The organism is Bacillus sp. FSL R5-0576 (assembly GCF_038004765.1).
Taxonomy (GTDB): Bacteria; Bacillota; Bacilli; order Bacillales; family Bacillaceae; genus Bacillus; species Bacillus subtilis.
Genome location: NZ_JBBORU010000001.1, coordinates 2,895,599 through 3,818,344 on the forward strand (window position 1 = coordinate 2,895,599; position 922,746 = coordinate 3,818,344).

Annotated in this window: 895 protein-coding genes, 24 tRNA genes, 3 rRNA genes, 1 other RNA gene, 17 pseudogenes, 9 riboswitches and 5 other annotated features (2 of these 954 only partly in view); of the genes and pseudogenes, 260 read left to right on the forward strand and 680 right to left on the reverse strand. The window is 44.5% G+C overall.

The genetic code is table 11. The features are described 5' to 3' along the window. The 26 genes from glgB to NX903_RS14985 all read right to left on the reverse strand — a co-directional run. Positions 1 to 303, reverse strand: partial view of a 1,4-alpha-glucan branching enzyme gene (gene glgB / locus NX903_RS14860; protein WP_086344241.1) — the 5' portion only. Its footprint begins 1,581 nt before the window's first position; the window shows 303 of its 1,884 coding nt (coding positions 1–303); it begins with the start codon at positions 301 to 303; the stop codon falls past the left edge of the window. A 231-nt stretch (positions 304 to 534) separates the two neighbouring features. Further along, a tRNA-Glu gene (locus NX903_RS14865) sits at positions 535 to 606 on the reverse strand. A gap of 25 nt (positions 607 to 631) precedes the next feature. Next, a tRNA-Ser gene (locus tag NX903_RS14870) sits at positions 632 to 722 on the reverse strand. 3 nt (positions 723 to 725) lie between these two features. After that, positions 726 to 800: transfer RNA gene (locus NX903_RS14875), tRNA-Asn, on the reverse strand. Positions 801 to 810: 10 nt separating this feature from the next. After that, a tRNA-Ile gene (locus tag NX903_RS14880) sits at positions 811 to 887 on the reverse strand. A gap of 15 nt (positions 888 to 902) precedes the next feature. Next, a tRNA-Gly gene (locus NX903_RS14885) sits at positions 903 to 976 on the reverse strand. Positions 977 to 986: 10 nt separating this feature from the next. Then, positions 987 to 1,060, reverse strand: a tRNA-Gly gene (locus tag NX903_RS14890). Between the two features lie 10 nt (positions 1,061 to 1,070). After that, positions 1,071 to 1,146, reverse strand: a tRNA-His gene (locus tag NX903_RS14895). A gap of 17 nt (positions 1,147 to 1,163) precedes the next feature. Next, a tRNA-Phe gene (locus tag NX903_RS14900) sits at positions 1,164 to 1,239 on the reverse strand. A gap of 12 nt (positions 1,240 to 1,251) precedes the next feature. Next, positions 1,252 to 1,328 (reverse strand) — tRNA-Asp (locus tag NX903_RS14905). 11 nt (positions 1,329 to 1,339) lie between these two features. Beyond that, a tRNA-Met gene (locus NX903_RS14910) sits at positions 1,340 to 1,416 on the reverse strand. Positions 1,417 to 1,433: 17 nt separating this feature from the next. Beyond that, positions 1,434 to 1,526 (reverse strand) — tRNA-Ser (locus NX903_RS14915). Between the two features lie 6 nt (positions 1,527 to 1,532). Continuing rightward, positions 1,533 to 1,609 (reverse strand) — tRNA-Ile (locus tag NX903_RS14920). Positions 1,610 to 1,611: 2 nt separating this feature from the next. Next, a tRNA-Met gene (locus NX903_RS14925) sits at positions 1,612 to 1,688 on the reverse strand. 20 nt (positions 1,689 to 1,708) lie between these two features. Then, positions 1,709 to 1,781, reverse strand: a tRNA-Ala gene (locus tag NX903_RS14930). Between the two features lie 5 nt (positions 1,782 to 1,786). Next, a tRNA-Pro gene (locus tag NX903_RS14935) sits at positions 1,787 to 1,863 on the reverse strand. Positions 1,864 to 1,878: 15 nt separating this feature from the next. Then, positions 1,879 to 1,955: transfer RNA gene (locus tag NX903_RS14940), tRNA-Arg, on the reverse strand. A 9-nt stretch (positions 1,956 to 1,964) separates the two neighbouring features. Continuing rightward, positions 1,965 to 2,050: transfer RNA gene (locus NX903_RS14945), tRNA-Leu, on the reverse strand. Between the two features lie 14 nt (positions 2,051 to 2,064). Further along, positions 2,065 to 2,139: transfer RNA gene (locus tag NX903_RS14950), tRNA-Gly, on the reverse strand. Between the two features lie 5 nt (positions 2,140 to 2,144). Further along, positions 2,145 to 2,231, reverse strand: a tRNA-Leu gene (locus NX903_RS14955). A 10-nt stretch (positions 2,232 to 2,241) separates the two neighbouring features. Beyond that, positions 2,242 to 2,317, reverse strand: a tRNA-Lys gene (locus tag NX903_RS14960). 37 nt (positions 2,318 to 2,354) lie between these two features. Then, positions 2,355 to 2,430, reverse strand: a tRNA-Thr gene (locus NX903_RS14965). Positions 2,431 to 2,462: 32 nt separating this feature from the next. Further along, positions 2,463 to 2,538: transfer RNA gene (locus NX903_RS14970), tRNA-Val, on the reverse strand. A gap of 22 nt (positions 2,539 to 2,560) precedes the next feature. Next, a 5S ribosomal RNA gene (gene rrf / locus NX903_RS14975) occupies positions 2,561 to 2,676 on the reverse strand. Positions 2,677 to 2,730: 54 nt separating this feature from the next. After that, positions 2,731 to 5,658, reverse strand: a 23S ribosomal RNA gene (locus tag NX903_RS14980). A 170-nt stretch (positions 5,659 to 5,828) separates the two neighbouring features. After that, positions 5,829 to 7,378, reverse strand: a 16S ribosomal RNA gene (locus NX903_RS14985). Together the 16S, 23S and 5S rRNA genes with 22 tRNA genes alongside form the textbook arrangement of a ribosomal RNA operon. A gap of 465 nt (positions 7,379 to 7,843) precedes the next feature. Then, positions 7,844 to 7,945, forward strand: a riboswitch (TPP riboswitch). A 99-nt stretch (positions 7,946 to 8,044) separates the two neighbouring features. On the opposite strand from NX903_RS14985, the gene thiT reads away from it, so the two are divergent. Next, positions 8,045 to 8,623, forward strand: a complete 579-nt coding sequence (gene thiT, locus NX903_RS14990) for an energy-coupled thiamine transporter ThiT (RefSeq protein WP_015714590.1) — start codon at positions 8,045 to 8,047, stop codon at positions 8,621 to 8,623. A 41-nt stretch (positions 8,624 to 8,664) separates the two neighbouring features. Here thiT and NX903_RS14995 read toward each other — a convergent pair whose 3' ends face one another. From NX903_RS14995 to NX903_RS15005, 3 genes are read right to left on the reverse strand one after another with little or no spacing between them, the layout of a single operon-like run. Further along, positions 8,665 to 9,186 carry a GNAT family N-acetyltransferase gene (locus NX903_RS14995; protein WP_015714591.1) on the reverse strand — a complete coding sequence of 174 codons (522 nt, stop codon included), beginning with the start codon at positions 9,184 to 9,186 and terminating at the stop codon, positions 8,665 to 8,667. A gap of 17 nt (positions 9,187 to 9,203) precedes the next feature. Next, positions 9,204 to 10,733 carry a flotillin lipid rafts scaffold protein FloT gene (gene floT, locus NX903_RS15000; RefSeq protein ID WP_014477772.1) on the reverse strand — a complete coding sequence of 510 codons (1,530 nt, stop codon included), beginning with the start codon at positions 10,731 to 10,733 and terminating at the stop codon, positions 9,204 to 9,206. A gap of 20 nt (positions 10,734 to 10,753) precedes the next feature. Beyond that, entirely contained in the window at positions 10,754 to 11,278 is a 525-nt protein-coding gene (locus NX903_RS15005) for an NfeD family protein (protein ID WP_026113746.1), read from the reverse strand. Between the two features lie 167 nt (positions 11,279 to 11,445). Between NX903_RS15005 and NX903_RS15010 the strand changes: the two genes are divergently transcribed. Then, complete coding sequence (locus NX903_RS15010) at positions 11,446 to 11,934, forward strand: DinB family protein (protein ID WP_003242867.1); 489 nt, start codon at positions 11,446 to 11,448, stop codon at positions 11,932 to 11,934. 5 nt (positions 11,935 to 11,939) lie between these two features. On the opposite strand, the gene NX903_RS15015 is transcribed toward NX903_RS15010, so the two are convergent. The 3 genes from NX903_RS15015 to betB form a co-directional block, all read right to left on the reverse strand. Continuing rightward, the gene (locus tag NX903_RS15015; protein WP_017697649.1) at positions 11,940 to 12,518 is read right to left on the reverse strand and encodes an MOSC domain-containing protein; all 579 of its coding nucleotides are present in this window, start codon (positions 12,516 to 12,518) and stop codon (positions 11,940 to 11,942) included. 87 nt (positions 12,519 to 12,605) lie between these two features. Further along, positions 12,606 to 13,814 (reverse strand): choline dehydrogenase, encoded by a 1,209-nt coding sequence (gene gbsB, locus NX903_RS15020; protein ID WP_003243227.1) that lies wholly within the window; start codon positions 13,812 to 13,814, stop codon positions 12,606 to 12,608. Between the two features lie 16 nt (positions 13,815 to 13,830). Beyond that, positions 13,831 to 15,303 carry a betaine-aldehyde dehydrogenase gene (gene betB, locus NX903_RS15025; protein ID WP_024571874.1) on the reverse strand — a complete coding sequence of 491 codons (1,473 nt, stop codon included), beginning with the start codon at positions 15,301 to 15,303 and terminating at the stop codon, positions 13,831 to 13,833. Between the two features lie 198 nt (positions 15,304 to 15,501). Here betB and gbsR point away from each other — a divergent pair, with 198 nt between their 5' ends. The 4 genes from gbsR (at position 15,502) to ktrB (ending at position 19,164) form a co-directional block, all read left to right on the forward strand. Continuing rightward, on the forward strand, positions 15,502 to 16,044 hold the full coding sequence (gene gbsR, locus NX903_RS15030) for a transcriptional regulator GbsR (protein WP_086344242.1): 543 nt from the start codon (positions 15,502 to 15,504) through the stop codon (positions 16,042 to 16,044). Between the two features lie 196 nt (positions 16,045 to 16,240). Beyond that, a complete protein-coding gene (gene bslA / locus NX903_RS15035; RefSeq protein ID WP_003243556.1) occupies positions 16,241 to 16,786 on the forward strand; it encodes a biofilm surface layer hydrophobin BslA in 546 nt (181 codons plus the stop codon). Positions 16,787 to 16,930: 144 nt separating this feature from the next. Beyond that, positions 16,931 to 17,079, forward strand: a riboswitch (cyclic di-AMP (ydaO/yuaA leader). Between the two features lie 72 nt (positions 17,080 to 17,151). Next, a complete protein-coding gene (gene ktrA, locus NX903_RS15040; protein ID WP_003228942.1) occupies positions 17,152 to 17,820 on the forward strand; it encodes a potassium uptake protein KtrA in 669 nt (222 codons plus the stop codon). Positions 17,821 to 17,826: 6 nt separating this feature from the next. Further along, complete coding sequence (ktrB, locus tag NX903_RS15045) at positions 17,827 to 19,164, forward strand: Ktr system potassium transporter KtrB (protein WP_086344243.1); 1,338 nt, start codon at positions 17,827 to 17,829, stop codon at positions 19,162 to 19,164. A 36-nt stretch (positions 19,165 to 19,200) separates the two neighbouring features. On the opposite strand, the gene NX903_RS15050 is transcribed toward ktrB, so the two are convergent. The 3 genes from NX903_RS15050 to NX903_RS15060 form a co-directional block, all read right to left on the reverse strand. Then, positions 19,201 to 19,464 carry a YiaA/YiaB family inner membrane protein gene (locus tag NX903_RS15050; protein WP_003222348.1) on the reverse strand — a complete coding sequence of 88 codons (264 nt, stop codon included), beginning with the start codon at positions 19,462 to 19,464 and terminating at the stop codon, positions 19,201 to 19,203. 108 nt (positions 19,465 to 19,572) lie between these two features. Further along, a complete protein-coding gene (lytG, locus tag NX903_RS15055) occupies positions 19,573 to 20,421 on the reverse strand; it encodes an exo-glucosaminidase LytG (protein ID WP_031315317.1) in 849 nt (282 codons plus the stop codon). A gap of 160 nt (positions 20,422 to 20,581) precedes the next feature. Next, positions 20,582 to 22,117 carry an MFS transporter gene (locus tag NX903_RS15060; protein WP_061891028.1) on the reverse strand — a complete coding sequence of 512 codons (1,536 nt, stop codon included), beginning with the start codon at positions 22,115 to 22,117 and terminating at the stop codon, positions 20,582 to 20,584. A gap of 518 nt (positions 22,118 to 22,635) precedes the next feature. On the opposite strand from NX903_RS15060, the gene cdoA reads away from it, so the two are divergent. Continuing rightward, positions 22,636 to 23,121 carry a cysteine dioxygenase gene (gene cdoA, locus NX903_RS15065; protein ID WP_024571879.1) on the forward strand — a complete coding sequence of 162 codons (486 nt, stop codon included), beginning with the start codon at positions 22,636 to 22,638 and terminating at the stop codon, positions 23,119 to 23,121. Positions 23,122 to 23,227: 106 nt separating this feature from the next. On the opposite strand, the gene NX903_RS15070 is transcribed toward cdoA, so the two are convergent. The 3 genes from NX903_RS15070 to NX903_RS15080 form a co-directional block, all read right to left on the reverse strand. Further along, positions 23,228 to 23,300, reverse strand: a tRNA-Ala gene (locus NX903_RS15070). 107 nt (positions 23,301 to 23,407) lie between these two features. Next, the gene (locus NX903_RS15075; RefSeq protein ID WP_014477785.1) at positions 23,408 to 24,238 is read right to left on the reverse strand and encodes an undecaprenyl-diphosphate phosphatase; all 831 of its coding nucleotides are present in this window, start codon (positions 24,236 to 24,238) and stop codon (positions 23,408 to 23,410) included. 92 nt (positions 24,239 to 24,330) lie between these two features. Next, a complete protein-coding gene (locus tag NX903_RS15080; RefSeq protein ID WP_024571881.1) occupies positions 24,331 to 25,497 on the reverse strand; it encodes an AI-2E family transporter in 1,167 nt (388 codons plus the stop codon). 181 nt (positions 25,498 to 25,678) lie between these two features. Between NX903_RS15080 and iolU the strand changes: the two genes are divergently transcribed. Next, positions 25,679 to 26,665 carry a scyllo-inositol 2-dehydrogenase gene (iolU, locus tag NX903_RS15085; RefSeq protein ID WP_086344244.1) on the forward strand — a complete coding sequence of 329 codons (987 nt, stop codon included), beginning with the start codon at positions 25,679 to 25,681 and terminating at the stop codon, positions 26,663 to 26,665. A 40-nt stretch (positions 26,666 to 26,705) separates the two neighbouring features. Here the strand turns inward: iolU and rhaA are convergent, their stop codons facing one another. The 9 genes from rhaA to mcpB form a co-directional block, all read right to left on the reverse strand. Beyond that, on the reverse strand, positions 26,706 to 27,980 hold the full coding sequence (rhaA, locus tag NX903_RS15090; protein ID WP_086344245.1) for an L-rhamnose isomerase: 1,275 nt from the start codon (positions 27,978 to 27,980) through the stop codon (positions 26,706 to 26,708). Positions 27,981 to 28,005: 25 nt separating this feature from the next. Next, a complete protein-coding gene (gene rhaM, locus NX903_RS15095) occupies positions 28,006 to 28,320 on the reverse strand; it encodes an L-rhamnose mutarotase (protein WP_014480666.1) in 315 nt (104 codons plus the stop codon). A gap of 17 nt (positions 28,321 to 28,337) precedes the next feature. Beyond that, complete coding sequence (rhaB, locus tag NX903_RS15100) at positions 28,338 to 29,795, reverse strand: rhamnulokinase (protein ID WP_086344246.1); 1,458 nt, start codon at positions 29,793 to 29,795, stop codon at positions 28,338 to 28,340. 4 nt (positions 29,796 to 29,799) lie between these two features. Beyond that, positions 29,800 to 30,576, reverse strand: coding sequence for a rhamnose catabolism operon transcriptional regulator RhaR (gene rhaR, locus NX903_RS15105; RefSeq protein WP_009968057.1), 777 nt, complete (start codon positions 30,574 to 30,576; stop codon positions 29,800 to 29,802). Between the two features lie 57 nt (positions 30,577 to 30,633). Beyond that, positions 30,634 to 32,703 carry a bifunctional rhamnulose-1-phosphate aldolase/short-chain dehydrogenase gene (locus tag NX903_RS15110; protein WP_042974479.1) on the reverse strand — a complete coding sequence of 690 codons (2,070 nt, stop codon included), beginning with the start codon at positions 32,701 to 32,703 and terminating at the stop codon, positions 30,634 to 30,636. Between the two features lie 135 nt (positions 32,704 to 32,838). Beyond that, a complete protein-coding gene (gene tlpB, locus NX903_RS15115) occupies positions 32,839 to 34,827 on the reverse strand; it encodes a methyl-accepting chemotaxis protein TlpB (RefSeq protein ID WP_015251357.1) in 1,989 nt (662 codons plus the stop codon). A 113-nt stretch (positions 34,828 to 34,940) separates the two neighbouring features. After that, positions 34,941 to 36,929 carry a methyl-accepting chemotaxis protein gene (mcpA, locus tag NX903_RS15120; RefSeq protein ID WP_440582977.1) on the reverse strand — a complete coding sequence of 663 codons (1,989 nt, stop codon included), beginning with the start codon at positions 36,927 to 36,929 and terminating at the stop codon, positions 34,941 to 34,943. A gap of 122 nt (positions 36,930 to 37,051) precedes the next feature. Beyond that, positions 37,052 to 39,040, reverse strand: coding sequence for a methyl-accepting chemotaxis protein TlpA (gene tlpA / locus NX903_RS15125; protein WP_086344247.1), 1,989 nt, complete (start codon positions 39,038 to 39,040; stop codon positions 37,052 to 37,054). Positions 39,041 to 39,215: 175 nt separating this feature from the next. Next, positions 39,216 to 41,204, reverse strand: coding sequence for a methyl-accepting chemotaxis protein McpB (gene mcpB, locus NX903_RS15130; RefSeq protein WP_086344248.1), 1,989 nt, complete (start codon positions 41,202 to 41,204; stop codon positions 39,216 to 39,218). Between the two features lie 157 nt (positions 41,205 to 41,361). Here mcpB and NX903_RS15135 point away from each other — a divergent pair, with 157 nt between their 5' ends. After that, a complete protein-coding gene (locus tag NX903_RS15135; RefSeq protein WP_086344249.1) occupies positions 41,362 to 42,099 on the forward strand; it encodes a protein-glutamine gamma-glutamyltransferase in 738 nt (245 codons plus the stop codon). A 13-nt stretch (positions 42,100 to 42,112) separates the two neighbouring features. Here NX903_RS15135 and NX903_RS15140 read toward each other — a convergent pair whose 3' ends face one another. The 7 genes and pseudogenes from NX903_RS15140 to NX903_RS15170 form a co-directional block, all read right to left on the reverse strand. Next, the gene (locus NX903_RS15140; RefSeq protein WP_003244393.1) at positions 42,113 to 42,367 is read right to left on the reverse strand and encodes a hypothetical protein; all 255 of its coding nucleotides are present in this window, start codon (positions 42,365 to 42,367) and stop codon (positions 42,113 to 42,115) included. Between the two features lie 256 nt (positions 42,368 to 42,623). Then, positions 42,624 to 43,022, reverse strand: a complete 399-nt coding sequence (locus NX903_RS15145; RefSeq protein WP_086344250.1) for a secondary thiamine-phosphate synthase enzyme YjbQ — start codon at positions 43,020 to 43,022, stop codon at positions 42,624 to 42,626. After that, a pseudogene (locus NX903_RS15150) lies at positions 42,982 to 43,115 on the reverse strand (hypothetical protein). Before NX903_RS15150 ends, NX903_RS15145 begins: the two are co-directional and overlap by 41 nt. Positions 43,116 to 43,140: 25 nt before the next feature. Beyond that, a complete protein-coding gene (locus NX903_RS15155) occupies positions 43,141 to 44,805 on the reverse strand; it encodes a glycoside hydrolase family 13 protein (protein ID WP_086344251.1) in 1,665 nt (554 codons plus the stop codon). A gap of 126 nt (positions 44,806 to 44,931) precedes the next feature. Next, positions 44,932 to 46,221 (reverse strand): hemolysin family protein, encoded by a 1,290-nt coding sequence (locus tag NX903_RS15160; protein ID WP_024571512.1) that lies wholly within the window; start codon positions 46,219 to 46,221, stop codon positions 44,932 to 44,934. Positions 46,222 to 46,264: 43 nt separating this feature from the next. Next, complete coding sequence (locus NX903_RS15165; RefSeq protein WP_003228889.1) at positions 46,265 to 46,942, reverse strand: zinc metallopeptidase; 678 nt, start codon at positions 46,940 to 46,942, stop codon at positions 46,265 to 46,267. Positions 46,943 to 46,983: 41 nt separating this feature from the next. Continuing rightward, positions 46,984 to 47,247, reverse strand: a complete 264-nt coding sequence (locus NX903_RS15170) for a membrane protein (protein ID WP_015483620.1) — start codon at positions 47,245 to 47,247, stop codon at positions 46,984 to 46,986. A gap of 46 nt (positions 47,248 to 47,293) precedes the next feature. On the opposite strand from NX903_RS15170, the gene mstX reads away from it, so the two are divergent. Continuing rightward, complete coding sequence (gene mstX, locus NX903_RS15175) at positions 47,294 to 47,626, forward strand: biofilm formation protein MstX (RefSeq protein WP_003228886.1); 333 nt, start codon at positions 47,294 to 47,296, stop codon at positions 47,624 to 47,626. Then, on the forward strand, positions 47,623 to 48,609 hold the full coding sequence (gene kbfO, locus NX903_RS15180; RefSeq protein ID WP_015384493.1) for a potassium channel protein KbfO: 987 nt from the start codon (positions 47,623 to 47,625) through the stop codon (positions 48,607 to 48,609). Before mstX ends, kbfO begins: the two co-directional genes overlap by 4 nt. Here kbfO and NX903_RS15185 read toward each other — a convergent pair. The 5 genes from NX903_RS15185 to NX903_RS15205 all read right to left on the reverse strand — a co-directional run bounded on the left by NX903_RS15185 (position 48,606) and on the right by NX903_RS15205 (position 53,402). Beyond that, a complete protein-coding gene (locus NX903_RS15185) occupies positions 48,606 to 49,010 on the reverse strand; it encodes a YugN-like family protein (RefSeq protein ID WP_003228878.1) in 405 nt (134 codons plus the stop codon). The two genes, kbfO and NX903_RS15185, sit on opposite strands and share 4 nt — an antisense overlap. A gap of 59 nt (positions 49,011 to 49,069) precedes the next feature. Continuing rightward, positions 49,070 to 49,441 carry a hypothetical protein gene (locus tag NX903_RS15190; protein WP_074794719.1) on the reverse strand — a complete coding sequence of 124 codons (372 nt, stop codon included), beginning with the start codon at positions 49,439 to 49,441 and terminating at the stop codon, positions 49,070 to 49,072. A gap of 58 nt (positions 49,442 to 49,499) precedes the next feature. Next, the gene (locus NX903_RS15195; RefSeq protein WP_003243401.1) at positions 49,500 to 50,852 is read right to left on the reverse strand and encodes a glucose-6-phosphate isomerase; all 1,353 of its coding nucleotides are present in this window, start codon (positions 50,850 to 50,852) and stop codon (positions 49,500 to 49,502) included. A 111-nt stretch (positions 50,853 to 50,963) separates the two neighbouring features. After that, positions 50,964 to 52,136, reverse strand: coding sequence for an iron-containing alcohol dehydrogenase (locus NX903_RS15200; protein WP_024571515.1), 1,173 nt, complete (start codon positions 52,134 to 52,136; stop codon positions 50,964 to 50,966). A gap of 102 nt (positions 52,137 to 52,238) precedes the next feature. Continuing rightward, positions 52,239 to 53,402, reverse strand: coding sequence for an iron-containing alcohol dehydrogenase (locus NX903_RS15205; RefSeq protein ID WP_003228869.1), 1,164 nt, complete (start codon positions 53,400 to 53,402; stop codon positions 52,239 to 52,241). Positions 53,403 to 53,631: 229 nt separating this feature from the next. Between NX903_RS15205 and NX903_RS15210 the strand changes: the two genes are divergently transcribed. After that, a complete protein-coding gene (locus NX903_RS15210) occupies positions 53,632 to 53,868 on the forward strand; it encodes a DUF378 domain-containing protein (protein ID WP_003220771.1) in 237 nt (78 codons plus the stop codon). Positions 53,869 to 53,946: 78 nt separating this feature from the next. On the opposite strand, the gene yugI is transcribed toward NX903_RS15210, so the two are convergent. The 3 genes from yugI to NX903_RS15225 all read right to left on the reverse strand — a co-directional run bounded on the left by yugI (position 53,947) and on the right by NX903_RS15225 (position 56,201). Then, entirely contained in the window at positions 53,947 to 54,339 is a 393-nt protein-coding gene (gene yugI / locus NX903_RS15215) for a S1 domain-containing post-transcriptional regulator GSP13 (RefSeq protein ID WP_003228864.1), read from the reverse strand. 200 nt (positions 54,340 to 54,539) lie between these two features. Next, complete coding sequence (locus NX903_RS15220) at positions 54,540 to 55,700, reverse strand: aminotransferase (protein ID WP_003228862.1); 1,161 nt, start codon at positions 55,698 to 55,700, stop codon at positions 54,540 to 54,542. After that, positions 55,701 to 56,201 carry an Lrp/AsnC family transcriptional regulator gene (locus tag NX903_RS15225; RefSeq protein ID WP_009968070.1) on the reverse strand — a complete coding sequence of 167 codons (501 nt, stop codon included), beginning with the start codon at positions 56,199 to 56,201 and terminating at the stop codon, positions 55,701 to 55,703. A gap of 148 nt (positions 56,202 to 56,349) precedes the next feature. On the opposite strand from NX903_RS15225, the gene NX903_RS15230 reads away from it, so the two are divergent. Next, positions 56,350 to 57,171, forward strand: coding sequence for an alpha/beta fold hydrolase (locus tag NX903_RS15230; RefSeq protein WP_086344252.1), 822 nt, complete (start codon positions 56,350 to 56,352; stop codon positions 57,169 to 57,171). Between the two features lie 27 nt (positions 57,172 to 57,198). On the opposite strand, the gene NX903_RS15235 is transcribed toward NX903_RS15230, so the two are convergent. Next, a complete protein-coding gene (locus NX903_RS15235; protein ID WP_032726785.1) occupies positions 57,199 to 57,459 on the reverse strand; it encodes a YugE family protein in 261 nt (86 codons plus the stop codon). Between the two features lie 86 nt (positions 57,460 to 57,545). Between NX903_RS15235 and patB the strand changes: the two genes are divergently transcribed. From patB to kapB, 3 genes are all read left to right on the forward strand, one after another. Further along, positions 57,546 to 58,709 carry a cystathionine beta-lyase PatB gene (patB, locus tag NX903_RS15240; RefSeq protein WP_086344253.1) on the forward strand — a complete coding sequence of 388 codons (1,164 nt, stop codon included), beginning with the start codon at positions 57,546 to 57,548 and terminating at the stop codon, positions 58,707 to 58,709. 125 nt (positions 58,710 to 58,834) lie between these two features. Continuing rightward, the gene (gene kinB / locus NX903_RS15245) at positions 58,835 to 60,121 is read left to right on the forward strand and encodes a sporulation sensor histidine kinase KinB (RefSeq protein ID WP_086344254.1); all 1,287 of its coding nucleotides are present in this window, start codon (positions 58,835 to 58,837) and stop codon (positions 60,119 to 60,121) included. A 45-nt stretch (positions 60,122 to 60,166) separates the two neighbouring features. Next, the gene (gene kapB / locus NX903_RS15250) at positions 60,167 to 60,553 is read left to right on the forward strand and encodes a kinase-associated lipoprotein KapB (protein ID WP_015714614.1); all 387 of its coding nucleotides are present in this window, start codon (positions 60,167 to 60,169) and stop codon (positions 60,551 to 60,553) included. A 27-nt stretch (positions 60,554 to 60,580) separates the two neighbouring features. On the opposite strand, the gene kapD is transcribed toward kapB, so the two are convergent. Together kapD and NX903_RS15260 are read right to left on the reverse strand one after the other, a co-directional pair. Beyond that, positions 60,581 to 61,198 carry a 3'-5' exonuclease KapD gene (gene kapD, locus NX903_RS15255; protein WP_003241081.1) on the reverse strand — a complete coding sequence of 206 codons (618 nt, stop codon included), beginning with the start codon at positions 61,196 to 61,198 and terminating at the stop codon, positions 60,581 to 60,583. 75 nt (positions 61,199 to 61,273) lie between these two features. Then, positions 61,274 to 61,477 (reverse strand): hypothetical protein, encoded by a 204-nt coding sequence (locus tag NX903_RS15260; protein WP_003243502.1) that lies wholly within the window; start codon positions 61,475 to 61,477, stop codon positions 61,274 to 61,276. Between NX903_RS15260 and NX903_RS15265 the strand changes: the two genes are divergently transcribed. The 3 genes from NX903_RS15265 (at position 61,380) to NX903_RS15275 (ending at position 64,989) form a co-directional block, all read left to right on the forward strand. Continuing rightward, complete coding sequence (locus NX903_RS15265; RefSeq protein ID WP_220396896.1) at positions 61,380 to 62,588, forward strand: multidrug efflux MFS transporter; 1,209 nt, start codon at positions 61,380 to 61,382, stop codon at positions 62,586 to 62,588. The genes NX903_RS15260 and NX903_RS15265 overlap by 98 nt on opposite strands. Before the next feature lie 92 nt (positions 62,589 to 62,680). After that, positions 62,681 to 64,555 (forward strand): transglycosylase domain-containing protein, encoded by a 1,875-nt coding sequence (locus tag NX903_RS15270; protein ID WP_080262700.1) that lies wholly within the window; start codon positions 62,681 to 62,683, stop codon positions 64,553 to 64,555. Positions 64,556 to 64,575: 20 nt separating this feature from the next. Further along, entirely contained in the window at positions 64,576 to 64,989 is a 414-nt protein-coding gene (locus tag NX903_RS15275) for a thiol-disulfide oxidoreductase DCC family protein (RefSeq protein WP_043858567.1), read from the forward strand. Between the two features lie 202 nt (positions 64,990 to 65,191). Here NX903_RS15275 and NX903_RS15280 read toward each other — a convergent pair whose 3' ends face one another. Further along, positions 65,192 to 65,749: a YufK family protein gene (locus NX903_RS15280; protein ID WP_003228837.1), complete on the reverse strand. Its 558-nt coding sequence runs from the start codon at positions 65,747 to 65,749 to the stop codon at positions 65,192 to 65,194. A 177-nt stretch (positions 65,750 to 65,926) separates the two neighbouring features. Here NX903_RS15280 and maeL point away from each other — a divergent pair, with 177 nt between their 5' ends. The 7 genes from maeL (at position 65,927) to maeN (ending at position 74,889) form a co-directional block, all read left to right on the forward strand. Continuing rightward, on the forward strand, positions 65,927 to 67,528 hold the full coding sequence (gene maeL / locus NX903_RS15285; RefSeq protein WP_024573643.1) for a two-component system sensor histidine kinase MaeL: 1,602 nt from the start codon (positions 65,927 to 65,929) through the stop codon (positions 67,526 to 67,528). Continuing rightward, complete coding sequence (gene maeM, locus NX903_RS15290) at positions 67,521 to 68,228, forward strand: two-component system response regulator MaeM (protein WP_014477821.1); 708 nt, start codon at positions 67,521 to 67,523, stop codon at positions 68,226 to 68,228. The genes maeL and maeM overlap by 8 nt, the downstream gene beginning before the upstream one ends. Before the next feature lie 473 nt (positions 68,229 to 68,701). Next, positions 68,702 to 69,781, forward strand: a complete 1,080-nt coding sequence (gene nupN / locus NX903_RS15295) for a guanosine ABC transporter substrate-binding protein NupN (protein ID WP_086344255.1) — start codon at positions 68,702 to 68,704, stop codon at positions 69,779 to 69,781. Positions 69,782 to 69,856: 75 nt separating this feature from the next. After that, positions 69,857 to 71,389, forward strand: coding sequence for a guanosine ABC transporter ATP-binding protein NupO (nupO, locus tag NX903_RS15300; RefSeq protein WP_029725864.1), 1,533 nt, complete (start codon positions 69,857 to 69,859; stop codon positions 71,387 to 71,389). Next, positions 71,382 to 72,428 carry a guanosine ABC transporter permease NupP gene (gene nupP / locus NX903_RS15305; protein WP_086344256.1) on the forward strand — a complete coding sequence of 349 codons (1,047 nt, stop codon included), beginning with the start codon at positions 71,382 to 71,384 and terminating at the stop codon, positions 72,426 to 72,428. The genes nupO and nupP overlap by 8 nt, the downstream gene beginning before the upstream one ends. After that, positions 72,429 to 73,388: a guanosine ABC transporter permease NupQ gene (gene nupQ, locus NX903_RS15310; protein ID WP_014480697.1), complete on the forward strand. Its 960-nt coding sequence runs from the start codon at positions 72,429 to 72,431 to the stop codon at positions 73,386 to 73,388. A gap of 154 nt (positions 73,389 to 73,542) precedes the next feature. After that, positions 73,543 to 74,889 carry a sodium/malate symporter MaeN gene (maeN, locus tag NX903_RS15315; RefSeq protein ID WP_086344257.1) on the forward strand — a complete coding sequence of 449 codons (1,347 nt, stop codon included), beginning with the start codon at positions 73,543 to 73,545 and terminating at the stop codon, positions 74,887 to 74,889. A 35-nt stretch (positions 74,890 to 74,924) separates the two neighbouring features. Here the strand turns inward: maeN and NX903_RS15320 are convergent, their stop codons facing one another. Continuing rightward, entirely contained in the window at positions 74,925 to 75,140 is a 216-nt protein-coding gene (locus NX903_RS15320) for a hypothetical protein (protein ID WP_015483630.1), read from the reverse strand. A gap of 230 nt (positions 75,141 to 75,370) precedes the next feature. Between NX903_RS15320 and NX903_RS15325 the strand changes: the two genes are divergently transcribed. The 7 genes from NX903_RS15325 to mnhG are packed head-to-tail and all read left to right on the forward strand — an operon-like array spanning position 75,371 to position 81,139. After that, positions 75,371 to 77,776: a Na+/H+ antiporter subunit A gene (locus NX903_RS15325; RefSeq protein ID WP_046381298.1), complete on the forward strand. Its 2,406-nt coding sequence runs from the start codon at positions 75,371 to 75,373 to the stop codon at positions 77,774 to 77,776. Further along, a complete protein-coding gene (locus NX903_RS15330; RefSeq protein WP_003228819.1) occupies positions 77,769 to 78,200 on the forward strand; it encodes a Na(+)/H(+) antiporter subunit B in 432 nt (143 codons plus the stop codon). Before NX903_RS15325 ends, NX903_RS15330 begins: the two co-directional genes overlap by 8 nt. Continuing rightward, positions 78,200 to 78,541 (forward strand): Na(+)/H(+) antiporter subunit C, encoded by a 342-nt coding sequence (locus NX903_RS15335; RefSeq protein WP_003220730.1) that lies wholly within the window; start codon positions 78,200 to 78,202, stop codon positions 78,539 to 78,541. Before NX903_RS15330 ends, NX903_RS15335 begins: the two co-directional genes overlap by 1 nt. Beyond that, positions 78,534 to 80,015, forward strand: coding sequence for a Na+/H+ antiporter subunit D (locus NX903_RS15340; RefSeq protein WP_032726793.1), 1,482 nt, complete (start codon positions 78,534 to 78,536; stop codon positions 80,013 to 80,015). Before NX903_RS15335 ends, NX903_RS15340 begins: the two co-directional genes overlap by 8 nt. Before the next feature lie 5 nt (positions 80,016 to 80,020). Next, complete coding sequence (locus tag NX903_RS15345; RefSeq protein WP_003228815.1) at positions 80,021 to 80,497, forward strand: Na+/H+ antiporter subunit E; 477 nt, start codon at positions 80,021 to 80,023, stop codon at positions 80,495 to 80,497. After that, entirely contained in the window at positions 80,497 to 80,781 is a 285-nt protein-coding gene (locus NX903_RS15350; protein ID WP_003228814.1) for a Na(+)/H(+) antiporter subunit F1, read from the forward strand. The genes NX903_RS15345 and NX903_RS15350 overlap by 1 nt, the downstream gene beginning before the upstream one ends. Beyond that, positions 80,765 to 81,139, forward strand: coding sequence for a monovalent cation/H(+) antiporter subunit G (gene mnhG / locus NX903_RS15355; RefSeq protein WP_015714623.1), 375 nt, complete (start codon positions 80,765 to 80,767; stop codon positions 81,137 to 81,139). The genes NX903_RS15350 and mnhG overlap by 17 nt, the downstream gene beginning before the upstream one ends. 38 nt (positions 81,140 to 81,177) lie before the next feature. Here mnhG and NX903_RS15360 read toward each other — a convergent pair whose 3' ends face one another. The 6 genes from NX903_RS15360 to degQ form a co-directional block, all read right to left on the reverse strand. Further along, entirely contained in the window at positions 81,178 to 81,558 is a 381-nt protein-coding gene (locus NX903_RS15360; RefSeq protein WP_014477831.1) for a hotdog fold thioesterase, read from the reverse strand. An 18-nt stretch (positions 81,559 to 81,576) separates the two neighbouring features. Then, positions 81,577 to 82,221 (reverse strand): two-component system response regulator ComA, encoded by a 645-nt coding sequence (comA, locus tag NX903_RS15365; RefSeq protein WP_003220716.1) that lies wholly within the window; start codon positions 82,219 to 82,221, stop codon positions 81,577 to 81,579. 80 nt (positions 82,222 to 82,301) lie between these two features. Next, positions 82,302 to 84,611: a two-component system sensor histidine kinase ComP gene (gene comP, locus NX903_RS15370; RefSeq protein WP_038828679.1), complete on the reverse strand. Its 2,310-nt coding sequence runs from the start codon at positions 84,609 to 84,611 to the stop codon at positions 82,302 to 82,304. A 14-nt stretch (positions 84,612 to 84,625) separates the two neighbouring features. Further along, positions 84,626 to 84,793 carry a competence pheromone ComX gene (gene comX / locus NX903_RS15375; RefSeq protein WP_038828676.1) on the reverse strand — a complete coding sequence of 56 codons (168 nt, stop codon included), beginning with the start codon at positions 84,791 to 84,793 and terminating at the stop codon, positions 84,626 to 84,628. Further along, on the reverse strand, positions 84,781 to 85,680 hold the full coding sequence (locus NX903_RS15380) for a polyprenyl synthetase family protein (RefSeq protein WP_086344259.1): 900 nt from the start codon (positions 85,678 to 85,680) through the stop codon (positions 84,781 to 84,783). The genes comX and NX903_RS15380 overlap by 13 nt, the downstream gene beginning before the upstream one ends. Positions 85,681 to 85,864: 184 nt before the next feature. Then, a complete protein-coding gene (degQ, locus tag NX903_RS15385; RefSeq protein WP_003220708.1) occupies positions 85,865 to 86,005 on the reverse strand; it encodes a degradation enzyme regulation protein DegQ in 141 nt (46 codons plus the stop codon). 221 nt (positions 86,006 to 86,226) lie between these two features. Here degQ and NX903_RS15390 point away from each other — a divergent pair, with 221 nt between their 5' ends. Together NX903_RS15390 and NX903_RS15395 are read left to right on the forward strand one after the other, a co-directional pair. Further along, complete coding sequence (locus NX903_RS15390) at positions 86,227 to 86,352, forward strand: hypothetical protein (RefSeq protein WP_003228793.1); 126 nt, start codon at positions 86,227 to 86,229, stop codon at positions 86,350 to 86,352. Between the two features lie 114 nt (positions 86,353 to 86,466). Beyond that, positions 86,467 to 86,835 (forward strand): hypothetical protein, encoded by a 369-nt coding sequence (locus NX903_RS15395; protein WP_017695529.1) that lies wholly within the window; start codon positions 86,467 to 86,469, stop codon positions 86,833 to 86,835. On the opposite strand, the gene pdeH is transcribed toward NX903_RS15395, so the two are convergent. From pdeH to NX903_RS15430, 7 genes are all read right to left on the reverse strand, one after another. Further along, on the reverse strand, positions 86,811 to 88,040 hold the full coding sequence (gene pdeH, locus NX903_RS15400) for a cyclic di-GMP phosphodiesterase (protein WP_049140563.1): 1,230 nt from the start codon (positions 88,038 to 88,040) through the stop codon (positions 86,811 to 86,813). The two genes, NX903_RS15395 and pdeH, sit on opposite strands and share 25 nt — an antisense overlap. Before the next feature lie 136 nt (positions 88,041 to 88,176). After that, the gene (locus NX903_RS15405) at positions 88,177 to 89,649 is read right to left on the reverse strand and encodes a nicotinate phosphoribosyltransferase (RefSeq protein ID WP_003228788.1); all 1,473 of its coding nucleotides are present in this window, start codon (positions 89,647 to 89,649) and stop codon (positions 88,177 to 88,179) included. A 15-nt stretch (positions 89,650 to 89,664) separates the two neighbouring features. Then, complete coding sequence (locus tag NX903_RS15410) at positions 89,665 to 90,216, reverse strand: cysteine hydrolase family protein (protein WP_086344260.1); 552 nt, start codon at positions 90,214 to 90,216, stop codon at positions 89,665 to 89,667. Positions 90,217 to 90,312: 96 nt separating this feature from the next. Beyond that, complete coding sequence (locus NX903_RS15415; protein ID WP_032726794.1) at positions 90,313 to 90,711, reverse strand: YueI family protein; 399 nt, start codon at positions 90,709 to 90,711, stop codon at positions 90,313 to 90,315. 71 nt (positions 90,712 to 90,782) lie between these two features. Continuing rightward, positions 90,783 to 91,031, reverse strand: coding sequence for a YueH family protein (locus NX903_RS15420; protein WP_086344261.1), 249 nt, complete (start codon positions 91,029 to 91,031; stop codon positions 90,783 to 90,785). A gap of 72 nt (positions 91,032 to 91,103) precedes the next feature. Next, positions 91,104 to 91,325, reverse strand: coding sequence for a spore germination protein (locus NX903_RS15425; protein ID WP_015384524.1), 222 nt, complete (start codon positions 91,323 to 91,325; stop codon positions 91,104 to 91,106). Positions 91,326 to 91,384: 59 nt separating this feature from the next. Further along, a complete protein-coding gene (locus NX903_RS15430; protein ID WP_014480712.1) occupies positions 91,385 to 92,494 on the reverse strand; it encodes an AI-2E family transporter in 1,110 nt (369 codons plus the stop codon). 114 nt (positions 92,495 to 92,608) lie between these two features. Between NX903_RS15430 and NX903_RS15435 the strand changes: the two genes are divergently transcribed. After that, positions 92,609 to 92,998: a DUF2283 domain-containing protein gene (locus NX903_RS15435; RefSeq protein ID WP_086344262.1), complete on the forward strand. Its 390-nt coding sequence runs from the start codon at positions 92,609 to 92,611 to the stop codon at positions 92,996 to 92,998. Between the two features lie 40 nt (positions 92,999 to 93,038). Here NX903_RS15435 and NX903_RS15440 read toward each other — a convergent pair whose 3' ends face one another. The 9 genes from NX903_RS15440 to NX903_RS15480 form a co-directional block, all read right to left on the reverse strand. Beyond that, the gene (locus NX903_RS15440) at positions 93,039 to 93,275 is read right to left on the reverse strand and encodes a YuzF family protein (RefSeq protein WP_003220677.1); all 237 of its coding nucleotides are present in this window, start codon (positions 93,273 to 93,275) and stop codon (positions 93,039 to 93,041) included. A 177-nt stretch (positions 93,276 to 93,452) separates the two neighbouring features. Then, complete coding sequence (locus tag NX903_RS15445) at positions 93,453 to 93,983, reverse strand: HD domain-containing protein (protein ID WP_003244444.1); 531 nt, start codon at positions 93,981 to 93,983, stop codon at positions 93,453 to 93,455. 197 nt (positions 93,984 to 94,180) lie between these two features. Next, on the reverse strand, positions 94,181 to 94,912 hold the full coding sequence (locus tag NX903_RS15450) for a (S)-benzoin forming benzil reductase (protein WP_086344263.1): 732 nt from the start codon (positions 94,910 to 94,912) through the stop codon (positions 94,181 to 94,183). 62 nt (positions 94,913 to 94,974) lie between these two features. Then, on the reverse strand, positions 94,975 to 95,430 hold the full coding sequence (gene essA / locus NX903_RS15455; protein ID WP_015251327.1) for a type VII secretion protein EssA: 456 nt from the start codon (positions 95,428 to 95,430) through the stop codon (positions 94,975 to 94,977). Between the two features lie 31 nt (positions 95,431 to 95,461). After that, complete coding sequence (gene esaA / locus NX903_RS15460) at positions 95,462 to 98,716, reverse strand: type VII secretion protein EsaA (RefSeq protein WP_144486766.1); 3,255 nt, start codon at positions 98,714 to 98,716, stop codon at positions 95,462 to 95,464. After that, a complete protein-coding gene (essC, locus tag NX903_RS15465) occupies positions 98,713 to 103,200 on the reverse strand; it encodes a type VII secretion protein EssC (protein WP_086344264.1) in 4,488 nt (1,495 codons plus the stop codon). Before essC ends, esaA begins: the two co-directional genes overlap by 4 nt. A 60-nt stretch (positions 103,201 to 103,260) precedes the next feature. Continuing rightward, positions 103,261 to 104,616, reverse strand: coding sequence for a type VII secretion protein EssB (gene essB / locus NX903_RS15470; RefSeq protein WP_024573120.1), 1,356 nt, complete (start codon positions 104,614 to 104,616; stop codon positions 103,261 to 103,263). A 14-nt stretch (positions 104,617 to 104,630) separates the two neighbouring features. Continuing rightward, the gene (gene yukD, locus NX903_RS15475) at positions 104,631 to 104,870 is read right to left on the reverse strand and encodes an ESX secretion system protein YukD (protein WP_003228763.1); all 240 of its coding nucleotides are present in this window, start codon (positions 104,868 to 104,870) and stop codon (positions 104,631 to 104,633) included. 69 nt (positions 104,871 to 104,939) lie between these two features. Next, positions 104,940 to 105,233, reverse strand: a complete 294-nt coding sequence (locus tag NX903_RS15480) for a WXG100 family type VII secretion target (protein WP_003220661.1) — start codon at positions 105,231 to 105,233, stop codon at positions 104,940 to 104,942. Between the two features lie 521 nt (positions 105,234 to 105,754). On the opposite strand from NX903_RS15480, the gene adeR reads away from it, so the two are divergent. The 3 genes from adeR (at position 105,755) to NX903_RS15495 (ending at position 109,050) form a co-directional block, all read left to right on the forward strand. Continuing rightward, positions 105,755 to 107,023 (forward strand): sporulation transcriptional activator AdeR, encoded by a 1,269-nt coding sequence (gene adeR / locus NX903_RS15485; protein WP_086344265.1) that lies wholly within the window; start codon positions 105,755 to 105,757, stop codon positions 107,021 to 107,023. 101 nt (positions 107,024 to 107,124) lie between these two features. Beyond that, on the forward strand, positions 107,125 to 108,261 hold the full coding sequence (gene ald / locus NX903_RS15490) for an alanine dehydrogenase (protein ID WP_014480718.1): 1,137 nt from the start codon (positions 107,125 to 107,127) through the stop codon (positions 108,259 to 108,261). 111 nt (positions 108,262 to 108,372) lie between these two features. Then, on the forward strand, positions 108,373 to 109,050 hold the full coding sequence (locus NX903_RS15495) for a YukJ family protein (protein WP_003228755.1): 678 nt from the start codon (positions 108,373 to 108,375) through the stop codon (positions 109,048 to 109,050). Between the two features lie 249 nt (positions 109,051 to 109,299). On the opposite strand, the gene NX903_RS15500 is transcribed toward NX903_RS15495, so the two are convergent. The 8 genes from NX903_RS15500 to NX903_RS15535 form a co-directional block, all read right to left on the reverse strand. Next, complete coding sequence (locus NX903_RS15500) at positions 109,300 to 109,509, reverse strand: MbtH family protein (protein WP_086344266.1); 210 nt, start codon at positions 109,507 to 109,509, stop codon at positions 109,300 to 109,302. A gap of 15 nt (positions 109,510 to 109,524) precedes the next feature. Further along, the gene (gene dhbF, locus NX903_RS15505; protein ID WP_086344267.1) at positions 109,525 to 116,661 is read right to left on the reverse strand and encodes a non-ribosomal peptide synthetase DhbF; all 7,137 of its coding nucleotides are present in this window, start codon (positions 116,659 to 116,661) and stop codon (positions 109,525 to 109,527) included. Between the two features lie 19 nt (positions 116,662 to 116,680). Then, on the reverse strand, positions 116,681 to 117,619 hold the full coding sequence (locus NX903_RS15510; RefSeq protein ID WP_086344268.1) for an isochorismatase: 939 nt from the start codon (positions 117,617 to 117,619) through the stop codon (positions 116,681 to 116,683). 27 nt (positions 117,620 to 117,646) lie between these two features. Further along, entirely contained in the window at positions 117,647 to 119,266 is a 1,620-nt protein-coding gene (locus NX903_RS15515) for a (2,3-dihydroxybenzoyl)adenylate synthase (RefSeq protein ID WP_029946202.1), read from the reverse strand. Between the two features lie 28 nt (positions 119,267 to 119,294). Then, positions 119,295 to 120,491: an isochorismate synthase DhbC gene (gene dhbC / locus NX903_RS15520; RefSeq protein ID WP_086344269.1), complete on the reverse strand. Its 1,197-nt coding sequence runs from the start codon at positions 120,489 to 120,491 to the stop codon at positions 119,295 to 119,297. 25 nt (positions 120,492 to 120,516) lie between these two features. Beyond that, complete coding sequence (locus tag NX903_RS15525; protein WP_086344270.1) at positions 120,517 to 121,302, reverse strand: 2,3-dihydro-2,3-dihydroxybenzoate dehydrogenase; 786 nt, start codon at positions 121,300 to 121,302, stop codon at positions 120,517 to 120,519. A 193-nt stretch (positions 121,303 to 121,495) separates the two neighbouring features. Beyond that, positions 121,496 to 122,365, reverse strand: coding sequence for a ferri-bacillibactin esterase BesA (besA, locus tag NX903_RS15530; RefSeq protein ID WP_015714637.1), 870 nt, complete (start codon positions 122,363 to 122,365; stop codon positions 121,496 to 121,498). 213 nt (positions 122,366 to 122,578) lie between these two features. Then, entirely contained in the window at positions 122,579 to 123,175 is a 597-nt protein-coding gene (locus NX903_RS15535) for a sulfite oxidase-like oxidoreductase (protein WP_086344271.1), read from the reverse strand. 100 nt (positions 123,176 to 123,275) lie between these two features. On the opposite strand from NX903_RS15535, the gene NX903_RS15540 reads away from it, so the two are divergent. Next, positions 123,276 to 123,878: a biotin transporter BioY gene (locus NX903_RS15540; RefSeq protein ID WP_003228737.1), complete on the forward strand. Its 603-nt coding sequence runs from the start codon at positions 123,276 to 123,278 to the stop codon at positions 123,876 to 123,878. Positions 123,879 to 123,947: 69 nt separating this feature from the next. On the opposite strand, the gene NX903_RS15545 is transcribed toward NX903_RS15540, so the two are convergent. Both NX903_RS15545 and NX903_RS15550 read right to left on the reverse strand, forming a co-directional pair. After that, positions 123,948 to 125,276 carry a Na+/H+ antiporter family protein gene (locus tag NX903_RS15545; protein ID WP_003228736.1) on the reverse strand — a complete coding sequence of 443 codons (1,329 nt, stop codon included), beginning with the start codon at positions 125,274 to 125,276 and terminating at the stop codon, positions 123,948 to 123,950. Positions 125,277 to 125,423: 147 nt separating this feature from the next. Further along, positions 125,424 to 126,926 (reverse strand): leucyl aminopeptidase, encoded by a 1,503-nt coding sequence (locus tag NX903_RS15550; RefSeq protein ID WP_015251314.1) that lies wholly within the window; start codon positions 126,924 to 126,926, stop codon positions 125,424 to 125,426. 157 nt (positions 126,927 to 127,083) lie between these two features. On the opposite strand from NX903_RS15550, the gene NX903_RS15555 reads away from it, so the two are divergent. Continuing rightward, positions 127,084 to 127,560, forward strand: coding sequence for a divergent PAP2 family protein (locus NX903_RS15555; RefSeq protein WP_003228732.1), 477 nt, complete (start codon positions 127,084 to 127,086; stop codon positions 127,558 to 127,560). 29 nt (positions 127,561 to 127,589) lie between these two features. On the opposite strand, the gene spsC is transcribed toward NX903_RS15555, so the two are convergent. The 4 genes from spsC to NX903_RS15575 all read right to left on the reverse strand — a co-directional run bounded on the left by spsC (position 127,590) and on the right by NX903_RS15575 (position 130,260). Beyond that, positions 127,590 to 128,246 (reverse strand): stationary phase survival protein SpsC, encoded by a 657-nt coding sequence (spsC, locus tag NX903_RS15560; protein ID WP_072175151.1) that lies wholly within the window; start codon positions 128,244 to 128,246, stop codon positions 127,590 to 127,592. Between the two features lie 103 nt (positions 128,247 to 128,349). Next, positions 128,350 to 128,670: a YuiB family protein gene (locus NX903_RS15565; protein WP_003243877.1), complete on the reverse strand. Its 321-nt coding sequence runs from the start codon at positions 128,668 to 128,670 to the stop codon at positions 128,350 to 128,352. 53 nt (positions 128,671 to 128,723) lie between these two features. After that, a complete protein-coding gene (locus NX903_RS15570) occupies positions 128,724 to 128,867 on the reverse strand; it encodes a YuiA family protein (RefSeq protein WP_003243733.1) in 144 nt (47 codons plus the stop codon). 172 nt (positions 128,868 to 129,039) lie between these two features. Beyond that, positions 129,040 to 130,260, reverse strand: coding sequence for an NAD(P)/FAD-dependent oxidoreductase (locus NX903_RS15575; RefSeq protein WP_010886605.1), 1,221 nt, complete (start codon positions 130,258 to 130,260; stop codon positions 129,040 to 129,042). Positions 130,261 to 130,591: 331 nt separating this feature from the next. Between NX903_RS15575 and yumC the strand changes: the two genes are divergently transcribed. Continuing rightward, a complete protein-coding gene (gene yumC, locus NX903_RS15580; RefSeq protein ID WP_003220618.1) occupies positions 130,592 to 131,590 on the forward strand; it encodes a ferredoxin--NADP reductase 2 in 999 nt (332 codons plus the stop codon). A 38-nt stretch (positions 131,591 to 131,628) separates the two neighbouring features. On the opposite strand, the gene NX903_RS15585 is transcribed toward yumC, so the two are convergent. Beyond that, the gene (locus tag NX903_RS15585; protein WP_003228723.1) at positions 131,629 to 131,769 is read right to left on the reverse strand and encodes a hypothetical protein; all 141 of its coding nucleotides are present in this window, start codon (positions 131,767 to 131,769) and stop codon (positions 131,629 to 131,631) included. 277 nt (positions 131,770 to 132,046) lie between these two features. Between NX903_RS15585 and guaC the strand changes: the two genes are divergently transcribed. Beyond that, a complete protein-coding gene (gene guaC, locus NX903_RS15590; protein ID WP_086344272.1) occupies positions 132,047 to 133,027 on the forward strand; it encodes a GMP reductase in 981 nt (326 codons plus the stop codon). A gap of 73 nt (positions 133,028 to 133,100) precedes the next feature. On the opposite strand, the gene paiB is transcribed toward guaC, so the two are convergent. The 6 genes from paiB to NX903_RS15620 all read right to left on the reverse strand — a co-directional run bounded on the left by paiB (position 133,101) and on the right by NX903_RS15620 (position 137,608). Continuing rightward, entirely contained in the window at positions 133,101 to 133,724 is a 624-nt protein-coding gene (gene paiB, locus NX903_RS15595) for a protease synthase/sporulation negative transcriptional regulator PaiB (RefSeq protein ID WP_086344273.1), read from the reverse strand. Positions 133,725 to 133,747: 23 nt separating this feature from the next. Continuing rightward, complete coding sequence (paiA, locus tag NX903_RS15600; RefSeq protein WP_014477872.1) at positions 133,748 to 134,266, reverse strand: spermidine/spermine N(1)-acetyltransferase; 519 nt, start codon at positions 134,264 to 134,266, stop codon at positions 133,748 to 133,750. A gap of 336 nt (positions 134,267 to 134,602) precedes the next feature. Continuing rightward, on the reverse strand, positions 134,603 to 134,965 hold the full coding sequence (locus tag NX903_RS15605; RefSeq protein ID WP_003244166.1) for a HesB/IscA family protein: 363 nt from the start codon (positions 134,963 to 134,965) through the stop codon (positions 134,603 to 134,605). A gap of 78 nt (positions 134,966 to 135,043) precedes the next feature. Further along, complete coding sequence (gene dapF / locus NX903_RS15610; protein ID WP_069322869.1) at positions 135,044 to 135,898, reverse strand: diaminopimelate epimerase; 855 nt, start codon at positions 135,896 to 135,898, stop codon at positions 135,044 to 135,046. A 122-nt stretch (positions 135,899 to 136,020) separates the two neighbouring features. Then, positions 136,021 to 137,235: a NupC/NupG family nucleoside CNT transporter gene (locus NX903_RS15615; protein ID WP_086344274.1), complete on the reverse strand. Its 1,215-nt coding sequence runs from the start codon at positions 137,233 to 137,235 to the stop codon at positions 136,021 to 136,023. Positions 137,236 to 137,371: 136 nt separating this feature from the next. Then, positions 137,372 to 137,608, reverse strand: coding sequence for a YuzB family protein (locus NX903_RS15620; RefSeq protein ID WP_003222913.1), 237 nt, complete (start codon positions 137,606 to 137,608; stop codon positions 137,372 to 137,374). A 262-nt stretch (positions 137,609 to 137,870) separates the two neighbouring features. On the opposite strand from NX903_RS15620, the gene NX903_RS15625 reads away from it, so the two are divergent. Further along, positions 137,871 to 138,938, forward strand: a complete 1,068-nt coding sequence (locus NX903_RS15625; protein WP_003228707.1) for an NAD(P)/FAD-dependent oxidoreductase — start codon at positions 137,871 to 137,873, stop codon at positions 138,936 to 138,938. A 25-nt stretch (positions 138,939 to 138,963) separates the two neighbouring features. On the opposite strand, the gene NX903_RS15630 is transcribed toward NX903_RS15625, so the two are convergent. Further along, positions 138,964 to 139,290: a YuzD family protein gene (locus tag NX903_RS15630; RefSeq protein ID WP_014477874.1), complete on the reverse strand. Its 327-nt coding sequence runs from the start codon at positions 139,288 to 139,290 to the stop codon at positions 138,964 to 138,966. 107 nt (positions 139,291 to 139,397) lie between these two features. Here NX903_RS15630 and NX903_RS15635 point away from each other — a divergent pair, with 107 nt between their 5' ends. Further along, positions 139,398 to 139,733, forward strand: coding sequence for a NifU family protein (locus NX903_RS15635; RefSeq protein WP_010886606.1), 336 nt, complete (start codon positions 139,398 to 139,400; stop codon positions 139,731 to 139,733). A 42-nt stretch (positions 139,734 to 139,775) separates the two neighbouring features. Here the strand turns inward: NX903_RS15635 and NX903_RS15640 are convergent, their stop codons facing one another. The 5 genes from NX903_RS15640 to cotNH all read right to left on the reverse strand — a co-directional run bounded on the left by NX903_RS15640 (position 139,776) and on the right by cotNH (position 146,361). Continuing rightward, positions 139,776 to 141,749: a S9 family peptidase gene (locus tag NX903_RS15640; RefSeq protein ID WP_086344275.1), complete on the reverse strand. Its 1,974-nt coding sequence runs from the start codon at positions 141,747 to 141,749 to the stop codon at positions 139,776 to 139,778. A 106-nt stretch (positions 141,750 to 141,855) separates the two neighbouring features. Further along, on the reverse strand, positions 141,856 to 142,785 hold the full coding sequence (thrB, locus tag NX903_RS15645; RefSeq protein WP_032730335.1) for a homoserine kinase: 930 nt from the start codon (positions 142,783 to 142,785) through the stop codon (positions 141,856 to 141,858). Next, entirely contained in the window at positions 142,782 to 143,840 is a 1,059-nt protein-coding gene (gene thrC, locus NX903_RS15650; protein ID WP_003228697.1) for a threonine synthase, read from the reverse strand. The genes thrB and thrC overlap by 4 nt, the downstream gene beginning before the upstream one ends. Beyond that, complete coding sequence (locus tag NX903_RS15655) at positions 143,840 to 145,141, reverse strand: homoserine dehydrogenase (protein ID WP_014477878.1); 1,302 nt, start codon at positions 145,139 to 145,141, stop codon at positions 143,840 to 143,842. The genes thrC and NX903_RS15655 overlap by 1 nt, the downstream gene beginning before the upstream one ends. Positions 145,142 to 145,341: 200 nt before the next feature. Then, positions 145,342 to 146,361 (reverse strand): spore coat-associated protein CotNH, encoded by a 1,020-nt coding sequence (gene cotNH / locus NX903_RS15660; RefSeq protein WP_029318468.1) that lies wholly within the window; start codon positions 146,359 to 146,361, stop codon positions 145,342 to 145,344. Between the two features lie 152 nt (positions 146,362 to 146,513). On the opposite strand from cotNH, the gene NX903_RS15665 reads away from it, so the two are divergent. After that, positions 146,514 to 147,014, forward strand: coding sequence for a phosphatidylglycerophosphatase A family protein (locus NX903_RS15665; protein ID WP_003243814.1), 501 nt, complete (start codon positions 146,514 to 146,516; stop codon positions 147,012 to 147,014). Between the two features lie 26 nt (positions 147,015 to 147,040). On the opposite strand, the gene nucF is transcribed toward NX903_RS15665, so the two are convergent. The 3 genes from nucF to NX903_RS15680 are packed head-to-tail and all read right to left on the reverse strand — an operon-like array spanning position 147,041 to position 148,573. Continuing rightward, positions 147,041 to 147,811: a 5' nucleotidase NucF gene (gene nucF, locus NX903_RS15670; RefSeq protein ID WP_024573449.1), complete on the reverse strand. Its 771-nt coding sequence runs from the start codon at positions 147,809 to 147,811 to the stop codon at positions 147,041 to 147,043. A 28-nt stretch (positions 147,812 to 147,839) separates the two neighbouring features. Continuing rightward, positions 147,840 to 148,274 carry a DUF86 domain-containing protein gene (locus NX903_RS15675; RefSeq protein ID WP_086344276.1) on the reverse strand — a complete coding sequence of 145 codons (435 nt, stop codon included), beginning with the start codon at positions 148,272 to 148,274 and terminating at the stop codon, positions 147,840 to 147,842. A 23-nt stretch (positions 148,275 to 148,297) separates the two neighbouring features. Next, on the reverse strand, positions 148,298 to 148,573 hold the full coding sequence (locus tag NX903_RS15680) for a YutD family protein (protein WP_003228682.1): 276 nt from the start codon (positions 148,571 to 148,573) through the stop codon (positions 148,298 to 148,300). Between the two features lie 113 nt (positions 148,574 to 148,686). Between NX903_RS15680 and NX903_RS15685 the strand changes: the two genes are divergently transcribed. Continuing rightward, entirely contained in the window at positions 148,687 to 149,319 is a 633-nt protein-coding gene (locus tag NX903_RS15685; protein WP_021480537.1) for a YhcN/YlaJ family sporulation lipoprotein, read from the forward strand. Positions 149,320 to 149,334: 15 nt separating this feature from the next. Here NX903_RS15685 and lipA read toward each other — a convergent pair whose 3' ends face one another. After that, positions 149,335 to 150,231 (reverse strand): lipoyl synthase, encoded by an 897-nt coding sequence (gene lipA, locus NX903_RS15690; protein ID WP_003222888.1) that lies wholly within the window; start codon positions 150,229 to 150,231, stop codon positions 149,335 to 149,337. A gap of 234 nt (positions 150,232 to 150,465) precedes the next feature. On the opposite strand from lipA, the gene lytH reads away from it, so the two are divergent. Continuing rightward, a complete protein-coding gene (lytH, locus tag NX903_RS15695; RefSeq protein WP_015714649.1) occupies positions 150,466 to 151,446 on the forward strand; it encodes an L-Ala--D-Glu endopeptidase in 981 nt (326 codons plus the stop codon). Between the two features lie 27 nt (positions 151,447 to 151,473). Here the strand turns inward: lytH and yunB are convergent, their stop codons facing one another. The 7 genes from yunB to NX903_RS15730 form a co-directional block, all read right to left on the reverse strand. Further along, entirely contained in the window at positions 151,474 to 152,238 is a 765-nt protein-coding gene (gene yunB / locus NX903_RS15700) for a sporulation protein YunB (protein WP_024573524.1), read from the reverse strand. A gap of 72 nt (positions 152,239 to 152,310) precedes the next feature. Beyond that, entirely contained in the window at positions 152,311 to 152,616 is a 306-nt protein-coding gene (locus tag NX903_RS15705) for a YunC family protein (protein ID WP_014665249.1), read from the reverse strand. A gap of 64 nt (positions 152,617 to 152,680) precedes the next feature. Continuing rightward, positions 152,681 to 154,069 carry a bifunctional metallophosphatase/5'-nucleotidase gene (locus tag NX903_RS15710; protein ID WP_086344277.1) on the reverse strand — a complete coding sequence of 463 codons (1,389 nt, stop codon included), beginning with the start codon at positions 154,067 to 154,069 and terminating at the stop codon, positions 152,681 to 152,683. A 19-nt stretch (positions 154,070 to 154,088) separates the two neighbouring features. Beyond that, entirely contained in the window at positions 154,089 to 154,910 is an 822-nt protein-coding gene (locus NX903_RS15715; RefSeq protein ID WP_086344278.1) for a sulfite exporter TauE/SafE family protein, read from the reverse strand. Positions 154,911 to 154,927: 17 nt separating this feature from the next. Continuing rightward, positions 154,928 to 155,776 carry a DUF72 domain-containing protein gene (locus NX903_RS15720; protein WP_086344620.1) on the reverse strand — a complete coding sequence of 283 codons (849 nt, stop codon included), beginning with the start codon at positions 155,774 to 155,776 and terminating at the stop codon, positions 154,928 to 154,930. A gap of 37 nt (positions 155,777 to 155,813) precedes the next feature. Beyond that, complete coding sequence (locus tag NX903_RS15725; protein ID WP_024572477.1) at positions 155,814 to 156,161, reverse strand: YunG family protein; 348 nt, start codon at positions 156,159 to 156,161, stop codon at positions 155,814 to 155,816. 96 nt (positions 156,162 to 156,257) lie between these two features. Next, on the reverse strand, positions 156,258 to 157,598 hold the full coding sequence (locus tag NX903_RS15730; RefSeq protein ID WP_086344279.1) for an allantoinase: 1,341 nt from the start codon (positions 157,596 to 157,598) through the stop codon (positions 156,258 to 156,260). A gap of 174 nt (positions 157,599 to 157,772) precedes the next feature. Here NX903_RS15730 and pucR point away from each other — a divergent pair, with 174 nt between their 5' ends. The 5 genes from pucR to uraH all read left to right on the forward strand — a co-directional run bounded on the left by pucR (position 157,773) and on the right by uraH (position 164,001). Further along, positions 157,773 to 159,368, forward strand: coding sequence for a purine catabolism transcriptional regulator PucR (pucR, locus tag NX903_RS15735; protein ID WP_014477890.1), 1,596 nt, complete (start codon positions 157,773 to 157,775; stop codon positions 159,366 to 159,368). Positions 159,369 to 159,512: 144 nt separating this feature from the next. Next, complete coding sequence (gene pucJ / locus NX903_RS15740) at positions 159,513 to 160,862, forward strand: uric acid permease PucJ (RefSeq protein WP_086344280.1); 1,350 nt, start codon at positions 159,513 to 159,515, stop codon at positions 160,860 to 160,862. Between the two features lie 5 nt (positions 160,863 to 160,867). After that, the gene (gene pucK / locus NX903_RS15745; RefSeq protein ID WP_086344281.1) at positions 160,868 to 162,160 is read left to right on the forward strand and encodes a uric acid permease PucK; all 1,293 of its coding nucleotides are present in this window, start codon (positions 160,868 to 160,870) and stop codon (positions 162,158 to 162,160) included. Positions 162,161 to 162,172: 12 nt separating this feature from the next. Further along, a complete protein-coding gene (gene pucL, locus NX903_RS15750) occupies positions 162,173 to 163,657 on the forward strand; it encodes a factor-independent urate hydroxylase (RefSeq protein ID WP_086344282.1) in 1,485 nt (494 codons plus the stop codon). Next, positions 163,657 to 164,001, forward strand: a complete 345-nt coding sequence (uraH, locus tag NX903_RS15755) for a hydroxyisourate hydrolase (protein ID WP_086344621.1) — start codon at positions 163,657 to 163,659, stop codon at positions 163,999 to 164,001. Before pucL ends, uraH begins: the two co-directional genes overlap by 1 nt. A 185-nt stretch (positions 164,002 to 164,186) precedes the next feature. On the opposite strand, the gene NX903_RS15760 is transcribed toward uraH, so the two are convergent. Beyond that, positions 164,187 to 164,390, reverse strand: coding sequence for a hypothetical protein (locus tag NX903_RS15760; RefSeq protein ID WP_086344283.1), 204 nt, complete (start codon positions 164,388 to 164,390; stop codon positions 164,187 to 164,189). 34 nt (positions 164,391 to 164,424) lie between these two features. Here NX903_RS15760 and yuzJ point away from each other — a divergent pair, with 34 nt between their 5' ends. Continuing rightward, positions 164,425 to 164,556, forward strand: a complete 132-nt coding sequence (gene yuzJ / locus NX903_RS15765) for a YhzE/YjcZ family sporulation protein YuzJ (protein ID WP_009968115.1) — start codon at positions 164,425 to 164,427, stop codon at positions 164,554 to 164,556. A 205-nt stretch (positions 164,557 to 164,761) separates the two neighbouring features. On the opposite strand, the gene pucE is transcribed toward yuzJ, so the two are convergent. The 7 genes from pucE to allC all read right to left on the reverse strand — a co-directional run bounded on the left by pucE (position 164,762) and on the right by allC (position 172,682). Beyond that, on the reverse strand, positions 164,762 to 165,283 hold the full coding sequence (gene pucE / locus NX903_RS15770; protein WP_032722466.1) for a xanthine dehydrogenase subunit E: 522 nt from the start codon (positions 165,281 to 165,283) through the stop codon (positions 164,762 to 164,764). Next, positions 165,274 to 167,511, reverse strand: coding sequence for a xanthine dehydrogenase subunit D (gene pucD, locus NX903_RS15775; RefSeq protein ID WP_086344284.1), 2,238 nt, complete (start codon positions 167,509 to 167,511; stop codon positions 165,274 to 165,276). Before pucD ends, pucE begins: the two co-directional genes overlap by 10 nt. After that, a complete protein-coding gene (gene pucC, locus NX903_RS15780; protein ID WP_086344285.1) occupies positions 167,512 to 168,345 on the reverse strand; it encodes a xanthine dehydrogenase subunit C in 834 nt (277 codons plus the stop codon). Further along, entirely contained in the window at positions 168,342 to 168,959 is a 618-nt protein-coding gene (gene pucB, locus NX903_RS15785) for a xanthine dehydrogenase accessory protein PucB (protein WP_086344286.1), read from the reverse strand. The genes pucC and pucB overlap by 4 nt, the downstream gene beginning before the upstream one ends. Then, on the reverse strand, positions 168,956 to 169,948 hold the full coding sequence (locus NX903_RS15790) for an XdhC family protein (RefSeq protein ID WP_144486768.1): 993 nt from the start codon (positions 169,946 to 169,948) through the stop codon (positions 168,956 to 168,958). The genes pucB and NX903_RS15790 overlap by 4 nt, the downstream gene beginning before the upstream one ends. 228 nt (positions 169,949 to 170,176) lie before the next feature. Further along, positions 170,177 to 171,427 carry a (S)-ureidoglycine--glyoxylate transaminase gene (gene pucG, locus NX903_RS15795; protein ID WP_086344288.1) on the reverse strand — a complete coding sequence of 417 codons (1,251 nt, stop codon included), beginning with the start codon at positions 171,425 to 171,427 and terminating at the stop codon, positions 170,177 to 170,179. A 16-nt stretch (positions 171,428 to 171,443) separates the two neighbouring features. Next, entirely contained in the window at positions 171,444 to 172,682 is a 1,239-nt protein-coding gene (allC, locus tag NX903_RS15800; RefSeq protein ID WP_086344289.1) for an allantoate deiminase, read from the reverse strand. 244 nt (positions 172,683 to 172,926) lie between these two features. On the opposite strand from allC, the pseudogene NX903_RS15805 reads away from it, so the two are divergent. Both NX903_RS15805 and NX903_RS15810 read left to right on the forward strand, forming a co-directional pair. Beyond that, a pseudogene (locus tag NX903_RS15805) lies at positions 172,927 to 173,046 on the forward strand (hypothetical protein); the annotation flags it as partial. Between the two features lie 81 nt (positions 173,047 to 173,127). Continuing rightward, positions 173,128 to 173,994, forward strand: coding sequence for an endonuclease I family protein (locus NX903_RS15810; protein WP_014480775.1), 867 nt, complete (start codon positions 173,128 to 173,130; stop codon positions 173,992 to 173,994). Positions 173,995 to 174,027: 33 nt separating this feature from the next. Here the strand turns inward: NX903_RS15810 and NX903_RS15815 are convergent, their stop codons facing one another. Next, positions 174,028 to 175,131 carry an ABC transporter ATP-binding protein gene (locus tag NX903_RS15815; protein ID WP_070547731.1) on the reverse strand — a complete coding sequence of 368 codons (1,104 nt, stop codon included), beginning with the start codon at positions 175,129 to 175,131 and terminating at the stop codon, positions 174,028 to 174,030. Positions 175,132 to 175,312: 181 nt separating this feature from the next. Between NX903_RS15815 and frlR the strand changes: the two genes are divergently transcribed. After that, positions 175,313 to 176,041, forward strand: a complete 729-nt coding sequence (gene frlR, locus NX903_RS15820; protein WP_024572487.1) for a transcriptional regulator FrlR — start codon at positions 175,313 to 175,315, stop codon at positions 176,039 to 176,041. Positions 176,042 to 176,065: 24 nt separating this feature from the next. On the opposite strand, the gene frlD is transcribed toward frlR, so the two are convergent. The 7 genes from frlD to NX903_RS15855 form a co-directional block, all read right to left on the reverse strand. Continuing rightward, positions 176,066 to 176,920 carry a fructosamine kinase FrlD gene (gene frlD / locus NX903_RS15825; protein ID WP_024572488.1) on the reverse strand — a complete coding sequence of 285 codons (855 nt, stop codon included), beginning with the start codon at positions 176,918 to 176,920 and terminating at the stop codon, positions 176,066 to 176,068. A 13-nt stretch (positions 176,921 to 176,933) separates the two neighbouring features. Further along, the gene (locus tag NX903_RS15830) at positions 176,934 to 177,836 is read right to left on the reverse strand and encodes a carbohydrate ABC transporter permease (RefSeq protein WP_014477909.1); all 903 of its coding nucleotides are present in this window, start codon (positions 177,834 to 177,836) and stop codon (positions 176,934 to 176,936) included. A 3-nt stretch (positions 177,837 to 177,839) separates the two neighbouring features. Then, complete coding sequence (locus tag NX903_RS15835) at positions 177,840 to 178,718, reverse strand: carbohydrate ABC transporter permease (RefSeq protein WP_014477910.1); 879 nt, start codon at positions 178,716 to 178,718, stop codon at positions 177,840 to 177,842. 57 nt (positions 178,719 to 178,775) lie between these two features. Next, positions 178,776 to 180,044 (reverse strand): ABC transporter substrate-binding protein, encoded by a 1,269-nt coding sequence (locus tag NX903_RS15840; protein WP_024572490.1) that lies wholly within the window; start codon positions 180,042 to 180,044, stop codon positions 178,776 to 178,778. Positions 180,045 to 180,124: 80 nt separating this feature from the next. Continuing rightward, complete coding sequence (frlB, locus tag NX903_RS15845; protein WP_015251278.1) at positions 180,125 to 181,111, reverse strand: fructosamine deglycase FrlB; 987 nt, start codon at positions 181,109 to 181,111, stop codon at positions 180,125 to 180,127. A 214-nt stretch (positions 181,112 to 181,325) separates the two neighbouring features. Next, a complete protein-coding gene (locus NX903_RS15850; RefSeq protein ID WP_003228617.1) occupies positions 181,326 to 181,700 on the reverse strand; it encodes a nucleotide excision repair endonuclease in 375 nt (124 codons plus the stop codon). A 102-nt stretch (positions 181,701 to 181,802) separates the two neighbouring features. Further along, positions 181,803 to 182,921, reverse strand: coding sequence for an NAD(P)/FAD-dependent oxidoreductase (locus NX903_RS15855; protein ID WP_086344290.1), 1,119 nt, complete (start codon positions 182,919 to 182,921; stop codon positions 181,803 to 181,805). Positions 182,922 to 183,079: 158 nt separating this feature from the next. Here NX903_RS15855 and sspG point away from each other — a divergent pair, with 158 nt between their 5' ends. Together sspG and NX903_RS15865 are read left to right on the forward strand one after the other, a co-directional pair. Beyond that, complete coding sequence (gene sspG, locus NX903_RS15860) at positions 183,080 to 183,226, forward strand: acid-soluble spore protein SspG (protein WP_015384584.1); 147 nt, start codon at positions 183,080 to 183,082, stop codon at positions 183,224 to 183,226. Next, a complete protein-coding gene (locus NX903_RS15865) occupies positions 183,226 to 183,501 on the forward strand; it encodes a hypothetical protein (RefSeq protein ID WP_003243521.1) in 276 nt (91 codons plus the stop codon). The genes sspG and NX903_RS15865 overlap by 1 nt, the downstream gene beginning before the upstream one ends. 64 nt (positions 183,502 to 183,565) lie before the next feature. Here the strand turns inward: NX903_RS15865 and glxB are convergent, their stop codons facing one another. The 21 genes from glxB to NX903_RS15970 form a co-directional block, all read right to left on the reverse strand. After that, positions 183,566 to 183,949, reverse strand: a complete 384-nt coding sequence (glxB, locus tag NX903_RS15870; protein ID WP_086344291.1) for a methylglyoxalase — start codon at positions 183,947 to 183,949, stop codon at positions 183,566 to 183,568. A 109-nt stretch (positions 183,950 to 184,058) separates the two neighbouring features. Then, a complete protein-coding gene (locus NX903_RS15875; RefSeq protein WP_015251274.1) occupies positions 184,059 to 184,337 on the reverse strand; it encodes an ArsR/SmtB family transcription factor in 279 nt (92 codons plus the stop codon). A 263-nt stretch (positions 184,338 to 184,600) separates the two neighbouring features. Beyond that, positions 184,601 to 185,998 (reverse strand): Fe-S cluster assembly protein SufB, encoded by a 1,398-nt coding sequence (sufB, locus tag NX903_RS15880; RefSeq protein WP_003228608.1) that lies wholly within the window; start codon positions 185,996 to 185,998, stop codon positions 184,601 to 184,603. Between the two features lie 20 nt (positions 185,999 to 186,018). Continuing rightward, the gene (sufU, locus tag NX903_RS15885) at positions 186,019 to 186,462 is read right to left on the reverse strand and encodes a Fe-S cluster assembly sulfur transfer protein SufU (protein WP_003222809.1); all 444 of its coding nucleotides are present in this window, start codon (positions 186,460 to 186,462) and stop codon (positions 186,019 to 186,021) included. After that, positions 186,452 to 187,672, reverse strand: coding sequence for a cysteine desulfurase SufS (gene sufS, locus NX903_RS15890; protein ID WP_003228604.1), 1,221 nt, complete (start codon positions 187,670 to 187,672; stop codon positions 186,452 to 186,454). The genes sufU and sufS overlap by 11 nt, the downstream gene beginning before the upstream one ends. Next, positions 187,672 to 188,985 (reverse strand): Fe-S cluster assembly protein SufD, encoded by a 1,314-nt coding sequence (gene sufD, locus NX903_RS15895; RefSeq protein WP_014477917.1) that lies wholly within the window; start codon positions 188,983 to 188,985, stop codon positions 187,672 to 187,674. Before sufD ends, sufS begins: the two co-directional genes overlap by 1 nt. Positions 188,986 to 189,002: 17 nt before the next feature. Then, the gene (sufC, locus tag NX903_RS15900) at positions 189,003 to 189,788 is read right to left on the reverse strand and encodes a Fe-S cluster assembly ATPase SufC (RefSeq protein ID WP_003151872.1); all 786 of its coding nucleotides are present in this window, start codon (positions 189,786 to 189,788) and stop codon (positions 189,003 to 189,005) included. A 193-nt stretch (positions 189,789 to 189,981) separates the two neighbouring features. Further along, a complete protein-coding gene (locus tag NX903_RS15905; RefSeq protein ID WP_003228600.1) occupies positions 189,982 to 190,119 on the reverse strand; it encodes a hypothetical protein in 138 nt (45 codons plus the stop codon). A 193-nt stretch (positions 190,120 to 190,312) separates the two neighbouring features. Next, positions 190,313 to 190,690 (reverse strand): carboxymuconolactone decarboxylase family protein, encoded by a 378-nt coding sequence (locus NX903_RS15910; protein ID WP_014477920.1) that lies wholly within the window; start codon positions 190,688 to 190,690, stop codon positions 190,313 to 190,315. Positions 190,691 to 190,774: 84 nt separating this feature from the next. Next, entirely contained in the window at positions 190,775 to 191,599 is an 825-nt protein-coding gene (metQ, locus tag NX903_RS15915; protein ID WP_032722486.1) for a methionine ABC transporter substrate-binding lipoprotein MetQ, read from the reverse strand. Positions 191,600 to 191,612: 13 nt separating this feature from the next. Then, complete coding sequence (metP, locus tag NX903_RS15920) at positions 191,613 to 192,281, reverse strand: methionine ABC transporter permease MetP (RefSeq protein ID WP_003228593.1); 669 nt, start codon at positions 192,279 to 192,281, stop codon at positions 191,613 to 191,615. Then, positions 192,274 to 193,299, reverse strand: coding sequence for a methionine ABC transporter ATP-binding protein MetN (gene metN / locus NX903_RS15925; RefSeq protein WP_003242531.1), 1,026 nt, complete (start codon positions 193,297 to 193,299; stop codon positions 192,274 to 192,276). The genes metP and metN overlap by 8 nt, the downstream gene beginning before the upstream one ends. Positions 193,300 to 193,404: 105 nt before the next feature. Continuing rightward, positions 193,405 to 193,511, reverse strand: a riboswitch (SAM riboswitch). Positions 193,512 to 193,625: 114 nt separating this feature from the next. Beyond that, the gene (locus NX903_RS15930; protein ID WP_077671101.1) at positions 193,626 to 193,970 is read right to left on the reverse strand and encodes an SCP2 sterol-binding domain-containing protein; all 345 of its coding nucleotides are present in this window, start codon (positions 193,968 to 193,970) and stop codon (positions 193,626 to 193,628) included. 106 nt (positions 193,971 to 194,076) lie between these two features. Next, positions 194,077 to 194,397, reverse strand: a complete 321-nt coding sequence (locus NX903_RS15935; RefSeq protein ID WP_014480792.1) for a thioredoxin family protein — start codon at positions 194,395 to 194,397, stop codon at positions 194,077 to 194,079. 1 nt (position 194,398) lies between these two features. Continuing rightward, a complete protein-coding gene (locus NX903_RS15940; protein WP_024571871.1) occupies positions 194,399 to 194,761 on the reverse strand; it encodes a toprim domain-containing protein in 363 nt (120 codons plus the stop codon). 77 nt (positions 194,762 to 194,838) lie between these two features. Beyond that, positions 194,839 to 195,075, reverse strand: a complete 237-nt coding sequence (locus tag NX903_RS15945; RefSeq protein WP_003228581.1) for a YusG family protein — start codon at positions 195,073 to 195,075, stop codon at positions 194,839 to 194,841. A 55-nt stretch (positions 195,076 to 195,130) separates the two neighbouring features. Further along, positions 195,131 to 195,514: a glycine cleavage system protein GcvH gene (gene gcvH / locus NX903_RS15950; RefSeq protein ID WP_003222781.1), complete on the reverse strand. Its 384-nt coding sequence runs from the start codon at positions 195,512 to 195,514 to the stop codon at positions 195,131 to 195,133. A gap of 66 nt (positions 195,515 to 195,580) precedes the next feature. Continuing rightward, positions 195,581 to 195,937 carry an arsenate reductase family protein gene (locus NX903_RS15955; protein ID WP_003222779.1) on the reverse strand — a complete coding sequence of 119 codons (357 nt, stop codon included), beginning with the start codon at positions 195,935 to 195,937 and terminating at the stop codon, positions 195,581 to 195,583. A 110-nt stretch (positions 195,938 to 196,047) separates the two neighbouring features. Then, entirely contained in the window at positions 196,048 to 197,832 is a 1,785-nt protein-coding gene (fadE, locus tag NX903_RS15960) for an acyl-CoA dehydrogenase FadE (protein ID WP_077671100.1), read from the reverse strand. 14 nt (positions 197,833 to 197,846) lie between these two features. Further along, on the reverse strand, positions 197,847 to 199,022 hold the full coding sequence (locus NX903_RS15965) for an acetyl-CoA C-acetyltransferase (protein ID WP_069964303.1): 1,176 nt from the start codon (positions 199,020 to 199,022) through the stop codon (positions 197,847 to 197,849). 10 nt (positions 199,023 to 199,032) lie between these two features. Further along, on the reverse strand, positions 199,033 to 201,402 hold the full coding sequence (locus NX903_RS15970) for a 3-hydroxyacyl-CoA dehydrogenase/enoyl-CoA hydratase family protein (protein ID WP_069964469.1): 2,370 nt from the start codon (positions 201,400 to 201,402) through the stop codon (positions 199,033 to 199,035). A gap of 174 nt (positions 201,403 to 201,576) precedes the next feature. Here NX903_RS15970 and NX903_RS15975 point away from each other — a divergent pair, with 174 nt between their 5' ends. Beyond that, positions 201,577 to 201,723, forward strand: a complete 147-nt coding sequence (locus NX903_RS15975) for a YuzL family protein (RefSeq protein WP_003240817.1) — start codon at positions 201,577 to 201,579, stop codon at positions 201,721 to 201,723. Between the two features lie 24 nt (positions 201,724 to 201,747). Here the strand turns inward: NX903_RS15975 and NX903_RS15980 are convergent, their stop codons facing one another. Beyond that, positions 201,748 to 202,656 carry a proline dehydrogenase family protein gene (locus tag NX903_RS15980; protein ID WP_015251264.1) on the reverse strand — a complete coding sequence of 303 codons (909 nt, stop codon included), beginning with the start codon at positions 202,654 to 202,656 and terminating at the stop codon, positions 201,748 to 201,750. A 94-nt stretch (positions 202,657 to 202,750) separates the two neighbouring features. On the opposite strand from NX903_RS15980, the gene NX903_RS15985 reads away from it, so the two are divergent. The 4 genes from NX903_RS15985 (at position 202,751) to mdtP (ending at position 205,589) form a co-directional block, all read left to right on the forward strand. Then, a complete protein-coding gene (locus NX903_RS15985; RefSeq protein ID WP_003228567.1) occupies positions 202,751 to 202,996 on the forward strand; it encodes a hypothetical protein in 246 nt (81 codons plus the stop codon). Between the two features lie 12 nt (positions 202,997 to 203,008). After that, on the forward strand, positions 203,009 to 203,341 hold the full coding sequence (locus NX903_RS15990; protein ID WP_003222766.1) for a spore coat protein: 333 nt from the start codon (positions 203,009 to 203,011) through the stop codon (positions 203,339 to 203,341). 158 nt (positions 203,342 to 203,499) lie between these two features. After that, positions 203,500 to 203,967: a MarR family transcriptional regulator MdtR gene (mdtR, locus tag NX903_RS15995; protein ID WP_014480800.1), complete on the forward strand. Its 468-nt coding sequence runs from the start codon at positions 203,500 to 203,502 to the stop codon at positions 203,965 to 203,967. Beyond that, a complete protein-coding gene (gene mdtP / locus NX903_RS16000; RefSeq protein ID WP_086344292.1) occupies positions 203,964 to 205,589 on the forward strand; it encodes a multidrug efflux MFS transporter MdtP in 1,626 nt (541 codons plus the stop codon). The genes mdtR and mdtP overlap by 4 nt, the downstream gene beginning before the upstream one ends. A 35-nt stretch (positions 205,590 to 205,624) precedes the next feature. Here mdtP and NX903_RS16005 read toward each other — a convergent pair whose 3' ends face one another. Both NX903_RS16005 and NX903_RS16010 read right to left on the reverse strand, forming a co-directional pair. Further along, on the reverse strand, positions 205,625 to 206,008 hold the full coding sequence (locus tag NX903_RS16005; protein ID WP_015483672.1) for a tautomerase family protein: 384 nt from the start codon (positions 206,006 to 206,008) through the stop codon (positions 205,625 to 205,627). Between the two features lie 18 nt (positions 206,009 to 206,026). Continuing rightward, the gene (locus NX903_RS16010; RefSeq protein WP_086344293.1) at positions 206,027 to 206,767 is read right to left on the reverse strand and encodes an SDR family NAD(P)-dependent oxidoreductase; all 741 of its coding nucleotides are present in this window, start codon (positions 206,765 to 206,767) and stop codon (positions 206,027 to 206,029) included. Between the two features lie 133 nt (positions 206,768 to 206,900). Between NX903_RS16010 and NX903_RS16015 the strand changes: the two genes are divergently transcribed. Then, entirely contained in the window at positions 206,901 to 207,788 is an 888-nt protein-coding gene (locus NX903_RS16015) for a LysR family transcriptional regulator (RefSeq protein ID WP_086344294.1), read from the forward strand. A gap of 19 nt (positions 207,789 to 207,807) precedes the next feature. Here the strand turns inward: NX903_RS16015 and NX903_RS16020 are convergent, their stop codons facing one another. The 4 genes from NX903_RS16020 to NX903_RS16035 form a co-directional block, all read right to left on the reverse strand. Next, positions 207,808 to 208,095: a YusU family protein gene (locus tag NX903_RS16020; protein WP_086344295.1), complete on the reverse strand. Its 288-nt coding sequence runs from the start codon at positions 208,093 to 208,095 to the stop codon at positions 207,808 to 207,810. Between the two features lie 24 nt (positions 208,096 to 208,119). Beyond that, entirely contained in the window at positions 208,120 to 208,947 is an 828-nt protein-coding gene (locus NX903_RS16025; protein ID WP_010886609.1) for an ABC transporter ATP-binding protein, read from the reverse strand. Positions 208,948 to 209,163: 216 nt separating this feature from the next. Continuing rightward, positions 209,164 to 209,601 carry a YusW family protein gene (locus tag NX903_RS16030; protein ID WP_017696422.1) on the reverse strand — a complete coding sequence of 146 codons (438 nt, stop codon included), beginning with the start codon at positions 209,599 to 209,601 and terminating at the stop codon, positions 209,164 to 209,166. Between the two features lie 109 nt (positions 209,602 to 209,710). Continuing rightward, entirely contained in the window at positions 209,711 to 211,507 is a 1,797-nt protein-coding gene (locus NX903_RS16035) for a M3 family oligoendopeptidase (protein ID WP_072175788.1), read from the reverse strand. 134 nt (positions 211,508 to 211,641) lie between these two features. On the opposite strand from NX903_RS16035, the gene NX903_RS16040 reads away from it, so the two are divergent. Together NX903_RS16040 and mrgA are read left to right on the forward strand one after the other, a co-directional pair. After that, complete coding sequence (locus tag NX903_RS16040; protein ID WP_021480570.1) at positions 211,642 to 212,484, forward strand: oxidoreductase; 843 nt, start codon at positions 211,642 to 211,644, stop codon at positions 212,482 to 212,484. An 89-nt stretch (positions 212,485 to 212,573) separates the two neighbouring features. Next, positions 212,574 to 213,035, forward strand: a complete 462-nt coding sequence (mrgA, locus tag NX903_RS16045) for a metalloregulation DNA-binding stress protein MgrA (RefSeq protein ID WP_014477938.1) — start codon at positions 212,574 to 212,576, stop codon at positions 213,033 to 213,035. Positions 213,036 to 213,077: 42 nt separating this feature from the next. Here mrgA and htrB read toward each other — a convergent pair whose 3' ends face one another. Next, a complete protein-coding gene (gene htrB / locus NX903_RS16050; RefSeq protein WP_021480571.1) occupies positions 213,078 to 214,454 on the reverse strand; it encodes a serine protease Do-like protein HtrB in 1,377 nt (458 codons plus the stop codon). A 277-nt stretch (positions 214,455 to 214,731) separates the two neighbouring features. Between htrB and cssR the strand changes: the two genes are divergently transcribed. Together cssR and cssS are read left to right on the forward strand one after the other, a co-directional pair. After that, the gene (gene cssR, locus NX903_RS16055) at positions 214,732 to 215,409 is read left to right on the forward strand and encodes a secretion stress-responsive two-component system response regulator CssR (protein ID WP_003228529.1); all 678 of its coding nucleotides are present in this window, start codon (positions 214,732 to 214,734) and stop codon (positions 215,407 to 215,409) included. After that, positions 215,406 to 216,761, forward strand: coding sequence for a secretion stress-responsive two-component system sensor histidine kinase CssS (gene cssS / locus NX903_RS16060; protein WP_003228527.1), 1,356 nt, complete (start codon positions 215,406 to 215,408; stop codon positions 216,759 to 216,761). The genes cssR and cssS overlap by 4 nt, the downstream gene beginning before the upstream one ends. A gap of 27 nt (positions 216,762 to 216,788) precedes the next feature. On the opposite strand, the gene spxO is transcribed toward cssS, so the two are convergent. Beyond that, positions 216,789 to 216,953: an anti-adapter protein SpxO gene (gene spxO / locus NX903_RS16065; protein ID WP_003221681.1), complete on the reverse strand. Its 165-nt coding sequence runs from the start codon at positions 216,951 to 216,953 to the stop codon at positions 216,789 to 216,791. Between the two features lie 167 nt (positions 216,954 to 217,120). Between spxO and NX903_RS16070 the strand changes: the two genes are divergently transcribed. Then, on the forward strand, positions 217,121 to 217,996 hold the full coding sequence (locus NX903_RS16070) for a TetR/AcrR family transcriptional regulator (protein WP_064671601.1): 876 nt from the start codon (positions 217,121 to 217,123) through the stop codon (positions 217,994 to 217,996). Between the two features lie 39 nt (positions 217,997 to 218,035). Here the strand turns inward: NX903_RS16070 and fumC are convergent, their stop codons facing one another. After that, on the reverse strand, positions 218,036 to 219,424 hold the full coding sequence (gene fumC, locus NX903_RS16075) for a class II fumarate hydratase (RefSeq protein WP_003228523.1): 1,389 nt from the start codon (positions 219,422 to 219,424) through the stop codon (positions 218,036 to 218,038). A gap of 66 nt (positions 219,425 to 219,490) precedes the next feature. Next, positions 219,491 to 219,676 carry a YvzF family protein gene (locus NX903_RS16080; protein WP_003221676.1) on the reverse strand — a complete coding sequence of 62 codons (186 nt, stop codon included), beginning with the start codon at positions 219,674 to 219,676 and terminating at the stop codon, positions 219,491 to 219,493. 117 nt (positions 219,677 to 219,793) lie between these two features. Between NX903_RS16080 and gerAA the strand changes: the two genes are divergently transcribed. Genes gerAA through gerAC form a run of 3 tightly spaced genes read left to right on the forward strand, consistent with a single transcriptional unit; the run spans position 219,794 to position 223,426 of the window. Continuing rightward, the gene (gene gerAA / locus NX903_RS16085; RefSeq protein ID WP_086344296.1) at positions 219,794 to 221,242 is read left to right on the forward strand and encodes a spore germination receptor protein GerAA; all 1,449 of its coding nucleotides are present in this window, start codon (positions 219,794 to 219,796) and stop codon (positions 221,240 to 221,242) included. Beyond that, positions 221,211 to 222,308 (forward strand): spore germination receptor protein GerAB, encoded by a 1,098-nt coding sequence (gene gerAB, locus NX903_RS16090; protein WP_086344297.1) that lies wholly within the window; start codon positions 221,211 to 221,213, stop codon positions 222,306 to 222,308. The genes gerAA and gerAB overlap by 32 nt, the downstream gene beginning before the upstream one ends. Continuing rightward, positions 222,305 to 223,426 (forward strand): spore germination receptor protein GerAC, encoded by a 1,122-nt coding sequence (gerAC, locus tag NX903_RS16095; protein ID WP_086344298.1) that lies wholly within the window; start codon positions 222,305 to 222,307, stop codon positions 223,424 to 223,426. Before gerAB ends, gerAC begins: the two co-directional genes overlap by 4 nt. 7 nt (positions 223,427 to 223,433) lie before the next feature. Here the strand turns inward: gerAC and liaR are convergent, their stop codons facing one another. The 11 genes from liaR to NX903_RS16150 all read right to left on the reverse strand — a co-directional run bounded on the left by liaR (position 223,434) and on the right by NX903_RS16150 (position 233,450). Then, positions 223,434 to 224,069 (reverse strand): two-component system response regulator LiaR, encoded by a 636-nt coding sequence (liaR, locus tag NX903_RS16100; RefSeq protein WP_021480575.1) that lies wholly within the window; start codon positions 224,067 to 224,069, stop codon positions 223,434 to 223,436. Beyond that, on the reverse strand, positions 224,047 to 225,129 hold the full coding sequence (gene liaS, locus NX903_RS16105; protein ID WP_063334640.1) for a two-component system sensor histidine kinase LiaS: 1,083 nt from the start codon (positions 225,127 to 225,129) through the stop codon (positions 224,047 to 224,049). The genes liaR and liaS overlap by 23 nt, the downstream gene beginning before the upstream one ends. Further along, entirely contained in the window at positions 225,126 to 225,851 is a 726-nt protein-coding gene (gene liaF / locus NX903_RS16110; protein WP_076457597.1) for a LiaRS two-component regulatory system accessory protein LiaF, read from the reverse strand. Before liaF ends, liaS begins: the two co-directional genes overlap by 4 nt. Positions 225,852 to 225,884: 33 nt before the next feature. Further along, positions 225,885 to 226,757: a LiaG family protein gene (gene liaG / locus NX903_RS16115; protein ID WP_086344299.1), complete on the reverse strand. Its 873-nt coding sequence runs from the start codon at positions 226,755 to 226,757 to the stop codon at positions 225,885 to 225,887. 100 nt (positions 226,758 to 226,857) lie between these two features. Further along, a complete protein-coding gene (liaH, locus tag NX903_RS16120; protein WP_003243047.1) occupies positions 226,858 to 227,535 on the reverse strand; it encodes a stress responsive protein LiaH in 678 nt (225 codons plus the stop codon). Positions 227,536 to 227,561: 26 nt separating this feature from the next. After that, positions 227,562 to 227,942 carry a cell envelope stress-induced membrane anchor protein LiaI gene (gene liaI, locus NX903_RS16125; RefSeq protein WP_042974723.1) on the reverse strand — a complete coding sequence of 127 codons (381 nt, stop codon included), beginning with the start codon at positions 227,940 to 227,942 and terminating at the stop codon, positions 227,562 to 227,564. Between the two features lie 161 nt (positions 227,943 to 228,103). Beyond that, entirely contained in the window at positions 228,104 to 229,372 is a 1,269-nt protein-coding gene (locus NX903_RS16130; RefSeq protein ID WP_003244338.1) for an MFS transporter, read from the reverse strand. Between the two features lie 177 nt (positions 229,373 to 229,549). After that, a complete protein-coding gene (locus NX903_RS16135) occupies positions 229,550 to 230,131 on the reverse strand; it encodes a cob(I)yrinic acid a,c-diamide adenosyltransferase (RefSeq protein ID WP_086344300.1) in 582 nt (193 codons plus the stop codon). A gap of 22 nt (positions 230,132 to 230,153) precedes the next feature. Further along, positions 230,154 to 231,482, reverse strand: a complete 1,329-nt coding sequence (locus NX903_RS16140) for an ABC transporter ATP-binding protein (protein ID WP_086344622.1) — start codon at positions 231,480 to 231,482, stop codon at positions 230,154 to 230,156. Further along, on the reverse strand, positions 231,482 to 232,543 hold the full coding sequence (locus NX903_RS16145) for a FecCD family ABC transporter permease (protein WP_086344301.1): 1,062 nt from the start codon (positions 232,541 to 232,543) through the stop codon (positions 231,482 to 231,484). The genes NX903_RS16140 and NX903_RS16145 overlap by 1 nt, the downstream gene beginning before the upstream one ends. Continuing rightward, complete coding sequence (locus NX903_RS16150) at positions 232,506 to 233,450, reverse strand: ABC transporter substrate-binding protein (RefSeq protein ID WP_086344302.1); 945 nt, start codon at positions 233,448 to 233,450, stop codon at positions 232,506 to 232,508. The genes NX903_RS16145 and NX903_RS16150 overlap by 38 nt, the downstream gene beginning before the upstream one ends. Positions 233,451 to 233,555: 105 nt before the next feature. Next, positions 233,556 to 233,694: riboswitch (cobalamin riboswitch) on the reverse strand. 153 nt (positions 233,695 to 233,847) lie between these two features. Between NX903_RS16150 and NX903_RS16155 the strand changes: the two genes are divergently transcribed. After that, positions 233,848 to 234,639, forward strand: coding sequence for an SDR family NAD(P)-dependent oxidoreductase (locus NX903_RS16155; protein ID WP_069322894.1), 792 nt, complete (start codon positions 233,848 to 233,850; stop codon positions 234,637 to 234,639). Positions 234,640 to 234,676: 37 nt separating this feature from the next. Here NX903_RS16155 and NX903_RS16160 read toward each other — a convergent pair whose 3' ends face one another. From NX903_RS16160 to sigO, 5 genes are all read right to left on the reverse strand, one after another. Then, complete coding sequence (locus NX903_RS16160; protein WP_003228493.1) at positions 234,677 to 235,555, reverse strand: SMP-30/gluconolactonase/LRE family protein; 879 nt, start codon at positions 235,553 to 235,555, stop codon at positions 234,677 to 234,679. A 71-nt stretch (positions 235,556 to 235,626) separates the two neighbouring features. Beyond that, positions 235,627 to 237,369, reverse strand: coding sequence for a two-component system sensor histidine kinase YvrG (gene yvrG, locus NX903_RS16165; RefSeq protein ID WP_015714690.1), 1,743 nt, complete (start codon positions 237,367 to 237,369; stop codon positions 235,627 to 235,629). Next, entirely contained in the window at positions 237,366 to 238,079 is a 714-nt protein-coding gene (gene yvrH, locus NX903_RS16170) for a two-component system response regulator YvrH (protein WP_003243545.1), read from the reverse strand. The genes yvrG and yvrH overlap by 4 nt, the downstream gene beginning before the upstream one ends. Before the next feature lie 150 nt (positions 238,080 to 238,229). Next, the gene (gene rsoA, locus NX903_RS16175) at positions 238,230 to 238,469 is read right to left on the reverse strand and encodes a sigma-O factor regulator RsoA (protein ID WP_021480583.1); all 240 of its coding nucleotides are present in this window, start codon (positions 238,467 to 238,469) and stop codon (positions 238,230 to 238,232) included. Positions 238,470 to 238,472: 3 nt separating this feature from the next. Continuing rightward, positions 238,473 to 239,003: an RNA polymerase sigma factor SigO gene (gene sigO, locus NX903_RS16180; RefSeq protein WP_014477957.1), complete on the reverse strand. Its 531-nt coding sequence runs from the start codon at positions 239,001 to 239,003 to the stop codon at positions 238,473 to 238,475. Positions 239,004 to 239,204: 201 nt separating this feature from the next. On the opposite strand from sigO, the gene NX903_RS16185 reads away from it, so the two are divergent. The 3 genes from NX903_RS16185 (at position 239,205) to rsiO (ending at position 241,105) form a co-directional block, all read left to right on the forward strand. Then, the gene (locus NX903_RS16185) at positions 239,205 to 239,357 is read left to right on the forward strand and encodes a YvrJ family protein (protein WP_003244090.1); all 153 of its coding nucleotides are present in this window, start codon (positions 239,205 to 239,207) and stop codon (positions 239,355 to 239,357) included. Positions 239,358 to 239,476: 119 nt separating this feature from the next. Beyond that, positions 239,477 to 240,634, forward strand: coding sequence for an oxalate decarboxylase (gene oxdC, locus NX903_RS16190; protein ID WP_086344303.1), 1,158 nt, complete (start codon positions 239,477 to 239,479; stop codon positions 240,632 to 240,634). Between the two features lie 60 nt (positions 240,635 to 240,694). Beyond that, positions 240,695 to 241,105, forward strand: coding sequence for an acid stress-sensitive anti sigma factor RsiO (gene rsiO, locus NX903_RS16195; protein ID WP_003243579.1), 411 nt, complete (start codon positions 240,695 to 240,697; stop codon positions 241,103 to 241,105). A 33-nt stretch (positions 241,106 to 241,138) separates the two neighbouring features. On the opposite strand, the gene NX903_RS16200 is transcribed toward rsiO, so the two are convergent. The 6 genes from NX903_RS16200 to NX903_RS16225 form a co-directional block, all read right to left on the reverse strand. After that, positions 241,139 to 242,368 (reverse strand): ABC transporter permease, encoded by a 1,230-nt coding sequence (locus tag NX903_RS16200; protein ID WP_086344304.1) that lies wholly within the window; start codon positions 242,366 to 242,368, stop codon positions 241,139 to 241,141. Further along, entirely contained in the window at positions 242,361 to 243,050 is a 690-nt protein-coding gene (locus NX903_RS16205; RefSeq protein ID WP_041333113.1) for an ABC transporter ATP-binding protein, read from the reverse strand. The genes NX903_RS16200 and NX903_RS16205 overlap by 8 nt, the downstream gene beginning before the upstream one ends. Next, entirely contained in the window at positions 243,034 to 244,227 is a 1,194-nt protein-coding gene (locus tag NX903_RS16210) for an efflux RND transporter periplasmic adaptor subunit (RefSeq protein WP_042974746.1), read from the reverse strand. The genes NX903_RS16205 and NX903_RS16210 overlap by 17 nt, the downstream gene beginning before the upstream one ends. A gap of 171 nt (positions 244,228 to 244,398) precedes the next feature. After that, positions 244,399 to 245,208, reverse strand: a complete 810-nt coding sequence (locus NX903_RS16215; protein ID WP_086344305.1) for an ABC transporter ATP-binding protein — start codon at positions 245,206 to 245,208, stop codon at positions 244,399 to 244,401. Positions 245,209 to 245,223: 15 nt separating this feature from the next. After that, a complete protein-coding gene (locus NX903_RS16220; RefSeq protein WP_086344306.1) occupies positions 245,224 to 246,234 on the reverse strand; it encodes a FecCD family ABC transporter permease in 1,011 nt (336 codons plus the stop codon). Beyond that, positions 246,234 to 247,280: a FecCD family ABC transporter permease gene (locus tag NX903_RS16225; RefSeq protein WP_169072850.1), complete on the reverse strand. Its 1,047-nt coding sequence runs from the start codon at positions 247,278 to 247,280 to the stop codon at positions 246,234 to 246,236. The genes NX903_RS16220 and NX903_RS16225 overlap by 1 nt, the downstream gene beginning before the upstream one ends. 206 nt (positions 247,281 to 247,486) lie before the next feature. Here NX903_RS16225 and NX903_RS16230 point away from each other — a divergent pair, with 206 nt between their 5' ends. Then, positions 247,487 to 248,434, forward strand: a complete 948-nt coding sequence (locus NX903_RS16230; protein WP_086344307.1) for an iron-hydroxamate ABC transporter substrate-binding protein — start codon at positions 247,487 to 247,489, stop codon at positions 248,432 to 248,434. A 286-nt stretch (positions 248,435 to 248,720) separates the two neighbouring features. Here the strand turns inward: NX903_RS16230 and NX903_RS16235 are convergent, their stop codons facing one another. Both NX903_RS16235 and sspJ read right to left on the reverse strand, forming a co-directional pair. Next, positions 248,721 to 250,130 carry an amino acid permease gene (locus tag NX903_RS16235; RefSeq protein WP_021480593.1) on the reverse strand — a complete coding sequence of 470 codons (1,410 nt, stop codon included), beginning with the start codon at positions 250,128 to 250,130 and terminating at the stop codon, positions 248,721 to 248,723. Between the two features lie 103 nt (positions 250,131 to 250,233). Continuing rightward, positions 250,234 to 250,413: riboswitch (Lysine riboswitch) on the reverse strand. Positions 250,414 to 250,529: 116 nt separating this feature from the next. After that, the gene (gene sspJ / locus NX903_RS16240; protein ID WP_003221612.1) at positions 250,530 to 250,670 is read right to left on the reverse strand and encodes a small acid-soluble spore protein SspJ; all 141 of its coding nucleotides are present in this window, start codon (positions 250,668 to 250,670) and stop codon (positions 250,530 to 250,532) included. Positions 250,671 to 250,836: 166 nt separating this feature from the next. Here sspJ and NX903_RS16245 point away from each other — a divergent pair, with 166 nt between their 5' ends. Then, positions 250,837 to 251,319 (forward strand): metal-dependent hydrolase, encoded by a 483-nt coding sequence (locus NX903_RS16245; RefSeq protein WP_003228444.1) that lies wholly within the window; start codon positions 250,837 to 250,839, stop codon positions 251,317 to 251,319. Between the two features lie 99 nt (positions 251,320 to 251,418). Beyond that, positions 251,419 to 253,272, forward strand: a complete 1,854-nt coding sequence (locus tag NX903_RS16250; RefSeq protein WP_086344308.1) for an LTA synthase family protein — start codon at positions 251,419 to 251,421, stop codon at positions 253,270 to 253,272. 28 nt (positions 253,273 to 253,300) lie between these two features. Here the strand turns inward: NX903_RS16250 and NX903_RS16255 are convergent, their stop codons facing one another. Continuing rightward, entirely contained in the window at positions 253,301 to 254,227 is a 927-nt protein-coding gene (locus NX903_RS16255) for a substrate-binding domain-containing protein (protein WP_086344623.1), read from the reverse strand. 110 nt (positions 254,228 to 254,337) lie between these two features. Here NX903_RS16255 and modA point away from each other — a divergent pair, with 110 nt between their 5' ends. Then, positions 254,338 to 255,117 (forward strand): molybdate ABC transporter substrate-binding protein, encoded by a 780-nt coding sequence (gene modA, locus NX903_RS16260; RefSeq protein WP_041850544.1) that lies wholly within the window; start codon positions 254,338 to 254,340, stop codon positions 255,115 to 255,117. Then, complete coding sequence (modB, locus tag NX903_RS16265; RefSeq protein WP_121517036.1) at positions 255,092 to 255,784, forward strand: molybdate ABC transporter permease subunit; 693 nt, start codon at positions 255,092 to 255,094, stop codon at positions 255,782 to 255,784. The genes modA and modB overlap by 26 nt, the downstream gene beginning before the upstream one ends. Before the next feature lie 30 nt (positions 255,785 to 255,814). On the opposite strand, the gene pgoN is transcribed toward modB, so the two are convergent. After that, the gene (gene pgoN / locus NX903_RS16270; protein ID WP_041850543.1) at positions 255,815 to 256,645 is read right to left on the reverse strand and encodes a glyoxal/methylglyoxal reductase; all 831 of its coding nucleotides are present in this window, start codon (positions 256,643 to 256,645) and stop codon (positions 255,815 to 255,817) included. 222 nt (positions 256,646 to 256,867) lie between these two features. On the opposite strand from pgoN, the gene yvgO reads away from it, so the two are divergent. Continuing rightward, positions 256,868 to 257,353, forward strand: a complete 486-nt coding sequence (gene yvgO / locus NX903_RS16275; RefSeq protein ID WP_003243913.1) for a stress response protein YvgO — start codon at positions 256,868 to 256,870, stop codon at positions 257,351 to 257,353. A gap of 42 nt (positions 257,354 to 257,395) precedes the next feature. On the opposite strand, the gene NX903_RS16280 is transcribed toward yvgO, so the two are convergent. The 4 genes from NX903_RS16280 to helD all read right to left on the reverse strand — a co-directional run bounded on the left by NX903_RS16280 (position 257,396) and on the right by helD (position 265,717). Further along, positions 257,396 to 259,408, reverse strand: a complete 2,013-nt coding sequence (locus tag NX903_RS16280; protein ID WP_086344309.1) for a Na+/H+ antiporter — start codon at positions 259,406 to 259,408, stop codon at positions 257,396 to 257,398. 255 nt (positions 259,409 to 259,663) lie between these two features. Next, positions 259,664 to 261,379 (reverse strand): assimilatory sulfite reductase (NADPH) hemoprotein subunit, encoded by a 1,716-nt coding sequence (cysI, locus tag NX903_RS16285; RefSeq protein ID WP_086344310.1) that lies wholly within the window; start codon positions 261,377 to 261,379, stop codon positions 259,664 to 259,666. 25 nt (positions 261,380 to 261,404) lie between these two features. Further along, complete coding sequence (locus tag NX903_RS16290; RefSeq protein ID WP_086344311.1) at positions 261,405 to 263,222, reverse strand: assimilatory sulfite reductase (NADPH) flavoprotein subunit; 1,818 nt, start codon at positions 263,220 to 263,222, stop codon at positions 261,405 to 261,407. A 170-nt stretch (positions 263,223 to 263,392) separates the two neighbouring features. Beyond that, positions 263,393 to 265,717 (reverse strand): DNA helicase IV, encoded by a 2,325-nt coding sequence (helD, locus tag NX903_RS16295; RefSeq protein ID WP_086344312.1) that lies wholly within the window; start codon positions 265,715 to 265,717, stop codon positions 263,393 to 263,395. A gap of 578 nt (positions 265,718 to 266,295) precedes the next feature. On the opposite strand from helD, the gene NX903_RS16300 reads away from it, so the two are divergent. Beyond that, positions 266,296 to 266,730, forward strand: coding sequence for a hypothetical protein (locus tag NX903_RS16300; protein WP_108029096.1), 435 nt, complete (start codon positions 266,296 to 266,298; stop codon positions 266,728 to 266,730). 104 nt (positions 266,731 to 266,834) lie between these two features. Here NX903_RS16300 and NX903_RS16305 read toward each other — a convergent pair whose 3' ends face one another. The 7 genes from NX903_RS16305 to csoR all read right to left on the reverse strand — a co-directional run bounded on the left by NX903_RS16305 (position 266,835) and on the right by csoR (position 274,195). After that, positions 266,835 to 267,446, reverse strand: coding sequence for a trimeric intracellular cation channel family protein (locus NX903_RS16305; RefSeq protein WP_003228419.1), 612 nt, complete (start codon positions 267,444 to 267,446; stop codon positions 266,835 to 266,837). A 186-nt stretch (positions 267,447 to 267,632) separates the two neighbouring features. Then, entirely contained in the window at positions 267,633 to 268,049 is a 417-nt protein-coding gene (locus NX903_RS16310; RefSeq protein WP_003228417.1) for a disulfide oxidoreductase, read from the reverse strand. A 4-nt stretch (positions 268,050 to 268,053) separates the two neighbouring features. Further along, positions 268,054 to 268,722: a disulfide bond formation protein BdbD gene (gene bdbD / locus NX903_RS16315; RefSeq protein ID WP_086344314.1), complete on the reverse strand. Its 669-nt coding sequence runs from the start codon at positions 268,720 to 268,722 to the stop codon at positions 268,054 to 268,056. Between the two features lie 119 nt (positions 268,723 to 268,841). Continuing rightward, entirely contained in the window at positions 268,842 to 270,950 is a 2,109-nt protein-coding gene (locus tag NX903_RS16320; protein ID WP_144486772.1) for a heavy metal translocating P-type ATPase, read from the reverse strand. Between the two features lie 160 nt (positions 270,951 to 271,110). Next, entirely contained in the window at positions 271,111 to 273,522 is a 2,412-nt protein-coding gene (gene copA, locus NX903_RS16325; RefSeq protein WP_086344316.1) for a copper-exporting P-type ATPase CopA, read from the reverse strand. 83 nt (positions 273,523 to 273,605) lie between these two features. After that, a complete protein-coding gene (copZ, locus tag NX903_RS16330; protein WP_003244260.1) occupies positions 273,606 to 273,815 on the reverse strand; it encodes a copper chaperone CopZ in 210 nt (69 codons plus the stop codon). A 74-nt stretch (positions 273,816 to 273,889) separates the two neighbouring features. Continuing rightward, the gene (gene csoR, locus NX903_RS16335; protein WP_003228404.1) at positions 273,890 to 274,195 is read right to left on the reverse strand and encodes a copper-sensing transcriptional repressor CsoR; all 306 of its coding nucleotides are present in this window, start codon (positions 274,193 to 274,195) and stop codon (positions 273,890 to 273,892) included. A gap of 127 nt (positions 274,196 to 274,322) precedes the next feature. On the opposite strand from csoR, the gene iolW reads away from it, so the two are divergent. Then, the gene (gene iolW / locus NX903_RS16340; RefSeq protein WP_086344317.1) at positions 274,323 to 275,399 is read left to right on the forward strand and encodes a scyllo-inositol 2-dehydrogenase; all 1,077 of its coding nucleotides are present in this window, start codon (positions 274,323 to 274,325) and stop codon (positions 275,397 to 275,399) included. 36 nt (positions 275,400 to 275,435) lie between these two features. Here the strand turns inward: iolW and azoRB are convergent, their stop codons facing one another. The 11 genes from azoRB to secG all read right to left on the reverse strand — a co-directional run bounded on the left by azoRB (position 275,436) and on the right by secG (position 285,317). Beyond that, on the reverse strand, positions 275,436 to 276,071 hold the full coding sequence (azoRB, locus tag NX903_RS16345; protein ID WP_003235159.1) for an FMN-dependent NADH-azoreductase AzoRB: 636 nt from the start codon (positions 276,069 to 276,071) through the stop codon (positions 275,436 to 275,438). Positions 276,072 to 276,230: 159 nt separating this feature from the next. Then, positions 276,231 to 278,126 carry an FUSC family protein gene (locus tag NX903_RS16350; protein ID WP_086344319.1) on the reverse strand — a complete coding sequence of 632 codons (1,896 nt, stop codon included), beginning with the start codon at positions 278,124 to 278,126 and terminating at the stop codon, positions 276,231 to 276,233. A gap of 162 nt (positions 278,127 to 278,288) precedes the next feature. Further along, positions 278,289 to 278,690 carry a YvaD family protein gene (locus NX903_RS16355; protein WP_017695155.1) on the reverse strand — a complete coding sequence of 134 codons (402 nt, stop codon included), beginning with the start codon at positions 278,688 to 278,690 and terminating at the stop codon, positions 278,289 to 278,291. Continuing rightward, positions 278,687 to 279,046 carry a DMT family transporter gene (locus NX903_RS16360; RefSeq protein WP_038427910.1) on the reverse strand — a complete coding sequence of 120 codons (360 nt, stop codon included), beginning with the start codon at positions 279,044 to 279,046 and terminating at the stop codon, positions 278,687 to 278,689. Before NX903_RS16360 ends, NX903_RS16355 begins: the two co-directional genes overlap by 4 nt. Continuing rightward, complete coding sequence (locus tag NX903_RS16365; protein WP_086344320.1) at positions 279,043 to 279,615, reverse strand: TetR/AcrR family transcriptional regulator; 573 nt, start codon at positions 279,613 to 279,615, stop codon at positions 279,043 to 279,045. Before NX903_RS16365 ends, NX903_RS16360 begins: the two co-directional genes overlap by 4 nt. A 110-nt stretch (positions 279,616 to 279,725) precedes the next feature. Continuing rightward, positions 279,726 to 280,520: an SDR family NAD(P)-dependent oxidoreductase gene (locus tag NX903_RS16370; RefSeq protein ID WP_003228388.1), complete on the reverse strand. Its 795-nt coding sequence runs from the start codon at positions 280,518 to 280,520 to the stop codon at positions 279,726 to 279,728. A gap of 182 nt (positions 280,521 to 280,702) precedes the next feature. Continuing rightward, positions 280,703 to 281,065: a transfer-messenger RNA gene (gene ssrA / locus NX903_RS16375) on the reverse strand. A gap of 176 nt (positions 281,066 to 281,241) precedes the next feature. Then, positions 281,242 to 281,712 carry an SsrA-binding protein gene (smpB, locus tag NX903_RS16380; protein ID WP_003220025.1) on the reverse strand — a complete coding sequence of 157 codons (471 nt, stop codon included), beginning with the start codon at positions 281,710 to 281,712 and terminating at the stop codon, positions 281,242 to 281,244. A 144-nt stretch (positions 281,713 to 281,856) separates the two neighbouring features. After that, positions 281,857 to 284,196 carry a ribonuclease R gene (rnr, locus tag NX903_RS16385; RefSeq protein WP_086344321.1) on the reverse strand — a complete coding sequence of 780 codons (2,340 nt, stop codon included), beginning with the start codon at positions 284,194 to 284,196 and terminating at the stop codon, positions 281,857 to 281,859. An 18-nt stretch (positions 284,197 to 284,214) separates the two neighbouring features. Further along, a complete protein-coding gene (locus NX903_RS16390; protein WP_003242610.1) occupies positions 284,215 to 284,955 on the reverse strand; it encodes an alpha/beta hydrolase in 741 nt (246 codons plus the stop codon). A 131-nt stretch (positions 284,956 to 285,086) separates the two neighbouring features. Next, positions 285,087 to 285,317: a preprotein translocase subunit SecG gene (gene secG / locus NX903_RS16395; protein ID WP_003220028.1), complete on the reverse strand. Its 231-nt coding sequence runs from the start codon at positions 285,315 to 285,317 to the stop codon at positions 285,087 to 285,089. Positions 285,318 to 285,466: 149 nt separating this feature from the next. Here secG and NX903_RS16400 point away from each other — a divergent pair, with 149 nt between their 5' ends. Beyond that, a complete protein-coding gene (locus NX903_RS16400) occupies positions 285,467 to 286,237 on the forward strand; it encodes an alpha/beta fold hydrolase (protein ID WP_086344322.1) in 771 nt (256 codons plus the stop codon). 39 nt (positions 286,238 to 286,276) lie between these two features. On the opposite strand, the gene NX903_RS16405 is transcribed toward NX903_RS16400, so the two are convergent. Further along, entirely contained in the window at positions 286,277 to 286,510 is a 234-nt protein-coding gene (locus NX903_RS16405; RefSeq protein WP_009968172.1) for a helix-turn-helix domain-containing protein, read from the reverse strand. Between the two features lie 151 nt (positions 286,511 to 286,661). Here NX903_RS16405 and rghR point away from each other — a divergent pair, with 151 nt between their 5' ends. From rghR to NX903_RS16425, 4 genes and pseudogenes are all read left to right on the forward strand, one after another. Next, complete coding sequence (gene rghR / locus NX903_RS16410; RefSeq protein WP_003220034.1) at positions 286,662 to 287,069, forward strand: transcriptional repressor RghR; 408 nt, start codon at positions 286,662 to 286,664, stop codon at positions 287,067 to 287,069. A gap of 29 nt (positions 287,070 to 287,098) precedes the next feature. Beyond that, a complete protein-coding gene (locus tag NX903_RS16415; protein ID WP_014480905.1) occupies positions 287,099 to 287,518 on the forward strand; it encodes a helix-turn-helix domain-containing protein in 420 nt (139 codons plus the stop codon). Between the two features lie 91 nt (positions 287,519 to 287,609). After that, a complete protein-coding gene (catR, locus tag NX903_RS16420; protein ID WP_024572576.1) occupies positions 287,610 to 287,936 on the forward strand; it encodes a catDE operon transcriptional regulator CatR in 327 nt (108 codons plus the stop codon). Between the two features lie 120 nt (positions 287,937 to 288,056). After that, positions 288,057 to 288,359 (forward strand): annotated as a pseudogene (locus NX903_RS16425) (methyl-accepting transducer); the annotation flags it as partial. Positions 288,360 to 288,408: 49 nt separating this feature from the next. Here NX903_RS16425 and NX903_RS16430 read toward each other — a convergent pair. Both NX903_RS16430 and NX903_RS16435 read right to left on the reverse strand, forming a co-directional pair. Continuing rightward, positions 288,409 to 288,822, reverse strand: a complete 414-nt coding sequence (locus NX903_RS16430; RefSeq protein WP_084993402.1) for a DUF2283 domain-containing protein — start codon at positions 288,820 to 288,822, stop codon at positions 288,409 to 288,411. 11 nt (positions 288,823 to 288,833) lie between these two features. After that, positions 288,834 to 289,544, reverse strand: coding sequence for a hypothetical protein (locus NX903_RS16435; protein ID WP_015483697.1), 711 nt, complete (start codon positions 289,542 to 289,544; stop codon positions 288,834 to 288,836). A gap of 100 nt (positions 289,545 to 289,644) precedes the next feature. Between NX903_RS16435 and NX903_RS16440 the strand changes: the two genes are divergently transcribed. Further along, entirely contained in the window at positions 289,645 to 290,649 is a 1,005-nt protein-coding gene (locus tag NX903_RS16440) for a S8 family serine peptidase (protein WP_124059120.1), read from the forward strand. Between the two features lie 38 nt (positions 290,650 to 290,687). On the opposite strand, the gene opuBD is transcribed toward NX903_RS16440, so the two are convergent. Genes opuBD through opuBA form a run of 4 tightly spaced genes read right to left on the reverse strand, consistent with a single transcriptional unit; the run spans position 290,688 to position 294,090 of the window. After that, positions 290,688 to 291,326, reverse strand: coding sequence for a choline ABC transporter permease OpuBD (gene opuBD / locus NX903_RS16445; RefSeq protein WP_086344323.1), 639 nt, complete (start codon positions 291,324 to 291,326; stop codon positions 290,688 to 290,690). A 16-nt stretch (positions 291,327 to 291,342) separates the two neighbouring features. Then, positions 291,343 to 292,263: a choline ABC transporter substrate-binding lipoprotein OpuBC gene (gene opuBC, locus NX903_RS16450; protein WP_017695163.1), complete on the reverse strand. Its 921-nt coding sequence runs from the start codon at positions 292,261 to 292,263 to the stop codon at positions 291,343 to 291,345. An 11-nt stretch (positions 292,264 to 292,274) separates the two neighbouring features. Next, entirely contained in the window at positions 292,275 to 292,928 is a 654-nt protein-coding gene (gene opuBB, locus NX903_RS16455) for a choline ABC transporter permease OpuBB (RefSeq protein WP_086344324.1), read from the reverse strand. Positions 292,929 to 292,944: 16 nt separating this feature from the next. Then, the gene (gene opuBA, locus NX903_RS16460) at positions 292,945 to 294,090 is read right to left on the reverse strand and encodes a choline ABC transporter ATP-binding protein OpuBA (protein WP_086344325.1); all 1,146 of its coding nucleotides are present in this window, start codon (positions 294,088 to 294,090) and stop codon (positions 292,945 to 292,947) included. Positions 294,091 to 294,373: 283 nt separating this feature from the next. Here opuBA and NX903_RS16465 point away from each other — a divergent pair, with 283 nt between their 5' ends. Then, on the forward strand, positions 294,374 to 294,907 hold the full coding sequence (locus tag NX903_RS16465) for a GbsR/MarR family transcriptional regulator (RefSeq protein WP_024571735.1): 534 nt from the start codon (positions 294,374 to 294,376) through the stop codon (positions 294,905 to 294,907). 31 nt (positions 294,908 to 294,938) lie between these two features. On the opposite strand, the gene opuCD is transcribed toward NX903_RS16465, so the two are convergent. From opuCD to opuCA, 4 genes are all read right to left on the reverse strand, one after another. Next, positions 294,939 to 295,613: a glycine betaine/carnitine/choline/choline sulfate ABC transporter permease OpuCD gene (gene opuCD, locus NX903_RS16470; RefSeq protein ID WP_014478003.1), complete on the reverse strand. Its 675-nt coding sequence runs from the start codon at positions 295,611 to 295,613 to the stop codon at positions 294,939 to 294,941. 17 nt (positions 295,614 to 295,630) lie between these two features. After that, positions 295,631 to 296,497 (reverse strand): osmoprotectant ABC transporter substrate-binding lipoprotein OpuCC, encoded by an 867-nt coding sequence (gene opuCC, locus NX903_RS16475; RefSeq protein ID WP_082201019.1) that lies wholly within the window; start codon positions 296,495 to 296,497, stop codon positions 295,631 to 295,633. Between the two features lie 64 nt (positions 296,498 to 296,561). After that, positions 296,562 to 297,215 carry a glycine betaine/carnitine/choline/choline sulfate ABC transporter permease OpuCB gene (gene opuCB / locus NX903_RS16480; RefSeq protein ID WP_003228349.1) on the reverse strand — a complete coding sequence of 218 codons (654 nt, stop codon included), beginning with the start codon at positions 297,213 to 297,215 and terminating at the stop codon, positions 296,562 to 296,564. A 22-nt stretch (positions 297,216 to 297,237) separates the two neighbouring features. Continuing rightward, complete coding sequence (opuCA, locus tag NX903_RS16485; protein ID WP_003243370.1) at positions 297,238 to 298,380, reverse strand: osmoprotectant ABC transporter ATP-binding protein OpuCA; 1,143 nt, start codon at positions 298,378 to 298,380, stop codon at positions 297,238 to 297,240. A 263-nt stretch (positions 298,381 to 298,643) separates the two neighbouring features. On the opposite strand from opuCA, the gene opcR reads away from it, so the two are divergent. Continuing rightward, entirely contained in the window at positions 298,644 to 299,201 is a 558-nt protein-coding gene (opcR, locus tag NX903_RS16490) for an opuC operon transcriptional regulator OpcR (RefSeq protein WP_003228345.1), read from the forward strand. Between the two features lie 17 nt (positions 299,202 to 299,218). Here the strand turns inward: opcR and NX903_RS16495 are convergent, their stop codons facing one another. Further along, on the reverse strand, positions 299,219 to 299,854 hold the full coding sequence (locus NX903_RS16495) for an NAAT family transporter (RefSeq protein WP_086344326.1): 636 nt from the start codon (positions 299,852 to 299,854) through the stop codon (positions 299,219 to 299,221). A 149-nt stretch (positions 299,855 to 300,003) separates the two neighbouring features. Here NX903_RS16495 and NX903_RS16500 point away from each other — a divergent pair, with 149 nt between their 5' ends. Together NX903_RS16500 and NX903_RS16505 are read left to right on the forward strand one after the other, a co-directional pair. Then, positions 300,004 to 300,618, forward strand: coding sequence for a PH domain-containing protein (locus NX903_RS16500; protein ID WP_003243118.1), 615 nt, complete (start codon positions 300,004 to 300,006; stop codon positions 300,616 to 300,618). Positions 300,619 to 300,750: 132 nt separating this feature from the next. Continuing rightward, positions 300,751 to 301,449 carry a zinc ribbon domain-containing protein gene (locus tag NX903_RS16505; RefSeq protein ID WP_086344327.1) on the forward strand — a complete coding sequence of 233 codons (699 nt, stop codon included), beginning with the start codon at positions 300,751 to 300,753 and terminating at the stop codon, positions 301,447 to 301,449. A gap of 35 nt (positions 301,450 to 301,484) precedes the next feature. Here the strand turns inward: NX903_RS16505 and NX903_RS16510 are convergent, their stop codons facing one another. Then, positions 301,485 to 303,299: a zinc ribbon domain-containing protein gene (locus tag NX903_RS16510; RefSeq protein ID WP_086344328.1), complete on the reverse strand. Its 1,815-nt coding sequence runs from the start codon at positions 303,297 to 303,299 to the stop codon at positions 301,485 to 301,487. Between the two features lie 127 nt (positions 303,300 to 303,426). Between NX903_RS16510 and NX903_RS16515 the strand changes: the two genes are divergently transcribed. Then, a complete protein-coding gene (locus NX903_RS16515; RefSeq protein WP_076457576.1) occupies positions 303,427 to 303,894 on the forward strand; it encodes a GNAT family N-acetyltransferase in 468 nt (155 codons plus the stop codon). Positions 303,895 to 303,937: 43 nt separating this feature from the next. On the opposite strand, the gene eno is transcribed toward NX903_RS16515, so the two are convergent. From eno to araE, 7 genes are all read right to left on the reverse strand, one after another. After that, complete coding sequence (gene eno, locus NX903_RS16520; protein WP_086344329.1) at positions 303,938 to 305,230, reverse strand: phosphopyruvate hydratase; 1,293 nt, start codon at positions 305,228 to 305,230, stop codon at positions 303,938 to 303,940. A gap of 29 nt (positions 305,231 to 305,259) precedes the next feature. Next, on the reverse strand, positions 305,260 to 306,795 hold the full coding sequence (gene gpmI, locus NX903_RS16525; RefSeq protein ID WP_086344330.1) for a 2,3-bisphosphoglycerate-independent phosphoglycerate mutase: 1,536 nt from the start codon (positions 306,793 to 306,795) through the stop codon (positions 305,260 to 305,262). Then, positions 306,788 to 307,549 carry a triose-phosphate isomerase gene (gene tpiA / locus NX903_RS16530; protein ID WP_003243394.1) on the reverse strand — a complete coding sequence of 254 codons (762 nt, stop codon included), beginning with the start codon at positions 307,547 to 307,549 and terminating at the stop codon, positions 306,788 to 306,790. The genes gpmI and tpiA overlap by 8 nt, the downstream gene beginning before the upstream one ends. 30 nt (positions 307,550 to 307,579) lie before the next feature. Continuing rightward, entirely contained in the window at positions 307,580 to 308,764 is a 1,185-nt protein-coding gene (locus tag NX903_RS16535) for a phosphoglycerate kinase (protein WP_086344331.1), read from the reverse strand. A gap of 316 nt (positions 308,765 to 309,080) precedes the next feature. Continuing rightward, entirely contained in the window at positions 309,081 to 310,088 is a 1,008-nt protein-coding gene (gene gap / locus NX903_RS16540; protein WP_003219957.1) for a type I glyceraldehyde-3-phosphate dehydrogenase, read from the reverse strand. 46 nt (positions 310,089 to 310,134) lie between these two features. Continuing rightward, positions 310,135 to 311,157 carry a gapA transcriptional regulator CggR gene (gene cggR, locus NX903_RS16545; RefSeq protein WP_009968188.1) on the reverse strand — a complete coding sequence of 341 codons (1,023 nt, stop codon included), beginning with the start codon at positions 311,155 to 311,157 and terminating at the stop codon, positions 310,135 to 310,137. Between the two features lie 297 nt (positions 311,158 to 311,454). Next, positions 311,455 to 312,849, reverse strand: a complete 1,395-nt coding sequence (gene araE / locus NX903_RS16550) for an arabinose-proton symporter AraE (RefSeq protein ID WP_003243899.1) — start codon at positions 312,847 to 312,849, stop codon at positions 311,455 to 311,457. Positions 312,850 to 313,052: 203 nt separating this feature from the next. Here araE and araR point away from each other — a divergent pair, with 203 nt between their 5' ends. Further along, complete coding sequence (gene araR, locus NX903_RS16555; protein WP_003243070.1) at positions 313,053 to 314,141, forward strand: arabinose utilization transcriptional regulator AraR; 1,089 nt, start codon at positions 313,053 to 313,055, stop codon at positions 314,139 to 314,141. A gap of 48 nt (positions 314,142 to 314,189) precedes the next feature. Here the strand turns inward: araR and NX903_RS16560 are convergent, their stop codons facing one another. Then, positions 314,190 to 315,200 carry an LLM class flavin-dependent oxidoreductase gene (locus NX903_RS16560; protein WP_003228318.1) on the reverse strand — a complete coding sequence of 337 codons (1,011 nt, stop codon included), beginning with the start codon at positions 315,198 to 315,200 and terminating at the stop codon, positions 314,190 to 314,192. Between the two features lie 156 nt (positions 315,201 to 315,356). Further along, positions 315,357 to 316,235: a LysR family transcriptional regulator gene (locus tag NX903_RS16565; RefSeq protein WP_003243271.1), complete on the reverse strand. Its 879-nt coding sequence runs from the start codon at positions 316,233 to 316,235 to the stop codon at positions 315,357 to 315,359. A 99-nt stretch (positions 316,236 to 316,334) separates the two neighbouring features. Between NX903_RS16565 and NX903_RS16570 the strand changes: the two genes are divergently transcribed. Further along, positions 316,335 to 317,252, forward strand: a complete 918-nt coding sequence (locus tag NX903_RS16570) for a DMT family transporter (RefSeq protein WP_029946021.1) — start codon at positions 316,335 to 316,337, stop codon at positions 317,250 to 317,252. Positions 317,253 to 317,292: 40 nt separating this feature from the next. Here NX903_RS16570 and NX903_RS16575 read toward each other — a convergent pair whose 3' ends face one another. From NX903_RS16575 to NX903_RS16615, 9 genes and pseudogenes are all read right to left on the reverse strand, one after another. After that, on the reverse strand, positions 317,293 to 318,636 hold the full coding sequence (locus NX903_RS16575) for an amino acid permease (RefSeq protein ID WP_003228313.1): 1,344 nt from the start codon (positions 318,634 to 318,636) through the stop codon (positions 317,293 to 317,295). Between the two features lie 68 nt (positions 318,637 to 318,704). Then, positions 318,705 to 318,940, reverse strand: a binding site (T-box leader). 97 nt (positions 318,941 to 319,037) lie between these two features. Beyond that, entirely contained in the window at positions 319,038 to 320,075 is a 1,038-nt protein-coding gene (locus tag NX903_RS16580; RefSeq protein WP_086344332.1) for a glycosyl hydrolase family 18 protein, read from the reverse strand. 107 nt (positions 320,076 to 320,182) lie between these two features. Then, the gene (lutC, locus tag NX903_RS16585) at positions 320,183 to 320,905 is read right to left on the reverse strand and encodes a lactate utilization protein LutC (protein ID WP_086344333.1); all 723 of its coding nucleotides are present in this window, start codon (positions 320,903 to 320,905) and stop codon (positions 320,183 to 320,185) included. After that, entirely contained in the window at positions 320,905 to 322,344 is a 1,440-nt protein-coding gene (lutB, locus tag NX903_RS16590; protein ID WP_086344334.1) for a lactate utilization iron-sulfur protein LutB, read from the reverse strand. The genes lutC and lutB overlap by 1 nt, the downstream gene beginning before the upstream one ends. Positions 322,345 to 322,370: 26 nt before the next feature. Next, entirely contained in the window at positions 322,371 to 323,087 is a 717-nt protein-coding gene (gene lutA / locus NX903_RS16595; protein WP_024573483.1) for a lactate utilization iron-sulfur protein LutA, read from the reverse strand. 173 nt (positions 323,088 to 323,260) lie between these two features. Further along, positions 323,261 to 323,863 (reverse strand): two-component system response regulator YvfU, encoded by a 603-nt coding sequence (gene yvfU, locus NX903_RS16600; protein ID WP_015251201.1) that lies wholly within the window; start codon positions 323,861 to 323,863, stop codon positions 323,261 to 323,263. Positions 323,864 to 323,879: 16 nt separating this feature from the next. After that, on the reverse strand, positions 323,880 to 324,995 hold the full coding sequence (yvfT, locus tag NX903_RS16605; RefSeq protein WP_029318384.1) for a two-component system sensor histidine kinase YvfT: 1,116 nt from the start codon (positions 324,993 to 324,995) through the stop codon (positions 323,880 to 323,882). A gap of 3 nt (positions 324,996 to 324,998) precedes the next feature. After that, positions 324,999 to 325,737, reverse strand: a pseudogene (locus NX903_RS16610) (ABC transporter permease). Continuing rightward, the gene (locus NX903_RS16615; RefSeq protein WP_086344335.1) at positions 325,738 to 326,643 is read right to left on the reverse strand and encodes an ABC transporter ATP-binding protein; all 906 of its coding nucleotides are present in this window, start codon (positions 326,641 to 326,643) and stop codon (positions 325,738 to 325,740) included. A 284-nt stretch (positions 326,644 to 326,927) separates the two neighbouring features. Between NX903_RS16615 and rsbQ the strand changes: the two genes are divergently transcribed. Then, positions 326,928 to 327,737, forward strand: coding sequence for a sigma factor SigB/phosphatase RsbP regulator RsbQ (rsbQ, locus tag NX903_RS16620; RefSeq protein ID WP_086344336.1), 810 nt, complete (start codon positions 326,928 to 326,930; stop codon positions 327,735 to 327,737). Between the two features lie 35 nt (positions 327,738 to 327,772). Then, positions 327,773 to 328,984, forward strand: a complete 1,212-nt coding sequence (gene rsbP / locus NX903_RS16625; RefSeq protein WP_086344337.1) for a phosphoserine phosphatase RsbP — start codon at positions 327,773 to 327,775, stop codon at positions 328,982 to 328,984. A gap of 53 nt (positions 328,985 to 329,037) precedes the next feature. Here rsbP and ganB read toward each other — a convergent pair whose 3' ends face one another. From ganB to lutR, 7 genes are all read right to left on the reverse strand, one after another. Further along, entirely contained in the window at positions 329,038 to 330,327 is a 1,290-nt protein-coding gene (gene ganB, locus NX903_RS16630; RefSeq protein ID WP_086344338.1) for an arabinogalactan endo-beta-1,4-galactanase, read from the reverse strand. A gap of 79 nt (positions 330,328 to 330,406) precedes the next feature. Further along, positions 330,407 to 332,470 carry a beta-galactosidase GanA gene (gene ganA, locus NX903_RS16635; RefSeq protein WP_086344339.1) on the reverse strand — a complete coding sequence of 688 codons (2,064 nt, stop codon included), beginning with the start codon at positions 332,468 to 332,470 and terminating at the stop codon, positions 330,407 to 330,409. Positions 332,471 to 332,488: 18 nt separating this feature from the next. Beyond that, complete coding sequence (ganQ, locus tag NX903_RS16640) at positions 332,489 to 333,340, reverse strand: arabinogalactan oligomer ABC transporter permease GanQ (protein WP_014478026.1); 852 nt, start codon at positions 333,338 to 333,340, stop codon at positions 332,489 to 332,491. A gap of 3 nt (positions 333,341 to 333,343) precedes the next feature. Next, on the reverse strand, positions 333,344 to 334,600 hold the full coding sequence (gene ganP / locus NX903_RS16645; RefSeq protein WP_029946017.1) for an arabinogalactan oligomer ABC transporter permease GanP: 1,257 nt from the start codon (positions 334,598 to 334,600) through the stop codon (positions 333,344 to 333,346). 39 nt (positions 334,601 to 334,639) lie between these two features. Further along, positions 334,640 to 335,905 carry an arabinogalactan oligomer ABC transporter substrate-binding protein GanS gene (gene ganS / locus NX903_RS16650; protein WP_086344340.1) on the reverse strand — a complete coding sequence of 422 codons (1,266 nt, stop codon included), beginning with the start codon at positions 335,903 to 335,905 and terminating at the stop codon, positions 334,640 to 334,642. A gap of 140 nt (positions 335,906 to 336,045) precedes the next feature. Beyond that, complete coding sequence (gene ganR / locus NX903_RS16655; RefSeq protein ID WP_003244199.1) at positions 336,046 to 337,038, reverse strand: galactan degradation operon transcriptional regulator GanR; 993 nt, start codon at positions 337,036 to 337,038, stop codon at positions 336,046 to 336,048. 181 nt (positions 337,039 to 337,219) lie between these two features. Continuing rightward, complete coding sequence (gene lutR, locus NX903_RS16660) at positions 337,220 to 337,942, reverse strand: L-lactate utilization/bacilysin biosynthesis transcriptional regulator LutR (protein ID WP_003228277.1); 723 nt, start codon at positions 337,940 to 337,942, stop codon at positions 337,220 to 337,222. Between the two features lie 227 nt (positions 337,943 to 338,169). On the opposite strand from lutR, the gene lutP reads away from it, so the two are divergent. Then, complete coding sequence (lutP, locus tag NX903_RS16665) at positions 338,170 to 339,861, forward strand: L-lactate permease LutP (RefSeq protein WP_015714740.1); 1,692 nt, start codon at positions 338,170 to 338,172, stop codon at positions 339,859 to 339,861. A 26-nt stretch (positions 339,862 to 339,887) separates the two neighbouring features. On the opposite strand, the gene rpoN is transcribed toward lutP, so the two are convergent. Further along, on the reverse strand, positions 339,888 to 341,198 hold the full coding sequence (gene rpoN / locus NX903_RS16670) for an RNA polymerase factor sigma-54 (RefSeq protein WP_024573107.1): 1,311 nt from the start codon (positions 341,196 to 341,198) through the stop codon (positions 339,888 to 339,890). Between the two features lie 78 nt (positions 341,199 to 341,276). Between rpoN and yvfG the strand changes: the two genes are divergently transcribed. Next, positions 341,277 to 341,495 (forward strand): protein YvfG, encoded by a 219-nt coding sequence (gene yvfG, locus NX903_RS16675; protein ID WP_003219905.1) that lies wholly within the window; start codon positions 341,277 to 341,279, stop codon positions 341,493 to 341,495. A gap of 9 nt (positions 341,496 to 341,504) precedes the next feature. Here yvfG and NX903_RS16680 read toward each other — a convergent pair whose 3' ends face one another. The 15 genes from NX903_RS16680 to NX903_RS16750 all read right to left on the reverse strand — a co-directional run bounded on the left by NX903_RS16680 (position 341,505) and on the right by NX903_RS16750 (position 357,245). After that, positions 341,505 to 342,473, reverse strand: a complete 969-nt coding sequence (locus tag NX903_RS16680) for a polysaccharide pyruvyl transferase family protein (protein WP_038429669.1) — start codon at positions 342,471 to 342,473, stop codon at positions 341,505 to 341,507. Continuing rightward, a complete protein-coding gene (locus NX903_RS16685) occupies positions 342,452 to 343,618 on the reverse strand; it encodes a DegT/DnrJ/EryC1/StrS family aminotransferase (protein WP_086344341.1) in 1,167 nt (388 codons plus the stop codon). Before NX903_RS16685 ends, NX903_RS16680 begins: the two co-directional genes overlap by 22 nt. 4 nt (positions 343,619 to 343,622) lie before the next feature. Further along, on the reverse strand, positions 343,623 to 344,273 hold the full coding sequence (locus NX903_RS16690) for an acetyltransferase (protein ID WP_086344342.1): 651 nt from the start codon (positions 344,271 to 344,273) through the stop codon (positions 343,623 to 343,625). Next, positions 344,270 to 344,878, reverse strand: a complete 609-nt coding sequence (locus NX903_RS16695; RefSeq protein ID WP_014480945.1) for a sugar transferase — start codon at positions 344,876 to 344,878, stop codon at positions 344,270 to 344,272. The genes NX903_RS16690 and NX903_RS16695 overlap by 4 nt, the downstream gene beginning before the upstream one ends. Continuing rightward, the gene (locus tag NX903_RS16700; RefSeq protein ID WP_086344343.1) at positions 344,875 to 346,392 is read right to left on the reverse strand and encodes an MATE family efflux transporter; all 1,518 of its coding nucleotides are present in this window, start codon (positions 346,390 to 346,392) and stop codon (positions 344,875 to 344,877) included. The genes NX903_RS16695 and NX903_RS16700 overlap by 4 nt, the downstream gene beginning before the upstream one ends. Further along, entirely contained in the window at positions 346,389 to 347,423 is a 1,035-nt protein-coding gene (locus NX903_RS16705) for a glycosyltransferase (RefSeq protein ID WP_086344344.1), read from the reverse strand. Before NX903_RS16705 ends, NX903_RS16700 begins: the two co-directional genes overlap by 4 nt. Then, on the reverse strand, positions 347,420 to 348,496 hold the full coding sequence (locus NX903_RS16710) for a polysaccharide pyruvyl transferase family protein (protein ID WP_042975316.1): 1,077 nt from the start codon (positions 348,494 to 348,496) through the stop codon (positions 347,420 to 347,422). The genes NX903_RS16705 and NX903_RS16710 overlap by 4 nt, the downstream gene beginning before the upstream one ends. Before the next feature lie 4 nt (positions 348,497 to 348,500). Then, positions 348,501 to 349,535 (reverse strand): glycosyltransferase family 2 protein, encoded by a 1,035-nt coding sequence (locus tag NX903_RS16715; protein WP_086344345.1) that lies wholly within the window; start codon positions 349,533 to 349,535, stop codon positions 348,501 to 348,503. A gap of 24 nt (positions 349,536 to 349,559) precedes the next feature. Next, complete coding sequence (epsG, locus tag NX903_RS16720; protein WP_015714749.1) at positions 349,560 to 350,663, reverse strand: biofilm exopolysaccharide biosynthesis protein EpsG; 1,104 nt, start codon at positions 350,661 to 350,663, stop codon at positions 349,560 to 349,562. Beyond that, a complete protein-coding gene (locus tag NX903_RS16725) occupies positions 350,660 to 351,814 on the reverse strand; it encodes a glycosyltransferase family 1 protein (protein ID WP_024573440.1) in 1,155 nt (384 codons plus the stop codon). Before NX903_RS16725 ends, epsG begins: the two co-directional genes overlap by 4 nt. After that, a complete protein-coding gene (gene epsE, locus NX903_RS16730) occupies positions 351,807 to 352,643 on the reverse strand; it encodes a glycosyltransferase EpsE (protein WP_024573441.1) in 837 nt (278 codons plus the stop codon). Before epsE ends, NX903_RS16725 begins: the two co-directional genes overlap by 8 nt. Continuing rightward, positions 352,640 to 353,785: a glycosyltransferase family 4 protein gene (locus NX903_RS16735; protein WP_086344346.1), complete on the reverse strand. Its 1,146-nt coding sequence runs from the start codon at positions 353,783 to 353,785 to the stop codon at positions 352,640 to 352,642. The genes epsE and NX903_RS16735 overlap by 4 nt, the downstream gene beginning before the upstream one ends. A gap of 11 nt (positions 353,786 to 353,796) precedes the next feature. Then, on the reverse strand, positions 353,797 to 355,617 hold the full coding sequence (locus tag NX903_RS16740) for a polysaccharide biosynthesis protein (protein WP_172401337.1): 1,821 nt from the start codon (positions 355,615 to 355,617) through the stop codon (positions 353,797 to 353,799). A 234-nt stretch (positions 355,618 to 355,851) separates the two neighbouring features. After that, complete coding sequence (gene epsB / locus NX903_RS16745) at positions 355,852 to 356,535, reverse strand: protein tyrosine kinase EpsB (protein WP_077671047.1); 684 nt, start codon at positions 356,533 to 356,535, stop codon at positions 355,852 to 355,854. Between the two features lie 5 nt (positions 356,536 to 356,540). After that, positions 356,541 to 357,245 (reverse strand): YveK family protein, encoded by a 705-nt coding sequence (locus tag NX903_RS16750; protein WP_003228247.1) that lies wholly within the window; start codon positions 357,243 to 357,245, stop codon positions 356,541 to 356,543. Between the two features lie 245 nt (positions 357,246 to 357,490). On the opposite strand from NX903_RS16750, the gene slrR reads away from it, so the two are divergent. The 3 genes from slrR to NX903_RS16765 all read left to right on the forward strand — a co-directional run bounded on the left by slrR (position 357,491) and on the right by NX903_RS16765 (position 359,687). Continuing rightward, complete coding sequence (slrR, locus tag NX903_RS16755; RefSeq protein WP_003228245.1) at positions 357,491 to 357,949, forward strand: HTH-type transcriptional regulator SlrR; 459 nt, start codon at positions 357,491 to 357,493, stop codon at positions 357,947 to 357,949. A gap of 74 nt (positions 357,950 to 358,023) precedes the next feature. Continuing rightward, entirely contained in the window at positions 358,024 to 359,493 is a 1,470-nt protein-coding gene (gene pnbA / locus NX903_RS16760; RefSeq protein WP_086344347.1) for a para-nitrobenzyl esterase, read from the forward strand. Then, positions 359,490 to 359,687: a hypothetical protein gene (locus NX903_RS16765; protein WP_086344348.1), complete on the forward strand. Its 198-nt coding sequence runs from the start codon at positions 359,490 to 359,492 to the stop codon at positions 359,685 to 359,687. Before pnbA ends, NX903_RS16765 begins: the two co-directional genes overlap by 4 nt. A gap of 26 nt (positions 359,688 to 359,713) precedes the next feature. On the opposite strand, the gene padC is transcribed toward NX903_RS16765, so the two are convergent. The 5 genes from padC to NX903_RS16790 all read right to left on the reverse strand — a co-directional run bounded on the left by padC (position 359,714) and on the right by NX903_RS16790 (position 363,562). Then, a complete protein-coding gene (gene padC, locus NX903_RS16770) occupies positions 359,714 to 360,199 on the reverse strand; it encodes a phenolic acid decarboxylase (protein WP_003228238.1) in 486 nt (161 codons plus the stop codon). Between the two features lie 22 nt (positions 360,200 to 360,221). Then, on the reverse strand, positions 360,222 to 360,677 hold the full coding sequence (locus tag NX903_RS16775; RefSeq protein ID WP_033883464.1) for a DUF3237 domain-containing protein: 456 nt from the start codon (positions 360,675 to 360,677) through the stop codon (positions 360,222 to 360,224). 130 nt (positions 360,678 to 360,807) lie between these two features. Beyond that, the gene (gene racX, locus NX903_RS16780) at positions 360,808 to 361,491 is read right to left on the reverse strand and encodes a broad specificity amino-acid racemase RacX (RefSeq protein WP_086344349.1); all 684 of its coding nucleotides are present in this window, start codon (positions 361,489 to 361,491) and stop codon (positions 360,808 to 360,810) included. Between the two features lie 15 nt (positions 361,492 to 361,506). Then, a complete protein-coding gene (locus NX903_RS16785; RefSeq protein ID WP_086344350.1) occupies positions 361,507 to 362,862 on the reverse strand; it encodes a serine hydrolase in 1,356 nt (451 codons plus the stop codon). Positions 362,863 to 363,010: 148 nt separating this feature from the next. Continuing rightward, entirely contained in the window at positions 363,011 to 363,562 is a 552-nt protein-coding gene (locus tag NX903_RS16790; RefSeq protein ID WP_029946010.1) for a C1q-like domain-containing protein, read from the reverse strand. Between the two features lie 679 nt (positions 363,563 to 364,241). On the opposite strand from NX903_RS16790, the gene sacB reads away from it, so the two are divergent. The 6 genes from sacB to NX903_RS16820 all read left to right on the forward strand — a co-directional run bounded on the left by sacB (position 364,242) and on the right by NX903_RS16820 (position 370,373). Then, on the forward strand, positions 364,242 to 365,663 hold the full coding sequence (gene sacB, locus NX903_RS16795) for a levansucrase (protein WP_086344351.1): 1,422 nt from the start codon (positions 364,242 to 364,244) through the stop codon (positions 365,661 to 365,663). Between the two features lie 73 nt (positions 365,664 to 365,736). Beyond that, the gene (gene levB, locus NX903_RS16800) at positions 365,737 to 367,287 is read left to right on the forward strand and encodes a 2,6-beta-fructan 6-levanbiohydrolase (RefSeq protein ID WP_086344352.1); all 1,551 of its coding nucleotides are present in this window, start codon (positions 365,737 to 365,739) and stop codon (positions 367,285 to 367,287) included. 107 nt (positions 367,288 to 367,394) lie between these two features. After that, positions 367,395 to 368,957, forward strand: coding sequence for an aspartate/proton symporter AspP (aspP, locus tag NX903_RS16805; RefSeq protein WP_033883468.1), 1,563 nt, complete (start codon positions 367,395 to 367,397; stop codon positions 368,955 to 368,957). A gap of 94 nt (positions 368,958 to 369,051) precedes the next feature. Next, positions 369,052 to 369,636, forward strand: coding sequence for a TetR family transcriptional regulator (locus tag NX903_RS16810; protein ID WP_003228226.1), 585 nt, complete (start codon positions 369,052 to 369,054; stop codon positions 369,634 to 369,636). A gap of 81 nt (positions 369,637 to 369,717) precedes the next feature. Continuing rightward, complete coding sequence (locus tag NX903_RS16815; RefSeq protein ID WP_086344353.1) at positions 369,718 to 370,053, forward strand: SMR family transporter; 336 nt, start codon at positions 369,718 to 369,720, stop codon at positions 370,051 to 370,053. Next, complete coding sequence (locus NX903_RS16820; protein WP_003228222.1) at positions 370,053 to 370,373, forward strand: QacE family quaternary ammonium compound efflux SMR transporter; 321 nt, start codon at positions 370,053 to 370,055, stop codon at positions 370,371 to 370,373. The genes NX903_RS16815 and NX903_RS16820 overlap by 1 nt, the downstream gene beginning before the upstream one ends. Before the next feature lie 35 nt (positions 370,374 to 370,408). Here NX903_RS16820 and NX903_RS16825 read toward each other — a convergent pair whose 3' ends face one another. Together NX903_RS16825 and NX903_RS20995 are read right to left on the reverse strand one after the other, a co-directional pair. Further along, positions 370,409 to 370,921 carry a DUF3231 family protein gene (locus NX903_RS16825; protein WP_014478056.1) on the reverse strand — a complete coding sequence of 171 codons (513 nt, stop codon included), beginning with the start codon at positions 370,919 to 370,921 and terminating at the stop codon, positions 370,409 to 370,411. A 147-nt stretch (positions 370,922 to 371,068) separates the two neighbouring features. Next, a pseudogene (locus NX903_RS20995) lies at positions 371,069 to 371,203 on the reverse strand (poly-gamma-glutamate hydrolase family protein); the annotation flags it as partial. 189 nt (positions 371,204 to 371,392) lie between these two features. Between NX903_RS20995 and cotR the strand changes: the two are divergent. Beyond that, positions 371,393 to 372,355, forward strand: a complete 963-nt coding sequence (cotR, locus tag NX903_RS16830; protein WP_024573362.1) for a sporulation hydrolase CotR — start codon at positions 371,393 to 371,395, stop codon at positions 372,353 to 372,355. A 358-nt stretch (positions 372,356 to 372,713) separates the two neighbouring features. Here the strand turns inward: cotR and NX903_RS16835 are convergent. Beyond that, a tRNA-Arg gene (locus tag NX903_RS16835) sits at positions 372,714 to 372,789 on the reverse strand. A 269-nt stretch (positions 372,790 to 373,058) separates the two neighbouring features. On the opposite strand from NX903_RS16835, the gene clpP reads away from it, so the two are divergent. Further along, positions 373,059 to 373,652 (forward strand): ATP-dependent Clp endopeptidase proteolytic subunit ClpP, encoded by a 594-nt coding sequence (clpP, locus tag NX903_RS16840; protein ID WP_003228214.1) that lies wholly within the window; start codon positions 373,059 to 373,061, stop codon positions 373,650 to 373,652. A 62-nt stretch (positions 373,653 to 373,714) separates the two neighbouring features. Here the strand turns inward: clpP and pgmB are convergent, their stop codons facing one another. The 10 genes from pgmB to NX903_RS16890 all read right to left on the reverse strand — a co-directional run bounded on the left by pgmB (position 373,715) and on the right by NX903_RS16890 (position 386,342). Continuing rightward, positions 373,715 to 374,389: a beta-phosphoglucomutase gene (pgmB, locus tag NX903_RS16845; protein WP_137201037.1), complete on the reverse strand. Its 675-nt coding sequence runs from the start codon at positions 374,387 to 374,389 to the stop codon at positions 373,715 to 373,717. Then, a complete protein-coding gene (malL, locus tag NX903_RS16850; protein WP_086344354.1) occupies positions 374,386 to 376,071 on the reverse strand; it encodes an oligo-1,6-glucosidase in 1,686 nt (561 codons plus the stop codon). Before malL ends, pgmB begins: the two co-directional genes overlap by 4 nt. After that, positions 376,064 to 378,337 carry a maltose phosphorylase gene (gene mdxK, locus NX903_RS16855; protein WP_086344355.1) on the reverse strand — a complete coding sequence of 758 codons (2,274 nt, stop codon included), beginning with the start codon at positions 378,335 to 378,337 and terminating at the stop codon, positions 376,064 to 376,066. The genes malL and mdxK overlap by 8 nt, the downstream gene beginning before the upstream one ends. Next, a complete protein-coding gene (locus NX903_RS16860) occupies positions 378,315 to 379,199 on the reverse strand; it encodes a DUF1189 domain-containing protein (RefSeq protein ID WP_086344356.1) in 885 nt (294 codons plus the stop codon). Before NX903_RS16860 ends, mdxK begins: the two co-directional genes overlap by 23 nt. A 4-nt stretch (positions 379,200 to 379,203) precedes the next feature. Then, on the reverse strand, positions 379,204 to 380,040 hold the full coding sequence (mdxG, locus tag NX903_RS16865) for a maltodextrin ABC transporter permease MdxG (protein WP_086344357.1): 837 nt from the start codon (positions 380,038 to 380,040) through the stop codon (positions 379,204 to 379,206). Further along, positions 380,041 to 381,348, reverse strand: a complete 1,308-nt coding sequence (gene mdxF, locus NX903_RS16870; RefSeq protein ID WP_014478063.1) for a maltodextrin ABC transporter permease MdxF — start codon at positions 381,346 to 381,348, stop codon at positions 380,041 to 380,043. A gap of 40 nt (positions 381,349 to 381,388) precedes the next feature. Continuing rightward, positions 381,389 to 382,642, reverse strand: coding sequence for a maltodextrin ABC transporter substrate-binding protein MdxE (mdxE, locus tag NX903_RS16875; protein WP_086344358.1), 1,254 nt, complete (start codon positions 382,640 to 382,642; stop codon positions 381,389 to 381,391). A gap of 95 nt (positions 382,643 to 382,737) precedes the next feature. After that, positions 382,738 to 384,507: a maltogenic alpha-amylase gene (mdxD, locus tag NX903_RS16880; protein WP_086344359.1), complete on the reverse strand. Its 1,770-nt coding sequence runs from the start codon at positions 384,505 to 384,507 to the stop codon at positions 382,738 to 382,740. A gap of 112 nt (positions 384,508 to 384,619) precedes the next feature. Then, the gene (locus NX903_RS16885; protein WP_003242739.1) at positions 384,620 to 385,570 is read right to left on the reverse strand and encodes a substrate-binding domain-containing protein; all 951 of its coding nucleotides are present in this window, start codon (positions 385,568 to 385,570) and stop codon (positions 384,620 to 384,622) included. Positions 385,571 to 385,766: 196 nt separating this feature from the next. After that, positions 385,767 to 386,342: an LOG family protein gene (locus NX903_RS16890; protein WP_033883475.1), complete on the reverse strand. Its 576-nt coding sequence runs from the start codon at positions 386,340 to 386,342 to the stop codon at positions 385,767 to 385,769. Between the two features lie 116 nt (positions 386,343 to 386,458). Between NX903_RS16890 and NX903_RS16895 the strand changes: the two genes are divergently transcribed. Next, positions 386,459 to 386,779, forward strand: a complete 321-nt coding sequence (locus NX903_RS16895; RefSeq protein WP_015251156.1) for a MazG nucleotide pyrophosphohydrolase domain-containing protein — start codon at positions 386,459 to 386,461, stop codon at positions 386,777 to 386,779. Between the two features lie 26 nt (positions 386,780 to 386,805). Here the strand turns inward: NX903_RS16895 and NX903_RS16900 are convergent, their stop codons facing one another. Both NX903_RS16900 and NX903_RS16905 read right to left on the reverse strand, forming a co-directional pair. After that, complete coding sequence (locus NX903_RS16900) at positions 386,806 to 388,398, reverse strand: SulP family inorganic anion transporter (protein WP_003228175.1); 1,593 nt, start codon at positions 388,396 to 388,398, stop codon at positions 386,806 to 386,808. 18 nt (positions 388,399 to 388,416) lie between these two features. Next, positions 388,417 to 389,010, reverse strand: coding sequence for a beta-class carbonic anhydrase (locus tag NX903_RS16905; protein WP_010886620.1), 594 nt, complete (start codon positions 389,008 to 389,010; stop codon positions 388,417 to 388,419). Between the two features lie 382 nt (positions 389,011 to 389,392). Here NX903_RS16905 and NX903_RS16910 point away from each other — a divergent pair, with 382 nt between their 5' ends. Continuing rightward, positions 389,393 to 390,370, forward strand: a complete 978-nt coding sequence (locus NX903_RS16910; protein WP_015251153.1) for a 2-hydroxyacid dehydrogenase — start codon at positions 389,393 to 389,395, stop codon at positions 390,368 to 390,370. Between the two features lie 37 nt (positions 390,371 to 390,407). Here the strand turns inward: NX903_RS16910 and psdB are convergent, their stop codons facing one another. The 4 genes from psdB to psdR all read right to left on the reverse strand — a co-directional run bounded on the left by psdB (position 390,408) and on the right by psdR (position 394,962). Further along, positions 390,408 to 392,348, reverse strand: coding sequence for a lantibiotic ABC transporter permease PsdB (gene psdB / locus NX903_RS16915; protein ID WP_024571588.1), 1,941 nt, complete (start codon positions 392,346 to 392,348; stop codon positions 390,408 to 390,410). Next, complete coding sequence (gene psdA / locus NX903_RS16920) at positions 392,323 to 393,102, reverse strand: lantibiotic ABC transporter ATP-binding protein PsdA (protein ID WP_003228167.1); 780 nt, start codon at positions 393,100 to 393,102, stop codon at positions 392,323 to 392,325. The genes psdB and psdA overlap by 26 nt, the downstream gene beginning before the upstream one ends. An 82-nt stretch (positions 393,103 to 393,184) precedes the next feature. After that, positions 393,185 to 394,255 (reverse strand): two-component sensor histidine kinase PsdS, encoded by a 1,071-nt coding sequence (gene psdS, locus NX903_RS16925; RefSeq protein WP_086344360.1) that lies wholly within the window; start codon positions 394,253 to 394,255, stop codon positions 393,185 to 393,187. Then, positions 394,249 to 394,962, reverse strand: a complete 714-nt coding sequence (gene psdR, locus NX903_RS16930) for a two-component system response regulator PsdR (RefSeq protein ID WP_015384738.1) — start codon at positions 394,960 to 394,962, stop codon at positions 394,249 to 394,251. The genes psdS and psdR overlap by 7 nt, the downstream gene beginning before the upstream one ends. 146 nt (positions 394,963 to 395,108) lie before the next feature. Here psdR and NX903_RS16935 point away from each other — a divergent pair, with 146 nt between their 5' ends. After that, positions 395,109 to 395,318, forward strand: a complete 210-nt coding sequence (locus NX903_RS16935; protein WP_029318346.1) for a hypothetical protein — start codon at positions 395,109 to 395,111, stop codon at positions 395,316 to 395,318. 33 nt (positions 395,319 to 395,351) lie between these two features. On the opposite strand, the gene NX903_RS16940 is transcribed toward NX903_RS16935, so the two are convergent. The 21 genes and pseudogenes from NX903_RS16940 to NX903_RS17040 form a co-directional block, all read right to left on the reverse strand. Beyond that, positions 395,352 to 396,116 (reverse strand): arylamine N-acetyltransferase family protein, encoded by a 765-nt coding sequence (locus tag NX903_RS16940; protein ID WP_086344361.1) that lies wholly within the window; start codon positions 396,114 to 396,116, stop codon positions 395,352 to 395,354. Next, positions 396,117 to 396,374 (reverse strand): HPr family phosphocarrier protein, encoded by a 258-nt coding sequence (locus NX903_RS16945; RefSeq protein WP_003219835.1) that lies wholly within the window; start codon positions 396,372 to 396,374, stop codon positions 396,117 to 396,119. Between the two features lie 23 nt (positions 396,375 to 396,397). Continuing rightward, the gene (gene whiA, locus NX903_RS16950; protein WP_003243775.1) at positions 396,398 to 397,348 is read right to left on the reverse strand and encodes a DNA-binding protein WhiA; all 951 of its coding nucleotides are present in this window, start codon (positions 397,346 to 397,348) and stop codon (positions 396,398 to 396,400) included. Positions 397,349 to 397,370: 22 nt separating this feature from the next. Further along, entirely contained in the window at positions 397,371 to 398,324 is a 954-nt protein-coding gene (gene mgfK, locus NX903_RS16955; RefSeq protein ID WP_003244450.1) for a gluconeogenesis morphogenetic factor, read from the reverse strand. 1 nt (position 398,325) lies between these two features. Continuing rightward, complete coding sequence (gene rapZ / locus NX903_RS16960) at positions 398,326 to 399,213, reverse strand: RNase adapter RapZ (protein ID WP_003243903.1); 888 nt, start codon at positions 399,211 to 399,213, stop codon at positions 398,326 to 398,328. Positions 399,214 to 399,237: 24 nt separating this feature from the next. Beyond that, positions 399,238 to 399,714 carry an 8-oxo-dGTP diphosphatase gene (locus NX903_RS16965; RefSeq protein ID WP_010886622.1) on the reverse strand — a complete coding sequence of 159 codons (477 nt, stop codon included), beginning with the start codon at positions 399,712 to 399,714 and terminating at the stop codon, positions 399,238 to 399,240. Positions 399,715 to 400,032: 318 nt separating this feature from the next. Next, positions 400,033 to 400,983, reverse strand: coding sequence for a thioredoxin-disulfide reductase (trxB, locus tag NX903_RS16970; protein ID WP_003228139.1), 951 nt, complete (start codon positions 400,981 to 400,983; stop codon positions 400,033 to 400,035). A gap of 218 nt (positions 400,984 to 401,201) precedes the next feature. Further along, complete coding sequence (gene cwlO, locus NX903_RS16975; RefSeq protein ID WP_024572238.1) at positions 401,202 to 402,611, reverse strand: peptidoglycan DL-endopeptidase CwlO; 1,410 nt, start codon at positions 402,609 to 402,611, stop codon at positions 401,202 to 401,204. Between the two features lie 380 nt (positions 402,612 to 402,991). Next, positions 402,992 to 404,446 carry a tetratricopeptide repeat protein gene (locus NX903_RS16980; protein WP_086344363.1) on the reverse strand — a complete coding sequence of 485 codons (1,455 nt, stop codon included), beginning with the start codon at positions 404,444 to 404,446 and terminating at the stop codon, positions 402,992 to 402,994. A gap of 125 nt (positions 404,447 to 404,571) precedes the next feature. Continuing rightward, on the reverse strand, positions 404,572 to 406,341 hold the full coding sequence (bmrA, locus tag NX903_RS16985; RefSeq protein WP_086344364.1) for a multidrug resistance ABC transporter ATP-binding protein/permease BmrA: 1,770 nt from the start codon (positions 406,339 to 406,341) through the stop codon (positions 404,572 to 404,574). Positions 406,342 to 406,505: 164 nt separating this feature from the next. After that, a pseudogene (locus tag NX903_RS16990) lies at positions 406,506 to 406,864 on the reverse strand (hypothetical protein). A 14-nt stretch (positions 406,865 to 406,878) separates the two neighbouring features. Then, on the reverse strand, positions 406,879 to 408,786 hold the full coding sequence (locus NX903_RS16995) for a DUF6792 domain-containing protein (protein ID WP_137201047.1): 1,908 nt from the start codon (positions 408,784 to 408,786) through the stop codon (positions 406,879 to 406,881). A gap of 5 nt (positions 408,787 to 408,791) precedes the next feature. Then, entirely contained in the window at positions 408,792 to 409,514 is a 723-nt protein-coding gene (locus tag NX903_RS17000) for a lipoprotein YvcA (protein WP_134983074.1), read from the reverse strand. A 245-nt stretch (positions 409,515 to 409,759) separates the two neighbouring features. Then, entirely contained in the window at positions 409,760 to 410,389 is a 630-nt protein-coding gene (gene hisIE, locus NX903_RS17005; RefSeq protein ID WP_086344367.1) for a bifunctional phosphoribosyl-AMP cyclohydrolase/phosphoribosyl-ATP diphosphatase HisIE, read from the reverse strand. After that, positions 410,386 to 411,144 (reverse strand): imidazole glycerol phosphate synthase subunit HisF, encoded by a 759-nt coding sequence (gene hisF, locus NX903_RS17010; RefSeq protein WP_003244585.1) that lies wholly within the window; start codon positions 411,142 to 411,144, stop codon positions 410,386 to 410,388. The genes hisIE and hisF overlap by 4 nt, the downstream gene beginning before the upstream one ends. Further along, positions 411,141 to 411,878, reverse strand: coding sequence for a 1-(5-phosphoribosyl)-5-[(5-phosphoribosylamino)methylideneamino]imidazole-4-carboxamide isomerase (hisA, locus tag NX903_RS17015; RefSeq protein ID WP_086344368.1), 738 nt, complete (start codon positions 411,876 to 411,878; stop codon positions 411,141 to 411,143). The genes hisF and hisA overlap by 4 nt, the downstream gene beginning before the upstream one ends. Further along, the gene (gene hisH, locus NX903_RS17020) at positions 411,875 to 412,513 is read right to left on the reverse strand and encodes an imidazole glycerol phosphate synthase subunit HisH (protein WP_086344369.1); all 639 of its coding nucleotides are present in this window, start codon (positions 412,511 to 412,513) and stop codon (positions 411,875 to 411,877) included. The genes hisA and hisH overlap by 4 nt, the downstream gene beginning before the upstream one ends. Further along, the gene (gene hisB, locus NX903_RS17025; protein WP_003243389.1) at positions 412,514 to 413,098 is read right to left on the reverse strand and encodes an imidazoleglycerol-phosphate dehydratase HisB; all 585 of its coding nucleotides are present in this window, start codon (positions 413,096 to 413,098) and stop codon (positions 412,514 to 412,516) included. It abuts the gene before it with no gap. Next, entirely contained in the window at positions 413,095 to 414,378 is a 1,284-nt protein-coding gene (gene hisD, locus NX903_RS17030) for a histidinol dehydrogenase (RefSeq protein WP_086344370.1), read from the reverse strand. Before hisD ends, hisB begins: the two co-directional genes overlap by 4 nt. Then, complete coding sequence (hisG, locus tag NX903_RS17035; protein WP_015251138.1) at positions 414,375 to 415,016, reverse strand: ATP phosphoribosyltransferase; 642 nt, start codon at positions 415,014 to 415,016, stop codon at positions 414,375 to 414,377. The genes hisD and hisG overlap by 4 nt, the downstream gene beginning before the upstream one ends. Continuing rightward, positions 415,009 to 416,184, reverse strand: a complete 1,176-nt coding sequence (locus NX903_RS17040) for an ATP phosphoribosyltransferase regulatory subunit (RefSeq protein ID WP_086344624.1) — start codon at positions 416,182 to 416,184, stop codon at positions 415,009 to 415,011. The genes hisG and NX903_RS17040 overlap by 8 nt, the downstream gene beginning before the upstream one ends. 250 nt (positions 416,185 to 416,434) lie before the next feature. Here NX903_RS17040 and NX903_RS17045 point away from each other — a divergent pair, with 250 nt between their 5' ends. Together NX903_RS17045 and pelC are read left to right on the forward strand one after the other, a co-directional pair. Continuing rightward, positions 416,435 to 417,187 (forward strand): C39 family peptidase, encoded by a 753-nt coding sequence (locus tag NX903_RS17045; protein WP_003243552.1) that lies wholly within the window; start codon positions 416,435 to 416,437, stop codon positions 417,185 to 417,187. A 239-nt stretch (positions 417,188 to 417,426) separates the two neighbouring features. Further along, a complete protein-coding gene (gene pelC, locus NX903_RS17050) occupies positions 417,427 to 418,092 on the forward strand; it encodes a pectate/pectin lyase PelC (RefSeq protein WP_003242578.1) in 666 nt (221 codons plus the stop codon). 19 nt (positions 418,093 to 418,111) lie between these two features. On the opposite strand, the gene hprF is transcribed toward pelC, so the two are convergent. The 5 genes from hprF to hprK are packed head-to-tail and all read right to left on the reverse strand — an operon-like array spanning position 418,112 to position 421,998. After that, positions 418,112 to 418,630: a heptaprenylglyceryl phosphate O-acetyltransferase gene (gene hprF, locus NX903_RS17055; protein WP_086344371.1), complete on the reverse strand. Its 519-nt coding sequence runs from the start codon at positions 418,628 to 418,630 to the stop codon at positions 418,112 to 418,114. A 3-nt stretch (positions 418,631 to 418,633) separates the two neighbouring features. Continuing rightward, entirely contained in the window at positions 418,634 to 419,284 is a 651-nt protein-coding gene (ppaX, locus tag NX903_RS17060) for a pyrophosphatase PpaX (protein ID WP_041055175.1), read from the reverse strand. Then, complete coding sequence (locus NX903_RS17065; RefSeq protein WP_086344372.1) at positions 419,281 to 420,219, reverse strand: nucleoside recognition domain-containing protein; 939 nt, start codon at positions 420,217 to 420,219, stop codon at positions 419,281 to 419,283. The genes ppaX and NX903_RS17065 overlap by 4 nt, the downstream gene beginning before the upstream one ends. A gap of 23 nt (positions 420,220 to 420,242) precedes the next feature. Next, complete coding sequence (gene lgt, locus NX903_RS17070) at positions 420,243 to 421,052, reverse strand: prolipoprotein diacylglyceryl transferase (RefSeq protein WP_003242661.1); 810 nt, start codon at positions 421,050 to 421,052, stop codon at positions 420,243 to 420,245. Between the two features lie 13 nt (positions 421,053 to 421,065). Continuing rightward, positions 421,066 to 421,998, reverse strand: coding sequence for an HPr(Ser) kinase/phosphatase (hprK, locus tag NX903_RS17075; protein WP_024571931.1), 933 nt, complete (start codon positions 421,996 to 421,998; stop codon positions 421,066 to 421,068). Positions 421,999 to 422,179: 181 nt separating this feature from the next. Between hprK and nagA the strand changes: the two genes are divergently transcribed. The 3 genes from nagA to nagR are packed head-to-tail and all read left to right on the forward strand — an operon-like array spanning position 422,180 to position 424,844. Further along, positions 422,180 to 423,370 (forward strand): N-acetylglucosamine-6-phosphate deacetylase, encoded by a 1,191-nt coding sequence (gene nagA / locus NX903_RS17080; protein ID WP_014481023.1) that lies wholly within the window; start codon positions 422,180 to 422,182, stop codon positions 423,368 to 423,370. Further along, complete coding sequence (gene nagB, locus NX903_RS17085; RefSeq protein WP_086344373.1) at positions 423,367 to 424,095, forward strand: glucosamine-6-phosphate deaminase; 729 nt, start codon at positions 423,367 to 423,369, stop codon at positions 424,093 to 424,095. Before nagA ends, nagB begins: the two co-directional genes overlap by 4 nt. A gap of 17 nt (positions 424,096 to 424,112) precedes the next feature. Then, entirely contained in the window at positions 424,113 to 424,844 is a 732-nt protein-coding gene (gene nagR / locus NX903_RS17090; RefSeq protein ID WP_015251129.1) for an N-acetylglucosamine utilization transcriptional regulator NagR, read from the forward strand. A gap of 21 nt (positions 424,845 to 424,865) precedes the next feature. On the opposite strand, the gene NX903_RS17095 is transcribed toward nagR, so the two are convergent. The 5 genes from NX903_RS17095 to yvlA all read right to left on the reverse strand — a co-directional run bounded on the left by NX903_RS17095 (position 424,866) and on the right by yvlA (position 430,947). After that, positions 424,866 to 428,735: a metallophosphoesterase gene (locus NX903_RS17095; RefSeq protein WP_086344374.1), complete on the reverse strand. Its 3,870-nt coding sequence runs from the start codon at positions 428,733 to 428,735 to the stop codon at positions 424,866 to 424,868. 200 nt (positions 428,736 to 428,935) lie between these two features. Then, positions 428,936 to 429,295: a phage holin family protein gene (locus NX903_RS17100; protein WP_003228066.1), complete on the reverse strand. Its 360-nt coding sequence runs from the start codon at positions 429,293 to 429,295 to the stop codon at positions 428,936 to 428,938. Between the two features lies 1 nt (position 429,296). Beyond that, positions 429,297 to 429,494: a PspC domain-containing protein gene (locus NX903_RS17105; protein WP_003228065.1), complete on the reverse strand. Its 198-nt coding sequence runs from the start codon at positions 429,492 to 429,494 to the stop codon at positions 429,297 to 429,299. Between the two features lie 4 nt (positions 429,495 to 429,498). Beyond that, a complete protein-coding gene (locus tag NX903_RS17110) occupies positions 429,499 to 430,596 on the reverse strand; it encodes a DUF4097 family beta strand repeat-containing protein (protein ID WP_014481027.1) in 1,098 nt (365 codons plus the stop codon). A gap of 24 nt (positions 430,597 to 430,620) precedes the next feature. After that, positions 430,621 to 430,947 (reverse strand): protein YvlA, encoded by a 327-nt coding sequence (gene yvlA, locus NX903_RS17115; RefSeq protein WP_003244375.1) that lies wholly within the window; start codon positions 430,945 to 430,947, stop codon positions 430,621 to 430,623. Positions 430,948 to 431,164: 217 nt separating this feature from the next. On the opposite strand from yvlA, the gene NX903_RS17120 reads away from it, so the two are divergent. Continuing rightward, positions 431,165 to 431,395, forward strand: coding sequence for a hypothetical protein (locus NX903_RS17120; RefSeq protein ID WP_003235419.1), 231 nt, complete (start codon positions 431,165 to 431,167; stop codon positions 431,393 to 431,395). A gap of 198 nt (positions 431,396 to 431,593) precedes the next feature. Here NX903_RS17120 and NX903_RS17125 read toward each other — a convergent pair. From NX903_RS17125 to NX903_RS17140, 4 genes and pseudogenes are all read right to left on the reverse strand, one after another. After that, positions 431,594 to 432,145, reverse strand: a pseudogene (locus NX903_RS17125) (flagellin); the annotation flags it as partial. A gap of 92 nt (positions 432,146 to 432,237) precedes the next feature. Further along, complete coding sequence (gene uvrA / locus NX903_RS17130; protein ID WP_086344375.1) at positions 432,238 to 435,111, reverse strand: excinuclease ABC subunit UvrA; 2,874 nt, start codon at positions 435,109 to 435,111, stop codon at positions 432,238 to 432,240. Positions 435,112 to 435,118: 7 nt separating this feature from the next. Beyond that, positions 435,119 to 437,104, reverse strand: a complete 1,986-nt coding sequence (gene uvrB / locus NX903_RS17135) for an excinuclease ABC subunit UvrB (RefSeq protein ID WP_024573253.1) — start codon at positions 437,102 to 437,104, stop codon at positions 435,119 to 435,121. Positions 437,105 to 437,289: 185 nt separating this feature from the next. Beyond that, a complete protein-coding gene (locus NX903_RS17140) occupies positions 437,290 to 437,520 on the reverse strand; it encodes a CsbA family protein (protein ID WP_003228053.1) in 231 nt (76 codons plus the stop codon). A gap of 446 nt (positions 437,521 to 437,966) precedes the next feature. On the opposite strand from NX903_RS17140, the gene NX903_RS17145 reads away from it, so the two are divergent. From NX903_RS17145 to NX903_RS17155, 3 genes are all read left to right on the forward strand, one after another. Next, entirely contained in the window at positions 437,967 to 440,462 is a 2,496-nt protein-coding gene (locus NX903_RS17145) for a PEP/pyruvate-binding domain-containing protein (RefSeq protein WP_086344376.1), read from the forward strand. A gap of 75 nt (positions 440,463 to 440,537) precedes the next feature. After that, complete coding sequence (locus NX903_RS17150; RefSeq protein WP_017695297.1) at positions 440,538 to 441,107, forward strand: TetR/AcrR family transcriptional regulator; 570 nt, start codon at positions 440,538 to 440,540, stop codon at positions 441,105 to 441,107. Positions 441,108 to 441,137: 30 nt separating this feature from the next. Beyond that, on the forward strand, positions 441,138 to 442,472 hold the full coding sequence (locus NX903_RS17155; protein WP_029725985.1) for an MFS transporter: 1,335 nt from the start codon (positions 441,138 to 441,140) through the stop codon (positions 442,470 to 442,472). Between the two features lie 47 nt (positions 442,473 to 442,519). On the opposite strand, the gene minJ is transcribed toward NX903_RS17155, so the two are convergent. From minJ to degS, 30 genes are all read right to left on the reverse strand, one after another. After that, positions 442,520 to 443,713 (reverse strand): cell division topological determinant MinJ, encoded by a 1,194-nt coding sequence (gene minJ, locus NX903_RS17160; protein ID WP_003228042.1) that lies wholly within the window; start codon positions 443,711 to 443,713, stop codon positions 442,520 to 442,522. A 78-nt stretch (positions 443,714 to 443,791) separates the two neighbouring features. Further along, the gene (swrA, locus tag NX903_RS17165) at positions 443,792 to 444,145 is read right to left on the reverse strand and encodes a swarming motility protein SwrAA (protein WP_015251121.1); all 354 of its coding nucleotides are present in this window, start codon (positions 444,143 to 444,145) and stop codon (positions 443,792 to 443,794) included. Positions 444,146 to 444,528: 383 nt separating this feature from the next. Next, positions 444,529 to 445,971 carry a carboxy-terminal processing protease CtpB gene (gene ctpB, locus NX903_RS17170; RefSeq protein ID WP_086344377.1) on the reverse strand — a complete coding sequence of 481 codons (1,443 nt, stop codon included), beginning with the start codon at positions 445,969 to 445,971 and terminating at the stop codon, positions 444,529 to 444,531. A gap of 139 nt (positions 445,972 to 446,110) precedes the next feature. Then, the gene (gene ftsX / locus NX903_RS17175; RefSeq protein ID WP_077671158.1) at positions 446,111 to 447,001 is read right to left on the reverse strand and encodes a permease-like cell division protein FtsX; all 891 of its coding nucleotides are present in this window, start codon (positions 446,999 to 447,001) and stop codon (positions 446,111 to 446,113) included. Next, a complete protein-coding gene (gene ftsE, locus NX903_RS17180) occupies positions 446,994 to 447,680 on the reverse strand; it encodes a cell division ATP-binding protein FtsE (RefSeq protein WP_014481035.1) in 687 nt (228 codons plus the stop codon). The genes ftsX and ftsE overlap by 8 nt, the downstream gene beginning before the upstream one ends. Positions 447,681 to 447,913: 233 nt before the next feature. Beyond that, positions 447,914 to 448,252 carry a cytochrome c551 gene (gene cccB, locus NX903_RS17185; RefSeq protein WP_003242725.1) on the reverse strand — a complete coding sequence of 113 codons (339 nt, stop codon included), beginning with the start codon at positions 448,250 to 448,252 and terminating at the stop codon, positions 447,914 to 447,916. A 48-nt stretch (positions 448,253 to 448,300) separates the two neighbouring features. Further along, complete coding sequence (locus tag NX903_RS17190) at positions 448,301 to 449,146, reverse strand: YitT family protein (RefSeq protein WP_086344378.1); 846 nt, start codon at positions 449,144 to 449,146, stop codon at positions 448,301 to 448,303. A 165-nt stretch (positions 449,147 to 449,311) separates the two neighbouring features. Next, positions 449,312 to 450,413, reverse strand: a protein-coding gene (gene prfB, locus NX903_RS17195; protein WP_010886623.1) for a peptide chain release factor 2 whose coding sequence is annotated in 2 segments (ribosomal slippage) — positions 449,312 to 450,340 and positions 450,342 to 450,413 — 1,101 coding nt in all. Because the reading frame shifts where the segments join, the coding sequence is not laid out codon by codon here. Positions 450,414 to 450,482: 69 nt separating this feature from the next. Next, positions 450,483 to 453,008: a preprotein translocase subunit SecA gene (gene secA, locus NX903_RS17200; protein ID WP_024571530.1), complete on the reverse strand. Its 2,526-nt coding sequence runs from the start codon at positions 453,006 to 453,008 to the stop codon at positions 450,483 to 450,485. Between the two features lie 167 nt (positions 453,009 to 453,175). Continuing rightward, positions 453,176 to 453,745, reverse strand: a complete 570-nt coding sequence (gene hpf / locus NX903_RS17205; RefSeq protein WP_003228031.1) for a ribosome hibernation promotion factor — start codon at positions 453,743 to 453,745, stop codon at positions 453,176 to 453,178. A gap of 190 nt (positions 453,746 to 453,935) precedes the next feature. Beyond that, positions 453,936 to 454,313 (reverse strand): hypothetical protein, encoded by a 378-nt coding sequence (locus NX903_RS17210; RefSeq protein WP_003244377.1) that lies wholly within the window; start codon positions 454,311 to 454,313, stop codon positions 453,936 to 453,938. A gap of 9 nt (positions 454,314 to 454,322) precedes the next feature. Then, positions 454,323 to 454,664, reverse strand: coding sequence for a flagella biosynthesis regulatory protein FliT (gene fliT, locus NX903_RS17215; RefSeq protein ID WP_086344379.1), 342 nt, complete (start codon positions 454,662 to 454,664; stop codon positions 454,323 to 454,325). Beyond that, a complete protein-coding gene (fliS, locus tag NX903_RS17220) occupies positions 454,661 to 455,062 on the reverse strand; it encodes a flagellar export chaperone FliS (protein WP_014481041.1) in 402 nt (133 codons plus the stop codon). Before fliS ends, fliT begins: the two co-directional genes overlap by 4 nt. Before the next feature lie 21 nt (positions 455,063 to 455,083). Next, a complete protein-coding gene (locus NX903_RS17225) occupies positions 455,084 to 456,580 on the reverse strand; it encodes a flagellar hook-associated protein 2 (protein WP_015714793.1) in 1,497 nt (498 codons plus the stop codon). A gap of 17 nt (positions 456,581 to 456,597) precedes the next feature. Beyond that, positions 456,598 to 456,927, reverse strand: a complete 330-nt coding sequence (gene flaG / locus NX903_RS17230; protein ID WP_015714794.1) for a flagellar protein FlaG — start codon at positions 456,925 to 456,927, stop codon at positions 456,598 to 456,600. Positions 456,928 to 457,159: 232 nt separating this feature from the next. Beyond that, positions 457,160 to 458,014, reverse strand: coding sequence for a flagellin Hag (gene hag, locus NX903_RS17235; RefSeq protein ID WP_015714795.1), 855 nt, complete (start codon positions 458,012 to 458,014; stop codon positions 457,160 to 457,162). Positions 458,015 to 458,158: 144 nt separating this feature from the next. Further along, positions 458,159 to 458,383, reverse strand: coding sequence for a carbon storage regulator CsrA (csrA, locus tag NX903_RS17240; protein WP_003219727.1), 225 nt, complete (start codon positions 458,381 to 458,383; stop codon positions 458,159 to 458,161). Beyond that, entirely contained in the window at positions 458,377 to 458,808 is a 432-nt protein-coding gene (gene fliW / locus NX903_RS17245; protein WP_003228007.1) for a flagellar assembly protein FliW, read from the reverse strand. Before fliW ends, csrA begins: the two co-directional genes overlap by 7 nt. A 20-nt stretch (positions 458,809 to 458,828) precedes the next feature. Beyond that, on the reverse strand, positions 458,829 to 459,404 hold the full coding sequence (locus tag NX903_RS17250; protein WP_086344382.1) for a DUF6470 family protein: 576 nt from the start codon (positions 459,402 to 459,404) through the stop codon (positions 458,829 to 458,831). 46 nt (positions 459,405 to 459,450) lie between these two features. After that, a complete protein-coding gene (gene flgL, locus NX903_RS17255; protein ID WP_015714797.1) occupies positions 459,451 to 460,347 on the reverse strand; it encodes a flagellar hook-associated protein FlgL in 897 nt (298 codons plus the stop codon). A 10-nt stretch (positions 460,348 to 460,357) separates the two neighbouring features. Next, on the reverse strand, positions 460,358 to 461,881 hold the full coding sequence (gene flgK / locus NX903_RS17260) for a flagellar hook-associated protein FlgK (protein ID WP_003228001.1): 1,524 nt from the start codon (positions 461,879 to 461,881) through the stop codon (positions 460,358 to 460,360). Between the two features lie 18 nt (positions 461,882 to 461,899). Continuing rightward, the gene (gene flgN, locus NX903_RS17265) at positions 461,900 to 462,382 is read right to left on the reverse strand and encodes a flagellar protein FlgN (RefSeq protein WP_014481048.1); all 483 of its coding nucleotides are present in this window, start codon (positions 462,380 to 462,382) and stop codon (positions 461,900 to 461,902) included. A gap of 15 nt (positions 462,383 to 462,397) precedes the next feature. Then, positions 462,398 to 462,664: a flagellar biosynthesis anti-sigma factor FlgM gene (gene flgM / locus NX903_RS17270; protein WP_015384783.1), complete on the reverse strand. Its 267-nt coding sequence runs from the start codon at positions 462,662 to 462,664 to the stop codon at positions 462,398 to 462,400. A gap of 80 nt (positions 462,665 to 462,744) precedes the next feature. Then, on the reverse strand, positions 462,745 to 463,164 hold the full coding sequence (locus NX903_RS17275) for a TIGR03826 family flagellar region protein (protein WP_003227995.1): 420 nt from the start codon (positions 463,162 to 463,164) through the stop codon (positions 462,745 to 462,747). A gap of 73 nt (positions 463,165 to 463,237) precedes the next feature. Continuing rightward, on the reverse strand, positions 463,238 to 463,960 hold the full coding sequence (gene comFC / locus NX903_RS17280) for a comF operon protein ComFC (protein WP_130572909.1): 723 nt from the start codon (positions 463,958 to 463,960) through the stop codon (positions 463,238 to 463,240). Further along, the gene (comFB, locus tag NX903_RS17285; RefSeq protein ID WP_015483764.1) at positions 463,924 to 464,220 is read right to left on the reverse strand and encodes a late competence protein ComFB; all 297 of its coding nucleotides are present in this window, start codon (positions 464,218 to 464,220) and stop codon (positions 463,924 to 463,926) included. The genes comFC and comFB overlap by 37 nt, the downstream gene beginning before the upstream one ends. 59 nt (positions 464,221 to 464,279) lie before the next feature. Further along, a complete protein-coding gene (gene comFA / locus NX903_RS17290) occupies positions 464,280 to 465,671 on the reverse strand; it encodes an ATP-dependent helicase ComFA (RefSeq protein WP_086344383.1) in 1,392 nt (463 codons plus the stop codon). 105 nt (positions 465,672 to 465,776) lie between these two features. Next, positions 465,777 to 466,622 carry a DegV family protein gene (locus tag NX903_RS17295; RefSeq protein ID WP_086344384.1) on the reverse strand — a complete coding sequence of 282 codons (846 nt, stop codon included), beginning with the start codon at positions 466,620 to 466,622 and terminating at the stop codon, positions 465,777 to 465,779. 97 nt (positions 466,623 to 466,719) lie between these two features. Then, complete coding sequence (gene degU / locus NX903_RS17300; RefSeq protein WP_003219701.1) at positions 466,720 to 467,409, reverse strand: two-component system response regulator DegU; 690 nt, start codon at positions 467,407 to 467,409, stop codon at positions 466,720 to 466,722. Positions 467,410 to 467,491: 82 nt separating this feature from the next. Next, positions 467,492 to 468,649, reverse strand: coding sequence for a two-component sensor histidine kinase DegS (gene degS, locus NX903_RS17305; RefSeq protein ID WP_003227983.1), 1,158 nt, complete (start codon positions 468,647 to 468,649; stop codon positions 467,492 to 467,494). A 216-nt stretch (positions 468,650 to 468,865) separates the two neighbouring features. Between degS and NX903_RS17310 the strand changes: the two genes are divergently transcribed. Both NX903_RS17310 and tagV read left to right on the forward strand, forming a co-directional pair. Further along, the gene (locus tag NX903_RS17310) at positions 468,866 to 469,519 is read left to right on the forward strand and encodes a YigZ family protein (RefSeq protein WP_003227979.1); all 654 of its coding nucleotides are present in this window, start codon (positions 468,866 to 468,868) and stop codon (positions 469,517 to 469,519) included. Beyond that, entirely contained in the window at positions 469,519 to 470,703 is a 1,185-nt protein-coding gene (tagV, locus tag NX903_RS17315; RefSeq protein ID WP_144486774.1) for a polyisoprenyl-teichoic acid--peptidoglycan teichoic acid transferase TagV, read from the forward strand. Before NX903_RS17310 ends, tagV begins: the two co-directional genes overlap by 1 nt. 72 nt (positions 470,704 to 470,775) lie before the next feature. Here the strand turns inward: tagV and NX903_RS17320 are convergent, their stop codons facing one another. From NX903_RS17320 to NX903_RS17380, 13 genes are all read right to left on the reverse strand, one after another. Next, positions 470,776 to 471,852, reverse strand: coding sequence for an MraY family glycosyltransferase (locus tag NX903_RS17320; RefSeq protein WP_003227975.1), 1,077 nt, complete (start codon positions 471,850 to 471,852; stop codon positions 470,776 to 470,778). Positions 471,853 to 471,996: 144 nt separating this feature from the next. Further along, the gene (gene tuaH / locus NX903_RS17325; RefSeq protein WP_086344626.1) at positions 471,997 to 473,190 is read right to left on the reverse strand and encodes a teichuronic acid biosynthesis protein TuaH; all 1,194 of its coding nucleotides are present in this window, start codon (positions 473,188 to 473,190) and stop codon (positions 471,997 to 471,999) included. A 28-nt stretch (positions 473,191 to 473,218) separates the two neighbouring features. Continuing rightward, positions 473,219 to 473,977 carry a teichuronic acid biosynthesis protein TuaG gene (gene tuaG, locus NX903_RS17330; protein ID WP_003242619.1) on the reverse strand — a complete coding sequence of 253 codons (759 nt, stop codon included), beginning with the start codon at positions 473,975 to 473,977 and terminating at the stop codon, positions 473,219 to 473,221. Positions 473,978 to 474,000: 23 nt separating this feature from the next. Then, the gene (gene tuaF / locus NX903_RS17335; protein ID WP_015714805.1) at positions 474,001 to 474,681 is read right to left on the reverse strand and encodes a teichuronic acid biosynthesis protein TuaF; all 681 of its coding nucleotides are present in this window, start codon (positions 474,679 to 474,681) and stop codon (positions 474,001 to 474,003) included. A gap of 28 nt (positions 474,682 to 474,709) precedes the next feature. Continuing rightward, on the reverse strand, positions 474,710 to 476,176 hold the full coding sequence (gene tuaE / locus NX903_RS17340) for a teichuronic acid biosynthesis protein TuaE (RefSeq protein ID WP_086344386.1): 1,467 nt from the start codon (positions 476,174 to 476,176) through the stop codon (positions 474,710 to 474,712). Between the two features lie 84 nt (positions 476,177 to 476,260). Next, positions 476,261 to 477,646 (reverse strand): UDP-glucose 6-dehydrogenase TuaD, encoded by a 1,386-nt coding sequence (tuaD, locus tag NX903_RS17345; RefSeq protein ID WP_033880429.1) that lies wholly within the window; start codon positions 477,644 to 477,646, stop codon positions 476,261 to 476,263. Between the two features lie 61 nt (positions 477,647 to 477,707). Further along, positions 477,708 to 478,877 (reverse strand): teichuronic acid biosynthesis protein TuaC, encoded by a 1,170-nt coding sequence (tuaC, locus tag NX903_RS17350; RefSeq protein WP_077671013.1) that lies wholly within the window; start codon positions 478,875 to 478,877, stop codon positions 477,708 to 477,710. Beyond that, entirely contained in the window at positions 478,874 to 480,325 is a 1,452-nt protein-coding gene (tuaB, locus tag NX903_RS17355; RefSeq protein ID WP_029725996.1) for a teichuronic acid biosynthesis protein TuaB, read from the reverse strand. The genes tuaC and tuaB overlap by 4 nt, the downstream gene beginning before the upstream one ends. A gap of 55 nt (positions 480,326 to 480,380) precedes the next feature. Continuing rightward, positions 480,381 to 481,040, reverse strand: a complete 660-nt coding sequence (locus NX903_RS17360; RefSeq protein WP_003242561.1) for a sugar transferase — start codon at positions 481,038 to 481,040, stop codon at positions 480,381 to 480,383. A gap of 234 nt (positions 481,041 to 481,274) precedes the next feature. Then, positions 481,275 to 483,179, reverse strand: a complete 1,905-nt coding sequence (gene tarQ, locus NX903_RS17365; RefSeq protein ID WP_144486776.1) for a (poly)ribitol-phosphate teichoic acid beta-D-glucosyltransferase TarQ — start codon at positions 483,177 to 483,179, stop codon at positions 481,275 to 481,277. A 219-nt stretch (positions 483,180 to 483,398) separates the two neighbouring features. Next, positions 483,399 to 484,886: an N-acetylmuramoyl-L-alanine amidase gene (locus NX903_RS17370; RefSeq protein ID WP_122894792.1), complete on the reverse strand. Its 1,488-nt coding sequence runs from the start codon at positions 484,884 to 484,886 to the stop codon at positions 483,399 to 483,401. An 87-nt stretch (positions 484,887 to 484,973) separates the two neighbouring features. Then, positions 484,974 to 487,127: a SpoIID/LytB domain-containing protein gene (locus NX903_RS17375; RefSeq protein ID WP_038427951.1), complete on the reverse strand. Its 2,154-nt coding sequence runs from the start codon at positions 487,125 to 487,127 to the stop codon at positions 484,974 to 484,976. A 27-nt stretch (positions 487,128 to 487,154) separates the two neighbouring features. Next, on the reverse strand, positions 487,155 to 487,478 hold the full coding sequence (locus NX903_RS17380) for a hypothetical protein (RefSeq protein ID WP_015384797.1): 324 nt from the start codon (positions 487,476 to 487,478) through the stop codon (positions 487,155 to 487,157). Positions 487,479 to 487,690: 212 nt separating this feature from the next. Between NX903_RS17380 and tagU the strand changes: the two genes are divergently transcribed. Beyond that, positions 487,691 to 488,611: a polyisoprenyl-teichoic acid--peptidoglycan teichoic acid transferase TagU gene (gene tagU / locus NX903_RS17385; protein ID WP_015251104.1), complete on the forward strand. Its 921-nt coding sequence runs from the start codon at positions 487,691 to 487,693 to the stop codon at positions 488,609 to 488,611. Positions 488,612 to 488,651: 40 nt separating this feature from the next. Here the strand turns inward: tagU and wecB are convergent, their stop codons facing one another. The 4 genes from wecB to NX903_RS17405 form a co-directional block, all read right to left on the reverse strand. After that, the gene (gene wecB, locus NX903_RS17390; protein ID WP_077671010.1) at positions 488,652 to 489,794 is read right to left on the reverse strand and encodes a non-hydrolyzing UDP-N-acetylglucosamine 2-epimerase; all 1,143 of its coding nucleotides are present in this window, start codon (positions 489,792 to 489,794) and stop codon (positions 488,652 to 488,654) included. A 22-nt stretch (positions 489,795 to 489,816) separates the two neighbouring features. Then, positions 489,817 to 491,727, reverse strand: coding sequence for a glycosyltransferase (locus NX903_RS17395; protein ID WP_029318775.1), 1,911 nt, complete (start codon positions 491,725 to 491,727; stop codon positions 489,817 to 489,819). Between the two features lie 75 nt (positions 491,728 to 491,802). After that, on the reverse strand, positions 491,803 to 493,323 hold the full coding sequence (locus tag NX903_RS17400; RefSeq protein WP_069703632.1) for a glycosyltransferase: 1,521 nt from the start codon (positions 493,321 to 493,323) through the stop codon (positions 491,803 to 491,805). Between the two features lie 34 nt (positions 493,324 to 493,357). After that, positions 493,358 to 494,725, reverse strand: a complete 1,368-nt coding sequence (locus NX903_RS17405) for an alpha-glucosyltransferase N-terminal domain-containing protein (protein WP_041850463.1) — start codon at positions 494,723 to 494,725, stop codon at positions 493,358 to 493,360. A 340-nt stretch (positions 494,726 to 495,065) separates the two neighbouring features. Between NX903_RS17405 and galU the strand changes: the two genes are divergently transcribed. Then, entirely contained in the window at positions 495,066 to 495,944 is an 879-nt protein-coding gene (galU, locus tag NX903_RS17410) for a UTP--glucose-1-phosphate uridylyltransferase GalU (protein WP_003227944.1), read from the forward strand. Between the two features lie 38 nt (positions 495,945 to 495,982). Here the strand turns inward: galU and tagH are convergent, their stop codons facing one another. From tagH to tagD, 8 genes are all read right to left on the reverse strand, one after another. Continuing rightward, positions 495,983 to 497,566 carry a teichoic acids export ABC transporter ATP-binding subunit TagH gene (tagH, locus tag NX903_RS17415; protein WP_086344387.1) on the reverse strand — a complete coding sequence of 528 codons (1,584 nt, stop codon included), beginning with the start codon at positions 497,564 to 497,566 and terminating at the stop codon, positions 495,983 to 495,985. A 19-nt stretch (positions 497,567 to 497,585) separates the two neighbouring features. Continuing rightward, positions 497,586 to 498,413 (reverse strand): teichoic acids export ABC transporter permease subunit TagG, encoded by an 828-nt coding sequence (gene tagG, locus NX903_RS17420; protein WP_014665585.1) that lies wholly within the window; start codon positions 498,411 to 498,413, stop codon positions 497,586 to 497,588. A 217-nt stretch (positions 498,414 to 498,630) separates the two neighbouring features. Then, on the reverse strand, positions 498,631 to 500,661 hold the full coding sequence (locus NX903_RS17425) for a DUF6270 domain-containing protein (RefSeq protein WP_095843990.1): 2,031 nt from the start codon (positions 500,659 to 500,661) through the stop codon (positions 498,631 to 498,633). A gap of 21 nt (positions 500,662 to 500,682) precedes the next feature. Further along, entirely contained in the window at positions 500,683 to 501,462 is a 780-nt protein-coding gene (locus NX903_RS17430; RefSeq protein ID WP_042975194.1) for a DUF6270 domain-containing protein, read from the reverse strand. Beyond that, positions 501,459 to 504,143 (reverse strand): bifunctional glycosyltransferase/CDP-glycerol:glycerophosphate glycerophosphotransferase, encoded by a 2,685-nt coding sequence (locus NX903_RS17435; protein WP_052728189.1) that lies wholly within the window; start codon positions 504,141 to 504,143, stop codon positions 501,459 to 501,461. The genes NX903_RS17430 and NX903_RS17435 overlap by 4 nt, the downstream gene beginning before the upstream one ends. A gap of 40 nt (positions 504,144 to 504,183) precedes the next feature. Continuing rightward, entirely contained in the window at positions 504,184 to 505,527 is a 1,344-nt protein-coding gene (locus NX903_RS17440) for a glycosyltransferase family 2 protein (protein ID WP_042975193.1), read from the reverse strand. A gap of 29 nt (positions 505,528 to 505,556) precedes the next feature. Further along, a complete protein-coding gene (locus tag NX903_RS17445) occupies positions 505,557 to 506,741 on the reverse strand; it encodes a CDP-glycerol glycerophosphotransferase family protein (RefSeq protein WP_042975192.1) in 1,185 nt (394 codons plus the stop codon). Positions 506,742 to 506,839: 98 nt separating this feature from the next. Beyond that, positions 506,840 to 507,229 carry a glycerol-3-phosphate cytidylyltransferase gene (gene tagD / locus NX903_RS17450; RefSeq protein WP_024571912.1) on the reverse strand — a complete coding sequence of 130 codons (390 nt, stop codon included), beginning with the start codon at positions 507,227 to 507,229 and terminating at the stop codon, positions 506,840 to 506,842. Positions 507,230 to 507,736: 507 nt separating this feature from the next. Here tagD and NX903_RS17455 point away from each other — a divergent pair. The 6 genes from NX903_RS17455 (at position 507,737) to NX903_RS17480 (ending at position 514,632) form a co-directional block, all read left to right on the forward strand. Beyond that, on the forward strand, positions 507,737 to 508,510 hold the full coding sequence (locus NX903_RS17455; RefSeq protein WP_015251089.1) for a WecB/TagA/CpsF family glycosyltransferase: 774 nt from the start codon (positions 507,737 to 507,739) through the stop codon (positions 508,508 to 508,510). 95 nt (positions 508,511 to 508,605) lie between these two features. Beyond that, positions 508,606 to 509,757: a CDP-glycerol glycerophosphotransferase family protein gene (locus NX903_RS17460; protein ID WP_134982498.1), complete on the forward strand. Its 1,152-nt coding sequence runs from the start codon at positions 508,606 to 508,608 to the stop codon at positions 509,755 to 509,757. Between the two features lie 88 nt (positions 509,758 to 509,845). Further along, positions 509,846 to 510,559: an IspD/TarI family cytidylyltransferase gene (locus NX903_RS17465; RefSeq protein WP_003235520.1), complete on the forward strand. Its 714-nt coding sequence runs from the start codon at positions 509,846 to 509,848 to the stop codon at positions 510,557 to 510,559. Continuing rightward, positions 510,556 to 511,581 carry a ribitol-5-phosphate dehydrogenase gene (locus NX903_RS17470; RefSeq protein WP_003235523.1) on the forward strand — a complete coding sequence of 342 codons (1,026 nt, stop codon included), beginning with the start codon at positions 510,556 to 510,558 and terminating at the stop codon, positions 511,579 to 511,581. Before NX903_RS17465 ends, NX903_RS17470 begins: the two co-directional genes overlap by 4 nt. 3 nt (positions 511,582 to 511,584) lie before the next feature. Continuing rightward, complete coding sequence (locus NX903_RS17475; protein ID WP_024571914.1) at positions 511,585 to 512,754, forward strand: CDP-glycerol glycerophosphotransferase family protein; 1,170 nt, start codon at positions 511,585 to 511,587, stop codon at positions 512,752 to 512,754. A gap of 18 nt (positions 512,755 to 512,772) precedes the next feature. Continuing rightward, positions 512,773 to 514,632, forward strand: coding sequence for a CDP-glycerol glycerophosphotransferase family protein (locus NX903_RS17480; RefSeq protein WP_015384814.1), 1,860 nt, complete (start codon positions 512,773 to 512,775; stop codon positions 514,630 to 514,632). Positions 514,633 to 514,669: 37 nt separating this feature from the next. Here the strand turns inward: NX903_RS17480 and lytD are convergent, their stop codons facing one another. Together lytD and manA are read right to left on the reverse strand one after the other, a co-directional pair. After that, positions 514,670 to 517,312 carry a beta-N-acetylglucosaminidase LytD gene (gene lytD, locus NX903_RS17485; RefSeq protein ID WP_086344388.1) on the reverse strand — a complete coding sequence of 881 codons (2,643 nt, stop codon included), beginning with the start codon at positions 517,310 to 517,312 and terminating at the stop codon, positions 514,670 to 514,672. Between the two features lie 129 nt (positions 517,313 to 517,441). Then, complete coding sequence (manA, locus tag NX903_RS17490; RefSeq protein WP_086344389.1) at positions 517,442 to 518,392, reverse strand: mannose-6-phosphate isomerase, class I; 951 nt, start codon at positions 518,390 to 518,392, stop codon at positions 517,442 to 517,444. 264 nt (positions 518,393 to 518,656) lie between these two features. Between manA and gerBA the strand changes: the two genes are divergently transcribed. The 3 genes from gerBA to gerBC are packed head-to-tail and all read left to right on the forward strand — an operon-like array spanning position 518,657 to position 522,341. After that, a complete protein-coding gene (gene gerBA, locus NX903_RS17495; protein ID WP_086344390.1) occupies positions 518,657 to 520,108 on the forward strand; it encodes a spore germination protein GerBA in 1,452 nt (483 codons plus the stop codon). A gap of 5 nt (positions 520,109 to 520,113) precedes the next feature. Beyond that, on the forward strand, positions 520,114 to 521,220 hold the full coding sequence (gene gerBB / locus NX903_RS17500) for a spore germination protein GerBB (protein ID WP_024571918.1): 1,107 nt from the start codon (positions 520,114 to 520,116) through the stop codon (positions 521,218 to 521,220). Beyond that, a complete protein-coding gene (gene gerBC / locus NX903_RS17505; RefSeq protein ID WP_024571919.1) occupies positions 521,217 to 522,341 on the forward strand; it encodes a spore germination protein GerBC in 1,125 nt (374 codons plus the stop codon). Before gerBB ends, gerBC begins: the two co-directional genes overlap by 4 nt. A gap of 36 nt (positions 522,342 to 522,377) precedes the next feature. On the opposite strand, the gene NX903_RS17510 is transcribed toward gerBC, so the two are convergent. Further along, positions 522,378 to 523,751 carry a sugar porter family MFS transporter gene (locus NX903_RS17510; RefSeq protein ID WP_024571920.1) on the reverse strand — a complete coding sequence of 458 codons (1,374 nt, stop codon included), beginning with the start codon at positions 523,749 to 523,751 and terminating at the stop codon, positions 522,378 to 522,380. Positions 523,752 to 524,083: 332 nt separating this feature from the next. On the opposite strand from NX903_RS17510, the gene tagT reads away from it, so the two are divergent. Together tagT and ywtE are read left to right on the forward strand one after the other, a co-directional pair. Further along, positions 524,084 to 525,052, forward strand: a complete 969-nt coding sequence (gene tagT / locus NX903_RS17515; protein WP_014478157.1) for a polyisoprenyl-teichoic acid--peptidoglycan teichoic acid transferase TagT — start codon at positions 524,084 to 524,086, stop codon at positions 525,050 to 525,052. Between the two features lie 155 nt (positions 525,053 to 525,207). Beyond that, positions 525,208 to 526,068, forward strand: coding sequence for a 5-amino-6-(5-phospho-D-ribitylamino)uracil phosphatase YwtE (gene ywtE / locus NX903_RS17520; protein ID WP_003244395.1), 861 nt, complete (start codon positions 525,208 to 525,210; stop codon positions 526,066 to 526,068). Between the two features lie 33 nt (positions 526,069 to 526,101). Here the strand turns inward: ywtE and pgdS are convergent, their stop codons facing one another. The 5 genes from pgdS to pgsB all read right to left on the reverse strand — a co-directional run bounded on the left by pgdS (position 526,102) and on the right by pgsB (position 530,473). Next, positions 526,102 to 527,343 carry a gamma-DL-glutamyl hydrolase gene (gene pgdS, locus NX903_RS17525; protein ID WP_003242751.1) on the reverse strand — a complete coding sequence of 414 codons (1,242 nt, stop codon included), beginning with the start codon at positions 527,341 to 527,343 and terminating at the stop codon, positions 526,102 to 526,104. A 141-nt stretch (positions 527,344 to 527,484) separates the two neighbouring features. Beyond that, entirely contained in the window at positions 527,485 to 527,652 is a 168-nt protein-coding gene (gene edmS, locus NX903_RS17530; RefSeq protein ID WP_003227896.1) for an extrachromosomal elements maintenance protein EdmS, read from the reverse strand. A gap of 14 nt (positions 527,653 to 527,666) precedes the next feature. After that, the gene (gene pgsA, locus NX903_RS17535) at positions 527,667 to 528,809 is read right to left on the reverse strand and encodes a capsular polyglutamate synthetase PgsA (RefSeq protein ID WP_003243306.1); all 1,143 of its coding nucleotides are present in this window, start codon (positions 528,807 to 528,809) and stop codon (positions 527,667 to 527,669) included. Positions 528,810 to 528,827: 18 nt separating this feature from the next. Beyond that, positions 528,828 to 529,277, reverse strand: a complete 450-nt coding sequence (pgsC, locus tag NX903_RS17540) for a poly-gamma-glutamate biosynthesis protein PgsC (protein ID WP_003227889.1) — start codon at positions 529,275 to 529,277, stop codon at positions 528,828 to 528,830. Between the two features lie 14 nt (positions 529,278 to 529,291). Then, a complete protein-coding gene (gene pgsB, locus NX903_RS17545) occupies positions 529,292 to 530,473 on the reverse strand; it encodes a poly-gamma-glutamate synthase PgsB (RefSeq protein WP_003227883.1) in 1,182 nt (393 codons plus the stop codon). Between the two features lie 783 nt (positions 530,474 to 531,256). Between pgsB and NX903_RS17550 the strand changes: the two genes are divergently transcribed. The 8 genes from NX903_RS17550 to NX903_RS17585 all read left to right on the forward strand — a co-directional run bounded on the left by NX903_RS17550 (position 531,257) and on the right by NX903_RS17585 (position 537,979). Continuing rightward, the gene (locus tag NX903_RS17550) at positions 531,257 to 532,237 is read left to right on the forward strand and encodes a LacI family DNA-binding transcriptional regulator (RefSeq protein WP_032722637.1); all 981 of its coding nucleotides are present in this window, start codon (positions 531,257 to 531,259) and stop codon (positions 532,235 to 532,237) included. Position 532,238: 1 nt separating this feature from the next. After that, positions 532,239 to 533,120, forward strand: coding sequence for a ribokinase (rbsK, locus tag NX903_RS17555; RefSeq protein WP_086344392.1), 882 nt, complete (start codon positions 532,239 to 532,241; stop codon positions 533,118 to 533,120). Continuing rightward, a complete protein-coding gene (gene rbsD / locus NX903_RS17560; RefSeq protein WP_003227877.1) occupies positions 533,117 to 533,512 on the forward strand; it encodes a D-ribose pyranase in 396 nt (131 codons plus the stop codon). Before rbsK ends, rbsD begins: the two co-directional genes overlap by 4 nt. 15 nt (positions 533,513 to 533,527) lie before the next feature. Next, positions 533,528 to 535,009: a ribose ABC transporter ATP-binding protein RbsA gene (gene rbsA, locus NX903_RS17565; protein WP_015714823.1), complete on the forward strand. Its 1,482-nt coding sequence runs from the start codon at positions 533,528 to 533,530 to the stop codon at positions 535,007 to 535,009. A gap of 1 nt (position 535,010) precedes the next feature. Next, positions 535,011 to 535,979, forward strand: a complete 969-nt coding sequence (gene rbsC, locus NX903_RS17570; RefSeq protein ID WP_003227873.1) for a ribose ABC transporter permease RbsC — start codon at positions 535,011 to 535,013, stop codon at positions 535,977 to 535,979. Positions 535,980 to 535,991: 12 nt separating this feature from the next. Continuing rightward, entirely contained in the window at positions 535,992 to 536,909 is a 918-nt protein-coding gene (gene rbsB / locus NX903_RS17575) for a ribose ABC transporter substrate-binding protein RbsB (protein WP_086344393.1), read from the forward strand. Positions 536,910 to 536,990: 81 nt separating this feature from the next. Next, the gene (locus NX903_RS17580; RefSeq protein WP_086344394.1) at positions 536,991 to 537,527 is read left to right on the forward strand and encodes an SH3 domain-containing protein; all 537 of its coding nucleotides are present in this window, start codon (positions 536,991 to 536,993) and stop codon (positions 537,525 to 537,527) included. A 155-nt stretch (positions 537,528 to 537,682) separates the two neighbouring features. Further along, positions 537,683 to 537,979, forward strand: a complete 297-nt coding sequence (locus tag NX903_RS17585; protein ID WP_003227867.1) for a DUF3892 domain-containing protein — start codon at positions 537,683 to 537,685, stop codon at positions 537,977 to 537,979. A 39-nt stretch (positions 537,980 to 538,018) separates the two neighbouring features. On the opposite strand, the gene NX903_RS17590 is transcribed toward NX903_RS17585, so the two are convergent. The 3 genes from NX903_RS17590 to alsS form a co-directional block, all read right to left on the reverse strand. Continuing rightward, complete coding sequence (locus tag NX903_RS17590; protein ID WP_086344395.1) at positions 538,019 to 538,546, reverse strand: NAD(P)H-dependent oxidoreductase; 528 nt, start codon at positions 538,544 to 538,546, stop codon at positions 538,019 to 538,021. Positions 538,547 to 538,645: 99 nt separating this feature from the next. After that, positions 538,646 to 539,413, reverse strand: coding sequence for an acetolactate decarboxylase (gene budA / locus NX903_RS17595; protein WP_086344396.1), 768 nt, complete (start codon positions 539,411 to 539,413; stop codon positions 538,646 to 538,648). A gap of 61 nt (positions 539,414 to 539,474) precedes the next feature. Continuing rightward, a complete protein-coding gene (gene alsS / locus NX903_RS17600) occupies positions 539,475 to 541,187 on the reverse strand; it encodes an acetolactate synthase AlsS (protein WP_024572688.1) in 1,713 nt (570 codons plus the stop codon). 157 nt (positions 541,188 to 541,344) lie between these two features. Between alsS and alsR the strand changes: the two genes are divergently transcribed. Continuing rightward, a complete protein-coding gene (gene alsR / locus NX903_RS17605) occupies positions 541,345 to 542,253 on the forward strand; it encodes an acetoin biosynthesis transcriptional regulator AlsR (protein ID WP_003227859.1) in 909 nt (302 codons plus the stop codon). Between the two features lie 210 nt (positions 542,254 to 542,463). Further along, the gene (locus NX903_RS17610; protein ID WP_014481115.1) at positions 542,464 to 543,792 is read left to right on the forward strand and encodes an arsenic transporter; all 1,329 of its coding nucleotides are present in this window, start codon (positions 542,464 to 542,466) and stop codon (positions 543,790 to 543,792) included. A 56-nt stretch (positions 543,793 to 543,848) separates the two neighbouring features. Here the strand turns inward: NX903_RS17610 and NX903_RS17615 are convergent, their stop codons facing one another. The 3 genes from NX903_RS17615 to cotH all read right to left on the reverse strand — a co-directional run bounded on the left by NX903_RS17615 (position 543,849) and on the right by cotH (position 547,011). Next, a complete protein-coding gene (locus NX903_RS17615) occupies positions 543,849 to 544,526 on the reverse strand; it encodes a DUF2642 domain-containing protein (protein ID WP_014481116.1) in 678 nt (225 codons plus the stop codon). A 59-nt stretch (positions 544,527 to 544,585) separates the two neighbouring features. Then, positions 544,586 to 545,794, reverse strand: a complete 1,209-nt coding sequence (locus NX903_RS17620) for a spore coat protein CotH (protein WP_137201068.1) — start codon at positions 545,792 to 545,794, stop codon at positions 544,586 to 544,588. Positions 545,795 to 545,922: 128 nt separating this feature from the next. Next, a complete protein-coding gene (cotH, locus tag NX903_RS17625) occupies positions 545,923 to 547,011 on the reverse strand; it encodes a spore coat protein CotH (RefSeq protein ID WP_014478176.1) in 1,089 nt (362 codons plus the stop codon). A 141-nt stretch (positions 547,012 to 547,152) separates the two neighbouring features. Between cotH and cotG the strand changes: the two genes are divergently transcribed. From cotG to NX903_RS17640, 3 genes are all read left to right on the forward strand, one after another. Then, positions 547,153 to 547,740, forward strand: a complete 588-nt coding sequence (gene cotG / locus NX903_RS17630) for a spore coat protein CotG (protein ID WP_080009846.1) — start codon at positions 547,153 to 547,155, stop codon at positions 547,738 to 547,740. Between the two features lie 173 nt (positions 547,741 to 547,913). Beyond that, complete coding sequence (locus NX903_RS17635; protein ID WP_086344397.1) at positions 547,914 to 548,531, forward strand: flavin reductase family protein; 618 nt, start codon at positions 547,914 to 547,916, stop codon at positions 548,529 to 548,531. A gap of 178 nt (positions 548,532 to 548,709) precedes the next feature. Then, a complete protein-coding gene (locus tag NX903_RS17640) occupies positions 548,710 to 549,045 on the forward strand; it encodes a DUF4181 domain-containing protein (protein ID WP_046160935.1) in 336 nt (111 codons plus the stop codon). 4 nt (positions 549,046 to 549,049) lie between these two features. On the opposite strand, the gene ggt is transcribed toward NX903_RS17640, so the two are convergent. Beyond that, on the reverse strand, positions 549,050 to 550,627 hold the full coding sequence (gene ggt, locus NX903_RS17645) for a gamma-glutamyltransferase (RefSeq protein WP_024572832.1): 1,578 nt from the start codon (positions 550,625 to 550,627) through the stop codon (positions 549,050 to 549,052). A gap of 213 nt (positions 550,628 to 550,840) precedes the next feature. Between ggt and chrS the strand changes: the two genes are divergently transcribed. The 3 genes from chrS to chrA are packed head-to-tail and all read left to right on the forward strand — an operon-like array spanning position 550,841 to position 552,457. Next, on the forward strand, positions 550,841 to 551,317 hold the full coding sequence (gene chrS / locus NX903_RS17650; RefSeq protein ID WP_014478181.1) for a chromate efflux transcriptional regulator ChrS: 477 nt from the start codon (positions 550,841 to 550,843) through the stop codon (positions 551,315 to 551,317). Positions 551,318 to 551,330: 13 nt separating this feature from the next. After that, on the forward strand, positions 551,331 to 551,924 hold the full coding sequence (gene chrB / locus NX903_RS17655; protein WP_086344398.1) for a chromate efflux transporter subunit ChrB: 594 nt from the start codon (positions 551,331 to 551,333) through the stop codon (positions 551,922 to 551,924). Beyond that, entirely contained in the window at positions 551,921 to 552,457 is a 537-nt protein-coding gene (chrA, locus tag NX903_RS17660; protein WP_021480764.1) for a chromate resistance efflux protein ChrA, read from the forward strand. Before chrB ends, chrA begins: the two co-directional genes overlap by 4 nt. A gap of 26 nt (positions 552,458 to 552,483) precedes the next feature. Here chrA and NX903_RS17665 read toward each other — a convergent pair whose 3' ends face one another. Together NX903_RS17665 and NX903_RS17670 are read right to left on the reverse strand one after the other, a co-directional pair. Next, entirely contained in the window at positions 552,484 to 552,705 is a 222-nt protein-coding gene (locus tag NX903_RS17665; protein WP_086344399.1) for a hypothetical protein, read from the reverse strand. Further along, entirely contained in the window at positions 552,702 to 553,247 is a 546-nt protein-coding gene (locus NX903_RS17670) for a flavodoxin family protein (protein ID WP_086344400.1), read from the reverse strand. The genes NX903_RS17665 and NX903_RS17670 overlap by 4 nt, the downstream gene beginning before the upstream one ends. A gap of 122 nt (positions 553,248 to 553,369) precedes the next feature. Here NX903_RS17670 and NX903_RS17675 point away from each other — a divergent pair, with 122 nt between their 5' ends. Continuing rightward, complete coding sequence (locus NX903_RS17675; RefSeq protein WP_086344401.1) at positions 553,370 to 554,251, forward strand: LysR family transcriptional regulator; 882 nt, start codon at positions 553,370 to 553,372, stop codon at positions 554,249 to 554,251. 85 nt (positions 554,252 to 554,336) lie between these two features. Here the strand turns inward: NX903_RS17675 and NX903_RS17680 are convergent, their stop codons facing one another. The 13 genes and pseudogenes from NX903_RS17680 to NX903_RS17740 form a co-directional block, all read right to left on the reverse strand. Beyond that, positions 554,337 to 555,053, reverse strand: a complete 717-nt coding sequence (locus NX903_RS17680) for an endonuclease V (RefSeq protein ID WP_144486778.1) — start codon at positions 555,051 to 555,053, stop codon at positions 554,337 to 554,339. 106 nt (positions 555,054 to 555,159) lie between these two features. Next, complete coding sequence (locus tag NX903_RS17685) at positions 555,160 to 555,813, reverse strand: hypothetical protein (protein ID WP_134982507.1); 654 nt, start codon at positions 555,811 to 555,813, stop codon at positions 555,160 to 555,162. A 185-nt stretch (positions 555,814 to 555,998) separates the two neighbouring features. Next, positions 555,999 to 556,484 carry a hypothetical protein gene (locus NX903_RS17690; protein ID WP_063334784.1) on the reverse strand — a complete coding sequence of 162 codons (486 nt, stop codon included), beginning with the start codon at positions 556,482 to 556,484 and terminating at the stop codon, positions 555,999 to 556,001. After that, entirely contained in the window at positions 556,484 to 558,490 is a 2,007-nt protein-coding gene (locus NX903_RS17695; protein WP_341109704.1) for a T7SS effector LXG polymorphic toxin, read from the reverse strand. Before NX903_RS17695 ends, NX903_RS17690 begins: the two co-directional genes overlap by 1 nt. A gap of 18 nt (positions 558,491 to 558,508) precedes the next feature. Next, positions 558,509 to 558,769 (reverse strand): YwqI/YxiC family protein, encoded by a 261-nt coding sequence (locus NX903_RS17700; RefSeq protein WP_003227825.1) that lies wholly within the window; start codon positions 558,767 to 558,769, stop codon positions 558,509 to 558,511. A gap of 8 nt (positions 558,770 to 558,777) precedes the next feature. Then, positions 558,778 to 559,200 (reverse strand): YwqH-like family protein, encoded by a 423-nt coding sequence (locus tag NX903_RS17705; protein ID WP_076457487.1) that lies wholly within the window; start codon positions 559,198 to 559,200, stop codon positions 558,778 to 558,780. 219 nt (positions 559,201 to 559,419) lie between these two features. Next, positions 559,420 to 559,500: pseudogene (locus NX903_RS17710) on the reverse strand (hypothetical protein); the annotation flags it as partial. 75 nt (positions 559,501 to 559,575) lie between these two features. After that, entirely contained in the window at positions 559,576 to 560,361 is a 786-nt protein-coding gene (locus tag NX903_RS17715) for a YwqG family protein (protein ID WP_144486780.1), read from the reverse strand. A gap of 200 nt (positions 560,362 to 560,561) precedes the next feature. Next, positions 560,562 to 561,884: a UDP-glucose 6-dehydrogenase UglF gene (gene uglF, locus NX903_RS17720; protein WP_029946178.1), complete on the reverse strand. Its 1,323-nt coding sequence runs from the start codon at positions 561,882 to 561,884 to the stop codon at positions 560,562 to 560,564. A 194-nt stretch (positions 561,885 to 562,078) separates the two neighbouring features. After that, positions 562,079 to 562,843, reverse strand: coding sequence for a tyrosine-protein phosphatase (locus tag NX903_RS17725; RefSeq protein ID WP_086344404.1), 765 nt, complete (start codon positions 562,841 to 562,843; stop codon positions 562,079 to 562,081). A gap of 52 nt (positions 562,844 to 562,895) precedes the next feature. Continuing rightward, positions 562,896 to 563,609 carry a tyrosine-protein kinase PtkA gene (ptkA, locus tag NX903_RS17730; RefSeq protein WP_086344405.1) on the reverse strand — a complete coding sequence of 238 codons (714 nt, stop codon included), beginning with the start codon at positions 563,607 to 563,609 and terminating at the stop codon, positions 562,896 to 562,898. Continuing rightward, positions 563,599 to 564,345 carry a protein-tyrosine kinase activator TkmA gene (tkmA, locus tag NX903_RS17735; RefSeq protein ID WP_003227811.1) on the reverse strand — a complete coding sequence of 249 codons (747 nt, stop codon included), beginning with the start codon at positions 564,343 to 564,345 and terminating at the stop codon, positions 563,599 to 563,601. The genes ptkA and tkmA overlap by 11 nt, the downstream gene beginning before the upstream one ends. A gap of 233 nt (positions 564,346 to 564,578) precedes the next feature. After that, positions 564,579 to 564,722 carry a hypothetical protein gene (locus NX903_RS17740; RefSeq protein ID WP_003242876.1) on the reverse strand — a complete coding sequence of 48 codons (144 nt, stop codon included), beginning with the start codon at positions 564,720 to 564,722 and terminating at the stop codon, positions 564,579 to 564,581. A gap of 203 nt (positions 564,723 to 564,925) precedes the next feature. Here NX903_RS17740 and NX903_RS17745 point away from each other — a divergent pair, with 203 nt between their 5' ends. Both NX903_RS17745 and NX903_RS17750 read left to right on the forward strand, forming a co-directional pair. Then, positions 564,926 to 566,536 (forward strand): SWIM zinc finger family protein, encoded by a 1,611-nt coding sequence (locus tag NX903_RS17745; RefSeq protein WP_086344406.1) that lies wholly within the window; start codon positions 564,926 to 564,928, stop codon positions 566,534 to 566,536. Further along, entirely contained in the window at positions 566,523 to 569,291 is a 2,769-nt protein-coding gene (locus NX903_RS17750; RefSeq protein WP_033885048.1) for a DEAD/DEAH box helicase, read from the forward strand. The genes NX903_RS17745 and NX903_RS17750 overlap by 14 nt, the downstream gene beginning before the upstream one ends. Positions 569,292 to 569,415: 124 nt before the next feature. On the opposite strand, the gene ywpJ is transcribed toward NX903_RS17750, so the two are convergent. From ywpJ to ywpG, 4 genes are all read right to left on the reverse strand, one after another. Then, a complete protein-coding gene (ywpJ, locus tag NX903_RS17755; RefSeq protein WP_086344407.1) occupies positions 569,416 to 570,273 on the reverse strand; it encodes a phosphatase YwpJ in 858 nt (285 codons plus the stop codon). A gap of 5 nt (positions 570,274 to 570,278) precedes the next feature. After that, positions 570,279 to 571,055: a transcriptional regulator GlcR gene (gene glcR / locus NX903_RS17760; RefSeq protein ID WP_003244075.1), complete on the reverse strand. Its 777-nt coding sequence runs from the start codon at positions 571,053 to 571,055 to the stop codon at positions 570,279 to 570,281. A gap of 224 nt (positions 571,056 to 571,279) precedes the next feature. Next, positions 571,280 to 571,621: a single-stranded DNA-binding protein SsbB gene (ssbB, locus tag NX903_RS17765; RefSeq protein WP_014478203.1), complete on the reverse strand. Its 342-nt coding sequence runs from the start codon at positions 571,619 to 571,621 to the stop codon at positions 571,280 to 571,282. 76 nt (positions 571,622 to 571,697) lie between these two features. Further along, on the reverse strand, positions 571,698 to 572,081 hold the full coding sequence (gene ywpG, locus NX903_RS17770; RefSeq protein WP_014478204.1) for a DynA interaction protein YwpG: 384 nt from the start codon (positions 572,079 to 572,081) through the stop codon (positions 571,698 to 571,700). A 174-nt stretch (positions 572,082 to 572,255) separates the two neighbouring features. Between ywpG and NX903_RS17775 the strand changes: the two genes are divergently transcribed. Next, positions 572,256 to 572,666, forward strand: coding sequence for a YwpF-like family protein (locus NX903_RS17775; RefSeq protein WP_003227794.1), 411 nt, complete (start codon positions 572,256 to 572,258; stop codon positions 572,664 to 572,666). A 139-nt stretch (positions 572,667 to 572,805) separates the two neighbouring features. Here NX903_RS17775 and NX903_RS17780 read toward each other — a convergent pair whose 3' ends face one another. The 3 genes from NX903_RS17780 to NX903_RS17790 all read right to left on the reverse strand — a co-directional run bounded on the left by NX903_RS17780 (position 572,806) and on the right by NX903_RS17790 (position 580,895). Next, positions 572,806 to 573,444, reverse strand: coding sequence for a class A sortase (locus tag NX903_RS17780; protein WP_186436842.1), 639 nt, complete (start codon positions 573,442 to 573,444; stop codon positions 572,806 to 572,808). A 94-nt stretch (positions 573,445 to 573,538) separates the two neighbouring features. Beyond that, positions 573,539 to 579,502 carry a SpaA isopeptide-forming pilin-related protein gene (locus tag NX903_RS17785; protein WP_144486782.1) on the reverse strand — a complete coding sequence of 1,988 codons (5,964 nt, stop codon included), beginning with the start codon at positions 579,500 to 579,502 and terminating at the stop codon, positions 573,539 to 573,541. Positions 579,503 to 579,818: 316 nt separating this feature from the next. Further along, entirely contained in the window at positions 579,819 to 580,895 is a 1,077-nt protein-coding gene (locus NX903_RS17790; RefSeq protein ID WP_134154647.1) for a response regulator, read from the reverse strand. 807 nt (positions 580,896 to 581,702) lie between these two features. Between NX903_RS17790 and NX903_RS17795 the strand changes: the two are divergent. Then, positions 581,703 to 583,016 (forward strand): annotated as a pseudogene (locus tag NX903_RS17795) (sensor histidine kinase); the annotation flags it as partial. 177 nt (positions 583,017 to 583,193) lie between these two features. Continuing rightward, positions 583,194 to 584,165 carry a histidine kinase gene (locus tag NX903_RS17800; RefSeq protein WP_250635006.1) on the forward strand — a complete coding sequence of 324 codons (972 nt, stop codon included), beginning with the start codon at positions 583,194 to 583,196 and terminating at the stop codon, positions 584,163 to 584,165. Positions 584,166 to 584,211: 46 nt separating this feature from the next. Here NX903_RS17800 and mscL read toward each other — a convergent pair whose 3' ends face one another. Continuing rightward, positions 584,212 to 584,607: a large conductance mechanosensitive channel protein MscL gene (gene mscL / locus NX903_RS17805; RefSeq protein WP_021445844.1), complete on the reverse strand. Its 396-nt coding sequence runs from the start codon at positions 584,605 to 584,607 to the stop codon at positions 584,212 to 584,214. Between the two features lie 72 nt (positions 584,608 to 584,679). Then, entirely contained in the window at positions 584,680 to 585,105 is a 426-nt protein-coding gene (gene fabZ / locus NX903_RS17810; protein ID WP_003221796.1) for a 3-hydroxyacyl-ACP dehydratase FabZ, read from the reverse strand. Positions 585,106 to 585,296: 191 nt separating this feature from the next. Here fabZ and rapD point away from each other — a divergent pair, with 191 nt between their 5' ends. Continuing rightward, a complete protein-coding gene (gene rapD, locus NX903_RS17815) occupies positions 585,297 to 586,361 on the forward strand; it encodes an aspartate phosphatase RapD (RefSeq protein WP_086344408.1) in 1,065 nt (354 codons plus the stop codon). Positions 586,362 to 586,383: 22 nt separating this feature from the next. Here the strand turns inward: rapD and flhP are convergent, their stop codons facing one another. From flhP to NX903_RS17840, 5 genes are all read right to left on the reverse strand, one after another. Then, positions 586,384 to 587,193 carry a flagellar hook-basal body complex protein FlhP gene (flhP, locus tag NX903_RS17820; protein ID WP_015251037.1) on the reverse strand — a complete coding sequence of 270 codons (810 nt, stop codon included), beginning with the start codon at positions 587,191 to 587,193 and terminating at the stop codon, positions 586,384 to 586,386. A gap of 32 nt (positions 587,194 to 587,225) precedes the next feature. Then, positions 587,226 to 588,038 (reverse strand): flagellar hook-basal body complex protein FlhO, encoded by an 813-nt coding sequence (gene flhO / locus NX903_RS17825; protein ID WP_046160940.1) that lies wholly within the window; start codon positions 588,036 to 588,038, stop codon positions 587,226 to 587,228. Positions 588,039 to 588,201: 163 nt separating this feature from the next. Beyond that, positions 588,202 to 589,203 (reverse strand): cell shape-determining protein Mbl, encoded by a 1,002-nt coding sequence (gene mbl, locus NX903_RS17830; protein WP_003227776.1) that lies wholly within the window; start codon positions 589,201 to 589,203, stop codon positions 588,202 to 588,204. 165 nt (positions 589,204 to 589,368) lie between these two features. Further along, positions 589,369 to 589,650: a sporulation transcriptional regulator SpoIIID gene (gene spoIIID, locus NX903_RS17835; protein WP_003221804.1), complete on the reverse strand. Its 282-nt coding sequence runs from the start codon at positions 589,648 to 589,650 to the stop codon at positions 589,369 to 589,371. Between the two features lie 14 nt (positions 589,651 to 589,664). Further along, entirely contained in the window at positions 589,665 to 589,775 is a 111-nt protein-coding gene (locus NX903_RS17840) for a protein usd (RefSeq protein WP_010886628.1), read from the reverse strand. A gap of 224 nt (positions 589,776 to 589,999) precedes the next feature. Between NX903_RS17840 and NX903_RS17845 the strand changes: the two genes are divergently transcribed. From NX903_RS17845 to NX903_RS17855, 3 genes are all read left to right on the forward strand, one after another. Continuing rightward, positions 590,000 to 590,413 (forward strand): MarR family winged helix-turn-helix transcriptional regulator, encoded by a 414-nt coding sequence (locus NX903_RS17845; RefSeq protein WP_003227771.1) that lies wholly within the window; start codon positions 590,000 to 590,002, stop codon positions 590,411 to 590,413. A 21-nt stretch (positions 590,414 to 590,434) separates the two neighbouring features. Beyond that, positions 590,435 to 591,625, forward strand: a complete 1,191-nt coding sequence (locus NX903_RS17850; RefSeq protein WP_086344409.1) for an MFS transporter — start codon at positions 590,435 to 590,437, stop codon at positions 591,623 to 591,625. 409 nt (positions 591,626 to 592,034) lie between these two features. Further along, entirely contained in the window at positions 592,035 to 592,319 is a 285-nt protein-coding gene (locus NX903_RS17855; protein ID WP_024571989.1) for an LCI fold-containing protein, read from the forward strand. 250 nt (positions 592,320 to 592,569) lie between these two features. Here the strand turns inward: NX903_RS17855 and NX903_RS17860 are convergent, their stop codons facing one another. From NX903_RS17860 to NX903_RS17880, 5 genes are all read right to left on the reverse strand, one after another. Next, positions 592,570 to 593,976 carry a right-handed parallel beta-helix repeat-containing protein gene (locus NX903_RS17860; protein ID WP_024571988.1) on the reverse strand — a complete coding sequence of 469 codons (1,407 nt, stop codon included), beginning with the start codon at positions 593,974 to 593,976 and terminating at the stop codon, positions 592,570 to 592,572. 104 nt (positions 593,977 to 594,080) lie between these two features. After that, positions 594,081 to 595,553, reverse strand: a complete 1,473-nt coding sequence (pucI, locus tag NX903_RS17865; RefSeq protein WP_086344410.1) for an allantoin permease — start codon at positions 595,551 to 595,553, stop codon at positions 594,081 to 594,083. Positions 595,554 to 595,731: 178 nt separating this feature from the next. Then, positions 595,732 to 597,090, reverse strand: coding sequence for an MFS transporter (locus NX903_RS17870; RefSeq protein ID WP_086344630.1), 1,359 nt, complete (start codon positions 597,088 to 597,090; stop codon positions 595,732 to 595,734). Next, a complete protein-coding gene (locus NX903_RS17875) occupies positions 597,090 to 597,659 on the reverse strand; it encodes a hydrolase (RefSeq protein WP_015251033.1) in 570 nt (189 codons plus the stop codon). Before NX903_RS17875 ends, NX903_RS17870 begins: the two co-directional genes overlap by 1 nt. 183 nt (positions 597,660 to 597,842) lie before the next feature. Beyond that, entirely contained in the window at positions 597,843 to 598,307 is a 465-nt protein-coding gene (locus tag NX903_RS17880; RefSeq protein WP_003244424.1) for a hypothetical protein, read from the reverse strand. Positions 598,308 to 598,588: 281 nt separating this feature from the next. Between NX903_RS17880 and amtB the strand changes: the two genes are divergently transcribed. The 3 genes from amtB (at position 598,589) to bcrC (ending at position 600,927) form a co-directional block, all read left to right on the forward strand. Continuing rightward, positions 598,589 to 599,803, forward strand: a complete 1,215-nt coding sequence (amtB, locus tag NX903_RS17885) for an ammonium transporter AmtB (RefSeq protein ID WP_046160943.1) — start codon at positions 598,589 to 598,591, stop codon at positions 599,801 to 599,803. 11 nt (positions 599,804 to 599,814) lie between these two features. Continuing rightward, positions 599,815 to 600,165, forward strand: coding sequence for a P-II family nitrogen regulator (locus tag NX903_RS17890; protein WP_003221829.1), 351 nt, complete (start codon positions 599,815 to 599,817; stop codon positions 600,163 to 600,165). Positions 600,166 to 600,345: 180 nt separating this feature from the next. Beyond that, complete coding sequence (gene bcrC / locus NX903_RS17895; protein WP_024573494.1) at positions 600,346 to 600,927, forward strand: undecaprenyl-diphosphate phosphatase BcrC; 582 nt, start codon at positions 600,346 to 600,348, stop codon at positions 600,925 to 600,927. A 40-nt stretch (positions 600,928 to 600,967) separates the two neighbouring features. On the opposite strand, the gene NX903_RS17900 is transcribed toward bcrC, so the two are convergent. After that, entirely contained in the window at positions 600,968 to 601,390 is a 423-nt protein-coding gene (locus tag NX903_RS17900; protein WP_086344411.1) for a VanZ family protein, read from the reverse strand. 110 nt (positions 601,391 to 601,500) lie between these two features. Continuing rightward, a complete protein-coding gene (spoIIQ, locus tag NX903_RS17905; RefSeq protein ID WP_014481160.1) occupies positions 601,501 to 602,373 on the reverse strand; it encodes a stage II sporulation protein spoIIQ in 873 nt (290 codons plus the stop codon). A 140-nt stretch (positions 602,374 to 602,513) separates the two neighbouring features. Here spoIIQ and NX903_RS17910 point away from each other — a divergent pair, with 140 nt between their 5' ends. The 3 genes from NX903_RS17910 (at position 602,514) to NX903_RS17920 (ending at position 603,810) form a co-directional block, all read left to right on the forward strand. Then, entirely contained in the window at positions 602,514 to 603,005 is a 492-nt protein-coding gene (locus tag NX903_RS17910; RefSeq protein ID WP_072181891.1) for a GNAT family N-acetyltransferase, read from the forward strand. Continuing rightward, entirely contained in the window at positions 603,002 to 603,520 is a 519-nt protein-coding gene (locus tag NX903_RS17915; RefSeq protein ID WP_086344413.1) for a DUF5362 family protein, read from the forward strand. The genes NX903_RS17910 and NX903_RS17915 overlap by 4 nt, the downstream gene beginning before the upstream one ends. Positions 603,521 to 603,678: 158 nt before the next feature. Continuing rightward, positions 603,679 to 603,810, forward strand: a complete 132-nt coding sequence (locus tag NX903_RS17920) for a hypothetical protein (protein ID WP_144486807.1) — start codon at positions 603,679 to 603,681, stop codon at positions 603,808 to 603,810. Here NX903_RS17920 and NX903_RS17925 read toward each other — a convergent pair. Further along, on the reverse strand, positions 603,807 to 604,241 hold the full coding sequence (locus NX903_RS17925; protein WP_015251026.1) for a YwnF family protein: 435 nt from the start codon (positions 604,239 to 604,241) through the stop codon (positions 603,807 to 603,809). The genes NX903_RS17920 and NX903_RS17925 overlap by 4 nt on opposite strands. A 241-nt stretch (positions 604,242 to 604,482) precedes the next feature. Here NX903_RS17925 and cls (NX903_RS17930) point away from each other — a divergent pair, with 241 nt between their 5' ends. Continuing rightward, complete coding sequence (cls, locus tag NX903_RS17930) at positions 604,483 to 605,931, forward strand: cardiolipin synthase (protein WP_003243311.1); 1,449 nt, start codon at positions 604,483 to 604,485, stop codon at positions 605,929 to 605,931. A gap of 20 nt (positions 605,932 to 605,951) precedes the next feature. Here cls (NX903_RS17930) and mta read toward each other — a convergent pair whose 3' ends face one another. Then, positions 605,952 to 606,725: a transcriptional activator Mta gene (gene mta / locus NX903_RS17935; protein ID WP_086344414.1), complete on the reverse strand. Its 774-nt coding sequence runs from the start codon at positions 606,723 to 606,725 to the stop codon at positions 605,952 to 605,954. 144 nt (positions 606,726 to 606,869) lie between these two features. Here mta and NX903_RS17940 point away from each other — a divergent pair, with 144 nt between their 5' ends. Further along, on the forward strand, positions 606,870 to 607,253 hold the full coding sequence (locus tag NX903_RS17940) for a DUF5362 family protein (protein ID WP_014478231.1): 384 nt from the start codon (positions 606,870 to 606,872) through the stop codon (positions 607,251 to 607,253). 34 nt (positions 607,254 to 607,287) lie between these two features. Here the strand turns inward: NX903_RS17940 and NX903_RS17945 are convergent, their stop codons facing one another. From NX903_RS17945 to NX903_RS18045, 20 genes and pseudogenes are all read right to left on the reverse strand, one after another. Continuing rightward, the gene (locus tag NX903_RS17945; RefSeq protein WP_015714860.1) at positions 607,288 to 607,929 is read right to left on the reverse strand and encodes an NAD(P)-dependent oxidoreductase; all 642 of its coding nucleotides are present in this window, start codon (positions 607,927 to 607,929) and stop codon (positions 607,288 to 607,290) included. A gap of 67 nt (positions 607,930 to 607,996) precedes the next feature. Beyond that, positions 607,997 to 608,398: an Rrf2 family transcriptional regulator gene (locus tag NX903_RS17950; RefSeq protein WP_003227734.1), complete on the reverse strand. Its 402-nt coding sequence runs from the start codon at positions 608,396 to 608,398 to the stop codon at positions 607,997 to 607,999. 134 nt (positions 608,399 to 608,532) lie between these two features. Then, positions 608,533 to 610,242 (reverse strand): urease subunit alpha, encoded by a 1,710-nt coding sequence (ureC, locus tag NX903_RS17955; RefSeq protein ID WP_086344415.1) that lies wholly within the window; start codon positions 610,240 to 610,242, stop codon positions 608,533 to 608,535. Continuing rightward, a complete protein-coding gene (gene ureB, locus NX903_RS17960) occupies positions 610,239 to 610,613 on the reverse strand; it encodes an urease subunit beta (RefSeq protein WP_015251023.1) in 375 nt (124 codons plus the stop codon). Before ureB ends, ureC begins: the two co-directional genes overlap by 4 nt. After that, entirely contained in the window at positions 610,610 to 610,927 is a 318-nt protein-coding gene (gene ureA / locus NX903_RS17965) for an urease subunit gamma (protein ID WP_003227724.1), read from the reverse strand. The genes ureB and ureA overlap by 4 nt, the downstream gene beginning before the upstream one ends. A gap of 194 nt (positions 610,928 to 611,121) precedes the next feature. Continuing rightward, the gene (locus tag NX903_RS17970; protein ID WP_124059325.1) at positions 611,122 to 611,280 is read right to left on the reverse strand and encodes a hypothetical protein; all 159 of its coding nucleotides are present in this window, start codon (positions 611,278 to 611,280) and stop codon (positions 611,122 to 611,124) included. Positions 611,281 to 611,545: 265 nt separating this feature from the next. Then, positions 611,546 to 611,758 (reverse strand): annotated as a pseudogene (locus NX903_RS17980) (urea ABC transporter substrate-binding protein); the annotation flags it as partial. A 212-nt stretch (positions 611,759 to 611,970) separates the two neighbouring features. Continuing rightward, the gene (csbD, locus tag NX903_RS17985) at positions 611,971 to 612,159 is read right to left on the reverse strand and encodes a stress response protein CsbD (protein ID WP_003227718.1); all 189 of its coding nucleotides are present in this window, start codon (positions 612,157 to 612,159) and stop codon (positions 611,971 to 611,973) included. A 72-nt stretch (positions 612,160 to 612,231) separates the two neighbouring features. Next, positions 612,232 to 612,711, reverse strand: coding sequence for a hypothetical protein (locus NX903_RS17990; RefSeq protein ID WP_003244390.1), 480 nt, complete (start codon positions 612,709 to 612,711; stop codon positions 612,232 to 612,234). Positions 612,712 to 612,866: 155 nt separating this feature from the next. Then, on the reverse strand, positions 612,867 to 614,000 hold the full coding sequence (rapB, locus tag NX903_RS17995; RefSeq protein ID WP_086344416.1) for a response regulator aspartate phosphatase RapB: 1,134 nt from the start codon (positions 613,998 to 614,000) through the stop codon (positions 612,867 to 612,869). 191 nt (positions 614,001 to 614,191) lie between these two features. After that, on the reverse strand, positions 614,192 to 615,217 hold the full coding sequence (moaA, locus tag NX903_RS18000; protein ID WP_086344417.1) for a GTP 3',8-cyclase MoaA: 1,026 nt from the start codon (positions 615,215 to 615,217) through the stop codon (positions 614,192 to 614,194). Between the two features lie 15 nt (positions 615,218 to 615,232). Continuing rightward, complete coding sequence (gene fdhD, locus NX903_RS18005; protein WP_014481178.1) at positions 615,233 to 616,021, reverse strand: formate dehydrogenase accessory sulfurtransferase FdhD; 789 nt, start codon at positions 616,019 to 616,021, stop codon at positions 615,233 to 615,235. 232 nt (positions 616,022 to 616,253) lie between these two features. Beyond that, positions 616,254 to 616,415, reverse strand: coding sequence for a hypothetical protein (locus NX903_RS18010; RefSeq protein WP_014478245.1), 162 nt, complete (start codon positions 616,413 to 616,415; stop codon positions 616,254 to 616,256). 94 nt (positions 616,416 to 616,509) lie between these two features. Beyond that, positions 616,510 to 617,184, reverse strand: coding sequence for a vWA domain-containing protein (locus NX903_RS18015; RefSeq protein ID WP_003243553.1), 675 nt, complete (start codon positions 617,182 to 617,184; stop codon positions 616,510 to 616,512). Positions 617,185 to 617,236: 52 nt separating this feature from the next. Beyond that, entirely contained in the window at positions 617,237 to 617,377 is a 141-nt protein-coding gene (locus NX903_RS18020) for a hypothetical protein (RefSeq protein ID WP_144486784.1), read from the reverse strand. A 130-nt stretch (positions 617,378 to 617,507) separates the two neighbouring features. After that, complete coding sequence (locus NX903_RS18025) at positions 617,508 to 618,191, reverse strand: vWA domain-containing protein (RefSeq protein WP_024571497.1); 684 nt, start codon at positions 618,189 to 618,191, stop codon at positions 617,508 to 617,510. A gap of 385 nt (positions 618,192 to 618,576) precedes the next feature. Beyond that, a complete protein-coding gene (gene spoIID, locus NX903_RS18030; protein ID WP_086344418.1) occupies positions 618,577 to 619,608 on the reverse strand; it encodes a stage II sporulation protein D in 1,032 nt (343 codons plus the stop codon). Between the two features lie 195 nt (positions 619,609 to 619,803). After that, positions 619,804 to 621,114 (reverse strand): UDP-N-acetylglucosamine 1-carboxyvinyltransferase, encoded by a 1,311-nt coding sequence (gene murA, locus NX903_RS18035; RefSeq protein ID WP_086344419.1) that lies wholly within the window; start codon positions 621,112 to 621,114, stop codon positions 619,804 to 619,806. A gap of 33 nt (positions 621,115 to 621,147) precedes the next feature. Beyond that, complete coding sequence (locus tag NX903_RS18040; protein ID WP_015483817.1) at positions 621,148 to 621,888, reverse strand: YwmB family TATA-box binding protein; 741 nt, start codon at positions 621,886 to 621,888, stop codon at positions 621,148 to 621,150. Between the two features lie 134 nt (positions 621,889 to 622,022). Then, a complete protein-coding gene (locus tag NX903_RS18045; protein WP_086344420.1) occupies positions 622,023 to 622,253 on the reverse strand; it encodes a DUF1146 family protein in 231 nt (76 codons plus the stop codon). Between the two features lie 169 nt (positions 622,254 to 622,422). Here NX903_RS18045 and NX903_RS18050 point away from each other — a divergent pair, with 169 nt between their 5' ends. Beyond that, entirely contained in the window at positions 622,423 to 622,896 is a 474-nt protein-coding gene (locus NX903_RS18050; protein WP_086344421.1) for a hypothetical protein, read from the forward strand. Between the two features lie 33 nt (positions 622,897 to 622,929). Here the strand turns inward: NX903_RS18050 and NX903_RS18055 are convergent, their stop codons facing one another. The 18 genes from NX903_RS18055 to spoIIR form a co-directional block, all read right to left on the reverse strand. After that, a complete protein-coding gene (locus NX903_RS18055) occupies positions 622,930 to 623,328 on the reverse strand; it encodes a F0F1 ATP synthase subunit epsilon (protein ID WP_021480810.1) in 399 nt (132 codons plus the stop codon). Between the two features lie 23 nt (positions 623,329 to 623,351). Beyond that, positions 623,352 to 624,773 (reverse strand): F0F1 ATP synthase subunit beta, encoded by a 1,422-nt coding sequence (gene atpD, locus NX903_RS18060; protein WP_003227686.1) that lies wholly within the window; start codon positions 624,771 to 624,773, stop codon positions 623,352 to 623,354. Between the two features lie 25 nt (positions 624,774 to 624,798). Next, complete coding sequence (atpG, locus tag NX903_RS18065; protein WP_003244388.1) at positions 624,799 to 625,662, reverse strand: ATP synthase F1 subunit gamma; 864 nt, start codon at positions 625,660 to 625,662, stop codon at positions 624,799 to 624,801. A gap of 76 nt (positions 625,663 to 625,738) precedes the next feature. Then, positions 625,739 to 627,247, reverse strand: a complete 1,509-nt coding sequence (gene atpA, locus NX903_RS18070) for a F0F1 ATP synthase subunit alpha (protein ID WP_014478256.1) — start codon at positions 627,245 to 627,247, stop codon at positions 625,739 to 625,741. A 16-nt stretch (positions 627,248 to 627,263) separates the two neighbouring features. Continuing rightward, positions 627,264 to 627,809, reverse strand: coding sequence for a F0F1 ATP synthase subunit delta (locus NX903_RS18075; RefSeq protein WP_003227679.1), 546 nt, complete (start codon positions 627,807 to 627,809; stop codon positions 627,264 to 627,266). Continuing rightward, positions 627,806 to 628,318, reverse strand: a complete 513-nt coding sequence (gene atpF, locus NX903_RS18080; protein ID WP_003244051.1) for a F0F1 ATP synthase subunit B — start codon at positions 628,316 to 628,318, stop codon at positions 627,806 to 627,808. Before atpF ends, NX903_RS18075 begins: the two co-directional genes overlap by 4 nt. 162 nt (positions 628,319 to 628,480) lie before the next feature. Then, complete coding sequence (atpE, locus tag NX903_RS18085) at positions 628,481 to 628,693, reverse strand: F0F1 ATP synthase subunit C (protein WP_003151167.1); 213 nt, start codon at positions 628,691 to 628,693, stop codon at positions 628,481 to 628,483. Positions 628,694 to 628,738: 45 nt separating this feature from the next. Further along, positions 628,739 to 629,473: a F0F1 ATP synthase subunit A gene (atpB, locus tag NX903_RS18090; protein ID WP_003242621.1), complete on the reverse strand. Its 735-nt coding sequence runs from the start codon at positions 629,471 to 629,473 to the stop codon at positions 628,739 to 628,741. A gap of 7 nt (positions 629,474 to 629,480) precedes the next feature. After that, a complete protein-coding gene (gene atpI, locus NX903_RS18095) occupies positions 629,481 to 629,864 on the reverse strand; it encodes an ATP synthase subunit I (RefSeq protein WP_086344422.1) in 384 nt (127 codons plus the stop codon). Between the two features lie 422 nt (positions 629,865 to 630,286). Next, a complete protein-coding gene (gene upp / locus NX903_RS18100) occupies positions 630,287 to 630,916 on the reverse strand; it encodes a uracil phosphoribosyltransferase (RefSeq protein ID WP_003227670.1) in 630 nt (209 codons plus the stop codon). A 134-nt stretch (positions 630,917 to 631,050) separates the two neighbouring features. Continuing rightward, positions 631,051 to 632,298 carry a serine hydroxymethyltransferase gene (glyA, locus tag NX903_RS18105; protein WP_003227669.1) on the reverse strand — a complete coding sequence of 416 codons (1,248 nt, stop codon included), beginning with the start codon at positions 632,296 to 632,298 and terminating at the stop codon, positions 631,051 to 631,053. Positions 632,299 to 632,504: 206 nt separating this feature from the next. Beyond that, positions 632,505 to 633,047 carry a TIGR01440 family protein gene (locus NX903_RS18110; RefSeq protein WP_003227667.1) on the reverse strand — a complete coding sequence of 181 codons (543 nt, stop codon included), beginning with the start codon at positions 633,045 to 633,047 and terminating at the stop codon, positions 632,505 to 632,507. Positions 633,048 to 633,059: 12 nt separating this feature from the next. Further along, complete coding sequence (gene rpiB, locus NX903_RS18115; protein ID WP_003221910.1) at positions 633,060 to 633,509, reverse strand: ribose 5-phosphate isomerase B; 450 nt, start codon at positions 633,507 to 633,509, stop codon at positions 633,060 to 633,062. A gap of 156 nt (positions 633,510 to 633,665) precedes the next feature. Continuing rightward, positions 633,666 to 634,118, reverse strand: coding sequence for a protein arginine phosphatase PrpB (gene prpB / locus NX903_RS18120; protein WP_086344423.1), 453 nt, complete (start codon positions 634,116 to 634,118; stop codon positions 633,666 to 633,668). Positions 634,119 to 634,193: 75 nt separating this feature from the next. Then, positions 634,194 to 634,751 carry a manganese efflux pump MntP gene (locus tag NX903_RS18125; protein WP_003227661.1) on the reverse strand — a complete coding sequence of 186 codons (558 nt, stop codon included), beginning with the start codon at positions 634,749 to 634,751 and terminating at the stop codon, positions 634,194 to 634,196. A gap of 78 nt (positions 634,752 to 634,829) precedes the next feature. After that, the gene (locus NX903_RS18130) at positions 634,830 to 635,870 is read right to left on the reverse strand and encodes an L-threonylcarbamoyladenylate synthase (protein ID WP_086344424.1); all 1,041 of its coding nucleotides are present in this window, start codon (positions 635,868 to 635,870) and stop codon (positions 634,830 to 634,832) included. Positions 635,871 to 636,026: 156 nt separating this feature from the next. Continuing rightward, the gene (locus tag NX903_RS18135; RefSeq protein WP_015714871.1) at positions 636,027 to 636,470 is read right to left on the reverse strand and encodes a GNAT family N-acetyltransferase; all 444 of its coding nucleotides are present in this window, start codon (positions 636,468 to 636,470) and stop codon (positions 636,027 to 636,029) included. Positions 636,471 to 636,536: 66 nt separating this feature from the next. Then, positions 636,537 to 637,211 carry a stage II sporulation protein R gene (gene spoIIR, locus NX903_RS18140; protein WP_003227654.1) on the reverse strand — a complete coding sequence of 225 codons (675 nt, stop codon included), beginning with the start codon at positions 637,209 to 637,211 and terminating at the stop codon, positions 636,537 to 636,539. A gap of 140 nt (positions 637,212 to 637,351) precedes the next feature. On the opposite strand from spoIIR, the gene NX903_RS18145 reads away from it, so the two are divergent. Then, a complete protein-coding gene (locus NX903_RS18145) occupies positions 637,352 to 637,714 on the forward strand; it encodes a UPF0715 family protein (RefSeq protein WP_086344425.1) in 363 nt (120 codons plus the stop codon). 16 nt (positions 637,715 to 637,730) lie between these two features. Here the strand turns inward: NX903_RS18145 and NX903_RS18150 are convergent, their stop codons facing one another. The 3 genes from NX903_RS18150 to prfA are packed head-to-tail and all read right to left on the reverse strand — an operon-like array spanning position 637,731 to position 640,016. Next, the gene (locus tag NX903_RS18150; protein ID WP_086344426.1) at positions 637,731 to 638,018 is read right to left on the reverse strand and encodes a DUF5316 family protein; all 288 of its coding nucleotides are present in this window, start codon (positions 638,016 to 638,018) and stop codon (positions 637,731 to 637,733) included. Positions 638,019 to 638,077: 59 nt separating this feature from the next. After that, positions 638,078 to 638,944, reverse strand: coding sequence for a peptide chain release factor N(5)-glutamine methyltransferase (gene prmC / locus NX903_RS18155; protein WP_021480814.1), 867 nt, complete (start codon positions 638,942 to 638,944; stop codon positions 638,078 to 638,080). Between the two features lies 1 nt (position 638,945). Further along, complete coding sequence (gene prfA / locus NX903_RS18160; protein WP_003227645.1) at positions 638,946 to 640,016, reverse strand: peptide chain release factor 1; 1,071 nt, start codon at positions 640,014 to 640,016, stop codon at positions 638,946 to 638,948. A 125-nt stretch (positions 640,017 to 640,141) separates the two neighbouring features. Between prfA and gloA2 the strand changes: the two genes are divergently transcribed. Then, positions 640,142 to 640,528 carry an SMU1112c/YaeR family gloxylase I-like metalloprotein gene (gloA2, locus tag NX903_RS18165; RefSeq protein ID WP_015251008.1) on the forward strand — a complete coding sequence of 129 codons (387 nt, stop codon included), beginning with the start codon at positions 640,142 to 640,144 and terminating at the stop codon, positions 640,526 to 640,528. A 121-nt stretch (positions 640,529 to 640,649) separates the two neighbouring features. Further along, a complete protein-coding gene (gene racA / locus NX903_RS18170; protein WP_015251007.1) occupies positions 640,650 to 641,204 on the forward strand; it encodes a chromosome-anchoring protein RacA in 555 nt (184 codons plus the stop codon). Positions 641,205 to 641,237: 33 nt separating this feature from the next. Here racA and NX903_RS18175 read toward each other — a convergent pair whose 3' ends face one another. The 11 genes from NX903_RS18175 to spo0F all read right to left on the reverse strand — a co-directional run bounded on the left by NX903_RS18175 (position 641,238) and on the right by spo0F (position 651,785). Beyond that, positions 641,238 to 642,197, reverse strand: coding sequence for an AEC family transporter (locus tag NX903_RS18175; protein WP_003242497.1), 960 nt, complete (start codon positions 642,195 to 642,197; stop codon positions 641,238 to 641,240). Positions 642,198 to 642,278: 81 nt separating this feature from the next. Then, positions 642,279 to 643,976 (reverse strand): oxaloacetate-decarboxylating malate dehydrogenase, encoded by a 1,698-nt coding sequence (gene malS, locus NX903_RS18180; protein ID WP_003244309.1) that lies wholly within the window; start codon positions 643,974 to 643,976, stop codon positions 642,279 to 642,281. A gap of 289 nt (positions 643,977 to 644,265) precedes the next feature. Continuing rightward, on the reverse strand, positions 644,266 to 644,853 hold the full coding sequence (locus NX903_RS18185) for a thymidine kinase (RefSeq protein ID WP_086344427.1): 588 nt from the start codon (positions 644,851 to 644,853) through the stop codon (positions 644,266 to 644,268). Positions 644,854 to 644,941: 88 nt separating this feature from the next. Next, positions 644,942 to 645,142: a 50S ribosomal protein L31 gene (gene rpmE, locus NX903_RS18190; RefSeq protein WP_003151132.1), complete on the reverse strand. Its 201-nt coding sequence runs from the start codon at positions 645,140 to 645,142 to the stop codon at positions 644,942 to 644,944. Positions 645,143 to 645,260: 118 nt separating this feature from the next. Then, the gene (gene rho, locus NX903_RS18195; RefSeq protein WP_003221939.1) at positions 645,261 to 646,544 is read right to left on the reverse strand and encodes a transcription termination factor Rho; all 1,284 of its coding nucleotides are present in this window, start codon (positions 646,542 to 646,544) and stop codon (positions 645,261 to 645,263) included. A gap of 30 nt (positions 646,545 to 646,574) precedes the next feature. After that, positions 646,575 to 646,736, reverse strand: a complete 162-nt coding sequence (locus tag NX903_RS18200; protein ID WP_003227632.1) for a hypothetical protein — start codon at positions 646,734 to 646,736, stop codon at positions 646,575 to 646,577. A 214-nt stretch (positions 646,737 to 646,950) separates the two neighbouring features. Beyond that, entirely contained in the window at positions 646,951 to 647,916 is a 966-nt protein-coding gene (glpX, locus tag NX903_RS18205) for a class II fructose-bisphosphatase (RefSeq protein ID WP_003242962.1), read from the reverse strand. A 30-nt stretch (positions 647,917 to 647,946) separates the two neighbouring features. After that, on the reverse strand, positions 647,947 to 649,236 hold the full coding sequence (locus NX903_RS18210; protein ID WP_003227628.1) for a UDP-N-acetylglucosamine 1-carboxyvinyltransferase: 1,290 nt from the start codon (positions 649,234 to 649,236) through the stop codon (positions 647,947 to 647,949). Between the two features lie 378 nt (positions 649,237 to 649,614). Continuing rightward, positions 649,615 to 650,253, reverse strand: coding sequence for a fructose-6-phosphate aldolase (fsa, locus tag NX903_RS18215; RefSeq protein ID WP_003227626.1), 639 nt, complete (start codon positions 650,251 to 650,253; stop codon positions 649,615 to 649,617). 119 nt (positions 650,254 to 650,372) lie between these two features. Continuing rightward, the gene (locus NX903_RS18220) at positions 650,373 to 651,230 is read right to left on the reverse strand and encodes a class II fructose-bisphosphate aldolase (protein ID WP_003243339.1); all 858 of its coding nucleotides are present in this window, start codon (positions 651,228 to 651,230) and stop codon (positions 650,373 to 650,375) included. 180 nt (positions 651,231 to 651,410) lie between these two features. Continuing rightward, a complete protein-coding gene (spo0F, locus tag NX903_RS18225) occupies positions 651,411 to 651,785 on the reverse strand; it encodes a sporulation initiation phosphotransferase Spo0F (RefSeq protein WP_003227621.1) in 375 nt (124 codons plus the stop codon). A gap of 165 nt (positions 651,786 to 651,950) precedes the next feature. Between spo0F and NX903_RS18230 the strand changes: the two genes are divergently transcribed. Continuing rightward, positions 651,951 to 652,472: a DUF2529 domain-containing protein gene (locus NX903_RS18230; protein ID WP_014481199.1), complete on the forward strand. Its 522-nt coding sequence runs from the start codon at positions 651,951 to 651,953 to the stop codon at positions 652,470 to 652,472. An 81-nt stretch (positions 652,473 to 652,553) separates the two neighbouring features. Here NX903_RS18230 and pyrG read toward each other — a convergent pair whose 3' ends face one another. The 4 genes from pyrG to NX903_RS18250 form a co-directional block, all read right to left on the reverse strand. Beyond that, entirely contained in the window at positions 652,554 to 654,161 is a 1,608-nt protein-coding gene (gene pyrG, locus NX903_RS18235; protein WP_003227612.1) for a glutamine hydrolyzing CTP synthase, read from the reverse strand. Between the two features lie 241 nt (positions 654,162 to 654,402). Continuing rightward, on the reverse strand, positions 654,403 to 654,927 hold the full coding sequence (gene rpoE, locus NX903_RS18240) for a DNA-directed RNA polymerase subunit delta (protein WP_086344428.1): 525 nt from the start codon (positions 654,925 to 654,927) through the stop codon (positions 654,403 to 654,405). Positions 654,928 to 655,109: 182 nt separating this feature from the next. After that, entirely contained in the window at positions 655,110 to 656,249 is a 1,140-nt protein-coding gene (acdA, locus tag NX903_RS18245; RefSeq protein ID WP_086344429.1) for an acyl-CoA dehydrogenase AcdA, read from the reverse strand. After that, the gene (locus tag NX903_RS18250; protein WP_086344430.1) at positions 656,246 to 658,363 is read right to left on the reverse strand and encodes a heterodisulfide reductase-related iron-sulfur binding cluster; all 2,118 of its coding nucleotides are present in this window, start codon (positions 658,361 to 658,363) and stop codon (positions 656,246 to 656,248) included. Before NX903_RS18250 ends, acdA begins: the two co-directional genes overlap by 4 nt. Positions 658,364 to 658,517: 154 nt before the next feature. On the opposite strand from NX903_RS18250, the gene cls (NX903_RS18255) reads away from it, so the two are divergent. From cls (NX903_RS18255) to NX903_RS18265, 3 genes are all read left to right on the forward strand, one after another. Then, positions 658,518 to 659,714, forward strand: coding sequence for a cardiolipin synthase (cls, locus tag NX903_RS18255; RefSeq protein ID WP_086344431.1), 1,197 nt, complete (start codon positions 658,518 to 658,520; stop codon positions 659,712 to 659,714). Positions 659,715 to 659,726: 12 nt separating this feature from the next. Then, positions 659,727 to 660,689: a UV DNA damage repair endonuclease UvsE gene (gene uvsE / locus NX903_RS18260; RefSeq protein ID WP_086344432.1), complete on the forward strand. Its 963-nt coding sequence runs from the start codon at positions 659,727 to 659,729 to the stop codon at positions 660,687 to 660,689. A gap of 80 nt (positions 660,690 to 660,769) precedes the next feature. Then, complete coding sequence (locus NX903_RS18265; RefSeq protein ID WP_086344433.1) at positions 660,770 to 661,042, forward strand: hypothetical protein; 273 nt, start codon at positions 660,770 to 660,772, stop codon at positions 661,040 to 661,042. A gap of 42 nt (positions 661,043 to 661,084) precedes the next feature. Here NX903_RS18265 and NX903_RS18270 read toward each other — a convergent pair whose 3' ends face one another. From NX903_RS18270 to arfM, 9 genes and pseudogenes are all read right to left on the reverse strand, one after another. Beyond that, positions 661,085 to 661,609, reverse strand: a complete 525-nt coding sequence (locus NX903_RS18270) for a dihydrofolate reductase family protein (RefSeq protein WP_077670964.1) — start codon at positions 661,607 to 661,609, stop codon at positions 661,085 to 661,087. A 9-nt stretch (positions 661,610 to 661,618) separates the two neighbouring features. Further along, a complete protein-coding gene (locus tag NX903_RS18275) occupies positions 661,619 to 663,346 on the reverse strand; it encodes an ABC transporter ATP-binding protein (protein WP_086344434.1) in 1,728 nt (575 codons plus the stop codon). Positions 663,347 to 663,434: 88 nt separating this feature from the next. After that, a complete protein-coding gene (cls, locus tag NX903_RS18280) occupies positions 663,435 to 664,937 on the reverse strand; it encodes a cardiolipin synthase (protein ID WP_086344435.1) in 1,503 nt (500 codons plus the stop codon). 130 nt (positions 664,938 to 665,067) lie between these two features. Next, a pseudogene (locus tag NX903_RS18285) lies at positions 665,068 to 665,264 on the reverse strand (YitT family protein); the annotation flags it as partial. Positions 665,265 to 665,415: 151 nt separating this feature from the next. After that, positions 665,416 to 666,087: a respiratory nitrate reductase subunit gamma gene (gene narI, locus NX903_RS18290; protein WP_003227587.1), complete on the reverse strand. Its 672-nt coding sequence runs from the start codon at positions 666,085 to 666,087 to the stop codon at positions 665,416 to 665,418. Further along, the gene (narJ, locus tag NX903_RS18295) at positions 666,084 to 666,638 is read right to left on the reverse strand and encodes a nitrate reductase molybdenum cofactor assembly chaperone (RefSeq protein WP_014481211.1); all 555 of its coding nucleotides are present in this window, start codon (positions 666,636 to 666,638) and stop codon (positions 666,084 to 666,086) included. The genes narI and narJ overlap by 4 nt, the downstream gene beginning before the upstream one ends. A 25-nt stretch (positions 666,639 to 666,663) precedes the next feature. Then, the gene (gene narH / locus NX903_RS18300) at positions 666,664 to 668,127 is read right to left on the reverse strand and encodes a nitrate reductase subunit beta (RefSeq protein ID WP_014481212.1); all 1,464 of its coding nucleotides are present in this window, start codon (positions 668,125 to 668,127) and stop codon (positions 666,664 to 666,666) included. After that, positions 668,117 to 671,803 carry a nitrate reductase subunit alpha gene (locus tag NX903_RS18305; RefSeq protein ID WP_086344436.1) on the reverse strand — a complete coding sequence of 1,229 codons (3,687 nt, stop codon included), beginning with the start codon at positions 671,801 to 671,803 and terminating at the stop codon, positions 668,117 to 668,119. The genes narH and NX903_RS18305 overlap by 11 nt, the downstream gene beginning before the upstream one ends. Positions 671,804 to 672,021: 218 nt before the next feature. Further along, on the reverse strand, positions 672,022 to 672,498 hold the full coding sequence (gene arfM / locus NX903_RS18310; RefSeq protein ID WP_003243032.1) for a Crp/Fnr family transcriptional regulator ArfM: 477 nt from the start codon (positions 672,496 to 672,498) through the stop codon (positions 672,022 to 672,024). 143 nt (positions 672,499 to 672,641) lie between these two features. Between arfM and NX903_RS18315 the strand changes: the two genes are divergently transcribed. Then, the gene (locus NX903_RS18315; protein ID WP_014481214.1) at positions 672,642 to 673,361 is read left to right on the forward strand and encodes a YwiC-like family protein; all 720 of its coding nucleotides are present in this window, start codon (positions 672,642 to 672,644) and stop codon (positions 673,359 to 673,361) included. A gap of 31 nt (positions 673,362 to 673,392) precedes the next feature. Here NX903_RS18315 and fnr read toward each other — a convergent pair whose 3' ends face one another. From fnr to NX903_RS18335, 4 genes are all read right to left on the reverse strand, one after another. Continuing rightward, positions 673,393 to 674,109: a fumarate/nitrate reduction transcriptional regulator Fnr gene (gene fnr / locus NX903_RS18320; protein ID WP_086344437.1), complete on the reverse strand. Its 717-nt coding sequence runs from the start codon at positions 674,107 to 674,109 to the stop codon at positions 673,393 to 673,395. Positions 674,110 to 674,207: 98 nt separating this feature from the next. Continuing rightward, complete coding sequence (gene narK, locus NX903_RS18325; RefSeq protein WP_046381397.1) at positions 674,208 to 675,395, reverse strand: nitrate transporter NarK; 1,188 nt, start codon at positions 675,393 to 675,395, stop codon at positions 674,208 to 674,210. Positions 675,396 to 675,530: 135 nt separating this feature from the next. Further along, positions 675,531 to 677,201: an arginine--tRNA ligase gene (gene argS / locus NX903_RS18330; protein WP_003227570.1), complete on the reverse strand. Its 1,671-nt coding sequence runs from the start codon at positions 677,199 to 677,201 to the stop codon at positions 675,531 to 675,533. Continuing rightward, a complete protein-coding gene (locus tag NX903_RS18335) occupies positions 677,198 to 677,626 on the reverse strand; it encodes a DUF1934 domain-containing protein (protein ID WP_003243604.1) in 429 nt (142 codons plus the stop codon). Before NX903_RS18335 ends, argS begins: the two co-directional genes overlap by 4 nt. Before the next feature lie 312 nt (positions 677,627 to 677,938). On the opposite strand from NX903_RS18335, the gene sboA reads away from it, so the two are divergent. Genes sboA through albG form a run of 9 tightly spaced genes read left to right on the forward strand, consistent with a single transcriptional unit; the run spans position 677,939 to position 684,876 of the window. Continuing rightward, a complete protein-coding gene (sboA, locus tag NX903_RS18340) occupies positions 677,939 to 678,070 on the forward strand; it encodes a subtilosin A (RefSeq protein ID WP_003222002.1) in 132 nt (43 codons plus the stop codon). Beyond that, on the forward strand, positions 678,027 to 678,179 hold the full coding sequence (gene sboX / locus NX903_RS18345) for a bacteriocin-like protein SboX (RefSeq protein WP_010886632.1): 153 nt from the start codon (positions 678,027 to 678,029) through the stop codon (positions 678,177 to 678,179). The genes sboA and sboX overlap by 44 nt, the downstream gene beginning before the upstream one ends. 24 nt (positions 678,180 to 678,203) lie before the next feature. Beyond that, a complete protein-coding gene (albA, locus tag NX903_RS18350) occupies positions 678,204 to 679,550 on the forward strand; it encodes a subtilosin maturase AlbA (RefSeq protein WP_038829820.1) in 1,347 nt (448 codons plus the stop codon). A 12-nt stretch (positions 679,551 to 679,562) separates the two neighbouring features. After that, positions 679,563 to 679,724: an antilisterial bacteriocin subtilosin biosynthesis protein AlbB gene (gene albB, locus NX903_RS18355; protein WP_003222006.1), complete on the forward strand. Its 162-nt coding sequence runs from the start codon at positions 679,563 to 679,565 to the stop codon at positions 679,722 to 679,724. Continuing rightward, complete coding sequence (locus NX903_RS18360) at positions 679,721 to 680,440, forward strand: ABC transporter ATP-binding protein (protein WP_003227564.1); 720 nt, start codon at positions 679,721 to 679,723, stop codon at positions 680,438 to 680,440. Before albB ends, NX903_RS18360 begins: the two co-directional genes overlap by 4 nt. Further along, the gene (gene albD / locus NX903_RS18365) at positions 680,433 to 681,743 is read left to right on the forward strand and encodes an antilisterial bacteriocin subtilosin biosynthesis protein AlbD (RefSeq protein ID WP_046381398.1); all 1,311 of its coding nucleotides are present in this window, start codon (positions 680,433 to 680,435) and stop codon (positions 681,741 to 681,743) included. Before NX903_RS18360 ends, albD begins: the two co-directional genes overlap by 8 nt. Further along, positions 681,733 to 682,893: an antilisterial bacteriocin subtilosin biosynthesis protein AlbE gene (gene albE, locus NX903_RS18370; RefSeq protein ID WP_086344631.1), complete on the forward strand. Its 1,161-nt coding sequence runs from the start codon at positions 681,733 to 681,735 to the stop codon at positions 682,891 to 682,893. The genes albD and albE overlap by 11 nt, the downstream gene beginning before the upstream one ends. 4 nt (positions 682,894 to 682,897) lie before the next feature. Then, complete coding sequence (locus NX903_RS18375; protein ID WP_086344438.1) at positions 682,898 to 684,178, forward strand: M16 family metallopeptidase; 1,281 nt, start codon at positions 682,898 to 682,900, stop codon at positions 684,176 to 684,178. After that, positions 684,175 to 684,876 carry an antilisterial bacteriocin subtilosin biosynthesis protein AlbG gene (gene albG, locus NX903_RS18380; RefSeq protein ID WP_003243391.1) on the forward strand — a complete coding sequence of 234 codons (702 nt, stop codon included), beginning with the start codon at positions 684,175 to 684,177 and terminating at the stop codon, positions 684,874 to 684,876. Before NX903_RS18375 ends, albG begins: the two co-directional genes overlap by 4 nt. A 5-nt stretch (positions 684,877 to 684,881) precedes the next feature. Here albG and NX903_RS18385 read toward each other — a convergent pair whose 3' ends face one another. From NX903_RS18385 to NX903_RS18395, 3 genes are read right to left on the reverse strand one after another with little or no spacing between them, the layout of a single operon-like run. Further along, positions 684,882 to 686,258, reverse strand: a complete 1,377-nt coding sequence (locus tag NX903_RS18385) for a YncE family protein (RefSeq protein ID WP_086344439.1) — start codon at positions 686,256 to 686,258, stop codon at positions 684,882 to 684,884. 39 nt (positions 686,259 to 686,297) lie between these two features. Next, the gene (locus NX903_RS18390) at positions 686,298 to 687,653 is read right to left on the reverse strand and encodes a YncE family protein (protein ID WP_086344440.1); all 1,356 of its coding nucleotides are present in this window, start codon (positions 687,651 to 687,653) and stop codon (positions 686,298 to 686,300) included. Then, on the reverse strand, positions 687,650 to 687,880 hold the full coding sequence (locus tag NX903_RS18395) for a hypothetical protein (RefSeq protein ID WP_024572000.1): 231 nt from the start codon (positions 687,878 to 687,880) through the stop codon (positions 687,650 to 687,652). The genes NX903_RS18390 and NX903_RS18395 overlap by 4 nt, the downstream gene beginning before the upstream one ends. A gap of 2 nt (positions 687,881 to 687,882) precedes the next feature. Between NX903_RS18395 and rapF the strand changes: the two genes are divergently transcribed. The 3 genes and pseudogenes from rapF (at position 687,883) to NX903_RS18410 (ending at position 689,691) form a co-directional block, all read left to right on the forward strand. Next, a complete protein-coding gene (gene rapF / locus NX903_RS18400; protein WP_086344441.1) occupies positions 687,883 to 689,028 on the forward strand; it encodes a response regulator aspartate phosphatase RapF in 1,146 nt (381 codons plus the stop codon). Further along, complete coding sequence (phrF, locus tag NX903_RS18405) at positions 689,012 to 689,131, forward strand: phosphatase RapF inhibitor PhrF (protein WP_041334633.1); 120 nt, start codon at positions 689,012 to 689,014, stop codon at positions 689,129 to 689,131. The genes rapF and phrF overlap by 17 nt, the downstream gene beginning before the upstream one ends. A gap of 97 nt (positions 689,132 to 689,228) precedes the next feature. Further along, positions 689,229 to 689,691, forward strand: a pseudogene (locus NX903_RS18410) (YbaK/EbsC family protein). A gap of 31 nt (positions 689,692 to 689,722) precedes the next feature. Here NX903_RS18410 and speB read toward each other — a convergent pair. After that, positions 689,723 to 690,595 carry an agmatinase gene (gene speB / locus NX903_RS18415; protein ID WP_003227545.1) on the reverse strand — a complete coding sequence of 291 codons (873 nt, stop codon included), beginning with the start codon at positions 690,593 to 690,595 and terminating at the stop codon, positions 689,723 to 689,725. A 60-nt stretch (positions 690,596 to 690,655) separates the two neighbouring features. Then, positions 690,656 to 691,486, reverse strand: a complete 831-nt coding sequence (gene speE, locus NX903_RS18420; RefSeq protein WP_003227543.1) for a spermidine synthase — start codon at positions 691,484 to 691,486, stop codon at positions 690,656 to 690,658. A 201-nt stretch (positions 691,487 to 691,687) separates the two neighbouring features. Between speE and NX903_RS18425 the strand changes: the two genes are divergently transcribed. Next, positions 691,688 to 693,763 (forward strand): transglycosylase domain-containing protein, encoded by a 2,076-nt coding sequence (locus tag NX903_RS18425; protein WP_015384942.1) that lies wholly within the window; start codon positions 691,688 to 691,690, stop codon positions 693,761 to 693,763. A 292-nt stretch (positions 693,764 to 694,055) separates the two neighbouring features. On the opposite strand, the gene NX903_RS18430 is transcribed toward NX903_RS18425, so the two are convergent. Together NX903_RS18430 and NX903_RS18435 are read right to left on the reverse strand one after the other, a co-directional pair. Further along, on the reverse strand, positions 694,056 to 694,574 hold the full coding sequence (locus tag NX903_RS18430) for a YwhD family protein (protein ID WP_015250981.1): 519 nt from the start codon (positions 694,572 to 694,574) through the stop codon (positions 694,056 to 694,058). Positions 694,575 to 694,587: 13 nt separating this feature from the next. Then, positions 694,588 to 695,247 (reverse strand): site-2 protease family protein, encoded by a 660-nt coding sequence (locus NX903_RS18435; RefSeq protein ID WP_003243167.1) that lies wholly within the window; start codon positions 695,245 to 695,247, stop codon positions 694,588 to 694,590. Between the two features lie 108 nt (positions 695,248 to 695,355). On the opposite strand from NX903_RS18435, the gene NX903_RS18440 reads away from it, so the two are divergent. Then, positions 695,356 to 695,544, forward strand: coding sequence for a 2-hydroxymuconate tautomerase (locus NX903_RS18440; RefSeq protein ID WP_003222038.1), 189 nt, complete (start codon positions 695,356 to 695,358; stop codon positions 695,542 to 695,544). Between the two features lie 42 nt (positions 695,545 to 695,586). Here the strand turns inward: NX903_RS18440 and NX903_RS18445 are convergent, their stop codons facing one another. The 7 genes from NX903_RS18445 to NX903_RS18475 all read right to left on the reverse strand — a co-directional run bounded on the left by NX903_RS18445 (position 695,587) and on the right by NX903_RS18475 (position 703,088). Further along, positions 695,587 to 696,006: a MarR family transcriptional regulator gene (locus tag NX903_RS18445; protein WP_003242889.1), complete on the reverse strand. Its 420-nt coding sequence runs from the start codon at positions 696,004 to 696,006 to the stop codon at positions 695,587 to 695,589. A 119-nt stretch (positions 696,007 to 696,125) separates the two neighbouring features. Continuing rightward, entirely contained in the window at positions 696,126 to 698,042 is a 1,917-nt protein-coding gene (gene thrS / locus NX903_RS18450; protein ID WP_137201083.1) for a threonine--tRNA ligase, read from the reverse strand. Between the two features lie 53 nt (positions 698,043 to 698,095). Next, positions 698,096 to 698,317: a binding site (T-box leader), on the reverse strand. Between the two features lie 31 nt (positions 698,318 to 698,348). Further along, positions 698,349 to 698,570: a binding site (T-box leader), on the reverse strand. Between the two features lie 34 nt (positions 698,571 to 698,604). Continuing rightward, positions 698,605 to 698,827 (reverse strand) — a binding site (T-box leader). A 46-nt stretch (positions 698,828 to 698,873) separates the two neighbouring features. Further along, positions 698,874 to 700,283, reverse strand: coding sequence for an MFS transporter (locus NX903_RS18455; protein WP_086344443.1), 1,410 nt, complete (start codon positions 700,281 to 700,283; stop codon positions 698,874 to 698,876). Further along, the gene (locus tag NX903_RS18460; RefSeq protein ID WP_017696247.1) at positions 700,283 to 700,753 is read right to left on the reverse strand and encodes an Rrf2 family transcriptional regulator; all 471 of its coding nucleotides are present in this window, start codon (positions 700,751 to 700,753) and stop codon (positions 700,283 to 700,285) included. Before NX903_RS18460 ends, NX903_RS18455 begins: the two co-directional genes overlap by 1 nt. Positions 700,754 to 700,864: 111 nt before the next feature. Then, a complete protein-coding gene (locus NX903_RS18465) occupies positions 700,865 to 701,365 on the reverse strand; it encodes a YwgA family protein (protein WP_003227524.1) in 501 nt (166 codons plus the stop codon). A gap of 35 nt (positions 701,366 to 701,400) precedes the next feature. Then, complete coding sequence (locus NX903_RS18470) at positions 701,401 to 702,702, reverse strand: HD domain-containing protein (RefSeq protein WP_024571616.1); 1,302 nt, start codon at positions 702,700 to 702,702, stop codon at positions 701,401 to 701,403. A gap of 161 nt (positions 702,703 to 702,863) precedes the next feature. After that, positions 702,864 to 703,088 carry a DUF1450 domain-containing protein gene (locus NX903_RS18475; RefSeq protein WP_003222050.1) on the reverse strand — a complete coding sequence of 75 codons (225 nt, stop codon included), beginning with the start codon at positions 703,086 to 703,088 and terminating at the stop codon, positions 702,864 to 702,866. Between the two features lie 215 nt (positions 703,089 to 703,303). Here NX903_RS18475 and rsfA point away from each other — a divergent pair, with 215 nt between their 5' ends. Further along, on the forward strand, positions 703,304 to 704,080 hold the full coding sequence (gene rsfA / locus NX903_RS18480) for a prespore-specific transcription regulator RsfA (RefSeq protein ID WP_019712820.1): 777 nt from the start codon (positions 703,304 to 703,306) through the stop codon (positions 704,078 to 704,080). Between the two features lie 143 nt (positions 704,081 to 704,223). On the opposite strand, the gene NX903_RS18485 is transcribed toward rsfA, so the two are convergent. From NX903_RS18485 to pta, 4 genes are all read right to left on the reverse strand, one after another. Then, entirely contained in the window at positions 704,224 to 705,114 is an 891-nt protein-coding gene (locus NX903_RS18485) for a carboxylate/amino acid/amine transporter (protein ID WP_064671821.1), read from the reverse strand. A gap of 167 nt (positions 705,115 to 705,281) precedes the next feature. After that, positions 705,282 to 706,127, reverse strand: a complete 846-nt coding sequence (ywfL, locus tag NX903_RS18490; protein WP_024571618.1) for an octanoyl-[GcvH]:protein N-octanoyltransferase — start codon at positions 706,125 to 706,127, stop codon at positions 705,282 to 705,284. A 48-nt stretch (positions 706,128 to 706,175) separates the two neighbouring features. After that, on the reverse strand, positions 706,176 to 707,075 hold the full coding sequence (gene cysL / locus NX903_RS18495; RefSeq protein WP_014481233.1) for a cysJI operon transcriptional regulator CysL: 900 nt from the start codon (positions 707,073 to 707,075) through the stop codon (positions 706,176 to 706,178). Positions 707,076 to 707,221: 146 nt separating this feature from the next. Continuing rightward, positions 707,222 to 708,193 (reverse strand): phosphate acetyltransferase, encoded by a 972-nt coding sequence (gene pta / locus NX903_RS18500; protein ID WP_003235941.1) that lies wholly within the window; start codon positions 708,191 to 708,193, stop codon positions 707,222 to 707,224. Positions 708,194 to 708,462: 269 nt separating this feature from the next. Between pta and hemQ the strand changes: the two genes are divergently transcribed. Both hemQ and bacG read left to right on the forward strand, forming a co-directional pair. Next, the gene (gene hemQ / locus NX903_RS18505; protein WP_003227507.1) at positions 708,463 to 709,227 is read left to right on the forward strand and encodes a hydrogen peroxide-dependent heme synthase; all 765 of its coding nucleotides are present in this window, start codon (positions 708,463 to 708,465) and stop codon (positions 709,225 to 709,227) included. Between the two features lie 132 nt (positions 709,228 to 709,359). Beyond that, positions 709,360 to 710,139 (forward strand): NADPH-dependent reductase BacG, encoded by a 780-nt coding sequence (bacG, locus tag NX903_RS18510; RefSeq protein ID WP_029726228.1) that lies wholly within the window; start codon positions 709,360 to 709,362, stop codon positions 710,137 to 710,139. A 14-nt stretch (positions 710,140 to 710,153) separates the two neighbouring features. On the opposite strand, the gene bacF is transcribed toward bacG, so the two are convergent. The 23 genes from bacF to spsA all read right to left on the reverse strand — a co-directional run bounded on the left by bacF (position 710,154) and on the right by spsA (position 734,990). Next, positions 710,154 to 711,353, reverse strand: coding sequence for a transaminase BacF (gene bacF, locus NX903_RS18515; protein ID WP_080529926.1), 1,200 nt, complete (start codon positions 711,351 to 711,353; stop codon positions 710,154 to 710,156). Beyond that, positions 711,354 to 712,538 carry a bacilysin exporter BacE gene (gene bacE, locus NX903_RS18520; RefSeq protein ID WP_014481236.1) on the reverse strand — a complete coding sequence of 395 codons (1,185 nt, stop codon included), beginning with the start codon at positions 712,536 to 712,538 and terminating at the stop codon, positions 711,354 to 711,356. Next, a complete protein-coding gene (gene bacD, locus NX903_RS18525; RefSeq protein ID WP_024571622.1) occupies positions 712,535 to 713,953 on the reverse strand; it encodes an alanine--anticapsin ligase in 1,419 nt (472 codons plus the stop codon). Before bacD ends, bacE begins: the two co-directional genes overlap by 4 nt. An 18-nt stretch (positions 713,954 to 713,971) precedes the next feature. Next, a complete protein-coding gene (bacC, locus tag NX903_RS18530; RefSeq protein ID WP_024571623.1) occupies positions 713,972 to 714,733 on the reverse strand; it encodes a dihydroanticapsin 7-dehydrogenase in 762 nt (253 codons plus the stop codon). Between the two features lie 2 nt (positions 714,734 to 714,735). Next, a complete protein-coding gene (gene bacB / locus NX903_RS18535) occupies positions 714,736 to 715,443 on the reverse strand; it encodes a 3-((4R)-4-hydroxycyclohexa-1,5-dien-1-yl)-2-oxopropanoate isomerase (protein ID WP_003244300.1) in 708 nt (235 codons plus the stop codon). Further along, positions 715,433 to 716,047 (reverse strand): prephenate decarboxylase, encoded by a 615-nt coding sequence (gene bacA / locus NX903_RS18540; protein ID WP_086344444.1) that lies wholly within the window; start codon positions 716,045 to 716,047, stop codon positions 715,433 to 715,435. Before bacA ends, bacB begins: the two co-directional genes overlap by 11 nt. A 151-nt stretch (positions 716,048 to 716,198) precedes the next feature. Continuing rightward, entirely contained in the window at positions 716,199 to 717,437 is a 1,239-nt protein-coding gene (locus NX903_RS18545) for an MFS transporter (RefSeq protein ID WP_086344445.1), read from the reverse strand. 209 nt (positions 717,438 to 717,646) lie between these two features. Then, positions 717,647 to 719,059, reverse strand: coding sequence for an amino acid permease (locus NX903_RS18550; RefSeq protein ID WP_029318679.1), 1,413 nt, complete (start codon positions 719,057 to 719,059; stop codon positions 717,647 to 717,649). Continuing rightward, positions 719,059 to 720,759, reverse strand: coding sequence for a M20 family metallopeptidase (locus NX903_RS18555; RefSeq protein ID WP_086344446.1), 1,701 nt, complete (start codon positions 720,757 to 720,759; stop codon positions 719,059 to 719,061). Before NX903_RS18555 ends, NX903_RS18550 begins: the two co-directional genes overlap by 1 nt. A 73-nt stretch (positions 720,760 to 720,832) precedes the next feature. Further along, positions 720,833 to 722,380, reverse strand: coding sequence for an L-glutamate gamma-semialdehyde dehydrogenase (gene pruA, locus NX903_RS18560; RefSeq protein ID WP_086344447.1), 1,548 nt, complete (start codon positions 722,378 to 722,380; stop codon positions 720,833 to 720,835). A 226-nt stretch (positions 722,381 to 722,606) separates the two neighbouring features. Next, on the reverse strand, positions 722,607 to 723,881 hold the full coding sequence (gene rocG / locus NX903_RS18565) for a glutamate dehydrogenase (RefSeq protein WP_015250966.1): 1,275 nt from the start codon (positions 723,879 to 723,881) through the stop codon (positions 722,607 to 722,609). 178 nt (positions 723,882 to 724,059) lie between these two features. After that, on the reverse strand, positions 724,060 to 724,524 hold the full coding sequence (gene bslB, locus NX903_RS18570) for a biofilm surface layer hydrophobin BslB (RefSeq protein ID WP_003227472.1): 465 nt from the start codon (positions 724,522 to 724,524) through the stop codon (positions 724,060 to 724,062). A gap of 323 nt (positions 724,525 to 724,847) precedes the next feature. Beyond that, positions 724,848 to 725,303, reverse strand: a complete 456-nt coding sequence (locus NX903_RS18575; RefSeq protein ID WP_014481242.1) for a dTDP-4-dehydrorhamnose 3,5-epimerase family protein — start codon at positions 725,301 to 725,303, stop codon at positions 724,848 to 724,850. Next, positions 725,296 to 726,147: a dTDP-4-dehydrorhamnose reductase gene (rfbD, locus tag NX903_RS18580; RefSeq protein WP_015250965.1), complete on the reverse strand. Its 852-nt coding sequence runs from the start codon at positions 726,145 to 726,147 to the stop codon at positions 725,296 to 725,298. The genes NX903_RS18575 and rfbD overlap by 8 nt, the downstream gene beginning before the upstream one ends. 13 nt (positions 726,148 to 726,160) lie before the next feature. Then, positions 726,161 to 727,108, reverse strand: a complete 948-nt coding sequence (gene rfbB / locus NX903_RS18585) for a dTDP-glucose 4,6-dehydratase (protein WP_086344448.1) — start codon at positions 727,106 to 727,108, stop codon at positions 726,161 to 726,163. Then, positions 727,108 to 727,848 (reverse strand): sugar phosphate nucleotidyltransferase, encoded by a 741-nt coding sequence (locus tag NX903_RS18590; RefSeq protein WP_014478328.1) that lies wholly within the window; start codon positions 727,846 to 727,848, stop codon positions 727,108 to 727,110. Before NX903_RS18590 ends, rfbB begins: the two co-directional genes overlap by 1 nt. A gap of 24 nt (positions 727,849 to 727,872) precedes the next feature. Continuing rightward, positions 727,873 to 728,892 (reverse strand): PseG/SpsG family protein, encoded by a 1,020-nt coding sequence (locus NX903_RS18595; protein ID WP_086344449.1) that lies wholly within the window; start codon positions 728,890 to 728,892, stop codon positions 727,873 to 727,875. A gap of 2 nt (positions 728,893 to 728,894) precedes the next feature. Next, positions 728,895 to 729,617 (reverse strand): spore coat polysaccharide biosynthesis protein SpsF, encoded by a 723-nt coding sequence (locus tag NX903_RS18600; RefSeq protein WP_003243421.1) that lies wholly within the window; start codon positions 729,615 to 729,617, stop codon positions 728,895 to 728,897. Further along, a complete protein-coding gene (locus NX903_RS18605; RefSeq protein ID WP_015384970.1) occupies positions 729,610 to 730,731 on the reverse strand; it encodes an N-acetylneuraminate synthase family protein in 1,122 nt (373 codons plus the stop codon). The genes NX903_RS18600 and NX903_RS18605 overlap by 8 nt, the downstream gene beginning before the upstream one ends. Continuing rightward, positions 730,731 to 731,600, reverse strand: coding sequence for a GNAT family N-acetyltransferase (locus NX903_RS18610; RefSeq protein ID WP_086344450.1), 870 nt, complete (start codon positions 731,598 to 731,600; stop codon positions 730,731 to 730,733). Before NX903_RS18610 ends, NX903_RS18605 begins: the two co-directional genes overlap by 1 nt. Further along, entirely contained in the window at positions 731,601 to 732,770 is a 1,170-nt protein-coding gene (locus NX903_RS18615) for a DegT/DnrJ/EryC1/StrS family aminotransferase (protein ID WP_086344451.1), read from the reverse strand. 20 nt (positions 732,771 to 732,790) lie between these two features. Continuing rightward, a complete protein-coding gene (locus NX903_RS18620; RefSeq protein WP_086344452.1) occupies positions 732,791 to 734,215 on the reverse strand; it encodes a CDP-glycerol glycerophosphotransferase family protein in 1,425 nt (474 codons plus the stop codon). Between the two features lie 4 nt (positions 734,216 to 734,219). Further along, positions 734,220 to 734,990 (reverse strand): spore coat dTDP-glycosyltransferase SpsA, encoded by a 771-nt coding sequence (gene spsA / locus NX903_RS18625; RefSeq protein WP_086344453.1) that lies wholly within the window; start codon positions 734,988 to 734,990, stop codon positions 734,220 to 734,222. A 319-nt stretch (positions 734,991 to 735,309) separates the two neighbouring features. On the opposite strand from spsA, the gene gerQ reads away from it, so the two are divergent. Continuing rightward, positions 735,310 to 735,855 carry a spore coat protein GerQ gene (gerQ, locus tag NX903_RS18630; RefSeq protein WP_003227448.1) on the forward strand — a complete coding sequence of 182 codons (546 nt, stop codon included), beginning with the start codon at positions 735,310 to 735,312 and terminating at the stop codon, positions 735,853 to 735,855. Positions 735,856 to 735,898: 43 nt separating this feature from the next. Here gerQ and NX903_RS18635 read toward each other — a convergent pair whose 3' ends face one another. The 3 genes from NX903_RS18635 to NX903_RS18645 form a co-directional block, all read right to left on the reverse strand. Beyond that, complete coding sequence (locus NX903_RS18635; protein WP_003227446.1) at positions 735,899 to 736,270, reverse strand: DUF423 domain-containing protein; 372 nt, start codon at positions 736,268 to 736,270, stop codon at positions 735,899 to 735,901. Positions 736,271 to 736,331: 61 nt separating this feature from the next. Beyond that, complete coding sequence (locus tag NX903_RS18640; RefSeq protein WP_015384975.1) at positions 736,332 to 737,654, reverse strand: purine/pyrimidine permease; 1,323 nt, start codon at positions 737,652 to 737,654, stop codon at positions 736,332 to 736,334. Positions 737,655 to 737,673: 19 nt separating this feature from the next. Next, positions 737,674 to 737,991: a YwdI family protein gene (locus NX903_RS18645; RefSeq protein WP_124059380.1), complete on the reverse strand. Its 318-nt coding sequence runs from the start codon at positions 737,989 to 737,991 to the stop codon at positions 737,674 to 737,676. A gap of 167 nt (positions 737,992 to 738,158) precedes the next feature. On the opposite strand from NX903_RS18645, the gene NX903_RS18650 reads away from it, so the two are divergent. Next, a complete protein-coding gene (locus tag NX903_RS18650) occupies positions 738,159 to 739,529 on the forward strand; it encodes an aldehyde dehydrogenase (protein WP_086344455.1) in 1,371 nt (456 codons plus the stop codon). Positions 739,530 to 739,553: 24 nt separating this feature from the next. Here the strand turns inward: NX903_RS18650 and NX903_RS18655 are convergent, their stop codons facing one another. After that, positions 739,554 to 740,231 (reverse strand): uracil-DNA glycosylase, encoded by a 678-nt coding sequence (locus NX903_RS18655; RefSeq protein WP_003242965.1) that lies wholly within the window; start codon positions 740,229 to 740,231, stop codon positions 739,554 to 739,556. Positions 740,232 to 740,244: 13 nt separating this feature from the next. Then, on the reverse strand, positions 740,245 to 741,051 hold the full coding sequence (locus NX903_RS18660; RefSeq protein ID WP_017696218.1) for a glycosyltransferase family 2 protein: 807 nt from the start codon (positions 741,049 to 741,051) through the stop codon (positions 740,245 to 740,247). Between the two features lie 190 nt (positions 741,052 to 741,241). Here NX903_RS18660 and NX903_RS18665 point away from each other — a divergent pair, with 190 nt between their 5' ends. After that, the gene (locus NX903_RS18665) at positions 741,242 to 742,057 is read left to right on the forward strand and encodes a bifunctional hydroxymethylpyrimidine kinase/phosphomethylpyrimidine kinase (RefSeq protein ID WP_014665830.1); all 816 of its coding nucleotides are present in this window, start codon (positions 741,242 to 741,244) and stop codon (positions 742,055 to 742,057) included. A gap of 90 nt (positions 742,058 to 742,147) precedes the next feature. On the opposite strand, the gene NX903_RS18670 is transcribed toward NX903_RS18665, so the two are convergent. The 3 genes from NX903_RS18670 to scrA form a co-directional block, all read right to left on the reverse strand. After that, the gene (locus NX903_RS18670) at positions 742,148 to 742,396 is read right to left on the reverse strand and encodes a hypothetical protein (RefSeq protein WP_003243437.1); all 249 of its coding nucleotides are present in this window, start codon (positions 742,394 to 742,396) and stop codon (positions 742,148 to 742,150) included. 93 nt (positions 742,397 to 742,489) lie between these two features. After that, positions 742,490 to 743,929, reverse strand: coding sequence for a sucrose-6-phosphate hydrolase (sacA, locus tag NX903_RS18675; protein WP_086344456.1), 1,440 nt, complete (start codon positions 743,927 to 743,929; stop codon positions 742,490 to 742,492). Next, positions 743,926 to 745,311 carry a PTS system sucrose transporter subunit IIBC gene (gene scrA / locus NX903_RS18680; RefSeq protein WP_003227426.1) on the reverse strand — a complete coding sequence of 462 codons (1,386 nt, stop codon included), beginning with the start codon at positions 745,309 to 745,311 and terminating at the stop codon, positions 743,926 to 743,928. The genes sacA and scrA overlap by 4 nt, the downstream gene beginning before the upstream one ends. A gap of 301 nt (positions 745,312 to 745,612) precedes the next feature. On the opposite strand from scrA, the gene NX903_RS18685 reads away from it, so the two are divergent. Further along, on the forward strand, positions 745,613 to 746,383 hold the full coding sequence (locus NX903_RS18685) for a formate/nitrite transporter family protein (protein ID WP_014481261.1): 771 nt from the start codon (positions 745,613 to 745,615) through the stop codon (positions 746,381 to 746,383). Between the two features lie 38 nt (positions 746,384 to 746,421). On the opposite strand, the gene sacT is transcribed toward NX903_RS18685, so the two are convergent. Both sacT and NX903_RS18695 read right to left on the reverse strand, forming a co-directional pair. Beyond that, positions 746,422 to 747,252 carry a sac operon transcriptional antiterminator SacT gene (sacT, locus tag NX903_RS18690; protein WP_086344457.1) on the reverse strand — a complete coding sequence of 277 codons (831 nt, stop codon included), beginning with the start codon at positions 747,250 to 747,252 and terminating at the stop codon, positions 746,422 to 746,424. 39 nt (positions 747,253 to 747,291) lie between these two features. Further along, entirely contained in the window at positions 747,292 to 747,594 is a 303-nt protein-coding gene (locus tag NX903_RS18695) for a hypothetical protein (RefSeq protein ID WP_003222155.1), read from the reverse strand. 529 nt (positions 747,595 to 748,123) lie between these two features. On the opposite strand from NX903_RS18695, the gene vpr reads away from it, so the two are divergent. Beyond that, a complete protein-coding gene (vpr, locus tag NX903_RS18700) occupies positions 748,124 to 750,544 on the forward strand; it encodes a serine protease Vpr (protein WP_086344458.1) in 2,421 nt (806 codons plus the stop codon). Between the two features lie 37 nt (positions 750,545 to 750,581). Here the strand turns inward: vpr and NX903_RS18705 are convergent, their stop codons facing one another. The 3 genes from NX903_RS18705 to rodA all read right to left on the reverse strand — a co-directional run bounded on the left by NX903_RS18705 (position 750,582) and on the right by rodA (position 753,794). Next, the gene (locus NX903_RS18705; RefSeq protein WP_086344459.1) at positions 750,582 to 751,583 is read right to left on the reverse strand and encodes an LLM class flavin-dependent oxidoreductase; all 1,002 of its coding nucleotides are present in this window, start codon (positions 751,581 to 751,583) and stop codon (positions 750,582 to 750,584) included. A 173-nt stretch (positions 751,584 to 751,756) separates the two neighbouring features. After that, positions 751,757 to 752,506 carry an oxygen-insensitive NADPH nitroreductase gene (gene nfsA, locus NX903_RS18710; protein ID WP_014478349.1) on the reverse strand — a complete coding sequence of 250 codons (750 nt, stop codon included), beginning with the start codon at positions 752,504 to 752,506 and terminating at the stop codon, positions 751,757 to 751,759. A 106-nt stretch (positions 752,507 to 752,612) separates the two neighbouring features. Further along, positions 752,613 to 753,794 (reverse strand): cell shape-determining peptidoglycan glycosyltransferase RodA, encoded by a 1,182-nt coding sequence (gene rodA, locus NX903_RS18715; RefSeq protein WP_015250943.1) that lies wholly within the window; start codon positions 753,792 to 753,794, stop codon positions 752,613 to 752,615. Positions 753,795 to 754,290: 496 nt separating this feature from the next. On the opposite strand from rodA, the gene ywcE reads away from it, so the two are divergent. Continuing rightward, positions 754,291 to 754,554 carry a spore morphogenesis/germination protein YwcE gene (ywcE, locus tag NX903_RS18720; RefSeq protein WP_003227411.1) on the forward strand — a complete coding sequence of 88 codons (264 nt, stop codon included), beginning with the start codon at positions 754,291 to 754,293 and terminating at the stop codon, positions 754,552 to 754,554. Positions 754,555 to 754,595: 41 nt separating this feature from the next. Here ywcE and qoxD read toward each other — a convergent pair whose 3' ends face one another. The 4 genes from qoxD to qoxA are packed head-to-tail and all read right to left on the reverse strand — an operon-like array spanning position 754,596 to position 758,542. After that, positions 754,596 to 754,970, reverse strand: coding sequence for a cytochrome aa3 quinol oxidase subunit IV (qoxD, locus tag NX903_RS18725; RefSeq protein WP_015384989.1), 375 nt, complete (start codon positions 754,968 to 754,970; stop codon positions 754,596 to 754,598). 1 nt (position 754,971) lies between these two features. Beyond that, complete coding sequence (qoxC, locus tag NX903_RS18730) at positions 754,972 to 755,586, reverse strand: cytochrome aa3 quinol oxidase subunit III (RefSeq protein WP_003227409.1); 615 nt, start codon at positions 755,584 to 755,586, stop codon at positions 754,972 to 754,974. A 13-nt stretch (positions 755,587 to 755,599) separates the two neighbouring features. Further along, positions 755,600 to 757,549, reverse strand: coding sequence for a cytochrome aa3 quinol oxidase subunit I (gene qoxB / locus NX903_RS18735; protein WP_003227407.1), 1,950 nt, complete (start codon positions 757,547 to 757,549; stop codon positions 755,600 to 755,602). 27 nt (positions 757,550 to 757,576) lie between these two features. Continuing rightward, a complete protein-coding gene (gene qoxA / locus NX903_RS18740) occupies positions 757,577 to 758,542 on the reverse strand; it encodes a cytochrome aa3 quinol oxidase subunit II (protein ID WP_010886637.1) in 966 nt (321 codons plus the stop codon). 515 nt (positions 758,543 to 759,057) lie between these two features. Here qoxA and NX903_RS18745 point away from each other — a divergent pair. Then, positions 759,058 to 759,303, forward strand: a complete 246-nt coding sequence (locus NX903_RS18745) for a GlsB/YeaQ/YmgE family stress response membrane protein (protein WP_009968363.1) — start codon at positions 759,058 to 759,060, stop codon at positions 759,301 to 759,303. Between the two features lie 70 nt (positions 759,304 to 759,373). Here the strand turns inward: NX903_RS18745 and galT are convergent, their stop codons facing one another. From galT to slrC, 4 genes are all read right to left on the reverse strand, one after another. Continuing rightward, positions 759,374 to 760,915, reverse strand: coding sequence for a UDP-glucose--hexose-1-phosphate uridylyltransferase (gene galT / locus NX903_RS18750; RefSeq protein ID WP_086344460.1), 1,542 nt, complete (start codon positions 760,913 to 760,915; stop codon positions 759,374 to 759,376). A gap of 3 nt (positions 760,916 to 760,918) precedes the next feature. Beyond that, on the reverse strand, positions 760,919 to 762,091 hold the full coding sequence (locus NX903_RS18755; protein WP_086344461.1) for a galactokinase: 1,173 nt from the start codon (positions 762,089 to 762,091) through the stop codon (positions 760,919 to 760,921). 80 nt (positions 762,092 to 762,171) lie between these two features. After that, a complete protein-coding gene (locus NX903_RS18760; RefSeq protein WP_003227398.1) occupies positions 762,172 to 762,555 on the reverse strand; it encodes a GtrA family protein in 384 nt (127 codons plus the stop codon). A 17-nt stretch (positions 762,556 to 762,572) separates the two neighbouring features. Beyond that, complete coding sequence (gene slrC, locus NX903_RS18765) at positions 762,573 to 763,244, reverse strand: transcriptional regulator SlrC (protein WP_014478350.1); 672 nt, start codon at positions 763,242 to 763,244, stop codon at positions 762,573 to 762,575. 354 nt (positions 763,245 to 763,598) lie between these two features. Here slrC and slrA point away from each other — a divergent pair, with 354 nt between their 5' ends. The 3 genes from slrA (at position 763,599) to NX903_RS18780 (ending at position 766,046) form a co-directional block, all read left to right on the forward strand. Further along, positions 763,599 to 763,757 carry a transcriptional regulator SlrA gene (gene slrA / locus NX903_RS18770; protein WP_003243648.1) on the forward strand — a complete coding sequence of 53 codons (159 nt, stop codon included), beginning with the start codon at positions 763,599 to 763,601 and terminating at the stop codon, positions 763,755 to 763,757. 442 nt (positions 763,758 to 764,199) lie between these two features. Next, positions 764,200 to 764,508, forward strand: coding sequence for a DUF485 domain-containing protein (locus tag NX903_RS18775; RefSeq protein ID WP_086344462.1), 309 nt, complete (start codon positions 764,200 to 764,202; stop codon positions 764,506 to 764,508). Continuing rightward, on the forward strand, positions 764,505 to 766,046 hold the full coding sequence (locus tag NX903_RS18780) for a solute symporter family protein (protein ID WP_086344463.1): 1,542 nt from the start codon (positions 764,505 to 764,507) through the stop codon (positions 766,044 to 766,046). Before NX903_RS18775 ends, NX903_RS18780 begins: the two co-directional genes overlap by 4 nt. An 11-nt stretch (positions 766,047 to 766,057) precedes the next feature. On the opposite strand, the gene NX903_RS18785 is transcribed toward NX903_RS18780, so the two are convergent. The 7 genes from NX903_RS18785 to cidR all read right to left on the reverse strand — a co-directional run bounded on the left by NX903_RS18785 (position 766,058) and on the right by cidR (position 773,189). After that, positions 766,058 to 766,678 (reverse strand): DsbA family oxidoreductase, encoded by a 621-nt coding sequence (locus NX903_RS18785; protein WP_086344464.1) that lies wholly within the window; start codon positions 766,676 to 766,678, stop codon positions 766,058 to 766,060. A gap of 89 nt (positions 766,679 to 766,767) precedes the next feature. Further along, the gene (gene efeB, locus NX903_RS18790) at positions 766,768 to 768,018 is read right to left on the reverse strand and encodes an iron uptake transporter deferrochelatase/peroxidase subunit (RefSeq protein ID WP_017697028.1); all 1,251 of its coding nucleotides are present in this window, start codon (positions 768,016 to 768,018) and stop codon (positions 766,768 to 766,770) included. An 18-nt stretch (positions 768,019 to 768,036) separates the two neighbouring features. After that, positions 768,037 to 769,194 carry an iron uptake system lipoprotein EfeM gene (gene efeM, locus NX903_RS18795; protein ID WP_086344465.1) on the reverse strand — a complete coding sequence of 386 codons (1,158 nt, stop codon included), beginning with the start codon at positions 769,192 to 769,194 and terminating at the stop codon, positions 768,037 to 768,039. Further along, positions 769,191 to 770,636, reverse strand: a complete 1,446-nt coding sequence (gene efeU, locus NX903_RS18800; protein WP_086344466.1) for a ferrous ion permease EfeU — start codon at positions 770,634 to 770,636, stop codon at positions 769,191 to 769,193. Before efeU ends, efeM begins: the two co-directional genes overlap by 4 nt. 156 nt (positions 770,637 to 770,792) lie before the next feature. Further along, the gene (gene thiE / locus NX903_RS18805; protein ID WP_086344467.1) at positions 770,793 to 771,461 is read right to left on the reverse strand and encodes a thiamine phosphate synthase; all 669 of its coding nucleotides are present in this window, start codon (positions 771,459 to 771,461) and stop codon (positions 770,793 to 770,795) included. Next, entirely contained in the window at positions 771,458 to 772,276 is an 819-nt protein-coding gene (gene thiM / locus NX903_RS18810; protein WP_086344468.1) for a hydroxyethylthiazole kinase, read from the reverse strand. Before thiM ends, thiE begins: the two co-directional genes overlap by 4 nt. A 7-nt stretch (positions 772,277 to 772,283) precedes the next feature. Continuing rightward, positions 772,284 to 773,189 (reverse strand): cidABC operon transcriptional activator CidR, encoded by a 906-nt coding sequence (gene cidR, locus NX903_RS18815; RefSeq protein ID WP_015250931.1) that lies wholly within the window; start codon positions 773,187 to 773,189, stop codon positions 772,284 to 772,286. Between the two features lie 105 nt (positions 773,190 to 773,294). Between cidR and NX903_RS18820 the strand changes: the two genes are divergently transcribed. From NX903_RS18820 to NX903_RS18835, 4 genes are all read left to right on the forward strand, one after another. After that, a complete protein-coding gene (locus NX903_RS18820) occupies positions 773,295 to 773,681 on the forward strand; it encodes a CidA/LrgA family holin-like protein (protein WP_003227375.1) in 387 nt (128 codons plus the stop codon). Next, a complete protein-coding gene (locus NX903_RS18825) occupies positions 773,663 to 774,340 on the forward strand; it encodes a CidB/LrgB family autolysis modulator (RefSeq protein ID WP_003227371.1) in 678 nt (225 codons plus the stop codon). Before NX903_RS18820 ends, NX903_RS18825 begins: the two co-directional genes overlap by 19 nt. Before the next feature lie 103 nt (positions 774,341 to 774,443). After that, positions 774,444 to 775,646: an MFS transporter gene (locus NX903_RS18830; protein ID WP_019712834.1), complete on the forward strand. Its 1,203-nt coding sequence runs from the start codon at positions 774,444 to 774,446 to the stop codon at positions 775,644 to 775,646. A gap of 33 nt (positions 775,647 to 775,679) precedes the next feature. Further along, entirely contained in the window at positions 775,680 to 775,877 is a 198-nt protein-coding gene (locus tag NX903_RS18835; RefSeq protein WP_003227367.1) for a YwbE family protein, read from the forward strand. Between the two features lie 33 nt (positions 775,878 to 775,910). Here the strand turns inward: NX903_RS18835 and NX903_RS18840 are convergent, their stop codons facing one another. Beyond that, a complete protein-coding gene (locus NX903_RS18840; RefSeq protein ID WP_015385005.1) occupies positions 775,911 to 777,098 on the reverse strand; it encodes a class I SAM-dependent rRNA methyltransferase in 1,188 nt (395 codons plus the stop codon). Positions 777,099 to 777,218: 120 nt separating this feature from the next. Between NX903_RS18840 and glxA the strand changes: the two genes are divergently transcribed. Next, the gene (glxA, locus tag NX903_RS18845; protein WP_003227362.1) at positions 777,219 to 777,599 is read left to right on the forward strand and encodes a glyoxalase GlxA; all 381 of its coding nucleotides are present in this window, start codon (positions 777,219 to 777,221) and stop codon (positions 777,597 to 777,599) included. Positions 777,600 to 777,637: 38 nt separating this feature from the next. On the opposite strand, the gene NX903_RS18850 is transcribed toward glxA, so the two are convergent. After that, a complete protein-coding gene (locus tag NX903_RS18850) occupies positions 777,638 to 778,315 on the reverse strand; it encodes a DUF2711 domain-containing protein (protein WP_086344469.1) in 678 nt (225 codons plus the stop codon). Between the two features lie 76 nt (positions 778,316 to 778,391). Further along, positions 778,392 to 779,712, reverse strand: a pseudogene (gene celB, locus NX903_RS18855) (PTS cellobiose transporter subunit IIC). Positions 779,713 to 779,938: 226 nt separating this feature from the next. On the opposite strand from celB, the gene epr reads away from it, so the two are divergent. The 3 genes from epr to sacY all read left to right on the forward strand — a co-directional run bounded on the left by epr (position 779,939) and on the right by sacY (position 784,578). Continuing rightward, on the forward strand, positions 779,939 to 781,876 hold the full coding sequence (gene epr, locus NX903_RS18860; RefSeq protein WP_086344470.1) for a minor protease Epr: 1,938 nt from the start codon (positions 779,939 to 779,941) through the stop codon (positions 781,874 to 781,876). A 426-nt stretch (positions 781,877 to 782,302) separates the two neighbouring features. Continuing rightward, positions 782,303 to 783,682, forward strand: a complete 1,380-nt coding sequence (gene sacX, locus NX903_RS18865) for a SacY negative regulator SacX (protein WP_024572918.1) — start codon at positions 782,303 to 782,305, stop codon at positions 783,680 to 783,682. Between the two features lie 53 nt (positions 783,683 to 783,735). Then, a complete protein-coding gene (gene sacY, locus NX903_RS18870; RefSeq protein ID WP_086344471.1) occupies positions 783,736 to 784,578 on the forward strand; it encodes a transcription antiterminator SacY in 843 nt (280 codons plus the stop codon). 52 nt (positions 784,579 to 784,630) lie between these two features. Here sacY and NX903_RS18875 read toward each other — a convergent pair whose 3' ends face one another. Then, the gene (locus NX903_RS18875; RefSeq protein WP_015714932.1) at positions 784,631 to 785,491 is read right to left on the reverse strand and encodes a glycosyltransferase family 8 protein; all 861 of its coding nucleotides are present in this window, start codon (positions 785,489 to 785,491) and stop codon (positions 784,631 to 784,633) included. Between the two features lie 109 nt (positions 785,492 to 785,600). Next, complete coding sequence (locus tag NX903_RS18880; RefSeq protein ID WP_086344472.1) at positions 785,601 to 786,314, reverse strand: YwaF family protein; 714 nt, start codon at positions 786,312 to 786,314, stop codon at positions 785,601 to 785,603. 149 nt (positions 786,315 to 786,463) lie between these two features. Between NX903_RS18880 and ywaE the strand changes: the two genes are divergently transcribed. From ywaE to ywaD, 3 genes are all read left to right on the forward strand, one after another. Beyond that, positions 786,464 to 786,979: a tyrZ transcriptional regulator YwaE gene (ywaE, locus tag NX903_RS18885; RefSeq protein ID WP_019712840.1), complete on the forward strand. Its 516-nt coding sequence runs from the start codon at positions 786,464 to 786,466 to the stop codon at positions 786,977 to 786,979. Beyond that, positions 786,974 to 787,188 (forward strand) — a binding site (T-box leader). (Overlaps the previous gene by 6 nt.) Positions 787,189 to 787,229: 41 nt before the next feature. Continuing rightward, positions 787,230 to 788,471 carry a tyrosine--tRNA ligase gene (tyrS, locus tag NX903_RS18890; RefSeq protein ID WP_086344473.1) on the forward strand — a complete coding sequence of 414 codons (1,242 nt, stop codon included), beginning with the start codon at positions 787,230 to 787,232 and terminating at the stop codon, positions 788,469 to 788,471. Positions 788,472 to 788,625: 154 nt separating this feature from the next. Then, positions 788,626 to 789,993 carry an aminopeptidase YwaD gene (gene ywaD, locus NX903_RS18895; protein WP_086344474.1) on the forward strand — a complete coding sequence of 456 codons (1,368 nt, stop codon included), beginning with the start codon at positions 788,626 to 788,628 and terminating at the stop codon, positions 789,991 to 789,993. A 48-nt stretch (positions 789,994 to 790,041) separates the two neighbouring features. Here the strand turns inward: ywaD and NX903_RS18900 are convergent, their stop codons facing one another. The 6 genes from NX903_RS18900 to NX903_RS18925 all read right to left on the reverse strand — a co-directional run bounded on the left by NX903_RS18900 (position 790,042) and on the right by NX903_RS18925 (position 794,667). Beyond that, complete coding sequence (locus NX903_RS18900) at positions 790,042 to 790,881, reverse strand: helix-turn-helix transcriptional regulator (protein ID WP_128738378.1); 840 nt, start codon at positions 790,879 to 790,881, stop codon at positions 790,042 to 790,044. A gap of 67 nt (positions 790,882 to 790,948) precedes the next feature. Next, a complete protein-coding gene (locus NX903_RS18905; RefSeq protein ID WP_019712843.1) occupies positions 790,949 to 791,332 on the reverse strand; it encodes a carboxymuconolactone decarboxylase family protein in 384 nt (127 codons plus the stop codon). Positions 791,333 to 791,338: 6 nt separating this feature from the next. After that, positions 791,339 to 792,532: an MFS transporter gene (locus NX903_RS18910; protein ID WP_076457420.1), complete on the reverse strand. Its 1,194-nt coding sequence runs from the start codon at positions 792,530 to 792,532 to the stop codon at positions 791,339 to 791,341. Between the two features lie 128 nt (positions 792,533 to 792,660). Continuing rightward, the gene (gene ywaC, locus NX903_RS18915) at positions 792,661 to 793,293 is read right to left on the reverse strand and encodes a GTP pyrophosphokinase YwaC (protein WP_003244564.1); all 633 of its coding nucleotides are present in this window, start codon (positions 793,291 to 793,293) and stop codon (positions 792,661 to 792,663) included. A 142-nt stretch (positions 793,294 to 793,435) separates the two neighbouring features. Further along, positions 793,436 to 794,371 carry a 1,4-dihydroxy-2-naphthoate polyprenyltransferase gene (locus NX903_RS18920; RefSeq protein ID WP_086344475.1) on the reverse strand — a complete coding sequence of 312 codons (936 nt, stop codon included), beginning with the start codon at positions 794,369 to 794,371 and terminating at the stop codon, positions 793,436 to 793,438. A 161-nt stretch (positions 794,372 to 794,532) separates the two neighbouring features. Beyond that, entirely contained in the window at positions 794,533 to 794,667 is a 135-nt protein-coding gene (locus NX903_RS18925) for a hypothetical protein (RefSeq protein WP_003227332.1), read from the reverse strand. 149 nt (positions 794,668 to 794,816) lie between these two features. Between NX903_RS18925 and NX903_RS18930 the strand changes: the two genes are divergently transcribed. The 7 genes from NX903_RS18930 (at position 794,817) to NX903_RS18960 (ending at position 801,190) form a co-directional block, all read left to right on the forward strand. Then, on the forward strand, positions 794,817 to 794,966 hold the full coding sequence (locus NX903_RS18930) for a teichoic acid D-Ala incorporation-associated protein DltX (protein ID WP_003227330.1): 150 nt from the start codon (positions 794,817 to 794,819) through the stop codon (positions 794,964 to 794,966). A 17-nt stretch (positions 794,967 to 794,983) separates the two neighbouring features. Further along, positions 794,984 to 796,495 (forward strand): D-alanine--poly(phosphoribitol) ligase subunit DltA, encoded by a 1,512-nt coding sequence (dltA, locus tag NX903_RS18935; protein ID WP_086344476.1) that lies wholly within the window; start codon positions 794,984 to 794,986, stop codon positions 796,493 to 796,495. Continuing rightward, entirely contained in the window at positions 796,492 to 797,679 is a 1,188-nt protein-coding gene (gene dltB, locus NX903_RS18940; protein WP_003227327.1) for a D-alanyl-lipoteichoic acid biosynthesis protein DltB, read from the forward strand. The genes dltA and dltB overlap by 4 nt, the downstream gene beginning before the upstream one ends. 16 nt (positions 797,680 to 797,695) lie before the next feature. After that, entirely contained in the window at positions 797,696 to 797,932 is a 237-nt protein-coding gene (gene dltC, locus NX903_RS18945; RefSeq protein WP_003227325.1) for a D-alanine--poly(phosphoribitol) ligase subunit DltC, read from the forward strand. Then, the gene (gene dltD, locus NX903_RS18950) at positions 797,932 to 799,110 is read left to right on the forward strand and encodes a D-alanyl-lipoteichoic acid biosynthesis protein DltD (RefSeq protein ID WP_003227323.1); all 1,179 of its coding nucleotides are present in this window, start codon (positions 797,932 to 797,934) and stop codon (positions 799,108 to 799,110) included. The genes dltC and dltD overlap by 1 nt, the downstream gene beginning before the upstream one ends. Before the next feature lie 89 nt (positions 799,111 to 799,199). Further along, the gene (locus NX903_RS18955) at positions 799,200 to 799,958 is read left to right on the forward strand and encodes an SDR family oxidoreductase (RefSeq protein WP_086344477.1); all 759 of its coding nucleotides are present in this window, start codon (positions 799,200 to 799,202) and stop codon (positions 799,956 to 799,958) included. A gap of 140 nt (positions 799,959 to 800,098) precedes the next feature. Next, positions 800,099 to 801,190: a branched-chain amino acid aminotransferase gene (locus tag NX903_RS18960; protein WP_063334871.1), complete on the forward strand. Its 1,092-nt coding sequence runs from the start codon at positions 800,099 to 800,101 to the stop codon at positions 801,188 to 801,190. 33 nt (positions 801,191 to 801,223) lie between these two features. On the opposite strand, the gene licH is transcribed toward NX903_RS18960, so the two are convergent. The 7 genes from licH to NX903_RS18995 form a co-directional block, all read right to left on the reverse strand. Continuing rightward, on the reverse strand, positions 801,224 to 802,552 hold the full coding sequence (gene licH / locus NX903_RS18965; protein WP_003244285.1) for a 6-phospho-beta-glucosidase LicH: 1,329 nt from the start codon (positions 802,550 to 802,552) through the stop codon (positions 801,224 to 801,226). Continuing rightward, a complete protein-coding gene (gene licA / locus NX903_RS18970) occupies positions 802,549 to 802,881 on the reverse strand; it encodes a PTS lichenan transporter subunit IIA (protein ID WP_003227313.1) in 333 nt (110 codons plus the stop codon). Before licA ends, licH begins: the two co-directional genes overlap by 4 nt. An 18-nt stretch (positions 802,882 to 802,899) precedes the next feature. Continuing rightward, complete coding sequence (gene licC, locus NX903_RS18975) at positions 802,900 to 804,258, reverse strand: PTS lichenan transporter subunit IIC (protein WP_014481302.1); 1,359 nt, start codon at positions 804,256 to 804,258, stop codon at positions 802,900 to 802,902. Positions 804,259 to 804,273: 15 nt separating this feature from the next. Further along, entirely contained in the window at positions 804,274 to 804,582 is a 309-nt protein-coding gene (gene licB / locus NX903_RS18980; RefSeq protein ID WP_003218755.1) for a PTS lichenan transporter subunit IIB, read from the reverse strand. Positions 804,583 to 804,710: 128 nt separating this feature from the next. Continuing rightward, positions 804,711 to 806,636, reverse strand: a complete 1,926-nt coding sequence (licR, locus tag NX903_RS18985; protein ID WP_086344478.1) for a transcriptional regulator LicR — start codon at positions 806,634 to 806,636, stop codon at positions 804,711 to 804,713. 162 nt (positions 806,637 to 806,798) lie between these two features. Beyond that, the gene (locus NX903_RS18990) at positions 806,799 to 806,957 is read right to left on the reverse strand and encodes a hypothetical protein (RefSeq protein WP_009968374.1); all 159 of its coding nucleotides are present in this window, start codon (positions 806,955 to 806,957) and stop codon (positions 806,799 to 806,801) included. A 28-nt stretch (positions 806,958 to 806,985) separates the two neighbouring features. Continuing rightward, positions 806,986 to 807,576 carry a DNA-3-methyladenine glycosylase gene (locus NX903_RS18995; protein WP_086344479.1) on the reverse strand — a complete coding sequence of 197 codons (591 nt, stop codon included), beginning with the start codon at positions 807,574 to 807,576 and terminating at the stop codon, positions 806,986 to 806,988. A gap of 128 nt (positions 807,577 to 807,704) precedes the next feature. Here NX903_RS18995 and katX point away from each other — a divergent pair, with 128 nt between their 5' ends. After that, positions 807,705 to 809,348 (forward strand): catalase KatX, encoded by a 1,644-nt coding sequence (gene katX / locus NX903_RS19000; protein ID WP_003243042.1) that lies wholly within the window; start codon positions 807,705 to 807,707, stop codon positions 809,346 to 809,348. 103 nt (positions 809,349 to 809,451) lie between these two features. Then, positions 809,452 to 810,651 (forward strand): MFS transporter, encoded by a 1,200-nt coding sequence (locus NX903_RS19005; RefSeq protein ID WP_086344480.1) that lies wholly within the window; start codon positions 809,452 to 809,454, stop codon positions 810,649 to 810,651. Here the strand turns inward: NX903_RS19005 and NX903_RS19010 are convergent. Genes NX903_RS19010 through sigY form a run of 6 tightly spaced genes read right to left on the reverse strand, consistent with a single transcriptional unit; the run spans position 810,648 to position 813,552 of the window. Next, on the reverse strand, positions 810,648 to 811,424 hold the full coding sequence (locus NX903_RS19010; protein WP_086344481.1) for an ABC transporter permease: 777 nt from the start codon (positions 811,422 to 811,424) through the stop codon (positions 810,648 to 810,650). The two genes, NX903_RS19005 and NX903_RS19010, sit on opposite strands and share 4 nt — an antisense overlap. Then, positions 811,421 to 812,308 carry an ABC transporter ATP-binding protein gene (locus NX903_RS19015; RefSeq protein WP_024573403.1) on the reverse strand — a complete coding sequence of 296 codons (888 nt, stop codon included), beginning with the start codon at positions 812,306 to 812,308 and terminating at the stop codon, positions 811,421 to 811,423. Before NX903_RS19015 ends, NX903_RS19010 begins: the two co-directional genes overlap by 4 nt. A 6-nt stretch (positions 812,309 to 812,314) precedes the next feature. Beyond that, on the reverse strand, positions 812,315 to 812,503 hold the full coding sequence (yxlE, locus tag NX903_RS19020) for a sigma Y negative regulator YxlE (protein WP_003227293.1): 189 nt from the start codon (positions 812,501 to 812,503) through the stop codon (positions 812,315 to 812,317). Continuing rightward, a complete protein-coding gene (gene yxlD / locus NX903_RS19025; RefSeq protein WP_003227291.1) occupies positions 812,500 to 812,706 on the reverse strand; it encodes a sigma Y negative regulator YxlD in 207 nt (68 codons plus the stop codon). Before yxlD ends, yxlE begins: the two co-directional genes overlap by 4 nt. After that, complete coding sequence (locus tag NX903_RS19030) at positions 812,703 to 813,023, reverse strand: YxlC family protein (protein ID WP_003227289.1); 321 nt, start codon at positions 813,021 to 813,023, stop codon at positions 812,703 to 812,705. Before NX903_RS19030 ends, yxlD begins: the two co-directional genes overlap by 4 nt. Continuing rightward, positions 813,016 to 813,552, reverse strand: coding sequence for an RNA polymerase sigma factor SigY (sigY, locus tag NX903_RS19035; RefSeq protein ID WP_015250905.1), 537 nt, complete (start codon positions 813,550 to 813,552; stop codon positions 813,016 to 813,018). Before sigY ends, NX903_RS19030 begins: the two co-directional genes overlap by 8 nt. A gap of 210 nt (positions 813,553 to 813,762) precedes the next feature. On the opposite strand from sigY, the gene NX903_RS19040 reads away from it, so the two are divergent. Beyond that, the gene (locus tag NX903_RS19040) at positions 813,763 to 815,136 is read left to right on the forward strand and encodes a cytosine permease (protein ID WP_086344483.1); all 1,374 of its coding nucleotides are present in this window, start codon (positions 813,763 to 813,765) and stop codon (positions 815,134 to 815,136) included. A gap of 14 nt (positions 815,137 to 815,150) precedes the next feature. Here the strand turns inward: NX903_RS19040 and NX903_RS19045 are convergent, their stop codons facing one another. From NX903_RS19045 to cydA, 5 genes are all read right to left on the reverse strand, one after another. Further along, the gene (locus NX903_RS19045; protein WP_086344484.1) at positions 815,151 to 815,981 is read right to left on the reverse strand and encodes an NAD(P)H-hydrate dehydratase; all 831 of its coding nucleotides are present in this window, start codon (positions 815,979 to 815,981) and stop codon (positions 815,151 to 815,153) included. Between the two features lie 85 nt (positions 815,982 to 816,066). Then, positions 816,067 to 817,794, reverse strand: a complete 1,728-nt coding sequence (gene cydC / locus NX903_RS19050) for a thiol reductant ABC exporter subunit CydC (RefSeq protein ID WP_015714948.1) — start codon at positions 817,792 to 817,794, stop codon at positions 816,067 to 816,069. Continuing rightward, positions 817,791 to 819,494 carry a thiol reductant ABC exporter subunit CydD gene (gene cydD, locus NX903_RS19055; RefSeq protein ID WP_086344485.1) on the reverse strand — a complete coding sequence of 568 codons (1,704 nt, stop codon included), beginning with the start codon at positions 819,492 to 819,494 and terminating at the stop codon, positions 817,791 to 817,793. Before cydD ends, cydC begins: the two co-directional genes overlap by 4 nt. Beyond that, positions 819,494 to 820,510, reverse strand: a complete 1,017-nt coding sequence (cydB, locus tag NX903_RS19060; RefSeq protein WP_046381444.1) for a cytochrome d ubiquinol oxidase subunit II — start codon at positions 820,508 to 820,510, stop codon at positions 819,494 to 819,496. Before cydB ends, cydD begins: the two co-directional genes overlap by 1 nt. Next, on the reverse strand, positions 820,494 to 821,900 hold the full coding sequence (cydA, locus tag NX903_RS19065; protein ID WP_086344486.1) for a cytochrome ubiquinol oxidase subunit I: 1,407 nt from the start codon (positions 821,898 to 821,900) through the stop codon (positions 820,494 to 820,496). The genes cydB and cydA overlap by 17 nt, the downstream gene beginning before the upstream one ends. 554 nt (positions 821,901 to 822,454) lie before the next feature. Here cydA and cimH point away from each other — a divergent pair. The 3 genes from cimH (at position 822,455) to NX903_RS19080 (ending at position 825,877) form a co-directional block, all read left to right on the forward strand. Beyond that, complete coding sequence (gene cimH / locus NX903_RS19070) at positions 822,455 to 823,807, forward strand: citrate/malate transporter CimH (RefSeq protein ID WP_003227271.1); 1,353 nt, start codon at positions 822,455 to 822,457, stop codon at positions 823,805 to 823,807. A gap of 123 nt (positions 823,808 to 823,930) precedes the next feature. Further along, positions 823,931 to 825,619, forward strand: coding sequence for a M56 family metallopeptidase (locus NX903_RS19075; RefSeq protein ID WP_080262575.1), 1,689 nt, complete (start codon positions 823,931 to 823,933; stop codon positions 825,617 to 825,619). 57 nt (positions 825,620 to 825,676) lie between these two features. Further along, positions 825,677 to 825,877 (forward strand): hypothetical protein, encoded by a 201-nt coding sequence (locus NX903_RS19080; protein ID WP_024571471.1) that lies wholly within the window; start codon positions 825,677 to 825,679, stop codon positions 825,875 to 825,877. 13 nt (positions 825,878 to 825,890) lie between these two features. Here NX903_RS19080 and NX903_RS19085 read toward each other — a convergent pair whose 3' ends face one another. The 3 genes from NX903_RS19085 to NX903_RS19095 form a co-directional block, all read right to left on the reverse strand. Further along, the gene (locus NX903_RS19085) at positions 825,891 to 826,730 is read right to left on the reverse strand and encodes a polysaccharide deacetylase family protein (protein ID WP_086344487.1); all 840 of its coding nucleotides are present in this window, start codon (positions 826,728 to 826,730) and stop codon (positions 825,891 to 825,893) included. 106 nt (positions 826,731 to 826,836) lie between these two features. Next, complete coding sequence (gene msmX, locus NX903_RS19090) at positions 826,837 to 827,934, reverse strand: maltodextrin ABC transporter ATP-binding protein MsmX (RefSeq protein WP_003242648.1); 1,098 nt, start codon at positions 827,932 to 827,934, stop codon at positions 826,837 to 826,839. A gap of 120 nt (positions 827,935 to 828,054) precedes the next feature. Beyond that, the gene (locus NX903_RS19095; protein WP_086344488.1) at positions 828,055 to 828,948 is read right to left on the reverse strand and encodes a PucR family transcriptional regulator; all 894 of its coding nucleotides are present in this window, start codon (positions 828,946 to 828,948) and stop codon (positions 828,055 to 828,057) included. Between the two features lie 183 nt (positions 828,949 to 829,131). On the opposite strand from NX903_RS19095, the gene NX903_RS19100 reads away from it, so the two are divergent. Further along, positions 829,132 to 830,589 (forward strand): aldehyde dehydrogenase family protein, encoded by a 1,458-nt coding sequence (locus tag NX903_RS19100; RefSeq protein ID WP_086344489.1) that lies wholly within the window; start codon positions 829,132 to 829,134, stop codon positions 830,587 to 830,589. Between the two features lie 41 nt (positions 830,590 to 830,630). On the opposite strand, the gene NX903_RS19105 is transcribed toward NX903_RS19100, so the two are convergent. Continuing rightward, positions 830,631 to 831,467, reverse strand: a complete 837-nt coding sequence (locus NX903_RS19105; RefSeq protein ID WP_003242615.1) for a YitT family protein — start codon at positions 831,465 to 831,467, stop codon at positions 830,631 to 830,633. A 76-nt stretch (positions 831,468 to 831,543) separates the two neighbouring features. Next, a riboswitch (guanidine-I (ykkC/yxkD leader) is annotated at positions 831,544 to 831,646 on the reverse strand. 389 nt (positions 831,647 to 832,035) lie between these two features. Here NX903_RS19105 and NX903_RS19110 point away from each other — a divergent pair. Then, entirely contained in the window at positions 832,036 to 832,578 is a 543-nt protein-coding gene (locus NX903_RS19110) for a DUF4352 domain-containing protein (protein WP_003227255.1), read from the forward strand. A 71-nt stretch (positions 832,579 to 832,649) separates the two neighbouring features. Here the strand turns inward: NX903_RS19110 and galE are convergent, their stop codons facing one another. After that, positions 832,650 to 833,669: a UDP-glucose 4-epimerase GalE gene (gene galE, locus NX903_RS19115; RefSeq protein WP_086344490.1), complete on the reverse strand. Its 1,020-nt coding sequence runs from the start codon at positions 833,667 to 833,669 to the stop codon at positions 832,650 to 832,652. Between the two features lie 226 nt (positions 833,670 to 833,895). On the opposite strand from galE, the gene NX903_RS19120 reads away from it, so the two are divergent. From NX903_RS19120 to NX903_RS19160, 9 genes are all read left to right on the forward strand, one after another. Continuing rightward, complete coding sequence (locus NX903_RS19120) at positions 833,896 to 834,369, forward strand: DUF1453 family protein (RefSeq protein ID WP_017697230.1); 474 nt, start codon at positions 833,896 to 833,898, stop codon at positions 834,367 to 834,369. A gap of 17 nt (positions 834,370 to 834,386) precedes the next feature. Next, positions 834,387 to 835,607, forward strand: coding sequence for a two-component system sensor histidine kinase YxjM (yxjM, locus tag NX903_RS19125; protein ID WP_086344491.1), 1,221 nt, complete (start codon positions 834,387 to 834,389; stop codon positions 835,605 to 835,607). Further along, positions 835,594 to 836,250, forward strand: coding sequence for a two-component system response regulator YxJL (gene yxjL / locus NX903_RS19130; protein WP_086344492.1), 657 nt, complete (start codon positions 835,594 to 835,596; stop codon positions 836,248 to 836,250). The genes yxjM and yxjL overlap by 14 nt, the downstream gene beginning before the upstream one ends. Positions 836,251 to 836,299: 49 nt before the next feature. After that, the gene (pepT, locus tag NX903_RS19135) at positions 836,300 to 837,532 is read left to right on the forward strand and encodes a peptidase T (RefSeq protein WP_024571478.1); all 1,233 of its coding nucleotides are present in this window, start codon (positions 836,300 to 836,302) and stop codon (positions 837,530 to 837,532) included. A gap of 104 nt (positions 837,533 to 837,636) precedes the next feature. Continuing rightward, positions 837,637 to 837,765, forward strand: a complete 129-nt coding sequence (locus tag NX903_RS19140) for a hypothetical protein (protein WP_003227241.1) — start codon at positions 837,637 to 837,639, stop codon at positions 837,763 to 837,765. Between the two features lie 289 nt (positions 837,766 to 838,054). Further along, positions 838,055 to 838,318, forward strand: coding sequence for a hypothetical protein (locus NX903_RS19145; protein ID WP_010886640.1), 264 nt, complete (start codon positions 838,055 to 838,057; stop codon positions 838,316 to 838,318). Between the two features lie 128 nt (positions 838,319 to 838,446). Continuing rightward, on the forward strand, positions 838,447 to 838,935 hold the full coding sequence (locus tag NX903_RS19150) for an LURP-one-related/scramblase family protein (protein ID WP_042976786.1): 489 nt from the start codon (positions 838,447 to 838,449) through the stop codon (positions 838,933 to 838,935). 65 nt (positions 838,936 to 839,000) lie between these two features. Then, positions 839,001 to 839,107, forward strand: a riboswitch (SAM riboswitch). A gap of 81 nt (positions 839,108 to 839,188) precedes the next feature. Further along, entirely contained in the window at positions 839,189 to 840,322 is a 1,134-nt protein-coding gene (locus tag NX903_RS19155; protein ID WP_086344632.1) for a 5-methyltetrahydropteroyltriglutamate--homocysteine S-methyltransferase, read from the forward strand. A gap of 68 nt (positions 840,323 to 840,390) precedes the next feature. Continuing rightward, positions 840,391 to 840,497, forward strand: a riboswitch (SAM riboswitch). A gap of 77 nt (positions 840,498 to 840,574) precedes the next feature. Beyond that, on the forward strand, positions 840,575 to 841,711 hold the full coding sequence (locus tag NX903_RS19160) for a 5-methyltetrahydropteroyltriglutamate--homocysteine S-methyltransferase (RefSeq protein ID WP_046664015.1): 1,137 nt from the start codon (positions 840,575 to 840,577) through the stop codon (positions 841,709 to 841,711). Positions 841,712 to 841,762: 51 nt separating this feature from the next. Here NX903_RS19160 and NX903_RS19165 read toward each other — a convergent pair whose 3' ends face one another. From NX903_RS19165 to NX903_RS19185, 5 genes are all read right to left on the reverse strand, one after another. After that, entirely contained in the window at positions 841,763 to 842,536 is a 774-nt protein-coding gene (locus NX903_RS19165) for a 3-hydroxybutyrate dehydrogenase (protein ID WP_014481333.1), read from the reverse strand. A gap of 16 nt (positions 842,537 to 842,552) precedes the next feature. Beyond that, positions 842,553 to 843,203 carry a CoA transferase subunit B gene (locus NX903_RS19170; protein ID WP_017697224.1) on the reverse strand — a complete coding sequence of 217 codons (651 nt, stop codon included), beginning with the start codon at positions 843,201 to 843,203 and terminating at the stop codon, positions 842,553 to 842,555. Then, positions 843,200 to 843,916, reverse strand: a complete 717-nt coding sequence (locus tag NX903_RS19175) for a succinyl-CoA--3-ketoacid CoA transferase subunit A (RefSeq protein WP_014481335.1) — start codon at positions 843,914 to 843,916, stop codon at positions 843,200 to 843,202. The genes NX903_RS19170 and NX903_RS19175 overlap by 4 nt, the downstream gene beginning before the upstream one ends. 23 nt (positions 843,917 to 843,939) lie before the next feature. Further along, positions 843,940 to 845,358: a GntP family permease gene (locus tag NX903_RS19180; RefSeq protein ID WP_086344493.1), complete on the reverse strand. Its 1,419-nt coding sequence runs from the start codon at positions 845,356 to 845,358 to the stop codon at positions 843,940 to 843,942. A gap of 153 nt (positions 845,359 to 845,511) precedes the next feature. Continuing rightward, the gene (locus NX903_RS19185) at positions 845,512 to 846,360 is read right to left on the reverse strand and encodes a methyltransferase domain-containing protein (protein WP_032676955.1); all 849 of its coding nucleotides are present in this window, start codon (positions 846,358 to 846,360) and stop codon (positions 845,512 to 845,514) included. Between the two features lie 386 nt (positions 846,361 to 846,746). After that, positions 846,747 to 846,848, forward strand: a riboswitch (purine riboswitch). A 127-nt stretch (positions 846,849 to 846,975) separates the two neighbouring features. Between NX903_RS19185 and NX903_RS19190 the strand changes: the two genes are divergently transcribed. Continuing rightward, a complete protein-coding gene (locus NX903_RS19190) occupies positions 846,976 to 848,169 on the forward strand; it encodes a NupC/NupG family nucleoside CNT transporter (protein ID WP_077670885.1) in 1,194 nt (397 codons plus the stop codon). 41 nt (positions 848,170 to 848,210) lie between these two features. On the opposite strand, the gene NX903_RS19195 is transcribed toward NX903_RS19190, so the two are convergent. The 3 genes from NX903_RS19195 to NX903_RS19205 form a co-directional block, all read right to left on the reverse strand. After that, the gene (locus tag NX903_RS19195) at positions 848,211 to 848,882 is read right to left on the reverse strand and encodes a DUF3298 and DUF4163 domain-containing protein (RefSeq protein WP_024572398.1); all 672 of its coding nucleotides are present in this window, start codon (positions 848,880 to 848,882) and stop codon (positions 848,211 to 848,213) included. A 144-nt stretch (positions 848,883 to 849,026) separates the two neighbouring features. Next, on the reverse strand, positions 849,027 to 849,317 hold the full coding sequence (locus NX903_RS19200) for a hypothetical protein (protein ID WP_014478421.1): 291 nt from the start codon (positions 849,315 to 849,317) through the stop codon (positions 849,027 to 849,029). Positions 849,318 to 849,366: 49 nt separating this feature from the next. Further along, positions 849,367 to 851,427: a catalase gene (locus NX903_RS19205; protein WP_086344494.1), complete on the reverse strand. Its 2,061-nt coding sequence runs from the start codon at positions 851,425 to 851,427 to the stop codon at positions 849,367 to 849,369. 200 nt (positions 851,428 to 851,627) lie between these two features. Between NX903_RS19205 and citH the strand changes: the two genes are divergently transcribed. Further along, the gene (gene citH, locus NX903_RS19210) at positions 851,628 to 852,908 is read left to right on the forward strand and encodes a citrate transporter CitH (protein WP_003227205.1); all 1,281 of its coding nucleotides are present in this window, start codon (positions 851,628 to 851,630) and stop codon (positions 852,906 to 852,908) included. Between the two features lie 144 nt (positions 852,909 to 853,052). Here the strand turns inward: citH and bglS are convergent, their stop codons facing one another. The 3 genes from bglS to NX903_RS19225 form a co-directional block, all read right to left on the reverse strand. Next, the gene (gene bglS, locus NX903_RS19215; RefSeq protein ID WP_024571825.1) at positions 853,053 to 853,781 is read right to left on the reverse strand and encodes a beta-glucanase; all 729 of its coding nucleotides are present in this window, start codon (positions 853,779 to 853,781) and stop codon (positions 853,053 to 853,055) included. A 296-nt stretch (positions 853,782 to 854,077) separates the two neighbouring features. Continuing rightward, positions 854,078 to 854,911, reverse strand: a complete 834-nt coding sequence (gene licT, locus NX903_RS19220; protein WP_003242598.1) for a transcriptional antiterminator LicT — start codon at positions 854,909 to 854,911, stop codon at positions 854,078 to 854,080. 94 nt (positions 854,912 to 855,005) lie between these two features. Beyond that, positions 855,006 to 855,686: a hypothetical protein gene (locus tag NX903_RS19225; protein WP_086344495.1), complete on the reverse strand. Its 681-nt coding sequence runs from the start codon at positions 855,684 to 855,686 to the stop codon at positions 855,006 to 855,008. A 206-nt stretch (positions 855,687 to 855,892) separates the two neighbouring features. On the opposite strand from NX903_RS19225, the gene NX903_RS19230 reads away from it, so the two are divergent. After that, complete coding sequence (locus NX903_RS19230; RefSeq protein ID WP_086344496.1) at positions 855,893 to 857,179, forward strand: MFS transporter; 1,287 nt, start codon at positions 855,893 to 855,895, stop codon at positions 857,177 to 857,179. An 18-nt stretch (positions 857,180 to 857,197) separates the two neighbouring features. Here NX903_RS19230 and dbpA read toward each other — a convergent pair whose 3' ends face one another. Further along, a complete protein-coding gene (gene dbpA / locus NX903_RS19235) occupies positions 857,198 to 858,637 on the reverse strand; it encodes an ATP-dependent RNA helicase DbpA (protein ID WP_086344497.1) in 1,440 nt (479 codons plus the stop codon). An 81-nt stretch (positions 858,638 to 858,718) separates the two neighbouring features. Continuing rightward, on the reverse strand, positions 858,719 to 859,867 hold the full coding sequence (locus NX903_RS19240; protein WP_086344498.1) for a rhamnogalacturonan acetylesterase: 1,149 nt from the start codon (positions 859,865 to 859,867) through the stop codon (positions 858,719 to 858,721). A gap of 164 nt (positions 859,868 to 860,031) precedes the next feature. Here NX903_RS19240 and NX903_RS19245 point away from each other — a divergent pair, with 164 nt between their 5' ends. Both NX903_RS19245 and NX903_RS19250 read left to right on the forward strand, forming a co-directional pair. Further along, a complete protein-coding gene (locus NX903_RS19245; RefSeq protein ID WP_046161026.1) occupies positions 860,032 to 860,373 on the forward strand; it encodes a PadR family transcriptional regulator in 342 nt (113 codons plus the stop codon). After that, positions 860,370 to 860,891, forward strand: a complete 522-nt coding sequence (locus tag NX903_RS19250) for a DUF2812 domain-containing protein (RefSeq protein WP_046161027.1) — start codon at positions 860,370 to 860,372, stop codon at positions 860,889 to 860,891. Before NX903_RS19245 ends, NX903_RS19250 begins: the two co-directional genes overlap by 4 nt. A gap of 213 nt (positions 860,892 to 861,104) precedes the next feature. On the opposite strand, the pseudogene NX903_RS19255 reads toward NX903_RS19250, so the two are convergent. From NX903_RS19255 to NX903_RS19345, 19 genes and pseudogenes are all read right to left on the reverse strand, one after another. Continuing rightward, positions 861,105 to 861,232 (reverse strand): annotated as a pseudogene (locus NX903_RS19255) (hypothetical protein); the annotation flags it as partial. A gap of 17 nt (positions 861,233 to 861,249) precedes the next feature. Further along, complete coding sequence (locus tag NX903_RS19260; RefSeq protein ID WP_086344499.1) at positions 861,250 to 861,702, reverse strand: hypothetical protein; 453 nt, start codon at positions 861,700 to 861,702, stop codon at positions 861,250 to 861,252. A 15-nt stretch (positions 861,703 to 861,717) separates the two neighbouring features. Further along, positions 861,718 to 862,014, reverse strand: coding sequence for a YxiJ family protein (locus NX903_RS19265; protein WP_086344500.1), 297 nt, complete (start codon positions 862,012 to 862,014; stop codon positions 861,718 to 861,720). 26 nt (positions 862,015 to 862,040) lie between these two features. After that, entirely contained in the window at positions 862,041 to 862,529 is a 489-nt protein-coding gene (locus tag NX903_RS19270) for a DUF2716 domain-containing protein (protein WP_086344501.1), read from the reverse strand. Positions 862,530 to 862,546: 17 nt separating this feature from the next. Beyond that, on the reverse strand, positions 862,547 to 862,999 hold the full coding sequence (locus tag NX903_RS19275) for a hypothetical protein (protein ID WP_086344633.1): 453 nt from the start codon (positions 862,997 to 862,999) through the stop codon (positions 862,547 to 862,549). A 72-nt stretch (positions 863,000 to 863,071) separates the two neighbouring features. Then, positions 863,072 to 863,398: pseudogene (locus tag NX903_RS19280) on the reverse strand (DNA-binding protein); the annotation flags it as partial. Positions 863,399 to 863,517: 119 nt separating this feature from the next. Continuing rightward, complete coding sequence (locus NX903_RS19285; protein ID WP_015714980.1) at positions 863,518 to 863,934, reverse strand: YxiG family protein; 417 nt, start codon at positions 863,932 to 863,934, stop codon at positions 863,518 to 863,520. Positions 863,935 to 863,980: 46 nt separating this feature from the next. Continuing rightward, positions 863,981 to 864,349, reverse strand: a complete 369-nt coding sequence (locus tag NX903_RS19290) for a hypothetical protein (protein ID WP_015714981.1) — start codon at positions 864,347 to 864,349, stop codon at positions 863,981 to 863,983. Further along, positions 864,343 to 864,813, reverse strand: coding sequence for a YxiF family protein (locus NX903_RS19295; protein ID WP_086344634.1), 471 nt, complete (start codon positions 864,811 to 864,813; stop codon positions 864,343 to 864,345). The genes NX903_RS19290 and NX903_RS19295 overlap by 7 nt, the downstream gene beginning before the upstream one ends. 325 nt (positions 864,814 to 865,138) lie before the next feature. Further along, positions 865,139 to 865,567: an immunity protein WapI gene (gene wapI, locus NX903_RS19300; protein WP_003227169.1), complete on the reverse strand. Its 429-nt coding sequence runs from the start codon at positions 865,565 to 865,567 to the stop codon at positions 865,139 to 865,141. A gap of 61 nt (positions 865,568 to 865,628) precedes the next feature. Next, the gene (gene wapA, locus NX903_RS19305; protein WP_086344502.1) at positions 865,629 to 872,633 is read right to left on the reverse strand and encodes a tRNA nuclease WapA; all 7,005 of its coding nucleotides are present in this window, start codon (positions 872,631 to 872,633) and stop codon (positions 865,629 to 865,631) included. A gap of 164 nt (positions 872,634 to 872,797) precedes the next feature. Further along, positions 872,798 to 873,733 (reverse strand): DMT family transporter, encoded by a 936-nt coding sequence (locus NX903_RS19310; protein ID WP_086344635.1) that lies wholly within the window; start codon positions 873,731 to 873,733, stop codon positions 872,798 to 872,800. Positions 873,734 to 873,884: 151 nt separating this feature from the next. After that, on the reverse strand, positions 873,885 to 874,331 hold the full coding sequence (locus NX903_RS19315) for a universal stress protein (RefSeq protein ID WP_015714985.1): 447 nt from the start codon (positions 874,329 to 874,331) through the stop codon (positions 873,885 to 873,887). A gap of 102 nt (positions 874,332 to 874,433) precedes the next feature. Then, on the reverse strand, positions 874,434 to 875,843 hold the full coding sequence (gene bglH, locus NX903_RS19320) for an aryl-phospho-beta-d-glucosidase (RefSeq protein WP_086344636.1): 1,410 nt from the start codon (positions 875,841 to 875,843) through the stop codon (positions 874,434 to 874,436). Positions 875,844 to 875,865: 22 nt separating this feature from the next. Next, positions 875,866 to 877,683 (reverse strand): PTS beta-glucoside transporter subunit IIABC, encoded by a 1,818-nt coding sequence (bglP, locus tag NX903_RS19325; protein WP_144499887.1) that lies wholly within the window; start codon positions 877,681 to 877,683, stop codon positions 875,866 to 875,868. A gap of 422 nt (positions 877,684 to 878,105) precedes the next feature. Next, on the reverse strand, positions 878,106 to 878,444 hold the full coding sequence (locus NX903_RS19330) for a hypothetical protein (protein ID WP_015250873.1): 339 nt from the start codon (positions 878,442 to 878,444) through the stop codon (positions 878,106 to 878,108). Between the two features lie 16 nt (positions 878,445 to 878,460). Further along, entirely contained in the window at positions 878,461 to 880,080 is a 1,620-nt protein-coding gene (locus tag NX903_RS19335) for a T7SS effector LXG polymorphic toxin (protein ID WP_144486792.1), read from the reverse strand. An 18-nt stretch (positions 880,081 to 880,098) separates the two neighbouring features. Further along, positions 880,099 to 880,368: a YwqI/YxiC family protein gene (locus NX903_RS19340; protein ID WP_003218942.1), complete on the reverse strand. Its 270-nt coding sequence runs from the start codon at positions 880,366 to 880,368 to the stop codon at positions 880,099 to 880,101. 11 nt (positions 880,369 to 880,379) lie between these two features. Next, the gene (locus NX903_RS19345) at positions 880,380 to 880,745 is read right to left on the reverse strand and encodes a YwqH-like family protein (RefSeq protein WP_086344504.1); all 366 of its coding nucleotides are present in this window, start codon (positions 880,743 to 880,745) and stop codon (positions 880,380 to 880,382) included. A 308-nt stretch (positions 880,746 to 881,053) separates the two neighbouring features. On the opposite strand from NX903_RS19345, the gene NX903_RS19350 reads away from it, so the two are divergent. Continuing rightward, positions 881,054 to 884,188 (forward strand): DUF3427 domain-containing protein, encoded by a 3,135-nt coding sequence (locus tag NX903_RS19350; protein ID WP_144486795.1) that lies wholly within the window; start codon positions 881,054 to 881,056, stop codon positions 884,186 to 884,188. 27 nt (positions 884,189 to 884,215) lie between these two features. On the opposite strand, the gene NX903_RS19355 is transcribed toward NX903_RS19350, so the two are convergent. From NX903_RS19355 to NX903_RS19370, 4 genes and pseudogenes are all read right to left on the reverse strand, one after another. Continuing rightward, the gene (locus tag NX903_RS19355; protein ID WP_250540182.1) at positions 884,216 to 885,067 is read right to left on the reverse strand and encodes a hypothetical protein; all 852 of its coding nucleotides are present in this window, start codon (positions 885,065 to 885,067) and stop codon (positions 884,216 to 884,218) included. 6 nt (positions 885,068 to 885,073) lie between these two features. Beyond that, positions 885,074 to 885,481 carry an 8-oxo-dGTP diphosphatase MutT gene (gene mutT, locus NX903_RS19360; protein WP_014478449.1) on the reverse strand — a complete coding sequence of 136 codons (408 nt, stop codon included), beginning with the start codon at positions 885,479 to 885,481 and terminating at the stop codon, positions 885,074 to 885,076. Between the two features lie 109 nt (positions 885,482 to 885,590). Then, complete coding sequence (gene abnB / locus NX903_RS19365) at positions 885,591 to 887,000, reverse strand: arabinan endo-1,5-alpha-L-arabinosidase AbnB (RefSeq protein ID WP_042976825.1); 1,410 nt, start codon at positions 886,998 to 887,000, stop codon at positions 885,591 to 885,593. 135 nt (positions 887,001 to 887,135) lie between these two features. Then, a pseudogene (locus tag NX903_RS19370) lies at positions 887,136 to 887,299 on the reverse strand (hypothetical protein). 317 nt (positions 887,300 to 887,616) lie between these two features. On the opposite strand from NX903_RS19370, the gene hutP reads away from it, so the two are divergent. The 6 genes from hutP to NX903_RS19400 all read left to right on the forward strand — a co-directional run bounded on the left by hutP (position 887,617) and on the right by NX903_RS19400 (position 895,090). Beyond that, a complete protein-coding gene (gene hutP, locus NX903_RS19375) occupies positions 887,617 to 888,063 on the forward strand; it encodes a hut operon transcriptional regulator HutP (protein ID WP_003243875.1) in 447 nt (148 codons plus the stop codon). 112 nt (positions 888,064 to 888,175) lie between these two features. Then, complete coding sequence (gene hutH, locus NX903_RS19380; protein ID WP_015385086.1) at positions 888,176 to 889,702, forward strand: histidine ammonia-lyase; 1,527 nt, start codon at positions 888,176 to 888,178, stop codon at positions 889,700 to 889,702. After that, complete coding sequence (hutU, locus tag NX903_RS19385) at positions 889,699 to 891,357, forward strand: urocanate hydratase (protein WP_048655063.1); 1,659 nt, start codon at positions 889,699 to 889,701, stop codon at positions 891,355 to 891,357. The genes hutH and hutU overlap by 4 nt, the downstream gene beginning before the upstream one ends. A 12-nt stretch (positions 891,358 to 891,369) precedes the next feature. Further along, positions 891,370 to 892,635: an imidazolonepropionase gene (hutI, locus tag NX903_RS19390; RefSeq protein ID WP_086344505.1), complete on the forward strand. Its 1,266-nt coding sequence runs from the start codon at positions 891,370 to 891,372 to the stop codon at positions 892,633 to 892,635. Continuing rightward, on the forward strand, positions 892,628 to 893,587 hold the full coding sequence (gene hutG, locus NX903_RS19395; protein ID WP_003243908.1) for a formimidoylglutamase: 960 nt from the start codon (positions 892,628 to 892,630) through the stop codon (positions 893,585 to 893,587). The genes hutI and hutG overlap by 8 nt, the downstream gene beginning before the upstream one ends. 75 nt (positions 893,588 to 893,662) lie before the next feature. Next, entirely contained in the window at positions 893,663 to 895,090 is a 1,428-nt protein-coding gene (locus tag NX903_RS19400; RefSeq protein WP_086344506.1) for an amino acid permease, read from the forward strand. Positions 895,091 to 895,132: 42 nt separating this feature from the next. Here the strand turns inward: NX903_RS19400 and NX903_RS19405 are convergent, their stop codons facing one another. The 18 genes and pseudogenes from NX903_RS19405 to NX903_RS19490 form a co-directional block, all read right to left on the reverse strand. Further along, positions 895,133 to 896,434, reverse strand: coding sequence for a pyrimidine-nucleoside phosphorylase (locus NX903_RS19405; protein ID WP_086344507.1), 1,302 nt, complete (start codon positions 896,432 to 896,434; stop codon positions 895,133 to 895,135). Between the two features lie 29 nt (positions 896,435 to 896,463). Further along, entirely contained in the window at positions 896,464 to 897,645 is a 1,182-nt protein-coding gene (nupC, locus tag NX903_RS19410; protein ID WP_003244143.1) for a nucleoside permease NupC, read from the reverse strand. An 80-nt stretch (positions 897,646 to 897,725) separates the two neighbouring features. Beyond that, positions 897,726 to 898,397 (reverse strand): deoxyribose-phosphate aldolase, encoded by a 672-nt coding sequence (gene deoC, locus NX903_RS19415; protein ID WP_015385091.1) that lies wholly within the window; start codon positions 898,395 to 898,397, stop codon positions 897,726 to 897,728. A gap of 105 nt (positions 898,398 to 898,502) precedes the next feature. After that, positions 898,503 to 899,444 (reverse strand): DNA-binding transcriptional repressor DeoR, encoded by a 942-nt coding sequence (gene deoR / locus NX903_RS19420; protein ID WP_014478458.1) that lies wholly within the window; start codon positions 899,442 to 899,444, stop codon positions 898,503 to 898,505. A gap of 133 nt (positions 899,445 to 899,577) precedes the next feature. Further along, complete coding sequence (locus NX903_RS19425) at positions 899,578 to 900,405, reverse strand: DUF1206 domain-containing protein (RefSeq protein ID WP_015385093.1); 828 nt, start codon at positions 900,403 to 900,405, stop codon at positions 899,578 to 899,580. Between the two features lie 71 nt (positions 900,406 to 900,476). Continuing rightward, on the reverse strand, positions 900,477 to 901,589 hold the full coding sequence (eutH, locus tag NX903_RS19430; protein ID WP_086344508.1) for an ethanolamine utilization protein EutH: 1,113 nt from the start codon (positions 901,587 to 901,589) through the stop codon (positions 900,477 to 900,479). 69 nt (positions 901,590 to 901,658) lie between these two features. Further along, entirely contained in the window at positions 901,659 to 902,996 is a 1,338-nt protein-coding gene (locus NX903_RS19435; protein WP_086344509.1) for an MmgE/PrpD family protein, read from the reverse strand. Beyond that, a complete protein-coding gene (sndB, locus tag NX903_RS19440; protein WP_024572312.1) occupies positions 902,993 to 904,135 on the reverse strand; it encodes an N-acetyl-sulfur-metabolite deacetylase SndB in 1,143 nt (380 codons plus the stop codon). The genes NX903_RS19435 and sndB overlap by 4 nt, the downstream gene beginning before the upstream one ends. A 16-nt stretch (positions 904,136 to 904,151) precedes the next feature. Next, positions 904,152 to 904,901 (reverse strand): amino acid ABC transporter ATP-binding protein, encoded by a 750-nt coding sequence (locus tag NX903_RS19445; protein ID WP_014481395.1) that lies wholly within the window; start codon positions 904,899 to 904,901, stop codon positions 904,152 to 904,154. Between the two features lie 12 nt (positions 904,902 to 904,913). Continuing rightward, entirely contained in the window at positions 904,914 to 905,588 is a 675-nt protein-coding gene (locus NX903_RS19450) for an amino acid ABC transporter permease (protein WP_024572311.1), read from the reverse strand. A gap of 22 nt (positions 905,589 to 905,610) precedes the next feature. Then, complete coding sequence (locus NX903_RS19455; protein WP_003227109.1) at positions 905,611 to 906,405, reverse strand: amino acid ABC transporter substrate-binding protein; 795 nt, start codon at positions 906,403 to 906,405, stop codon at positions 905,611 to 905,613. Between the two features lie 24 nt (positions 906,406 to 906,429). Then, the gene (gene snaB / locus NX903_RS19460; RefSeq protein WP_003227107.1) at positions 906,430 to 906,927 is read right to left on the reverse strand and encodes a sulfur-containing aminoacid acetyltransferase SnaB; all 498 of its coding nucleotides are present in this window, start codon (positions 906,925 to 906,927) and stop codon (positions 906,430 to 906,432) included. Between the two features lie 13 nt (positions 906,928 to 906,940). Then, positions 906,941 to 908,266: an LLM class flavin-dependent oxidoreductase gene (locus tag NX903_RS19465; RefSeq protein WP_015385100.1), complete on the reverse strand. Its 1,326-nt coding sequence runs from the start codon at positions 908,264 to 908,266 to the stop codon at positions 906,941 to 906,943. Positions 908,267 to 908,451: 185 nt separating this feature from the next. Then, positions 908,452 to 908,679 (reverse strand): annotated as a pseudogene (locus NX903_RS19470) (hypothetical protein). Beyond that, positions 908,666 to 909,652, reverse strand: a complete 987-nt coding sequence (yxeI, locus tag NX903_RS19475; RefSeq protein WP_024572308.1) for a penicillin V amidase — start codon at positions 909,650 to 909,652, stop codon at positions 908,666 to 908,668. The pseudogene NX903_RS19470 and the gene yxeI overlap by 14 nt, the downstream one beginning before the upstream one ends. A gap of 154 nt (positions 909,653 to 909,806) precedes the next feature. Next, positions 909,807 to 910,619 carry a sugar-phosphatase gene (gene yidA, locus NX903_RS19480; protein WP_042976846.1) on the reverse strand — a complete coding sequence of 271 codons (813 nt, stop codon included), beginning with the start codon at positions 910,617 to 910,619 and terminating at the stop codon, positions 909,807 to 909,809. 39 nt (positions 910,620 to 910,658) lie between these two features. Then, the gene (locus NX903_RS19485) at positions 910,659 to 911,216 is read right to left on the reverse strand and encodes a hypothetical protein (RefSeq protein WP_086344510.1); all 558 of its coding nucleotides are present in this window, start codon (positions 911,214 to 911,216) and stop codon (positions 910,659 to 910,661) included. Beyond that, entirely contained in the window at positions 911,197 to 911,631 is a 435-nt protein-coding gene (locus NX903_RS19490; RefSeq protein WP_086344511.1) for a lipocalin family protein, read from the reverse strand. The genes NX903_RS19485 and NX903_RS19490 overlap by 20 nt, the downstream gene beginning before the upstream one ends. 88 nt (positions 911,632 to 911,719) lie before the next feature. Between NX903_RS19490 and cotNE the strand changes: the two genes are divergently transcribed. Then, positions 911,720 to 912,085, forward strand: a complete 366-nt coding sequence (cotNE, locus tag NX903_RS19495) for an inner spore coat protein CotNE (RefSeq protein WP_003236354.1) — start codon at positions 911,720 to 911,722, stop codon at positions 912,083 to 912,085. A 246-nt stretch (positions 912,086 to 912,331) separates the two neighbouring features. Continuing rightward, complete coding sequence (locus NX903_RS19500) at positions 912,332 to 912,685, forward strand: hypothetical protein (protein WP_003236356.1); 354 nt, start codon at positions 912,332 to 912,334, stop codon at positions 912,683 to 912,685. A gap of 43 nt (positions 912,686 to 912,728) precedes the next feature. On the opposite strand, the gene NX903_RS19505 is transcribed toward NX903_RS19500, so the two are convergent. Then, positions 912,729 to 913,127: a hypothetical protein gene (locus NX903_RS19505; RefSeq protein ID WP_003243293.1), complete on the reverse strand. Its 399-nt coding sequence runs from the start codon at positions 913,125 to 913,127 to the stop codon at positions 912,729 to 912,731. Positions 913,128 to 913,304: 177 nt separating this feature from the next. On the opposite strand from NX903_RS19505, the gene NX903_RS19510 reads away from it, so the two are divergent. Continuing rightward, complete coding sequence (locus tag NX903_RS19510) at positions 913,305 to 914,270, forward strand: iron-hydroxamate ABC transporter substrate-binding protein (RefSeq protein WP_015385106.1); 966 nt, start codon at positions 913,305 to 913,307, stop codon at positions 914,268 to 914,270. A gap of 40 nt (positions 914,271 to 914,310) precedes the next feature. Here NX903_RS19510 and NX903_RS19515 read toward each other — a convergent pair whose 3' ends face one another. From NX903_RS19515 to iolG, 9 genes are all read right to left on the reverse strand, one after another. Further along, a complete protein-coding gene (locus tag NX903_RS19515; RefSeq protein WP_024572303.1) occupies positions 914,311 to 914,658 on the reverse strand; it encodes a YxeA family protein in 348 nt (115 codons plus the stop codon). Between the two features lie 13 nt (positions 914,659 to 914,671). Further along, a complete protein-coding gene (gene yxdM, locus NX903_RS19520) occupies positions 914,672 to 916,540 on the reverse strand; it encodes an ABC transporter permease YxdM (protein ID WP_086344512.1) in 1,869 nt (622 codons plus the stop codon). Beyond that, positions 916,515 to 917,288 (reverse strand): ABC transporter ATP-binding protein YxdL, encoded by a 774-nt coding sequence (yxdL, locus tag NX903_RS19525; protein ID WP_024572301.1) that lies wholly within the window; start codon positions 917,286 to 917,288, stop codon positions 916,515 to 916,517. Before yxdL ends, yxdM begins: the two co-directional genes overlap by 26 nt. A gap of 143 nt (positions 917,289 to 917,431) precedes the next feature. After that, positions 917,432 to 918,409 (reverse strand): two-component system sensor histidine kinase YxdK, encoded by a 978-nt coding sequence (gene yxdK, locus NX903_RS19530; protein ID WP_086344513.1) that lies wholly within the window; start codon positions 918,407 to 918,409, stop codon positions 917,432 to 917,434. Further along, entirely contained in the window at positions 918,406 to 919,095 is a 690-nt protein-coding gene (gene yxdJ, locus NX903_RS19535) for a two-component system response regulator YxdJ (protein ID WP_003243527.1), read from the reverse strand. The genes yxdK and yxdJ overlap by 4 nt, the downstream gene beginning before the upstream one ends. Positions 919,096 to 919,202: 107 nt before the next feature. After that, a complete protein-coding gene (gene iolJ, locus NX903_RS19540) occupies positions 919,203 to 920,075 on the reverse strand; it encodes a 6-phospho-5-dehydro-2-deoxy-D-gluconate aldolase (protein WP_015250854.1) in 873 nt (290 codons plus the stop codon). 20 nt (positions 920,076 to 920,095) lie between these two features. Beyond that, a complete protein-coding gene (gene iolI / locus NX903_RS19545) occupies positions 920,096 to 920,932 on the reverse strand; it encodes a 2-keto-myo-inositol isomerase (RefSeq protein WP_015715014.1) in 837 nt (278 codons plus the stop codon). Positions 920,933 to 921,017: 85 nt separating this feature from the next. Next, positions 921,018 to 921,887, reverse strand: a complete 870-nt coding sequence (locus tag NX903_RS19550) for a sugar phosphate isomerase/epimerase family protein (RefSeq protein ID WP_086344514.1) — start codon at positions 921,885 to 921,887, stop codon at positions 921,018 to 921,020. A 19-nt stretch (positions 921,888 to 921,906) separates the two neighbouring features. Beyond that, positions 921,907 to 922,746 carry the 3' portion of a bifunctional inositol 2-dehydrogenase/D-chiro-inositol 1-dehydrogenase gene (gene iolG, locus NX903_RS19555; RefSeq protein ID WP_014481414.1) on the reverse strand. It continues 195 nt past the right edge of the window, so only the last 840 of its 1,035 coding nucleotides appear in the window; its start codon lies off the right edge, out of view; its stop codon occupies positions 921,907 to 921,909.

A 922,746-nucleotide genomic window follows, 5' to 3' on the forward strand; every position in this document is an offset into this window, starting at 1 on the left:
CCTGATCTCACCGTTATTCGTCACGATTTCATATTTATATCGTTCCTTTTCTCCTATACCTGGAATAAATAACGTCCAAATGCCATTATCATTCACTCTGTGCATCACATGCTCTTCTCCAGACCAGCTGTTAAAATCTCCAGCCACTCGTACTTCCGACGCATGAGGCGCCCACACACAGAATTCATATCCGCTTTTGCCATTCAGCTCGCGGTAATGCGAGCCAAACAGCTGATAGCTTTTAAACAGACTGCCTTCGTGAAAAAGATAAACATCATGTGCTGTCGGGCTGGCAGCGGCCATGTAATCATCCTTTCTGACATCATAGTTTTCATTTATAGTATTTATTCGAAGAAATAAAAAAAAGCCCTTTCCTGAAAGCGCTTATACTTATAGACAATTAACTTCATTTTCTGAAGAAAAACGAAATATATGGAGATTTTTGTAGTCTGTTTTTAAAATAAAGAACAAAATCTAAGACATATCATGATTTAGAAAACAAAAAAACCTTGCAGGATATGCAAGGCTTCTGGATGACCCGTACGGGATTCGAACCCGTGTTACCGCCGTGAAAGGGCGGTGTCTTAACCGCTTGACCAACGGGCCGATAATTATGATATCTGTAATCATATGGCGGAGAAGGAGGGATTTGAACCCTCGCGCCGCTTACACGACCTACACCCTTAGCAGGGGCGCCTCTTCAGCCACTTGAGTACTTCTCCATTTGGCTCCACAGGCAGGATTCGAACCTGCGACCGATCGGTTAACAGCCGATAGCTCTACCACTGAGCTACTGTGGAACAAAAGTCATGGTGGGCCTGAATGGACTCGAACCATCGACCTCACGCTTATCAGGCGTGCGCTCTAACCAGCTGAGCTACAGGCCCATGACGATATAGAAATGGAGCGGGTGATGGGAATCGAACCCACGACATCAGCTTGGAAGGCTGAGGTTTTACCACTAAACTACACCCGCAATTTTTATTTGGGGCGATTGATGGGAATCGAACCCACGACATCAGCTTGGAAGGCTGAGGTTTTACCACTAAACTACACCCGCAATTTTTATTTGGGGCGATTGATGGGAATCGAACCCACGAATGCCAGAGCCACAATCTGGTGCGTTAACCACTTCGCCACAACCGCCAAAATATATTGATAAATGGTGGCTCGGGACGGAATCGAACCGCCGACACACGGATTTTCAGTCCGTTGCTCTACCAACTGAGCTACCGAGCCTAAGTATTTAAATGGCGGTCCGGACGGGACTCGAACCCGCGACCTCCTGCGTGACAGGCAGGCATTCTAACCAACTGAACTACCGGACCATTTTAAAATTTGGTTGCGGGGGCAGGATTTGAACCTGCGACCTTCGGGTTATGAGCCCGACGAGCTACCGAACTGCTCCACCCCGCGATGATTAGGAATATGTATGGCGGAGGAAGAGGGATTCGAACCCCCGCGGGCTTTGACACCCCTGTCGGTTTTCAAGACCGATCCCTTCAGCCAGACTTGGGTATTCCTCCGTATAGTGGTGGACCTTGTAGGACTCGAACCTACGACCGGACGGTTATGAGCCGTCTGCTCTAACCAACTGAGCTAAAGGTCCATTGGTAGCGGCGGAGGGGATCGAACCCCCGACCTCACGGGTATGAACCGTACGCTCTAGCCAGCTGAGCTACACCGCCAAATATTTTTTGAAATCAAGTGGAGCCTAGCGGGATCGAACCGCTGACCTCCTGCGTGCAAAGCAGGCGCTCTCCCAGCTGAGCTAAGGCCCCAAGAATGGTCGGGAAGACAGGATTCGAACCTGCGACCCCATGGTCCCAAACCATGTGCTCTACCAAGCTGAGCTACTTCCCGATTTCATATAGATCATGGCGCGCCCGAGAGGAGTCGAACCCCTAACCTTTTGATCCGTAGTCAAACGCTCTATCCAATTGAGCTACGGGCGCAAAACTTAATGCCGAGGGCCGGACTTGAACCGGCACGGTAGTCACCTACCGCAGGATTTTAAGTCCTGTGTGTCTGCCAATTCCACCACCCCGGCGTGGATGGTATAGTTGGAGCGGAAGACGGGATTCGAACCCGCGACCCCCACCTTGGCAAGGTGGTGTTCTACCACTGAACTACTTCCGCAGAAATGGTGCGGATGAAGGGACTTGAACCCCCACGTCTGTAAAGACACTAGAGCCTGATTCTAGCGCGTCTGCCAATTCCGCCACATCCGCAACATGTAAATGGTGAGCCATGAAGGACTCGAACCTTCGACCCTCTGATTAAAAGTCAGATGCTCTACCAACTGAGCTAATGGCTCTTCTTACAAGAGACTTGAATATTATATCATATAAAAGTGGTGCCGGCAAGAGGACTTGAACCCCCAACCTACTGATTACAAGTCAGTTGCTCTACCAATTGAGCTACACCGGCATATATGTAAAACCGATATGTATAATGAAAAATGGTGGAGGATGACGGGCTCGAACCGCCGACCCTCTGCTTGTAAGGCAGATGCTCTCCCAGCTGAGCTAATCCTCCATACTTGCACTAACGTGCAATTGCTTGGCGGCGTCCTACTCTCACAGGGGGAAACCCCCGACTACCATCGGCGCTGAAGAGCTTAACTTCCGTGTTCGGTATGGGAACGGGTGTGACCTCTTCGCTATCGCCACCAAACAAATTGAGAGTGTTCTCTCAAAACTAGATAACAGGTGTGACATCATTCAAAATGTGGTTAAGTCCTCGATCGATTAGTATCTGTCAGCTCCATGTGTCGCCACACTTCCACCTCAGACCTATCAACCTGATCATCTTTCAGGGATCTTACTTCCTTGCGGAATGGGAAATCTCATCTTGAGGGGGGCTTCATGCTTAGATGCTTTCAGCACTTATCCCGTCCGCACATAGCTACCCAGCGATGCCCTTGGCAGAACAACTGGTACACCAGCGGTGCGTCCATCCCGGTCCTCTCGTACTAAGGACAGCTCCTCTCAAATTTCCTGCGCCCGCGACGGATAGGGACCGAACTGTCTCACGACGTTCTGAACCCAGCTCGCGTACCGCTTTAATGGGCGAACAGCCCAACCCTTGGGACCGACTACAGCCCCAGGATGCGATGAGCCGACATCGAGGTGCCAAACCTCCCCGTCGATGTGGACTCTTGGGGGAGATAAGCCTGTTATCCCCGGGGTAGCTTTTATCCGTTGAGCGATGGCCCTTCCATGCGGAACCACCGGATCACTAAGCCCGACTTTCGTCCCTGCTCGACTTGTAGGTCTCGCAGTCAAGCTCCCTTGTGCCTTTACACTCTGCGAATGATTTCCAACCATTCTGAGGGAACCTTTGGGCGCCTCCGTTACCTTTTAGGAGGCGACCGCCCCAGTCAAACTGCCCACCTGACACTGTCTCCCCGCCCGATAAGGGCGGCGGGTTAGAAGGTCAATACAGCCAGGGTAGTATCCCACCGATGCCTCCACCGAAGCTAGCGCTCCGGTTTCCAAGGCTCCTACCTATCCTGTACAAGCTGTACCAACATTCAATATCAGGCTGCAGTAAAGCTCCACGGGGTCTTTCCGTCCTGTCGCGGGTAACCTGCATCTTCACAGGTACTATAATTTCACCGAGTCTCTCGTTGAGACAGTGCCCAGATCGTTGCGCCTTTCGTGCGGGTCGGAACTTACCCGACAAGGAATTTCGCTACCTTAGGACCGTTATAGTTACGGCCGCCGTTTACTGGGGCTTCAATTCGCACCTTCGCTTACGCTAAGCGCTCCTCTTAACCTTCCAGCACCGGGCAGGCGTCAGCCCCTATACTTCGCCTTACGGCTTCGCAGAGACCTGTGTTTTTGCTAAACAGTCGCCTGGGCCTATTCACTGCGGCTCTCTCGGGCTTGCACCCTAACAGAGCACCCCTTCTCCCGAAGTTACGGGGTCATTTTGCCGAGTTCCTTAACGAGAGTTCTCTCGATCACCTTAGGATTCTCTCCTCGCCTACCTGTGTCGGTTTGCGGTACGGGCACCTCTCACCTCGCTAGAGGCTTTTCTTGGCAGTGTGGAATCAGGAACTTCGCTACTATATTTCGCTCGCCATCACAGCTCAGCCTTATGGGAAACGGATTTGCCTATTTCCCAGCCTAACTGCTTGGACGCGGATATCCAATACCGCGCTTACCCTATCCTCCTGCGTCCCCCCATTGCTCAAATGGTGAGGAGGTGGTACAGGAATATCAACCTGTTGTCCATCGCCTACGCCTTTCGGCCTCGGCTTAGGTCCCGACTAACCCTGAGCGGACGAGCCTTCCTCAGGAAACCTTAGGCATTCGGTGGAGGGGATTCTCACCCCTCTTTCGCTACTCATACCGGCATTCTCACTTCTAAGCGCTCCACCAGTCCTTCCGGTCTGGCTTCACAGCCCTTAGAACGCTCTCCTACCACTGTTCGAAGAACAGTCCGCAGCTTCGGTGATACGTTTAGCCCCGGTACATTTTCGGCGCAGAGTCACTCGACCAGTGAGCTATTACGCACTCTTTAAATGGTGGCTGCTTCTAAGCCAACATCCTGGTTGTCTAAGCAACTCCACATCCTTTTCCACTTAACGTATACTTTGGGACCTTAGCTGGCGGTCTGGGCTGTTTCCCTTTCGACTACGGATCTTATCACTCGCAGTCTGACTCCCAAGGATAAGTCATTGGCATTCGGAGTTTGACTGAATTCGGTAACCCGGTAGGGGCCCCTAGTCCAATCAGTGCTCTACCTCCAAGACTCTTACCTTGAGGCTAGCCCTAAAGCTATTTCGGAGAGAACCAGCTATCTCCAGGTTCGATTGGCATTTCACCCCTACCCACACCTCATCCCCGCACTTTTCAACGTGCGTGGGTTCGGGCCTCCATTCAGTGTTACCTGAACTTCACCCTGGACATGGGTAGATCACCTGGTTTCGGGTCTACGACCACGTACTCATGCGCCCTATTCAGACTCGCTTTCGCTGCGGCTCCGCATCTTCTGCTTAACCTTGCACGGGATCGTAACTCGCCGGTTCATTCTACAAAAGGCACGCCATCACCCGTTAACGGGCTCTGACTACTTGTAGGCACACGGTTTCAGGATCTCTTTCACTCCCCTTCCGGGGTGCTTTTCACCTTTCCCTCACGGTACTGGTTCACTATCGGTCACTAGGGAGTATTTAGCCTTGGGAGATGGTCCTCCCGGATTCCGACGGAATTTCACGTGTTCCGCCGTACTCAGGATCCACTCAGGAGAGAACGAAGTTTTGACTACAGGGCTGTTACCTCCTATGGCGGGCCTTTCCAGACCTCTTCATCTACCTCGTTCCTTTGTAACTCCGTAAAGAGTGTCCTACAACCCCAAGAGGCAAGCCTCTTGGTTTGGGCTAATCCCGTTTCGCTCGCCGCTACTCAGGGAATCGCATTTGCTTTCTCTTCCTCCGGGTACTTAGATGTTTCAGTTCCCCGGGTCTGCCTTCTCATATCCTATGAATTCAGATATGGATACCACTCCATTACGAGTGGTGGGTTTCCCCATTCGGAAATCTCCGGATCAAAGCTTGCTTACAGCTCCCCGAAGCATATCGGTGTTCGTCCCGTCCTTCATCGGCTCCTAGTGCCAAGGCATCCACCGTGCGCCCTTTCTAACTTAACCGTTAAAAAGAATCACTATGTGATATCTTGTATTACTAATTGAATGTGATGTCTACTGTTATCTAGTTTTCAAAGAACACGTTTCGAAGGAATGATCCTTCAAAACTAAACAAGACAGGGAACGTTCTGTTTATAAGACCCAAGGTCTTATATTCCGTATAATATCCTTAGAAAGGAGGTGATCCAGCCGCACCTTCCGATACGGCTACCTTGTTACGACTTCACCCCAATCATCTGTCCCACCTTCGGCGGCTGGCTCCTAAAAGGTTACCTCACCGACTTCGGGTGTTACAAACTCTCGTGGTGTGACGGGCGGTGTGTACAAGGCCCGGGAACGTATTCACCGCGGCATGCTGATCCGCGATTACTAGCGATTCCAGCTTCACGCAGTCGAGTTGCAGACTGCGATCCGAACTGAGAACAGATTTGTGGGATTGGCTTAACCTCGCGGTTTCGCTGCCCTTTGTTCTGTCCATTGTAGCACGTGTGTAGCCCAGGTCATAAGGGGCATGATGATTTGACGTCATCCCCACCTTCCTCCGGTTTGTCACCGGCAGTCACCTTAGAGTGCCCAACTGAATGCTGGCAACTAAGATCAAGGGTTGCGCTCGTTGCGGGACTTAACCCAACATCTCACGACACGAGCTGACGACAACCATGCACCACCTGTCACTCTGCCCCCGAAGGGGACGTCCTATCTCTAGGATTGTCAGAGGATGTCAAGACCTGGTAAGGTTCTTCGCGTTGCTTCGAATTAAACCACATGCTCCACCGCTTGTGCGGGCCCCCGTCAATTCCTTTGAGTTTCAGTCTTGCGACCGTACTCCCCAGGCGGAGTGCTTAATGCGTTAGCTGCAGCACTAAGGGGCGGAAACCCCCTAACACTTAGCACTCATCGTTTACGGCGTGGACTACCAGGGTATCTAATCCTGTTCGCTCCCCACGCTTTCGCTCCTCAGCGTCAGTTACAGACCAGAGAGTCGCCTTCGCCACTGGTGTTCCTCCACATCTCTACGCATTTCACCGCTACACGTGGAATTCCACTCTCCTCTTCTGCACTCAAGTTCCCCAGTTTCCAATGACCCTCCCCGGTTGAGCCGGGGGCTTTCACATCAGACTTAAGAAACCGCCTGCGAGCCCTTTACGCCCAATAATTCCGGACAACGCTTGCCACCTACGTATTACCGCGGCTGCTGGCACGTAGTTAGCCGTGGCTTTCTGGTTAGGTACCGTCAAGGTACCGCCCTATTCGAACGGTACTTGTTCTTCCCTAACAACAGAGCTTTACGATCCGAAAACCTTCATCACTCACGCGGCGTTGCTCCGTCAGACTTTCGTCCATTGCGGAAGATTCCCTACTGCTGCCTCCCGTAGGAGTCTGGGCCGTGTCTCAGTCCCAGTGTGGCCGATCACCCTCTCAGGTCGGCTACGCATCGTTGCCTTGGTGAGCCGTTACCTCACCAACTAGCTAATGCGCCGCGGGTCCATCTGTAAGTGGTAGCCGAAGCCACCTTTTATGTTTGAACCATGCGGTTCAAACAACCATCCGGTATTAGCCCCGGTTTCCCGGAGTTATCCCAGTCTTACAGGCAGGTTACCCACGTGTTACTCACCCGTCCGCCGCTAACATCAGGGAGCAAGCTCCCATCTGTCCGCTCGACTTGCATGTATTAGGCACGCCGCCAGCGTTCGTCCTGAGCCAGGATCAAACTCTCCGATAAATGGATCACAGGTTAAGTTCACCGCATCCTGCGGCGACACCTGTGTGACCTGCGTCGTGCAGGCCCTAGTTTGACTGACTACGCACATCGCTGTGCGATTTTTTAAAACTGAATTAACAGGTACGTTTTGTCTTGTTTAGTTTTCAAAGATCATTTCGTTACTTCTCAATGAAGCAGCTTTACTAATATAACATTCAGCTTCTTTTTTGTCAATAACTTTTTCAAGTTGTTTTGAAGCATCTAGTTTGTGTCCGCTGTGCATCAGCGACGTTTAATAATATAACACCTGTATTTATTTATTGCAATAGTTTTTTTAAAAAAATCTATAAAACAAATAAACTATAATCCTCGCCATGATTTCTAAAGCGTGTGTATCATATAACTTTCTTAAAAGAACATATACATCAGTCATGTGATCTTGTTGTTTTTTTCGTTTTCTTGTATAGTAGAAACGAACTAAATACTGATGACCACAAGGGGAGCATTAAAGCTGAGAGTGAGCGGTTTCGTTCTGACCCTTTGAACCTGTTAGTTAACGCTGGCGTAGGGATGTGGCAAAGTCAAATGAATTGCAGATCGTAAAGCAGTGCGTGGAACTTTTCTCATCCTTCCGCGTGCTGCTTTTTTGTTGTCCTTTTGGTTGTCTGTCAATGGAAGGAGATAGATATGAATCAATCTAAGCAACTGGTTCGCCTTATTGAAATTGCCATTATGACAGCGGCAGCCGTTATTTTAGACATTGTCTCAGGAATGTTTCTTAGCATGCCTCAAGGAGGCTCGGTCTCCATCATGATGATTCCGATCTTTTTAATTTCGTTTCGCTGGGGTGTCAAAGCAGGTCTTACTACAGGTTTGTTGACAGGTCTAGTACAAATAGCAATCGGAAACTTGTTTGCTCAACATCCTGTACAGCTATTGTTAGATTACATTGTCGCTTTCGCAGCAATCGGCATAAGCGGCTGTTTCGCTTCTTCTGTCCGTAATGCTGCTGTATCAAAAACAAAAGGGAAATTGATTGTTTCAGTGGTAAGCGCAGTTTTTATCGGCAGTTTGCTGCGCTATGCCGCGCATGTCATTTCAGGAGCTGTGTTTTTCGGCAGCTTTGCTCCAAAAGGAACACCGGTATGGATTTATTCTTTAACTTATAATGCGACTTACATGGTTCCTTCATTCATTATTTGTGCAATTGTCCTATGTTTATTATTTATGACAGCACCCCGTTTGCTTAAAAGTGACAAAGCGTAAAAATAACAATCCCCCAGCGAATTCCGCTGGGGGATTTTTCGTTATCTGTTAAGAAGTGTTTTTAAAGCTGAAAGATCCGGCCAGCCAAGACCTACTTCTTTCAGCCTTACTCCGGCAATTTCAAAGTTGTCCTCCGCTACTCTTTCAGGTGAATAGGCCTGATAAAATATAATCGAGGGATTCTGCTCAATAACCCAAACAAACATACTTGAAAAACCATGTTGAAGCAAAAACTCCGCTCCTTTTGCTAAGAGCGCCCTGCCTGCACCTTGCCGCTGGCGCTCTTCCAGAAGATAAATAGCGTATAACTCGCCGTCATAGCCTTCTTGTTCAGAGCGAATAGGTCCAAATGAAGCAAAGCCGAATACTGAACCCATTTCGTCCTGAGCAACAAATACTCCCTTTAACGAGCGACTTTTCCATTTGTCTTCAAATTCCTTATAGTTCAGGCTGTTTAAATAATCAATCGGGATAGTTTCGTGGTATGTTGTCCTCCAGCTGTCTACATGCACTTTTGCAATGCCCTTTATATCCTCTAACTTCGCTTCACGTACAGTTACCATACGGTTCTGTCCTTTCCTTACTCTGATTTTTGGACCGTTTTGGCTTCTTTGATTTCATTTGTTAATTCATTGATGCTTTGTTTTACGTTTCCTTTTCCTGAAAAGTTCTCAAGCATTTCTTTTACATCGATTCCCGAGGATGCTTTTAAACTTTCTTGCAGACTTGACATTAAGTTCGTCGCATAGCTGGTTACTTTGTTTGCTCCGCTTGATTCACCGCTTCCTCCTGTATCGACAACAGTGATTTTATCAATATTTGAAAGAGGTGCCGCTGCTTGTTTCGCGTATTCCGGAAGCATTTTGACAATCATATCGAAAATCGCCGCCTGCCCGTACTGTTCAAAGGCAGCCGCAATTTTCTCTTTTGCTTCCGCTTCTGCAAGACCTTTCAGGCGGATAACCTCTGCCTCTGTCTCTCCTTTCGCTTTTTCTGCTTCTGCTTTTGCTAGCCCGTCAATTCTTACTTTTTCCGCCTCAGCCTTTGCCATTGCTTCAATACTGTACTTCTTGGCATCGGCTTCCGCGAGCTGTTTGGCTTTCTCAGCTGCTGCGGACTGCTCAACAGAATAACGGTCTGCATCGGCTTTTTTCTTTACCTCTGAGTCGTATTGACGTTCACGGCGAAGAATTTCTTTTTCTTCTAGCTCTATTTGTTTTTGGCGTTCGATAATTTTAACCTGCATTTCCTGCTCTGTGACTTGCTGGCGCGCTCTGGCAGTCTCTAAATCATATGCCTGATCGGCATTCGCTTTTGCCGTATCTTGTTCTCTGCGGAATTCAGCCATCTTGAGCTGATTGATTTTTTCAGCTTCAGCGATTTCCGTCGCCCGTTCAAGTTCTGATTTTTTTGCGTCTTTATCGGCTTCTGCCCGCTTAATTCGGGTTTCTTTATCAGCCTCTGCTGTTGCGATATCAGCATCGCGTTTTACTTGGGCAATTCTCGGTTTCCCTAATGATTCAAGATAACCGTTTTTATCACGAACATCTTTAATGGTAAACGAGACGATTACAAGCCCCATTTTCGCGAGATCCTGTGAAGCGACACGCTGCACCTCTTGAGAGAATTTTTCTCTGTTTTTATAGATTTCTTCTACTGTCATTGAGCCGAGAATGGAACGAAGGTGGCCTTCTAAAACCTCCCGCGCTTCCTGCTCACGGTCGTCTTTTGATTTCCCTAAAAATTGTTCGGCCGCTGTAGCGATTTCTCCTATAGAACCGCCGATTTTAATAATCGCAGTTCCATCGGCCATTACTGGCACTCCTTGTTCTGTATAGACTTCAGGTGTCGAAACATCGAGTTTGCTTGATAATAAGCTTAGCGGCTCTGCCTGCTGGAAGACGGGAAGGACAAAGGTTCCTCCGCCGCGGACGATTTTAATACGGTTGCCGCCTTCATCGACATGAACATTTTTATTGCCCAGATAGCTCCCTGTTACAATTAACGCTTCATCAGGCCCTGCTGTACGATACTTCGTAATAAACACAGCTATTAGTGCAATTAATAAAAAGAATACAACTCCGATGATCATTATAATCGGCATTGTCATATCAAATTCCTCCTTTTATGTTAAATGGGTTCATGCGGAGTAACCGAAAGAACTCCGTTGTTAATATCTACGACTAACACCGTTGTCCCGTAACTGATCTGCTGATTATCAAAACTGACCGCTGACTTTGAAATGGTGCCGCCTATCCCTTCTATGACCACTTCACCAAACCCGTCAACCGGAACAGCTGTAATCACTTTACCGAGTCTTCCTCTGAGATCATCTTCTCTATATGCCAATGATTCTTCTGCAGATGATAATGGTACCAGTACAAAGATGTGAAGCAATACCACCAGCATGATTGAAAGGATGCAAGATAAAAGCGCAATCAGCAAGCTCGACAGAGGCAATACGAGTTCACCTATATATCCGCCCGCTGAAAAACATGTGAAAAATGAGAGCACTAATGTCGGATTAAGAAACGGAATGCCTTCTGGCAGCCCTGCAAATACATCTCCGAAAAACAGGAATAACAGCGTAAGGCTGCCCGCAATAATAAGCGTATAAAGATACATTGTTTGTATAGGTACTCCAAATAACTCCAACTTCCTCATCCTTTCTTCATCAATGCATTGATGAACGGCTGCCGTTATCATTTATACGAGACACCACAGGAAAAGTTTCAAAATTTTAAGACAAATAACCCATTTGAAGTGCTTTATAAATGATAATTGCTTATATATATGGTAATGTCATTTTAGGAGGAGATATGATGAGTATCTTTAATGAAGCCAGATTAGAAACGTGGAACGAATTGAAAGGACTTTCTGACGAAAAGCTGAACCAAAAGCCTTCTGCTGAAGAATGGAGCATACGGGAAGTTCTTGACCATTTGAAAAAAATCGATATGACCGCACAAAAAATGTTGAAGGAACGTGTAAAGGACGCTCCGATTAAAGAAATTGAAGAAAAACCGCTTGAGGTAGCACAGGACAGAAATAATAAACGGAAAGCCCCGAGTCATCTTGAGCCTGCGCATGATTTTATTTCAGGCAGCCAAATGAAACGTGAGCTTGATGTGGTAAGAGAGCAGCTGACTGCTGCGATTGCCTCTCTGAAAGAAGAAGATTTTGAAAGAGTGCTTCCGCATCCTGTGTTTCAAGAGCTGACTGTCAGACAGTGGATCGATTTTATCGGCCATCATGAAAAACGGCACCTCAGCCAAATGAAAGAAATTAAAGAAAAGATAGAAAGGGCCTGATTTGATCAGACCCTTTCTGCTTTTCGTTTAACTTTTCGCTGATAGGAATGAACTTCTATTTCATCACCTGTGTAAACAGCACCTGGTCTCTCCACAATACAGACAATCCCTCTAATGCCCAGTGCGTGGCGGACGAAAGCCGGCGCCAGCTTCGGTTGGTCCGGATAATAAGACTGAATGACTTCTCCCGGCTGGATACACGGATCATTTTCGCCCTCACACAGCAGAGCCGCTCCGCTCGGAAAAATAATCCGGCTTCCTTCTTTTAATGAAGTAAGATTTGGCATACCACTGACTGCCACATTCGCCCCGAGCCATTCCGGCAAAATCCTTGGCACTCCCATTTTTAAAGCGATTTCGTTGCATTCCTCTATTGAAACAATTGAAATTTGTCTGCGGTTGAAAATTTCAGTCCCTCTTGAAAACATTGGTTCTCTGGCTCCCGCTTTTTTGGTCAGGCCAAAATGCAAGTCGCCGGGGATGCCGCCATAATCAAAATCAAGCTTGTCCATTTGCTTTGTTACGAAGCTATCTGTATCTGCGATATATAAGCCTTCCGCTTTTGCAGTCATACGCTTCCACATCAGCTGGCACCTTCCTTCTTATCTAAAATTTCCACCTATGCTTCATTATCCCAAAAAATCCCGCTCTGTAAAGGAGCGGGATTTTGATTATACCGTTTTAGGCGTAAGGTTAAAGCAGCGCTTGTAGATCCAGTTGTATGCTTTTTCATTTAAATCTCTAGGGTTTCCGAAGGTTTGCGGATCTTTCATTGCTTCTTTAGACAAGCGTTCGATCATATCAGGTGATACTCCCTGCTCTTCTAAAGTCGGCACTTCTAAATCTTCGACCAGATCATACATCCAATTGACAGATGCTTTCGCAGCTTCTTCTGTTGTCATCTTGCTTGTATCAATACCGAACGCTTTCGCAATACGCGCAAACTTCTCAGGATAGCCCTTCCAGTTGTATTCCATTACAGGGCCCATCATCGCCGCTACACATTGGCCGTGAGCGACTGGGATAATACCGCCAAGCGTTTGGCTCATCGCATGAGCCGCGCCCGCTGATTCACTTCCGTAAGAAAGGCCGGCAAGCATCGCAGCCTGCGCCATTCCGTACCTTGCTTCCAGATCCTCTCCATCAGCAAATGCCCTCTTGATGTAATGAGCGGCATACTCAATCGCCATTAAGGCAACCGCATCCGTGATTGGCTGTGCAAATTTCATTGTATAGCATTCAATGGCATGGGCGAGCGCATCAATTCCCGTCATAGCTGTTACATGCGGAGGCATTGAAACATGAAGCTCAGGATCAATGATTGTCAAGTGCGCTGCAATCAGCGGACCGCCCGTGTTGAATTTGAATTCTCTTTCTTCATCTGTGATAACCGCCCATTGGGTTACTTCTGATCCTGTTCCAGCTGTAGTGGGAATTGTCGTCAGCGGAGGAATGCGGTTTTCCAGCGGTTTTTTCCCATCTGCCGCTTCATAATCAAGCACGCTTCCTTCGTGAGTCGCTTCTACTCCGATTGCTTTTGCCGTATCCATGGAGCTTCCGCCTCCGACTGCCACCAAACCATTACAGTTCTCTTTTTTGTAAAGCTCAGATCCTTCATTCACCAGACGGACAGGCGGGTTTGGCTCAACTTTATTAAAGAGCACCACTTCAATGCCTGCTTCTTTAAGTGATTCGATTACAGGATCAGCAACACCGGCTTTATAAATCCCTGGGTCTGTGACAAGGAGCGCTTTTGAAACGCCCAGTGCAGCTACTTCCTCACCCGTATGCTTGATGGCTCCGATTCCATGCTTAATCACAGTCGGAATTTCAAATGTGTGGAATTTCTGCATGCTTTCTACCTTCATATTTAATGTCATCATCAATCTCCCCCTCTTATGAATTGAACCAGTTAACCGCTGCCGGTTTTGTATTACGGTATACATGTTTGACTTCTGTGTATTCTTCAAGGCCTATTTTTCCAAGCTCGCGTCCGAACCCGGATTGCTTATATCCGCCCCATGGCGCTTGTGCAAAGTACGGATGAAAATCGTTGATCCAAACGGTTCCCATTCTCAAGCGGGCTGCTACCCGTTCGCACTTTTCAATATCTTTTGACCATACCGCTCCAGCCAAGCCATAGATGGTATCATTCGCAAGCTCGATTACCTCTTCTTCAGAGCTGAAGGTTTCGACTGTCAATACAGGACCGAAAACCTCTTCCTGAACGATTCTCATGTCAGAATTACAGTTTGAGAAAATAGTAGGTTCATAGAAAAAGCCGTTTTGAAGCGCAGGATCTTCCGGGCGTTTGCCTCCTGTCTCCAGCTTCGCGCCTTCCTCTATTCCGATCTCTACATATTTTTCTACCTTTGCCCTGTGCTCCGCCGAAATAAGCGGACCGCTTTCTGTCTCAGCATGAAAACCGTTTCCGAGTTTTATGCGTTTTGCCCGTTTGACCAGCTCCGCCAAAAATTGATCATGAATGGCGTCCTCAACAAGCAAGCGGGAACCTGCAGAGCATACTTGGCCGGCGTGGAAAAATACAGCGTTTAAGGCCTGATCAACCGCAACTTCTAAATCCGCGTCCTTGAAAACAATATTTGGGTTTTTCCCGCCAAGTTCAAGGGCGATTTTTTTGACGTTTCCGCTTGCCGCCCGCATGATTTTTTTGCCTGTTTCAATTCCGCCCGTAAATGAAATCAAATCGACGTCTCTGTTTACTGCAAGCTCGTCGCCCACTGTGGCTCCCGGTCCAAGAACAAGATTTGCGACACCTTTTGGAACACCGGCTTCTTCCATCAGCTTAAAGACTTTGATTGTCGTCAGCGGCGTAATCTCACTCGGCTTCATGACGATTGTGTTTCCTGCAGCCAGTGCAGGGGCGATTTTCCAGCTCGCTTGAAGGAGCGGATAATTCCATGGAGTGATCTGGCCGCAAACCCCGATTGGCTCTCTAATAATTTTGCTTTCTGAATCAGGAATCGGAGATGAAATGATCTCTCCGCCATCTTTGTCTGCCAAGCCGGCGTAATATTGAAAAACATTGGCGATATCGTCCATATCGGCCTTGCTTTCTTCGAGTGTTTTTCCTGTATCAAGAGATTCAAGCTCAGCCAGCTCCTCAAGATCGCGTCTGATTAATTCCGCAATTTTCAGAACAATTTTTCCGCGTTCAAGCCCGGATAGCGAAGACCATTCTCCTTTGTCAAATGCTCTGCGTGCGGCTGCGATTGCTTTGATGGCGTCCTCTCGCCCTCCCTCGCTTACAGTTGCAATTTCTTCTTGATTAAATGGGTTGATAATACTGCGGATCTGTTCTTTTTCGGCACTGATCCATTCTCCGTCAATGAATAATGTTTGACTCATATAAGCCTCCTTGACGTAAATAAAGTTTGTTAAATAAAAATTTAATGTTTTTAACAACCCTAATCTAACATATGGTTTTTAAACTGTCAAAGTCCCATTTCGATTTTTCTTTTTGACTTTTCCTCATGTTTCGTTAAGATAAAGAACATAAAGAAATAACTTAACGAATTTAATTTTCTAAAGGAAAAGAGGGTCAGTATGGATGAAAATCCAGAATTTACAGCTATAGAACAGGCTCGGGATCTTGTTATTGACTCCATTGCTGAAACGATGGATCTTTACGGAATTACCCGCAGTGTCGGGATTTTATATGGGACGATGTATATGAGGGATGAGATGACGCTTGACGAAATGCGTGAGGAGTTGCAAATGAGCAAACCAAGCATGAGCACAGGCGTCAAAAAGCTTCAAGACTTAAATGTAGTGAAAAAAACATTTCACCGGGGCATCCGTAAGCATACATTTGTGGCTGAGAAGGATTTCTTTAAATTTTTCACAAATTTCTTTCCACCTAAATGGGAGCGGGAGGTTCAAGTGAATGTAGCAGCGATCGAGGAAGCTCAAGCTGATTTACAAAAGGTTTTAAGCAAGGAAGATCTCAATGATGATATCAAAAATGAAGCACTGCAGTTATATGATCAGCTGGAAAGCTCTAAAGCTTACTATGACTGGCTGAAACGGCTTGCTGAATCGGTGCAGACCGGAGAAATTTTTAAATTTATACCGATTGAAACAAAGTAAAGCAGAAAACGCCTGGGAAACCAGGCGTTTTTTGATATAACTACTACAAATTTGAAAAATACGGGAAAAACACCCCATTTACTTCCAAAATATTTGATGGTAATTTTATGTAGGTAAAATTTGTATTTGGCCTTTCAGAGGAGGTGAAAAGCGGGCAGGCCTGTTTAATTTATCATTTTTTAGGGGGAATTTTGTTATGAAACGCAAATTATTATCTTCTTTGGCAATTAGTGCATTAAGTCTCGGGTTACTCGTTTCTGCACCTACAGCTTCTTTCGCGGCTGAATCTACATCAACTAAAGCTCATACTGAATCTACTATGAGAACACAGTCTACAGCTTCATTGTTCGCAACAATCACTGGCGCCAGCAAAACGGAATGGTCTTTCTCAGATATCGAATTGACTTACCGTCCAAACACGCTTCTCAGCCTTGGCGTTATGGAGTTTACATTGCCAAGCGGATTTACTGCAAACACGAAAGACACATTGAACGGAAATGCCTTGCGTACAACACAGATCCTCAATAACGGGAAAACAGTAAGAGTTCCTTTGGCACTTGATTTGTTAGGAGCTGGCGAATTCAAATTAAAACTGAATAACAAAACACTTCCTGCCGCTGGTACATATACTTTCCGTGCAGAGAATAAATCATTAAGCATCGGAAATAAATTTTACGCAGAAGCCAGCATTGACGTGGCTAAGCGCAGCACTCCTCCGACTCAGCCTTGCGGTTGCAACTAATGTAAAAGACCGGTTAACGCCGGTCTTTTTTGCGTTTTACCCTCCCCTTTTTCTCTAATCCCCGTTATCTTTTTTCTGGTTTAAAATTTAAATTGACAAACACTAGAAACAGGAGTAAATTCTTGAGTGTTCAATTTCATACAGTCTCTTTTACCGCTTAATCAAACACGAACGGGGGAACCAACGATTGGCTGTTTTATTAACAGCCTTGGGGTGAATCTTACTAAGTAAGAGGGGGTACTCTGAATCCCTAATCCGACAGCTAACCTCGTAGGCGTATACAGAGAGGAGGTCTATTATCGGCCATTCTTTGCAATGGTCTTTTTTGCTTCAAAAACGTTAATTCACTAAGGGAGATATGAACATTGGGAAGAATTAAAAATAAGCAATTTGCCGTGATCGGGCTGGGCCGGTTTGGCGGCAGCATTTGTAAAGAACTTCATAGAATGGGGCATGAGGTCCTTGCGGTTGATATCAACGAAGAAAAGGTCAATGCATATGCTTCTTACGCCACTCATGCGGTAATTGCCAACGCCACCGAAGAAAACGAATTGCTTTCATTAGGAATACGCAATTTTGAATATGTGATTGTTGCCATCGGAGCAAATATTCAAGCGAGTACGCTGACCACCCTATTATTAAAGGAGCTTGATATTCCAAATATTTGGGTGAAGGCTCAAAACTATTATCATCACAAGGTGCTTGAAAAAATCGGCGCTGACCGCATTATTCATCCTGAAAAAGATATGGGGGTTAAAATCGCACAAAGCCTTTCAGACGAAAATGTTTTAAATTACATTGATCTATCTGATGAATACAGTATTGTCGAGCTGCTGGCTACGCGCAAGCTTGATTCAAAATCGATTATTGACCTGAATGTAAGAGCAAAGTACGGCTGCACGATCCTGGCCATTAAACATCATGGAGATATCTGTCTTTCCCCCGCGCCTGAAGACATCATTCACGAGCAAGATTGCCTGGTGATCATGGGCCACAAAAAGGATATTAAACGTTTTGAAAACGAAGGGATGTAGACAAAAGTGACACTTCAAAAGGATAAAGTGATCAAATGGGTTCGGTTTACACCGCCTCAAGTGCTTGCCATTGGTTTTTTCCTTACCATTATCCTCGGGGCTGTCCTATTAATGCTTCCGATTTCCACTACGAAGCCATTGTCATGGATAGATGCCCTTTTTACTGCGGCTTCCGCTACAACTGTTACAGGGCTTGCTGTTGTCGATACCGGTACTCAATTTACGGTATTCGGGCAAACAGTTATTATGGGGCTGATTCAGATTGGCGGGCTTGGATTTATGACATTTGCGGTCTTGATCGTCATGATATTAGGAAAAAAAATCGGCTTAAAAGAACGAATGCTCGTCCAGGAAGCCTTAAACCAGCCGACAATCGGCGGTGTCATTGGCCTTGTCAAAGTCCTGTTTCTGTTTTCAATCAGTATTGAATTGATAGCAGCACTCATTTTATCCATCCGGCTTGTACCTCAGTACGGCTGGTCATCCGGCTTGTTTGCAAGTTTGTTTCACGCAATATCTGCTTTTAACAATGCCGGGTTTTCGTTGTGGCCTGATAATTTGATGAGCTACGTTGGCGATCCTACAGTAAACCTCGTGATTACTTTCTTATTTATTACAGGAGGGATCGGATTTACGGTTCTGTTTGATGTGATGAAAAATCGGCGTTTTAAAGCTTTTTCTTTACATACAAAGCTCATGCTTACAGGAACGCTGATGTTGAATGCGATTGCTATGCTTGCGATCTTTATTTTAGAATACAGCAACCCTGGCACGCTCGGCCACCTGCATATAGTGGATAAACTGTGGGCGTCCTATTTTCAGGCAGTGACGCCGAGAACCGCAGGCTTCAATTCTCTAGATTTTGGAAGCATGAGAGAAGGAACAATTGTATTTACTTTATTATTGATGTTTATCGGAGCAGGAAGCGCATCAACGGCGAGCGGCATTAAGCTGACTACGTTCATCGTGATTTTAACATCTGTTATTGCTTACTTGAGAGGTAAAAAAGAAACGGTTATTTTCCGCCGTTCCATCAAATATCCGATTATCATTAAAGCTTTAGCTGTGAGCGTCACCAGTTTGTTCATCGTGTTTTTAGGGATTTTTGCCCTGACGATCACAGAACAAGCGCCATTTCTTCAAATTGTGTTTGAAACCTTTTCCGCATTCGGAACTGTCGGCCTTACGATGGGGCTTACTCCTGAACTGACAACAGCTGGCAAGTGTATCATTATTGTCATCATGTTTATCGGAAGAATTGGTCCTTTAACGTTCGTGTTTTCATTCGCAAAAACAGAGCAATCAAATATCCGTTATCCTGATGGCGAAGTGTTTACAGGGTGATATCAAAAAAATCCGGCGTGCAGTCGCCGGATTTTTTTATGATTCGATATGAGATTGATTTTGTCTTTTTTCCTGTTCCGCGATGATTTCATTATCCTCCGCGTTATCACGGGTTACTTTTTGTGTAAGAATCGCACCAACTGCTACAAGTATCATAACAGCGATGTAATAACCTTTTTCATTGAGTTCCAGGTTATCAGCATTATAGAGTCCGATACTAAACAAAAATACTCCCGCAAAAAAAGTAAAATAAGCTAATACTGTAAAGGCAACCGTGTTTCTGCGTCTATATTTCTGCACCTTTGTTCCCTCCCGAAAGCATAGTTAAAAAGTGATAACTTCCGTGGAATATTATACCTCAAATTCCCCGTAATGGAACAGAGAATTAAAAATACCAGTAAAAAGGGCTTAGGTTGCCTCCTTTATTTCAACAGCTGAATCATCAATCCAGCCGATAAGTTTATCATTGATTTGGAATTGGTACCATACAGACTGGCCTTTCTGTTTTCTAGACACAACCTTTATGTCTTTGCCGACGTAAGATTGGGCAGAGGTAAGCCTTATGGACCGATCATCAGTAGAGGGCTTGGACCATACGTCTTGAACGGCACTGTCTTTAATAGAGGCGTTTAAATCCACAGATTTGAGGGATGGATTTACCTCATCGTACTCATCTAAATCGTATTTTTCCACAATAGCGCTGATTTTGTCAGCATAGTCAGGATCTGTAGCATATCCTGATGTTTGCAGGGCGGTTGCCGCTTCCTTATAATTCCCTGCCTCAAGCACCGGTTTATACTTCTTTTTATTCCACGATGTGCCACGGACGAACAATTGGGCGTGATCATCCATAGATTCAAAAAACGTGCTGTATTTTCGAAACTTCGCGCGAATGGTTTTTCTTTTCCCTTTTTCAACTTCGTCCGTTTCCATCGTGACATGATGGCCTTTATAATTCCCTTTTACGCCAAAAAGGTTGTTGGCCTTAGCAGCCAGTTCACTGTTCCCCCAGTCCGATTCGAGAATGGCCTGAGCAATTGTGATGCTGGGGAGAACATGGTATTTTTCATACAAAATTTGGGCATGTCCGGACAGACTGTCTATAAATACTTGCTGTTCATCGATTTCTTCAGTTTCTTTGGATGTTTCAATCGGTTTTGATAAAGTTGTCGCTAAAACAAACAGAGCTAGCGGAATCGATACAATGAAAAATAGTGAAATCAAGAGTTTACGTTTTTTAAGTTTTTTACGGGCCATGAAAACCTTCCTTCGAATTAAAAGATTACGAATGTAAAAGAATCTACCTTTTAGAATTTTACTTGCACTTCTAATATTTTTCAATTCTTTAGGGATAAAGTTGGGAAAAGATTGCAAAATAAAAACCTTTTCGCTCAATGAAAAGGTTTTTACCATGTTTCTATTTTTGTAAATTTCTGAGTGCATTACGATATTCCGTATCATTTATTACTTTATATGATTTGACAGTTGCCTTCGACAAACCTTCTGCTGAAACGGCCGGTTTTTCCGGAGCTGTTTTCGCTTTATCATGTGGTTTATGTGCCAGCTTGTGCCCCATTCCAGTGGCATTCATACAAAATGACAGGCAGACGAGCAGCACGCTAAGGATAAAAGAAATGAAGAAGAGATCATGATAAGCAGTCATCATAGAATCCTGTACCGAACCGCTTTGTCTGGCAGCATCTTTTTTCGTGAAAAAGCCGATGAGAATAGGAACTCCCATATAGACAAACAATCTTAAAAACTGAACAGCTGTCATTCTCTTGACCAAATCAGGCAGCGGGCCTCCCATGGCAGCTCCCATCAGCCCTGCGGCGACTGTCAGGCCTGTTCCCGCTGCAAGCATGATAAACAGTGCCGCGAACATATAAAGAGATGATCGATCCTGCATATGCAGCCATTGAAAATTCACAAAGACGAGAATGAGTCCGCCGATAATACCGAGCATCCCTGGTCCGACTTTATCATAAAACAGAGCGCTCAAAATGGCCGCGATCGCCACTCCGATTAAAAGAGTCAAGTTTAAAAGAATGAGATGCTCCTGAGAAATATCATACATTTGACGGAGCAAGCCTTGAAAAGCAGACAGGCTGACAGCTACCGTTATCGTCCCTGCAGCTATGATCAATAAGCCAAGCACCGGTTTTGGCAGCAGCATCAGTTTAATAGATATGAATGGGTTTTTCACTTTATATTCCACAATCAATAGACCAATGAGCAAACATAACGTCACCCCGAAACCAATCCATACATAACCCGATGACAGCCCCCATTTTTGCAGAAAAATGAATGAAACCGCTGAGGCTGCGGCAAGGAAAACAGATAAAAGAATTCCCGCACGATCAAGCGGCTGTTCTTGATCCGCCGCTCCGTGATGCTCGTCATGGAGAAAGAAATAGCTCACCGCGACACCGATCAGGGACAAGGTGCCAAAGATGAAAAACAGCCATCTCCAATGCCCGCAGCTTGTTGCAATGGTTCCGAGGATTGTGCCGATGATAACAGAACCATAGAATCCCCCGATCAGCACAAGCAGTGCATAGTTCCTGCGTTCAATCGGGAATGACAGTACAAGCATTGGAATCATAATCATCAGCATGACGCCTGTTGCCGCCCCCTGTAAAAAGCGCCCTGCCGCCATCCATGCAATATCGCCTGAACATGCGATGAGCAGTGAGCCTAGTATAAAGACAGGTAATGAAGCCAGATAGACGGGACGAGCACCGAATTTTTTCCTCAGCAGCGGTCCTGCCGGAACTAACAAGGCAAAGGCCATATTGCCGATCAATATCGGATTTACTGATGTGAAGACACTTGTTCCAACCGCTTTCTGAACAAGGCCTTGAACTGACGACAATGCCGTGTTAGACATCAATCCCGGCCCGACCGCTAAGACGGCGAGCAAAGAAATCACCCAATAGTGTTTTGTCTTCATGTTGTCATTCCTTCCTATATGAATACATGCGAAACACATCATTTTTTGAAAACAAAAGAAGCTAATAGATTTTGCATACCATTAGCTTTCATTCTAATATTATCCCTTTCAGGGGAAATGATATTATTTTATTATAATTATGTGAATGAATGAGCATATACTCAAATATTATTTCAAATCGATTGTGTTTTGTCAATGGAGTAAATTTCAAGCACAACATAGAAAGCTTGAAAGCTTTTCCCCGATATTGTGTTTTGGAGCCAAGGGGCCTAGAACTGCACTTATGGAGCCCTGCTCGTTCCCTCAAGCGAATTAAATCAGGCCGTTTTAATCCTTTCAATCCACTATTCCAACTAATAAACTCGAATAAGTTGGTGATAAGACAACATTTTGGCCGCACATTTTTTTGTGTTCACTGGGCGTTTGCCGCCTCTAAATTGTATATGGGTAAATACCATGAATTAACCTATGAAATACCAATGTAAGGAAATTCTAAATATTCCGGGAGGCAAAAACGAATGGAACTGTATGAGTGTATCCAAGACATTTTTAGCGGCTTGAAAAATCCATCGGTTAAAGATTTAGCAACGTCTTTAAAACAAATTCCAAACGCAGCAAAATTGAGTCAACCGTATATTAAGGAACCAGACCAGTACGCTTACGGCCGAAATGCCATCTATCGAAATAATGAATTAGAAATTATCGTGATTAACATTCCGCCAAACAAGGAGACAACAGTACACGATCATGGTCAATCCATTGGTTGTGCAATGGTGTTAGAAGGAAAGCTTCTTAATTCTATTTATCGTTCAACCGGCGAACACGCAGAACTCTCCAATTCATACTTTGTCCACGAAGGAGAATGCCTTATTTCAACCAAAGGTTTAATTCACAAAATGTCCAATCCAACATCCGAACGAATGGTGTCTCTTCATGTCTACTCCCCTCCTTTGGAAGACATGACGGTCTTTGAGGAACAAAAGGAGGTATTGGAAAATTCATGATTGACAGATAAACTGCTCACTTTGACTTCGCTCAACTGGAGGATTCAGAGAATGAAACCTTTTCCTCAAAACAAAAAAACCCTTATAGAATAAGGGTTTAAAGGTATGGAGCCAAGGGGGCTCGAACCCCTGACCTCTACGCTGCCAGCGTAGCGCTCTCCCAGCTGAGCTATGGCCCCGTATGTAACGTCATGTTTATTATAGATGATTTTTTTTTGAAAAACAAGCTGTTTCCTCTTGAATTGACAGAAAAAATAAGGCTCGGAAAAGAGCCTTATTTTTCGACTTACATCATGATCAAAAGTAAAATCACACCGAGAATAATTCGATAGATTGCAAATGGGACAAGTTTGATTTTGTTAATCAGCCTTAAGAAGAAACGGACGACAAACAGTGCGACCACAAAGGCACAGATAAAGCCGACGATGAAAAATGGCATCAGATCCGAGCTTAAGCTGTCCCAATGCTTCACGAGGCTTAGAAAGCTGGCTCCCATCATGATCGGCATCGCCATAATAAACGTAAAGTCGGCTGCAGCTCGGTGGTTTAATCCGAGAATAACACCGCCGGAAATGGTTGAACCAGAACGTGAGAAACCCGGCCAAAGGGCAAGACATTGGAATAAGCCGACTGCTATCGCCTGTTTATAGGAAATGCGGTCGAGTGTGTCTGTCGCTGTTTTCCGCTTATTGACCCAGTCAGCAAAAAGCATCAGGATTGCCCCGGCAATTAAACCGATGGCCACAGTTTTAACGGAAAATAAATATTCATCAATGTAATCTTCAAACAAAAAGCCGAGAACAGCTGCAGGCACGAGTCCGACGGCGATTTGGGCAATGCTTAATTTATGTCCCTGCTCCTGGTCGCTTGTAATATTTTTTTTCAAACCGAGTAAATTTAAAATTCGGTCTTTAAACACGATAGCTACTGCTAAAATGGAGCCTAGCTGAATAACCACCTTGAATGAGTTAGCAGCTTCTTCTGACATCAGATTACTTGATTTAAGCCAGATGTCGTCTACTATGATCATATGTCCTGTCGAAGAAACCGGCGCGTACTCTGTTAATCCTTCTACGATTCCTAAAATGGCGGCTACAAACAATTCCCATAGAGTCATGATTTTGATTCTCCCCATTAGACATTTATTTTTTTACATAACGGGAGCTTTCCATAAATGGAAAGCCCGTCTTATATAACTATAAACGAAAATCACACTTTATGACCCGGCGTATTTTCATTTTTTTCTTCGTCGTATAAATGTGACCGCATTTTAAACCAGTCAAATAAATGTGTCGTAATGACTTTAGCAACTGCATAGCCCGGAATGGCAAGAATGATTCCAACAACGCCAAACAGTTTGCCAGCTGTTAACAGCAGAAAAATAATTGTGATAGGGTGGATGTGAAGGTTTTTTCCCATAATTTGCGGAGAGATCAGCTTCCCTTCAATCAGCTGAACAATGGTCCAAACGATCACCAATTTAAGCAGCATAAGCGGCGATGTCACTATGGCAATGATAATCGCAGGCGTAATGGCAATCGTTGGCCCTAAATATGGAACGATGCTAGTACAAGCCGCAATGACGGCTAGCAATGAAGCATAATCCAGCCCGATAATCAAATAACCGATAAACAGCAAAAACCCGATACAGAAGCTGACAATGATCTGGCCTCTGATATAAGAGCTTAACCGATGATTCATTTCGCTTAAGACTGTGTATGTCTGTTCTTTCAATTGCGTCGGAACAAACTTCAGTATGTAGACCGGCAATTTTTTTCCGTCCTTTAACAAATAGAAAAGGATAAACGGAACCGTAACGATTGAAATGATAATCTCAGTCAGGGCGCCGATAAAATTCCCAACGCCGGTAAAGGTACTGTTCACAATTGTCGCTGCCTGATCTGAAACCTTTGTTGCGAGATCAGATATATTGATGTTCGTCGTTTGCTGGGCCTGATTGACGAAGTTGCTGCCGATCAGCTGTTTCGTCTGATTTTCAACGATATCCACATATCTTGGGATGTTGTCGATTAAACTCATAATTTGTTCTTTTAAGAAGGGAATGATCGACACGATTGTGATCGTGATCAGCCCGATAATCAATAGATACAACAGTAAAATAGAATAGATTCTTCTTATTCTTCTTCTCTCAAGGAAATCGACGACCGGGTTTAACAGATAAAAAACAATGCCTGTCAAAATAATCGGAAGTGATATCGTTTTGAGCAAAACAATAATCGGGGTGAAAATAAATGATGTTTTTGTAAATACTAGAATATTTAAACCAATCAGCAGCAGCACAAGCAAAAATAAAACAAACTTATTGTCCAAGAAGAATCGCTTGAATCTGCCGCTCCATGTTTGCAACGTCTCCACTATCGTTCCTCCGTCATACATAGTTTAATTAAATTGTACACTATCGTCCCTATAATGAAAAATAAAAACCGTTAATTGCTGGAAAAGCTTTCACGGTTTTAACATTCTATTTATATCTATCATGTGATTTTGTTCTTTTTAAGCTATAATTTAGCTATATCATACAAAAGGAGCGATACGAGTGATACGTTTTGCAATAATAGGAACCAACTGGATTACAGACCGCTTTCTTGAGTCAGCAGCGGATATCGAAGATTTTCAGCTGACTGCTGTTTATTCAAGATCGGCTGAACGCGCTGGCGAGTTTGCTGCTAAACACAACGCTGCGCATGCCTTCTCAGACCTTCAGGAAATGGCGGCGAGCAATTGCTTTGATGCCGTATACATAGCCAGCCCGAACGCTCTTCACAAGGAACAAGCCGTTCTCTTTATGAACCATGGCAAGCATGTCCTTTGTGAGAAACCGTTTGCTTCGAATACAAAAGAAACAGAAGAGATGATCTCAGCGGCTAAGGCAAACGGCGTTGTTCTCATGGAAGCAATGAAGACCACTTTCCTGCCGAATTTCAAAGAGCTGAAAAAACACCTGCATAAAATTGGCACTGTCCGCAGATTTACCGCAAGCTACTGCCAGTATTCCTCACGGTATGACGCGTTCAGAAGCGGAACTGTTTTGAATGCGTTTCAGCCTGAGCTTTCCAATGGGTCATTAATGGATATTGGCGTCTATTGTATTTATCCGGCTGTTGTGTTGTTTGGCGCGCCGAAGGATGTAAAAGCAAACGGATATGTTTTATCTTCCGGAGTGGATGGAGAGGGAACTGTCATTCTGTCTTACGACGGGTTCGAAGCTGTTCTGATGCATTCCAAAATCTCTACTTCCTATGCCCCGGCGGAAATCCAGGGTGAAGACGGGACGATTGTAATCGATACGATTCACCGGCCTGAACGTGTTGAAATCCGCTACCGGGACGGCCGCCTTGAAAACATTGCGATTCCTGATCCTAAACCGGCGATGTTCTATGAAGCAGAAGAATTTGTCACGCTCATAAAAGAGAATAAGCTGGAATCTGAAGAAAATACATTTGAACGGTCTTTGACCACTGCAAAAATTATGGAGGAAGCAAGAAAGCAAATGGGAATTATATACCCTGCTGATCAAGCTTAAAAAAATCCGCACGCGTGCAAATGCCGCGGCGGATTTTTTATTAGACAATCGGAGAAGATGCCTTCCTTTTTAAAAGCACCTGTTGCTCATATTCTTTGATGTCATGAAGCCATGCCTCTTTTACCGGAACGCCCATTTGCTCACAGTAGGAATCCCAGATGGCTCCGAAAGGATATGTTTTGAATTCCTCCATCAGGGCCAGCCTTTCTGTATAGCGGCCCTCTTCCTGCAATTGTTTTAAATAGCCGTTCGGGAGAAGCAAGGCATACAATAAAGCTTTGATCATATTTCTCGTTCCGATGGTCCAGGCGGCTACACGGTTAATGCTGGCATCGAAAAAATCCAGACCGATGGCGACCTTCTCAAGAGCCTGATTTCGTACAATTTCAAGAGCGATTTCTCTCAATTCATCATCCAAAACCACTACATGGTCGCTATCCCAACGAACAGGCCGAGATACGTGCAAGGCAAGCTTGTCTGTGTAAAGCAGCATGGACGAGATCTTGTTTGATACCGTCTCAGTCGGATGGAAATGGCCTGTATCAAGTAAACAAAGCTTATGATTCGTCAAAGCATAAGCTAAATAAAATTCATGAGATCCGACAACATATGATTCGGAGCCAAGCCCGAACAGCTTGCTCTCGATTGAATCAAGATTGTGTTGTTCACTGATCTCCTCTGCGAAGATCCGATCCAGTGATTCTTTTAGTCTTTTACGCGGTGTCAGCCTATCACTCGGGATATCCTTATAGCCGTCGGGAATCCAAATATTCGTCAAGCAAGGTGTTCCTAATTCTTTCCCGAAGTATTCCCCGATACGGCGGCAAGCGATGCAATGCCTGATCCAAAATTCTCTGATGTCCGGATCAGGGTGTGAAAGGGTGAGTCCGTCAGCCGCTTTCTCATGCGAAAACAAGGTCGGATTAAAATCTAAACCGAGACCAAGGTTTTTTGCCCATTTCACCCAGTTTTCAAAATGCTGCGGCTTCAATTCGTCACGTTCTACCGCTTCCCTGTTTGTTTCTGCGTATATCGCATGCAGGTTTACGCGGTGCTTTCCAGGAATGAGAGAAAGAGCCTTCTCCAAATCTTTTCTTAATTCTTCAGGAGTTTGCGCTTTTCCGGGATAATTGCCGGTCACGTCAATTCCGCCTGAAAGCTCGCCCTTATTTACTTCAAAGCCTCCAATGTCGTCACCCTGCCAGCAGTGGATCGAAATGGGCACTTGCTCTAATTGCCGAAGCGCCTCTTCAACATCAATTCCCCATTTTTCATATGCCTGTTTTGCACTGTCATAATTGGCTTTTATGGTCATACGGCTCTCTCCCTTTATCAGTTTTTTAATCCAAATAAAAAACTTCCTTTAGATCTATCGAAACAGGACTGAAATCCGAATTTGTTTTCATTAATGGCGCCATCGATTTCCACCATCTTCGGCAAACTTCCGTGTCCGCCATCTTTCTCCATTTCTCTTCATCCTCTATTTCTAAATATGCAAAAAGCCTGCCTGTTTCCTCGTCTAGAAAAATGGAATAATGGTGTGCTCCATGAGCTTTGAGTGCTTCTGCCATCTCAGGCCAAATGTCATCATGCCGCTGTTTGTATTCTTCATACTTGTCTTGATGGACAAACATGATACTGGCTTTTCTTTTCAAACTTTTTCACCTCTTCATCATTTAGATAGCGCTTTCAAAACAGTTTGCTGAAATGACTGAATGATCGTGCTTCTGTCAATGTCTTTAGGTGTAAACACTTTGATCGGAAAGGAATTTCTGACGACTTGCCGGGCTTCTTTTATGTCTTTGACTTCTTTGGCAGCAATCATTTGCATCAAAAGATTTCCGGTGGCAGTTGCCTCTATCGGCCCTGCATATACCGCTTTTCCACTCATGTCTGCCGTTAATTGATTTAAGAAATCATTCCGGGCTCCGCCGCCGATGATATGAAATTGCTCGATCGGTTTTTCTGTGATTGTTTCGAGCTCTTTGATGGCTATCGCATAGATGATGGCTAAATTGCTGTAGATGCAGCAGGCAAGTTCGCCTGCAGTACGGGGAATCTTTTGGCGGGTTTGTCTGCAATAATGTTGTATTTCCTTTATCATGTTTTCTGGATTCAGGAATCGTTTATCATTTAAGTTTATAAATTGCTGGAATGGTTCTGTTTTTTCGGCTTCTTCTGCAAGCTGCTGGAAAGAGTAATCTGCTTGTAACTGCTGTCTGACTTCTTGTATCACCCACATGCCGATAATGTTTTTGAGAAAGCGAATGGTGTTGTTTGCGCCGCGTTCATTTGTATAGTTGTTTTCTAAAGCAAGATCAGTTATTATCGGTGTTTTGTTTTCAATCCCGATTAACGACCATGTTCCGCTGCTGATATACGCCCAGCCATCATTTACGCCTGGCGCCGCAATGACGGCCGAGGCCGTATCATGTGTTGCGACTGTCATCACCTTGCACGCCGGGAGATCATAATCCGGGAACCACTCATTTCTTAGCTTCCCGAGCTCACACCCCGGTTCAGTCAGCGGCGCAAATTGCTGTTCCTGAACGGACACGGCTTCAAGCAATTCAGGATCAAGATTTCCCGTTGAGGCGTTTAAAAGCTGTGTTGTGGACGCGTTTGTGATTTCCGTTACTGCTTTTCCGGTTAAACAATAGCCTAAATAATCAGGAACCATCATAATTTTGTCTGTCTTTTTCAGCAGCTCACGGTCTTCTTCATACAATTGATAGATCGTGTTGAAAGGCTGAAATTGTATTCCTGTTTTTTGATAAATTGCGGCTTTTGAGAGGGTATGTTCCAGTTTGTCTATTGTGTGATCTGTTCTTCTATCACGGTAGGAGATTGCTTCCCGCAACCGATCGCCTTTTTCGTCCAGTAAGACATAATCAACTGCCCATGTATCAATGCCTACGGTGCAGTGTTCATACCCAAGCGTCTTTACTTTTTGCAGTCCTTGCAGGATTTGTTTTAGCAAATGATCAATATCCCAAAAGCAATGCCCGTCTCTTTGACTGAAACCGTTAGCGAACCTGTGAATCTCTTGTATGTCAAGCTTCCCTTCATTCAGTTCACCTACCATGATTCTCCCGCTTGATGCGCCTATATCAATGGCAGTATAAATCATCCTTTCACCCTCTCTTCGAAAGAGGAACAGCTGTCACCTTCACCTTTTTGTCCTCAAGAGCTTTTACCGATGCCGGATCAAGTCCAGAATCCGTAATTAGGCGGCTGACATCTTGCAGCGAGGCTATATGTGAAAACTCGCGGTTCCCCCATTTGCTTGAATCGGCCATCAAAATGGTCTGGTCCGATCTTTCAATCATCCGTTTTTTGAGCAGCGCCTGCCACTCATTTGAATCACTCATCCCGTTGTGTACGTCAAATCCCTTACATGACAGAAAGGTTTTATTGACATGATAGGTCTCAAGTGAACGCTCTGCTAACGGGCCGGCAAACGATAATGATTTTTCCAGCAAAATGCCGCCTGTTGAAATGACTGATATGTTTTCTTTATTGCTGAGTTCAATAGCTGCTTTCATTGAGTTTGTAATCACGGTGAGCTCAATGTCAGGGAGTATTTTCGCCATGTACCAGGCAGTTGTGCTTGCATCGAGAATAATTCGGTCTCCGCTTTTTACATATTTGGCCGCTTCGTGAGCGATGGCTTTTTTTTCGATGACATTCGTGATTTCCCGTTCAGAAAAATGAATTTCTGATTCCTTCTGCTGAATACTGACCGCTCCTCCGTGGCTCCGGCTCAGTTTATGTTCTTTTTCAAGCTTTTCAAGATCACGTCGAATGGTTTCCTCTGTGACTGAAAATATGTCACTTAATTCGGAAACGCGGATGCTTGAACGCATATTTACTATTTCCACTATTTTTTGCTGCCGTTCTGCTACTAGCATCGGTAACGCCCTTCCTCATATCGTAGTCCGTCTTATATTTTTTATCATAGCATATTTCTAACGCGTAAAAGCAGCAGGGACGCCTCCGTCTACCGTGATCATGCAGCCCGTTGTTTTTTCGGCTTTGGAAGAAGCGAAGAATGCAATGGCTTCGGCAATATCCTCCGGGTAAATATTGACGAGCAATGCTGTCCGTTTCCGGTAATGTTCCTCCAGCTGATCGGGTTCAATCCCGTACGCCGCGGCTCGTTCCTCCCGCCAGCTTGAACCCCAGATTGCCGATCCTTGAAGAACCGCATCAGGCAAAACGGAGTTGACCCTAATGCCGAATTCTCCGCCTTCTGCAGCAATGCATCTTGCTAAATGGGTTTCAAGCGCCTTAACCGAGCTGTAGGCAGAGGCGTTTTTGCCCGCATAAACCGAATTTTTCGATCCGACAAATACCATGCTTCCGCCTCTATTTTGGTGTTTCATCTGTTTAAACGCTTCACGGGCTACAAGGAAATAGCCTGTTCCTAAAACATTCATATTAAGATTCCATTCTTTTAGACTTGTTTCGTCAAATGGGCTTGATGTGGCCAGCCCGGCATTATTGACGACGATATCAATGCCGCCATAAGCAAGCGCCGCTCGTTCAAAAGCTGATTGTACGTCTTCCTCCTTTGTCACATCCATTTTGACAGCCATTGCCCGTCCTTCTCCGTATGCATCGTTTATTTCCCCGGCAATTTTCTGTGCACCTTCTATATTCAGATCAGCTACGATCACGTGCCCTCCCTCAGCTGCAAATCGGCGGCATGCTGCACTGCCGATTCCGCCGGCTCCCCCAGTTATCAACGCTACTTTTCGGGAAAATTCTGCTTCCGGCGGGGCCAGCGTGAGTTTATATAGTTCGAGCGGCCAATATTCGACATGGTAGGATTCATTTTCATGTAAAGAAACAAATTGCCCCAGAGCGGTTGCTCCTTTCATCACGGCGATGGCCCTCCGATATAAAGCCCCGCTTACTTTAGACATGGCATAACTTTTTCCTGTATTCACCATTCCGATTCCAGGAATCAATATCACCCGCGGGGCGGATTCAAAGATTTGATCCCCATCCTGCTGATTGCGTGTAAAGTATGCCTGATACTCTGATGTAAAGGTCTCGACTCCTGACTTGATCAGATCTGCAAGCTTGTGCACATCTTGAGTTTCCGGATTCCAATCAATGTACAGCGGAACCCGTTTTGTGTGAACAAGGTGATCCGGGCATGCCGCACCGATTTGCGAAAGTGCTGGCGCTTGGACACTGTTTACAAATTCCAAGACATCGTCATGATCATCATAGGAAAGGATCATTTTCTTTTCTTCACTTACTGCTCCTCTGATCACAGGCATGATGCCTGCCAAGATTTGTTTTCTTTTATCCTCCGGTAGCGGCTGATACCTTTTGCCTCCGAATACCTCATGCTGATTGATACGATCGTTAACATACTGCTCGGCTTCTTGAATGATGGATATCGTTTTTTGATAACATGTTTCAGACGTCTCTCCCCAAGTGACTAAGCCGTGTTTCTCCATTAATACAAGCTCGGCGTGGGGATTGTTTGCTACGCCTTCAGCGATCATTTTAGACAAAGTAAATCCAGGACGGACGTATGGCACCCATACAAACCGATTTCCGTAAATGTCTTCAGCGATTTGTTTTCCATTATCTGCACAGCATATGCTGATAATCGCATCTGGATGGGTATGGTCAACATGTTTGTATGGCAGAAAAGCGTGTAATAGCGTTTCAATTGAAGGGCGGGGATGTTTGCTGTCTATCATACAATGAGACAGGTAGTCTACCATTTCTTCATCTGGCATTTGGTCCCTTTTAATCAGCGGGCGGATATCATCTAATTTCAAACCGGTAAAGTTATGCGTTTTCATTGTTGCCAAATCCGAACCGCTTCCTTTTACCCACATGACTTCTATTTCACGGCCTCTAAAATCCTTTTCCGTTGTTTTCATAGATGTATTCCCCCCGCCCCAGTTGCAGACAGTGCGGTCTGACCCGATCAGATTGGACCTGTACACCAATTCCTCTACACCTTTAGGCAGCTGTGCAGCTCGCTCTGAATCCCATATATGTTTCACCATATTTGATATTCCTCCATCCCCTTTTATTTGTATCCGTTTTCATTATATATGATTTCCGTTTGTTTTTGAATTGTTTTTGTTTATTTTTGTTTTTAATAAAAAAGAAAGCAGCAGATATGCCGCTTTCTCGTTTCATTATGATTCAATTTTAAATTTCTTCGTAATGTCCTGAAGTTCTTCCGCCATGTTTGCCAACGTTTCCGCTGAAGAGCTGATTTCTTCCATAGACGCAAGCTGTTCTTCCGCCGAAGCTGCGATATCCTGAATGCCTGCTGAGCTTTCTTTCGCCACTGCAGAAATATCTTCAACAGCACTTGACACTTCCTGTGAGCCGGCTGACAGTTGTTCAACCGTCGCGTTCAAGTTTTGCAATTCGCCGGAAATTTGGGTTGTCATCTCATAGATTTGTTTAAAGCTTTCCGCTGTTTGATCCGTAATCTGCAAGCCTTCTTTCACTTCATGATTCACGGATTGGAACATTGAAAGTGAGGTGCTGATTTCCCTGACAATCTCTTGAATTAATCCTTCAATTTCCTTGGCGGAGTCTGCTGATTGTACAGCAAGTTTTCTAACCTCTTCCGCAACTACTGAGAAACCTCTTCCGTATTCTCCCGCTCTTGCCGCCTCAATCGCAGCATTTAATGCAAGCAGGTTGGTTTGATCAGCAATGCCATTAATCACATTCAAGATGCTTGTGATGTCTTGCGATTTTGTTTCAAGGCCCTTCACAACCGCTTCCGCTTTTTGAACGGATTGGTCAATTGTTTTCATCTGGCCGACTGTATGCTCCACCAGCTTTTCTCCGCTGCCCGCTGCCTCAGAGGACTGAATCGATGATTTCGTAATGGTTGAAGAGGCCTGAGCCACTTTTGAAATCCCCTCGTTCATTTGAGAAAGATGATTTGAGCTTGTTTCCAGTTTCTCGCTTTGTGCCTCGTTGCCATCTGAGAACTGTTCGATGGCAAGTGTAATATGCTCAGTTGCCTTGCTCGTTTGGGCTGCGCTTGCCGTCAGCTCCTCAGAAGATGAAGCAACGTTTTCTACAGACGTTTGAATAACGCCGATTACAGAACGCAATGATGCAGACATTTCATTAAAGCTTTCGCCAAGCTGGCCAAACTCGTTTTTCGAGTGAATGTCAATGACTTCTGTGAGATCTCCGCTGCTGATTTTTGCAGACGTTGAGACAAGTTTTCTTAACGGCTTGGTGATGGCACGGATAATATAGAGAATGAGTATGCCGCCGATTACAATTGACACGCATAGAATGATAACCGCAGTGTTCAGCACCGGGCTTGAAGCATCTTGCAATTCACTGACAAAATATGTGCCTGCGATTTTCCAGCCAGTCAATTTATTTGTCGTAAAGGCCATTTTCTTTTCTTTGCCTTCGAATGTATATTCAAATGAGCCTTCTTTTTTGGAATATACTTGGTTTGTCCAATCGCCGGAACCGGTTGTCCCCGGCTTAATGGTCGGATGGGCGATATATTTTTTGTTGCCTGTCGTAATAAATGCAAAGCCTTCTTTACCGATTTTGATTCTCTGTGATGCAGTAAGCACTTCATCCAAGTTTAAATCAAGCGCTATAACCCCTGAACCGTCTTTTAATTGTTTTGAAATTGTGACAACGATATCTCCTGTTGCTTCATCAGTATACGGTTCTGAGAAAACAGCTTGTCCTTTTTCCGCAACCGCCTGTTTGTACCAGTCACGTCCTGTCGGATCGAAACCTTTCGGAACACCGCTATCCGGATATTTATAAAGCTTCTTATCTTCTGAAGCAGCATAGATTGCGCCTACATCGTCGTTAAGTGTCGTGTACTGCTTAAATTTCTCTTTCAGTAATGTTTTGTTTTTGCCTAGCAATATGTCTTTATCGACTGTCTCACTATAATAATCTATTGCTTTTACTTTATCTTCTAATTTATTTTGCAGCGTACTGTTTAGTTCTTCAACATTTCCCTTCGCACTGTTTATGAGCTCTCTGTCTAACGCGTTCCAAGCTGATTGATAACTGAAATATGCTAAAACCCCAACCGGCAAAATAAGCACTGCCAGAAACGCAGCGATTAGCGGTTTGCTGATCGATGGCTGTTTGATCCAATGTATGAATTTTCCCATTCTTGTTGACTCCTCCTTTAAGATAAATCTAATATCGTCAAACTAGGATAAAAGGTTTAATAAAAAAACTAAAAAAAACACCCAAGCGCAACAAGCTTGGGTGTTAAGGCTTATTATTCGATTTTGAATCGTTTGGTCATATCGCGAAGCTCTTCCGCCATAGACGAAAGGGTCTCTGCAGACGAGCTGATTTCTTCCATGGAAGCAAGCTGCTCTTCGGCTGACGCCGCGATATCTTGTATATGCGCTGAGCTTTCTTTTGAAATCGATGCAATGTGCTCAGACGCTCCCGAAACTTCTTCGGAGCTGGCAGAAAGCTGCTGAACCGTCGCACTCATATTTTGCAGTTCGCCGGCGATTTGGTTTGTCATTTCAGAAATGCGTTTGAAGCTCATTTCTGTTTTATCTGTGATGTCAAGGCCTGTCTGCACCTCTTGATTGACAGATTGGAACATGCCGAGAGATGTATTGATTTCCTTCACAATTTCGATGATTAATCCTTCAATCTCTTTTGCTGAATCTGCTGACTGTACTGCCAGTTTTCTTACTTCTTCCGCTACAACGGAGAAGCCGCGGCCGTACTCGCCTGCGCGCGCTGCTTCAATTGCTGCGTTTAAGGCAAGCAGGTTCGTCTGGTCTGCGATGCCGTTGATCACACGCAAAATGTTTGTAATATCTTTCGATTTCGTTTCCAATCCGCGTACGACTTGCTCCGCTTCTTTAACGGACTTGTCAATGACATTCATTTGGCCGACGGTTTGATGAACAAGCTTGCCGCCTTCACTTGCAATTTCTGTCGATTGAACAGATGAATCAGTGATCACTTCAGAAGCTTGAGCCATATTCGTCAACCCGTCATTCATTTGATAAATGTGCTCTGCTGCCGTTTCAATGTTTTCGTTTTGTTTTTCATTGCCGTTAGAAAATTGTTCAATCGCCAGTGTAATGTGCTCTGTTGCCTTGCTCGTTTGCGCAGCTGATGCAGTGAGCTCCTCAGAGGAAGCGGCAACATTATCTACCGAATCCTGGATGGCGTGTATGAGAGAACGAAGTGACGACGCCATATTGTTAAAGCTTTTGCCGAGCTCGCCCAATTCATCTTTTGAACGGATATCAATGGTTTCCGTCAAATCTCCCTCGCTGATCCGCTTAGAGGAACCGACAAGCTGTTTCAGCGGTGTTGTAATCGACCGAATGATCAAAGTCATGACGATAATCCCTATGATAATAGCTGCGGCCAAGACAATTAAAGCAAGGTGAAGGACAGGCTGGGCTGCCTCATGGATTTCATCCAAATACATAGTGCCGCCGATCTTCCATCCCGTCAACTTGTTTGTGTCAAAGGCCATTTTTTTCTTATCGCCGTCCATGGTGTATTGAAAATCGCCTTTATCAGCGTTCAGCATCTTATCGAGCCAGTCGCCTTTTAATTCAGTTCCTGATTTTTCATTAGGATGAGCGACAACTTTTTTGTCCTTCGTCATGATAAATGCGTAGCCTTGTGTGCCGATGTTGACTTTTTTGGTTGTTTTCAACAGATTTTCAATCGTCATGTTGATTGCGATAACGCCTGAACCATCTTTTGTCTGCTGGGCGATTGTCACAACCATCGTATTTGTCGACGCGGTTTTATAAGGATCTGTCACAACGACTTTTCCTTTATTCGCAACCGCTTTTTTGTACCAGTCGCGTTCAACCGGATTATAGCCGCTTGGCATCGGAAGATCCGGATAGCGGGTAAAGTGTCCTTTTGTGTCGCTTGTATAAATGGATTCTACATCCTTGTTAATGCTGATATATTGTGAGAATTTCTCTGCAATGCTTGCATTGCTTTTTGCATTGTATTTCTCTTTTGTCAGCCATTCGCTGAAATAATCAGCACTGTTTTCTTTTTCGCCGATGCTGGTGTTAATGATTTCGTTTAATTGCTGTACATTTTCCAATGCGCTCCCCATCATCTGTCTGTCGAGTGAGCTGCTAGCCGATTGATACGCAAAGATCGCCAATATGACAACCGGTATGATGAGGATCGACAGAAAGGAAACGAGAAGCTTCCGTGTAATTGATCTTTGTTTTATGAGTTGGAGTATTTTTTTCATCATTCATTTCTCCTTTTTTATGCTACCCTTCATATCGGCTGGAAATGGGTAAATATATACAGCAAAAAAGAAGAAATTTAACAAAAGTAACTAATTTCCCATAAATAAATAGTATTTTAGACCTATTATTTATCTACTTTAAATTGTTTTGTCAGATCACGGAGTTCTTCAGACATTCTTTCAAGCGTCAGTGCAGATGAACTAATCTCCTCCATGGATGCCAGCTGTTCCTCAGCTGAAGCGGCGATATCTTGGATGCCATCCGAGCTTTCCTTAGAAATGGCTGTGATATCATTTGAAGCTGCGGAAATTTCTTGAGCTCCCGCTGACAGCTCCTCAACCGTCGCATTCATGTTTTGCAGCTCGGAAGCAATTTGATTGGTCATTTGAGATATATGTTTGAAGCTCTGTTTAGTTTCATCCGTCATGACAAGCCCTGTTTCAACTTCTTTGTTTACGGACTGAAGCACGTTCAGTGATGTGTGAATTTCCTTTACGATTTCACTGATCAGCGATTCAATTTCTTTTGCCGAGTCAGCCGACTGTACCGCGAGCTTTCTCACTTCCTCAGCGACGACTGAAAAGCCCCGGCCGTATTCACCCGCTCTGGCCGCTTCAATGGCGGCATTTAAAGCCAAAAGATTGGTTTGATCCGCAATACCGTTGATGACACGCAAAATATTTGTGATATCCTTTGATTTGATCTCCAGCCCTTTCACCACTTGTTCCGCTGCTTTTACGGAATGGTCAATTGTGTTCATTTGGCCGGCTGTTTTCTGGACGAGTGTCTCCCCTTTACTTGACACTTCTGTTGAATCTGCGGATGTTTCTGTAATCACTGCTGCTGCCCGCGCCAGCTCTGCCAATCCGTCATTCATTTCATTAATTTGTTCGGTTGTCGTTTCTATTTTCTCGCTTTGGCTTTCACTGCCGTTTGAAAATTGCTCGATAGCCATCGTAATGTGCTCAGTGGCTCTGCTTGTCTGGTCTGCCGATGCAGTCAGCTCTTCAGACGATGAGGCAACGTGTTCTACTGAGTCTTTGATCCCGTGAATGAGCGAGCGAAGCGAGTGTGCCATATGATTGAAGCTCTCGCTCAGAACGCCGAGTTCATCTTTTGAATTGATTTCAATCGTTTCTGTTAGATCGCCTTCACTAATTTTTTCAGCTGATGCGACAATGCGTCTCAATGGCTTTGTGATGGATCGAATCACAAAATAAATCGCCGTCATTCCAGCTGCGATGGCAATCGCCAGAACGATTGAAGCCATGATCAGAACCCTGCTTGCAGCATCGTGAATCTCGTTTGCATACATCGTGCCGCTAATTTTCCAGCCTGTTGTTTCGCTTGTTGCAAATGCCATTTTTTTCTTTTTGCCTTTGTACGTATATTCAAAGTCCCCGCTTTTATCCTTGTAGAGCTTATCAACCCAGTCCCCTTTTAGCTCTGTTCCCGCTTTTTCTCCGGAGTAGGCGATGACTTTCTTGTTTTGGCTCAAGATAAAAGCATAGCCTTCTTTTCCGATATTGATTCCTTTCGCGGTAGTGACTAAGTCATCAATTTTCATATCAATGGCGACAACGCCTGATCCATCCACCGTTTGACGGGCGATGGTGACGACCATTTTTCCTGATGAAATCGATTCATAAGGCTCAGTGACAATTGTTTTGCCTTTATTGGCCATTGCTTCTTTGTACCAATCTCGTTCCAAAGCATTAAAGTCACTTGGCATGTCAGCGTACGGATAACGTGTGAATTCCCCGTCTTTGCCGCTTGAAAATACCGCAGCGACATTATCATTCATTTGGATAAATTGTTTAAATTCCTGTTTCAGCTCTGTTTTCTTTTTATCCTGAAATTTTTCTGCTGTAGCCCAATCGCTGAAATACGCGAGGCTTTTTTCAGTCGTACTGATTTTATCATCAATGATGTGATCTAATATCTGAACATTTTCCTTTGCGCTTTGCGTCATCTGTACATCAAGTGAGGCAACTGCTGATTGATAAGCGCTAACCGAAAGGGCGGTTATCGGAACAATTAAGATCAGCAGGAAAGAAATAATAAGTCTCCTTGCAATTGATGATCTGCGAATAGTGGTGAGTGTTTTTTTCATTTCCTTTTGAACCTTCTTTCAATAATTTACAAATTATATCGGCGGATCTTCCTTTAAATTACATTGAAAATGAAGGTAAAAATAAAAAATAGTTCTAAATTCACCGGTTAAACTAGGACTTTATTATTGTTTACCATATAAAAAACAGCGCTTTGATAGCGCTGTTTTTCGGTTTTTACTCGATTTTAAATTGTTTCGTCAGATCACGAAGCTCTTCTGCCATCTGCGCAAGAGTCGTCGCTGAGGAACTGATTTCTTCCATGGAAGCAAGCTGTTCTTCAGCTGATGCGGCAATGTCCTGGATGCTAGCCGAGCTTTCTTTCGACACGTCTGCAATGCCGCTGACTGCTGCTGAAACATGCTGTGAACGGTCTGACAGCTGCTCGACGGTGGAATTCATCGTCTGCAGCTTGCCCGCGATTTCGTTTGTCATGCTGAAAATGCTCTGGAAGCTTTCTTTTGTATTGTCTGTGACAACAAGTCCGGACTGTACTTCCTGATTGACCTCTTTAAACATGTGAAGAGAGGTTTCGATTTCTGCGACGATTTCTTGGATCAGCTTTTCGATTTCTTTTGCTGAATCGGCTGATTGGACAGCCAGCTTGCGCACTTCCTCCGCTACGACAGAGAAGCCGCGTCCTGACTCTCCGGCACGCGCCGCTTCAATGGCTGCGTTTAGTGCAAGCAGATTTGTTTGGTCAGCGATTCCGTTGATGACTCTCAAAATGCTTGTGATGTCTTTTGATTTTCCTTCTAAGCCTTTGACAACAGCTTCAGCCTGCTGAACAGATTGATTAATCGAGTTCATTTGTCCGACTGTCTGCTGCACAAACTTCTCACCCGTTCCGGCGATTTCCGTTGATTGGATAGATGCCTTTGTAATATCTGACGATGTTTGTGAGACTTGCTGGAGTCCTTCATTCATTAAGTTCAGCTGATGAGAGCTGGATTCAACCTTTTCGCTTTGCTCCTCGTTTCCGTTTGAGAACTGCTCAATCGCCATCGTAATATGCTCGGTGGCTTTACTCGTCTGCCCGGCAGATGCCGTAAGCTGTTCGGAAGATGCGGCCACATTGTTCACCGAGTCCTGAATAGCGCTGATCAGAGAGCGGAGAGATTGTCCCATTTCATTGAAGCTTTCCCCAAGCTCCCCAAGCTCATCCTTTGAATGGATTTCGATCGTTTCGGTCAGATCCCCCCTGCTGATCGTTTTCGATGATTGAACAAGACGTTTTAACGGTTTTGTAATCGAACGAACGATAAACAGAATTAAAATTCCGCCTGCCACAATGGAAGCAATCAGCACGATCATTCCTGTTGTCAGCACAGACTTTGAGGCATCCTTAATTTCATCCATATACATTGTGCCGGCTATTTTCCAACCAGTCAGTTCGTTTGTAGTATAGGTCATCTTTTTATCTTCGTTATTAAGAGTATACTGGAGTTCACCGCTGTCATTCGCATACATTTTGGCTACCCAGTCGCCTGAAAGCTTTTCTCCAGCCTTATGGTTCTTGTGGGCGACATAGGTTTTGTTTTTTGTTGCAATGAAAGCATAACCTTCTTTTCCGACCTTGATTTGTTTCATTTGTTCTAACAATTTATCAATGGTAATATCCATGGCGACAACGCCAGATCCGTCCTTCAGCTCCTGTGCAATGGTAATGACCATGCTTCCGTCACTCGCAGCCACGTAAGGATCTGTCACGACAATTTCACCGCCGGCCTTCATCGCATCCTGGTACCAAGGGCGTTGTCTCGGGTCGTATCCGTCCGGCAATTTCTCTTTTGGCGCTTGTACGTAAATGCCGTTATCTGCACCCCCATAAATTCTGGCTACTCCTTGATTAATAGATACATATTGTGAAAATTTAGCTTTGATCTCTTCTTGATTTGATTTCCCTTTGAATGCGGATCTTTTAAGAGATTCACTGAAAAAGGTGACTGCTTTCGCTTTTTCTCCCAGATTATTTGTAACAGTTGTATTAAATGTATCGACACTGTTTTTCGCATTTCCCATAATTTCCTGATCCAGCTTTCCGCTGGCGCTTCGGTAAGAGCTAAATTCTAATATAAGAATAGGGATAATGAGAATCGCGATAAATGAGACGATTAATTTCTTTGAAATAGACGGTTTCTTCAGCCAATTGATAAAAGTCTTCATGTCACTTGCTCCTTCAGGTTTGATACAGTATATATCGGCTGCTTAAAAAAGTTTTAAAATAAAAAATGGAAGAAGTTCTTTTTGGCTGTCTTCTGTCTTTTTAACTTTCATTGCCCAAGCCCTTTGCATATCTTATAAAAAACAAGGGGGGCTAAACATGATTATTGTATCAGGACAATTGCTCCGTCCCCAGGATATTGAAAATTGGCAGATTGATCAAAATCTGAATCCGCTGTTAAAAGAGATGATTGAGACACCTGTTCAGTTTGATTATCATTCAATTGCTGAACTGATGTTTGAGCTTAAACTGCGGATGAATATAATAGTAGCGGCAAAGACGCTGCACAAAAGCGGGGCGAAGTTTGCCACTTTTTTAAAAACATACGGGAATACAACGTATTGGAGAGTTTCACCGGAGGGCGCCTTGGAGCTGAAATACAGAATGCCGCCTTCAAAAGCGATTCGGGACATTGCTGAGAACGGCCCGTTTTATGCGTTTGAATGCGCAACCGCAATCGTTATCATTTATTACTTGGCCTTAATCGATACAATCGGAGAAGATAAATTCAATGCCAGCTTTGACAGAATTATTTTATATGACTGGCATTATGAGAAATTGCCGATATATACGGAAACAGGACACCACTTTTTCCTTGGAGATTGTTTGTATTTTAAGAATCCTGAATTTGATCCGCAAAAGGCGCAATGGAGAGGCGAAAATGTGATACTACTGGGGGAAGATAAATATTTTGCCCATGGTCTTGGAATCTTAAACGGAAAGCAAATTATTGATAAGCTGAATTCTTTTAGGAAAAAAGGAGCCTTACAGTCAGCCTACCTTCTGTCTCAGGCGACCAGACTGGATGTTCCGTCTCTTTTCCGCATCGTCCGCTAAAAAGCCCCATCGCCTATTTTCCGGACGATGGGGTTTCAAATGCCTTTCGTTTTCGATAGAAGGGGGCTGTGCCGAAATATTGGTTCGCAGCCCACTCCATTTTTTCAAGGTCATTTCTTGTCACGATTGGATCCTGGCTGCTCCATTTGATAAAGCGGACAAAATAGTAGCCTTTGATAGGAACCATTGTAACTTTTGAGTGAGGCCAGCCTTCAAATACAAACTCAATTTTCCCTCTTTTTTTATAAGAATATTGAAGAATGTTCATATCTGTCACCTCAGTTTATCAAGTTACGTTCGGCAAAGCTCGGTACGTTTACATCCATTGATTGACTATCCCTCATGCAGGCTTTCCTGAAAACAAAGGGTGAGGCGCGTGTCTCTTTCCCTCGCTTTTTATTTCGCATATGGACGAATGCCAAGCGCGCCTTCATTCGATAAAGCGGCAGCCGGGGCGGGTGTGACAAGCCCTCCGGCTATCGGCGTTTGTTCAGCGATCATGCTTTTGTCAAAAAAACAGCCTATTATCCCATCATTTTGATATAGCATGTCCGGGTGCGAGGTCCGTCAAATTCGCAGAAATAAATGCCCTGCCACGTTCCAAGAATGAGCCGGCCGTTTTCCACTATGACATGCTGTGAAGCTCCGACTGTACTCGACTTCATGTGTGCAGCTGTATTGCCCTCCATATGGCGGTCCAGCTTATGTTCCCACGGATATACCTCATCAAACCTTCTGAGCATATCTTTTTTGACGTCCGGATCGGCATTTTCATTAATTGTAATACCCGCAGTCGTATGCGGACAGTAAATTAGCGCTGCGCCGCTCGTTATACCTGTTTCTTGAAGAAACGTTTCCACCTCACGGGTGATATCAATCATTTCATCTCGTTTGGTCGTTTTGATTTGCAGTGTTTTCAGCATTTGTTTCTCCTTTCGTTTGTCCGCTCTCATTGCTTAATTCTTTCTGTGTTCTTTTTTTCCTGTTAAACCGCTCTCATAAACCTGATACAACAAAAAAACTCCAGTCTAAGGCTGGAGATTAGCGCCATAGATATATTCTTGCTTCATACGGCTTTAAGAGTGCTGATGTCATATGCTTGTGCGGCTCTGCTTCAATATTTGACAAGACGAGTGCATCTGATGACAATGGCAATCCAGAGTGCTTGAACAACGCCGGTGTTCCTGTCAGATTGGCCGCAATCAGTGCAGTATGGCTCTCGTTTTTCCGAAGATATGCAAAGATTTGCTGATCTTCCGGTAAAATGAGCTCGTATGTCCCGTTAATAAAAACATCATATGTTTGGCGCAGCTTGATCAAGCTTTTATAAAAATGGTAAACGGATGTTTTATCATTTTTTTGCGCCTCGGCATTCAGCCATTTGTAATTCTCATTGATTCCGATCCACGGTTTGGCCTCAGAAAATCCGGCGTATGGACCTGCATTCCATTGCATCGGCGTTCTTGAATTGTCTCTTCCCTTTTTCCAGACAATCTTCATCACATCCTCGTGTGATGTGCCTTTCGCCGTTTTTGTTTCATACAGGCGTTTCATTGCGACATCATCATAGTCATCAATAGATGGAAAAGCCACGTTCGTCATCCCGAGTTCCTGTCCCTGATAAATAAACGGTGTGCCTTTCATGAGAAAATAAACAGCGGAAAGCGCTTTTGCACTTTCTTTCAGGTACACTCCGTCGTCTCCCCACACAGAAACTGAACGGGGCTGGTCGTGATTCTCCATAAACAAAGCATTCCAGCCGATCCCTTCCAGATTGTCCTGCCAGTCAGTTAAAATTCGTTTAAATGCAACGATATCAATACTTTCATTGATCTCTACATCCCACAGGCCGAGATGCTCAAATTGAAAAATCATGCTGAATATGCCGTTTTTTTCTCCAGCCCAATCAGCTGCTTCTTTTGCAGCGACGCCGTTTGCTTCACCAACTGTCATAATCGGATAGCGGGAAAATGTGTTTTCCTTCAGTTCTGTTAACAAATCCATAATGCCGTCAGCATTCATATGATAAGGAAAGGAAGGGACATAGTCCAATCCCTTTGGATTCGGCATGTCGGGAAGCCCTTCTTTTTTCTTAATATGCGTAATGGCATCCACCCGAAATCCGTCAATTCCTTTAGCAAGCCACCAATTGATCATGTCATAAACGGCATTCCTCACCTTTTCATTTTCCCAATTCAAATCAGGCTGTTTTTTATCAAAAAGGTGCAGATAATACTGGCTTGTCTTTTGATCATACTCCCAAGCCGGCCCGCCGAAAATGCTTTCCCAATTGTTGGGCGTTTTTCCGTTTTTGCCGTCTTTCCAAATATACCAGTCGCGCTTTTTCGAGTGTATGGATGAACGGGATTCTATGAACCATGGATGTTCGTCGCTTGTGTGGTTCACAACGAGATCCATGATCAGCTTCATATCCAGATCATGAATGTCACCAAGCAGCTCGTCAAAATCTTCCATCGTGCCAAACTCGCTTAATATGTTTTGATAATCCCTGATATCATAGCCATTATCAGCATTCGGTGAATCATACAGCGGGCAAATCCATATGACGTCAGCGCCCAGCTCTTTTATGTAAGAAAGCTTGGATCTGATTCCTTGAATATCCCCGATTCCGTCGCCATTTGAATCTTTAAAACTGCGGGGGTAAATTTGGTAAACTACGGCTTCCTTCCACCAAGCCTTTTTCATACAGCCACTCCTTCCCAGTGTACCGTTCTTATATATCCTATGTAGAAAAAGGTCTTTACAGCATTGCTTTTTAAGAAATGACTTGATGACACAAAAAACAGCCGTTTGTTCCCCGGCTGTTTTTTATCAAAAATCAGTTTTTTTTATTTCTACAAAACGGATGTGATGATCTTCGGCGTCGAGGATTTTAAATTCACAGCCCTCCGCGTGTATCACATCCCCTGCTTTCAGCTCCATTTTTTGCGTTAGAAGCCAGCCTGCAATCGTATCAATTTCTTCATTTTCAATCGCAATGTCGAGAAGGTCATTCACTTCGTCTATTAGCGCTTTTCCATCCATCACATAATGGTGCTCGCCCTTTTTCAGGATGTGCGGTGTTTCATCCTGATCATACTCATCGCGGATTTCCCCGACGATTTCCTCGATAATATCCTCTACAGTGACAAGCCCCGCCGTTCCCCCGTATTCATCTACGAGAATCGCCATGTGAATCCGCTCCTTCTGCATGCGGATTAAAAGCTGCTGAACAGGAATGCTTTCAATGACCCTGATAACGGGCCTCATGATTTGCTCCAGCTTTATCGGCTGGCCGAGAAAATAAGCTTTAAACATATCTTTGCTGTTGATGATCCCTAAAATATGATCCTTGTCATCTTTGATGACAGGGTAGCGTGTATACCGTTCATTAATGATGTGATGAATTGCCTCTTCAAGCGACTGCTCCAGAGAGATAACTGCAATTTCTGTCCGCGGAATCATAATCTCTCTCGCTACCCGGTTGTCAAATTCAAAAATCTTATTTACATAACGGAATTCAGACTGATTGATTTCTCCCTTTTCATAGCTTTCTGAAAGGATCAGTCTTAGTTCCTCCTCGCTGATGACAACCTGATGCTCCTTTACTGAATGAAAGCCAAACAATTTCACAAGAAAACTTGCAGAGCCGTTTAATGCTTTAATAAACGGGTACGTGATTTTATAAAACCAGATCAGCGGCTTTGCAATCCATAAGCTTACAGCTTCAGCTTTTTGAATAGAAACCGTTTTCGGAGCAAGCTCCCCCATCACCACATGCAAAAAAGTGACGATGATAAATGCAACTACAAATGTGACAATGTGGTTAAACGGTTCCGGCATGCCTGTCATTGTAAATAAGGGATGAAGAAAACGTTCAAATGTAGGTTCACCAAGCCATCCAAGGCCGAGGGCAGTAATCGTAATCCCGAGCTGGCAGGCTGATAAATACTCGTCAAGATTGGAGATGATTTTATGTGCGGCTAGCGCTCGGCTGTCACCGCTTTCGATGAGCTGATTGATTTTTGAACCTCTGATTTTGACGATCGCAAATTCCGCTGCAACGAAAACAGCCGTAATGCCAATCAAAACAAAAATGGCGATCAATTGTAAAATAAGCAAAAAAAGCCCTTACCATAAATGGTAAGGGGCCACCTCCTTAACGTTAATTCTCATCACGACCGTTTAAGAAAATCATCACAAAACGAAGTAGTTCAAACAGGGAAACCAGGGCGGCGGCCACATACGTTAAGGCAGCAGCGCTCAGCACTTTATTTACCCCATTTTCTTCATTGTTTCGGATGAATCCTTCTGACACAATAATCTGCTTGGCGCGTGAACTTGCATTGAATTCGACAGGCAATGTAATCAGCTGGAAAAAGACTGCCGCTGAAAACAGTATGATGCCAAGCCCGATCAAATTCAGGCTGCCGAGAAGCATGCCTCCTAAGAAAAGCAAAGGAGCTACACCGGATGCAAAATTCACGACTGGGAAGATTTTATGTCTCAGCACAAGCGCACCATATGACTCCTGATGCTGCAAGGCATGTCCGACTTCATGGGAAGCTACGGATATGGCGGAAATTGAGCGGCCGTAATAGACCGGCTCAGATAAACGCACCACCCGTCTTGTCGGGTCGTAATGGTCTGTTAAAGTGCCTCTTACCGGTTCGACCGGCACGTCGTAAAGACCGTTTATATCTAAAATCCGTCTTGCCGTTTCTGCCCCTGTACGTCCGCTTGAGGCTTCCACTTTTGAATATTTTTCAAAGTTGCTCTTTACTTTAAATTGTGCCCAAAACGACAATCCCAATGCGGCTATTGTTAAAAATATAAACAGCATTTTTTCATCATCCTTTTTACATGATCATTTCTCTATTACGATTATTTTAATGAGTTTTCTTTCCCGTGTACAGAAATGCGCTTTTTCTTCCGGCTTGGAGCACACAATCCAATCAGCAAAAAGAACAGGCCTGCTGAAAACAAATAAAAGGCGAAACTGCCGGCCAGTTCTTTCAGAAAATGAAGCCAGGAGAAGCTGCCGGAGAAGTGATTATATGAATTCAAATCGAAAATAAACAAAATCACCGCGGATGCCGCCAGCTGCGTACCGATCAAAACCACGATCGTTCTTTGAAAGATCGTCATCTTTTTCATCCTTTTTGTTTTAGTTTATGGAGAAATCCGGTTTTATATGTTTTGTACATTTTTTGAAAAACATCACCGGAAGTGGGACATACTGTTAGAAAAAAGCACGGGTGTGATGGAAGCTATGAAAGTGACGAGTGAGGAAAAGGAACAGCTGAGCACAGCAATCGACCGAATGAATGAAGGACTGGACGCGTTTATCCAGCTTTATAATGAATCGGAAATTGATGAACCGCTTATTCAGCTTGATGATGATACAGCCGAGTTAATGAAGCAGGCCCGAGATATGTACGGCCAGGAAAAGCTAAATGAAAAACTAAATACAATTATTAAACAGATTTTATCCATCTCAGTATCTGAAGAAGGAGAAAAAGAATGAAATCAAATCGGATATTTATTTCATGGCTCAGGTGGCCGTTATTTATCCGAATCGGGGTTATTATTTTATGTCTGATTCTTTTGTTCGGCCAAATCATTTATATACTTGAGCCTAAGCAGTTCACTTCGGTATTCGAAGGCATTTGGTGGGCTGTCGTTACGGTTTCGACAGTCGGTTATGGAGACTATGTGCCGCACACGCCGCTGGGACAGGCAGCCGGAATACTGCTGATTTTGAGCGGAGCAAGCTTTGTCACAGCATATTTCGCTACGTTATCAGCGGCCGCATTCAGCAGACAGCATCGCTACATCGAAGGAAAAGTTGCTTACAAAGGCCGGGACCACATCATTCTGATCGGGTGGAATGAAAAAACAAATCGGCTTCTGAAGGACCTTCAGCTTGCCGCCCCTTCCAAAACGGTCGTACTAATCGATGAATCCTTAACAGAAGGCCCGCTTATTGAAAACGTTCATTTCATACGCGGGCACGCTGCCGATGATGGGACACTGAAACGGGCCAATATTACTGAAGCGGAATCAGTGATGATTACTGCCGATCAGTATAAAAGTGAAACTGATGCTGATATGCTGTCAGTGCTTACTCTTTTATCTGTTAAAGGGCTTAATCCCCTTGCTTACTGCATCGTCGAGATTTTGACTGACCGTTTTGTCACCAATGCGGAGCGGGCAGGTGCAAACCAAATCATCGGAACTTCAGAATTTATCAGCCGGGCGATGCTGCAGCATTACCAAGTCAAGTTACGGCCGTCTAAACAGCAGAACGGAATCAAGCTGACACTTGATCAGCATGTGGAGCTTCTTGCTGTTCCTGACGAACTAAAGGGAGCGGCTTACAAAACCTGTGTTCTCTATTTCCTTGATCACAACACAACAATTATAGGCGTACAAAAAGAGGAGGGGCCGATGATTTCCCCTCCTCTTACATACAAGGTGCTCGAAACAGATCAATTCCTTGCCATCTAGTGTAACAGAACATCCTCCAATTCTTTCACGAGAGAGGCGCCGATATCCAAAAATGCCGGATCAATTTCCGCGTCCCGCCTTTCCGGTTCGGAAAATTGATTAAACAGTGATTGGAAAGGCCCTCCCTCGGCGTGATCGTCAACATCCGCCTGAAACACCTGTCTCAGCATAAACGGCGTTCCGATCCGGACGGCCGCCCCTCGTTCATCGAGACTGCCCTGTACCGCATTGACGGGAATTCTTAAAAATAAATAGCCGTCTCTATCATCAATTTTATAATCAAAGTAGCCATGATCGTATTCCCAGCCGCCGTTTATCACATAACCGAGCGGCTTCATCACTTGTTCCAGTTCTTGAAGCAGAAAAGACTGCCCATCTATCGCGGAAGGTATTGGTATCATCAGAATGCCCCTTTTTTCACTTATCCTGTCCCGCCGAACAAGACTTCATTCAGAGGCGCCTACATGGAAATCGTTGTTTCTTTCGCGCGGCCAACAGAAAAGAAAGCGCATTCAATTAAGAAGTAAACAGTCATTGCCGCTGCAAGCCATACAGCTGAATCCCAAGACACATAAACAACCGTTGCATAGAGTCCTAATTTAGTGAAAAGAGTATGGGTTCGTTTTAAATGCAAAATCCGATGTACCGCATCGGTAAAAAGGGCAAGCGGCAAACCAATGAGAAGAAAGGCGTGGATGAAAAAATGTGACAGCGTGCCGCCAAAGCTTGAAGAAAACTCTGTATACACGGCATCAAAGGAGATAAGGAAACTTAAAATAGCTGCAGAAAAACCGGCAATGATGAGATGTTTAACCAATTGTTTCATGAACATCAGCACCTTTCTGATTTTATAAAAAGCCGACCGGCAAATGCCAGTCAGCTTTCTCACATTAATCTTCCAGACGTTTTTCAAGCTCTGCTTTTTTCTCTTCAAAGCCAGGTTTGCCGAGTAACGCAAACATATTGACTTTATACGCTTCTACACCAGGCTGGTCAAACGGATTGACGCCAAGGAGGTAACCGCTCATCGCGCAGGCTTTTTCGAAGAAATATACAAGGTATCCAAAAGTATATGCATTCAGCTCAGGAATGTTAACGATTAAGTTCGGAACATTTCCGTCTGTATGGGCAAGCATCGTGCCTTGGAATGCTTTTTTGTTAACGAAATCAACAGTTTTACCGGCTAAATAGTTCAAGCCGTCAAGATCGTTATCCGCTTCCTCAATTGTCAGTTCATGTTTAGGTTTCTCTACGTTCAGGACCGTTTCGAATAAATCTCTGCGGCCTTCTTGTACATACTGGCCTAAAGAATGAAGGTCTGTTGAATAGTTCGCTGAAGAAGGATAAATGCCCTTCTCATCTTTCCCTTCGCTTTCTCCGAACAGCTGCTTCCACCATTCCGCAAAGTATTGAAGCGCCGGTTCGTAGTTGATGAGCATTTCAATTGTTTTGCCCTTATTATAAAGGACATTGCGAACAACCGCATATTGGTATGCTGGGTTATCTTCCAGTTCAGATGTTGCAAAATCTTTGCTCGCATCCAGGGCGCCTTTCATCATGTCATCAATGTTGACGCCGCTGACAGCAATCGGCAAGAGACCTACAGCTGTTAAAACTGAATAACGGCCGCCGACATCGTCAGGAATAACAAATGATTCGAAGCCTTCTTCGTTAGAAAGCGTTTTTAATGCGCCGCGCTCTTTATCAGTTGTTGCATAAATCCGCGCTTTCGCTTCTTCTTTACCGTATTTCTCTTCAAGAAGCTTGCGGAAAATACGGAAAGCGATTGCAGGTTCAGTTGTCGTACCTGATTTAGAAATCACATTAATAGAGAAGTCAACATCTTCAAGAAGATCCATGACGTCTCTCATATAAGATGAACTGATGTTGTTCCCGATAAAAATGACTTGCGGATTACCGCGTTTTGCTTTTGGCAAAGTGTTATAAAACGCGTGATTCAGCGCTTCAATCGCTGCCCGCGCTCCAAGATAAGAACCGCCAATGCCGACAACAAGCAAGACATCAGAGTCAGATTTGATTTTTTCCGCGCTTTTTTTGATGCGCGCGAATTCTTCTTTATCATAATGTTCAGGGAGGTCCACCCAGCCTAGAAAATCGCTGCCCGCGCCTGTTTTTTCATGGATATTATGGTGTGCTGTTTTTACAAAGTCCCGCAGATATGTAAGTTCATGTTCGTTGAAGAAAGTCAACGCTTTTGAGTAGTCAAAGCGTACATGCGTCATTGCTTGTCCCTCCATAACGGTATAATGTTTTCATCTTTCACTTTATATGAACTTATCTGTGAAATCAAGTCAAGAAGAAAGGGCGGAATGACTGGATTCCGCCCTTTGAGTTTATAGAGACGCGCGAAGGATGGCAAGCACGTCATCTTTGTTCAGTTTTTGGAAGTTGCCGAAGCCGCCGTGTTCCATTTCCTTGGCTGCGATATCAGCAATCAGCTCAAGCTTTTCTTCTCCAATATTGTAATCAGCAAGACGAGAAGGCGCACCGAGGCTTGTCCAGAACGCAGACAGTTTATCGATTCCTTCAAGCGCAATTTCTTTATCTGTTTTGCCTTCAGTATCAATGTCAAACATGTTGAGCATGAGGTTTTTGAAGCGGCCTACATTTGTATCAAGCGTATATCTCATCCAGTTCGGGAACAGTATCGCCAAACCGCCCGCATGCGGAATATCATACACAGCTGAAACGGCGTGTTCCATTGTATGAGAAGCCCAGTCACCAAAGTAGCCCATTTGGAGCGTGCCGTTTAAAGCGATTGTACCAGCATACAAAATCGTTTCACGAAGCTCGTAGTTTTCCAGATCTTCAAGAAGCTTAGGAGCTGTTTCGATGACCGTCTGCAAAACAGCAAAGCACATTCTATCCTGAAGCGGCGTGTTTTCAACATTGTGGAAGTATTGTTCGAATACGTGGCTCATCATGTCAACCATGCCGTATACTGTTTGATTTTCCGGAACCGTGAACGTATTTTCAGGGTCTAAAATAGAGAAACGCGGATGAGTGACATTGCTGCCCCATACAAATTTCTCGTTTGTTTCCCAGTTTGTAATCACGGAATCAGGGTTCATTTCAGACCCTGTCGCAGCAAGCGTTAAAACAGTTCCAAACGGCAGCGCATCCTCCGCTGTTACTTTTTTGCTGAAAATATCCCAAGCGTCGCCATCGTATTTGACGCCAGCTGCGATTGCCTTTGTACAGTCAATCACACTGCCTCCGCCGACAGCAAGCAGAAAATCAATGTTATGCTCTCTGCAAAGGTCTATGCCTTTTTCCACTGTCGCAAGACGCGGGTTCGGCTCTACACCTGACAGCTCATGAACAACAGCGCCCTCTTCTTTTAAAATGCCTGTGACTTGATCATAAAGGCCGTTGCGTTTAATGCTGCCGCCCCCGTAAACAAGCAGTACATTCTTGCCGTATCGTTTGAATTCTTTTCTTAATTGTTCAAGCTGACCTTTTCCAAAAATCAGCTTTGTCGGATTATAATAAGTGAAATTTTCCATAGTAAAACCTCCAAATGATGCTGGTGAAAAACAGATTTTCCATTGTAACATAAGTTGACAAAAAGAAAAAGGGAAGCAGCCAAACGGCTATTTCCCCTTTTTTTATAGAGATGCTTTCAAAATTGACAGCACATCTTCTTTGTTGAGTGATTTAAATTGGCCGAATGTACCGTTAGCCATTGCCTTGTCAGCAATTGTGTCAAGCTGCTCATCATTAATATCATAATCAGCAAGACGGTTCGGAGCGCCAAGGCTTGTCCAGAATGCGGACAGCTTATCGATACCTTCAAGGGCAATTTCTTCATCCGTTTTACCTGCTTCTTCAACATCAAACACGCGAACTGCAAGCTGTTTCATGCGGGCAGGGTTTTCAGACAATGTGTGTCTCATCCAGTTCGGGAACAAAATTGCCAGTCCGCCGGCATGCGGAATATCATAAACGGCTGATACTGCATGTTCAATATTATGAGTAGCCCAATCCCCTCTTGCCCCCATAGAAAGCATGCCGTTTAATGCGATTGTTCCTGTGTACAGGATCGTCTCACGCAATTCGTAATTTTCGAGATCATTAATCAGCTTAGGTGCTGTTTCAATGACTGTACGCAGAAGTGATTCACACATGCGATCCTGATACGGCGTGTTTGATACATGATGGAAGTATTGTTCGAATACGTGGCTCATCATGTCAACCATCCCGTAGATCGTGTGGTTTTTAGGTACGGTGAATGTATTCACCGGATCAAGAATCGAGAATTTAGGGAATACGAGCGGGCTGCCCCAGCCGTATTTTTCTTTTGTTTCCCAGTTTGTAATAACAGATCCTGAGTTCATTTCTGAACCAGTCGCAGCGAGAGTCAATACCGTTCCGAATGGCAAAGCATCTTTTGGCTGATGCTTTTTCGTAACGATATCCCACGCATCACCATCATACTTCGCTCCTGCGGCAATCGCTTTTGTACAGTCGATTACGCTTCCGCCTCCGACAGCCAGCAAGAAATCAATGTTTTGTTCTTTACAGATGGCAACACCTTTATTAACAGTTGACACACGAGGATTCGGTTCCACACCTGCTAATTCATGCACGGTCGCTCCGGCTTTATTCAGCTGTTCAATCACTTGATCATACAGGCCGCTGCGTTTAATGCTGCCGCCTCCGTACACAAGCAATACGTTTTTTCCGTAAGGTTTGAGTTCCTCCGGAAGTCTTTCCACTTCGCCGCGCCCGAAAATTAATTTGGTCGGATTCCAGTATGTAAAGTTTTGCATGACATCTCCTCCTTAGATTTTTTATTATGCAGAATGTCCTCACCACATGTAAAGCAATCAGCTCTCACCGGTCAGCATACCAGATGGTTTTATTTTGCATGTCGCTGGGAAAGAAGCTGATATAAGCGAGGGCAGGCCAGCTTCCCTCATATGGAGAATGCATGTATAGATTCTCCAATATGTCACAATCTATAACTGTTTTAATAATTCATGGAGGAGGTTGCAAAACATGAGTACCATTCAAAGAATTTGTCTTGTATTAACCATCATTGGCGCCATTAACTGGGGACTGATCGGATTTTTCCAATTTGACTTAGTAGCGGCTATCTTCGGCGGCCAAGGGTCAGCTCTTTCCCGAATCATTTACGGACTTGTCGGAATCGCCGGCTTAATCAACCTCGGTCTGCTATTTAAGCCAAACGAGGAAAGATCACGTGAAGAAGCAGCAAATCCTGAAATGCGATAGGATATCAATCACGCTGAAATAGGATTTTGTATTAAATCAAAAGCACCGAACATTCCTGTCCGGTGCTTTTTTTCATGCTTATTTTTTGATAAGGTCTTTGCGGTTGGACATTTCGATCCACTCTTCAAGCTTATCTTTTAATGTGTTGAAACCTTGTGGTGTAGAAGCTTCTTCGCTTACTTGAGCAGCTTTAGGTTTTCTTGGTTTGCTTTCTTTTTTCTCAGGCGCAGCTTGTGTCGCACGAATTGAAAGGCTGATTTTGCCTTTTTCTTCATCAACAGCAAGTACTTTTACTTGTACTTCGTCGCCAACTGAAAGGTGCTCGTTGATATCTTTTACGAAACCGTGAGTCACTTCAGAAATGTGTACTAAACCTTGAGTTTCTTCATCTAATGCAACAAACGCACCATACGCTTGTAATCCTGTAACTTTACCAGTGTAAACACTGCCCACTTCAAATTTTGCTGCCATTCATAACAACTCCTAAGTTAAATTAAATATCTGTTTATACGCAATTTAAAATTATATCACACATGTCTTATTTCCGCAAAGAAAACTTTTTATAAAAAATCAGGTTTATGCACAGCAAAAAGGGGGTAAACTGAAAATACCAAAGGCTTTCTAGTATTCCCCCCTTTTATTGGATGCGAACAAAAGGTTCGTATCTTTTTTTATGTTGTTTTGTGCAGGAAGCGTTTCATTCTGACTAACGCTTCTTGAAGCTGTTCAATCGAGGTTGCGTATGAACAACGGATATATCCCTCACCGCTCGGACCAAACACACTTCCAGGAACAACTGCCACTTTTTCCTGCGTCAGAAGCTCCTCGGCAAACTGTTCTGAACTCATTCCCGTGCTTTTAATAGATGGAAAAGCATAGAAAGCGCCGCCCGGATGATGACAGCTGAGGCCGATTTCATTGAGCGATTCTACAAACAGATTCCGTCTTCTTCGATAGCTTTTTTTCATTTTTTCTACGTCTTCCATGCCGTTCTTCAGGCCTTCAAGGGCGGCAAACTGCGCCATTGCGGGCGCGCACATCATCGCATACTGATGAATTTTAAGCATGGCATCCCGAAGCAAGGATGGTGCCGCGGCAAAACCGAGCCTCCAGCCCGTCATTGCAAATGCTTTTGAAAAGCCTGAGATGACTACCGTCCGTTCCTTCATTCCCGGTAATGCCGCTATACTTGTAAATTCCTCATCATATGTCAGCTCCGCGTAGATCTCGTCGGCTAAAACGATGACATCATGTTTTTTGGCAAACTCAGCAATCTCATTCAGCTCTTCCTTCGAATAAACCGAACCTGTCGGATTCGATGGTGAGCAGATGAGAATGGCCTTTGTTTTTTCAGTGACTGCCGCTTCAAAATCAGCAGCCGTTGCTTTAAATCCTTTGTCTGCCGTTGTATGAACGTGAACCGGGATACCGCCTGCCAAAGAAACAAGCGCATCGTACGCCACAAAACACGGCTCAGGAATGATGACTTCCTCACCTGGATTCACAATGGCGCGGATCGCGATATCCAAAGCCTGACTTGCCCCCACTGTCACAATCAGCTCATTATCTGGCGAGTAGCTAAGGTCAAACCTGTTGCTCAAATAACGGCTGATTTCCTCCCGCAATGAGTATAAACCCGCATTTGCCGTGTATGACGTATATCCTTGTTCAAGAGAGAGAATGCTTGCTTCGCGGACATTCCACGCGGTGACAAAATCAGGCTCGCCGACGCCTAAAGAAATGACGCCTTCCATCGTTGCCGCCAAATCAAAGAATTTGCGGATGCCGGATGGTTTTATTTGTTGTACATAGTCTGATAAATACGAAGTCATTTACGGTGACACCACGATTCTTTTGTCGTCGTCTCCTGTTTCAAACACTTTGCCGTCATGCTTGTATTTTTTCAGGATAAAATGGGTTGTCGTAGATACAACTGAATCAAGCGTTGACAGTTTATCCGAAACAAAACGCGCTACGTCAGACATCGAATTGCCGCGAATCACGACAGACAAATCGTACACGCCTGACATCAGGTAAACTGATTCAACCTCTTGGAATCGGTAAATCCGTTCCGCCACTTCATCAAAACCGACGCCCCGTTTCGGCGTTACTTTGACGTCGATCATGGCCGTAACGCCCTCATGTCCGTCTACTTTTCGCCAATCAATCATAGCGGAATAATCGATAATAACCTTTTCTTTCTCCAGTTTGTCAATAATTGTTTTTACTTCATTTACAGGGATGCCCGCCATCTTTGCGATTGTTTCTAAATCGGCGCGGCTGTTTTCGTCTAAAATTTCTAATATTTCTGTTTCTTTTTCTGTCAATTTCATTTGATTCACACCTTTGCTATGTCAAGAAATCTCATGACATTATATCACGTTTTTTGACGAATGCTAAGAAAAAAACGAGGAGAAACTTCCGCTGGAATTGACAATTTCAGGGCATAATACAACCATCAAAAAAAAGGAGTGACACAGAATGGAGGCGGTTTCACCAATAAGGCGGTTTACGGTCGATGGAGTCAATGTATACTACGAACATTATCAAAATCCCGGCAGGCAAACGCTGGTTTGCGTACACGGTTTTTTATCATCTGCATTCAGCTTCAGAAAAGTAATTCCTCTCCTTCGGGACAAGTACGACATCATCGCGCTTGATTTGCCTCCTTTCGGCCAATCTGAAAAATCAAGAACGTTTATCTATACCTATCAAAACCTTGCTAAGCTTGTCATTGGGATTTTGGAGCACTTGCAAGTGAAACAGGCTGTGCTTGTCGGGCATTCTATGGGCGGGCAGATATCGCTGTCTGCTGCTCTCCAAAAACCTGAGCTTTTTTCAAAGGTTGTGCTGCTTTGCAGTTCAGGGTATTTAAAACGTTCACACCCGACGATTATTTTCGGGACCCATATCCCGTATTTTCATCTTTACATCAAACGCTGGCTCTCGAAAGAAGGCGTGATGAAAAATTTATTAAATGTGGTGCATGACAAATCGCTGATTGATGAGGAGATGATTGACGGCTATGGCAGACCGTTTCAGGACGAGCAGATTTTCAAAGCCATGACAAGGTTTATCCGCCACAGAGAAGGAGATTTAGAACCCGAGCAATTGAAGAATATGAACAAGCCTGCTCTATTGATTTGGGGCGAGGAGGATCGAATTGTCCCAATGGAGATCGGTAAACGGCTGCACGCAGATTTGCCTAATTCCGTGCTGTACTCACTTGGCCAGACCGGACATCTGGTGCCTGAAGAACGGCCTGAACTTATTTCTGAACACATTGCTGATTTTATCAAATAACAAAAAAACCGGTGCTGAACCGGTTTTTTAAGGCGTGCAGGAGCTGCTGTTTTTAATGAATAAAAGCTGGCCTGCCACTTCCCGGCAGCTGGCGATCGGCAGCGTTTGTTCAAAAGAAGTTTCAAATATTTGCTGAATGCTTTTCGCCAGCAAGTCGGGATCGTTTTCATCATAGACTGCCTGCACGACATCAACAGCCTCCGTTTCGTAAAACTCTTCTCCATATTTAAACGGGTCCCATTTGGCAATGATCTTAATCATTTCCCTGACCGCTTGACTTTCTTCCATATTCATCACCGCTTATAATAAAATTTGCAGTTCTATCTTATCATAGTGAAGCTTAGAAGAATAAACATACATGAGGGGGTAACAGAATGAACTTTGATAAACGAGAAGAACGCCTTGGCACCCAATCGGTCAAATGGGATAAAACAGGCGAATTATTTGGCGTGACAGACGCCCTCCCGATGTGGGTGGCAGATATGGATTTTCGCGCCCCGGAAGCGATAACTGAAGCGTTAAAAGAGCGTCTTGACCACGGTATTTTTGGTTATACAACTCCAGATCAAAAAACGAAGGATGCTGTGTGCGGATGGTTGCAAAACAGGCACGGCTGGAAGGTAAATCCGGAAAGCATCACATTCAGCCCCGGCGTTGTAACAGCTTTGAGCATGGCGGTACAAGCTTTTACGGAGCCGGGCGATCAAGTAGTTGTTCAGCCTCCAGTTTATACGCCTTTTTACCATATGGTGGAGAAAAACGGCCGGCACATTTTACATAATCCGCTGCTAGAAAAAGATGGCGCTTATGCAATGGATTTTGAAGATTTGGAGACGAAGCTTAGTGACCCAAGCGTTACATTGTTTATTTTATGCAATCCTCATAACCCTTCTGGGCGTTCATGGGGCCGGGAAGATTTACTGAAGCTAGGCGAATTGTGCCTTGAGCATGGCGTCACAGTTGTATCGGATGAAATCCATTCCGATTTAATGCTGTACGGACATAAACACACGCCGTTCGCTTCGCTCTCTGACGATTTCGCTGATATTTCCGTGACATGTGCTGCTCCAAGCAAAACATTTAATATCGCCGGATTGCAGGCTTCAGCGATCATTATTCCGGATCGCCTGAAGCGCGCCAAGTTTTCCGCAAGCCTTCAGCGAAATGGTTTAGGCGGACTGAACGCGTTTGCCGTCACTGCAATCGAAGCCGCGTATTCAAAAGGCGGACCGTGGCTTGATGAATTGATCTCTTACATTGAGAAAAACATGAACGAAGCGGAAGCCTTTTTGAGCACCGAGCTGCCAAAGGTCAAAATGATGAAGCCGGATGCATCATACTTGATTTGGCTCGACTTCAGCGCTTACGGCTTATCCGATGCAGAGCTTCAGCAAAGAATGCTAAAAAAAGGAAAAGTTATTTTAGAGCCCGGGACGAAATACGGGCCTGGCGGAGAAGGATTTATGCGCCTGAACGCGGGATGCTCTCTTGCAACCCTGCAGGACGGTCTGCGCCGCATCAAAGCCGCATTATCGTAAATATAGCTGTAAACGCCTTTACGTCTTCATTTGTAAAGGCGTTCTTAATAAAGGAATTTTATATTTTACTTCTAATATTTAGTGTTATAATAGATTCATATTTTATACGAAAGGATTTCACACGAATGGAAATTCTAAAAGACTATCTTCTGCACATCTGCTTTATTTTGTTTCCTATTCTTCTTTACCAAGTGTTTTGGCTTGGAAAACCTGCGATTCTTGTGCCAAAAATAAACAGCGGTTTGGTCACGCTCTTCGCCTGCGGCGCCTCCGTTTTATGCATTACTTTCCCGATTCATGAAATGGACTACATACAATACGGCCTTCAGATGATTCCCGTTATCATTTGTTTATTTTACATTAGTACCGCTTCCGGACTTACAGTCGCCGCATCTGTCCTATGTTTTGAACTGCTTTTTTACGAACCTTCCGCAATGTTTGTTTTCACTTTGCTGCCTTTTCTTATCATTATCCCAATCTTATTTCAGAAAAAATGGCCATTCATGTCCAAAGCGAAAAAACTGCTGCTGTCTTTATTGATCAGCTGCGTGGAGATTTTCCTATTTTTCGCCTCAAGCTGGATTCTTTCCGCCTTGAATATTTTAAATTTTCAAAAATCAGGAATTTTCGTTTACGAGGCGGCAGTCTCAGGGCTTTTCCGCTCCAGTGTTCTTCTATTAAGCATCTATATTATCGAAAGCATCGCCGAAAATATCGCCCTGCGCTCACAGCTTATCCATTCTGAAAAAATGACGATTGTGAGTGAACTGGCAGCGAGTGTCGCCCATGAGGTCAGGAATCCGCTGACAGTTGTCCGCGGGTTTGTCCAGCTGCTTTTTAATGATGAAACCCTACAAAACAAGTCGAGTGCAGATTACAAAAAGCTTGTACTGTCAGAGCTTGACCGGGCGCAAGGCATTATTACAAACTATCTCGATATGGCCAAACAGCAATTATACGAAAAAGAGGTTTTTGACCTATCAGCCCTTATCAAAGAGACAAGCTCCCTTATGGTGTCGTACGCCAATTACAAGTCAGTAACCGTCGAGGCTGAAACAGAACCGGACCTTTTGATATACGGAGACGCAACAAAGCTGAAGCAGGCTGTCATCAACCTGATGAAAAACAGTATTGAAGCGGTTCCTCACGGGAAGGGTGTGATCCACATATCAGCCAAAAGAAACGGCCATACGATCATGATTAACATCACAGACAATGGGGTCGGGATGACAGACCATCAAATGCAAAAACTCGGCGAACCTTATTATTCCTTAAAAACGAACGGAACGGGACTCGGCCTCACCGTAACCTTTTCCATTATTGAACATCATCACGGGACCATTTCATTTAACAGCAGCTTCCAAAAAGGCACTACGGTGACCATTAAGCTTCCCGCTGATCTTCCTCACTAGCAAATCGATTGGAACTTTAATAGAATGAATGCGAGGTGATGACAGATGAGCACGTTTGAGACAGGCTCTATCGTTAAAGGATTTTACAAAACAGGTGTATACATAGGAGAAATCACGGCTTGCAGGCCGCAGCACTATTTAGTGAAAGTGAAAGCGGTTCTTACCCATCCCTCTCAAGGAGACCTTCATCATCCAAAACAGGCGGATGTGCCATTTTTTCATGAGAGAAAAGCGCTCGCATATGGTGAACAGACCAATATCCCCCACCATATGGTGAAGCCTTATGACGGTGAAGTGCCGGATTATACCGAATCTCTGCGGGAGGCGACAGCACAGCTGAGAGCCAAATTGAATGAGGATGGTTCGGAGTGGGCAAAGCGCTCCCTTCATAATCTGGACATTTTAGAAAAAGAATATTTTAACCGGCCATAACCCAGTCTGACAAAAGATTGGGTTTTTTTAAGTTGCGCGTTTAAACAGTTCGGATAAATCGATTCTTTCGCCGATTGTCGGCGGTTTTGGCTTTTCGAGATACTGCTTATCCTGCTCAACAAGCTTAAAAAGCTTATATGCTGTGAGGGCGTCATCAAGCGCTTTATGATGGGTGCCGGTTCCGGTATCTCCATACTCCTCGGCAGCTTTCCATAAACCCGTCAGTGTCCGGTCTCCAAAAAAGTTTTTGTATTCAAGCGATAAATCTCTCATTTCTCCCTTAAACGGGAAAGGAATATGGTTAAACATACAGTTTTGCTTCAGCACTTTCATGTCCATGTTTCCCCACGTAATAATCGTGCTGTTCTTCTCAGGATCAAGCTCGTTTAGTTTGCGGATGAAATCCTCGAACCTCATCCCCTCGTCTACCTGCTTTTGGGTTATTTTTAAAAACGATTTGCAGCGTTTTGTCAGCTTCGGGAATTTTTTCGGTCTGATATAGCTCGAAAACGTCTCAACTACTTCATCATCAACCGACTTTACAATTCCGGCTTCAATGATTTCTGGGAAGAAATTTTGCGGGCTGTACTTTCCATCAGGCATTGTAAATTCGAAATCAATAATGAGTAAGCTGTTTGTCGTCACCTTTTTACACCTGCCTTTCCTCCGATCAGAAAATGCTATCTTTATAGTATATCAATTCCCCTTCTCGACATTTCTTCATTTTCTAAAAATAATGAATTTTCCCAGCCGCTTCGTTTCTTTTAAATTGTGAATCGTTTCTTTATAATTAGTAAGGAACCCGAAATAATAAGAAGGTGATGTTATTTCTATCCGTAAGAAAAACTTTGTCATTGTGTGGCTGGCGAACTTTTTTGTCTCCGCTAGCACAACGATGATCGTTCCCTTTCTCTCCTTATACATTGAGACGCTCAGCTCTTTTTCAAACGGCTTTGTGCAAAGGTGGAGCGGCTATGTGTTCGGCATTACATTTCTCATGGCGTTTTTGGTATCCCCGTTTTGGGGACGGTTCGGAGACAAACGCGGATACAAGAAAATCCTTATGGCAACCGGAACGGGCATTGCCCTTAGCATTTTCTTCATGGGCTTTGTTACATCGGTGTACCAATTGTTTTTTCTGCGTATGGCAATGGGTCTTGTAACCGGATTCATCCCGACATCTCTTGCGATGATTTCGGCACAGACTCCGAAGAGCTCAGCCGGCAAAACGCTTGGCACGCTGCAAATGGGGCAAGTGTCCGGAAGCTTGTTCGGCCCGCTTTTGGGAGGCATGCTTGCTGATCATTTCGGCTTTACGTATACCTTTTTTATCACATCCTTTGTGATTTTCTCGTCTGTTCTTCTCGTGTTATTTGGTGTCAAAGAAAAGCCTCTTGCAGAGAAAACAGCCAAACGTACGTCTTACTCGAGAAAAGAAGTGCTCTCCTATATTTTTCACCATCCGGCGCTGTGGGTCATGATGCTGTTAACCATGCTGATTCAAACAGGCAATTTCAGTATCCAGCCCCTGCTCGCTTTATATGTAAATGAGCTGCACGGACCTGTCAATCTTGCCTTTTTCTCCGGCATGGCATTTTCAGCAACGGGGCTCGGAAGTTTGCTGCTGGCTAGAAAATGGGGTGATCTGGGCGACCGCTACGGCCACCGCCGCATTTTAATCGGACTTTTGCTCGCCGCCTCTTTCTTTTTTATTCCGCAGGCGCTCGCGTCCTCACTCAGCGTGCTCCTTGTTTTCAGATTTTTATTCGGAATGGCGATGGGCGGTTTGCTGCCATGCATTACGGCAGCGATCCGCGTTCAGGCCCCCGGCAGCATTCAAGGTGAAGTTCTCGGCTACAATGTCAGCTTTCGCTTTTTAGGAAACGTGCTCGGGCCTCTGCTCGGCGGAATCATATCGAGCCATTTTACCATTTCGGCCACCTTTTACGTCACGGCGTTTCTCTTTTTCGCCGGCGCCTGCATGCTTTGGATCATGCAGAAACTTCGGAAAGATTCTTATGCCAAAGCAAGCTGATTCCGAGAAAAAACTGAGGAATCTTCTAAATTTAACCTTCTCGTAATCTCAAAAGAATGGTACGATATGGCTAGAATTTAGGAGAAAAGAGAGTGACCATGTTACGAAAAATAATCGGATGGATTTTGCTCCTTTGCATAATCCCATTGTTTGCATTTACAGTTATCGCTTCCGGAAAAGAAGTAAAACAAATGAAGTCCCTGGATCAGGTGCTTGATAAAAATATTAATCTGAAAGATATCAGCCTTGTTCAGAACAGCTACATGTATGACAGGGACGGCTCCCTTGTCTCGGAAATCGTCAGCGACCACGAAAACCGTGTGCTCGTTCCATTTAACAAGATTCCCGAGGAAGTCAAACAGATTTTCTTAACATCTGAGGACCGCCATTTTTACGAGCATAAAGGCTTTGACTTTATGGGAATGGTGCGGGCTACTGCTTCTAACGTAAAAGACAAGAAAATTGACCAGGGTGCCAGCACCATCACACAGCAGCTTTCAAGAAACTTGTATTTGAGCCACGAACGCTCCTTCAGCCGCAAGCTGACAGAGCTCGCGTATTCCTATCAGCTCGAGAAAAAATATACGAAAAATGAAATTCTTGAAGCTTACTTAAATACCATTTATTTTAACAATGGTGTTTATGGCGTCGGTTCAGCGGCTGAATTCTATTTCAGCAAACCGCTGAAATCTCTCACAGTGGGAGAAATGGCTTTTATCTGTGCTATACCTAATAACCCTACATTATATGATCCTCTCAAGCATTTTGACTACACGAAAAGCCGTCAAGAACGTTTGCTTAAAGGGCTAAAAGATGCCGGGGTCATTACGGACAAAGAGCTGAAAAAAGCCGTAAAACAAAAAATCAAACTGGATGTTGAAAAAAGAGAAGACAAATATCCTGACTACGTTTCCTACGTCAATGATGAATTCACTCAGCTGGTGTCTGAATCAGAAGGCTTTGATAAACGCCTTCAAAAAGCATCAGGAAAACAAAAAGAAAAGATCGAAAACGAGCTGTCCGCAAGAGTCAGCACGCTGATGAAAGACGGCGTGAAAATTTATACTGCACTTGATCCGTACATGCAAAATCAAGTTGTGGCACAAATGAATTCCAAGCTCCCGTATGCGGACGTACAGGGCGGAGCGGCTGTGATTAATCACCAGACGCATCAAATCATCGCTCTATCCGGCGGGAAAAACTATCAAAAATATGACTTTAACCGCGCCTACCAGGCGTACAGGCAGCCGGGTTCATCCATTAAGCCGCTTCTTGATTACGGCCCTTATATTGAACAGACCGGCGCGACAGGAAGCAGCACCATTGATGCCAGCAAGTTTTGCAGCAAAGACTACTGTCCGCAAAACTACAATAACCGCACTTACGGCACAGTGACGCTTGATACGGCGTTTAAAAATTCATATAATACACCGGCTATTAGAATGCTCGACCGCGTCGGCATCCAAAAGGCATTCAGTTATATTGAGCCGTATCATTTTGCCAAACTGGTCGACAGTGACTATCTTCTTCCGGCGGCGCTTGGCGGATTTACAAACGGCATGACGCCTCTTGAGATGACAAAGGCTTATACGACATTCGGCAACAGCGGAAGCTATACGCCGAGCCATGCGATTACAAAGGTGACAGACCTTAAAGGAAAAACACTTTATAAATGGAATGATAAAGCGACTCAAATATTCAGCGTCCGCACGAACATGCAGCTGAAAAAACTGATGTCTTCCGTTGTGAAAAGCGGAACAGGGAAAAAAGCATATTTCAATGCGCCTTACATCGGCGGTAAAACCGGAACATCAAATGATTATCACGATATGTGGTTTGTCGGCCTGACTGATACGTATACAATGGGTGTCTGGGTCGGAAAGGATACACCGACCAGCGTTGAATATCTTCACAGCATCAGCCCTCAGCTTTCCATCTGGAAAGGAACGCTGCAAGCTGCTTATTAAAGGATCGGAGGGGATATGGAGTGACTTCAGAACAAATTCCAAATCGCGTTTTGCTGTTTGACGGTGTCTGCAATTTATGCAATGGCGCCGTGCAATTTATCATTAAACGTGATCCGGACGGATTGATTTCTTTCACATCGCTGCAGTCGGAAACAGGACAGAGCCTGCTGAAAAAAAGCGGGCTTCCGACTGATCGGTTTGACAGCTTTGTCTTTATTGAAGACGGCCAAGTGCACACAAAGTCAACTGCAGCCATTAAGGTTTTCAGGCATCTGCGAGGCCCATGGCGGCTCTTCGTCCTGTTTTTCGCAGTACCGAAGCCTGTCAGAGATATGGTCTATTCTTTCATTGCCAACAACCGCTATAAGTGGTTTGGCAAAAAAAATGAATGTATGCTCCCCTCCCCTTCTATTAAAAAAAGATTTTTACCGTAAATAAAAAATGGCTAGGAAGCTAGCCATCACAGATTGTTGACAAAATCCTAAAACGGCTTCGTTTTAGGATTTTGTCATCTATTCAGCGTGATTGAAAACTTTTGAAGTTGTGAAACGGCGGAAACCTGAGAATCTAGCCGCCGTTTCATTGCGTACAGAGCACGAAGCGCAAATCTGACCACCAAACGCTGAAATGGCTAGCTTACACAGGTAAGCTAGCCATTATGCTATTATAAAGCTTGATAAATATGAACAGAATACCGATAACAAAGGTAAACCAAAACAGCAGTTCCAATAGAATGAATCCAACTAATGACATGAGAGAAAGCGTCGAATAAATCCGGTATACGGTAAACACAAAGTAAGCGAGCGTGACGACCGCAAACCAGATCACAATCCAAATGACATTTTGCAAGAGCACAAAGGATAAAATCCCGCCGCCCAAATAAATCATGGAACCCATTCTGAGTTTTTTCAGGTTGTTCCCTTCCGGATCATTAGCAAAAAACAGCAATGACAGCTCGGTCACGGTATTTGCAATTAATTTCAGAGCGGACAGAACCATAAAATATAAAAGTGCAAAGGCAGCAAATAACGCAAGCCTGATTCCTTTCTCTGAAAAATAATCGAGCATTCCATCATACATTCCAAATGAAGACAGCATCTTCAACGCATAAAGTGAAGTTGAGATGGATAAGGACGAACTAAAAAGCAGGATCGCAATCAGCGGAAAATATCCTGTCAAATAAGTATTTTTCATATAAAAAAGTCCCTTTCTATAATCTACCTCATTTATTATGGAGGACTTAAAACACATTGACAAGATAAATTATTCCATTTTTTCTCCTTTTTACGAATTACGGTCCCAAATCTTCACAAAGCAGCATTTTGAGAGTAAAGTAGTACGCAGGAATCATAAAACGTAAGGAAGTTTTATATGAAAAAAACATTAAAACTGCAAACCAGACTCACCATATTTGTTTGTATCGTTGTATTAATCGCATTGCTCATTACGTTTTTTACAGTCGGTGCCCAAACCACCAAACGGATTAGAGATCAGGAAAAGGCCACTGCGCTGCAGACTGCTGAAATGGTAGCTGAGGCGCCGATGACAGCCGCTGCTTTAGAAAACGGGAAAAAACAAAAGGAACTGCAGAGCTACACAAAGCGGGTTCAGAAAATCACCGGCACGGAATTTGTTGTCGTCATGGATATGAGCGGTATCCGCAAAACTCATCCTGACCCGAGCAAAATCGGAAAAAAATTCAGAGGCGGTGATGAGTCCGAGGTATTAAAAGGGCATGTCCATATCAGCACAGCCTCTGGCACGCTCGGGAAATCGCAGAGAGCGTTCGTCCCTGTCTACGCGGAGAATGGAAAACAAGTCGGTGCAGTCGCGGTCGGCATCACCGTAAATGAAATTGATGAAGTGATCAGCCATAGCTTACGGCCGCTTTACTTTATTATTTGCGTCAGCATCTTCGTCGGTGTGATCGGAGCCGTTATCGTCGCCCGTACAGTGAAAAATATCATGTACGGACTTGAACCTTATGAAATTGCGACTCTGCTTGAAGAACGGAGCGCGATGCTGGAATCGACGAAGGAAGGAATACTCGCTGTCGATGAACATGGCAAAATTAAACTTGCCAACGCGGAAGCAAAACGCCTATTCGTCAAAATGGGCATCAACACAAATCCCATTGATCAGGATGTAGATGACATCTTGCCGAAAAGCCGCTTGAAAAAGGTCATTGAGACAAAAAAACCTCTTCAAGACAGAGACGTCCGCATTAACGGGCTGGAGCTTGTGTTTAATGAAGTTCCTATCCAGCTGAAAGGACAAACTGTCGGAGCGATTGCAACATTCCGCGACAAGACCGAGGTAAAACATTTAGCTGAACAGCTTTCCGGTGTTAAAATGTATGCAAACGCACTGAGAGCGCAGTCTCATGAATTTATGAACAAACTGCATGTGATATTAGGGCTCGTCCAGCTGAAAGAGTATGACGATCTTGGAGATTATATTAAAGATATTGCCATTCAGCAAAAATCAGAAACAAGTGAAATTATAAATGATGTCAAAAGCTCCGTACTGGCCGGTTTTCTGCTCGGAAAGCAAAGCTTCATACGTGAGCAGGGCGCAAATCTTGATATTGAATGCAACGGTGTCATCCCGAACGCGGCAGACCCTTCTGTCATCCATGAACTTATTACAATCATCGGAAATCTCATCAACAATGGCTTAGACGCCGTTGCCGATATGCCGAAAAAACAAATCACCATGTCCATGCGCTTCCATAACAGCATACTTGATATTGAAATTACCGATACTGGAGCAGGCATGTCTGAAGAAGACCAAGCCAAAGTATTTGAACAAGGCTATTCAACAAAGGGCAAAAACCGGGGATTCGGCCTTTATTTCACACAGCAAAGCATCGAAAATTTAAAAGGCCAAATGATCCTCACAAGCGAAAAGAATGAAGGAACGACATTCAGTATTCGCATCCCGTACGAACCGAAGGAGGAAAATCATGATTAATGTACTAATAGTTGAAGATGACCCCATGGTGGGTGAATTAAATAAACGATACTTAAGCCAAATAGATGGCTTTCAGCTGAAAGGCATCGCTTCTTCCTTTCAAAGCGCTCTGCATATTTTAGGCGAGCACCATATCGACCTCATTTTGCTTGATATTTATATGCCGGGAAAAAACGGGCTGGAACTGCTGACGGAATTGAGAGCACAAAATGAAGCGGTTGACGTGATTGTCATCTCAGCGGCCAGCGAGCTTGACGTGATCAAGAAAACACTTCGGTACGGAGCTGTTGATTATTTAATCAAACCGTTTGAATTTGAACGTTTCCAAACGGCTCTGTCTGATTACAGACGAAAACAAAAGGTGTATTCAACCCATCGCAACATGAGCCAAAAAGAACTGGACGCCGAGCTTTTTCAAAAGAAAGAAGCAACAGAAAAAGTGCAGCTTCCTAAAGGCCTGACAAAAAGCACGCTGAAGCTGATCTGGTCCAGTATCCAGTCATTTGAAAATGAATCTTTTACGACAGAAGACTTGGCAAAGCACACAGAAATCTCTCAAGTATCCATACGAAAATACTTAAAGTTTCTTGAAGATATACAGGTTCTGAATGTAGAAATGGCGTACGGAACGATCGGAAGACCTGTGTTTCAGTACAACGTCAACAACAGTAACCTTAACGGAATAAAGCAATATCTATAAGAAAACGCACTGCTCGCTTTGAGCAGTGCGTTTTTCCTGTCATATCTCTTGCCAAGATGCTTGATTCTATTGTTGATAAGTTATACAAGAATAACAAAGGGCCTTTCACATTTTTAAGCAAACAATTCTAAAAATAGATACTTTTTAAAAAATTATGCGAAATTCTATTTATTTCTTATTAGTTAAATGATAAATTATGATTGGTTAGTTGATCCCGAAAAACTAAGTCATAAGTCTTACTTCAGAAAACGATGTCACGGTTTTCCGCCCGGAACGCCTTCCGCATCCTTCTCTTCCCCGCCTTTCGAAGGAAATACTCACACCACGCTTATTCAGGGAAGAATAGAACTGTCTCAGCGCATTCCATTTGTTATTATCAGAAAATTTTATCGATTCTAAGAAATTGTTCAGGACAGCCCATCACATGACTGGCCGGATCAGCTTTGAACCAAATTTTTCTGGGGGGTTATATCTTGAATAAACGAAAAATCGGATTGGCGATGTCACTTGTGATCGCAGCAGGCACCATTTTAGGAGCATGCGGAAACAGCGAAAAAAGCAGCGGCTCAGGCGAAGGCAAAAACAAATTCAGTGTGGCGATGGTTACTGACGTAGGCGGAGTGGATGACAAATCCTTCAACCAATCAGCCTGGGAAGGCATCCAAGCCTTTGGGAAAGAGAATGGGCTGAAAAAAGGCAAAAACGGTTACGACTATCTTCAATCCAAATCAGATGCAGACTATACAACGAACTTAAATAAATTGGCGCGTGAGAATTTTGACTTAATTTACGGCGTCGGCTACTTAATGGAGGATTCAATCAGCGAAATTGCTGATCAGCGCAAAAATACAAACTTTGCGATTATAGATGCTGTTGTCGATAAAGACAACGTCGCAAGTATTACGTTTAAAGAGCAGGAAGGCTCATTTCTCGTCGGAGTGGCCGCAGCCCTATCAAGCAAATCAGGAAAAATCGGCTTTGTAGGCGGCATGGAATCAGAGTTAATCAAAAAATTCGAGGTCGGCTTCCGTGCCGGCGTGCAAGCAGTTATCCCTAAAGCCGTTGTAGAAGTGAAATACGCAGGGGGGTTCGATAAAGCCGATGTCGGCAAAGCAACCGCCGAAAGCATGTATAAATCAGGCGTAGATGTTATTTATCACTCTGCGGGCGCCACTGGCACAGGCGTCTTTACTGAAGCGAAAAACCTGAAGAAAGAAGATCCAAAACGCGATGTCTGGGTCATCGGTGTCGATAAAGACCAATACGCAGAAGGCCAGGTAGAAGGAACAGATGATAACGTCACCCTCACTTCCATGGTGAAAAAAGTAGATACAGTCGTTGAAGATGTAACGAAAAAAGCGAGTGACGGAAAGTTCCCGGGCGGCGAAACACTTACCTACGGGCTTGATCAAGACGGAGTCGGCATTTCTCCATCTAAACAAAATCTATCGGATGATGTGATCAAAGCGGTCGATAAATGGAAGAAAAAAATCATCGACGGATTGGAAGTCCCGGCAACTGAGAAAGAGCTGAAAACCTTCAAAGCTGAATAAGAATCGCAGGGATAAGGAGGTCGAGCCCTTATCCCTTGTTTTTCTTTTATTTTGAAATAAAGGAGCGGTCAATCAATGGAATATGTCATTGAAATGCTCAATATCCGCAAGGCGTTTCCAGGTATCGTCGCCAATGACAATATCAATCTTCAAGTCAAAAAAGGCGAAATACACGCGTTGCTCGGTGAAAACGGAGCGGGGAAATCAACATTGATGAATGTCCTTTTCGGGCTGTATCAGCCGGAGCGGGGTGAAATTCGGGTGCGCGGCGAGAAGGTGCACATCAACAGCCCGAACAAAGCGAATGACCTTGGAATTGGAATGGTGCACCAGCACTTTATGCTTGTTGACACCTTTACAGTTGCTGAAAATATTATTCTCGGGAAGGAGCCAAAGAAGTTTGGCAGAATTGACCGGAAGCGTGCTGGCCAAGAGGTGCAGGACATTTCCGATCGATACGGCCTGCAGATCCATCCTGAAGCAAAAGCAGCTGACATATCAGTCGGTATGCAGCAGCGCGCAGAAATATTAAAAACCCTCTACCGCGGTGCCGACATTCTGATTTTTGATGAACCGACGGCTGTTTTGACGCCTCATGAAATTAAGGAACTGATGCAAATTATGAAGAACCTGGTCAAAGAAGGGAAGTCCATCATCTTAATCACCCATAAGCTGAAAGAGATTATGGAGATTTGTGACCGCGTTACGGTTATCCGTAAAGGAAAAGGCATCAAAACCCTTGATGTCCGTGATACAAACCAAGACGAACTCGCCAGTCTAATGGTCGGCCGTGAGGTATCGTTCAAAACCGAAAAGAGAGCTGCTCAGCCGGGAGCGGAAGTGCTTGCGATTGACGGCATAACTGTAAAGGATACCCGCGGAATAGAGACAGTCAGAGATTTGTCTCTTTCTGTCAAAGCGGGAGAAATAGTCGGCATAGCAGGCGTCGACGGAAACGGGCAATCTGAGCTGATCGAAGCGGTGACAGGACTCCGCAAAACAGATTCAGGAACAATCACCTTAAACGGAAAACAGATCCAAAACCTGACGCCAAGAAAAATCACTGAATCCGGGATCGGGCATATTCCTCAGGATCGCCATAAACACGGTCTCGTCCTTGATTTTCCAATCGGAGAGAATATCCTGCTGCAAAGCTATTACAAAAAGCCGTATTCAGCATTGGGCGTTTTACATAAAGGCGAAATGTACAAAAAAGCACGCAGCCTGATCAGCGAGTACGACGTCAGAACGCCGGATGAATATACACACGCTCGGGCATTGTCAGGCGGAAACCAGCAAAAAGCGATTATCGGGCGGGAAGTAGACAGAAATCCTGATTTATTAATTGCCGCCCAGCCGACTCGCGGCCTTGATGTCGGAGCGATTGAATTTGTCCATAAAAAGCTCATTGAGCAGCGTGATGCCGGGAAAGCCGTTCTTCTCCTCTCGTTTGAGCTTGAAGAAATTATGAATCTCAGTGACAGAATCGCCGTTATTTTTGAAGGACGCATTATCGCCAGCGTTAATCCGCAGGAAACCACTGAACAGGAGCTTGGTCTCTTGATGGCAGGAAGCACGCAAAAGGAAGCGGGGAAAGCAAATGGTTAAACGACTCTCTCATTTACTCGTGCCGCTCATCGCAATCATACTTGGTCTTGCGGCCGGCGCGTTGATTATGCTTGTGAGCGGCTACAGTGTGGCCAGCGGATATTCGGCTTTGTGGAATGGGATATTCGGAGAGATCTATTATGTCGGAGAAACAATCCGGCAAATTACGCCTTATATTTTATCCGGATTGGCTGTCGCGTTTGCATTCCGAACGGGACTCTTTAATATCGGCGTCGAGGGACAGCTGCTCGTCGGCTGGACAGCAGCGGTTTGGGTCGGTACGGCGTTTGACGGACCGGCATATATTCACTTGCCGCTCGCATTGGTTACAGCGGCAGCTGCAGGAGGATTATGGGGGTTTATTCCCGGCATTTTGAAAGCGCGATTTTACGTTCATGAAGTCATTGTCACCATTATGATGAATTATATCGCGCTGCACATGACCAATTACATCATTTCAAACGTCTTGACAGATCATCAGGACAAGACGGGGAAAATTCACGAATCCGCCTCCCTCCGCTCTCCTTTTCTTGAACAGATCACCGATTACTCACGGCTGCATTTGGGAATCATCGTTGCCCTTCTCGCAGCAGTTATCATGTGGTTTATCATCAACAAAACTACAAAAGGATTTGAGCTCCGGGCGGTCGGGTTTAACCAGCACGCTTCCCAGTATGCCGGCATGAGCGTGCGGAAGAATATCATGACCTCCATGCTTATCTCCGGCGCTTTTGCAGGCCTTGCCGGAGCCATGGAGGGGCTAGGAACATTCGAATACGCAGCAGTGAAAGGCGCATTTACCGGCGTAGGCTTTGACGGTATCGCTGTCGCTCTTCTCGGGGGAAACACAGCCATCGGGGTTATACTGGCAGCATGCCTGCTTGGCGGGCTGAAAATCGGCGCATTAAATATGCCGATTGAATCAGGCGTTCCATCAGAGGTCGTTGATATTGTGATTGCTATTATTATTCTGTTTGTGGCTTCAAGCTATGCGATTCGTTTCGTCATGGGCAAATTGAAGAAAAAGGGGGCGAACTAAGTGGACATTGTGCAGATTTTATCTATCATTGTCCCTGCAACACTCGTCTATGCGGCCCCGCTTATTTTAACTGCTCTCGGCGGCGTGTTTTCCGAGAGATCAGGTGTGGTGAATATCGGCCTAGAAGGCCTCATGATTATCGGGGCGTTCACCAGCGTGTTATTTAATTTATTTTTTGGTCCGGAATTAGGTGCCGCCGCACCTTGGCTTTCGCTCCTTGCCGCCATGGCAGCAGGCGCCCTGTTTTCACTGATTCACGCGGCAGCGGCGATTTCGTTTCGCGCCGACCAGACAGTCAGCGGTGTCGCCATTAACATGCTGGCGCTTGGGGCAACTTTATTTATCGTCAAACTGATCTACGGCAAAGCGCAGACAGACAAAATCCCAGAGCCTTTTTATAAGACGAAAATCCCCGGTTTGGGCGATATTCCCGTCTTGGGAAAGATCTTCTTTTCGGATGTCTATTATACGTCTATTCTTGCAATAGCACTTGCCTTTATTTCCTGGTTTATCTTGTTCAAAACGCCGTTCGGCCTTCGTATCCGTTCTGTCGGAGAGCATCCGATGGCGGCCGATACGATGGGAATCAACGTATATAAAATGCGCTACATCGGTGTGATGATCAGCGGATTGTTCGGCGGTCTCGGCGGCGGCGTATATGCCTCCACAATTGCGCTTGATTTCACGCACTCTACCATCTCCGGGCAAGGCTTTATCGCCCTGGCAGCGCTTGTATTCGGAAAATGGCATCCGATCGGAGCACTGGGGGCCGCCCTGTTTTTCGGATTCGCCCAAAGCTTAAGCATCATTGGATCGCTGCTCCCTCTTTTTAAAGACATACCAAATGTGTATATGCTGATGGCTCCTTATGTCTTAACGATTCTCGCTTTAACCGGCTTTATCGGGCGGGCAGATGCGCCAAAAGCCAATGGCGTGCCTTATATTAAAGGAAAAAGATAAAACATTCTCCCCTGGGAAGATGATTCTCAGGGATTTTTTTCTAATCCAAAAGACCCCCTTAATTTAATTGTTTATTAGTTTTTTAACTTAAAAAAATATGAAGTGTTAACGCTTTCTTGTAGACTGTAACAAACAATACATGGGGGTGTATGACATGGGAGCAATTCCAAAAACGGGGACAATTTCACCTGAGCAAAAAGACTCACAGGGGAAAAACCTGTTTCAAAAAATCTGGTCTTGGGAAATCGGTGTGATTCCTCTGCCTTTATACACAGTATTAGCTGTTATTATTATTCTTGCAGCCTATTACAATGAGCTGCCGGCAAATATGCTTGGCGGGTTTGCCATTATTATGATTCTTGGTGTGTTTCTCGGAGACATAGGCCAACGCATACCGATATTGAAGGATATTGGAGGCCCTGCTATTTTATCTTTGTTTGTTCCTTCATTTTTAGTCTTTTACAATGTACTGAATTCAACATCTTTAGACGCTGTAACCAACTTGATGAAAACGTCTAACTTCCTTTATTTCTATATCGCTTGCCTTGTTGTGGGAAGTATCCTCGGTATGAACAGAATTGTTTTAATACAGGGGTTTATCAGAATGTTCGTTCCACTGGTTGCAGGAACGATCGCGGCCATTGCAGCCGGCATCCTTGTCGGATTTATTTTTGGCTATAGTGCCTATGATTCCTTTTTCTTTGTTGTTGTCCCGATTATTGCCGGGGGAATAGGCGAAGGAATTTTGCCGCTTTCAATCGCCTACTCACAAATACTGGGCTCATCTGCTGATGTATTTGTGTCTCAGCTGGTTCCAGCCGCAATTATAGGAAACGTTTTTGCTATCATATGTGCAGCCTTAATGAAAAAGCTTGGCGATAAGCGTCCAGATCTAAATGGGAACGGACGTCTCGTAAAATCTAAAAAAGCAAATGAGATTTTTAATCAAAAAGAAGCCGAAGCAAAAATTGATTTCAAATTAATGGGAGCAGGAGTTCTGCTCGCGTGTACATTCTTTATTTTTGGCGGGTTATTGGAGAAATTCATCTTCATCCCGGGCGCGATCTTAATGATTATTTCAGCTGCGGCTGTCAAGTATGCAAATATTCTTCCGAAAAAAATGGAAGAAGGCGCTTACCAGCTTTATAAGTTTATTTCTTCAAGCTTTACATGGCCGCTGATGGTCGGTCTCGGCATCCTCTTTATTCCGTTGGATGACGTAGCGTCTGTGATTTCTATTCCGTTTGTCATCATTTGTATTTCAGTTGTTATCGCGATGATTGGTTCTGGATATTTTGTAGGCAAGCTGATGAACATGTATCCGGTTGAATCCGCAATCGTTACTTGCTGCCACAGCGGCCTCGGCGGAACGGGTGATGTTGCCATTTTATCAGCATCAGGAAGAATGGGCCTTATGCCGTTTGCCCAAATTTCAACCCGTCTCGGCGGTGCAGGCACAGTTATTTGCGCGACAGTTTTGCTTCGTTTTTTCACTTCATAAACAGAAAGAGTTCCGTTTTATGCGGAACTCTTTTTTTATTTATTCACAATCCGAATATACTCTCGGGGACCAAACGGCAGATCCTTTGATTCCGTCTCACTCATTCTGGCTGACAGGTGGTGCTCCAGTAAATACAGCTCCCACTCATCACTAGCCGCCACACCGCTGCGCCCGTCATATTGATTCAACATGAATGCCCCTGCAAATACTGAGCAGAATAAACCTGAGCACATCACGACTTTTCTTTTCACATGACCAGCTCCTTACCTTCAGCTTGATCAGGATTGATTTTAAATATACAAATAACCTCTTTTTTGTTAGACTTATTTTGAGGTCAAAAGAACTCATAAAAACCCATTACAGCAGTTCGAAGCGTGGCAGCTTGCAGAAAAGTGCGATATAATTTGGACTAGGTCGTTTGACCGTATATTTCATACATAGCGCATTTTTCAATTGAGAACGAGAAAAGGAGGTCTTATCTTTGCAGCTCTTACATCTTGCTATTTTATCGCCTTTTTTATTTGCTTTTATCATTCCCTTCTTGGCAAAATACGCAAAAAGAGTGCATACGGGCTGGTTTGTGTTGATCCTGCCCGTCTTGCTGTTTATATACTTTCTCCCAATGATCAGGATGACACAATCTGGAGAAACACTTCGATCGGTATTAGAGTGGATTCCGTCACTCGGCATTAACTTTACCGTTTATATAGACGGCCTCGGGTTATTATTCGCTTTACTGATCACAGGCATTGGCTCTTTGGTCACTCTTTACAGCATTTTTTATTTATCGAAAGAAAAAGAACAGCTTGGGCCCTTTTATGTCTACTTATTGATGTTCATGGGCGCCATGCTCGGCGTCGTTCTAGTAGACAATGTCATGGTTCTCTACATGTTCTGGGAGCTTACAAGCCTTTCATCCTTTTTGCTGATCGGCTATTGGTATAAGCGGGAAAAGTCGCGCTATGGCGCAGCCAAATCACTTTTGATTACGGTCAGCGGCGGGCTGTGCATGCTCGGCGGATTTATTCTCCTTTATTTGATAACGGATTCCTTCAGTATTCGAGAGATGGTTCACCAGGTTCAATTAATTGCCGGCCACGAATTGTTTATCCCGGCTATGATTCTCATTTTATTAGGGGCTTTTACGAAATCAGCGCAATTTCCTTTTTACATCTGGCTCCCTGACGCGATGGAAGCTCCGACGCCTGTCAGCGCTTATCTCCATTCAGCTACTATGGTAAAAGCCGGCATTTATGTGATTGCGAGATTCAGTCCTATTTTCGCCTTTTCAGCTCAGTGGTTTTGGATCGTGTCCCTCGTTGGCCTCTTTACGATGGTTTGGGGTTCATTCCATGCCGTGAAACAAACTGATTTAAAATCGATTTTGGCGTTTTCAACCGTCAGCCAGCTCGGCATGATCATCTCCATGCTCGGAGTCAGTGCTGCGGCCCTTCATTACGGACATACAGAATATTATACAGTTGCCGCTATGGCTGCCATTTTCCATTTGATCAACCACGCAACCTTTAAAGGAAGCTTGTTTATGGCAGTCGGGATTATCGATCACGAAACAGGCACACGGGATATCCGGAAGCTAGGCGGCCTGATGGCGATTATGCCGATTACTTTTACCATTTCCTTAATCGGGACATTTTCAATGGCCGGCCTACCGCCGTTTAACGGATTTTTGAGTAAAGAAATGTTTTTCACAAGCATGCTTCGCGTGACACATTTCGACCTGTTCAACGTGCAGACATGGGGCGTTCTGTTCCCTCTTTTCGCCTGGATCGGAAGTGTATTTACGTTTATCTACAGCATGAAATTGCTGTTTAAAACATTCAGAGGAAATTACCAGCCTGAACAGCTTGAAAAACAGGCTCACGAAGCGCCTGTCGGCATGCTCGTACCACCGGTCATTCTTGTCGCTTTGGCTGTCAGTCTCTTCTTTTTCCCGAATATATTGTCGTACAGCTTGATAGAGCCTGCGATGAACTCAATCTATCCGACATTGCTTGCCGGCCATGAGAAATTCCACGTTCACATTTCACAGTGGCATGGGGTTACAACGGAATTGCTCATGACTGCGGGTATTGTTGTGATCGGAACAATTGGTTATTTGTCGCTGAATAAGTGGAAAGGAATCTATAAACTGTTTCCTTCGAAACTCACACTCAACCGGTTATACGATAAGCTTTTGACTCTGATGGAGAAAGGCTCTTACCGGGTCACAAAACAATATATGACCGGGTTTTTAAGAGATTATTTGCTGTATATCTTCGCTGGTTTCATCATTCTGATAGGCGGAGCTTTTGCCATTAAAGGCGGATTTTCATTTAAAACGGAAGGCATGGCTAAAATCGGTGTATACGAAATCATTTTGACGCTTGTCATGATCAGTGCCACAGTGGCGACTGTTTTTGCTAGGTCAAGACTGACGGCGATCATTGCACTCGGTGTTGTCGGTTATACGCTTGCATTGTTTTTTGTCATTTTCAGAGCGCCGGACTTGGCATTGACTCAGCTCGTCATTGAAACGATTTCTGTGGCACTGTTTCTGCTTTGCTTCTACCATTTGCCGAAACTGAGGCTGAAAACAAAAACGAGAACGTTCCGGATGACGAATTTTATCATTTCTTTAGGCGTCGGTGTTATCGTTACTCTGCTCGGCATCGCATCCTCAAGCCAGCGGACAAAAGACAGCATTGCGTCCTTCTTTGTCAAACACAGCCACGATCTCGGCGGAGGGGATAATGTCGTCAATGTCATTCTTGTTGATTTCAGGGGATTTGATACAATGTTTGAAATTACGGTATTAACGATAGCCGCTCTCGGCATTTACAGCATGATTAAAACAAAAGTAAAAGAGGAGGGGAAAAGCGGTGAATGAACAAAAAACAAATGACTTGATTCTTCAAACCGCGACAAAGCTTGTATCCTTTATCATTTTGCTTTTCTCTTTCTATTTATTTTTATCAGGGCATAACGCGCCCGGAGGAGGCTTTGTGGGCGGACTGATCACGTCCTCTTCCATCGTTCTCTTGCTCTTGGCGTATGATTTAAAAACCGTGCGTTCCCTTTTGCCGGTCAATTTCATTTATGTCGCGGGAGCCGGCCTTCTGCTCGCTGTATTAACAGGCGTTGGCTCCTTTGTCTTCGGGGCTCCTTTTTTAACCCACACATTCGGATACTTTCAGCTGCCGATCCTTGGGAAAACGGAGCTCGCCACAGCGACGATATTTGATTTAGGCGTTTATCTTGTTGTCGTAGGCATAACGATGACCATTATTCAAACGATTGGAGAGGAAGAATAATGGAAATCTTAATGGCTGTATTAGCCGGTATTATTTTTATGGCTGCCACGTATTTGCTGCTGTCTAAAAGCCTGCTTCGCGTCATTATCGGAACAGCACTGTTAAGCCATGGCGTTCATTTAATGCTTTTGACTATGGGAGGATTAAAGAAAGGCGCCGCTCCGATTTTGAGCGAGCATGCCAAATCATTTGTCGATCCGCTTCCGCAAGCCCTGATTTTGACCGCAATTGTCATTTCTTTTGGCGTTACGTCATTCATCCTCGTCATGGCCTTTCGCGCTTATCAGGAATTGAAATCGGACGATATGGATCAAATGAGGGGAAATGATCAACATGAATAATTTTGTTATTTTGCCAATCCTGATCCCGCTTTTGTCGGCTATTCTTCTGATTTTCATGACGAAGAATCTTATGCTCATGAGAATCTTCAGCACGGCGGCATCGGCCATCGGGATTGTGATTAGCGGCATACTTGTACAGACTGTCTTCACAAAAGGCATCCAGACACTCAGCCTAGGCGGATGGAAAGCGCCGTACGGCATTGTGCTTGCCGCAGACCAATTCGCCAGCCTGCTCGTTCTCACAACAGCGGTCATCGGTTTATTGGTTGGGCTTTATTCCTTCCGTTCTATCGGTGAAAAACGGGAGCGCTCCTTTTACTACTCCGGCGTACAGTTCTTGCTTGCCGGCGTCAGCGGAGCGTTTTTAACAGGCGATTTATTTAATATGTACGTATTTTTTGAGCTTCTGCTTATTGCTTCCTATATGCTGATTGTATTAGGCGGCACAAAAATTCAGCTGCGCGAATCCCTTAAATATATTGTGTTTAATATCGTGTCGTCTGCCCTGTTTGTCATAGGGGTCGGCTTTTTATACGCTGTAACCGGCACGTTAAACATGGCGGATCTTAGCGTGAAAATCAGCGAAACAGGACAAACCGGGCTGATCACTGTGATTGGTGTCCTGCTGCTTTTGGTATTTGGCATGAAGGGCGGAATTTTCCCCCTCTACTTTTGGCTTCCAGGCTCTTATTACGCGCCACCGGCAGCAATCTCCGCGTTGTTCGGCGCTTTGCTGACAAAAGTCGGGTTATATGCGATTGCGAGGGTTTTCACATTGATTTTTATTCACGATACAGCCTTTACCCATCAGCTGATGATTTGGCTGGCGGCGCTGACTGTGATTTTTGGTGTCATCGGTTCACTCGCTTATTCGAATGTCATGAAAATTGTGATCTATAACATTATTACCGCTGTCGGCGTGATTTTGTTCGGTGTGGCAGTACACACCCCCGCATCTATTCAGGGCGCGATCTACTATCTGATTCACGATATGCTGATTAAGGGCGCTTTGTTTATGCTGGCAGGTACGCTGATCGCATTGACTGGAACCGCGAGCCTGCATAAAATGGGCGGGCTGATCAAACGCTATCCTGTTCTTGGATGGATGTTTTTCATTTCCGCTATTTCTCTTGCAGGCATTCCGCCACTGAGCGGATTTGTCGGCAAATTTAAAATTGCGGAGGGCGGCTTCGCAGAAGGTGAATTTACGATATCCATGCTGATTCTGCTTTCAAGTCTGCTCGTACTGTACTCTGTGCTGAGGATCTTTATACATGCGTTTTGGGGCGAAGAAAAAGAAACGCCAAAACCAAATCATCGAACAGCTAAAGGACTTCTTTATCCGGCAGCTATTTTTCTCTTGCTGTCTCTTCTCTTCGGGTTGGGTACAGAATGGGTGTCGCCTTACGTTGATCAAGCGGCCGAGACGCTGCTGAATCCGGAAAAATATATCGAAGCTGTTCTGAAGGAGTAGATCGCATGGCATTTCAAATTTTATTAAATGTGTTTCTCGCTTTTTGCTGGATGTTCTTAAGCAACAGTCCAAGCGCCGCAGGATTCATTACAGGCTATATTCTGGGAATGCTCTCTCTCTTTTTCTTCCGGCGCTTTTTCACTCGCCAGTTTTATCTATGGAAATTGATTTCTATCATCAAGCTCTGTTTCATTTTTATAAAGGAACTGTACCTTGCCAATGTCAGTGTGATGAAATCAGTCTTATCTCCAAAACTGAATATCAGACCGGGTATTTTTGCTTTTAAAACTGAACTGACGAAGGACTGGGAAATCACCCTGCTTTCTCTGCTCATTACATTAACGCCGGGAACCTTGGTGATGGATATTTCAGATGACAGAACAATACTTTATATTCATGCAATGGATATCGAGGATGCGGAAAAAGCGATTTTTGATATTCGGGAGTCATTTGAAAAAGCCATACAGGAGGTGAGCCGGTGATGTTTACGCTGATCCTGCAAATCGCGCTCGGCATTATGGCAGTGTCTACCTTTTTGTATGTCATTCGTGTCATTAAAGGGCCGACTGTGCCTGACCGGGTCGTGGCTCTGGATGCAATCGGCATCAATCTGATCGCAATCACGGCGCTTGTCTCCATTTTGCTGAAAACAAGTGCGTTTTTGGATATTATTTTGCTGCTGGGGATTTTATCGTTTATCGGAACGATCGCATTTTCCAAGTTCCTGGAGAAAGGAGAGATTATCGAAAATGATCGAAATCGCTAAGGTTGTTGTGGCTGTATTCATTTTGCTGGGTGCTCTTATATGCCTCATTGCGTCATTTGGCGTACTTCGCCTTCCCGATGTGTTTACACGCGCTCATGCTGCTTCTAAAGGCTCAACATTAGGTGTCAATATGATTCTGCTCGGTGTCTTCTTCTATTTGTGGTTTGTGACGGGGGAGCTCTCCGCTAAAATCCTGCTTGGGATTCTCTTTATCTTTATTACGTCGCCTATCGGCGGGCACTTGATCTGCCGTGCTGCGTATAACTCCGGCGTCAAGCTTGATGAGAGAAGCGTACAGGATGACTATAACGGAATCAGAAACTTTGTGATTAAACGAAAAGAGGATTCTTATTTATAAAAATAAGCAGCCGGACAGGCAGAGTTCCGGCTGTTTTTTTATTTCTTGATGACAGCCAGCGTGCATCTGGATATACAGATCAGCCTCTCTTGCTCGTCATATATGTGAATATGATAGACAATCGTCGTTCTGCCGATATGAACGGGCTCGGCTACCGCCTTTACCGTTCCTTCCTTTACAGATTTTAAATGGTTGGCGTTAATCTCCAAACCGACACAAGCCTGTGTTGAATGATCAATCAGGTTCTGTGCACCTGCGCTCGCCGCTGTTTCCGCCAGGGCCACTGAAGCGCCCCCATGCAAATATCCGAACGGCTGCACCGTCCGATGATCCACAGGCATGACCGCAACGCAACGTTCCGCTGTGTTTTCAACAATCTCTATACCAAGCGCTTCAAGCAATGTGTGCTTCGTATCCATCATCTACACCCCCAATATTTAAAGTACACCGTCTGATTTCGCAATCAAAACCGCTTCCGTCCGGGAACCGACATTCAGCTTATTAAAAATCGATGTCAAGCTGTATTCAATGGACCGCTTGCTTAAATGAAGGGCATCTGCGATTTCTTGGTTTGTAAATCCCTTTTCAACTTCTTGAAGAATCAGGCATTCTCTAGGTGTGAGCACATCTTGTTCTTTTTGAGAGGAAGGAGCCGGCTTTGTTTTTTGCTGAGTCATCAGCTGTTTAAAGTAAGCAAAATCGACTAAAATTTCTCCATTGAGTACGTGGTATATGTATTGGGTGATCTTTTCTTTAGATTCCGTTTTGCTGATGGCACCGTGCAGACCCGCACGAATCGCTTCCTCGAAATAATCCTCGACCTCATAACCGGTATACACGATAATTTTACAATGAGGATTCTCTTGTAAAATCTGTTTAGAAAGCTCCATCCCATTGACCTCGCCGCCTAAATTCAGATCCATTAAAATGAGATCATATGACGAGAAATCATGCTGCTTGATAAACTGTTCGCTCGGTTCAGGACTGAGACAATCAACAGACAAATTCGAATCCGTTTCCAAAATTGTCTTGGTGCCTTCCATGACAGCCGGATGGTCATCAATCACTAGTATCTTTTTCATGTTTTCCTCCCTTTTACTCACTCTTTTCCATTTTATAAAAAAGACTTGGCCTGTGCCAAGTCGTTTCCGTTATAAATCCATTACAATTCGATTTCAATATCAGCCTTAAAGCCCTTTCCTTCACTTGTTTCAATCCGAAGGCGCCCATCTAAAGCCCTGACTCTCTCCTTAATGCCAGAAAGCCCCATGCTCATGGAATGCTCAGTATTCTTTTCCTGATCAAACCCAACGCCATCGTCCTCATAATGAAGAACGATTTTGTTTTGAATACTGATGAGCATAATCAGCACATCCGTCGCCTGAGAGTGCTTGACCGCATTAGACAGAAACTCTTGAATGATCCGGTACAAATTCAGCTGCGAATCCAGATCAAGGGAAGCCGTAAATCTTCCGGTATTTAAACGAATGTGAAACGGAACCCGCTCCTGCTGCTGCGCCACCAGCTTCGACAGCGCCTTGACCAGCCCAAGATCATACAGAAGCTGCGGCCGCAGCTCATGACACGTCTCCCTCGTCATCGAAATCACATCAGACATCTGCTCATTCATCTGTACAAGCTTGTCCTGCACCTCTTCACGGCACGGATTATCATCCTTCTTGAAATCACCCAAAAACAGCTCACACTGGCGTTTTAAGGAAATCAAATCCTGAAGAACCGAATCGTGGAGATCACGGGCGAGTCCTGAACGCTGTTTTTCTTCGATTGCAAACATTAGCTTTTTCAGCCATATCGGGTTGGTTCCCTCTTGCTTTAAGTCCTTCAAATGTTCCATGAGCTCCTCAATATGCAGAACATTTTCCATGGACACACTTGTATAAAAAGACAGTGTTTTCAGCCACGATATTTCATCACGTGTTAGCCGGGGAGTGTTAATATTAGATAAACAAAGCAGAACATAAGAACTTCCACCTCGTTCACCAACTTTCATAAGAAAGCCTTGATTGACTTCTATAATTTTCCCGATTTCTGATGTTACGTTTTCAAACTCCTCTTTATAAAGATGCCATTCCGGTTCGATTTCATGCTTATCTAAAAATATCACTTTGTGATCAGGAGTTACCTCAAAGGTATAAGCTTTGCTTACATGTAAAACATCCAAAATAGTTTTTTTCAGTTCTTTAAAGACTTGTTGAAGAGAAGTTACACCTCTCATTAGCTGAGTATATTTAAAGATACTGTCCTGATAGTTGAATTTTTCAGAGAAACGTTTTAACCGAAATTTAAAATCTATGACCTCTTTAAAATAAAAGACAGCGAACATGACAACGAAAAAAAATACCGTTTGGCGTAAAGGATTCATCTGTATTTCCATTACATCAAACAGAACTAATGCACCAACTATAAGAAGAGTTGGTATCATGGCAAGTAGAGCATAGTATCTCATTCTTCCTAAGATAAACTCTATATCAAACATCTTATTGGCTACAAATTGGTATACTAACCCGAACGGAATTAGTACTAGTAATGACGCCGAAGCTAATGCCGGGAAAATATAATTACCTGTAAATATTATTGGAAGAACAAAAAATATCAAAAAAGGCGCAAATGATAAAGTGTTTGTTAAAATTAGTAATTTAAGAATAAACGAATGCTCAGCATATTTATATTTATTAAGATGAAAATATATCGCTGAAAAAGAAAATAGAGTCAAAATTGCAAAAGAAACCAAGTTAACAGTCGCTAAAAAATCAATATCTACTTGTAAATAGTCTTGAAAAAACTCAATTCCAAGATTAAATATTGGTATGATATAAAGAAAGGAGATTCTATTCAAAAAAGTTTTTCCTATTTCTCCAAGGTATGTTTGTATAAATTGAAGATAAAGAATAGGAGAAGATATAAAAGTAAACAAGTTAATATACCGATTGATTATATGTCCTCTAAATGGTCCACCTGCACTTATATATGCTATCGAAATGTCTAATAACAATAGAATAAGAATATAGGCAGCAAATGATCTCCTTTTTTTATTTACCTTAAATATATAAAAAATGCATATTATGCTTAAAAAGTAAAAAACCAAAGGAAGTACGAACAGAAAAAAACTATAAGATCTATTTAGAGTAACTAAATCAAAATCTTTGAGATGAATCTTTTTTCCACTTCTTAAAATATCCAAACTGTTAATATGACTCAAATATCCCCATTTCAAATGTTTGTCTGAAGGTTTTTCTTCATTGATTTTTAATATGATATCTCCCTGTCTCAGACCAACAAATTGTCCATATGAAGATTTTGATATTTCTTCTATTACAAATTGACTTTTATCATTTTTTTGAACCTTAGTCCCAATAATAATCCCATTCATACTAATATAAGTTGTATAGCTTATATAGAGGATACTCAAAACAATTACAGCTATTGTGAATTTTTTTATCAAGTTCTTCAATGCAAATCCACCTATTAATCACCCCATTGACGGGTTATTGGATCAGCCCGATAATAATCATTATAAGCTTTAATTATTGTTTCAGTTTCTTGCACATCAAAACCAATAAGGCAGGCTTCTTTATTTTTCAATTTTTTTAAAGCCTCAGGATAATTTAAAAAGTAGTTAATTAGGTCTTGCACCTTGTATCCCCCTTTTTATAACTTAGTAAGCTTTCCTTTATTAACTCTTTTTTTTCTTTATCTAAATTTAATTGTTCTATAGTAGAAAAACATTTTTGTTTGTATATCTCCAATAATACCGAAATGTATTGAGTAACTCCTGCCTGAATTAATTTTTCTTCGAATTTCTCCCTATCTAATAATGCTTTATAATATAAGTCTTTATGTGAAAATAAATATAATAATTCTTCCGAAGCATTATTAAACAATCGCTTAAGATATAAGTAAATCAGTGTTTGTTTGTTTTTTTCAATATCACTGCGATTCCCAGATAAAAGAACATGATAATCTCCAGAAATTTGAGCTACAATCCCTTTATAATAGGAATATCTTTCAACTGTTTCATTATATTCTCCTGTAGCCAATAAAACACCTGCTACATTTGCTAGTGCAATCAAACTTCCACATTTTAATCTAATTACTTCTAAACTTTCATCTTCTGTTTTAGATTTATTAGTGATATCGTCATGTTGACCTTGCATGGCTTCGTTTACGTATCTTAAAACATATTTAAAAATTAAAGGATTGGTATTTAATGAATAAATACTCGTTAATCCTACTGTATACAAGGAAAGAGCTGCATTTAAAGACTCTGAGCGATTAATTTTCATCCATAAAGCATGGTGATTATCTTCATCTTCAAGATCATCCATAATATCTGATGAAAGAATAAGTATTTCTATTCCCGCACCAAGCCATGTTGCAACATCTAAATTCTCTCCTCCAAAAACAACATAATGTAAGATTGCAGATTCAGCAAAGGAGAATGTTTCTTTAGAATCAATAAATGAGCAAAGAAGTTGTGACAAATCTTTGTTAGATATGTTTTGCTTCACAATCTCCTTCATTTTCTCCTTGATCCGGACAGAATCTAAACATATCTGCTCAATAACGACTTCCCCCCTCCCATTCCATTTTACTAAATGGGACATTTAAAGGACAGCAGGTTTTTCGTTTTTTAACAATCATATAATACTTTATCCATTTATTGTATCGGTAGAACGAAAAAAAAGACTTGTTTCCAAGTCTTTTTCACGAAATTTTCATTGCATAATTGTATTTATCGAGTTGATCAATGCTTTTGTTAATGTTTCGTAATGAATCTGTCGTTTCTTTAATATCAAGTTCGAGTCGGAATAACAATTGTTTTACTTCTTCAAGTTTCTTTTCCATCGTTTCCACACTCCTTTTTTTGAAAGATCAATGAATTGTGTATGGTGAACGAGTCCTAGGTATTTGATCTGTTACTAATAGTGTATCTGCTTTCGGCTCATTTTTCACCGAAAAGTATGCAAAAAGATCCTGCGTGACACCGCAAATATCAATAGGCCCTTATACTCAAAGGAATCACAACAAGAACGGGACTATCTTTCTATGCGAAAGAGCGTTTATATGTGCTGAAATTGAGAAAGATTCTTAATCTCCTTGATTTTAACGGGTTTCGCATTTTTACTAAGCAAGACTATAGTCCTTCATACCGTATTTTCAAAATTGAATATGCGATTCTTGGCGTTTCCTGACCGACAAACACCGAAAAAGACCGCAACGCTAAAGTTGTGGCCTTTTCGCTTTGTCATATTCGGCAATTAGGGATCTATACATATAGAAACATCCTTTTTTTGTGAGGTGCTCCCATGAGATATCGTTATCCCTGGTTTTACGTGTATCCGTATGAGGTACGCCGTCCGCCCGCTCCTGCCAACAATATTGATACCTTTATCCGTTCAGCGAAGCAGGCCGCAGGGATATTTGCGGATGCCCAGCTCGTTCTCGGCCGCATTGCGGGCTCGCGGGAGCTCTCGCGCCGCATTCTGACCGCAGCCGAGCAGTCCGATAAACAAACCATAAAGCGCCTGATCAAACAAATGGGCGTCCGGCATGAAGTGGATACGGTCTTTAATCCCGACGGCATCTATATCAGCCTTATCGGAACGCAAAGCCGAATGATTCTTGCTTTGCGGTGGTCAGAGGACCGCAATCATTTTGCGTCCATAAGATTATGACACCATTCCAGAGCCTCAAGATAACATTCATACGCTTCTTCTTTGTCGAGTTGATTGCCTAATTCCGAGCAAGTGTCCCAGTTGTTGCTTTCAATTAATTTCACAAGCTCAAGCATTTGGTAGTAGTCGTTTTGATGGCCTAATAATGCTTGCCCGACTTCATCTTTTAAAGGCAATTCTTGAACAATTTCCTCTATTTCTCTATGCAGGAGGGTGTCTATGAGAGAAAACATTCCGATCAGCATATAAGAAGCAGGCTGCGGCCGGGATGTCTTTCTCGCCAGCAGTTCGCAAAGCTTTGCTCTTATCAAAGAAATCTTAATGATTTCGTGCTTGCTGGAATGGCCTTTCCTGCTTAAATCCTTAAAGGAAAGGATATATATCCACCGTTTGATTTCATTAAATCCCAGCAGCATAATGGCCTGTTGAATGCTTTCAATTTTCTGGCTCAAACGGCTATGGGATGAGTTTAAAAATTTTAAAATTTGATAGGACAGTGATAAATCCCGCTCTATGTACTCTGTCACACACTTTATGTTAGGCTGCTCTTTGCTCAGTTCGTTAAGCAGTTCATAGTAAGAATAGAAATGAGTCGATAGGTCATGCCCGCTGATGATGCGCGGCTCGCTGAAAAAGTAGCCTTGGAATAATTGAAAGCCGTCTTGGACCGCCTGTTTATATTCTTTTCGGGTCTCTACTTTTTCCGCTAAAAAAATCAGGCCGCGGCAGCCGTAGGTTTGCAAAATTTTTCTGCGTTCCATTCGTGTTGTTTTGAGAAAATCAATTTTCAATATATCAATATAACTCATGAGTTTTTCCAGTAAGTCCTCATCTTGCGGGTTTATTGCATAAAAATCATCAAGCGCCAGCATATACCCCATTTTTTTCAATTCTTTGCATCTAGAAATGAGGGCCGGCGTGATCGGTATATCTTCAAGGATTTCAATGACAAGCTGTTTCGGATTGAAGGAGGTGGGAAGATTCGAAAACATCAGGCTTTCCGTAAAATTAACAAAACAGCGTTTCCCTTCCGTCAGCTTCTCAATTCCGATGTTTAAAAAGCTGTTGATCACCAAATCTGTTGTTGCCTGATCGCCGTCTTTAGCGCTATACACGTTCTCTTCGCTTTCTCTATACAGCAGTTCATAAGCAACAACCTGTTCTTTTCTATTAAAAATAGGCTGTCTTGCAACAAACACCCTCATTGATTTATCCCCCTTACAATACGCGCGGCTTTCACCCCTAAGTATATCAAATAATTTGACGAAAATTGTCTAAACATGAAAAATAATATATACATAAAGAAAACTGGCCCTTCGCGAACGAAAGGCCAGTTTTTCTTTATTCTTCCTCAAGCTCTTCTTCAATTCTGCTTTTCACTTCGTGGATCCGCTGCATTTTATTGCTCCAGCAGTCCTCGCTTAAATCAACCGGGTATTCCTCCGGCTTGCTGATTCTCTTATATTCCTCCCAAAGCAGGCTGAGGTTATCCTGCACATACTGCTGTATGTCTGAAATCTCAGGGTTTTGGTAGCAAAGAATACCTTTCTCAAAAATCAGCTCATGAAGATCCTTCGCATAAAAATTCGTGACAAATTTGCTGATGAATGTATGAACCGGGTGGAACATTCTGAGCCGCTTCTGATCATTCACCTGCTCATCATAAAGCGCAATATAGTCGCCTTCAGAATGATGATTGGACTGATTAATAATGCGGTAGACTTTCTTTCTGCCCGGTGTCGTCACTTTTTCAGGATTGGACGAAATTTTGATCGTGTCAACCATTTTCCCGTCTTCTTCAATGGCAACGAGTTTATAAACTGCGCCGAGAGCCGGCTGGTCATAGGCAGTGATCAGCTTCGTACCGACACCCCAGACATCAATGCGCGCTCCCTGAGCCTTTAAATTCATAATGGTGTGCTCATCCAAATCGCTTGAAGCAATCACCTTCGCATCTGTAAATCCTGCTTCATCAAGCATTTTCCGGGCTTTTTTTGACAGGTACGCCAAATCGCCGCTGTCCAGACGGATGCCAATGAAATTAATGCGGTCGCCGAATTCCTTGGCAACCCTAATCGCGTTCGGCATGCCTGAACGAAGCGTGTCATACGTGTCAACTAAGAAGACGCAATCCTTATGTGTTTCCGCGTATTTTTTGAAAGCTGTATATTCATCGCGGTAAGCCTGCACAAGCGCATGCGCATGTGTGCCGGAAACCGGGATATTAAAGCGCTTTCCGGCTCTTACATTGCTTGTCGCGCTAAAGCCGCCGATTAAGGCTGCTCTCGCTCCCCACATGGCCGCATCCATTTCGTGCGCCCGTCTTGTTCCGAATTCAAGCGCAACTTCATCACCAATGACGCCTTTAATCCGGGCAGCCTTTGTTGCGATTAATGTTTGATAGTTCACAATGTTGAGCAAAGCTGTTTCAATCAGCTGCGCTTCTACCAGGGGTGCCTCCACCCTCATAATCGGCTCATTGTTAAAAACGAGCTCTCCTTCTTTCATGGAGTAAAGTGAACCTGTAAAAGATAAGCCGCGCAAATATTCAATAAAATCTTCATGATACCCGAGTTCATCCTGTAAATAACTCAAATCGCTATCCGTAAACTTGAAATTTTCCAAGTATTCAATGGCTTTTTCCAAGCCCGCAAATACGGCATAGCCATTTTCAAACGGAAGCCTTCTGAAAAACAGCTCAAAAATCGCTTTCTTTTCATGAATGCCGTCTCTCCAGTACGTTTCCGCCATATTGATCTGATAAAGGTCTGTATGTAATGACAGGCTGTCATCTTTAAATCCGTACTCTAACACTGTTTTTCCCCTTCCTTACTCTGCCACTTGCGCTCCGATGCTGTTTGCAAAATGGGAAAGAGCCCATGCGTGCCCCTCCTGATTAAAGCTGGCAACAGCTTGTTTATGCACAACAATCCGAAAACCTTTGTTGTATGCGTCAACAGCTGTATGCAACACACAAATATCTGTGCAGACACCGGCAAGGTGCAGTTCGCCAATCTGCCGCTCTCTGAGTTTGAGCTCTAAATCAGTTCCCGCAAAAGCAGAATATCTCGTTTTTTCCATGTAGTAAACATTAGGTTCATGTTCATGTTTCTGATATAGAGGCAAAAGCTTTCCGTACAGATCTTTTCCTTCCGTGCCTTTTATATTATGCGGAGGAAAAAGACTGGTTTCAGGGTGATATTGATCCCCTTCATCATGAGAATCTACTGCTAATACGACGTAATCACCGTTTGTGATGAATTCTTCAGTTAAATTGACAATCGCCTCTTCAATCATTCTGCCGGGCTCCCCGCAGGTCAATTTTCCGTCACTCGCCACAAAATCATTCGTATAATCAATACAAATAAGTGCTTTTTTCATAGCCGGCCTCCCCGCCATCAGTATGAGAACATTATATCTTATCTCCAGTTGTAAGTGAATTGCCATGAACAAAAAGACAAACGGTCCGTTTGTCTCTTAAGATTTCAGCACTGACCGATTATAAATGTCGTCCTGAATATATATCAATTCACGATTCACAGCGATGTCAGCCGCAATAACGAGGCCTAAAGGCGTATGAAACTGAAGATCAGATACAATCTTGAAGGGCACTCCGTACCGGTTCGCCATTTGGATATAAGGAGAGTAAGACTGATACTGAAGCTCTCCATTAACCAAAAGGGTGACGTCATGGCTGTTTTTCAGCTCGTGCTCCGCCTCTTTATACGGTTTACTTCTAAGCACCTGTCCTTTCGTCAGTGCCAAAACGACTCTTTCTCTTAAAGAGCCTAAAAACAAATGGCGCTCGTCAGGCTTTGTCTCCAAAGGCCCATACATTCCTTGCTGCAAATAGAGATCCATTTTATCTTCACTCAAAAGCCTGTCCTCCCGTCTTGTTTGTCTTCATTATCACCTGATCAGGCAGGAGCTAAACTTTCAAGCGCCGCTTACATTTCTGTTACCCAATGAATGATTTTTTTGGCCAGCTCACCAGCAGGGGTTTCCTCTGTATGCCGGCGCAACGACGCTTCCAGCCGTTCAGGCAGAGTTGCTTTATCTTCTTCATAGGAAATGATCGTGCTCCACTCCAGCTGCGGTACCGCTACAAGCGTGCGCAGTTCTTTTCTGTTATCATGCAGATACACGTCCGTGATCATTCCGGTTTGCGTATTGATATTTGCTTTTCTGATTTTCATAACATGACCTCTCTATTTAAAGACTACCCATATTATACAATAAAAAAGCAACAGCCTCTTGTGAAAAGGCTGTTACCCGTTAAACGAAACTGTTTCATCAGTGATATCGGCATCTTTGAAGAGAGTTTTACTCGTTTGGTTGTTAATCTTCACAAAATCACCAAGCTGAAATGCGCCTGACCCCGCCCCTGAATGAGCGACGCTTTTTGGCGAAATCGCAAATACGTCTCCAAAGCTTGCCGCGGCATTACCCGTAACTGACATGATATAAATCGGCCCCACAATTGCAGGCATTTCCCCACCTCCGCATTGATTTACAGCATCATATGCAAAGAGCCGCTAATGGTGCCCGCCTATTCAGCTGGCTTTGCGTTTTCCTCGAGTCGTGACCGCTGGCGCAGCTTGATCAAGCGGACAATATTCAGGAAGAACGCCTTCACTACCGCATAAACCGGCACCGCTAAAATCATGCCGAGAATTCCGCCGAAGCTTCCCGCTCCGATTAACAGCAAAATAATCGTAAGCGGATGGGTATTCAGACGCTTTCCGATCACAAGAGGAGACAGCAGGTTTCCGTCCAGCTGCTGAACGATGACGACCACAATAATCGCAAACAGCGCTTTGGCCGGCGAGTCCATAAAACCGACAATGACAGCCGGCGCGGCACCGAGAAAAGGCCCGACATAGGGAATGATATTGGTAATCGCCATGACAATCCCAAGAATCAGGGCATACGGCAGTCCGGCAATTAAATAGCCGATAAAACACGCTGTTCCGACAAAAAGACAGATTAACAGCTGCCCCTGGAAATATGCCGCAAGCGTATCGGATAAATCTTTAAAAATCTTTAAGCCTTCTGTCCGATAAGAAGCCGGTAGAATTTTTACTGCCAAATGCGGAAAGCGATGTCCGTCTTTCAGCATGTAAAAAAGGATAAATGGAACAGTAATAATAACAAGCGTGATGTTTGTCACGACGCCAAACACCGCAGATAAACTGGACGTGATATTTTGCGGCAGGTTTTGGAGAAAACTTGTCAATGACTGTTCAATTTTTGATATCGATACATAATCCTGGTTCATCATCCAGGTAAACCATTGAGAATGGGACAAATCCTTTGTCAGCGCCTGAATCTGTTTTATATAATCAGGAAGGTTGTTAAACAGCCCTGTCACCTGTGAGGTGATGATAGGTCCGACTGACGCTGAAATAAAGGCAAGCAAACCGATAAACAGTAAATAGATCAATAGAATGGATAATGTCCGCGGAATTTTTTTCTCAAGCAGGCGGACCACCGGATTAAATATGAAATACAAAATTCCCGCAATCAGCATCGGGAAAAACAATGTCGAGATAAAAACAATAAACGGCTGAAATACAAATGAAACTTTTGTTGCTACAAAAATAATCAGCAAAACAAATAAAATCTGCAATGTCCAAAAATGGACTTTTGATTTCAACAAGCTTTGTTCCTCCTAGTTTTTCTTTGTCTGTCAGATAAAAGAACTTATACCCCATCATTGTAACAAAAATGAACTCATATCAGAACTCTTAATATAATGAAAGGAGTGTTGGTGATGAAGGCCGTGACATACGATACAGATTCAGAACTGTCTTATATCTATGTTCTTCCTCCGAAAAAGAACAGGAATGTACGGACTGAGGAGCTCAGAGTCAATGATTGTCTCCTGCTGGATATCAGCCAAGACGGCAAAATCGCCGGATTCGAATGTTTTGGTGAGGCAGCACACCTCTGTGCCCCATTTGCCGGGAAATCCCGGCTATATGTAAAAGATTCAGACGGTTATCATTTTCGGGTCTGCCAGCATGCTTCAGTCCGTTCCTGCTATACGGTGTACGGTGTCACTTTCTGTTTTTCAGATGGTGACTATCAGGAATTTGCCGGCTTTGACCTTGACGGAACAATGTATCATAGTGCGTTTTTACAGCGCTTAACTGAAAAATAGGACGTCCTAGTGTACGCCTATTTTTCATGCGCAAGCACTGTTAGACCCGCTCACTGTAATCTGGGGTGACGGAAATCATGTGCTGGATTCTGATCAAACAAACAGAATTTCGGGCTCCTTCAATTGTGATATGGTCAGGTTTTACATCGATCAGTCTGCCTCTGACCGTATCTCGTACTGTCTGTATAACGAACCTTGAGCCGATGAGCTTTTTAATGGTCTGATAGACATAAGGATCGACTAAAGAGACCAGTTGCGGACTACCTTGGTTGACCATACTTTTATCCCCTTTGTGTGTTTTATCTCAGCTTATGCCGCGCTTATGGATAATGACACAGGCTTACCTGATTAAACAAAGGGGTGCGGAGATTTTAGGAGAATACGTTTGGAAGCGGGTGTAAAGGAAGTATCGATGAAGCGGAGACAGCGAAGAAAGCTGGGCGCTGTTCCGTACTTATACAGGCTTTATCACGGATGCCTGGGCTTGGTCGATTAATTGGTCCAGCTTTTCTATTTTTTTTCGTGCGGTTGAAGGATCAATTTGGCGGTAATGATGGTGGCCGCCCGGCTCTTCATCCAGTTCGTCCGCTTTTTTGACAATCTGCTGCAGCGTGTTTTTATCTAATTCGCCTTCAGGCAAATAGGAATCTGTATGAAGCAAAATGGCTAGTGCAATCTCTTTTGCCGCTTTCGGTTCCTCGCCAAGCCGAATCAGAAGCTTATGCGCGCGTTCCGCCCCTTTAATGGCATGAATGTCATTTCTTTTGTATTTCTCATAATCCCACTTTCCGTCTGTATACCATTCATAATGGCCGATGTCATGAAGCAGTGCCGCTTTTGCTGCTAAATCAGGATTAATGTCAGCCTTCACAGACAGCCTGTATGCATGATAAGCGCAGGCAATCGCATGTGCCACGCCGGAACGCTGAAGATATTTTTGTGCAATTGGATGGGTGAAAACATCCATTAATGTAACCTTTCTCATGGAAACCCCTCCTTTAGATATTTTTAGAATCCTAACATAATTTGCAGAGAAACTCAATTCTTATGTCACATCATTTTGATCTTCTTATCATCATTGTTATACCCTAAAAGCAGCGTTTCAGTCAGTATATGCGGCTGTTCAATAAAATGCGCTGGCTGCAGCCTTTTGTATAAAAAAAAGAGCAGAAAATATCTGCTCTACAAAAACTCTTTAATATCATAAATGCGGCCGTTTTCCGTCCCTTTTTCTAGTAAAGAAAGCAGCGTGCCGGCAATAAAGTCCGGACTGCGAAGGCTTCCTGTTTCATTTAATTTCCGGAATCGTTCAATGTGGTGGAAATCCTTTTTCGATGAAGAACGGATGACGGCCTGCATCTCAGTGTCCATCACTCCAGGTGAGAACGAAATCATGTTCACCGGCAGCTCTTCATCCTCCTGTTCAAATCCGAATGTCCTCGTAAACATGTCGAGCCCGGCTTTTGAACTGCAATACGCGCTCCATCCCTTATATGGATTTTTGGCGGCTCCTGAAGTAATGTTGACAACCGTCTTTTTGCCGCTGTATGAAGCAAACCGTTTTGTAAACAGCTGACTCAAAAGCACGGGCGCAGTCAGGTTCAGCTGATAATGGCGCTGAAGCTCGTCAAGAGACGCTTCGCCGGCACGTTTGATCGGCGTTACCATTCCGGCGTTATTGACCAGGGTAATACCAGAATAACGATCTGGATCGATGGATGAGAGCAATGTTTCAAATTGCTGTTCAGCTTCTTTGAGATTGATGAGGTCTATTTGATGCTGCGTTAGTTTTTCATGAGAGACATCCGTTTTCGTTCTGGATAAGGCATGGACTTCATGCCCCTTTTCTAAAGCCTGTAATGCAACGGCTTGACCCAGCCCTTTTGACGCTCCGGTGATGATATAAAGTTCCATTGGAAACCTCCTTTTCCGTTATTATTGTACGGCACTGCTTTTACACAACACAAGCACGCGGCCTACGCCTTCTTGTTTTCCTGCGCTGTGACTTTTGGGATGAGGAACACGATGCCTGCAATTCCGAGCAGGATCAGTACGACATAGATCATCGGCAGCAGCAATGATGATGTTTCTTGTTCATCTTCTGTTTCCGTTGATGATGTCTTTGTTATTGGTTTTTCAGCAAATGTAATTCCAAGCTGTTTCGACTGGGCCGCAATCGTGTTGGAATCCTCGGCATTTGTTGATGTAAACAAATCTTTTATCAGCTCGGCGTCCTTGTCCTTCGGTTTATCAAAAGTAATATCCTTCTGTTCCTCAGGCAGTTCTGTTTTTTCTTCATAGTAGGTATCTTCATGCAAATAATTCGTATCGATTTCGATGTCTTTTTTCTCATACTGGTTTGGCGCGACATCTGTATTTTCTTCAGTTTGGGCAGCCGCGGCAGAGGGTATGAAAAGGGAAAAGGAGAGCATACAAATCATGATCCCCTTTTCCATGCTGCGATTACGCTTCATACGTTTCATCGCTTTCTGCTGTGTGTTCAGCCATCAGCCGGATAATCAGCGGCAGAGCCGCGGCAATCACCGTAATGATCAGCAGAACTGTTATTCCCATTGTAAACAAGTGCCCAGTACCGTACTGGATGTCGATATATACTTTCGAAACCGGATCTTCAAATGTAAAGTTCGGCATGATCAAATCAATAAGCGGTGCGACATAGAATAGAATCATAGCTGCTGAAGCAACCCATCCAGGGATTGATCCGAATCTGAATGCCGTCCGGATGAAGGCAGAGCTTGCGACCAGCAATAGAATCGTGAACACCGACCACTTAATCGTCTGATCGTCTGGCAGTGAATAAATATTCAAACCGAACAAGCTGATCATAAGTCCGACAAGGATATTCAGAATTCCGAATAACGCTCCTTTGACGAGAAGCGGTGCGTTTTGGTAATACGAGCTGAAATAGCCGATTAACAGACTGCTGATCAACACAATGACAAGGATGACAACCGGCGGTACCGTCTGAATTTTTTCTTCCGGAACCTCTCCGCTGATTTTAAGCGGATTCGCTAAGTAATCATATACATAGCCATTGTTTTGCCCGTCTACTAATGTGTTTCCGAGTATGCCGTATACGTCATTGCGCACGAGTTTCGTGGAGGCGACATTTTTCCCCCAGTTGTTGTTTAAGGTGTCGGCTTTCGCCTGAACATCATTGACGCTTTGCTGCATGTTGGTTGTGTAATCAATGATGCCTGACTGGCGATCAGACAATGACCCCATCATGTCTGACATTTGCAGCACTTCCTGGCCGACCGTATCTTGGACACTCAGTGCCATGGTGCCAGACAGCCCATCGTTGCTGAACGTCGCAGATTCCTGTGTTGCGCCCGTTACAAGCTGTTCTGACGCTTTTGCGGCACTTTCAGAGATTTTCGTCAGTTCGTCGAGAACACCTGCTTGAGAGTCACGAATAAAGCCGCTGTAGTCATCCGCAAATTTAGTCATTCCGTCGATGAAGGTGTTAATGTCTTCATCAGTTTGCATCGTGTTGTTTTTGAGAGCTTCCCAGCTGGCTGATTCTTCAGGTGAGAGAGCCAGGACTGATTTGACGTTGCCCTGCTGGCCGTCAATAGCGCCGGCTTTTGCAGCACTGTCAATCGTACCGGATAATACAGAATCATAAACAGACAAATATTTATAGTATTTCATTGCTGTATCTATATTTTCTTTACTTATATAGATTGCTTTGGTAAATGTGAGCTGATCTTTATTTTCAAGTTCTTGAATGGCGTTATACATATCACTATAAATACCTTCAAGTTCTCGCTTCCGTTTCGCTTCAAGATTTTCAAGTTTATCTTCGAGCGTTTTCACTTGGTCTTTCAGGTCTTCAATTTCATCATTAAGACCTTCCATTTGTTCTTTTAGTTCCTCTAACTTCTTTTTCAGCTCTTCATTATGGGCAGTTTCTTTTTCTTTGAGCTCTTCCTCAATTTGCTTGATTCGCTCAGACGCTTTGCTGAGCTGTTCTTTTGCTCTGGCGATATCAGAAATGTCACCGTTTCCTGGTTGATCTTGGTCCCCAGGCTCCGTCGTATCTCCGCCGCTACCGGTATCACCTGAATCTCCGGTTCCGCCTTCATTTGCCAGCTTGATAAATTGAAGGGCTGAATCAGAAGATGCAGTCTGTTCGGCAGATGTGCCCGTTTCGGTTTGTCCGCTGTCGGACGCACCATCAGAGGCATCACCGTTCTGCTCCTGACCGTCTGTTCCCTTCTGCTGGTCTTGATCCTGAGTACTGCCGTCCGTTTGTCCGTCATTACCGGTATCACTGCTGTTATTGTCGTTCCCTGTGTCGCCCTGTGTATCATCGGGCTTTGTACTGCCCCCGTCATCAGGTTTTTCTGGATTATCAGTGGACGGATCGTCTGGTTCAGTACCCGGGTCCTCCGGTGTTGGATCCTCTTTTTCAGGCTCCTTCAGATTGTCTGAAATATCCTGAATATCAGCAGCGATATTTTTCAGTTCTTCACGCTGTTTTTCAAGATCGATTTTCAGTTCTTCAGGATTTTCTTCTTTCGGGTCTTTATCTTTATCATTGTTGTCAGAGCCATCGTCTATGACTGGGTCGTCCCCTTTCGCAACTGTCAATGCCTGACGTGCCGGGACAAGCAATTCATACACCTGATTTAGTGCAGCCTGTCTTGATGCGGCCTGATATTGATCGATTAAATTACTTTGGATTTTTGCCATGCCAAGTTCCTGCTGGGACACTTGCCCTTCCCTAATTTGCTGGGCGTTTGCCAGCACATTACTGGTTTGTCCGAGCTGTGTCTTCGCTTGGCTGATCCCAGTTGCCAATCCGCTCATGCGTTCGCTGAACTGATTCGCCTTTTGCTGTGCCTGGATGGCATCCAGACCTGTCCGGATTTGCTGCTGTGTTGAATCCTGGGCTGCCAAAAGCAGCTTTTTCTGATTTTCTTGATATTCCTTGTATCTTTCAACTGTTTCAATGAATTCTTTCAACGTGTTTTTAGCTTCCTCCGCTGTAGAAGCTTTTTCTTTTGTCGTGCCTTGCGCTTCATTCATTGATTTCTTCAGCTCATCGATTAAGTCTTTTTGCTGTTTGATTTCACCTGCTAAATCATTAGAGCTTGGTTTGTAAAAGTTGTACATGACATTCTGGAATTCAGATTCTTTATTGACGATCTTGTCAAATTCTCCTCTGACGTTGTCCACTTTTTGTGAAACAAAATTCCAGTATAAGGCCGACATTTTTTTGTTCATTGTCTTTTGGGCATCCTCAAGCTCCCGCTGAACTTTTTCTTTGTTAACCGCATTCAGGTTATCTTGAATGCTGAATTCGAGCGTTGCTTTTTGAGGATGGTCTTTGTCATAGCTCAAAATGTTTTTTGAGAAGTCTGAGGGAATGTAGACGATCGCATCATATTTCTTTGAAGCGAGACCGGTCTCGGCCGCGCTTCGGTTTACGACCGTCCACGAATAATCAGGACGTTCACCCAGAACGGCCGCTACTTCCTTGCCGAACTGGGCGGATTTGTCCTCTTCATCAGACTTTACCTCATCACTCAATACGCCTGTGTCTTCATTCACCACCGCGATTTGCCGGGTGGAATTGACTGCTTTTTTCGTCGGATCGTCTCCGATAAATCGGAAAAACAAAACCGGGAGCAGCAAAATGATGATGACGGCGGATATTAACTTGATCAAGCTTTTTCGTTGTTCTGTCATCTAGCACTCTCCCTTTCAGCAGAACATAAAGGAATTTGAACTTTTTGCTCCTTCCCGTTTTCCACAACATATCCGAAGCCCGGCTGAATCTCAGGCTCCTGTCTTTGGTACGGGAGAGGAATGACATTTTGCTCAGATTTTTTCATCAGCAGAATCGCGTGGCGGATTTGCTTCATCTCAGTCGTCAAGGAGTCATAGCCTTTTGAGAATTCGCTGTGATTTCCGCCCGGGATAAAGCTGAACCCAAGATGAGCGTATGATTTCATGAAGTTAGCGAGACGATCTTGTATTCTCGTATCAATCGTCTGCTGGAATCTCGTTATCCCGTCAATCATCAGCACCACTTGTGAGAATCGCAGATTTTGCGCGTCTCCTTGGCGGACGGCTTCCACATACATGGCCTCTCTAGTTTTGAAAATGTCTTCTGCTGTTTCAATCCACTGCTCAATATCTTCTTTCGTTTCCAAATATGAAACAGCTGATTCCTTCGCATAATGAGATAAGCCGCGGTCAATCGAGTCAAACAGGCCGATCATTTCAGTTTCATCATCAATCAGATGTTCGAGCATTACTTTTAAGACGTTTGTTTTCCCGCGCTGAGTCTGGCCTAAAATCAGGCAGTGCTTATGCTTGCCTAAATCAAAATAGACTGGGCTGACTGTTTCTTCATGAAGCCCGATCGGTACAGATAAAGGCTTGCGTTCCAGCTTGAAGCGGAGAGAAAATTCTCTCGTAGACAAGCTCTCAGGCAGCATCGGAATCGGTGCCGGCTGCTCCATTGAAGCAAATCGCCCTTGAAGTTTCTGTACGTCTGATTTCAGCTCGTTGAACATGCCGATATCATCATCGGCGTCAACAGGCAGGAACATTTGCGCGAAATAAAGCTCTTCCTTTTGAATGATGACGCGTCCCGGAATCGGCTCAAGATTGAATTTCGGACGGCCGTAAATGGAATATCCTTCCGATTGATCCATGAGATAATGGACAACCTTTGTTTTCAAGTTATTTAACAATGACTGGCGGACAGCATTCACCCGCGTTGCTGTCAGCATAAAGTAGATACCCAAGCTTTGTCCGTCTCTGGAAAGCTGGACAAATTCCGATTCAAGCTCATGCATCTCATCCTTGACAATGTCAAAGTTGTCAATTGTGATGAAAATGAACGGAAGCTCTTCTTCGCTCAGCGCATTGTACATTTTGATGTGGCTGATTTCTTTTTCCCGGAACAAACGTTTACGGCGGTCAATTTCTTCTTTGATGCGAATCATGAACTTTTCAATTTTTCTTGACTGGTCCATCAGGAAGTAATCCGCGGTATGCGGGAGCTTCGCTAATGGCAGCAGCGTTCCGTTTCCGAAATCAAAGATATAGACATGAAGCTCTTCAGGTGTGTATACGTCCGCAAAGCTCATCAGGAACGTTGCGGCTGCAATCGATTTTCCGTAGCCCGAAGAGCCGAAGATGCCGATATTTCCATCTTCCATCATCTTATAAGCAATTGGCGCCTGTCTTTGCAGATCAGGTTCATCTACATACGCAAAGTGGAAATGGTCTTTTTCGTTTGAAGGGAAAAGAGTGCGCGGAATACGTTCCGCAAGCGGCGGCAGCCAAGGGCTTGGCAGCTTCTCGATTCCCATTTCATCTTGGATGCGTTCAATTTCGTCAACTACAGCTTCGATTTCGGTTTGAACGTCTTTTTTCGCGTTATCTTCGGTATCAACCTCAGAAAGCGGGATCAGACCCGTATCTGTAACGATCGCGATTTCATCCTCGGTACCGTAGACTTCCTCTAAGTAAGGCGCCCCGCTCCATGCAGATTGGAACAGCTCATACACTTCATTGTTTCCGACCTGCAAATAGCCGCGGCCTGTTACGGTAATGTTTGCGGCATCGCTGTTTTTCAAAATTTCTTTACTGTCGGTGGCATCCTGGACCTTGAGCGCTACTTTAAAGCGCGAGTTACTCCAGATCTGGTCGTCGATGATGCCGCCTGGCTTCTGTGTCGCCAAAATCAAATGAACGCCGAGGCTTCGTCCGATACGCGCGGCACTGACAAGCTCCCTGATAAAATCAGGCTCCTCGCTTTTCAGCTCGGCAAACTCATCAGAAATTAAGAACAAGTGAGGCATCGCCACTTCTGCTTTCCCTTGCTTGTATAGCTTTGTATAGTCATTGATGTGATTGACTTGATACTGGTCAAACAGGCGCTGCCTTTTTTTCAGCTCGCTTTTAATGGAAGCAAGCGCACGCATACTGAAGTTTTTGCTTCCTTCAATATTTGTGATCGTGCCGAGGAGGTGGGGAATGTTGCGGAACGGCTGCGCCATTCCTCCGCCTTTATAGTCAATTAGTAAGAAAGCCGCTTCATGCGGATGAAAATGCACTGCAAGTGACAAGATGTAGGTCTGGAGAAATTCACTTTTCCCTGATCCCGTTGTCCCCGCAAGCAAGCCGTGCGGACCGTGTGCTTTTTCGTGAAGGTTCAGATACACAATGTCATCTTTCCCTTTATAGCCGATCGGCACTGACAGCGACTTCGACGATTCACTTGTCAGCCATCTTTGCTGAATGCCGATTTCTTTTACTTCCTTCGCATGAAAAAGCTCCAGGAACGATACCGTTTCGGGAATGGAATTCGTAATGCCGACCTGGTGGTTCAGCGTCCGCAGTGTGCGTGAAAACCGTTCGTTGTCCTCACGCTGATGATGATCGAGACGGAACGGAATTCTTACCGCTTTTTTCTTTTGTATTAAAATGTCGCCTTCATGCTCATTGATGTAGCGGACAAGAGTTGTAATGTTTTCCGACAAGCTTTCCTTTGTTTCCGCAGCGACAATTGTCGAGATGCCCAGATGCTCATGCTGTCCTTCTAAATATTCGAGAATGACATGCTCGGAGATCAGCTGCTGATTCGTGATGACAAATACAAAATGCGGTTTGAACTGCAGTTTTTCTTTGTCATCTTCGAGATCACGCTCTCTGATCAATTCGTAAAGTGAAGACAGGAGCTGATCTCGCGTTTGCTCATTATAAATAAATCCCTTTGCATAAATATGGGGCATTTGAAATTGCGGAAGCCACTTCATCCACTCCCAGTCTTTATACTCATCTTCATGAAAAATAAATACAAAACGCAAATCGTGATAGCTGTTAAAGAACGACAGCTGTCCGATCAGCTGGTGAATCTCATTTTTCACAATTTGTGATTTACCGACAAGCCCCATCGGACCTTCTGCCAAATCGACCGTCACCGGCGCATTGCGGATATCTTTATAGACGCGCTGCATGTGCTGCGATTTCTCCATGAGATCATCGATATCACGATTCGCCAAGTCTCCGCCGCTCATATTGATTTCATAGCTTGACGGAACTGTTCCCGTCCCAAGCCGCAGCTGGAGATAATCCTTGCTTTCAAGGGATTTTTCCCAGATCCGGTCACTGATTTCACTTGTTAAGTATTTCATTTGTTCAAATGAAGGAAAGTGAAATTCAAGAACCTGCTTTTGTTTTTCAGCAAGTGCCTGAAGCTCTTTCCGCTTATTGTCTAAGTAAAGCTTATATACACGCTCCCGTTTTTCCTCGCGTTTTTTCCGCTGGTTTTTATCCCGGAAATATTGCACTGTCGAGGTAATGAGAGTCATCATAAACATCGCCAAAGAAACGAGTATAAATATGCCGCGCGGCTGGATGATGGCAACTACGCCCATCACGATCAGCATCACAAGCGGAGGCAGGATGACGAGCCACAGCCCTCTGTTGGTTTGATCGCTCTCCTGAGAGGGAAAACTGAAAGAAACGCGGTCATCCGGCAGATCGTATACCATCCGCGGCGTTCTTCTGTACTGCGGATATTTTTTCTGCATCTCTGTACTCGGTTTGACCGTTTCTGTTAACGCTGTTTCAAACTGGGCATAATGAACAATTTCTAAAAGGTCTTGTTCCGTCACCCTCATTTGCGTGAAGTTCCAGAATATTTCATCCCCCGGCTTAAGCGGCGTATTGGCGTTGATTTTCTCTCCGTTCAAGAAGATAGACCCGTTTTCAGGGCGGACCGACCAGCTGCCGCCTGAACGAAGCAAAGAAAACGTGCTTTGTTCTGCAAATGCAAAGTCTTGCGGATTCAGATAAATATCTGCATTCGTTTTTTCTGAGGAACATACAATTTCATCCCGATTTCCCGTAAAATAAACGGATTTCTCAGGTTCACTGCCCGTCAATATCAAGCGTATATCCTGCTGATCCGTTTGGAGAGTAAATGATATATCCGTCTCAATCGTGCCGAGACAATCATTTCCCAGGAAAACTTCGTATTTGCCGCCGGATTCCTTTCTTTTAAGAGAAATCACTCCGCTATTAAATGGAATGGAGCTGATCGTAACAGAATCCTTCACATCAGGCCCTATGGTCACCGGATGAGACGACGGGAGGTTAGACAGATTTAATTTTTGAACGTTATTTTGGTAAAAAACCCATAATAGACTCAAATGGCGAACCCCCTTACGGCCGAATGGCAGCATGCGATGACCTGTGCTTCATGTCTCACGTTATTTGTCATCTTTTTTCTCATCTTTCTTTTCTGTTTCTTTTTTCTCGTCTTCTTTTTTCTTCTGTTCTTCTTTTTTCGCTTTTTCCTCGGCTGCGGCTTTTTCTTCTGCCGCTTTCTCTTCTGCTTGTTTTTCTTCGTCTGTTTGTGTCTGTTCTTCGCTTGTATCGACTAACGATGTTTCAGAATTAGACTGTTTATTTTCTTGACGTTCTTTTTGGGCTTTTTCAAGCTCACTATTTACTGAGTCAAGTTCTTTTTGTATGTCTTCATCATTTGTATCCTCAGATAAAAGCTGCTGTTTATATTTAGCTAGGGCAAAGTAAATATAATCATTGTATTCAAGCTTACGGCCGATACTGATCGCTTCTTTGTATTCTCCTCGACCATAATCAATCCAATACAAGAAATGCTGAGGGTCTGATTGAAGGGTGACTAAGTTATTTTCTATATTTTTGGTTTTTGCACTCCCCAGGTTTTCGACCTCAACATAGGACGTCGCCAGCTGATACTGCACCGATTCAGGCAGGCTTTCCGCATCGTACTTGGACAGTGTGCTGATGACTTCACTGTACTGCTTGTTTAAGAACGCACGGTTGCTGTCCACTATCGCCTGGTGCTTTGGCTGCGCGAAAAATAAGGCGTACATCGAATAAATAAGTGCCGGTACAAGCAAAACAATGAGCCCCAGGCCGATATATCGCTGGATGTTCCACTTCTTTCTCGGGATATGTATGTATGTTTTTGCTTTGGCTTCGAGCTCATCAATATGGGTTTGAATCAGCTCGAGCAAATCATCATAGGATTCAGCATCTAATATCGCCTTTGCCTCTGCGGAGAACGTCAGCGTTTCATTGAATTTCAGGTAGTCTTCAAACGCAAAAGCGCCGTCAACTGCCAAAGCCGCTGCCGCTTTCAGCTCCTGCCATACTCTTTCCTCATCACGCTCATAAGGAGGAATGCTTTCTTTTACTCCATAATGGAGAAAATAAGGCGTAAGCCCTTTATCGAATACAATGTTTTCAGGAGCGACAATCAAATTCAGCCTCGACAGATTGTGCTGCTGTACGGCTTGAACAAGCTGATAGGCAAACTGCCATTTACTTTTTTTATCCTTAGCTTTCATGAAGCGGAATGCTTTATAGGAGGAGGGAGGTTGGATTGTGATGATTACTTCATCATCCGTCACATCGATTTCTTTATGAAAAAATGGATTTATATCTTTGATCACGTTAGCTTCAAGACCGTCGAGAAGCTTTATTTTTTCCCGTTGAAAGGTAAATGTATAGCCGGCATCTGTTTTCTCGGCAACAGCTTCTAATTGGTTTTCTAAATATGATTTTTGTTTACCTGACATTCAACCAGATCCTTTCATAATATTTCAAGCCGGTCTCCGTTTGTAATGCCGCAATCAGACAGCTTGCATTCTCCGGAAAACACCTTATCCTTGTTCACCACTCTGATCCAGTGCCCTTCGCGCGGGGGCATAGATACGCTTTGGGCCTGCCAAGCAATATCAATTACTTTTTTCACCGGGTGGTAATCTGACAATCTGAGATCAAAGACACTGCCGTTATAATGTTTCAAATCTATTGTAATATCAATATACATTTAGGATCACCCTTACATAGAAAGAGCGCCGTCTTCTTTTGAATCAGGCGCTCCTTCCCTTTCATACTGTTATCCGCGGATTTGATTTGCGATGTCTTGGTCAGTAGACTCAAGTGTATTTGCTGTTTGATCAAGCTGCTGATTCACATCTTGAAGCAAATCTGACATTTTGATAAATGAAGGTTTGAGCTGCTCGTATTGATCTGCGAACGCTTCGCTTGAAGCACCTTCCCACATGCTTTTCAAATCAGAGATCATTCGGTTTAAACGATCAACCTGATTTAATACTTCTTGGCTTTCAACGCCGTATTGCTTCGCCATCGCTCTTAGCTCTTCGGGTGTGACACGAATTAATCCTGCCATATTCCTCATTACCTCCTGTGCCATCAGCCTAAATATGGGCTAATTCACTTATTTTTAGAACGTCATTATTATAAAAACAGTTTTTCGGCATAGTCAAACAAATATGTTTTAATTTTACAAAATGAGTCCAATGGTTTACCCCGAATCACTTAAAAATGACATATAATGTAAAGTAAATAGGTTTATTTTCTTAATCTTCTCTTCATTCTCCGAATAATCCAAAAGACCCAAATAACTCCCCAACTCCCAAAAAAAACCTTTCAGAAAATTTGATGCTACAGCACCATTTCTGAAAGGTTCAGTTTTTTCTTTCCTTAATTAGTCTCGCCTCCGATGACTTTCTTAGAAGATTAATAGGATAAGCTGTCGTATTATATGAGGCATACAACTGTCCTGCAAAAAGGCGATTACACCGCCAAATGTATATAGAACGTTTCTCTCATGAAATTGTTTTTTTGCTTCTGTTCTTTGTTGTTGATTTTCACAAACAACAACAATCATAATAAAAGGAAGGGGATGAGATGTCAAAGAGAAATCAAGCACGAAAAGTAGGGAGATTTATGACCATGCCGAATGATCCGTTTAAATATAGTTTTGACAGACTTGAAGATGTGGCTGATCATATCAGCGACGTTCTGCGGTGCCCGATCACCATAGAGGATGTTAACCACAAGCTGCTTGCCTACAGTACACACAGCGACTGCACAGACCCTGCCCGGACGTCTACCATTATTGGCAGAAGGGTACCGGAGAAGGTGATTAACAAGTTGTGGAAAGATGGGACAATTCCAGCTCTCTTAAAAACGGACCAGCCGATCAGAGTCAAGCAAATTGATGAAGTCGGGCTGAGCAATCGCGTCGCTATTTCGATTTGGAAAAACAAGCAAGTACTTGGCTTCATATGGGCGCTTGAGATCCAAAAAACATTGTCCGATGAAGATCTGCTGACATTGCAAATGGCAGCAAAAGCAGTGAAAAACAAGCTTCTCAAACTTCAAATCAGAAAAACGAAAAATGAAGAACGCAGCCAAGAGTTTTTCTGGAAAATGCTGACCGGACACATCCATCAGGAGGATGATATGGCGGATGGGTTCCATAAGCTTGGAATGGCCGCTCCTTCAGAGTTTTCCGTTATGATCATCCGCATAAATGGCGAGCTGACTGAAAAAATCGAACAGCAGCTGCAATATTTACAGGAAACGACCCAGCAGGTTTACGTGCTGCTGGCGACCGTAGATTCCAATGAACTTATTATATTAACCTCACCCAAAACAGATCATCCTTTTCAAGATTTAAAACAGTTTGCTTTAAGTACGCAAAAACAGCTGAAGGAGCGGTATAAAATAGAAGACGTTTCTATCGCTTTTGGCGGAATATACAACTCTATTTCTTTTGTCTCCCGCTCCTATCAGGAAGCATTGTCCGTCTTAAAAACGAAGGAACGGTTCACTGAAGAGACCAAACATTTTTTCAGCTTTTCTGAGTTAGGTATTTATCAATACTTAGATGTCTTAAATGAAAAACGGAAACAGGCGGGCCATTATAATTACTCGCTTTCCAAACTGGAACAATATGACCGGAATCACCAGTCAAATCTGGTAGAGACGCTAGAGCGCTTTATTGAAGCAGACAGCAACGTGAATACCGCTTCTAAGCTGTTAAATATACACGTTAATACGTTGAATTACCGCCTTAAGCGGATCAGCCAGATCGCTGAAATTGATTTGAAAAATGTGAATCAAAAATTCACCATCTATTTAGATATCAAACTTCGGCACATGGATTTGTGAAATTTCACAAATTCATGTTTTTTTATTTTCTTAATCAAACAAAGAATTTTCCAAAATATCAAGCTACACTAAAAATATCACAGATACAGGAGGAGACAGATATGATCATAGGGGTTCCTAAAGAGATAAAAAACAATGAAAACCGTGTCGCATTAACACCCGGGGGCGTTTCTCAGCTCATTTCAAACGGTCACCGGGTGCTGGTTGAAACAGGCGCGGGCCTTGGAAGCGGATTTGAAAATGAAGCCTATGAGTCAGCAGGAGCGGAAATCATTGCTGATCCGAAACAGGTCTGGGACGCCGAAATGGTCATGAAGGTAAAAGAACCGCTGCCGGAAGAATATGTTTATTTCCGCAAAGGACTTGTGCTGTTTACGTACCTTCATTTAGCAGCTGAGCCTGAGCTTGCACAGGCCTTGAAGGATAAAGGAGTAACTGCCATCGCATATGAAACGGTCAGTGAAGGCCGGACATTGCCTCTTCTCACGCCAATGTCAGAGGTTGCGGGCAGAATGGCAGCGCAAATCGGCGCTCAATTCTTAGAAAAGCCTAAAGGCGGAAAAGGCATTCTGCTTGCCGGGGTGCCGGGCGTTTCTCGCGGAAAAGTAACGATTATCGGAGGAGGCGTTGTCGGGACAAACGCGGCGAAAATGGCTGTCGGCCTCGGTGCAGATGTGACGATCATTGACTTAAACGCAGACCGCTTGCGCCAGCTTGATGACATCTTCGGCCATCAGATTAAAACGTTAATTTCTAATCCGGTCAATATTGCTGATGCTGTGGCGGAAGCGGATCTCCTCATTTGCGCGGTATTAATTCCGGGTGCTAAAGCTCCGACTCTTGTCACTGAGGAAATGGTAAAACAAATGAAACCTGGTTCGGTCATTGTTGATGTAGCGATCGACCAAGGCGGCATCGTCGAAACTGTCGACCATATCACAACACATGATCAGCCAACATATGAAAAACACGGGGTTGTGCATTATGCTGTAGCGAACATGCCGGGCGCAGTCCCTCGTACGTCAACAATCGCCCTGACTAACGTTACTGTTCCATACGCGCTGCAAATCGCGAACAAAGGGGCAGTAAAAGCGCTCGCAGACAATGCGGCACTGAGAGCGGGTTTAAACACCGCAAACGGACACGTGACCTATGAAGCTGTAGCAAGAGATCTAGGCTATGAGTATGTTCCTGCCGAGAAAGCTTTACAGGATGAATCATCTGTGGCGGGTGCTTAATTCACAATGAGCTTGCAGAAAGATTTCTGCAGGCTTTTTTATTTTTTAAAAGGAAAAAAGAGACCATTTCACGAATTATGACTATGAAGTTGATCATAAAGGAGGATTCATATGGCTGTTCAGCAATATGGCGTGTTAAAAGGCATAGTCTTAGACATGAAGCGGGAAACAGATGATGACAGTCCTCATTTCCAAGTCAAAATGCTCGGTGAAGAGAATACGTATTACAGGTGCGCCATCAATGTGATGTCCAGTTCTGAGGAATCTGAAGTATTGTATTTGGCTGACGATCAGTTTGATTCAGGCTCAATTACCATCCTTCCGAACATGCCGTATGGATATACAAGGATCAATGAAGCAAACCGTGAAGTGGCACTGGATTATGTGCGGGGCAATTTGTTTGACCCGCGGGAAATGAAGCCTTTGCCTCATGAAATCACAGGACCTGATAATGATTTAAATGATTTTATTGAAACCTATATGAAGAAAGCACAAGATGAGAAAGCGCCGGTTTATATATTCGGTTCAAAATTCGGACCTGAACAGGCTGCAGATAAAATATTCGGCTTTACCCCGACCAACGGAATGCACAATATCCATATGAATCAAGGGAATGCAATGGATACCCGCTGGAAAAAAGACAACGGCTCTTGGCATGACGGGGGTATTCTGATTCAGTTTGCAGATCAGTGGGCCGCTGTGTTTTTAGCGTTTTTATCCCAATCTTGGTGTACCGATGAAAACGGAAACCCGGTCAGGGATTGTGATCATACCCAAACGTCTGCGTAAGATAGAAAAAGAGACTGCGGCTAGCAGTCTCTTCGGAAGTTTGTTGACAAAATCCTAAAGCGTTTTAAAAGCTTTAGGATTTTGTCATGTTTTCAGCGTGATTGAAAACCCTTGAACTCTAGGAAAGATGAGCATTGGAGCGGAGCGAATGTTCTAATTCGTGAGCACCAACGCGCAGACTTGACAACGAATGCGAGGGTTTATCGACACGCTGAAGAGACTACGGCGAGCAGTCTCTTTTTGATACGATTACACATTTTCAACAGTCTTTAGGCTGTTTGGCCTCATATCGCTCCAATGCGATTGGATATAGTCCAAACAAGCTTCACGCCCTTTTTGCTCATGAACGACTGTCCAGCCGTTCGGCACATCTATAAAACCGGGCCATAGGGAATATTGGCCTTCTTCATTGATCAGCACCAAATACGTGCCATCCGCATTTTCAAAAGGATTTGCCATTCTATTTCTCCTCCCTTATTTATTCAACTCTTCCAATTTGACAGCGAGAACCTTGCCGATTTGAGCCAGAGGTTCCGGCTGACATAAATCTTTATGACGGCAGTCGATGTCGATTTGTTCAATCTGTCCGTTAATATAAGGCTTCCACGAGTCAGGTTCAATCGGGTCAAACCATTCAGGAATGATTGTTGATCTGAAAAACAAAACATTTCCACGGAAGGTTTTCGGCTTATAGGAACCTAAAATGCCGACAGAATTGACATACGTATTCTTCAAATTTAAAATGACCGTTTCATCCAGGCTCGCAAGCGCACTGCCGTCACGGCGAAGAATCTCAATCGCCGCTTCAAAATCTAGCGGTTTTTCCCCTAAGCTGTCTGGATCGTACCCGCCTAATGCCAGAAGGGCAATAAGCGCTTCCTCATCATCCGGTGCCTCTTTTATAGGAAGGAAGTGGTTCGGATAGGCGTCCAGCATCACCAACAGGGATACTTCTTCTCCTTGATTTTGCAGCTGGGTAGCCATCGCTTGAACGACATTCCCGCCCAGGGACCAGCCCAGCAGATGGTATGGGCCTTTTGGCTGGACCGTTCGGATTTGTTTAATGTAATCGGCAGCCATGTCATCAAGTGTTTTCGGAAGCTCCTCGCGCTGCCCGATTCCCCGTGCCTGCAAGCCGTAGATCGGATAATCTGTTCCTATATTGGTCATCAAACCGGCATAACACCAGCTGAGCCCCCCTGCCGGATGAACACAGAATAAAGGAGGCTTGTCTCCACTTGTTCGGAGCGGCAGCAGAACGTCAAGAGCGCTTTGGCTTGATCCCATTTCAAGTCTTTCAGCGAGCCCGGCTACAGTAGGTGCTTCGAACAAGTTGCCGATGCTGAGTTCAACGCCGAGCGCTTCACGAATGCGGCTCATGAGCTGTACAGCAAGCAAGGAATGTCCTCCTAAATCAAAGAAACGGTCATCAATGCCGACACGCGGCAAGTGAAGCACCTCCATAAAGAGGTCACAGAGAATTTCTTCCTGCGGCGTTCTCGGTCCTCGTCCTGTCACTGCCGCTGCGAAATCCGGAGCGGGCAGCGCTTTACGATCAAGCTTTCCATTCGGTGTCAGCGGCAATTCTTTCATCGTCACAAAGGCAGCAGGCACCATGTAATCCGGCAGTCTCTCCGCAGCATATCTGCGCAGTTCCGCCGTATCAAATGTTTCTTCCGAAGGGATGACATAAGCTGCCAACCGTTTATCTCCCGGCTGATCCTCACGAACGATCACTGCCGCATCTTCAAGCTGCGGATGCTGAACAAGCGCGGCTTCAATTTCTCCCAATTCAATCCGGAATCCCCGAATTTTCACTTGATGGTCTGCACGGCCTACATAGTCGAGAGAACCGTCAGCGCGGAGACGGGCCACATCCCCAGTGCGGTACATCCGAGTGCCTGGAGGACCGAACGGATCAGCTATGAAGCGTTCAGATGTTAAACCAGGCCGACCTAGATAACCTCGTGCTAACCCCGCTCCTGATACATACAGCTCTCCGGCAACACCCGGCGGGACCGGCTGCAGGCGTTCATCCAGCACGTATACACCAAGATCGGGAATGCCGCAGCCGATCAAGCTGTTTGCCCGTAAAGCTGCCATGCTTCGGTCTAATTCGATATAGCTCACATGCACCGTCGTTTCTGTAATCCCATACATATTGATAAGCTGCGGTCTATTTTCAGGGTGGCGGTTATACCAATCCTCTAAACGGCTGAGTTCAAGCGCTTCTCCGCCAAAAATGACATAGCGCAGACTAAGTGCCTGTCCGAGATCCGGCTGTTCCCGTTCCGCCTGCATAAACTGATAGAAAGCAGACGGTGTCTGGTTCAGAACAGTCACACCCTCTTTGACAAGCAGGCGCAGAAACGCTTCTGGCGATCTGCTGACGTGGTGAGGCACGATCACAAGACGTCCGCCATGCAGCAGAGGACCCCAGATCTCCCACACCGAAAAATCAAACGCATAGGAATGGAACATGGTCCAGATATCGTCTGAGCTGAAACGGAACCAGTGCTCGGTCGCTGCAAATAAACGTGTTACATTTTGGTGAGGAATCATCACACCTTTTGGAACACCTGTTGAGCCGGATGTATAAATGACATACGCCGTATTCAAAGGCGAAAGCGGCTGAGTCCTATCCTTATTTTTTGGATTCTCTACAGGGTACGTGTTTAGTTTCTCTGCCAGCTCGGGATCATCCAGCACGATTTTCGGCACGTTTTCAACTGGCGGAATGTGATTTGCAGCTTTAGTGTTCGTCATGATAAACGCAGGCTGGGCATCTTTTAGCATAAAAGCAATTCGATCAGCCGGATAATCCGGATCAAGAGGGAGATAAGCTGCCCCGGCTTTTAGCACCGCCAATAGGCCGACAGCCATTTCCAACGATCGGGGCAGTGCCAATGCCACAAATTGCTCCGGCCCGACACCTTCACTAATTAGGAATCGGGCAAGCCGATTTGCTCTTTCATTCAGCTCTGCATAGCTCAGTGCCTGATCTTCATATACAACGGCAATAGCATCAGGACGTAAAGCAGCCTGCTTCTCAAACTGCTCTGGCAAACTTGCGTGCGGAATCTTTTCAGATACACTTTGCCAATCTGGCACCATGCTGCTGCGTTCCTCTGGCGCAAGAATATCCAGATTTCCGATTTGCTCGTCAGGATCAGACTCGGCAGCCTCCAACAGCCGCATCAAACGGTCAGCAAGAGCCTGAGCAGTTTCCCGCTTGAAAAGATCAGTACTGTATTCAAGCAGTCCTTCCATTCCGTTTGGTGTCCCGTCAGCAAGGCGATCTTCACTGATTTCCAGCGTCAAATCAAACTTGGCAGAACCGACACTGTTGATTCGCAGGCTGCTCTCCATATCAGGAAGATGCAGTTCAGCGTCCGGTGTGTTTTGGAACGCAAGCATGATTTGGAATAAAGGATGCGTCGCACGCGAACGAGCCGGATTGAGCACCTCTACAAGTCTCTCAAACGGCAGATCCTGATTGTCATAGGCGGCCAGATTCACTTCCCGTACTCTGTCTAGAAGCTCACGAAAGCTTGGGTCACCGGACGTATCAGTTCTGAGCACCAATGTATTAATGAACAGCCCTACAAGATCGCCCAGCGCATCATCATTCCGTCCCGCGATCGGACTGCCGATCGGAATGTCGGTGCCCGCCCCGAGCCTTGTCAATAAAGCGGCGAGACCGGATTGAAGCACCATAAACATGCTCACCCTATTTGCGCGAGCCAGCTCCTGCAATCGCTTATGAAGTTCGGGCTCAATACGAAAATGAATCGTATCTCCATCATGACTCGGCTCAGCCGGACGTGAATAATCGGTTGGCAGTTCAAGCTGATCAGGCAGGTTTTTCAAGGTTTCTTTCCAAAAAGCAAGCTGTCCGGCAATCAAGCTATTTGGATCATCCTCGTTTCCAAGCAGTTCTTGCTGCCAAAGCGCATAGTCTGCATACTGCACAGCAAGAGGCGCCCATTCGGGAGCTCGTCCGTGGCAGCGAGCCGCATAAGCCGTCCCAAGGTCTCGGGTCAGCGGTGTTAAGGACCAGCCGTCCCCGACAATATGATGTACGAGAAGAAGCAGCACGTACTCGTCAGGACCTATCACAAAAAGCTCGGCACGAAAAGCAGGTTCAGCTGCAAGATCAAAGCTGTAGCGTACAGCTTCGGCAAGCCGATCAGAAAGCTCCTTCTCAGCAATTTCAGTAACATGTAACTCAGGATGGGCTTGACCGGCATCTAAAATATGCTGATAGGATGTCCCCTGTGATTCAGGGAAGATCGTCCGAAGGCTTTCATGACGGCAGACGAGGTCATAAAGTGCCGCTTTCAGCAATCCTTGATCCAGCTCACCCGACAAACGGACAGCAACCGGAATATTATAAGTAGGACTCGGTCCTTCCAGACAATGCAGGAACCATAGCCGGCGCTGGGCAAATGAGAGCGGGATCTTTTCAGGCCGCTCAGCTCTCTGCAAAGCGGGACGTGCACTCTGCGCCAAATCAAGATGGGCAGCGAGTCCGGCTACTGTCGGTTCGTCAAAGAGCTTGGCGATACCAAGTTCGGCTCCCATTACCTCGCGAACGCGGCCCATCAGACGGGCTGCAAGAAGAGAATGGCCCCCAAGCTCGAAGAAACTGTCATCGATACCGACGCGTGCCAAACCGAGAACCTCTGCAAACAAGTCACACAATATCTCTTCCTGAGGAGTCCGCGGGGCCCGATCACTGACAGATGTGCTGAAGTCTGGTGCCGGCAGTGCTTTCCGGTCAAGCTTGCCATTAGGTGTTAACGGCAGCTCGTCCATCTCCACAAACGCCGCCGGTACCATATAATCAGGAAGACTAGCCTCCATATAACGACGAAGCTCTGCAGTATCAATAGCAGCATCAGCGACTACATAAGCCGCCAATCGTTTGTCTCCCGGCTGATCTTCCCGTACAACAACCGCGGCCTGTTCAATGTGCGGATGATTGGCAAGCACGGCATCAATTTCTCCAAGTTCAATTCGGAATCCGCGAATTTTGATTTGATGATCCGCCCGCCCGATATAATCCAAAGACCCATCGGCGCGCCAGCGGACCTGGTCTCCGGTCCGATACATCCGAGTTCCCGGCGGTCCGTATGGATCTGCAACGAAGCGCTCCGCCGTTAAAGCAGGGCGATGGAAATAACCTCTGGCCAAGCCGGTGCCTGCAATATAAAGCTCTCCGACAACGCCCGGCGGCACCGGCTGCAATCCATTATCAAGCACATACACCTGCGTGTTCCAAATCGGTTTCCCAATCGGAGGAACGCCCTTCAGCCCTTCTTCAAGAAAAGCTGTTGCAGACCAAATCGTTGTTTCAGTGGGACCGTATAAGTTCGTGACTGAACAATGAAGGTCTTGAAGCGCCTGCAAAAGACCGCTCGGCAGCGCCTCGCCTCCTACAAGCACTCTAAGCCCCCGAAGTTTCTCAGGTTCACTCGTTACCAAAGCGTGCCACAGTGTCGGTGTCGCCTGCATAATGTTAATATCGAAATTTTCAATCATTTGAGCTAATGCCTGCGGCTCACGGATCGTTTCTTTCTTTGCGATCACGATTTGCGCTCCGCTAATCAGCGGAAGATATAACTCTAATGCTGAAATATCAAAAGCGACAGTCGTCACAGCCAACAGCCTGTCTTCTTCTCCTAGAGAAAACGCCTCCTGCATGGACAACAGAAAATTGCTTAAGCTTTTCTGTGTCACAACGACTCCCTTCGGTCTTCCTGTTGATCCTGAGGTATAGATGATATACGCAGGATGGTCAAGAGAAACCGATACATCCGGATTTTCCGGCGAATAGCGTTTTATAATCTCCTGTGTAACAGCCTGATCAAGCACAAGCTCCGGTACAGCCAGGTCATCAGGCAGACTGGCTGCTATTTCCTCAGTCGTTATGATGCATGAAGGTTTCGCATCCTCCAGCATGTAAGAAATGCGGTCGGCTGGAAACTCCGGATCAAGGGGGAGATACGCCGCACCAGTCTTGAGCACACCAAGCATTGAGGCCACCATCTCAGGGGAACGCGGCAGCGCCAAAGCGACAAATTGCTCCGGACCAATCCCTTTTTCGATCAACAGACGCGCGAGGCGGTTTGCCTCTTCATTGAGCTTTCGATAGTTGACTTGAATGTCATCACACATGAGAGCGATACGTTCTGGCGTAAGAACTGCCTGCTTTTCGAACATGTCCTGAAGGCTGACCAGCTTCTCGGATTTTGCCGTCTCATTCCATTTAGAAATGACTTTTTCTTTCTCCTCTGGCAACAGAAGCTCCATTTGCCCAATCAGCATGTCCTCTCCGGCAGAAGCCGTTTGCAGCAGCTGCAAAATACGCCGCTGATGAAGCTTAATATCAGACTCACTGTATACCTCAGGATTCGCATCAACATCAATTCGCAGCCCGCTGCCGTCTGTTCTGTCATATACATTGATTGATAGATCATCAACAGGACCGGCTGAAAGATTATGCGTTGTGCCCCGGGCGCCGGCAAAGTCGAGACCGTAATCAAACGGCATAAGATTGATTTGAGGGCCAAATAATCTATGATTTTCTCCTATCAATTTCAGATCGCGCCGAAGCTCTTCATGGCGATACTTATGATGTCGCCGAATGCTGCGGATTTCCCGGGAAATTTGCTGAATCAGTTCAGAAAAGCTCATCGAAGAGCTTACCGTCAGCCGGAGCGGGAGAAGGTTCATCACCATAGCCGGTACATTCAGTGACGCGGACCCTATCCGACCCATCATGGGCAGGCCGAGCACAACATCCTCAGAGCCGGTCATACGGTGCATATAAACAGCTGACACCGCAATCATGACTTCATGCCAGCTTCCTGAGAAATAGCGCGCCGCTTCTTTTAACGCGTTTACATCAGACGGAGGCAGATATGCCATATGACGAAGAAAACTGTTAGATGTTCTTGGCGCCCGATCAGCCAAGCTCACAACTTCAGGTGCATCTGCAAAACGGTCCAGCCAGAATTGACGATCCTTCTCATACTGCTCTGATCCGCGATAATCTTTATCCTCCTCCAAAATGGCCTGGAGAGACCCAAAGGAACGGCTTTTAGCTGTTTGTCCTTTTATAAGCGCAGTATATGTACTTGCCACACGCTGGGCTATCAGGGAAAAACCGAAGCCGTCGATCGCTATATGGTGAATGCGCTGATACCAAAAGAAACGATCAGGCCCGGCAATAAACAGAGCTTCATTGAACAAAGGGTCATACCCTAAATCAACCGGCTTTGCTAAATCAGCTTTCATCCAGTTTAATGCTGTTTTTTCCGGATCAGGCTCAGAGCTGACGTCAATGACGTGCAGCTGTACATCCGGAGACGGGTTTATCATCTGCCAAGGCCCGTCCATATTTTCACCGAAGCGGACATGCAGCGATTCCGCTTCCTTGATCACGTGCCGCAAAGCTTCTTCAAAAAGAGCAATATTGACTGGTCCATTGATTTCTATATATTCCGCTGTATTGTAGATTGGATTGTCCGGATCAAGCTGCTGAGCAAACCATATGCCAGTTTGCGCCCCGGTCAAAGAATATTGAAGATCTTTTGTATCAGGCATCCGTTTGTTTACCCTCCTTTTATAAATAATCCACGTTTGGCAGCACTTGCTGGCTGCGGGTTGTGAGCAATTTCTGCCATTCTTCGATCGTTGGGCGTTCAGCCAATTCCACGAAAGTCACCTCTGCCCCTTCACGGCGCCATTGTTCCACCAATGTCATGATCCTTACCGAATCAAGACCACGATCGAGCAAATCCTCTTGATCTGTGATGTCTTCCGATGTTTCTTGCAGAAGCTCAGCAATTTGTTTACGGATATTCTCACATGTAAACACGTTCTTTTTGCCAGTGTTTGCTGACGTTTTTTGAACGTCTGCCGGCGCATTCTGCAGCTGATCAAGAAGACTGTCAGTCATCACGGTAAACGCACAGCGTCCAGCCGCATAGTCCAGCGCCATTTGATGTTTTTCTAATGAAAAATCAGCAACTGCATCTCCCACAAAAAAGGCTTTAATATCTTCCATAAATGCTTCGCATGCTGTAACAAGACAGCCGATATGGGCGTAAATTCCTGTAATGATCAGCTGATCGCGTCCCTCTTTGCGCATCATTTCAAGCAGATTCGTTCTCTTAAACGCGCTGTATCTCCATTTTGTCAGCACAAGATCATCATCCTCCGGTGCCAGCTCGGTTATAATTTTCTCCTCATAAGGACCGCTGTTTAATCCCGGGCCCCAAAAGTCTGTCAGCAGCGCACGGTCATCCGGATTTTGGCTTCCCGGCTGTGCGGTATAGACAACAGGAATCCCAAGCTGAACACATTGATTCTTCAGCTTTCGTATATTCGCTGAAAGCTCTATTACCGGAGATGCTTCCGCTGTGAAAGCATCGACAAAATAGTTTTGCATATCGTGTATTAATAGGACCGCCCGATTTGGATCAGGCACCCATGAGACTTTGTTTTGCGGCATATCAGATGCTGTCGGCATTTGATACGGCTGAATGGCAGGTATAGCCATATGAACACTTCCTCTCAAATTGTTGATTTATTTTTTTGACCCTGCAAGAAGTTTCTCGGAAATAGCTTCACGAAGAGCCTTTTTGCTTACCTTTCCTACCCCTGTCTGCGGAAAGGATTCGACAAATTCAACTCGATCAGGGATTTTATATGCCGCCAGTCCGCGCTCTCTCAAAAATGCTTTAAGCTCTGCGGCTTTTGGGGCTTCATCCCGGGGAATAATGAACACACAAGATCTTTCGCCAAGAAATTGATCAGGCATGGAGACCATTGCTGCATCATGGACAGCCGGATGCGCCAGCAGATGATTTTCTACCTCTTCAGCCGCAACCTTTTCTCCTCCACGGTTAATTTGATCCTTCGCCCGGCCTTCAACGACAATATAGCCGTCTCGTGTCAGCCTGACGATATCACCCGTACGGTAAAAACCGTCCTCAGTAAATGAAGCGGCGTTATGCTCTTCTGCCTTATAGTAACCGCGAATTGTATACGGTCCCCGCGTCAGCAGATGGCCTGTTTCACCAGGTTTTACGTCGCGATCCTGATCATCCCAAACACGCACTTCATCATATGGGGACATCGGTTTTCCTTGGGTGTTGACAATGATCTCCTCAGGATCATCCAATCTCGTATAATTGACGAGACCCTCTGCCATTCCGAACACCTGCTGCAGCGTGCAGCCGAAAACAGCTTTTACCCTGCGCGCGGCTTCAGCACTAAACTTGGCACCGCCGACCTGCAGCACTTGGAGGCTGGATAAATCATCACGGCGTGAGGATGCCGCATCCATCCATACCATCGCAAGAGGCGGAACAAGAGCAGTTATCGTGACCTTTTCCCGTTCAATCAAAGGAAATGCGTCATCTGGACTTGGAGAAGGAGATAATACCACTCTTCCTCCAGCGTATAATACGCCGAGAACCCCGGGTGAGCTCAGCGGATAATTGTGTGCCATCGGCAGCGCGGCCAAGTACACCGTGCTGTGGTCGAGCCAGCAGACCTCCACACTCCGCTTCAGGCTGTATATGTAGTCATCGTGGGTCCTCGGAATCAGTTTCGATAGCCCGGTGCTCCCGCCAGAAAGCTGGAGGAACGCCACATCCGATGATTTGACTTCAGGCAGTTTTACAGGTTCTGCATGCAAATCCTCCAGCGGTAAAAATTCCTCTGCCTCACCTGCGACAATGATGTTTTTCAAAGTCGGCAGCTTGCTTTGAACCTGTCTGGCAAGCGAACGGTAGTCAAAACCGGAATAAGCGTCGGGAATGATATATGCAGCCGCTTCAGCAAACTCGCAAAAATATGTAATTTCACTGCTTCGATGAGAAGGCAGTGCGAAGACTGGAAGCGCCCCCAGACGGAAAAGCGCGAAAATGACTTCAAAAAACTCTTTGATATTTGGCAACTGCACCACAACACGATCCATCTGTTGAATGCCGAGCTTTTGAAATCCGGCAGCCAGGCGATCAGCCCTTGTGTCAAGCTCTCGATAGCTCCAATGGGTGTTTCCGCATGTAATGGCAATGCGATCACCATATTTGGCTGCCCGGTCCCTTAACAAATCTCCAAACGTCTCACCGGCCCAGCAGCCGTTCTTTCGATAGGTCTCAGCTAACTCATCAGGCCAAGGCGTAAATCCTTTCAGCATGTTGTATCCCTCCAGCAATTCATTCTGTTCATATGTGATCCACGCCCATTGCCCGCAGCATTGTCCGAAACTTTGCGGACGTCTCCTGAAGCTCGTCCTCAGGCTTTGAACCGGCCACAACACCAGCTCCAGCATACAGGCGGAGTGAGCGTTCTTCTGCTTCTGCACAACGGATGGTCACGATCCATTCTCCGTCACCGGCATCGTCACACCATCCGACCATGCCGGTAAAGAAACCGCGGTCAAATGGTTCAATGCTGAGAATCGCTTCTCTTGCAAGATCAGTCGGTGTTCCGCAGACGGCTGGCGTCGGGTGGAGCGCCGCCGCCAATTCAAGTGCGGTTACAGACGGATCGGAAAGCTCTCCCTTAATCACGCTGGACAGGTGCCACATCGTTTCCGTTTTGATCAGTGAAGGCTTCTCCGGAACCTCCAGCGTCCGGCAGAAAGGTCTCAGCGCTGCCGCAACCGCGTCAGCGACAACCGCGTGCTCATGAAGATCCTTTGCGGAAGAAAGCAATTCAGCTGCCCGGCGCTGGTCTTCAACAGGATCATTACTGCGCGGCCTTGAGCCGGCTAATGGGTTGGAAACGACCTGTGTTCCCATCCTTGAAACGAGAAGCTCCGGACTTGCTCCGAGCAATGTTCGGCGGGGAGACGTTTCCTCCTGACTGGACACGTCTGCGGCAAACGTGTAGCCATGCGTGTTATGCTGAGCCAGATGGCGAAGCAATTCATCCGTCTGAATCGGTTCAGGCGATGTCAAATGCAGCGACCTGGACAGAACGATTTTGCTGAGTGTTCCATCGGCAATGCGTGCCAGCCCTTGTTCAACACCATTTTTATAATCCTCAGGTTCAGGAACAGGCTTTATGTGGTATGTATGCCCAGCCTGCTGTTCCTCTTCCTCATGATCAAATTGAAGCGGTCCTGACCAGCGCACTTCTTCAGGTACAACGAGCCGCGCTGCTTTTACTTGATCAAAAGGAACGGCCCCGACAACAAGCGGCCGGCTTTGCCCTGATTGTTTTGCCTGACGCAGCGTCTCTGCAATTCGGCCAGAAAGGGTTTCCATTTGGTTTTGCCCGTCTGCCTCCGGTACGATTTCACATATGCCTTTCGCTAACAGTACACGATGAGGAGACGCTAAGAAAAAGGCGCCCGGCTGATATTCATGAAGCAAATGCTCCGCTTTTGTTTCTGTTATAACGTTTTGATCCAACATTCTCATGAACCTCCTTTAAATTCAGTTACACGCCTAAGGTCGCGCCGCCATCTACGCATAAATTATGCATCGTAATATGCCCTGCCTGGCCAGAAACCAAAAAGAGCACAGCATCCGCAATATCCGAAGGCTTGGCTAGTTTTTTGAGCGGGATCCCTGTTTTAAATGTCTCAAGTGATCCTTTTATGACTTGCTCCGCTCCATTCTCGTCGGCCCATAATGACCACTGCATGTCTGTTTCCGTTGATCCGGGAGATACAATGTTGCAGCGAATATTGTATTCTGCAAGCTCAAGGCCAAGGCATTTCGTAAACATCACAGCCGCAGCCTTTGAAGACGCATATGCCGCCATAGATGTTCTTGGTACACCGGCAGCATTCGATCCGACTGTTACAATCGAACCCGATCTTCGGTCCATCATATATTTGCTGACTGAACGCGAGGCGTTAAATACGCCAGTCGAATTCACTGCGAACGTCGCCTCCCATTCCTCATCGCTAAGCGAATGGATCAGTCCCGGGCGAAGGACACCCGCTACATTCACTAAAATATCAATCGGCCCCATTTCACGTTCGATGCGCGCCGTGATCTCATCAATCGCCGCGCTGTCTCTCACATCCGCAGGAAAAGCTTCTGCATGGCGGCCTTCTGCTTTGAGGCTGCTCACAACCTTTTCCAGCTTTTCAGGATTATAATCAACTGCCGCAATATGTGCGCCTTGACTGGCAAGCGTCCGCGCAACAGCTTCGCCTATTCCTTGGGCAGCCCCTGTTATAAAAGCAATTTTTCCCTCTATACTCTTTGCATTCATATCATCAATTCCTTTCTTCGCTCTAAATGCCGAACAGACATCCAGCGAAAAAGACTGCTGCGCCTTGAAAAACGCAATCTATTGATAATGATTATCATTATCAATTATAAAAATAATCATATCCAAATGTCATGTGACAGTCAAATATAATTTCAGTGACAAATATTTTTTTAAAGGCAAGGCTGAGTATGTCTCAGCCCATTGAAAGATGCGGTCCGTCAGGGTGAAGCGCAAAACGCAGCGCCCGGCTGACCAAAACAGGAAGAACTGAAATATGTCCTTCTCCTGAAAACTCGCAAAATTCTGCCCGTATGCCTTGTTCAGATAAAACGGCCAGCCGCTCATAAAGCTCCCTCGCATTGTCGTTCATCCGGCTTTTATGATGCTGCTCCAATTCTCCTGCGGCAAGCAGGATATTGATAGGCTGATTGTTTTTCTTGGTGAGAGAGACGAAATGGTCCGTTTTCTCGAGAATAAACGGTTTATTCCAATGAATGGACGGACTTCCCGCGATATACGTTTGAAACGCATCGGGCTTTGTTAGCAGCACCTGCAGCACGAAAAGCCCTCCGAGCGAATGGCCAAAGATTGTTTGTCTTTTTTTATCAATCTGGTAATCTCGTTCTATCTCCGGTTTTAAATCCTCTTCAATAAATCTGAAAAAGCCCTCCGCTCCGCCATGCTCCGGCCATTCTCTGCCGTCGGGCCTTTCCGGCAGCTTCGATTGGGCTGTTGGCATTGTAAAATCCCGGTGGCGTGCTGAGGAGAACGGCTCCGCTGTCTCATAGCCAATGCCGACGATCACTGCAGGGATCACCCCGGTTTTTTCGGGTCGGCGTCCCTGTATTCGAACGGCTTCCGTCATCGTTCCGAAGACAGAATTGGCATCCAGCAGATAAATCACAGGATAACCAGCGGGTGGCGGCGGCGTACTAGGTTTCGAGATAAAAATGTGATAGGTACGGTTTTCATTGCGTGAAGACATCATACGCACTTCCGTACCAGGAATCGTAAATGCGTTCGATGTCCCGCCATTTGTCCGGTCTGTTGTTTGCTCTTTCATGCAGTACGACATTCCTCTCCTTAAACTAAACCGCAATGTATGATAATGATTTTCACTATCAACTAGACACCTCAAATAATAGGTTTTCTTCCAAAGAAAGTCAACTTTTTCCCGAATAAAAAAGGCACCTTGATCAAATAAGGTACCTGCAGACTATCAATATGGAAGTAAAAACCTAATAAAGATGCGTATTGTCCTATTTGAAATAGAACCTTAATCCCATGTAAACCTTTGATTTTGCCAAGGGTCGCCTCTCATGTGATAGCCATTCCGCTCCCAAAAGCCAGGGTGATTTTCTTTCGTAAATTGGATTCCGCGCAGCCACTTGGCGCTTTTCCAAAAATACAGATGCGGAAATACACCCCGCAGCGGAAAGCCGTGTTCAGGGGTTAAAGGTTCGCCATTATGCGAATAAGCCAGAAGGGAAGTTTCCGCTAAGAAATCATCAAGCGGCAGATTGGTCGTCCAGCCCTCTTCAGCATGTAAAATGACGTAGCCCGCTTCTTCTTTTACACCCGCTTTTTCCGCTATATCACAAGCCCGCACGCCTTGCCACACATTATCAAGCCTTGACCATCCCGTGACGCAATGAATGTCGTTTTTCGATTCATACCGTGGAAAGGCTTTGACATCTTCAAAGCTTAGCAGCATCGGATGGTCAACCAAACCGTATACTTGAAGATTCCATTTCGTCATATCTTCGTAATATGGGACATCTCCGGTATGAAGCACAGGAAATGAAGTGGTGACGTTTTGATTTGGCGGCACTCTTCCAGATTGATCGGACTGTCTTGTTTTTCCGAAATACATATGGTCCTCCTTTTTGTTAACCTAATTCAAAATCATGTTGACAATCTTTTTGTTCTTTATTACTCTATGATTGTGTATGTCAACCTAAGGGGGAACAACGATGAAACAACGTAAACTTCGTGCGGGAGATATGGCGCTGATTGGCATGTTCGCCGCACTTATGGCTGTCGGGGCAAACATTACATCAGTAGCACCCTTTTTACAAGTAGCCGGCATTCCGCTTTCGATGCAGCCGTTTTTCTGTCTCTTGGCAGCTTTGCTTCTTGGCAGCAAACGGGCAGCGATTGCCATGATTGTATATGCACTTGTCGGATTGGCCGGAGCGCCTGTGTTTGCTCAATTTTCAGCAGGCTTCGCACCGTTTGCAGGGAAAAGCGGCGGGTTTATTATCTCATACATTCCGGCAGCATTTGCAGCGGGATGGTTTTTAGAACGAAACATTCAGCCAAGTAAAATTCGATTTCTCATTGCTTCACTTATCGGAACGGCGATCATGTATCTCATCGGCACTACCTATATGTATCTTGCACTGAAGCTGTGGATTCATACGCCAGTGAGCTACGGCACGGCTTGGGGCTTTATGATTTGGTTTATGGTAAAAGATACAGCGCTGGCTGTGATACTGTCGTTTATCGCACCAGCAATTTACCGCTCTATTCATAAAGCAACCGGCTTTAACAGAAATCACATATCATCTACGTAAAAACCGTTCTATTGGACGGTTTTTTTATCATAACGAGAAAAGGCTCCCCAGTAAAGGGGAGCCTTTTTCCTATAAAACAAGCGCTGCAATCCAGCCAAAGATGACAAGCGGAATATTATAAAATATAAATGTCGGCACACAAGTATCCCAAATGTGGTGATGCTGGCCGTCCGCACTCAAACCTGAAGTCGGCCCAAGCGTACTGTCACTGGCAGGTGAACCGGCATCGCCAAGCGCAGCAGCAGCCCCGATAATCGCAATCGTTGCCATCGGGCTGAATCCAAGCTGCATGCATAGAGGCACGAAAATGGTTGTGATAACAGGAATGGTCGCAAAAGAAGATCCGATCCCCATTGTAATTAATAAGCCGACAATGAGCATCAGCAATGCGCCCAAGGACTGACTGTGTCCGATAAAACCAGCTGACGTTTTGACCAGTGACTCGACATCTCCGGTTTTCGTCAATACGTTTGAAAACCCGGCTGCAACAAGCATGACAAAGCCGATAAAGGCCATTAAAACCATTCCATCAGTAATCAGTGAGTCCGCTTCATCACGCTTCATCACACCGCTGACAAACAGAACAATCAGACCAGCGAGCGCCCCCATAATCATTCCTTCTACTCCCAAAGTCTGAGATAAGTAAAGCTGGACGCCGAGTGACACAACAATGGCTAGAACCGCAATACCAATACTTTTTCTCGTATATGGCGATGCTTCTGCACCTGAAATGTCTTTTGTTTCATATTGTTTCGGTTTACGGTATACGATCACTGATAAAATAAGGCCGACAACCATACCTGCAACTGGAATAATCAGTGCGTACGGAATATCAGCAAGCGGAACGTTTAACCCGGCATCCGCCATATTGTCCTTCAGCATGCCTTGGAAGATTTGGCCGAAACCGACCGGAAGCAAAATATAAGGAGCCGTTAAGCCAAATGTAATTACACACGCGATCAGACGGCGGTCCATTTCAAGTTCATTAAAGATTTTCAAAAGCGGCGGAATCAGCACCGGGATAAACGCGATGTGAACCGGAACGACGTTTTGCGAAAAACAAGATACAATTAAAATAATCAGCACAATCAGCACCTTAGACAGTGCTTTTTTTCGAGAATCTTCTTTATTTCCGATTAATTTAACGGAGGCTTCCACCATTGCGTCCGGAAGACCCGTTTTCGTCAAAGCGGCGGCAAACGCGCCAAGCATGGCATAGCTGACTGCAACGGTGGCATTTCCGCCGAGACCGTCTGTGAAAGCTTTAACCGTTTCGCCAAGACCGAGCCCGCCTGTTAACCCGCCGGCCAAGGCGCCTATAATTAATGCGATAACAATATTGACACGCAGCAGGCTTAATACAAGCATAAGCAGGACTGCGATGACGACTGCATTCATGATGATACCCCTCCAAAAATCCTTTAGTTTGCTAATGTAGTAGATAAATAAAGTACGAACGTATCGTATCATAACCGATCCACTTTAGTCAACTAAAGATTTCGGAAGAAAAAAATCCCTGCCGCATCATACAGCAGGGATTTTTCATTACTCGTTTTTATCTTCTTCCAATGTAAATCGCTCCGCAAGTGTAGCCAGTGTTCTTGCCATAACGCCAGTAGCCCCGGCCGGCCCGAAGCAGGTTGCTTTATTGGCAGTCGCTGTTCCTGCAATATCAAGGTGAACCCAAGGTGTTGACTCAGCGAATTCACCAAGAAACGTTCCTGCCATAATCGCATGTCCCTCGCGTCCCGGTGAATTGTTGAGATCCGCCATTTGGCTGCTTTTCACGCGTTTTTTATCCTTCTCTGTTATCGGCAGCTGCCAGATTGCCTCGCCGCACTCTTGTGCAGCATCAGCTACCTGCTGGTAAAAGCTTTGATCATTTGTCATTGCACCGGTTGTTTCAGTTCCTAATGCCACAACGACGCCGCCGGTAAGCGTAGCTACATCGACAAGAACTGACGCGCCATGCTGTTTCGCGTATGTAATGCCATCTGCAAGCACTAGCCTTCCTTCAGCATCCGTATTAAGGATTTCTATTGTTTTTCCGCTTAAAGATACGATCACGTCATCCGGCTTCATGGCCCCGCCGGAGATCATATTATCGGTTGATGGAATAACGCACAGCACGTTTTGCTCAGGACGAAGCTCTCCGATCGTTTCCATAGCACCGAGAACCGCAGCAGCTCCTCCCATATCTGATTTCATGCCGACAATTCCAGATTTCGTTTTAATGGAGTAGCCGCCTGTGTCAAAGGTAATTCCTTTCCCGACTAGTCCGACGACGTCTTCCCATTCCTTTTTGCCCTGATATTTCAACACAATCATTTTCGGCGGTTCGGTGGAGCCTTGGTTTACCGCAAGTATTCCGCCCATACCGAGCTCTTCCATCTCTGATTTCTCCAATATCTCACACTCAAAATCATATTTCGCCGCAAGCTCTTCAGCATACGAAGCGAGGTCAGTCGCTGTCAGCATGTTTCCCGGCATATTCACAAGCGTTCTAGCCGAATTTGTCCCTTGTCCGTATGCCTGGCCGACGCGAAGCCCTGCCTGCACTTCCTGTGTATCTTCATCTGTTACAACATACACGGCTTCAATTTGTTTGTCAGGCTCATTTGATTTGTGCTTATAATCCTGCACCTCATAGGAAGCAAGCAGGCAGCTCTCAGCTAAAGCATGAGCGGCATCGGCTGGAGGCACGTCTTCCGAAATAAACGTATCAAGCAGAACAGCAGTTTCTTGTTTTCGATCTTTATGAATGGCTTGAAAAACATGAGCAAAACGTTCCTTCGCCTGTTCAAACGAATAATTTGCTTCTCTCCCCAGACCAACGAAATAAATCCGTTTCATACCCGCAGAAGATGGAGGGAATACTTTTGATACTTGATTCGGTTTCGCAGAGACATCACCCTCTTTTAAAAGCTGTGTCAGATGGCCTTCGAGCATTTCATCAATTTCCAACGCTTTTCCTGTCAGCTGGCTTTTTTGAAAAAGCCCGACAACAAGGGTTTCTGTATGCTCTGATTGTTGAACCGCATAAAACATGAGGCTTACACTCCTAACGTAATGGGTATTTGTAATGAACAATGGTATAATAGGAAAAACATTCTTTCCACTATACTTATTTTAACAAACAACAGTCTAAGACTTGCTTTTTTCTTTTGAAACACGAAGGATTTTTCAAATAGAAAGGATGTCGCCGATGGAACTTTTAACGAATTTTCCTTTATTATCAAGCCTGGCCGCAATTATTTTTGCTCAGGTCATCAAAGTGCCCATACAGTTTATCGTGTCCAGAAAACTGGACTGGTCGCTGGTCACAAGCACAGGCGGCATGCCCAGCTCTCACTCCGCAGCGGTCACTGCACTTTCAACAGGCGTAGCCTTGGAGCATGGATTAGACTCCTCACTCTTTGCGGTTTCTGCCATTTTCGCCGTCATAACCATGTTTGACGCCACTGGCGTCAGACGTCACGCCGGTGAGCAGGCAACAGTCATTAATAAGCTTGTTATTGATTTTAACCGTTTCGTAAATGAAGCGAAGGACTTCCCTAAGGCTGCAGAGAAAGAAAAGCAAAAAAAGCTGAAAGAGCTTCTCGGACATCAGCCGATCGAAGTCTTTTTCGGAGGATTAACAGGTATTTTACTGACATTGGCACTCGCTTACTTTTTCATGTAAAAAAACGCTCCTGCTTTCGCTGGAGCGTTTTATTCTTTCACAGTTTTATATTGATTTCTGAACACTTGCAAGGATTTTGTTTCATTGAGCTTCTCAAGCTCATCCTCGGTAATCTTTCCCGTTCCCTTTTTAATCACATATACATCAAGGGTTTTTTTGCCCCATTCATTGTATACATCTTTGACTGTCTCAAAGTACAGATCAAGGCGGTTTCCCTTAATAGCTGATCCTGTGTCGGCCACAACTCCGAGACCGTAGTTCGGAATGAATAAAATTGTTCCGATCGGGAAAACGGACGGGTCAGCAGCAACCGTGGAATATAAATCCCGTTTCACTTTCACACCTGAATATGTAAGCCCGTATAATGGATCACCGGGATTTTTGCCCGTCGACTCAGCTCCTGCTGTGTAGCCTGTTGCTGTTACTCTTTGGACTGGATATTCATCCCAATCAAATGCCTCTTCTAACGGTTTTGTTTTATCCTCAGCCGCGGACGTGGTTTGTGTTTGTTTCTGCTGCAATGCTTTTAATGTCAGTCCTGCATGCTTCAAGTGCTTTTCCTGATGTTCCTGCACCCATTTTGACAAGTCCTTCGCTTCAATTCCTGACACTGATAAAAATGTCGTGCCAAATGCAAGCAGAAATAAACAGGTCATCAGCAAACGTCTGATCATATTCAACATCATTCACCTCTCCTCCGAATCATTGTTCCCAAGTGGAGAGAGCATTATTCAAAATGGTGAATGAGCTGAACGCATAAAAAAAGCTTTCTTTAGAAGAAAGCGGCATTTAAAACATTTGATATCCTCTTTTTCTGAGCATGTTGATCGCTATACCGGACACGATGGCGCCGGCCAAACCGCTGACTAAAATCAGCACATCAGCAGCCGCTAATGATAAGACACGATGAAACAGGCTGGCAAAGGATTCTCCCGGCGACTGGACATAGCTGATCAGCTTTTCTTTGCTGATAATGAAAAGGCATACAATCGGATAAATCACAGCCATAATCCAAGACATTCTCAGCAGCATGTTTAATAAGAAACCGATTCCAAAAAACAAGACAAAAAACAAAACAATTGAGATGATTACGACTGGCAGACTAATCAACCTATTCCACCCCCCTGCGTTGTTTTTAGTGTAACGCGGGGGCTGAAATAAAGTCAACGGCTGGAAAAAGAATGACTGTCTTTTCCTGTCCCCTGGCAAGACGGACAAGTCTCTGAACCGCCGAGAATCAATTGAAAATATCCTTTCCCTGAACAAAATGGGCATGCATGTGAAGCGGTTGTCGTTGCAGTTTTCATCTAATCATCACCCTTTTTCTTAATTTTCTGATAATATACCATATCAAGCTGTCAACAATAAAGTCAGATCATGTGACAAATCTTTTGATGTAAGCGGAAACATACTTGTTTTCCTCTCGTTCTCTTTTTATTTTGGCGTTTTTTAATAAAGAAAACCCGCTTCCGCGGGTTTTTAGAAAAACTTGAACTTGCCTTTTTTCAATGTCAGTCCGAGTCCGCCAATCATAAACAGTGAGCGGTTATCAATGACTTTTTTCATAAACGAAGCGGGCGTGCCTTTCAGCTTTCTGCCATAAACAACCCCAACCGCGTTATGCTCGCCAAGAGAAGCCACTGTTCCCTTAATGTCCGGCTTGAATTCCTCAAGCTCTCCGCCTTTAATAAGCCTGCCAAGGTTTTTAGCGACCGTTATGCCCTGCTGCATTGCAATTTGCGCAGTCGGCGGATACGGGCGCTCTGTATCTTCATTCATAAACAGCGAGCTGTCGCCGAGAATAAAGACATTGTCATGTCCCGGGGCGCGGAGATCAGGGTTGACTTTGACTCGGCCGCGCATATTCTCAAAACCGGCTTCCTCCACAATCGGATGGCCGCGGACACCTGCCGCCCATACAACGGTTTGCGATTTGATCTGCTCTGGTTCTTCATCTTTTTTGCCGACTCTGACTCCTTCTGGTGTACATTCTTGTACAGCCGTTCCGATCTTGAACTCAACTCCGTTTTCCTCAAGATAATGTACGGCGTAATCAACAAGTTCCGGATCAAAGCCCGGCAAAACGGTCGGCGCTGCTTCCACACAAATAATGCGGACAAGACTTCTGTCAACGTCATACTCCTTACAGAGCTCCGGCACGCGAGCAGCCAGCTCGCCAAGAAATTCAATTCCCGTAAATCCGGCACCGCCAACAACGATCGTTAACCTGTCCGGCCGTTTTTCCGCTTCCGTATTGTAAGTCGCAAACTGCAGCTCAATATGTTCCCGCAGCAGGCGCGACGTGTTGATGTTGGCAATCGGAAACGCATATTCTTTTAAGCCTTTAATGCCGAACGTTTCAGGCACGGCGCCGAGCCCGATGACTAAATAATCGTACTGCAATTCTCCATTCGCAAGCACAACTTTTTTCTCATCAATTTTGATTGCCTTTACGGTATCCTGTACAAAATTAACCCGTGACTGGTTGATTACATCTTTTATCTGATAACGGCAGCGGTCATGATGGAGCGTACCCGCGCTCGCTTCATGCATCCATGTCGTTTCATAATGATAATTGTGTTTATTTACAAGCGTAATGTCAGCATCATTCGGCCCGACATACTTCGTCAGCCTTGTCACCGTCATCAATCCGCCATATCCTGCACCTAAAATCACGATTTTGGGCTTATTCAATGCCATCACATCCACCTTCTCTTTTTTTGCTTTTGTTAGACCCATAATAAAATCATCATTTGTGTTAGCTTCAGCTTATTGGCGGGATTTTATGAAATATATTGAAAAGTTTTTTGTGAAGTCCTTACCCGTAGCACTATTATCATGTTTATCCGGCTGGCCCAAGAAACATTCAGAAAAAGATCATTTCATTTGGTTATTATCGTAGCGGCCTGCGGAAATATTTTCAAGAACGGATGGGCACGTTAGATCCTTACGATTTTTTCTGCTGACTCGTCAATTTGAACGGCAATATGGTATAATTAATAACAATTTTCATTTAGGAGGCAATTTTCGTATGCGAGAGGATACAAAGGTTTATGATATTACAATTATAGGCGGGGGACCGGTCGGCTTATTCACCGCTTTTTACGGCGGGATGAGACAGGCAAGCGTCAAAATTATCGAAAGCCTGCCTCAGCTCGGCGGACAGCTTAGCGCCCTATACCCTGAGAAGTATATATATGATGTAGCGGGATTCCCGAAAATCCGCGCGCAAGAGCTTATCAATAACCTAAAAGAGCAAATGGCGAAATTCGACCAAACCATTTGTCTGGAGCAAGCGGTTGAATCTGTTGAGAAACAAGCAGACGGCGTGTTTAAGCTTGTAACAAATGAAGAAACCCACTACTCTAAAACGGTCATCATAACTGCAGGAAACGGCGCATTCAAACCGAGAAAGCTGGAACTTGAAAATGCCGAGCAGTATGAAGGCAAAAACCTCCATTACTTCGTTGATGATCTGCAAAAATTTGCCGGCAGACGCGTTGCGATCCTTGGCGGTGGAGATTCCGCGGTTGACTGGGCGCTTATGCTTGAGCCAATCGCAAAAGAAGTATCGATCATTCACCGCCGCGACAAGTTCCGTGCGCACGAGCACAGTGTGGAAAACCTTCATGCGTCGAAGGTTAATGTCCTGACACCATTCGTCCCTGCGGAGCTGATCGGCGAAGACAAAATCGAACAGCTAGTGCTTGAAGAAGTGAAAGGCGACCGCAAAGAGATTTTAGAAATTGATGACTTAATCGTCAACTACGGTTTCGTTTCATCTCTTGGACCGATCAAAAACTGGGGCCTGGACATCGAGAAAAATTCCATTGTCGTGAAATCAACAATGGAAACAAATATCGAAGGCTTCTTTGCAGCAGGTGACATTTGTACATACGAAGGAAAAGTCAACCTGATTGCCAGCGGCTTCGGTGAGGCACCGACAGCAGTGAACAACGCCAAGGCTTACATGGACCCGAAAGCCCGCGTACAGCCTCTTCACTCAACAAGTCTTTTTGAAAATAAATAATAAAAAAAGGAGCTTGTGTCTGCGACACAGCTCCTTTTTTATTTGAAGATATTTATATAATTCAATGCAGTTCCTACAACCAGCGCAATCACAAGGGCTGCGACTACCCAGATCATTGCCATAATAATGCGGTCCTGAATCTTTTGGGACTTCGGTGTTTTTTCTTCGTTTTGGGCCATCTTATTCGCTCCTTTCCCATGTCCATGCCATAAAGAAAGCCTGGTGCTGAACGACCATGCTTTGCTGAACGTATATCATTCGCGTTTTGATCCGCTCTCTAAGACCATTCGTTAAAACTATGATACCTAAACTCACCCTGCATGACAAGCTTCGGCACTTGACCACACCTGCCAGCAAATCATAATGTTTGACATCCTAAATAAAACAGAGTACATTATAGAAGGCGAACATTTCATATATTATACTTTTAAATATTCGTTTTTAGGAGTGAAAACCATGGAAAACGTATTTGATTACGAAGATATTCAGCTAATTCCTGCAAAATGCATTGTAAATAGCCGTTCAGAATGTGATACATCCGTACGCTTAGGCGGACGTACATTTAAATTACCCGTCGTTCCTGCCAATATGCAGACGATTATAGATGAGAAGCTAGCGATTCAATTAGCCGAAAATGGCTACTTTTATGTCATGCACCGATTTGAGCCTGAGACACGAATTGATTTTATTAAAGATATGAACGCACGCGGCTTATTCTCTTCTATCAGTGTGGGCGTCAAAGCGGAGGAGTATGAATTTGTCCGCCAGCTGGCAGAAGAAAATCTGACTCCTGAATACGTGACAATTGACATTGCTCACGGTCACTCAAATGCTGTCATTGAAATGATCCAGCACCTTAAAAAACATTTGCCGGACAGCTTTGTTATTGCTGGCAACGTCGGAACGCCAGAAGCAGTCAGAGAGCTTGAAAATGCGGGAGCGGATGCCACTAAAGTCGGCATCGGACCGGGAAAAGTATGTATTACGAAAATCAAAACCGGCTTTGGTACAGGCGGCTGGCAATTAGCGGCGCTGCGCTGGTGTGCCAAGGCAGCCAGCAAACCGATTATCGCGGATGGCGGCATCCGCACCCATGGCGACATCGCAAAATCAATCCGATTCGGCGCAACGATGGTCATGATCGGTTCACTATTTGCCGGACACGAAGAATCGCCAGGCCAAACGATCGAAAAAGACGGAAAGCTTTACAAGGAGTACTTCGGCTCAGCCTCTGAATTCCAAAAAGGCGAAAAGAAAAATGTCGAAGGCAAAAAAATGCACGTGGCGCATAAAGGCTCAATCAAGGATACACTGATTGAAATGGAGCAGGATCTTCAATCTTCTATTTCTTATGCAGGCGGAACAAAGCTTGACGCCATCCGCAATGTGGATTATGTGATTGTAAAGAATTCCATTTTTAATGGGGATAAATATTAATCATAAAAAAACGCCAAGTCAGCGATTCTCCGCTTGAGTTGGCGTTTTCTGCTACTGCTTCAGCAAAGTAAGCTTATATTTGCTTTTTGAATTTATTTTCCATCAGTTCTGCCATTTGTTTTGCATTTGGATTTTCTTCATTTTGCAAATGTTCAATGACGTTCATATAATCCGTTTCATTTCGGTTCTGGCTTAATTTATATGCCGCTTGAATATCTTCCACCTTAATCTTAAATCCAACGATACCTTTCAATTCACGTTCTAAGAGTTTTGGAGAAAGCTTATCCCATAAAACAGGATTGTCACGATGTTTTTCGTATTTCTCCAGCATGATTGTTAATTCTTCTGCTAATTCATCTTTCTCTAACATACTTGCTTTTCCATACATGTGGACAGCCTGATAATTCCACGTCGGAACATTTTCGCGTGAATACCAGGAAGAAGAAATATAAGCGTGCGGTCCCTGAAACATCACAAGCACATCTTCACAGACTTCAAACGTTCTCCACTGAGGATTTCCATAAGCGAAATGCCCCGTAATATAGTAATGATCGTCTTTTTTATTGAATCCTAAAGGCAAATGTGTGGCAATTGGTTTTCCTTGTTCTGTTGTGACAATCGTACCAAAGGAGTTTTCTTGTACAAAATTCCAAATTTCTTCAGCATTTGTGACTTTAAAATACTTTGGAATATACATCATCATCCACCCTTCGAAAAATATTATATGAGTGTTTTAGCCATGATTAAATCCGTTTGCTCTTCATCACCCATATAAAAAGAGTGGGCGCCGGTCTGAACAAACCCCATTTTCTTATAAAAGGCAATGGCATTTTCATTTTTTTCCCATACACCTAGCCAAATGTTCTTTTTATTACGTTCCAGCGCAATTTCTATAGCTTTATTCAGCAGATGTTTGCCAAGCCCATGTTTTTGAAAGCTGTTCTTTATATAAATTCTCTCGATTTCAAGTGATTCAGCACCCATTTCTTCAGACTGAGCATCATCGATATTGACCTTTACATATCCAGCGATTTCATGATCAAAGTAAACAAAAAAGAATTGCGAAGACATATTGGATAACTCTTTTTCCAGCTGCTCAGTGTTAAATGCGCTTTCTAAATAGGCTTTCATATTTTCAGGTGAGTTCTGTTCTTTAAAAGTGTCATTGAATGTTTCAATACTCAATTGTTGAAGTGTTTGTAAATCTTCCCGGCTGCATTTTTTCATTTTTACACTCATTGTTCGGATTCAGCCCCTTTATTTTAAATTCAATTGTCTAGTGTCCCTTTTATATATTTAAACACGGAACAGATACTGACCTTGTTACCATTCCAAAAATCTTCTTCATCACCAACTCCCTATCGTGATTTTGTTGTAAATGCAATAAAATATACTCCGCATTAAATATAGCGTAACTTTGCTGTATTTACAACAAAAATCAAACAACAAAGCAGCGTTTCTCTTGCCTAAGTCCCCGTACTCTCTGCATCATTTCCCCATAATAAAAACGCCTCCCTTAACGATGATTTATCGCTAAGAAAAGCGTCAGTAATAGTTGCTATCCGTTTTTAGTGCTTAGCACTCTTCAGGCTTGCCTGCATTCGTTGCTGTTCTAAACGAAGAACCGCAGCCGCATGAAGCGATGGCGTTTGGATTGTCGATGGTGAAGCCGCCGCCGAGCATGGATTGTTTATAATCAATCACGGTGCCGTTCATGATGTCAAGGCTTTCTTTGTCAACTAGAACAGTGATGCCGTGCTGATCAAACACACTGTCTGATTCACTCTTTTCATGCTCAAAGCCCATGCCGTAAGAAAGTCCGCTGCAGCCGCCCCCTTTGACGCCTACACGCAGAAACGCGTTTTCTTCTTCATGCTCTTTCATCATATCTTTTATATGCAAAGCTGCTGCTTCTGTAATTGTTACCGGGTTGCTCATCATTGTGAACCTCCTTTTAAAAACCGGTTGCTGTCTTTTATTATAAACATGATCGTCCCAATTCTCAAACAAGGTGTTTTACAAGAAATAGACACCCTCACAAACGGTTTCAGCCGGCCCTGTCATCATTACATGGCCGTTATCTTTCCAGTTTATCACCAAATCCCCGCCTGCTAAATGCACCGTGATGTCTTGATTTCGCTTTGATACACCGTTTAATACAGATGCGACTGCCGCTGCACATGCTCCTGTCCCGCATGCCTGAGTAATCCCTGATCCCCGTTCCCAGACGCGGAAATGCAATTCTTGTTCATTCACGGTTTCAACGAATTCCACATTGATGCCTTCCGGAAATCTCGGATCTTTCTCAATCACCGGCCCCAGTGTCGTTAAGGGTGCCTGTTCAATGTCTGCGATCGGAAAAACGATATGCGGATTTCCCATTGAAACGGCAGTGCCTGTTAGTTCTACTTCACCAAATGCCATCGTTTCATTGATTGTGTGCTCTTCCCCGCCGTCAAGCATCGGGAGCTCGGATTTGGTCAAGCGCGGTTCGCCCATATCGACAGTGACCACATTCACTTTTCCGTTTTCGACTTGAACCTCCGCTTTCACAAGCCCGGAGAGAGTTTCAATCAGAAAAGATGTTTCCTCAACCAGCTTATGCTCATATGCGTATTTTGCGACGCAGCGCAGTCCGTTGCCGCAGTTTTTCCCTTCAGACCCGTCATTATTAAAAATCCGCATTTTAACAGGCGCTTGGTCTGATGGGCATATCAGGATCATTCCGTCGGATCCGATCCCTGTATAAACAGAAGAAACCTGAATTGCAATCTCTGACAGTTTTTCTTCTGGAAGCTGTTCTTCAAATTGATTCACATAAATATAACTGTTTCCCAGGCCGTGCATTTTGATAAATCGAAATGAGTTCATAGGTGCCTCCAACTTTTTTTCTTTTTCTTAGTATAAAAGCTATTATAAGCGGACACAATACAATTATCCCCCGTTTTTCATACATAAAAGCTCCTTGCACTGACGCAAGGAGCTTTTATCGTTTATATAAACATGCCGGCAATGGCTGCGCTGAGCAGATTGGCTAATGTTCCTGCAAGAACAGCCTTCAGACCGAGACGTGCGATATCTGAACGGCGGCTGGGCGCTAAACCGCCAAGCGTACCAAGCATAATCGCAATTGATGAAAAATTGGCGAATCCGCATAATGCGAAACTGATAATGGTAGCAGTTTTCTTAGAAAACTCGCCGATGTGCGGACCGAAGTTAGAATAAGCGACAAACTCATTCAGCACCAACTTCTGGCCGATATAGCTTCCCGCCTGCAATGCTTCATGCCAAGGCACGCCAATCAAAAAGGCGATAGGAGAAAACACATAGCCGAGAATGGATTCTAATGTTACGCCTTTTAAACCGAACAAGCCGAAAGCCCCGCCGAGAATACCGTTTACTACAGCGATTAACGCAACAAACGCAAGCAGCATCGCCCCAACGTTTAACGCAATTTGCAGTCCTGTTGACGCTCCCTTTGCCGCTGCGTCAATGACGTTGGCTGCTCCTTCGCCTTCATCCATTTTGAAATCGCTTTTTACGGTTTGCGTTTTTTCCGTTTCGGGTATAATCAATTTACCAAAGACTAGTCCAGCTGGAGCAGCCATAAAGCTGGCCGCCAGCAAGTACTCAATCGGAATACCGAGAAGCGCGTACCCAAACAAGGTAGATCCCGCAACTGCCGATAGACCGCTCGTCATAATCGTAAACAACTCAGAGCGCGTCAGTCCCGCAATCAGGGGTTTGATCACTAACGGAGATTCTGATTGTCCTACAAAAATATTGGCAGCAGCCGCCAGAGATTCCGTTTTGCTTGTTCCAAGGAGCTTCGACAATCCGCCGCCAATGACACGGAAAACGAGCTGCATGATTTTCAAATGATATAAAACTGCAATCAGTGCTGAGAAGAAAATGATAACGGGCAGTACACTTAATGCAAAGGCCGGACTGTCTCCGACCTTTAGAAGCGGTCCAAAAATAAAACTGATGCCTTCATTCGCATAGTCAATCAGAAGCTGTACACGGCTTGAAAACCATAAAAAAACAGCGCGTCCCGCTTCCCATTTCAACACGATGTATCCAAACGCCACCTGTGTGCATAAACCAACGATGACGATTCTTATCTTAATATTGCTTTTCTTTTCTGAAAATAAAAACGCGATAGCAATGATCGCAACTGCGCCCAGCAGCCCCCACAGAACATTCATGAATACTCGTACACCTCTTAAATTTTATTTGAAAAAATATCTTTTATACGATAACAATAATATTTTTTGATGTCTACACATTTTTTTAGTTCTTTTGTACGGCAAAATAAAAAAGGGCCTGTCCAGGCCCTTTTCTTTAAAACATTGGATTTTCTTCAATAAAGGTATATATATTCTCAACAAGCTCAGCAGGCGTTTCACCCATGACGACTTCTCCGTTTACCAGAGCGAAAAGCGATTCCATGCATGTCCCGCAGTAGCTTAAGCAGCCATATTCAAGGACATCAAGGTTGGGATCCTTCTCCAAAATCGCCCGGGCTTCCTGAGAGCCGTGAGCCAGATTGCTGACACAAAATTCAATCATTGGATTCATGCGGTTTCACCTCACATATGTCCATTATCGCGAATTTTTCACTATTCGTCAAAGACAACGGATGTTTCAAAATTTATTATCGTAACATATTATTTCTCAAATAACGTTTTACTAATTTGTGTTTTCAGGCTAAATTGTAGGTTATTTTGAAACTATTATTGTGATTTTAGATCAAATTCGATATAATTCTAGATGTTATTTTACATAGTTCGTATTTTCTTCAATGTATCTATCATACTCTTCGGATTAAAGGGGAATTCAAATGAAAAAATTGGTCTTGATCGGCGGAGGTTACGGGAACATGCGTGTTCTTCATCGCTTATTGCCAAACCAGCTGCCTGATGATGTTTCAATCACGTTAATTGACAGAAATCCTTATCACTGCTTGAAAACAGAATATTATGCCCTTGCCGCAGGCACAATTTCTGACCATCATATCAGAGTGTCATTCCCAGAGCACCCTCGCCTGGATGTCCAATACGGTGATATCACATCAATTGATATTGTACAAAAACAAGTGCTGTTCCAAGATCGTGAACCGATTTCTTACGATGACGCCGTAATCGGGCTCGGCTGTGAGGATAAATATCACAACGTGCCGGGAGCGCCTGAATTCACCTACAGTATTCAAACCATCGATCAGTCCCGCGAAACCTACCAAAAGCTGAATAATCTGAGCGCTAATGCCACCGTCGCCATTGTCGGAGCGGGCTTAAGCGGTGTTGAGCTTGCAAGTGAATTGAGAGAAAGCCGTGATGACCTGAACATTATTTTGTTCGACCGCGGTAATCTCATTTTATCAAGCTTTCCCGAGCGTTTAAGCAAATATGTGCAAAAATGGTTCGAAGAGCACGGTGTCCGCATTATTAACAGGGCAAATATCACAAAAGTAGAAGAAGGCGTTGTGTATAACCACGATGATCCGATTTCTGCAGACGCCATCGTGTGGACAGCCGGCATCCAGCCAAACAAAGTCGTCAGAGACTTAGATGTGGAGAAGGACGCACAAGGGCGTATTGTATTAACGCCTCATCACAATCTTCCAGGTGATGAACATCTGTACGTTGTCGGCGATTGCGCCAGCCTTCCTCATGCACCGAGCGCCCAGCTGGCAGAGGCTCAAGCAGAGCAGATTGTCCAAATCTTGCAAAAACGCTGGAATGGAGAAGCCCTGCCTGAATCAATGCCTCAGTTTAAGCTGAAAGGCGTCCTCGGTTCACTCGGAAAAAAAGCCGGCTTCGGGCTTGTTGCTGACCGTCCGCTGATCGGCCGTGTTCCGCGTATGCTGAAATCCGGCTTGCTGTGGATGTATAAACACCATAACGGTTAATGATAGAGAAGAACCGCTGATCAAGTCAGCGGTTTTCTGTATACCCATGCTTCTCCATTTCCTCATAAACGTCTTTTAATTTTGGATTGCCTTCACCGACAATTTTGTCTTCTACGAGCACAAGCGGATAAAAATACTCGTCATTTCTGATTTTTTCCGCAAGCTCTTTCGCATGTTCATTGTCAGGCGGCTCATAAATATCGATGTACTGCATCTCAAAAGGCTGATTTGGATATTTTCTTTTCAGCGCAGCCTCAAGCCACTCGTATGTATCCTTGGCTGTCGGCATATTGACACAGCTCGCACACACGGTTTCTGCCCCATATACGCTTAGCATGACTGGTTTCATCACTTGTTAACGCCCCCTTCTCCTATGCAAGTCCTTTCGTCCTTTCTTTTAAGTATACAGAGCCAAAGGACATTTTTATAGAAAAAAACCGTTTTTGTGTTGAGGTCTGAATGTGCTATAATAGGGAGAGCAACTTTGCAAACCAAACAATAGATTTTTATTGTTACACTGAATATAATGGTTTTATGACGACGAAAGGAGCGAATGTCATGACTGAAGTTGAAATGAAAGAACAGGTGCAGGAAGTACTGGACAAACTTCGTCCGTTTTTACTTCGTGACGGCGGTGACTGTGAGCTTGTAGACGTAGATGAAGGTATCGTTAAGCTTCGTCTTCTAGGCGCATGCGGCAGCTGCCCAAGTTCAACAATTACGCTGAAAGCCGGAATTGAGCGCGCTCTTCTAGAAGAAGTGCCGGGTGTCGTTGAAGTAGAACAAGTCTTTTAATAAAGCAGCCAGGCTGATATTTGATCAGCCTGGCTTTTTTTATTAGAGATATTGGTCAAACCATGAGCTGATATAATTCAGGCGCTTGATCCGCTGTCTTGGGTGTCCGGTGCGTGACAAATTGTGCGATGCATTCGGAAAACGGACAAGCTTGGTTTCCTTGCCCATTTTTTTCAGAGCGATAAACAGCTGCTCCGCCTGCTCGATCGGGCATCGGTCATCCCGCTCGCCATGCAGTATCAAAAGCGGTGTCTCCACGTTTGCTGCGTATTTTAAAGGAGACCGGTCCCAGAGCTTTTCTGTGTCCTCAAACATGTCATGCTCAAGCTGCCAGTCTGTAAAGAAATAGCCGATATCACTGACGCCGTGAAAGCTGATCCAATTTGATATCGAGCGCTGGGTAACGGCAGCTTTAAAGCGGTTCGTCTGCCCGACGATCCAGTTGGTCATAAAACCTCCGTAGCTTCCGCCCGTGACACCAAGCCGCTTAGGATCAATATGCGGATCTCGCTTGATAGCCTCATCCACAGCCTGCATCACATCGGCATAATCCTTTCCTCCATAATCCCCTCTGACCGCATTCACAAATTCCTGCCCGTAGCCGTGGCTTCCTCTCGGATTGATATAAACGACCGCGTATCCTTTCGCCGCCAGCACCTGAAACTCATGAAAATATGTATGTCCGTACATCATATGCGGACCGCCGTGTATGTTGAGAATAAGTGGATACGTTGTCTCACCTTCCATTTGTGCAGGCTTCATCAGCCAGCCGTTCACCATCACGCCGTCTTCTGTAGTATATTGAATCTCTTCAGGTATTGATATCGTATGCTCCCTGACAAACTTGTCATTCGCGCCAGTCAGCTGTTTCTCTTCCTGTCCAAGCGGGATACTGTAAAGCTCACTCGGTCTGTCCGGCTTTGTCACACTGGCAATAAAGTGCTGTTCATCAGGTGAAAGAGAAAAGCTATTGATGTACTCTTTTTCCAGACGAACCGGATACACAAGGCCTTCAATCGAAATATAATAGATGCCCGTGCTGCCTTGATCTGTGCCGATGACATAAAACCCTTGGCTGTCCTTTGTCCAAATCGGGCGCTGTTCAGCACCACCGATCAATGAATCTCCAATCAGCGCATCCGCTAAATGAACGTCCAGCATCTCAGTCAGACATGTGAGGCGGCCTTGTTCGATATCATAGAGCCACGCCTTTGAGAGCGTTGCATTCTGATATTCCTTTTCATTTCCAAGCAAAGCAAGATACCTTCCGTCTGGTGAAAATGAACTAGATCCGAATGAGCCGCGATGAGGTGTAACCTGCTTAAGATCTCCAGACTCCAGTGACATTATGTAAACATCATGCGGCTTGCTGGCATCATCTGTTTCAGTTAAATTAGCTGAGAAAACAAGCCATTTGCCGTCAGGAGAAAAAGCAGGATCACCATGATCAGCTTTGTGACTTGTTAGCTCCTTCATCTCACCCGACTTTACGCTGACAAGCACAAGCTGGGCATACGCACCTCTCGTCAGCCCTTTGCCGTCCCGTTTGTAGGAGAGGCCTTGCACTTCAACAGGTTCATAGCTGTCCTGCTCTGTTTTTTCTCGGTCATCAATGCTTTCTCCCTCTCCCAAACTGACAGTGACCAGAATCGATTCGCCATCCGGGGACCATATTGGCTTTGACACGCCATACGGGATATCAGTCAGTTTTCTTGCTTCTCCGCCTTCAGTGCTCATGATATAAAGCTGTGCCGCATCGCCTTCTCGATCAGAAATAAAGGCAAGCGTGCGCCCGTCCGGAGACCATCTTGGGTCGGTGCTTCGCTTTTCTCCATGTGTCCAAGGAACAGATCCGCCCGTTTTCGTTTCATAGATCCATATATTTGATGTATACGAATCTTTCTCTTGATTCACTTGTGATTTTACATATGCGGCACGGGTGCCGTCTGGGGCGTATTGAGGATCGGTCACAGAGACAATCGCTGTGATGTCGTCTGCGGTTATCAGCTTTTTCATATTCATCTCCTCCTTTTTACATGTATTTCGTTTTTCTAAATAAAAACTCCTTTATCTCCAGCAAAAAAAGCGCCCTCTGCTGACGCTGAGGAACGCTTGGCATGATCTATACACTTTTTACTTGATATAAAGGATTTCGCTCTATTATACTTCCCTCTTTCGGGACGGTCAAAGCGTCTACTTCACAATGAGGGAAATGAAGCGCGAGCTGTTCTTTTAGCTCTTCTCCCTTTCCTTTTTCGGTCATGACGAGAATCGTCGGGCCTGCTCCGCTGAGAGCCGTTCCATATGCGCCCTTCATCTCGGCGACGTGCTCTACTTTTGACAGCTCAGGCACAAGCATCGCCCGGTACGGCTGATGGAACATATCCTTCTTCATGATTTTCCCGACAAGCGGCCAATCCTTGGACATGATCGCAGCAATGAGTATATTGCTGACAGCACTTGCTTTTACGGCATCGGCATATGGAAACTCCTTCGGAAGCACGTCTCTCGCGTCTCTTGTCAGCACTTCGTAAAAAGGAATGACAACGACTACGTCAATGTCAGCATTCGGGACGCGGATCATTTGGGTCTCGTCATCCTCATGCAGGCCGATCACAAGTCCGCCGACGAGAGAAGCGCCAGCATTGTCCGGGTGTCCTTCTTCTAGACTGGCTAAATGCAGCTTGTCCGCTTCAGACAGCTTTAAGCCGCATAATTCATCAGCCAGTTCAATGGCCGCTACAATCGCCGCGGCGCTGCTGCCAAGGCCGCGTGCAAGCGGGATGTCGCTCCACACCTTCACATGGACAGGAGGTATTTCTTTTCCGTACAAATCTGCGGTCCGTTTAGCCACTTGATAGATCAGGTTATCTGTACCCGCCGGAATTCCGGCGACTGTTTCTGTTTCAGCCTCAAAAGACCATTTGTCGCTTTCAAAGACGGTCAGCTTCAAATATCTGCTGAGCGCCATTCCGACTGAATCAAAGCCGGGGCCTAGGTTAGCTGTGCTTCCGGGAACAGTGACAGAGAACAGCATGTCGGCTTCGTTCATACACGGGCCGCTCCTTTTACATATTCAAGGATGCTGTCTTCATCAGTCGGCAATGTGACAGGCTTGATTTCTGAAATGTCGACCGCTGTGTTCGGATCTTTCAGTCCGTTTCCTGTTAACACAGCTACGACCTTGCTGCCTTTCGGAATTTCTCCGGATTTCACCTGTTTCAGCACTCCTGCGATAGACGCGCAAGAACCCGGTTCTGCAAACACGCCTTCTACACGGGCGATCAGCTGATATGCGTGAAGGATTTCATCATCAGTGACTTCGTCAATTTTCCCATTGGATTCCTCGGCTGCCTTTACAGCTTTGTCCCAGCTTGCCGGGTTTCCGATACGAATGGCTGTCGCTATTGTTTCAGGATTTTCAATCACTTCATTGCGCACGATTGCCGCCGCACCCTCAGCTTCAAAGCCACGCATTTTCGGAAGGCCTGTGCCGTTTTTCTCATGATATTCCTTGAAGCCCTTCCAGTACGCAGTGATGTTTCCCGCGTTTCCGACCGGGATCGCTAAAACATCAGGCGCTTCCCCCAGCTGTTCGCACACTTCGAAGGCAGCAGTTTTTTGGCCTTCAATGCGGTAAGGGTTGACTGAGTTGACAAGGGCAATCGGTGATTTCTCACAGATGGAACGAACAATTTTAAGCGCATCGTCAAAGTTTCCGTCAATTGCGATAATCTCGGCTCCGTACATGACAGCTTGAGCGAGTTTTCCAAATGCAATTTTTCCGTTCGGGATGATGACAATGCATTTCATGTTAGCACGGGCTGCATATGCTGCCGCAGCAGCGGAAGTGTTACCTGTTGACGCGCACATAATCGTGTCATTGCCTTCTTCTTTTGCCTTTGCCACAGCCATAACCATTCCGCGATCTTTAAATGATCCCGTAGGATTGACGCCTTCCGTTTTGACATGAAGCTCAATTCCGAGCTGCTCAGACAGCTTCGGCAGGTGAATAAGAGGTGTGTTTCCTTCATGTAAAGTTAGCGCCGGTGTTTGATCTGTTACAGGTAAAAATTCTTTATATTGATGGATAAGTCCTTTCCACATTAGCTCCAACCGTTCCCTTCTACACGATATGTGCTTTTGACTTCTTGAACGACTTCCAAATCATTTAGGTTTTGCAGGATATCACTGAAATCAGCTTCTGATGTATGATGTGTGACAATTACGATTTCAGCTAACTCATCATGGCCTTTAATTGGCAGCTGAAGGATTTTTTCAAAGCTCACGCCCCGCTCTGAGAACACAGATGTAATTTTCGAGAATGAACCAACCTCATCTTTTACATGAATTCTTAAAAACTGCTGTGCATAAATGTCAGACGGCGATTTCATGTTTTTCTCATATTGCGGCCCGACAAAGCTGTTGCCGGTTACACCGAGGCGCATATTTTTCATGACAGCGACGAGGTCAGAAACAACGGATGTCGCTGTCGGCATGCTTCCGGCTCCCGGCCCGTAGAACATTGTCTCACCGACAGCCTCGCCGTATACATAAACAGCGTTAAACTCATTATGAACAGCAGAAAGCGGATGGTGGTCAGGAAGCAGTGTCGGCTGTACGCTGACCTCGATTTTGCTGCCGTCACGCTGAGCAATCCCGATCAGCTTCATTGTATAGCCGAGGCGTTTGCTGAAGCTGATGTCCTCGTCTGTAATTTGGGAGATCCCCTTTACTTTGACGTCTTCCAGATCCACGTTCATCGAGAAGCCGAGGCGCGCCAATATCGCCATTTTCCGTGCGGCGTCAAGCCCTTCCACGTCAGAAGTCGGATCAGCTTCGGCAAAACCGAGATCCTGCGCTTCCTTGAGCACTTCCTCATATGGGCTTTTCTCTTTGATCATTTTTGTTAAGATAAAGTTTGTTGTGCCGTTCACAATTCCCATCATTTTTGTAATTCGATCTGATGAGAGGCCTTCCTCTAACGTGCGCAGAATCGGAATCCCGCCGGCAACACTGGCTTCAAAGTAGATATCGCATCCATTTTCCTTCGCTTCGGCAAGCAGCTCGGAGCCGTACACAGCCATTAAGTCCTTGTTTGCTGTGACAACATGCTTTTTCGATCTCAGCGCGTCGACCAAATATTGTTTTGTCTGCTCAACTCCGCCGATCACCTCGATAACGACATCAACATCTGGATCATCAATGACATCATACACTTCTGTCGTGAGCACTTCCTTCGGCAAATCTACTTCTCTCTTTTTCTCTATATCTTTTACAAGCACTTTTTTTATCGTAACCGGACAGCCGACCTGATGCATAAGCTTATCCTGATGGTCTTGAATAATTTTAACGACACCGCTTCCGACGGTACCTAAACCTAAAAGCCCTACACGAATCGCTTTCAAAAAAACTCCACCTTTCTTTTGATTGTCCTCTTGAAAAAGACAATTGTTAACTCAACACAGACATATAAGTTACAAACATTATATAAGCCCGCTCCTGTTTTGACAAGACAGCACTAGGCTGAATTTTGCGAATGTAAACGCTTAACGCATTGATATGACAAGATTCTTTATTTTCTAATTATTTTTGTCAGATTTTCTCCTCACCCTGAGCTGCCTTTGCCGAGCCAGCTGACGCGTGGAACAAACAGCTTCTGCGCCCGCATATTCATGAATTCCTGCGCTGTATTGAGAAATTGTTCATAACGCCCACAGTCATTAAGAATGAAGTCAAGTTGTTCTTCAAAATAATGCTTTTCTGATTCTGATGACATGTAATAGCTTTCTACGATTTCAAAATAATGAAGCGGGAAAAGCAGACGGCTGTATAAAAGGCGTTTTGAAAACGAAGACAGCGGTGTGACTTGCTCGTATTCCTGTAAAAAGAGAAAGCCCTGCTGATTAAAATCTTGTCTGTGATGCAAAAACGTATGCCTCATATATTCAGCCAAATCACGGGAAGCGTGGTCAAACACCCAATCCGCCGGAATCCTGATCAATGATTCCGGTGACCATGTATGCCTTTCCATCCGCTGATGGCATATCGTTCCTGAATCAGCGGCTTGGGGCTTGTCATCCAGCTCAGTGTCCACTAAATATTGTATCGCGTTTTCTGACAGTCCTAAATAATAGGGAAATGATTCGATCATTTTTTTATCGAATGGCTCATGCGGAGGGGTCTGAACCTTTCTCTGCCAAAATGCTTCCAGCTGATCAATTCGTTTTCCCCACAGATCCTTCCACTGGCCGATTCTTCCGGCTGCCTTCACCTCATATGGATATCCTCGGCCTTTTCGGTGAAATTCCGCCAGCTCCGCTCCAATGGAGAACGCCCTATTTGAATAAGGGGGGGCCGCCTTCAGCAGAGCGTACGTTTTTCCCTCATGTTCAAATGTCAGCTCACCTTCTTTTGTAAAGATAAAAACCGAAACGTATGGGTCACTTTGTTCTTGTAAATACTGACTCATGTAATAAAGCTCCGCCAGCTCTGTTTCTGAGAATTGGGAAACGGGGACAATCAGAAAGTATGAATTAGGCGTCTGAAAGCATTGATATGTGTGCTGGTACATGGAAAGCTGCCTGATGTGAATGCCGTATTTTTCTTTTATTGTACCTTTCACCATGATCACCTGCCTGTTGAATTAGGGCTCATCACATCGTAGTCATACACAGCCGGAATTATGAATACATATTTTAATCCGAAGAAGGCGCAAGAAAAAGTCGTAAACTTCTCAAGCATTTTGTATAAACTAGTAAAAAAGATTGGGTGAAGCTGATGTCAGAAAACGAACAATTCAGTCAGATGGAAGCTAAAGCAAGAGCACGGATGAAGGAGCGCGGCGTTGAGGTATCAGACATTGCCGAGCTTGTCTTTTTTCTTCAGAAAAAATATCATCCGGATTTAACCATTGATGAATGCACGCTGAACGTCAATCGTGTTCTCGCAAAACGCGAGGTGCAAAACGCGATTTTAACGGGCATTGAATTGGATGTTCTTGCTGAGCAGAAAAAACTGTCTGAACCGCTGCAAACGATGCTGGAAATAGATGAAAGCCTATATGGAGTAGATGAAGTTCTGGCATTTTCCATTGTGAACATTTACGGATCGATCGGGTTTACGAACTACGGTTACATCGACAAAGAAAAACCCGGAATCCTTAAACGATTGAATGATAAATCAACCGGTGAATGCCATACCTTTTTAGATGACATCGTCGGAGCGATTTCCGCCGCGGCTTCAAGCAGACTTGCACACCGCGCGCGGCATACAGAATAAGGGCACCCTTTTAGGGCGCCCTTTTTTCAAATGTATGGAATCCATTCAGTCAGAGAGTCAATGGCGTGAGTCGGTTTTTCCATATCGTCTGTCATATGTTCTCTTTTCGTTACGCCGGTGTGAACGAGCAGCGTATCCATACCCGCGTTAATGCCGGCCATAATATCAGTGGCGTAGTTGTCGCCGACCATGAGTGTTTCAGACACATCTGTGCCGAGAACGCGCATCGCCTGCTCCATAATAATTGATTCCGGCTTGCCGATAAATACAGGCTGTACACCTGTAGATACGGTTAACACCGATGTCAGTGAGCCGTTTCCCGGCAGAAGCCCTCTTTCAGTCGGAATCGCAATATCTCCGTTAGTGGAAATAAAGCGGGCGCCATTTCTGATTGCCAGGCAGCCGACAGCAAATTTTTCGTATGTAATGGAACGGTCGATACCAACAACGACAAAGTCCGCGTTTTCTCCGCCAAATGTCAGGCCGTTTTCTTCAATCGCCTGGCGGATTCCTTCCTCCCCAATCACATACACAGACGCGTTTTTTTTCTGCTGGGCAATGTGCTGGGCAGTTGCCATGCTGGTCGTGAAGACCTGCTCTTCTGTTGCCGGAATATCAAAAGACACGAGCTTGTCCGCTACCTGCTTCGGTGTACGCGAAGAGTTGTTTGTCACGAAAAGATAAGGAACGCCGCGATCTTTCAGCGTTCTGACAAATTCACACGCTTCCTCGATTTTTTCCGTGCCATTGTACATCGTTCCGTCTAAATCAATTAAATACCCTTTATATGTTTTCATATCCAACACTCCTGTGGCTTTCCAGTTGTTATTTAAACGCAGAAACAGGTCCTAGCTCTGTTTCCAAATAGCTTCTGATCCGTTTCGGGAAGTCCTGAAGAGCTGTTTGATGCGCCTTGATCAGCCTGTAAAGCTCGCCGCTGTCAGCGAGCAGATAGTGTTGAACCAACGTTTTGCGGTAGGCGATCAATTTCTTGAGCTCAGCACCCTCTTTTTCCTTGACAACTTTCTCATCAACAAGTATATCCATAATGTCGTCATAACTGCCCGGGTCCCGCATAATAAAGCCGTCAATCATGTCATTGCCTGTATCCAAAATGCATTCGATTAACAGATGGCCTATACGCTGAAGTGCCAATTCCCCGATTTTAGACTGCCAGTCTGTTTGTGAGTCAAATAGCGCCAGCTGGTGCTCGAAGAACCCTAGTGTTTTCTCGATTTTGCTTCTGTCAACAAAATACATGACAGCATCCCCTTTGTGTATATTTATTTTCTGATCCGTTTCAAGACAAAATACGCACAGCCGAAATTGCAGTATTCGTAAATATATTCATCTAATGTGCTGATTTTCGTTTCGAAGGTTGCCTTTTGATTCTGGTCGTCAAAGAAGCCCTTGAGCCTTAACTGACCGTATCCCCAGTCTCCCACAATATAATCGTATTTATTTAATATATCGGAGTAGCGGGCTTTAAAAGCCTCTTCGTTGAAGCCGTCTTTGAAATTGTGCACCAATTCAAATTCGGCATTTTGAATAAGAATCATGATCTCACCTCTTTTTCACTCATTCCTATCATAATTCATTGCCCCGTCCCCATCAATTGCTAAAGAATAAATCATGCGATTTGGCTACCCTACACATGAGGAGGGATTGATAAATGAAACGAACCGCTGTCAGCCTCTGCCTTCTGACCGGACTTTTATCCGGGTGCGGAGGCGCAGGATTGGATAATGCCCAAAATGTCCGGAATCAGACGCAGAATCAAACCAAACCCATTCATGTGTCGGACCGCAACGAGGCTTTTAACAGGCATAATGAGAACGAACAATTTGGCTATGTCCGCTATCAAAAAGAACAATTTGACGGAGACCAGCAGAAAACGCCGGTGATGAACCGGGAAGAAACCGCTCACATGATATCAAGTTTAACGGTTCAGCTCCCCCATATTCAAGATGCTGCGACATTGGTGACTGACCGAGAAGCGCTTGTCGTATACAAAACCGATTCTAAAAACCGGGAGCTGACCGCCGATCAGGTGAAAAAAACAGCGGCCTCCGTGATACCGCGATACTATCACGTGTATATTTCCGATAATCCAAACCATATGCAGTCCGTCGAAAATTACAGCAATCTCGGCTCTGGTTCAAGGGATATCAGAGAGATCATGTCGGGGACGATTCAAGAAATGAAAACCTCCCCGCAAGGAAGCCCTGTCTCAGAGAATGAAAATGCCAATGGAGAAACGCGTCAGGACATGAAAATCGATAGGAATGACAAAAACGCCAGATGATCTGGCGTTTTGGCATTATGCTTGTGCTTGACGCTTTTTAGATGCTTCGTTTACTTGTTCATCCGCATGGTAAGAGGAACGGACAAGCGGACCGGCTTCACAATGGCTGAAGCCTTTTTGCATCGCGATTTCTTTTAATTCTGCAAATTCATCAGGATGGTAGTATTTTTGGACTTTCAAGTGTTTCTTCGTCGGCTGCAGATATTGGCCGATTGCCATAATATCCACGTTGTTCGCCAAGAGGTCGTCCATTACTTCAATAATCTCTTCTTTTGTTTCGCCGAGTCCGATCATGATACTTGATTTTGTCGGAATGTCAGGCTGCATTTCCTTCGCACGGCGCAAAAATTCCAATGAACGGTCGTACGTCGCACGCGCGCGGACTCTCGGCGTCAGGCGGCGAACCGTTTCGATATTGTGATTCAGGATGTCTGGGCGTGTATCCATCAAGGTTTTTAGGTTATCGTAGTTTCCGCCCATATCAGACGGCAGCACCTCAATTGTTGTGAACGGGCTTTTTCTGCGGATCGCACGGACAGTTTCCGCGAAAATGCCTGCCCCGCCATCTTTCTGATCGTCACGCGCAACAGCCGTAATGACCGCGTGTTTCAAATTCATAAGCGCGACTGAATCCGCTACGCGTTCCGGCTCTTGCAGATCAAGCTCAGTTGGAAGGCCTGTTTTGACAGCACAGAAACGGCATGCTCTTGTACAAACAGAACCTAAAATCATAAATGTCGCTGTACGTCTGACCGCCCAGCATTCATGAATATTCGGACACTTTGCTTCTTCGCATACGGTGTGCAGGTTGTTTTCCCGCATGAGTTTTTTGAGCCCTGTATAGTTTTCATTTGTATTTAATTTAATTTTAAGCCATTCGGGCTTTCTGAGGTGTTCGTCTTTCTTTGCCAATTCCCATCATCTCCAATATCCAATATACTCAATTTCTGACACGAAACATTCTGAAAACGAGAAAGGTGCAGGTTTTAGTTCTGCAACAAAAATAATGTTTTTCTAACTAAAGAAAGTCTTTTCTTTAGACACTTTAACATAGGAAAAATTTCTCGACAAGGGAAGATGATTACTGACATTTTTAAGCCGGGTTGCCGCAAACTATGTGTATTCAATATGAAAGGAGATTATTTTGTGAAAGTTTTGTTATCCGCTCTTCTTCTCCTTTTGTTTGCATTTGAGCCTTCTGCGTCTGGAAAAAAACTTTCAGATCCAGTGCTGTCGAAACGGATGGAATTATATCATAAAATCGAAGCTGTGACGCAGATCCCTTGGTATGCGCTCGCCGCTGTTGATCAATACGAGGAAAACGTGCGGAGCAACCGGAAAGATCTGCCTGACAAGGCGGGAATCATCAGCATCTATATACCCGATGACATTTGGAGCGGGCCTGAAAACCCGAATCCGAAAGACGATGCGCCGTTAAGCATTAAAGTGTTTGACGGAATCGGAATGGATGGCGATGGAGACGGGAAAGCCGAGGTCAGCAACGATGAAGATATTTTGTATACGTTCAGCCAATACTTACTGTCGTATGGCACAGATGAAGACAACATCCGGATCGGGCTTTGGAATTATTACCGGCGTGATCAGACAGTGGGGATCATATCTGAATTCATGAAGCTGTTTAAAGCCTACGGCCATATTGATCTGGGCGAGCATGCATTCCCGCTTCCGATCAGAACCGATTACAGCTATCGAAGCACGTGGGGAGATGCCCGCGGCTTCGGAGGAAGGCGGATTCATGAAGGTACGGATATCTTTGCCCATTACGGCCTTCCTGTCAAATCCACATGTTACGGCGTAGTTGAAATGAAGGGCTGGAACCGCTTCGGAGGATGGAGAATCGGCATCAGGGACATTAACAATACGTATCATTATTTTGCCCATCTCAATGGGTTTGCCAAAGGGATTAAAACAGGACAAATCGTTGAGCCTGGCCAAGTGATCGGATCAGTCGGCAGCTCCGGATACGGCCCGCCGGGAACCGCCGGGAAGTTCCCGCCGCATCTGCACTATGGCATGTACAAAGATAACGGAAGAACCGAATGGTCATTTGATCCATACCCGCATTTGAGGGCGTGGGAGCGATATGAATACCAAAAAAAGAAGTAACAAAAAGCCGCCTCTTCAACAGGCGGCTTATTTGCTGCTTTTTTCTTTTTTTGAATCGGCACCGTCTTCTTTGCTGCTCGGAAGCTGGACAGAAGGCGTGACACCCGAGCCGCCGCTTCCATTATAAAACTGCGGCACTTCGCCCTGCACTGCTTTAATCGATACAGGAACATTATTTGTGACGACAGCGGTTTTGCTGGCAAATGGAATGATGACCTTCACTTTAATTTCGACAAAGATGCTGATATCAATAAGTGCGTTATTTATGCCATACGGCTTGATTTTGGTTTTGACATCTGTAAAAGCGTCACCGATTAAATTGAACCGGACCGGGATTTTCGGCCCGAGGTTTCCAAGAAGGCTGTTGCCGGTTACCTGTCCCAGCGGAATGTTGATCATAATGTTTTCACTGGCGCCGCTGTGTCCGGTATGGGTTTCCATCTCTTTCAAATGAGCCTGAAGCTGCTTTGTCACTTTTGTTTTCACACTGTTTACAACCTGTGTATTAAAATCGATTGTCGTTAAGTTTCCGTTTTCATCAGAATTCATTTGAAACATATCTTTCATATTTTCACTGTCAGACATATAGTCCTCAATCGAATCCTGGATCACCTCTGTCGCTATACGCTTCGTTTCCATCTCGCCGATGTCCATTAAAACAGGTTTGATCGAGCCATTGATCATCCAAAGGCTGACCGTTGTTGACAGGATAAAAAAGACAACGGACAGGAGCATCACGTAACGGAAAGGCAAAGGTCCTCTCTTGCGAAAAGGGCCGCGATATCTTGGCAAGAAAATCCCCCCTTACATATCACAATGTATGCTTGTAAGAGGGGACATAGTAATAGCCGGAGCCAATTTATTTTATTTCACCATTTTTAAAAGCGCTTCTCTGCCGCTCATGCCGACTTGAATGCCAAGATCTTCCGCGGCGTACGTGACGGATTCTAAAGGTGCGTCTAACAGCTGGTCAATGGTGCGGACACCAACTGCCCGCCCCGCCACGATGCCGCGCTCCTTTAATTTTTCATTCAGCAGCGCCACATCAAGCGCGCCGCACATAATGTATCCGTGATCATTGGTGACGGCCATAAAATTCGTTTTGGGAAGCTTTACTGTCACAGCTGTAAAAGGCTGTCCTTCTATCATGATCGGTGTCAGGTTTACCACGTCAACCACTCCCTTCATTCATCACTTTATGATGAAGGGCACAGCTTGTTGTGGGCTGACTGCCTTATTGCGCAAGCTTCCAAGCAAGCAGATCCCGCAAAAATTCCGGCATAAAATATTCTTTTTCTGCAGCGTCGCGAATCAGCGGAAACAGTTTGCCGAGCGTAAACATATCAAGCACCGCAACGGAGTATTGTTTATGTTTTTCAATATCTTCCCCGTTCAGCGTGATCCGGGTGACGTGGGTGATCCCGTCATCGAGCCGTTTCGTTTCTACCTCAACGCCGGCATACACCATTTTCCCCATCACTTCTCCGCGGAAGCCGAGTCCTTTGATCCGGAGCTGCTCCATTTGTTCGGAAGCGGCATGGACAATGGTTTCCTTCAGTTCTTCTCCCGTCAGGCGGACAGCCACCGGGTTGATCGGATGCGGACAGATTCGGTGCAGATCCAACTTTGTCACAGGACCTGCTTTAAGCGGACCGAGAATGACACCTGAATTGACCATACTGATGTCCGTCTCGCACCATTCCTTTAAGGCGTATGCCAAAAGCAAAGGCAGCTCTGATTCTTCAAACCACTTCACCTCAGCATCTTGTGCAAGCTCTGCAACGGCATCGGACAGCTTCTCCTCGGCTTCACGTTCTTTTTCATTGAGAAACGCTTTTGTTTCTGCGGATTCTCCTGTCCATTTCGCCATGTTCTGCACAGAAGCCGTTTTGCTGATGATGCTTCGCTGTACGCTGTCCACCGTGATTTCTACACAGCCGACATAATGCCCGTATTTCTCGGCGCTGGCCAGCAGTACCCCATTAACCACTTGTCCATCTTCAAGCAAATGATGGGTATGTGATTCGAGGATTACATCAATCTCAGGCACCGCTTCAGCCACTGCCTGATCATCAAGAATGCCTAAATGTGACAGCAGAACGATAATATCAGCCTGCCCTTTCACTTCCAGAATGGTTTCCTTTATGCTTTCAAGGGCATCCGTTACTGTCCACCCCAGCTTGTCATAAACAGGATAATACGGCACAGTTACACCTAAGAAAGCAATGGACATACCGTTTTTCAATGATTTGATATGGTAAGGCACCGCCCAGGACGGACGGTTTCCATTTTTATCAAACAGATTAGAGACGATGACAGGAAATTCAGCATGATCATATAAGGCAGCAAGCTCTTCATGCGGAAGCGTAATCCCTTCGTTATTGCCGATCGCCGCTCCATCAATGTGAAGGCGGTTTAAGAGATCGACATTCGCTTTTCCGAATGTCGCCTCTGTCACGAATTGAAAACGATCTAGATGATCGCCAATATCAAAAACGAGCGTCTCTTCGCCGTCTGACTGATGCTCTTTTCTTTTCTGCTCGATATAATCTACAATTTTCGGCCAGTTTTCAAAATGGCTGTGCAAATCATTTGTATGATATAAGCGGAGCTTCTCCTTCATAATATCTCTCCCTAATCGTTCAGCTGAAAATGCCTTCATAAATGAGCTGGCAGCCGATCAAAATCAATACGATCCGCATGATCATAACGATCGTTTTCGTCTGCATTTTTCTGTTGATGGCGGCGCCAAGCTTTCCGCCGAACCAAGCGCCGGGCACAAGCGCGAGGGCGTACAGCCAATTGACGTGCCCGGAAATAATATGTGAAACAGACCCTGTCATAGAAGACAGGAAAATAATAAACATGGACGTTGCCACCGCAACCTTCGGCGGAAACAGAAATAACAGCATCATCGCCGGAACCATCAGTGATCCGCCGCCTATACCGAAAAGTCCGCCTAAAAAACCGACAACAAAGGCGATCGCAATGCCGACAGGGGCCTGATATGAATACGTATAAGGCTCGCCAGCATCATCCTGAAATGTCCGAATAATGCCTTTGTGCGCTTTATTGACCGGCCGGGCTTTCGCTTTCAGCATTAAGGATAATGAAATCAAAATCATAAAAATGCCAAACCAAACGGAAAACGAGTTTGAATTGAACAGCTTTGACACGTAAGCCCCGATCATGCTGCCGGGACCCGAACCGATAAAGAAAATGAGCCCGCTCTTATAATCAACGGTTTTATATTTAATATAAGCCAAAGTTGAAGAAAGACCCGTAAAAATAATGACCAAAAGCGAAGTTCCAATCGCAACCTGCGGCGTCACATCCTGAAACAGCTCCGTCACTGTGCTTAAAAACATCAGAGACGGCACAATGACAATTCCGCCGCCAAGCCCGATCAGACTTCCTACCGTACCTGCGATTAATCCCAGGACGACCAAAATCACAAACGACATCAGTAAAAACCTCTTTTCTAAAATAAATCGAGCTGTCTCGGAGCAAGTCCGCTGTACTCGATATCAAGCAGTTCAAGCATCTGCTTGCCGTTATCCGCGGCGTCACCGCCGGAATTGTTGTTGAACAGAACAAAAACATCCTTACATTGCTGCTGCAATTCATTCAGGTGCTTTTTCCAATCCTCCAGCTCCTGTTGGTTGTAGCGGTATAAGTACCTGACCTCCCGCCAGTTTTTCCCGCCATCAGGCTTCATCCAGCCCTGCTTGTTGCGTCCGTGAAATCTGACGAGCGTTTTGTTTTCATCGGTCGCGCGCAGCACAGTCGGAACGCTGCCTTCTCCGATTTGTGGTTCATCACAGACACTGTGAATCCAGCCTTCCGCTTTCATAAATGAAAGCGTCTGCTCATAAAATGGCGGCGAGAACCAGGAACGGTTTCTGAATTCAAGCGCACAAGGGATATCTCCCATTTGGTGCTTGCACCATCTCAAATAGGCGACATTCTCCTTCTTGCAGTCAAACCACGGCGGAAATTGAAACAGCACCATGGCGAGCTTATTGCTATGTAAATATGGCGTTAAAGACACCTTAAACGCATCAAACATCTCCTCTTTTGAGTCAAAGGGAATTTCGCCGCGCTGATGCCCTGTCATGCCCTGATATGCTTTCACGATAAATTGGAAGGTTTCGGGCGTTTCCTTCACCCACTTTTCATTATTGCGCGCCGGCTGAATCGCATAAAAGCTCGCGTCTAATTCCACGATCAGAAAATGGGAGGAATAGGCCTGCAATTTTTTCTGGCTGGCCGTTTTCGGCGGATAAATGCTGTCATGATCCCCCCATCCCGTCAGTCCGATATAAATCACACTCATTCACCTCTCTTCCAGTTTATCACACGTGTTTTCAGGTTTCCTCGGAAATGCTGTTCATATGGCGGGAAAATGCAGAACGAAGATGCTGATATTGTTCCTCATTCGTATCTAAAAACGCCTCTTCTCTTGAGGAAGGAATATGCTGATAATCAATAGGCGCCTGAAACTGCTCACTCGTAAAATCGAACATCACACCATTGATGCTGTTGTAAAAATGCCAGCTCTCACCGACTTTTGTTTTGAAAATCGTGCCGCCGAAATGGTCTTGAATCACCAATGCCGTCACGCCGCATTGGCCGCATGACGGGCATTCTTCCGTCCATTTAGAGCTCGTATGGCGCGACCAGGATTGCTTAAGTATGTATTTGACATGTTCCATTGCCTCCGCCTCCTTTAAAAAAAGATACCACGTTGATGAGATTTTAAAAACTAGAACGGAGGAAATCAAAAAACCCGGCGGTAAAATCCGCCGGGCTTACGAAGGAACGACCAGAGCTCCGTCAATTTCAGTGACTTTTTCCCCATCATTGTACACGCACCGGCCTTTGCTGTAAGTGGCCGAAATGCTGCAGGGAAATGTATGTCCTTCGTAAATGCTTTTTTTATGCTTTGCAAACATCGATTCTCTTGTAACAGTGTACGGCTCCATGCTGACGAGCACGAAATCTGCATCACACCCCGCCTCAAGCCGCCCTTTTTTCTGAAGGCCGAATCGTTTTGCAGGGGCCGCCGCTGTCCATTCTGCGATGGTTTCAAACGGAATCTGATGCTCAAGCGCCAGTTCCAGCATTCCTAATAAAGTGAACTGCCCGCCGCTGATTCCGCCCCATGATAAAAACATGTTATCCTCCCGTTTCAAGGATAGACGGCAGGGGGAATGGTCTGAGGAAACCATGTCAATGTCCCCGGCAATGAGCGCCTCGATCAGCGCCTCTTTTGATTGCCGTGACCGGAGCGGAGGCGCGCATTTTGCGACAGAGCCCCTTTGCCGTAAATCGTCATGGCTGAACAAGACATAATGCGGGCATGTTTCAACCGAAACATCAAGACCTTCCTGTTTCGCCTCTCTGATCAGCCGGACCGCTTTCGCCGTGCTGATATGGACAAAATGAACCGGACAGCCTGTCACCTTCGCATACTGAATCGTGCGATACACCGCTTCAACTTCTGCTTCCTCCGGGCGGGAGGCGGCGTACGCATCCGCGTCCACCTTTCCTTTATTGGCCAAAACCATCTGCAAGTAGCTTGTGATCGCGTCACTTTCCGCGTGGAGAGCGAGGATTTTTCCTGCAGCCGCGATTTCTGCCATGCCTTTGAGCAATGTCCGTTCATCAACAGAGCGGAACTCATCAGTGCCTGACTTTGATAAAAACGCTTTAAACCCGATCGCTCCCGCTTCAGCCATCGGACGGATGTCCTCGATATGGCCTGGCACAAGGCCGCCCCATAGCGCAAAATCCACGGCAGATTTTTGCCTGCCTAGCTCAGCTTTTGAGAGAAGATGCTCTGCCGTCACGGTTGATGGAATACAGTTGAGCGGCATATCAAAATAGGTGGTGCAGCCGCCTGCGGCCATCATTTGAGAACCTGTTTCAAACCCCTCCCAATCCTCCCTGCCCGGTTCATTAAAATGAACATGGCAGTCTATCACACCAGGAAACACGTATTTCCCGTCTGCCTGGATGATTTCCGTCCCGCTTGCTTCAATGTCAGAACCTATCTCGGCAATGACACCGTTTTGAACTGCAATATCAGCTTCTATAACGCCATCTGGCGTAACTGCCTTCGCACCTTTTATCACCATATCGTAAGCCATATTGATCCCCCCATATAAGGATAATGATTTTTCATGTCAGTTTATGTCACACAATCAGTTCTATTTTCCACAGTTTACTGCTACTATGATCGTATTACATCAGCAAAACCGCTAGAATTCCTATTGAAAATTATTCACCTTAACCAATGTTTTTATAGAAAAGGAGAATGCGCTATGAATATTTTTGATGTGATGAAAATACCGGCTTTTGAAAACGCCAATTTAATCGCTGGAAAAGCAGGAGGGGAAAGAGAGGTTCAGCATGTCAATATGATGGACGCTCCGGATATCGCAGACTTTTTGCATAAGAATGAATTGCTCGTCACCACCGCCTATCACCTGAAGGATCACCCGCATCAATTATCTGAACTGATTCGGCAAATGGCAAAACGCGGCTGCGCGGGCCTCGGCATTAAAACAAAGCGCTATCTGGAAGATATCCCGAAGGAAATCATCGAACTGGCCGATTCATATGCGTTTCCAATCATTGAGCTTCCGGAACATATCCGACTCGGCGATATTGTGAATGCCACACTCAGCCATATTCTCGATATGCGTTCTAACGAGCTGCAGCAAGCCATTTACGCGCATAAAAAATTCACAAACCACATTATGAGCGGCAAGGGGCTGCAATCCCTCCTCAAAAAGGTGTCAGACCTCCTTCAGCTTCCCGTGCTGCTGCTTGACCAGCATGCCAAAATGCTGTCTGCTTCTCATCAGATTTCAGTTGAGACCGAAAAGCTGAAAGGCACCCTGAATACCGTATCCGGGCCGTTTTTTACTTGTTTCTCTACAATCTCAGATCAGAAAACATATTCTGTCCTGCCTATATATAATCACGAAAAAAACTGCGGCTACCTGCTGATACCGGACATGGTGCAGGCAGGCGACAAAGGATTGATCCTCACCATTGAACAAGCGGCCAACGTCATTTCCTTTGAACTGCTGAAGGAAAATGCGCTGAAGCAGTTCAGCCGGCGGGCCCGCAATGAGTTTTTCAACAATTTTATTGAGCGGTCCTTTTCTTCAGATGACGAAATCAAAAACCGGGCGAAAGAATTCAAGCTGCGCTGGGATCAAAAATACATGTGCATTGCCGGCAAACTCGATCGCAATGACGAATCAATCAGCTTTACAGAAAATCAGCTCGCTTCCGACAGCGTATTCGAATTTCTTGAAGGTGAATTATCAGCCTTCCCGTTTCCGCCTCACTTCTTTATGAAAGGAAATGTCGGCATTATTCTAATCGAGGCGACAGACAGCTGGAGTGAAATGCACGCCTCGGTGATCAGCTTTTTAGAACAGTTTCAAACACAGGTCAGCGCTCAATTTAAACGAACCGTGTCCTTTGGCATCAGCAATATCTGCCAAAAGCTCATTGATGTTCCCGACGCTTTCACAGAAGCTTCTGATGCCCTGCAATCGGGGCATTTGTCAAGAAGCACCGCATTTATCCAGGTGTATCACGCCAAAGATGTGCCTGAGCTTCTGCGCTTGCTCCCGGTTGAGGATTTGAAGAAATTTTACAACTCCACGCTTCAGAGCCTCGCTGAAAAACAGCAGGAGGATCAAAGCCTGCTTCATACGCTTTCCGTCTATTTAGAGACACACTGCCAAATTTCAGAGACGGCAAAGCGTCTGTACGTTCATCGCAATACGGTCATATACCGCCTTGAAAAATGCGAAGAGCTGCTGGGGAAAAGCTTAAAAGATCCTGAAACAACGATGCGTTTGCGGCTTGCCTTACGTATGCAGCGGCTGATCAGCTAATATTTGTTACATTTTCTTACAAAATGAATCGTTTTTCGTCACTTTCAGCAATCACACCTGTCTTTTTCAGCTACTGTATCCAATGACACCCCTCGATCGGCACGATATCATGTTACTAAAGTTCACATACAAGGAGGGACTATAGTGAAAAAAAGATCGTTTAAGGTGTTTACGCTTAGCCTGCAGCATGTGCTCGCCATGTATGCAGGTGCGATTTTGGTGCCCCTGCTTGTCGGCAGAGCGCTGAATGTAACAACTGAACAGCTGTCCTACCTATTGGCGATTGACCTGTTAACATGCGGCGTCGCGACGCTTTTGCAAACCTTGCGCGGAGCATACATCGGCATCGGGCTTCCCGTCATGCTTGGCAGTTCATTTGTGGCCGTCACCCCGATGATTGCAATCGGCAGCAATTACGGCATTCACGCGATTTACGGTTCCATCATCGCGGCCGGTGTGTTCATCTTTTTGTTTGCGCGTTTTTTCGGCAAGCTGACTGTGTTATTTCCTCCTGTCGTAACAGGTACCGTTGTGACCTTGATCGGCCTTTCACTTGTTCCGACAGGTGTGAAAAATATGGCTGGCGGCGAAAAAATAAACGGCAGCGCCAACCCCGAATACGGTTCGCTCGAAAACCTTCTTCTCTCTGTCAGTGTCCTTGTTCTGATCTTAGTCCTCAACCGCTTTCTCAAAGGATTTGCCCGAACACTGTCCGTTCTTATCGGAATCGCCGCCGGAACAGCGGCAGCAGCGATCATGGGCAAAGTCAGCTTTTCTTCTGTTACAGAAGCACCGTTCTTCCAAATCCCGAAGCCTTTTTACTTCGGAGCCCCAACGTTTGAAATCGGTCCGATCTTAACGATGCTGATCGTCGGAATCGTCATTATTGTGGAATCAACCGGCGTTTTCTATGCAATCGGAAAGATATGCGGCAGACCTTTAACTGAAAAAGACCTCGTCAAAGGCTATCGAGCGGAAGGAATCGCCATTCTCATCGGCGGGCTGTTCAATGCCTTTCCTTATAATACCTTTGCTCAAAACGCCGGCTTATTGCAGCTGACCAAAGTGAAAGCAAGAAACATCGTCGTTACCGCAGGCTGTATCCTTGTCTGTCTCGGACTGATTCCGAAGATTGCCGCCCTTGCATCTGCCGTTCCTGCTGCTGTACTTGGCGGCGCGACCGTCGTCATGTTCGGCATGGTGATTGCCTCCGGCGTCAAAATGCTCAGCACAGCGGATCTCACAAATCAATACCACCTCCTGACCATCGCATGCTCAATCGCACTCGGCATCGGCGCCAGCACGGTCCCCGGGATTTTTGCTGAATTCCCCGCTCCGATCCGGATTCTGGTCAGTGACGGCACCATCACTGGAAGCCTGACCGCTATCTTTTTGAATCTATTTTTCAGCTTGCGCGGCAAAAAAGACAAAACAGCTCAGAAAACAGAACTTCCGGTATTAGAACATACACTCGTATTAGAAAAAGAGGTGTAAAAAAGATGAAGGAACAGCACAATGCCTTACAGCTGATGATGCTGGGGCTTCAGCACATGCTTGCCATGTATGCGGGAGCCATTCTCGTTCCGCTGATCGTCGGAGCGGCGATCGGGCTGAATGCGGGGCAGCTGACGTATTTAATCGCGATTGATTTGTTTATGTGCGGGGCGGCAACTCTTTTGCAGCTCTGGAGAAACCGATATTTCGGCATCGGCCTGCCCGTTGTGCTCGGATGCACGTTTACCGCAGTCGGCCCGATGATTTCCATCGGAAGCACTTACGGTGTCCCAGCGATATATGGTGCCATTATCGCCGCAGGACTGATTGTCGTCTTAGCCGCGGGCTTCTTCGGGAAGCTTGTCCGTTTTTTTCCGCCTGTCGTAACCGGATCAGTCGTCATGATCATCGGCATCAGCCTGATTCCAACGGCAATGAATAACCTGGCCGGAGGTGAAGGAAGCAAAGAATTCGGCTCACTCGACAACGTACTCCTCGGGTTTGGCGTCACAGCTTTTATCTTATTGCTGTTTTATTTCTTTAAAGGCTTTATCCGCTCCATAGCGATTTTACTCGGTCTTATCGCAGGAACAGCCGCTGCATATTTCATGGGAAAGGTCGATTTTTCTGAGGTTTTGGAGGCGTCTTGGCTTCATGTTCCGTCTCTGTTTTATTTCGGACCGCCAACCTTTGAGCTGCCGGCTGTTGTCACGATGCTTCTCGTTGCGATTGTCAGCCTCGTTGAATCGACAGGTGTTTACTTTGCGCTTGCGGATATCACAAACCGCAGACTGTCGGAGAAGGATCTGAGAAAGGGCTACCGGGCAGAAGGCCTTGCGATTTTGCTGGGCGGCTTATTTAACGCGTTTCCTTATACAGCTTTCTCACAGAATGTCGGCATCGTTCAGCTTTCAAAGATGAAAAGTGTCAACGTCATCGCCATCACAGGAATCATACTGGTCGCGATCGGCCTGGTTCCAAAAGCAGCGGCCCTGACAACAGTGATCCCCACCCCAGTTCTCGGCGGCGCAATGATCGTCATGTTCGGTATGGTCATTTCTTACGGGATCAAAATGCTATCCAGCGTTGACCTTGATTCGCAAGGCAACCTGCTGATTATCGCCTCTTCCGTCAGCTTAGGGCTTGGCGCTACAACAGTTCCCGCGTTGTTTTCATCTCTTCCGGGCGCGGCCTCTGTCTTGGCAGGAAGCGGAATTGTGATCGGCAGTTTGACGGCCATTGCACTGCACGCTTTTTTTCAAACCAAACAGCCGAATGGCACAGACATAAAAACGTAAAGGAAGATGCCAATGTTCACAATGGATGACCTGAACCAAATGGATACACAAACACTGACAGACACACTTGGCTCTATTTTTGAACACTCTTCATGGATTGCGGAGAGATCCTCAGCACTACGGCCGTTTACGTCCCTTTCTGATCTTCACCGCAAAATGACTGGCATTGTAAAAGCCGCGGATCGCGAGACACAGCTTGATTTAATCAAAAAGCATCCCCGGCTCGGAACAAAGAAAACAATGAGCGGTGACTCGGTAAGAGAACAGCAGAACGCGGGGCTCAGCAAATTAGAACAGCAGGAATACGAGGAGTTTCTCAAGCTGAATGAACACTATTATGATCGCTTCGGCTTTCCTTTTATTTTAGCGGTGAAGGGAAAGACGAAACAGGACATTCACCAAGCCCTTCTGGCAAGGCTTGAGAGCGAACGAGAAACGGAGTTCCAGCAGGCCCTTATAGAAATTTACCGAATCGCCCGCTTTCGTCTGGCTGACATCATCACTGAAAAAGGAGAGACGCAAATGAAAAGAACTATGTCTTATGGCAAAGGAAATGTATTTGCATACCGAACGTTTTTAAAACCGCTCACTGGAGTGAAGCAAATCCCAGAATCATCTTTTGCCGGGAGAAGCAATACCGTTATCGGCGTAGATGTGACATGCGAAATTGGCGGAGAAGCCTTCCTGCCATCATTTACAGACGGAGACAACACTCTCGTCGTGGCAACGGATTCAATGAAAAACTTTATCCAGCGCCATCTCGCATCCTATGAAGGAACGACAACCGAGGGGTTCCTACACTATGTAGCTCACCGATTTTTAGAAACCTATTCTCATATGGACACGATCACTCTGACTGGCGAAGACATTCCGTTTGAAGCAATGCCTGCATACGAGGAGAAAGAGCTCAGCACAAGCCGCCTCGTCTTCAGAAGATCGCGTAATGAACGAAGCCGCTCTGTACTGAAAGCAGAACGAAGCGGGAATACCATAACGATTACAGAGCAATACAGCGAAATCATGGATCTTCAGCTCGTCAAGGTGAGCGGCAACTCCTTCGTCGGCTTCATCCGGGACGAATATACGACTCTTCCCGAAGACGGCAACCGCCCGCTGTTTGTCTATTTAAACATCAGCTGGCAATATGAAAATACAAATGACGCATACGCTTCTGATCCAGCCCGCTACGTCGCGGCTGAACAAGTCCGCGACTTGGCGAGCACAGTTTTTCACGAGCTCGAAACCCCTTCAATCCAAAACTTAATCTATCATATCGGCTGCAGAATATTAGCGAGGTTCCCGCAGCTCACTAATGTCAGCTTCCAATCTCAAAATCACACGTGGGATGCGGTTGTCGAAGAAATCCCGGGCTCACAAGGAAAAGTCTACACCGAACCGCGCCCGCCATACGGTTTCCAACATTTTACCGTGACAAGAGAAGACGCCGAGAAAGAAAAACAGAAAGCCGCTGAAAAATGTCGGAGCCTGAAAGCCTGATGGGAAAACTGACAACCCATATTTTAGATTTAACCTGCGGCAAACCAGCGGCGAACGTAAAAATTGAATTGAAGCGGCTGGGCGAAAGTATTTTGAAAGAGGTTTACACTAACAATGACGGCAGAGTCAATGTCCCTCTGCTGGCTGGTGAAGAGCTGGTTTCCGGAGAGTATGTGATGGAATTTCATGCAGGAGACTATTTTGCGAGTAAAAACATGAACGCAGCCGATCAGCCGTTTTTAACCATCGTCACCGTCCGTTTTCACATTGCAGATCCAGATACGCATTACCATATCCCGCTTTTGCTGTCGCCGTTTGGTTATCAGGTGTATAGGGGGAGTTAAGAAGGAAGCCCGCCGGTGAGGCGGGCTTCTATTTGCACTTCAATAAACTTTTGATCCTAGGACAGTATTTGCAGTAATCCCACGCTTAGTGAAACAACAGCTTGAATAAACATTCACCAATATTTTTCAGGATAATTGCCTACGAGAAAAACATCCTGTAGTCCTTTCATTTATAAATCGGGGTTTCAAACTAATAAGTCAGCTCTTAGCAGCCGAGCTCCCTTTTCCAATCCTATAAACAGACCGCGTTTTTTCTCAAAAAAATACTTTGAAGACAATTGCTGCGGTTTTAATAGTTTAGATAATGCGTTCTCTCTTACACCTTTAGACAAAATATTCATTTTTTCTTTTTTAGACTTAAATCTATGTCGAAAATGATCGTTTGGCATATCTTATACTATCTCCACTAAAGGAGGTGACATTATGGGATTCTACAATTCTGGTGGATATAGTGGAAACTCTGGTTACTCAAACGGTTTCGGGAGCTCCTTCGCTTTGATCGTGGTGCTATTCATTTTGTTGATCATTGTTGGAGCAGCTATCTTTAATTATTAAGTTTAACTTTCCTTGCCTCCGCCGTATCCAACACCTCCCTGTCCGACAGACGCCATAAGAAGTTTTTATGGCGTCTTTGCTATGGATTCACTAATCATTTTCTAATCCAGAAGCTATCAAGTTCTACGAGATTTATCGTGTGTTTTCCCACAACGCTTCTGCGACTTGATCGCGCTGTCTGACTGAGGCTAAAAAAGTCCGGCTTTTAAAAGCCGGACTCCCGTCTACCCCCGTTCAACTCTCTTCTAATCCTGCAAGCTGACCGCATAATCCCGCCATACCCGGTACACCGGCACAAATTCCCCGCCAGCCCTTCTTCTATATCTTCGTCAGAAGGTTGAGGGGTTTCCCGAAACAGAGCTTTAAGCGCAATTATCATTCCTGGGGTACAGTAGCCGCATTGGAAGCCTCCTTCTTCCAGAAAAGCGGTTTGGCAGATATCCAGTTCCTCTTTTTGTACGCCCTCGATTGTTGTAATGGAATGGCCGTCCACTTGGTAAGCCATGGTCATACACGCATTGGCCAGTTTTCCGTCGATTAAAATAGAGCAGGCTCCGCAGCGGCCGATTCCGCAGGACACCTTTGTCCCGGTCAGCTGAAATTCCTTTCTAAGCAGGTCACTCAGATGTGTCGTAGGAACGGCAGCAACCTCCCACTCCTGCCCATTCACGGTCATCCGGAACTGTTCCTTTTTTACAGGAAATGGCCCGGCCTCTTTTACGTCCATTGCTTCAGCCCCTTTCTGTCTATCGCTTCAAGCAGCTCTTCTCTTGAAATTGGCAGCTTGTTTATCCAGCATCCGACCGCATCATGTACTGCCTTTACAATCGCCGGAGTGATGGCGATCGTTCCAATTTCGCCAACACCGCGCGGTCCATATGCATCACCCTTCATTAGTTCTTCTATTGCGATCACCTTCATGTTAGGAACGTCTTTGACTCCGGGGATCAAATAGTGATCTAAATTTTCCGCGGCATAACGGCCGTCCGTCATTTTCGCCTCCTCCATCAGTGTGTAGCCGAGTGCCATGGCAGCGCCGCCTTCAATTTGACCTCGATAACCCTGGGGACTGACAACCGGACCTGCCGCAATAGCGTGCTCACAATCTATTAATTTGACATCACCTGTTAACAGATCTACCTCCACCTCAACGGAAGCCGCTCCAAATGAGTAGAGGAAATGGCCGCCCACCACAGGATCAGGCGTTGTTGGAAAGTCAAATGCCGTTTCCTCTGCCAAAGGGCCTTTTTCAGCCAGCTCCTTATACGTCACCACGAGCGCCTTTGTGTTTTTGTCACGCAAGCCTGCAGCGCCGGGAATAAGGTTTTCCGCTGAACAGCCGTTCCATTCTGCCGCCCTTTTTTTCAACTGAGATAGAAACGGCTTCTTCAAACGCTGGATCGCGTGCCACACCATGCTTGTGCCGCGGGATGCTGTGGAGGAGCCTGACTTCGGCACTTTTGCGGTATCCCCAATAACAATGGAAATATCTTCTGCGGCACAACCCAGCTCCTCCATGACAATATGTTCAATCGCTGCTAGAATCCCCTGTCCGCATTCTTCAAATCCGAACGATGCTGTGATTTTGCCTTCACTCGAAAGGGACAAACGGCCTCCTGCCGCATCCATTCGGCCATAGCCCAGCCCGCCGCCGTGCATTGTAATTGCCGCTCCCGTGCCTCTTTGCAGATACCCGCAGTTCCGGCTGGTTCTTGTAAGAATGGGAGATTTAGATATGGCATTCAACACCTGCGCCGCTCCGTCAGTTGGTGCAATTCGATGCTCAAGCGGCCCCAAGTCATGCGGTTTTCTGATATTTTTTCTTCTCAGCTCGAGCGGGTCGATGCCGAGCATGCCGCTGAGACGATCGAGATGGGTTTCGAGTGCAAATGTGATTTGGTTGCCGCCAAAGCCCCGAAATTCCCCCGCCACCCCGTTGTTCGTAAATACTGATATTCCTTCAGTCCGGATATTCGGAATACGGTACGGCCCCGCGGCATGCTCGACAGAAAAATCAAGAACAGCCGGTCCGAGCGTAGCATATGCGCCTGTGTCCGCCACAATTTTCACGTCATGCGCCAATAGATTTCCCGAATGATCCGCACCCGTTTTTATCGTAATCTTCATCGGATGGCGCTTAATGCCAGAACGTACAGATTCCTTTCGTGTCTGATGGATTTTGACAGGACGTCCGCTTTTCAGTGACAAAAGCGCGGCATACGGCTGAATATTCAGCTCATCCTTCCCTCCGAACGAGCCGCCCATCGGACTTGACACAATCCTGATCTTCTCTTCAGGAATGTCAAAAATACGGGCAAGCTGGAAACGGTCTTTATAGCCGTGCTGGGTTCCTGCATACATCGTAAAACCCCCGTCGTCTTCCGGAACGGCTACGCCTCCCTCCGTTTCCATATACGTATGCATCTGCCGCGGCAGCTCATAGGTTTCTTCAAGGAGTGTGTCAGATGCTTGAAACCCTTCTTCCACATCACCGTTTGAAAAAAATGCGCGGTGCAGGATATTCCCGTCCTCATGCAGTCTTTGCGCATTCGGCCGAAGCGCTTTTTCTGGTGAATCCATGACTTCCAGCTCTTTATACTCAACTTGAATCAGCTCCAGCGCCGCTTCCGCGATTTCTTCCGTTTCCGCAGCAACTGCGGCGATCGCATCCCCGACATACCGCACTCTGTCCTCACATAAAACCGGCTGATCAGGGATGATAATGCCAAATCGGTTTAAGCCGGGAACGTCTTTATGTGTGACGACGGCTTGCACGCCTTCCATTTTCTCAGCTTTTATGGTGCAAACCGACACAATCTCTGCATGAGGATAAGCACTTCTCAGCACCTTGCCATACAGCATTCCTGGAAAGCTGAGATCGGTCATATATTTCAATTCCCCTGTGACCTTACCCCTTCCATCCGGCCTGACTCTTGACGGTTTGTTGATGATCATTTATTCCCCTCCCTCAGCCATCAGCTCTGCCATGATGACGTTGGCAGCGGCTTTTTTTCTGTATGCCGCTGACATAAAAGCATCTGAGGAAAACGGCAGCTCATGGATAAGTGTTTTGTACAGATCATGCGAGTCCCACCCTGGTGCCATCCATTTCGCTTCGCTGTCCAATAATCTCCTAGGAGTGATATCGGCATGGCCAGCGGCGAGGCGAATGCCGCCGTCTTTCAAAAAACGTCCAGCTGCAACAGCAGCCGCTCCTGTAAAAGCCTGGCGCCTTCCAAGCTTGTGATAAAATACACGCTCTCCCTCCGCCCGCGGGATGATGACACGCGTGACGATAGCTGTTCTAAAGTCTTCCTCAATGAGCCAAGCGCCAAGCGGCAGCCTGATTAGCTTCTTTTGATATACGATAAGCTCAGCATCAAGCACAAGCAGAAGCGGAATAAAATCACCGATTTTACTGGCTATGTTGCCGCCAATCGTGGCACGGCTGCGGATTCCCGGTGCGGCGACAGCGGAAGCAGCGTCACTGAAACAGCCAAGCGCGCTCTTGATCAAAGGGTTCTTTCTGCATTCATTCAGTGATGTGAGCGCCCCGATCGACACGTGGGTGTCACTGGCGCTGATCCCTCGCATCTCGTCAATCCCTTCAAGGCTGACAAGGTGCTGTTTCGGTAGAGTTCCTTTGTCCCACTGAAGCTGAAGCAGCGTGCTTCCCGAAGCGGCACACACATCCGGAGCAAGCTTCTCTAAAAGCGAATAGGCCTCATCAAGCGCTGTCGGCCTCCATAATTGAATATTCATCCTTGCTTTTGTCACTTGGCCGTTCAAGCCATCGCCCTCCTTACCATGTCATATTCCTTGGGTGTATCAATATCGTCCAACTCACCGCTATCCTTTGCCTCCAAAACCGCTCCTGCTCCAAGCTGTCCGCTTTTCAGGAGCCTGCGAGCCCCTTCATCTCCCTTTAACCCCTTTACATAAGGAAAACAAGCCGACGAGAAGTAGATTGGCGGGGTGAACGTTCCTAAAAACGATGACACGGCAAATGACTCAGGAGCCAGTGCCATAAGGGCATTAAGATGATCGACGGAAAGCTGAGGCTGGTCGGCTAACAAAATGACAACGCCGTCCGCCCCCATGCTTTCTGCTTTTCTCACCCCGCTGCTGACTGAATGCCCCTGACCCTTTTCTGCGTCTTGGCAAATGTGCAGGCTCCAGCGTTTTTGAAAAGGCGGAGCGTGATACGGCGTCCCTATCCACTCAAGGGAAGCATGTTCTGTCCGCTCGACGACCAGCACGTGATCAAGGCGGGACGACAGAGCAGTTTTCAAAGAAAGTGAGCCTATGTTTTCTCCTTTTAGCGGCAAAGCCAGCTTGTTTTGACCCATTCTTCTGCTTTTGCCGGCAGCGAGAAACACGCCGATCAGATAGGGGTTTCTCATACAACCGCCAGCCGTTTTCTTGTTTGAATAATTTCTGCAACTACACTTACCGCAATTTCCTCGGGACCTTCCGCACCGATTTTCAGCCCGACCGGACTGTAAAAGTGAGACGGAGGATGTTTTCCGTTCAGCAGCCGTTTCGTGCGGTTTGCCGAACCCAACAGTCCAATATAATGGAGGTTTTGAGAAAATAAGAAGTTGATGATCGTTTGATCGTGCTGATAATGATGCGTTGCCACAACAGCTGCATCATGCGAAAAAAATTGAAATTCGCTAAGCATTTGTTCCGGAAAAGCGGCGATCAGCTGATCCGCTTTTGGAAAAAGAGAGGATGTACAATAAGCGGGCCGCCAATCCGTCACGATAACAGAAAAACCTGTGTCAGCCGCCAAATTGGCCAGCGGTACAGTATCCGGTCCCGCCCCAAACAGAATGAGACGCGGCTTCGGTTCAATTCGCTGAATAAACATGTTAGTGGTTTGATCGAAATGCGGTAAATGAAGCGTTGAAACAATACGTTGAATATCTTGCAGAGGCGCGTCCGGCCAGTTCCCAAAATGCCCGTTCTCCGTCAGAAATAAATAATGGGGGGATCCAATCTTTGTAACGGCAGTGACAGCTTTGCCTGAATGAAGGCAGTCCCTCACTTTCTCATAGTGCCGCCTTTTTTCCTGAGTGATTCGCTCCGCATGAACATGAATAATGCCATTGCACCCGGCTCCCATGCCCCAAGAAAGATCATCCTCCGACCGCATGTCGTAGGGAATCAGCGTTGATGTGAGCTGTTCGCCCAGCGCACTGATTCTTTGGAATACATCTTCTTCCACACACCCGCCGCTCAGCAAGCCAATCCGTCTGCCTTTTTTCTTAAAGAGCATAGAGGCGCCTGCTTTTCGATACGCGGAGCCTTCAACTTGAACAATTGTCGCCAGTACAGCCTCCTCCTGGTCTTCCAGGAGCGCATCTAACATCGTGTGAAAATTCCCCAATGCCGCATCCTCCTCTCGAAAATTGCCGTGAGAAACAACTAGTTCAGCGTGATTTTATAGGTAACTTGTATAAAGAATAGATGATGGAAGAAAAAATGACTCATGATTTGTCAGAAAATAAAACACATAGAAAGAGGATTTGTAAAAAGAGTCAAACGAAGAAAATCAGATTGGAGAAAACACGAAATCATATCGTTAAAAAGCTTGCGGAGTTCCGCAAGCTTTTCTTTACACCGCTGCCTGGCGGTCAGCGTTTTCATACACATCCAGCGCTGCTTGGAGCGCTTTTCCTGCTTCGATTCCTGCGTTATGTCTAAGAAGCACAGCCTCTAACCCGGCAAGCACGAATAGCACGTTTTCTTTTCTGCAGCTGTACCCCATCGTGCCGATTCTCCAGATCTTCCCTGCGAGCGGGCCGAATGAGCTGGCGATTTCAATGCCGAATTGTGCCAGCAGCATGTCACGGACAGACTCGCCGTCAATGCCGCCGGGAATTTCGACACAGGTAACAACAGGCATTTTGCAGCTGTCATCTCCAAACAATCTTAGCCCCATTGCCTTTATCCCTGCTGCTAATGCGGCTTCATGGTGCCGATGCCGCTCGAAACGCGTCTCAAGACCTTCTTCAAGCACCAGTCTGACTCCCTCACGTAAGGCGTACAGCATCGTCGTCGCTTCTGTATGATGATTGAGCCGTCTTTCGCTCCAATAATCCTCAAGCTGGCTCAAATCAAAGTAGTTGCTTGTAATTGGCCGATTTCCCGAAAGTGCTGCCCTGTCAGCTTGTGTCGCAATCCCGCGTTCCACCTTTTTGCGAGCTGCAATCACGTCCGCCACCCGCTCATTATATGTAATCGGCGCCATTCCTGAAGGCACAGACAAACATTTTTGCGTTCCGCCGATGGCAGCGTCAATCTTCCATTCATCGACTTTAACCTCGCAGCCCCCAAGCGTTGCGACTGCATCGACGATAAACAATGCATCCTCGGTGCGGCAGGCTTCGCCGATGGCTTTCAGCGGGTGAATCCGTCCTGTCGATGTTTCTCCATGCACCATGGCCACAATTTTCGGCTTCACTTTTTTTATCTCCCGTATGATGTCCTCTGGGTCAAAAACCGTTCCCCATTCGCACTCAAGCATATGAACATTTGCCCCATATCGCTCGGCGATTTCAGTCAGCAAATAACCGAAACGGCCGTAAATGGGAATGAGCACATCATCTTCCGGCTCTATCACACTGGCCAGCACTGCTTCAATTCCCGCCCGTGAAGTGCCGTCAATCGGGTATGCCCAGCGGTTTTTTGTTTGGAACAGCTCCCGAAGCATCTCCATCGTTTCATTCATAATACCTGTAAACGCCGGATCAAATTGGCCGACAACCGGGGTGCTCATTACTCTTAATACACGCGGATCAACCTCAACAGGCCCCGGCGTCATAATCGTTCTTAATGGGGTGCATAATTCTCTTCTGCCTGACACAGCCATTCCTCCTTTATCAGTAAGCCAGTTTGTATAATAAATCAGTCAGTGCGCGGACGCCGATCTCAAGCTGTCTGGCTGACGTATATTCCTTCGGTGAGTGGCTGATGCCGCCTCGGCTTGGCACAAACAGCATACAAGCAGGATAGCGCCTTCCGATCATTTGCGCGTCATGCCCTGCTCCGCTCACCATTTCCTCACAGCTGAAGCTGTTTTCTAATGCTGTTTCAAAAGCCGCAGCCTTCAGCCTTTCGTCCATCGGCACAGGCTCTATCCGCATATATTCATCAATCACGGCGCGAATTCCTTTTTGAAGGCAAATGCCGTTGATCAAAGCAACCATGTCTTGATGAAACTGCTCCAGCACATGCTGATGCTGATGGCGAATATCGATTGAAAACTGGACGCGGCCCGGTATGACATTGGCTACATTGGGCTCTGCCGTTATTTTTCCGCATGTCAGACGGAGCTCCTCCGGCAGCTCCTCCGACCGCAGTAGCAGCTCATGAATGATACGGCTGCTGGCTGCGAGCGGGTCCTTGCGCCATTTCATGGAGGTAGTTCCCGCGTGATTGCATTCCCCCTCCAGCGTGACGAGATATCGCCTCTGCCCCGCAATGCTTGTCACAATCCCGAGATCCCGTCCTGACATTTCCAATGTCTGTCCCTGTTCAATATGGAGCTCAACAAAAGCGCTGATATCTGTCCGATATGCTGCCTGAAACACACCTTTGCCAAAACCGTTCTCATGCATCGCATGTTGCAGCGAGACTCCTGATTCGTCTCTTGGCTCTGCTCCATCCTGTAATGAAAAAACACCCGTTATATTCCCTGATCCCCAATAGGTCATTGGAAAACGGCTGCCCTCCTCCTCACATAAGGATACCGCTTCGAGTGTTTTTTTCGGCGCTCCATATGTCTCTTTGAGCCGCTTTATCGCAAGCATTGCCGCCAGAACACCATAGGCGCCGTCGTATTTTCCCCCATTGATGACAGTATCGATATGTGAACCGGTTACAATGACTTCATCCGGAGACTGGGTGCCCGAAAGCCTTCCAAACACATTGCCGACATCGTCGAATCTTGTTTCAAGCCCGAAAGAAGACATTTCCGTTTTCACAGCAAGCTGTGCGTCCATCCACTCTTTTGTGTATAAAAGCCTCGTTACGCCGCCATCCGCAGACGCACCGTATTGGGCGAGCCATTCAATATAATCTGTGATGCTGTTTTTTACTGAAAGCTTCTGCTTTTCCATGTACTCCCCCCTCTGGCCGCTATGGTGACTTCATTATAGAAGGAGGAACATGATAGTTCATTGACAGATTAACCAAAAAAACGTTTATTTTTTAGCCACAGTATCTATCCAGCAACCAGCTTCACCCTACATGTCACAACTATTTTGATGTAAAGGTCAAAAGAAAACACGGTAAGGAAGAGAGCCAGCAAGAGCGAAAGAGAGGGTCAAAATGCCTTTCATATGAACAAGCTAAGCTTGCCGGAGAGGCGATGTTTGCGGAACGGATGAAAACGGAAATGCCGGCAGCCCGCAAAAACAGGACCTAAAGATATGGGAACAGGAGATTTCCGCCTCCTCCAAAGGAACTAATTTACAATTTTAATGAAAAATATACAAAATGACACTTCTATCCTTTATTTCAATTTTAGATAATAGACATGATCTGATAAAAGGAGGGCAAGTGATGACAAAAAAAGCATGGTTTCTGCCGCTCGTCTGTGTATTACTGATTTCCGGATGGCTTGCGCCGGCAGCTTCAGCAAGCGCGCAAACCGCATTAAGCCTTAATGACCGATTGGCGTCTTCCCCTTCAGGAACGGGAAGCCTTCTCTCATTAGCCGCCCCCGCTGCACCCTATGCTGACACAGATACCTATTATGAAGGGGCTGAAGGTAAAACAGGAGACTCGCTAAAAAGCACCCTGCACCGTATTATCAGCGGACACACGATGCTGTCCTACAGCGAAGTGTGGAACGCGTTGAAAGAAACGGATGAAGATCCGAGAAATCCGAATAACGTCATCCTGCTCTATACGAATGAATCGCGGTCCAAAAACCTGAACGGCGGCAATGTCGGCGATTGGAACCGCGAGCATGTCTGGGCGAAATCCCATGGCGATTTTGGTACGAGCAAGGGACCTGGTACTGATATTCATCATTTGCGCCCGGCTGATGTTCAAGTTAACAGCGCCAGAGGAAATATGGATTTTGACAATGGCGGCACTGAATATGCGAAGGCACCCGGAAATTATTATGACGGCGATTCATGGGAGCCCCGCGATGATGTGAAAGGCGATGTTGCCCGCATGCTGTTTTACATGGCTGTCCGTTACGAGGGTGATGACGGCTATCCTGATCTTGAGCTTAATGATAAGACAGGCAACGGCTCAGCTCCTTATCATGGCAAACAATCTGTCCTGCTCGAATGGAATAAGCAGGATCCGGTTGACGACCGCGAGCGGAAAAGAAATGAAATCATTTATGAAAAATATCAGCACAACCGCAATCCATTTATCGACCACCCTGAATGGGCGGATGAGATTTGGCCGTAAGAAAAAGGTGCTCCTTTTTAGGAGCACCTTTTTCTAATACACAGCCTCTTCCGTTTCCGCATCGAAAAAGACGACGTGGTCCATTTTCACTGAGAGCTGGATTAAATCGCCTGCATCGATTCGCGTGTTTCCGTCCAGACGGACCTTGAGCCGCTCGTCCCCAGCCATGACATGCACTATGAGCTCCGAGCCCAGATTTTCATTCACTTCCACGTTCGCTTGAAACACTGAATCAAACAACTGGTCATTTCCTGTCATTTGTGTGATGTGCTCCGGCCGTACACCGGCAATCATCTGTTCTCCGGCATATCCCTTTTCCTTCAGCCGCTTTGCTTTTTCTTCAGGAATATGAAGCCGGATCGAAGAATTTGTGAAAAACAGCTCGCCATGCTGCTGTTCTATGATGCCTTTCAAAAAGTTCATTCCGGGAGAGCCAATGAAGCCTGCGACAAACAAATTGGCCGGGTAATGATAAATGTCATGAGGTTTCGCCACTTGCTGGATTTCCCCTTCATTCATGACGACAATCCGATCTCCCATTGTCATTGCTTCGGTCTGGTCATGCGTGACATAAATGATCGTTGCCTCTAATCGCTGGTGCAGCTTGCTGATTTCTGTCCGCATCGTCACTCTTAGTTTTGCATCCAGATTAGAAAGCGGCTCGTCCATTAAAAAGACCTTCGGCTCCCTCACAATCGACCTGCCAAGCGCCACCCTTTGCCGCTGCCCGCCAGAGAGCGCCTTCGGTTTTCTCTTCAGCAAATGTTCAATTTCTAAAATTCTAGCTGCCGCATGAACCCGCTCGGCAATTTCCTGTTTCGCCATCTTTCTGAGCTTTAATCCAAACGCCATATTATCAAAAACCGTCATATGCGGATAAAGCGCATAGTTTTGGAATACCATCGCAATATCACGTTCTTTTGGCGGAAGATCATTGACCCGCTCCCCATCAATAAGAAGATTTCCTTCAGAAATGCTTTCTAATCCAGCCACCATCCGCAGCGTTGTTGATTTTCCGCATCCTGACGGCCCCACCAGCACCAAAAGCTCCTTATCCTTTACATCTAAATCAAAGTCCTTCACGGTTAATTGTGAGTGATATGATTTTTTGACGTGTTCAAATGTTAATGAAGCCATCAGAAAAGTCCCCCTATCTTTTGACCCGTTATTTCGTCACTGGAAACAACTTGGTCTTTCTGTTATTTTTAGAGTAATCGATTCCCATTTTTGCTATATCTCTAAAATAAAAAATGTAAATTTGTATTATAACGTCATAATACATTATAATATAAATAATAGGTTAAAAGGAGGCTACCCTTTGTTAAACAACGGAAGTTCTACACCTTTATACATTCAGCTAAAACAAATCATCACTGATGACATCAAAAAGGGCGTGTATTCCCCAACTGCCAAGCTGCCTACCGAAAACGAGCTTTGCAGCAAGTATAACGTCAGCCGCATCACCGTCAGGAAAGCCATTCTCGATTTAGTCGAAGAAGGCTATCTGATCAGGCAGCAGGGAAAGGGAACGTTCGTTAAAAGCCCTAAATTAAAACGAGAGCTGATCGCTGTAAACGGCTACTCGGAATTTATGGAATCCACCGGCAAAAAACCGAAGCATCATGTGCTGTCCCATGACATCATTCCAGCGACAAAACCCATCGCCGAAAAGCTTCAAATCCATCCCGAGAGCCCTGTCGTTGAATTAAAACGGATTTTATATAATGATGATCAGCCTCTCACCTTTGAAGTGACGCATTATCCGCTTGATTTGTTTCCCGGCATTGATACCTTTATTGCTGACGGCGTATCCATGCATGATATTTTGAAACAGCAATACAAAGTTGTACCCACGCACAATACGAAGCTATTAAACGTTGTATACGCCCAACAGGAGGAAAGCAAATACCTGGATTGTGATATCGGGGATGCGCTGTTTGAAATTGATAAAACGGCTTTTACATCAAACGACCAGCCAATCTATTGCTCATTGTTTTTGATGCACACAAACCGTGTCACTTTTACCATCAACAGCCCCTACACATAACAGGCATAAAAAACGAGACACTGCTTATAGTATTCTCGTTTTTTCACTGCTTCCCCCGTCCTCCAAGCGATAAGGATAGCCATAGCCGAAAGCTCCGTACACACCGCATGTTTTCGCAGCCGTTTCAGCAGCCTGGCGCAAAGCGTACGTTATATCCTGCTTCACGCAAAAGGCAGTCAAAAAGCCTGCTATAAAAGAATCACCCGCTCCAAGTGTATCTATTATATCAGTTTCCACAATCGGCTGATGATAGATTCGATCACCCGCAGACAGGATTGCTCCTTGGCCCCCTCGGGTCATACAAACCATTTTGGCTCCGTACCCATGAGCTGTTTTGGCAAGCTCGCCGCATTCCGACTCACTCAAATCGCTTCCTGAAAAAAATGCATACGTCACATAAGGACAGACCCTCCTCAAATAATCATCCTCCCGATTGGTTGAAAAATCAAATGAGACCGGGACAAGCCCGCACAGCTGGGGAAGATCGTTCTCAAGCCTGCTGTACACGCTCGTATGCAGCAGATCATGTCCTCTGATAAAGGCTATATCTTTCTCCTGGAACACGAGCCGAAGCCGGGACTGAATGCCGCCTTTATTTGACCTGACAAAAATGCGGTCCCCCTGTTCATCAAGGGTGACAATCGCCATCCCGTTTTCTCCGTGCGCCTGGCGGATATAATCTGCATTGACCTGCTCCAGCTTGAGAACGTTCAACAGATGTGCCGCGGCTTCGTCATTGCCGACGATTCCGATATAGGAAGACTCATGCCCGAGCCGCTTGGCAAGCACAGCAACGTTTAAAGCATTTCCTCCCGGGTAAAATGTTTCTTGATCCTGGTAATAATCTACAACATTATCTCCAACCGCAATCAATTTCATAGCGCTTCCTCCTTTATCCTTTTACACTGCCGCTTGCAATCCCGCGGACAAAATATTTCTGCATCAATAAAAATAGAATAATAATCGGCGCGGCTGAAATCGTTAACCCCGCCAGCAGGACGCCCCAGTCTGTCTGCAGCGCGTCTCTGAACTGCATCAGCCCGGCTGGAATGGTCCGCAAATTCTCATCATCTATGAAAATAATCGCAAACATAAACTCATTCCATGTATGATAAGCTGTCAAAATGCCGGATGTCACCAAAATCGGCACGCTCATTGGTAAGAAAATTCTGAAAAATACTCCAAAACTTGTACACCCATCCAAATAGGCCGCCTCCTCCAATTCTTTGGAAATAGAAAGAAAATAAGAGCGGATCAAAATGATGGTGAATGGGATCCGATAAGCCGCATACGGCAGGATTAACGCCCAATACGTATTGTACAGGCCAAGCGACTGAATAATAGAATAAAGCGGCACAAGACTGACCTGCGGCGTCAGCATCAATCCGCCGAGACATAGCACCAAGAAGAATCCTTTTCCTTTAAACTCAAACCGGGAAAGGCCATAAGCTGCCCATGCACTGATAAAGACAGTGATCACACACGTCAGCGCCGTAACGATGACACTGTTCATAAAATAAGAAGAAATCCCCTGGTTCCAGGCGGAAACAAAATTTTCCGGATGCCACGAAGACGGCAGCGACCAGCTGTGCTCAAAAATATCGTCAGAGTTTTTAAAGGCGCTCATCACCATCCAGAGAAGCGGATAGGCAATCGCAATCAGATATAGAAACAGAAAAACCCACACAGACGTTTCTCCGATATACCATTTTCGTCTAGGCTTTCTTTTCACCTCAATGTGCTGGTCAGGCACAGGCTCCAACCTGAACGAATCTGTCTTCTTCTGAGGCAGCATCAGTTACTCCTCCTTTCCGGTTTTAAAGAACTTCATTTGCATGAGCGATAATGCAAGCGTAATGATTAACACGACAGTGGCAATCGCTGAGGCGTAGCCCATCATATCCTTTGTAAAGGCGCTTTTATATAAAAACGTGCTCAAGACTTCTGACGCGTTTCCCGGCCCGCCGCCTGTCAAAATGTACGGCTCATTAAAGACCGTAAAGGCCCCGGTCAGCGTCATGACCACCGCAACAAAAGACATCTCTTTCGTCTGGGGAACAGTAATATGAAAAAACTGCTGAATTTTACCCGCGCCGTCAAGCCGGGCCGCTTCATACAGTTCATCCGGTATTTTTTGAATCGACACGATGTACAGCATCGCAATATAACCGACAGATTGCCACTGGGACACAAAAATGACAGAAAGCATAGCTGTGCTGTCATCCCCGAGCCAGGCCCTCGTCAGCTGATCAAGACCGATGGCCTGAAGCAGCTGATTCAAAAGCCCTGTCTCCGGATTGTAAATAAAATCAAACAAAAGCGCGATCACCGTCATTGAGATGACAACCGGCAAAAAGAAAACGGTACGAAAAAACGGCGACCATTTTCTGACCAGCTTATCCTCAAGCACCGCCGCCAAAATCAAACCGCCAAACACCTGGCATACAATTGAGATCACTGCGTAAAGCACGTTATTGGTCAGTGCCTGATAAAAGACAGGATCATGAAATAATTCAACATAGTTTTTTAAGCCGATAAACGTTTTTTCCGGAGAAAATGAGCTCCACTGAAACAGGCTGAGGAATACATTCTCAAAAATCGGGATATAAACGAAAAGTAAAAAAACGAGAGCGGGCACCAAAAACAAATAGGGGATTATTTTATTCTGATTGACCAAGGGTATCTCATCTCCTTTATAAAAAGAAAAGGTGCGAAGCTTCACCTTTTCTTTGATTTATTCAGCTGACGCCCTCACCTGCTTTGCTGCCTTTTGAACGGCTTTCATCACCTGCTGCGGTGTCATGTCGCCGCCAAGCATTTGCTGGACACCCGTTAGGTACGCATCTGCGACTTCAACATCGACATCCATATCAAACCATGGAACCATTGATTTGGCATCAACAATATGCTGAACGGCTTCACGCTGAATGGCTGTTGCATTTTCTTCAGTAGCCGTACCTTGCACTGCACTGTATTTCCCGACATCTTTCACGAGCTTTTCGCCCATTTTTTTCGACGTCAAGAACTGCAAAAATTCCATCGCTTCCTTCGGATGTTTTGTTCTTGAGGAAATCATGAATCCTTCCGGCGCTCCCGTTAACGCTTCTGAAGATCCTTTCTGCCCGCTGATTTCAGGAAATGGGAACATCCCAAGATTAACCGGTTCAACCAGCTTGATTTCCGCTGTTTCCGCATATATCATCGCCGACTTTCCGCTCTTAAATTGCTGTCTCACATATTCGTGGTCGACGGAGTTTACATGTTTATTAAAGTAAGGCATCAGCTCTTGAAGCTTTTCAAGTGCTTTTACGTAGCCTTCATCAGTAAATTCACCCGTTTTGGCGTTATAGTCCTTTTCCCGTGTTTTTTCATCGACCATCCGCTGATTAAGCGTGCCGATATAGTGCGAGATTGTCCAAGTCGCCTTTGTTCCGAAGCTGATCGGTGTGTAGCCATGTTCTTTCAGCTTTTTTGACACATCGATTAATTCATCCCACGTCTTCGGGGGATCAAGATTCAGCTTTTGGAAAATGTCTTTATTATAGAAGAATGATTTAGCGTCCATTTGCCACGGCACGCCATATTGCTTGTTTTCATAAGTAAATGGTGTAATTTGCGATTGAACGAGCTGTGATGACCAATCGGTGTCATTTTTGTAGTAGGACGAGAGATCAAGTGCTTTATTGCCTCTGATAAATTTAAAAGCAAACTCATCGCTCCAAGAGAAGTAAATGTCAGGAGGGCTGGTGGTTCCCAGCATGACCTTAATTTTATCTTTATAGGAGTCATTTAAAACGGCTTCAATTTGAATATCGATATCTGGGTGTTCTTTTTCAAATTCCTTAACAACCTCTTCAAAATAACTTTTTTCCGGCTCCTTCGGCCATCTGTGGAAAAATTTCAATGTCACCTTTCCGTCCGCTGAACTGCTTTGGCTCGAACAGCCTGCAATGGTGAACATACTGACAGCTGCAATGATCAAGAACAACAACATTTTCTTCAAAGGGTTGGCCTCCTCTGGACATTAGACTATAATGTTATATAACATTATAGTCTAATGCATAATGGTTCCTCATTTTCAGATCAATACTCAACTTTCCACATGTATCTTCTATGAGATAAAGGATGATTTCTCGCCTCTGCCAGCTCGTCTGCATAGCTTCTCAGCACACGATTGAGAACGAGCGGAGCAAGGTAGCCTTTAACTGAATCGTCAATTGCAGTGAAGTCGTAAGATGCAGCATCAAGCACAGTGAGCTTTTTGCCATACTTTTTCGAGAAGGTAAGCGCCCGCTCTTCAAGAGGTCTTGTTTCATCTAAACCGAGCAGGATGATAAACGGCACGGATTCATCAATAATTTCAAACGGTCCGTGAAAATATTCTCCGGCATGAATGGCGTGGGAATGAATCCATTGCATTTCCATGAGAATGCAGATGCTGTAGGAGTAAGCGACACCGTAGTTTGCACCGCTTGCCATGGTATAAATAATACTTTCTTTTTCATGGGCTTTTGCAAATTGCTTGGCGTTGTCAGCTTCCTGCTTAAGGGCTTTTTCATATACAGCCTGCAATTGATCTAAGCCTTCAATTGCTTGTTGGAATTTCGTATTGTTTTCTAATACTTGCAGGGTTCCAAAAACGATTTGATACAAAACGCCATAGTTTGTATTGATCGCAAGCGCCTCATCACCCCAATCGTACTGGGCAACATATTGCGCTTCCTGCGCTAAAGGAGACTCCGGTTTAAACGTCATCGCAATCGTAAGTGCACCCTTGCCCCTTGCAAACGCAGCAGCTTTGACTGTCTCCGGGGTATTTCCCGAATGCGAGCACAAAATAACAAGAGACTTTTCACCAAGCTGAACAGGGTTGCGCTGAATAAATTCGTTGGCGCTGTAGAGGTCGGAGTTTATTGATTTTGACTCTCTGTCAAACACATACTTACTCGGATACATAATTGCAGAAGACCCTCCGCATGCGACAAAGAATACATGATCAATGGTTTTCCCTTTCAAATCCTGCAAGAAAGCTTGAACCTCACGATTTACTTTTGCTGTGGCCTGACTCAAATCCTTCACTCCCCGTTTTTATTATATAACGTTATATAACATTATATATTGTTATATTAAAGTCCGCGGCTAGGATTGTCAATATTATTTTCTGAAATTTCTCAATAATTTATTCGAATGATAGACAAAGGGCCTATATGCGTAAAAATGCCCAAATCAAAAGCCAGAACTTGACTTAAGCTCTGGCTCGCTGTTCAATCCGCAGACTGACGTCTTATTTAAAAAATACCTTGTCTATGTTGTACTTCGAGTGCTGTGTATTGATGATATATGTTTCGTAAATCTCTCTTTCCATTGGATCATCAACTACACATACCTCAATTTTATATACTTCGTCTCTGTGATGTTTGATCGGTGAAACAGTGTCTTCGAAATGCTTCTTAATTCTCTGTCTTAACTTTCTGGCTTTACCGACAAACAGCAGCTCGTCATGAATGTTGTAAAACATAAAAATGCCGCCTTTGTCCCTTGGGATCTGGTGAAAGTCGATGAATCCGTGAATCGGTTTTATCTTCGGTTCGTTATCATTAGCTGACTGCTGTCGTTCAGTGATGGTGACATTCGGTGCGGGTATATCAATTTTTATCAAAATCAGTTCACGTCCTCTTTTTCATTAAAGATAAATGCTAACACATACAGAAAAGAAAAGCCAGAACAGCTTTATACTATTTGTTTGTTAAGCCTTTATTTATTATGCAAGCGCTCCGGCTGGATCATACGGGCCAAGGTCGATTTCAGTCTGCTTTCCGAGAACGAGTTTTGCGAGCTCTGCACCCAAGAACGGCCCCATCGTCAGTCCAGAAGCACCCAAACCGTTTGCAGCATACAGGCCTTGAACATTCGGCACGGCCCCTACGACCGGCAGAAATCCCGGTGTAAACGGCCTGAAGCCCACTCTTGTTTCAACAGCAGCCGCATCAGCAAGACCCGGTGCAACGGCTAACGCTTTGCTCAATACTTCGTGCTGGCCTCCGGCTGTCACACGCAGATCATCAAGACCGGCATCGTTTTCGTGTGTGGCGCCGGCTACAATTCTGCCGTTATCAAACGACAGAATGTACTGATCACTCGGCGGCATTACAACCGGCCACGATCCTGTATCTGCATCTGTCATTTCAAAATGCATAATCTGCGCTTTTTGAAATGACACTTGAAAATGAATGCCGAGAGGCTTCAATATCTCATTGGCCCATGCTCCCGCCGTCACAATGACCGCGTCAGCCGCAATCTGCTTTATATCTGTTTGCACGCCGGTGACTGTTCCGTTTTCAAAAAGCAAAGATGCATTTCCTTTGATGACCGTTGCGCCGCGTTTCTCTGCAGCGCTTAAAAGCGACCGGCACAGCGCTCTTCCGTTCACACGGGCGGCACCGCTGATATGAACTGATTCATAGTCATCAGCTAAAATCGGAAACAGCTTTTTCGTTTCACTTGCGGACAAGCGGGTAATGTCGCCGATCTCCGGCGCATCCTCCCGTCTCTTATACGCCCGCTCCTCCATCTTATCAAGCTTTGACGCATCAGTATGAATGCTGATCGCACCAACACGTTTATATCCTGTATCCGTTTCTCCGTCCTCTTCCAACTGATTGATTAAATCCGCATAGTATCGCGCCCCGCCCTTAGCAAGCTGATACCAATCCTGATTGCGGCGCTGAGAGAGCCAAGGACAGACGATCCCCGCCGCCGCATCAGTCGCTTGTCCCGGCTCTTTCCGATCAATGACAGTAACGCGAGCGCCTGATTTTGCGAGATGATAAGCCGTCGACGCGCCCAGAATCCCTGCGCCGACGATGATGTACGAATTCATATGCAAACACCTTTTCTATTATAATGTCTATTCATTTTACCAAATAGAATGCTTTCCTTCGACCTTTTGCCCTAATGTGGAAAAACCGCGAAGTTCGTCCAATCTCTTTACTCTCCTAACGAATATCCTGTCACTATCAATAGAGAAAGGATGATACCATGAGCGAAAATCGTCATGAAAATGAAGAAAACAGACGCGATGCGGCAGTCGCAAAAGTCCAAAACAGCGGTAATGCAAAAGTCGTGGTCAACGTGAATACAGATCAGGATCAGGCACAGGCGCAGTCACAAGACGGAGAAGACTAATGAACGAAAACATCATTCCTCTCAACAGACATACTCAAGAGATACCCACTACTGAATCTGTTATCAAAAACAGCGGCAACTCAGAGGTCCATATCGACATTCACATTGATACAATGCCAATTGCTTTTGCTATATTATGCTCTGCATTAGCCGCAAAGCAGATGACAAAAGAGGAATTCGATATGGCTTATACTCAATTGCGAGAGATGAACAGAGAAAATAACAGCAGATCATCTGTAAAGCAAATTATCAACCAGGAGACAGAAGAAGAGTAAAAAACCGCGGGCCCTGTGGCCAGCGGTTTTTCTTCTGCATACAAAAAGGACGCGACTGAATCGGTTACTTCTGTACAATTTGAATAAGGTTACCGCTTGTATCGTCGAAAACAGCAATTGTGACTTCGCCCATTTTTGTCGGTTCCATCGTAAACGTCACGCCTTTTTCCTTTAATCGGTTGTACTCTTTTTGAATATCTGCAACGCCAAACATTGTGGCCGGGAAGCCTTCGGAGAATATCTTCTTTTGATACTCCTTGGCGGCAGGATGTTCATTCGGTTCGAGTAAAAGCTCGGTTCCGTCTTGATCATCTGGAGAAACAAGCGTTATCCACCTGAATTTCCCCATGGGAACATCCTCCTTTTTTACAAACCCCAGTTTTTCTGTATAGAACTTCAGTGCCTTGTCTTGATCTTGCACGAATATACTAGTCACAATGATTTTCATATTGTTGTTTCCTCCTTTGATATTTATGGTGTATGGTACTGTGCAAACAATCCGGCTTCAAGCAAAACAAACCAACATTTGTAAGAAACTCAGTACTGGTTTTATAAAATTACTCTATCCATCCTTTCAGCAAATTTTTAAGCGGTTCGTTGTTGAATATAAGTACTCGATATTTTCCCTTTCGTTTTGATGTTACGAGTCCTGCATCCTCCAGTACAGAAAGGTGTTTAGCTATCGCCTGTCGCGTAATAGAAAGGTCGTACTTTGTAATAAGACGTATCGTAAGTTCATACAACGTCAGCTCGTTGCGTTCAGATAATTCGTCTAATATAAGCCGCCGAGTCGAATCGCCGAGTGCTTTGAATATAGCGTCTTTGTTCCAATTCATATATTGAGTATAAGCAACTCATTAGTTGCATGTCAAGTATAAGCAACTGTATGGTTGCGTGATATAGAAACTGAACCTATCCGGCGCAGGTCTGAAATATTCTAATCGATAAGGAATTAAAACCATTAAAATAACAGTGGATATGTCTCTGAAAAATAAAAGAAGACGAACTTCAAAAGTTCGTCTTCTACAATCAAATTCGGCACGCCGGCCATTTTAAAAACTATCTCTAAACCCCTTGATAAACAAAGGAGTTTTCATCATTAACCAATAGAACCTTCCATTTCGAACTTAATCAAACGGTTCATTTCAACTGCGTATTCCATTGGAAGCTCTTTTGTGAATGGCTCGATAAAGCCCATTACGATCATTTCAGTTGCTTCTTCTTCAGAAATACCGCGGCTCATCAAGTAGAAGAGCTGCTCTTCAGATACTTTAGACACTTTCGCTTCGTGCTCCAATGAAATGTTATCATTTAAGATTTCATTGTAAGGAATTGTGTCTGAAGTTGATTTGTTATCCATAATGAGCGTATCGCACTCGATGTTAGAGCGGGCGCCTTCCGCTTTGCGTCCGAAGTGGACGATTCCGCGGTACGTTACTTTTCCGCCCTGTTTTGAAATCGATTTTGATACGATTGTAGATGATGTGTTTGGTGCTAGGTGAATCATTTTCGCACCTGCATCCTGATGCTGGCCTTTACCCGCAAGAGCGATAGAAAGCGTCATACCGCGCGCGCCTTCGCCTTTTAGGATACAAGCCGGATATTTCATTGTCAGCTTAGAACCGATGTTGCCGTCGATCCATTCCATTGTTGCGTTTTCTTCACAGACTGTACGCTTTGTTACAAGGTTGTAAACGTTGTTCGCCCAGTTTTGGATCGTTGTATAACGGCAGTAGCCGCCTTTTTTCACGATGATCTCAACGACCGCACTGTGAAGTGAGTTTGTTGTGTAAACAGGCGCCGTACAGCCTTCAACATAATGAACACTTGCTTCTTCATCAACAATGATCAGTGTACGTTCGAACTGACCCATGTTCTCAGAGTTGATACGGAAGTAAGCTTGTAGCGGTGTTTCAACCTTCACGCCTTTAGGCACGTAGATGAAAGATCCGCCCGACCAAACAGCTGAGTTAAGCGCCGCAAACTTGTTATCAGTCGGTGGGATTACTTTTGCCCAGTGCTCACGGAAAATATCTTCATTCTCTTTCAGCGCGCTGTCAGTGTCTTTAAAGACGATGCCTTGCGCTTCAAGATCTTCTTTCATGTTGTGGTATACAACCTCAGATTCGTACTGAGCAGAAACACCCGCAAGGTATTTTTGTTCAGCTTCAGGAATACCGAGCTTGTCGAATGTTTGCTTAATTTCTTCAGGAACTTCATCCCAAGAACGCTCTGAACGCTCAGACGGTTTTACGTAGTACGTAATTTCGTCAAAGTTCAGTGAGTTTAAATCTCCGCCCCATTGAGGCATCGGCATGTTGTAGAAATGCTCAAGTGATTTCAAGCGGAAGTCAAGCATCCATTGAGGCTCTTCTTTCATGCGAGAAATTTCTTCTACGATTTCTTTTGTCAATCCGCGCTCTGAACGGAAAATGGAAACGTCCTTGTCGTGAAAACCATACTTGTATTCACCAATATCAGGCATTTTTTTAGCCATCCATTTTCACTCCAATCCTTTTAATTGCCGCCTTCTTCTTTCGCGACTCCTTTTTCAAGTGCTTTCCATGAGAGGGTTGCACATTTGATACGGGCCGGGAATTTTGAAACGCCTTGAAGGGCTTCAATATCCCCGAGATCTATAGAATCATCATACTCTTTCCCTTGCATCATATCCGAGAAAATCTTAGACATGGAAAGGGCAGTTTCAATATCTTTCCCTTTAATCGCCTGAGTCATCATCGAAGCGGATGCCATTGAAATGGAACAGCCTTCCCCTTCAAATTTCGCATCTTCCACGATGTCTCCGTCAAGCTTCATTGTCAGTCTGATGCGGTCGCCGCATGTCGGATTGTTCATATCCACGACGATGCTGTCATTCAAAACCCCTTTATTTCGCGGGTTTTTGTAATGATCCATAATCACCTGTCTGTACAATGTATCTAAGTTTGCATTAAAAGACATTTGTAAAATACTCCTTTGTCTTTTGAAGAGCTTCCACAAGCTTATCAATCTCTTCCTCTGTATTATACAGATAAAAGCTTGCTCTTGCAGTAGCAGTTACATCCAGCCATTTCATCAGCGGCTGCGCACAATGGTGGCCGGCTCTGACTGCGATTCCCTCCGCATCAAGCACAGTCGCCACATCGTGCGGATGAACATCATCAAGGTTAAATGTGACAAGCCCGGCACGCTCTTCCGGCCCGTAAACCGTTACGCCGTCAAGCTGGCGGAAGCGTTCAAGCGCATAAGCTGCAAGCTTGTGCTCATGGCGGGAAATCTCATCAAGACCGATTTCTTCGAGAAAATCAATGGCGGCACCTAGACCGATTGCTCCTGCAATAATCGGCGTACCCGCTTCGAATTTCCACGGAAGCTCTTTCCAAGTTGATTCATAAAGCCCGACAAAGTCGATCATTTCACCGCCGAATTCGGCAGGCTCCATGTTTTCCAGCAGGGCTTTCTTTCCGTACAGCACACCAACACCAGTAGGTCCGCACATTTTATGGGAAGAAAGCGCAAAGAAGTCGCAATCTAGATCCTGCACGTCAATTTTCATGTGAGGCGTGCTTTGTGCACCGTCCACCACAATTACAGCCCCATTGTCATGAGCGATTTTCGCCATTTCTTTAATCGGGTTGACCGTGCCGAGAACATTAGATACATGAGACACCGCAACAATTTTTGTGTTGCTTGTGACCGTTTCTCTGACGTCTTCTAAAGAAATCGTTCCGTCTTCCTGCAGCGGAATATATTTTAATGTGGCGCCAGTTGCTTTTACAGCCTGCTGCCACGGAATGATATTCGCATGATGCTCCATGTAGGTGATGACCACTTCATCACCAGGTTTCAGGTTGGCGCGCGCATAGCTTAACGCCACCATATTCAGTGATGTGGTCGTGCCTTTTGTGAAAATAATCTCAGCCATTGACTTCGCGTTAATAAACTTGCGGACTTTTTCACGCGCTCCTTCATAACCATCTGTCGCTCTGGTTCCAAGTGTATGGACGCCCCGGTGAACATTGGAATTGTATTGGTTATAATACTTATCCAGTGTTTCAATGACAGCACGCGGCTTCTGGGAAGTCGCCGCGCTGTCGAGATAAACGAGATCATGTCCGTTCACTTGCTGATGAAGGATCGGGAACTGTTCACGAATATCTGTGATATTCATTACTTCACTTTCCTTTCGATAACAGAAACTAATTGTTTCTTAACGCCTTCAATCGGAAGTTCATTTACTACCGGTGCAAGGAATCCGTAAATGACTAAGCGTTCTGCTTCTTCTTTCGGAATTCCGCGGCTCATCAGGTAGTAAAGCTGAATAGGGTCCACACGGCCGACAGATGCCGCATGTCCTGCAGTTACATCGTCTTCGTCAATTAAAAGAATAGGGTTTGCGTCTCCGCGTGCTTTTTCGCTGAGCATCAGCACGCGTGATTCTTGCTCCGCATTCGCTTTAGAAGCGCCATGTTCGATTTTGCCGATTCCGTTAAAGATAGAAGAAGCGGAATCCTTCATCACACCGTGCTTCAAGATATAGCCTTCAGAAGCTTTACCGAAATGGATGATTTGTGTTGTGAAGTTTTCTGTTTGCTCTCCTCTTCCGACAACAACCGTTTTCGTATCGCCGTATGTGCCGTCACCGTAAAGGTTTGTTGTGTTTTCGGAAATCGTGTCGCCATCGTTCATCAGGCCAAGAGCCCACTCGATTTTGCTGTCGCGTCCGCGCGCAGCACCGCGGCGGTTCACATAAGTTGTCACACCGCTTGACAGATTATCCACCGCACCGTATGTTACGCTGGCATTATCACCTGTGATGACCTCACTGATAATATTGAAGACAGCGTCTTTCGGATTTACAGTGCTGATGTAGTTTTCTACATATGTTACAGAGCTGTGGTCTTCAGCCACAATCAGCACGTGGTTGAATAGAGCTGTATCATTGCTTTCGTGGACATAAACAGCCTGAACCGGCGTCTCCACCTGAACATTTTTCGGAACATAAAGGAATGCTCCTCCGTTAACAAGAGCCGCGTGAAGTGCAGTTAACTTATGTTCGTCAACCTTCACGCCGTCCTTCATAAAGTATTTCTCCACCAAGTCGCTATGCTCACGTGCAGCAGTCAGAATATCAGTGAAGATGACGCCTTTGTCTTTCAATTCTTGAGAAAGAGAAAGATGTGCCGGCGTCTGGTCACGCTGTACGTATAATGTTTTATCTTCGTTTTCAACGTCGATCAGCGCTTTTACTTCATCAGTCAAATCTTCTAATGAAGAAAGCGGTTCGTTATCCACTGTATGCTTCGCGAAATTCGTGAAGTTCCAGTTTGTGATTTTTGTTTTGTCAGGTTTCGGCATCGGCAGATCCTCAGCTTGTTCAAGAGCCTGTAAGCGCAGGTTCTTCAGCCAGGCAGGTTCTTGGTGCTTTTCGGAAAAGCTTTTGAGATACTCCTGATCTACGGATAGTTTTGTACCTAGTGTCATATTAATCCCCCTAACGCTTACGCTTCTTGGCCAACAGTTTCGTCTTCAATGCCAAGTTCTTGTTTGATCCAGTCATAACCTTCTGCTTCAAGACGCTGTGCAAGCTCTGCACCGCCGGATTTTACAACGCGGCCTTGCATCATAACGTGAACAACATCCGGAGTGATGTAGTTTAACAGGCGCTGATAGTGAGTGATCATCAAGCAGCCGAAGTTTTCGCTGCGCATTTTGTTGATCCCTTTTGATACAACTTTCAAAGCGTCAATATCAAGACCTGAGTCAATTTCATCAAGGATGGCGATTTTCGGTTCAATCATCATTAATTGAAGGATTTCGTTGCGTTTTTTCTCCCCGCCTGAGAAGCCTTCGTTAAGATAGCGCTGAGCCATTTCAGGGTCCATTTCAAGGAACTCCATGTTTTCGTCCATTTTGCGGATGAATTTCATGAGAGAAATTTCATCGCCTTCTTCTCTGCGCGCGTTGATTGCTGAGCGAAGGAAGTCGGCATTTGTCACACCGCTGATTTCACTTGGGTACTGCATCGCAAGGAATAAGCCTGCCTGCGCACGCTCGTCCACTTCCATCTCCAGTACATCTTTGCCGTCAAGCGTGATGCTGCCTTTTGTTACTTCATATTTAGGATGCCCCATAATAGCAGCTGATAAAGTGGATTTACCAGTTCCGTTCGGGCCCATTACTGCGTGGAATTCTCCACCTTTTATTTCAAGGTTTACACCCTTTAAGATCTCTTTCCCTTCGATTTCAACGTGAAGATCTTTGATCGTTAATGTTGAAGCAGCCATATCTATACCTCCAAAAATATATAATCATTATTCTCATTTTATTCTCATTCTAATTTTATAACAAATGAAAAGTAAATACAACTTTTTATCGTGCCTTGCACATTCCTCAAGTTTAACAAAGATCAGCACTTTATTAAAGCGATTGAAAAAGAAAAAGAGTGGATTCCCACCCTTTTTTAAAAGATTGATTTTCTCAATAAGCTCCCGCAGAAATCCGCTTGCTTTTTTCATAATCAAGCTCTCTCTGCCGCTCTACTTTCATTCTTGTTTCCAGCCGGCGTCCATATTCCTCGTATCCAATTCCGTGTGACAGCTGCATCGCTTTTTCCATTTCTGACGTATAATCGAGGTTCAGTCTGTCCTGGCTGCTGCAAATAATGAATCAATCCCTTCATATATTTGCTTTTTATTGTACCAGTGCTGCGTTGGATGCCGCAAAAACGATTTGGCGTGAAATAGCGGCAGATGAGACGAAAGCATCCTTTCAGAACAAATGAGAATGGTTTTTCGGAATATTCCTTCTCTTAATGCGTGGTGTTTCCGAATTCCTCAATGCACTGTTGAACGACTGTCACGCCTTGGCTGAAAGCCGCGCCGCCTCCAAATGCCGCTGCCACACTGACGGCTTCGAGAATGTTTTCTTCTGTCGCTCCCTGATCGAGACAGCCTTTTGTATGATAGATCATGCAATATTCGTCCTGAGCATTGATGGCAATTCCGAGGGCGATCAGCTGTTTTTCTCTTTCAGTCAGAGAATTCCCGGCAAAGCACTGTTCAGTAAATTCGTTAAATTTTCTTCCCATCAGCGGCATCTTTTGTTCAAATGTGCCTAAACCATGTTTATATTGTTTTAACGCGTCCTGCATGCTTCCTCTGTCTTGATTCAAAGAAAATCCCTCCATCTGTTTAACATTCCTTTTTATTATGAACAGCTTTTAGGAAAATACGCGAAAAAAACCCCGGATTTCTCATCCGGGGTTTCAGTCTTATTCAGATACAGGAAGCACAGCTCCGTCGTATTTTTTCTCGATGAAGTCTTTGATCTTTTTAGAATGAAGAACTTCCATCAGCGCTTTGATTTTGGCAGAATCTTCTTCGCCTTTTCTTACTGCGATAATGTTAGCGTATGGGTTGTTTTTCGTTGATTCTACTTCAATTGCATCTTTTTTAGGATTTAATTTATTTTGGATCGCATAGTTTACATTGATGAAGGCCGCGTCTCCTTCTTTGTTTTCATATGCTTTTGCCGTTAATTCAGGCGCTACTTTTTTGAATTCAAGGTTTTTCGGGTTTTTCTTAATGTCTTTCAATGTTGCGTCAACTGTTTCTACCTTAGAATCAAGAGTGATTAATCCAGCGTTTTCAAGCATTGCAAGCATACGGCCTTGTTCAGCAACGTTGTTTGTCAGAATGATTGTCGCACCGTCTGGAAGGTCTTTCAGTGATTTGTATGTTTTAGAGTAAATACCGAATGGCTCTAAGTGAACAGCACCGGCATTCACAAGTTTGTAATCTGTGTTTTCTTTCATTTCTTGCTCAAGGTAAGGAATGTGCTGGAAGTAGTTCGCGTCCACTTCTTTATCAGCTAAAGCTTTATTGTACATTTTGTAATCACTAAGCACTTTCACTTTCAGCGTATAACCTTTTTCTTTCAGCAATGGTTCAGCTTCTTTTAAAATTTCCGCATGCGGTGTTTTCGTTGCCGCAACGACAATTTCTTTCTTGCCGGATTCAGCGCCGTTATTCGAACCGCAGGCAGCCATAACTCCTGCAAATACAAGCAGTAATGCACCCAAAAATAGCTTTTTCAATGTAAATCCTCCCTTATCGTTTGTCTATAATATTTGTTATTAGATCACCGATGATTTGAATAATAAACACGATGATTAAAATAAACACAGTAGCAACGAAGGTAACATCAGCGTTATTAGACTGATATCCTTCTACGTACGCAAGGTTTCCAAGGCCTCCTGAACCAATGGCTCCGGCAATTGCCGTTGAGCCGATCAAAGCGATGGCTGTAACCGTAATGCCAGAAATAAGAGCAGGCATTGATTCCGGAATCAGCACTTTGAAAATAATCGTAGACGTTTTCGCGCCCATTGATTTAGCTGCTTCAATCACACCTTTATCCACCTCACGCAGCGCGATTTCAACAAGGCGCGCGTAAAATGGTGCCGAGCCGATTACCAGCGCCGGCAATGCGGCGTTTGGCCCTAAGATCGTGCCGACTAAAAATTTCGTAAAACCTAATAGTAAAATAATTAAAATAAGGAACGGAATCGATCTGAATATGTTAACAACGGCCGCAATCACTGAGTTGACCGCTTTATTCTGCCAGAGGCTTCCTTTGCTCGTCAGAAAGAGCAGCAAGCCGAGGATGACCCCGATGACAAAAGCAAACAGTAAAGAAATCAGCGTCATATAAAGTGTTTCATATGTCGCGTTCCATAATTCAGTTAAATCAACGTTCGGGAAGTATTTTTCAAACATTCGTGATCACCTCTGCTTTCACCTGTTTGTCATTAATGAATCGGATCACGTTTTGCACTTCTTCCTCGTCTCCGTCAATGTGGATGAACAGTGAACCGTAAGCCCCATCCTTCGTCTGCGAAATTTTCCCTTGCAGAATATTGACGCTGACATTGAAGTTTCTGATCATCTCTGTAATCAGAGGCTGTTCAGCTGACTCACCGACAAATGTGAGCTGAACCATTTTTCCTGATGCTGTATCATCAAGAAGGTGTTGAAGCGTCTCTTTCGTTTCTTCCGGCTCTGTCACCTGTTGAACAAATCGTTTTGTCATTTGTTCCTTTGGATTTTTAAAGACATCGAGAACCTCGCCTTCTTCGACCACCTTGCCGTTTTCCATGACGGCGACTCTGTTGCAGATTTTGCGGATGACATGCATTTCGTGCGTAATCAGCACAATCGTCAAACCGAGTCTTTCATTAATATCGGACAATAGATCCAGAATTGAATCTGTCGTTTGCGGATCTAATGCTGATGTCGCTTCGTCACAAAGGAGAACCTTCGGATTGTTTGCAAGCGCTCTGGCAATTCCGACACGCTGCTTCTGCCCGCCGCTCAGCTGGGACGGATATGATTTTTCTTTTCCTTCTAAACCTACCAGTTTAATCAGTTCATTGGCGCGCTTGATCCGCTCGCTCTTTTTCACCCCGGCAATTTCTAAAGGAAACATGATATTATCTCTGACAGTCCGCGACCAAAGCAAATTGAAATGCTGGAAAATCATACTGATCTCATGGCGTGCTTTTCTTAAACCGCGTCCATTTACTTCATTAATCTTGGTTCCCGCCACTTCCACGGTTCCTGAGGTTGGTTTCTCAAGGCCGTTCAGCAGACGGATTAAGGAACTCTTACCAGCTCCGCTATATCCTATAATTCCAAAAATCTCACCTTTTTTAATGGAAAGCGAGACGTTTTGGACAGCATTGACATCTCCATGTTTCGACTTGTAAACTTTTGAAACATCCTGAAGATTGATCAAAGCAATCACCTGCCTTAACACTATTCTAAGAAATCTTCCGGTTTTTTCTGCAAAAGAAAAGCCTTTCTGCACACTTGAGCAGAAAGGCTTATATAAAATGCCTTTCTCTCATCTTTCAAAGCTGAACGCTTCGTGTGAATTGGCACCATTTCAACAGTGTTGATGGTTGCCGGGCTTCATAGGGCACTTCCCTCCACCTCTCTTGATAAGAGAAATATATAGTCTTTTTCGTCCGGAAATTCTTAATGTAGAATAGCACGGCGAATGATTAAATGTCAATAAAATAAATGATGTCAACTTTTACTATTATAATAATTTATTATTTTTTAATTTTTTATAATCCTCTGAAAAAATCCATTTGTCAGCCAGAGAATGGCTTCCAGTTTTAACAGGGCCCTGAATGACCCCTTTACTTTGAGGCTTCCGCTCTGAATCAGGTGCTGAAGGGAAATGTCTCCGTGCAATAAATCAATAATTTCCGTTTGGTTTCCGTAAAAGGTCAGGTTGGACGTTTGGGGCGGAGAAACTTTTTTCATTTCTCCCTGTTCGTTTATTGAGACGGTTAAGGCTTCTGCTTCTCCTTGGAAGGTAATGAGCAATGTTGAGGCTTTCAAAAGGGGTTTTAAAAACAGATGCTGATACTCATCTTCTAAAACTTCCGCTTTCTCCATATGTACAACCTCCTATTTGTTGGTCATACATACACATTTCTCTCTTTGTCGCAAGAACCCCTTTATAAAACGAACGACAATTTCATTGGATATGCTGAGAAATATGTCATAAATGGGATGCGGAAGATGATTTTTGTTTGATCAGCTCATATAAATAAGAAACGGAATGAAATGCATATCCTCTTTCGACCACCTTTCCGCCTTTAAACAGCAGAAAACAAGGGACGCTTTCAATTTGATACGCTTTTGCGAATGTCGGAGAGTAATTGACATTGTTTTGATAGAAGGCGACATCCGGCAGCATTTCTTTCACCACTGTCAGCATTTTGCTTGCAAGCTGGCAGGTGCCGCAAAACGGAGTATATAAATATAGAAGGTACACATCATCTTCAATGTGATCAAGTTCGTGTTCTTGGAGTTCTTTCATGCTATACACCTCGGGACTTTCTTTCAAGAAAAATAGTATGGACATTCAGATTCGCACGCAGCAATACAGAAGCGATATGGTGCCTGGGCGCAGCCGCTACTTCCTTATAGGCTCTGTCGATATGGAGATGGCAGGCTTCATTAAATTCACGCTTCAGCTGTTTTCTCAATTTCTCACCTGATTCATCAGCATCAACTAATATATAGACGTCTTTATCATAAAGCTCGTCAGCCAATTCCTCGAGCCTCAGCTGGCTGATTGTTCCGTTTGTGCAGATAATGCGCACCGGTTCATTCAGGACGCTTTCGATTTTCTCTTTATCTGATTTCCCCTCGACAATCATAACCTTTTCCAGCTCATCCATCTTCATCTTGTTCACCTGCCGCGTCAAATTTGAAACGTTCAGATTGTAAAAGAAGGCAGTGAAATTCACCGCCAACATTAACACCAGCCGTTTTCGTAGTCACAATCTACATATTTTGCGTCGTCTCCAGAGACCACATCGGCTGTCTTATAAAATTTCTCATTTTCAAAGGAATAACCGGACTTAAGCTCATATTCATTCATGCTTGTCATTTGGCCGATCATCTCATTATCATGATATAACGAGAGCCGGCCATTTTGAAAGCGGCCTGTCACGTCATTGGTGACATCGAGCTTTTGTTTGTCGAAAGCCATATTGGACACCTCCCATAACGTTAGCGTGTCCAATTGCTTTTACGGCTATCCTGTTTTAGTCTTCTTGTGTCATCTCTTCATATTGCTCTGCTGTCATCAGTTTTTCAATTTCAGAAGCGTCGGATGGCTCAACGACGATCATCCATGCTTTTTCGTACGGAGATTCGTTGACGAATTCCGGACTGTCATCAAGATCTTCGTTTACTTCCACAACCGTTCCGTTAATCGGTGCATAAAGCTCAGATACCGTTTTAACGGATTCAACACTGCCGAATGGCTCGTCCGCTTTGATTTCAGCGCCCACTTCAGGAAGTTCGACAAACACGATGTCGCCTAGTTCGGACTGGGCAAAATGCGTAATTCCGATTCTGGCTTTTTCTCCTTCAACTTTTACCCACTCGTGTTCTCCTGAGTAACGCAAATCTTTTGGTATGCTCAATTGAATCCCTCCATTTTTTACAGCACTACAATAAGAAGATACCACACTTTTCAAAAAAAATTTACATTAAGCCCAGTTTTCTTCAAATTGGTCTTCTTTAAATCCGACAGTCACTTTTTCGCCGTCTGTTGTAAGCGGGCGTTTGATCAGCATGCCATCTGAAGCCAGCAGCTCGAGCTGTTCGTCCTCTGACATGTGATACAGCTTTTCCTTGAGATTGAGCTCGCGGTATTTCATGCCGCTCGTGTTGAAAAATTTCTTGAGATCCAGCCCGCTTTTTTCATAAAGCGCTTTTAATTCTTCTTTGCTTGGCGGCTGCTCAGCAATATGTATTTCGTTTATTTCTTTCCCATGCTCTTCAAGCCACTTCTTTGCTTTGCGGCACGTTCCGCATTTAGGGTACCAGTAAAAAGTTAACGACATCTTCTTCCCCCTCAATAAAATAATCGAGGTTATTTTAACACAGTTTGTTTTAAAAACCTAAAACAGTGCTTCTTAAAAAAGAGCTCCGCGCATTCGGAGCTCTTGGCCAATCAGACAGTATATTTCTCAGCCTCAAAAATGCCTGCCGCCGCCTCGCGTTTTTTCTGAATCACGTTTTTAGGCGTTACGCGTGTCAGCTTGCGCAGAGCGGAAAACATCATGCGGAGTGAATCTCCTTCTTCCATTGCGATAAGGGATTCCTTCGCATGCGCTTCAATTTCGTTAAAGGCCTCTTGAACGAAAATTTCTGTGTACAGCACCTTTTGCGCTGCTTTTTCAGCGCCTTGAGCGGCAATGGCCTTTTCCGTTCTGAGCACGGCTGATTCCATTGCGTATACATTGCTGACGATATCCGCTACGTTCACGAGAATTTCTTGCTCACGATCGATGGCTTTTCCGTATTTTTGCGCGGCTAGGCCGGCAGCAAACAACGCAATTTTTTTGGCTTGCTTGACGATATATTTCTCCTGCTCTAAGACGCCGCTTCCAGGCTCTTCAGGCATAAGCATCATGAGTTCTTCCTGCAGCGACTGCGCTTTTTCGAATAAAGGCAGCTCGCCTTTAAGCGCTTTTTTTAGGAAGGTGCTTGGCACGATTAACCGGTTGATTTCGTTTGTGCCTTCAAAAATCCGATTGATCCTTGAATCCCTATAGGCCCTTTCTACTTCGTACTCCTGCATAAAGCCGTAGCCTCCATGAATCTGCACGCCTTCATCAACGATATAATCAAGCGTTTCAGAGCCGAATACCTTATTCAGAGAGCATTCGATGGCGTATTCCGCAATCGATTTGGCGATTTGCCGGCCGTCCTTGAGATCTTCGGCCGTGAACTGGCTCATATTGTCTTCAAACAGTCCGACGGTTCTGTATACAGAGCTTTCCATCGCATACAGCCTTGAGGCCATTGTCCCGATTTTTTCCTGTGTCAATGAAAAACCAGCAATCGGCGTTTTAAATTGGCGGCGCTGATTTGCGTATGCCGCAGACAGCTCGATGACGCGTTTAGATGCGCCGATTGTGCCAACCGCCAGTTTGTAACGGCCGATGTTTAAAATATTAAAGGCGATGACATGCCCTTTGCCGATTTCTCCGAGCAGGTTTTCCTTTGGCACTTCAGCTTGATCCAGAATGAGGGTTCTTGTCGATGATCCCTTGATTCCCATTTTCTTTTCTTCCGGTCCCGTGGAGACACCCGGGAACTCTTTTTCTACAATAAAGGCTGAAAACTTGTCGCCGTCTACCTTAGCGTAAACCACAAATACATCGGCAAAAGCAGAGTTGGTAATCCACTGTTTTTCCCCTGTTAATACATAATGCGTTCCTGCTTCATTCAGCACAGCTGTTGTTTTTGCTCCAAGTGCATCAGATCCAGAGCCAGGCTCAGTCAGAGCATAAGCGGCGATCTTTTCGCCTGAAGCGAGTCCCGGCAAATATTTTTTCTTTTGTTCTTCTGATCCGAAAAAGACGATCGGCAAGGAACCGATACCGACATGCGCCCCATAAGAAAGAGAAAAGCTTCCCGCACGCGAAAATTTCTCAGTGATGAGTGCCGAGCTGATTTTATCAAGGCCGAGCCCTCCGTATTCTTCCGGCACATCGGCGCCAAGCAGCCCTAGTTCGCCCGCTTTCTTCAACAGTCTGACAGAATGCTCAAATTGATGGTTTTCGATATCATCTATATGAGGGAGAACATCTTGCTCGATGTAATCCTCTGTTGTTTTCGCAATCATTTTATGCTCGTCAGTGAAATCCTCCGGTGTATACATTTGATCGTATGTGACATCCTCGATTAAAAATCCGCCGCCTTTTTGTACTTCAGCCGCTTTTTTTGCCATTTGTTTTTCCCCCTTTAGCATAATTCAAATACACCGGCCGCTCCCATCCCGCCGCCGATACACATGGTCACGACTCCAAATTGCTCGTTTCTCCGTTTCATTTCATGGATGAGTGAGAGTGTAAGCTTTGTGCCTGTACAGCCAAGCGGGTGTCCAAGCGCGATTGCGCCCCCGTTGACATTCACTTTTTCTTCATCAATTCCCAATTCCCTGATTACTTGAATGGCCTGTGAGGCAAAAGCTTCATTCAGTTCAAACAAGCCGATGTCCTGCAGCTGAAGTCCGGCAAGCTTCAAAGCGCGCGGAATCGCTTCCACCGGTCCGATTCCCATCACTTCCGGCGGCACGCCGCCTACCGCAAAGGAGCGGAATTTCACAAGCGCCGCCAGGCCAAGAGCATCAGCTTTTTCCCGGTCCATCAGCATGACAGCCGCCGCTCCGTCACTCGTTTGCGAGGAATTGCCCGCAGTCACCGTCCCGTCAACGGAAAAGGCCGGGCGCAATGTCGATAAGATGTCTGCAGTCGTTTGCGGGCGAACACCTTCATCCTGAGAAAATACAAATTGTTTTTCCTGAGGCTTATGGTTTTCTCCAATTTCTGTCACCGTCACTTCTACGGGTACAATTTCATCTTTAAATTTTCCTTCTGCAAGGGCTTTAGCGGCGTTTTGGTGGCTGCGAACGGCAAACGCGTCTTGATCCTCACGGGAGACGCCGTATTTTTTCGCGACTTGCTCGGCTGTGTGCCCCATACTCATATAATATTCCGGTGCCTTTTCTGCCAAAGCAAGGTTCGGACGGGTAACATGCCCCATCATCGGAACTTGCGACATGGATTCTGCTCCGCCGGCGATCGCTGTATCGTAGGCGCCGAGCATAATTTTTTCTGCTGCATATGCAATAGACTGAAGGCCTGAAGAGCAATAACGGTTAACTGTAATCGCCGGAACTGTGTACGGCAGGCCCGCGAGCGCACCGATATTTCTCGCCATATTAAGCCCCTGCTCCGCTTCAGGCGTTGCACAGCCAATAATCAAATCGTCAATATTGCCTTCGTAGCCGCCTGCCCGTTTCAGCGTCTCTTTTACACAAATCGCTCCCAAATCATCCGGGCGAACGCTGGCCAAAGATCCTTTTTTTGCTTTTCCAACCGGTGTTCTTGCACCTGACACAATGACTGCCTCTTTCATAAGCTCCCTCCTAATTCCGTAAAGGTTTACCTTTCACAAGCATATGCTGCATTCTCGCTTGAGATTTTGCCTCTCCTGCCAAACTCAAAAACGCTTCTCTTTCGATCTCCAATAAATACTCTTCATCAACCTCTGTACCAAACGGCACTTTTCCGCCCGCAATGACATAAGCGAGTTTTTTCGCGATCTTGAAATCATGCTCAGATATATAGCCGGACAGCTTCATCTGCTCAGCGCCAAGCAAGAGTGCCGCATAACCGGTTTCTCCCGGCACCTTGACCTTTTCTTTTACAGGCGGCCGCCAGCCGGTATCGTATAAAGATGCGGCCAGCTGCTTCGCATCGTATAACAGGTGGTCTTGATTCACGCTGATCTGATCCGTTTCTTTTAAGATGTTCATCTCACGAGCTTCTTGAGCGGAAGCGGACACTTTCGCCATCGCAATCGTTTCAAATGTTTTCATTGCCGCATTCATCGGATCAATGCCGCGGCGAAGATGGTTGATGTACAGCTCTTTGTTACCTCCTCCGCCAGGGATGAGGCCGACACCGGATTCCACAAGTCCCATATAGGCTTCGCTTGCCGCTTGAATGCGCGCCGCAGGCAGGCACACTTCCGTTCCTCCGCCGAGCGTCATGCCAAATGGCGCGGCGACGACCGGTTTCGCACTGTATTTGATTTTCATCATCGTCTCCTGAAAACGGCGTATCACAAAATCAACTTCCAAAAAGTTGTCGTCTTGGACTTCCATTAAGATCATGGCGAGGTTCGCGCCGACGCAGAAATTTTTCCCTTGATTGCCGATGACAAGGCCCTTGTAATTCCGCTCTGTTTCCTCTAACCCTTTGTGGATCATCTGAATGATATCGAGACCAATCGCATTGCTTTTCGAATGAAATTCAAGAAGAGCCACATCATCTCCAAGGTCAATTAAGCTTGCTCCGCTGTTTTTCGCAATCACGCCTTTTGTTTCTTTAAGTGCATGTAAATGAATTCGTTTTTTGTTTTCTTTCACGGCTCTGTATTCGCCGCGGTCATAATAAAATACCGTTCCGTTCTCTTTGATGTAGAAGGTTTCATTTCCTTTATCCAGCATCTCTTTTATCCAGCCAGGCATATCTGCTCCAAGCTGCTCAAGCTTTTCCGCTGACTGCTTGAGGCCGATGGCATCCCACATTTCAAAAGGGCCCAGTTCCCAGCCGAATCCCCACTTCATGGCTTGGTCAATCGCATGAATATCATCGGCAATCTCGCCAAGCAGCTCGGCTGAGTAAAGCAGGGTTTGAGATGTGATATTCCACAGCAATCGGCCGGCTCTGTCATCCGAATAAATAAGCGCTTTCATTTTGGCTTTTGTCCCTTTTGCCTGTTTTGCCGCTTCAAGTGCCGGTGTTTTCATTTTTGTCCGCTCGCCGTAAGTAAGCGTCACTGGGTCAAGCTCATAAATCGTTTTTCCTTCTTTTTTATAAAAGCCTTGGCCGGCCTTACTTCCGATCCACCCTTTTTCCAGCATATCGTTCATGAAGCTTGGAAGGCGAAACACTTCTTTTTCATCGCCATCAGCTTTGTCATACACATTTCGGGCAACGTGGGCGAATGTATCGAGACCGACCACATCAAGCGTTCTAAAGGTAGCGCTTTTCGGCCTGCCGATCAGCGGTCCTGTGATCGAATCAACCTCCCCGACCTGATAGCCGCCTTTCAGCATTTCTTGGACTGTCACGAGAAGCCCGTACGTCCCGATGCGGTTTGCGATAAAGTTCGGTGTGTCCTTTGCTGTAACAACACCTTTCCCGAGGACATTTTCTCCGAAAGCTGTCATAAACTTTAAAATATCAGGATCCGTTTCCTTAATCGGAATGATCTCCAGCAGCTTTAAATAGCGTGCGGGATTAAAAAAATGCGTTCCGAGAAAATGGGCTTTAAAATCATCCGACCTGCCTTCAGCCATTTCCTGCACTGATATGCCGGATGTGTTGCTTGAGACGATGCTTCCAGTCTTTCGATGTTCATCCACAAGAGCGAAAATTTTCTTTTTGACTTCAAGGTTTTCGACAACGACCTCAATAATCCAATCTGCTTCTTTCAGTTTTTCTGCATCATCCTCCAGATTGCCCGGTGTAATATAGGAGGTATTTTTCGCTGATGTGAGGGGAGCGGGCTTTTGTTTCAGCAGTTTTTTCACCGCCTGCCGGCTCAGCCTGCTGCGCATCTCCGGACTGTCCTTCGTCAGCCCCTTTTTTTCCTCTTCCTTTGTCAAATCGTTCGGCACAATATCTAGCAGCAGGACAGGAATTCCGATGTTAGCCAAATGCGCCGCAATCCCGGAACCCATTACCCCCGATCCTAAAACGGCTGCCTTCCGAATGTGTTTGTGCATGAGATATCCCCCTTGAACATTGAATGAATAATCATTCATTTTTTGACCAAAAAAAATGAAACTCGTTTCTTCTTTCATCTTAAAAGATTTCCGGTTCGACTTCAATAGCTAATTTGTTATTTTTTTGTATGAAGCCTATAAAAGTCGGGCAACTTAAGCCCGGAGGTGAAGGGAATGGTACGAGAGAAAAAAAATCCGTCTTCAGCGGCAGTCAGCGCGGCGAGCGTAAAGGGAGATGCCGGTCCGACTCAGCATTACGGCGGCGGAAAACGGACAAGTCAAAATCAGCAGTATAAAAAACATAACATGGAACAATCATAATGCAGCTGCTTCCCGCGGCTGCTTTCACTTTTTCAAAATTCCTTTTAACACAAACGCTGCATTGGCAGGCCGTTCGGCAATTCTTCTCATAAAGTAGCTGAACCAGTCCGTTCCATATGGGACATACACACGCATTCTGTAGCCTTCCTTGGCGAGTTCCTTCTGACGCTCCGGCCTGATGCCGTATAGCATTTGAAACTCAAATTGCGACGCGGGGATTCGATGTTCGGCGACGAGCTGTTTCGTAAATGCAATGATGTCATCGTCATGTGTGGCGACAGCCGTGTAGTTCCCGCTTAACAACTGCAGCTTTATTAAGCTCTGAAAATGAAGGTCCGTTCCTCTTTTGTCGGGAAACGCTACGGCCGCAGATTCTTTATAAGCGCCTTTTACAAGTCTGAGATTCGGCTTTAAGTCCCGCATCTTTCTGATATCTTCTGCCGCCCGGTACAGATACGCCTGAATGACCGTGCCGAGCTTCTCAAATTCCTGTTTGCATTGCCTGTAAATAGAAAGTGTCTGTTCATAATGGGAATAGTCTTCCATATCAATGGTCACAGCAACATCATATTGCTTCGCAACGGAAAGAATGGCGCGCAAATGAGTAAGAGCAAGTTCTTCTGAAAGATCGAGCCCGATTGAGGTCAGCTTAAGTGAAAGCTCTGAGTCCAATTGATGTTCGGCAATGGCTTGAATGGCTTTCTTGCATTCCTCTGCGACTTGGTTTGCTTCTTTTTCCGAAGCTGCATACTCGCCTAAATAATCAATTGTTGCACACAAACCGGATCTGTTTAGCCTTTTGACGGTCTTAACCGCCGATTCAATCGTATCCCCTGCGACAAACCTTCGTGCTCCAAGCCGCGTTCCGTATGCTTTTGCGAACTTGGTAAGTGTTTTATTTTGAGATAAGAATAAAAACACATGTCTCAACATCCGACTCCCTCCCGCCGTCATCTTCAAAACACCTGTATATAACTCCCAGTCTGAAGGAAACTATAAAATGAACAGAAACCAAAGGAGGATCACAATGGATAATCAGCAGCAATCTCAAATGCCGCCTTCCGTTATTTCGACAAAGGATCATTTGTATCTCAATGACATGCTGAACTGGAATTTGCTCGCGATGAAGAAAGCGCATTTCATGGCGCAGCAGTGCCAGGATCAAACGTTAAAGCAAGAACTCGACCGCGTCGGACACATGCATCATGATCACTATCAAAGAATATTAAAGCACCTGCAGCCAGGCCAGCAGCAGTCCGGCTACATCCAATAAGGAGGCGCCAGAATGAATCAGCAAAATCAAAAAATCAGCAACCCGCAGACACCTGTACCGACAACATCGGAAATGAATGACAGAGATTTCGTCAACGAATTGCTGACAACCGAAAAATACATGACAACAGCTTATTGCACTGCTTTGCACGAATTCAGCCACGAGTCTCTTTATCAGGATATTCAATCCATTTTTGATGAGTCACAAAAAGCGCAAAGAAAACTATATGATCTCATGTTCCAATATGGATGGTATTCTGTTGAAGCGGAGGATGCACAAAAGCTGCAGCAGTCCTATCAAAAATTCCAGCAGACCATTCAGCAGCAGTCTCCTTATCAGCAATAACAACATCAGTAAAAAGGATACGATGTTCTTTCGGGCATCTATCCTTTTTTTGTGTAAAATCAGTTGACTTTTCATTTACGCTTATTTATGTTTAATAAGCATTAACTATTTTGTCATTAAAATATATATACAGTGTATGTAACAGAGGGGAAATGAATATGAAGAGTGCGGATCAGTTAATGTCCGATATTCAATTATCGCTTCAGGCGCTCTTTCAAAAGATACAGCCTGAAATGCTGGAAAGCATGGAGAAACAAGGTGTCACCCCAGCGCAGCTGTTTGTGCTGGCCAGCCTAAAGAAACACGGCAGCCTCAAAATTTCTGAAATTGCCGAGCGTATGGAGGTGAAGCCAAGCGCGGTGACGCTAATGGCAGATCGCCTTGAACAAAAAAATCTTATCGCCAGAACACACAACACAAAAGACAGGCGAGTGATTGATCTCAGTCTTACTGACGAAGGAGACAGAAAGTTCGAGGAGGTTTTGGCAGGCAGAAAGGCCATTATGGCGCGCTATCTTTCCTTTTTGACGGAGGAGGAGATGCTGCAGGCGGCGCATATTACAGCAAAGCTCGCACAAGCAGCAGAAACGGATGAAAAGCAAAACATGAAAAGAGGAAACGGATGAAAATGAGTAAAGAAGGCAAACAATCAAAACGAACGTTATTAATAACAGGCTTAATTATTGCCATGTTTTTTTCAGCCCTTGACGGCACCATTGTCGGAACGGCCATGCCGAAAATTGTCGGTGATCTAGGCGGTTTGAGCATGATGACCTGGCTGACAACTGCATATTTGTTAACATCAACAACCATTGTTCCAATTGCCGGTAAACTGGCTGATTTATTGGGACGCCGCATTGTCTATGTATCAGGTTTAATTATTTTTATGGCCGCTTCTGCTTTGTGCGGAATGGCCAACAACATGACAGAATTGATTATCTTCCGTGGACTGCAGGGCATCGGCGGAGGCATCATGATGCCGATGGCGATGATTGTTATCGGTGACTTGTTCACAGGAAAACAGCGTGCTAAATTTCAAGGTGTCTTTGGCGCAATTTACGGGCTGGCTTCAGTGATTGGGCCGCAAATCGGCGGCTGGATTGTAGACTCGTTAAACTGGAAATGGGTTTTCTATATTAATCTACCAGTCGGAATTATTGCGGTTATTTTTATTGCCAGAGGATTACAGGGACGCCAGCAGACTGGTCCGATCAACTTCGATATCGCTGGTATTTTCACAATGATTGTCGGGGTTGTCAGCCTCCTGCTCGCCTTAAGCTTTGGCGGAAAAGATTATGCATGGGATTCATGGCAGATTCTTGGGTTGTTCGCTCTCGCACTGATCGGCATTGTCAGCTTTATCATCGTAGAATCAAAAGCAAAAGAGCCAATCCTGCCAATGTATTTATTTAAAAACAGAACATTTACATTTCTAAACTTGATCGGCTTCTTTATGAGTATCGGTATGTTTGGCGCCATTACGTTTGTTCCTTTCTTTATGCAGGGAATTGTCGGTGTAAGTGCGTCTGAATCGGGTACAATTATGACACCGATGATGATTTCTATGATTATTACAAGTATCATCGGCGGACAGCTCGTTTATAAAATTGGGATTAAACCGCAAATCATTGCAGGCATGCTGGTTATGGCCGGCGGATTCCTGCTGTTAACGACATTGGATCTCAACACGAGCAAGCTTGTCGCTACATCTTTTATGGCGATTATTGGTCTGGGAATGGGCCTTGTTATGCCGATTCTGACATTGGCTTTACAGGAAAGCTTTTCGAAGGAGGAGCTTGGAGTTGTCACTTCATCCAGCCAATTCTTCCGTTCTATCGGCGGAACATTCGGCATTACCATGCTGGGAGCCGTAATGAATGCGAGATCAGGAAATCTATTAACAGATAAATTGGTTCCATATTTAGACTCTCTTCCGGCACAGGCAAGCTCGTTTGCCGCCCAGCTAAAGGGTATGATTGATACAAATCCGCAAGGGCTGCTGCAATCACTGTTCAGTCCGGACGCAGTCAAACAAATCCCTGCGGCTTTCTCATCCCATATTGTGCCGATTTTAAAAACATCGTTGATGGATTCGCTCCACAGCGTGTTTTATACGGGCCTGATCTTTATCGCAGTCGGAGCCGTATTCACCTTGTTCTTAAAACCTATCAAGCTATCAAATAAGAAAACGGAAGACCAACAAGAAAAAGAGAAAGCGGCAAAAGCCGTTGAATCACCTTCCCATTAATAGAGCACCCCGCGGGTATCAATCCGCGGGGTTTTTTATTCAATCATCTGGGCTCTTCCATTTCCGAAAGACCAATCCTCAGCCTGATTTCCGGCCAGCATGATAAACACATCTTCTTTTCTGACACCAAGCTCGGAATGAATCCGGCTCGCGATTGAGCGGTAAAGTGCTTTTTTCTGTTCAGTTGTTCTTGACTGTTTCAGTGTAAAATGAATGTATATCAGTTCATCAGTTCGCTCGACTTGGAGATAAAATGGATCATAAAAAAATTCGCTTTTTTCATATTGTCTGATGACTTGGAAATAGTCATCTTCCGGCACATTGATTTCTTCAATCATCGATTGGTGGATAGTCCTGCTCAGTTTTTGAAGCCACGCTTCGCTTCTTCCCGACCGTAAATGAATCTGTACAAATGGCATCTCCCTGCATCCCTTTCTTTACAGCGTCTGTCCGCTGTCAATTGTGATAATTTGGCCTGTGAGTGATTCCTGTTCAATTAGTGAACAAATCAATTTGGCAACATCATCTGGTTCAGCAATACACTGCAGCGGCAAAGAGCCGATCATGCTTTTCATTTTTTCTTCCCGTCCGGCCCACCATCTCGTTGCCACAGCTCCTGGTGCTACACCGCTCACTCTGATTTCAGGCGCTAAGGCGTGGGCCAATGATTTCGTTAAACCGTGCACCGCTGATTTTGATACTGCGTAAGGCATAGATGAGCCGGCACCAGTTACCCCTGCGATGCTGCCGACGTTTACGATCGCCCCGGCCTTGCTTTTCTTCATGAACGGAACCACTGCCCGCGCGCAGAAAAACATCCCTTTCACATTGACGGCATACAGCTCATCCCATATGTCTTCTGTCGCAGCCTCAAGATCATCCATTGGAATATGCCGTGTAATGCTGGCATTGTTGACTAAAATATCAACCGTGCCGTGTGTGTTCACGATTGCTTGAATCATATCCTGCACGTCGCTGTTTTTAGATACATCTGCTTGGATGGCGAAGGCTTGCCCGCCAGCTTTTTGAATCTTTTCCACTGTTTCCTCCGCTTCTGATTGCGAGCGTGAATAATTCACCGCCACAATCGCCCCGCACTTTGCCAATTCCATACTGGCTGCTTTTCCGATTCCTGTGCCGCCCCCCGTTACGAGAGCTATTTTGTTCAAGACATTCATTGCCGCCACTCCTTGCTGTTGACTAAAGTATATTTCTGATTCCATTGTAATCCAGCTTTGATGTTACGTATAATGATTGTTAAAGATACTAGATATCACTCAGATTGATAGTAAACGAACGGAGGAGTTCAAAATGGAAAGCGGAGATTTACGTGTGTTTCAAATGGTAGCTCGTGAAGGGACCATTACGAAAGCAGCCCTGCAGCTTGGCTATGTACAATCGAATGTCACGGCCAGAATTCAACAATTGGAAGCTGAGCTGGGTACCACACTGTTTTTACGCCATAATCGGGGCATGACTCTTTCCGCAAGCGGAAAGTTGCTGCTGGACTACGCAAATAAAATTATAGGCCTGCTTGATGAAGCTTCTAAAGCACTCTCATCCTCCGCAGAACCAAGCGGGCCGCTTATGATCGGCTCCACTCAGACAACCGCCGCGGTAAGGCTTCCAAAGCTCCTGGCATCTTATTATGAAGAACATCCAAACGTCCAGCTGTCTTTAACAACAGGACATACGCAATTTCTCCTTGATAAAGTTCTTCGTTATGAATTGGATGGCGCGTTTATCGGATGCGAATGCCATCATCCTGAGCTCGAATCCTATCCTGCGTTTGAGGAAGAACCAGTAGTTGTTTCGGCTGCCTCCGTGCCCGATGTTGAGGAAGCCATCACAAAGCCGATTCTCGTTTACAGCACAGGCTGCTCGTATCGAGAAACACTTGAAAAATGGCTGCGTTCCGTCGGTATCACACAGCCGGTCATTATGGAATTTGGGACGCTTGAAGCAATTATCGGCGGGGTTACAGCAGGTCTTGGCATCTCGCTGCTGCCAAGAACGGTTGTGCAGAAACATGAAGCAGAAGGATCAATTCGATTGTACCCGCTGCCTGAAGCTCTCAGCCAGATGAAAACAGAGTTTATTGTTCGAAAAGATTCGTTTATCAGCAGCGCGCTGAGAACCTTTATGGATTCCTTTACGCCAGATAAAACGGCTGAATCACAAAAAAGCAGTCTGCTATAATGAACAGACTGCTTTTTGGCTATTGTTTGTTTCGATGCGCTTCATTTAATTCCTTAATATGCTGAATGATCTCTTTAATGCCCTGCTTTGCGTCAGGGTATGTCGCATTCCAATGCTTAGCGAGGGGCGGCATGCTTTTGGCTATATGGGTGTACAAAATCCATTGCTTCACTTCTTCTTTTAGCTCATCGTTTGTTTCACCAAGCAGAAGCTCAGTATACTTCTCCAGCAATCCATCCAGTTGCTCCTGAAGTGTTTGTTCCATTTTCCATCTTCCTTTCGAAAAAACAGCAAGGAGCTTTCTCAATTGAAAGCTCCTTCGCTGCGTTATTTATCCATGTGATGTGAAAGCCGCTTCCTGGACAATGCATCTGCCCCTGCCATGAGGAATGCAAAGAGGCGTTCCGAAGAGCGGGTCCTGTGTAACCTGACAGTTCATAGAAAACACATTTTGCACAAGATCACAAGTGATGACCTCTTCCGGACGGCCTTCTGCATAAATCCGTTTGTCTTTTATGGCCACGAGATGATGTGCATAGCGGCACGCCAAGTTTAAGTCATGGAGAACCATAACAATCGTCCGGTCTTCCTTTTCATTCAGCTCAAACAGCAAATCAAGAATTTCAATTTGATGCGTCATGTCTAAATACGTCGTCGGCTCGTCTAGAAGGATGATATCCGTTTCCTGGGCTAGCGTCATCGCGATCCAAGCCCGCTGGCGCTGTCCTCCTGACAAAGAATCAACGGCGCGGTCAGCCATGTCCTCAAGCTTTGTTGCTTTAAGCGCTCTCTCAACTGCTTCCTCATCCTCTTTTGACCACTGCTTCAGCCAGTTTTGGTAAGGATATCTTCCTTGCTTCACCAGCTGATGCACCGTCAGCCCCTCTGGAGCCGAAGGACCTTGGGGCAGGATTGCGAGCTCTTTTGCGACTTCCTTCGTCGGAAGCTTGGCAATGGCTCTTCCTTCCAGCAGCACTGAACCGCCTCTCGGCTTCATCAGGCGCGCTAATGAACGTAAAAGTGTCGATTTTCCGCAGCCATTGCTGCCAATAAATACGGTAATTTCACCTTTGGGAATTGTTAAATTCAACTCATCAATAATAACGGCATCCCCGTATCCTAAGCTCAGCGTTTCTGTAGAAATTGCACTCATACCCATAACCGCTCCTTTTTGCTGGCTTTTAGCAGCACTATGTATTGCACGTTTTCTATATACATGCTTTTAAGTCAATTGTCATCAATGCAAGTGATTCCGATATTCAGCCATTTGATATGGTCATATATCCCTCATTGTAGCAGAAAACACTGACTTTGAAAATCATTTTCAATTAGTTTTATGGACATAATTGACGTTTATGGGTTTTTTATCACAAGATTACTTCTTGATTTCTCTGATGGAGCCGTCCTTCAGCTTCAATTTTAAATCGATATGATCATAATGACTGTCCAGATTAAATGCTGCCAGCACACTGTGTATCACTTCTGTTTCAGCCATTTGGTCTGTCACGGAAAGCTCGCTCAAAATCATTTTCATCTCATCCAATGCTTCTTCTCCCTCCTGATTGACACCGGAGAGCTTATCCTGTATTTCCGCTTTTTCCTGAGTCCCGTTCTTTGTATAGATTCCTTCATAACGGTTATGCTCACCATCCCCATAGCTCACACGAAGCGAAAAATTGCTGTAAGGAACGGACTTCAGCTGGGTGACGGCTGTATTTTCTCCTTCTGCCTGCTGCTGGTCTTCATTGAGACGGCAGCCTGCAATCAGAACCACTGCGAGACATACAGCCCCGGCTGCTCTGACCAAATGCATATGTTTCCCCCCTGTAGGATTCCATTTATTTTAGGTATATCCAGAGAATGAAATCCTCATTCAGAGAAGAATTGAAAAAGCCGGGGCATTTAACGCCACGGCTTTTTCTTTAAGATTCGGTCATTTGTAAAAAGGTTTCGGCGTCACGCACAGCCAGCTTGATGGCATTCTCCCAGAAATCGCGCTTCGTGATGTCAGCGCCCAAATGCTTCATCGCCAAATCCTCCACTGTCATAGAAGCCGTATCTCGCAATAGCGCCATATACTTCTCTTCGAATGCGTTTTTTTCTTCAAGCGCCAGCGCGTAAATGCCAAGAGAAAACAGGTAGCCGAATGTATAAGGGAAATTGTAAAACGGCACCCTCGTGATGTGAAAGTGAAGTTTTGATGCCCAAAAAAGCGGATGATATTCTTCTAACGCATTGCAGTATGCCTCTCTTTGCGCCTCTTCCATCAGCTCATTCAAGCGGCTGGCCGGTACCACTCCCCGCTTTCGTTCCTCGTAGAATCTCGTTTCGAATAGAAATCTTGCGTGAATGTTCATGAAGAACGCAACGCTTCTTTGCACTTTATCCTCCAGAAGAACAAGCTTTTCTTCCCTGGTCTCGGCCTGCTGGACAGTCGCGTCCGCGACTATCATCTCTGCAAACGTTGAAGCTGTTTCTGCAACGTTCATGGCGTAGGAGCGGTTTAACGGCCTGACGTTGAGCATTGCTTCCTGATGGAACGCGTGCCCGAGTTCATGCGCAAGGGTAGAGACATTTGAGGCGCTGCCCGAAAATGTCATGAAAATCCTGGATTCCCCGCTGTCCGGAAAACTGGTGCAAAAGCCGCCGACTCTTTTTCCGCTCCTGTCTTCCGCCTCAATCCAGCCGTCCCGAAACGCTTTTTCAGTGAATGAGGACAGTTTTTTGCCAAACGTTGAAAACTGGCTGGTAATGATATTTGCGGCTTCATCATACGAATAGACCTTTCCGTCAGAACCGATCGGTGCCTCGACATCGTACCAGCTGAGTTTTTCAAGGCCGAGCATGGATGCTTTCCGGTTCAAAAACTGAACGAACGGCTTCTTGTTTTCAGTGATGACCTGCCACATCGTATCAAGTGTTTCTTTTTTCATCCTGTTAATTTGCAGCGGTTCCTTCAGGACATTCTCCCAACCGCGCGCTTTATAGGTTTCAAGCCGGAATCCCGCCAAATGATTCAGCGTGCTGCTGAAAATATCTTGCTTACTCTCCCAAGCTTGGCGGAAACGTTCATATACTGTTTTTCTGACAGTACGGTCTTGATGGTCCATCATATTCTCCGCCTGACCGACAGACAATTGCTTGTTTTCACCGTTTTCCTCATACGGGATCGTCATTTTCCCGACAATCATATTGTATAAGTCACTCCAAGCGTGATATCCGTCCACCGCAAGGTTCCCGATCAGTTTTTCTTTACCGGGGCTAAGCTTTTCGGCAACCCTCTGTCTTCTTTCATTTAATATGTAAGAAACATCGCGCAATCCCGGTTTTGTTAACAACCTATTCCACACTTCTTGATCAATGTCCACAAGTTTATGATCTAATGTAACGAGCGACGATTGAAAATCTGCGGAAAGCCGGTTCATGAGTGCCTGATGCTCTATAGCCTTTTGATCATTGATATTCTGGGCCTGAAGACAGGCAACAAACGCGCCGGCCTGCTGAAGCTTGACGGATGTCTGTTCGAATAAATCAAGCAACGCGGTCAGCCCTTCAGCCTCTTCAGGCGATTCAGGCACCTGAAACGCATCAGTCCTGTCTTGAAATGCACGCAGACTTTGTGACAGCTTCTCAATATAACCTTTGAATTCTTCCGATTGGCTCCCGCCCTTAAAAAATGAATCAAGATCCCATCTTTGGCCTACCCCTTGCAGCGCCATATCACAAAACCCCTTTCCTTCTTTCGTTCTATTATAGAACAATTCTGAATTGTTGTATAAAAATTTCTTTTTACAGGCGTCATCTCCTGTTCAGGATAGTACAATAGCTGTAGCCTTTTAATAGGAGGTATAGGATGAATAAAAAAATAGCCATCGTAACAGGAGCGTCCAGCGGCTTCGGTCTGCTGGCAGCTGTAAAGCTTGCCCGATCATTTTTCGTGATAGCCACATCAAGACAGCCTGAAAAAGCGGAACAGCTTCGAGAATTGGCTGCAGCACACAATGTGTCTGATTCTATTCACATTACAGCTCTCGATGTCACCGATGAACAATCTATAGTCTCATTCGGAAAAGCCATTAGTGCTTACGCCCCGATCGACTTACTCGTTAACAACGCCGGAACGGCTTATGGAGGATTTATCGAGGATGTGCCGATGGAACATTTCAGAGAACAATTTGAAACGAATGTCTTCGGTGTGATCCATGTGACAAAAACCGTTCTCCCTTACATAAGAAAGCATGGCGGCGCAAAGATTATAAACGTGAGCAGCATCAGCGGACTGACCGGATTCCCAGCGCTGTCGCCATATGTTTCTTCCAAGCATGCATTGGAAGGTTTTTCTGAAAGCCTGCGTATCGAGCTGCTTCCGTTCGGTATCGAAACCGCTTTGATCGAGCCGGGCTCATACAAGACATCGATCTGGTCAACGTCATTATCAAATTTTATGTCGGTGCCTGCTGACGATTCAGCCTATCATCAATACTATAAAAAGATCCTTTCCTACGTTGAAAAAAACGGAGAAGAAAGCGGAGATCCCCAAGAGGTTGCCGACCTCATTTATCAATTGGCAACAAAACAGCACATAAAGAAATTGCGATACCCGATCGGAAAGGGCATCAAGCTCACCCTGCTATTCCGATCGCTTTTTCCTTGGTCTGCGTGGGAGTCTATCCTGAAGAAAAAGCTATTCAAATAACCTAAATTATAATTATTATAATTTAGTATTGATTTTTATTTAGTATATGGTATAATTAAATCAACAGATCACAAGGAGGACGTTATCTTATGAAAACTGAAAACGCAAAAACAAATCAAACATTAGTTGAGAATTCAATGAACACACAATTATCAAACTGGTTTCTTTTATACTCTAAGCTCCACCGTTTCCATTGGTATGTGAAAGGGCCTCATTTCTTTACATTGCACGAGAAATTTGAAGAACTTTATGACCATGCGGCTGAAACAGTCGATACAATCGCTGAGCGCCTGCTGGCGATTGGCGGACAGCCTGTTGCCACAGTGAAAGAATACACTGAGCATGCATCTATCACAGACGGCGGAAACGAAACATCAGCTTCAGAAATGGTACAAGCATTGGTAAACGACTACAAACAAATCAGCAGCGAATCTAAATTCGTGATCGGCCTGGCTGAAGAAAATCAAGACAATGCGACAGCGGACTTGTTTGTCGGATTAATTGAAGAAGTTGAAAAACAAGTGTGGATGCTTTCCTCTTACTTAGGATAAAAAAAGCTGAACCCTATTTGGGTTCAGCTTTTTGTTTTTTTCTTAGCTTGAACTGCTTTCTGTCTGCTTGGTCAGTGTCGCGTTCAACGTTTTCGTTTTTCCCTTTCGCAGCACTTGGATTGTTGTTTTATCTCCGACTTTTAAGTCTTTGTAAAGGATCTGACGGATATCCGCACTGCTTTCCACGTCTTTACCGTTTAGTTTGACAATGACATCCTCAGATTTAATACCTGCTTTTTCTGCCGGCGAATTTGCTTGAACTTCTTTTACATAAACACCTTTGCCCAATTGATCTCCAAACAGGCCGAGCGTATTTTCCTGATAGGTTTCAGGAACTTGTGACATGTCAATCATCTGCACGCCTAAAAACGGACGGTCCACCTTCCCGTTTTGCAGCAGCTGGTCAACAATCGGCTCGACATCATTGCTTGGGATCGCAAATCCAAGTGATTCCACGCCGCTTTCGCTCACCTTCAAGCTGTTGATGCCGATGACCTGGCCGCTTGCATTGATTAATGGGCCTCCGCTGTTCCCCGGATTGATCGCTGCATCGGTTTGCAGCACGTTCATTTCCACCGTCCCTTGTGTTGTATCCACATCAATTGTCCGGTTCAGTCCGCTAATGATGCCTTGTGTCACCGTACCGGAAAACTGCTGTCCGAGCGGGTTACCGATAGCGATTACCTTTTCGCCAGTGCGCAGCTGTGAAGAATCACCAAAGCTCGCCACTTTTTTGACGTTCTTGCTACTGATTTCCAAAACTGCCAAATCAGTAATGGTATCGCTGCCGACAAGCTTGGCAGTTTCCGTTTCTCCGTTGTATAGCGTAACAGTCAGCTTGTTCGCGCCTTCAACGACATGGTTGTTTGTAATGATATACGCTTTATCGCTGTCTTTTTTGAAAATAACACCTGACCCGGTTCCGCTTTCACTTTCTGAGCTGGAGCCTCCTCCCGTGCCGAATGTGTTATTTTGAGAGGTTTGGATATTTGAGATTCCGACAATCGTAGGCTCTAAATCCTCTACCATATCAGCGATGTTTGATGCGTTCGTTATCGGCGCCGTTGTAAAATTATCAGACTGCACCTGTTTATTTGCGGAAGCGGTTTCGGTCGCCTGATTTTGGTCTGACGGCAGATAAGGCGTGATGCCAAGCATGAGGCCCCCGCCGATAATACCGCCTAAAATCGGGCTCAGCCATGCGGCTCTCCGTTTCTTTTCTTTTTTCACAGCCGTTTCTTGCTTTTCCATTTCTAAAGCAGAAGCCGTTTCCTGCCGTCCCGCTTCATACGACACAGGCGCGTCAAGCAATTCTTGTTCAGAATGTCCAATCAGCTTCTGGTTTTCTGTATTCTGCTGTTCTGTATGTGAAGGTTCAGTTTGATGTTGATCGTTTTGGCCATCACGTCGATAATCCATGTTCTTACACTCCTTTAACGGTTATTCATTTATCGTTACATATTCATCGCATGTACAAGTTCAATTGTCCCAATAATGAGGAGAAAAGCAAAGCACCAAAATAGAATATGTTTGATCATCCTACATCTTCCTCGCTCTTTTTCTCTTCCTTTCTTCCCTTATACATATCATAAACAAACATTGTGGGATAAAAATGAAAAGAATATGTGAAATTATGAAAATTGCCTGCCGTATGTTAAAACTAGTTTATAATGACGTTGAAAGGATGTGAAGAGCCTTGTCATACACCATTTATCTAGTTGAAGATGAGGATAACCTGAATGAACTGCTGACGAAGTATTTAGAGAATGAGGGCTGGAACATTACATCTTTTACGAAAGGTGAAGACGCCAGAAAGAAAATGACACCGTCTCCCCACCTATGGATTCTCGATATCATGCTGCCGGATACCGACGGCTATACATTAATAAAAGAAATCAAGGCGAAAGATCCTGACGTGCCGGTCATTTTTATTTCCGCCCGAGATGCGGATATTGACAGAGTGCTTGGCTTAGAGCTTGGCAGCAATGACTACATTTCCAAGCCGTTTCTGCCGCGGGAGCTGATTATCCGTGTGCAAAAGCTGCTGCAGCTCGTATATAAGGAAGCTCCTCCTGTACAGAAAAATGAAATTGCCGTCTCCTCGTATCGGGTCGCTGAAGACGCCCGCGAGGTCTATGACGAAAACGGGAATATCATCAATTTGACGTCAAAGGAATTTGATCTGCTGCTATTATTTATCCATCATAAAGGGCATCCGTACTCTCGTGAGGATATCCTCCTAAAAGTGTGGGGACATGACTACTTCGGAACAGACCGGGTCGTTGATGATCTCGTCCGGAGACTGCGCAGAAAGATGCCTGAATTGAAGGTGGAGACGATTTACGGTTTCGGCTACAGGATGATGTCATCATGAAAAACAAGCCGCTCGCGTTTCAGATATGGGTTGTCATATCCGGCATCCTGTTAGCGATATCGATTTTACTGCTTGTGTTATTTTCAAACACGCTGCGAGATTTTTTCACTAATGAAACGTATACGACGATTGAAAATGAGCAGCATGTTCTGACAGAGTACCGCCTGCCAGGTTCGATTGAAAGGCGCTATTACAGCGAGGAAGCGACGGCGCCGACAACTGTCCGCTCCGTACAGCACGTGCTCCTTCCTGAAAATGAAGAGGCTTCTTCAGACAAGGATTTAAGCATTCTGTCATCTTCATTTATCCACAAGGTGTACAAGCTGGCTGATAAGCAGGAAGCTAAAAAGAAACGTTACAGCGCCGACGTCAATGGAGAGAAAGTGTTTTTTGTCATTAAAAAGGGACTTTCCGTCAATGGACAATCAGCGATGATGCTCTCTTACGCGCTTGATTCTTATCGGGACGATTTGGCCTATACCTTGTTCAAACAGCTTCTGTTTATTATAGCTGTCGTCATTTTATTAAGCTGGATTCCGGCTATTTGGCTTGCAAAGTATTTATCAAGGCCTCTTGTATCATTTGAAAAACACGTCAAACGGATTTCTGAACAGGATTGGGATGACCCAGTAAAAGTGGACCGGAAAGATGAAATCGGCAAATTGGGCCATACCATCGAAGAGATGCGCCAAAAGCTTGTGCAAAAGGATGAAACAGAAAGAACTCTATTGCAAAATATCTCTCATGATTTAAAAACGCCGGTCATGGTCATCAGAGGCTATACACAATCAATTAAAGACGGGATTTTTCCTAAAGGAGACCTTGAAAACACTGTAGATGTTATTGAATGCGAAGCTCTTAAGCTGGAGAAAAAAATAAAGGATTTATTATATTTAACGAAGCTGGATTATTTAGCGAAGCAAAAAGTGCAGCACGACATGTTCAGTATTGTGGAAGTGACAGAAGAAGTCATCGAACGATTGAAGTGGGCGCGGAAAGAACTATCGTGGGAAATTGATGTAGAAGAGGATATTTTGATGCCGGGCGATCCGGAGCAATGGAACAAACTCCTCGAAAACATTCTGGAAAATCAAATCCGCTATGCTGAGACAAAAATAGAAATCAGCATGAAACAAGATGATCGAAATATCGTGATCACCATTAAAAATGACGGTCCGCATATTGAAGATGAGATGCTCTCCAGCCTCTATGAGCCTTTTAATAAAGGGAAGAAAGGCGAATTCGGCATTGGTCTAAGCATCGTAAAACGAATTTTAACTCTTCATAAGGCATCTATCTCAATTGAAAATGACAAAACGGGTGTAACATACCGCATAGCAGTGCCAAAATAGACTGTAGATGTTTTGCAGTCTATTTTTTTATGTGAAAGAATAGCCGTTAAAATCTCTGTAATTTGTTTTGAGCGGCTGTTTGCATTGATGAACCCATTTTTTCTCTGACAAGGTCTGCTTCGGATATTTGACTTTCTCCACTTTGATTCCTCTGTTTCGCAAGCGGCTGATCATTTCGTCCAATTCTCTCATTCTAGATTCACCCTTTCGCTTGAGCTTTGACCATTCGGTCATCTCAATTTATAATATAAATAATACATGATAAAAAAACAAGTTACAATAAGGTTAATTTTATAACAGACGGTGTGACTATATGGTCATATCCTAGCAGGCCTACGGGCTCCGAAAGGGTGGAACCATTGAAGGAAAAAGAAAAACTGATTATTGAAACAGCCTTAAAACTATTTGCCCAAAAAGGATACAACTCAACATCAGTCCAGGAAATCGCAAAAGAATGCAAAATATCTAAAGGCGCTTTTTATATTTATTTTCCTTCGAAAGAAGCGCTTCTTCTCTCTATGCTGAACTACTATTATGATAAAACGTTTACCCGAATTTTAAATATTAAAACGAAGGGCGACAGCCCCAGAACGGCTTACCGTAAACAGCTGACCGTCCTCTATGAAAACATTCTTGAACACAAAGATTTTATCAGTATGCAGTTGAAGGAGGGTTCTCTGCCTTACACAGAAGAAGTGGAGCAATGCGCAAAAAAAATCCGCCAGTCCTCACTTCAATTTCATATCGACAGCCTGCTGAACATCTATGGAAAAAAAGCGGAACCGTACACTGCTGAGCTTTGTTTTTTAATAGAGGGCATCAGCCAGATTTACCTGGAATGCATGATTTTGCTCGGGTACACTGTGAAGCCGTCTCAATTAGCTGATATCATTATGAATCGAATAGATGATATGGTAAAAGGCATGTCTGAACGAAACGATAAGCCTTTCATCACATTGGAAGAGGCGAGTTCTTTATTCGGGCCTCTTACGCACGGACGGCCTGACCCGCTGACTGAATCGATTGTGAAAAGCCTACGTGACAAAATTAACAGCTTAAACACAAACTCCTCTCTTGAATTATCGGAGAGCTTGGACATACTTGAAGCAGAAATGAAGAAAAAAACACCGAAGCTTGTGATCATTAAAGGAATGATTCATAATCTGACGGAGTCTGAAGCTCTCGCCAAAGATGCGGAACAGCTTAAATATTTATTAAAACAGCAACATATTTAGAAGAACGGCTGCTTAAAAAGCAGCCGTTCTTTCTTTCTATTACGCCTTTGGTTTTACCATGTCTTCCGGCTTAACCATTTCGTTAAATTGCTCCTCTGTCAGCAATTCAAGCTTCAAAGCTGCTTCTTTGAGCGTCAATCCCTCTTTATGTGCAAGCTTGGCGATTTTCGCCGCGTTTTCATAACCGATATGCGGGTTCAGCGCCGTAACAAGCATTAATGAATTTGACAGGTTTTCCTGAATGGTTTCTTTATTAGGCTCAATACCGACAGCACATTTATCATGGAATGAATTCATGCCGTCACTGAGCAGCTGCACAGATTGCAGGAAGTTGTAAATAATAACAGGCTTAAACACGTTCAGTTCAAAGTTTCCCTGACTCGCAGCAAAGCCGATTGTAGCATCGTTCCCCATGATTTGCGCTGCGATCATTGTTAACGCTTCGCTTTGTGTCGGGTTGACTTTACCAGGCATAATGGAGCTTCCCGGCTCATTTTCAGGAATGACGATCTCCCCGATGCCGCAGCGAGGTCCGCTTGCGAGCCATCTGACATCGTTCGCGATTTTCATTAAGTCCGCCGCAAGCGCTTTTAATGCGCCATGCGCATAAGTGATTTCGTCATGGCTTGTCAGCGCGTGGAATTTATTCGGTGAACTGCTAAACGTTTGGCCGGTCAGCTTAGTGATCTCTTCTGAGACAAGCTCTCCAAACTCTGGGTGGGCGTTGATACCCGTTCCGACAGCCGTTCCACCAATTGCAAGCGCACGCATTTTATCTGTCGCTTCCAAAATCATTTCCTTCGAACGGTCCAGCATGTGAACCCATCCGCTGATTTCCTGTCCGAGGGTCAGTGGCGTAGCATCCTGAAGATGCGTGCGTCCGATTTTGACAATATCATTGTATGCTTTTGCTTTTTCATCCAGTGTATTGCGAAGCTGATCAAGCGCCGGCACAAGCTGCTCGTAAACAGCCAAAACAGCGGCAACATGCATCGCCGTCGGGAATGTGTCGTTTGAGCTTTGGCTTCGGTTCACGTCATCATTTGGATGAATCGTTTGATCAGAGTTCTTCTCTTTTAATAAAGCAGTCGCACGGTTGGCTACCACTTCGTTCATGTTCATATTGCTTTGTGTGCCGCTTCCGGTCTGCCATACGACAAGCGGGAAGTTGTCATCGTACTTGCCTTTGAGCACATCATCACAAACCGCTGCAATCGCTTCTGCTTTTTCAGCATCCAGATTGCCGAGGCGTTTATTAGCTAGAGCTGTGCTTCGTTTTAATATTGCAAACGCCTTCACAACACGCATCGGCATTTTTTCAGAACCGATCTTAAAGTTCTCCTTGCTTCGCTGTGTTTGGGCGCCCCAAAATTTATCAGCAGGAACTTTTACTTCTCCCATGGTGTCTCGTTCAATTCTGTATTCCATTTATGTATCCCTCCATAACGGTTGCTTCAATAGATCATAATTCGCCAATGACACAAAAAATCCTTTTTATTTTTCGATCTTGGCAGATTTTAATTTTAATTCAAGATATACGCGGGAATCCTTTGAATATTTGTATTTTGGATTCGTCCTTCCGTACTCCTTTGATGTATAAGAGACATCATAATGCTTTTCAAATGATCTAATGAGCTGTTCAATTTCTTCTTGTTTTCCAGCTAGCCTTACCTGTGCCACTTCGTATCCTCCGCTTTCATAAAAAAACTTACTCCATGAAATACTCTAACACAGTATATCATTTTTTTAACAGGAAAAGATAACCTCTACTAAGGTTTTGGATAAGAGGTGACCTCATTGGAACAAACAGAGTTTAAGGAATATATACACGATAATTTAGCATTGGTGCTGCCAAAATTAAAAGAAAACGATGATCTGGTGAAAAACAAAAAAATGCTTGCGAACGGACTGGTTTTTTACTATCTCTATTTCAGTGAACTGACTGATGAGAATAAGGTGTCAGAAGCCATTAAAACTTTAATTAAAGATGAGGAGACCTTAACGCTTGACCAGGTCAAAAAACGCCTTGACCAGCTTGACGCAAGACCTGTTGAAACCGCAAAAAAAACGATTGAATCGATTCTCAACGGCAATTGTGCTGTGTTTATCAACGGATTGGATAAAGCCTATATTCTGACCACAGGAAAGAAAAAAACAAGAAGCCTGACAGAGCCGACAACTGAAAAAGTGGTACGCGGCCCAAAAGTTGCGTTTGTAGAGGATATTGATACAAATCTCGCTCTGATCAGACAAAGAACCTCTCATCCGAAATTGATCACCAAAAAAATCATGATCGGCGAAAACAAGCTGAAGCCCGCAGCCATTATGTACATTGAGGGCAAAGCGAAAAAGTCCGTCATAAAAGAAGTGAAGGCGCGGCTTAAAAATATCCAGCTGGAAGATATCCAGGACAGCGGAACGCTCGAGGAGCTCATTGAAGATAATAAATATTCACCATTTCCGCAGATACAAAATACGGAAAGACCTGACAAAGTATCTTCAGCCCTGTTTAACGGCCGTGTGGCAATTTTGGTCGACAGTTCACCATTTGTGCTGCTGGTGCCGGTTTCTCTCGGCATCCTGATGCAATCCCCGGATGACTACTATGAACGCTGGATTTCAGCATCTCTTATCCGGTCGCTGCGCTTTGCTTCTATCTTTATCACCTTGTTTTTGTCATCGATTTATATAGCACTTGTTTCCTTCCATCAGGGGCTGCTGCCGACCGCGCTCGCCGTTACAATTTCGGCGAACAGGGAAAACGTGCCGTTCCCTCCGATATTTGAAGCCCTGCTGATGGAAGTCACCATCGAGCTGCTAAGGGAAGCCGGACTGCGACTCCCCAATCCGCTCGGACAGACGATCGGCCTCGTTGGGGGCGTAGTCATCGGACAGGCTGCTGTAGAAGCGAATCTCGTCAGTTCGATTATGGTCATTGTCGTCAGTGTCATTGCCCTGGCATCCTTTACCGTTCCTCAATACGGAATGGGTCTGTCTTTCCGGGTGCTGCGTTTTATTTCGATGTTTTCCGCCGCTATTTTAGGGCTGTACGGCATTATTTTATTTATGCTTGTCGTTTATACGCACTTAACGAGACAAACGAGCTTTGGGTCTCCGTATTTTTCGCCAAAAGGATTCTTTAGCCTGAAAAATACGGATGACTCCATTATCCGTCTCCCAATTAAAAACAAACCAAAAGAGGCGAATAATCCAAATGAGCCAAAAACAGACTCCACTGAAACTTAATACCTTTCAAGGTATTTCTATTGTTGCAAATACAATGCTTGGGGCCGGACTTTTAACATTGCCGCGAGCGCTGACCACTAAGGCTAATACGCCTGACGGCTGGATCACGCTGATATTAGAAGGTTTCATTTTTATTTTCTTCATTTATTTAAACACGCTCATTCAGAAAAAACATCAATACCCTTCACTCTTTGAATATTTGAAGGAAGGGCTTGGGAAATGGATCGGCAGCATCATCGGCCTTTTGATCTGCGGCTATTTCCTCGGCGTAGCCAGCTTCGAGACACGGGCAATGGCTGAAATGGTGAAGTTTTTCCTGCTGGAGAGAACCCCAATTCAAGTCATTATTTTAACGTTTATTTGCTGCGGTATTTATTTAATCGTCGGGGGTTTAAGTGATGTGTCGCGGCTGTTTCCCTTTTATTTAACGGTAACCATTATTATTTTGCTGGTTGTGTTTGGGATCAGTTTTAAAATTTTTGATATCAATAATTTGCGTCCTGTTTTAGGTGAAGGCCTTGGACCTGTTGCAAACTCCCTTACCGTCGTTTCCATCTCTTTTTTAGGAATGGAAGTGATGCTGTTTCTTCCTGAACATATGAAGAAAAAGAAATACATGTTCAGATATGCGTCTCTAGGATTTTTGATTCCGATTATCTTATATATCCTTACGTATATTATCGTTGTCGGAGCTTTGACCGCTCCCGAGGTAAAAACGCTGATTTGGCCGACTATTTCTCTCTTTCAGTCCTTTGAGCTTAAAGGCATATTTATTGAGCGGTTTGAATCGTTTTTACTGGTGGTCTGGATTATCCAGTTTTTCACTACATTTGTCATTTACGGATACTTTGCCGCTAACGGGCTAAAGAAGACATTCGGATTATCGACTAAAACAAGCATGGTGATTATCGGCATAACGGTCTTTTATTTTTCTCTCTGGCCGGATGACGCCAATCAAGTCATGATGTATAGCGATTATCTTGGCTATATTTTTGTCTCCCTGTTTCTGCTTCCCTTCATTCTCTTTTTCATTGTAGCTCTCAAGAGGAGGATTACAGCAAAATGAAAATCCGGATTTTATGTATGTTTATATGCACCCTATTGCTGTCCGGATGCTGGGACAGTGAGAATATCGAGGAATTAAGCTTAGTGATCGGAGTAGGGCTAGACAAGCCTGACGATGAAAATTTAGAGCTGACACAGCAAATTCTCGTGCCGAAAAAAATCAGCGCTAAGGAGGGCTCTTCATCTGATCCGACACAGCTTTCTATCACAAAAGGTGAAACTGTCCATCAAATGATGAGAACCTCTGCATTAAAGCATAATCCTACGTTTTCACAGCATTTGCGTCTCATTCTGCTTTCCAAAAGCGTGATTGCGGATCAAATTGGAATGGACGCGATCATTAACCAGTTTGTCAGAGACAACGGAACAAGGAGGAGTTCCTACGTCTTTATCACCAACGGCCGAACTAAGGATATATTTAAAATGAATGATGAAGGCGAACCCGCATCCAACGTGATATATGATCTGACAGAGAATAATAAGGTGACAATCAGAATGATGGAGCCAGTTACATTAGGGGAGATCTCAGAACACTTAACCTCTGACGATTCATTCCTCATCCCTCATGTCGGTAAGGAAAACGGCAAGCTCGCGATAAACGGAGCCTCTATCATCAAAAACAAATTATGGCACCGGGATCTCACCCCGATTGAGATTCAAAATATCAACTTATTTTCAGGCACTGTCGAAGGAGGCGTCATTGACTTGAAGCGCGATGGCCATCTCTTTTCTTATGAAGTATATTCGAGCAATCGGAAGATCAAGACGGCATACAAGGACGGAAAGTTCAAATTCACCATTACCCGCAATATTGAAGGTCGTCTATCTGAGGACTGGAATCCCAATGAAGACTCGTTTAAGGATTCATATATTAAAAGTATTGAAAAGACAGTCGAAAAACGAGTACACGAAACAGTAACGTCATTTATTACAGAGAAGCTGCAGAAAGAGATCAAAGCGGACGTAACCGGGCTGGGAAACGAGGTCAGAATTCATTATCCTCAAAAGTGGAAAAAGATTTCAAGAAAATGGGATGATGATTATTTCAGCAATGCGGAAATAGACTACCGGGTCAATGTGGTTGTCAGAGACTTCGGAACGAAAGGCGCCAACAAATAGCAGCCGCCTATTTTACGAGATGGTTTCGATGTGCGTACACTGCCGCCTGCGTCCGGTCACTGACATCCAGCTTTGATAAAATATTCGTAATATGCGTTTTGACTGTTTTAATCGTAATAAACAGTTCCTCGCCTATTTCTTTGTTTGTCTTTCCTTCTGCGATCAGGCAGAGTATTTCGAGCTCCCGTTTCGTAAGTGATTCATGCGGGAGCGCGTTTTCACCTGAGTGGCGCAGCCTGGATAATACTTTTCCCGCCACTTTTGACTCCAGCTTCGGCTCTCCCTTGCTTGCGGCGCGGATGGCATCGGCGATTTCTGCCGCTTTTGAGGTTTTCAACAGATAGCTGAGCGCGCCAGCTTCAATAACCGGGTACACTTTGTCATCATCAATGAAGCTAGTGAGCACAATAATTTTCGGGTCGGAAAGCTCCCGGCAAATTTGCTTTGTAGCTTCAATGCCATCCATGCCCTCCATGACAAGGTCCATTAAAATGACATCAGGCGACAGTTCCGCAGCAAGCCGAACACCTTCGCTGCCGTCCGATGCTTCGCCGATGACTTCAATATCGGGCTGCGCCTCCAAAAAAGCCGCGAGCCCCATTCTGACCATTTCATGATCATCAATCAATAATACTCGAATCACGTTCGTTCTCTCCTTTTTCTTCCGGGAAAATCGGGACCTTCACTTCGATTTGGGTGCCTTTTCCTTCTACTGAAATCACTTCGGCGACCCCGCCGATTTCACTTGCACGTTCTTTCATAGAATTCAAGCCGTATGAGGAGGCTTTCACCTGGTCCATTTTGAAGCCTTTTCCATTATCAATCACCTTCAGACGGAGCTGGCTGTTCTTTATGCCCAGAATCACGGTTACTTTTGACGCTTTTGAATGTCTAAATACGTTTGAAAGGGCCTCCTGCACGATTCTGAACAAATGGTCTTCAACACCCTTGGATATCGCTGTGTCCTGTATATCCCACTCAATATCAATCGGCTGCTTTTTTCGGAACTCGTCCAAAAGCTCCGTAAGGCCCTCCTTCAGCCCTTTTCCTTCAAGGGTAACAGGCCGTAAATGGAGCAGCAGCGCCCTCATCTCATTTTGGGCTTCGCCTGCCATATGCTCGACCATCCTGATCCGCTTGACTGTTTTGTCATCAGCACCCTTGACATGTTCCAGCACGGCTGATGTCATCATCGATATGGCAAAGAGCTGCTGGCTGACCGCGTCATGAAGATCTCTGGCCAATCGCTGGCGTTCTTCTGAGATAACCGACTTCTTCATTTGCGCCTGCCATTCCGCACGTTCATTGGAAAGTTTCTGCAGGGATGCGACTTGAAGCTCCACGCGCTTCGCCATTTCGTTCAGCTGATCGGCGGCCAGGCCGATTTCATCATCACCGAGCGGCGGTATTCGATAAGCGAAATTGCCGTTTTCAAAGGTTAAAATGGATTCAATTAATGTATCAATCCTTGTCTTTAACCGGTTGCCGTACATATACCCTGAGGCGAAACCGACGGTCACGCTGATCAGAAGCAAAATCAGGATAAACGGAATTCCGAACCAGCTTGATGACAGCAAAACAAGCGGATCGAGCCGATAGTAAAACATCATAAAGGAAATCAGGCAGGCAAAAAGGAGCAGGCTGATTCCCGTTGTCATGCGGATGGCGCGCCATTGGAGGCTGGCAAGCATTTTTTTTCTCATACGTACTTCACATCCACATCACCGATAAATAAGGAAACGGACACTTTGACCCGGCGCTTTGACTCGCTGAAATCGGTTGACGCGGCATATACCTTCGTGCTTAATCCGCTTTTCTTCGAGCCAATCAGATTGATGTCTCCTATAAAAACAGCCGAGCTGACAGCCACTTCAAGGTCCGATGGTACATATATATCAACGTTTCCAATGACTCCGCTAATGACGATTGTGCTTTCTCCCTCGGGAATCATCGCTTTAGACAAATCGATTTTGATATCACCGATAAAACCAGAGACATTTAAATCATTCAGGTCAAACGGCTGCTTCATCATTTGCAGCTCTCCGATAAAAAAGCTGCGCATGTCGGAATGTTTTACATCTTTTGGCGTCTCATGATGTTCTTTTTTATTGAGATTGACCTGTTTCTCATTCGGTTCAAATATCGGCTTCCCTTTGATAAGCCTGTAGCCGGCATAAATCAGAAATGCGGCAAACGCATAGCCGAATAAATTAAAGGTGATGCTGAAGAGGTTTTTCAAAAATAGAAACGCGGCAAAGATATACATGACGGAGCCAAGCCAATCACGGGAATATTTTTTAAGGAAATAGCCGGCAATCAGAAAAAAGAGCGGCCAAAACAGCAGATCGCCTATTCCGATAATTTGCAAAAACATACTGATGCCGAATAAAGCAATGATCAATCCGAGAAGCTGTTTTTTTGTCATTCCTGGTGTCCGCCTCCTTTCTTCTGCCTGGTGCTACCGTATCGCTAGATCCCCGCTGTCCGTTTTAATGTCGATTGGATGCCGGCCGCTTCCTTGCGTGCCTGTGATGTGATGCTGCTCTTTATGTGCTTTATCAGCAAATGAATACGGCGAACTGACGTCACCGCTCGCTGATTTCGCTTTGACTGTAAAGCTGCCGTTTTTGGGAAGGCTTAGATTGGCATCACCGCTTGTCAGCGTGACAGATACGGGGCCGGTTATCTTTGTCAATACAGCATTAAAATCTCCTGAAGTCATTTTCACATCAAGAGAGCCTGATACATGAACCAGATTTGCGTCCCCTGAAGCTAAATCAATGCCGGATGTTTTGGAGACGGTATTTGAAATGGTTACATCCCCCGATGACGCCTTCACTTTCAGGTCTTGAAGGCGGACGTCCGTCACGCTCGCATTTCCGCTCGCAGATACTGCGTTCAGCCCGGAAAGCGCAAGATGGTGATTCCCGGCCACAGACACGTCACCGCTTGAGGTTCGTACTGCCAGATCACCTTTATAATCATACGGAAGCCTGACGATAAGAGTTGAACGGTTAAACCCATTCAAAAATTGAAATTCTTTTTCCTTTACGGTCAGCTCCAGTTTTCTTTTGTTTTCAGTAACAAATAACTTTCCTGAGTCTCCTGAAATGCCTGCCGATATGTCACTTCGTTCTTCCGCTATAATCCGGACATCCTTGCTATCCGACTCAATGACCATGCTGTCAATGTCCCGCGGCGATGCGCTGGCTGAATCGGCTTCTGTGCCATTTATGAAACCCAGGCCTGCAGCAAACACATCTTTTACGACGACGGCGAAAAAAACCAGAATACCGGCAGTGATCAACAGTTTGCCAAGCATTTTTTTCATTCGGTTTCATCCTTCTCATTCATTCTATTATAAAGGAAAAGCTTGCGAATTGATACGTGCGGAAGGGAAGGACTTGACCGCAAATCCTTCCCCGTTCCGCTTATTCATTTGCCGCTTTTGTCTGGTCTGATTTTTGCAGTGAAAGTGTCCGCATTTTTTCAATCTCCGCTTCCACATCGTCTGCGAATTCTTTACGTGTAAGTTCTGTGCCGGCTTCCGCTGACTTTGAATAATTCGCGCGGATTTCCATTTCTTCAATACGATTTTCAATACGTAAAAATTCACGATACGCGCTTTCACTGTCAATTTTGTCAAATGTCGTATTCATATGCTCTTTAGCTTTCGCCGCATTTGCCCGCGCAATCAGCGCCTGTTTTTTATCCTTTACGTCCTGAAGCTTTGTTTCAAGTGCCGCCAGCTGCTCTTTCAGGTCAGCCAGCTGACTGTTAGCCTGTTCATAGGAAGCTTTATGCTCAGCCGCCTTCCCTTCTAAATACTTCATTTCAGTCAGCGCCTTTTTCGCCAGTTCTTCTTCACCTGCGTCAAATGCGAGCTGCGCCTGATTTTTCCGTTTGCCAGCCACTTCAGCGGCTTCTTCATATTTTTTCTTAAATTGATAGGCAATCGTGTGCTGTTTCACAATTGTTTGCTTTGCTTTTGCGATGTCGCTTTCCATATCGCGTACATATTGATTCAGCATCACCTTTGGATTCTCCATTTTATCAAGTCCTTCATGAACTGACGCAACAAACATGTCTCTGATTCTTTTTAATACCATACCTGATTCCTCCTAATATATTGATATTATTTTTTCTTCAAAAATTCTTCCCATTCGTCATCAAAGTGAGATTGGTAAGCAACAGAAGCCGGTTCAGGATCAAAAGATGATACACCGTTATCAGCTGATCCGTTTTTCATCAGCTTCCAGCCGTAATAAACCATAGCGGCTGCCAATGCGATTCCGACGACAAACGGAAGTGAGCAGATGAGCATAATGGCTCCGATACCGCCCACGATGATTCCCGTGATGGTTTTTCCCGCGGCAAACCTTTTGACTCCTGCGTATGTCATTAAGCCCCCGATGGCGAGCGGGATGATAAAGCCGAAGCTTCCTCCTCCAAAAAAGACAGAGATCCCAAATACAATTAATAAGAATCCGCCTATTGTTTTCTTGTTTATCTTCATGCAGATCCTCCTTTCGTTTTCCTTGTCTTCATCTTATACAAGTTGGAAGATATGCAAAACGAATCAGAGATTGATTTTTATATAAGACCGGAGTCGTATCTGGCACCGGACCCATCGGCACAAAAAAACGCCATGCACGAGGCATGGCGTTTCAAAACCCTTTACAGATGAACACTTGCTTCCCTTTCTTTAATCAGGTCGGACCTTTCTGCTTTGGCCAGTTTTGTAAACAGCAAGATTCCGATACCCGCAATAATTTCTACAATCCCGCCGACAGCGATCACTTTACCTGAGCCGAAAGCATTTGCGGCATACCCGCAAATGACAGCTCCGGCAGGGATCGAAATATTTGAGATCATATGTATAACGGCGTAAACCTGCGGCTGATCCTCACTGTCCACAGACGTCTGGATAATCGTATACTCAGGAACATTAACAGCACTGACTGCGGCGCCAAAGGTAAAAGCAGCGAAAAAGACGAGCGGCAAAAAGGTATTCATCCCGGTAATAAAGAAAGCAAATCCTTCAATAATGCCGGCAGTGACGAATAACAAGCCGTACCTGTTTACCTTGACTTTCGCCAGCACAAACCCTAATAAAAACGCGCCCGCGGCGGTGGTGGCCTTTAAAAGCGAGTATACGATCGGCTGGCCGTTTAAATCTTCCGCAACGTATACGGCAGAGAGCGCTTCCCATGGGGCAGCCGCGAAATTCATAAAGATACAGTAAATGGCGAGCGGATATAAAATCTGGTGTTTTCTGACGAGCCTAAAGCCGCGTTTCAGTCTTCCGATATATGTGCCTCTCTGTGTAACAACTGCAGACTCTGATTGAGATTCAACCGCAGTGTACTTAATAAAAAGAACGAGAAAACCCGACACCAAATAGAGCACAAGTGCGATAAGCATGGTATAAGAAGGACTGATAAATGTAAGAAAAGCGCCGCATAATGTGACAGCCCCGAGCCGAACAATTTGAGCGGAGGATTGCAGCACAGCGTTTGCTTTTTGAATGCCCTGTTCATTGACGATTTGAGGAATCAAAGCGATAGAGGCGGGATTGTAGGCAGCTCCAGTAGCTGAATGCACAATCATAAGCGTCATGACAAACCACAGCGGAGAGAAGCCCGCAAAATGACATAGAGGGATAATCAAAACAATCGCCGCCCTTGTCAGATCTGAAAAGTACATCCAAAATTTCAGCGTGGTCTGTTTCATAAAAGGCCCCGTCACAGGCGCCAGAACGGCTTCCGGCAAAAAAGTGACAGCAATCAATAAAGCAGTGCCGATCGCACCTTTGCCGTCATAAATTAAAAACCATAATATTGAATTAAATGCGAACATATCGCCGGATATCTTGACTATTCTTGAGAAAAACAGATAATTGAAATTTCTCTTCCAGATGCTATCACTTTCAATTAAATTCACCATCCATCAGAGCCCCCCCGTTGACTATTTTTTACATCTATTTATTACAATATCTCATTTTTCCATTTTTCAGTCAATAATTCATAAGGTTCATTTTTTGTCGTAAAATGGGAAATTGACAGAGTGAAAAACAAAAAAAGCCGGCATGTATTTGAACACGCCGGCTTTCCTTTTCACTTTTTATGATTCGCTGCTGTTTCGGTCCCGAAACACAATGGCACTTCTTTCATATTCTACATCGCCAATACCGCTTCTTGCATTCACAACCCGGGCGGCGGCAAAGAAATAATCGGACAGACGATTGAGATAACGCAGCACTGTTTCATGAATCTCCTCCGATTTCATCAGCGCCACCACTCTTCGTTCTGCCCGCCTTGTAATGGTGCGTGCGATATGGAGAAGCGAAGCACCCTTTGATCCGCCTGGAAGAATAAATTTCTTCAGTTCCGGCGCTTCTGCTGTATAGGCATCAATGCGCGTTTCTAAAAAGGAAACAGATTCTTCCGCTAGTTTGTAGTCTTTTCTTTCTGTGACGATTGCCAGATCGCCTCCGCAGTCAAACAGCTCATGCTGGATGGTCAGCAGCTCGGCTGTCAGATCTTCAAAGCCGGGCTGCCCGGAAAGCTCTGCCAAAGCAAGCCCGATAAAGCTGTTAAGCTCGTCAATCGTGCCGTAGCTTTCGACGCGTAGGCTGTCCTTGTCCGTTCTGCCCCCGACTAAGCCCGTTTGTCCCTTATCGCCTGTTTTTGTATATAGTTTCATACCCTGAATCTCCTTTACAGACTTATTCAAACAACTCAGCAGCCTCTTTTATACATTCAGCTGTCCCTTTCTTTATCAATTGGTTCAGCCGCTGTTCTATGTTTTCTGATTGCTGAGTTTGAGTCGCGGCGATGAGAATATCACCTGTGCCTCCTCCGTCTCCCAGCACTTTCGTCCGTTCTGCTTCGGCAGCCATAAGAGCTTTGATGAAGAATTGATCTGCCGCATAGCCGTTAATCAAAATCCAAATCGAAAAGCCGGTCTGAACGCATATAAAAACGGATAACTCTCCGTCTTCATATGTTCGATACACGAAACGGTCAAGTCTTTCTGAAGAAGCCATCGCACACGTCTCCTGCAGTTGAAAACCGCTTTCTGAAAGACAGGCCGTAAGTCCTTCTATCGGATCTGGCTGATCTGGCAGCCGTTTATGGATCAGCGTCCTGCTCCACGAAAACCCTGCACCGATAGGCGTCGAGGACAATGTTCGAAGCGGGATTTCCGTTTTCAGAAGAATGTCATCACGTCCCGCTTGGAGCAATGCTTCAAATGGGATAGACTGCCGCTTCACGCTATCTTTTTCAGGCTGAATCACAATCATCGGTTTAGGTGAGCTTTGATGTACCAAGGCGGTGACATCTGTATCGTACACCGCCTTTATGCTTTGTTCTGTAACAGCATATTCCGGTTTTTGCTTAGGCCCGGCGGTACCGTTTTTCATAAACATGAGCTCATCACAGTACAGGCTTGCGGTGTTCAGATCATGAAAAACGCTGACAGCTGCCAATCCGCTTTCTCTCGTCAGGCGTTTGATCAGATCAAGCAGGTCTTTTTGATAAGCCAGATCGAGAAAATTAGTCGGCTCGTCCAAAAATAAAATACGCGGCTGCTGCGCCAAAGCTTGTGCCAAATACACCCGCTGCTGTTCCCCTCCGCTTAGTTCGCGAATCGGCTTTTGCGCAAAATCGGCCACTCCTGTTTGCTCCATTGCTTCCTGTACAATGGCTTCATCCTTTTCAGTCTGCTGTCTGAACAGCCCCGTTTGGAATGGATATCTGCCAAAGGCTACAGTTTCTTCGACGGTAAAGGTGAAGGCTTGATCCGTTTTTTGCGGCAGGACAGCCATGATTTGGGCCAGTTCCTTCGGTTTATAGTCCGCCAGCAGTTTTCCGGCCAGATAAACCCTGCCTTCCTTGGCCGGCAGCGTACCTGTCAGCAAGTGCAAAAGCGTAGTTTTTCCGCTTCCATTGGGGCCGAGAATTCCGAGAAATTCTCCCTTCTCCACGGTTAAGCTGACATTGTTAATTAGGCGGCTGTCGCCGTATCCTCCCGACAGCCCTTCTGCCTTCATCATAAGCTTCTCCCCCCGCGGTGCTGCCGAATTAAAATAAGAGCGAACACAGGCGCTCCCGCCAAGGACGTAATGATCCCGATCGGCAGTTCAATCGGCTCAATGATGGTTCTGGAAAGCAGATCGGCTAAAACAAGAAACCCTGCCCCAAGCAAGGCGGACAGCGGCAGTAAATGCCGATGGTCCGTTCCCCACAAAAGCCTTGTGATATGCGGAATCACAAGGCCGACAAAACCAATCGTACCCGATACTGCCACAGCGCTTCCCGTCAAAAGAGATCCGGCTATTAAAATCATCATCTTCCTCTGCTGAACGCTGACTCCAAGAAGCTTTGCTTTATCTTCTCCATATGTCATCACGTTCAGTTCCCTTCCGTTTATAATCAATAAAATGGTTCCCAAAAGAAAAAACGGGAGAAACAAAATAACATAGCTCCAGCCCCTCATTGAGACGCTGCCAAGCAGCCAATGCACAATCGGAAGCAGGTTGTCTCCTGTCAAGGCGATGATAAGAGAAATAAATGCGCCCAAAAAAGAGTTGGTGATGACACCGGTCAAAATGAGGGTGGAAACAGACATCGAAGCATGAACGAAGCGGCTGAAGAAAAGGACCGCCGCCATCGTGGCCAGTGCCGCGGCTACACTCAAAACCGGGAGTGTAAACCCTCCGATGACAGGAAGGTGCAAACCTAAGAACAGAGTCACAACAGCTCCGACTGAAGCACCGGATGACACACCTAGCGTATAGGGATCAGCAAGCGGATTTTTCAACAATCCTTGAAAAGCGGCCCCTGCAATAGAAAGAGCCGCCCCCACAAGGGCGGCCAGCACAACTCTCGGCAGTCTGATATTCATCATAATATTAGTGTACATCGGATCATCAGAACCGATAGAGCCGCCGAAACCTTGATGCCAAAAGACACGAAAAACAGCGGGAATAGGAATATGCAGGCTGCCGCAAGAAATTCCTAAGATGATGCTCACGGCTAAAAATGAGAAACCAATGATATATGCGGCATAACGATTATTCCTTAAACGTATCCGGGTAAATGCTTTCCGCAAGTTCTTCGACCCCTTCGATCAGACGGGGACCGGAACGTGTCACAAGATCAGGGTCCACATCATATACACGATGATGTTTCACAGCATTGATTTCGCTCCAGCCATCGCGTTTTTCCACAGCTTTCGCTTTCACACCGTCCGTTGTAACAATTGCATCAGGATTGAGTTTTACGATCGCCTCGTCTGTCATTTGCACCCATCCTGTCTGATCCGCAGCTGCGTTTTTAGCATGGATGACATTCAGCATTTCATTCATAAACGTATCTTTTCCGGTTGTATAAATGTCAGGATTAGGAGAAACCTCGATAAATACGCTTTTCTCCTCGTCCTTTGAAATGTTTTTCGCTTTTTCTTTAATATCCTTTAGATCTGATTTCATGCTTTTCACGAGCTGATCGGCTTTTTTCTCCGCCCCGGCAGCTTCTCCGATCATTTCAATTGATTTGTATACCTCGGAGAATGATTGTGCATCATTGACAGTCAGCACTGTAATGCCCGCGTCCTTCAGCTGTTTGATGGCATCCGATGATGCTGACATGGAAGACTCATGGGCCAGAACGAGATCTGGTTTTAGAGAAATGACTTTTTCAACGTTTACATTCATATCTCCGACTTTCTCAACCTTTTTGACTTCCTTTGGATAGGTATCGTTTGTGGTGACACCGACCACTTTGTCACCAAGGCCAAGTGCGTATGTAATTTCTGTGTTGCTCGGCATTAATGAAACAATCTTTTTTGGCTCTTTTTTGATGGTTACATCTTGGTTTGACGCATCATCAATGGTGACAGGAAACGCTTCTGTTTTTTGTTTTGTCTTTGAATCCTTCTGATCCGCAGGATTGCCGCAGCCTGCCAGCATAACAGCAGCCAACAGGAGCGCAGTCCATATCCCGGCTCGTTTTTTCATAATCTTTTCCTCCTAAACGAACTAAAAAAGCATCTCTACGACGGTAAAGATGCTGTAAACAACACAAAAAAGCCTATTGTTTACACATCATCTGTCCTCGCAGAATTCGTGCTGATCAAACAGGCAGGTATCCTGGCTCTTGGCGCTTGGCCAATTACAGTGGCGGGACCGCACCGGCTTTTACCGGTTTCCCTTTTAAGCCGGCTGTTGTTCACGGACCGGCACCTATTTGACATTCGTATCCTTTTTTCGGAGTAATTATACTATATGACTGACAGGCTTGTATATGTGTCCTGAATGACTTTTCCCCATATTGTGTATGGGAGCAAAATCCTCGTAAACACTAAATTTGATCTTGTATACTTAATACCATCATCAATCAAAAGGAATGATTCTTATGGATTTACAGCTAAATGACAAACTCGTCTTAATCACCGGCTCGACGTCCGGCATCGGGAAAGCCGCCGCAAAAAGCTTTCTGCAAGAGGGTGCGGCAGTCATTGTCAACGGACGCAAACAGGAGACTGTCGATCGCACCATTGAAGAGCTTTCTGGCTATGGAACAGTGCACGGTGCTGCTGCCGATTTGTCAAAAACAGATGAAGCAGCGGCTTTTATCGAAAAAGTAAATGAAATCGGTGATATCGATATCCTTGTCAACAACCTTGGTTTCTTCGAGGTAAAAGACTTCGCCGATGTGACAGATGAAGAGTGGAATCAATATTTCGAAGTGAACGTGATGAGCGCCGTTCGGACAAGCCGTCACTTCCTTCCAAAAATGCTTGCCAAAAACAGCGGCCGTATTTTAAATATTGCAAGTGAAGCAGGCGTCAAACCGCTGCCAACGATGATTCCATACTCAATGACAAAAACGGCGCTGATCAGCCTTTCAAGAGGAATGGCTGAAATGACAAAAGGCACAAATGTGACGGTCAACTCAGTGCTCCCGGGACCTACTTGGACAGAGGGCGTGGCATCCTATATGGAAGGCGCCGCACAAGCAGCCGGCCAGGATACAGATACATTTATCAAAGACTATTTCAAGGTCAATGAGCCAACTTCGCTTATTCAGCGATACGCGACAGCAGAAGAAGTCGCCAACACAATCGTATTCCTCGCGTCTGACGCCGCATCCGCCATAAACGGCACTGCACAGCGTGTGGAAGGCGGCATTATCCGTTCTCTGTAGTATAAAAAAAACGCATCCGTGTTTCGGATGCGTTTTTTTATACGTCTCCAGCAAATGGTACCGGCTGATATCCGCCTGTTTCCAGTTGTGCTGAAAACAACCCTCCAGCGTGAGGCTGCTCGTATCTCTCTTTTTCTGTCATTTGTTCTGTTGCCGTTGTAATGTAAAGAGTTTTTAAGTCTCTGCCGCCGAACGCGCAGCACGTGACATATTTAGCCGGCACGCTGATTGAATTGATTTCTTTTTTCTGAAACGGGTCAATGTGAACAACGCGGCTGCCGCCAAACAGCGCCACCCACAGCATGCCATTTTGGTCAATTGTCATGCCGTCCGGCAATCCGTCCGACTGATCAAAACGATAGACAGGTTCTGGATTCGAAACATCTCCGCTTTGAGGATCATAGCTGTAACGCACAATCTCCTGCGTCGGCGTGTCGATGTAATACATCAAATTCCGCTCGCGGTCCCAATCCAAACCGTTTGAGGTGGAGACTTGATCCTTGATTTTGACAAGACTGCCGTCTAGATTCAAACGGTACAGCGACGCCTGTTTTTGCTCGCCTTCCATGCTCGTCGTCCCCGCCCAAAGCCTTCCGTACGGGTCACATTTAGCATCATTAAATCTCAGGCTCTCATGCATGTCCTTCGGCTGTTTAATTTTTTCCAAGCTGTCATCCCGAAGATGATACAGGTAAAACCCGTCCTTCATCGTCATAATCAGTTCATCCTTTGAATATTTCGCAAGCGCCGTCACAAAGGATTTGAATTTGATTGATCGGTTGATTTTTTCTTCAGGGTCAAAGATGTGGAGCTCGCTCCCCAGGATATCAACCCAATATAAGCGGCCGTTTTCTTCATCCCATAACGGGCCTTCTCCAATCACTGCCCGAGTGTCTGCTTCCAATACTGCATCCATGTGTTACACCTCTTTAGCTTCAGTCTATATATTGTTATTCCCGGCAAAGAGGTGTCCAAACCACATGATGTTTATTGTTTTTTAAAAAGGATGGTAATGACCGTTCCAATGTCCATTCTGCTGTTCACATGGATCGTTCCGTTATGCAGATGGACAAGCTCCTTGGCAATCGCGAGCCCGAGACCCGTTCCGGCAGTTGAATCTTTTGTGTTCGTCCCTCTGTAGTAACGGTTAAACAAATGGGTAATGGTTTCTTCATCCATTCCTTTCCCATTGTCCTTCACCTTTAAAGAAATATGATTTTTTGTTTGCTCCAGAATGACTTGAATCTCTGTTCCTTTGCCGTTGTGCTTCACGGCATTCCCAAGGAGGTTTTCTAATATGCGCCTGAACCACGCTTCATCAAGGGCAAATTCAATATGCTCTTCTTTGGATACAAACGAGATATCATACCCTTCAGAAAACGGATTTTTCTTAAAATCCTCAATGACATTTTTAAAAAACGGGATAAGGCTAGTGAGCTTTCTCTCAATAGGAAGAGCATCATTTTTCAGCCGATACGTTAAATTTAAGTCTTCAATCAGCTTGGACATGTATTCAGATTTTTCTCTGACAACCTGCCCCATTTCTTTCACTTCTTCCGGCGACCAGTCATACTGCTTCGACTCGAGCATCATGCTGTAGCCGTAAATGCTGCTGAGCGGTGTTTTTAAGTCATGTGACAAACCGGCAATCCATTCTTCCCTTGTCGCCTGGATTTTTTCTCTGTTTCTTTTATCCCTTCTCAGCGTTTCAGTCAGCTGATCCATTGATTCAAATATCTCACCGAAGAAGCGGTACGGCTGTTTGATTTTTCCCTTTTTATTTTTGCTGACAGGACGGCCTTCCCGGTTTCTGGGCTCCTCAAGCTTCCCTTTTGACAGATTGACCAGCCATCTAATCGTGTGAAAAATCGGCAGCCCGAATCGGAACATATACCAAACGGTCATCCAAATGATATACATGAACAAAACGGCCATCACGAGAAACATCGCTTTTAATACAACCTTCAGGAATGATTTGTTAAACTCCTGATCGGTTACATAGACTGGGTTCGGCACCGTAGCGACCATCCATCTGTCTTTATTGAGGATCTTAACGGAAATTTCCCGCTTATAGTTCCAAGGCTTAGAGCTGTATTTAAGCAGCTCCAGCTGGTTCATCGTTTTTCTCTCGCTTTTTGTGCTGTTGATGCTGTCGAGAATCTTTCCATTGCTGTCTAACAGGTAAATGGCGCCTTTTTTCCGTTTAATATAGTCGATGGTACTGGACTTATAGTGCGCTAGTGAGTCTATCTTTTGTTCGCGCTTTTCAACCGACGTCAGGAGCTGTTCACTTTTTGATTTCCAGCCGGACAATAGAAGATACGACTTATCTTCAATATTGATGGCCCAATAATTCAGTTTATAGTTATGAAGCTTTTTGGTTTTATAAATAGACAAAAGCTCTTTCTTGGTATAGGTGCCCGGCACGTCTTTTGGCACGCCGTAGGAATAATCAGTGTTTCCTTCCGAATCAATGATTTGCATCCAGCCGTGCTGTTTATCAACAGATTTCTTCAGGAAATTATCCACTTCCCATGTCCCGTCTTCGTTTACATCGAGATATGCCTCAAGTGTGTCGGTCGTTGCCTTCGTCAGCCCTGAATTGGATTCCGCATCGCTAAAACGAGCGTCTAAATAGAAAAACGACGCAACAAGCATAACCGTAAGCAGCAGGATCACAATCAGCATCTGGCCGAAAAAGTGAAACAAAAACTTCCATCTTAACCTCATGACCGCTTGCCTTCAGGATTTGGGATAAAACGATAGCCGAGACCTCGAACGGTTACAATATATTCCGGATTGCTCGGATCGCGCTCAATCTTCTCCCTAAGCTTGCGAATATGAACCATGACGGTGTTGTTGTCACCGTAGGAAGGATAGCCCCATACTTTTTCATATATTTGATCTTTGGAAAGCACCACGTTAGGGTGTTCACAAAAATACTGCAAAAGCTGCAGAAGCTGGGCTGAACAGGCAACGGCTTCCCCGCCTACGATAAGCTCGGCATTTTGCGGAGAAAAAGTAAAATAATCATATGTGTAGGTTTGATTTGAACTTGTTTCTTTTGATTGATATGTACGCTTGAGATGTGCTCTGATCCGCGCCGCTAATTCCAGGGGATTAAATGGTTTTGTGATATAGTCATCAGCTCCAACCGCAAAGCCCGATAATTTGTCCGCGTCGGATGATCTTGCCGTCAGGAAAAAAATCGGAGCGTCTGAATACTCTCTGATCAGTGTGCAGGCTTCAAAACCGGACATTCCGCCCATCATGACATCCAGCACAATCAAGTCAACCTTATTGGCCTTCACAACGGGAATCGCTTCTTCTGCGCTTGCCGCATCCAGTATATTTCGATAACCTTCTTTTTCGAGAACGCGTTTGATCATGTCCACAATCGCTTTCTCATCGTCTACGATTAAAATTGATGCATTTTCCACTTTTATGTTCCTTTCTGTCACTGTTTTTTTCATCTTATCATTATATCGTTTATTTATGGTACATTTTTGAATACATTGGAGCTTGGCAAATCAAAACAGCAAAAAAGGAGCAAACAAGCGCTCCCTTTTGATGTTTTTTATATGAAAATATTATGAGTTCTCATCTACCATGTACAAAATAAACTCCCAAAATCCCGGGACATCCTGACACAAAAGCATATCAGCCTTTTCAAACATTTTGATCTTCAGCTCTTGCTCTAAATCTTCTCTTTCTTGATAGGACGTATTGCTGAGTTTTTTTCTGATCATCGGTGAAAAGCATGCAATCAGATGCTCAATGTCATAAGTCTCGTCTTTTTGTTTCTTTTTTTGTTCAAACTGGCCGTTCACAGCTTACTTTTCCCCCTTTTTTTGCGCCGCTAGCTGCTTTCTGATATTCTCCAGCCCCTTTTTATGAATGTTGGAAATGTTTTGTCGGGACTCCCCTAATGAATCTGCAATCTCCTGCATCGTGGCACCGTGAAGATACACTTTCGTCAGCACACTTTTTTGTTTGTCAGTCAGCTTCTGAATCGCTTGGTAGAGCTGGTAATCCTGAACATGCTGGCTCAAATCATCCTGCCTGTCTAAAAATTCTTCAAATGCATCGCTTCCTGTTTCGGAAGGAAGCCGATCTCCTGCCTCCGGATGATCAACCGTCAGCGGATACCGTTTTTGATTTTTGCGAACCCGCTTATCAAAATCAATAGAAAAGATGCGAATCATTGAATTCATATACTTGACGATGCGGATTTCTTTATAAAACTGCTTAAATAGCTCGTCCAATGATTTTGCATCTTTTTCGTTAGGGCTTTCCATTACGTTTTTGAACAAACGGTAATGCTGAGGATTGCTCAAAAAATGCTTCACGATGGGATGCTTCATTATCTCCTTACATTTTGACCGTAAAAGACTTTGATAGTCCATCAAACCGCCTCCCTACTAAATTAAATGAAGGAAAGCAAAAAAAAGTAAACTACTACTTTCCGACTAGTGTCTTCCAAAATACTTTGCAGCAGTTTACGTTTTATCGGTTTTCCTTCACTTACATACATGACTGCAGAAAAAGAAGGGAGGTATTTTCCTATGGATCAGGTTTTTATAGAGGAAGTCGTAAAACAGATCGGCAATTTGGGGTTTCCCGCGCTGATTGCAATGTATCTGCTGACCCGATTCGAAAAGAAGTTTGATCAACTAATAGAACTAATGACAGAACTGAAAGATCATGCAAAAAAATAATTTTTCAATCGAAGTTGACTTTTCACTGGTTTTTTTCACTTAACAAAACAGAAGGGAAAACGAAAGGCCTTTCACCTTCTCTTTCTGCTATCACATTAAATTTAAGGAGGAAATATTTCATGAAAAAACAAAATGACATTCCGCAGCCAATTAGAGGAGACAAAGGAGCAACGGTAAAAATCCCGCGCAATATTGAAAGAGACCGGCAAAACCCTGATATGCTCGTTCCGCCTGAAACCGATCATGGCACCGTCAGCAATATGAAGTTTTCGTTCTCTGATACTCATAACCGATTAGAAAAAGGCGGATATGCCCGTGAAGTGACAGTACGTGAATTGCCGATTTCAGAAAACCTTGCATCCGTAAATATGCGGCTGAAGCCAGGTGCGATTCGCGAGCTTCACTGGCATAAAGAAGCTGAATGGGCTTATATGATTTACGGAAGTGCAAGAGTCACAATTGTAGATGAAAAAGGGCGCAGCTTTATTGACGATGTAGGTGAAGGAGACCTTTGGTACTTCCCGTCAGGCCTGCCGCACTCCATCCAAGCGCTGGATGAGGGAGCTGAGTTCCTGCTCGTGTTTGACGATGGATCATTCTCTGAAAACAGCACGTTCCAGCTGACAGATTGGCTTGCCCACACTCCAAAAGAAGTCATTGCTGCGAACTTCGGCGTGACAAAAGAAGAGATTGCCAATTTACCTGACAAAGAAAAATATATATTTGAAAACCAACTTCCTGGCAGTTTAAAAGATGATATTGTGGAAGGGCCGAATGGCGAAGTGCCTTATCCATTTACTTACCGCCTTCTTGAACAAGAGCCGATCGAATCTGAGGGAGGAAAAGTATACATTGCAGATTCGACAAACTTCAAAGTGTCTAAAACCATCGCATCAGCGCTCGTAACAGTAGAACCCGGCGCCATGAGAGAACTGCACTGGCATCCGAATACCCACGAATGGCAATACTACATCTCCGGTAAAGCTAGAATGACCGTTTTTGCATCTGACGGCCATGCCAGAACGTTTAATTACCAAGCCGGTGATGTCGGGTATGTACCATTTGCAATGGGTCATTACGTTGAAAACATCGGGGATGAACCGCTTGTCTTTTTAGAAATCTTCAAAGACGACCATTATGCTGATGTATCTTTAAACCAATGGCTTGCCATGCTTCCTGAAACATTTGTTCAAGCGCACCTTGACTTGGGCAAAGACTTTACTGATGTGCTTTCAAAAGAAAAGCACCCAGTAGTGAAAAAGAAATGCAGTAAATAAAAGACTTGCGGCTTGCAGAGAGCACTCGTTCTCCGCAAGCCTTCATAAGGAGCTGAACCAGTGAAACATCAAAACCCTTCAAAACGCTTATTGCGGCTCTCCATAAAGTACTTGCTAGCCGCAGCAGCAGTGGTGTTGACCTATTTTGCTGTCATCTATATATTGTTTTCTTTAGCGGGAACGAGCTACCGCTCAGCAGCTCATGTCCTGCTTTTTGCCGTGGTATTTCTTGTTCTCGGATTATGCTTTGAACCATTTGAAAGGCTGATGATACATAGCTTTACATTTTTCAAGACGGGAAAACGTCTATTCATTCTCCTTGCCGGCATCGTACAGCTGCTGTTTTTGTGGATGACTGCTCATACAACAGACCAATTGATCAGCGACATCTGGCTGTCCACCACAGAAGAAATGATTGTCGCAGCCGTTTTTTTGATTTTAGACAAATGCAACTCGGCTCTTCCCAGCTAAAAAAAGAACGCATTCCAATTGGATGCGTTCTTTTTATTCATAGCGAAGCGCGTCTACAGGCTGAAGCTTCGAAGCCTTAATGGACGGAAGCAAGCCAAAGATAATGCCGACTGCCATTGAAAAGATGAGTGCTCCGACAACAGCTGGAATGGAGACGATAAAAGGCATCGGAAAAATGACCGTCAGCAGCTTGGCGATGCCGAAGCCCGCCAGCACACCGAGTATTCCGCCAATGCTTGTCAGCACGACAGCCTCGGTTAAAAATTGAAATAAAATCACACGCCGCTTAGCACCGAGCGCTTTCTTAATTCCGATTTCCCTCGTGCGCTCCGTTACGGAAACGAGCATAATGTTCATGACGCCGATACCGCCCACCAAAAGTGAAATACTGGCGATTCCGCCAAGCAGCAATGCAAATGACTGATTAAAGGACTCCACTTCCTGCGCGATCTCCTGAAGATCCATTACACTGTACTCTGCTTTTTCCAGCTCAGCTTCTGACAGTCCCTGATTTAAAAGATCTGCAGCCATTACACCCGCTTCTTGGATATGCTCAGAAGAATCAGCCTGCACGGCAATCTGCGTTGGCGCGTCAAACCCTTCAATAAGCGGCCACACTTTTTTCGGCACGTACAAAACCGGGTTCGCATAGTCGCCTTCAAACATGCTTTCCTGTTGATTTTTTTCTTTAAAAACACCGACGACCTTAAACGGCACACCATTCATCTCAATGCTTTTATGCAGAGCTTCTCCGTCCGGAAACAGTTCATCTCTGACAGCTTCATTAATCATCACCACTTGGTGTGTGCTGTTTAAATCATTTTCCGTCAGCTTTCTCCCTTCGGTTATTCGGATTGGAAACATGTCGAAGTAATCATCGTCCACTCCATACACTTGGGGATACGAAACGTTAGTTAAATGAAAAACGCTCGCGCCTTCTGATAAGTAATATAAGGATAATCCTTTGACCATCGGATCTGATTTGATCGCCTTTACTGTTTCTTCCGCTACAGGCGGCGCAGACGCATACGACACCTGAGGGCCGCCGCTCTCCTCTTCTCCGCCAGACGGCTGGTAGACAACGTTGATCGCGTTGTTTCCCATGCCGATCATACTTTGCTTTAATTGCTCACTTTGGCCCTTCAGCATTGAAACAATCGCGATGATTGCCGCTATGCCGATAATCACGCCGAGCATTGTCAGAATGGATCTTAATTTATGAGAGAAAATGGATTGAATGGAGATTCGAATATGTTCAAGCATGGCTGATATCCCCTCTCTCATCTAATACCAACTCTCCGTCTCTGATAAAAACGGTTCTGTCAGCTTTTTTGGCGACGTCCGGGTCGTGGGTTATCATAATAATGGTCTTGCCTTCCCGATGCAGTTCAGAAAACAGTGACAAAATTTGTTCACTTGATTTGGTATCAAGCGCCCCGGTCGGTTCATCAGCTAAAATAAACCTCGGCTGATTGACGAGGGCCCTCGCTATCGCCACCCGCTGCTTTTGGCCGCCGGACAGCTTAGGCGGTTTGTAGGAGATCCTGTCTTTTAATCCGACCTTTTCCAGCGCTTCATATGCCCGTTGCCTTCTCTCTTTTTTCTTCACTTTATTGTAGATCATCGGCAGCTCGACATTTTGCAGCGCGGTGAGACGCGGCAGCAAATGGAAAGTTTGAAACACAAACCCGATTGATTCATTGCGAATTTCGGCTAAAGCCCCGTCTTTCCCTTTCAATATATCGATCTGGTCAAGCGTATAGGTTCCTGAGGTTGGCCTGTCCAAACAGCCGATAATATTCATTAACGTTGACTTTCCAGAACCCGAAGGCCCCATAATAGCTAAAAACTCCCCCGCCTGAACAGTCAGATTGATATGTTTCAAGATTGGAACTTCTTCTTTTCCCAGCTTGTACGACTTTGAAATATTATTCAGTGTCAGCATTGACTGTAACCTGCTTTCCTTCCTTGACCGCGGGATCAGGATAGATCACATAATCTTCCGGCGTCAGGCCGCTCTTAATTTCCACCATGTCATTTTCATCAGTCTCTCCGATTTCAACAGGCTGCTTAACCGCTTTCTGATTCTCATCAGCTTTCCACACATACGGTTCGCCGTCATCCTGAATGACCATGTCGGACGGCAGCTTGATCGTGTCCGCATCAGCATTATCACTCATCACTTCGATGTTGACATGATAGCCGACTTCAAGACCTTTATGGCTGTCTAATAAAATGGTGAAAGGATAGTTAGAGGACTGGGGATTCATTTCTTCATCAGCAAAGCTTTCTGATTCTTCACCCTCGCCTGCTCCCGCTGGAAGCTTGCCGATCGAGGTGACCTTTCCTTTCCACTCGCCCTCACCGCCTGTTTTCAGCGTGACCCTGACTTTGCTGCCTTTTTTGATCGTGTCCATTAACAGCTCATTGATTTGGCTTTTGACCAGATATTTGCCCGTCGAAACAATCTGGATATACGGGCCCGTTGCCTGGTCGCCTGTTGCACCGTCAGCGATATCCTGATTGACGCTTTGAACGATTCCGTCATGCTTGCTTGTAATGACATTGGAACCTTTGTTTTTCGTCAGGCCAGCCAGTTCTTTTTGATGCTGCTTCAGTTCAAGCTGGCTTGTTTTCAAATCGAAATTGGCCTGATCAAGTTCATCTTGAAGCTGGGTTTTCTCTTCTTTTCCTGCCGCTTTCAGCTTCTTTTCCGTTTCCGTTATTGATTTTTGCAAACGGTTGATTTGCAGATTTGTCATTTCAATTTGCAAATTGGCTTGCTCCACTTCATCAGAATGATCCTCGCCCTCATACTCAAAAAGCTTATCGCCCTTTTTAACCTGATCGCCTTCTTTGACGTATGTTTTTTTAATGCTGCCTTTTTCTGAATCTATGTATACTTTCTGCTGTTTCTCAGGTTCAACCTTTCCAGAAAACGTTTGGCCTGATTCTGAATCTCCTCCCATGTATACCGCGACCGATTCAGCATAGGGCTCCGATGATACGGCAACTTGGTTCATGTGGGTAAAAAAGTAAAAACCGCCAGCGCCGATCCCAGCCAATACAAGCACACCGGCACATATCGCACCGCCAATAAGCCATTTTTTCTTCTTGGACACAACGATCTCCTCTTTCTGTAAACTATGTAATATTTTCGAAACATTCTAACCAATATTATCTATTAATTCAAAAAGACTTGCAATCCTTTTATTGAAATGACGGAATCAAATAGAAAAATTGTATTTTCAAAGCCGAATAAAAAAAAATCCCGGCTTCAAACCGGGATTTTTTCATACAGTAACTAGCTCTTTTTCATTTTTAATCAAGTCATATGTCAAGCATACAGGTTTATTTGTACGGGGATCAGTCACGATTTCGGCATCAATCTGAAATACCTGCTTCAAAATGTCCGGTGTCATGACCTCCAGTGCAGTTCCTTCCTTGATGACCGTGCCTTTTTTGAGCGCGATCATATAATGAGAAAAACGAGCTGCATGGTTAAGATCATGAATGACCATTAAAATCGTCCGCCCTTGCTCTTTGTTGAGTCTGTCAAGCAGCTGCAGAATTTCAAGCTGATGTGCAAGATCAAGATACGTTGTAGGTTCATCCAGCAGAAGCAGTTCCGTCCCTTGCGCAAGCGCCATGGCAATCCACACGCGTTGACGCTGTCCGCCTGACAATGCCTCAATCGGCCGTTCAGCATATTCAGCCATGCCTGTTTCTTCAAGCGCCCATTTGATAATCCGGCGGTCTTCGTCATTTAATCTGCCGAATCCTGATTGATGTGGAAACCTGCCGTACGACACCAATTCGTGCACTGTTAGGCCGCTCGGCGCTTCAGGTGTCTGTGGAAGAATCGCCATATCTTTTGCAATGTCCTTTGTAGACATTTTATGAATCGCTTTGCCGTTTAAATAGACGGCACCTGCATGTGAACGCATAATTCTGGACATTGTTTTTAAAATCGTTGATTTCCCGCAGCCGTTCGGGCCAATTAAGGTGGTAATTTTCCCTTTAGGAATCGATATATTTAAATCTTCTACAATCACCCCGTCGCCATAACCGATTCCAAGCTGTTCCGTTGATAATGAATTCATATTCGGCCCCCTCCTCTAATTCGCTTTCATCAATAAATAAATAAAATAAGGCGCACCTAGCACGGAAATGACAAGTCCGACCGGAATTTCTGATGGTGCCAATACATTTCTCGCCAGCGTATCAGCAAGCAAAAACAGGAATGAGCCGATGAAGGCGGAGACCGGTATCAGCGTCTGGTGACGTGGACCGGTCAGCCTTCTAGCCACATGCGGCGCGATCAATCCGAGAAACGCAATGCCCCCCGCAGCTGCCACGCATGAAGCGGCAAGAGTGACCGCTGCCAGAAGAAGAATCCGTCTTTCCTTTTCAACAGCGGTGCCCAGCCCGGTCGCCAATTGGTCTCCGAGCTGCATAATGTTCAAATAGCGTGCCTTATATAAAGTAAACAGAAGCAAGATCACAATCCAAGGGAGAATCGCCCAGATCATATTCCAGTTCGCCCCCAATATTGAGCCGGATATCCAAACCGCGGCTTGCATAAAATCATGAGGGTCCATCTTAAGCTGAAAAATCAGCAACAGGGCGTTGAATCCGGCATTCACCCCTATGCCGACTAAAATCAGCCGAATCGGTGTCACGCCTTTTTTCCATGCCAGAATATAAATGAGAAACGCAGCGAGGATTGCTCCTGCCAAAGCACTGAACGGCAGCATAAATGTTCCGAAAAAGCTGAGATCTGAAGCTGACCCTTGAAAAAAGTATATAAAAAGCACTACAGCAAGTGAACCGCCGGCGTTAATTCCGAGAATACCAGGCTCGGCAAGTTCATTTTGAGACACGCTTTGCAAAATGGCTCCAGCTACGGAGATCCCTGCTCCAACAAGCAAAGAAAGGATGATCCTGGGCAGCCTGAACTCAAATAAGACAAGTTCATCACGCGCCGTTCCTTGGCCGAAAAAGACCTGAAGCGTTTTAAGCGGTGCAATTTTGATAACGCCCAAATTGAGACTGATAAAAAAGACCACCACGATAAGCAAAAAGGTCACAGCCATTACAACGAGCGGTTTGTTTGTTTTTGTTTTCATTACAGCCCTCTCCTTTCACGACGTGCCAAATAAAAGAAAAAGGGAACGCCGATAAGAGAAGTCAGCGCGCCGACAGGCGTTTCAAAGGGCGCATTTACGAGTCTGGCCGCTATGTCAGCAAAAACAAGCAAAACAGCACCGAGCACCGCCGAGCAAGGAATGATCCACCGATAATCCACACCGACCAAAAAACGGGTAATATGCGGAATGATCAGCCCGATAAATGCAATGGTGCCGGCAATGGAAACCGCAGCTCCGGTCAGAATTACTACAATAAGCATGCCAACCAGTTTCACCGCTGATGTATATTGTCCAAGCCCTTTTGCCAGATCGTCACCGAGACTTAACACTGTAACAGACCGGGCGATGAAAAACGCGAGCGTTAAACCGACAGCCCCTGCAATAAGCAAAAGCTGGACCCCCGACCATTTCACACCCGCTACCCCGCCTGCGTACCAAAAGCTGATATCCTGAGCGACATCAAAGCGGATTGCAATGGCAGTTGAAATGCCGGTAAAGAAATAAGTAACTGCCGTACCCGCCAGAGCAAGCTTTACAGGCGTAAGTCCGCCCCTTGAAAACATGCCGATGCCCATTACCGTCGATGCCCCCAGCCCCGCTCCCGCAAAGGACCATAGCACAAGCCCCATTGCAGAAAGCCCGGGAAAAAAGGCAAACGCAATCGAAACAGCAAACGCAGAGCCTGATGTCACACCCATAATCGAAGGCTCTGCCAAAGGGTTTCTCGTCATCCCCTGCATGATTGCTCCCGACACTGCCAACAATGCGCCTACAAGCGCGGCAGCCGCCGTTCTCGGCAGCCGAAGATCATGTATAATTTGGTGAGATGTCTTTGTCGGCTGATAATGAAAAATGGCGTCCCATACAGTGCGCAAATGAATATCCGCTGCACCGAGAGATATGGATAAAAATGCGCCAAGGCAAAGCAGGCATAGACCTGCAATAAGGACGATGACCGCGCCATATGTCCTTGACGTCCATTGGATTTCTTCTGATGCAGTCTGTATATTTTTATGTTGACTCAACTGCCGTACTTCCTTTCTGTTACTGATAATGATTATCAATTGCTGTTTCAGTATATCACTTTTTTCAGCTGATTTAATAGAGTGTTTTGAACAAAAATGAAAATGCATTTGCAAAAATATCGTGTCAACCGGCACTTGCAGTGGTATAATCACAGATGATAATGATTCTCTTTTTCATTTATTTTTTTAGAAAGAAGGTATGAGATATGACCCATATATACAAGAAACTCGGAGCCGCGTTTTTTGCCCTGTTATTGATTGCAGCGCTGGCAGCCTGCGGGAATAACTCAGAAAGCAAAGGTTCTGCCTCTGATTCAAAAGGCGCAGAAACCTTTACATACAAGGCTGAAAACGGAAATGTAAAAATCCCGAAGCATCCTAAACGGGTGGTTGTCATGGCAGACGGCTATTACGGCTACTTCAAAACACTCGGCATCAACGTTGTCGGTGCGCCTGAGAATGTATTTAAAAACCCTTACTACAAAGGAAAAACTGACGGCGTCGAAAACATCGGAGACGGCACTTCGGTTGAAAAGGTCATTGATTTGAACCCTGACCTGATTATCGTCTGGACAACACAGGGCGCTGATATTAAAAAGCTTGAAAAAATTGCGCCGACTGTCGCAGTAAAATACGATAAGCTCGACAACATCGAACAGCTGAAAGAATTTGCAAAAATGACGGGAACTGAAGATAAAGCTGAAAAATGGCTGGCCGAGTGGGATAAAAAAGTTGCGGCCGCTAAAACAAAAATCAAAAAAGCGGTTGGTGACAAAACCATTTCCATTATGCAAACGAACGGAAAAGACATTTACGTATTTGGTAAAGACTTTGGAAGAGGCGGAAGCATCATTTACAAAGACCTCGGCCTGCAGGCTACAAAGCTGACAAAAGAAAAAGCCATTGACCAGGGGCCAGGTTATACAAGTATTTCATTAGAGAAGCTCCCTGATTTCGCCGGAGATTACATTTTCGCGGGCCCATGGCAATCAAGCGGTGATGATGGCGGCGTATTTGACAGCTCCATTTGGAAGAACCTGAATGCCGTTAAAAATGGCCATGTATACAAGATTGATCCGATTGGCTTCTATTTCACAGACCCGATTTCATTAGAAGGACAACTGGAGTATATTACGGAAAGCTTGACTAAATAAACAAAAGAGCCGCCTGTCCGCGGCTCTTTTGTTTATTTATAAGGAACGGCTCAATTTGAATCATATCGGATATTTTCTTTGAGCCATTCATATTAAGCTGCATCCTCAACACGATCAGTTTTTTTATGCTGGAGAGACTGAAAAACGTTTTTTGCATATTCGATTGTGCCTTAAGGTTTTTCTTTCGATTTCAGCTTTCCTGTCAGCTAGGTTAACGAACGGATTCCTAACAGGAGAAATTGTGATTTTATAAAAAAGACACCTGAGCAAATCAGGTGTCTTTTCATTATGCTTGTTTTTCTTTCTGGAACTTTTTACTCACAAATGGATAAACGATCAAGCCGACAAAGAATAAACCGATGCCGAGGATAAATGTCGTTAAATCTGCTGTGCCTGTTACGATAACAAACACGGAGTATGCACACGCCAGTATCGCGATCAATCCGTCTCTTACACGGGAGCCTTTCAGCTGGTCATACGTTTCACCTTTGATGACTACCTTCAAGCTGTAGATTGCAGATACCAGATACGGAATTAAATATGCGAGTGTAGCCGCTGTCGTTAAAAATGTAAATGCGTCACTTATTGTCCGGGAAATAACCGAGAAAATGAAGACCTGTGACATGACGTTTGTAATAATGAGTGCAATGACCGGACTTCCCTTTTTATTCGTTTTTGCAAAAAATGCCGGGAAATCTCCTGCTTTAGCGGCTTGGTATGGCACCTCAGAGCCAAGCAAAATCCAGCCGAGCATCGTTCCGAATAAACAAAGGATAGCCAAAAGCGCCATAATCACGCTTCCCGCGTTTCCAACAATCGCATAGAGTACATCAACAAATGGTTTTTCAGAGCCGACAAGCTTATCATGCGGCAGAACACCCATCGTAATTAAAGTCACAATAATATATATGCTCAAGGCAATCAGCAAGCCGGTAATTGTCGCACGTTTCACATCACGCTGAGAGCGCGCACGGCCGGACAGGATCACCGCGGATTCAATTCCGACAAACGCCCACAGTGTAGAAATCGCGGCGTTATGAACCTGGCCGCCAATTCCAATGCTTGTGCCGTTTTCTCCTTGAACCGGGAAATAAAAATGACCGAATAATGTCGTTTGAAACACAAACAAACCGGCAACGATAAAGAAGACAAAACCTAATACTTTAGAAAGCGTTGTGACAAAGTTTAATTTACTTGCGCCGTTAATGCTGGCAACAAGAATCGCGTGCGTTCCCCATAACAAGATCGTACATACGGCAAACGTCAGTAATTGGCCGAGTGTCACCTCTTGCCCGCCGATCGAAAACATCTCACGTTTATCAACCAAGATCGGGAAGAACGAAGTCAAGTAACCGGCGAGACTTGTGATGATCGCCACGTTGCTGATCCAGCTCGCCACCCAGTAGCCCCACACCATTGTGAAACCGGCAGCGTTGCCTTTTTTCGGGTCAGAAAACAGCGCTCTTGCATAACTTTGCGGTCCCGCTGTCAGTTCAGGCTTGCGAATGGACAAGTGTCCGAACACAAGTGCAATCATCAGCACGCCGGCACCTGTCAAAAGCCAGGCGGACGTAGCTCCAAACGGACTCGCAATTGAAGCAAGCGAGCTCGGCAAGGAGAAAATTCCTGATCCAACCATATTTCCAACGACAAACGCCGTTAATAACCAAAAACCCCATTTTTTTGTCTGTTCCATTCCAGTACCTCCATGATTCTTTGTACGGACCAGACCCCGAGATCATATAAACGCAAAAAAAGCCTGAACAAAAGTCCATGCTTAAAGAAACACACACCCTTGATCTCCGGATAGCCCTCCGCGAAAAAGCACGCGGCAGTCCTGCACTTATTCAGATACAGTCCCAGCATAGAGAAGGATCGGCTTTCTCCACACTTCGGCGCTGATGCCTTTTACACATGTTTAACAGCCCCTGTCAGCCTGGCATGTGTGACTTATCATCCGCGCAACCTCTACCTCACTGAGAAAGAGTGAGGATTTAATTATTCAGTTACTCCCAGAAGGTTATCAAAGAAAGGATGATCTGTCAAAGGGAACAGATGGAAAATACGGATAGGGCCAAGCCCTATCCGCATGTGATTATCGATTATTTTTCTTTTTTTGCACAGCTTCTTGAAGCGGATCATCTTTTAGAGCTGAACCAGCATCTTCAAGAGCTCCTTGGATTACGTTTTTTTCTTTTTCGGAACGTTTTCCTTTATCTTTATTAAAGAAACCCATTCGTATCACCTCTTTTAAAAAATAGGTACATGTTTAAGATGCCTCTTTTATGAAAAATTATGCGGGATATTTTTTATCGTCCAAAGTCCTGTTGATCAAACTTACATTCTCTTGATATATTTGTAATTCAGAGATTTTTTGCAAAAGATAAAAGGAGAAGCGGCAAATGACAGGAAAAACACACATCATGGGAGGCATCGCTTCTTGTACGGCAGCGGCTTATTATTATGGATTTGATCCAGTGCTTATGGCTGCGTCAGGCGCGGTTGGAGCATTAATACCCGATATCTGCCACACACAAAGCAAAATCGGGAGAAAATTTCCTATTTTATCGAAAGTGGTCAGCTCCGTTTTTGGCCATCGTACATTTACACACAGCTTGCTGTTTATGCTCATCATGTTTTTTATCACTTCTACATACATTCCAGATAAAAACATATCAGCCGGCCTGATGATCGGAATGGCAAGCCACTTGATTCTTGACGCTTGGACGGTGAACGGAATCAAATTATTATTCCCTTCAACGATCCGCGTTCGGCTTCCATTATATATGAAGACAGGCAGTTTTTCTGAGCAGCTCGTGCTAGCTGGCCTGACCCTTGCTTCATGTTACTACTTTTATATGCTGTTTCATGGGCGCATGTTTTAAACATGAGTGCTGAGACTTGTCTGAACCGGCTGTTTTTAGTAGGTTTTACTTAAGAAGCATTTCATGCAGATGATCAAGAAAACGCGAGGAGTCATATTGATGAAAGGAACCTTTTTTCACAATCAGCGGTTTTTATGTTTTTCGATCTTATTTATGTGGATCAAAACGTATGTGATATATAAACTCGGCTTTGATTTGCAAATCGATACTCTGTTGGAGGAGCTAATGCTGCTGGTCAACCCGCTCAGCTTTATTCTTCCTTTATTCGGGATCGGCCTGTTTCTAAAAGAAAACAAGCAGCGGGCCTTTTTGCTGATTGCCAATTTGGTTCTGACTGTCATCTTGATCTCTAATACGATTTTTTACGGCTTTTATATCGATTTTATTACCATCCCGGTTTTATTTCAGGCCAGCAACATGAGCGATATGGGCAGCAGTGTAAAAGAACTGTTCCATCCTCTGTTTATCGCCCTGTTTGTGGATTTGGTTTTTCTGCTGCTGTTCGCCAGAAAAACCAAACACCCACAGACAAAAGCCGCTCCCCGCACGATCAAACGGTACTATGCAGCTTCCTGCGGCATGCTTTTATGCACACTGGCACTTGCAGAAGTACAGCAGCCGAAGCTTTTGGCACATTCTTTTGACCGGGAAATGCTAGTCAAAAGCATCGGTCTGTTTCAGTTCCATATTTACGATACAATTTCTCAGACTGTTAATATCAGCGCGAAAGCTTTTGCCGATGAAGACAGTATAACTGCCATTAAAAACTACACAGAGGCTGATTACAGCAAGCCTGATCAAAGCAAATTCGGCCTTGCAAAGGGGCGCAATGTCATCTTTGTAACACTTGAGTCGACCCAAAGCTTTGTTCTGAATGAAAAAGTAAATGGAAAAGAAATTACACCATTTATGAATGATCTCATTAAAAAAAGCTATTCCTTTGATCATTTCTATCAGCAAACAGAACAAGGCAAAACATCAGATTCAGAATTTATCGTCGCTAATTCACTGTATCCTTCCCTTAGCGGCGCCGTCTTTTTCACGAAAAGCGACCATCAATTTCATACAATGTATAAATCGTTGAAACAGCACGATTATTATTCAGCCGTCTTTCACGCTAACCATAAAACATTTTGGAACAGAGATGTCATGTACGATACATTTGGCATTGACCGCTTTTATGATGTTGATGATTTTCACGTCACTCCCGGGACATCGACAAACTGGGGCTTAAAAGACAAAGAATTTTTAGAGCAGTCCGCCGAAAAGCTGAAAAGCCTGCCGCAGCCGTTCTACAGCAGTTTTATCACGTTAACGAATCATTTTCCGTTTGAGATTGATGAAAAGGATCAGCTGATAGATGAATTCGATTCAAGCAGTGATCTGTTAAACCGCTATGTGACCACGGTTCGCTATGAGGATGAAGCATTGAAGCATTTTATCAAAAAACTGAAGGACGAAGGCTTATACGAAAATTCGATGATCGTATTTATGGGAGATCATTACGGCATTTCTGAAGCCCATAACGAGGCAATGGCTGAGTTTTTAGGGAAAGACGAAATCACACCGTATGACAACGTTCAGCTCCAGCGGGTGCCGTTTATCATACATATCCCGGGAATCACCGATCAACAGCCGGAAACCATCTCTGATGTTGGCGGGCAAGTCGACGTCAGACCGACACTGATGCATTTACTCGGCGTTGAGACAAAAGGCGATATCCAATTCGGCAATGATTTGCTGTCCAGCGACCGCACCCCATTCGCCGTTCTGCGAAACGGCAGCTTTATTACGAACGATTATATATACACAAAGAACACGTGCTATAGCCAAAAAACAGGTGAAGTGCTGGAAAATCAGGATGCGTGCCTCCCTTATAAGGAGAAAGCAAACGAAGAACTGTCTCTCTCTGATAAAATTTTAAATGGTGACCTGCTCAGGTTTTCCGAATGAAAAAAATCCCTCTATCAAGAGGGATTTTTTACGTTTCCAATATCACCTTGCCAGTCAGCTTTGTTTCATAGCCGTTTAAATGAGACAAATTCGCCTTGTATTCCTCAGAATTCAAAATCTCCTTCACGGCCTTCAGCAGCTGCTCATGTTTTTTCAAAACGACGATATCATATTGTTCGTCGATGAGCGGGATAAAATCAACACTGCCCATATGTGCCGCGTGCTGTGCCCCGATTCCCGCGTCAGCCTGTCCGCTTGAAACTTGTGAAGCAGCAGCGTAATGATCAGTCACGATATCGCTATATCCCACTACATCAGCTGGATTCATACCAAGCAAGCCAAGCTGTTCATCAAGGAGCACCCTTGCGCCAGAACCCTTTTCCCTGTTGATGATCCGGATATCGGTTCTTTCCAAGTCCTTCCAGCCTTGAATATTTTTCGGATTCCCTTTTTTCACATACAGTCCTGCTTTGCGGAGAACGACATTGAGGAGACAAAACGGTTCACCTGTCAAAATCCGTTTTACATAAGGAGCGTTATACTGGCCCGTTTCAGCATCGTACAAATGGAGGCTGACAATGTCACACTTGCCTTGATACATATCAATCAGGCTGTTTAAGCTTCCTTTGTATTTACGGAGCGGCGTCTCCTGAATGGCATTCTCCAAATGCTTGCTGAGAAGATCCATCGAAATGTCCTGTCCGCTGATCATGACATTCCGTCTGTCGTCCGGCTCAGCCTCCTGCACCTGTTTCGGCGCTTCTGTTGCAGCGATGGGCTGAGACATTCTCATATTCGTTTTATATTGCTTTAAATCTTCTTCATCCACACGCATCTGCCTTCCGACACGATAAGCAGGCAGCACGCCTTTTTTAATCAAATCATAAACGGTCAGCTTTGATACCTTCAGCAGACCTGCAACTTCTTCTATCGTATAGGAAGAGGTTTCATTCATCATCATCACTCTCCTATTTTATTATACCTTTTCGTCCAATGTAAAAAAACCCACATAAACCAAACATAATCAGTTATAATTAGTTATATCTAATGATAAGGGGTGCAATCATGTTTAAGAAGTATTCTATTTTCATCGCAGCCTTAACTGCTTTTCTCCTTGCAGCGGGCTGTTCTTCAAACCAGTCTTCAACGGACAGCGAGAAAAAAGTAACGTTAACCATCTCAGCTGCCGCCAGCGCGCAGGATGCACTTGAGGAAATCCAAAAAAATTATGAAAAAGAGCATCAAAATATTACCATCCAAGATAACTATGGCTCATCCGGCGCCTTGCAAAAACAGATTTCTCAAGGAGCAGGAGCAGATCTGTTCTTCTCAGCTGCTGAGGATAAATTTAAAAAGCTGGTGGATGATGGAGATATCGCAAAAAAAGACAGCACTGATTTAGTCGGTAATGAAATTGTGCTGGTCGTACCGAAAAACGGAGATTCACCTGTGACAAGCTTCAGCAATCTGGCTGAATCAGAAAAAATCGCCCTTGGCACTCCGGAATCCGTACCGGCAGGAGCTTATGGGAAAGAATCACTGACAAAGCTGTCTTTATGGGACAAAGTGAAGGATAAAATTGTGTATGGAAAAGACGTTCGCCAAGTTCTTTCTTATGTTGAAACCGGCAATGTAGACGCAGGTATTGTTTATAAAACAGATGCCCTGGTCTCGAAAAAGGTCAACATTATTGACGAGGCAAAAGCAGATACACACAGCCCAATTGTCTATCCGTTAGGAATCGTAAAAGATACAAAACACCGTAAGGAAGCGAAGGAATTTTACGAATACCTGCAATCTGATGAAGCAATGAAAGTATTTGAGAAATATGGCTTTACTGCCTAGTAGCATAAGCGCTTCAGAATTTTTCACACCCGTTGCGCTTTCCTTTCAGGTGGCGGCAGTTGCCGGAATTGTTGTCATTATTCTCGGAACACTTGCTGGAGCATGGATGTCACGGGCATCATTTTTCGGAAAAACGGCACTCGAAACATGTTTTATGCTTCCGCTCGTTCTTCCGCCTACTGTTGTCGGTTTTATTTTGATCGTCATTTTCGGAAAGCACAGCTTCATCGGACAAGCCATCGAGTGGATTTTCCAGCAGCCTGTCATTTTCACCTGGTGGGCCGCTGTGATCGCCTCGGCTGTTGTAGCCTTTCCGCTTATGTATCAATCAGCCAAAACCGGATTTGCTGACATTGATCCCGATATACAAGGTGCGGCAATGGTAGACGGCGCTAGCAGATGGAAAGTGTTTATCCATATCTCCGTCCCGCTTGCCTATCCTTCGTTACTGACCGGAAGCATCCTCAGCCTTGCGCGGGCGCTCGGAGAATTTGGCGCAACACTCATGTTTGCAGGAAACATCCCCGGTGTTACGCAAACACTGCCGACGGCGATATATGTCGCATTGGATTCCGGCAACAATACCCTTGCTTGGGCGTGGGTCGTCTGTATTGTTGTCATTTCCTTTTTGATGCTGTTTTTCATTCAACAGAAAAAAACGCACTAAAAAAACTCCCCATAACGGGGAGTTTTTTGATTAAAACAGAAGCTCATCAGGATTTGGGCCGACACGCTCATCTTTATTTAATGCGTCAATTTTGTCCATGTCTTCTTGAGACAATTCGAAATCAAAAATATCAGCGTTTTCGATGATACGGTGTTCTTTAATGGATTTTGGAATGGTTACAACTTCATGCTGCAGATCCCAGCGCAAAATCACTTGAGCCACAGATTTATTGTGTTTTTCAGCAATCTGTGTCAGCACTTCGTTATCCAAAAGCTGTCCCTGCATGAGCGGAGACCACGCTTCCAGCTGAATGCCTTGCGCTTTGCAGTAATCTCTTAATTCTTTTTGCGTCAAACGAGGGTGAAATTCAACTTGGTTCACCATCGGTTTGATTTCAGCATCTTTCAACAGCTCTTCTAAATGATGAACTTGGAAGTTGCTGACGCCGATCGCGCGAATTTTGCCATCTTTGTACAGCTTTTCAAGCGCGCGCCATGTATCTTTATATTTATCTTTGCCAGGCCAATGGATCAAATATAAATCTAAGTAATCAAGCTGTAATCTTTCCAGGCTTTTTTCAAAGGCAGCAAGCGTTGTTTCGTAGCCTTGATCTTCATTCCACACTTTTGATGTGATGAAGAGCTCTTCTCTTGACACACCGGATTCTTTAATCCCGATGCCAACGCCTTCTTCATTTTTGTAGATCGCTGCTGTATCAATACTGCGATAACCATTTTTAATTGCCGCTTTCACTGATTCAGTCGCTTCATTACCATTTTCTACTTTAAAAACACCCAGACCGAACCAAGGCATTTCAACTCCGTTATGTAACTTTACAGTATCTTTTAAACTTGTTGGCACTTGAACATCCACCCTTTCACTGAAATGTAAGCGTCTATATTATCTCACATTCCTCTCAGCCGATACCAATAATACGCTTAAGACCCTCTTTTTGCTTCTTTTTTCACAGCACAGGCAAATTCAAACACTATTTTTTTCCTATTTTAACAATATTGAGATTACAAATACATTGAGCAGGGTATGCGTGTAGTGTAACCAAATGAAAACAAAGGAGGAAACAACTTGAAACGTATTCGTATCCCAATGACACTTGCTCTTGGTGCCGCTTTGACAATTGCCCCTTTGTCCTTTGCTTCCGCTGAAGAAAATCCTGCTCCGAAGATGTCGCAGACAACTACTGCTGGAACAACTGCCGCTGATGTAGGTTTAAACGTCAACCTGGATGTACTTGGAATTGCCAACCAGATCGCTGATGCCATCAAATCCGCACAGAATAGGGATGGCTTTGTGAAAAACCTCATGGAGTCTTCCTTCTACGCGTCCGGCCAAAAATATAACGTCATGGTCTTTAATTTAAGCCAGGAATATGAAGATCATTTGAACGGTGTGCAATTTTACGGCTCAGCCGTTTACGACGGCATTACGTATGGCATTTGGGTATTTGAAGACGGAACCTTTACAAACAAAGGCGATGGCGGCTGGATCAACTGGGCCTTCAGAGGCTGGTTCGACCGGGATGGCAGCACTGTCGCATTTCATCGCCCTTAATAAAAAAAAGCTGGCGCTCTAACGCCAGCTTTTTTGCTGCATTTATTCGCCGCCTTCAAGCATGGCGGCTTCGACATCATTAATGTATTGGCGAAGCTCATGGGAGATGTCCCGGGAAATTTCTCTTTCCTCGAAAAGTGTTTGAATTTCATTTCTGATCGCCTGTACAGCCTTCAGCTTCACTTCCAGCTTCTGATTTTCAAAATGGGCGCTTGATTTCAGCTCATGATGGCTGTGCTCCAGCCTGAAAATTAACTGTTTATAGAATGTAATGACAGATAAAAACACTTCTTTATGCTCTTCCGTATTGTGTTTTTCCAGATATTCTATCGCTGCTTTTGCCGTTTTCACTCTTGTTGCCCGTATCAATCCCGCTTCATTTAAAATCGACATCTCCGGCTTTTTATGTTCACCGAAGAAAATCCAATACATCAGCCTCTTGAGCCTTGTTTTTGATAATCCGACTTTAAACGGGTTCGCATACAAAATTTCCAACTCGTTAAATCGTTCTTGCAGCACATTTGCTGTTTCTTCCGGGATGTCTCCCCGCTCCAGCATCTTCATCAGCGCCTCTTGCTCTGCCTTAACCCCTTGGGCACGGACTTTACGCTCGTGCTTTTTGATGCGATTAGACGATGTATATTGCTGAAAACGAAGATTTTTCATTTTCTCATTGTATTCAGCTATCACCGCAAGAGAGGCCGTTTTGTTTGTCTCATTCATGTCCTCTTTAATCGTTTGAAGGGCTGTTTTGATCAATTTGCGTCTCGCCGTCAGCAGCTTCTTGTTTCGTTCCTCGTCCTCTTCTTCTTTTTCAGTCAGAATCGGCAGCACAACGGTAGCAATGACAAGCGTGCATAAAATGACGCCGGCTGCTAAAAAGAGAATCAGATTTCTTTCCGGAAACGGCGTGCCGTCCTCCAGGAAATACGGAATGGAAAAAGAACCTGCAAGCGTTACTGCTCCACGCACACCGGAAATCGAAATTAACAGCGTCGAACGAAGACCCGGTTTATAGATGTTCTGATCTTTATTAAAGAACCATTTGCCGTTCCAGAAGAACAGCACCCACAGGAATCTCAGGAGCATTAACGTAAATGTGATGACTAGGATATAGCCGATCACCTTCATGTTGCTGATGGCAGTGTCGTTAAAGATAACAGAAATAACATCAGGGATTTGCGTGCCGAGAATAACGAAGACCAGGCCGTTCAAAATAAATAAAATAATGTTCCACGTACTTGAGGAGACGATTTGCAGCTTGATCATCGTAGATTCCAGACGATCCTGTTCAACCGCATGGGTAATACCGCCAGCCACAACAGCTAAAATGCCGGAAACGCCGATTTCTTCAGCTGCCAAATAAATCACAAACGGCGTCAGAATTTGAATCAGCATATGCATCGTGACATCCTGCATGCCAAGGCGGCGCAGAAATAGGCGAAAACGAATAATCAAAAATGAAATGACAACCCCGCACAGCAAGCCTCCGAGAGAAATAAAGACAAAGCTGACAGCCGCTTGTGCTAATGAAAATGCACCAGTCACTGCCGCTGCAATCGCAAACTTAAAGGCCACCAGACCTGATGCATCATTCATCAGCCCCTCACCTTCCAGCAGGCGAAGAATCCCTTTTGGCATTTTCACTCTTCCTGATAATGCGCTGACAGCGACGACATCAGTCGGTGAAAGAATGGCCGCAAGTCCAAAGGCCGCTGCCAGCGGAATAGCAGGAATCATCCAGTGAATCGTGTAGCCGCCTACAATCACAGTCGCAAATACAAGGCCGAGTGCAAGCAATAAAATCGGAGCCCTTAAATTCCAAAGCTCTGCCCGCGGTGTCCTCTTTCCATCATTAAATAGCAGAGGCGCGATAAACAGAACAAAAAACAATTCGGTATTTAATTCAAAATGAAGACCCTGTGGAAATGAGGCGGCAAGAATCCCAAGAGCCACTTGAATCAGCGGCACCGGAATAAACGGAATAAACCGGTTCACGATATTAGAAATCGCAATAATCGTTAATAATACGAGCACAACTAAAAATATGTCCAAATGCATGACCTCCTTCGTCTGTTGTGTGTCGGCATGATGAGCCAAAAAATCTGTTTGTCTAAAAGCCCTTGAGCTAGGGTGGCCTTGCATCCGCTATGTGGTTTCGCAGGAGTTCCCTCCACACTTGTCTTCTTTTATAGTACCCTTTTTAGGGTATTTTTTCTCATGATATGCTCACAGTGAACTTTTTTGCAGCAGAGCAAATTACAGAAAAAAGAGACAGGAAGCTATTCCCTGTCTCTCTTCTTAGTTTTCTCAATCATGAAAATTCGTACCGTCAGTTGTTGCTTTAATAATGCCCGCACGGATGACAAAGTCACCGAAATGCTCGCCTTCCTCGCGTTCTTTCGCATAGCGGGAAAGAAGGACGCGCAGCTCGCTTAAAATGTCTGCTTCACCGATGTTTTCACGATACATTTTGCTTAAACGGCTTCCGTCAAACGCAGCGCCAAGATACATATTATATTTGCCCGGCGCCTTTCCGATAAATCCGATCTCACCGAGCGCATGACGTGCGCAGCCGTTCGGGCATCCTGTCATGCGAATGGTGATTTCCTGATCACGAAGGCCATTTTCGTCAATAATCTCTTCAACCTTATCTAACAGGGTCGGCAAATAACGTTCTGCTTCAGCCATTGCCAATCCGCAGGTCGGAAGAGCGACGCATGCCATCGAGCTGCGGCGAAGCGCTGAATAATGCTTGCCGTCAGTTAGTCCGTACTGTTCAATTAAAGCACTGATTTCTTCTTTTTTATCGCTTGAAACGTTCGCAATCATTAAGTTCTGATTGGCCGTCAGCCGGAACTCGCCTGTATGAACTTTGGCGATTTCCCGCAAGCCCGTCATCAGCTTATAATCATCGTAATCCGTTATACGGCCGCCTTCGACAAACAGCGTGAAATGCCATTTATCCTCGATGCCTTCCACCCAGCCATAGCGGTCGCCGTTATGATCGAAATGATACGGCTTCGCTTCTTCCAGGCTCCAGCCGAGACGGTTTTCCAATTCTTCTTTTACGTTTTCTAAACCGAGGCGGTCAACTGTGTATTTGAACCGCGCATTTTTACGGACAGAACGGTTGCCGTAATCACGCTGAATCGTAATCGTTTTTTCAGCAACGTCATACATTTGCTCAGGCCGGCAGAATCCGATCACCTTGGCTAATTGCGGATATGTCGCAGTATCGCCATGCGTCATTCCCATACCGCCGCCGATTGCCACGTTAAAACCGATCAGCTTGCCATCCTCGACAATCGCAATGAATCCCAGATCTTGTGAAAAGACGTCAATATCATTAGACGGCGGAACGGCAATACCGATTTTAAACTTCCGCGGCAGATAGAGCGGTCCGTACATTGGCTCGACTTCTTCCTCCGGCGTGCCGGCAACTCTTTCCTCATCAAGCCAAATTTCATGATAGGCTCTCGTCCGCGGCAGCAGATCATCACTTAATTTTTTAGACCACTCGTATACCTCTGAGTGGATTTCAGATTGATAAGGGTTTGATGCACACATGACGTTACGGTTTACGTCTCCGCAGGCTGCGATCGTATCCAAAAGTGCTGAGTGGATCGTCTGAATGGTTTTCTTCATGTTCCATTTCAGAATCCCGTGCATTTGGAACGTTTCACGTGTCGTCAATTTTAATGTGCCGTTCCCGTATTTCTGGGACAGGTCATCCATGACAAGCCATTGTTCAGGCGTCGAGACGCCCCCTGGCATACGCACGCGCAGCATAAACTGATATGCGGGCTCAAGCTTCTGCTTTTGGCGTTCATTTCGGAGGTCCCGATCATCCTGCAAATAACTGCCGTGGTGTTTCATCAGGCGGTTATCATCATCCGGAATTCCGGCACTGATTCGATCGAGCATCACTTCTTTCAGCGTGCCGCGCAAATAATCACTTTCTTTTTTAATGCGTTCAACATCACTTGGAGAGCCGTCCGGTGCTTTTAGAATTTTGGTCACCATGTTGAAAAACTCCTTTCAAGTCAAATCAATATACATCACGCTGATAGCGTTTTTGCTGCTGCATATCGGCAAGATAAGCCTCCGCTTCTTCGCGGCTCATATTGCCTTCTTTTTCGATAATTTCAAGTAATGTGTGATGGACGTCATGCGCCATATGCTTTTCATCTCCGCAAATATAAACAGCCGCTCCTTCTTGAAGCCATTCAAACAATTCTGCGCTATGTTCAAGCATGCGGTGTTGCACATATACTTTTTCTTCCGTATCACGTGAGAACGCCACATCCATTTTTGTCAGCACACCGTCTTTGAGCCAATTCTGCCACTCTGTCTGGTAAAGGAAATCCGTGACAAAGTGCTGATCGCCAAAGAACATCCATGCCCTTCCTTCCGCTCCCGTCTCCTCACGCTCCTGCATAAAGGAACGGAAAGGTGCGACGCCTGTCCCAGGGCCCACCATGATAATCGGTGTTTCAGGGTCTTTCGGAAGCTTAAAGTTTTGATTGTGCTGTACATAAACCGGCAGTGTGTCACCCGGCTGCAGACGTTCCGCGCACAAAATCGAGCAGACGCCTTTTCGTTCACGGCCGTGCGCATCGTAGCGGACTGCGCCGATTGTTAAATGCACTTCATCCGGATTTGCGGATAAACTGCTTGCAATCGAATAAAGGCGGGCAGGCATTTTTCGCAAAATCGAGACAAACTCCTGCGCAGATACACTAAATGGGCCATAGTCACGGACGAGATCAAGCAAATCGCGCCCTTCAATATAGGCTTTTACATTCTCCTCATTTCCCGGGGCTAAAAGCTCTCTAAGCTCATCGTTCCCTGTCAGCTGGGCTGCCTGTTCAAGAAGCGGTTTTGTGAGAACGGTAATCTCATAGTGAGAAATCAGCGCTTCTTTCAGCGGACGGACATCACCTTGCTTATTAAGCGTCACAATTTCTTCCGGGTCCCAATTCATTTCCTTAAGGAGCAGCTCGACAAGTTCCGGATCGTTTTCCGGATAGACGCCGAGGCTGTCACCAGGCTCGTAAGTCAGGCCAGATCCTTCAAGAGACAGCTCCACATGACGTGTTTCTTTATTTGATCCTCTGCCGTTTAAATTTAAATTTTCTAACACTTCAGCCCGAAACGGGTTTGTTCTGGAATACGAAGACTCACCGGTTTGTGACGCAGCCGCCGACGCAGGCGCGGCGTTTCCGCCCCCAGCTTCATTTAATCCTTTCAATACACCCTCAAGCCATTCGGCTGCCGGTTCATCATAGTCAAGATCGCAATCAACGCGCGGAGAAATCCGTTTTCCGCCGAGTTCTTCTAAGCGCTGATCAAATTCTTTCCCTGTCTGGCAGAAAAATTCGTACGAACTGTCACCAAGCGCCAAAACGGAAAAGCGCAGGTCTTCAAGCTTAGGCGCCCGTCTTCCGTGCAGAAATTCATGAAACGACAGCGCGTTATCAGGCGGCTCGCCTTCTCCATGCGTACTGACGACGATTAAAAGATTGGTTACCTTCTTCAGCTGATTCGGCTTAAAATCGCTCATGGATGAGACGGTCACTTGAAAACCGCTCTGTTCAAGCTGCTTGCCGGCATTTTCTGCAAGCCCCTGTGCGTTTCCCGTCTGTGAACCATAAAGAACGGTCACTTCTTTTGAAACGGCCGGTGCCGGTGCTTCCGCAGACACAGCTGCCGCCGGCGTACCCGCAGTTTCTTGGACGGAAACAGATTGAGCGGATAAATATCCGCTCAGCCAGATTTTCTGGGATTCGGTCAAGGTCGGCAGAAGGCGGTTAAGGAGCTCTGCCTGCTCCTGATTAAACGGACTGTTCATTACCTGAAGTTGCAACGTATCCACCTCACAAAGTTATAAACTGATCGAAAATTGCATCTAATTGAACTTTACCGGAATACTAGGCTTAAGTAAAATATATTTACATGATGATAACTATTAAGAATCCTAATGATAAAACGGCTATGCTTCATGTAAATAGAAAAAAGAGAAGGACTCCCTTCTCTTCATTCAGCAATCTGATATAAGTGAGGCGGCACAGCGGTTACAAACGGACTGGCTTCACCTGTATAAAATACCGCCAGCATGTGCATCGCACGGGTGCACGCAGTATATAAAAGCCTACGGTCGTGCTCTGTATGATAGTGTTCTTCAGATGCATCATAGACAAGCACTGCGTCAAATTCAATTCCCTTTGCTAAATACACCGGAATCACGCAAACACCCTTTTGGAATGGTTGATTTTCTTTATGAATCAGGCGAACATCTGTATATTCACTCATGTGGGCGTGTGCCTGTATGCATTGCTGCGCTGTCTTGCAGATGACGGCTATTGTTTCGTGCCCTTTTTTCTTGAGCCGGCCAATTTCTTGCGCGAGCTTTTGGCAAAGGCTCTCATGTCCTTCAGTTTTGACAACGAGCGGCATTTCCCCGCTTCTATTAAACGGCTCAATATCCGCTCCATCTTGAAGCATCGCTTTGGTAAACTCGACAATCTGCCTTGTTGATCTGTATGTTCTCTTTAAACGAACATACTCAGCAGGCTCATCCTCAAAGCACGCATCCATACGCTGATCCCCGTTTATGGTATGCGCGTAGATGGACTGATTGATATCACCGAGCACTGTCATGCTGGCAGCCGGAAAAATGCTTCTCATGTAAGCCATCTGAAACGGTGAATAGTCCTGGGCTTCGTCAATAAATAGATGTTTGATCTTCGTATTTTTCTTTCTGCCCTCAATCAGATCCTGCATATAAAGAAACGGTGCTGCGTCCTCATAGAGCAATTTATTTTCTGCAAATGCCGATCGGGTCAGCTCTCCTATTGCCGCCATCTTCTCATGCTGAGATTTCCCTCCCCAGCCAGAAAACAATTGCAAATACAGCTGTGAAACATCAAGAAATGCAAGGAGCCTGACTGCCTGCTTGAGCGGTTTGAAAGCTTTTTTCACAATGATGGCGGCAAGCAGCTGCTGCTCTCTTTGATAATCGTTAAACGTACTCTCGCTGAACCGTTTCCTTTCTTGCAGTTTTTTGTACACGTCCAAGTAGTCCTCTTTGTCAAGCAGCTCAGCTTCATGAACGACCCAATCCTTTCGCCGTTCCTTTTTCTCAAGCTTGTTAAGCTCACTCAGCAGCCACTTCGCGGTTTGCTCCATCCGATTCGGAATGGAGTGATTTTGATCCAATGAGTAAAAATAGGATTGAATTTGCTCCTTTGTGATCAGCTTTTGTCCGCGGAATATGATATTTTTAAAAATCATCCCTTCAGAGGAAAGCCGTGTGACGTATTCATTAATGAATTGCTGAAAGGATAAACCCGCCTTCCATGTGATTCCCGCAAGCCTTGTTGGAAAATCACCTTCCTTAGTTTCGGTCAGGCAATATTCGAGCTGATCAAAGGGGCTTTCACATTTGAACTTGCGGCCAAGGCGATGCTCGATATATTCCTGAAACGTCGCCTGCTCCATATTCTCTTCTCCTAACTCAGGCAAAACAGAGGATACATAGCTGTTAAATAAGAAGTTGGGAGAAAACAAAACGATTTGTCCGGCATCAATGACGCCGCGGTGCCTGTATAACAAATAAGCGACACGCTGAAGCGCAGCCGATGTTTTCCCGCTGCCAGCCGCTCCCTGCACGATCAGGACCTTGCTTTTTTCATTACGGATAATCTGATTTTGTTCTTTCTGAATCGTAGACACGATGTTTTTCATTTGGGTATCGGAGTGATGGCTTAATACCTCTTGCAGCATTTCATCACCAATCGTCATATCGGTATTAAACATCGCCTTGAGAGTGCCGTTTTTGATCATAAACTGGCGTTTCAGCACCATTTCCCCTTCTATCGTTTCACCGGGCACCTCGTACTCCGCTTTTCCTGGGGAATAATTGTAGTACAAACTTGATATCGGCGCCCTCCAGTCATAAATCAGAAAGTGTTCCTCCTTCTCATCCAAACAGGAAGCTAAACCGATATAAATTCGCTCTGCCTGTTCCTCGCCGTTTTCAATAAAATCAATCCGGCCGAAATAAGGCGATTTTTTTAATTGATGAATTCGTTTGAGCTGCTGATCCATGCGCCGATGATTCTGTTCCCGATCAGACAACAGCTCTGCCTGCTGCTTAATGCTTGCCATCGTTTCAATCGCTTCATGGGCATCATCAAAATTAACCTTAACATCTTCCCAAAAGCTTTTTCTTAATCCGATGATATCATGCTTCAACCCGCCCGCAGACGTTTCCAGAAACCGCTCTTTTTTTTCGAGCTCCTGCAGCACCTCATCTATTCTCGACTGCTCTTCCTTCCATTCCTTATCCTGCTGATTCATGAACGGCACCTCCAGAAAATAGTTGACAAACATAGATGAAATACTGTAAAATATAATTGGATACATATATTAAATATATGATGAAAACTGGCAAAGACAATTTATCTTAGCACATTCACCCAATACCAATCAAGGTTTGGGTTATTTATATGCAGAAAAAACCGATTTCAACTCGAAATCGGTTTTTTCTCTTATGATTTCACATTGATCACTGTTGGACGTGCTTTTCTTAGGTTGCGAATCTTCTCTTTCATCAGTATCGATTCCTTATTCCATTCAATCTTCGATATAATATATCTTTTTCATTTTAAAAACACCGCAGAGCTTTACCGTATTTGTCTGTTCATCTAACGTGAAGAATGACTAAACTGGCTGTTATTGTCATCTTCCATAAAGCAACTACATCTCTGCTAGCGTATCTATAGTCGCAGTAAAATAGTCATTTTTCATCCAATTTCGACATATTTCAACAAATTGAAGTTTTTCATTTGGGAGAATAGGACGATGTTACATTATTTCTCTCGGTTTATGATATGAACATGAAGAAAGAACCAGAATTAGTTAGGAGGAAATACTCAGTGAAGAAAAAGCTATCTATGATGTTGCTGGCATTCGTCGTAGCCGTAACAAGTTTTACGGCTATTGACCTAGTAAACAACAAAGCGGAAGCTAAAGATTGGGTTAAAAAAGGTCAAATATGGAGTACTCATTACCATTCGGGCTCATTTAAAAACTATACTTACTCGCCAACTTTTCATATTTATTATCCAGGACAAGGAACTTGGGCCAACATTACAGCAAACGGATCAGGCAGCGGGAAAATTACAGCAACTCTGCAACAAAAGACAAATAAAGGCTGGAAAAATGTTAAAACTTTTTATGCAACGAAAAAAGGCTCTACAAATTTAAGTTACAAACAAGCTTCTAAAAGCTACAAAACAAAATACAGATTCAAATTCACTAACACAGGAACTAAAAAAACCATCAGCTATACCTTTTGGGCTACCTATTAATTTCAAATAGCTTTGTTCTGCGCGGTTTCGAAAAGGACTTTTTATTTGATCCCGGCAGGCTACCATAAAAGAAACCTCTCCATGACGGAGAGGTTTCTTTTATTTTACTGACTATCTAAGCGAAAAGAACGGTTTGGCAGCTTCCAATTAAACATATAGGAACAAACCCGGCAAACAACGAGCACGAAAAACAGAACGTATAAGCCGAACGAGTTTCCCAGCCAGCCCAAGCCGACGATTAAACCGCCGAGAGCCGCCCAGACTGCATAAATTTCTGCCTTCAGCACAAGCGGTTTGCGCCCGGCAAGAAGGTCGCGGATGATTCCGCCCCCGCTTCCCGTCAGCACAGCAGCCACGATCACGGCACTAAGCGGATGGCCCATTTTGACGGCATACAGTGCGCCTTGGATAGCAAAGGCAGCGAGGCCGATCGCATCTGATAAATTGCCCCACTTATTCCAATGCTTCAGCAGCAGCTTCGGAAACAGAAACACAATTGTAATAGATAAAAGCGCGATTTGAAAGTACGCTCCCTGCTCCCATAGCGCTGACACCGGAACGCCGATCAGCAAATTGCGGATCGCTCCTCCTCCAAAAGCTGTGACAATCCCTAATATATAAACTCCTAAAATATCATATTCCTCTTCCATCGCAACAATTGCGCCGCTGACTGCAAACGCAATGATGCCAATCACACTGAGCAGCTCCCAAGCCATTCTGATGACTCCCTTTTATGTTTGTTAAATTTTCTGACGACCTCTAGATTTTATAATCGCTCAAGGGTAAAATCAATAACATTTTCACGATAAAAAAAGATAAATTTTGAGGGAGTACACCAAACGCTATTGAGCGTGAGTTTTCGAGATAAAAAAAGCGCCCGGCATACGCGGGCGCTTTTTTTGTTATTCAGATTTTTCGCCTTTCAGCAGGCACATAAAAATGATAATCAGGATAAAAGCAATCAGGGCCAGGAATGGAATCGTAATAAAACCAAACCAGTTAATATATTGGCCCGAGCACGGCACGCCGCTGACACATGGCTTAATGCCGCTAAAACCGGGCACTTTTTGCTCTAAGTAATGCATGATCGAAATGAATGCCCCTATAATCGCCATCGGGAGCACATATTTTTTCACTCGTGTGTCCCCTTGAAAGGTGGCGATGCCTAAAATCAGGACGAGCGGATACATGAGGATACGCTGGTACCAGCACAGTTCACATGGGATAAACTTTCTGATTTCACTGAAATACAGGCTGCCCAGCATAGCGATAAGAGCCACAACCCAGGAAGCATATAAAAATACGATTCTATTTTTCATATCGTTACTTCCCTTTCAGCTCTTTTTCTATTGTCTCTTTGATTTCATCATAATCCGCAAAATTTTTGATCACTTTATCATTGACGTAAATCGTCGGTGTTGCCTGTATGTTCATTTTTTGATTAAGGTCAGAATCCTTTTCCACTTGAGAAGCGAATGTTTCCTTATCAAGATTTTCCTTGAGCGTCTCAGGTTTTATCTTTGTGGTGCTTTTTGCAAGATCACCAAGGAGGCCTGAGGTTACCCATTCCTGTTTCGTATCCGGCTGTTTTTCGAACAGCTTTTCATGGAAATCCCAGAAAGAGTCAGGGTCTTCCTTCCATACTTCTTCAGATGCAAGAGCCGCTAACCTTGAACCTTTTCCATGGAACATGACGTTCACGAAAGAAAATTTCACATCGCCCTTATCAATAAAGTCTTTTTGTATTTTTGGAAAGATATCACTGTTAAACACCTTGCAAGACGGACATTTGTAATCTCCGAATTCTACTACAGTTACCGGTGCATCGTCCTTGCCAAGCACAGGCTGCCCTTTGATAGACGGCTGTCCGGACACCGCATCATTGCCTTGTTCCGTTTTGTTATTAATGATGACAATGGCTGCTAGCAATACAACAACCACAACCGTAAGGATGACCGCGAATTTCGCAGAAGACTGCTGTTTCTTTTTCACTCCGACACCTCATCGTTTTAAAATTAAAAAAGAAGCGGATCGCAATTGACCCACTTCTTTATTTTAACAAGACAAGCGCTGATAAGAAAACCCCGAAAAAATGAATTCTCTCCGACAATTTATTTGTTTTTGAGACGCATGACGCGCATGGCGTTCGCCACAGCAAGCAGTGTAACGCCGACATCTGAGAAAACCGCTTCCCACATGGTCGCAATTCCAAATGCACCAAGAATGAGAAAGATCGCTTTCACACCTAAAGCAAATCCGATGTTTTGCCACACGATACGCCGTGTCCGTTTCGCAATCCTAATCGCTTCCGCTATTTTTGACGGCTGATCTGTCATTAGCACGATGTCTGCGGCTTCTACCGCGGCATCTGAGCCAAGGCCTCCCATCGCGATCCCTATATCTGCGCGGGCAAGCACCGGCGTATCATTGATGCCGTCACCGACAAAAATGAGTTTTTCATTAGGTGAAAGCTTAGCTTCCAATGCTTCGACCTGCGCGACTTTATCTTGCGGCAGCAGCTCTGCATATACCTCACCAATCCCAAGCTGTTTTCCGACGGCTTCTCCCGTTTGTTTCGAATCACCCGTCAGCATAGCTGTCTGTTTGATCCCAAGCGACTTCAGATCAGCAACCGCCTGTGCTGCGTCTTCCTTTATCTCATCCGCTATGATGATTGCTCCGGCATAGCGTTGATCAACAGCAACGTGTACGATTGTTCCAGCATTTTCATCCGGGACATCCTCAATTTGTTCTCTTTCCATGAGCTTTTTATTCCCGGCAAGGATCTCAGTTCCATTTACCTTTGCAAAAATGCCGTGGCCGGGGATTTCTTCGTATGACTCTATCTCATCGGAGGAAAGCATTTTCCCGTAAGCTTTACGCACAGATTCAGCAATCGGATGCTGTGAATGAAGCTCAGCGTATGCCGCCGCTTCAAGTAATCTATCCTTTGTAAAACCTTCCGCAGGTTTGATTTCTGTCACTTCAAAGCTGCCTTTTGTTAGTGTTCCCGTTTTATCAAACACCGCGTATTTGACTTGATTCAAAGCTTCTAAATAATTGCTTCCCTTTACAAGCACTCCGGCCTTTGAGGCCGCTCCGATTCCGCCGAAGAAACCGAGCGGAATGGAGACAACAAGCGCACAAGGACAAGAAATCACTAAAAAGATAAGCGCGCGGTACACCCAATCGGAAAGCGCGGCGCCAGAAAGAACAAGCGGCGGAACAAAGGCCAGCAATACCGCGATGATCACAACAGCAGGTGTATAATACTTGGCAAACTTCGTGATAAAGTTTTCTGTCCGGGCTTTACGGCTGCTCGCATTCTGAACCAAGTCTAATATTTTTGATACTGCTGATTCCTGATAGCCCTTTGTGACTTCAATATGCAGAACGCCGTTTTGATTGATAAAGCCTGACATTACATCTTGTCCTTCCGCAGCTTTTCTCGGAACGGACTCACCTGTTAAAGCAGATGTATCAACCATCGCTGACCCTTGCACGACCTTACCGTCCAAGGGTATGCTTTCTCCCGGATTAACCACAATGATGTCTCCTGTCTGAACGTCCTCCGGGGAAACCTGTTCGATGCCGTTCTTTATTTTGAGATTGGCGTAATCAGGCCGTATGTCCATTAACGCACTAATTGATTTTCTGGAACGGCTGACCGCGGCTCCTTGAAAAAGCTCACCGATTTGATAAAACAGCATAACGGCGACCCCCTCAGGGTATTGCTGAATCAGAAAAGCGCCGATTGTGGCAAGAGCCATTAAGAAATGCTCATCAAACACCTGACCGCGGATGATGTTTTTGACTGCGCGGATTATAATGTCACCGCCGATAATCAAATAAGCACCGAGGAAAAGGAAAAATTCAATGGTTCCCGAATGAACCAAATATGCTGCTGCGCCGAGAATGACAGCCGCCGCCATTCTGATCAGCATATTGACCATTCTATTACGATAGCCATCATCAGCTGATTTCTTTATATGCTTTTGGCGAACCGTTACATGCGGATCAATTGATTTCACTTTTTTCTCTACTTTATTCGTGACCCATTGCTCTTCTTTCCCATCGGCTGAGACAGTTAAGGTGCTTGCCGCAAAATTTACCGCGCATCCGTCAATGCCTTTTATGCCTTTGACTCCATTTTCGATTTTTTGGGCACAATTGCTGCAATCCAAACCGTCCAGAACGTATTCCTGTTTCACTAGTCTCACCTTACCTTCCGATTTAGGGTTCCCACTTCAAAGCGTATCAATGAGTATTGCATTCTTTATAATATATATGAGCATATACTCATATAATAGTTACACCTATTATATGTTGTTTTCCAAGAAAGTGTCAATGAAAAACAAAAACCGGCATATAGCCGGTTTTTCATTTTACTTTTTGCAGACGAAGAGCATTCAGAACAACGGAAACGGAGCTGAATGCCATTGCTGCTCCTGCTATCCACGGTGCTAAAAATCCAAGTGCTGCGATTGGGATGCCGAGGCTGTTATAGCCAAGCGCCCAGAATAAGTTTTGTTTAATGTTTTTCATTGTCAATCTGCTCATGCGGATTGCGTCGGCAATGCTGTTTAGATCGCCGCGAATAAGTGTAATGTCTGCTGTTTCCATGGCAATGTCAGTTCCAGTTCCAATCGCCATGCCGATGTCAGCCGTGGCAAGCGCCGGCGCATCGTTAATTCCGTCGCCTACCATTGCTGTCTGGCGGCCTTCTTTTTGCAGGCGGGCAATTTCCGCCGCCTTTTGTTCTGGAAGGACTTCCGCAATGATATTCGCAATTCCCGCTTCCTTCGCGATGGCTTCTGCGGTTCTGTGATTGTCTCCTGTCATCATGATGACATCAAGGCCCAACTCTTTCAGACGGGCAACAGCCTTCCGTGACGTGTCCTTAATCGTATCTGCAACCGCTACTAGCCCAGCTGCTTCTCCATCAATGGATACAAGCATAACGGTTTTTCCTTCTGCCTCTAGCTCTTCCATTTTGGCGAGAAGAGTCCCATGCTCAACCTGTTCGCTCTCCATTAATTTTCTTGTGCCGACGAGAATGCTTTTTCCTCCGGCTTCAGCCAAAATGCCTGCGCCGACTTTTGCTTCAAAACGGGTTAGCTTCGGTATCTCAAGCCCTTTATCTTTCACGCCAGCAATAATCGCTTCGCCAAGCGGATGCTCTGATCCCGTTTCGGCTGCCGCTGCAAATTGAAGCAAATCTTTTTCTTCAAAACGGCCGAATGGAATGGCATCCGTCAGACGCGGCTTCCCGTTTGTCACGGTTCCGGTTTTATCAAGAACAATTGTATCGAGACGATGTGTTTTTTCTAAATGCTCTCCGCCTTTAAATAAAATCCCGAATTCAGCAGCGCGTCCAGATCCAGCCATTATGCTCGTCGGAGTAGCAAGACCGAGGGCGCAAGGACAGGCAATGACAAGAACCGCAATGAACTTGCTGATCGCTTCGGCAAAATCGCCAGGAGCCGTCCAAAGATACCAAATGAGAAAAGTGAGAACGGCAACCCCCAATACAATGGGCACAAAAATGCCTGAAATCTGGTCAGCGAGACGCTGGATCGGCGCTTTTGACCCTTGTGCTTCCTCAACAATTTTGATGATATGAGAAAGCGCAGTATCCTTTCCGACGTTGACAGCTTTAATTTTCAGGAAACCGTTTGCGTTAACGGTTGAACCTGTCACGCTGTCACCAGGATTTTTGTCAACAGGAAGACTTTCTCCTGTAATCATCGATTCGTCAACTGCTGAGCGGCCTTCAACCACTTCTCCGTCGACAGGAATTCGTTCGCCAGGTTTGACGTAAACAATGTCATTAACAAGCACTTCGTCGATCGGGATAATTTGCTCCTGTCCGTTTCTTACAACAGTCGCTGTTTTCGCTTGAAGCTTCATCAGCTTTTTAATCGCATCCGAGGAACGGCCTTTTGCTTTTGTTTCAAACAACTTGCCTAATAAAATCAGCGTCAGCAAAATCGCGCTTGTTTCATAGTAAAGGCCGTCTGTATGCCCATGGGAGCCAAGGCTTTGAAAAGTAAGATAAAGACTATAAGCGTAAGCAGCCGTCGTACCGAGGGCGACCAATACATCCATATTGGCGCTTTTATTTCTAAGCGCCTTATAAGCACCCACATAAAACGGCCAGCCGATCAGAAACTGGACTGGTGTCGCCAGCGCAAATTGCATCCACGGATTGAGAAATATATCGGGTACCCAAATGAATGATGTAAATGTAAAATGGCTCACCATCGCCCAAAGCAATGGAAACGACAGGACAGCTGAAAAAATCAGTCTCGCCGTTTGCTTCCGTTCTTCTTTCTTTTTAGCAGCAGCAGCCTCACTGTCCTGTTCACCCTTCAACTTTAGCTTATATCCAAGCTTATCTACCGCTTCTTTCAAATCGCCGACAGACGCTTCTTTTGGATTGTATTCGACCGTAACTGTTTCTAAAGCGAAGTTTACTGGAGCATTTGCGACGCCTTCTATTTTGTTAAGCCGTTTTTCAATCCGATTGGCGCAAGCCGCACAGGTCATGCCCTCAATATCGAATTCAGCTTTTTCTGTAACGACGTGATAGCCCAGCTTCTCTATTTTTTCCTGAATCGCTGCAGTCCCTGTTTCAGCAGGATCGTAGATTACATTTGATGTTTCCGTTGCCAGATTAACATTTGCATCCGTGACACCGGGCATCCGCTTCAGGCCTTTTTCAATTCTGACAGCACATGCCGCACAGGTCATACCAGAGACCTGCATCGCGATTTCCTTTTGTTCACTCAACATACTCACTCCTTTATATACACCTGGGGGGTATATAAAAATGAAAGAAATATCGCGCCTCCCTAAAGGCGCGATACCTTGAATCACTTGGCTACATCATAGCCCTGATCTTCTATCGCATCCGCAATATCTTTGACTGATACTTTGTCAGCATCAAACGAAACATCGACTTTACCCGCTTCCAGATTGACATGAACGGCACTGACGCCGTCCAGTTCTCCTACGCTTGTTTCTACTGCTTTGACGCAGTGCTGACAAGACATTCCTTCAACTTGCAATGTTTTTTGTTCCATATCAATTCCTCCTGTTTATTCTTTCTATTTTCATCCTACCATACCCCCGTAGGGTATTACAATAAAAAAACGCTTTATGATTTTGTGAACTTTTTAAATACGTCCAAAAGCTCAGAAATGGCCTGTTCCCCGTCTCCGCTTTTGATGGCATCTGCTACACAATGATGGGCATGATCCTCAAGCAAATGAAGCGCCACATTTTTCATTGCCGCCTGAACAGCTGAAATTTGCACAAGAATATCTACACAATATCTGTCGTTTTCCACCATGTTTTGAATGCCTCTGACCTGGCCCTCAATCCGCTTAAGCCGGTTTGTAATCTGATCCTTTTCTTTCGAGCTTTTATGGTTTAATGTTTTATGTTCGTTATGCTTTTCCATGCGTACACCTCTGTTTAATGATATTAATTCCCATTATACTGATTGTCCAAACGGTTGTCTAAGCATGCCGACGCAAAAAATGAATCAGTTAGGTTTTACCATTTGATCAGGAGGGTATATACTTCTGTTGATAACGCTTTTAAAGGGGAGAAGAAAAGTGGATACGATCAAGGTTGGAATATTAGGATACGGATTGTCCGGTTCTGTTTTTCACGGGCCGCTGCTGGATGTTCTGGATGAATATCAAATCAGCAAAATCATGACATCACGGACAGAAGAAGTGAAACGGGATTTTCCAGATGCTGAGGTTGTACATGAGCTTGAAGAAATCACAAATGACCCTGCCATTGAGCTTGTCATTGTCACCACCCCGAGCGGCCTTCATTACGAGCATGCTATGGCATGCATACAGGCCGGAAAACATGTTGTGATGGAAAAACCAATGACAGCAACGGCCGAAGAGGGGGAAACATTAAAAAGGGCTGCCGATGAAAAAGGCGTATTATTAAGCGTATATCATAACCGACGCTGGGATAACGACTTTTTAACGATTAAAAAGCTGATCTCTGAGGGATCTCTTGAAGATATCAATACATATCAAGTTTCCTATGACCGCTACAGACCTGAAGTTCAAGCGCGGTGGCGGGAAAAAGAAGGCATTGCCACTGGTACGCTGTATGATCTCGGCTCCCACATCATAGACCAAACCCTGCATTTGTTTGGGATGCCTAAAGCCGTGACTGCAAACGTGATGGCCCAGCGGGAAAATGCCGAAACGGTTGACTATTTTCATTTAACCCTGGATTATGGCAAGCTTCAAGCCATTCTATACGGAGGATCAATCGTTCCGGCAAACGGACCTCGTTATCAAATCCATGGAAAAGATTCCAGCTTTATCAAATATGGAATTGACGGACAGGAAGACGCACTCAGAGCGGGAAGAAAACCAGAGGATGACAGCTGGGGTGCGGATGATCCGGAGTTTTACGGAAAGCTTACAACCATTCGTGGCTCCGGCAAAAAAACAGAAACGATTCCATCAGTAAATGGCTCCTACCTTACTTATTACCGTAAAATAGCGGAAAGCATACGAGAAGGTGCTGCGCTGCCAGTCACTGCTGAGGAAGGTATTGATGTCATCCGCATCATTGAAGCCGCGATGAAAAGCAGTAAAGAGAAACGAACCATTATGCTGGAGCAATAAAACAAAAGCCTCCCCAAATAAGGGGAGGCTTTTTCATTAGAATGTTTTTCCTGCTTCTTTCGCACGCGCAATCGCGTCTTCTTTGATTTGCTGTGCTTTATCAGGCTCCGCATTATGTCCCTCTACGAAAATGCCATCGAATGATGGTACGCCGAAGAAGTTCATCATGATGCCAATGTAGCGGTGCCCCATTTCCATCTCAGCCGCAGGGCCTTCTGAATAGTAGCCGCCGCGCGCTTGGATATGAATTGCTTTTTTATCAGTCAACAAGCCAATAGGGCCTTGTTCTGTGTATTTGAATGATTTTCCTGCAACAGCAACAGAATCGAGATACGCTTTCATCACTGGCGGGAATGAGAAGTTCCATAAAGGAGTAACAAATACGTACTTATCAGCTGATGCAAATTGATCGCTAAGCTCTCCCAAACGGCCTACTTTCGCTTTTTCGCTTTCAGAAAGCTCTTCAAAGCCTGTACCTGACTGAAGCTTTCCCCATCCGCTAAATACATCTGCGTCAATGTGCGGAATGTTTTCTTTGTACAAATCGATATGTACAACTTCATCATTTGGATTTGCTTCTTTGTAAGATTCGATAAATGCTTTACCTGTTGCCATACTGTACGAAGTTGCTTCGTCATGCGGATGAGCAGTGATATATAATACTTTTGCCATTTTTACCAGCCCTTTCGTTTTTAAAAATCACACATCAATTATTATCATACAGATGCATAATGATTATTCTGTCTCTCTTAGACTTTATTATAGAGACAAAGAAATTTACTTTCAAGTAAAATATCTCGAATTAAAGATTATTTAACTTTCCCAAACAGCTTACTTTTCAAAAGCTGTTCTCAAGCCGGAATACAGCGCGGACAATTCTTTACTGATCCGAGGATAATGAGGAACATGCGGCACTTGAATATCCGCAGGCATCCTTTTCATGATAAAGGATTGCTCAGCCTGTTCAAAAAACGCCCGCAGCTGGTTGATCTCTTCATCAGAAAACGGAGCAGGCGGACGGCGGTGAGCTTGCGCCGAGAGCAAATAGTACCCTAAGTGCTGAGCACCGGAAATGGCAGGCCAGAGCGCCTCCGCATTCGCATGAGGAAACTCTCCAAGGGCCTTGTCATACGCATCCCGAAGCCTGACAAGACTCACCCTTAACTTGTGTTCGTCGGCATTCTGCCCGGTTAACAGTTTCTCCATAAACTGCCCTTCCAGCCGGATGACGTTCCCCATCAGTTCAGGCAGTCGCTTCGTTGAAAACCGCCGCCACAAAAGTATTGTCCCCAACAGCCCGATCACGCTGCCGACAGCTACATCAGTCAGCCTCGCTATCATAAAATAACCGGCGCCCGCGCCGCCATGCATACTTTCTGTGATAACAAGCGCATTTGCGGTTAAAAAGGGAACAGCCAGCGCATAATTGCGGACGATCAGCATCTCAAGAAGACATTGCAGCGCTGCAATACAAAACGCAATATAAACACCGCCCGGCTTAAAAAACAGGATTGCGCCTGCCAGTATAACACCGATCACCGTTCCGGCCGAACGCTGAATAGCCCTGTGAAGCGTAAAAACAACAGTAGTGCCAAGCATGACCGCTGCTGCCGAAAGCGGAATCCAATAGGAACGTGCAAAGCCGAATGCGAGGGCAAACATATCGGCGGCAAACAGAACAATTCCGTACTTTAACGCTCTAATTAAAACTGGAGACTTCCAGTCAAAAGCATTTCTCAAAAAGTAAAAAGAGGATGGCAGGCGGCTCGGCTCCCCGTCAAGCTGCTTATCAAAACGTTCTGAAGCGATATTCAAAACCTCATTGATTTCTTCAAACAGCTTCCGCCTAGGCTCAGATTCGTTCTCATTAATCTGAAACGTACCGGAAACCCGTGCATGCGCAAGCATATCTCCGGTTTGGCGAAGTGCCTTTTCAATCTGCGCGGTCTCTCTGTCCGGCGTTTCAGCTGAAAAATGAATAATGGCAATGAATATGTCGTCAGCTTTTTCAAGGAGGCGGAAAAATCGTTCATCATGCCGCGATTTTTTCCGTCTGTTCCCTTTCCCAAGAACCGTTTGGCGGGCTGTTCTAAGCATGAGCACGGTCTGATGCTGTGCGTTATGAAAACCTGGCGTTCCGACGGCTGAAAGACATGCAGCCAGCTGATGATATGTTTTTTGCAGCACCGCTCCCTCCGGTCCATGTTTGTTCCATAACCAGCCGATTAAAGCGATACCCATGGCGAAAATGCCGCCGAGAAACGTCAGTCCCGCTCTGAACAGCGCTTGTGAAGGATCGGCCGGCAGCCCGGAACTGACTAAAAAGGCAAGGACAAAAAACATCGGCGCAGGGCCTTGAATGCCGAGCGCGCTAAAAATAAACATCGCCGCTGCACCGATCAGCCCCAAAACAGCCGCCATCATCCAAAGCATCCCGGACAAAAGCGTCCCTAAACCAAATGAGAGGGCGATCCCAATAGAAACCAAGAGCAGCTTCAAGGCGCGCTTTTTGTACGATTCACCGCCCGCATATAAATAAACAAAGCCTCCGATACTTGCAATTAATCCGTAATCCGTGTGACCTGCCAATGCACCGACCAGCACAGGAAACCCTGAAGCGAAACCTGATCCGATAGCCTTTTTCCAAGGAAATGGATTTGCATGAATGCGAAAGGCATCCTTCACGATAGGCATGATTCTTTGATTGTTCGCAGCAGTTTTGTTCATTTGACAAAATCCTTTTCAATGAATGTGTAGAACTTTTCCCGTTTCTTCGCTTTAGTATGCCCAAAAACGCGGTTAGCTTCTCAATTGGTGCGCACGATAAAAAAACAGAGACTTATACCGTCTCTGCTTCATTACATCAGTTTATTATAAAAGCGGCACCTGTCAGGACTGTTTTGTCCTTCTGCCTTCCTTCAAGAGCAGGTGAATAAAAAATAAAGGATAAATCAATAGATACCCATTAAACAGCCACCACACAAGATCAAAGTCCCTGCTGAATGTCCAGAATGATAGCGCCTGCAGACCTGAACAACAGGTCAGCACAAGAGAAATCAGCGCCATCAGCTTCCAGTCAGCACGATTCACCCGCTGTAAGTACAAGCTGTACAACCCTGTGACAGAAATCAGGATATCCAGCGGAAAAAAAGACCAGTTCCAAGCGATCATAAACGGATGGTCATGATGTTTAAAAGCCCAGCTTTCCGGTATGAGCGAAAACCCGGCTGACAGCCAGTACAAGATAAAACCGATATCAGTCACGAGAAAAAACAGCTTCATATATCTCATTTGTACTGCCCGCTTTTATGTACCGGCTCAGACACCGCAGCATGCTCGATCAGGTTTAAAGACACAACACCGGCAATAATCAAACCAATTGAAATGACTTTCATGACACTAACATGTTCTTGAAAAAACAAAAAACCAATGACTGTAATCAGGACGATTCCCATCCCTGACCATACAGCATAAGCAACAGATACATCTATTGATTTTAGCGTAAGCGTCAGAAAGAAAAGACTCCCTCCATAAAAGAAAATCAACAGCAAACTGGGAATAAGCTTTGTAAAACCAGACGATAGCTTCATGCTGACCGTTCCCGCAACCTCAAACAAAATCGCCAAGCATAGAAACACCCAATTCACGTGGCATCAGCCTCCTCATCAGCTGTTATACCGTTAAACAAAACATCTACAATTGATTCAAGCACCTCTCCTGTCGTGAACTGATGTTTCAGTGGATATTCAGGGTCATACACTTGGTTGATGCTCCCTATATACATGTGAACAAACAGGTCCGGATTGATGTTTCTGATTCTCTTTTGCTGTTTGCACTCGTTTAATAATGCTAGGACAATCGCCCATTCTTCCTTAATAAACGTGTCTAATGTAAGCCACGCATCGTAATGGTATTTCTTGAGTTCATTTAATAATCCCATGTTCAGCAGTTCCATCCCCTGCGGAAGGCTGATCAGCATTTGTTTCACCTTTTCAAGCACATTTAAACTATCATTTTCATAGATGTCTCTTTCCATTTGCTTCATTTCAGCTATAAATTGTTCGACAACCGCCTCAACAAGCTGATCTTTAGATGAATAATATGCATAGAGCGTCCGCTTGCTCGTTCCCAGCGCTGCCGCCAAATCATTCATCGTAAATGAAAATCCTTTCTGCTTAATCAGCCGGATGGTTTCCGCCATCATTCTTTTTTCCACATTAATCCCCCGCTTTCGGTACCAAGAAAACTATTTTGGTACCAATATTATACGAGAGAAATTTATGGAAATCAACAATATATAAAAAAACCTCTCCTATTGGGAGAGGTTTAAAAGACACTGCGGACCAAACCGCCGTCCGCCCGAAGTGCCGCGCCATTGATCGCAGAGGAAAGCGGACTGCTTAAAAATGTAACGAAGTGGGCGATTTCTTCCGGACGGATCAGTCTTTGAATAATAGATGTCGGCCGGTTTTCTTTCATAAAACGTGCCTCAGCTTCTTGAACAGTCAGGTTTTCACCAGGATACAGCGAGTTCAGCATGGTTTCCACACCCTCTGTTAAGGTAGAGCCCGGCATGACGGTGTTGACTGTGACATTCGTGCCGGTTGCCAGCTCCGCCAAACTGCGGGAAATGGACAGCTGCATCGTTTTTGTCGCACTGTAATGCGCCATTTCCTGTGACGGCATAATCGCCGCTTCACTGGCAATGAAAATCACACGCCCTTCCTTTTTCTCTATCATGTTATGCAAATACCTGCGTGTCAGCCTTACACCGCTCATAATATTCACTTCAAAAAAACGAAACCATTCATCGTCGGGAATATCAAAGTACTCCGCCGGTTCAAAAATCCCTAAATTGTTGACCAAAATATCAACCTCTGGATATGCCTGAAACAGCTCATTGCAGCCTTCTTCTGTTCCCAAATCAAATGCAGCCGGATAAAGAACCGCTTCAGCATGTTGTGTTTTCAGTTCATCTATCGTCTGATTCACTTTCTCTTCCCGGCGTCCGTTAATGATCACTGCCGCACCTTCTTCAGCTAACGAAGAGGCAATAGCTTTTCCGATCCCTGATGTCGAACCGGTCACCAGTGCGGTTTTTCCTTGTAAATTCAGCTTCATTATTCATCCCTCCGTTTTTGATTCCTCTTATTTATTGACAGAAATCTGATTGGTGAAACATCTGCTCTGCAATCAGTATGAAACAGCTGGGATTGAAATGGAAGTACGCACTTTTTGGTGCCTGTGGTTTGGAGAATAAATAAAGCAGAACCTCTTGAGAGGTTCTGCTTTATTGTCAGTATGTATGGAGACGGTGGGAGTCGAACCCACGTCCAGAAACATCGATTACTTAAGCGTCTACGAGCGTAGCCTGCATATTTATGGTTTCACTCATCTTCTTGCCTGCGGGCGGGCCTTCCGAGAGCTAGTCTGTTCATCTCTTCTTACGTTCTCAGACAGGAACGCAAGCGTAGCCTACTTGGATGTGCTCTTCACAGACACATAGGCAATGTCAGGAAGAGCTCGCTGCGCTTATTAGGCAGCTAATGCTACGTTTTGGTTAAAACTGTTAGTTTTGCCAGTTATATTTAAGTGCGTGTTTACGAGATCGCCTCTCGGCTCGCAGCTCAAGCTCGATCCATCCCTGTCGAATCCGTAACGTCCCCTTGGTATAAGGGAAATACGGGAGAAAATATCAAGCTCTCACTCAAACTGGCTATAGTCTTATTATAACATGATCACGGCTCTTTTCAATTGTCAAATCCTTCAAATGAATGGCGTCGTGATCTGATCGTGAACACAGTATAGCACAGGCCTGATTTTCGAATCAAGCACTATGCCTTTAGAAGCCTTTTTGACTGTCTCTGAACGCTCTTTCGATTTCCCGCTTCGCGTCCTTGCGCTTCAGATCTTCCCGTTTGTCATAGTTCTTCTTCCCTTTTCCAAGGCCGAGAAGCACTTTCGCAAAGCCGTTTTTTAAATACAGCTTCAGCGGAACGAGAGAATAGCCTTTTTCCTTTGTTAACCCGATCAGCTTATTAATCTCCTTGCGGTGCATTAACAGCTTTCTTGTCCGGAGCGGATCGTGGTTATAGCGGTTTCCCTGCTCATATGGGCTGACGTGCATATTGTGGAGAAACACTTCTCCCCGTTCGATTTTGGCGAAGGAATCTTTAAGGTTTACGCGGCCGGCGCGAATCGATTTGATTTCGGTTCCTTGCAGGACGATGCCTGTTTCATAGGTTTCTTCTATAAAATAATCGTGGTTGGCTTTCTTATTTTGAGATAATACTTTTCCTGACCCTTTTGGCATGCCAGAACCTCCTCTCTCTAAGGAAAAACTGTCCACCTTTTGCGATACGCTCTATTTTACCAAATGTCACGTACCGCTACAATGAAAAGCTGTTTCCGAAAGAAAGCAAATAGAGCGCTGCGGCCCTATTTGCTGGTTGAGCTGCTATTTCTTCTTTTTCCGTTTCTGTTTCGGAGCATTCTGGAAGCCGCGTTTTTTCTTTTTCTTCTTCGGCTTAGTGAACCACTCCCCTTTTTCCTCAGACGGAGCTGGAGAAACAGGCGTATTGGTGCTTTGAACACGTTTTCTGGCAGGCTTTCCGCGTTTTCTGCTCCGGCTGCTGTCCAATTCTCTCGGACGCCGCGGAGTGCCCTTCATGCCGACGATTTCAAAGTCGATATTGCGCTCATCTTTATTGACATCGACAACCTTGACTGTGATTTCATCCCCGATGCGGAAGACGTTGCCTGTCCGCTCGCCAATCATTGCGAAATGCTGTTCGTCAAAGCGGTAGTAGTCATCTGTCATAAAGCTGACGTGGACGAGTCCTTCAATTGTATTCGGCAGCTCGACGAACATCCCGAAGTTTGTCACAGAGCTGATCATGCCGTCAAACTCTTCACCGATTTTATCAAGCATGTATTCCGCTTTTTTCAGGTCATCCGTCTCACGCTCGGCGTCAACTGCACGGCGCTCCATTGATGATGTATGTTCGGCGATATCCGGCAGGCGTTCAGCCCACTTTTCCTGTGTCACTTCATCGACTTTGCCGTTGATCAAATACGTTCGGATCAGACGGTGAACGATTAAGTCCGGGTAACGGCGGATCGGCGATGTGAAATGCGTATAGAATTCCGTTGACAGACCGAAGTGCCCCAAGCTTTGCGGGTCGTATTTCGCCTGTTTCATCGAACGGAGCATAACAGTAGATATAACCGTTTCCTCTGGTCTGTCACGCACAGCGTCCAGAATGCTTTGCAGCGCGCGCGGATGAATATTCCCCGCCGTTCCTTTCACCACATAGCCAAATGTCGTCACAAACTCTAAAAACTTTTGCAGCTTTTCAGCATTCGGCTCTTCGTGAATCCGGTATATAAACGGGACGTTCATCCAATGGAAATGCTCCGCCACTGTTTCGTTTGCTACAAGCATAAATTCTTCAATCAGCTTCTCGGCGACAGAGCGTTCTCTGATCACAACGTCTTTAACCGCTCCTTCGTCATCAACAAGCACCTTTGCTTCTTTGAAATCAAAGTCAACGGCGCCGCGGTCCATCCGCTTATCGCGCAGAATTTGAGCCAGACGCTCCATGTCTTTGAACATCGGAACAAGAGGCTCGTATTTTTGTTTCAGCTCTTCATCATCGTCAACAAGAATTTTATTCACATCTGAATACGTCATTCTTTCCGTTGTTTTGATGACACTTTGGAAGATCTCGTGCTCTGTCACCTGTCCCTGACTGTTAATGGTCATTTCACAAGAAAGCGTCAGGCGGTCAACCTTTGGATTTAAGGAGCAGATGCCGTTTGACAATCTGTGCGGAATCATCGGGATGACACGGTCAACCAGATACACACTTGTCCCTCTTTCAAGCGCTTCTTTGTCAATCGACGAGTTTTCAGTTACGTAATGGCTGACATCAGCTATGTGAACGCCAAGCTTGTAGCTTCCATCTTCAAGTTTCGTCACGGTAACTGCATCATCCAAATCCTTCGCATCCGCACCATCAATGGTGACAATCACCTGGTCACGGAGATCACGGCGGTCTTTCAGATCTTTTTCATCAATAGTGTCAGGCGTACTTGATGCCTGTTCCATCGCGTCAGCTGGAAATTCTCCCGGCAGGCCGTGCTTATGAATGACCGATAAAATATCAATGCCCGGGTCGTTTTTGTGGCCGAGAATGGTTTCAACCTCACCCTCTGCGTTCATGCGGCCTTCAGGATAGCTCGTCAGCTTGACAACAACCTTATGCCCTTCCGTAGCTCCATTTTTCCCATTTTTCGGAATGAAGATGTCACTCGTGATTTTTTTGTCGTCCGGAATGACAAAGCCGAAGTTTCTCGTTTCTGTATACGTGCCGACGACCCGCTGAATCGCTCTTTCTAAAATCCGTATGACGGTTCCTTCCTGCCTAGAGCCGCTTGATTGTGAGTTCAGACGCACCATGACGATATCGCCGTTCATTGCCGTATTTAGCTCATTAGGCGGAATAAACACATCACTTAACGACGTATCCTCAGGCAGCAAAAAGGCGAATCCTTTCGCATGGGCTGAAATCTTTCCTTTTATTAAATTCATCTTCTCCGGAATGCCGTAGCGGTCGCTTCTCGTCCGTACGATAAGCCCTTTTTCTTCCAAGGCGACTAACGCTTTGACGAGCTCTTTAAACTCCTCGGCTTCCGTAATATTTAACATCTCCTCAAGTTCCTGAACGGTCAGAGGCTTGTACGCCTCTTCCTTCATAAACGAGAGAAGCTTTTCCATAAATGCTTCTTTTTCCATTATCCGACCTCCTGTTGATTACCAATCGAGCTTCTCTAAAAATTCATACACATCCTGATGGACGAGGTCACGTTCTTTGTCGAGTGTAATGACATGCCCTGATTCCTCGTACCATTTCAGCTGTTTATCATCAGTTTCCACTTCGTTGTAAATAATATTGGCGCTTTCGGTATTAATCATGTGGTCATGACGGGCCTGCACCACAAATGTCGGTGAATAAATCATATCGACATTATTCCGCACATCAGCAATTAAGTCTTGCAGCGCCTTGAGGGTATTCATCGGCGTTTTTTCGAATTCTTTCATTTCCTCTTCAATTTGCTCCGGGCTTTTCCCCTCAAACTTTTTGTAATTGCGAGCGTATGAAAGAACGCCTTGATACATGACCTCTTCACTCTTAATATGCATCGGTGCGCACATTGGGACAATTCCCTTTATGGGTACAGTGTAACCCAATTTCAGCGAAAAAACCCCGCCAAGCGACAGTCCGCAGGCAGCAATGCTCTCATAGCCTTCAGATTTTAAGTATTCATAGCCATCCATTACGTTTTTCCACCAGTCTTCGGGCCCCGTATGTACAAGTTCTTCAGGCGGGACGCCATGTCCTTCATATTGAGGCGCGTGGCACGTATAGCCGCGTTCATTCAAATATCGTCCCAGCATCCTTACATCCGCTGTATTTCCTGTAAAGCCATGCAGCAAAAGCACCGCTTTGTCTCCGCCTTTAAATGTAAATGGTTTTGGTGTCACAACTTTCATGCTCATGTCTCCCTTTCTATCTGCACGATCATTTTAGTTTTCCACAGTTTAATCAGAAAAAAACGTTTTGAATATCATCCAGAAACGTGAAAAAGGCCTGACTTCACATCAGACCTTATACAAACATTGCCCTATAGGATATAAGCAAGCGCAATCGTTAACACGAAAAACAAGACTGCCAGCACTACCGTAATGCGGTGCAAAATTAAATCAAGACCTCTTGCTTTTTGTTTCCCGAAGAGCTGCTCCGCTCCGCCTGAAATCGCACCAGATAATCCGGCGCTTTTACTGGATTGAAGCAAAACGACAATAATAAGTGCAATGCTGACGATAACCAATAAGGTAATCAAAACTGCGTGCATCCCATACACCTCCAGACTCACTGGCTACATTACTTCTATTTTACATGAAAAGGGTTGGCATGTCACGCTGTATCAGACGCCAAAAGGCCGGATAAGACGTTTTATCTTGGTTACCCTATTCATAATGAAAAGGTCAAAGGAGAAAAGCGATGCCGCTTATCAGCATAGACAGCAGGAAACATCTTTTTTATGAAGAATATGGACAGGGAATCCCTATCATTTTTATCCACCCGCCGGGCATGGGACGCAAGGTTTTTTATTATCAGCGCCTTCTATCCAAGCATTTCAGGGTGATTTTTCCCGATTTAAGCGGCCACGGTGACAGTGATCACATCGATCAGCCAGCATCTATTTCCTATTACGCAAACGAGATCGCGCAAATCATGGACGCTTTGCACATTGATAAAGCTGTGTTATTCGGGTATTCTGCCGGAGGCTTAATCGCGCAGCATATCGGCTTCACCCGCCCGGACAAAGTGTCACACCTTATTCTGTCCGGCGCCTACCCCGCTGTTCATAACGTAATCGGCCAGAAGCTGCACAAACTGGGAATGTATCTGCTTGAAAAAAACCCCGGTTTGCTCATGAAAATCCTCGCTGGCAGCCACACAAAAGACAGACAGCTTCGCAGCATATTAACAGACCATATGAAAAAAGCAGACCAGGCCCATTGGCATCAGTATTATCTGGATTCGCTTGGCTACAACTGCATTGAACAGCTGCCCCGCCTAGAAATGCCAATGCTGTTTATGTATGGCGGCCTGCGGGACTGGACCTTTACAAACGCAGGCTATTACCGAAGATCGTGCAGACATGCCGAATTTTTCAGATTGGAATATCAGGGACATCAATTGCCGACAAAACAATGGAAAACGTGCAATGAGCTGGTGACAGGGTTTGTGCTGACACATCATTCATAGGAATAGAAAACGCTTGGCTTCCTTGCGTTTTTTGTTACTTCATTGACTTTTGTCAACAAAATCATAGTAAAAAAGATCCTCAAATTTCAAATTAAAATAGTGAAGCATTTTACCAATCACAAGCTGCCCCGGCCTTCTTTCTCCATTCAGCACGCGGCTCAGTGTGGCGGGTGAGACTCCGATTTCCAGCGCAAGCTGATTAAGGGAATAATCGTTATTAACCATATACTGCAAGACATAATCACGTCTAATCTGTATCTTTTCTACTGGCACTTTCCTCACCTTCCATTCCTGAAAAACTTTTTTCTATACTTTTACATTACGGCTTATGTTAACTTTTGTCAATACATTTCCAGTCTACCTATTCCCTTTAGTCAATAAACATACTAAAATATGAGTAACAGTGAGGGACGGGGTGAGATATATGGAAAGCTTTGGCGAACAATTACGGGCATTGCGTGAAGAGAGAAAGTTAACAGTCAACCAGCTGGCGACTTATTCAGGCGTAAGCGCGGCCGGCATCTCCAGAATCGAAAACGGAAAACGGGGCGTTCCCAAACCTGCCACCATCAAAAAACTGGCAGAGGCCTTAAAAATTCCTTATGAGGGGCTTATGTACAAGGCTGGTTACATCGAAGAAGTGCATGAAGCCAGGGCCCCTTATGAAACGAAGTGCAAGCTACTTGAAAAAGCGGAGGCCTATGATCTGAAAAACCTTGCGCTTCTTGAGAACGAAAAGTGGCAATATCTCAATAAAGAAGATTTGCTCATGCTGGATCATTATTTTTCGTTTATTTCAGACGAAGCCAAAAAACGGTCTGCTGATGACTGACTCTTGATAGAAATGTGAGGCGATAGACCATGTCACCGTTCGGACAGCAATTACGGGAGCTGCGCCGCGCTCGCAAACTGACAGTGAATCAGCTTGCGGTGTACTCAGGCATCAGCTCGGCCACCATTTCAAAAATTGAAAACGGCAAACGCGGGACGCCAAAACCCGCCACGATTAAAAAACTGGCAGCCGTCCTGAAAGTGCCGTACGAAAACCTAATGGCCGCCGCAGGCCATATTCAGGCCTTTCCTGAAGAAATCCGCGAAGCATCTGAAAGCTATCAATCCGTTTATGAAATTTACCAGACGGCTGTCACACGCGGAGCGGAGCACCTCCCGATTTTCAATAGTCAAAAATGGGAACATCTCTCAAAGCAGGATATTGAAAATCTCAGCAAATACTTCGATTTTTTGTCTTCAGAAGCAAAAAAACGCGCCTCTTCCTCATAATCCCCTGTTTCTCTTTCTATATTTTATCAATCACGCTTGCATACCCTCCCTCGTTATTTGCGTTATAATAGTGACAGACGAGGTGAAAAGTATGAACCAATCAGAAATGTGTCCTAGATTTGAAAAAGCAGTCGACATCTTAAGTAAACGCTGGGTCGCTTTAATCGTATTTCAGCTCTTGAACGGGTCGCAGCGATTTAGCGAAATTGAAGCAGCACTTCCAAATCTAAGCGGCAGAGTTCTGTCAGAACGGCTGAAAGAACTTGAGCTTGAAGGAGTAGTGAAGCGGGATGTCATCCCTGAAACTCCGGTTCGCATCGAATATTCATTGACTGATAAAGGAAAGGCACTAGCACCCATATTAGGTGAGATTTCTAAATGGGCGACTGAATGGATTGACCCTTCCTTTCTTTCTTAATTAATTACTAAAACAGCTCTGATCTCAGAAACGAGAAAAGGAGCTGTTTTTATTTTTCGAATGAAAAATGATTTCTCAGCTCAGAAAATTCTTATGTTATTAAGTACTTGGAAAACAGAAACGGAAAATCTGACAGACACCGGACAGGCTATGCAGCATATCAAACAATCCGTCACCCACGTGACAGACCGCATTAAGGAAGTAACGGATGGATTGAAGCAGTTAACAAACCAGTCGATTGAAAATATCGCTTCTGTATCTGAAAAGTCTGCCTCCGGCATTGAAGAAACATTTTCGATTACCGAGCAATCCGCCCACTCGATGGATCAAGTGCTTGAAAATGCCGAAGAGCTTGAACAGCTGGTGAAGGAGCTTAATGAGAAGATGGATCTGTTTAATAAAAAAAACCCTCGTCGAGGTTAGCCGAGGAGGGCAAATTATGCACTGCGTATATATGTCCATAATAAAGGTTCTAAATTGTATACTGATTTAATAACTCTGCTTTATATTTCTCAATATCTATAACATCGTAACCTAAAAACTTTTCATAATTATCATCAGCAAAACAGAATAAAATCCCATTAAATTCAAACGAATTTGATGTTTCCAAATCATACAATCTAAAGCTATAAATTTCTTTTTTGTTTCGAGCGGTTTTTTTGTAAATTTTTTTAGAACCTGCTAATTTAGATATGTCATTAGCTAATTCTCCGAAAATCTCCATACCTACTATTAAGTTTTGCTTATTAATATCTAATGAAATATTTTCATTAACTTCCAAATCCTCAGTCAGCTCAACTGTAGATGGTTGATTAATTGGAGGAATTACATAAATATAAGCTAACTCAGCTTCTTTATCATATGTTATTGCCGAATTTGAATACATGGGATACCATCCTATCTCCAACGTTTTTTAGGCTTCGCAGATTTATAAGTAGTAGTTAAAGTATTACCTTTTCTAGCGACTGCAACACCTTTATAGTAATATACGGTTGATTTATATTTAGGATCATAATATTTTTTACCCTTTTTTACTGCCATAAACACATTGGTAGGTGAAATTCCTCTTTGATACATTCTTAATCCTAAATGGTAAGAAACCTTTATAAATTTAAAACCATATTTTTTAAACATAGATGAAGACATTGCTATTAATACTCTGACAGCTGGGCCTAACCATTGACCTTCTACCTTTTCTGAACTTTGTTGTTCATCTATTTCTTGATCCATTTGATCTATGACACTAGTATCTATTTCAGGGTTAATTTCATCTATGTAAGCAAACGTTTCATCATCAATTTTGATATCTTTTTCATCGATTGTCTTTTCTAAAAACGATTCAGTATTTTTGACTTCTAGTTCAGTAATCTCTTTTTCGGTATCTGCAACATAGTTTACCACTTTTTTATCATCAATCATATCCGAAACGTCTAGATTTAGCAATTCTTCATCTGATAAAGTTGTATTGTTTTCTAAATCAGTAACGTCTTTAAAGCTCTGATCATTGATTTGCTCAGCAAAAACCGTACCTGTAGCAGTAAAAAACATAACAAATGCTGTTAATAGAAAAACTAACTTTCTACTTTTTTTAATTACATTCTTGTTCATTTCTTCCTCCTAAGATAATATATTGATAAGCATATATTACCACATTGAATTTTTCCTTCAACTATTTTTTGGTTAATTTTCATAATTAAAGGAGATATAAATGTTAAGACCTAATATCACGAATTATTTATTCTTTTTGCTTATGATAATTTTTATCACCTTATTCCCATGTAACAACTTAAATGCATCTTCTAATGATATATCACAACAATTTAAAGATATCCAAAAAATTAAAAACAAGTATAAGTTAGATGGGGAAGGGGTATCTATAGCGATTTTAGATTCAGGAATTAGCACTAAAATGAATTTCCTTCCTATAGAAGAAAGCGTATCTTTTGTAAATGAGCCTAATACCACAGTTAATGACTTAAATGGACATGGAACTTATAACACCGGTATAATTAACGCCATTGCTCCGAAAGCAAAACTATACATTGTTAAAGTGTTAAATAAAGAACTTAAAGGGAATTATACAAATATTACAAAAGGGATTGAATGGAGTATAAAAAATGACGTTGATATCATATCCATGAGTTTAGGTGGAGATTCTTATTCTAAAGAACTTCATGCCGCCATAAAAAAAGCCTATAATAAAGGCATAATACTTACTTCTTCTGTAGGCAATAAAGGTATATCAAATCTAGACACTGTTTCATACCCAGCTAAATTTAATGAAGTTATAGGGGTGGGAGCATTAAACTCACATGATGACCGTTTATTTTCTTCAAGTAAAGGGCAGGGAATAACTATAATGGCCCCTGGAGAAAATTTAAAAAGTTATTCAATTAATAGTGACTATTATAAAACAAGCGGAACTTCAGTTTCTAATGCATATGTAAGTGGGGCACTAGCTCTTCTATTTCAATTTGAAGATTTTAATATTACTAATGAAGATATTATTAACACTGTGAAAAAATCAGCCTACTCCAAAGGATCAAGATTTGAATATGGTTACGGAATATTTGACTTAGAAGAAGCAATTAAACGTAGACATAATGCTGAATTAATAAAAATCACTTTTTGTATCTTTGGTATCATAACTATTTTCTTATTGTTCCTATTTTTAGTTAAAAAAATTATATCTCCTAACATTAAGAAGATATAATTTTGTAATTCTACATATGTTTTATCTTTCTCTAGTTACTATATCACCTTCAAGGTCCGCTCCAGCCAAGCCATAAGCAAATCAGCTCCTACCGCCATCACCGCAGTCGGGATCGCTCCGGCTAGAATAATGGCTGTTCCGTTTGTCGCGTTTGAGCCGCGGACAATCATGTCCCCAAGGCCTCCGGCACCGACAAATGTGCCAATCGCTGTAATTCCGATGGCAATGACGAGAGCCGTGCGAAGGCCCGCCATAATGACAGATAGTGCGAGCGGGAGCTCAACCATTCTGAGCACTTGGAATTTCGTCATGCCCATTGCTTTCCCCGATTCTAAGTAGGCATGCTCAATACTGATAATGCCTGTGTACGTGTTTCGAATAATCGGCAGCAGGGAATACAGAAATAATGATAGAATCACGGTATTTGCGCCGAGCCCCATAACAAGCATTAAGACGGCCAGCATAGCGAGCGCCGGGATTGTTTGAATAACGTTTGTTACGGCAAACACCCAGGCTGACAAACGGCGAAAATGCGCGATGAGGATTCCGACCGGAACCCCGACGACAGCGGCAAACAATACGCCGTAAGCCGACATGAGAAAGTGGCGGCTGAATTCATCCATGACGTAACTGCCATTCTGCGCGTAATACGTCATTAACTGTTCAAACACGTTCATTGACCTCGTCCCCCTTTCACGATTCGAAGTAGCGATGTTTTTCTAAATATTCCTTGGCAACGACAGACGGTTCTTTGAGATTGCCGTCGACTTCATAGTTAAGCTCCTGCATCGTGGCTGTGTCGATTTTTCCGAGCATTTTCTTGATGATGCCTTCAAGCTCAGGATGTTCTTTGAGCACCTTTTCCGGAACAACCGGAGAGCAGTCGTACGGCGGGAAAAATTGTTTATCATCCTTTAGCATTTTGAGACCATAGGACTTGATTCTTCCATCGGTTGAATACGCAAGCACAATGTCCATTTTTCCGCTTTTCACCGCGTCGTACACAAGGCCGATCTGCATCGGATACGTGCCGCCGAATGTCATGCCGTAGGTTTTCGTAAAATCCTGATAGCCGTTTCCTTTGAGCTTCATCCAATAGTTATCAACGCCCAGCTTTAATTGCGGCGCCCATTTTTTAACGTCTGATACGGTCTCTAAATGGTATTGGTCGGCCAACTCCCTGCTGACTGTAAAGGCATATGTATTATCAAACCCGTAGGAGTCATACCACTTTAAATCATATCTTTTTTTAAACTCCCGCTGAGTAAGCGCCAGCGCTTTGTCCGGGTCTTTTTCCGGTTGCATTCTCAGCGTGCCTGTCAGCGCGTCTCCCGTATATCTTGTGGCCGCAATGTCAATTTCCCCGTTCATTAAAGCCTGCTGCTGCACCGCGTTGGAGCCAAGATTTTTAATCGTTGTTGTTTTGAGATCAGTATGGTGTTCGATCAACTGGCCAAGCATGCTGGCGATGATTTCTGATTCGCTCATGCTTTGCGCGCCGATTTTAATGGTCTGGTCTGCAGCAGCGCTGAGACCAGGAAGCGAACAGCCGCTCAGCGTCAGCGTTGCCGCAAGTGCTAAACCTATCATTAATTTGAGATATTTTCTTTTCATGAGCCGCCTCCTTATGACAATTCCTTCAATCTCTGCATGCCGGCAGGTGTCAGTTTTCGTTCAGCAACTGCCAGCACATAATCAATCACAATTGCCAATATCGTGACAGGTACCGCGCCCCCGATGATATATTCCGGCTGATATAAATTCAGGCCGATAAAAATGTAATCACCCAATCCACCGCCTCCGATAAAGGAAGCAAGCGTGGCCCAGCCGATTAAGTAAATCGTCGATGTTCTGATTCCCGCCATGATCACTGGCGCGGCAAGCGGCAGCTCCACCAAGCGGACTTGTTCAGTCGGCGTCATTCCTATGCCTTTACCAGATTCGAGCAGATTTTTGTTGACGCCGCGAATGCCGGTATACGTGTTGCGAAGAATCGGCAATACGGAATAGAAAAACAAAGCCACAATGGCCGGAACCTTCCCTACACCAAGGAGCGGGATAAAAAAAGCGAGGATGGCCAGACTCGGCAGCGTCTGAATAATATTGACAATGCCGATAATGGTGCCGGCTCCTTTTTTCATTCTGGTAAGCACAACTCCGAGGGGGACGGCAACCAGCACGCCCAGGATCACAGCAATGAGCGATATCATAATATGCTCGTATGTTTTATAAAGAAGCTCGCCCCCATTGGTTTGCAAAAATTGAACAATATGATGCATGACTTATCGCCCCTCCCTATGACAATGCTGCGAGCTGCTTTTCTTCTCCCCAGAGGGAGTCATACACGATGTCGACCAGACTTGCCCTCGTCACAATTCCGATCAGGCGTCGGTCTTCATCCACAACGGGAACATATTTGACACCCCGTTTTAAAATTTTGCGAACCGTGTCGCGCAGCAGTGTGCCGCCCAGTACTGTGTATATATTTTCATGTAAAACCTCACCTACGAGATTGGCCTTTTTTCGGCATTGATCAATGATTTCAACATCGACATAGCCTTGCAGAACGTGCTCGTCATCGACGACCAGCAATGAATCGACCCGTTCCTGCCTCATCAGCTGAATGGCCTCAGAAAGCGTTTTATCCGCGGTGATCGTTACAGGCTGTGTGTTCATAATCTGGTCAACCCGTTCAACATCCGGGCTGGATGACTGAATCAGCCGCTCCTTGCCGATAAATTCCTCAACAAATTCGTCTGCCGGATTTCTTAAAATGTCATCGGGCGTTCCAACTTGAACGATTTCTCCCGCTTTTAAAATCACAATCCGGTCTGCCAGCTTAATCGCTTCATCCATATCATGGGTAACAAATACGATGGTTTTATGTAAGGTTTTTTGCAGTTTTTTAAATTCTTCCTGGAGGGAATCCCTCGTAATCGGGTCGAGTGCCCCAAACGGTTCATCCATTAAGATAAGCGGCGGCTCCGCGGCAAGTGCCCGTAATACACCAATTCGCTGCTGCTGCCCCCCGCTTAATTCATGAGGGTAACGGTCTAAATATTCAGGCCCCATATCGACCAATTTTAAAAGCTCACGCGCCCGCTCTTTCCGCTGCTGCTCCGGCCATTTCAGCAGTTTTGGGACGAGTGAGATATTCTGCTGAATGGTCATATGGGGAAACAGGCCGATCTGCTGAATCACATAGCCAATTTTGCGCCTGAGCTCTACAGGATCCTGGTCCATGATGTTTTCGCCGTCAATGAAAATCTTCCCGGCGGAAGGCTCAATTAATCGGTTAATCATTTTCATTGTTGTTGTTTTTCCGCAGCCGCTCGGCCCGATAAAGCAGATAAATTCGCCTTTTGCAATCTTAAGATTTACGTTGTTCACGGCTTTTTTGCCGCCCCTGTATGTTTTCGAGACATTTTCTAATGTCAGCAAACATCGCACCTCCAAAATTAAGTTTATTCAATTTGTTCAGTTTAAATTTAATTTTTCAGACAATTGAATGCTTCCCATTATAGAATAAAGTTTATAAAATAAAAAGTTTACAATTTGTTCATATTATTTATAAAGTATGTGTAAACGCTGATTTACCCGCATTGACGTGTGTTGATCTCCTTATTGCTCCAATTTCCTGCCAAATTCTCTTTTGACAGCATTTTCGCCGTATCAAAAATGTGGTATATTGACATCGGAATTGTTAGCTGAAAGGATGAAACCGTTGGAGAAAGATCCGTTAACGATCATTGAACAAGCCGAGGACCATTTTATAGAAAAAATCGCGGAAAACATGCATGCATTTGGAATGCCCTCTACCGTCGGACGTGTGCTGGGCATTATTTATATGAATCGAAAACCGATGACGCTTACGGAATTATCTGAGGCCACCGGCATGAGCAAAACACGCATGAGCCAGGTAGTGCGGGAAATGCTTGATGCCAACATTGCCGAGAAGGTGTTCGAAAAAGGCGTCCGAAAAGATTTATATGAGGTTGAGCAGGACTACTATCAAACATTTATCACGCTGTTTTCAGCCACTTGGAGCAAAGTCGTCAGCAAAAACAAAATGATGCATAAAAAACTCAATCGGGAGCTGCTTAGCGTGTTGGATGAAGAGCTTACTCCTGAAGCGGAAGAAAAAGTGAATGAACTGCTGAAAGAATTAAAGGAATGGCTTGATTATTATAATTGGCTCAGCCGTTTGATTGAGTTTTTTGAGAGCGAAGACATTTTTAAATATGTGCCGAAGCCGTAAAAAACGCCCTGTCATTACAAGGCGTTTTTTCTTATGCGGCACCTGCCAAGTTTTTCTTCTTTCTCTTTTTAATCGGGCTTAATGCTCGTTCAAGCCAGCCCATGACCAAATCGGCAATCACCGCCATCAGAGCTGTGGGGATCGCTCCCGCTAATATAATCGCGGTTCCGTTTGTGGCATTTGATCCCCTGACGATGATGTCCCCGAGACCGCCTGCACCGACAAATGTCCCGATGGCCGTAATGCCGATGGCAATGACAAGCGCGGTGCGCAGGCCGGCCATTATGACCGAAAGCGCAAGCGGAAGCTCGACCATCCTCAGCACTTGAAATTTTGTCATCCCCATTGCTTTTCCGGATTCAAGATAGGCGTGCTCAATACTGATAATCCCTGTATACGTATTTCTGATAATCGGCAGAAGAGAATACAGAAATAATGACAATATCACCGTATTAGCGCCCAGCCCCATGACAAGCATCAGCACGGCAAGCATGGCGAGAGCCGGGATCGTCTGAATGACGTTCGTGACCGCAAAAACCCATCCGCTTAATCTTCTGTATCTGGCTATCAGGATGCCGAGCGGAATTCCAACAATGGCGGCAAATAAAACGCCGTATACCGACATCAGAAAATGGCGGTAAAACTCCTGCAGCACATAACCGCCGTTTTGCGAATAGTATGTGCCAAGCTGCTGTAGTACTTCCATATGATCCACCTCTTTTCTTAGTCAAAATAATGATGTTTCTCTAAAAATTCCTTTGCTACGACAGACGGCTCCTTCAGCTTGCCATCCACTTCATAATTAAGTTCCTGCATCGTTTCCGTGTCGATTTGCCCAATCAGCTTATTGATCACACCTTCAAGCTCCGGATGCGCCTTAAGCACCTTTTCCGGAATCACCGGTGAACAGTCATACGGCGGGAAGAAACGCTTATCATCTTTTAAGATTTTCAAGTCATAGGCTTTAATCCGTCCATCCGTTGAATAAGCCAGAACGGCGTCCATTTTCCCGTTTTTGACTGCGTCATAGACAAGCCCGATCTGCATTGGATAAGTTGTGCCGAATTCAAAGCCATATGTGCTGACAAAGCCTTTATACCCGTCACCTTTTCGTTTCAGCCAAGCATTGTCGACGCCTAATTTATATTGGGAGGCATTTTTTTTCAGGTCGGACACGGTGTTAATATGCTCATTTTCCGCAAACTTTTTTGTTACGGTGAAGGCATACGTGTTATCAAAGCCGTAGGAATCAAACCATTTATAAGAAAAGCGCTTTTGAAACTCGTTCTGCACAATGTTCAGCGCTTTTTTTGGATCTTTCTCCGCTTCCTTGCCGAGGGTGCTTGTTAAATCTGTTCCGGAATAGCGCGTGGCTGAAATATCAATGTCACCGCCCAGCATCGCTTGGTGCTGAACATAGTTTGAGCCGAGGTTTTTCACTAAAGCGGTATTCAAATCTGTATCATGTTCAATAAGCTGCGCGATCATATTCGCTAAAATTTCTGATTCTGTCATGCTTTGCGCCCCGATTTTGATCGTGTCGTCAGAAGCGCCGCCGAGACCCGGCAGAGAGCAGCCGCCTAGCAGCATGACAAAGACGAGAGCAAACGCGCCAAGCCATTTGATTTTTGTCGTTTTCAACAGAGCCAACTCCTTACGAAACTTCCTTCATCCCTTGTAATCCTTTCGGCGTCACCTTTCGTTCTGTCACGGCTAGGACATAATCAATGATAATTGCCAGAATTGTGACAGGCACGGCACCGCCAATGATATATTCAGGCTGGTATAGGTTCAGGCCGATAAAAATATAGTCCCCGAGGCCGCCTCCCCCGATAAACGACGCAAGTGTCGCCCAGCCAATTAGGTAGATCGTTGATGTGCGGATCCCCGCCATGATGATGGGAATTGCCAGCGGAATTTCAACGAGCCGAATCTGCTCCCAGCCGGTCATGCCAATCCCTTTCCCCGATTCCAGGAGGTTTTTATTTACACCTTTAATGCCGGTATACGTATTGCGCAAGATCGGCAGTACCGAATAGAAAAATAAAGCGACAATCGCAGGCACTTTTCCTACGCCGAGAAGCGGAATAAAAAAGGCTAAAATCGCCAGACTCGGCAGGGTTTGCACAATGTTTACGAAACCGATAACCGCACCTGCGCCTTTTTTCATTCTGGTAAGAGCAACGCCGAGCGGCACTGCAACGATAATGCCCAATACAACGGCTATGAGTGAAATATATAAATGCTCTCCTGTTTTATACAACAGCTCTCCGCCGTTCGTTTGCAAAAAAGTCATCATTTGATTCATCTTAAAAGAGCTCCTCCCCTGGTCAGATCGTCATGAGCTGGTTTTCCTCGTCGCCCCAAATGGAATCGTACACGATATCAACAAGGCTCGCTCTTGTCACAATCCCTGCTAAATGGTTCTGTTCATCGACCACCGGAACATACTTGATCCCCTGCTTCAAAATTTTTCGGACTGTATCGCGAAGAAGCGCCCCTTTTTGAACGGTATATATATCTGAACGGTATACGTCGCCAACGATGCTTGCTTTTTTGCGGTTTTGATCAATCATTTCCACATCAACATAGCCCTTCAGCACGTTTTGCCGGTCCACAACGAGCAGCGAGTCAACACGTTTTTCTCTCATCAGCTGAATCGCCTGAGAAAGCGTTTTGTCCGCAGATACCGTCACCGGCGTTCTGTTCATCATTTGCTCTACCCGCTCGATATCCGGTCTTGATTGAATCAGGCGCTCTTTCCCGATAAATTCTTCAACAAACTCATTTGCCGGGTTTCGAAGAATCTCATCAGGTGTGCCGACTTGAACGATTTCTCCCGCTTTTAATATCACAATCCTGTCGGCAAGCTTAATCGCTTCATCCATATCGTGGGTTACAAACACAATCGTTTTGTTTAAGGTTCTCTGCAGTTTTTTGAATTCTTCCTGAAGGGAATCACGCGTAATCGGATCAAGCGCTCCGAACGGTTCATCCATTAAAATGAGAGGGGGTTCCGCTGCCAGGGCGCGCAGCACGCCGATTCTCTGCTGCTGTCCGCCGCTGAGCTCATGCGGATAACGGTCTAAATACTCCGGGCCCATATCCACAAGCTTTAACAGCTCGCGCGCCCGTTCTTTCCGTTTTTCCTCAGGCCATTTCAACAGTTTTGGTACAAGTGAGATGTTCTGCTGGATGGTCATATGGGGGAACAAACCAATCTGCTGAATCACATAGCCGATTTTTCTCCTCAGCTCAACCGGGTCCTGTTCCATAATATTTTCTCCGTCGATAAAGATCCTTCCAGACGATGGTTCTATCAGCCTGTTGATCATCTTCATCGTTGTCGTTTTTCCGCAGCCGCTCGGGCCGATAAAACAGATAAATTCACCTTTGGCAATATCTAAATCAATGCTGTTCACAGCTTTTTTGCCGCCTTTATATACTTTTGACACTTGTTCCAATTTCAGCAATCCGTGCACCTCCGCAGGTTTCCTTTAAATTTTCTGAAAAGTATAATCCTTATTATAGTTTGAACTTTGTAAAATAAAAAGTTTACAATGTGTTGAAATTATATGTTATTTATAGATTATTTATTGTTATGACCGAGACGGAAAGGGTGTTCTTACAATTACGCCGGATACCTCCCACTTCCTCTGCATTCAGCTATTTTCAACACCAGGAAGAAATATGATATATTGACACCATCAATTGCCATTTGAAGGGATGATCAGCTGTGAAAAAAACCGCTCTCGACATCATTGAACATGCTGAAGAGCATCTCATTGAGAAGATTGCCGAAAATATGCATACGTTTGGAATGCCTTCAACTGTCGGACGTGTGCTCGGAATTATTTATATGAATCGAAAACCAATGACCTTAAGCGAGCTCTCTGAGGCAACGGGCATGAGCAAAACACGGATGAGCCAGGTTGTCCGGGAAATGATCGATGCCAATATCGCCGAAAAGGTGTTTGAAAAAGGCGTACGAAAAGACCTTTATGACGTCGAGCAGGATTATTATCAAACCTTCATTTCTTTATTTGCGGCGAATTGGACAAAGGTCGTGAGCAAAAACAAAGTGCTGTATAAAAAATTAAACCGGGAACTGAGTGATCTTTTACAAAGGGACGGGCTTACCCCGGAAGCGGAAGAGAAAGTCAATCAGCTGCTGAATGAATTAAAAGAATGGCTTCATTACTATGATTGGCTGAGCAGGTTGATTGAATTTTTTGAGAGTGAGGAAGTCTTTCGGTACGTGCCAAAAACAAAAGAAAGCAGCTCTCTAAAATAAGGGAGCTGCTTTTTGCATCATGAGGTTAAGATCGGAAACATGCCTTTCAGCCCCGCACCAATCATCCCGACCGCAACCACGGCTAAGATTAATCCCATCAGTCTGGTAATCACATTCATCTCGGTTTTTCCGAGTTTGCTGCTGATAAAAGCAGAATAGTGGAAAAAGAGAAAGGTCAGGGCAATAACGGCGGCTATGCCGATCGTGACAGCCGCATAATGACTAATGCCGCTATGACCGGCGGAAAGGCTCATTACTGTTGCAATCGTTCCGGGCCCAGCAATGATCGGAATGGATAAAGGTGTGACTGATATATCCGCTTTTTCCTTGCTTTCCTTATGTTCATCATGGTGAAGAGATTGCACGTGTGATTCTTTCGCATTCAATAGATTATAGGCAATGCCGAAAATGAATATGCCGCCCGCCACTCGGAGCGCGTGAATGTTGATATCAAACAGTTTAAAGATAAGATGGCCGAAAACCAAAAAAGCCACGAGAATAAAAAAGGATAAAATAGCTGCCTTCCGGGCAATCACTTTTCTTTCCGCTGCAGTATAGCCTTCTGTCAGCGTCAGAAATATCGGTACGTTTCCGATCGGATTCGATACTGCGAATAAAGAAATGAAGACGTGAACGATAAATGAGAACATCATATACCTCCTTGTTGATAGTCTCTGCACAGGAAATAGAATTATTCTCCACCCTTTTACCCGGAGGCGATTTCCCGGTAAACCTTTATAGCCTGTCAGAAACGCGCCATGCTACAATGAAGTGACAAATTGAATAGGAAGGACGTATACAGATGTTCAAAAAAATTGCGGCAGATGCCTTGGGCTTATCTGATATCGGAAAAATTATCGAACCTCAGGACTATGACAAAACAGACGCAGACGACTATGTCATGCATGAAGATAATGAGAAAATTTATTTCTTGATTAAAACAAAAGCAGACGAGTATTGCTTTACGAACCTGGCCCTGATCCATGTGGACGGCGAACGCGCCACTTCCTCAAAACGAACGTTGAAACGCTATCCTTATTCGCAATATAAAATCTCTGACGTTTTTCTTGAAACTGCCGGAAAAGTGGATTTGGATGTTGAAATTAAGTTCAAGCTGGGCGGTGAACAATTCGACATTGATGTCCACAAAGACCAGATTGAAAAGTTAAAAGACCTTTATAAAGCACTGCTTCGCATCGCTGAAACAACCTATGAAAATGACATTTTAATCAATCAAGCGGAGCAAAGCTTAGATAAAGCAGTGACGATTCTTCACCATACCCGCCCTGAGCACGTCAATATTGAAACGCAATACAAAGAGCTGACCGAATTCGGATTTACTTGGCTGACATCCGTTCGCTCGCAGTATCATATTAAGGATTTTGGAGATGTATTTGAGAAATATATTAATAACTAGCATAAAAAAAGACACAGCTGCTATCGGGCACGTGTCTTTTTTTGTATGAATATTGATTACTTTACAACTTTTTTCTTTTATAATAAAACTATTAGTCTATTTTCCCTATATTACAGGTAAAGGAGTTATTTTATGTATTGTCCTCAATGCGGCCATCAAACAGATGGCGGAAATTTTTGTGAGAAATGCGGATCACCGCTCTCCGGTCAATCAGGCCACCAGCATGCAGCTCAAACTGGAGCCGCTGCAAAGCAAGCAGCAAAACAGTTCGGTTCATTTGTCTTATCCGTCCTGAAACGCCCTTATCAGGAATGTAAAGCAACAGGCGGAGAACAGCTGATCAGCGCAATCATTACGATGGTTCTTTTCAGTTTGCTGACCCCTTTGATGTTTTATATTCTTTTTTCAGACGGTCCCGGAAGCGTAAGCTTTACAGCAATCTTCTTAGAGCCAACCATTTATTTTATTTTATTTCTATTTGGCCTGCATGCATGCATCTTTTTCGCCCTGAAAATCGCGGGAAACCAAGTGTCTTTCAAGGATTCATTCTCAAGATTCGGAGCATTTCTTATTCCTTTTACGGCTATTTTGATTCTTGCCCTTTTCTTCTTTTTATTACATACAGACATTTGCTTTACCATATTAGCCGTTGGTTTAATCGGTGCATTCTTCGCCATTCCTCCTGCGATGCTGAGCAGTTACCAGCATTCATATAAAGGGAAGGTTGATGTCATTTACTCAACGATTGTAATTTATCTGATCATCTGCGTTACATTTCAGCTTATTATCGAACACTATGTCAAAGAAATTTTCCGTTATATGCTCTTTTAAAAACAACCCCATCACCTGCTGGTGATGGGGTTGTTTTATTGAATAGACGTTAAGTAAATTCTTCCGTTCTTCACTACGCCGGTATAGGTCCAGTTATATGTTCTGAGCTTTGGACTGCCGCCTGATTTTGTGATATAGAATTCTTCATACGTCTTAATCGTGATAGCCGACCCATTTTGGCTCCAGCTTTTCACTTCATAGTTATTAAAGTCTTCTGTTGTCCCCTCTTTATTTAATTTCGACACGAGATGCTGCTGGTCGGAATAAAGGGAACTGCCTTTTTCAAGGCTGTCTTCCATCAGTGAGAAATTATTTTGATTCACGGCATCTGCCTGACTTTGCAGATAACTGCCCATAAATAATGTCACTTGTTCATCTGTAACATCGCCGCTTGCAGAGCTTTCACTGCCTTTGTTTTTCGAGCCAGCCCAGGCGGAAGTGTATGTCTCTGGTTTATCATTTTTGATTTTCTTTATATTTGTGCCTGCAGATTGGAATGTTGATTCTGCATCTTCGAAAATCCACTTTTTCTGTTTTTTATCATATGAAAGAAGATATTCATAACTCGGACTGTCGTCAGTCATTTCAGATTTTGTATAGTCGTTATACGAAGAAGACTGGTGAAGTTCTTTTCCTGTTACCGATACCTGCCACGTTCCGTCGTTTTTCTGAGAGAGGGCAAATGTGTCCAGGTCAAAATCAGTTTCCAAGTATCTATCTTTTAAGTATGAATCCGCACTTTTCATAGAATCGACGGTGTCCTTCGTCTCCGCCTTCCAATTGGCACTTGCCTCTGTCATCTGGGCTGTATTCCCATCAGATAGAGCTTTGGAGTATTGTTTTGTTGTTTTGACAATTGTGTTCATAATCTGTTCCTGTGTATCTTGATCAGGAATTAACGTTAACTCCATTTCTTTATCATCGATCGGAACGCCGGCAGTTTTTGTTTTTCCCCACGGAAATTCTGCCTCGACTGAAGCTGTCATTGATCCATCTGTCAGCAGCGGACCATATGTTACGGATTTGAACGGATCTTTATGAATTGATTTACCGTTAATCAGCAAATCTCCCTTCCCGCTCTTGATGTCATCCGCTAAGCTGAATGTCACATCGTCTGCTTCCAATGAGAGATCAACACGAAAGCTGCTATCGCCAACCGCCTGAATGTCTTCCTTTTTCACAAGATCGACGACATCGTTTTTCAGTTTGGCTGAGACTGTATATTCGCCGGGAATGTACGGACCAAGGGTTTGTGCTTGATCTTCTTTCTTTACAGATCCGGCTTCCTCTTTATTGACATATAGATCGGTATTTTTATAATTGCTGCTCACTTCAAAATAAACAGGTGCTACCTTTAAGTCATAATGGTCAAATACCAGCAGGCTTTTCCCGTCTTTTTCCGCATATACGATATCCTTCTGGGCTGTTTCATCCCGCAGCGATGCAAAAAGTTCATCTTTTTTGTCTGGATGATCCTTCAAATATGTAAGAAACGGTTTTACATTATTTTTAGTGAGTTTAAGATTGTCATTTACCGGTGTAAGTAGAGTCGCGATTTGGTCCTGATCCTCATCATTTACGGCCTGTTCAAACTTGTTAACTAACCTATCCTTTGAAGTAAAATACGCTCCGGTTTTATATGCGGCGAATAATATAACGCACGCCGCGGCAATGCTGCTCCATAAAATGATGGTTTTCTTAGGGATCGGTTTTCGCGAAACCTGCCTTGTTTCTGCAGTGCTAGCTGTTTCTTGATTCGCCTGTTTGCTGCCCCCTCCGATCGGGGTGCCGCATTGTTTACAAAACTTGGCTCCTTCATTATTTTTTTGACCGCATTCCTTACAAAACATGTGGCTTTCCTCCTGTTTGTTACCCGCTATATTTTGTGCTTATTTCCTATGTTACATATTTTATAATAGAATGGTAAGAAATTGGAGAAAATCATGAAAATATCTCTATAAACTATGAAAAGGTGGAATGATAATGCAACACCTCACCATTCAAAAAGCAACAAACTTTGATCAAGCGCTGTATGAGCTTCTGCTGCTCGCCGATCCGTCAAAAGAAATTGTTGATGACTACTTGGTCAGAGGAGAATGCTACACAGGTTATATATCAGGCGAATTAGCTGGTGTATACGTGATCATCACAACTAGGCCACAAACGGTAGAAATCGTTAACATCGCAGTAAAACAAACAATGCAAAAACAGGGCATTGGCAAGCTTCTTATCCTCGACGCCATTGAAAAAGCGAAACACATGGGAGCAAAGGTGATTGAAATAGGTACTGGAAATTCAAGTATCCATCAATTGTCTCTATATCAAAAATGCGGATTTCGCCTTCAAGCGATCGACCATGATTTTTTTATCAGACACTACGACGAGGAGATTTTTGAAAACGGCATTCAATGCCGTGATATGGTGAGGCTTTATTTGGATCTCTGAAAGCATAAAAAAAGCCGCCGAGAAAATCCCGGCGGTCTTTTTATTACTTGTTTAAGTTGTAGAAAGAGTTGATACCGTGGTATTGAGCAGTTTCAGCCAACTGATCTTCGATGCGAAGAAGCTGGTTGTATTTCGCAACACGGTCCGTACGAGACGGAGCACCTGTTTTGATTTGTCCTGCGTTTGTTGCCACAGCGATGTCAGCGATTGTGCTGTCTTCAGTTTCACCAGAACGGTGAGAGATAACAGCTGTATAGCCTGCGCGTTTCGCCATTTCGATCGCATCGAATGTTTCTGTCAATGTACCGATTTGGTTTACTTTGATCAGGATAGAGTTGCCTACGTCGTTTTTAATACCTTCAGCAAGTTTTTTCGTGTTTGTAACGAAGAGGTCGTCACCAACAAGCTGAACTTTTTTACCAAGACGCTCAGTAAGAAGCTTGTGGCCTTCCCAGTCGTTTTCGTCAAGTCCGTCTTCGATAGAGATGATTGGGTATTTAGAAACAAGCTCTTCATACCAGTCAACCATTTCAGCAGATGTTTTCACAACGCCTTCGCCAGACAGATGGTATTTGCCGTCTTCTTTGTTGTAGAACTCAGAAGATGCAGCATCCATAGCAAGTTTAACTTCTTCGCCAGGTTTGAAGCCGGCTTTTTCGATTGCTTCAACGATTGTTTGAAGCGCTTCTTCGTTAGAACCAAGGTTTGGAGCGAATCCGCCTTCGTCACCTACAGCAGTGTTTAAGCCTTTTGCGCTTAATACTGATTTCAGGCTGTGGAAGATTTGAGCGCCCATGCGAAGTGCTTCACGGAAGTTAGGAGCACCTACAGGCATGATCATGAATTCTTGAATATCCACGTTGTTATCAGCATGCTCTCCGCCGTTTACGATGTTCATCATCGGTACAGGAAGCGTTTTTGAGTTGAATCCTCCAAGGTATTGGTAAAGAGGAATCTGTAAGAAATCAGCAGCAGCACGCGCACAAGCCATAGATACGCCAAGGATTGCGTTCGCACCAAGTTTGCCTTTGTTTTCAGTACCGTCAAGCTCGATTAAAAGCTGGTCGATTGCGTTTTGTTCAGTTACATCAAAGCCAAGAAGCTCTGGAGCAATGATTTCGTTTACGTTGTTAACAGCTGTTAACACGCCTTTTCCAAGGTAACGGTCTTTGTCGCCGTCACGAAGCTCAACCGCTTCGTATTCACCTGTAGAAGCTCCGCTTGGCACTAATGCGCGGCCGAAAGCTCCTGTTTCTGTATATACTTCAACTTCAACTGTTGGGTTGCCGCGGGAGTCTAATACTTCGCGTGCATAAACATCAACAATGTATGGCATGAGTTTTGTCTCTCCTTTTGATTTTCAAATTATTTTTGAATTAAAGATGTTCCTGTCATTTCTTTCGGTTTTTCAACACCAAGAAGGTCTAATAACGTTGGTGCAAGGTCGCCTAGGATTCCGCCTTCACGCAGCGTAATGCCTTCTTTCGTTACAATCACAGGGACTGGGTTTGTTGTATGCGCAGTGTGCGGTTCGCCTGATTCTGTAATCAGAATGTCAGCATTACCGTGATCAGCGGTAATGATGGCGTGTCCGCCTTTAGCAAGAATCGCGTCAACGACTTCGCCCAAGCATTCGTCCACTGCTTCAATTGCTTTAATTGTTGGTTCAACCATTCCGGAGTGGCCGACCATATCAGGGTTTGCGAAGTTAAGAATGATCGCGTCATGCTTGTCAGCTTCAATTTCTTTGACAAGCGCGTCTTTCACTTCATACGCACTCATCTCAGGCTTCAAGTCATACGTTGCAACTTTAGGCGAGTTGATGAGAATACGCTCTTCACCCGGGAATTCAGCTTCACGGCCGCCGCTCATAAAGAACGTGACATGCGGATACTTTTCAGTTTCTGCAATTCGAAGCTGTTTTAACCCGTGCTGAGATAATACTTCTCCGACTGTGTTATCAAGATTTATCGGTTTAAACGCTACATAGCCGTCAACTGTTTCACTGAAGTGAGTCAGGCAGACGAAATACAGGTTCTTTGGATAATTCTCGCCGCGGTCGAAGTCACGGAAGTCTTTGTTTGTGAACGTGTTGGAAATCTGGATGGCGCGGTCCGGTCTGAAATTATAGAAAATCACAGAATCGCCGTCTTGGATTTTCGCAACAGGCTCACCGTTTTCTCTTGTGATGACAGATGGAATCACGAATTCATCGTAGATACCATTTGCATATGAATCATCAACAACATCCAGGGCGCTGCGGTAAGAAGGGCCTTCGCCGTACGCCATTGCGCGGTACGCTTTTTCTACACGGTCCCAGCGTTTGTCGCGGTCCATAGAGTAGTAACGTCCGGAAATGCTGGCGATTTCACCCACACCGATTTCCTTGATTTGATCGTTCAGCTGGTTGATGTACGTTTTCGCTGTCTGCGGACCTACATCACGGCCGTCAAGGAAGCCATGGATATAAACCTTTGTCAGCCCTTCTTTTTTCGCAAGCTTTAACAGTGCGAATAAATGGTTGATATGGCTGTGCACGCCTCCGTCAGATAAAAGACCGAACAGGTGCAAGGCTTTGTTGTTTTCTTTCGCGTTGCTGATCGCGTCAAGGAATGTTTGATTGCGTTCGAACTCTCCTTCGCGAATGGCAACATTTACGCGTGTTAAGCTTTGGTACACAATACGTCCCGCACCAATATTTAAGTGACCTACTTCGGAGTTCCCCATTTGCCCTTCAGGAAGACCTACAGCCTCGCCTGAAGCAGTCAATGTTTGATGAGGATACTGGTTCCAGTAGCGGTCAAAATTCGGTTTTTTCGCTAAAGCGACTGCGTTCCCTACTGTTTCGTTACGTAATCCGAACCCATCAAGAATGATGAGTGCAGCTGGTTTTTTACTCATATTGACCTTCCTCCAATAATTGAACGAATGACTGTGGCTCAAGGCTCGCGCCGCCGACCAAAGCACCGTCAATATCGGACTCTGCCATATATTCTTTAATGTTTGCAGGCTTTACGCTTCCGCCATATTGGATGCGAAGCTTGTCTGCAGCTTCTTGGCTGAAGCTTTCAGCGACGGTTTTACGGATATGCGCACACACGTCATTCGCATCTTTCGCTGTAGAAGATTTGCCTGTTCCGATTGCCCAGATTGGCTCATACGCAATAACAGAAGCAGCAACTTGTTCTTCAGAAAGACCAGCAAGGCCTTTTTTCACTTGGTCAGCAACAAGATCATTTGTTTTGCCGGCTTCACGCTCTTCAAGCGTTTCACCTACACAGATGATCGGTACAATGCCGTGTTTGAAAGCTGCGTGTGCTTTTTTGTTAACTGTTTCATCAGTTTCAGCGAACATTTCACGGCGCTCAGAGTGGCCGATGACGCAGTAGTCAACGCCAAGATCTTTCAGAGCAACCGGGCTGATTTCACCTGTGAACGCGCCGCTTTCTTCGAAGTGCATGTTTTGAGCGCCGACTTTTAGGTCAGTGCCTTTAACAGCAGAAGCAAGCTTTTCTAAGAAAAGCGCTGGCGCGCAAACAACAGCTTCAGCTTTGTCTGCTGCTGGAATGGAAGATTTCACTTCTTCAACGAAGCTGACAGCTTCGCCGAGTGTTTTGTTCATTTTCCAGTTACCGGCGATAATTGGTTTTCTCATCTGTTCCACTTCCTTATAGCAGTTTTGAGATTATTTATCGTTCAGTGCAGCTACCCCTGGAAGCTCTTTGCCTTCCATAAACTCAAGGGATGCGCCGCCGCCTGTTGAGATGTGGCTCATTTTGTCAGCAAGGCCGAATTTTTCAACCGCTGCCGCAGAGTCTCCTCCGCCGATGACAGAGTATGTATCTTTCGCCTCTGCCAATGCTTCCGCAACCGCTTTTGTTCCTTGAGCGAACAAGTCGATTTCGAATACGCCCATTGGTCCGTTCCACACGACAAGTTTGCTGTTTTGGATGACGTCAGCATACGTTTCGCGTGTTTTCGTACCAATGTCGATTGCTTCTAAATCACTAGGGATTTCAGAGATCGGCACAATTTTCACGTTTGCATCGTTAGAGAAATCATCTGCAACGAGTACATCTTCAGGCATATAGAAGTTAACGCCTTTTTCTTTAGCGCGGTCCATAAATGATTTCGCAAGCTCGATTTTATCCTCTTCAAGAAGAGATTTACCGACTTCATAGCCAAGCGCTTTTACGAAAGTATAAGCAAGACCTCCGCCGATGATCAGGTTGTCTACTTTATCAAGAAGACTCTCGATTACACCGATTTTGTCTTTTACTTTCGCTCCGCCGATGATCGCTGTGAATGGGCGGTCAGGATTGGAAACCGCTTTTCCAAGTACATCAAGCTCTTTTTCCATTAAGAAACCTGCAACTGCTGGCAGATGCTCGGCAATTCCAGCTGTAGATGCGTGAGCACGGTGGGCAGCACCGAATGCGTCATTTACATATACATCTGCAAGCTCAGCAAATGCTTTTGCAAGCTCAGGATCATTTTTCTCTTCACCAGGATAGAAACGTACGTTTTCCAATACAAGAACGTCTCCGTCCTTCATCTCGGAAATTTGTGCTTTTACAGCATCGCCGTATGCTTCATCCGCTTTTTTCACTTTTTTTCCAAGCAGTTCGCCGAGACGTGCAGCGACAGGAGTTAAACGAAGCTCCTCAACCACTTCGCCTTTCGGGCGGCCTAAGTGGCTCGCAAGAAGGACTTTTGCGCCTTGGTCTGCAAGGTGTTTGATTGTTGGAAGCGCAGCACGGATACGTGTATCGTCTGTTACTTCCCCGTCTTTCATTGGAACGTTAAAGTCGACGCGGCAGAATACAACTTTGCCTTTTACGTCGATGTCTTTGAGAGTTTTCTTATTCATGCCTAGGAGATCCTCCTTCAAAATGGTTTGCAAACAGCACGAAAAACGTGAAACCGTCTGTTCAAGCGATAACGCCGCTAGGGCAGATCGCAGTCTTTTTCGGCACAGGGCAGTTCGTCTAAAAGCCAGGGCAGCGGCCTTAGGCGAAAGTGCCGGCAAAGCTGCTTAAAACGCGGTCGTTTCTCTATCACAGAGCGTTTTCTGAAAGCCGGTCTTCATGGAAAAAGGGAAAGGGAGTCCGTCCCCTTCCCTTGTCCGCTTTCATTATAGCGCTTCTATTCGAAAGAACCAAGTCAGGTCCTTTTTCAGCTATAAATTAAAGACCTTTTTTTGCGATGTAAGCTGCAAGGTCAACAACGCGGTTAGAGTAGCCGCTTTCGTTATCGTACCAAGAGATTACTTTTACCATGCTGCCTTCCATAACCATTGTAGAAAGAGCATCGATTGTAGAAGAGTTTTTGTTTCCGTTGTAGTCGCCAGAAACTAATGGCTCTTCGCTGTAGCCAAGGATTCCTTTAAGGTCGCCTTCAGCCGCTTCTTTAAGAGCTGCGTTTACTTCTTCAGCTGTTACTTCTTGGTTCAGTTCAGCAACCAAGTCAACTAGAGAAACGTTTGGAGTTGGAACACGCATTGCTCCACCGTTCAGTTTGCCTTTTAGTTCAGGAAGAACTAGAGAAACTGCTTTAGCAGCACCAGTTGATGTTGGGATGATGTTTTCAGCTGCTGCACGCGCACGACGGTAGTCTTTGTGCGGAAGATCAAGGATTTGCTGATCGTTTGTGTAAGAGTGAACAGTTGTCATCATACCGCGTTTGATGCCGAATTTATCGTTAAGTACTTTTGCAAACGGCGCAAGGCAGTTTGTTGTGCAAGATGCGTTAGAGATAACATCGTGGTTAGCCGCATCGTATTTATCTTCGTTAACACCCATAACGATTGTGATATCTTCTTCGTTAGCAGGAGCAGAGATGATTACTTTTTTCGCGCCAGCTTCTAAGTGTTTCGCAGCGTCTGCGCGTTTTGTGAAGAAACCAGTAGATTCAACTACGATTTCAACGCCTTGTTTGCCCCAGCTAAGTTTAGCAGGATCGCGTTCTGCAGAAACTTCAATTGTTTTGCCGTTAACAACAAGGTTGTTACCGTCAACTGAAACTTCAGCGTCTAATTTTCCGTGTACAGAATCATATTGTAAAAGGTGAGCCAGCATGTTAGCATCTGTTAAATCGTTAACCGCTACTACCTCAACTTCAGGATTGTTTAATGCTGCGCGGAATACGTTACGTCCAATACGACCAAAACCGTTAATACCGACTTTTACTGCCATGATTGTTTCCTCCTTTAAATAAGTGAGAGATATTTATATTGAGGGATTATTCATCCCTTAATAACTTCTTTGCGGCTCCTTCGTCTGTGACGAGAACCGTGTTGCGTGGCTTTTTAAAGTAAGCCTCGATCGCCTCGGCTTTTGATGATCCGCCCGCTACCGCAATAATATCGGGGATGGCATCTATGTCATCCAGCTGCATTCCGACAGAATGCACTTTGTGAACCACTTCGCCGTCCGCGTTAAAATAGTAGCCGAACGCTTCTGTCACCGCGTCGTTATCATCTATTTTCTTTAAGTCTTCTAAAGGCGTGTTTCTGCGCTGAGCCATAGTTTTAGCTTCGCCGATTCCGTGAACCAGCATACTCGCTGATTTAATGGTGTTCAGCACCTCTTTGACAGAAGGCTCTTCAATAATAGATGAATAGGCGCCTTGTGACAGCTGTCCCGGAACAAACAAAAGCCGGTAAGTGCCTGAAGCCTTCTCCGCCATATGCGCGCATATGGTGTTCGCCTGGTTTTTCACATCTTCGCCTAAACCGCCTCTTGCAGGCACAAACAAAAGCTCGCGGTTTTTAGAATCCGGCGTCATCATTTCGGCGACAGCTTCAATTGTCGTACCGCCAGTTACAGCGACGATATTTTTGCCTGAAAATCTTTTTTTCATACATGCGACAGCCGCTCTTCCCATTTCTTTTTTGACCCATGGGGATTGATCGCTGTCTCCGGATACGATAATGGCATCCTTCAGATTTAAACGTTCTTTTAATGTCTTTTCCAAAAGAGTCAAACCTAAAACATCTTTCATCGTATCTTCCAAAACAGAAAGCAGTTCATAGCCCTCTTCTGTCAATGTCATGCCGTTTGTCTTAATATCGACCAGGTTCTGTTCCTTTAAAAACTGAACCTCGCCCCTCAGCACACGCTCGCTGATTCCGAGACTGGCAGACAGGCTTCTTCGCCCGATGGGTTCTGTCAGCCTGATATACTGCAAGATTTCAAACCTCTTTTGCATAACGAGCAGAAGATCAGGCAATAATTTTTTTTGAGCTTGTATTAACTGGTTCATGACTCAAACGTTCCTTCCTTTTTTGCTGGACATTATATGTCCCGCTATGACAAAAAACGTCCCGTCATAGCCAAAAAAAATCATTTCTGCTTTCTTTAATTATTTTAACAGGGTGGAATTGTTTATTCAACTGTTAAGAGCCAATTCATCGACAATATTCGCAGAGTTTTCATGCCGCGTCGTTTTATCCAGCAATATTTTATCCTATATATCTTTATCTTATACAGAAAGCGCCAAATGGTGCATCCCAATATAAACAGCCCTTCCCGTAGAAAGGGCTGTTTCATTAAAGCGTTTTCATTTTATCCAAAGCTTTTCAATTTCCTCGAGCGATTTGTTCTTCGTTTCCGGACAGATCGTAACGACAAACAGGAAACAAAGGATGTTAATCACCGCAAAGATCCAAAATGTATAGGCGAGCCCGAAAGAATCAATCATCATTGGCACAAACTGTCCGATCGCCCAGTTTGCTCCCCATAAAAAGATGGTCGCAATGCCCGCGGCCCGCGCACGCAGATGGTTCGGGAAGATTTCAGAAATCATAATCCATGTGATCGGTCCGACCGAGACACAGAAAGCAGCGACAAAACCTAATATAAGGACGATCATCATGATCCCGCTTGTTAACTCAAAATAAAACGACGTCCCGATTAAAATCATAAAAATAGCCATAAAAGCAGAACCGATGGACATCAGTTTTTTTCGTCCGACTTTATCAATCAGCAACACCGCAATAACGGTAAAAATAACTTCTACAACCCCGACGATACAAGTCGTCACAAATCCGGCGTTTTGCCCGAATCCCATCATTTTAAAGATTTCCGGCCCGTAGTAAGTAATCGCGTTCATGCCGATGACTTGGTTAAACAGCGCCAGCAGGATTCCAATGACAAGCGCCTTTCTGAGACCCGGCTTAAACAGCTGGGAGAGCGACCCCATTTGTTCTATTTTTAAAGAGTTCTCAATGTTCTTTAATTCTTCTTTTGCAACAGTTTCTCCATTAATACGTGTCAGGATCTTTAAAGCTTCATTTGTTTTGCCCGCTTTCGCCAGCCATCTCGGACTTTCCGGGACGACGAGCAGGACAAGGAAAAAAATGACGGACGGCACCATTCCATAAGCAAGCATCCATCTCCAGCCGGTGTGCACGCCCCATTCGTATGTTCCGGACCGCTGCACAGCTAGATTAATAAAGTATGTTGCGGAAATCCCCAGTATCGTAAAGAGCTGATATAAGGAAGATAAACTTCCGCGTATGGCGGGCGGTGCCGCTTCTGTAATATACGTAACAGAGAGCGATGAGCCCATCCCGATTCCCAGCCCCCCGATAATCCTTGCAATGATTAAGGTGGACACGTCTTGAGAAAGCGCTGAAACGATTGCTGATATCGCAAATAACAAAGCGGCTGTCATTAAAATTTTTCTCCGGCCGAATCTGTCACTTAAAAATCCGGATATCCCGACGCCCACAACTCCTCCAATCATAATGCTTGAAATGACAAGTCCCTCCATAAACGGACTCAGGCTGTATAAATCTTTCAGAAAACCGATGGCGCCAGAAATCACTGCCGTGTCATAGCCATACAATAAGCCGCCAAGCCCCGCCGCACATGAGATCAAAATGACAAATCCCATTGAATGGCTTCTTGTTACAGGAACATTTGGTTCTAATTGAGTTGGAGTATTCTTCATTTCCCTGCCCTCCCGAATGTTGAGTAAAGCGTTTTCATTCAAAACTTCAATTGTACGTACTTATATTAAAATTTAACGAAAATTACATTTAATTAGTACGTACAAATATAGAATAATCTTGTTTGCATTTTCTGTCAATGTTTTCTTACAAAGAACGCTGTGATATACTGAAATTTGTCCGTATACATTTTGGAGGAATGGATATGTTACCAAAATACGCGCAAGTAAAAGAAGAAATCAGTTCATGGATTAATCAAGGCAAAATACTGCCCGATCAAAAAATCCCTACCGAAAACGAATTAATGCAGCAATTCGGCGTCAGCCGGCATACCATCCGCAAAGCGATCGGAGACCTCGTATCACAAGGTCTGCTGTACAGCGTGCAAGGCGGAGGCACCTTTGTCGCTTCACGCTCTGCTAAGTCAGCGCTGCATTCCAATAAAACGATCGGTGTTTTGACAACCTACATATCAGACTATATTTTCCCGAGCATCATCAGAGGAATCGAGTCCTATTTAAGCGAGCAGGGGTATTCTATGCTTTTGACAAGCACAAACAACAACCCGGACAACGAAAGAAGAGGCTTAGAAAACCTGCTGTCCCAGCATATTGACGGACTCATCGTAGAACCGACAAAAAGCGCCCTTCAAACCCCAAACATCGGCTATTATCTGAACTTGGAGAAAAACGGCATTCCTTTTGCGATGATTAACGCGTCATATGCCGAGCTTGCCGCGCCAAGTTTTACCTTGGATGATGTGAAAGGCGGGATGATGGCGGCGGAGCATTTGCTTTCTCTCGGCCACACGCATATGATGGGTATTTTTAAAGCTGATGACACACAAGGCGTGAAACGGATGAACGGATTTATACAGGCGCACCGGGAGCGTGAGTTGTTTCCTTCTCCGGATATGATCGTGACATTTACAACGGAAGAAAAAGAATCAAAACTTCTGGAGAAAGTAAAAGCCACACTGGAGAAAAACAGCAAGCACATGCCGACAGCCATTCTTTGTTATAACGATGAAATTGCGCTGAAGGTGATTGATATGCTGAGGGAGATGGATCTTAAAGTGCCGGAGGATATGTCTATTGTCGGGTACGATGATTCACATTTCGCCCAAATCTCAGAAGTGAAACTAACCTCTGTCAAACATCCGAAATCAGTGCTTGGAAAAGCAGCCGCCAAATATGTCATTGACTGCTTAGAGCATAAAAAGCCGAAGCAAGAGGATGTCATATTTGAGCCTGAGTTGATCATTCGCCAGTCCGCACGAAAACTGAATGAATAAAAAAAGCAATGTATGGGTCTCCCCGCTACATTGCTTTTTTTATAGCTGTTATCTGTTTTTCCAAACGTCAGCGATGATTTCAAACGAACGCATTCTGTCTGCGTGTTCAAAGGTTTCTGAGTTAACCATAATTTCGTCAGCCTGTGTCGTTTTGACGAAATCTTCAAGCTTCGCCTTCACTTCTTCCGGACCTCCGACAATCGTGGAGCTCAGCTGCTCATTGACCATCGCTTTTTCATACGGGCTCCAGATTTGATCCATATCCTCAACAGGCGGTTTAAGCTGGTTCGGCGTACCGCGGACAAGATCAAGAAACCTTTGATAATGCGAAGTCGCAAGGTGCTGCGCTTTCTCGTTTGTATCTGCCGCGATAATGGTGACACCGACCATCGCATACGGTTCGTCGAGCACGTCTGACGGCGTGAAGGAATTGCGGTACAGCTCCAAAGCGGGAACCGTATTCGCCGGTGAGAAATGAGCGGCAAAGGCAAACGGAAGACCTAATTCACCTGCCAGACGGGCGCTGAAGCCGCTTGAGCCCAGCAGCCAAATCGGCACGTCTATGCCCTCTCCGGGAATGGCGCGAACTTGATTGCGCACATTTCCTGACGGTTTAAAATAATTGCGCAGTTCCTCTAATTGTTCTGGAAAATCCTCCCCGCTGTTGATGTTTCTGCGGAGTGCTCTGGCTGTCAACTGGTCTGTTCCCGGCGCACGTCCAAGCCCCAGATCAATCCGACCGGGATACAGTGTTTCCAGTGTGCCGAATTGTTCAGCAATGACTAATGAAGAGTGGTTCGGGAGCATAATGCCGCCGGAACCGACGCGGATTTTCTTCGTGCCTCCGGCAATATGGCCAATCAAAACTGCGGTGGCAGAGCTTGCAACACCTTCTATATTATGATGTTCAGCAAGCCAGTAACGGTGATAGCCCCATTCCTCTGCCCGGCGCGCCAAGTCCATGCTGTTTCGGAATGATTCTGCAATCGTTCCTCCCTGAACAACCGGAGATAAATTCAAGACAGAAAGCAAGGTATCTTTGCGTTGGTTGTTAGACATATTGTTCTCCTTTGCAAATGTGTTATCAGTAAACAGCCCAAAGCTGTCAGGTCATGATTGTAAGAACTTCTATCACACCATAACACAACTGCATTCAGGAATAAAAGAATTTGATTCGATGAAATTCGAACAATATAAAACGAACGGTTTGGAACATTATTCTGCTCCAAACAGCTCCTTAGCCATCTCAATAAAGAGCTTAGCCGCCAGAGAAGCCTCCTTTAGCGACGGAACAGCAAGCTGCACATCACGGTATACCTGCGGGTCCAATTCCCGGGTCACCACATGCTCCGGAAGCGGCATCCCCGACATGGACATTTCCGATAAAATGGCCAGGCCCAGGCCTTCTCTGATCATACTGATCGAGGTGTTGATGTTATAGACCGTGAAAGCTGGGTGCAGCGTAGCACCCGCCTGCCTGAACATATCGATAAATGGTGATTCATAGCCGCCGTCACAGACGATCATCGGTTCATGGTCAAGATCTTTCAGCGTAATGGCTGAATGACTGGCAAGCGGGTGATCGTCCCTGAGCACGACAGCCATTTTGTCTTTTTTCAAATGAATGTACTCCATCTCCTCTGTTGGATACAGAAGAATCCCAACATCTATCATCCGCGTATGAAGCCACTCCTTGACTTCATTTACAGTTCCCTCGTGCAGCACGAGCTCAAGTTTCGGATATTTTTGTTTAAATTCACTGATCAGCTTCGGCATAAAATAAGCCGAGGCAGTTGAGAATGTGCCGATATGGATCGTTCCCAGTTCAAGCCCTTTTTCCGCTGCTGCTACCTGCTCAACTTTTTCAATGCCTTTTAAGACTTCTCTGATGTGTACTAAGATCTGTTTTCCCGTATCTGTCAGCATCAGGCCATTGCGGCGGTCACGAATGATCAGCTTTACATCAAGCTCAGCTTCGATCGCAGAAATCGCATGGCTGACAGCCGGCTGTGTCATGTTCAGCGCCTGACCCGCTTTTGTAAAGCTTCCAGTTTCAGCTATTTTCACAAAAACCTTTAATTGTGTAATGGTCATAACAATTTACTTATGCTCCTTATAAAAAAGATTCATTTTATTTATCTTATGTTCTACCGTATCATATGATGGAAAAGTTCTACAAGGAGTGAATGAACAATGAAGCAGCTCTCAAAAACGCGGACAGCTCTCCTGCTCGCATTTCTCGTCATCATGTGGGGCGTCAATTGGCCGCTGTCCAAAGCCGCGCTCGCCTATTCTCCGCCATTATTGTTCGCGGGCATCCGAACGCTGATCGGCGGGCTTTTATTAGTCATTGTCGCACTGCCGCGTATTCATAAATTACGCTTAAAAGAAACGTGGCCGATTTATCTTGTTTCTGCTCTTTTAAATATTACATTATTCTACGGCCTGCAAACGATCGGGCTGAATTATCTTCCGGCCGGCCTGTTTTCTGCAATCGTCTTCTTCCAGCCTGTTCTGATGGGTGTATTTTCTTGGCTGTGGCTCGGCGAATCCATGTTTGTAATGAAAGTGATTGGCCTCATCCTCGGTTTTGCGGGAGTAGCCGTCATTAGTGCTGCGGGCTTTGGCGGGCATATTTCTGTCATTGGGGTTCTGCTGGCTCTCGGCTCCGCAATCAGCTGGGCGCTCGGAACGGTATATATGAAAAAAACAGGCAGCCGCGTCGATTCCATCTGGATGGTCGCTCTGCAGCTGACGATCGGAAGCGTGTTTCTGCTTATATCCGGCTTTTGGACAGAAAGCTTTTCGGCGATCCAATGGACAGCTCCGTTTATTACAAGCCTGCTGTTTATCTCCGTATTCGTTATCGCACTCGGCTGGCTTGTCTTTTTTACGCTTGTCGGTTCAGGAGAAGCAAGCAAGGTCGCATCTTATACTTTTTTGATTCCGCTCATATCAATCGTGGCCAGCTCCATTTTCCTGCATGAACCGCTCACCCTTAGCCTCTTGGCAGGGCTGCTGCTGATTGTCACGAGCATCTGTCTCGTGAATACAAAATCAAAAGCGCAGAAAGCTGCGGCGATTGGTATAAACGAGAAAGCTGCACAATAATAAAAACCCTCTTGCCGGATGCGGCAAGAGGGTTTCTTATTTACTGATGCTTGCGTCCTTTGACCAAATATGCAACTGTAATCAAAAGGTAGATCGCCGCAGTAATGCCAGTAATGACAATTGATGTTGTCATGATGACCCCGATCAGAATGGCGAGTAATGCCACAATCGCAAACCATGTCGTGTACGGGAACCATTTTACATAATAAGCCGGTGTTTCCGTTTGCTGTTTTCTCGATTTTAAATGAGCGAATCCGATGATCAGCCAAATGAATAAAACGGTATATCCCAATGATCCCATTAAATAATTAAATGTTTGGCTTCCTGCGAACAGAGAAATCAATACGCCAATATAGAGAGAAGAAGTGCACATCAGAATCGCAAACATCGGTACGTTTTTCGATGAAAGCTTCGAGAAGACCTTTGGAAGCCTTCCGTCACTTGCCTGTGTATACAAAATGCGTGATGATCCGTATAAACCTGAATTCATAGAAGAAATGATCGCCAGCAGGATGACTGCATTCATGATATGATCCGCGCCCGGAATGCCTACCATTTTAAAGACCATCACGAAAGGACTTTCCGGAACGGAATTGACTTGGTTCCATGGAATCAGGCTGACGATGATGAAAAACGGCAGCAGGTAAAACGCGACAATCCGTGTCAGTGTGCTGCGGACAGCTTTCGGGACAACCTTTTCCGGATTTTTTGTCTCTGCAAGCGTTACACCGATAATTTCTGTACCGCCGTAAGAGTAGATGACGACAAGCATCGCCGTGATCAGCCCTGTGCCGCCGTGCGGGAAAAATCCGCCGTGGTCTGTCAGATTTGAAAATCCGGATGCTGTATGATCACCGAATGATACAAATAAGAGCAGCAATCCCAGAATAATAAAGATAATAATAACGGTAATCTTGATCATTGCCAGCCAATATTCGGTTTCGGCGAAGATTTTAACAGAAAGCAAGTTTACAATCGTGACGATAAGAGAAATTCCTAATGCCAACACCCAGATCGGGCAGCCCGGCAGCCAATATTGAATGAAAATCGCAGCTACAACAGCTTCAGCCGCAATGTTAAGCACCCACATTTTCCAGTAGATCCAGTCCAAAAAGTAAGCGGCGTAGTTTCCCAATACCTGCTGGACAAGATCACGGAAGGTTCTGGCGTTACGGTTTCGAACAGCCATTTCCGCCAGCCCCTGCATAATAAACAGCAAAATAATCCCGCCGAGCAGATATGCGATAATGACAGATGGCCCTGCCACATCGATCGCTGAGCTGCTCCCCTTAAATAAACCTGCGCCGATTGCTCCGCCCAGCGCCATCATCATAATATGGCGGGACGTCATCGTGCGTTTTAACGTTTGATTGTCGTTTTTCATCCTCTTCTACCTCTCCTTCTCGTTTTCAAAAACAAAAAAGCCCGCCGTCTCCTACCTAATCTAATAGATAAAGAGACGACGAGCCTTCGGCTGACCGCGGTACCACTCTTGTTGATTCTTCATGAAGAATCCTGCTTTTGACCTGTAACGAAGGTTAGCCGTTAAAACATAGGGAATATTCAATCTATTCCGTTCCGTCTTACCACTCCCGGGCGAGTTCAAAGAAGAATCAGGCTGCGTCGCACCACCCCGCAGCTCTCTGTTCTGATCACTTTCTTTTACTGCTCCCAATCTATGTGTTTTAGTTTTCTGAAAAACTCAAATTTTATGATCTGAATATATTAACATAATATACGTGCTTCTCTTTTAACTGTCAATAACTTCAGAGAAAAAAGAAACTGTTATTTTGTCCCTTTTCGAATGGCTTTCCAAAAGGATTCTGACTCGTTTCCTAATGCGTAAACTGAAACACCTGCTATTTTATATTGCTTTGCCAGATGGCTTTTCGTTTGAACGGTTTTTTCGTTTTCATACCACACGACATGTTTATGCTTCTTTTTGTCAACATAAGAAAACGTCATCGAGCCTGATTTTTTGTTGAATGCCGGCTTTGCTTTTTGTTTTTTGATGAGGGATTTGAGCTCATTCCATTCCCTTATTGTGCTGGTACTTCCGTCTTTTACATCCCAGTCATAGCCGTACGCAGGGATTCCCATGATGACTTTATTGGCTTTGATCTTTTTGACTGAAAACTGCAGAGAGCTTTTGATCCAGTTTGTGCTTGCCACTGACCCTGGCTCACCCCAAATGCCATGTTCGTCGTAGGTCATGACTTGTACGAAGTCGGCATATTTGCCGATTTTCGCATAATCATACGGCCAGCTCCAGTCATCATTTTTATCATCGGCGCTTTTGGCCGGAACGGATACCATTGTTTTAATATGTTTCTTATTCAAAGCCTGTGAGACATATTGAATGAAGTTCGAGTACGCAGCGCGGTCTTCTGGATTTACTGCTTCAAAATCGATATTAATTCCGTAATATGAGTGCTTTTTGGCCAGTGTAATTAACTGATCTGTGAATCGTTTTTTCGCTGTTTTATTACTCATGACCCGACTCGCTAAATCTCCGTCAAAATCATAAATGGCATCATTATAGTTTGAAATGACAGCCCATGTCTTGATTTTTTTCTTTTTGGCATATGTCAGCTGCTTAGTTGGGGGGGCATCGCCAATCACATGTCCGTTTTTTTCAAACGCAAACGTATCGGTTGCGATGGCATTCATGTATGTATGATATTTCGTAAGAGAATTGTATGAAGCCGTATCCCCAGTCGTGTAGCCTAGTGTCATTCCGGCTGCCTTCGCTTCTGTTTTTGTATACATAAACAGAACAATCGCAATCGCCAGTGAAACCGCTATGATCAGCCATTTTTTCATCGCATTTCCTCCTGTATCAAGTCATACTCTTCTCATCGGCCAAAAAATTGGAAGTTGAAGTTTTTTCAAGCAAAAAGCCCGGCATATGCCTGCCGGGCTTCCTGAGTTCAGCGGTCAGAGACGAGAATATATGCTGCCTTTACAGGTCCGTGCACTCCCACAACTAAATCCATTTCAATGTCTGCTGAGTTGCTCGGTCCGGTAATGTAGTTGATACATGAAGGAACAGTGACACCGTCCGCAATGTTTTGGCGGATGATATCACTGGCTTGTGTCATTCTCGGTACAATGCTTGATTTCGGCACGATCGCAATATAAGTCGTCGGCAGAAGGCTGACAGATCGGCCGATGTCTTTTGAGGAGAAGAGGACAACCGTCCCCGACTCAGCCAATGTAATTTCGCTGAATGTAATCCCTACATTGGCTTGCTCCGCTTTTTTGATATTTTCCTCGCCTTTGTCAGCATCCCACTCCCAGACCGGCGTTCCTTCACTCGGCCAGTCCTTGGTGAGCAGGCTTTTCAGTCCGTATTCTTCAAAGCGGGGGTCCTTCGGAATGATGACAGGGCCTCCGGAAAAGCCGCTGACTTGCTCGCGCAGGGCATCATAAAGGCCGGTTGAATCCGTTTCAATCAGCTCTGTATGGATTTTGACACAATGGTTTTTGAGCACTGTGACTAAGTCATCCGCTGAATAACCTTCAAGTGTTTTATATTGCGGCTGATGCGCCCATTCAGGGACTGCCACGCCTCCTGTTCTTCTTTCACGGCCCAGGCTGGATGCGATTCGATTTAAAAAGCTCTCTTGATTCTGAATGGTTCCCTTCGTCATCACTGCTCCTCCTTCGTGCGTTCACTTGTTTCTCTGTCCGCAAACCAGTCTCTGAATCTCGATTTATGCGGTGCCGGGAAGTCACGGATCTGTGTCCAATTTTTAAGCGGGCCGGGCCCTTTCGAAATTTTTTCGTCCTCTGTAAAAGGCGTCATGGCGGCCGGCGCCCATTTTGAGCCCATTTTGTAAAGCGATAAGGAGGATGCGCCAAGTCCGAATGCTTTCATTGCAAGCTTTTCACTGATCGGCGCTCTGCCTTCTTTTTCGACGATATTCTGACGATGCTTGAGTAGCAGCTCATGAAGCGGGATTTTGACCGGGCAGGCTTCTGAACAAGCAGCGCACAGTGAAGACGCGTACGGCAGCTCCTTATAATCATCATAACCGCCGAGCAACGGCGATAAAACCGCTCCGATCGGCCCCGAGTAGATTGAGCCGTATGAATGTCCGCCGACATGGCGGTACACAGGACAGACATTGATACAGGCGGCACAGCGGATACATTGCAGCACAGACTGGAATTCCGTTCCAAGGATATTGGATCGTCCATTATCAACGATGACAAGATGGAATTCTTCCGGACCGTCCACCTCACCTTCCAGCTTCGGACCCGTCAAAGCTGTAATATAACTTGTCAGCCGCTGTCCGACAGCACTTCTTGTCAGCATGCTGACTAGCACTTCAAATTCAGAAAATGACGGGACAATCCGCTCCATTCCCATGACGGTAATTTGTGTTTTCGGCAAGGTGCTCACAAGCCGTCCATTTCCTTCATTGGTCACAAGGCTGACAGAACCCGTGTCAGCGATGGCGAAGTTACAGCCGGTAATGCCGATATCCGCTTCCAGAAACTTTTTCCGGAGAATGGCGCGCGCATGCATCACCAGCTCTTCCGGTTTTTCTGTATGTTGATAGTCCAGCCTTTCTTTAAACACATCGCGTATCTGCTCTTTATTTTTATGAAGGGCGGGCGCTACGATATGTGACGGCGGATCGTGATCATCAATCTGCAAAATATACTCGCCGAGATCGGTTTCTACGACTTCACAGCCTTCCTTCTCCAGCACCTCATTCAGATTGATTTCCTCTGTAACCATTGATTTTGATTTTACGATTTTCTTCCCGTTCTTCTTTTGAATGACATCACGAATATAGGAAGACGCCTCTTCCGCTGTTTCCGCAAAATAGACATGTCCGCCTCTTTTCGCCACATTATCGGCAAGCTGTCCGAGATAGAAATCAAGGTTTTCAAGGACATGCTGCCTGATTTCCTCTGATAATGAGCGCCACTCCTCCCAGTTTCCCAGTTCTTCTGCTGCCTCTAGGCGCCGCGTCCGCAGACGCTCCTGTGCACCCGAAACAGCACCTCTCATAAATTCATTATCAATCCCCTGTGATACCCGCTCTTTAAAAGCGTCAGTACCGATTTTCATCGCCATGATCCTTTCCCCCTCTGAATCCAGTTTTATCTGCTGTTGAGCACTTCGGCGATGTGCATCACTTTGACATTCTTATCTTTTCGGCCAAGCCGTCCCCCGATATTCATCAAACAGCCGCAGTCAGCACCGATCAGCACCTCTGCTCCCGTTTCCTCCACACATTCGACTTTTTCATCGACCATCTGCTCAGAAATCTGCGCCATCTTGACGGAGAACGTTCCTCCGAATCCGCAGCAGTTATGTTTGCCCGGAAGCTCTGTAAACTGCAGGCCCTTCACATGGCTCAACAGCTTCATCGGCTCCTCCCGAACACCCAGCAGCCTTGTCATATGGCACGACGTATGTAAGGTCGCTTTTGTATGAAGGGTCGCGCCGACATCCTCTACTCCAAGTACGTTCACAATAAAATCTGTCAGTTCATACGTTTTATCCGCCAGCTTTTGCGCTTTATCGGCCCATTTCGGATCATCCTGAAACAGGTGCGGATACTCCCGGAACATCGTTGTGCAGGAACCGGAAGGACTGACAACATATTCAGAATCCTGAAACGTTTCGATCATCCGTTTCATTGCTTTTTTGGCGTCATTTACATAGCCGCTGTTGTAAGCCGGCTGCCCGCAGCAAATCTGCCCTTCCGGAAAATCAACCTCACACCCAAGCCGCTCCAGCAGCTCAACCGTTGCTTTTCCGACATTTGTTTGAAACATATCAACAAGACAAGTGACAAAAAGTGAGACTTTCATGATGAACCCCTCTCTCATCCCCAATATATGATCAGGTCATCTGATGACCTGAGTTAAAATAACTATATGAATATCGTACACTATTCTGACAATGGAAGGGAAGGGTTTTCTAGGGATATTTTCATTTGTGGCATATAAAAACACTCCCGATCTCCCAGGAGTGCAGTATATGGTTAAATCCAGCCCTTTTCCTCAGCGATGCTGGCGGCTTCTGTCCGATTTTTCGCATTAAGCTTTTGGATGATTTCTGAGATATAGTTTCGAACTGTGCCTTGAGATAAATAGAGCTCCAGCGTAATGTCTTTTGTTGTCTTGCCTAAAGCCGCAAGCCTCAGAATTTCTTGCTCTCTAACGGTTAGCGGATTTTCGTCTCGCATCATATTAAACGTCAGCTCAGGGCTGAAGACACGTTTTCCCTTTACACATTTTCGAATGGCATCGGCCAGATCGTCAATTTCGCCGTCTTTCAGCAGATAGCCATGTGCACCGGCCTTTACGGCGCGTTCAAAATATCCGGGGCGAGCAAAGGTGGTTAAAATAATGACCTTGCTGACGCAGCCTTTTTTCATTAATTCCTCTGCCACATCCAGCCCGCTTCGAACCGGCATTTCAATGTCCATAATGCATACATCCGGCTCCAGCTTCAAAATAGCATGTAGCGCCTCTTCCCCGTTTAATGCTTGTCCGATGACTGTCATATCCTCTTCTAAATCAAGCAAAGATCCCAAAGCGCCTAAAAGCATTCGCTGGTCCTCAGCAATAAACAGACGAATCATTCTTTTCGTCCTCCAATCATTCTGCTTTTTTAATAAGCGGAATCGTCAGTGCCACAACCGTTCCGTTATGATCTGAAACCGTTAATCCCCCTTCAATGAGCATGAGCCGTTCTTCCATTCCCCGCAGGCCATTCCCAAACATTTTCTCCTTTGGCGCTCCCTTTCCGTCATCCCGTATCACGATCCTCATTTTGTCAGCAAACTGAGAAATGGTGATGGCACAGTGGGTTGCTTTGCTGTGCTTGATAATGTTAGTCACGGCTTCCCGCATACACATACTGATAATATTTTGAGTGACGGGAGATATCGCTGAAAAGTCGTCGGCTCCTTCGTATTGAAAGGTAATGTTCCCCGCTCTTAATATGTGCTGAATGTTTACGAGCTCCTCTGTTATCGTGACCGTCCTCATATCAGAAACCAGCTCTCGAACTTGCTTGAGTGCGGATCGTGAGCTGGTTTCCATTTCTTTTGCCTCAAGCTTGGTCCGTTCTGGATCAGATGCAGCCAGCCGCTGAATGAGCTGGCTTTTTAATGTAAGCAGCGACAGGGTGTGGCCAAGAGTATCGTGAAGATCACGGGCGATTCGAACACGCTCCTCTCTTTTAGAGAGTTCTTTTATCTGTTCGTTGGCTTGTGCAAGCTTATTTTCAAGCTCAATTCTCCGAAACATAGAACGAATGCCGAATGGAGAAATGAGCATAATGACGAGAAACGGGAGAACAGAAAAAAGCTCCCGGAGCGAGACCGAATTCGCGATAAATTGGTATAGGCATGGAAAAAGCAGTATAAAGATTAAAGCGCAGAACGCACGGTTAAAATTCGTTTTCTCTTTGAAATAGCCAACAAAGTTTGCCGGGAAAAAACCTAAGTATATATAGGTGATATTGTAAAACACACTATACATCAAAATAACCGCCATTTGCACGATAAGCCAATATGTAAACGAAGCTTTGCCCACGCTGCAGAATAACTGGCGATATGCCGCTACAAAAAGGAGCAGCATGCCATATCCGATCCCCTGTTTGACCCCTGATTCTTTCAATAAAGAGAGGAACGGCATAATCGTATACACCAGAAAGATATAAGGGAAAAACCCGAATTCCTTCGGGAAAATAGATATTGCCTTTTTCATGTATTACACCGCTTCTTGTTTTCTTCTTATATATTTAGATAGTAGCATGAAGAGCATCATATAAGCGATTAATATCAGAATATTTTTCCAAGTCGGACTCCCACCCCGGACAAGTTCCCACGCTCCGCTCCCGAAATGATAAGACGGAAGCCACTGGCCAATGCTCTGCATCATGTCAGGCATGACCTCAAACGGTATCCACATCCCTCCGCCTAAAGCCAGCAGCATATAAAGCACATTACTGATTCCGGCCGCTGTTTCTACTTTTCTCATGAGGCCGATTAGTGTGCCTAATGCTAAAAAAAGGCAATGCGCCAAACAAAATCCACAGTCCGCTCATCATCCATTCAAACGGTGACAAGGCAATATCATTGATGACTGCGCCGAACAGAAATATGACGGTAATCGATAAAACGTGAATGACACTTTGGCCGATCATCTGAGCTGATAAATAGATATGATCCTGAAGAGGCGTAAGGCGGATAAAGGCGGCCCAGCCTTGTGACCGTTCTTGTACCATTCGGATGCCAAGCGTCATGATAGAGGAACCCATCACGCTGAAGACTGTCATCGACATCAGGTAATGGGCTTCCCATGCACGTTGATCAGGGACGTTGGTATTCACTACATTTGTAAAGAAATAATAAAAGGCAATCGGCATGATCAGAGACCAAAGCACAAAGTACTTGTTCCTAAGCACCCTTTTCATTTCAGCGATGCTTTGCTTTTGCAGCATGTTCACTCACATCGCCTCCCTGTTGCCGTCAGCCAGCTGGCGAAATGCCTCATCGAGCGTCGCTTGCTCAATTCGAATATCTCGTGCTGGGATGTTTTCTTGAAAGATCAGCGCCAACACTTTGTCTGTATTTGATGTCTGGATGATGGTTCTCTCATGCTCGTGGATCACTCTTTCGACTTCCGGGTGACAAGACAGCCTTTCCAATGATTCACTTGAATGAAGCATAAAGGAAACAGACTGTTTTTGCATTCTTGAGCGGATTTGCATTGGTGAGTCGTCTGCAACAAGCTGTCCTTCAGTAAAAAATAGGATTCGCTGTGCGGCATCGTCTGCTTCCTGTAAATAATGAGTTGAAAAAATAATTGTTTTTCCTTGGTCCGACAGTCCGTGAATGGTCTGCCAGAATCGGTGTCTTGATGAAGTGTCCATGCCGACTGTCGGTTCATCAAGTATAAGCAGCTCCGGGTTCCCGGCAAGAGCCAAAGCAAAGCTCAAACGGCGTTTTTGTCCGCCGGATAATTTTTCTGCTCTTGTTTTCAAATCTTCTTTGGTGAGTGCTGTTAACGAAACGAGTTCTTTCATGGACAATGGATTCGGATAATAGCTCCGGAAGAGTTCAAGGATTTCATCCACCTTAAGGCCCGGCATGACACTTACTTCCTGAAGCATTACACCTATTTTTTCACGAACCTGTTGATCATCGGGAACCCGGTTAAATAGTTTGATTTCTCCCTCACTCGGTTTCAGCAATCCTAATATCATAGAGATGACGGTCGTCTTCCCTGCCCCATTTGGCCCGAGAATGGCTGCAATTTCTCCTTTTTCAATACTGAAGCTGATGTGGTTTACAGCGGTTTTTCGCTGGAAATGTTTTGTCACGTTGCTTACTGTTATTGCTTCTTTCATCACATGAGCACCTCCTGATCGTTTACATTGATTGTAAAATGACGGAGAAGACGATGTTAGTATGGGGTGTCATGATGATGGAGTGACAAATGTCATTTTCTTACTCACCCCGGTATCTAGGCAATCCTCCTCCTGCATCTTCCAATTCATCCATCTTTTCTATCTCCCATGTCCTCTTTCTTTTAAACTGCTGTGACATTCATAGAAAGATACACTCTTCAAACCATCCGAGTGTTATGATAGATCTATTGAACTTTATATTACTTTCCGGCTGAAAGGAGCCAATCATGAACGAAGCGATTTTGTCTAGAAATCATGTGAAGGTGAAAGGCAGCGGCAGAGCATCTATCATGTTCGCACCTGGTTTTGGATGCGATCAAAGTGTGTGGAATGCCGTGGCACCTGCCTTTGAAGAAGATCATCGTGTGATTTTATTTGATTACGTCGGTTCGGGACATTCAGATTTGCGCGCATATGACCTGAATCGTTACCAGACACTTGACGGCTATGCCCAGGATGTTCTTGATGTTTGTGAAGCTTTAGATCTGAAGGAAACCGTGTTTGTAGGTCACTCCGTCGGGGCCTTGATTGGGATGCTTGCATCCATCCGCCGCCCGGAGCTTTTTTCCAATCTGGTGATGGTGGGGCCTTCTCCTTGCTATTTGAATGATCCGCCTGAGTATTACGGAGGATTTGAAGAGGAGCAGCTCCTTGGCTTGCTGGAGATGATGGAGAAAAATTATATCGGCTGGGCAACTGTATTTGCGGCAACCGTTCTGAATCAGCCAGATCGGCCTGAAATTAAGGAAGAGCTTGAAAGCCGTTTTTGTTCTACTGATCCTGTCATTGCCCGCCAATTCGCGAAAGCGGCGTTTTTTTCTGATCACCGAGAGGATCTTTCGAAGGTAACGGTTCCCTCTCTTATTCTCCAATGTGCAGATGATATCATCGCACCTGCAACAGTAGGTAAGTATATGCATCAGCATCTGCCTTATAGCAGTCTGAAACAAATGGAGGCTCTCGGACATTGCCCTCATATGAGCCATCCAGATGAGACGATACAGCTGATCGGCGATTATTTAAAAGCACACGTGTGATATAGGAACGAAAGGGATAGAGGTGACCCTCTTAGATGGACAAACAATTGAATGATGCACCATGCGGTTTCCTCGCTTTGTCAGAAGAGGGGTCGATCATAGCTGCCAACCGCACCCTTATCAAGATTCTGGATTATGAGCCGGAGCAGGTTATCGGCCAGCACATGAATATGATGTTGACCATTCCCGCACAGCTTTTCTGCCAGCTTTATTTTTTTCCGCTTTTGAAATTAGAGCATCACATCGAAGAAATATACATTTCCCTGAAAGCTAGAGATGGAGAAGAAATTCCCGTCCTTATCAATGCTATTGCGAGACACGATAGCGGGGCTTCTGTCTTTGATTGTGTTCTGATTCCAATGCGAAAGCGAAATGAATATGAAAATGAGCTGCTGATAGCCAGAAATGAGGCACAGGAAGCTTTGCTTGCCAAACAGAAAGCCAATGCGGAGTTAGAAATTGCCTTGGAAACGCTGAAAGCAAAACAAGAAGAACTTCTTGAGATCAACAAACAAAATCAACAATTTAAATTAAACACCAAAAGAGAGCTTGAACTCGCCAGAAAGATCCAGAAAAACTCGTTGACTGAACCGATTGTAAACGATCAGGTTCAGATTGACTCTTATTACAACGCATCGAGTGAATTGTCAGGTGATCTTTACGGATATTATCAAATCGATGAACACCGTTACGGCATTATTATCCTTGATGTGATGGGGCACGGAATTTCATCTGCATTGATTACGATGTCTCTTCATCCTTTGTTCCAGCGCCAGATCACGCAAGGTCTCAGCCCCGTTAAAGTTATGAAGGAATTGGACCGGCACCTTCACAGCTTGTTTCAAAATGATGAGGAAGCAAGACATTATTGCACTGCTATTTATCTCGAGATTGACATAGCACGGCAAAGAATTGATTATGTCAACGCAGGGCATCCGCCGGCACTTTGGCAGGACGATAGCGGAACTCAACATCTGCTTCACGCTACCTCGCCTCCGATCGGGATGTTTGAAGACTTAGTGTTTCAGTCAAGCAGCCTTTCATATACGGAGGGCGGAAGATTGCTTCTGTATACGGATGGCGTGATGGATCCTACGGCTTCATGTTATTTATTTGATTTACTAAAGGATCATCCTGATTCGCCGATCGCTGACCTGAAGGAGAAAATCCTTACATCACTGCAGCATCAAAAGGAAGCTCATCATAAGAGTGATGACGAATGTTTTATATTAGTTGATGTAAAATAAAATGATCCATGAGACATAACAATGATTTGTTACATCTCATGGATTTTTTTGTTTCAGCGTTTCTTTGGAATATGTCCTGACTCCGCATATTGAAACACCTGCAAGGAAGGCAGCGGGTGTCCATTAAAATCAAATAAAGCTTGATTATCTACAGCACTTCCCCCATACCACTTCCCGGCGTCTTCAGGGTCGTATTCAGCAGCATAGCTGGACGCCCACCCTGACCCGTATGTTTCCCATAACACTTTGTTTTTCTCTATCTGTGTCTTCGGCCCGACTGGAATCCACGCAGGCTCCCAGTAGAAAACACCAAGTCCTGCTTTGCCCGTATTCGCCACTGCCTCCATTACATCTCTTACTGCAGTTGCCTGGCCTTGAACAGAAATTGGATATGGCAGCGTCTGCCCGCTTTTTGGTGCTGTATTTCCATGCCCATCGCCATCCTCAGCGGTATAGGTGTACGATGTCTCCGCCACCATGACTTTTTTGCCGTACGTGTTGGCAACAGCCTTCAGCACGGAGGTCAAATTTTGTAATGTGCCATGCCAGAAAGGATAATAGGAGCTCGCAAACACATCATAATCCACTTTGTTTTTGCTGAGTGTTTCCGCAATAAATGGATACCTTCCAGCCGTTTCTGGATTGGTAAAATGCAGGGCGACCAAAATATTTGAATTTGTCTCCCTGACCGCTCGGCTTCCTTCATTAAATAATTGGCACATCTTCGTCCAATCAGTCTCACCGGCAAATCCTCCTGTTGTTTCATTTCCGACCTGAACCATGCCGATGTCAACGCCTTCCTTGATCATCTTTTGCAGGCTTTGTTTCGTATACTCATAGAGCTTTGCTTTTTTTGCTTCAAAGCTGAGATTCACCCAGGCTTTGGGCACCTTTTGTTTCGCTGGATCGGCCCAGAAATCAGAGTAGTGAAAGTCGGCCAGCACCTTCATTCCGTTCGCTGTCGCTCTTTTTCCGATTTCGATGGCTTTTTGAACATCATTGTTTCCCCCGCCATACCCATTGCCATTTGAATCATACGGGTGATTCCAGATGCGGACGCGAACATAGTTGACCCCAGCCTGTTTTAAGGTTGTAAAGATGTCCTGGCGTTTTCCGCTTGTATTGTAAAAGGTGACACCGCTGTTTTCCAAAGCAATAACGCTGGATACATCTGCCCCTTTGATAAAATCCTTGTTCATCCCCTCTACTTTTTTAACAAAAAGATCCTCTACCCGAAGCTCTGACACGTGCTTCTCCTTCTCAATGGCAGCGGCATATCCTGTTGAACTACATGCACTCCACACGATGGCAGCCGCAAAGAACATTTTCACTTTGCTTTTCATGATTTCATCCCCCCAAGACTTAGTAAGCGGTTTCATTCTATAGAAAAAAGAATCCGCCCATATCGAGCGGAGCATCAGCCTAATGTGTGTTTACGATAATTCTCACTTCATACTTTTCCATCGTCAGGTCGCCTGACAATATGTCTCCTGTCATCATGTCCTTCACACTCTGGTCAAACGTGACCAGCTGTTTTTCTTCCGTGAAATTCATGACAAAAATATAATCATTGTCCTGATCCTGCCTCGCTTGTACGGAGACGCCTTTTCCGTGCCGAACCGGAAAAACTGGAGAAAGAGACAGGTCTGTGATCAGACCCTCATAGAAATCACGCTGAAATTGATCCTCCAAACGCGCGCCGATAAAATACGCCTTGCCCTGCTGATACTCATGGCTTGTGACCGCTGGCGTGCGCGCATAAAAATCTTCTTGATACACCGCTTCCACTGAAGCAGTCTTTACATCAATCACAGTTGCATAATCCTTCATTTCATATATTTGGCTGCGGTAGCTGACAGCGTTTCGATCCTTCGGATACAGGGTGTCCGTTTCAAGAGGCTCAACTCCAAATATAGCTTGAAGATCCGGATGCCATCCGCCTGTGTATGTTAAGTCATGCTCATTCACAACCCCGCTGATATACGTCATGACTAAGGTGCCGCCGTCAGCCGTAAACGCTTTTAAACGGGAAATGGTGTCCTCGCTGATTAAATACAGCATCGGGACGATCAGCAGTTTATATGGTGAAAAGTCTTGTTCTTTCGTGATGACGTCGACAGGGATATCGTGTTCCCAGAATGTGCGGTAATGCTGCTGAAGCGTTTGCGGATAACGTTTTGTCGCCTTCGCAAACCCCTGAGCATCCTCGAGCGCCCAATGATTTTCCCAGTCATATAAAATCGCGGTTTGAGCCGGCCTCTTCGTTCCGACAACTTCGGACAGCCGTTCCAATGTCTCGCCTACCTTGGCCACTTCTTGAAAGACGCGGTTCTTCGGGCTATTGTCATGATCCACAACCGCTCCGTGTAATTTTTCTGATGACCCCCGTGATTTGCGGTATTGGAAATAGAGAACGCTGTCCGAGCCGTGGGCAATCATTTGCATGGATGACAGCAGATTCATGCCCGGGCGCTTTGCCTTGTTGACGTTATGCCAATTGACCGCGCTTGGCGTACACTCCATTAATAAGAAAGGCTGCTGCTTCAAGCTTCGGTACAGATCATTGATAAAGCCGACCTTCATCGCCAAATCAGCTGTGCTTTCCCAGTCATTGTGCCAGACAGGATAAGCGTCCCAGCTGATGACATCGACATGCTTTGCAAATTTGCTGTAGTCGAGGCCCTGATACGGGATCAAATCCGCTGTGTCAGCCATAAAATTCGTTGTGATAGGGATATCAGGCGTCAATTCTTTCAGCGGAATGATTTCATTTTTATAAAACGAAATCGTTTGATCGGTGACGAACCGGCGCCAATCTAAATTCAGGCCATGCAAGCCATTTTCACCGATCGGCGAAGGGCTTTCAATTTGTGACCAGTCATTGAACGTATGGCTCCAAAAAGGAGTCCACCACGCCTGGTTCAATGTCTTGAGGCTGTTGTCATATTTCGATTTCAGCCACTCCCGGAAAGCATGCTGGCATAGATCACAGTGGCAATCTCCCCCGTATTCGTTTGAAATGTGCCACATTAACAGCGCCGGGTGATGTCCGTATCGTTCTGCTAATAAGCGGTTGATGTGCCGTGTTTTTTCTCGGTAGACTTTAGATGTGAGGCAGTGGTTGTGCCTTCCGCCGTGCAGCTGTTTGACGCGGGAGGCATTGACGCGCAAAACTTCCGGATAGGTTTGCGACAGCCAGGCCGGACGGGCTCCGCTCGGCGTTGCTAATATGACCCGACCGCCTATACTGTGAATCCGCTCAAAAATATCATCCAGCCATTCAAATTGATATATGCCCTCCTCCGGCTCAAGTGCGCTCCATGCAAAAATGCCGACAGAAAACGTATTCGTATGAGAAAGCTTCATCAGTTTGATATCGTCAGCTAAAATATCGGGCCGATTCAGCCACTGATCGGGGTTGTAGTCTCCCCCATGGAGCATAAATTTCGCTTCTGTTACGTGCGTTTTTTCAAGCTTTGACATCACATTCTCCTCCTTGTTCTCTTAGCCCTTCGTTCCGCCTGCGGTTAATCCGGATACAAAATTCTTTTGCAGCATGATAAAGATAACGGCAACCGGTATGCTGATAAGCAGGGCTCCGGCCGCAAATGTCGTATAGCTGGCCCCCATGACATCATTCACTAAATTGAATAGACCGACGGGCAATGTATATGATTCAGGCGTTCTCAATATGGTTGAGGACAGCACAAAATCTCCGAGCGGACCGGTAAAGCCGTTCATGGCCACGACTGCCGCCATCGGTTTTGATAATGGCAGAATGATCTGGAAGAAAATTCTGGTGCTGCTGGCTCCGTCAATCTTGGCGCTTTCGTCTAAATCCATCGGAATGGAATCCATGTACCCTTTCATCAAATACGTATTCATCGGGATCAAGCCGCCGATATAAAGCAAGATTAGCAGCCAATGGCTATTGATCATTCCCAAGATTTGCGCCAGCACAAACAAGGCAATTAAAGCTGAAAACTGAGGAATCATCTGCAGCAATAAAAAGAGCGTTAAAGCGTATTTCCTGCCTTTGAAGCGAAAGCGCGAAAACGCATAGGCTGTAAACGTCACACAGAGCAAAGACCCTGCCATTGTAAACAGGCTGATCTTCATTGAGTTGACATACCACTGCACATATTGAAGGCTTTCTTTGCCCGCAAATAATTCCTTGTAATGGTCGAATGTCGGATGCTTCGGAATGATGGATGTACTGATTAAGCTGTTGCCAGGGTTAAAGCTTGCGCCTGCTGTCCAAAGGAGAGGATAAACAATGATGACCGCCATAAAGGCTAGCAACAAGTAAGAGAAAAGGAGACGGATATATTTTCTGACCTTCATATCTGCCAGCATGCCTTATGCCTCCTCTTTAAAAGACTTTGTCTGTCTGAACTGCCACAATGCGATGGAGATAACAAATACAGATAATAAAATGGTTAAAGCCGCAGCAAGTGAATATTGGCTTGACTGCATTGTCAATTTATAAATCCATGAAACGAGGATATCTGTCCCGCCGGCTGTTGATCCGGTTACAGCCGGACCTCCGCCATTGAATAGATAGATAATATTAAAGTTATTAAAGTTAAACGTAAACTGAGTAATGATAATCGGAGCCATTGCAATGAACACCATCGGAAGCGTGATGTATCTCAGCTTTGAAAAGACAGAAGCGCCATCAATCGTAGCTGCTTCATACAGATCGTCCGGGATGGATTGCAATACGCCTGTTGAGACGAGAAAGATGTACGGAAATCCGAGCCAGCCCTGCATGAGAATCAACGCAAGCCTCGACCAATTGGCATCTGTCATCCACGGAAGCGGATCTATCCCAAAGAAAGCCAAGATGTCGTGATTCATCGCACCGAAGCTATCATTAAACAGTCCCGCAAAAATTAAAATCGTCACAAAACCGGGAACGGCCCATGGCAAAATCAGAATCGTCCGAAAAAAACGTTTAAACCGAAGGTCTTTCTGGTTAACAATGATCGCGAGAAAAATCCCCAAGCTGACTTGCAGTGTGGATGCAGCAAGTGTCCAAACCACCGTCCAAGCCAGTACATCAAAAAAAGTCGACCTCCAAATATCAACTGTGAAAATATTTGCGAACGTTTGAAAACCGACCCAATCAATTAATTTTGCAGGAGGAGAATGATACAAATCATAGTTTGTAAACGCTAATGCAAAGCTGAATAAGATAGGAAAGATCACGGCGAAAATTAAAATAAACAAAGATGGGCCGCTGACGACATAAGGATAGCCCTCAGAAATGATATGTTGGTATTGTTCCTTTAAGGAACTTAATGGCTTATTTTCATCACGTTGTTTTCCGCTTTGGAACGCATCGCGAAGATTCACATAATACACCGCAAGGCCAAAGCAGGTCACGATGACAGCAATAATTCCTTCCGCCAGCAGAAAAACGGAATTATCCCGCGGCACTTCTGTTCCCAGTGTAAAGATTCCCCAAAACCCCATATTGAGCAGATCTCCAAAGACCGCAAAAAACGATGCGCCTAAGAAAAGAAAGACAATACCTTTTATCCATTGCTTGTTATAAAATTGCCCGAGCCCCGGGATGATAGAAAGCAACAAAGCGACTTGACGATGCTGCACCGTTTTCACCTCTCTTACAATACAAATCTAGCTTCCTCTTTATTTTCCGCTGTGCTTTGCCTTAATTTGTCCTTTGGCGGTTTCAGCGGCTTGATCCAATGCTTGTTTCGGATCCGCCTTCCCTGTTGCAACCGTCTGTAATGCTGAATCAGCCGGCGTCCATATTTCATTCATTTCCGGAATATTTGGTGTTGGCTCTGAGAAACGGGATTGTTCAGTAACAGCCCGTGCCGCCTCGCTTTTCATAATAGCCGGGTCATTGGCTAGGGATTTCACAGCAGGAACTTCTTTCGTCTCTTCATATCGTGTTTTAGAATTTTTTTCATTTGCCAGGAAAACGGCTAATTCTTGCGCCAGCTCTGCATTCTTTGAAAATGCACTGACGTTGTAGCTTTTGACGCCGATAAAGGAGCTCATGTTTTTCCCATTTTCCAGCTTCGGCAGTTTCGTAATGCCATAATTGATTCCTGCTTTCGAAAAGGCTTCTACATTCCATGGACCAGAAATAATTGCGGCGGCTTTTCCTTCTGTGAACAGCGATTCCAATACGTTAATCCCTTGTTCTCCAATAATGCCAGCCGGGAACAAGCCATCTTTGTAAAACTTCTGAATCAGCGCCGCACCTTTGACAGCTCCTTCATTATTGATTCCAATGTCTGACGGGTTATAGCTCCCATCTTTGGCCTTTCCAAAAATGTATCCGCCATATCCGCTCATCACACTTTCTGCATAATAAATTTGATCGAATAGGGCTAAAAAGCCAAATTTGCTGCCGTCAGCAGTCTTTTTGGAATAGTCGTACCACTCTTCCAGCGTTTTGGGCAATTCCTTTTCGGAGATGAGATCTTTGTTGTAAAAAAGGACAGTCGTTTCGACCGCTTTTGGCAGTCCATAAAGCTTTTGATCTACCATTTGAGACTGAATGGAAGCGTCAGTATAAAGTGATTGAACGTCTTTTTTGACATGTAATTCCTTGAGTAATCCTTCCGTGACAGCGGTTCCGATTTGGTCTCCTGGCATTGTTAACACGTCAGGGCCTGTGCCGGCCGGTCCGTCCATTCGCAAATCTTCAATCTGCTTGGCATACGGTTTTTCAACGACTTTGACCTTCACATCATGCTCTTTTTCAAACGCAGCAACGGCGGCTTTAATGCCGATGCTCTTTTCTTTATCCTCCCATACAACAAGCTCTGATCCTTTCGAACTCGATTTGGCGCTGCTGCTTTCCTTTGGGCCGCAAGCCGCCAAGGATAAACTGACAGCTGCGCAGAGCATGAATACGGAACACTTTTTTGCCATTTTCATTGATTGTCACCCTTTCGGTAGGAATGAAAGCGCTTTAAAGATAATATAGCACGCCTGAGAAAATGTGTAAACAAACTATTTACTTCATAGAGTAAATTTTTTTACCTAAATAAAAAATGACTTAGTGTCCTAAGTCATCCTTAATTCATACTCTTCCTGACGATTAATTCTGCGCCCACATATAATGTTTTTACCGTTCTTCTCTTGTCCTGCACTTGTTCAAGCAGTAATTGAACAGCATTTTTACATAATTCATGTATATCAATATGAAACGTCGTCAGAGGAGGCGAGACATACTTCGCGAAGCTGATGTTATTGATACTCACAATGCTTACCCTGTTTGGTATGGCAATTCCTTTTTCGTTCAGGGCTTGCAGACAGCCCACTGCAATCGGGTCCGCTGCAATCATAAAAGCAGTCGGAAGCTGATCGCCTAATGTGTCGATCGCTGCTGACATCAGGCGGTAGCCGTTTTCTACAGAGAATCCGCGATGACAGAAAATATAGCGCTCGTCCAGCATGGCTTTTTCCCTCATATAGGATCTGAAGGTTTGTTCACGGATGTCCATTTCATCCTGATTGGTATTCGGATTTTTGTAAGTGCCGCCGATAAAACCGATGCTCTTATGCCCCTTCTCAGTCAGGATGTTTACCGTCTTCCTTGTCATTTGTGCCAAATCGGGCCTTACCGAGTCAAAATGATCGGGATCAGGAGTTGAATCGATGAACACGCCGTTTTCAGTGAGATTTCTGAGGAAAGCCAGCTCTTCATCTGAAAATGTGCCGACGGCAATAAACCCTTCCGTATGTTCTGGAATGCTCTCGATTCCATCCGCTATTTTATAAGTGGTCATATCGACATTGAATGCTTTCGCCAGTTTCTCTACTTCTAATCTCATCGTTTTAAAATAGACATCTTCTAATTCTTCTTTATCTGTCAGCCAATATAAAAACGCAATATGTTTCACCAGCGGCCTTACTGTTTTTTTGCGGTAATTGAGCTTTTCCGCCGCTTCATAGATTTTCTCCCGTGTCTCATCAGGAACAGAAAGGCTTTCATCGTTATTTAAAACGCGGGAAACGGTTGAGATTGAAAATCCCGCTTCCTGCGCGATATCTTTAATTGTCGCCATTGCATCTGCCTCCATTATTCAGCTCGCATTGTTTTAGTAAAATATTTTACTTTCTTTTTCGCAAATGTCAAGTGCACAAAGCCCTCTGGCTGCCTCATGTAAAAAGACTGAACCATTTGCGGCTCAGTCTCAGTTGTTCGTATCATTCGGAACCGGCGGAATTGCCCGGGAAATGAGTTGGTTATTGCACATTTTCCTCGAAATATCCCGAAAGCACATCTTCCACATTCGTCAAATGCGCCAGCATGGCGGCTTCCGCCTGTGCACCGTTCCCGGCAGCCACAGCATTGTAAATCCGTTCGTGCTCCTCATACAGCCGCTGAACGGAGGTCTTCTTGGAAAACAGCCAGATTTTCCTCGTTTCCCTCATTGTTTCCAGCAGCAATGATGACACGTGATTCATCAAGTGTTTAAGAAGTTCATTTTGAGAAGCGTCCGCAAGCGCAAGATGAAATGCAAAGTCTGCTTTCTCTCCCAGCTCCCCGTCCGCTTCAATGCTGCCCATTTCCTTCAGTGCATCCTGAATTCTTTCGAGATCTGCTTCTGTCCTTTTTTCAGCCGCTAGTGAAGCCACGCCGATTTCAAGCAGTTTTCTGACCTCGAGCAGCTGCTTGACGTCCTCTTTTTTCATCAGAAGGGCGGCTGAGAGCGGCTGAGAAATTTGATTGAGCTCAAATTCCTTCAGATACGTGCCTTCTCCCTGTTTCATTTCGACAAGCCCCATCGCTTTTAGCGCAGAAAGTGCCTCGCGAACCGCTGAACGGCTGACTTGAAAGCTCTCAGCAAGCGCCTGAACAGAGTCCAGTTTATCCCCCGGCTTCAATTCGCCGTTTTTGATCATATCTAATAGTGCATCCGCTACTTCTTCATATATTTTTTTTGTTTTAATCTGTTTGTATTTCAATGCAATTCACCCCGTAACTTGTAGGTCTGGCTGTTTACGATCTATTATACTCTGTTTTGTGGGCCGCCAAAAGATTTTGACTATTTTGTCAAAAAGTCTTGTACTTTGATTTTTTTCAAAATATAATGCTAGGTAACTGGTCTTATTACCCAGTCATCAGATGATCATATCATCTATAGAAACCGCTTACATATGGCGCCAGTTTATGTTTCAAGGAGGGGTTTGGGATGCAATGGACACAGGCATATACGCCTATAGGGGGAAATTTGCTATTATCAGCGCTTGCCGCACTTGTACCGATTATTTTCTTTTTTTGGGCACTCGCGATTAAACGGATGAAGGGGTATACAGCAGGCTTGGCCACATTGGGGATCGCCCTTATCATTGCTGTATTGGTTTATCGGATGCCGGCGGAAAAAGCGCTGATGTCCGCGACACAAGGAGCCGTATACGGATTGTTGCCGATCGGCTGGATCATTGTGACGTCTGTTTTTTTGTATAAAATCACTGTGAAAACGGGACAGTTTGATATCATTCGCAGCTCTGTTCTCTCGATTACTGATGACCGACGGCTTCAGGCTCTCTTGATCGCTTTTTCATTCGGGGCTTTTTTAGAAGGGGCAGCAGGCTTCGGAGCGCCGGTCGCCATTTCTGCCGCGCTGCTGGTCGGTCTCGGCTTTAATCCTCTTTATGCTGCGGGGATCTGTTTGATCGCCAATACGGCGCCGGTTGCCTTTGGGGCGATTGGGATTCCAATTACAGCCGTAGAAGGGCCGACAGGGATTCCGGCGATGGAGATTTCGCAAATGGTCGGGCGGCAGCTGCCGTTTTTATCCGTATTTATTCCTCTTTATTTAATCATCATCATGAGCGGGTTCAGGAAAGCCTTGGAGGTCTGGCCGGCGATTCTCGTATCTGGTGTTTCCTTTGCTGTTGTTCAATATCTCAGTTCCAATTTTTTAGGGCCTGAGCTGCCCGATGTTTTGTCAGCTCTTGTTTCAATGGCTGCACTTGCTGTGTTTTTGAAATGGTGGAAGCCGAAAACAACATTCCGGTTTGCCGGTGAACAAGAGTCGGCCGCCTCAATTGAAACGGCGCGCACAAATCCGGCGGCGCCTGCGTACAGCGGCGGACAGATTTTTAAGGCTTGGTCGCCATTTCTGCTGCTGACGGCGATGATTTCCGTATGGGGCATTCCATCTGTCAAATCTGCACTAACCGGGCATTATGAAGGCTCTGCGGTGTTCTTGAAGTGGCTGAATGCTGTTGGAGAAAAACTGACTTTTGCCCCCGGTGTGCCTTTTTTGAACAATCAGATTGTCAATGCTGACGGTACGCCGATTGAGGCGGTTTACAAGCTTGAGGTGCTTGGTTCAGCCGGCACCGCGATATTGATTGCCGCAGTGCTGTCAAAGTTCATCACGGCGATTTCGTGGAAAGACTGGGGAACCGTTTTTAAAGAAACAGTCCAGGAATTGAAGCTTCCGATTTTGACCATCGCTTCTGTCGTTGGTTTTGCCTATGTCACCAACTCCTCGGGAATGAGCACGACACTCGGGATGACACTCGCGCTGACAGGTTCGATGTTTACCTTCTTTTCGCCCGTCCTCGGCTGGCTCGGCGTCTTCATTACCGGCTCGGATACTTCCGCCAACCTGCTGTTCGGCAACCTGCAGAAAGTCACCGCATTATCAGTCGGCATGGACCCCGTTCTGTCTGTGGCCGCCAATTCTTCAGGCGGTGTCACAGGAAAAATGATTTCACCGCAGTCGATAGCGGTGGCATGCGCCGCGGTAGGACTCGCCGGAAAGGAGTCAGATCTTTTCCGCTTTACCATTAAACACAGTCTGTTTTTGCTGCTGCTCGTCTGTATCATCACCTTTTTGCAGCATCACGTATTCAGCTGGATGATTCCTTAAAAAAATCCTCCCGTCTAGGGAGGATTTTATTTATATCGCTTTCTCGCTGCCGATGACGGAATATTCATTTGATCGCGATATTTTGCCACGGTGCGTCTCGAGATTTGGATGCCGTGTTGTTCATACAGCAAATCGACAAGCTTTTGATCTGAAAGCGGTTTTGTTTTGTCCTCTTGATTGATCAGGTCTTCCAGATGCATTTTGACTGCATAATTCGACGCATCTCCCTCTCCTGAAGCCTCGGCTTTTGCTGAGAAAAAGAGTTTCATCTCAAACAGCCCGTAAGGCGTTTGTATTGTTTTCCCTTTAATGGCCCGGCTCACAGTTGATTCATGAAGGCTTAGACAGTCCGCCACCTCTCTCAGAGTCAGCGGCTTCATTGCGCTTCGCCCTTTCAGAAAGAAATCCTTTTGGCGTGTGATCAGTTCATTGATAATTCTCGTGATTGTCTGTTTTCGCTGCCTCAGCGCGCGGCTCAGCCAGCGCCACTCCTGATATTTCGCAGATAAATAGGAGACAGTATCCTGACAGGAGCCGGATGATAAAAGCGTTCTGTACTGCGGATGCAGATCGATCTCGGGAAACGAGCGGGTATTCAGTTCCGCTGCGATGTGCCCATTTTTTACGGTGATAAAAATGTCAGGCTCAATATACACATCTTGCTCTGGCCGGGCAAACAGAAGGCCAGGTCTAGGATGAAGAGCCGCGATATCATCTGAGATATCTTGAATGGTATGAAGCGGAATTCCTGTCTCCACTGAAAGCGCTTTCCATTTTTTTTGTGCAAAAGCATCAAAATGAGCTGAAACCAGCATTTCCGCTTGTTCATTTCTGTTCGGCAGCCGCTGTAATTGAAGAAGGATGCATTCCTGCAAAGATCTCGCGCCGATTCCAGCCGGTTCTAACGACTGGAGTTTTGCCAAAACAGCCTCCGCTTCCTTGGCCGATACAGATAATCGCCGTGCTGCCTCCTCTATATCTTCTTCCAAGTACCCGTTTGAATCAAGCGAATGAATCAGATAATTAAAAATCTTTTTTTCAGTGTTGGTCAGATTCATATCGAGTGACTGCTGTTTTAACGCATCCTGCAATGTTTTTTGCGGATTACTTAATTGAAGGCCCGCTTCCTGTGCATTCATCCTGTTTTTGTTTGTTTTATGGTAAGATAGTGGCGGTGTGTCTGTTTCCTTTCGTTCAATAAGAGGGTTTTCCAGTGAGAGCTCATCAATGTACTCGGCGAGTTCTGCCGAATGATAGCCAAGCAGCGTGATGGCCTGCCTGAGCTCCTGTGTCAGTTGAGGCTTTAATACTTGTACTTGCTGAAGTTTCATATCCATCTTGCTCACTCCCCTTTCTTCATTGTACATGATTGAGATCACACCGTATACATTTATGAAAAAGGAGCTGCCAAAGAAATGTCTGAACTTTTTTCCGTCCCTTATTTTATTGAGAATTTAAAACAGCATATTGAAATGAATCAGTCTGAGGATAAAATCCACGCGATGAACAGCTACTACCGTTCCGTCGTCTCAACACTAGTGCAGGACCAGCTGACGAAAAACGCAGTTGTCCTGAAACGGATTCAGCATTTAGATGAAGCATACAACAAAGTCAAACGTGGAGAATCAAAATAAACCTTCCGCTCACATGTGAGCAGGAAGGTTTTCCTTCTTTGAGGTGTGCTGGATGAGACGGGTGCTTGGCACGCCTTCCATCCAGGTATGAAAGTAATTGGCGTTTTTCCCGTAGGAATTATCAATGACCGTGTTTTCTTTTTGAAGAAGAGAAGACAGGATGTGGCCGTGCAGCCTTGATGTTTCCACCGATTCGTAACGGCTGAAAAACCGAATCGCTTTTTGGACGATATAATCCGAGTATTTTTCCCATATATACGCAATGGGCAAAGGGTTGCCTGCTTTTTTATTCAAGACGTTCAGCGTTTGGAGAAAAGCAATCGTCCGGCGGTCTGAAGCTGACAGCACCGTGCGCCAGTCGTAGCTTTCCGCTTCTGCGTGTTCCTGAAGCGCCTGGTTTGCTTCATGATCTGTTCGGATAAATCTCAGCTTTTGATTGGACGGCTGCTGCGTGGGAATGACGGGAAACAGCTGATGAGCCATATCAGGCAGAAGCTGAATGTGATTTGTTGTAAAATAGGCCTGTGCCGTAGCATAGGAGGCTTTTTCTCTTGTCATGATGTGAAGGTTCGCATGCTTAGAAAATATCTCTGCCGTCCGTTTGAGGTTGTCTTTGTTTTGAAAATAAATCGATTGCGGCAGGATCACAATTTTGTGGTTCGGATAGGTTTGAACGATTTTCTCTCTAAAGCCTTGATAGTACGGATACAGATCCCCGAAGTTTCCGCCTCCCTGGCAGACGATGATGAGATTCGGATCAAGCTTTCGCCCGATTGGGAAATTGTCTGGATTCCAGCGTTTTCTGACCCGAATCCCGTGTTCTTTAAAGAAGGCTTCTGTTCCTTTCATAATAAATAAATCCCCTACATTCCCATATAGAGGATAGTCAGCATATATAATCTCTGATTGTTTCGGAATGACGTCGAGCAGCCCGGACAGTTTCTGTTTTAGGCTGATCATCGAATGCTTGCTGTCCATTTCTTCACCTCGGCAGTTTGGAATAAGTGCAGTAGCACTTCAATGACCCGGTCTTGCTCATCTTCTGTCATATTGGACCCCGATGGGAGACAGATTCCTCGCTTGAACAAATCTTCGCATACGCTTCCTGTATCTTCATGAGAATAAAATAAAGCCGGATTGAACAGCGGCTGGGTATGGAGCGGCTTCCACAGCGGACGGGCTTCAATGTTTTCTTCAGCAAGACGTTGAACTATGTCATATGGGCTGAGCCCGTTATCAAGTGTGAGCGTGGTGAGCCAGCGATTGGATACGCCTGCTGCGTACTCTGGCATAAAGCGGACGCCGTCTAAGTGACCGAGCGCATTTTTGTATCTCGTGAAAATGGTCCTTCTTTTCTCCACTCGCTCATCCAGCACCTCAAGCTGGGCAATGCCGACGCCGGCTAAGATATTGCTCAGCCTGTAATTATGCCCCATTTCACTGTGTTGATAATGAACAGCCGGCTCTCGTGCCTGCGAAGCGAGAAATCTTGCTTTTTCCATTGCGGCTTCATCATTTGAAACGAGCATTCCTCCGCCTGATGTGGTGATGATTTTGTTCCCATTAAATGAAAAAATGCCGAAGCGCCCGAACGTTCCGCTTTGCTTCCCTTTATAGACTGTGCCGAGAGATTCGGCTGCGTCCTCAATGACAGGAACTCCGTATGCATCACACAGGCTTACGATTTCATCCATTTTCGCGCTCTGTCCATATAGATTGACGGCAATAACCGCTTTTGGCAGTGTTCCGTTTCTTTTCGCTTCCTCCAATGCTCTTTCAAGGGCTGTCGGCGACATATTCCACGTATCAGGCTCAGAATCAATAAAGACGGGCACCGCTTTTTCATATAAAATCGGATTGGCGGTTGCTACAAATGTGAAGGACTGGCAAAACACGCTGTCACCTTCTTTTACCTCAAGCAAACGCAGGGCCAGATGAATCGCCGCCGTTCCAGAGCTGACCGCAGCTGCTGCTTTTACACCGACTCGTTCTGCCAGCTGTTCTTCAAATGAATTCACGAGCGGCCCAAGCGGCGCGATCCAGTTTGAGCGAAAGGCTTCTGAAATATAGTGCTGCTCCCTGCCGCTCATATGAGGGGGAGATAAGTAGATTTTTTTATGCATAGAATCATCCTTTGTTTGATGTTTGAATGGAAGAAATGATGCGTGCCGGAGCACCGGCCGCCGTTACCCTGTCCGGTATGGGACGGATCACCGCGGAGCCGGCGCCGACAATGCTCCAAGCCCCGATTGTGATCTGCGGTATGACGGATGCACCAGTTCCGACGTGAGCGCCTTCCTGAACGGAAACCGCTCCTGACAGCGTGACACGCGGGGACAGATGAACGTAATCGCTGATTTGATTGTCGTGCTCTGCCACTGCACCCGTATTGATGATGCAATGAGCGCCGATGCGCGCATCCGCCTGAATGATCGCGCCCGCCATAATCACTGTCCCTTCCCCGATGACAGCCGACTTGCTGACGATGGCTGACGGGTGAATCAATGTAATAAAATCATCTTTCCTCAGTCCCAGTCGCACCGCCAGCTGTTTTCTGACACTGTTATTCCCAACAGCAATCAGAAACAGCACATCCGGAATGAGCCTGCGCAGTTCAGTAACGGCTTCCGGCGGTCCTGTGTACCATTCTTTTCCGCCTTCGAACGTTTTGAATTTATCATCCAGCACCGCGGCTAAGCGCGTATCTGAGCGGGCGTTTATCAGCTCTCTGATCACCTTTCCGTGTCCGCCGTCACCCACAATGGCCACGTTTTTCATGAGGACACATCTCCGCTTCCGGTAAACCGTTCCGCGGTCACATGATTGGTTTGCTGAATCCCTTCTGAAACAAGGACCTTTCGCACCGTCAAACATAAAATTTTCAAATCGAGAAAAAATGACCGGTTGTCAACGTACCATACATCTAATTCAAATTTCTTTTCCCAGGAAATCGCGTTTCTGCCATTGATTTGCGCCCAGCCTGTGATACCCGGCTTCACCTCATGGCGCCGTGCCTGTTTTTCTGTATAAAGAGGCAGATAGTCCATCAAAAGCGGCCGCGGCCCGACAAGGCTAAGATCGCCCTTCAGGACATTCAGGAGCTGCGGAAGCTCATCAATGCTCAGCTTTCTGATCAGCCTGCCCGTTTTCGTCAGCCGGACTTCATCTGGCAGCAGATTTCCCTCACTGTCCCGTTCATCCGTCATTGTCCGGAACTTATATAGGGTGAACGGTTTGCCGTGCAGGCCTGGCCTTACTTGCTTAAAGAAGACAGGTGATCCTATTTTCAGCCTGACAACGGCGATGGTGAACAGAATGATCACACTCGTACAGCACAACAAAAAAATGGCGGCCGTCAGATCAAAAAGTCGTTTCAGGATCAAAGATTCACAGCTCCTTTCGTTTTTCGAAACCGTTTTAGTATCAGCTGTCTTTCCTCTTTTGTACAAACGAGCATAAAAGCGAAAACAGCGTAGCAAAAGCTGACTGTCACTCCCGTCGCTATCAGTGACGGCCAGCTGTCAATCTTCACAACGAACTGAATTGCCTTACAGACCGTCCAGGCAAATACAGCGGCTGAAAGAGGCCCGATTATGCCTTTAAAGAACACGTGCTTTTTGTAGCCTGTAATGCGGGATACGTAAAGCGGCGTAAAGATGGCATTTTTTAAAATAAGAGAAATGGCCCCTGCCAATGTTATGCCGTACAGACCGAGATGAGCCGGCCCGCTCAGCGTGACCGCCAGCACCACATTCACCGCACCTAACAGCAGGGTAACAATCGCCGGTGTTTTTTGTTGATTAAAAGCGGTCCATATATAAAACAGCGGCATAAAGGCGAGGCTGACAACCAAGTATCCGGCATGAATAAATAAAAGCGGTGCTATCGTTGAAAAGGACGGTCCGAGCCAGATTGTCAGAAAAGGTCCCGCCAATCCGCCCAATAAGGCAGCAGGAAGTGCAAGCAAAAGACCATTGAGCCTTACTGCCTTATTGGCGTAATTCATCAATCCTTCCATATCGCCTTTTGAATAATATGAAGTCATGATGGGCGCAAACAGGGATGCGACCGTTCCGGCCAAGCTGCGCAAAAGCAGCGGAAACTGGATAATCGCCGCGTATTTCCCGGATGCAGACGCCCCCAGCATCAAATTGGCGGTTAACAGATCAATCTGCAAAAAAAGCAGGACGCCGATTTGATTGACGGAGCTCCATGCGCCCGCTTGAAACAGCTCCTTGCTTGTACGGAATGAAAGATCCTTCATACGAAACGAAAACCACGGAATCAGCTTTTTGAAGAAATAGAAAGACAGCACAGACGCAATAACAGCACCAGCTAAAGCTGCAAGCTGGATCTGCCAGATTTTCGGCGCAAAGCATGCAAACAGGAGCAGCACAGACAGCACCCGTATAAGCATTTGCACCGCCTGAATGGAACTGGTGATATAAAGGCGGTTGGCATAAAATGGTGCAGCGCCGAAGCCCGCCATCAGAAACGTTAAAATAAACAGCAAACTGCCGATTAAAATCGACAAACGCACATCAGCCAAAAGCGCTTGCGGCACATTCATGACGCGGTCAATAAAAAAAGCCGAACCCGCAAGCGGCAGCAAGAGCAGCAATGAAATCAAAACAGAGGCCGCTAAATAATTGCTGATATACGCATTTGCTTTCTCCCGCTCTCCCCTGTGGGCAGCAACAGAAAAGAACCGAACGACAACCGAGCTGAGCGCCACGGTAATAATCGAAAAGTAATTAATCACATTTTGTGTCAAGTGAACAAAGCCAAACGCTTCCACACCGAGCGTTTTGACAATAAAAGGCGTCATCCAAACCGATAGGAAAACGGACAAGAGAAAAGCCGTGAGATTAGCGCTGAAGTTTATTGTGAATTTCATGCTTGCTTCGCACTGCCTTTCATTATCCCCCGATGCTCGAAAAACAGCTTGATGAGAAAAGTGAGCCGCCATTTACACAGTGCTAATACCAAGCGCTCTCCTCTTAATAATTTCTCATGCTGAAACGGTGTATGTCTGACAGCCTGCCGCACCATGTCATAGGATAAAATCTGTCTGATCTTCTTTTTGATGTCTTTCGGCGAATTCGGAGAAGCACAGGCATTTGCCAAAAGCATCGGAAGCTGGTGCCTGCAAATGTACACATTCAAATCTTCTTGGCATGCGCCTGCTAAGCCATAGTGATTGTAGAATGCGATTTTAGCTTGATATTGTTTTTGAAGATGTTCATCCATCGCCGGCTTATAAGGGATTTCTGTCAGGCTGTTCGGGTTTTCACGATAAATGTACAATCCCTCATCAAGCATTTTCACCCGCTCCGCTTCGCAAAAAGCGGACAAATTGAAGGGAGAGTCTTCAGCAAAACGGATGTCTTCATCAAACATCAGATTCGCCCTATCAAAAAGCTCACGGCGGTAAAGATAACGCCATACATACCAGATAAATCTCGTTTCGTGAGCATGTTTAAGCCGTTCAGTCATTTCTCGTTTTGTCAGCACGCGGTTTGCCTCAAGATGCGGCGGCACATATGTCCGCCTGTCCGATGACTGTTTGTAAAAACCGCATCCGACGATGTCGAGCCGATTTTCCTCCGCTTCTTCAGCCAGTCTCTGGAACATGGAGGAAGATACATAATCGTCTCCGTCTACAAAGCCGATGTAAGTGCCCCGCGCGGCCTTTATTCCCGTATTTCGCGCTGAACTAAGCCCGCCGTTTGCCTGATGAATGACCCAGATTCTCGCATCCCGTTTTGCATAGTCCTCTGCAATCTCGCCTGAACGATCCGGTGTTCCGTCATTCACGAGGATGATTTCAATATCAGAAAGCGTTTGACGAAGCAAAGAATCAATGCACTCCCCTATAAATGGTTCAACATTATACATCGGGACAATAATGCTGACGAGCGGGGTCATTGCGCTTCACCGCTGATTTTGTCACGCAGACCTTTAAAATACACATCTCTCGGAAAGCCTGCACGGGATGTTTCTTTTGTTAAAAGCTCATTGACTGCGGCTGTTACGCGCTCTGGCTCCGGATGTTCTATCAGCTTCATGAACGGGATGTCTTTAAGCCATTGATAGCCCTCCATCACCTTATGGTCAAAGGAGCGAATGACAACACACGGCGTTCCTGTCAGCGCGCAAAAAATCATGCCATGAAGCCTGTCAGTGACGACGGCTTCTGCGCTTTGCAGCTTAGACCACAGCGCTTCAAGCTCATGTTCGCGTGTATCGCGGCTGACCCGGCGGCCGATCGTTGTCTTAAAGGATTTGATCTCGCCGAATTCCTCACATAGCGCAGCCTTGACCCGGTTCCTCTGCTCCTCCTGAAGCACGCTTTCCTGATCCTCGCGCAAACACATATAAACCCCTTCGCGTTCTGCGGGGGCCTTGCTTCTGTCTAAATACAGCACCATGTCCGGCTGCTTCAAAATTGTTTTTTCTTGAAAATGCTGTTTCATAAATTGATACGTTGTTTCATCCCGCGCCATCAGCAACAGGCCGGGGTGCGCATTATAAATTTTCTGTGCCCGTTTCAGCTCTTTGCGCCCTTTTTTCGTGTCAGAAAAATGAGCCGTTGCCGGAAGCTGGACAACCCGATAGTCATGGAATGTTTTAATGATGAAGCGGCGCGTCCACTCCTCATAACGGTATAAATCCCCCATATTTCCGCCGCCGATGATAAAGACCATATCCTCCGGATGGCGCGAGCGGATCAGGTTTTTTGCTGATTTGTAAATGTCCTTCATATCGACCTCGACGATGTCAAAGTCCGGGTATTCTTGCTCAAGAAATGCCTTGCTGGCATAAGCAATTGCGTGATCTCCCAAATTGTCATGGGACGGCAGCAGGGTCAGTATGATTTTTTTCTGATGTGCTGCGGCCTTTACCGGTTGATCTGCCGCTCCCAGCCAATATTGGGACGGGTATTTGACCTTTAGCAGCAGCCATTCTGCAAAATTGATTTTCAACGATTGTAACGACATGTCCTCACCCTCTGTTTCTCATTTTGTACTCGATCACCCGCTGATACACAGCCGATGCCATAGCGACGAACGGAATCATTCTGTATTTCGCCATCAGAAGAAGGCATGACCGTTTTGCGTCAAAAGGAGCAGTACCCGTTTTTGAAAGACTTTCTTGAAACACCGGGTCCGCGCATATCACGCCAACATTTCTAAGCTTTTCAAACAGCCGGCGGCTTCCGCTCGTTTTCCATTCATTCAGCATACAGATGCTGCTGTGAAGAACGATAAAGGTATCAAGCTCCTTGCGATACTCCTCCAGTTTGTTGTTCTCCTGTAAAAACGCCGCATTCGCCTCATACAGCGCAAGTCCTGATTCAAACAATTTTTTCTGATAGCGCTGCACAATGGAGGAAAGGTGAATTCGGTAATGATAGAGCGGCGTTTTTACGTAGGCTACTGAGCGGGCGAAAAAATGAGCCCTGAAGCTGAAAAACTGATCCTCGACATGCTCCAGCTCGCCTCGGAGCGGAAACGACAGCCGATGGGCTTCAATCATGCTTCTTCTGTACAGTTTGTTCCATGAAAACCCTCTGACCTTCCCTTCGAATAACGCCTTGATATAGTGCTCCTTCGGTTGATCCTGATAGGTTTGGGCAATGTCAGAGTCCATGGTTTTGCCAGTGTCCTCAAACTCTGCGGCGTAATTGCAAATGACCAGATCAGTTTCATCGCCTGCTGCCCGGAGCATCTGCTCGCAATAATCAGGCTCAATCCAATCGTCTGAATCGATAAACGCGATAAATTCGCCGCGTGCTGCCTCAATGCCTTTATTCCGAACCGCACCGAGACCCTGGTTCTCTTGATGAATCACCTTGAACCTGTTGTCCATATTGGCGTATTCTTCTGCAATATCCGGGCTTGCGTCTGCTGAACCGTCATTAACAATGATGATTTCTATATTGTCCACTGTCTGGTTCCGCAGTGATTCGAGACACGTTCTGATATATGTTTCTGTGTTATAAACAGCGACTAACAGACTAACCGCAGGTGTTTCCATAATGACCGGCTCCTCTTGCATAAATTACCGGGAAAAAATCGTTCTGTAAGGCAGAACGGATGAATCAACCGGCATAAGCAAATAACTGTAAAGAAAATAACAAACAACAATAGCGATATAGATAAGGGCGTTCGATTTTTCATCAAATATCCTGACAAAATAAGGGACTAAGATCATTTGATACAGACCGAAATAAATATTGAATCTGGCAAAAATCACGTCCTTTGTGGCCAAAAGGCCGAACAAAAAACCAAGCAGGCACAAATTGACTACAATATCGATTTGCGGCCACAGACTCCGCAATCGTTCTTTATAGCAAAATGCAAGGAACAGCGGCAGAACCAACACAGCGATTTTGATCACATTCATTCCATTTGTGTTCGTCATGAGCCATTTTTCATAATGGCTGTATGAGCTGTTTTCAAGTACAACGACAAACACAGAAATAAATTTTTGATATAAAAATGTCATGCCGAGAAATAAAGCGGATAGGCCGAATATCGCCGGTGACCAGGCTTTTCTTCTGACAATAAAGTACACTGGAATCATAATCAGCGCCGACGAATGAAAGAGAGAGCTGACCAGCACAATCAGGAAATATCGCTTCCAGTTCCCGCTGATGATATAACGGATCGCCCAAAACAAAGCAGCTGCGACCATATATTGCCTGATGCCGTTAAAAGACGCGTAGTAATGAAAGGTTCCCAAAAACAAAAAGACACTCAGCTCAAACGGCCTGCCATAGTCGGCGAGTGTCTTCATAATAAAGCTGTAGGTCACGACCGCCACCGTAAAATACATGATTTGAGGATCTTCCGTGATGAAATTCATCAGCCAAAGGAGTGCGGTAAACCCCGGATCTGTCGCTGTTTTCGCAGTGCCGAAACCGAATATCTGCCACACATTTTGATAATCGCCCGCCAATTCGTACAGCAGCGTGTACGTCTGAAAATCCGTGCCGACTCGATAGCGGAGACCTGACACGAGCACAAGTGAAGCGAGCGGAATCCAGATCAAAAGCTTATTCGGCCGATACCCCGTGGCAAGCGAATCGTCACGGCCGCCGCACATTTTAGCGAACCAAGACCAAATAAATACAATCCCCATATTGACGGCATATACAATCATCGGTCATGGTCCTTTTCCGTGCTGATGTTGTATACATTCAGCAGCGCTCCTACATTTTGCTGTGCATCGTAGCCAAGTTGAGCGAGTGTTTCTTTGATGAACTCACGCTTCGGCCTGCCTGCGGCGGCCGCCCTTGCAATGGTTTCAGCCCAGACGCTGATCGGCTCAGAAAGACTTAATCTTGTGACAAGCCCGAGACCGGCGTCGACTTTTTCTGTAATGCTGTCTGAAATGATGCATGGAAGCCCCGACGCCTGTGCTTCCACAAGCACAACCGGCAAGCCTTCGTACAGAGACGGCATGACAAATACATCAAATGTGCGCATCAATTCATGGATCCGTTCTTCCGTGCCTAAAAAGAGGACGTCTGAAAGCAAATTCTGCTGCCGCGCCTCCTCCTCTATCTCCCCGCGCAACGGCCCGTCTCCCGCCAGAACGAGCTGAAAGCGAACGCCTCTTTCTTTGAGATGTGCGGCAAGTTTAAGCAGGAACGCGTGGTTTTTCACTTCATGAAACCGGGCCACATGGCCAATGATGAGCCGGTCGGCTGCAATGCCGCGTGCTGCTTTTTCTTCATCAGCCGCCTGCCCATTTGGGGCGAACAACTCAAGGTCAATCCCATTCGGAAGAAGGTGAACACGCTCCCGCTCCATATTGGACTGTCCAAATAAAAACCTGCCCGCATCCTCTCCGCAGGCACACAGCGCTGTCGCATTCGCCAAGATGAGCCGCCTGAACACCATCAGCTGCAAGCGATCCTTCCAATTGAAGCCGGTCTTCCAAGACGTATTGTGGGAATGGCATACCCTGACCGGCACTCCGGCGAGCCTTGCCGCAAGGGCGATAAAGCCCGTTTGGAAATCCGTGTGCGCATGAACGGCGCTGAACGGCCCGTTTTCTTTTATCGCGTTTCTCACATTCCTCACAAATGTAAGGGGATTGCTTTGCCCAATGCTCGGGACATAAAAAAGCCGCCCGCCTAAAGATAAAATCTCTTCATCATAAGCGCACGGATCATTTCGATACGTTAAAAAGTCAAATTGCACTTTGCTTTTGTCCATCTTCCGATATAAATTCATTACCATGGTTTCCGCGCCGCCCCTGTTCATGCCGCTGAGAACATGGAGCACGCGCTTTTGGCTGCTATTCATGCTTGACAAGCCCTTCCTTTTGGTTCATCACTCTTTTTTTGTGGTAGCGATTCATCACGGCTGCAGGCATAAACGCGCGGATTAACGGTTTTGCGATATATATGTAATCAGATAAAGGAAGCTTCAAGCGTCTGCACGCCTGATAGACAAGAATGGCATTGTCGATTGAATACGTAAATGACCGCCGTTTGAATGCATCGCTGTCTTCCCTCACTTTATACAAGGCTTCCTGAAGATTATAGCCCCTGAAGCCCTCTTCAAAAAAGCGAAGCCACAAATCAATATCTTCCATTCGTCTCGTTCGCCGCACCGACCGATAGCCTTTCAGCGTGCGGTAGGAACTCGCTCTCATCATAATCGTGCCGTGGCAAAATGGGGTCCCTTTTGCCATGATGCCCGGCTCCGGAACAGAAGGCAGAATGCGGGTGCCTCTTACGCCAAATTCATCAAACACAAGCATGCCGGTGCCAACCACCTGATAGTGTCGGTGCTTTTCTAAAAACGCGACCTGCTTTTCCAGGCGGCGCGGGAACGAAAGATCATCTCCGTCTTGACGTGCGATATAATCTCCTGTCGCATGCGAAAGACAATGATTTAATGATGCGGCAAGCCGCTTGTTTGTTTTGTTTTGAATCAGTTTGATGCGGTCGCTGTAATGAGCGGCATACTGCTTCGCGATACGGAGCGTGCCGTCTGTTGACGCATCATCGCACAAAATCAGCTCCCAATTTTTATAGGATTGGCTGAGAATGGATTCTATGCTTTCTGCCAAAGTGCGTTCGCAATTATAAATGCCCATAATGACAGAAACTTTCGGTCCTGAGTTCATACGCTTTTCTCCTTTGTATCCATATCCATGTACGCGGAATAAATATCTGCCATTTCTTCCACCGTTCGCGCCTCCGAGAAGCGCAAGGCTGTTTTTCGGCCTTCCTGTCCCAGCTTTCGGCAGAGCTCCGGCTTATGGTAAAGCTGTTCAATCCGGCGGGCAAAAGCAGCACTGTCACCGATTTTGATCAGAAAACCGTTTTCTCCGTCGCGGATGATTTCCCGATGCCCGCGATTATCTGTGGCGATCGCCGGTTTTTCTGCCGCCATTCCCTCAAGCACATTCATGCCGAGGCCCTCTCTAATGCTGGATGCGACAGATATATCCGCAAGCTGAATCAGCTCATGTATGTCGCTGCAAAAGCCGTAAAAACAGACATTGGCGGAAGCGCCAAGCTTTTCAGCCAACGTTTGATACGTTTGTTCCATTGCCCCTTCCCCGGCAAACACAAGGCGAAGCGAGGGAATTTTTTCTTTTAGCAAGGCTGCGGCTTCAATTAACAGCTTCTGGTTTTTGTTCAGATTGAGCTCAGCCGGATAAACCAATATAAAATCATCTTCACGGAATCCGTGCTTTTCTCTGAGTCTTTGCTGCTCTATCGGACTGACAGGCCGGAAACGCTCGGTATTGACGCCAATGCCGTGAATTTTCTGCGTCCTTCCGCCCGGCCTTTGAAGTCCTTTCGCCCGTTTATAATCCTCTTCATTAATCGTAATCAGGCAGTCCGTATATGCTGAAAGCCATTTCTCGACCGGATAGTAAAGAAACCAATTTTTCATTGGTGCTCCTTTGCAGAAGTGAAATCCGTGCGCTGTGTACAGCACCTTTGTTCCGCACCGCCGTGCCTGCCTCGCCGCCAGTCTGGCGAGAACACCGCCGACCGGTGTATGGCAATGGACAATATCGTATTCATAGGTGTCGATCACTTTCTTCAGCTGCCTATAAACGGCCAGGTTCTGAGGGTTAAAAGGTGACCTGCGAATCGGGATGGAGAATTTCTCATCCACATACGGCAGCTTGGTTTGTCCGTTCGCGGCGACATGAACCTCCCAGCCCATTTGCTTGAACCATTTAAAATAAGGGAGGTGAAAGGCCTTAAAATGATAATCAACAGTCGCGCAAAACAATATCTTTTTCGTCATTTTCACTCCCCCTAATGAACGCTGGCAGCCGTCATTTTGTCTGATGTATTGATTGCCGCAAACAGCCTCGCTCTCAGGTCGGCTTCCGACAGTTCAGTGAAATCCTCGATAAAGCGCATCAGCACCGGCCAGTCGCCGTCTACCGCTTTGCCGATATGAATTTTTGGAAAGACTTGTTCAGCGTGGACTTCATTTTTGTTCAGTAATTCTTCATACATTTTTTCGCCCGGACGAATGCCTGTGAATTCGATCGGAACCTGCTCAGTCGTGTAGCCGGACAAATGAATGAGGTTTTTGGCAAGATCCACAATCTTTACGGGCTCTCCCATATCGAGAACGAAAATCTGACGCCCTTTCGCCAGTGCCCCAGCCTGAATCACAAGCCTTGATGCCTCGGGAATCGTCATGAAATAGCGGGTCATTGCCGGATGTGTTACTGTCACCGGGCCGCCTTTTTCAATCTGTTTTTTGAAAATCGGAATGACGCTGCCGCGGCTCCCGAGTACATTGCCGAAGCGAACAGCGACAAATTTGGTTCTGCTGACTTTCCCAAGATTCATAATAATCATCTCTGCGAATCGTTTTGTCGCCCCCATTACGTTGGCTGGGTTCACCGCTTTGTCCGATGAAATCAGCACGAATGTCTCTGTTCCCGACATATCGGCTGCTTCCGCGACATTTTTTGTTCCGATAATATTGTTTTTGACCGCCTCTTCAGGATTGTGTTCCATTAAAGGCACATGCTTATGGGCAGCTGCATGATAGACAACATGCGGCTCGTATTTTTTCATCAAGGTAAACATTTTATCGCGGTCCTGCACATCAGCGATTTCCGTATGGAACACAATGTGTTTGCCGAATCGTCCGTTCAGCTCTGTATAAATCGAATGAATGCTGTTTTCCCCATGGCCGAGCAGAATAATTTCCTTAGGCTGAAACGCGCTGATCTGACGGCAGATTTCCGAGCCGATTGATCCGCCCGCTCCCGTGACGAGAACTGTTTTTCCTTTGATGCGGTTCGAAATTTCGCTAGTGTCGAGGGTTACCGGCTTTCTGCCGAGCAAGTCCTCAGCTTTTACATCTCTGATTTGTCCGGCAGTTCGTGTGCCAAGCAGCATTTCATCAAAATGAGGCATAATTTTAATGCTTACTCCTGTTCGCACACATTCTTTATATAACACCTGAAGCTCATGGGTGCGGAGTGAAGGAATGGCAATAATAATATAATTAATTTTGAGCTTTTGCACCGCAGGCATGATACTTTCTTTTCCGCCGATTACGGGCAGTCCCATAATTTCTAATTTATGCTTCGTTTGGTCGTCATCAATAAAAGCGACAGGTATGATATCAGGTTCATCTTTCGAAAGCAGCTGCCTGACCATCAGAGTCCCACCTGAGCCCGCCCCGATAATCAGCGCGCGGGACGAGGCGCAGCGTTTTTTCCTGATGCTTTCGTTTAATACTCTGGATAAAATACGGGTCCCTCCAATAGACAAAAGCTGAAGCACCCAGCACGCGGTTAACAGACGGAAGAACATCGTATGATACACAGCATACTGAATGATACCGGTCACAGCGGCGGAAAGCGTAATGCCCTTAAGCAGGACAATCAGCTCGCCGAGTCCGGTGTATGTCCATACCTGTTTATACTGATTGAACAGGAAAGCACACACATGATAGCTGAGGAGCAAGCTGACAGCGGTAAGCAGTAATGCTCCGGAGTCATAAAATTGATAGGAATCTTTTAAAAATTGATATCCTGCAATAACTGAATTTAAAACGAGGTAAGTATCCAGCGCAATAATCATTGACAGTCTTCTCCGGTAACTCAACCTTTTCCCCCCTAATTCTTTTATCGGTTTAGCTGCGGCGGTTTTCGTCTCTCCAAAAAATCGGCAGCAGCTAAACCGACAATACGTCCTATGTATATATCAGATAAGTGGGCATTTAACCCATCCTCACGCCCCGCCAGCGACGACCAGCATCTAAGGCAGCAACTTCAGCTGCCCACAGCAGAGCCGAGTGCCTCCATTGATACAGGTCAGGAGACATCACCTTTACAAAAACTAGTAGGAATAGTGTTCCGATTTTTTCATTTTCTTTTTGTTTAAAAGAGCGCCTAACAGCTTCGCATTGGATTGTTCCAGTGCATCTTTTGCTTTCAGAACGGTATCGGTTTTTGTTTTTCCGCTTAAAACGACGAGCACGCTGCCGTCTGTTTGATTTGCTAGAATCTGAGCATCTGCAACAGCCAAAAGCGGAGGGGAATCAAAGATGACGAGGCTGAATTGTTCATAGATCTCAGATATTAAGTCTCCCATTGCTTTTGAAGACAGCAGTTCTGCCGGATTTGGCGGGGTCGGCCCGCTTGTCAGTACATATAAGTTATCGATCGGCGTCTTTTGCACCGTCTTACTGAGTGAAGCATTGCCGACCAGCACATTTGTCAGCCCGGTTACATTATCAACCTGAAACGTCTGATTGATGGTCGGCTTTCTTAAATCGGCATCCACCAGCAGTACTTTCTTTTCCTGCTGCTGCGCAAAGACAGCCGCAAGATTCGCTGCACTGAACGATTTACCTTCACCAGGCACAGAGGAGGTGACGAGGATAGATCGCAAGTTGGTCTGGACAGATGAGAACTCAATGTTTGTCCGAATGGTGCGATATTGTTCCGCAACAACTGATTTATTGTGTAAAACAGATATTTGAGCCAAACCTCGCCTTGCTTTCTTTTTTCTAAAGATCACTCGCTTCACTCCCCGAAATGTTTTATCCCGCGATTCCGCCCTTTGTGGACATCAGGAACGGAGCCTAAGCATGGCAATCCGGTTCTCTCGCTGAGCTGCCGTGCGCTTTTGCAAGTATCATCGAGAAAATGCAGAAAAAATGCCAGTGTAATGCCGCCCATGACAGCAGCGCCAAAAGCCATGACCATATTTCGCAGCCTGGCCGGCTTGATCATCGGGCTTTCCGAAGCCTTCGCCTCTGATAATATATGTACGCCTTGTACATTCATTCTTTCATCTACTTCTTTTTCAAACTTGTTCACTAACGTGTTCGCAATCTCAGCTGCTTTCGCCGGATCGTGATCCTGAACGGCAACGTTGATTATTTCTGATTCATTTTCACTGCTGGTAACCACTTTTCCTTTCAGCGAGGAAGCCGATTCAGATAGGTGCAATTCCGCCTTAACTTCTTCCATCAAGGCAGTGCTTTTCATAATCGATTGGAACGTGCTGCTATACTGAAGATTTCGCTGGATGTCACTGAGATTCGAGTTTTCTTCACCGTCTGATTCATGAACCAGCACCTGTGTCGACGCCTGGTAGGTCGGTGAAATGACCTTAAATTGCACAAAACCCATAATAAGGGTGACGCCGATTGTGATGAGCAGAATCAGCACGAATCTGTGTCTGACAATCGCATATAATTCTTTGAAACTCATATTCTCATTCATGTATTCATAGCCTTCAGCCTTCCCGCGGCTGGCTTCCCGCGCCCCTTTCTGTTAATGATTGGATTATAAAAGAAAACGTTATTATTTAAAAATTGCAAAATAAGCCAATAAGTTCTCTTTAGAGAACAAAAACGTGATTTTCCTCTAATTTACTGCACTTCCCTTATTATTTTAAATTTTATAAAGAACGAAAAATTCCTTATAATGAACGAAATAACGACAGGAATAGAGGAGAATTTCATATTATGATTGGAAGAATTATCCGTTTGTACCGTAAAAGAAAAGGCTATTCTATTAATCAGCTGGCTGTTGAGTCAGGCGTATCCAAATCCTATTTAAGCAAGATTGAAAGAGGCGTTCACACGAATCCGTCCGTTCAATTTTTAAAAAAAGTTTCTGCCACACTGGAAGTTGAATTAACAGAATTATTTGACGCAGAAACAATGATGTATGAAAAAATCAGCGGCGGTGAAGAAGAATGGCGCGTCCATTTAGTGCAAGCCGTACAAGCCGGGATGGAAAAGGAAGAATTGTTCACTTTTACGAACAGGCTAAAGAAAGAACAGCCTGAAACTGCCTCTTACCGCAACCGCAAACTGACGGAATCCAATATAGAAGAATGGAAAGCGCTGATGGCGGAAGCAAGAGAAATCGGCTTGACTGTCCATGAAGTCAAATCCTTTTTAAAAACAATGGGAAGATGATGATCGGTTAAGGGCTAACGTTCGCATCTGTAGGGTAAATCTGTTTATAATGGGGGAAAAAGGGAGAGAACACGATGACTCATCAAATAGTAACGACTCAATACGGCAAAGTAAAGGGCACAACGGAAAACGGCGTACATAAGTGGAAAGGAATCCCCTATGCCAAGCCGCCTGTCGGACAATGGCGTTTTAAAGCACCTGAGCCGCCTGAAGTGTGGGAAGATGTCCTTGATGCCACAGCGTACGGCCCTATTTGCCCGCAGCCGTCTGATTTGCTGTCACTGTCGTATACTGAGCTGCCCCGCCAGTCCGAGGATTGCTTGTTTGTCAATGTATTTGCGCCTGACACTCCAAGCCAAAACCTGCCTGTCATGGTTTGGATTCACGGAGGCGCTTTTTATCTCGGCGCGGGCAGTGAGCCATTGTATGACGGATCAAAACTTGCGGCGCAGGGAGAGGTCATTGTCGTTACACTGAACTATCGGCTGGGGCCGTTTGGCTTTTTGCACTTGTCTTCATTTAATGAGGCGTATTCCGATAACCTTGGGCTTTTAGACCAAGCCGCCGCACTGAAATGGGTGCGAGAGAATATCTCAGCGTTTGGCGGTGATCCCGATAACGTAACAGTATTTGGAGAATCCGCCGGCGGCATGAGCATTGCCGCGCTGCTTGCTATGCCTGCGGCAAAAGGCCTGTTCCAGAAAGCGATCATGGAAAGCGGCGCTTCCCGAACAATGACAAAAGAACAAGCGGCAAGCACTGCGGCTGCCTTTTTACAAGTCCTTGGAATTAATGAGAGCCAGCTGGATAAATTGCATACGGTTTCTGCGGAAGATTTGCTAAAAGCGGCTGATCAGCTTCGGATTGCAGAAAAAGAAAATATCTTTCAGCTGTTCTTCCAGCCCGCCCTTGATCCGAAAACGCTCCCTGCTGAACCAGAAAAAGCGATCGCAGAAGGGGCTGCTTCCGGCATTCCGCTATTAATCGGAACAACCCGTGATGAAGGATATTTATTTTTCACCCCGGATTCAGACGTTCATTCTCAGGAAACGCTTGATGCAGCGCTCGAGTATTTACTAGGGAAGCCGCTGGCAGAGAAAGCTGCCGATTTGTATCCGCGTTCTCTGGAAAGCCAAATTCATATGATGACTGATTTATTATTTTGGCGCCCTGCCGTCGCCTATGCATCCGCACAGTCCCATTACGCCCCTGTCTGGATGTACCGGTTCGATTGGCATCCGGAGAAACCGCCGTACAATAAAGCGTTTCACGCATTAGAGCTTCCTTTTGTCTTTGGAAATCTTGACGGATTAGAACGAATGGCAAACGCGGAGGTTACGGATGAGGTGAAACAGCTTTCTCACTCGATACAATCAGCATGGATCACATTCGCCAAAACAGGAAACCCAAGCACCGAAGCTGTGAATTGGCCGGCGTATCAGGAAGAAACAAGAGAGACGCTGATTTTAGATTCAGAGATTACGATCGAAAACGATCCCGAATCTGAAAAAAGGCAGAAACTATTCCCTCCAAAAGGAGAATAAACAAGGGGAAAACAGGATACATTGGTGCTGCCATTGTTGTGGCAGCTTGTATCATTATTTTATCGGCCGTGGTATGTTTACGGGACACAGTCTATTACCAGCCTATGCGCTGGACTGGCATCATACTGTTTTTCACGGGAATTGTGATGGTTCCCGCATACTCAGCAAAAAGAAAACCCGGAAAAGAGAAGTAATTCTCTTTTCCGGGTTTTTATGTTTATTATAATCTTCCCGCGCGAATATCGTCTGTCATTCCCTCATAAGGAGCCTTCGAAATCACTTCTTCGTTGTCGACTCCTTCATTTTTCAGAAATGTAATTTCCGCAAATTCAGGTACAACGTATTTTGGATACGTTTCATATTTTTCGCGGGATTCTTCCATCAAATCAATGTGGTCATTTTGGTAGCAAACCGTAATTTCAGGATGTTCATGCACCCATTTCGGGAAGAAAATAATGCCGTGCATGCGTTTTTCATTTGGCATAAAGTTTAATGAAACATCCGTGCCAGTCGGCTCTGTCCAAGACACTTTATATACGCCTTCTGTCAGTTTGACAATATTCACTTCCTGATCCCGAACCCAGCGTCCGGCAACCATTCCGCTATGAATTCTATAATCAATTGTATGGTCGTTTTTAATATAAATCTCGTATTCCCAGCCGTTTTCATACGTATAAATCATGTGGCTTCCGATAAAGTTTTCCATTTTTCACACTCTCCTTAGTCTTTTACTGCACTTCATAAATGTCTAGTCGAACGTAATCAGGGGTTCTTTCTGCGGAACCGATAAACAAGCGGTCATGGAGCCATTGATAGGCTTCACTGCCTGTTTCAAACGTCGGTACCGTACGAAAATAAACATGCTCCGGATCAATGATTTCCCCGGCTGCCGCTTGTTTTCGAAACGGCTCGCTGACTTGCCGTATTCCATTGTTTTCAATGTAAATCAGTTCATGATCTGCTGTTTCGATCACATACCTGGCAGATAAATCGGTTCTGCCGTCAGCGCGAATCATTTGCGAATCGGCACCGCTCGGCAAAATACGTCCCTTTACTTCCCCGGTTATTGTTCCCGAACGAATCGGAATGAATCGTCTCAGTCCCAGGCCTGTCTCACCAATCGTGATAGGCGGATCAACCTTGATTTCTAAAGAGGCGAATGGTTTTAAAACCGGCTTCTTCACGAGAACCACCTCACCTTCAGAAAAAATCATGTAACTATTTACATGTTTAATTTAACACTATTGCAGTTAACTGTCAAACAATAGGAACATAAAAAAACAAGGACTGTTTGAAGACAGTCCTTGTCTGAAGCTAGCTTTGATATGGAAGATATGTGCTGACAGTGCTTTTTGCAAGACAGGCCGAGGAATCTATAATCGGAATCTCACTTTGAATATGATCTAACACCGCATTTAAATCCGTGCAGGCTGAAATGATGATGTCTGCATGCTGACTGATTTCTTCATATAGCGTCTGCCACAATGCTTGTGTATGCTCCATATGATTAGGCTGTTTGATTGCGGCGATAAGCTGGTTCACAGCCTGCTGCCAATGGTCCTTGTGAACAACTTCTTGTCCATTTGCCTTCAGAACTTTTTGGTAGATGGCGGATTGGATGGTTGGCTCTGTTCCTAAAACCACCGCTTTTTTTGCAGGATGCGGAATCTCTTTTATCGTTTCCTCAACGATATGCAACATAGGAACCGACAATGCCTGCTGAATCTCTTCATAGTAGACATGCGCCGTATTACAAGGCAGCGCAATGAAATCCACTCCTGTTTTCTCGAGCTTTACCGCTCCGTCGATAATCGCTTTTTTCATCTCGTCATGGTCAATTGGACGATCTGCATAGAAGGGCGTCGGGCATGAATAGATCATCATGTGCGGGTAGTCAATATCGTTTGAAGCCCCATACAGCTTCTGACAGTAATCAATCACCTTATCAATAAACGGCGAGGTCGATTTCGGCCCCATTCCGGCTAATATTCCGATCATCAAATTCATTCCTTTCTAATTCGTACGGACCGCTTCTTCCTCTGAGCCATCCTCATAGAGGATAAAGCTTTTCGCAGCATCCTCACCTAACATGAATTCAATTTCAACAGACAGTGATCGCAGAAAGAAACGGGTTTCCGAGGAAGGAAATAACTCCAGTCTCAGCTGCCCGGTGATCTCCAAATAAAGCCGTTCATTCTCGGCTGTCACCTGTGCAGCCGTCCCATCCTGCAACAGGTAGCTGCCAACATAGCGGCTGTATATAGCCGTATCAATTGCTTTTTTCTTTTTATCAGCAGGACGTTCCGGGACCTCATATGGCTGGCCAAATAGAATATGTTCCGCCGCCTTCAGAATCGCTTGTTCATATTCAGTATCCTCTTCCTTATTACTCAAATAGATCAGCGTTTTACGATGATCGATATATCGGATCATCATCGTCGAATAGCCGGGCCATCCTCCGCTGTGGCTGACAACCCGCCCTTTTTCAGGACTGTTTTGCAGTACCCAGCCAAAGCCATAATCAATTGTTTCTCCATTGTTGAGGCGCACTGGAGAAAACGCAGATTCCTTAGAAGCCTTGCTGATTAAATCGTCCTGATATAAAGCCTGATCAAATCGAAACAAATCGCTTGTGACAGAGTTCACCGTCCCATCTCCCTGTATGCCATCGAGATACACAACATAGTTCGTTTCCTCTAGCTCATCAGGGAGGACGTATGTTTCGGAATGTACATCATACACATATCCATATGCATAATGATCAATTCGCTCAGGCGAAAGCCTCCTGTTATACACTCTTGTTTCATTCATGCCGGCCGGTGAAAAAATACTTGTTTTCATAAAATCCGCATAGCTCATGCCAGATGCTTTTTCAATGATAACCGCCAGCAGCACATACCCCGTATTGCTGTACAGCCAGCCTTCATTCGGCTCAAAATAACCAGATAGCCCCTCATTCATCAGCATATCGACAATATCCTGATTCACCGCAATCTTGTGTGAATCCCAATTGGCAAAAAACCATCCCATATAATCAGGAAGCCCTGACGTATGGTTCAATAAATGCCGAATCGTTACGCCCTGATACGGAAAACCGGGCAGCCAGCGATCCACTTTATCTTCATAGCCAAGAATCCCCTTCTCCTCCAGCAAGATGATTCCCAATGCTGTAAAAGGCTTTGACAAAGACGCTAACTCAAACAAAGAGTTGGTTTTCAACGGGCGTTTTTCCGTCATTTCCGCATAGCCAAAAGAGTGATGATATAAAATATTGCCACCCTCCGCAGCCAGAACCGTCCCGTTAAACTGATGTTTTTCGCCTAATGTCTCAAATAATGCCTGAAGATGCTTTCTTTTATTCTGCTTCATTCCTCCACCTCCCATATCTCTGTACGTAACTAACCTACTAACGTTTCAAATATTTTGAAAACAATAAAAAAAGCTGATTAATCCTCAAATAGGAAAAATCAACTTTAATATAGCGGTATTAGATCTGCATGAATCAAAAAATCCTCTTTTATGAAGTCGGAGAAGGAACTCTAGCGGCTGCAAAATGGGTTCTCGTAGTCGCTTGAATGACTCCTGCGGCAGTACTCCTCATTGCAACTGTCACCGTATCTCCGGCGTTTAACTGAAGAATTTCCGTAATGGCTACGACAGCGGGGAGATTCCCTGCTTGAAATTGGTTATTTCCGCCGCCTACCACATCTTGATTCACGAGAAATACGACTTCTAAGTTGAAGCCAACATTCGCATTCGCTTGAAATTCAACTGATGCATTAAGAGAATACACGCCTGCTGTTCTCGGGGAAAATGTAGATGTGCCGGGGTTATATTCATTCGCCAAATCAAATTGGACATTTTGAAAAAGAACTCCGCTGGCTGCATTTGCAGCAACTGACAGATTCATATTGCTGGTGGCTCTGAAAGCAGAAATAGGCTGGTTCGTCATTGGTGCGAAGGACTGGTTTTGTTGAGCTGATGGGGTATTTCCATTTGTGACACTTGGTGATAAAAGAGGTTCCGGTCGATCGTTCCTCTTAATCCATTTAGTTGGCCGGGGCTGCATAACTTTTTCCTCCTTATAAGCCTTACGCTTCTATCATTTGTTTGCTAGTTAATACATTATTATATTAATCGTTACAGACATTGAAACGGTATCTGCCCGACTGTATTCAAAAATAGAAATCACAGCAGCATGTTCCAAAACAGATTACTGCTTTTGATCCAAGAGGCATGCTTCATCAAGGCATCAGACGATCTTATATGAAAGACCTCAGTTAGAGATCCTTTTTAAAACATCACATATACCTGTCTTTCACTATTATTTAGTGAAATGAGATATTATGATATTTTCTGAATTGTGATTAAAAAGGCAACTTTATGCCCATGCAACAGAAACTATAACAAATACAGAGAATGAAAAGAAACAGATAGATTTTTTAGTTCTTTAGGCCCGTAGTATGCAAATCCTTTTATGATTTTCTATCAAACAAAAGAGGAAAATAGACCAGTTGCAATCCAAACGAGAGTCTAATAGAATGAGGTCGAAAAGTAAATCGAGCGGGTTTGTTACTGATAAAGCAGGCAAGACCTAAAATGTGTAAAGGGCAAAGTGTATACTTTGGCGTCACCCCTTACATATTTTAGGTCTTTTTTTATTGTGCGTAACTAACTTGCCATCTTCAAACAGGAGGGCTGGAAGAAGCAGACCGCTAACACAGTACATAAAAAAGGAGACATGAACGATGAACATCAAAAAGTTTGCAAAACAAGCAACAGTATTAACCTTTACTACCGCACTGCTGGCAGGAGGCGCAACTCAAGCGTTTGCGAAAGAAACGAACCAAAAGCCATATAAGGAAACATACGGCATTTCCCATATTACACGCCATGATATGCTGCAAATCCCTGAACAGCAAAAAAATGAAAAATATCAAGTGCCTGAATTCGATTCGTCCACAATTAAAAATATCTCTTCTGCAAAAGGCCTGGACGTTTGGGACAGCTGGCCATTACAAAACGCTGACGGCACTGTCGCAAACTATCACGGCTACCACATCGTCTTTGCATTAGCCGGAGATCCTAAAAATGCGGATGACACATCGATTTACATGTTCTATCAAAAAGTCGGCGAAACTTCTATTGACAGCTGGAAAAACGCTGGCCGCGTCTTTAAAGACAGCGACAAATTCGATGCAAATGATTCTATCCTAAAAGACCAAACGCAAGAATGGTCAGGTTCAGCCACATTTACATCTGACGGAAAAATCCGTTTATTCTACACTGATTTCTCCGGTAAACATTACGGCAAACAAACACTGACAACTGCACAAGTTAACGTATCAACATCAGACAGCTCTTTGAACATCAACGGTGTAGAGGATCATAAATCAATCTTTGACGGCGACGGCAAAACGTATCAAAATGTACAGCAGTTCATCGATGAAGGCAACTACAGCTCAGGCGACAACCATACGCTGAGAGATCCTCACTACGTAGAAGATAAAGGCCACAAATACTTAGTATTTGAAGCAAACACTGGAACTGAAGATGGCTACCAAGGCGAAGAATCTTTATTTAACAAAGCATACTATGGCAAAAGCACATCATTCTTCCGTCAAGAAAGTCAAAAGCTTCTGCAAAGTGATAAAAAGCGCACTGCTGAATTAGCAAACGGCGCACTCGGCATGATCGAGCTAAATGATGACTACACACTGAAAAAAGTGATGAAACCGCTGATTGCATCTAACACAGTAACAGATGAAATTGAACGCGCGAACGTCTTTAAAATGAACGGCAAATGGTACCTGTTCACTGACTCCCGCGGATCAAAAATGACGATTGACGGCATTACGTCTAACGATATTTACATGCTTGGCTATGTTTCTAATTCTTTAACTGGCCCATACAAGCCGCTGAACAAAACTGGCCTTGTGTTAAAAATGGATCTTGATCCTAACGATGTAACCTTTACTTACTCACACTTCGCTGTACCTCAAGCGAAAGGAAACAATGTCGTGATTACAAGCTATATGACAAACAGAGGATTCTACGCAGACAAACAATCAACGTTTGCGCCAAGCTTCCTGCTGAACATCAAAGGCAAGAAAACATCTGTTGTCAAAGACAGCATCCTTGAACAAGGACAATTAACAGTTAACAAATAAAAACGCAAAAGAAAATGCCGATATCCTATTGGCATTTTCTTTTATTTCTTATCAACATAAAGGTGAATCCCATATGAACTATATAAAAGCAGGCAAATGGCTAACCGTATTCCTAACCTTTTTAGGAATATTGCTGTTTATCGACTTATTTCCAAAAGAAGGACATGACCAAAAAACAAAATCAAAACAGAAGCCGGACTACCGGGCGGCATATCATTTTACGACGCCGGATAAATGGAAAAATGACCCTCAAAAACCGATCTATTTTGATGGCAAGTATCATTATTTCTATCTATATAACCGGGATTATCCAAAAGGCAACGGCACAGAATGGCGCCATGCCGTCTCAGACGATTTGGTGCACTGGACCGATGAAGGCGTGGCGATTCCGAAATATACAAACCCGGACGGTGATATTTGGACCGGTTCCGTCGTGGTGGATAAAGAGAACACAGCCGGCTTCGGGAAAAATGCGCTTGTCGCGATTGTGACACAGCCCTCAGCCAAAGACAAAAAACAGGAGCAATATTTGTGGTACAGCACAGACAAAGGAAAATCATTCAAATTCTACAGTGGCAACCCCGTTATGCCTAATCCGGGTACAGACGATTTCAGAGATCCGAAAGTCATATGGGATGACCAAGATAACAAATGGGTCATGGTCATGGCTGAAGGATCAAAAATCGGCTTTTATGAATCCGATAATCTTAAGGACTGGCATTACACAAGCGGATTCTTCCCAGAACAGACGGGAATGGTGGAATGTCCCGACCTCTACATGATGCGGGCAAGCGACGGAACGAATAAGTGGGTTCTCGGTGCCAGCGCGAACGGCAAACCGTGGGGCAAACCAAATACGTACGCCTACTGGACCGGAAGCTTCGACGGAAAAGAATTCAAAGCGGATCAGACTGAAGCCCAATGGCTTGACTATGGCTTCGACTGGTATGGCGGTGTGACGTTCGAAGACAGCAAAAGCACAGATCCATTAGAAAAGCGGTACGCGCTTGCCTGGATGAACAATTGGGATTATGCCAACAACACCCCGACAATGAAGAACGGCTTTAACGGCACAGATTCTGTCATACGCGAACTCCGGCTGAAGGAGCAGGATGGAACATACAGCCTCTTCTCACAGCCGATTGAAGCTTTGGAGCAGCTGACTGTTTCAACTGACGAAATAGAGGATCAGGATGTGAACGGATCAAAAACACTGTCGATAACAGGTGATACGTACCAGCTTGATACGGATCTTTCTTGGTCAGAGCTTAAGAATGCAGGCGTCAGGCTCAGAGAATCAGAAGACCAAAAACGCCATATTGATGTCGGTATTTTCGCTGAAGGCGGCTATGCTTATGTCAATAGAGCAGCCACAAATCAGCCTGACAAAAGCAATACCTTTGTCGAAAGCAAAGCACCTTACGATGTAAGCAAACATAAGGTGCATTTGAAAATACTTGTCGATAAAACAACGATAGAAGTATTTGTAGGCGACGGGAAAACCGTTTTTTCAAATGAAGTCTTCCCAAAGCCTGAAGATAAAGGCATTACCCTTTTTTCTGATGGCGGCACAGCCTCCTTCAAAAATATCACCGTGAAACACTTTGATTCGATTCATGAATAAAAACAGGGGAAGCGCAGGCTGCCTCTGTTTTTTTATTTGGAGCGGTATTCTCTGTTACATATTGGGCATTGTAAGGAATATAAGGCTGGTTTCAAAGGAGGAAGCGAATGTCTAAACAAGGAAATTTTCAAAAATCAATGTCGCTGTTTGATCTGATTTTGATTGGGATGGGAGCCATCTTTGGATCAGCGTGGCTGTTCGCTGTCAGTAATGTCGCTTCAAAAGCAGGGCCCTCCGGCGCTTTTTCCTGGATCCTCGGAGGAGCCATTATTTTGTTAATCGGGCTTGTATATGCGGAGCTCGGAGCCGCTCTGCCCCGTACCGGAGGCATCATTCGATACCCCGTTTATTCACATGGCCACCTTGTCGGCTACTTAATTTCGTTTGTCACGATTGTCGCTTATACAAGCTTGATTTCAATTGAAGTGACAGCTGTGCGCCAGTATGTGGCCTATTGGTTTCCCGGCCTGACCATTAAAGGGTCTGATTCGCCGACCATTTCCGGCTGGATCTTGCAGTTTGCCCTATTATGCTTGTTTTTCCTGCTGAATTATTGGAGCGTCAAAACCTTCGCTAAGGCGAATTTCATCATATCGATTTTTAAATATATTGTGCCGATTACCATCATTATTGTGCTGATCTTTCATTTTCAGCCGGAGAATTTATCCGTTCAAGGATTTGCACCGTTTGGATTTACAGGTATTCAGGCTGCCATCTCGACAGGCGGCGTCATGTTTGCGTATCTCGGCCTGCATCCGATTGTATCTGTAGCAGGTGAAGTCCAAAATCCAAAACGCAATATCCCGATCGCTTTAATCATTTGCATCATCGTTTCAACCATCATTTATACTGTTTTGCAGGTCACCTTTATTGGTGCAATCCCGACAGAAACACTGAAACATGGCTGGCCCGCAATTGGCCGGGAGTTCTCATTGCCGTTTAAGGATATTGCGGTCATGCTCGGATTAGGCTGGCTTGCAACGCTTGTCATTTTAGACGCCATTCTGTCTCCCGGAGGAAACGGGAATATCTTTATGAATACGACATCCCGCCTTGTTTACGCCTGGGCGCGTAACGGCACATTATTCGGCATATTCTCAAAGGTCAATAAAGATACGGGGACACCCCGCGCTTCGCTTTGGCTTTCGTTTGCCCTGTCCATTTTCTGGACACTTCCCTTTCCTTCGTGGAACGCGCTCGTCAATGTCTGTTCAGTCGCGCTCATTCTTTCATATGCGATTGCACCCATTTCTTCAGCTGCGCTAAGGGTCAACGCGAAGGACTTAAACAGGCCGTTTTATTTAAAGGGAATGAGCATTATCGGGCCGCTTTCCTTTATATTTACAGCGTTTATCGTGTACTGGTCAGGATGGAAAACAGTCTCCTGGCTGCTCGGTTCACAGCTCGTGATGTTTTTGATCTATCTCTGTTTCAGCAAATATACGCCTAAAGAAGATGTCAGCCTCGCTCAGCAGCTGAAATCAGCCTGGTGGCTTATCGGGTTTTATATTATGATGCTGATCTTTTCCTACATCGGTTCTTTCGGACATGGTTTAGGGATTATCAGCAATCCCGTCGACCTCATTTTAGTCGCGATCGGCTCACTTGCGGTTTATTACTGGGCAAAGTATACCGGGCTCCCAAAAGCCGCCATTGATTACGATAAATAAAGAAGCAAGAGGTTTTCTTGCTTCTTTATTCTTTACAAACATACATACACGCGATAAAATGAATGAGAGTCAGTCATTACTGGAGGTGTTCCTCATGCCAAAACAAACATCGGGTAAATACGAAAAAATTTTGCAGGCGGCCATAGAAGTCATTTCTGAAAAAGGCCTCGACAAAGCTTCTATTTCTGATATTGTCAAAAAGGCCGGCACTGCCCAAGGAACATTCTATTTGTATTTTTCATCTAAAAATGCCCTCATACCGGCCATTGCAGAAAATCTTCTCACCCATACACTTGATCAAATCAAAGGTAGGCTGCATGGGGACGAGGATTTTTGGACCGTTTTAGATATATTAATTGATGAGACTTTTCTCATTACAGAACGCCATAAGGATATTATTGTCCTCTGTTATTCCGGGCTTGCGATCGACCACTCCATGGAAAAATGGGAAACGATCTATCAGCCTTATTATTCCTGGCTTGAACAAATCATCAACAAGGCCATTGCAAACCATGAGGTAACGGAAGGAATCAATTCAAAATGGACGGCCAGAACGATTATCAACTTGGTCGAGAATACTGCGGAACGATTCTATATCGGATTTGAACAAGATGAAAATGTTGAAGTGTATAAAAAGGAAATTTTCACTTTCTTAAAACGGAGCTTAGGTACTGCTTAAAAAATGACTGGGTAACACCGCTCATTTTTTAATGCCCTAAAAATGACTGACGTTCATTCATAAAATAGAGAGGTGTTTCATTTGAATTGGGTTCTTGTTTTTATTGCAGGGCTTTTAGAGGTTGTTTGGGCCTCTTCCCTCAAACATGCCGATTCGCTTTTGGATTGGATCATCATTTTTATCTTAATCGCGGTCAGCTTTATCCTGTTGATCCGCTCTTATCAAAAAATCCCGATGGCCGCCGCGTACACTGTGTTTGTGGGAATCGGAACCGTCGGAACATATCTGACTGGAATTGTTCTGGGCGAATCCTTCTCAGCAGCCCAAATATTCTTTTTAGCTTTATTGCTGGCTGGCATTTTAGGAATGAAATTATTTACGAAAGAAAGCAAATCTCAGCCGGGAGGTGAACAATAATGGCATGGTTTTTATTAGTGATTGCCGGCATAGAAGAAATTATAGCTGCCATTGCCATGAAATATATAGACGGAACAAGAAAAAAATGGCCGATCATTGTGATGACTGTTGGATTCGGCTTATCCTTTTACTGTCTTTCCCAAGCGATGATCGTCCTGCCTGCCGGAGTCGCATATGCCGTCTGGACTGGCATTGGAAGCATTGGTGTTTCGGCGGTCGGGCTCATCTGGTTTAAGGAGCGATTTCAGCTTTCACAGGTGATTTCACTTTGCCTTATCCTAGCCGGCGTCATCGGCCTGCGTCTTACGTCATCTTCATAAAATCAAGGCATATACAGCTGTATATGCCTTTGCCATTAAGCTTCGTGATGTTTTTGAAGATGAAGCGGCGGCGGGATGAGCCAGCCTTTGTTTTTTAGCAGCCTTAAGTATTTTGCGCCAGTTGCCGCTTTCGACATATGAAATTGCCCAAACATCATGGCAATATCCTCACGAATCGATTGCCCCATCATTTTGCTGCATGTCACAAGACCTGCAGCATTTTGTGCTGCCGCGGAGGCCGCCACATCCGGATCGAGAAACCGTGCGCCAGGCGGAATATCGTTAAGATCTGCTGTCGGCGGTTCAGGAGAAGCCGGCGGCAGCGCCACCCCGTTTTCTTTCAGGATCGTGCTGACCTGTTTGATTTCATCTTGGCATTTCTCAATAGACTCACGAAGCAGCTTCTTCAGGTCATCATCACCGACATGATTCAATAGCATTTGGTAATTGCCGACCATTTTATTGCCCGCCATCACATAACTCCACAAGCCGAATACCTCACCGTAATGCATCGGTTCATCCTGCGGATTCCCGCTTAAAATACCCATGTTCATCCTCCTCGCAAATTCAATATCGCACATTTCATAAACTGCCCGGTAGGAGGAAAATTTATGTTCCAGCGGGAGAGATTTATGAAACAAAAAAGACAAGAGTGGTGAAATGCAAAAACTCTTGTCTTTCCTCTTTTTATGTTCGCCTGCTAAACAGCCTTTTTTCTCGGTGAGGCCTGCTGAGAAACCAGTTGATTCTAATTTTTTCATAAGCTTTTGAGCAATCTTCCTGTCAAACCCTCCAACAAGAATCTTTTTTCTTATCGTTTTTAGAGCCATGTACAGATTTTTTCCGTGTAAATATTCGATCGTGGTAAAAAGAAAAGTGAGATAAAAATGGGATAACGCATGATGAAGGTTGAAAAATCGAATGATTAGGACAAGAGATGTTCATTCATTCATCCATACAACAGACTCTAGATAAACATATACTGAATGATAGTTTTAATTAGAAAGGAGAAACCAGCTTTGGCAAAATATCGGATCATAACCTTTGATGGGGGAGGTACCTTAGGTGCTTTAAGTTTACAGCTGATGAACAGACTGGCTAAACAAAATCCAACATTAATAAGTCGAACTCATGTATTTTCGGGAAATTCAATCGGTTCATTTACTGCCCTTGCATTAGCAAGCGGAAGATCTCCGAAGGAAACACTTCAGTATTTTGAGGATGAAATCCTGCCCGCATTCAGCATTTCCCGGCCGGGCGGACCTGTTTTCAATCAACAATTACCATACTCCGGTTTTATAAAAGCAGTACGAAATTTTTTCCCAGCAGACCTTCGTCTTAAAGATGTAAGAAAACGAATTGTTGTCCCATCATTCAAATTATATTCTCCAAAACTGGATCGTTGGACTCCTGTATTATTTCACAACTTTCCCGGCTCTCCCTATTTCAATGAGAAAGTAAGTGATGTCATACTGCGGAGCAGCGGTGCTCCCGCGACGCAACGGGCCTATCAAAACTATGTGGACGGATATGTAGTAGCAACGAATCCTAGTACAGCCAGTATCGCGTTTGCGGTTGGTAAAGCCAACGTACCACTGGATCAAATTGCGGCATTATCCATTGGAACAGGTGAAGCCCCGACTCGTTTAAGAAGAGATACGAGGGGGTGGGGAATGGTAAGTGCAGATAACATACGTCCTGAAAATCTGAAGAACCTTCCTCCAAATTGGGGAGTTCTTTTGGACAGATCGCCTAATGAACCTCTACTGCCATTTCTTCAGATGATCTCTGGCGGAAATGGTTACTACGAATCCATGGTCAGCGCGAATCTTCTGGGAGATCGCTTTTTTCGGCTAGATCCACGAATTCCAAACTTCTCCAAAACGGATCCTACCGTGTTTCCCGCTCTCATTGAGATTGCGAACAAAACCAATTTACAACCTGTGATTCAATTTATAGAGAAGAACTGGAGGACCAAATAAATTTTTATTTTAAAACTATTCTCACTTACATTTCTAACTTACCACTTTTCTCTGAGAAAAGTATTCTCGAATAAAAACAGGCAATGGGTAAAAGGAATTTTTTTCTTCTTGTTTTGACAATAAAGTTGTTTACAAGTGTAATGTCTCTTTGGATTCCAACAAGTAAACAACATTTTTGCAAAGTATCAGTAAGAACCGGATTTTTTTTAAGTGTTATTCAAAGCTAATAAGACAATCGCATAATGATTGATTTGAAGTTTATTTCAAAACTCGAAGGTTTACTATGCCTCTTTTTTCACACAAAAAAGACAAGAGCGGCAAATCGCCAAACCCTTGTCTTTCCTGTTGTTCTATTGGACGCGCTCGGAGGGATTCGAACCCCCGACAGACGTGGTACCGGAAACCACCGCTCTATCCAACTGAGCTACGAGCGCAGAATGACTGCGTTATGAGAACGTCAGCACAACTAATTATACGATAATTCCATTCAAATAACAACCCTCTATTTCGAGAGGCCGTTTTTTAAATAGACAAAGCATCTTAATTGGCAATCTGACATACGATGGTTTGAACCCCTGTATTTTTGGGGAAAATGGGAAAAAGAGACGACTTTGCATATCAGGCCAGCTTTTTGTTTGACCTTTATTGACCAAAAATGTATCATGTAACTACATACTTACCTAAAAGGTGAAGGAGGAGCATTATGAATTTAATACCTACAGTCATTGAACAAACGAACCGCGGGGAAAGAGCGTATGACATTTATTCTCGTCTATTAAAGGATCGTATCATCATGCTTGGATCTGCGATTGATGACAACGTTGCGAACTCCATCGTGTCACAGCTTTTATTCTTAGCAGCAGAAGACCCTGAAAAAGAAATTTCTCTTTACATCAACAGCCCGGGCGGCTCTATTACAGCCGGTATGGCGATCTATGATACCATGCAGTTTATTAAGCCGAAGGTATCTACAATTTGTATCGGTATGGCTGCGTCAATGGGAGCGTTCCTGCTTGCAGCCGGCGAAAAAGGCAAACGCTATGCGCTTCCAAACAGTGAAGTCATGATTCACCAGCCTCTTGGCGGTGCGCAAGGTCAGGCGACAGAAATTGAAATTGCCGCGAAACGCATTCTCTTGCTTCGCGACAAATTAAACAAAGTCCTTGCTGAACGTACTGGCCAGCCGCTTGAAGTGATCGAACGCGACACAGACCGTGATAACTTCAAGTCTGCTGAAGAAGCGCTTGAATACGGCCTGATTGACAAAATTTTGACTCACACAGAAGATAAAAAGTAATAATACAACCTGCAAGAGCTGCGTCTCTTGCAGGTTTTTTTCATTACAAGGAATTGACTCCCTTAAACACTTTTTATTCTATACTGCTCCCATTCCTCATGTAACAGCTCAAGCGTCAAATCATTCGTCTGCCTCACAACCAGATCAGCACCAAGCATCGGCTGTCCTTGACCGACACCAACCGCAAACATCCCCGCAGATTTGATTGCAGAAATGCCTGCTTCTGCGTCTTCTATTGCAGCGCAATCAGCAGGGGAAACATCGAGCATCGCTGCAGCTGTTAAAAAGATGTCAGGATCAGGCTTCCCCTTCGCAAGAGCCGTCGGATCAACAATGGCATCAAAATCATCGATAATTGCCAAACGTCTTAAAATCTTAGGAGCATTGCGGCTTGAAGATGCTAACCCGATTTTTATATTTTCGTTTTTCAATTGACATAGAAGCCTGCCAATCCCCGGTAAAAGATCTTCCGGCGTCAATTTGCTGATCAGCGTTTGATAATCGCGATTTTTCCGATGCATAAGCTCTTGTTTCTCCGCATTTGTATACTTTGTTTCCGCACCGCCAAAGATCAATATGCTTTCAAGTGACTCTTCTCTGCTGATTCCTTTTAGCCTTTCATTCATGTCTCTGTCAAAAGGGATATTGATTTGTTCTGCGATATGCTTCCAAGCGAGAAAATGATATTCAGCCGTATCTGTTATCACTCCGTCTAAATCAAAAATGACCGCTTTCATATACTAATGACCATCACAGCTTCATAAGGTTTGAGGCTAATACTCTTTAAGTCAGCCCGCTCCTGCGGATAGTTTGAAATCAGCACTTTCCAACGCTCATGAATCAGTTCTGGAGGCGCTTCGAACAGAGCCTTTTCTTCCGATAAATTCACAACGACAAGAAGCTTTTCCCCTTGATATTCTCGAAGGTAAGAAAAGACCTGCGGATCATTCTCCTGCAACAGCTGATAATCGCCATATATCATAATCTTATATTGCTTTCGTAATTGAATGAGCTTCTGATAGTAAAAGAAAATCGAATCTTGATCTTCCAAGGACTCTTTCACATTGATATCTTGATAGCGGGAATTTACCGGTAGCCACGGGTCTCCGGCTGTGAATCCCGCATGTTTTCCGGCATCCCACTGCATCGGTGTTCTCGCATGATCCCTTCCTTTTATCATCACGGCTTTGACAAACTCTTTTTCTGACATCGTTTTGTTTTCGACGACTAGTTCACGATATGCATTCTTTATTTCAAGATCATCATACATCTCCAGCCGCATATCGCTGTTGACCATGCCGATTTCTTCTCCCTGGTAAATAAACGGCGTTCCTTTCATGCCGTGCAGAACCGTTGCAAATGCCTTCGCACATTCCTTACGCAGCTTCCTGTCATTGCCCCAGCGGGAAATAACCCTCGGCTGGTCATGGTTCTCAAAATACAGGGTATTCCAGCCGACATTCATTAACCCGGTCTGCCACCTTGTCATCGTCTTTTTTAAAGCAATCAAATCAAATGGCTTGATCTGCCATTTCCCATTTGGCGAGTTTTGTTCTGTATCAATATCCATATGTTCAAATGTAAAGATCATATTCAGCTCTTGCCTGCTTGCATCTGTGTACTTTTTCGCCTCTTCAATATCAGAGCCGTTTGCCTCTCCGACTGTCATGCAGTCATAATGAGAAAGCACTTCCCTGTTCATCTCTTGAATAAACTCATGAAGACGGGGGCCGTTAGAGTGATAACGGCCGACAATATAGCTGCGGCTGTTATCCGTTTCGTAGTCCGGAAAATCGGTGTATTTAGAAATAGAGCCGATCACATCCATCCGCCAGCCGTCAACGCCTCTATCCATCCAGAATCTCATTACATCATAAACTTCCCGGCGAACGGCTTCGTTTTCCCAATTTAAATCAGGCTGTTTTTTTGAAAAGTAGTGCAAATAATACTGCCCTGTTCCTTCATCGTATGTCCACGCTGAGCCTGAAAAGATCGATCCCCAATTATTCGGCTCTGAGCCGTCCGGTTTAGGATCTTTCCAAAAATAATAATCCCGGTAAGGATTGTCCTTCGACTTGCGGCTTTCAGCAAACCAAGCATGCTCATCTGACGTGTGGTTCACGACCAAATCCATGACGATTTTCATTCCGCGTTTATGGACTTCATCAATCAGCTGAAACATATCTTCATTTGTCCCAAACTTTTCGTACATGTTTTTGTAATCGCTGATATCATATCCGTTGTCATCCTGCGGGGAATCAAATACCGGGGAGAGCCAGATGACATCCGCCCCGAGATTTTTGATGTAATCCAGCTTTTGAATCACACCTTGCAAATCCCCGAATCCATCTCCATTGGCATCATAAAAACTGCGCGGGTAAATTTGATAAACGACAGCTTCTTTCCACCATTCACTCATTAGGCGTTCTCCTTTCACATCGTCCCTGTAGGACAACTGGTTCCTCATAAACGTTCATGTGCAGCGGCTCGCCTTTTACAAGCTCAAAAATAACGCGCTTTTCGTCAACCGTCACATTGATTAATCGATTTCGATAATTGATGTTGAATGAATATTCGTCCCATTCTTTCGGCAAAAACGGAGCAAATGACAGCGTCTCATTCGCGGTGCGCATGCCTGCAAAGCCATGAACGATTGCCAGCCAGCTCCCCGTCATTGAAGTAATATGCAAGCCTTCTTCCGTATCATGATTGTAATTATCAAGATCAAGCCTTGCTGTGCGCTTATATAATTCGAGCGCTTTCTTTTCCAGCTTGAGTTCGGCTGCGAGAATCGCATGGACAGAGGGCGATAGGCTTGATTCATGAACAGTCATCGGCTCATAAAATTCAAAATTTCGCCGTTTTTCTTCCATTGTAAAACGGTCATTAAAAAGATAAATGCCTTGGAGAACATCTGCCTGCTTAATAAAATTGGAGCGGAGAATCTTGTCCCATGACCATTTCTGATAAAGAGGCCGCTCCGCTGGATCTAATTCGTCAACTGCTTGCAGATCTTTGTCCAAGAACGTGTCATGCTGAACGAAAATTTGCAGTTCTTCACTATACGGATAGTACATGTGCTGGATGATTTCTCTCCAGACTTTCAATTCTTCTTCCTGCACATCCAGAAGGCGGCGTTTCTCCGCTGAGATACTTTCGAGACTTTGTAGAGTATACTCCAACGTCCAAGCCGCAATGACATTCGTATACCAATTGTTGTTAACGTTGTTTTCGTATTCATTCGGCCCTGTGACGCCATGAATCATATACTTATTTTTTCGTTTCGAGAAGTGAACACGGTCGGCCCAAAATCTGCTGACTGCCACAAGAACGTCTATCCCGTATTCTTCCATATAGTTACGGTCGCCTGTATAATTGATATAATTGTAGATCGCATAACAGATCGCGCCATTGCGGTGAATTTCTTCAAAGGTGATTTCCCATTCGTTGTGGCATTCATCACCGGTGAACGTCACCATCGGATAAAGAGCCCCCTTCATCCCCAATTTTGCAGCGTTTCGTTTGGCAGCCTCCAACTGATGAAAGCGATACAAAAGCAGGTTTTTCGTCACCTCCGGCTCGGCTGTCGCCAAATACATCGGAACGGCGTACGCCTCAGTATCCCAATATGCGGCACCTCCATATTTCTCGCCAGTAAATCCTTTCGGCCCGATATTCAAACGGGCATCGCCCCCGTAATATGTCGAGAATAACTGAAAGATGTTGTAGCGTATTCCTTGTTGAAGCTCCTCATCTCCTTTAATCTCAATGTCCGCTTTTGCCCATCTTTCCTTCCATCGATCAGTGTGCCTCCGTTTTGCATCTTCATAGCCGTTCTCTACCACATCCGACAAAAGCTCCTTGGCTTTCGATAAAAGCTCTTCCTCCCGAAAATCACGGGAAGTCGTGACAATCACAAACTTTTTCAATGATGCCTTCGTTTGATAACTGTAGCGATTCTCGACATACATTTCATTCGTTTTAAAGCTTTCATTGACAAAACCCTCCGTCTCGTTTGCCATCGCGGCTAAAACCGTGAAGTGCGGTGTTCCAAATGGATTTTCGATCGTTTTTGCCGCTAAATGGCCGCTGTGAGAATCAGCACCTTTCGCTTCCTCCTGCCAAAACTGTTCTTGGTAGTTAGAATCTTCATTTGCCACATTTCCATCCAGGTAAGGAACAAGCGTAATGACAGCATCTCCCGTCAGGCACTCCGCTTCATAATGAATCGCACAAAGTTCTTTTACAGCAAGGCTAAGAAACCGCTCTGACCTGATTCTGACGGATTTATCCTGAATGCGGACAACAGCTTTTCGCCGCAGAATCCCCTCTTTCATATTGAGTTCTACCTCAAATGATTCGATTGGGTTTTGATGGAGATCTATTTTTTCACCGTCAACATATAGGCCTATGCCTATAAAGTTCATCGCATTGATCACTTTTCCGAAATATTCTGGATACCCGTTTTTCCACCAGCCTACTCGCGTTTTGTCGGGGAACCACACGCCTGCAATATATGTGCCTTGGTGACTGTCGCCTGAATAGCCTTCTTCAAAATTTCCTCTGACCCCCATATAGCCATTGGCAAGAGACGTCAGGCTTTCCAGCAGCCGTGTATGCTCCTTATTAAATGTATTTGTTTTGATTTTCCATTCATCAATCTCAAATAACCGCTGATTTATCATCATTTCCTCCCGAATGTAAGTTTCCATTATCACGGCGGGTTTTGGTCAAATATCTAAATGCAAAAGAAATCATCAAAGTAACGCCACACGAATGGATCATCAATACAGTAATCAAATCAAAATGAACCATGCCGATAGCAGCTGCCGCAAATGCCGGCAGTGCTGATGCGCAAATCGCTATAGATGCCGCTTCCTTGAATGATGCAATAGAAACCATGTTTGATATTTTTGTGATCCAGAGGCCTCCGGCAAGAACAAACGTTAACAAAAGCTGGATCATAGAAACCACCGTATATGCCAGCATCATGATCATCGGCTTATACTGTGCCAACCATAATGTATCGATCAAAACCTCTACATCATGGACGTTTGGTTTCTCGAGCTTAACGTCCATTTTCGCATAGCCAACAGAAAACCCCGTTTCGTTTTGATCGGTGATCACCAGTTGATCAGGTTGAAATATGACGGCGTTTTCAAATCCAGTTACTTTCAATCGCCCATTTTCACCGCTTGTCTCATATTCATGCTTCATATCAACTGCCATCACATTCTGCCCATCTTCAATCCTCTCAGAGCTCTTCCCGCCTGTTAGTTTTCCGTTCCTGATTTGAAAACCCTGTAATTGATCAGCAAATTGATCATTAACTCCTTGAATCGCTGACGGCATAAAAGATGCAACGCTGAAGCGATCCATTTTCACAAACGAAACCGCTAACGGCGCCATTAAGCAGGCCGTTAAAAACATAAAGAGAAAAGAGAGCTGCAGCCAGCTGAAGGTATTCCCATAGCTGCAAACACCTGATGGAGATGCAGCCGCTTTCAGGCAGCGGATGATAAAGCTTTTATTCTCCAGATTCTTCATTGAATTACCCCTTTGTTCCGCCGGCTGTCAAACCGGACACAAAGTTCTTTTGGAGAAAAAAGAATAGAACGCATATCGGCAGTGCGGCAAGGATGGCGCCAGCCGCAAATAGAGCTACTTTTTGCTGCTGCGGATTAGAAATAAAGGATTGTAATCCTACAGCGATGGTCAGCCTTTCCGGTGAGCGAAGCAAAAACTTTGCCAGCAAATAATCACCAAACGGTGCCATAAATGCCCAAAGCGCTTGTACCGCGAGCATTGGCTTAACAAGCGGCAGAACAATTGAAGCGAAAATCCTCAGATGTCCCGCTCCGTCAATTCGCGCGGCTTCATCAATTTCTCTCGGCACAGTATCAAAATAACCTTTCATCAGCCACGTGTTCATCGGAATTCCGCCGCCGATATAGATCGCTGTTAAAAACCAGTATTGATCGAGTGCGCCTATCAGCATCGCCAAGACATAAAAAGCAGTCAGCGCCGCCATTGTCGGCACCATTTGAATGATTAAAAAGAATATCAGGCTCTTTTTTCTGCCTGCAAACCGATAGCGGCTGTACGAGTACCCGGCAAGTGTCACAATCGTAACCTGCAAAACCATGACCGATAGCGCGATGACAAGTGTATTGCTGTACCAATTGAGATAAAGCGTTTCGTCAAATAGCCGCTTAAAATGATCCAATGTCCAAGAACCCGAAAAATCGAGCTGAAAAGCCGCCGAATTCCCCACACGGAATGCTGATGATGCCGTAATCAGCAACGGATATATAATGACAATACTTAAAAGCGTCAAAAAGAAATACGTACAGATTCTATTAAGCATTCTGGCAGTTCTCGCGTTCACCTACATAACCTCCTCATTGCCAAAAGCATTCGATTTTTTGAAAGCAATCAGTGAAATTCCAATGACAATGAAAGAAATTAACAGTGTCACAGCCGCCGCAACGGAATATTGGGGTGATGTGCCTGTTGTCAGTTTATAAATCCACGAAATTAAGATATCGGTCGATCCGGCCCCGGCTCCCGCACTGCCTGGCCCTCCCTCATTAAATAAATAGATGATCGAGAAATTATTGAAATTAAACGTATACTGAGTAATCATCACGGGTGCTGTGGCAAATAAAATCATCGGGAATGTAATATGCCGAAAACGCTGAATAAAAGTGGCCCCGTCAATCTTTGCCGCTTCATACAATTCACCTGGAATCGCCTGAAGCACTCCCGTTACCATGACATAAATATATGGAAAGCCGAGCCACGTCTGAATCATAATGAGGGCTGTCTTTGTCCAGAAAGGATCAGTCTTCCACGCGATCGCAGGCAGCTCAACAAACGGCAGGTGATTGAATAGTGGAATCACCTGTGCATTCACCGCTCCTATGCTGTCGTTAAACATGTTGGAAAAACTCATGATTGTAATAAACGCCGGAACAGCCCATGGAAATAAGAAAATCATTCGAAATATCCGCTTGCCTTTTATAAAATCCTGATTGACGAAAAGTGCCGTCACAATACCTAAAATGATTTGCAGCGTTGTTGCACAGATTGTCCAGATAACCGTCCAGCCCAGTACATTCACAAATGTTTCACGATAGGAGCCAAGGAAAAAAATATTTAAGAAATTTTTAAACCCGACCCAGTCAATCAGACGATTAGGCGGAATATGATAAAAATCATAGTTTGTTAATGCAACAAACAGAGTCACCAAAACCGGAAAAATAATCACAAACACCATCATGATATATGCCGGAAGTGTAAATAGATATGGAAACCCTTTATCGCCCGCATGACAGATCATATCCTTGGCTGTTGTATTGACTTCCAAACCCGCCGCTTTCATAGCGGCGGTCTTACGCGAATCATGGATATTAAAGATATAGAACATGAGGAAAATCACCGTCACGATCAATTGCAGCGTGCCTTCAATCAGCATAAACAGCGAGTGATCTTCACCGGGAACACTTCCCAATGTCATCAATCCGGTTAGCGCCTGTATACCGAAAACGCATAATTCAAAAGCAAACAAGCCTGTGATGGCAAGAAATAAGAGCCCCTTTGACAATTGCTGATTCGCAATCTGCCCAAGTCCTGGAATGATCGATAAAAGCCCTGCCTTTCGTTTTTGCTTTGCGAGTGTGTGATGTTTATTCATTTTTTCCGCCCTCTATTCTTCCGGACGCTATCCCGCCGTTTTATTTCACATACTTTTCTTTAATATTTTCCTTTATGACGTTTACAGCATCATTCGCTGATGTTTGTGTCGATTTTTTTCCTGAAGCTGCATCAAAAATTAAACTTTCCGCTCCTGTCCATACTTCAGCCATTTCCGGAATATTTGGAGTCGGCGTTGCTGTTTCATATTGTTTAATCACAGCTGACGTCAGTTCATTCTTTTGCTCATCGGCTTTCTTTCTTGCAGCCGTGTTGGCCGGAACTTCGTTTGTATCCTCATAAAAAGCGTAAGCATTGGCATCATTTGCAGCATACTCAAGCCATTTTTCAGCCAGCTCGGGTTCTTTTGTATATTTTGAAGCTACCCAGCCCTTCCCGCCCGCAAAAGGGGCATATTCTTCTCCATTGGGCAATGTCGGAATGGGAGCCGCTCCGTAGTTCAATTTAGCCTCTTTATAATTGGCAGCTGACCAAGGACCGCCAATGATCGCAGCCGCTTTGCCTTCTAAAAACATCTGCTGAATAAAGTCGTCTGCGCTTGAATTGTCTTGCATTCCTTTCGGCCAATATGTCTCAAACCATTTCTCCGCATATTTCACCGCTTCTACAGCCCCTTTATTGTTCAGGCCGATGTCCCCGGAATCTGTGCCGTTTTTTCCAAACACATATCCGCCGTATCCAGCCAATAAGCCGTACGACATATAAAAGTCAGTCCATTTTGCTAAAAATCCGGTTGATTTTCCTTTTTCCGAAGCAAACGCGAATCGAGGATCTTCCGTTAACTTTTCAAGGTCTTTAAATGTTTTTGGCGCTGTTTTTAAAAGATCTTTGTTGTAATACAAAATAAGTGTCTCAATGACTAGCGGCATTCCGTACACTTTGCCGTCAACTGTCACCTGCTGCATTTCTTTATCACCAAAGCTTTTTGTATGAGATGGCTTAATGTCAAGCAAATGTCCTTGCTGTCCCAAACCGCCGATCCGGTCATATGCAGCAAGCATAACATCAGGCGCATTACCCGCCGGGCCATCAAGAGGAAGCGCTTCTAACTGTTCGAACATTTGCTTTTCAACAATTTTTACTGTGACATCATTCTCTTTTTCGAACTTTGTTTTTATGCTTTCAATGTATTCTTTATACGTTTCTTCGACAGACACAGTCAGCACCTTTTTGCCATCAGAGCTTGCTGGATTTTTTGAACTTGAGCAGGCGGCAAGGCCGATTGCCAGAAATGATGCCGCCAATATGGCGAACCCCTTTTTAAAAAGAACCATCTCTTTTCCCCCTTCTATTTACGAAACTATAACAATTGTATTGTCCTATAGAAAGCGGTTACAACAACTTTCGATTTGTTACCGATAACAGAATGTTATACAGGGGCGGCAGCACTCAAAATCAAAAATTCTCCCGGCTGAACGGCAATGACGTCGTGATGCTGAAGCGGCTGCTCTGTCCATGCATCACAGATCCTCTTATTCCTTTCAATATTCAAATCTAGTAAACTGACATGTTGAACCACATTCCCTTGATTAAAGAAATAAATCAGTATTTTTTCATCAAGAGTCCGCGAAAAGCTGATAAAATCATTTTTGTCATCCAGCAGATTCCACTCAAGATGTCCTTCAGTCAATAAAGTGTTTTCCTGCTTGCGTAAAGCAATTAACCGTTTCATAAATCGCAGCATGTCTTGGTTTTGCTTCTCCTTTTCCCAAACCATACATTTCCGGCATAATGGATCATTTCCGCCGTCCAGCCCGATTTCCGTCCCGTAATAGATGCATGGTGAGCCTGTCTGGGCAAACATAAAGGCCAGCAACGCACGTGCTTTCTTCTCATCATTGCGGCATCTGGTCAAAAGGCGCTTTGTATCATGGCTATCCAGTAAATTAAACATCACCTCATTGGCTTGCTTCATCCCATTCATCAAATGCGCATTGACAAGGTAGGCCATACGTGAGGCTGGGATCGTCCGGTCAGCAAAATATTCAATCATAGGCTCTGTAAAAGGGTAATTCATCGCCGCATGAAATTCATCCCCTCTAAGCCAGGGTTCGGCAGAATGCCAGATCTCACCTAAAATATAAACATCAGGCTTTTCTGCTGATACAGCCTGCCTGAATGTCTTCCAAAACACGTGATCCACTTCATTTGCGACATCCAAACGCCAGCCGTCAATGTCAAATTCGCGAATCCAGTACAAAGCAATATCAAGCAAATATTTCTGCACTTCGGGATTAGCCGTGTTTAGCTTCGGCATATCAGCTGTAAAAGCAAACCTGTCATAATTGTCGTCTGTGACGGGAAAAGAGTGAATATGGAACCAGTCTTTATAGCGGGATCGAGCTCCGTTTTTGACGACATCCTGCCATTGCGGAGACGCGCTTCCTATATGGTTAAAAACCGCATCTAGCATAATTCTCATCCCCCGCTGATGAAGCTGGCTGACCAATGTACGAAAAATCTCTGGATCCCCGAAATGCGGATCAATAGAAAAGTAATCCAGCGTGTCGTATTTATGATTAGAAGGCGCGGAAAAGATCGGCGTCAGATAAATGCCGTTCACCCCTAAATCCTCTAAATAATCAAGCTTGTCAACAATCCCTTGCAAATCTCCTCCAAAAAAATCATTGACGCCCGGGTCCTTGCTCCCCCACGGCAATGCATTCTTCGGTGACAAGTCTTCTCTTCCATTTGCAAAACGCTCCGGAAAAATTTGATACCAAACCGTTGACTTGACCCATTCAGGCGCTTGAAATGTATCAGCCTCGTGAACAAACGGAAATTTAAAGTAATAATGAATCGTTTCCAGTGTTTTTTCGTTATAAGGGCATACACCCGAACTTCCGAAAAAGATGTCTTCATGATCGTCTGTTACAACAAACGCATATTGTAAACGCCTAAATGGCGGCACCACTTCAGCAAACCAATAGTCATGCATTTCTGTAGCAGCAATTTTCCTCATCGGCTGCTCGTTTGCCGACCACTTGCCATCGTTGTACTCATAGGGATCACCCCAAATGAATCGAATGTGATCTGCATCACCTTTTTTCGTCCGAATCTTGATATGCACAGTCCGCCCATCATAAGAATAAGCATCTGTGCTGAATGGCTGGTGGTGAATCGCTGCATATTCCATCATGTTTCCCCCTTTGATTTCCGTTTTATTGAAGCCGGCTCATAGTTTGAAAGTATCATGATGAAATTGTGGGAACAATCCTTTTCACCCTGTTACCGATAACAGAATAAGGCGCTTACAGCGTTGATTCTCGTACAATTAACTCTGGTTCAAAAAATAGACTTCCTTGTGCAGCACCGTCTTCATTCATTTTTTTCAGCAACATTTTCGCACAGGCTTCCCCCATTTCAACAACAGGCTGTCTGACCGTAGTCAAGCGCGGCGAGGAGATGCGATCAAGAAACACACCGTCATTCCCGGTAACCGCAACGTCTTCTGGAATTCGCTTTCCAAGGGATTGCGCCGCACGAATGACGCCGAGCGCGATTCGATCAGATGCGCAGACAAATGCGGCCTGATTGTCCATGGATTTCAGCAGTTCTCTTGCAAGGCATTCACTTTTCTTAGAACTGTTGTCGATCCGAAACATATTCGATTTTTTAAAGCTTTTATTCATCGCCCGTATATACCCCTGTTCTCTTGCACGTTCGAAAGGCTCATCTAAATCAATGCCAAAAAAGACAACTTCCCGCTCCCCCAGCCCCATAACATGGCGGGTTGCCATAAAAGTGCCTTTCTCGTTATTCACATCGATAAAGTCATAGCCCATTTCATTTTGTCCAAATACGACGAGCGGCTTCTCAAACGCTTTTATTACACCTTCAAAATCGTTCTTTCTCAAGCCGGTGGCAATAATGCCGTCACATTGGCCAATATTAAGAGAATTTCTTGTTACAAGCTGGAGAGCATAGTGATTGCGATCCAGCTCCCTGCTGATTCCTGTCAGCAGGTTCATGTAATATGGTTCTGTCGTATCCATTTCCTCAAGTATCAATAGTTTCACAACCTGTGTTCTGTTTTGCACGAGCGCTCTCGCCGCATAATTAGGGATGTAATTCAGCTCTTTCATCGCAGAATGAACAAGCTTTTTCAATTCATCTGTCACCGTCTCAGGGTGATTGATCACTCGTGATACCGTCATCTTCGAAACATTTGCTTTTTTTGCCACATCTGACAATGTTGCCATTTTCATCCCCTCCTTATCTGTGCTTATTATCCAAACTAGTGATAAAGTCCTCTATTACTGTTAAATATACGATGCAGGCAAAAGAGAAATAAAAAAGAGATTTCCCTTAAGGAAACCTCACTTTGTTAAAAACACTCGATTTTTCATGAATTCATACGCTAGGTTGCTGACTCCACTTCACGAGAAAGTCTCTTTTTTAAATTTCTGTCCACTTTTTTTCTAAAATCGGATAAGAATAAGTTTGCATTTGCTCAATTAACTCATCCGGCCGTGACGAGCTGTGAATCAGTTTTAGGTGCGATTCGTTAGAAAACCCTTCTTGAATGCTGTATTTCACCATTTTCATCATTGGTTCAAAATATCCGTTTACATTGTACAGTCCGATTGGCTTTTGGTGGATGCCGATCTGTGCCCAGCACAGCACTTCAAATAATTCTTCATATGTACCGAAGCCGCCCGGCATCGAGATAAAGCCGTCCGCCAGCTCGCTCATTTTAGCCTTTCGTTCATGCATCCCGTTTACTTCAATCAGCTCAGTCAGATTCTGATGGACAACCTCCCCGCTGAACAAACCGCTCGGCATGACCCCGATTGCAGTTCCGCCGTTTTCCATAATCGCGTCGGCAATCGTGCCCATCAAGCCTACGCGGGAGCCCCCATAGACAAGGCCGATTCCCTGCTCAGCCATATACACGCCAAGCTCTGCCGCTTTTCTTTTATACGCTTCATTTCCCCCAGGGTTTGATCCCGCAAATACACAAATGGTTTTCATCTTGTCATCTCCGCATCTATATATCGTGTTAAACATTCAAAAACACACTATATATTGTCCCATCTTCATGTGATAATATCAATATGAAATACATAAAGAATGCAGGAGTGATGAGGTTGGAGCTGGCTGATGCAGAAAAATGGATGAAAGAGTTTTACGAAAAAAGAGGCTGGACAGAATACGGACCTTTTATTCGCGTCGGCTTTTTAATGGAGGAAGCCGGAGAACTGGCCCGGGCTGTCAGGGCGTATGAAATCGGCAGAGACCGGCCGGATGAGAAAGAATCGTCACGCGCTGAGCAAAAACAAGAATTGATTGAAGAAATGGGAGATGTCATCGGAAATATCGCCATTCTTGCTGATATGTATGGTGTCTCTTTAGAAGACGTCATGAAGGCCCACCAAGAAAAACTGACAAAACGATTTGAGCATGCATAAAAAAGCGGCCGCGATGGCCGCTTTTTTTAACCTGTGATTTCATCATGGTGATCAAAGAAATGCTGCTTTCCTATTTTGTGAAAAAGGCCTGTTTTATGCAGCAGCTCCTTCGGCTGCGATTGCAATCCTACAATCATCAGCTTTCCATTATGGCGCTTAATTCGATTCATAATGTTCCCAAGCACCGCTTCAGCTGACGTATCCATATAGTGCACCTTATTCATGAGCAGAATAAGGGTTTTCGGTTTTTTCTGTACATGCTCCAGCAATGACGATTCAAGGGAATCAATTGATCCGAAAAACAGCGGCCCTTCTATGGCATACATGCTGACAGATGGATCTTCTCTCTTCGCCAGAACAGGATGCGATTCCTGATTGTGGATGCGGGTCGCTTCGCTCATTCTTCTGATAAAGAACACAAATGCGAGCAGCAATCCGGTTGCCACACCGATGATTAAGTCAAACAGAACCGTAAGGGCGAAGGTCGCCGCCAAAATAAAGGAATCAGCATTTTTCAGTCTAAGCATGTTTGCGACTTCCTTGCGCTCACTCATATTCCATGCGACCACCATGAGAATCGGTGCCATACTGGCGAGCGGCACATGGGACGCATAAGGCGCAAATACAAGCAGGACAAGGAGAACGACTACGCCGTGAACGACGCCGGAAACTGGAGAAACCGCTCCGTTTTTTATATTGGTCGCCGTTCTCGCAATCGCTCCTGTAGCCGGGATTCCGCCAAACAGGGGCGCTGCCATATTCGCAATCCCCTGGCCGACAAGCTCCTTGTTGCTGTCATGCTTTGAGCCCTTCATGTTATCAGCGACCATTGCGGACAAAATCGACTCAAGTCCTCCAAGAAGCGCGATGACAAGCGCAGCTGGAAACAGCATAACCATTTTATCCAAAGTAAGCTCAGGAAACTGAAATTCCGGCAAATGGCGGGGGATTTCTCCATAAGTTGACCCGATCGTTGCCATGCGGTCAGGGAAAAAGACAACCGCGACCACTGTGGAAATAAGAAGCGCCAACAAAGCGCCCGGCACTTTAGGCATCACCTTGGCGGATACAAGCAAAATGACGAGCCCGATCACAGCTGTCAAAATGGCATACACGTTAAAGGTGCCGAGCTGCTGCACAATTTCAAACATGTTGTGATGAAAGTTCTCATGTTTTTCAACATTTCTCAATCCGAGAAAATTAGCGATTTGTTCCGTAAAGATCAGCACGGCAATTCCGGCTGTAAAACCGACGATAACGGGTTTGGGCACGAATTTCATTATTTTTCCGAGCTTAAACAGCCCAAACAGTACCAGCATCACTCCTGCCATAAACCCCGCAATCAGCAGATTTTCCAAGCCGTACTGCATGATAATGCCGAATAAAATCGGGACAAAGGCGCCCGTCGGACCGCCAATCTGATATTTTGATCCTCCGAACAAAGAAATACAAATCCCTGCTATAACAACAGTGTATAGCCCATATTCAGGCTCGACTCCCGAGGCAATGGCAAACGCCATTCCTAAAGGAATTGCCACGACACCTACTACGATACCTGCAATCAAGTCTTTCTGAAATTTCTGCAAATTGTATCCCTTAAATCTCCCTGAGAATCGCATATTTTGTTATAACCTCCCTTATGAGTGATTGTTTATAAGCTCAGTTTCATAACCGTTAATGACCACATCAAGTTTTCCTGTTTCAGGATGAATGACAAGTCCGTGAACCGGCACTTTTTTCGGAAGCAGCGGATGGTTCTTAATCATGTTCACACTGTGGGAAACGCTTTCTTCCACGCTGTGAAAACCAGTCAGCCACGTTTTCAAATCGAGTCCGGCACTCGTCAGCAAATTCAGGCAGCTATCCTCCACCCCGCGTTCCTTTGCTTTCTCAAGAATCGAGGACGCATTCAGCCCAGACATTCCGCATTCATGATGGCCGACAATGCATACCTCTTCAGCCTGCAATTCATAAATCGCGACCAGTATGCTTCGCATCACGCTTCCAAATGGGTGAGAAACGATGGCTCCCGCGTTTTTTACAATTTTAGCATCACCGTTTTTAAGCCCCATTGCTTGCGGAAGAAGTTCTGTAAGCCTTGTATCCATACAGGTGACAATGACGAGCTTTTTCGAAGGAAACTTTGTCGTTTTGTACGGTTCATACTTCTTCTCACTGACAAACCGCTGATTGTGTTCCAAAATTGATGTTAAAGAAACCATTTGATTCATCTCCCATCCATATGATTTTGCAAGCCTTCTTACCCAGCTTACAGTAAGGAATTATAGCATAGGAATAAGCCAAGAAAAGGCTTTCAAAAAAAGACACTATAATTGGACTGTAGAATCAAAACATAAACATTTATATCTTTCAAAGATAATAAAATTTATATTTAATGCATCCTATAATCCGGCTGCAGTTCGCATATCGATGATTTGTCTGACAAAAAATATGGGTGAATTCTGATAATTAAAAAACTTTTTTAAGCAGATTTAGCTGTTCGATCTTCATTTTAAGTTCAAAAGAACCAGAAATTTTAAAAACGCAGCTATATTTTTAACATCTATTTATTTCCGATATAATGAATTAGACAACAGCCATAAAGGGGGAGCCTTGTTGAAACCATTTGTATTTATCACAAAACCGATTCCTGAAGAGATTGAAGCATTCATCGGTGAACATTGCCGTTATGAAGTATGGCAGGAGGATACGCTTCCGAGTGACGTGCTATTTGAAAAATTAAAAGAAGCGGAGGGGCTTTTAACATCAGGGACGTCCGGACCGTCAATCAATCGTGAGTTGCTGGAACACGCGCCTAAGCTCAAAGTGGTCAGCAACCAATCAGTAGGCTACGATAACTTCGATATAGAAGCAATGAAAGAAAGAGGAGTCGTCGGGACTCATACACCTTATACACTGGATGACACAGTTGCAGATCTGGCTTTTTCACTGATTCTATCTTCCGCCAGACGTGTTGCCGAACTGGACCGTTTTGTCAGAGCAGGAAAATGGGGGACCGTGGAAGAGGAAGCGCTTTTCGGAATTGATGTTCATCATCAAACGTTAGGCATTATCGGCATGGGCAGAATTGGAGAACAAGCAGCGAGACGCGCCAAATTTGGTTTTGATATGGAAGTGCTTTATCATAACCGACATCGCAAACAAGAAACAGAAGACAGCATCGGCGTTAAGTATGCAGAGCTTGATACATTGCTGGAGCAATCTGATTTTATTCTTCTCATTACGCCGCTGACTGACGAAACCTATCACATGATAGGAGAACGCGAATTTAAATTGATGAAGGATTCAGCAATTTTCGTCAATATTTCCCGGGGAAAGACAGTTGATGAGAAAGCACTGATTCGCGCTCTTCAGGAAGGCTGGATCAGGGGAGCCGGCTTAGATGTATACGAAAAAGAGCCTGTCACCCAAGATAATCCGCTCCTGCAGCTGGATAATGTCACGCTGCTTCCTCATATCGGTTCAGCAACAGCTAAAGTGCGCTTCAACATGTGCAAACAGGCTGCCGAAAATATGCTCGCAGCGATCCAAGGGCAAACACCGAAAAATCTCACAAGAGAATTTCAATAAATCAAAAATCCGGTCTGATAACAGACCGGATTTCATATTACATACGCTGAAGAACAGCACGCTTATAAATATGACGGGTAACGATATAATAAAGAGCTTGGAATACAAAATAAATGAAGATGACAATTACGGCCTCAAGAAATAAATTGGAATTCAGCATATTACTTAACGCTGCATACGCAAAGCCCGCGTGAATCGTACCTGCGATAAATGGGATGAAGAATAAAAATCCTATTTGCTTTCCAAGGATCGAGTGAATCTCTTTGTCCGTAACCCCTATCCTTTTTAAGGCTAACACCTGCACTCTCGTATCTTCTATTTCCGTAAACATCCGCAAATACAGCATGCTTCCTTGCACGATAAAAAACAGCACGCTGACAAACAGACCAATAAACAGCATTAATGCAACTCCCTGCTTTACAATTTGATAACTGGGAGCACGTGTTTGAAAATCAGATGTATGTTCTTTCGGCACCATGTTTTCAAGCTTTTCAGAGACATCCACCGTCTCCTGCCAATGCTCAAGCTCATAACCTACCATTCTCATCTGTTCCTTCAGCGGCACATCCTGTGACAGACTGTCAAAGCTCTTTTCGCTGACAACCAATAAACGGCTGACTCCATCGACAGACATCAATATCCCTTTGTTTTGCTGCTTTTTCATGACGTAGGAAAGGGTTTTTCCTGACTTCATATGAAATGCTGCTGTTTCCCCTTCTCCAAATGTGTCTTTCACCATCATTTGAAAAGAAACATTAATAAATGCTTCATTTTCTTGTAAATGAATAACTGGGAACCCTTTTTCCTTTGCGACTTGATTATAGACTTTTTCTGAAATCAGCAAAGCTTCCGCTTCCATCTTCTTATTTCCATACGGCAAGTCTGACTGAAAAGTGACAGGAATCCCTGTGGCATCCACCTTATACTTGATAACAGCATGAGCTTTTTTCAATGTATTCTCAGCTGTCTCAGGCTTCATGACCTGAAAGCGGGAAGCATCCTTTTCCACCCAGGAAACAGACTGAGGAATGCTTTGCTCCTCCTGCCTTTGTAAATCGGAATAAAACATATAGATGACACCTGTAGCTGTTAATATGACCGCTGTAATGACAGAGGTTAAAAACAGCATGCGTGCATGATCCTTCAGCCTGAATATCATGTTGGAACGCACAATGATATTCGTGCCTTTGTAGAAGCTGTGTTTCTTTCGGTACAGCATGCGGAAAAACGCCACACTGCTTTGGGTAAAAAAGAAATACGTGCCAATTAACACTAAAATCAAAATTGGAAAAACCCGAAACATCATGTCAATTGCATTGGCTGTTGCAGATAGATAATAACCGCTGCCAAGACATAGCAAAGACAATACAGTGAGCCATTTCGAATAAACTGGCAAACTTTTCGGCTTTTTGGCCGATTTAATCAGTTCAATGATTTCCAGCTTCCGAATCCGTCCCAGTGATAAAATGAGCAGCGTCTGAAACAGGATGAGAAAGCCGGCAATTGTCATCACAAACGCTTTCGGCACAATGGCAAACGAAATCGGCACCTTCACGCTGAGCATCCATGTCATGATCATAAAAAACAGTTTTGAAAATAACAGGCCTGCTCCAATGCCGGCCGCAATCGCCGCAAGAGAAATAAGTGACTGCTCATAATAAATCATCTTGCGAAGCTGCTGCTTTGATGTGCCAAACAGTGTCAGCAGCCCAAACTCTTTCTTTCTTGCCTGCAAAAACGCTGAATTGGAATATGTAATGAAAAATATACAAAACACAATGATGACGACAAGAGCTGCGCTCAAGCATGTTTTGACAAGGCTTCCGCCATATATATTGTCTTCATTGACATCAGGATGAAAAATAAATGATGTGAAGACAAAAAACACCGAAACGGCAAACACACAGCTTAAAAAGTAGGCCACATACCGTTGCAGATTCCCAAGAATGTTTTTACGGGCGATAGTTCTCAAATTCATGAAAATCGCCTCCCAACACACTCAAGGTATCCAATATACTTTGATAAAACACCTGCCTGTTTGTTCCTCTGTGAATCTCTGAAAAGAAACGTCCGTCTTTAATAAAAACAATTCGTTTACAGAAACTTGCTGCTGTGGCATCATGCGTAACCAACAGAATCGTCGCTTCCTTTTCCTCATTCAGCTGAGCCAGTGTGTTCATCACTTGCTTTGCCGATTTTGAGTCGAGGTTTCCTGTCGGTTCATCGGCAAGAATGAGCGCCGGATTGTGAATAATCGCTCTGGCACAGGCTGCCCGCTGCTGCTGTCCGCCCGACACCTCATATGTGCGATGATCGAGAATGTGCTTGATTTGCAGCGTATCCGCCAGTTCATCCAATCGGGCTTCCATTTCTCTCAGCTTTACCTTATCCAATGCGAGCGGCAAGAGAATATTTTCACGAATCGTCAGCGTATCAAGCAGATTAAAATCCTGAAAGACGAAGCCGAGTTCTCTTCTGCGAAACAAAGCCAGCTCTTGGTCCTTTAACGTTTTCGGCTGAATGCCGTTGATCATCATCTCGCCCTGGGTCGGCTTATCAATGGTAGCCAGCAAATTCAAAAGCGTGGTTTTTCCGCTTCCCGACGGCCCCATAATCCCGACAAATTCCCCTTTTGACACACTGAGATCAAAGGCGCTGAGCGCTTGGTATGATATTGTTCCTTTATTTGAATAGTACGTTTTCGATAGGTTCGTTGTTTGCAACACGTTCATGTTCTGCTCCTCCTTTTTCTTTATTATAAAAAGGAAGTCAGCATCCTCCCATCGAACTTTCTTGCAATTCCGCTCCCCAACCTTACAATGCTGTCACATTCACGAGGGTGTCACTTGAAAACACGATGGTCATCACAGTGCCAGCCCCTTCTTTTGATTCCGCATACAGCTTATGGCCGAGACGGCTGCACACCTGTTTTGCTAAATAAAGGCCCATTCCAGTTGCCTCTTTCATGGTTCGTCCGTTTTCTCCGGTAAAAAACGCGTCAAAAATCCGCGGCAGATCCTGCGGCGGTATGCCGATTCCTTCGTCGGCAACCGACAAGCGCGTCTCATGTCCCTGTGTTTCAATCCGGATTGTAATAGGGTCTCCCACACCTTGCTTTGAATATTTTAAGGCGTTGAAAAGGATTTGCTCAACAACAAAGGAAAGCCACTTTTGATCACTGGAAATCTGAACGGCATTTGGCGGCACATGTAATGTTGGAAAAAGGCGCCGTTTAATAAACTGACGTTTTTCCTGATTGATCAGTGAACGAACCATTTCTGCCAAATCAAAGGTTTGCGGCTTTACATCAAATGCAAATTCCTCCAGCCGGGCCGTTTGCAGCATCATATCAAGACCGTGGCGAAATCTCTCATTCTCATCCTCCAGCTCCTCTAAAAACGTCGGAAAAGAGGATGAAGTTCCGTTTTTTCCTTCCTGAATCATTAAGGATATGACGGATACCGGTGTTTTCATATGGTGGACCCATTGGTTGGTGAAGGTATAATGCTGTTTTTGCTGATTGATATATTGTGAGAGCCTGCTTTCGTATTGCTGCCCGAGTGCGTTGATCATCTTCGTCCAAAGCGCTTGCTCTCCTGTTCTTGGCTTTCTGGCTTTCAAAGACTGTCCGATGTCATTCGAAGAAGAGGCTTGTTCTGCAAGCTTTTTAACATATGTGAGAAAGGAAAATTGCCGAACATAATCAACAGCAAAACCTGCGGCTAAAAGAGTACCGGGCAAAATCCATATGTACATCATATTTTCTTTGGAAGGTTCTGCGCCGCTCTCTACAATGCTTAAATGCGCAATCAGCATGGCGGATCCTATCCCTAATAATGAAAATAGAATAATGGCTAAGCGGTCGATGAGATAAGTCTTTAACACTCCGCTTCATCCTTCCGATTGACTTGAAATTGATAGCCTTGTCCTCTGATTGTGGAAATGCAATCTTTCAGTCCGGCATTCTCCAGTTTTCTCCGCAGCCGGTTGACATTGACCGTTAACGTATTGTCATCGACAAAATCAACGTCATCCCATAACGCCTCCAATAGTTCATCACGAGAAACAATTTTTTTATGCTCCCTCACAAAAATAGAGAGAAGCTGAAATTCTTTTTGGGAAAACAGAATACGGGAGCTGTTCCATTCGGCCTCATTTTGATCAGGATAAATCGTCAGCCCACCAAGCTCCACTATTCTAGATTCCTGCGGCAAAGAGGGCGAATATTCACCATATGTGCGGCGCAGGACGCTTTTGATTTTGGCCATCACTACCTCTAGATGAAACGGCTTTGTGATATAATCATCGCCGCCATTTTCAATCGCCATTACCTGATTCAGCTCATCGGTCCGTGCCGATATAAAGATAATCGGCGCATTGGAAATGGTACGGATTTGCCTGCACCAATAAAACCCGTCAAAAAAAGGCAGGTTGATATCAAGCAGCACAAGATCAGGCTTCATTTCTGCAAATTCCAATTTTATATCATTCAGCTGTTCAGCAATTTTCACTTCATATCCGTATTTTTGAAGATGACCGCCCAGCAAAGAAGCAATCCGCTCATCATCTTCCACAAGCAAAATCCGATACACGTTGATCCCCCTTATATGTACATCACGATGATTTTTCTAGAAGATTCCAAAATTATTATAGCATGTGCAGAATAGTAAATCGGACTTTTTCTTTTTGTTATAATAGAATGATAAAGGTAAAATTTTCATAATAGGCAGGTGTCGTGATGAAGAAAATCATGCTGTTTCTGGCAATGACGTCAATTCTTTCAGCATGTCAGCCCAACTATACCGGGAAATACATAGAAATTGGGGATACACTAACTGAATATGAAAAAGAGTGTTTTAAAGAGAATGAAATTCCTTATAAATACGAAAAGGGAAAACTGTATATCCCAGAAGATGCATTTGATACAGCAATCTACACTTGTTCATAAGAAAAAGCTTGCAGATCCTGCAAGCTTTTCACGTTACAAAAAATGAGTATTTAATTTCTCTTCAAATTCTGAAGGGCCAATGTCACTTTTTTGAATGTCACTGCCGTTTTCATGAATCGTAAAATGGCGCTCTGACATGACCATCCTTCCGCTCGGCGTCAGCTTTGAGGCAAGCGGGGATTTGTTAAAAGGAGATTTTTCATGAGAGTGAATGATGTCCTTCATGTTATCTAAATCACCGAGATCACTCTCTTCAAGAGTAAAGGCGTACCCGATTTGCCAGCCTTCTCCCTTGTCCATCAGCAGAACATGGCTGCCCTTTTCTGTCTCTTCTCTTTTGATTCGGAATGACCCGACTGGTGACTGTACCGTTTCTCCGGAAAGCGGTATCGGCTGGAGCGCCAGGTTGATGCCGAAGCCGATATCAACGAGGTAATCGCCGTTTTCCGCAGACAGCCATACAGCAGCATGCGTCCCTTCTAGTGCCCATCCCTCTTGATTGCCTGCATAAACCGTTCCTCGAATGAGCTTCACATGAAACCCGGCCTCACGCAAGACAAAATAAAGGAAACCATTTAGATCGTAGCATAGGCCGCCGTGCTGATCTTTGAGCAGACGTCGCCATAGCTCTTCTTTTGTGATCTTATAATTCTCTTTTGCAAGTACGGCACGGTTTTCGAATGGAAAACGGTATGCCATTGCTTTAAGAAAAAGGGGAAGATCGCCAAAGCTGACATGATCTTTCTCCCAGCCGATTTTCTGAAAGCAGTCTTTTAGAAAGTCACTCATTTTTATCACCTAAACTTCTTCTTGAACGTAAGCAGCCAGCTTCTCCAGCGCCTCTTGTTCATCTTCTCCCTGGGCAATCAAGGTAACCTCAGTGCCTGTGCTTACCGCAAGGCTCATCAGCCCCATGATGCTTTTGGCGTTTACTTTTTTCCCATCCTTCTCAAGAAACACATCTGACGTAAACCGGTTTGCTTCTTGTACAAACAAAGCAGCAGGACGTGCTTGCAGTCCTGTCTTTAATCGAACTTCCACTTTCTGTTGAACCATAAGATCTCCCCTTTTCTTTACGGTTATTTTAAAGTGACGGTTTGCCCTGTCCGCAGCTGTTCTGCGATTTCGTCAAGTTTTCTCAGCCTGTGATTGATCCCTGATTTGCTGATTTTCCCGCTTGCTACCATTTCCCCCAGCTCTTTCAGCGTCACTTCCTGATAATCAATCCGAAGCTGCGCAATTTCCCGAAGTTTTTCAGGCAGCGCCTCCAGGCCGATTCTTTCATCGATGTATTTAATATTTTCCACCTGTCTCAGCGATGCGCCGATCGTTTTGTTTAAGTTGGCTGTTTCACAATTGACGAGGCGGTTGACCGAATTTCTCATGTCCCGAACGATTCTGACATCCTCAAATCGCAGAAGCGAATTGTGAGCGCCGATTACGTTCAGAAACTCTGTAATCTTTTCAGCCTCTTTTAAATAGGTAATGTAGCCTTTTTTCCGTTCAAGCGTTTTGCTGTTTAACTGAAACTCATTTAACAGGTCACATAATGAATCGTTATGCTCCTTATAAAGAGAGAAGATTTCTAAATGATACGAGGAGGTTTCCGGATTATTGACCGAACCTCCTGCCAAAAATGCTCCTCTCATATAAGAACGCTTGCAGCATCTCTTTTTGACCAGCTCTTTCGAAATACTTCGTTCAAACACAAAATTCTCCCCGAGTATTTTTAAATCCTCTAAGATCGCTTTTGCATTTTCTGAAAAACGCACAATATAGACGTTATTCTTTTTCAGCCGCATTTTCTTTCTGACCAGCAGCTCGACCGACACATCATATTGTTTTTTCAGCAATGTATAGATGCGGCGGGCAATCGCCGCGTTTTCGGTTTGAACATCGAGTACGAGATGGCGGTTTGTAAATGATAAAGCTCCATTCATCCGAATGAGTGCAGACAGCTCGGCATTAATGCAGCAGTCCTTCACTTCCAGATTCGTTAATTCTTTTTTTGTTTCTGATGCAAATGACATATAGCCACCTCATTTCAAGGCTTCATTCTTTCAGTAAATCAACAAGAAGAGAGGCCACTTTATGTGTATCGTGACGTATTACGTCATTTTTATACGTTACAATTTGATCTCTGATGACTTCAAGCCCCATCGCTTTCAGCTCTTCAATATCAAAATCAACAGGACGCGCCGATTCCATTTCGTACTTACGCTTTATTTCGTCGGGAATGTCTTCACTGTTCACTAATATCGTATCAATAAAACCGCAGCCCATATGCTGATTGAGCGCTTTCACATGATCAGCAGCGGTGTAATGGAGCGTTTCGCCGGGCTGAGTCATCACGTTGCAAATGTATACTTTTTTCGCCGGCGCCTTTATCACTTCTTCCCCGATTTTTGGGACGAGCAAATTGGGAAGAATGCTTGTATAGAGGCTTCCCGGGCCGATAATAATCAAATCCGCTTCCCTGATCACGTCTATTGTTTCCGGCAGCGGATCAATCTGTTCAGGCGTGAGAAAAACACGCTTAATACGCTGTCCGTATTCCGGGATCGTTGACTCGCCTGAGACCACGCGGCCGTCTTCCATCTCAGCATGCAAAACGACACTGGCATTGGCAGCCGGCAAAACCTTTCCTCTTACATTCAGCACCTTGCTCATTTCTGTGACAGCGTGAAAAAAATCACCGGTTATATTTGTCATCGCTGCCAAAATCAAATTCCCGAGAGAATGACCTGTTAAGTCATTCCCTTTATTGAAGCGGTGCTGAAAAAGATCTTCAACAAGCGGCTCCACATCGGATAAAGCGGCAAGCACATTTCTGATGTCTCCGGGAGGCGGAATTTTCAGTTCATTCCGCAGACGGCCAGAGCTTCCCCCATCATCGGCAACTGTTACAATGGCCGTGATGTCAACGGGTTTATGCTTTAGGCCCCGAAGCAATACAGAAAGACCAGTACCGCCGCCAAAGATTGCGATTTTCGGCTTTTGTCCCATCTTATTTCCGGCTTCTCTTTTCAATGTCCCGGTGAGTAACATGAGTATAGTAATCCTTTTTGAAATAATCAGCTAAATTCTCGGCTAATGTCACAGAGCGGTGCTGGCCCCCTGTGCAGCCGATCGCAATGACAACCTGGCTTTTTCCTTCTCTTTTATAAGATGGAAGCATAAAGCTCAGCAGATCAATTAATTTCTCATTGAACTTTTGCGTTTCATTCCACTTCATGACGTAAGAGGAAACCTCTTTATCCTTGCCAGTCAGCGGCCGCATGCTTTCGATATAGTACGGATTCGGCAAAAATCTGACATCAAAGACGAGATCTGCATCAATTGGAATACCGTATTTAAAACCAAATGACATGACATTTACGGTAAATGTCTCTCCTTGGTTTGTCGCAAAGTGCTTCACGATTTTTTCACGCAAATCACGCGGCTTCATGTCAGACGTATCGTAAATGATTTGAGAGCGGCCTTTTAATTCCTCAAGCAGCTCTCGTTCCAGCGCGATGCCTTCAAGCGGCAGGCCAGTCGCTGCCAGCGGATGCGAGCGTCTCGTCTCTTTATATCTTGTGACGAGAATGGAATCCTTCGCGTCCAGGAATAAAATTCGCGGTGTGATCCACGGATTTTCGGCCATTTCATCCAGCGCTTCAATCAGCCGGTCAAAAAATTCGCGGCCGCGCAAATCCATCACGAGCGCAACTTTGCTCATTTTCGAATTTGATTCCTTCATCAGCTCTAAAAACTTCGGAAGCAATGAAGGCGGAAGATTATCGACGCAGAAATAGCCGAGATCTTCAAAGCTTTGGATCGCGACCGTTTTCCCCGCTCCCGACATTCCGGTTATAATGACAAGCTGAATATCATGTGATTCACTAACACTCATCTTTCTCCCCCCTGACTTGTCTTTCTATTTGATGTGCTGCGGGTCTAAACGATAACTGAGCAGCTCAAATTCCGGTGTATACGTAAATGTGCCGTGCAGCAGCCCTTGTCCCTTCATCATAAAATCAAGGATATGGCCGTCTCCAGGGGCCATAGGCAGGTTCTGAATGTCATTGACATCATGCCACTGCAGTTTGCCTTCCTCTGATTCTGATACATTTTGTCCTGTATAAGAATCCGCGACAAACGTAAACATCATCCACTCGGAGACAATGTGGTCACCGTCTTTAATAATAAAGGTAAAAACGCCTTTTAATTGAGGATTTATGATATAGATACCAGTCTCTTCTCTGTACTCTCTGATGACGGAGTCTCTGACTGATTCTCCGCTCTCCATCTTGCCTCCCGGCGCGACCCACCATCCGCGTCTCGGCTTTTGAAGCAGAAGAACTTTGTCATCCGTCTGAAGCACACAATTTGTCACTCTTTGCAAGTACGTCACCTAACCTTCGTCCTGTCATCGTCTCTTTATTATACCGCTTCAAGATGCCTCCCACAATGAAGAGACATTGACAATCTTTTCTTCTATTTTACAGCATATTCATTCCTTAATTCAGATGATTTTGCTGTAACTGGCATTCATCTTTTATTTATGGACAAAAAAAGGACACGGATAACTGGAGAATCCGTGCCAAAAAAGTGTATTCATTATAAAAAGGGGGTCAATTACTTTATTAATCATAACCGAAAAGCATTACACATGTGTTACAGCGGAATTAAAACCCAGTAACGTAATGTGAAACTCGTATGACAGCCCTTTTTATTTTAAGGTTTTCAGCGTTTCTTGAAGCTCTTCAACATAATGCTGTACGCTTTGCGCCGCAATACTTCCGTCTCCTGTAGCCGTTACGATTTGGCGCAGTGATTTTTCGCGAATGTCTCCGGCAGCGAAAATTCCTTCAACCTTTGTCTCCATGCGGTCATTTGTTTCGATGTAGCCTTCTTCATTCGTAATGCCCAGATTCTCAAACGGTTTAGACAGAGGAAGCATGCCGATGTAAATGAATACGCCGTCTGTTTTGAATTCACTTTCTTCACCGGTTACCGTATCGACAAGCGTTACGTTACCGACTTTGCCGTTTTCCTCATGAATTTCCTTCACGGTTTTGTTCCATAGGAAGTCAACTTTTTCATTATCAAATGCTCTCGCTTGAAGAATACTTTGAGCACGGAGTTTATCACGTCTGTGAACAATCGTTACTTTTGAAGCGAAACGAGTCAGATATACGCCTTCTTCAACCGCGGAATCTCCGCCGCCAACAACGACTAGTTCTTTGCCTTTAAAGAAAGCGCCGTCACATACTGCACAATAAGATACACCGCGTCCGCCCAATTCTTTTTCGCCAGGCACGCCGATTTTTTTATACTCCGCACCTGCAGCAATGATGACGGCACGCGCTTTATATTCCTTTGAGCCGGCTTTGACTACTTTATACTCTTTGCCGTCAACGACTTCTTTAATATCGCCATAAGCGTATTCAGCGCCGAACTTTTTCGCATGTTCAAACATTTTGTTAGAAAGCTCAGGCCCAAGGATACTTTCGAATCCAGGATAGTTTTCTACATCTTCCGTATTGGCCATTTGTCCGCCAGGAATTCCTCTTTCAATCATTAATGTCGATAAATTCGCTCTTGATGTGTATACAGCGGCCGTCATCCCAGCAGGGCCCGCGCCGATTATAATCACGTCATAAATTTTTTCTTCTGACACACTATTCACTCCTTAAACCATCTTTTCAAGTTTGGGCTCTTTCTTATAAGATAAGAATCCCCATCAAACGTATTCCTTACCCATATCCTATAAAATCTCATGGTGATACGCTATTTTTTTGCTCATTTTTTTCGAAACGCGATTAAATGTATTTCAAAAGGGTATGTATATTAATAAAGAAAGAGCCTTCTGTCCATAGAAGGCCCTTGTCTTATTTATTATTGAACAACACGTCTTACAACGCCTTTAAATGCTGCTTTCCAGTAAGGATTGCTCATAGAGTCAACAGATACACCATGAGATGTATTGTCGTTTAGGAAAGTACCGTTTCCTAAGTAAATTCCAACGTGACCGTTTGTTTTATATGTGTCAAAGAAAACTAAGTCTCCGCGTTTCATATCCGATGCGCTGACAGCTTGTCCTCTGCCAACTAACGTATCAGTTGTTGTTCCACCGACAGGTCCAAGGTTAACACCTGCAGAAGCGTATGCCCAGCGTACGAATGATGAGCAGTCAAAAATACGGTTGTTGATATCAGACTGACTGCGTCCGCCGCCAAACTTGTACGGAGATTGTCCTACAATGCTTGAACCAACGCTGATCGCGCCTTCAATTCCGCCAGAGTTGCTGATAACAGTGCCGCCTGAATTGCTGTTTGAGCCGCTGCTCTTCTTAGAAGATGAGCCGTTAGACGAACTGTTTGATGAACCGTTAGAAGAATTGTCTGAAGAATCATCAGATGAGCTTGCTTTTGCTGATTCAGTTGTAGCCGTTTGGCTGTCATCTGTTTGTGTTTCATCAGATGCTTTTTGTGCTTCTTCCTGCTTTTTGATCAAAGCAGCCGCTGCTTCTTGTTCTTTTTTGATGCGTGCTTGTTCAGCTTCAGTATTTGCTTTTTGATTTGCAAGTTCAGACGCCTCTGATTTTAATTCAGAAATCGCTTTAGCCGTTTTCTTCTGGCTTGCTTTTGCTTCGTCGAAAAGCTTGTCTTTTTCATTAAGCTGTTTATCAAGGTCTTTTTGCATTGTTTCTAATTTAGCCAATGCAGCTTGAACTTCTTTCAGCTTGTCATTCAAATCCGCTTCAGAATCCTCGAGCTTCGCTTTATCCTGCTCTTGCTGTTTGATTAAATCTTTGTCTGCGTCCACAATAGATGAAACCGCAGTCGCACGAGAGATAAAGTCACCAAAGCTTGTTGATCCTAGAAGAACATCTATGTATCCTTGAGATCCGCCGCTTTCCTGTAAAGAACGAACGCGTTTTTTCAGGATTTCATTGCGTTTTTCGATACGTGCTTCTGTTTCTTTAATCTCTTTTTTCAGTTTTTTGATTTCTTCTTTTGTTTTATCGTTTTCTTCTTTTTTATCTTCGATCTTGTTACTTGTATCAAGCGCCTTAGCGTTAATGTCTTTCAGTTCTTTTTCAATCTTTGATTGATTTTCCTGAAGCTCACTTAATTCTTTTTCCTTCGCTTCAATGCTGGAAGCAACCTCAGATTGCTTGCTTTCGATTTTTTGTTTCTTTTCATCTAATGTTTCCGCCGATGCAGTTTTACTTGTAAATGGGATCAAAAAACTGCTTGTCCCGATGACGGAAGCCAAACCAAGTGTAATTAAACTCTTTCTCACTTTTTATATCCTCCCTTTTACTGTGAACCTGTCCTCATTTGGAATCGTATTTTGAACATCAAGTTTCGTTCCTCATACTCTACGAGGAATGATGGTTGTTTATGGTTAATTATTCTGTGCATCTCTTATTCTGGTTGTATAGCGTTTATTTCACATCATATGTAAAAAACACTAATTCCTTATGTACGAGAATCATTATACCATCAAGTTTCGACAAATTAGCGATAAATTTTATTACATTTATGTTTCAAACAGATGTCAAGTCACACATCATTTGTCATTTTTCTTAAGCGTGTAAAAAAACTGTCGATATTATTTTCTTAATATAATCTATCAAACAAAAAAAGAGTCGATTAAATAAATCGACTCTTTAAAATTTACTATTCTAGAATATCATCAATATATTTCATATATTTCGTCAACGTTGCCGGAGAGATGCCGAATCGGGCCGCTGTGTCTTTTTTCGTGTCTTGCTTGCCATGGGCTTCTTTCCAAATATAACAGATGGCTGCTGCCCAGCCTTTCTCATTCTTCAACGGAGCAGCTGCACGAATTTGCTGGATGACATGGAAAACCCAGCAGCTCATGACTTCTGTTTTCATCTCTTCTTTTTCAGCTTGCTCTAATAATTTGACCGTTTGATAGGCGAAAAGTGCATCCTCTGAAACGTCAGCAGCCGCAGAATCTCCATTTAGAAGCAGCTTTACAAAATGATTTTCAAAAGGAGCGGTAATTCTCTTTGAGCGTATCACCGCTTCAAGATGCTCTGTTTCTCCCTTTGTGCTGCTGATATAATAGGCTGCGAGACGCTGCTCCACAGATGAAGGAAGAGCTTCCCTCCGCTCAATCCAAGGCGCCGGGCGGTCTTCGCCGGGATATTGCGACTCGACTTTTCTCCAGATCGTCTCGGCAAAGTCGGTATGTCCCGTAAAATAAGCAGAGCAGGAAAGCCAGTAAAAGAAGGTGTCGTCACCTTCAAAGCCGGTTTTATATAATGATTTGAGCCATTTATATCCGATCTCGTAGCGGCCGACAAGCGCCAAAGTAGCACCCAATTTATAACGCTGCTCCATTAGCATCGGATAGACATTGGAGAGCTGATCACTCAATTCCACCACTTTTTCGTCTTCTCTTTCATAATAGTAGAAAACGAGAAGATTGCATAAGGCGTGAAGATTTCCTTCATTATGAGAAAGCACTTCATAAGCGGTTTGCTTCGCTTTTACAACGTTTCCAGAATAGAAATAGGCAAGCGCGAGATTGTTGTATGCTGACCAAAGCTCCGGATATTCAGCTGTGATTTCCTCAAGCGCCGCAACCGCTTCAGCAAGCTGGCCGCTTTCCAGCAATGACTTTGCCCGATCCTGTTTCACCAGCAGTTCATCGTGATCATACAACGAATCTTCAATGCCGTCGTCTCCTAAATCGAGCAAATCAAGCAGACTATCGTTTTCTTCGGCGAATTCACCATCCGGGTCCGCATCAGAATAAGCGGCCGCTTCTTTATAAGCTTCCTGGAAGAGCCCCAGATGGGCAAAGTTATTCGCTTTAAAGTAATGGCACTCCGGCATTTCGGCCTCCAGATTTGCCATGATATAGTCAAGAAGATCGTTCGACTCTTGATACTGGCCCATTTCCGAATAAATGACCGCAAGCTGTGAAAGCATCTCTGAATCCTCCGGCTCCAAATGAACCGCGCGCTGAATCAGTTTGCTTGCCCGTTTTAGATTGCGCTCTTTATACGCTTTCAAGCCTTTATGAAAAAAATATTGTCCATCTTGAAGCAGCTGGACAATTTGTGCGTGATTTTTATGTTCAGAAGTGTGTTTTCCCACAACTACCCTCCGTTTTATACAATATTACCGTCAGTAGTATACCATAAATCGTAAGCCCCTCAATAGTTCAAAAGGAAGGATTGGGAAAATCCCTCCTCTTTTTTATTGGCTGATTCGACCAAAATTTACCCGGCTTTGTTTTCTAAGTCCGCATTCATTTTCAGCTGCTGTTCAGCAAAATCCCTATAAAGACCATGGGAAGCCATTAACTCATGGTGTGTTCCACGACCGGTAATTTCCCCTTTTTCAACAAACAATAGCTGGTCCGCATCTACAACGGTAGATAGGCGGTGAGCGATAACAATCGTTGTTCGGCCCTCCATCAGCACCTCAAGCGCCTGCTGAACTGATTTTTCAGATTGGCTGTCGAGACTTGAGGTCGCTTCATCGAGCATAAGAATGCTTGGGTTACGGAGAAGCGCTCTCGCAATTGCGATTCTCTGCCTTTGTCCGCCTGACAGCATAATGCCGCGTTCGCCTACTTCTGTATCAAACTGATTCGGCAGCTCCTTTATAAAATTGAGCGCATATGCCATCTCCGCGGCTTTTTCGATCTCAGCATCCGTCACATCTCGTTCTAACCCGTAGCAAATATTTTCTCTGATTGTCCCGGACATTAACGGGCTTTCCTGTGATACATACCCGATATGCTCCCTCCACGATTCAAGCGAGTAAGTATCGACCGGCTCGTCCCCCAGTCGAATGGTCCCTGCAGTCGGAGTATAAAAACGTTCAAGCAGCTTAAACAGCGTCGTTTTCCCCCCGCCGCTCGGACCGACAATCGCTGTGACTTTACCTGCTTCAATGACGGCGCTGATTTCTTTTAAAATCAGCTGATCAGGCTTGTATCCAAAAGACACGCGATCAAGCTGAATAGGGAGATGCGCATTTTCAATTTGTTTTCCTGTCACTGTATCTTCTTCTTCCTCTGCTAAAATCTCAATCATTCGTTCTGTTGCACCGATTGATTTTTGCAGCTGTGTGAAAAACGTTGTAATCTGGCCCATCGGCATTATAATTTGAAACAAATATAAAATAAAAGCCACGAGCGCTCCCGCCGTGAGTTCGCCTGAAGATACCTGCATGCCGCCATATCCGATCACTGCGACAAGCGCTGCCATTAGCACGAGTGAGATAAGCGGGCCGACAAGCGATTGAACCTTGGCTTCACGAACGCCAAGCTTAAATAATGAGGAAATCCCCATCTTCCCGCGCCCATATTCGACATCCTCCGCATTTGAAGCTTTGACAAGTCTGATTTCCGGGAGAATTTGATTCAGCAGGCCTGTAAAACGGGCTGTTTCATCTTGCGTTTCCCGTGAGATAGAAAACATCTTCCGGCCAATCGGCATCAAGATGAGAGCGGCCAGCGGAACGACCACTAACACAAGCAGTGTCAGCTTCCAGTTCATAATAAACAAGATTGTCAATGATCCAATGACAGAAATGATGCCTGTAATAAATCCGCTGATATGGGTTGTAATCAATTCTTTGACCACCATCGTATCGTTCGTTACACGGCTGACTGTTTCTCCGGAAGCATTTGTATCGAAATAAGAGACAGGAAGCTTAATTAATTTCTTCCATAGTAACTCCCGCAGCCCGGAAATGATTTTTTGTCCATTATAGTTAAGCGCATAGGTGGCATAAGCGCTTAAACCCGCCTGAACGAAAAACACCAGCGCGATCAAACCGATTTGCGTGCCTGACAGATTTGACATAGAAAAACCATCGACAAGCTGCTTCGTTAATAATGGAATGAGCAGGCTGACCAGCGTGGTTACAACACTGAGGGCAAGCGCAAAGGCAAGCTTTCCATAAGAAGGATTGGTCCGTCTTACTAAGGCAAAAAAGGGTTTCAATTTACTTTTAGATTTTTGTTTCTTGGTTGGCATATATTTTCCTCCTGTTTCAGCGTTCAGAAAGGTGAAAAGTCATAGCAAAAGGATGATTTTTACTCTTTCTCAATCATATCAATGGAGAAAGACTTTTTCAGTATATTTTTACCGTGATCAAAATAAAAATCTCCCACTCATTGTTTGAATAGGAGATTTTTATGTTAGACATCTTTCACAGGCTTCTTTTTTCTATAAGTCAATGTTACATCCTGCTGTCGCAGGTCTTCAATTATCATTTTGTATCGATCAACTTTTGCGGTATGTTCTTCTTTTATCATCTCAAGGGCAGCTTTTCGTTTTTCGCTTTTAGACTCAAGCTCTTTTTTTATTTTTTTACAATCAACCCTTTTTGCCCTTTGATTTCCTCTTTTAATGAAGACTCAAATTTCTTTGTCAGGCTGAGAAAGTCGTTGATCGGTTGATTGAGGGTGCCCGCTTTCCCCTTCATTTCATCTTGGGTAAGAAACATATAGGTCGTTGATACAATTTCTATTTCACTTTCTGAAAATAAGGAAGTCACTCTTCATATTCCTCCTAAGGCTGAAAATCAAATAACTGAGAAATCATTTCTTCTTTTTCAAACAGCTTTTCAATACTCTCGCGGATATTTTTGATAAAATCTCTTTTTTCTGTTGTCTGTTTTTTTAATTCAGCAACAATTCCATCATTAGCAGGTAGCGCACCTGTGTGAAATGATTCATGAACTGAGATTTTCTCCAATTTATCGAATGTGTGGCTGAAACCAGCTGCAAGCCGGAATTGAAGATCGAAGGCATAATGCGAAGGGTTTTCTTCCATATGATGAATAGCCGTGATGATCGCCTGCTTTTTGTCTATGAAATCTTCATCGATTTCCTGACTGTAAACCTTCTGGTACTTAGAAATCGCATCTTCCAAATCTTCAACGATTTTCATACCGTTTTGATAGATTCTGACAGCGGATGAGAGATTGACTTGAATCGTTTCTCCCGAGCCGCTCTTCCCTGTAAAATAAATATCGGAACCTTTATAGCTGAAGCCTTTTTCCTTTGACAAGGCGTTGAGCATTTGAACGATACTGTGGCCGTCGACGATAAGTTTTAGTGCGTCTTTTGTTTCTGTGTCGAGTGTTTTCAATGAGGACAGAATTGATTTTACGTAGTCCACTATTTCACCAACGTCTTTTAAAGCTTGCATAAATTGGCCATGCTTTAGATGGTCTATGAAATGTTCGTACCGTAATTCTATGCCTCGCATACTCGCATTAATATTCGTTAATTCTTTTTTGATCACTTTCTTTTGCGTTTCATCAATATAACCATTTTCAGCTAACTGATCTACGACCGGTCCGCTGTTTCTCAACAAGGTATGAAGAAAACCTAAAAACGACGGCAGTTCCTCTTTTATTCGGCCATACATTTGCTTAACATCATCAAAATGCTCATATAGGACACTTACTTTCTTTAAAGCGCCGTCTGTGTTTTTCACTCTTTCAATCAGGTCTATGTCTATCCCGCTGGCTGCCTTTATAAAACCGTTCAAGCCGTCTTTTTCATAGTCATCCTTATATTTTTGAAGGAATTTTTGAATTGACCTCACATCTTCGTCAGGAACCCCATCCATAATGTTTCGGATGCCTTTTACACTTGTATTTGTATCTGCCATCTTCACATCACCGAATGTAATGAAATCGGCCTTGCCGCTGACTCCATACAGCGGGTCATCTTTTGAGATGCGTTGGATGATGTTCGCTGTGACGCCTTTGTCTTCATAATATTTTTGGATTTCTTTTTTTAACTTTTCTGGCGGGATATCATTAATATCTTTTAAGCGTCTAATATGAAATTTATGCATTAACCTATCTCTCAAATTCAAATCAGTTGCTAGTAGGTGGTCAACGCTTATTTGAGCTCCGTTAACCCCATAAACTTCATCAAATTCTCCATCAATTAATTGAACCATCACCTGATTATTATTTGCCAGTGAGTGCCCCATAGCAAAGGTCTTTAAATCATTAGAATTCTCTGTTTCTCTTTTGGCATTTCTTACAAACTCTTTTGTCGCTTGGTACTGGCTGTCATCTATCCCTAAAAAGAGACCAAAGAAATTGTATGACCAGTCTTCGTTATCAGCACTCCCCTCTGAAATAATATGAAGTTGATTAACGTGTTGTTTATCATCCTTAATATAAATAGCTGTACCATCATATCCGGACTCTCTTATTGATGTATCTATTTTCGAATTTTTTTTAATAAGTTCATTAGATGTGTATATTTCCACACTTTTTGGAAGGTCTCGATGTGTTTCTTCTTTGTATATTCTACGCACCTCGACTTCAAAATCTGTTTTAGCTCTCTTTATTTCACTTTCAGTATCAGAAGCAAATCTTTCTTTATAATCGTACTCCAAGTCAATTAAACGCAGCTTTACATTTTCATTTTCAAATATATTCTTATTTTCCATTTTCTCTATTTCTCCTTTTTAACTTTTAAAAAGGTAATAGAATCAATTATTTTCCGAACTTTTTTTTCTGCTTCTTCTTCCTTTAATGAACAAACCTCTTTACCCTTATAGCAAGAAAAACGAAAAGAATACTCTATTCCTAAATAATCCTCTTTTTTAGATTTAACATAACCAAAAAATCTATAAGAAAAATTATTCTTTTCATCTACATCATCAAAAATACTTTTCTTTTGAGCAGAATATACAATTTTATCAGATAGCTCTCTTTCTTCGAATTTTCCTTTATAGCTATTTCTACCGCTTACAATGTCAAGCATTGTGTCCTTGTCATTCGCAAAACTTTTTTCTTGATGATAATCTAATTGCCCGTCATATTGAATGTTAGTTTTTTTATTGAAACTATCAAATACTATTGTTTCCTCATTTTCTCCTTTACTTGAAAGATCAGGTACGTACTCCCCATCCTCCGGAAACAACATCCTAAACCCTTTCAGCTTAGATTCCAGCAAATAATATCCTGGTTCCTCTTCTTTTGTTGACACCATATACTCTCTCGTTTTCTCGTCCTGAAACGCAGGTACTTGAGGCAGATCCTTGGGATCCATGTCTTTTGGTTTTACCGCTTCCGTTTTATTGTCATTTGTGCTGTTTTTATCATTGTCATTCATACTGCATCCTCCTGTCAGGGCAAGTAATAAGCTGAAGCAAATAAAGATGATCTTTTTCATTACGAACCTCCACGGGTTTTGTGAGAATAGTATTCTATTTTTATATCAAAAATAATTCTATTGACCTGGTTAAGAGATGATTATTTCATCCTTTTTCATGTTACATCATGGCGGAATTTGGATAAATAGGAAATGAGACTCGGTTTTGATCTCCTTTTATTAACTAATCATATATAACACCTAATATAAATCTAAATACCTATTACTTTTTTCACAAAACAAAAAGAGCCGTAACATACGGCTCTTTACTCTTCTTTCTCAGAATGGCGTTTTTTCAATACGTCAAGCACATCATCCAGCGGCAAGGCTTGTTCTCTGAGCAGGACAAGCAGGTGATACAGCAGGTCTGCCGCTTCCCATTTGAGTTCCTCGTGGTCCCGATTTTTCGCGGCGATGATGACTTCGGATGCTTCTTCTCCGACTTTTTTCAAAATCTTATCGACGCCTTCACGGAAAAGGTAAGTGGTGTAAGCTCCTTCAGGCATCTCCGCTTGGCGTTCCGCGATCACGCGCTCCAGTTCGTTCATGATGCCGAATCGGCCTGCGGCCTGTTCTTCTGTTTGTTCCTTCGTAAAACAGCTGTAGCTGCCAGTGTGGCATGCCGGGCCGGACGGCTCTACAAGTACGATCAGTGCGTCCTGGTCGCAGTCATACCGGATACCTTTGACGGCTTGCGTGTTCCCTGAGGTTTCTCCTTTATGCCATAACGCTTGGCGTGAGCGGCTGTAAAACCATGTTTCCTTCGTTTCCAGCGTTTTTTCGTACGATTCCTTGTTCATATACGCAAGGGTCAGCACTTCTTTGCTTGCCGCATCCTGCACGATGGCAGGAATTAATCCGTCCTCGTTAAAACGCAGCTCATCTGCCTGTTTCATCTCACATTCACCCCGTACTCTTTCAAGTATGATTTCACTTCTTTAATCGATGTTTCTTTATAATGAAAAATTGAGGCGGCCAGCGCGGCGTCGGCTTCTCCTTTTGTAAAAGCCTCAAGCATATGCTGTGCGTTTCCCGCGCCTCCCGAGGCGATAACAGGGACGGGGACAGCTTCGGAAACAAGCTTTGTCAGCGTGTGGTCGAAGCCTTTTTTCTCACCGTCAGAGTCCATGCTTGTCAGCAATATTTCTCCTGCCCCACGTTTGACGCCTTCTTTTGCCCACGCGGTGACCTCCCAATCTGTTTTCTTTCTGCCGCCGTGCGTGTAGACCTTATATGTGTCAGATTCTTTGTCGTACTTGGCATCAATGGCAAGTACGATGCATTGAGAACCGAAAAACTCGGCTCCTTCTGTAATCAGCTCAGGGCGGAGAACAGCTGCCGTGTTCACCGACACTTTGTCCGCTCCGGCACGCAGTATCGTTTTCATATCGCTGAGCTGATTGATGCCGCCGCCGACTGTAAACGGAATGGCAAGCTTCGCGGCAACCTGCTCCACAACGTCAACCATCGTCTTTCGTCCTTCGTGCGAGGCGGAGATATCAAGAAAAACAAGTTCATCCGCACCTTCCCGGTCGTACACTTCAGCGAGTTCAACTGGGTCACCTGCATCCTTCAATTCGAGAAATTGAATTCCTTTGACAACGCGTCCTTCTTTGACATCAAGGCATGGAATAATCCGTTTTGTGATCATTTGCGCTTCACCCTTTCAAGCGCCTCACTCAGCGTAAACTGATTGGTATACAGTGCTTTTCCGATGATCGCTCCAGAGACGCCGTCCGCCTCATAGCGGGCGAGAGCTTCGAGATCCGCGACGGAGCTGACTCCGCCGGAAGCGATCACCGATTTCCCCGTTTCCTTAGCAAGCTCGACCGTGCTTTTAACATTGGGGCCTGACAGCATTCCGTCTGTCGCGATGTCAGTAAAAATAAAGACTTCCGCACCTTCATTGGCTAGCTCTTTGCCCAGTTCAGTTGCCTTAAGGGTTGATGTTTCAAGCCATCCCTCTGTTGAAACAAAACCGTTTCTCGCATCCAGTCCGATTGCAATTTTCTCGCCATATTGTTTCAGCATTTTTTTTACAAACGGAGGGTTAGAAACTGCTGAGCTTCCCAGGATCACCCGATCGACTCCTGCTGATAAATATTCATAGACGTCTTTTTCGGAACGGATCCCGCCGCCGATTTCGACTTTCAGGTTCAGCTTTTGCGCAATCTCAATCACATGGCGGTCATTCACTCTTTTCCCTTCTTTGGCCCCGTCGAGATCAACGAGATGGATCCATTCGGCACCCTCTTTCGCAAATAACTCAGCCATGTCGTACGGTGAATCGCCATATATCGTTTCCTTATTATAATCCCCTTGAACAAGGCGGACACATTTGCCGTTTCTCATATCAATTGCCGGATATAATGTAAAATCACTCATTTTTTCACCTTCTGTTCTTCTGCCATTTTCGTAAATTGGGTTAAAATAGACATTCCGACCGTGCTGCTTTTTTCCGGGTGAAATTGGGCGCCGAAGACGTTCCCTTTTCCGACTACAGCAGGCACTCGCACACCATAATCGGCGCTTGCCAGAAGCGCGTTCTCCTCCATCCCGTCAATGTAATAAGAATGAACGAAGTAAGCGTAGCCTTGTTCTGTTTCAGACAGCAGCGGAGATTCATTATGAAAAGAAAGACGATTCCAGCCCATATGCGGAACCTTCAGCTTGTTTCCTTTTTCATCTTCTGCTTTCAGCCTGACTGCTTTTCCTTTTAACAGCCCGAGTCCTGAAGCGGTGCCGTTTTCTTCGCTTTCTTCAAATAAAAGCTGCATGCCGAGGCAGATCCCGAGAAGCAGCCTTCCCTCTGAGAGCATATCGTGAATCAATTGATCAAGCTTCGTGTAGCGCAAATTGTCCATCGCGTCTCCAAATGAACCGACTCCCGGCAAAATGAAGGCATCAGCTTCTTTCAGCTCCTCCAGCTTTTCAGAAACAAAATACGGCACGCCGACACGCTCAAGCGCCTTTGAGACACTGTATAAATTCCCCATTCCGTAATCTATCACGCCGATCATTTACAGCATCCCTTTCGTTGACGGTATTCCTTTAACACGCGGATCGATCGTTGTCGCTTCATCAAGCGCACGTCCCAGTGCTTTAAAAACGGCTTCAATCATGTGGTGGGTATTTGTGCCATAATGAACGATGACGTGCAGGTTCATTCGAGCTTCGAGCGCCAGCTTCCACAAAAATTCATGTACAAGCTCCGTATCGAAAGTTCCGACTTTAGCAGCCGGGAAATCAGCGCGCATTTCTAAGTGCGGCCGGTTGCTTAAATCAATCACAACTTGAGCAAGTGCCTCATCCATCGGCACAAACGCCGATCCGTAGCGTTTGATTCCTTTTTTATCGCCTAACGCTTCGAGCAGCGCCTGCCCTAAGCAGATGCCGATATCTTCAGTCGTGTGGTGATCATCTATATCAACATCGCCTTTTGCGTTAATGGAAAGATCGAATTGGCCGTGTTTCGTGAATAAATCCAACATATGTGTCATAAACGGCACATCTGTTTTGATATCCGCTTGTCCTCCGCCGTCTATTGTAAATGCCAGCTCAATATCTGTTTCGTTTGTTTTCCTGACGCGTTCCGCTTTTCTCATTTAGAAATCCTCCGTTCTCTCGCTTCAATTGATCTGGCATGGGCTTCTAACCCTTCCAGTCTGGCAAAAGCCGCGATACTTTCGGCATGTTCTTCAAAGGCTGATTGACTGTAAGAAATAATGCTCGATTTCTTTTGAAAATCAGTTACGTTTAATGGACTTGAAAATCTGGCTGTTCCGTTTGTCGGAAGCACATGGTTCGGTCCGGCAAAATAATCACCGACAGGCTCAGGGCTGTATCTGCCTAAGAAAATTGCACCCGCATGTTTGATACTGCCAAGCAAAGCTTCCGGAGACTGTGTTATGATTTCTAAATGCTCTGGCGCGAGTGTATTGACAGTCTCAATCGCTTCTACCATTGTTTCCGCCACATATATACAACCGTAATCTCTCACTGAAGCTTCCGCTATTTCTCTTCGCGGCAAGGTTTCCAGCTGCTTACTCACCTCGGCTGAAACCGCCTCGGCCAGCGCTATGGAATCTGTGACAAACACACATGAGCTGAGCTTATCGTGTTCCGCCTGTGACAGCAGATCGGCTGCAATTTCGCTCGGAATCGCTGTTTCATCAGCCAGCACGACGATTTCACTAGGTCCGGCAATCATATCGATATCGACATCACCGAACACCTCCCGTTTGGCAAGCGCGACATAAATGTTGCCCGGACCCGTGATTTTATCCACCGGCTCAATGGTTTCTGTTCCGTATGCTAACGCCGCAATCGCCTGAGCGCCGCCCATTTTGTAAATGTCTTTTATGCCCAGCTCGGAAGCAGCAACCAAAACTCCAGGAGACAGCAGACCGTCTTTTCCCGGAGGCGTGACGAGAACGATTCTTTCAACGCCCGCTACAAGCGCCGGAATCACATTCATCAAAACAGATGAAGGATATGCGGCCGTTCCCCCCGGCACATATACACCCGCGGAATCCAGCGCCGTCACTTTCTGCCCCAGCATTGTGCCATCCTTTCTGTGATAAAACCAGGAGGATTGCAGCTGTCTTTCGTGATATTCCCTAATATTTTCGATTGCCTGCCTAATCACCTGAAGAAGACGTGAATCCAGTGAGGTGTATGCCTCCTCAAATTCTTCTTTTGTGACCAGCGGGCTGTCTATTTCGATGCCGTCAAATTTCGCCGTGTAGCTGCGAACCGCCTGATCACCGTTTGCTTTAACATCTTCAATAATGGACCGGACCGTCTTTCTTTGTTCTTCCGTTCCGGCATCGATGGAACGCTTGAGAGAAAGCCGTTCCGTTCCGCTGATGGTTTTGATCTTCATTTTGCCGTCTCTCCTTCCACAACGAGAGATAGGCGAGATGCCATTTCGTCAATCACATCGTCTTTCATGCGATAGCTTACCGGGTTGACAATAAAGCGAGAGGTAATGTCACAAATGTGCTCCGTTTCAACAAGCCCATTTTCTTTCAGCGTCTGTCCTGTGGAAACAATGTCCACTATCCGATCTGCAAGCCCAATGAGCGGAGCCAGTTCAATTGAACCGTTGAGCTTAATGATCTCGACTTGTTCTCCCTGCTCTCTGAAATAACTGGAAGCCACATTCGGATACTTTGTCGCGATTCTTGGCGCTACGCCGCTCCAGTCTGTATTCGGAAGTCCGGCGACAGCTAAGTGGCATTTGCTGATTTTTAAATCCAGTACCTCATACACGTCGCGTTCCTCCTCCAGCATGACATCCTTGCCCGCAATTCCGACGTCTGCCACGCCATGCTCCACATACGTGGTTACGTCCATCGGCTTCGCTAATATGAAACGAAGATTTTCCTCCGGCACATCGATGATCAGTTTTCTCGAATCTTCAAACTCCTCAGGGAGCCTGTAGCCTGCCTGCCTCAGCAGCCCTGCCGCTTCTTCAAATATCCGGCCCTTTGGCATCGCCATTGTGAGTAACTTACCCATTTTGCTCTTCCTTTCTGGCACCGATAAAATAAGTGACGTTTGCAAAAGATTTTGTCATCTGGTCGATATTTTCTATTCCCGATAAATCTTGAAGAACCACTTTGTTCCCTTTCATGCGTTCTTCATTCGCATAAGCGATAGCTTGCGCCCGCTGCTCTTTGCTGAAAATAACAGCGTCTATATCAAAAGGTTCTTCTTTCATATGAAGGGCTTCAATCAGCCGGTCGATCCGAAGCCCGAAGCCTGTTGCCGGCGCAGGTGAATCAAAATGGCCCAGCAGCTTGTTGTAACGGCCGCCGCTTCCTATGACAAAACCGACATTCTCGGCGTACACTTCAAATAAAATCCCTGTGTAATAGCTCATGTGGCTGACCATATTCAGATCCAGGCGGACATTTTCCGTACATCCGTAATCCTCAAGAATGCTCCACAGCGCCTTCAGCTCATCAACCACGCTTTTTCCTTGCGCAGAATCGACGATTTCCTCGGCACGTCCGCATACTTCTATACCGCCCCGCAGTTCAAGGAGCTCAAGCAGCCTGCTTTTATCAATGGAGGAAAGCGGGAGAGACTTGACATGCTCTCTGTAGCCGACGTAGTTCTTTTCATATAAGAACCTCCGCAGCACATCAGCTCGTTCAACGTTTCCGAGCACCTCAACAAACAAAGCATCCGCAATGCCGGCATGGCCAATTGCAATTTTAAAGGATGCCAGCCCAGCGTTTTTCAATGCCCCGACGACTAAAGCAATGACCTCCGCATCCGCGCTCGTCGTGCCGTCACCGATTAACTCCACTCCGACCTGCTCGAACTCAGCCGGACGCCCGCCTTCACGCTCCTGAGCCCTGAATACATTTGCCGCATAGCCGACTCTTAGCGGATGACCGTGTTTCAAAAGCTTCGATGCCGCCACCCTTGCAATCGGCCCCGTCATATCCGGGCGAAGCACCAATGTCTTGCCGTCCTGATCAAGTAGCTTAAACAGCTGCTGCTCTTCAATTGCTGACTGGACGCCAACGGTATCGTAAAACTCCAGTGTCGGCGTTTCCATAAATTGATATCCCCATTTATCAATCAAATCGGTTAACGATCGTCTCACCTTTTTTTTCGTTTCGTATAAACCAGGCAGTGTATCTCTCATGCCGTGCGGTTTTTCAAACATAAACATCAACCCGAGCACCTCCGCTGTTATCTTATGAAGGAAAATTCCGAATCCTTTAGTTCGCTAATATGATAACATGTTAGCAGATGAAAGAATGAAAATCAACGCTTAACTTCAGTAAGGATATTTTTAGTTCAAATATCCTTCTCCTCATTATGAAAAAATCATGAATAATGTATTAAAGGTACGTAATATCTCAAATTCTTTATGTTTGGCATGCTATAATACAAATCAAATAGAGAACAAGGAGATAAAGATGAAAACACTGCGAACTCTATGTGTCCTGATGATTCTTTCAGGCGTTATTTTTTTCGGACTTAAAATAGATGCAAAAGATATAGATATTCCTTTTTTGAACAGCCTTAAAAAAGTGGTTTCTGATAGCGATACAGACTCAGCTGCGAATAGCAAAAAGGAGCTGAAGGGAAGCGCAAAACCGCTGGATGTCATCCTTTACAATCAAATGGACGCACCCCGGCTCTATAACGGCTGTGAAGTAACAAGCCTTGCGATGGTGCTGAATTATGCGGGATACGACGTGACAAAAAATACCCTGGCAAATCAGGTTGCCACAGTGCCTTTGACATACAGCAGCGGATTAAAGGGTGATCCGAATGACGGATTTGTCGGGGATATGGCGAATGGCCCTGGTCTCGGTGTCTACCATCGACCGATCTATCAGCTGGCGAAAACCTATGCGGGAGACAAAGTGTCTGATCTGACTGGAAAAAGTATTTCCGCTGTTTATCAGCAGCTTGAAAAAGGCAATCCAGTTTGGGTTATTACGACAGCCAACTTTACGCCAGTTGACAACATGCAGACATGGAAAACGCCAAACGGAACGATAGAGATTACGTACAGCGAACACAGCGTCGCCGTTACGGGATATGATGATAAATATGTGTATCTCAATGATCCGTATGGCTATAAAAACAGAAAAACCGATAGAACAAGCTTTGAAAAAGCGTGGAAACAAATGGGCAGCCAGGCCGTGGTTATTCAAAAGTAAACACCTGAAGCCTCACTATGCTCTATCCTGAGCAAATACGACAATATTCATGCTTTTTGTATCAATCGGTAAGATCGATTCATTTTCCATTTTTCACCCAAAATTGTCTTTACTTTCAGGCTGTCTGTTTTTATGATTAAAGCAGATTCAGCCTTGCCCCGATCTATGCGAGAGAAGCCGGTGCAAGTCGCTGACGCTTCTCTTGCAAAAAATGAAAGATATCCGGGGAGGATTTATCATTGAAAAAAATCGTGTCTATCCTATTTATGTTCGGTTTGGTTATGGGTTTCAGCCAGTTTCAGCCATCAACCGTTTTTGCAGCTGACAAAGTGGTGCACGAAACAATTATCGTACCAAAAAATACAACATATGACGGGAAAGGACAGCGGTTTGTGGCAGGGAAAGAATTAGGTGACGGAAGCCAGTCAGAAAACCAAGACCCTGTTTTTCGTGTGGAGGATGGAGCAACCCTGAAAAATGTGGTGCTTGGTGCACCTGCAGCTGATGGCGTGCACACTTATGGAAACGTTAACATTCAGAATGTGAAATGGGAAGATGTTGGTGAGGATGCGTTAACGGTGAAGAAGGAAGGAAAAGTGACGATCGACGGCGGTTCTGCTCAAAAAGCGTCAGATAAGATATTCCAAATCAATAAAGCCAGTACCTTCACAGTGAAAAATTTCACGGCGGACAATGGCGGGAAGTTCATTAGACAGCTTGGTGGTTCAACCTTCCACGTTGATGTGATCATCGACAAGTGCACCATCACAAACATGAAGGAAGCGATATTCCGGACGGACAGCAAAACAAGCACGGTCAGAATGACAAATACACGCTACTCTAATGTCGGTCAAAAATGGATTGGTGTTCAGCATATTTACGAAAACAACAACACTCAATTTTAACAAAAAAAGTCCGCTGATGTTATTCAGCGGACTTTTTCAATCTTTCTTGCATTTCTTCCTTCGTATAGATGATCTTCATCGGATTTCCGCCGACAAATGCCCCATCAGGCACATCCTTATGGACAAGCGTTCCGGCGGACACAACTGCGCCATCTCCTATTTTCACCCCGGGCAGAATGGTCGTGTTGGCACCAATCATCACTTCGTCCCCGATCAGAACTTTGCCGATCCGGTATTCGTGAATCAAATACTCATGGGCCAGAATGGTCGTATTGTACCCGATGATTGTATTTGTTCCGACTGAGATCTTTTCCGGAAACATGATATCTGGCATCACCATGAGGGCAAAGGATGTCTGTTTTCCAACCTTCATCCGCAGAAATGTGCGGTACAGCCAGTTTTTCATCCCTATAAACGGCGTATATCTCGCAATTTGAATGACAATGAAATTTTTGACGACCTTTAAAAAAGGTACCGTTTGATAGACATGCCACAGTGAGTTGGCCCCCGAGACCGGATGACGATCTGTTTTTCTCACAGATTACTTCACTCCAACGATTTGTAATAGATCACTCATTTTCTCAAGCATAAAATCCGGCTCATACTTCGCCAGCATTTCCGGCCCTTTAATCGTCCATGCGACTCCTGCCGTTTTTGTACCGGCGTTTTTCCCAGCTAGCACATCGTGGTAATTATCTCCGACCATAATGGCTTCCGCCGGCTCGCTTCCTAGCTGTTTCAGCGCTAAAAGCACAGGCTCGGGATCAGGCTTTGCATTCGTCACATCATCAAGGGTAACAACTGTTTCAAAGAATTCGCCGATTCCCGTGAGCTTGAGGCCCATGTTGACAGTATCTCTTAATTTTGTTGTCACAATTCCTAATGTAAAGCCGGCTTTTTTTAATGCATCCAGGGTCTCATATACCGTTTCATATTCAGTCACGAGTGAATCATGCATGTCATGATTGTATGCTCTGTACATGGCGATCATATCCTCGCATTTATCAGGGTCCATCGAAGAGAACGTTTCAAAAAGAGACGGTCCGATAAACGCAAGGACATCTTCTCGTTTATACTTGCTCGGATAATAATGCTCCAGTGTATGCAAAAAGGACGCGATAATTAATTCATTCGTATTAATAAGCGTTCCGTCTAAATCAAACAGAATTGTCGTTACTTGTTTGTCACTCATATTGCTTCCTTTCCAACCGCTGAGGGTTTCCACTTTTTCCATGTATGCGCAATAGCCATTGTCAGCAGAACTGCTGTGGTGACACGAATCACAAGAAGAGGCCAGACCGGTATGCCAAGCGGAATAAAGACAAGTGTATCTTCTACGACCGCGTGGCAGGCAACGAGAAATATAAATGCCAATGTCATATCCCGCCTGCTCACGCCATCATCCTCGACAGCTTTGATCATGACACCCGCTCCGTAGGCCAGACCAATCGTCAGTCCCGCCACCATCGTCATAGACGTATTTTTATTCATGCCAAGCAGCTGCGTAAACGGAGACAGCCACCTGGAGAACCGATGCAGCCAGCCTAAATCTCTTAAAAACTGGATGATGATCATCAGCGGTATGACAATTGCCGCCAGCTGCAAAACACCAAGTCCGGCTTTCATTAGAGCTTCTGCCAGCATTGCCAGCCAGCTGTCTGGCGCGGCGCTCTTCGCAGCGATAAAACCGTACTGCGCCGTTTCCTGTCCGCCATGCCAAATGAGGTTGATGACGATGGCTGACACAGCGGCCAAACCGATGCGCACCGCCAATATGACGCCAATTCTGATACCAACCTTTGCGGCAACTGTCGATTCGATAATTAAGTTATGACAGAATGAAAGCATAACAGCTAAAATAAAGACTTCTTTCACAGATAAATCCAATGTTAAAATCCCGGCAATTCCCGCATACAGATTCAGCATATTTCCCAGTACAAGCGGAATGGCCGCTTCACCAGAAAGCCCGAAGAGACTCATTACCGGTGTGATCAGCCGTACAAGCCAATCCATGACAGGGGTATGCTGAAGCAAAGTGACCAATAGCGTTACCGGGAAAATCACTTTACCCAACGTCCATGTTGTTTGAAAACCTGCTGCAAGACCGGCCAGAAAGATCTTCTTCATCCCTCATCCCCCTTTGTTGACGTCTACTCCGCGTACCGCTCCTTCGAGTATCCCTTGACGCGTCTGAAGATGATGGCTGCCACAGCCAAAACAATCAATACGATTGAAATCACCTGAGCGATGCGAAGTGAATCAGTCAGCATTAAGCTGTCAGTCCGCATTCCTTCAATAAAGTATCTTCCGATTGAATACCAAATGATATAGATCAAGAACATCTCGCCTCTACGCAAATTCGCTCTGCGCAGCAGCAGTAAAACAATGACGCCGACAAAGCTCCATAGTGATTCATATAAAAAAGTAGGATGATAATATTGCCCATTGATATACATTTGATTGATGATAAATTCAGGCAGGTGCAGGTTTTCTAAAAAGGCTCTGCTGACAGCCTCGCCGTGCGCTTCCTGATTCATGAAGTTCCCCCAGCGGCCGATCGCCTGGCCGAGCAAAATGCTGGGCGCGGCAATATCTGCAAGCTTCCAGAACGAAAGGTTTTTCACTCTCGAAAACACATATCCCGTTAAAATGGCGCCGATTAATCCGCCATGAATGGCAATGCCGCCCTTCCAAATCTTAATGATTTCTCCCGGATGTGCCGCATAATAATCCCATTCAAAGGCAACGTAATAAATTCGTGCGCAAATAATCGCAATTGGAATGGCAAACAGGACAAGATCAATAAACGTATCTTTCTGCAGCCCCCGTTTTTCACTTTCCCTCATCGCTATCCACAGCCCGAGCAAAGCGCCGAGACCGATAATGATTCCGTACCAATGGACGGCTAACGGCCCCAGCTGAAAAGCTATCGGATTGAGTGGTTCTATCGCTTCATTCATTTAACGCCAACTCCTATTCTCCTTGTTCACCGTCTTCAATGACATCCGCCAGCTTGTTGGTAAATTGTTCAGCGGCATTCAGCCCCATCCGCTTCAATCTGAAGTTCATTGCTGCCACTTCGATGATGACTGCCAGATTTCGGCCTGGACGGACGGGAATCGTCAGTTTTGTGATTTCTGTATCAATGATTTTCATGGTTTCTTCCTCAAGCCCGAGACGGTCGTATTGCTTGCCCTGCTCCCAAAGTTCAAGGTTCATGACAATCGTGATTCGTTTATTGCTTCTGACCGCGCCGGCGCCAAACAGCGTCATCACGTTGATAATGCCAAGCCCCCTGATTTCAAGGAGATGCTCAATTAATTCCGGAGCGTTTCCGACAAGGGTATCCTGATCCTCCTGCCGAATTTCAACGCAATCATCGGCAACAAGGCGATGCCCTCTTTTCACAAGCTCCAGCGCTGTTTCACTTTTCCCGACGCCGCTTTTTCCTGTGATCAGCACGCCGACACCATATATATCGACAAGAACGCCATGAATCGCCGTGGTAGGCGCCAGCCGGCTCTCAAGGAAGTTGGTTAAACGGCTTGACAGTCTTGTCGTTTTCAGCGGCGATCTGAGGACTGGCACCCCATTTTTCTCAGAAGCGTCAATCAGCTCCTGCGGGATGGGCATATCTCTAGAAAGAATAATAGCTGGTGTTACATCAGTGCACAGAGAATCCATTCGCTGTTTTTTATCCTCTTCCGGAAGCTGTTCAAAGAAAGAAAGCTCTGTTTTTCCGAGAAGCTGCACGCGCTCTCTCGGGTAATATGTAAAATATCCGGCAATTTCAATGCCTGGTCTTGATAGGTCACTCATTGTAATCGGGCGGTTAATTCCTTCTTCTCCGCTGATTAATTCCAAATTGAACTGTTCCATTACGTCTTTTGTGCGAACCTTTGCCACGATATGTTCCTCCTGTTCCGGGCTGCCCCGAGCTTGCTCACAATACTTTCATTTTATCACTTTCGGGCTTGAACCTAAAACAGATTTTATAAAAGGGGGGAAAACACCTCAGCTGGTCTAGATCACTAGTCTGAAAAAGAGTAAAATAAAGGTATTCAAATTCCAGAAAGGCGGATCATCTATGGCAGAGAGTCTTCTTATCAAAGACATTGCGATCGTGACAGAAAATGAAGTAATCAAAAACGGCTATGTCGGAATCAATGACGGAAAAATCAGCACAGTTTCAACAGAACGGCCCAAGGAGTCATATTCAAAAGAGATTCAAGCACCTGCGGATTCCGTTTTGCTTCCCGGCATGATTGACATTCATATCCACGGCGGCTATGGCGCAGATACAATGGATGCTAGCTTTTCCACGCTCGACATCATGTCGTCAAGACTGCCCGAAGAAGGCACGACGAGCTTTTTAGCCACAACGATTACCCAAGAGCATGGGAACATTTCTCAAGCTTTGGTGAACGCAAGAGAGTGGAAAGCGGCTGAAGAGTCCTCTTTATTAGGTGCAGAACTGCTCGGCATTCATTTAGAGGGCCCCTTTGTTTCGCCTAAAAGAGCCGGAGCGCAGCCAAAAGAGTGGATTAGGCCTTCGGATGTTGCGCTTTTCAAAAAGTGGCAGCAGGAGGCGGGCGGACTGATCAAAATTGTTACACTTGCGCCGGAGGAGGATCAGCATTTTGAACTGATCCGCCATTTGAAAGACGAATCGATTATCGCGTCCATGGGGCACACGGATGCCGATTCCGCATTGCTGTCGGATGCCGCAAAAGCAGGGGCGAGCCATATGACTCATCTGTACAACGCGATGAGCCCGTTTCATCACCGAGAGCCCGGAGTGATCGGAACGGCGCTGGCCCATGATGGGTTTGTGACAGAGCTTATCGCCGATGGCATTCACTCCCATCCTTTAGCTGCAAAGCTTGCTTTTTTGGCGAAAGGCAGCAGCAAGCTCATTTTAATTACCGATTCCATGAGGGCAAAAGGCCTGAAAGACGGCGTATATGAGTTTGGCGGCCAAAGTGTGACGGTAAGAGGACGAACAGCTCTTCTTTCAGACGGAACCCTTGCCGGTTCGATCCTCAAAATGAACGAAGGCGCACGGCATATGCGTGAGTTTACAAATTGCTCTTGGACGGATATAGCTAATATAACTTCTGCAAACGCGGCCAAACAGCTGGGCATCTTTGACCGAAAAGGCAGTGTGACTGTGGGAAAAGATGCAGATTTGGTGATTGTCAGCAGTGATTGCGAGGTGATTCTCACCATTTGCCGCGGAAACATTGCATTTATATCCAAGGAGGCTGACCAGATATGAAAGTAATGGAATGTCAAACGTATGAAGAGCTAAGCCAAAAAGCAGCCAGAATAACGGCAGATACAATCAAAGAAAAACCTGATGCCGTTCTCGGGTTAGCGACGGGCGGCACACCGGAAGGCACGTATCGCGAGCTGATCCGCCTGCACCAAACTGAGAATCTCTCATTTCAAAACGTCACTACAGTTAATTTGGATGAGTACGCCAGACTTTCAAGCAATGACCCGAACAGCTATCACTTCTATATGAACGACCGTTTTTTTCAGCATATCGACAGCAAGCCTAGCCGGCATTTTATTCCGAATGGAAATGCAGACGATTTGGAGGACGAATGCAGACGGTATGAACAGCTAGTCGAGTCCCTCGGCGGCACTGACATTCAGCTTCTCGGCATTGGCCGAAACGGACACATCGGCTTTAACGAACCGGGAACGTCTTTCAAGTCGCAAACTCATGTTGTGACATTAAATGAGCAAACCCGCCAAGCGAATGCCAGATATTTTCCCTCCATAGACAGCGTGCCGAAAAAAGCACTGACAATGGGAATTCAAACGATACTCTCAAGCAAGCGCATTCTTCTGCTTATTTCTGGAAAAAGCAAAGCGGAAGCTGTTCGTAAGCTGTTAGAAGGAAACATAAGCGAAGATTTTCCCGCATCTGCTTTGCACCTGCATTCCGATGTTACGGTTTTGATTGATCGTGAAGCCGCGTCATTAAGACCTTGAAAGGAACATGCTGACTTATGAATATCAATAAACAATCGCCTATTCCGATTTATTATCAGATTATGGAGCAATTAAAAAACCAAATTAAGAGCGGAGAGCTGCAGCCGGATATGCCTCTTCCTTCTGAGCGCGAATATGCCGAACAATTCGGGATCAGCCGGATGACAGTTCGCCAGGCGCTTTCTAATTTAGTTAATGAAGGCTTGCTCTATCGCCTGAAGGGGCGGGGCACCTTTGTCAGCAAGCCAAAAATGGAACAAGCACTTCAAGGGCTGACAAGCTTTACCGAGGATATGAAAAGCCGCGGGATGACACCGGGCAGCAGGCTCATTGATTATCAGCTTATTGATTCGACTGAGGAACTCGCGGCTATATTAGGCTGCGGGCACCCCTCCTCTATCCATAAAATCACTCGGGTGCGGCTGGCAAATGATATTCCGATGGCGATTGAGTCCTCACATATTCCGTTTGAGCTTGCGGGTGAATTAAACGAATCGCATTTTCAGTCGTCGATCTATGATCATATTGAAAGGTACAACAGCATACCGATTTCCCGTGCAAAACAGGAGCTTGAGCCAAGCGCTGCCACCACGGAAGAAGCGAACATTCTTGGTATTCAAAAGGGAGCGCCGGTCCTATTAATCAAACGAACAACATATCTGCAGAACGGAACTGCTTTTGAGCATGCAAAATCTGTATACAGAGGCGACCGTTATACATTTGTCCACTATATGGATCGTCTTTCATAAAAAAAAAGCCTCCAACCCTTTTTAAGGATTGGAGACATGGCGAAAATCAAACTGGTCTGGTGCTGGACGATATGTCTCTTTTTTCGTCTTGAACTTCCAGATCGGTGATTTCGTTTTGCCGTTAAAACTGTCTTCCACTATAATGTACCAATAATAAACAGACTGCGGTTGAAGATGATCCCAGCGGAATTCAGCTGTGTCCCCGCTCTTCACTTGCTCCCGTTTTCCGAGCTCTTCATTGGTATATACGTTACATTCAAAATAATCGGTTTCCACCTTTTTGATTCTTGGCTTCAAATCAAGCGAAAGGGAAAATTCATCCTTGTTGCCATAGGTATCCGTATCATAGTAGTTCTTATCCTTTACATACGGAGAGTACGTCGATACGTGCACCATGTCATTGGCTTGGTCAAATTGAAGCAAACGCAAATACCCTTGGCCGCCTTCTGGCCCGCCCTGATAATCGGCCAGCATTTGATGCACAAGACGATCCGGTTTCCCATCACCATCATCATCCAGCTCATCTGTTTTTCTCATCGCACTATGATAATGCCCGCTCAACACCATCACGACATTCGGGTTCGGCTTTACGATTTCTTTGAATATTTTCTCTCCGATTGGGCTTCTGTTTCCGCTGACCAGCAAATACTCATGAAAAGCTAAAATGGCCATCCGGTCAGGATGCTTCTTCAGCACCTGATTCATCCACGCGATGTCTTCATCCGTAATGCCCCATCCCATGTACAGCATGATATAATCATTGCCGTTGCTAGAAATCAGGTCATAATGTCCGCGGTTGTTTTTATAGGAACCGCCATAATGCAATTTTTTATCAAAACGATCGCTGCCAAAATATTTGCCAAACGCCCTGTAGGAGCCGTCCTTATGCCCGACATCGTGGTTGCCGGCCAGCACGCCGTAAGGAATTCCGCTCTTATCCAGAACGGACATTGACCGATCAGCGTTTTTCCACTGTCTGATATCAGCGGAATCATCTACAATATCACCCGTGTGGAACACATATTTGATATTGAGCTGCTTTTGATTATCTTTTATCCATTCGGTCTGTTTATCAAAAATATGCGGATAGCTTTCGGCGTAATACTGTGTATCAGACATCCAGACAAATGTGTACATATCCTTCGCAGGGGGAATTTCATCCTGTACAATCACATTCATTTTCGACTCCCGTACAAAATCGGCGGCAATCACAGATGCTTTCAGCGTAAACGGTTTGTCATCCTTCGCGACGAAGCTGTCAACAGGCTGCCATTCGTTTGTCCGATAATTCCAAGCATACATCGTCACCTTTCTCCCCGGCAAAGAACTGCCCTTCCAGACTGCTTCTGCCAGATCATTCTCATCAATTGATGGATCAACCGTCACTTCAAAGCGATGATAAGGGAAACGCTCTTTGTTTTCTGTCGATACTGTTTTTCCATCAGCAGCAGATACCCGCTCCAATTCTTTATTCGTAAATGGGGTCTCACTTTCCGGCACAAAGCTTTTCGGCGGTTCAGTCAGTGACGCGTGCTTAAATATTTTTACATGATTTCGCGCTGTATATTGAAATCCCCTATAAAAACCAACATCCATGGCGTCATTCGTCGGATCTTTCACCCGTACAGAAAGCTTAGCCTTATGCGTGTCGGCTTCGCTGTCTATAACCTCCGGCTGGTCCGGATGCTCTCGTTCGGTTTTAAACGTCCTCTCAATCACTGTTTTATTGCCCGCGAGATCCGTTGCTGTCACTTTTAGAGAATGTTTTCCCGGCAAAAGGTCAGAAGATGACGTATGATATGGGAGTGTAATGCTTTCTCCATCTAAAGACGCCTTCGCTTCCTCAATTTTGCTCCATTTATCATACATATCCGCCTGCAGGATAAGGTTTCCTTTATACGTTTGCCCCTCGGTGATATTCGGCTCAATGTGAGGTCCTGAATTATCTACCCGTACAACCAGGCTGACATTTTCCTTGCCGTCGCTTGCTTGAATATGGTGAGCGCCTTCAGAAAGCTTTGATGTATCCCACTCCAGCAGCTGTGATGTAAACAGTCCGTCAGGCAGATTGAACTGAAATTGCCAGCTTTTATTCGAGCGCTGATTATCGCCAATAAAGAGTTCCTTCTCAGGGGACACCCTCTGATCCCTGATCACCGTTCCATCCGATAACACCAATCGGGCGTTTTTGACTAAGAAGTCATCACGGTTTTCAGCCGTATCAAACGGGGACACCTTCGAACCCGATCGTATCGTAATACGCTGCAGCTGCTTCCCTTTCCGAAGCAGTGTCTCTGGCAATGGAACAGAATAGGTGCGGTATTTATTTGTTGTATCATCGAACACCTTTAGCACTTTGCCTTCCATCGTTACCGCGTTTTTAAAATAAAGGTTCGTTTTCCTCGTATCGAATGCAAAATATACTTCTTTTTCCATCGCGGGCTCTGTCACTTGTTTTTTCCCGTCAATCCATAGCTTAATGCGGTCAGCTCGCCCTTCTGTCGTGGCTTTGAGAAATTGAGTTCCCGACAGCGTGTCTCTGTTTTCAATATTCATCCGCAGACCGTGCGACTTGCTTGTTTGTTTAATATCAATCATTTTGACCGGCGTTCTCGCTTCATTGATCCCGTCCCCGGCCGCCACATAATACTCTAGCTGATCCTTCCCGATCAATTCAGGCGAATACACAATATAATGGTAGAGATTATCGTTGCGGTCTTTTTCAGCAAGAATTCGCTTAAACGGTTTGTTCTCATCCGTCCGGTAGTAAAAGGCCGCTGTTTTCACTAGACTTCGGTCCCGTATGTCAGCCCGCAGTTCAATGCTTTCAGCAGGGCGGACAGGCTTGCGGTCAGTTAAATCCTCAATGACCGGCTTTTCTTTATCGAGCTTGATTTTCCGTTTCTGCTCGGGCACCTGTGCCTGTAATACGGTTCCGGGAGATGGATTCTTTTCCCCGATTGAAATGTTCAGAAGTTCTGCGGTTCCGTTCAGCGGATACTTATAAAGCACTGATGACAGCCGGCGCAGCGCATGTTTCCGATAATGCGCAACCGAAATGTCCTTTCCTGTATTCGTTGATATCACAACGGCCCGCGGCCTCGTATTGGCCATACCCTCTGTCTCGTCTATCACCGCGAGATTTTTTCCTTCTTTTAGTTGTGTCTGATAATAACGATTGAAATCCTCTGACGTCAATTCTGGATGCCCGGCAGGCTTCAGCCAGACGACAAACGTTTCGCCGGATGGTATCAAGATCCTTTCATCAGGTCTCCAAATCAGATCGGAGTCAGGCCCTTCTTTTGGGTAGCGGTAACGGATATGGTAGTCTTTAAAATCAATCGTTCTGTCAGTCGTATTAAAAATCTCAATAAATTCATAACCATCTGCGCGTCCTATATTCTTCGTATCAACCGCCAGCTCTGTGATCAGAAGCTCCGGAATATGGGCAAGGTCAGCCTGGTATCCTTCAAGCTTCAGTTTCTTCGTCTCCGACTTCACCCTCTGCTTCCCATTCGACATCACAATGTAATACTCAAGCTCGCTGTTCCAAATCAAACGTTTCGGAATTTGTGCCAAAAACTTGCGGACCGCTCCGGGGGTCGGGTCCATCGGCACCATTTTGTAGCCCAGCTCATTACTTTGTTTATAAAAAAGAAAGGCGGAAAATGCTTGATACGAATTATCGCGAACTTGAGCCTCAATCATTAGATTGCTTCTCATTTCAGCTTTCACATCAATTTGAGGAGGATTTTCAAGCAAGGGTATGTAATGAGGCGTTTGAAATAGTTCCTGCTGTACAACAGGAACAGCTTTCGATTCATGATGGCCGCCAGACAAAACGGAAAGAAAAGACAGTAATATAGAAGCAATAACCGTGTATTTCCTCATCAAAGCACCTCCCTTTTCATGTATTTTGCGTCTGAACAGGGAAGCTTATGAGTTCATTTTTAAACAATATCCAATCTGACAAAGCAGATGGTATACGACATATACGCGGGACTGCTGACAAAAAGCGAACACTTCACTTCACAATTTTTTAAGGAGGCTGCAGAACATGTAAAAAAGCTGCCTTTGCGGGCAGCTTTTTTTTATTTTTTTCTAAGCGGCTCTAAAATGCCTTTTTGAATCAGCAAATGGAAGACCGACAGGATAACGGATGCCCATATCGCTGTGCCGAAGCCGTCGATTTGAAAGCTGTCACCCATAATGGACGCGGTCATCATAAGCGTGATGGCGTTAATCACAAACAAGAAGAGTCCAAGCGTCACCATGGTGACCGGCAGTGTAAAGATAATTAAAAGCGGTTTAATCAGCACGTTTAAGATCGATAAAATGAGGCTGGCGATAATCGCTGCCCCAATGCTGCTGATATGGATGGAGTCAATATATCCATCAATGACGATTAATAACAATGCATTGACTAAAATGCTGACTGCCCATTTTACCATGTCATTTCATATCCCTTTCTGACGGGACGATAAAAATCCAAATGATATAAATGAGCAAAACCGGCAAGACACTTGTCATAATGGCTAAGATGACAGTTATGACTCTGAGGAGTGATGCGTCCCAATTGAAATATTCCGCGAGACCTCCGATAACACCGGCGATTTTCTTATTTTTTTCTGAGCGATAAAGCTTATTCATTCGATCACCTCTGTGAGTACTTTAGTTTGATGGCGCCTGTTAGTGATTCTGAGAAGACGGTGATGTTTTGATCATGTGCCTGATTTGAAGTGAACATCATTTCTTTTTGAATGGTATCATTTTTTTCCTTCAGCATCTCAACATCCATTAATTCATGGGACAGCGAACCAAGATTGCTTTTCAGCTCTGCCTTCACTGCGAGATCGTCCGGAATCGCAAGCTCCACACTTCCAGTCGTTGTTTTTGCATAAATGGAGCGGCAGTCTGATTCTGTTACGTTAATCGCAATATTTCCGTTAAAGCTTTGAACGTCAATGGATTCGCTTTTCCCTCGGAGATCGATCAATCCGTTAATGGTTTCCGCTTCTATCGTTCCGCAGCTGTGGCTGGCGAGTTTAATTTGCCCGTTGGCCGTTTCAGCTATGGCTTTTTCGGCTGTTAAGTGCGAGAACGACAGCACGCCGTTTGTCGTTTTCGCTGAGAACTCTTTTACATGTAAATGTTCCCCTCTGACCGGACCGTTAAACAGCTTCACCCGAATCTTATCATACTCCTTCTGAGGAATATACAAAGTGACATTCGTTTTCATCGTCTTTTTCTCAGTACGGATAAAAAATTTATTTCCTTTGATTTCACATTCAATATGCTGAAGAAATGCGTGTCTCGCCGCATCCTGGCTGTCAGCGCGATATACCTTCGCCTGGCATTCCGCTCTGATATCGTCATCTTCCCAAGGGACGATATTCACGCTGCCATTCGCAATTTGCAGCTCAACACTGGAAAAGTCAGTATCTTTAAATTGAAAAATGTGCTGAACATCATACGCATGGCCAAAGTTTAAATCAAGGTCAACTTCCTTGACCTTTTTCACAGCAGAATCAATCCAGTCAAACAGCTTGGCTCCTAAAGACGGCTTGCCGCTTTCTTTTTTTGCCGTTGTAAATGGCTCTTCCTCGTCATGAACGTGAACTGAGAGCGCTGTGATTTTCTCTTCTTTTTCCTTGTAGTCGCTGTCAAGCTTTTCAATCAGTGTCAAAGCTTCTTGTGCTGTAAGCTTTCCTTCCTCAACAAGCTTAAGGATTCGTTCCTTTTCTTGCATCATTACGATCTCCTCCCCATTGTCTACTTATGCTGCACGCAGGACCTTAATGCCCTGAATCACATTCCAAATGATAATGCCAATGACAACCAAGAAATAAATAACCGCTCCCCCAATGATTACAAATACAGGAAGCAAGCTGTCTCCATCAATCGCAACGGCTCCGCCAAGTAAAGCAATAAAAAGGAACAGCCAGCCGACAAACGGAACTATGTGAGAAATAAGAGAGCGTATCGCATGGCGTTTTGTTTCTTTCTCATTTACAACAAAATAAGCGACAATCGGCACAATGATTGGCGCAATAAACACACTGAAATAACAAAGTGATGCAATAATAGCTTGATTACGGTTCAATTCATTCCACACTCCTATTGTGAATTGTCCATGACAAAAGATCAGGGACGTTTTACTTATTTATACGTTTAAAATCTCTTCAGGTTTCAAATTCATTCTTTAGACATGCTCCGATTTACGGAAATTGGATTTTAAAAAGTTTTAGAAGTAGAATCTTCCGGCTATACCGATTACAATATGTAAAAAGCTTACGGCAACCAAGGAGGCTGGACAAGCAATGGAGAAAGATCCCAGTGACTATACAGTAACACAAGAATCAGTGTTAAAGCTGATTCATGAACAAAAAAGAATGAATCGTGAAATGATCGCCGAGCTTGAGCAGATTCACGGACCCTTCCCGATCTCTCACGATATCCAATATATAAAAGTGCTGCTCGACAGCAGCAACACGCATATTGTTCAAGATTTAATGAGTGTAAGTAAGCAGCTGTATAAGAAGACTTTGTAATTGCGGAAAACATATCATTCATTATAACTGAAACAAAGCTAAAGGTTAGATGACAATATCTTGCCTTTTTTGTTTTGAAAAAACAAGTGATTCCCTGGCTGTCACAAAATGATTGTAACAAAAAAAGCCTGCCGGCACATCCAGTTAATGGACTCTGTCGGCAAGCTGTAACTATCAGAAAGAGATAGCCGTTCAAAATTAACGTAACAATTGAAGCACGTTTTGCGGCTGTTGGTTTGCTTGAGCAAGCATCGCTTGAGAAGCTTGAGAAAGAATGTTGTTCTTTGTGAAATCGCTCATTTCTTTCGCCATGTCAACGTCACGGATACGAGACTCAGCAGCTGTCAAGTTTTCAGAAGAAGCACCAAGGTTGTTGATTGTGTGCTCTAGACGGTTTTGTACCGCACCAAGTTTAGCACGTTGGTTTGAGACATTGTTGATTGCAGTATCAATACTTTCAAGTTGAGTATCAAAAGGAGTATTAGCAAAATCTGTTACATTAAGTGCGTTTACTCCTAAAGCAGTTGATGACATGCTGTCAATGTTAACTGTAAGCTGCTGGCCAGCATTTGCTCCAATTTGGAAAGTGAAACCATCAGTTTCAGTACCATCTAATAACTTTTTGCCGTTGAATTCAGTACGATTTGAAATGCCATCAACTTCCTCAATAAGCGCATCCATTTCATCTTTAATTGCACCAAGATCTTCTGCTTGCTGTGTACCTGTGTTTCCTGCTTGAACAGTAAGTTCACTTCTAAACCTATTATGCCGTAAAGAAAAAGCTTGCCTGCTAAGCCCAAGGATGGACTTGCTGACAAGCTGTCCCCTCTTAACAGAGGGTTTTAAGATGTAGCTGTTTCTTTCGCTTTCAAGAGCGATTTCATGCGTGTTTTGTCACGTTCGATAACAGGCTTCAAATAACGGCCTGTATACGATTCTTCCACTTCAGTGATTTCCTCAGGCGTTCCAGACGCGACAATGGTTCCGCCTCCGGCCCCGCCTTCCGGGCCCAAATCCACAATGTAATCGGCCGTCTTAATGATATCAAGGTTGTGCTCAATAACCAGTACAGTGTCTCCGTTGTCTGCCAACCGTTGCAGCACGACAAGAAGCCTGGCGATATCGTCGACATGCAAACCTGTCGTTGGCTCATCTAAAATGTAGAGCGTGCGTCCGGTCGAGCGTTTGTGCAGCTCTGACGCGAGCTTCACGCGCTGCGCTTCTCCGCCTGACAAGGTCGTCGCCGGCTGGCCGATCGTAATATAACCTAAACCAACATCATAAAGGGTTTGGAGCTTGCGTTTGATTTTCGGGATATTTTCAAAGAAAGAAAGAGCATCTTCAACCGTCATATCAAGCACACCAGAGATGCTTTTTCCTTTGTACGTCACTTCAAGCGTTTCACGGTTATAGCGTTTGCCGTGACACACCTCGCATGGAACGTATACGTCAGGAAGGAAGTGCATTTCAATTTTAATAATCCCGTCTCCGCGGCAGGCTTCACATCGTCCGCCCTTCACGTTGAAGCTGAAACGGCCTTTTTTATAGCCGCGGACCTTCGCTTCATTTGTCTGCGCGAATACATCACGAATGTCATCAAATACACCGGTGTATGTCGCAGGGTTGGATCTCGGCGTTCTTCCAATTGGCGCCTGGTCAATGTCAATGACTTTGTCTAAATGATCCAAACCTTTAATCTCTTTATGGCTGCCGGGCTTCGCTTTCGCTTTATGAAGCTTTTGCGCCAGCGCCTTATGCAAAATTTCATTAACGAGTGTACTCTTTCCTGAACCGGAAACACCTGTAACTGCTGTAAACGTCCCAAGCGGGAACTTGGCATTCACTTTTTTCAGGTTGTTTTCTGAAGCACCTTTAATTTCAATGTAACGTCCGTCCGGCTTTCTTCTTTCAGGAGGCAATGGGATAAACTTTTTCCCTGATAAATAGCTGCCCGTTAATGAGTTTGGATCTTCCATCACTTCTTCCGGCGTACCCGCAGATATCACCTGTCCGCCGTGAATGCCGGCTCCCGGTCCAATATCTATTAAATAATCTGCTGCCATCATCGTGTCCTCATCATGTTCGACAACAATCAGCGTGTTCCCGAGGTCTCTCATATTTTTCAGAGCGCTGATCAAGCGGTCGTTATCACGCTGATGCAGACCGATAGACGGCTCATCTAAAATATAAAGCACACCGGATAAGCGCGAGCCAATTTGAGTCGCCAGCCTGATGCGCTGCGCCTCTCCTCCGGACAATGTACCCGCTGCCCTGCTCAATGTCAGGTAATCGAGGCCGACTTTGTCCAGAAAGCTTAAGCGCTCCACAATTTCGCGCAAAATCAAATTGGCGATCTGCATATCCTTCTCAGAAAGGGTAAGATCTTTAAAGAAGGCAAGTGCGTCGGCGACAGACAGCTCGGTAATTTTTCCAATGTGGCGGCCGTCAATCAGTACGGCAAGCGCCTCTTTCTTTAACCGATAGCCTTTGCACGTCGGACAAGACTTCTGAGACATATACTGCTCCATTTGCTCACGTATGAAATCGGAGCCTGTCTCCTTATAGCGTCTTTCAATGTTGCGCAATACGCCTTCAAATTGAATTTCACCTTCGCGGATTTGTCCAAAATCATTTTCATATCGGAAATAAATCAGGTCATCTCCGCTGCCGTACAGCACTTTATCCAGTTGATGCTTCGGCAAATCTTTGACCGGCACATCCATATCAATCCCATAGTGGGTACAGACTGCCTCAAGCAGCTGAGGATAATATTGTGAGCTGATCGGTGTCCAAGGGGCGACCGCATTCTCCTTCAATGACAAATCTTGATTGGGGATGACAAGATCGGCATCCACTTCAAGCTTCATTCCGAGACCGTCACACGTCGGACACGCCCCGAACGGACTGTTAAACGAAAACAGACGCGGCTCAAGTTCACCAATTGAAAATCCGCAGTGCGGACAGGCATGATGCTCGCTGAACATCAGCTCTTCCTCACCGATGACATCGATCATAACCCGTCCTTCACCTAAACGAAGCGCCGTTTCCAATGAATCTGACAGCCGGGCTGCCACGCCTTCTTTCACGACAATCCGGTCAATGACTACCTCAATGGAATGCTTCTTGTTCTTTTCTAATTCGATATCGTCGGAAAGCTCAGCCATCTCGCCGTCAATTCTGACTCTGACATAGCCTTGTTTCCTAATCTGTTCAAGCACTTTGACATGAGCGCCTTTTCGGCCCGAGACAATCGGCGCCAGCACCTGAAGCTTCGTCCGTTCCGGGTATTCCAGAATTCTGTCCACCATTTGCTCGATGGTCTGGGATGTAATCTCAATTCCGTGTTCCGGACAATGAGGCTTCCCTACTCTCGCATATAAAAGACGCAGATAATCATAAATCTCAGTTACCGTACCGACAGTAGACCTCGGATTGCGGCTCGTTGTTTTCTGATCAATGCTGATGGCGGGAGAGAGCCCCTCAATTGCATCCACATCCGGCTTATCCATTTGCCCTAAAAACTGGCGGGCATAGGCAGACAGCGACTCGACATACCGTCTCTGTCCTTCAGCATATATCGTGTCAAAGGCAAGGGAGGATTTACCTGATCCGGACAAACCCGTGACAACGACAAGCTGATCTCTCGGAATCGTTACATCTATATTTTTCAGGTTATGCGCCCTGGCTCCCTTCACCTCTATCCGATCCATAGCCATTTGTTCATCATCCTTCCGCTTTTAGCTCTAAAAGTAAATCGCGAAGCTCCGCGGCTCTCTCAAAGTCAAGCGCCTTGGCGGCTTCCTTCATTTCATGCTCCATCTGTTCAACGACTTTCTGGCGTTCTTTCTTCGTCATTTTCGACAGCTTCGGCGCGGCTTTTGTTTTGTATTCCGCTTTATCCTCAGCTGCTACTGTGGCACGAATGACATCGCGAATTTCTTTATTTATCGTTTTCGGCGTAATGCCGTGCTCTTCGTTAAACCGCTCCTGCTGCTCGCGGCGGCGTTTTGTTTCATTAATCGCAATTTCCATAGACTTCGTTATTTTATCGGCGTACATAATGACGCGGCCTTCCGCATTTCTCGCTGCCCGTCCGATGGTCTGGATCAGCGACCGCTCCGAACGAAGGAAACCTTCCTTATCCGCATCCAAAATCGCAACAAGGGATACTTCGGGAATGTCCAAACCTTCCCTCAGCAGGTTGATGCCGACAAGCACATCGTACTTGCCAAGGCGCAGGTCGCGGATAATTTCAATCCGTTCAAGCGTCTTGATCTCAGAATGCAGATAGTTTACTTTAATGCCGATTTCCTTTAAATAATCGGTCAGATCCTCTGACATCTTCTTCGTCAAAGTTGTCACAAGCACCCGTTCATTCCGCTCGATTCTTGCTTGAATTTCGCCGATCAAGTCGTCAATCTGACCTTCGATTGGACGGACGTCAATAAGCGGGTCAAGAAGCCCCGTCGGACGAATGATCTGTTCGACCATTTCATCTGTATGTTCAATCTCGTACGGCCCTGGTGTTGCTGATACATACACGATATTGTGCATATGCTTTTCAAATTCCTCAAAACGAAGCGGACGGTTATCAAGCGCTGATGGAAGCCGGAAGCCGTGATCCACGAGCACCTGTTTCCGCGCCTGGTCTCCGTTAAACATGCCGCGCACCTGAGGAATTGTCACATGCGACTCATCCACCACGATCATAAAATCGTCTGGGAAATAATCAAGAAGCGTATACGGCGTTGAACCTGGAGGCCGCAGAGTCAAATGTCTTGAATAGTTCTCGATGCCGGAGCAGAAACCCATTTCACGCATCATTTCAAGATCATATCTTGTCCGCTGCTCTAAACGCTGCGCTTCAAGGAGCTTTCCGTTTTCATGCATGACCTTCAGCTGCTCCTCAAGCTCCTTCTCGATATTTTGAATCGCCTTCTCCATTTTCTCGGCCCGCGTTACGAAGTGGGATGCCGGGAAAATCGCAACATGATCTCGGTCGCCGAGAATTTCTCCTGTCAGCGCATCTACTTCCCGAATCCGTTCGATTTCGTCACCGAAAAATTCAACTCTGACACAATGCTCATCACGGGATGCCGGAAAGATTTCCACTACATCCCCGCGCACACGAAATGTACCGCGCTGAAAGTCGATATCGTTGCGGGCATATTGGATGTCTACAAGTTTTCTGAGCAGCTCGTTGCGCTCAATTTCCATTTCACTCCGCAATGACACGACCATTTCCCGGTATTCCTCAGGCGAACCGAGGCCGTATATACAAGACACACTCGCAATAATAATGACATCTCTGCGCTCAAACAAAGCTGATGTGGCGGAGTGTCTCAGTTTATCAATTTCATCATTAATACTAGCGTCTTTCTCTATAAATGTATCCGTTTGAGGCACATACGCCTCCGGCTGATAATAATCATAGTAGCTGACAAAATACTCGACAGCATTGTTCGGAAAAAATTCCTTGAACTCACTGTAAAGCTGTCCAGCAAGGGTTTTGTTATGGGCAATCACGAGAGTCGGTTTATTGACTTCTTTAATCAAATTGGACACCGTAAATGTTTTCCCAGTTCCTGTTGCACCCAGCAGAGTCTGATGCTTCTTGCCCTCCTGAATTCCTTTCACAAGCTTTTCAATGGCTTTCGGCTGATCTCCCTGGGGCTGATATTTCGAGACTAACTCAAAGCGATCTTTCACAAAAATAAGCCTCCGTTTCTTTAACGAAATCTTCCTATAGATATAGTAACACAATGGAAAGCAAAATCACTAAAAATACGAACTAAAGTTCGGTGGTTTTTTATTTCCAGCTGTTTTTGTGTATAAAAAACCTGCTTTTAAAACGTAAAAGCAGGTATTCGGTCTTTATATTCATTATGTCCGATTTATTCTTCTTTTTTCTCTGCAGCTTTTTTGGCCATATACAGTCCGCCAGCCACAAGAGACACAACATCCAATCCTACTATAAAATACGTTTCTGTATAGCCTTTTAAATAAGAGGCAAACAGCAATGCAGCTGTTAAAGCGATCGCCACATAATGATTAAAGGTGACTCTAGTAAATAGAACAACAAGCATAAAAGGGAAAAACAATGCAAAAACGGCTTTTGTAATCAACAAAAACCCTCCTCAGGGATTCTTCATCTGATCTGATTATAGTAAAAAATGAAGAATCGGACAATCGTGCATTCGCTCCCTCTACTACACCATACCCCTTTTCAGCCAAAATCAATCACCATATTTGCATTTTGGTACCGGTCAAAACTTATTCCATGGTGCCGCTGTTCTAATCAGCGGCACTTTTTTTATTACATCATCAAGTCCGCCGCCAGATTCCGAGAATAAAAGAAAATAGGCATACAGTACCAGTACGGCCGCATTTTTCATGATAATCTAACTAACTTAACTATTCATTTTATTTAGGACTTTCTGCGTTTGACAGCATTTTCCTGAAAACCTACAATTGAATGATAGTGTTTACTATCATTCTTTTAAACACAGGCTCCGCAATAAAAAGACTAGAGAGAAAAACAAAATGAATGAAGAAAAGAGGGGTTTCAAATATGTATTCTGTTTTATTTCGCCAGGCAGAAGAGTCCAGCCAGCTGGCTGGAGCAAAAGGAATGAATTTGATTAAATTGACCAAACACGGTCTTCCTGTTCCGGACGGGTTTATTATTCAAACGAATGCGCTCGCACGTTTTATGGAGGACAACCAGCTTCAAGAGACTAGTGAAAACGTCGAAAGCGGGATCATTTCCGGAACATTTTCGGATGAGCTGAAAGATGAGCTGACTAGTTCCTTTTATAAGCTTAGAGAATCATATCGATCCGTAGCCGTGCGTTCTTCGTCTGCCTCGGAAGATTTAGAAGGCGCCTCATTCGCGGGTCAATATGAAACCTACTTAAATATCAAAACAGAGGAAGAGTTTCTGGCTAAAGTGAAAGAATGCTGGGCCTCATTTTTTTCTGGGAGGGTCAGCAGCTATAAGAAAAAAATGAACAATCAAATCGCAGAGCCGTTAATGGGAATAGTCGTTCAGGGGCTGATCGATTCAGAAATGTCAGGTGTTATCTTCAGCCGCAATCCTGTTACCCATGATGATAGAGAGCTTTTAATCAGCGCCAGCTACGGGCTGGGTGAAGCTGTTGTTTCAGGAAGTGTTACCCCAGACACGTTCATTGTTAATAAATCTTCGTTTGAGATTCAGAAAGAAATAGGTGCAAAGGAAATCTACATGGAGTCTGCGGCAGAAGGAATTGCTGAAAAAGAAACGAGTGAAGACATGCGCAGCCGTTTTTGCCTTACAGATGAACAAGTGATTGAATTGGCTGAAATCACAAAAAAAACCGAAGACCTGTACGGATATCCTGTCGATATAGAATTTGGAATTGCTGATCATCAAATATACCTTCTGCAAGCTCGTCCGATTACAACCATTGATCAGGACAAAAAGGCGGCAGAAGAAAAACGCAGCTTCATGATTACCGACACTGATATGAATGATTTCTGGCTTAACATGGAGTCTAATATTGAAGGTCCGGTGAGTCCGTTATTTTCATCCTTCATCGTGCCTGCGTTGGAATATGGCTTGAAGAAGAGCATGCAAAAGTTTCCGATTGGTGTAGTTGTTGATGAAGTAAAACTTTATCGCGGACATATTTATTCCAAAAACCAAGGCGGACAGCAGCCTCCTTCTGAAGACTGCGGCAAAGAGCTTTTCCCGATTTTATCGGAGCATATGTATGACATCATCAATCACACATACCTCCCTTTTTACCGAACACTGGACCAGCTCGCACAAACTGAGCATAACGCAGAAAGCGCACTGGATGCTTTTCAAAAACTAAAGGCCTTTTATCTCACGGCTTATGAAGAGCACTTCAATATCGTTTTCCCGCAAATCCTTTTAACAAACAAACTGCAAGCGATGTATCAGGACATTCAAGGAGAGTCCGAAAATGCCCATTTTTACGAGATGCTGACAGGAAAAATGAACAAATCACTGGAAACGGACCGTTGCTTATGGCTATTTTCTGTGGAAGTTCAGGAGAACCCGAACCTTCTGGCCATTTTTGAAAACAACAAGCCTGAACAGCTCCAGGAGAAATTGGAACAAACAGATGAGGGAAGACACTTCCTGAAGAACGTCCATGAATTCTTGCAAGAATACGGATGGAGATCTGTTAAAAGTCATGATCTAATTGAACAAATCTGGGTGGAAAATCCGTATTTCGCTCTGGCCAATATTCAAAATTATGTCCGTAATGGCTATCATTTTGACAATGAATTTCAGAAAACGAAAGAAAAACGAGAGAAATTATACAATGAATTCTTGGAAAGCATAGAAGATCCCGGTTTGCGCACCGAATTTGATCGCTATTATCAATGGACACTGAACTCTGCAAATATAAAAGATGATCACCACTTTTATATTGACGCCATGCTGGATGCCAAGGCGAGAATCTTTCTGCTGAAGATAGGTGAATTGCTTGCGGAAAACGGTGTCATTCAAGATCGGGAGGACCTTTGGTTCTTATATGATGACGAAGTGGAACAAGCGCTTCTTCACCCTGTATCCCTGCAAGAAAAGGCTGAAAAACGCAGACAGATTTTTCATGAGTATGAGCTGGCCCAAGCCCCGGCCTACCTCGGCACCCCGACAAAAGAACAGCTCAAAGCAGCTGAAGAAATTGTCGGCGCTGTGATAGAGGATGAAAAAAACACAGAGAATCATATTTTTGGCATTGCGGCATCAAGCGGCATTGCGACAGGTCCGGTGAAAATCATTCGGGACGCCAATGAATTTTCTCAATTCGCGCCTGGGGACGTACTCGTTTGCAAGATGACCACACCGCTATGGACCAGCCTGTTTCAAGACGCCAAAGCGATAATTACAGACACAGGCGGCATTTTGTCTCATGCTGCAATTATTGCCCGTGAATACGGCATTCCAGCCGTTCTCGGTACACGCACGGCAACCGAAAGACTGCGAGACGGTGACATCATCACTGTTGACGGAAGCAGCGGCAAAATCACAGTTGTCAGCCGGTCCTGATGCGTCCCCCTCTTTCTTATACAAGCGGGGCGGGTGTATACTTGTCCTGCCAGTATATTCGTGAGGTGAAACGTATTGAGACCGACAAACAAGAGAATCCTTGACGCTGCCATGCAGCTGCTCGTCAAAAAAGGATATCGCGCAACAACTACAAAAGAAATTGCAGAAAAAGCAAATGTAAGTGAAGCGACGATTTTCAGGAACTTTAAAAACAAACAAGGACTAGTTGAGGCTTTGCTTTCTCAGCATTCTTCAAACAGAGGCAGCATTTTGGAACAAACAGAAGGGGATTTGTACAAAGACCTGCTTCATATCGGAACCTGTCTCTTGGAGGAGCTCGAACATAGAAAAGATATCATTAAAATCAGCTTTCGTGAACCGGCCATGTTTCAGGATGTCATTAACCACGTCACTGAATATCCCCAATCTATGAAACAGCTATTGGTTGATTATCTCAAAACGATGGGTGAGAAAGGGGTTATTCAGACAGGAAATGAAGCGGAGAATTCCGACGTGTTCATGTCGATTATCTTCGGTTATTTCATTCACCGTCTCCACTTAGGAGACCGGGTCATATCAATGCCCCAGGAAAAAATGCTGGAGCACAGCACAGCTCTATTTGTCAAAGGAATTTCTGCTGATTAACTCCTTGGCATAATAAAAAGGAGGATCCCAATGAGCTCAAGAAAAGAATGGGCGCTGATCGTCTCGCTATTATTGGGGGCCATTCTGGTTCCCATTAACTCAACGATGATCGCGGTCGCGCTCTCATCTATTTCCCATACGTATAACGAGTCCATCGCAAGCATCACTTGGGTGGTTACCGTTTATTTAATCGTGATGGCAGTCACACAGCCGATTGCAGGAAAGCTCGGTGACATGTACGGCAATAAAACAATGTACTTATGGGGAGTCGGCCTTTTTCTAATCGCATCTCTAGGCTGCGCCCTTTCACCGAGTCTGCTCCTGTTAATTGTCTTTCGGGCATTGCAGGCTGTCGGCGGGGCATTGCTTACGCCAAACAGCATTGCCATTATCAGGCATGTTGTTTCTGAAAAACGCCTACCGAAAGTGTTTGGATTTTTCGGACTGGGCGCGGGACTTGGTGCAGCACTCGGGCCTTTTATCGGCTCTATACTGATTGACAGCTTCAGCTGGCATTCGATTTTTTGGGTCAACATCCCGTTCCTCGCCATTGCTTTATTTACGGCATTAACGATGTTTCCTCAATATAAAGAAAATAAATCTGACGCGCCGCTGGATATCATCGGCTCTCTCTTGCTTGCAGGCAGCATCGTTTCAATTATCCTGCTGACGAAAAATGAGGCTCCGTGGGGATATGCGGTATACAGTGTATTGATACTTCTTTTTGTTCCGCTTTTTTTCAGAAGAGAAAAACGTACCCAGCACCCCATCATTGACTTTGCACTGTTTAAAAGCTCAACCTTTACAAATGCGAATCTATCAGTCTTGTTAAGCAATTTGATGATGTATGCCGTCTTATTGATTATGCCGTTATTTATGACGAACCAATTTGGGCTTAATACATCTAACAGCGGGATGGCGCTTTCTGTATTTTCGATCTTCATGTCAGCCAGCAACTGGGTGGGAGCGCAGCTCCATCACAAATGGGGAGCCAAAAAAATCATTTTTCTTTCATTTGCCATGATGGCTGGTGCGAATCTATTATTTTTGCTGTTAAGCAGCTCGCATTCTGTCTTGTTCCTCATGCTCTCTCTTATCCTTGGCGGGCTCGCTTCCGGAGTCGGTCTGACCAGCATGCAGGTTTCATCCCTTGCCACAGTAGACCCCGGTATGTCAGGAGTGGCATCTGGGATTTTCTCGACCTTCCGTTATTTCGGAAGCATCATTTCATCAGCCTTAATTGGCCTGATTTCGGGATATCACATCCTATTTATGATTCTCTTTGCTGTATCCATCATCGGCGTTTTTGTTTCATTGGGCATCAAATCTGATGAAACGGCACGGATAGAAAAAAACTCAGCGTAACACAAAACAGCCCGGCATCGCATCTTCCTGCGGTGCCGGGCTGCCTTTTATGATCCAGAAGCGGCTGCTTCGTCTTCACGGTCATCCTTTACGAAGAGGATGCCCAATTCATGATGTTCTCCTTCATAAGAAGCTCGCTGGTCAAAACGAATTTCTCCATTCAAACCGATAATTTCAAGCTTTACATATGCACGGTTATGCTGAAGCGCTTCATAGAAATCAGAAACGTTCTTAACCGGTATGCCATTGACTTTCGTTATGATTTCCCCAATTTTCAATTCCAGATCCTCAGCCGGCGTATTGGGGATAATCCCAAGCACCATTAAGCCCTGATCCCTTTTCGAGAAATAAAACGGAGCCGCGTTATCATTCACTCTTTGCTTTATGGACAGAAAAATACGCCCTAACAAAGCAGTACAGACCGCTGCACCCGCAAGCGGCGTCCACAGTAAGCTCGCTGCCCCGAGAACTGCGACGGCAAGACCGAGAATACAAACGCGTTTCGCTGTGATCCTTATACTCGTTTCAGGCAGCGATCCCTGTACCCTTTGTCCAAATCCGACAAAGTAAGGAATCCATAGAAAATGGAATGAGCCGCCGGGAACAGTAAACACGGGCCACCAGCTAAGGTGCGATTCTAAACCATTACCGGGCACGAGAAGGAACAGCGGCAAAAGCCAAACCCGGTTTGCCAGCTGCTGTCCGATCGGCAAACCACGGCTGCTTACGACAAGTGCCGGTGATGTTCTCACATGCGCAGAACGATAAGCAACCGCTCCTTCAGTGATAATCAGCAAACCTAGAAACACAGCCACAGCCGGCCAAACAACTGCAAATCCTTGCGGAAATCTCTCCAGAAAGGGCTCTGCCTGATATATTTGCAGTCCAAAACCTATCAGCATACTCACACTGACGATATATGCAGCAGACATCCAGTTTGCGCGAAGAGTGAACGCTGCCGCTGCAGTGATAACGGCAATAATCGCAAGTAAACCGAGAGGAATCGATATTCCGAGTCCACCTAAAATAACTGACAAAAGAAGACCTGGAATCAGTCCCTTTGTATATGTAAATTTCAGATCATCATAAATATCTGCTATTCTTGTATGAAAGGTTTTTCGTTCCCGTTTGATTCTTACATAGCCGAAAGCCAGGGTTATGATGATAAAAAACCAGAAAAGCGGGTGTAAGAAGAACAAGCCCGCGCTTTTTAACAGTTCAATTCCCCATTGAACAGACACTATCTCTCACCGCCTCAAGCCAAACATGTTACTCATATTCTATCAAATATTAAATGGCTTGGATATCCTCAGGAGAGTTTATCTCTCTTGCGTCATCCACAGCGTGACATTCGATAGTGAAAAATCCTTTAAATAGTGGTTTACATCCACATCCAATAACCCGCTGATTAGATGCATCGACCTTTTTATATCTGTCAGATTAATTCCTAATCGCTTATGGTTTTTCATTAAGTAGTTAAAATAATGTTTGGCGCATTCCTCATTAATGTCATTTACTGATTCGACATTGGTGTAATTGACCAAATATCTGCTGAACAGCATAAGAAGACTTAGTGCTTTTGTAGCTGAAAATGTTACGTCTTGTGTTCTGTCTTTTAATTGTTCCACTAATTCATAATATTTTTTTTCACGCACAATACTTGCCCTCTTCAATTGTGAACCCCCATTTTCTTTATACAGATAAGCACGGGCCAGTATAAGCAGCAGTACTGGAGTGCTAACAAGCATTCTCGCTAACGTTACTCTTTAAATACCTGTCGTTCAGCTGCCATTAACCTGATTACTGTTCTTTTTAGAACCTTCTTATATTGTATGAAGTAAACAAAGACTAGGCAACTTGCAAAAGTTTCATTTTAAATGCATATTAACTCGTTAGAAAGTCTCTCTCATATATTGATATCGGGTAATAACAGTCCTTTATAAATGTTTATTTGTGAAAATTTTTTTAATTTCTTGTCAAAAACTCATTTTTTATGTGACTAATGATCCATAATCTCTTTAAGCACAAAGAAACAGGAGATGGAATACCATCTCCTTTAATTGACAAATAATGATTTCAATGCTGTTTGAAGCTGCAAATCATTTTTTTCATCTGATTTTTTCTTTTCTATCTGCTGATTTAATGTCTCTGCAGTGCGAGTGTCGATCACACCGGTTTTATTCAGCTTGTTTTGATCCTGAAAAGCCATAACCGCTTTTTTCATGTCTTTGCTGAAATAGCCATCCTCACGTCCCGGATCAAAGCTGAGACCTTTTAACAATACCTGCGCATGCTTGACGTCTTCATTGTTCATGTCCACTTTAAGCGGCTCTTTCAGCTGTAAGGGCCCGGCGGAAAAATAATCGGGCTGCTTAATCGCAATGGTCGGTTCAATTCCTTTCTTATGAATCCAGTTTCCATTTGGCGTCAGCCACTTGTAAAGTGTTAATTTGATGTTGCTGCCGTCCCCCATTGGCACAGCCTGTTGAACCGTTCCCTTTCCAAAAGACGTATCGCCTACAACATCATAATGGCCAGCTTCCTTTAATGCGCCGGCAAGAATTTCTGATGCAGAGGCACTGCCTTTATCCGTAATCACATTGACAGGGTACGCTTTTTTATGGGTCAATGTTGAAAAATAACGTTTTTTATCTCCATTGCGTTCAGCAATCTGAATATACGGCTGGTCCTTTGTAACGAAATGCTTAAGAATTTCTTCCACACTTTGAAGATATCCGCCCGGGTTGCCGCGTACATCAATGACAAGTCCTTCTATTTCTTTTTTCTCAAGCTCCCTCAGCGCTTTTGCAAAATCCTCTGCGGTGTGCTCAGAAAAAGTAGAGATGGCGATATATCCGACAGAATGCCCCTGTACTTTTTTCTCTGATGCAAAAACCGTTTCGAGCGGAATCTCAGCTCTCTTGATCCGGAATGACAGCTGCTTCTTCGTTCCAGGCCGCTGAATCTTCATTGAAACGCTGGACCCTTTTTTTCCTCTTATTTTTAACACAGCGTGGTTTAAATCCTTGCCGGCCATCGATTCTCCATTGATGCTGATAATTTCATCATTAGGCTTCAACCCGGCTTTTTCCGCTGGCGATTTCTTGAATGGGGAAACAATAATAATTTTGCCGTTTTCCATGCCAACCTCAGCCCCGATGCCTTCAAATGAGGAATCAAGAGAATCAGAAAATTGCTTAGCTGTCTGCTTGTCCATGTAAACAGAATAAGGATCATTTAGCGTAGACAGCATTCCCTGGATGGCTCCCTCGAGCAGCTTTTCTCTATCTACTTTTTCTACGTACTCATTCGAAATTAACTCATACGCTTTTTCGATTTTGTCCATAGCTTTATCCCGTTCAGAGTCAGCTTGTGCCGTCGCGGGAACTGCTGCAGTCTGGGGCTTATCCATCTCAAGCAGGTTGATTCCCGCATATACACCGGCGCCTCCGAACAGCATGCTCCCTGCTGCTATCACAGCCATTATTTTTTGATTCATCCTTTACTCCTCCTGTATGCCAGACTGTCTTTACCAAAACCTAGAGATAGTATATGTAAAGGATGGAGATTTCATGTAATCATAGAAGAAAAAGAAGGCAAATGAAAAGCCGTCCCGAAAGCGGGACGGCTTTTTCACTTTATACTCGCAGGAACTTGCGGATGGAAGTCAGACTTCCCCATACTCCAATTACTGCGCCGATTGCCACCAGCACTAGCGAAACTTGGAATACAAATGGATTATAAGGAAGAAGAGAGACAAATGATCCTTGAACCTTTGGAACGACCCATCCGATGACGTATTGGTAAGTGCTCAGCACCAGTGCAATCGGAATCACAGAACCGAATACGCCTAGCAGCAATCCTTCAAGGAAAAACGGCCAGCGGATAAACCAGTTTGTCGCACCGACAAGCTTCATGATTTCAATTTCTTTTCTTCTTGCGAAAATTGTAATTTTAATGGTGTTGGAAATTAAGAACATCGCCGTAAATACCAGACCGATAATTAACGCGATTCCAATGTTGCGGGAAACGCCGACCACTTTAAACAAACGGCTGACCTCTTCTTTTCCATAAGTGACTTTATAAACATGATCCATTTTTTCGATCTTTTTCGCCACGTTCGGCGTATCATGCGGATCTGTCGTTTTGACGACAAACGCATCATTAAGCGGGTTTTCCTGATCCTTCATTGTCAGGGATTTTCCGCTGTCACCAAAACTGTCAACCAGCTGGTCAAGCTCTTTTTCTTTAGATGAAAAAGTGACACTCTGAATGCCCTTCAGTTCCTTAATATCGTTCTGAAGCTTGTCCTGTGCCTTCTGATCTGCAGTCAGATCAATCAACACTTTGATTTCAACTTGTTTTTCAGCATTCGTGGCCATGTTATTCAAATTCAGCATAATCACTAAAAACACGCCAACTAAAATCAGCGTAACGGTTACAGCACTAATGGATGCAAATGTCATCCATGTGTTTCTCCCGAGAGATTTAAAACTCTCACGCAAGTGGCGCCCGAGAATTTTAATCATATGAACCATACTCCCCTCTTGACTCATCACGCACAATGATACCATCTTCGATTGCAATGACACGTTTCTTCATGGTGTTTACGATTTCTTTATTATGTGTCGCCATCACGACTGTTGTCCCGCGGTTATTAACTTCCTCCAGCGTCTTCATGACTTCCCAGGACGTATCCGGATCAAGGTTTCCTGTCGGTTCATCAGCAATGACAACATCAGGGTTGTTCACAATTGATCTGGCAATAGATACACGCTGCTGCTCCCCGCCTGAAAGCTGGTCAGGAAATTGTCGTGCTTTATGCTTCAGCTGCACGAGATCAAGCACTTCAAGCACCCGTTTCTTAATGACAGAAGGCTGTTCTCCAATCACTTCAAGGGCAAATGCTACATTTTCAAAAACAGTAAGTTTCGGAAGAAGCTTGAAATCCTGAAAGACAACGCCTATTTTTCGGCGCACGAAAGGTATCTCTTTTTCTTTAATTGTCGCGAGATCTTTATGATTGATTAAAATTTGTCCTTTTGTCGGTTTTTCTTCTCTGTAAATCATTTTAATAAAAGTAGATTTACCTGCTCCGCTCGGACCAACAACATACACAAACTCGCCGGGATGAATGGTAACAGAAATCCCATTGAGCGCTTTTACGCCGTTCGGATAGGCTTTATATACTTCCTTCATCTCTATCATGAAATCACCTAATCTTTTATATCATTTTATCTATCACACGGTCATACTCTTCGAATGCATTCGACAATTTATGACCCATTCATTTGTAAAAAGATGAAAAATCTGAAAGTTCCCTTTTTCAATACACTTCATTATACGTCAAATTTAGACATAATACTATTACAGTTTCTTTTCATTCATATTGTCAAGGCATAAAAACATCCTTGCCGGCACTCGGCAAGGATGTTTTTATCTTACTTTTTTTCTGACAGCCATTTGGCAATAACAGCGGCTTCGTTATCATCTACAAGCCCCTTTGGCATATTGCCGCGGCCGTTTTTAATAATGCTTTCAATTTTGTGTTCATCGTATTTGCCTCCGACCTCTTGGAGATTAGGCCCTGACACACCTTCTAAATCCTTGCCGTGGCAGCCTACGCAGCTTTGCTGATATAATTCTTCCCCTTCAGATGCAGTGGCTTCCGTCTTGCTGCCAGTGTCTGTCTTCTCTTCTTTTGCATCGTTTGATCCGCAGGCAGCCAACAGAACAGAAAGCGCAAATCCAATCATTAGTATCGATAACTTTGATTTCATGTTGAGAAGCACAACTCCTTTACGATCTCTTCCATATTATAACCTCGTTTAAGCGCGTTTGAAACCCTCGCCCAGCACCTCGCTCGCGTCTGCTACAATTACAAAAGCTGACTCATCAATCTGTTTGACGATTTGTTTCAATTTGGTGAATTCAGTTTGCCCAACCACGCACATTAAAATCGGACGCTCATCGTCAGTATATCCGCCGACTGCAGAAATTTTTGTCACGCCTCTGTCAATCTTCTGTAAGACAGCCTCCTTGACAGCCTGCTCCTGCTTTGTAATGATGAGCGCCATTTTTGAACGATTAAAGCCGACTTGCACAACATCAATGGTTTTGCTGGACACATAGACGCCAAGCATGGCATATAAGCCTTGCTCAATATTAAATACGATCATAGCCGTAACAACGATCATTCCGTCAATGATGGCGAGGCACTTCCCCAATGACAGACCGGAGTACTTATGAATGATCTGTGCAGCCAAGGCTGTACCTCCCGTCGAACCTTTCCCTAAGTACACAATACCAATTCCGATACCTATCCCGACACCGCCAAAAATCGACGCCAAGAGTTCATGATGAGTGGCGGGCTGAATATCCCTTGTCAGAAACACTACTAGCGGCAAAAACACAGAACCTGCAAGCGTCTTTAGTCCAAATTTCCCGCCGAGCAAAATGACGCCAGCAATAAATAAAGGGATATTAATAATCCACTGTACATACGCTGCTTCAAAACCATATGATTGTAAAATCGTACTGATCCCGCTGACACCGCCGGCGGCAATCTTGTTCGGAAGCAAAAATACATTAAAGGACACGGCCGTAATCGCTGCTCCTATCAATATGTATACATAATCCCGCAAAATCCACAATGTTTTATTCCGTACATCCATCATATATCCTCCGTTTCTTCCAATGCTCTCCGATAGCATTTTAATCCTTCCCTGATTAGATGTAAATAACACCCAAATACAGTGGTAATATGCTAAAGCAGCAGTGAAATCAAGGATATAAGGAATAAAAAAACACACCCGTATGCATCAGGTGTGTTTTTCAGCTTATGAAAGCTTAGAACGCAGGTAGGCATCAATAAACGTATCAATGTCACCATCCATTACAGCTTGAACGTTCCCCATTTCTGTATTGGTCCGATGATCTTTTACCATGGAATACGGATGGAATACATAAGAACGGATTTGGCTGCCCCAGCCGATTTCTTTTTGTTCACCGCGAATTTCATCCAGCTCTGCCTGCTGCTCTTCAATTCTGCGCTGATACAGCTTGGCCTTCAGCATTTTCATGGCTCTTTCACGGTTTTTAATTTGTGAGCGCTCCGTTTGGCATGTCACAACTACGTTCGTCGGCAAGTGAGTAATCCGAACGGCTGAATCCGTCGTATTGACGTGCTGTCCGCCCGCGCCGCTTGCACGGTACGTGTCAACTTTAATATCCTCCGTACGAATATCAATATCAATTTCATCGTTAAATTCAGGCATGACTTCACATGAAACGAAAGATGTGTGGCGGCGGCCTGATGAATCAAATGGTGAGATCCGCACAAGACGATGAACACCTTTTTCTGCTTTGAGATACCCGTAAGCGTTGTGTCCTTTGATGAGCAATGTCACTGATTTGATTCCCGCCTCATCACCTGGAAGGTAATCGAGAGTTTCTACTTTAAAGCCGCGGCGCTCTCCCCATCTTGTATACATTCTAAGAAGCATAGAGCCCCAGTCCTGTGACTCTGTACCGCCAGCACCAGGGTGCAGTTCTAAAATCGCGTTATTTTTATCATACGGCTCGCTGAGAAGAAGCTGAAGCTCAAACTCATTGAACTCTTTTGTTAATGATTTTAGTTCTTTTTCAAGCTCAAGCTGGAGATCAGTGTCCGGCTCTTCTTTCAAAAGATCATGAGTCATTTGCAATTCTTCGTGGGATTCATTCAATTTTTTATACGAATTGACATAATCCTTTAAACCGTTTGCTTCATTTATAACCGTTTGAGCTTTTTGCTGATCATTCCAGAATTCCGGATCAGCCATTTGTTCATCTAGCTCAGCAATGCGGGCCTCCTTTGATTCGAGGTCAAAGAGACCCCCTAAAGTCCGCTAAACGAGAAGCCATATTTTCGAGCTCTGCTCTGATTTCTGATAATTCCATTTCATTCACCTCATTAAAAGATCCGCAGGCGCCTGCAGGCGCCGCGGTCAGTAAACTTGCCGGGGCGAACTATTCAGTACGGCCGCAGCAATTTTTATATTTTTTCCCGCTTCCGCAGTGGCATGGGGCATTTCGGCCGATATCAACCACTTTGCGAACCGGTGCTTTCTTTGCTTTTTTGTTATCGTCGCCTTCTTGCGGCTGATGAGCTGTTGTTTGGCCTTGTACAACCTCTTCACGCTCCAGATTGTTTTCAATCTCAGCTTTCATCACAAATTTTGCGACTTCGTCCTCAATTGATTCAATCATATGCTCAAACATCGCAAAACCTTCCATTTGATACTCACGAAGCGGGTTCGTCTGCGCATAAGCACGAAGGTGAATCCCTTGGCGGAGCTGATCCATCGCATCAATATGATCCATCCATTTAGAATCAACGGCACGAAGAACGATAACTTTTTCGAATTCGCGCATTTGCTCTTTGCCGAATTGCTCTTCCTTCTCATTATATTTTGTGATGATGCGATCCATAATGAGCTCAAGCATTTCATCCGGTTCTTTGCCGAAGATATCGCTCTTCTCAAGCGCACCTTCATCAAGATAAGTTGTGTTGATAAGATCAACTAGACCGTCAAGCTTCCACTCCTCAGGAAGCTCTTCTCTTGGCGTATAGGCTGCAATTGCGCGTTCGAGAGAAGACTTGATCATATTTTCAACGATTTCACGCAGGTTTTCAGAGTCAATGACTTCAAAGCGCTGCTTATAAATGACCTCACGCTGCTGGCGGAGAACATCATCATATTGCAGAAGCTGTTTACGCGAATCGAAGTTATTGCCTTCGACGCGTTTTTGAGACGATTCAACCGCGCGAGATACCATTTTGCTTTGGATTGGAGTAGAGTCGTCCATGCCGAAGCGGTCCAGCATCGCCATTGTCCGCTCAGCTCCGAATCTGCGCATCAATTCATCTTCCATAGAAAGATAAAATTGAGTAATCCCCGGGTCTCCCTGACGTCCGGAACGACCTCGAAGCTGATTGTCAATCCGGCGTGATTCATGTCGTTCAGTTCCGACAACAGCGAGTCCGCCAAGCTCTTTTACACCTTCGCCAAGCTTAATGTCCGTTCCGCGCCCCGCCATGTTAGTCGCAATCGTAACTGCGCCTTTTTGGCCGGCCTCTTCAATGATCTGCGCTTCACGTTCATGGTTTTTGGCATTTAACACTTGATGCGGAATTCCTTTGTTTTTAAGCAGCTTAGAAATCAATTCAGATGTTTCAACGGCAACCGTACCGACTAGAACAGGCTGTCCCGTCATGTAACGCTGTGCGACATCCTCCGCAACTGCCTTAAACTTTCCTTCCATCGTGCGGTAAATTAAATCCGGACGGTCATCACGGACAACAGGCCTGTTGGTAGGGATCGTGACAACCTGCATGTTGTAGATGTTGCGGAATTCTTCTTCCTCTGTCTTAGCTGTACCCGTCATACCGGCAAGTTTTTCGTACATTCGGAAGTAGTTTTGGAACGTAATCGTCGCCAAGGTCATGCTTTCGTTTTGAATCTCAAGCCCTTCCTTTGCTTCAATCGCTTGGTGAAGCCCCTCACTGTAGCGGCGGCCTTTCATCAGACGTCCCGTGAAGGAATCAACAATAACAACCTGTCCGTCTTCCACTACATAGTCAACGTCCTTTTGCATCGCAACGTGAGCTTTTAAGGCCTGGTTGATATGGTGGTTGAGCGCGACATGCTTCACATCAAAGAGGTTATCGATGCCGAACGCTTTTTCCGCCTTCGTCATTCCTTCTTCAGTAAGCTGTACAGCTTTTGTTTTGATATCGTACGTGTAATCCTTCTCCGCTTTTAACGTACGGACAAAAGCATTTGCCTGTACGTACAGCTTAGTGGATTTTGCAGCTTGTCCAGAAATGATAAGCGGTGTTCTCGCTTCATCAATTAAAATAGAGTCAACTTCATCAATTACCGCAAAATGAAGCGGGCGCTGAACCATCTGCTCTTTATAAAGAACCATATTGTCACGCAAATAGTCGAAGCCAAGCTCGTTGTTTGTGGAGTAAGTAATATCAGCGGCATAAGCTTCCCGTTTTTCGTCTTTTGACATTGAGTTTAAATTCAAGCCGACAGTCAAACCGAGAAACTCGAAAATTTTCCCCATTTGCTCAGCGTCACGGCTTGCCAAGTATTCGTTGACAGTCACGATGTGTACGCCTTTACCTGTTAACGCATTTAAATAAACAGGCAGAGTAGACGTTAATGTTTTCCCTTCCCCTGTTTTCATTTCCGCGATATTTCCGTCATGAAGCGCCACGCCCCCCATGAGCTGGACTTTAAACGGAAACATGCCTGTTACGCGGCGTGAAGCTTCTCGAACAACAGCGAAAGCTTCAACAAGAAGATCATCCGTTGTCGCCCCTTTTTCAAGGCGCTCTTTAAATTCAATTGTTTTATGTTTCAACGCGTCGTCAGAGAGATTTTCATAGTCTCCGCGAATCGCATCAATATCGTTAGCAATTTTTTCGTATCTATTCAGCGTACGTTTTGTTGGATCAAACATTTTATTTAAAATTCCAAGCATTTATAACGCTCCTCTATCATCACATGCCTATTTTAAAGGCATGTATAAATAATTTACTAGTCCATGTATACCTCTCATTATCATATCATACCTTTTGTTATTTCCAAAGAATTTGCAAATAAGAAAAACAAAAACCTTCCGCGAACATCACGGAAGGCTTCTCTTCATTATTCAGTCGGTTCAATTAAGCCATATTTCCCGTCATTTCTGCGGTACACGACATTTGTAAGGTTTGTTTCCGCATTTGTGAAAACAAAGAAATTATGGCCAAGCATATTCATTTGCAAGATCGCTTCTTCACTATCCATCGGCTTTAAATTAAAGCGTTTCTGACGGACAATGTCCAAGCTCTCCTCCTCTTCTATGTCATCCTGAACCGCAATATCTGTATCAGAGCCAAGGCCGTTTGCCAATAAATATTTTGGAGAGCCCTGCTCACGGAATTTACGGTTTACTTTCGTTTTATGCTTACGGATTTGACGTTCCAGTTTGTTTGTTGCGAGATCAATTGCGTTGTACATATCCTCGTTATGCACCTCGGACCGAAGCGCCAGATCTGTCATCGGAATCGTAACCTCAACCTTAGACTCCTTGTCATTGTAAAACTTCAAGTTGACGTTCACATCGGCATCCACACTATGGTCAAAATAGCGCTCCAGCTTGCCGATCTTCCTCTCGACATGATCCTTTAACGCGGGTGTCACTTCAATATTTTCTCCTCTGATGTTATAGTTCATCAAAGAACGCCTCCCTTTTATTAAGGATATGTATCTATTTCTCTTTTACCCTTTACAATTCCTGCTGAAACATAAATCTTTTGTGAAAATTCAGTGAACTTTGTCGAATTTTGTTTGTATTTGCTCTGTTATTGGCGGTTCGGAGGTATATGTATATGCTGATTGAACGAAACAAATACCTCGCACACGCCTAATTGATTAAAAAGGGTTCCATACATTGATGAATAGACAGCATCCATTTTCTATAATGAATCAGAAAATGTTCCTTTAAATACTCACAGAACTCATGAGAGGGAAAAGAGAAAGAGACCAATTGATCAAACTCCGCAAAAATTTGGTCAAATGCTTTCACACAAATTTCAGCACACCGTGAATCCATAATGAAGAGAAGTGTTGAATGTGTTGAATCCAAATAAAAAAAGGCTTGGATCAGATCTTGGTAGATCCGATCCCCTTCTGTTTTTGATAAATTCTCTTCAGCCTCTATCAAATAACACAACCCTTCTTCAATGGTAAAAAGAAGATGATAATAAGCTGATAAAAGCGTATAATCTTCAATGCTCTTCAAGGCACTCACCTATTTACGCTTGTCATAATATGTGCCGTCAATCGTAATGTTGTTATAAGGATTTAAATACGTGGTATGCATCACACGTTTTCTTTTCATCTGCTGAAGTTCTGCTGCGATTGACTGCTTCAGTCGTTCCATTTCCTTCACAATAAGCTGATCCCATGTCAGCACAAGCTTCATCTGCTTTCGCTCTTCTTCTGAAAGCGGCAGAGATATCTCCTGAATCAGTTCAGACCGTTTAGCCACAAAGTCTTCAATTTGTTTTAAAAGCTCATCGCTTTCCGGCGTATTTTGTATGTGTGACAGCATACTCTTCGTCTCAGTGTAAAGTTGATCTATGTTTTTCATGCGATCCCGCCTGATCCGTGCCGGTCCTTCCGTTCACTTTGAATGGCTTGTTTCCAAGCATCGCGAAAATCTGTTACATAGCCTTCAACCTCAGCCAGCATGCCCGTATCATTTTTGATATTTGCCTGTACCAATCTTCGATACATATAATCGTACATGGCACCCATGGAAGCGGAAAGCTCTATGTTACGATTAAGTGTAAAATTTAATTCCTGAATGATATTTTGCGCTTTAATCAGATTTTCATTTTTACGTTCCATATCATCATTCTCGATGGCCTGAGAGGCAAGTCTTATAAATTTCAAACAGCCATTATACAGCATAAGCGTCAGTTCACCGGGTGTAGCCGTATTCACTGAATTTTGCTGATAGGCTGTATAAGGATTTTGGATCGCCATGTGTCATCCTCCAAATTACATTTATTGTACAAGAAGCTGTGATAAATAGGACGCTTGTTCGTTCATTTTTTGAATCGCAGAATCCATTGCACTGAATTTTGTATAATAGCGGTTTTCTATTGTGGTCAACCGGTCCTGCATTTTGGTAATATCTGTGCTGATCGTGTTTAAATTTTTACCGATTGAATAATCATTGGTTCCCATTGTCGAGTTGCCGGCTTTTGCTTCAATGCTCTTCACCGTACTTTTCAGGGTGTCACCGATGCGTTTCATAATCCCTTTATCACTATAGGCGCTGCTGTTCGACCCACTTGTAAATAAAGCCGCAACGCTTTGCGGATCTTCTTGTATTTTGGCTTTCAGTTTGTCTTCATTAATCTCTAAATGCCCCCGCATTTGGTAAGCACTTGAGGTTGTTATGCCGAATTCTGTCAATTGATAGGTTTTCCCATCCGCATTAACTTGAGTATAAAAGTCAGTCCGCATTTGGTTCGTGCCGGTGCTGATGCTGGAATCATTTCTAAGCAATCCGCTTTTCGCCTTCTCCTCCCAGAGCTCTACCTCTTTATCGGACATGGCTTCTTTTTGTTCACTTGTCAACGGAGTATAGTCTCGGTATTTTTCTTCTTTCAGCTTTTCATTCAGGCTGTCAACCATTTCATTGTATTTATCTACAAACTCTTTGATTTGGTTATAAATCCCGTCAACATCAGTAGAAACAGATGTGGTAACAGGGCCTGTGGCTGCTGTTGTATTTTTAATCGAGTAAGTAACACCATTCACCGTGAAATTGTTTGTCAGCTTCTCCATTTCAAAGCCGTTGATTGTGACTTTGGCATTTGTGCCTTCTTTGTAAGCAGTGAGCTTATTATCAGCATCCAAAGAAAAACCAAGCTGACCGGACATAAAGTCAGCTGTAGCAGAGTCTGCTGCCTGTATACTGCCCCCTGCACCTGTTGCTTTAGAAGAAAACGCAATTGTTTCTACGTACTCTGTACCATTCCAAATTTTATCTTTAAAAGCTGATACTCCAAGATCTGAGCTGTTAAGTTTAGAAATCACATTATCAATCGTATCGGCGCTCGTCACACTAATGTTCACTGTTTTTGCCGTTGTTTCGCCAGGCGCAACAACGTTAAATGCCAAATTGTAATCGCCTTGAGTGTATCCCGTATAATTGTTTGCCTTATACGTTGCTGCGGTTGCCAAGCTCGCCACTTCAACAGTAGAAGAAGAGTTTGGTGCACTTGCGCTTCCTGTAGCAGTTAACACAGACTCATTAGAGCTTGTCACAGTTTTGCTCTGATACGTGCTAGGATATGTCAACGTATTTTTAGACATATAATCTTGCAATTCTTTTATTTTTGTATTGACTTCACGATAGCTGTCACGCTGCCATTCAAGAGTCTGCTTTTTTTGCTTCAGCTTATCAAGCGGGGCTCTTTCTGTCTGCATCAGCTTTGATACAATATCATCTATATCCATTCCTGACGCCAAACCTGTTATTCTTGTGACCATCTCAAACCACTCCTATTCTACTTTTTTTCATCTACAAATAACCCAAGAAATTCAGTCATAGCCGCATAAAAATCAAGCCACCGTTTTGGTGGAATTTCGCGGATCACTTCATTTGTAGAGTCCTCTATTACCTTTACATAGTATTCATTTAACTTGTCATGAAGCTCGAACTTCAGATGAACTTGCGAAGGTTCCAAAAGCTTGTTCATTTCCCCCACCATTTCAGCAAGATTGGTATCTGAAACTTGATGAACAGGAACCTCGTTATCATTATCTTTCTGATTATGTATTTGAGTATCATAACGATCCCAAACAGGTTGTAACGTAGTGAGCCTTTCAATGTTCAATTGATCATCCCCTATGCCCCAATCTATCGTTTATATCGACTAAATGGAGATAAGATTACACATATTTTTGGAAAAAAATCTTCTGTTTTAGATTTCTTGTTTGGAAATACATTTATAAAAAGTTAGTGGAGAATCCGGTTATTATATCATGAGTTAGTGACAGGATGAGGAATGATTCGGAGATAGAAATATAAATTAAAAGACCCTGGCAACGCCAAGGTCTTTTTTAAAATTAACGTAACAATTGAAGTACGTTTTGTGGCTGTTGGTTTGCTTGAGCAAGCATCGCTTGAGAAGCCTGAGAAAGAATGTTGTTCTTTGTGAACTCGCTCATCTCTTTAGCCATGTCAACGTCACGGATACGAGACTCAGCAGCAGTCAGGTTTTCACCAGAAGCGCTCAAGTTATTGATTGTGTGCTCAAGACGGTTTTGTACCGCACCTAATTTTGAACGTTGAGTAGATACATTGTTGATCGCTGTATCAATTAAACCAAGTTGTGTATCAAATGCTGTTGCATCATCTTTGAATGCAGTAACATCGATACCAGCAACTCCAAGTCCAGTTGCACTCATATCACCGATATTAACTGCAAGTTGCTGCCCTGCGTTTGCACCGATTTGGAATGTTAATTTGTCAGTTGCAAAGTCGCCATTAAGGAGCTTCTTACCGTTAAATTCAGTTCTGTCAGAGATACCTTTACTTCCACCTGTCATACCACCAACTTCTTCAAGTAGAGATTTGATCTCTTCTTGGATAGCACCTAAGTCAGTACCGTCTTGAGTACCAGTATTGTTTGCTTGTACTGCAAGCTCACGAACACGTTGAAGAATAGAGTGAGTTTCAGTCAATGCACCCTCAGCTGTTTGGATAAGAGAGATTCCGTCTTGAGAGTTTTTAGAAGCCATTTCAAGACCTCTGATTTGTCCTCTCATTTTTTCAGAGATCGCAAGACCTGCTGCGTCATCTCCCGCACGGTTAATGCGAAGACCTGAAGAAAGTTTCTCCATGTTTTTTTGTGATGCACCGTTGTTTGAAGACAAACGGTTCAGTGTGTTAAGTGCTGCGATATTGTGGTTAATTCTCATTGTTTTGTTCCTCCCTGAATATGTTGTTAAGGCACGTCCTTGTGCCCTTATTTTGTAACTGGCGGAGTCTTTTGCACCTCCTCCCGGCTACATCATTAATATCGGATTGTCTCTGATTTTGTTAATACAAAAATAAAAAAATCCTCACTTTTTTTGTGAGGATAATGCGGAGATCACATCGCTGGATAACGCTGCTGCACGGTTATTTTCTTCCTGAATGGTCAAGTAAATTTCTTTCCTGTGAATATCAATATGCTTTGGGGCGTCAATTCCAAGCTTCACTTGATCCCCTTCAACCGCAATCACTTTTACTTCAATATCAGCACCTATTTGAATCGCTTCGTTTATTTTCCGCGATAAAACTAGCATGATTCTCCTCCAATCGGATGCTTTGTCGTATATGAGGAGTCGTGTAAAACGACTTGCTTAGCCATCATGTTCTTGCGATTCACAATAATGGGAGCCAATAAATTCGCAGTAGACTTTTCGAATGGCTCTGCCATAGTCAATATTGTCATGACTTCTACGTCTTGAATATTATCGATATCCAAAAGTTCAGCAGTTGATTCATCAAGATCAAATTCATAATTCTTAAAAAAGATAAACGGACTTACGACGATAAACGCAAGATTTTCTGAAGTGACGGACTGCAGTGCCACGAATGGAGAGTCTTCTGAAAGCGGAAGTATGACAAATTGTTTTTCTTCTAAAAAGCCTGGAATCCCGCTTTCAAAAAGAATGATTTGTTCTTCTTTTATGTTCATTTGGCCATGGTACTTCGTATGAATGATCATTGTTCACGATCCTTTTCTTTTTACTTTTCGGGTGATTCTTTCGGGTATTCTACATCTATATTTAAATCAGGGTATTGGAGCATGTCAACCTTAACATTTCCTGGCGTATATTCAACAATTGGCTTATGCGGCTCAGCCTGAATATCAGGCTTTCGCGGCGTAATCTGAACATCAAGCTGTGACGGAGTATATTGTATTTTCACCCTAGATAGAGAAGGAGCATAATTTTCGCCTAATTGAATTTGGTGCATTTCAGAGTTCCTCCTTGCTTGTGAAGCGATTGGGTTACCCTTATTTTCAATCCTCATAAGCTCGTCGCCTTCTTCTGCAGTACGCGCTATTCCCTCCATTACATCCTCATGCCCTTGTTGGGCGGCTTCTTCAATTCTCTTGAAAACATGCTTTCTGTCTAATTCTTCCCATGCTTGTGTCTGGTCAATCGTGAGTTTTCCAGGTGTCACCGATATTTCCATTTCCGCACTCGGCTGTTGGATCTCAAGATCGGCTTGCGGCTGCTCCATTTTTAAGCTGGCGGGCGTCGTTGTTAAACCTATTTTCCCTTGAACACTATGCATAATCAATCTGGGAATCTGCATCACTCTACCTCCTGAACTATAAAAAAAGCGAACTCCTAAGAGCCGCTTACTTTAAAAAGTCAATCAATGTAGGCTGAACAATTTGCGCATTAACAGCCAGAGTTGCCCTGTGCACACTTTGCTGCGCAATAAATTCAGTTATTACTTCTTCCAGCTCTACATCTTCATTGTCTGACAACACTTTGGTAGCTGTTTCTTCTTGAGCTGAAAGTCTTGTATTAACCAATTCAAGACGATTATATCTCGCTCCAAGATCAGATCGTTCAGCACTCATGCCGTCAGAAAAATGATCAATATCATCTAAAACACTGTCCATGCCATCTAGCGAACCAGAATTTAGTGCTTTCTCAAAAGAATCAAGCATTTCAAATACATTCTGCCCGCTTTCAGAAGTGCCTCCAAAAGCTGACTTTGGGTCTGAATTCACTTTCAATGACATATTATTTGATATATTGACTACGACATCAGCTGTATCAGAAATTGTATAAGTTCCGTCTCCGTTATCTGTAACCGGAGGCTTATCTGAATTTGTGCCATTAAAGATATATCTGCCGTTCACTTGTGTATTCGCAATATTTAAAAGCTGTTCCTTTAACTGCTTTACCTCTACGCCAATCGCTTGCCGCTCCGACTCGCCGTTTGTATCATTTTGAGCTTCAACCGCTAATTCTCTGACCTTTGACAAGATGTCAATTCCTTCTGTAATGTTTGTTTCTGTGTTTTCGAGCCAGGTAAAGGCTTGAGAAGCATTGCTTTTGTACTGCTGCACTTGAGACAGTTGCGTATTATACTTTAAGCTTTTCATTGCTACTACAGGATCGTCGGAAGCTTTTGAGATTTTTTTCCCTGAAGAAATCTGCGACTGGAGTTTATCCAGTTTCGAGTAGCTCGAACCGATATATCTCAGTGAGTTTTGCTGTATCATGCCTTGTGTTACTCTCATGTGACTCTACCTACCTTCCTCCAACACCCATGCCATTGATCACTTTATCAAGCAATTCGTCTTGTAAAGTCACCATTCTTGCAGCTGCATTGTATGCGTGTTGGAATTGAATCATATTCGTCATTTCTTCGTCTAAAGAAACTGCGCTCATTTGCTGACGGTTTATGTCAGCATCATTTAGCTGTGTTTCTGTATTAGACGCCAGTCGATTAGCCTCTTGAGCTTCTATCCCTAGCTCGCCAATCAGACCAGCATAATAATCTAACACACTAGTTTCTTTACCGTTAATAGTAATTTTACCGGTTAAAACATTTGCTAGTTTTGTAGCATTTGCGTTATCGTTGGCTGCACCAGTCAGTGAGAAAGCAATGTTTGCGCCTTTTGAATCTATTATGCTGTCAGCCACTTTGATCTTGCCCGCCGCGCCCTTGGCAGGTTCAGTTTCACCGCCAGTAAAATCAAAAAAGTCTCCGCCTTGTTCACCGCTCTTGGTCACACCATTTCTGTGCACTTCATTGAAAGCTTTCGCGAATTCAAGCGCCATATTGTCAAGATCAGAAAGCATTTCCGGGTATACGCCCTTTTCTTGGCCGTCTGCTGTTATATACCCGTAGGACTCTATAAATCCTAAAAGGGATCCCTTGCTGCTGAAGGACTCCGCCTGCACAGCTGTATCTCCGATTGAAATACTTGATACTAACCCAGTTTCATTATCATAGTTGGCTGCAAGTTCTGAAACCTCGTAATTTTTACCGTCCAAAACAGTTCCTAGCGACTGTTTATTTTTATCGAGGATTTCAATTGATACAGTTCCTTCAGCAGAAGCAAGCGCATTCCCGCCTGATTTGTTGTAGCTGACTTTGATATCAACCATTGAGGATAATTTATCGATCAGCAAATCTCGCTGGTCATATAAACCATTCGGAAGAAGCCCGACCGGCTCTACTTGTGCAATTTGCTTATTTAAACTGTTTAATTGAGAAAGCAGAGAATTGACATCCAACACAGTTGTATTTAGCTCTGCTTTTAAATTCGATTGGACATTTGTAAGTGATTCAGAAATATAATTAAACGTTTCAGCTACAGCTTGTCCTTTTCGAGCAACAACAGAACGTGCACTTTCTTCATTTGTATTATTCGATAATTCCTGCAGGGAGTTCCAAAACGAATTGAGCACACTGTTCAAGCCGCTGTCATCCGTTTCATTTAAAACGCCTTCCATTTGGGACAGCGCTTTGGCCTTCGTGTCATAGTATCCGGCACTGTTGTTTTGAAGACGGTATTGGTAGTCAAGAAAGATATCTCTTATTCTCTCAACTGATTTTCCTTGAACGCCCGTACCCATTTGTCCCGCTGTTTTTTCTGCGTTTTTGGATACAGCAGGGAAATAGTCAGTTGCCTCCAATGAGACCCGCTGTCTTGTATAACCATCAGTATTGGCATTTGCCACGTTATTTGCAGTAGTGCTTAAAGCTGCCTGCTGAGCGCTTAACGCCCGCCTTGCAGTTTCAAGCCCCATAAAGGTAGATGTCATTTTCTGAATTCCTTTCTGCTAAGCTTTTGAATCAAACAGTTTCATTTGGCTGCTTTTCGGCAGCTCAGCTTTAATTGATTTGCTGTAATTGAAGTTATTTTCCTTAGGAACCAGCATATCGTACGAAATAGAGATGAATTGCAGCGCGTCTCTTGTCAGCTGCCTATTCATCTCATTTACTTTTTTCAGACGTCCGAGAACTTGAGAAAGAGATTCGTATAGTTGTTCCAGCTCTTCCTTTTCACTGCCTGAGGTTTTGGCGATACATGCGGAAATAGTATTATTTTCGCTATATCCGAGAAAGGCCGAAGTTGTTTTGATCCGGTCATCTTCTGTCTGCGTGATCGCTTGAATATATTTTTGCTCTTTTGTCAAAATGTTAGAAAGCTCTTTTGTTTTGCCGGCTTTGAGCGCTTCCGTCTTTTCTTCAGACAGCGTGAGCAGGTGCTCATGCAGAACGCAAAGTCGCTTCAATTGTTCAATAATTGCCTTCGCTGACATGGGCTTTCTCCTTTTTTATTGCTTTTTATAAAAATTAATCATATTTTTCGCGATATGATTTGCGTCTACTTTGTATGACCCGTTTTCAATTTGCGCTTTAAGCTGTGCAATTTTTTCCTGTCGTGAACCAGCGACTGCGTCGGATGCATGTTGCATTTCTTTAGCCTGTGATGAAATTTCAATTTTATCTTGAGGCTGTGCAGCAGTTTTTTGCACCGCTTGCTTATCATAATTTTTTTGATATGGATTAACGGATTGTGTTCCAAATTGATTGATTTTCATAGGATTCCTCTCGCTTTCCGTTGCAGTCTTTAAACAATCTTAACCCTTTTATCGACTGCGTCTTCAGTTAGTTTAGGGAATCAGCTGTTTTTGGTATTATAGGCATAGTATGTGTCTTTTTTACTATTTTCTTTCTCGATTTTCAGAGCATCCTCGTGGTTCAAATGATCCATTTGATCCTTAATATCGGACTGGCAAGCCTTGCAGAACTTGCCTTCTCTAATCGATGTCCCGCACCTTTCACAAGGGTATGCCAAATTAGGGAGATGAGTGATCTGAATTCGCTTCTGCCTGATGAATTTCAATATCAGCTCTTCTTCCACACCTGTTTCCTCAGTTATCCGGCTCAAAGTTGATTGCCGGTTTTCCTGTTTTCTTAAAAATTTATAGACAGTCTCAAATGATTTTTCTTCTTCCTTAATACACGCCTGACATACGGTTTGCAGCTTTGTTTTTAAAAATAAAGCATTGCATTTCGGACAATTAGCCAGTTCTCCCATCTTTTTTTCTCCTTATTAGATAATATGCCTGTGTCAATTTCTAGTGATTATATCGGCATAAAAACAGAATCATTTAGCTTCTGATCAAGGTAAAAGATGACACTGAAGCGGCTTTTCCTTTTTCTAATAAGCAGCGGGCTGCGAAGTGCAAGGTGGCGCCTGTTGTATAAAGATCGTCTATTAAAATGATATCCATACCTTCTGCTGAATTATTTTTTGTATCAAAAATGCGCTCTGATAGCAGGCGTTCTGTTTTCTTTTTCTTTGACTGTTTCTCATTATTCAGGCGAATGAGGGGATGGTGGGAAGGCCGGTCTAAACATTCTGCCAAGAGCTGTGCCTGGTTAAATCCGCGCTCTTCTTCCCGTTCCTTGCTCAGCGGAATAGGTACAAGAACAAAATGCTTATCGGGGTAAACCTTAGAAAAGGTTGAAGAAAAATCACTTTTAAATGCATTTATGATTTCTGCATCTCCTCTAAATTTAAAACGGGAGAGCGTTTCTTTCATCATATCATTATATGTGTAAACTGAACGGTTTTGACGCAATAGCAAACTGTCTCTGCTCCTTGTTCTCCACACCTCGCAATCCCTGCATACGGCATGAACAGATTGAGGTCTGCCGCACAGGGGGCAGATATGTCCTGTGATTTTCTTTAATTTGCTTCTGCAAGAATAACAAACCTTTTCATCAGGCTTTAATAAAAAAAGGGCTCTCCATGTAACATCTTGAGAAAATTGCGAATCACATAATAAACAGATCAGTTTATGAATGCCTCCTCCTGCTTCGTTTGACATAAATCGCTTGGACTCTCTGAAACTACAGCAGCAGATTCAGCCAAAATGACAAGCATTGCTGTGTTTTTTTGTTTATCTACCAGCTCAGCTTTCGTATATGCGATCTTTTTAAGATCAGTAACGTAGGATGGACTCACTTTGTTTAAAGAAAGTGCCAATACATCGTTTTGGCATACTTGGCAAGTACAGGCCATATGAAGCTGGTCCATATATCGGTCGAGCAGTTCTTTCATTACGATTTCTTTTGAATTGACAAGCATTTTTACAGCTCCTCATCATCGGTTATATGAGTATACTGTACCACGTTTTCAAATAATGGCTAGTCTGTACATTCAACTTTTGCTGCCAATTCATTCATTTCTTTTATATGCTTCCTTGCATCGAGCATACTCTTTGTTTTGCCGAAGTGAAAGTAAATGACATCGCCGTCCGCATATTCTTTATGCCGGCCGGTTCTTCCTGCAATTTGAACAAGTGCGCTTTCCGTAAAAATAGGTGATTCCGCTCCTAGTACACCCGTTTGCACCTTGGGGACTGTGACGCCTCTTTCCAGTATTGTTGTTGTGATTAATAAATCGAGCTGACCATCTCTGAATTGCTGCACTTTCTCCTTTCTATGCTTGTCTTCCGCGTGCACAGATGCGGTTCGGCAATGAACACCTCTAAAGCACGCAGCAGCCTTTTCCAGAATAGAAACGGAAGGAACGAATAAAAAAACAGGCCTCCCTTCTTTTACATGAAACTCTATCCATCTTTTCACCGCTGGCGGAATTTTATTTCGGTTTAATTTCTTCTTCCAGTTTCCACACCATACAAAGCGCGGTTCGGGTAAAGGTTTCCGGTGGTGTCTTGCGGGGATGCGAACTGAATGTAACTGTCCGTTCAGTGCTTTTCTTTTTAATTCTTTAGGAGGTGTTGCACTTAAATAAACGAGGGTGCTGTTTTTCTTTCTTGCTTTTTGAACAGCGAATTGAAGGGTTTGATCAGCAGAATATGGAAAAGCGTCAACTTCATCAATGATCATAACATCGATTGCATCTTTATATCGCAAAAGCTGATGCGTAGTGGAAATCATAAGCGGAGATAGCCGCCCTTTGTCATCGCTTCCTCCGTAAAGCGCTGAAATGTCAGCACCCTGAAAGGCAGCCTTGAGTCTTGGAGCAAGCTCTAATACAACATCGGTGCGAGGTGTTGCAATACATACACGCAGTCCTTGATTTAACGCTGATTCTATACCAGGAAACAGCATTTCTGTTTTGCCAGCGCCGCAAACCGCCCAGATGAGGAGCTCTTCTTTTTTTGATATTGCTTCAATTAAAACATTGGCGGCTTTTTGTTGTCCGCTTGAAAGCTTGCCGTCCCATGTCAGTTTAATTGACTGCCAGTTTGGTTCATTTTCCTCTTCCCATGAATATAAAGGAACCTCCTCACTCACTCTGCCCATCATGACACAGGAACGGCAATACAGCTTATTCTTTCCAGATGAGTGATAAAAAGAAAAATACCGCTGATCAGTTTGTCCGCACCTATTACATCTATATCTCCGTTTATTTATGGATATAGAATTTTCAGCAGTGATATATCCATTCTTGATATGCCATTCAATCATCTCATCGGAAAATGAGAGCTCAGTCCTGAGCAAATGACGGCTTCGAAGCGTCTGCTGCAATTCTTTTGAAAAGGAACTGTTTTTTTCAACTGGCACATTCACATAGCACGCCTCCTTTCGAGACAGTATGCCTGAATGAATATTTTCTGTCCAACAATCAAAATAGGAATATAAAAAAATCTCCGCTCTAAAAACGGAGATTTGGCCTTATTTAAAACACCAGCAAATTCCTAGCGCACCTTCACCCAAATGAGTGCCGATTACCGCGCCAAAATAGCTGTTATAAAATTCAACATGAGGATATTTTACAGAAAGCTCTTCAATGATTTTCGCTGCTTCTTCCTCTCGATTAGCGTGGATAACAGCAGCTCGCATAGGCAGCCCTTTACTCGCATCTTCGTCTAAAAGCTCATAAATTCGCGAAATTGCTTTTTTACGTGTGCGAATCTTCTCAAAAGGCACAATTACCTTATTGTCAAAATGAAGGATAGGCTTTACCTTTAGAAGACTACCAATGAAGGCTTGGGCGCTGCTTAATCGCCCGCCGCGCTGAAGATGAGCTAAGTCATCTACCATAAAATAAGCTCGAACTGTTTTTTTCATTTCTTCCAGTTCTTTTATAATATCTTCCGGCGAGGATGCTCCGTTTTTGATTAATTCAGCAGCTTTAAGGGCATAAAAGCCTTGAGCCAAGCAGCTGATCTCTGAGTCAAATGGATACACATCAATATTGTCGACCATCGAATCAGCCGCTGCTGCACTGCTGAATGTTCCGCTGATCCCGCTGGAAAGATGGATACTGATAACCGCATCATAAGACTTGCCAAGCTCTTCATACAACGCAACCAGCTCGCCGATTGGCGGCTGAGAAGTCGTCGGGAGCTCATTATGTTTTTTCACTTCTTCGTAAAAGCTTTTCCAGTCCAACTCAATTTCTTCACGGTAAGTCTCCTCCCCAAAAACAACCTGGAGAGGGATCATATGTATCTGATGTTGTTCACGCATTTCTTTCGGAATATATGCCGTGCTGTCTGTTACGACTGCAATATTCATAGCTTCGATACCTGCCTTATTGCTTTATAACTTTATTGTAAGGGAAACGGCAGCCTAAAAAAAGACCTGCCTAGAAAAAGGCAAGTCTCCTATTATACTATCTCATTTCTACCCAGCCATTTTTAATGGCGACCACAACGGCTTGCGTCCGGTCGTTTACATTCATTTTTTGTAAAATATTGCTGACATGGTTTTTAACGGTTTTCTCACTGATAAACAATGATTCACCAATACCGCGGTTGCTTTTTCCGTCTGCAAGCATCTGCAGCACTTCACATTCCCGCCTAGTTAAAATATGTAATGGTCTGCGGATTTCAGGGTAAACCTCATGTTGAGGGTGTGCAGAAACTCCGCTTGTTGCAAGGCGGCGGAATTCGTTAACGAGGTTGTGAGTAACCTTCGGATGAAGGTAAGATCCGCCCTCAGCCACTACTTTAACCGCTTCAATTAATGTATCAGCATCCATCTCTTTCAGCAGATAACCTCTTGCACCTGTTTTCAGGGCATGTGTTACATAATTTTCGTCATCGTGAATTGATAGAATAATTACTTTAGATTCAGGATACAGCTCTACAAGCTGTTTTGTAGCTTCCACACCATTTACGTTTGGCATATTGATATCCATGATCACAACATCAGGATGATAGTGCTCAACAATACGAGCCGCTTCGTCTCCGTCATCACCTTCGGCTACCACTTCAAAGGTAGGTTCAAAATCCAATATCCGTTTAACACCTTCACGAAATAACTGATGGTCGTCGATAATAACAATGTTTACTTTAGTCACAAGCCACGCCTCCTTGTATTATTGTTCTATATACTCTAGCATTCGGTCAATATGCCTTTTGGCTCTATTTTACAAATCATAGTCAAAGAGATAACGGAACCTTAATCATAATAAATGTCCCAAGACCTATTTTCGAATCTATTGTCATCGTTCCTTCCAATAAATCTACTCTTTCTTTCATGCCCAGCAAGCCGAATGATTTGTTTTTCTTCTCTTTCGCTTCCTTCAGGTCGAACCCTTTACCGTTATCTTTTATCATTAAAATCACAAAATCCTTTGTGATCTCAACTTTGACTGTAATTTCTTCAGATTCAGAATGCTTTAGCGCATTAGACACAGCTTCCTGTGCGAGCCTGAAGAGCGCAACCTCAAACTGAGGCGCTAGCCTCTGATCCTCTGTTTCTCCAATGCACTGAAAATGTATTTTGACCTTCCCGTTATATTCCTCGGTTGTATATAGATATTTTCTTAAAGTTGGAATCAGGCCTAGGTCATCAAGGGCCATCGGTCTTAAATCATATATAATCCTTCTCACTTCGTAAAGGGCATTCCGAACATTTTGGCGTAGATTTTTAATTTCTTGGAACCCGTCCTCTGCGCCCCGGTCACGGAAAATCCGCTCGATTAATTCCGATCTCATCATAACATTCGCCAGCATTTGAGCGGGTCCGTCATGGATTTCTCTTGAGACTCTTTTTCGCTCTTCTTCCTGCGCCTCAATAATTCTTAAGCCGAAATCCTGTTTTGCCTGAGCATCAGCAAGAAGCAGTCCAACTTCGCGCAAATCCTGATTCAAGTAGTTGAGCACAACTGTAATTTGGCTTACTAATGATTCTGACCGCTCAATGATTTCCTGAAGCCCTAGCAATCTGCGCTCCAAATCGTCCCGCCGTTCGCGCAATTGCTTCTCACGCTGCTGGATCATCGTCAATTCTACCTGCAGCTTATGGGCTTTTTCATAAGCATTGCGGATTTCCTCTTCACTGAATCTATGAAAATTACGGCTGACCTCGGATAAACGGTTTCTCGCATGGCGGGTTTGCACTTCAAGTTTATCGCCAAGCTCGATCACTTCATACACCTGCTGTTTAATTTGTTTCAGTTCTTCGACCAGCTGTTCATACTGCTGGCGTGACTGCTCCCCAATTTGAAAAACCTCGTCCTTGCTCCCGTCAACGGTTTTCAGCATCTTCATCAAAATAGAATCCAGCACTTTGGAATCCATCTTTGTTTTATTCATAATTTCCCTCCGTCACGGCGTTGTCATATATTTTTATTATAAATGTAATTGATCTGCAAATTATGTCGAATTATAATGAAAGAATGCGTATATTCTAGAAAAAAACATTTTTATATACTATCTACTCTTTATGATACCAAAATACGCACAAAAATTCTAAAGACTGTACGAATTTGTATAGGCAGTCTTTTATGCTTAGCAGGAGGGTCAGCTAGCATGCTGCACAGCTATTTTACTGTGAAAGAAGCAGGAGAACACGAGATTGTTATAGAAAAATCGCGTTTTATCTGTCATTTAAGCCGTGTTTCTACCGAACAAGAGGCACAGGAATTTATACAGAAAATAAAGAAACAGCACTGGAATGCGACTCATAATTGCTCGGCTTATGTTATTGGCGAGAATGATCATATCCAAAAAGCCAATGATGACGGAGAACCAAGCGGTACAGCGGGAGTACCGATGCTCGAGGTTTTAAAAAAACGCAGACTGAAGGATACTTGCGCCGTCGTTACACGCTACTTCGGAGGCATTAAGCTTGGGGCTGGCGGACTAATTCGCGCTTATGGGAAATCAGTGTCTGAAGGATTAAATCATATAGGTGTTGTAGAACGGAAGCTTATGCGAATCATGCATACTTCTGCAGATTACACATGGCTTGGCAAGATTGAAAATGAATTAAGGGAGTCACAATTTCTGTTAAAGGAAATCCATTATTCAGAAAATGTTGAATTCGAAACTTACGTCGAAGAAAAAGAAACAAACGCTTTTTCTGAATGGATGACAGAACTGACAAATGGAAAGAGTGATATTAAAGAGGGAGAGTTGACGTATCTTGAAAAAGCCGTCAATCACATAAAGGAGACTGAATAATGGCTGAACGCGTTAGAGTGCGTGTGCGAAAAAAGAAAAAGAGCAAACGCAGGAAAATTATAAAAAGAATAATGTTATTGTTCGTCCTCGCATTATTAGTAGTTGTGGGGCTTGGCGGATATAAACTTTATAAAACCATAAACGCTGCGGATGAATCGTACGATGCCCTATCCCGCGGGAATAAATCAAATCTTCGCAACGAAGTTGTAGACATGAAGAAAAAACCGTTTTCTATTTTATTTATGGGAATAGAGGATTACGCGACTAAAGGACAAAAAGGGAGATCAGACTCTCTTATTGTTGTTACCCTGGATCCCAAAAATAAAACCATGAAAATGCTGAGCATTCCGCGTGACACACGTGTGCAATTAGCTGGTGACACAACGGGAAGCAAGACGAAGATCAATGCCGCTTACAGTAAAGGCGGTAAAGATGAGACAGTTGAAACTGTTGAAAACTTCTTGCAAATCCCGATTGATAAATATGTCACAGTTGATTTTGACGGATTTAAAGATGTGATTAATGAAGTCGGCGGTATTGATGTAGACGTGCCTTTCGATTTCGATGAAAAAAGTGACGTAGACGAAAGCAAACGGATTTACTTCAAAAAAGGCGAGATGCATTTGAACGGCGAAGAAGCCTTGGCATATGCCCGGATGAGAAAACAGGATAAACGCGGAGACTTTGGCCGTAATGACAGACAAAAACAAATCTTAAACGCGCTGATTGACCGCATGTCAAGTGCAAGCAACATTGCTAAAATTGATAAAATCGCAGAAAAAGCCAGCGAAAACGTTGAAACCAATATTCGCATTACTGAAGGTTTAGCGCTTCAGCAGATTTACAGCGGCTTTACCAGCAAAAAAATCGACACATTGAGCATTACAGGTTCTGATTTGTATTTAGGGCCTAACAACACATATTACTTTGAACCTGATGCTACAAATCTCGAGAAAGTCAGAAAAACGCTTCAAGAGCATTTAGATTATACTCCTGATACAAGCACTGGCACTTCCGGTACCGGAAGTGCAACAGACGGGACTGACAGCTCAAGCAGTTCTGGCAGTTCTGGCAGCACTGGCACAACAACTGACGGGACGACGAGCGGAAGCAGCTATTCGAATGACAGCAGCACAAGCTCAAACAACAGTACAACGAATTCAACAACTGATTCATCCTATTAAAAAATGCCCGGTCCTTTTAAAGGATCGGGCATTTTTGCGCAGAAAAAAACTCCGGAACATAAGCCGGAGTTTTTAATTCCTTTTCACCAGCCGTTTATAAAACTTTGTAAACGGCTTAAATTTTTCATTCACGAGTCCTGTCACTTCTGCTATGATTTGCATAAAAATAATTAAAATGAAGATAATAAACAAAGAAAGCCAAATTGTGGCACTTTTAAGTACAATCGCACTGATACTGAAAATAAATCCAATTAAATAAATAACTAAGACCGACATCCGATGTGAAAGGCCAAAGGCCATCAGTCTATGGTGAATATGCGACTTATCAGGCGCTGAAATCGGCTGTTTGTTTAATATTCTCCTGATGATAGCAAATGTTGTATCAAAAATCGGTACGCCTAATATAATAATCGGGATAACGATACTGAACAATGTGACACTTTTATACAGGCCTAATAATGAAAGAATCGAGATACTATACCCTAAAAACAGTGATCCCGTATCTCCCATAAAGATTTTTGCCGGATGGAAGTTGTAAAACAAAAACCCCAGCGTGCTGGCAATAACGACTAATGAGAGTGACAGAATGAGCACTTTTCCGCCGGATAGCGCCATGACAGCAATCGTTGACAGGCCGATAACAGAAAGACCGGCAGCAAGGCCATCCAATCCATCAATCAGGTTAATTGCGTTCGTGATGCCGACAATCCATAATACCGTCAGCGGATAAGCCATCCATCCTAACTCAAATCGTTCTGTTAAAAAAGGTACTGAGAAAAAGTCCATTTTTAAGCCGGTGCTTACAATCATAATGGCTACACCTAATTGAATCAAAAACTTAACTTTTGCACTTAATTGATATTTATCGTCAAGAATACCTAACACAATAATGATGAATGCTCCGACTGTAATTGCCGTCATCCTTGTTTCTGTGTAAATACCGGATGCAAGCACGCCTGCAACCACCCCGATAAATATGGCCAGCCCGCCCATGCGGGGCATGATTTTGTCATGTACTTTTCGATTGCTGGGCTGGTCAACTGCACCTATTTTAATCGCAATCCTTTTTACGATTGGGGTTATGATTAAAACTGTCAGCAGCGAGACAATAAACGCAACAACAATGCGAATCATGCGTTCGTCAAGCATAAAGAAGTCTCCTTTGGAATTAAATGAAGTCTTTATTTATATAGAGAACCGTTCCTTCCATTATACCTTCTCCTTAGTTATTATAACAAGCTTCATCAAAAAGAAACACGTATAATCAAAAAACGCGCATCCCAATTTATAGGACTACGCATGTTTTTGAATCCCTGTATATTTCATAATTTGTCTAAATAAGCAATTCCAATCTTGTGTGCGAGCGATGTTTCGGCGCATTTCTTTATAGGTTTCGTCTCCGTTTTGTTCGAGAACTTTTTCACAAGCTGCTATAAAATCAATTGGATGATCACCTTCTACATATTCGTATACATACGGCTTTTGCATTTTTGAGGTTGACGGAAGATTAGAGCCGACGACAGGTTTTCCTGCCGCTAAAAATTCAAATAGTTTCAGCGGAAACACAGCTTGATTATACGATGATTTTTTATATGGCATGATGCCAATGTCGATAAGCTCCATAAAATGCGGAACTTCTTTCGGATCTGCCGGACCGGTCCATATAACATTTGGAAGTCTCAGCAGCTCTTGAAATGAAACGTCACCATTGGTGGCATCCGGGCCAACCCATAAAAATGTCCAATCAGGCTTTTGCAGGGCGGCTTCTTCAATCATTTTAAAATCGAGCTTCGGTTTAATTCCGCCGATAAAACCTAACACTGTTCCTTCTCTCCCCTGCAGTATACTGCGATCGGGAGCTTGTTTATTTGCAGAAAACATCTCATACTCCACACCGTTTTCCACAGTATGAACCTTTTCTCGTCCTGCAGTCAGTTTTTTGTCTACTTCCTTGTGAAGATAATCTGATGAACAGGTTATTGAATCTGCTCGTTGTATAATTCTCAGCTCTGCCGTTTTAATGACTTTTCGCCGGAATTCAGACAGCAGATTTGATCGGCCGCTGATCGGCGCCGCCCATAGGTCACTGCAGTCATAAATGACCTGATCCCAAGGATACAGCGAAGACAGCAGCGGGAATCCGGGAAACGTGTACCATAAACAGCAGCGTTCACCGTTTGCAGAAGCAGGTGTAAGCTCATCGAGTAATGGGGAGAGCTTATGTCTGTAAAAGACATCTGTATATCGTCCGAAACGAAACATTTTTTTCTGCAGCAGGTCTTTGACAGCGAATTGCCTGATGCCAGAATGGACTTCCTGAAACTCTTTCCCTTGGGCACGCGGAGCCGGACATACCCAAATAACTTCCTTCGTTTCCTCCTGAGCAGCTAAAAATTCTGCCAGCCGGTGCCTTCTGTATCTCAATTGGTCTTTTCCCCATTCAGCAGTGGCAACGATGACATGAATGATTGCTTCTTTTGTTTCCACCTTCATCACCTTTTCTCTCTGTTTGCGGCTATAATCTTTTTTTCACCGCGTTTTTTGCATATTGAACAAAACACCATGTTGCTTTCATAAAATGAAGCCGTTCGATCTCCCTGTAGACAAACCACGTTTTTTTCGCAGCCTTCCATTTGTTGCTGGAAATTGAGTTATTGACAAGCCGATATTCAGCCAGGCATTCATTCATTCCATAGGCAGTAAATCCTTTTTTTAAAAGAGACAGCCATGTGGCTAAGTCCTGTCTCGTTCTGATATTCGGCATTTGGATCTGTCCCGTTTGCTCCCTGTCAATCATCACCGTCAAGCAGCCGATAATTGTATTTTTCAGGGCGTCATCGTACGTCAGGCTTTCCGGCGCATGAATAAATTTATCGAGTGGGGTCCCGTCCTGCGCCATTAAGCTGTAGCCCGTGAAAGAAAACGCACAGGAGCGCTCCATCATAAACTCAAGCTGCTTTTCCAGTTTGTCTTTTTTCCATTTGTCATCACTGTCCAAAAATGCTACGTAGCGCCCTTGAGCGCGTTCCAACGCTTTGTTGCGAGCAACCGCAGCTCCGGAGTTCTCTTCCAGATACACCACATGAATTCTTTCGTCTATTTTTTCATACTGCTGTAAAATGTCGCGGGTCCCATCCGTTGAGCAATCATCCACGATAATCATTTCCCAATGAGGATGGCTCTGATCTAATACCGAATGAACCGTGTCTTCAATATAGTCACGCGCATTATAGGAAGGTGTAATGACAGATACGAGAGGTTTCCAATTGGTCATGATCACATCTCCATCGTATGATTTTAAAAGGATTCCCTGAAAAATTCAGGAATGACAACGAACATAAAGGCAATCGTAAGGCCAATCATAACGCCGAGAACTGCTTTCTTTTTCGGAGACATTCCGCCGCCTGCTGTCTCACTTACGGTTTCGGAATCAGTAACACTTGCCGCTTTCAGGTTAAGCTGTGTGTTTTTGAGCTCATACAAAAATCTCTCTTTATCCACTTTGGAATCCTCGCTCACCGACTCGCCTTCAAGCGCGTCTATGCTGCTGCGGATGACGGCTTCTCTTTCTGCATACAGCTTTTGATCGTTTTTGAGGAAGGTGGAGGAAATGGCTTTTAAGACAGATTCCGTTTTATCCTTATCCTCGTCGCTATAGCTTAAAGTCAGTAACGATTTGGATTCCGTTTTGATGGTAAGCTTCTCTTTGATCTCTGCTACATCTTCATCCTTTTCATCAGGAAGCGCCTCCTTCAAAAAAGAGTCGCTCTTTAATAGAAGCGGAATCTCTTCTGTGCTGTTATAAACCGGATGATCATAGCTCCCCACAGCCAAAGTATCTTCAGCTGTATAGCTCTTTTGATCAGCGATCTGTGACGGCAGGATATACCCCGCCGCACCTAATATAATTGGCACCGCTATGATCCAAATGATATTTTTTTTTATGCGACGGGCTATTCTTATCAATATATCGTTCATATAAGTCTCCCTGCTTTTTGTAGTCTGTTTATCTGTACATCGGCTCAGGCATTTGTCTGGATCGCCTTAACACATTCACGGCTGCGATGACGAGCGCCATAAACACCCAATGGAAAAATAAATTTGAAACAGAGCTTGGGCTGATACTTGATACCAGGAAACTGACCATAGCGGTAATAAGTCCTTCTGTGATCAGTTTTGACTGATTTTCTAATTTTCTTTCATAAAACTTGTAAAGCACCCATATGAGGTAGGCATAAATGGACAGGTATCCCAGCATGATGAACAAGCCAAAATTAGCCAGAATTTCAACAAGCCAGTTATGCACCTCTGCCACATTGTCAGTATCATATACAGCATAATGCTCAAGATAATAGGATACATTTCCTGCTCCGACTCCGAATCCGTATGAATCAAGGAAAAAATGCCAAGCGTTTTTCAGCAGATTTGCCCGAGCCACATTTGATGGAAGCCTGTCATGAAATGAATGCAGCGTCTGCGGGGCCAGAAACAGCTCCCAAAACTTTGAATAGATTTTGCTGGCGAAAAGAACTGCGAAAAGAGCAATTCCCGCCGCCGACAGCCATATAGCCATTTTCTTTAAAACAGGCGGCAATACAATGAAGATGTAGACAGCAATACCTGCAAAAATACCCAGAAGGCTGGCTCTTGAACCAGTGGCAAAAATTAAATACAACGCACAGAGCGAGAGCACAAGGCCAATTGCCCTGATGTATCCATTCTTAATGTTTTTCATCATCGTGATGTAAAAAAAGAAGCTGATGGATAAAAAGGTCGCAAAGTCATTTTGATTAAAAAAGACCGATGTCGGATAATGCTGCTTATACTCCGGTCCGCTGTACAATGTGGAACTCGCAAGATGATGGTGGGTGATATGATTGTAAAAACCAATGATCATCAGAAATACCGTCATCACCAGCCAAATGGCATAAACAATCATCAGCCGCTCCATTTTTTGCACGTACATGACAATAAGATAAATGAAGAAAATTCCCATTGCCAATAAGGCTAAATATTTGAGGCCGGCTGTTACCGACTTGGCCCACAGCAAAGAAACAAGGCCATATATAAACCAAAAGGCGAAAAAGAGCAATATCCCTTTTACTTGCAGCCCATGCCATCTTTCAATATGGGTTCGATTCCGAACCATGCCGAAAATATGAAGGCAACCCGCTGCAATGAGCAGAAGCCGGTAAAGGAACAAACTGAAAAATCCAAGATGAATGGCGAAAAATGCATTATTTAAAAAAGTGCAGGCGATCAAAATATAGATTACAGCCATAAAGAACCGTTCTTTTGTTGTAAATGCGGTTGCAAGCGTCAGTAAAAACAGGCCAATTGCCAACACCGCAAGCGCAGCAGCCATCTGCATGAAACCTATATCTTTATGGATGGCTCCCAGCAATAGGACGACTCCAAATATAGCAGCGGCCAGTAACGCTAGCGTATGGACCGCTGATCGTTTGATACTCACATGTTTAACCCCTTTCCTGATGTTTCAGGAGCCGGCGGCCGAGCCTAGCAGCCGGCAGCTTCAACCAAGTAACACTTTTTCTTTTTATAAATTGACGCTTCCCAAGTCTTTAGCCAATTCTTCAAGCGGCAAGCCCGGAAAATACTTGTCAGAGGGTTCCGTTCCCCGAACAGCGGGACGGCCGATAGAGTGATAAATGTATCCGGCTGCCTGCATCTCTTCAAGTGAAAATAAATTTCTGCCGTCGATGATGACTGGCTGTTTTAAGAGGTTTTTTACTTTTACAAGCTCCATTTCTTTCACTTCCGGCCAATCCGTTAAAATCAGGCATGCCTCAGTGTCTTCAATCGCAGCATACACATCTGTGTAATACTCGACCTGTTCGCCAAGGATCGCTGAAGCTTCAGGAATAGCAATCGGATCGTATGCTTTTACATGGGCGCCCAGCTGCTGCAGCATTGGGATAATATCAAGCGCTGGAGCGGATCTCACATCGTTCGTATTCGGTTTGAAGGCTAATCCCAGGACTGAAATGGTTCTCCCTTTGACGCTTCCCATAACAGTCAAAAGTTTATCTACAATATGAACACGCTGCTTTTCGTTTGTTTCAATGACAGCTTCGATGAGCTTGAATGGATAGCCTGCCGATTTTGCGATTTGAAGCAACGCGGTTGTATCCTTTGGAAAACATGAACCGCCGAATCCAATACCCGCTTTAAGGAACTTTCTGCCGATACGGCTGTCAAGACCAACACCATCAGCAACTTTTGAAACGTCTGCGCCGACTCGCTCACAAATGTTTGCAATATCGTTGATAAAGGAAATCTTTGTCGCCAGAAATGCATTCGCGGCGTACTTAATCATTTCTGCACTTTCTAGGTTTGTTTTAATGACAGGAGCATGGAATGGCTGATGAAGTTCCTCAATGATGGCAGCGGCTTTATGACTTGTTGAACCAATCACGGCACGCTCCATATTCATCGTGTCATGAATCGCTGACCCTTCCCGAAGGAATTCAGGGTTAGATACAACATCAAATGAGTATCTCCCCTTTGAGGCTTTTTGAACGATAGATTGCACCAGTTTCCCTGTTCCAACCGGGACTGTGCTTTTATTTACGATCACTTTGTAGCCGTTAAGATGCTCACCGATTGTTTTCGCCGCCGCTTTGACGTACGTTAAATCAGCTTCACCTGTTTTGGACATAGGCGTTCCGACTGCAATATAAATAATATCTGAGGCCCGAATGGCGGACGGGATATCGTTCGTAAAGGTCAGGCGCTGATCCAGCACATTTTTTTCAACTAAGTCTGCAAGCCCTGGTTCATAGATTGGGATTACCCCATTTTTCAGACTTCTGATTTTTGATTCATCGATATCACAGCAAACAACTTTATTGCCGATCTCCGCAAAGCAAGTGCCTGATACGAGTCCTACATAACCTGTTCCAATGACAGCTATTTTTTTCACAGCGCTCATCCCTCTCCTGTAAAATGATCTTCCTATTTATATTGGTCGCAGTTTCTTACGATTAAACGGACGTTTTCGTGACCGTCTGATACTGATGATGCAAGGCCTTGGCGTTTTTTCCTGCGTCAAATTGAGCCTGCACGGTTTCATATAAGTCATCTGCTACTTCCGGCTTCCATATTTGCTCATGTTCGTACCGAGTGATCGCTTCCGCCAAGGCTTGAGCGGATTTCGGTTTAATCAGCAGATGTTGGTGCTTTCCGAACAAAGACGACACTCCGCCAACATCCGTACAAATAACAGGAACCCTTAGCGCCAGCGCCTCAATCACAACAGTCGGCATCCCCTCACTGTAAGAAGGAAGCACGAATAGATCTGCCGCAAGTAAATAGTCTCTTACCTGATGATTCGGGACTTGGCCTGTGACGATATGCCCCTTCTGCGTCAGCGTCGATTTTGCGGGACCATCCCCGACAAAGACTGCCTTAGGAGAGTCCTGCAGCGATTCGATCGCTTCAGACAGTTCAAAAATGCCTTTCTCTCTGACCAGCCGGCCGACATAGACAGCCAGACGCTGATCGAGCGGGAGTCCGAGTCTTTTTCTGATTTCCTCTTTCGTCTCCTCATTCTCCTGAAAACGGCTGAGCTGTATGCCGATTGGCAAAACCGAGCTGTCAAAGCCCGAAAGCTTTTTGGCTTCTTCCTGAAGCTTGTGGCTGACTGCTAAAACAACTGATGCAGAACCTACGGCACGCTTAAAAGCTTTAAACGCTCCTTTGCTGTAATGCGGATAGACATTCACATCACTGCCATGCAAGGTCAGGACATAAGGAATTTGCGCTGACTCTGACACGACTGCCGCAGCCCCGCCCGATGGCATGGCAAAATGAGCATGGATCAGATCCGGATATAGGCCGCGCTGTTTCATGGTTTTTAAAACGGCTGATGCGATTCTCCGATGAGGCTGCGCCCACTTCAGCTGGCCGGGAACTGCCCGATAGAAAGGCCGGTAAACCGGTATTCCCTTTCTAATCTCATACTCCGGTCTGGCATCCTTTTTTCGATATGTCTTTTTCAGCATGCGGACAGGCGCTGAATGAAAAGGCCGTGGGCATATCACAGTGATATCAAGCCCGAGTTTTTGCAGCTCTTGCACTTGTGTCTCATGAAACACACCCTCACCGGGTTTCATACTGCTCGGATATACGCTTGTGATCCACAAAATCTTCATGACAAACGTCCTTTTCTTAGTAGTTTGCTTTTCGTTTGAGGGTACGCTTTTACCAAAAGAAAGAGATAGCACAGCGCCCCGGCCGCAACTGAAATGGCCAGCCGCATTTCTGCCTGCATACTGAAGTGTTCGGTACTGAGGCTTACACCAAACGCGATGATGCCCATCGCCGCAGTAATCAGAAATGGCTTCATAATCGACTGGAAATAAGCTGAAAGGTTAAGCTTGATGACATATGCCAAAAGCCAGCGCCCGATCAGAAAATTAACAACGCTGATAATGGCATACACCCATGCGACTGTCAGCAGGCTTCCCGTCTGTACAGCTGCAAACAGTGATAATCCGTACAGCAGCAGCACGCCGGAATCCCAATAAAACGCTAAGTCAGCTCTTCCTTTAGCCAGCAACACAGATCCATTTGGATTCATGAGCACTCTTAGTATTCCGACAATCGCCAGAACATTTAGGATCGGAACAGCAGCAAGCCACTTTTCTCCGAAAACCGCTGTGATAAAAGCGTCTGACACAGACACGAGCCCGATTAACAGCGGAAACGAAACAAGCGCCAGCATTTTTGTCATATTCAGAAAGCCTTCTCTGATCACGCTGTTTTCATATTTGTTTTTTGCGAAAACAGGGAATGCCACCCGTGTGACAATCGGATTGATCTTCAAAACCGGAATGGTGACAATCTGATAAGCGAGGTTATAAATCCCCAATGCTTCAGCACCAATAAACCGGCCGATCAAAATCATGTCGATATTTGCTCCCAGCCTGTTCACAAGACGGGATGAAAGCTGAAAGGCTCCAAAAGAAAAGAAATCCTTCATGCCTCTCAAATCAAAAACAAAAGCAGGATGCCACTTTTTTCGGTATACAGCCCAATATAAAATCCCTTTACTGGACTGCAGCAGGACTTGAGAAATCACGTACGCCAAAATCGCATCCATCATAAAAACCGCTATCGCTAAATATCCGAATGACAATACATTTGAAAAAATCTCTATTTTGCTTAACGTATTAAAATGCAGCTGCTTTTGCAGCATATACTGATATTGCTGTCCAATTGGCGCGATCAAAAACATAATCGCCAGAATCCGAACCAGAAACACCAGCTCTTCTCTTTGATAAAATCCCGCAATGACAGGACTGCTCACATATAAAAGAACAAACAGCAAAACGCCCGTCATAATGTTAAGCCAATACAATGTTGACAGCTGGCGCTCCGTCGCGTCGTCTCTCTGAATTAATGCTGCGCCAAAACCCATATCGAGCACAATCTGGGCGAAAACTGTAACCGTTGTGATCATGCCGACAAGCCCAAATTCTGTTAAGGTCATCATATTTCCAAGCAGGGCAAACTGAACAATTTGTATGATTGTAATACACATGGTTGAAATACTTGTCCACTTTGCACCGCTCATGATTTGTTTTGTAATACTTGGCATCATATTCCCTACTTCTTTTTAAGCTCAGATTGATGGTGAATAATGGCATTCCGTTTTATCTTGCACCATCACCCGTCCAAACTACTTTACAAGTTTTTAACATAATTTTTAATTCTAAAGTGAAAGTCAGATTGCGAATGTAATATAAATCAAATATCAGCTTTTCCTTCGGCGTCATATCGTAACCGCCGTTCACTTGAGCCCAGCCGCTCAATCCCGGTTTAACAGCCAGACGCTGTGTAAAGCCTGGAATCTCATTCTGGAATTTTTCCGTAAATACGGGCCGTTCCGGACGAGGGCCAATCATACTCATATCGCCTTTCAGCACATTAAACAGCTGAGGAAGCTCGTCAATTCTCGTTCTTCTGATAAAAGCTCCGATCCTTGTCACCCGCGGATCTTGCTTCTGTGCCCAAACCGCCCCAGACTTCTCGGCATCTATTTTCATGGAACGAAGCTTATAAAGCTTAAATGGTTTCCCGCCTTTCCCTACGCGTTCCTGCGTATAAATGGCAGGCCCCGGCGTCTCCAAACAAATCAATATTGAAAATACCGCAATCATTGGCAGCGCAATCGCCAACCCAATGAGCGCAAACCAAATATCCATTACGCGCTTTATTGCCAAATAACGAGCCGTCTTTTCAGATAATGTAAAAGAATGTATTTGCTGAACTGAGAATTCACGACTCACATTCATGCTTTTCTCTGCACTCACTGACACACACCTCACGATTTGTTTGGGATGTTATGATGACCTATGCCAGTCAGTTTAGCAGACGGATGTTAATTGGATGTAAATGGTATGTTAAGAAGTGTGAATTTGTTATTTTTTCTGACATTTATCCGTAAACTTTTTATTGTTTTAGACACTTTTTTTAAAAATTAAGCATATTGTTTAAAAAAAGAGACAAATCATTTTACTGATTTGTCTCTTTTCGTTGTGAAGCATTTAATATTGAAAATAAAACTTTGATTTAGAGGTTAACAGCTTGTATTGAACCTCAACCATTTTACTAAAGAATAACATGGATTTTCGTTCCACATTCCTTGTGTCCAAGACAATTGCTTGGTTATCCACTTTTGCACTGATTTTATTTTGAGAAGTGTTTATCGCAAATTCAATTAATCGCTCTTTCTTTACATGAGCAAGCTGTTCAAGCAAACTCTGCACGTTTACCGTCAATTTTGTGCAATTAGGCTCTAACTCTATACGTTTTACCGGTAATGAGATTTCAGACTGTCCGGTATTCACAATCATTTTTGAATGATTTGGCAAACAGATTTGCTTATCTTTAAAAATAAATGATAAATCTTTTGATTCAGTTTCATATGAAAGTTCTGCTTCTGTATAGGCATGTTTCTTTATATCAATCGAAAGATTATCGTAGTTCATTGTGAAATATGGTCTTGCACTGAAGACAAACAACGCATTATGCCCTAAATACATCGTGTTTGTTGAATACTTATACGCAGCACGCTTGTTTCCGATTCTCGCCCTTAATTTATAACCATCTATTGATGATTCAATAAAGAAATCCCAAACGCCTAAATCTTCTTCTGCAGATGCCAGTTCATCAAACTTGCACTCAAATGTAAATGTTGAATTTTCATACTTAGCCGGCGCGATATATTTTTCCGCCTTTGTATCGCGATGAACAAATATTCCTGTCAGAGATTGATTTTGATTCGTTTCATCATCCAACAATTTGTGTTTAATGGTTCCTTGAATGCTGAGGCTGTGATCGCTAAATTCAATATTCTGCAGATAATGTTCAAGCTTATTTTTATAATTTACTTTTAATAACTCTTCAGAAATTGGATAGCGTTCTAAGCTCGGATAACGTGCAATTAAATCCCCATTATTTACAACACAGAACTTTTTAATGTCTTGTTCTTCACGCTCATACTGGGTTAACCCCTGCAAATCATTATTCCGAATAAACAGCAGCCGCAATTTGATATGCGGAAGCACAAATTGGTCAGCCTCTTCAGGTACTGCATGAATAAATGAGGACAAATATTTAAACCATTCAGCTCTTTCTTCATCTGTCTTCATTTTTATTGTGACATTTTTTGTCCGCGAAAAATCGAAATGCCTGTTTAAAAATACTGCCATCAGTTTCGTTTTTCTTGCTTCTTCCAGATCACTAGCCTTGATAGCAGAGATAATATCTTCCATTGCTCCATAAAAGTTCTCTGGGGGAACATAAGCAACACTCATATGTTCACCGTCTCTTTTGACCAGATAGTAATAATCATAGTCAGCTGAAACAGAAATCTTCTTTGCTTTTAAATAAGCGTTCATTGTGAAGACTTGATCTTCCGCTGCTTTTATGTGAGTAGGGAAGATGATTTGATTTTCTTTTAAAAGTGAGGCTTTAAACAGTTTTTGGGGTCCCAATGTGAAAACAATTTTGGAATCAACCAAATCAACATCTGGGTTTGTTTCCTTAAACATTGATTTGGGAACACCTCGGCCGTTTATCCCTTTTAACTTACCTAAAGTAATATCTGAATCATTCTCTTTTGAGAAATTGTACCATCTTAACAATGCTTCATTGCCTAGATAGTCATCGGAATCAACAAACAGGATGTATTCACCTTTGGCAATTTTTATTGCATCATTCCGCGGCGCACCTGGACCGCCTGAATTTACGATTCTTTCAACAACAACAATATTGTCATATTTCTTTTTATATCGATTCAAAATGTCTAAAGATGAATCCGTAGATTTATCATCGACACATATAATCTCATAATCCTCTTTTGGCATCGTTTGGTTAACTAAGCTATCAAGACATTCGGAAATAAGATCTTCTGAATTATATACAGGGATAACAATGCTTATTTTCATCGATTACCTCACTACCCTAATGGATCGGTTATATTTTTGCCTGATAATTATATCAAAAACATCTGTCAATAAGAATAGGCCTAACCTTAAATTTTGTTAAACTTTTACATAGCATATGTGGTTTAAAATTTTTCTCATTTTATCGTATAAAAAAGCTTGCCGGCAATTCCTGATGGGTTCTGCCGGCAAGCCGCTATTGATGTCTACTAATTTAATCCCCTAATAATATCCAATGATTCCTTCATATATTGCTTGAGCTGCTTTTTCTTGATACAAAGCACTCTTTAACTTACTTGCGTCGTTCGCATTTGAAATGAACGCCAGCTCCGCTAAACTGCTCGGCATCGTTGATTCTCTGATGACATGGAAATTCCCGATTTTCACGCCGCGGTTTTGAGTATTGAGTGCTTTATAGAGTCTGTTTTGTATTTCTGTCGCAAGCCGTTTGCTGTTTTCTGACTCATATTTTGTATAATAGTAGGTTTCAGTACCGGTTGCTGCTGGGCTCGCTGAATTGGCGTGAATACTCACAAACAGGTTTGCATTATTGCTTTTTGCTTTTGCAACCCGCTCTGAAAGCTCTAAGAAAACATCTGTAGATCTGGCCATAATCGGAATGGCTCCACCATTGGAAAGTTTGCTGTTTACAAGCTTAGCAACGGCAAGGTTAACATCTTTCTCTTTTAAACCATTACCGACCGCGCCGCTGTCATAACCACCGTGTCCTGCATCCACAAATACCTTTTTGCCTACAATTACATTTTTAAGTTGGTTCACGACATTTGTTGTCACTGAAATAGTTCCCCCAAGAACTGTGAAGGTATTCTTGCTATTTGATCCGATGACTGTTCTTGTCGCAGTCGGCAATGAACCGGCGTCAGTAAATAGCATTGGGCGATTTTGCTTCGCCGCCAGCACAGAACCCGCTAAAGCATCTGCATATTGATAGCCATTGCTGACAAATGCAGCTTTTGATGAAGAATAATACTTTTTCGCTATGTTGGCAGCCACTTCAAAACGGCTGTTCCCGCCGATTCTTGTTGGTGATGGCAACTGGCTGTAAACGCTTTTTGAGACACTGATTTCTCCCCCGACCACAATAGTCGATGTTGTTCCTTTGCTGTTCATCGCATTTTTCGTTGGTTCGGGAATAGAGCTTGCAGTCGTCAGAAGAATTGGAATACCGTTACGGGCAGCATAAGAACCGATTGCCAGACTGTCAGCATATGCCGTTCCATTTGCGATTACTGCTTTTGAATTTGAAGACAATTTTTTAGAAATATTTTGAGCAACTTCATAGCGGCTTCTTCCGCCGATCCGTTCCACATTGGAAATACCCAATTTTTTAATGTCGCTTACAACGTTGTTAGAAACACTGATCGTTCCGCCAATGACGATGACCTTGCTCGGTTTAAGCTGGCTGATTCTGTCTTTCGTCGGTGCAGTCAGTTTAGATGATTCCGTCAATAAAATCGGGGCATTGTATTTATAAGCCAAAGGAGCAGCAGTTAATACATCGGCATACGCTGTTCCGTTTGCCACAACAACCGTGCCCGCACTGCTCCAGCCTTGTTTTGATACATTTACTGCAACCTCATATCTGCTTGCTCCATCCAGCCTTGTAACAGAGTTTGCCGCAAACGCATTTGGTACAAATAACACGACTCCTAGTATCAGCATAGGTATGCTTTTAAGAAAGATCCGCAAAGATAGTCCCTCCAAAGATTCATAATGATTCATAAATCAAATAACGAACAAAGGAGGCATCTCGCCTCCTTTGACTCTAACAATCTTTTAATAGCTTGATAGAGTTGTTCCCGGATAGTAAAAACTTAAAATTGTTGTATAAGATTGTCCGGCAGCTGCTCTGGCATTGGCTCCGTACTGACTCATGCCTATGCCGTGTCCGTATCCTTTACCGCTAATGAGAAAGGCGTTTGTATTGCTTGAGACAGAAGCATATGTACTCTTCATATTGGAAGCGCCAAGCATCGTTCTCAGCTCTGTTGCAGGTACAGTAATTGTTGCTGTTTTTTCACTGAGGCTTCCATTTGACAGGATATAGCCATTTGATTTTTCTTTCACGAAATATGAGAATGTGACGCTTGCTGTTTCCGGCCGCTGACCGGCAGTTTTCTCCGTGCTGAATTTCACACTGGATATTTTCGTGATTTTGATAGACTCGGCATTGCTGTATTTATTTTTAATAAACCAGCTTTTCAAACCGCTCAAATATGATGAGTTTGTTTCATTTTTAGAGCTCCACCATGAACCCGGGCTTTTCAGATTCAGACTGCTCTTATCAAGCTGGGTTTTATTTAAAGACAGAGACCAGCTGATTTGCGGGTCGTACGTATCTTTTTTGGCGATTAAATAAGGAAGCTGGCTGCTCCACACCTCACCGCTCGCTTCTGTGTAGCCGCCGTTGCTTGAGGAATACGTAGCAGAAATCAAATTCCCATTGTATTTCAAAACTTTTCCTTTTGTAGCTTCGACCACTTCTGAAGTTTTTGAATTCCAGTCATATCCGCCATATACCTGAAAAGCGGTGGTGTCTTGTACTTCTTTTCCGGCCGAACTGATGGAATAAGTTCTCGCTGCGACAGCTTGGGCTTTAAGCGCTTCTTTCTGCCAACTGGCCGGCATTTCATGAGGAACAACACCCTTTAAATAATCTTCAAAGGGGATATTCACATTGATTGGCCGAACATATTTGCCTGACTCTATTGTAAATTTCATGTTTCCGAGATATGGCGTTCCGTTCAGACTGATAGAATTTGTAGTTGCATATTTTTTAGGCTGTGCTGTAAAAGACGTTCCAAGCGTCTTGATTGCAGTACTGTTTTTATAAAGCACTAGGTTTCCGCCGGTTAACTTGACTGTATATCCAGTTCCTGCAAAAGTATCTGCCAGTTTGTTCTTTAACGTATCACTGATGGAAATGCTTCCTCCAAGCAGCGCAAATGACTGAGTTCCTTTTGACGCTACTACATCAGCGACTGGTGACGGCAGGCTGCCTGATTCAACCAGCAGTAAAGGGCTTCCCTGCTTTGCTGCAAGCACAGATCCCGTCAATGCATCCGCGAATGTTTGGCCGTTTGACATAAATACCTTTGTTGCTTTCATATTTAATTCTTTAACGATATTGGCAGATACCTCATATCGGGAAACGCCGCCAATCCGTTTCACAGTTGCCTTCTTTTTTAATGCAGCTTCCACACCAGTGCTGACACTCAACGGACCGCCGACAATTGTAACCTTGCTTGGAATTTTGTAATCACTGCGGATGTTATTGTCTCCCGCAAGTAAAATCGGATAACCGTTCATTGCAGCATATGGCGCGATTGACAGGGCATCCGTAAAGACCATGCCTGTGGCCACTACTGCCTGGCTGTAATTCCCCATCCGATCGGCTATGTTTTTAGAAACCTCGTAACGGGTTGCTCCGCCAATCCGATCGATAGAACCATATTTTTTTAATGTATTTTCTACATTTTTAGAAACACTGATTGTCCCGCCAATGATGAGAATATTGTCAGGATTTAATTTTGCAATTTCGCTTTCTGTTTTTGGTGTTAGCGAATCTGCGTCTGTTAATAAAATCGGTGCATCGTACTTTTTGGCAAGCGGGGTTGCTGAGAGCGCATCGGCAAAAGCGTCCCGATTCACAATGACCACAGTCGTTGGATTTGTCCATCCGGCAGAGGCGACATTATTGGCAACATCAAAACGGGTTGCTCCTCCATATCGCTCCGTATCCGCAATTCTTGAGCCGGGAATTTCATATCCGCCTGTGATATCGACATCCAAACTTGATTTGCTGCCTACATAATTACTCAGCTTAACCGAAATGGTTTTATCAGCGGCTTTCGCAGTCTGCATAAACGCCGGACATGCTACAGCCGCCGCAGTGACTGACGATAGAAGCAAGAGCTTCATTTTTTTCAAAACATGGAACCCCCTAAGAGTTTTTTATTACTTTGTCTCAAGATCCTTAAGCATTAAAGCGCCATTTGAATCTTTTGTATATTTGACAACAACTTTTTGCCCTTCTGAAATGCTGTTCATTTTGTCCTGAAGGTCTGAACCAACCTGAATCGACGTCTCTTTATCATCAATAGTGACTGCAATTGTATGGCTGTCTGCCAAACCGGCAAAAGTGCCTTCCTTCGTTACTGTCTCTTCTGCAGCTGCATCCTGGCTGTCTGAATTTGTTTCTGCTCCTGATGAGTTCTGAGCTGTGCCGCACGCAGACAAAAGAAGCAGCATTGAGAACATTAAAATAGCAATTTTTTTCATTCCTATATCACCTCTCCACTTTTTATCGACAATTTTAAGCTTATTTTAAGATTTCTTTCAAAACAACGAAAAATTTTTGCGGATTTTCTTAAAATACCGAAACATTTGTTACAAGGAGCCGTCTATTGTAAAGAATCAGACAAATTTTAGTTGTTTTCAAATATTAAGAAACTTATAATCGTACTAGATTACAAAAAAGCGAGGACTTTATTATGAGAGCTGAAAAAAGAAAGAAAAAAAGAAAGGCATTACTTGTCATTTTAGCCATTGTGGCCGTATTTGTACTCGGAACTGGCGGCTATGCATACTACTTATGGCATAAAGCAGCATCAACCGTGGCAAGTATTCATGAAAGCATTGATAAATCGAAAAAGAGGGATAAAGAGGTCAGTATCAATAAAAAAGATCCTTTTTCCGTCTTAATCATGGGTGTGGATGAACGCGACGGCGATAAGGGCCGTGCCGATACGCTCATTTATATGACCGTTAACCCAAAAACGAATACAACCGACATGGTCAGCATTCCGCGTGACACGTATACAAAAATTATCGGAAAAGGCACAATGGATAAAATCAACCATTCATACGCTTTCGGCGGCACGCAGATGACGGTAGACACTGTTGAGAACTTCCTCGATGTTCCGGTTGATTATTTTGTGAAAGTGAACATGGAAAGCTTTAGAGACGTTGTTGATACACTTGGCGGCATTACAGTTAACAGCACATTCGCGTTTAGTTATGACGGTTATTCGTTCGGCAAAGGAGAAATCACGCTGAACGGAAAAGAAGCGCTCGCTTATACCCGGATGAGAAAAGAAGATCCGAGAGGCGACTTCGGACGCCAGGATCGCCAGCGCCAAGTCATCCAAGGTATTATTAATAAAGGCGCTAATATTTCTTCCATCACGAAATTCGGAGATATGTTTAAAGTTGTTGAAGATAATGTGAAAACGAACTTGACCTTCGATAACATGTGGGATATCCAGTCCGATTACAAAGGTGCGCGGAAACATATTAAACAGCACGAACTAAAAGGTACAGGCACGAAAATCAATGGAATTTACTACTACCAAGCTGATGAAAGCGCCCTTTCCGATATTACAAAAGAGCTGAAGGAAAGCCTCGAAAAGTAAAACAAAAAAGAAGCTTCGCACAATGTGCAAAGCTTCTTTTTTATTTGCCTGTAAATGAATCCGGTTGTTCTTTCCGATACCCGTAATGAAACAGCAATTCTTCCACAATCCGGCGAGAAGCCTCTCCATCTCCATACGGATTAGAAGCCTGGGACATTTTCTTGTACTCATCATGATCAGTTAACAGCTGTTTTGCCAGCTGATAAATGTTTTCCTCATCCGTACCTGCAAGTTTCAGCGTTCCCGCTTCCACTCCTTCAGGCCGTTCCGTCGTATCACGCAGAACAAGCACTGGTTTCCCGAGAGATGGGGCTTCCTCCTGCACGCCGCCCGAATCTGTCAATATAAAATGCGATTTCGCTGCAAAGTTATGGAAATCAATCACCTCTAAAGGTTCAATCAGATGCACTCTGTCAGAATCACCAAAATGCTTCTGAGCCGCTTCCCGGACAACTGGATTCAGGTGCACAGGGTAAACGACTTGTACATCTTCAAATTCCCCTACAATTCTGCGGATGGCCTTGAACATATTTTCCATTGGCTCGCCCAAATTTTCCCGGCGGTGAGCCGTCAAGAGAATCATTTTATCCTCACCCACCTGCTCGAGAACAGGATGTGAGTAACCATCCCTAACCGTTGTGTTGAGTGCGTCAATCGCTGTATTGCCCGTTACAAAAATAGAGTCGGCCTTTTTGTTTTCTTTTAATAAATTGTCTTTCGCCTGGCCTGTCGGAGCAAAATGCAAATCAGCAATCGCCCCTGTCATCTGTCGATTGAGCTCTTCCGGAAACGGGGAATACTTATTCCCTGTACGGAGCCCCGCCTCCACATGACCGACAGCAATTTGATGGTAAAAAGCGGCTAGGCTTCCGGCAAACGTCGTCGTTGTATCACCATGGACAAGCACAATATCGGGTTTGATATCTTTAAACAACTCATCCAATTTTACAAGTGCGTTAGACGTAATCTCTGCCAGTGTCTGCCGCTCCTTCATAATGTTCAAATCGAAGTCAGGCTTGATATGAAACGCATCTAACACCTGATCGAGCATCTGTCTGTGCTGTGCAGTTACCGTTACATAGGAATCTATTTCAGGATATTTTTTCAATTCAAGCACAAGCGGTGCCATCTTGATCGCTTCAGGCCTGGTTCCGAAAACGGTCATCACTTTTAGTTTTTTCATATTTGTCACCTGGTTTCTTTGTTTAACGGGCTGTTAGATAGAATTTCGATTGGTCCGATTGTATAAATAGATCTACTTTCTTCTTTATTTTAAAGCACCATAGCTTTTTTTCAATATTTTTACTGCAAAAGTACACACTGACATCCTTTTTCGGAACCAATGTGGTTTTATAAGAATTAATGGATAAAACAATATTGGTGTTTTGTAAATAAGCCGGAGCAAACTTTTGCTGAACGAGATTCCGATCAACCTGTATCACTGTCCCATCAGCTGAACTGATTTGATTTTTTATTGGTATTAAAAACTCTTGGTTATTGCATTCGAGCAATAATAAAGATTGCTTCGGAAAAAACAATTGGCTTCCAGGAAATACGAACGTTAAATGCTGGTCCGAATCATTATCTCTGAATTCGACTTTCAGAACTTCCTGCTTTCTGATATCCACCGACAAATTATCATAGGTTTTAGTAAAGTACGGCCGTGCGCTGAAAGCATATTCCCCGTTATTCCCAATATATTTAGCATGTTTTGAATAAGGATACGGTTCTCTGCTGCTGCCAATTCGGACGCGTTTTTTATAGCCGTCTATCCCCGATTCAATAAAGAAATCCCACACACCAATATCTTCTTCATGAATAGCCAAATCAGTAAACTTCGTGAGAAATTCAAATTCTCCGTCCTTGGAATACACTGGAGAAATGATTTTTTCAGTTTTTCTATCACGGTGCACCCAAATGCCGTATAAAGTTTGCATAGCTTGATGCTCTGGTTGTAAAGCCGTGTGGGTAACCGACCCTCTTAATGTGAAAGTGTTGTCCTTCATTTGAAATTCGCTCACGTAATGACTGATTTTGTTTCTGTCATCAACAATCCGTTCATTCTCTGCCAAATGATATGAGATAAGGCTGGGATAGTTTGCTATGATATGACCATTTTTAACTGACGTATATTGGGCCATATTTTCTTTATCAGCTTCAAACTGCTTCAAGCCCTTTAGGTCATTATGGCGTACAAAGTGTAATTTTAACCGCGTATGAGAATGAACAAGCTTATCAATTTCCCGTGGTATATTTTGTTCAACAAAATGATGCAGCTCTGTCATCCATGTTTGCTGCTCCCGTTCGTCCTCGATTGTTACGGTAAAGTCCGTTGTTCTGGAAAAATCAAAATGACGATTTAAAAACTTCGCCATAAACTTCATTTTGCGATTATGTGAAAGACGGCTATTACGAATCATATCTATGATTACCTTCATTGCGCCATAGTAGCTTTGAGGCGCAACGTATGCAAACGTCATATGCTCGCCGTCATGCTGTACAGCATAGTAATAATCATAATCGGCCAAGACAGAAATTTTGTCCGCTTCTAAATAAGCCTGCATGACAAATACCTGATCCTCCGTAGCCTGTATATTAGAGGGGAAATATATGTCATGCATTCTAAGCAGTGAAACTTTAAAAAGTTTTGTCGGTCCTATTGAGTAAACAAGCGGAGATTTTACAAGATCCGCCTCAGGTTTCGTTTCCTTAAAAATAGCTTGCGGGACCGATCTGCCGTTTACACCGACCATTTTCCCAAGCACAATATCTGAATCATGCTGTTTTGCAAATTGATACATTCTCTCAAACGCTTCGATTCCTACATAATCATCGGAATCAATAAAAAAAATGTATTCACCGTTCGCAGCACGTATCGCCTGGTTTCGCGGCTCTCCCGGCCCTCCCGAGTTTTTTTCTCGTTCTATAACCGTTATATTAGAATACTGTTCACTGTACTTTTTTAATATTGAAACCGTGCCATCCTGAGAACAATCATCTACACAAATAATTTCGTACTCATTATTCGGCATGGTTTGTTGAACCAGACTATCCAGGCAGCGGGAGATAAAATGTTCTGAGTTGTATGTGGGTACTGCTGCAGTAATTTTCACCATGACACCTCTATCCTTATCCGCTTCTATTTCATTCACAAAAGCTCATATAATGAACAAAAACAGTATAAAAAAGCACTATTTCGTCATTTCAAATACTTCTTCCCATCTTTCAAATAATCGGGCTTCACTATATTCAGTATCCATTAAGTTCTTTGCGTTTTTTCCGTATTGAATGGCTCTCTCAGGGTTGTCGTACAAATAAATGATACTTTCAGCAAGCATGTCAATATTATCAGGTTCTACAAGCATTCCCGTTTCGTGTTCTTTTATGAGCTCCCTCGGGCTGTATTTCACATCAAAACTGACAACAGGGGTTGCGCACGAAAACGATTCACAAATCGCGAGACTAAACCCCTCAAATTTTGATGTTAATAATGTGGCAAGCGCCTGCTGATAAAATGGAGCAGGATTTGCGACATACCCTTTTAAATGTACATTATCTAACTTAAGATCATCGATCAATTGCTGGTATTCCTTATGGCCAGGACCGCTGCCATATATATTCAGGACAATATCCGGCCGGGATTTTTTTACGATTCCCATTGCTTTTATGACCTTATCGATCCCTTTTTCCTCATGATATCTGGCCACCATGACAAACTCGTTTTTCTTTTTTTCATACGTTTGTAATTTTTCAAGCCTTCTTGGTGCATGAGGAATAACAAAAATATTATTGTTCGACTCAAAATCCTTCATGATATCTTCTTTTTGTTCATTCGTTAATACGATCAGCCCGTCATAATCCTTAATATGCTCCATCGCATATTGATGATTGTTTCGAACTTTGCTGCCTAACGTATAAGGATAATCTAAATGATTTGAGTGAACACAGTAAAATCGTTTTGCCAATCCTGCACGCATTTCATTTACTTTTGAAGCACTTCCGACTCCATCACAGATGATAATAGGGTCCTTTTCTTTCTCACATAACGTTTCAAGCCAATGTGTATGAAACTGGTGCTTGTTTTTGAAAAATACAGCTTCCTTTTCATCACGGCCAAACAGCATAACTCCTTGACTGGCTCCTGTTTTAAAATGGTACCATTCTGTTAAATAACAGAAACCGTCGGGTGCTGTGTAGTGAATTTGATTGATTTTTCCGCTTCTTGTATCGAATATCACAGTTTTATTTACATAACCGCCATGAAAGAATTCTCGCTTTGTCATTTGCATATTTTCATTGAAATGATCTACATATAAAAGATTATCCGACTCATCCCATTTTTTCTTTTTTATATATAAGCCATTCTTGAAGTATTCCGTTTCTAATTTTTCCTCATTATGATGCGCAGCATATGGTTCTTCAAAGCGATTACAATTTTGATCATAGTAACTTTGTTGCGCTTCCCCAATTTTTATATGCTTATGCTGATTTTTATAGTCATCATAAATATTGAGGATATTTACATCAGCATGCAGCCTTCCAGCGCTCTTCAGCACTTGCTCAATCTGATCATAATTGTCTTTATAATCAAGTGTAACCAAATCGATTTTATGGCCGCGCTCCGCAAATGTAAAAGATCTTGACATCATAGAGCTTGTAATGCCGCCTTTTTCAATGTCTATTTCATATATTAGTGAAAAGATCCTTCTCATCTTCAAGCTCCTTCTTCTGGTAAAACCTTGTCTGCTATTTTTTCACAAACAGCCGTTTCATTAATTTTCTCCGAAATCCCTCGGCAGTCTGAACACGCAAATAATTATTTTCTTTTTCTAAAGTAACTTGCCAGCCTGAAATACTTTGTTCTGATAATGGAATTTCCTTTGAACCGGTTATTCGCACACCTGATGCAAAGAAGCTATTATCCCACTCGGAACAGAGATGCAATTCAATGGTAGACAACTGATCTAATACAGAGTGAACACGAAGTGTACCGCTTACGGTAAATATTAGTTCTTCCTCGCTGTTTACTTTTGCGTTAAACGTGCTTTCAGTGCCGCTCTTTTTATTTTTTAACTTCCAATACATTTTATGGCGGCCAATAGCATGGGGAGGAATGCAGCCTTTAAATTCAACCTTGGCTGACAAATATAAATCGGATTTTGATTGCCATTCTGCCATTAACAGCTCAACATTCATATCCTTCAATTGATTATTAAATGGCACCTGATCTATTAGTTTGTCCACAAAACGCTTGCGGGTAAACGGCTCTTCAGAAACGTAATAAATATTTGTGCGAGGCCCCGTATTTTTAATTATGTCATGATATCTCTTCAAGGAAGGAACCACGAAAGCATCAAGGTGGCCTATTTCCTTTTCAGGGTTTTCCAACATCTCATTCGTCTCTATAAAACCTAGATACATGGAAGAATATTCAACTGAAAGAGATTTTAATGTAGTATATAACTCAACTTCAGAAGTCATAAATAAATAATCCGCTTCCTTTATCAAGCGGCTCAGAAAATAACGGGAAAGTTCATTTTCTGAATACAATACACTGACTATATTCTCTTTTTCGTCAAAAATGACAATTTTTTCAGTTGTTCCATCATTCTTATACCATTTTGTCATATAACAAGTGCCATCTGCCCTTAAATAAAGATGCTGCTTCGGTTTGTTAGTGTCCAGATCCATGTACATTAAGCTATGTACATATCCAGACAAATCATATTCTTCCCTTTTAAATCTTTGCCTGCTTTCATTAAAGTAATCAATGACAGCAAGTTCTCCTGATGCTGTAAACCTTTGATATTTGATATAACGTCCATTATTGTAATAACGATAAATTGGCTTATTTGGTTCTTGAATATATGTTAAACCTTCTTGTTCAATCGGATGCTTGATTTTATCTTTCTGAGGTTCAGAACCTTTAAAGTAGCTGTACATATTAATAACAGCAGTATCTTTAAAAGAAGAGGGCCCATTGGGCTCATGATGTAAAGTGACAATTTCCATTGGATAATTCCAATCGATCGTATTGATACTAAACTTTTTTGCAGCATTCAGCTCTTGACAAACAAATGCTAATTTTGGAGTAGAAACCTTAATCGTCATCATCTATTTATTACCTTTCGAATAAATTCGTACAGTCACATTTTCAGAACTACATTATATCACTTTTGCTGAGCAGGCTCTAGAGATGAAAAAGCTGTTATGTTTCTTGAAATACCGGATCAGTTGAAACTGTTTTATCTATCAATTAATGATATTTTTTTGTATTTCCTCGACCCCAAAGTCACTGAATTGACTCTTGTTTAATATTGGTTTTTCTTATATGATTAAATGTGTTTAACAGAATGAAAATAGGGTATTGATGAGAAAAGAAACTCAAACATTTTAAATACTCAGCATTCAAAAGAGTGACCCTAAATCTGTTCTTAAGGAAGGTGCTTTGAAATTGAAAAAAGTACGTAAAGCCATAATCCCTGCCGCAGGTCTCGGAACGAGATTCTTGCCGGCTACGAAAGCAATGCCGAAAGAAATGCTTCCTATCGTTGACAAACCTACCATTCAATACATAATTGAAGAAGCTGTTGAAGCCGGTATTGAAGATATTATTATCGTAACAGGAAAAAGCAAGCGTGCGATTGAGGATCATTTTGATTACTCTCCTGAGCTAGAAAGAAACCTAGAAGAAAAAGGAAAAACTGAGCTGCTTGAAAAAGTGAAAAAGGCTTCTAACCTGGCTGACATTCACTATATCCGCCAAAAAGAACCTAAAGGTCTCGGACATGCTGTCTGGTGCGCGCGCAACTTTATCGGCGATGAGCCGTTTGCGGTACTGCTTGGAGACGATATTGTTCAGGCTGAAACTCCCGGGTTGCGCCAATTAATGGATGAATATGAAAAAACACTTTCTTCTATTATCGGTGTTCAGCAGGTGCCTGAAGAAGAAACACACCGCTACGGCATTATTGACCCGCTGACAAGTGAAGGCCGCCGTTATCAGGTGAAAAACTTCGTTGAAAAACCGCCTAAAGGCACAGCACCTTCTAATCTTGCCATCTTAGGCCGTTACGTATTCACGCCTGAGATTTTCATGTATTTAGAGGAGCAGCAGGTTGGCGCCGGCGGAGAAATTCAGCTTACAGACGCCATTCAAAAACTGAATGAAATTCAAAGAGTGTTTGCTTACGATTTTGAAGGCAAGCGTTATGATGTTGGTGAAAAGCTCGGCTTCATCACAACAACTCTAGAATTTGCGATGCAGGATAAAGAACTTCGCGATCAGCTCGTTCCATTTATGGAAGGTTTACTAAACAAAGAAGAAATCTAAACAAAAAGGCTATTGGACATTCATCCAATAGCCTTTTTTTATTTCAACATCAAAGTCAGCGTATGCTCTTCATTATCAACTGCGAAGACCTGATCAGCTGTATTTACAAGAAAACGCTTCTTGCTGCTGTCATACAATACATCGCTATCACTCAAGGATAGTGACGCCGGGTTGATAGGAGAAATGTTATGAAAAATAAGCTCTGTTGCTTTATCATTCTCCAGCACATAGCTGATTTTTTCATAATCAAAATCTAACGTTTTTCTGCCGTCAGCTGTATCCCCTTCAGTATATCCATTCAACTTGGATTGAATGCTGGTGCTGCTGTCTCCCAGGAATTTCAGAAAGTATTCATAGGAAGATGCTGCGTTTTGCGAGACATAAGACGTAAATGCAGCGGCTTGCAATTCAGCGTGTTTCATGTTAGTTGCAACAGCGCTCTGTTTCACATAATAAGAGTGTCCGTCAAACTTTATTTTCGCTGCTTGTTTGCCTTTTGCAGCTACCGTCACTTTTGTACCGAATGGCAGTGTAACGTCAGCCTTCTGTTTCAAACCCTGATCCTTATAAGCAGCCGCTTTTTCATTTGCTATAAACCCTTGCTTATTGACTGCGGTTAAGCGTTCCTCTGACTTGCCCTTTGCATTGCCATGATGATTCTTCACTTCATTTTGCGGAATAGCGCCAAACGAAGCAATTGTACGAAGCGGAGCATTAAAGAACATCGTTCCTGCCATGAATACAGTCAGGATAGACAAAATAGCAATTTGAACCGCATTAGCCAATGATTTCGGCTTTTTCTTCTTTTGGCGGAAACGGGCAAACGCTTCAGGATCTTCTTTCTTCCTCTCTTCCGTCTGCTCTTTTTTATATGTCTCTTTTTCTTTTTTAGACAGCTTATTAAACCAGTCAATAAACGCTTTATACTCTTTGACAACTGTTTTTGTTTCATCAAACATACGAAGCTCGCCATAGTGCATCCAAGCAACACGGTCACACATCTTTTCAATCTGGCCGATCGAGTGGCTGACAAAGAAAATCGTTTTTCCTTGCTTTTTAAACTCATTTATTCTGTCTACACACTTCTGATAAAACGTTTGGTCCCCTACAGAAAGCGCTTCGTCAATAATTAAAATGTCAGGGTCAATATGCACGGAAATCGCAAAACCGAGACGCGATTTCATCCCGCTGGAATAGTTTTTAACCGGCTGATTAATAAAATCGCCAATCTCGGCAAATTCAACGATGCTGTCATACATATCATCAATTTCTTTATTGGTTAACCCCATCATCAAACACTTGAGCCGGACATTGTCCCGGCCCGTTAATTGGTTATTTAAACCGGCAGCAATCGCAATCAGCGACGGCTGGCCGTTCATTTCAATTTCACCGCTGGTCGGCGGAATAATTTTAGCCAGCAGGTTAGACATGGTTGATTTCCCTGATCCGTTTATCCCTACAAAGCCGATTGTCTCTCCCTCATACACGTCAAAGGAGACATTCCGCACAGCAAAAAAACCATTATCCTTAGCCGGAAAAAACAATCCTTTTATCTTGTCCGATTGTTTTTTATACAAATGATATTGCTTTGAAACATTTCGAAACGAAACTTTTAGTTTCATCGTACAATCTCCTTACGTATTAAAGAAAGTCAACAAACTTGTCTCTGAATTTCATATGCAGAATAGAACCCACTAACAATAAAAGGAATGTGAACAGCCAGAAATACAGCGTATACTTCATGTCTTGGAAAAACCATTTTCCATCTAAGAAGCTGTTCCTAAATCCTTCTATCAGATAAAAAATCGGATTCAGCTTAAGCACAGGCAGAAGATTCGGGTGATTTTTCCCGAGCTGCTCTGAGATATTCCAAAAAATCGGAAGTAAAAAGAACAATAATCTGGTTACGGCCTGCAGCAGAAATTGATAATCTCTGACAAGCACACTGATTGTAGAGTTAAACAAGCTAAATGAAAACATAAACACAATCATGCAGATTAAATAGTAAATATATTGTATCCAATGCAAGCTAGGGTAAACACCGCTTGCTAAAAGGACAATGACATAAACACCCATCATTACAAAATAACTAAATAAATTTGAAGCAATCACGACAGAAGGCAGTGAACTGATTGGAAAATTCATTTTCGCAACCATATTGATCCGTTTAAATACACTGTTTGATCCATCCAGAATCGTCGGGCTAATAAAAAACCACGGGATCAAACCAGCCAGCATCCAAACAATAAAAGGCACTTCTCCAATACCTGTTATGACTGGCTTGCTGTTACGAATCCCCATACCAAATACAAACCAATACGCCAGCATTTGAATGAGAGGATTGAGAAACTGCCATAATACGCCAAGATAATTCATCTGATACTGAGACTTTGTCTCATACGAAGCTAAGCGCAAAATTAAAGGAAACGATGTCACTTGCTCTTTTACGATTCTTACTAATGCATTCATTGTTTATCTTCCTTAGACTTAAATGATTTTTTGGATCTTTCGGTTAAAGAAATTTGAAAGCACCGGTGAATATTGTAACAGATATTCATTCATTTTTCATGTAATAGTCGACAGACCCACTTGTTAATTTAAAAATCCAATATACAACTAATATAAAAAGAATAGTTCTAAAAAAAGATAAGATAACAACAACCTTATTTTAGAACTATTCATGTAATTAATTTTTCATTTGGTCTTCTGATGTGATTTTTAATAATCTGTTAAAAAATTCTCTGTAGTAATCTGATTCATAATGAGAATAAGATAAACCATAAGGATATCTTTCATCTCCTATAAACTTTGTATCAGACAAATCTATTACCTTTGCTGAAGGGGCAATAGACAGGAAATAATTATCTAATTTATCCCAAAAGTAATTATTTCTCCTTATCATTGGAATATCATCAAATGTTTTTATTTTACCATCCATTCCATAATATGTTTCGGTAAATCTGCCCTTATTCAATATAATTTTATCTTCAGGAATAATGGTTTTTAACTTATCAAGAAATTTACCAATATTTTTCTTCCAAAGCTCAAAATACTTCTGATTTTCATGATGATTTATGATGTGTATGTTATCCCAATTTGATAAGAACTTACTTACTTCAATAAAATAGTTACAAGTCACATAATTATTTTCCTGAGTTCTAATGACCGGCTTACTCGCGTCGCAATAAAAATCAATAATAATGTAATCCGGTTTTGCTTCTTTCAACTTTACAAAGAAGTCTTTTTTAAAATCCGTTTCTACCCATGGCCGATCACTTTCTTTAACATCATTATATTGATTAAAATCTATATCTACAGGATCAGACATCAAACTGATGACTGATGAATGGAATTGTGTATAACAACATTTATAAAATTTTTTGTAATCAGGGTTAAAAAATGATGACGAATTGAATGCATTTCTGCTAAAACAAGTACCTAAAACAGCTATATTAAGTGTATCTGCATCTTTATTTGAGTCAAAAAGCATATACAAAGATAATCGATTTCCACCATTTTTAAAGAACTTCACTTTATATCCATCAGCTATATTAAAATAATCAGTCTCAATATTTTCATTACAGCTAATATAAACATAGTCTTTACTATCAATTAAAATGAACACGTCCCATACACTCGCATGATCTTTTCTTAGCAATTTTAACAAATTTTCTTTGTCTATCTCACAAAAAAATCGATCACCGTTATTTAGAAGACTGTATTCTTGAGAAAAATAATATTCGAAACCATTTCCTTTTTTCTCTCTTTTTCTAAAAACTACTTTACATTGTGAATTTATCTTAGTATTTATCTTAATATAAAGCCTTACAATCTTGTCATTTTCTTCAAATGAGGTTAATTGAGCAATATTTGTATCTTTTCGATATGTGTGCAGAGATAATGAGTTGCTTCCTGTTTTGTTTAATTTGACATAATGAAATGGGTGGCTTCTCAGTGCACTTAATTTATCAAGAGAACTTGGCAATTCTTTATCAACTAAACAAGAAAGCAAAATAGATTCAGAATTATTGTCTAATTTGATATAAAAATCCCAAATGTTTGAATCGTCAACAATAATATTATCCGGAAGATTATATAAATCAAGGTCAACCTCAAAATGGTCATCAGCTTGAGACAGTTTTCCAAGTTCTATTTGTTCTTCATGAAACTGATAAAGGGTTCCATGTGGCCTACGTGAAAGAACGAATAATAAATCGTTGTTTTCAAATAATTTATGCTTCTCTCCCTTTATTTGAAGTTTCAAATGAAACTTGTCAGGTGAATTACCCTCTTCAATACTAAATATACTAAATTTTGCATTGTCAGGCTGTACTGTAATGACTAATTTATTATTCACTAATGAGCAGGCCCCAAAATACAAAGAATCTGGTTGCTTTATTTCTTGTTTGTGTTGACCATCGAGACAGCTAATTAGTAATTGGGCATCTTGGTTTAATACTGTCAATTCCCACTCATTAGAGAAGGCGAGTTTTTTCGACTTTATTATATGAGCAAATTTCACTTCACATAAGAAATAACCTTCCTTATGCATATAAGAATAAGGAAGCTTTATCTGAATAGGCTGCTCAAAGGCTATGTTATTAGTCTTTAATTTTAAAGCCAGGCCCTCAAATTCCTCGATTCTGTGTGTATGACCAAAGATTATCCACCCATCATTTTTAAGATTTACAGAAATGTTCATTATCTCAATTTTCACGATGAATCCTCCGTATACTATTTATTTAAAGACTGAGTTTTTTAACTGGTCCAAAAAATTGGTATAGTAATCCATTGTATAATGAACATAAAATTTGCCCCATGGATGGTTTTCATATGAATTATATTTTTTATTTTCGAATAAACTTATTGCCTCTACATCACTGAAGCTGTCTAACACGTACGCATCAAATTTGCTCCAAACACTATTATAATAATCAACATCAATTATCTTGATGTTTCCTCCATTAATAAGCAACTTTTTCTTATCTTCTTTATCAAAAAAATGATGAACATTTCTTGCACTATTTAAGATAATTTTGATATCGGGACAATTTAATTTCACATAGTTATAAAAAAGATTAAACTTTTGTTTCCATAGTGAAAAATACTTTTCAAAATGATCTTCAATATTAAAGCTTTGCTTTTTATTTTGAATTGAAAGTTTATAATAATTTGTTTTAGGAAGTGTCCACCTGTTATTTGTAATATACTGATTGCTAGAAATTTCTACGTAACCAAAATGCACATCTGCAAAAAAATCTAAAATTAATATATCTGGCTGAACAGATTTAATCTCGGTTAGAAAGCTATTCTCAAAATCCGTCTTTAAAGTGTTTTTTTCATGATTAGACATGTTCTCATTATCAATAACAATGTAGTTAGGTTTACTCATTGTTGAAATAATGGACGATTGGTTTTGGGTCAATACACAATCAAAAAAATTTTTATAATCAGCATTAAATTGAGAGTTAAAATTATCCCGTGTAACACAACTACCGTAAACCGCTACTTTTTTCATTTCTTTATTCCCTCTTTAATATTAGTTCCTAGACTAATAATTTGTTGATAAACACGTTTACAGTTTTCTTTATCCGTATACTTATAAAATTGATTTACTCTATCAATATATTTGGCATCCATTATACAATCGTTTTCCATACAATTTATCAGCTTATCAACTAAAGCATCTTTATCAGCAATTACTTCTCCAAACCCCATTGAATTGTAATCAAAATACCCTTTTTCCAAGTGATTTTTTTCGTATTGGAAGTAAAAAACAGGTTTTTTAAGATAAGCAAAGTCAAATGCAACGGATGAATAATCTGTAACTAAAATCGCACTATTATTGAAATGATCTCGATAACTTTCATTAATGTCCGCAATCCTCACTGAACTATTTTTGTTGAAATCTTTCAACTGCTGAACAATATTTGGATGCGGGAAGAATACGATCTCGTATCCTTTTTCATTAGCCTCATTAATAAGTTTAGCATCATTTAATAAATTATTAAGTTCATTAAAATAAACTGAGTTTTTAAAGAGTGGTGAGTAATCTCTTTTCCCTGTTTGCGGATTTATTTTTCCTACTAAATGATTTCTCCATGTTGGCATAATTAATATCTTTTTATGATTATGATTAACAAGCTTATCAAATCTAGGAAATCCAGTTAGAATTACTTCTCTTTTTGAATAATTATAATGACCATTAATTATAGACTCATACTCAGGTTGAGCGGCTGTTATAAATAGTCTAATATTTTTCTTATACTTATTAAGCCATCCCGAAATATCATCTTTCGTAATTCCATGTTGCAGAAAAACAAAGTTAAATTTAAATAAGTCCTTATAATATTTCCTCATATTCACAAACGGGTTGACTACATAATCATCTGCATGTGAAGAGATAATTTCATCGGCAAGTAAATGTAAAAATTTGTGCTTAGGTGACCCGTATGCAACAACTGGTCCTATTTTTTTCAGCCTGTTATAATCTGGACTATCTTTACTGATAATAAAATATTTTTTGATGCCGTCATTCTGCTGCATTGCATATTCAAATAATGCTTCAGCATTATCATCTGCCTTGTTGATTCTATCCATAAAAAGCCATACTCTTTTATTTTTCTTTATTTTATAGAGGTGTTCCATAATCTTTCTTACATTTGATGCTTTCTCAGCACCTATTTTATTAAAGGTCTTAAAACGTCTTTGAGCCCGCTTTTCTTTTGCTCTAATAATCTGATTTTTATCTTTTAGAACTACTAAATTATTAAGTTTATGATCGAAATAAATCCCTATACCATTTTTGGTATAGAAATCAACTATATGTTTATCCAGCGGGAATAATCGTCCAAAGTTAATTTTTACTTTTATTAGTTTTCCATTTGATGAAATCATCATTTCAATATTCGAGTTATTTGCAAGCTCACCAACTGGGATATCAACCTTAAAGCCCAGGTACTCTTTAACTGGCTTATTTAAGCAATATAAGTTGTGTACTGTTCTATCAATTTTTTCGGCATGATATATTTTGTCATTGACACATGCTTTCACTTCTAATTCTGCGGCATCAAATAATGAACCAAAATTACCTTCAAGGGTTAAAATCCCCTTTTCAATGCTTAATAGCTCCATTGTTATAGCTTCATATCTCATAGAATTAATTAATTTCTCTTTAAAATATAAATTCACATTACGATTCAAAAAGATCTTTTTAAATACATTTTTTTTATTTCGATATTTCAATTTGATTAAAAAATATTTTCTGTGCAAGTTTAGAGATTTTTGTTCAAAGATTATGTCGTCATCTATAAATGCAAGTATTCTTTCTAGCAAGTCAAAAAACTCTTCAACTTCCTTATCCGTCAAAACATCAGTTCTGTCTTCTATATTTATTCTCCACTGCAAGTCATAGGCAATCATATACTGAATGTATCTTGGAACGTATCCTAATGTTGTAATACTATGATTAATTAATTCTCGAGAGAAATTCTTCAAATAATCTACATACCATTTTTTATCATTTTTACCTGTTTGAGTTGCAGATGACGCATCTTCTCTTCGTCGATAATTATATTGTCCTTCTGACACAATACCGTATACTTGGCGCTTCATTATAATTTTAGTCAGCCATTCACTATCTTCAGCGTAGGCCATATCTTCATTAAAAAAGTGATTTTTAACAGCTTCTTTTTTCACGAATGAACTTGGTGCTGATAATTGAATTCCTGTATGTTCTTTCAAGATATGAACTAGCCTAGTTTTATCAAATTTATAATTTAATAAGTGTGGACCACTTGTTTTACCAAACATCATCATTGGAATAGAAACTACATCGACTTTAGAATAATTCTTTTCAAAAAAATCATATACTTTTAAAAGGGTTGAAGGGGACAATGTATCATCAGGATCTAAGAAATTAATATATTTACCTTTGGCATATTTTAAACCCTCATTACGCGCACTACTTGCTCCGCCATTCTCCTTATCGATAAAGACTATATTTTCTGGATACGCTTCTTTATACTTTAAGCAAATTTCCCCTGATGCATCAACACTTCCATCGTTGACTAAAATCAACTGTATATGATGCTCAAAATCAAGTGCCTGATCAATTATGCTTGTTATTGCTTCATCTAAAAATTCTTCAACATTGTAAATTGCCATTATAATAGAAAAGAAAAAATTCTTTTGTTCCAAGTTTTCATTCTCCTTTTGAATTTTGTTTTATAGAAAAGAATTAGATTCGTATTAACCTCTTAAATAATTTATTTAAAACATTGACTTTTTGGAGATAAACATAATGATTATCTTTTTCAACTATAAACCTAAAAAAAATAACTCCTAAAGGAATTTTTAATTGGTAAGAAGAATATTTTCTATCTCTAACAGTAGTTTTCCAAATAACAATATTCTTTTGTGTTTGTTCGTTTAACTTGGCCCTTATGAATTTTTTTCCATAAGAGATGTAAACATTATTTTCATCTTTAATTGCAGATTCTTCATTACTCAAACTCACAGTTAGCTCAATAGAAAATTTATTGACTCTCCATGAAGTAATTACAACTTTTTCGTTTTCAATTTTTCCTATTTGAATAAGTTTATTAACAGGATAACCCCATCGTTTAAATGAAATCAGATACTCTTTTAAGTATGTTTTCATTTTTTGATTGATAATTAACTTTTCATCCATATATTTTAAAATTTTATATAATTCTCTGAAGAATTCCAGTTGTTCTGTCTCATCTAGTACTTCATAAATCAAGTTATTGTTTTTTTGAATAATAAATAACTTTACATGATTTAGAATTAAGCATTGAATATAAGGTATTACCTCACCGTATTCCTCTAATGATCTTTTGATCATTTCCTCATAACCATTTTTAAGTAAAAAAGTATACCTATTTTTTTTATACCATGAAGTGTCTACGAGAGAATTTTCCTCTTTTCTTTTTCTATAGAAATACTTAGCATCAGGAATAAGACCATATTTTTGTTCTTTAATTAAAAAAGTATTAATAAATAAAACATCTTCCCAAAAATCCATCTGTTCATTAAAAGAAATTCCTAAACGATCTATTGCTTTTTTCCGAAAAAATGTTCCACCAATGTGATAGTGAACAGAAGAGTAATTATCAGTTATGTTTACAATGTTTTTATTACTTTTAAATCTATAATTAAGTGAATGCTCTCCATTTTTATTGTCAAAGAAAAATAGCGGCAGCACCGCTAAATTAATATCGGTATGTTTTTTAAAAAACTTTAATACTTCTGCAATAGCATTTGGTGAAATTTTGTCGTCTGAATCAATAAAGCCTATAAATTCACTATTTTCACAAAATTTTAATCCATTATTTCTTGCTAAACTGACATTTGGTGTATCTTGATAAATAATTTTTATATTATTCGGAAATGCTGTTGCATATTTTTCACATATGTTTTTCGAATTGTCGATACTATTATTTTCAATTAATATAATTTCGATGTTTTCTTCAAAATTAAAAGTTTGATCAATGATACTGTCAATGGCTTCACTTAGATATAACCCCGAATTATAAACAGGCATTACAATTGAAAACAACATTTCAAGTACTCCTTTAAAAGAAAATGTTTTTATCCAAGTATTTCTTCAACAACTTTTTTAGATGAATCACCTTTTTCCAAATAACAAAATTGATCATAAAACGAAGTAAGGTTTTCATCCTGCTTATAGTGCTGTGTTTTGTGTATGGCTTCAATTACTTTTTCTGTTGTTTTAAGAAGAGGTCCCGGAGCACATTTTTCAAAATCATAGTAAAAGCCTCTTAGTTTATCTCTATAAAATTCAATATCAGGAACATAAAAAAGGATCGGTCTATTTAAACCGGCAAAATCAAAAAACACCGAAGAATAATCTGTTATTAATATATCTGATATTAAATATAGCTCTCTAATATCATTATGATTTGAAAAATCATAAGCAAAACCCTTGTACGCAGTTAAGTTAATATTCTCAGATACAAGATAGTGCATCCTTAAAATAAGAATATATTCATCACTTAATTGGTCTTTAAGACTTTCTAAATCTAAAACCATATTAAATTTATATTTACCTTTAGCATAAAATGAGTTATCTCTCCAAGTTGGGGCATACAAAATAATTTTCTTATCTCTATCAATACCTAATCTGTCTTTTATTTTTAGCATTTCTTCATATTTATTTTCTTTATGTAAAAAGTCATTCCTCGGATAGCCAGATTCAATAAAGGTTCTTTTAAACTGAAAAGCACTTCTAAAAATCTCCGTAGAGTAAGCGTTAGGGGAAATGAGATAATCCCATTTACTAGCTTCTTTCAGGAAGTTTTTTTTATATTGTTCAGTCGTCGTGCCGGGCATATGTACTTCGTCCATGTCATTTGCAAGTTTTTTTAGGGGAGTTCCGTGCCAAGTCTGCACATATGTGGTTTTTCTCGGTTTTGGGATCCATAACGGCAAGCGGCTGTTTGTTATCCAATATTTCGCTGTAGCCATATACCATAGCCATTTGAGAGAGAATCTTTTTAAATATTTCACATCTAAATTATCAAATAAATCTTTGTTTCTTTTATCTATACTCCAGATTAATCGGTAATCATATTTATCTTTATTTTCCTCAAGATACTCAAAAATTGCTCGTGGATTACAGCTGAATTGTTTGCCGGAATAGCTTTCGAAGATGATTAATTTTTCATTCCTGGGCAAAAGCCCAATTATTCTAAAAGCAATTGAGTATACTCTGACCAATAGACTTCTATATTTCATTAAAATCTTTGATTTCATCTTAGACTCCTTAAATGTTCGAACAATTAAATACTTATCTCAGCAAACAAGAAAAAAAGAAGCAACTGAATTACTTCAAGCCTCTTTAAGTTAGTCTTCTATAAACTAGCCATGTCTTTTTTGATTTTGGTAGTTGAAATGCCTTCTGTTCTCGGAAGGTAAATGACCTCACAATATTCCTTTAAGAAGTCAAACTTCCCTTTCCAATCATCGCCGATCACAAATGTATCTATATCGTACTTTTGAATATCTGAGATTTTTTGTTCCCAGTTTTTTTCGGGAATCACTTCATCCACAAAATCAATTGTTTCTAAAATGAATTTTCGATGTTCATAGGAATGATGCGATTTTTTTTGTTTTTGAAGATTAAATTCATCTGTAGATAATCCCACGATTAAGTAATCACCCAGATTTTTTGCTCTTTGCAGCAGCTTCATGTGTCCATAGTGAAATAAATCAAATGTTCCGTACGTTATCACTTTCTTCATCAGATAACATCACCTTCCAACCGTTTTCAACTGAGAGTACCAGAAAAAAACCACAAACCTTAACAGATTGTTTATAATTTCGACACATTTTTTACGTACCATTAATATTGAACAATAATAGCATAAGTTCCTATAAAAGTTAAGGCTCTTTAAAAATGTCAATCATCAGCATTTTTTGGTATCATCGTTGTATTGATGTATAATTTTTACAGGTCTAATGTCTTATCCATACCCATTATAACAAGTTTTCTTTTTCGAAAAAATCGAATCTTTTGTCGCGTTTTTAAGTGAAACGATTTTCTTTCTGCTGCGTCATTTATTTTGTACGCCCTCCTCATATTAATTCATCGTCAAAACGTGAAGGAATTGTAATGTGAATGTTAAAAGTTCCTAAAGATTTTTGTGGTAAGATAGAGTAAAATGTTTTCAGACAAAGAGTCTTTAATCAAACTATACGAATGACACGTATTTTTTATAGACATATAGATGAAAAGGAGGGTTGATACGATGCAAACAAAACCCATTAATCAATTAGATTTTGTAGACGGTGAACTGACTTCATTTGTATCACATTTAGAAACGTCATTTTTGGACCAGAATAAAGGTGCGTTCATCGTAACAGCGAATCCTGAAATCGGATTTGAAGCGATGCAAAATCCGCGTTATGAAGCGGTTCTTTCATCTGCTGATTTTATTTTGCCGGATGGCATTGGTGTTGTGTTGGTTTCCAAGCTAATTGGTAAGCCGCTTCAATCCAGAATCGCCGGTTATGATTTGTTTACGTCTTTGCTTGAGAAGGCTGATCAAAAGAAAAAACGGGTTTTCTTTTACGGTGCAGCTAAGCATGTGATTGCTCAGACAATCGAGCGAGTCGAACGTGATTATCCTGGGATTGAAATTGCCGGATATTCTGACGGTTATGTGAAAAATCAACGTGAGGTGGCAGACAAGATCGCAGCCTCAAATCCTGACATGGTATTTGTTGCTTTAGGTTATCCTAATCAGGAGTTCTTTATCCATAAATACCGACATCTATTCCCTCAGGCTGTTTCTGTAGGGCTGGGCGGAAGCTTTGATGTGTTCAGCGGAAATGTCAAAAGAGCGCCCTCATTTTTTATCCGTTTTCACCTTGAATGGATGTACAGGCTGATCACAAACCCTGCGCGCTGGAGAAGAATGCTTAGCATTCCTAAGTATGTTACAGCCGTGCTGAAACATGAACGAACTTCAGCAAAGCCGCAATATACGGGACAGGTCAAAGATCAATCACGCCATCTGTAATGGGCCTTAAAGGAGCTATGGTATGTAATGAAATGCATGAATCTTTCACTGTGCCTGCCGACAATCCGCGGCAGCCGTTTTGAGCTGATGACAGATTGAAATCCTGGTTTGCGTTTTTTTACTATGTGTTCATCAAAGTCATCGGCGCATTGCTGTTTTGGGTTAAACCGGGAAGTCAAGTGACCCTTCTTGTTTCCTTTCCTGATAATGCCCGGGCAATATTAAAGGAATATCAGATGGGACAATACTCATTTCCCATTCATGTACTTCTGACCCAGCATGCCAAATCGCTGGAAACAGAATTTCCTGAGCTTACTGTTTCAATTATTAACGAAAAACACCCGCTTCATATATATAAAGCGGTCTTTTCTATGCTGAGCAGTAAAGCTGTGATTGTTGATAACTATTTTGTTTTGACAACCGTTTTGACCTGCAGACCTGATATCGAGTGTATCCAAGTTTGGCATGCGAATGGAGCGTTTAAACGATTTGGGTTAAAGGATATCAACACACAGAATCGTTCGCGGGCTGACGTGAGACGCTTTCGCAAAGTGTATGCTTCATTTGACCGGATTGTCGTCGGTTCTGAACATATGGCTGACATATTCAAGGAATTCTTCGATATAAAAGGTGATAAATTTCTTCGGTTTGGCGTGCCTTTAACCGATGCTTACTATGAGGTGAAGGAAAACAGCAATGACCTTAAAAGCAAATATCACCTGCCGGCAGAGAAAAAAATCATCCTGTATGCGCCAACCTTTAGGGATCATCAGTTTGAAAGCTTTTCGCTGCCGTTTTCAGAAAAACAGCTGCAGCATGATTTAAAAGGAGAATATTTACTTGCAGTAAAACTTCATCCTGTTATGAAGCAATCTGCTGAATTACCTGGGGATAGTGCGTGGATAAAAGACGTATCAGACCTCCCGCTTGCAGACCTTTTAAAAATGAGTGATCTGTTAATATCAGATTATTCTTCTGTCCCTTTTGAATTTGCTTTGCTGGACAAACCCATTTTGTTTTATACGTATGATATGGAGGCTTACAACAGAACCCGCGGTTTAATCCGCCATTATACAGAGGTAATCCCCGGGGTTCCTTGCCGTGATTCAGGAATGCTCTTGGACCAGCTGAAAGATATGAACAGGCTTCAAGCTGAAGTGGAGCGCTTTTCACGTGAATGGAATCTGTACTCAAGAGGAAATGCCAGCAAGCTGCTTTTAAGCTATGTAAATGAGAAATCAAGCTGATCTTTATATATAATAGAGATCGGTATTGCAAATAATATGAAAACCTTTTATAAAACATTATGAGTTGTAGTAAGGAAGGAGTCATTTTATGATTTATGCTGAGATTCTAGCCGGTGGAAAAGGTTCCCGCATGGGGAACGTCAATATGCCAAAACAGTTTTTGCCGTTAAATAAACGCCCAATTATCATTCATACGGTTGAAAAGTTTTTATTAAATGACCGTTTCGATAAGATTTTAATCGTCTCCCCTAAAGAGTGGATTAACCATACAAAAGACATTTTAAAGAAATTCATCGGGCAGGATGATCGCCTGATTGTCGTTGAAGGCGGCAGCGACCGTAATGAATCTATTATGAGCGGCATCCGCTATATTGAAAAAGAATTCGGTATTCAGGATGATGACGTGATCATCACTCACGATTCTGTGCGTCCGTTTCTCACTCATCGCATTATCGATGAAAACATTGATGCTGTTCTTCAATACGGCGCGGTTGATACTGTTATCTCAGCCATTGATACAATTATTGCTTCAGAAGACCAGGAATTTATTTCTGATATCCCTGTCCGCGATAACATGTATCAGGGGCAAACACCGCAAAGCTTCCGGATCAGCAAATTGGTCGAGCTTTATAATAAACTGTCCGATGAGCAAAAAGCTGTCCTTACTGACGCTTGCAAGATCTGCTCGTTAGCAGGTGAAAAAGTGAAGCTGGTCCGCGGTGAAGTCTTTAACATTAAAGTAACGACACCATATGACTTAAAAGTGGCTAATGCCATTTTACAGGAGCGAATTTCACAATGATTAATCAAACATATCGTTTAGTTTCTGCCCGACAATTTGAAGTGACATATAAAGATAAAGTTGTCCATTCAGATAAGGTCGTCGTCCGTCCTACCCATTTATCCATCTGTGCTGCAGACCAGCGTTATTATACTGGCTCACGCGGCAAAGAAGCGATGGACAAAAAACTGCCGATGGCTCTGATCCATGAAGGGATCGGAAAAGTCATGTTTGATCCGACAGGCACATTTAAAGTCGGAACCCGGGTTGTTATGGTGCCAAATACACCGGTTGAAGAGCATGAAGTCATCGCGGAGAATTACCTGCGGTCCAGCAGATTCCGTTCAAGCGGTTATGATGGATTTATGCAGGATTATATGTTCATGGCGCCAGATCGGCTTGTTGAGCTTCCAGACAGCATTAATCCGCATGTCGCAGCCTTCACTGAGCTTATTACAATTGCAGTTCACGCGCTTTCCCGCTTTGAGCGCATGGCGCATAAGAAGCGTGACACATTCGGTGTCTGGGGGGACGGAAATCTCGGATTTATCATGACGCTTCTACTGAAGAAAAAATATCCAGACAGCAAGGTGTTTATTTTCGGAAAAACACCTTACAAGCTTGATCATTTTTCTTTTGTTGATGCAGCTTATCAAATTAACGACATTCCTGAAGATGTCAGAATCGATCATGCCTTTGAATGCGTGGGCGGACGCGGCAGTGAAAGCGCAATTGAGCAAATCATTGCCCATGTCCATCCTGAAGCGTGTGTAGCGCTCTTAGGCGTATCTGAATACCCTGTTGAAATTGAAACAAGAATGGTGCTTGAAAAAGGGATTACGCTGATCGGCAGCAGCCGAAGCGGACGCGAGGATTTTGCCCGTACTGTAGACTTTTTAGCTCAATACCCTGAAGTCGTTGATTATTTAGAAACATTAGTTGGCGGACGCTTCCCGGTACGCAGTATTGAGGAAATTACAAACGCGTTTGAAGCAGATTTGACTTCATCTTGGGGAAAAACTGTTATTGAATGGGAAATTTAAACAGTGAAAACATTCCTTACGCGAATTGTAAAAGGAGTATTCGGCACTGCTTATAAACTATTGAGCGCTTTATTACCAGTACAGCACAACAAAATTGTCATAGCTTCCTATCGTGAGGATCATTTAAGTGATAATTTTAAAGGTGTCTATGAAAAGCTGAAGCAAGACCCGTCTCTTCGCATCACCCTGCTGTTCCGCAAGATGGATAAGGGGCTGATCGGACGAGCTGCATATTTGCTTCATCTTTTCAGCTCGTTATATCACCTTGCAACATGCCGCGTGCTTTTGTTGGATGATTATTATTTTCCTTTGTATGTTGTGCCAAAACGAAAGGAAACTGTTGCCATCCAGCTTTGGCATGCTTGCGGCGCGTTTAAAAAATTTGGCTACAGCATTGTGAACAAGCCGTTCGGCCCTTCTTCTGATTATTTGAAGATTGTTCCCGTGCATTCAAACTATGATTATGCCATTGTCAGTGCACCCGCTGCCGTTCCGCATTTCGCCGAAGCCTTTCAAATGGAGCAAAAGCAGATTTTGCCGCTCGGTATTCCAAGAACGGATTATTTTTATCATAAGGAACATATTCGCACTGTACTGGATGAGTTTCATCGGGTTTATCCTGAACTGAAGCATAAAAAAAAGCTTTTGTATGCTCCTACTTTTCGAGGCAGCGGACATCATCAAGAGGGTGACGCTATACCGCTTGATCTGCTACAATTAAAATCGGCGCTAAACCATAAAGATTATGTCGTGATCCTCCATCTTCATCCGTATATGCGCAAACATGCGCACACGGAAGAGGATGATTTTGTGCTGGATTTAACTGATTCGTACTCTTTGTACGATTTAATGGCAATCTCTGATGGGCTGATAACCGATTATTCTTCAGTTATTTTCGAATACAGCCTGCTGAAACGTCCGATGTATTTTTACTGCCCGGATTTAGAAGACTACTTGGAAGAACGTGATTTCTACTATCCATTTGAATCGTTTGTACCCGGGCCGATCTCGAAAGACGTTCCATCGCTTGTACATGATATCGAGAGTGATCATGAGGCTGATACGAAACGGATTGAAGATTTTTCACAGGCATTTATCACCCATCAGGACGGCAAATCTTCAGAGCGGGTAGCCGATTTTATTTCATCATTTTTAACATCTGGTGCCGATTAGGAGAAAGTGAGGTACAAAGTGAAGCTGGCAAGAAAGATTAAGAACAGACTTTTCAGATCAAAAAAGAAAACGCAAAAAGAAAATGCAGCTGTCATTGTCCATCCAGCTGATAACAGGGTTTTTTCTCTATTTGATAAAACGAAGCGAATTGAAGAAAACCAGCAAGTCCCTGTCAGAAAGATTTCTGAGTTTTCTTGGAATGGGTCAATTCTAAAAATTGCGGGTTATATGTATATCAAGGGCCTGCCGCTTCAAAAAGAGGATCAGGTTCGAAAACGTTTATTATTGGTGAACAACGGTGTTTTATTTACAGCTGTTTCACTGCGGGATGTTCCGGTAGATAAGCTGTCAATTGATACTTCAAATGTGCCTGGAGCCTATAAGTGGGCAGGATTTTCACAGCAGATTAACTTTTCTAAGCTGATGAATGACAAACCTCTTCCGCAGGGCGAGTATAAGCTGTTTCTCGAGATTGAAGCTGTAGATGACCAAAATGTAAAACATCAGGAAGTGCATACAGTCGGAAATGTAAGTAATTTCCTTTCTAATGATGTGTATGCCACAAAAATGGAATTTCATTCTGCTAAAAAGCTGATGAAGTTCAATTTGATCGTTAATTATGATGAGGGCGAAAAGACGATTAATTTGTCTTGCAACAAACTGCAGGAAATTGATCCGAGCCTTTTGGAGCTGGATACTGGAAAAGAGGCAAACCGCTTTTTGCGCAAGCTGAATACAAGCTTGTTCCATTTTGCATATGATGTGTTCCGTCTGCTGCCGATTAAGTCCAATAAGATTGTCTTTGCTTCTGACAGCCGGCTTGATATGACAGGAAACTTCGAATTTGTTTATGAAGAGCTGCTGAAACGTGAAGAAAATTTTGATTTCAAATTTTTCTTAAAGAGCAGCATTCGAGATAGAAAAAGCCTGTCTGAACTGATGTCGATGGCTTATCATTTTGCGACAAGCAAAATCATTTTTATAGATGATTTTTATCCGATTATTTATCCGTTAAAAATCCGTAAAAATGCGGACCTTGTCCAGCTGTGGCATGCTGTCGGCGCCTTTAAGACATTCGGCTACAGCCGAATCGGTCTGCCGGGAGGACCGTCACCGCATTCGAAAAACCATAGAAACTACACGAAGGTTATTGTCAGCTCTGAAAATATACGGAAGCACTACGCAGAGGGCTTTGGGGTAGACATTGAGAACGTCATTGCTACGGGCGTACCGCGAACAGACTTTTTCTTTGATGAAGCGAAGAAGGCATTTGTAAAAGAACGCCTTTACACGGAATATCCGTTTCTAAAGGACAAAAAGGTCATTCTTTTTGCTCCAACCTTCCGCGGAAACGGTCAGCAATCAGCTCATTATCCTTTTGAAGTGCTTGATTTTGACCGTCTGTATCGTGAGTTAAAGGATGAATATATCTTCTTATTCAAAATTCATCCATTCGTACGAAACGATGCCAATATACCTTATCAGTACAGCGATTTCTTTTATGATTTCTCTTCGTTCAGGGAAATTAACGAGCTATTGCTCGTAACAGATATTCTGATAACGGATTACTCTTCTGTTTGCTTTGAGTATGCTTTATTAAATAAACCAATGATCTTCTTCAGCTATGATGTAGATGATTATATTCGCAAACGTGATTTCTATTACGATTACTTTGACTTTATTCCTGGCCCTCTTGCGAAAACGTCTGAGCAAATGATTTCGATCATTAAAGAAGAGAAGTATAACTTTGAGCAAATTGATTCATTTGTTCATTATTTCTTCGATGATCTTGATGGAAAAGCAAGTGAGCGAGTCGTCGATCAAATTGTTTTCCCTCAGGAAGAAGAGCCATCAGAGGATAAAGTTCTTAAAAGATAAATCAAAAACACCTTTTGCAGCCGCAAAAGGTGTTTTTTTATTGATATTCCGGAACATCAAAGTAAAGTGTATAGCCGTCCAGCAATGAATACAGGCTGTACATGCGGTTTACTTGTTTGTACGCCCAGCCGATGTCTGTTGCGTATTGATGTGTCGCTGTAGCTGACCATCTCATTTTGTACAGTGTGTCCTGATTGTAAGCTGTGTTGTGGATATACGATGAGCCTATGAATTTTGCTCCGCCGATAATGGCCGCTTCTGGTGTGAACCAGCCCTGCTCGTACGCATATTTGGCTCCGTAGTAATTCGGATTGCTGTCGTATGCTCCAATTCCATACATGTTGTATACGGTTTTTCCGTTATAGGTTAATCCATTGGCTAAGGCGGATGTCCCGTTTCCTGTTTCAAGAAGAGCGTGTGAGATTAAATACAGTTCGTTGATGCTATATTGATTGGCGGCATCGATAAATGCCTTTGCTCTCCCTGTCAGGATGCCTTTACCCGCAAGCACTTTCTGATTGACCTCAGTAACGCTGAGGCCCGCTGTCTGTGACAGCTTGAGAAATTGGAAGTAGTATTTGCTGTCTCTTGTAAAGTTATTTGGATCCACGTATTGAACTACTTCATCACTGCTTGCGTTTCGCCAGCCCAAATTGATCTTAGCCCAGCCGTTTATCTGTCCGATGATTTTCACTTTATCGCCTTTTTTAAATTGGCCGATCACGTTTGTCGGGCTGACTTCCGGCGTTGACCGGATATTTAGTACATCAGCCGTAACGGTTGATGTTGCTGTATTAATGTACGTGAGCGATACGTAAGCCGCTCCGTCTGTTTGCGGACTTACTGTCATTTGTTTTTGGACCATATCACGAAGCGAGAGATTGTAGTTTGTTTTCATGATTTGCGGGCCGTTTTTGATCTTCACGATAGATGATGTCCATCCGTATAATTGTTTTAGCTTCGTTGATGCCGCAGCAGCTGTATCATTGCCTGTGAACTGCTCATTTACGCTGATTTTATAAAGCGTATTGCTTTTCGTTGTGTAGCTCGGGGTTACACTTTTCGATTTAAGATAGGTTAACCCATTGTTCAATGCTGTTTTGCTGCTGAGCTGTGTTGTCACGATTTTGTATTGTGTATATGCAGTCTGGCCTGTTTTTGATGTTGTGACTGCGATATGATTTTGTTTGAAAAATGTTAAAACGCGGTCAATCTCTTCTTGGCTGATGATAGCTTCAGTTGTGATTTGATAGCTGCTCGCAGCTGTCTGACCGGTTTTCTGGCTTGCTGCTGATATATGATTCGATTTGAAAAACGTGAGTGCCTGATTGACTTTCGTTTGATCAAGCAGAGATTCGGTTGTGATTTTAAACGTGTCAGCTATTTGTTTTTTGACGGATTTCGCAGAAGCACTTAGCTGATTTTTCTTTAATATGTTCAAACCCTTTGTGACTTTTGCTTGATCTGATGTTTCTTCTGAGATGAGCTGATATTGATTTTCTGCTGTTGATCCAGCTGCTGTTTTTGCAGCTTTTACTTTTTTCTGAGCAAAGAAGGCTGCTGCTTTGTTTGCTTGCTGCTCGCCTAAAATCTTAGCCGTCGTGATTTGATAAGCTGCAGACGTTGTCGTTTTTTTGACGCTGGATGACGTGTAATGCCATTTTTTCTTTTTAAAGAAAGTGTCTATTTTTTGGAGCTGCTGTTTTGTTACACCCTTCATATTCACGGTATATGATGTGCTTTTTCCAACCTGTTGATAACTGCCGGATACGCCGGTGTTTTTCTTGATTTGGCTGATAGCATCCTTTACTGTATTCAGCCCTTTGAAATAAGCTGATTGGACATTGTATGACTCAACGGTTGTTTTTTGATTGATGGACTTGTAGCTGCCTGTGATGCCAGTGCTCTGTTTCAGCTGCTGCAATAGAGTCTTGGCATTCGCTTCACCTGAAATGGCGGCAGTTGTGAACGTATAATAGGCTTGTCCTTTCACCGTTTCCTTTAATGATGCATGCAGCCCCGACTCCTTTTGGAAGGCGTTTTTGATCTGCGCTGCTCTGCTGTCTCCCACGATTGTGCCAGACTGAATGGTTGTGACAGACACCGTGTGTGTGATGGGCTGATACGAGCTTTTAATCCCCGTTTGCTTAGCCAGGCTCTGGATAAGCGCCTTGACTTTTGTCTCATCAGCAATGTCTGATGTCATGACGTTCATATAGGGCTGAGCTGCTCCGTAAGCTTTTACAGCGCCAGCCACTCCCGTCTCCTGTTTCAGCTTTGCTAGGATAGTGTTGGCCTGTTTTTCTCCGGAGATGGCACCTGACGAGATGGTGACATATGGCTGTTTGCTTCCAACAGGACTTGACGTTCCTGTAATCGATGTCTGTTTGGCGAGTCCGCTCAGTATTGCTTTCGCTTCTGATTCGCTATGGAAGCCTGAGGCGGAAATTTGGTAGGTCGTTGTTGTGCCTGAAGCCTGGTAGGATGCATCCCAGCCAGTATCTTTTTCCAGTTTGGCGACAGCTTGTGAGGCTTGGCTTTCTGTACTGAACGTATTCGACGGCTCTACTTTATATAGTGAGTAGTCGGTATACGCGGCTGCCTGGGCAGAACCAGACATGGCAAAAAAGGCAAGGGACGCGGCGGATAGAAGCATAGGTGCGATTAGTCTCTTTTTCATTCCTTCTCCTCTTTCTTATTCTATGAGAATATAAAACTAGTTTATTTATCGGCACGCGCATGCTTCATTTATAGGTGAATCACTTCCATTTTCTAATAAAAAAAACTTAATCTCGAAGTGAGATTAAGTTTAAATATGAGACACGATAAGGGTACAAGTTCCTTTTATCGTAAAATCGGGCATTTGAGCCGGCAAAATAAAGTGATCGCCTTTTTTGAGCGGACATGTTTTGTCCTCATACATGAGCAAACCGCTTCCTTCTATCACGCTGCAAATCAGAAAGGATTCATCCTGAGCCATTTCAGCTTCGCCATTGATGTCCCATTTATAAACCGAAAAATATTCCCCTTGGACAAATGTTTTAATGGTTATTCCTTTTCTTGATTCTGTCGATTCATCTATATACCCGTCCACATGGGGAACCGTGGCCGCATTGACCGCTTTGGCAAAATGAAGCTCTCTCGGACTTCCGTTGCTATCAAGACGGTCATAATCGTACACCCGGTATGTGGCATCAGAATTTTGCTGAGTCTCTAAAACAAGGGCCCCCTTGCACAATGCATGCAGCGTTCCGCTCGGCACATAATAGAAATCACCCGGTTTAATTTTGATTCTTCGCAGCAGGCCCTCCCAGTCACCGCTGTTGATCATTGTGACAAGTTCGGTTTTTGAGCGGGCCGTATGCCCGTAAATGATTTCTGCGTTTTCCTTACAGTCGATAATGTACCAGCATTCCGTCTTGCCGAGTTCTCCCTCTTCGTTTTCTCCGGCATAGTAATCATCAGGGTGAACTTTAATTGACGTACCTTCCTTCACATCCAGCAGCTTTGTCAGAAGCGGGAACCGATCCCCCTCTACACCGCCGAATACTTCACGGTGCTCTTCCCAAAGCTCGATCAATGTCTTTCCTTTATACGGGCCATTTGCAACAGTGCTCGGTCCTTTTGGATGAGCGGAAATGGCCCAGCATTCCCCCGTTGATTCTGAAGGAATACTGTATCCAAATCTATCTCGTAAAGCGGTTCCGCCCCAGATTTTTTCTTTAAACACAGGCGTTAGAAAAATCGGTGATTGCGTCATGATCCGTACCCCTCCCCTGTAAATAACTGATCATCATTTTCCCGGTGCGCCCCTCTTACAAACGCCCGTATAAGCTGTCTTTTTCCGATGACAACATATGTACAAAGCATCATCTTTTCATTACCCCTTCAAAGAAAACGCTTCCTATCTATTATATCACGTCGAAAAGAAGCTTTGTTTCAGCCTTTTCCTCGATAAGAATAATTCTCCTTTTTTGATACAAATTAATAAAAACCGTCAATCTGTTTACGAAGGAGAGAAACTATGCAAATCGACTCTGATCTCCAGAACAATTTAGACACACTGAAAAAAACATTGGGACAAAACGACGATATGATGTTTTATACATTTGCTTTCGGAGATAGCAGACAAAAGGCGTGTTTACTGTATATTGACGGTCTGACAGAGAATAAAATGCTGGCGCAATACGTCATTTCTCCTTTACAAAAAGAGGCGTTAGCCCATAAGGAAAGCTCGATTGAAGACTTATCCGCCTTTTTTTTCGGCTTTCACCACAGCGTTGTTTCTACAATGAAAGAAATAGAGCAACTCGTTTTTTCAGGGCAAGCCATTTTGCTCGCTGATGGCTATCGCGGAGGATTAGCTTTCGACACAAAGTCAGTCGCAACACGCAGTCTTGATGAACCCTCCTCCGAAGTCGTGGAACGCGGCCCTAAAATAGGATTTATTGAAAAACTGCGGACAAACACGGCGCTTTTACGTGAACGGACGAGTGACCCTAATCTTGTCATCAAAGAAATGACACTCGGAAAAAGGACGAAAAAGAAAATCGCTGTCGCTTATATTCAGGATATCGCCCCCGATTATGTCGTCAAAGAAGTGTTTAAAAGGCTGAAATCAGTCAATATAGATAATTTGCCGGAATCGGGGACGCTTGAACAGCTGATTGAAGACGAACCATTTTCAATTTTCCCCACGATTTTAAGTACAGAACGGCCAGATCGTGTAGAGGCTGCTCTATTAGAAGGACGAGTGTCCATATTAGTGGATGGTACGCCGTTTGCTTTGATTGTACCGGCTACGGTTGACGAATTTATTCATTCGCCCGATGATTACAGCCAGCGCTGGATCCCAATGTCACTTGTACGCCTTCTTCGTTATTCCAGCATCCTGATCACCATTTATTTGCCCGGTCTGTATATTTCTCTCGTTTCTTTTCACACCGGGCTATTGCCGACTAGAATGGCCATTTCCATTGCAGGCAGCAGGCTTAACGTACCGTTCCCGCCTTTTATAGAGGCCTTTATCATGATCTTTACGATCGAATTGATTCGAGAAGCCGGATTAAGGCTGCCTAAGCCGATTGGACAGACAATTGGCCTTATCGGCGGGGTCGTCATCGGACAGGCAGCTGTTCAGGCACAAATTGTCAGTGCGCTTATGGTCATTGTCGTTTCTGTCACAGCACTGGCATCCTTTACCGTTCCTTCATACGCCTATAACTTTCCGCTGCGGATCATTCGGATCGGGGTTATGATAAGTGCAACAGCGCTTGGCATGTATGGCGTTATAATGGTTTATCTGTTTGTGATCGGCCATCTCATGCGCCTGAAAAGCTTTGGACAGGATTACATTATCCCGATCATGGCGCAGCCTGGACAGGATTTGAAAGACACAGTCATCCGTATTCCCACGATGTTTTTAAAAAGAAGACCGACACGAAACGATCCTGAAGATAACATCAGACAAAGGTGATGGCTATGAGGAAATCAGAGCATAAACTGACATTTATGCAGACGCTCATTATGATCAGCAGCACACTGATCGGTGCCGGGGTCCTAACCCTTCCCCGCTCAGCTGCCGAAACCGGCAGTCCGAGCGGATGGCTTATGATACTGCTGCAGGGCGTTATTTTTATTATCATTGTTCTGCTTTTTTTGCCTTTCCTTCAAAAAAACAGCGAAAAAACTCTTTTTAAGCTCAACAGCATTGTAGCTGGAAAATTCATCGGCTTTCTATTGAATTTATATATCTGTCTATATTTCATTGGGATTGTTTGCTTTCAAGCTCGGATTTTGGGAGAGGTTGTCGGATTCTTTTTGTTGAAAAATACGCCAATGGCAGTTGTGGTGTTTATATTTCTTGCAGTTGCCATCTATCATGTGGGCGGAGGCGTTTATTCAATTGCAAAAGTATACGCTTATATTTTTCCTATAACCCTTATTATTTTTATGATGCTTTTGATGTTCAGCTTTCGCTTGTTCCAGTTCGATTTTATCCGGCCTGTTTTTGAAGGAGGCTATCAAAGTTTTTTCTCTTTATTCCCAAAAACACTTTTATATTTCTCAGGATTTGAAATCATCTTTTATCTCGTCCCATTTATGAGAGATCCGAAGCAAGCGAAAAAGGCTGTTGCTTTTGGGATCGGGACTTCTACAGTGTTCTACAGCATTACTTTGTTCATTGTGATTGGCTGTATGACTGTGGCTGAGGCAAAAACGGTGACATGGCCGACTATTTCCCTCATCCACGCATTAGAGGTTCCGGGTATTTTTATTGAACGATTTGATCTGTTTTTACAGCTGACCTGGACAGCTCAGCAATTTACCTGTATGCTCGGATCCTTCAAAGGCGCCCATATCGGGTTAACGGAAATCTTTCATCTAAAAAATAAAAACAATGCTTGGCTGCTGACTGCAATGCTGGTTGCGACGTTTTTCATAACGATGTATCCCAAGGACTTGAATGACGTGTTTTATTACGGGACGCTTCTTGGATATGCTTTCTTAATTGTGATTGCAATTCCATTCTTCGTCTGGCTTTTAAGCTGGGTACAGAAAAAACTTGGGAGGGGTCAGCTGCAATGAAAACAGCAACAAAACTCGCAGTCATGTTTCTTATGCTGCAGGTTCTCTGCGGGTGCTGGGATGTCAAAAATATTGAGAAACTATCCTTCGCCAGAGGGCTGGCGATCGATGAGACAGATGATCACCAGTACAAACTGACGTATCAAAACCTTCTTCCCCAAAGCGAAGACAGCCAAGCATCCGGAAAACCCGAATTTGTCAATGTGACGTCCTACGGGAAAACGATCCTGGAAGCAGTCAGTGATGTATCCATCAAGGACCCTCCTGTTTATAGCGATCATTTAAAAGTGATTCTTTTGGGAGAAAAACTGATGAGGAATCAAAATGTAGACCAAGTCTTCAACCACTTTATCCGGGATGATGAGCTGCGGCGAAGCAGCTATTTGATGGCAGCCAGAGGGAATGCAGCTGATGTTTTCACAAAAGGAAACCCCAATCAGCAGCAGCCGATGCCCTCAGAAAAACTGATTGATTTGACAACTCACAGCGGATATAACGGTAAGATTATGATACCGCTGCGCATCGGCAGAGCATCTATATACTCTCAGAACGGGTACAGTTATCTTATTCAAGCCGTGAAAAACCAAAAGGGAAAAGCCAAGTATGACGGTTCAGGCGTTATCAAAAGAGGCAGCAATAAACTCGTTGGGTTTCTTTCAGCTGATGAAACCCAAACACTGACATGGGTCATGGGGACGATCCAAGGCGGTGTCATGCCAACGACAGATAAAGGACATCCGATTACGTTTGAAATTAAAAAGTCGAAAACGAAAATTAAGCCGGTCATTGAAAACGGAAAACCTGTCTTTCATATTTCTGTTAAAACGAAGGGCATCCTGACAGAAGACCAAAACCCGAATGAAAACTCGTTCAGCAAAAGTTATTTGCACAGGCTGGAAAACATTTTTGAAAAAAAGCTTGAACGAGATGTAAAGCAGGTGATGGATAAACTGCAGCACGAGTATAAAACCGATCCGGTCTTTTTATCAGACCACATAAGGATTCAACACCCTGACTACTGGAATAAAGTAAAAGGGCATTGGGATGAAATATTTTCTGAGGCTGATTTTAAGTACGATATTTCTTTTAAAATCATTAACTTTGGCACGGTGGGAAAGTAAGCAATCAAAAGGGTGCGCATGATCGCGCACCCTTTTTTATGTCCCGACAGTCTGCTGTTTTCCGGCCGATCCTCCCTGTCCGTTTTTGTCCCGTAAATCCTGCTCAATTTCTTCAAGGCTTTTTCCCTTTGTCTCTGTCACTTTAAATCGGACAAATAAGAACGCCATGATACCGATTGCGGCATAAATCAGGAATAAATAACTGATTCCGATCGCTTCCATTAATATTGGATAGGTTAGTGAAACAATCAGTGTCCCAACGTGCAACATTAAGGTCGAAACACCGGTCCCGATTCCTCTGACATGAAGCGGGAACAATTCAGGAAGCATCACCCATACAACCGGTCCCCAGCTGACCGCAAAGACAACGATAAACACGCCTAAACAAATGACGGTCGTCCATGAGGCAGCCGGAGTGTTATCGAAAAAGAGATTTACTAAAGCGAGAACGATCAAGCTGATCACCATGCCCGCATTCCCGAATAGCAGTAACGGCTTTCTTCCAATCTTGTCGATGATTTTAATCGCTACTAATGTCATGACAACATTGACTGTGCCGATTCCGACCGTGCCTAAAATCGAAGCGGAGTTTCCGAATCCGACGTTTGTAAAGGTCTTTGGCGCATAGTAGATGATCGTATTCGTTCCGATAAATTGCTGCAAAAAAGCGAGTCCCAAACCGGCAATAAGCGCTGGGCGCACCCATGGATCGAACAGCTCCTTCAGGCCGCCTTCATCCTGCTTTTCCGCTTCTTTTATATCATGTATTTCCTGATCAATATCTTTTGTGCCACGCAATTTTTCAAGAATGTTCTTCGCTTTGCTTTCTTCGCCATTCGTGAACAGCCAGCGCGGGCTCTCCGGCATAAACAAAATGCCAATGAGCAAGAGCAATGACGGCACAGCAGCCAATCCAAGCATCCAGCGCCACGCTTCGGCATCGGCAAATATGTAATTGACAATGTAAGAAAGAAGGATGCCGACCGTGATCATCAGCTGATTCAGTGATGACAGCGCCCCGCGTTTATGTTTTGGCGCCAGTTCAGATAAATAAAGCGGCACGATCGTCGTCGATGTTCCGACTGCAAGTCCCAAAATGATGCGAAACAGCACCATGACTCCCGTATTCGGGGCCAGCGCCACACCAAGACCGCCTATACAAAACAGCAGCGCGGCCGCCATAATTGCTTTTTTTCTTCCGAAACGGTCAGTCAGCTTGCCGGCCGCTCCTGAGCCCAATATCGCCCCAACCAGCAAGGAGCTGACAACAAGACCTTCTGTAAACGCGTTTAAGCCTAACTCCTTTTTCATAAATAAAATAGCTCCGGAAATCACTCCGGTATCATAGCCATATAACGCGCCTCCAAGAGCTCCGAAAAAATAAAGCCATATATTTGACTGCTTTTTCATAAAAATGACTCCCTTTCTCCATCAGCTGCAATGACATTGTCTGTGGGATTTTTTTAGAAATCTTTTAGCCTCTTTTTCCGGCCATTAAACCTTTTTATTTTGCTGATCATAAGTTTTCCAATCATTTACTTGTATTTTTTTCAATGTCGCCGAAACATTTTACCTGCTGCGGCGTCCAATATAAGGTGATTCAGCACATTATCGTTATCAATTTTCAAAAACAAGAACTTATAAATATAGGAATATTTATCGAAAAATGTCTTTCGAGGAGTTGCCCCATGGCAAATAGAATGGTACGCTTCAAATATTAAAGAAACGTGAGGTATTGATATATGGAAGAACGATCACAGCGCAGAAAGAAAAAAAGAAAACTAAAAAAATGGGTGAAAGTTGTTGCCGGATTAATGGCTTTTTTAGTCATTGCGGCAGGCTCTGTCGGCGCCTATGCTTTTGTAAAGCTGAACAATGCTTCTAAGGAAGCTCATGTCAGCCTTGCACGCGGAGAACAATCTGTAAAACGGATCAAAGAATTTGATCCTGGAAAAGATTCTTTTTCTGTATTGCTCTTAGGAATTGATGCCAGGGAGAAAAACGGCGAGACCGTCGATCAGGCAAGAAGTGACGCGAATGTGCTGGTTACATTTAATCGGAAAGAAAAAACAGCTAAAATGCTGAGCATTCCGCGTGACGCCTATGTAAACATCCCAGGCCACGGGTATGATAAATTCACACATGCTCACGCTTACGGCGGCGTTGACTTGACTGTGAAAACAGTTGAAGAAATGCTGGATATTCCCGTCGATTATGTCGTAGAAAGCAATTTCACGGCTTTTGAAGACGTCGTAAACGAATTAAATGGCGTCAAAGTAACAGTAAAAAGCGATAAAGTCATTCAGCAAATCAAAAAAGATACAAAAGGTAAAGTCGTTCTTCAAAAAGGAACACATACGCTTGATGGGGAAGAAGCGCTCGCTTACGTAAGAACACGTAAAGCGGACAGTGACCTTTTACGCGGGCAAAGACAAATGGAAGTGCTGAGCGCCATTATAGATAAATCAAAATCATTGAGCTCAATTCCGGCTTATGATGATATTGTGGATACGATGGGGCAAAATTTAAAAATGAACTTATCCCTTAAAGATGCCATCGGCCTGTTCCCGTTCATCACTTCATTGAAATCAGTTGAGTCTATTCAGCTGACGGGTTATGATTATGAACCTGCCGGAGTTTATTATTTCAAATTGAATCAGCAAAAGCTGCAGGAAGTTAAAGAAGAGCTGCAAAACGATTTAGGTGTATAATGAACGGGATGGCGATTACGCCATCCCGTTTTACATATTTCCTTGTTGAAAATTATCAAAGTAACGTTTAGCCTTGATTTATATGGATTATGTTTCACAGGCAAGCTGAACATACTACACGAAGCAGCTTCATTTTTAAGGAGGTTCCCCTACATATGAAATGTATTGCGATTGATCTAGACGGAACATTACTGAATAAAGAAAGCGTCATTTCTGCGGAAAACAGAGAGGCGATCAAGCGGGCCGTTGATGCCGGCATCCTCGTCACCATTTGCACGGGAAGAGCGACATTTGATGTAAAAGCGCTGCTGGATGACTTGGACATCCCTATCATTGCAGCTAATGGCGGTACGATCCATGACACGGGTTACCGTTTGATCAGCCGGACATTAATGGATCAGGAAGCCGGTAAAGCGATTGCTGATTACTTACTTTCAAAAAACATTTACTTTGAGGTATATACAGATGACCATCTGCTTTCTCCTTTTGACGGCGAAGCTAAGCTGCACGCGGAGCTTGACATTCTAAAGAGCGCAAACCCAAACGAGCAGACGGATGACTTGTGGCAAGGAGCCATGACTCAATTCAAACAGTTTGGCATTAAACCAATCCCTCATATCGAATCGGTTTTTGACGGCGGTGAAAACATTTATAAGCTTCTTTGCTTCTCCTTTGATATGGACAAGCTGAAACAAGCGAAGGAAGAACTGAAGCATCATAAAAAACTGGCGCAAACCTCTTCAGGAAAACATATTATCGAAATCCTGCCGGCCTCGTCAGGAAAAGGACGCGCGTTAACAAAGCTGGCTGACATATACGGAATTGAAACACAGGATATCTATGCGATCGGCGATAGTCCAAACGATTTGTCCATGTTTGAAGTCGCCGGACACCGTATCGCCATGGAAAATGCGATTGATGAATTAAAAGAAAAAAGCACCTTTGTCACAAAAAGCAATGACGAAAATGGTGTGGCCTACTTTATAGACCAGCTTCTTTCGGGGCAATATGCATAAAGAAAAGACTCCAGAGATTGGAGTCTTTTTCTTTTATTGCACCCGTATACTTCCTGCGTATTTATCCTTCCAATATGTGCTCGTGTTCATATTGGTGATGGTCACGCCGTTTGATAATGTGACATGAACAACTTGTCCGTTTCCGATATAGATGGAGGGATTTAAGCTTGTTGATTGAAAGAACACAATGTCTCCCGGCTTCAGGTCCGCCTTCTCAATCTTAGTTCCGGCATTGTACTGGCTTGTTGCGTATCGAGGCAGGGAAATACCGGCTGCTTTCTGGTAGACATATTGGACAAATCCAGCTGTATCAAATCCTGTCTCAGGTGTTACTCCGCCCTGTTTGTAAGGCACTTCTCCGACATAAAGCGTCGCTTCGGAAACAATCGGATTTTCTTTCGGGATTGTCAGGTTGTCAAATCGGCGAATACCCGTCATCTTCGATTTCCAGTAATCCTCTGACAAATAGGAAATGGTTACTTTTTCTGACCGGCTTGCCTGAATGAACCTGCCTGCGCCCGCATAAATGCCTGCATGTGAAATTCCCGTTTTATACGTATTGCTGAAATAGACGACATCACCAGGCTTTATGTTCTGAGGGGCTACCTTCTCGCCCACTGCCCACTGCTGTTCGGCTGATCGCGGCAGATAAATGCCGAGTGCCTGTTGAAACACATATTGCACAAGCCCCGAGCAATCAAAGCCCTCTGACGGCGTACTTCCGCCAAACACATATGGGACACCGATATATTTTTCGGCCTCCTGAACGACAGGAACATCAGCCGTTGCCGGATCGGCAGCGATTCGTCTCGCTCCGATATAAGTTCCGCTCCAATAGCTGCTTTTTTTGTAATTGGTGATGATAACCCCTTTTGACTGTGTACTGTGAACCATTTGGCCGTCTCCGATATAAAGGGCGTCATGTGTCGGAACAGTGCCGGTGCTTCCCTCTTTCTTGAAAAATAAAATATCACCCGGCTTCAAGTTTTCCGGCTTTACAGCTGTTCCGATTTTATACTGGTCGTTTACAGATCTCGGCAGATGAATATCAGCCTTACTGAACACATATTGTATCAATCCTGATGGATCGAAACCCTCTTTCGGCGTTTCCCCGCCATATTTATACTGATATCCAAGCAGGTTTTTTGCTTCGCTGACAATCAATTCTGATGATGTATCAGCTTCCGCAATCTCCGCTTTTGTCATAATTGGAACCAAAAAACAAATGATAACCGCCACAAGCAAAAACTTCTTCCAGTTTGCCAGTGTGTTCACTTTTATTATCTCCTCCTCTTTTTGCAGTTTTAACATCGGTATTTTTTTGAATATGTTAAGAGACTTTTTAATATTTTTACAGAATGAATATGCTGGGCAAACAAAAAGAGAGTGTCTCATCAGACACTCTCTTTTTTTGAATTATTTATTGGCGTTTACCGGTTCTTCCTGCTGCTGGATTTTATTCATTTCCATATCAATCTTCTGTTTTTCCTGATCTGTCAGCTGATCATTGAATTTAAAAGCTGACATAAACATGAACACGATGGCTACGGCAACAAACGGCCAAATGGCTTTGACAAATTTCATCTTTATCACTCCGTTTATTTAGATTTTAGTTTGTCACTATGATCAATATCAAACGTCAGTTTTCCGTCTTCTACTTTCCAAGCGAAATTAGAGTCTTTCGTCAGTTCGCGAATAATGGTTTTCTGTTTAAGGCTGTCTTTTTTCACAGGTGCAGGTGTCGCTTCATGGATATCGATCGGTGTCACTTCAAAGCGGCCTGTTCCATTTTTCTTCAGGTGATACTGAACCAGTGCACTGTCTCTTGTTCTCGTCCAGCCCTGGTCAAAGACAAAGTTGCCGAGGCTGTAGAAAATGACGGTTCCGTTATATACTTCAATCGGTTCTAAGACGTGCGGGTGATGGCCGACGATGATGTCAGCTCCCGCATCAGACATGGCTCTTGCAAGCTGGCGCTGGCGGTCGTTTGGATCATTGTCATACTCTTGGCCCCAGTGTGACTGCACAACAACGATGTCCGCATGTTTTTTCGCTTCTGAAATCATAGGGATGAAGATTTCAGGATCTGCGGGCAGCACGCCCGGCGTATTCTTTTTAGCCGCGAAACCTTTCCCGGACACATCGGTAAAGCCAAGCGTCGCAATCGTTACCCCGTTGACTTTCTGGTACGAAATTTTCTTTTTCGCATCACTTAAGCTGTATCCCGCTCCAACGATATCAAGGTTTTGCTTCGCAAATTCTCCAAGCGTATCTTTCATGCCCTGAACGCCGTAATCCATTGCGTGGTTGTTTGCGCTGTTGAGAACCGTGAAATTCATATCCTTCAAGACTTTCACTGATTCCTTATTCGTCTGCAGATGAATCTCTTTATCTGCTTGTTTATAATTCTTTTGATAGGTTACCGGGTTTTCAAAGTTTCCTGCTACATAATCCGAGGCTCTAAAGATCGGTTCAACATATTGAAAAATACTGTCTGCCCCTTTTTGCTCCGTTACTTTTTCAACATAGCGTCCCATCATAATATCGCCTACAAATGAGGCTGAGAGTACGTCGTCAGAATACGTTTTGACCTTCGGCGTTTCCGCTTTTCCCGCCCACATGAAAGCGAACATAAGGACAAAAACGATCGGAATGGCAATAAATACGTGCTTATTGGTTTTCTTTTTTTGCTGTTTTGTCAGCTTTAGCAGCTTTTCATGAAAGCTCAGTTCTTTTTTCATCGTTTGACACACCTTACATTAAATTAAGTAGTAAACAAACATGATAGCAAAGGTCGCTCCGCTCAATAGCAGCGTGCTTCCGAACGTAATGGTTAAACCTTGTTTCTGAATGGTATTGGCAATTAAACCTGGCACGATGATGCCGATTCCTCGAAATTCTGCGATTTCAAATGGTACAATCGGGTATAGAAAATCAAACGCGATTTTTAGGACGATCCCTGTTATCAGCATGGCAGCGAATTTTCTGCGTCCATACAAAATCATAAATTTGGATAAACCGTATTTCACAATAACATAAGTGAGCAAGCTCACTAGCAAAACAAGTAAAATAAAGACCGGCTGATTAAACACAAGTCCTAGATATCCCGGTACAACAAGTCCTGCCGGCACGATCCCTGTTTTTTCCGCAAAAATTAAACTGAGTAGTACACCTAAAATTAGTGCGATGTATAAATCTGATCCGAACATGTTTGCATTTCCCCCTAGCTTACGAGCTGCTTAACCTTGTATTCGTGGATTTTTTCAATTAAAGGCTCTGCGGCACCATGAATATTGCCGACGCCATATATGACACGGTTGTGCATTCTTTTCTTTAACAATTCCATAATTTCATCTGTTGACTTATACTCTAGATCATGCAGTTTGTCTGCAGGAATTTTGCCTTCTTCGTAGGCTTTTACGATCGGTTCTGTTGTTTCACCGATTAAGATCAGTTCACTTGCTTCAATATAAGGCAATACGTCATTTGCGAATTGCTGTGTCCGATCGACACGGTCTGCGCGGCAGTTCATGATGATGATCGGATCATCGGTCGGGTAACCGATTTCTTTTACACGTTTCCATATATTCAAAGTAGAAGAAGCGTCGTTTGCGGCAAACCCATTAACAAAGTGCCCAGGCTCGCTCGGACTGATCAGCGGAAGAATTCTCATTGCTCCCGGATCTGGCGGCGCATTCAGCATTCCCTTAAATGCTGTTTCTTCGTCAATGCCGAGTGCTTGAGCCACACCCAGCGCCAGAGAAGCGTTATCAGGGAATACCATGTATTCAAATTTACGTAAATACTCATCTGTAATTTTTGAGTTATCAGCAATGATGACTTTTGTGTTTCGTTCTTTTGCTTTTTGTTTAAAGAACTCGGTATATTCACTATCTGTAATGACAAGATGGCCATTATAAGGAATTGTAGCGGTAAACGCTTCTGCAATTTCATCAAGCGTCGGCCCCATGACATCCATATGGTCTTCTAAAACATTCACAATGACGCCGATATTGGCCTGCAGAAGTTCTTCCTGAAAGATGATTTGATAATCTGGGTTAACAGCCATGCATTCACTGACAATCGCGTTAGCCCCTCTTTCTACTGTTTCTCTCATGACTTCTTTTTGCTCTCCGATATTCGGCCCCTGAGGTTTCCGTTTAATCGGCTTTTCCTCCGGTGTGTCCCAGTAAATCATTCTTGCATCTGTTCCTGTTGTTTTTCCAACAGTCTTGTAACCGGCTTCTATTAATATTCCGGTTGTCAGCCTTGTCACAGTCGATTTTCCGCGGATGCCGTTAATATTCACCCGAACAGGGAGGGCATCAATGTTTTTCTGATGTCGTCGTTTTTCTAATATTCCGATGACCAGTATGACAGCACAGGCTATAATGAGTAACCACATTGCTTTTCGACATCTCCTTCTATATTGTTGTAAATTCATTCATCAGTATATAGAATCACTATGAATTCTCAATCGGCATTATGTAACATAATCTTCCCTAATCGACTAAGCCAAACTTCTCTTTTGAAAGAGATTTTATACCTACAAACTGTTTTCTATTTTTGGAAAACAGCAGGACTTATACCTTATCACTTTTTTGAAAAATCGAAGAGAATGCGCTTTCATTTTTCTCCTGATATCCTTCTGGACGTATAGTCACACCCTGCTGTTTGTATTTAATATGCATTTCAAATCAATCTTTTTTTCAGCCTGTGTTATCAAGCATTTCCTGCTATCATGCGTGTTTCCGGTTCTTATGAACACAAAATAATTTTATCCTGTTTCTTAAGGACAAGGTCATAATGTCATCCTTTCTGCATGGAATAAGCAATATTAGGCCCATTCCAAAATGACTAAGGAGGTTCGAGATGAAAACGCTAAACATACGAGTCCGAATTCTCTAACATAATTAAACATTTTCTGGGATGATAGTCTTTTCTGTTTCTCACCATTTACAGGTCTAAACGCATGACTTTGAAACAATTTTAATAAAACTTAATATTTGTTCAAGAAATCTTCATCCATATTTGTGAAGACTTTGTCAAAAAAAGAGTGAAAACCTTAATTTTTTCAATTATATATACAATTTACAATTAGATTTCTTTTGATATTTTTATTGCTAACTTCGGATTGTTCATGATAATCTATCTATGTAAACGGTTACATAAACAAGGAGGAGCTGTTTTGGCTACAATTAAAGATGTCGCCGGAGCGGCGGGCGTTTCAGTTGCGACGGTTTCCCGCGTCCTGAATGATAACGGCTATGTACACGAAGAAACGCGAACGCGTGTCATAGCGGCGATGGCGAAGCTGAACTATTACCCGAATGAAGTCGCCAGATCTCTATATAAAAGAGAATCCCGACTGATCGGACTTTTGCTCCCGGATATCACAAACCCTTTCTTCCCTCAGCTTGCCCGCGGTGCGGAGGATGAATTGAACCGGGAAGGCTATCGCCTTATTTTCGGCAACAGTGACGAGGAATTGAAAAAAGAACTTGAATACCTTCAAACCTTTAAGCAAAATCATGTCGCAGGCATTATTGCCGCAACGAATTACCCGGATCTCGAGGAATACAGCGGCATGAATTATCCAGTTGTTTTTCTGGACAGAACACTTGAAGGGGCTCCTTCTGTGTCCAGTGACGGCTATACAGGAGGAAAGTTAGCCGCCCAGGCTATCATTCACGGAAAAAGCCAGCGCATTACGCTCTTGAGAGGCCCCGCTCACCTGCCGACCGCTCAAGACCGCTTTAACGGCGCTTTGGAAATCTTAAAGCAGGCTGAAGTTGATTTTCAGGTCATTGAGACGGCTTCATTTTCAATTAAAGATGCACAATCAATGGCGAAGGAGCTGTTTGCCGCTTATCCAGCGACAGATGGTGTGATCGCGAGTAATGATATTCAAGCCGCTGCCGTTTTACATGAAGCATTGCGGCGCGGAAAAAACGTGCCGGAGGACATTCAAATTATCGGCTATGATGACATTCCGCAAAGCGGACTTCTGTTCCCGCCACTTTCTACAATTAAACAGCCCGCATATGATATGGGGAAAGAAGCTGCCAAACTGCTTTTGGGTATCATCAAAAAACAGCCGCTGGCAGAAACGGCAATTCAAATGCCTGTCACCTATATAGGAAGAAAGACGACAAGAAAGGAAGATTAAGATGCGTAATATTTGTGTGATTGGTAGCTGTTCTATGGATTTAGTGGTCACCTCGGACAAACGCCCAAATGCCGGTGAAACGGTTCTTGGCACGTCATTTCAGACTGTGCCGGGCGGCAAAGGAGCAAATCAGGCCGTTGCCGCAGCCAGACTTGGGGCCCAAGTGTTTATGGTCGGCAAGGTTGGAGACGATCATTATGGAACAGCTATTTTGAATAATCTCAAAGCTAACGGCGTTCGCACTGACTATATGGAACCGGTTACACATACGGAAAGCGGAACCGCTCATATTGTGCTTGCTGAAGGCGACAACAGCATTGTCGTTGTCAAAGGCGCGAACGATGACATCACCCCAGCGTATGCGTTAAACGCGCTCGAACAGATTGAAAAGGTCGATATGGTGCTGATTCAGCAGGAAATCCCAGAAGAAACGGTTGATGAGGTGTGCAAATACTGCCATTCTCACGATATCCCGATCATACTAAACCCAGCACCGGCCCGCCCGCTCAAGCAGGAAACAATTGATCACGCTACCTATCTGACGCCGAATGAACACGAGGCTTCGATTTTATTCCCTGAGCTTACCATTTCTGAAGCTCTGGCGCTTTATCCGGCAAAGCTCTTTATTACGGAAGGAAAACAAGGCGTCCGCTATTCGGCTGGCAGCAAAGAGGTGCTCATCCCGTCCTTCCCTGTAGAGCCCGTTGATACAACCGGAGCCGGTGATACGTTTAACGCAGCATTTGCCGTGGCCCTGGCTGAGGGAAAAGACATTGAAGCCGCATTGCGGTTTGCCAATCGTGCCGCTTCCCTTTCTGTCTGCTCCTTCGGTGCCCAAGGCGGAATGCCGACAAGAAATAAAGTAGAGGAGCTGCTGTCATGAAAAAACACGGTATACTGAACAGCCATCTTGCCAAGATTTTAGCCGACCTTGGCCACACTGATAAAATTGTCATCGCGGATGCCGGACTGCCGGTTCCTGACGGCGTTTTGAAAATTGATCTTTCACTGAAGCCGGGCCTTCCGGCTTTCCAAGATACAGCGGCAGTGCTCGCTGACGAGATGGTCATCGAAAAAGTCATTGCTGCAGCTGAAATAAAAGCATCCAATCAGGAGAATGCGAAATTTCTAGAAAATCTTTTCTCTGAACAAGAGATTGAATACCTTTCTCACGAGGAGTTTAAGCTGCTGACAAAAGAAGCAAAGGCAGTCATAAGAACAGGAGAATTCACACCATATGCCAACTGCATCCTGCAGGCAGGTGTGCTTTTCTAGAAAGGAGGAGGAAACATGCAGATTGAAATGAAAGACATTCATAAAGCATTCGGAAAAAACCAGGTGCTGTCAGGCGTTTCCTTTCAGCTCATGCCTGGCGAGGTTCACGCATTAATGGGAGAAAACGGCGCCGGCAAGTCCACGCTTATGAACATTTTGACAGGCCTGCACAAAGCAGATAAAGGTCAAATCAGCATAAACGGAAACGAAACGTATTTTTCCAATCCGAAAGAAGCGGAACAGCATGGAATAGCCTTTATCCATCAGGAATTGAATATCTGGCCGGAAATGACCGTTCTTGAGAATCTATTTATCGGTAAGGAGATATCCTCCAAGCTGGGCGTCTTACAAACAAGAAAAATGAAAGCGCTAGCAAAAGAGCAATTTGACAAACTTTCCGTCTCTCTTTCTCTTGATCAAGAAGCCGGCGAATGTTCCGTCGGACAGCAGCAAATGATCGAAATCGCAAAAGCGCTTATGACAAATGCCGAGGTAATCATTATGGATGAACCGACCGCAGCGTTGACTGAACGTGAAATCAGCAAGCTCTTTGAGGTCATTACAGCGTTAAAAAAGAACGGCGTCTCCATTGTCTATATTTCGCACCGCATGGAAGAAATTTTTGCAATTTGCGACAGAATTACCATCATGCGTGACGGAAAAACGGTAGATACAACAAACATCTCAGAAACTGATTTTGATGAAGTCGTCAAAAAAATGGTCGGACGGGAGCTGACTGAACGATATCCAAAACGCACGCCTTCTCTCGGTGACAAAGTATTCGAGGTGAAAAATGCCTCCGTAAAAGGGAGTTTTGAGGATGTCAGCTTTTATGTTCGTTCCGGTGAGATCGTCGGTGTGTCAGGATTGATGGGAGCCGGCCGGACAGAAATGATGAGAGCGCTGTTCGGCGTTGACAGGCTGGACACGGGTGAGATATGGATCGCTGGGAAAAAAACGGCTATTAAGAACCCGCAGGAAGCCGTGAAAAAAGGTCTCGGCTTTATTACAGAGAATCGCAAGGATGAAGGGCTCCTGCTCGACACCTCGATCCGCGAAAATATTGCCCTGCCCAATCTGTCCAGCTTCTCACCAAAGGGTCTCATTGATCATAAGCGGGAGGCTGAATTTGTCAATCTGTTAATCAAACGACTCACTATCAAAACAGCATCACCGGAAACGCACGCACGCCATTTATCAGGAGGAAACCAGCAAAAAGTGGTGATAGCCAAGTGGATCGGCATCGGACCGAAAGTGCTTATCTTGGATGAGCCAACCAGAGGTGTGGATGTTGGCGCCAAACGAGAGATTTATACGCTGATGAATGAGCTGACCGAACGCGGCGTCGCTATCATCATGGTGTCATCAGAGCTGCCTGAAATTCTGGGAATGAGCGATCGGATTATCGTTGTCCATGAAGGCAGAATCAGCGGAGAAATCCATGCACGAGAAGCAACACAAGAGCGAATTATGACACTTGCCACGGGAGGGCGGTAATATGAAAACGGAACAACTGCAAACAGAACAAAAACGGATTCACTTCGACGGAGTCATGCAAAAACTCGGCCCGTTTCTTGGTTTATTTATTCTCGTTATCATTGTATCTATTTTAAATCCCAGCTTTCTTGAACCGCTGAATATTTTAAACCTGCTTCGCCAGGTCGCCATTAACGGATTAATCGCGTTCGGAATGACCTTTGTCATTTTGACAGGCGGCATTGATCTTTCTGTCGGCGCTATTCTTGCCCTGTCCAGTGCTTTAGTTGCGGGGATGATTGTGTCCGGTGTCGATCCGGTTCTCGCGATCATCCTTGGCTGTATCATTGGTGCCGTACTAGGCATGATCAACGGATTATTGATTACTAAAGGAAAAATGGCGCCCTTTATCGCCACGCTTGCGACCATGACTGTGTTTCGCGGACTGACGCTAGTGTATACAGATGGAAATCCGATTACCGGACTTGGCACAAACTACGCTTTTCAGATGTTCGGACGCGGTTACTTTTTAGGCATTCCTGTACCGGCGATTACGATGGTTCTTGCCTTTGTCATCCTTTGGGTGCTTCTTCATAAAACACCATTCGGACGCCGAACGTACGCTATCGGCGGCAACGAAAAAGCCGCGCTCATTTCAGGCATCAAAGTGACGCGCGTGAAAGTGATGATCTATTCTTTAGCCGGTCTTTTATCCGCTCTTGCAGGTGCCATATTGACTTCCCGCCTGCATTCGGCCCAGCCGACTGCGGGGGAATCGTACGAACTTGATGCTATCGCGGCAGTCGTCTTAGGCGGAACAAGTCTTTCTGGCGGCCGAGGACGCATTGTCGGCACGTTAATCGGGGTACTGATCATCGGCACACTTAATAACGGACTTAATCTGCTTGGCGTCTCATCATTTTATCAGCTGGTTGTCAAAGGGATTGTTATCTTGATTGCGGTATTGTTAGACCGCAAGAAGTCAGCTTAGGAGGGTTTTCACATGAAAAAGGCTGTATCCGTCATTTTAACGTTATCATTATTTTTGTTAACCGCCTGTTCGCTTGAGCCTCCCCAATGGGCAAAGCCGTCAAACTCGGGGAACAAAAAGGAATTCACCATTGGCTTGTCCGTCTCAACACTTAATAATCCTTTTTTTGTCTCATTAAAAAAGGGTATCGAAAAAGAAGCTGAAAAAAGGGGAATGAAAGTCATCATTGTTGATGCACAAAATGATTCATCGAAACAGACGAGTGACGTGGAAGATTTAATTCAGCAAGGTGTTGATGCATTATTAATCAACCCGACTGATTCTTCGGCGATCTCAACGGCAGTAGAATCTGCAAACGCAGTCGGTGTGCCCGTCGTAACAATCGATCGATCTGCCGAACAAGGAAAAGTTGAAACCCTCGTTGCTTCCGATAATGTAAAAGGCGGTGAAATGGCCGCGGCGTTTATTGCCGACAAACTTGGAAAAGGAGCAAAGGTGGCAGAGCTTGAAGGCGTCCCCGGCGCATCTGCCACACGGGAACGCGGCTCAGGATTCCATAACATCGCAGACCAAAAGCTCCAAGTTGTCACAAAACAATCAGCTGACTTTGACCGCACGAAAGGCCTGACTGTCATGGAAAACCTGCTGCAGGGCCATCCTGATATCCAAGCTGTTTTTGCTCACAACGATGAAATGGCGCTCGGTGCTCTCGAGGCAATTAACAGCTCGGGGAAAGACATATTGGTGATCGGTTTTGACGGCAATAAAGACGCGCTCGCTTCCATTAAAGACGGAAAGCTGTCAGCAACCGTCGCTCAGCAGCCTGAGTTAATCGGTAAACTGGCTACAGAAGCAGCAGATGATATTTTGCACGGAAAAAAAGTGCAAAAAACAATATCCGCGCCTCTCAAACTAGAAACACAAAAATAATTGTCTGATGTTTAGGAACCTGCGATAACGTGAATAGAGTTATAGAATGAATTATTTCTCTTACGTGAGGAGAGGAACGGCATGAACAAACCAACAAAACTATTTTCAACTTTAGCACTTGCGGCTGGAATGACTGCGGCTGCTGCAGGGGGCGCTGGCACGATCCATGCCCAACAGCCAGAAACAACGGTAAGCATTGATGATTTATACAGTTATCCGATTGATTCTTATTTGGTATCAGCAGAGGCTCTAAATGTCAGAACGAAGCCTTCCGCATCAAGCCAGAAAGCCGATACGCTGCACTTAGGAGATAGCCTAAAGCTGATTTCCTTCTCAAATGCTGACTGGGCAAAGGTTCATTATAAAAACGGAAAAACAGGCTTTGTCTCCACTCATTATATTGTAAAAGCAGCAACAACAGTAAAAACCAAAACAAAAACGAAAGTATACACATCCGCTAACGGAAAGAGCATTAAGACTCTTCCAGCAGACACAAGCGTTTCTTTTTTAGGCTGGAGTCAAACGAATAAAGGCGGTTTTGATTTTGATTGGGTATTCGTTGATTACGGCGGTGCGACAGGTTATATGAAAACAAAGGATTTACACATGACAAAATAACTGAGAGGGATTCCGTATTTATGCGGAATCCCTTTTATTATGAATTGATTTGTCACATTCCCAAGATATTTCTCAGGAAATATTGTCGTATGCTGTGTCGAAACCTTACATGATCATCGACATTTTTGTTCACGCTAAATAGCGGAGGTGTAAATATGGATCAATTTGAAGCAGCATATGAATCGTATAAAGCCCGGCAAACAACTGTCGATCAAGAAAATGTTCCATCTGGAAAAGAAGAAATTATTGCGGTTAGAAGAAATGAGGAAGACAATATTATCGCAGTGAAAACCAATACAGGAAGAGAGCTCGACTATCCTACTGCGCTGTCAGAAGCAAAATCAGGAAAACTCGCTCATGTTGATGTCTTCCATAAATACGGGCGTGACATTTTGCGAAGTGAACCGGACGGCATCAAGGAAAATAACCTGTCTGAGCTGCCGGATTTTTAAACAAATACAGCCCTGCCGTATGTTCGACAGGGCTTTCTTTTAAACAAAAGGCTGCTGAATGTATTCGGTTAACCGTTTTGCACTGTGAGAAATATCCTCTGCAGCTGCATAATTCACGCCATAGAACACATATGGAGGCAGATACTTCATGCCGATCAGATTACTCGTGGCCTGAAATGGTTTCAATAGCTCACTGATCGAGTAATGATTTGCTCCGCCCGCTTGATATTTTTCCGCTTCGCTCCCTGTTGATACAGCCAGCATCAGCTCCTTGCCATGCAAGGCATTTCCTTCTGAACCAAAAGCCCAGCCGTAAGTCAGCACAAGATCCTGCCATTTTTTCAAGAGCGGCGGAGAGCTGTACCAATATAGCGGGAATTGAAAGACAATCCGATCGTATTCCTCGCACAGCTGCTGTTCCTTCGCAACATCTATTTCTTCATCCGGGTATTCCTTATAAAGATCCCGTACTGTGATATTGTCATGTTTACTCAATTCCTCAGCCCACGCCTTATTAACAACTGAGGTCTCCATATGAGGATGCACTGCCAAAACCAATATTTTCATCAGACCACACCTTTACTGTTTTGATGTTATTTTAACTAAAATCAGGAAAAGAGCCAAATAAAAAGAAAGCCCTGCTAAAAGGGGCTTTCTTTTTTTCTTTTATTCAGGACTTCCTTCAGTTGTTTCGATATCTTTCGCAAAATCAGGGTTATCCAGATTCGCATTAAAGAAATCCGCTGTGTTCGGAAGTCTGAGATTCATGTTCATTTTTTGAGAAATCGTAACCGTGCAATCCTCAAGCACATAGTCAAAAACGTGTCCGCCTGAATTGCGTCCTTCGTCAATGAAGTGCAGGTGATAGCCAGAAACGGCGATTCCGTTTGCATAAGCTGGTGTCAAGAAACCTACGATCGTTCCTCTCACGTTGTCGAAGTTGAAAATCGGCTGTGTTTTGACCGCTTCAACCATTGGCACGTAAGGTTTTTCTTGAAGTTCTACCGTTCTTGTCTGCACCTTTTTAAACAATCCGTCAATGCGAATTGCATAAAATAAGTTTCTGCTTGGCAGCATGCTGTTGATCTCTTTTTCAAAGTCTTCGCGTGTCATTTTCGCATCAATTTTGTGCGTCATGTCCGGTGTAAAGAACGTAAATGAACAGAACGGAGAACGATCCCCATTTTGGACCGGTGTCGCAGTTCCGTCTGAACGGAGACGGTAAAATTCGCCGTCAAACCCAATCAGCTCTCCGTCAAGCTTGTTAAAGGTTCCGATACCGAAGTCTCCATATTTCGGAATCTCTGACAGTTCAAAATCTCCGTCATATACTCCGTCTAATAGAGAAGTCATTGTTGATACTTGATAAATCTGGCTCACAGGCTGATCTTTTTGACCGCGGTTGAGCACTTGAATGTTGCTTTCTCGTTTCATATTTCCCTTCACTCCTTTTATTTAGTGCTGTTCATAAAACAGTGTCGTGATGCGCAGAGTGCTAGAGAGCTTTCGTTTTCATGAGTTCCCCGAATTCTTTCGGAAGCTTGTCACTTGCTAAATTAATGTTATCACTGTAGTCAACCGGGACATCGATGATGACAGGACCTTCAGCGTTCATGCCTTGACGCAGAACATCTGCCAGCTGGTCTGGTGATTCTACGCGCAAGCCAGTTGCTCCGAAGCTTTCCGCATATTTCACGATATCGATATTTCCGAAATCGACCGCAGATGTACGGTTATATTTTTTCAATTGCTGGAATGCAACCATGTCATATGTGCTGTCGTTCCATACAATGTGTACAATTGGTGCTTTTAGTCGAACCGCTGTCTCTAATTCCATTGCCGAGAATAAGAAACCGCCGTCACCAGAGACAGAAACCACTTTTTCTCCCGGTTTCACCAATGAAGCGCCGATTGCCCAAGGAAGCGCAACACCGAGTGTTTGCATACCGTTACTGATCATTAATGTTAACGGCTCGTAGCTACGGAAATAACGTGACATCCAAATGGCGTGCGAACCGATATCGCAAGTTACTGTAACATGATCATCGACTGCATTACGCAACTCTTTAACGATTTCAAGAGGGTGCGCTCTGTCTGATTTCCAATCTGCAGGCACCTGCTCACCTTCATGCATATATTGTTTTAAATCAGAAAGGATTTTCTGCTCACGCTCTGCAAATTCCACTTTCACAGCATCGTGTTCGATATGATTGATCGTGGACGGAATGTCACCGATCAATTCAAGATCAGGCTGGTAAGCATGATCAATGTCAGCGATAATCTCGTCTAAATGGATAATTGTCCGGTCTCCATTGACATTCCAGAATTTCGGATCATATTCAATCGGGTCATAGCCGATCGTCAGAACAACATCTGCCTGCTCTATCAGTAAATCGCCAGGCTGGTTGCGGAACAAACCGATACGGCCAAAATACTGATCCTCTAAATCTCTCGAAAGGGTACCGGCAGCTTGATATGTTTCAACAAATGGAAGCTGAACCTTTTTCAAAAGCTTGCGAACCGCTTTAATCGCTTCCGGTCTTCCGCCTTTCATACCGACTAATACGACAGGAAGTTTTGCTGTTTGGATTTTTGCAATGGCCGCACTGATTGCATCATCTGCTGCAGGACCGAGTTTTGGCGCTGCAACAGCTCGCACGTTTTTCGTATTTGTGACTTCATTCACAACATCTTGCGGAAAGCTCACAAAAGCGGCCCCAGCCTGCCCTGCTGACGCTATCCTAAATGCATTTGTAACAGCTTCCGGTATATTTTTAACATCTTGAACTTCTACACTGTATTTTGTAATCGGCTGGAATAGCGCCGCATTATCCAAAGATTGATGTGTCCGTTTTAAACGATCTGCACGGATCACGTTTCCAGCAAGCGCAACGACAGGGTCTCCTTCAGTGTTCGCTGTCAGCAGGCCTGTTGCCAAGTTAGAGGCACCCGGTCCTGATGTGACTAACACGACTCCCGGTTTTCCAGTTAAACGGCCGACTGCTTGGGCCATGAATGCTGCGTTTTGTTCGTGCCGGGCAACGATAATTTCAGGTCCTTTATCTTGTAAAGCGTCAAATACCGCATCAATTTTTGCACCTGGAATGCCAAATACATGTGTGACACCTTGCTCCACCAAGCAATCAACAACAAGCTCCGCCCCTCTGTTTTTCACAAGGGATTTTTGTTCTTTTGTTGCTTTTGTCAACACCCTCACTCCTTATTATGCATTTTAAACGTAAAATTTTAAATATCTTGTGATAAGTTTCACTATACACTCTTTGGAAATTGACCTCCAATATCGATTCGCCTTATGATTAATATGTAATACGAATTATTAACCTATGGAAAGGAATGCATATTGAATGGAGCTTCGCCATCTTCAATACTTTATCGCAGTAGCCGAAGAGCTTCATTTCGGAAAGGCTGCCCGGCGGCTGAACATGACGCAGCCTCCTCTCAGCCAGCAGATCAAACAGCTGGAGGAAGAAGTCGGAGTTACGCTTCTGAAAAGGACAAAACGATTTGTCGAGCTTACCGCAGCAGGAGAAATCTTTTTAAATCATTGCCGCATGGCATTGATGCAAATCGGACAAGGAATTGAACTGGCACAGCGGACGGCCCGCGGCGAGCAAGGCCTTCTCGTAATCGGTTTTGTCGGATCAGCTACATATGAATTTCTGCCGCCGATTGTCCGGGAATATCGTAAAAAATTCCCATCTGTGAAAATAGAACTGCGTGAAATATCCTCGTCTAGGCAGCAGGAGGAGCTACTAAAGGGCAACATTGATATTGGTATACTTCATCCTCCCTTACAGCATACAGCTTTACATATCGAAACCGCCCAAAGCAGCCCTTGTGTTTTAGCTTTGCCTAAGCAACACCCATTGACTTCTAAGGAATCAATTACGATTGAGGATTTAAGAGATGAACCAATTATTACTGTTGCTAAAGAAGCATGGCCTACTCTATACATGGATTTTATTCAGTTCTGTGAACAAGCGGGCTTCAGACCCAACATTGTCCAGGAAGCCACAGAATATCAAATGGTGATTGGTTTAGTCAGTGCCGGAATTGGTATGACATTTGTTCCTTCCTCAGCCAAAAAATTATTTAATTTGGATGTTACTTATCGAAAAATGGACCAAATACAGCTTAATGCAGAATGGGTTATCGCTTACCGCAAAGACAATCATAATCCGCTTATAAAGCATTTTATTCATATTTCAAATTGTCAGCAGACAAGAACTAAAGAGAGTGATGCAGGTACATGAACGATACTTGCAATCTCTTTTTTCTTTTGGGATTCTTATGGAATTTTTATTAATTTAATATAATCGCTTAGTACAACTTCATATCAGTATACGTATACATACAGTACAAATAGTTGGCAAGGACATTAGTAAGCGCAGGACATTAGTTTGATTTTAAAAATGAAAGATAGAGAGGTGAAGTAAATTATTGAGTTCACCGGCATATTCACATTGCTCGCTTTTTTCGTAACAATGATTTTTATTTTCTGGAGACCAAAAGGACTAAATGAAGCTATCCCCGCCACATTTGGCGCTTTAATGGTTTTATTGTGCGGAAGTGTGTCATTGGCAGACTTAGGGGAAATCGGAACAAAAGTCACGGGTGCATCGGTTACAATCCTTGCCACTATGATTATGGCCATTGCACTAGAAAGCTTTGGTTTCTTTTATTGGGTGGCTGCAAAACTGCTCCAACAATCCAAGGGTTCAGGCATCAAGCTTTTTTGGCTAACCAATTTGCTCTGCTTTCTCATGACCATTTTCCTGAATAATGATGGGAGCATTTTGATCACAACTCCAATCCTTTTGCTTGTACTAAAATATTTAGGTTTAAAAAAACATCAAAAAACCCCATATTTATTAAGCGGTGTTTTAATAGCCACAGCCTCTAGCGCACCGATTGGCGTAAGTAATATTGTTAATTTAATTTCTCTCAAAATCATTGGAATGGATCTATATCTTCACACTGCCATGATGTTTGTCCCTAGTATGATGGGACTCATTTTTATGACCTGTCTACTGTTTATGTTCTTTTATAAACGTCTTCCCAAGAGCCTGCCAGATATACCGAGCCATTTTCAGTCTCTGCGGCATAGAAGGTACCATCCTCTTCATTCGCCATCAGCTCCTTTACCAGAACGAAATCAAACAAAAATCATGTTGTTTGTGCTTGCATTTGTTTTTCTCGTCAGAATGAGTCTATTTGCAGCATCATATACCGGTATTTCTGTTCCTCTAGTCGCTGTCATCGGATCTTTTATCCTGTTGAGCTGGAGATGGATTTATTTCAAAACCTCCCCAAAAGACTTGTTATATAAATCGCCTTGGCACATTTTTATATTCGCTTTTACTATGTATGTCTTAATTTATGGTCTGCATAATATTGGATTCACAGAGTTACTTGTGAATTATTTTGAACCTGTGGTTTCTGGAAGCCTCGCCCATGCAACTTTCGCATCAGGTATCTCTACTTCAGTTTTTTCTAATCTCTTTAACAACCATCCAGCGTTAATGATCAGTACTTTTACCTTAACTGAAATGACCCTGAATCCTTCAACAACAAAAATCATCTACTTGGCAAATATTATCGGCAGTGATATCGGTTCATTATTATTACCTATGGGAACCTTAGCAACGCTTATTTGGATGCATATATTAAAACAGCATGATGAAAGTATTTCATGGGGCGAATATATAAAAACGACCATTATCATCATTCCGCTGACTGTTCTTTTTACGTTAACATGTTTATATTTTTGGATCAGTTGGTTATTTCTTTAGTTCAGTATGAAACGAAAAACTGCCTTCTGCTATTCAAGAGGGCAGTTTTGTATACACTAGGGAAGATGCATTGTCTTTAGATGATTTAACTTCCAAATGACTGGCTCTCCACTTGCGTTAATAAGCTCAATGATATTATTAGAGACACCCTTTAATAGTCCGACTTTTTCTGGCACCTCTCCCATATCAAATATGACCAATTCACCAATATTTTTTTTGATCTGCTCCTCAAAATTACGCACAAGAGGAACTTTGGAAGGCACGACCGGCAATTGTGAGTTGTCAAGAGTATACGGTGTTTGTTCAGTTGAATAAGGGGTAAACCATTTTAAATGATGCATAGATATAAAAAGTATTTTAAATACGGGTGAGAAAAATACAATATAATCGTTTAAAACATTTGTAACATACCCATGGATCGATCGACCCCCAGTTACATAAACTTCAATAAACTGGCCTTTGACCTTGTTTAATGTATTTCTATATGAAAAAGCTAGAGTTTCTGCCTCTATCATTGGATCTTCCGGATTGATCAAAAATGGCTTCTCAGTACTGGTCATTATTTTCGCCTTGTTTATTTGATGAAGATGCAACAAGGGAATATAAAGATAATTGCAGCCATCAAAAATAACAAAAATATCCTGTCCGATATCTATGAGGGTGCCGACAAACCTTGTATCTCCTGAAATGACAACCTCAACATCTGTGTTAAGGAATTGATTCAAACCTTTCACGATTCTCCTCCTTTAACTGAAAAAGGGCATCACTTAATCTGATGCTCCTCCATTATCTATTAATATTTACGTTTCCAGTGATAGTCTATCGTTCTGACAATCGTTTCATAGCTATAATCTTCCTTTTGTTTTCCTGAACTTTTTATTGAACTTGAATAACCTGGTGATCTTGATGATTGATAATCTGATGATCTTGGTGATCGTTTAGATGTTTTTGATGAACTCTTTGCACCTGATGAACTGTATGATTTTGATGATTGATAATCTGATGATCTTGGCGATCGTTTAGATGATTTTGATGAACTCTTTGAACCTGATGAGCTGTATGATGTTGATGATCGATGATCTGAAGATTTTGATGATCGTTTAGATGATTTTGATGAACTCTTTGAACCTGATGAGCTGTATGATTTTGATGACTGATAATCTGAAGATTTTAGTGATCGTTTAGATGATTTTGATGAACTTGATGAGCTATATGGCTTTGAAGAAATTAACGAACTGCTGTACACTTCTTCTTTTTGATCTGTATCATCGCTGTCTTCCTGATTTTGATGCTCATTCTTTTCATCCTCTTTTTTGTACGACCCTTTTGGGCCTAAGCTGATGCTTTTTATGTGAAAAGGATAGATGCGAAGCACCTCTTGATTTTTCACTATAGTATAATGGCCGTCGGCATTATCTACAAGGATACCCTCAATGGCTTCCGGACCTCCACGATTAATTGAAACCCATTTATGAGTCAGACTCTTAAAAACCTCGCTTAAATAATCAGCTTCCAAGACACCTGATGGCGTCTGTCCTTCTATTTTCAAATCGGGCTCATGTTTACTTATACTCTTTATGTGATGGATATTAAAATACACTACCCCATCCTCATTTGTGTTTAACGCAGCGTAATCATCTCCCAGCCAGACCAATCTTCCTTTTTTAGATTCCGGACCCCCTTGATTAAATTGAACTGATTGGTTCATTAATTGTCCGATTAAGCTATGAAAATCGTCAGCGTCGGGCATTTCCTCAGTCTCAATTGTTGTGGTGCTATTATTGGTATCCTCAGTAATACTTTTCACATGCTCCAACTGATAATAAATTATTTTTTTTTCAGCTTGTAAAGCAATATAATCTGATTTTACAGCAGCTAATTTTCCTTTTTTAGATTCCGGACCTCCACGATATACAGTAACAATTTTATCTTTCATTGAATGCAAAAAGTTATAATAAGATATTTCATCATTTGAATGATACTTCATTCTTCTCTTGCTCATTCAAGTTCCTCCTAGTCACTTATACATAGATGATAAACATATTGCATATATACGTGTCACGTTTATTTGTTGAACTAATTCAATAGCCTAATTGTCGCTTTTTCAGCAGAATACCTATTTTCACACATTCATAAAATACTTAAATTATTTTTAAGGTATTGTGAACGGTTTTTAATATACTCACAAATCACATCCGGCTCACGGTCAAAACGCTCAACATCATTCTTTTTATATGGGTCCATTAAGATAAAAGGCCTAATCCGCTCATACATCGCCATTATTTTCGGTTCCATATATTCTATCGTAAAAAGAGATTGGAGCGTTTTTTCTAACAGGCGCTTGTAGGACTTGCGAAACTCGGATTCATCCAATATCCGGGCGGTTAGTGTATTAAATCCTTGAATTCTTACATAATCGGCAGCCATCCGCTCTCCATGGATATCCCTGCCCCAGGTCGCATCATAATCCCAAGGAATCACCTCAAATAATCCGGTTTCCCCGCTTCTGTATAATGCGTAGTTGTGGACAAATCCATCATAGTTCGAGGTGAATACAATACCGGCAAGCCAGCGCAAATACTTATCGACATCCACATGTTTTGTCACTTCTGACTTAAACTGAGCTTTAGGGACAGTATTAATTTTAAAAATCATATCCTGTAAATAAAAATCATCTTCCACAGTCCCTGTCTTCTTTTCATATCCAAGCTCCAGCGACGTCTTCGTTTCCTTTTCCAAATCGCTCATCAGAGAAAAGTTAGCATCATCATCCACCGCGTAAAAAATCGCGCCATCAGCCAGCTTCCTTTTCGCCAAATAATATTCATCTACGGATTCAAGTTCAAGATAAACCCCTTCATTCTTCCCATTCACCTTTACAAACACAAACTCTGCCTTTGGAGACAGTGTCCCTAGCTCCGAGAAAAAATCCAGAGACAATTTGTTTCTCATCAAGGAAGGGTCTTTATACTCCGCATTTAAGTGAATCTCTCGCGCGCCGCGGAATGTTTTCGGCTGATAAAAGGAAATATGGTATGACTTCTTTTTGAAGTCTCTGATATGTGATCCCCGATAAGCGATATCGATATCCAGCCTTTTTTGATTTACCTTCATCACAGCTGGCACCGGATCATCGTCCCATATATCCTTTTTTAATTCACGCAAATCTTTTGGATGAACAAACAGCTGATAAAGCGGTAAATTGGATTGATTCTTCATCCATAATCCCCCTTACAAATTTTAGGCTTTTATTTTTATAAGATCTCAGCGGAACACTTATACACTTTTTAAAACCGCGCGTACTATGAGGGTAGTAAGGATCTTCATCCTTAACATCATTTTTAAAAGGAGGATTTCAAATTGGGCCACTATTCCCATTCTGACATCAAAGAAGCGGTGAAATCCGCAAAAAAAGAAGGTTTAAAGGATTATTTATACCAAGAGCCCCATGGAAAAAAACGCAGTCATAAAAAGTCGCACCGCACTCACAAAAAATCTCGCAGCCATAAAAAATCATACTGCTCTCACAAAAAATCTCGCAGCCACAAAAAATCATTCTGTTCTCACAAAAAATCTCGCAGCCACAAAAAATCATACTGCTCTCACAAGAAATCTCGCAGCCACAAAAAATCGTACCGTTCTCACAAAAAATCTCGCAGCTATAAAAAATCTTGCCGTTCTTACAAAAAATCTCGCAGCTATAAAAAATCTTGCCGTTCTTACAAAAAATCTCGCAGCTACAAAAAGTCATACTGTTCTCACAAGAAAAAATCTCGCAGCTATAAAAAGTCATGCCGCACACACAAAAAATCTTATCGTTCCCATAAGAAATACTACAAAAAACCGCACCACCACTGCGACGACTACAAAAGACACGATGATTATGACAGCAAAAAAGAATACTGGAAAGACGGCAATTGCTGGGTAGTCAAAAAGAAATACAAATAATCTAAGTTTTCATTGTTTCAATAGGCTGCCGGCGGAGGTACGGAAGCCTATTTTTTTATTTGCCCTGTATTAGATATATGTCATGACATAACATATGCAACCCGCATCATTTGGTTTCCTTTAAACCATTTCGTTATAATCAAGGTATCCTAACGATAAAGGCGGTTGTTGCTATGTACATATTTCAAGCTGATCAGCTTAGTGCCAAAGACACATACAAGCTATTGTCAGGTACCGTTATTCCCCGCCCCATTGCATTTGTGACAACACTTTCTTCAGGAGGAGCGGTCAATGCCGCGCCTTTCAGTTTTTATAACGTCGTCAGCTCAGATCCTCCGCTTCTCAGTATTTCTGTTAACAGGACGGAAGGACGCCAAAAAGATACAGCGCGAAACGCAGTGGAGAACGGAGAATTTGTCGTTCATGTCAGTGATGAAGCCATCATTGAAGATATCAATGAAACAGCTGCAAGCTTAAGGCCGGATGAAAGCGAGCTTACACGCACCTCGCTTCATCCTGTTGAAAGCAAAGCTGTTTCAGTTCCCGGCATTAAGGAAGCCCGCGTTCGCTTTGAGTGCAAATTAGAGCGGCATATTACCTTTGACAATGATCAAGGCGTCACTACAGCAGATCTGCTCATCGGAAGGGTTGTCTGCTTCCACCTAGATGAAAAGGTGTATGATGCAGAAAAGGGATATATTTTAACGTATGAATTAAAGCCTGCCTCACGATTGGCGGGAAATCACTATGCCAAACTCGGGGAAGAATTCACACTGATTCGTCCCAGCTGAAGAGAAGGACTACTTAAATAGAAGAAACTAGTCAAAAAGACCTTATGATTACATAAATAACGCCTGTAAAAAACTGAAAAAGTATCAAAAAAAAGAACACCCAGAGTAAGCTCGGGGTGTTCTTTTATGAAACGTTTTTCCTTTTTCTTCGTATAAAGGTAGATGAGGAGGAATTGGAATGACAAACTTTTGGATTTTAATGCTGATCGCTATTACCATCAGTCTCGCCTCTCAATTTTTTATAAAGAAAAAATACGGTATTGATAAATCCGGCTGGCGATATAAGCATGTCAGCAATACACACAAATGGATCGAAATCACTTTACTTATTTTGTTTGTGGTTTCACTCTCCTTTTTTCCAGTTGAATATTTGCTTCTTTTATTTTTTATTGTGATTGACTCAATACGAATTTTTATGGAGTGGCATTATAGACCTGAAGATAAACAGTATATGTACCACATTGTAGAGGTCTCCCTTATGTTTATGCTTTTGATTTATATTTGTACCCTATAGTTATTTATATCCCCACAGCCGCTCCGTCTCCCCGAGGATCGGCTCCGCCTTGGAGAAAGCCTTCTTCATCAACTTTGATTGCAGCCGCTTGTCCCATCAGCGGATCATAGTCACCGACAACCTCCACGAGATGCCCGCTGTCTTTCAGTTTTTGGATTGTTTTGTCTGTGAATCTGCCCTCGACTCTGAGACCTTCGTATTCCTCTCCCCACGTTCTGCCCCATACCCAGCGCGGTTCGCTGATTGCCTGCTGTGGATGCATTCCGTAGTCCAGCATTCGGGTAATGATGGCCGTCTGGGTCTGCGGCTGGCCTTCGCCGCCTTGTGTGCCGTACAGAATTTTTGGCTTTCCGCCTTTACAGACCATAGCCGGCATCAACGTATGGAAGGTGCGCTTTCTCGGTTCAAGCGTGTTGACATGATTTTCATCCAGTGAGAAAAATGATCCGCGGTTTTGCAGTAATATGCCTGTATCACCGGCAGTGACTGCCGAGCCAAATTCAAAGTACAGGCTTTGAATGAATGACACTGCGTTGCCATCCGCATCGATTACGGCCGCATATGCCGTATCACTTCCCACCGGCCTGCTTTCTGCCGGTATTGCGAGATAGCCGATTTCTTCTGCCAATTGTTTTGCATAACGTTTGTCCAAAAGCCTTTCAAGCGGAATGTCTGCAAACGCCGGATCAGTCAGGACGGCATCCCGATCTAGAAAACTCTTTTTCAATGCCTCCACAAGCACGTGATAATACTCAAATGAACCGTGTTCGATTTGGGTGAAATCATAGTTTTCCAAAATGTTCAGTGTTAATAAACCGGTAAATCCCTGAGAATTCGGCGGCGCCTGATACACACTGTATCCTCGATAATCACTTGATACAGGCACTGCCCACTCACCCCGATGCGCTTTAAAATCATCGATTGTCATGTAACTGCCGTTATTCTGTAAATGTGAGACAATCCGCTGAGCGAGATCTCCTTCATAAAATGCGCTTCTTCCTTTTTCAGCAATCAAGTTCAGACTGTCTGCAAGCTCTTTTTGCACAAACCGCTCTCCCGGGACAGGTGCTTTGCCCCTTCTCGTGAAGATGTCAGCCGTGTAAGGCGTGGAAGCCAGCAATTCAATATTCTTTTCTGTGTGACGACACTGATCTGCTGATACAGGAAACCCATTTTGGGCATAATCGCGTGCGGGCTCCAATACATCTGCAAGAGACAGACGCCCGTACTCCTTTAGGACCGCATCCCAGCTATCAACCATTCCCGGCACGGTAATGGCACTGTCAATTCCCCGCAGCGGAATCGCGCTTTTTCCCTTATATACATCTCTCGTTACGTTTTTTCCTGAACGGCCGCTGCCATTGTAGACTTTTACTGCCTTTGTTTCCTGGTGAAAGGTCAGCCAAAAGGAATCCCCGCCAAGTCCGGTCATATGCGGGTACACAACCGCAAGACAAGCACTCACCGCAACAGCGGCGTCAAACGCGTTGCCTCCCTTATCCAGTATGCGGTTTCCGGCTTGAGAAGCGAGGTAATGCGGACTGACGACCATTTGCTTTGTACCGATGACAGATTTGTTCATCACAAGTCCCCTTTTTTAAGAAATTTTCTTCAGTATAGGGAGCCTGATTTTTCACATCTACTGATCCGGCAGAAAAACTGACGAACTTTCTTCTTTTCGCAAATAATAAGATATTTTTTCGTTCATTTCGAAAACAAATGAAAAATTATCATTTCGATACGTAACTTTTATGATAAAATGATTGCTAAAAGGCAACGAAAGCAGGTGGAGCAATTGAGTCATGAATATCAAATCCCCAACCTTGTACTTGATGAGACTGATAAACAAATTCTCACGATTTTGCATGAAGAAGGCAGAATTTCTTATACGGATCTTGGCAAAAGAGTCGATTTGTCACGGGTCGCCGTGCAGGCCCGTATCAACCAATTAATTGAAGCCGGTGTTATTGAAAAATTCACCGCTGTCATCAATCCCGCTAAAATCGGCATTCATGTTTCCGTGTTTTTCAATGTCGAGGTAGAACCGCAATTTTTAGAAGAGGTCGCTCTTAAGCTTGAGGAAGAGCCTGCGGTCACCAGCCTTTATCACATGACAGGCCCGAGCAAGCTGCATATGCATGGGATCTTTGCCAACGATCAAGAAATGGAAGAATTTTTAACAAAACGGCTGTATCCATTGCGAGGCGTCGTCAGTGTTGATTGCCAGATGCTGATCAAACGATACAAAAGCCGTATGGGAATGAAGCTGTAAAGGAGAGAAACGAATGAAAAACCATCCTTATCGGGATATGACGGTCGCAATGGTTCGCACCGGCATATTAGGGTTCGGCGGCGGACCTTCCGTGATTCCGCTGATCCGCCATGAAGCGGTCAATAAATATAAATGGATTGACGATGATGAATTCGGAGAAATATTAGCAATCGCTAATGCGCTTCCCGGACCGATTGCCACCAAAATGGCTGCTTATCTGGGCTTTAAGCTAAAAGGCACATTAGGTGCAATTGTGGCGACCCTCGCCCACATTCTGCCTACATGTCTTGCGATGGTGGGCTTGTTTGCGGCTGTAAATGTGTTAAGCCATTCAGCAATTGTTGCAGGTATGATTGGTGCCGTCACGCCGGTAATTGCGGTCATGCTCGGAATCATGGCGTACGAGTTTGGCCAAAAAGCGCTTAAAGGTTTCGGCTGGGTCACCGGCATCCTGTTTTTTATCATCGCTTTTATCGGCCTGCAAACTTTACAGATTAATCCCGGCCTTGTCATTATCATTTTCTTAGCGTACGGGGCGTTTCATTTTAAACTGAAAGACAAAATCACAAATAAACATTCAAAAGATAAAGGAATGTCAGCCTCATGATATCGATCTATTTATTTATGGCGTTTTTTATCGCAAACCTACTGGGATATGGCGGCGGACCTGCGTCTATCCCGCTAATGTTTGAAGAAGTCGTAAACAGATACAGCTGGCTCTCAAACGATCAATTCTCAAATATGCTCGCACTTGCGAACGCATTGCCGGGCCCGATCGCCACGAAAATCGCTGCGTATGTCGGCTACAGCGCAGGCGGGTGGCCCGGCTTCCTAATTGCCCTGATCGCAACCGTCGTACCGTCGGCGCTCGCATTGATCGTCCTGCTGCGCATCATCCAGCGCTTCCGCCAATCACCTGTCATCAAAGGCATGACGCTGTCCGTCCAGCCTGTCATCGCGGTCATGATGCTCATTCTTACCTGGCAAATCGGCGCAGACGGCATCAAAGCGATCGGCTGGGTCCAATCGATCGTGATTGCGGGAATTTCGCTCCTTGCCATGACAAAATTCAAAATGCATCCGGCATTTTTGATTATTGCGGCGTTTTTATATGGGGGCCTTGTGATCCCTCATTTATAGAAAAAAGCACCTGGACAGGTGCTTTTTTATTTTGGCCCAGAAATGCCGTTTGATATGACAGCTGTTTCTTCTCCTGCGTCACTCTTGATGATGTGCTTGACTTGCAGCGTGGTTCCTGCCATTCTCACATATTGCTTCAACTCGGACGAATTGGTTTCAACTTGTATCCAAACAGGAGGCTGGACCTTCCAAAATAAAAAGAATGCAAGAATCAGCATGCCAGCAATGACCGACAGCAAAAACTTCATATCGCATCGCTTCTTTTCAGTAAGCGGCTCGCAGCGGACAGCGCCTGATGATCACGAAGAATATCGCCTGGACGATTGCCTTCTCCCAGCACATAACCTTTAAAGGGCATTCCCATAAAATGAAAAATATGTTCGAATTGCTGAATCAGCGGCAGCCCTTTTATTTTTGGATTGTCTCCGCCCACTGCTGTTACATATGCCTGTTTCGCTGACATTTGCTGTTTAAAATCAGGAAATCTCGGATCTCTCAACGTCTGTGACCAGCGATCAATAAACAGCTTTAATTTCCCTGACATGCCAAACCAATAAATTGGGGTGGCGAATACAAGAATATGGCACTGCAATATCCGTTCAATGATAGAATCGTAGTCATCTTGAACAGGACGAAAGCCGCCTTGGGCGTGACGCAGATCTTCAATTGGCTGGATTCGATATTTCCGCAAATGAATGTGCTCTGTATCGAATCCTTGAACAGCCTTCTCCGCAAGAATATCCGTATTTCCGCCAGACCGAGTTCCGCCGTTAATAACCGCAATTTTCATGATGCATCTGCTCCTTTGTTTACGAATGATTTTCTTCATCTTATAATGGATTCATCAATCAATACAGATGATTATTTCGATTAATCCAATCGCTAAAACCGATTTAGAAAGGAAGAGAACAAGTGGAATTGAAGCAGCTGATCACCTTTATTACGGCGGCAGAACATGTAAACTTCACCCTAACCGCCAAAATGCTTAATTATGCACAATCAAGCGTTACCTCTCAGATCAAATCACTTGAAGAAGAAATTGGGACGCCTTTATTTGAACGGCTCGGCAAGCGGCTTATCTTGACAGAAGCAGGAAAAACGTTCAAATCTTATGCACAGAAGATCATTGCGTTAACAGAAGAAGCGAAAATGGCCGCAAATCAAGTAAGAGAAACAACCGGAACCTTAAAAATCGGGGCGACAGAAAGCCAGTGCACATACCGCCTGCCCCCTATCATAAAAGAATTTAAACAGGCTTTTCCCCAAGTAAAGCTCATATTCAAACCATATATCTCCAATGAACAAGCGAAAGAACAGCTCTTACAGGGCCAGCTTGATATCACCTTCATCTTGGATGTAAACCGGATGGAAGACGCACTGCACGTTGAATCTTTGATTCAGGATGAGATCAAAATGGTGGCTGCTAATGACCATCCTTTTCCTGCGGATTTACCAATAACATTGAAGGATCTTCAAAACGAAACTCTTCTGCTGACAGAGGACGGCTGCTCGTACCGCACGCTCTTTGAGAACAATTTGCATGACTCCGGTGTCTATCCTAACAAATTGGAATTCGTCAGCATAGAAGCCATCAAACAATGCGTGATGGCCGGACTTGGGATTGGAATCTTGCCTGAAATGACAGTAAAAGATGATATTGCAGCAGGCCGGATGAAAGAACTCAATTGGCAGAGCGATTGCCCCGTTTTCACTCAATTAGCATGGCATAAGGACAAGTGGATGTCTGCGCCATTAAAGGCTTTTATCGATTTGACACGGAAAACATTCAAATAAACCTCTCCACAAGGACGACATGGTTTTTGAGACCAGAAAAGCACACACATACAAAAAAACACTTGATGACTTAGAGCCCCAAGTGTTACACGTGATTTTTCTGATAAAACATTCGCAAAACATGAGTTTCAAGGTCAGCCAGGCGGACAGGGATCGGCAGTCTGCTTTCTTGATTAAGCAGGCTCAACGTAATTTGATAACTGCTTTCTAAATCAATGTTATTTCCGCAAGACAAGAAAATAGGCTTCACATCCCGCCGCGTTCGCAGCGCCCGTCCATATACCTCGCCGTCAATGATAATATCGGTGTATGCGCCTACTTCATTTTCAGGCGTCACGAAATCATAGCCTTTGATTTTGAGATAGGTTTTCGCAATCCCAATCGTCGGCTTACCCAGAAAAAAAGCCGCATGGGTGGCAACGCCCATATGGTTGTAATGCAAATATCCGTTGCCATCAAACAAGAAGACATCCGGCTCCGTCTCCAGCTTTTTCGCCGCCTCGATGATCAAAGGCAGCTCACGAAACGCAAGAAAACCGGAAACATACGGCACGCTGATTCTCCCCATGCTGTGCACTTTTTCAATGACTTCTTTTGTATCAGCGTCAATCACGATAATACAGCACACCCCATACGGTTCTCCATCCTGCTCCCAATAGGCCAGGTCAACGCCTGCGCAGGTGTTGATGGAGTTGGGATGGATCGTGTGGGATAGGTTGATACGATTTCTAAGGGATTGTTGTGTTTGAACAAAATCCGATTCATCTTTTAGATGAAAATCGTGAATTTGATGTATTTCCATTTTACTTGTTTCCCTCTCTTCGCGCTCAATTGTCCTGCATGTCGAATCTAGCAATGACACCAAATTATATCATTGAAAAAAGCAGATAGTATAATCTGCTTTTTTATTAATATTCATTTTTCATTTCTTTCATAAAAATATAATCCAATTGTTTAATTAATTCTTTAAGTTCAGTACACATAATATCCTCTAAAGGATTTTCCCAATCTTCGTTTTTTATCAGTTCAATCCCATAGCTTCCGGCTGGATCACCTTCTGGGTACCACCCTACGTCAAGCAGCAAATTTTTTGTCTTATGAGAAATCTGCAGGAGATCTTGATTAAAGTCAAATAACCAAGCATCATCATTTGCCTCTAGCGTCTTAGGATCAGTATCTTTTAATGTAATATAATCAACAGTCCAACCAGCCGGTATCTTTAGCCTTAAAAAATTGGGAATCTGTTGGCTTAGTGGCTGCAAACCCTCTAAAACCCCGCTTCCCACACTCCAGATTTGATATTCTAACTCTTCTAATAATTGTTCTATCTCATTAAAAGACTCATCTTCATAAATCTTATCTGTTTTTAAGCCAGCTACTTTGATATGGTATTGATTATTTTCATATACTGCCTTCATAACAGCATTACGTTTTTCATTTTGTAGTTTTAGTAGTTCACATTTTTCTTGCATTCTTTTTTCTGAACATAAATTGTTCAGTACTACAGACCAGCCATTACAGATTTTTAATGGCTGCAGTTGAGAAATATGGTCTCTTTCCATCCCGCTTCTCCTTCATTATTCTAAAAAATCTGCCGATTGACAACCCAGAAAGAAGTTTAAACTATTCTAATATATCAGTAAACAAGGCACTTCTAACGTTAACCTCCTATTGAAAGCTGTATACAATGAGAAACAAAAACGCCAGCCCTTGGTGTCCATAGACTGACGTTTCTTGAAAACCTCTCTTAACCTTTTTTAAAAACGATAAAATTCCCGTTAGGATAATCGCCATTCCAACCACACGGGAAATAACCCGCTTTATAAATTTCAAAAACCTTTTCAAAAAAATTATTTGTATTACCATTAATTGCTCTATTAATAGCACAATTGTTTAGGTCAGCTACTATATCCTCAAAAAAAGTCTTGAATTCAGTAGAAGCATGTCTGATGCTCTCAGAAAAAATATCTAATAATGCGTCTATATTTTCCGGCTTTTGATTATCTTCTAATTCGTAAAACCGCTCCCATACTTCACTCATTTCAATTTCTCTTATATCTTTCCATGTATACTCATCTTCTCCATATACTTCTTCATAAGCCAAGTATTCAGCCTTTTCTTGGTCATTAATTATTTGAGTAAAATTAGATACATTAACTGAATTTATAGGCTTGAAGGTTTTTGAAAATTCAACTACCTCTTCCACCAGATTATGATATTTTCCAAAATTCATTACTTGTTATACCACCTTTCCCAAAGATCAACTGTTGCTCCACCGCCTCTTTTCCAAACGGGTTTTCTTGAGGCGTTATCTTCTCTCCTTTCTAATTTATATGCTTCTAATCCTTTCTCCTTTATTTTCTTTAATTCTGTTTCTAAATAATCATCCCTCATATAAAGAGGCAACCCTTTTTCTTGTAATTCTCTTAATTTTTGTTGTAAATCATATACCTGTTTTTCAATGACGTCTACACTTTGGTTAACATTAATCTCATCTAATTTTTTTCTCACAAAACTACTATAAACTGAATGATATCCCTTATGCCGTGAAGTAGCACTTTTATCATCATCCGGGACCCTTAAGAAAAAGCCATTTGACGCATCATCCATATCCATTCCTAACTTCTTCAAAACAGGATGACTTCGAAACTCCTTCGGGATAATATGTTGAGCCTGATATGGAGTACGTTTTGTTGAACGTGGAAGTCCCATTTGCTCAAACATATTTTTACCTAATTTAGTTGAACTCCCCCCTGTAACCTTTCCTGGGGTCCCTGGAATTAATCTTGTGGTAGTGCTTCCACTGCTACCACTACTCGCCATCTTCACAATCCCAAGATCTTTCACAGCTTTCGTTTCCACATCAGCGTGAACAATTGGGAAAGTTGTCCCATCCGGTGTGACAGTCTTGTGGACACGAATTTTTACATTCGTCGGCACTTTGAATTCTTTTACTTGATCTAGAATCTTTCTCCCTTTTTCAACTTTTGCTACTTGTGGCGATTTAGCAAGCGGGATGCCTTTATCAATATGTTTCGCCAATGCACCGGCTCCAACCAAGCTCAATGCCGCTTCGAGCGCCCCTTGCTTCCGCTTCTCCTCAGACACTTTGTTTCCAAACATATCCCGTCCCGTGACGGCTTCTGAGAATCCGTTTGACGCAACAAGGCCGTATGCGCCCATTTCTGTCATTTTGAGAATGTCTAAGGATTTGCCTGTTTTGTAGGCATCTAAAGCGTGTTCAGCTGCGATAGCAGCTTTTCCGGTTTTGTAGATGGCTTTTCCGCCTTTGAAGGCGCGGCCTGCCCAGCCGACGACTGGTATAAATCCGGCTGCGGCCATAGCTCCTGCTGTCACACGTTCTGCGGTGGAGAGTTTTTCTCCGGTAACCGGGTCAACGCCTTCAGTTGCTCTTTTATAATCATAATAGCCAGTGACTTCTCCAGTAAAGTTGCAAACTCCATCCCATGTTTTTTCGTACCACGGTTTGTTTGCTTCTTCCTCGGCTTTTTCCTGGAGCCGTCTTGCTTCTGCTTGCTGGGTTTTTGCATCGATATAGGTTGTTCCTTGATTTTCTACTTCAATGACGCTTTTGTAGACTTCATTGCTGTGGAAGGCTTTTTTGTCATAGTACATAGGGGATGCGCTCTTCCCATTGCTGGTGGCCTGCATGAGAACAGAATATTTGGTGAGCACTGCGTTGTCCAGAGATTCTAAATTTTGATATTCAGTGGTCAGGGATTCATCAAGCTTATCGACAGCTGTGATCGTGTCACGTCTGATTTTTTGGGCATCGCCCATCTTATCTGCATAGTCGTCAAGCGTATACATGTCGAGATCAATAATATCGCTGATGCCTGACAAAATAGAATCGATTTCTTCTTTATGAGCGGAGACTATCTCTGAGGCTTTCAGGTCTCCATTGGGCAGCTCATGATCCAAAAAAGAAGTTTCCACATATGAATCATTCAGTTCTTGATCTTTAATATCTCCTGAAATGCCATTTAAAAACGCAATTTGAGCAGAGACAAGCGTCAGCCAGCTGTCTACGATTTCCGCCTGCCCCTGAAAAAAATCTTTAATATTATCCGCGCCTTTGCCTTTAAAATTATCGCCTAAATCTGCAACTCCCTGAAACGCTTTTTTCAGCGTATTCAGCTGCTCCTCAAGCGTCTCATATTGCTTTTTTCTGCTCTTCGCTTCTTCGATTAAAGATTTAGATTCAAATACTTTGCTCATCGCACTGCCCTTTCTGTTCTATTTTACCGCTATCGCCTCGTCCTGCTCTTTGAGTGAATCTACATTATCCTTTGTATCCTCGATATTTTTCTGTACCGCTTTTTTGTAATCTCCGAGCATGGTTTTGATGTTCTCCTCACGCTCATGATATTTTTTCGTATAATCGAGTTTATTTTTTCCATTGGACCCCGCGGCGCCGATTGATACGTCAGCAAGCGCATCTTTGACAGAATCTAATGTTTTGATTACAGTATCGTATTTCAATTTAATTTCTGACATAAAAAAGATCACCACAATTTAATAGATTTAATTTGATTAACAGCATCCTCCAAGAATTCTTCACCCTTAGCAAGAGTATGACCAGCAAAATTCGCTAGCTTTAATTCTTTGTCATAGAGAAATTTCATAGATTCCAACTGAATAATCTCCATCTGAATCGAAGCCATATACTGGTTATATTTATCATTCACAATCTTAGATGCTTCCGATTTCGCCTCTTCTCTTCCCTTGTCGAAATCATCGGCTTTTGTTCCCGTCCAATGCTTGCCCAATTCCGGTTTCACAATTTCTTTGATTTCAGTGATTGCCTCTTCTTGCAGTGTGTCTATGTCCTTTTTTGCTTTTTTCAGCTTTTCGATCTTGTCTTCCACGTCGGAAATTTTTCCGTTGAGCGAACTTTTGATATCCGCCAGCATACTTTCATAACCCATCTGAATCACCTCTTAATACTCAAAAAGTCGTATGGAGGGGCTGATGAAGATAGACTTTTCCATACTTTATTTCCATATATTATATTTTAAAATAGCCAGAAGGCGGCTTAAATAGGGTAAATGGCTTAATTTAGGCATATAACGCTCTTGAAATGTAGGTATTTGATCTTGTTTTTGTTCGTTATACAGTTAATAAAAGCGTTTTATCAAATAGAAATACCTAATGTCATAGTTATAAAGGCACTTGAAAGAGGCAGATTTTGTTGGCCTGCCTCTTACCGTGCTGAGCTTATTGTTCATCAGGTCGATCACGTCTGATTTTGTCTTTGGCTTCTATTATTCCCCGCTTCTGACCCTTTGGATCAAAAGCTTGTATTAGCTGCAGTCCCAGTTGTACAGAACGTTTGAAAAGTCTTTTTTCCTTAGATCTTCAGGTGTGATGAAAAAATTGGCGATGCCGACGTCTCCCCACATTGAATCGATATCATCGTCTGAATCAATTTGTAAAAGCATGATGGTGTGTTCTTTATATGCGTATTCCCGCGGATCATGCTGGGTAAAAGAAGCGTATCCGCCGATTTTATGGCCAAATCCGTTTTCAGCCAGTTCATTATAAATGTCTTCTTCATCCTCGCCGAACTGACCAAAGAACTCCATTGTTTCCATGCCCGTATACTGCTCAAATTGAAAATCTGTAGGCAGCACCCATTCCGAAGATTTCACAGGCTCGACTGCCGCTTCTGATAAAATCGGAAAATCACATTCGCCAGTGCCAATAAATGAAAAATCAGAAACAAGCTCGTCTTCGTTTTCTATGATATTTTCAAAATAGATCACTCTGAAATTCTTTTGTTCACATCGATCGTCAAAATTCAATCCATAGACGTCATCATGAACAGAAATGTAGAACTGCAGGATACCTGAAGAAGGGTAGCCGTCAAGCTGGGGAATGTGTGAGAAATTAATCTGTGCCAGAAGCTTCATCGGCTGTCCATTTTCATCAGTCGGGTATGTTTCATGCTTGGAGAAATAGGGATCACCGGCAATTTTGCTGTCATATCGTCCTGTTTTCCCTTTTCTCACATTCAGTTTCACGTATTCTTTCGCTGATTTCTCCAGCAAGTCGCGGTACGGTCTCATTTTTTCGGGCAGATGATTCATCAGATTCTCTCCTTTCCGGCATCTCCAAGGTTTTATTTTCTGGTTTTCTTCGTTTCTTCTAATGTTTTTCAAACGATTGTTTAAAGAAGCCCTACTTCTGCATAATTTTCCAAACAATAGTTAAATAGTAGCAAATGTATTCAGCACCCCGCAATAGAGGAAAAAAAAAGACTGGTGCGCAACCAGCCTTTCTTTTTCCTCTATTGAATTGCACCTGACGGAACAACCGCCTTCCGACCGACAGAATAATACTCCACTCCTGAAGCCGCAGCTTCATCCAATGTGTAGCAGTTTCTGCCGTCAAATATGAGCGGCGATTCCATCAAATCCCGATAAGCCGCTAACGGAAATTGTTTAATGTCAGCCCAGTCGGTTAAAATCATGACGGCGTCAGAACCTTTGACAGCTTCCTCGATCGTCTCTTTATATTCAACAGCTTGCGGGAGAACATGCTTTGCATGACCAACTGCAATGGGATCGTAGGCTCTGATACGGGCGTCGAGCGCAGCGAGACGGTCTGCAATAACAATTGACGGCGCTTCTCTCATATCGTCCGTATTCGGTTTAAATGACAGGCCTAAAAGGGCAATCGTTTTTCCCGTCACCCCGCCGAGCCTGTTCAGCGCTTTATCAACCAGCATCGCCTGCTGATTGTTGTTGACTTTGATAACCGATTTCAGCAGTTCAAAATCATGCTCGACATTGCCGGCAATTTGCACGAGGGCGTTTGTGTCCTTTGGAAAACAAGAGCCGCCGTAGCCTATGCCCGCTTTTAAAAACTGGCTCCCGATCCGCTTATCCTGTCCCATCCCGTACGCGACTGCTTCAATATCGGCGCCGACCTTTTCACATATATTCGAAATTTCGTTTATAAAACTGATCTTAGTGGCCAGAAAAGCATTTGAGGCATATTTGATCATCTCGGCACTTCTGATATCCGTTTGGTAAATCGGGATTTGAAACGGACGGAAGAGCTCCTCCAGCGTATTTGCTGTTTTCTCATCGGCCGTCCCGATCACGATCCTGTCACCATGAAAGGTATCATAGATCGCCGACCCCTCACGCAAAAATTCCGGATTGGATGCGACCGAAATACTGACAGGCTCCGCTAGATGTTCAGTGATCAGTCCATTAATCAAATCGTTTGTCCCAACGGGCACTGTGCTTTTCGTTACCACGACTATATCTCGTTTGACATGCTTTGCGATGCGTTTGGCCGCATCTGTAATTTGCTCCAGATTGGCGTGCCCGTCGCTTTTCTGCGGTGTGCCGACCGCTATAAAAATGATGTCTGCCTGTGCCAAGCCTTTCTCATAGCTCGTTTCAAAGTTCAGCCGTCCATCAGCTGTATTTTTTCTCATCAGCTCTTCAAGACCTGGTTCAAATATGGGGGAAATGCCCTTTCTCATTTCATCAATCTTGTGAGCGTCAATATCAATGCAGGTTACATGATGTCCAATCTCAGAAAGAGAAACACCTGTCACAAGACCGACATAGCCTGTTCCGATGACTGTTATATTCATTGTTTCCCTCCAACAGTTAAATTGCTGCTTTGCAGCTTCCGTAATATCGTATGAGAACATCCTATCATGAATGCGAATGATCTCCCGCATAGCCTGTCGGGTACATCCTGTACAGATTTCTGAAATGTGATTCAACCATACAATACACTATTATATCGCTCTCAAAAAGAAAGTGGTGAAATGAGAATCGGCTGTTAAAAAAGACCAAACAATTTTCTTCTTTTGACCGGTTGCGGAGGCTGTCTGAAGATGGTCTGATTCCGCAGGAGAAGCTCTGCATTTTCCGTCAGCATATAAGGAAGTTCCGAGCCGAATTCTTTCTCAAGAACATAAAGGGCCTCTTGAGTGTGAAAATTTCTCGTTTTCACATTATGGGCATCTGAGGCTACGAAATGGATCAAATTGGCTTCAACCAGCCGAAGAGAAAATGCTTTCAGCTGCTTGCCGAAGGTCCCCGCAAGACTTCCTGAAGTAATCTGAGATGCTGCTCCTTTTTCTACAAGATGATACAGCAAGGACGGGTTTTCGCGAATTTCCCTGTTGCGTTCAGGATGGGCGATAACCGGAATATATCCTTTCAGCTGCAAATCATAAAAAAGCTGCTCCGCATATCGGGGAACGTGATCAAACGGAAACTCAATCAAGATGTGTTTTGTATCATTCAGTGAAAGCAGCTGCTGTTTGGCAAGGTCTTGTTCCACCTCGCCGGAGATTCTGATTTCCTGTCCCGGAAGCACATGTAAAGGAATGTCTTCTTTGATTAAACGTTTGTTTAACTGATCTGCTGCTTCTCTGACTGCGGCTGGCTCGTTTTTATACACACCGTTGTTATGATGAGGTGTCGCAATGATCGTCCGGATTCCCTGACGAACAGCTGCTCTTGCCATTTCTATGCTGTCGGCCGAATCACCTGCCCCGTCATCCATTGCGGGAAGAATGTGACAGTGAATATCGATCATGTCCTAGCCCCCTTTTTTCGCAAAAATAAATAACGGGCACGATGCACGTTATTTATTTTTGCATGAAATTGTCCTTGTTTCCGTAATATCCGTATTCAGAGTGCTTCGAAAGCTTTTTGCCGTTCATAATCGCCCCAAGGAGCTTGCTTTTGCACGTTTCAAGCGCCTCTTTCGCTTTTGCGGCTTGTTCTTTTTCTGTTTTCCCGCTTGAAATAACCAGAACAGAACCGTCTGCCACGTTGCCTAAAATCTGTGCATCTGCTACGGCAAGAATAGGCGGCGTATCAAAAATGACCATATCATATGCCGCACACGCTTCGTCTGCAAGCTCCTTCATCCACTTCGAGGAGAGAAGCTCGGCCGGGTTTGGCGGGATCGGGCCGCTCGTCAGCACGTCAAGATGTTTTTCATTCGATGCTTGTACAGCCTGCTCCATAGAGCTTTTCTTTAATAAAACAGATGTTAAGCCAACCGTATTTTCAAGAAAAAAAGCCGTATGTACTGTTGGTTTTCGCAAATCAGCATCAATCAGGAGCACTTTTTTTCCCTGTTGGGCGAATACGACAGCCAGGTTGGCGGCCGTTGTTGATTTTCCTTCCCCCGGACAAGCCGATGTAATCATGACTGATTTCATTTGCCGGTCCACTGAAGCAAATTCTATATTCGTGCGAATCGTCCGATATTGTTCAGAGTTCAAGGATTTCGGCTCTGTCATTGCAATGACATTTCTCCGCATCCGCGAGCCTCTGTTTTTTCTAAGCGCCAAAATGTCCACTCCCCGTTTTTTCAGATTGGAAACCCTGTAAGGTCTTTGCTGTTTTCTGCTCATTCGCAATGGTGGAAACTGTCCCTAAAACAGGTATGTCCAGCAAGGATTCGAGCTGCTCTTCCGATTTGATCGTATTATCCAAATGCTCAAGCAGGAAGGCCAGTCCGATGCTTCCCGCCAATCCGGCCGCAAACGCGATGGCAATGTTTAGTAGCGGCTTTGGCGATACAGGGGACGGATGTTCTGAAACCTCGGCTTTTGACAGAATGCTGACATTGTCAACATTCATAATGGATGTGATTTTGTCTTGAAAAACAGATGCTATAGTATTGGCAATATGAGCCGCTGTTTCCGCGTTTTCATCCCTGACTGATATGTTGACCACTTGGGAGTCCTGTTCGCTGGATACGGTAATTTTGTCATTCAGTTCTTGGGATGTCATCGACAGGCCCATTTCTTTAATGACTTCATCTAAGATGGCAGGGCTTTTAATGATGACATTGTACGTATTGATTAACTGAAGATTGGTTTGGACATCGTTAAATTGAACTTCTTTTCGTTCATTTTTCGATTGGTTGACCAGAATCTGAGTTGAATTTTCATAGATGGGTGTAAGTGCGAAGAAACTAATGAGTCCGCCGGCAGCAGTGGCAGCTGCGGTTACAATCATAATCAAAAGTATGCGTTTTGTTAACGTTGATAATATCTCTTTTAAGCTAGTAGATTCTCCCATGATACCTCCAAATCTCTTATAACATCCTTTTCCATTTACGATTATACAACGTTGAAACCGCATTTCTCCAGCTTTTCACGTGACATAATTCGACATTTTTTTACAAAACGATATGTTACTCTTTTTTATGTAAGCGCTATATTTACTGTGTTGACAGTGCTGTCTCATTTTCTCTTATTCGTGCAGTCACGTAATCTCGCATAAAAAAATCCCGCTAAAGGCGTGCGGGATTTTTATGTTGCATATCCATTTTTAATATGAGAAATCAAATTTTCAAGCATTTCCTTCGTCGTCATCTCAGATGACTGCTCACCAATTTCATGTGCATGCATCAAAATTTTCAGAAATTCTTCTTGATTCAATTTCTTTTCACTCATCTTTTTTTTCCTTTCAGCTTCCATTAAGTTGAAAACACGATTATTATATGATGCTGGTTATCAATTTGCAATCTCTAATACATCATTCGACACATCCCATTTTTTATGTCCTTTTTTAGGAAAAACTTTTTAAGGCCGATGTGTTGCGATATAATAGAGAAATTGGATCTTTTTATTACGTGACTCGGTTAGGAGCGATAATCATGCTTCAGAATATGATTTCCAAAGACGATGTGCTGGCATCTGCTGAACAGTTAAAAGAACTTCTTCCTTACAATGAGGAAAATGTTCAGCTGATCAAAAAAGCCCTTATTTTATATCGGCAGGATTCAGTCTATCGTTTACAAGCAGTGAGTCCGACGGAAGTTACAGCTTACGTGCAGGATGTTGTGCCTGTGCGGGTCACATTGAACTTGTTTGTCATAGTCAAAAGCGGCTGTTCATGTCCGTCCGGAAGAATCTGCCGCCATATGTTGGCTGTGTTTTTATATGTATATGCAATGTTCGAGCGAGTGGGTACTTTTACAGAGTATTGGCTGGAGAGGGAAAAGCTTGAGGAAAGCAAAGAGCTCGTCCGCCGCCAGTTTCAGGAAAAGGTGCTGCCTAATGAAGAATCGCTTTCAAGCTGGCTTGCTTTTTTTGATTCAGAGTTTTCTCTCTGGCAGGCACGTACGCCAGAAGGCAGCCAAAACATGCAGGGCCTCTATTACGGCTACCTGTCCGCATTAAAAAAACATGCGCCGAACAAACCGGAGCTGAAAAGCCTGTATCAGATTCATTCCGCGATTGCGGTTTGGCTTCGCATGTTCACATTGATTGAAGCGGGCAAGCTGAACCCCGAACAAGATTTTTATTCCCTCAATCCGTACGTTGAACAGCTGATGGATACAATCTACAGCTCTATTGATAAATTAAAAACATACGCGCTGTCTTTTGCGCTTGATCCGTTTTTGGATAAAACACCGGATGTTATCCGACATTTGCTGTTGAGAGAAGAAATTTTCCAATATGAACGCATCCGCGTCTTCGGTGAAATTTGGAGTGCGCTGCTTTCGCGTCCAAAATGGGTGACACGCGAACAGGAGATGTTGAAAAAAGAAGCAGGACGGCGTTTTTCTCCCGAATTGCAATTCGGGCGCCTGCATTTGGAATTCCTGCAAAAGAATGATGACGTTATTTTTGCGGAAGCGGATCAATTCCCGCCGGAAGCGCTCCCTTATACGTTCCAATGGCTGAGTGAAATGACTGCCAAGAAGGACTGGAAACGGCTTAAAACATGGTACCAGCAAATTGAGCCAATTGCGATGGGTTATACGAAGCTGGATAAGCCGTTTAAAGAGATTCGCGATGTGATCGGCGAGTTGTTCCTTCTGTTGAATGCCTATGTGCAGCAAACCAATGATCAAGCGCTGTTTGAGCGCTTTGCCGCGGGCTGTCTGCCGTATACGTTCACAGAATACAGCCATCATTTATATGAAAAAAAACGCTATGCCGAGTGGATTGAAATTCATAGCCTTGTCGGCTTTTCCATCAATGAAATGGATAAAATGATGCTCAAGGAAATTGCAGCGAGCGACCCTGAGGCGCTTATACCGGCTTACCATAGAGAAGTGGCTTTTTTCATTGATCAGAAGAACCGCAGCTCGTACAAGGAAGCCGCCCGGTATTTGAAAAAATTGCGCACCCTGTACAAAAAAGCGAAAAAGCAGAAGGTGTGGGAGCGGTATATTCAGCTGCTGAGCTCGCATTACAAGCGCCTGCGTGCGCTTCAAGAAGAACTGCAGAAAGGAAAGTTGATTGATGGCGAGTCTTAAAGAAATTCTCATCCACGTCGAACAAATGGAAGATGGGTCATTTACGCTCTCAGCCTTTGATGAAAATGAGCAGCCTCTTCCCTACAGCCATATGAAAAAGCATTTGTTCCAATGGCATGAATCCTCATTTTACGGAACCTTTCTAGAGGATGTCAGCTTCATCGGGACGACTGCTGTCCTGCTATCTCCATGGATGACTGTAGAGCTTCTCGGCAAAAACTCGTTCAACTCATTCAGCTCCGTGCAGCTTACAGAAGAAACAGAGCCGCTGATCGAGGCGGCATCGACCATCTATGAATTTATCGCGGACGGCGATTTTCTGCCTGACTATGACGCATGGACAAACGGTGTTTTTCGCTGGAAGGACCGCGATAATATACTGGAAGGCTTTACTGCGGAATGGTTTTCCGCTGCCGTACAGGATTACATCCAATACGACGATGACCTGCGGGAGAAATGGGAACATATCAAGGAGAAATCGCCTGCGGTTACGACATTCCGCGGCCATTTTCTTGATGAAGAGGATTTTCTGGAAGGCATTGGCTGGATTGACGATCAATCTCCATTTACTGTCGGCTTGCGCTTAAATGAACCGGACTTTGACGGAGACGAATGGAAGATCGAGATGTTTTTACGCGATAAAAAGAGCGGTGCTGTAGAATTCTTTGACGGACTGAAGAGCCTCAAAAAATCGTGGCAGGCGTACAGCGATAAAATCGCGCGTGAGCAGGACCGCTTTCACAGAACGGTTCCGTGGCTGTCGTTTGATTCCGGGACAACGCTGATCTCGGAGGAAGAAGCCTGGATCTTCCTGTCAGAAGCAAGTGAGACGCTTGTCGATATGGGGGTAGAAATCCTCCTGCCGTCTTGGTGGCAGATTGTCAGAGACAGCAACATGATGCTGAAAGCAAAGGTGTCTTCCTCCCCGCGCGGCGAGTCATTTGTCGGCATGAATGCACTGCTTGATTTCAACTGGCGGTTTGCGACAAATGGAATTGAACTGACTGAGGCTGAATTTAATGAGCTTGTCGCCAGCAACAGGCGCCTTGTTAATATCCGCGGGCAATGGGTTAAAATCGATCCGCAGTTTATCAAACAGATGAAACGCCTGATGGAAAAAGCAGAATCAGAGGGACTCCACATGTCTGATATTCTGGCGCGCGAGCTAATGGATCAGCAGGATGGCGGACTTGAGGATTCGGACCTGATTGATACATCTGCTTTTGCCGGCATTCAGTTTGATCTGTCTAAACAGCTCAGGTCACTGATTCGAAAGCTCACTGCCGCGGAAAACCTGCCGGAGCACGAAGTCAGTCCTTCTTTCAAAGGAACGCTCCGCCCTTATCAGAAATACGGCATGAACTGGCTGCTGTTTCTGCGGGAAAGCGGTTTTGGCGCCTGTCTGGCTGACGATATGGGGCTTGGGAAAACGATTCAAATGATCGCCTATTTCCTTCACGTGAAGGAAAGCGGCCGGCAAAAAACGCCTCATTTGATTATTGCGCCGACATCCGTACTTGGCAACTGGCAGCGGGAGCTTCAAACCTTTGCCCCTGATCTGTCTGTCGCGCTCCATTATGGGCCGCGACGGCCAAAGGGTGATGATTTCGCCGCGCATTATGAAAACGCAGACGTGGTGCTCACTTCATATGGACTGTCACATGCCGATACTGAAGAGCTTTCTTCTGTGACATGGAACACGATCTGCCTTGATGAAGCGCAAAATATTAAAAACGCGCATACGAAGCAATCACGCGCAATTAGGAAGTTGAAGGGGCTTCACCATATCGCGCTGAGCGGCACGCCGATGGAAAACCGCCTGACTGAGCTGTGGTCCATTTTTGACTTCATGAATAAAGGCTACCTCGGCAGTTTGACCGGCTTCCATAAACGCTATGTGCTGCCGATCGAAAAAGACCGGGACGAAAAGAGAATCGGACAGCTTCAGCAATTAATCCGGCCATTCCTTCTCCGCCGGACGAAACGGGATGAAGAGGTCGCGCTTAATCTTCCTGAGAAGCTGGAAGAAAAAGAATTTATCCCGCTGTCAGCCGAGCAGGCATCCCTTTATGAGCAGCTTGTCAAAGACACTTTTGACCATATGACATCCCTGACCGGCATGCAGCGAAAAGCGCTGATCCTCAGCATGCTTGGACGGCTCAAGCAAATATGCGATCATCCCGCGCTTTATTTAAAGGAAGAGCAAACCGAGCTGCTGGCCGGCAGATCAGTCAAGCTCGAAAAATTGCTGGAACTGATGACAGCGATCCGCGCCCAAAACGAAAGCTGCCTCATTTTCACGCAATACATTCAGATGGGGAACATGATGAAGCGGCTGCTTGAAAAAACGTTCGGGGAACCTGTGCAATTTTTAAATGGGAGTCTCTCTAAGCAAGAGCGGGATACACTTGTTGAGAAATTTCAGAGGAAAGAATATCCGACACTGATTCTCTCACTCAAAGCTGGGGGCACCGGACTTAATTTGACTGCCGCCAATCACGTCATCCATTATGACAGATGGTGGAACCCGGCGGTTGAAAATCAAGCGACTGACCGTGCATACCGCATAGGCCAAGAGCGCTTTGTCCACGTTCATAAAATGATTACGACGGGAACAATCGAAGAAAAAATTGATGTCATGCTTGAATCCAAGCAAACCCTGAACGATCAAATTATCCAAAGTGAAAACTGGATTACCGAGCTTTCCACACAGGAGCTCGAAGAACTGTTTACATTAAGCGCTACAGCGCAATAATCATGACTAAAAAAGCTGGCTCTAGAGAGCCAGCTTTTTTCCGTTCATAGCCGTCACGCCGAATTTCCAAAAAATCCGTTACGCCGGTTATCAACAGGATGCGCTTTTGTGGCAGCACATATACTTACAACAAATGTTTCATCATATGTGCGACACCATGTTCGTCATTGGTTAAGGTGACAGCATCGGCTATCGATTTGATGTCTTCCCGGGCATTGCCCATCGCTACACCTTTTCCCGCAGCCTCCAGCATCGATTTGTCATTTAAACTGTCACCTACAGCAGCGGTTTCCTCGAGCGGAATATTCAGCTGTTCCGCAAGCCTCTTCAGCGCCTGCCCCTTGGAAGCTTTGCGGGAAGAAAGCTCAAAGTTGTGCTCAGCCGAACTGACAAGCGTCAAATCTTCGGCATGCTCATATCTTTTCCAGCCTGCCTCAAGCTTTTCTTTGAAGAAAGAAAAGCCGAGAATATTGTAAAAATCGATTGGCTGATCGGCTTCAAACAGCTCTTGAAAGGAGTTAATGTAAGCAAAGCCCAATTGGCTGTATTGCACCTCGGCCGCCTGCTTAAGGACAGAAAGATCCGCTTCCGGATTTGCGCTTCTGAATCTGTCGAGCTCAACATCAAGAAGTTCTCTGCTGTTTTGCGGCGTATAAATTGCTGAACCTGTGAATACCTCATAATAATAGTTTTCCGACTCAAGCCATGAGAGAATGTCATACGCCCGTTTCTTATCAATCGTTTCGTGATGATAAAGCCTGCCGTCGGGATCGTGAATGACGGCGCCGTTTGCACTGATGACCCATGTTTTGATCCCCAGCGGTTCAAAGATTGACATGACGTCAAAATGAGCGCGCCCAGTTGACACCACCACTTCAATGCCATCCCGCTGCGCCTGCCGCAGTGCGTTTTCATTTTCCAAGCTTACCTGATGCTTGCTGTTGAGTAAGGTTCCATCTAAGTCAATCGCAATTAATTTCACGTTTGTCAGTCCTTTCCTTCATCCTGCTCTGTCACGAGAAGCTCAACGCCGTTTCGGTCAAGCAAGTCACAAAATGCCTGATTCGGCAGCCTGTCTGTAATCAAAAGGTCGATTTCATTCAGCTCCGCATACTGATAAAAACTGGTGCTGCCCAGCTTAGAATGGTCTGCAAGCGCGATTACCTGCTTTGCCTGCTGTATCATTTTCCGCTTCACCATGCCATCCTCTTCATGCGCAATTGTAATGCCATGTTCGGAAATGCCGACCACACCAATCAGCGCTTTATCAACATGGTAGCTTGAGAGCTTTTCAATCACAGAGGACCCGTACAGAAAGCGGTGCTCCTTTTCCAGCTTGCCTCCCAGCAGATAAATTTCAATTCCCTCTTTATCGGACAGCACATCCGCAAGATTAATCGAATTGGTGATTACGGTACAATCAACCGCATTCAAATGCTTTGCACATGCCTGAACAGTTGTAGAGGCGTCTAAAATCACCCGGTCTCCATCATGAATAAGCGATGCTGCAAGCCTGCCGATCTTATTTTTTTCCTCAGACACTGTTTTCAGGCGGCCGGAATAGCTTTGAATTTTCTGATGTACAGTCGGCAAAATGGCGCCGCCTCTTGTGCGGATGATGGCATTCTGTTCCTCAAGTTTCACAAGATCTCGTCGCGCTGTATCCCTTGACACTTGCAGGAGCGTACAGATCTGCTCCGTTGTAATTCGGTTATGCTGTTTTAAAAAATCCAAAATCGCTACTAATCTTTCTTCTTGGTACACGCCCTCATTCCTTTTCTCAGCAATCATTTATAAGTAATTATAAGTTTTTGTTTAATTTTATTCAACATTAATAAGTGATTTTAAGTAAAAATACGTCGAGAGAACCAATTTTTCCTAAGTAGACAAAAAGAAAGAACCAGTCTGGTCGACTGGTCAATTTTGAGGGGATGATGCGAAGATCCGGATAATAGTGAATGGATAGATAACGGGAGGAGCAGGGGGTGTCAATCAGCAGCTTTTTCCCGGGGTTTAGGGTCCATAAAACGAACAGTGTCAGCCAACACTTCTGTTACATACACGTTAACGCCTTCCGCGTTTTCATAGCTTCTTGTCTGAATCCGTCCGCTTACGCCGACGAGAGAACCTTTTTGGCAATACAACGCCGTGTTTTCAGCTGTTTTTCTCCAAAGTGTGCAATTGACGTAATCAGCTTCGATTTCACCTGAAGCATTCTTGAAGCTGCGGTTCACCGCGAGCGTAACATGTGCAACTGCCGCACCGGCGGAAGTGTAGCGAAGATCAGGATCTTTTGTAAGACGTCCGACAAGCATGACCTGATTGAACATGCGATTCCTCCTCTCCTTGCGGTTGTATGTATTGTAAATGATGCAACAAGAAAAGAAAAACGCTTAAAAATAGCTTTCAGCCTCTGTTTTTATCTTTCGTTTTCATTTTTCCTTCAGCTAAAAACATCTTTTGCTTTTTTCCTTTGAAGAAATATGTACTTTTTAAAAAACGGAAAAAGATTTGCTTTGTCAGCCAGTTTTGCGTATTCATGCGCACATAGGAAGAGCCATCCCACGCAAACCACTGAAAGCTCAATTTTTTTTCCGGCATTGACAGCTTGATTTTATACTGCTCCATGCCATCTTGTGTTTCGTATAAAAAACTTATTCTTCCTTTTTTGTTCAGATGAACCTCAAACACTTCTTTACGGCTTAACATATATGTTACTTCCTTTTGAATCAAATGGCTTTCAGAAGGAGCGCCGTCAATATAAATTTCTTTTAAACGAAATTGATTCATACCACATCTCTCCGTAATCCATAGTCAGTTACAGTATAATGAAAAAATAGAAATTATTAAATGTTTCGCTCATACAAAATTCTTTAGCCCCAGCATTGCAGGATTTTTTCCTCGAAAACGTTTATGTTATAATGGAAGGCAAGAAAACTTTGGAAGTAATCGGGGTGAGAAGAAATGAAAACCTTTAAACTGGTTGACCTGAATGTGGAACGAGTGGACAAGGAAGAACAATCAATCGAACAGTTTCCCCTTATTGACGGACTGATTATAAATAAAGAAGACGGTGAAAATCACTGGCTGATTGAGGCGCTTGTACAGAAAGAACATCTGTCTTTTTTTGAACAGCTTCAAAACAGCCAATCTGAAGCCAAAGTATTTGTAACGATCACGAAAAAAAGCAATCGCCCCGCCCAGCTGACAGCAGCAGTGAAAAATATCGTCAAGCTGGAAGAAAGCATCCAGGTTTTACTCTATGGACAAATGGTAACAAGAAAACAGCAGGGCACTGAAACCATTCTCGAGTCCCTTGTAAAAGAGGGCTATACAGGAACAAAACTCATTGAAGCATTTAAACAAAAGTTATAAATATGAGGGGGCATGTTCCCCAAAACAGACACAGAACCGAAGAGCATCACAATAGACATTTTGAATAGATATGTTCTGCATGAAAAAAGCTGCCGTTTTGAACGGCAGCTTTTCTCTTCGTGCTTTCACACTTGCATATTTAATTTGTATGGCCAAAAGAATCAACCAATTCCCCTTTCACAACAAGGCGCCCTTCAGTTTTGACAGCCTTGTCACATGTGATTAGCGTAATCTCTTTTTTGTTTGTCTCCTCAACTACATCTGCATCCGTTTCCGATATGATGTCTTTAGATGTTACAGAATAGATATAATCCTTTTTAAAATCCGTGATGACAATTTGGGCACCTGTTTTTATATTCTCCAGAGGTCCGAACAGAAGATTCTTTTGCTTCAAATGATGGCCCGCCAACGGATAATTTCCCTCACCCATTTTTTGATCCGGGCGCATTGTTGCCGCCCCTATCAAAAGATTTTCATTGGTTGTGCCTTTTACGATCGGAAGCTCCAGATCGACACTTTTAATTGTTATCTGCCCGATAACCGCTTTTTGATCGTGATCAAAGCCGGCCTTTACAGCATCCATCAACTCAGGCGGCTCGATTGAATCAAATTCAAATTCCGCTTCTCTCTCATTATTTTTTTTCAGCTGCTCCACAGTTAAGGCCGATTCACTCTGGCTTTTGCTAAGATAAGCTATAATTCCACCTTTGATATAAGGAGAAGAGATCAGCAGCAGTCCGAAAAGGATGAACACCGTAATGATCATTTTCTTGTACATGCAAAAAACCCTTTCTTATGCATCCTAAAAACGCTTCGTGTCACTTTTCAAAAAAGCACCTGATCGATTCTTCGATGATCAGGTGCCTTCAACTTTATCCTTTTCTTTGTTTCTTTCTTGAGGCAACAGCTAAGCCTCCGCCTGCCATAAGCAGCAGGATACCGATCATTGCTGTCAGCATGCTGTCTGTATCTCCGGTTTTTGGGAGGGTTTTGTCTGTGTTCGACTGACCATCCGAGCTGCCATCTGTACCATTGGTATTCGGATGATCTCCATCATCTTTTCCATTTCCGCCCGGTGCAGGTTTATCAGGATGATCATGCTTATCAGGCGTTGGTGTTTTCACTTTTTGATTAGAAACAACGATCTCAACAGCTTTTGACTGTCCTTTTTCAATTGTGAATTCAATCGGTGTTTCGTCAAGTTGGTAACCTTCGGGAGCCTTCGTTTCAATCAACTGGTAGCTTCCCGGCGCAAGGCCTTTTACAGTGAACTGCCCATTTTGATCTGTTTTCCAGAGTTTAGAAAGCTCTTTTCCATACCCGTCAGTTTTTACAGGCTTGCCGCTTTCGTCCAATAACTTGAATTCAGCGCCCTCCAAAACGGTATTTTTATCGTCTTGATCCACTTTTTTCACATTTACATCACCTGGTGCCAAAATGTTTTCCGCGGTGATTTCGACTGTTTTCGTGTCTGTGTTTGTGATCTTGAACGATATAGGAGTTTGGTCCACCTCATAATCCTTAGGCGCTTTTGTTTCCACAAACTGATAATCGCCAGCTTTGAGGCCATGCACCGTGATTTGTCCTTTGTCATCGGTAACCAAACCGGACTTCAGCACTTTGCCGTTGGCATCTGTCAAATTGAATTCTGCGCCTTGCAGAACTTTACGTTGATCATGCTGATCCACTTTTGTGAGGACAACCCGGTTCTTCGTATTAACCGCTGTTACTTCAACTTGTTTAGGTTTGCCGCCGTTTTCTGCCTTAATGGTGAATGGCACAGGGATGGCGGATAATAGATACCCGTCTGGCGCCTGTTTTTCGATAAATTGATAGCTTCCCGGCGCTAACCCGTCAACTTCAATTTTGCCGCCTTCTTTTGAGACTAGATCGTCTCTCACTGTTTTTCCATTGCTGTCAGTGATTTTGAATACCGCGCCTGCTAAGCCTTTTCCATCCTGATCTTCCTTCGTCAGCTGAACCGATCCTTGATAGTTCACGACGATCCCGGCATCAGCGGATTTTGGCTTTCCTGCTGCTGATTTAGAAATGGTAAACTCTTTTTTCTCCGTGTTTAGCACATAACCGGCTGGCGCTTTCGTTTCAACAAAGGCGTAACGTCCCGGTGCAAGGCCCGAAGCCTTTACTTTTCCATCTTTATCGGAAGTCAGCTCTTCTTGAACCGTATTTCCTTCCTCGTCGACAATGTTGAATACTGCACCTTCAAGCTTCTTGCCTTCAGCATTTTCCTTCGTCAACTCAACGGAGCCTTTATGATTAATGGCGATCCCGGCATCTGTAGCTTCAGGCTTTCCTTCAGAGGAATCAGAGATCTCAAACTCTATTTTCTCTGTGTTCAGCACATAACCGGCTGGCGCTTTCGTTTCAACAAAAGCGTATTGTCCCGGTGCAAGGCCTGAAGCTGCGACTTTCCCGTTTTTATCTGAGGTCAGTCCTTCTTGAACCGCATTACCTTCCTTGTCGATAATCTTAAAGACGGCTCCTTCAAGCTTCTGGCCATCTGCATCTTCCTTCGTCAGCTCAACAGAGCCTTTATCGTTAACGGCGATTCCGGCATCTGCGGCTTCAGGCTTTCCTGCTGCAGATTCTGAGATGGTAAATTCTTTTTTCTTTGTATTCAGCACATAGCCGGCTGGCGCTTTTGTTTCCACAAAGGCGTAATGGCCCGGTGCAAGGCTCGAAGCCTCAATTTTTCCGTCTTTATCTGAAGTCAGCTTCTCTTGAACGATCTTTCCATCTTGATCGACAATGTTGAATACTGCGCCTTCAAGTTTCTGGCCTTCAGCATTTTCCTTCGTCAGAGAGACTTTTCCTTGATAATTGGTCATTGCCCCCAAATTGACGTCAGACACTTGATTCTTTTCATTCTTTGCGATTGAGAAGTGAATCGCTTTTGTATTTACGATAAAGCCTTCAGGAGCTTGTGTTTCTGTCAAGCGATAGTAGCCCGCCGGCAAACCGTTCATTTCTACTTTTCCGTTTTTATCAGATTTTATATCTGTTCGTATGAGAGTATAGGTGCCGTCATTTGATTTTTTCTCCAGCTTAAAAACAGCACCCGCCAAAGGATTGTTTTGTTCGTCTTGTTTGATAAGCGTCACCTTGTTCTGTTGATTTACGACTTTGTACAGCGCTCCTGGCTTGGAGGAGTTGCTGTCTATCTTTACAGAGACTCCTTTTGCATAAGCATCACTGATGGTATATCCGTCAGGCGCTTTTACTTCTTTTAATACATAGGAACCGTAGCGAATATTTCCGAATGTAAGCTTCCCGCCGGCATCCGTCGTACCAGTGCGGAGGAGCTGTTTGGAGCCCTCAGACCATAACTGGAATTCTGCTCCTTCAAGAGCTTTATCGTCCTCTCCAGTCTTAAAAATCGTCAGGCTTCCTTTTTCTCCGGATCCGGAACCGTCGCCGCTTGAAATGGCAACAAAGATCGAGCTGCTGTTTTCTTGAGTCTGCTCCTTCACATTTGTTCCTGAAATGGACACCTTATTTTTAACATGGCCGCTCGTGCCGGCTATGTTAATCAGAGACCGGTATTTGATCACATAGGCGCGATCAATTTGCTTATAGCTGCCTATGAATTTTAGGACAAACGATTGTTCACCTGTTGTATTGTCCGTTTTGATGTCTAACGTGTAGTCTTTGTCTTTTTGAAGCTCGACATCTCCCGCGGTCAGATTTCCGCTGCTGTCTTTGACCACTCCGTTTTCATCATATTTTGCTTGATATACTTTAAAAGAATCTGCATCTAGTATTTGATTTTCATCCGGCGTGTCAGTAACTTTTACGTCATCCAGCGTTGATTGGCTGGAGTTGACATTGATGTTCCAATCGATGTAGCTTCCATTTTGTTTGCCGCCTTTGAAAACCAGGCTTCCTCCGTTCGCAACTGAAACAGAGCCTGTTAACGTGCGGTCTGCATAGCCGTCATTATAGTAGGTTGCCTTGTTTGTATACTGATTCTGATCAATGACCTGTCCTTTGAGTGATGTCTTAAACTCAATCAGATATGGTACAGAATCGCCTGTTTTAAGGTGTACCGTCAGCGTGCGTTCATTTTTCGCAGAAGGCTCTTCGACATCATACTTGGAAGGATCAAGCGCGTCTCCTTCTGTGATCGAGCCGTTTTTATTGATCGTATAACTCTTAACGACAACTGAACCCGGCACAAATTGCTGAGGATCTGTTATGGCATCTTTGATATAAGGGTTTTTCGTCGGCTCGCCGTTATAGTTGACGCCGATTTTCCACGTGATTTCCTTTGAAACCGCGTTGTATGAGCCGTTTTTAAACCCATTATTTGAAGTCTGATGATTCGGCGTAAAACCGCTTGATACCTTATTCGTGCGCTCAGTGCCGTTTTGATCAGTCCATGTCGACTGAGCTGTATTCTTAACGCTTTCGTTAGAATAATCGGCATTGAATGTTGTCGTATAAGTGATCTTAAATTGACTGTCTGTTTTTGCATAATCCCCGATCAATGCCAAAGTAAAGCCTTTTTGATCAGGTTTTTTTGTTAACGTGTAGTCTTTGTCTTTCTGTAATGTTTTGTTGTTCGTTGTGTCTTGAAGCTTGAACGATTCATCAAGCAGAACCATTCCGCCGCTTTCAAATTGATCATCCAAAGTCCAATTGTTCATCAAGTATTTATTTTTATTAACTGTAATCGTCCAATCAACCGTCTTCTTCTCATAATCAACGTTTGAATATCCTTTGATGAGATTTTGCTGAATGGCTATTCCAGAAGCTTCTTTTGAATCCCCTGTTCCGGTTACAACGCTATTGGTGTATGTTGTAGATTTATCAATGATCACTCCGCTGTTGACCTTTGTTTGATATATGATTTTGTAAGCGCTGGTTACGTTTTTATTAAATTTGATTTCAAATCCGCTTCCATTATCGATGAGCGTGTAGTCCTCGCCTTCCTTTAAAGGCGTGCCCGCTTGCTCGCTGCCATTCTGACCAAAGGTAATAGGAATAACCTTCAAAGAATCTTTCACAAGATGCAAATCACCAGTTCCAAAAGAATCTTTAATGCTGGCCTTGGATTGGTCGATCTGTTTCTCACCGTAGTTGTATGCAAGAGCCCAGCTGAATGTTTGAGATTCTCCATCATAGCCGGTCGATGATTTCGCGATCATTTTTCCATACTTGGCTGCAACAGTGGCTTCTGCAGAAATGGGTTCCAGGTTGTCTCCGCTGAATGCCGCCTTATTTGTCAGCGTTATATTTCCGCCTTCACTCGGCTTCGCACCATTGTCAATGTCGGTTTCGTATACAAGGCGGTAGGCTGAATCAATTGTCCCGTCAAATGTGACATTTCCTTTTGAATCAACACTGTAGCCTGAAGAAACTTCATTTCCTCTGCTGACAGAACCATCAATGTTCACATTGAGTTCATACACTTTAACTGAACGGTAGATTACGCCATCTGGAAAGCTTTCCGTGAGTTTGGCATTTTTGACTTGATCCAACTTTTTATTGACATCGACCGTCCATGTTACTTTACCAGGGTTGATGCCTTTATCCAGCACACCTGATTTATCAATGGTTTTACTCACATTGGGTTTAAAATAAACTGTTGTTTCAGGAGTATCAGCATTCACAGGGAATGGAATCTTTTGTGTTGTCGAACCCGTTATTTTTTTCTCGTTGAACTGCGTATTGATAACCAATGTGCCTTTGACATTAGAACTTTCTTTTACCTCGCCGTTAAATGTCATCACCACATGTCCGTTCGTATCAATAGAAAATGTCCCGTAGGTGGTGTCTCCGGCGCCTAACGGCAGGTTCACAATGTCATTATGCATAATAAATTCTTTAGGCAAATCAAATTCATATTTATCGCCGGCATTGATCGTTTTTCCTAAATCGTCAGGAATAGCCCAATCAATTGAAATTTTCACCGGAGAATTCGTATTGGCGCGATTGCCCTTGTCATATGGCTCTCCGTTTGCATCCGTCAATGTCACGCCGGTTAAAATATGTTGCGTGATTTGTTTTTCTTCAGTTTGCAAGCTTTTGAAAGCTGATTGACTTGAGGATGACACTTTTTTTGAATCATCACTCTTAGAGGATTCGCCGCTCTTAGAGTCATCTGACGGCTGCTGTTCTTCCTCTTTTTGATCCTTGCTGACTGAAGGTGCAGATTTGTCATCTTTCCCTTCCTGATCACCCGCAGTATCAGAAGAGTCGTTTTTTGGCTCTTCCGCCTCGGCATCTGGTGTCTCCTCTTTCTTAACAGGAATGATCACCTGCTGGGTTTTGCCTCCCCCTAGCTGAAAAAGGGCTGCTGCTGTATGTTCATCGTCTTTTACATCTGCAGAAAACTTAGCTGGCAGTGTAATGGTCCCCTTGGCATCAGGAGAATCCGCGGATGCAGTTGTTAATTTTACTGTCATGGTGCTGCTGCCCGCCGGCACTTGATAGCTGCCGATGACCTGATCAGCAGATTTGATCTCACCTTCTGCACCTTTATCAAATGTAAAGCTTTTAGGTATCTCCACATTGATTTCCTGTTTGCTATCTGCTTCTTTATCTTTTTTCAATGACCATTCATATGTCAGTGTCACTTCATCCCCCGGCGTTAATGCCGGTTCGTTTCCTTTTGATCCGTCAACAATCTGACTCTTTGCGTCCTTAACTGTTACCGAATCGAAGAATTGGCTGTCACTTGACGTTACGTCCACAGCCTGTGCTGTAAGAGTATAGCTGGCGATCTGGCTGAAGAAGAAAAAGATGGCAAGGCTTATGATCATAACGATCCGCCCGCTTTTTTTCAGCCCTAAGGGAAAACTCCTCGTTCTCAACTTTTCATTCCTCCCTTTCTTATCTATCTTTCACTTGCCGACTGATCCGCGAGACCATAACATCATGTCTCATCCCCCAAAAAGAACTGCTAATACCGAATGAGTTTCAAAACTAAGATTTGCCATCCGAACCAAACTACATTGTATGAAATGGAACTATACAATTTCTGTACAACTCAGAAATCATGTATGATTGAAGTGAATTGGAGAGAGTTGAAGTTTCACCCAGGAGACATATGGCGAGGCCTTCTCTTTAAGTGCACAAAAAAACCAGTGTGCATCGAAAAGCAATCGACACATACTGGTTTGGAGTTCTTTAATTAATTTGATCCTTCATTTGTTTGTAACGCTGATATTCTTTTATCGCATCTTCTACCTTCCCGTTTTTGTTGAATAGCTGCAGCTTGTATTGCATAATTTTATGATCGCATGGCTCAATTTTCTCGGCTTGCAGGCAAATGTCCATCGCTTGATGATCGTTCATTTCATGAATATGATAATCGATCAGTTCATAGGCCTTTCCAAGCCAAAGCTGGGAAAGACGCGTCTTTTCCGGTTCTGCCCAAAGATAGCCGTGCTCCATTAGATAATGATTTTGATAGGACATGAAAATATCCATGTGCAGATGTAATGTAGCCGTATTGAGCGGCGGCGCCCCTTTTAGCGATTTTTCCCATTCCACAACATCGATTTTTGCGCCTGAAAGCCGAAGAATATATCCAGTATCAGTCTTCTCGATAGTTTGGCTGAAAGGGATCTGGCTGAATAATTTTCGTATTTGATAAATGGTTGAGTAAAGTTGGGTGCTTGCTTTTGAAACATCGTAATGAGGCCAAAAAAGATCGATTAGCATGTCTTTACTGACCACATGGCCTTGATTGTGAAGTAAAAATAAGTATATTTCACGTGCTTTCGACGTTCTCCACTTGACTGGAATGCTTGTTTTGACATCCTTTAAGGTTTGATGAAACTGCAAGCTCCCAAAACATTGGATGGAAAAATGCGCCTCGGTATTTTCTGCATTTTGTCTGAGCATATTATTCGTTTTGATTCGTTCAACAGTTGTCTCCAGCCGCTTGTATATGACAGGCTTCAGCAAATAATCAATGGCATTCAGCTCAAACGCTTTGATAGCAAACTCATTATAAGCCGTGATGAAAACGACTTGGATGTTTTCATTCATCGATTGAATCGCCTCAGCAAGCTCAATGCCGTTTACCCCCGGCATTTCAATATCAAGAAACACCGCATCTACAGCAGGAGTCTCAGGATGCTCTAAGGCCTCAACCGGATCTTGATACGCCATAATAGATTGAAAGGCGTTTGTTCGTTCAAGCATTTTCTTAAAATGGAGCAATGCCAAGTGCTCATCGTCAACAATTAACGCTTTCACAAAACATCCCACCCTATATGTAAAATCGAGATATCAGTAAATAACTTCTATTATATCATGACAAATAACCCCTTTATCTGGATTCTTTTTCTTTCTATTGTAGTTTTTGAAATTTTGCACTTACAATATTTATAAAAAAAATAGGAATTTAGAATGATCCTATTTGAATAAAGGAGCCATGATATGAAAGAGAAATTGATCTTCACTTCGATTATTTTCGGTTACGCTGCATTCTTTATGGGTTTCATAGCCATTGACCATTTTTCCGGATCAACGCTTCCTGCGGCAAGGCATGGGGTCATGAACTTGGAGAATTGGGATTTTCAGAAGGATGGGAATGTACAGCTGAACGGAAAATGGACATTGTATCCAAATCAGATTCTGTCACCAAAAGAGATCGCTTCAGCAAAAGGAAAAGATCCCTTATTCGTTGATGTCCCCAGCAATGTGAAGCTGGCCAAGCAGGGTATCAATGTTGATTACGGAACGTATAAGCTGACCATCAGATCAAAGCAAGACAATCAGGTTTTTGGGATCAGCACGTCGTTTATTTACAGTGCCAATCGCATTTACTTTAATGGACAATTCATTGGCCAAAGCGGCAGCCCTTCAGATAAACCTGATTTTGCGGCACAAAACCGCCCATATACGAGCTTTTTTACGCTTCACAAGGGTGACAATGAACTTATCGTACAATTTTCGAACTTCGGAAAAACGCCGGGATGGGGAATCGCAAAGCCAATTACTTTTGGCATCCAGGAGCAAATAGTGCGGGAAAACAAAATTTCCTTTCTTAATGATACAATCATGATTACAGCTTTTTTCATTACCGGATTATATTTTCTGGGCTTTTTCCTGCAAAGAAAAAAAGATAAACATTTGTTGTTTTTTTCTGTTATGTGTCTTCTGTTTTCGTTCATTATTCTGATGATCGGAAAAGAGCGGATTATATTTCTCCTCTATCCGTCAATTTCATTTTCACTGCTAAATTCATTGAGGGCCATCTCTACAGTGCTCGTCAGCATTGCGGTTTTTCTCTATCTCTTTTTTGCTTACAGAGAGATTGTTTCAAAGCGATTTATTCGCATTGCCACTGTTTCTTCCGGGCTGGTCTTAGTCACAGATTTTTTAACCGTGGGTTTTATCGGCCATGCCTCGTACATCTTACATTCTGTGCTAGCGGTCTCGACTCTGGTTTATATTACATATATTTTTACGATTGCTGCGATCCGCAAAATGGAAGGAAGTCTGTATCTGACCATCGCCTCTATATCAATGAGTGCTTTTGTCATTTTAACCACCATTTCAGCTTATAGCGGCAAAACAGCCTTTTCCTTTAATTCGATTTATTCATTGCCAACAGTTATCGCTTTGCTGGCGATCGTTCTGCTGATGGCGCAGCAATTTGCCGGGGCATTTCGTGAAAATGAAGTGCTGTCGTGGAAATTGCTCAGAAGTGACCGGCTAAAGGATGAATTTATTGCTAAAACATCACATGAATTCAAAACACCGCTGAACAGCATCATTAATATATGCCAGACCCTGCTGGCCGGCAAGGGAAAAAGAACGATAGAAGAAGAGAAAGAAAATATGCAGCTCGTCATCCGCATGGGCTACAGGCTGTCCAATCTGGTAAATGACATTCTGGATTTAGAAAAAATAAAGCAAGGCATGCTTCAAATCCACCCGGTTCCTGTTGATATTTATACTTTAGTTTGTTCGGAAATGAATTTCTACAACCTCTTATCGAGACATAAAAACTTAAATATCATGAACCATATCCCAGACGATCTTCCTCTGGTGCTCGCAGATGAAAACCGCTTCCGCCAAATATTAACCAATTTAGTCGACAATGCAATCAAATATACAACAGAGGGCCAAATCACACTTTCTGCTTCAAGACTGAACGACAACATGATCAAAGTGACAGTAACGGATACGGGAAGCGGCATATCAGAAGCCGATCGCCAAACCATCTTTGAGTCTTTTCAGCAAGCCGAAACGAATAAAGACGATGGTGCCGGTCTTGGCCTCAGCATTGTCAAACAGCTGGTTCAGCTCCAAAACGGAGATATTTGGGTCGAATCAGAAGAAGGAAAAGGTTCTGCATTCCATTTCACCTTGCCGACCGCCCAAAATGAATCTGTCTCTGAAACAAAACAACGTCACCCTGAATTACAATCCGGGAGAGATCTATCAGATATCTCATTTAGCACGCCTTATTACTCTGAGAGTATTGACGCTCCAATCATTCTGATTGTCGATGATAACATTGACAGTTTAAAAATTTTAAACGATATGCTTGAAGGTGTGCCCTACAATGTGATTGCTGCGAAGAACGGAAAGGAAGCATTAGAAATCTTCTCTTGCACGAAGCTTGATTTGGTTATTTTGGACTTGATGATGCCGGATATGACTGGTTTCGAAGTCTGTATGAAAATTCGCGAACGATTCAGCATGGTTGATCTTCCGGTTCTGATCATTACAGCTGCCATTATCGGCCATGACAAATACAAGGCTTTTCATGCCGGAGCGAATGACATTTTGCAAAAACCCTATCATTACTCTGAATTTATGGCGCGTATTCAAAACCTGATAATGATGAAACATACAGCAAATCAAGCCACAAGAATGGAAATGGCGTTTCTCCAGTCGCAAATCAAGCCTCATTTTCTTTATAATGTATTAAACACGATTATTTCTCTCACTCATTTGGATATTGAAAAGGCCCGGGAGGTAACAGAGGAATTTACCAAATATTTAAGAATGAGTTTTGACTTTCAAAATACATCAGCCATCAGTTCCTTCAGACATGAGCTTTCGATTATCAATTCCTATCTTTCTATAGAAAAGACGCGATTCGGTAATCGGCTTGAGGTTCTTTTCGATATAGATGAAGACATTGACTTTATCCTTCCGCCTTTAATGATTCAGCCCTTGGTGGAAAATGCCGTTCTTCACGGTGTCAGCAAGAAAAGAGGCGGAGGATGGATCAAACTGACAGCTAAAAAACAAAGCAAAAATGAGTATTACATCAATGTAGAGGATAACGGTGCCGGGATAACTCTCGAAAAACAAAAAGATCTCTTATCCGCGGATTTCGATCGCAGCGTCGGATTGAAAAATATCAATCAGCGGCTGAAACATTTTTGCGGAAGCGAGTTGATGATCAGCAGCACTCCGGATGCAGGCACCTCTGTCTCAATGCTCATTCATCTCGCTGAAACAACAGAAAGCCCTGCAGAACTGAAGGACACAGAACGAACCTAAACGGAAATTGAGAAAAAAAAAGACGCCGTTTCTAACGGCATCTTTTTTATTCCGGCGACTTTGCTTGCTGCTTCAGCAGGTCTCTGATTTCTTTCAGCAGCTCCTCCTGCGCATCCACCGCTTCCTCCGCAGCCTCTTCTTCTGCTGCTTCTTTTTTGCGCCTTAACCCATTCAAAGTCCGAATGACGATAAAAATGGAGAACGATATAATTAAGAAGTTCACAATCGTCTGTATAAAGCTGCCATACTTCACTACAGCATCGCCAAACGTAAACGACAGGCCTGAAAAGTCAAGCCCTCCCAGCAGCAAACCGACCAAAGGCATAATGATATCATTTACTAGAGATGTGACGATCTTTCCGAAAGCGCCGCCTATCACAACACCAATCGCAAGGTCTACGATATTCCCCCGCATGGCAAAGGCTTTAAATTCATTCCACATACAATCACCTGCTTTTCTATATTTGTAAAGAAAAAAAGACAAATGTGCCGCTGGCCATCTGCCTTTTTTCAATTATTCTCCGAGGGCAAAAGTCAGTTCTACTTCGCAAACGACTTCGCCATCAACTGTGGCAACGCCTTTTCCGCGCCCGATTGTGCCGCGGGCACGAATGATTTCAACCTCAAGGTGAAGCTGGTCACCAGGCTTGACTTGTTTTTTAAAGCGGCAGTTATCAATGCCTGCAAAAAAAGCCAGTCTGCCGCGGTTTTCTTCTTTAATCAACATCGCAACAGCTCCGACTTGAGCGAGTGCTTCTACGATTAATACGCCGGGCATAACCGGGTACTGAGGAAAATGTCCGTTAAAGAACTCTTCATTAGCGGTTACATTTTTATAGCCTTTTGCCCGTTTGCCCTCTTCAACTTCCGTAATCCGATCCACAAGCAAAAACGGATAACGGTGAGGAATAATTTCTTTAATTTGCTGAGTATCAAGCATTGTCTTGACATCTCCTTCATCTGCATTAGTATGTATAGCAATCATCAAAGATCCAATCTGTACATTTGAAAAGTATATTATGAATTAATCTCTTTTTCAACCGCGCTAAAATGTAACCAACTGTCAATGAGAGCCGTCAAAAGTTATGATATGATAATTATAGATTTTACCAATAGCAAAGAGGTAGGAAAATGATTTCGAAGTTTATTGAAAAAAGAATGCTAAACATGTTAGACGAGTGGTATTCCGCAATGAGCAAACGCAAAATGAATCACGTTTGCACACTGAAAGAGAAAATTGATCAGCACCTTCCAAAGATCAAAAAGAACACAAAACTTTGGATGCGTTATCAATTGTTTCAGGCCCGCCATCAGCTGCTTTTTGAAAACCAGAACGGACTCGATTCATTGTTCGATAACCTATATGGCCTGGAAGACAAAATGGATGATGAATTGAAATATTATCTGTATTTTTTCTCTGGGTTATATGAGATGGTAAAAACAGCTCCGAAACATGCAGTACATCATTTTAAAAAAGCTGAACAGTACCTGGCCGCCATTCAAAATACGTTTGAAGCCGCTGATTTATATTATCAAACCGCCGGCGCCTATTACTTGATGAAATCACCGCCGCTTTCCATCCAATACGTCAAAAAAGCATTACACATCTATTTGCACCAATTCGGCTATATCAAAAAGGTAATCACCTGTAAACTTTTGCTCGCCGTGAATTATATTGATCAAGAACGCTATGAAAAAGCTGAACAGCTTTTCAAAGAAATCATTAAGAAAACCCAGCAACTACATGACGAAAACCTGCTATGCCACGCTTATTATAACCTTGGCTTTTTAAAAGCGACCGAGAAAAAAGACCAGGAAGCGCTTCTTTACTTTAGAAAAGTATTAAAGAATCAAGAATTTGAAATGAATTCACCAGTCTCATATCTTCATTGTGTGTACGAGTCTGTCAGAGCGCTTTTTAAAACAGGAAACATCACAGAAGCTAAAGCCGTCCTTCAAAAAGGAAAAGAATTATCTGAAAAGGTAGACATTCAAACCATTTATTTAAAATTAAAAACGCTTGAAGCCCTCTACACCTCAGTGGAAGATCCCTATGAGCAGCTGCTCGAATATGTGCTTGAATTAGAAAAAATCGAGGCGTGGGTGGATTTAGAAGTGCTGTTAGAAGATATTACGGAATACTACAAAAAAAAGGACGATTTCGAAAAAGCCGCTTTTTTTATCATGCGCGGCTGATTGAAAAACGCCCATTTTCTTATTATCTGACTGAATTGATTAAACCGAGCATTTGATCTCCCATTGTGATCGTTCTGCTGTTCAGCTGATATGAACGCTGGGACGTAATCAAATCTGTCATTTGTTCTGAAATATCGACATTGGACATCTCAAGTGAGCCCTGCTGCATGCCGATATTTTGTCTATTAGCGCCGTTCAGCTCTTCAAAAGCTGCCGCATTATCAATAGAGAAAAGGTTATTCCCTTCGGATTTCAGCTCTTGAGGGTTATTCACTTGGACAACGCCAAGATTAAACCGCTGAACCGCGTTTCCATCAGTTGCGGTTAAGGTGCCGTTCTTATTGATGGTGATATTCTTCATTGAGCTGTCGATGTTCACTGTATTGCCGTTCTCATCAAGTACGGGATACCCATTTCCAGTGACGAGCTGCAGCTGGTTGGCATTATTGGCTGAAGGCGTTAAATATAATGCTCCGTCTCTCGTATACTGGCGGTTTCCATTTACATTTACCTGAAGATACTGGTATGGAGACGTAAATGCGATATCCAGATCGCGATCGGTCTTCTGAATGCTTCCTTGATCAGAGACTAGGCGTGAATTCATCATCGCTCCGACGCCAAGGCGCAAGCCGGGCGGCGTTTTTCGGGCTTTTGCCACTTCCTCGTTTTTTTCATCAACCTGATCGAATTGCTGTCTGACAAGCTCAGAAAAATTCGTATCTTTTGCCTTATAGCCGGTTGTGTTGCTGTTTGAAAGGTTGCTGCTGATTGTGTCAATCTGCTGCTGCAGCTGGTTTAAGGTTGTTGATGCCGTTAGCATTGACCTGAGCATAGTTGATATCCCCCGTTTTTTCTTCCGTTATCTTAAATTTTTCCGATTTCATTTGCTGCTTTATCCATACTTTTATCGTAAGCCTGAATAACCTTCTGATTAGCCTCAAACGATCTGTACGCTTCAGTCATTTCTGTATAGGCGCTTGTCACATCCACGTTTGAAAGCTCTGAGACGCCTTGTTTTAATGAATAAGATACCTGATTATTTCCGGCTGCGCTTGGCAGATCATTACCGTCCGCCGTGCTGTACAAATCATTTCCGTCCCGTTTGAGATTGCGGACATCTTCCGCCATTCTGACATCAATCTGGCCGGCTGTGCGTCCGTTCGTTGTCACAGTACCGTTTTCAGACACAGTGAAATTCTCATTATCAACAGTGATTGGCTGGCGATCCGTCGATAAAATAGGGCGTCCGTTGATCGTCAGCTGGTTGTTCTCGTTTAGTGAAAATGTGCTGCTTTTTGAATAACGGATTCCATCCGCTGTTTGAACAGGATAAAAAAGAGCAGCTTTTTCATTGGTTTCCGCATTCATCGGAACTTGATTTTCAACCAATGCAATGTCTGTAGGCTGGTCTGTGGACTTCAGGCTTCCCTGTGTGAAGAGAGGCTTGAGCTCCTGCATATATACTCCGGTATTCACGGAACCGATTTCCGTCCTCGATGTCCCGGCCGGAGATTTTGATTCTATTCTGCTGAGCAGCATCTCAGGGAACGCGCGCATCGAGCCTTGATCAGCTTTATATCCTGATGTATTTGCGTTAGCAATATTATTTGAAAGCATTTCCGTTCTTCGCTGCTGGGCAATCATTGCGGATGTTGCTGTATATAATCCTTTTAACAAATTTCCCACCTCTAAAAATGGCATTTTTTCCAGTTGTCATATAGGAACGTTCGTTCTATAATAAAAACTCAGTATTTTATCCTATTATCGTCATTTAACATCTTTTCGTGAAGGCTTTTTCATAAAAAAACCTCATTCTTTTTGCAGAATGAGGTTTGTGAAATCAGCTTAGTTTGCGTTTAGGAAGCTTGTCCATATTATCAAGCATGACACCTGTGCCGATGGCTACGCAATCCATAGGATTTTCAGCAACGAGGACCGGTACCTTCAGCTCTTCAGCAAGCAGCTGGTCAAGGCCGTTTAAGAGCGCGCCTCCGCCGGTAATAATAACGCCGCGGTCAATAATATCAGCAGAAAGTTCAGGCGGTGTTCTTTCGAGCACTTGTTTCGCAGCCTGAACAATAACAGCGACAGATTCACGAAGGGCTTCTTCTACTTCTTTACTGTTTACTGTAATTGTTCTTGGAAGACCGGAAACCATGTCCCGTCCGCGAATGGAAATTTCCTCGTGACGTGCGTCTGGGAAAACAGTTGCGACTTTAATCTTAATATCCTCCGCAGTACGTTCGCCGATCAGCAGCTTGTACTCGCGTTTGATATAATTTAAGATTTCCATGTCAAACTTGTCCCCAGCCATTTTAATAGAAGAGGAGGTGACAATATCGCCCATTGAAATAACCGCGATATCCGTCGTCCCGCCTCCGATGTCTACAACCATGTTACCGCTTGGCTGGAATATTTCCATACCCGCGCCGATAGCGGCAACTTTAGGTTCTTCTTCAAGGTACACATGTTTCCCGCCGCTTTTTTCTGCAGCTTCTTTGATTGCTTTTTGCTCAACGGATGTAATATTCGTCGGGCAGCAAATGAGCATGCGCGGCTTTGAGAACAGGCCTTTTACATTCAGCTTGTTAATAAAATGTTTCAGCATTGCTTCTGTTACTTCAAAGTCAGCAATAACTCCGTCTTTCAGCGGGCGAATCGCAACAATATTCCCAGGTGTACGTCCAACCATTCGTCTTGCCTCTTCGCCAACCGCCAGCACTTTGCCGCTGTTTTTATCAAGTGCAACAACGGAAGGTTCATTAAGAACAATTCCTTTACCTTTAACATGGATCAGTACATTTGCAGTACCGAGGTCAATACCAATATCCCTTGCAAACATCTATTTATATCCTCCTTGAAAATCTGTTTCACAGTAAATATCCACATTGTGCCCTAATTATATATATTATCATAAAATATAGAAAAAAAGTTGGAAGCACAATAAGTTCTTTACAAATTTTTGCGGATGTTTTATGAACGATTTCAAGAAGGCAATGCCAGGTGATTACGATTGCTGAACAGGCTCTCCTTCGAGAATTTCATCTTTTTTATATTTGAGCTTTGTCGCTTCTCCTCCTCTTAAATGCCTGATGGATTTATGATAATCGAGTATTTCTTTCACTTCGTTTGCCAAGTCGGGGTTAATTTCAGGCAGACGCTCTGTTAAATCCTTGTGTACTGTACTTTTGGAAACACCAAATTCCTTCGCAATGACACGAACGGTTTTCTTTGTCTCCACGATGTACTTCCCTATCTTGATTGTTCGCTCTTTGATGTAATCGTGCACACCACTCGACCTCCCTAAAATGGATGTGAGAAGTGTGAAATGAGATCCGTATTCTGTAAAGAGTCGTTCATTATGCCGCTTCTTCGTTGTATGGTTTTAAAAGTAAGTTTGTGAAATATGCCCACGATCCCTCACCTCAAACACTCTCTTTGTTAGGTTTGTAACAGTGTATTAGCATTCTTTTGGGAATATGCTAAAAACTCAATAAGGACAAGGGGTGAAACGAACTTTTTCAGATTCAGCAAACTATTTCGCGTCACTAAATTTTCACCTTTACAACTATCGATCGCTCCTGTAAAATGAAATAAGCAATTAGTTACTTAGGTAAGTTTTTTAGAAGGAGACCGACATGTCCTACGTCAACAGACACCTCATTCATCAAATCAACCAAAGCGCCCGCCTGATTGCCAAGAAAGCCAATGAACAGCTAGAGCCATTCGGCCTTTATTCATCTCAATGGTCAGTTTTATATTGTTTGCGTACGATCGGACCAATGACTCAAAAAGAGATTTGGTCCTATTTAAATGTGGAAGCGCCGACTGTGACTCGGACGATCAAACGCCTGGAGGAGAACGGCTGGGTTCAGAGACGGCAAGGTGAAGACAAACGGGAAAAACTTGTTGTCCTCACAAAAGAAGCCGAGAAAAAATACGAAGAAATCAATGTGAAAATGCTGAAATTCGAGGAAGAGCTGCTTGCTGATTTCCGGGATGAAGATAAAGAAGCTTTTTCTCATTTATTCCGCATGTTTTTACAACAATGAAAATAAGGAAGTGACATACATTTGAAAAAAGCGGATGCGATATGGACCAAGGATTTTATTATGGTCCTGCTTGTCAATTTATTTGTGTTTGTGTTCTTTTATACATTTTTAACTGTATTGCCGATCTATACGCTGCAAGAGCTTGGCGGCACAGAATCACAAGGCGGGCTTTTAATCAGCCTGTTCCTTCTGTCTGCGATCATTACACGGCCTTTCTCCGGAGCCATCGTTGAGCGTTTCGGGAAGAAAAGAATGGCGATTGTATCAATGGCGCTCTTCGCCCTATCATCTTTTCTGTATATGCCGATTCATAGCTTTTCCCTGCTGCTCGGATTGCGGTTCTTCCAAGGAATTTGGTTCAGCATTTTAACGACTGTTACAGGTGCAATTGCCGCTGATATTATTCCAGCCAAACGGCGCGGTGAAGGGCTTGGATACTTTGCCATGTCTATGAACCTCGCTATGGCGATCGGGCCTTTCCTTGGTCTGAATTTGATGAGAGTGGTAAGCTTTCCTGTATTCTTTACAGCCTTTGCGCTGTTTATGGTTGCGGGCTTACTTGTTTCGTTCTTGATAAAAGTGCCGCAAAGTAAGGACAGCGGTACGACTGTATTCCGTTTTGCGTTCTCGGATATGTTTGAAAAGGGCGCACTCAAAATTGCGACGGTCGGTTTGTTTATTTCTTTCTGTTATTCAACAGTCACATCATATCTGTCTGTATTCGCCAAATCAGTTGACCTTTCGGATATCAGCGGATATTTCTTTGTTTGTTTTGCGGTGACAATGATGATTGCACGCCCGTTCACAGGGAAATTGTTCGACAAAGTCGGACCGGGCATTGTCATTTATCCATCAATCCTGATTTTCTCTGTTGGACTCTGCATGCTGTCCTTCACACATAGCGGCTTAATGCTTCTGCTTTCAGGGGCGGTTATCGGTCTTGGCTACGGATCAATCGTTCCTTGCATGCAAACATTGGCGATTCAGAAATCTCCGGCTCACCGCTCCGGTTTTGCGACGGCAACGTTCTTTACCTTCTTTGACAGCGGAATTGCTGTAGGATCGTATGTATTCGGATTGTTTGTAGCATCTGCCGGCTTCTCTGCCATTTATTTAACAGCGGGGCTGTTCGTTTTAATTGCTCTGCTTCTCTACACGTGGAGCCAGAAAAAACCTGCTGAGGCTGAAGGAAAAGTGTCTATTGCAGAATAACTTGTCAGACTGCCGGGAAATCCCGGCAGTCTTTTTTCCATTAAAACACGGCGCCCTCTTAGAGAACGCCGCCAGCCTGAGGGAGCTATGGTGCTCCCTTTTTTCATGTCATAATAATTGAGATTCTTCAACACTAAATTAGCTTGTTAGAAACTATGTACTTTGAGAGAAAACACTTCTGACTCCTTCGTATCACTTCATTCAGAACCGTGACAATATGATTTACGTTCAAACTAAACTAAATCCTGTAAATTATTTTATAAGTGATAGAATCAATAAGTGAAACGGTGAGTATTGATTTATTAAAATTCCTTTTTATTACAAAATAGTATTTAAGACCCTTCCAATAGAGGGTTATCCCTCTTATAATTAAGATGTATTACAAAATTTGGGAATGGAGATGATTCACATGAAATTGAGAAGGACAATTACTGGAGTTGCTTTATCTTTAGGATTGCTTTTACCTGTTTCTGGACAAGCTCTTGCTATAAATGATTCAACGGATGGGGATATGCGTACGAAGGCTACTTCAATTGTAGATTGTTCTATAACTCCATTTAAAGGCGCAAGTAATAGATTATGTATGTATTCAGATAATGGCGTTTTTGCAAATAGTTTCGATCGTTTTGGTACTACATTTTACTTTAAAGGCAAAGCTGGAAATTATGCGTATTATGAAAGTGCAAGTAGATAAGACAACGGGGGCTTTTAGCCCCTCAGACTGAGAGAACATCTCGACAAGAGCGCAGCTTTGCAGCATGGGTTTCGCTACGGCCGATTGAGGGGAAAACAAAACGTAAGTGGCAAGTTCTTCTCCCATCTGCATGTCAGAACATGAAAAAGTTCATTCATCATACATGAGCTAAAAATAAAAAAATTGTAGAAAAACATGAGTTTCTCTACAATCTGACGGCGCTCTCTTAGAGAACGCCGCTTATGGCATATTATTCAATGACTTTCCGCGCAGGTGAATCAGGATCTAACGAAAAATCATAGGACGCTTCATCACGAAACATCGGGTCGGCATAAATGGATTGCTGATCGTTTTTTGTTGCTTTTCGATACGACGAAAATGAATCATATTCTTTCTTTTTCCACATCCATATGCCGTCTTGATCCGCTTCCTTGTGGTACACGTTATGATTGACCGTATTTCCTTCATTTTCTGTAAAATCGTTTCCGATAAATAATCTGGAATCACCGGCCGTCAATATATTCTTTTCAATTGTGTTGTTTTTCGTATCGTACTGCAGCAGCAGCTGTCCGCCGTACAGTCCCTTTGTGTCATTCCGGTACATAATATTGCGGGCAATCAGAGAATTGCTGGTGCCGCCCCGCTTTTTGTCATATCCTCCGATTGAAATACCGGTGTACGCATTGTTGTACACTTTGTTGTCAGTGATCTGAATGGCATTTGCATACTTTCCTTTGTGTTCAGACGTTGCTTCAATCCCAATATCGTTATCGTAAACTGTGTTATTCTTAATTTCGATCTTGTGTCCTCCATCGACATAAATCCCGCCCGCTGAGTATTCATCTCCATAAGCAGGATTGCCGTAAGTCGAGTTTTGATAAACTGTATTGTTTTCTACGATTCCGTTTCGCACGTAATCGTTTTTATCCGCGGTTCCCTCATAACCAATTAGATCGATCCCGATGTTGTTATTGTTGCGGACCAGATTGCCTGCAACAGTGAAGCCGTCGATATTACCGTTCAGCACAACTGCTTCACTCGCTCCAAGCGTCAGATTCTCAACTGTATTGTCCTCGATTTGGATGTCTTTCATGCTGCCAGTCCCATAAACTGCGATTCCATGAGCATTTCCTTCATCCGCTGTTGTCTTAATCCCCCGGATGTGATTATCCTTAATGGCGATATGACTGCTGGAGCCTGATACATAAATCCCTATAGCAGTTGCTTCCTCAGATGAAACAGAAAGATCTTGAATCGTTAAACCGCTGATGGCAATGTCATGTTTATCGTGAATATGAATGAGCGGTGTCTCATATTTTGCGTTCGTAATGGATTCACCGCTAATCACGACGTTTTCATTTTCATAGTTTCGGAATGTGATAGGCTTTCCGTCCGTACCGCTGTGCTTTACATCAAGGGTCTCATGATACGTGCCCTCCCGAATTATGACAGTTGTGCCGGCAGCAGCCTTCTCAGATGCGTGTGCCAATGTACGAAACGGTTTTTCTTTTGTTCCTTCATTTTGATCACTGCCATTTGGCGAAACATACAGATAATCCCCAGATCCTTCCTCATTCGCTTTTGTCTTATCATAAACGAAAGCGAGGATGACAGACGTTAAAACACCCGCCAAAAGAATAAAATACCATTTTCTCATTTTCGATTCCCATTTCGTTTTAGAATAGATTTCTAAAACAATTATAAATGTTCTATTTATGGAAAACCATTCAAAAATATGAAAATATACCGTCTAAATAGATCTTATTCAGCCTGGCTGACCTGCGCATGTTCAACCATTTCAATTGCCAATGATGCAGGCGGGTGAACACGCATCAGAACAATGTAGAAAAGAAAGGAGATTAGCACACCTACAAACCAAGAAATATCGTATAAGCTTTTCAATGCAGGAACATACATGCCAATCAGCGAAATCAGCGCTCCTAACATTGTGGCTGCAAACGCACGGTAATTGTAGCCCTTCCAATACACATACCGTCCTGTTTCGGAATACAGGTCATCTACCGAGAGCTCACGTTTGCGAATGATAAAATAGTCGGCCATCATCACGCCTGCCACCGGTCCAAGCATGCCGCCTATTAAGCCAAGAAACGCATACACGCTTGTCGCGCTCTCCATCAGCTTCCATGGAACCGTAAATAAAGCGAGCAACGCTGTGATAAAGCTGCCACGTTTGAAATTGATATATTTCGGCAGAGCATTCGCTATATCATAAGCGGGCGATACGATGTTCGCCGCGACATTTACAGAGATCGTGGCGATGCAGAGTGTGATCACGGACAAGACGATGACATAAGGGTTATCAAACCGCGCCAAAATATCGACAACATCCCAAATCGGCTCTCCGAACGCGACCTGCGAGCCGGAGGTCACCGTAATACTTGCGAATGCGAAAAGCGCAAACGTTCCCGGTAAACCGTAAAATTGTCCTTTGATTTGCTCTTTTTGTGTTTCAGCAAACCGTGTAAAATCAGGTATATTTAAGATCAATGTCGCCCAGATGCCGATGATGCCAGTAACTCCGGCAGCAAACGGCCAGAATGTTTCTGAAAACGTATGAAACTTTCCTGGTTGAGAGTATATCGGGCCCAATCCTCCGGCAATATCAATGGCCCACCATACCATGCCGCCAAATACCAGATATACTAAAGGCCCTGCCCACACCTCAAAACGTTTAATCGACTCCATGCCGTGATGCAATACGAGTAAATGAATGGCCCAAAAGAATACAAAGGAAAGCAAACCGGACAAGTGAATGCCGAGAATGTTCCACTCGCCGCCAATTTCTCCCCAGCCTGGCCACATATTCAAAAGCAAAATGTTCAGTGCCGTGCTACCCGCAAAGGTCTGGATGCCAAGCCACATGATAGCTGTAAACGCCCTTAGAAGCGCGGGGATATTCGCGCCGTATATCCCGTAAGAAGCCCGAATGATCACGGGAAACGGCAGCCCGTATTTTGTCCCCGCATGGCCGTTTAAGGCAAGAGCGCCAAATAGGATAAGTGATGCCGTAATAATGATCGCCAGCACCTGCCAAGGCGAAAGGCCGATCGCAATTAATCCTCCCACGGTCGCGTAGGTCGGTATGTTATGTATACATCCCATCCAAATGGAGGCAAAGTTCATTGCTTTCCACGTCCGTTTTTCCTGTCCCAAAGGCACCAGATCTTCATTGCTCAGCCTGTTGGATTGCTGCTGACTCTCTTTTAATTTCATAGCCGGCTCCCCTTTCCATATTGTCTATATGTCATCACGTTATGTTTTTTGACATTAGATGTCACTTAATATAACTGAAGAGTCAGACAATAACACTGGCTATGATATACAATTTTCCCGTTTGTATTTGAACAGCTTAAACAAGAAAAAGAGACAGACCTCAGAGCCCGTCTCTTTCTTAAGATGCAGTTTTCATTAATGCAGCAAATCTCACAGCCATTAACAGGCTTGCTCCGCCCGCTATGATCATAATGATTCCCATCATATCAAAATGGGCTGCCGTGATTTCTTTACCAAAAAGAATGCCAAGGATCACCGAAGACAAAATCGATCCTAGGTAACGGCAGGTTTGAAACAGGCCTGAAGTCGTTCCTACCATGTTGGAAGGACTCGTTTTCAGCATCGCTGCCTGAAGCGCGACATTTCCCAGTCCGTAGCCTATACCCAAGAGCGATAGAATGAGGCCTTTCCCAATGGTCTCGACATTGATAAAAAAGATGGTTAAGAGCACGGCTCCAGCCGTCATCAAAAGCGCTCCCGCAAAGATCGGCTTGACGACACCAGATCGGTCGATCCATTTGCCGGTTAGAGGTGACACAACGATGCTCATTCCAGACATAAACAGCATAAACAGGCCGCTCGTTTGAACAGAAAGATGCATTTCATCCTGAAAGTAACTTGGCAAACCAAAAAATAAACAATAGAAGAAAACATTCAATAAAATAAACTGAACATACACGGCTGACAGGCTTCGCTGTGTTTTAAACAGACGGACATCAATAAACGGCTTATCCGTTTTCAGCTCGCGCCAGACAAACGCACAGAGCAGAAGCAAGCCAAGCACACCTTCAACCGCATGCGGCGACGTGCTGAACGACAGCAAAAAGGATAGAAGGAAAATGATTCCCCCGGCAAATAAAACAATTCCAAGAATGTCGAGCTGCTGAATAATGGTTTTGATTCCTGCCCCTTTTTTCTGATCTTTCGGGAACATATACAGGCCCAATAAGAAGCTGAGGATAATAAACGGCAAATTAACGATAAAGATCGCCGGCCAGCCTCCCCATACAATCAAAAAACCGCCGACTGTCGGCCCCAGCGCCGTCATGGCGGACGCAAAAATAGAGAGTACAGCCAAGGCTGAAGCTTGGCGCTCATGAATATGATTCCGAATCAAGCCGACACCTGACGGATAAATCGCGCTGCTCCCCACCGATTGAAACAGCCGCATGACCAATAATGTCATAAACGTCGGCGCAAACGGCGCCCCGATGGCAGAAACCGCAACAAGAATAAGCCCGAATAAAAACAAGCGTTTCCGCCCAATCAAATCACCGAGCTTTCCCGTAACCGGCTGCGCTACGGCACTCGCCAAGTAAAACGAGGAAATCAGCCAGGAAACCGTTGTAAACGAGAGGTGAAACTCATGCTGGATGCTATGGAGCGCAAGAGAGATCATAGACGAGTTCAGCGGATTCAGCATTGTTCCCGAAGCCACCGCTGTTAAAAAAACAGCCCGGCTTTTTTTCGACAACATCATTTCACTTGTTCCAGAAACTCTTCCGTCGTTCGCGATTTACCGATTCTCGGGAAAATAAAGCGCAGTGTGGCTTCATGCTCTTCATCGCTAAATGTGGACATGGCATCTGTAATAAAAATCTGCTGATAGCCAAGCTGAAATGCCTCCCGTGCTGTGCTTTCCACCCCGATATTCGTTGCGATGCCGCACAATACAATCGTATCAATGCCGCGGCGTCTGAGCTGCAAGTCTAAATCTGTGCCAAAAAAAGCACCCCATTGCCGTTTTGTCACAGTATAATCGCCATCCTGCACACCGATTTCCGGAACAAATTCGGCCCAGTCCGCCGGCATTTTCCCTGAACCTCCCTGCGCAGGCTCATCCGTTTGCGGCTTCAGGGCGTCCGCTCCATCATGAAAGGCTACATTTACAAAGCTGATGAACCCGTTATGTTTCCGAAATTCATCTACGAGCTTTTTCGCGTTCGGGACAACCTGGCCGCTTTGATCAATCGGCACAATTCCCTTTTGTAAATCAATGATAACCAATGCTGTTTTTTGAAAATCAATGTTGAGTGTATTCATCATACGTCTCCTCCTGATACTGTTAGTGTTTCTCACATTGCATATTTTACTCTTCACACTGCCTAAGTTCTTTTATGATGCTTGTGAAATTCTCAGAAGGAGCGTTTTCTCATGATTTTTCTTTTATGTAGTAGTAACAGGTTGTGCATACGAACAAACCGGCAAGCACAGTAATCATAAGGGGCGTCATCGCTTCATCACCTGCCTGCTGTCTATCGGTTCCTGCCTGAAAATGCCCATGAATTTGCGGCGGTCCATCCAAAGCAGGATAAGACACATAACCATTAATATCGTGCTAAGATCCTGCACGCCAATATCAAAACAATAGTTAATCAAGACGATGTTCACAATAATGGGCATAAAAATAACCGCCCCTAATGCAGCCGTTCGCGGAATCAGTAATAAAACAGCTGCCAGGATTTCACCAAAACCTATAAACAGTTCATAGACATGAGAATAACCGAAAAATGTCCACGCGATCGTAAACCCCTTCCCGGCAGCCGCCTCGATTTCAGGCGTCACCTCGCCAAACTGGCCAATTACCACTTTCGCCAGACCGTACACGAAAAAATTAAAGGCTAAAAACAATCGGAACGTCGCGGGAATCGACTTGCGTACCGCTTTCCTCAGCCTGCCGCCTTTATTCATCATACATCCCCCTCAGTGTATTATTTGATGTAGTACACTTAATACAGTATAGAGTATTCTAATTAATGTCAATTCCCTTTTCAGCTCATATGAATAGTTTCTTTTATAGATACAAAGTCTTATATCGCAAAAAATGCCATTCTCCTTCCTTTCCGTCCCTCGATAACATTCCTTAAAAACCATGTCAGGAAATCTTACATGAAAATGTTTTATCATTCTTTTTTCTCTATAATGAAGAAATATAATAATTGCTTTTTATTCTGAAAGATACGGAGGAATGAGACATGCAAATGGGCGATACAGTTTTTATGTTCTTTTGCGCTTTACTCGTGTGGCTGATGACCCCGGGATTAGCGTTATTTTATGGAGGAATGGTAAAGAGCAAAAATGTGCTGAGCACTGCCATGCACAGTTTCTCTTCCATTGCCATCGTTTCCATCGTTTGGGTGCTGTTCGGATATACACTTGCCTTCGCACCAGGCAATTCAATCATCGGCGGGCTGGAGTGGGCAGGCCTCAAAGGGGTCGGATTTGATCCAGGAGATTACAGCGATACCATCCCCCACTCGTTATTTATGATGTTCCAAATGACGTTCGCCGTTCTGACTACAGCGATTATTTCCGGGGCCTTCGCAGAGCGGATGCGATTCGGCGCTTTTCTTTTATTCTCAGTTTTATGGGCCTCTTTGGTTTACACACCCGTAGCGCACTGGGTATGGGGCGGCGGCTGGATCGGCCAGCTTGGAGCGCTCGATTTCGCCGGCGGCAATGTTGTTCATATTTCCTCCGGTGTGGCAGGACTTGTTCTTGCCATTGTGCTAGGCAAACGGAAAGACGGCACAGCGTCTTCTCCGCATAACCTCATTTACACCTTCTTAGGAGGAGCTTTGATTTGGTTCGGCTGGTTCGGCTTTAACGTCGGCAGCGCTTTGACTTTAGATGGTGTAGCCATGTACGCGTTCATCAACACAAACACCGCGGCTGCAGCCGGGATCGCCGGCTGGATCTTAGTAGAATGGCTCATTAACAAAAAACCGACAATGCTCGGAGCGGTATCTGGCGCAATCGCCGGGCTTGTCGCCATTACGCCGGCTGCCGGATTTGTCACACCGTTCGCTTCTATTATTATCGGCATCATCGGCGGAGCTGTTTGTTTCTGGGGAGTATTCTCGCTTAAAAAGAAATTCGGATACGACGACGCGCTTGACGCCTTTGGCCTGCACGGGATCGGCGGCACATGGGGCGGAATCGCAACAGGATTATTCGCAACAACCTCTGTTAACTCAGCGGGCGCAGATGGGTTATTTTACGGTGATGCAAGCTTAATCTGGAAACAAATCGTCGCCATCGCCGCCACTTATGTTTTTGTATTTATTGTCACTTTCGTTATTATTAAAATTGTAAGCCTCTTCCTTCCCCTTCGCGCAACCGAAGAAGAAGAGTCACTTGGGCTTGACTTAACGATGCACGGGGAAAAAGCATATCAAGATTCTATGTGAGGAGTGACGCTATGAGCGGTCAAATGTTCAAGGTAGAAATTGTAACGCGTCCGGCAAATTTTGAAAAGCTGAAGCAGGAACTCGGAAAAATCGGAGTGACCTCTCTGACTTTCTCCAATGTACACGGCTGCGGCCTTCAAAAAGCACATACGGAGCTCTATCGAGGGGTAAAAATAGAAAGCAATGTATACGAGCGTTTAAAAATAGAAATCGTGGTCAGCAAGGTTCCTGTTGATCAAGTGACTGAGACCGCTAAAAGGGTGCTGAAAACGGGATCACCAGGTGACGGTAAAATATTTGTCTATGAAATCAGCAATACGATCAACATCCGCACAGGCGAAGAAGGACCTGAAGCACTTTAATATCGGTACGAGATTCGGACACTCCGGATCTCTTTTTTTGTGCACAGAATCCCCCCAGAAACCGCGATTCCTCTTCGAATTCTCTTCAAGCGCCGTTATTTCAGACAATCTCTATTTTTATTTGAAACTTTTCATGAGTAAGATTAGTCTACTAAATATAAAAATGTAAAAGGTGATTATTTGAACTACGAAATTTTTAAAGCAATCCATGGACTATCTCATCACAATTCAGTTCTCGATTCCATTATGGTCTTCATCACGGAATATGCCATTGTCGCCTATGCCCTTATCCTATTGGCAATCTGGCTGTTTGGGAACACACAAAGCAGAAAACATGTGCTATACGCAGGCATCACAGGAATTGCAGGCCTTGTGATCAACTATTTGATTACGCTTGTTTATTTCGAACCGCGCCCGTTCGTTGCGCATACAGTGCATACACTGATTCCGCATGCTGCGGATGCTTCATTTCCAAGTGACCACACGACAGGTGCATTAGCGATTTCTATTGCGATGCTTTTCAGAAACCGCAAAATCGGCTGGCCGCTTGTCATTTTTGGGCTTTTGACAGGCTTTTCGAGAATTTGGGTGGGACATCACTATCCGGTAGATGTATTGGGCAGCCTCGTTGTCGCCATCATTATCGGGTTCCTTTTCTTTAGATTTTCAGATCTGCTTCGCCCGTTCGTCGATTTGGTCGTGAGGATTTATGAAACCATTATCAATAAACTGACGAAAAAACCAACCGATCAAAATTTCTAAGAAAGACAAAAGCCGGCGTCTTTAACCAAGACAGCCGGCTTTAATATTTCCCATACATCTCTTGTTTTCTTCGCTTCGCCAACACATATAAACCATAAAACAATCCAATACCAACAGCATCGATGAGCACATCCCGGATACAACCGTTCCTGCTGAAGAAGAGCTGAAGAACTTCTGTAAAAAAAGCAAACGCAAATGAGCCGGCTGAAGCTGATCTTATGCTGCCCCGCTGTTTCCACAGCAAATATGTCAGCACAAAGAAGGAAAACGCATGTCCGATTTTTTGAATAAACGCTTCAGGGACAGTAAGCTCAGTAAAATCCATAACTAAAAATTGAGACAGATCAGAGTGCGGCTGAAAATGAAAAGCCACCGTTTGCGATACGACCATGCCGCTGAAGCTTTCCGTACAGACAGAAAGCAGGATAAAAAAGATCCAGCCTGCGAGCAATAGGCGGTTCATGACATAACCTCCTTTATAACGTACGTGCCTACATGTAACTACATAGACGGTAAAACAAAGCAAAAAGTAACAGAAAAAAACGCCCATCACAAGGATAGACGTTTTCTTCATTAAGACTGTTCAGTGTCTTCTGTTGTGCTGCTTTCTTTGGAACCAGATTTGTCAGTTGAATCATCCTTTTTCTCACCGGATTTTTCTTCTGTTCCTTTTTCAGTTGATCCGTCCTTTTTCTCGGAAGATTGCTGAATGGATTCTTCTGTTTCTTGGGTGGCAGCTTTTTCTTCAGCAGCTGCTGCTTTTTCAATAGAAGAAACTGGTTTGTCCATAAAGTTTAACGGATTCATTGCGACCCCATCTTTACGGATTTCAAAGTGTACGTGGTTTCCGCTGTCTTCACTGTAAAGGTTCTTGCCAGATTTTCCGATCACTTGATTTTGTTTTACTTTGTCACCTTGCTCAACGCTTACTTCGGAAAGAGATTGATACACAGTCGATAAACCGTCGGCATGTTCTACTTCCACAACATATCCCAGCACTGGATCTTTTTCAGCTTTAACAACCGTACCGCTCAGAGAAGCAGAGACATCGAAATCTTTTCCGTCTTTCTCAGCTAAGTCAATTCCTTTGCTTAGGCTGTACGTGTTATTATAGGTAACGAGTGCTGCTTCTTTCTCTTCTTTTGCGGCATCGGTTTCATAGAACTTTTTCACAACAGAAACGTTTTCAGAATCAACAACTGGCATTGCGACATTTTCCATTGACTTTCCTACTTCAACTGCATCGTCGTTGTTGTCATATGCGGAGTTTCCGCCGTTATCAGCTAACTGATCCTTTACCTCATCATTTGATACTGATTGATACCAAAGGACAGCTGTTAAAATGACGGCCGCACTGACTAAGTAAATTGCAGGGAACACCCAGCGTTTACGAAAAAACTGCTGAAGTTTTTTGACTTGAGAAGTTTTCTTTTCTTCCTCTCTCATTGTTTCATCACCTCAGCAACATTCTGAACACTTTTCTGAAAATATATACACCTATCCAAAAAACTTTTTTAGATGTAGTTTGCGCAGACTGTTACGAAAATATGTCATTTTTTTGAGAGGAGTGCCAAAAACGTATGAACATGACATTGCGCCTTGCTGAACATAAAGACTTGGAGGCTGTTGTTGCGATTTATAATTCAACGATTGCTTCTCGAATGGTAACAGCCGATACCGAACCGGTAACTCCTGAAGACCGGATGGAATGGTTTTTAGGACATACAGAGGCACGTCCGCTCTATGTGGCCGAGGACGAAAACGGAAACGTCGCTGCCTGGATCAGCTTTGAAACATTTTATGGAAGGCCAGCCTATAATAAAACAGCGGAGGTCAGCATATACATTGACGAAGCATGCCGCGGCAAAGGCGTTGGATCATATTTGCTTCAGGAAGCGCTCCGCATTGCCCCGGATCTTGGCATTCGCTCACTTATGGCCTTCATTTTCGGGCATAATAAACCAAGCCTGAAGCTGTTTGAAAAGCACGGGTTTGCAGAATGGGGATTATTCCCCGGCATCGCCGAAATGGACGGGAAAAGATACGATTTAAAAATTTTAGGGAGAGAGCTTTCATGATTAGTCTGGATAAAGATGAAAACGAAATTGAAAATCATAATGAAGAAAATAGCCTTGTTGAACAGGAGACTGCACCTGTTGAACAGGAGACCCGCCAGCTGAGCGCCTCCGCTGTCAAGTCGCTATCCGACATTGCCAAGTGGGGCAAAATTTCTGGCATCTTGTTAATCATTATGGGATCGCTGGTCACTCTGACCGCCTTGATGACAGTGATTGGCGCCATCCCGGGCGTACTGCTCATTATTTCAGGCGTATTTTTGATGCGCTCAGCAAAAGCAGCCGCGGAAGCCGACGGAACTCTTACCGGCGCCGCGGGTGAAAGCATGCTTGAGAACTATGGAACGTTTATTAAAATGCAGCTGTTTTATGCAGCATCCAGTATCGTTACTGTCCTGATCGGGATCATTGTAGCCATTTTCGTGCTGGTGGTAATCGGCATTGCTGCTTTTGAGAACACGCCTTCGTATGATGATCCGGATTCTTATTATTATGAGGATGATCCGGTGTTTGAATAATGATGAGACAGGACAGGGCATGAGTTCCATATAAACGGAACCATGCCTATTTTATTTGACTATTCAAAGCAGGCCGGCGTAAACACCAAATCCTGAAGCAAGCATACAATAGACATCTCTAGTAGTGGAAATCAACAAAGCAACGCTGTTACCCAGAAATAAATAACAAAAAAACGGATGAAGTCGGAATCAATCCGAAACCGCGCTTTTTATTTCGGGTGTCTGCATGCAAAAAAACACACCCGGATCGTCTGGAAAATCTCAACAATCCGGGTGCAGCTCTTCTTTAATACATTTTTTTGCGTCTGTCTTCCTCAGTCAAAAATTCAACAAAACTCCGCATCGCAAAAGGCTCTTCCTTTATTTGTCGTGCGTAGGAGCTTTTCCGCTCTTCTGAAAGGATTTCGCTCTTTTTGATCCTGTTCAGCATATAGATGTGAACCGTTTTTTGGATTTGTTTATGCTGATAGCCTGCCTCTTTAAAAAATGCGAGACCGAGCGCCGCCAAAATGGCGAATATGCCTGCGCTGATCAGGGACTCCCTGTCAGCTGAAGCATGAAATAGAAAAGCAGCTAAATTAAAGAGAGAGAATGCAGCAAGCGGAATAGCAAGAAAACGGTAAATGACGGTTTTTTTCATGAAAGGCTGTACGGCCTTTTGAATTTTTTGCATTTCTGTTTTGATGAACCCCGGCATTTGTTCGACTCTGTAAAAGTTCATATAATCCTCCCCCTTTATTTGATGTTTCAAGCTTCACGAACGTTACATATGTGTTTATTTTAACGCAGGTGCAAGCTGGTTTTAAAGAAATCTGCCCGTATTTTTCACGAAGAATCTGGATCGCCGCTCTTTATTCTTTTAAAATGTGAGTGTTATAATTTGTAATGGGAATCAGATCACTGTTATTCATGGAATACTAATGGCAATCTTCTTGATAAATATGAATGAGCGGGGTTACAAAGTGAGTATTTCTTCCATCCTTTTATCACTTTTTTTCATTTTAAATATTCTTTTGGCCATCATTGTCATCTTCAAAGAACGGCGCGATGCCAGTGCATCTTGGGCGTGGCTGCTTGTTCTTTTCTTTATTCCCGTTTTAGGCTTTATTTTATACTTATTATTCGGCCATAATCTCAGACGCAAGCATTTGTTTCAATGGGAAGACCGGAAAAAGATTGGAATTGAAAGGCTGCTGAAGCATCAGCTTGAAGATTTAGAAACCAAGCAATTTCAGTTTAACAACCGGGCAACCTTTGATAACAAAGATTTAATTTATATGCTGATTATGAATAACCATGCTGTGTTTACAGAGGATAATTCAGTTGACGTCATTACAGATGGACGGGATAAATTTCAGCGGCTGCTGAGTGACATTTCAAAGGCTAAGGATCATATCCATTTACAGTATTATATTTATAAAGGCGATGAATTAGGCAAAAAATTGCGGGACGCTCTCATCCAAAAGGCGAAAGAAGGTGTTCAGGTCAGAGTGCTTTATGATGAACTCGGGTCCAGAACGCTGAGAAAAAAGTTTTTTAAAGAGCTTCGCGAGGCTGGCGGGCATGTGGAGGTCTTTTTCCCTTCAAAGCTCAGGCCGATTAACCTGCGGCTGAATTACCGGAACCATCGAAAGCTTGTGATCATAGACGGAATGACCGGTTATGTCGGAGGCTTTAACGTCGGAGATGAGTATCTAGGGCTTAATCCGAAATTCGGTTATTGGCGGGATACGCATATCCGGCTGCAAGGAACGGCCGTGCACGCCATCCAAACACGGTTCATCCTTGACTGGAACCAAGCTTCTCATCACCATACGCTGACATATATTCCAAATCACTTTCCTGATTACGGCCCAAAAGGCAACGTCGGGATGCAGATTGTCACAAGCGGCCCTGATTCGGAATGGGAACAAATTAAAAATGGCTACATCAAAATGATTTCGAACGCCAAGCGTTCCATTTTGATACAAACACCTTATTTTATCCCAGATGCAAGCCTGCTGGATGCTTTAAGGATCGCTTGCCTTTCGGGCATTGACGTTAACATTATGATTCCGAACAAGCCCGATCACGCCTTTGTATACTGGGCAACACTTTCGTATATCGGCGATCTGCTGAAAGCCGGAGCCACTGTCTATATTTACGATAACGGCTTTATTCACGCGAAAACCATCGTGGTGGATGACGAAATCGCTTCAGTCGGCACAGCGAACATTGATGTCCGAAGCTTCAGGCTGAATTTTGAGGTTAATGCATTTATTTACGATATCACCATTGCTAAAAAACTGGTTTCAACTTTTAAAGAAGATTTGCTAGTATCCAGAAAATTCACCTATGAGGAGTATTTGCAGCGCCCGTTGTGGATTCGAATAAAAGAATCCGTCTCGCGGCTGTTGTCGCCGATCTTATAAGATGCGCAAACCCCCGGCCTTTACGGCCGGGGGTTTTCCTGATGGTCACAGTAAATGATGATCGCCTCCCGCAAAAAAGCGACAAGACCTTCTCCATATTGATTGATTGAATCGGTAAATCGCTCGTCAGTGATATACACTTCCCCGAGTCCTCTGAAAATGTCGAGTGTGCAATCGTAATGATATTGGCAAATATGATCGCGAAATGCCCCCACTGCGGCCTGAACCTCTGCATCATCGGGCCCATGCTTCATTCGCGCCGCAATTCGTCTGTAAATCGAATCAAATTCAGCCATGATCGTGCGCCAATCATCTGCCGAGTATGCAGATGTCCTTTTCTCTGTTTCTTCTGCGATTTCCTTTCCATACAGCTTTCTGACTTCATCAGCGTATGTCTGCTGGTGCTCTTCAATATCTTTCATGCTTAATCCGGCAAATAAATCCCTCTTATTCATCGTTTCCCCTCCATCAACGGACAAAAGCGTCCTGTCAATTGTTTGAATCATCTCATCCATTCTTCGTTTTTTCTTCTTCAATATCTCCTTTTGCGACTGAAGTGCCGCTTTCCGGTCAAAATTCGGATGATCCAGCATCTCTTTAATTTCATCCAAACGAAACCCGATTTCCTTGAAAAATAAAATCTGTTGCAGTCTTTCCAGATCTGCGTCACTGTACAAACGATACCCAGCATCAGTAAGCGCTGAAGGATTCAGAAGCTCAATATTGTCATAGTGATGAAGCGTCCGAATGCTAACACCTGATATCTCCGCCACTTGTTTAACTTGATATTTCATACATAACACCTCCTCTTTTTTATCGTAAACAATCACGCAACGTTAGGGTCAATCCCCAAAATGTTATTTTCTATATACAAAACTTCTCACAAATAGTGTATAAAAGAAAAGTGAGTATTTTTTTGTAAAGGGGAGCCAGTATACATGAATCCTGAAACAATGAACAAAACCCTCATCAGCATTTCGAAATGGGGAAAAGCTACAGGCATTTTATTTATTATTATGGGCGCAATTACCGCGCTTTCAGGCGCGTTCATTTTTCTAATCGGTGCCGTGCCAGGCGTACTGCAAATTATTTCCGGTATCTTTTTGATGAGGTCAGCTAGGGAAGCAGGCCAAATGGCTGAACACAATAGCGGACAGTCTGAAGACTTAATGCTGGAGAATTACGCGAAATTCGTAAAGATGCAAGGGATTTATTTGATCGTAAGCATTGCTGTATCCATTCTTGCGATTATCGCCTTCTTCATCTTTTTAATGCTTGGGATTGCTGACGGCCTTTTCAGCGATACGTACAGCACTTATTAATGAGAAAAACCCGGAGCTGGCTCCGGGTTTTTTATTATTCCGCTTCGCTTACCACTGTGAAGCGTTCATTTTTGTGTTCGGGATGTTCAAGCTCGTCCAACACGGCAATGGCATAATCTGCATAGCTGATATAGCTGTCGCCTTTTGCATTTACGATGACATTGTCTTTTCCTTTTTGGTAAGAGCCAGTCCGTTTTCCTGCTGGATCAAAAAATGCCGCAGGACTGAGGAACGTCCAGGAAATGGAGTCTGTCTGCTGCAAATCTTTCAGGTTCTCGCCTTGATTTGATGCAGTTGGCAAATATTCTTTCGGAAATTCCGGCGTATCCATTAAACGGGTTGTTTTGGCTTCATCAACAAACAGGCTTCCCGCTCCGCCAACAACAAGCAATCTTGTGTGCTTCGCGTCCTTTAAAATGCTGATGAGTGCTCTTCCTGCTTCAACATGAAGATGTTCTTGGCCGGGTGCTGCTCCAAAAGCGTTTACGACCGCGTCGAACGGCTTGATGTCTTCCGCAGTCAGTTCAAACACATCTTTCTCCAAAACCGCTACGTCCTGCTCCTGCACTTTTGAAGCGTTTCTGACGATGGCTGTCACTTCATGGCCTCTTGTTTTCGCTTCTTTCAAAATCTCGTTTCCCGCTTTCCCGCTTGCGCCTATAATACCAATTTTCATTTTTCATTTCCTCCTTATTTGTAACAATTTTAGTTACATGTTAGCGGTGAGAAGTCATCCCTTTTGATTAAAAGAGATGATTCATAACATCTTTTAATGACTTGCTCGCCAGTTCATTTTCCATCGCTCTTTGCACACTTTCAAACGTTTCATCCAGAGCGTTCTGAATTTTTTTCCCTACCGGACATTTCGGATTCGGGTTTTCATGAACCGCAAAGAGTTCTTCTTGCTTTTGGACAGCCCGGTACACTTCTAAAAGAGAAATATCAGCAGGATCTTTTTTGAGGCTTGCACCCGGCACCCCGGCGCGTGATGTGAGAATATCAGCTTTTTTCAGCAGGCTGATCATTCTTCGCACAACTACCGGATTCGTGTTGACACTGTCTGCAATGATTTCTGAAGATGTTTTTTCATCCATCGAGATGAGGGATAAAATATGAATGGCAACAGCAAGACGGCTGTTAATCATGTTTTTTCACCACCGTTGTAACTATAATAGTTACATTTGATTCATTTGTCAACATCTAATATACACTAAATACATGGGTTTTGTGCACCGTTTTTAGTCAATAGAACGGCCGGATGCACTCCGGCCGCGTCTTATCAGAATAAGAAATATCTTTGTCCAAGGGGGACATAATCGACAGGCTGGCAAGACAATTCCTCCCCGTCAGCAAAGACCTGATAGGTTTTTGGATCAATCTCAATCTTCGGCAAAGCCGAATTCAGCTTCATATCCAGCTTGCTCAGCTTTCTGATATTTTTGACTGGAGAAATCCTTTTTTCCAGCCCTAAGCTTTCCGCCACACCACGCTCTATGCTTGCCTGAGACATAAATGTAATCGAGGTTGAGCGGTTGGCTTTTCCGTAAGACGCATACATTTGGCGCATGAAAACCGGTTCAGGAGTCGGGATGGACGCGTTCGGATCTCCCATTTGCGCACGTGCAATCATGCCGCCCTTTAAGACCAGTTCCGGTTTTACGCCGAAAAATACCGGGTCCCACAGAACGAGATCAGCAAGCTTCCCTTTTTCCACCGAGCCGACTTCATGGCTGAGCCCGTGCGTAATTGCCGGATTAATCGTGTATTTGGCAATGTACCGTTTTGCGCGCACATTGTCATTTCCGTTTTCGCCGGCAAGAGCGCCGCGCTGTTTTTTCATTTTATCGGCTACCTGCCATGTTCGGATGATCACTTCACCGACCCGCCCCATCGCTTGGGAATCCGATGATGTCATGCTGATCGCACCGATATCATGGAGAATATCCTCCGCGGCAATCGTCGCAGCCCTGATTCTGGAATGGCTGAACGCCACATCTTCAGGCACTTTCGCATCTAAATGGTGGCAGACCATCATCATGTCAAGATGCTCATCCATCGTATTAACGGTATAAGGAATGGTTGGCGTTGTAGATGACGGCAGAATGTTCGCATAAGAAGCGAGCCTCATAATATCCGGGGCATGGCCGCCGCCTGCACCTTCAATGTGATAAGTATGAATGACCCGGTCCCCGATCGCGTCGAGCGTGTTTTCCAAAAAGCCCGCTTCGTTAATCGTATCGGTATGGATGGCAACTTGAATATCAGCCTCGTCCACGACTTCCATACACGTTTTAATGGCGCTTGGCGTCGTGCCCCAGTCTTCATGAAGCTTAAGGCCGATGGCGCCGGCTTCCACCTGCTCGATCAGCGGCGCTTTATCGGATGCATTCCCTTTCCCTAAGAAGCCGACATTGATCGGAAACTCCTCGGCCGCTTCCAGCATCCTTGCCATATACCACGCGCCGGATGTACATGTTGTCGCTTTGCTGCCTGTTGCGGGTCCTGTTCCGCCTCCCAAAAGGGTTGTCACACCTGAAGAAAGCGCAACTTCCATCTGCTGAGGACAAATAAAATGAATGTGCGTGTCCACTCCCCCGGCTGTTAAAATTTTGCCTTCACCGGAAATCACCTCTGTCCCCGCTCCGATGACCATGTGCGGATCGACTCCATCCATGATATCAGGATTTCCGCTTTTTCCGACACCGACAATCCGGCCGTCTTTCACACCGACATCCGCTTTGACAATGCCTGTGTAATCCAATAGCACGACGTTGGTGATAACCAAATCCAAAGCGCCGTCCTTCCCTGTGATTCTGCCGTTTTGGCCCATGCCGTCGCGGATTGTTTTTCCGCCGCCAAAGATCATTTCTTCACCGTATACTGTGAAATCCTTTTCGACTTCGATCCATAAATCCGTGTCGCCCAATCTGATTTTATCGCCCGTTGTCGGGCCAAACAGTTCCGCATATTCCTCCCGTGACATTTTCATCGGATTACACCCTCCATCCAGCCGGCTTGTTTTAAGTTGGCCAACGTTTTTTCTTTGCCGCGTTCATCGATAAACGTGTCGGCCATTCCGTTCAGCCCTTTAATTGTCTTGCGTCCTCTGATTTCCACTAGTGAGACCGTTTTCTGCTCTCCCGGCTCAAAACGGACCGACGTGCCTGATGGAACATCAAGACGCATGCCTATCGCCAGTTCACGGTCAAATAATAAAGCCCCGTTGGCCTCCGCAAAATGAAAATGCGAACCGACTTGAATGGAGCGTGATCCGGTGTTTTTTACCGTTACCTCCCGTATCTCACGGCCTTCATTAATCGTAATGGTTCCCTCAGCAATTTGAAATGCTCCCGGCTTCATGACTTCACCTCCGCAGAAATTGGCTGATGTACCGTAACAAGCTTTACTCCATCCGGAAATGTGGCCTCCACCTGAATGCTGTCCAGCATCTCAGGCACACCTTCCATCACATCTTTTTCCGTTAATACATGGCGGCCGGCTTCCATCAGCTCTGCTACTCCCTTCCCATCACGTGCGCCTTCCATAATAAAGCAGGTGATATAAGCAGCAGCCTCAGGATAGTTCAACAGAACGCCCCGCGCCTTTCGCTGTTTGGCTAATTCCCCCGCTGCAAAAATGAGCAATTTTTCTTGTTCAACCGGTGTCAGTTTCATCTGTAATCCTCCTTCTTTTGTCATATAAAGCGGATGCGGTTACTACGAATTTGTGGAGCATGCAGGCGGGACATCACCTCCCTTTCTTCGAGAATGGGGGTCATACGGTAGGGTGCCTTTCAAATCGGCATGCCGTTTCTTCATCAGCCTTGCCATGGTCAACAACCGTTCCCCTGTCGATTACAGAAAGATAGTCAGCACAGATTAACGCGTTTTCCAGACTGCGCTCGACTAAGATAACAAATGTCTTTTTTTCTGGAAATTTCTATAATAACTTGTCTGACTAGTTCGACAATTAAAATCTGAATTCCTTCCAATTGTTCATTAAGTAAAATATTTTTCGGATTTACCATCAGCGCTCTGGCGATTGCAAGCTGCTACTGAGACCGCCTTTTCGTTTTGAACAAACGTTTGATTAAAACAAATAGCCCCCCTGTTTAGCCGGAAGCAGGCCTATGAAGTGGATTGGCCGACTCCATTTCGGCCTAATACAGCGACAATCTGCCCCGGGTGAACCTCCATGCTGAGGCTGTGCTAAACCATCGATTGATCATAACCAGACGTTACATTTCTGATGGCAGCCCGTTGTTTTGCTCCGCAACCGGAAGCATGGCATGGAGGCCAGTCTGAGGCGCCGTCCTCCACGATACCGAGAACCCGATTATTGCCATTAACTCCGCATCATAGACGGACACTTCGCTGATCGCCACCGTTCGGCTTAACGAGTGAAGAATCCCGACCTTCACTGAATCCCGCTTGTGTCGATATTAACTGTTTTTTCGCACTCCCGCTGGCTTCCGGCACTTTCTTCGGTGCAGTACATTCCGTCATCAAAACCCCTTTGTTTGATTTCTCCAAATGATGTTATAAAACTTTACAACTTATGTCATTATTATATAGAAGAGGCCTATTAATTCAAAGAATATTTAAAAAATTTAGTTACCTTGACCAAATCAGCTTCTTTTTTTGTTATATTTATTCACATCAGAAAAAGCGAACAAAAAAAGACAAGAAACATTTCGTTTCCTGCCTCTTCCGTACGATTAATCTTTATCTGAAAATTTATCCTTGGCTTTCCCGATATCCTTTTGGATTTCGCCTTTTGCCTTATCTTTTTTGCCTTCAGCCTGCATGTCCGTTCTGTCAGCCATATCTCCGACTTTATCCTTCACTTCTCCTTTGGCTTTATTGAAGCCGCCCTTCATTTTGTCTTTTACACTATCGTTACCCATGTTAATTCTCCCCTCTCAATTATGTGTGTACTTGTTACCTTCCCGATCTGAGAGGCAATAAACATTCTAATGTTATTTATCGATTTCGTAGCGCTCTCCGTAACGGAGCACCTTGTATATCGCCAGCCCGTCTGATGACTTTTTCTCCGAATATCGGACCGGCAGCAGGGCAAAAAACACATAATACGTAGAAAAATAGACAAACTGATAGAAAAACACATTCGGCTTTAATACACTGTGTATAATCAGCAGATTGATTGCAAAAATCGTGATGAGGTTAAACAAGCAGCCCCCTGCATACACGAGTGCATTTGAGAATCGATTGTCAATTTTCAACTCCCCGTACCGGCAAAAAGAATCGATAAAATAAATCGTTCTGAACCGTATGGGTCCAATTTTAAGCAGCGTTTTTCCCATGCCTATATCCAACGATCCCTTTCCGCCAAAAATAAAAGCCATAAAGCTGTGCCCTGAAACATGTATAATCTGTACAAGCGGCAGAACAATGAGGAAAGACCACAGAAACTTCACCATATCATTAAAACCAAACATTGAATTCCCCCTCACATGCATATCTGCATCCCAAAACGGCTTTTGTTCAAAAAACAGTGCTGTAGCGATTTTTCCTGTTCTCCCCGGAAATAAACGTTCCGATGCTCCCCTTTTTTTGCATAAAAAAAAACCATCTGCCAGCAGATGGTTTTGTCTCATACTTCATATAAACAATCGTTCCTTTGAATCATCTCTCTCATGCTGACCGCTTTTTCATAAAAATACACCGCTTCTTTATATTGTTCGCGATGACTGAAATAGGAGGCAGCATCTAAAGCAAATTCTTCAATATATACATACAGGCCCTTTTCTTCCATATAATCAAATACTTCTTGAATCATATTCAAATTGACAGATTCCACATATAATGCCTGCAGAAATTTATATTTTGCCAGACTGAAGAAGTCGTTTCGTTTTTGGGCAATGGCAATCCCTTTTTCATAGTACCGCATCGCGGCTTCGCTATCTTGTTTTTTGAAAAGAACGCGAGTCAGGCTGAAGAGCGCTTTTGGAAGCTGTTCCAGCTGATAATCCTCGAAGACAGGAAGCGCTTTTTCAAAGTAATCGGCGGCCTGATCCAGCTCCCCCTTGTCATCATAGCAATTCCCGATATTATAAAGGGCTGATCCGATCAAACGGGGCTGTCCTTCCAATAAAGCAAGGCGATACGCGTCATCTAAATGTTCAAGCGCTTTTTCATAATTTCTGTAGTCTATGTAGTTTCCTGATATGACGAAATGGCATTGAATTCTTCTGACTCTATAAAAATCGTGAGCCTTATACGTCTCCAGCGCCTGTACAGCGTGGTTCATGGAAAAGTGCGTCTGCTTCATAATATAAAAGACTTCCGCCACTTTAAAATGAAATTCCGCTCTTTCAATTTCATCTTCTACAAACGCAAGCATCTTCTCAGCTTTCCGATAAAAGGATATAGCCGAGATGTAATTGTTCTGTTCAAATTCGTACATTCCTCTAAACAAGTGAAAATAATACTCAGATAATCCGGAGATGCTGTCCTGATTGCTTTCCAGCGTTTTGATCAATTCACGATATTGAAGCTGAGATTCCTCGTGCAGGTCAGGCTTTACATAATCCAGCATAATTTGGTGCCGGTAGCTGATCAGCTGATAATACAGGAGAAGCAGCTGATCCTCTTCCATCTGTTCGATATCTAGATCAATTTCTTCCTTCAGCTTTACGGCATCAGCCACTTGAAATGCTAAAATGTGCTTATACCACTTATTGATTTTCACTCCTACTTGAGATGACGGGATCTCGTACGCGGCCATGCCCCTCCAACCCTTTCTATTTTCTAATTGGTTATATTTTATCATAATGTATGGCTTTGGAATTAAATTTTCTTACAATGATTCCTTCTTTATGCCTATCCTTATATATTTCGGTTTTTATACGTATTTTTTGCACTCGGATTCTAATAAAAAAGCTTATCGGACAGTGCCGATAAGCTTTTGACTTCAAATTAACCGCCAATATAAGACATTTCCACTTTCTTTTTGCCAGATGCTTTTGATAGCGTACGATCGACTGAATACTGATCAATCCGATTTTTCCATACTGTCCCGATCATTTCTGATAGTTCGTCATCACTTAATTTCTGGCGAACCGGAGCTCTGAGGTCAAATCCGCTTGAAGCGAATAAGCAGGTAAACAGCTCTCCTCTCGCAGAAAGACGGGCTCTGTTGCAAGATCCGCAGAACGCATCAGATACAGATGATATGACGCCGATTTCTCCGGAGCCGTCCAAGTAGCGGAATCTGGAAGCCACTTCGCCTATATAATTAGGCGCTATCGGCTCAACCGGCATGTGTTCATTGATCAAATCTATGATTTCCGCCTTTGTCATGACGTCTTTCTTTTCCCATTGGTTGGTGTTGCCTACGTCCATAAATTCAATGAATCTCAGGATATGCCCTTTTTCTTTAAAATAACGGGCCATAGGCAGTATATCTTTTTCATTGACGCCCTTTTGAACGACCATATTGATTTTAACACCGAGCCCTGCTTGCTTCGCCGCTTCAATGCCTTCCAGCACCTTGCTGACAGAAACTCCACGCCCGTTTATCTTCTTAAAACGCTCGTCTTCTAAAGAATCAAGGCTGATCGTAACCCTTTTCAACCCAGCCTCCTTGAGCCTCTTTGCATAAACAGGCAGCAGTGATCCGTTTGTCGTCATCGCGATGTCACGAATACCCGGTATGCGGGCCAGTTTTTTGATTAACTCCGGCATATCCTTTCTCATGAGGGGCTCTCCGCCGGTCAGGCGGATTTTTTCAACGCCAAATCTTGTGACAAACAATGTCGCAAGCCGTTCCAGCTCCTCAAATGAAAGCAGCTCCTCTTTCTTTAAAAAAGGATAATCCGGGCCGAATAATTCGGCGGGCATACAGTACGTGCATCGGAAGTTGCAGCGGTCTGTAACAGAAATGCGAAGGTCTCTCAGCGGTCTGTTTCTTTTATCCAACATCTGACGCGACTCTGTAATCATAGCTACAGCCCCTTCCTATCCCCTGATTCTCTCAGGGTGTGTATATACATTAAATGATCCGTTTCTGACAAATCCAATCGCTGTGATATTCAATTCTTCAGCCATTTGAATCGCAAGCTCCGTCGGGGCCGATTTGGAAATGACAATCGACACGCCGATTTTGGCCGCTTTTAACAGGACCTCTGATGAGATTCTGCCGCTGAACACAATCAGTTTGTCGCGTACGGACATCCCGTTTAAAAGGCAGTGTCCGTATAGTTTATCAAGTGCGTTATGCCGACCGATATCTGTGCGCATCAACAGAAGCTTCTCTGTGTCGCAAAGCGCCGCATTATGGACGCCTCCCGTATCCTGAAACGTCCCGCTCCCTTGCTGCATGTCTTTCATAAGCGCCAGACATGCCTCAGGCGATATCTTGATTTGGCTGACAGCCGTCTTGGCTGTTTTGACATCCTGCTGAAAATAAAAATGACGGCCCTTTCCGCAGCATGAGCCGATCACCCGTTTCGTATAATCCTTTTGATCCAATGTCTCAGGGTGAACGAGGTCGACATATACAAAACCGAGACTTTCATCTATTGTAAACCTTTTAATTTCTTTTTGAAATCGTATAACACCCTCTGATGCGAGAAATCCGATGACAAGCTCTTCGATATGCTCAGGCGTACAAACGAGCGTCACAAATTCACTGCCATTCAGTATCACTGTCAAAGGGAATTCCGTCACCATCCGGTCTTCTACTTTGCTTATTTCCCCTTGTTCATAGCGCCATACATCCCTGACCGCAGTTACTTTATCGTTCAATGTCTCTTCCCCTCCGCAATGTTCCTGCCTTTATATTTTTTCACACTCCTCGGATTTTGTCGAATTCTGAGACACAAAAAGAGCCCTCTATATAAAGGGCTTTCACAGGATGTGATGACGGCGGTGTTTAGGCAGGGCGCCTAAGCATTTAGCCGCCATTCCTTTTACCAATGTGCATTGACAACGAACGCTGGGCTTGTCGACACGCTGAGAGCCCTCTATAGAAAGGACTCTATGGTTGATTATACTGATTCTTTTTCAGAACCGTAAACAGCACAATAGCTGCGATCAAGGTGAGAATGCTGACAAAAAAGAAGGCTGCCAGTTTTAGAAGAACACCAAGCAATATGAATGCAACGGTTGCTATAAGAAAAATCATTCCGAATAATTTCATATGTTCAACCCCTTTTTAGGGTATCATTCCCGCCCAAACTGTTTTTAAACCAATAAAAAAAGGCGCCTGGGGGAGCGCCTGATCTTTAGGTTCCTTACTCAGTAAATTTTTGTGCTTCTTTTTCCCAAGCCTGTTCGAACTCATCCGCACTGTTCGCTGAAATATATTCTCCGCCGCCAGCGACAGCTGCTTGTTTCATCTCTTCATTACCCTTGACATCAAAGTTGAAGCCAATGATGTTTACAATCGTATCCACATTTGATGCACGGAGCTTTTCGATTTCTGCCGCAGGGTCTCCGCCGCACGTTTCTTCACCGTCAGTGATTAAATACACCACGTTTTTCCCGTCTGCGTCAAATGCTTCAAATTCTTTTCTTGTGTCTGCAAGTGCTTTGGCAATCGGTGTCCATCCAGTCGGCTTGAGCTCACTCAATGAATTGTCAAACAGAGACCCTTCATATGGATGAAGGCCGTAAATGGTTTCCGTCGTACTGCACGAAAGGGCTTTACCGGACAGTTTATTGTTCCCTGCATGCCCGAAAACGCGAAGCATAAGATTTGTATCCTTCGGAAGAAGTTCGGCAAAAGATTTTACTGATTTTTTGGCAATGTCTATTTTGCGCTCTCCTCCTGTTTTTTGAACCATGCTTCCGCTTCCGTCAAACAAAACAGCTACATTTGTATCAGCCTGTTTCTCAGCGGCAAAAGACGGGGAGGCAATGGAAACAGTCAACAATCCAATGATACCGGCAGCCAGCAATTTTTTCATACGATTACTTCCTTTCTTTTTCATATTTTCCAACTATATGTTGGATTCTTCTTTATGCTAGAATACGAAAATACAAAAAGATATAGGACATGCTGCCTTTTGTGCTGCTTTCACGATCTGTCCAAAATCGCTTGAAATGCCGTTCATTTTTAGCCATTTCCGCCCAGAAAGCATAAACAGATTGTGTGATCATTCATTCTTTTTTCGCCTTGATTATGACAGAAAAACGGAAATCTGCTACTATGCTACAGGCAGACAGCTAATTAGTTTTGAAGTTTTTGTTACATACAAAAAGAGGCTGACCATCACCAGCCTCTTTTTTCTTATTTAGATAACATTAGTGATTGCTGAGTGAAAATTTTCTCAACATCTTTTTGGGTATAAGCCGGGAAGTATTCACCGCCGCCTACTTTCGCAATTGCGTTCAGCTGGCCTTTGTATCCCTCTTTATAATCAAAGCCGATCACATTAACAGTGATATTGTCTTTTTGCAGTTCCTTTGCTGTTTTAATCGGGTTTCCTCCGCACGTTTCCTCACCGTCTGTCAACAGATACACCACTTTTTCCCCTTTTGCATCAAGCTGGTCAAAAGAAGATTTTGCCTCGTTCAGCGCTTTGGCAATTGGCGTCCAGCCAGTCGGCCCAATTGTATTGAGAGAATTGAGGAAGCTTTGCTCGTTAAAGCTTTGGAAGCCGTATACGTTGCGAATGGCTTCACATGACTGAACTTTTCCGGAATTTTTATTGTTTCCTTCAGAGCCAAACACGCTCATTTTCACCTGAGTTCCTTCTGGCAGTGAGCTTGCAAACTTTGAAATTTCTTTTTTGGCTGAATTAAATTTAGAGACACCGTCTATTCTTTTCGCCATACTTCCGCTGGCATCAAGCAAGACTGCCACGTTCGCAGGAGCTTTAGCCTCCGTTTCTTTCTTTTCAGCTGCAAAAGCAGGTGAAGTTAATCCAAAAAGCAATCCTGTCATCATGATCAGTGAAAATCTTTTCTTCATGTTCGTACCCCTTTACCAATTTGTTTCTGCGTGCAGATGTTCAACGCTGAACATAATCTATCGTAATCAACAAAAACCGAGAAATAAATAGGGCGGGCTTCCCCATTGCTGTTGTTTACTTTTGCATAGAAACCTATGTTTTTATTAGTGATTTCCACCTAACGCCCCTATGAAAAGAGAAGATTGTCCGCCTTTCGGCTTTCGTTATATGAGTCTGTCGAAGTCTGTCGACTAATGTGGATGACTTTACCACAATCTCAAAGCCTGAAATCAGGAAAAAAGGACTGATCCTTAAAGACGGTCAGAAGCTCCTCTAAACCGTTTCAACTGCTCTTAGATAAAAGATATTCAGGAACAGAAAAAGACGCCCAAAGAGCGTCTTTTTCTACTTTTTCGCCATATATTTATTCAAAAACGCATCTGCCTCAGAAATTTGTGTGCCTTGGTAATAGTACTTTACAATGTCATCAACCGTTTTGCCTTCTTTGGCCATAAAATTCGCTCCGTATTGGCTCATCCCCACACCGTGGCCAAATCCTCTCGTCGTGACTGTAATTGTGTCTCCATTTCGCTTCCATTCAAAATCGGCGGAGTTGAGACCCAGCTTTTCACGTATGTCTCTTCCTTTCAGCGTCTTGCCGTTAATGACGGCAGTTGCGACCTGGTGGCCCGGTGTCTCGCCGGTAATCTTCCCTACTGCGCTAGATCCATCCAGCTTGACGCCAAGCTTTTGCTGAAATTCTGCCGCTGTAAAGGTTTTCGTTGCCTTATATTTCGGAGACTTTTTATCCCATGGGCTTTTGACGCTTTTTAAATATGGGATAGCACTTGTCCAATAAGCTTCTGCATTCTCTGTGTAGCCGTTGCTTGTGGAGAAAAAGGATGCTTCAATCGGCTGGTTGTTGTACGTTAAGATTTTGCCTTGCGTACTGGCTACCGCAGCTGTGATTTTCTTCAGTTTTGTCTCATAGCTTGTGCCCCACTGTTTTTTCAGCTCCGCTTTGTTTTTATACACCTGGAACATCTGTGTATCATCCACCAGTGAGCCTTTAGGAGCCTCAACCGCTGAATTTGACACCATCAGTCTGACAATAAATGTTCTGGCGGCGAGAGCCTGGGCTTTCAATGCTTCAGATTCAAAGGTTGCCGGCATTTCGGAGGCGACGACTCCAATCACATACTCTTCAAGCGGAATGTTTTCTACGGATTGATTTGCGGTTCGATAGACGGGAATAGAAACAGGTGATGCTTTCAATGTTTCTGCTCCTTTCGATGCTGGTTTCGTGCTGACTGCTGTCTTTTCTGATTCTATGCTGGCCCCCGCTTCCTTATTATGCTGGAATGGTATAACCAAGAGTGTGGGAACCAAGAGAATCAATGCACATAGTACGGATAGTGTGATTGCGAATTGTTTCATATTCAGCTGCCTCCTGCTCGGGATTCGACTCTAGTCTAGTCTATGGGCAGGGACAAGCTAATATGACTCTCGTTTTGGACAGAAACTTTATTTGTCATTTACGTATTCTTTTTTGCTATTTTGCGCATAATGATGATAATACACAAAAAATAAAAAACCAGTATGCCAGAGTGACATACTGATTTTCAAGTAAGTTTATGCATTTAAGTCAGAAACGACTTCTTTATTCTCTTGCTCAGAAGCAGACACATCATTTACACGTTCGATGTCTGCGCCCAGAGCGGCAAGCTTCTTATGGAAATCAACGTAACCGCGGTCTAAGTGCTTCAATTCAGTAACACGTGTGTGACCTTCAGCCACTAACCCCGCAAGAATCAGCGCTGCACCTGCACGCAAATCAGTCGCTGCAACTTCAGCTCCCTGAAGCTGTACAGGACCGTTAATGATGACAGAACGTCCTTCAATCTTGATATCACCATTCATACGGCGGAATTCTTCCGCATGCATAAAACGGTTTTCAAAAACTGTTTCTGTAATCATGCTTGTGCCGCTTGCACGAAGCAGAAGCGCCATCATTTGTGACTGCATATCAGTCGGGAAGCCCGGGTGAGGCATTGTCTTGATGTCAATCGGTTTAAGTTCTTTCGGGCCGATGACACGCAGACCTTCACCTTCATCCTTAATTGTTACACCCATCTCTTCCATTTTTGCAATTAAAGAGGTGAGGTGTTCAGGAACGGCTCCTTTTACTAATACGTTTCCTTCAGTGATCGCAGCAGCAACCATAAATGTGCCCGCTTCAATGCGGTCAGGAATAATATGGTGTTTTACGCCGTGAAGCTTTTCGACTCCTTCAATTTTGATGGTGCCGGTGCCAGCTCCGCGGATTTTTCCGCCCATGCCGTTGATATAGTTTGCTAAATCAACGATTTCGGGTTCTTTTGCCACGTTTTCCAGCGTTGTTGTTCCTTCAGCTAGAGCGGCTGCCATAATCAGGTTCTCTGTAGCTCCTACACTTGGGAAGTCCAGATAAATTTTTGCGCCTTGCAGTCGGCCTTTTACTTCAGCTTCAATGAAGCCATTACCGACTTTGATTTTTGCGCCCATTGCTTCAAAACCTTTTAAATGCTGATCAATCGGTCTGGAACCAATTGCGCATCCGCCCGGAAGTGCAACTCTTGCATGACCTGTACGCGCAAGAAGCGGCCCCATGACAAGCACAGACGCACGCATTTTACGAACATATTCAAAAGGTGCTTCAGTTTGCAAAGCGTATGAAGCATTTACAGTCACTTCATTATTTTCAAAATGCACATCTGCTCCTAAATGACGCAACACTTCGTTAATTGTATATACATCGGAGAGCGTAGGTACATCACAAATTACGCTTTTTTCTTCACTTGCTAATAAAGATGCAGCGATAACAGGTAAAACGGCATTTTTAGCGCCTTCAACTTTGACTGTGCCGTTTAACTTCTGACCGCCGCGGACGATGATTTTTTCCAAGGTATTCCCCTCCGCGTCCCTAAATTCTCTATATTAATATTCAGTCGTAACGATTGGTGTGCCAACCGTAACGGTATGTTTTCCGCCCATTCCTGCACTTCTAAGTGCAATTTGCAAATTCATTTTATGTTTCGAGGTCATAATGTACTCTTCCCACTCATCTGTAAACGCAGAAATAGAAACGAAATTTGGCTCAACTACATGTTCTACTGATCTTGCTTGAAATTCATTTAATAACTGATTTGCTTTTTTTTGCAAAACAATATTCATATTATCATCTAAGTGACCATTTAGACAAGTAAAAATAACTACTTTTTCTTGGAATATCCCAAGTGTCTCCCGTTCAAACTGTTCATATGTATCATTCCAGCTATCCGGTGTCTCTAGACTCATTTGCTCATATAATAAATACGAAGTTGGATTGTGTTTTTTGAGGGTTGTGACAAGCTGCAGTCTAAAAGAAGTACGATTTTTTTTGTCAGTATATGTGCCAATTGCCTTTATCATTTTATCTTCCCGTGCAATCACCCAATCATATTGACGATACTCTGATTTTAAACGTTGCACTTTTTGATAAAATTCTTTTTCGGTCAGTGACATGTTTTGTTTTGCATGCAATGTCCACTTATCTATTGACACATCTTGGCGTTCCATCCCCTCTGCCATTTGTGCTAACGGCGTTAATTCACTCGCATGGATGGTATGGAAAACAGCAATGACGAAGCTTAACATGACGGAAATGATAATAGCGTGGCTTACTTGTTTTTTCTTCATGTTCATCTCTCCCCCTTATCCCCAGTTTTACCGGAGGCAAGAGGCGCCATACGTAAAAATCTTCGTCAAAACTCGAGCTATTCGCTTCAACCCGCTTCTCCCAACCATTTAATGATAATAATGTTCAAAACCTATTAAAATAGATAGGGAAGCTGCTGTGAATAATTGAGATAATCTAAAAAGAAATTGGCAACGGCCGTTCCAATGGCAATTGTCAGCAAAATCATCAGGAGTCTAGCCTGCACGACTTTGCCTTTTTTGGTTAACGGATCTATATTGACGGCTTGCAACGCCCACCAAGTCACTGCTATAAAAATCAGGTGAACGACAATGCCGATTGCAGCCTGCTGTCCCAATACACTCATCTATTACACTCCTTTCTCTGCGTTCATACCCTTTCTTATTATATAAGAAGCACAGATAAAGATGATACATTTTATACAGAACGGAATAATCAGCCAAATCTAGGGCTAATCCCTGCTTAAAGTGCGATTCTTTTACATGGTATACTTTATTGGAAAGGAGCTGGCAAATGTGAATCATTCTTTTTTTCAGCCTGAAAAGCAATATGGTGAGGACCTGCCAATTTTTGATCAGGAATGGGAAGCAATTGCATTCTATTATGATTATAGACAGTCACAGATTGAAGAACTGAATGAATTGTGTCAGTTTTTTAACATTTCTCTTACCTATACGAGAGAAAGCCTTGAAGAGCTTGAAAACCTCTATTTTCAAAGTATACAAGAGCTTTTGCTTGCTGATTGGAATCTTCCTATTGAAGAATTCGAGAAAATGATCAGTGTTTATCTTATAGATTGCGTGATTGCCCGCCATGAAGATGCTGAATGGGTTGTAAAACCTTATCCCTATAAAGACGGCGCTTATACACTTGGCTTTAGAAGACATCGCAAATCGTGGCATACAATGAATGCCTGTGATAGTTTATACCTGCGCCAAAAAGAGGATCGCCCGCTGCTGTCGCTGTTTGATTCTCTTGTTCGTTCATAAAAAAATCCTTCTCATAAAGAGAAGGATTTTTTCTTATTTCCCTGCTACATCCAATCTGTTCAAAGCCCGCTGTAACGCAAGCTCAGCCCGACGAATGTCAGTATCATCTGATTGAGTATTCAAACGCTCCTGCGCCCGCTGGCGTGCAGCTTCAGCGCGCTCTTTATCGATGCCTTCTGCTGTCTCGGCAGCCTGGGCAAGGATGGTGACCTGATCAGGACGGACTTCGACAAATCCGCCGCTGACGGCAACCATTTCAGTCTGCCCGTCTTTTTTCAGACGGACAGCGCCGATTTTAAGAGGAGCCACGGTTGGAATATGGCCTGGCAAAATACCGAGATCGCCGCTTTCGGCTCTCACACTCACCATTTCGATATCCGCATCGTATACTGGGCCGTCGGGAGTAACGATATTGACTTTAACGGTCTTCATGCTTTTACCCTCCTAGGACCAGATTAAACTTCTACACCCATTTCTTTTGCTTTCTCAACAACTTCTTCGATACGGCCTACAAGACGGAACGCATCTTCTGGAAGATGGTCGTATTTACCGGCTAAGATTTCTTTGAAGCCTTGTACCGTCTCTTTTACAGGCACGTAAGAACCTTTTTGTCCAGTGAACTGTTCAGCCACGTGGAAGTTCTGAGAAAGGAAGAACTGGATACGGCGTGCGCGGTGAACGACAAGTTTGTCTTCCTCGCCTAGTTCATCCATACCGAGAATCGCAATGATATCTTGAAGCTCTTTGTAACGCTGAAGCGTTGACTGTACTTCACGCGCAACTGCATAATGCTCTTCTCCGACAATTTCAGGAGCAAGGGCGCGTGATGTAGATGCCAACGGATCAACCGCAGGGTAAATACCCATTTCAGTTAATTTACGCTCAAGGTTTGTTGTCGCATCCAAGTGAGCGAACGTTGTCGCCGGCGCCGGGTCAGTGTAGTCATCGGCAGGCACGTAGATCGCCTGGATAGATGTAACTGATCCAACGTTCGTAGACGTGATACGCTCTTGGAGCTGACCCATCTCAGTTGCAAGCGTCGGCTGATAACCAACCGCTGAAGGCATACGGCCAAGAAGGGCTGAAACCTCTGAACCCGCTTGTGTGAAACGGAAAATGTTATCGATGAAGAACAGTACGTCCTGTCCTTGTACATCACGGAAGTGCTCAGCCATTGTAAGGCCTGTCAAAGCAACACGCATACGTGCGCCCGGCGGCTCGTTCATTTGTCCGAATACCATGGCTGTTTTGTTGATTACGCCAGAGTCACTCATTTCGTAGAAAAGGTCGTTCCCTTCACGAGTACGCTCTCCTACGCCGGCGAATACAGAGATACCGCCGTGCTCTTGCGCGATGTTGTTGATTAATTCCTGGATTAATACGGTTTTACCTACACCGGCACCACCGAACAATCCGATTTTACCGCCCTTAATGTAAGGAGCAAGCAAATCAACAACCTTAATACCTGTTTCAAGAATTTCAACTTCTGTTGAAAGCTGATCGAATGAAGGCGCCTGTCTGTGAATCGGATCCTTTTTCGCATCCGCAGGAACCGGCTCATTCAAATCAATATTTTCTCCGAGAACGTTAAATACACGACCAAGTGTTACATCACCAACCGGTACTGAGATTGGCGCTCCTGTATCTACAGCTTCCATACCGCGCTGAACACCATCTGTAGATGCCATTGCGATTGTACGGACTGTATCATCACCTAAATGAAGAGCGACCTCAAGCGTTAAATCAATACCTACTTCGTTTTCACTTGCAGCTGGCTGTGAAATTTTAATCGCATTATAAATTTCAGGCAAGTGACCGTCTTCAAAACGCACGTCGACGACCGGTCCTAATACCTGGCTAACGCGTCCTTTCTTCATCGCTATCCCTCCTGACAAAATCTTTCTATTCTAAAGCGGCTGCTCCGCCGACAATTTCCGTAATTTCTTGTGTGATGGCTGCTTGGCGAGCGCGGTTGTAAGAAAGCGAAAGTGAATCGATAAGTTCCTTCGCGTTGTCTGTCGCGTTTTTCATCGCCGTCATTCTTGCAGCGTGCTCACTTGCTTTACTGTCAAGAAGCGCACCGAAGATTAAGCTTTCTGCATATTGAGGAAGCAAAACCTCCAGAACCTCCTCTTCAGATGGTTCAAATTCATAAGACGCCGTTCTTTTTCCGCCGCCGCTGCCCAAATCAGATAACGGCAGAAGTTTTTTCTCCGTTACTTCTTGAGTAATGGCGCTGACAAAATGGTTATAAACAAGGTGCAATTCATCAAACGCACCGTCTATAAACATTTGGATCGTTTGACGGGCAAGATCTTTAATTTCTGTAAACGTTACTTCATCCCCAAGTCCTGTTAACTCGGAAATGATCGGAATCTCACGTTTCTTAAAGAAATCACGGCCCACTCTTCCGATGGCAATCACCGCATACTCATCCTTAGACTGATGACGTTCTTGCATGGCCTGATAAGCACTCCGTAAAACCGAACTGTTAAAAGCGCCGGCAAGACCGCGGTCAGACGTAATGACAAGGTATGCCGTTTTTTTCACTTCTCTGCTGAGAAGCATCGGGTGCTTTACGTTGCCGGAAACTCTTCCGACGTTTGACACAACCTCTTGGATTTTATCCATATATGGCACAAATGATTTTGCATTGTTTTCAGCACGATTCAGCTTAGCCGCAGATACCATCTGCATGGCTTTTGTAATCTGACTTGTTTTTTTCGTTGACGTGATCCTTGACTTAATATCGCGTAATGAGGCCAAAGATTTCACCACCTTTTCTCTTCATCTGCGTAAAAAGAGAGAAAAAGAGAACCTTTTTCTCTCATCAGCATTCGAGTTAGTTGCTTGGTGCAAATGTGCGTTTGAAGCCTTCGATTGCAGCTTTGAAGTCTTCATCAGCAGGAAGGTTTCCTGTTTTTGCAATTCCGTCAAGCAGGTCTTTATGGTTTTGGTCAAGGTACATGTAGTACTCTTCTTCAAAACGTCTGATATCCGCCACAGGAATATCATCGAGATATCCTTTTGTCAGCGCATAAAGAATGGCTACTTGCTTTTCAACCGGAAGCGGCTTGTTCAGATCCTGCTTCAGCACTTCAACTGTACGCGCACCGCGGTTCAGTTTTGCCTGAGTCGCTTGGTCGAGGTCAGAACCGAATTGAGCAAATGCTTCCAGCTCACGGTATGACGCAAGGTCAAGACGCAAAGTACCTGATACTTTTTTCATCGCTTTGATTTGCGCTGAGCCGCCGACACGGGATACAGACAATCCGGCGTTGATCGCTGGACGTACGCCTGAGAAGAACAAATCAGATTGCAGGAAGATCTGTCCGTCGGTGATGGAAATGACGTTCGTCGGAATATAAGCAGAGATATCTCCGGCTTGTGTTTCTACGAACGGCAGAGCTGTAATTGATCCTGCGCCTTTCGCGTCGCTAAGCTTTGCTGCACGCTCAAGCAGACGGGAATGAAGATAGAATACATCCCCAGGGAACGCTTCACGGCCTGGCGGACGGCGAAGAAGCAAGGACAGCTCACGGTAAGCAGCCGCTTGTTTAGAAAGATCATCGTATACAACAAGAACGTGCTTGCCGCTGTACATAAATTCTTCTGCCATTGTAACCCCAGCATACGGTGCCAGGTACAGAAGCGGTGCCGGCTGTGACGCAGACGCCGTTACAACAATTGTATAATCAAGCGCGCCGTGTTTACGCAATGTTTCTACTACGCCGCGGACTGTTGATTCTTTTTGACCGATCGCAACATATACGCAGATCATGTCTTGGTCTTTTTGGTTCAGGATCGCATCGATCGCAACAGATGTTTTACCTGTTTGACGGTCACCGATGATCAGCTCACGCTGGCCGCGGCCGATTGGAATCAGTGCATCGATCGCTTTGATACCGGTTTGAAGCGGTTCATGAACGGATTTACGGTCCATAACGCCTGGTGCAGGGCTTTCAATCGGGCGAGTTTTGCTTGTAAGGATCGGGCCAAGTCCGTCTACCGGCTGGCCTAACGGATTTACAATACGGCCGATTAACTCTTCACCAACAGGAACCTCCATGATGCGGCCTGTTCTTTTTACTTCGTCTCCCTCACGGATCTCACTGAAAGGTCCTAAGATGACGATACCTACGTTTGATTCCTCAAGGTTTTGAGCCATACCCAAAACACCGTTTGAAAATTCGACAAGTTCACCGGCCATACAGTTGTCAAGGCCGTGCACACGTGCAATACCGTCACCGACTTGGATGACTGTACCTACGTCTTGAACTTCAATATCAGATTGATAATTTTGTATTTGCTGTTTTATCAGCGTGCTAATCTCTTCAGCTTTGATGCTCACTTAGGTTTCACCCCTTCTATCGATTTTCCCCGGCTAATTGACGTTCAATGCGCTGAAGCTTCCCGCTTACGCTGCCGTCATAAATCCGGTTTCCAATGCGGACTTTAATGCCGCCTATTAAATCCGTCTGCACTTCATTTCTGATTCTCAGTGAAGCGACTCCGGCTTTTTTTGCAAACACTTGTGATAATGGTAAAATTTCCGCATCCGTCAGCGGTTTCACTGAATATACGATTGCGTCTTCTGTTTGACGGGCCTCATTTGCGAGTTTGATAAACTCATCTGTGAGCTCAGGCACAATCGCGGCACGATGGCGGTCAATCAAAAGAAAAATCGTATTAAGCACGGACTGTGACAAAGAGCCAAATGCATTTTGGATCAGCTCTTTTTTCTTCGCAGCCGGCACCTTCGGATGGTTCAACACATCATTAAGCGCTTTTTCATTTTGAAATACTTGTTTCACAACAGTTAGCTCTTCTTCTACTTGATTCAGCTGAGCGGACTCATTGGCTATATCAAAAAGAGCTGATGCATATCGTTTAGAGACAGCTGATCCACTCATCGGCTTTCTCCTACCTCTTTAAGATAGTCCTGGATCAATTTCTCTTGAGCTTGTTCATCCAGTTCTTTTTCGATCACTTTCGACGCAATCATGACAGAAAGAGACGCTACTTGCTCACGGAGAGCAGAAACCGCCTGTTCTTTTTCCTTCACGATTTCAGTTCTTGCTGCTTCTTTCAGACGTTCAGATTCTGCACGTGCAGCCTGAATAATCTCTTCTTTTTGCTTCTCTCCCAGTTTCTTTGCGTTTTCGATAAGAGTTTGGGATTCCTGTCTTGCTTCTTTTAAAAGAACGCGCTGCTCTTCAATCAGCTGCTGCGCCTCTTTATTTTTTTCTTCAGCAGACGTAATTTCTCCAGCGATGTGGTCTTCACGCTGTTTCATTATGTTTAATAGCGGCCCTAAAGCGTATTTCTTCAGAAGCGCTAATAAGATTAACATAGCTAACAGTTGGAACAGGATATCTCCGCCGTTAAACGACAATCCTAGTTCAAGTGGTAATTGAGACATCTACTACGGCAACTCCCTTCTGCAGGTTTTTCTTTGCTGATCCAGCAGCCGCACTTGTCTCTTTTCAGCCGGCAAGGCGGGGTGCTTATCAGACATAAAGCAATGGCGAAGGTTCTCTTGGAATGATCTTCGCCATTTTTAGTTCATATAAGGCTTTTATGCTTAGCCAAAGAACGCTAAGAATGCGATAACGACAGCGATAATAGGAAGGGCTTCAACTAATGCGATACCCATGAACATAAGAGTTCTCAGTTCTTTACCTGCTTCCGGCTGACGGGCAATCCCCTCTACCGTACGTGAAACAATCAAACCGTTACCAATACCTGCACCAAGTGCGCCTAAACCAATTGCAATCGCAGCTGCTATTAAATTCATGAAAAAGTTCCTCCTTTAAAATGTTATCCGTTTGGATATAATGTTTTAATGATCATGACTGATTTTATGAGACATGTACACCATCGTCAGCATTGTAAAGATAAATGCCTGGATAGCACCAATAAATAAACTGAATGCTTGCCATGCCAGCATCGGCAGAATGGCACCGATTGTACCGACAAGACCGAGAGCCACGCTTTGCGAATAATGGCTTGTTGCTAATCCCGCAAGCAGGCCGAGAAGAATCTCACCGGCGAAGATGTTACCATACAGCCGCAAACCTAGAGTCAGCGTATTCGCAAACTCTTCGATGATTTTCATCGGGAGCATGAATGGAACAGGTCTTAAATAGTCTTTGGAATATTCCTTGAGCCCTTTCATCTTCACACCATAGTAGTGGGTTAAAGCAACAACCATCACGGCTAGCGTTAATGTAATGGCAGGATCGGCTGTCGGAGACTTCCACCAGAGCTCATGTCCGATTGTAATAGAGAACGGCAGCCCCAGCATATTCGACACAAATATGTACATCAGCAATGTGACACCAAGTGCCAAGAAGTTAGCCCCTGTTTTTAAATCCATTGTACTGCCAATAATATTGCGGACGAAATCAACAATCCATTCCATAAAGTTCTGGGCTTTTCCGGGACGGATCGAAAGCGTTCTTGTCGTCAATATAGCAATCAATAAAACAATCACACTCGCCACAGTAATCATCAGAATGTTTGTCAGATTAAAAGTAAGACCTAGAAATTCTATAGTTCTGTAACCATGATTCAAAGGGTTTTCACCTCTCTTCCATTGATGAACGTTTAAGCTGGATAAAGGAATCTATCATAATGACAGGGTATATTGTCATTAATCCAATAACTGTACTTGCCATATGAAAATATTCGGGATTTTTATAGGCAACAGCCACAGCAAGAATCGCATTGCACCACCGCGCTGCGCTCCCGAGAGATCGTATGGACTTTCCTTTCTCAACAGCTCTGTCAAAAGCATTCATTCTTCTGACGAGCAGTAAAAAATTAAACAAACTGAAAACAGTTCCCAGAATAAGGCCTAAAAAAACGGTATTATACGCTGTTAAACCATAACCCAGTACATACACTGCCAAAATGAACAATAAATATTTGCGTTGTCTGCTAAATGTAAGCTTGGGATCGTCCATCAATTATCTGTCTCCTGATGAAAAAATAATGTATAGCTTGGATACGGCAAAAATCAGCGGTTAACCCTTAGTAGAAGACCTTTTTTGACCGGCAAAACGGGCCTGTTCGAAAAAATCATTCATCCGCAAGCCTTGCAGGGATGCTGTTTCATTCGCTTAAATAAATCCTCATAATACGGGTTTGCTGAGAGGATTTACATTGAGGATGAGGACTATAATGAAAGCTATGAAAACCTTCTCATAATACCCTCGTTTAGCATACAATAGCCCCTAACATGTGTCAATCTGTTTAAAGTTAAAAAACTTTTTATACTTTACGTCTCCACAGAATGTTCACATTTTCACCTATAATTGTATACAGATTCACCGAATAGCAAATAACTGGATAAAAAAATGAAACCCCCTTTTGGGGATTTCATTTTTTATTTTGTTCCAAACATGCGGTCACCCGCATCTCCGAGACCTGGAACAATATAACCTTTTTCATTTAATTTTTCATCTAACGCCGCAATGTAAATATCAACGTCCGAATGATGCTTCTGCAATTCTTCCACACCCTCCGGCGCTGCTACAAGACACATGAAACGGATATTTTTCGCACCGCGTTTTTTAAGGCTGTGAATGGCTTCAACTGCGGAACCGCCCGTAGCGAGCATCGGGTCAACCACGATGAATTCACGCTCTTCCACATCAGAAGGAAGCTTGACATAGTATTCCACGGGTTTTAAGGTTTCTGGATCACGGTAAAGGCCGACATGTCCCACTTTTGCCGCAGGAATCAGCTTTAAAATGCCGTCAACCATTCCCAATCCTGCTCTGAGGATAGGAACCACTCCGAGTTTTTTCCCTGAGATGACTTTCGATTTCGCAGCCTGAACCGGTGTATTGATATCCACTTCTTCCAGAGGAAGATCTCGGGTAATTTCAAATGCCATGAGTGTAGCCACTTCATCTACTAACTCTCTAAAATCCTTCGTACCTGTATTTTCATTCCGTATATATGTCAGCTTGTGCTGAATTAAAGGATGATCAAATACATAAACCTTTCCCATACTGTGTTTCAGCTCCTTTTTTATTGTCCCATCAACAATTACACACTTCTATTGATTCTACAAAAAAAGACATTGAGTTTCAAGAACATCGTCAAAAAACCCGCCGGGCATAAGCCCAAGCGGGTTTTAGGATCTTAATAATCTAATTCTTTATATAAAGGAAATTTATCAGTCAGAGCAGCTACACGCTGTCTTGCTTCTTCAAGTTTTCCTTCGTCTTCGTGGTTTTTCAATGCAAGCGCAATGATAGCACCGACTTCTTCTAAAGCGTCTCCGTCAAAACCGCGGCTAGTTACAGCAGCTGTACCAAGACGGATGCCGCTTGTTACGAAAGGTTTTTCAGGATCATATGGAATCGCGTTTTTGTTAGACGTAATACCGATTTCATCAAGTACATGCTCCGCAACCTTACCAGTCAGTCCGAGCGAACGAAGGTCAACAAGGATAAGGTGGTTGTCTGTTCCGCCTGAAACGAGCTGGATGCCCTCTTTCGTTAAGGCTTCAGCCAGACGTTTCGCGTTTGAAATGACGTTTTGTGCATATGTTTTGAAATCGTCCTGCAATACTTCACCGAATGAAACAGCTTTTGCGGCAATAACGTGCATCAGCGGGCCGCCTTGAATTCCAGGGAAGATCGATTTATCAATTTTCTTGCCAAACTCTTCACGGCAAAGGATCATACCGCCGCGAGGACCGCGAAGTGTTTTATGTGTTGTTGTTGTAACGAAATCAGCGTAAGGAACCGGGTTTGGATGAAGGCCTGCCGCAACAAGTCCTGCGATATGTGCCATATCCACCATGAAGTAAGCGCCGACTTCATCAGCAATTTCACGGAATTTCTTAAAGTCGATTGTACGAGGATACGCACTTGCTCCTGCTACGATAAGCTTCGGTTTATGAGCGAGGGCTTTTTCACGCACGTCATCGTAATCAATATATTGAGTTTCTTTATCTACGCCGTACTCAACAAAGTTATATTGAACACCGCTGAAGTTGACTGGGCTTCCGTGTGTTAAATGGCCGCCGTGGGAGAGGTTCATCCCAAGTACAGTATCGCCTTGCTCCAAAATCGTGAAGTACACGGCCATGTTTGCTTGTGCGCCTGAATGAGGCTGAACGTTTACATGCTCCGCTCCAAAGATTTCCTTCGCGCGGTCACGGGCGATATCTTCAACGACATCGACGTGCTCGCATCCGCCGTAGTAGCGTTTGCCCGGATATCCTTCTGCGTACTTATTTGTCAAAACAGATCCTTGTGCTTCCATAACCGCTTCACTTACAAAGTTCTCAGAAGCAATCAATTCGATCTTAGTCTGTTGGCGTTCACGCTCATTTTTAATGGCGTTAAACACTTGTTCGTCTTGCGCAGGTAAATGTTTCATCAGCGAGATCCTCTCCTATCCGTATCCTGTTCTTTGTTTTTACCATCACTATTGTACATGGTTTTTAAGGCCGATGTAAAAGATTATTTTTAAAAAATCTAAATTTTTATTGGTAAAAACGAATATTAATAACTTAAATTTAATTTAAAGTTCGGAATTTATTTCACTGTCTTAAAATAAAAGAAAAGACTGGCTATGCAGTCCTTTCATTCGCACTCATAAACCGCCCGCACTCCGCCGATTAGTTTCGGCCGTGTACGCGCCAATGTCACATGAGCTGAACCGAGGCTGTTTTGAGAGACACGCACAGGGACAGCCACCGGCTTCAGATGCATGCCGATAAACGTATCGCCTATATCAATTCCGGCGTCAGCCTGAATGGTTTCAACAAGAACAGGAGACTTCATCTGCTTAAACGCATAAGACGCCATCGCGCCGCCCGCTTTTGGAACGGGCACGGCAGAAACGGTTGGAAGCCTGAACAGCTTGGCTGTTTCTGCTTCGACGACAAGCGCTCTGTTTAAATGCTCGCAGCATTGAAACGCCAGATGGATTCCCGTTTTTTCCCGGAGCTCAGCAAGTCCGCTGTAGATGCTTTCAGCGATATCTACACTGCCCGATGTGCCGATCCGGCTGCCGGCCACTTCGCTCGTGCTGCATCCAAGGACGAAGAGCTGATCTTGTTTCAATTCCGCTTGGTCCTGAAACTCAGACAGCATCGTCTTCCACGTTTGTTTCAACTCATTCATTAAACAGCACCCCTACAGGTTTTTCTCTTCATAATCTGAGATTTTTCCAATACGCGTTTGGTGTCTTCCCCCGGTAAACTCAGTAGTCAGCCAGATTTTTGCGATTTCCCGAGCCAAACCAGGTCCGATCACCCGTTCACCCATCGCAAGGATGTTTGTGTCATTATGCTCCCTCGTCGCCTTCGCGCTGAAGGTATCGTGCGCCAGCGCGCAGCGAATCCCTTTTACTTTATTAGCGGAAATGCTCATGCCGATGCCTGTCCCGCAAATTAAAATGCCTCTGTCAACTTCGCCGCTAACCACTTTTTCGGCCACCGGAAAAGCATAATCCGGATAATCGACAGAGCCGCTGCCGCAGTCACAGCCCATATCAATATATTCAATTTGCAATTCGTCCATTAACTCTTTGATTTCATTTCGAATGTGAACGCCGCCATGATCCGATGCAATGGCTACTTTCATCTGCTTTTCCTCCCAGCGTGTGTGATGCGGCCCGCCCGCTTTATTGACCGCGCAGCCTGTCCGCTCTTTGATTCACACCATATGATGTGCTTTTCACTATATTCTACTCCTTCACGCAGGATTTGCAAATGACCTGTTTGCAGATTTTCTGACAACTTATCTGCGGTCTTTTTTCAGCTGTTTTGCCAGCTGCTGAAGAAGCTCTTCAAGCTCATCTCGCGTTTGTTTATAGATGTCAATTGAGCCGCCGAACGGATCGATGACATCACCATGGCTGCCTGTGACATATTCTTTTAACGTAAACACTTTATCACGATAACGTCCAAATTGGCTGGCAATGATCTGCTTGTGCTGATGGGTCATAGCCAGAACCAAATCAGCCGACTCCATATGTTCTTCAGTTAATGGAGAAGACACATGATTAAGGGCAATATGTTTTTCAAACAGCGCTTCGACTGCATGAGGCGTCGCTTTCCCATTAGGTGAAGCAAACACACCTGCCGAGCGGACATTGACATTCAGCCCTTCCATTTCTGCAATTGATTTAAAAAGCGCCTCAGCCATTGGGCTGCGGCACGTATTTCCAGTACAGACAAAAATAATATCCATGTCAGTCACCCCTTATTTTTCTCTATTATATATGAAGAAAAAAGAAACGGCGACTTCGTTTCTTTTATTGGTATATTAAATTGGCAAAAGCAGCTTTAATCCAAACACGATTAATATGATGCCCCCGAGCGCTTCGCTGTATGTGCCAAGCCATGACTGCACTTGTTTTCCGACCAGCAGGCCCAGCCATGTCAACATCATGCTGAACAGCCCGAACAGGGTAATTGTGAGGAGCGGATGCGAGCCGTATATCCCCAAGCTCAAGCCGACGGAAAAGCTGTCAAGGCTGACGCCGATGGCAAACAGCAATAAGCCCGGCCCTGCCGGTGACATGAATCGTTCTTCTGACTGTTTAAAAGAGGCCATAAGCATTTGAACCCCAAGAACAAAAAGCAGCGCCCCACCGATATAAACCGCTAACACGCCGAGGAGCCCTGACAGCATGTTACCGGCCGCCATCCCTGCGAGAGGCATGATGACGTGAAAGAGGCCGATGATGAAACCAATATAGAATATCTGCTTCTTTCTAAGTTTGACCATGCCCATTCCAAGGCCGACAGAAAAAGCATCCATCCCTAAAGCAAACGCCATGATGCTTAATGTAATCAGTTCGCCTATAAACAAATCCGACATACATAAATAACCCCCTTGGACACGCCCCGCTTTTTTAGCCTATGCGTGTCCAAAAAGGGTTAGAACATCTGACTGCTTTCAGCGAATCACTCTTCCTCCGGCGGCTTTCATCAGCCTGTTCATAATAGCCAGACCGACACCTGTGTCCGGAAAGGATTCCGCAATAATGAAATCTACCTTATTGTCATCAAAGCTGCGCAAAGCATCATACAGCCCTGCCGCAACAGTCTCAAGCTGAGCCCGTCTTCCGCAGCTCTTCACATAATCAGCGGAATAAACGCCCGCGTTTTCTTCTGTCGTCAGGATACCGACCCTTCTTCCGCCCTGTTGATATTCTTGAATGAGGTGCTGAATGCGCTCTGGGCTGCCTTCGCAAATGGCAAGCGGCGCTGTCGGCGCATAATGTGTATATTTCATCCCTGGAGAAATCGGCTTCTCGTTTTGATCGCTGAGCCCTTTATCCACATGGATCGGCCCGATCACCGCTTCAATTTGTTCCTTCGTAATGCCGCCCGGACGCAGGAGAACAGGGATGTCGTCCGCACATGAAAGCACGGTTGATTCGACCCCGATTCCGGTAGGGCCTCCATCCATAATACCGGCTATGCGGCCATCCAAGTCGTGAGCCACATGCTCCGCTTTTGTGGGACTTGGCTTGCCTGATAGATTGGCGCTCGGTGCTGCAATCGGCAGTCCCGATTCGCGAATCAATGCAAGAGCAAGCGGATGATCCGGCATTCTAATGGCAACCGTTTCAAGACCTGCCGTTACACGAGGTGAAAGCGCATCAGGTTTGCAAGGCAGAATGAGCGTAAGTGCTCCCGGCCAAAACCGTTTCATCAATGTTTTCGCCTTTTCCGGCGCTGGGCCCGTTAAATCCTCAAGCTGGCTGATATCCGCAATGTGGACAATCAGGGGATTATCGCTCGGCCTTCCTTTCGCCTCATATATTTTTTTGACGGCATCCGTATTTTTTGCGTTTGCGCCTAGGCCATATACTGTTTCTGTCGGAAAGGCAACGACCTCATTTTCTCGGAGCAAAGCGGCTGCTTGTGCAATTTGTGGATCATTTGTGGATAACTCGTCAGTTACATCCACAAACCATCTTTTCGTTTTCATTTCTGACCAAACTCCTTATTCACAACAATAAAACGATTGTTTTACGCGTGTAATTCTTTTGAAAGTATAAAAGATGTCCTGTAATAAAACAAGCGTTATCCACAAATTGTGGACAACGCTAATAAAGAAGTGGATAAGTATGTGTATAAACTGCACTTATCCAGACGCTTTTTTCATCAAAACGGCTCCTTCTGTTTGCCGCGATTCACAGAAGTGATCAGAAGAAAACAGCTCCTCCGGTACACTATCAGCTCTTTCAAAACCCATGGCCGTCAGAAAATCCGCAGAGGAATGCTGATTTGCTACTAGGTACACGGTTTTGATCTGATGCTTTTCGCACAGCACCTCCATGCTTTGAAAAAGCGTGACGATATGGCCTTGGTGAAGCTTGTCCGATATGACAAGTGATCGCAGCAGCCCCTGGTCACAGCTTATTTTTTCAATACCGAGGCATCCGGCAATGTTTTTCTCACTGTCCTCCAGCATAAGAAATTGAGTGAAGCCTTCTTTCACACCTTCATAGCTGGTTTTCGCCTGTTTTAAAAATGCCTCGAGCACATCTCCGTCTTTTTCCCTTGCCACCCGCAGTTGATAAAACATCCGTTCACCCCGTTTTTGCGTTCTTTCTTCCAATCTATGAGGCAAATCTATTTTTAGACCAGATGATTAGGAAAAAAGGTCGGAAATCCATTCGACTAAAAAGAATTTCACTTCTGTGCCGTCTTCTTTCTCTTCGTTCTCTTCTTTTTTGGCTTTTTCCGCTTTAGCGGTTACGTCCTCAAGCACTTTTTCAGTCTGCTTTTTTGAGGCTTCTTTATCTTCTTGTTCTTTGACGGCTTCCCCGTTAGAAAAATCGAGAAAGCAGAGGGGCGGGAACAGCACACACCACCAGTTGGCGCCGTCTCCGTTTCCAAGCGTAATCAAAATCGCTTCATACTCACCGGCAGGATATACCATGTTGCCGTAAAGCTTTGTCGGAAACGAGATTTTGTCAAAATCAACGGATATCGACTGATTCGCTCCTTCTTTCTCCATTGTTTCCTTTGCAATTGCTTTGATTTCAGGCAGCTTTGAACGAATCACGCGACGCGCTTCTTCAATAGAAGTAATATCCTTTACCCAAGTTGTGATTTCTTTATTCACCGCGTCTCTTATATGACGTTTTAATTGCTGGTCTTGGTCACTATCGCTGTTTGCCAATATTCTCAGACGAATCGCCTGATCCGGTATGACCACCGGCTGATTTTCCGATTTCTGTGCCGTCTCTTCTTTTGCCAGCCCTACGAGCGCTCCAGATAGTAAAAGAAAGATATATATACAAATGATTACTGTTTTTTTCATCGGTCCCCACCGTTCCTCTCCGTGCTTTGTTTCTAGCCCTATTATGGACAAGGAGAGCCGGGGGTAAACGTGCAGGGTGAAAAAAATCTAGCAAGCTGTTAATCTTATTTATGGTACGATAGTGTTTTAGGAGGTTTAAGATGAAATACAATTATACAGTGCTGTTATCAGCATTCACGATGTCCGTTCTTTATTCAGTAATTTATATTCATTCATTTATCATTGCCGCTCTCATCACAATGGCATTTTATTTTCTGTTTCCTTATTTGATCTTCGCACTGCCGCTTCAAATCATGGTGAATAAAAAGCCGAAACGGTTCAGCCCTTTGTATCTGCTGTATTACCTTGCCGCTGCTTTTATTGCCAACGCGATCATTTTCGGCGTGCTTCAGCCTTCGGGACAATCTCTGTTTCAAAATACAGCCTTTTATCTTTTCGCTGTATTAACAGCTCTTATCTATTGGATATGGGATTCTGTTTTACTGCAAAAAAAGGAAGCCTAAGAGGCTTCCTTTTTTATTAAAACAAAATCGTCAGCAAATAACATAGAATGGAAGGTATCGCCGCAACAAAGAAAGCGGCCGCCATTTTCATGCGAGATGTACGGCTTTCTTTGGTTTCTGAATGGTAGTTTGCCCGCTGATCGCTTCCGCTTACAGCCAAACCCGATGTAATGATCGCGAGCCCCACTAAAACGAGAGACGCAACGCCAAAAATCGCTTCATATGAAAGAGCCTGCGGAAAAATGGTGCCAATCATGCTCTCAATCGCAATGAGCAGGATTCCTGCTGTCAGGGCCTTTTTCATGTTTACATCCCCTTTGCTGGTGTTAAACAGCTTGATCCATTCACTCGCCAGCAAGCTGCTTATTTATTTTTATGAATCAGAGCGCATATGGTTCTGTCTTTTCCATTAATATCTTTCAGCACTTCCACTTCCGCTCCCTTAAACGCCTTGAGGATCAGGTCTTTGACCGCCGCTCCCTGGTTCCATCCGATTTCAAAAACGACAAATACTTTATCCTTCATGACAAGCGGAATGTCTTCCATAAACCGCTTATAAAATTTCAGCCCGTCTCCGCCATCGGTGAGAGCGTGCAGCGGCTCATGAAAACGGACAATTTCCGATAGATCAGCCATTTCTTCCTCTGAAATATATGGCGGGTTTGAGACAATGATATCCGCTTTTTTTCCCGCCTTAATAAAAGGCTCAAGCAGATCGCCCTGATAAAAGCGCACATTCGCTCCGAGTTTTTCTGCATTGGCAGAGGCGACTTGCAGCGCCTCTTTCGAAATATCGACCGCCGACACAGAAAAGCTTTGGTTTTCAAGCGCAAGCGTGACGGCTATTGCGCCGCTCCCTGTACCAACGTCAACAACTTCGAGTTTGCCGTCTTCAGAAAAGACACTCCGATATTTTTCAAGCAAATGAAAGACAACTTCTTCAGTTTCCGGCCGCGGGATCAGCACATCATCATTCACCATAAATTCCCGTCCATAAAAAAACTCTTTTCCTATAATGTATTGAACCGGCACGCCCTCTTTATGCATCTCAACGTGACGCTTAAAGCGATACAGTTCGTCTTCACCAATCGGTTCCTGTAAGCTTGCGAGCAGTTTGCTTCTCTCCATTCCGGTATCATAAAGCAATAGGAGCTCGGCCGCATTTTCTTCTCTTCCCGCTTCGGTTAAATAAGAAGAAGCCCATTTCAGGGCTTCGAATATCGTCTTCATCTTAACCTTCCGACTGCTGAAGCTTGCTTGCCTGATCTTCAACAATCAGCGCTTCAACCACTTCGTCAAGTTTTCCTTCAAGAATCTGATCAAGCTTTTGAATCGTCAAACCGATTCTGTGATCCGTCACACGGTTTTGCGGGAAGTTGTATGTGCGGATACGTTCAGAGCGGTCGCCTGATCCGACTGCTGATTTCCGTGTTTGATCATATTCAGCCTGGGCTTCCTGCTGAAATTTATCATAGATTCTGGCACGGAGAACCTTCATTGCTTTTTCTTTGTTCTTAATTTGAGATTTTTCGTCTTGGCATGATACAACAACACCTGTCGGCAAGTGAGTCAGACGAACCGCAGACATTGTTGTGTTAACGCTTTGTCCGCCCGGTCCGCTTGAAGCAAACGTATCGACACGGATATCCTTCTCATGGATGTCAACCTCTACCTCTTCTGCCTCAGGAAGACATGCCACTGTTGCAGTGGATGTATGGATACGGCCGCCGGATTCCGTTTCCGGAACACGCTGCACGCGGTGGGCGCCGTTTTCATATTTGAGTTTAGAATACGCGCCGCTTCCTGTAATCATAAAGATGATCTCTTTGTAGCCGCCCGTTCCGGTTACATTCGCTTCCATGACCTCTGTTTTCCAGCCTTGAAGCTCAGCATAACGGGAATACATTCTGTACAGGTTGCCCGCGAATAAAGCGGCTTCCTCGCCTCCCGCAGCCCCGCGGATCTCCATGATAACGTTTTTGTCGTCATTAGGATCTTTCGGGATCAGGAGCACCTTCAGGCGTTCGGACAGTGTTTCCGTTTCCTTCTGAAGTTCAGAAATCTCTTCCTTCACCATGTCGCGCATCTCAGCGTCCAGCTTCTCTTCAAGCATCGCTTTTGCATCAGCCAGCTGTTCTGACGCATCTCTGTATTGTCTATATACGTCAACTGTTTCTTGTATATCAGATTGCTCTTTTGAATATTCTCTTAGCTTTTTCGGATCGTTGACTACTTCTGGATCGCTCAAAAGCTCATTTAATTTCTCGTATCGTTCTTCAATTGATTTTAAACGGTCTAACACGGTCTTCACCTCTGTTTTCCTGTGCGTAACATTCTCATTATAGTATAGTGATTAACCCCAGTCAAAAGCATTTCAATCCCAGCTGGAAAAGCTCCCTCTGCTATACTGGAATTCGAGGAGGGATGATGTTGCTGAAATCCATACATCATATTGCAATCATATGTTCAGATTACGAAAAGTCGAAAGCTTTCTACGTACATAAGCTTGGTTTTCAGGTGATTCAAGAAACGTACCGCGAAGAGCGCGGCTCCTATAAGCTTGATTTGTCGCTTAACGGCTCGTATGTCATTGAGCTGTTCTCGTTTCCCGATCCGCCCGAACGACAAACCCGGCCTGAAGCCGCAGGCCTGCGTCACCTCGCCTTTACAGTCGTCAGCTTGGATAAGGCGGTTCAGGAGCTTCATGAAAAAGGAATCGAAACAGAGCCAATCAGAACAGATCCGCTGACCGGCAAGCGTTTCACCTTCTTTTTTGATCCTGACCAGCTTCCATTAGAACTGTATGAACAATAACAGTTTTTGAAGAAAAAAAGGAGATACCCACTTTCTTTGCCGAATCTTTTCTTGTTTTGTCTAACGGGAAGGGAACCGCATTCTATGGTCGAATACCTAGCTTAAAAGGAGGTATGGGATCATGAATACAAATATGGTAGCAAGTGAACTCGGCGTCTCCGCAAAAACGGTGCAGCGGTGGGTGAAGCAGCTGAATCTTCCGGCCGAACGCAATGAGCTCGGACACTATTCGTTCACGGCAGAAGACGTGAAGGTTCTAAAATCCGTTCAAAAACAAATCTCTGAAGGCACGGCGATTCAGGATATTCATCTGCCAAAAAGCGCTAAAAAGCGCACAGGCTTCCTTGTCCAAAAAACAAGTAGCGACACAGAACGAAGAATCGAGCAGCTTGAACAAAAGCTGGACACCCTTTTACAGCAAAGGCAGGACGAAAGCGAATTGATGGCAAGGATGTCGGAGCTGGAACGCCAGCTGAAACAAAAAGCCGATGAAGGTGTATCTTACCAGCTGCTTCAGCACCGCAGAGAAATCGATGATATTCTTGCAGATCTGCAATCACTGACCTCACAAATGAAAGAATTCACCGCTCAGCCGATCCCCGAGACCGCTGCTGCTTCTGAAAAAACCAAAACGAGAAAAAAACCGCTGCTGTCACTGTTCAAATTTCAAACCTAAAGCAAAAAGCTCCCGTAAAGGGAGCTTTTTTTGTTACGCAGTAAGCGCGATAATGATTGGAAGTGAAATCAATGACAGAATCGCACTGACCACAAACGCAGTTGCAGTTTCTTCTTCTTGTTTCTCGAAACGAGTCGCAATCATGGCTGCAACGGCAGAACCAGGGAATGCAACAAGAAGAATTGCTTTTGTTGTTTGGTCAGCCGGAAGTCCGATAGCAAGAGCAATCAAGAACATTAACGCAGGCTGAACCGCAACTTTTAGTAACGCAATACCGATAGCCGGCATACTGAGTTTAATTTTACGAATACCAACGGTAACACCGACAGCAAAGAGAGCAACACCAGATGTTGTGCTTCCAAGCTGATCAAGCATTTTAACACCCAGCTCAGGAAGAGTGAAATTGAAAACCAGCACTAAGATCATACTGATTAACGGAGCAGCTGCAAGCGGCTCACAAAGACCATGCAGGATTGATTTTCCTGTCATCTTCCAGAAGCTGTCGCCACTCTCTTCGTTTTTCTTAGAAGACTCACCAACAGTAGCGATAATGATCGCGAGCGGATCAAGAATCGCGTTAACCACGATACCTGTGACCGCGATCGGAATCGCAACTTCATTCGCTCCGAATAAGCTTCCCAATACCGGGATACCCATAAATGCGAATGTCGGCTGTGCAGAGTTCAAAGAAAATACAGATGAGTTCGTTAAATCATACTTGAAAATAAATCTGCAAACCAAAAGAATGATGATATAGAAACCAACAATCCCAATAATTAAAGAAATCATTAAAGGTACTTGTGATAAAAATTCACTTCTGGAAGTTGTCAAAATACCAGCGATAAAGTGAGCTGGAAGTGCGTATTTCGTTACTAACGTACTTACCCCTTTTGCCGACTTGGCATCATAACTTCCAAAATGTCCTGCAAACCAACCCAGCACGATAACAAAGAAGATCGGCGCCAGGAGGATTAAGATATCTAAGATGCTCAAAATATTCTCCTCCAAATCCTATGTCCGTATACTTTAGCTTTACAAAAAGCTTTCCCTCGGACAGAAAAATTTACTCGCTAATTATTTCGCGATGACTTTTTTGTATTCAGGTGTCCACATTGCATCAAGTACCGCTTGTTTCACATCTTCAGGCTGACGATTTGCCACGCCGTCTTTAATTGCTGCTTCAGCAACGGCAATCGCAACTTGGATAGAAACCTCTTGAAGCTTATCAATGCTTGGAAGCAATCCTGCTCCAGGTGTTTCAAGATCAACCATTTCAGCAATCGCATCAGCAGTTGCTGCAAACATAGCAGGTGTAATGATACGCGCTTCAGCTACAATTGAACCAAGTCCAAGACCAGGGAACGCGAATGCGTTGTTAGATTGTCCGATTTCATAAGAAACACCGTTGTATTCTACATTGTCAAATGGGCTTCCTGTTGCAATAAGCACTTTTCCGTCAGTCCATTTGAACAGATCTTCAGGAACAGCTTCAGCAAGGTGAGTCGGGTTAGACATCGGCATGATAACCGGACGGTCTACGTGAGATGCCATTTCTTTTACAATTTCCTCTGTGAATGCACCTGAAACCCCAGAAGTACCAATCAAGATCGTTGGTTTCGCTTGACGAACCACTTCATCGAATGGAATTTGACCTTTTTCATCGCGCTTCCAGTCTTTCACTTCATCCGCATTGCGAAGGTAAGGTTTTTGGAAATCAAGGATGCCTTCGATGTCTTCAGTCAGCAAGCCTCTGTAATCAAGTGTGTAGAAACGTTTGTTAGCTTCTTCTTCAGATAATCCGGCAAGCACCATTGTGTCACGGATTTGGTCAGCAATACCGATACCAGCAGAACCAGCACCGAAGATAACAACACGCTGATCTTTAATAGAAGCGCCGGTTTTCTTCATAGCGGCAAGCACACCTGCAAGTGTAATCGCGCCAGTACCTTGAATATCATCATTAAATGTCAGGATTTCATGATTGTATTTTTTCATGATGTTGCGTGCATTTTTGTTGCCAAGGTCTTCCCAGTGAAGAAGCGCTTTAGGGAAGAATTTCAATGCAGCTTTTACATAAGCGTCAATGAAAGCTTCGTAGCGTTCACCTTGAACACGTTCATGCTTGTTACCAATATATAAAGGATCGTTTAGAAGTTTTTCGTTGTTCGTACCGACATCAAGCACAACCGGGATAACACGGCTAGGGTCAATACCAGCTGCAGCAGTGTAAACAGCCAATTTACCGATTGCGATATTAATACCGCCTACACCCCAGTCACCGATACCGAGAATGCTTTCGGAGTCAGTAGCAACGATAAGATCAATATCGCCTGCTGTCGCATGAAGGTTTTCAAACGCTTTTTCAATACCGTCAATGTTGTCGATTGACAAGTAGATTCCTTGAGGTCTTCTATATTCATGGCTGTATTCCTGAATCGCTTCACCAACTGTTGGCGTGTACACAACAGGAAGCATTTCGCGAAGATGGTTTTTCAGCAATTTATAGAAAAGAACTTCGTTACGGTTTGCAAGATCACTTAAGTAAACATTTTGACGAAGGCGGTCAGGCTGCGCTTGGAATTGCTCGTACGCGCGTTGTGCTTGTTGATCAAGAGAAAGTACAGTTGGCGGCAGAAGCCCTTCTAAGCCGAGTTCTTGTCTTTCTTCTAGCGAAAAAGCAACGCCTTTATTTAAAGTAGGAATAGATAAAACTTCTTTTCCTCTAAGAGTTGTTTCTAAGTGGCCTTCTTTCGTTTTTTTTATGTTATTCAAGCAAATCTCCTTCTTTCTTGAAATAGTTAACCAAGTTAAGTAATAACCCATCTAAAATATGACCGATCATGATCTTTATGCGACTTTATGACAATTATTCGAACAATGTCTCAAAACTATTTACATTACGTAAGCTATTGTATGCCTGTCAAAATCAAAATTCAAGGGAAGAAAATTACTTAATTTTTTAATATACTTATTTAAATTTTTTAATTGCATATTATCAGAATATAAAAAAAACACCGGTGTTTTTAGCCGGTGCATTCTATCTTTATACCCATGTTTTGGACTATTTTTTAGATTTACCTGGGACTTCGTGATGATGTCTGCATCTTGCTTCATATGATTCAGATGCACCAACCAAAATGACCGGATCATCGTAAGAAGCAGGTTTGCCGTCAATGAGGCGCTGTGTTCTGCTCGCCGGTGATCCGCAAACAGAACAGACGGCTTGCAGCTTTGTCACACTTTCCGCAATCGCCATGATATTCGGGACGACACCGAACGGCTCTCCCCTAAAATCCATATCAAGGCCTGCTGCTATCACACGGTAGCCTTTATCGGCAAGAGATGATAAAACCTCAACAATTTCCTTATCAAAAAACTGCACTTCATCAACCGCAACCACATCTGTACTTTCACTGATGTGATCCCAAATGTCCGCAGCAGACGAAATGGCATAGCTCGTCATCGATGTTCCATTATGGGAGACAACAGCAGCTTCGCTGTATCGGTTATCAATTACAGGCTTAAATACCCTGACTTCCTGCTTGGCGTAAGTCGCTCTCTTCACTCTTCTGATCAGCTCTTCAGATTTCCCCGAGAACATGCTGCCGCAAATCAGCTCAAGCCACCCGCTTTGTTTCATTATGTACATAGGCTTCGCTCCCCTCTCTCTGCCAGCTGTGTTTTAGACAATATAAAAAACAGGCAAGACTGCTGCTTGCCTGTTGAGAAATCTATTATTACTTAAGACCGTATTTTTTGTTAAAGCGATCAACACGACCATCAGCAGAAGCGAATTTTTGACGGCCAGTGTAGAATGGGTGGCATTCAGAGCAAATCTCAACGCGTACCTCTTCTTTTACTGAGCCTGTTTCAAATTCATTTCCGCAAGCGCATTTAACTGTTGCTTTTTTGAAATTAGGATGAATTCCTGCTTTCATTGTATCCATCTCCTTCCGCCCTGAATCCCGTGTGGAAACAGAGTTATTATTTCGGAGCATTGTCCGAAACGCATATGAGAAAATTATATCAGTGATTTACTTCTTTTGCAAATACAATTTACCTTCTAGCAGATGATAGATTTGCCTGTTTCCATTCTTGATTGAGAATATCGAAAAATTCCTGGTTTGTTTTGGTTTTTTTCATTTTTCTCATGAACTTTTCTGCGAAATCAGGTGAATCAGACATCGTTTTGCGGATAGACCATAAACGATCAAGATGCTCTTTAGGCACAAGCAGCTCTTCTTTGCGCGTTCCTGAACGGCGAATATCGATGGCAGGGAAGATGCGGCGCTCGGCAAGAGAGCGGTCAAGATGGAGCTCCATGTTGCCTGTTCCCTTGAATTCTTCATAAATGACATCATCCATACGTGAACCTGTATCGACCAGAGCCGTAGCAAGGATGGTTAAGCTGCCGCCCTCTTCGATATTTCTCGCAGCCCCGAAGAAGCGTTTCGGACGGTGGAACGCCGCTGGGTCAATCCCCCCGGAAAGCGTTCTTCCACTTGGCGGAATCACTAAGTTGTAGGCGCGGGCAAGCCGTGTGATGCTGTCCATCAGGATAATGACGTCTTTTTTGTGTTCCACGAGACGCATCGCACGTTCAAGCACAAGTTCGGCCACTTTGATATGGTTTTCCGGCACTTCATCAAACGTTGAGCTGACGACATCCCCAGCTACAGAGCGCTCGATATCGGTTACTTCCTCAGGTCTTTCGTCAATTAAAAGCACGATCAGCTCTGCTTCAGGCTGGTTCGCTGTAATGCTGTTGGCAATTTCCTTCAGCAGCATCGTTTTTCCGGCTTTCGGCGGCGCAACAATCAATCCGCGCTGCCCAAATCCAACCGGCGCCATCATGTCCATAATTCTTGTAGACAAGAAGTTCGGCTTTGTTTCAAGCACCATTTGACGATCCGGATAAAGTGGCGTAAGAGCCGGGAAATGCACACGCTCTTTTGCAGATTCGGGATCATCCCCATTTACTGCTTCAACGTGCAAAAGTCCATAGTAACGCTCATTTTCTTTTGGCGGGCGAACCTTGCCTGATACTTTGTCTCCGTTCCGCAAATCGAAACGGCGGATTTGTGAAGCTGAGATGTAAATGTCTTCTGAGCTTGGAGAGTAGTTGATCGGTCTCAGGAAGCCGAAACCTTCAGACTGGATGATCTCAAGAACACCTTCCATAAACAGCAGATCTTCCTGTTCTGCATTCGCTTTCAGAATGGCGAAAATGAGTTCTTTTTTTGTCAGTTTGCTGTAATAGGAGATTTTATAATGTCTTGCAAGTTCATAAAGCTCTTTCAATTTCATATTTTCCAAAGAGGAAATAGATACGTCTTTCATAAAAACACCACGCTTTTCATAGTCAATATCTTACTCTGAACATGTCATCTGCTGCTTTTGCACAACATCCGCCAAAGCACATTCTTTTTTTAACATAAAGGAACTTCTATCGGTAACACTTCCACCCATGATCGGCGCTTTTGTTAAAAGGATTGTCTTAATGAGTTTTGAAGGAAGCGAGGACAAAAACATGAGAAGATCAATACTTATATCGTCTGTATGCGGTAGAAATTGAAACTTTCCTAGTGCTTAAAAGAAGGTATTACGCAGTAAAATTCGCAGCACTCTTTATTTTTACCTTATTTCAAAAAATTATTCAACTGAAATAAGGTTTTGACACGGAATTGATAGAGTTGACGCTTTTCTGCAAAAGTTAAAGCGGGCTCACACCCGCTTTTTCTGTTTGTTATGGACGGATTACAAGATTTGGTTTCTTTTTCAAGCTGTGTCTGCCGTCAACGAAACGAACAGTGCCCGATTTTGCACGGATAACTAAGCTTTCAGTTGTACCGACAGAGCCTTTGAATTGAACTCCTTTTAACAGCTCGCCGTCAGTAACCCCTGTAGCTGCAAAAATCGCGTCATCACCCTTCACAAGGTCTTCCATGCGAAGGACTTTGCTTAAATCAAGGCCCATTTTGTGACAGCGAGTGATTTCTTCTTCGCTTTGCGGAAGAAGTTTACCAATGATTTCTCCGCCGAGTGCTTTTAGCGCAACAGCGGAAAGCACACCCTCAGGAGCGCCGCCTGATCCGAACAGGATATCAACGCCCGTGTGGTCGAAAGCCGTGTTGATGGCGCCTGCGACATCGCCGTCATTGATCAATTTGATTCTGGCGCCGGCCTCACGAAGCTCGGAAATGATTTTTGCGTGTCTTTCACGGTTTAAAATTGTGGCAACGACGTCCTCAACGTCCTTGTTTTTCGCTTTTGCCACCGCTTTAAGGTTGTCAATGACAGGTGCTTCGATGTCAATGCAGCCCACCGCTTCCGGACCGACTGCGATTTTTTGCATATACATGTCAGGAGCATTCAGAAGCGTGCCGTGGTCTGCGACCGCGATAACCGTCAGCGCATTCCAGCCGCCGCTTGCTAAGATGTTTGTGCCTTCAAGAGGGTCAACTGCGACATCCACGCGCGGGCCGTACCCGTTTCCGAGTTTTTCCCCGATATACAGCATTGGCGCTTCGTCCATTTCCCCTTCACCGATTACAACAGTCCCTTTCATCGGCACTGTATCAAAAACGTCTCTCATTGCACTTGTTGCCGCTTCATCAGCCTCATCTTTTTTTCCCCGGCCCATCCATCTTGCTGATGCCAATGCCGCAGCTTCGGTCACACGTACCAATTCCATTGATAAACTTCTTTCCATTTCAACACGATCTCCTCTCACAAGAAACCATTATGAATTTTGAAGCTGTTCTATTTCTTCGTCAGTCATTCTTTCACGCCAAATTGTCGCTCCAAGCCCCTCAAGCTTCTTCTCAAGGCTGCTGTATCCGCGGTCAATATGCTCCAGTCCCGTAATTTCCGTGACGCCATCAGCCATCAGTCCGGCTACCACCAAGCAGGCTCCGGCACGCAGATCACTCGCCTTCACTTTTGCGCCTTGAAGCTCGACAGGACCTGTGATGATGGCAGATCTGCCTTCTACTTTCATATTGGCACCCATTCGTCTCAGCTCATCAATGTGCTTGAATCTTGCCGAGTAGATGGTGTCTGTGACGACACTCGTCCCTTTCGCCCTTGTCAGGAGCGCCGTCATCGGCTGCTGTAAATCAGTCGGAAACCCCGGGTATACGAGGGTTTTAACGTCAACCGGCTTTAAGTTCTTCTGCCCGCCGACAATGAGGAGCTGGTCGTCACTTGTTTCGATATGATAGCCCATTTCTCTCAACTTTGCCGTTAACGACTCTAGATGAGTGGGAATGACGTTATCGATAATGACTTCCTTGCCCATTGCAGCCCCTGCAATCATAAATGTCCCGGCCTCAATTCTGTCCGGAATGATCGTATGCTTGCAGCCGTGCAGTTCCTTCACGCCGTCGATTCGAATCACATTGGTGCCCGCACCTTTGATTTTGGCGCCCATGCTGGTAAGCAATGTCGCGACGTCAATGATCTCAGGCTCCTTGGCAGCGTTTTCGATGATCGTTTTCCCTTCTGCCAAAACAGCGGCGAGCATAATGTTAATCGTTGCCCCAACGCTTACGACATCTAAATAAATCCGTGCGCCTCTCAGCCTTTCAGCTCGCAAATAAATGGCGCCTTGTTCATTGGTTACTTCAGCTCCGAGTGCTTCAAAGCCTTTGATATGCTGATCAATCGGACGGGGCCCTAAGTGACAGCCGCCAGGCAATCCAATGACCGCCTGCTTGAAGCGGCCGAGCATCGCCCCCATTAAATAATATGACGCGCGAAGCTTTTTTACTTTCCCGTTAGGAAGCGGCATGCTGATCATCGACGTAGGGTCAACAACCATTTCCCCATTCTCAAAATGCACGTTGCCGCCGATTTCCTTTAACAGGTCACGCAGCGTTTCAATATCTGAAATCTCTGGAAGCCCTTCAATTGTCACCTCGGAATTTGCCAAAATGGTTGCAGGTATTAACGCAACAGCGCTGTTTTTAGCGCCGCTGATATGTACTGTACCGTTTAACGAGTCACCGCCGGCAATATTCAACTTTTCCATGATAGTCTCCTTCCATAAGAAGATAGCTGCGGAGCTAAATAAAATGTCATTTTATTCTGTCTCTGCAAATAAAGCTCATGTCCAAAATCTAGCCAATTCGAAGAGAAAGAATACAACACATTGTAAAATATCAGGAAGAAAATAGCGAAGCTTTGGGGGGTACAGGTTTCAAAAGATGCACAGAGACCCGCCGGCTCGAGAGACATCGTCGTCATCCGGCAAAAGCAGTACGCATACCCTTCATTCCGATATCAGCTTCTGCAGCCCAATGATTCCTTCTCTGTAAAGCGGCGTCAGCATCTGAAGATCCGCTGTATCAGGTCGGTGAAATACAAAGGCCGCGGCAAACAGGCATAAAGCTGTTTGCCGCCCCTTTCATTATTTGTTCCAGTCTGCCAGGAATTGTTCGATTCCTTTGTCTGTTAACGGGTGTTTAGTGAGCGCATGAATGACTTTCAGCGGCATTGTGCCGATATGAGCCCCTCTAAGAGCAGCTTCTGTCACGTGCTGCGGGTGGCGGATTGACGCTGCAATGATTTGCGTGTCAAGGCCGTGAATGTCAAAAATCTGTTTAACTTCTGAAATCAGGTCAAGCCCGTTGTGGCCGATGTCATCTAAACGTCCCAGGAATGGAGATACATATGTTGCCCCCGCTCTGGCAGCAAGAAGCGCCTGGTTTGCATTGAAGATCAATGTGACGTTTGTTTTGATGCCTAAGTCAGTAAGTGCTCTTACCGCTTTTAAACCGTCAGACGTCATCGGGATTTTCACCGTAATGTTCGGTGCGATTTTCGCCAGTTCTTTTCCTTCCTCGATCATTTCCTCAGCTTTCAAAGAAATAACCTCTGCACTTACAGAGCCTTTCACGACGTCTGTGATCTCGCGAAGACGGTCGTGGAATGATACATTAGCTTCCTTTGCTACTAAACTAGGATTCGTCGTTACACCGGCGAGAATTCCTAATTCATTCGCTTCTCTAATTTCATCGATATTGGCTGTATCAACAAAGAATAACATTTTCAAAAAGCCTCCCTGATTAAGAAATTTTCTGAACTGCGAATATGATTGCGCTTTCTAAAGATAGACGGAAAACCGCCTGTCAAGCTGTCAGGCGGCTATAAAAAGTTCCAATTGAATTAAGCTTGGTTTGAAGAACCAAATTCACGCATTTTACCGATAACTGTTTCTTTGATCGCTTCACGAGCTGGTCCAAGGTATTTACGTGGATCGTACTCGTCAGGCTTAGCTGCCAATGTTTCGCGAACAGCTTTTGCAGAAGAAATTTGGTTTTCAGTATTCACGTTGATTTTAGCTGTACCAAGTGAAATTGATTTTTTGATGTCAGCAGTCGGAATTCCAGTACCGCCGTGAAGAACTAATGGAAGACCAGTTGATTTTCCGATCTCTTCCATTTCTTTGAAGCCAAGGTTTGGCTCACCTTTGTAAGGGCCGTGAACAGAACCTAATGCAGGTGCAAGGCAGTCGATGCCAGTGCGCTCAACAAGCTCTTGGCACTCTTTAGGGTCAGCGTAGATTACGCCTTCAGCGATAACGTCATCTTCTTGTCCGCCTACTGTTCCAAGCTCAGCTTCTACAGATACTCCGTGGAAATGAGCAAGCTCAACAACTTTAGCAGTTGTTGCTACGTTTTCTTCAAATGGATGGTGAGAAGCGTCGATCATTACAGATGTGAAACCTGCATGAATCGCTTTCGCACAAGATTCAAAGCTTGAACCGTGGTCTAAGTGAATCGCAACAGGAACTGTCACTTTGTACTCTTCCATAAGTGCTTTTACCATAGCAACGACTGTTTTGAAGCCGCCCATGTAGCGTCCCGCACCTTCGGAAACACCAAGGATCACTGGAGATTTTTCTTCTTCAGCTGCTTGTAAAATCGCTTGAGTAAACTCAAGGTTGTTTAAGTTAAATTGTCCTACAGCATACCCTTTTTCTTTAGCTGTATTCAACATTTCCGTCATAGAAACTAAAGGCATGTCGAATGTCCTCCTTATGTAGCCTGATTGTCTTCTAGCGAAAAAAGCTTTCCACCCTAGCATGACCCATATATTGCTGTCATATGTAAATACTCAGATCGCTTTTTCTCCATAACTAGGATACCAACTTTTCGACAAATCGGCAACACAATGACACCATTCATTTGTTTCTTCTTTTTGTCAGTTCGACTTCAGGGGCAGATATTTTTTGACGGCGTCTCTGATTTCGTCGATGTCAAACGGCTTGGCAAAGTGCGTCAGAGCGCCCAATTCCTTCGATTCCTGGATCATGTCGAGCTCTCCGTATGCCGTCATGATAATGACCCGGATGTTTTCGTCAATGACCTTCATCCGTTTTAAGATTTCGATTCCGTCCATGCCGGGAATTTTCATGTCCAAAAGCACAAGATCGGGCCGTTCTTTTGTCACAATGTCAAGCGCCTGCAGGCCGTTCGCAGCCTGAAACGTCTGGTAGCCTTCTTTATTGAACACTTCATTTAGCAAAATACGAATGCCGTATTGATCATCAACGATTAAAATTTTTTCATTCATCATTTTACACCCCAATATTATGATTTTCGTCAAAAGTAAGCAGTATTGTATGTATTCTGTTTGATTTTCCTATTTCCTTTAATTATAATAGTCTACTTTACGACATTTTCTGAGCATTTTCTCTTTTGTTGTATACTGATATTGTACGTTATAAAGGAGGATTCACTTATGTTGAAAATATTCACGACGCAGTTAACAGGTATTTTTTCCCGCATTCAGGATAAGGAATCTGACGCGATTGAAGATGGGGCGCGGCTGCTTGCTCAAGCGGTAATCAGCGGGCATTCCATTTATTTATACGGAGCGAATGAGCTTCAGGGCGTCTTTTTTGAGGCCACTGAAAGCAAAGAACCCTTCCCATCTGTCAAAGCCTTTCCAGAAAGCGCTGAGGAAGTGACAGAAAGCGACAGGGTGCTGATGTTTTGCTCAGGGACGGGCACAGCCGAAGAACAGGCGCTCGCAAAAGAGCTTTATGAAAAAGGGGCGGGAGTCGTATGCGTATCACCCGCAGCCAAAGACAGTGCGGGAATAGAACAGTATTGTGATGTGCATATTGATTCTAAATTAAAAATGCCGCTTGTTCCCGATGAAGACGGCACCCGTTACGGGTTTCCCTCTTTAATGACAGCACTGTATGTCTATCACGCTTTATCGTTTACACTAAAAGAAATTCTGCAAGAGTATGCATAATATCTTATTGTACATGCTGGAACTTGCCGGAAACAAATAAAAAAGACTTGCCCGCTTTTGACAAACGGCAAGTCTTTTTTATTACTTCTGATTTGCAGCTTCGACAGACGCTCCGATAAAGCCTTTGAATAGAGGCTGAGGTCTTGTCGGTCTTGACTTGAACTCTGGGTGGAACTGAGAAGCCACGAACCAAGGGTGGTCTTTCAGCTCGATGATTTCCACAAGGCGTCCATCAGGGCTTGTGCCTGAGAATACGAAGCCTTGTTCTTCCATTTGCTGTCTGAATTCATTGTTAAACTCATAGCGGTGGCGGTGGCGCTCGTACACCACTTCGTCCTGATACACTTCAAAGGCTTTCGTGCCTTCTTCAAGCTTACAAGGGTAAAGGCCGAGACGAAGCGTTCCTCCGAGATCCTCCACATCCTTTTGTTCAGGAAGAAGATCAATGATCGGGTATTGAGTTGACGGATCAATTTCTGCTGAGTGAGCGCCTTTTAAGCCCAATACGTTTCGTGCGTATTCAATAGATGCCACCTGCATGCCCAAGCAAATGCCCAAGAACGGAATGTTGTTTTCGCGTGCGTATTTTGTCGCGACGATTTTGCCTTCAACACCGCGGTCTCCGAATCCGCCCGGCACAATGATGCCGTCTGTTCCGCTTGTGAGTTCTGCGATATTATTTTCTGTCACTTCTTCCGCGTTGATCCACTTCACTTTTACATCTGTGTCAAACGCATAGCCCGCATGGCGGAGAGACTCGACAACAGAAATGTATGCGTCAGGAAGCTCAACGTATTTGCCGACAAGGCCGATTGTAATCGTTTGAGACAGGTTGCTGACTTTGTTAACAAGCTCTTTCCACTCGGACATTTCCGCTTCTTTGCATGCCAATTTCATGTGCTCGCAAACAAGCTTATCAAGCCCTTGTTTTTGAAGCTCCAGCGGAATGGAGTAAAGGTTGTCCGCATCTTCACATTCAATAACCGCTTTTGTATCGATGTCGCAGAAAAGCGCGATTTTATCTTTCATATCTTGAGAAATCGGCATTTCTGTACGAACGACGATGATGTTTGGCTGAATGCCCAAGCTGCGCAATTCTTTTACGCTGTGCTGTGTCGGTTTTGTTTTTAATTCGCCAGCAGCTTTAATGTAAGGCACGAGCGTACAGTGGATGTACATTACGTTTTCACGGCCGATGTCGCTCTTCATTTGGCGGATCGCTTCAAGGAATGGCAGTGATTCGATGTCTCCGACAGTACCGCCGATTTCTGTAATGACAACATCTGCGTTTGTCTCTTTCCCTGCGCGGTAAACACGGTCTTTCAATTCGTTTGTGATGTGCGGAATGACCTGTACGGTTCCTCCAAGGTAATCTCCGCGGCGTTCTTTTTTAAGAACTGTTGAATAGATTTTACCTGTTGTCACGTTGCTGAATTTATTCAGGTTAATGTCGATAAAACGCTCATAGTGACCAAGGTCCAAGTCTGTTTCAGCGCCGTCATCCGTTACGAATACTTCACCGTGCTGGTACGGGCTCATTGTTCCCGGGTCAACGTTGATGTATGGATCGAATTTTTGAATCGTCACGTTCAGTCCGCGGTTTTTCAGCAAACGCCCTAATGAAGCTGCTACAATACCCTTTCCAAGTGAGGATACAACTCCCCCGGTTACAAAAATATATTTCGTCATTTCGTTTGCTCCTCTCTTCGCTCTTAGCTACATTTTTAAAATGTACTATTTTATAAAAAATCATTTAGCCTTTTAAATGATTTATAAGAAAAATGAGGGGTGAAAATAAGAAAGCTCCCTTTCAATTTCTTGAAAGGGAGCATAACGTACTATGTTCTCTCTTCGTTTTTGAAGAGCCCAAAATACATACTACATAGTTCGACTATGAAAGTCAAGATCGTTTTGAAGATGAAATCTGATACTATTTAATTTCCTCTTCTTCATCATCATAGTCTTCATCATCTTCATCAACAATATCTTCTTCGATCTCAAGATCGTCGTCGTCGTCTTCGTCAAGATCTTCATCGTCAAAATCGTCGGCTTCAAGATCGAGTTCTTCCTCAACTTCATCCAAATCAAGGTCATCTTCGTCGATCTCTTCAAACTCGTCAAGATCAAGATCTTCTTCGACTGCTTTCTTCGCTTTTTTCTTTTTCGCCTTGACTGTCGGCTGAGTTTCTTCATCAAGCTGATCATACGGATACCAGCTGCGAAGCCCCCACGTCTGGTCAGAAAGCGCCAGGAAGCGGCCGTCAATGTTTAAATCTGTATAAAATTGAGCGATGCGGTCTCCAAGCTCTTCTTTTTTCACGCCGAGCAAAGATGCGATTTCATTTAAAAGCTCCTGAAAAGGAACTGGTTTTTTATGTTCTTCAAATAATTCGTGAGCGATTTCAACTAAAGCCATTTCCTTTAGCTCTTCCTGTGAATATTGTTTGATACCCAAGGTCGGACACTCCCTTTCTATTACTTATATGTATCTGTTTTATCAATAATGAAAGCGATTTTGTATCGTTCTTATACAAACCATACCTCTCATTATAAACAAAATAAAACAGAATATGCTACCCTTAACAGCGTTAATTTAAATAATTTTACAAGAGTGATCCGACTGAGAGATGTTTTCCGTTAATCCGCGAGCATTCTGGAGATGACCAGTCTTTGAATTTCTTGAGTGCCTTCATAGATTTGCGTGATTTTTGCATCACGCATATAGCGTTCTACCGGATAATCTTTTGTATAGCCGTAGCCGCCGAAAATCTGCACGGCTTCGGTCGTTACCTTCATCGCCGTATCCCCAGCCATCAGCTTGGACATGGCGGAAGCTTTTCCATATGGAAGACCCGATGATTCTAACCACGCAGCCTGATAGGTCAATAGCCTTGAAGCTTCTATCATTGTCGCCATATCCGCGAGTTTAAAAGCGATGCCCTGCTGCTCGCCGATCGTTTTTCCGAATTGCTTTCGCTCTTTTGCATATTGAAGCGCCGCATCAAGCGCTCCTTGGGCGATGCCTACGGCTTGTGCAGCTATGCCGTTTCTGCCTCCGTCAAGCGTCTTCATCGCGATTTTGAAGCCTTCTCCTTCTTGTCCGAGACGCTTTGATACGGGCACTACACAATCTTCGAACATGATTTCCGTTGTCGGTGAAGAACGGATGCCCAGCTTCTTTTCTTTCTTGCCTGTAAAAAATCCTTCAAAATCCTTTTCTACTATAAAAGCGGTAATGCCTTTTTTCTTTTTCTCGGGATCGGTGACGGCAAAAACAATGTAAATATCAGCAACGCCGCCGTTTGTGATAAACACTTTGGAACCATTTAACACATAGTCATCGCCGATTCGTTCAGCAGTTGTTTTCATGCTGCCGGCGTCAGAGCCAGACCGTGCTTCGGTCAAAGCGAATGCGCCGATTTTCTCTCCGAGGGCCAGCTGTGTTAAGTACTCTGTCTTCTGTTCCTCCGTTCCAAAGGCAAACAGCGGCCAGCTGCAAAGAGAGATATGGGCGGAAAGCGTCACACCGGTGGATGCGCACACTTTTGACAGCTCCTCCACCGCGATGACGTAGGCCAAATAGTCACTTCCGATTCCGCCGTAATCTTCAGGCCATGGAATTCCCGTCAGCCCCAGATTTGCCATTTCCCGAAACAGCTCGCGATCGAAGCGTTCTTGTTCGTCCCGTTCTGCCGCTGTCGGGGCCACCTCATGCTTCGCAAAATCGCGCACCAATTTTCGTATCATCTGGTGTTCTTCTGATAATGAAAAATTCATTGCTTCTCCCCCATTTTCAGATCAGCGCCTAAAACGGATTGAGCCAGAAGCTCGACTATGTCATACGTTTTGACTTGGTCTTCAGCTTCCTTCGCCTTTGTGCCGTCCCCAAGCATTGTGAGACAGTACGGACAGCCGGAACTGATCACCGATGGGTTGACTGCGAGCGCTTGCTCTGTCCTGGCGACGTTAATCCTGTTGCCTGTTTCTTCCTCCATCCACATTAATCCCCCGCCAGCTCCGCAGCACATGCCGGTTTCCCGGTTTCTCTCCATTTCAACAAGCTGCACGCCCGGAATGGCTTTCAAAATCTCTCTCGGCGGATCATAAACTTCATTGTATCGGCCCAAATAGCACGAATCATGGAAGGTAATCTTCTCATGAAGCGGGTGCTGCGGCTTTAATTTTCCGTTTTTTACAAGCTCGGCCAGCACTTCTGTATGATGATAAACCTCGCCTTCAAATCCGAAATCCGGATATTCATTTTTAAATAAATTGTATGCATGGGGATCGATCGTAACGATTTTTTTGACATCATTTTTTTCAAATTCAGAAATATTCTTCTCAGCCAGCTCTTGGAACAAAAATTCATTTCCGAGACGGCGCGGCGTGTCTCCTGAATTTTTTTCTTTATTGCCGAGAATCGCGAAGGACACGCCCGCGTGATTGAGCAGCTTGGCAAAGGAAATTGCGATTTTCTGGCTTCTGTTGTCGTAAGACCCCATGGAGCCTACCCAGAAAAGGTACTCAAATTCTTTTCCTTCTTTTTTCATTTCTTTTACAGTCGGAATCTCAGCATCCGGCGCCTCGTCACGCCAATTTTCACGTTCCTTACGGTTGAGTCCCCACGGATTCCCCTGCCGCTCAATACTTGTCATTGCGCGCTGGGCGTCACTGTCCATTTTTCCTTCTGTCAGTACGAGGTAGCGGCGGAGGTCGATGATTTTATCCACGTGCTCATTCATGACCGGGCATTGATCCTCACAGTTTCGGCAAGTGGTGCATGCCCAAATTTCTTCCTCTGTGATGACGTCGCCGATCAAGCTTGGATTGTAATCAAGCGCCGCTGCGGCTTCCTGCGATCCGCTGCCCGCTGACGCCGCAGCCAGCTGATTGCCTCTCGTATGCCGAAACGCTGCTGCGGGCACCCATGGGGAGCGCGAGGTGACGGCAGCGCCTTTTTCCGTGAGATGGTCTCTGAGACGCAAAATCAAGTCCATCGGAGACAGCATTTTTCCGGTGCCTGTTGCAGGGCACATATTGGTACAGCGGCCGCACTCGACACACGCGTACAGATCAAGCAGCTGAGACTGCCTGAAATCCTCAATTTTTCCCGCTCCGTAGCTTTCTTTCGTTTCGTCGGTAAAATCAATTTTTTCAAGTTTTCCGGCAGATTCCATTCTGTTGAAAAAGACGTTTGCCGGGCCGGCGATTAAATGGGCATGCTTCGACTGAGGCACGTACACTAAAAAGCTAAGCAAGAATAGGAGATGGATCCACCATGCGATATAGAAAATCACCGCCGCGCCTGTTTTCCCGACACCGCTAAGCATAAACGCAATACCTGAGGCAATTGGCTCGCTCCAAGAAAGCCCATGCTCATGCCAAATCAGATTCATCCCGTTCCCAAGCAGAACGGTCAGCATTAACCCTCCGATAAAAATGAGAACGAGTCCGGCTTTGAAACCGCGTTTCAGCCTCACTAGCTTTTCGATATAACGTCTGTAAAATGCCCACCCAACAGCAATCAAAATGAGAAACGTAACAATTTCCTGAAAAAAGGTGAAGGCGGGATAGACCGGGCCAAGCGGCAGATTCCGGCCGGGAGCCAGTCCTTTGATGATAAAGTCAATTGCTCCGAACTGAACCAATATAAATCCGTAGAAAAACATGACGTGAATGATTCCGCTTTTCTTGTCCTTGAGCAGTTTTTTCTGTCCGAATACATTCACCCATATGGCGTGAAGCCGTTCCTTGAACCGTTGATCAAATTGTTCTTTCTGGCCGAGCTTGATGTAGGCCAGTCTCGTTTTGACCAAATACACAAACAAATAGACAGCGTAAGCGGTTACAATCAGAAATAATAATGCATTTGCGATGAGAAAGCCGCTCATTCCAATTCCCCCTTTTTACTGATAAAGACCGCGATCCCCTACCCCCGAATCTGTATAAGATTATCTTTATGATAAATAATGAATGAGTGTTCAGTCAATAATTAAATTCCTGCTGTTCGGGCACACTACCTTTACTACGGAAAGGAGTGCCGGTATGAAGGTATTTATCGTGATTATGATCATTGTCGTTATTTTCTTTGCCTTGATTCTGCTTGATATCTTCATGGGCCGTGCCGGATACAGAAAAAAGGCGTACGAGCCTGTTTTTTCAAAAAAGAAGAGTGACATCGAATTGATCCACTGCGGCGCTGATCTCGTTGAGCGGATGATGAATGATATTCGCCAGGCCGCCTCTTCTGTTCACATGATGTTTTTTATTATGAAAAATGATGAGGTCAGCCACAATATGTATACCTTGCTGAAAACAAAAGCCCAAGCTGGCGTATCCGTTTATTTGCTTCTGGATTGGGCGGGCTGCCGGGCAATTAAAAAAACGGCGCTGCAGACGATGAAAAATGCCGGCGTCCATGTCCATGTGATGAATCGTCCCCGTTTTCCTTTTTTCTTTTTTCACATGCAAAAACGGAATCACCGGAAGATTACGGTGATAGATGGAAAAATCGGTTATATCGGCGGGTTTAACATCGCCGAAGAATATCTTGGAAAGAAGGCGAAGTTCGGCAATTGGGAGGATTATCATCTGCGCATGATGGGAGAAGGCGTACATGATCTTCAAACGCTTTTTGCTTCTGATCTAAAACGTAATACCGGAATCGTTCTGGGTTCGGATGTTTGGCCAAAGCTTCAGCAAGGGACTATTTCTCACAAGATATATGCGACTGACGGTTATTCCCTTGAAAACATATACTTAGCCAACATTGCCCAAGCGAAGAATCGCCTTACGGTTTGCACGCCTTATTACATTCCATCAAAACCGCTTCAAGAGGCCCTTATTAACGCAAGAAAAAACGGCGTATCCGTGAGAATCATTGTACCGATGAAATCAGACCATCCGCTGGTACGAGAAGCGGCTTTTACGTATTATTCGGAGCTCTTGGATGCCGGCTGTCTTATTTATCGTTATTATCAAGGGTTTTATCATGTAAAAGCCCTCATCATAGACGACCATCTCAGCATAATCGGAACAGCCAACTTCGATAAACGAAGCCTGTTTTTAAATGAAGAGGTGAATGTCGAAATTGATGACGAAGCGTTTACAAGTGAAGTCTATGCCACGATTGAGGAGGATATGAAAAAGTCGGAGCGGCTGACCATGGAGGATTTCAGCAAGCGCACATTCAGGCAGCGCCCGGCGGAATGGCTCGGCAGGGCATTATCTTATTTCTTATAAAGGAGAGTTCCTATGATTTTCAGATTCGGGTTCGTTTCAAATGCGATGAGCCTTTGGGATGCGTCTCCCGCTAAAACATTGACATTCGCGCGTTATTCAAAGCTTTCAAAGACTGAAAGAAAAGAAGCGCTTCTGACTGTGACAAAAGCCAATTTGCGCAATACGATGAGAACCCTTCACTATATCATCGGACACGGCATTCCTTTGTACCGTTTTTCCAGTTCGATTGTGCCGCTGGCTACGCATCCCGACGTGATGTGGGATTTTGTAACACCGTTTCAAAAAGAGTTTCGGGAAATTGGAGAGCTTGTTAAAACACATCAACTGCGAACAAGCTTTCATCCAAATCAATTCACTCTGTTTACGAGCACGAAGGAATCCGTCACAAAAAATGCGGTAACCGATATGGCCTATCACTACCGCATGCTTGAGGCCATGGGCATTGCTGATCGCTCCGTTATCAACATTCATATTGGCGGCGCTTACGGAAATAAAGACACCGCCACTGCACAATTTCATCAAAATATAAAACAGCTGCCGCAGGAGATCAAAGAGCGGATGACACTTGAAAATGATGATAAAACATATACAACGGAAGAAACGCTTCAGGTCTGTGAGCAGGAGGATGTTCCGTTTGTCTTTGACTTTCATCATTTTTACGCCAATCCAGACGATCACGCCGACCTGAATGTAGCACTGCCCCGCATGATCAAAACGTGGGAGCGGATCGGCCTTCAGCCAAAGGTTCACTTGTCTTCCCCAAAATCGGAGCAAGCGATACGCAGCCATGCCGATTATGTTGAAGCCAACTTTTTGCTGCCGCTGTTGGAACGCTTTAGGCAATGGGGAACGAATATTGATTTCATGATTGAAGCAAAGCAGAAAGACAAGGCGCTTCTCCGCTTGATGGATGAATTAAGCTCCATCCGCGGTGTCAAACGCATCGGGGGCGGTGCGCTGCAATGGAAGTCATAAATGTGCAAAAATAGGTTTACGACTTGTCAGCTTTGGGAACTTAGGCTATATAAGACAACAATCGATGGAGGAGAAAGATCATGAAAAATATCAAGTCTCTGAAAGTAGCCGCACAGGCCTTTACTTTAAGAAATTTGATTCATCTTTATAAAATGTGCCATTCCGGAAGCCACGAGGTTTATATTTATTCAAAGAAAACGATGTGCAAAATCAAAAGCTTAATTGAGCTTGAAACATTCCGCATGGCTCATAATGAAAAGGAATATTTGATCGTAGTTGAAGGAACAAAAGCATCACAGCTCATTGAAAAATTCCAAAATTTCATCGAGCCTGCTGAGAGAGAAGCGCTCTAACTTACATACAAAAAAGGATAGACATTTGTCTATCCTTTTTTCTTATGCTCTTACATAATGGAGCTGAACCGCTTGTCCAAATTGTTTTGTCCCTATTAACCGCAGTTTTGTTTCATATGTTAGTTCGTGAAACAGCGGGATGCCGCTTCCTAAAACGACGGGAATAACAGTGATGATGAATTCGTCGATGGCATCTTCTTTCATAAAGGCATTCACCAGCTCCGCCCCGCCAGCTATCCAGATGTTTGAGCCTTTTTCCTGTTTCAAACGGTCAGTGAAGGCTCTGGCTCCCTCATTGATAAACGTCACATGTTCATCTTGATAACTGTCGGGCGATCCTGTAAAAACATAGCAGGTTTTATCCTGATACGGGAAAACCGGTGTTAGCACTTTTACGTGCTCATATGTGCTCCGGCCTAAAATGACTGTATCAACAGTCTGATAAAAATCACTGTAGCCGTTGTCGCCTTCACCTTCAAATTCATCCAGCCAATCGATGCTTCCATCTTCTTTTGCGATCATCCCGTCCAATGAAACAGCAATGTACAGCACAGTTTTTCTTTCCATGTTCTCCTCCTATCGCTGCACCATTTGCCCGAATTGCGCTTGATGCAGCCTGCTGTATAGGCCTCCGGCTTCGATCAGGTCTTGATGACGGCCTTGTTCTTCAATACCGTTGTTTGTAACAACCACAATTCTGTCCGCGTCTTTGATTGTTGCCAGCCTGTGGGCGATGACAAGCGTCGTGCGCCCCTCAGACAACTCTTGAAGCGCCTTTTGGATCGCCGCTTCCGTCTCTGTATCAAGGGCTGAGGTGGCTTCGTCGAGAATCAAGATCGACGGATTTTTCAAGAACATCCTTGCAATTGACAGACGCTGTTTTTGCCCGCCGGAAAGCTTCACGCCGCGTTCGCCAATCATAGTATCCAACCCATCGGGCATGTTATGGACGAGCTCTTCCAGATGCGCCTGCTTCACAGCTTGCCAAATGTCTTCTTCTGATGCGCCTAGTCGGCCGTAGGCGATATTTTCTCTAAGCGTGCCCGAGAATAAGAAAACGTCCTGCTGCACGACGCCAATCTGCCCGCGCAACGAAGAAAGCGTCATGTCTTTTATACTGATGCCGTCAATCGTAATGTCGCCCTCCGATGCTTCATAAAAACGCGGAAGCAGACTGCAAAGCGTTGATTTCCCCGCACCTGACGGACCGACGAACGCCACCGTTTCCCCCGCTTGAATGGATAGGTTGATGTCATTGAGGACATTGTGATGGTCATCATAGCCAAACGAAACATGTTTATAGCGGATATTGCCCTTCAGGCCGGAAACATCTTTCGAATCAGGTGAATCCTGAATGTCCGGCTCTGTCTCCATGAGCTCCATATAGCTTTTGAAACCCGCGATCCCCCTCGGATACATTTCGATAATGGCATTAATTTTGTCAATAGGCCTGAACAGCACATTTGTCAGGAGCACAAACGCCACGAATTCCCCGTACGATAAGGAGCCGCGAATGACAAACCACGTCCCGCACAAAAGGACAAACAGCGTGACAAACCGGGTCAGCATATAGCTGATTGAACCGTTTTTCGCCATGATTTTGTAGGAAGAAAGCTTTGTGACACGAAAACGCTGGTTATTGACGGCGAAACGTTCTTTTTCAAACGCTTCATTTCCGAACGCCTGCACAAGCCGGATGCCGCCGATGTTATTTTCTACACGCGCGCTGAAGTCTCCGATATCCTTGTTCAGCGTGGTAAATGCTTTGGTCATTTTTTTGTTGAAATAAAGCGCTAGCCAAATGACGATCGGCATAATGATAAACGTTAATAAAGCAAGCTGCCAGTTAATAAACAGCATCACTCCGAACGCCCCGAGAATGGTCATGACCGCAATGAATAAGTCTTCCGGTCCGTGATGGGCGACTTCACCGATATACATTAAATCGTTCGTGAGCTTCGACATCAGCGTTCCCGTCTTGTTGTTGTCGTAAAATTTGAACGAGAGCTTTTGCAAATGGTCAAAAAGCGACTTTCTCATATCAGTCTCAATATTGATACCAAGCATGTGTCCCCAGTAGGTCACGATATACTGAAGAGCCGAGCTGAGCGCGTACACCGCAAATAACCCGATTGAGGTCGCGATGATCAGTCCCCAATCCCTGCCCGGCAGCAAGGTATCAATAAAATAATTGACGATCAAAGGAAAACTCAGCTCCATTAAACCTCCCGCGATCGCTGAGAAAAAGTCGAGAAAGAACAACGTTTTATATGGTTTATAATATGAAAAAAATTGCCGCAGCACCCTATCTTCCCCCAATGTATAAATAACTGATAATATTTCTCAATTATACTATACACGGGCTGTTTTGAAAAATCAGATTTCTTTTTTCTTACAGAACACCTGAAAACAGGCGGGCAAATGACTCTTTTGTCCGGTCAGCCACGCCTCTTTTATAAAAGCCGACAGGGCTGAGCTTTTCACTTTCCTGCATATCCTCTTCAAAATGGGCCTCAAGGGTTCGGATCGCTTCGGCATCCGTGAAGAACACATTCACTTCAAAGTTGAGCTGAAAGCTGCGCATGTCCATATTCGCGGTACCGACGGAGGCGAGATCGCCATCAATGATCATGACTTTTTGATGCATGAAGCCTTTTTGGTAGGAGTACACTTCAATGCCCTCAAGAAGCAGCTCCGGGAAATAGGACCTCGACGCGTATTGGGTCAAAAAGCTGTCGTTCTTCTCCGGCACCATAACCCTTACCTCTACCCCCTTTGTCGCCGCTGCTTTTAGCGCCGTGCGAATGGATTCATTGGGGACAAAATAGGGTGTGGCGATCCATATTGATTTCTGCGCTGAAGAAATCATTTCATAATAAAGGTCGCTCATGCTTTCTTTCATGTCAGGGCCTGTCGCGACAATTTGATAAATGCCTCCTCCTTCCACGGGAACCGGGGTATTGTACTCCTCTTGATCAATTAGCACTTCATTGGAGACATATTCCCAATCCAGCATAAAGATAGCGTGGAGCGTTTGCACAATTTCCCCCTCAAGCCGCAGGTGTGTATCTCTCCAAAATCCGATGTACGGATCTCTGCTGATATATTCCTTCCCAACATTTAATCCGCCCACAAAACCGGTTTTCCCATCGATGATCACGATTTTCCGGTGATTTCTGAAATTCAGCTTCTGGTTGAAAAACCCGTATTTCAGCGGAGAAAACGGGACGATGTCCACCCCCGCTTGTTTCATTCTCATAATATCTCTTCTTGCCAGCTTCATGCTTCCTGCCGCATCGTATAGAAACCTCACCTCGACACCCTGGCGCGCTTTCTCCATCATAATGTCCATCATGCCGCGTCCGAGCATGTCTGATTTAAACATGTAGTATTCAATATGTATGTAAGATTCCGCTTTTCTCATCGCTTTGAAAATGTCCGGGAAGGTTTCTTCGCCGTTTTTCAGCACTTTGATGTTGCTTTTCGTATTGATATTCATATGGGCAGCCTTGATGGAATAGGTAAAGAATCTCTCTTGATTGTCCTTCAGCCCTGTCACTTCGGGCGTTTCCTCCTTGTCAAACAGCTTCCTGAGCTTTTCCCTGTTGTACATTCGTTTTGTCTTAAACAGCTTTCCCTTTACATAAAGCTGTCCCGAAAACAGATAAAACACGTAGCCGACGATTGGAAAAAAGACAAGAATATGGATCCATAGCAGCGTGTGCTGCGAGGTGCGGTTTTCAAGAATTAATGAATAGATGCTGAACAAAATAATGCTTATATAGCAAAGCAATCCTCCGTAAAACTCAAGCCTGGAAACCGGAAAAAACCAAATGACATATGCCCCGATGAGCATCATATATAAAAAGAAAAATTCCAGTCTCCTTTTCAGCATCCTGATTCTCTCCAATCTGATTCAATTACCTCTGTATTACCTCTTTTTTCTAATCGATAAACCTTGTAAGCAAAAAACCTCTCCGCCAAAGGAGGAGAGGTTTAGAGAAAACTAACTGTCACGGAATTCATCCGCATCGTTTCTGCAGAAATAAAGCAAGACTATTGGCAACGCCGAGTGACAACATAAGCGGCAGGCCGAACCCGCTCAGCACTCCGGCAAGCGCCGAAAAAGAGGCAGCGCTGTGACTGCAAATACGGTGGATAGAGTGAATTTGATACCCATTCTGATGAGAGAAAATATATAAAACGGGATATTGATCACAAAGATATAAGGAGTTAGTCAGGCTGAGTCATAATCTGCAGTTCAGCCGGTTTAAAATGAGTAAAATCCGTTTTATTCTTGATGTTATTTCCAGGATTCCCGGCCGCCCAGCCATTACCTTGGCAGAAAAAACCCCCTCTTGCAAGGGGGATTTTCACGAGCGTTTCCGATATACAACGTAGCTGCGGGTCAGATACTTGAGCGGCAGACTGAACACATGAACCAATCTCGTAAACGGCCACAGGATAAAAACGACGTATCCTATTACAATATGAAACTTAAACCATAGCGGGACACTCTCCATCAAAGAGGCGTCAGGCCTGAACAAAACGATTTCCCTGAACCAGGGCCCGACTGTGGTCCGGTAATCAAATCCTTTCGAATCAATATTGAGAAACGTGGCCGCAACGCCTGACAGCATCATGAACAGCAGCAGGAGCAGCGTAAGGATATCTGATGGCGAGCTGGTTTTGCGGATCCTTTTGTCAAACAGCCTTCTGTACGTCAGGATGACAAGTCCGGTACATGCCGCAATGCCCGCCGGCAAGCCAGCGCCAATCGCCATTTTGTGATACATATGCTCTGAAATGCCAAGGGAAGCATACACGCCTTCCGGGATCAGAATCCCCATGACATGCCCGCCGACAACGCACAGCAGTCCCCAGTGAAAAAGTGTGCTGCCCGCGGCGAGTTTTTTCTTTTCTAACATCTCGCTTGATTTCGCCGTCCAGCCAAATTGGTCATGCTGGTAGCGGTAAATATGGCCGCCGATAAAGATTGTCAATACAATGTATGGCATAATACCCCAGAGGATCTGCCCGCTCATGCCTGAACAGCCCCTTCAACGCTTTCACGTACGCCAATGTTTTCAAGCGCGGCCAGCAGCACGTGCAGCAGTTCAGCGTATATACTGTCATTTTTTTCGAGACGGGATGCCAGCTCCCTCACATTGGACAGATATTTCTCAAACACGCTTCTCGCTGCTTCAATTTCTGCAGCCGCAGCAAATTCCAGCATCAGCGGCAGATAATCAGGCAGCTCTTTCTCTGTCGGCAGGAAACCGGATTGCTCGTATGTGTTTTTTAAATGCAGCAATTCAACGCCGCGTTCCCTTTGCTCGCCCGAGTTAAAGTAGGTGACATACATATTTGTTTTTTTCCCAAAGTCGAATGTATAGACATAGTGTTCAATCAGCGCTTCCGGTGAAAAGCTGGCTGACGCTTCGAAAAAGTGCAGCAGCTTCTCCCGGATTTGCCGGTTGCTGATTTCATGGATAAGAGCCTTCCAATCGGGAATCTCGGCTCTCCACTCTTCATCCGGATAAGAGAGAAGAGTGGATAGAGCGGAGAACGTAATTTGCCGGTCTGTGGTGTTCATCTTGTTACACCTCATTTATCAAAAGTTAGAAACAGGAGCCGGGGCCGCCTGAAAATGATAAGCCGCAGCTCCCTTGTTCAGCATATAAATCTGAAACTTCTTCTCGATGACTGCTCGGTATCACAAAGCGGTCATCATATTTGGCAATCGCAAGCAGCCGATACATATCTTCAATTTGCTGTTCTGTTAAGCCGACACTGGAGATCAGTTCCGGGTCGATTGATTTATTCGTCTGGATCGCTCTCATATACTGGCGCATGACAGACATTTTCTTCAACGTTGACCGAATATGATCCGTATCACCGGCTGTTAACAGCTGCGCCAAATAATCTATCGGGATTCTCATTTGGTCGATAGCCGGAAAAATATCTTCCGCGGATTGCCGGCTGCCTTTTCCTTCAAAGAGATTCATAATCGGGCTGAGCGGCGGAATGTACCACACCATTGGCAGGGTGCGGTACTCTGGATGAAGCGGCAGCGCAATCTTCCAGTCAATGATCATTTTATAGATCGGCGATTGCTGCGCAGCCTCTATCCATTCAGCCGGAATGCCTTGTTCTTTTGCCAGCTTGGCAACCTCAGGATCATTTGGATCAAGAAAAACGTCCAATTGGGAATGGTAGAGATCCTTTTCATTTTCAACAGATGCCGCTTCCTCCACTTTGTCCGCGTCATACAGCATGACGCCGAGGTAGCGGATTCTGCCAACACACGTCTCAGAGCAGATGGTTGGCAGTCCCGCCTCCAAACGCGGAAAGCAGAGTGTGCATTTTTCCGCTTTGTTCGTTTGCCAGTTAAAATAGACTTTTTTATAAGGACAGGATGAGACGCAATATCTCCATGAACGGCATGCGTTTTGATCCACAAGCACAATGCCGTCCTCCTCGCGTTTGTACATGGCGCCGGATGGACAGGATGAGACGCACGCCGGGTTGATGCAGTGCTCGCAAATACGGGGCAAATACATCATAAAAACCTCATCGAATTCTGTTTTGATCGATTCCTCCATCTTTTGTACGTTGGGATCTTCAAGCCCCGTTATGTGGCCGCCCGCGAGATCATCCTCCCAGTTCGGTCCCCATTCGATATTCATGAAATCCCCCGTCAAGGACGATTTCGGGCGTGCTACCGGCTGGTGTTTTTTCTGCGGGCTGTTCGTTAATGTTTCATAATCATAGTTCCAAGGTTCATAGTAATCATCAATTGACGGCTGATTCGGATTATAGAAAAGGCCTGCAAGCCGATTGGTTTTCGAGCCCGATTTCAGCTCGAGCTTTCCTTTTTTCAATGTCCAGCCGCCTTTATATTTGTCCTGGTCCTCCCATTGCTTCGGGTAGCCGATGCCCGGCTTTGTTTCTACATTATTGAAGTACATATATTCCGCACCGGAACGGTTTGTCCACGTGTTTTTGCAGGTGACGCTGCACGTGTGGCAGCCGATGCATTTATCCAAGTTCATGACCATACCGATTTGCGCTTTAATCTTCAAGCCAATCGACCTCCTTCAGCTTGCGGATGACGACGTTCAGGTCGCGCTGATTCCCCGTTGGACCGTAATAATTAAAGCCGTAGCTGAGCTGGGCGTAGCCCCCGATCATCTGTGTCGGCTTGACGTGAATCCTTGTCGGGCTGTTATGGGTGCCTCCGCGGTTATTCGTCAGCTTTGTTCCGGGCACGTTGATGTGGCGGTCCTGGGCATGGTGCATAAACGCCATTCCTTTAGGAATCCGATGAGACAAAACCGCTCTCGCGACGACAACACCGTTTCGGTTAAAGCATTCAATCCAATCGTTGTCTTTGATATCCGTGTCCTCTGCATCATCTTTATTCATCCACACGGTCGGCCCACCGCGGAACAGCGTCAGCATCGGCAGAGAATCAAAATACATGCTGTGGACAGACCATTTATTATGCGGCGTCAAATAATTGAGGACGATTTCTTTTCCCTCTTGATCAGGCCGCTTGCTCAGAAACGGGCGATGCTGGAGGATCGGTTTGAATGTCGCCATCGTTTCACCGAATTCCATCATCAGTTCATGATCGACATAATAGGATTGTCTGCCTGTCAGCGTCCGCCACGGGATTAATTTTTCAACATTCGTCGTAAACGGCGAATACCTGCGCCCTCCTTTTTCAGAGCCGGAAAACGCTGGAGACGTGATCACCGTTTTCGGCTGGGCTGTAATTTGTTCGAACGTAAAGCATTCTTCCTCGCGTTCTTCCGCCAGGTCTTTCAGCTTCAGGTTCGTGATGTTTTCAAGTGATTCCCATGCTTTGACGGCGACCTTTCCATTCGAAGTGGATGATAGGGCTAAAATCGCTTCTGCTGCCTGCTTTGCTTCACTTATATTTGGACATCCCTTTGCGACGCTGTCCGAGGTGATTTCTCCCAATCTCTGTTTGAGTGATTCATATTCATCGGCTATTGACCAGCTCATCCCTTTTGTTCCGCTCGGCTTTAGAGCAACGTTCGGACCAAGTGCAGTCATTTTATGAAAAATGTGTTTGTAATCCCGTTCAACGACTTGGATGTTCGGCATCGTTTTTCCCGGAATGGCTTCACATTCGCCTTTGCTCCAGTCATTGATTTTGCCGAATGGCTGGGCCAATTCCTGCATGGTGTCATGGAGGAGCGGCGTCGCAACCACTTCTTTCACCGGCTCCATATCGACTTCTTCTGCCAGATCGGAAACGGCTTTTGACAGCGCCTTGAAAATATCCCAGTCTGACTTCGATTCCCACGGAGCCGAGATCGCAGGAGCAAAAGGATGAATGAACGGATGCATATCTGTGCTGCTGAGATCGTGTTTTTCATACCATGTCGCCGCCGGCAGCACGATATCGGAATACAGCGCCGTACCGGCCATTCGGAAGTCAAGATTGATTAACAAGTCGAGCTTTCCTTCCGGCGCCTGCTCCCGCCATTTGATTTCTTCAGGGCGGATGCTGTCGCTGTCGTCATTCATCAAGCCGTTTGTCGTCCCAAGCAAATGCTTGAGAAAATATTCATGCCCTTTTCCTGAGCTTGAGATCAGATTTGCCCGCCATACGAAGAGATTTCTTGGAAAATTCACTTCATTGTCGGGATCTTCAATCGCGAATTTCAGTTTTTTCTCTTGGAGCTGTGAGGCCACGTACGCACCAACGTCTTCAGGTGTTTCTGCCCCTGCTTTTTCAGCTTCTTTATACAGATCGATGCCATTTTGATTGAAAGTCGGGTAAGACGGAAGCCACCCCAGCCGCGCCGCCAGCACATTGTAATCAGCGTGGTGCTTGTAGCGGGATGACGCAGCAATCGGTGATGCCAAATCACTGATCGGCTGGTCCTCATAACGCCACTGATCTGTCGCAAAGTAGAAAAATGAGGTGCCGTTTTGCAGCTTGGGCACGCCTTCCCAGTCCTTTGCAGTTGCAATCGTCTGCCACCCTTCAGCAGGTCGGAGCTTTTCCTGCCCCACGTAATGGGCCCAGCCTCCGCCGTTTACGCCTTGGGCGCCTACAAGTAAAACAAGATTTAACACCGCTCGGTAGATCGTGTCGGAGTTGAACCAGTGGTTAATGCCAGCCCCTACGATAATCATGGACCGGCCGTCTGTATCGATCGCATTTTGAGCAAACTCTCTGGCAATCTTAACGACAGCTTCTTTTTTGATTCCTGTCATTTGTTCCTGCCAAGCAGGCGTAAACGGCTCAGGGTCATCATAGGAGACAGCCGATCGTTCGCCGATGCCCCGGTTCACGCCGTAGTTAGCCAGTATCAAGTCAAACACGGTCGTGATGTACGTTTCTTCACCGTTCAGGTTCATTTTTTTAATAGGAAGATCCCGCTCGAGCACTTTGTTTCCGTCATTTGAAAAATACGGGATGCGCACCGTGCCGATTTCGTCCTCTATTCCCAGCACAGAGAGACGGGGTTCAATCGGTTCCCCGGTTTCTTCATCAATCATGTGCAGGTTCCATTTCTGCTGCCCGTCCCAGCGCGAGCCCATTGTCCCTTGGGGTATGGCAAATGAACTTGTCTGTTCATCCCAAACTGCAGGCTTCCACTGATCATGCTTTGTCTTCCGCCCGATGTCCTTCGCATGCAGAAACCGTCCCGCTGTGTATACGCCATTTTCTTTTGACAGAGTGACGAGAAATGGAAAATCAGTGTATTGCTTCGCGTACTCAATAAAACGTTCAGTTTCTTGGTTCACGTAAAATTCCTGCAGAATAACGTGACCCATCGCCATCGCAAGCGCCCCGTCAGTCCCTTGGCGAATACTCAGCCAGTCATCCGCGAACTTTGAGGATTCCGCAAAATCTGGACTGATCGAAATGACCTTAGCGCCTTTATAGCGGGCCTCCGCCAAAAAATGCGCGTCAGGCGTTCTCGTTAACGGAACGTTGGAGCCCCATGTGATAATATAGCCGGAATTGTACCAATCACTGCTTTCCGGAACGTCCGTCTGGTCACCCCAAATTTGCGGGGATGCTGGAGGAAGATCCGCATACCAGTCATAAAAACTGAGCATAGGGCCTCCGATTAACGACATAAACCGGGAGCCTGATGCGTGGCTGATCATGGACATGGCCGGAATCGGAGAAAAACCGACGTTTCGGTCAGGCCCGTATTTCATCACTGTATACAGCAGAGAGGCTGAAATCAGCTTCAGCACCTCCGGCCATTCAGCGCGCACAAAACCGCCTTTCCCTCTCGCCTGTTTATAAGACTTCGCTTTTTCAGGGTTTTCGACGATCGATTTCCAGGCTTCCAATGGATTTTGATGCGTCTGCAATGCCTCCCGCCACAAATTGATCAGCACACCGCGCACGTATGGATATTTCACACGGAGCGGGCTGTAGATATACCATGAAAAACTGGCCCCCCGCGGGCAGCCTCTCGGTTCAAAATCAGGCATATCCGGGCCTGTTGATGGATAATTCAAATTTTGCCCTTCCCACGTGACAATTCCGTTTTTCACATAAATATTCCAGCTGCAAGACCCTGTACAGTTGACGCCGTGGGTGGAGCGAACGACTTTGTCGTACTGCCATCTGTTTCTGTATACATTCTCCCAATCGCGATCCTCGCGGGTAGTTTGGCTATGTTTATTTGAATGGTGTTCGATAGGAGAGAAATAATTCAATCTCCTAAACAACGGACTCATTTTCTTTTTCTTCATGAGAGTTCACTCCTTCCGAGTCAGGTGATGCTAAGTTCACTATAAACAGAGACAGCGCGTTTCCTTGTGAACTATGTCACACACTCTGCTTTTTTCACAAAATGTTCACACAAAGGAGAAGGAAGGATTTTCACAAGATGTGAGGAAGGCTGCGTTCAGGCAGGACGCTTGGGTCATTAGCCGCCTTTCATTCAAAGATCCAAAAAAACCGGCTCTATTTAAGAACCGGGCTCGGCGTTTTCATCCTGTGATGTATGCAGATACCGCAAAAATAATTGATAGGAACAAAAAACATTTTGCTGAAGCATAGCCAAAAAGTTCATTTGCAGCTGCGGATGATAAGACATCATTTTCTTAAATATGTAATATGGGATGTTGAGAATCAGAATGTCTGAAGTGGCATTGACTGAGATAAAGGGCGATAAATAAAGCCCGCCTTTTTCATCAATCGGAAACACATCGCCTTTTTCCCACAGCGCAACGGTTTTCGACCCTTCAGGGAGCCTTGTGTCCATAAAACGGACACTGCCTTTTAATACAATATAAACAGATTGAGAATGAAGAAAAGATGGAGACTGATCACATGAACCGCGGATAAACGTGCCGTTTTTCAGCAAGGTTTCGACAATGGATAGAGGCACTTCATTAAACATAGGAAGTTGTTTCAGAAATAATAAATAGTCACACTGATTCATAGGAAAACCTCCTGTGCTAAGGATAGCTTTAGTGTAGCTCGACTGAGCCTGTACAGCAGTGATGTATTTCACAGCCTGTATGATGAATGTCACTTATCAGGAGGGTGAATGCATTTATAATGAAAGAAAAAAGGAGGATTTCGATGAAGGCGCTGATTCCGAAGCAGCACGGGGCGTGGGCGATGCTGCTGATCCCATTTTTACTCGGCATGGTCAAGGGAGGCCCCGTTATTTGGCATATTCCGCTCTTCCTAGGCTGGCTTTTCCTATACTTAGCGGTTTATCCCGTTACGCTTGCCTTAAAAAAGAAACAAAGCAAACCATATCAAAAGTGGATGTGTTATTACGGTTTTCCCGCCTGCTGCTTTTTGATGATCTCGGTCTTTCATAAGCCGCCTCTCATCTGGGTGGGCGTTTCTTTACTGCCGCTGTTTCTCATACATATGTATTTTGCCCGCAGAAAAAACGAACGAGCCCTATTGAATGATGTTGCAGGTGTCTTGTTCTTTTGTTCGGGCGGGTTTGCGAGCTGCTGGCTGGGGATGGGAACCCTTGACGGCTGGGCTTGGTTTATTTTCTTGCAGTCTGCTTTATTTTTTATCGGGAGTTCCTTTTATGTGAAATCGGTGATCCGCGAGAGAAAAAACAGGGCATTTGCATACTGGTCATGGGGATATCACCTGCTGCTCCCCTTTTTATCCGCTCTTTTCGGAGCAGGATGGGCGTTTCTCGCTTTTATTCCGAGCAGCTTGCGGGCATGGTTTTTTCATGGAAGGGATTGGCCCGTAAAAACGATTGGCATTCTGGAAATCGTGAATGCCTGCTTCTTTCTTGCCGTCATGTGCCTGTTTATCACAAGGTAAAAAAAACAAGGACACCACTGTCCTTGTTTTTTCAGTCAATATTGCAAATCTCCAGCGGGCAATTTTCACACTCAATCTCACATCGTAAATAGTCCCGCTTGTGCAAAATAATTTTTCCGGATTCGTCTATCGAAATAACCCCTTTTTTGCGGAGATCTCCGAGCATACGATTGACGCTTTCCCGTGCAGCCGCGCAAAACTTTGCCAAATCCTGATTTGTCAGGACAATGTTAATCAGAATGCCGTCGCTTCGCTCCACTCCGTAGCTGTTTGATAAGCGGATAAGGGTAGAATAGAGCGCCCCCTTTTTGCCATGAAGAAGCAGATCCCTGATTTTGGACTGAATCTTCCGGAGGTGCGTGCTCATCCATTTCATGAACTCAAATGTCAAAGCGCCGTTTTGGATTAATTCTTTTTCCAGCTTATTTTTATTAATGACGAGCACCTCGCCATCCTCTAGCACTTTTGCACTGAGCATATACCTCGGTTCTTCAGTGAAAAGTGTTAATTCTCCGACGATATCATGCTTTTGGCAGATTCTAAGCGTCAGGTCTTTTCCGTCAGATGTCAGCTTGCCGATTTCAATGAGTCCTGATTGAATCAGATAAAGCTCTTCTGCATCCATTCCTTCTCGAAACAAATACGTGTGTTTTTCCATTTTTCTTTTCGTGCTGATCGATTCCAGCAATTCATGCAGATCGCTGGATATAAGATCTCTATCAGATGGTCGAACAGAGAGAAAATTCATGAGCTCACCTCGAAGAAAGTCACGTTGTGTGTTTATTGTAACGTGAATTGATTTGTACCCATCGAGAAAAAACTAACAATCTTGTGAATGCCCCAGTGTTAGTTGATGCTCTGGCTGTTTCTCTCCGTGTGTGTTTTCATTCTTTCCTGCCAATACATCCATATGACAAGGACAAAGCTGGCTAACGCCACCTCTGAAAGCGCCATAAACCCGATCGCGTACTGGCCTGTTGCCTGAAACACACTCGCCAATATGAGCGGAGGAAAAAAGCCGCCTAATCCGCCCATGGCAGACACAATCCCATTGGCAATCCCCGCTTGCTTCGAAAAATAGAAAGGCACCAGTTTAAAAACAGTCCCGTTTCCTATGCCTGAGCAGACGGCCACGGTTAATGATCCAAACGTATAAAGGCCGATTGTCGGCGAGAACGATAGGATAATGCCTGATAATGTAAGCCCGGCAAAAACAAACATCAAGATGCGGAGCGGGCTCATTTTATCAGCCAGGAATCCGCCCGCAGGCCTGAGCAGCGTAGAAACCGCAATAAAGCCAGCCGTCCGCAAGCCGGCATCTGCAGGATTCAGCCCAAAATGCTCCACCAGAAAGTTCGGCAGATAGATAGTGAAGGCGACAAAGGCACCGAACGTAATAAAATAAAACAGGCTCAGAAACCATAGCACATGATTTCGGTAAACGGCTTTGATTTGAGTCTTAACAGAAACTTTGACCTTCTTCTCATGCCTGTCACCGAACAAAACGTGCAGTAAGGCAAAGACAGCCAGCAAAACCAGATACATCTGCACGGTTGATTTCCACCCGACGGCTTGAGCGATAACCGGCGCTGCAAATGTCGTAACGGCTGTCCCGATATTTCCTGCACCGTAAATCCCATTGACGACACCGTGCTTTTCTTTCGGATAATATTTCGGGAGGGAGGTCACTCCAATGGAAAACACCGCTCCCCCGATCCCTAAGAAAAAGCCGCCGGCGATTAAATCAAACAGAGAATCCGCGATACTGATCCAAAATACAGGAAATAAAAGCAGGATGAAACTGATCATAAACATCAGCCGCGCGCCAAACCTGTTCGTTAAATACCCTAGAGGAATGCGAAGAAGCGACCCGAGGATAACGGGAATCGCCGTCACCAAAGAAATCTCGCCCTTGCTTAAATGAATATCTAATGTGATTTGGGAAATGAGTGATGAAATCAGCACCCAAACCATAAACCCTGCCACCAAGCTTAATGACTGTAACGATAATTGAATGTGTTGACGGTTGATCATTTGGCTTGCCCCTTTCAATGATTCAATAATCAGTCTTATCATACAAAAACTCGGCAAACAGGATTGTGAATTACATCACACGTTTTTCTCATAAAAAAAGGACAAAGCCCGAAGACTTTGTCCTTTTGATCGTGATTACATTTTTTCCGGAGCCGATACGCCGATCAGCTGAAGCGCATTGTTCAGCGTAATTTGCGTTGCCTTCATTAAAGCCAGGCGCGCGCGGCTTTTCTCTTCATTTTCAGGGTCGATGACTTTCTCTGCATTGTAGAAGCTGTGCAGAGCAGAAGCCAGATCATAAATATAGTTAGTGACACGGTGCGGAATTCGTTTTTCCGCTGCTTCCGCCACTGCCTCTGGGAAGCCGCCGATCGTTTTCAGCAGATCGTATTCTTTTTCTGATTGAATATGGCTGAAATCAAGATCTGCCGCCGGTTTAAGTCCCTGCTCTTCCCCTTGGCGAAGCATGCTGCAAATACGGGCATGCGCGTATTGTGCATAATACACGGGGTTTTCGTTAGATGTTGATACAGCAAGATCTAAGTCAAAATCCATATGGGTGTCCGCACTTCGCATCGCAAAGAAGTAACGAACGGCATCCAAGCCGACTTCTTCAATCAGGTCACGCATCGTTACGGCTTTACCGGTCCGTTTGCTCATTTTCATTTTCTCGCCGTTTTTGTAAAGGTGAACGAGCTGAATGATTTCTACTTCAAGCGTTCCTTTTTCATAGCCCAGCGCTTCAATTGCCGCTTTCATACGCGGGATGTAGCCGTGGTGATCGGCGCCCCAAACGTTGATCAGCTTATCAAAGCCGCGGTCAAGCTTGTCCTTATGATACGCGATATCAGGAAGCAGGTACGTGTACGTGCCGTCCTTCTTGATCAATACGCGGTCTTTATCATCGCCGAACGTCGTGGAACGGAACCAAGTCGCGCCGTCTTCTTCATAGACATGGCCTTTTTCGCGGAGCGCTTCAAGCGCCTTGTCAATTTTTCCATTTTGGTACAGTGAAGTTTCTGAATACCACACATCAAACGGCACACGGAAGTTTTCCAAGTCCTTGCGAAGCTTTTCCAGCTCGTATTTCAGGCCGTATTCACGGAAAAACGCGAGGCGTTCACTTTCCTCTTCGTTAACGAAACGATCACCGTATTCCTCAGCGAGACGCTTTCCGATCGCAATGATATCCTCACCGCGGTAGCCATCCTCCGGCATCGGTTTTTCCAATCCGAGTGCTTCAAAGTAACGGACTTCAACAGAAAGCGCCAGATTGTTGATTTGGTTTCCCGCATCGTTAATGTAGTATTCGCGGCTTACATCGTAACCCGCTTTTGAAAGCACGTTGCACAAGGAATCGCCGACAGCCGCCCCGCGCGCATGCCCGAGGTGAAGGTCTCCCGTCGGATTCGCTGATACGAATTCTACCTGAACTCGTTCACCGTTTCCGATGTTCGTTTCCCCGTATGCTTCCCCTGCTTCCAGTACAGACGGAATCAGCTTTGTTAAATACTGATTGTTCATATAGAAATTGATAAAACCCGGGCCGGCGATATCCAGTTTTTCAATCGAAGCCTTCCCTTTATCAAAATGGGCGACAATCTCTTCAGCGATTTGACGCGGCGCTTTTTTTGCCACTCTTGCCAGCTGCATCGCCATATTCGTTGAGTAGTCGCCGTGTGTTTTATCTTTCGGTGTTTCTAAAACAACATTGGGAATCTGGCTTTCTTCAGCCAGTCCCGCTTTCAGAACGGCCGCTTTAATTTCTTCTTTCAGCACGTCCTTCATTTGTTCCGCAATGTTCATGCGTGAGTTCCTCCCTCATACGTGATCGTCATATTATGTAAATGCTCCTGCTCGTCTCCGACATGCATGTCATATGCGATGCTGATACGGCCTTTTTCTTCATCGAGATCAGATTGAATCGATTTTGTGCTTGTTTTCAGCTCAAGCTCACCAAATGACATTTTATATTTAGCAATTGTGGAAGCTCCCGTTACGAAACGCTGATTCATTTTGACAGCGCCTGACCTCATGACCAGGACTTCGCCTTCGCTTACTTTCACAATCGTTTTGACTTTGCCTAAGTCGTGTTCTTCATAATAAGATAGATACACTTTATTTTGTTTTACATAGTAAAATCCGGTGGTGCGGAATTCGATGACTTCTTGGTTTCCGTCATCCTCGATCACAGACTTCACATGGAGTGTTATCGGTGTCTCTTGCTTCATTCTGACACGTCCTTTTCATCATTCCACTTTGACTTGAATAGTATAATCATTCGGTTTGTAAACTTCAACTGCTTCTATCTTACCATCATTGCTCATCAGATTTGAAGATAAACCTCATAAAAAGCATTTCCTTATATAGAAGAGAAAATCATATCACTAATTACCTTTAGGAAATGTTACATTTTTCCGAAATCTATCATTTTCTTTTCACATTTTTTTCAAATTATATGTATTGAATTAGTAATTTGATAGTTTTAAGATAAAAGTACAACATAGATCTGCTAGAAAAACAAAAAAAGGGAGGATTCAATTATGAAAAAAGCTGTCATTGTAGAAAACAAAGGTTGTGCAACATGCTCGATCGGAGCCGCTTGTCTAGTGGACGGTCCTATCCCTGATTTTGAAATTGCCGGTGCAACAGGTCTATTCGGTCTATGGGGGTAAGGATCTCCCAAAAGGGCATAGTCATTCTACTATGCCCTTTTTAAGTAAATTACAATTTTTAACTAAAATCTACCTCTTGGATATACATACACAACCGTTTTTCATTTGAATCATATGTATAGGGGATGGTATTTTGTTTATAGAGCAGATGTTTCCATTTATTAATGAAAGTGTAAGAGTTCACCAGCTTCCTGAGGGCGGCGTGTTAGAAATCGACTACTTGCGCGATAATGTCTCCATTTCTGACTTTGAGTATTTGGATCTCAACAAAACGGCTTACGAGCTCTGCATGCGCATGGATGGCCAAAAAACAGCTGAGCAGATTTTAGCTGAGCAATGTGCAGTGTATGATGAATCACCGGAAGACCATAAAGATTGGTATTACGACATGCTCAACATGCTCCAGAACAAGCAGGTGATCCAGCTTGGAAACCGGGCCAGCCGCCATACAATCACCACGAGCGGAAGCAATGAATTTCCGATGCCCCTGCACGCCACCTTTGAACTGACGCACCGCTGTAATTTGAAATGCGCCCACTGTTATTTGGAAAGCTCACCTGAAGCGCTCGGCACCGTGTCGATTGAGCAATTCAAAAAAACGGCTGATATGCTGTTTGATAACGGTGTATTGACATGCGAAATCACAGGTGGAGAAATTTTTGTCCATCCAAACGCCAATGAGATTCTTGACTATGTGTGTAAAAAGTTCAAAAAAGTCGCTGTCTTAACAAACGGAACACTCATGCGAAAAGAGAGCCTGGAGCTTTTGAAGACTTACAAGCAAAAAATCATCGTCGGCATTTCTCTTGATAGTGTCAATTCCGAGGTCCATGACTCCTTTAGAGGGAGAAAAGGCTCTTTTGCCCAAACTTGTAAAACGATAAAATTGTTGAGTGACCACGGTATATTTGTCAGAGTCGCTATGTCTGTCTTCGAAAAAAACATGTGGGAAATCCACGATATGGCCCAAAAGGTTCGGGATCTCGGGGCGAAGGCGTTCTCTTACAATTGGGTTGATGATTTCGGAAGAGGCAGGGATATTGTCCATCCAACGAAAGACGCCGAGCAGCACCACAAGTTTATGGAATACGAGCAAAATGTGATTGATGAGTTTAAAGATCTGATTCCGATTATTCCCTATGAGAGAAAACGCGCGGCAAATTGCGGCGCTGGCTGGAAGTCCATTGTGATCAGCCCGTTCGGCGAAGTACGTCCTTGCGCCCTCTTTCCAAAGGAATTTTCATTGGGAAATATTTTTCATGATTCCTATGAAAGCATCTTTAACTCCCCTCTCGTCCATAAACTGTGGCAAGCGCAGGCGCCGCGGTTCAGCGAACATTGCATGAAAGACAAATGCCCGTTCAGCGGCTATTGCGGAGGCTGTTACTTAAAAGGGCTGAACTCTAACAAATATCACCGGAAAAACATTTGCTCTTGGGCGAAAAATGAACAATTAGAAGACGTGGTCCAGCTTATTTAGGAGGGAAACGATTTGTCACCAGCACAAAGAAGAATTTTACTGTATATCCTTTCATTTATATTTGTCATCGGCGCAGTCGTCTATTTTGTCAAAAGCGACTATCTGTTTACGCTGATTTTCATTGCCATTGCCATTCTGTTCGGGATGCGCGCGCGGAAGGCTGACTCGCGATGAGCATTTTGGATATACACGATGTATCCGTTTGGTATGAACGGGACAACGTCATCTTAGAACAAGTGGATTTACATTTAGAAAAAGGCGCCGTTTACGGGTTGCTTGGGGTAAACGGCGCCGGAAAAACGACACTGATTAATACGCTGACAGGCGTGAACCGCAATTTCAGCGGGCGCTTTACACTGTGCGGAATTGAAGCGGAGGCCGGCATGCCGCAGAAAACATCAGATCAGCTGAAGACTCACCGTTACTTCGCCGCCGATTATCCGCTGCTATTTACAGAAATTACGGCGAAGGACTATGTGTCTTTCGTCCATTCGCTTTATCAAAAGGATTTTTCAGAGCAGCAGTTTGCCAGTTTGGCCGAGGCCTTTCATTTTTCGAAATACATCAATAGGAGAATTTCGGAGCTGTCCTTGGGGAACAGGCAAAAGGTTGTATTGATGACAGGCTTATTGCTGCGCGCTCCCCTGTTTATTTTGGATGAGCCGCTCGTCGGTTTGGATGTGGAATCGATAGAGGTTTTTTATCAGAAAATGCGCGAGTACTGTGAAGCAGGCGGGACCATTTTGTTTTCTTCTCATCTGCTCGATGTCGTGCAAAGATTTTGTGATTATGCGGCTATTCTTCACAACAAACAGATTCAAAAGGTCATTCCGATTGGAGAGGAGACCGATCTGCGGCGGGAATTTTTTGAGGTGATCGGCCATGAATAACATAATCCCTATCATGTCTTTGCTGTTCAAACAGCTTTACAGCCGGCAAGGGAAAAAGGATGCCATCCGCATTGCCGCAGGCCTTGTCATTCTGGCCGTGTTTGAAATTGGGCTGATCCGCCAGGCCGGCATTGATGAATCGGTGTTGCGCAAAACGTATATCATACTCGCGCTTCTCTTAATGAACGCATATATGGTGTTTCTTTCTGTGACATCTCAATGGAAGGAATCTTATATGAAACTGAGCTGCCTGCTGCCGATTTCTTCACGGAGCTTTTGGCTCGCCCAGAGTGTCGTTTTGTTTGTCGATACCTGTTTGAGAAGAACTTTATTCTTTTTTATTTTACCGCTGTTCTTATTTGGAAACGGAACGCTGTCAGGGGCGCAAACATTGTTTTGGCTCGGCAGGTTTTCGTTTTTTACCGTTTACTCCATTATTTTCGGAGTTGTGCTAAGCAACCACTTCGTCAAAAAGAAGAACTTGATGTTTCTGCTGCATGCGGCGATATTCGCCTGTGTATGTCTCAGCGCCGCTTTGATGCCGGCCACCACGCTTCCGCTTTGCGCGGTTCATATGCTGTGGGCGGTGATCATTGACTTTCCTGTCTTTCTGCAGGCGCCTCCGCAGCAGGGCAAGATGCATTCATTTATGCGGCGATCTGAATTTTCGTTTTACAAAAGAGAATGGAACCGATTTATCTCTTCTAAAGCGATGCTGTTAAATTACGCGGTAATGGCGGTATTCAGCGGCTTCTTTTCGTTCCAGATGATGAACACCGGCATCTTCAATCAGCAAGTGATTTATATCGTGATTTCCGCGCTTTTGCTCATCTGCTCGCCGATCGCCCTTTTGTACTCGATTGAAAAAAATGACCGGATGTTGCTCATCACGCTTCCGATCAAGCGGAAAACGATGTTTTGGGCGAAATATCGCTTTTATTCAGGCCTATTGGCAGGCGGATTTCTCCTTGTCGTGATGATTGTGGGTTTCATCAGCGGCCGTCCGATTTCAGTTCTCACTTTTTTGCAGTGCATTGAGTTGCTGCTGGCGGGAGCTTTTATCAGGTTAACTGCGGATGAAAAAAGGCCCTCCTTCAGCTGGCAGACGGAGCAGCAGCTATGGAGCGGTTTCTCAAAATATCGGTCTTATCTGTTTTGTCTTCCCCTATTCTTAGCCACATTAGCCGGCACCGCTGTATCCTTGGCGGTCATTCCGATAGCCGGTCTGGTCATAGTCTATTACCTGCAAAAACAGGATGGTGGTTTCTTTGATACAAGCAAAAGAGAACGGCTTGGAAGTTAACCTGCTGAAGACTCATCAATTTTCAACTATATCAATCGCCGCGAGCTTTCTGAAACCGATCGAAAGCGCGGCGGAACCTGAGGAAGAAACAATTTATTTTTACGGCGCCGCCGCGTACCTGAAGGAGCAAATCATTGACGCTTTCGGTTGTGCTGCCGGCAGCCGTTTCATGTACTCAGCGAATCTCTTTTTTGATCAGCAGCTGAAAACCTGCGGGACCCGTTTGATTCACCCATTATATAACGGGAATCTTCATGTTGACGCCCTGCTGAAAACTTTTGCAGACTTGTCTTTCCCTTCTTCTCTTTCATTCGAAGCAGTTGAAAAGGCCAGGAATGAGCTGCTGCTGAGAATCGAAAAGAAATTCACTGATCCTTTCTCCTACTCGGCGGCGCGCTTGGCTGAGGAGGTCTTCGGAAACCCGATGTACGGCACAGGCATGTTTGGCCGGAGAGACAGGATAAAGGCGATTCATCCTAAACGGTTTCTCGACGCAACGGACTTTATCGTTGATTTAGTGTCCCAGCAAAAACAGCTGAACATATTGGGACAAGTACAAGCATGTGATGTTCGGGGACATGCCCCGCAAACGTCCGCTGTAACGTCCGGAAGAATACCCGTAAACCGGCATATTTTTGAAACAGAGACACGCAGCGCTGCAGGTCCTTCCGTCTTGACACTCGGATTTGACTGCGGAGAGATGAAAGATGCCAGCGATTATATCAAAATACAGCTAATAGACGGATTACTGGGAAAGTACGGCCATTCCGCTTTATTCAAGCACTTCAGAGAGAAGGATCTGGCAGTCTATCACGTTATCACCCGTTACGATGTCATGAACAATTTGCTGCTTGTTTCAATATGTACAGATCAGCTTCATGAGAAAGACATTCCCCCGCGCGTTTTGGAAGCTGTCTCAGCTTTTCATACAGATGAGCGGGAACTAGAACAGGCAAAGCAGTTTTTACGCAATGAATTGCTGCTGCAATTCGATTCTCCCGAAGGTCTATTGGCCTATATGGGGGTCCTGCGCCGCTTCTCCTGCACGAAAGAAGCCTTGCTGGATGGCATCTCAGCGGTTACATGCCGTGATGTATTGCAATTCATAGCGACCATCAATTATATCGGAGCTCATGTAGTAAGGGGATGAAGAGATGGAAAAGAAAGCCTTTTTTCAACAGCTGGATGAACGAACCGATATCAGATACACAGACAGCGGACTAAAAATATTCAGATTGAAATTCCCCCGCGCCCACCTGCGGCTGTGCAATGTAAAAATCGATTTTGGAAGCCGGGATGTATGTATACGGGCAGAATCCGGTGATACACTGCTTCCGTATGGCACAGCACATTTTTTAGAGCATCTTCTCTTCTGGCATAACGGCCGCAATCTGTACAGTGATTTTTTTGCGCATGGCGCGCTTTTAAACGCATTCACTACCTACACCGATACCAATTTCATGTTTACCTCATTACCGGATCGGCTCAGACAAACGATTCCCATCCTGCTTGATGCTTTATGGAACCACTCATTTGACAAGAAGATTGTCGCTCAGGAAAAAGCTGTGATTACAAGCGAAATTCAAACAGCACACCTTAACCATCAGCTCTCATATCATTATCAGCTGATCAGCATGCTTTCTCCCTCCTCACCAGCTGCCGTTTTCCCCGCAGGCAGAATCGAAGATATTGAGGCGCTGGACATCAGTGATTTACAAAAAGCCTATAAGGCTGCCTACCAAGCCCATCGGATGACGCTGTTTTTGATTGGGGGCTCAGAAAATACAGAAACGCTTTTGCCTCCTCACCTCCAGCTGGAAAAGCGTCCGGATTATCATGCTGAAAGAAAAATCATCCCGGCATGCCCTCCAGCCCTCTCACAAAAAATGATGCTGGGTGATGAGGAGCGGATGGAAGATACCTGGACCGGATTACAGATCGGCGCACTTCCCGGGCAAAACGATCTGTTGTCGATAAAGCTTTATTGGGATATCGCGGCTCGTATTCTATTTCAATTAGATTCACCGTTTTTTCAAGAGATTCAGCAAACGTACCGCCTGGAAATCGATCGCTTGTCAGCCGAGACTTATATATATGAGGATGGCGGTTTCTTGATCCTTCACAGTCAAGGGACCCATTCTTCAGCTTATATCGATGTGGCTTCATACTATGTCACACAGAAGAAAGAACAGGTTGCCGCCTGGCTTCAATACGGCAAGGACTCTTTGACAGACGCGATCATTTATGACAGCGATTATGTGCGTAAATGCTTCGAGTGGGCAGCCGAGTGTGACAGGTGCGATTGCTCGTTTCTTGACATGTACCACATCATTCAAGATATGGATGCGCAGGTTTTCTTGTCTCTCATTGATGCAATGGCATCTTCTAACAAAGCGATCATTCACGTTTCTCAGAAAGAGGCGATCAGACAATGAAACAAAGCACTGTCTTTACCCTTTTATTGCTGCTTATAGGTATGGCGGCTTATTCCTTCGGCTGGGTTCAGGCCGTTGCCGAAGCCGCCGCCCAATATGTACAGATGATCAACAATGATGCTGTGCGGCTCGGACTGCTGGCTTGTACCGCTGCCCTCCTGATGCTGCCTGCTTTTCTCTATCTTCACTATGTCACCCAATCCGTGAAAAACATGACAGCAGCTTTTCAGAAACTCACACAGTCTCATCAAAGCTGCTGTGACTTTCAGCAACACAACTTGTGCAGCCGATATGCAGAAGACGTCAAATCGCTGCGTGACAGCTATAAAAACGTCCGCCAAACATACGTGATGGCTGCCGTGTTGTGCCAAGTCATCATATTCGGCTGCATGTTCGAAATCGTTAAAGCCGTCCCTTTCCGCCTTCATACGCCCCCTGCCTTTTCAATGGGACTTGCGATGCTACTGATCCTGTATTTATTGTTTTGCATGCGAACGTATTTGCGGCAGCTTTTCCGGCACGGCAGCCTGTTCAGAAAAGTGTTTGCGGGAGCACTGGCAGCAGCCGGGATTTGGTGGATGCTCAGTTTCTCTATAAGTGAACTGCTGTTTCTGATTATCCTGGCTGCCATTCAGCAAATCGGATCATTTATTTATAAACGATTCTCTTATCACAGCACCGCTTCTCTTGATCTATAAAATAGCTACATCGCAATCGCAGACGGACCCGCGCCAACCGGAATCACCGTCACGGCTGTATAATCACTTGTGCGGTACACGGTCACAGCATTGTCGTTGGGCTGTGCCGCATAAATATACTGTTTGTCCGGCGTTACGGCGAGGTCAAAGGCGCCGGGGAGAGACACGTTTGCAATGATCCTCTGTCTGGCCGTATTAACTACGTATAAGTTATTAATGAGAAACGGTTCACTATATGGCTCTAGAAAATAAGCTCTAGTACTATCGAGAGAAAATACAATCGTCCTCAGCGTTTCAAATAAACGGCTGAAGTCCCCTCCCCTGCTTAATGGTGACAAACTAATCTCCGTTACACCTTTCGGCCACAGCTCACCATTCAATACGTACGCAAAATTTCCAGCGTAAGGAGTTGTAATTAAACTGGGAAATTCAAATGTATCTATGATACTTTCTACCAACTGCCCAGTATTTACATCATATTTATCAACCGACCAACTGCTTCCATTAGCGGTATAGACATACTGTCCATTCGGATCAAGAGCAAAGTCTAAAGCGCCGGGTATCGGAATGACATCAATGACCGATTGAGAGGCCGTGTTAATCACATATATAGATCCGGCGGCCATCACGTATGCGAACTCATCTGTTGGATCAAATTCGATTTTTCTCGGCCCTCCTCCAACAGTAATGGTATTTATGATAGTTAATGTTTTATTATCAATCACTGAGACAAGGTTGGTATTTCCATGGAGGATATACGTGAATGCTTTATCGAAAGTAACGCCTAGATTAGTTGGCACAGCAGAAAACGGGATTGTTTTTACAATAGTGTTTAAATCTGCATCAATGACTGAAACCGTGCTGTCTCCAGTATTGGCAGTAAACACATACGATTGAGGGTCTGGCGATGGCGGTAAAACAAGTATCCCGGCCACCGTGAGCGGACTGCCGTAGAAAGGCGGCACAATGAGAAGATCTTCCACTGTCATTTGACTAAAATCAGGACAGCGGCCAGACTGTGCTGCATAATAAACAACTTGATCAATCTCTTCAGTATGAATCACAGAAACAGCCCCGTCTCCTTGTCCATATTGATTTCGTACAGGCGACACACTGACAAGAAGCGTAATGGCCCCTTGTACTCTCACGGCATATCGAACACCGATATCTTCTGGTTCCGGCCCAGTCTGGATTAAGCAAGGCTCACTGATACAGGACAAATTGTCTGTACTCCATGTAACAGCCGCTGACGCTTCGGCCGAATCAACCTTGAAGCCCTCAGGGATATCTATCGGCACTTGAAACGGCGCTTCCCGGCTAATTTCCTCATCACAAAAACAGAAACAATTTTCCTGTAAAACAGAAAGATCATTCTTTTTCATGATTTCACGTCCTTTTAGAAATGCACCACACATAGTTGATTAAATCGCAATAGCTCCCGGTGAAACCCCAAGAGATATGACAGTCTCCACGGAGTAATCATCCGTGTTGTAAACAATGATGCTCTGCTCTATAAAACGAGTTGCATACAGAAAATCGCCATTCGGGGTAAACGCATAGTCTGTTGCTGATTGCGGAAGATTTCCAATTACACCTGCTCCATTCGGACTGACAGAATATAAATTGCCAGTGAAGCTGTCATGTAAATACACCTCTGATCCACTCGTAAACATTACATATAGCCCGTCAGGCTCCAGCTCTTGGGTATCCCTGATCGTAAACGTATTTAAATCAATAACCGTCAAATAATTGAATAAGAATTCTTGTTCTAATACATACGCATACCGCTCCGTAGAATCTGTTTCTATGGATGATACGATAAGCTCTCGTTCAATCGTTCCTAAGACTTCACCGGTAGATAAGTCCACTTTTTGCACTAACCCAAAATTAAGAACATAGGCGAACAACCCATTGGGGTCAATTGCAATATCAAAACCTTCTACAGGAATAGACCTCTCAACAGTCAACGTATCAATTCCAATCACATAAATGGCAGTACCGGTGAAAACATAAGCAAACTCATGATTAGGGATAAATCTAATCAATCGAGGCGGCTGATCCAGCAATATAGTTGCTGTCACTGTTAATGTGTCATAATCGATGACAGAAATCACATTATTGTTGGGATGTAAGACAAACACAGCGCTTTTATCTGGCGTAATTTCAATACCTGCCGGATTGTACGGAAGAGCAATCGTTGTCACAACAGTATGGGTGTTTGTATCAATCACAGAAACTGATTGATCATTTGGATTCGCTGTAAACGCGTAGACGGGTTCCGGCTCCGGTACAAGCACAATCGTCCCCGTCACCGATAAAGGACTGCCGTAAAACGGCGGAACAACAACAAGGTTCTCAATCGTGATGTCACTGATATCCGGGCAATCATCCGGTTCATCGGAATAATAGACGACTTGATCGATTTCTGCATTGTGAATGACGGAAACAGCCCCGTCCCCTTGTCCATATTGATTTCGCACAGGTGAGACACTGACGAGTAGCGTAACGGTTCCCTGCAGGCGCACTGCAAATTGAACACCGACCTCATCAGGCTCTGGCCCCGTTTGAATTAAGCAACGGTCACTGACACAAGAAAGGCTGTCTGCATTCCACGTCACGTTTGCAACAGCTTCAGCCGGATCAACGACAAATCCTTCAGGTAATTCAATCGGCGCTTGAAACATGGCTTCTCGGCTTGCTTCTCCCTCACAAAAACATAAGCACTCTTCTTGTTCTGCTCCTGCTTTTTCTTTAAAGGAAAGCTTATTTTTTCTCATTCCTTCACTTCCTTTTCAGACATACACTGCTCACGCAGATATAACAGAATATGGAAGGGTAACGTGTTTGCTTGTACAAATTGCTGAGGGTAAAAGCTTCTTTTTGAAAATATATCTCCAAACATGCGGTGTAACGAAAGAAAAAATTGCGGTTTTTTTGCGCTTCTCACAAGAATGTTGATGATAAAATATGACATATATAGAATTATGAAGGGAGGGATTTGCAAACGTGACAGGTGTCATATCTTCTTCTTCCATCGGAGAAAAGATTAACGAATGGTATATGTACATACGCCGATTCAGCATACCCGATGCAGAATATTTGCGACGAGAAATCAAGCAAGAGCTGGATCAAATGGAAGAAGATCAAGACCTTCATTTGTACTATTCACTGATGGAGTTTCGGCACAACCTGATGCTTGAGTACCTTGAACCGTTAGAAAAAATGAGGATTGAGGAACAGCCGAGACTGTCTGATCTGCTGCTTGAGATTGATAAAAAACAGGCTCGTTTAACTGGTCTGCTTGAGTACTATTTTAATTTCTTCAGAGGCATGTATGAGCTGGACCAGCGGGAATATCTGTCGGCTATTAAATTTTTCAAAAAAGCCGAAAGCAAGCTGATATTCGTTAAGGATCGGATAGAGAAAGCTGAGTTTTTCTTTAAGATGTCTGAATCTTATTACTATATGAAACAAACGTATTTTTCAATGGACTATGCACGGCAAGCATATGAAATATACAAAGAACATGAAGCTTATAATATAAGATTGCTGCAGTGTCATTCTTTATTTGCCACCAATTTTTTAGATTTAAAACAGTATGAGGATGCCATCTCACATTTTCAAAAAGCTTATTCTATGGCAGAAGCTGAAAAGCAGCCCCAATTAATGGGGAGAACTTTGTACAATATCGGGCTTTGTAAAAACAGCCAAAGCCAATATGAGGATGCCATAACTTATTTCAAAAGAGCAATAGCTGTTTTTGAAGAATCAAATATTCTTCCTTCCTTACCTCAAGCGTATTTTTTAATTACACAGATCCATTATAAATTAGGAAAAATGGATAAAGCTCATGAATATCATAGTAAGGGAATGGCTTATTCACAAAAGGCCGGAGATGTAATATATTTATCAGAGTTTGAATTTTTGAAATCTTTATACTTATCAGGCCCGGATGAAGAAGCAATTCAAGGATTTTTTGATTTTCTCGAAAGTAAAATGTTGTATGCTGATCTTGAAGATTTCGCTATTGATGTGGCAAAATATTATCATGAACGTAAAAATTTTCAAAAAGCTTCTGCTTATTTTTTGAAGGTGGAACAAGTAAGGCAACTTATTCAAGGAGGAGTGAGTTTGTATGAAATTGAAGTCTAAACTATTACTCTCTTGTCTGGCTCTATGCACTGTGTTCGTGGCAACAACTATTGCAAATGCACCTACACACCAAATTGAAGTTGCACAACGAGGAATGATTTAACCGCCGTCCATCGGCGGTTTTTTTGTCCCCTCTTTACCCAGTCTCCCAATCCATGCTATGATTTTTTCAATAATCTTAAAAATAGTGGAAATGCAGCATGTCTCTGGAAAGTGTGAGAACCCACTTTAAACAGTGGAATCGAGAAAATGATGTGACGGAGTTCGAAACGTCGAGCGCGACAGTTGAACAGGCAGCTGAGACGACCGGCGTGAGCCCGGCTAGAATCGCCAAGACCCTGTCCTTCAGAGGGGAAGGAGATCAGGTGATTCTGATTGTGACAGCCGGCGATGCCAAGATCGACAACAAAACGTTCAGGCAACATTTGGCTTTAAAGCAAGAATGCTCTCTCCTAATGAGGTACTGGAGCAGACAGGCCATGAAATTGGAGGAGTTTGCCCATTTGGATCGGCTCATGATCCTGAGGTTTATCTTGATGTATCGCTGAAACGGTTTGAGACTGTTTTCCCCGCATGCGGCAGCAGAAACTTCGCTATTGAGGAGAATTATCCGAATTTTCTTTCTTAAAAGCATGGATTGATGTTTGTAAAGACTGGGAATAAAAAAACATCCAGACATCGTCTGGATGTTTACTTATTTCACAAAACCAAGCAGCATTTCACGGATGATTTTACTGGCTGTGTTTGCCGTTTGCTCTGAGTGGTCATACACCGGTGCGACTTCCACTAAATCAGCGCCCTTTACGTTTACCTCTGAACGCGCGATTTCATGGACGGATGCAAGCAGTTCTTTAGACGTGATGCCGCCGGCGTCAACCGTTCCTGTACCCGGTGCGTGTGCAGGGTCTAATACGTCAATGTCAATTGTGACATAAACCGGACGGCCCGCCAGCTTCGGAAGCACCTCTTTCAGCGGTTCAAGCACTTCAAATTTTGAGATGTGCATGCCGTTTTCCTTCGCCCATTCAAACTCTTCTTTCATGCCGGAACGGATTCCGAATGAATACACATTGTGCGGTCCGATCAATTCTGCCGCCTTACGGATCGGCGTGGAGTGAGAAAGCGGTTCTCCCTCATAATCAACACGAAGATCTGTATGTGCGTCAAAATGGATGATCGCAAGGTCTGGGTATTTCTTGTACATCGCTTTAATGACAGGCCATGACACGAGGTGCTCCCCGCCCATACCCATTGGGAACTTCCCTTTTTCTAAAATGCTGTCCACGTACTCTTCAATCATATCCAGGCTTCGCTGCGGATTTCCGAACGGCAGCGGAATGTCGCCGGCGTCAAAGAAGTTCAAGTCAGCCAGATCGCGGTCTAAATATGGGCTGTATTCCTCAAGGCCGATTGACACCTCACGGATTCTGCTTGGACCAAAGCGTGAGCCCGGGCGATAGCTGACTGTCCAGTCCATCGGCATGCCGTAAAGAATGGCGTCCGCTTCTTCCCACTCGGGACGGCTCGCGATAAATACTTTTCCTGAATAAGCTTCATCAAATCTCATCTATAATACCCTCGCTTTCCTGTAAAAAAGCGCAAGATTCGCTCCTGCGCCATACCTTCATTATTTAATCAGGTCACTCACAAATTTCGGCAGAACAAACGCCGCTTTATGAATATCTTTTGTGTAATATTTCGTCTCAATATCGAAGAAACGGCTGTCTTCCACTGCAAGCGGATCATATTTTTTCGAGCCAATTGTAAATGTCCACAAACCGCTTGGATATGTCGGAATGTTCGCCGTATACAGCTTCGTAATCGGGAAGATTTCCTTCACGTCGCGCTGTACATTTGTGATTAATTCCGGTGTAAACCATGGGTTGTCCGTCTGCGCAACGAAAATACCGTCTTCTTTCAGCGCTTTTGCGATTCCTGCGTAGAATCCTTTTGTAAACAGGTTTACAGCCGGTCCGACTGGTTCAGTTGAATCTACCATGATGACGTCGTATTGATTTTCAGATTTTGCAATGTGCATAAATCCGTCATCTACCTGCACGTCAACGCGCGGATCATCCAGTTTGCCTGCGATAGAAGGAAGGAACTTTTTAGAGTATTCGATAACCTTGCCGTCAATGTCTACAAGTGTCGCTTTTTTCACGCTTGGGTGCTTCAGGATTTCTCTGATAACGCCGCCGTCACCGCCGCCGACTACGAGAACGTGCTCCGGATTTGGGTGCGTAAATAATGGCACATGCGCCACCATTTCGTGATAAACGAATTCGTCTTTTTCAGATGTCATCACCATGCCGTCCAAAAACAGCATGTTGCCGAACTCTTCTGTTTCCACCATTTCTAAATGCTGAAACTCCGTTTGTTCTGTATGTAACGTCTTGTTAACCTTCATCGTAATGCCAAAGTTTTTCGTCTGCTTCTCTGTGTACCAAAGTTCGCTCAATTGTCATCTCCCTTTCGAGGCTGTATTCATTTATTGTAAGCGTCTTATCAGCTTTTATTCTCGGTTGAAATCTCATTTTCACCTAAGGAAAAAGTATAGAGGATGGCGGGGAAAAAGTAAAGATGCGTCCTGTTCTGCGATGTTTAAAAACGATCTTTTTTTCTCATAATAGTAGAAACATAAAAAAAGGGGGAACCCGTTGTGGATGCAATGACAAATAAACGGCTGAGACTGACGCTGAAAACCGTTCGCGCCTTTATCTTTTTAGGGGCTTTTGCGGCCTTGGCGGCAGCTGCCGTGTTTATGACTGTCATTTTGATAGCCAAATACCAGGGCGCTCCCTCGGTGCAAGTGCCGCAATCCACGATTTTGTATGCGAGTGACGGCTCAAAGCTCGGGGAAACGAACTACGGCGAAAAGCGCTATTGGGTCCCCTTAAAGGACATGAATCCGACGATCGTAAAAGCGACAGTGGCGATTGAAGACCAGAATTTCTACGATCATCACGGCTTTGATTATAAACGCATGGCCGGCGCGGCGCTTGCTGACCTGAAAGCATTTGCCAAGGTTCAGGGTGCAAGCACCATCACCCAGCAATATGCCAGAAATTTATACCTTGAACACGACAAAACGTGGAAACGGAAATGGAATGAGGCGTTCTACACGATCCGTCTGGAACAAAACTATTCTAAGGACGAGATATTAGAAGGCTATTTAAATACGATTTACTACGGCCACGGCGCCTACGGCATTGAAGCAGCTTCCCGCCTTTATTTCGGCAAGCATGCCAAAAACCTGACGGATGCGGAGGCGGCGCTTTTGGCAGGAATCCCGAAAGGCCCTTCCGGCTATTCACCGTATGTCAATGAGACGAAGGCCAAGGAACGCCAGAAAACGATCGTGCGGATGATGGAAAAGCAGCAGATGATCAGCCAAAAGAAAGCGGATGAATTGATCAAGGAACCTCTTTCCTATCAGCCTTTGAATAAACAAGTTTCCAAGAGAAAGGCTCCTTATTTCTATGACAATGCGATGAGAGAGCTGGAAAAAAAGCTCGGCATGACACGGGAGCAAATTGAAACGAGCGGGTTAAACGTCTATACAACGGTAGATAAACGGATGCAGCGCATCGCCGAGGAGACCATAACCGAAACGGTTAACGCGGGCTCTGACATTCAAGTCGGGTTTTCAGCCATTGATCCCCGCACCGGAAACGTTCTCGCCCTTGTCGGCGGCAGGGATTATCAAAAAAGCCCGTTTGACCGGACGACACAGGCGAAGCGCCAGCCTGCTTCGACGATCAAGCCGTTGCTGTACTATAAAGCGATTCAGAGCGGATTTACGCCAGTCACTTTGATGAAAAGCGAAGAAACCGAGTTTCAAATTGATGCAAAGGGAGAAACCTATTCTCCAAGCAACTATAACGGATACTATGCCAACAAGCCGATTACGCTTCTGCAGGCGCTGGCGCTTTCCGACAATATTTACGCTGTGAAAACACATCTTTTTCTCGGCACGAACAAACTTGTAAAGACGGCAAAGGAATTCGGCATTACCGCCCATCTTCAAGCATTGCCGTCCCTGGCACTCGGCACCGAACCCGTGCGTCCGATTGAGATGGTCAACGCCTATGCCATGCTCGCAAATGGCGGAAAGAAAATCGAACCGACTTTTATTTCAAGGGTAACGGACGCAGCCGGCCACGTGCTGTACGAAAACCCGAATCAGCATAAACAGGTGCTTGATGAAAAAGCCGCTTTTGTCACAGCGAGTATGATGACAGGCATGTTTGATACCGATTTAAATGGATATACGTCGGTTACGGGACGAACGATAGCCAACCGCCTGACAAGAACGTATGCCGGAAAATCAGGAACCACAAGCGCAGACAGCTGGATGATCGGCTTCAATCCGAAACTGGCCGCAGGTGTTTGGACCGGCTATGACAAAAACAGCACCATCGACTCAGTCGAAGAAAAAAGCTATGCTAAAACCATTTGGGCGGACTTCATGGAGGACGCGCTCAAAGGCGAACCGGAAACCGCGTTCAAGCCGCCAAAAGGCGTAACCGGTGTGTACATTGATCCGGAAACAGGCTACTCATCAGGTCCCGGCTGCGCCGCTAAGCATTACACATATTTTGTGAAAGGCACAGAACCAGCAAACGTGTGCTACGGGGCAGAACCCGCAAAACAAACAAAAGACCGGCTTCCATCCAAAGAAAAGCCCGCTTCCGAGAAAAAATGGTGGGACAAATGGCTGGGGCGACATCATTGAAAATAACCCGGCTCCTCGGAGGCCGGGTTATTCGTATGGTTCCTTCATAATCGATGGAAGAATGTTAGACAATCGAGCTGAACAATCAGTTTTGGGATAAAGTGGTGAATTTTTCATTTCTTCGACGTCGGCTTTCATCTCCCAGTCGCCGACTCATATCCCCCTAAAAATGAAAAACCCCGAGTCTTGTTTCGGCTCGGGATTTTCCATGTCCTATTTCTGTATCACCAGTTTACTCAATGTTTACGAAAAATATCTCAAATACTTTAAAAGTTCACAGAAAATTCACAAATTAATTATCTTCCGGAAGCAGGCTTGTTTTTAATTCATCTGAGGAACGGTCCCATAGGCCCTGATCATGCTTTTTCAGAAATTCGCCTAGTACACGCTTCGAGCTGTCGTCCATTTTATCAACGATGATTTTCCGTTTCATGGATTTATCCATCAAATTCACATGCTCAGGCAGCGACTTGTAGCCTCTTCTGATGCTTCTGTCGACCGTCATTTCACAGGCTGTCACACCAGCGTAATAAGGCCCCTCTTCTTTTCTGTCAATCGTTACCCACACAAGCCAGTATGGTTTTCCGTTCGGAACTTCTTCTTTATTCGGGAGAAATTTAATTCCTTTTTCGACGGTGCTGCGGGCATGCATGGCGCCGATGTCTACGAACGCTTCTTTTTCCTCTACATCAACGAATACGGGAGAAATGTTATCAAGGCTGAGTGCCCCTACGCCAAAACCGCCGTGTCCGTCTGTCGGATCACTTTTGATAATATTAAACCCGATTGATTTTTTCTTTTTTTCTTCCATGAAGTCCTACCTCCTACAAAAGCGGTTGAAATATCGCTGAAAACAGCTTTAAAATCGAATCTCTTCCTGCATTGAGCATCGGCCACAGCACGTAAGATCCGAGCGGTGTCACAAACAGCACCAAAAACACGATAAAGCCGTAGCTCTCCGCCTGCGTCATTTTGGCACGCACGCCCGGCGGAACGAGATCTTCTATAATTCGATAGCCATCGAGCGGAGGAAGCGGCAGCAGATTAAATAAAAACAAGACAAGATTCAGCTGTATCCAAATAGAAAAAAACTGATCAAGCCCCGTGCTGAACGCCGCAAGCATTTCCATTCCGTACGCATGCATCAACACTAACAAAAAGAAACCAATAAACGCAAGAATCAGGTTACTGACGGGCCCGGCTATAGATACGAGCACACCAGCAAGCCGGGGTTTCTTAAAGAAGCGGCGATTCACGGGAATGGGGCGCGCCCACCCGAATCCGGCCACCAGAATCAAAATGGTTCCGAACGGATCAAGGTGTTTAATGGGATTCAGCGTCAGTCTTCCTTGTTTTTTCGCCGTATCGTCACCGAATTTGTATGCGACATAAGCGTGGGCAAGCTCGTGCATCGTAAACGACACAATTAGCGTGATGACGAGGTATGGCATTAAAGATAACGGATAATATAAAAAACGGTCCAAGTGAGATATCCCTCTTTCTCAAAATGCAAGAATTTACTTTATTCAGTATACTATAAGAAGCCTCTTTTTCTAAAGAGAGGAAACGAGATAAAGGAGGATTCAGCACCCATGCCATACGTAACTGTCAAAATGCTCGAAGGCCGTACAGACGAGCAAAAACGCAATCTTGTCGAGAAAGTAACAGAAGCCGTAAAGGAAACAACCGGTGCTTCTGAAGAAAAAATTGTTGTCTTTATAGAAGAAATGAGAAAAGACCATTATGCCGTCGCAGGCAAACGCCTGAGCGATATGGAATAATCTCTATAAAGCCGGCGCTTCGCGTACCGGCTTTTATTATCCCTATTGAGCCAGCTTCGCAATAATCGCCAAGAACGTCTTTTTCTCTTCGGCTGTTAAACGTTCAAACATGCCATCAATCAGCTGCTGGCGGTTTTCGATCATTTGTTCAGCCGCTCCCCGGCCCGATTCAGAAAGCGTAATCCATACAGTGCGGCGGTCATTGTTATTTCTCGATCTCTCAATAAACCCTTCCTGCTCTAAATGATTCAGAGCTGTGGTCGTGGCAGAGGGAGACAGTGTGACCTCCTTCAAAATATCCTTTATGGTGCAGCTCCCATGTCTGTATATGATCCGCAGAATAAACCCTCTTACATTATTCACGTGTTTCGGAACGGTGGCTTCATCTAATTGCTTCGTGCTTTTCAAATATTTTGTAAGTGCGTGATCCAGCAAATTTGCTTCCAGTTTGTCATGGTCCATGTAAATTTCCCCATTTCGAGATGCATTCATAACATACGAACGATATGATTTACTTATTATTTTACTGATTCCGAATAGGGAAAGTCAAAAAAGCAAAATATGAATTCACAGCTTTTATCCTACATGCCTCGATTTTCCACCTGTTTCACAAGCTTATCTTTAAATGTCTGAAAAGGAACATGTTCATTCTGCTGATGTCCGAATTGGCGGACGTTTACCGCATTCTCCTGCTCCTCATGATCTCCAAGCACCAGCACGTACGGGATTTTCTGCACCTGCGATTCTCTGATTTTATAGCCCAGCTTCTCATTGCGCTCATCAATGCCGGCTCTTATCCCCACCTGCTTCAGCTCCGCCTGCACCTTTCTGCAATAGTCTAAGTGAACGTGCGAAACCGGTATGATTTGAACCTGGACCGGTGCGAGCCAGACTGGGAAAGCCCCGCCGTAATGCTCGATCAAAATACCGAAGAAACGGTCGATCGAGCCGAAAACCGCTCTGTGGATGACAACGGGACGAACCTTTTCATTGTGTTCGTTGATATATGTTAAATCAAATTTTTCCGGCATTTGAAAATCAAGCTGAATTGTCGCACATTGGTGGCTCCGTTTCAGGGCATCTTTTATGTGGAAATCAATTTTCGGCCCGTAAAACGCCCCATCACCTTCATTGATCTCATAAGAGAGGCCAAGCTCCTCAAGGACGCGTGCTAAGGCACGTTCCGACGCTTCCCAAAGGCTGTCATCGCCTAATGAATCCTCCGGGCGAGTCGAAAGCTCAACTGAATACTCGAAACCAAATGTCCGATATACCTCATCAATCAGCCGAATCGCTTCTTTGATCTCACTCTCAATCTGATCCTCCCGAACGAAAATATGGGCGTCATCCTGACAGAACGTCCGAACGCGAAGCATTCCGTTTAAAGCGCCGCTGTATTCATGGCGATGCACCTGTCCGAATTCCGCCATGCGAATCGGCAGATCCCGATAAGAATACAGGCTGTTTTTAAAGATGAGCATGTGGCCGGGGCAATTCATCGGCTTCATTGCGAATCTTGTATCATCCACTTCTGAAAAGTACATATTGTCGCGATAATGGTCCCAATGGCCTGACTGCTCCCATAACCGCTGATTCATCATAAACGGCGTACGCACCTCATCGTAGCCGGCATTTGTTTGCAGCTCACGCGAGAAGCGCTCCAGCTCATTGCGGACAATCTGCCCTTTCGGCAAATAAAACGGCATCCCCGGCGCTTCTTCAGAAAACATAAACAGCCCTAACTGTTTGCCGAGCTTGCGATGGTCTCGTTTTGCCGCTTCTTCCAGCATATGCAGGTGCGCATCCAAATCTTTTTTCTTTTGAAACGCAACCCCGTACACCCGCTGCAGGACTTCATTTTTACTGTCTCCGCGCCAATAAGCGCCTGATACTCTTGTCAGTTTGAACGCCTTGATCATCCCTGTAGAAGGAAGATGCGGCCCGCGGCACAGGTCAACGAATTCCCCTTGCTGGTACAGTGTGATATCCTCCCCGCGCGGAATATCCTTTAAAATCTCAAGCTTGAACCGCTCGGCTTTTTGTGCAAACAGCTCTTCAGCTTCTTCGTAAGAAACCTCTATACGTTTGATTTCAAGGTTCTCATTTATTATGTTTTTCATTTCTTTTTCGATGGCCTCTAAGTCTCCTGATGCCAAGCTTTTCCCCAGCTTCATGTCATAGTAGAAGCCGTCTTCAATCACAGGCCCTACCCCCAATGACACTTCGCCGTACAGCCGTTTTACTGCTTGGGCCAGCACATGCGCTGATGTGTGGCGAAGCACCTGCAAGCCTTCTTGTGAATCGAGTGTAACAATCGAAAGCTCAGCATCCTCCTCCAGCTTGAAACTGAGATCAACAAGCTTGCCATTGACCTGACCTGCAGCCGCCTTCTTTTGCAGACTGGAACTGATAGAACCAGCCGCTTCTTTGATTGTGATGCCTTTCGGATATTCCTGGATCTGTCCGTCCGGAAGCTGAATGTGTACATGTTTACTCATTTTAGAACACTCCTTATTCATTGTTGTATATAAAAAAACACACCCGTCCCGCAGATAGGGACGAGTGTGTGATTAACCCGTGGTTCCACCCAAGTTCCCGACAAATACGATATTGTCGGCTCGGTGCTGTAACGCAGCATAGACGGCATTGGTTACTTCAGTTCCCCAATGCTGCTCCAAGGCGGTAAATGATATTCCTAAGCTGGGAAGCTCTCACCTTTCCTTCCCTCTCTGAAAACCGTAACTATCATTCATGTCCTTTTCATCGCATGTATTCAATTCATAAAAAAACACACCCGTCCCACAGATAGGGACGAGTGTGTGATTAACCCGTGGTTCCACCCAAGTTCCCGACAAATACTATGTTGTCGGCTCGGTGCTGTAACGCAGCATAGACGGCATTGGATACTTCAGTTCCCCAATGCTGCTCCAAGGCGGTAAATGATACTCCTAAGCTGGGAAGCTCTCACCTTTCCTTCCCTCTCTGAAAACCGTAACTATCATTCGTGTCCTTTTCAACGCATTTATGTAGTTCATATAAAAAAACACACCCATCCCTCTAAAAAGGGACGAATGTGTTGATCATCCGTGGTTCCACCCAAATTCCCGACAAGCGCTATGTTGTCGGCTCGGTGCTGTAACGCAGCATGACGGTATCGGATACTTGATTTCCCCGATACGGCTCAAAGGCGGTAAGCTGCTTTCCCTGCGTTAGGAAGATCTCAGCTGTCCTTCCCTCTCTGGAAACCGTAAAAAGCATCTCGTGTCCTTATCAGTGCCTGTTGTTTCAATAATTTTTTATATCTTACTATATATTCCCACAAAGCGCAATCAGTGATTTACATTTTTTTCTGACGCAGCAGTTCCGTTATGGGCAGCCAGAAACAGCCATACAAGCAATGCAGCGAGGCTGTATGCCGCTCCCATCATCAAAAACGTAAACCCGGCACCGGCATACCAAGTGGCGGACAGATGAATAATCACCCCGGTTATCGCTACGCCGACCAAGGCTCCGATTTGCCGGTTTGCATTTAACGCCGCACCGGCGATATTCGCATGTCTTTGCCCGGCAGCCTGCATGATCACAGTTGTCATGGCAGGAACTGTAATACCGGTACAGAGGTTCATAACAGACATCAACACCGCCAGCTGCCAATAAGGAAAATCCGGAGAAATCAGCACAAACAACAGCAATGCAATGATACAGCTGACCGCCATTGATACAAACATAAGCTGCCCGGCTTCAAACCGATTCGCCAGACGGGCAAACAGCAGATTGCCGATCACGAAGACCGCCATCATCGGCAGCAGCTCAACTCCAGCCATAAAGGAACTTGCGCCTCCTGCTTCCTGCAAAAAAAGGCTGAGCATAAACATGCCGCCAAAAAGGGCGAAATTCAGCAAAAACCCGATAAATTGGGCAGCTGAGAAGCGACCGTTTTTGTATAAGGACGCCGGCAGGATGGGTGCTTTTGCAGAAATTTCCCGCAGCAAAAACAGCACAAATGCCAAAATCGCTGCAGTAAATGCTACAAGAATCACTGGCGAGCGCCAGCCCGCTGAAGGCCCCTGTATCAAAGCATAGGAAAGAAACCCGAGAGCCATCATGCCAAGCAGATGCCCGATGATGTTCACGCGGCTGCTTTTTCCCGGAACGCGGCTGAGGATTCGGTAAGCTGAAATGAGCGCAGCAGCCCCCAACGGCACATTGATCAGAAAAATACTCTGCCAGCCCGCCAACTGTACCAGCACTCCCCCGATAAAGGGCCCGAGGCCTGAAGCGGCGGAAACAAGCGCGGCCCACAGCCCAAACATTCTCGCCCGCACCCGCTCATCAGGGTAAGAGGCAGCCAAAAGGCTGAGTGAGCTTGGCATAAACAATGCTGCCCCAATTCCCTGTATAAGGCGTCCGGCAATCAGCATCTGACCATTTATAGATGCAGCGCATAGACAGGAGGCGAGAACAAAAATAGCTAAACCCAGGATATAGATCGTCTTCGAGCCGAAACGGTCGGCCAAGGCTCCGCCCGCCAGCAGAAGCGACGCAAAAGTAAGAATGTACCCGTCCACAACCCACGTTACACCTGAAAGTGACATTGAAAGAGTGCTTTTCATATCAGCCATCGCCACATTCACAACGGTCACATCAAGAGTTGCCATGAGGAAACCAAGTGCGAGCACGATCAGCACGGATATGCCTGTTGATGATGTTGATTCTTGTATAGACCCGCTATTTTTCATTACAATTGCCCTTTCACTTGCTTGATTACCCAATCATCTATTTTTTCAAGATCATACAATTCCCCGACTCTGTCCATAACATGCTGCAAGGATTCTTCTCTCATAAGATTGGACCATTTATCCTCGATTTCCCCCATGACTGTCTCCAGCACACAGTGACTTTCACCCTCAAATACAGATTGCAGCAGGCCTTTCCCCTGATACATCGAACCTCTGCCTTCGACCGCTTGATAAACATCATAAAGCGTAATGTCAGCCAAAGGCTTCGTCAGGGTAAAACCGCCCTTCGTCCCTGGCAAGGATTCTGCCAAACCGGCTTGAACCAATGTTCTCATCAGCTTCTTCAAGTAAGACGGAGACACACGCAATCGCTGGCTTATAGCCTCTGACGTCAAAGAAGCCTGTACCGGCAGCCGTGACAGTAACAGCAGCACAGAAACCGCCTGCTCCATTCCTGATTTCATTTTCATCCTATTCACTCCTGATTCATTATGGATAACTATTATCCATAATGAATCTCTTAGCAGCTTTTGTCAATAAAAAAAGCAAAAGAAACGATTCATTTCTTTTGCTTGGTATGGTTAACAAATCTGCTTCAGTTCCTCTATGTATTGAAGCGCTTCGTCATATTCTTCATTTGTATATTTTTGCTTGCTTTTGATGGTAAAGACTTTTTCTTTCTTTTCCTCATCCTCAAGCCCGTCAAAGTAAAGGATCGTGGAAACCAGCTCTAAAAACCGTGATGAACGGCTGTTTACACTGTCGATATAGCCTTTCATATCCGGCATGTCCAGATCAGCATGGTCTAAAAATGCGGAGCCTGTCTCAGTCAGCGAATACCGGTATTGAAAGTAGCCGCCCTTTTTTTCCTTCACCTCATGCAGAAATCCAAGGTTGCACAGCTCTTCAATCTGGAGCGTCAGTTCCTCTGAATATGGTCCGTAAAAGTGAAAATCATATTTCTCATAGAAAGGAAACTGCATTTTCTTGGCGATATAAATCATTTTCTGCAGCTTCTTTCGCCCGATGATTTCTCCAGAATCCGAGAACACCTTCATCAGTTTTGCATGTTCTTTCAACAAATTCCCGACATCTCCTTTTTCCTTCTTTCCAATTTCTATGTCAGTCCCAGCAGCTGCCGGATTTTCATTTTCGCTTCCGGATGTTCAGAGCCGTCGCAAATCAAGTCCTTTGGATAGTACAGCTTGTGGTCCGTCCGCCGTTTACCTGAGATGGATTCCACAATAGCCGACTGCCTGGACAGCTCTTTAATTTGGCCGTTTTGCGTCAAGAGATGGATCGGCAGACGCTCCTCTTCCTCTCCCGGTCGGTAAAAATCGTATGGCAGATCTGATGAAGAATCAACGACCAAATAATAGCTCGGATCGATTCCCGCCTCTTTGAACAATGAAGTCAGCTCAAAATAAGCCGACATTTCTTCATTCGGATTGAATTCAACGTATTGGAACAGCTGGCGGTTAATGAATCTGCGGCACAAGTCGGATAAAATCGCGTCTTCTTCATCCTCCCAGGCCTGGAAGTAATACAAAATAATAGATTCATCCAGCTTTACATAATCCTCCAGTGTCAATTTCCCTTCAAAAATAGAATAGAAATGAACCGGAGCGTGAGTGAAGACATAGCCTTCATCGTGCAGCTGCTTCGCCCTGTGAAGAATCTTCGTTAAAATGACCTCTGCACTTCTAGTCACAGGATGGAAGTAGACCTGCCAGTACATTTGGTAACGGCTCATGATATAGTCTTCGACAGCGTGCATTCCGCTTTCTTTAATGACGATCTGATCCTCGCGCGGCCGCATCACCCGAAGAATCCGCTCCATATCAAAATGGCCGTAGCTGACGCCCGTATAATATGCGTCGCGCTGCAGGTAATCCATGCGGTCTGCGTCAATCTGACTCGAAATCAGGCTGACCACTTGCTTGTTTTTATATGTTTTGGCAATGACTTCAGCAACATCCTGAGGGAAACCCGGGCTCACCTTTCTGAGCACCTGATTAACCTCCGTGTCTCCCAAAATGATACCTCTTGTAAAATCCTCGTGGTCAAGGTGAAAGACCTTTTCAAATGAATGCGAGAACGGCCCGTGCCCGAGGTCATGAAGCAGCGCCGCGGCCAAACAGAGTTCGCGCTCACTGTCATCCCATTCAGGGCGGCCTTTAAAGACGTCATCAACCATTCTTCTGACAATTTCATAGACACCGAGAGAATGGTTGAACCGGCTGTGCTCAGCCCCATGGAACGTCAAATAGGTCGTTCCGAGCTGCTTAATTCTGCGGAGACGCTGAAATTCACGGGTTCCGATCAAATCCCATATCAGCTTGTCCCGAACATGAACATAGCGGTGCACCGGATCTTTAAACACTTTTTCTTCTGATAATTTTCCATTTGGATACGCCATCGTCATTCCCTCTTTTTTTTAGCCGTGTTTCTATTATATCGACTCTATTCTTTGAAAACATCCTTGAATTTGCCCGGCGATTTGTTCCATCTTCATGAAAAACACATCTTGTGAAGCAAAAAAGCCTGACCTGAGGGCCGAGGCTAAGAAAAAATATGTTTTTACTTTTTTATTTTCTTTTTTACTTTGTCAATCAGCTCATCCTCTGTCGGAGCTGACAGCGGGCGATTGTTCACAAAAGCAAATGATTTTTTCCGTCCGGGCCCGCAATAAGATTGGCATCCTACCTCAACCTTTGCGTCCGGGTCCACTTCTTTCAAACGCGGCAGCAATGTTTTGATATTAGTGGCTTGGCAATCATCACACACTCGAAATTCATTAGCCATGACGTACGCTTCCCTTCATTTCTATGTTCATCTATGTGAATAACCTAAAATCACGTTTCAAAAAAAAATCACATCACTCTTCATTTTACAAGGATTCGACTGTTCCTGCAAGCCGCTCCATCCTTCGTATCTCCTATTCTTTCAGCCAATTTGTATAAATATTTTCCAACCTGGACATTCTAATACCATGAAAAGAAAAATGGGAGTTGAGATAAATGACAAAACAGCGACAAGACGCTTGGTCAGAGGAAAACGATCTGCTTTTAGCCGAAACAGTGCTTCGGCATGTGAGGGAGGGCAGCACTCAGCTGAACGCCTTTGAAGAAGTCGGCGATAAATTAAACCGGACATCCGCAGCCTGCGGATTCAGATGGAACGCAGTGGTCCGCCATCAATATGAAAAAGCGCTTCAGCTTGCGAAGAAACAACGAAAACAGCGGATGAGAGCGCTCGGAAACGGGCAGCCTGCGAAAAAAAGATTATTATATCAGCCTCCTGCCGTTGATCCTGAAATCATTCAAGAAACCGCAGCAGAAGAGCCGGTTAAAATGGAAACACCATCTGTCGAAAATGAGCAACCTTTAATGTCTGGCGAACATATGCCTTTTGTTGATGAAAGCTTTAAGGAAGAGTTAGCTAGTCTATCACACTTATTGTCTCCTCAAACGCCTGCAGCTGCGCCTGAGATGACGATGAATGATGTGATCCGCTTCCTGCAGAATTACGAAGGCAATAACGAGCAATCATCAGCATTAAAAATGGAAAACGAGCGTTTAAAGAAAGAAAATCAGGAATTGCAAAACAAAACAGAGCAGCTAGAGGCAGAAGTTCAAAAGCTTGAAAAAGACCAAAAAACGATCCAAGAAGATTATGAAACCTTGGTGAAAATTATGAACAGAGCCAGAAAGCTAGTTTTATTTGAAGAAGATGAACATGCCTCTCCGTCCTTCAAAATGGACCGGAACGGCAATTTAGAAAAATTAGCGGAATAACATAGAAAAATCCCAAGACGGGCAGCTGTTTTGGGATTTTCGCCATGTACAAAATCCCCTTTTCTATTGAGAAAAGAGAATTTCCTCATTTTGCAGCCGGATCAGCTATTCTTGTAAAATGAGGCCAAGCTTATGTGAATCTATTAAGACATGTGAGCTGCCTCGGCCGTTTTTTGTTTCCGAGGCGCAGCAGAAATGACCAAAAGCCCCAGCATCATAAGCGCAATGCCCAGCCACGAGGAAGGCGAAAGCATTTCCCCTATGAAAAACACGCCAAGCAATGAAGCTGTCAGCGGTTCAGCTAAAGACAGCGTGACTGCCGCCGAGGCCGGAACCCCGGTAAGCCCTTTCGCAAACAAAAAGTATGCGGCACATGTTGCAATTAACCCGATGTAAAGGCTTGTTCCCAGTCCTCTAGGGGTCCATATCCACGAGATATCTGACTGCCATAATAGCGGCGTCAGCAAGATGGCGCTGATCATGAATACAACGGCGGAGGTCGCTCGCGGAGGCTGGGTTTTCATCATCGCTTTACTGATGAGCGTATAGCCTGCAAAAGAAGCACCCGCTCCAAGCGCCATAAGAACACCAGCCACATCAATCCGAACATTGGAACTGTCGGAAAACAGAAGCCAGCAACCCGCTAAAGCCAGCACAGTCGCAATCCACCAAGAGTTTCGCGGGCGTTTCTTCAATACGGCCCATTCGAGGGTCCCAGCAATGATAGGCGCACTGCCGATGGCAATCACAGTTCCCACTGCAATTCCCGTTTCTTTAACCGCTGTGAAAAACAGCGGCTGGTAACACGCCATACAAACAGCGGCTAAAAATACGAGCGGCCATGACCAATTTTTCACGTGAAGCTCCCGGCTGATCCAAACCGCAAGCAGCATGGCGCTTCCTCCTATTAATAACCTGAACGCCCCAAATGCCAGCGGTGTGGCGCTTTCTGGAGCCAACGCCTGAACGGTTCCCGTAGTTCCCCAGAAAAAAGCCGCCATCAATACAAAAAGGCTGTAAATATTCCCCTTCATCTGCCTCTCCCCTTTAATATGGATGCTGATGTCATTTTATCGTTTTTCTTTTTGTCGTGGTTATCTGTATGTAAGAAGGATTTATCTGAAAATAAGATTATTGGGGTAAAATGCCGCTTGAGATAAAAAATGCATGCCGTCATATACAGCCGGCATGCGAAGAACGTTCACCCAAATACCTTTGCATTCCGCTCAGCCATCCGGATGAGGTTTTTCTCAAATTCCATTTCCTCATCAATGGACAGTCCAGCTGAATAAAGATGGGTGCTTAACGCTTTTAATTCCGTCAATAAAGCGAACATTAAGTCTTGTACGGAGATGTCTTTTTGCAGAAGCTCACTTAAGGACGCCATCGTTTCCGGACGTATTTCCGGATAGACGCCTTTTTTATCGTTTTGTTTGTCTTTCAGCGCCGCTTGATAGAATCGTCTGATCAAGTCGGCCCTTTCACTGCCGCTTTTATCCGCACAGAGATAAATTTGAACAGCGACTCCGCCGCGAACGCGTCTCTGAGAGATGCCGGCAAACTTTTTGCCATTTATACTGAGGTCATAGCTGCCGGGACAATAAGACCCTTCAATTTCATAGGCTTCGATCTTTGCGTTGTACGGTCTCAGCATTCGTCTCATCAGCTCGACCATCGCTTCATATCCTTTGTCTATATCGATGCCTTTCTTTTCGTCCTCGAATATGAGAGAGATATTTAAAACACCGTCATCCAATACGACGGCAAGACCGCCGGAATTGCGTACGATCACACGGTATCCTTCGCTCTCCAGCAAGGAGATGCCATCCTGCAAAAACGGGAGGCGTGTATCCTGTATTCCAAGGACAATTGTATCGTGGTGCACCCATGAGCGCGCTGTCGCCGGCGACACGCCTTTTCCGACGGACATGCACAGCGTATCATCCATTGCGAAGGATTGCTTCGCATCAAATAAAGGGCCGAGACTGGATTGGTCAATGACTCTCCATTTCGGCTGCATCAGTAAATCAATCGGTTGGTTTGCCATCTATGTAAAACCCTTTCATGTTAGGCTTATTGAACGAAAACTATTATATCATTTCAGCAGCTGTGATTGATAATTGCTTTTCAGCATCGTAATAAAAATTTCTTTATTTTTTGTATTCTCCATGAGAGGAGAATGAATGTAAGACAGCTTGCGCTTTAACGAGAAATCTTTAATATGCAGAATTGAGATTTCGCGGTGGATCAAATCCTTATGCAGTACGCTTCTGGATAGAACCGAAAGTCCCATGCCGTTAATCACCGCTTCCTTTACACCTTGATTGCTGCTGATAGTGAACATTGATTTCGGCCGAAGTCCATTTGAACTGAGTACATGATCGAGATATTCTCTCGTCCCGGAGCCTTTCTCTCTTGTCACCCACGCTTCGTTCTGCAAATCGCTGATCGAAATCTCTTTCCGCCCAGCCAGCGGATGCTGATTTGGAGCGGCAATGCACATTTCATCCTCCATGAACGGTTCAATTTCCAGCTCATTCTCGTTTGTATGTCCTTCAATCAGCCCGATATCAGCCTGAAGCATCCGCACACGCTCGCTGACCTCCTCTGTATTGCCAATCATGACATCGAGGTTCAGCTCTGGATACAGCTTTTGCAGCTGGGCCAATAGCGGCGGAAGAATATACTCACCAATTGTAAAGCTTGCAGCTATTTTCAATTCGCCCTTCACATAGTGATGATGCGCATAGATTTCAGCCTTGGCTTGTTCGTAGAGAAACACCATTTGCTTTGCTCTTTGATATAAAATGTCTCCTGTCGGCGTTGTCGTAAAGTGTTTTGGCGACCTGTTCAGAAGAGCCGTTTGAAATTCTTTCTCAAGATTTTTGATATGCAGACTGACGCTGGGCTGGGAGATCATCAGCTTTTCTGCCGCTTTTGTGAAGTTTTTTTCTTCTACCACCGCTATAAACGTTTTCAGCACGTCGTAATACAAAAACCCCACCCCTGTCATTAATGAAATATATGGTTATGATTAGTTTTCTTTATTGTACTCATATCATCCGTCTTGGTAAAGAAGGGCTATACAGAAGCGCAAAAAAGGCAGCCCTCGGTCGAGAGCTGCCATCGTCTTCATTTTTATTACAGTGCTTGCGCCGCTGTAATTAATGCGAGATTGTAAACATCTTCAGCGTTACATCCTCTTGAAAGGTCGTTTACAGGCATATTTAAACCTTGCAGGATTGGTCCTACCGCTTCAAAGTTGCCCAAACGCTGAGCGATTTTATAGCCGATGTTTCCTGCTTCAAGGCTTGGGAATACGAATACGTTAGCGTCCCCTTTGATTTCGGAATCCGGCGCTTTTTTCTCAGCTACAGATGGAACAAATGCAGCATCAAATTGGAATTCGCCGTCAAGTGTCAGTTCAGGCGCTTTTTCTTTCGCGATTTTAACTGCATCCGCTACTTTTTCTGTTTCATCAGATTTTGCTGAGCCTTTTGTAGAGAAGCTGAGCATTGCCACGCGAGGCTCAATGTCGAACATTTTTGCCGTATTGGCACTTTCGATCGCAATCTCGGCAAGATCTTGGCTGTCAGGCGCAATGTTGATCGCGCAATCTGCGAATACGTATTGCTCTTCCCCGCGAGCCATGATGAACACGCCTGAAGTCTTTTTCACGCCTTCTTTTGTTTTGATGATTTGAAGAGCCGGGCGGACAGTGTCAGCTGTCGAGTGAGCAGCTCCGCTTACAAGTCCGTCTGCAAGGCCTTTATACACCAGCATTGTACCGAAGTAGTTCTCGTCTAATAACGCTTTGCGAGCCTGTTCTTCTGTCGCTTTGCCTTTGCGGCGTTCTACAAATGCTTGTACAAGGTCTTCCATGCCTTCATATGTATGAGGATCATAAATCTTAACGCCGTCCAGCGTAAGGTTCAATTCTTTTGCTTTTGCTTGGATCTCATTTTCATTGCCGATCACAATCGGATTCAGCACTTTGTTTCCTGCAAGCTTGCTGACCGCTTCTAAAATACGCTCGTCTAAGCCTTCAGGAAATACAATTTTAACGTCTTTTCCAGCTACTTTTTCTTGCACTGTTGAAAATAAATCTGCCACAATAAAACCTCCTCAAAAAGTTACAAAAACGCTTTCTTTTACTAGCATACTCTTCTTCCAATCAAATTCAAACAGCCAACTTTCATTATAGCGCTTTCATAAAAAAATCTTATTTTTCTAACTAATTTAAGTGACTCAATCTTCCCTTATAGGTTCTTCTATTTTGATGGAGTTATACGGAAGGGATGTTCAAGGTTTCTCCACAGTAGAATCGGATAAACTATGGTATAGTGAAGGCAATCATGAAAAGATAATGGGAGTGAAGATAAATGAGTGAACAGCAAATGACGAATGAAGCTGCAAAAACGCTTGACGGCTGGTATGCGCTTCATGATTTCCGCACAATGGATTGGACTTCCTGGAAGCTGCTGTCCAGTGATGAGCGCCAATCTATCATACATGAATTCACCGGGTTGCTTGAAAAATGGGGCGTAGCCCAAAAAGAAGGAAAAGGATCGCAAACTCTTTACAGCATCGTCGGCCAAAAAGCTGATTTTATGCTGATGATCCTTCGTCCTACAATGGAAGAATTAAATCAAATTGAGCTTGAATTCAACAAATCAAGACTTGCTGAGTTCACCATTCCGGCATACTCCTACGTATCAGTGGTAGAGCTGAGCAACTACTTGGCAAGCGGTGACGGCGATCCTTATGAAAATCCGCATGTGCGCGCTCGCCTTTACCCTGAACTGCCGGAATCAAAATATGTATGCTTCTATCCAATGGATAAAAGAAGATCCGGCAATGACAACTGGTATATGCTTTCAATGGAAGAACGCAGAAACTTGATGAGAAGCCACGGTTTAATCGGCCGCAGCTATGCGGGCAAAGTCAAACAGATCATCACCGGCTCTGTCGGCTTTGACGATTACGAGTGGGGCGTTACATTATTTAGCGATGATGTCCTTCAATTCAAGAAGCTAGTGTACGAAATGCGTTTTGACGAAGTCAGCGCTCGCTATGGCGAATTTGGTTCATTCTTTGTCGGCAATCACCTTTCGCTTGATACACTTCCTCAATTCCTATATGTATAATATCCCCTCCCGCCCTATCCGGCGGGAGTTTTTCAATCCTCCTTTATCAGAATTTAAATAAAATTTGCTATTTTCTTCGTTTTTTCTTACGATGTAGATAATAATCCAATTTTTTCAAAGGGGTGCAGTTATTTGTCAAAACGAACCGCATTTGTTATGGGAGCCAGTCAAGGGATCGGGAAAGCAATCGCTCTGAAATTAGCAGACCAGCATTTTTCCCTCGTCATTAATTCGCGAAATTTGGATAATATTGAATCTGTCAAAGAAGACATTTTGGCCAAGCATCCTGAGGCGAGCGTCATTGTCCTTGCGGGCGATATGTCTGACCGGCATACGAGAGCGGGCATTTTTCAGGAAATCGAATCTCAATGCGGACGGCTTGATGTTCTGATTAATAATATCCCGGGCGGCGCGCCTGATACATTTGATAACTGCAATATAGACGATATGACGGCCACGTTCACTCAAAAGACCGTTGCCTATATTGACGCTATCAAGCGTGCTTCCTCACTGATGAAACAAAACGAGTTTGGCAGAATCATCAACATTGTCGGAAATCTGTGGAAAGAACCCGGCGCCAACATGTTCACAAACAGTATGATGAATGCCGCTTTAATTAACGCCAGTAAAAATATTTCCATCCAGCTTGCTCCTCACAACATTACTGTCAACTGTCTGAATCCTGGTTTTATCGCTACAGACCGTTATCATCAATTTGTGGAAAATGTGATGAAAAAGAACAGCATATCCAAACAGAAAGCAGAGGAACAGATTGCTTCCGGGATTCCGATGAAACGGGTCGGATCAGCCGAAGAAACCGCAGCGCTCGCCGCGTTTCTTGCCTCTGAGGAAGCCTCCTACATCACGGGACAGCAAATTTCCGCTGATGGCGGCAGCATGAAAAGCATATAAAAACATCCCGCTTTTTAGCGGGATGTTTCTTGTAATGACCCGAACGGCAGGTTCAGCTTTTGAATCCGCGTGACAAATTCCCGCAGATCCTCCTGCTTCGACACCATTGAGATTCTGACATGCCTTTTTCCGTTGCTTCCAAAAATTTCGCCCGGTGTGACTACGACATGGGCATGCTCCAGCAAGTAATCGGAAAATTGGTGAGATGTCTCAAACGTATTCGGAATTTCAGCCCATACGTAAAAGGTTCCTTTTGGCTTTTCCATCTTCCAGCCCAGTTCCTTTTCACAAAGCGCCGTAAAAAAGTCAATTCGTTCCTTATAAATTCGTTTCAACGATTCCGTATGCTCCGGATCTCCAGAAAGCGCCGCACTCGCTGCCTGCTGCAGCCCGCCGAACATGCCGACAAATACATGATCCTGAAATTCATTGACGGCCTGAATGATCCTTTCGTTCCCAACCGCAAACGCCATTCTCCAGCCGGCCATGTTAAATGTTTTTGAAAATGAATAAAGCTCTGCTCCGACAGTTTTGGCATCCTCTGCCTCAAGAAAGCTGGCCGGTTTTTGATCGAATTCAAACGCCCCGTATGCAAAATCATGAATCAAATGGATGTTATGCTCTTTCGCAAAAGCAGCAGCTTTTGCATAAAAAGCCGCATCAGCCACAGCTCCAGTGGGGTTGTTCGGATAGTTTAAAAACATAAGCTTCGCTTTTTCCAGCACGGCTGGATCAATCTTTTCAAAATCCGGCAGATAGCCATTTTCTTCATACAGCGGCATTTCGTAAAGCTCAGCTCGCGCCATCGTAATCCCTGATAAATATTCAGGGTAGCCTGGATTCGGGACTAAAGCGATGTCTCCCGGATTGAGCAGGCATTGTGTCAGCACATACAAACCGGCTTTCCCGCCTCCGAAAAGCGCGACCTCCGTTTCAGGATTGATTGTCACGCCGTATTCTCTTTTATAGAAAGCAGCGATTGCTTCCTTCAAAAAAGGATAACCTCTGAATGGGCCGTATCCATGAAATGAAGGATTCAGAGACGCCTCCCGCAAAGCCTCGACAATATGCGGCGGAGTGGGAAGGTCAGGGTTCCCCTGTCCGAGATTAATGATATGGGCTCCCGTTTTTTCCATTTCCTTTACCTTTTGAAAAACGAGAGAAAACTCCTGCCTTGGAAGTGTCTTGATGACATCGGACGGTGTTATTTCCATCTAAAAGACTCCTTTTTGCTCCGTTTTGTTATCCCGTTCCAAAAACGATTTGTTGACGAGCTTCGTATGCAGAAACAAACCGCATACGATCACGACAATCAGCCCCATAATGACCGGAGCGCTTAGGATGTTAATGAACATTGAACCAATAGAAATGCATAATCCGATAGACGCTTCGGCCACTGAAAAAATGCGCCCTTGAATCTGGTTTGCCGCATTTTCCTGAACCTTCACTTTTGCAAGCACTTCCCCGTATTCCATCGCGATGAAAAAGAGGATCGCCGCGATGACAGAAACAGCGAATATCGGTGTGAATAAAAACAGCGCCAGCGAGACAATGGATAAAACGGTAAAGTACGTCAGGCCTCTATTGTTGTTAAAGCCCCATTTGCTGACAAGCGCCGCTCCGATAAAGCCGCCGAAGCCGATGCAGAACGTGAGAATAAAGTTGCCGATTTCCCCGTCACCCAGAAAGCGGCTGACAATCGGAAAATAGCTGTACACAACTCCCCACAGCAAAGCCATCGTAATCATCGTAAACATGGCGTTTAATACGAATGCATTGGTTTTGATTTCCTTGAGTCCTTCCTTAAAAGACTGAAAGGCCTCTTTAATGTTTTCAGATTGAATCGGCACAAATTGCAGCTTGATACGGCTGATAAAAAATGCCGAAACCAGGTATGTCACACCGTTAAAGGCAACAGCCAGCTCTACAGATCCGCCTAACAGAAAGAGCCCTCCGGCAGCCGCCCCGACGATAATGGAAATGGTTGTCGCTTTTGCAAATAACGTGTTGATGCTTTTAATATCTGATTCTAAGGACGACATGACAGCGAGACGGGCGGGATTAAAAAACACGCCGCTTCCATAAGAAATAAACAGCAGGGCCAGAAAAATCAGCGGATACTCGCCTTTTGGAAGAAATGTGAGCCCCAAAAAGATGATGCCTCTGATGATATCCGTCCACAGCATGATCTTAATTCTGTCTAACCGGTCGACCAGAACCCCCAAAAACGGCTGAAACACCATCGGAATGCTTCTGACCACGATGACCCCGGACGTCACCCAATAATCGTGATAATATGTAGACAAAATGAGCAGGGCAGGGAGAACACAATAGTCTCCCATGAATGATAGCGCCTGCCCGTAAAGCAAGTATTTAGAGTTGGGTTTCAGCTGTTTCATACTGGCAGCACATACTTTGCCGTCAGCTTCGCATGCTGCTGAATTTGTCTGATTGATTCAGCCACATCCTGTGAATTACTGCCTTTCAGTTCAAATGCAGCAATGGAATTGAAAGCTTCAAACAATGTCAAATCAACTGAAGTTCCTGGTGCTGCGGCCGAAAAAGAAACGATTTCAGTATCCCCTTTTAAAAGCCCGTCAGGCAGATCGATCGCTTCAATGACCAAATCCTCAGCAGTTTCTGGAATCTGGCCATTTTGTTTGAAATGCTGCGGGTACAAATGGCAGTCGGCAACATAATAAGGCTCTTGATCCAATAATCCGTCCGGCAGATCGGCGTCTTTTCCGAAACAAAGGACATCTAATAATAATTGCGCCATATCAAGGCCAAAGACCTTTTTAATATTGGGGATCATATTCCAGCCGGCGAATCTGGCTGCCGATTCAATTAAACCCGGTTCTCTGTTTTTCATTAGCTTGATCTCTGTATGTGTTGCGCAATTTTGCAGTCCAAGCCCTTCATTTGCCTTTTTGGCAGCTTCGACAATTTTCTTTTTTGCCTCTTCATCCAGAATGGACGGCGTAATGTGGGATGTCTCTGTAAACCCGATTTGCGGCGTTTTATCATGAATGGCGATCGGGAAATACTCACCGTCAGCCATGATGCCTTCTATACTGATATAGTCGGAGTACCCTTCTGTTTGATACCAGTCTCCGTACTCACCCTGTAAAAATTCTTCAGCGATAAACGGCGCTTCAAACGTAACCGCCTTTGGCACGTTAATTGATTTCAGATAGTCATTGACTCTGTTAAATTCATCTTCTGCCGTCTCAGTGTCCGTAATCAGCGTTACACCGATTGAACTCGCTAAGTATGTAGGCTTTAAGATAAGAGGTGTGCCGATCTCTTCAAGAGCAGCACGGAAATCTTCAAGAGTTGTGACTCGTTTATTTTTGATCGATTTGACTCCGGCCTTATTAAAAGCGTCCCTCATTTTATTTTTATCTCTGGCATTTTCGGCTGCCTGCACGCCGGCACCTCTCAGGCCCAGGCGTTCACAGGCTTTCGCCATCGGAGCAATGAATAATTCATTGTTTGTTGTGATGGCATCCGCCCCAAACATTTCGGCAACCTTGACGATTTGCTCGACGACCTCTTCCTCAGGCTTGTCATGATCCTCATGCGCCCAATAAATGGAATCAGGATGCTCAAAATCAGCTAAACTCTTAAAATAGTCTTTATCTTTTATGACCGCGACCGAGTATTTTTCAATCAATGCTGCATGGGAGGCTGTAATTGCAAAAGGTCTTGGAATAAAGCTGACCAGGTTATATTTTTCAGCAGCGCTTTTATAAAACATGTGCGGCGGGCAGCCTCCAAGATCAGCGATGACCAATACTGTTTTTCTCTCCATATGTAAAACACTCCTTCTCTATTGTGCGGTGTATCCTCCGTCTGCGGTGATGGCGCTTCCGGTCATATAGCTTGATAAATCCGAGGCTAAAAACAGCATCACGTTTGCGATTTCTTCAGGTTTCCCAAGCCTCAGCAGCGGATTTACCTTCGCCTTTTCTTTTTTGATCTCTTCAAGTGTGCCTTCATTATTTTCAAGGAATGATTTTTCATTCAGCGGTGTGTCGATGATCCCTGGGCATACGCAGTTCACGCGAATTTGATGCTTCGCATAATCAACAGCCATTGATTTAGTCAGCTGCAAAACCCCGCCTTTGCTGGCGTTATAGGCAGGAATATCAGGCCATGCCACGAGTCCGCCGACAGAGCACGTATTAATGATGTTACCCTTGCCGGCGGCCAGCATATGCTTAAGTGCATGTTTGCTCATTAAAAACGTGCCGGTCAAATTGACTTGCAGCACCTTGTTCCAATCGCTGAGCTCCATCTCGTGAATAGGCGCCACGATTTCGATGCCTGCATTATTAATCAAGACATCGAGCCCGCCAAATGTATGAACCGCCGATTCAACTGCGTGCTGGCAGGCAGCCTCGTCTGTGATGTCCGTTTGCACAAAGTGCAGCCTGTCATTATTTTCTTTTCGTACCATTGCTTCTCCCTGCGCTTCGTCAATATCCGCCACAACCACATTGGCCTGCTGGCCCAAAAAAGCCTGAACCGCAGCATAACCAATGCCTGATGCGCCTCCTGTTATGAGGACGGTTTTATCGGTGAGGTTCATGATCATTCATCCGCCTTCATTTTTTTTGCTTTTGCTCTGTTGTAGCGCGGCGGGAAGAAGATATTAATCGATTTTGATTCTTTTTCCGAACGGTTGATGGCACCGTGATCTTCACGAGGCTCACAGAAATAGGCTGTGCCGAATTTCATCTCGACTGTGCAGCCTTCGACCGTCATGTCATAGCCACCGCCGATGCAGATGCCGATTTGTTCATTCCGATGTTTATGGAAAGGCATTTCTCCGCCATTTCCAGGGATTTTGGCAAGCATAATTTCTACCCAATCCTCAACAAAGAACGTGACTTCCATGCCCGGCAACAGGTCTCTTGTTTTGAAAATATCCAAAAAGTAGTCCTCAGGACTTGTATATGTTTCATCAGCTTTCAGCCGCTTGATATCAATAGCAATCACTTCTTGGTCTGTGTCGTTTCTTGCCCCGTGAGGCACATGCGGCGGCGCGATATAGGCAGATTCCAAGGCTGTCATTTTTCTTGTCACATCTCCGACAGTCATCATCAGCTCGCCAGAAACGACCATGCCGATTTGGACCTCCTTATGCTGATGGGGTTCAACATTGGTATGCGGCGGGACGTAAGACATTAATACTTCAGTATCCCCTCGTACGGTTGAATACTGCCTCACTCCGTTTTCCCATTCAATTAATTTCGGTGTCGGGAAATAAAGCTCCTGCATATCTTCTTTAGTTTTCATCATCACCGTCTCCTTTTCCAAATAATGACCAGCTCATTGGAATGCTTTTGAATGTTTTTACAAAGGTTAGCCCGTACTTTTGCCGTGCAAGCTCATTGGTTAAGGCAATATCATACAAGCCTTCTTTTACTTTTCTTGCGGCTTGACTGGTTGAATTGACTAGTTTGAAACGAACATCTTTGCGGGTAAAATATTTTATTAAATTAATAGGTGAAGGATGTGAAACAATAACAGATGTATCAAGCATATCGTCCCTGAATTCAAAATCAGGACGAACAGCCAGGCCGTACATCGGTGTATCGCACCTGAAGATCTGCAATAGCTGCAAATCCGGCCTCATGTAGAAATGCTTAATGCCATCGTAAGCATGTGGGACGATGGTATATTCCAGCGGGCTTTGGAGCGTCCTTTCGATGCATGATTCAAAAGTATCATGCAAGGACAATTTACTGTTCAGCCCTTGTAGAAGAGTAAAATTGGAAATGAAATGCTTTGCTGCGTACTCACTGCTTGTCCCCTCAGGGCCGAGCGTGTTGACTGTAATGAGTTTGGATAGTGAATCAGTTCTTTTTTTTGTCTGAATGCTATTATCCAATATAATCATGAGCACCAACCAATCTTTTAAAATTTTAAGTAAATTTTATCCAGCGGAAATTGAACTGTCAATGTTTTTTGAAAATATTGATAATTATTCCCATACAAACAAAAAAACCCTTTAAAAAGGGTTTTTAATTATAGGAATTTAGAAACTTTGTTTATTGAGATAAGGACTGATCGGCCTTCTGCTCAAGTTTGCCGTACTTTTTATATGCGAATACACTGAGCACAAATCCGAGGACTGTGATGGCTGCGCAAATCAATCCGACAGCTGCATAGCCGTATGCCACATAGACGGGTCCCATTAAAGCAGAACCTAATGTCACGGCCAGATTCGAGGCGAGGCTGTAAAACACCATGACTTTTCCGCGATGACGCTCTGAGCAGTCACTCAAAATGGTGCTGAGCAGCGTCACCGTCAAACTTTGCATTAATCCCCAAATAAATAGGCTGGCGATTAACAGAAACATAGACGCCGGCGCATATGGTAAACACACCAGCAGAACGCTGATGACCCCCAGCGCAATCAAAAGGGAGCGCATTTTTCCGATGCGGTCGGCTATCTTTCCTGTAATCACACTCATGGAAAACCCGATTCCATAAATCATGATAAATAAGCCCGCAGCCGTGTTTCCTCCGGTAAAAACGTCCTGAAGATAGGTGCCTAAAAAGGAATACATACCGTAAAAACCAATCATATTACAAAAGGTTATCGTGATATAAACAGGTACACGAGGGACTTTCAGCGCATCCCGGAATGTTCCTGCCGGCTCTTCTATTTCTTCCTTGCCGCTGTTTTTATGTTGGGCATGGCGGCGCATTTCAAGGAGAATCAGCAGGACAACTAAAACGCCCATCAAGGCGAAAATCCAAAACGTCCATCTCCAATGCAGGACGCCGCCGATAAATGATCCGAGCGGCACTCCGAAAATCAGCGCCAGCGACCAGCTTGAAACGATCAGTCCCATCACCTTGCCCCGGTATGTATAAGGGACACGATCACCGACAACTGCGTAAGCGGTCGGAACAAACGCTCCCGCAGCCAATCCCGAAAGCGCCCGGCCTAAAAAGAAGAAAAAAATATTTTGAGCTAAAGCGCATATCACCGTTCCTATGATAAAAATCATAAGCCCGGCCAATAAGCTCAGTTCTCTGGAGTATTTATCGCCTAATGGAACCAAAAGCGGCGCACCGATAAAAATCATAACGCCGTAAATACTGATAGATAATGCAAGGACGCTGACATCTGAGCTGAAGGCTTTTGCTAAATCCGGCAGCAGCGGTGAGATTACAAGCTCTTCAGATCCAGCCGCAAATACCCCCATCGTTAAAGCCAGTGCCAACAATAACGGAAAATGATGTTTTGTTTTGATGTCATTGTTTTGATTGCTGTTCATTCTTTCTCAAACACCTCTTCCATAATCTTCTTATCATAAAGTTGTATTATAGTTTAGCATTGTTTTTTCACTATTTACAATTCGAACGAAATATTTATAAGTTTTATTGTTTTCATTTAAATCCCATTATATATTTCTATATTTCATTCTAAAAACACATGAGGATGTAATGCGTAGAAAAAGCTCTCCGGCCTCCCGGAGAGCTTTTTCTATTGCGCCTCTGTCTGCTCTTTTTCAATCGGTTCATGATTTATACGCTTTTTGATGCTTAGATGATAGTATGCATAACAGAAAATAATGATCGGCACACCGCAGTATAAGCCAATTCTTTGATCCGGAATGAAAATAAGGCTGATCAACACGCAGCCATATAAACAAAATCCGAGAATCGGGACTAGCGGATAAAGCGGCGTTCTGAACTCCAGATCATTCACATTTCCGCCTTCAGCAAGGAAACGCCTGCGAAAGAAAAATTGCGACGCACAAATGGACATCCACGCGACAACTGTCACCATGCCCGAGATTGAGATACACCATAAATACACTGTTTCTGCAGCCATGACACTTGTCAGCAGCGAACAGCCTGAAATGCCTAGCGTAATCAGCAGGGCATTCATCGGCACGCCTTTTTTTGTCAGTCTGGTGAGAAAGGAGGGACCCATTTGATTTGATGAAAGTGACCACATCATACGCGACGCCGCATACAATCCCGAATTAGCAACAGATAAAATGGCCGTTAAGATGACAAAGTTCATGATATCTGCCGAAAATGGGATGCCGATTTGATCGAGTACCGCTACAAACGGGCTTTCAATCACCCCCGCCGTTTTGTACGGAAGGATGGCAACCAAGACGAACATAGCGAGCACAAAGAAAAACAGCGTGCGCCAAATAACATTTCGAATGGACTTTGGCAGTGTTTTTTCCGGGCTTTCACTTTCCCCTGCCGCAATGCCGACAAGCTCCGTTCCCTGGAACGAGAAGTTTACCATGACCAGCGTAAACATAACGGCCAGCACCCCATTAGGGAAAAGCCCTCTATCAGTCATAAAGTTAGACAAAAAGGGTGTCTCCTGTCCGCCTTTAAAGTCAATCAAGCCAAACACAGCGGCTCCGCCAATCACAATAAATAATATGATCGCCGCCACTTTGATGCTTGAAAACCAAAATTCCATTTCCGCAAAGCTTCTGACAGAGAGCGCATTAATCAAAAAGATGACGATGCCGAACACGAGGCACCATATCCAGATCGGAACGGAGGGCAGCCACCTTTGCATCAAAATGCCTGCTGACGTCAGCTCTAACCCCACTGTATTCGCCCAGCTGAACCAATACAGCCAGCCAATCATAAAGCCTGTCGACGGTCCCAGAAATTTAGTGGCGTAGGCCTGAAACGATCCGGCCACCGGCATGGCAACAGCCAATTCTCCTAAACAAAGCATGACGAGATACATTAAAAATCCGCCGATGATATACGCGGCAATGGCGCCGAGCGGTCCCGCCTGGCTAATGGTAAAGCCAGAGCCTAGAAACAGCCCAGTGCCAATCACCCCTCCCAAAGCAATCATAAACAAATGCCTGCTTTTCATGCTGCGCTGCAATTCATTTTTATGATTCTGCATCATCCTTCCCCCTTTGGTTCTTTTGCCGTGATGGTCATCCGGTAGCTTTGCAAAAGATGAACGGTGGTTTGCTGTATGAGGAGAGGCAATACATGAAATGTGTACGGTTTATAGACTCGTTCTGTCCATTTATGGCCGTCTTTTCCGTACACGCCCATATTAATGGATGGAATATTCAGCTTGCGTATGTCTTTGAACGGAATGGTTCCAATCATATTCCACCCAGGGAAGTTCCTGATAAAAGAATCAATTTCGCCATCGGTTTCGTGCAGTGATAAAAAACTGCCGTCTGCCAAGTAGGGGAAAAACTTTTTGAAGACAAATGTTTCGCCTGTCGATTCAGCGGTTTTGTCAGCCGCTTCTTTAATCACATGCTGCAAAAGCTGATCTCTTGCGCTATCTTCTTTCAAATAGTTATGCGGCAGGTAAGGAGGTGCGTAAAATAGAATGACTTTTGCGCCTTGATCGGGGTCAAGCTTTTGAAGCTCTTCGATTGCCTGAAAGCATCTCATGCGAAGTTCAAGGTGCTCGTTGGCTTTGAATGTCTGCTCGATACACTGCTCGGGATCTATCCCCCGGTTTCTCAGCTTTTCTAAGTATTGCTCCAGGCTATACACTTGAATGCCCCATGATAAATGTTTCTTTGGCAGGTTGGCTCTTTTTGCATATTCTTCATAATAATCTGATAATTTTTGTTCTGTCTCTCGGCATGCTTCCTCAGTGACTTCAATAAGCAAATCCATCATTTCTTTTGCTGTTCTTTCATAAATAAAACAATTGAAATACAAGCTGGTGCTGACAGCCGTTTGCACATTATAGGATTCCTTGTTATCACGCTGATACAAACAGGATGGGGGCAGAACCAACTCCCCTTCAACCTTTTCTGCCAGATGGATGTTATTGTGGAGACGGCTTGTGATTTCAGATGAAATTAAATTTGGGTCAATCCCTGCCAGTGTATTGCCAACATGGACTTCACGCCCGTAAATGTAAAAGCAAGGCAGCAGTTTTCCCGCGGCTCCGGTATAGATATATCTTGTCTGATCACCATCGTAAAGCGGGGTAATAAAATCCGTATTAATAGCAGCCAAATAGTGAAGCTGTTTTTCTTTTTTTAGCCGGTTCAGCTCTGAAATGCTGGCAAGAATGCCCGAATGCTGGCTCTCCTCATCGGGATTGGCCATAAACAATACATTTCCCGGCAACGTCTCAAGGTTCTCCGAAAAATGCAGGAGATTGGCTAAATGCACGGCGATGCCGCTTTGCATATCGACAGATCCTCTTCCGAACATCCACTCGCCTGATTTGGCATCCCGCTGAACATCCTGATCGAACTCATAGCGGCTGAAATACTCGGCCAATTTCTCACAATCAAAAGCGATATCCTTTAAAGGGCCGAAATCTTCGATTCCAACTGTATCCAGATGGGCATGGTAAATGACTGTATTACGGCTTTCTCCATGTCCTTTAATAAACGCAAAAATATTTTTGCGATTGTATGGGTCATTGGGAATGGCCTGTTCCCACACATGACTGGGGTTTTCCTGAAAATAAGGATAGCTCGTGATCACTTCTTTGATGAAATCTGCTTTTGTCCCTTCTCCAACGGTGCCGTTCACGCTGCTGAGGCTGACCAGAGATGCTGTCAGCGCCTCCACTCTTTCAGCCGGATTCATGTGACTGATTTTTGTATACTGCATAAATTGTCCTCCTGATCAAAAAGTTGAAATCGTGCGATCCGCTAAAGAATCGCACGATTTTATTTCTCTCAAATCAAAAAGCTTCGGACGTTGTTTTGGCTTGCATATGAAGAATTAAGTAATCGGGACCGCCTGCTTTTGAGTCTGTTCCTGACATATTAAAACCGCCGAACGGCTGATAGCCGACAATTGCTCCGGTACATCCTCTGTTAAAATATAGGTTTCCGACATGGAAATCCTCGCGTGCCCGTTCAATGTGCGCACGGTTTTTCGTCAGAAGCGCACCTGTTAATCCGTATTCCGTGTTATTGGCAATCTCCAGCATATGATCGAAATCACGCGCTTTGCAAATCGCAACAACCGGACCGAAAATTTCTTCCTGCATCAAGCGGGCGTTTTCATCAACATCTGCAAAGATCGTCGGCTGAATAAAGTAGCCTTTTGAATCATCGCCTTCTCCGCCGGCCAATAGCTTGCCTTCAGATTTGCCGATTTCAATGTATTTCATCACTTTGTTGTAGGATGCTTCATGAATCACGGGACCCATATACGTATCAGGATCTTCTGGATTGCCGACAGTCAGCGTTTTGGTCAGCGCCACAGCTTTTTCCACCACTTCATCATAAACATCCTGATGAATGACCGCGCGGGAGCCCGCAGAACACTTCTGTCCTGAATATCCAAAGGCTGAATACACGATAGAGGATGCAGCAAGGTCAAGATCAGCGTCCTTGTCGACAAGCACTGTGTCTTTTCCGCCCATTTCTGCAATTACCCGTTTGAGCCATTTTTGGCCCGGCTGCACTTTGGCGGCTCGCTCATAAATCCGGCAGCCGACTGCACGGGAACCTGTAAATGAGACAAACCGTGTCTTCGGATGCTCAACTAAGAAATCACCGATCTCCGCTCCATCTCCCGGAATGTAATTCAGAACGCCGTTTGGCAGACCCGCTTCCTCCATGACCTCGACAAATTTTGCTGCCACTACCGGGGCTGCGTCAGCCGGTTTTAAGAGAATCGTATTTCCTGTCACAATCGCTGCCGCCGCTGTTCCCGCCATAATCGCAAGCGGGAAATTAAATGGAGAAATGACGATGCCGACGCCAAGCGCTTCGTAATGATATTGATTGACCTCGCCAGCACGGCTCTTCACCGGAGCCCCTTCCTTGAGCTTTAACATTTGGCGCGCGTAGAACTCTAAAAAGTCTATCGCTTCAGCCGTGTCCGCATCTGCTTCCTTCCACGGTTTTCCCGCTTCCTTCACAAGATAGCTTGAAAATTCATGCTTTCTTCTGCGCAAAATAGCCGCTGCCTTAAAGAGAATATTCGCGCGGTGCTCCGGTCTTTGTTTTTTCCAGGAATCAAATGCCTGCAATGCGGCTTGCATCGCTTTTTCAGCAAGCTCTTGATCCGCTGTAGACGCGTACCCAATGATCTCTTCTTTATTTGCCGGGTTAATAGAAATGATTTTGCGGTCCGTTTCAATTTTTTCTCCATTTATGACAAGCGGATAATGCTTGCCGAGCTGAGTGTTTACAAAGGCCAATGACTCCCCAAATGCAGTTTTATTCTTTGCTTCCGTAAAATCGGTAAATGGTTCGTGCGCGTATGTGACTGTCATATGTAGTCCCCCTCGTGTTATGAAATATATCTTCGCATATGAATAAAAATGCAAGAATCATGCCATTTTCTTGTCTTTTGCTGAAAAAACTTGTTGAATCGAACAGAAATTTGTCTAACAGGTGATCACCTTTCTCTTTTTCCGATCTTGAACGCAAATTTATTTTGCGATTTTTGCTCTTTACGCAAAAAACAAATGCAAAATTATTTTGCGGAGGCTTCTCAAATTACACCCATCCGCGGAATCTCGATGCTTCTGCCGATTTTCTGATGCCCGTCATGTAAGCCGCCAAACGCATATCCACTTTATGTGTTGCCGCTGTTTGATAAATTGTTTCGAACGAGCTGACCATGACGTTTCTCAGTTTTTCTGCAACTTCTTCTTCTGACCAATAATATCCTTGGTTGTTTTGCACCCATTCAAAATAAGAAACCGTGACGCCGCCGGCACTCGCCAGGATATCCGGCACAAGCAGCACGCCTCTTTCATTCAGGATCTTAGTGGCATCAATGGTTGTCGGTCCGTTCGCCGCTTCAACGACGATTGACGCCTGAATGTTATGTGCGTTTTTGGCTGTGATTTGATTGGAGATCGCGGCAGGCACTAAAATATCGCAATCCTTTTCAAGCAGCTCCTCATTTGTGATGACGTCAGTAAATAAATTGGTGACCATACCGAAGCTGTCCCGTTTATCGAGCAAATAAGGGATATCAAGGCCGTCTGGGTTGTAGAGCCCGCCATTGGCATCAGAAATCCCGATCACCTTCGCGCCCGCATCGTGCATGAATTTGGCCAGGAAGCTACCCGCGTTTCCAAAGCCCTGTATGATGATGCGCGCGTTTTGCAGCTTGATCCCTTTTTTCTTCACCGCCTCTTCAATACAAATCGTGACGCCCTGTGCCGTCGCCGTTTCCCGTCCTTGCGATCCTCCCAAAACAAGCGGTTTACCTGTAATAAAGCCCGGAGAATCGAATTCCCGCAGCCGGCTGTACTCATCCATCATCCACGCCATAATCTGCGAATTTGTGTATACATCTGGAGCTGGAATATCCTTTGTCGGACCGACGATCTGGCTGATGGCACGGACATACCCCCTGCTCAGCCTTTCCAGTTCTCCAAATGACATTGTCCGCGGATCACAAATAATACCGCCCTTCCCGCCGCCGTAAGGAAGATTGGCAATCCCGCATTTGAGCGTCATCCAAATGGATAATGCCTTTACTTCCTCTTCATTAACTTCTGGATGGAAGCGAACGCCCCCCTTTGTCGGACCGACAGCATCATTGTGCTGTGACCGGTAGCCTGTGAACACTTTGACGCTCCCATTGTCCATTTTGACCGGAATGCGGACAGTGAGCATTCTCTGCGGCTCTTTCATGAGTTCATACATATCTCCCGGATAACCCAGCTTCCGAAGGGCTTCCTTAATGATTGTTTGGGTAGACAGAAATAAGTTAAGAGCTTCTTTTTCTTCATCTTTCGAGACTTGCTTTGCTGACATCTTTTTCACCTCATTGTTTTTTTGGCCGGCTGTAATGTAAGCGCTTTAAAAAATCAGCCCGCCAATTCCTTTCTGCATCGGATTCACCCTTATCATCATGCAAGATCCGTACCAGCTTTTGAATCCACAAAAAAAAAGAGACTGAAAACATCTCAGTCTCTGACTACAAATCTATCGATTAACGGGGATCAATCACCAGCTGCGTTTCAGCATAAAAACTGCCGATTCCCAAACCGTTTACTACATCGCCTTTAATCGTGTAAGTGCCTGCGCGAGGAAGAGTTTTACGCACCATGACAAGGTCAAATTCGGATGCGCCTAACAAATCAAGCGTAAGCGGGAGTCTGACTGTTTTTCCATCGTTTAAAATCTGTGTTTCTTTCAGTGTTCTTCCATTCACTGAATCTCTTGTCGTAGCATGAAACCCGTCAGGAAATTGAAATTCTACCGCTCCGAGAGAAAGCACCGCATTTGGTTTATATGTCACTTCAATATCAGAAGTGGTCCACTCTTTCGTGCTGTTAATTGTTTTTGCCTCGATTGATGCAGACTGTGCATGAGCTTGGCCCGAAGGAAGTAAGATTGATAGTAAAACAGCTGAACTGATGAATAATGAAGATACGAATGAAGTTCTTTTTAGCATGACATTTCCCCCTAATTGATTGTTGAAATTTGGCCAGAGCGTCCTCTGCAGAAAAAGCGCTTTTTCATAATTCGCGAATTACCAGTTCTTTTTCTTAAAAATTAATCTATCATCATTTTCCATGGAAGTAAATGTTTTTTAAGGAATATTAACACTTGGAATTCAATGAGAATTACTTCCTGTTTACACAAGGTTCAAATGGACGATTTCTCTCTCTTTTTCTAGTAACATCTGCCCGACATTTTCTATCTTTTATCCTATTTTAAAAAAGGGCAAAAAAAGTCGAAGATGCCTCTGCTCTTCGATTGATCACGTTCCTATTTTTATCTGAATTCAGTGTTCCAGTTAAAACCGATCGTCTCATCATTCCACGGAATTCTTTTTTCATCAGGCTGATCCGGGTTATACGACATGGTGGTAAAATAGATAATTGTCAGCGGTGTCTCTCCCAGCACTCTATATCCGTGAGCCACCCCTTTTGGGATTAATAACAGCATCGGGTTGTCTTCGCCCATATAATAGACGTCCGTTTCTCCTTTTGTCTTTGAATCCTCTCGAAGATCGTATAGGACAACCTGAGCGTGGCCGGTTGGGAAGAACCAGAGATCATCCTGCTTCTCATGATAATGAAATGCCTTAATCACACCCGGATAGCTTTTCGACCAAGAGGCCTGCCCAAAATGCTCAAGGAGATTCTCATCGTCCCGGACCAGCTCAGCAAAAAAGCCTCTGTCATCGCTATGCTTCATCAATTTTTTCACCTTGACTCCATCAATCACACGCACTGCTCCTTTCCTGCAAATACTCTCGTAACGCTTCCCGCCAGTGGCGGGGGCGGATGCCGGCTTCTTCAATAGCCCGATGGCTCAGCACAGAGTATGCCGGGCGGGGCGTTTTGTTCCCGTATTCCTCTGTCGTTACAGGCAAAATGGCTGTTTCCAGCCCGCTTTCTTCCATAATTGCCGTCGCAAACTCATACCAGCTGCATATGCCTGAATTGCTGACATGATAGATGCCCGGCGGATGGCTGAACAGCTTGATGACCGCTTCTGCTAAATCCTTCGTATAAGTCGGCGAACCAATTTGATCGCTGACAACCCGAAGCTCTTGTTTCGTTTCAGCAAGCTTCAGCATGGTTTCAACGAAATTACTGCCGCCATGTCCGTACACCCACGATGTTCTGATGATCGTGCTGTCTTTTGTCGTTAATCGTATCAGTTCTTCTCCAAGCCTTTTGCTTTTCCCATAAATGGTTTTCGGATCGAGGGGATCGTCTTCCCTATATGGCTGGGTTCCTTTCCCATTGAATACATAGTCCGTGCTGATATGAACATATTGAGCACCGATGCGGGTTGACTCAAGCGCTGTATAATAAGCGCCGATTCCGTTAATCAAGTACGCTTTATCAAGCTCTTTCTCGCATTGATCAACCGACGTAAACGCGGCGCTATTGACCACGATATCCGGCTGATAATGGCCAAACGAATGCCGTACTGAGCGCTGGTCAGCAATGTTCATCATCTTCTTTGTTAACGCAATGACCTCATATCCGGCTTGCTTCAGCTGGCGGCATAGTTCCAAGCCAAGCTGTCCTCCGGCCCCAGTTACCAATACCTTTGTCAATCAGATCACCTTCTCATCGGTCATTGTCTGTATACCACTGAATCGTACGCGCAATGCCTTCTTCAAACGTCACTTCCTGCCGCCAGCCCAGTTCATTTTTCAGCTTAGATGCATTGATCGCATAGCGCCGGTCATGCCCTTTTCGGTCTTCCACGTGGGCGAACAATTCCTCACAGCCCAGATGCTTCAAAATGACACTCGCCAGCTCTTTATTCGTGCGTTCATTTCCGCCGCCGATGTTATACACCTCGCCGTCGGTTCCTTTTTCTAAAATCAGTTTGATTGCGCGGCAATGATCCTCCGCAAACAGCCAGTCTCGGATCTGGAGTCCATCGCCATACAGCGGAACAGGCAGGCCCTGCTTCGCATGACGGATAATCGTCGGAATCATTTTTTCGCTGTGCTGATAAGGTCCGTAATTGTTGCTGCATCGTGTAATGATGGCCGGAAGCTTGTGGGTTTTCACATAAGACAACACGAGCAAATCTGAGCTTGCTTTGCTGGCTGAGTATGGGTTATTAGGAGAAAGCGGCGTCGTTTCTGTAAACGCGGGATCATCCGCTTTTAAATCTCCGTACACCTCATCTGTTGAAATATGAATCAGCTTCTTGGCTTTTCCTTTCAAGACCGCTTCCGCCAATCGGTAAGTCCCCATGACATTTGTGGTGATAAACGGCTCCGCTTGGGAAATGCTTCTGTCCACATGCGATTCTGCTGCGAAGTGAATGACGCCGTCGTAGGTCTCGTCAAACGCCCGGTCGATATCCTCCTGAACGCTGATGTCCCCTTTTACAAAGCGAAAACGGCTGTTTTGCTGTAATTTTTCCATTTCCTCCGGGTGGCTGGCGTACGTCAGTTTATCTAAAACGGTAATGCGCGCTTCCGTTTCCCTCAGCATGAGCTTTGTAAACGTGAGCCCGATGAAGCCGGCCCCGCCTGTAATTAAATATGATTTTGCCATCACTTTTCGTCCTGTCCTTTCCGTAAAGCCTGGTGTACAAGCTGGGAAGCGAGATAAAGCGATTCGTGAGTTCCGGCATCTACCCACCAGCCTGATAACACATCATACGTAAGCTGGCTGTTTTCGATGTATAGATTATTAACATCGGTGATTTCCAGCTCGCCGCGCTTTGATGGTGATATTTGTTCAATATACGAAAACACCTCTGCATCATACATATAAATGCCGGTAACACAAAGGTTGGTCGGTGGCTGTTCGGGCTTTTCGATGATGGAACGAATCCGCTTGTTTTTCTCATCAATCTCAGCAATCCCGAAACGTTCCGGGTCATCAACTTCTTTCAGAAGCACTTTTGCTCCTTTCCCCTGCTGTTCAAAGCGTTCTGTATAAGGCTTTAATGAATCTTCAAATATATTATCACCTAATAATAAAATGAAAGACTCTTTTTTCGTAAAGCGCTTTGCATAAGACAGCCCATCCGAAATGCCCGATGCTGCCGGCTGTACTTGATAAGTGATAGTAACGCCAAGCTCTTCCCCGTTCCCAAGCAGTTTGTAAAATTGCGGCATATGCTCCTTTTGGCTGATGAGTAAAATGTCTTTTATTCCGGCTTCCTCCAGCTTCATAATCGACCAGTATATCATCGGATACGGGCCTACAGGAAGCAAATGCTTGTTGACGGCTTTCGTTAAGGGCATAAGGCGTGAGCCGTTTCCTCCGGCTAAAATAACACCTTTCACATTAACACTTCCTTACATGCATTTTTATATCTCTTGTTCATATAAATCTTGAAGAATAGCTGTTACCCGTATAATGCCTTTGCCATCCACGAGCGGCCTTCCTCCCTTGTGCAAAGAAAGGCGAAGAGGATAGCTGCTCATAATGCGTGACATCTGATAGATGAGTGTTTCATCCGGTACAAGCTCACCCAATCCAAGATCAAGAGCGGCGCCTTGGCCAGCAAATGTTTTTGCTGTTGCCGTTTGATGCTCAACCTGAGAAAGAACAAGGCACGGCACGCCGATGCAAATGGCTTCATATAGAGAGATGCCGCCGGCGACAATGGCTGCGTCCGCTTGTTTCATCAAACCTGCCATATCATTTGTCTGTTCGATCATCTTGTACTGCGGCTTCTTTTCGATCCGCCTTCGGACTGCCTCTTGATGCGGTGAAGCGCTCCCCATCACAAACATCATGTTTTTGTCTTTTATGTCGGGGACTTGATCAGCGGCAGCCAGCACTTTAAAAATAAGCTGCTTCGGATCACTTCCTCCTAATGCAACAAGGATATTGCGGCAGTCTTTCTTAAGTGTGTAATCCTCTCTAGCGGCCTGAAAGGCGGGGTGAAGAATAAGATAGTCCGGACCTTCATAGATGCGTGTGTTTCCCTGAACGTACACCCTGCTTCTGATGTGACCGTAAATTCCGTTAATGACTGCGTCACTATATTGAATCGATTTACCGTTTTTCTCTTCAAAAAGAACAATTTTCGCATCTGTCTCCGTCTTTATTTTCTTTAACAGCTCTGCAGGCGCGCCTAGAATATCAAACAAAAGCAAATCAAGCTTCTTGCTTTTTATTTCCCGGAGAATAAATTCGTGCTGCTGCAGCTCCGGCTTTACGATGACACGCCAATGCTCTTCATGAAGAAACGCTTCAGACTCCTGATTCGTATAAAACGTAATCAAGCATCGCTGTTTGAGCCCCTCCGCAAGCCTCTTCATCCGGACAACATGGCCCATTCCCTTTTCATAGCCGCCGTCTGCGAAGATCCCAACATGCATGGCTAGTCAGCCTCTCGTTCGGTTGCCGCATCGGGGTTCCGGTTCAGAAGGGTGATAAGCTCTGAGGCGGATACATCGGGGCGCTCGCCTGCTTTTTGATAGAGGGCCTTTATCGATTCATAGTCTTCCTTTGTATCAATGGTCAGCCGATATTGAGGGGCGCGAAACCGTTCCGGCGCCTCTAAAAACTGAACACGATAAAGAGCTGGATGATTCCTTATATATAACGTGACATGCTCCTGATATTGATCCTCCAAAGCCTGAATACGGCTGATGTCAATTAACAGGTTGGCGTTGACCACTTCGCCGCAAATCCCTAATGGGGCATTCAGGATATACGTATAATCCGAGCCTTGATCAAAATGCGCCTGAATCATTACATCGAGCAGCTCAGGATCGACAAACGGATTATCACCTGTTAACCGGATGATGACTGACGGTTTAACAGCTTCTATGACCTTCACAAACCTATCGAGGACACGTTCTTCGCTCCCGCGGAAAACACGAAAGCCTTGTTTGATACAGTGCGCCTCTAATATGTCGTCAGTTTCTTTGTCAGACGTGGCGATGACAAGATTATCCCGATCCTTTTGGTAAAACGCGCTTTGCCGGACACGGTGAACGAGAATATCAAGTAAACGATTCGATCCGAGCGGCCGAAGCACTTTTCCCGGAAGCCTTGTTGAACCCATTCTTGCTTGAATGATAAAGAGAATATCATTCATGAAACGGGCTGTCCTTCAGTAAAATGTCATCCCAGACAATGCCTGTGTCGGCTGGAATGTCTCTTACAGCCCGAACACCGCTGGTCAGCAGTTCAAAAAATCTCGGGTGCAGCCCCTGCGGCTTTTGTCCGGGCCGAAGCACTGCGATATTGTCTTCACTAAAGGCTTCACCTTTTTGAATCGGAGCTGTTGTAAAAATGCCTCTGTATGCAAAATTTCTGATTTCTCCTTCGATGGAGGTTGTTGTTTTGTATGAACTGCCAAGCAGTTTTTCAGAGACCGGCTTTGTGATCCCCTGTTTCAGCTCAGCTTCCGTTTTCCTGATGCCATCGACCATTTCTTTCAATTCATCCGGATTTAATGCAAACGAGTGGTCGGCACCCGGCAGATTTTTATCGATCGTAAAATGCTTTTCTATCAGTTTTGCTCCGAGCCGAACCGCGGCACACGGCGCTTCTGTCGGATGCTCGCTATGATCGGAGAAGCCGATGACCGCCTCAGGAAAAGCGGCGGCAAGCATCGGAATGACGCTGAGGTTGCTGTACTCCGGCGGTGCTGGGTATTTCGCCACACAATGCATTATGGCAATTTGATTGTTTCCCTCTGCCCTGATGGTGCGCCAAGCTTCGTGGACATCAGAGATTTCAGCTCCGGCTGTCGAGAAAATCATCGGCCTGTTCAGTCGGGCGACATATTTGAGCAGCGGGAGATGGTTAATTTCATAGGATGCGATTTTAAAAGCGCTCGGCGAGGTAGACTGAAGCAGATCAGCTGACCCCTCATCACATACCGTACTTAAAAAGATCACCTGCTTTTCGCGGCAGTAATCCAATAGCGGTAAAATCCACTCAGCAGGCATTTCCATAGATTGAACCAAAGAAAAAATAGAGACGTCCTTGCCCGCTGCCGTCTTGTACAAACCAGGATCTTTCTGGTACATCCTATCAGCTTGGAACATTTGAAATTTCACGGCATCCGCTCCCGCTTCCGCCGCGGCGTCTATCAGCGCAAAAGCCTGATCAAGCTTCCCGTCATGATTAATCCCCGCCTCAGCAATAATAAAAACAGGAGCGTCTTTGCCTACAGTTTTATTCGCGATCTGAAACGCTGCCATTATTTCGCCTCCTTGCCCGGCCAAATATGATAATAGTAATACGATTGTTCAGCGGTGAAGCCCATTCGTTCATAAAGGCGGATCGCCCTTACATTGTGAAGCTGCGTCCCCGCTGTTACCGTTCTATGCTTCTGGGTCTCCGGTTGTTCTACGAGATTCGCCAATAAATGAAATGCAATACGTTTTCCTTCAAATCCCGGCTTTACAGCCATCAAATCGAGAATGCACTCATCATCTCTTGATAAGCCCTGAAGATAGCCGATGACCTCGCCATTGTGTTTAGCGACAATATTGACCGCCGCCCTTCCATTCAGATTGTTTCGTGTCCACTCCTGAAATATTTTGTTTGCTGCATCGCGGCTGAGATGAGGATCCTGAAAATATCTGCTTTTTGTAAACGAGTCTCGGGCCAGCTCACATATCGCTTCTGTGTCCCCGGGCTCAGGCGGGCCCAGTTCAAAAAATGGCGGTGTTTTGTCATAAAAAGACGGAGGCATCGCCAGCTTCAGCAAACTCCCGACAAAGTAAGAGGATGGCTGCTGCTGTATCACATGCGCGGCTCCGATATCTTCAGCCGGAACGCGGACAAAGATAAAATCCGTTTCATCCATTTGGCGTACAGTATAAAAAGCTTCAAACAGCCTCTTTAGCTGCCCGGTACTATTTGCCGCAAGAAGTTTGACGTTCATGACTTTCTTCTGAAGCACCTTGCTTTCCCACAAAGAATCTTCGTAAAGCAATACGCCTTGGAGCCTGCTGTTTTCAAAAAGGCCGAGGGAAAATTGATACGGAACATCCAGTGTAAGCTGTCGGCTTTGGAGAAATTCCTCAATCAACTCTTTGGAGACATTTTCTTTTACCGTATACACTTAATCAGCCCCTTTTACGATATCCCGCACAGCTTCAATGACATCATCTACATCGTCGTCAGACATTGACGGATAGAGCGGGAGAGAAAGGGTTCGTTTATAGTAATTCATGGCATTCGGAAAGTCCGCTTCCTTATATCCAAATTGCTTTTGATAATATGGATGAATGTGTACTGGAATAAAATGAACGCTAGTGCCGATATTATATTCATCCTTTAAAGCCGTAATCATTTCGCTGCGCGTAACCCCGGCCTTTTTGTCATCAACTTGCAGAACATATAGATGCCAGGCGTGCCTGCCGTCATCATGGACAAACGGCGTGATCAGCCCAGGAATCTGCTGAAAAGCGGTTTGATAGCGGCCGGCAATCTCTTCTCTCCGTTTCTGCATATCATCCAGCCGTTTCAGCTGATGAAGTCCGAGGGCCGCCTGCAAATCAAACATATTCATCTTATAGCCGGGCGATTCGACTTCATAGTACCAGCTGCCATTTGAAGAATAACGGTTCCATGCGGCTTTACTCATGCCGTGAAGGCTTAGCACCCGGATCTTATCGGCAAGCTCCTCATCATCAGTCGTCAGCATGCCGCCTTCCCCTGTCGCGAGGTTTTTGGTGGCGTAAAAGCTGAATGCCGTTGCATCCCCGATAGAACCGATCATTCTTTGCTTATAAGTCGTATATACCGCATGTGCCGCATCCTCCAGCACGAATAAACCATGATTTTGGGCAATAGCCAATATTGCATCCATATCGCAGGACTGCCCGCCAAAGTGGACGGGCACAACTGCTTTCGTTCGCGGTGTGACGGCCGCCTCAAGCTTTACCGGGTCAATATTGAGCGTGTTTTGGTCAATATCCGCAAACACAGGCGTCGCTCCTGTATGAATAATCGTATTGGCGGTCGAGCTGAACGTAAGCGGAGTGGTAATGACCTCGTCCCCGGGCCCGATCCCTTTTGCTTTCAAAGCCAAAAATAAAGCTGCGGTACATGAATTTACTGCCACGGCGTGCTTCGCCCCGACAAACGCGGCAAACTCTTTTTCAAACTGCTGAACCTTCGGGCCTTTAGAGAGCCATCCCGATTCAAGCGTTTCTGTAACCTCCTGAATTTCTTCCTTACCGATTAACGGCAATGAGTAAGGGAGAAAATGATTTCTCTTTTGCACCATTTCTTTGCGCTCCTATCATTTTATTCAGTATCTTCCCGCCTGTAATCAACTCCTGTTTTGGCTTTCAGTTCCGCAAATAAAGCATTTGTTGATTCTGCCACCGGATAATTAGCCGCTATGAATGCCAGGCGCGCCTCTTCTGCTTTTTGATGCACGTCGGGACTTCGAAGAACTTCAACCAAGGTGTGCGCCAGTTCATCCGGCTGGTCAAACATAAAATCGCCAAGAGACTCATAATACGGATACGAGCGATTTCCGGACGATTTTCCTATCAGCACAGGCTTTTGAAACAGCATGGCTTCAAGACCGACTGTCGAGGTTTGCGTCACTGCGGCATCAACATACGGCAGCAAATCATAAAGCTCCAGCTCCTTTTTGATGACTCTGCATGCTTGATGTTTTTTCGCCGCCTCGTGATACAGATCAAGCTTGTTTTTTCCGATTTCCCACGGGTGGGGTTTGATAATGATTTGCAGCTGCTTCTGATCAGAAAGCCCCTGCAGCACACCGGAATAAAAGTCTTCTGAAAAGGGCTGAGTGGCAATGAGCACAATTTTTTTAGTCGGCTGAAAAGCAAGTTTTCGATAGAATATGGACATATCCATAGGCGTTCTGTTAAAAATCTGATCGAAGCGGGGATGTCCCGTTACGAGAATCTGCTCGGGTTTACAGCCTTTTCGTATGAACCACTCTGCTTCATACGCACCAAAAACAGCTTGATAGCTTGTAAAAACAGGAATGAAGGCTTCATCTCCCATCAATGCGCCATGCTGAAGACAAATGCTGACGGCCCCTTTTCTTTGACACATGAGAGCGAGCACCCTGCTATAAATGTCTTCTGCCGTTCCGACAATAATAGCTGAAATCTTTTCCTGCTCAAACAGCGCATCAACTGTATCAATGGCCTCTATAAATAAAGGAATATCTTTGAAAAGCCGGTCGCGAAACGCTTGATCACCAAATGCCGGGTGATCATCATAAGGGGCCAGAAGCGAACAGGCTGTTTCGAGATACTGCTTCGAATCGCCTTTTTGGCATGAATCCGCAATCTCCCGCTTGCTAATTACAGGCAGATCACAATAATGCGGCAAACTCCATCTGGCCAAAACAGCCGTTTTTTCAGGATCAAATTGATAGTAATTTTCGTTTGAAAAACGCAGGTAATCAAAGTGCAAAATGACTTTCCCTTTAACAGGTTCGTCATTTGTTTTAACGATGTTTTGGATTCTTTCTTCAAAAAACGGCTGAATCTGTCCCTCATCGATATGCTGATCCACCGATCCGAATAATTCCGGTTCTTCTTCCATCATCACCCTCAGTTCAGGGCTGATGTATTGATAAAAATTACTGATAAGCCCAAGCGGAATCCCTTTGTAGCGAAGTTTGTCAAAAAGCTCCACGTACTTCCGGTACAGCACCCAATAATTGCTTAAATAGGCCGACAAGCTCTCACCCCATTCCAAGCTTTTTTAATGATTCACGCAGTTCTCGGCAATTTCGCTGCGGAGGAAGGTTCCTGACAAATTCATTTTTTTCTGATTCAAACAGCTGAAAGTGAATCGATTGGTCGGTAATATAATTCAGGTCCAGCTCCTCATCCAGTGGGTAAAACGGATAAAAATGATTGACTCTCCAAAAGAACCGGGCATCTCCTATACGGTAAAACGCCGGGCTTTCATCCCAATAGGAGCCAAACTTCTCCTTTACCTTCTCAAGCACCGAATACCTGTGCATCACCGAGCAATGATCAATTGCGCACGGCGCGTTCCATGTCACTTGAGCGGCAGGCCTGACAGTTTCTTTTACAATGTCGCGATTCTCGTTTAAATGATAGGTTTTGGAGGCTGAGTAAATCACAGCCTTTTCAGAATGGGTATCGAGCTCCCGCACCATTTTCAGGAGGCGGTCCGGCATATAGATGTTGTCATCCGTCGCATAGGTGATATATTCACCCTCCGCCTTCTCAATCGCCTGATTGATCAGTGCCGCGTATCTCGTTTTTTCTGTTCTTTCCTTCACTCCAGATATATCGCTTTGATAAAAACGCACTCGGTTATCATTCAAAAAAGGACGGATTACATTCAGCGTCTCTTCATTGGAGTTGTCATCCATAATAAACAATTCAAAATCTGAAAACGTTTGTGAGAGTATGCTAGAAATGGACTTTGCCACATAATCGCTTTTGTTATAGCTCGTCATAATGACTGATACTTTAGGCAAATCCTACACCTCCTTCTTGGAACTTCACACCTGAAACTATCGTTATCTTATGTTGCTTATGCTCAAGTTGCGCTAGGGATACAAACCAATATGCGAAAAGTTTGTGTATGTCTCTGAAAAACAGCGGCTGCCCAGAGCGAAATCTGATCGGTCCGCTGTTCTTTTTCAGCATAATCCAAGCATCAGCCTCATAAGGTGAAAGAGATAAAAATCGCACCAGCGACTAAGATCGTTTTCCATCGGAGGTGAGTCATCGCGGAGCGTTCACCTATACATCCAGAACATGTTTTGAATGGTTTTCATAAAAAGGAGGAACGATATGAAACCGAAAAAAAATCAATATCAGCAAATGCAGGCATTTGATAATATGCAGGGGTATCAGCCTCAGTTTGGCGCCAACCCGTACCCGCAGCAAGGCCAAGGCTCACAAATGCAGACAATGGGGATGCAGCCAATGATGCCAATGCAGCAGGGACAGCAAGGACAACAAGGACAGCAGGGATTTGGATTCCCGGGCCAGCAGCAGGGCGGCGGTTTTCAAATTCCATCGGGGCCTACACCGTCAGGACCGGGCCAAAGCGTTCCCGGCATGCTGCCTGTTGAGGAATCTTACATCGAGAATATTTTGCGCCTGAATCGGGGAAAAACGGCCACCATTTATATGACATTTGAAAACAGCAAGGAATGGGGCTCGAAGATTTTTCGCGGCGTCATCGAAGCTGCGGGCCGGGATCACATTATTATCAGCGACCCGAAATCAGGAACACGCTACCTGCTCCTGACAATCTACCTCGATTACATTACATTTGATGAAGAAATTGCTTATACGTATCCATATTCCATGGCGTCCTATTCGCCAAGATAAGAAAAAAGCCAATCACTCATATGATGAGGATTGGCTTTTTTGTTTATAGATATTTGACGGCTGCGACAACGATCATAATCCAAGAAATAATAAACGCCACACCGCCGAGCGGGGTGATCGCTCCAAGAATGGAGATTTGCGTCACACTTAGAATATATAAGCTTCCGGAAAACAGCACAATTCCCGCAAACATCAGCCAGCCGGCTGTCGTGACACTGCCTATGCCGGATAATTTATCAGCCAGAAACGCGACAACGAATAACCCAAGGGCGTGATACATATGATACTGCACGCCTGTGTGCCAAACCTGAAGATACTTATCAGGTATTTTCCCTTCTAATCCGTGAGCGCCGAATGCTCCGAGTCCCACGGCAAGCAGGGCGTTAATGGCCCCTAATATGATAAAAACTTTCATCTATCTCTCCCGCCTTTTCGTTAAACTCATATCATTTATCTTATCGCACCTGCACCAAAATTCAATGTTTGTTCTCCGTTGACACGAGATTGTCGGATTTTCTCCTGCGCCAAAGCTGGAACTGGTCAGCAGCTATTGCAGCAAGCGTCCCTAATACGAGCCCGTTGCTTAATAGAGAAATAAATACCGGATGCAATCCCTTTAACGCAGTTTCAGGAACAAACATGATACCGACCCCTGTCAGCAGCGAGATGCCGATGATAGACCTCACCCTTTTTGATTCTTCTTTCTCATATGAATCAAATTCGGCAAAGGCCAGACCGCCCATTGCGGAGAACACAACAAAATTCACCGCAAATCCAACGGGTGACGGCAGGCTCGCAAACGTATTCATAAAAAACGGGATCACGCTGATCACGATAACCAGAATACTGCCGAGCATAAACGGTTTTTTAGAAGGCATTTTGGTCGTTTCAATAAAACCTGCGGCTCCCGAAATCGGAACAGGCGCAATGGCTCCCGTCAAACCGCTAAGCAGATGGCTGAATGAAGCGGCAAAACCGGCATGGCGTTCATGATGCTTTCCATCAGGCTGTTTGCTGAATTTTTTCACGGCGATGTCCACGACCTTCATGCTCGCCAGCATATTCACGATCAGCAAGATGGTAATAAAAATAGAAGTGATGATCAGGCCGCTGTTAAATAACGGGGTCCCAAAAGGAAACAGGGAAGGCAGCTGAAACAGCCGGTCCGGCATTTCAATCGGCTTTGCCGCTCCGGCAGCCGCAAACAGCACCCATCCGCCGAACAAGGCTAATAAAATAGAATATTGCTTAAAAAACATGATGTTCGAATTTGTCATTATAAAGGCGGCAGCGATCACAACAAGCGCCAGACCAAATACAAGACCGTCCACCCCGTCCTGTCGATAACCGATTCCGAGAATTCCTTTTATAATGGGCTGACTCAGCTGCATGACAAGAAGCAATAAATAGACGCCCGTTACAACCGGAGTAAACAATTTTGCAAGTCTGTCAATGACCTTGAAAACACTTAACAAAAAGAAACATACAGCGCTTACAAGAAGAGCTCCCTGCAACCCCCGCAGTGTGTCTCCATATGTCGCAAACACAGTTCCCGTCAGCCCTGCGTAAATCGTATACACTCCCCACCACAAGCCGGCTGGGCTTTCATTGATCGGCAGTCTGTGGCCTTTCAAACACTGAATGACGGCGGCAATTCCCAGTACAAAAAAAGTGCTTTGAATCAATCTTGCAGAATCTGAGTGATCCAGATGAAACGACTGGGCAACCGCCACCGGAACAACAATCGCCGCAGCAATAATAAACGCTGTCCATTGCAGCGCGCCAAGAACCAATTTCACGTAAGCTCAACCTCTCTCTTTAAAAATCAAATAAAGACTCTCCGTTTCCATCCTCTTCCTGCTTCTCTTTTTCTTGCTTTCGATATTTGTTTAATCCCGCGCTCCCCATCATTTTTTCCATCATCAGCTGGTCTGTCGATGGCGGCGCGGCGGGACTTGGCGTAACGTTCGGCTGTATGCGGGGCGCGCTCGCGTTCTCCGGCTGATCAAGCACGACATCACACAGAGAACGGACAACCGCTACATAACGCTTCAGCTCCTCATCCCGTTCAGCTGTTTTTGCTTTTTTCAGCTCCTCTTCCATCTTTTGAATTAATGCAGATATATGAATGTTCATGAAGCACCCTCCAAAAAAATAAATGTTGTCTTCCTGCATTTTATCAAATTCCTGCTGTAAACGCAGATATGAGTTTGTTATTTTTTCTGACAAACCTTGCGCGATTGACAAGCAGAAGAGATTTTTCACATAATAAATCACCATACCTTACAAAAAGGAGAAACGGAATGAACAGCATCCCCTCTATCATCAGCAAGCATAAAGCCTATTTTGCGGCGGGACATACAAGACCGCTTGAATCGAGACTGAACATTTTGCGAAAGCTGAAACAAGCCGTCAGAACTCATGAAGCCGATCTCATAGCCGCTCTCTACCAGGATCTCCATAAATCCGAGCAAGAAGCATACTCAACAGAAATCGGAATCGTCTTGGAGGAAATCAGCTTTGTCATGAAACGGCTGAGAAAATGGTCCAAGCCGAAACGAGTCAAAACGCCGTTGACTCATCTAGGCTCCAAAAGCATCATCATCCCTGAGCCGTATGGAACCGTTTTGGTGATTGCGCCTTGGAACTATCCCTTGCAGCTGGCGCTTTCTCCGTTGATTGGAGCCATTGCGGCGGGGAACACGGTCGTTCTCAAGCCATCGGAATATACGCCGGCTGTTTCTGCTATTCTTTCCAAACTCATCAGCAGCGTTTTTCCAACCGATTATGTCGCTATGGCAGAAGGCGGGCCCGACGTCAGCACAGCATTATTACAGCAGCCCTTTGACTACATTTTCTTTACCGGCAGCGTAGCCGTGGGAAAAGTCGTCATGGAGGCCGCCGCCAAACAATTAATTCCCGTAACCTTGGAGCTCGGCGGCAAAAGCCCCTGCATCGTCCATAAAGATGCTGACATTCAGCTTGCCGCCAAACGCATCGTCTTCGGGAAATTTACAAATGCGGGACAAACCTGCATCGCACCGGATTATTTATTTGTCCACGAGGACATCAAAACGAAGCTCACAGAAGAAATGAAGCGTGCGATCAGAGAATTTTACGGCCCTCAGCCGGAACAGAATTCACAGTACGGCAAAATCGTCAGTGAGCGCCACTATCAGCGGCTGCTCAGCTTTCTGAATGACGGCATCCTACTCACAGGCGGACAATCTGATCCCAATCATCACAAAATTGCGCCGACCATTCTCGAACAAGTGAGGGATGACTCTCCAGTGATGCAGGAGGAGATTTTCGGGCCGATTCTTCCGCTCTTTACATACCGCAATATCGGGGAAGTCATTGAGAAAGTCCAATCGCGCCCTAAGCCGCTCGCCCTGTATCTCTTCACCACAAACAAAGAAATTGAGCGCGCTGTTTTAGGAAATCTGTCGTTTGGCGGGGGCTGTATCAATGATACGTTAATGCATGTGGCGACGCCGTATTTGCCATTCGGCGGCGTCGGGGAAAGCGGCATCGGCAGCTATCACGGGTTTGACAGTTTTAACACATTCACGCACAAAAAAAGCGTCGTCAAACAAACGAACCGCTTCGACTTCGCATTTCGTTATCCTTCCTCCAAAAACGGGCTGCGAATGATTCGAAAAATACTCAAATAAAAAAGCGCAGATAACCTGCGCTTTTTACAAATCCTTAATACACCAATCAATCGGCGCCTCTCCCATTTTCTCCAAATAGGCATTCGCCCGGGAAAACGGTCTGCTCCCGAAAAATCCGTTTCTCGCCGAAAACGGGCTGGGATGCGTCGATTCAATGATAAAATGCTTGGACGTGTCGATCCGTTCTTTTTTCATTTGAGCATGCCGTCCCCACAAAATAAAGATAACCGGCCGCTCCCTTTCACTCAGCACGTCAATAATTCGGTCCGTCAGTCGCTCCCAGCCTTTTCCCTTATGGGAATTCGCCTGTCCGCGCCTTACTGTCAGCACAGTATTCAGCAAAAGAACGCCTTGCTTTGCCCAGCTCACAAGCGACCCGTGATTCGGGATGCTGCACCCGATGTCCTGCTGCAGCTCAAGAAAAATATTTTTTAACGAAGGCGGCTGCTTTACACCGGGCTTGACAGAGAAGCTTAAACCTTGAGCCTGTCCCGGCCCGTGATACGGATCTTGGCCGAGAATGACGACCTTGACATCATCGTATGAGGTATAATGCAGCGCATTGAAAATATCCCGGCTGTCCGGATAAATCGTTTGCTCCGCGTATTCCCGCTTCAGCATTTCTCTGAGCTCTTGATAATACGGTTTCTCAAACTCTTCCTTTAGCTGATTCCACCAGCTGTCTTGTAAAAGCTGTTTCAAGATTCAGGCCCCCTTACGAACGATGAAGTCTGGAATAGACAGGCTCGCCATCCCAAACCATTTCACTTTTTGCTTCCCGCCTCTTCATCTCAGGCTCTTCAAGCAGGACGGCAAAGTTTTTCGTCGGCAGCTCCCCGAGTCCGTGCTTTTCACTTAAACGATCCAAATATTGCTTCCGCTTGGCGCCAAGGTCCGCAGACTGATTGTCTCCCGCGTCACTGAAGGCATAAATCACACTGGCGCAAGGGACACGCTTCACCCGGTAATCCTTGGCTGCGCGCAGATAAAAATCCCAATCCCAGTAATTGTGCACATCAGCATCGAAATACCCGATTTCATCATGCAGAAAACGTCTGTACATGCTGCCCGACGGCACGTATGTAGAAAACACTCTCATATCCTCATAGTCAGCGGTATAAGCAAACAATTTCCGTGACACTGGATATCTTGTTCCGTTTTTCTCTTCAAACGAAACTATTTCCGCATCAGAATGAACAAAGTCTGCCGTTTCTATTTCCTTTGCCATTTTCTCGACATGCCCTGGCGTAAAGAAATCATCGTCATCACACAGCATAATGCAATCGCCAGACGCCTCTTTTACACCGGCATTTCTCGCAGCCACATGCCCCGAGTTCTTTTCTAAATTGATGACAGCAATCGGCAGCTCCGGATACAGTGCTTTGACCGGCACGACCGATTCCCCGGCATCATTCACAATAATAATTTCATACGGCTTCAAGGTCTGGCGGGAAATCGACTCCAGAAGCTCACACAAAGCCGGAATCCGATTATAGGTCACAATTACGATAGAAATCTTCATGATGCTCTCCTTCTCATTTTCATAGTCATGTACTATTAAAACATATATTGGACGGGAGATCAGTGGGAATATCCTACTGAACCGGATAAGGTGATAATGAAAATACTAGATGAATTGCTAAGCCTTCTATATTGTGATACAGAGAAAATCTAACTATAATGAAAGACAAAACACGATGGAGGTTCAAGACATGTCTATGCACAAAGCACTCACCATTGCCGGCTCAGATTCCAGCGGCGGTGCTGGGATTCAAGCTGATTTAAAAACATTTCAAGAAAAAAACGTATACGGGATGACCGCCTTAACGGTGATCGTTGCGATGGACCCAAACAACAGCTGGGACCATCAGGTATTCCCGATCGATACTGATACAATCCGCGCCCAGCTTGCAACAATTACGGACGGCATCGGCGTGGACGCCATGAAAACAGGAATGCTGCCAACCGTTGATATTATCGAGCTTGCGGCAAAAACGATCAAAGAAAAACAATTAAAAAATGTGGTAATTGACCCGGTTATGGTTTGCAAAGGTGCTAATGAAGTCCTTTATCCGGAGCACGCCCAAGCCCTGCGTGAGCAATTGGCTCCGCTAGCCACTGTCATTACGCCAAACTTGTTTGAAGCCAGCCAGCTCAGCGGCATGGATGAACTAAAAACAGTTGACGATATGATCGAAGCCGCGAAAAAAATTCACGCACTCGGCGCTCAATATGTCGTCATTACAGGCGGAGGCAAACTCAAACACGAGAAAGCCGTTGATGTTCTCTATGACGGAGAAACAGCGGAAGTCCTTGAAAGCGAAATGATCGATACTCCTTATACACATGGCGCAGGCTGTACATTCTCAGCAGCCGTGACAGCGGAGCTTGCCAAAGGTGCGGAAGTCAAAGAAGCCATTTACGCAGCGAAAGAATTCATCACAGCGGCCATTAAAGAATCCTTCCCGCTAAACCAATATGTTGGTCCTACGAAGCATTCTGCACTGCGCCTGAATCAACAATCATAAACAAAAGGGGCTGCCTTACAGAGAGGCAGCCCTTTTTAAATCACCGAAGACTTTTCACAGAAAAAACTGCCGATCCCATCGGCAGCCTGTTTATTTGATTTTTAAATTGTTTGCAGATTTCCTCAAAAATGTTTCTATCGACTGAACAAAAAGTGCATATTCCTTCATTTGTTCATATGCCCGCGTGAGAATTTCCGCCGTTTCACTGTGCGGCGTTGTTCCGCCAAGCATTTTTTTCAGCTGAAGCAGCACATCCTTATATTCTTCCCGCTTATCTTCAACTTGGTTAGCAGCCTTTTCCAAACATTCCGGTGTTATCTTCTGTTCATGTATATTCAAGAAAACAACTCCTTTTACAGAAAAAAATAGTAGGTTATCGTTGAAGAATAGCACAGATGGCTCAGATTTCACATAAGAAAATAGAAGGATTTTCTACATAAGTGTCCAAATTCCGACATTCATTTCAGATTTCCCGGTCGAACTGGCTGTTACTTCATGATTTCCCGGGAAAGGAAAATATCTCGCACTAAAGACCTCTTCTCCGTTATTGATAAAGATTTCCACAGATGACGCGTCGAGAAACATGTGTACGGTATGCAAATCCTTGATGTGGCAATGTCTCGCTTCTGTTCTTTTTCCGTCAAAGCTCTTTCGTTCCAGAGTAACAATCCCCTCGTCTTTTTGGAAGGAAAACGTAGCCGTTCCGCGGATACTGATTGAAAAGCCAGACTCCGTATGAATGTCTTCCAGCAGAATCTCAGCTCTTTCAGGTTTTTCTACTGGAAGCGTACCAGATGATCCATGCATATTGATGTGTATTTTTTTCTCATTTCTGCGCATGGCTTTTAGCTCAGGCAGCGGCTGCTGAATCAGCTTCTGGCCTGAAAGCGTCAGCTGTCTCGGCAGCGTCATGCAGTGAATCCAGTGGCAGTCAATGGTCGGATGGGACCCTTCATCCTGATCAGGCACAGCCATCCATGCAAACAAAATCCGCCTTCCCTGATCGTCTTCAAGTGTTTGCGGCGCGTAAAAATCAAAACCTTGATCAAGCTCCATAAATTCACCATGCTTCAGTTCAGGCTTGTTATAATCAAGCCGGCCGACAAAATAACCTGATTGATATACGTTCTGATAACGGAAACCGTCAGCCTCAAGCCCTTGAGGCGAAACAATCAGCACGTCCGATCCTTGAAGGGAAAACAAATCCGGACATTCCCACATGTATCCAAAATCGTCCAGCCCGTTGAAGCCCGCGCCGGTTATCGGGCCAAGAAATCTCCACTCTGTCAGGTTATCAGAAGCAAACAATACAGCCTGCCCTTTCAAATTCTCTGTTTGCGCACCAATCACCATATACCATGTGCCTTCATGCTCCCATACCTTCGGATCGCGAAAATGCGCCGTATATCCTTCCGGAAGGCGGGCGACGACACCCTTTTTCTCAAAGGACAGTCCGTCGTCAGATACAGCAAGGCATTGATACGTTTCCCGGTTTCCATTCTGATCCCTGACATTTCCTGTGTAAAACAGATAGAGCCGATCGTCTTTCGTGACAGTGCTGCCCGAGTAGCAGCCGTTTTTATCAAACCAATCACTCGGAGCCAGCGCAATCTCTTCCCGCTTCCAATTCACAACATCCTGTGTCGTATAATGCCCCCAAAATTTTGCGCCGTGCCCCGTCTGAAACGGCTGCCACTGAAAGAATACATGATAGCTGCCCTTCCAATAAATCACGCCATTTGGGTCATTCAGCAGCCCAACCGGCGGCATGATATGAAAATGCTGGCGGTGCGGATCGCTGTTAGCGATGGGCTCTTTTTTCTCCACTTCTTCATAAGCCCGGCGACGAAGCTCCTGATCATGTGCTGTCATTTTTTCCTCTCCTCATCCTCATTAATCTTCATGACAAATGCTGCAATGAACGCTGACACTGCCGCAATCGCCATGCCAATCAGATAGTGAATCAAGTTGCTGAAGCCAAACGGAGCCGCAATGGCGATCATCGGAATACCCGTTAACCCGTAAGCGTTTGCAGCTACATGTGTAAAGACGACATATGCCCCACCCAATGCGCCTCCGATCATCGCGGCGATAAACGGTTTTCGGTAGCGAAGATTGACTCCGAATATGACGGGCTCAGTAATGCCGAGAAAAGCGGAAAATGCTGCCGGAAGCGCGATTTCTTTTGTCTTTGCCTTTTTCGCCATAAAGAAGACGGCAAGACCTGCCCCGCCCTGTGCGACATTCGCCATTGACCAGATCGGCAGCAAGTAGTTCTTGCCTATATCTGCAATAAGCCCAGCCTCAATCGCATGGAAGCTATGATGAACGCCTGTCAGCACGATGAGTGAATACGTGCCCCCGAAAATCAGACCTGCGACAAAACCGGCATGGTCATACACATAAGTTAAAGCAACCGTAATGCCGGAGCCAAGCGCTCTGCCTAGAGGGCCAATCGCGATAAAAGCAACAAACCCGGTGACAATCACAGTAACAAATGGTGTAACAAGCAAATCCACCGCATGTGGAACCACTTTTCTCGTCCATTTCTCTACCTTGCTCATCACATACACCGCAAGCAGGACAGGGATAACAGTTCCCTGGTAGCCGAGAAGCGCGATATCAAATCCGAAAAGATGCATGTAATCAGGTGTCGCTTCCGCCAATCCCCATGGATTTAAAAGATTCGGATGAATCATGATTCCCCCGATGACCGCTCCCAAGTATGGATTGCTGCCAAACTCTTTTGAAGCGCTGACCCCGATTAAAATCGGCAAGAAAATGAATGCTGCACTTGAAAACATATCAAGCAGCTGCAAAAGCGCAGAATCCTTGCTCATCCAATGAAACGCATTGATCATACCCAGCAATCCCATTAATAGGCCGCTGGCTACAATAGCCGGGATGATTGGAACAAAAATATTAGAAAGCGTTTTCGCAAATCTCGCAGCGGGATTCAGCTTTTCTTTTGCCGCATCCTGATGATTTACGTGTTCTTCACGCTCGATATCAGCTTCTTTAGAAAAGGCATCGAATACTTTATTCACAAGGCCTGTTCCGAAAATGATCTGGTACTGGCCAGAGCTGCTGAAAGCCCCTTTGACGCCATCAAGCTCTTCTACTTGTGCTTGATCTATCTTTGATTCATCTTTCATCACTAAACGCAGTCTTGTTGCACAATGAGCCGCGCTGATAATATTTTCTTTCCCTCCGAGAAGCTCAATGAGGCGTTTTGCAGTCTCTTTGTAATCCATCTATTTCTCCCCCTTTTATTTAAACAAAAAAGACCTAAAATTCGCCAACGAATAAAGGACACAGCGATCCTTTTTCATTTACGCAAATTTTAGGTCTTGCCTGCTTTACCAGTCACAATCCCGCTTATTCAGATTAAGAATACGCTTTCATCATAAATCATGACAGCGTTTTCGTCAACTATTTTTTTAGTTAAATAGTTTGATAAAACATGTAGACAAAAATTCGTAAAAATTAATTGTGAAATACTTCACAATATCGTGCTATACTATGCTCAATCATGAAAGAAAGCAGGAAAAGACAATGGAAACTCAAGCTTTGCAAAAGGTTGAACAGTATGCTTTGAAAAAACAAAACATATTCGCTTCAAGCAAAATCCGTTATGTGCTTCGGTCCATTTTGGCCAGTATGTTTATTGGTTTTGGCATTACAGCCGCAAGCAAAACAGGCAGCTATTTCTTTATGGCTGATTCTCCGTTTGCCTTTCCGGCAGCCGCTGTCACTTTCGGGGCCGCTATTCTGCTGATTGCTTACGGAGGCGGAGATTTATTTACCGGCAACACCTTTTATTTCACCTATACCGCGCTCCGGAAAAAACTCAGCTGGCGCAACACCCTGTACTTGTGGATGTCAAGCTATGCCGGCAATTTAATCGGCGCCATTCTATTTGCCATCCTGATCAGCGCGACGGGACTTTTTGAGGAGCCTTCTGTTCATTCCTTTTTGATTCATTTGGCAGAGCACAAAATGGAGCCGCCGGCTTCCGAATTGTTTTTCAGAGGAATGCTGTGCAATTGGCTTGTGTGCCTCGCCTTTTTCATTCCAATGTCTCTCAAAGGGGAAGGAGCAAAGCTTTTTACCATGATGCTATTCGTTTTCTGCTTCTTTATTTCCGGCTTTGAACACAGCATTGCCAATATGTGCACATTCGCCATCTCGCTTTTGATCGAGCACCCTGATACAGTGACACTGATGGGAGCAGTCAGAAACTTAATCCCCGTTACGCTCGGCAATCTGACCGCGGGAATAGTTATGATGGGCTGGATGTACTACACACTGAATCCTGATCAATAAAAAAACTTCCAGAGATCACTCCCTGCAAGTCAAAGCGGTTATTCCGAGAGATCTTGAAGACGCTGGACATGCAGCGTGATATAGCCGGCCTCGGATTCCGGCAAATGTAATTGATATTCATTTTTCAAAAACTCCGCCAGCTCCAGCGCACATTGATAGGCGAATGAATACTTTTTTTGGATGAAATAAAGCATCTCCTCGTCCATACGATGGAGCGCTTCATTTGATTCCAACCGGCTGACCGCGTATCGCAAATGCGTGACAAGGCGTTGATAGGAAATGCTGTTTTCATCCACCTTTCGATTAAAGTATTGTTCTATTTTCTCTATCATTTCTTTGATCATGGTCGTATGCTTCAGCGCCGAATACATGCTCTCCGCATCCATCTTCGCCGTATGGATGTGAAGGGCAATATAACCCGCTTCATCTTCAGGCAGAGACACGCCCAATGTCTCTTTTACATGTCCGATCGCCCACAGGCCGATCTCATATTCTTTTTTATAGAGCGCCTTTATCTCATGCAGCAATTTATTCTGGACAAGCAGCCCATTTTGAACCCTTTCGATCGCAAAGGATAAATGGTCAGAAAGCGCGATATGAATGTGGTCGCTCAGCGGCGCCGCGAGCTCCCCCTCCGCATAGCTGATGATATCCTCAGCTATTTCTATATGTTCCTCCGGCAGTGTTTGCAGGATTTGTTTGAATTTTTCATTCTCGTCGCGCACGACAAAGATTTTTTCCACTTTATTCATAGGGATGAGATCATTTTTCTTTTTTTGAAAAGCGATTCCCGGCCCCATCACGATTTTTTCCTGATCATCCTCTTTTATTAAAGCCGCATTGTTGTTTAATACTTTATAGATTTTCAAGAGGTTATCTCTCCCGCCAATTTGCTTTTGACTGGGATTTTACCTCCTTTTGACCGCCATGTAAAGATGCGGGCCCGCTCTCTCCTGCTTTGGCGATTCCTTGAAGGCTTGCAAACATCTTCTTTTATAAAGCGCGGCGGCTTTCGCTTTCTGCTTTTCTTCCTCATTCACAGCCATCCGCCACTCATAAAACGAAACGAGTCCTGCGGCCTGCACAGCCGCCTTTCTTTGGTATGTACGCTGAGCCGAATAGACCGCGGCAGCCGCAGTTTTTCTGTCCGGCGTCACCCAGTTCATCAAAAAGACCATCCACACCCGTAAAGATACAAGCAAACGTTTCATAGAAAAACATCCCTCCGCTTCTTTTTGGCAGGCAGCCTTTTTAGCAGCCCGTTTTCTCAGCCGCAGCCCGCAAGAAAAGACGGCCGATTTCTTTTCTCGCAAACTAGCGGCTCTAGCAAAACTCATGACTCTATGATAGACCGTGGAAAGAGAATTCTTTGTCACAATATGAGTGAAAAAACCAACTAGTTTTTAGAAGTTTTGTTGAAAGCTGAAAGAATTGAAATGAAAATTGGAGAACCGCTTTGAAAACTTTATACACAAGTTATCCCAAAGATAAGAACAACTTAATCACAAGAGATATCCACATGTCCACAAACTCTATCTATATTTTGTATACGAACGTATATTCCTAACTATATATATACACAGGTTTATTCACTTATACACAGGGTTCTGTGTATAACTCCTTCGTTATACACAAACAAAATCCAATAAATGGTTCAAATGACACAAGGATTTTTTTGAATTTTCAAGAAATATATACTAGATCTTTCACATTTTTTCTAAACACAAAGGGGGAAACACATTGAAAAAGGGGATCATTCGCTTTCTGCTTGTAAGTTTTGTCTTATTTTTTGCGTTATCCACAGGTATTACGGGCGTCCAGGCAGCTCCAGCTTCTTCAAAAACGTCGGCTGATCTGGAAAAAGCCGAGGTATTCGGTGATATCGACATGACGACAAGCAAAAAAACAACCGTTATAGTGGAATTAAAAGAAAAATCCTTGGCAGAAGCGAAGGAAGCGGGAGAAAGCCAATCGAAAAGCAAGCTGAAAACCGCTCGCACAAAAGCAAAAAACAAAGCAATCAAAGCGGTGAAAAACGGAAAAGTAAACCGGGAATATGAGCAGGTATTCTCAGGCTTCTCTATGAAGCTTCCAGCTAATGAGATTCCAAAACTTCTCGCGGTAAAAGACGTTAAGGCAGTGTACCCGAACGTCACATATAAAACAGACAATATGAAGGATAAAGACGTCACAATCTCCGAAGACGCCGTATCTCCGCAAATGGATGACAGTGCGCCTTATATCGGAGCAAACGATGCATGGGATTTAGGCTACACAGGAAAAGGCATCAAGGTGGCGATTATTGACACTGGGGTTGAATACAATCACCCAGATCTGAAGAAAAACTTTGGACAATATAAAGGATACGATTTTGTGGACAATGATTACGATCCAAAAGAAACACCAACAGGCGATCCGAGGGGCGGAGCGACTGACCACGGCACACACGTAGCCGGAACTGTGGCTGCAAACGGAACAATTAAAGGCGTAGCGCCTGATGCCACACTTCTTGCTTATCGTGTGTTAGGACCTGGCGGAAGCGGCACAACGGAAAACGTCATCGCCGGTGTGGAACGTGCAGTGCAGGACGGAGCAGATGTGATGAACCTGTCTCTCGGAAACTCTTTAAACAACCCGGACTGGGCGACAAGCACAGCGCTTGACTGGGCCATGTCAGAAGGCGTTGTCGCTGTTACCTCAAACGGCAACAGCGGACCGAACGGCTGGACAGTCGGATCGCCGGGCACATCAAGAGAAGCGATTTCTGTCGGTGCGACTCAGCTGCCGCTCAATGAATACGCCGTCACTTTCGGCTCCTACTCTTCAGCAAAAGTGATGGGCTACAACAAAGAGGACGACGTCAAAGCGCTCAATAACAAAGAAATTGAGCTTGTCGAAGCAGGAATCGGCGAAGAAAAGGATTTTAAAGGGAAAGACCTGACAGGCAAAGTCGCCGTTGTCAAACGAGGCAGCATTGCATTTGTGGATAAAGCGGATAACGCTAAAAAAGCCGGTGCAATCGGCATGGTTGTGTATAACAACCTCTCTGGAGAAATTGAAGCCAATGTGCCAGGCATGTCTGTCCCAACGATTAAGCTTTCATTAGAAGACGGCGAAAAACTCGTCAGTGCCCTGAAAGCTGGTGAGACAAAAACAACATTCAAGTTGACGGTCTCAAAAGCGCTCGGTGAACAAGTGGCTGATTTCTCATCACGCGGCCCTGTTATGGATACGTGGATGATTAAGCCTGATATTTCCGCGCCAGGGGTCAATATCGTGAGCACGATCCCAACACACGATCCTGACCATCCATACGGCTACGGATCAAAACAAGGAACAAGCATGGCATCGCCTCATATTGCCGGAGCGGTTGCCGTTATTAAACAAGCCAAGCCAAAGTGGAGCGTTGAACAGATTAAAGCCGCCATCATGAATACCGCTGTCACTTTAAAGGATAGCGATGGGGAAGTATATCCGCATAACGCTCAAGGCGCAGGCAGCGCAAGAATCATGAACGCAATCAAAGCAGATTCGCTCGTCTCACCTGGAAGCTATTCATACGGCACGTTCTTGAAGGAAAACGGAAACGAAACGAAAAAAGAAACGTTTACGATTGAAAATCAATCTTCCATTAGAAAATCATACACACTGGAATACTCATTTAATGGCAGCGGCATCTCCACATCCGGCACAAGCCGTGTTGTGATTCCGGCACATCAAACCGGGAAAGCCACTGCAAAAGTAAAGGTCAATACGAAGAAAACAAAAGCTGGCACCTATGAAGGAACGGTTATCGTCAGAGAAGGCGGAAAAACGGTCGCTAAGGTACCTACATTGCTGATTGTGAAAGAGCCCGATTATCCGAGAGTCACATCTGTCTCTGTCAGCGAAGGGTCTGTACAAGGCACCTATCAAATTGAAACCTACCTTCCTGCGGGAGCGGAAGAGCTGGCGTTCCTCGTCTATGACAGCAACCTTGATTTCGCAGGCCAAGCCGGCATTTATAAAAATCAAGATAAAGGTTATCAGTACTTTGACTGGGACGGCACGATTAATGGCGGAACCAAACTTCCGGCCGGAGAGTATTACTTGCTCGCATATGCCGCGAACAAAGGCAAGTCAAGCCAGGTTTTGACCGAAGAACCTTTCACTGTTGAATAAGAAAAAGCCCTGCCGATTCGGCAGGGCTTTTTAAAGATCAGTCAGCAAACGCCTCCTGCAATAAGCGATACGATCGGAGCTTATCTTCAAAATGATGCGTGATGGTCACCACCATGATTTCCTCTGTTTCATACGCTTTACTCAAAGCTAGCAGCCGCTCCTTAACCTGTTCTTTCGTACCAACAATCATTCGATTTCGATTATCAGCAATTCGTCTCTGTTCATAAGAAGAATACGTATTTTTCCGAACAGCTTCATACGAAGGAACTCCCTCTAAAGGAATACCCTGCTCTCCCGCCAAAAGTGTAAAATCAAGCACAGCCCCAAGCTCCTCTGCCTTCTTCTCCGTGTCAGCACAAAGAACAAAAACAGCAACTGCCGCTCGAGGCGTATCTCCTAACACAGACGGTTTGAATCGCCTCTTATACTGTCTGACAGTACCCTCTCCGCCCTCTCCATTGATAAAATGGGCAAACATATAGCCAGCGCCAGATTCAGCTGCGAGCAGCGCGCTTTCTCCAGATGAGCCGAGCAGCCACACATCCGGAGCCGTTGAAATATGCGGCGCAGCCGTCAGATTCGGAAAACGGTGTTTATCATCCGCCAAATCATGCAAATACATGGTCAACTCCTTGATTTGCTGCGGATACTGATCAGCATTGCGCTTACCGCCGTCATTCAGCGCCCATGATGCAATCGGCATTCCCCCCGGTGCTCTGCCAAGCCCCAGGTCAATTCTTCCTGGTGTCAGCCCCTCCAGAACACGAAAGTTTTCAGCTACTTTATAAGCACTGTAATGCGGCAGCATGACTCCTCCTGATCCAACACGGATTCGCTTTGTTTTCGCTGCTATATGACTGATTAGCACCTCAGGACTGGACCCTGCCAGACGTTTTGAAAAGTGATGCTCAGAAACCCAAAATCTCTTATATCCAAGGTCCTCAGCAGCTTGGGCAAGCGCAACGGTTTGCTGTAAGGCCGTTTCTGCATTGCTGCCCTCTGATACTGGAGATTGATCTAATATACTTAATGAAACCATCCCTACCACCTCATCCTCATCGTATCACTGATCTTCTATTTTTTCTCCAAAGCCGCTCACACTGCTTATCAGTGTTCCCTATCATTCGCCATTTATTTGTGAAAGCCTGTCCCTATTTGTCGGAATATGTTACACGTGAAACATAAAAACCTCTCCAGACGGAGAGGTTTGCTTTAGTTTTTATTAAAGCCCTTTTCTTTCACGTAGTCATTTAAATACGTACGCGGCTTTTGCTTCATAAAGTTCAGTATTTGATCGGACCACGTTTCTTCCCGCTGCCCGTTTGTTCTTTCTCTATAGTAATCAGAAATGGTTTTGTCATACGTATTCATAGTATGACGGAAATCGTCTGTGTTCACATTATACGTATTCTCATGATAAACGGCCTGCTTTGGCAATCTCGGTTTTTTGCCGGAAAGGTTCGCAGGATGGCCTACTGCCAGTCCGAAAAGCGGGAGCACATGGTCAGGCGTTTGCAGCACCTCTGTCACCTTGTCCAGTTCATTCCGAATGCCGCCGATATAGCAAATGCCAAGCCCCATGGACTCAGCGGCAATGCTCATATTTTGCGCTGCCAGCGCCGCATCAATCAAGCTAACCATAAACATTTCTGTATTCTCGAGCAGCTCAGAAATATGTTCACCTTTTTCCTCAGCCAGTTGTTGATGGCGGTACAAATCCGCACAAAATACAAAAAAGTGTCCGTTCTTCTCAACGTAAGGCTGATTCCCAGCAAGCACGGACAGCTCACGTTTTTTCTCAGGATCAGAAACCCCGATAATCGAATATGCCTGCACATAGCTGGATGTAGACGCAGCCTGCGCACTTTTCACTAATGTATCAATTTCTTCAGCTGTCAAAAGCTGATCAGTAAAAGACCGGATTGACCGATGATTCAAAATGGTTTCGATTGTGTTATTCATCACAAGAACCTCCTTATCACTTTTTATCATATCCGAAAAAAAGTAATCTCAAAAGTGAAATGCTCTGCACAAAAAAAAGACAGCCTCTGTAAAGGCTGTCTGCATATTAAGAATTAAAAAGATAACTTCTGTATTTCGTCAGTTGCACACTTGCATTATATACAATCCCAAATCCGATTAACGTGGAAAGTGTCGAACTTCCCCCATAGCTGACAAACAGCAACGGAATCCCGGTAACAGGCATAATTCCAATGTTCATTCCGATATTCTGGAATGTGTGGATCACAATTAACGCCGTATAGCCAACGCAAAAGAAAGAAGCGAAACGGTTAAACGGATGTATTTTGTCTATCAGAACAACAAGCCTGTAGATTAAAAAGAAGAACATGATGACAACAATCGCACAGCCTATAAAGCCAAATGACTCACCTATTATAGAAAAGATAAAGTCAGTCGTACTCTCTGGAACATAAACCTTCAAATTAGAAATACCATTACCTAAAATACCACCAGATCCTATTGCCATGATGGCCTGGTCAACTTGCCAGCTGTCATTTGAATCTTCCTGTGTCTCATTTGAAGCAGACACCCAAGAAGTGACCCGCTTAATTTGATAATCCTGTATTCCAACTGATTTAGCAACGTCAGGAAAGTTTATCATTACTAATAAAATTAATGAAATGAGTAAGATACCTGAACCAGCTATGATCGCAATCAATTTCCAATTTATACCTGACATAAAAACCATTACAAGAACGATAAACATACATATTCCCGCAGTCCCAGCATCCTGCATCAGGATAAGACCTACAGGAATAACTGCGACACCCGCAATCTTTAATAACAAGTGGATATCATCCCTAAGCGTCCGAACTCCTTTAGGATTAGCTTTTCCAATAACTGAAGCAAGCATCATAATCAAACCAACCTTCATAAACTCTGACGGCTGTATTGTTATTCTACCGATCCTAAACCAACTTTTTGCCCCTTTAATAACAGGTGCAATAGACTCGGGACTGATTTTAAGAATAATCAAAGATAAAATACCAATGATAAAAATATATAAACTTAACTTTTCAAGCTGTTCTAAATCAAAGTACAAAAGAACTGTAATGGCAACAGCCCCCAAAAAATAAAACACAATTTGCTGAATCCAATCCGTGTTCCCATACTGCCCAAACTGACCGGCAGCATAAATTGATACTACGCTTATAATAAAAAACACACCAAATATAAAAATCAAATCCCCCTGGTAAAAGGGGCTTTGTTGTTTCTTATATCGACTCATTCTATCCCGCCTTACATTTTCATCGGAAAATCACTAATGTTTATTATACATGAACCACGTTCAAGATGACACGTGAAGCTCGCTTCCTTTTATGTTTTTTCAGCATTTGCGGCGCTTTTTCAGCTACACGAAATATGACGTATCATAAACCGAAATGTTTCGATTGACACAAAACTTTTCAAATGAAAAAAACGCCATACCAAAAGAATTTGTTAAAAAACGAATGCGATAATGTGTTATGTTCCCAAATAATGTGATACCTCATATAGAAACAGCTAAAAATTCAGAGCCCCATGCCCATACATTCTCCTAGCATATTGAACGAAAAAAATAAGACGATAGATCCAGTCCATTTCTGCAAAAACACGTATCAATTTCTGGAAAACATGGTATAATAATTGTAACAGAATGTTCAAAAAACAATCACAAAACAGACACAACTCAGTTCCTCTATTTCATTTTTGTAAACGTTATCACAAAATGAAAGGAGACGGGTATGATGGACATGTTTTTTGCTTACTTATTGGTTGCCAGCGCAACGCCTCTCTTTATTTGGCTTGATAACAAAAAAGTCGCACTCTCAGCTATTCCGCCAATCATCTTAATGTGGGTATTCTTCTTCTTTTACGCAACAGAAAGCCTTTCTCCACTAGGACACACTCTCATGATTATCTTGTTTGCCGTCAACGTCATTGTCGCTCATATCGCCGCATTTATCATTTACGGCCTTCCGTATCTTCGCAGAAAGCGAAGCAGCTGAAGACAGCAAAAAACCCTCTTCCAATGAAGAGGGTTTTTGTATTATTCGTTATGGCCTGAATGCTCTGAGTGTTCAGCGCCTCCAGGAGGATTTCCGTCCATATGGTCACCATGGTGATAGTGAGCCGCGAAAATCCAGATGGATCCAAGTACGATAACGATCGCGCCAAAGAATCCGAACAGCGTGTTTCCAACTTGGATTGTGCCGTTTTCGCTCTCTGTCATATGCATGAACATGAGAAGCTGCAGCGCCGCCTGAATGAAGGCGAAACCGAAGATAATCCAAAGTTTTGCTGATGAGCTCAGGTCAGTGTACACCGCTACCCATAGAGCCAGCAGGGTCAAAACGATAGACAGTGCAAAACCTACAATGTGTTTCCAAGGAAAGTGACTGTGTTCAGCAGATTTGTTTGCCATTTTACAGACCCCCCAATCCCATGAGATAGACACCTGTAAAGATGAAAATCCATACAACATCTAAGAAGTGCCAGTACAAGCTTGAGATAAAGATTTTAGATGAAGTTTGCGGAGTTAAGCCGCGTTTCTTCAACTGAATCAGAATTCCTGTGATCCAGAAAATCCCGATTGTTACGTGAGTTCCGTGAGTTCCAAGTAAAACAAAGAATCCAGACCAGAACGCACTTGTACTGAGAGCCGCTCCTTCATGTACATAGTGAACAAACTCGTTGATCTCGCATCCGACGAAGCCGGCACCGAGAAGAAGAGTGATAATTGTCCAAATGACTACGCCTTTTAAACTTCCGCGGCGCATTTCATGAACAGCGATCCCGCAGGTAAAGCTGCTGATCAGCAGCAAGAACGTCATAATCATTACCAGATTGACTTCAAATAGTTCGTCTGGCAAGACACCTCCAGCTGTTCTGTTTTTAAGAACGAAGAAGGTTGCAAATAGTGTTGAGAACAACACAATTTCTGCCCCTAAAAAGATCCAAAACCCGAGAATATTAAGTCTGCCGGTTTCAGATTGATATTCCATAGGCGCGTTAGAATTGCCGTGTTCTGCATGTTCCATAACTCACGCCTCCTTATTCGGAAATCTTTCTTTCCGTCTCTTTTATTTCATCAACACTAATGTAGTAGCCGTTGTCGTATTCGAATGAACGCAGAACCATGCAGAGCAGGACTCCGATCAATCCGACTACGCCCATCCAGTACCATTCAAATACCAGTCCAAAGCCAGCGAGACCGAAGGCAACAGACATAAAGAACGGTCTGCCTGAGTTGCTTGGCATATGGATTTTCTTGAATTTGCTTTCAGGGTATAATTCAGTTTTTTCTTCTTTCATATGCAGGAATGCATCTTGAGATTTGACTTCAGGAAGCACCGCAAAGTTGTAATGCGGCGGAATCGCAGAAGAAGTCGCCCAATCAAGCGTACGTCCCACACCCCATGAATCTCCGCTAATTTCACGAGTAGAGTAACGGAAGCTGTAGTAGATGTTATAGCAAAGGATTAAGAATCCTACACCCATCATGAAAGCTCCGACAGTTGAGATAAAGTTCAATGTTGTCCAGCCGTCGTTCGGTCCGTATGTGTAAATACGGCGAGGCATGCCTTGAAGCCCCAAGAAATATTGCGGGAAGAAACAAATATTGAACCCGATCATAAAGATCCAGAAGAACCATTTTCCGATTCTTTCGTTCAGCTTGTGGCCGAACATTTTTGGATACCAGAAAATAAATCCGGCGAAACAAGCAAATACAGTACCCGCGATCAGCACATAGTGGAAGTGAGATACAAGGAAGTACGTATTATGGTATTGATAATCCGCTGCTGCCATCGCAAGCATAACCCCTGTAACCCCGCCGATAACGAAGTTAGGAATGAACGCAAGCGCCCACAGCATAGGTGTTGTAAAGCTGATTCGGCCTTTATACATTGTAAAGAGCCAGTTAAAGATTTTAACCCCGGTTGGGATTGAGATTGCCATTGTCGTAATTGAGAAGAATGAGTTAACGGACGCACTGTTCCCCATTGTGAAGAAGTGGTGAGTCCAAACTAAGAAACTCAATACAGAGATGGCGATAATAGAACCAACCATCGCTTTGTAACCAAACAATTGTTTTCTTGCAAAGCTTGAGATGATTTCTGAGAAAATACCAAACGCCGGAAGAATAACGATATATACTTCAGGATGTCCCCAAATCCAGAACAAGTTAGCCCAAAGCATCGGCATACCGCCTGCTTCCAATGTGAAAAAGTGAGCGCCGAACAAACGATCAAATGATAAAAGTGCTAATGCTACTGTAAGTACAGGGAACGCAAACACGATAATAACCATTGTGATCAGTGTTGTCCATGTGAACATTGGCATACGCATTAATGTCATGCCTTTTGTTCTCATTTTTAAGATTGTTACCATAAAGTTGATCCCTGTCATCAGGGTACCGATACCGGCAATCTGAAGTCCGAGGAGGTAGTAGTTCTCACCCGGCCCAGGGCTCATGTCGTTACTTGCAAGCGGCATATAACTCGTCCAGCCTGCGTTCGGAGAACCTCCGATAACGAAAGAAATATTGAAAAGCATCGCCCCTACAAAGAACGTCCAGAAGCTCAGGTTGTTCAAGTAAGGGAACGCAACGTCGCGGGCACCGATTTGAAGAGGTACAACAACGTTGATAAGACCGATTAAGAACGGCATCGCCATGAAGATGATCATGATTGTACCGTGAGTTGTAAAAATTTCATTATAGTGGTTTGAGTCTAAAAAACTGTTATTCGGAAGCGCTAGCTGGGCACGCATCATCAGACCGTCGACACCGCCGCGGAATAACATAATTACAGCAGATATAATGTACATGATTCCGAGTTTTTTATGGTCAACAGTAGTTATCCATTCAGACCACAGCCATTTCCACTTTTTGAAGTAAGTCAGTACAAAAATAATGGCAATGGTTGAAAGCGCAATGGAAACTTGTGCGCCCAGAATTAATGGGTCACCAGTTACGAAAAATTCGTCCCATTTGAATTTCATGCAGGCTTCCTCCTTTCCTGATCAATATCATTCTTCTGTATCATCAGACTTCTTAAATTCGTTTTTCTTTACGTTTTCAAACGGATCTGTTTTAGAGTGCGGTGAAACGGCTTGATAGCCAAGGCGTTTGCGCGCCTCCATCGCGTACTCAGCGTCTTGTCCGTGATCAACGTATTTCAAGTGAGTAGAAGAGAACGTTAATTCGTCCACATTTTCAGGAAGCATCAATTCATCATACTTCTCTTTTGTCAGCTTAGGAGCCTCGTTCTGAGTCTTTTTCACCCAGCTGTTAAAGTCTTTTTCTGTAACTGCATTCACATCAAACTCTTGGTCTGCAAAATGTTCACCTGTGAAGTTCGCGTTGCGGCCTTCGTAAGTACCCACTTTGTCAGCCTGTAAGTATTGATCCATCAGCATTCCTGCCATCGCATATTTTTGCCCTCCAAGCTGAGGAATCCATAGCGAAGCCATTGAATCTGCAGATGAGATTTTGAACAAGATCGGGCGGTCGACAGGAATGTTTAAGTAGTTGACCGTTTCAATATCCTGTTCAGGGTAGCTGAATACCCATTTCCAGTCTACCGAAGTAGCATAAACAACAAGAGGCTCTTTGTCTTTTGTTGCTTCAGGAGCTTTTTCTAACGAATATATCGTCTGTACGGTTGGCACAGAAAGTGCAATGACGATTAAAATTGGGATCACTGTCCAGACTACTTCTAAAAACGTGTTACCGTGAATTTCTGGGTTATAAGATCCATTATCTTTGCCTTTACGGTCGCGGTATTTTACTAAAATAATGGTAAATAGAACAAAGACGACCCCGACGATAAACAGCATAAATCCGATAGATAACAGGATTAAATCACTTTGCTGTTCAGCTACAGGTCCTTTCGGATCTAGTACTGAAGCATTGCTGCATCCCCCAAGGACGAAAACCACAGTTAACAGCGCTAATACAAGCAACGGTTTTAATGCTCTGAACAAGAAGATCACCATCCTTCCTATTGATGTAATAAATCTGAAGTGCATACTTCCTCAAAATCTTTTCTCTACTTTGTTATGCTATCAAAAACTTCACTTATTAGCTTTATTTTTTTATAAACTTCATCCCATTTTCGCTTAAATGTCATAAAATCGACAAAAATTGCTCCAACTTTATTCACATCTATCGCTTAAGATGAAAAGTTTCTAGTTATTTCCGCATATAAAGTAAAGAAAGATGATGAAGAACTAATTCTGACAAATTAAGGTTTACCACAATAAAAAACTTAGGTCAATCAAAAATTTCATTTTGTTAAACTTTCTAGATAGGAATTATTTTTTCCTCGTCTAGCATCTTTTCACACGGTTACCATTTTAACGCATCAAATATTGAAAGAAAAGGCGCAATGAAGAGCCAATATGCTCTGAATTGTCCGTATTTTTTTATGAGAGCATCCAGTTGTTTATCTTATACAAAAAAGAGGAATGATATAAGCAAATAAATAAAAAATAGGATGTGTTGCATGATGAGTTTTCTTATTTCACTTATCGTCGCTATTATTATCGGATGGCTTGGAAGCCTGTTTGTAAAAGGAGATATGCCCGGAGGAATTATCGGGTCTATGATCGCAGGTCTTATAGGCGCCTGGATCGGACACGGGCTGCTTGGAACATGGGGGCCGCACCTAGCCGGATTTGCCATTATTCCAGCGGTAATCGGCGCAGCCATTGTTGTCTTTCTAGTAAGCCTGTTAACCAGAAAAAGAGGATAAAAGCAGCAGCACCCGAAGCGTCAGCGCTTTGGGTGTTTGTTTTGCCATAAAAATCGAAAAAGCCTCAACCCTAGCGGTTGAGGCTTTTGACTGGTTTGACGCCCAACTGGTCGATAAACCTTCTGAAGGCCTGTTTTCCTTCTGTTGTCTGTTTAAACACACCGGCGTGTTCAAGAATGCGAGCGAATACATGTCCCAGCTCTTCTTTTATGACTAGATCTGCATTCTCTTTTGTTATGGTTCTTTTTCCCATCATCCGAATAGCCCACTCACTATGTTTTGCCGTGAGCGGATTTTGTTCTAAAGCTGTTTTCGGATCAGCAGAGCATAGCGCCGCTGCCGTTTCTTTCATTTCCTCCTGTAAGCGGCCCGGCAATATCGCCAATCCCATGACCTCAATCAGGCCGATATTTTCTTTTTTAATATGGTGAACTTCCTTATGGGGATGAAATATCCCTAATGGATGCTCCTCATCCGTCCGGTTGTTCCTCAGTACGATATCGAGTTCGTACAAGCCTCCCCTGCGCCGCGCAATCGGTGTGACCGTATTATGGGGCGTATCGCCTGTATAGGCGGCAATGGCGGCTTTTTCATCGGAATACGTCTGCCACGTGCGGAAGATATGGTCAGCAGCTTCGGCGACATGACCCGGTTCGTCTCCTTGGAGCCTGAGCACAGACATCGGCCACTTCACTAAGCCCAGCGACACGCCGGGATAATCTTTTAATTCATAAACGTCTTCCGCTTCTGCACGTGCCATTGGAAAATCATGCGCGCCGCCTTGGAAATGATCATGGCTTAGGATGCTGCCGCCGACAATCGGCAGATCCGCGTTTGAACCGATAAAATAATGCGGATACTGCCCGAGAAATGACAGCAGCCTTTCAAATGTTTTTTTGCTGATCTCCATCGGTTCATGTTCACCTTTTAAGACAATGCAGTGCTCCGGATAATAGACATATGGCGAGAATTGCAGGAACCATTGTTCGTCCTCAAGGGTGACCGGAATGATTCTGTGATTTTGCCGGGCTGGATGATTCACGCTTCCCTCGAACCCGACATTTTCTTTACACAGCAAACACATCGGATAATTTGTCTGTTCCTGCTCTTTTGCAGCCGCAATCGCTTTCGGGTCCTTTTCAGGCTTTGATAGGTTAATGGTCATTTCCAGTTCGCCATATTCGGTCGGCACCGTCCAATGAACATTTTTGGCGATTCTGTCAGTCCGTATATAATAGACATCCTCTGAATATTGATAGAATTCCTTTGTCGCCTGTTTTGGGCCGTATAATGCTTTTGTCTCTTCAAATTTGCGAATGACCTCTGACGGAGCAGGTACAAAACAGCCCATCAGCTTTGCGCTGAGCAGGTCACGGTACGTATCTGTATCCGCTTCCATTCGGCCGGTTTCGGCAGCCCATTTATAGATGGGAGCGAGCAAGTCCGGCAGGCTTTGTGACTGCTTGATGCAGATGCCGGAGACCGGCTCGGGATGTGTGATGCCCAGCGCTTCATAAAGACGGTTTCTCGTATATTCCCGATCCCAGATCGAAATCAATTTTCGTTCCAGGCCATACTCAAGCAGCTGTTCCAGATGTTCAAAAATACTCATATGTCACTCCCCCTTTAGTTCTCTCGCTCCCTCTCCGATATCCGCGACATAAAAATCCGCTCGGAGCCCTGTTTTTGCTTGATATCTGTCTCCAACCTTCTGAATAAAATCATCAACGAACTCATCTTTTACAATGCTGATGGTGCATCCGCCAAAGCCTGCTCCCGTCATTCTTGATCCAATTACACCTTCGTGATCCCATGCCGCAAACACAAGCTCATCAAGTTCAGGGCATGTTACTTCATAGTCATCCTTCAATGAAAGGTGGGATTCCTTCATTAACTGCCCGATTTCATCTATATTGTTCTCTTTGAACATATGGGCCGTCTTAATAGCACGATGATTTTCGTATACAGCGTGCTTTGCCCGGCGTCTGTTCGTTTCATTTTGGATCAGGCTGGAATGCGCATCGAAATCAGAAGGCTTGATGTCGCCCAGTGCGGCAATATCGAGGCCTTTTTTCAAATCAAGCAATGCATCATTGCATTCTTGGCGTCTCGTATTATAGCTTGAGTCAGCCAATGTCCTTTTTTTGTTCGTGTTCGCGATGACCAGCGCGAGGCCTGAGACATTGAGTTTGCTATATTCATAGTCAAGCGTGTCGCAGTTCAGCAGCATCGCATGATGTTTTTTCCCCATTCCAATTGCAAATTGGTCCATAATTCCGCAATTGACGCCGATAAAATGGTTTTCCGCATGCTGCGCCATTTTCACAAGCTCAAGCGCATCTACTTCAGGATGAAAATAGCTTTGGAGCACGACCCCCATCAGCAGTTCAATAGAAGCGGAAGACGACAGCCCCGCCCCGTTTGGAATATTCCCTGAAAATACAATGTCAAAGCCATGGGGAACTTCATATCCCCTCTGTTGAAATTCATAAATAACGCCTTTTGGGTAGTTCGCCCAGTCGTCTTCTTTTTGATAGCGAATGTCGTCAAGGCTGCATTCCTTGATGCCTGCGTTTCTAAAGTTATCTGAATACATCCGGACAAGCCCGTCGTTTCTTTCTGCAACAGCAGCATATGTACCCATTGTCAGCGCGCACGGAAAGACATGCCCGCCGTTATAGTCTGTATGTTCTCCAATCAGATTCACTCTTCCAGGTGCGAAAAAAAACCGTAACCCCTCTTTTTCTCCGAATACACTTGCAAATATCCCCTTTAGCTCTTCCCGCATGTGCAATCACCTTTCTGGTTTTTATTTTTTATTCCCCTTATTTCTTCATAGAAAACGGCAGATCATATGCTGCAGTCCTCTCATACCCCTTCTTCTTTTGTTTTTTTAAAGACGAGCCATTTGCTCGCAACATAGTTGACGACAACAATGACCGCGTTGTCGAGTATTTTGGCCAAGGTTTCATTTGTATTAAACTGGCCGACAAGAATGATCATCATGCCTAAATCTATGCCGAGAGACAGGACCCGAACGCTGAAAAAAGCAGTGAGCTCTTTCAGCAGGCTCTGCAGATCATGTGTTTTTTGCTGAAACACATATAATTTATTTGTTATGTAAGCAAACAGCACGGACAAAATCCAAGCGGCAACAGTGGCGGCTTTGTAATCCACATTCATGATCTCTACCAATATATAAAAGCTGGCGATATTCACAATGGTTGTGAAAACCCCCATAATGATATACATAATTATTTCTCTATACTTCACTGATGTTCCTCGCTTTCTGAAAAACTTTTCAAAATTCTTGGCGTCTCGTGCTCTCTGTCTAAAGTAAAAAATACCGAGAGTGCGTCTAAAAAGCTGCGGAAGGTGGCTGGCTGGCCCAATACATATGATTGTTTGATGATTCCGTCGAGGACTGCACATATTATTTTAGCCGTATATTCAGGATCAATACAGGCGTCAATCAGCTTTCTCTCCTTCAGCCACTTAATATATAACACATTTTCTTCCACCCACAATTCGTACAGCCGGACATAGGCCTTGCATTTCTTTAAGACTTTATATGTCGGCATGTTCATGGCAAACGAGGTGATGTCCCACGACGGCTTATTTATGTAATAGGAATAAAGCAGTTCTGCAGCGTGTTTTGCAGCCTCGTCCAATGTCAGCGATTTCACTGACTCCCGCTCCATTTGATCAAGATACCCTATAATGATCTTTTTTTTCATCTGACGTTTTTCGAGAAGGTACAGCAGAAAATCGTCCTTGCTGACAAAATGAACATAAAATGCTCCTTTGCTGTACCCGGCGGCTCTGCTGATATCTTCTACAGAAACCGGATCATACGCTCGGTCAATCAACAAATTCACGCCAGCGTCTATAAAACTTTCAAATGTTGCTTCTCTTTTAATTTGAAATTTGTTTTTTTTCATATTTTTCTCCTGGCGGTAATGATTACCCTTATCTTACACCGGATCAATCTTTAGCGGTATTTATTTCTTTGAACGGTTATGCTATTCGGTTTCCCAGGGGTCATTTTTAATAGGCTAAATGATTTATTTTCATTTACATACTATCCAGTCAGTATTTAATTGTTTATTATTATAAATAAGGTCCATTGGTTATATTAGTAATTTTTTTAGGGAATAGGTAGGTGGTTTTTCCTTCAGTTTGTGAACACCGAGCAACTATGTGTGAAATTTGTTGTACTCGCCTCATCATCGCGCTGGCTTGTCTTTTATTGCCCGCATGTTGCAGGAAAACATTTTATACAATTGGAGGTTACTATGAAAACTCATGTTAAAAAAGATTTGGACAAAGGTTGGCATATGTTAATTCAAGAAGCTAGATCCATTGGATTAGGCATTCATGATGTGAGGCAGTTTTTAGAATCTGAGACAGCATCGAGAAAGAAAAACCACAAAAAAACCGTCCGGCAAGACTAGTCCGAACAGGCGGATCTATTTACCTCTGGCTTTTCTATCACCTGATCTGAGTTTTCACCATATCCTCTATTCAAAAGCAAATCGCTGCGCTGAGCTTGAGGACAAACGGTGTGTCAGCTAACTACGACAGACAGCCGGTGATGCGATCACCTCTTGGCACATGCATTGTCATAAAGAGGTGATGCGAACATGATAACCGTGCTCTGGTAAACAGCAGCTTTGCTGAGAACAAGCTGCATTCGGTGAGGTTTTGAAAGCAAACTCGTTTATACACGGCCGAGCTTGAAAACCTTCGCCTGTCTTTAGACCACTGTGTTCACCTCTTCACGACTCCCTTCTTTTTTCATCCTCCAGATATTGTTCAACGCATAAATCGGACTTTCAGTACATACCTATTGGTGTACCTTTTTGCTTACGTTTAGCGAATAAAAGGAGGAAAGCCATGTACAAAGCTGATTATAAACAGATTGCTGCAACGCCGTCTTTTCAAGCTTTTTTAAAGCAGAAACGCGCTTTTATTGTTCCTTCTGCGATTTTCTTTTTTGTTTTTTATTTTTCACTCCCTGTTTTGACATCTTATTTCACCTTTTTGAATGCACCGGCCATTGGAGCTGTTTCATGGGCTTGGCTGTTCGCCATCGCCCAATTCGCTATGACCTGGATACTGAGTACTGTGTATTCCCGGAGAGCCGCCCATTTCGATAAGTATGTAAGCGCTTTAAAAAAGGATCTGAAGGGTGAACAGACATGAATATGACTGCTTTTTTATTATTTTTGTCGATTGTTGGCCTGACGCTTATTATCACGTATTTTGCCGCGAAGCGGACGAAAACGACGAGTGAGTTTTATACGGCGGGCGGCGGGCTCACCGGCGTTCAGAATGGACTGGCAATTGCCGGTGACTACATGTCTGCCGCCTCGTTTCTCGGGATTGCCGGAATGATTGCGTTATATGGATTTGATGGCTTCTTTTACAGCATCGGTTTTCTGGTGGCTTATCTCGTTGTCTTGTACATCGTGGCGGAGCCGCTTCGGAATCTTGGAAAGTACACGATGGCAGACATGATTGCCGCTCGCTTTAAAGAAAAGAAAATCCGCGGTGTCGCGGCTCTCAATACCATTGCCATCTCTACTTTTTATATGATCGCCCAGCTCGTGGGAGCGGGCGCGCTGATCAAACTGCTTCTAGGGCTGGATTATACCGCGGCTGTCCTCATCGTCGGAGTGCTGATGACCATTTATGTCGTGTTTGGCGGCATGATCGCGACAAGCTGGGTTCAAATTATTAAAGCCGTTTTGCTGATGGCCGGCACACTCGTGATTTCGATTATCGTGTTTTCGAAATTCGGCTTTAGCCTTAATACCATGTTTGAACAGATGAAAACGGCTACTCCGCTGGGCGCTGATTTTTTGAACCCCGGAAATAAATACAAGGTGCCGCTTGAGACCTTGTCGTTAAACTTGGCACTCGTGCTGGGAACCGCCGGGCTTCCGCATATATTGATCCGGTTTTATACCGTTAAGGATGCCAAGACGGCCCGTACATCCGTTGTGTCAGCGACATGGGTTATCGGTGTGTTTTACATTATGACGGTATTTCTCGGCTTTGGTGCCGCGGCATTTGTCGGTTTTGACGCGATTACGGCGGCTGATCAAGCGGGAAATATGGCGGCTCCGCTTTTAGCAAAAGCGCTCGGAGGAGACTTTCTGTTCGCGTTTGTATCAGCCATCGCCTTTGCCACCATTTTGGCTGTCGTGACAGGGTTGGTGCTGTCTGCCGCCTCAGCATTTGCCCATGATATTTACAGCCAGATCATCAGAAAGGGAGAAGCAACTGAAAAAGAACAAATGAAAGCGGCCAGATGGGCTTCTGTCGCCGTGTCAGTACTCTCGATTCTCCTTGCGATTTTTGCACAATCCTTAAATGTGGCGTTCCTTGTTGCACTCGCGTTTGCGGTAGCCGCCAGCGCAAACCTTCCGCTGATTGTGTTTACAGTCTTCTGGAAACGATTCAATGCCTCAGGCGCTTTATGGGGCAGCCTGACAGGCCTGATCAGCGCGCTTGTGCTGGTGTCGATGAGCCCTAGTGTGTGGGACCCGGCCGGAGGTGCTATTTTTACCGGTGATCCGCTCATTCCGCTGTCTAATCCAGGGATTATTTCCATCCCGCTTGGCTTCCTCGGCGCGTGGCTCGGAACGGTGCTGTCGTCTGATAAAACAATTGATGAAGATACGTTTGCGGAAATACAGGTGAAGGCGCATACTGGCATCCATATGGAACAGGAGTAAAAAAGCTCTCTTTATCGAGAGCTTTTTCCTTGTCTTTTCTTCTGTTCGTCAGAAATCGCTTTTTCAAATACATCCTTGCCGGCAGCACCCGGAATTACAGTGTCACCGATAATAAAGGTTGGAACGGCTGTGATGTCAGCCTCTTCATAGGCGTGCTTCAAGGCTTGGCGCTGCACGTCCTGATATGTTCTTGTTTCCAGTGCTGATTTGAATGATGCACCGTCTAATCCTACTTCCTCGGCGAGCTTCGTCAAGATGTCAATGTCGCCGATATTTTGGCCCTCTTGGAAAAACGCCTGAAAGACACGGGTGTTGTATTCATGTCCTTTATTGTATTTCTTCGCAAAATGGAAGCCTTCAAACGCGAGGTCTGTATACGGATGGGGCGAGACGTTTGGAAAATTGATCTCGACTCCTAATTTCTCCGCCATTGGCTGAATAGATGTCTGCCACATGTACTGTTTGGAAGGATCATTGACCGGATCAAGCTGAGGAGATGGGCTTGGGCGCAGTTCAAACGGCATCCACTCGACTTCAACATCCTTTCCTTTTATCGCTTCTTCAAAAGCGGCTTTTCCAACAAAACAAAATGGGCAGACGTAATCTGAATAAACTTTAATGTGTACTGTCATGATAATCTCCTTTCGTATAAATTGATTTTAAACTGTAACAATTAAAGTTACAACTGTTTTTTAAATAAAGAAGCCGATTTAGGCTTCTTTTATGATTCCAGCAAACGCTGGGCAATATATTCTCCTTTTTTGCAGCCGCCTGGGCATGCATATAAAGCAGAACCGATTGTTTGTGTATATTCGTTTAACGCATCCTTTGCTGAAAGAGCCTTCAGCATCGGGATAAACTGATTGTCGGGATTTTTTTGAAAACTGATAAACAGAAGACCTGCATCCATATAGCCGGTTTTCGGATCAAGTCCTTCTGTGTAAGAGAAAGCTCTTCGCAAAATTTGTTTTCCCGTAGATTTCGCTAGACTGACGTGTGAATTAGACGGAATTTGATTCAGCTTCACGGGATCTGTTTCCTTTTTCTGCCCAAAAGGCGCCCCTGAGCTTTTTCTGCGGCCGAAGGTATCCTCTTGGTCCTTAAGGGAAGAGCGGTCCCATATCTCAAGGAACATTTTGATTTTCCGAAAAGCCATATAGGTGCCGCCCGTCATCCAGTCAGGTTCACCGGACTGAACCCACACGATCGAGTTCATCAAGCTGTCATCCTCCGTGCTCTGGTTGCCTGTTCCATCTTTAAACCCGAAGAGATTGCGCGGTGTTTCGCCATTTTTTCCTCCGCTTAAAAAGCCTTTGTTCACAAAGCGGACCTCACAAGTGCCGACCGCTTGATTTAGCAGGTTACGCAGCGCGTGAAACGCCACTTGCTCGTCGTCTGCACACACTTGAATGCAGATGTCCCCGCCTCCCTGCTTTTCATCCAGGTTGTCATTGGGCATCGCTGGAAGAGCGGCTAGGTGCTTCGGTTTTTTGCTTTTCAGCCCGAAGCGGTCCTTTCCGTCTTTTTCAAAAAAACCAGGCCCGAATCCAAATGTGACCGTTAAGTTGGAAGGGGATAAATCAGCAGACTCACCTGTATCCTGCGGCGGCAGATACTGATTTCTCTGCTCCGCTGACATTTTCTTGCCAGATGTCAGCATCTGTGTGAGACTTGTCCAGTTTCTAAATAACGTAATGATGTCGCTTTTGTCTTTTGCTGTTACATCCAGCGCAGCAAAATAGACATACGTTTGATGGGCAGTTGTGATTCCGGCCTGATGCTTTCCGTAAAACGGAACAATCTGCTCCTCCTCTTTTTCATCCTTTTTTGATGGCTTAGCCGCGGTCTGCACAAGCGGAGCGAGTCCGCCGAGTCCGCTGGCACCAATCGCAACGGCTGCCCCCGCCATTGCCCCCCATTTTAAAATGTCCCGTCTGTGAATTTGTTCTGGCTTTTTTTGTTCATCGCTCATGCTGTTACAAAACTCCTTTTATAGCACATTCGCAATCTTCGACATGGTTTCAGAAAGAGTCGTCAGCTTTGTGCTCAGCTCTCTGATTTGCTTTTCACTTAATTTATCATAAGACGTATAGGACTGATCATTTGTTTTGTATTTTGCCATTAAAACTTCAAATTCGCTGAACTCCGTATCCAGTTTTTCCGTCAAGTCGGAGTGATCTTTTACAAGCGCGCTTTTCACTGTTTGATAAACGGCTTCGGAGCCTTCCACATTTGCCATAAGGTCCACTAGATCAATTCGTGAGTAGCGCTCTTCTTCTCCCGTGATTTTCGAAATTCCGGCTTCGTTCAGAAGCTCCATCGCGCCTGCAACAATTTGTTCAGGTGTTAATTTCAGTGATTGAATTGAACCGTCAAGCTCTTTTACATCCTTGAGAAGCTGGTCAGCTGTTGCCTTTTCCCCGGAAATATCTTGATCCTTCCAAATGGCCTTCTCAAGCTTATGGAAGCCTGTCCATTTGTCTCCTTCTTCAACATCGTTTTCTCGAGCATCAATTTTCGGATCAAGATCTCCGAGGCTTTCAGCGATCGGTTCGATTCGCTCGTAATAAACACGCGCTTTCGCATATAACGTTTTAGATTTTTCGATATCGCCGGATTTCACAGCACTCGTAAATGCTTCAGTCGCTTTGACAAGCTGGTCACTCTGCTTTTTGACATAGCCTTTATACTCATCCGCTGCTTTTGCCAGCTGATCGCTAGCCTTTTTGCCGCTCTTCTTCGCTTCTGTCAGGTCTTCTAAGGATGCTTTCAATGACTCGGATTCTGTCTTGATTTTTGCTGTATCCGGTTTGTCTTTTTGCGCTTCTGTGTAGATTGGCTGAAGATGTTTTTCGATTTCTGTATATTCGAATGGATAGTCGCTGCGAATGTCGTTTTCAAAGGAAAGCCAGTAGCTGTTTAACTCTTTCCCCTTCTTTTCAATCTCTTTTTGGTCTCCTTTTTCCGCTGAGTCATTCAGCTTGGAAATGATGGTTTCCATTTTATTTACGGATGCGGTGATTTCTTTAGTGACCCCGCTTTTTTCAGATGAAGCTTTTTCTTTGGTTGAAGATGTGTCATTGGCTCCGCAGCCTGCGCACAGCGCAAGGATGCATCCGGCTGATACAGCGATTTTTGTGAAATTCATTTTGTCAGTTCCTTTCCGTTTGTAAAATGTTTTGCCGCTTCTGAAACAAGCGCAATCAGTAAAAAGAGTAAAATCAACATTTGCGGAATCGTGCTGTACACAGACGGATAAATTCCCAGCACCGATACAGACGGCAGCCAGCTTTCTGCATCAGACGGAAGAATGCCCGCCAGTTGAAGGCTGTGAACGCCGGTTCCGAGAAATTTCACGCACATATACAGGACAACCGCCATTGATAGAAGAAAAAACGGCTTCAATGGAATGTGCATTCCGAGCTTGATCATCAGAACACCGACGATGACGAGAACGATAAGCCCTGCGGCAGTTCCGCCGATCAGTTCAGTGAGCGGGAGCTTCCCGACAAGCCCGATGAAAAAGATGACCGTTTCGAGACCTTCTCTTACAACTGCCAGAAATGCAATGAGCGCAAAGGAAAGCAGGCTTCGTTTTTTTAGTGCCTGTGACTTCTGGATATTGATTTTTTCTCTCCATTTATCCATTGAGGCGTTTCTGTGCAGCCACACCCCGACATACAAAAGCATGACAGCGGACAGTACGCCGGTAACGCCGCCAAGCAAGAAATTGTTTTCTCCGAATACACTGGAGGAGAACAGAACCGTGACACCGATGCCGGCTGCTAAGGAAACAGCCATGCCGGCGGACGCCCCGCCCCAGATCCATGCCGAGGAGCGCGTGACCCGCGCTTTTTTTGTCATGGTTAATAGCGCTCCGATGACAAGGAGGGCCTCCATCCCTTCACGAATCGGGATCAGCGCCGCGTCCCACCAGCTGTAGCTGCTTGAAGCGATCGGCTCGAGCAATTGAATCATTTCGTCAATTTGCTTTGATACCTTTTCAGGATGGCTGCCGATCTCCGCCTTCATCAGCGCCAGATTTTCCTCCGATGTCGTATAGGCTTCTTTCGATTGGGAAACGACGTCCCCCTCTACGGCGAGCCAGGATGTAACTAAATTGTCGATTGCGGATGATGCTTCATCCAATTGTTTTTTTTCTATTAACTGCTTCGTGTCTTTCAAGCTGTGTATATAGGCTGTTAAGGACGCCCTTGATTGACCTGAGGTTGTCTTTTTCAGCACGACAGCCTGCTGATAGGTTTCTAAATGAGACGAAAGCTCTTCAAGCTGTGTTTTGAGCTTATCTGCGTCTTTATTGATAAAAGAAAGAGAAATCATTGCGATATTCGCGTCCATTTCGCTGTGAGAAGAAAGGTTTTCCTTTTTAATAGAAGGTTCTTCTTTTTTCCACTTCGCTTTGAAGGTTTCAAACGTTTGTTGTGCCGAATCCATATCCCCGTCTGTTACGGATTTGATCATTTGCTTGTTTAATTGAATTAATGCGGCGATCGGATCATCTTCCGCATGTGCCGCAGAACCGAAAACCATCAACAAGCTGAATAGAATAAGTGCCAGCCCCCGAGCCATCATGTTCCTCCTATAATTGAAAATGATTATCATTGTATAACATAATCATAGCCAGTTCCTGTCCTTTGTCAATTAAAATTTGAAGGTCTGAAAACCTTGATGGACAGCAAAAAAGCTGTCCTTTTACAGAACAGCCTTTTGAAGGAAGATGAACGATTATCTTCCTGTTTTATACGTTTGAATTTCCTCCCGAAACTTGCGTGCAGCACTCTCATGATCTTTCGCCTGACTGATAGCGCTGATCATACTGACGCCATCGGCCCCCGCTTGGATAACAGGTGCGGCATTATCTATTGTGATGCCGCCGATGCCGACAATTGGAATGCTGATGCCTTGGCGGCGGACTGCTTCAATAAGAGATACCCCTTGTACCGCTCTCGTATCTTTTTTCGTTTCAGTCGGATAGATCGGCCCAAGCCCGACATAATCCGCTCCGTCTTCTTCAGCTTGCTTCACCTCAGACATCGTATGAGCGGAAACGCCGAGAATCATATCACCTATGGCAGCTCTTACCTCTTTCGCATTTGCGTCTTCCTGGCCGATGTGGATACCGTCAGCTTTCAGCTTCAGAGCCAATTTCACATCATCATTGACAATGAACGGAACACCAGCTTCACGGCAGGCTGCCTGCACTTTTTCAGCAAATTCAATCCGGGCCTCTCCTGTCAGCGCATCCCCGCCTTTTTCACGGAACTGGTACAGGGTGGCACCGCCTTTTAACGCTTTTTGTACAACTGTAACAGGATCGGCTTTCGTATTGTTTGACCCCATAATGAAGTAAACAGATAATAACTCTTTCATCATTTCCCGAGAAATACGAGTCATGAGACAGTCACCCTTTCTATAGTCGCCCATTCTTGGACGTCTTGTTCAGTAACAGTTGAAAGCTTGTTCAACAATTCAATCTGAAAGCTTCCAGGACCTTGGTCAGCCGTCTGCTGTGCGGCAAGCTGAGCGGCGACCCCATACGAGGAAATGGCCGCAATAGCAGCAAACAATGGATTTTCTTCCACAGCGCAAAACGCACCGACAACGGAAGTCAGCAGGCAACCGGCGCCTGTCACTTTTGTCAGCAGCTTGTGGCCGTTATGAAGGGTGTATACGTGTGACTTGTCGGCTATGACATCGACTTCACCAGTTATCGCAATGACCGTGTTTAGCTTTTGTGCCGCCTGCTGAGCCAGCCGGATGATGTCGCCTCCGCCTTCACCCGCATCAACACCTTTGATCAGCCAATCGGTCACGCCGACGGTATGGGCAATTTCCGCCGCATTTCCTCTGATTGCAGCTAGGCGCACCTCACGAATGATGTCACGTGCCGATTCAGTGCGGAACGGTGTTGCTCCGGCACCGACAGGATCAAGAATGACGGGAACGCCATGTTCATTAGCTGATTTTCCCGCGATGATCATCGCTTCGACTGACTCCTTGCTCAGCGTTCCGATATTTAAAACGAGTGCACCCGCAATCTTCGCCATATCGGCGACCTCTTCTTTCGCGTATGCCATAACGGGCGATGCGCCGAGCGCGAGCAGGCCGTTTGCTGTGAAATTTGTTACGACATTGTTGGTTATGCTATGCACCAGTGGGCTATGCCGGCGGACAGCCGTAAGACATTTCGCTGCTGATTGTGCATCCATGTTTGCATCATCCTTTACTTTCTTTTTTCGGGTCCCATAAATACGATTTCGTGTGTTCGAGCCAAGCTCTGGCGGCAAACGACAAGTACCTGTCCTTTCTCCAAATAATGGCGAGGTGCCAAGGGATGACCGGATCGACAAGCGGAATGACTTTCACTTTTTCCGGGTCAAGGCCGCGGCAGATCCGTTCCGGCAAAAGCCCGATCCCAAGGTTGGCTGATACCATCTCACTAATAAAATCCCATTGTGATGTTTCATAAATGATATGGGGCCGGAACCCAGCCTTGATACATTCCGTCATAATTCGGTTGTGCAGGACAAAATCCTCCCTGAAGAAAATAAAAGGCTCGTCCTTCAACTCACGCAGCTGACATTCTTTCTCATCAGCCAGCCGGTGGGAAGGGTGAACGACAAGCATTAAGGTTTCTTTTACGATTGTAAACGAATGAAAGATATCTTCGTTTGCAGGAAGGACCACAACGCCGATATCAAGAGAGCCGTCCCCGACACCTTCTTGGACTTTTATAGAACCGTCTTCGACTAGCTGAAAGGTGACATTCGGATAGTTTTCACGGAAATCGCCGAGCACTCTCGGGAAAAACCCCGATCCAATCATCGGCGGCAGTCCAATCCGTACGTGCCCTTTCTTGACTTCCATAATATCATTTAATTCTGACGTCAGGTTTTGAAATGATTTAATGATTTCCTGCGCCTGCACATACATGCTATGGCCGGCATCAGTCAGTTCTACCTGCCTGCCGTTTCGGTAAAACAGTTCAATTCCGAGCTCTTCTTCTAAATTTTTGATCATTTTTGATATCGTCGGCTGAGAAACATAAAGGGATTGGGAAGCCTTCGTAAAACTTTTTAAACGGGCGACTTCCAAGAAATATGTTAAATGGCGGATATCCATGTGCTTCACCCTTTCTATAGACAAAAGGAATACTTCTTATTCTTAATATATATTTTACCTATAGCGAGACCTTATGTACAATAAGTATATAAGGGAGGCATCAATATGAAAAAACTGTTGCTAACCGTTATTCAAATCGCTCTGTTATTTATATTTGCTCGGCTGATTAATTGGGTGACAGCCCTTCTTCATATAAATATTCCCGGCAGTATAATAGGGATTGTGATTCTTTTCACATTATTGCACTTTAACATTATCAAGCTTGAATGGATAGAGCTTGGTGCAGCGTGGCTTCTCGGGGAGCTGCTTTTATTTTTTATCCCGTCTGCCGTCGGAGTGATTGAATACGGAGACATTATGTCGAAATTTGGTGTCAGCATTCTGCTTGTTGTCATCATCAGCACGTTTGTCGTGATGGTGTCTACAGGAACGCTTACACAACTCATTGCAAAGAGAAAGGAGAAAAAGCATACGTGTTCATCGGAATTGTAAGTTTGTTTTTAACGGTTTTGGTGTATTTAGGAGCAAAAAAGGTATATCAACGCTTTCCGCGTGTTTATACGTCGCCGCTATTGGTGACGCCCGCTGTGTTAGTCGGTCTGCTGCTGCTGGTGAATGTCCCGTACGAGTCCTATAATCTCGGCGGCGGATTGCTGACCGATATGCTACAGCCGGCCACCGTGGCATTCGCTATCCCGCTATATAAATATTTCCCTGTTTTAAAGAAATACGCAGTGGAAATTATTTTGAATGTGGCCGTCGGTTCATGCATCGCGATTATTTCTACCGCTCTTATTGCGAAATGGCTTCACCTCGGCACCGGCTTAATTGACAGCCTCGTCCCGAGATCAGTGACAACGCCGATCGCGATGAACGTATCTGAAATGATCGGCGGAATGCCTGCCGTCACAGCCGTGTTTGTGATTTTAACCGCTTTGCTCGGCACAGTGATCGGCCCGATGGTCATCCGTTATTTCCGCATTGATAACGAAATTGCGCGGGGCGTGCTGCTTGGCACAAGCGCGCACGGAGCGGGAACGTCAAAGGCATTTGAGCTCAGCTCTGTGTCCGGCACAATTTCAAGCGTATCGATGATCTTAGCTGCGATTATGACACTTTGCGCGGCGCCATTTTTGCTTTCATTTATGTAAAAAACTGTCCTCTCGAGGGCAGTTTTTTTTATGTGCTTCCCCTTATTGAAAAGCTGACGAATTCCAATATAATGTATTTGTGGATACCAAAGGAGGCACCCTGATGCACAACTTGCAGGTGAGACGGCATTATGCCGCGTTAAAAGGATTTTATTTGTTTGCTTTTCTCGGTACGGGCAGCATGATTCCCCTACTCAGTATGTATTTAACGAAGGAACAGCATTTAAGCGGATCACAGGTCGGCTTGATCATGTCACTGGGCCCGATTGTGATGATTTTCTTTCAGCCGTTTTGGGGCATGCTGAGCGATTATACGCAAAAAACGAAAGGCCTGCTGGCGGTTTGCACATCAATCACAGGCATCATTGGACTAGGCTATATTGCATTTGACAGCTTTCCTCTGTTTATTTTGATTGCGGCCTGTTTTGCAGCCTTTCAAAGCACGATTATTCCACTTTCGGACAGCATTTCACTAAGGTACACACAAGAAACAAACGGCAACTACGGCGGAATCCGCCTGTTTGGCTCTCTCGGCTTCGGCGTCGCGGTGTTTGCCATGGGACAGGTGACGAACCAGCTGTACCCCATTCACGTGATCTTTATCTTTGGCTGTGCCTTTCTGTGCATTGCCGCCATATTGGCTTCTCAAATGCCGGGCCAGCAGAAAACGAAAACAAAGGTCAATATCCGCAAAGGATTCCGGGAGCTTATCAGCAACAAAACCTTCCTCATCTTTATGATCATCACCTTTACGACATTTGCTCCAAACTTAGCGAACAATACGTATTTCAGTCTTTTTCTGGACAAAAGCGGCGCATCTCTCTCCGCTATCGGCATTTTATTTTTCATCGGCGTGATTTCAGAAATACCATTTATGAGATTCGCCCAAACATTTATAGATAAAATGGGGCTGCTCAACGTCATTATGCTGTCAGGCGGAGTCTCATTATTCAGGTGGGCGCTCTATTTCACGGCGCCTTCACTATGGATCATTTATGCGACGGTCTTTCTTCAGGGAGTGGCCATCGGTTTATTTATCCCGGCGGCGCTTCAATATGTGAAAAAGATTACCCCAAGACACGTTGAAGCGACGGCGCTGACCATGTACGCCGCCATTGGCAACGGGTTCGGCAACTGGTTCTGCACATTTGCAGGCGGGTACATTTTTGACTACGTGTCGATTTTCGCGGTCTACTTGCTTTTTGGCATTCTGAGCATAGCAGGCTTTGGCCTGACATTATATTTAATGAAGGCTGAAAAAAACAAACATACACTTCATCAGCCGGCTGTTACTTTTAAACCATAATGACTATAATGAACAAAAGAAAGGATGTGCGTTATGAACGGGCAAGAGCGAAACAGCATTTCGAAAGGGTTGCAGGTTGATATTGTATTGAAAGCAGATCAAAAAACAGGAAAACTGACGAGAGGGACAGTGAAGGATATTTTGACGAAATCAAACTTTCATCCGCATGGCATTAAAGTCCGTCTTGAAGATGGCCGCATCGGCCGCGTCCAGCAGATCATTTCTACATAAAAAAAGCTGCCCCTGAACAGGGCAGCTTTTTCATTATTTTTTCTGCAGAAGGACCACTTTCAGGTAGTTGCCTTCCGGAAATGCCGAAATCGTTTTGAAATCCTCCGGCAGCGTAAATTCCTCAATGATGGTGTAGCGTTCGTTTGTTTCTTTAAATGCGGCATCGATAAAGCCTTTGAATTTCTTCATGCCAAAGGCGCTGCTGTTTGTAGAGGCAACAATGACACCCTTGTCAGCAGTGATGGCGATCGTTTCCTTCAGCAGGTTTTTATAATCCTTGGCCGCGCTGAAGGTGCGTTTTTTTGTGCGCGCAAAGGAAGGCGGATCGAGAATAATCAGATCAAAGCGCAAATCCTTTTTTGCAGCATATGAAAAATAGTTAAACACGTCCATCACTTTAATGTCGTGCGCTTCGTAATCCAGCTTGTTCACGCTGAATTGCTCGATCGTTTTGGCCAGACTTCGGTTTGCCACGTCAACGCTTGTTGTTTTCTCCGCTCCGCCAAGCGCCGCTGCCACGGAGAATGCACCCGTATAAGAAAACGTATTTAAAACGGTTTTCCCTTTTGCATAGCGGTCTCTGATCGCCTTGCGCACATGTCTCTGATCCAAAAAGATGCCCGTCATGGCGCCTTCATTCAGATCCACCGCGTATTGAATGCCATTCTCTTGGATGATGATCGGGAACTCGCCCCTTCTCCCTTTCACGAAGTCATCATCTTCAACGTATTGTCCAGCCGTGTCGAAGCGTTTCTTCTCGTAAATCGCTTTATAATCAAGATCCATCTCATCCAATGCGGAAATCAGCATGTCTTTAAAGGTGTAAATTCCCTTGCTGTACCATTGAATCAGCAGGTAGCCGTCATAATAGTCGATGGTGACGCCGCCGACACCGTCGCCCTCACCGTTGAACAGGCGGAAAGCTGTTGTATCTTGAGCCTCAAATAGTTTGGCGCGCGCTTGGGCCGCTTTTGTTAATTTGGTGAGAAAAAATGCCTGGTCAACCTGTTCATGTTTATTGCGGGTAAGCGTCCAGCCGACCCCTTTGTTTTGCAGGCCGTAATAGCCCCGCGCGAGAAACTCGCCGCTCTCAGACACGATATCAACGAGGTCTCCTTCTTTCATGTGCCCCGCACTCCCTGCGAGAGCTTCTTTTTCGATAAGGGGATAGCCTTTTTTGATTTTGGCAGCGTGTGCTTTCTTTAGGGTGAGTAGCTTCATATATGTCGTCCTCTTTCTGTTTGCTTTCTCTTATCGTACCACAAAACGCCAAGATGTCTGCATTGACAGAAAGGAAAGGTTTTTCTACGATAGACAAAAAGAGTTTCGAGGAGGAGCAGCATGCCAAAACGAATTGACCATACAGGCATCATGGTAAGAGATATTAACGCGTCCATCACATTTTATGAAGAGGTACTCGGCATGAAATTGAAGGATCGCATCACACACACGAACGGTGTAATCGAGCTTGCATTTCTTGGCTTTGAAGACGGCCCGGAAACAGAAATTGAACTGATTCAAGGCTACAGCAGCGAGCTTCCCGCTGAAGGAAAAGTGCACCACATTGCCCTGCTGACTGATGACATCGCGGCTGAATATACAAAAGCGGAAAAAATGAACGCAAAATTTATCGACGAGGAGATCACAACACTTCCAAACGGATACCGTTATTTCTATATCGAAGGCCCTGACGGTGAGTGGATTGAGTTCTTTCAGCGATAAAAATAAAGAACGTACATTTTGTGATGTACGTTCTTTTTTTATCTATACCAACTGATATACGTTGACTCATCGCAAATCATAGCTTCCCAGCCCATACGCTGAACCAGGTCATTGATGTTTTTATCTTTTGCTAAGAAGACATTAATGAATGAGTCATATACACTCATAAACACAAAGTCCATTTTCTCATCAGTCAAAACGAGCTCTGCTGCGGCTTCATCAAGAACCGTCCGCAAGTTGGCCTCAGTTATGTCCAAAACGCCACGGTTTTCCACAATCGGTTCTGCGTAATAAAACCGATTGGATCCGTTCGCACCTAACACCTTTACCGAACTCGGAATATGAAAATTTGAAATATGATCCTCACTGGGATAATAGAGGTCTCCATTTATGTTTTCATGTAACACCTCAGCCAAATCCTCTCTCGCGCACTCGTCCCTTAAAGCGCCTCTCGACGTCATTAAAGCCAGCGCCAGCTCAGCATGTGTTTGAAAGCCGCAAGAAGACATAACCTTCTTCCAGGAAACAGCCTTGCCTATTCCTCTTATTTCATCATCGTTTGGATAAATATGCTCGTAATCATGTTTTCTTTTTGCATTCTCCCATCCTTCAGGCATTTGGATAAAAGGAGAAAAAATAAGAGCAGCTGATGAGTATTCAACAGGTATTTGTTGTAAGATCGGTGATTCGTGATTGAACCATATATAATCTAACATGCGCACCTCCTTTACAAATTCTAACATTCCTTTCGTTTGAAAGAGATGATCAGCCCCATGACAGGCTGATCACCTATCACATCACATTTTTATCTCCGGATTCAACCACACTCTCTTCCCGCCATTTTTGATGATCCCATATTCTGAAAAACGGATAGTAGATGGCACAGGTGATCAGCAGATTCACCAGCTGCATAACGGCGCCCGACACCTTTCCGCCTGTCGCCAGGTAACCTGATATGAGCGGCGGCATCGTCCATGGCACCGCGATTCCGGCCGGTCTTGCCACCAGCCCGGTGCTCATGCCGATATAAGTCGCGGTAATCGTGAGGAGCGGTGCAATGATAAATGGGACAATAAGGAGCGGATTCATGACAATCGGCATGCCGAAAATGATCGGCTCGTTGATATTAAAAAGCGCGGGCCCAAAGCTGCTTCATTTGTTTGCTGCGAGATCGGACAAGCATCGTCAGGACAAGCGCCAGTGTCGCTCCGCTCCCGCCGACATTGATCCAAATTTGAAAAAACTGAGTCGTAAAAATACTCGGCAGCGCCTCGCCCGCTTGGAAGGCAAGACGGTTGGCATCCATCGCGCCGTACCAAATCGGCGACATGATTCCGCCAATGATGGAAGCCCCGTGAATCCCGCACGACCAAAGCAGCATCTGTACAAATTCAGCAATCAGGCTTCCGCCGAGACTGCCGCCAAGGATGGAAAGCGGTGTGCCAAGCAGGTCTCCTACGACATTGTGCAGACTCTGAAAAGGTGTCATTTCAATCAGAAGACGCGCCAGCCACACGAGAAACACAATGATAAAGCCGGGAATCAGCGCGACAAACGATTTGCTTACCGCAGGCGGCACACCGTCTGGCATTTTGAAGACGATATTTTTTTGAATAATGTACCGATAGATTTCGGTTGAAAACAAGGCGATCAGCATGGCGACAAATAAGCCCTTGCTGCCAAGTAGCGTGATCGGGATTCCGCCCCCTACCATGATGGACTCCGTTGAGCCATCCGGTGTAAACGGCACCTCAAACGGCGTTGCCAATAGAAATGCGGCAATTGAAATCGCTCCGGCCGAAAGGGCATCAACACCATAGCTTTCCGCCAGCCGATAGGCGATCCCGAAAGCGGCGATCATCGCCATAATATCAAACGAAGCATTGACGGGATATCCGAGCTTATCAGCCCACTCCTTCCCAAACACACTCGCCATGAAATCAGCATACCCCGGAATCGGCAGGCTCGTTAAAATCAAGAAGACAGACCCGATAATAATCAGCGGCATGGTCAGGATAATTCCGTCACGCAAAGCGCTGAGGTGCCGCTGTCCGGCAATTTTCCCGGCGACAGGCATTATTTTTTCTTCCATTACCCGAGTGAATGCGCTCATCTTAAAAGCCCCCTTTTCTCATTGCTTTGTGAACAACCTCCGCAATGTTTTCTTTATCTTATTTTGAAAACGCTTACAAATTCATTTGGAAAATTTCCTCTTCCTGCGGAAAAAATCTGCATTTTGTCAAACAGTCCTGTCTATGAAAAATTTTTTCCTTCTAACTATTAATCTCTCTTTTTTCTCCGATATATATATCAAACATCATAGAAAAAGGAGATGAATCATGAAAAACATGTCTTGCAAACTTGTTGTATCAGTCACTCTGTTTTTCAGTTTTCTCGCCATAGGCCCTCTCGCTCATGCGCAAAACAGCAGCGAGAAAGAGGTTATTGTGGTTTATAAAAACAAGGCCGGAAAGGAAACTATCCTGGATAGTGATGCTGATGTTGAACAGCAGTATAAGCATCTTCCCGCGGTAGCGGTCACAGCAGACCAGGAGACAGTAAAAGAATTAAAGCAGGATCCTGATATTTTGTATGTAGAAAACAACGTATCATTTACCGCAGCAGACAGCACGGATTTCAAAGTGCTGTCAGACGGCACTGACACCTCTGACAACTTTGAGCAATGGAACCTTGAGCCCATTCAGGTGAAACAGGCTTGGAAGGCAGGACTGACAGGAAAAAATATCAAAATTGCCGTCATTGACAGCGGGATCTCCCCCCACGATGACCTGTCGATTGCCGGCGGGTATTCAGCTGTCAGTTATACCTCTTCTTACAAAGATGATAACGGTCACGGAACACATGTCGCAGGGATTATCGGAGCCAAGCATAACGGCTACGGAATTGACGGCATCGCACCGGAAGCACAAATATTCGCGGTTAAAGCGCTTGATCAGAACGGCTCGGGGGATCTTCAAAGTCTTCTCCAAGGAATTGACTGGTCGATCGCAAACGGGATGGACATCGTCAATATGAGCCTTGGCACGACGTCAGACAGCAAAATCCTTCATGACGCCGTGAACAAAGCATATGAACAAGGCGTTCTGCTTGTTGCCGCAAGCGGTAACGACGGAAACGGCAAGCCAGTGAATTATCCGGCGGCATACAGCAGTGTCGTTGCTGTTTCAGCAACAAACGAAAAGAATCAGCTTGCCTCCTTCTCAACAACTGGAGATGAAGTTGAATTTTCAGCGCCTGGGACAAACATCACAAGCACTTACTTAAACCAGTATTATGCAACAGGAAGCGGAACATCCCAAGCGACACCGCACGCCGCTGCCATGTTTGCTTTGTTAAAACAGCGTGATCCTGCCGAGACAAACGTCCAGCTTCGCGAGGAAATGCGGAGAAATATCGTTGATCTTGGTACCGCAGGCCGCGATCAGCAATTTGGCTACGGCTTAATCCAATATAAAGCACAGGCAACAGATTCAGCGTACGCGGCAGCAGAGCAAGCGGTGAAAAAAGCGGAACAAACAAAAGCACAAACCGATATCAACAAAGCGCAAGAACTCGTCAGCCAGCTGCCGGGCTCCGACGCCAAAACTGCCCTGCAAAAAAGACTGGATAAAGTACAGTCATACAGAAATGTAAAAGATGCGAAAGACAAAGTCGCAAAGGCAGAAAAATATAAAACACAGAAAACCGTTGATACAGCAGAAACTGCCATCAACAAGCTGCCAAACGGAACAGACAAAAAGAACCTTCAAAAACGCTTAGACCAAGTAAAACGATACATCGCGTCAAAGCAAGCGAAAGACAAAGTTGCGAAAGCGGAGAAAAGCAAAAAGAAAACAGATGTGGACAGCGCACAATCAGCAATTGGCAAGCTGCCTGCAAGTTCAGAAAAAACGTCCCTGCAGAAACGCCTTAACAAAGTGAAGAGCACCAATTTGAAGACGGCACAGCAATCCGTATCTGCGGCTGAAAAGAAATCAACTGATGCAAATGCGGCAAAAGCACAATCAGCCGTCAATCAGCTTCAAGCAGGCAAGGACAAAACGGCATTGCAAAAACGGTTAGACAAAGTGAAGAAAAAGGTGGCGGCGGCTGAAGCAAAAAAAGTCGAAACTGCCAAGGCAAAAGTGAAGAAAGCGGAAAAAGACAAAACAAAGAAATCAAAGACATCCGCTCAGTCTGCAGTGAATCAATTAAAAGCATCCAACGAAAAAACAAAGCTGCAAAAACGGCTGAACGCCGTCAAACCGAAAAAGTAACCAAAAACCTTTAAGACTTGCATTCCAGGTCTTAAAGGTTTTTTACATTCTAAGAACATCGTACACAACCTTTTTCCCATCCGCCTCACAGGCTTTTCATACTATTGCTATACAGCCATGAACAGCATAAAATGAACGTTATTACAGTTATCACCACATATGGCGGGATTGTGACTGGGCAGGCAGGCAAGACCCAATGATGCAAAGGGAGTATTAGTGCCTAAAAAGCAGGGCATTTTAACTCTTCTTTTCGTGTTGGGCTCATAACGGCGCCTTGGACAACCCCTATTCTCATGCTCCGTCGTCGACGCGGGCATTTTTGTCATTTTCAGCCGGTATTTCTCACTTTTTTCATTTTGATTGTCAACTTTTCATTTGATACGATGAACAAGCCGACTTTTCTTCAGCAAAGGAGGTTTTGATTGCTTGCATAAAGAGATTGCAAAAGAATTACTGCTGCTCGCAGGAGGAAAAAACAATATTATCAGCATCAGCCATTGTACGACCCGTCTTCGTTTTGATGTAAAGGACGAGACGAAAATTGATATACATGCCATTGAGAACCTGCAAGGTGTGCAGGGCACCTTTTTCCGTTATGGGCTTTTCCAGATTATCTTCGGAGCAGGCGTCGTCAACAAAATATATAAAGAAGTCGTTCATGTATGGGAGAACGCGCCTTCTGAAGAACCTGTCCACCAGAAAAAAGCCAGCCGGAAGCTGAACCCTGCCGCAGCTTTTGCGAAAACACTGTCCGATATTTTTGTGCCGATTATTCCGGCAATAACAGCAAGCGGCCTGCTCATGGGGCTGATCGGCATGATTAAGGTGTTTCACTGGTTCGCTGCCGGCAGCCCATGGATTAAAATGCTCGACCTCGTGTCCAGCACAGCCTTTATTTTACTGCCGATTTTAGTCGGCTTCAGTGCCGCACGGCAATTTGGCAGCAACCCATACCTAGGGGCAGTGATCGCGGGGCTTTTGACGCATCCTGATCTGCTGGACCCGTCTATGCTCGGCAGCAAAACCCCGTCTTCTTTAGACATATGGGGGCTTCATATCCCGATGATGGGGTATCAGGGTTCCATGATACCGATTCTTCTCTCCGTTTTTGTCATGAGCAAAATTGAGAAGCTATTAAAATCGATTGTGCCGAAGTCGCTTGATGTCGTGATCATTCCCTTTATTACGGTCATGGTGACAGGATGCCTCGCGCTGATTGTGATGAATCCCGCCGCGTCCATCATCGGCCAGATCATGACACAATCGATCGTCTATATTTATGATCACGCCGGCATTGCTGCCGGAGCCCTTTTCGGCGGCATCTACTCCACCATCGTCCTATCTGGATTGCATCATAGCTTTTATGCAATTGAGGCAACGCTGCTTGCTAATCCGCATGTCGGTGTCAACTTTTTAGTGCCGATATGGTCGATGGCGAATGTGGCCCAAGGCGGAGCGGGGCTTGCGGTATTCCTCAAAACGAAACAATCAAGCCTGAAGAAAATTGCGCTTCCCGCTTCTCTGACCGCGTTTTTAGGCATTGTTGAGCCGATTGTATTCGGGGTAAATCTCAAACTGATCCGTCCCTTTATCGGAGCAGCCATCGGCGGTGCTATTGGCGGAGCGTACGTGGTTGCGGTACAAGTTGTGGCAAATTCCTACGGGCTGACAGGCATTCCGATGATTTCAATTGTGCTGCCGTTTGGCGCCGCGAATTTTGTTCATTATATGATCGGTTTTTTGATCGCAGCCGTCTCTGCTTTTATAGCTACATTGTTTCTCGGGTTTAAAGAAGAGACAGAATAACTGGATTTATTCGTTTTCATTCATAAAACGGGGGATGAAAGGACAAAAAAGCTATGAAAATTAAAAGAATCTTAAATCATAATGCTATCGTCGTAAAGGATCAAAATGAAGAGAAGATTCTCTTGGGTGCAGGAATTGCGTTTAACAAAAAGAAGAATGATATTGTCGATCCGTCAAAAATAGAAAAAACCTTTATCAGAAAAGATACACCTGACTATAAGCAGTTCGAAGAGATTTTAGAAACATTGCCTGAAGTCCACATTCAGATTTCTGAGCAAATTATCTCTCATGCCGAAAAAGAGCTGAACATCAAAATCAACGAGCGCATTCATGTTGCTTTTTCAGACCATCTTTCTTTTGCGATTGAACGCCTGAGCAATGGGATGGTTATCAAAAATCCGCTGCTGAATGAAATCAAAGTCCTTTATCCAAAGGAGTTCCAGATCGGCTTATGGGCCAGAACACTGATTAAAGATAAACTGGGGATTCACATTCCTGATGATGAAATCGGCAATATCGCCATGCATATCCACACAGCAAGAAACAATGCCGGCGATATGACACAAACGCTTGATATTACAACAATGATCCGTGATATTATCGAGATTATCGAAATTCAACTGTCTATTAATATCGTTGAAGATACCATCTCTTATGAACGGCTTGTGACCCATCTCCGCTTTGCCATTCAGCATATCAAAGCAGGCGAATCCATTTACGAGCTGGACGCAGAAATGATCGACATCATTAAAGAGAAGTTTAAGGATGCCTTCCTGTGTGCCCTAAGCATCGGCACCTTTGTGAAGAAGGAATACGGCTTTGAATTTCCTGAAAAAGAATTGTGCTACATCGCCATGCATATTCAGCGGTTCTACCAACGGTCAGTCGCACGCTGAGACAAACAAAAAACGCTTTTGATCATCTCAAAAGCGTTTTTTTATATCTGTATTATTGGTTGATCGCCGGATTCCCAATCGTATTCCACTTCGTATAGGACATGTAATGGAAATACTCATCACGATACGGATGTTTTGTATTGGAGTTCCAAGGCTTTTCTCCGCCGCAGAAGTGCACGATTGCCGGGTTTTCTCTTGTTTCATTATATTGCTTCCGCCCTAACAGAGTAGATGGGGTTTTCAGCTTTAACATGATATAGGTTTGAGCGTTCCAGCGCGGATGAAGTTCATACCACTGATCATATAAAATCGCATTCAGTGCATCTTGGTCATGCAGCACAAGAAAGTCTTCGTCTGGGTGTTCATTGATAAAGTTGATGACTTTTTCTGTGATGTTTTGCTTTCTCCAAGACTCAAAATCAATAATCATGATACCTGAGTTAAAATACTTCCCTGTATCAGTGACGTTCATTTCTTTCAGGCGTTCATGCTGCCCCGCATCCTCAACAGCGGCTACGGTGTATGGCGCAATGTCTAAGTCCCATAGCTTAGAAATATCCTCTAGGACAAGCGCATCACAATCGATGTAAATCATTCGTTTGATGCTTTCATCCTTAATTAAGTCGGGAATCGAAATGCGGTAATACGCGGCTTTTGTAATATGGCTGCTCTCTACCGCATGTTCATACATTTTGGTATCCACTTCTAAAAACTCAATCGGCACTCCGAATTTCAAAGTGGTTTCTTCCAGTCTTTTTTTGTTATCAGGCTTAATTCCGCCATCAATGACGTATAATTTTACCTCTCTCTCCTGATCCATGTTAGTCAATAAAGAAACGAACATCCCACCTAAATGACGAGCATAATTATCATCTGCGCATGATACGATATGCATGATTTCATCTTTCCTCAATGGTATTCATCTCCCTTTTTGTTGTACAAGTTACATACCCTTTTTCAAAAAAATAAACACGTTCTCCGACATTTTTTAAAACAGAATGTGTGATACAACAAAAAAGGTGTCATTTTTTGAAGATGCGATAAAGCCAATAAAGAATGAAAAAGCTTGCGATTGTGATGGCTTCAGCCGAGACGATATACCACGGCCATGGCCCGAGAACATCTAAGAGAGAGGATCCGCCCGGTTTTTTCGTCAAATACATATAATTCGCGCCAAGCCAGCGATCAATCTGGAAAATACAGACGCCGTACACATTAACAAGCAGGACTGTCACCCATAACGAGCGCTGGCCCATTCTGTAGGTGCCAATCACAGCCATCAGCAGACAGGATAAAAACACAGACCCGTGAGAAATAAAAAAGAGGATATATCGGATATGCGGAAATGAAAACATTCCGAGGTCAGGAGTGGCAAGAGCCTGAATCGAACTGCCGATGCCGGCAAAAAACAAAAACACAAACAGCTTTCTGCTTTTTGTCACTAACATAATAGCTGACAAATACACCGACAGGTCACTAAGCTGGAGAGGCAATGAAGTGCGCACCGACCACCTGCCCGTGGCGACCATCCATATTTGATAGCCGATTTGCGAACCAAGCAAAAGAAACACAAACAGAGAACGCAAAAACCGACTGGCCCTCGGCTGCTTGACCCCATTTTGGAACAAAAACAACAGAATGGCCAAAAGGGCGATAATCGCTAACGTCACTACATGCTCTGTCGAAAACAGATGAAACGGATCATGCTTATAGACGGATTGAACATATTTTTGCAAAACTGCACCCCCGTTTGCGGGTTTTTGTTTATTTTGGCGTTGTTTGGGCTTTTTTTATTCACCGATATATGGGCTTGAAGTTCACATCAGACTCTGTTACAATTCGTTTCATAGCTAATGATTCTGATAATTTAAGGCAGGCCTAAAAAATGGAACGTTCACATCAACATCAGCAGCTTCGGAAGGAAGAACACGATACACTTTCTAAGCTCAAACAAATGCCCGTCGAGTCACTCAACCTGGAAGCCATTTCGATCGCTACGAATCTGTATCGGTCTGCGCAAAGGCTCCGTGTCAAAATGGAGACTGAGGTTCTTTCTTCCTATAACCTTTCTTGGACCGCTTTCTCCATTCTTTATGATCTATGGGTATGGGGAGCGCTCGAAACGAGAAAAATCGCTGAGCTGTCAGGGATATCTACAGCTACAGCAAGCAACGTGATCAAAACGCTCGAAAAAAAGAATTTTTGCCGTAAAAGCATCGACACAAGAGATCGGCGACTCGTGTTTGTCTCTATCACCGATTCCGGCAAACAAGCGATCGAAGAACTCTACCCGGAGTTTCACAAAGGGGAAACAGAGCTCATTGCGGGAATGACGAAGGACGAACAGAAAATATTGACAGGGCTGCTTAGAAAGGTAGCTGACAATCTTCATACAACATAAGCTTTGACGGGAATCCAGTAGCGGTTTGTCTCCCTGTTTCAGAGAGCCGGCGGAAGGTGCGAGCCGGCACACAGCAAACGTGAATTACCTCCCCGAGCTTTCTTTGTGAACCTTAAAAGTAGCAAAGAACGGGAAACCGTTATTCGAATGAGCGGAAGACAATGTCTTCAACCAGGGTGGTACCGCGTGCATTGAGCCACGTCCCTTATCGGGATGGGCTCTTTTTTGTGTTTGTAAAAAAGGAGGAAGAATGATGATAACATTTGAGCAGCTCACAGCGTCACAGCAAAAAGAGGTAGAAAGACAGCTACAGCTATACATGACAGGCGCCCACGAAGTCATACCGCCGGAGGAATTAAAGGCAAAGCTCGTGAAATCAATTTCCACAGGCACGCCGCTTAAAATTAAGCTCGGATTAGATCCGTCTGCACCGGATGTACATTTGGGCCATACGGTTGTGTTAAATAAGCTTCGCCAATTTCAAGAAAACGGCCACATTGTCCAGCTGTTAATTGGGGATTTCACAGGAAAAATTGGTGATCCGACCGGAAAATCGGCAGCCAGAAAGCAACTGACTGATGAAGAAGTTCAGCACAACGCCAAAACCTACTTTGAGCAATTCGGAAAAGTGCTTGATCCAGAAAAAGTCGAGCTTCACTATAACTCAAAATGGCTGAAAACATTGAATCTGGAAGATGTCATTGAATTAGCAGGGAAAATAACGGTAGCCCGCCTGATGGAGCGCGACGACTTTGAAGAACGCATCGCCATGCAAAAACCAATCTCACTGCATGAATTCTTTTACCCGTTGATGCAGGGATATGATTCTGTCGTTCTCGAAAGTGATATTGAATTAGGCGGAACGGATCAGCATTTCAATGTCCTCATGGGACGGCATTTCCAAGAACGATACAACAAAGAAAAACAAGTCGTCATCCTTATGCCGCTCTTGGAAGGCTTGGATGGCGTCGAAAAAATGTCGAAGTCGAAACACAACTACATCGGCATTAACGAACATCCAAACGACATGTACGGAAAAACGATGTCACTGCCCGACAGCCTGATGAAAAAATACATCCACTTGGCGACAGACTTAGAGCTTGAAGAGAAAAAACAGCTCGTAAAAGACTTAGAAACCGGCGCAGTTCATCCGCGTGATGCCAAAATGCTTTTAGCCAAAACAATCGTCCGAATGTATCACGGAGAGAAAGCAGCAGAAGCTGCCGAACACTCGTTTAAAACAGTCTTTCAGGAAAACAGCCTTCCTGATGATATTCCGTCTGTCCAATGGGAAGGCGAGAAAACAATCGCGATTGTCGATCTGCTCGTTACATTGAAGCTCCTCTCTTCGAAGAGCGAGGCGCGCCGCATGATTCAAAACGGCGGTGTACGCATCGACGGAGAGAAAATAACAGATGTTCACGCCAAAGCAGAGATAAGAGAGAATATGATCATCCAAGTCGGCAAACGCAAGTTTTTAAAGCTCCAATAGTCTGATATTCCGAAACGCTTATGACCCTTCATTCATAAGCGTTTTTTGCAGGTATAAAGCACTGTCTTTTCAAAAACGCTCTTCATCTTGCAGGAAACTCCTTTAGCATCCCGAAATATTCCCCAACCATACATTTAGGGGAGGTTTATTTTTGATGAAAAAGCTTTTGACTGTCATGACGATGGCTGTTTTAACTGCCGGCACACTGCTCTTGCCGGCACAGAGTGTCACCCCTGCCGCGCACGCTGTACAAATATCAAATAGCGAGCGCGAGCTTCCATTCAAAGCAAAACATGCGTACTCTACCATTTCTCAGCTAAGTGAAGCAATCGGCCCCAGAATAGCCGGAACTGCAGCTGAAAAAAAGAGTGCCCTATTGATCGCCTCATCAATGAGAAAATTAAAGCTTGATGTGAAGGTTCAACGATTCAACATTCCTGACCGGCTTGAGGGAACACTGTCTTCAGCAGGACGCGATATTCTTCTCCAAGCGGCGTCCGGCTCAGCTCCGACTGAGGAACAAGGACTGACGGCCCCGCTTTACAATGCGGGATTGGGCTATCAAAAGGACTTTACCGCTGACGCCAAGGGCAAAATCGCCTTAATTTCCAGAGGAGACCTGACTTATTACGAGAAAGCCAAAAATGCCGAAGCCGCCGGAGCAAAAGCTGTCATCATTTATAACAACAAAGAAAGCCTCGTGCCTATGACGCCAAACCTGTCGGGAAATAAAGTCGGCATTCCGGTCGTCGGCATTAAGAAAGAAGACGGTGAAGCACTTACCCAGCAAAAAGAAGCCACCTTAAAACTAAAAGCATTCACAAACCAAACCTCCCAGAATATCATCGGAATCAAAAAACCAAAGAACATCAAACATCCAGACATTGTGTACGTGACGGCCCATTACGACAGTGTTCCTTTTTCACCCGGAGCAAATGACAACGGCTCAGGAACCTCTGTTATGCTGGAGATGGCGCGTGTCTTAAAAAGCGTTCCATCTGATAAAGAAATCCGCTTTATCGCTTTCGGCGCCGAAGAGCTCGGCCTGCTCGGCTCCTCTCACTATGTAGATCATCTATCGGAAAAAGAGCTGAAACGAAGCGAAGTGAACTTCAACTTAGATATGGTAGGCACAAGCTGGGAAAAAGCGTCTGAGCTGTATGTCAACACATTGGATGGCCAATCTAACTATGTTTGGGAATCCAGCCATACGGCTGCTGAAAAAATTGGGTTTGACAGCCTGTCTCTGACACAGGGAGGATCATCTGATCATGTGCCATTCCACGAAGCCGGCATTGATTCCGCCAACTTTATTTGGGGAGACCCGGAAACAGAAGAAGTTGAGCCGTGGTATCATACCCCTGAAGACTCGATCGAACATATCAGCAAAGAACGCCTCCAGCAAGCAGGCGATCTTGTGACAGCCGCTGTCTATGAGGCTGTGAAAAAAGAGAAGAAACCGAAAACCATTAAGAAACAAATGAAGGCCAAAGCAACTGACATTTTTGAAGATATCAAATAAAAAAAGACGGCACTTGGGTGCCGTCTTTTTTTTATAATGATCAGCTGTTTAGCCGTCTATAAGTAAAGCTTTCAGTTTATCAACTGTATTTTCTTTTTCTAACGGCCGGTAAATGGTCAGTTTCAAATCAGGAGAGTCATATATTTGTAATGTCATATGCTCCATCACCATTTTTCCGGCTGCCGGGTGATGAAGTACTTTTTCTCCTGCGTGTGTGCCTAATACTTCGTGGTGGTTCCACCATTTTTTAAATTCGGGGCTTCTTTCAGTTAACTCATCGATCAGCTCTTTTATCCATGCTTCCCCAAGAAACCGGCTGGCTGTCGATCGAAACTGTGCGATAAGTTTTTTGGCGTGGCTTTCCCAGTCGTCAAGCAGATCCCGATACTCCTTCGAGGTGAAACATCGCCATATGGCGTTCCTTTCCTTACTGCCCATTTGGCCAAAATTGCCGAACACAGCACAAGCTGCTGTGTTCCAAGCAATAACGTCCCACTTTTCGTCAGTCACATAAACAGGGCAATTGGTTAAATGATCAATAAAGTGCTGCACAGCTAGAGGAAGGCACTTATTATCTTCATCCTGATCATCTAAAGGAACATGATGGCCAGCCAACAGAAAGACATGACGCTTTTCCTCATAATTCAATTTGAGCACTCTCGATATGCTTTCCAGTACCTGTGTCGATACCCGAATATCCCTTCCCTGCTCCAGCCATGTGTACCATGTGACACCTATACCGGACAGCTGGGCTAATTCCTCTCTTCTCAAGCCTGTTGTTTTCCTTCTGGTGCCCATAGGCAATCCAAACTCTTGCGGAGAAAGCTGTGCCCTTTTAAGTTTTAAAAACTCCCCTAGCTCTTTCCGTTTTTCTGCCATACTGTCCACATACACACTCTCCTTCTGCATAGAATTTCCTATTAGTATTCTACATAAAAAGGAGAAGGTTTTTATATTATTTGTTTCGTTCTGCAAATACTTCAGCGGCCACAGGAAGAATGGTATTCAGTGCATTCGGAAAACCTGAGTAAATAATCATCTGCATCATGACTTCTATGAGTTCTTCTTGTGTCCATCCGACATTCAGGGCTCCGTTAATATAGAATTTTAGCTGCTGGGTATTGCCCAATGCAGTCAATCCAGCAACGGTTGCTAATAATCTGGATTTCAGATCAAGACCCGGTCTTGAAAAAATCTGACCGTAGTTAAACTCCACGGCAAGCACACCAAGGTCCGGAGCGATGGAATGTTTAAAATTGTCCACGATCGCTTCATAGTTCTCCTCATCAATTTGTTTCAGAATATCTAACCCTTTTTTATAACGTTCACTTGTTCGCACCAGCTTCTATCTCCCTTCCAATATCGCTTTTTTAGTAGTGCGATTTATGGTAATCCTTGAACTGAAGGCAATACCGACCATGATCATCCCCATAATACAAACACCGTTCCAATGAAACAGCATCCAGACCGCACCCCCTGCATACGATCCCAAGGCGCCGCCTAAAAACGTGCTGACCATAAAGATGCCATTCAATCTGCTTCTCATTTCAGCCGACAATTTGAAAATCTCCGCCTGACACGCCACCTGATTCGCCTGAATGCCCATGGTGATGAATAAAGCGCCCAATACAATCACAATCAATGAAGTCTGGCCTGCCATTAATAAAACAAATGACAATAAGGTAAAAGACATACAAAGCTTGTTGGAAAAAGCAGCTCCTTTTTGATCAATAATCCGGCCGATCAGCGGAGTTGCAAAAGCCCCGCCAATTCCCACCAAACCGATTGTTCCGGCATTCTGGCTGCCAAACGAAAATGGAGGTTCACTCACCATAAACACTAACGTCGTCCAAAATAAACTGAAGGCGCCGAACATGAAGCCTTGGTTTACACATGCTTTTCTTAACACTTTCTCCTTGATCAAAAGCGGAAATAATGAAGAAATGAGTTTTCCGTAATGAAATGCATGTGTCCCTTTGCTTTTCGGAAAGCAGAAGTGAATGATCAACATAATGATGACGGCTGCTGCACAGGCAATCCAATACATTAAGCGCCAGCCATAATGGGCATCTATCGCCCCGCTGACCACTCTCGCCCCTAAAATTCCGCAAACCAAGCCGATGGCTACGTTTCCGAGTACTTTTCCTCTGTTCCTGTCATTTGCTAAACCTGCCGCAAACGGCACAAGGATTTGAGGAATAATCGTGAAGAATCCCAATAATAAATTTGTGATGACTAGCCATGGAAAGCTTACAGCTAACGCTGAAGCGGCCGAACAAACCCCCACTAAGAATAGCAGGCTCACAATTAAGCGGCGGCGTTCAAAAAGATCTCCCAATGGAACAAGCAGAAGGTTCCCCGCCGCATAGCCAATCTGCGCCAATGTAGCAATCATCCCAGCTTGTGCCGGCGTCACATGAAACGTGCCTGCCATGCTGACAAGCAATGTTTGATTGATATAGACATTAGCTACCGTAAACCCGCTAGTCACCGCTATAAGAAAAATCAAACCTCTCGATAATGAAATGGAATGGTTCATGTTTACCTCCTTTCCCATGCATGATAAAGCAGGTTCAATCATGGAAACAGAAGTGAGTTTATACTGGTATAAAATGTACTAGCAAGCAAAGCAAAAAAGCGAAACCCTGTCAGGCTTCGCTTTTGTTATCAATCCACTTCTTTCTTAATCCCCAGCATTTTCTCATCTAGGTAATGGGCAATCTCCGCGGCTTCCTTCAGCTCATCTGTTAATTGCTTAGGAACGTCATTGTTCAATTTATAATAAATTTTATGTTCAAGGCTCGCCCAGAAATCCATCGCGATTGTCCGGATTTGAATTTCTGCTTTGACGTATTCCACACGGTTCGTTAAATTCACAGGCATCTCAATGATTAAATGCAGGCTTCGATAGCCATTCGGTTTGGGTGTCTGGATATAATCCTTTACCTTTACGATTCTCAAATCTTCATGCTGCTTCAACACATTCACGACATTATAAATGTCAGAAATAAAGGAACAGATGATGCGTACACCGGCAATGTCGTGAATATGCTCCTTCATTTCCTTCGTCGTAATCTCACAGCCCTTTCTCATTAACTTATTCACGATGCTTTCAAAGCTTTTGACACGGGATTTTGTATGTTCAATCGGGTTGTGTCCGTGAATGAGGTTATATTCCTGGCTGATAATTGAAAACTTTGTATCGAGCGCATCTAACGCAAATTTATAAACTAATAATTCATTTTTCCAATCTTCCATTACTGTTTTTAAATCGTCCATATGTGTTACAGATAAATCCATGTTCGTCATCTCCTTTAACGGAACTTTATCCGCTGTCCATGTACTAGACGTCCCTGTCTGCTGCAAGGTTCTATGAATTTTTTTACAAAATGCGGTCGATTGTAACAAAAAAAAGACCGCACGAAACGAGCGGTCTTTTTTATTATCGGAAGTAGCTGATCAATAATCCGATCGAGAGCAGGAATCCGAAAAATGTATTTGTTTGGGCTGTTGATTTCATTGCGACAATCATATTCATCGGCATTTCTTTTTGGACGAAGCCCTTCACTGCCTGAACCGGCTTAGGCACGCTCAAAAAGACGACAAACAGCCATGGGCTTGCGGCACCGGTAATAACCAAGCCGACAACCCAGATATAAGCGACGGCAAACGACGCAGCTAACAGAGTAACAGCTCCCTTATGCCCCATCAAAATCGCCAATGTTTTGCGTCCGCCTTTTTTGTCCTCTTCAATATCACGAATGTTGTTCGACAGGTTAATCGCGCCGACAAGAATCGCAATCGGGATGGAAATCAAAATGCTCAGCATATTGATCTTATCTGTCTGAATGAAAAACGAAATCAGCACAAACACCGAACCCATGCAAATGCCTGAGAATAATTCACCGAACGGCGTGTACGCAATCGGCAGCGGCCCGCCTGTATACAGGTAGCCGATCGCCATGCCGACAAGGCCGATCAGCGCAAGCCACCAGCTGCTGCTTGCACAAATATAGACACCGAGCAAAATGGCAATCCCGTATGAGGCCAGAGCTAATTGCAAAATCGTTTTAGGCTTCATTCCGTGGCGTACAATGGCCCCTCCGATTCCGACTGATTCTGCTGTATCTAATCCGCGTTTAAAATCATAATATTCATTAAATAAGTTCGTCGCGATCTGGATCCATAGGCAAGAAAACAGCATAGCCAAAAACAGCAGCAGATCAACCTTCACATAAAACATCGCCAAAACGGTTCCGAGCAGCACAGGCACAAACGATGCGGTTAACGTATGAGGACGAGTTAACTGCCAAAGGATCTGCCCCATGCTTTCTTTTTGCGGCGCTGTCTGACCCTCACCCTTATTTGTTTGGTTCATCTTCCTCTTCCTTTCTATTAAAAGGCTTACTTTTTTTCAGCCGGCAGCTTAATAAAAAACTCCTTTTGCTTCCTTATCTATCATAATGACTTCTCCCTTATTTCACAAGATACCGCAAGAAGGCGTTTTCTTTCTTATTATACGCTTCCGCCCCGATTTCATTAGGTTTCTGCTTTCACTTGAACGAACAGGTACAGAAAAATTTTTTTAAGTACATTACACTTTTTAAAAGTTAAAAAGATCTTTTGACTCCAGGTATCTTTTCCTTTATTATGAATCAGCTCGAAACATTCCATTCTTGCCCTTGCAGGTATAAAGATTCATTTTCAAAAACATACGCCGATATATTAATTTGAGGGAGATTAGGGAAAAAATGAAACTTTTTGAGCATCTGATCGTCAAATACTCATGTGATTGTCGAAAAAACGGGAAGGGAATTTTTGATATGCTGCAATTAATGAAACAGCTGTATGAAAAACCCGCTGTCAAGTGGACATGTCATACAGGCTTTTATTTGATGATACTGCTTGTTTTGTTTTTTATGTATGGTTTTCACACCGCGAATACCGGTTCATATATTTATAACGATTTCTAATTGGAGAGAGAATAACTATGAAACTTTTACATGCTATTCAAACACATGCGGAAACTTATCCGCAAACCGATGCCTTCCGCTCTCAAGGCCAGTCGCTCACGTATCAGGAATTATGGGAGCAGTCTGACCGCGCGGCTGCCGCGATCCAAAAACGCATTTCTGGGGAAAAGAAATCTCCTATCCTTGTGTACGGCCACATGGAGCCGCACATGCTTGTTTCCTTCTTGGGAAGTGTCAAAGCGGGACATCCTTATATTCCGGTTGACCTGTCTATTCCGTCCGAACGGATTGCGAAAATTATCGAAAGCTCTGGAGCAGAATTGCTGATCCATGCAGCAGGACTCTCAATTGATGCAGTCGGCCAGCAGATTCAGACAGTTTCTGCGGAAGAACTGCTGGAAAACGAAGGCGGCTCTGTCAGCCAAGATCAATGGGTCAAAGAACACGAGACGTTTTATATCATTTACACTTCCGGGAGCACAGGAAATCCGAAAGGCGTGCAGATTTCCGCTGCGAACCTTCAAAGCTTCACAGACTGGATTTGTTCAGACTTTCCAGTCAGCGGAGGAAAAATATTTTTAAACCAAGCACCGTTCTCATTTGATTTGTCTGTCATGGACCTATATCCGTGCCTTCAATCAGGCGGGACTTTACATTGCGTGACAAAGGATGCTGTGAACAAGCCGAAAGTCTTATTTGAAGAGCTGAAGAAGTCCGGGCTGAATGTGTGGACATCAACACCTTCCTTTGTTCAAATGTGCCTGATGGATCCGGGTTTTTCACAGGATCTGCTGCCTCATGCGGACACATTTATGTTTTGCGGAGAGGTTCTTCCGGTTTCTGTGGCAAAAGCGCTGCTTGAGCGTTTTCCGAAAGCGAAGATTTTTAATACGTACGGCCCGACTGAAGCGACAGTGGCTGTCACATCGGTTGAAATTACGGATGACGTCATCAGCCGCAGCGAATCGCTTCCAGTGGGCTTCGCCAAACCAGATATGAACATTTTTATTATGGATGAAGAGGGACAGCCGCTTCCTGAGGGAGAAAAAGGAGAAATCGTCATTGCAGGGCCGAGTGTAAGCCGAGGCTACCTTGGTGAGCCAGAGCTGACGGAAAAAGCGTTTTTCTCTCATGAAGGCCAGTGGGCATACCGAACTGGCGATGCCGGCTTTATTCAAGACGGTCAGATTTTCTGCCAAGGACGTTTGGATTTTCAGATTAAACTTCACGGCTATCGAATGGAGCTGGAGGAAATCGAGTTCCATGTCAGACAGTCACAGTACGTTCGTTCTGCTGTCGTGATTCCTTATCAGCCAAACGGAACAGTTGAGTACCTGATCGCTGCTATTGTGCCTGAGGAGCATGAGTTCGAGAAGGAATTCCAGCTGACAAGCGCTATTAAAAAAGAGCTTGCCGCTTCTCTTCCGGCATATATGATCCCGAGAAAATTTATCTATCAGGATCACATTCAAATGACGGCTAACGGCAAAATTGACCGAAAACGCATTGGCGAAGAGGTTCTTGTATGACGCCTTACAGCTCGTTTTTATTCTTTATACTGCTTGGCATTCTTCTTCTGCCGACGATCATTCTCGGCTTAAACGGAAAAAGATTTCAAGCATACAACATGTTCATATCTATCATTATATTGGCTTTAATTTTTTCGCACGACTTACACGGGGTCATCGCGCTGTGCCTGTTTACAATATGGCAGGTGCTCCTGATCAGCGGCTATCTGGCATACCGGCAGAAAGCGAACAGCGGCTTTGTCTTTTGCGGAGCTGTTATCGCGTCTATTCTGCCTTTATTTCTGTCAAAAATATGGCCGTTTCTTTCACACCCGCAGCCGCATCATCCGCCGCATAACCTGATCAGCTTTTTAGGTATTTCATATTTAACCTTTAAAGGCGTTCAGCTGATTATGGAAGCAAGAGACGGACTGCTGAAAGAACAGCTGCCATTGCACCGCCTGCTGTATTTCATCCTGTTTTTCCCGACGATTTCCTCCGGCCCGATCGACAGATACCGCCGGTTCGTCAAGGATGAACAGAAGGCTTGGACGAAAGAAGAATACGCCGACCTGTTGTATACGGGAATCCATAAAATCTTCATCGGTTTCCTGTATAAATTTATTATCGGCTACGCGATCAATACGTACTTCATCATGAATCTTCCCGCAATCACGCACAATAAGATTCTTGGGAACCTGCTGTACATGTATGGCTACAGCATGTATTTATTCTTTGATTTCGCCGGCTACACGATGTTTGCCGTCGGGGTCAGCTACATTATGGGCATTAAATCACCAGAAAACTTTAATAAACCATTTATCAGTAAAAATATTAAAGATTTCTGGAATCGCTGGCATATGTCTCTGTCATTTTGGTTCAGAGATTATGTGTTTATGAGATTCGTATTTTGGATGACTAAGAAAAAGTGGATCAAAAACCGTATGGCCGTCTCTAACATCGGGTATTTCCTGCTGTTTATGCTGATGGGGGTTTGGCACGGGCTCGCGCCGCAATATATCATCTACGGCCTTTATCACGCCGTGCTGATGACATGTTACAACTTTTTTGAGAAGTGGAATAAGAAATATAAATGGCTGCCGTCCAACCGCTGGACAACCATTCTCGCTATTGTGATCACATTCCATTTCGTTTGCTTCGGGTTTTATATTTTCTCAGGAAAACCATTTCATCACCACCATTAAAGGAGATTAGAAAGCTATGGATTTTAAACAAGAGGTATTAGACGTTTTAGCAGAGGTTTGCCAGGATGACATCGTAAAGGAAAATCCTGATATTGAAATTTTTGAAGAAGGTTTGCTTGATTCTTTTGGAACAGTAGAATTGCTGCTTGCGATTGAAAACCGTTTTGATATTTTAGTGCCGATCACTGAATTTGACCGGGACGTTTGGAATACACCTAACAACATTGTAAATCAGCTGTCTGAGTTGAAATAATGAAAAAGCGTTTTTTCGGTCCAATTATTTTGGCGTTTATTCTATTCGCAGGCGCCATCGCAATTCCATCTTCATGGCTGACAGGCTTCATCACCGATAAGCGTGTGAAAGAGTCAGCAACAGCCTTGAATCCGAGTATGTTTCAAGGGCTATATTTACAAGATCAGATGCTCAAAGATCCGACATATCTTCCGATTTACGGGTCTTCTGAGCTTTCTCGGCTGGACGAGTTCCACCCATCTAATTATTTTCAGGTAAACAATGAGGGATTCACGCCATACCTTGTCGGCAAAGGCGGATCCCAGTCATTGATTCATTCTTTAAACTTCGCTGCCCATATGGATCAGCTGAAGGGCAAAAAAATCGTATTCATCGTGTCTCCGCAATGGTTTATTAAGCGCGGGTCTGATGAACAGCATTTCGCGCCGAACTATTCTGCGCTGCAAGGGCTTGATTTGGCATTTAACGATCAGATCGACCCTGAAATTAAAAAGAAAATGATGAAACGCATGCTGCGCTTTAAGGCTGTGCAAAACGATGCCATTCTTTCTGAGCTGTACAAAGCAATGGTGAACGGCCAGACGTGGAAAGTGAACGCGCTGAAGCCGGCGGCGAAAGTGTATTACAGCATGCTGGAAAAGAAAGATCTGTATTATTCAACGACAGAATCATCCGGGCCAAAGCGCTATATCTCGCAGTCAGTAAAGGATAAGTCATGGTCTGAATTGAATAAACTAGCGGATCAATCGGGCAAACGCCACTCCGGTTCTAACGATTTTCACATCGACAACCCTGTCTATAAAAAGCTGAAGCCGAAAGTGCCTAAGCTGAAAGGGAAAAACAAAGGAAGATCGTATGCGGTGTCACCGGAATATGGCGACTTTGAAATGATGCTCGATATCCTGAAGGATGCGGGCGCAGAGCCTATGTTTGTCACCATTCCTGTTAACGGGAAATGGTACGATTACACGGGCTTCCCGAAAAAAGGACGCACTGACTATTACAAAAAGGTAAATAAACAAATCAGAGCGAAGGGCTTCCAGGTTGCTGATTTCTCAGGGCATGAATATGACCCGTATTTCATGAAAGACACCATTCACATCGGCTGGAAAGGCTGGGTGTATGTCGATAAAGCAATTGACGAATTTTATAAAACCGGAAAAGTCACTTCATCCTGAGCATCTCATAGGACGCGGCTGCATATTTCCTGCTAAGATTTGAAATAGTAAAGGAATCACAGCCAACTTAATTAAGAGGTGTTACATCCATGAAGATGACAAATAATACGGTTTTAATCACAGGGGGTTCTGCTGGCATCGGGCTTGAACTTGCCAAGCGCCTGCTGGAGCTCGGCAATGAAGTTATCATTTGCGGACGCAGCGAAGCGCGTCTTGCAGAAGCGAAGCAGCAGCTCCCAAACATCCATACAAAGCAATGTGATGTTGCAGACCGTTCGCAGCGGGAAGCATTGTATGAATGGGCTTTAAAGGAATATCCGAACTTGAATGTTCTCGTCAACAACGCCGGCATTCAAAAGGAAATTGACTTTAAAAAAGGGACAGAGGAGCTTTTTGTGGACGGTGATGAAATTGAACTTAATTTCCAAGCGCCTGTCCATTTATCCGCCCTTTTCACACCTCATTTGATGAAGCAGCCCGAGGCGGCAATCGTTCAGGTCACATCCGGGCTTGCGTTTAATCCGTTAGCTGTTTATCCGGTGTACTGCGCAACAAAAGCAGCACTTCACTCGTTCTCGCTTACGCTCAGACACCAGCTCCGCGACACGAGCGTGGAAGTGATTGAAATGGCACCGCCTATGGTGGACACGGGCTTAAACCAAAAATCACGCGATAAACAAGGCCTGACGTACCGGGGCATTTCATCTGAAGAATATGTTCAATATTTCTTGGACGGCTTGAAGGAAGGCAAACAGGAGATTACAAATGAACGTGTTGAAGGTCTTCGGGATGCCACTCGCGCCGATTATGACAGGTTATTCGAGCATATGAACACGCAGGAGAATTAATTTCTCCTGCTTTTTTCATATGAATTTCTTACAAATTTGAGCAAACCTATTGCGATTATTTGTTGAAGGTATACAATAGAATATAATTATTTTCAAATAAGTTTGATAATATAAACAATTTAACAGCAGGGAGATTGACCATGACTAAACAAACGATTCGCGTTGAATTGACATCAACAAAAAAACCGAAACCAGACCCAAATCAGCTTTCGTTCGGAAGAGTGTTTACAGACCACATGTTTGTAATGGACTATGCGGCAGATAAAGGTTGGTACGATCCAAGAATCATTCCTTATCAACCCTTATCAATGGATCCGGCCGCAATGGTCTATCACTACGGCCAAACCGTGTTTGAAGGGTTAAAGGCTTACGTGTCAGAGGATGACCATGTTCTGCTTTTCAGACCGGAAAAAAATATGGAACGCCTGAATCAATCAAACGACCGCCTCTGCATCCCGCAAATTGATGAAGAACAGGTTCTTGAAGGCTTAAAGCAGCTTGTCGCAATTGATAAAGACTGGATTCCAAATGCGGAGGGCACGTCCCTTTACATCCGTCCGTTCATCATCGCAACCGAGCCTTTCCTTGGTGTTGCGGCATCTCATACGTATAAGCTCTTGATCATTCTTTCTCCGGTCGGCTCTTATTACAAAGAAGGCATTAAGCCGGTCAAAATCGCTGTTGAAAGTGAATTTGTCCGTGCGGTAAAAGGCGGAACAGGAAATGCCAAAACCGCAGGAAACTATGCTTCAAGCTTAAAAGCGCAGCAGGTAGCCGAAGAGAAAGGTTTTTCTCAAGTGCTCTGGCTGGACGGCATTGAGAAGAAATACATCGAAGAAGTCGGAAGCATGAACATCTTCTTCAAAATCAACGGTGAAATCGTAACGCCGATGCTGAACGGAAGCATCCTGGAAGGCATTACGCGCAATTCAGTCATCGCCTTGCTTAAGCATTGGGGCCTTCAAGTATCAGAACGAAAAATTGCGATCAATGAGGTCATCCAAGCCCATAAAGACGGCATCCTGGAAGAAGCCTTCGGAACTGGTACAGCAGCTGTTATTTCCCCAGTCGGCGAGCTGATTTGGCAGGATGAAACACTTTCGATCAACAACGGTGAAACAGGGGAAATCGCAAAAAAACTATATGACACGATTACAGGCATTCAAAAAGGCGCTGTCGCAGACGAATTCGGATGGACGACCGAAGTCGCAGCGCTGACTGAAAGCAAGTAAGAAAAAAGCCGGCCCATTACAGGCCGGCTTTTTTTACGCTTCAATTTTGTTGAAAAACTGCGGCAGATACGCTTTGTGCGCCTCCAGCATTTCGTCTAAAATCTGTTTGGCCACAGTATCGGACGGGACAAGCGGGTTAATCGTCATGGCAAGGAGTGCAGTTTGGTAGTCACCTGTAACTGCCGCTTCTGCCGCGACACGTTCAAAGGATTTGATTTGCTGGACAAGGCCGCGGACAGACACCGGCAAGTCGCCGACAGCAATTGGCTTAGGGCCGGTTTTCGTCATCACACAGTTCACTTCAACTGCGGAATCGTCTGGAATACTCGCTATTGCACCGTTATTGATCGTGTTCACCGGCTGAATGTCGTGTTTATCATTGTAAATCGAGCTGATTAGATTACATGCTGCATCACTGTAGTAAGCTCCGCCCCGTTTTTCCAGCTGCGGCGGTTTGATCGCAAGGTTCGGATCTTTATAAAGCTCGAACAGCTCTTTTTCGACCTTCTGTACGACTTCAGCGCGGGTGCCCTCCGTTTGTGATGCTTCAAGTTCGTGCTCCAGCATCTCTTTTGTTTTGAAATAGTAACGGTGATAGCCGCAAGGGATAACATTGAGCGCTTTTAAGAAATCCGGTTCCCATTCGGCTCCTGAGATATTTTTCATCGTCATCGCGTTTTTCGGGTCGCCCATCGCCTCGATGACTTGCTCCTTCACACTTACGCCGTCCAAGAAAACATCCAGCCCGAATACCATATGGTTCAGTCCGGCGAATTGGACTTCTACGCGGTCCACATCTACATCAAGCGCTTTGGCTACGCCCATTTTGATGCCGATTGGAACATTACAGAGACCGACGACTTTCTTCAGGTTGGAGTAGCGAAGCAAGGCTTCTGTTACCATGCCGGCAGGGTTTGTGAAGTTAACAAGCCAAGCGTTCGGGCAAAGCTCTTCTATGTCCTTTGCGATCTCAAGGATGACCGGAATTGTGCGCAATCCTTTAAACAGGCCTCCCGGGCCGTTTGTTTCCTGGCCAATTACACCATATTTTAGCGGAATGCGCTCATCCTTTGCTCTTGCCTGCAAAAGTCCGACGCGGAATTGAGTCGTGACAAAGTCTGCGTCTTTCAGCGCTTTTCTCCGGTCGAGCGTAAGATGAATGTCAATCGGAACGCCAGCTTTTTCAACCATCCGTTTGGCGAGTGTGCCGACAATATTCAGCTTTTCTTCGCCCTCGGGGATATCGACAAGCCATAATTCACGGACAGGCAGCTCATCATACCGTTTAATGAACCCCTCCACTAGCTCGGGTGTATAGCTTGAACCTCCGCCAATCGTTACAATCTTCAATCCTTTTGTCATATGCTTGCTCCCCTTTGCTCGGTGATTTTTTCATATAACTCAATGATCTCTGCAGCCATATCCTTCACTGTCATTGCATTCATTAAATGATCCTGTGCATGAACCATCAGAAGCGTCATTTCCGTCTTTTCTCCGCCCGCTTCATTTTGGATCAGCTCTGTCTGATAATGATGGGCTTTTGACAATTCTTCTGCAGCGTCTTGAAGCTTTTTCCGCGCTTCTTCTGCGTCGCCGCTTTTCGCAGCGGCAATGGCCTCCATTGCGGAGCTTCTACCGTTTCCTCCGTGAAGGATGATTTGAAAAATGATTTGTTCCATTTCCTCATTCACGCGATTCACTTCCTTTCTCTACAGAGCCGCTTCTTTGTCATCTGATGCTGCAGGCGTTTTGACCAGCTCCAGATCGTTTTCTTCTTTCAGCTTCTGCTTATCCCACATTCTGAAGAATGGATAGTAGACAACAAAGGACACGGCAATATTAATGGCTTGCATGACCGCGCCTGAGACTTTTCCTCCAGTCGCCAAATAGCCTGAAAAGATCGGCGGCATGGTCCACGGCACTGCGATACCCGCCGGTTTGGCGACAAGGCCGGTGCTCATTCCGATGTACGTGAGTGTCACTGTGACAAGCGGGGTGATGATAAACGGAAGTAAGAGCATTGGGTTCATGACGATCGGCATTCCGAATATAATCGGTTCGTTAATATTGAAGATGGCCGGGCCGACCGCAAGCTTGCCGAGCTGCTTCATTTGTTTGCTTCGGGCGCGCAGGAACATCGTGACAACCAGTGCCAATGTGGCGCCGCTTCCGCCGATATTGACCCAGATATCGAAAAATTGCTGGGTGAAAATCTTAGGAAGCTCCTCACCGGCTTGGAATGCGATCCGGTTGGCATCCATTGCGCCGTACCAAATCGGTGCCATGACGCCGCCGACAATGTTTGCACCGTGAAGGCCGCAGGCCCATAAAAGCATTTTGACGGCTTCGGCGACAAGGCTTCCTCCAAGGCTTCCTCCCAGAATGGAAAGCGGAGTCCCCAATAAAACGCTTACAATATTATGAAGGCTTTCAAACGGTGTCGCTTCAACAATCAGCCGGGCTGCCCAAATCAGGAAGATGACGGCAAAGCCGGGGATTAACGCGACAAATGACTTGCTTACCGCCGGCGGAACACCGTCCGGCATTTTGAAGACTAAATTGCGCTGGATAATGAGGCGGTAAATCTCTGTGGACACCATTGCGATAATCATAGCGACAAACAGGCCTTTGCTTCCCATGAGCGAAAGCGGAATCCCGCCGCCAACCATGATTTCTTTCGTCGCGCCATCCGGCATAAACGGCACTTGATAAGGTGTTGCTAATAAAAATGCCGCAAGGGAAATGGCTCCGGCCGACAAGGCATCAACGCCGTATTTCTCGGCGAGCCGGTAGGCGATGCCGAACGCGGCGACAAGACCCATAATTTCAAAGGTCGCGTCGACTGGGTAGGCCAGTTTTTCAGACCAGGAGCTGCCAAACGTTTTTGCCATAAACTCAGCATATCCCGGGATCGGGAGGTTGCCAATGATGAGGAAAAAGGAACCGATGATAATCAGGGGCATCGTGAGGATGATACCATCACGCAGCGCCTGCAAATGACGCTGTCCCGCAATTCTTCCCGCTATAGGCATGACCTTTTCTTCTAAGATCTGATTGACTTTATTCACATAGCCCGCCCCTCTCTATGACACATGTCCAAGCTGTTCAGCTGATTTCAGCACTTCCGCCCCGTTGCACGTGCCATAATGGACGGTATTAATGACGTCTACCGGAACCCCCTTTGACTCTCCTAATTTTTTGAGCTGCGGAAGCATGTAACGGACTTGCGGACCGAGAAGCAATACATCCGCTTTATCGATATGATTTTGTACAGAATCGCCTGAAACTGCCCAAATGGTATAGTCTTTTCCCTGTTCCTGCGCACTTTTTTCCATCTTGCTCACCAGTAAGCTAGTAGACATGCCTGCTGCACAAACGAGTAATATATTCATGTAAAAGACCCCCTAGAGTTTGATCAATTTTGTAATGTCCTGCTGTTGCTATCATCATATTATGAAATCGCTTTCATAAACACTCAGGGTTTTTCCGCAGGCAACGGAAAAAAGGTATATACAGGCTGTCAGCTCAGCATTTTTTGGTCAAACACATCCGAAAGCTCTTGATACGAACGGCATTTGACCAGCTGGTTCACCGCCGCCGGGTCATCCAAAATGCTGCCAAGCAGTTTATACATGCTTTGCAAATCCGCTTTGTTCTCCTTTTCGACACAAAGCAGACAGACAAATTGAACTCGCTGACTCTCCCAATCGATCGGTTTTTTGAGCGTACAAACGGCCCAAAACGTTGTTTTCGTCTGCGGAACAAGCGGGTGCGGGATGGCAACAAGATTGCCAAAACACGTTGGCGACATGTCTTCTCTTTCAAAAATGGAATCTATGATTTCTTCATCGGCAAAGCCGCATTCGACCGCTTTCTGCCCTAAAAATTGAATCACTTCTTCTTTTGAGCGCAGATCCTCCTGAAAAAAAACGAGTTCATTTTTTAAGTAGCGATTGGCTTTTTCCTTTTCATCACTCAGAATAGATTCTATTTTTGTAAAGTCAGTTCCGCCTAAGATGGTGTTAACCTTCAGTACTGGTACAGGGAGCTCTTTTTTAATCGGAATGGTGCTGATGACAAAATCAATTGATTCGTAGGACATTTGATCAAGACTATAATATTCAGCCGTTCCAAGAATATCGAGCCGCTTGCCGAAATGGGAACGCAGTTTTTCGCGCAGAAGCTGGGCGCTTCCGGCACCTGATGCGCATACAATGATACAGCGTTTCGGCGGACTTTCTGTTTTTTTTCGTTCAATCGCGGCGCCAAAGTGGAGAGCCAAATATCCAATTTCGTTTTCATGAATCTCAATACCCGTTTGTTCCTTTATCACGATTCCGGCAATGATCCCGGCTTCAAAAGCGAGTGGATAATGTTCCTTGATCGCTGCCAGCATCGGATTTCGAAGATTCATGCCGTATCGGTTGCGGCTGATCGCCGGCTTCATATGCAGGGCCAAGCCGATTTTCAGCTCTTTGTCATGCAGGATGCCAAGCTTCAGTTCACGATCAACAGCTTTGATCATGGCAAGTGTCAGCTGATCGGTTTCCTCTTCTATTGAAAATGTGTCCTCTCCGCATTGTGATTGTGTCATTCGTTTTGTGCCAAGGAGATGCATGGTGATGTAGGCCGTCTCGTCTTTCGGAAACGTAACGGCAAGCGCTGATTCCAGCTCTTTTACGATGGCTTCTGCAGCCTGGTACTCCTTTTGATGCAGGATATGATCCATATCTTTCGGGAAAAGAGAAACATAGTTTTCCGTTCTGATCCGTTTACAGGCGATAGCGATATGGATAATGAGGTTATTCAGTCCCATGTTGGACAGAGGGATGCGGTCGTTTTTCATTTTTTTCAAGATGGCGGAACGGATGATCTCAATTTCTTCTTTTGGCAAAATATCAGCCTTTTCATTTAAAACATCTATCTCCGTTTCTCTTTCATCAACAATGTACTCCGCCATGCAGTACCTCATCTGCACCTCGTCCCCGCGCAGCTTGAAGCCGTAATTCGGACGTGTTTCCATGACGATGCGGTAAGGCAGCAGACGTTTCTTTACTTCCTTTAAATCCGTTTGGAGTGTAGATTTTGAGATAAATAGTTCTTCAGCAAGTTCATCGAGCTTGAGATAATGGTCCGCCAGCAGCAGACGTTTCATAAGATAGGCCATTCTCTCCTCCGGCAATACCGGCAGGCCCTTTTTTTGCTGAAATACATCTTGCAGCAGTGTTCTGAATACTTGCTCGTCATCAATGCGGAGCTTGTAGCCGGAGCCTCTTACAGATTGTACAAAGGCACCGTGGCCGCTTAGCACACCTTGCAGTTCCTTTATATCATTGCGGACTGTCCGCGTCGTTACGTTTAATTGCGCGGCAAAAAACGAACTTGTCACCGGGGCTTCAGCCGCCATCAGCAAGCGCAGAATATCACGAAGTCGCCCATGAAGCATGAGAAAAACCTCCTATCTAGTAGATGCAGGGATTCAGTGAATAGGCAGAAAGGATGATGAAGGGATGCGAAATGTATATAAATTCTATAATGGAGAGAATGGCAAGTCAATGAGCATCCGGAGGACTAGAGGGAAAACTGACCTATAAAAAAACAGCCGGGGTCAGCCGGCTGTTCTAGATGCGGACATATTCTTTTGTTTAGACGCCTTGCGGTCCTTCATGATTTTTCGAACAATCGGGTAAATGACCGGCGCCCATTTGATAACGGTTTTGATCATCTTTTTCAAAGCTCCGATTCTCCCTTCTTTTTTCTCAACCATTCCCCTGATTGCCTCTTCCTTAAACATGCTAACGCGACACGTACCTGTTTCCCGTCACCCAGAAACGCCATGGATAATCGCGTGCCTCCCCGCTGTTGTCAATGCCGATGCGCGGGCCGGTTGAAATTGCTTCCGGTGTGTACCCGCTTTCGATGTAAAGCGGCTGTTCCGTGATCCAGCGTCCGTAGTCATTCATCGTGACGCCAAGCGCTTTCGTCAGCTTTCCTGGTCCGTTTGTCCATTCCCTCGGACTCCTGCCCGGCCTTCTCTCCTCCATTAACAGCTGGCCTTCATGCGGCTCAATTGCCCTGATTAATACCGCTTGCGGAACATCCTCTTCCGCGGCAACGACATTCAGCAATGTATGGGTGTGCATCACATATGTATATACCCGCCCAGCTTCTGCAAACATGATCTCAGTCCGCTTCGTCCGGCGGTTGTTAAAGCTGTGGGCCGCTCTGTCTTCAGCCCCCATATAGGCCTCTGTTTCCACAATATAGCCTGACGCTGTGCCTTCGTCTGTTTCTTTTACAAGAAGGCAGCCCAGAAGCGATGGGGCAAGCTCAAGAGCGGTTTTTTGATAAAACGTGATGGGCAGCGGATTTTTTTCTCTCGTCACGAATCGACCTCTCCTTTTACCGATTTTTGTACATTGTACCATTCCCGAAGCAGATCAAAAAAAACGGCTGTTTTAAAATCTTTCCATTCAGGGAATATTGTTACCGTTCAAAAAAGGAGGGCCAACCATTGAAAGATGATCATCAAAACAAGCAGCACCAATCAAATGCCCAAGGGAGCGAGGAAGCGTTTTCTCATAAGACATCCGGGAAAAACGAGTCAGAGGATACCTTAACGAATAGGCAGGGGCATCCTGTTACTGACAACCAGAATGTGAGAACCGTCGGGAATAGAGGGCCTACAACACTTGAGAACTATGATTTTCTCGAAAAGATCAGCCACTTCGACCGGGAACGCATCCCAGAGCGGGTTGTTCATGCCAGGGGAGCAGGTGCACATGGATATTTTGAAGCGTACGGAAGCTTCGGAGACGAACCGATTTCAACATACACACGGGCCAAGCTCTTTCAGGAAAAAGGCAAGAAAACACCGGCATTTGTCCGTTTTTCAACTGTGAATCATGGAAAACACTCGCCTGAAACATTGAGAGACCCGCGCGGTTTTGCTGTAAAGCTATATACAGAAGACGGAAACTGGGATTTGGTCGGAAACAACCTGAAAATCTTTTTTATCCGCGACCCGCTGAAATTTCCGGATCTTGTACACGCATTTCAGCCTGATCCAGTGACCAACATCCAGGATGGTGAACGTATTTTCGATTTCATTTCTCAATCTCCTGAAGCGACACACATGATCACCTTCTTGTTTTCGCCTTGGGGCATTCCGGCCAACTACCGGCAAATGCAGGGCTCAGGCGTACATGCCTATAAATGGGTGAATGAGGAGGGCAAGGCCGTTCTCGTGAAATACCATTTTGAACCGAAGCAGGGCATCCGCAACCTGACACAGAAGGAAGCAGAAGAGATTCAAGGGAAAAACTTTAACCATGCCACACAGGATTTATATGACGCGATTGAAAATGGCGATTATCCAGAGTGGGAAGTGTATGCTCAAATCATGAGTGATGATGAGCATCCTGAACTGGACTTTGATCCTCTTGATCCGACAAAACTGTGGTATAAAGACGATTTCCCATGGAAACCGATCGGCAAATTGGTTCTGAACAAAAATCCGGAAAACTACCATGCGGAAGTGGAGCAAGCTTCATTTGGAACGGGAGTGCTTGTCGACGGGCTTGATTTTTCAGACGACAAATTGCTCCAGGGGCGTACGTTTGCTTATTCTGATACGCAGCGCTACCGTGTAGGCGCAAATTACCTGCAGCTTCCGATCAACTCGCCGAAAAAGCATGTCGCCACCAACCAGGAAGGCGGGCAAATGCAATATCGGGTCGATAGAGCAGAAGGACAAAACCCGCACGTCAACTATGAGCCATCCATTATGGGCGGGCTGAAGGAAGCGAAGCAGGACGGAAAAGACCATACGCCGCATGTCGAAGGTGATGTAAAGCGTGAAGCGATTGACAGAACAAACAACTTCGGACAGGCTGGAGAAACGTACCGGAGATTTACTGAATTTGAGCGGAACGAACTGATTACGAATTTGGTGAATACGCTTTCTACGTGCCGAAAAGAAATTCAGGATCAAATGATTGAGAATTTCACAAAAGCTGATCCTGACTACGGAAAACGCGTAGCAGAAGGGCTAAAAAAGGTTTCCGAAAACAACAGCAACGGGCCGATCGGCACAACTGAAACGGAACAGGCTGCAAAGCAGGCTGAACAGGAGAGCCATCCATCTGATCCGTATTAACAACAGCGAACAGGGCTTTTTTTGAAGCCCTGTTTTTTTATTTTTCTATTGAAACGCTTTCAACAATTGTGTTGTACTGGAAGGAAAGGGGTGGAGAGATACGATGGAATTACAGCAGGACTTGATTCCTCAGAAAAAAACAATCGGTGCTTTAGATCACGCCGTTTTTTTATGCATGGTATTTTGTTTCTGGTTTTCAGGCTATATTTACGTTCCTGTATTCAGTCTGTATTTGGAGGATCTGCACTTTTCATATGGGTCAATCGGCATCATTCTCGGCAGCTACGGGGTCACGCAAATCCTTCTGCGATTCCCGCTCGGCCTTTTGTCAGACATCCTGTTTTCCTTGCGCAAGCAATTGTTAATTGCCGGGTTCGGCTTTTCTGTCCTCAGCAGCCTGCTTTTTCTGATGTTTGATTCTTTCTTCTTCGTGCTGGCCGCCCGGCTGTTCGCGGGAATCACTGCTTCTATGTGGGTGATGGCGACCATTTTATACGCACATTATTTCAACAATGGCAATGCATCAAAAGCAATGGGCATCATGCAGTTTTTTACCGTCATGCCTCAGTTTGCCAGCATTGTGTTCTGCGGGCTCGCCGCAGCCCATTTAGGGAGGCAGGTTCCTTTTTGGATAGCGCTGGCAGCTTCTGCCTCAGGTCTGGTGATCTGCTGCTTTATAAAGGATCCGTCTGCTCCTCCCGCAAACCGTGACATTCGTGTCAATCAGTACATCAAAGATACATTGCGGCTGCCAAAGCTGAAGCTTTTCACCATCCTGTCTATGACGGCCCATGCCGTATTATTTATGACAGTGTTTGGTTTTACGCCGCTTTACATGAATCAGCTCGGAATGGGCGACGCGGAGCTGCTTTGGGTGATGAGCGCCTTTTTCCTCCCACACGCAGCCGCCACATTAAGCTTTGTGTTTCTGCGCTTTACAAGCCGTATCGCTTACTCCGTGATGCTCATTAGTTTCGCTGTCACCGGGGTCTGTTTGCTATATGTTCCTTTTTCAGCTGCATTATTCACGGTTTGCATCACACACGCCTGTATCGGACTGGCGCTCGGCTTCGTTTTTCCTCTGTTGCTAAGCCATGTCGTCGAAATCAGTTCTGCCCGTTTAAAAATGTCAGTGATGGGGTTTTATCAATCATTTTATGCGCTAGGCATCTTCCTCGGGCCCCTTCTTGCCGGAAAAATCGCACAACTTGTCGGGCTTGCGGGAGTTTTTTATGGAGCCGGGTTTCTGGCATTTGCCGCCTTTTTTGTGATGCTCGCGCAAAAACGTAACATGATCAATTAATAGCTTTCATACCGCTGGAAGCGCCACACAGAAAACACGGCCAGAAGCATGATGCACAGAATGGAGAAAGTGAGTGACCATCCGAAAAAATCTGCCCGCTCTCCATGAAGAAGGATATGCTCCGCCTGCTTGCAAATCTCAGCCGGAAGCCACTTCGCACCATCTGGAAATAATGAAACAGCAAAGGAAACGGCTGCTGTGAGCCCGATCCCGCAAGCCGCAGCTGCTCCGACAGACCGGAATATCGTACTTCCGGCAAGGCCGGCGGTCACAATAAATATCACCCAAAGAGCGTAAAGGCCAAGGCTTGCGGCAAAGCGGCTGAATGATGCGTCCTCAAACAGCAGCCGGACGTAATAGTAAGCAAGCCCGTATCCAGCTGCAAACGACATAATGCCGATCACGCTTTGGATGAACCATTTACTCACGATATAATGGGCTGCCGTCACAGGCCGCGACATAATCAGCGCTGTTACCCCTTGATTTCTTTCATTGGCTACACTGCCCATCACGCTAAAGATGACCAGAGCCATGCCAAGCGTGTTGAATTGAGAAAGCGTGCTGACCATCACTTCAGACCCGGAGGGCATCGTAAAACTGATTTTCATGCCGTCAGGAAGGTTCCCTCCATGTGCGATGATTTCCGGCATATAATAAATGGTCAGCGGCTGTGTCAGCCCGACGATCATCATCGCAATCGGCAGCCAAATCAGCTTGCCGCTTTTCCATCCTTCCAGCCACTCCTTCTGCAATAGCGCCGTCATCACCTTCATGCGTGCACCACCTTTAGATAGACGTCTTCTAGAGACTCCGTTTTCTGTTCAAAGCGGGTGACGGTCAATCCCTTTCGGATACAGTCACTTAATAATGACCGGCCAGCGTGTATATCAGGCAGCTCGAAAACCGCTTGGGACGGATTCTTATAGACAATAGCTGAGACGTAAGGCTTCTCTTCAAGCCAACCTTCCAGCTTCTCTTTCACTGAAAGGGTAAAAACGTTCGTTTGCTGCTGTTGTTTCAGCTCCTGTAACTCGCCTTTCCATGAAATTTCACCGTTTTTCATAATCACCACTTGATCACACACCTGCTCTGCATCGTGCAAAACATGTGTAGAAAACAGAACGGCCATATGCTTTTTCAGCTCCCGCATCATGTCCAGCACCTCGAACCGTCCTGTCGGATCAAGTGCAGACACCGGTTCATCCAATATCAAAAACTTCGGTTTATGGAGCAGTGCCTGTGCCAGACCGAGTCTTTGTTTCATGCCTCCTGAATAGCCCCCGATCTTTTTGTGCGCCGCTTCGTGCAAACCCACAAATTCCAGCATCTCGCCGATTTCCTCTTGGCATTTTCTCTTCGAAAGGCCGGACAGTCTCCCCGCAAATGTCAAAAATTCATTTGCGGTCATCCAGGAATAAAAAGCTGGATACTGCGGGAGGTACCCAATCAAACGCCGATCCGGCTTTTTTTCTCCTAACAGCTTAATGTTTCCGGAGGTTGGCGAAAGCAGACCGGCCAGCATTTGCAGAGTCGTGGTTTTGCCGGCTCCATTGGGACCTAATAGCGCGACACACTCGTTTTCATTCACGTGAAAACTGATATTCTTTACAGCTTCATGATGCCTGTACGATTTGCATAATGATTCAATAGACAGCATATCGGCTTACCTTTGCTTTCTGCCGACGGTGAAAAATAAAATCGGCCCGATAATATTGATACATACGATGATTGCAGCCCACATCCACTTTGGCCCGTTCGTCCGCTCTTCTTTTATACAGCTGATAAGGGCAAACACCGCCAAAGCCAGCTGTAATACAATCAGCGGCAAAATCATTTCCCAAGAAATATTCATTGCTTGATCCCCCTTTTCTTCCGATCCGGCCTAATGACAAAAAAGTAATAACAAATCAGAGGCATCGGTGCTTGAATCAATCCGACAATCCCCCAAACCCATGCCATGCGATTACGTTTTTTCGCATCAATAAATAAAAAGATTCCCTGCGCCAATACGATGAGACAAGCCGCAACCGTTATGATAATTTCTGTTTGTGTCATCCGCGTTTCACCTCGCATTCGCCGAGATGCCTTTTTTTCTCAGCCGCAATCAAAATCGGCAGCACCGCAAGCACACAAACCTGAAGCACAATAAACACAGCAGGAGCTTGAGTGAAAGCTAAGATTGCAGCACTCACAACCATCAGCGCGCAGAATACAAATAAAATGATCTCTTGAAGAAGTTTTTTTCTGTATTCAGCTTTCATTTGTGACAGCTGGTGAAGCAGTTCTTTTTGATTCGGTATAGAGGGATTGGCTGTTTGATCAATTTTTTTCCATTCTGACTTTAAATGATCAGAAAGCTTTTCTTTATTCATCGTCCCACTCCTTTCTGATTTGCTGGAGCCCTTTATGAACTCTGGACTTTACAGTGCCTTCTTTGATTTGAAGCATCACCCCGATTTCAGCGTAGGTATAGCCGTAGTAATGCCTTAATAAAACCGGTGTGCGCAGTTTAGGGTCCAGCTTTGAAAACAGATCGAGCGTTTCGCTCCACTCTGCCCCTTTCGCCGACACGTCCCACTTGATCTTGCGGATTGTTTCCTCCGTAACTGTCTGATTCCGTTTCCATTCTCTCTTTCTCTTTTTCTGGTGATCGAGATAGAGCCGCGATGCAATGGAGATCAGCCATGTGGAGAATTTTGAACGGCCCTGAAAGCTTCTTAAATGGATGTACCCTTTCAGAAAGGTTTCCTGAACAAGTTCCTCGCTGAGATCGGGGTGAAGGGAAAGCTTTAACAAGTATTTATATAAGAAAGAATAGTGATAGTGGAAAAGGGCTGTAAACGCCTCGTCGTTTCCCTCTTTCGCCTGCTGGATCAGCCGCTGTTCTTCATGTGTATCCAATGACCGTGATCCCCCCTTTTTGTTTTTCTGCCTTATGAGACGACACCGGATTCAAAAGCGTTCATCTTTTTTACAATTCTTTTCAGCCATTGACAGATCAGGCTTCCCGGCCGTTTGGCTGCATATCCTTATTTGTAAACCCTCTTATAGTCTGTTAAGCTATGACTTTATGTCGATTTCAAAAAAACATCCAATATGGAGGACGATGCATTGAAAGTAGAAAGGCGAACGATTGAATATATTCCGAATGAAGAAAGACATGGTAAAGCGAAAGATTTATTTCCCGTATGGTTCGGGGCTAATATGCATATCACCACGTTAGTGACCGGCACGATTCCCGTTGCAATGGGACTTAATCTGTTTTGGAGTGTTGCCGCTATTATTTGCGGAACCTTAATCGGTGCCATATTTATGGCGTCTCATTCCGCGCAAGGCCCTCAGCTAGGCATCCCGCAAATGATTCAAAGCCGTGCCCAATTCGGCGTAATCGGAGCGATTCTTCCCCTCTTCTTAGTCATGTTTATCTACCTTGGTTTCTTCGCAAGCAGCACGATTCTGGCGGCCGGAACCTTAAGCAGCTTTGTTCCCATCCCGGGATCATGGAGCATTATAGGCTTAAGCGCCGTATGTTTTTTACTCACCATTTTCGGCCATGATTTGATTCATAAAATGCAAAAAATCCTTTCTTGGACCTCTTTTGCTGTATTTTTTGCTGCAACGATTCTCATTTTTCAATTGCCGATTCCGGCAGACAGCTGGATTCCCGGAGCGATTGATCTGCCAATTTTCTTGGTGGCAGTCAGCGCAGTTGCGACGTGGCAGCTTGCCTACGCGCCGTATGTTGCCGATTATTCAAGATATCTGCCAGTTAAAACACCGGCTTCAAAAACATTTTGGTACAGCTATGCAGGTACATCTGTCAGCTCCATCTGGATGATGCTGCTCGGCGCATTGCTGACAACCTCACTGCCTGACTTTACGGCAAACTCAGGCAGCCAGATTGTCCAATTGTTCGGTCCCTTCTCGTTTATTATGCTGATCATTGTGTTATTTGGGCAAATGGCAATCAATGTTTTTAACCTGTATGGGGCCTTCATGTCCACGACAACAACGCTGGAGCCGTTTCTGAAATTAAAAGTCACGCCCAAAGTCAGAATCATCATGATCCTGGGTGTCACGCTTGTCGGCACAGTCTTAAGCCTACTGGGACAGAGCAATTTTATGGAGCTGTTTTTGAATTTTATCTTTTTCATCAGTTATTTCTTAATTCCGTGGACGGCAATCAATTTAGTCGATTACTACTTCGTTCGCCACGGAAAGTATCAAGTCAAAGCCATGTTCGACGTAAACGGGCCTTATGGAAAGGTCAATTGGATCACCACAATTGCGTTCGTTCTGTCTATCTTGCTGGAAATTCCGTTTATCAACACAAGCTTTTACATCGGACCGCTTGCCAAAATGTTTGGCGGCGGAGACATCGCATGGATTATCGGCTTGGCCGTGCCTTCTGTGCTTTACTATGTATTAATGAAACCGCGTCTGAAAAAACGGGCGGGGTATCAAGAAAAGCTGTCTTCTCTCTGAAGACAGCTTTTTTATCATTCAAATCGTTTCCACACGCGGGGCAGGATGTCAGATAGCTCATGAGCGAGCAACGTATGAGCGGAGTGCTCGTCCGTCCAGAGCTCGGCGCACGCACCATGCAAATAGACCGCGTTTAATATGGCGTGCTTTGGATCTTCATGGCAGCAGAGCATCCCCAATATCATGCCCGTCAGCGTGTCACCGGTTCCGCCCTTGGCGAGCGCCCCGTTTCCGGTTGGATTGAGCCAGCAGTCTCCATCAGGAAACGCGATGACGGTTTGGTTTCCTTTTAACACAATGACAGTCTGCAGCTGAGCCGCCCATTCCTTTGCATATTCCGCTCTTTTTTTCTGCAATTCGTTCACGGGCACCCCTGTCATTCGGGAAAACTCGCCCGGGTGCGGCGTGAGGATGACGAGGGCCTCCCGTTTCGGATATGTGCGCTTCGCCAGCGCTCCGGCATCCAAAATAACAGGACAATCAGCCGCAAGCACATGATCGACTGCCTGCTGTACGCTTTCCGTTTGCGGAAGGCCCGGTCCGATGGCAATGGCCCGGTACGTCTCTTCAAGCTGAGCATCCGCCGCCTTTTTCCAGCCGTCACGCCAATAGGTCGCCTCGGGCAAAACAGGAACAATTAGCGGGATTACGCTTTCTGATGTACCGATGACAAGCTTGCCGAGACCGCTCCGCATGGCCCCAAGCCCTGCAAGCAGCGCTGCCCCCGGCATGTCGTCACTTCCAGCCAGCAGCAAAGCCGTACCGTACGTGCCTTTATGGCTCTCCGCATCTCTTTCAGGAAGCGTGGCCCTTACATGCTCTTCCGTCCAATATGGAACATTCATCTCTATCCCTCCTCTGCTTTCTTTTCCTATTTTTCCTGTCCCTTTTCTTTTTCAAACAAAAAAGACAGCCTTTTAGGGCTGTCTTCTATTTTACAGGAACATCAAGGTGATACAGGCGGCTGTACCGTTCGTTTGCCGCCAGAAGCTCCTCATGGGTTCCTTCCATTTCTGTTTTGCCGTTTTCGAGAAATACGATTTTATCAGCCGCTTCCACTCCCGCGAGATGGTGGGTAATCCATAAAATCGTTTTTCCTTTCAGCACCTCAAACACCGTTTCCATCAATTCACGTTCGGTAATAGGATCGAGGCCGACTGTTGGCTCATCGAGGATGATGATCGGTGTATCCTGCAGCAAAATCCTCGCAAGTGCGATCCGTTGGCGCTCTCCACCGGAAAAACGGATGCCGGTTTCTTGTACAGAGGTATGATATCCATCAGGCAATGACTCAATGTAGTCATGCAGCTTGACCTGCTTTGCGGCGCGGCGCACATCCTCGTCGCTTGCTTCTCCGTTTCCGAGCCTAATGTTGTTCAAAATGCTTGTATCAAACAGGTGCGGTTTTTGATTTAACACGGCCACCGCATCCGCAATCTGATCCTTTAACAGCGCTGTCTCCACTCCGTTTAACGTCACAGAACCGGAGTCCGGTTTCAAGGCGCCTTCGATTAATGCAAGCGATGTTGATTTCCCAGAGCCGCTTCGGCCGAGCAGCGCCATTTTTTCTCCTTGGCGCAGCGTAAAGGAAAAGTTGTGCAGCACTTGGCTGCTGTTGTCATAAGAAAACGTCACATCACGAAAGGCCAAGGTGACATCTTGAAGATCGAGCATTTGATCCCCTGATTCAGTTTGTGACGCCTCCAGCTGAGGAGCCACCTTGTTCATGCGTCTGATAGAATCCTGATAGCCCGGCACTTCGCCTAAGGCATCCGAAAGCGGCAAAAAGGCTTCCGTCAACGGAAACACCACTAGCACAAAAGCGGCAATCATCGTTTTAGCGAGCTCGCCGTCCGCTTGCTGTCCCGCTGTCCAAAACAGCATCAGCAAAATAAGGCCAGCGACAAGGCATTGCGCAGCAAAGTCCCGCCATCTTGTAAAGCGTTGTTTTTTCCGTTCAAGCTCAAACCAATCATGTTCCTCTTTTTCATAAGCATCAATAAAAGCATGCCGGCGTCCGCTGAACATCCAGTCACTGACACCCATCACAGCATCTGTCAGACGGCTGTACAGCACATTCCGTCCGCTTTTCAGCTTCGCATTCTTCGCTCTCGTCACGAGCAAAGACACAACCGGAAACAATACAACAAGAACAAACAAATACAGCGCAAGCAATATGGCAAACGGCCAAGAGAAGAAGCCGAGCGCTATCACTGACACAGCATACAGGAGCAAGGCTGAGATCGCAGGAAAAATCGTTTTTAAGAATGCATCCTGCAAATGCTCAATATCCTCAGACAAAATGCCGAGCATATCCCCCGTGCGAAAACGGGAACGCAGCATCAAAGCACCCGGCTCAAGCATATTGTAAAGGCGGACGCGCATGTCGGATACGATTTTCAAAATGATGTGATGCCCGACGAGCCGTTCCACATATCGCGATACAGAACGCGCAATCCCAAAGGTGCGCACTGCGACAATCGGCACATAAATGAGCAGAATGTTTTCCGGCCTTGTCGCCGCTTTAGAAATCAAAAACCCTGAGGTGAACATGAGAAAAGCAGCAGAAAAAATCGTCACCGCGCCCAAAAAGATAACCAGAACAAACAGGCGGGCATTTTGCTTGATATACGGCAAAATCCATTCTTCTTTCTTCATGCTCTTTCCCCCAGTTGCGCCTTCACGAGTTTGGTATACACACCGTTTTTCTCCAGCAGTTCATTGTGAGTCCCGACTTCCGCAACCCTGCCCCCGTCCAGCACGATAATTTCGTCCATATCGAGCATCCAGTGAAGGCGGTGAGTCGCGAGAAAAACGAGCTTATCCTCAAATAAATCCACCATCGTTTCTTTTATTTCATATTCTGTTTCGATATCAAGATGAGCGGTCGGCTCATCCAGCAGCAGGATCGGACGGTTTCCCAAAAAGGCGCGGGCCAGCGCGACACGCTGTGCCTGGCCGCCGCTGAGCGCCCGGCCGCCTTCCCCGATCCGCCCCTCTAATCCTTCAGGAAGGCTATCCACCAGCTCCGCCAGTCCCGCCGCCGCAGCAGCACGGGCTGTATCCTCTGCCGAAGCGCTTGGGTGGTAGAAGCGAATGTTATTGCCAAGCGTATCATCAAAAATGTACGGATGCTGAGGGATGTACAGAAGGTTTTTCTGCCAGCTGCCGTCCTGCAAATGGGACCGGCTTGTACCATTAACCTCAATCATCCCGCCATCCGGCTCTAAAAATCCGCCGAGAATATCAATTAATGTTGATTTTCCGGCACCGCTTGCACCGATAATGCCGATTTTTTTCTTGCCCTTGAATGAGAGATGAATATCAGACACCGAACGGCCGACTGACACGCCTGACAGCTTCAGCTCATCCTGATCGGACCAAGCCTCGAGCTGAAGCGGCGTCTCTTCTTTAAAACCAGGCTGCGACAAAATCTCTTGAATGGTTTTTCCTGCTTCCTGGCCGTTCAGTGTTGCATGATAATCATTCCCCACTTCCCGCACCGGCAAAAAATACTCAGGCGCCAGAATAAGCGCCGTTAAAGCAGGGCCAAGCAAAATATCGCCGTCAATAAGGCGCAGGCCCAGAAATACTGCGACTGTCGCCACCGACAGCATCGTGAAAAAATCGAGGGCGAATGATGACAAAAACGCCACCCGGAGTGTGCTCATCGTTGCCTTGCGATATCGCTCACTCACATAGAAAATATTTTTGCTGTGTGACTTGCTCAAACCTAGGAAACGCAATGTCTCCAGCCCGCGAAGAGAATCAACAAAATGATTGGAAAGTCTCTGATAGGATTTCCACTGACGATCCGCTTTTCTCTGCGCGACAAGGCCGAGGAGAATCATAAAGATGATCAGAATCGGCATAGCCGCCACTAAAATGATGGCTGATGTGCGATCCTGAAAAAACACATAAATGACAACCGCCGCAGGCACAATCGCCATGCTGACCATTTTCGGCAGAAACAGCTCCAGGTAGCGGCGGAACTGGCTGATGCCTTCCATCGCCAGCGTCACCATTTGCCCCGTCCCTTCTTTCTTTGCAAAGCGGGGGCCTAATCGGAACAGCTGATCAAGAAAACTTTTTCTCAAATCTGCTCCTGTCCGGGCGGCGTATTGATAGACGATTTTCTGTCGCGCCACCGTCACCCCGTGCCGGGCGATAAAAGCGATGAGGAAAAAGCTGATCACCGGAAAAAGAGAGGTAATGCCCTTCCCGTTGAACAGTCCGGTTACGGCCTCACTCAGCCACTCTGCCTGCATAATAATGGCGGCTGTCTGAATCAGCGTTAAACAAGTAATCAAGGTGAGAATCCGCTTCATTCCTTTATATCGAAACAGGTCTTTTCCCATTAATAAGTCATAGGCTCCTTATGGCTGACGCGCTTCCGGAAGACATAATAGCTCCAGATCTGGCTGCCGATGACGAACGGCAATAGCGTTAATGCTGCAATTGACATGACTTTAAGCGAATAATCTCCGGAAGAAGCGTTAGCTACTGTTAAATCGTATGCGCTATGAAGCGAGCTGACCATTACACGAGGGAATAGGGAAATAAAGATCATTCCCACGGTCAGCGCCAGACCAGCGCCTGTCATCCCAAATGTCCAGCCGTCTTTTTTCTTACGAATAAATACAGCCGCGAGCATAAAGCAGATGACAATCAAAACAGTGAGCGGAATGGTAATCTCGCCGCGGCGTGTAAACATGTCTGTCTGATACGCAGAAAGGGCCGCGAAGGCAAGAACCGCTACAAAAACAACACCCATTATCTTTTGCGCCATTTTCCGGGCGCGGTTTTGCAAATCACCAATCGTACGCAGCGTGATAAACATTAATCCATGCTGGAAGCAAAGAAGTGTTACCGTCACACCGCCAAGTATAGAATATACATTGATATAATCAGATACATGTGCGTGAATGTTCATGTCGGCATCAATCGGCATCCCGCGGAATAATGTCGTGAACAGCACACCAAGCACAAACGGAGGAATCAGACTGCCGAAGAAAACGACCCAGTCCCAAACCTTTACCCATTTTAAATGATCCACCTTGCCGCGGAACTCAAACGCGACCCCGCGGCCCATTAACGCAAGCAGCACTATGACAAACGGAATGTAATAACCGCTCAGCATCGTTGCATACCAGTTTGGGAATGCCGCGAAAATGGCGCCTGCGCCAGTCAAAAGCCACACTTCATTCGCGTCCCAGAACGGCCCGATCGTGTTGATCAGCACTCTGCGTTCTAATTCATTATGGCCAAGAAAACGGGTCGCCATGCCGACCCCGAAATCAAAGCCTTCCAAAAAGAAGAAACCTACAAACAATACGGCAACGAGTATAAACCAAAGATCATGAAGAGATGCCATGGTATACCTCCTGACTAAATGGATCTGTTGATACAGGAACATCATGATGATCACTATGCTCCGCACCTTTTTTAATCTCACGGATAAACAAGAAGACAAGCAGTGCACCAAGAATCATGTACATCACACCGAATGCGATGATTGAGAATAACAAGGAGCCCGCTGTTACGTTAGGTGACACAGATTGAGCGGTTGTCATTAACCCCATAACCGTCCAAGGCTGACGTCCGATTTCTGTCATAATCCAGCCCGCGGAGTTCGCAAGAAACGGGAAGGAAATCAACGCGATCATGATGCGCAAATACCATTTGCTGTCTTCAAGCTTTTTGCGGCGGTTTAACCAAAGGCCGCCTAACGCAGCAAGAATCATGACAACACCTGCTCCTACCATGATGCGGAAGCTCCAGAATGTCGTTTTCACTGGCGGAATGTAGTCGCCTTTTCCGTATATTTTTTCGTACTCAGCCTGAAGGGTTTTCATCCCTTTGACACTTCCGCTGAATTTCTGATAAGCCAAGTAGCTCAAGGCATAAGGAACTTTGATTTCATTTGAGCTTTTTTCATTTTTTGTATCGATCGTCGCAAAAGCGGTCCAAGCAGCAGGGTCACCGCTGTCTTCCCATAGACCTTCACTGGCAGCCATTTTCATCGGCTGTGATTCCATCAAGTGCTCAGCCTGCATGTGTCCGCTAAGGCCAACGCCAAGACCTGCACAAAGGCCGACGATCATTGCGAGTTTAAAAGATTGCTTAAAGAACGGCACTTCTTTTTTCTTCAGCAGTTTAAAAGCACTCACTCCGGCAATAAAGAAAGCTCCAGTGGCAAGCGCACCGAAAATAACGTGCGGGAATTCAACCCAAAGCTGAGGGTTTGTAATCAACGCGCCAAAATCATTCATTTCCGCGCGGCCGTTTTTGATCGTAAAACCGACCGGCTCCTGCATAAAGGAGTTTGCTGTTAAAATCCAGAAAGATGACATGATCGTTCCGAATGATACGAGCCATATGCAGAGAGCGTGAATTTTCTTCGGCAGGCGGTCCCAGCCAAAAATCCATAATCCGATAAAAATAGATTCCATGAAAAACGCCAATAATGCTTCAATCGCAAGCGGAGCGCCAAATACATCTCCGACAAAACGGGAGTAATCTGACCAGTTCAGTCCAAACTGGAATTCTTGCAAAATCCCCGTTACAACACCGACTGCGAAATTTATTAAGAATAAGTGTCCCCAAAACTTTGCCATTTTGAGATACAGCTCATTTTTCTTTACAAGATAAAGAGTCTCCATCAACGCAACCATAAACACAAGCCCGATAGACATCGGCACAAACAAGAAGTGAAACAACGTTGTTGATGCAAATTGTATGCGGGCTAATACCAATTCACTCATGCTTTCTCCTCCATTTCCGGTTAAAACTGTTAATTTGCTCACTACTTCACAAATAGAACCGAGACTTTGATCAGTAATTCACAAAATAGACGAAAAAAATATTGTTCAATATTTCACAAACGTGTCAAAAAGTCGTCCAATATGAGGCAAGATTGCCAGACTGACCAAATGACACAATCTCTGACTGGTTCATATTAAGTACTTTACAACGATTCATTTCAAAAATAAAGCCTAAAATACCTAAAAAGTCCCGCACTATGTGACGGATTTTTGTCTATTTTGTTGCTTATTTATGTCGGCTGCTAGGATAAATGACCCTTTATTATCGTACATCAACACATCGTTCCTTGCGAACAAAATGCTTGCCCTGCACCAGCACTCGTTTCTCCGCACTCCGTCATAAACAGATTTTAGGCAGGATGCCTCTTTTCATTTGAACCGGCAAGTGGAGAAAAGTTGAATAGTAAATTTTTAATATATTAATAATTTCAATTTTTTAGTATACTTAACATAGTGAACAATTTCACTGCATCAAGAATAGGGGAGGTTTTTCAATGGGAGAGCTTCAAACACACATGCAATTGCAAACGGATACAATTCACGAAGGGGTTCGAAAAGAGAATTGGTTTGCGAAAGCCATGAATATAAAAGTAGGCATCATACCGCTTCCTGTGTATGCCTTGCTGTTTATATTAATCACTGTTTTTGTTATGCATCACGATGTAAAAAGTGACATTTTGACATCCATTGCCGTCATGGCGTTTTTCGGATTTACCTTTGCCCAAATCGGCAAATCGATACCGATTGTTCGTTCTATCGGCGGCCCGGCCATCCTAGCTACTTTTATTCCGTCCGCTGTCGTGTACTATCACCTGCTGCCTAATGATATCGTCAAATCCACCACAGAATTTACAGAAAACTCAAACTTTCTATATTTGTTTATCGCCGGTATTGTCGTCGGAAGCATTCTCGGCATGAAAAGAGAAACACTCGTAAAAGCATTCATGAAAATCTTTATTCCGCTTATTGTCGGTTCTGTCACAGCCGCTATTGTCGGACTGGCTGTCGGGACATTGCTCGGACTCGGATTTCAGCATACCCTGCTGTACATTGTCATTCCGATTATGGCTGGAGGAGTCGGAGAAGGCGCTATCCCGCTGTCCATCGGATATTCTGACATCATGCCCATTTCTCAAGGGGAAGCGTTTGCACTTGTTCTGCCATCGATTATGCTGGGCAGCTTGTGCGCGATTATTCTAGCGGGATTGCTGAACCGAATTGGAAAGAAAAAACCGGAATGGACAGGCAACGGCAAAGTGGACCGCTCCGAAGAAGAGTCCCCTGCGCTGGAGGAATCACAAAGCGGACAGCAAATGTTCAACCTTTCTTTATTTGCGTCAGGCGGTATCCTTGCTGTTTCTTTATACTTAGTCGGCATGCTCGCTCACGATTTTTTCGGTTTTCCGGCACCCGTTGCCATGCTGTTACTGGCTGTTCTAATCAAGCTGTTCAGATTGGTGCCTGCCTCAATTGAAAATGGCGCGTTTGGAGTGTCCCGCTTCTTTTCAACAGCTGTGACCTACCCGCTTCTCTTTGCGATTGGGGTATCCATGACGCCGTGGGACAAGCTTGTCGCCGCTTTTAACCTCAGCAATATTATTACGATTCTGTCTGTCGTTGTGACCATGATGGCCGTTGGCTTCTTCACTGGAAAATGGCTGAACATGTATCCGATTGAAACCGCCATTATCAATGCGTGCCATTCTGGACAAGGCGGCACCGGAGATGTCGCAATTTTAAGCGCGGCGGAAAGGCTTGAGTTGATGCCGTTCGCCCAGGTATCTACCCGCATCGGGGGCGCGATTACAGTATCCTTAACCTTATTGCTGCTGCACCAATTTTATTGATACACCTCGGAGCAAGTTCTTCGGAAAACGAAAGAGCTTGCTTTTTTGCATGTCCGTGTTTTTGCAAGTTCCCATCCCATGCTATAGTAATAGTTGGAAATACTAGATAGAAAGGAATCTGGCATGCCTATGGGAACTCATCTATTTCTCTTTATGCTTCTCGGGCTTGGATTTTATTTGATATCAGCCCTGGCTGCAAAACTCATTCCGGCCATAGACTTCTGGATTGATATTGTTCTATGGGTCGGCGCTGCAGTTTACATCTTCTCTCATCTCTCATTCATGGACGGCATTGTCTCAATCGCGACAATGTTCTACTGCTATTGGACCGCAATGGATCTCATTGTTTCAGAGCGTGCGGAAAAACCTTCGGGAGACTGGCAGGAGATCGAGCTGGCCAGAAACAAAACACGCCTCCTGTCAGACATTGCACTGACCGCCGTTGTGTTTGCGGGCGCTGTCATTTTTTTCATCTATGGACCTGACCCAAGCCCCCTCAAATATGTAATCCTTTTCGGCATGATCTCCGGCGGAGGGGCACTGGTGAAGCGTATACTGAATGTTTTCAGCGTAAAGGTTTTTTATTCAGCTGCCTTAGAAAAATTGCATATCAGCTCACACTATGAAACCCGTACATACCCGCTTTCCGATTTGAAGGATATTCAGCTTGAATCAACGGCAGATCTCTTAAAGCTCCATCCGCTTCTGACGATGTATTCATCCCGTTTAGATTTGACAACAAGCTTTCAGCAAGTCATTAAACTGTCTCTTCCCGGCGAAACACTGTTTCTGACGGTGAAGGAACCGCAAAAATGGAAAACAATTCTCCAGGAATACACAGATGCAGAAAACAATGTGGACAATGTGATTTCTGTTTTGCCGTTTTATCATAGAAAAAATGTGAAGCGGCTGCTCGGGAAGCTTTATTTTGCCGCCAGCGTAAAAGGGGTATCCGCTTACGCCTTATTGGTGCTCGCGTTATACGCATTACACGCCTCTCCATGGGTCATGGCTGTTGCCGTAATCCTATATTGGGTATTCAACATGTATATGTCAGACCGTGTGTTACGGGCGGCAATGGACGCCAAGCCTTGTCATCATCCGCATGTACAGGCAGCGGCCGATAAGATTTTCCGATCGGCCGGCATTTCCCATGTCCGCATATACGAAACGGAGAGTGATGATTACAACGGAATGGCAGTAGGCATGAATGTCGGGAGGTCAATGGTCATCCTAACAAGCGCCACACTAACACTTCCACAGCGTGTCATTGAAGGCATTCTGGCCCATGAGGCGATTCATATCAAAAAACGTGACGTTCTGTCATCACAGCTTTTGCGTTTTCTATATCTTGGAGCTGTCGTTGGGATTTTCCTCTTATTTGAGCAGCATATCACCCATCCCGAGGCCCACAAAATTGCGCTTTGGGCTTTCATTATGGCAATCATTATCCTGTTCCAGCTCTATCAATCCTTTTGTTCACAATGGATGGAGGTGCGTGCTGACAACCTTGGCGCATCATTGCTGGGGGGCGGTTACAAACAAATGGCTGAAGCCTTAAGAATCTTGGCGGTTCGGCAGGATGAGGACATACAGAAACAAAGTGCCTACAGCTCTGAAGCAGGTGAAGACGAGCTTCAAATTGATTCTCTCACCCGTGATAAAAGCTGGTTTTTCAGATTGATTGATTTTCAGTTCGCTCCTCATCCCCCTATGTATTGGCGTGTCGGCACTTTATTGTCAAACAAAGGACATGGGGTGCTGAAGCGCTGGCTCAGAGACCGCCTGAAAGAATCGATCACTTTGAAATGAAACCGGTCAGCGTTTCATCCGTATAACAGATATGGTGAAAAAAGGGAGTGACGCGAAGTGATTGTGATCATCTTATTGTTTATATCTATTATTGTTTTTCTTTCAGTCATTCAGCCGCAGCCATCGGAAAATAAAAGCCGCCAGCAGGCGGACAGCGGGTATTTCGGTTATTCAGACAACGGCTCACACCATGATGGATGCAGCAGTGACGGAGGTTTCAGCGATTCCGGCTGTGGCGGCGGAGGGGGCGGCGATTAAACGCCGCCTTTTTTTATTTCATTGATTCGATGTACGCACCAAAAGCCGAGCCTGACATGCCTGGGGACACGCGCACACGATGGAGGGCATACATTCCCTGGTCTCTTGAAGCCGCGCCCGGTTCTGTCGTCACGCCCATTTGATAGCCTGTTTTTTCAGCGGTCTTCAGCGTCTCCTCATTGTAGCGCCCTACCGGATAGCTGATGAGGGAGGTTTGCTGATGAAACATGTTGTCGAACAGCTTTTTCGAATCAGCCATCTCGCTTTGCTGCTGTTGAGGCGTTAATCCGTTCAGCTCAAGGTGGTCAATCGTATGGCTTTCAATCGATATGCCGTGCTGTGCCATTTCCTTCATTTGTTCCTCTGTCAGATGGTGCTTATGTCCGATCGATTTGCCGATCATAAAAATCGTTGCCTTCATCCCGTACTTTTTCAGCACCGGATACGCATCTTGATAATTGTCGGTGTACCCGTCATCAAATGTGATCAATACGCATTTCTCACTCGGTTTTTTATCCTGCGTCAGCATGAGATATGCCTCTTTCGGTGTTAATGTCTGATAGCCGTTATCATGAAGCCACTTCATATGCGCCTCGAATTCTTTCTTTGGCACACGGAGGCTGTTTCCTGAAGAAATGCTGTGGTACATCAAAATCGGCAGCTTTGCCGGTTTCTCTGTTTTGATCCATGCGGATGTATCGTCTTCTTTTTTCTGAACTTGTACTGCCTTTTTTTCCGGTTTCTTTTGTTCCGCTTTTGGCATCGGCTGCTCTGCATTCGCCTCTTGATCAGCGCAAGCCGCAAGAGCCAAACAGCTGCCCAAAAGAAAGATGCTTAAAAACAATCGTTTCATCGTTCTCCTGCTTTCTGTCTATTTCTTCCTCCTTTTTCATCGGTTTGATTCTGAGATTTTCAATAGCAAAAAACCGGACATGTCTCCATGTCCGGTTTTTTTGATCTTATCGAATTCTCACTTCTGTCTCACTGTCAAAGAAATGGCCTTTATTCATATCAAATGCAACCGTCAGTTCATCGCCCGATTGAATATCGAGGCGGGCGTCGATCCGCGCAATAAAGTCTTGGTTGTCGATCTGCGAATAAATCATGATTTCAGAACCGAGCAGCTCTGCAACATTGATCTTCGCCTTAATCGAAGAGTTCTTATATGATTCCACGACAATCAATTCATCATGTATATCCTCAGGACGGATGCCAAAGATGACCTCTTTGCCGATGTAGCCTTTTTCACGCAGCACTTTCATTTTTCCTTCCGGGACGGTTAATGCCGCAGAACCGATTTTGATTAAGCCATCCGTGAGCTTCCCTTTGAAAAAGTTCATCGCCGGTGATCCGATAAACCCGCCGACAAAGACGTTTTCAGGGAATTCATATACATCCTTCGGCGTCCCAATCTGCTGAATTTTCCCATCTTTCATGACTACGATCCGTGTCGCCATCGTCAGCGCTTCTGTCTGGTCATGTGTCACATAAATCGTTGTAGTTTGCAGTCTCTGGTGGAGCTTAATGATTTCGGCCCGCATTTGCACCCTCAGCTTCGCGTCCAGGTTTGACAAAGGCTCATCCATCAGGAACACCTTTGCATCCCGCACGATTGCCCGGCCCAGCGCAACCCGCTGTCTCTGTCCGCCTGACAGCGCTTTCGGTTTACGGTGCAAATATTCCTCCAGCCCGAGAATTTTAGCGGCTTCTTCTACTCTTTTTTTGATTTCAGGCTTCGGCATTTTCCGAAGCTTGAGCCCGAACGCGATATTATCGTAGACCGTCATATGCGGATAGAGCGCGTAGTTCTGAAATACCATCGCGATATCCCTGTCCTTTGGCGCTACATCATTGACCCGTTTTCCTTCAATATAAAAATCGCCTTTCGAAATTTCTTCAAGTCCTGCGACCATTCGCAGCGTCGTTGATTTCCCGCAGCCGGACGGGCCGACGAATACGATAAATTCCTTATCGGCAATATGAAGGTTAAAGTCATCAACCGCCGGTTCCTTTTGATCATAAAATTTATAAATATGCTCCATCCGCAATTCAGCCATCTAACATCCCCCTTTGTTATTGTAAACGCTTTCTTATATTGAGTGTAACAGCAATTCCCTCTCGCTAAAATGGGCAGCGTTCATAAAATCACCCAGCCATTTTTCGTGCATATTTCCAATTTATTCTGAACTTTCATTTTGCAGGCAGATAAAATAGGCAAGAAGCGCGCCTTTGTACGATTTGATATCTATCCCTGACCGCTCAATAAATTTATCAATCCGATATTGCAGGCTGTTGCGATGCAGATGCAGCTTTTTCGCTGTTAATGTGACGTTTGAGTTGTTTTCAATAAACAGCTTAATGGTCTTCCTTAGCTCAGCTTCACTTCCAAATAAAAGCTCAGCTTCTTCAGAGAGCAGCGTTTCCAGTTTTTCTTTTTCTGTTTCTAATAATAGAAAAGGAAAGATCATCTCAAAGGTCACACTCTGCACCTGAGGCAGCCGTTTTTCAGCAAACAGGAAATACGCCTGTTCACGAGCATAATGTTTTCGCAGACACTCATCCGGCTCGTAAAATCTTCCGGCGTAAAAACGGACACTGAAGTAGAAATCACTTTCAAGAACCTTAGCGAGCGATTCCAGTTCGTCCTTCTCCGCCGTCGATTCACTTTCCTGCTCGACAATCACGCCTCTGTCCTCATGGATCCACACAATCACAAAAGACACCGGCCAAAAATGGCGAACCGCTTCCGTAAAGGACGTCCTTTCTATTTTGCCGAATAAATGAAAGTGAACAAATCTCGTCCGTTTCTTTATATACGCCGGCAATTCCCCTCTGAAAAAAAGGAACGAAAACCACTTGTTTTCCTCAGGTGATTTCATAGACAGTTGATTGCCCTCATCCGCAGGCGTCAAAAATGACTGCAGCACCAATACTTCTTTTTCACTGATCTCTGTTTTCGGAATGGAGATATATCTCTGATTGCTCTCATCAAAAAAACATAGACAGCCTTCCCTTATGCAAAGCTCCTCAGACACAATCGAACCGGGATAAATAGCCAGCAGCGATTTCATAGAGTCTCCTCTCTTATGTAAGGATCTGTATATTCAGTATAAGGCGAAACACACATGTTCTCCACTAAAAAAGAGTATATCCGGTATAGATAGACGAGAAACTGAAAGGGAAACCTCATTCGTTTACATATTGGCTTCAGCGGAAATAGAAGAGGATATGCAGGACCAAAGGAGGGTCATCTTATGAGTTTCGAAACGTTAAACAAAAGTTTTATCAACGGAAAATGGACTGAGGGAGAAAGCGGACGTACGGAGGACATTTTGAATCCGTATGACCAGTCTGTGATCACAACAGCATCTTTGGCAACGGGCAAACAGCTGGAGGATGCGTTTGACATTGCACAGAAAGCCCAAAAAGAGTGGGCCAAGAGCACAACGGAAGACCGAAAAGCCGTCCTGCAAAAAGCGCGCGGCTATTTACAGGAAAACCGTGATGACATCATCATGATGATCGCCCGCGAAACTGGCGGAACGATTATTAAATCAACGATCGAGCTGGAACAAACGATTGCGATTTTAGATGAAGCCATGACGTATACTGGTGAATTAGGCGGCGTCAAAGAGGTGCCATCCGACATTGAAGGGAAAACCAATAAGATTTACCGCCTTCCGCTAGGTGTCATTTCATCGATTTCTCCATTTAATTTCCCAATGAATCTATCCATGAGATCCATTGCGCCCGCAATTGCGCTGGGTAACAGCGTTGTCCACAAGCCTGATATCCAAACTGCTATTTCCGGCGGGACCATCATTGCGAAAGCGTTTGAACACGCCGGTCTTCCTGCCGGTGTCCTTAACGTCATGCTGACGGATGTAAAGGAAATCGGGGACGGCATGCTCACCAATCCAATCCCGAGATTAATCAGCTTTACAGGATCAACAGCAGTCGGGCGCCACATCGGTGAAATCGCCGGGCGTGCCTTCAAACGAATGGCACTTGAGCTCGGCGGCAACAATCCATTTGCCGTTCTTTCAGATGCGGATGTCGATCGTGCTGTGGATGCCGCGATTTTCGGAAAATTTATTCACCAGGGACAAATCTGTATGATTATCAACAGGATCATCGTTCATCAAGATGTATACGATGAGTTTGTAGAAAAATTCACCGCCCGTGTCAAACAGCTTCCGTACGGCGATCAAACCGATCCGAAAACCGTTGTCGGCCCGCTGATCAACGAGCGCCAAATCGAGAAAGCGCTGGAGATCATTGAGCAGGCAAAGGCAGACGGCATTGAGCTTGCGGTTGAAGGAAAACGCGTCGGAAACGTGCTGATGCCGTACGTCTTTGTCGGTGCGGACAACAACAGCAAAATTGCCCAAACGGAGCTGTTTGCCCCAATCGCAACCATTATTAAAGCTGGCAGCGACCAGGAAGCGATTGACATGGCAAATGATACTGAATACGGCCTCAGCTCTGCGGTTTTCACTTCTAATTTAGAAAAAGGCGAAAAGTTCGCCCTGCAAATTGACAGCGGCATGACCCATGTCAACGACCAGTCCGTCAATGATTCGCCGAATATTGCCTTTGGCGGAAACAAAGCAAGCGGTGTCGGCCGTTTCGGCAATCCGTGGGTCGTCGAGGAATTTACCGTGACGAAATGGATTTCGATACAGAAGCAATACCGCAAATATCCGTTCTAAATGAAAAAATCCCTCTGTTTCAAGTACAGAGGGATTTTTCTTTATTTAGATATATCCACAAACCCTTCGCCAAACACATCGCGTACGTCATGTACGATCACAAACGCTTTTTTGTCGCAGCTTCTAATGATTTTTTTCAGCATAGACAGCTCCTGTTTGTTAATGACGATATACAAAATCTCTTTTGACTGGCCCGTATAATTTCCCTTCCCTGATAAAATCGTCACGCCCCGATCCATCAAGGTATTTACCTGCTCTGCAATCTCACTCTTATTTTCTGAAATGACCGTAATGGCTTTTTTCGTATTCAAACCTTCAATAATGAAGTCCATCACTTTGGTACCGATATACAGCATCACGATCGTAAACATCATTTTTTCTGCACCAATAATAAAATAAGAGCTAAATACTACGATTAAATCAAAAAACAAGAGTGCATAGCTGATATTCCAATCTAAATATTTATTAGCAATTCTGGCCAAAATTGCGGAACCGGCTGTCGTCCCGCCGACCCGGATAATCATGCCGATCCCGACTCCCGCAAATACACCTGCGAAAATCGTATTAATGATCAATTCATCAGACGGAATGCTCCACCCATGTGTCAGATGAAGAAAAAGCGAATTTGCCGCAACCGCAATGATCGTATAAACCGTTGTTTTTCCATCCAGAAACTTGTAGCCGATTAAAAGCAAAAACGCATTTAAGATAAAGTTCGTGACACCAGGAGACCATTGAAACAGATAATACAATATCAGCGTAATCCCAGTGACTCCGCCTTCCCCAAGATCATTGGGAATCGCAAATAAATTAACCGCAAGCGCGAAGAAAAAAGCGCCAATCACAAGCATAAGTACATCCAACATTCTCTTTTTCATCACGAAAACACTCCTTCTCATTGTTCTGTTCTAGCAAATAAAAAAACCCAGGAGAACGCTCTCGAAAAAGAGCAGAAACTCCTGGGCTTTTATCCCACCGTGTCATAACAGCCAAGCTGCTATGTGTTTTCTCTCGGTCACAGTCCAATTTGCATTGCGGAACCCTAGAAAACCACTGTTTTTATCATATCCTTTTCACTTTCCAATATTAGCATTATAAGGGACGGTTCGAATTGGTTCAAGGGGTATTTGCGGAGTTTTCATCAGATAAGCTGGAAGAAAAAAACGATTTATCTATTAAAAAAGAACAGATATAGCCGATAAGAAAAAAAGCATATATTTTACAAGTAAATTTAACTATAAATGATAATAATTATGAGAAATTCATAATTTTATATTGACTAAGTGAAATAATATAGGCATTATAGTACATATGTTTCGTACATTTTATTACATAGGAGGAAATATAATGGCAGGAAAACTAGTACCCTGTAAAGCTTGCGGTCAAGAAATTGCAAAGGGTGTAAAAAAATGTCCTAACTGCGGTAAGGATCAACGTAACTTTTTTATGCGACATAAAATCATTACGTTTATTCTCGCAGTTGTTGTCATCATTATTATCGGTAATATGATTGGCGGCGGAGGCGGTTCAGAAGCCACTTCCAAAACATCAAGCGGAAGCAAAGCAGAAACTGAAAAAACATACAATATCGGTGATACTGTAAAAACTGAAAAAACTGAAGTGACAGTTACGAAGGTAGAGGACAGAGATACTGTCGGTACTCAATATGTTGAAAAGAAAGCATCTGATGGTGGTACAATTGTAGCTGTTCAATATACAATTAAAAACGTATCTAAAAAACCGATTAGCTCTTTTTCAATTCCAACTGTTAAATTAGTTGATGCTGATGGTACTTCTTATGATTCTGATATTGATGCTTCTGTAAACTATGCAACTGAGACAAAAGTTGATAACTCTAAAATTTTGAGTGATCTAAATCCTAATATTAAAGTAACAGGTGTAAAAGCATTTGAAGTTGACAAGGAAGCTTATGCAAAAGGCACTTGGAAACTAAAATTCAGTAATGATGTTATTGTGAAAATCAAATAACAGCTAACAAGGGTGCCTGTTCAGGCACCCTTGTTCTTTAAAGGCCTTCTCTATTGAGAAGGCCTCCATTCTTATTCCGCACTCTTATACCCATTCACATTTGAAGACTGCCATCTCCAGGAATCAGCACACATTTCCTCAAGGCCGCGTTTCGCTTCCCAGCCCAGTTCCCGCTTGGCTTTCGCAGGATCTGCAAAGCATGTGGCGATGTCTCCCGGACGGCGGTCCGCAAAACGGTACGGAACCTCTTTCCCTGACACTTTTTCAAAGGCTTTGACCATTTCAAGCACGCTGTAGCCTGTGCCTGTTCCAAGGTTGTATGCATCGGCTCCTGTAGAGTTCAATACTTTTTCCAGCGCCTTGACGTGGCCTTCTGCGAGATCAACGACGTGAATATAATCGCGTACGCCTGTCCCGTCTTTTGTCGGATAGTCATTTCCGAATACGTTTAATTGCTCGAGCTTCCCGACTGCTACCTGTGCCACATACGGCATAAGGTTATTAGGGATTCCGTTCGGGTCTTCACCGATCCGTCCGCTTGGATGCGCGCCGAACGGGTTAAAGTAACGAAGCAGCGCAACGCTCCACTCATTGTCGGCTGTATGCAAATCACGCAATATTTGTTCAAGCATGAGCTTCGTCTGCCCATAAGGATTTGTCGCGCCTAATGGAAAGTCCTCCGTAATCGGCGATGTTTCCGGAACGCCGTACACTGTCGCAGATGAACTGAATACGATTTTCTTGACGCCGTATTTCTCCATGGCCTCGCATAAAATAAACGTTCCTGTCAGATTGTTATGATAATATTTGAGCGGAATCGCCACAGATTCACCGACTGCTTTTAACCCAGCAAAATGAATCACAGCTTCGATTTCATTTTCAGCAAAAACCTCATCTACCGCTTCCCGGTCCAATAAATCCGCTTCGTAGAACGTTAAATCTTTTCCCGTAATCTCCTTGACACGGTTCAGCGCTTCAGCCGAACTGTTAGACAGATTATCAAGAACAACAATCTCGTAGCCGCTGTTCAATAGTTCAACACATGTGTGGCTGCCAATGTACCCGGCACCGCCAGTAACAAGTATTGCCATGATGTAAACCCTCCTAAAAAATGACCTGTTATCATTATATAGTGTTTAGAACCGGTCCACATCCATTTTTAAGAAGTTTAATCGTTTATTAATAGTTTCTTCATATATTATTAGCATTTTCATACCTTTATGCAGCGAGCAAGTATAGCAGCTGAAAAATCAATCTGCCGGTTGACGTTTTTCTTTCCTATTTTCGCTATGCTTAATGCAGAAAGGATTTGATGACATGGCGATGAGCCCTTATATTTTTATTGTATTGATTCTTATTATTTTATCGATGTATCGAGAGAGAGCTGTCAGACCCGGGAAGTTGCTGATCATTCCGCTGCTGCTCTTATGGGGCGTATCAGCATCGTTTCAGCCGGCGTATTTTCATTCCGTATTACATGTGGCGATCAGCGGCATTTTATTACTGATCGGGCTGGCCTGCGGGTTTGGCATTGGGAAGATGGTAAATGTGCGGATTCACCCGGAAACCGGAAAGGTCACTTCACGCGGCTCACTTGGGAGTGTTATCCTCATTCTAGTGATACTTTCTTTGCGCATGGCCGCGAGAACATGGCTGCCTGAGAGCAACGAGATGTTTATTGCCATTATTCATTCTATGTTCTTCGTTCCCCTCGGCACCATCACAGCCCGCAACATCATGCTTTACAAAGCATACAGACGGCTGACCGCCGGCAAAGTATCCATTCAATAACCGAAAGAAGGATCAGCATGAACGGACAAACTCCGGCTCGGCACTACTACAAGAAGCTTGTGCCGAGCCTTATTCTCATTTTGAATTGCATACAATTTTTATCTCATCCAACTAAGGCTGATCCCATTTTGTTAGCATTTGTATTTGCGGTATACTTGGCATTCATTTGGATCATTCCCAATGTGGCATCCACTGCTGTTAGTTTGAGCATATTCATCGGACTCTGGCTCCTGACCGATTTCTTTTGGGCTGTTTCCGGCCAAGAGCAGGGTGCCGCCTATTTTTTGATTGTATTTTTAATGATATATGCCGCCTTTAGACTCCCTTCACGGCTATCCTTGATCTTCACAGCATGTTTAATTGGAGGCAACATATTACTCCTATCCTCACAAGGGGGAAGCTTGAATACCATCATCAGCAACATCTCGATCATGATCGGACTCTACGTCTTCTTCTCCTCCATGCGTTTCAGACGAGAAGCGAGAAAGGAGGCTGAACGGAATCATGCTGAATTGGCAAAAATGCATGTGCAGCTGGAGCATGCTCATAAAGAACTCCAGAAAGCGCATGCAGAGCTGCAGGAGGCTTCTGTTCTTTCATTAAGGTACGCGGTCCTTGAGGAACGTACAAGAATCGCCCGCGACATTCATGACAGCATCGGTCACGAGCTGACTTCTGTGATTGTTCAGCTTCAATCTCTTCCCTATATACTCAAAAGCAGCAAGGAAGATTCAGAAAAAGTCATTCAAAATGTACTGAGTGTCGCCAGGGAATGTCTTCAAGAAGTACGGTCTGTCGTTCACCAAATGGGCCGTAGTGAATCGATGGTGGGGCTTACCGCTTTGCGGGGGCTCATTCATCAAGTGGAGGAACGGAGCGGCTTGTACGTTTCTTTAGATACTGCCGGACTGTCAGAAGAGTCTTGGCCTCCAAACGTGAGCGAAACGATCTACCGCATCTTGCAGGAAGCGCTGACCAATATCATTCGTCACGCCGATGCTTCCCATGCGGCGGCCGTCATTTCTAACGACAAGTCCCATCTCTATGTCACAATCACCGACGACGGACAATTCACCGGCAGCCTTACTTATGGATTTGGCCTGACAGGAATGAAAGAGCGCGCAGAAAAAGCAGGCGGTTCCCTTACTTTCAGTGCCGTACAGCCGAGCGGCCTGAAAATTGAGCTGTCATTGCCGCTCATGACAACGAATAAGGAGCAAAAAGATGAACAAAGATAAAATACGCGTCGCGCTTGCCGATGATCAGCCGCTTGTGCGTGAAGGCTTCCGCTACGTCATCAACGCACAGACGGATATGACGGTTTCTGGCGAGGCCGGCGACGGTCACGATATTATAGCACTCGCAAAACAAACAAAACCCGATGTCATCCTCATGGATGTCCAGATGCCGCATTGCTCAGGCATCGAAGCGGCGAAAGACATTATGTCCGCACTTCCAAATACAAAGATAGTCATTTTAACCACCTTTGACACGGAAGAATACGTATTTGAAGGCATCCGTGCGGGCGCAGTCGGCTATCTGCTGAAGGATACACTTCCTGAAGAGTTGATAGATGCGATTCGCGCTGCGGCCAGAGGCGAGGCTATTTTCCGTACAGTCACAGCTGCTAAAATTATCAGTGAGACATTTCGGGCGAAGCAACAGCCCCATCCAGAAGAACTGGCAGAGCCGTTCACCAAAAGAGAGCTTGAGGTTCTTCAGCAAATGGCCTATGGACTGAGAAATGAGGATATTGCTGAAAAGCTTTTCGTCAGTGAAAGCACTGTGAAAACCCACGTGCACCGCATCCTGCAAAAATGCAATGCCCAAGACCGGACACAGGCAGTCGTATTTGCCATTCGAAACGGTATTGTGCAATAGAAATCTCTCATCCCGCCATGCTAAAATAAGACAAAGGAGATGATTGGAAATGAAAGAAGAAATCATTGAACGGTTTACTACATATGTAAAAGTCGACACACAGTCCGATGAATCCGTTGACACTTGTCCTTCCACACCCGGCCAATTGACATTAGGAAACATGCTCGTTGATGAATTGAAGTCCATCGGCATGCAGGATGCAGCCATTGATGAAAACGGCTATGTCATGGCAACTCTTCCCTCCAATACTGAAAAAGACGTGCCGACAATCGGCTTTCTCGCTCACGTCGACACCGCTACAGACTTTACCGGCAAAAACGTGAATCCGCAAATCATCGAAAGCTATGATGGAAAAGACATCGTTCTCAACAAACAGCTGCAGGTCACCCTGTCACCTGATCAATTCCCTGAGCTGTCCGGCTATAAGGGCCATACACTCATCACCACAGACGGCACCACCCTTCTCGGCGCAGACAATAAGGCCGGTATCGCTGAAATCATGACAGCCATGGATTACCTCATCAAACACCCTGAAATCAAGCACGGCACAATCAGAGTCGCCTTTACGCCTGATGAAGAAATCGGAAGAGGGCCGCACAAATTTGATGTGAAACGGTTCAATGCATCCTTTGCCTACACGGTTGACGGCGGGCCGCTCGGCGAGCTTGAATACGAAAGCTTCAATGCCGCTGCCGCAAAAATTACGATTAAAGGCAACAACGTACATCCCGGAACAGCTAAAGGGAAAATGATCAACTCTGCGAAAATCGCGATGAAGCTGAACAGCCTGCTGCCGGCAGACGAAGCGCCTGAATATACGGAAGGCTATGAAGGCTTCTATCACCTGCTGTCGATTCAAGGAGACGTAGAGGAAACAAAGCTCCACTACATTATTAGAGACTTTGACAAAGAGAATTTCCAAAACAGAAAAGAAACAATGAAGCGTGCCGTTGAAGAACTTCAAAACGAATACGGGCAAGACCGGATTCTGCTGGATATGAACGACCAATACTACAACATGAGAGAGAAAATTGAACCTGTCATCGAAATCGTCAACATTGCCAAGCAAGCAATGGAAAACCTCGGCATTGAACCGAAGATTTCCCCCATCCGCGGCGGCACCGACGGATCGCAGCTGTCCTACATGGGGCTTCCGACGCCAAACATCTTTACAGGCGGGGAAAACTTCCACGGCAAATTTGAATACATCTCAGTTGATAATATGGTCAAAGCCGTAAATGTCATCGTTGAGATTGCAAAGCAGTTTGAAGCGCAAGCCTAATGCCAAAAGCCAGTCCAAAAAAGGACTGGCTTTTTTGTGTGAAAATGAAACATTTTAAACGCGTCCTCCGTAAAACAAGTATCAACAAATGAGGAGGAAAAACAATGACAAAACATGCAATCGCTGCAAAGAGTCTCTTGAAAAAATGGATCATTTCCAGGCCGCTTAACATGCAAAAGAAATCCAGCCCATTTCAAAAAATCAGAAAAATGTTCAAACGCTTCTTCAAATAAAACATTCAAATCCCCAAGATACAATCCGTATTCACCCGTACCGCCCAAATGCTCCGAAATTTGGGTTTTTTGTGTTCAATTCCGCAAAATAGGGTATAAACCAAACAAGCAAGAAAACAGCACCCAAAAACAGGCAATTTGAATTACGAAAACTTAGGTTAAAAGTTATATAAAGGAATTTATTTTATCGTCGATAGTAACTATAGAACCAATCATCAACAAGAGCAAACAGCGTGATTCAAGACTATTTTCAGGTCATCAGGTTATACTGTTTTAGAGGGACAGTTTCTTGTTATTTATTGATTTAGAATTTTTTGAATACTTTTTGGCATTTTATCCGTACAATAGAGAGTACCAAAACTTTTTTTGGGAGGTATGTAATATGATCCTATTTATTATCATCGCATTATGTGGCTATCTTCTTTTTTCTTTCAGCAAGGACAATCGCCGCAAACCGCAAAAGACAAGCCCTCTGCCAGCAGCCGCACCTCATCACAACAACCTAATCGACCTTGACGCCATCCGCCAAAAACGCCGGATGCATCTTTCCTAATTCTATATTTCAAACGAAAAGGCTGCTGAATCACGCAGCCTTTTAAAATTGTTTTGATTTAGAGCCTGAAACCTTTTCGTCACCTATCCGTAATTTCATACAAGGCAAACCCAAAGGAGACTTCAGCAATGATCGAGTTATTTATGAAACAAAAAATGTTCTCATTTAAAGATGCATTTCACATTTATGACCGGGATGAACAAGAAACATTCAAGGTGGAGGGGCGTTTTTTCTCGTTAGGAGACTCATTACAAATGACAGACTCATCTGGGAAAACGCTCGTTTCCATAGAACAAAAACTAATGTCTTTATTGCCGCGCTATGAGATTTCAATTGGCGGGAAAACAGTTTGTGAGGTAACGAAGAAAGTAACGTTTTTCAAACCGAAATTTGTGATTTCCGGGCTTAACTGGGAAATCGATGGTGATTTATGGAGGGATGAATTCCAGCTGACGGACGGGGAAAATGTCCGGATGTCAGTGAGCAAAAAGTGGCTAAGCTGGGGTGATTCCTATCACTTGGAGATTGCAAACGAGGAAGATGTTCTGATTTGCACTGCCATCGCTATCGTGCTTGATATGGTTTTATATAACGATGAAAATGAAAGTATTCTCTAAAAAACATTGACAATTGATCCAAAAGTAATAATATTAAGATAATTGAAATCTGAATATGAAGTTTTACCTTATCAAGAGAGGTGGAGGGACTGGCCCTATGATACCCGGCAACCGCTGTTTCAAACAGAATGGTGCTAAATCCTTAAGAACATTGCGTTCTTGCAGATGAGGCGGAGATTTGATCGTTCAAGCTCTTCCTTCACAAAGGAAGAGCTTTTTACATGCTCAATATTTCAGAAAAGAGGCGAATAACATGGCTCAACAAACGAATGTTGCAGGACAAAAAACAGAAAAACAACGCAAAGCACCTTTCCGCGCCGATCATGTCGGCAGTTTGCTTCGTTCCGTTCCGGTAAAGCAAGCCCGGCAAAAAAAAGCGGCTGGTGAGATGACAGCAGAACAGCTTCGTGATATCGAAAATCAAGAGATCATCCGCATCGTGGAAAAACAAAAAGAAATCGGTCTCGATGTGGTAACAGACGGGGAATTCCGGCGTTCTTGGTGGCATTATGACTTCCTGGAAGGGCTTGACGGTGTGGAACCGTTCATCCCGGCTGAGGGGATTCAGTTCCATAACACAAAAACGAAAGCGCGCAGCATCAAAGTGACGGGAAAACTCGATTTTACGAGCCACCCAGCGCTTGCTGATTATCAATTTTTACATGAGATTGCCGGTAACGCGACGCCAAAATTGACCATTCCCAGCCCAAATATGCTGTTTTTTGGCGAAAAGGCGGATAAAGGGATTTATGACGATCAAGAGGAATACTTTCATGATCTGGCCCAAGCGTACAAAAAAGCAATCAAAGCCTTCTATGATGCTGGCTGCCGTTATCTCCAGCTTGATGATACGTCATGGTCTCTCTTCTTTGAGGAAAAAGGCAGAGAGGTTGTCCGGGCGCTCGGCGGTGATCCAGAAACATTGCCAGCCATATTTGCCAAAACAATTAACGATGCCGTCGCAGACCGGCCTGGCGATTTAACGATCACAATGCACATTTGCCGCGGCAACTTCCGCTCAACCTGGGCGGCATCAGGAGGGTACGACGCTGTAGCGGAAACGATTTTGGACGGCTTAAACCTTGACGGCCTGTTCTTGGAATACGATGATGACCGCTCCGGTAACTTTGATCCGCTCCGTTTTGTGAAGCGCAAGGATCTGCAAATTGTGCTCGGCTTGATCACATCGAAATACGGCGAGCTTGAAAATCATGAGGATGTGAAACGCCGTATTAATGAAGCCGCGCGTTTTGTCAGCTTGGACCAGCTATGCCTGAGCCCGCAGTGCGGTTTCGCCTCTACAGAAGAAGGCAACCTTTTGACAGAGGAACAGCAATGGGCCAAGCTTCGCCATGTCATCGACATTGCCAACGATGTGTGGAGATAATCTATCATTGACAGAAATAGAAAATGTGTGAATAATAGATACTATCAGAAAATTTCATAAAAAGGTTTTCCTTATCAAGAGAGGTGGAGGGACTGGCCCTGCGATACCCGGCAACCGCTGTTTAACAGAATGGTGCTAAATCCTTTAGAGCAATGATTGCTCTTGAAGATAAGGTTGAGATTGTCACGCAAGCTCTTCCTTATCCAAAGGAAGAGCTTTTTTACATTTGAATGGAAAGAAGGAATGGACAACATGTCACAACAAACAACACCCGCAGAACAAAAATCACTTCAAAGAAAAAAACCGCCGTTTCGCGCGGATCAAGTCGGAAGCCTGCTAAGATCTGAGCCCGTCAAAAAAGCGCGGCTGCAAAAAGCGGCCGGCGATATGACCGCTGAGCAGCTTCGCCAAATTGAAAACGATGAAATCATCCGCATTGTGGAAAAACAGAAGGAAACCGGCCTGAACGTCGTGACAGACGGTGAATTTCGCAGAGCATGGTGGCACTTTGATTTCCTGGAGAACCTGGATGGCGTTGAGCCGTTTACTCCTGAGCAAGGCATTCAATTCCATAACGTACAGACAAAAGCACGCGGCATTAAAGTCACAGGCGATATCGACTTTTCAACTCACCCAATGCTTGAAGATTATTCATTTCTCCATAGCATTGCCGGTGACGCGACGCCAAAGATGACGATTCCAAGCCCGAATATGCTGTTTTTCCGCGGAAAACTGGAAAAGGATGCGTATAAAAAAGATTATCACCTTTTCCAGCATGATGTATCCAAAGCATATAAAAAAGCGATTCAAGCGTTTTATGACAGAGGCTGCCGCTACCTCCAGCTTGATGATACAGCGTGGGCCGTTTTCTTATCTGAAAAAGGCTTAAAACAAATCGAAGCGTTCGGAACAACGCCTGACGAGCTTCGCCAGCTGTTTGCGAAATCGATTAACGACGCGATTGCAGACCGCCCGGATGACTTGACGGTAACCATGCATATTTGCCGCGGCAACTTCCAGTCCACTTGGACAGCGGAAGGCGGATATGACGCAGCAGCCGAAACCATTTTTGACGGCTTGAATCTTGACGGACTTTTCTTAGAGTATGATGATTCACGCTCAGGCGGATTTGAGCCGCTCCGTTACGTAAAACGGTCTGATCTTCAGCTTGTTCTTGGCTTAGTGACATCTAAATTCGGTGAGCTTGAAAATCCGGACGACGTGAAACGCCGTATCGAAGAAGCGTCCCGTTATGTAAGCTTAGACCAGCTTTGCCTCAGCCCTCAATGCGGATTTGCTTCAACAGAGGAAGGCAACAAGCTGACTGAAGAACAGCAATGGGCGAAGCTCCGCCATGTGGTTGAGATCGCTAATGATGTTTGGAAATAAGAAAAGAAAAAACACACTTGATTCCCTAGCGGAGCAAGTGTGTTTTTTATGTCATTGTGCGGTGTAGCCCCCATCAAGGACGACAGCCTGCCCAGTGACGCCCTTCGCCTTCTCGCTTGCCAAAAACACGGCATAATCCGCAATTTCCTTGACGGAAAGCAGTCGCTTTTGCGGCACAAGCGGAAAAATGACTTGTTCAAGTACAGAGTCGTAAGGGACATTTCTAGTTTTCGATAGATCGCTAAGCTGATTGCGTACAAGCTGGGTATCGACATAACCCGGACAGAGCGCATTGACTGTTATGCCGTGGGGCGCGCCTTCCAGCGCCCCTACTTTTGTGAGTCCAATGACGCCGTGCTTGGCGCTATTGTAAGCGGATTTCCCTGCAAAGCCGACTAATCCATTAACAGACGCGATATTAATGATTCTGCCAAACTGCTGTTTTTTCATGATCGGAAAAACATGCTTCATTGCAATAAAGGGCGCCGTCAGCATGACCTTGATCAGCTGTTCAAAGGTGTCTGTCGGAAACTCTTCAATCGGAGCGACGTGCTGAATACCGGCATTGTTCACCAGAATATCCAAGCGGCCGTATTGTTTTTGGATGACGTTCACCGTATCAGCAACTTGCGCTTCCTTTGTCACATCATACGGAATGGCCGCCGCGTCAAAGCCTTCTTCTGCAAGCTTGGAGGCTGCTTTTTCACATGCTTCCGGACGGAGGTCTGAAACGATGACGCTGGCACCTTCCCGGGCGAATTCTCTTGCCATTTCGAATCCGATTCCGCCGGCAGCCCCTGTCACCAAAGCGACTTGTTTTCTCATGTCAAACACCTTCCCATTAAGAATTGAGTACAGATTGGCTTACAGCGAAATCAGCTTCTGTTTTTTCATAAACCTCTTCAATTGTGACACCATCCTGAAGCTCCGTCAGTGTCATGCGGCCATTCACAAAATCAAATACAGCCAAATCCGTAATCAGCCTGTGCACGACTTTCTGGCCTGTCAGCGGAAGAGAGCATGTTTTTTTCACCTTTGATTCGCCATGCTTATTGACGTGCTCCATGATGACAACGATCCGTTTCGCCCCGTTGACGAGATCCATGGCGCCGCCCATCCCTTTTACCATTTTGCCGGGGATCATCCAATTGGCCAAATCCCCCTGCTCCGAAACCTCCATTCCGCCGAGAATAGCCAAATCGATATGCCCGCCTCTTATCATCGCGAATGACTCAGCGCTGTCAAAATAAGAGGCGCCCGTCACTTCAGTGATCGTTTCCTTTCCCGCATTGATCAAATCCGCGTCTTCCATTCCTTCCAGAGGATAGGGGCCGATTCCGAGCAAGCCGTTTTCCGACTGAAGCATGACGTGAACGCCATCGGGTATCTCATTTGCGACAAGCGTCGGCATTCCAATCCCGAGATTCACATTCATGCCGTCCTTGATTTCTTGTACAGCCCGTTTGACCATTCGTTTTCTCGCTTCCTTCACTTGGCCTCACCCTTTCCCGATGCTTGCTGAACTGTTCGTTTTTCAATCCGTTTTTCTTGGCTCGCGCCAAGCACGACATGCTGTACGTAAATTCCCGGCGTATGGATGTGATCTGGATCGAGCTCTCCTGCTTCCACGATTTCTTCCGCCTCAGCAATCGTGATCTTGCCTGCCATGGCGGCAATGGGATTGAAATTTCTCGCCGTTTTCCTAAAAACCAAATTGCCCATGGTGTCCGCTTTCCACGCTTTGACGATCGCCACATCGCCGGTAATGCCTCGCTCCAGCACATAAGTCCGGCCGCCGAATGTTTTATGTTCCTTTCCCTCGGCTATGGAGGTGCCGACGCCTGTCGCCGTATAAAATCCCGGTATGCCTGCACCGCCTGCACGAATTCTCTCAGCGAGCGTTCCTTGGGGAACAAGCTCGACCTCAAGCTCTCCGCTTAAAAACTGCCGCTCAAAAATTTTATTTTCACCGACATAGGAAGCGATCATTTTCTTGATTTGCTTGTTAGCCAGAAGCAAACCAAGCCCCCAGTCATCGACTCCGCAGTTATTGCTGACAACGGTTAAATCCTTTACCCCCTGATCTCTTATAGACAAAATGAGCTGTTCAGGGATGCCGCACAGCCCAAACCCTCCCGCGATCAGCGTATCCCCATCATGAATCAATTTCGCAGCTTCCTTGCTTGATGACAGCACTTTTCCCATATTGATGCCCCTTTCGTTTTCTTCTACACTAGACCAGTCAGGCTGTAAATCGCGATCACAGCAAATACGGCAGCCGTTTTAATGAGCGTGATCGCAAAAATATCGCGATAGGATTGCCGGTGTGTCAAACCCGTCACGGCTAGAAGCGTGATAACGGCGCCATTATGCGGCAGTGTATCCATCCCGCCTGATGCCATTGAAATGACCCGATGCATCACCTCTGGCGGAATATTGTAAGCCTGAATCGCCTGTAAGTATTGTTCTGACATCGCGCTTAACGCAATGCCCATTCCTCCTGAAGCCGAGCCGGTGATTCCCGCCAGCGCAGTTGTCGTAACGGCGCCATTTACAAGCAGATCGGTAAAAGTATGTGAAATTCCGCTGCTCAGCTTATGAAACCCCGGCAGCGCGGCGATAATGCCGCCGAACCCGTACTCGGCACCCGTATTCATAGATGCCAGCAAGGCGCCGCCAATCCCTTCATTCAGCCCTTCCTTCAATTGGGCAAACACACTTCTCCAATCAAATAAAATCGTTGTGATGATGCCAATCACTAAAGCAATCTCCACCGACCAAATAGCAGCCGCTGAAGAAATATCAAGCCTGCCGAACTCCTTTAATCCTATGGAAGAAAAATCAAATCCATTCGGATACCACTTTGGCAGGTAAATGGTAAAATATTTATTCACTGCACCGACGAGAATAAGCGGGACAAAGGCAAGCGCGTGCCGAATCGGGCTTTTGTCCGGTTCAGCCGCGGACTCAATCGATTCAGGAGCAGGAGCATTCTGCGAATCAAAACCGCCATAGCCTTCGCCAGATGCCTGCGCTTTTTTCCGCCTTGATTCCAAATAGAGCATCCCAGCTGCCAGCACAATCACTGCGCCCATCAAGCCCAGCCAAGGGGCGGCATAAATGTCTGTTTTGAAAAACGACGTCGGAATGACATTTTGGATTTGCGGCGTTCCCGGAAGTGCGTCCATCGTAAACGTAAAAGCCCCTAAAGCAATCGTTCCCGGGATGAGGCGTTTTGGTATGTTTGCTTCTTGGAACATGTTTTTCGCAAAAGGATATACGGCAAATACGACAACAAACAGGCTGACACCGCTGTACGTCAAGACAGCACCCATCAGCACAATGGCAAGTATCGCTCTTTTTGCCCCGACAAGCCGGACAATTGTTTTCGCGATTGATGCCGCAAGCCCTGCCATTTCAACGACCTTTCCAAAAATGGCACCGAGCAAAAACACTGGGAAATACAGCTTAATAAAACCCGCCATCTTCTCCATAAAAATTGATGAAAAAAAAGGAAGCACATGGCTTGGATCTGTCAGCAGCACCGCGAATAACGCGCAAATCGGCGCAAACAATATGACAGAAAATCCCCGATACGCCGTAAACATCAGCAAACCTAACGCCAATAGAATGATGATCAGTTCCACACACACATCCCCCGTTTCCGCGAACTAGAAAGCGTTTACATAAACCTGTCCGCATCGGCTGTTTCCGTCCCCTTTCCATATGTACGAGAAGCGTGGGCCAACTATTCCGATTAAAAAAGGAAAGCTCCTTTTTTCGGAGCTTTCCTCTGCCATTCATTTCATTCCTATTAGGATATCAACATCAACCGTAATATCGGCTGATTTCATCTCTTTCAGGAGGCTGACTCGATCTTTCGGCGCCGACCAGGCAAGCGGCGTCATCTTGAGAAGCCAGTGGATCGCCTGCTGGTCAAGCGTTTTAACATAGCGCAGCCTGACAGGACGGCTGTGTGCTGCATTTGCTGCAAAACGCTCAACAGCTGCCGCATTGGAATACGTGCGTCTTGGTGAATCAGCATATAAAAATTGTCTTAATTCTATTAAATAATCGCTTCGCGGCACTACTTTTACGAGCATGCCATCATTCTTCAGCAGTCTATGAAACTCTGCATAATTGGACGGCGAAAAAATAGACAGCACAACATCAAATTGGCGATCATGAAAAGGAGCACGCGCCACATCGGCAACCGCCCACATCTGATCTTTGAATGCCTTAGAAGCTTTTAAGATCCCATCCTTCGAAAGATCTATGCCGGTTCCTATCGCTGCTTTCCCTGCATAATCAAACCCGCAAAGCGCATTCAAATGAGAACCCTCCCCGCAACCGCTGTCCAGGATGGTGAATGCCTCATGACCAGATGTGGGATGACTGATGAGTTCTGCAATCACATCATGGAGCGGGTCAAAAAAACCACATTCTCCAATCAGCCTGCTCCTCGCTTCAAAAAGCTCGGCACCGTAACTGGTTTTGACCGGCTTCGTCAGAAAGTTCACGTAGCCGTGCCGAGATAGATCAAATGTATGTCCTCGTTCTGTACAAATCAAGCTTTTCCCTGATGCCGCATCCATAGAAGAATCGCAGAGCGGGCATCGAAACATGCTGAAATCAACTGTTCGCTTCATGATAAAAAACACCCCATTCATTCATTTTTAGATAAATGAAAAAGGCATAGACAAATAAACCTAGGCCTATCTCAAAAATTGGCCAGGTCTGGCAGTTTGTCTACACCTGTCATTATCTATAACGAATGAATTGGATAATCATGAAAAAAACTCCCTTTCTGCTGTATGGGTTTCCCCGTTTCCATCATACAGCAAATATCCAGGAGCTGGAACCTTATAGTGAAGAAAAATCAGTACTGACATGCTGGTATCCCGCCAACATCATATCAGCATAGCAATCCAGCATGTTTTTCCTTTATTTTCTCATTTTAGAATATAAATTTTATTATTGTGAAAATAGTTAAAAAGGTTGATTTTCAAAAAGTGAAAGGATAAAATACTGCTATCATCTTAGAAAAAGACATTCTTGTATATGATCAGTAATATGGTCTGATTGTTTCTACCTAGTAACCGTAAAAAACTAGACTACAAGAAAGTTTGAATAAATTTGAACGAGTTGAAAAGGACAAGTTCTTTTCTGTTTGCTCTTATTTTTCACACTTTCTGCACTTCCAGAATTTGTGAAGGATAAGAGCTTTTTTTGTTTCCATAATAACCCTCATAGGAGTTGCTATCATGTACTTTTTACTAAACCTTGTCGGTCTCATTGTGATTATGGCAGTTGTATTCCTATGTTCTCCGCAGAAAAAGAAAATCAAGTGGCGCCCGATCATTACGTTAATTGTTCTGGAATTGCTGATTACTTGGTTTATGCTGGGAACAAAAGTCGGAAGCTGGGCCATCGGTAAAATCGGTGATTTCTTCACTTGGCTGATTGCTTGCGCCAGTGACGGTATCGCGTTTGCCTTTCCGTCAGTGATGGCGAATGAAACAGTAGACTTTTTCTTTAGTGCGCTTCTTCCAATTATCTTTATCGTCACATTCTTTGATATTTTAACGTATTTCGGCATTTTGCCTTGGCTGATTGATAAAATCGGATGGGTGATTTCAAAGGCTTCCCGCTTGCCGAAATTAGAAAGCTTTTTCTCTATTCAAATGATGTTTCTTGGAAATACCGAAGCACTTGCGGTTATCCGCCAGCAGCTAACGGTTTTAAGCAACAACCGCCTGCTCACATTCGGCTTAATGAGCATGAGCAGCATCAGCGGCTCCATTATCGGATCTTATCTTTCAATGGTGCCTGCGACATACGTGTTTACAGCCATTCCTTTGAACTGCTTAAACGCGCTGATTATCGCAAACCTGCTGAATCCTGTTCACGTGCCGGAGGATGAAGATATCATCTATACACCGCCTAAAGAAGAGAAGAAAGACTTTTTCTCTACGATTTCTAACAGTATGCTTGTCGGCATGAACATGGTTATCGTTATTTTGGCAATGGTGATCGGATATGTCGCATTAACGTCAGCAGTTAATGGCATTCTTGGCGTTTTCGTACACGGCCTGACCATCCAGACGATTTTTGCTTATCTGTTCAGTCCGTTCGCATTCCTGCTTGGATTGCCGCTGCACGATGCGATGTATGTTGCTCAGCTGATGGGCATGAAATTAGCAACGAACGAGTTTGTTGCGATGCTTGACTTGAAAAACAATCTCAAATCCCTTCCGCCTCACACCGTTGCGGTGGCGACGACATTCCTGACGTCCTTTGCAAACTTCAGTACTGTCGGCATGATTTACGGCACGTACAATTCGATCCTAGACGGAGAAAAGTCAACGGTCATCGGGAGAAACGTGTGGAAACTGCTCGTCAGCGGAATTGCGGTATCTTTATTAAGTGCTGCGATTGTCGGCCTGTTTGTGTGGTAGAAACATTGAGCCATATCCCTTTTCGGATATGGCTCTTTTCATTATTGATAAATAGAGGCTGGCACCTGCACATCCCGGATTCCCGCTGCATAAGGCCCCAAGTCATACTGGCCAAAGACGATGGCGATCCCGTTTGCCGTAAAGTAAAACATTGTGTCTTTGTTTAGGGTTATATCCTCTTTCTTAACATCAGGGAAAAACAGCTCATCGTGTTTTTTGATATAGCTATATAGGTAATCTCTCGTTTTGCTGACTTTTGTTTTGGTGTTCAGAATCTGATCCAGCGTCACCCGCTTTTGTGTTTTCAAGTCATAGTTGAAGGACTGGACAGACGTTAAACCGTGGGCGCCGCCTGAATAGATATAATTGAGTGTTTGAATGCTGAGCTTGCCTGCCGCATTGTATTTGACGCTGAAGGATGCTTGATATTCCGTTTTAAAGCCCTGCTGTTCGCCTGCTTTTTTGTTTTTCAGGTATTCCTGATACGATTGTTCAATGTAGGCTTTCAGCTCTTGATTGATTTTCTTTTCAAACGCGGCATTCCCGATGTGATGCACTTGTGGATACGTTAACTCCTTGATCTTTTTGTACGTATGGGTGCTGACAGTCGGTGTTTTCGCTTGAACTGCTTTTAAAGATGGGGCCGCATATGCAAATACGGAAAAAAGCAAGACTGCAATCCCCGCGGCTTTCAGCATTTTATTCCATTTCATACAATCTCCTCCTTTGATGTCGTTGTTTATCATTCCCTTATTTAAGCAATACACACTTTTATAGACTGATTAAATCGAAAGAAGTTTCTAGGTCTAACAGCATGATTTTTCCAATAAAAAAAGAGACACAGGATGTCTCTTTTTTTACTGTTTGCGCCCAGAAATCGCTTCATGAACGGCCTGTGCCAAATCTGTATTTCCGAACATTTCTAATACCGCAATGACAGTCTGGTCCGGAATGTGCTCTGCTTCGTGTTTTGGCACGACCAGATCGTCCATGGTTTTTTTCAAGCTTTCATTCAGCTTTTGCTGCGGATACGCTTTGGCGTACAGCTCCATCGGATCAAGATCATGGTTCACGCACCATTGGGCAAACACCAAAATCATCATATTTTCATCGCGTTCGTAAGCTTCAGCGAGCTGTTTTTCGTTCATTTGTCATGCTCCTTATGAAAAGTATCTTCCTTAAAGATACAGGAGCCGATCAAATTCGTCTATCCCAATGGCGATGAGCAGAAACCGCATCGATAAATGCCTTGCTGAAAGCGGTGTAGTCAGGTTCATCTTTAGCCGTTACGATGCCTGGCCCCTCTGTTGTCCCGACAGAGGATTGAAGAAGGTCAATTCCTTCATTTGCCGCACCGATCGCCTTGTAGTGATTGTAAGCTTCTCTGATAAACTCCATCGCTTGTTTGTTGTCTTTTAACTCCGGCCCTCCTGCGGCATAGACGGCATCATACAGAACAGAATCAACCGTCAGGAACGTGCCGCTGGCCTCAAGCTGCTGTCCGCTGCCGCTTGTCATATACCCCAGATTTTGACTGATGATATCCACTGTGATTCCTTCTTGCTTTAAGGCTTCCAGTACTGTTTGCAGCTCTTTTTCATGAAATCCGTTTCCGGCGAGTACAGCGACTTTTCTTGTTGACGCGTTTTTCACTGTACGGGCTTGGCTTAACGCAGGCGAAGTAAGAATTTCTTTAGATGCTTTACGCTTCGCGGGCGCCGCCACGCCTACTCCTTTGGCGATTTCTTCTGCTAAATCTGCATCGACATTGCTGAAGACATCAACGACCTGCCGCTGTACGTCTTTGCTTTTGACCTTCCCGACCTCGAAGCAGAAAGCAGAAATGATGTGCTGTTTCTCCACAGGAGACATGCTGTTCCAGAAAAGCTTCGCCTGTGAGTAATAATCGTTGAAGCTGTCGCTTCGCTGGCGGATTTTTTTGCCCTCGACTTTTTCCTGATAGTGGACGTAGCCGCCTTCTTCAGCTGTCGCAGGCGACGGATCATTGTTTTGCAGTGAGTTTTTATGATAAGCGACAGGTCCCTTATTGATCGTCATCCGGTGATAGCCGTCATATTGATTGTTATGGAATGGACATACCGGCCGGTTAATCGGAAGCTCATGGAAGTTCGGACCGCCAAGACGAATCAGCTGTGTATCCGTATAAGAGAAAAGTCGCCCCTGCAATAGCGGGTCATTTGTAAAATCGATGCCCGGCACGACATTTCCCGGGTGGAATGCGACTTGTTCTGTTTCCGCAAACACATTATCCTGGTTGCGGTTCAGCGTCATTTTCCCAATAATCTTCACCGGCACAAGCTCTTCCGGCCACAGCTTAGTCGGATCAAGAATATCAAAATCAAACTTGAATTCATCTTCCTCATCAATCATCTGCACGCCGAGCTCGTATTCAACCTTGCCGCCGTTTTCAATTGTTTCCCACAGGTCACGGCGATGGAAATCCGGATCTTTCCCGGCAATTTTCTGCGCTTCATCCCATACGAGAGAATGCACGCCGAGCACCGGCTTCCAGTGAAATTTCACGAAACGTGCCTTTCCTTGTTCATTGACAAAACGGAACGTGTGAACGCCGAAGCCTTCCATCATTCTGTAGCTGCGCGGGATGCCTCTGTCTGACATCGTCCACATCACCATGTGAGCCGACTCAGGGTTATTGGCGACAAAATCCCAAAACGTATCGTGAGCAGTCGCTGCCTGAGGCATTTCATTGTGAGGTTCAGGCTTAAAAGCATGAACCAAATCCGGAAATTTGATTGCGTCTTGAATGAAAAACACCGGAATGTTATTTCCCACAAGGTCATAGTTTCCTTCTTCAGTATAAAATTTTGTCGCAAAGCCTCTGGCATCCCGCACCGTGTCTGCGGAGCCTTTAGAACCCGCAACCGTAGAAAAACGGACAAATACCGGTGTCTTCACCGAAGGGTCCTGAAGAAATTTGGCCCGTGTGTATTCCGTCATTGGTTCGTAAACCTGAAAAAAGCCATGCACGCCAAATCCGCGTGCATGCACAACGCGCTCCGGAATCCTCTCATGGTCAAAGTGCGTCATTTTCTCCCGGAAATGAAAATCCTCCATCAGCGTCGGGCCGCGAACCCCGGCTTTTAACGAGTGCTCATCCTCTGACACTCGCAAGCCTTGGTTTGTCGTCATTTTCTTCCCGCTGTTATCGGTCCTGTACTGCTCAAGCTGCTCGTCCTTTGAGTGTTCATTTACACGTTTGTTTTGGTCATCACTCATGTCTGCTCCCCCTTTTTAAAACGAAACATTCTACAGCACATTTACCCGTGGCGTTCTTCATATAAACTGCTAATCCGCTCATTAGGATTTTTGGTCTACATATAAATATGCGGTCATACACATTTGAAATAAGCCTTCTTCACAGAAAGAAAGGATGGAAGCGCTTACTAAAAAAGCTGTTGAATAGGGGAGGTCATATCATGCTTGCCATACTCGGTTTTGTGATGATGATTGTCTTTATGTACCTTATTATGTCTAACCGGCTTTCCGCTCTTATTGCTTTGATTGTCGTTCCTATTGTGTTTGCCCTGATCAGCGGATTTGGCAAAGATCTCGGCGAGATGATGATTCAGGGCGTTACAGACCTCGCCCCTACCGGTATCATGCTGTTATTCGCCATCCTGTATTTCGGCATTATGATTGACTCAGGTCTGTTTGATCCTCTCATTGCCAAAATCTTATCGTTTGTCAAAGGAGATCCGTTAAAAATCGCCGTAGGCACAGCGGTTCTGACAATGACCATTTCGCTGGACGGAGATGGGACAACAACCTATATGATTACCATTGCAGCGATGCTGCCTCTTTACAAACGGCTCGGCATGAACCGTTTGGTGTTAGCGGGAATAGCGATGCTCGGTTCGGGGGTTATGAATATTATCCCGTGGGGCGGGCCGACTGCGAGGGTTTTGGCTTCCTTAAAATTGGACACGTCAGAGGTCTTTACGCCCCTGATTCCTGCTATGATCGCCGGCATTCTCTGGGTGATCGCCGTTGCTTATATCCTCGGAAAGAAAGAGCGGAAGCGGCTCGGCGTCATTTCGATTGATCACGCACCGTCTTCCGATCCGGAGGCCGCGCCGCTCAAGCGTCCCGCTCTTCAATGGTTTAACCTGCTGCTGACTGTCGCTCTGATGGCCGCACTGATCACCAGCCTGCTGCCGCTCCCTGTTCTTTTTATGACTGCGTTCGCCGTCGCCTTGATGGTCAACTATCCAAATGTCAAAGAGCAGCAGAAACGAATCTCGGCGCATGCGGGTAATGCGTTAAACGTTGTCTCAATGGTGTTCGCGGCAGGGATATTCACAGGCATTCTCTCCGGCACAAAAATGGTGGATGCCATGGCGCATTCTCTCGTTTCACTCATCCCTGATGCCATGGGCCCGCACCTGCCGTTGATCACTGCGATCGTCAGCATGCCCTTCACCTTTTTCATGTCGAATGACGCCTTTTACTTCGGTGTCCTTCCCATCATCGCCGAAGCCGCTTCCGCTTACGGAATAGACGCCGCTGAAATCGGGAGGGCCTCCTTGCTGGGGCAGCCTGTGCATCTGCTCAGCCCACTTGTGCCTTCCACCTATCTATTGGTAGGAATGGCAGGCGTCAGCTTTGGCGACCATCAAAAATTCACTATTAAATGGGCCGTGGGAACAACGATTGTGATGACCATTGCGGCGCTTTTGATTGGGATTATTTCTTTCTAAATGTATGAGCTTGATCGTAGCATTGAGTACAGAGGGGAGAAGATCAAATAGGATATTATGAGTGAATAGAAGATTCATGCCAACAACTCCTCATTACAATCATAAGAGCCTGCTATATTGCAGCAGGCTCTTTCACATTTGGCATTATTTTTTTGTATAGCGCACCCAGTCATAATGAGCGTATAGCGGATTTACACCATTGTAGGAGCCAAGCCATTCATCGACACCCGTGCCATTCCACAAGTTCATCATGATCTTTCCAGGTGTTGTCGGAATTTGGTTTGTTGCAGTATGTTTTAATTGCCCGTCGACATACCATTTAATAGAGTTTGGCTGCCAATCGAATGCATACGTATGATAGGCATTGGCTGCATCAAACCCGAGATCAACAATCTTCTCATGGTTTCCTGCACCATTTGTATAATAGTTAAATTGAACCTTCGTTGTGTCTTTTCCTAAAAATTCGATATCAATCTCATCCCAAGGAGTTCCATCTGTTGGACCTGTGTAAGTGAAGAACGATGAAACGATCCCTGTGTTTTTAGCTGGTTTCATTCTGACTTCATAAAGTCCATAGCCATATGTTTGAACAGAACGGTTTTCCCCGCAGTCAAACTTGTTATAAGCTGGGCTTGTTAGCGCTAAACGCATTTCACCCAATGACGTCATTGATACGTTATTAGCCCGCCACGTGCAGTTGAACATATTTCCATTCGAATAACCATCTGCTTTTTGCCAAAAACCGGAGTTATAGCCGTTAAAAGGGTCAAAAAACGATCCACCTGTTTGAGCCGAGGCAGTAGAAGTGACTGCAAACAAACTCATAAACAATCCAGTGACAAGAAGCAGCAACACTCGTTTCAGATAAGGCATATTGGCATTCCCCTTTCATTGAAAGCGTTTTCTATGTTGATCTTACATGATTCTTTTAAAAGGGAACATCGGTCAAAATAATGATAATACCGAATCTTACTTACTTGAATCCTGTAACTATCATCATCTTCCCTCTGAAAAAAATAAAAACCTAAATTACCATCAGCACAGACAGAGATGATCCGCACTCATTGTAATTTAGGTTTTGCCTGCTTTATCAGTAACAATCCTAACATTATCATATGGAAATGTAAGAAAAAAACGAACACACGAAAATAAAAATGTCAGCGCTCTCATTATGCTTGTTTAACTACCCTTTCTATGTGAATGGTTAAATACAGCAGCTCGTCACTTGTGAGCTTGTGCTCATACTCCCGCTCAATGTAGGTTTGGATTTTCTTCGTGCATTCATACGCGCGATGATACTTTTCTTTCACTGTATCCAGCAAAAAATCGTCCTGGCTTTCCATGTGAGTGCCGTTAAAAAGACGCTGCGCGAAAAACTTTAAGTGGGTGACGAACCGATAATAGTGAAGCGATTCTTCGTTGAATTCAATCTTAAAATGGTATTTTACAATACTCAAAATCTCTTGCATGACTTTTGTAATGTTGATAATATTGGGCATCTCTTCATTCAGCTCGGCATTTACAATATGCAGAGCAATAAAGCCCGCTTCATCCTCTGGCAGAGACACACCAGTCTTGTTTTTCACCATGACCAACGCTTCTTTGCCGATCGCAAATTCGTCTTTGTACAGCCGTTTTGTTTCCCACAGCAAGGCGTTTTTGATATCAAGCCCTTTCTGGTTGCGCTGGATGGCAAAGTTAATATGGTCGGTCAGCGACACATAGATGCTGTCGTTGAGCTTTTTGCCGAGCTGTAATTTTGCGTAGCTGATAATCTCTTCGGATACTTCCATACACTCGATCGGTATATCATACAAAAGGGTTTTGAACTTTTCTGATACATCCTTGTTATCGAGCGTGAACACTTTCTCAATGCGGGCTTCATCGACATCATCGCCGGACTTTTTCTGAAACGCGAGCCCCCTGCCCATGACGACCAATTCTTTCCCTTGTTCATTGACCACGCTGATCACATTATTGTTGATCACCTTCGCAATTTTCATGACATGTCCCTCCAATCAACTAAGAACAGACTATATCTTGATTGTACATTCTTTTTGTACTAGGTCAATATCATCAGGGAAAGACGGAAGCTGGTCAGTACAATTCACTCCGTACCTGCTGCCCGGGCTGTTTTTGAAGCAGCGCCTCCAGATGGCGTTCAAATGATGCCTTGTCAGCTTTCTGCTTTTTGACAATGCTGTTCATGATTTTGACGCTTTCGGCGCTGTATTGTGTATATTGTTTTTTCAGCTGATCCAGCTGCTGTCTTGTCTTCTTCGCGTTTTTCGGTGTGACTTGGCCGATGAGTTTGATCATATTGTCTGCGTTCTCAAAAAAAGCGGCTCTATTTTCTGTCAGCTGCTGAATTTCGATGCGGCTCATGTCTTGATTACGCGTTTTTTGAAGCAAGGCGACCGCCTCGCTGTTTTGTTTTTTGAGCGATTTGTTCTCAAGCTTAATCGATTCGAGATTCTCCTTCGCAATGTCTGCTTCTTCTTCAGTCATGCTGCTTCGCACGAAGTATTCTGGATTGCCGATTCCATAATCAAATGCTTCGCTCACTTGTATCATGGAACTGAACACAATGGCCAGCTGCCTGTCGCTTGCGAAGGCTTGGAAATCCTGCTTTTTCTTGCTGCTCATCGGTTTGGCTGCGGTTTGTTTTACTGTCTTTTGATCACAGTCTGCGAATATCTGAGCCTCACCTTCACTTTCGCATGCGCTCATCACAAGAACTGTGACCAGCAGGCTTATACACAAGCCTATTCGCCTCATGCTCTGTCTCCTCTCTGCTGAATCCCTTCTGGAAAATACCATAAAATATAGTTAAATGGTACCAGATGCACCTAACCCCAGCAATAAATCAAAAGTATGATTTGAAGCGAAAAAACATAAATATTTTGTAAAAATTGACGTGCATTCCATTCTTTTCAGGCCCATTTTTCGTACAATAGAAGTATCGTTACCGGAGAGGGGCTCTGATGATGAAACGTTTTACGAAACAAGAAAACAGCTGGGTATTATATGACTGGGCAAATTCTGCTTACTCAATTGTCGTGACCACCGCGGTATTTCCGTTATTTTATAAATCAGCAGCTGCGGAAAGCGGTGTCAGCGCCGCTCAATCGACTGCCTATCTGGGCTATACCATTGCGATTTCAACGTTTATTCTTGCGATGCTCGGCCCTATTTTAGGCACAATCGCCGACTATGAAGGGTGCAAGAAAAAGTTCTTCGGTTTCTTTGTGTCAGCCGGTGTCGCCAGCACCGCGATGCTCGCCTTTATCCCTAGTGAACATTGGCTGCTATTGTTGCTGTTTTATACGATATCGGCTATCGGTTTTTCCGGCGCCAATGTGTTTTATGATGCCTTTCTCGTTGACGTCACGCCTGAGAAGCGGATGAATCTCGTCTCAGCACGGGGTTTTGGCTTAGGATACATTGGAAGCACGATTCCATTTATCATCAGTATTGCTGTCATCCTGCTCGCACAAGCAGAGACTATTCCAGTGTCTGTACCGGCCGCAAGCCAGCTGTCCTTTTTCATAACAGCTGCCTGGTGGGGGCTGTTCACCATCCCAATGATTAAACATGTCCATCAACGCTATTACATCAAAAAAGAACCTCATATTGTCATCAACAGCTTTAAGCGGCTCGGCCAAACGATGAAACGGATCAGGCAATACCGGGCACTTTTCCTCTTCTTGCTCGCTTATTTCTTTTATATCGACGGAGTCGGCACGATTATTACGATGTCGACATCCTATGGATCAGATTTAGGGATCGGCTCCTCAAGCCTTCTGATCATCCTATTTGTCACCCAGGTAGTCGCCGCGCCGTTTTCGATTATATACGGAAAACTGGCAGAACGCTTCACGGGGAAGACCATGCTGTACGTCGGGATCGTCATTTATATGATCGTCTGCGTGTATGCCTATTTTATGGAGACAACGCTTGATTTCTGGATACTGGCTATGCTTGTCGCCACCTCGCAAGGCGGTATTCAAGCCCTAAGCCGTTCCTATTTCGCCAAGCTTGTGCCAAAGCGCCACGCCAATGAATTCTTCGGTTTTTACAACATTTTCGGAAAATTCGCCTCAATTATGGGGCCGCTGCTCATTGCCGTGACCGCCCAGCTGACCGGGAAATCCTCGACTGCGGTGTTCAGTCTGATCATTCTGTTTGTAATTGGTATTGTGATTCTTGCCTTTGTTCCGGAGGAGACCAGCGCCAATGTCAGCCAGCAGCAAAATGACCTGCCCCTTTAACTGGGAGCAGGTCATTCATCATTTATTCGCTTTATTCACCTTCAGCATTTTCCCTTTGACGGTTGTGTTCTTCATCACTTTGAGAACATGAGGGCCTTTACCATTTAAAATCTCAACGTATGAGGCATTATCCATGATCGTAATGATGCCGATGTCGTCAGCTGACACACCGTCAATTTTTGCAATCGTTCCTACAAAATCAACGGCTCTGATTTTCTTTTTCTTTCCGCCGTTAAAATACAGCTTCATAATGTCTTTATTCAGCTCTTCGCTTTTGTCTTTTTTGCTTTCCGGACGGTCATTCATTTTAGCTAGAAATTCTGGTTTCTTCCTTGCCACTTCCTCTTGAGAAGGGGCTTCTATTTTTTGAATCTCAAATCCGATATATTCTTCAATGTCGGCTAAAAACCGTTTTTCGAAGGCCGTGACAAACGAAATGGCCTTTCCTTTGTTCCCTGCGCGTCCCGTTCGGCCCGTGCGGTGGACATAGCTTTCCTTTTCAAGCGGCAGATCATAGTTGATGACAAGGGAGATATTTTCAATATCAATCCCGCGCGCGGCGACATCCGTCGCGACTAAGTAACGGTACTCGCCACGTTTAAATTCATTCATGACGTCGAATCGGTCTTCCTGAATCATTCCGCCGTGAATTTTATCGCATGGATATCCTAAGTCATCCAATTCATCGGTCAGCTGATTGACGTGCTCCTTCGTTCGGCAGAAAATGATGCAGCTGTCGGGATTCTCCGTCATCAGCACATCTTTCAGCAATGAAAATTTATGCTCTTCTCTTACTTGAATCACCGCATGTTCAATATTTCTTGTGGTAAGCCCGGCCGCTTTGATTTCGATATGCTCGGGGTTTTGCATATATTGACGGCTCAGCTTCTCGATATCCTGCGGAAGCGTCGCCGAAAACAGCATCGTCGTACGCTCAGTCGGAAGATGCTTGATAATCGCCTCCACCTGCTCAATGAAGCCCATATTCAGCATCTCATCCGCTTCATCAATGACCAAATAAGAGAGACGATCCAACGGCAGCGTGCCTTTTTCGATATGATCCAGAACACGTCCCGGCGTACCGACAACAATGTGGCTTTTTTGCTTAAGCTCAGCTTTTTGTTTATCAAAGGAGGATTTTCCAAATACTGCTGTCGCTTTGATCCGTTTAAATCGTCCGATGTTCGTGATATCTTCCTTTACTTGCACCGCAAGCTCACGGGTTGGAGTTAAAATAAGCGCCTGCGGCTTGTTTTCATCCCAATCCGCCAGCTCACAGAGAGGAATTCCGAACGAAGCCGTTTTCCCGCTTCCCGTCTGTGATTTGACGACAAGATCCTTTCGTTCAAGGGCAGCGGGGATCACGCTCTGCTGCACCTTGGTCGGTTCTGTATATCCCAGTCCTTCCAATGCTCGTAAAATGTCATGACTGATTTGATAGTTTTTAAAATGACTCATGTATAAACTCCTGTCTCTTGCAGATGTTCTCATTATACTCTAATTGACGAAGGCATATGTGTTTTGTCGAAAAATGATGTATTAAAAGCCATCGATTCCCTGGCGTTTTAGCTCCTGAACAGCCAATCGCGCCAGTGCGTCAGCCCCCGCGCGGTTCGGATGCAGCGTATCTCCATCCATATAAAGCCCGAGTGTTCTTTCCGGACCGATCGATGTAAAGTATGCAGAGCTGAGGACATTTAAGTCAATGAGATGTGTTTTTTCCTCTTCGGCCAAAGCCAAAATAGAGGCCCTGTACCATCTGTTTACAGACGAATGGATGCCTTCAGAAGTAAAATCGGTTGCCCGGCCCTGAGGCGTTGATAGGATGACGTCCGCTCCTTTCGCTTTCACCTGGCGGATCATATCACGCATCATCTCTTTAAACTCCGCTTCAGATTCATTATGCTTCGGATTTGTGTCATTAATGCCGAGCTGCAAGATAAAATAATCCCCCGGCTTGATGTACTTCAGGATCGCCTCAAGCTGTCCATCATTTCTGAACCCTCTCGCGATCTGTCCGCCAGACGCCATGTTTCTCACTTGAAAGGTATGTTTATCGATATAGTGAGGCAGCATCTGCCCCCAGCCCGCCTGCTTGCTGCTGTTGAGCGGATAATAATTGCACACCGTCGAGTCGCCGCCGACATAAATGGTTCGATTCGTCACCGGCTGATCAGACAATTTCTTTATTTTCAAGGCGCTGAGCGTAAAAGCGGTGCCAGCTTTCCCCTCTGTCACCAGCAGATTCAGCTGCCCGTCGGTGACAGGAATTTGGAACGTATCCTCCGCGCCATCCCCTGTCATATTAATGACCTGAAACACACCCTCCGCCGTAACACTGGCCCTTGCCGTATTACCAAGCGTCACCTTCACCTCATAAAGACCATTCGGGAGATCCACATTAAACGTGTTATTGCTTTTCGTCCCATACGCTAAAAACTGAACCGCATCCCTTTTCACACCAGTCCCGGATGCCGCCACATCCCTCATATTCTCCGGTGTTTGAAAACCGTAGCCCTTTGACCGGTCATACCGATCAGACGCCCTGACACCAATATAATCAGGCTCCACTGAACCGCTTCCAAAGTCAAACTGATACACCTTCGGCTCCGCTGCCTTCACACTCTCATTCCCGCCAAAACACAGCATCAGCATCATCACAAAAACCGCTGCCATCCATTTTTTCATCAAGACTCCCCCTCTATGAAAACGCATACATTAATGCATACTCGGTGATTGTTTCTTTATGATGACTGAATGAAGAAAAAAATTGCGTTGACAAACAAAAAGGAAGATTTTATTATATCAATAGATGATATATCATTTGTTGATATAGGAAATGAGGTGAACACTTGCCAAAGCAACGTCCGCAGGAAATGGATCAGCTTACCGATCCAGCCTATTATATTGTCTTAACATTGCTGGAGCCAAAACACGGATATTCGATCATGCAGGAGATTGAGGACATGACCGATGACTCCTTCACGATCGGCCCGGCTACCTTATATACATTGTTAAAGAAATTACTGCAAGAAGAGATCATTGAGCTAGTCAACAATGACAATCCGCGCCGCAAAGTGTACCAAACTACCTTGCACGGCCAAGAACTACTCAAAAAAGAAATTCAGCGCAGAAAAGTGATGGCTGAACACGGCGAACGCGCTTTTCAGCAATTGAAAGGGGATTCATCATGAAACAGAAAAAATATATGATGTCCGAAGGCTTGGCTTTTTCAGAAGAAAAAGATATGAAGAAACTCAGTGATATGGCCAGCAAAGGCTGGTTGCTCGATTCATTTGCGGTTATGGGGTATAAGCTTAGAAAAGCTGAGCCGCAGAAATTGATCTACAGTATTGATTATCATGATATTGAGGAAGAAAGTTTGGCGGAATACACTGAGATGTTTGAAGCGGCCGGATGGGAGCGTGTTTGCTCTTCACAAGGTATGCATATCTTTTCGGCTGAGCCCGGGACTTCACCGATATACAGTGATCAATCTACCATGAGAGAGAAATATAAAAGAAGCGAAAAAGACGTTCGAAACGTCACCTGCACCTTGAGTTTCCTGACTCTCTTGTCCATTACACTCCATTATGTAACCGGATTATCAAATTGGGTGCCTTTGTTTTTTCTGATTGTGACTATCCCGTTTCTCGTGACATATGCGGCAACAAAAGCAAGAACGCTTGGAAAGTGGGGAAAATCAGTGTGACTTCTTGTCACACTTGATTAGATCCCACCCTCCGCAATAGAAACTCATCTGGCCTTCTTGATCATACACATAATAACGGAGTCTTTCCCATTGATCGTCAGTCGGTTCAATCTCCAACTCAACCGCATCGATGGATTCAAGGTCATCCAGCTTTGATGCACTAATGTTTTCAAACCGCAAATGAATGTCACAGGTTTGAGCTGATAGTTTTAATTCAAACACAGGAATATGAATATAACGATCATCTTCTTTCATATAGAAAGAAAACTCGTTTAATGTAAATGGACCGTATCCGCATCAGAAAGATGTTTTTTCATTTTCTCGTATTGTGTGATATTCAAATGAATTCCTCCTATTCTTAGTTACTGCCAACCATATAGATGTCTACAGCATCGTATTCAAACCACATGATCCGTTCGCCTGAGTCCGTTAGGCACTGGAGCTTCCCTTCTGAAAAATAGTTTTTATCCGGTTGAGGATCAGTGATCAGAAAAACATCATCATTGATGGAAGCTAACAGAAATAGAAAACCTGCAATATCCCGGTCTGCTTCATGTACTACGCATTGGAAATGAAATTGCCTTTTCGCCAGCTTCGTCACCTTGTAAGCATGACCTTCAAAATACTCGGACAGGTCTTCTATAAATGAACCAGTCGTTATTACCTGTATCATGATTCGATCGTAGGCAAGCCCTTCCCAAAAACGATAAAATGACTCTGCATCTTCAAGTTCGCATGACATAACGGTTTGGTCAGGCTTAAGCTCGATCATGTCCAAATTGCCAATACTGCTTATAGAGGTTATTTCCATAAAATCTTCCCCTTATCAGTTGGATAGCGCAACGCAAATCTCTTGTCTGACTTGTTCATACAATATTATGTGACAATACAAATCGGTATCGTTTTTAATCATAGCCGTCGAGATTTCAGGATACAGCTCAAAAAAGCTTTTCTCCAACGAACGCCGCTGATGCCTGGGCATCCTTTTATTCGCCAGCACATAATCCAAACTGCCAGCAACAAGCATAAAAAACTCATAGATTTCTTCTTCAAAGCCGTACAATTCATCAGGATACGGCGTTTCTTCAAGCTCTCGCTGTCTTTTTTTCAGCTTTTGAAGCACGTTGATCCTCTCCCTCCACAACAAACTCATTTATCTTGAAATAGGATAGGCGGATCATTATCTATCGCTTCCAACAGCTCTTCACCAAACACAGTGATTGTCAATTTCCACGGGTCTCCCAAGAGTCCCCAAGAGAAGTCCTGATGAAAAAAGAAATAATAGTCTCCATTTGGAAATACGGGAACAGGCCATTCTCCAAATTCATCCTGAGGCATTGTCTGATGAGGGCTAAAGATATATCCGTCATGCTGCCAGTCTAATGCGTACATCACATCGTGTTTTCCACTACATGATTGAAATGCTTTTAAAATCGAAGTCTCTAAATCATTCAGCACTCTGACCACATCATCATTACTGGCTTTACCGCTCATCCCGCTAGAAATGTCAAACACTTGATATGGATCAGGCGGGATGATGTGATGACATCTGCTTCCGGGTTTCCATTTTATGATCTTGTTCACTTCTGACCAGATGCGGTCTTGTTTTGTCTGACTTAAAGCGCGCCAATTCATCATAATCTCATCCCTACACCTTATTGGATATCCTGCTTATAAACACCAGATGAGGTCACTGCGTAAACAGCGTTACTTGTCAGTTTCAGCTGTTGAACATCTAGGGCTGCACCATTCGAATCACAGCATGTTATCTCTTCCATCTCTTGACTCACATCGGCAGAAATCAAATAAAGAGACGACTTAAGGTCTGCACTGTAACAATTGAACGTCCCAACCAAAAAACCTTCTTCGGATATCGCGAGCTGATCAAATGCTTCTGAGTCCGGCTCTTTATCCGACAGAATCCACACTCGTCTCACGACCGTTTCATCAAATGCGGCAATGACTGCGTCTCCGTAATACAGCATATAAATCAAGCCGTTTTTTTCTGCAAGTCCATAACAATCATCTACAGCCGGCGCATCCATTTCTTCGAGCTTTCTATCAATGTGTATTTCCTTCTGCTGACCATCCAAAGTAAAACACCACACACTATGGCCGTCAGGATTTTCATCATCATAAATGCCTTCATCATTTAAACCGACCCAAAGGTTTTGTTTCTCATCCAAAAGACAGCAGGAAACCCCTGAAGGCAAGTGAAAAGCACTTTTCACCCTTCCCTCTTCTGAAAAAACCTTTACCTTCGGCTCATACGATTCGTAATAAACGAAGACATAGCCATCTGCACATTGTTGGAAGAGCTGAATATCGCTATATGCAATCTGCTCTTTCACTTTAAAAACCCGAATATCACCGGAAGGATCATAGATTGAGATGGTCACATCACCTTTCACACCTTTTCCAATGTAGACACGCCCCAGTGGATCAGCATGGAAAAAACAATCTTGGGTGTCCATGTTGATAATTTTATTCATTTTTAATTTTTTCATTTGTTATGCTCCCAGTTTAGAAATGAAGTGATAATTAAGCATTTATTAGCTATTAGTAACGGACAGCCTAGTTTCATTAATCGTTTTGATATAAAGCTACTTTCCAATTCAGTCTTAAATCATTTAGTGTTTAATTGGTATGCATAAAACGATTGATCATCAAAGCGAACTGTTTCAGCTTCTATAGCAATCAGCATTCTGTTCATGTCAATAAGAAAGTTAGCATTTGATTGATACTCCGGAATTATAGAATTTGATAGATTCCCGATTCCTTCTGGATGATAACTCATCTCAAATACTTGCCAATTGTATTCTTCCGGATCTATTTTTTCCAATCTCATGTCGCCAACATCTGCACTATAATAAGCGGATGCCACATTTTGAAATAATATTTTATGGGTATATTCAGCTTCACTTTCAAAAACCTTTATATTAAGTGAGAGCTCTTTTTTAAACACATTAAAATCTAAATAAAGGACACTGCACCCCTCATCAATGTAATCAACCCATTCACTAATTGTTTTGTACATTGTCATCTCCTGCCTCTTTTTTAATCAATAACACCTTACCACCAAACACAAATTACTCCATATATTGTTTGATCCAATCATTCAAATCATCTGTTGAATGTAAATAAGTTTCAGGAGAATCTTTCAAATCAATCCCACTTAGAAGGATTAACATACTCCAGACTCTATCATCTTCTACTTCGGGGTCATCCGCATGAACATAAGTTCCAGCCCAATCCGACACTTCTTCTCTTGTTGTTTGTCCATTTAAGACACTTTTGATTTTATTTATGCATTCTATTAGCTTTGGCTCGCTCAATTTGATCACCACGTATTCAAGTACTAAATGATTTGTTATTAGTATGCAAAGCACCGTACTGATATTTAGATATTGAAGCTTTTTCCGTAAAAGATATGTTCCAAAAGGTTTCCAATCTACCAATAAACAAGCTCACATCCGTATTCCGTGTGCAATATACATAAACCAAACTGGCACTTAGGCTCAACCAAAATAAAACTATGATTGAGAATCCCTTCATCGAACTCAATACACTCCAATAAGCAGTCAAGGTGCTCGAGACATTTTCCAAAAGAACAAACTAACGCACCAATTTCGCTGCTGTATTGATGAAACAGCAGAACGTCCCGGTCATCGTAAGCAACATATGACTGAGATATTTTCCAGATCAGCTGTTTCGCTTCCTTTTTTTCGAGGGCATCAACCTCACGGGTGTTGGCTGGTATTGAATTTGATAAAACCAGCTCAAGCAATTGCCTGCTTTGCGCCAGATCAGCAAAACGATAAGTGAAGCCTCTTTCTGCACAAGGGACTAGTTTTTCTTTGATTTCGCTCATCAATAAACGTCTTTTATTCTCGGCGAGTTTTTCGATCAATCTTTTTTGCATGAGCCGCATTCCCTCCGCTGTCAATTTCTCAACTTCTTTTAAATTGATTCATCATTCTCTTGTTTTCGTTGTCGTTCATGTTTAGATTTGTTCTAAAAAAGCTTGTATCGCTTATCGATACAAGCTTTATCTTCAACTGCTTAAAACTCACCCAGTGGGCTTTTCACAAAACGCTGGGAACCTTTTTGGCAAATCCTCTTCATCCCAATCAATTCTATATTTTTAGATTCTTTTGTCATACAAATAAGAGAGGATGGTAACATCTCTTATTTAATGTTCCATCAATAAATGCCCCATTTTTATCCAATGCAGAAATTATTTATAATTAAGGAAGTTTAGAAGGATTTTTTGTATTTTCAAGATTTAATTTTAAAGCGGTCACAAAAGACTCTAGCTTTTCTTCATTACAATTAATTTCGAACAAGTTGGAGTTCGACTTACTTTCTTTATAATCATCAAATATAATTTTAATCTTAATTCTGTAATTTCCGTTTTCTTGATCAATACTAAGAAATAAGAATGGTTCAATAGTCTCTAAACTGATACTGTCTTGATTTCCTTTTATCATAGTTTCGATCCCAGATATCAACACCTTATATTCACTTTCTAATAAAACAGCAGAAAAATCGCGAACGACGGCTTTCTTATTTTCCAACAATTCAAATACAGATAAAATAAATGGATCATCGTCCAACTCTTGATACCTTCTCGGTGTTAATTCAAGTTCTATACAATCATCTTTTATTTTGGCCATATTTCCTCCTCATTTAAAGTTTAAGTGAGGGTAGTTGTCATCCCCCCCTCGCTTAACCTTATTAACGCCTTCTCTTAGATTTATTTCCTTTTCCGTGTGTATGGAATACGTGTTTAGAACCCTTAGCTCTTGAACTTCCATAAGCTGTGATTACTTTACCCCTTTTATTTAAAACAACTGTAGCTTTTTTTCCAACATATTTCGTTGCCCCATTAGGTTGTTTTATTACTTTTTTAGGGCTTCGCACAGCATTCAGTTTGGCCCTTAAATTGACTCCACGGCCTCCATTTCTTCCTATAGATTGATTAAGTCCATGTCTTGTATGACCTGTGATTTTAACTGCCTTCTTCGTAAACTTATAGGCGCGACTAGCACCCTTAAATATCTTCCCAGGACCAAAATTAGAAGCAGCTGCCCAAGCAGCACCTTTCCATCCTTTACCTGATTTATATGCCTTATATCCATCATAGGCTGCAAATCCGGCATTTACCACAAGCCATACCCAATGCCCATCCGGGTCAACCTTCATCACCGGATTGTTATTGGCATAAGTATACCCATTCTGATCCAATGAATCACCGTCACTTCCCGGGTCTGGGTCGAGCGATAGGAACACGCCGTTTCTTGGCTCGTAGTAGCGGGCCATGAGATAGTACAGGCCGGTTTCTTCGTCGTATTGGTAGCCTGCGTAGCGGTAGCGATTGTCTTTTACTTCGTCGCTTGCTTCGGTTTTTGTTGGATTTCCCCATGCGTCGTATTGATACTTGGCAACGGTTTTTCCAGTGCTGTCTGAGATCGCGATGACGTCGCCGTGTGCGTTGTAGTGATAGAAATATTTCTTGCCATTTTCTGTGTAGGATAACAGCTGGCCGCTGTCCCCGTACGTGTACGATTTTGTGACGTTGTTGTCCGCGTCTGTTTCATACAAGACGTTCAAGCTATCTCCGTCGTAGAAGTAGTTCGTGACTTTTCCGTTGACGGTTTTTTGGATTCTGTTTCCTTTTTCGTCATACTTATATGTTGCGAATGGCTTGTCTTCGCCTTTTTTGGTAACGGCGGTCAGGTTATCTTCTGCATCCCACGTATATGTGAATTTGCCGTCGGATGTGCGGTTGCCGTTTTTATCGTAAGAGATGCTTTCATCATTGACTTTTGTCAGCTGGTTCATGATGTTGAAGGAAGCGTTCACCGTTTTGCTTGAGCCGTCTTTTACAGTTGTAACGGTTTTCCGGTTCCCGAATCCATCATATGTGTATTCAATAACAGTACCGTCTTCATGGGTTTCTTTGACAAGCTGATTCAGCTTCCCATACTCATATTGCACCTTGCCACTTGCTGAACTGTTTATAGTGGTACGGTTTCCGTTGGCATCATATTCATAGCTTTCCGTCAGAATGTTTCCGCCGTTTTTGTCACCGATATGCAGCGAGCTTACAAGGTTTCTTTCGTCATATGAAAAACTTGTTCCACCGCCGTTGCCCGTAATAAAGGTTTGGACGTTGCCATTTTCATCATAATCAAATGAATAGGAAGATGTACTGTCTTTCATCTCAATCATTTGATCCAGCTTGTTATACGTAAATTGATTCGTTCCTTTTTGGTCCCCATGAGTCCACGAGAAGGTTTTCAGCTTATCGGAGTCACTAGGGTATGTCCAAGTTTGACTGCCGCCGCGGTCAGTCAATTCGGTTAAACGATTTTTATTGTCAAATGTCCGTTTCTTTGTGGTGTTCTGCTCTTTATTAACGACCGACGTTTCATTTCCATTTTTGTCATACGTGAAATTGTACTTTTCTGTACCGTTATACGACTTTGATTTCACCCGGTCTGTTCCATCATAAGAAAGAGATACTTCGTTGCCATTCGGTGAAATGGTTTTGGTCAGATTGCTGTTGGCATCATATTCGCTTGCTAGCACATTGCCCAGAGGGTCAGTTGTTTTGACAAGCTTGCCCATCACATCATATTCGTATTTATAGGTTTGATCTGCTCCCGCCCGGATGGTTTTGCTTACCTCATTGCCTTCCTTATCATAGCTGTGAAGGATAGAAGTGCCGTTGGAGAGCGTCATGTTTGTCAGTTGGTCTGCCTGATCATACGTATAGGATGTTTTTTCACCTTTTGCATCCGTTTCAGACGTTTTCTTACCAGTTTCATCGTAATCAGTTGAAGTAGAGTATCCTAGTTCATCTTCTTCCTTGGTCACATAGTTACCATTACTGTCATACGTGCTTTTTGTCAGAAGGCTTCCTTCAATCAAACGGATATCATCAAACCACGCGGTTCCTGTTGCGCTCTTTTGGAACAGTATGCTGATATCGACTTTATTGATCGGCTTTGTTTTTGGTATAACAACAGCTGCGCGGTTCCATTCCTGTGTTCCAGAAGGGAATTTCGCATTGTATACGCCTGTGCTGCCGTCCGCGTAAGTGACATTAGCCTGCAGAGAATAGTCTTTTTCATCTGTGAACTTGACACTGCTTGCTTTCGACATGCCTGTCAGTGTGAGATAAACCGGTTTGTCATTTGCGCTTTGCCCTAAGACAACGGTTTGTTTTGATACTGATCCGGCTTGGGACGCACTGGTCCGGGCAACTTTTAATGATACTTCATCATTAAAGCCTTCTTCAAAATCAACGGATGCCCCGCTTACATTCCAGTTTTCCGTTGCTGATGTGAAGCTACTGTTTTGAACTGGGTTATAGCTCGATGATACTTCGCCTTTTTCCAGCTGGACTTCATCGAACCTTGCTTTTCCTTTACCATCTTTATCTTTATGATCGACTTCCATATACACAACAGCTTTTCCTGCATTCGCTGGAGTCGTAAAAGTGATTTGCCGTTTTGTCCAGTCATTTTTTCCGGCTAATGCACTGTATTCATTGTGAATCCACTGAATTCGTTTTTGATCTTTGTCTCGCAAATCAATGTTAAAGTAGGCTCTTGATTTCACTAGATCTGTTTTGATTTTCCCGCTTAATGTATAGGTTGTATTCGGCTCCAGCTCAACTGTTTGTGTTGCTGACGAATACCCATGATCTGTTCCGGCAGAAGTTGATTGGCTCAAGACTTCCAATGCCTTTGATCCGGAAAGAACCCCGCTTTTATCGGTGATAATTGAGATTTTGCCGCTGTCTTTAGAAGCAGTCAGATTCCAGCCGGATTTTTGTGCTTCAAAGCTTCCATCTTTCAAAATATTAGTTGAAGCTGATAAATCTTTGCTGGATTGAATCTGATTTCCGTATTTATCATAAACGGCTGCTGACGATGATTTTCCACTCTGATCGGTTTCGGATACAGCATCCAGTCCGTCATAAGCAATATCCGTGACATTGCCCTCGGTATCCTTCATTTTTGTGACATCGTTGTTTTTGTTATATTCGTATGTCTCAGTTCCATATGCGTCTTTAACCGACGTAACGTTGCCATCTTTGTCATATTGATAGCTTTCCGTTGCTTTTCCGGTGCCGACGTCGTTTGGATCGACATCTTCTACGACATTGTTGCCTTCATATTTTGTATTCGTTGTAATTTTTAGCCCTTCAGCATCATCAATGACCTGAATCGGATTTCCCGCCTCATTATAGCCATACTGTACCTTCCGGCCATTTGGCTGTGTCATGAGAAGTGTCTTTTTATCAGCATCATAGCTGTAGACATATGTTTCTTTTTTAGCGTTGATCGCTTTTTCGAGACGGTGTCCGCTATACTGATATTCGGTAAAGACAGGCTTTGCTTCGGTACTGTTGGCTGAATACTGTTTGACAAGGCGCCCTTCACTATCGTAGTCATAGCTTGTGACAATCCCGTCTGTATCTGTAACCTTCTTCAGCAAATCATTCTCATATGAGTAGGTGACTTTCTTATTTTTAGGTCCTGTGATGGACGTCACATGGCCGTTTTCATCATAGGTAAATGTAAGCTTGCGGCCTGATGCATCTGTAATGGCGGTCAGTTGATTTTTGTCATTGTAAGTATAGACAGTTGCATTGTTATGGCCATCCACTACCTTTTGGAGTTTGCCGCCTTTTTTATTGAAATAAGCATTGGTTTGATCTTTTGTTTTTAATATGAACTGATCAGCAGTTTCTGTTAATTCAAGATATACACCGGTCGGCGGCTGAAACGTGCCATCGGCTTTTTTCGTGAATCGATGTGTCGTAGCGTCTTCATCGATATACATTGCCCCGCCATCCGTTGAGATGACAGATGTTTCTGCATCAGCATACCAGCCTTGTCCAAATAAGTGATCAGAGCTGTCAAGACTGTTGTAGGTTCTCGATAAGCCAAGTCCCGGACCGCGTCCGTCAATTGACAAATCTTCTTCATTCACAATGACATTGCCTGTCGCACCATTTAACTGGCCGCTTGGGATATCAATGATAGACCAGTATTCTTCTGTCCCAAGGAATTCTGCTCCTTCATGGAACGTTGGGTTAAAGGGCGCCGTTGGAATTGTTTCACCATTCGCATCATAAGCGACAAGCGTGAAAGAATAATTCTTCTTCCCTTTGTAATTCCCATTTGCATTGTTATAGACAGGTGATGGATCGAGGGCTAATTCCCCGCCTTTTCCATCTGTATGAAGCTTATAGCTTCCAGCTTTGATTTCCTCAGAAGTCGGCCAGATGTTTTTATTTTGGGTTGTCCAATGATCCGCGTCACCCACATCAAAGGATTGATATTCTTTACCGTTGTAAATGTTAACTTTATAGCCTTTCGCATTTTGAACCTTTTCCCATATCAAATTCACATAGCCCGTTTGACTCGATTTTGTATTTGTATACAAATAGCCAGTTAAATTCTTTGGCTTAGCGATATCAGGAAGTGCCGGGTTAGCAGCCGGTGATGCAATGGATTCGCCGTCTTTGTTGTATGCGATAATTTTAAACGAGTAATTTCTTTTGGCTCCATCTCCCCCGGCGTTTTTATAAGTTGGGCCGGGATTGATCGGCAGCTCTGCACCATTGCCGTCTTTCAGATGAAGAGCATATTTCCCAGCCTTAATTTCAGCACTTGTCGGCCAAATCTTTTTCCCTTTGGTGGTCCAAGACGTCTGATTTCCCAGATCAAGTGTCTCAAAGCCTTTCCCATTGAACACCTGAATCTTATAGCCGGTTGCACCAGATACAGCTTTCCAAGAAAGATCGAAATAACCTGTGGCATTCCCATTATTGTAGCCCTTTGCTGATGGTGCTTGTGCTTTTCCTACATTAGGGATAACGGGCTTTGCCGGTGCGGACATCGCTCCTTCACCTTGGTCAAATACTGCACTGACGCCAATCCAGTAGTTTTTGCTTGTAGCATAGCTTCCGCCGGAATTCTTATAGACCGGGGATGGATCTAATGCCAATTCAGCTCCACCCTTGCCGTCCAGATGCAGTTTATATCTCTTGGAGGCAATTTCTGCGCTCGTAGGCCAGATTTTTTTCCCTTTTGTGCTCCACGACGTGACGTTGCCTGCAGAAATCGCTTGATATTCCTTACCATTGTAGATCCATACCTTATATCCTTTTGCGCCTTCAACCTTTTTCCAGCTGATATCGAAATAACCTGTGGAATCGCCGTTGTGATAAGCTTTAATTGTAGGGGTGTTTCCCTTTGGTATGGTATACGTCACTTCAATATACGGTTTATTGGCGGAGTTCGCTGAAGAAATTAGTTTTTTCCAATACTCCTTGCCGTTTCCGTTTGTATGAAGCTTAAATCCATAGTTGGCCCCGCCAGAGTTCCATGACTTTACAGCAGCAGTCACGTCATAACTCGCCCATTGTCCTTTATGGACGTCGGCTTTTCCGATATTTTTAGATGCCGGTTTGGTGTTCCATGTCACTTTTGCATTATCATAATTGCTGTTTACCGTATCCAGCCAAAGACCGGTTGCCTTTGTTCCATAATAGGAATGGGCTACGTATGTTTTTAATGTAGCTTTAGTGACAGTCATATTTTGAATTGGCTTTAGGTTGTTAAATTTCATGAACGCATAGTTTGTGCCTGTTGTTTTGTCATAATAGCCCGTTTTCAGTACATAGGCCTTTAAATTAGCATCCCATTTTTGTGAGGAGGCCGAATAGTTCGTCGTCGGGTAGGCACTCATGACAAACGTGTCCGATGAAACAGATAAAGAAGTTGACGGGTCGATAGATACTGGATATACGCGTTCTGGGTCTTTCAGCCAGTTCTCGTCTGCCGTAAGATGAAGCAAATACCCTTCTTCATTCTTTTCCAGCTTATAGCTGACTTTGTCTGACCGTTCAACCTCGCCGGAAAGCTCATCTAGTTTTGAATCCGTCATAAAAGGCTTAGGCACAGAAAAAACAACTTTTCCTTTTTCATCAGAAAAATCAATGGATCCATCCTCTTGCTCTTTAGCCTGCAAATCGGTTTTTAACTGAAATGTAAATGTGTTGTATCCATTATACTGATGAAGGACTAAATCTTCTTTTATGTTTTCATTGAATGTGAAAGTCTGAAGATCAATATTCGGAAACACATCCGGATACACAATCTCATTACTGTCAGTCTTATAATCTGCTGAGGTATCTTTCGGAGTAAGTGAAGTTTTATTCGGGCCTTTCGCTTCTACAAGTGAATATGTAACCTTATGGTCATTATGCTCAAAAGTCGCATAAAGCCCGTTCTTCATTTGCTTTTGAAAATCTGAATTCAAAATAGCGTTCTCTGTCTCGACTTGTTTGCTTGTCGACTCTTTTAACTCAGGAGAAATGTCTTCCCAGTCGGCATCAGGTGTTTCCTTTGTATGAATAGGATCAAGATATACTTCCTGTTTATAGACACCGTCACCTTCATAATAGAGTTTTGTATTTTCTGTTCTTTCAGAGGTGATCTCACCCTCTTTGTTTATATCTTTTGGATCAAAAGGTACAGCTTCCTCAGTTTGTTCTTTCTGAAGAGTTTCTTCTGGATCATCGGCAGCAATACGATTTCCATTCTCTTCTTCTGTGGTTTTTGCCAGTACATCTGCTGGCACTAATGAAATGATTAAAGCCAACACTAAAAATGCTGCTATGAACCTTTTAAAGTTTCGCCTCTTTCTTTTTTTCATTTTCTCTCTCCTTTTGTAATAAAAGTAATATTTACTCAATAATCTTAACTAGACTGAAATATTATTACAATATTTTTCTAGAAAATTTATCTTATTTTAAGGATTAGCGAGAGTCAATTGACCTAAAACAAAAAAAGGCCGCATAGGCCTTTTTACATTTTCCATTATTGCATTTGTTCAATATCCGTACCCTCAGCTGCCACATTCGCCTTCCCCTGCCTCCTGACAAGCGTCAAGGCCATGCCCGCAAAGATCAGCACGATGCCAAGCGTTTGATAGAGGTCAGGGCGGAAGCCTGTGAAGACGGTATCGAGCACGATCGCGACAGCGGGGTCGAGAAATACAATGATTGAAATAAATTTCGTTGATAAAAATCGCAAACTGTCAAAAAACAACAAATATACAATACCCGTATGGATGATGCCGGTAGATACCACCATAATCCAGTTTCCCTGAGATAGGTCAGCAAAAGCGCCAAAGTGAATAAACGGAATCAGGATGATAACCCCTAAACCCGTCTGCAAGAAGGTGGTCGTGTAAGGACTGAGATTGTGAATGCCTTTTCCCAATAAAGTGGTGAACGCATAAAACAGTGCGGCGAGAACTGCCCATATGATCCCTGATCCCATCACCTGTGTCAATGAAGTGCTGCCGTTAATCCCGGAAATCAGCGCAGTTCCCAGAAAGCAGATGATAATGGAGCTGACGGAGATCACATTTAATTTCTCTCTGTAGAAGAAGCTCCCCAGAAGAAGAACAAGCACCGGCGCTAGATGATAAACGGAGATGGCAATTGTAACGGACGTTTCTTCAAAAGACTTAAATAAAAACACCCAGTTGAATACAAGAAAGAAACCGCACGCCAATGTTTGCAGCACGTCTCTCTTGCTCCATTTTTCAGTTTTATACTGGCCGGACGCCAGCCAGCAAAGGCCTAAAAACAGCGTCGCGCAAAGGCAGCGGACAAAGACCAATTCAAATGACGGCAGATTGGTATGCTCTGAGAAAAAGCCGATGGAGCCGAAAATCACCATAGAGATGACCATTTTGATTACGGCTGTTGATTTTTGTTTTGACGATATGGAAAGATCCTGTTGCATCAAACGTATTCTACCTCCAATACTGCATAGCATAAACTGTTTTTTGTGAATTCAGAAATCTACACATAGAATTCCTCTTTTTTACATGTAGATATTATAACACTTCTATTCTAAATAAAAAAAAGCGCCCAAGGGCGCTTTTTTTACAAATCTATCGAACAATCAAAACCGGGCATGTTGATAATTGAGACACTTTATGGCTGACGCTTCCAAGCATCATTTCTTTCAGACCGCTGATCCCCCGGCTGCCAACTACAATCAGGCTGACGCCTTTCTCTTTTGCGTGATTTAGTATCTCATACGCCGGCTCGCCATTCGCGTAAATGGTTTCAGCTTGAACGCCTTTTTCGGCTGCTTTTTCTTTTGCATTCTCAAGGATTTTCAGGCCCTCTTTTTTAACCTCGTTCCTGATTTCATCAATAAAGTGTTCAGGCACATAGACAATTCCCGTCAGAGAAGAAGTCGTGACGACGGCTTCTCTCCCCACATGAAGAATGCTTAGTTCCGCTTGTTGCTCTTTTGCCAAATGCACTGCGGCATCAAGCGCTTTTGCACTCATGTCTGATCCGTCAATCGCTACTAACATTTTGTTAAACATGCTCTTCCCGCCTTTCGGACTGTGGGTGGTTCATCTTTCTCTTTTATTGTCCGCCTGCATTTTGTTATTGTCAATTGAAGCGTATGAGTTTTCAAAAATTTGTCAGATACTCTCTCCGTTTGTGGCGATGACCTGCTTATACCAGTTGAAGCTTTTTTTCTTGATACGATTAAATGTTCCATTTCCTTCATTGTCCCGGTCCACATAAATGAAGCCGTAGCGTTTTTTCATTTCCGCAGTAGATGCGCTGACAAGGTCAATTGGCCCCCATGATGTGTATCCGATTAATTCAACGCCGTCCGCAATGGCTTCGCGCGCTTCAATTAAATGATCACGCAGATAGTTGATTCTGTAATCGTCCTGAATCGTGCCGTCCTCTTCAACCTTGTCTACAGCGCCAAGGCCGTTTTCAACGATGAACAGCGGCTTCTGGTAACGGTCGTATAAGGTGTTGAGCGTGATGCGCAAGCCTTTCGGATCAATCTGCCAGCCCCATTCTGATGATTTGAGGTAAGGGTTTTTGACTCCGCCCAGCAGGTTGCCCCCTGATTTTGCAAGCTCTTCCGGATCTGTGCTTGCCGCCATCGACATGTAGTAGCTAAATCCAATATAATCCACCGTATGTTCTTTCAAGAGCTCTTCATCGCCTTCAGCCATTTCAATTTCAATATTGTTTTCTGCCAGATAGCGTTTCATATATCCCGGGTATGCGCCTCTTGCCTGAACATCTGAGAAGAAAAGTGTTTTGCGCTCATTCTCCATTGCCGCGAAGACATCCTCCGGCTTAGAAGTCATCGGATAGGTTGTCGTTGCCGCTATCATACAGCCGATTTTCGAATCAGGAATGATGTCGTGACCCGCTTTGACAGCAAGAGCACTGGCCACAAATTGGTGGTGTGCCGCCTGGTACATCGCGTTTAATTTGTTTTCTCCTTCTTCAAAAACAAGACCGCCCCCGGTAAATGGCGCATGGAGCACCACGTTAATTTCATTAAACGTCATCCAATACTTCACTTTGTGTTGATAGCGTTTGAAAACCGTTTTGGCATAGCGTTCATAAAACTCTATGACTTTACGATTCTTCCAGCCGCCATAATTTTTCACTAAACCGAGCGGCATTTCATAATGAGAGATGGTTACGACAGGCTCAATATGATGCTTTAACAGCTCATCAAACAGATCATCATAAAAGCTGAGGCCTTCTTCATTAGGCTTCTCTTCATCGCCATTCGGAAAAATTCTCGTCCACGCAATCGATGTGCGGAACGCCTTAAATCCCATTTCTGCAAATAAGGCGATATCCTCTTTATAACAATGATAAAAGTCAATCCCGTTGTGATACAGATTCAAGGAAGTCATTGATTCATCAAATGGAGACATGATCCCGTTCGGCGATACGTCAGCTGTCGAAAGCCCCTTACCACCCTCGTTATAAGCACCCTCCACTTGGTTGGCAGCAACTGCGCCGCCCCATAAAAATCCTTCTGGAAATCGTTTTGCGTTTGAACTCATATTGATCACCCCATTAGTTTTTTCAAGATAAAGCAAGCAGCGCTTCTTTTGTCTGCACTTTACCGATCTCTTTTACCGGCGAAAATGAATATTGGTCTGTGTTGGTCACGATCACCGGGGTAATGACGTCATATCCCGCGGCTTTGATTTGCTCCAGATCAAAGGACACGAGCGGATCTCCCGGTGCGACCTTGTCGCCTTCTTTGACGTGAGCCGTGAACCATTGCCCCTCCAGCTTCACTGTGTCCAATCCAATGTGTATGAGTATTTCAGCTCCCTGATCACTCGTAATGCCAATTGCGTGTTTTGTTTTAAAAACGGTGGTAACGCTTCCACGAACAGGCGAAACAACTTCTCCTTCTTCAGGCTCAATGGCAAATCCTTTTCCCATGATCCCGGCAGAAAACACTCCGTCTTTGACTTCGCTTAATGCTTTCACTTCTCCCTTAATCGGGCTGTGAATGATCTCTCTGCTGCCCGGCTGCTGGCTGCCGTCAGAAGGCACATCCTCGAATCCAAGCAAATACGCAGCTGCTGTTCCCGCCGCAAACGCAATCACAAGGCCGATCATCGCGTAAATAAACGTTGGGCCGATAAAGACAGGGATGCTCGGCAGACCTGCATTCCCCCCGACGATATAGGAAGCAACACCCGTCATGCCGTAAAACGCGCCACCGGCTGCACCGCCAATCAAAGCGGCCGCAAACGGCTTTTTCAATCGCATATTCACGCCGTACATCGCAGGTTCTGTGATCCCCATCAGCGCCGTGATGCTTGTGGTAAGCGCGAGTGATTTAAATTTTTTGTTTCTGGAGCGAAGGAAGACGGCAAATGATGCTCCCGCCTGCCCCATATTCGCCAAAAACATAGCCGGCAGTAAATAATCGTGGCCGTTTTGAGCGATGTTGTTGATCATGATCGGCACAAAGGCATAGTGCATGCCCGTCATAATGATTAAAGAGAATGTACCCGCCAGCAAAATCATCGCCACAAGCCCTGCATGATCAAACAAATAATTGACCCCAGAAGACAAGTATTCTCCTAAAATAGCACCAAGCGGACCGACTGTAATCAATGTCAGCGGCACGACAATCAATAATGTCAACGTCGGAACCACAATCAATTTGAGAGATGCGTGTGTAAAACGGTCAATCCATTTTTCTACGTACGAAGCAATCCAAATCGCCAGCAAAATTGGGATGACCGTTGACGAATAAGTGGCAGCGGTTACAGGAAGCCCGATAAAGGAAATCGGTTTCCCCGCACCGAGCAGGGCTGTCAAATCCGGATGCAGAATCGCCGCCGCAATGGCTGCCGCTACGTACGGATTGCTTCCGAATTTTCTCGCCGCACTCATCGCTAGCAGGAGCGGCAGGAAGTAGAACGCGCCGTCACCGACAGCCGTCAAAATGACATGAACCTGGCTCTTCTCCGCCATCCAGCCAAACGTAACTGCCAGCGCAACAAGCCCTTTGATCATCCCCGCTCCCGCAATCGCAGGCAGAATCGGGGTAAACACACCAGAAATCACATCAAAGACCGCACTCAGCACATTCTTTTTCTGAGAGGATGAACCAGCGCTCTTTTCATCACTGAGATTGCTGTGCCGCACAATCGCCTGATACACCTTCGGCACATCGTTTCCGATAATGATTTGAAACTGCTCGCCGCTGATATTGGTGCCCATCACTCCAGGCAGCTGCTCCAACTGACTGCGATCCGCCTTCGAATTGTCATGAAGATTAAAACGCAGCCTCGTCATGCAGTGGATCACGCGCTGAACGTTGTCTTCACCGCCTACGAGTTGTAATATGTCCTTCGATAATTTATCATAATCCATGTGTATACCTCCTTTTTATGGGGGGACTGCTGGAAGAAAGGTGGCCGCCTTTCACCAGCTTTTTTTCTATCAAATGCTGCATCACCTCCTAAAAGAGAATAAAAAAAACCTAAATGACACAGATTGCGAGAGTCTCCTCCTGCACCTGCACCATTTAGGTTTTGCCTGCTTTCACAGTAACAATCCTGACGGGTCGCTGTATTTGTTTGTAGGTATACTTTAGCACTAGATTTGCGGGATGTCAACGCTTTCATTTTTGGTGTTGACTAAAGGGAATACTTATTGAGGACTGTTTTGTTATAGAGGGAAGCCATTTTGTATATTTTGTTTTATTTTTCCGAAAATACTATCAAATATATCAGCTGACTTAATATAAAAGTAAAAAACCTTGAAAGGCTATTTAGCTCATCAAGGTATATGTTTTATTTTTGACTATCCCTTTTCCATATACTTTCTCCGTCAGTTAAAAAAACTGCACTTGGCGGATCATCATAAAGTGAAATTTCAACTAATGAACCTTTCTTTTGTATTAACCAATTATATAAACTACTTTCTTCACTAGTAGGATGAGCTAAAATATCATTTACTTGAAATGTAACTGCATAATATTCGATAAAATTCACATCATCGTCATCCAACCCATTGTCTGTTTCAAAGAGTGTGTCTGGTTCACCAATAATCTTTAATCCACTATCCCACTCTATTATCAAGTCACTATCTTTATACTCTTTTAACGCTTTTATTAAAGGATCATATTCCATGTATATCCTCCTCTTATTACTTCTTTAATGGTTCTGAAGGCACTATATGCGCTCCGTCTTTTCCGTAATGAATCATTCCTCTAGTAGTTTCAATGTATTCACCAGTATCACGATCATAGTATTTTCCAATTGGTTTACCAAAGTCTACTCTTTCTTTTTTACCGTTTGGTAGTAGTTGACCTTTTCCTGCAAACTTATCAAGCAATTCCTGTGCTGTTTTATTATCACCATAGAAAATACTCTTGTTTTTACCATTTGCTATTTCTTGTTTGTAATTTGGCGTATTAGGAATATGTTTCTCTTGAGCACCTGGCTTTACTTTAACTGGGAATCCATGTACTTCTCTGTAAGGTCCTTTAGGTACTGACTTCTTTCCATAAGAAGGTACACCATTACCCGTATCCTTAGCAACGTTTTTAACTTCCGCAGCCTTCTTAGCCTTTTTCCCATCATTAATAAGTTTATTAATATCTATTAACTTTTCTAACTTAGCTATTTTGGCAAATGGTACTGAGTTTATGGAGGCAACAACACGGTCTTTCCCTGTGACTTTTTCGCCTGATACCGGATCTCTGCCCGTGGCTGCCTTAAAAAGATCATACACGCCGGTAAGTTCTACAGCTGTCTCTAAAATTTTCACATATCCATTCTCATCCACTTTAATGTCCGAAAGCGAGACGACAGGTTCAAGCTTCATGTCATTACCAGATATGTATACATTGTAAAGTGTATCATTATAAACGACTTGCTTAACCTCTGCATTTGAGAAATCAGTTTTTATATGTTCTCTATGTTCACTCGTATTATACACTTTACCATTGATAACGATGATATTTTTACTTACCTTTTTAGAATCACCCGTTTTGACAACTGAATCCACTTTAGACTTTTCATTCTCGGCTAATTTCTTCAACATCATCTCCATCGGAGAATCATCCGCCTGCTGCTTCATTTGCGGGTTAATGGCGCCGAAAGTTTGGTTGATGTTTTCTTCCTCCTGCGATTTCAAGATGGAGCCGCTTTTGTAGCCTGTGATTTCAATTTTCGGACCGGTGTACATGGTTTCGAGCTGGTCTATATATTTTTTCATCGTTTGAAAATCTGATTTTGCGGTTTCTAGTGCTTGGGTTTGCTGGCCGTCAAATTGAAAGAGCTTATTCAGGGTGTCTGAAATCAGTCGCTCAGCCTGTTCTGTTTCCATTCGGAAAAAGGTATCATTGACTGCCGGTAAGCTGACGATGTGGCCGATGGCTGATGTCTGGCGATTGACTGCGTCAGTGAGCTGCTCTGTCACTTCTCGTGCATGCTTGACCCCATGTCTTGCATCGTGTGAGAGAAAAGCCTCTGCGATCATGCCGTGGGAGTCAGATTCTACAGAGGAAATCGCATGCTGTGTTTGTTTCAGCACTTTTTTGTATTCGTCGATAAACATGCCAAAGAAAAGGAGAAAAGGCTTGTGGCACTCCTCGTAAAAGGTCCGGATGGCATCTCCGCCTTTTCCTTTCAGCGCATCCTTCATGCCTGCCAGATGCTCAACGCTTTTTTCCAGCTTCTCCAGCTGTTGTTTTTGCTTGTCCAGTTTCTCAATCGTATGCTGAATGCCCTCGTGAAGAGCGTGGACATCTAATGTTTTCAATCCCTTGTCCTCCCGGCTTTATTTCATGGAAGATGATATGTTTTCGTCCGTTTCCTTCATGGCGTTTACCGCGCTTTCCGTTTGTGCGATATGCTTGGCCAGAACAGACGCATATGCTTCAGTGAGCTCTTTGATGTCCTTATTTAATTGCTCGATGGACTTCACAACATTCAAATGGTTTCTGCCTGAGAGATGGCCGGGCAAGGAGGACTTGAGTTCAGCTGAATTCTTGAGCTGAGAAAGCCCTTGCTTCACTGTGCCATACACCATTTTAATTTCCTGTGCCATTTGTGCTCACCTCACTTTTTATGTTTTTCCTTCTCTATTTCATGCTCTATCCTCGTAATTTGGCGTCTTATGGAATACACATCGCTCTCTAATGAGTGGATTTTGCCTTGAATGCTTTCGATGATTCCGCTGACTTGATCGCTTTTGATTTGCTGATATGCTTTGTTCATTCCTTCACGAATATCTTCAAACCGCTGAGCATGTGTTCCTCTCCATGCCTCCCGGTTAAGATGAGGCCGGTGAATGAGATGCTGGGCCTCGGAGAATTCGTGTTTGATTTGCCTGATTTCGTGCAGCACTCGTTTTAACTGATGGATCTGTTCCTGTTTTTCATGTAAGTCGGCTTTTACCGAATGTAACAACATTTCACTATGCATGCCGTAACACCTCGTGTTTCTATCAAACTGTGTCAATTCTTTACAATACAGACTATTTTCATATTACATGATGGGTCATATTGGATAAATAGGCAAAAGGATTTGTCTTACACAGAATATAAATAAGTATATTTATCTATTATCCTTTTCATTCGACTTTCTTGCGAATAAAATCCTGCTTACACAGGACTTTAAGATCGGGTACAATCGTCCTCATTTGATTCGCGATGCCATTTACAAATATCTGTTACCTATAGTCAATAATAATGATAAAATTAGGATATCTATCTAAATATGGAGAGAGAAAAATGAAAAAAAACAGTGGTTTTCATGAAGAATTGCAAGAAAAGCACAAGCTTTATCCAGTAGAACATCATTTTCAGCCTGTTTTACCGAAAGAATATACAGAAATTTTAACTTTACATATAGCAAAACAATTTGGCGAAAAAATCAAAACGCTTGTTCATCACGGACAATATAATCAGGCGGTTGAATTAACCCAAAAAATATCTTCTGATCTTGGTAATGATACTACCTTTGCAATACCACTTTCTTCAGTTCTTTATCATGTAGGTGACCTGGATCTTCCTGTGTCAGAGCACTTTTCGCTATCACGGTTGAATCTACTCGGAAACTATAGAGCGGATGATAATTTTTTTAAAGCATTAAAGAATGAAATGTTAACTGCTGATCGTGTGGATTTTATGGTCAGTTTTACAAGATGGTCTGGCGTCCAACTTCTTATTCCACCATTACAAGAGCTTAATAAGCGTAATGTGCCAGTACGTATTATCACATCAACATATATGGGAATTACTGAACCTAAAGCCCTTAAACAGCTCATGAAATTTCAAAATGTCGACTTGAGAATTGTAAATGATTACAGTCAATCGTTTCATACAAAAGCTTACTTATTTGAACGTCTTTCAGGGCAACATAGTGTCATTATTGGATCATCAAATCTCTCGCAATCCGCTCTGACCACTGGGTATGAGCTAAATGCAAGAATACCAGATACAAAATATCTTCCAATTTTTCAACAAACAAAAGATGTCTTTAATAAAGTATGGGTCGAAAAAACACAACCGGTCGATGACCAGTTCTTAAAAGCTTATGAAGAATTTCAAGCAGCTAATCACAAAATGAGCGCGTCTCTCGTCTCTCAAAACTCTCTTTACCAAACAAAAATACAACCTAATGCCATGCAAGAAATAGCGCTTAAAAACCTCAAGAAAACGAGAGAACAAGGTGAGGAAAGGGCTGTTATTATCGCTGCAACTGGTACAGGGAAAACATATCTTGCAGCATTTGATTTTTCCGAATATCAACCAAAAAAATATCTTTTTATTGCTCATCGTGAGGAGTTACTAACTAAAGCCATTGAAACATTTGAAAAAGTCACAAATGACCATGATAACTTTGGATTGTTAACTGGATCGAAAAAAGAATGGAATAAAAGGTTTTTATTTAGCACAGTTCAAACCTTGTATAAAGAAGAAACATTAAAACGGTTTGCACCAGATGAATTTGATTACATTGCCATTGATGAATTTCATCATGCAGAAGCCTCTACCTATCAATCAGTGTTGAATTACTTTAAACCTGGATTCTTATTAGGTTTAACTGCAACTCCAGAACGTTTAGACGGTAAAGATGTACTTGAAATCTGCAATCATAATGTTGTCTATGAAATCCGCCTTCGAGATGCGTTAGAAGCTGAATTGCTTGCCCCATTTCATTATTTTGGTATTCCGGACCATACTGTTGATTACGATAAAGTGAAAATAACAAACGGGGTCTACGATGAACGTTCATTGGTTAATCATTTGAAAAATCATGAGCGGGTCGATTATGTAATAAAGATGATAAATATGTACGGTTTCGACGGAGAAAGAATGTGTGGATTGGGCTTCTGTACTAACGTTGAACATGCCCAATATATGAGCCAAGAATTTAATCAATTAGGATTCCATACAACTTATTTAACAGGGCAAGATTCCTCAGCACAACGTCAGAAAGTGATTAGAGAACTTGAAGATCCGCATCATAGTTTAGAACTGATTTTTACAGTAGATATTTTTAATGAAGGCATTGATATACCAAAATTAAACTTACTGCTTTTTTTGAGACCGACTGAATCACCAACCATATTTATTCAACAGTTAGGAAGAGGATTAAGAAAGACTGATGATAAAGAGTTTGTAACGGTACTTGATTTTATAGGAAACTATCAAAAATCGTTTGTTATACCGCTAGCCCTTTCCGGACAAACTAGCCAAAAATCCTTTGATAAAGATTCATTACGAGTTGCGGTTACCCATGAGTTTGCAGACTTACCAGGTGGATCTTATGTAGATCTTGCATCTGTAACGAAGAAAGAGATTTTACACAAAATTGATAGTATTAAATTAAATTCAGCTGCCATGCTAAAAACATTATATTATCAATTTAAACGAGATATTGGGCGTTCTCCAGAGCTACTTGATTTTCTTTATTCAGATCAAGCTCCAGGTCTTACCTTTTTTATAAAAAAATATAAGTCTTGGGTCGAAACAAAAAGAAAAATGGATGACCTTCATTCTTTAGATAAAGAAGTATTAAATGATTCGTTAGTTTTAAGAATGGTATCCTGGTTAGAGCAACAGTTTCCGATTAAGTGGCCCTATGATTTATTATTGTTACAATGTGGATTTAATATACAGAGAATCACTGTAGAGGATGTTAAAAAGTCTTTAGAAGATACATTTCATTTAAAAATCAAAAATACTAATATACACGACAACTTGATTAAACGATCTATGGAGCGTTTATCCACACCACATAAGAAACAACAATGGAGTTTTGGTACAGTGGAGGAAAATACGCTCATACTACAATTAAATATTTTTGAACGTTTATGCCATCCTCGGTTTGGTCCTTATATTAAGGAGCGTATCCAGTATGGTTTAACCGAATTTAGACGCATGAATAATTTAGAAGCACTTTTATCTAGTGAACTACAACTCACCTTGTATCAAACATATACTAGAAATGAACTCATACATTTATTTCAATCAACTGATCAAGAGGGAACGTGGCGAGAAGGTGTAAGGAGAGTTAACAATAACTACTTAATTTTTATTACATTAAATAAATCTAAAAAAGTTGAGGACCATTTGTTATATAAAGATTACTTTATAGATCCCCATCATTTTCATTGGCAAAGTCAAAATCAAACATCACATGCTTCTACTGTAGGTCAGAATTTTATTAACCATAGACAAAGAGAATATAAAATACATCTATTCGTACGTAAATTTAACGAAATGCATGATATCACCTTACCTTTTATTTATCTAGGTAAAGTAGATTACGTATCAAGCAATGGGGACAAACCTATGAATGTAATATGGAAGCTCCATCAGTCTGTCCCAGAAAACTTGTATGTTGATTTAATAAATTAAAGAAGCAATTGTTGGCAAGATGCTTATTTAAGTAGCTTTGTTACATTTACAACTCTTTTTTGGATCTTTAAAGTTTTTATAATCATCTTTCACGCTTTTAAGAAGTCTATCTAATGCCGTAAAAACAGTTAATATTAAGAAACTAAAGTAATCAATAGATTTGTTTTGGCCTTCTAAATTCAGTAGAATTTTAAAATCTTCGTAACTTTTATTAATAGTTATAATTAATAATATAATATAAATCATAATTCTTCGCACATCTTGTTTAGCACTGTTGAAAGTAGAAAAATATACCCAACTAGCTAAACCAAATGGTAAGGACATCCAAAAAACATAGCGAATGGTATTAGGTATATCCGTAAATAAAGATGAGAAACTATATAAAATAAATACAATAAGTAGATGTATATAAAAACTTAACCAACTTTCAACTAATACTTTCATTCGCGTGTAGATATAACTTTCTTTATCTATTTTCTTTATTAAAGTTTCTATTGGGCTAACATATTTATAGCTGCTTTTATCTAACTGTTTCTTTATATTTAAATTGAAGTTACCAATAAAAATTGTATAAAAGATAACAATAGCAGCTGATATTAAAAAAATATATAAATATTTAGAAGTGTTGAATTTTATAATCCACATAAGAGTTGTTATTAAGAAAATGAATGTAAGTATTATAAAAATAATCTCACTAACCTTCAAAAATCTAATATATTTCTTATTTGGATTATAACCTGTAGAAACAATTAATTTATATTTCCTAAACAAATAGTTACTAATAAGCTCAATGAAAAAGAATGTTTTATTTATAATATACTTAGAAAGTAAAATTATTAGAGCAATGACCAAAATTACTATGAAGAAAGTTATAATCATTGACAATTAACAGGTCCCCTTTGTTTCATTTTTCAATAAATTAACAGTTGGAATATCAGCAGGTGCCCATTCAAGTGACTCAAGTTCACTCACGGGCACCCATCTGAGTTCCGAATGTTCTTTGGCAAAAGGTTCACCCTCAATAATTTTCGCTTGAATAGAAATCAAATTTATAATGATTTTCTCATATTCGTGATGAATGTCAGCGATAATTTCACCGACTTCAATTTTACAACCAAGCTCCTCATGAATTTCCCTCACAAGAGCTTCTTGTGCATTCTCTCCCTCTTCAAGTTTCCCTCCTGGGAACTCCCATAGATTAGCCAAAGACATGGTTGGCGAACGAAGTGCACATAATATCATATTCTTATCGTTTTGAATTACTGCTGCAGCAACTTTGATTGTTTTTTTCAATAGATTTCTCCCTTTCTGATAAATATTTTTCTCGCCTCATATTAATACTATGGATTCTAAAGTAAAGAAGCAATGAAAAAACGCCTTCCCTCGAAGGCGCTTCTCCATCTTATTTAGATCCCCAAACAGCCTCACCGCTGCCATTCAACACACTAAACGTCATGACGTTCTTCTCTCTCACCGAATCCCACTGGCGTAAAAATACCCCGTTATACTTTTTGCCCGCTAACGTGATGTCGGCTGTGTTTTTTCCGGTTTTCTTCCATGTTCCGGTCATTTCCCCGGAAATGGTGTGGTTTTTGTTGAGCTGGATGTTGATGGTTTTTTTGATGTCGGCTGAGATGTCTTTTCCGTGCTGGATGAGTTTGTATGTTCCTGTGATATCTTTTTGTTTTACTTCTTTCAGTGTTTCGCCCGCATAACGATAGGGCGTTGCTACCGGCCAGCCGTCTTTGTTCATGAACAATTGGTGGACTCTGACTTCGTGTTCTTCACCCCTGCCCGGGAAGCGGGTGTGGAAGATTAAATAGGAACGCCCGGTTTTTTCATCATAGTATGCGGAGTTGTGGCCTGGTGAGACGTACCCGGTGCCTTTTTCATTTTCTGTTTCAAAAGTGTAGCTGCCCATGAGTTTGACGCCGTATGGTTCGATGGAACGGTCGTCGAAGAATGTGCCTTCTTTGCCGCGGACGTCGAGCATTCGATTGCCTTCTGCATCATAGTAAGGGCCGTCTGGTTTCTTGGAGCGGGCCACACGGATGTTATAGCCGCCTGTTGCATCGAGACCGCCATATGATAGGTATAAGTAGTAGTATTGGGTGTCTGGATTATAGAGAACATACGGGCCTTCGATTCTGCTGTGGTTGCCGCCGAGCAGTTTTTTTCCGTATCCCTGCCCAGGAAGCGGGAAGCCCGTTTTTGGATTCATTTCAAGAATGAAAATGCCGCCTGAGTATGATCCGTACACCATCCACAGTTTGCCGTCTTTATCAAAGAAGGTATGCGGGTCGACAACATTCGGGTGTTTGGTTGCGTCATACGGTGTTCCATCGCTGCTTGTGCCTTCCATTCCTGATTTCAAAAAGATGCCTTTGTTTTTGTATGGGCCTTCGATGTTGTCAGCAACGGCAACACCCATGGCGGATCTTGGCGAGTCGCCGCGGCAAGCGTTGTAGTACATGTAGTATTTGCCGTCCGCCAGCTGCGTGACGTCAGCCGCCCAAAGAGTATCGGATTGCGCCCATTCGAAGGTTTCTTTTAATTCTTCATAGACATTCGGAATAAGTGGGTTGTCATTGCTTACGCTGGTGGTCAGCTGATGCCATTGCATGAGGTCATTTGTTTTTGCTGAAGCGAGATGAGATCCAAAAACATAAAAAGTGCCATTTGTTTCAATGATGGAAGGGTCATGGACGCTGACTTCTTTAAATACAGGTTTTTGTGCATTGGCGGAGTTTGGGAGGGTGAAGGCCATGATAAGAGCTGCAAGAAAACATACACGAAACAATCGGTTGAACATCTAAACAATTCGCCTCTCTTTTTTATTAAATTTTAAACGCTTACATTTCTCTATGAAGATACCCCGGCCTATTAAAACAGCCGAATGTTTTCATATTCAAACAGATAGGTGATTTCTCACTGTTCTCTTACATTGTCAGACTGATGTCTGTCTGTTTTGCGCGGAACTGCTGCTTGCATATCCTCTCCTTCATAGTTCAACTCTTTTGCTGTTTCTCCTTCTTGCATCACGTCTGTTTTTCTTTCGCGTACATGTAATAACTGCTTTGTCAGGTTTTGCATCAACTGTGATACAGCCATTTCGTTGTCGGCGTTTTTTAAGATGATGCCTGATTGCCCGTCAACACCAGAGTCATTCGGCTGGCTCTTTATAAAACGCCTTGCGAAAAATACGACTTAGTAAACGCATATTGAGAGTTAGACAGCGGCTGCTTGCCTCCTGTCTGGATATCGTGTGCAATCGCTGAAAAAACCTGTTCTGCTTTCTGCGTCACGCTATTACAATAGCAATCTAACTTGTTAAAGACTGTAAAAAACCTTTTGACTTCTGCTGCTGAACCAATTAATATAATACTCAGTTAATAGTTATCAGAATTTTTAGGAATTGAGTGATTCATATGACACTGCATAAAGAGCGTCGGATCGGACGGCTGTCTGTTCTCCTGCTGCTGAATGAGGCGGAAGAGAGTACGCAGGTTGAGGAGCTGGAGCGAGACGGATGGAAGGTCTGTCTTGGCAAGGTAGGATCAATGGACGCGCATAAAGTAGTAGCCGCAATTGAAACCGCTTCCAAAAAGAGCGGTGTCATTCAATCTGAGGGTTATCGGGAGTCACATGCGCTTTATCATGCGACGATGGAGGCTTTGCATGGCGTGACCAGAGGTGAAATGCTGCTAGGATCGCTGCTTCGGACGGTGGGCTTGAGGTTTGCCGTTTTGAGGGGAAATCCTTATGAAAGTGAAGCGGAAGGCGATTGGATTGCTGTCTCGCTTTACGGAACAATCGGGGCGCCGATTAAAGGTCTTGAGCACGAGACATTCGGTGTTGGAATTAATCACATATGAAACAGCCCATAGATCTTAGACGATAGGGGGCTATGCGTGGAAACAGAAGTTCACAGCATAGCTCCTTTTTGTATGGGCGCTTTACCAAAGTAAAGAAAAAGGAGTTGGGCTTATGGTGACTTTAGACGGTTCTTCATTGACAACAGCCGACGTCGCTCGTGTGCTGTTTGATTTTGAGGAGGCAGCGGCTTCTGAGGAAAGTATGGAGCGCGTGAAAAAAAGCAGAGCGGCAGTGGAACGGATTGTACGCGACGAAAAGACAATCTACGGCATCAACACCGGATTTGGCAAATTCAGCGATGTCCTGATTCAGAAAGAAGACTCGGCGGCGCTGCAGTTGAATTTAATCCTTTCTCATGCCTGCGGAGTCGGCGACCCTTTTCCTGAGTGTGTGTCCAGGGCAATGCTGCTTTTGCGCGCCAATGCGCTGTTAAAAGGCTTTTCCGGTGTCCGCGCTGAGCTGATCGAACAGTTGCTTGCTTTTTTAAATAAACGCGTCCATCCTGTCATCCCCCAGCAGGGATCACTTGGCGCAAGCGGAGATCTGGCGCCGCTTTCCCACCTGGCGCTTGCGCTGATCGGACAAGGAGAAGTCTTTTTTGAGGGGGAAAGAATGCCGGCAATGACAGGCTTGAAAAAAGCAGGTATTCAGCCGGTAACGCTGACATCCAAGGAAGGGCTTGCCTTGATTAACGGGACTCAGGCCATGACTGCAATGGGAGTGGTCGCCTACATTGAAGCTGAGAAACTAGCCTATCAAACAGAACGCATTGCCAGCTTAACGATTGAGGGTTTGCGGGGAATTATCGATGCATTTGACGAGGATATTCACTCAGCACGCGGCTATCAGGAGCAGATCGATGTCGCAGAACGAATTCGCTTTTATCTATCTGACAGCGGCCTGACAACCTCCCAGGGAGAACTGCGGGTTCAGGATGCCTATTCATTGCGCTGTATTCCGCAAGTACACGGTGCGACTTGGCAGACACTAGGCTATGTCAAAGAAAAATTAGAGATTGAAATGAACGCAGCTACAGACAATCCACTCATTTTCAATGACGGTGACAAAGTGATTTCCGGCGGAAACTTTCACGGACAGCCGATCGCCTTTGCCATGGATTTTCTGAAAATCGCAATATCAGAGCTTGCGAATATCGCAGAGCGCAGGATCGAACGACTTGTGAATCCGCAGCTGAATGACCTGCCGCCGTTCCTGAGCCCTCATCCCGGTCTGCAATCCGGTGCAATGATCATGCAGTACGCCGCGGCCTCACTCGTTTCTGAAAATAAAACACTGGCCCATCCTGCAAGTGTGGATTCCATTCCGTCATCCGCCAACCAAGAGGACCATGTCAGCATGGGAACCATCGCCGCTCGGCATGCTTATCAGGTGATCGCAAATACAAGGAGAGTCATTGCGATCGAAGCGATTTGCGCATTACAGGCTGTTGAATACAGAGGCATAGAACATGCAGCGTCCTATACGAAACAGCTTTTTCAGGAAATGAGAAAAGTCGTGCCGTCCATTCAGCAAGACCGTGTTTTTTCCTATGACATTGAACGCTTGACTGACTGGCTGAAGAAGGAATCTTTAATACCTGATCATCAGAATAAAGAACTAAGGGGGATGAACATATGACTGATGTAAAAAAATCAATCCGTGCCAACAGAGGAACAGAGCTTGAATGCTTAGGATGGGAGCAAGAGGCAGTGCTTCGGATGCTTCGAAACAACCTTGATCCAGAAGTCGCCGAGAAGCCGGAGGACCTCATCGTATATGGCGGGATCGGCAAAGCCGCACGGGATTGGGACGCTTTTCACGCCATTGAGCATTCCTTGAAAACATTAAAAAATGATGAAACATTGCTCGTGCAATCCGGTAAGCCTGTTGGCATGTTCCGTACACACCCGCAGGCCCCGCGCGTGCTCCTGGCAAATTCTGTTCTTGTTCCGAAGTGGGCAGACTGGGAGCATTTCCACGAACTTGAGAAAAAAGGGTTAATGATGTACGGACAGATGACGGCTGGCAGCTGGATTTACATTGGCTCACAAGGCATATTGCAAGGAACCTATGAAACCTTCGCTGAGCTGGCGCGACAGCACTTTGGGGGCAGCTTAAAAGGAACGTTGACGCTGACAGCGGGTCTCGGCGGAATGGGAGGCGCACAGCCGCTGTCTGTCACGATGAATGAAGGCGTCGTCATTGCTGTCGAGGTTGACGAGAAACGCATCGACAAGCGGATGGAAACAAAATACTGCGATCGAAAAACAGCATCGATTGAGGAAGCCTTAGCTTGGGCTGAAGAGGCAAAGCTGGCAGGAAAACCTTTGTCCATTGCGCTTCTCGGAAACGCGGCTGAGGTGCATCACACACTTTTGAACCGAGGCGTCAAAATTGATATTGTGACAGATCAGACATCTGCCCATGACCCTTTAATCGGTTATGTTCCCGAAGGCTACTCCCTTGATGAAGCTGACCGTTTGCGTCAAGACAATCCAGATCTTTACGTGCGCCTTGCGAAGCAAAGCATGAAAAAACATGTCGAAGCCATGCTGGCCTTTCAGCAAAAGGGCTCTATTGTATTTGACTACGGCAACAATATCCGGCAAGTCGCAAAGGATGAAGGGCTGGAGAATGCCTTCGATTTTCCGGGGTTTGTCCCTGCCTACATCCGCCCCTTATTCTGTGAAGGAAAAGGGCCGTTCCGCTGGGCGGCGCTTTCCGGAGATCCGGCAGATATTTACCGTACGGATGCGTTATTAAAAGAGCTGTTCCCGACAAATAAAGCCCTTCACCGCTGGATTGATATGGCACAGGAAAAAGTCACCTTCCAAGGCTTGCCGTCCCGTATTTGCTGGCTTGGATATGGAGAACGAAAAAAGATGGGCCTCGCCATTAACGAGCTGGTTAGAACCGGGGAGCTAAAAGCGCCTGTCGTTATTGGGAGAGATCATTTGGACTGCGGGTCTGTCGCCTCTCCAAACCGGGAGACAGAAGCGATGAAAGACGGAAGTGACGCTGTTGGTGATTGGGCTGTGCTAAATGCGCTTGTCAACACGGCGGCGGGTGCAAGCTGGGTTTCCTTCCACCATGGCGGCGGCGTCGGAATGGGCTATTCCCTGCATGCCGGCATGGTTGCAGTGGCCGATGGAAGTGAGCTGGCTGACGAGCGGCTCGCGCGGGTCTTAACGAGCGACCCAGGAATGGGCATTATCCGTCATGCGGATGCGGGTTATGAACGTGCCGTTGAAGTAGCGAAGGAACAGGACATTATCGTGCCGATGCAAAAATAAAGGAGTGATGACATGCCAAAGCAAATTGATACGATTCTCATCAACATCGGTCAGCTTTTGACGATGGAAAGCAGCGGTCCGCGGGCAGGCAAAAGCATGCAGGATCTTCATGTGATCGAAGACGCTGTTGTCGGCATCCATGAACAGAAAATTGTGTTCGCCGGACAAAAAGGGGCTGAAGCCGGTTACGAGGCAGACGAAATCATTGACTGTTCGGGACGCCTTGTAACGCCTGGCCTCGTTGATCCGCACACCCATCTTGTATTTGGCGGATCTCGTGAAAAGGAGATGAACCTTAAGCTTCAGGGCATTTCATATTTGGATATTCTGGCGCAGGGCGGCGGGATTCTGTCTACAGTCAAGGATACCAGGGCGGCTTCAGAAGAAGAGCTGCTGCAAAAAGCCCATTTTCATCTGCAAAAAATGCTGTCCTACGGCACAACCACAGCAGAAGTGAAAAGCGGCTACGGCTTGGAAAAAGAGACAGAGCTCAAACAGTTGCGTGTCGCAAAAAAACTGCATGAAAGCCAGCCTGTTGACCTTGTTTCCACATTTATGGGAGCCCATGCGATTCCTCCCGAATATCAAAACGATCCAGATGAATTTCTGGATCAAATGCTTTCCCTTTTGCCGGAAATCAAAGAGCAGGAGCTCGCCAGCTTTGCTGATATTTTTACAGAAACAGGCGTTTTTACAGTCAGCCAATCCCGCCGTTATTTACAAAAAGTAGCTGAGGCGGGCTTCGGATTAAAAATACACGCAGATGAAATCGATCCGCTTGGAGGTGCTGAATTAGCAGGTGAGCTAAAGGCCGTCTCAGCCGACCATTTGGTAGGTGCATCGGACGAAGGCATAAAGAAATTGGCTGAGGCAGGAACGATCGCCGTCCTCTTGCCGGGCACGACATTTTATCTTGGCAAAAGCACATACGCCAGGGCAAGAGCTATGATTGATGAAGGGGTATGTGTCAGCTTGGCAACGGATTTTAACCCTGGCAGCTCGCCGACTGAAAATATCCAGCTGATCATGTCGATTGCCGCGCTTCATCTGAAGATGACTGCAGAAGAAATATGGCACGCGGTCACAGTCAATGCCGCATATGCCATAGGAAAAGGAGAAGAAGCCGGTCAGCTCAAAGCTGGCCGCTCAGCTGATCTTGTCATTTGGCAAGCCCCGAACTATATGTATATTCCGTATCACTACGGGGTCAATCATGTACATCAAGTCATGAAAAATGGAACAATTGTTGTCAACAGGGAGGGAGCCATTCTTGGATAAGTACCCTTTTCTCAGAGAGGCCGGATCTTCGTTTAAAGACCGGGATGTCACAAAAATGAGCGACCTGATCGCAACATGGGACGGCCAGGACATTAAGGGACCGGCGTTGATAGGTGTCCCCCTATCAAAATCCTCCATCAGTCATTCAGGCGCTTCCTTTGCACCCGGAACAATACGCCAGGCTCTGAAACATTCATCAGCCTATTCTGCTGAGCTTGGAGAGCACGTCGTATCAGAGCTTCTATATGACCTGGGGGATATCGATATTCATGTCACTGATATCGTAAAGTCACATCATCACATTTTCCAAACCATGCACGCTCTGCTTTCGGATCATCCGGATTGGGTGCCGCTCATACTTGGGGGAGATAACTCTATCAGCTACTCCACAATAAAAGCGATAGCACAAACAAAAGGAACGACAGCGGTGATTCAATTTGATGCCCATCACGATGTTCGCAATACGGAGGACGGGGGGCCGACAAACGGCACCCCCTTCCGCCGCCTTTTGGATGAAGAGATCATTGAAGGTCAACATTTGATCCAGCTGGGTATCAGAGAATTCAGCAACAGCCAGGCCTATGAAGCATATGCAAAAAAACATAACGTGAACATCCACACGATGGACATGATCCGGGAAAAAGGACTAATCCCAACGATAAAAGAGATTTTGCCTGTTGTTCAAGATAAAACAGATTTCATTTTTATATCTGTTGACATGGATGTCTTAGACCAGTCCCATGCACCCGGCTGTCCAGCGATTGGCCCGGGCGGCCTCTATACAGACGAATTGCTTGAAGCAGTCAAGTACATCGCACAACAGCCCAATGTTGCCGGGATTGAAATTGTTGAAGTCGACCCTACCCTCGATTTTCGAGATATGACAAGCAGAGCTGCAGCTCATGTTCTGTTACACGCATTAAAAGGAATGAAACTCTCCCCATTCAAGTGATCTTCTGGCAGGTTGTATTTTGGGTATAGGAAACTCATCTGCCTAATGAATGGCAGTTAAAAGGAGGGCGAGACAGTGAATCTTCAGGAGAACAGCAGCCAACAGCTAAAACGCACAATGAAAAGCAGGCACCTATTTATGATCTCATTGGGAGGCGTCATAGGCACAGGACTTTTCCTCAGTACCGGCTATACGCTACATCAAGCCGGACCCGGCGGTACGATACTCGCTTATGTAATCGGCGGGTTGATGATGTACCTCGTCATGCAATGTCTCGGCGAATTGTCGGTTGCCATGCCGGTGACCGGCTCTTTTCAAAAATATGCTACAACATTTATCGGTCCATCTACCGGTTTTATGGTCGGCATCATGTACTGGATCAATTGGGTGGTGACGGTAGGCTCTGAGTTTACCGCATCCGGTATTCTCATGCAGCGCTGGTTCCCTGACAGCAGTGTATGGATGTGGAGTGCGATTTTTGCAGCCCTTCTTTTTATATGCAACGCATTTTCAGTTAAGTTATTTGCGGAAACTGAATTTTGGTTTTCCAGCGTAAAGATTGTCACCATTATTTTATTTATCATTTTAGGAGGAGCCGCCATGTTTGGCCTGATCTCTTTAAACGGAACGGCGGATGCTCCTATGTTGTCAAACTTCACGGACCATGGCGGGTTGTTTCCGAATGGCTTTCTCGCCGTTTTTATCGCGATGATATCTGTGAGTTTTGCCTTTTCTGGTACAGAGTTAATCGGCGTTACAGCAGGAGAATCAGCAAATCCTCAAAAGGATATTCCGCGATCCATCCGTAATGTCGCATGGAGAACCGTGATTTTTTTCATTGGCGCTGTCTTCATATTATCCGGGTTGATTTCTTGGAAGGACGCAGGCGTGATTGAAAGCCCGTTTGTAGCCGTATTTGCGGAGATCGGAATCCCTTACGCTGCTGATATTATGAATTTCGTGATATTAACAGCCTTGCTGTCTGTCGCCAACTCAGGCTTATATGCTTCGACCCGTATGATGTGGTCTTTAGCAAATGAAAACATGATCAGCTCCCGTTTTAAGAAAGTGACATCTAAAGGCATTCCTTTAAATGCCTTAATGATCAGTATGGCTGTATCTTGTTTATCTCTCGTTTCCAGTATCGTGGCCCCTGGAACTGTCTATGTGGTGATGGTAGCAATTGCTGGATTTGCAGGAGTCGTGGTCTGGATGAGCATTGCCTTGTCCCAACTCTTGTTTCGAAAGAGATTTTTGAAAAAAGGGGGGGATGTAAAAGATCTGACATTTCGCACGCCGCTTTATCCTCTTATGCCTATAGCCGCTCTCTTATTATGTTCTGCTTCTTGTATCGGTCTTGCTTTTGATCCCAATCAAAGAATCGCACTTTTCTGCGGAGTTCCTTGTATCATCCTTTGCTATCTGATCTACCATTTCAAAAGAAGTGTTACAAAAGCGAAAAAAATCAGCCAAGAGGAATATCAGGCTGATCACATCCTGTAATCAAAAAAGCACACCCCACTCAGGATGGGATGTGCTTTATTTTTATTCAGTAATCAACGTATGAATCAGCTTCGGCGCCTTCGCTTCCGCGGCGATGCGGATGTTGTCATAGACTTTTGCGATGACTTCATCAACGTTTTCGCGGTTGGCGTAAAGCGTCACGAGCGGTTCGTCTTTTTCTACTTTGTCGCCGACCTTCTTGCGGAGAATGATGCCGACGGCTAAATCGATCTCATCTTCTTTTGTGGCGCGACCGGCACCTAACAGCATCGCCGCGACGCCGATTTCGTCCGCAACGATTTCAGAGACGACACCCGCTTCTTTGGCAGGCACATCAATTTGATATGCGGCTTGCGGAAGCTTAGACGGATCGTCAACAATTGAGCTGTCGCCGCCTTGGTTTTTCAGGAAATCCTTGAATTTCTCAAGTGCTTTGCCGTTTTTCATGACTTCTTCCAGCTTCGCTCTCGCTTCGTCCAATGTATCGGCTTTTTTCGCAAGCACAACCATCTGACTGCCGAGCGTTAAGACAAGCTCATGAAGATCCTCAGGCCCCTCGCCTTTGAGTGTGTCGATCGCTTCTTTGACTTCAAGCGCATTTCCGATCGCAAAGCCGAGTGGCTGGGACATGTCTGAAATGACAGCCATTGTTTGACGGCCGACGTTATTTCCGATGCGTACCATCGCTTTGGCAAGTTCAGCTGCGTCTTCTTCTGTTTTCATGAAGGCGCCCGCTCCCGTTTTTACGTCAAGCACGATGGCGTCCGCCCCGGCAGCGATTTTTTTGCTCATAATCGAGCTTGCAATGAGCGGAATGGAATTGACCGTTCCCGTTACATCACGAAGCGCGTACAGTTTTTTATCAGCCGGCGTTAAATTGCCGCTTTGGCCGATGACCGCAACCTTGTCGCGGTTCACAAGTTTAATAAATTCATCCTTCGTCAGTTCCACGTGGAAGCCGTCGATTGCCTCTAACTTATCAATCGTGCCGCCCGTATGGCCGAGGCCGCGGCCGGACATTTTGGCAACCGGTACGTCAAGAGCCGCAACAAGCGGAGCGAGAACGAGTGTTGTCGTGTCGCCGACGCCGCCGGTGGAGTGTTTATCCACTTTAATTCCTTCAATGGCAGAAAGATCAATCGTTTCACCGGAGTTCACCATAGCCATCGTCAAGTCCGCGCGTTCACGGTCACTCATATCCTGGAAGAAAATCGCCATAGCAAGCGCGCTTGCCTGATAATCAGGAATGCTTCCGTCTGTATAGCCGTTCACGAAAAATTGAATTTCTTCAGTGGTGAGTTCTTTTCCGTTTTGTTTTTTGATGATGATATCTACCATTCTCATGTTTGGTCACCGATCCTTTTCGATTAAGTTCAGTAAATCAAGCCCACAATTGCTGCTGATAAAAAGCTGACAAGCGTAGCACCGTATAATAATTTCAAGCCGAAACGAGCGACGACATTTCCTTGCTTTTCATTCAGTCCTTTTACGGCACCGGCAATGATTCCGATTGAGGAGAAGTTCGCAAATGACACAAGGAATACCGATACGATCGCTGTTGTACGGCCGCTGAAATGGAAACCGTTTTGCGTAAGCGACGTCATGGCGACAAATTCATTCGATACCATTTTTGTTGCCATAATGCTTCCCGCATTAACAGCTTCATTCCATGGGATACCCACAAGAAAAGCGAATGGAGCAAACACATATCCAAGAATGCCTTGGAACGAAATACCGAATACTGCATTAAAAATGCCATTGATCAAGGCAATAATCGCGACAAATCCAATCAGCATCGCAGCGACGACAACCGCTACTTTGAAACCGTCAAGAATGTATTCTCCGAGCACTTCGAAGAAGGATTGTTTTTCCTCTTCCTCAACACGAAGCATATCCTCTTCTTTTGCAACCTCGTACGGATTGATAATAGAAGCGATAATGAAACCGCCAAATAAGTTCAAAACAAGCGCTGTTACAACATATTCCGGTTTCAGCATTGTCATATACGCGCCGACAATCGACATTGATACAGTTGACATCGCAGATGCGCAAAGCGTGTACAAGCGCTGCTGATTTAAAAGACCGAGTTCTTTCTTCAAGGAGATAAATACTTCTGACTGCCCTAAAATCGCAGAAGCCACTGCGTTATACGATTCCAATCTTCCCATACCGTTTACCTTGCTGAGGGCAAGGCCGATATATCTAATGATAAACGGGAGGACTTTCCACTTTTGCAGAATCCCAATCAGAGCAGAAATAAACACGATCGGCAAGAGAACATTCATAAAGAATGTCGTTTGGTCCGCATTCACCAAGCCGCCAAACACAAAATTAATTCCCTCTGCCGCGTATTCAAGCAGGTAACCGAATCCTTTTGCAAATCCTCCCACGAGGAAATTCCCTATCCCGGTATTGAGGAGAATGTAGCCAAGAATAAATTGCAAAATGAGCATAACAACAATTGGGCGGATCTTAATTCTTTTTTTGCCGCTGCTCGCGATCCACGCGAGGCCTAAAAACACGATTAAACCGATAATCCCAATCAAATACTTCATATGTGTTTCTCCTTTATTTGTATTCGCTTACAATCACTGTTTCCTCAGAAAACGGAAAGCAGTCTGCCTTCCGTCAGCTCTTAATAGTTGTCTCCGCCTGATGCATTTTCTCCTTTTACGATAGAAACGCCTGCGCTGGCGCCAATTCGGCTTGCTCCGGCCTCTACCATTGTGTCTACATCTTCTTTCGTTCTGACGCCGCCAGATGCTTTCACGCCGATATCAGGTCCTACTGTTTTGCGCATTAAGGCGATATCTTCCTTCGTTGCGCCGCCTGTAGAAAAGCCTGTTGATGTTTTTACGAAATCGGCTCCCGCAGACACCGCTAAACGGCATGCACGTTCTTTTTCTTCATCAGTCAGAAGGCACGTTTCGATAATGACTTTGACAAGCGCTTTTCCGGCTGCAGCTTCCACTACACCGCGGATATCAGCTTCCACCACATCGTCTTCCTTGTCTTTTAAAGCGGCAATATTAATGACCATATCCACTTCAGTGGCGCCTTTTGAAATGGCGTCTTTTGTTTCGAACGCTTTTGTTTCAGTTGTATTGGCACCGAGCGGGAAGCCGATGACCGTACAAACGTCGACTCCAGTTCCCTTAAGCTCTTTTGCAGCAAGCTCCACCCATGTCGGATTGACACATACTGAAGCAAATTTGTATGTTTTCGCTTCTTCAATTAGTTTTAGAATTTCCGCTTTTTGTGTATGCGGTTTCAAAGCTGTATGATCAATTATGTTGGCTAATGACATCCTTCGCACACTTCCTTTTTTGTTAAGATATTTTTTAGCATAACCGACTTTTGAACATATGTAAATTGGTAATTGAAATTTTGTTCAACGAAAGGTTTGAACGTGTCACAAATCATTAACAAGCGCCCTCGCGGTATGCTGGTCAATGATTAAAACGTTGGCATATTTTCCGGTTAATGCTCCGTGAATGGAAGATACTTTTCTGCTTCCGCCGGCAACTAAAATGGAGCGTTCCTTCAGCCTGAGGTCTTCAAGCTCAACACCGATGGTCCGGTCATTGATGGCACTGCTGCAAATATTCCCTTTCGCATCAAAAAAGCGTGAACAAATATCCCCGACGGCCTGTTTTTTCAGCAGGGCTTTCTCTTCTTCGTTAAAATATCCGAGCCGAAACAACAGCGCTTCATCACGGACAGTCCCGACCGTAAAGAGAGCGATATTCGCCTGCTTGCCCATCTCAATAATCCGCTCAATATGACGGTCTTTCTCCACCATTCGCTTCACATCCGCATTATCAAACACGACGGGAAGCGGGAGATAGCGAGGCATCGTTTGAAAAGCCTCCGCAAACAGCTGAATCGTTTCAGCCGAATACGTGTTTACCCGGGAATGGCTGATGCCGCCTTTCAGCTGGACGACCTCGACGCCTTTTACTTGCTTCGGCTGCATGTTTTGCGCGATTTGATACATGGTGGTTCCCCAGCTGACGCCGACAATGTCGCCGTCTTTTACCGTTTCATGCATATATTCTGCACCATAGCGGCTTAGGTCATGTGTAATTCCTGCATAATCGGGTGTCGGGGAAAACACAACATGCGCCTCAAGGAGCCCGTATTTCTCTTCAAGTATGGAACCGAGCGCATCCAAATCCTCAAAAGGGTCCATGACGCGAATCTGGACATACCCTTTTTCCTTTGCATATTGCAGCAGCCGGGAAACGGTTGGCCTTGAAATGTTGAGCTGCTCAGCAATTTGCTGCTGACTGTAGTCAGACTGATAGTAAAGCCTTGCCGCTTCTATGCTTAATTGTTGTTTTTCCCGATCCATTCTGCACCTCCCTGTGGATCAGTCCTGATAAAACTGCTTTTGATTTGCTTTTATTATACAGGCTGGCGCCGGCTTTCATCCACCTGATTTCTAAGAAACTGAAAAACGCTCTGGGCGCGGACCTGCCCAGAGCTTACTTCTCCCAGGTCATATGCTGATAAATGCCTTTCATAATGGCGTACATTCCATATAGGATCAGGCCTAATGCCAATATAGACAGAATCAATTTGCCATGCGGCTGTTGCGCGAGTTCGGCGAGCGCGCCGTCAAAGCCTCTTGTGTCGTCGGGATCAGCGGTCATGGCTGTCTTGATCAGAAAATAGCCGATAGCAGAGAAAATAATGGCCCGGGCGATATTGCCTGCGCGTCCGGTGTTTTTCGTGATGCATATCATTTGTTTGTTCATTTTTGATGTATCAAATTCTTTCATAAAAGCAGCCCGAACGCCTTTCATAAATTGAACAATCGCAAATACGATAAAACCCGCACCCGTAAGCCCTGTGAGCCATTGGCCGAACGGCTGCGCCAATACATAAGCGGACCACGTCTGTTCTGAAGTGCCGCCGTCCCCTTGGCCAAACACAAATCGCAAGGCATTCCAAGCGATGGATGTGTAAACGGCGGCACTGAAAAAGTTTCCTATTCTCCGTGACAGGCCTCGCCTGCTGTTTCCGTGCCCCTCCGTGTCCTTGATCGCGCTTAACACCATCCAGATCACATAGCCGATAAGGCCGATGCCTATTAAAAAAAGCAATAGTGACCCATACGGCATGCGTGATAGCGTTTGGAGAGCTCCGCTCGAATCTTTCGCGCGGCCTGCCCCGGCAGCCGTCATAAAGGCCAAAACCCCAAGCAGAATAAAAACGCCGCCGAATGCAAAATAACCAAGCCTCCCGAATCGCTTGATCCAAGGCTTGGTTTCCTGTTTTATTTTTGACATGTACCGGTCTTTCACCGCCATGTGTCCAACCCTCTTTCACAGAAGTCTTTACTGTAACATTCCCGATTGGACAAAGTTGAAACAGCTCTGCCTCAGCTATGGCTGGCTGAGATACGTTTTTGCTGTTTAGCTGATTGTGCAGGTGTCATCCAAGCAGCCGCTGCGGCAGCTGTGACTCCGCCTGCTAATTTCCCAATGATCATGGCAGCCGCCATTTCTTTTTTCATTCCAGCCACAAAACCGAGATGGCTGCCGAGTACAAAGGCGCCGCTGACCGCAAACGCGACATTGATGACCTTTCCTCTCGGCGTCATATCCTTTAATGAAGCCAGCATTGGGATATGGTGCGCCAAAGAGGTCACCAAGCCTGCTGTTGCTGTCTCATCTAAATGAAGGTGTTTCCCCAGGGCCTGAAGCGGTTTTTTAAAGGTTTTTGTAATAAAAGCCGTCATTGGAAACGCCCCTGCCAGGGCAATGGCGATGGTCCCTGTCGTTTGTATCCCTGTCTCGACATTCTCCATTCCCGGAATCAGCACAATACCGGTCATCGTTTCAACGGAGACAGCTGCAAGCCCGATAATCGCAACAACACTGACCGCTTTCCCGAAGAGATGAAACAACCGAATCATACTGTCGGTATAACGCCATAATCCAAAAGCGATCACAGCAGATAACAGACTCGGGATCAGAAGGTTTTTACCTATCATGCCGATGTCAAAGCCCGCGCATAATCCGCCGATGAAACAACCGATCGGCACTGTGCACAGCCCGATTAATATGCCTTTCGCAAAATACGGATGATCCTCTATTTCGATGATGCCAAGAGCGACGGGAATCGTGAAGACGATTGCCGGTCCCATCATTGTTCCTAAAAACACCCATGAAAACAGTCCGGCCTGCGGATCTTTCGCCATTTCTCCAGCCAGCGCATATCCTCCCATATCAATCGCCAAAATGGTGTTCGCAAAGGAAGAAGGGTCCGCGCCAATCGCTGTGTAAAACGGAGCAACAATGGGAATCAGGATTGCTGCCAGCACGGGCGCCAGCGACACAATTCCGATCATGGACAGCGCCAGCGGCCCCATAGCCTTAAAGCCGTCCGCAAACCGCTCGCCTAGCCCCCATCTGTTTCCCAAACAATAATCCGCCGCTCCCCATAGTAAAAAGGCAGCCAAAATGAATACAACCGCGTCATTCACCGTCATGGTTTTCTCCTTTTTCAAACGTATGATTGGTTTTATCATATCATCTGAAATCACCGAATAGAGTTGATCTTATTCAATATGAGCTAAAAATTCTTTTATATCGGCTTTTTCAACGGCTGTTATGATGCTCCGCGCTTTTTCTTGCGGGACCGTTAATGTCAATTTTTCTATTATGTCTTCTTCAGACAGCTTATTTCCTGGCGCCCCTTTTGGGCAGTCCACACGCGCTTCGCAAATCCGGCCGTCTGATAAATAGGCCCGGACAATCGTGAAACGGCCTTTTGGAACGGCATGGGGAGCCGGCTGAGTAGCATTGTCATATACGCGCTGAATATGCCCTATTGTCGTTTGAATGCCGTTTGGGATCGGCTGGCTGTTGAAATGTTCAACGGTCAGGTCGTGTCCATGCAAAGCAAGAGCAATCACATATTCAACGCTGAAACGGCCTTCCTCTCCAGTTTTCGGAGATCTTTCCGTCAATGCAGCATCTCCGCCTGGCGGAAAAATCACTTCAATACGTTCGGTATTGGCAGCAGAAATGGTTTCTTCGGAGATAAGCTGTCGTACCGCATCTGCAGCATGGTGTGCCGCGGAACAAAATGGATAGATTTTAAACCATAGACCCGGCTGCACAATTCTCCACGGTGCCCCCCAATCGTTTAGCAAAGTATGTTGTGCTTTTTCAACGTCACCGTACAGACTGAAGAAACCAGTTTCTCCATCAAGTGCCGTGCGGGACCCGCCAAATTCTGATTGGGCCAGCTTAACGGCCAGCAAGCCAGCCTGAGCAGCCAGACCGGCGTGCAGCGGTTTCATTTCTGTTCCAAATTGCACCCTCATCCCAGCAGATTGCGTAGCCGCAAAACCAATCGCTTTTTCCAGCTTTTCCTGAGTCAGCTCCTCAGCATAACCTACGGCGCAGGCAGCAGCGATGGCACCAAGCGTACCTGTATTATGCCAGCCCTTCTCATAGTGGCGGCTGCCAATTGATTCTCCCAGCCGTGCCATCACTTCAACACCAACAACATAAGCGCCAAGAAGCCGCTCGTCATGTCCGCGAGCGGCAGAAGCAATAAGGGCCGGTACGATGACTGCACTGGGGTGTCCTCTTACATCGGAGTGGACATCATCAAAATCCAATGCATGGGCGATAAATCCATTGAGCATCGCGGATTGTAATGGCGCGGCCTTTTTGCCCTGTCCGATAACAGGAACAAGGGGCCGGCCTCCTTCATCCTCTATCAGACGGAGGAGCTTTTGAATTCCTTTATCTTCTCTTCCTGCGAATGAAGCGGCAGTAAAATCAAGTAATCCTTTTTTTGCTTCGTGAATCGCGTCAACTGAATGCTCAGGTTGTGACGTTCTCACAGCCTCTGCAAGACCTGCTGTCAGCCCTTGTTTGCTCATTTGATGGTCTCCAATACAATAACCGCCAGCTCCGCAAAGTATTGAGAGGCAACCGTAAGGGCTTCTTCATCCAGTGTAAAGGCCGGATGATGCCACTCCTCCGTCCCGTTCGTTCCCATCCAGACAAAAAATCCCGGAATCTTCTCTTGATACAGAGCGAAGTCTTCTCCGCCCGGAGACTGCTCAGCGTGAACGGTTTGATAGCCAAGCCGTGCCGCAGCTTCGGATGCCGCATTCAAAAATGTGCCGTCATTCTGAACGGAAGGCAAATAAGGAAACCACTTGAATTCTGCTTGTGCCCCATAGCCCGCTGCAATTCCTTCAGCCACTCGTCTCATATGCTCCGGAACAGCCTGCCTCGCTTCTTTTTGAAAGGTTCGAACCGTCCCCTCCATTTCAGCTTGGTCTGGAATCACGTTCCACGACGTGCCCGCCTGTACTCTTGTGATACTGACGACTGCGTTTTGCAGTGAGCTGATATTGCGGCTGACCACAGATTGCAGCCCGCTGATGATTTGCCCGGCTGCAGCGATTGGATCAATACTGTTATTCGGGATGCCGGCGTGTCCGCCTTTCCCTTTGATGACGATTTCAAACCGGTCAACACTTGCCATGAGCGGACCTTCCTTTACACCAATGGTCCCGACAGGCAGATCCGGCTTATTGTGCATGCCGAAAATCGCGGAAACGCCATCAAGTACGCCAGCTTCTATGACCTTTCTTGCTCCTGCGGCGATTTCTTCTGCCGGCTGAAAGATAAAGCGGACTGTACCTTTCAGCTCGGCCCTTCTTTGATTCAGCAACATCGCTGTGCCAATAATAGAAGCAGTATGAAAATCGTGTCCGCACGCATGCATTGTGCCATCAACCTTAGATGCAAACGGGAGATTCGTCTGTTCTTGGATCGGGAGCGCGTCAATATCCGCTCGTATTGCTATCACGGGGCCGTCTTCCCGTCCTTTGATTTCTGCAATCACGCCAGTCTCCAATTGAGGAACATCAAGTATTTCGATTTGCTCCTCCTCAAGCCAGCGGCGGATTTTTTTCGTCGTTTCAACCTCTTGAAATGACAGCTCAGGATGTTCATGAAGATCACGCCGCATATTGATTAAACAGGTATGAAACGCTTTGTCGGCCATTGTTCTTCTCCCCTTCTTATATAAGCTCTGCAGGCTCTCCCACCTGCTTGATAAATCGTTTCGTCCGTTCGTTTTTCGGATGGTCAAACAGTTCTTTTGGCGTTCCCTGCTCGATAATATGGCCGTCTGCCATAAAAATCACTTTATCAGCGACCTCTTTTGCAAACGCCATTTCGTGTGTAACAATGATCATCGTTGTTTGCTTTTCCGCAATGGATTTGATGACCTGAAGCACCCCTGTGACGAGCTCAGGGTCAAGCGCTGAAGTTGGTTCATCCAGCAAAATCGCATGCGGATTGACCGCAAGCGCCCGGGCGATGCCGATTCGCTGCTGCTGGCCGCCGGACATTGTGATCGGATAGCTGTCAGCCTTATGCTCCAGACCGACTTGTTTCAGAATCTCCATTCCAATACGTTTCGCTTCGTCGCGTGGTTTATGTTGAGCCACGATTAAAGCTTCTGTAATGTTTTGCAGAGCCGTTTTATTTTTAAACAGATTGTAGTTTTGAAAGACCATGGCCGTTTGCTGGCGAAGCCGATATGCTTCCTTGCGTGTAAACTTTTCCGCGTTCAGTTTGGCTTCTCCGATTTCAATAAGTCCTTGATCCGGACGCTCTAATAGATTTAAGCACCGGAGAAGCGTTGATTTTCCGGAACCGGACGGACCGATGATTGCCACCACTTCTCCGCGTTTCACTTCTAGATCGATTCCGTCGAGCACGACGAGATCTTTAAACGCTTTGCGAATATTTTTTACTGTTATCAACTGATTTCACCTCTAAGTCCGGTATGGCTTGCTCATGGCACGTTCAAACAAGTCCTGCAAAATGCTGTAGATCATGGTAAGAACCCAATAGACGATCGCAACCGCCAAGTAAGTCTCAAAATATTTGAGGTTTCCTGAAGCGTACATCTTCCCTTGGGCGAACATCTCCATGACCCCTAATGTAAAGGCCAGTGACGTTTCTTTCAGGAGCCCGATAAATGTATTGCCCGTTGCCGGAATCGCATTTCGGATCGCTTGCGGCAAAATAATCCGTCTGTATGCCTGAAATTTTGTCATACCGACAGACAGGCACGCCTCCAGCTGCCCGTCATCAACAGAATTGAGGGCGGCCCGGAAGATTTCTGCCAAATATGCTGCATTTTTTAAGCTTAACCCGATGATGGCAGCTGTGAGAGCTGTCATTTTGCTCATCTCTGGAAACAGCTGCGGCAGCCCGTAATAGATTAAGAACAGCTGCACCAGTGTCGGCACGCCTCGGAAAAAGGATATATACAGCTTTGACAGCTGATGAAGCACTGGAATTTTGTTCTTTGTAATGAGTGCGAGAATAAGTCCTCCGATAATGGCAAAAATCATAGCCGCTATGGCCATAAACAACGTGATCGGAAGGGCCTGAATTAAAGTCGGGAACGCTGATATCATGAATTCCCAATCAATCGTGTTCATTCTGGTGATTCACCGCCGTTTCTTAATGCTTCTGTTCTACTGTGATATCTTCATTAAAGTATTTTTCAGAGAGTTTTTTCAGTGTTCCGTCTTTACGCAATTCATCTAGGGCCTTATTGACTTTTTTGCGGAGCTTGTCGTGCGCATCGTCCTTGGCAAATGGGAATGCAACCTGTTCGTAAACAATCGGATCTCCTGCAAGCTTTAATGGCAAACCGGTCTTCTTGATTTGCGCGATCAATACAGTTCGGCTGTTGACATAAGCGTCTACACGGCCGTACGCAACATCCTTCAGCGTACCCTCTTGTGTTTCGTACGTTTTGATATTGATTTTTTTATCAGGATCTTTGCTTTCAAGGTTTTTCGCGTGATTTGAACCGAGAACGGCTGCGACTGTCTTGCCTTTTAAATCGTCTACTGATTTGATGTCTGTATTGTCTTTTTTGACGACAATCTGTGTTCCCGCATAAGCGTATGGTTTCGTAAAGTTATACGTTTCCTTACGTTCGTCTGTCACAGCTACCTGGTTGGAAATGGTGTCAAGCTTGCCTGTTTGAAGCTCTCCCATCAGCCCGCTGAATTCAAGCAGCTTCCAGTCCAGTTTCATGTCAATTTTCTTAGCGACTGCTTCCATCACTTCCACGTCAAAACCTGTCAGCTTTCCGTTTTCTTTATAAGCAAATGGGTAACTTTGTCCTGTCGCACCGACATGAAGCACATTGTCATCCTCTTTACTGCTGCTGTTTCCATTGCCGCAAGCTGAGAGCACCGCTAATAATGCAGCAACGACCAGCACTGTCCATTTTTTCATCTTCATTTGATTTTCCCGCCTTTTCTATTTTTATAGATCATGTCGCAATTGTTTTTTCATATAGACTGTGATATGCCCTTTTCCAAGGTCTTGTTCACCTGAGCGGACATATCCTTTTCGTTCGTACATCTCAATCAGCCACGGATGCTTATCCGCTGTTCCGAGTGAGACAAACGGAACCTTTAACGTATCGCGAAGGATTGTTTCCTCCAGCCATTGAAGCAGCTTTGTTCCGATTCCTTTTTTTCCGGTGTCGGGGTCCACAGCAAACCACCAGATATGCGGAACGCCATACGGTCCCGGCTGTTTTCCCCAAGGCATTCTCAAGGTGATAGTCGCGATGATCCGCCCGTCTTCTTCCATGACGTAGCAAGCATTTTCCCGAATATTTTTCAGCACCAAATCCAAATCCGCATGAGCGGCAGCAAAACGAATGCCGAGCTTTCGAATCGGTTCATAAGCCCGCAATGTCAGCTCGAGAAGCTGTTCGGCATCACGTTCAACTGCAAGGCGGTATTGTGGCTTCATCTAGCGTTCCTCCTTACTTTGCATAGCGGTTTACCGGCTTTTCCAAACCGAAGTGCTCTCGTAATGTTGTGCCTTCATATTCTTTTCTGAACACGCCGCGCTCCTGTAAAATCGGAACTACTTGATCAACAAACACTTCAATTCCTTCTGGAAGAAGCGGAGGCATGATGTTAAACCCGTCACACGCTTTCTTATCCACCCATTCCTGCATCTTGTCGGCGAGCTGCTCCGGCGTGCCGACGAAGATATGGTGGCCTCTGGAGCCTGCAACGTATTTGTAAAGCTCTCGTATCGTCATATTGTCCCTTTCAGCCATTTCCTGAACAAGCTTGAAGCGGCTCTTCACCGCATTAGAAGCTTCTGCGTCAAGCTTCGGCAGCGGCCCATCAAGCGGATATGCCGACAAATCAATTCCGCCTAAGTAATTTTGGAGAATTTGCAGACCGACAGATGGGATAATCAGATCTTGAAGCTCCTTGTATTTGGCTTGCGCTGCTTCTTCTGTATCGGCAATGATTGGGAAAATACCCGGCATGATGGCAATTTTTTCTGGATCACGTCCGAATTCCGCTGCCTGTTCTTTAATGGATTGATAAAATTCCTGAGCTGATTCCAGGTGGTTTTGTGCTGTGAAGATCACTTCTGCTGTTCTGGCAGCCAACGCTTTTCCGTCTCCTGATGATCCTGCCTGGATAATGACCGGCTGGCCCTGCGGCGTTCTTGAAACGTTCAGAGGTCCGCGAACCGAGAAATATTCTCCTTTGTGGTTCAGCTCGTGCATTTTTTCTTTGTCAAAGAATTCACCCGTTTCTTTATTACGGATAAAGGCGTCCTCTTCCCATGAATCCCAAAGCCCCTTTACAACTTCGACAAATTCCTCTGCCCGCTGATAGCGCAAATGGTGTTCAAGGTGCTTTTCACCGCTGAAATTCAGCGCTGTTGATTCAATAGATGAAGTGACGACGTTCCATCCGGCACGGCCGTTGGACAAATGATCCAATGACGCAAACTGTCTGGCAATATGGAATGGCTCGCTGTATGTAGTGGAGGCTGTTGCTGTCAGTCCGATTTTTGATGTGACCTGCGCCAAAGCAGAGAGCAGGGTGAATGGCTCAAACCTTGTTAATACATTTGGGTGTGATTTGCTGTCAATCGAAAGGCTGTCCGCTAAAAACAGCATATCAAGCTTGCCTCGCTCCGCTGTTTTCGCAAGCTCTTTAAAATAATCCAAATTCATGCTCGCATCTGACGGCGCGTCCGGGTGCCGCCAAGACGCGACGTGATGGCCTGTACCTGCTAAAAATACCCCTAATTTGATTTGTTTCTTTTTGCTTGTCATGACGATACTCCTTTTATCATGTTTTTAGGCTGAATAATCCGAAAAATAAACTCCTATATTCCTAGTCGTTTAATATGAATAAATCAAAATGTACCTTTGTCTTGGACGTTTGTCAATGAGTTAAGATTAATTTTTTCTATTCAAGCGAAAAGACCCTTGCGTGACCATGATGGAACGGCATTGATTCATTCAACTAGTGCAACCTCTATATCGGCAAGAAAACTGAGTCTAATGAAGCAAAGACTCAGTTTTCATCCAAGAATTTCATATAAGATTTCGCCATTTCCTTTGCCTTTTCTTCGCTTTTGCAAACCGCCTATCCATTCAGACGCCGTAACGATTGTATAAAAAAACAGCTGACTCCAGATATTCAAACCGGAATCAGCTGATTGATGTGAATTAATTAAGCTCATGAATACTCTCTTCTGCTTTAGCGGAAAACACTTTAGGCTCCAAACAGTCAAGGTCTTCATGAAATAAATTTACTTTTTGGATTTGCCGATTGTCATAGTGGTGGAAATAGTAGTTTCCAGTTTCGTTGCACATCACGGAAGTATATTGCGTATAATGAATTTCGTCTTCTTCCGTTATCACTGCGCCCTTTGGTATCGTCATATTTGCCAAAATTTGAAAAGCGGCTGTTACACCTTTCGTTTCATCGGCCGCCGGCTCTAGATGTTCTTTCAAATAAACAGCTCTGACAAACCGGGAAGGCGGTGTATAATCCCCCGGCAGACCAACAGTTCCTAAGCCTTGGCCAAAAGCAGAAAGGGCTAATCCGCCCATCTCTTTGCTCTCTAATTGCTTCGGTCTGATTCCTGTATATTGCTGCAGATTGGTTACATGCCATATAAAGTCGGGGCTGTTCGTCATGACACCAGGTTGATTATCATAGACTTTGAGGCCGTCTGCTCTCGGTTCTATCGTCAGGCTTCGGCCCGTCCGGTCTGACAATATCCAGTGAAGCGGTAAAACTGTATCCAATAGATCTAATTTTTTCTCTACAATCGTTAAAGATCGAATCTTTTCTTTTACGTCTTCCAAAGACTTACAGACTGACAGCACCCATGTCACAAACTCATGCGGGGCAATGTGAACGGTATCTTCCCGTATCGTTTTTTCGTACTCCGCATAGCCCGGAAAATAAAGTGCAGCACACGATAAACCGTTTTCATTAACGCCGTCTGCAAATAAAATATTACCAAGTTTTCTTCCCATACCGATAAATGCGTACTGTGTCTGATGGGCCTTTCCGTCAGCTTCGCTATTCCAACTGTAACGGCGCGGATAGAGAATCACCTCTGTCCCCAGCTGAAATGCAAAATCCATTGTTCTCGCTAATACATGTTTACGGTCAGCAGTTTCCAATGTAAGACTTGTGCACATTTGATCAGTCCCCTTTTCAATTCAGATTAATATCATACATATTGTGAACGAATTGGTTTTATCAGCATAACGAAAGTCAAATCGGTTCGTCAAAGAATTGACATTACATCAAATAAAACGAAAAAATCCAGCCTTTAGAAGGCTGGATTTTTTATTATTTAGCCAAAACAAGCTCGTGAATCGCATGCGCAACACCATGTTCATTATTGGAGCGTGTTTGAAAGTTTGCGGCTTCCAATACTTCTGGGATGGCGTTTGCCATGGCAACCCCGCAGCCCGCCCATTCGATCATTGTCAGGTCGTTCCCATTGTCGCCTATGCACATGACTTCCGCCTGTTCAATTCCAAGCAGCTGAGCCAGCTGGCGTACAGCATTTCCTTTGCTGGCTTCCGAGTGCAGAATCTCATAAAAGAAAGGCGCGCTTTTGACCATTGAATATTTTTCTCTCACGTCTTTTGGAATCGATGTAATGACGCGGCTTAAGTTCTCCGGCTTATCAATAAACATCACTTTCGGGATGAGGATATCTTTTGGCACCTCGTCAATCTTGCGGAAATGAAGCGGCACCTGTGTCACATAGGATTCGTATACGGTAAATTCGCTAATATCCCGGTTAGGCGTATACAAATTAGATGAGTCAAAGAAATGCATCGGCGTCTTCAGCTCTAAGCTCAGGTCATATAATGAAGCCAAATCATCATAACCGAGAGACAGCTCCGAGACCACTTCATTTGTATGCGTATTTTGAACAAGCGCTCCATTATACGCAATAACATAGTCGCCTTCTTCAATTAAATTCAGTTCATCTAAATATCTCTGCACACCCCCGATAGGCCGGCCGGTGCAAAGCACAATTTTGACACCTTCCGCTTTTGCCGCGTGAAGGGCGTCGCGGACCTCCTCTGTTACTTCATGATGATCATTTAAAAGTGTTCCATCCATATCAATTGCAATTAGTTTGTACATCCTGCATCTCCTTCATGTCGTTTTCAGGCTATAGTCCCATCATATCGTTTTTTCTTTTTGATATTCAACCGGAAGAGATGGTTTTCTCCGAATTCTATTTAGACGCCGCCCTTGTCTTCGGATACGCAAGCGCGGTTTCCGCTTTCTTTCTGCCTTGACGCCGTTTTCTGCTTTTTTCTGTTTCATCAGCAGAAAGCCGGCAGCTAAAAATGGAATGCCGGTTATATTCAAGATGGCAAGCTTCACACCCGCAGCGATTAAAAAGAATCCCCATGAAGATGATGGATTCCGCCTGATCATGACGTAAGCCGCCATTTCCAGAACGATCAGGATGGCATGAAGCACTATGCCATAAATCAGCAATACAAGGGCAAAAAACAAAACATAATTCACGATTGCCCCTGAGTACATCATAGCGCGCATCATTTGTATAAACGATAAGGACTGCATGGAGCCGCTGATGACATTAGGGTTATAGATCGTGTAGTCACTAAATAACTGTTTGACTTTGAGAAAAGCCCCTAATATAAATATCCACTGAATGATATGTAAAACAAGCCCCGCTGCCACCAGTCTTTCAGCTTTTTGATTTCTCATCTTTCTCCTCCCTGCCGGTCTTTGATTCGATTCTTGTCATCGTTTTTCTCTGTCCATTTTGCTCCCATATCAATGTCCCGTTTTCTCCTCTTATCAGCGTGCTTTTGAGCGGATAATAGGGGCCGAGGTACTGAATCTCGATAGACCCGTCAGTGCTTTGGGAAATCACCTTGTATGCCATAAAAGGCAGCTGTACCTCTCCTCTTCCTTCAATCACTTCCGTTTCCACAACCTCGTCTTCGGTAAATGTGACTGTTGCTGATTTCACACCGTCCGTTGGCCCGGGGGCACGCCCCTCATCCCACGTTCCGTAATAAAACGGCGTCTCTTCTTTTTGCTGCTGGCAGCCCGATACCATGATGCATACAGCAATTAAAAACAAAATGCCATATTTGTTTCTCAAGGGGCTCACCATCCTTTCCTCCTTTTTTGGGCGAATGCCGTGCCACTGTGCCAATGACTACATAAGTTATAAGGAATTCACCCACAAGGAGACTGATCACATGAACCCTTATCAATATTACAGCCCTCAGCTGCCTCAGCAGGAACCTTACTATAGCCACTATGAGTACAATTCTTATCCGCAGCAGGATGTATACGATCCATACCAAATGGACAGACAGCCGGCATTGGAAAGAAGAATCGCAGCACTTGAACGGCAAAATGAACAGCAGTCAAGAGAATTAACCCGTCTGACAAACGAAGACCGCCGTCAAAATCGGGAAATTGCACGGATTGCCGAACAGGTCAATCAGCTAAGCCAGGCTGTTGAACGCCATACACGCCGCCTAAATCGGCTCAATCAGCGCCTCCGCACAGTAGAAAACAGGCTGAATATCCCATTTACTGCAGGGGAAGGCGGTTTCTGAGCAAACAAAGAAAAAAAGCGGAATACGATTCTCCCATTTCAGGGTTTCGTTTTCCGCGATTCTTATATGTTAAAACGGAACATTTACATAAAAAGGGTTTGTACCCAGTATACAATCTTTACCGTTTTCATTCAAAGATAGAGGGGCTGAGGAAAATAATTGTAGTTCCTCTTTGACGGAATTTCTTTTCATTCAAGTTGCATGATAATACCGACTCACGTCAATCGATACATGGAGGGATCATTCATGCATAATACACAACACGGCTTGCAGCAGCTGAACCAATGCCGCCAAACTGCTCAGCAGCTCATTCAGCAAACACAGCAAAGCAGCCAGCAATATCGCCAAATGCTTCATCAGGAACAGCAAAACATCCAAATGCTGCAGCAGATTCTAAACCACGAACAACAAGCTGCACATACCATTCAGCAAGCACTGCACGGGCATGACATGGCGATTCAAAAGTGCCAGCAGGTTGTCAACATGTGCAACCAAATGCAACAGGAACTTACTGGACAATCCAGCGTCATGAATACGAATGTGTCTACACTTCCATTCGGCCAAAACACGCCATTTCAGCAGCAATCCTACCAGCAGTAACATATAAAAAGCTCAACACAATGCGAGTGTTGAGCTTTTTTTCTTACTGTTCTTTGCGAATATGTATATCCTGAATAGACTGTTTCGGTGCATGAAATCTGCTCTCGGCTTCACTTCTTGCCTCGGCAAAAGCCCGCGCCTCCACATGATCTTTGTAGACATCCAGCTGAATCAAATACAGCGGGCGCACTTTAAATCCATGAATAATGGTTACCGCCCATAACGGGACCACAATAAAAACACCGGGCAGATCGGGCAAAACAAAACCAAACGCAAAAATGAAAAAATAAATGATGCCGTACATGATCCACTTTCTATTTCTAACCTTGATGCCAATAAATAAAAAGGCAAAAAAACTGGTAATGGCAAAAGGCATGAAAATAAACAGCATCCACCAGCTATGCAGCCATTCCCAAGCGGCACCTCTTTTTGTAATTCCCATATTTCTCTCCTCCTATTTACCTATAATAATCGATTAGGCATACCGCGTCACCCATAAACGGGAAAAACTTTCTCCCTTAAAAATAGTGATAGACGGAGAACAGGTTTCTTGCTATATTATTAATTGATAATGATAATCATTACTAATCTATTGAGATACATAGTGGGAGGGTTCTTGATGAAAAAGAACATATTGCTCGTGGGCATGCTTGTGCTGCTTCTCATGTTTGTCAGCGCTTGCAGCGGCACGGCTTCTAAAGGGAGCTCAAGCGATTCTGCTTCCGAAAAAACAGAAATGAGAACATACAAATCACCAAAAGGGAACGTCAACATTCCTGCACATCCGAAACGCATCGTCACTGATTTTTATGCCGGTGAATTGCTGTCTGTCGGGGCCAATGTGGTCGGCTCAGGCTCATGGTCATTTGATAATCCGTTTTTAAAATCAAAGCTGAAAAATGTGAAGGATGTCGGTGATCCAATCAGCGTTGAAAAAGTGATGGAGCTTCAGCCTGACTTAATTGTTGTCATGAATGAAGAGAATGTTGATAAATTAAAGAAAATCGCTCCGACTGTTGTCATACCTTATAACACAGCGAAAAACGTAGAGGACACAGTCAGCATGTTCGGAGATATCGCCGGAGCGAAAGACAAAGCAAAATCATTTATGGCTGACTTTAACAAAAAAGCGGAAACAGCTAAAAAGAAAATTGCCGGCGTCATCGACAAAGATGCGACCTTCGGTATTTATGAAAACACAGACAAGGGCGAATTCTGGGTGTTCAATGACAATGGCGGACGCGGCGGCCAAGCTGTATACAATGCACTTGGGTTAAAAGCGCCTGAAAAAATTGAGCAAGATGTCATCAAAAAAGGAGAGATGAAACAGCTCTCTCAAGAGGTTATTCCTGAGTATGCCGCAGATTATATGTTCATTACGGATTACAACCCGAAAGGCGAAAGCAAAACACTCGACAAGCTGGAGAATTCCTCTATTTGGAAGAACCTTGACGCTGTTAAACATAATCGCGTGTTTATCAATGACTTTGACACGTTCTACCCGTACGACCCGATTTCTGTCAGCAAACAGGTGGATATCATCACCGACATGCTGATCAAACGGGCCGAAGAAAATAAAAAATAAAAAAACGGCACAGTCATGACGCTGTGCCGTTTTTTATGATTCACTTTAATTTTGACTGTACAAAGTCCGGCATATCTTCAAACTTGACTTCTTCCCAAGTCTCGACATACTTTCCTTTCGCCTTCACCTTCAAATACGCGTTCTTCCGAAGCTCTTTGCCGGCGAAAAAGGTCACTTCTTCTTTTTTTCCGGATGCATTGTATCCGTCTAATGTATACTCAGTACCGCCTGGGCTAAGATGTTTGCCATCTCGATCAATCTGCACATAGACATCTTGCTGGTGAATAAACGGATTAAATCTGTCTGTAACATCGTTATGAAAAAAGAGAAGCCCGCATATTACGGCAGCAGCCGCCAAGACGGCCAGGATTGCCATTGCTTTTTTCATCTTTGCACTCCCCTTACTTGTTCATTTTTTTCAAATAGCTTGACCGCACCGCGAGGAAGAATAGAAGCTGAAAAATGAAAAACCCTCCGATGGTAAGACTGAGCGGTCCCGCTACATCGGAATATCCTTCCACAGCCAATGTTCTCAAGGCAAACAGTGTATGCATGACGGCAATGACAAATGGAAAGAAGAAAAGAATGGCCAATTGTATTGTCACGCTTTGTGCCATTTCACGCTCGCTCAGGCCGATTTTGGCCAGTGAACGGTAGCGCTCCCGGTCTTCATCTAAATCAGTGAACAGCCTGAAATATAAGAAACTTGCTGCCGCGACAAAGAATACAATTGCGATAAACAGGCCGATAAATAAACTCAGGCTCGGCAGCTGCACCGTATCATAGTAAGTCCCGGCTTTTGAAGCAAAATCAGAATGCACGTCGATATAATTGCCGTAAATCTCATTTTGCAAGGATTGGCTGATCTCAAGACTGTCTTTCCAATGATCATAGCTGTAGCCGTATAATGACGCTTTATCACCGAGTGATTTCAGCTGATCAAAGGTTTGATCATTCACCGCGATGATGGCATTCAATGAGATCAGCGGTTTTTTGACTTCTTTTACCGACAGTTTTTGATCAGACATCTCCCCTTTTTGGTTCAGCAGCTTCAGCTGATCCGGCGCTTTGTTTTTGAAATTGCGGTCATACGTTCCCGGGAAATAGACAGCCTCGTCTTCTTTCAGGCCGTTCACTTTGACATGGAAGTATTTTGCCGCATCCGATTCACTGATCATGTAAACAGGGGGAACAGTATCTCCTTCCTGATAGCGAACATAGGAAACATCTATTTTGTCTTTCTTATACGTAAAGCCGTGTGTTTTCAATTCATGGTCAATATCTTTCAAATGAGTCTGTTCTTTTGGATTGTTGCTGTAAGATAAATACTCCATTTCATAAGCGGACTCTTCCGCCCCGACGGTCGATTTGTACATCGCGAGCACGCCTGTCGCAGTAAACGCAACCGCGGAAATAATGCTGACAATAAAGAACAGGCGGGCGTTGTCTTTTAAACGATAGACAAGGTCAGAAACCCAGATGACGTTTTTCCCGCGCAGATAAAAGGTTTTCCACTTCTTCAGCGCGCGCAGAATCCATATGCTGCTTTGGCTGAAAAAGAAATATGTTCCGATGACGGTGAGCAGTAAAATGATAAACGGTTCGGCCCCGTGGACATTGCCTTTAAGAACCATGCCGTACCCGCCGCAAAGACAGGCGATGCCGAATAAGGACAGAAGCACGGACGGCTTAGGCTCCGGCTTAATCTTGTCAGTGCCCTTTATTAATTTGATAACCGTATTTGATCTGACAAAAAGGATCGTAAACTGCGATAAAAAGAAAAATAAGAGCAGAAATCCGCAGGCCGTAATACCGAGCGCTTTCCAAGGCATATACAAAGGCAGCGCGTCCATTTCTAAAATATAAGCGCCGACCGTAAAGAATGTCTTTGAAAAAATGAATCCTCCGATAATGCCGGCTGCAATTGACATGACGCCGATGATCATATTTTCCGCAGTAATGAGCTTTCTCAGCTGCCCCGGCGTGATGCCCTGCATGAGCAGAATGCCGAATTCTTTATTTCTCGATTTCAAAAATGCGTTAACCGAATACAGAACAAATAAGAAAGAAAAAACAAAGATCATCCATTCCGCAGCGGTTAAGCCTTTTTTGGCGATATTATTCAGGTAGCCTTCCTTTAATGCCGGATGAAACAGGAACATCGCAAAGGTAAAGAAAATCAAAACGGAAAAGGCGCTGCTTAAAAAGAATGCAAGATAGGCCCTTTTGTTTCTCGTGACGTTTTTATAAGCGAACTGAAGAAAGGTCATTTGCGTTTCCCCCCAGCATAGACAGCACATCGAGAATTTGTTCATAAAATACTTGGCGGTTTTCCCCGCGGTAAATCTCATTAAACAGTTCACCGTCTTTTATAAAGATGACGCGGCGGCAGTAGCTTGCCGCAACAGGATCGTGGGTCACCATCAAAGCCGTGACTTGATCATCCTGATTCAGGCTCTGCATCGTTTCCATGACGTCTTTTGACGCTTTGGAATCAAGGTTGCCCGTCGGTTCATCGGCCAGGATGAGTGACGGCTTATGAATGACCGCTCTTGCGATGGCGGCACGCTGGCGCTGTCCTCCGGATACTTCAAACGTCCGTTTGTTGAGCAGGTTTTCGATTCCGAGCTTTGCCGCGATGCCTTGCAGTTTTTCTTCCATTACAGACGGTGCTTCTTTTTCAAGCGTTAACGGCAGCATGATATTTTCACCGATTGTCAGCGTGTCCAGAAGGTTGAAATCCTGAAACACAAATCCGAGCTGCTTGCGGCGGAAATGAGCGAGCTTTGTCCGCTTCAGGCGATGCGGGTTTTCTCCGTGAATCAGGATATCGCCTGAATCCGGACGGTCGATCGTTGAAATGATATTCAAAAGCGTTGTTTTTCCGGACCCGGACGGCCCCATTACCGCCGTGAACTCGCCTTCTTCTATTGAAAATGAAATTTGCTTTAAGGCCTGATAGGACACTTGTCCTTTATAGGTTTTATTTATATGTTTGACTTCAAGCATATTCGCCATGAAAATCCTCCTTATGGTTTTATTCTTGTTGATCTGGGCTGCTTTCATGTAGTGCCGGGACGTTCAACATAAAAATCCCCTTGACATAAATCCATGTTATCAAGGGGAAACAAAGCGGGCTATGTTGTTTTCTTAACGCAGCCTTACATTTTTGTAAGAAATGAAAATCGAACTGATGTCCCTTCACCGAGAGACGAGCTGATGTCCACCGTATGATTGAGCTTATCTGTAATTTCTTTGACGAGATGGAGGCCAATTCCCGTAGATTCTTGGAAACGCCGCCCGTTTTCACCGGTGTAATAAGGGTCAAACACCCGCTTGATGTCTTGCGAGGGAATCCCGACACCGTAATCTTTGACTTCAAGCACCGTCCTGTCTTCATCGCGGAAGACATTCAGCTCAAGTCTGTCACTCTTGCCCGCTGAATACTTGACCGCATTTGTGACCACTTGGCCGATCGCAAATTTGAGCCATTTGGCATCGGTGTAAATCTGATGATCATCGCAAACGTTCATTTTCGGATAAACGCGATATTGAATAAAAAATCGTTTATAGCTTTGAATGACTGATTGGAGAAGCTCGGGCAGGGAAACCGCTTCAATTTTAAAATCCCGTTCAAACAGGTCGAGCCTTGAAGAATAAAGAAGCGTCTCCAGCCCGAATTCAATCTGCCGGACTTCTTTTTTGATTTGTTCAAAAACGGGCTCATCCTCTTCTTGAATGATTAAATTAATGACCGACAGCGGCGTCTTTACTTGGTGCACCCATTGATTCATATACGTCACCCGCGCGTCAAGCTTGGCTTCGGTCTCATGGAGCTTCTGGTGCTGCAGCCGGACCAGCTCCATCTGCTTTTCATACAGCTCTGAACAGAACACTGAAGAACCGAGATACGGGATATCCGTCCCTTCCTGCCCCGAGCTGAGCCAATGATACACGCCGCGTTCTTTGTACCAGCGATAGGCAAGATAGCCCGCCAAAATAAGAAGCTGCACGCCCAATATGTAAAACAAGTGAGAAAAAGAATGAAGACCCGCAAACCAGTAATAAAAGAAGACAAACAGCCCTTGAAGGAGAAAAAGCAGAATCAGCACTGCATGAGACCGGAGAAACAGCTTCATGACTGCGCCCTCAGCTGGTAGCCTTCGCCCCGCACCGCTTCAATAGAAACAGGCGCATTCAGCTCCCGCAGTTTTTTTCTGAGCCGCGTGATATACACGTTAAGTGTATTATCATCGATGAATATGTCGGTGTCCCACGTCTTTTCCATGAGACGGTCCCGACTCGTCACCTTTTCTCCCCGCTCAAGCAGCACTTCCAAAAGCTTGCTTTCTTTTTTAGAAAGCTCGCTTTTTTCATCCTGAAAACGCAGTTCAAACCGTTCCACAAAGAGCTGAACGCCGGCATATTCAACCACTTTCTCTCCCTGCTTTGCGGCGTACTCCCCGTACGCCCTCCGGATCTGGCTTTTGATTTTCGCCAGCACAATATCATAAGAAAACGGTTTTTCGATATAATCGTCTCCCCCGTTTTCAATCGCCATCACCTGATCCATTTCCCCGCTTCTGGCAGAAATAAAGATGATCGGGCTTGTGGAGTGCTGGCGGATCTGCCGGCACCAATAATATCCGTCATATGCCGGCAAATTGATATCAAGCAGCACCACATCGGGCTTTTCCCGCAAAAAGACATCAAGAACAGCTGTAAAATCCGCGGCGACCACTGTTTGATATCCGTATTTTTCAAGGTAATTCTGCAATAGTCCGCGAATGTCTTCACTGTCTTCCACAATCATAATTTTATTCAAACTGAACCACTCCCGTTTCTTACACTGCTGCCATCATCATAATCGTTTTGGGCGTATGGACGCAACACCGCACAAAAAAACCGCCATCTCGGCGGTTTCTGGTCTCTTTAGCCGACCTGCTGCTTAGCTGCTTTACCGGCTGATCCGAACTCTCTCATTTTGCTTCGCACTGTCTCTTCCACGGCTTCAATGCCGGGTGTCAAATAGCCGCGCGGTTCGTACAGATCGCTGTTTTCCTGAAACATGCGGCGTGTTTCGTCTGTCCACGCTACCATACATTCCGTATTGATATTGATCTTCGCGTGGCCGAGTGTGATGGCTTTTTTGATCTGATCCTGCGGAATCCCGGATGCCCCATGAAGAACGAGGGGAATATCAGTCATGCGGGAGATAGCCTCCATTTCCTTAAATCCGAGATTCGGCTCACCCTGATATTTGCCGTGTACAGAGCCGAGGGCGGCGGCCAGCGCGTCGATATTGGTTTCTTTGACGATCCGCTCACATTCCGTGATATCGGCATAGCGGACCCCGCCGACCAGGCCGTCTTCCATTCCGCCGACCGTGCCGACTTCGGCTTCTACTGACACGCCGTGTTTTGCGGCATAATCGGTGACTTCTTTTGTCATCGCGATATTCTCGTCAATCGGCTGATGGGAGCCGTCAATCATCACTGAGCTGAATCCGGCATCAATGGCCTGTCTACAGCGTTCCGCACTGCTGCCGTGATCGAGATGAAGCACGACCGGAACGGTAATCGCCATGTCCTCCATTAACGCGCCTACCATGGCGGCAATCGTTTTAAATCCGCCTAAATAGTCGACCAGGCGATCGGAAGCCGCGGCGATGACCGGTGATTGCTCCTTTTGCGCCGCCTGCAAAATCGCCTTCGTCCACTGCAGGCCGTTGATATTAAACTGGCCGATCGCATACTGCTCCCGCTTTGCATCTTCAAGAAGCTCTTTCATCGATACAAAAGCCATATTCACCCCTCCTTTATCCATTACATGTTGAAGTATTTTGATACGACGTCCACTGTTGTTTTTTTCGCTGTTTGAATGGCTTCCTCAGCAGTCAGCTTATAGTATTCAGGCCGGAAGAGCTCAACCGATACAACATCAGAGAAGCCGATTTCCTTCAGTGCTGATAAGTGGGCATCTAAGTCAATTGCCCCTTGTCCCGGCCATACACGATCCTCATCTGTTAAAAAGCCAATTGGGAAATCTTCTGTATCATCGATATGATAGATGAAGATTTTCTTTCCGTCCGCCTGCTTTAAACTCTCAATATTTGAACCCATTGCATGGAAGTGAAAACTGTCAAGGACAAGCCCGACATTGTCACGGTTAACTGTGTTTACGATCTCATACGCCTGTTCAAACGTATTGACCGTACATTGCGGATGGCCGACAAATTCAAGCGCGATTTTTACGCCGTACGGCTCCGCGATATCTGACAGCTCAGTCAGCACCTCTACACTGCTCTTTTTGATCTCTTCTTTTACAATCTTCTGCTCTGTCACAAGCGGAACGGCCACCACATATTTCACACCGAGGGTTTTGCATGTTTCCATCATGCCTTTAAATTCAGTGATGATCTCGTTGTGGCCCTTTTCATCACGGTTGTTGAAGAAAACGAGTGCGTTTAAGGCAAGCGGTTTGATGTGGTGGGTTTGAAAATATTCCGCAAGGTCATCCAATGAATGGTCTTTTAAGTACTCCGGCAGCTTATCCATTGTACGGATTTCAATATAATCATAGCCATGCTTTTCGCATAGTTCTAAATCCAGTTTAAGGTTTGAATTTTCCAATGTTGTCGCTTCATTAAAACAAAGTTTCATGCCAGACTCCCCCATCTGCGTTTTAGATATGAAGGGAGTTCGGCAGGAAGGCTGTCGCCATATCCCGCCGAACTCCATGCTCAGCTTATGCCAGACCTAATTCTTCTTTCATTTTCTTAAGCATAAATCGGCTTGATTCATCCGCTCTTTCATCGACCCAAGCAAATACGGCATTCGTCGCAATTCCGTCGAACTTCATCTCTCTCAGTTTTCTGAAAATCGTATCAAAATCAACCTCGCCTTGGCCAATGTCCAAATGCTGGTGAACCGTTACTTTCGCGTCAGGCGGATTGACGATGTAGCGAAGGCCATGAGCCGCTTTATGATTATAGGTATCTGCAAATAAAACATGTGTGAGGCGGTCGCCGGCTTCGTCAAACATGGTCTCGATGTCGCCTTTGCCGTCATCATAGAAGAACGTATGCGCAGTCGAGTAGACAAGATTGATCCAATCCTTGTCAAGCGCGCGGATCATATCCATCGCACCTTTGTGCGTTTCGATAAAATCGTATGGGTGGGCTTGAAGATTGAGTTTCACGCCTTCTTTTTCAAAGACTGGCAGAAGCTCATCCATGGATTTGATAAATTTTTCTTCACTTGTTAAAGGATCATATTTCGAACCGCTGAATTCGCTGTTCATCAAATCCACTTCAAGTTCAACGGCAATTTCGATTGCCCGTTTCCAGTTGCGCACTGCTGCCTGGCGGCGGTCTTCATCGGGTCCCGCCCAGTGGTAAAGAGGAAGAAGCGATGAAAGCTTAACACCTGTATCTCTTAAAAGGCGCTTTAATTGTTTGATCTTTGCTGAATCGACTTTCGGATATTTATAAAACGGGCAAAAATCCTCGCGCGGAGACAATTCGATATATTCATAGCCAAGCTCCGCCGTTTTATAGACCATTTCCTCTAAAGTTAAATCATCACGATACATGGATGGATCCAATGCTAACTTCATATTTTCACTCCTCTGTTTTCTAGTTTTGAACTGTTGTAAAAGATTGATAGAATTCCGGTTTTTCCTTCAATTCAACCTTTTCTTTTTGTCCAGATTCCTGGGCTTTTACACACGCGTCAGTCGTGACAGCAGCAATATAGCCGTCCCATGCCGTCGGTCCGCTGACCTCGCCTTTCTTTTGAATCGAATCAATAAAGTCTTGGATTTCCACATCGTACGCAGCGACAAAGCGTCTCTGCCAATCCATCAAAATATCAGTGCTGAATTTGCCTTCTTTTCTCAAGCTGATGCTTGATGGCTCGGGAAGCTTGATGATGCCGTCTTCTCCGACGATTTCGCATTGAATGTCATAGCCGTATTTACAGTTCACATAGATTTCAGCATTGATGACGATACCGCCTTTTGTTTCAATTACGACGATTTGCGGATCTTTTAAATGCGGGAGCGCATTTTTCGATTTTTTCGGGTAGATGACTTGAACGGACTCGTAGTCATCGTTGACGAGCCAGTGCAGCACATCAATTTCATGAACAAGCGTGTCGACTACGGCCATATCGGTTGTGTAGTTATCTCCTACAGTCGGGTTGCGGTGCGCGCAGTGAATCATAAGCGGTTCGCCAATCACATGGTTATCAAGTGCTTCCTTCAGCTGTACGTAACCGCTGTCATAACGGCGCATGAAGCCGACTTGAACAAGGCGTTTGCCCACTTTGATTTCTTCTTCGACGATTCGCATGCATCCTTCAGCCGTTGTCGCGAGCGGTTTTTCACAGAACACATATTTCTGGGCTTTAATCGCTTTCAGCACGCTTGACTCATGCGCAGGCCCCCAGCTTGTCACTAAGACAGCGTCTACATT

Bases quoted from the DNA above. Each gene is read 5' to 3' on its own strand.
- nagA (WP_014481023.1), top strand. From the start codon at position 422,180: ATGGCAGAGAGTCTTCTTATCAAAGACATTGCGATCGTGACAGAAAAT.
- hpf (WP_003228031.1), bottom strand. From the start codon at position 453,745: ATGAACTATAACATCAGAGGAGAAAATATTGAAGTGACACCCGCGTTA.
- padC (WP_003228238.1), bottom strand. From the start codon at position 360,199: ATGGAAAACTTTATCGGAAGCCACATGATTTATACGTATGAAAACGGC.
- ganB (WP_086344338.1), bottom strand. From the start codon at position 330,327: ATGAAAAGCAAAGTGAAAATGTTCTTTGCGGCTGCCATCGTGTGGAGT.
- pucB (WP_086344286.1), bottom strand. From the start codon at position 168,959: ATGAGAAACCCCTATCTGATCGGCGTGTTTCTCGCTGCCGGCAAAAGC.
- NX903_RS17405 (WP_041850463.1), bottom strand. From the start codon at position 494,725: ATGATGACGATTAAGGTTTCTACTCCAAAATTAGCATTTGTTTGTCAA.
- cotNH (WP_029318468.1), bottom strand. From the start codon at position 146,361: ATGGTGAAAGGTACAATAAAAGAAAAATACGGCATTCACATCAGGCAG.
- gerQ (WP_003227448.1), top strand. From the start codon at position 735,310: ATGAAACCGAAAAAAAATCAATATCAGCAAATGCAGGCATTTGATAAT.
- bacF (WP_080529926.1), bottom strand. From the start codon at position 711,353: ATGGAAATAACACCGTCCGATGTCATCAAGACACTTCCAAGGCAGGAG.
- csrA (WP_003219727.1), bottom strand. From the start codon at position 458,383: ATGCTAGTTTTATCGCGGAAAATAAACGAAGCGATTCAAATAGGTGCT.
- yxdK (WP_086344513.1), bottom strand. From the start codon at position 918,409: ATGAAGCTGTTTCTCCGGTCTCATGCAGTGCTGATTCTGCTTTTTCTC.
- NX903_RS15425 (WP_015384524.1), bottom strand. From the start codon at position 91,325: ATGCCTGCAATTGTGGGGCCGATTTATATCATGTCAGTTACGGGTAAT.
- NX903_RS17860 (WP_024571988.1), bottom strand. From the start codon at position 593,976: ATGAGAAAATGGTATTTTATTCTTTTGGCGGGTGTTTTAACGTCTGTC.
- NX903_RS16440 (WP_124059120.1), top strand. From the start codon at position 289,645: ATGTTAAGACCTAATATCACGAATTATTTATTCTTTTTGCTTATGATA.
- NX903_RS18780 (WP_086344463.1), top strand. From the start codon at position 764,505: ATGAATATGACTGCTTTTTTATTATTTTTGTCGATTGTTGGCCTGACG.
- NX903_RS15480 (WP_003220661.1), bottom strand. From the start codon at position 105,233: ATGGCAGGATTAATTCGTGTCACACCCGAAGAGCTAAGAGCGATGGCG.
- NX903_RS17685 (WP_134982507.1), bottom strand. From the start codon at position 555,813: ATGGAAAGAGACCATATTTCTCAACTGCAGCCATTAAAAATCTGTAAT.
- pucI (WP_086344410.1), bottom strand. From the start codon at position 595,553: ATGAAATTAAAAGAGAGTCAGCAGCAATCCAACAGGCTGAGCAATGAA.
- efeM (WP_086344465.1), bottom strand. From the start codon at position 769,194: ATGAATTTCACAAAAATCGCTGTATCAGCCGGATGCATCCTTGCGCTG.
- NX903_RS17845 (WP_003227771.1), top strand. From the start codon at position 590,000: ATGTCCTACGTCAACAGACACCTCATTCATCAAATCAACCAAAGCGCC.
- NX903_RS15710 (WP_086344277.1), bottom strand. From the start codon at position 154,069: ATGAAGGAGAAGCTCCGCTTATATCATACAAATGATTTGCACAGCCAT.
- albD (WP_046381398.1), top strand. From the start codon at position 680,433: ATGAATAACATAATCCCTATCATGTCTTTGCTGTTCAAACAGCTTTAC.
- dltA (WP_086344476.1), top strand. From the start codon at position 794,984: ATGAAACTTTTACATGCTATTCAAACACATGCGGAAACTTATCCGCAA.
- NX903_RS15420 (WP_086344261.1), bottom strand. From the start codon at position 91,031: ATGAAAATCAGAAAAGCAAATATCAATACGCAAACCGGAATGATCACG.
- prpB (WP_086344423.1), bottom strand. From the start codon at position 634,118: ATGGATATTATTTTTGTCTGTACTGGAAATACGTGCCGCAGCCCAATG.
- NX903_RS15575 (WP_010886605.1), bottom strand. From the start codon at position 130,260: ATGGCATTGAATAAGCCCAAAATCGTGATTTTAGGTGCAGGATATGGC.
- NX903_RS19515 (WP_024572303.1), bottom strand. From the start codon at position 914,658: ATGAAAAAAGCAATGGCAATCCTGGCCGTCTTGGCGGCTGCTGCCGTA.
- rsbP (WP_086344337.1), top strand. From the start codon at position 327,773: ATGGACAAACAATTGAATGATGCACCATGCGGTTTCCTCGCTTTGTCA.
- ureB (WP_015251023.1), bottom strand. From the start codon at position 610,613: ATGAAGCCGGGAGCATTTCAAATTGCTGAGGGAACCATTACGATTAAT.
- fnr (WP_086344437.1), bottom strand. From the start codon at position 674,109: ATGAATTTTCTCTCTGTTCGACCATCTGATAGAGATCTTATATCCAGC.
- NX903_RS19490 (WP_086344511.1), bottom strand. From the start codon at position 911,631: ATGGTGAGCCCCTTGAGAAACAAATATGGCATTTTGTTTTTAATTGCT.
- NX903_RS15635 (WP_010886606.1), top strand. From the start codon at position 139,398: ATGTGCTATAATAGGGAGAGCAACTTTGCAAACCAAACAATAGATTTT.
- nagR (WP_015251129.1), top strand. From the start codon at position 424,113: ATGAATATCAATAAACAATCGCCTATTCCGATTTATTATCAGATTATG.
- NX903_RS17750 (WP_033885048.1), top strand. From the start codon at position 566,523: ATGGCGAGTCTTAAAGAAATTCTCATCCACGTCGAACAAATGGAAGAT.
- NX903_RS18135 (WP_015714871.1), bottom strand. From the start codon at position 636,470: ATGTTTTATCAACTGCGGGTGGCAAGGGAAAAAGACGGAGATGTGCTC.
- patB (WP_086344253.1), top strand. From the start codon at position 57,546: ATGAACTTTGATAAACGAGAAGAACGCCTTGGCACCCAATCGGTCAAA.
- bslB (WP_003227472.1), bottom strand. From the start codon at position 724,524: ATGCTAAAAAGAACTTCATTCGTATCTTCATTATTCATCAGTTCAGCT.
- ppaX (WP_041055175.1), bottom strand. From the start codon at position 419,284: ATGAGTGACAAACAAGTAACGACAATTCTGTTTGATTTAGACGGAACG.
- bglH (WP_086344636.1), bottom strand. From the start codon at position 875,843: ATGAGTTCAAACGCAAAACGATTTCCAGAAGGATTTTTATGGGGCGGC.
- NX903_RS16010 (WP_086344293.1), bottom strand. From the start codon at position 206,767: ATGAATGTCTTGAACAAAATAGCTCTCGTAACGGGGGGCGGCACAGGA.
- araR (WP_003243070.1), top strand. From the start codon at position 313,053: ATGTTACCAAAATACGCGCAAGTAAAAGAAGAAATCAGTTCATGGATT.
- hisH (WP_086344369.1), bottom strand. From the start codon at position 412,513: ATGATCGGCGTGATAGATTACGGAATGGGGAATTTATACAGTGTCTCA.
- deoC (WP_015385091.1), bottom strand. From the start codon at position 898,397: ATGTCATTAGCCAACATAATTGATCATACAGCTTTGAAACCGCATACA.
- NX903_RS19175 (WP_014481335.1), bottom strand. From the start codon at position 843,916: ATGGGAAAAGTGCTGTCATCAAGCAAGGAAGCTGCGAAATTGATTCAT.
- NX903_RS19355 (WP_250540182.1), bottom strand. From the start codon at position 885,067: ATGATTATAACTTTCTTCATAGTAATTTTGGTCATTGCTCTAATAATT.
- rsbQ (WP_086344336.1), top strand. From the start codon at position 326,928: ATGAACGAAGCGATTTTGTCTAGAAATCATGTGAAGGTGAAAGGCAGC.
- pdeH (WP_049140563.1), bottom strand. From the start codon at position 88,040: ATGAGGGTGTTTGTTGCAAGACAGCCTATTTTTAATAGAAAAGAACAG.
- esaA (WP_144486766.1), bottom strand. From the start codon at position 98,716: ATGACAGAACAACGAAAAAGCTTGATCAAGTTAATATCCGCCGTCATC.
- NX903_RS18110 (WP_003227667.1), bottom strand. From the start codon at position 633,047: ATGAATGAGTTGAAACAAACGTGGAAGACGATGCTGTCTGAGTTTCAG.
- ureA (WP_003227724.1), bottom strand. From the start codon at position 610,927: ATGAAACTGACACCGGTTGAACAAGAAAAATTGCTCATTTTTGCAGCG.
- NX903_RS18910 (WP_076457420.1), bottom strand. From the start codon at position 792,532: ATGAACCATTCCATTTCATTATCGAGAGGTTTGATTTTTCTTATAGCG.
- hisG (WP_015251138.1), bottom strand. From the start codon at position 415,016: ATGGGTAAGTTACTCACAATGGCGATGCCAAAGGGCCGGATATTTGAA.
- moaA (WP_086344417.1), bottom strand. From the start codon at position 615,217: ATGATTACAGAGTCGCGTCAGATGTTGGATAAAAGAAACAGACCGCTG.
- bglP (WP_144499887.1), bottom strand. From the start codon at position 877,683: ATGGATTATGATAAATTATCGAAGGACATATTACAACTCGTAGGCGGT.
- ywcE (WP_003227411.1), top strand. From the start codon at position 754,291: ATGATGGACATGTTTTTTGCTTACTTATTGGTTGCCAGCGCAACGCCT.
- spoIIQ (WP_014481160.1), bottom strand. From the start codon at position 602,373: ATGAGAGAGGAAGAAAAGAAAACTTCTCAAGTCAAAAAACTTCAGCAG.
- gerAC (WP_086344298.1), top strand. From the start codon at position 222,305: ATGAAAATCCGGATTTTATGTATGTTTATATGCACCCTATTGCTGTCC.
- NX903_RS15985 (WP_003228567.1), top strand. From the start codon at position 202,751: ATGGATAATCAGCAGCAATCTCAAATGCCGCCTTCCGTTATTTCGACA.
- NX903_RS17670 (WP_086344400.1), bottom strand. From the start codon at position 553,247: ATGAAAATTGCGGTTATTAACGGCGGAACTCGGTCTGGCGGAAATACG.
- sspG (WP_015384584.1), top strand. From the start codon at position 183,080: ATGAGCGAAAATCGTCATGAAAATGAAGAAAACAGACGCGATGCGGCA.
- frlD (WP_024572488.1), bottom strand. From the start codon at position 176,920: ATGAAATTGATTGCGGTTGGAGATAATGTTGTAGATTATTACCAGGAT.
- dapF (WP_069322869.1), bottom strand. From the start codon at position 135,898: ATGAACTCATTTCGATTTATCAAAATGCACGGCCTGGGAAACAGTTAT.
- NX903_RS18555 (WP_086344446.1), bottom strand. From the start codon at position 720,759: ATGCAGTATACAAAAATCAGTCACATGAATCCGGCTGAAAGAGTGGAG.
- secA (WP_024571530.1), bottom strand. From the start codon at position 453,008: ATGCTTGGAATTTTAAATAAAATGTTTGATCCAACAAAACGTACGCTG.
- ywtE (WP_003244395.1), top strand. From the start codon at position 525,208: ATGAAATGTATTGCGATTGATCTAGACGGAACATTACTGAATAAAGAA.
- NX903_RS18635 (WP_003227446.1), bottom strand. From the start codon at position 736,270: ATGAAAGTTTTTATCATATTAGGGGCCATTAACGCCCTGCTTGCCGTG.
- NX903_RS15145 (WP_086344250.1), bottom strand. From the start codon at position 43,022: ATGCTGAAAACACTGCAAATCAAAACGACCAAACGAGATGAAATGATT.
- NX903_RS16705 (WP_086344344.1), bottom strand. From the start codon at position 347,423: ATGACCCCGCTCGTCAGCATTATTGTCCCGATGTATAATGTTGAACCA.
- NX903_RS17910 (WP_072181891.1), top strand. From the start codon at position 602,514: ATGACATTGCGCCTTGCTGAACATAAAGACTTGGAGGCTGTTGTTGCG.
- NX903_RS18650 (WP_086344455.1), top strand. From the start codon at position 738,159: ATGAACAGCATCCCCTCTATCATCAGCAAGCATAAAGCCTATTTTGCG.
- NX903_RS17465 (WP_003235520.1), top strand. From the start codon at position 509,846: ATGATTTATGCTGAGATTCTAGCCGGTGGAAAAGGTTCCCGCATGGGG.
- mta (WP_086344414.1), bottom strand. From the start codon at position 606,725: ATGAAATATCAAGTTAAACAAGTGGCGGAGATATCAGGTGTTAGCATT.
- eutH (WP_086344508.1), bottom strand. From the start codon at position 901,589: ATGACGGTGAATGACGCGGTTGTATTCATTTTGGCTGCCTTTTTACTA.
- NX903_RS16825 (WP_014478056.1), bottom strand. From the start codon at position 370,921: ATGGGTATTTTAAGCGGGAATCCGCAGGATGAACCGATGCATTACGGT.
- NX903_RS18230 (WP_014481199.1), top strand. From the start codon at position 651,951: ATGTTGAAAATATTCACGACGCAGTTAACAGGTATTTTTTCCCGCATT.
- NX903_RS19140 (WP_003227241.1), top strand. From the start codon at position 837,637: ATGACAAAACATGCAATCGCTGCAAAGAGTCTCTTGAAAAAATGGATC.
- licB (WP_003218755.1), bottom strand. From the start codon at position 804,582: ATGAATATATTACTCGTTTGTGCAGCAGGCATGTCTACTAGCTTACTG.
- NX903_RS17110 (WP_014481027.1), bottom strand. From the start codon at position 430,596: ATGATGCAAGAAAAGGAACGAATCCTTAAGCTTGTTGAGGAAGGAAAG.
- phrF (WP_041334633.1), top strand. From the start codon at position 689,012: ATGAAATTGAAGTCTAAACTATTACTCTCTTGTCTGGCTCTATGCACT.
- uglF (WP_029946178.1), bottom strand. From the start codon at position 561,884: ATGAATATAACAGTCATCGGAACAGGCTATGTCGGTCTTGTGACAGGT.
- NX903_RS17690 (WP_063334784.1), bottom strand. From the start codon at position 556,484: ATGAATTTTGGAAAATATCATAATCTGGTGGAAGAGGTAGTTGAATTT.
- fliW (WP_003228007.1), bottom strand. From the start codon at position 458,808: ATGATCATTCATACGAAGTACCATGGCCAAATGAACATAAAAGAAGAA.
- sacA (WP_086344456.1), bottom strand. From the start codon at position 743,929: ATGACAGCACATGATCAGGAGCTTCGTCGCCGGGCTTATGAAGAAGTG.
- NX903_RS15810 (WP_014480775.1), top strand. From the start codon at position 173,128: ATGACAAAAAAAGCATGGTTTCTGCCGCTCGTCTGTGTATTACTGATT.
- NX903_RS19225 (WP_086344495.1), bottom strand. From the start codon at position 855,686: ATGAGGCGAATAGGCTTGTGTATAAGCCTGCTGGTCACAGTTCTTGTG.
- helD (WP_086344312.1), bottom strand. From the start codon at position 265,717: ATGAATCAGCAGGATAAGGAATGGAAGGAAGAGCAGTCGAGAATAGAT.
- essA (WP_015251327.1), bottom strand. From the start codon at position 95,430: ATGCTCTCCTTTTCCCTTTTCATACCCTCTGCCGCGGCTGCCCAAACT.
- NX903_RS16700 (WP_086344343.1), bottom strand. From the start codon at position 346,392: ATGAAATTCACAATAAACTTCAGCGCTAATCTCACGGCTTTTCTCTTG.
- NX903_RS15230 (WP_086344252.1), top strand. From the start codon at position 56,350: ATGGAGGCGGTTTCACCAATAAGGCGGTTTACGGTCGATGGAGTCAAT.
- csbD (WP_003227718.1), bottom strand. From the start codon at position 612,159: ATGGGTAACGATAGTGTAAAAGACAAAATGAAGGGCGGCTTCAATAAA.
- NX903_RS18755 (WP_086344461.1), bottom strand. From the start codon at position 762,091: ATGCGGGAAGAGCTAAAGGGGATATTTGCAAGTGTATTCGGAGAAAAA.
- mcpB (WP_086344248.1), bottom strand. From the start codon at position 41,204: ATGAAGACTTTTATCAATTGGCTGAAGAAACCGTCTATTTCAAAGAAA.
- NX903_RS19155 (WP_086344632.1), top strand. From the start codon at position 839,189: ATGGCTCAACAAACGAATGTTGCAGGACAAAAAACAGAAAAACAACGC.
- NX903_RS19185 (WP_032676955.1), bottom strand. From the start codon at position 846,360: ATGAAGCGAACAGTTGATTTCAGCATGTTTCGATGCCCGCTCTGCGAT.
- NX903_RS19465 (WP_015385100.1), bottom strand. From the start codon at position 908,266: ATGACAAGCAAAAAGAAACAAATCAAATTAGGGGTATTTTTAGCAGGT.
- bacC (WP_024571623.1), bottom strand. From the start codon at position 714,733: ATGAACCTCACCGATAAAACCGTCCTCATAACAGGAGGCGCATCAGGC.
- thiT (WP_015714590.1), top strand. From the start codon at position 8,045: ATGAATCAATCTAAGCAACTGGTTCGCCTTATTGAAATTGCCATTATG.
- licT (WP_003242598.1), bottom strand. From the start codon at position 854,911: ATGAAAATTGCGAAGGTGATCAACAATAATGTGATCAGCGTGGTCAAT.
- NX903_RS18250 (WP_086344430.1), bottom strand. From the start codon at position 658,363: ATGAGCGGCTTTCTCATCGCAAATGCATTATTATTTCTGATTGTAACC.
- nucF (WP_024573449.1), bottom strand. From the start codon at position 147,811: ATGAAAACATATAAAGGGTATTTAATTGATTTAGACGGAACGATGTAC.
- pepT (WP_024571478.1), top strand. From the start codon at position 836,300: ATGAAAGAAGAAATCATTGAACGGTTTACTACATATGTAAAAGTCGAC.
- NX903_RS19030 (WP_003227289.1), bottom strand. From the start codon at position 813,023: ATGAATAAAGAAAAGCTTTCTGATCATTTAAAGTCAGAATGGAAAAAA.
- NX903_RS18665 (WP_014665830.1), top strand. From the start codon at position 741,242: ATGTCTATGCACAAAGCACTCACCATTGCCGGCTCAGATTCCAGCGGC.
- fumC (WP_003228523.1), bottom strand. From the start codon at position 219,424: ATGGAATACAGAATTGAACGAGACACCATGGGAGAAGTAAAAGTTCCT.
- galE (WP_086344490.1), bottom strand. From the start codon at position 833,669: ATGGCAATACTTGTTACTGGCGGTGCCGGGTACATTGGCAGCCACACA.
- mcpA (WP_440582977.1), bottom strand. From the start codon at position 36,929: ATGATGAAAAAAATACTCCAACTCATAAAACAAAGATCAATTACACGG.
- NX903_RS17145 (WP_086344376.1), top strand. From the start codon at position 437,967: ATGTATTCTGTTTTATTTCGCCAGGCAGAAGAGTCCAGCCAGCTGGCT.
- NX903_RS15585 (WP_003228723.1), bottom strand. From the start codon at position 131,769: ATGGCCCAAAACGAAGAAAAAACACCGAAGTCCCAAAAGATTCAGGAC.
- abnB (WP_042976825.1), bottom strand. From the start codon at position 887,000: ATGTTCAACCGATTGTTTCGTGTATGTTTTCTTGCAGCTCTTATCATG.
- NX903_RS15940 (WP_024571871.1), bottom strand. From the start codon at position 194,761: ATGGATGAGCTGGAAAAGGTTATGATTGTCGAGGGGAAATCAGATAAA.
- NX903_RS18705 (WP_086344459.1), bottom strand. From the start codon at position 751,583: ATGGTTTCATTAAGTATATTAGATCAATCTCCAGTATCAGAGGGCAGC.
- NX903_RS18125 (WP_003227661.1), bottom strand. From the start codon at position 634,751: ATGTCGGATTTGTTTATAGGCGAACTGATTACATTAAGCATCATGGCG.
- thiM (WP_086344468.1), bottom strand. From the start codon at position 772,276: ATGGATGCACAATCAGCAGCGAAATGTCTTACGGCTGTCCGCCGGCAT.
- NX903_RS16500 (WP_003243118.1), top strand. From the start codon at position 300,004: ATGTTCAAAAAAATTGCGGCAGATGCCTTGGGCTTATCTGATATCGGA.
- rbsB (WP_086344393.1), top strand. From the start codon at position 535,992: ATGAAAAAGGCTGTATCCGTCATTTTAACGTTATCATTATTTTTGTTA.
- ywaE (WP_019712840.1), top strand. From the start codon at position 786,464: ATGGAACGTTCACATCAACATCAGCAGCTTCGGAAGGAAGAACACGAT.
- maeM (WP_014477821.1), top strand. From the start codon at position 67,521: ATGATTAATGTACTAATAGTTGAAGATGACCCCATGGTGGGTGAATTA.
- deoR (WP_014478458.1), bottom strand. From the start codon at position 899,444: ATGGATCGGGAAAAACAACAATTAAGCATAGAAGCGGCAAGGCTTTAC.
- spo0F (WP_003227621.1), bottom strand. From the start codon at position 651,785: ATGATGAATGAAAAAATTTTAATCGTTGATGATCAATACGGCATTCGT.
- NX903_RS15205 (WP_003228869.1), bottom strand. From the start codon at position 53,402: ATGCAAAACTTTACATACTGGAATCCGACCAAATTAATTTTCGGGCGC.
- alsR (WP_003227859.1), top strand. From the start codon at position 541,345: ATGGAGCTTCGCCATCTTCAATACTTTATCGCAGTAGCCGAAGAGCTT.
- rapD (WP_086344408.1), top strand. From the start codon at position 585,297: ATGATTTCGAAGTTTATTGAAAAAAGAATGCTAAACATGTTAGACGAG.
- NX903_RS16900 (WP_003228175.1), bottom strand. From the start codon at position 388,398: ATGCGATTCTCAGGGAGATTTAAGGGATACAATTTGCAGAAATTTCAG.
- NX903_RS18925 (WP_003227332.1), bottom strand. From the start codon at position 794,667: ATGGAATGTTTCGAGCTGATTCATAATAAAGGAAAAGATACCTGGAGT.
- narK (WP_046381397.1), bottom strand. From the start codon at position 675,395: ATGATCAACCGTCAACACATTCAATTATCGTTACAGTCATTAAGCTTG.
- NX903_RS15715 (WP_086344278.1), bottom strand. From the start codon at position 154,910: ATGTCGTTTGTGATTTTGGTCGTCCTGGGATTAATCGCAGGTACGGTA.
- NX903_RS15965 (WP_069964303.1), bottom strand. From the start codon at position 199,022: ATGAAAGAGGCAGTCATTGTGTCAGGTGCAAGAACACCGGTTGGAAAA.
- tuaC (WP_077671013.1), bottom strand. From the start codon at position 478,877: ATGAAGATTTTGTGGATCACAAGCGTATATCCGAGCAGTATGAAACCC.
- NX903_RS18545 (WP_086344445.1), bottom strand. From the start codon at position 717,437: ATGAACAGCAATCAAAACAATGACATCAAAACAAAACATCATTTTCCG.
- NX903_RS18185 (WP_086344427.1), bottom strand. From the start codon at position 644,853: ATGTACATAATGAAACAAAGCGGGTGGCTTGAGCTGATTTGCGGCAGC.
- araE (WP_003243899.1), bottom strand. From the start codon at position 312,849: ATGAAGAATACTCCAACTCAATTAGAACCAAATGTTCCTGTAACAAGA.
- NX903_RS17990 (WP_003244390.1), bottom strand. From the start codon at position 612,711: ATGTTTGGTTTTAATGATATGGTGAAGTTTCTGTGGTCTTTCCTCATT.
- NX903_RS18955 (WP_086344477.1), top strand. From the start codon at position 799,200: ATGAAGATGACAAATAATACGGTTTTAATCACAGGGGGTTCTGCTGGC.
- rnr (WP_086344321.1), bottom strand. From the start codon at position 284,196: ATGGAAAAAGAAGCATTTATGGAAAAGCTTCTCTCGTTTATGAAGGAA.
- NX903_RS18360 (WP_003227564.1), top strand. From the start codon at position 679,721: ATGAGCATTTTGGATATACACGATGTATCCGTTTGGTATGAACGGGAC.
- NX903_RS17875 (WP_015251033.1), bottom strand. From the start codon at position 597,659: ATGATGAATACACTCAACATTGATTTTCAAAAAACAGCATTGGTTATC.
- hutH (WP_015385086.1), top strand. From the start codon at position 888,176: ATGGTGACTTTAGACGGTTCTTCATTGACAACAGCCGACGTCGCTCGT.
- rbsD (WP_003227877.1), top strand. From the start codon at position 533,117: ATGAAAAAACACGGTATACTGAACAGCCATCTTGCCAAGATTTTAGCC.
- NX903_RS15140 (WP_003244393.1), bottom strand. From the start codon at position 42,367: ATGAACATTCTTCAATATTCTTATAAAAAAAGAGGGAAAATTGAGTTT.
- NX903_RS15435 (WP_086344262.1), top strand. From the start codon at position 92,609: ATGAAGGCCGTGACATACGATACAGATTCAGAACTGTCTTATATCTAT.
- NX903_RS15640 (WP_086344275.1), bottom strand. From the start codon at position 141,749: ATGAAAAAGCTGATAACCGCAGACGACATCACAGCGATTGTCTCTGTG.
- arfM (WP_003243032.1), bottom strand. From the start codon at position 672,498: ATGAATCAGTGTGACTATTTATTATTTCTGAAACAACTTCCTATGTTT.
- flgK (WP_003228001.1), bottom strand. From the start codon at position 461,881: ATGACATCTACCTTTATGGGGCTTGAAACTGCAAGGCGGGCGTTAAGC.
- NX903_RS16030 (WP_017696422.1), bottom strand. From the start codon at position 209,601: ATGCATTTGGTCAGAGCAGCCGGGGCTGTATGTCTCGCAGTGGTTCTG.
- tyrS (WP_086344473.1), top strand. From the start codon at position 787,230: ATGATGATAACATTTGAGCAGCTCACAGCGTCACAGCAAAAAGAGGTA.
- NX903_RS19500 (WP_003236356.1), top strand. From the start codon at position 912,332: ATGCATAATACACAACACGGCTTGCAGCAGCTGAACCAATGCCGCCAA.
- acdA (WP_086344429.1), bottom strand. From the start codon at position 656,249: ATGAATTTTTCATTATCAGAAGAACACCAGATGATACGAAAATTGGTG.
- NX903_RS16390 (WP_003242610.1), bottom strand. From the start codon at position 284,955: ATGAAAGTTGTGACACCAAAACCATTTACATTTAAAGGCGGAGACAAA.
- thrS (WP_137201083.1), bottom strand. From the start codon at position 698,042: ATGAGTAAACATGTACACATTCAGCTTCCGGACGGACAGATCCAGGAA.
- lutA (WP_024573483.1), bottom strand. From the start codon at position 323,087: ATGAAAGTCTCACTTTTTGTCACTTGTCTTGTTGATATGTTTCAAACA.
- NX903_RS19455 (WP_003227109.1), bottom strand. From the start codon at position 906,405: ATGAAGATGAAAAAATGGACAGTGCTGGTCGTTGCTGCATTATTAGCG.
- NX903_RS17705 (WP_076457487.1), bottom strand. From the start codon at position 559,200: ATGGGTTATGAAAGTATGCTGGCGGATATCAAAAGTTCGCTCAACGGA.
- pruA (WP_086344447.1), bottom strand. From the start codon at position 722,380: ATGACAGTCACATACGCGCACGAACCATTTACCGATTTTACGGAAGCA.
- NX903_RS15665 (WP_003243814.1), top strand. From the start codon at position 146,514: ATGTCAGAAAACGAACAATTCAGTCAGATGGAAGCTAAAGCAAGAGCA.
- NX903_RS19260 (WP_086344499.1), bottom strand. From the start codon at position 861,702: ATGGAAATAACCTCTATAAGCAGTATTGGCAATTTGGACATGATCGAG.
- mdxD (WP_086344359.1), bottom strand. From the start codon at position 384,507: ATGATGGAATATGCAGCGATTCACCACCAGCCATTCAGCACAGATGCT.
- yxjM (WP_086344491.1), top strand. From the start codon at position 834,387: ATGAACGGACAAACTCCGGCTCGGCACTACTACAAGAAGCTTGTGCCG.
- chrB (WP_086344398.1), top strand. From the start codon at position 551,331: ATGAAAAACCATCCTTATCGGGATATGACGGTCGCAATGGTTCGCACC.
- licH (WP_003244285.1), bottom strand. From the start codon at position 802,552: ATGACAAAAGGATTGAAGATTGTAACGATTGGCGGAGGTTCAAGCTAT.
- maeL (WP_024573643.1), top strand. From the start codon at position 65,927: ATGAAAAAAACATTAAAACTGCAAACCAGACTCACCATATTTGTTTGT.
- lutC (WP_086344333.1), bottom strand. From the start codon at position 320,905: ATGACGAAGGGAACCATTCAGAATCAAGAGAGCTTTTTAAATCGAATC.
- lytD (WP_086344388.1), bottom strand. From the start codon at position 517,312: ATGAAAAAGAGACTAATCGCACCTATGCTTCTATCCGCCGCGTCCCTT.
- NX903_RS19085 (WP_086344487.1), bottom strand. From the start codon at position 826,730: ATGAAACGATTGTTTTTAAGCATCTTTCTTTTGGGCAGCTGTTTGGCT.
- NX903_RS15500 (WP_086344266.1), bottom strand. From the start codon at position 109,509: ATGGCAAATCCTTTTGAAAATGCGGATGGCACGTATTTGGTGCTGATC.
- slrC (WP_014478350.1), bottom strand. From the start codon at position 763,244: ATGAAAAAAAACAAATTTCAAATTAAAAGAGAAGCAACATTTGAAAGT.
- amtB (WP_046160943.1), top strand. From the start codon at position 598,589: ATGCAAATGGGCGATACAGTTTTTATGTTCTTTTGCGCTTTACTCGTG.
- NX903_RS17900 (WP_086344411.1), bottom strand. From the start codon at position 601,390: ATGAACCGCCTATTGCTCGCAGGCTGGATCTTTTTTATCCTGCTTTCT.
- NX903_RS19100 (WP_086344489.1), top strand. From the start codon at position 829,132: ATGAGTTTCGAAACGTTAAACAAAAGTTTTATCAACGGAAAATGGACT.
- essB (WP_024573120.1), bottom strand. From the start codon at position 104,616: ATGTCAGGTAAACAAAAATCATATTTAGAAAACCAATTAGAAGCTGTT.
- adeR (WP_086344265.1), top strand. From the start codon at position 105,755: ATGTCAAAGAGAAATCAAGCACGAAAAGTAGGGAGATTTATGACCATG.
- gap (WP_003219957.1), bottom strand. From the start codon at position 310,088: ATGGCAGTAAAAGTCGGTATTAACGGTTTTGGTCGTATTGGACGTAAC.
- cydD (WP_086344485.1), bottom strand. From the start codon at position 819,494: ATGGGAAAAGACCTGTTTCGATATAAAGGAATGAAGCGGATTCTCACC.
- gerAB (WP_086344297.1), top strand. From the start codon at position 221,211: ATGAGCCAAAAACAGACTCCACTGAAACTTAATACCTTTCAAGGTATT.
- NX903_RS18145 (WP_086344425.1), top strand. From the start codon at position 637,352: ATGAAATACAATTATACAGTGCTGTTATCAGCATTCACGATGTCCGTT.
- NX903_RS15855 (WP_086344290.1), bottom strand. From the start codon at position 182,921: ATGAATTCGTACATCATCGTCGGCGCAGGGATTCTGGGCGCGTCGACG.
- NX903_RS15060 (WP_061891028.1), bottom strand. From the start codon at position 22,117: ATGAAGACAAAACACTATTGGGTGATTTCTTTGCTCGCCGTCTTAGCG.
- NX903_RS19485 (WP_086344510.1), bottom strand. From the start codon at position 911,216: ATGAGAAATCAAAAAGCTGAAAGACTGGTGGCAGCGGGGCTTGTTTTA.
- rhaB (WP_086344246.1), bottom strand. From the start codon at position 29,795: ATGATTTATACTGCCATTGATATAGGCGCATCAAGCGGGAGAATCATG.
- comFB (WP_015483764.1), bottom strand. From the start codon at position 464,220: ATGCTTGTCAATTCAAAAGAAATCGTAATGAAAGAACTGCTCGACCGA.
- NX903_RS15570 (WP_003243733.1), bottom strand. From the start codon at position 128,867: ATGAAAACTGCAACGACAACCGCTTCACATGCATGCCCATTTTGTTCA.
- atpI (WP_086344422.1), bottom strand. From the start codon at position 629,864: ATGGACGATCCCAAGCTTACATTTAGCAGACAACGCAAATATTTATTG.
- NX903_RS16565 (WP_003243271.1), bottom strand. From the start codon at position 316,235: ATGACCATTACACAATTAAAGGTTTTTGTGAAAATAGCTGAAACTGGA.
- NX903_RS16495 (WP_086344326.1), bottom strand. From the start codon at position 299,854: ATGATGTTCTCATTTATCGTTCACGTCTTCATTTCTTTATTCGCAGTA.
- ggt (WP_024572832.1), bottom strand. From the start codon at position 550,627: ATGAACAAATCTGTCATCGGTACAAAGCAAATGGTCGTCAGTCCGCAT.
- efeU (WP_086344466.1), bottom strand. From the start codon at position 770,636: ATGGCTCGGGGGCTGGCACTTATTCTATTCAGCTTGTTGATGGTTTTC.
- uvsE (WP_086344432.1), top strand. From the start codon at position 659,727: ATGATTTTCAGATTCGGGTTCGTTTCAAATGCGATGAGCCTTTGGGAT.
- NX903_RS19350 (WP_144486795.1), top strand. From the start codon at position 881,054: ATGAAAAAAAACAGTGGTTTTCATGAAGAATTGCAAGAAAAGCACAAG.
- NX903_RS18055 (WP_021480810.1), bottom strand. From the start codon at position 623,328: ATGAAGACCGTTAAAGTCAATATCGTTACTCCCGACGGCCCAGTATAC.
- NX903_RS15360 (WP_014477831.1), bottom strand. From the start codon at position 81,558: ATGGATACGAAGCACACATTGCTTGAAGCGCTTGGTATAGAGATTGTT.
- NX903_RS18020 (WP_144486784.1), bottom strand. From the start codon at position 617,377: ATGATCACACAATCTGTTTATGCTTTCTGGGCGGAAATGGCTAAAAAT.
- levB (WP_086344352.1), top strand. From the start codon at position 365,737: ATGAACTATATAAAAGCAGGCAAATGGCTAACCGTATTCCTAACCTTT.
- psdB (WP_024571588.1), bottom strand. From the start codon at position 392,348: ATGAATTTGAGAACTATCGCCCGTAAAAACATTCTTGGGAATCTGCAA.
- NX903_RS15725 (WP_024572477.1), bottom strand. From the start codon at position 156,161: ATGGAACATGTCAAATACATACTTAAGCAATCCTGGTCGCGCCATACG.
- NX903_RS18615 (WP_086344451.1), bottom strand. From the start codon at position 732,770: ATGGTGCAAAAGAGAAATCATTTTCTCCCTTACTCATTGCCGTTAATC.
- rghR (WP_003220034.1), top strand. From the start codon at position 286,662: ATGGAAAGCTTTGGCGAACAATTACGGGCATTGCGTGAAGAGAGAAAG.
- NX903_RS18760 (WP_003227398.1), bottom strand. From the start codon at position 762,555: ATGTATATCATTATGGGGGTTTTCACAACCATTGTGAATATCGCCAGC.
- gpmI (WP_086344330.1), bottom strand. From the start codon at position 306,795: ATGAGTAAAAAACCAGCTGCACTCATCATTCTTGATGGGTTCGGATTA.
- NX903_RS16310 (WP_003228417.1), bottom strand. From the start codon at position 268,049: ATGAAAAATAGAATCGTATTTTTATATGCTTCCTGGGTTGTGGCTCTT.
- fliT (WP_086344379.1), bottom strand. From the start codon at position 454,664: ATGAAAAACATAGATCAACTTTACACTGAGACGAAGAGTATGCTGTCA.
- NX903_RS15525 (WP_086344270.1), bottom strand. From the start codon at position 121,302: ATGAATGCAAAGAGTATAGAGGGAAAAATTGCTTTTATAACAGGGGCT.
- htrB (WP_021480571.1), bottom strand. From the start codon at position 214,454: ATGGATTATCGACGTGATGGCCAAAACGATCAACATCAAACTGAACCT.
- NX903_RS19205 (WP_086344494.1), bottom strand. From the start codon at position 851,427: ATGAGTGATGACCAAAACAAACGTGTAAATGAACACTCAAAGGACGAG.
- NX903_RS16905 (WP_010886620.1), bottom strand. From the start codon at position 389,010: ATGAATCAAATGGTTTCTTTAACATCAATTTTGGAACACAATCAGCGG.
- pgsA (WP_003243306.1), bottom strand. From the start codon at position 528,809: ATGAAAAAAGAACTGAGCTTTCATGAAAAGCTGCTAAAGCTGACAAAA.
- dhbC (WP_086344269.1), bottom strand. From the start codon at position 120,491: ATGTTGGATCAAAACGTTATAACAGAAACAAAAGCGGAGCATTTGCTT.
- malL (WP_086344354.1), bottom strand. From the start codon at position 376,071: ATGAGTGAATGGTGGAAAGAAGCTGTCGTTTATCAAATTTACCCGCGC.
- NX903_RS16435 (WP_015483697.1), bottom strand. From the start codon at position 289,544: ATGAACAAGAATGTAATTAAAAAAAGTAGAAAGTTAGTTTTTCTATTA.
- hutP (WP_003243875.1), top strand. From the start codon at position 887,617: ATGACACTGCATAAAGAGCGTCGGATCGGACGGCTGTCTGTTCTCCTG.
- NX903_RS16735 (WP_086344346.1), bottom strand. From the start codon at position 353,785: ATGACGAAAAAGATATTGTTTTGCGCGACTGTTGATTATCATTTTAAG.
- yuzJ (WP_009968115.1), top strand. From the start codon at position 164,425: ATGGGATTCTACAATTCTGGTGGATATAGTGGAAACTCTGGTTACTCA.
- NX903_RS17665 (WP_086344399.1), bottom strand. From the start codon at position 552,705: ATGAAGTTTTTGCTGTCGGTCATTGCTGGCATGCTGATTCTTGCATTC.
- flgM (WP_015384783.1), bottom strand. From the start codon at position 462,664: ATGAAAATCAATCAATTTGGAACACAATCCGTTAATCCATATCAAAAA.
- ywaC (WP_003244564.1), bottom strand. From the start codon at position 793,293: ATGGATTTATCTGTAACACATATGGACGATTTAAAAACAGTAATGGAA.
- secG (WP_003220028.1), bottom strand. From the start codon at position 285,317: ATGCACGCAGTTTTGATTACCTTATTGGTTATCGTCAGCATTGCACTT.
- hisF (WP_003244585.1), bottom strand. From the start codon at position 411,144: ATGATCACAAAACGGATTATTCCATGCCTTGATGTCAAAGAAGGACGC.
- comFC (WP_130572909.1), bottom strand. From the start codon at position 463,960: ATGTCAAACGAAGCAGGAGGAGGCATTCATAAACTGATCTGTTTATTA.
- cysI (WP_086344310.1), bottom strand. From the start codon at position 261,379: ATGGTGACCAAAATTCTAAAAGCACCGGACGGCTCTCCAAGTGATGTT.
- pucE (WP_032722466.1), bottom strand. From the start codon at position 165,283: ATGGACGTAAAAGAGGCCGGGCCATTTCCTGTAAAAAAGGAACAGTTC.
- qoxD (WP_015384989.1), bottom strand. From the start codon at position 754,970: ATGGCAAACAAATCTGCTGAACACAGTCACTTTCCTTGGAAACACATT.
- atpE (WP_003151167.1), bottom strand. From the start codon at position 628,693: ATGAATTTAATAGCAGCTGCGATTGCAATTGGTTTAGGCGCACTTGGT.
- mnhG (WP_015714623.1), top strand. From the start codon at position 80,765: ATGATCGAAATCGCTAAGGTTGTTGTGGCTGTATTCATTTTGCTGGGT.
- fsa (WP_003227626.1), bottom strand. From the start codon at position 650,253: ATGTTATTCTTTGTTGATACAGCCAATATCGATGAAATTAGAGAAGCG.
- mscL (WP_021445844.1), bottom strand. From the start codon at position 584,607: ATGTGGAATGAATTTAAAGCCTTTGCCATGCGGGGGAATATCGTAGAC.
- atpF (WP_003244051.1), bottom strand. From the start codon at position 628,318: ATGTCTCAATTACCACTTGAACTAGGATTGTCGTTTAACGGCGGAGAT.
- ganS (WP_086344340.1), bottom strand. From the start codon at position 335,905: ATGAAAATGGCAAAAAAGTGTTCCGTATTCATGCTCTGCGCAGCTGTC.
- NX903_RS16785 (WP_086344350.1), bottom strand. From the start codon at position 362,862: ATGAAGCAGAATAAAAGAAAGCATCTTCAGGCATTATTTGAGACATTA.
- yugI (WP_003228864.1), bottom strand. From the start codon at position 54,339: ATGGCAGCAAAATTTGAAGTGGGCAGTGTTTACACTGGTAAAGTTACA.
- clpP (WP_003228214.1), top strand. From the start codon at position 373,059: ATGAATTTAATACCTACAGTCATTGAACAAACGAACCGCGGGGAAAGA.
- scrA (WP_003227426.1), bottom strand. From the start codon at position 745,311: ATGGATTACAAAGAGACTGCAAAACGCCTCATTGAGCTTCTCGGAGGG.
- racA (WP_015251007.1), top strand. From the start codon at position 640,650: ATGAATACAAATATGGTAGCAAGTGAACTCGGCGTCTCCGCAAAAACG.
- NX903_RS19505 (WP_003243293.1), bottom strand. From the start codon at position 913,127: ATGGGAATTACAAAAAGAGGTGCCGCTTGGGAATGGCTGCATAGCTGG.
- NX903_RS17470 (WP_003235523.1), top strand. From the start codon at position 510,556: ATGATTAATCAAACATATCGTTTAGTTTCTGCCCGACAATTTGAAGTG.
- yxeI (WP_024572308.1), bottom strand. From the start codon at position 909,652: ATGTGCACAAGTCTTACATTGGAAACTGCTGACCGTAAACATGTATTA.
- NX903_RS17225 (WP_015714793.1), bottom strand. From the start codon at position 456,580: ATGGTCACAAGAATAACAGGTTTGGCGTCAGGAATGGATATAGATGAT.
- NX903_RS16245 (WP_003228444.1), top strand. From the start codon at position 250,837: ATGACAGGAAAAACACACATCATGGGAGGCATCGCTTCTTGTACGGCA.
- NX903_RS15335 (WP_003220730.1), top strand. From the start codon at position 78,200: ATGGAAATCTTAATGGCTGTATTAGCCGGTATTATTTTTATGGCTGCC.
- cotNE (WP_003236354.1), top strand. From the start codon at position 911,720: ATGAACCCTTATCAATATTACAGCCCTCAGCTGCCTCAGCAGGAACCT.
- NX903_RS15395 (WP_017695529.1), top strand. From the start codon at position 86,467: ATGAGATATCGTTATCCCTGGTTTTACGTGTATCCGTATGAGGTACGC.
- opuCB (WP_003228349.1), bottom strand. From the start codon at position 297,215: ATGAATCAAATGATGACTTTTTTGCAAACGAACGGCGGAGAGCTGTTG.
- NX903_RS19345 (WP_086344504.1), bottom strand. From the start codon at position 880,745: ATGCATAGTGAAATGTTGTTACATTCGGTAAAAGCCGACTTACATGAA.
- ctpB (WP_086344377.1), bottom strand. From the start codon at position 445,971: ATGAATCAAAAAATAATGGCTGTGATAGCAGCAGGGAGCATGCTGTTC.
- NX903_RS17590 (WP_086344395.1), bottom strand. From the start codon at position 538,546: ATGAAAATATTGGTTTTGGCAGTGCATCCTCATATGGAGACCTCAGTT.
- NX903_RS15450 (WP_086344263.1), bottom strand. From the start codon at position 94,912: ATGGAACTTTATATCATCACCGGAGCGTCAAAAGGGCTGGGTCAAGCC.
- bacA (WP_086344444.1), bottom strand. From the start codon at position 716,047: ATGATTATATTGGATAATAGCATTCAGACAAAAAAAAGAACTGATTCA.
- mstX (WP_003228886.1), top strand. From the start codon at position 47,294: ATGTTTTGTACATTTTTTGAAAAACATCACCGGAAGTGGGACATACTG.
- upp (WP_003227670.1), bottom strand. From the start codon at position 630,916: ATGGGAAAGGTTTATGTATTTGATCATCCTTTAATTCAGCACAAGCTG.
- NX903_RS18470 (WP_024571616.1), bottom strand. From the start codon at position 702,702: ATGGCGTATCCAAATGGAAAATTATCAGAAGAAAAAGTGTTTAAAGAT.
- nupC (WP_003244143.1), bottom strand. From the start codon at position 897,645: ATGAAGTATTTGATTGGGATTATCGGTTTAATCGTGTTTTTAGGCCTC.
- opuCD (WP_014478003.1), bottom strand. From the start codon at position 295,613: ATGGAAGTACTACAGCAGCTTGGCACATACTATTCGCAAAACGGCGGT.
- thrC (WP_003228697.1), bottom strand. From the start codon at position 143,840: ATGTGGAAAGGACTTATCCATCAATATAAAGAATTTTTACCTGTAACA.
- dltD (WP_003227323.1), top strand. From the start codon at position 797,932: ATGAAAAAGCGTTTTTTCGGTCCAATTATTTTGGCGTTTATTCTATTC.
- mdtP (WP_086344292.1), top strand. From the start codon at position 203,964: ATGAAAATGAGTAAAGAAGGCAAACAATCAAAACGAACGTTATTAATA.
- tagH (WP_086344387.1), bottom strand. From the start codon at position 497,566: ATGAAACTAAAAGTTTCGTTTCGAAATGTTTCAAAGCAATATCATTTG.
- allC (WP_086344289.1), bottom strand. From the start codon at position 172,682: ATGGAAAAGCAGAAGCTTTCAGTAAAAAACAGCATCACAGATTATATT.
- opuBD (WP_086344323.1), bottom strand. From the start codon at position 291,326: ATGAACGTGTTTGAACAGTTAATGACGTATTACGCGCAGAATGGCAGT.
- NX903_RS17190 (WP_086344378.1), bottom strand. From the start codon at position 449,146: ATGGATGTACGGAATAAAACATTGTGGATTTTGCGGGATTATGTATAC.
- NX903_RS18840 (WP_015385005.1), bottom strand. From the start codon at position 777,098: ATGAAGCTACTCACCCTAAAGAAAGCACACGCTGCCAAAATCAAAAAA.
- iolJ (WP_015250854.1), bottom strand. From the start codon at position 920,075: ATGGCTTTTGTATCGATGAAAGAGCTTCTTGAAGATGCAAAGCGGGAG.
- tarQ (WP_144486776.1), bottom strand. From the start codon at position 483,179: ATGAAAATAAGCATTGTTATCCCTGTATATAATTCAGAAGATCTTATT.
- speB (WP_003227545.1), bottom strand. From the start codon at position 690,595: ATGAGATTTGATGAAGCTTATTCAGGAAAAGTATTTATCGCGAGCCGT.
- NX903_RS15970 (WP_069964469.1), bottom strand. From the start codon at position 201,402: ATGCACAAACACATTCGGAAGGCAGCCGTTTTAGGATCGGGGGTAATG.
- NX903_RS16205 (WP_041333113.1), bottom strand. From the start codon at position 243,050: ATGCTGACACTGAATAATATTTCAAAGTCGTACAAGCTGGGAAAAGAA.
- floT (WP_014477772.1), bottom strand. From the start codon at position 10,733: ATGACAATGCCGATTATAATGATCATCGGAGTTGTATTCTTTTTATTA.
- fabZ (WP_003221796.1), bottom strand. From the start codon at position 585,105: ATGCTTGATACTCAGCAAATTAAAGAAATTATTCCTCACCGTTATCCG.
- NX903_RS15380 (WP_086344259.1), bottom strand. From the start codon at position 85,680: ATGAAGGAGATTGTGAAGCAAAACATATCTAACAAAGATTTGTCACAA.
- NX903_RS15410 (WP_086344260.1), bottom strand. From the start codon at position 90,216: ATGAAAAAAGCACTTATTTGTATTGATTATACGAATGATTTTGTGGCG.
- NX903_RS17715 (WP_144486780.1), bottom strand. From the start codon at position 560,361: ATGAATCATCTGCCCGAAAAAATGAGACCGTACCGCGACTTGCTGGAG.
- argS (WP_003227570.1), bottom strand. From the start codon at position 677,201: ATGAACATTGCGGAACAAATGAAGGACGTGCTGAAAGAAGAAATTAAA.
- hisD (WP_086344370.1), bottom strand. From the start codon at position 414,378: ATGAAGATCAAAACCATCAGCGGAACGGAACGGCTTTCTCTCAAGCGT.
- NX903_RS16155 (WP_069322894.1), top strand. From the start codon at position 233,848: ATGGATTTACAGCTAAATGACAAACTCGTCTTAATCACCGGCTCGACG.
- spxO (WP_003221681.1), bottom strand. From the start codon at position 216,953: ATGAGAGAATTGGACGAAATGATCAGCCGCTTGCGAAACAGAGGAATC.
- csoR (WP_003228404.1), bottom strand. From the start codon at position 274,195: ATGGAAAAGCATAACGAACATAAAACATTAAACCATAAAAGCTCGAAA.
- spoIIR (WP_003227654.1), bottom strand. From the start codon at position 637,211: ATGAAAAAAACAGTAATCATTTGTATATATATCTTTCTTTTACTATCT.
- NX903_RS19295 (WP_086344634.1), bottom strand. From the start codon at position 864,813: ATGCAAAAAAGATTGATCGAAAAACTCGCCGAGAATAAAAGACGTTTA.
- NX903_RS17275 (WP_003227995.1), bottom strand. From the start codon at position 463,164: ATGGGAGAACTGGCTAATTGTCCGAAATGCAATGCTTTATTTTTAAAA.
- gerBA (WP_086344390.1), top strand. From the start codon at position 518,657: ATGCAAATCGACTCTGATCTCCAGAACAATTTAGACACACTGAAAAAA.
- NX903_RS18930 (WP_003227330.1), top strand. From the start codon at position 794,817: ATGCTGCAATTAATGAAACAGCTGTATGAAAAACCCGCTGTCAAGTGG.
- ywfL (WP_024571618.1), bottom strand. From the start codon at position 706,127: ATGGCAAACCAACCGATTGATTTACTGATGCAGCCGAAATGGAGAGTC.
- NX903_RS17970 (WP_124059325.1), bottom strand. From the start codon at position 611,280: ATGGTAAATCCGAAAAATATTTTACTTAATGAACAATTGGAAGGAATT.
- psdA (WP_003228167.1), bottom strand. From the start codon at position 393,102: ATGAACGTGTTGCAAACAACGAACCTATCGAAAACGTACTATTCAAAT.
- NX903_RS16995 (WP_137201047.1), bottom strand. From the start codon at position 408,786: ATGGAAAATAAGAATATATTTGAAAATGAAAATGTAAAGCTGCGTTTA.
- cotH (WP_014478176.1), bottom strand. From the start codon at position 547,011: ATGAAGAATCAATCCAATTTACCGCTTTATCAGCTGTTTGTTCATCCA.
- mbl (WP_003227776.1), bottom strand. From the start codon at position 589,203: ATGTTTGCAAGGGATATTGGTATTGACCTCGGTACTGCAAATGTACTG.
- NX903_RS19510 (WP_015385106.1), top strand. From the start codon at position 913,305: ATGAAAAAGAACATATTGCTCGTGGGCATGCTTGTGCTGCTTCTCATG.
- NX903_RS15495 (WP_003228755.1), top strand. From the start codon at position 108,373: ATGGCTGTTCAGCAATATGGCGTGTTAAAAGGCATAGTCTTAGACATG.
- tagT (WP_014478157.1), top strand. From the start codon at position 524,084: ATGGAAGAACGATCACAGCGCAGAAAGAAAAAAAGAAAACTAAAAAAA.
- pnbA (WP_086344347.1), top strand. From the start codon at position 358,024: ATGACTCATCAAATAGTAACGACTCAATACGGCAAAGTAAAGGGCACA.
- cccB (WP_003242725.1), bottom strand. From the start codon at position 448,252: ATGAAATCAAAGTTATCGATACTAATGATTGGATTTGCGCTTTCTGTT.
- NX903_RS17855 (WP_024571989.1), top strand. From the start codon at position 592,035: ATGAAATTGAGAAGGACAATTACTGGAGTTGCTTTATCTTTAGGATTG.
- NX903_RS17925 (WP_015251026.1), bottom strand. From the start codon at position 604,241: ATGAACTTTTACAGAGTCGAACAAATGCCGGGGTTCATCAAAACAGAA.
- NX903_RS17890 (WP_003221829.1), top strand. From the start codon at position 599,815: ATGAGCGGTCAAATGTTCAAGGTAGAAATTGTAACGCGTCCGGCAAAT.
- NX903_RS19105 (WP_003242615.1), bottom strand. From the start codon at position 831,467: ATGAAAAAGAGAATGTTGGATGTACTTATGCTTGTGATTGGCGCTTTT.
- NX903_RS16185 (WP_003244090.1), top strand. From the start codon at position 239,205: ATGGATCAGGTTTTTATAGAGGAAGTCGTAAAACAGATCGGCAATTTG.
- comA (WP_003220716.1), bottom strand. From the start codon at position 82,221: ATGAAAAAGATACTAGTGATTGATGACCATCCGGCTGTCATGGAAGGC.
- msmX (WP_003242648.1), bottom strand. From the start codon at position 827,934: ATGGCTGAATTGCGGATGGAGCATATTTATAAATTTTATGATCAAAAG.
- sufU (WP_003222809.1), bottom strand. From the start codon at position 186,462: ATGTCTTTTAATGCAAACTTAGATACATTGTACAGACAGGTGATTATG.
- budA (WP_086344396.1), bottom strand. From the start codon at position 539,413: ATGAAACGAGAAAGCAACATTCAAGTGCTCAACCGCGGTCAAAAAGAT.
- smpB (WP_003220025.1), bottom strand. From the start codon at position 281,712: ATGCCAAAAGGGTCAGGAAAAGTATTATCTCAAAATAAGAAAGCCAAC.
- NX903_RS15445 (WP_003244444.1), bottom strand. From the start codon at position 93,983: ATGAGAAAGGTTACATTAATGGATGTTTTCACCCATCCAATTGCACAA.
- NX903_RS16025 (WP_010886609.1), bottom strand. From the start codon at position 208,947: ATGGGTATGAGTGCAATTTCTACAGAAACGCTGAGCTTAGGATACGGG.
- NX903_RS18685 (WP_014481261.1), top strand. From the start codon at position 745,613: ATGGAAACTCAAGCTTTGCAAAAGGTTGAACAGTATGCTTTGAAAAAA.
- NX903_RS15170 (WP_015483620.1), bottom strand. From the start codon at position 47,247: ATGACGATCTTTCAAAGAACGATCGTGGTTTTGATCGGTACGCAGCTG.
- mdxF (WP_014478063.1), bottom strand. From the start codon at position 381,348: ATGAATAAACATCACACACTCGCAAAGCAAAAACGAAAGGCAGGGCTT.
- NX903_RS15195 (WP_003243401.1), bottom strand. From the start codon at position 50,852: ATGACGCATGTACGCTTTGACTACTCAAAAGCGTTGACTTTCTTCAAC.
- gerBB (WP_024571918.1), top strand. From the start codon at position 520,114: ATGAGGAAATCAGAGCATAAACTGACATTTATGCAGACGCTCATTATG.
- NX903_RS16810 (WP_003228226.1), top strand. From the start codon at position 369,052: ATGCCAAAACAAACATCGGGTAAATACGAAAAAATTTTGCAGGCGGCC.
- glxB (WP_086344291.1), bottom strand. From the start codon at position 183,949: ATGAAAATCATTGTGACTAGTATATTCGTGCAAGATCAAGACAAGGCA.
- NX903_RS18695 (WP_003222155.1), bottom strand. From the start codon at position 747,594: ATGAAACGTTTGCTTGTATCTTTACGGGTGTGGATGGTCTTTTTGATG.
- NX903_RS18375 (WP_086344438.1), top strand. From the start codon at position 682,898: ATGGAAAAGAAAGCCTTTTTTCAACAGCTGGATGAACGAACCGATATC.
- cggR (WP_009968188.1), bottom strand. From the start codon at position 311,157: ATGAACCAGTTAATACAAGCTCAAAAAAAATTATTGCCTGATCTTCTG.
- NX903_RS15155 (WP_086344251.1), bottom strand. From the start codon at position 44,805: ATGAAAAAGGCTTGGTGGAAGGAAGCCGTAGTTTACCAAATTTACCCC.
- NX903_RS15990 (WP_003222766.1), top strand. From the start codon at position 203,009: ATGAATCAGCAAAATCAAAAAATCAGCAACCCGCAGACACCTGTACCG.
- ganR (WP_003244199.1), bottom strand. From the start codon at position 337,038: ATGGCGACAATTAAAGATATCGCGCAGGAAGCGGGATTTTCAATCTCA.
- cydC (WP_015714948.1), bottom strand. From the start codon at position 817,794: ATGAAGAAAGAAGAATGGATTTTGCCGTATATCAAGCAAAATGCCCGC.
- NX903_RS18130 (WP_086344424.1), bottom strand. From the start codon at position 635,870: ATGAAAACGAAAAGATGGTTTGTGGATGTAACTGACGAGTTATCCACA.
- NX903_RS15075 (WP_014477785.1), bottom strand. From the start codon at position 24,238: ATGACTCTATGGGAATTGTTTGTAGCCGCCATTTTAGGAATCGTAGAA.
- rpmE (WP_003151132.1), bottom strand. From the start codon at position 645,142: ATGAAAGCAGGAATTCATCCTAATTTCAAAAAAGCAACAGTTAAATGC.
- NX903_RS16575 (WP_003228313.1), bottom strand. From the start codon at position 318,636: ATGAAAAACGACAATCAAACGTTAAAACGCACGATGACGTCCCGCCAT.
- NX903_RS16230 (WP_086344307.1), top strand. From the start codon at position 247,487: ATGACCCATATATACAAGAAACTCGGAGCCGCGTTTTTTGCCCTGTTA.
- NX903_RS17000 (WP_134983074.1), bottom strand. From the start codon at position 409,514: ATGAAAAAGATCATCTTTATTTGCTTCAGCTTATTACTTGCCCTGACA.
- glxA (WP_003227362.1), top strand. From the start codon at position 777,219: ATGCCAAAACGAATTGACCATACAGGCATCATGGTAAGAGATATTAAC.
- NX903_RS15815 (WP_070547731.1), bottom strand. From the start codon at position 175,131: ATGGCTTCATTAACATTTGAACACGTCAAAAAATCATATCACTCACAA.
- fliS (WP_014481041.1), bottom strand. From the start codon at position 455,062: ATGGCGATCCAAAATCCTTATACAGCCTATCAGCAAAATTCAGTGAAT.
- NX903_RS18460 (WP_017696247.1), bottom strand. From the start codon at position 700,753: ATGAAAATGAAATCAGGAATGGAGCAGGCGGTTTCTGTGCTGCTGTTA.
- tlpB (WP_015251357.1), bottom strand. From the start codon at position 34,827: ATGGGAAAATTCATACATTGGATCAAACAGCCATCGATCAGCAAACCG.
- NX903_RS15515 (WP_029946202.1), bottom strand. From the start codon at position 119,266: ATGCTGAAAGGATTTACGCCTTGGCCTGATGAGTTAGCTGAGACCTAT.
- NX903_RS18820 (WP_003227375.1), top strand. From the start codon at position 773,295: ATGAAAAAACTGTTGCTAACCGTTATTCAAATCGCTCTGTTATTTATA.
- NX903_RS19250 (WP_046161027.1), top strand. From the start codon at position 860,370: ATGAAACAGAAAAAATATATGATGTCCGAAGGCTTGGCTTTTTCAGAA.
- NX903_RS19425 (WP_015385093.1), bottom strand. From the start codon at position 900,405: ATGGCGGTGAAAGACCGGTACATGTCAAAAATAAAACAGGAAACCAAG.
- sufB (WP_003228608.1), bottom strand. From the start codon at position 185,998: ATGGCTAAAAAAATGCCTGATATTGGTGAATACAAGTATGGTTTTCAC.
- NX903_RS19195 (WP_024572398.1), bottom strand. From the start codon at position 848,882: ATGAAATGGAATAAAATGCTGAAAGCCGCGGGGATTGCAGTCTTGCTT.
- NX903_RS15225 (WP_009968070.1), bottom strand. From the start codon at position 56,201: ATGAAATTGACAGAAAAAGAAACAGAAATATTAGAAATTTTAGACGAA.
- NX903_RS15545 (WP_003228736.1), bottom strand. From the start codon at position 125,276: ATGAATGCAGTCGTCATCGCAGTCCTGCTTATGCTTGTATTAAGCCTG.
- NX903_RS19310 (WP_086344635.1), bottom strand. From the start codon at position 873,733: ATGCAACAGGATCTTTCCATATCGTCAAAACAAAAATCAACAGCCGTA.
- flgL (WP_015714797.1), bottom strand. From the start codon at position 460,347: ATGAGAGTAACACAAGGCATGATACAGCAAAACTCACTGAGATATATC.
- NX903_RS18455 (WP_086344443.1), bottom strand. From the start codon at position 700,283: ATGAAAAATAGCGGGTCTATACAAGAATCAACATCATCAACAGGCATA.
- uraH (WP_086344621.1), top strand. From the start codon at position 163,657: ATGGGAAAACTGACAACCCATATTTTAGATTTAACCTGCGGCAAACCA.
- ssbB (WP_014478203.1), bottom strand. From the start codon at position 571,621: ATGTTCAATCAGGTCATGCTTGTCGGACGTCTTACAAAAGATCCTGAT.
- NX903_RS18660 (WP_017696218.1), bottom strand. From the start codon at position 741,051: ATGAAGATTTCTATCGTAATTGTGACCTATAATCGGATTCCGGCTTTG.
- NX903_RS17940 (WP_014478231.1), top strand. From the start codon at position 606,870: ATGAATCCTGAAACAATGAACAAAACCCTCATCAGCATTTCGAAATGG.
- NX903_RS18850 (WP_086344469.1), bottom strand. From the start codon at position 778,315: ATGTTAGATTATATATGGTTCAATCACGAATCACCGATCTTACAACAA.
- dbpA (WP_086344497.1), bottom strand. From the start codon at position 858,637: ATGAGTCATTTTAAAAACTATCAAATCAGTCATGACATTTTACGAGCA.
- NX903_RS16130 (WP_003244338.1), bottom strand. From the start codon at position 229,372: ATGGTGAATTTAATTGAAAGTGATAGCATCTGGAAGAGAAATTTCAAT.
- ywpG (WP_014478204.1), bottom strand. From the start codon at position 572,081: ATGAATCAATTTCGTTTAAAAGAAATTTATATTGACGGCGCTCCTTCT.
- NX903_RS18960 (WP_063334871.1), top strand. From the start codon at position 800,099: ATGACTAAACAAACGATTCGCGTTGAATTGACATCAACAAAAAAACCG.
- yvfG (WP_003219905.1), top strand. From the start codon at position 341,277: ATGTCTGAACTTTTTTCCGTCCCTTATTTTATTGAGAATTTAAAACAG.
- rodA (WP_015250943.1), bottom strand. From the start codon at position 753,794: ATGAGTCGATATAAGAAACAACAAAGCCCCTTTTACCAGGGGGATTTG.
- yukD (WP_003228763.1), bottom strand. From the start codon at position 104,870: ATGTATATTGATATTACAATAGATTTGAAACATTATAACGGCAGTGTC.
- NX903_RS16750 (WP_003228247.1), bottom strand. From the start codon at position 357,245: ATGAATGAGAATATGAGTTTCAAAGAATTATATGCGATTGTCAGACAC.
- NX903_RS17155 (WP_029725985.1), top strand. From the start codon at position 441,138: ATGAGCTCAAGAAAAGAATGGGCGCTGATCGTCTCGCTATTATTGGGG.
- NX903_RS15440 (WP_003220677.1), bottom strand. From the start codon at position 93,275: ATGGTCAACCAAGGTAGTCCGCAACTGGTCTCTTTAGTCGATCCTTAT.
- NX903_RS18265 (WP_086344433.1), top strand. From the start codon at position 660,770: ATGAAAAATATCAAGTCTCTGAAAGTAGCCGCACAGGCCTTTACTTTA.
- mrgA (WP_014477938.1), top strand. From the start codon at position 212,574: ATGAAAACTGAAAACGCAAAAACAAATCAAACATTAGTTGAGAATTCA.
- manA (WP_086344389.1), bottom strand. From the start codon at position 518,392: ATGACGCAATCACCGATTTTTCTAACGCCTGTGTTTAAAGAAAAAATC.
- iolI (WP_015715014.1), bottom strand. From the start codon at position 920,932: ATGAAACTTTGTTTTAATGAAGCGACAACATTGGAAAATTCAAACCTT.
- NX903_RS19240 (WP_086344498.1), bottom strand. From the start codon at position 859,867: ATGAAAAAATGGATGGCAGCGGTTTTTGTGATGATGCTGATGCTGTGT.
- hutI (WP_086344505.1), top strand. From the start codon at position 891,370: ATGCCAAAGCAAATTGATACGATTCTCATCAACATCGGTCAGCTTTTG.
- oxdC (WP_086344303.1), top strand. From the start codon at position 239,477: ATGAAAAAACAAAATGACATTCCGCAGCCAATTAGAGGAGACAAAGGA.
- NX903_RS17640 (WP_046160935.1), top strand. From the start codon at position 548,710: ATGACAAACTTTTGGATTTTAATGCTGATCGCTATTACCATCAGTCTC.
- citH (WP_003227205.1), top strand. From the start codon at position 851,628: ATGCTTGCCATACTCGGTTTTGTGATGATGATTGTCTTTATGTACCTT.
- NX903_RS15975 (WP_003240817.1), top strand. From the start codon at position 201,577: ATGGTACGAGAGAAAAAAAATCCGTCTTCAGCGGCAGTCAGCGCGGCG.
- liaF (WP_076457597.1), bottom strand. From the start codon at position 225,851: ATGACAAAAAAACAGCTTCTCGGATTGATCATTGCTTTATTCGGCATC.
- cydB (WP_046381444.1), bottom strand. From the start codon at position 820,510: ATGGCATCTCTTCATGATCTTTGGTTTATACTCGTTGCCGTATTGTTT.
- tkmA (WP_003227811.1), bottom strand. From the start codon at position 564,345: ATGGGAGAATCTACTAGCTTAAAAGAGATATTATCAACGTTAACAAAA.
- rhaA (WP_086344245.1), bottom strand. From the start codon at position 27,980: ATGACCATAAAAGCCAATTATGACAGTGCAAAACAGGCATATGAAAAA.
- NX903_RS15185 (WP_003228878.1), bottom strand. From the start codon at position 49,010: ATGATACCAATACCTTCCGCGATAGATGGGCAGTCTTTTCTGCTTCAA.
- NX903_RS16685 (WP_086344341.1), bottom strand. From the start codon at position 343,618: ATGCATAAAAAAATCTACTTATCTCCCCCTCATATGAGCGGCAGGGAG.
- galT (WP_086344460.1), bottom strand. From the start codon at position 760,915: ATGAGTATTTTTGAACATCTGGAACAGCTGCTTGAGTATGGCCTGGAA.
- NX903_RS19095 (WP_086344488.1), bottom strand. From the start codon at position 828,948: ATGAAATCGCTGCTGGCTATTTATCCCGGTTCGATTGTGTCTGAGGAG.
- opuBC (WP_017695163.1), bottom strand. From the start codon at position 292,263: ATGAAAAGAAAATATCTCAAATTAATGATAGGTTTAGCACTTGCGGCA.
- NX903_RS16250 (WP_086344308.1), top strand. From the start codon at position 251,419: ATGAAAGGAACCTTTTTTCACAATCAGCGGTTTTTATGTTTTTCGATC.
- NX903_RS18830 (WP_019712834.1), top strand. From the start codon at position 774,444: ATGCACAACTTGCAGGTGAGACGGCATTATGCCGCGTTAAAAGGATTT.
- albG (WP_003243391.1), top strand. From the start codon at position 684,175: ATGAAACAAAGCACTGTCTTTACCCTTTTATTGCTGCTTATAGGTATG.
- NX903_RS16035 (WP_072175788.1), bottom strand. From the start codon at position 211,507: ATGGCGCTGCAAGGGGTAGGCCAAAGATGGGATCTTGATTCATTTTTT.
- liaH (WP_003243047.1), bottom strand. From the start codon at position 227,535: ATGGTATTAAAAAGAATCAGAGACATGTTTGTTGCGTCAGTTCATGAA.
- qoxB (WP_003227407.1), bottom strand. From the start codon at position 757,549: ATGAAATTCAAATGGGACGAATTTTTCGTAACTGGTGACCCATTAATT.
- NX903_RS18595 (WP_086344449.1), bottom strand. From the start codon at position 728,892: ATGCATGTTGGGATCTTCGCAGACGGCGGCTATGAAAAGGGAATGGGC.
- NX903_RS19110 (WP_003227255.1), top strand. From the start codon at position 832,036: ATGCGACATAAAATCATTACGTTTATTCTCGCAGTTGTTGTCATCATT.
- uvrA (WP_086344375.1), bottom strand. From the start codon at position 435,111: ATGGCTATGGATCGGATAGAGGTGAAGGGAGCCAGGGCGCATAACCTG.
- tagD (WP_024571912.1), bottom strand. From the start codon at position 507,229: ATGAAGAAAGTGATAACGTACGGAACATTTGATTTATTTCACTATGGA.
- NX903_RS16255 (WP_086344623.1), bottom strand. From the start codon at position 254,227: ATGAATGAAACCTCTTCCTATACGATAGAAGAAGTTGCAGGTCTGCTG.
- NX903_RS19450 (WP_024572311.1), bottom strand. From the start codon at position 905,588: ATGAACACGATTGATTGGGAATTCATGATATCAGCGTTCCCGACTTTA.
- yvfT (WP_029318384.1), bottom strand. From the start codon at position 324,995: ATGAAAAAGGCAATATCTATTTTCCCGAAGGAATTCGGGTTTTTCCCT.
- NX903_RS16515 (WP_076457576.1), top strand. From the start codon at position 303,427: ATGATAATGCAACACCTCACCATTCAAAAAGCAACAAACTTTGATCAA.
- pucD (WP_086344284.1), bottom strand. From the start codon at position 167,511: ATGATCATCAACAAACCGTCAAGAGTCAGGCCGGATGGAAGGGGTAAG.
- NX903_RS17695 (WP_341109704.1), bottom strand. From the start codon at position 558,490: ATGAGCAAAGTATTTGAATCTAAATCTTTAATCGAAGAAGCGAAGAGC.
- NX903_RS16005 (WP_015483672.1), bottom strand. From the start codon at position 206,008: ATGCCATTTGTACAGATTCATTTACGGTCGGGAAGAAGCGAAGCGTGG.
- NX903_RS15955 (WP_003222779.1), bottom strand. From the start codon at position 195,937: ATGTCGTTAACTTTTTACTGGTACCCTAAATGCGGAACGTGCCGCAAA.
- sspJ (WP_003221612.1), bottom strand. From the start codon at position 250,670: ATGGGTTTCTTTAATAAAGATAAAGGAAAACGTTCCGAAAAAGAAAAA.
- rbsK (WP_086344392.1), top strand. From the start codon at position 532,239: ATGCGTAATATTTGTGTGATTGGTAGCTGTTCTATGGATTTAGTGGTC.
- NX903_RS15830 (WP_014477909.1), bottom strand. From the start codon at position 177,836: ATGCTGCCTCAGAAGAAGACAGATTCGTTCAGGTTGGAGCCTGTGCCT.
- wecB (WP_077671010.1), bottom strand. From the start codon at position 489,794: ATGAAAAAACTAAAAGTGATGACCGTTTTCGGAACCAGGCCTGAAGCG.
- NX903_RS18025 (WP_024571497.1), bottom strand. From the start codon at position 618,191: ATGAAGAAAAGATTTTCACTGATCATGATGACAGGATTGCTTTTTGGA.
- gloA2 (WP_015251008.1), top strand. From the start codon at position 640,142: ATGTTGCTGAAATCCATACATCATATTGCAATCATATGTTCAGATTAC.
- NX903_RS16570 (WP_029946021.1), top strand. From the start codon at position 316,335: ATGAAGCAGCTCTCAAAAACGCGGACAGCTCTCCTGCTCGCATTTCTC.
- liaS (WP_063334640.1), bottom strand. From the start codon at position 225,129: ATGAGAAAAAAAATGCTTGCCAGCCTCCAATGGCGCGCCATCCGCATG.
- NX903_RS15550 (WP_015251314.1), bottom strand. From the start codon at position 126,926: ATGTTTTATGCGGTTCAACAATCAGAGCATACAGAAACCCTTGTTGTC.
- sacY (WP_086344471.1), top strand. From the start codon at position 783,736: ATGAAAATTAAAAGAATCTTAAATCATAATGCTATCGTCGTAAAGGAT.
- dltC (WP_003227325.1), top strand. From the start codon at position 797,696: ATGGATTTTAAACAAGAGGTATTAGACGTTTTAGCAGAGGTTTGCCAG.
- NX903_RS18210 (WP_003227628.1), bottom strand. From the start codon at position 649,236: ATGGAAAAGTTGAATATTGCCGGCGGTGACTCGTTAAACGGTACAGTA.
- NX903_RS16200 (WP_086344304.1), bottom strand. From the start codon at position 242,368: ATGCTTGAACATATTCGAATCTCCATTCAATCCATTTTCTCTCATAAA.
- NX903_RS15910 (WP_014477920.1), bottom strand. From the start codon at position 190,690: ATGGAGGGATTTTCTTTGAATCAAGACAGAGGAAGCATGCAGGACGCG.
- NX903_RS17430 (WP_042975194.1), bottom strand. From the start codon at position 501,462: ATGAAAAAAGTAGCGGTTTACGGTAGTTGTGTTACACGGGATAATTTT.
- snaB (WP_003227107.1), bottom strand. From the start codon at position 906,927: ATGAAGCCACAATACCGCCTTGCAGTTGAACGTGATGCCGAACAGCTT.
- liaG (WP_086344299.1), bottom strand. From the start codon at position 226,757: ATGAAAAAAATGCTTGGCAAACTGTTGATCACTGCCGGTATTCTGGTT.
- paiB (WP_086344273.1), bottom strand. From the start codon at position 133,724: ATGTATATTCCAAAGTATTTTAAAGTCACAAATGCTGAAGAAATTTGG.
- NX903_RS18430 (WP_015250981.1), bottom strand. From the start codon at position 694,574: ATGGAAGAAAAAAAGAAAAAATCAATCGGGTTTAATATTATCAAAAGT.
- NX903_RS16820 (WP_003228222.1), top strand. From the start codon at position 370,053: ATGGCATGGTTTTTATTAGTGATTGCCGGCATAGAAGAAATTATAGCT.
- ald (WP_014480718.1), top strand. From the start codon at position 107,125: ATGATCATAGGGGTTCCTAAAGAGATAAAAAACAATGAAAACCGTGTC.
- tpiA (WP_003243394.1), bottom strand. From the start codon at position 307,549: ATGAGAAAACCAATTATCGCCGGTAACTGGAAAATGAACAAAACACTC.
- NX903_RS18335 (WP_003243604.1), bottom strand. From the start codon at position 677,626: ATGAAGCAAGAGACACCGATAACACTCCATGTGAAGTCTGTGATCGAG.
- kbfO (WP_015384493.1), top strand. From the start codon at position 47,623: ATGAAATCAAATCGGATATTTATTTCATGGCTCAGGTGGCCGTTATTT.
- NX903_RS19190 (WP_077670885.1), top strand. From the start codon at position 846,976: ATGTACTTTTTACTAAACCTTGTCGGTCTCATTGTGATTATGGCAGTT.
- NX903_RS15620 (WP_003222913.1), bottom strand. From the start codon at position 137,608: ATGAATCCAATGATTGAATTTTGTGTCAGCAATCTGGCTCACGGCTCT.
- rsfA (WP_019712820.1), top strand. From the start codon at position 703,304: ATGACAAAACAGCGACAAGACGCTTGGTCAGAGGAAAACGATCTGCTT.
- NX903_RS16430 (WP_084993402.1), bottom strand. From the start codon at position 288,822: ATGTATTCAAATTCGGCAATAACATATGATAAAGAAGCTGAGTTAGCT.
- bacB (WP_003244300.1), bottom strand. From the start codon at position 715,443: ATGAAAACTAAAGAAGATATGCAGGAGCTTTATTTCCCGACACCGAAA.
- rbsA (WP_015714823.1), top strand. From the start codon at position 533,528: ATGCAGATTGAAATGAAAGACATTCATAAAGCATTCGGAAAAAACCAG.
- cydA (WP_086344486.1), bottom strand. From the start codon at position 821,900: ATGAGTGAATTGGTATTAGCCCGCATACAATTTGCATCAACAACGTTG.
- opuBB (WP_086344324.1), bottom strand. From the start codon at position 292,928: ATGCATCATATTGTTCAATTTTTGCAAACCAATGGGGGCGAGCTTCTT.
- NX903_RS17455 (WP_015251089.1), top strand. From the start codon at position 507,737: ATGCAAACAAAACCCATTAATCAATTAGATTTTGTAGACGGTGAACTG.
- lgt (WP_003242661.1), bottom strand. From the start codon at position 421,052: ATGAATGAAGCGATAGAACCACTCAATCCGATAGCTTTTCAGCTGGGG.
- thrB (WP_032730335.1), bottom strand. From the start codon at position 142,785: ATGAACGAAGCCGACATGCTGTTCTCTGTCACTGTTCCCGGAAGCACA.
- epr (WP_086344470.1), top strand. From the start codon at position 779,939: ATGAAAAACATGTCTTGCAAACTTGTTGTATCAGTCACTCTGTTTTTC.
- NX903_RS16140 (WP_086344622.1), bottom strand. From the start codon at position 231,482: ATGAAGGCAGAAGGGCTGTCGGGAGGATACGGCGACAGCCGCCTAATT.
- NX903_RS18600 (WP_003243421.1), bottom strand. From the start codon at position 729,617: ATGAATGATATTCTCTTTATCATTCAAGCAAGAATGGGTTCAACAAGG.
- cimH (WP_003227271.1), top strand. From the start codon at position 822,455: ATGGGAGAGCTTCAAACACACATGCAATTGCAAACGGATACAATTCAC.
- NX903_RS18475 (WP_003222050.1), bottom strand. From the start codon at position 703,088: ATGGCTAATGAATTTCGAGTGTGTGATGATTGCCAAGCCACTAATATC.
- bmrA (WP_086344364.1), bottom strand. From the start codon at position 406,341: ATGCCAACCAAGAAACAAAAATCTAAAAGTAAATTGAAACCCTTTTTT.
- kapB (WP_015714614.1), top strand. From the start codon at position 60,167: ATGAGCACGTTTGAGACAGGCTCTATCGTTAAAGGATTTTACAAAACA.
- NX903_RS17620 (WP_137201068.1), bottom strand. From the start codon at position 545,794: ATGAGCAAGAGAAGAATGAAGTATCATTCAAATGATGAAATATCTTAT.
- sufC (WP_003151872.1), bottom strand. From the start codon at position 189,788: ATGGCTGCTTCAACATTAACGATCAAAGATCTTCACGTTGAAATCGAA.
- NX903_RS17440 (WP_042975193.1), bottom strand. From the start codon at position 505,527: ATGTTGTTTTCAATTGTAATGCCTGTTTATAATTCGGGGTTATATCTA.
- fadE (WP_077671100.1), bottom strand. From the start codon at position 197,832: ATGGCAAAAAAAGCGGCTGAAGTACAAAAAGGCGGCGGATTTTTAATC.
- ftsX (WP_077671158.1), bottom strand. From the start codon at position 447,001: ATGATTAAAATTCTCGGGCGCCACTTGCGTGAGAGTTTTAAATCTCTC.
- NX903_RS17295 (WP_086344384.1), bottom strand. From the start codon at position 466,622: ATGAATATTGCAGTCGTAACAGACAGCACGGCATATATTCCGAAAGAA.
- rapB (WP_086344416.1), bottom strand. From the start codon at position 614,000: ATGGCCGCGTACGAGATCCCGTCATCTCAAGTAGGAGTGAAAATCAAT.
- NX903_RS16150 (WP_086344302.1), bottom strand. From the start codon at position 233,450: ATGAAAAAACGAGCCGGGATATGGACTGCGCTCCTGTTGGCTGCTGTT.
- pucL (WP_086344282.1), top strand. From the start codon at position 162,173: ATGTTCACAATGGATGACCTGAACCAAATGGATACACAAACACTGACA.
- atpD (WP_003227686.1), bottom strand. From the start codon at position 624,773: ATGAAGAAAGGACGCGTTAGCCAGGTATTAGGACCGGTCGTCGACGTG.
- NX903_RS15760 (WP_086344283.1), bottom strand. From the start codon at position 164,390: ATGCCAAACGATCATTTTCGACATAGATTTAAGTCTAAAAAAGAAAAA.
- NX903_RS18920 (WP_086344475.1), bottom strand. From the start codon at position 794,371: ATGAACCAAACAAATAAGGGTGAGGGTCAGACAGCGCCGCAAAAAGAA.
- hisB (WP_003243389.1), bottom strand. From the start codon at position 413,098: ATGAGAAAAGCGGAACGCGTCAGGAAAACAAACGAAACAGATATTGAG.
- glyA (WP_003227669.1), bottom strand. From the start codon at position 632,298: ATGAAACATTTACCTGCGCAAGACGAACAAGTGTTTAACGCCATTAAA.
- hag (WP_015714795.1), bottom strand. From the start codon at position 458,014: ATGAGAATTAACCACAATATCGCAGCACTTAACACACTGAACCGTTTG.
- sndB (WP_024572312.1), bottom strand. From the start codon at position 904,135: ATGGCCGACAAAGCGTTTCATACCTGTTTAATCAATATGCGGCGTGAT.
- ftsE (WP_014481035.1), bottom strand. From the start codon at position 447,680: ATGATAGAGATGAAGGAAGTATATAAAGCCTATCCGAACGGCGTAAAA.
- nupP (WP_086344256.1), top strand. From the start codon at position 71,382: ATGGTTAAACGACTCTCTCATTTACTCGTGCCGCTCATCGCAATCATA.
- NX903_RS18200 (WP_003227632.1), bottom strand. From the start codon at position 646,736: ATGTTTTTGTCCTCGCTTCCTTCAAAACTCATTAAGACAATCCTTTTA.
- besA (WP_015714637.1), bottom strand. From the start codon at position 122,365: ATGAAAGAGCAAACAACAGACCGGACAAATGGCGGGACATCGAACGCA.
- NX903_RS17445 (WP_042975192.1), bottom strand. From the start codon at position 506,741: ATGAAATCAAAGATTTTAATGAAATATAGAAGTCTATTGGTCAGAGTA.
- NX903_RS17065 (WP_086344372.1), bottom strand. From the start codon at position 420,219: ATGAAGAAGATCTTTCTGGCCGGTCTTGCAGCAGGTTTTCAAACAACA.
- NX903_RS15260 (WP_003243502.1), bottom strand. From the start codon at position 61,477: ATGTATAAGGAGAGAAAGGGAACGATCATCGTTGTGCTAGCGGAGACA.
- NX903_RS18605 (WP_015384970.1), bottom strand. From the start codon at position 730,731: ATGGCAGCGTTTCAGATCGCGAATAAAACTGTAGGCAAAGACGCTCCT.
- NX903_RS19120 (WP_017697230.1), top strand. From the start codon at position 833,896: ATGGCGATGAGCCCTTATATTTTTATTGTATTGATTCTTATTATTTTA.
- yxdM (WP_086344512.1), bottom strand. From the start codon at position 916,540: ATGACCTTTCTTCAGTTCGCTTATAAAAACGTCACGAGAAACAAAAGG.
- NX903_RS16885 (WP_003242739.1), bottom strand. From the start codon at position 385,570: ATGGCAACATTGTCAGATGTGGCAAAAAAAGCAAATGTTTCGAAGATG.
- efeB (WP_017697028.1), bottom strand. From the start codon at position 768,018: ATGAGCGATGAACAAAAAAAGCCAGAACAAATTCACAGACGGGACATT.
- NX903_RS18075 (WP_003227679.1), bottom strand. From the start codon at position 627,809: ATGAGTGGATCAGCTGTCTCTAAACGATATGCATCAGCTCTTTTTGAT.
- NX903_RS15930 (WP_077671101.1), bottom strand. From the start codon at position 193,970: ATGGAGAAAGCGGAAGTTTTAGAAGATGAGTATCAGCATCTGTTTTTA.
- NX903_RS17510 (WP_024571920.1), bottom strand. From the start codon at position 523,751: ATGAAAAAGCAGTCAAATATATGGCTTTATTTTTTCGGAGCTCTTGGA.
- degQ (WP_003220708.1), bottom strand. From the start codon at position 86,005: ATGGAAAAGAAACTTGAAGAAGTAAAACAATTGTTATTCCGACTCGAA.
- NX903_RS19045 (WP_086344484.1), bottom strand. From the start codon at position 815,981: ATGAATGTTCCATATTGGACGGAAGAGCATGTAAGGGCCACGCTTCCT.
- eno (WP_086344329.1), bottom strand. From the start codon at position 305,230: ATGCCATACATTGTTGATGTTTATGCACGCGAAGTATTAGACTCCCGC.
- wapA (WP_086344502.1), bottom strand. From the start codon at position 872,633: ATGAAAAAAAGAAAGAGGCGAAACTTTAAAAGGTTCATAGCAGCATTT.
- whiA (WP_003243775.1), bottom strand. From the start codon at position 397,348: ATGTCATTTGCATCAGAAACAAAAAAAGAATTAACGAATCTGGAAGTG.
- lytG (WP_031315317.1), bottom strand. From the start codon at position 20,421: ATGGCCCGTAAAAAACTTAAAAAACGTAAACTCTTGATTTCACTATTT.
- racX (WP_086344349.1), bottom strand. From the start codon at position 361,491: ATGATCGGAATATTAGCCGGAATGGGGCCGAAATCGACCTCGCCGTTT.
- NX903_RS19435 (WP_086344509.1), bottom strand. From the start codon at position 902,996: ATGAGCAAACAAGGGCTGACAGCAGGTCTTGCAGAGGCTGTGAGAACG.
- NX903_RS18220 (WP_003243339.1), bottom strand. From the start codon at position 651,230: ATGCCTTTAGTTTCTATGACGGAAATGTTGAATACAGCTAAAGAAAAA.
- NX903_RS17775 (WP_003227794.1), top strand. From the start codon at position 572,256: ATGAAAACCTTTAAACTGGTTGACCTGAATGTGGAACGAGTGGACAAG.
- guaC (WP_086344272.1), top strand. From the start codon at position 132,047: ATGGAAAACGTATTTGATTACGAAGATATTCAGCTAATTCCTGCAAAA.
- NX903_RS17040 (WP_086344624.1), bottom strand. From the start codon at position 416,184: ATGTTTATGTTTGAAAAACCGCACGGCATGAGAGATACACTGCCTGGT.
- NX903_RS17915 (WP_086344413.1), top strand. From the start codon at position 603,002: ATGATTAGTCTGGATAAAGATGAAAACGAAATTGAAAATCATAATGAA.
- NX903_RS17100 (WP_003228066.1), bottom strand. From the start codon at position 429,295: ATGGTAAAATGGGCAGTCAGCATTTTAGTCAATGCATTGTTATTAATC.
- nfsA (WP_014478349.1), bottom strand. From the start codon at position 752,506: ATGAATAACACAATCGAAACCATTTTGAATCATCGGTCAATCCGGTCT.
- aspP (WP_033883468.1), top strand. From the start codon at position 367,395: ATGTCTAAACAAGGAAATTTTCAAAAATCAATGTCGCTGTTTGATCTG.
- NX903_RS18485 (WP_064671821.1), bottom strand. From the start codon at position 705,114: ATGAAGGGGAATATTTACAGCCTTTTTGTATTGATGGCGGCTTTTTTC.
- spsC (WP_072175151.1), bottom strand. From the start codon at position 128,246: ATGATGTTGAATATGATCAGACGTTTGCTGATGACCTGTTTATTTCTG.
- prmC (WP_021480814.1), bottom strand. From the start codon at position 638,944: ATGAAGACGATATTCGAAGCCCTGAAATGGGCTTCTTCTTATTTAACC.
- NX903_RS15340 (WP_032726793.1), top strand. From the start codon at position 78,534: ATGAATAATTTTGTTATTTTGCCAATCCTGATCCCGCTTTTGTCGGCT.
- modA (WP_041850544.1), top strand. From the start codon at position 254,338: ATGTTTAAGAAGTATTCTATTTTCATCGCAGCCTTAACTGCTTTTCTC.
- yxdL (WP_024572301.1), bottom strand. From the start codon at position 917,288: ATGGCGAATATGCTTGAAGTCAAACATATAAATAAAACCTATAAAGGA.
- NX903_RS18785 (WP_086344464.1), bottom strand. From the start codon at position 766,678: ATGACAGTACACATTAAAGTTTATTCAGATTACGTCTGCCCATTTTGT.
- NX903_RS19230 (WP_086344496.1), top strand. From the start codon at position 855,893: ATGATGAAACGTTTTACGAAACAAGAAAACAGCTGGGTATTATATGAC.
- NX903_RS15625 (WP_003228707.1), top strand. From the start codon at position 137,871: ATGAAAAAATTGGTCTTGATCGGCGGAGGTTACGGGAACATGCGTGTT.
- pgmB (WP_137201037.1), bottom strand. From the start codon at position 374,389: ATGAAAGCGGTCATTTTTGATTTAGACGGAGTGATAACAGATACGGCT.
- NX903_RS16135 (WP_086344300.1), bottom strand. From the start codon at position 230,131: ATGAAACTATATACAAAAACAGGCGATAAGGGACAAACGGGCTTAGTC.
- NX903_RS18835 (WP_003227367.1), top strand. From the start codon at position 775,680: ATGAACGGGCAAGAGCGAAACAGCATTTCGAAAGGGTTGCAGGTTGAT.
- NX903_RS15540 (WP_003228737.1), top strand. From the start codon at position 123,276: ATGAAACAACGTAAACTTCGTGCGGGAGATATGGCGCTGATTGGCATG.
- NX903_RS18390 (WP_086344440.1), bottom strand. From the start codon at position 687,653: ATGAGAAAAAATAAGCTTTCCTTTAAAGAAAAAGCAGGAGCAGAACAA.
- NX903_RS16860 (WP_086344356.1), bottom strand. From the start codon at position 379,199: ATGAAGAATCTGGAGAATAAAAGCTTTATCATCCGCTGCCTGAAAGCG.
- NX903_RS19315 (WP_015714985.1), bottom strand. From the start codon at position 874,331: ATGTTTAACAAAATGTTAGTAGCGATTGACGGATCAGACATGAGTGCA.
- NX903_RS15165 (WP_003228889.1), bottom strand. From the start codon at position 46,942: ATGCTGTTTATATTTTTAACAATAGCCGCATTGGGATTGTCGTTTTGG.
- yidA (WP_042976846.1), bottom strand. From the start codon at position 910,619: ATGTACAAACTAATTGCAATTGATATGGATGGAACACTTTTAAATGAT.
- ureC (WP_086344415.1), bottom strand. From the start codon at position 610,242: ATGAAAATGTCACGGGAGGAATATGCGGAACTGTTTGGCCCGACAACG.
- NX903_RS19165 (WP_014481333.1), bottom strand. From the start codon at position 842,536: ATGAGAAAACAAGTCGCTTTGGTGACAGGGGCTGCCGGCGGAATCGGA.
- nagB (WP_086344373.1), top strand. From the start codon at position 423,367: ATGAAAGTAATGGAATGTCAAACGTATGAAGAGCTAAGCCAAAAAGCA.
- narI (WP_003227587.1), bottom strand. From the start codon at position 666,087: ATGAGCGGGCAGATCCTCTGGGGTATTATGCCATACATTGTATTGACA.
- NX903_RS15350 (WP_003228814.1), top strand. From the start codon at position 80,497: ATGTTTACGCTGATCCTGCAAATCGCGCTCGGCATTATGGCAGTGTCT.
- NX903_RS15015 (WP_017697649.1), bottom strand. From the start codon at position 12,518: ATGTGGAAGCGTATGACTGCAAAAGCGGAAGGCTTATATATCGCAGAT.
- NX903_RS16040 (WP_021480570.1), top strand. From the start codon at position 211,642: ATGAATAAAAAAATAGCCATCGTAACAGGAGCGTCCAGCGGCTTCGGT.
- NX903_RS16690 (WP_086344342.1), bottom strand. From the start codon at position 344,273: ATGAAAAACGTGGCCATTGTGGGTGACGGCGGACACGGAAAGGTGATC.
- NX903_RS17745 (WP_086344406.1), top strand. From the start codon at position 564,926: ATGCTTCAGAATATGATTTCCAAAGACGATGTGCTGGCATCTGCTGAA.
- NX903_RS19160 (WP_046664015.1), top strand. From the start codon at position 840,575: ATGTCACAACAAACAACACCCGCAGAACAAAAATCACTTCAAAGAAAA.
- catR (WP_024572576.1), top strand. From the start codon at position 287,610: ATGAACCAATCAGAAATGTGTCCTAGATTTGAAAAAGCAGTCGACATC.
- sacB (WP_086344351.1), top strand. From the start codon at position 364,242: ATGAACATCAAAAAGTTTGCAAAACAAGCAACAGTATTAACCTTTACT.
- NX903_RS19330 (WP_015250873.1), bottom strand. From the start codon at position 878,444: ATGGAATATGATCCTTTAATAAAAGCGTTAAAAGAGTATAAAGATAGT.
- NX903_RS19285 (WP_015714980.1), bottom strand. From the start codon at position 863,934: ATGACAATGTACAAAACAATTAGTGAATGGGTTGATTACATTGATGAG.
- rfbB (WP_086344448.1), bottom strand. From the start codon at position 727,108: ATGGCAAAATCATATTTAATTACAGGCGGGGCCGGCTTCATCGGGCTC.
- NX903_RS17945 (WP_015714860.1), bottom strand. From the start codon at position 607,929: ATGAAAATTGGTATTATAGGCGCAAGCGGGAAAGCGGGAAACGAGATT.
- NX903_RS19340 (WP_003218942.1), bottom strand. From the start codon at position 880,368: ATGGCACAGGAAATTAAAATGGTGTATGGCACAGTGAAGCAAGGGCTT.
- wapI (WP_003227169.1), bottom strand. From the start codon at position 865,567: ATGGCCAAAATAAAAGATGATTGTATAGAACTTGAATTAACACCGAGA.
- NX903_RS17585 (WP_003227867.1), top strand. From the start codon at position 537,683: ATGGATCAATTTGAAGCAGCATATGAATCGTATAAAGCCCGGCAAACA.
- NX903_RS18045 (WP_086344420.1), bottom strand. From the start codon at position 622,253: ATGAGTGTATTGGGACAGCAGGCTGCAATCGGCATTGTCGTTCACCTG.
- epsE (WP_024573441.1), bottom strand. From the start codon at position 352,643: ATGAACTCAGGACCGAAAGTTTCTGTCATTATGGGCATTTATAATTGC.
- spoIID (WP_086344418.1), bottom strand. From the start codon at position 619,608: ATGAAACAATTCGCAATCACACTATCCGTACTATGTGCATTGATTCTC.
- NX903_RS17740 (WP_003242876.1), bottom strand. From the start codon at position 564,722: ATGAGTGAAAAGAAATTGAATCAAGAAGAATTTCTGAAAATTTTGATG.
- NX903_RS17950 (WP_003227734.1), bottom strand. From the start codon at position 608,398: ATGATTAACAGCCGTCTTGCTGTTGCCATTCATATTTTATCCCTCATC.
- rocG (WP_015250966.1), bottom strand. From the start codon at position 723,881: ATGTCAGCAAAGCAAGTCTCGAAAGATGAAGAAAAAGAAGCTCTTAAC.
- NX903_RS18315 (WP_014481214.1), top strand. From the start codon at position 672,642: ATGAAGGCGCTGATTCCGAAGCAGCACGGGGCGTGGGCGATGCTGCTG.
- NX903_RS16505 (WP_086344327.1), top strand. From the start codon at position 300,751: ATGTATTGTCCTCAATGCGGCCATCAAACAGATGGCGGAAATTTTTGT.
- rho (WP_003221939.1), bottom strand. From the start codon at position 646,544: ATGAAAGACGTATCTATTTCCTCTTTGGAAAATATGAAATTGAAAGAG.
- edmS (WP_003227896.1), bottom strand. From the start codon at position 527,652: ATGAAATTTGTCAAAGCCATTTGGCCGTTTGTTGCCGTAGCCATCGTG.
- maeN (WP_086344257.1), top strand. From the start codon at position 73,543: ATGGGAGCAATTCCAAAAACGGGGACAATTTCACCTGAGCAAAAAGAC.
- NX903_RS15675 (WP_086344276.1), bottom strand. From the start codon at position 148,274: ATGTATTTTGTTGACAGAAGCAAAATCGAGAAAACACTAGGGTTCTTC.
- NX903_RS19010 (WP_086344481.1), bottom strand. From the start codon at position 811,424: ATGAAGGTGATGACGGCGCTATTGCAGAAGGAGTGGCTGGAAGGATGG.
- NX903_RS15135 (WP_086344249.1), top strand. From the start codon at position 41,362: ATGATTATTGTATCAGGACAATTGCTCCGTCCCCAGGATATTGAAAAT.
- NX903_RS16510 (WP_086344328.1), bottom strand. From the start codon at position 303,299: ATGTTTTGTAAGGAATGCGGTCAAAAAAATAATGAAGGAGCCAAGTTT.
- NX903_RS16215 (WP_086344305.1), bottom strand. From the start codon at position 245,208: ATGAATTCATTATCAACGGAACAGCTTGGAATCGGTTATGGCGACGGG.
- NX903_RS17780 (WP_186436842.1), bottom strand. From the start codon at position 573,444: ATGTACAAGAAAATGATCATTACGGTGTTCATCCTTTTCGGACTGCTG.
- copZ (WP_003244260.1), bottom strand. From the start codon at position 273,815: ATGGAACAAAAAACATTGCAAGTTGAAGGAATGTCTTGTCAGCACTGC.
- tlpA (WP_086344247.1), bottom strand. From the start codon at position 39,040: ATGAAAAAAACACTCACCACTATTCGCAGATCATCAATTGCAAGGAGA.
- NX903_RS19270 (WP_086344501.1), bottom strand. From the start codon at position 862,529: ATGATGAATTGGCGCGCTTTAAGTCAGACAAAACAAGACCGCATCTGG.
- NX903_RS16710 (WP_042975316.1), bottom strand. From the start codon at position 348,496: ATGTCGTTACAATCGTTGAAAATCAATTTTGCAGAATGGCTGCTGCTA.
- epsG (WP_015714749.1), bottom strand. From the start codon at position 350,663: ATGATTGTATATGCCGTCAATATGGGGATTGTATTTATTTGGTCTTGG.
- NX903_RS15730 (WP_086344279.1), bottom strand. From the start codon at position 157,598: ATGGCTTACGATATGGTGATAAAAGGTGCGAAGGCAGTTACGCCAGAT.
- ywaD (WP_086344474.1), top strand. From the start codon at position 788,626: ATGAAAAAGCTTTTGACTGTCATGACGATGGCTGTTTTAACTGCCGGC.
- NX903_RS16890 (WP_033883475.1), bottom strand. From the start codon at position 386,342: ATGAAAACCATTTGTGTATTTGCGGGATCAAACCCTGGGGGAAATGAA.
- cls (WP_086344435.1), bottom strand. From the start codon at position 664,937: ATGCTGAAAAGGAGACTGGAATTTTTCTTTTTATATATGATGCTCATC.
- NX903_RS18150 (WP_086344426.1), bottom strand. From the start codon at position 638,018: ATGAAAAAGGCCCTGACAGCAGGAATCCTGCTCATTGCGATTGAGAGC.
- sboA (WP_003222002.1), top strand. From the start codon at position 677,939: ATGAAAAAAGCTGTCATTGTAGAAAACAAAGGTTGTGCAACATGCTCG.
- NX903_RS16560 (WP_003228318.1), bottom strand. From the start codon at position 315,200: ATGTCTAACAACCAACGCAAAGATACCTTGCTTTCTGTCTTGAATTTA.
- NX903_RS19150 (WP_042976786.1), top strand. From the start codon at position 838,447: ATGATCGAGTTATTTATGAAACAAAAAATGTTCTCATTTAAAGATGCA.
- pyrG (WP_003227612.1), bottom strand. From the start codon at position 654,161: ATGACGAAATATATTTTTGTAACCGGGGGAGTTGTATCCTCACTTGGA.
- NX903_RS15345 (WP_003228815.1), top strand. From the start codon at position 80,021: ATGGCATTTCAAATTTTATTAAATGTGTTTCTCGCTTTTTGCTGGATG.
- NX903_RS18445 (WP_003242889.1), bottom strand. From the start codon at position 696,006: ATGGACCATGACAAACTGGAAGCAAATTTGCTGGATCACGCACTTACA.
- sufD (WP_014477917.1), bottom strand. From the start codon at position 188,985: ATGACACTAGGTACAAAACTATCCGTAGATCAGGAGTATCTCAAAAGC.
- NX903_RS16935 (WP_029318346.1), top strand. From the start codon at position 395,109: ATGAAGAAAATCATGCTGTTTCTGGCAATGACGTCAATTCTTTCAGCA.
- yvfU (WP_015251201.1), bottom strand. From the start codon at position 323,863: ATGATTCGTCTGTTTATTGCTGAGGACCAGCGAATGCTTTTAGGCGCT.
- hisA (WP_086344368.1), bottom strand. From the start codon at position 411,878: ATGAGTGATTTTACATTATATCCGGCAATTGATATGAGAAACGGCAAA.
- NX903_RS15190 (WP_074794719.1), bottom strand. From the start codon at position 49,441: ATGTTCATGAAACAATTGGTTAAACATCTCATCATTGCCGGTTTTTCT.
- NX903_RS15200 (WP_024571515.1), bottom strand. From the start codon at position 52,136: ATGGAAAATTTCACTTATTATAATCCGACAAAGCTGATTTTTGGAAAA.
- NX903_RS15220 (WP_003228862.1), bottom strand. From the start codon at position 55,700: ATGACTTCGTATTTATCAGACTATGTACAACAAATAAAACCATCCGGC.
- NX903_RS15280 (WP_003228837.1), bottom strand. From the start codon at position 65,749: ATGAAAAATACTTATTTGACAGGATATTTTCCGCTGATTGCGATCCTG.
- mdxK (WP_086344355.1), bottom strand. From the start codon at position 378,337: ATGATAAATCAGCGGTTATTTGAGATTGATGAATGGAAAATCAAAACA.
- NX903_RS18305 (WP_086344436.1), bottom strand. From the start codon at position 671,803: ATGAAGAAAAAGAAAATGAGTCCGTTGTTTAGGAGATTGAATTATTTC.
- NX903_RS15235 (WP_032726785.1), bottom strand. From the start codon at position 57,459: ATGGAAGAAAGTCAAGCGGTCAGGGAAATGATTAAGATCATTGCCAAA.
- NX903_RS17395 (WP_029318775.1), bottom strand. From the start codon at position 491,727: ATGGTGAAAATTACTGCAGCAGTACCCACATACAACTCAGAACATTTT.
- NX903_RS17120 (WP_003235419.1), top strand. From the start codon at position 431,165: ATGGAGAAAGATCCCAGTGACTATACAGTAACACAAGAATCAGTGTTA.
- pgsC (WP_003227889.1), bottom strand. From the start codon at position 529,277: ATGTTCGGATCAGATTTATACATCGCACTAATTTTAGGTGTACTACTC.
- NX903_RS17250 (WP_086344382.1), bottom strand. From the start codon at position 459,404: ATGCAGATTCCCAGATTGATTATGCATAGTGTTCAAGGGAAAATAGGT.
- chrA (WP_021480764.1), top strand. From the start codon at position 551,921: ATGATATCGATCTATTTATTTATGGCGTTTTTTATCGCAAACCTACTG.
- NX903_RS19005 (WP_086344480.1), top strand. From the start codon at position 809,452: ATGGAATTACAGCAGGACTTGATTCCTCAGAAAAAAACAATCGGTGCT.
- yxlD (WP_003227291.1), bottom strand. From the start codon at position 812,706: ATGACACAAACAGAAATTATCATAACGGTTGCGGCTTGTCTCATCGTA.
- NX903_RS16235 (WP_021480593.1), bottom strand. From the start codon at position 250,130: ATGGAACAGACAAAAAAATGGGGTTTTTGGTTATTAACGGCGTTTGTC.
- tagV (WP_144486774.1), top strand. From the start codon at position 469,519: ATGGCTGAACGCGTTAGAGTGCGTGTGCGAAAAAAGAAAAAGAGCAAA.
- NX903_RS16415 (WP_014480905.1), top strand. From the start codon at position 287,099: ATGTCACCGTTCGGACAGCAATTACGGGAGCTGCGCCGCGCTCGCAAA.
- nupO (WP_029725864.1), top strand. From the start codon at position 69,857: ATGGAATATGTCATTGAAATGCTCAATATCCGCAAGGCGTTTCCAGGT.
- cidR (WP_015250931.1), bottom strand. From the start codon at position 773,189: ATGGATATCCGCCATTTAACATATTTCTTGGAAGTCGCCCGTTTAAAA.
- NX903_RS16725 (WP_024573440.1), bottom strand. From the start codon at position 351,814: ATGAATAGCAGCCAAAAGCGCGTGCTCCATGTTCTCAGCGGCATGAAC.
- metP (WP_003228593.1), bottom strand. From the start codon at position 192,281: ATGTTTGAAAAATACTTCCCGAACGTTGATTTAACTGAATTATGGAAC.
- rhaR (WP_009968057.1), bottom strand. From the start codon at position 30,576: ATGCTAGTAGCAGAACGGCAGCAAAAAATAGTGGAAATAGTAAATATG.
- NX903_RS15685 (WP_021480537.1), top strand. From the start codon at position 148,687: ATGAAACGAACCGCTGTCAGCCTCTGCCTTCTGACCGGACTTTTATCC.
- NX903_RS15905 (WP_003228600.1), bottom strand. From the start codon at position 190,119: ATGGAAAAAGCGATGCAGCTGTCACACGGAATTGGATACGAGGAATAT.
- NX903_RS16400 (WP_086344322.1), top strand. From the start codon at position 285,467: ATGCCGCTTATCAGCATAGACAGCAGGAAACATCTTTTTTATGAAGAA.
- bglS (WP_024571825.1), bottom strand. From the start codon at position 853,781: ATGCCTTATCTGAAACGAGTGTTGCTGCTTCTTGTCACTGGATTGTTT.
- hutU (WP_048655063.1), top strand. From the start codon at position 889,699: ATGACTGATGTAAAAAAATCAATCCGTGCCAACAGAGGAACAGAGCTT.
- mdtR (WP_014480800.1), top strand. From the start codon at position 203,500: ATGAAGAGTGCGGATCAGTTAATGTCCGATATTCAATTATCGCTTCAG.
- NX903_RS16370 (WP_003228388.1), bottom strand. From the start codon at position 280,520: ATGAAGCTGAATTTACAAGGAAAAACCGCACTGGTGACCGGTTCGACA.
- NX903_RS15615 (WP_086344274.1), bottom strand. From the start codon at position 137,235: ATGAATGTTCTGTGGGGGCTGCTGGGCGCAGTTGCGATCATTGCTATC.
- NX903_RS18010 (WP_014478245.1), bottom strand. From the start codon at position 616,415: ATGAAATTATTCGGAATGATTTTTCTTATAGCAACCGTTGCATTCATA.
- rpoN (WP_024573107.1), bottom strand. From the start codon at position 341,198: ATGGATATGAAACTTCAGCAAGTACAAGTATTAAAGCCTCAACTGACA.
- NX903_RS17700 (WP_003227825.1), bottom strand. From the start codon at position 558,769: ATGTCAGAAATTAAATTGAAATACGATACTGTAATCAAAACATTAGAT.
- NX903_RS18550 (WP_029318679.1), bottom strand. From the start codon at position 719,059: ATGCAGAATCATAAAAATGAATTGCAGCGCAGCATGAAAAGCAGGCAT.
- yumC (WP_003220618.1), top strand. From the start codon at position 130,592: ATGCGAGAGGATACAAAGGTTTATGATATTACAATTATAGGCGGGGGA.
- thiE (WP_086344467.1), bottom strand. From the start codon at position 771,461: ATGACTCGTATTTCTCGGGAAATGATGAAAGAGTTATTATCTGTTTAC.
- NX903_RS15110 (WP_042974479.1), bottom strand. From the start codon at position 32,703: ATGGTGAAACATATATGGGATTCAGAGCGAGCTGCACAGCTGCCTAAA.
- yxlE (WP_003227293.1), bottom strand. From the start codon at position 812,503: ATGAATATTTCTTGGGAAATGATTTTGCCGCTGATTGTATTACAGCTG.
- NX903_RS15945 (WP_003228581.1), bottom strand. From the start codon at position 195,075: ATGGCTTTCGACAAACAAAAGCTCGATGTCACCAATGACGTGACAGGC.
- NX903_RS15605 (WP_003244166.1), bottom strand. From the start codon at position 134,965: ATGAGCAACCCGGTAACAATTACAGAAGCAGCAGCTTTGCATATAAAA.
- tuaB (WP_029725996.1), bottom strand. From the start codon at position 480,325: ATGCCAAGTATTACAAAACAAATCATGAGCGGTGCAAAGTGGACAAGT.
- NX903_RS16305 (WP_003228419.1), bottom strand. From the start codon at position 267,446: ATGGCTTGGGAGCTGCTCAGTGTGATTGGCATCATTGCGTTTGCAGTC.
- flgN (WP_014481048.1), bottom strand. From the start codon at position 462,382: ATGTCAGCGAAGGCAATTATTGAACAATTGAAGCGACTTTGCGTTCTG.
- mgfK (WP_003244450.1), bottom strand. From the start codon at position 398,324: ATGGGACAAAAGCCGAAAATCGCAATCTTTGGCGGCGGTACTGGTCTT.
- NX903_RS17380 (WP_015384797.1), bottom strand. From the start codon at position 487,478: ATGAAAAAAATTGCTATTTTAATGTTCTCAATGCTGCTTCTTTTGTCT.
- paiA (WP_014477872.1), bottom strand. From the start codon at position 134,266: ATGAGTGTAAAAATGAAAAAATGCAGCCGGGAAGATTTACAAACACTT.
- NX903_RS16790 (WP_029946010.1), bottom strand. From the start codon at position 363,562: ATGCAGCCCCGGCCAACTAAATGGATTAAGAGGAACGATCGACCGGAA.
- NX903_RS16350 (WP_086344319.1), bottom strand. From the start codon at position 278,126: ATGAACAAAACTGCTGCGAACAATCAAAGAATCATGCCTATCGTGAAG.
- azoRB (WP_003235159.1), bottom strand. From the start codon at position 276,071: ATGGCAAAAGTATTATATATCACTGCTCATCCGCATGACGAAGCAACT.
- narJ (WP_014481211.1), bottom strand. From the start codon at position 666,638: ATGAACACCACAGACCGGCAAATTACGTTCTCCGCTCTATCCACTCTT.
- NX903_RS19200 (WP_014478421.1), bottom strand. From the start codon at position 849,317: ATGAACGAAAAACAGCTCGCTGAAGCTTACGAACGCGATGAAAATATG.
- NX903_RS18040 (WP_015483817.1), bottom strand. From the start codon at position 621,888: ATGAAGAAAAAACAAGTAAGCCACGCTATTATCATTTCCGTCATGTTA.
- NX903_RS17880 (WP_003244424.1), bottom strand. From the start codon at position 598,307: ATGATGAATAAAGGCGGCAGGCTGAGGAAAGCGGTACGCAAGTCGATT.
- NX903_RS16580 (WP_086344332.1), bottom strand. From the start codon at position 320,075: ATGAAAAAATGGCTGATCATAGCGGTTTCACTGGCGATTGCGATTGTT.
- bacE (WP_014481236.1), bottom strand. From the start codon at position 712,538: ATGAAACAGCTGAAACCCAACTCTAAATACTTGCTTTACGGGCAGGCG.
- dltB (WP_003227327.1), top strand. From the start codon at position 796,492: ATGACGCCTTACAGCTCGTTTTTATTCTTTATACTGCTTGGCATTCTT.
- NX903_RS17580 (WP_086344394.1), top strand. From the start codon at position 536,991: ATGAACAAACCAACAAAACTATTTTCAACTTTAGCACTTGCGGCTGGA.
- NX903_RS15510 (WP_086344268.1), bottom strand. From the start codon at position 117,619: ATGGCTATACCTGCCATTCAGCCGTATCAAATGCCGACAGCATCTGAT.
- rpiB (WP_003221910.1), bottom strand. From the start codon at position 633,509: ATGAAAGTAGCCATTGCATCGGATCATGGCGGCGTTCACATTCGAAAT.
- NX903_RS16535 (WP_086344331.1), bottom strand. From the start codon at position 308,764: ATGAATAAGAAAACTCTCAAAGACATCGACGTAAAAGGCAAAGTTGTA.
- licR (WP_086344478.1), bottom strand. From the start codon at position 806,636: ATGCTTCATGGGCGACTTCGTGATATTCTGCGCTTGCTGATGGCGGCT.
- NX903_RS15680 (WP_003228682.1), bottom strand. From the start codon at position 148,573: ATGATTCTTATTCAAAATGCCGAATTTGAATTGGTGCACAATTTCAAA.
- gerBC (WP_024571919.1), top strand. From the start codon at position 521,217: ATGAAAACAGCAACAAAACTCGCAGTCATGTTTCTTATGCTGCAGGTT.
- NX903_RS18990 (WP_009968374.1), bottom strand. From the start codon at position 806,957: ATGGTTGAGAAAAAAGAAGGGAGAATCGGAGCTTTGAAAAAGATGATC.
- cssS (WP_003228527.1), top strand. From the start codon at position 215,406: ATGAAAAACAAGCCGCTCGCGTTTCAGATATGGGTTGTCATATCCGGC.
- yxjL (WP_086344492.1), top strand. From the start codon at position 835,594: ATGAACAAAGATAAAATACGCGTCGCGCTTGCCGATGATCAGCCGCTT.
- NX903_RS16220 (WP_086344306.1), bottom strand. From the start codon at position 246,234: ATGAAAACAAAAACAAACAAACCGCTCGTTGTAATGGCTGTGACCTTT.
- NX903_RS17725 (WP_086344404.1), bottom strand. From the start codon at position 562,843: ATGATCGATATTCACTGTCACATTCTTCCCGCAATGGATGACGGGGCA.
- NX903_RS17635 (WP_086344397.1), top strand. From the start codon at position 547,914: ATGTACATATTTCAAGCTGATCAGCTTAGTGCCAAAGACACATACAAG.
- NX903_RS17105 (WP_003228065.1), bottom strand. From the start codon at position 429,494: ATGAATAAGCTTTATCGCTCAGAAAAAAATAAGAAAATCGCCGGTGTT.
- NX903_RS18775 (WP_086344462.1), top strand. From the start codon at position 764,200: ATGTACAAAGCTGATTATAAACAGATTGCTGCAACGCCGTCTTTTCAA.
- hisIE (WP_086344367.1), bottom strand. From the start codon at position 410,389: ATGAAACAGGCAGATGAGCTGCGTTTTAACGAGGACGGATTAATTCCT.
- NX903_RS15535 (WP_086344271.1), bottom strand. From the start codon at position 123,175: ATGTATTTCGGAAAAACAAGACAGTCCGATCAATCTGGAAGAGTGCCG.
- tagG (WP_014665585.1), bottom strand. From the start codon at position 498,413: ATGAATGCATTAGTAAGAATCGTAAAAGAGCAAGTGACATCGTTTCCT.
- hemQ (WP_003227507.1), top strand. From the start codon at position 708,463: ATGAGTGAACAGCAAATGACGAATGAAGCTGCAAAAACGCTTGACGGC.
- NX903_RS14995 (WP_015714591.1), bottom strand. From the start codon at position 9,186: ATGGTAACTGTACGTGAAGCGAAGTTAGAGGATATAAAGGGCATTGCA.
- NX903_RS15555 (WP_003228732.1), top strand. From the start codon at position 127,084: ATGGAACTTTTAACGAATTTTCCTTTATTATCAAGCCTGGCCGCAATT.
- pgsB (WP_003227883.1), bottom strand. From the start codon at position 530,473: ATGTGGTTACTCATTATAGCCTGTGCTGTCATACTGGTCATCGGAATA.
- pucK (WP_086344281.1), top strand. From the start codon at position 160,868: ATGAAGGAACAGCACAATGCCTTACAGCTGATGATGCTGGGGCTTCAG.
- NX903_RS15010 (WP_003242867.1), top strand. From the start codon at position 11,446: ATGAGTATCTTTAATGAAGCCAGATTAGAAACGTGGAACGAATTGAAA.
- NX903_RS17680 (WP_144486778.1), bottom strand. From the start codon at position 555,053: ATGGAAATACATCAAATTCACGATTTTCATCTAAAAGATGAATCGGAT.
- lutB (WP_086344334.1), bottom strand. From the start codon at position 322,344: ATGGCGATGAAAATCGGTACTGACGCTTTTAAAGAGCGGGTATCACAG.
- NX903_RS17095 (WP_086344374.1), bottom strand. From the start codon at position 428,735: ATGAGGAAATACACGGTTATTGCTTCTATATTACTGTCTTTTCTTTCC.
- gbsR (WP_086344242.1), top strand. From the start codon at position 15,502: ATGGATGAAAATCCAGAATTTACAGCTATAGAACAGGCTCGGGATCTT.
- sigO (WP_014477957.1), bottom strand. From the start codon at position 239,003: ATGAAGCATCCCATCGTGAAGCATTTTTTGAGCAATCCTCAGCATTAC.
- slrA (WP_003243648.1), top strand. From the start codon at position 763,599: ATGAAAACTCATGTTAAAAAAGATTTGGACAAAGGTTGGCATATGTTA.
- flhP (WP_015251037.1), bottom strand. From the start codon at position 587,193: ATGCTCAGGTCAATGCTAACGGCATCAACAACCTTAAACCAGCTGCAG.
- rapZ (WP_003243903.1), bottom strand. From the start codon at position 399,213: ATGAGTGTTAGTGAATCACATGATATTCAGCTTGTCATTATAACCGGA.
- NX903_RS15980 (WP_015251264.1), bottom strand. From the start codon at position 202,656: ATGTTGAGACATGTGTTTTTATTCTTATCTCAAAATAAAACACTTACC.
- bacD (WP_024571622.1), bottom strand. From the start codon at position 713,953: ATGGAGAGAAAAACAGTATTGGTCATCGCTGATCTTGGAGGCTGCCCG.
- tuaF (WP_015714805.1), bottom strand. From the start codon at position 474,681: ATGAACGATATATTGATAAGAATAGCCCGTCGCATAAAAAAAAATATC.
- cls (WP_086344431.1), top strand. From the start codon at position 658,518: ATGAAGGTATTTATCGTGATTATGATCATTGTCGTTATTTTCTTTGCC.
- NX903_RS19075 (WP_080262575.1), top strand. From the start codon at position 823,931: ATGCCTATGGGAACTCATCTATTTCTCTTTATGCTTCTCGGGCTTGGA.
- NX903_RS15935 (WP_014480792.1), bottom strand. From the start codon at position 194,397: ATGAAAGAACTCCAAGAACACGAACTTGATCACATTGAAGATGATGTG.
- opuCC (WP_082201019.1), bottom strand. From the start codon at position 296,497: ATGCTGCTAGGCGGCTGCTCTCTGCCGGGTCTCGGCGGCGCTTCTGAC.
- NX903_RS19015 (WP_024573403.1), bottom strand. From the start codon at position 812,308: ATGCTGTCTATTGAATCATTATGCAAATCGTACAGGCATCATGAAGCT.
- bslA (WP_003243556.1), top strand. From the start codon at position 16,241: ATGAAACGCAAATTATTATCTTCTTTGGCAATTAGTGCATTAAGTCTC.
- lutP (WP_015714740.1), top strand. From the start codon at position 338,170: ATGCAATGGACACAGGCATATACGCCTATAGGGGGAAATTTGCTATTA.
- sufS (WP_003228604.1), bottom strand. From the start codon at position 187,672: ATGAATATCACAGATATTCGTGAACAGTTCCCGATCCTTCATCAGCAA.
- NX903_RS18385 (WP_086344439.1), bottom strand. From the start codon at position 686,258: ATGAAAAAGAATGATCTTTCTGTTTTACAGGAAAATTGTTTCTGTTTT.
- ganQ (WP_014478026.1), bottom strand. From the start codon at position 333,340: ATGCTGGCAGATATGAAGGTCAGAAAATATATCCGTCTCCTTTTCTCT.
- NX903_RS18015 (WP_003243553.1), bottom strand. From the start codon at position 617,184: ATGAAAAAATTGCTGGCTGCCGGTATCATTGGATTGTTGACTGTTTCC.
- glpX (WP_003242962.1), bottom strand. From the start codon at position 647,916: ATGGAAAGAAGTTTATCAATGGAATTGGTACGTGTGACCGAAGCTGCG.
- NX903_RS17320 (WP_003227975.1), bottom strand. From the start codon at position 471,852: ATGCTTGACGAACGCATGATTCGCATTGTTGTTGCGTTTATTGTCTCG.
- NX903_RS16355 (WP_017695155.1), bottom strand. From the start codon at position 278,690: ATGAGATATATGAAGCTGTTTTTTCTCGTGACTGATATCGGTTTTATC.
- kinB (WP_086344254.1), top strand. From the start codon at position 58,835: ATGGAAATTCTAAAAGACTATCTTCTGCACATCTGCTTTATTTTGTTT.
- NX903_RS18645 (WP_124059380.1), bottom strand. From the start codon at position 737,991: ATGAACATTCATATATCTGCATTAATTCAAAAGATGGAAGAGGAGCTG.
- NX903_RS15865 (WP_003243521.1), top strand. From the start codon at position 183,226: ATGAACGAAAACATCATTCCTCTCAACAGACATACTCAAGAGATACCC.
- NX903_RS15210 (WP_003220771.1), top strand. From the start codon at position 53,632: ATGAGTACCATTCAAAGAATTTGTCTTGTATTAACCATCATTGGCGCC.
- NX903_RS17870 (WP_086344630.1), bottom strand. From the start codon at position 597,090: ATGTTGTCGAAAAAAAGCCGGGCTGTTTTTTTAACAGCGGTGGCTTCG.
- NX903_RS17310 (WP_003227979.1), top strand. From the start codon at position 468,866: ATGCTGCACAGCTATTTTACTGTGAAAGAAGCAGGAGAACACGAGATT.
- dhbF (WP_086344267.1), bottom strand. From the start codon at position 116,661: ATGCCTGATACAAAAGATCTTCAATATTCTTTGACCGGGGCGCAAACT.
- mdxE (WP_086344358.1), bottom strand. From the start codon at position 382,642: ATGGTTCTTTTTAAAAAGGGGTTCGCCATATTGGCGGCATCATTTCTG.
- tuaG (WP_003242619.1), bottom strand. From the start codon at position 473,977: ATGACCAATTGGAAACCTCTCGTATCTGTCATTACACCTTCCTATAAT.
- degS (WP_003227983.1), bottom strand. From the start codon at position 468,649: ATGAATAAAACAAAGATGGATTCCAAAGTGCTGGATTCTATTTTGATG.
- NX903_RS17400 (WP_069703632.1), bottom strand. From the start codon at position 493,323: ATGAGAAGGATCTTTTCACTAATATATGAAATAGACATTGAAAAAGGC.
- NX903_RS16715 (WP_086344345.1), bottom strand. From the start codon at position 349,535: ATGGAAACACCTGCGGTTAGTCTGTTAGTCGCTGTTTATAACACAGAA.
- rbsC (WP_003227873.1), top strand. From the start codon at position 535,011: ATGAAAACGGAACAACTGCAAACAGAACAAAAACGGATTCACTTCGAC.
- NX903_RS19405 (WP_086344507.1), bottom strand. From the start codon at position 896,434: ATGAGAATGGTAGATATCATCATCAAAAAACAAAACGGAAAAGAACTC.
- yvrG (WP_015714690.1), bottom strand. From the start codon at position 237,369: ATGAGGTTAAGATGGAAGTTTTTGTTTCACTTTTTCGGCCAGATGCTG.
- NX903_RS19550 (WP_086344514.1), bottom strand. From the start codon at position 921,887: ATGAAGTTAGCATTGGATCCATCCATGTATCGTGATGATTTAACTTTA.
- NX903_RS16680 (WP_038429669.1), bottom strand. From the start codon at position 342,473: ATGGACAGCAAGCATTCGATGATCAGCCTAAAACAGAAACTGTCCGGG.
- NX903_RS16160 (WP_003228493.1), bottom strand. From the start codon at position 235,555: ATGGATGCAGTATTGGAAGCAGACACTCGGGCAGTGATTGGAGAAGGC.
- NX903_RS18270 (WP_077670964.1), bottom strand. From the start codon at position 661,609: ATGGAAAGAAAAACTGTGCTGTACATTGCTGTTTCATTGGACGGGATG.
- NX903_RS16015 (WP_086344294.1), top strand. From the start codon at position 206,901: ATGGAAAGCGGAGATTTACGTGTGTTTCAAATGGTAGCTCGTGAAGGG.
- slrR (WP_003228245.1), top strand. From the start codon at position 357,491: ATGATTGGAAGAATTATCCGTTTGTACCGTAAAAGAAAAGGCTATTCT.
- NX903_RS17045 (WP_003243552.1), top strand. From the start codon at position 416,435: ATGAAAACACTGCGAACTCTATGTGTCCTGATGATTCTTTCAGGCGTT.
- liaI (WP_042974723.1), bottom strand. From the start codon at position 227,942: ATGAAGATAAACAAGAAAACAATAGGCGGATTCTTATTAATTGTATTT.
- NX903_RS17800 (WP_250635006.1), top strand. From the start codon at position 583,194: ATGCTTGAAGGTGTGCCCTACAATGTGATTGCTGCGAAGAACGGAAAG.
- gbsB (WP_003243227.1), bottom strand. From the start codon at position 13,814: ATGACATTAAATATGAAGGTAGAAAGCATGCAGAAATTCCACACATTT.
- NX903_RS18440 (WP_003222038.1), top strand. From the start codon at position 695,356: ATGCCATACGTAACTGTCAAAATGCTCGAAGGCCGTACAGACGAGCAA.
- NX903_RS15875 (WP_015251274.1), bottom strand. From the start codon at position 184,337: ATGAATTGGAACAAAGACGCTATATTCAAAGCACTCGGCGATTCGACT.
- NX903_RS18745 (WP_009968363.1), top strand. From the start codon at position 759,058: ATGAGTTTTCTTATTTCACTTATCGTCGCTATTATTATCGGATGGCTT.
- qoxC (WP_003227409.1), bottom strand. From the start codon at position 755,586: ATGGAACATGCAGAACACGGCAATTCTAACGCGCCTATGGAATATCAA.
- NX903_RS16945 (WP_003219835.1), bottom strand. From the start codon at position 396,374: ATGGTTCAACAGAAAGTGGAAGTTCGATTAAAGACAGGACTGCAAGCA.
- tagU (WP_015251104.1), top strand. From the start codon at position 487,691: ATGAGAGCTGAAAAAAGAAAGAAAAAAAGAAAGGCATTACTTGTCATT.
- cdoA (WP_024571879.1), top strand. From the start codon at position 22,636: ATGGAACTGTATGAGTGTATCCAAGACATTTTTAGCGGCTTGAAAAAT.
- pucR (WP_014477890.1), top strand. From the start codon at position 157,773: ATGAATATTTTTGATGTGATGAAAATACCGGCTTTTGAAAACGCCAAT.
- betB (WP_024571874.1), bottom strand. From the start codon at position 15,303: ATGAGTCAAACATTATTCATTGACGGAGAATGGATCAGTGCCGAAAAA.